Below are 922,746 nucleotides of genomic sequence, written 5' to 3' on the forward strand. Positions count from 1 at the left end.
ACAAGTTGTCTTACTCGTATTTGGTGGACTATTTTTGAGTTACCTTGCACTTGATGCAGTTTCTGGTGGTGAAGGGGTACTTGCTGGTTTTGGTGTATTAACTGAAAAAGTTCCGAGTCATTTCGATATGATTTTAAGTAGTGATAATGAGCACTACATGAGCTTACCTGGTATCTCTGTATTAATTGGCGGTATGTGGGTCATGAACTTTAGCTATTGGGGCTTTAACCAATACATTATTCAACGTGCGCTTGCAGCGAAAGATGTAAAAGAAGCGCAAAAAGGTATTGCTTTTGCCGCGTATCTTAAACTCTTAATGCCGATTATTGTTGTGTTACCGGGTATTGCAGCAGTGATTTTATATCCTGACTTAACGACACCTGATCAAGCATATCCATCGATGATGGCCTTAATGCCTGTAGGTATTAAAGGGTTAGTATTCGCAGCACTTGTGGCAGCGATAGTGTCATCGCTCGCTTCTATGACAAACAGTATTTCCACTATTTTCACCATGGATATTTATGCCAAGATGAAGCCTGCGAAATCGCAACATCATTATGTGCAAGTAGGTCGAATTGCCGCATTGGCATCATTGGCTATTGCCTTGGTTGTTGCAGAACCATTATTAGGTAAGTTTGATCAAGCATTCCAATACATTCAAGAATTTACGGGCTTTTTTACCCCTGGAATTGTGGTGATTTTTGTCATGGGCATGTTTTGGTCTAAAGCCAGTTCATCGGGTGCTTTAGCGGCAGCTATTGGTTCAGCGGTATTTTCATTATTGCTTAAATTTACTTGGCCAGAATTACCCTTTATGGATCGTGTTGGCTTAGTGTTTTTAATGTGTCTGGCATTATGTGTATTAGTATCATTATTTACTGACAGTAAAGCATCGAATTCTAGTGTTAGCCTAAAAGAAGTGAATTTTTCCACTGATAAAGGCTTCAATGTGGCAACGGTAGGTGTTGTGATTATTTTGATCGCGTTATACGCTGCATGGTGGTAATAAATAAAACAGCAAGCAGGCCGAATCTTCGGTCTGTTTGCGTTTTTATACGTCTTAAGTCACTTAGTAGAAAGGTTAATAGTGAGTGTTATCACTGACTGTTTATTTGAGACGGTATTTTCTACAAACAAAGGAGAGTTATATTTTTGATAACATTCAACACATGATTTTTATATCATTAATGTTTATTATCGCGTTAAGATGATTCTTTACATCAGTTATATCAATGAACCTTAAAAAGCAGGGCAATAATCAAGTTGTTACACGCTATAAACTCTCAATTATAGGGATTTTTTTCGCGATCTTGCTGGTTGCCGTATCTATGGCTGGTTATCGCTATTATCATCAACTTGAGTCACACGAGTTGAATGAGTATGGCGCATTAGAAAACCAAAGTTACGCGTTAAATGAAACGCTCAAACAAGCCATAAATTCCATTAGTTCTATTCAGCGTTTTGCTAACTATGCACTCAGTAAACCCGATCATTTTCCTTTGGCAACACCTCTACTTGAGCAAGAAGACGAACGTTTTTATCTAGCCCAAACTAAACGCGATATTATTGAACAACGGCAGCAACTTAGCGTTAATATCACCGGTATTGGACAAATCAAAGAATTCAACGATGAATTAAAACATGAGCTAGCAATGGCTTACACCTTAACCCCTGCATTTGTTAACGCGCAAAGTACCAACCATGCTGCAAACTGGTTTTATTATGTATCGAAAAATCAATTTGTCAGCATTTATCCTTGGATAAGCCGTGAAAACTGGCAGTATTCAGCGTCTTTACTCGACAACGATCAAATTAAACAGTTAAGTAACACCGCTTACTTTTCCAATAGCTATCAGTGGTCAGCACCTTATTTGGGATCTTCTGCAACCAGTTTATATAGTTCCGTTGGTGCAGGGGTATTTGATAAAGAAACCTTTGTGGGAGCCGTGGTGATCAATATTGATCTTGCAAGGTTACACAACGCGATATTAATGAATGATGGCGATAAACATAGCTATATTTTATTTAATCAGCATGACCAAGTGTTGCTGCACAAAACGGCGAACAATTTAGCGATTAATCAAGTCAGCAAATGGCAAAGCTTAATGCCTGATACGCTAAAGGATTTAACTTACAAAACATTGCAAAATGAGCCTGCATCGTTTCAGCACAACGGATGGTTAGTGCAACAATTTCTTTTACCATCAACTGATTGGGTATTATTACGATATCAACCCTATGATCACTTTTCTCAACCAATAGTTAGTCGTTTTATTTGGTCGTTTTTGTTGCTTTTTATTGGGCAAACAGCCTTATTAAGTGTTGTTTATTTTGTCACGCGTAAAACGTTTATTAAACCGACACAGGCATTTATCAGTCATATTGCTTTTAGTGCGCAAGGTGACCACGGAAAAATAACACCACCTTCTGGTTGGCAACATTGGTTCAATATTGTTGGCGATATTTTTAGTCAAAATAGAAGCCTATTGCAGCAGCTCAAAGATCAAAATAACGTGCTTGATATGCGTGTGCACGAAAAAACGCAAGCACTATTAGAAAAAAGCCAACAACACCAACGAGATTATGCCATTTTACGTTCCGTAATGAATGCGATTCCTGATTATTTGATTTTCAATGATTCTAGCGGTCAAGTTATCGGCTGTAATTTAGCCTTTGAGCGCTTTGTTAGCTCCTCAGAAATGCAAATAATAGGTCAACAGGCAGGAAAATTAATTAATAACGAACTCGGAAAAGCACTGCTAGCCTGTGAAACTGGAGGCAAAACGACTGAAAGCATGCACGGCATTTTTCGTGTCATTGAAACAGTAAGTAATACGTATGAATTATTCTCATCAAACTTTTATGATCAAGGCAATAAAGTGCTTGGTACGATTATTATCATTCGTGATGTGACTGAACAATACGCAGTCAATGCTGCTTTAGAAAATGCGAAAGAACAAGCTGAATTAGCCAATAAAGCTAAAAGTCAATTTTTAGCGAATATGAGTCATGAAATCCGCACTCCGATTAACGCAATTCAGGGCATGCATGCTTTACTGACAAATACACAACTTACTTCACAACAAACACAACAAATTGCCAATGCTCAAGATGCTTCAGATACCTTATTACACCTTGTTGACGAATTACTAGATTTAGCAAAAATTGAATCAGGTAATATGAACATCGTTAAAGATTTTTGTAGTGTGGATCATATTGTACATCGCGCCATTAATCTTAATAAAAATATCATTGTACGAAAAAAATTAACTTTACAGGTGGTGGTTGAACCTGATGTACCTGAGATGGTTTTTACCGATGATATGCGATTGGTGCAAGTGTTAAGTAACTTACTTAATAATGCAGTGAAATTTACGGAGCAAGGCTCAATAAATGTAAATGTTGGTGTTATTGCCAACAGTAATGATAAAACATTAGTTAAATTTAGAGTTAAAGATACCGGGATAGGAATTGCTCTAGAGAAACAAAAAACACTCTTTGATGCGTTTATTCAAGCGGATGAGTCAATGACTCGTAAATATGGTGGTTCTGGGTTGGGCTTGTCAATTTGTCAAAGAATTGTCAATTTACTTGATGGTGAAATAAAAATTAAAAGCGCGCCTAAGCAGGGGAGTGAGTTTAGTTTTATTTTACCTTTTAACAAATCAAACAATGCGCAACAACAAACGATATATACGCCTGTCACCATTGAATCATTTGGCGTTACATTACCTGATTCATTTGTACAACTACTGTCATCACTCCACTATCGCTATCAACAACTATCAGATTTTGAGCAACATCAAGTAACAGAAGGTGATACTTGTTTCTTGTTTGTCAGGCTCGATGTCATCACCACTGAAAACTGCCAAAAAATTGTTGAGTATTTTTATCATGCAACAGCAAAAACGGCGGGGGGTTTTGTGCTAGCGGTTTACCAACAAGACAACACGTTGCCAGCCAGTAATGCTTATCAATTGCTAGATCAAGCGCAAATTCCTTATGTAATATGTGATGCGCCATTATATCGTTATACGTTATGCCAGCTTCATTTAGCGTTGAAAAGTGTTCAACAAAATAAGCCTTTGAACCCCGTAAGTACGCCAAAAAAAATTGAAAAACAACAGATTAAGAAAGAACAATTAGCAGACGTAACAGTATTGCTGGTAGAAGATAATTTGGTCAATCAACTGGTGGCAAAAGAATTATTATTATCAATGGGCGCAAGTGTTATTGTTGCTGAAAATGGCGAAGTTGCTTTATCACAATTAGATAAAAACCCTGTCGATATTGTGTTAATGGATATACAAATGCCGGTAATGGATGGTCTCACCGCGACGAAAATTATTCGTGAAAATCCAAAATATACCCAATTACCGATTATTGCGATGACCGCACACGCTAGACAAGAAGATAAAGATAACAGTATTGCGGCTGGTATGAATATGCATGTTGCTAAACCAGTAAAAGCAGAAAAGTTATTGAAGAACATACTGGCAGTGCTAAATTAGCAAGCGCTAGTGGCGTGCTATATTTTTTATTTTATCTCTTTATCTTTGATTAACACTTCATCTCCGAGCAATATTTTTTCACTTTGTTTGGCTAATTTTTCAAAGACGGTAGCTAAACATTGCTTTTCTTGTGTTGATAGTACGGATAAAAGTGCTTCTTCCTGTTGGCTCACCAAGGGAACTAATTGCTTAAATAATACATCACCTTGCGCAGATAATGATAATAATTGCGCACGCTTGTCTGTTTGAGAATTTACGCGAATAATAAGTTGCTGTGCTAATAAGCCTTTAATTGCTCTGCTGGTCGGCATTTTTTCTAAATCGGCAAGTGTGCCAATTGATTTAGCATTAATAGGGGCATGCGTTGCTAAAATAGCTAATACTCGCCATTGTTGTCGAGAGAGGTCAAACTCACCTTGGTATACTTGAGCAATAGATTGACTGACTAACGCTTGTAAACGGGTTAGTTGATAAGGAAAGAAGTGAGACAACGAAAATTGCTTATTCGACATAGCTTTATTGAGAATAAATGCCTATTAATCTGATTGGGATAACACAGATTATAACGGACAACGCGTTGTTATTATAGCAATTGAGTTAAAGATTTAATCAACTTACAACTTCATTAGCGCGCTTAGAACAAGCTACATAACCTGAGCTCGGGATAACAACTTATTTTCTAGCAGTTGTTTTTTCTTATTACCACACAAATTTGCCTTGCACTAAGAAAAAACTCCGTGCTAGAACAGCGTGATATATAAAAAGCTTACCGTTTCAGTTGGTATAACTTCTTATCCCGAGATCAGGTTAAATAATGTAAGAATAGTCGCTCTATGCTTTGATTATTGGTATTAAATGTATTGAAAAACGTGTGATTTAAAATTATTGAAGAAAGCTCAAGCAAGCTTGGGGGAGAGCCAAACTTGCTTGAGTGAAAGCGGAACAATGTAGAAAATTAAATAAGCGCACCAACACCCCTGCAACTGCACTAAAATTAACCTTTTATTAACAATGTTTTGTTACGCTCTCAGTCTTAAAGGTCACTTAAGACAAAATAAGACTAGCAGAACGTTTGCAAGTTAACAAAAAAATAACATAAAAGTTTTTCGTATTGGTAGCTGTGCAAAATGAAATTTGTACAAAAACTATTACAGATAACGAAACAAATTTTCTGAAAAGCTATCAGAACAAAAGAAAACATCACAAAATAAAACAATACCCCTGTAAAATGAAGCTTTCATAGTGCTTCATAATATTCTTTAGGGAGTATGAATTTTTTGGCAAGGTGCGCGGCATACAATAATACCGCACATGAAGTATTGTGTTATTTTACTGTTTTGAAATGTGTCATTAGTGATTCTAATTGGTCGGTTAATTGAATTAATGCAGAAGTGGCATCTCTGCCTTTATGGGCCAGTTCAGCTGCATCATGCGAACTTTCAGCGATCATATTAATACGTCGTGAAATGTCGTCACCAACTTTATTTTGCTCATCAGAAGCTGTGGCAATGTGATTATTCATATCGGTGATAGAGCTCAGTGCTTGCGCAATTTGGTTGAGCGCTGTCGCTGCTTCTTGAGTTTGCTCTACTGTGCCTTCGCTTGAGATTTTGCTTGTCTCCATCGTTTCAACACCGCGGTTAGAACCCGTTTGCAAGCGTACTATCATATTTTGAATTTCTTCAGTGCTATCTTGCGTGCGTTTCGCTAAGTTACGTACTTCATCGGCAACCACGGCGAAACCCCTACCTTGTTCACCAGCACGGGCAGCTTCAATAGCAGCGTTTAGTGCTAATAAGTTTGTTTGATCTGCAATGCCACGAATAACATCGAGTACTGAGACAATGTTGGTTACATCATTACCAAGTTCCGTAATAACTACGCTTGCTTCTTCAATTTGGCTGGCAAGGGTTGTAATTGATTGAACGGCTGAATCAACAATTCCGTGGGCTTTTACTCCTTGTTGATCAGCTTCTGCTGTTGATTGTGCAGCAGCATTAGCGCTGTCAGCAACGGTTTGAGAAGATGAAGACATTTCTGTCATGGCAGTGGCAACCATATCAATTTCGCTACGCTGTGACTCAAAGGTATGATCAATTTCTGCACTACGACGATTGGCGTCTTCCGTTTCTTGTCGTAATTTTTGAATAGACTCCTCAATACTACCTAAAATAGTCGCTAATGATTCACGTAAACGTAATATCGAGCCAAGAATTGAATCTTCCCTAGTATTTGAACTAGAGTTATTTCCCGTTAAGTCGCCGGCTGCTACCTTTTGGACAATTTTTAAAACAGCTGACGGCTCGCCGCCAAGATCATCAAGTAATTTACGGGTAAAAAAGAATAATAAAACACCCAAGCCGCCTGTTAATGCTAAACAGATAAACACCTGCCAACTTGCGTTAGACCAAAAACGTGCTTCAACTTCGGCAAAACCAATACCGGTACCTACATACCAACCCCAAACTGGTGTTTGTTGGGCGATAGATAATTTATCTTCTATGGAGCCATCTGGTTGTTTTTGGGTCCACTCATAAGTGGCAATGCCATTAGGTTTTTTATTGACGGCATTTTGAAGAATATTACCTACACTTTGCCCTTTACCGTTTTTAAATTCGTGAAAGCTAGTGCCATGTAATTCAGGATCTAAAGGGGTTGCGATAAAGTTTAAGTTTTCGTCAGCGACGTAAACGTATTCAGACTTATGATATTTGTTTTCTCTGAGTAGCTGAGTGGCTAGCTTCTTGGCATCTTGCTCTGACATTTTACCATCAGCAACATACTTTTCCATTTCAACAATTATATTGTAGGTGGATTTAAATAATTGCTCAACACGTGCGCGGTTATCATCATTGCTTGCTATGCGTAGTGCCGTTAACCCTACTACCATTAACATTAAAAACGAAATTAAAATTAGCGCAACCAGCGCACTTACTTTAAAGCGTAACTTCATTCTGCTTACCCCAATTATAGTTGTTCTGACAATTCGTTTTGCAATTCTTTCCTTGTTTACACTGTTACTTTAATAGCATAAGGCTAGTTATAGTTACAAGAATTACTGTTTTTTTTATTTATACCAATTCGCATAAATATTCGGTCATTCAGCGAGAATTAAACACTTTAGATGTACGGCGTTGATTGCAGAGAATGGTTATCCAGGAGAACGTGCTCCTGCGTTCTCTAATAAGCTACATCCTTGTAGCGTCCTTTTCAAAATCAACAACACAGGCTATGAAGCGTTTAAACTCGCCCTTTGGGAGCGTGTTAGAGGCGCGATAATTGCGCAAAAAACAACTATACCTGCACACGTTTCGCTTATTCTCCCACCTCTGACATCGCTCTGAACTGACTTAATCTTTATGCGAATTGGTATTAGCCTAACATTGAAAGGGAAGAATTTGATAATTGATTTAATAATAAACAATTACTTAGTGATATTAGGGAAAAAGCTATCTTTATAGAAGAACCATTACTGAATGAAAAATTTTTTACCGTCAAATACGAAAAATTTATAGTTGAATTAGATGGTTGGGTGGGAGAGTGTCAGCATGTTCTGTTTTGAACATTTATATTGTTTTACTTTCAATAAAATAATTGATTGCACATAATAGGGTTACAGAACAATAGCTCTGTACGCGTTGTTACCTGGTCAAGTTTGGCAGGGTAGGGAGTATCCGTTAAATGTTTTATGTAACGAAGCAGGTTTTATCTATGCGCATTCATTACGATATCGTGTAATGTTTCACGTTGGTCTTTTAAGCGTTGATACATGGTAATCTGATTTAACGCGCGCGATAAGTTGTGTTCGTTGTACTGAGTGTGAAAGTAATTATCGCCATCTAAATAGTCAGTTAAAAAGCGTATGCCGATCATAAATGGTAATAACTGGGCGCCAATCACTAAGCTTTGTTGTTCAAGTGTAGACAACTTGCCTTGAAAACTTTCAATATAGCCTCGGGCTAGTCCTTGGAAAATTTCTATTGAAATAGATAGTTCGTCAATATTTTTGCCATCTTCTGGTAAGTTTGAGCAACAGGTTCTCACCATGTCGCCGAAATCATGCATAACAAACCCTGGCATACACGTGTCTAAATCGATAACGGCGACGGGTTTATTGGTGGCCTTAGCAAACAGCAAATTATTAATCTTAGTATCATTATGAGTGACTTGAACGGGTAATTTCTTAACGATATCAGCTACCTCATCAATAAAGGCGGTTTCTGATAAACAAGCGGTGACTAAATGCTGGCAGTTTGCAAGACGACCCTTAGGGTCATTAGCTTTTGCTTGGCTGAGTTGGGATAGCCTAAATGCTAAGTGGTGAAAATCAGTAATAATTTCATCTAGCCGTTCTGCAGGAAAATCACTTAATGCACAAGTAAATGCACCAAACGCGTTTGCGACTTCGTGGGCCTGTTGTGCAGATTCTACTTTTTCTATGGTAAAGCAGTTTGGAATAAATTGGATAGCGCGCCAACTATTGTCGCGATACTGCACCATTGAATCACCTTGATGATTCTTGATTTGCCAGATGGGTTCGAGATGATACTCACCCAGTTTTTGTTTGACATGTAAATGTTCGTTGATCAAATCAGCATTGTTAATGACTTGGTTTGGTTCAGTGAACACATGATGATTAATACGCTGCAATACAAACTTTTTATCGGGATTCGATACCAGGTACGTCGTATTGATCAAACCGTTACCTAACGGTATTATTTTACTGGTTTCTGTGTCGCATAGGTACGCTTCTAAAACGTGGCTTATTTGTGCACGATCAATATTAATGTTCATAAAAGTATCGCTGTCCCTAGTTTTATTATGGTTAATCGCTAATGTCGAATGCTCCATTACCCGACAGGTTATTTAACGCTTGCTCTACAGATGGAGAATCGGCGGCATATGTTACGCCAAACCACGCATCTTGTGAAGTTAAAAGCGTTACACGTGCATTTGTTGTTGCCATGTAGGCAAAAACGGTTTCAGGTAAATATACTTCTTGGGCTTTTTGTTCAGAACCATTAGCTGCGTTAGCGGGAAAATATTTGATTAATTGGTCTTCAATACAGTTGAAAATAGCAGGTGTTAAGCGCCAAAAGTTCATTGAGACAAATTGTGATTTCGAAAGAATTATATGTTCTCCTTCATAAAGCCCCTGACAGTCATCATCATTTATTTCGGTGATCTCTACCACTTCTTTAATGCTTTCTAATCGATTATTTGTGTAGTGGCATAACCCTCTGTTCACTCCGCCATGTGTAGATAAAGTTTTGCCTAATTCAAAGGCGACAAGGCCAAAGTCATTTGGTGCAAGGGCTTGAATGTTAGCAAACGCTTGCTCGCCGTAGTAATCATCGGCATTGATAACGATAAAACCCTTTTTGATGACATCTTTAGCACACCAAACTGCATGAGCGGTACCGAGTGGTTTGACTCTGTCTTTTGCTACACCACAGTTTGCGGGTAAATTGCTTGTTTCTTGTAACACAATGTGTGTTTTAATACCTTTGGGCAAACGAGGCAATACTTGTTCTATTAGGGTAGTTTGTTGTGACACTTGTGTGATGAAAACAACTTCTTTAATACCCGCTTTAACGGCTTGAATAATGTTGTATTCCATCAATGTTAAATGTTTTGGGCCAAATTGAACAAATTGCTTGGCACGGCCAAAACGGCTACCTTGCCCAGCTGCCAATATTACTAACGTTTTGGTGTTATTTTCATTTTTCATATAGTTAATACAAGTTAAGAGGCAATGGAAATCGGGACGGTATTTTTCCATAAACCGCGGGTAAAGTCAGGAATATCTTTATGGTTGCTATTATTGGAAACTAATTCATCGATAAGCGGTGAAACCACCGACAAAGCAGCAGCATCGTAAACATTTTGATCAAGTGCTTGGCCATTACGCAAACAAAAAATGATACGCCACAGCATAAGAAAATCTTTATCACGCAGTTCGTCGCTTTGTGTAGCTTCCGCTCCTATATGCTGCCAAAAAGGGTGTTGATATTGTGTTTGCCAGTACGCCATATTGTCATCCCATTGGTGTTGACTTGGCATTTCGGGCTTCTTACCCGTTTGACCATTTTCTTGCCACTTTTTAACCGCTAATTGGTGAATATTTTGATAATAATGCTTAATAGTATCTGGCAGCTTTTCTAGAGTTATACGACTTGGGGAACCAGAAAATGTGCCGTTTGTCCCCTGTATAAAGGTATGTTCAATGTTAGGTTTTTGGGTTCTAGTGCCGTGTTTAACGTTGATGGTTCGACCGAGTTTTGTCGTAATGACGGTGGTATTAAAATCACTTGTAACATGCTGCGATTGATTTTGAGTGTCTTCGGTTCGTTTCACTGGGGTTGACTCAGCAGCGGTGAGAAAATCAAATTGATCGCCACGGTTAATGTTCATGTATTGTGATATGGGCCCTAGGCCGTGTGTAGGGTATAAATGATCTGATATTTTCTTATGCGATGAACCTGTGTTATTTGCTTCTTGCGTTACTTGTTCCGGTACCTCTTTGTTCGAAGTGGTTTCAGCATGTTTTAATTCGCCAAACAGCCCCTGTTTTACCATTTGAAGAACCATTAATTCATCTTGACCATAGCAAACACTTTCCATCATCATGCAGTTTTTTTGTGTACGTTCTGAGGTGTCTACCAGTAGCCAGCACTCATCAATGGAAGTTGCTGCGGGTACTTCAACGCAAGCATGTTTGTTACTGTTCATTGTATCGACGGCCATGGGAGTATGCCATTGCGTAGGTGTGGAAATAATAACGATATCGATATCACTTCGGGTGAGCATGTCTTTATAAGCAAGCTCGGAACCCGAATATTCATCGGGCCGAGTTATTTTTTGTTGTTCAAGGTATTGGCTGGCTTGATTCATGGCGTTTTGGTCGATATCGCAAAGCGCTTTTATTTCTATGCCATCAATATGACTACAGTGCTTAACATGGCTTAAACCTCTTTCTCCTAAGCCAATAAAGCCAATGCGAACGGTTGCCATTTTAGGGGCAATTAAGTTCATTACACTTTTATGATCAAAGAGTGTTGATGGGGATATTTGAGTAAAGGTATCGGCGATTGTCGTCGCTATATGGGTTGTCGAAATTGCTGCGGCAGATTTGATAAAAAAACGCCGATCGATTATTTTCATGAATAGTAGTGCATGTTAAGTTATTTGCTTAACGTTACTTGTATCGAAATATGAATGCAAGCAAGAGTTTATGGTACATTGCTATTGGTTTTCACGAGGTAAAGAAAGTATGAATTTAGCGCCTTTTAACAATGTTGATCGGCTTGCTGATATCTGGCCGTGATGCCAATCGACCACTTTGTGACAAATGGCAAGTCCTAAACCAAAATGCCCTTGCTCTCTTGAGCGGTTGGAATCGAGTTTGACGAATGGATCGAAAATAACGGTAAGTTGTTCCTGTTCAATGCCTTTTCCATCATCTTCAATGATAATTTTTATGTTTTTGTGTGATATTTGTGTTCGGATAATGACGCGACTATTGGCGTAATGAATAGCATTAGTGATTAAATTCTGTAGCGCTCTATTTAGCCAGTATAGATCACCAGAAATATATTCATTATTTGCTAACTCTCGATATTCAAAAGAGATGTTATGTTGTAGTGCTAGTGATGTAAAGTCTTGCCAAAGGTTATTAATAAATTGATTAATTTCTATTTTGGTGATGTTTAAATGTACCCCTTGTCGTTCCATGCTGGCATATGATAAAAAGGCTGCAGTCATATCCTCCATACGAGAAAGTTCTAACTCCATTCTTTTCAAGTAATTATTTTTACTTTCAACATCGTTAGCATCTAGGGCGGCATCTATGCCAAAACGTAAACAGCTCATAGGCGTGCGAATATCGTGTGATAAGCTTCTGGCAAGTAGTTTATTATCTGCCATGAGTTTCTCTATTTGGTATGCCATTTGATTAAAACGAGTTTCAAGTAATGAAATGTAAGAAAATCGACTAAGTTTAATTCTTACGTTCTTTTCACCTTTTCCAATGAGGTCTGCGGCATTTGTGAGTACATACAAACGTTGTGCTAATGGTAGCAACCAAAGCATAATAATACTTCCTACACCTAAATATAAAATGGCGGTAAAAAAGACATTTAACTTTTGATCTTTTTCGGATGCTGTCGGCAAATGTAATTTCACTAAATGTTGTGGAAAGGTGGTTAGCTGTTTAACTAAATATGCTTGTTTTTCTGAGGCTAACAGTAAACCACCTTGTTGTGAAAGTTGTTTAAATAATGCAGGCGGGAGTGCTATAGCAGATGTACTTTCTAAGGTTAGATCAAGCGAATAGTGTTTGGCAATTTGCGTTAAGTGTTGTGAAAGTTGTTGTTCTGGTGTGCTATTAAGCTCTGCACTGATGCCTTCAATAAGGTTTTCATAGATAATTGTATCGGAATTTTCGTTTTCATCGCTATGTTTTGCAATGAATTGATCGACTCCCCAACTAATGAAAAACAATGAGCCAAAAACAGCAAAAATAATACTGATAAAAAGCTTTTTCATAATTAATCAGTCCAAGCATCAGCAACAAATAAGTAGCCTTTACCCCAAACGGTTTTGAATTTTTTCGGGCTTTGTGGATCATCTTTAAATATTTTTCTCAAGGTAGACAACATCACGTCAAAACGGCGATCTTGACCGTCATATTCACGTCCTTTCAGTGTTTTAAATACACTGTCTCGGTCTACTACTTCACCTGCATGACTCGCTAAATACCATAGGAAACTAAAAAGGCTGGTTGAAAGTTCAATTTCTTCGTTTTTGTAAGTAACGCGCTTTGCTTCACCGTTGATGTGTAGCAGACCAAAACTAATAGTGTTACTTTGTTTCGATGACATGGGCTGATACTTCAATGCACTTTGGATTCTTGCTAATAGAGCGCGAGGCCTAACTGGCTTTATAACATAGTCATTAGCACCGGCTTCAAAACCAATCACTTCATCAAATTCATCTGCTCTTGCTGTTAACATAATAATCGGTGTGTCAGATTGTTGCCTGAGTAATCGACATACTTCAATGCCACTTAGTCCGGGTAACATCACATCAAGCAATACCACGTCAGGCGTAAAGTGATTAAAAGCAACTGCTACTTCATCGCCATGTGCGACATGTTCAACATCAAATTGTTGTTGTTCAAGGTATTCTTTGACCCACTTAGCGAGCGATAAGTCGTCTTCAACTAATAATACTTTTTGCATTTTATTCATGATGAGTCCTGCAGTTAAAACAATCGCCAACGACGTTTTCTAGGTGTTGCTTTGTGTACCCAACTGACATTAATACGGGTTTTTGCAATCACTTTTATTTTATTAAGTGAAACTAATTGGTAATCAGTTGTTTCGTTGCCTTGAAATTCAAAGCTCCACTGGCCTTTTTGGCTTTTTTGCCAGCATTTCATGGATTTTCCCGTTGTTTTATGCCGTAAACAGTAATCACCCTTCACATTGCTTTGCCAGACAATCATGACCTCAGCGTAGCAGGTTCTTCCTTGGCGTAAGGTGACACAATTATTCGGGGTAGCTGTGAGTATTATCGTTTCATTTAAGGCTTCTTGCCCTAATGAACATGTACTTACGGTTAATAAAATGATTGAAACAAACCCTGCAATTCCTTTGCGGTAGTTAAAAAACATAGAGTACTCCAAACATGGCGGTTACTTTATGAGATTTATCAACAATGGGGCTATCTGTTATGTTGTCAGTGTACTTAGTAAAGCTAATGCCGGCGCTAAATGTCCAGGACTCAGAAATAGGGCGTTGCACGAATAATTCAACTTGGCCCTTTAACGTGGTGTCAGCTTCGTAATATGGCCTTGTGTCGGTAACTTCGTGACCTTTTATGCCATAGTAGTAGTCCATCATGCTATCTGGGTAATAACTTAAGCTGGTATTGATATAAATGTCCCAATTTCGATAAGGGATCAAATGACTATAAAAAGCTTCGACTAACCAACCTTTGGCATGGCTAGGTACAGCAAGGTTTGCAACATCTATAGATAGTTGGCTATTTGCATAATAATGGGTATAACGTAAGCCAATACCTTCACCAACATCTCGTTCGGAAAGCCCATTGATACTGTCTATTTTTTTATCGGCTTGTTCCATAATATTATCGGGTGAAATACCGGCAATATAAGCTTTACTGATGATATCGAGTTCCCAATTTTCGCGGACTATTAATTGATAACCGAGTTCGGCACCAAGAGCAAAACTTTCAGAGCGTCGATGATTGGATTGAATGAAAAAGCCTTTGTAATAAAAATCGAATAGTAGCGGTATGGTGAGGTAACTTTTCAGATCTGTTTGCTCAACGTCTTTGAGTATAATGTCGGTATAATAGGCTGAAATACCTATTTGTGCTTGCCAACTGAAGGTTTTATTAAAAACCGTACTTTGGTTCTCTGGCTTTTTTTCATTACCGTTAACGTTGGCGCACATCAAAACGAACATGATGCTGATGAGCAATTTAGGCATTTGGGCAAGTTCCTATGAAGTAAATGCAACTATCTTTCAACAGGATTATTGAGAAATGATCAACAGTCCCTTAGTGACAAGGGCAATGTTAACAAATTGTGCTATTTATTGGCAGTTCTAGCATAAGGTAAAGTGTTTAAAAATTGTAAATAAAATTAGCATTGTTGAATGCGCATAATGGTTTATCTGCTCAAGTACGCTATTTACAAAGGTACAAAATGCTAACTTGTGCTCTTCATGCTCTGAATTGTTGACTGTAAACTGGTCAGCAATGGCGAAGCTTGTTGAAAGGCAAGTACAACTTCTCGTGTTAACGCTAAACCTTGTACTGTTTTAAAACAGATATCGGGTAATTCGGTGATTTCTTTATGCGCAGGGACAATTGCCCCGCCAAGCCCAGCTCTTACTAACCCTATTGCATAATCAATCGTTTGAATATTTGCCCTTATTCGAGGATAAATACTTGCTTTTGTTAACGTTGATGAAAGTGTTTGCCATGCGGAACAAGGGACACGTTGAATAAAGTCTATTTGATGAAAGTCTGCTATGGTGATTTCATTTTTAAGTGCAAGAGGATGATTATGAGGTAATGCGATAACAAAACGTTCTTGCCAAATTGTGATAAAATTTTCAGCGGAGATTAGCTCTTCTTTTGTGATGATTCTAGCATGGCATTGCGCATCTTGAGGCACTAGTGTGAGTGACATAGAAGGCTCTTTAGAAATAAATGCCTTAAGCAGCTGGCTCATACGTTCTACGCCTAAGCCTTTCGTTACGCCAAGTGAGAATTCACTTTTAATGGTTTGTTGGTTAAAACTGGTTTTTATGGCTTGTGCTTGGCCAAGTAATTGTTTAGCCATAGGGTAAAGTTGTTTACCTTCTTGTGTGGGACAAACTCCTGTTGACTGACGAGTAAATAACCCTTGTTGTAATTCACGCTCTAACTGTGCAACAGCGTTTGAAATAGACGGCTGAGCAATAAAGCAAGCTTTTGCTGCGGCGTTAAAGCTGCGATGTTCATAAACAGCGACAAAATACTTTAATTGTTTTAAATCCATGCCATTCTCATGTGTCATCATTTGCTATAGTTTAAAGCTATAGCAGTTAGATAAAAACTATATTTTACCTTTAATGAACGTTTGCGTAACCTTACGTTGTAAATTGGAATGCACACTGAGTTGTAATAGCTCTAAAAGAGAGATTTAGCATGAATACACCATGTTTTAATTGGCAAGATCCGTTACTGTTTGATGCGATGCTTTCTGAGGAAGAGAGGCTGATTCGTGATACTGCGCAACAATATTGCCAAAAGTCATTAATGCCTAGAATTTTGCAGGCAAATCGCAACGAAGTTTTCGATGTGAGTATTATGCAAGAATTGGGTGAACTTGGATTACTTGGATGTACCTTACCTGCAAAATATGGTGGCGCAGAAACAAATAATGTCAGTTATGGTTTAATTGCTCGCGAAATTGAGCGGGTTGATAGTGGTTACCGCAGCGCTATGAGCGTGCAGTCTTCACTCGTGATGCATCCTATTTTTGCTTATGGGAATGAAGCTCAAAAGCAAAAATATTTACCACAGCTTGCAACTGGAAAAATGATAGGCTGCTTCGGATTAACTGAGCCTAATTCTGGATCTGACCCTGCAAGTTTAACAACCAGAGCTGAAAAAGTATCTGGTGGATACCGTATTACGGGTAACAAAATGTGGATCACAAATGCCCCAATCGCTGATGTTTTTATTGTTTGGGCTAAGCTTGCTGGCGACATTAAGGGTTTTATTTTAGAAAAAGGCATGCCTGGGCTTTCAACGGCTAAAATAGACGGTAAGTTTTCATTACGGGCATCGAGCACGGGTGAAATTATCATGGACAATGTGTTTGTTGAAGAGCAACAAATGCTGCCAAAAGCTTCTGGACTTTCAGGCCCTTTTGGTTGCCTAAATAAAGCACGTTTTGGTATTGCTTGGGGAGCGTTAGGCGCTGCTGAATTTTGCTGGCACGCGGCCAGACAATATACATTAGATCGTGAGCAATTTGGTAAACCATTAGCAGCAACACAGTTAATTCAAAGAAAACTAGCCGATATGCAAACTGACATTACCACCGCTTTGCTTGCTGTTTTACAAACGGGTCGTTTAATGGATAGCCAACAATTAGCACCACAAGCAATTTCGTTAGTAAAACGAAACTCTTGTGGTAAAGCATTAGATATTGCTCGTGCCGCTAGGGATATGCACGGTGGTAATGGCATTGCTGATGAATATCATGTCATTCGCCATATGATGAATTTAGAAGCTGTGAATACTTACGAGGGCACACATGACGTGCACGCGTTAATTTTAGGCCGTGCGCAAACAGGTATACAAGCGTTTTATTAATATGGAATATTATTCGTTGATCAGATCATTCTCATAGGCAGGCGTGTTAAGCAACGTTGAAACGGTGACGAAGGTATAATTGTTTGCCAGGTAGTGTGAAATAATGTTGTCTAAAGCGTCAATGGTGTTTTTACGGTTTCCGCCACCATCATGCATAAGAATGATCGCTTCTGGGTGCATAAATTCAGTTGCAGAGCTCACTAAATTGGTAACTGAATTTGTTTTTTCATTCCAGTCTTGAGTGTCTATCGACCAGATAATGGTTTTAATATTACGCTCGGCAAGGAATTGCACTTGTTGATCAGAAATTCGGCCAAAAGGAGGCCTAAATAATAGTGGTGTTTTACCCGAAATAGACTGACTGATTTTGCGTTGTTTATTGATTTGCTGACGCCAAAATTCATCAAGATTAGGGTAATTGAGCATATCGTCATGATCCCATGAATGATTTGCAATTTCATGACCGTCGTTGAGCACTTGAGTAACAATGTCAGGATATTGTTGCATTTGATCACCCAGCATAAAAAACGTTGCGTGAATTCGGTGTTTTTTGAGTATCTTTAGCAACGCGATGGTATGGTGCGAAGGGCCATCATCAAAGGTAAGCGAAACGGTTTTATTTGTGTAACGACCTTCTAGTATATAATGCTGAGGGAACGTTTTAGCTCGATGTTCATGTACACCAAAGTTTGAAGGCTCTGCACGCCTGATGTGAGAAGGTTCTGATTTTTCATTAATCGCTGGTATTTGCTGGCAGCTGAACAGCAATAAAAGCACAGCTAAAAGAGTAAAGCGCATGTTCATATAGAGATGGTTAAAAAGCAATGATTTTATATACCTTAAAGTAAGCACGGGGTCATTACAATCTGGCTGCATAAATATTCACGGTTTTATAATATTTATATTTATCAAGCAAGGCAGTATTCAGCCTGTGTAAGAGGTGTAAACTACAAAAAGAATGAATAAAAGATAGGACTAACGCTAAAAAGTCGTTAAAATATTCGCTAATACACTTACTTGAACAAAGACAGATAATGACATCTATACGCAAGAAAAATGAAGCTGAATTAATTATAGCCTTTAAAAGTTTATTAAAAGAGCAATGTTACGGCTCTCAAGGTCAACTTGCAGCGGCACTTGCTGAGCAAGGCTTTAAAAATATGTCTCAAGCTAAAATTTCGCGTTTGTTATCTAAACTTGGCGCCGTTAAAATGCGTAACGCTAGCGATCAAGTGGTCTATATTCTTCCTGATGAATTAGCTATTCCAAAATCTCGTCAAGCGATTCAATCTGTGGTTGCCAGTGTAAAACACAACAACATGCAAATTATTGTTAAAACAGGCATTGGCGGTGCACCACTCATTTCTCGTATGCTAGACAGCATGGGAGAGTCTGCAGGTATTTTAGGTACTTTAGCGGGTGATGATACTATTTTTATTGCACCGATAGATGTCAAAAGAATCGATCAAACCACCGAAGATATAAAGCGTTTACTTGACGTTTAATATTAAAAAAGCGCTCAGCGCTTTTTTTTTGCTTTAATTTCAATTGAATATAGAATGTGACACTAAGTGTCATATGTCAGATTCTTGTCCTGTCATAAGCATGTCGCAGACCATTTTACTTGCTTGTGATGTACTTGCTCTCGAAGTGAATTAACAACAGGATATCAAATGAATAATGAAAAACTCCAAACGGATATGAATGAATCAATGCAAGAAGTTGGTTATCGAGATGGCTACCATTTCCATTTCATCTTAGATGAACAACGCATCCATGTGCATTGCTCAGCACTATCGGGAAAAGAGAACATCTATGTAAATGATGAATTGATATTGTCTCAGCGAAGTTTACGCCGGAAATCTTGTCATGCGTTAACTATTGCCAATCGAATGGTTGAAGTTGAAGTTACCATGGCAAAGATATTAATCGGTGAAGTGCATTGTACTCTAATTGCTGATGGCACACATGTAGCAACGCAAAAACAAGTGCTTAAAAAACACTATCAACTTAAAGATAAAAAAGTAATACCTTGGCTACTGCTCTGTGGTTTATTGGGAGGCGTAATAGGGTATATGAGTGTTGAAATAATGAATAAGTTGTTTTTGTGAACACGTTTGCAAGTAGAGGCTATACATGGATATAAGTGCAAAAAAAATAAAACAGCTCCGTACTGATAAATCGTGGACACAGCAACATTTAGCAGATGCCTGTGGTGTTAGTCTACGAACCATTCAGCGTGTAGAAAGGTATGGCAATAGTTCGAAAGAGACGTTAATGGCATTAGCCTCAGTATTTGAGCAAGAGCAAGCGACGTTATTAGATCTTACGAGCCAAATCGAAGTCGTAGAGCACGTTGTCGATATTACACCTCAACATAAGCGTAAAGCGCTTGTATTAGCGGGTGTATGCGGTCTTGTCGTCGGTGTACTGGTCACTATTCTCGTGCAAAATTTAGTTTAGTAAGAGGTCATTATGAAAACATGGTGGAAATCTTTAACTGCAGCAGAGCAATCTGCATTAGCAACCTTAGGAGGCATCAGTGCCGTTATTATTTTATTCGCTAGTGGTATTGTTATCGGTAGTGCTTTAGCAAGGTTGTTATAAACAAACCTAGTTAGTACAAAAAAGCAGCTGTTAGGCTGCTTTTTTATTGTCAATTTTAAACAACCTCCTATGAAGGTGGCTTTTTACTACTAATCGCTGATCACGCTTCGATTGAAAAAACATACCGTGATTTACTATAAAAAGGTGTGTTGGGGGTTAACAAGGTATTGTTAATGTCAGCACCTGTTTTCATGTTGTTCGCTCGTTGTGGCTCTAAGCATAAAGCTGCACGTTGTTGATAACGACTGTTGTTTTTTCCTGTGTGACTTCCGTCAATATAATTTGCTGTGTATAAAATGACACTTGGCTGATCACTATACAAGGTAAGGGTTCTTCCGGAGGCTGGATCTACAACTTTCGCTATGTAATGTTCACCTGTTTGAGCATCTGGGTTTACCAACCAATAATTATCAAAACCTTTCGCTATTTGTACTTGTTCATCATCGCCGTCAATATGTTTACTTAAGGAAGTTAATTGACGAAAATCTTGTACTGTTCCTGATACCTCACAAATTTCCCCTGTGGGGTAAGCGGTTGGCGTCATAGGCAAGAAGTGATCAGCATTAATTGCTACTTGATGCTGCGCTATTGAACCACTGTTATGTCCTGCTAAATTAAAGTAACTATGCTGGGTTAAATTGAGCAATGTAGTTGCGTCGGTTTCAGCGAAATATTCAACAGACAGTGTATTGTGATCGTCAAGAGTGTAAACCACCTTAATCGTGACATTACCAGGGTAACCATTTTCACCATCCGGGCTAACATAGCTTAACGTTAAGCTGGTGTTTTGGTGTTCGTGCTTAGCAACTGCATGCCATAGCTTTTTGTTTAAAGCATGCGGACCACCGTGTAATTGGCTGTCTGGAGCATTTAACGCTAGTTGATATTGTTTTCCATCAAGCGATATTTTACCTTCGGCAATTCTTCCTGCATATCGACCAATTATGGCACCAAGGTAATAAGTATCTTGCTCGTAATCTGCCACGTTATCGTAACCAAGTACAATGTCGGCAAGACGCCCTGTAATGTCGGGGGTGAAAATAGACACAATAATACCACCATAATTGGTGATGTTAACTTGCATGCCTTGCTTATTTGTTAAGGTGTATAGCGTGGCTGGTTCTCCTGTTGATAATGCCCCAAAGGGCTGTTCAGTAATGCTTGAATCGCTAAAAATACCGGTCACACATGTCTCCATTTTTGATGATACTACTGTGATATCTTATCTATGTAAAAGCTAGGTGCAAGTATTTGCTGATAAATCAATTTTTTAAAATATATTTTGGTATTTTAGGGGACTACTATTATTGATATTCTCAGGTTGCAATTATTCTTATTGTTTGGGAAGCTTAGCGCTATAAAAAAAATTGATAAGAAGTTGTTATGAAAGGACTCAACATTCGTGTTGCTACCCAAGATGATATCCCAATATTACAGACGTTAGAGCAAGGTGTGATAGCTGCAGAGCGTCCGTTTGAAAACCAATTCAAACCTGAACCCGTCACCTATTACAATCTTGATGAATTGATTAAGAGTGATGAAAGTGTATTAATTGTCGCCACATTGCAAGGGCAAATCGTAGCCAGCGGTTATGCCAAACTTAAAGCTGCAAAACCTTATTTACAGCATCGATTTTTGAGCTATATCGGATTCATTTATGTTGCGCCAACGCTTCGTGGAAAAGGGGTGGCTGAACAGGTTTTACAATACCTAGAAGAGTGGTCGATATCGCAAGGGGTTAATATATTGCATTTAGGTGTGTTTGCACAAAATGAACCCGCAATGCGCGCTTATGAAAAGTTTGGTTTTGTACCCCATTTAATTGATATGAGAAAGGTTATCTAACTGTTAACAAGGATGTAATTATGAAAAGTATAAAAACAACAATCGTGTTAATGTTTACAACGTGGTTTGTACAGGCGAGTCAAGCAGAAAATCAAGCCTTAGCAACACATTTGAGCACAGTTGAGGCACCAATACCTATTAAACGCGTCAACCCTAAATACCCGATATCTGCAGCAAGACAAGGAAGAACGGGTTGGGCGACATTTAGTTTTGTGATCGAAAAAAATGGATCTGTTTCAAACATCGTGAAATTGGATTCATCCGGCAGCAAAGATTTCGAACAGGAGTCTTTAAAAGCAATAAAACATTGGAAATATAAACCCGCAATGGAAAATGGCGAACCTATTCAACGTTGCGTCAATACTGTTCAGCTTGATTTTAAAATGTCTTCAAAAGCTGAGGAAGATGGCGTTCGTCGACGTTTTATGAAAAAATATCGCCTAGCACTAGAGGCGTTAGAAGAAAAGAAAATAACGGCTGTTGAGCAGTATATCGAAGAAATGTCGTCGTTTAATAATCGCTATGCGTCTGAAAGCAATTTACTGAATTTGCTAAAAGCCAGATACAATAAAGCAACCGATAATAAGCAATTACAACTCACGTATTTATCAAAGGTTCAGTTTAATTACGGTAAGGACAAAGGTGCACAATATGAATTAGCGTTAACGCATAATAAACTCGTATTAGCTGTGCAATTAAATCAATTAAACAAAGCGTTAACGCTTTTAGATGCATTAACAGCAATGCCTTTAAACGAGCAGCAAAAGTTAACTTACCAACAACTTGAGCAAAATATTCACAATACCATTAAGAGTGACAAAACGATCTTGGTCAAAGGGGTGTTACATCAAGCACCGTTTTGGAATTTTACCCCTGTTCGTAATAATTTTTCGATAGTTAATGTTTCTGGGTTACTGACTAAAATGGACGTGCGTTGCGCTAATAAATACCATACCTACACTGTGAATGAGCAATCTACGTGGCAAATACCTGAAAATTGGCAAGGATGTAGTGTTATTTTATATGGTCAATCAGGGACTACGTTTGATTTTGTCGAGTTATCTGAATCAGCTAACGAAGCGTAAAGGTTAACTTCTGCTTGTTTGTTATAACAGCAAATGACAGTGGGTGATTAAAAAGTATTGTTTTAATAATCAGCCAATGGGTAAAATAACGCTAATAAAATATGTAAGTAACTACTATGTCAGGCAATTTGTTTTTTCAAACGCAATATAAGTTAGATAAAGCGTATTATACCGAATGTTTTGAACAGTCTTCTCAACAAGAGCAGGGTTGGCAAAAGTACCGCAAAGCGATGCTTTTAAGCGGCATAGGTGCAATTTTGATTCTGATTACTGATATTTTGCCTTATGCCGCTTGGTTTTTGTTTATTTTGGGGTTAGTTGAAGCGTTAAGTGTTAAATACAAAAAGCCGTGGTGGATCACCCGACAAATGTGGAGTCAAGCGGCCAATAATACGGTACATTTAACCGTAGATCACCGTGGTTTTACCACCACATTAACGGGTGTCAAACAACATACTGCTTGGCAAGATATCAACTGTATTAAAATGACTGAGAAAGGTTGGGTATTAGAAACCGATAAAGGTAAACAATATTTATCTTCACAATCTTTGTCGCCAGAGGTGATAGCCGTATTAGCTGAGAAAGCAAAGTAAGTTAACATTATGCGGTTTGCATAATTTTTAACATCAACAGACCCTAGTCAAAATTAATCCTATTGAGATCAATATTTTTGCTTATTGGCAATACTATGATGGTTATTCAAAAATAAATGGTGATACAACGTTAGTAAATGAGAATAATTCTCAGAAACCTTGACTCACCATGCTAATCTGATTAGTCTTGCTGCATTCATTTTTCCAGTATTTGTTGAGACCTTGTTATGTTAAAAAACACCCTGATAAAATTTACGGTATTAGCGGGTTGCTTTTTACCGTTTACCTTCGTTCATGCTAGTGAGGAAGTAAATGTTTACTCGTATCGGCAAGCTAACTTGGTAAAACCACTTTTTGATGTGTTTACGCAAAAAACAGGGGTTAAAGTCAATGTTGTATTTGCAAAAAAAGGGATGGCGGAACGGTTAGCGCGTGAAGGAGAACATAGCCCCGCAGATGTTTTATTAACAACCGATATTAGCCGATTAGTTGCCCTACAAGATAAAAACTTAATACAGCCTGTTTCATCAACAGAATTGGAATCGAATGTTCCTGCCCATCTTCAAGCGAATGACGATACTTGGTTTGCGTTAACAACGCGTGTTAGAAATATTTATTCTTCGAAACGCTTAGGTAATATCAACGTAAATTATGAAGATCTTGCAGATCCTAAATGGCAAGGACGAATTTGTACTCGTAGTGGCAAGCACCCATATACTGTTGCATTAGTCGCATCGATGATAGCAGAACATGGCGAGCAGAAAACACTTGAATGGTTAAAAGGTTTCAAAGCGAACTTGGCGAGAAAACCTCAAGGTAATGACCGTGGTCAGGTTCAAGCTATCCATCAAAACTTATGTGATTTGAGTTTAGGCAATAGTTATTACTTCGGAAAAATGTTAACTAACCCAGAGCAAAAAGTATGGGCTGACGCGGTTAATATTAATTTTCCTAACCAAAATAACCGTGGCGCACATATCAATATTTCGGGTGTAGCCATGGCAAAACATGCACCAAACCGTGAAAACGCCCTTGCGTTGATGGAATTTTTGATTTCAGAACAAGCGCAGCAAATGTATGCTGAAGCTAATATGGAGTACCCAGTGAGAAAAGGTGTTCCATTAGCAGAGTTGGTTGCGTCTTGGGGAAATTATAAAGCGGATGATCTACCGTTAACTACTATTGCAAAACATCGTAAAGCAGCAATATCCTTGCTAGATCAGGCTAAATTTGATTTGTGATCTCTCGCGTTAAATACCCTTTTTGGTCTTCAACAAGTTGGCTAATTGCTTTGGCGTTAATGACGCCAATAGCAGTGATGTTTTTTTCAGGTATCGCAGCTAATAGCGATACCTTTTTACATTTATGGCGAACTGTTTTACCTGATTATGTGTTAAACACCGTATTGTTAGCAGTGTATGTAGTTGTACTTGTCATATTATTTGGTGTGCCTAGTGCTGCATTAATTAGCTTAACGGATCTAAAAACTCGAGGGGTGTTACGTTGGTTATTGTTATTACCGCTTGCAATGCCCGCCTATGTAATTGCTTATTTATATACTGATTTATTTGATTATGCGGGACCTATACAGCGCTATTTACGTGCTCTTTTTTCTTGGCAATCTCCAGCGGACTATTGGTTTTTTGATTTAAGAACCTTAACAGGGGCAGCAGTGATGATCGCCTTAGTGTTGTTTCCCTATGTGTATATGCTGACAAGAACAGCGTTTGAGTATCAAGATCAACAACTTGTGAAGGCGGCTCGTTCATTGGGCCTGAGTTCACGTCAATGCTTCTTCAAGGTTACACTTCCGCTCGCTCGACCGGCAATTGCTATTTCAGCTAGCTTTGTATTAATGGAAACCTTGGCTGATTTTGCAACGGTGCAGTATTTCGCAGTTAATACGTTAACAACCGCAATATACGATACATGGTTGGAGTATGGCGAATTATCAACTGCCAACGCCCTCGCGAGTATTTTGATGGTTATGGTGCTGTTAACGGTAGCTGCAGAGTATCGAGCAAGGGCTCATCAACGACACCAATCAAAAGATAAACAAACCAGTAAGGCGCGTATTTCACTGACAACCCGTCAACATATCATAGGAGGGATCTATTGTTGGTTTCTGGTGTTTGCAGGGTTTCTTCTACCCTTTATTTTATTAGTCGATATGGCGGTTCAGTATTTTGAGCAAACAAGCTTAGCGGGTCTATGGCAGGCAGGTTTGAATAGTTTAGAGGTATCGATTTATGTTGCAACAATGGCAACATTGATAGCTGTGTTGTTAGGGTTATATCGCCGATTAAGTGGTGTAAAAAATTGTGCAATACCACTACAAGTTTCTGGCTTTGGTTATGCTGTACCAGGAACCGTATTAGCAATGGCTATGTTAGCTACGTTTGGTCCGTTAGATCATTGGCTGAACGATGTTGCAAAATGGTTTGAAATACCTACGCCTGGGCTGCTGTTGTCTGGAAGCCTATTTGCCATTATTTTTGCATTAGTGACACGTTTTGCCGCAATTGCAAATGGTACTATTGCTAGCGGACTTACTAAAATCCCTAAATCTTTGGATCTGGCGCCTGCTAGTTTAGGCGTGAGTAAATGGCGGAGTATATTCAAAGTACATTTACCGTTATTAAAATCCTCCATCATGGTAGCTTGGCTATTAGTGTTTGTTGAAGCAATGAAAGAGTTACCTGCTGTTTTGGTTTTACGACCTTTTAATTTTGATACACTAAGTACCCAAGTATACCAAATGATTTCAGATGAAAGGTTAGAGCAAGGGGCCATAGGCGCTTTATTCATCGTACTATTTGGTTTATTACCTATTATCGTACTTAATAAAAAAGAGTAATACCGTTGAGTGAAATATTAAAAGTTCAACACTTATCCGTTGATCTACAACAAAAACATATACTTTCTGATGTGAACTTTTCGCTCTATTCAGGTGAAATTTTAGGGTTGGTTGGCCCAAGCGGTTGTGGGAAAACAACCTTGTTAAACGCGATTGCAGGCTTTGTTGATTTTACTAAAGGACAATTAAAAATTGACGGTGTTACGATTACCACATCACAAGTTGTGCCAGCTGAAAAGCGTAATGTAGGGGTTATCTTTCAAGATTATGCATTGTTTCCACATTTGACTGTCAGAGAAAATATTGCATTTGGTATCAGCAAATTGCCAAAACAAGCACAGCAACAACGTATTGATGAATTATTAACGTTATTAAAATTAACGGAGCAGGAACAACAGTATCCGCATCAGTTGTCTGGAGGCCAACAACAGCGTGTAGCAATTGCACGAGCATTAGCGGTTAGACCTTCAATTTTGTTATTAGATGAACCTTTTTCAAATATTGATACGCGGTTACGAAATAGCTTAATGATTGAATTACGCGCCTTACTCAAGTCATTAAATATTAGTGCTATTTTCGTCACGCATAATAAAGATGAAGTGTTTTCTTTTGCCGATAAAATCGCCTTAATTCATCAAGGAAATATTATTCAATACGGCACACCTAGAGCAGTATTTGATCAGCCAAAAAGTTGGCATGTTGCTGATTTTCTACAAATAGGTAGTTGGTTACCAATCACACGTAAAAATAATAAAGTATATTCTGCGCTTGGTGAGATTACTGGTATCGATCAAATAGATATGAGCGAACAACAACAAGTCATATTGGTAAAGCCGCAATACTTAACGTTATCTTCTGCAGCACCGAACTGTGTGGTTAAACATGTATCTTTTACCGAACAAGGCTATCGCTATACGTTAAGTAGCATTACTCAAGATGACGACTTATCATTTGACGATCTTAGTTTCTATAGCGACACTTTATTAACAATAGATCAAAAAATTTCAGTGATGCTTGACCCTCACGAATATCAATTTTTTCACCTTGCCACCAGTATGGCTCAACTTTAGGCGTTATTTTACCCATTTAGGTTAAATATTTAGGCGAGAAAACCACAAAACTCCACAAAAACATAAACTTCCTTCTATCCCGCAATTTTATTGCTGATCACGCAGATCAAATAAGCAATTCTTTGCTTGACATACCTTTACTAGACTCACTAAACTGTATAAATGTGGAGAAAAGTGGAAAAAAGTGGATCTTAGTAGATCTTCAAACAAAAAAGGCAGCATGTTTAGAGGCACCAGTTCAATCACGCTTGATAGTAAAAGCCGTATTACGATACCAACAAAGTATCGTGAAGAGCTTGTGGCTGATTGTCAGGGAAAAATGGTGTGTACGGTAGATATACAACATGCGTGCTTATTGCTATATCCACTTCCTGAATGGGAAGAAATTGAATTAAAACTTTGTGGGCTTTCGAGTATGAACCCACAAGAACGTTTATTACAGCAAGTATTGCTGGGAAATGCGTCAGACTGTGAGATGGATAAGAGTGGTCGCTTATTAATCAATGGTCCGTTACGCAATCATGCTGGTCTCGACAAAAACGTGATGTTAGTCGGTCAGCTGAAAAAGTTCGAAATTTGGAGCGAACAAGCATGGCAAAGCCAAATGCAGCAAGGCATTGCCAAAATACAGTCAGGTGAAATTGAATTAACAGAGCGCTTGCTCGACCTGTCTTTATAACAAAAGAATTCATTACAACTAAAACGGCGTTTATTTAAAATGCAAACTGATAAGTCTCACATTTCTGTGTTGCTTGACGAAGCAATATCAGGACTCGCGATTAACCCCGACGGTATTTATATCGACGGTACCTTTGGTCGCGGCGGCCACTCAGGACTTATCCTTTCCAAGCTCTCTGACCAAGGGCGTTTAATAGCAATCGATAGAGACCCTACCGCAATAGCTGCTGCAGAAAAATATTCTGCCGACCCGCGATTTTCTATCGAACACACTGGTTTTGCTGATTTGTTATCAATCGCAGAAAAAGAACAGCTGTTAGGAAAAGTAGACGGCATTTTACTTGATTTAGGGGTGTCTTCACCGCAATTAGATCAGGCAGAACGCGGTTTTAGTTTTATGAACGACGGACCGCTTGATATGCGTATGGATACCACACGAGGGCAAACTGCCGCACAGTGGCTAGCGATTGCTGACGTTGAAGATATCACTTGGGTGCTGAGAACCTTTGGCGAAGAAAAGCACGCGTGGCGCATTGCTAATGCGATTGTTGACAGTCGAGAAGAGTCTCCCCTTACTACCACTGGACAGTTGGCAGCGTTAATTAAAAAAACAGCGCCACAACGTGAAATTAAAAAACACCCGGCAACACGAAGCTTTCAAGCAATCCGCATGTATATCAATAGTGAATTAGAGCAAATTGAACAAGCACTTGCCGCATCGTTATCTGTATTAGCTGAAGGCGGCCGTTTAGTGGTGATTAGTTTCCATTCGCTGGAAGATAGATTGGTGAAACAGTTTATGAAAAAACATTCACAAGGTAAGCAAGTGCCGCGAGGTTTGCCAGTTAGTGAAGCTGAAATTAATAAAGGTAAAAAGTTACGTTTAGAAGGAAGACAAAAACCTTCAAAACATGAAGTTGGTGAAAATGTGCGCTCTCGTAGCTCTGTTATGCGAGTAGCAACGCGGTTGGCTGAGTAAACATGTCAACCAAAGTGGTTTTGGCGTTTGAAGTTTGGCATGACATTAAACAGCATATTTGGATGTATTTGTTGTTACTAGCTGTTGTATTTTCAGCGTTTACGGTGATTTATTTTACCCACTTAAATCGACAAAGCACCAGCCACTTGGAAGTGTTGTTAACTGAAAGAGATGAGTTAGATATTGAGTGGCGAAATTTGTTACTTGAACAAAACAGTTTAGCAGAGCACAGCTCCATTGAGAGTAAGGCAGAAAAATTGCTCAATATGGAAAAACCTTCTGCTGATAATGAAATAATTATTAGGTTGAAATAATTAATGGTTAAGAAAGTAAGTAAGTACAAACAAATGACAGCATCATGGCGGTTTTATCTCGTCATAGGCGTTATTGTGCTTGTTTATTTAGGCTTAACCGCTCGCACTGCTTACATTCAAGTGATTGAACCTGATATGTTAAAACAACAAGGTGATATGCGCTCGCTTCGTACTGCTGCGAATAAAGTACATAGAGGCTCAATCGTTGATCGAAATGGCGTTGAACTCGCCGTTAGTGTCCCCGTTGATACTGTTTGGGCTGATCCTAAAATCATTATGGAGCAAAATGCACTGGCTAAAGTTGAGCATTGGCAGGCCTTAGCGGATGTACTAGATAAAGATGTGAATAGCTTAAAGTCGCGTGTCACTAAAAGCCCTGCAAAGCGTTTCGTCTATATTGAGCGTCAAGTGTCACCTGCCATGGCGGAGTATATTAAACAATTAAAAATCCCTGGTATTCATTTACGAAAAGAATCTAAACGATTCTATCCTGCAGGCGAAATAAGTGCTCATGTGGTAGGTTTTACCAATGTTGATGACAAGGGCATTGAAGGTGTAGAGCGCGTCTATGATGACCTATTAACAGGTGAACAGGGTAGCAAGCGTTATCGAAAAGATGCAAAAGGCAATCGCATCGAAGTGCTAGAAACAGTAGACGCTAAGCCACCACAAGATTTAGTGCTTAGTTTAGATCAACGTATTCAAGCATTAGCGTATCGTGAATTAAAAGGGGCAGTAAAAGCGTTTAATGCCAGCTCTGGTTCGGTTGTGGTAGCTGATGTTGATAGTGGTGAAGTATTAGCACTTGCCAATAGTCCGTCTTACAACCCGAATAACCGTAGCAATGTTGCTTTACATCGTTTACGTAACCGCGCAATAACCGATTTTTATGAACCTGGTTCAACGATGAAGCCAATGGCCGTGTTGTCAGCACTTGAATTTGGTGAAGTCACCGAAGATACCGTAATTGACACCAGTAAACGTATTATGCGTTTAGGTGGCAGAAGAGTTGGCGATCCTCGTAATTACGGAAAACAAACACCGACTGATATTTTAGTGAATTCATCAAACTTAGGTACGTCAATGTTGGCGTTATCACTTCCTAAAGAATTCTTTTTAGATAAATTTTTCCAAGCGGGCTTTGGTGAAAGTACCGGTATCAATTTGATTGGTGAAAGTGAAGGCATTATGCATACGCGTTCTCGCTGGTCACAAATTGAGCTAGCAACACTTTCTTATGGCATGGGGGTTTCTGCTACGCCGATTCAAATGGCACGTTTTTATGCCTCAATTGCTAATGGTGGTGTTAAAAAACCATTAAGCATTTTAAAACGCGAAAAAGTTAACAGCTATGACGAACAACGCATTTTTTCAGAAAAAAATACCGAAAGCTTGCTAGGCATGCTAGAGCAAGTGGTTGAGAAAAAAGCGCATAGAGCCAAAGTGGAAGGCTATCGCGTAGGTGGAAAAACAGGTACAGCGTTTAAAGCGGTAGCTGGTGGTTACGGCAATGACTATGTTGGTTTATTTACCGGCATTGCACCTATCTCAGATCCTAAAATTGTTGTGATCGTAGTAATAAATGAGCCAGGTGGTGATTTATACCACGGTGGCGAAATTGCAGCGCCAGTATTTTCTAGGGTGATGCAGGGTGCTTTACGTTTGCTAAATATTGAACCTGATGCTGATACTCGTGTGGTAAATGCTAAAGATGATAACGGAGGTAAACGTGTTTAACGTTGATGCTCGTTATCTAGAAACGCTACTCGCTAAATTTACTATTACCGTCTCATTGACGGTTCCGAGCATGCCTCGCCAATTATGCAATGATAGCCGACAACTAACCGTTGGTGATGTTTTCTGTGCGGTGAATGGCACCTTACAGCAAGGTAAAGCCTATATTAGCCAAGCATTGCAAGCTAATTGTAGCGTGATACTTGTTGAAACGTCTATTCAAGCTGAACATGGTCATGTCAAAAATGCGCATAATAAAGCGGGAGAGTTAGTACCTGTTATTGCGTTTTATCAATTAAATAAACAGTTATTTAATGTCGCAAAAGCATTTTATCAATCGCCGCAAGCTTCATTAAATATGGTTGGTATTACAGGAACGAATGGCAAAACAAGTACCAGCCAATTAATTGCGCAGCTACAAGATCAATTAGGTTTTGAAACGTCTGTTATTGGCACTAATGGCGCAGGTAAAGTAAATACTCTTGAGCCTATTAATAATACAACTCCTGGTGCTTCAGAGCTTCATGCTTTATTACAACGTTTTGTCGAATCAGCTCAGTACACGGTAGTGATGGAAGTTTCTTCGCATGCTTTAGCACAAGAGCGGGTAAATGCTGAATTGTTTGATATTGCTGTTTTTACCAATCTCTCTCGTGATCACTTAGATTATCACGGCACCATGGAAAATTACGGTGAAGCTAAGGCGAAGATATTTGCACAAAATGACAGACAATATGCGGTGATCAATGGTGATGACCTTTATGCTCAGCAATGGCTGAGTAAGAAAGCCATTAAACAGCCGACTATTGTCTATGGAAAGCTAAGTAGCGTTCGTCAATATGAGAAGTTTGTTTACGCTGCAAAAATAACCCCGAACCATGATGGCGTGAAAATAGAATTACAAACACATTGTGGAGAAACCGAAATACACAGTCCTTTGCTAGGCATATTTAACGTTGACAACTTATTAGCCGCGATCAGTGTATTGCTAGTACAAGGGATTGGTTTAACTGAGATTGCAGCGGCAATTACCAAGTTAACACCGGTAACTGGCAGAATGGAAACATTCCACGCAAACCATCTACCTCTCGCTGTTGTTGATTATGCACATACACCAGACGCTTTACAAAATGCATTGCTTGCCTGCCGAGAACATTGTTCAGGCCAATTGTGGGCAGTGTTTGGTTGTGGTGGTGATAGAGATAAAGGTAAACGTAAATTAATGGGGCAAGTCGCTGAAAAATATAGCGATAGAATTGTTGTGACTAATGACAACCCGAGAAGCGAACAACCTGAAGCGATTGCTAATGATATTTTGTCAGGTTGCGTTAAGCCAGAGCATATTACTGTGATGTTAGATCGCCAACAAGCGGTTATCTATGCGTTAAACAACGCAAGCCAGAAAGATGTGGTGTTATTTGCCGGTAAAGGGCATGAAAATTATGTCGAAATACAAGGAAAACGCCATCAATACAATGAACGCGAGTGGGTAAGCTCACAATATAAAATTGGTATAACGCAATGATAAAATTACAACTATCAGAAATTGCTAATGCGGTAGATGGCACCTTAATCGGTGAAGATAAAACGATTGATGCTATCAGTACAGATAGCCGCTCATTGGCAGAAAAAAATGTTTTTCTAGCCTTGCGTGGTGATAAGTTTGACGGTCATAAGTTTGTGCAACAAGCTGAAGATATTGGTTGTTCAGCGGTAATTGTTGATCATGACTGCCAACTAAATATTGCTCAAATTGTGGTTGAAGATACCCACAAAGCACTAGGAAAAATAGGTGCTTATGTGAAAGAAAAGGTATCACCGAAAACCGTGGGTATTACAGGAAGTAGCGGTAAAACAACGGTAAAAGAAATGGTAGCGGCTATTTTGGCTCGCTTAGGCAACGTGCTTGCGACTAAAGGTAATTTCAATAACGATATTGGTGTGCCATTAACGTTATTGCGTTTAGAAGAAAACCATGATTTTGCCGTGGTGGAAATGGGCGCGAATCATATGGGCGAAATTGCCTATACTTCTGGTCTTGTTCAGCCTGATGTTGCGGTTATCAATAATATCGCCGCCGCTCATTTAGAAGGGTTTGGTGACTTATGCGGTGTTGCACGAGCAAAAGGCGAAATTTACGAAGGCATGAAAAGCAACGGTGTCGCACTTTATAACCAAGACTGTAAGTTAGCGAATAAGTGGCAATGGCGTTTAGTGGATAAAACCGTAAAAACCTTTTCTTGTTATAACAAAGCAGATTGTTACAGCAACGATGTTGTACTCGATGACAATGGATGTGCAAGTTTCAACCTGTTTTGCGACCAAGTAGGCTCTACTTTTGTTGAATTAAGCATTCCTGGCCGACACAACGTATGTAACGCCGTTGCGGCCGCATCAATTGCACTTGAATTTGGTGCTAGCTTAGAAGATATAAGATTAGGTTTAGCTGAAATGACACCCGTTCAAGGCAGATTAAACCTTCATCGTTTAGATGAAAATTGTAAATTAATTGACGATAGCTATAACGCCAATGTTGAATCAATTAAAGCTGCTAGTGATCTACTCGCCAGCTATCCAGGCAAGCGTGTACTGATTCTTGGAGATATGGGTGAGCTTGGCACAAATGCACGGAGCTACCATCAAGAAGTGGGCGAATATGCAGCAGGTCGAGATATCGATGAGCTATTAACGCTTGGTGTATTAAGTCAAAGCACTGCTGATGCATTCAATCAACGTAAACCTTCTCACGGCAAACACTTCAGCGAGCGCAGCGTTTTATTAAAGCACCTTGCTCAAGTATTGGCAGGTGAGCAGCAAGAAATTTCGATATTAGTGAAAGGATCCCGTAGTTCTCATATGGAGTTGGTTGTTCAAGATATTAAAAAGTGGCGTAGTGGCCAAATGCATGAGGAAATTGCTTAATGTTACTTTGGCTAAGTGAATACCTAACTCAATATTTTACCGCGTTTAACGTTTTCTCATATTTAACGTTTAGGGCAATTGTTTCCACGTTAACGGCGTTGGGTGTTTCTTTATATTTTGGTCCTAAATTAATACGCTACTTACAACGAATGCAAATTGGTCAAACGGTACGTGACGATGGGCCTGAAAGCCATTTATCAAAATCAGGTACACCAACCATGGGCGGCATTTTAATTTTAGCTGCCATCGTGTTTAGTGTTTTATTGTGGGGCGACTTAACCAATCGTTATGTGTTAACCGTGCTGTTTGTCGTGGTCAGTTTTGGCATTATTGGTTTTGTTGATGATTATCGTAAAGTAATTCGCAAAGATTCTAATGGTTTAATTGCGCGCTGGAAATATTTTTGGCAAACGGTGTTAGGGTTTGGCACTGCATTATTCTTGTATTCAACGACACAGCAAGCATCTGAAACGGCACTCATAATACCGTTTGTCAAAGATGTGCTACCACAATTAGGTATGCTTTATATTTTATTAACCTACTTTGTCATAGTGGGTACAAGTAACGCGGTTAACTTAACAGATGGTTTAGATGGATTAGCTATTGTTCCAACCATTATGGTGGCGGCGGCTTTTGCAGTATTTGCTTATGTAACCGGCAATATTAATTTTTCAGCCTATCTCAACATTCCATATATCCCACTGACCAGTGAGTTGGTGGTGGTATGTACGGCAATTGTTGGTGCAGGTTTAGGGTTTCTTTGGTTTAACACCTACCCAGCACAAGTATTTATGGGTGATGTTGGCTCTTTAGCCTTAGGTGCGTCCTTAGGCGTCATTGCTGTACTTGTTAGGCAAGAGTTGGTGTTGTTCATTATGGGGGGCGTGTTTGTCATGGAAACGGTCTCTGTCATTTTACAAGTAGGCTCTTACAAACTACGTGGTCAGCGTATTTTTAAAATGGCGCCTATACATCATCATTATGAATTAAAAGGTTGGCCTGAACCACGCGTTATTGTGCGCTTTTGGATAATTTCTTTAGTGCTGGTATTAGTCGGCTTAGCAACGTTGAAACTTAGATAATTAGTAAGGTTTGTAATCAATAACATGAAATTAAATGTTGTCAATCATTATAAAAACAAACGCATTGTGGTGTTGGGTGCAGGCCTAACGGGCATGTCTTGCGTGCGTTTTTTACAACAACATAATATTTCATGTTTATTAAATGATAGTCGTGACAATATTATTAATGGTGCTGAGTTTACGCGTACTTATCCAAGCAATACGTTAGTCACCGGTTTGTGGGATCTTGATGAAATTAGTCAGGCCGACATCCTCATTGTTAGTCCAGGAATAGATTTGCACGCTGAAGATCTTTTTCCTCATATCTCAATGGGCTGCAAAGTTATTGGCGACGTTGAACTTTTTTGTCAGTTAAATGATAAACCAATTGTTGCTGTTACTGGCTCAAATGGTAAATCTACCGTCGTCAGTATTTTATCGCATATTGCTAGTGCTCTTGATGTCAATATGGCGCTTGCAGGTAATGTTGGTACGCCAGTACTTGAATTGATAAACGCGGAAGTAGATGGCTTTATTTTTGAATTATCAAGCTTTCAAATAGAAACATTGCAGAGTATGCAGGCTAAAGTGGCCACGGTTTTAAATATAAGTGACGATCATTTGGATCGGCATTTAACCGTTGAAAATTACAGCGAAATTAAACAAAAAGTCTATCAGCAGTGTGAGTTTGCAGTAATCAACCGTGATGATCCTGCAAGCTTTAACCACTTAAGTTTATCGGCTGAACGTGTAACATCATTCGGGCTTGGTGTACCAAATCAGAATGATTTTGGCATTATCACGGAAGATAAGAGTCAATATTTTGCGTTTGGAAAACAAAAAATTATTGCCATAAATGCACTACCTTTAGCGGGTTTACATAATGCCTTAAACTATCTTGCGATATTTGCCATTGCTCATCGTTTAGGTTGGCCGCTTGATGCAGTAGCAAATGCGTGCAAATCGTTTCACGGACTTGAACATCGTTGCCAACGAATTATAACTTCTGACAAAATCAATTGGATCAATGATTCGAAAGCAACCAATGTGGGTGCCACTGTAGCGGCTATTGAAGGACTTTATCCAACCCTAACCTCAGGTAAAATAATACTCATTGCTGGTGGTGAAGGGAAAGGTGCAAACTTTTCAGTTCTTGAAGATGCCATAACGAATAAAGTCGCTAAGCTAATTACATTCGGCAAAGATGGTCATCAAATCGCACAACTTAACTCATCAAGCTTACAAGTTGAAAGTTTGGAAGATGCAGTGAAACAAGCAAGTTTATGTGCTGAAGCTGGGGATATTATTTTACTTTCTCCCGCTTGCGCTAGCCTTGATATGTTTAAAAACTTTGCCGAACGTGGTGATGTCTTTGCTCAAACCGTTAAGTCGTTACAGGGGGCGGAATAATGTCGTCGGTAACTCAGCTGTCTTTATTCAAGTTTCATCAATGGTTCACTCATGAACGTAAAACAGTGGCAACGTTTGATAGAGACTACGTGCTACTTGCTGCTGCTATGTATGCTATTGGTCTTGTAATGGTGATGAGTTCGTCAATGCCTGTCGCTGAACGTTTATTTGATAATCCATTCCATTTCTTTATCAGACACAGTGTTTATATTGTATTAAGCGTGATTATTGGTGGTTTGGTCATGCAAATTCCTATGGTGAAGTGGCAGCAATATAGCGGACCGCTGTTGATATCTGCGATTGTGTTACTGCTCGCTGTACTTATTATCGGTCGTACCGTGAACGGTTCTACGCGTTGGATTGTTATCGGACCGATCACGGTACAAGCTGCCGAACCAGCAAAACTTTATTTTTTCTGTTATTTATCTGCTTATATGGTGAGACGCAGAGAAGAGGTGATGGAAAACTTTAAAGGGTTTTTCAAGCCTCTTGTTGTTTTTGGTGTTTTAGCCAGCTTACTGTTATTTCAACCTGACTTAGGCACTGTGGTGGTGATGTTTGTTACCACTTTTGGTTTGTTGTTTTTGGCGGGAGCAAAGCTCTGGCAGTTTATTTCAATTGCCTCTGTAGGGTTGTCAGCGATTGCTGCGTTAGCGTATTTCTCGCCGTATCGCTGGGCGCGAGTAACCAGCTTTTTAGATCCATGGGCTGATCCATTTGGTACAGGTTATCAACTCACACAATCATTAATGGCTTACGGGCGGGGTGAAGTATTAGGACAAGGTTTAGGTAACAGCATTCAAAAGCTTGAGTATTTACCTGAAGCTCACACCGACTTTGTCATGGCGATTTTAGCCGAAGAAATGGGGTTTGTAGGTGTCGCTATGGTACTTATGTTGAGTTTAACATTGGTCTGTAAAGCCTTACTGCTTGGCAGAAAAGCGCTATTAAAAGAAAAATATTTTGAAGGCTTCTTTGCTTATGCCATTGGCATTTGGTTTAGCTTTCAAACGGCAGTAAATGTTGGTGCCAGTGCGGGGATTGTACCTACTAAAGGGTTAACTATGCCGCTGATCAGTTCTGGCGGTAGTTCAATGATCATCATGACGATAGCCTTAGTGGTATTAATGCGAATTGATCATGAAATTCGGGTGCAAAGCTTACAAGCGACGAGTAAAGGAGGTAAAAAATCGTGAATACGACTAAAACACCTACTTTATTAGTCATGGCTGGTGGTACTGGTGGACATATTTTCCCCGGTATTGCAGTAGCAGAACACTTAAAAGCACAAGGTTGGCATATTCATTGGCTTGGCACCAAAAAGCGTATGGAAGCTGAAATTGTACCTGCACATGGTTTTGACATTTCATTTATTAATATTGCGGGTATACGGAATAAAACATGGTTAGATTGGCTAAAGCTACCGTTTAAACTAGGGCAATCAGTTTGGCAATCAATTCAGGTTATTCGCAAAGTTAAGCCAGACGTTGTTTTAGGGCTTGGTGGCTACGCAAGTGCGCCAGGTGGGGTAGCTGCGTGGTTATGCGGTAAACCGTTAGTCTTGCATGAGCAAAATGCCGTTGCCGGTATGAGTAATCGTTATTTATCAAAAATTGCTGAAAAAGTGCTCTGTGCATTTCCTCATGCCTTTAATGATAGCGTTAAATGCCAAGTCGTGGGTAACCCATTGCGTGGTAATATTATTGCATTAGAGCAAGTTATACCTGTACAGCCAACAAGTACGAAAAAAGTGTTAGTGGTAGGTGGAAGTTTAGGAGCAAAAGTGCTTAATGACACCGTACCGAAAGCTATCAGCCAAATTAAACGCCAAAATATTCAAATATGGCATCAAACGGGTAAAGGGCATTTAGCCTCAGTTAAGTCGCTATATCAACAATACGGCATTGATACTTCACAAGTCATATTACATGAATTTATTGATGATATGGCGAGTGCTTATCAATGGGCTGATGTAGTGATATGTCGAGCGGGCGCGTTAACGGTTTCTGAATTAGCGATGGCAGCTAAACCGGCAATATTTATTCCACTCCCTCACGCCGTTGATGATCATCAAACAAAGAATGCGCTGTATTTAGTTGAACGACAAGCGGCGAAATTAATTGCACAAAAAGATTTAAACGGAACAAGCTTAGCTCAAATGTTAAATAGCTTATTCATCTCCGATAGCGTTATACAAGCCATGGCAAAAGCCGCGCATGATGCTGCACATGCAAACGCAACAAAAGATGTTGCTAATATTTGCCAGGGGCTTGTTCAACGATGAGTAAATTTATGAAAAAAATATCAAATATCGCTAGCATTATTCCTGAAATGCGCCGTGTTAAATCAATCCACTTCGTTGGTATTGGTGGTGCCGGTATGGGAGGTATTGCCGAGGTACTACTAAATGAAGGTTATCAAATTACCGGTTCAGATATCGGTGAAAATCTTGTCGTTAAACGCCTTGAAAGTCTTGGCGCAAAAGTAACGATAGGGCACCAAGCAGACAATATTCTAGGTGCAAGCGTTATTGTAGTATCAACGGCCATAGATCAAGAAAACCCTGAACTCATTAAAGCAAGAGAGTTACGTATACCAATAGTAAGACGTGCTGAAATGCTAGCAGAATTAATGCGCTTTAGACATGGCGTTGCTATTGCTGGCACACATGGGAAAACGACAACCACTAGCTTAATAGCCAGTGTCTTTGCAGAAGCTGATCTCGATCCAACGTTCGTTATTGGTGGCTTATTAAATAGTGCAGGTACCAATGCACGTTTAGGTTCAAGCCGTTATTTAATCGCAGAAGCTGACGAAAGCGATGCGTCATTTTTACATCTACAGCCTATGGTTGCAGTGATCACTAATATTGATGAAGATCACATGGAAACCTACCAAGGTGATTTTGAAAAACTTAAAGATACCTACATTGAGTTTCTACATAACTTGCCTTTCTATGGGCTTGCTGTGGTCTGTATTGATAACCCAGTAGTGCGTGAAATACTACCAAGAATTGGTCGCCAAGTGATCACCTATGGTTTTTCTGATGACGCTGATGTTGTGGCGACTAACTACCAACAAAGTGGCGGCGTTAGCTATTTCTGTGTAGAACGTAAAGGCCTACCTAACCTTGACTTGAGCGTTAATTTACCTGGCCAACATAATGTATTAAATGCGTTAGCGAGTATTGCTGTGGCAACCGATGAAGGGGTTGCTGATCAAGCGATTGAAAATGCTCTCTCGAATTTTGCAGGAATCGGACGAAGATTTGAACAGTTGGCTGACTTATCAACGGATAAAGGTCATATGGTGTTGGTGGATGATTACGGTCATCATCCACGTGAAGTTGCCGCAACGATAAAAGCGATGCGTAATGGTTGGCCAGATAAACGCTTAGTGATGATCTTTCAACCGCACCGATATTCCCGAACACGAGATTTATACGAAGACTTCACTGAAGTGTTGTCTGAAGTCGATAGCTTATTTTTGCTTGATGTTTATGCCGCAGGTGAGATACCTGTAGCAGGTGCAGATAGTAAAAGCTTAGCCAGAAGCATAAGGCAACGAGGCCAAGTAGAGCCCATTTACGTTAGCGATTTAAAGAAACTCCCTGAGCTACTTGCCAGTCATCTCATTGATGGTGATATGGTGATCACTCAAGGTGCCGGTAATATTGGTGCGCTTGCTCGTTCATTAGCGAATGATGCGATATTAGGAGGCAACGATGAAAGCTAACCTTCATATTGCGGTATTATTTGGTGGTGATTCGGCAGAGCGAGAAGTGTCATTAAGATCAGGGCAGGCGGTAGCAAACGGCTTAACCGAAGCCGGCTTTAAAGTAACGTTAATTGATACTAAAGATTATTGCTTGTCTGATTTAGCAAGAGCTGATGTTGATCACGTGTTTATTGCTTTGCATGGTCGAGGTGGTGAAGATGGTAGTGTGCAAGGGGCCCTAGAGTATATGAATATCTCATATACTGGTTCTGGCGTACTTGGTTCAGCACTTGCGATGGATAAAATACGTTCTAAACAAGTGATGCAGTCGGCGGCAATACCAACCGCTGCGTTTGAGATAGTACATAAAGATAGCTTTAACAATGCTCAGGCTAAAGCGATCCTGCAAAAGCTAGGCGATAAAGTGATGGTTAAACCCGCACACGAAGGCTCTAGTATTGGCATGTCAGTAGCTGAAAATCCCTCTGAATTAACGCATAGTCTTGAAACCGCTTTCCAATATGATGAAGAAGTATTAGTGGAAGCATGGATTTCAGGACCAGAATACACAGTCGCGGTTCTTGGTAATAACGCGTTGCCAGCAATTCATATGGAAACGCCAAATACCTTTTATGATTACCAGGCGAAATACCAATCAAGCACAACACGTTATCATTGCCCTAGTGGTTTATCTGATAATGATGAAAAAGCACTTAGTGACATTGCATTGAAAGCGTTTAAATGCACTGGTGCAAAAGATTGGGGGCGCGTTGATGTTATGCGAGATAATAAAAACCAATGGCAGGTATTAGAAGTAAATACGGTACCAGGAATGACAGAAACATCGTTAGTGCCGAAAGCGGCCAAAGTTTATGGGTTATCGTTTGTTGAACTGGTAACAAAGATTGTTGAATTAAGCATAGAAAATAAAGGCAAATAAGCACCGTGGCAACCAAGCAGAAAAAAGCAACGTCACAAAGCAACAATGTAGAACAACTTCATTGGGGGTTCTGGTTTGGTGTTAGCTTTTTTGTGTTAGTTATTTTATCGCTTTGTTATATGGGATGGTTGATGTCAGAACGCTTATCTGCGCAAGAATCTGCGCCGGTAACTTCTGTGGAAATCATGGGTGAGATGCCATATACCACAAGGTTAGACATTGAAAAGGCAATCGAAACGATTAATTTGGGTAACTTTTTTAACGTTGATGTAAATAAAGTACAACAGCATGTGGCCGATTTACCGTGGGTGTACTCTGTTTCCGTGCGAAAACAATGGCCTAATGAATTGAAAATTTATGTGGTAGACCAAGAGCCTGTTGCATTTTGGAATGGTGATTTTTTAATTAATACGCAAGGTGTTGCCTTTCAGGCAGATACCTCAAGGGTCGTTAAACATTTACCTGCATTTTACGGCCCAGAAGGTAGTGAACAAACAGCGTTAGAAAACTACACAAATTTGAGTGAGATTTTAGCATTTGGTGAACTAGGCATTGATGAGTTAATGCTTTCAGAGCGTTATTCATGGCAGTTGACACTAAATGATGGCGTATCGCTAAATTTAGGTCGAGAAAATAGAGTACAACGAATACAGCGATTTATCGATGTATATCCACAAATTAAAAAAAATGCTGAGCAAAAGCAACAAGTAGATTATGTGGATTTACGTTATGACACCGGCCTTTCAGTAGGTTGGAAACCTTTAACAGAGAAAGAAAGAGTTTAACTTAAATGGCAAAAGTTAATGACAGAAATTTAGTAGTAGGCTTGGATATTGGTACATCCAAAATCTCTGTTGCTGTGGGCGAAATTACGTTAGATAACCAACTTAGCATTGTAGGTGTTGGGAGTCAGCCGGCGAGAGGAATGGATAAAGGGGGCGTAAACGATTTAAACCTCGTGATCCAATCTATACAGCGGGCAATTAATGAAGCGGAATTGATGGCTGATTGTCATATTACCTCTGTGTACTTAGGTATTTCAGGTAAGCACATTAGTTGTCAAAACGAAAACGGCATGGTGCCAATTAACGATCAAGAGGTCACGCAAGAAGACGTTGATAACGTGATCCATACCGCACGTTCAGTACCGCTTTCAGCAGAAAGACGTATGTTGCATGTGTTGCCACAAGAATATTCTATTGATTGCCAAGACGGTATAAAAAGTCCAATAGGTATGTCAGGTGTGCGTATGGAAGCAAAAGTACATATCGTCACGTGCGCTAATGATATGGCAAAAAATATTGTTAAGTGTGTTGAGCGTTGCGACGTAAAAGCGGATCAATTAATTTTTTCAGCACTAGCGTCAAGTTATGGTGTGATCACTGATGATGAAAAAGAACTGGGTATCTGTGTGGTAGATATTGGTGCAGGTACCATGGATATTGCTGTATTTACTGGCGGTGCTTTGCGTCATACCGCGGTGATCCCTGTTGCTGGCAATCAAGTAACCAGTGATATTGCAAAAATATTTAGAACGCCGTTGAGCCATGCGGAAGACATAAAAGTGCAATATGCGTGTGCACTACGCCAAATGGTCAGTATGGAAGAAAACATTGAAGTTCCCAGTGTAGGTGGTAGACCTGCGCGCTCTATGTCACGTCATACGTTGGCTGAAGTTGTTGAGCCTCGATATCATGAATTATTCGAGCTCATCCAAGAAGAATTACGCCAGTGTGGTTTAGAAGACCAAATAGCAGCGGGCTATGTGTTAACAGGTGGTACCGCGAAAATGGAAGGCGTTGTTGAGTTTGCTGAAGAAGTATTTCAAATGCCAGTACGTGTTGCAGCCCCTCAACGCATAGCGGGTTTAAAAGAGTACGTTAATGATCCTACATACGCGACAGTAGTAGGGCTATTGCAATATGGCATGCAAGCGAACGAACAAAACCAAAGTGAAGAAAAGCCAACTGATGGTGTCACCAGTATTGGCACAAGAGTTCTGGCTTGGTTTAAAGGTGAATTTTAAAAAGGGTGACATTGTTATCCTGTTATTTTTAAAAGTTTTGGTGGAACAAAACATAACAATCGGAGAGAGAAAAAATGTTTGAATTAATGGAAGATCATAACGAAGAAGCTGTAATAAAAGTGATTGGTGTTGGCGGCGGTGGCGGTAATGCCGTTGAACATATGGTTTGCCAAACCATTGAAGGTGTGGAATTTATTACGGCAAACACAGACTCACAGGCGTTACGTAACTCATCAGCGAATGTCACGTTACAAATAGGTGGTGATGTCACAAAAGGTTTAGGTGCAGGAGCTAACCCAGAAATTGGGCGTCGAAGCGCAGAAGAAGACCGCGAAACCATCAAAGAAACCATTCAAGGAGCAGATATGATTTTCATTGCTGCTGGTATGGGGGGCGGTACAGGAACTGGCGCGGCACCTGTTGTTGCAGAAGTTGCTAAAGAATTGGGCATTTTAACGGTTGCTGTAGTGACTAAGCCTTTCCCTTTTGAAGGTAAAAAGCGTATGAACTACGCAGATCAAGGGATAGAATTTTTAGCACAAAACGTAGACTCGTTGATTACTATTCCAAATGAAAAGCTATTAAAAGTGTTAGGCCCTGGTACGTCATTATTAGATGCATTTAAAGCTGCCAATAACGTATTGCTAGGTGCTGTTCAAGGGATTGCGGAACTTATTACCCGTCCTGGACTCATAAACGTAGATTTTGCTGATGTTCGCACAGTAATGTCAGAAATGGGCACAGCAATGATGGGCTCAGGTATTGCTTCAGGTGAAGACAGAGCAGAAGAAGCTGCAGAAGCTGCAATTTCTAGCCCATTACTTGAAGATGTTGATTTAGCCGGTGCACGCGGCATATTAGTTAATATTACTGCTGGCATGGACATTTCTATTGATGAATTTGAAACAGTTGGTAATGCAGTTAAAGCGTTTGCTTCTGAAAATGCAACGGTTGTTGTTGGTGCGGTCATCGATCCTGAAATGACTGATGAATTAAGGGTAACCGTTGTTGCAACAGGTATTGGTGCAGAGCGCAAGCCTGATATCACGTTAGTGAATCCGACGCCAGCAGTTGAACCCATTGCGGTTGGTCAGGAATTTACTTCGGCACCACAACCAGAAGTAAATACACAATCAGCAGCAATGCCAGAAGCAAATGCTCAGGCACAAACACAAAAAGTAACAGCGGCTGCGATTGATGACTACTTAGATATTCCAGCATTTTTGAGAAAGCAGGCTGACTAAGTAATTATTTATTCCGGTATAAATACGCCGATAACGCGTAGGTATTTTGCTAAATTTTGATTTTGTTAAGCATTTTTGCTATATTATGCCGCCGCTCGAAAGGTGGTGCCATATTTGGCAATTAGTTAGAGCTTAAGAAGGCTACTTATGATTAAACAACGTACATTAAAAACGAGTGTTTCAGCAGTAGGTGTTGGTTTACACAAAGGTAAAAAGGTGCAGCTCACTCTCCGTCCTGCGCCTGCAAATACAGGTATTGTATTTCGCCGTGTAGACTTAGAACCTGTTGTTGATATTAAAGCAACGCCAGAGGCTGTTGGTGAGACCACGATGTGTACGTGTTTAGTGAATGAACAAGGTGTGAAGATTTCCACCGTCGAGCACTTGTTAGCTGCAGTTGCAGGTATGGGAATTGACAATTTAATTATAGACGTTGATTCTCACGAAATTCCGATCATGGATGGTAGCTCCTTACCGTTTGTTTATCTGATTCAATCGGTAGGTATTGAAACATTAGAAACAGCAAAACGCTTTATTCGTATTAAACGTCCAATTAGAGTAGAAGAGGGTGATAAGTGGGCTGAGTTACGTCCACACGAAGGTTTTAAAATTGATTTTGCTATTGATTTTGAACACCCGATTATTGCCAACACGGTTCAACAGAAAACAATGGACTTATCAACGTGCTCTTTTATCAAAGAAATTAGTCGAGCACGTACCTTTGGTTTTGTACGTGATATTGAACTGCTGAGATCACATAACCTTGCGTTAGGCGGTAGCTTAGAAAATGCGATTGTGTTAGACGATTTTCAAATGTTAAACAAAGATGATTTACGTTATGACGATGAATTTGTTACACACAAAATTTTAGATGCCATTGGTGATTTATTTATGTGTGGTCATAATATGCTTGCTGAATTACGTGCATTTAAATCAGGACACGGATTAAATAATTTATTATTAAGGGAAGTTTTCAAGCATAAAGATGCTTGGGAGTGGGTAACGTATGAAGACTCATCGGTTTCCCCGATAGAATTTCAAGAGGCTAGTGCAACAAGCTTCTAATAAAAATAACAAGCCGAACAATTTGTTCGGTTTTTTATTTACTTTAGTAAAATATTGTTTTGATATTACCTATCGGCAAGTTTAGCTAAGTTAAGAATTTTTTGTTTCAGTGAGTCAGATGCGTGCTCAGCAACTGCTTCAAGTTGCTTAGCGGTATTTTTGGAAAGGTGTTTGCGCGGCTTTGAATCCTCGCTTTCTTTTGCTATTTGATTTGCAAACGGTCGTACTTTTATGTCAATTTGATTGAACTGACCTTGTGTAATGTCTGCGAGTTTACGGCAAATGTTCATTCGCTCAAATTGTAATCGTTGAGACCACACTGCAGAAGAAACACCAATAACACAGGTGTTCTGATTAAAGTTACTGATGTGCCACACTTGCTCTGGCAAGTCAGGGCAAGACTGCCGGATGATGTCTTCAAGCTGTGATAAAAATTTGGTTTTTGTGGCAATTTGTGCCAAAGTGCCTGCTGACGATTTTAGTAAGCTAGACGCATCAAACGGTGATTTATTTTTTCTAGCCATCGTATTTATGAAATATCAACAAAAGGTGAAATAGGTAGTATGAGTTTAACACTACTATACCGAGGAAAAAACGTAAGATTCTCAATGAAGCTTAATAAATTTCATTGGTTGTCTGCTATTACGGTATTTGCCATTATTTCTGGTTTTGTTGTTCACCTTTTTATGTCTGCCGATGCAGTGCCTAACAGTTCAACATTTACCGTTAAATCTCCCACTAAAGAGCCTGAAGCATTAACGGTAAGTAAACAACAGGTCACGGCACTTACCATGAAATTAGCTGAATTACAGAGCCAAGTATTAAGGCTTAATGCTTTAGGTGATCGTCTTGCAGAAGAAGCGAATATTCCCGCGAAAGAATTTAATTTTCAAGACTTACCTCCTAGTGGTGGCCCCATAGAACAAACGCTTTCTAGTCAAACTAAAACCTTAGCAGAGTTGCTTGCAGACATTACAAGTGTTGAATCATCACTAGCGTTTGAAGAAAAACAATTGAACTTGCTTGAATCTTTGACGTTAGGTCACCATATAGAAAATACCAGTTATTTATCCGGTCGTCCTATCACAAAAGGTTGGCTTTCGTCGTATTTTGGTACGCGTAAAGACCCTTTTACAGGAAGACCTGCGATGCATAAAGGGGTTGATTTCGCTGGTAAAGAAGATGCTGAAATTATTGCCACAGCCGCAGGCGTTGTATCTTGGGCTAGCCGTCGTTACGGTTATGGTAATTTAATCGAAATTAATCACGGTAAGGGATTAAAAACACGCTATGGCCATAATAAAGAGATTTTAGTGAAGATTGGCGACGTAGTGAGTAAAGGGCAAGTTATTGCACGGATGGGAAGTACAGGGCGTTCCACTGGACCGCACGTACATTATGAAATCTTGCGTAATAATAAGCAAATTGACCCCATTAAATATGTCTATCGCAAAGCAAAATAGAGTTAAGATGTATTGAATGATTGCATAGGTTGTATGATATTTTTCACGCTTTCTGACAAGCAATGTACTAGGTAGGTAGTTTTTCTACGTAAACATGCGATAATGCAGAATTACTGACAAGTAAATACAAATAACAGGGCAATTAAACTCCAGTTTATTAACGATTGATGGCATGCTATTTACCACGAATTTAATCAGTGTGAAGGTAAAATCATCAACGTGAGTGAAATGTGCACAGTAAAATTCAATTTGTCCTAGTAAAATGTAAGTTTCTGGTGATCGGCTTAGACCGATCACTTTTATTTTTATCAGCTGAAGAATTTTCTTCTAACAATGGTTATACGAGATGTTTGTAAAGTTAATGACAAAGCTGTTTGGTAGTCGTAATGATCGACTTATCAAACAAATGCGCAAAGAAGTAGAAAAAATAAATGCCTTAGAACCAGCTATCGAAGCGTTGAGCGACGAAGAACTAAAAGCAAAAACTGCTGAGTTTAAAACCCGATTATCAAACAATGAAACGTTAGATGCTATATTGCCAGAAGCGTTTGCTGTTGTACGTGAAGCAAGTAAACGTGTGTTTGGCATGCGTCATTTCGATGTACAGATGATCGGTGGTATGGTGCTTAATGACGGTAAAGTTGCTGAGATGCGAACCGGTGAAGGTAAAACACTTACAGCAACCTTACCCTCGTATCTAAATGCATTAACTGGTAAGGGCGTTCATGTTGTTACGGTCAATGATTACCTAGCAAAGCGTGATGCTGACTGGTCTCGTCCATTATTTGAATTTTTAGGATTGACGGTTGGTTGCAATATACCTGGTATGTCTCCTCCTGATAAAAAAGCTGCATACGAAGCTGATGTTACCTATGGTACCAATAACGAATTTGGTTTTGATTATCTTCGCGATAACATGGCATTCTCTCCTGAAGAACGGGTACAAAAACCGTTAAACTTTGCTGTTGTTGATGAAGTTGACTCAATTTTAATTGATGAAGCGCGTACACCATTGATTATTTCTGGAGCAGCAGAAGATAGTTCTGAACTATATCGTTCAATCAATGAATTAGTGCCAACACTTGATATACAGAGTGAAGAAGACAAAGATGAAGAAACTGGTCAATCTGCCGATTTTGTTGAAGGTGACTTTACCGTTGATGAAAAAGCTAAACAAATTTATTTAACGGAACGTGGTCAAATTCGTATTGAGCAAATATTGCAAGAAAAAGGCTTAATTGAAGAAGGCGATTCATTATTCTCTGCAAGTAATATTACGTTATTACATCATGTAATGGCTGCACTGCGCGCGCACAAGTTGTTCCAAAAAGATGTTGATTATATTGTTAAAGATGATGAGATCATTATTGTTGACGAACACACGGGTCGTACGATGGAAGGCCGTCGCTGGTCAGAAGGTTTACACCAAGCTGTAGAAGCGAAAGAAGGGGTAAATATTCAAAATGAAAACCAAACATTAGCATCTATTACCTTCCAAAACTTTTTCCGTATTTATACCAAACTTTCAGGTATGACAGGTACTGCGGATACCGAAGCTTTTGAGTTTAATCATATTTATAGTTTAGAAACTGTGGTTATTCCAACCAACCAGCCAATGGTGCGAAAAGACATGGCTGACTTGATTTATTTAACGGCAGAAGAAAAATTTGAAGCAATTTTAGAAGATATTCAAGATTGTGTGAAACGAGGCCAGCCAGTACTTGTTGGTACCATTAGTATCGAAACCTCTGAATTTCTATCTTCATTTTTGAAAAAAGCTAAAATTAAACATAAAGTGTTGAATGCTAAATTTCACCAAGAAGAAGCTGACATAGTAGCTCAAGCAGGTAAAGTTGGCGCAGTAACAATTGCCACTAATATGGCGGGTCGTGGTACAGATATCGTTTTAGGCGGTAATTTAGACTCTGCCATTGCAGCGCTTAAAAATCCAAGTGAAGAAAAAATTGCCAAAGTAAAAGAAGAATGGCAGGAAGAACACGATAAAGTACTTGAGTTAGGCGGCTTACATATTGTCGCAACAGAACGTCATGAATCACGCCGTATTGATAACCAATTACGTGGTCGCTCGGGTCGTCAAGGTGATCCAGGTTCTACACGTTTTTATCTTTCGATGGAAGATTCGTTAATGCGAATTTTCGCCTCTGAACGTATTACTAATATGATGCGTAAATTAGGCATGGAACGTGGCGAAGCAATTGAACACCCTTGGGTGACAAAGAGCATTGAAAATGCTCAACGTAAAGTTGAAGGTCGCAACTTTGACATTCGTAAGCAACTATTAGAATTTGATGATGTAGCGAATGATCAACGTAAAGTTATTTATGAGCAACGCAATGAATTAATGGATGAAGCAGACATTAAAGAAGTGATTGCTAATATTAGAACTGATGTTGTTAATAGCGTTATTGAACAACATATTCCGCCACAATCTCTTGAAGAAATGTGGGATATTCCAGGGTTAGAAGAGCGCTTAAAAGGTGACTTTGCGGTTGAAATGCCAATCGCTCAATGGCTTGAAGAAGACACAAAACTGCACGAAGAAACGTTACGTGAGAAAATTCTTGAGACCATTGAACAAGAGTATCAAACAAAAGAAGAAATGGTTGGCCCTGATGTATTGCGTCAATTTGAAAAAGCCGTGATGTTACAAAGTTTAGATTCACATTGGAAAGAACATTTAGCAGCGATGGATCATTTAAGACAAGGTATTGGCTTACGTGGTTATGCGCAAAAAAATCCTAAGCAAGAATACAAACGTGAGTCGTTTGAACTGTTTTCAGAGATGCTAGATAACCTTAAACATGATGTAATTGGAATTTTAAGCAAAGTAAGAATTCAAGCTGAATCTGATGTTGAAGCCGTTGAAGAGCAACATAGAAAATCAGACGAAGCACCTAAAGCTTTTACTCATGAATCAGCAAGTGAACCGGCAAGTGAAAACGCGATACCACGAGTTGGTCGTAATGAACCTTGTCCCTGTGGTTCAGGTAAAAAGTATAAACAATGTCATGGCAAGTTAAGCTAAGCACACATTATTGATATTTGAATAAAAGGGCTTTTTTAAAGCCCTTTTTAATGGCTAATTTTGAGTAAATAAGATGAGTACAAAGGTAAAACAAGTTCATGTTGCCGTAGGTGTTATTATTAATGGCGATCAAATATTTCTAACTAAACGCCTCAACAACGCGCATCAAGGCGGTAAATGGGAATTTCCGGGTGGTAAAGTTGAACAAGGTGAAAGTGTTGCTGGAGCACTGTATAGAGAACTACAAGAAGAAATAGCGATTGATGTACTATCATGCATCCCGTTAATTAAGGTATCACATGACTACGGTGATAAAAGTGTATTGCTTGACGTGTATATTATTGATAATTACCAAGGTGAACCTTGTGCTCAAGAAGGCCAAGGTGAAGGTTGGTATCAAGTAGCAGCACTAAAAACCCTTGAGTTCCCTAAGGCAAATGAAGCGATTATTGATGCTGTGGTTGCTTGGTTTCAAAGCAACAATCAGTGAATAGCCATGCCTAAATGCCAAGTTTCAAACCTATGAAATAGCTTGGCATTAATAACGCTAAACTACTGCAATAAGTGAACAGGGTAACCGCTGGTTATGCTCAATTATCATTCGGGTTCGATGAAAAATTTGCTGTGTTGTAATACTTCTTCTTCGAGTTGGTCGATCATTTCTTCAGTCAGAGGAACATCTTGCTGAATTGGTTGAGTGATTTTATGATTTTCGTCGGCCCAATCGCCAAGATCAATTAAGCGACAGCGCTCGCTGCAAAAAGGTCTGAATTTACTTGATGCTTGCCAAATTACGTCTTTTTGACAGGTTGGGCAATTCACGTTTATGGTCATTTATTCCTCCCATAAAAAATGCGTATTATAACAGTAGATTTTGTAATTGGTATAACAGATGGTTTAGCAGCGGGCTAACTCAAAGGGTATCGCTAAATCACAGTACTTACGACCAGTTTGTTCACATGGACACATAAATCGAATGGAATACCGAATACGGTTACCACTAACTGTTGGATAGTACTCCGCGCCTTCAGGTACTTTCATCCTTAACAGCAATAACCCGTCACCACTTTCTTGATAAAAACCATTATTGGTATTTATTTGTTCATAAGATCCACGTTGGCGGATAAACTTGAGAATTAAAGCAAGCGCTTGATACATGTTCTCAAGCAATGAGAGCCACACTGACTGTTGCTCACGCGTTTGTTGCTCTGGTTGAACTAACCAAAATCGAAGTTGTGGTAAATCAAAGCTAGAGCTGCCTCCTTGCATAGCAAAACGCTGTTTGAGTGTAGCAAGAAATTTATCATCTTTAAGCTGCAACCACTGCGGTGAAGGAGACTTTAATTGACTTAACAATGCAACGGTTTCTCTTAAGGTATCTTGTAATGCACTGTTATCAATGTCTGGAGATTTAGACCAAACGACAAGGTTTTGTTCTAACTTTTCTAAATCTTTTATTAAGTCACCACGTATGTCGTTTCTTTCTAGAGTATCGAGAATAGCAAATAATGCGTTGAAAAATACTTGGTGACTTAATGATATGTCTAGCGTTAAACACTCCTCCACTTGAGCAAATAATTGCTCGAGCTTTAAATAGTTTCTGATCCGTTCGTTCAAAGGGTGTTCGTATAAAATGCTAGTCATAATCACTTTTTACTGGGAATCTAACCGCTTATCTTAACCATACATAAATTAAATGGCTAATTTTTTAGGGAAATAGTTTTAATTCTTTGCTAATTCTAAGTATTTTAGGTGAATTTCTTGAACTTTTTCATTCAGTTGTGAAAACGTCAGGCTAGTGTTACTGATTATGTCATCAGCAAGCAAACACTTTTCTGTTCGAGGCATTTGACTGTTAATTATTGCGCGAATTTGTGTTTCGTTACTGTTGTCTCGTTTTACACTACGGGAAATTTGCGCGTCTTGTTCTATATCAATCAATAACGTGCGATCAGTATATTTATCCAAACCATTTTCAAATAATAGCGGTGCAGAAAGTACCACGTATTCACTTTGTGCGGCCGCCAGTTTGTCGAGTAATTGCTGCCTAATGAGTGGGTGCAATAAGCTGTTTAGCCATTGTTTTTCATCTTCATGTTGGAAGATTAACGATCTTAACGCACTTCGGTTTAGAGACTTATCTTTGTTGAGAATTGAGTGGCCAAAATGTGCCTCGATTTTATTTAACGCATCACTGCCTTTAGCCACTATTTCACGAGCAACAATATCGGCATCAATAATATCAATGCCATATTGGGCTAGCTGATCAGATACAGTGGTTTTTCCGCTTCCGATGCCGCCTGTTAAGCCGATAACTAATGCCGCCATTATAGTAGTAGGTCAAGGTACCATTGCCAGATAGCTTGCCCCCAGAATAAACATACCCAGCCGGCGACGGCAATGTATGGACCAAAAGGTATTGCTTGCTCACGCCCGTGGCCTTTAAAAAGCATTAATGCAATGCCAACGATAGCGCCAACGGCAGAAGACATCAAAATTAATAAGGGGAGTAATTGCCACCCCATCCATGCGCCAAATACTGCAATGAGCTTAAAGTCACCGTGTCCCATGCCTTCTTTACCCGTTATTAATTTAAACAACCAAAAAACGCTGTATAAGCTTAAGTAACCGGCAACTGCGCCAATAACCGCTTCATCTAAGGGAACAATCAAGCCGTTGATATTAATCAACAGTCCTAACCATAATAAAGGATAAGTGATTTGATCGGGCAGTAACATATGGTCAAAATCGATCATGGTTAGACATATTAGCCCCCATGTTAATAGTAATACGGCTAGTGTGCTCGCGGTAACACCAAAATGAACAGCTACAACGATGCTTAATAACGAGGTGGTTATTTCAATACTTGGATATCTTGCCGAAATTTTTTGTTTACATTGGCTGCATTTGCCGCGTAATACAAGCCAACTGATCACTGGGATATTTTCGTAAAAGCGTATTTTGTGCTGACAATGTGGGCAAGTGGATGCAGGGCTTGATAAAGTTATTGGTTGTTGTTCTTTTACAGGCTTAGTGCTGAGCTCGTCAGCTAAAAATTCTCTACACTCTTGGTACCAAGTTTGTTCTAACATTTTGGGTAAGCGGTAAATCACCACATTTAAAAAGCTACCAATTAATAAGCCTAAAATACCAACGGTAATGTAAAAGCTAACTGGGGAGGTGGAAAACAATAATTGAAAATTTTCTAACACAATGACACTGCCTTAATAAAATCTAGAGACAGTGTAAGCGAATGCTTTTGAAAAGAAAACTAACGAGTGACTACACCACTTGACCGATTTGGAAAATAGGTAAGTACATCGCGATAATTAAACCACCAATAACGACACCTAATACCGCCATGATCATTGGCTCGAGTAAACTGGTTAATGAATCTACCGCATCGTCTACTTGCTGTTCGTACACGGTAGCTACTTTTGCTAGCATATCATCAACGGCACCTGACTCTTCGCCAATCGCTACCATTTGAATCACCATGTCAGGAAAAATATTACAATTACGCATGGCTAAGTTCATCTGCATACCGGAAGAAACTTCTGCGCGGATATCTAAAATAGCGTCACGAAATACTGCATTGCCTGAGGCACCTGCGGCAGACTCTAACGCATCAGGTAAAGGTACACCGGCGGCAAATGTGGTTGATAATGTGCGTGCATAGCGAGCCACAGCTGCTTTTTGTAGTAAGTCACCAATGACTGGAATTTTTAAAATATTTTTATCAACGGTATCTCTAAATTTTAGGCTATTTCTATGGGCTCTTTTGAACAGAAAACCTGCCCCAAATAATATGCCTAAACCAATATACCAATAAGCCTGCATAAACTCTGATATACCTATCACCATAAGGGTAAAGGCAGGAAGTTCTGCACCAAAACTATCAAAAATTTCTTTAAAAACTGGCACAACAAAAATTAATAAGATAGATGTAACAACGGCGGCAACCACTAATACCGCAATAGGGTAGGTCATGGCTTTTTTAATTTTTGCTTTTAATGCTTCTGCTTTTTCTTTATAAGTCGCGATGCGGTCGTAAATGGTCTCTAGTGAGCCTGATTGTTCACCTGAATTAACAAGGTCGCAATACAAGTCATCGAAATAACGCGAGTGCTCTCTTAAACATTCTGAAAGCGGAATGCCCGACTGTAGCTTATGACCGACATCACCGAGTAATTTTTGCATTTTACCGTTGTTATGGCCTTTGCCTATCATCTCGATGGTTTGCACTAACGGTACGCCAGCGCCAAGCATTGTGGCAATTTGTCGAGTAACAACAGCAATATCGGCAGGTGTAATGGCCTTATCACCGCCTAAGCCAAATAGTGGTTTAGGTTTCTTTTTAACGCGGCCAGGAGTAATACCTTGTTTGCGAAGTTGTGCTTTAAGCTCCATCATATTAACAGCGGAAAGTTCGCCATTAACTTTTTTGCCTTTACGGTTTACGCCATGCCATATAAAGACATCTAACGCTTTAGGCGCGGCTACTTTTGCTTTTGTTGCTGACACTGCCATACACTATTCCTGCTATCGCTGAGTGTTGTTGCTATGAATTCGTTACACGGTTTACTTCTTCTAAACTGGTTACGCCTTGCATGGCTTTTTTCAACCCAGATTGCCGTAAATTGTTAAAGCCTTCTTTTTGACATTGTGCGGCAATATCTAAAGAATTACCACCTTCCATAATGATGCTGGATATACGCTCGTTAATGCGAATTACTTCATAAATACCCACACGGCCTTTATAGCCACCTGTGCACTGATCACAGCCGACAGGCTTAAACAAGGTAATATCATTTAGCTGTTCAGGGAGAAAGCCTTGATTTAGCAGCTCAGGCTCAGGGATATGTTCTTCTTCTTTACATTGTGTGCATAATCTTCTTGCTAAACGTTGTGCAATGATAATTGTGACAGAGCTCGCCACGTTATAAGAAGGAACGCCCATGTTTAATAGCCGAGTTAAAGTTTCTGCGGCAGAGTTCGTGTGTAACGTTGAAAGTACCAAATGGCCTGTTTGGGCCGCTTTTATGGCAATTTCTGCGGTTTCTAGATCTCGTATTTCACCCACCATGACTATGTCTGGATCTTGACGTAAAAATGAACGTAACGCACTAGGGAACGTTAACCCTGCTTTGGTATTTATTTGAACTTGGTTAATACCTTCTAAGTTAATTTCCACCGGATCTTCTGCAGTAGAAATATTACGCTCTGCGGTGTTGAGAATATTAAGGCCAGTATATAGTGAAACTGTTTTACCTGAACCCGTAGGCCCTGTGACTAATATCATGCCTTGTGGTTGTGCTAAGGCGTCCATGTATATTTGTTTTTGTTCAGGTTCATAGCCGAGCATATCTATGCCGAGCATGGCACTAGAAGAATCTAGAATACGCATTACTATTTTTTCGCCCCACATCGTAGGTAGGGTAGAAACACGAAAATCGATTGATTTTCTTTTTGATAATGCCAGCTTTATGCGACCATCTTGCGGTACACGTCGTTCTGCAATATCTAATTTAGACATTACTTTTAAACGAGCCGCCATGCGAGAAGACAATGCAATTGGCGGCTTGGCAACTTCAGTTAAAATACCATCAACCCGAAAACGAATACGATAAGATTTTTCATAGGGTTCGAAATGTAAATCAGATGCCCCTTTTTTGATGGCATCCAATAGTATTTTATTAATATACACGACAATAGGCGCATCTTCTTTATCGCCTGTTGCGGTATCTTCATCATCGTTGCGTTCTTCTTGAACATCGATACCCGATAATTCTTCGGTATCAATATCACTGATATCAAGCGCACCGCTTTCTTCTTCTAATACCTTTTCAATACAGTTGTGTAGTGCTTTTTCATCAACCAGTACTAATTCAGTGGTAAAGCCGGTATTAAATTGAATTTCTTCTAAAGCATCTAAATTTGTTGGATCTGAAATGGCAACATAAAGCACTTTTCCGCGTAAAAATAAGGGGAGGGCATTGTGTTTTCGAATGAGCTTTTCGTTACGAATACCTTCGGGAACAAGGCTGGTATCAAAATGTGCTAGATCAATTAATGGGTAACCAAAGCTTCTTGATAATATAGTGGCAATGTTTTGTGCGTTATAATGTTTATCTTCAACAAGAAAGCGTACAAAAGGTTTTGATTGTTGAATAAAATCTGCACTGATTTTCTCGACCATTTCAGTCGGCACTAAATCATGCTTAGACAAAGCAGACAAAACGCTTGATTGTTGATGCAGTCCTTTCATAACACCTTGGTTACATTAAATTTATATTATTATTCTACAGTGTAACGCATTTTTGTTCACAAACACAAAACAGGAAAAAATTTTTATGAGAAAATAGGATCTTTTAATAACTTTATTATCTTTTTAAGTAGCTAAGTGTTTGTTAGTTCAATATATTAACAAAGCCCTGAAGCAATACAACCACCTGTACCGTTTGTCCATAGTACTCTTCCGCCGGTTACATTGCCGATTAAAATGTAGGTATCGCCAGAAGTAATACCACCAATATTATCTGGTGTGACGGTAATGGTTATTTGCGTGGCATTACCTGAAAACGTTACCGTATCGACTAACGTTGTTGCTGACCATTCAGGTTTTTCAGGTAAAGTGCTGCAATCTGCTACCATATCGGTTTGCACGCAGATATCGATTAATTTTCGTGCAGGATCAGCAGCGGCAACAACTGTTGCAAAGCGTGCACGGTCAGAATAGGTTTGAAAGGCAGGAATAGCAATAGCGGCCAATATACCAATGATTGCAACCACAATCATTAATTCAATTAAGGTAAAACCGCTATTTAGTTTTTTCATCATGCAAGAAGCAAAAAAGCTCCCGTAGGAGCTTATTAGCTGGTTAACATAAACCAGCAGCAACACAAGAACCTGATGGAGTCCATTGAATCGGTGCAGTAACGCCATTAGGAGTTAAAACATAGGTAACACCGTTTACATCTTCGGCTGTAATTACACCGTCAGTTACATTCACACTCTGTATTTCACCATTCGCACCAGCAGCAGCTGGAATACCGTTAGTACCAGCATCTGCATCAGCTAAAGCCGTAACTCTACCCGTTTGTGCGGCAACTTCGAATGCACTTTTGTATGGTGTTACTGCGAGTACTACTTCTGAAAACGCTGCGCGATCAGAGTAGGTTTGATAAGCTGGCAGCGCAACGGCAGCCAAAATACCAATGATTGCCACAACAATCATCAATTCAATTAAAGTAAAACCTTTTTGGCCTTTTTTGGCAGTTAAAATGTTTTGTAGTGTCTTTTTCATAATAAGTAAATCCATACTAGTTATTACGGGGGCTAAATTCATACTGCGCCAAAAAATGAGAAATGTAAAATATTGTGTGCGATTTTTTGTTAATTTTTTTTAAGATTGGCTTTTTTGTACTAAATCAGGCTGATTTTTAACAAGTTGTTAACGAATTAAATCAGTAATAAGTTCATATTTTGAAGATTAATAATGGTTGGTTTTTGTTGTGAGGTCACTGTGTTATTAACGATAATGTTTAAACCGGTAAACTAACGCACTGTTCACACTTTGCTAAAAGTATGAACAGTGGCATTTGAGTATTGATATGTTTTAGTGTGGTAGACAATTAGACAAAGCGCATTGAAAGGTCAATAGCATTAACATGCTTAGTGATGGCACCTACTGAAATAAAATCAACGCCAGATTTTGCATAAGTGGTTAAGGTATCAAAGGTCATGTTACCTGATACTTCTAATTTCGTTTTCCCAGCAGATATTTTTTGTGTCAAGGTTACCGCTTGCTCTATCATTTCTGGCGTAAAATTATCTAACATAATTATGTCGGCTTGTGCAGTTAATGCTTCGGTAAGCTCTTCTATACCTTCAACTTCTACTTCAACGGTTTTTGATGGGTGGTTTTGGCGTGCAGTGCTTATTGCTTTAGTGATGCCTCCACAGGCCGCTATGTGGTTTTCTTTAATTAAAAATGCATCAAATAAGCCGATACGATGGTTTACACCGCCACCACAAGTCACCGCATATTTTTGCGCTAATCTCAGCCCTGGAATGGTTTTTCGTGTATCAAGTAATTTAGTTTTTGTGCCAGATAGCCGCTCAACGTACTTTGCAGTAACCGTTGAAGTAGCAGATAAAGACTGTAGAAAATTCAACGCTGTACGCTCACCTGTCAATAAGATTCTTGCGTTACCTTTGAGTTCAAATAGAGTGGTGTTTGCTTTTACTGTTTGGCCGTCGTTAACAAACCAAATAATTTCAGTGTTTTGTGCTGCACTGTCAGCTAATACATTATCAAGTTGTTCGAAAACTTGATTTACCCATTCTACGCCGCAAATAACACAGTCTTCACGTGTGATCACTGTGGCAACAGATTGTTCATTAGCAGGGATAAGTTCAGCGGTAATATCAGCAGATGAAGTAATATCATTAAGTGTATTTACACCAAGATCTTCACACAAGGAGCGAGTGACCGCTTGATTAATATCAGTTGTTAATTGCGCAGAAAACATGAAAAAAGTCTCTTATCTTTCTTTTAAAGTAAGTTGGTTGCCATATTGATTGAATTCTACCTGTTTCAGTGCACTCATGCCTAATAGAATTTCATCTGATTTCATTCCTGGATTGATGCTAGCGCTTACATCGTATAGAAAAAGGTTACCGATGCTGAGTTCATTGAGTGTTGTTGCAAATACTCGTACGTTGCCATTCGCAGTTTGAGCAATGTGGCTACCTGTACTGGTTAAATTGAGATTGTCTGCAATATGCGCCGGAATAGAGACATTGGTAGCGCCAGTGTCTAATAAAAAAGTCACGGGCTTTCCGTTAATAGTGCCTTTAACGACATAATGCCCAGCTCTATTCTGTGCTAAAATGACTTCGGCTTTACCAGTATTAGACAGCCGAAATTCCGGTGAACTATTAGGGTTCCATTGTTTATCGAGTATATCTTGAAAGAAAAAAACAAGTAAGCCAATAGCGATTATCCAAGCTACCCAAACAAAATATTTTGCAAAGCCAATTTCAGGTGGTGTTTTCTGGTTCAAAACTTTAAATCACTCCCGTGTCGCAGTATGATGCGTTTAAATGTGCATCTATATTGTAAGATGATTATGACTGATTCACTATCGCAAAGTGAACATAAGATTGTAAAGGGTTGGTATTCGGCGGCTGAAAAATGTGAGTCACCGCATTTTGATTTGCGTGAACATTGCCAGCCAAAAGATATCAGTTTGTTAGTGATTCATAACATTTCATTACCCGCTGGGGAATTTGGTGGCCCATATATAACCGATTTATTTTTAGGTCAGCTGGATAAGCATGCTCACGCTAGCTTTAACGAAATATACCAATTACGGGTATCAGCGCATTGCTTGATTAGGCGTGATGGACACATAATACAGTATGTTTCTTTTGATCATCGTGCTTGGCATGCTGGGGTTTCTGAGTACCAAGGAAAATCAAAATGTAATGACTTTTCTATTGGTATAGAGTTAGAAGGTACCGACAACACTCCTTATACAGACGAACAATATCTTCGTTTAGCGGAATTAACAAAAGTGCTGAAATCTAACTACCAGCGAATCAATGCAAATATTACTGGGCATTGTGATATAGCACCTGAACGAAAAACAGATCCAGGCCCAGCGTTTGATTGGCAACGTTATAAATCGTTACTTAACCTGTCTTCTCGCGTAATTTAGGTGCTATTCTAGTCACAATTCGTTAACATTGTTCAATAGTAGTAAAGTATAAACTTTATTGAACACTTACAGTTTCTAGTGTTCAGCAACAACAATTAAAAATGGAAGCAAACATGAGCTTGATCAGTTTATTAATTGCCTTAGCTGCAGAGAAATTTCTTTCTTCATCAGCATGGCAATTTAGTGTTTATTACCAACGTTATTTAACCCTGTTTAAAAAAATTAAAGCACTAGCAGCCCCACAACGTTCAATGATGGCTAATGGTATTTTTATTTTGGTCCCTACAGTGCTTTGTTATGCGGTATTAAGCATTATTAGTGACGGTATATTGCATTTAATTGTTTCTACTTTGGTGCTAATTGTTTGTTTTGGTTGTGTTAAAACACGAGACACCTATAAACAATATTTGATGGCGGCATTCCGAGGCGAACAAACAACGTGCAGCTTGTATCATCAACAACTGACACAAGATAAGAATTTACCCGAACTTGGCTTTGGTCAATCCTTAGTGTGGTTAAATTATCGATACTTTATTGCCATTATGATCTTCTTTGTATTGTTTGGCGCACCAGGTGCTTTATTTTACCGTTTGCTCACTAAACTGAATGAATCGCCAAAGTGCCAGCATGAGCGAAAAGAAAGTTTAATGAGGGCAGAATTACAAAATACTACCCCCACTGATGATCAAGAGACGATAACGCAAGAAAGTACGCCACCAACGAATGAAGAGCAATCATGTGATGACGATCAACCCCAAGTTAAAAGTTTTAATGAAACGTTACTTTTCATTGTTGATTGGTTGCCAGTCAGAATAGTGGCTTTTGGCTATATGCTGGTTGGCCATTTTTCTAAAGCTTTACCTATATGGTTAGAAAACTTTTTTGATGTTGAAAAATTACCACATAAAGTTTTGATCAGTGTTGCGCAAAAGTCAGAAGACTTAATGATAGATAAAGACGACTGCACTGCTGAGCCTTGTTTATTGGTAAGGTTAGCTAAACGAACACTTTTATTATGTTTAGCGGTTGTCGCTATTTTAATACTGACAGGCGTAATTAGCTAACTTGTTGAATTTATAGTTAATTAACTTTATCCACTCATTCCTTTGCTTTCTTGCTAAGCCTTTAACTGTTTTATTTAAAGGCTTCTTTACATTAATTTTTCCACCTTTTAGAGGTTCAACTCTTTACTATTATCATGTGATTTTAGTGAATAGTTACTGTTGTTTTTTTCGGCAACTAAGCTATGTTCTATTTACATTGCTGTTGTTGTTTGTTATTTTTACATCAGTTTTTATATTGGTATTACCAATTTACCACGTGTTTTTTTGATCTAGAATAGTACAAATTTGCGTGATAATATTTTGTATAAGATGGATATTTATGGTGCTTCCTAACATCAAACAGCCACTAAAGCAGGCAAAACTTTCTGATGTGATTCAATCACAATTGGAAACTATGATTTTAGAAGGAAGTTTAAAAGCGGGCCAAAAACTACCGCCTGAACGTGAGCTGGCGAAACAGTTTGATGTGTCACGCCCCTCATTAAGAGAAGCGATACAAAAACTAGAAGCGAAAGGCTTAATTAATCGTCGCCAAGGTGGTGGCACGTTTGTTAGTGAACAAATTTTAAAGGGTTTTTCTGATCCGCTGTTTGACTTAATGGCAAGCAGTAATGAAGCACAATTTGATTTATTAGAATTTCGTCATGGTATTGAAGGTATGTCAGCTTATTACGCGGCAATGCGCGGTACCGCTGCTGATTATGAGCTGATTAAAGCGAAACATGAAGCCATTGGTAATGCGCAAATTGAGCAGGATTACCATGAAGAAGCTGCGGCAGTATACGAGTTTTATTTAGCAATATGTGCTGCGTCGCACAATGGTGTTATTTTACATTTAGCCCGAAGTATGTCGCTTTTAGTGATTGATAATATTGAAAAAAACCTAACAATTTTGGCGCAGCGTCCGGATATATTTGCCAAGATTGCTGAATATAGAACACGCTTACTCGACGCAATATTGAGCGGACAACCGCAAAAGGCGTGGGGCGCAAGCCATCGACATTTAGCGTTTATTGAAGAAGTTTTACTGAATTTGACTGAAGAACAAAGCCGTATGGAACGTTCAATTCGTCGAATGCAGCGAATTTAAACCGTGAAGGTATAAGATTAAGAAGTTAGCAGGTTCATGCTTATTTGTTTATTACTCGTTGAATTTACCACGAGCAATAATAAGAATAATCGTTAATCTAAAAATTTTACATTTATAAATAACATATCGGAGACTAAGTAATACTATGTCTGAGCTCCCAGAAAACATGGATATTGATTCATTAGAAACACAAGAGTGGATTGAATCAATGGAAGCAGTTTTGGAAAATGAAGGTCCAGAACGCGCTCATTTCTTATTAGAGAAGCTAATTGATCAAGCGCGCCGTAGTGGCACACACTTACCGTTTGATGCAACTACAGCGTATGTAAACACTATTCCTCCAGGGCAAGAACCTCACATGCCTGCGGACCAAACCATTGAGCAACGTATACGTGCTGCAATTCGCTGGAATGCGATGGCTTTAGTATTACGTGCTTCGAAAAAAGATTTAGAACTTGGTGGTCATATTGGTTCTTTTGCTTCTTCAGCAACACTTTATGATGTAGGTTTTAATCACTTCTTTAAAGCGGCAACACCTGAAAATGGTGGTGACTTTATTTTCGCTCAAGGTCATATTTCTCCGGGTATTTATGCGCGTGCCTTTTTAGAAGGGCGCTTAACTGAAGAACAAATGGCGAATTTCCGTCAAGAAGTTGATGGCAAGGGGCTTTCTTCATATCCTCATCCTCACTTAATGGATGACTTTTGGCAGTTTCCAACGGTATCTATGGGCTTAGGTCCATTACAAGCAATCTATACCGCTCGTTTTCTTAAATACTTAACCGATCGTGGTATCAAAGATTGTTCTGAGCAACGCGTCTATTGCTTTTTGGGTGACGGTGAGTGTGATGAGCCAGAATCATTGGGTGCCATTGGCTTAGCTTCTCGTGAAGGCTTAGATAACTTAACGTTTGTAATTAACTGTAATTTACAACGTTTAGATGGCCCTGTTCGTGGTAACGGCAAAATTATTCAAGAACTAGAAGGTACCTTCCGAGGTGCTGGTTGGGAAGTGATTAAAGTGATTTGGGGTTCTTATTGGGATCCATTAATTGCGCGTGATACTTCTGGTAAATTAGTTCAGCTAATGAATGAAACCGTTGATGGTGAATATCAAAACTGTAAAGCGAAAGGCGGTAAATATACTCGCGAGAAGTTCTTTGATAAATATCCTGAAACATCAGCGATGGTGGCAAATATGTCAGATGAAGATATCTGGCGTTTAAACCGTGGTGGTCATGATCCTGTTAAAGTATATGCCGCTTATGAAAAAGCGATTAATACTAAAGGCCGTCCAACGGTTATTCTTGCAAAAACGGTAAAAGGTTTTGGTTTAGGGCAGTCAGGTGAAGCGCAAAACGTTGCACACAATGTTAAGAAAATGGACATTGAGTCAATCAAGCAATACCGTGACCGCTTCAATATGCCCATTGGCGATGACCAAATTGAAGAGTTACCCTTCTTTAAATTTGATGAAGACAGCCCTGAAATGCAGTACATGCGTGCTCGCAGAGAAGCATTAGGCGGTTCATTACCGGCACGTCGAGTGCAAGCTGATGAACAATTAGAAATTCCATCGTTAAAAGCATTCGATGCTATTACAAAAGGTTCTGGTGATCGCGAAGTATCATCAACAATGACATTCGTACGAGTGTTGAATGCCTTATTAAAAGATAAAAAAATTGGTAAACGTGTTGTGCCAATTATTCCTGATGAAGCGCGTACTTTTGGTATGGAAGGTTTATTCCGCCAAGTAGGTATTTATGCTAACGAAGGTCAAAAATATATTCCACAAGATGCGGATCAAGTTGCTTATTATCGTGAAGATAAAAAAGGCCAAGTTTTACAAGAAGGTATTAATGAGCTAGGTGCAATGGCTTCATGGGTTGCTTCTGGTACTTCTTATTCAACTTGTAACGCAACGACCATCCCATTTTATATCTATTATTCAATGTTTGGTTTCCAACGTGTTGGTGATTTAGCATGGGCTGCAGGTGATTCTCAAGCGCGTGGTTTCTTATTAGGTGCTACAGCAGGTAGAACAACGCTCAACGGTGAAGGCTTACAGCATCAAGATGGTCATTCACATGTTCAAGCAGGTTTAATTCCTAACTGTGTAACTTATGATCCAACCTATGGTTATGAAGTTGCGGTTGTTGTACAAGATGGTTTACGTCGTATGTACGAAGAAAATGAAAATGTTTTCTATTACTTAACGTTAATGAATGAAAACTATCAACACCCAGCTTTGCCAGAAGATAAAGACATTGCTGAGAAGATCATAAAAGGTATTTACCAGCTAGAACGCGTAGAAGCAAAATCTGCTAAAGCCAATGTGCAATTAATGGGGTCAGGTACAATTTTACTGCAAGTACGTGAAGCGGCACAAATATTGGCCAATGATTACAGTATTTCTTCTGATGTATATTCTGTCACTTCATTTAATGAATTAGCGCGTGAAGGCCAAGCGACAACACGTGACAATATGCTAAATCCTGAGGCTGAAGCAAAAATACCTTATATTACACAAGTGATCACTAAAGATGCTGGTCCGGCTATTGCCGCTACTGATTATGTGAAATCGTATTCAGACCAAGTACGGGCATTTATCGATACCGAATATCGCTGTTTAGGTACGGATGGTTTTGGTCGTTCGGATAGCCGAGCGAATCTACGTCGCCATTTTGAAGTAAATGCAGCTTATATTGTGGTTGCGTCATTGTATGAATTAGCCAACAGAGGAGATATTGAACGTAAAGTTGTGACAGAAGCAATTAAGCGTTTTGATATTGATACTGAAAAACTTAACCCGCTTTACGCATAATTAAGACTAGAGGAGAAGATTATGTCTGATGTTCAAAAAATTCTAGTCCCAGATGTAGGCGGCGAAGAAGTTGAAATCATTGAGATCTGTGTTGCTGAAGGTGACTCAATAGAAGCTGATGAAGGTATTGTTACTGTTGAAACCGATAAGGCGTCAATGGATATACCTGCACCGATGGCAGGCGAGTTAACATCACTTAGTGTCAGTGTTGGTGACAAAATTAAAGAAGGTGATGTAATAGGTGAGTTAAAAGTCGCAGGCGATAGTGACGCATCTGATGATGAAGCCGCGCAAGAAGAAGATAACGCTGAACCGGAAGAAAAAGCTGAGGATGATGCTAGTTCTGAATCTGAACCTGAAAAAGAGGCTAAGTCAGAGTCTAAACCGTCATCTGGTGGTAGCGAAGTTGTTGATGTTGTAGTACCTGATATCGGTGAAGATGGCGAAGTTGATGTTATCGATGTTCTTGTTTCCGTTGGCGATGAAGTTCAAGAAGAAGACGGCTTGATCACACTAGAAACAGATAAAGCAACGATGGACGTGCCTTCGTCACATGCTGGTATTGTTAAAGAAGTTAGTATTAGTGTTGGTGATAAAGTAGGTAAAGGTGCACTTGTTGTGAAGCTTGAAACCAACAGTGGTGCACCTGCAGCAATAGAAGAACCAAAAGCATCTGAACCTGCAGATGAAAAACCAACTGAACCAAAATCCGAAGGTAAGAAAAAAGCAGCACCTGTACCTCATCACCCTTCAGCGGGTGAGTTTAAATCTACTGGTAAAGTATATGCATCGCCGTCAATTCGTCGTTTAGCGCGTGAGTTTGGTGTTGACTTAACCTTAGTTAAAGGTACTGGCCGAAAAGATCGTATTTTAAAAGAAGATGTTCAATCTTATGTGAAATATGAATTGTCGCGCCCTAAAGCCACTGGTTCAAATGCTGTCGCTAGTGGTTCCGGTGGCTTGCAAGTTGTTGCAAGTAAGCCGGTTGATTTTTCTAAGTTTGGTGAAATTGAAACGAAAGAACTGTCACGCATTCAAAAAATATCAGGGCCGTTTTTACACAAGAACTGGGTAACGATTCCACATGTTACTCAATTTGACGAAGCTGATATCACGAATGTTGAAGCGTTCCGTAAAGAACAAAATGTGGTTTGTGAAAAGCAAAAGTTAGGGTTTAAAATTACCCCGCTTGTTTTTATCATGAAAGCTGCAGCAGACGCATTGAAAGCGTTCCCGACCTTTAACGCGAGTTTAAGTGAAGATGGCGAAAGCTTAATTTTGAAAAAGTACATTCACATTGGTGTTGCCGTTGATACGCCAAACGGTTTGGTTGTGCCTGTAGTGCGTGATGTTGATAAAAAAGGTATCTACGAACTTTCAAAAGAGTTACTGGAAATTAGTGTTAAAGCACGTGAAGGTAAACTGAAGGCTGCTGACATGCAAGGTGGTTGTTTTACCATTTCAAGTTTAGGTGGTATTGGTGGTACGGCATTTACCCCAATCGTTAATGCACCTGAAGTTGCTATTTTAGGTGTGTCAAAATCTGAAATGAAACCAAAGTGGAATGGTAAAGACTTTGAACCGAAGCTAATGTTACCGCTTTCGATGTCTTATGATCATCGTGTAATAGATGGCGCTTTAGCAGCACGTTTCACAGTTCATTTAGCATCGATAATGAGTGATATTCGCAAACTTATATTGTAATGAAAAAGTAAAAAAGAAAGTAATCAGCAATAATGTTGATTACTTTCTGCTACTTTGGTCTTAGAAAGTTAGATAAAAGATGGCGATTTACCTCGAGTTTGAGTAAACTTCGAGCCAGAAAAATCAAATGAATAAATACTTGTGGCTTTAATTTTTATAAGTGGCAAGTGACTAAACAACAAGTTAATTGAGGTTAGCATGAGTAACGAAATTAAAACTCAAGTAGTAGTTTTAGGTGCAGGTCCTGGCGGTTACTCAGCGGCATTCCGTGCTGCTGATTTAGGCCTAGATGTCGTATTAGTTGAAAGCCGTGAAACATTAGGTGGTGTATGTTTGAATGTAGGGTGTATTCCTTCAAAAGCATTACTTCATGTTGCAAAAGTAATCGATGACGCAGCAGCAATGGCTTCGCACGGCGTTACCTTTGGTAAACCAGAAATTGATTTAGATAAAATTCGTAGTTGGAAAGAAGACGTAATTGGTCAATTAACTGGTGGTTTAGGCGGAATGTCTAAAGCACGTAAAGTTAAAACCGTAACAGGCTTTGGTAAATTTACGTCAGACAAAGCAATTGAAGTTGAAGGTGCCGATGGTAAAACCACCATTAATTTTGATAACGCGATTATTGCCTGTGGTTCTTCAGTAATTGATTTACCGTTTATTCCAAATGATGACCCACGTGTTATTGATTCAACAGGTGCACTAGAGCTTGAAGATGTTCCGGAAGAATTACTTGTACTTGGTGGCGGTATTATCGGCTTAGAGATGGGTACAGTATATAAAGCACTGGGCTCTAATGTATCTGTCGTTGAATTTGCCGATCAATTAGTACCAGCAGCAGATAAAGACATTGTTCAGGTTTACACTAAGTACAATAAAAAGAAATTCAACATCATGCTTTCAACAAAAGTTGTTGCTGTAGACGCGAAAGATGATGGTTTGTACGTAACGTTTGAAGGTAAGAATGCGCCTGAAAAACAAGTACGTTATGATAAAATTTTAGTGGCAGTTGGTCGTAAGCCAAACGGTCATTTAGTTGCTGCTGATAAAGCAGGTGTAAATGTTGATGAGCGTGGCTTTATCAATGTATCAAATGAGTTACGTACTAATGTAAATAACATTTTTGCTATAGGTGATGTAGTTGGTCAACCAATGCTTGCACATAAAGCAGTTCATGAAGCACATGTTGCTGCTGAAGTTATTGCAGGTAAAAAGCACGTATTTGATCCACGTTGTATTCCTTCAATCGCTTATACTGATCCTGAAATGGCGTGGGTTGGTGTTACAGAGCGTGAAGCGAAAGAGCAAGGTTTAAACATTGAAACAGCTAACTTTCCGTGGGCCGCTTCTGGTCGCGCTATTGCTTCAGCACGTACTGAAGGTAAAACCAAAATGATCTTTGAAAAAGAAACAGGTCGTGTACTTGGTGGTGCTATTGTCGGTATTAATGCGGGTGAAATGCTAGGTGAAATTTGTTTAGCGGTTGAAATGGGCGCTGATGCAGAAGATGTGGGTTTAACCATACATGCTCACCCAACGTTAAATGAATCAATTGGCCTTGCAGCTGAAATTTTCGAAGGTTCAATTACTGACTTACCTAACCCGAAAGCAGTTAAGAAAAAGAAATAACAAATAAAAGTATATAGATTAGCGCTTTGTATTAATAGACGTATTATCTAGTACAATAATAAAAGCCAGCGAATTCGCTGGCTTTTTGCTATTCTTTATTAGGTTATTTTTATAAATTAAGGTGTGAATACGTATGGTTAAATACTTTATGATCAGTTTGTTAATAACGCTGGCGGGTTGCGCAAGCAGTCAGTCGAATAGTCAGTTTGACTTTGATCATGGCGTTCATTTTGAACAAACGACCTTAGATGATGGACGACTTAATATTGTTGTTCGTGCACAAGAGAAGGTTCCTTTTAATCGTTTAGCAACTTTTCTGGTTAGAAAATCTTTAGATGTATGTAAATCTTATGGCTTTAAAATTGAAATTTTAAGAGGTGTAGAAGAATATGATGATCGCCTTGCACACCCAAACTATATCCTTCCTTCCTTAGCTGCAAATGTTGAGTGTCCGTCAAAATAGTCTTTGCTGTATGTACTTTGGTATTAATTATCATTGATTAATGTAAATCATAAAAAAGGGTTGCTATTTAGCAACCCTTTTCAGTTTAATAATGCACTAAACCGCTTTAACAGGAATGTACTTAGTACTCATTTCTTCTGTTGGTGGTTCAAAGTTCGTTAAATCGATGCCTTCAACAGCAGCAGTGTACTCGTCCATTGTTGGGAAGCGACCCAATACCGTAGAAAGAACTACAAGTGGTGTTGAACCAAGAAGTGATTCACCCTTTTTCTCAGTTGTATCTGCTACTACACGGCCTTGGAACAAACGTGTTGATGTAGCAATTACAGTATCACCTGGTTCAGCCTTTTCTTGGTTACCCATGCATAAGTTACAGCCTGGGCGCTCAAGATAAAGAATATTGTCATATTTAGTACGTGCTTCACCTTTTGGTTTGTTATCGTCAAAAACAAAACCAGAGTATTTTTCTAATACCTCCCAATCACCTTCTGCTTTTAATTCATCAACAATGTTATAAGTTGGTGGCGCAACAACTAATGGCGCTTTAAATTCAATAGAGCCATTTTTCTTTTCAAGATTACGTAACATTTGTGCAATGATTTGCATGTCTCCTTTGTGCACCATACAAGAACCAACAAATCCTAAATCGACAGACTTGTTTTTGTAGTATGAAACAGGGCGAATAACATCATGTGTGTAGCGCTTAGATACGTCTTCGTTGTTTACATCAGGGTCAGCAATCATCGGCTCAGAAATCGCATCTAAATCGACAGTAACTTCGGCATAGTATTTTGCATTATCATCTGGTGATAGAGCAGGTTGAGCGCCTGTTTTAATTTCTTCAATACGCTTGTCTGCTAGCGCCATTAAGCCTGCTAACATACCCGCTTCATTTTCCATACCCTTGTTGATCATGATTTGGATGCGGCTTTTCGCAAGCTCAATTGATTGAATTAGGGTTTCATTGTTTGAGATACAGATAGAAGCTTTCGCTTTCATCTCTGCCGTCCAATCAGTAAACGTAAACGCTTGGTCAGCCATAAGAGTGCCAATGTGTACTTCAATAATACGACCTTGGAATACGTTTTCTCCACCAAATTGTTTAAGCATCTGTGCTTGCGTAGCGTGAACAACATCACGGAAGTCCATGTGCGACTTCATTTTACCTTTAAAGACTACTTTAACAGAATCAGGAATTGGCATTGCCGACTCACCAGTAGCAAGTGCGATAGCAACGGTACCTGAATCAGCACCAAATGCGACACCTTTAGACATACGCGTATGTGAATCACCGCCAATAATAATGGCGCGATCATCTATCGTAATGTCATTTAATACTTTATGGATAACATCCGTCATTGCATGATAAACACCTTTTGGATCACGCGCGGTAATAAGGCCAAAGTTATTCATAAAGCTCATTAACTTAGGAATGTTTGCTTGTGCTTTACTATCCCATACAGATGCTGTGTGACAACCAGACTGGTATGCACCATCGACTAACGGTGAAATTGTAGAAGCGGCCATTGCTTCTAGTTCCTGACAGGTCATTGGCCCTGTTGTATCTTGAGAACCAACAATATTCACTTTAACACGAACATTAGAGCCAGCATGAAGTGGTGTATCAGATATCACACCTACTGCATTGCGGTTAAAGATTTTTTCTACGGCTGTTAAGCCTTGGCCTTCGTGTGAAATCTCTTTTGATGGTGCGTAAACTTGTGGTACATCAATACCTAATGTTGCAGCAGCAAGTGTTTGAAGCTTTTTACCAAAGGTCACCGCATAAGAACCACCTGCTTTCATGAATTCCATTTTTTGTGGAGTAAACGCAGAAGATACATCAACTAACTCTTCATCACCTTTGTAAAGCTTCTTGGCTTTTGTATCGATAGTTAATACAGTGCCAGTTGCAACTGAGTATGCTTCTTCTAAAATTGGGTCACCATTAGCGTCGGTAACCGTATTGCCGTTTGCATCTACTTTTTTCACCCAGTTTTTAAGATCAAGGCCAATACCACCCGTTACATCAACTGTTGTTAAGAAAATAGGCGCTATACCGTTAGTACCGGCAACAACAGGTGCGATATTAATGAATGGAACGTAAGGAGAAGCTTGCTCGCCTGCCCAAAGTGCCACGTTGTTCACGCCTGACATACGTGACGAACCAACACCCATCGTACCTTTTTCGGCAATAAGCATAACTTTTGCATTAGGGTGTTTAGCCTGTAATGCTTTAATTTCATCTTGCGCTTGAGGTGTGATCATACATTTGCCGTGTAATTCACGGTCAGCACGAGAATGCGCTTGGTGACCAGGAGAAAGTAAATCTGTTGAGATATCACCTTCACCAGCGATATAGGTTACAACTTCAATTTTTTCGTCAACATCAGGCAGTTTTGTGAAATACTCCGCTTTGGCGTAACTTTCTAAAATGTCTTTTGCTACCGTGTTACCTTTTTTGTAAGCAACTTGTAAACGTGAAGTGTCTGCTTCATAGAGGAATACTTGGGTTTTTAATACTTCTGCAGCAGGTGTTGAAACAGTTGTATCGTCACTTAATGCTAGATCAAGTAATACTTCAATTGAAGGGCCACCTTTCATATGAGAAAGTAGTTCGAATGCAAATTCCGGTGTAATTTCGGCTACAGATTCTTGGCCGAGAATAATCTCTTTTAAGAATTTTGCTTTTACACCAGCAGCGCTAGTTGTGCCTGGCAATGTATTGTAAATGAAGAAGTTTAATGAATCTTCACGGTGCTCATGGTTTTGATCTTTAATTTGTGCGATGATTTCTGATAATAACTCTGCACTATCGATAGGCTTAGGCGCTAGACCTAAATCGGCCTTACGGCTTTCAATTTCTTTGATATATTCTAAATAAAGACTCATTTAATACTCTCTTTAGCTTTTTAATTTGCCAATAACTTAAAATCAGCAGACAATTAATTGCCTATAGTTTACCTGATTTTTGCCTTACTTCGAATCCCTTGCGGCAATAAACGCCATTCATCATATTTATAGTTAATAGAAACCTTAGTTATAATGGTTGTATTATCCACAAAACAATACAGCTAGCCCTGCTTTATAATTAAGCTACCTTAATAAATCGCTTAGATTTAGATCAGTTAACCATGCTTTTAGCAAGGTAAGGTTACTTAATTTTGTGCGTATTCGTAGTCTGATATACAGTGTTATAATACTTACTCAGGTAAGTGACGAAACTTTTTAAGAGAATTTCATGAATCATCAAACGAATAACCCATTACATGGCAAAACACTTGAAGCCATTTTAAGAGAATTAGAAGCAAAAATTGGCTGGAAAGCGATGGGAGAAAACGTTGATGTACGATGCTTTAATCATGATCCTTCTATTAAATCTAGCTTGAAATTTCTTCGCAGAACACCATGGGCGAGAGCTAAAGTTGAAGCAATGTATTTAAAAGTCTTTCATGGTTTTAGTTGGCCTAATACCAATACGCATTAGAAGTTAATCACTTAGCGAGAGTTTAAAGGCTAGAGATAAGGCATTGATTACAGAGAATGGTTATTCAGGAGAACGATCTCCTGCGTTTTCTAATAGGCCATATCCATGTAATGTCATTATTAAAATCAATAACAAATCATTTAGTTGCTTAATAAACATAAACTGTATAGGTTTTATTTTTAAATAAGTGTATATGTTAGGTTTCTAGGTATTGGTTTATTGTATGCATCATAAATTATGAACCATCGCTGGAACCTGTAATGGAATTACTCGCGCTTGTACTTTTTATTCTGTCATCTTCTGGAACGCCAGGGCCGAATAATGTGATGTTATGAATACCAATCCATCTAAAGAAGTGAACACTTAGAACTGCATGGACGATATTAGAACAAACAAAATATGTGTAGATATAGTTATTCTACATCAAGCAAATTTTGTGAGGTTATCATGTTGTCCATGAGTTCCCAAAGGGCGAGTTTTAAAGGCTTTTATGCTACGTTATTGATTTTAACAATAGAATAACTATTCTTTGCAATCAATGCCTTGCTTCTAAACCTTTTAATTCTCGCTAAGCGAGCACTTTCTTAGACGGAATGGTATTACCTCTGGTGTAAATCATGGGTTCCGTAAGAGCCTTGCTCATGTGCTAGGTATTAATATTGGCTTTCCAATTATGGTCATAGCGGTAGGCTTTGGTTTGGTTACGTTGTTTAGGCAATTTCCAAATATATACTTAATGATTAAAATCATCGGGATCTTATACTTATTATTTTTAGCCTATAAAATAGCCACCCTACCTGTAGAGTTTACTGCTAAAGAGAAGAAGCGGCCTTTTACCTTTATGCAAGCAGCTACGTTTCAGTGGGTTAACCCAAAAGCTTGGGTGATGGCGGTTAGCGCTATTATTGCTTTCACTTCATCCGCAAGTAGCGAAAATACGGAAGTGTTCTATATTGCAGCAGCATATTTAGTTTTTGGTTTACCTTGCTCATTATTTTGGCTAAGTATGGGATCTGGATTACAAACGGTGCTAAAAAAGCCTACATTCATTACTTGGTTTAATCGCTTTATGGCACTGATTTTAGTGTTGTCTATTGTGCCTATGATTGAATCAACGATAGTCATTTAGCTATTCAGTGTGGCGTATTTGCACTTTCTGTGTAGTTTAATCACAGAAAGTGCAAGACATTGATAGAAAGGTTTACCCACCGACGGTAAGTTTTCCACCTTTCCCTAGACCACCTTCAACTTGTTGCGCTTTGTAGTTACGCAATGCCTTAACCATATGATTATATGAATCGGCGAATGCTGCGGTAATGACTTTACCTTCTGGTGTATCACTGTAACCACCAGCACCAACTAGGGCGCCAAAGAAACCTAGACCAAATGCTTTAAAGTCCCAGTTTTTCGCATTACCGACAGAAGACGATACTTGTACACCTGAGCGGTTATCAACTAATAATAATGTAGTGGCTGCTTCGTTACTTTTAGCTCCACCAATAAGTAAGCCGCCAATACCGCCAACTAGACCACCTAAGCCGCCTGTACCTTTTTCACTAAACTGAATAGAAGGTTGCATGGTATAATCAGCTGCTACCATTTGGCCTTTACCAAAGTTACTATTACTGCGTAATTCGCCAGAGTTCATTAGCTCACGTTCTTTGTTTACCGCAGCCATTGCTTTACCACGTTCTACTAAAACAAAACAATTTGATTGTTGGATCATAGTACGTAGCACAGGAAGCGTGCTACCTAGATTTGGATAATGACGTTTATAGTAGCCCCACCAATCTTGATGCGTATCTTCAAAAACAGACAAAGTCCCTAGTGTTTGTGTACAGTTTTCTAAGCTACTATTTTGTCCTGACGATTCACCGCCAGCAGCACCACCTGAAACAGTATTACCTGATGACCCCCCCATAGAAGGGCTAGTACTCATACATCCAGATAAACCAATACCAAAGGCTAGAGAAAACATTATTGTATTTAAGGCTTTTTTCATAACAACTCCATTCATTTACATCCAAATACTCAAGAGAATACTATGATAAAAACCAAGTAAATCTCTTAAAAAACTGTATGTATATTAGCGTTAATTGCTATTTTGTCGCTAGTCATTTTTTAACATAATCAGTAATTTCAGGTGATAAAATGTACTCAGCTATTAGACGAGAAGCTATCTGTTTATAACTAAACGAATAAAGGCACAGCTTGTATGGTTAGCCAAAGAATCGCGACTAAAAACATAAAAATTCGAGGGGTTTTAAACGTTACCTACGTACACCAGTGGAAAATAAGTGAGTATTGTTACTGTTATGTTGGCTAGAAATGCTTATTTGCCTATTTTATTTTTGAGTTTTTTCATGTGCGCTTTAAACGCTTTATCGAATTCAGACAAACCACAAGCAAAACTCTCTCGTGATGTTAACCCTTCCATGCCAATGAATGATAAATCACGATCTACATAGCAAGTGCCATTTTCACCTTTAATTATGTTAATACCTGAGCCGAGCTGCTGAGTAGCCATTTTACGTTTTTCAGACTCATCAATCGTTACGGTTGAGTGAGGAACCAGTGCCGGCTTAGGATTAAAGATTGATCCTTTTGCTTGACCGTCCCTTAGTCGTGTAAGGTTTTCGAACATTGCTTGATCACGCTTTTCATTGATTGCTTCTATGGCACTAAATGTTTTTGTGCTTAAAGGGGACTCCAGGACCTTTTTCTTTTCAAGCATCTTATCTGGGTTACTAGCTATCGCTGGCAAAGATTGACTTTTTTCTTGTTTAACAGGTGTAGAGGTTGGAATATCGGCTTTAGGTGTAACAGATACATCAGCAACACGTTTTTTAGTAGTTTCGGTTACGCGTTTATTATCTTTTTTTATTTGAGCACTTTTAGCAGGTTGCTCAGAAGGCTTTAACGGCGTTTCTTTTACTTGTGGTCGTCGATATAAATAACTTTTTATTGGTTTTACTTGGTCAATGGTTTTATCAATACTCACCTTTGCTTGACTAACCACCCATAATAAAATCAGGTGAATAGCTATGGAGAATAATAAAGCTGGATAAATTCCTTTTAACACTATTTACATTATCGTTAATTACACTGTAACGATAGACCCCCTTGTTGAGTCTTAGTTCCAGATAATAATGAATTTTTTAGTTTTCTGTGTTTTAAGTCAGTGATAATAATCTAAAAAACTATATAGGGCTGATGATGTTAATAACGTGCTTATTTTTAGTTGATATTCATTGAAAACTAAAATGGCATTTCTGTGTCAAGAAAACGTTCAATAACCAGCTTTTCATGTAGTAATTACATATGATAGTAGCGCGTTAAAGACGTTTTTCCTCTATACTTATATTACTCATTCACCGCGTGAGAAAGCGATGGAATACGATTTTATTCATGATCCTATTACAGGACAGGCGAAAGCCAACTTTTCTTTAGACCACCAATTATTAGGGCCTTGGCTAGAAACTGAAATTGGCAGTGATGTTGATAAATTATCAAATATATTAAGTGCAATCAAACGTATTGAGCAAGGCAAAGAACAAGAATTAATGTTTATGGGGAGTGAATACACACTAACGCTGAACAGCCAAGATGCCGAGGTAAACACGAACGTGATGCTTAATGGTGAAGTAATTATGCCAGATGAACTAGCGGTTGATGCGTTACAGTTTGACTTTCAAGAAGGAGTGAGTTGCGGCGTTGATGATTTACGCTATATATTATTGTCTTGGGAGCAGTTTATCAAAACTAACTAAAATCAAATTGAATTATCTCATTTTATTTAATGATATTGTCATCACAATAACAATAAGTTAACAAAAAATGTGTTGTACGTGAGTGTGGTATTCAGCTATATACTGCGATTTAAGCGTATGTTGAACTGTAAATCGTGATGATACATTCCTTGCCTTTTCTGTTTTATTTATCATTTCAACCTTCGTTGTCAACATTATAGTGTTGAACCTGAAAGAGAAATAAATGTAACTATTTGACAATAGTGGTAATACTGTTCATCTTATATTCTCATGTCTTACGATTAATTAACCTGTGGATTTTAGCAATCATGAGATAATATCCGCAGATTTTGCTATGTTTTTTAAAGTATTCAAATAAAGTTGAAGCGTTTAATGGGTACTGTTTAAAACGGTGTGAATACTATAATCAGCATATAGGCAATTATGCCAATGCAGGAGGTCATCTTTTAATGTTTTTAAAAACAATATTAAAGCGTCAGTTTTTATTGATTGTTATCTTACTTTCTCAGCAAAGCTATGCTTTAGATTCACACCCGCTTGATACTCAAACCTATGCTGAAAAATTTACGACGGAACTTGTCACAAATGATATTAATGTTCCTTGGGGTATGGTGCAATTGCCAAGTGGCGAACTGTTAGTAACAGAACGCAGTGGAACCTTATATCTTGTTGTTCCTTCAACAGGTAAAAAACATACCATATCTGGGTTGCCTCCTATTGATGCAAATGGGCAAGGAGGTTTACTTGATATTGCTTTACATCCAAATTATCAAAAACACCCTTGGCTTTATTTTACTTATGCAAGTCCGGCTGGTAAGCCTGAAGGAAGTCATACCGCATTAGCTCGTGCTAAATTGTCAGCAAATAAGCAAGCACTTGTTGATGTGGAGGTGCTTTATAAAGCAACAGAGAACACAACTCGTGGCCAACATTATGGTAGTAGAATTGCCTTTGATGCTCACGGTTATGTGTATTTTTCAATTGGAGATCGTGGCGCTCGTGATGAAAATCCGCAAGATTTAACTCGTGATGCAGGAAAAATCCTCCGCTTACATCTTGATGGGCAGGTGCCTGAAGATAATCCTTTTGTAAGCAATAGCAAGGCAAAGGCTGCCGTTTATAGTTATGGTCATAGGAACCCTCAAGGGTTAGTTTACCGATATGATACTCAACAGCTCTGGTCGCATGAACATGGACCTCGAGGGGGTGATGAACTAAATTTAATCGAAAAAGGTGGTAATTATGGTTGGCCTGTTGTTAGTCATGGCGTTAATTACAATGGCACTATTTTTACACAATTGACCGAAAAGGAAGGAATGGTTCAACCGAAATTATACTGGAAGCCGTCAATAGCACCTTCTGCCTTTATTCATGTGTCCACAGATGTTTTTCCTCGTTTAAAAGGGAAGCTATTATTAGGTTCGATGAAGTTTGGGTATATTGTCGCTATTGAGATGAATGAACAACAAAGTATTAGCCAATATCAATTATTAAAAGGTGTAGGACGAGTTAGAAGTCTGCTTCAAGGTCATGATGGAAATATTTATATCGGCTTAGATGGTGAAGGTGTTCATAAAATTGTCGCATCAAAAACGGAATAAGTATAAAAGGATTTAACCATGAGTGAATTAACGTTAACGCAAAAGGTGAGAAAGCGTAATATTATTGCGTTATGTTTTTTTGCATTGTTAGCAACGTTATCATATGCACTTACAAGTAATGTTATTAAACAACAGCAGCATGATGCGCGTATTATTAATGTTGCTGGAATGCAACGTATGTTGTCACAAAAAATAGCATTGCACATTCATGAATATTCAAGGTCCGTAGAGAAGAACCAAGGCGCACCGAACATCACTCAACTTCTGCAAGCCGCAACCTTAAAAATCAATGAAAACCAGCAGTTCCTAACAAATACTATTTTAGCGAATGATGATTTGTTTTCTGAAAAATTAACTCGGTTTTATTTTGATCCCCCTTTAGATCTTAATAAACGAATCACCCTCTTAAATAAACATGTTTCGGCGGTATTAGCATTACGAAATATAGATGAAATTAACGCCTATATTGCAACATATCTACCAGCTCAAATGATAGAAAATTTACTTAGTGACTTAAACAAAACTGTCACTTTAATTGAGCAACAAGCACAAGAAAGAGTCGCGCTAACCATTAAATTAAAAACAGTCACCTGGTTCCTTAGTATTGGCGCGCTCATTATTGCTTACATTGTCTTATTTAGACCTACTCAGAAAGCACTTAAAAAAAATTATACTGAGCTATTACAGGCTAAAAATGAGAGTGCTGAGTATCAATTTGCTATCAACCGCCATGCTGTTGTTTACAAAATTGATCAGCAAGGTCTGTTAACTTATGTAAACCAAAATTTCTTGAAATTCTACGGCTATCAAGAACATGAATCGATAGGTTTAAATGTTTTTTCTATTTGCTCTGAAGACTACTCTAAGGAAGCTTTTTCAACAATTTTTGCAACCTGTCTTAAAGAAGGCTATTGGCATGGACAGTCGATTAATATAGATAAAAAAGGTCGAATTTTATGGTTTGATACCACCATAGTAGCGTTGAAAAACGAACATGATGAGCAAGGTAAGATTGAAAACTTTATTGTGATTCAAAATGACATAGCAGAGCAGAAAAAAACAGAATTAGCTCTTAGTGAACTACATCGTATCACCTCAAACACTTCACTTACTTTTGATAAAAAAATTACAGAGTTGCTTACTTTAGGAAGTAAATTGTTTAATTTACCGTTCGGCATTTTAAGTGAAATAAAAGAAGATCAATACACTATTCTTCACTGTATATCACCGAATGGAGAATTAGCATCTGGTGCTCAGTTTAGTTTTGATGATACATACTGCTGGCATACCTACTTAGCTAACGAACCTAAAGCTTTTCATCATGTTGGCGAAAGTGAAATACGTGAACATCCCTGTTATGAAAACTTTTCTTTAGAAAGTTATATAGGTGTACCAATATATGTTGAAGAAAAACGTTTCGGTACACTAAATTTTTCAAGCCCTGAACCGGCAGAACATCCATTTAGTGAGCAAGAACTAGAGCTGATCCAACTTATCGGCAATTGGGTAGGTGCAGAATATACACGACAATTGCAACAAAAACGTATGCTAGAGCAACAAAGAATGATGGAGCAAATGGCACATCAAGCTCGTATTGGTGCATGGGAAGTTGATGTAATCAATGAAACTTTACATTGGTCAGCAATGACAAAAATGATCCATGAAGTGAGTGATAATTATCAGCCAAATTTGCATACCGCCATTGAGTTTTATAAAAAAGGGGATAGTAGAGACCGTATTGAAGAAGCATTACAAACGGTTACTGAAAAAGGTGGCTCGTTTAGTGTTGAGTGTCAAATTGCTACGGCAACAGGGCGAGAGATATGGGTTGTTGCTCGTGGTACAGCTGAACACACAAACGGAACTTGCGTTAGAGTGTTTGGCTCTATTCAAGATGTATCAGAACGGGTGCGCGCGGCAGAAGAAATTAAACGTTTTAATCAACGGATGACACTGGCAGCTGATTCTGCAGGTATTGGTGTTTGGGAATATGATGTCGTGAATAATGTACTGAAGTGGGATGATTGGATGTGCAGACTATATGCCATTGATCGTAATACATTTTCAGGCGGCATTGAGGTTTGGGAAAACAGTATTCACCCAGACGATAAAGCACGTGTTCAGGAAGCATTTAACAAATCAAATATCGCCGATCAAAAACTTGAAATTCAGTTTAAAATCATTTGGCCATCAGGTGAGGTAAGACACATTCAAGCGGCTGCTCTCGCATTAGTTGATATAAACGGTAATACAAAAGCATTAATTGGGGTGAATTACGACATTACAGAACGCGTTGAAAATGAAATAGCACTTACGCAAGCTAAACTTCAAGCGGAGTCTGCAGCCAATGCCAAAAATGAGTTTCTCGCCAGTATGAGTCACGAAATTCGCACACCCATGAATGGCGTGATAGGTATGCTAGATCTGTTACAAGACACCAAGCTTGATATCGATCAAAGTCAACGGGTTAGAATCGCGCAAGAAAGTGCTAACTCTTTATTAACGTTAATTAATGATATTTTAGATTTTTCAAAAGTTGATGCAGGAAAGCTAGATTTAGAACATATTTCTTTCAATATAATTGACACGCTTACCAGCTTTATTCGTTCTATGTCTCTGCAAGCACAACAGAAAGGGCTTGAATTAATCTTGGATGCAACAGAGGTCGAGCAATGTTTAGTGATGGGCGATCCTAATCGTATTCGTCAAATTTTGATAAATTTAGTCGCAAACGCGATTAAATTTACCGAACAAGGTGAAGTAGTTGTCAGTGTAGCCCTTAATGAAGTCACTGATACAGATTATAAATTAACGATATCGGTAAAAGATACTGGTATTGGCATACCGACAGAACGCCAAACAAAGTTATTTAATGTATTCGAACAATTAGATGCATCAACTACTCGCCAGTATGGCGGTACAGGCTTAGGTTTAGCAATCGTGAAAAAGCTTTGTTTACAAATGAAAGGAGATATTCGAGTTGTCAGTGAGCATGATCAAGGAAGCGAGTTTATTTGCCACTTATTGTTAAACAAAGCGACAGATACATTACCGGTAAAACCCGCGAGTACTAAGATAAATTCAGTGTTAGTTGTCGATAAAAATCGTACCGCAGGCGAGGTGCTTTGTCGTCAATTAAACCATTGGCAGATCAATACGCAGTATGCTGCAGATGGAAATCAAGCAATAAAGATGTGCGAGCAACTTGTTGCATTTGAAAAGCCGCTATTTGATGTAATATTAATCGATGTTGAATTATCACAAGTTGATGGACGTCATCTTATTGAACGGTTAGACGCGGATAGTCGCTTTGATGCCGTAAATATCATTATTATGACACCTGTGAATATGCCAAGTATTGTTAGTCCTTTTATGGCTTTGAATGTACACCAACACATCACAAAACCAGTGACAACAGATGCTCTTTTATCAATTGTTAATGCTGACAATAAAGATGTTGATAATGAGCTGATTAACACGGCTTCTCATGATGAGGAACACACTGACGTTTCGAATAAACCAAATTCTGAGGTTTGTAATCCCCGCGTATTATTAGTCGAAGATAACCGTATCAACCAAGCGGTTGCCAAAGGCGTATTAACTAAATTGGGTATTGAATGTGAGGTTGCACAACATGGCGTGGAAGCTTTAGCGACATTAAAAAGTTTTGATAATGACTACTTTCAGTTGATTTTGATGGACTGCCAAATGCCGGAAATGGACGGTTATCAAGCTACGGAGGCGATACGTGCAGGAGAGGCAGGTATGACCTACCAAACGATTCCTATCGTTGCGATGACAGCTAACGCAATGAAAGGAGACCGAGAAAAATGCTTAGCTGCAGGAATGGATGAGTATATCACCAAACCGATAAACCAAAACAAGGTGAAATCGGTTCTCTCGCAATACGTTTCTACCGTTGAATAAAGTGTATTAATTTAGAGTAAATACTATTAAGCACTCGCTTGTAATTCAATGCTTTCTTCTAATAGGTCGAGGTAATCCTCTTGATCGAAATCTAAACAGCACAAAACATCTTCTTTAATCGCTTCCCAATCAGGTGCATCGCGGAAATGCTTTTGCTGAAAAACAAGATTCTCTGCCATTTTTAAAATAGCAAAATAGACTTGTTGGGAACGACTTTGAGACGTTGAAAGAAATTGACGGTCATGATGGCATAAAATTAACTGACAAATTTCTTTTGGTAAACGCCAAGATTTAGCAACATAATAACCGATTGTGGCATGGTTAACGCGAAAAATGTCATCTTCGATGACGGTTAAGGTTTTACTGGGTGTATTAAAAGCCTGTTGATAAACTTCTGGGTAATTTGGGTACTTCATTGCCATAACAGGAATACCACAATCGTGAAATAATCCTAACGAAAACAACTTATCAGTAGAAACGGCTAATTTTATTTTTTTGCCAATATTAACTGAGGTACTAGCAATATTTTGAGCATTATCCCAAAACTCCTCTAAGGCTATACTAGAATCATTTTGACTAAAGCACCGTTGCATTAAAATATTAGTCACTAACGTTGAAATGCCAGTTAAACCAATAAACTTGGTTGCTTTATTGATATCAGAAATAGAGCGGGCTAAACCATAAATAGGTGAATTAATGGTTTTGATCACGGTAGAGGAAACAGCAACATCTTGAGAAATAATGGATGCAACTTGATTAATATCAGGTTCATCTGCTGCAATAACACGTTGTAAACGTAGCAGCAACTCAGGTTGAGGCGGTACTGAAAACCCACGTTTTATATCCGCTAATACTTTTTCATCGACTTCTAGCATAATATTGATCTTTTGTTATTGTTCTTGTTTTCGTTATGCTTCCCATACATTATGATGGGAATGAAAATTAACGCTTTGTTTAAAAAAACGACACTTTACTATCGCTCAAATTGTTAAAATAAACAATGCAAATTTTAAGTATCTCTTTTAAACAGCCAATAAAAGTAACCATAAAAATGAAAACATCTAACAGAAAATTCAATCGTACTAACTTTTTAACCGCACTGATTATGTTGTGTAGCTTAAGCTTTTCAGCGGTGGCAAATGAGCTTTCATGGCAGGTAAAGCAATTACCCAATGAACCTTCTTTGCGTGGTAGCGCTATGGTTGATGGGAAAATGTGGGTGACTGGTACAAACAAAAGTGTGTTTATCAGTGAAGATCAAGGAAATACTTGGCTTGATAAGTCAGTTAATACTGAGCAATTGTTAGACTTTAGAGACATTGAAGTATTTGATAAACAAACCGCCATTATTATGAGCGTGGGCTCAGGGAAAGATTCTAAACTATTGAAAACTACTGATGGAGGAGATAGTTGGCACTTACTATACCAAAATGAAGATGAGCAAGGCTTTTTTGATTCCATTGGTTTTTGGGATAATCAAGTGGGTTTATTATTAGGTGATCCCGTTGATGGTTATTACGTTGTCAAAAAAACGCAAGACGGTGGCAAAACGTGGCGACGCATCGCAAAAACTAAACTCCCTTTGCTTCTCAACAATGAAGCAGCATTTGCTGCTTCTGGTAATACTTTACTCGTTGGCGAGCAAGGGAAAGCTTGGATCACAACGGGTGGCTTTTCTGCATCTGTCTATGTTTCTCATGATTGGGGCGAATCATGGCAACGTCAATCTGTTCCACTGTATCAAGCAACACAAACAGCAGGTGGTTACGGATTGGCGTTAAATCATCATCAACAATTGTTTGTTCTCGGTGGTGATTATCAACAGCGCCCTAAAGCCTATGCCAACATTGCACGTTTTGAAAAACAGTGGCAATTAGTCAATGCAGGGCAAAGAGGCCTGAGAACTGCAATGAGCTGTTCTGAACGACTGTGTATCGCTACAGGAAAAACAGGCAGTGATTTGTCTTTTGATCAAGGCAAAAAATGGCAAGCCTTTGATAATGAAAATGCTGAGCAAGGCGATAAAGGTTTTTATACACTGGCAAATGAAGGTGAAATGTTTATTGCCGCAGGTGCGAAGGGCAAAGTAGGTGTTATTCGCGTTAAACCATAGTGCCATGAATTGTGCTGCGAAATATCTCGCAGCACTAATGTGACATCATTCAATTTTTTCTGCTTACAATATTGGTTTGCTTCCGCTGTTTTTGCCTCGCTGACAACTCAAGAGCTAGGGCAAGTAAACTTGCCAAAATGGTTGTAATGAATAAAAACTCTTTATTTACTGTTTGATCTGAGACTTTAATTACAATGTCAGTAGTACGCTGTGCTTGCTGTTGCGCTGTATCGACAATTAACGAGAATGTAAGATTAATATCGCTTGATATTTTAGGCGCTTGAAATGATATTTTATTGTCGCGAGTTGTGAAATTAACCTTAGGGCCAGTGAGTTGTTGCCAATAGTAATCTATTGGTTGTCTTTTGCCACCATCAACCTCGGCAACTAAGGTTACTTTTTTGCCTGAAAAAGCGTTGTAAGTATTAATGCTCTTTATATGTATAGCAGCCGCATTGTTTTTAATGTGCGACTTTTTTAAACTGCTCTGCTGATATTGATTAAGCAAAAAAGCACCGATGGTGATCGCCATTAGTATTCCAAATAACATACCAAAAATTCGTAATAGGTGGTGGTGATAAAATTCGTTAATAGTGTTTATTTTGTTCATATATTTCCTACTGTGATGATTCTTGTTATGAAGAGGTAAATGTTTAATAGGGACCAAAAATGTTTTCTGGTGCATACCAAAAACTGCGCCAAAGGTTGTTACCGTGTATATAGTAAACATCGTCAAGATTAAAGATTGCTCTATCATCTAATGATGAAGGGAAGTGTGGGGTGACATTCAAAGAATTATTAAACGCAGATACATTCCCAATGTGGTGTAATTGAGCACCAGTGTTTTTATTCGTTATTTCTATTAACGTTAGAAAGTTTTCTTTAGTCCAAGTTTCTATATTGGTATTTTTTTGTTGCTCGCTTTTTACTTGCCATCTTTCCATAGGAATGCCAAAGCGATGACGTTCGTTAGGTTCACTTAAGTGATGCGCGAGTGCAAGATAATTGAATTCAACAGGAGTGAAAGCTGCTGGCTGTGTAAAAGAGGCGATGACTCTAGGTGAATTAATGTTACTGACATCGAAAAGGCTAATTTTCGACCCTTGCACTATCGACGTTTGATCGTTCGTGTGAGTATTCTCAATTTGACTTTCTGGAGTATTTTGTTCTATGCCTAGTAAAAGTTCAGTTGAAATGGGGTGTAGATATGATAAACCGCTAGGTATGCTGAGAGTTCCACTAATATACGGTGCGTTTGGATTTGATAAGTTGACAAGATAGATAGGATCGCTTGCTAAAGACGTCATAATGTAGGCTAAATTATTATCAAAACGAACCGCTTTTATATTTTGCTGCACACTGTGATCAAGAGGACTTACTCCTATCTTTTGGGGCTGAGTATCATTGGGTAACCGCGCAATAATGTTAAGGGCTTTTTGCTGGCTATTTATGGGTTCCTGTAAAATAAATAATTGATGTTCAAAGCCTGTATTTTCATTTCCTTCAGTAGTAACAACGCGTAACATCGACTGGAACTCACTGAACCGTAAGTTCTCGTTTAATTCGCCAAAACCACCGGGTAGTGCAACAGATCCACGATAACCAAGTTCTTGTTCTTTAAATGAAAACTTATGAATGACAGATGTTTTTGCATTGTTGATATGTTTTTTTGTGTTGTATAAGTACATGGCTTTTTTCGAAGTATATACACCTTGAATATCACTATTAATGCACCGTGATGTGATTGACTCTGGTTTATTAATATCAATTACAGTCAATGTTGTTATGCCATCAAAACCATCGTCATCGTTACTTGTTGCAGAAATAAAACATTGATCAGATGTTACTAGTGGTGAGCTGATACCTTGATCATTGGTTATTTGGGGGAGAATATCTGCTATCGGGGTTGAGTAGATTTTTCGATAATTAGCAAGGTGTTCAGCGTCGTTGTTTGCAAGTGGCAGCCCAGGAATATAAGGGGAGAAACTACTTAGAAAGTACAGCTTATTACCAATTTTTCTGCTATCAATAATGCGTCCGTCAACGGTAAAAGTATGTTGCAATATCGCTTGTTCAGGTGACGAAATATCAAGGATAGACAGGTGGGATCTGTGTCCTACAGGAAAAAACGACGCTTTTTCAGGGGTATTTTTACTTGCGTAACCTGCATAGTGTTGTTGATTGCTAAAAGCTGCTAATCGATTATCGGTGATATATATACCATTAATTACGGCATCTTTTAACATCAGTGGAACGTAAACAATTGGCGTGATATCGCCTTGTTGATACTTCGATAAAATTTTAATACCTGGTGCTGATTCATCAGTTGATTGATCGTTATAGTGTGGGTTAGTTGCGATAAATATATATTGATCATTTTGTTTTATTCGATCGCCTGCGAAGGTAGTATTTTTTATTGCCGATGATGAATAACGTAAAGAGGTTACTGCGTGTTTTTCATTATATATTGGTACTAAAGGGTATTTATTCCTCGCTTTACTTCTTAAATAAATACCGTTTCGTAAATGACGTTGAAAAGTATGACGATCTACTTTTTTTAATGGCGTTGTTGAGTTTTCCAATGCATTTAACGGCGGGATTGCGTGAATATTTTGTGTCACGATAATGTCTGCTTTGTCTGAGTTGCAGCCAAGAACACAGAGACACAGTGTAAAAAGAGTAACTTTCAATGTCATCATGTTGTTCCTTATCGAATACTATGCATTATTGAATTACTATGAATGAAGTTAAGGTGAACTGCTGTTGCCAATTGCTATTAAATGTAATCAGGTGTAATCGCCGCTAGTATTTGTTGGCTTCTGTGATAAATTGAGGCAAAAATTTTCGGAGTAAACTTGTTGAAGTATTTAGCACTGCTATGTTGTTTTCTTACTTATACTGCAATTGCTGGTTGCCACCCTGAGAGTGATTCGTGCGCACCCGTATCGCAATGGCAGTTTTCAATTGCTGTTGGTGGTGGTGTTCATACGAATCCGCTAAATGGCGGAGATAACATTCCTTTAGTGCTTGTTCCATCTGTAAGTTATTACAGTGAAAAGCTTTTTTTTGATAATGGGTTGCTAGGTTATTCGTTAGTAGAAAATGAACGTTGGGTTTTTAGTGCGATTACACAGCTTAATCAAGAGAAAGCTTATTTTACTCGTTGGCATCCAAAAAATATTTTTGTCGTAAGCATGAATAATGCGTTTCATGGCGCGTCAAAAGAAGCCATTGATATAAACCAAGTTGAAGATCGCGACTGGGCGCTTGACGCGGGGGGGCAACTTAATTGGTTTATTGATCAACACACAGGTGTCATGGCAAAACTTCTGTGGGATGTTTCCAATGTTTACCAAGGTTACACAGGGGAGTTGAGTGTTAATCACCGAGTAACTTTACCATTTATAGAACATAGCCAACTTTCTTTTGGTTTAGGCGCACAGGTTAATAGCCGTAAACTAGTGAATTACTATTATGGTGTGGAGCAACAAGATAGCCTGTTTACTCAAGTGACTTTTCAAGGCAAAACCAGTATTAACCCTGTTTTTCATGTGAAATTTACGAAAGCAATTTCAACCCAGTGGCGCTTATCGTTTTATTGGAAACGAAAGCTGCTTGATGCCAATACAGCTAACAGTCCACTGATTAACACATCACAAATAGATACCGTATTTCTAGGGATGGAATATGCGTTTTAAACTCGGTGTTAAGCGATGGTTACTTATCGCTGGAATACTCAGTCAGCCACTTGTAAATGCACAAGAAGTGGTATTAAATATCTCTCCTACCATATGTATTGTTAATAAAATGGGTGAACCGTGCACCATGACAGTAAATGTGAATTGGCAAACCCCAAACGCTGGTAATTACTGTTTATATCAAGATGCCGAGCAATTAACTTGCTGGCAAAACACGGCAAGTATAGCAACACGGTTAAATATTCATCTCCAGCAAAACATGATGTTTAGTTTACGAGATCAAGAAACAATATTGGCGCAAAAACAAATTCGCGTGAATGCGAGTGCACCAAGAAAATTTAGACGTAAATTACGAGCTCAATGGAGTGTATTTTAATGGCAAACATATTGTTGGTTGAAGACGATGAACGTTTAGCTAAATTGATCAAAGACTTTTTAAAACAAAATGGTTTTGATGTTACGGTGCTACATCGTGGTGATCACGCACTTGATTACATAAAAAAAAGCCAGCCTGACTTAACCATTCTTGATGTGATGTTACCTAAAGTAGATGGTTTTTCAATTTGTCGTGCAGTGCGTCCTTTCTATCAACAACCGATATTATTTTTAACAGCTAAAGACAGCGATATTGATCACGTACTTGGCTTAGAAATTGGTGCTGATGATTACCTAACAAAACCCATTGAACCACGTGTACTACTTGCCCGAATTAATACGCGTTTGCGGCGCAAGAGTGCTCCTGAACTCGCCGTTGAAACACTTTCTTATGGTGAGTTGGTTATAGATAAAACGGCTCGAAGAGTGACTTTGTCAAATCAGCTTATTGATTTAACAAGTCATGAATTTGAATTGTTATGGTTGTTAGCTGAAAACGCGGGTGAACCGCAAAGTCGTGATTATATTCATCAAAAAATGATCGGACGTGAATACGATGGCTTAGACCGCAGTGTAGACGTGAGAGTGTCTAGACTTCGTAAAAAATTACATGATAACGTAGAACAACCCTTTCGTATTATCACTGTTTGGGGTAAAGGCTATATGTTGAGTAAAACGGCTTGGCACAGTTAATGGTAAGGGAAGCATTTCACTGTAATGGCGCATTGAGGCTACATTGAACCGCTTATTTATTCATTTATTTCTCGTGATCGTGCTAGGTTTAGTGACCATTAACTGGTTAACAGAATCACTATGGCAGCAATGGTATCCTCAGGGGAATGTTGAAAACCCACCGTTAGTTAGATCGTTAAGCGTTATTGTAGAACAACAAGCCTTACAGCCTTTGCCTTTATCGTCATTGTCTACCTTGTTAAACATGCCTGTGAGTATGCTTTCTTTGCAAGAAGTGGCATGGTTACCACAGCAACTTAAACAGTTAAACGCACATAGGCCAGTTGTAACCTATGATGCCTTTGATCAACTCATTGTTTATGTCAAAGAGCAGCGCTCTCAACAAGTGTATATGTTTGGGCCGATTAAGGTTAGCGCGATGGAGCCTGAGCACAATACGTTAAAAATCGTTTTACTTTGCTTGTCTTATTTGCTGCTCGCGCTGATTATTTACTTGTGGAGTAAACCGTTATGGCAAGATCTCAATCGATTAAATGCAATGACCGCACAAATAGCGAAGGGAAATTTCGCCATCACAGGTTTGAAGAGTAAGTCATCACCAATTAGTAATATTGTAAAGACATTTCATACCATGGCGCAACGCGTTACTCAGTTAGTTTCTGATCAGCGACAGTTGGTTAACGCTGTGTCGCATGAACTTAGAACGCCGTTAGCAAGGTTAAGGTTTTCACTCGAAATGTTAGAACAAGTTCCCGAGCAGCATCGAACTGAAATGAAGCAAGATGTTACAGAAATGTCGACGCTCATTGATGAAATGCTTAATTATGCGCGATTAGAAAAGATTGACGCAAGCGATAGCAAACAACAGAACGATCTTGTGTTGATTGTAAACCAAGTGGTTGATAAAGGTATTCGCCTATCTGATAAACAGATCCAGTGTTATCTGCCAACGCATTGCAAATATTTTTGTAATGAAGTTCTCATTGAACGCGCACTACAAAACTTATTGAGTAATGCGATAAGGTACGCTAAGCAACAGGTGATAGTTTCGCTCACTCAGCATGAAGATAATATTCAATTAATCGTTGAAGACGATGGTTGTGGTATCCCTTCCGAGGAACGCGATAAAGTATTTGATGCTTTTTATCGTATTGATAAAAGCCGCAATAAAGCATTAGGCGGCTTTGGTTTAGGTTTAGCAATTGTTGAACGTATTTGTCGCTCACATCGTGGTTATTGTCAGGTAAACGAATCTTCGCTTGGTGGATCTAAGTTTATTATCAGCCTACCTCAACAGTAACAACACGTCCTAGTGTTTAGGTAGAGCTAATAGCACGTTCTTCAAGTAAGCAGTAAAAGTCGAATGCGTTAGGTAAGCTTTCGCCGTGAACCTGATACGAGCCTAAAATAAATTCGTAAGGCATATAGAGGTAGCCAGATAAACCAAAATTTTCACCATAAGAGTTACGAATGAGCAAAGCTTGTTTGTCATCATCAAAGCCAACGGCACAAACAGCATGGCCGCCGATACGTAATTCATCTTCGTTTGGAATAGGCATAACGCCTGAAGGTGGAATATTAAAAAAACTACGGGGCTCCATAAAACCAAAAATAATAGGTGTTTGGTTACTAAGAGCATGCTTTATTTCATCAATGCCGTGTTCGATACTTAAGCGGCAATACTTAACTTGCCTAAATGTTTTAGCTTGTTCAATGGCTTTTGGGGAGGGTTTCTCGCTCATTAATTTTTGAATAATCACCCGTTTTTCTACTAGCACTTGCTCAAGGTTATTGGTGATTTCTTCAAGCGTCGCAGTTTTTATTAATTGATATAACGACTCAGGAACATGTGTTTTTGGGTAGGGCCATAAATCAGCACAACATACACCGAAAAGTTGCAATGCTTGAAAACCGTCGCTGATCAAAACCGGTGTGTTTTGTAATTCTTTGCCAGCTAATAAGCGCTCATGATAGTAAATGTACATCGCAGAGGCTTTAGAAACTTGGCTGCAATCATCAAAAAAATCAGTTTTTTGCCTATTTAATGTGATCTCCATCGCGGCTGATAATGCACACCCCGTACAAGCATTCAGTAAACCCTGATCCATCACAGGTGAAATAATAAACTCGCGCAGATCAACGCGTGCTTGTTCACATGCTTGCCAATGGCTTGAATCGCAGTTTTGTTGATATAGAGAAGATGCAGTGCATTGATCATTTGGCACGACACTTCGGCAGTATAAATGTTGCATGGTATTTCCTTATGTTGAATTGAGCGTGGATCCGAATCAAAGCAATATTTGCTTTGCTAGAGTTAACATACACTTGCTAATCATACATTTTTTTATCTCGACTAAACAAAGATCACTTTAATGAATAGTGGATGTTTTGTAGTTCTTATGTTGTATTATAATCTTTGAAATTCAAAATATTACACTAAACAAGGATCGTAATTGAAATCGTTTAACCTTAAATTGATATACGCACTTGCATTGTTTACGCAAGTGTTTGTCGTTCATGCGGCTGATTTTCCAACTAAGCATGAGCGGGAAGCCATTGCTGAAAGCTTATTGAATGGTATAGAAAGTGTTGATGGTGTAACAATTGAATTACGCGATAGTACGCGCGTAGTTAAATGGGAGAACTTCAAAAAAATAGCTACGCGAAATGTGGTGTCGGCATCTGCTTGGAGTAGCTTGTATAGTGCGATTAATAATATTCACGATGGCATTATCAATCGCCATTCTTATATTCAAGTTGAAGAAGGGATCAGAAAACATGTAAAAGCCATTGCTAAATGGCCACGTTATAAACTTGGTTATACTTGGCCAAACATTACCTTTTTTGACTTAGATAATAAGCAAACGATTCTTTCATTAAATGGTACTTCGGTGATTGATCTCTTCGATGAGTTTTTTAACTTATATTGTAATGACGTGCATGATATTGGTTGCTTGAAGTTATTCTCTGTTGCAATAGGGCGCGGTTATCGCTTCAAAGACAATGCTGAAAAACTAGATGTTACCTTTAAAGATGGCAGTAAAAAACAAGTTTTAACACCTCAAAAATTAAAGAAAACTGCAAAAAAAAGTGAGCCAAAACAATGCGAAAACTTATATACCAGTTTACCTAAAAATCTTGTTTTTAAAGGTGATCAAAGTTGTTTATTTGAAATTGATAATCACTATTTATTGAAGATTAGATATTTTGGTCGTTGGGGTACTGAGCAAAACGATATTTATTGTCAAAAAGTTACCGCAGAAGGAATGTGTTCGGATATTTTGGCAATTAAAAATCTACTAAGCCAGCAAGCTGCTAAACCTTTGATTATAGACCTTCAAAATAATGGCGGTGGCTCTGAGAATACTCCATGGATTGCTGCATTAACTACGAATGGATTCATGGACAATGTGGTTTTATATAGAAATTTAGCGCTTTTAAAAGATAAAGACATTCGAAAAGATTCATTTTATGACAATGAATATGCCGAAAATTGGTATCAAAAAATTAAAGTCAATATGAGTGAACAACACAAATACTTGCCTCCACGCGCAGATTTTTGCCGAGGCTCTAAGGAGTGCGCACTAGAAAATATTCCTTCAGCGAAGTTACCGATACAGTATCATGCTTTAACTTTAGTCGTAAATGAAGCATGTGTGAGTTCATGTGATGATTTTGTGTGGCGAACAAGGCGATATGCTCAAGCGAAAACTGTCGGACAACTGCCTGCAACGGATGGTGCTTACGCGAGAATTAAAGGGTATATCTATGTTGATAAGCAAGGCAATATTGGTCATACGCACGTTGGTGAAAGCCAAGACGTACCTGCTGAGGCGGAAACACTTTTAGTGAGCTATCGTATGCCAATATCTAAAACTATTGATGTAGATGGCAATAACTTAGATGGGGCTGATAATGTTTTGGATGTCGCTATTCCAATTACTAAGGAAAACTATACTAACATTGAAGATATCAACGTTAAGTTTGCGTTGGGCTTGTGAGTACACTTACAAGCTTCGAGTGATATAACAGTAAAATGACCAATATCTTATGCTGTTATCTAGTTTATCCGCAGTTTGCCGATATAATAGTATAAATGCAGTGTTGTTTGTGAAGTGGTAACCTCCTTGTATCAGAATATCAACGTTGATCACTTACCTGTGATCTCAACAACAGTAGAAGTCACAGGATTTAATTACTCGCCAGATATTATTTGGATATTTGATCTAGACTGTCATGGTTTTTGGTGGGGGAACACACGAGCGCTTGAATTTTGGGGGCTCGAAAGTGTTGAACAACTGATCAATAAAGATTTATCAGATGATACTGAAGGCGCCCGCAAACGCACCGAACAAACGTTTGTAAAAGCGGCCGTTGAAGGCCAGACACAAGACCCATGGACGACGTACCCCAATGGTCAACCCAAGCTGATGTTAATGCGTCATGTTGCCGTGCTCTTAGGCGAAGAAAAACATCGAGGCATTATTGCGTTTATTAGTGAACAACTAGACAGCAGTTTTCAACCTGAAAACTTGTTATTTGCCGAAGCTGTGCGCTATACGTCGGCGATGGTCAGTTGTTATGACTTAACTGGAAAACGGCTTTTTGAAAACCCGGCTTTTACCTCATGTTATGACACGGTAACGTCGACACAATCTGTTAATGATTTTGTTGTCCGCTTTTGTGATGCGGCTCAAGGAGAGCAACGGTTAAAGCAGGCACAGCAACAACAAGACTGTCAGCATGAGCATTTAATGCAAACAAAAAAAGGCCTTAAACGCCATCATGTTGATGTAAGATCGAGTCGTCACCCCTTAACGGGAGATTACGTTTTCTTAGTAACAGAATATGATATTACCCAGCTTCACGATACGATCACCGAGCTAAAGCAAACCAAAGCAAGGCTGAAAAAATTAGCACATTATGATCCATTAACAACGTTACCTACGGTATGGTTGTCACGTGAGCGCGTGCAAACTGCTTTGGTAAAAGCAAAACGAGACAAAACGATAGTCGCGGTTATGTTTATTGATTTAGATGGCTTCAAACATGTTAATGATAGCTATGGTCATGCAGCGGGAGATAAATTATTAACTCTCGTAGGTAACAGGCTTGCTAGTATATTCAGAGAGTCAGATAGTGTCGGTCGTATCGGAGGCGATGAATTTCTTGTATGTCTTCCAGAACTCTCTACAAAAGATAATTCATATGACTTAGCTAAAAAAACCATTGCAGAGTTATCACGTGAATTTGAGATTTTGGACGATAACGGGCGTAGCCAACATGCAAATATTAGCGCAAGTATCGGTATCGCTTTTTATCCGGATGAAGGGCAAGATGTTGATTCATTAATTAAAGTAGCTGACAAGAAAATGTATCAAGCGAAAAATAATGGCAAAAATAAGTTCGTTGTTTAGTGTTTAGTTGCTCATATTTGCCCTTGTACTTTTTAAAGAATAGGTTTGTATTTCACCTGACAGGCAGCTATGAGCGAAGAGCGGACATTCAGGTTTCTATGTTAATAGAATTCTTGTAAGCTAACGTTGGCTTTTTTCTTATAACGAAAAGTATCGCTACGACAGTTTAAGCAACTTTTGAATTATAGCGCATATGGATATGTAACCTATTGATTTTTAATGTTCCAAGATTATTAATAAATTGTAATTATAAGTATGATGCCTTTGGCAATGCGATTGGTAACTCTATTGTTAGTGGTTTAAGTAAGTCACCGCAACCATCAAAAGAAGACCTTGAGCGTCAAGCGAAGCTTGATGCGATGAGTCGTCAACTTGGCCAAGATGCAAGTAAGAAAGTTAATGGTGTACTTGATGCAAACCTAGCGAAAACACTAGGTAAAGCTCAAGAAACTATGGCGGTTGATTTGAATCAGACCGTTGATAACTTCAATAACTTCTCTAGTGCCTATATGGCATACAGCTCTGATTATGAGTTGAATGTAGCTGGTCAATTAAGTGATTATCGCGTTACGAGAGCGAATGACTTAACGGCAGGTTATCAAGCTAAAGCAGATGCGTTAACTCAACGTACTGAATATTACTCTCCAGATAATATTTATAAGCGTGTATTTGCAGATGATATTGCAACAGGTATGGCTATGCATGCGGGGGGAGTAAGAAATCGCCCTCAGATGGGGTTAGATTTTACTGAGTTAAATGCTGGATTGGATTCGACACTTGCTTGGAGAGATCAAGAAAGGGCGGAATACCAAAAAAGTTGGGTAGGACAGACTGAGAAAGTAATAGATGTTACTTCAAAAGTGTTTAATCAAGTTAGAGAAAAGGGAGAAGTTACTCTTGCTTGGGGGATAACTGCTGGAGCCGCAACAGGAACTAGCGTAGATGGGGCTATTGGTAATTACTTAGCTCTAGATTTCAGCGAATTGTCATATAGTTATGGTAACTACTTCAGTGGTGAACTTGGGGCAGAGCTAGGAATACCAGTACCAGATGTAAGCCTAGGAAATGAGGTTTCTATATATCCTACTTTTGACTGGGAAGGTGCGCTATCAGGGAAATATCACATAAAAGGAGTAGATTTTGAGTTTGGTAATGTTGGATTAGAAACTGGCTATGTTCAGTCATTAGACGATAAAAGTATCATTGGTGCTCAGTTTACAACTTCAATTAGCTCGCCATTAAAGCTTCTAAAGCCTTTACCTACAAGCTCTGTCTATTATCACGTAGGGGCTGGTAAAGTTAATGAGATTAGTTCTGGCACATTAAAATGGTGGAAATAGCAGTGCTACAAAATAACAAAAAGGTATTTATTATTTTAATTATTTTTCTGCTTGTTGCTTTAGGTTTTATCTATACAGATAAAACCTTCTCAAGCTATATATCCAATATGTCACCAAAAACGCAATATAGAATGACAATATTAAAAAATGGAAGTGATGAATTTGTTAAAGCCGGTACTTTAGGCGATTTCTATTTTTGCTTAAAAAACGGAGGAGATAGTACAAAAGTATCCGGAGCAAAAAATGAAGTAAAACTCTGGTTAAGTGATAAAATGTTTTTTAATTTGTCTGTTAAAAGCTCGATAGCGAGTAGAGTCAGTATTAAAGAAGTTCGAGGTGAGAAATATAAATCATTAACTTGGGTTAATTCTATAGGATGTGAAATGTCGCTACTTAACTAAATAAACTGGTTCTTAAAGATGCCTTTGGCAATGCAATAGGTAGCTAACTCGAACGGCCGAAAATGGCACATATGCGACAGCCAGATTTGATTGATTTCTATAAATCGAGTCTGTCAGTTCAAGTAATGACTGATTCGTTTAATGCTGATTAGTTTTAATGCAAACAGATTTTCACTAAAGCTTTGTTAATTCGAAAATTTTTCTTAATGCTTGCGCTTTAAATGACTTGCCAATATGGATCTCTCGTTCATCGACTAACGTTATTTTATTTCCTTCAATAAAACGAATATGTTCAAGGTTTACCATGGCCGATTTGTGCACTTGTAAAAAGGACGAGTCTTTAAGTTGCTCTACAAAGCTTGACAGTGTTCTTGGTGTTAAAACGCTTTGACCATCACGCCAAACCTTCACGTAATTTCCGTAAGCTTCAAAACAACTAACGTCTGCTAAGTTTATTTTAAGTTGCTTCTTATCAACTTTAATAAACATTTGCTGTATAGAATGTGGTTTCTCTGTGTGCGTTGCTTGTTGAACTAATTTATAGTGATTAAGTGATTTGTTGCAAGCCTGAAGAAAGCGTTCAAATGAAAAGGGCTTTAAAAGATAGTCAATTACATCTAATTCATAACTTTCTAATGCATGCTCTTGATAGGCACTAGTGATAACAACCTGTGGTTTTTCTTTCAAAACTTTAAGCAAGTCTAGGCCCGAAAGCATTGGCATATTAATATCCAAAAATAGCAGGTCTACCGATTGCTTGGAAAGGAAGTCAAGCGCTTGGGTGGCAGAATAACACTGTCCAACAACGTTGATAAACGGAACGTTGTCACAAAAGCTCTGTAAAATATCGTGTGCTAGGGGTTCGTCGTCAATGATTAAAGCGTTAAGCTTATCCATTATTTTCTAACTCCACAGTTAAGGTGACTAAAAACTCATGTGGTTGTGACGAAATATTCAATTGATGCTTATTAGTGTAATCAAGCGCCAATCGACGTTGTAAATTTTCAAGTCCAAGGCCACCGTCTATTTGTTTTTCGTGTGGTTTTGATTGACTGTTATTCAGCCTTTCATCAATGGAATTATGGCATATTAGGCTAAGTTTATTGTGCTCGAGTGATAAATCGACAGATAACCAAGCGGGTTTATCCGTTGCATCAATACCATGTTTAAAGGCGTTTTCTATGAGTACGATTAAGAGTAATGGAGCTATTTTAAATTGGGTATTCTCTGCTAGTTTTTGGTCAATATTAATGGTTAATGTCGCTTTATGGCTGACGCGAATTTGTTGTAGTGCAATATAGTCAGTTAAGTAAGCAATTTCGTCTTTTAAACTTACACGATGATTACCACCTTTATACACGACAAATCGCAACAGGTTGGATAACTGTAGTATACATTGCGGTGCTTGCGCTTTTTTAGTTAACACCATTGAATATAAGTTGTTGAGGGTATTGAACAAGAAGTGAGGGTTAATTTGTTGCTGTAACCACTTCAACTCTGCTTCGGTATTTTGCTGTTTGAGTAATGATACTTCTGCAACCTGTTGTTGCCACTTAAAGGCTAAAATTAGAGGTAAACTTATCATCATGATAATAAAAGCAATACGTAAGTTCCAAACATCAAAGGGATCATCATTACCGCTAGGTAATAACGTGAATTCAACGCTATTTATCGGTAAAAACAACGTAAGCTGGCTTAATAGTGGCGCTGCTATTAACGTGAATGTGCAGGCAGTCCATAAATAATGAAATACCCCAAAACGAGCCATAACGTTGTTAATTAATACATGATGATTTATCCAATAAATAAAATAGCCACACATATAAAATGCAAAAAACTGTACAAAATAAGTTAATAATTCATCAAATCGCAGCAAGTTTCGCTTTAAATCAATGATAACGTGAATGGGTTGGTTCTCTATCGGATTATCTACCGAGTTAAATACTAATGACCAAAACAAACTAAAGCACACCACGATTGCGAGTAAAGTATTGTCCATTGTGACTTTATCTTTAAATCTCGATAGATTTAGTGGTTTTACTTTTCGCCTTAAAAAGATAATGATCTCAATGGCAACTAAGCTAATAAACAAGGCTAACGTGTTATCAAAGAACTCTTCATAGCTGTTGCTGTTTTCTCTTATTATTAAATGCCCTAGTGGCAACATTATAAAACCGATGGCCCACCAAGCGAGTGCTGCTGTTTTTTCAGACCGTAAGCTTTGATATTTGCACCAAAGTACAGGTGAAATGAGAATCGCCAATACGCATACTCTTTGAGCAAAGGTTATCCAATTAAGCTCGTTAACGGTTAAAAAGGCATAAGATACGATAAAAGCAAGGTAGAGACTAAACGGCATATATGGAGAAAAAAAATAAGAGAAGAATGTTTTTGAAAAGGAACGAGAAAACATAGCTGCCTGATAGAATAAGTATTAATAATAAACCAAACATTAGTTTGCGCTGTTCTTTGCTATATGTCAGTACATAAATGACAAAAAGCATTATTTTCATGATCAACGTACGAGAGGAGCTCGTTTGCGGTTGATTTTGACATTCATCATTAAAGATTCGACCTTGGTCATTGTTTGCTCGCAAAGTCCGTAACAGTTAATAACAATAACGCCATGTAACACTAAGAGTGGTGGATATATGCTAACTATAACGAACTTATGCAAAACCTACGCAGAGAAAAAGAAACAAAAGGCACCTGCATTAGATGATGTGAACTTATCAATTGACTCCGGCATGTTCGGACTTTTAGGGCCAAATGGCGCAGGTAAGTCTAGTTTAATGAGGACTATTGCAACCTTGCAAAAGCCTGATACCGGCACGATAGAATTTGCGGGTGAAAATATCATTAAACACCCTGAGTTTATGCGTAAACAGTTGGGTTATTTGCCTCAAGATTACGGTGTTTATCCAGGGGTATCTGCTTTTGAGTTACTTGATTACTTAGCAAAACTAAAGGGTATTACTGATCGTAAGCAACGCAATGCGCAAATAGATAAATTGCTCGCACAAGTGAATCTTACGCAGCATAGAAATAACGCAGTTAGTCGATTTTCAGGGGGCATGAAGCAACGTTTTGGTATAGCACAGGCATTGTTGGGTGAGCCTAAGATGCTAATTGTTGATGAACCAACAGCAGGACTCGACCCCGAAGAACGTAATCGCTTTCATAACTTATTAGTTGAAATAAGCCGTGATAAAGTGGTGCTGTTATCAACACACATTGTTGAAGATGTCAGTCACCTTTGCCCTAACATGGCAATTCTTGCCGCGGGAAAAATTGTTAAAGAAGGCTCTCCAGCGCAGTTGATTAAACAAGTTCAAGGCAAAATTTGGCAGATTAAAACAAGTAAATCGAACCTTGAAGACGTTGTTCCTCAAGCTAACGTTATCAGCCAACGTTTATTTGCTGGAGAGGCCACCGTTCATGTTTATAGTGAGAGTCAACCTAGTCCCGATTTTCATCGAGTAACACCTGATTTAGAAGATGCTTATTTTGCAGCTTTGCATTGCCATGCGTTTGAATCGCAATTAAATAAGTAAGGAATTTATTATGAGAAGCTTATTAATTGCCGAGCTTAAACTACAAAGTCGCCATTGGATTTGGTTGCTTGCAATGGTGTTAACGTTTGCGTTTGGCGCTTTTGTGATAAATAAACAAACGCCAGACATGGACATTGACGTCAGCGGCGCTTTTTTTCTGATCAAAACCTTTGCTATCCAACTTTTGTTATTGCCAGTACTGGTAGCGATATTCTCTGCACAAGCCACTATCAGAGATTTTGATAGTGATATGGCGAGCATTGTCTATGCGAGTAGTACCAAGTTAACACAGGTACTATTTGCAAGGTTTTTTGCCCTATTTATCTTATGTTGGTGTGTGTACTTAAGTTTTGCTTTAGGTATTCTCGGTGGCTTAACGACGCAATCGCCCGACTCTTTTAGTTTGCCTATAGCGAGTCTCAGTTGGGCGCTATTCGTGTTAGCGTTACCTAACGTTTTATTAGTCTGTGCGATATTTTTTGCAATTGGTTTGCACGGTAAACGTAGTATTTATTTGTATTTGAATGCTTGTTTGCTTTTCTTTGCTTACCAATTCTTTTTAACCATTAATGGTTCACCGTTGATGGCAAGTAGGGTTGCGGTTTCTGCTGATTTATCATCATTATATGCATGGCTAGATCCATTTGCCTTAAGTACGTATTTTGAGCAAGTTAGACAATGGCAACCTTCAGATAAAAATACACTATTACCCACCTTTGACGTAACGCTACTGACAAATCGTATTGCAGTTGTTCTTGCAGCGCTGCTGGTTACTGGTTATGCCATTATCCATCATGTGCAGCATTTTAAAGTAGATACGATTCAAGATGAACGTGTGCTTTTACCACATTGGATAAAACGCGTTAAATTGGATTTAACGCGTACATTGGCACTTACTTTCATCGCTCGACTATCCGATAAGATACCAGTATATAGTGTGCTTACTATAGCACGCAAAGAATGGCAGCTTAGCTTTAAAACAAAGACTTTCTTTGCCATGTGTTGCGCGCTAATTTTCTTAATCAGTAGTGAAGTTTATTTTGGGTACATACATCTTGAAAACCTGGGTACATCAGCAATTGCGTCTACGTTGATCACTGTAAACCGATACATTGCTGACATTTTACCGCGCTTTGGTGGCTTGTTTATGCTTTTTCTCGCGGCTGAACTGTGTTGGCGTGATCAGCAAAGTAAAGTTAAGCCACTGATCGATAGTACGCGTGTTAGTAACGTTGCTTTGTTCTTTGGACGTTTGTTAGCCCTGTGCTTTGTACCTTTATTTTTTATCACGTTGAGTATTATTGTTTCGATTGTCATGCAGTCGGTAAATGGCGGTGATATTGATCTCAATATGTATGTATCCATGTACTTTTTCTTTGGTCTTCCAATGATTTGGCTAGCAACGCTGTGTGTTGTTGTACATGCATTATTACCCAATAAATACTTAGCACTAGGCCTTACCTTCGCTTTATTTGTTAGCCTTGAAACTAGCGTGCTGCAATCTTTTGGGTTAGAACACCCATTATGGACACTCGGACAATTACCATTGTTAAGTTACTCTGAGTTTGTTGGCTTTGGTGCTGAAGTAGATGCATTCGTTGGCTACTTAAGCTTTAGGTACAGCTTACTTATCGTTCTATCGCTTATTGCGTTCAAATTTTTCCGTCGAGGAGAAGAGTTATCATCAGCCTTTACATCGCCTGTGTTATGGCATCGCCGTGAGAAAGTTATTCTCATCTGTGGCGCAGTAGCGTTGGTGATAACGCTTGGTAATGTCGTTTATCAGACTTGGTACATAGGTCATTACCAATCAAGTAGTGATCGGCATGTGTGGAAAGCTAGTTATGAAAAAAAATATGCTTACTTGAAAGACCAACCATCACTTGCCGTTGAAAAAATAACAACCATCGTTGAATTAATGCCTAATGAAAGACGCTTGGCTGTCGATGCGACATACCAGTTAATCAATCGTAGCGACAATGCTATTTCACAGTTGGTGTTTTCGACACCTTTGCCTTTTAATTATCGTCATGTGAACGTGGAAAACGCTAAACAGGTGTCTTTTGATCACGTGCATCAAACGCATATTTATGCTTTTGAACAACCAATTCAACCCAGTGAAACGGCTGCGATAAGTGTTGTCGCCGATTATCAACAAAACGGTTACTTAGGTGTGCCGGGTGATAATGTTTTAACCAGCAATTACAGCTATATTAGGTTTTTACGTTATTTACCCTTTTTTGGCTATGTAAAGCATTATCAATTAAGTAATGAAGGGCTACGCGAAGAGTTCGCTTTACCTAAGCTTACGCATAACACACTTGAGCAAGATCTTGAAAAATATCAAGGTGATATGTCTGAACTTTATGATTGGGCGATATTAGATACTACCATTGTAACGAATGAAGACCACATCGCATTTGCACCAGGTGAACTGGTAAAACAATGGCAAGAGGGTCATAGAAAAGCGTTTCAATATCGAACACGCGGAAAAGTGCGAAACATCGGGCATATTGTTTCGCATAACTTGCCGGTTAAAACGGCTGAAATAGCTCACACTTCTGTTGACGTTTACTATCCCGAAAACAAAGAAGCATATGCAACGCTTCATTTAAGCGCAATTACAGATGCCTTGCGGTATGGTAACGAACATTTTGGTGCTATTAAAGCCAATAACTTACGATTGGTGCCTGTCGCAGGCTTTTTCCCTGCTACCGGCTATGCTTTGCCAAACTCTATTTTTATTGGTGAAGGCGTTGGATTCCATGTTGATTTGACCAATGAAGATGGCTTTGACCATTTATATCGTCGTACGGTTCATGAAGTCGCGCATCAATGGTGGGGACATGGATTAAATGGTGCTGCAACGGAGGGTGAAGCGGTATTAGTAGAAACGCTGGCGAAGTATACTGAAATGGTATTGCTAACACGAAAATATGGCGATGATTATGTAAAACAGCTTATTAAATATGAGCAACAGCGCTACTTTTCTGGGCGCTCGCGCACTAATATTAATGAGCTGCCACTTTACCGCGCTGATGAAAACTACTTAATCTATTCAAAAGGTGCAGCCGCTATGTATGCGTTGAAACAGCAATTAGGGGAAGCTGCTGTCAACAAAGCGTTAAGAAAACTAGTCGCGTTACATTCATACCCGAATAAGCCTGCAACAACGTTAGACTTTATTGCCTATTTAAATGAAGGAAAAACAGCTGAACAGCAAAAATTGGTGAATAACTGGTTTAAAGAAACCGTAATACATGACGTTGAAATTTCACGAGCAGAGCTAAGTAAGACTGAACAAGGCTATGTGATCAATGTCTGTTTGCAAGATAATAAAACAGATCTTACAACAGTGAAATTAAGTGCATTTAGCGATGACGAAAAGCTAATAGCAAATACTAACTTTATCGCGAATGCTAAGCAGGGCATTATTACGTGTAAGGTGTGGAAATTGGGAACAAAACCTAGCCATATTGAGGTTGATTCTGCACTAGTATTACTTGATAGCAATAGAGAAAATAATCAATTCTACTTTCTTAAACAGTAGTCGTTTGGAGCACACCGCGGGTAATTTAATGTGGTGTGCGTTATTAAACGTTGTACAGCCAGTATTGCATATTACTGGCTAACTTTTTATTGGGTCAGTAATGACCAAGTCATTAAGCCATATTCAGCTACCGAGAGTAGTGCCTCTTTTGAAGCGCCATCGCGGGCTTGAATAGACATACCCTGTTGAAGGGTGATGTAATACGTTGCAATGGCATGACAGTCAATTTCTGATTTGAGCGTGCCGTTTTCAATATCACGTTTTAACAAAGTAATAAGGTTTTCTTTACTTTCTACGCGACATTCTTGCAACGTATGATGCACTGATAAATTCGTGTCATCCTGGTTCATCGCTCCTATTATAATCAGACAACCTTTTGGTCTATTTTCGTGAGTAAATTCTTCTGCACTCAATGTTAGTAGGGTTTTTATGGCTGCTTTTGCAGACTTTTCTCGCATGGTTTCGAGCCATATTTTACTACCTTCTGTTGCACGATACAGCGTGACAACTTCATTGAATAGTGCTTCCTTTGAACCAAACGTTGAGTAAATACTAGGGGTGTTAATCCCCATAGAGCTTACGAGATCTGCCATTGAAGTATTGTCGTAACCCTGCTGCCAAAAAGTCATCATGGCATTTCTAAGCGTCTCTGTTCTATCAAAATTACGTGGTCTTCCGCGTTTATTCATTATTGTGCTCCATGAAGCGGTAAATTTATTTCATAATGATCGTTACAAAATAAGAAAACAATGCTAATGTATATTTTTGTAACGTTCGATACATATATTAACAGATAAAAGGAAAGAGTATGCAACGATTAAGAAATAAAGTAGCACTTATCACTGGTGGTAGTAGAGGAATGGGGGCTGCAATTGCAGAACGCCTTGCTCAAGAAGGTGCAAACGTAGTGATTACTTATGTTAACAATGCGGAAAAAGCAAACGGTGTAGTTGCGAAGGTGAGAGATATAGGAAGTAAAGCTATAGCGATTAAAGCTGATAATGCTGATCCTCATGCAATCACTTCTGCAGTTGATTCAACAATAGCGGAGTTTGGTCAACTGGATATTTTAGTGAATAACGCCGGTATTTTTAGTCCTAAACCGATAGAAGCGCTTACATTAGAAGAGATTGATAAAACGCTAAACATCAACGTTCGCGCCGTGGTTATTGCTTCACAAGCAGCCGCTGCACATATGAAATCTGGTGGACGAATAATCTCTATTGGCAGTAACCTCGCAGAACGCGCTGTAATGCCTGGTTTGAGCTTGTACAGTCTAAGTAAAGCAGCGCTAATTGGCTTTACTAAAGGATTAGCGCGTGATTTAGGTCCTCAGGGAATTACGGTGAATATTGTTCATCCAGGCTCTACAAATACCGATATGAACCCAGCAGACGGTGAATATAGCGATATGCAGCGTAGCGCAATGTGTATACCACGATATGCTGAACCTGACGATATTGCTGGCGTTGTTGCTTTTCTTGCAAGTGAAGAAGGAAAGTGTATGACCGCTTCTGGACTAACAATTGACGGCGGCACTAACGCGTAATAGCGGCAGAGGGTATTAAGGTGAGGAAGCAACAAAATGTTAAAGAGTCTGATAATCTTGCACTTTTGAATATTCTCGCCTTTTTATCTTTTGTCGTTGTTACAACAGAATTTTCCATGGTAGGTTTTTTGCCAGAAATTTCGCTGCAACTTGGTATTTCTGTAGCAGATGCAGGTTGGTTTGTCACATGGTTTGCATTAGGCGCTGCATTGGTTGGGCCTTATTTAACGTTAATGGTGAAAGTCTTTGATACAAAGCATTATTTTATGTTTACAACCAGCGCTTTTATCTTGGCAAATGTTGTTATTATTCTGCTGCCTCGTTATGAGGTGATTGTTGTTGCTCGGTTTATTCAAGGGGGATTTTTACCTGTTATTTTAAGTATTATTGCAATGACAGCGGTAGATACTTCTGGTGATAATCGCCAACATTGGGCCATTTCTCGTGTCAACTTAGGGTTAGTTTTTGCGACGGTGTTAGGTATTCCACTGAGTGCTTTTATCGCTGTGGAATATCATTGGCAGCTTACGTTTTGGTTGCTATCAATACTCGGCCTTTTTGCCTTAGTGGGTATTGTGCTCTATGTCCCTGCAGTGCCACCGAAAAAAAATATCGCTAATGAAAATAATAGGCCTTTGTTATTGCAGCCATTATTTCTCTTACATTTATTGTTATCAATGTTGTTATTCACAGCAATGTTCACTGTTTATACCTATATCTCTTCTTTTCTGTTAACCGTAACTACGTTTAGCAACACAGCAATAGGGTGGTTGTTGATAGTCTTTGGTGGTGCTGGCGTGTTAGGTAATTGGCTGGTGGGACGATTCACTTTTAAACAAAACTTGCAACCCACTATTTATCTCACGTTACTTTTCTGTACAGTTATTCTGCTACTGACACTTATAGGCAGTTACTGGAAGATATTGGCCATAATTATCCTAGTTTTTTGGGGGGCTGTACATATGGCCGCATTTGTGATCACGCAGGTCAGAATAATACAGATCGCAAAAGAACATAAAGCATTTGCATTATCGCTAAACATGGCCATTTGTAACCTTGGGATCAGTATTGGCGCTATGGCTGGAGGATGGGTTTCCAGTCATTATGCTGTAGATAACATAGGTTTTGTCGCCGCAGGCTTTGCAACGTTTACTGTTCTGACGGCTATCTTTATGCAAAAGACAATGAAAAAGTATCAACCTTATTCAAGTATCATTAAATAAGGTGTAGTGTCATTGTTTAAGCTTGAGCCTGTATGTCAAATTGTGCCTGTGTCAGTTGTACTTGATTTCGTCCCGATGATTTTGCGTGGTACAACGCTTTGTCTGCGGCATCAATAGCACTTCGTGTAGTATCATATGAGAGTTCCAACTGGTGGACCCCGATACTGACGGTATAAGTAACTTCGTTTTGCTGTTCGTCTGTTAATACTGCTTCACTTGCCGCTTGGCGGATCCTTTCTGCGACTTTACAGGCGTTTTCATTATCACAACCAGGTAATAGCAATAAGAATTCTTCGCCGCCGTAGCGACAAACGATATCGATATCACGTTGGTGCTTCATAAGGAGTTTTGCAAATGAAATGATAACTTCATCACCCGTTGAATGGCCGTAATTGTCATTAATGGTTTTAAAGTGATCAATATCAATGACCATAATACTGATGACGCTTTGGTTTTCTTTAGCCTCATGAATGGCTTGTTGTGCTGTTTTTTCAAAATATCGACGATTAAATAATTCAGTCATTGGGTCAGTGTCAGCTAAGCGTTTTAATTCTTCTTGTTTGCCTTTTATACGGTCTAACTCTTTAATCCGGTAAGACAAAACAAATGCCATCATTAATGCTTCTAATAAAATACCAATGCCAACCCCATGGCTATTTATTTGATTGAAATCACTCAACCCTTTGTAATAAAACACCGCTAGCATATTAAAAAGAATAAACATTGAGTGGCCTAAAAAGAAGTATTTCGCTAAGGGTTCACGTTTACGCCATAAGGAAATTGCCACCCCAAAGGTAACAATCATCATGGTAGCGGCAAGAGAGCTTGCTGATTGTAAAGCCGCGGTGATATCAAATAAACTATAGCAAAACATACCAACGAGTAATGCGAGTAATAAACTTAACGCAAAGTGCTCTTTGGGGTATCGCTTTCGAGTGTCGAAAATAAGCATAATAAAGATCACAAGAAAGCTAGGCATGCTAAGCACATTTGAATTCAACTGAAATACTTCAGCGCTAAAAACACCAAAAAAGTTAGCAGCGACACCATAAGATAAGGCGACCCAAATAGTGCCAGAAATGAGGTAAAAAGCGTAAACAATATTCTCTATTTTACGGGCAGAAATATATAAGAAAAAATTGTAAATCATTAACGCTAACATCATGCCAACTAATAACGCAATATATTTACCACTGCCTACTAATGCTTGTTTTGAAGACTGTTCATCAAACAAGCTTAACTGATACCATTGATGAGAAAAAGAGGTGTTTTTTACATAGATAATCTTCGTTTCTTGCGGGGCAAGTTGAAATGGATAAACGGCAGTGCCGCCATACATCAAAGGTTTTTCACCCGACTTATGTAATGGGATATCAATGTGATTCAGTAACTGGTTCTGCTGGGTTTCATAAAAGCTAACATGTTTTAAATGGTAGGCATGCGGGTGGTGTACATATAGTTTAATTGCCACATCTTGCTGATTGCGTACTACTATTTTAGACCATGTTATCATAGCATCCGTTCCCAACGATAACTTACTCAATGAAGGGGTAAATTGTTGGTTAATAACCTCTTCAAATAACATTTTTTCAGAGCCATCGACATAGTAACTCATGGGAAATTCTGTTAACTCGACAATCGACGCATTAATATTCACCGTTTGTTTTTGGGTTTGTGTTTCGGCATTCGCTGATGGTAAAGTAAGAAAAAACACCATTAAAAAGATGACATACCACGTGATGTTTTTGTTGTGAACTTCCATGACTTTCTCTGTTTTTTAAGTTTTTTTATGCAATAAGAATTCTTACTGTTTTACCATCTAAAGTCGAGCATAATATGTTCATTTATCAGGCTTTTTACGATGAGAGGGGAGATTTCTACGACATGTTAACAGTAACGTACTTTTCGGAGTGGTAAAATACCAAACTTAACGAGTTTACAGCTGATAAAGTACTTTTTTCGTTGTGCTTTATCAGCCTTGAGCATTACAGTTTAAATTGACTTACCAGTTTACTTAACATTTCATATTCTTTTTCTACGGCATTACAGCAACTAGAGGCCTCTTTTACTGAGTTGTTATTGTCATCTGCAAGCACGTTTATTTGTTCTACTTGCTCTGCCATATCTTTACCAACCATAGATTGTTCCATGGTTGCTGACGCGACTTGGCTATTTTGTATTTCAATACTCGCGACTTGCTCAGAGATCATTTGAAAAGTCTCACTCACTGACTCTGCGCTTAATAAGGTTTGTTCAACCATGTCTGCCGCACAGGTCATGACCGATACTGATTCGTTTGAGCCTTGTTGCAGGTTTTCAATAATGGATTGAATCTCTAGTGTAGATTCTTGTGTTCGCTGTGCTAAGGTTCTTACCTCGTCAGCAACAACAGCAAAACCTCGTCCTTGTTCACCTGCACGTGCAGCTTCAATGGCTGCATTTAATGCTAATAAGTTGGTTTGATCAGCGATACTTCTGATGACATCAAGCACGGTAACAATATTTGTTGCTTGTTCAGCAACGGTTTTGACTGTTTCCGTTGACGCCAACACCGTACTGCCTAATTCTTTCGTGACGGCTAAGCTTCTCTCAAGCGTTTCGGTTCCCACTTTGACTTGTTCAACTGCAATAGCGCTCGCTTCGCTCGATAACGTAGCAGATTCAGCAACACTTTCAGAGGTGGTAGACATTTCTTCAATGGCTGCCGAAAGCTGAGTAGTTTTGTCAGACTGTCCGACAGACTTTTGTTCAACTAAATTAAACTTTTCTCTTAATTGGTGAACTTGTTCATCTAAAATATTAGAGGTTTTTCCCATGCTGGTTAATGTTTTATGCATGATGTTCATCATGCTATTAAAAGAGCGTGATACTTGTGCAATTTCGTCATTTTTAGTGTTATTGCTTGTCTCTTTTACTCGACGGGTAAAGTCGAGAGTTTCGGCGACCTGGTTGACAGAACTATTGAGGCTTATTATAGGTTTAGCTAAATAGTTGCCAAGCCATAAAGCGATTAAAATTCCCAAAGCCACCAATACTAATGTACTGCTTAGCGAGGTAAATACGAGTGATGAACTAAGCTGTTCGGATGCGAGAAACGCCTCATCTTGATCGAGCTCACTTACAATTGCCCATCTATTTCCGGCGACATTAAACGCAGCATAAGCAGATGCAACGATAACACCTCTATAATCCTCAATAAAATCAAAGCCACTTTCACCGTTGATGGCTGACTTTATCGTTTTAGAATCCACTTTTGCGATCCCTAATGCTGATTTCTTTGCTGATATTAAAGCGATATCTTTTTCAGATACTCCTGATTTTTTCAATGTCGCTAGATAGTTGTTGGTATCTTCTAATAAAAATCGACTTTCACTGCGCATTAAAAGATCACTGCCGACCAAATAAGTTTCACCAGACTTACCTAAACCCCGCTCGTGCCATTTACCTTGATAAGTCATAATGTTATTAATTCTATCTATGGGCGCTTGAAAGATAAGTGCGCCTACTGTGGCGTTATTAACCACAATAGGTGAAGAGAAAAAGGCGGCTGGGCTCTCGTAAGAGGGGGTATAAGGCGCGAAGTCTGTCATATTCACTTCGCCATGCTTAGCGGATATTGCTTGATTAAAAGCTTGTGCTAACCCCGATGTTGAAAAAGCACCATTAGAAAGCGAGGTTGCGTAATCTATCTCTTTAAAAACAGAATAAACCACATTACCTTGTAGATCGACGATAAAAATATCGTAAAAGCCAAATTGCTCTAAATACTGTTGAAATTTAGGGTGATACTTTTGATGAATATCATCGTATGTTGAGTCATCATTAAGTGCTATTAATTTATCTTTCTCACCTAAGCCATACTGACTCGCCGCAATATAGCGATATTGTAATGCTAGCCCTGCATCAGATAGCTTATTAACCAATTGCGCGGTATCTAACTGGCGATGTTGGTTTTCCGACTGATACTTTTTTGAAAAATCATCTTTATAAAAGGTTGATAATTGAACTTGTTGCTGTGCCTTGTCAGGTAAAGCTGATTCTGCTGAATACCGTTGAAAACTACTGATAAATGCCTGTGTGGCATCTTCAGTCATACTCGAATTAGCAAGCGAAACAACTTGTTGGCCAATTGTTTCGAAATAGTCTGATATTTGCTCTTTTTTAGCATCACGTAGACCAATTAAACGTTGCTCAACTTGAGAAGAAAGAGCAGATGAAACATCTGTTGTTGCTATGTAGGTAAGTAATGTTGAAGTTAATATTAGCGCAATCGATACTACGCTTCCGACATTCAGTATAATTTTGTTTTTTAAACGCATAGAGTTAAAATCTCATAAAAACACTCCATGTCTGATAACGGCTCATTTTAAGAATAGAACAGAATGAATATTTTGGTAGAAAAAAAGATTTTTTATAAATTTGGCAATAGAAAATCATTATTAATGTTTGTAAGTTATTGCGTTTTACTTTTTTATACTTGATTGATAAGTAGGTTTTTATGGATTTTTATTAGGGGGGCTGAAATTTAGTAAATTAGTTTTGTAGTGTTTTAACGGTGGAAAGTTTATTGTTCTGCACAACTAAATCAGGACACTTTTCTTAAGGATCTACTGACGATAGATCACCATTAGCGGTATGAAGCCGTTCTAAGTTGTAATAACGCATATACGCCATCACATCCTCTCTCAAATGCTTACGAGTTGGCTGTGGTACTTTCAGTAACCACTAAATTAAGCTGAGCCATGAGCTTTTGAGTACCGTACACACTCACTTTAAAACCCTCTCTGCATAACCTTTTCGTAATTCTCGATAACCTAAGCTATTTCGACTTTGCTTAAAAATCGTTTTTGCTCTTCGATTAATAAGTCATACAACTCAATTAAGTATTTAGTCACTTAGCGAGAAATAAAAGGGTTAGAGGCAAGGCATTGATTGCAAAGAATGGTTATTCAGGAGAACGTGCTCCTGCGTTCTCTAATAAGCTACATCCTTGTAGCGTCCTTGTTAAAATCAATAACACAGTCTATAACCCTTTTAAACTCGCCCTTGGGAACTCATTAGCGCCCTGATAACTTCCCTAAATAATCGAACCATAGAAGCGACTATGCTTAAATTATTTAGCGTGTTTTAAGCGCGCTAATGAAGTGCTAAGTTGGCTAAATATTTAATAGAGTTGGTATCATTTCAAAATTTATGAAAAGCATGAAGTTAGTTTTTGTTGATATTCAACAACAGAAACTTGGTAAATCCGATCCGCTACCGATCCGTAGAGTTTAAATTGTATTTTAGTTAGTGGGTATTGTGCTTAAAACCATAACTTGACCGCGTTGTTAAACCATAAAATGGCCAAGTTAAAATATGAATTAAGTTATTTGTTAATAATTTTATCATTATCTAGTTATGAATTTTTCCAACAAAAACAAAATTAACGCCCTTCTCCTTGTTTCAATATTAAGTTATCTATTTTTCGTGAACTTTATAAATATCAGTGGTTTCGCAAATTGATCATTTTGTTATTTGTGATAATTTAGTACGCACGTCAGCAGATGGGTGGATATTAATGCTACGTTTGTTTAACAAATATCGGGTAGACAATAGGTTTTTATGTTAGAAGCAATAATCGGTGGAGTGGTGGCAATAGCTCTTGGAGTAGCAGCAAATATAATTACTCCTCACGTTGAAAATAAATTAAAAATACGTCTCCCCGATCACCCATCCAAAACAGAAAACTTCGAACCAAATAAAAATGCTTCAGATGATGAGTTAGAAGTTTGGAGGGCAAATAACAGACGAAATGCTCAGTTACTTTTTTGGAAATTTTACGTTTTTGGCGCATCATTTTTTGCTATGTATTTGGCAGTGTTTCTTCCACTAAGTTGGTCTGCCGGAATATCTGAAAATAGTATAAATCTTGCGGGTTCTAGACTAGGGTTTGATTACACTGTAACACGTGATAACTTTTCAACAGTCGCAACTATTTTTGCCATGATTCTATATATACCTTGTTGGTATGTAGCACAAAAAATAGCGGATTTAATAACTTCAATTGCTCATAGGTATGGTGCTGTAAATGAAATAAAGTATGGTGTATTTATTGCGCTTGGTATGTTATTCATGGCACTTTTGGTTGCTGGCCATATGATATTTATTCTTAATCCAAGTAAAAGCTATATTGAGTCAGTTGTTTTACCATTTATAGTGTTATTAATCGTTGGTATTTTTGCGTCAAGCAGACGATGAGTCTCTCAAGGTGATACACTTCTATGCTTGTGAATGTACATATGTGACAGTCAGATTTAAAAGGTCTCATTAGCTGAAGTTGTTGGATAAAGTTAAGTTTTATCTAACTAACTTACTGTTTCTACTTAATATCCAATTCAAAGCCATTTTATGTGTTCCCTCCATTTTTTATTGGAAAGTTTGTCATTATTAACGATACGTTTTGCTATTGCACTAGGAGCGCGTTCTAAATATGGTGACATTTGTAATGGAGAAAGTTTAAAGTCAACTATCATGACTCTTAGCTTTTCCAAATCTTCATACGTCCAAGGTTTACCTGAATTTTTATATTGTGACTGAATCTTTTGTCTTATCGATATTCTCGATTGTTTTTCTTTTTCTCTTGTAACAAGCTCTTCCTTAAGTTGAGCTCTTAATGCCTTGTATGCTGATATTGGTGTACCTGTTCGACTTAAGTCACTCAAGAGAATTTTTGAAGCAAAATCTAGGTCTGGTGGGTCTATTGATAGTGAGTATTTGTTTAATTTTGGATATTCAATTTTTCCTAGAATGCTCAATTGTTTTACATTAAAAAAGCCTCTTAAATCAAATGCGGCAACTAACTTTTTCTGTATAACACTTTCTATTTTAGCGACACTTTCATAATCATAATTGGATATGGGGAGAGCCCAGACAAAGAGTTGGGGTAAATACTTATCGAAAGTGATATCTTGCCACTGTTCAGAAAAGCTTTGGCCTTTAGCAAGAAGGTTTTTAGGTTTGTCCGAGTGCAATGTTGTTGAGGCCCATATGTAGTGATTTCTTGCTAATTTTTGATATTGCTTAATATGATTTCGAATGTTAATTGCTGACATAAGACTATAAACATCGTCATTTTTCCCAGCATTATAAACAGTTCTATTTCCGCGTAAGTAACCTTCGTAGTGCTCTGATATTCTTCTACCAACGTTGTTACTTACTCCAACATATACAATTCTATTATATTTGCCTTTATGCACTATCAGGTATACACCGCTGCAACCTGAGTTACGTGCATCAAGTAAGGAGCCTAGATAACGCCAGTTCATATTGTATAACTTCTTGGAAGCATCGTTGCTCTATCCATCCTATCTATTAAACAATCTGTTAAAAAGGGTTGTACCCGAACTTGACAGTACATATCTATCATCTAAGTTTTTAAACACTATTCCGCGCTCTAATAGAGTGTTATTAACTGGATGAGTTAACGGTTGCTTGATGCCACACGCTTTTAGAATTTGCGCCGACTCTTCCTCTGCGCCAATTTCATCAATGATTTTGCTAGAAACACCTGCTTTTTCGTCAAATAATATTCCAGGCGCTATACCTTGTTTACCCAGTCCTCGGGCTAATATAAGTAATATCGTTTGCATGTTTGCTGCAGTGTCATTAAATTCATTTGCCTTATCAAGTCGTGTTATAAAATAGGAAGTACTATCCAAGTCTTTCAGTGTAAAACCAAGTAATGCATATAATTCGCGATATTTATCAATATCATTTACAAGTTCTCTGAATTTTGTGGATGGAATTAGCTCTCCGTCTACATATTCAGTTTCATTGATCATTTTTCCTGAAATCAGGTCTTTATAAATTGCTTGGGAAGCAATTTGGTTTAATTGAAAATTATTCATGTGATGTTGCCTCAAGGCGCTTAATCATGTAACTAAGCTTATGGTTACCGTAGATGATTTCACTTTTTTTCAGAGTTTTTCTAATCTTCCATCGTTCATCAATAAAAGGTAATGCGTCATATATATCTGCCAGTTGGTAGTCAGTCATTGAGCTTACTAGTAATTCATGTATTTCTAGATAAACGTCTTCTATAGCTTCCGAAGGTTCAAAGTTTGTCATTGCATCTTTCATTATGCGTATTCGCTTTCTTTCTCGTAACGTTTCTTTGGCTGTTTGTCGTTTAGCAGACGGCTTGCGTTTGTTACTTCCAAGTGCATCAACGCGATTTAGTTTGGTTCGAATGTACTCATCAAGCGCATATTTAAAATCGTTTTTAGGAAATTCAAATAGTGCTGAGGTTAAGTTTGAACGAGACCAGTTATGTAACCCCCAAAGTATTCTCGAATCTGCAAAGAGAGGGGATGAAGAAGAAAGTTGCTTACCTTTTAGCTTTGCATCCATTGTTAAAACTGCTGCACTATGAAGTTCATTGAATCGCTCTTCTATTCGGTTATAAAGCTCCCGTTGCTGTCTATCCATATCAACGTATCGGTACAATCGTTGGCGAATATCTCGAATTACTTCAGAATAAGACAATAACTTCATTTCAATTGATGAAATATTACGATGTTGAACAATAAACGGTGTATTCTCTAACTGCTGACGCATTTTGCGAATCATGTACAGTGCTGATGAAGCTTTAACCATCGCTTTTTCATTTAAAAAGATCAGAGTTGGTTGAATGTTTCGTTTTGATATCTGAATAATTTCATCAATAGCACTTCTTACTTGCTCTGTAGCTACGAGTTTGTTGAAATCATGGCTTTCCAGTATTTCAGACAAGCGTTTTGAACTGCCGTCTAATGCACGAACATTATGTGCAATCTTGGCTAAAGTATCTTGCATAATATCCATCAAGGACATTAAGTGTTCTGCTGTTTCCGTATTTTTCGAATGCAGGTCGCATGTTGGAGATTGAAAAAAGCGAAACAAAGTTTGAATTTGTGCTGTAATAATATCTAAATCAGGTTGCCCCAACTCTCTAATTCGCTTTGAATCTAAGCATTGGATTGTTTGCAAAAGACCTGATTGAATAGCGAAAATCCCTCTTTGCTCATTGATAAAGCTCAGTAAGCTGCAGGCATTTAAGTTATTAAGGCTTAATGAGTTGCTAATTCGATCTCTTTCTTTTTTATCTTCGATCTTGGTTCTTGCGTAATGCTCTAGAACTGCTTCGTATTCAGAAATTCGAAAACAGGTTGCGGATTTGGATTCGTGAGCATAGAAATCCAAAAGTGAAAAATAAATTTCAACATGTTGAAAAATCAGCACTAGCGTATTTTGAGCATTTGTTTCCATGAAATTACTTAACCACTTCTTCTATATTTGATTCGCTAGTAGCTTCTAATCGTTCTTCCATTCCTGGGAAATATATTGCCTCAGCTTTGTGATGTACATCTACATCTGTCGCCTTAAATATTGATAGGTCATGTGATACTTCTAGTACATTAACAATAACTCCCGTTGGTGCTGGGTTTGCTGCAAACAATATCAGGCCGTTTTCTTGCATTGCTTTAAGTACTTCTTTAAGGTTGTGCGAATCTAGTTTACCTACTTCATCAAATATAACAGGCATTGTGAGTTTTAAGTCTTCAGGTACAAGACGTTTCAATAGTTGAGCTAACATAACCGCATTAATCATGCTATTTGTCCCATTTGATTGAGGAACATCTTCTTTACCGTTACCACGATCAAATTCATAAGAAACGGATTCAATGATTTTGGGAATATTTATTTTACTGGACTTACGTATATAGAATTGATTTTGAAAAGCTGATATTTGTTTATAGAACTCTTCAGAAATTAAATTGTCTGTCACACTGGTGTAGCGAGATATGCTTTTGATCATATCAAGGTACTGAGGGTGAAGTTCTGCCTTAATTTGGACCTTTTCTAAATTAGATATTTTGTATTCAGCAAGCTCTGTGTTAATCCCCGTAATTTCTGATTCTATGATGTCTTTTACGTTCTCAATGATACGTGCTGAAGTAGCTGCGTTGTTATTATGTGCATTGAGCCTTAATTGATACTTTTCTTCTGCGGCACTAATGTTTTCAAACACAGATTCTAATGATGAATAGTAAGTTTCGAAGGCATCTTTAGTTAGAGTAAACTGATTTTTCTCTTCAACAGATACGTTAATAACATTAGCTCTCAGTAATGACTGAAACCCTTCGAAAACGTCTTGTCTAGAGCTTCGAAAATGTATCAAAAGTGAGCTTAGGGATTGAATCTCCTCGCTGACAATATTTTCCTGAAAAGGCGGGAGTTCTGGTGATTCATTCACGGTAGTTGAAATGGATTCATAGCTTACAGAGCGATATGATTCATTGGCTATTGATTGTAAGTTTTGTATATAGCTATTAAGCGACTGTAGGTTATTCAGAATTGTTTGTACTTGAATTTGTAATTTATCATGTTTTTCTTTTAATGCTTTATGATGAGCCTCTGCTTGTTTTTCTGTTCCCTCTGATTGACTAACTTTTACTTTTAATGCTGCGATTTTTTCTTTTGCACTATCTCTCATTGATATTAGAGCAGCACAACCAGTATAGGCTTCTTTTTGGGTATTTAGCTCTTCAAGCTCTTTTGATAACTCAGTTAATTTTGCAGATCTAGCATCTTTTGTCATTTTGATAAAACCTGCATTTTTACGCATTTCATTAGATAATTGCTCTTGCTTATCATCAAGTTCGTCAATTTGTTTAATGAGTTGTTCTCGAGCTTCTTCAGCCGACGCTTCTGTGATCTTTATAGGTGTAGTTCTCTCACAAATAGTTAAAAATTCTTTATCTTTGCCAAATAAATCAGTAAATGATTCAATTGTATTTTTTTGAGTTTTTGTTAGTTGGCATGATACTTCAGCTAGCCCTTTATTTAGACTTTGTAGTACAGACTTTCCATGCGATGAGAGTTGACCAAACAAATCTGAATTATTTTCTATTGCCAATAATGCGTTTTTTAAATTATTTAATTTAATATTATTATCTTGAATCGTTTTATTGTGGCTTTTAACTAATGCCTGTGCTGTTTCTTCGCTATTCAGTGAGTCAATGTCTCGTTGGCATAATCTGATTTCTTCTTCTAATTCACAGATGATTGCACTATCTGTTGGGTTATCACATAACGGTGCTAACCTAGCACGAGCGTTTTCTGCTAATTGAATTTTCTCGTTACATTCTTCAAACTGTTCATTGAAAGACTTTAATTTGGCGATCTCTCCAGATAAGGTTTTTCCTGCCTCTTTAGCTTCGGTTGAAGCTTGGGTTACTTTCGGAGAAATCTCTGCGGCTTGGCGAGATAAATCTTGATGTTGGGACTTGAGTTTTTTTTCATACATCGCTACTTGGGTTGCTGTAGCTGTAAAATTGGTTGCCAGCTTTTCACGATGTTCCTGATAAAGTTTATTATTGTCTTTAAGCTTTTGCCAAACTGGCTGATTGGATCTTACTGTAGATAAATAACTTTCAATTTCTTTGAGCTCATCAAATTCATTTAAAGCGTCAGTAATATCTACAATAATACCATCATCTTTCACTACGCTCATTCCTCGACCATCAATCATATTACCAATTGCACGAGGTAATGTGGTTGTCGAAGCGTCTGCTAGGCTAAATGCCATACCGACTAAAGCTCGAACTGTCTCGACATTAGCTAATGTGTATTTGTTTGCCATAGGCAGCAAGCTGAAGCGAGTATGGTTGTTATCACTAGATGTTCTGGTATAAATTGCTTCACCAATAGATTGTTTATCAGTAAATAATACTCCTTTATAGTCACGGTTTTGTAAGGTCTTTTTGACTTCAGTGATATTGATATTTGGTTGAAGCTGACCGGCTCCTTCATTTGCTATTGAAGTTCCATTCCAAAATAGGTGTTCAATATTGCCATAGTCTGTTGGAACAGCTATACGTTGATAACCTAAGTCAGTTGTTCTAAAAAGCACCCAGCAAAAGTTTCCTTTTGGGTTTTTGGCATTACAGATGATGTATGATTCAGTTGATGGAAAGTAATATTTAAATGAATCTAAATTAGAAAAGTACTTCCCTCCTGATTCGAAACCAAATTTATCTTCACAGTTTTTAAAGTTCACTTCTGGAAGAAGGAATAGTTTCAATGCAGCAAGCGAAGATGTCTTTCCTTCGTTATTACCTGCGAAAAGTGCCGCGTTTGTATCTAACGGTATACGTGAATAATAGTTAGAACCACTATTGATAAATATAAGCTCTAATAGCTCGTAGTTTGTTGGCAAATCTAAGGGAAGAATATTAGAACTCATATCGGTAGCTTTCCTGCTCAATGGTTGTTTTATAATGGCGGATAAGAGTGATAAGTTGGTTTGTCGTTTCTGAGAGGCCATAATTACTTGAAAGTGAATTTAATTCTTTAGTACAGGCTTTCCTTTTTGAATTTTCTAATCGCTCTTTGATGTCATAGGGAAAAAGAAACTTCGTGTTATCTATTTCTAAGCCTGCTTTGATTAAATTTGAGTAGATACTTAGCCCGCCTTGGTCGATATCAAATAAACAAAATACTTGGCCGTTAAATTTCTTTAAGTAAGGGATTATTAAAGAATTAGTTATGCTATTTCCAGCAGCCCAAAGAAACTCAATATCTTTAATATCCATATCAAAATCACAATGGTTTGATACGAAGTGAAAGGTATGTTCAAAGGTTAAAAAGCACTCTAGATTTTCAATTATCAAGCAATGAGTTTTTTGAGGTGTGTCAACTAACCGATCTTTTTTAAATAAGTGATTATATGGCACTACATTACCTGAAGTATTAGCTACTAGCAGCGCTCCATCGACTTTTTCTAAGTGCGAATTTCCACGATTGGATGCCGCACTTCGGGTTTTAAGCGAATGGCTTTCAATAATTACTTTAAACTGATTGACTAATTTTTCCGATGCTATTGCTACAGCGTAAGCATCATCACTATACCTTGTTACTTTAAATGCACGTTTGATTTCTTTATCAGCAATACCAAATTTAGCCAATTGACTGGAAAATTTTTTCCAATTAATAGCTCGACCCATTTCTATGTCCCAAAAAGCTTTTTTAAGTGATGGTTTCACATTTACTAGTCGTTAATTGTTTTTATGTATCATATGATATTTTAATTGTGCGTGCAAAGTTGTTTTTCACTTTATATTTTACATTTTATTGTTTTTTTAATGTATCATATGGAATATTAATTTGTGATTAGAGTTAACATCATGGATATTACTGAGTTGCAAACTCATGAACGATTCAAGTTCATTGAGTTTCTCTTATTATTTAAAGGGCAACTGACACGTTCTGAACTTGTAGAGCGTTTTGGAATAGGCGAAGCTACTGCAAGCAGACTGATCAAATCGTATATTGATAAGAACCCTAATCAAGAAAATTACTTAGGGCCGCGTTTAGGTTACGTCAAAGCCGATACTTTTCAAATTGAATATAAACATGATGCATTAGATGGTTTGAGGTATGTTGCGTCAGGTAAACTGCTTAGTCAATTTAAGGTTGTAACCTATGGCTTAACTATTCATTCATTTAACCAGAGCTTATCAACAGAATTGGTTGCCCCTGTCACAAGAGCTATTGTAGGCCTAAGATATGTGTCACTGGACTATATTTCTTCAAGTAGTGGCATTTCAAGTCGAGTAATTGCTCCTCATAGTTTATTTATGGCATCTGGTACATGGTATTTTCGAGCGTATGATATGCAATCATCAACATTTAGAACGTTTAAGTTTAGCCGAATTAAGAACGCTGTTACGCTTGGAGAGATTGATAATGTAATTCATAGTGATATAAAGGATGACTCTTGGCATCAAATGCGCGCAGTTAAACTAAAGCCTCATCCCAAGTTGGAGCACGCTGAAGCTATAGAACTTGAACTTCAGACATCACCAGTGAAAGACATTTACATTTCGGAAGCTACTTTAGGGTTTGCGATGTCAGAGCTAAGAGTTGATTGTTCTAAAAAGCATAAATTGAGTCACGTAGAGTACCCTCTAATTCTTGTTAATCGCGATGAACTAGAAAACGTTGATTCGATGGTGCTTGCGCCAGGTTTTTTAATTACTTAGCCCTAAGACGTCTATAGCTATGTTAGGCGTTTAAACTGTACTAAATTTACATATATATTAGCTATTTCTTGAGCATACTGTTTAGAGAATCCTTCATTAAACAGCAAGTAGGCCATATCTTCTTCCGTTAAGGGGGAGCGCATACGGCTTTTGTGGACGAAATTGTAAAACCTTCGCCAATCTAAAGATAGCGAGTACCAAATTTTTTGTTATATGCGGATAGAAGGGGAGCAAACAGGTATTTTGCTTCATTTACATATACCTCGTAACTTAGATGTGTCACTGGATTCCATTGGATGGCTCTCAATTCAACAATTACTCTATTGTTTTTATCCGATTGAGTGATTAGCTGAACTCCTAGTCCATGATGATTTTTTGAATTTAAAACACGGAAATTAGTGATACTCAAACCATCAAAGTCTTGCAGGTCCTAGGTTGCTTCGACGTTAAATTCACCAGATTGAACCGCAATTTTAGTCATTTCATTTATGAAAACGGCTGGAGAGTTTTTAACATTTATGTGAATAGTAGGAAGTAGGTTAAGCATATTGGTTAAAAATAAAGCTTTTGATTTTAAAGTTAAGTAACGGCAATCTTGAAACATAAGTATTAATTAAACAATTACAATATGTTTTTATCCAGCATATTTAATGAAAAACTAAATTTACTAATTTTGATAGACTTAGAATGCACTGTTAACCTTTAGAAACTGAGTCAACTTATCCCGAAAACTCAATATGTTGATCTGTTTCGATTTAGGTAAATTATTATTAAAATCTTTAATGACCTCATTTAGTAATTGAGGTTCTGAAATATAGGAATGCTGAAGAAATACTAATTCTTCGAATATTTTGTTTGTATTAAGTTTTCTGCATATTGCTAGTAGTTTTTTTTCTTCTTCGGGGAGTAAGACACTAATCAAATACCTTGCTAGCTTTAGAATGTACATTTTTTTATTTAGCATTGAAGATGTTTGCAGGTTGGGAATAAGCCATTTAGCCTTTTCTTCAGGAAAAGTTTCATAGTACCGTTCATTTTTTATTCGTATTAACTTCTCAAAGACGTACTCTAATATTTCTTGATTAAAGTAATTAATAGGGCTAACAGCAAAGTGATCTAAAAGTGAATTGTATAGTGGTATTTCTAGGTTACCTCCACACGCTATACACATTTCTTTTGGTTGTGCATTCAACGCTATTAAGCATGCTAATGCATTTTCGCAGCAAAAGTTTTGAATAGCTTTAATCTGCGGTTGAGATACACCAATTTTAAAACCATTTTTAGGGGAGCTATCCTTAGAGAAAACTATTTTCTGAAACTTTATAGGAAGACTTTGGTAGAATTCAACGAAAGTATCTTTGGGCTCACCACCTAACTCAAGCGCCTCCCAAATAGGTGACTTCCAGGTAGACTCTAACTCGGGAAATAATTTACGAATGTTTTTACTTGGGGCTCTTTCACCTCGTGCTATTTTGGCATAAAGGTTTTTTCTTTCTGCAAAGTTTTCATAATAGTCAGGCTCTATTAATGCTTCTATCGCTGCACCTGAGTAATCAACTCCTTTTAGGTGGCATAAGCTAGCAAAATAATATCGGCGGCGAATAACTTGCACCCAACTGAGCTTTTTCTTCTCCGCATAAATTCTACATGATGCATGTAGAACACTATTTTTTCGCTTAATATCCATGAAATTACTCAATCCAACCTAAATATCACCTCAATTGATGTGAAAAAATGGGACAAAACATATGAGTTTTTGGATTTGTCTCTGTGTATAAAAAACATTATTTTCAGTCTAAGTAAAGCTAAAAGGATCTGAATGTGTCTATGACTGAACAAAATGAAGTGGTCTTTCAGCTCACCAATGAACTAGAGAAAGAGCTCTTTGATCGGCATGGGCCGCTTATGACAGGTGAGCACCTCTCTAAGGCTTTAGGTTACCAATCACTAGAAGCTTTCCGTATCGCAGTTAGAAGAAAAACAGTTCCTATCCCTACATTTCCAATTGAAAAGCGAAAAGGGAAATTTGCGTTAACAAAAGATGTCGCATTTTGGCTAGCAAAATTAAGAATAAAAAGTTGTGAAAATAATAGTGGATTATTGAGGACTTAATTATGAATTGATGAACGTGAATGCAAGAAACGCCATATTTTAGGCGTAAAAAAAATCGAAACCAAAAATTGATTTCGATCTTCTACTGAGGTGATACCTCGAATTAGACACTCAAAGTATCGCTCTCCTTAGTTTGATCGTCAAGTGATTTGTTTACTTAATTTTTAAGGCTTTTATCAATCTTATAAAGGCTAAGGAATTCGTATGCTTAATAATAGTGAAATTACGAGATATATCGATACTTTTTCTATAACTGACATGGCTTGGCAGTATATTCAACATACTAGAGAGTCAGAGCCATTCAGAAATGTTGGTGCACTTGCTATTAGTAATGTTTGTTCGGCTATTTACTCTAAAAAAATGGGGACTACTATTACGACGGAGAGCCGTATGTCCACTTCCCTTAAACTGAGACAGACATAATTAGAGTTTTCTGTAATGATTAATGCAGGAGACGACTATGAAAAAATCACGCTATACAGAATCTCAGATCATCGCAGTATTAAAAGAAGTTGATGCTGGTAGAAAAGTCGAGGAAGTGTGCCGTCAACACGGTATCAGTAGTGCAACCTATTACAACTGGAAGTCCAAATACGGTGGGATGGAAGCCTCTGACGTCAAACGGTTGAAGGAGCTGGAAGAAGAAAACGCCAAGCTTAAAAAGATGTTTGCGGATGTCAGTCTAGAAAATCATGCGATTAAGGAGCTTTTCGCAAAAAAGGGCTGGTGACAGCGGATAAACGAGAATGCGTCAGCGTAATGGTTGGTGCGGGGCTAAGTATCGTAAGGGCTTGTCTGTTTGTTGGCATTGGCCGTTCGACCTTTTATCGCCCTGAACGAGACTGGCGTAAAGCAGATGCTGCTGTCATTGATGCTATCAATGCCGTACTTGAAAAGTCGCCACGAGCAGGCTTCTGGAAGTGTTTTGGCCGAATGCGCTTCAAAGGCTTTCCGTTCAACCATAAGCGCGTTTATCGCGTGTATTGCCAGATGGGGTTGAATCTAAAACGAAGAACTAAACGTGTGCTACCCAAGCGAATTGCTCAGCCTTTAGAAGTGCAGGAGCAAGCCAACCACCAATGGGCGCTCGATTTTATGCATGACACATTGTATTGCGGTAAACGATTCAGAACGTTGAATGTGGTGGACGAAGGAACGCGAGAGTGCCTCGCTATAGAAGTGGACACCTCGTTGCCCGCTGGCCGTGTAGTTCGCGTGTTAGAGCAGTTAAAAGATGAGCGTGGGTTGCCCAAACAGTTGCGTGTAGACAATGGCCCAGAACTTATCTCTGCGACACTAACAGATTGGTGTGAGATCCATAATATTGAACTGATATATATCCAGCCAGGTAAGCCACAGCAAAATGGCTTTGTTGAACGCTTTAACGGTTCATTCCGCAGAGAGTTTCTTGATGCCTACTTGTTTGAGAATCTCAGCCAAGTGCGAGATATGGCTTGGTTCTGGCGATTGGATTATAACGAAGAAAGAACACATGAGAGTCTGGGTAACCTGCCGCCGGCAGCTTACCGAGAAAAACTGGAAAATTCTAATTTAGAACTGTGTCATTAATGGGGAAGTGGACAGTAGGACAGTGGGGAAATTTGATTATAGAAAAATCTTCTACATGTAGAAATCGTGATGATGTGCTTGGAGGGAGCTGCTACCTAAAAAGAATGGCTTCGTGTAAAGTTTTCGGGTATCGCATATTATTTACGTATAAACGGTTATTTTTCTGATTTTCTCTTGATATTCATTGATTTGCCTCCAAGTTGTTTTTAGCTTAGTCGATTTTGAGTAAGCGTAATTTAAAGGAAGTATGAAATGTCAGATGATTTAAGCCGTACAGGACCTGAAGACCCTAAGAAAATAAACATTAGCCAAGATTGGGAAGTTCGCTATTGGACTAAAGAGCTGGGTATTACTGTAGATGAGCTAGTTGAGGCGGTAAAAGCTGTTGGACCTATGGTTGACGATGTTAGAGCTTATGTGGCTAATATGCGTAGACAGAGGAGTTCATCACCTGGTATGGGGATGTAATTTTAAGAAGTAAATTAAATTAGCTTTTTATTCGCAGATTTATTTTAATGACATTTTGCTGATAGAGCAGCCATTTAAACAATCTTCTATATAGACTTTTTTGGGAAGAGGAGCTACAGCCCCCTTTTTAGATTTCTTGTCGAAAGTGATTAATCGCCATAGTAGCTCTTCACCAAAATCCATGAAAACTTGTACTGATGAGTCTGACCAATTCTCTAGTAGTTTTCCTCTGCTCCACCATTCTATAGGGTATTAGTTTTTATTTGTGGGACGGAAAGTTAAACCACCTAGAAAAAGGTGGTTGGCTTTCTATATATTTAACAATAAACCTTTAGCTTATACCAATAAGAACAAGTGTTCAGGTAAACTAGATCAATCGATCTGTTTATGATCGTAATTTTGAATAATATCGACAATATCGTGAAGAATTGGTTTGAATTCATCGAAATTTATCGTCTTCTTGCCTGGTAGTATTACATGTTCAGAAAAGTGGGCTTTACTATAATGCTTTTCTTTGTCTAATCCCTTATTTTTTCCGTAAAATGTTTTGCTGCCTAATTTTTTCTCAAGTGTATCTGAATCAAATAGATCCTCTATATCTTTTACATTTTCTCCATGGCTATTTTGACTGGGTATAGAGACTATATATATGTTTTCAAAATAGTAATTTTTGTGCCTAGGTGCGGTTATCATTTTAGCTTTTCTAATCTGATCTCTAATACCTTTAGCCTTGTTAATCAGACCTTTACCTGCATCATCGTTATCAACAATAAATATAACTGGATGCTCCCTTCCTTCACACTTATATAAGTTCATAAAACGTCTATAAATGCTAATTAAATACTCTAATCCTGGTGTACCTTCTGCAAGTTTAAGCATCTCAGTGTTTGTATGGGTTCGATTGAAAAATGATACCTGCTGTGAAGTTTTATCCCCTTTTGCTAACTGGGGAAATGTATCACTGAGTCTTTCGATGGCACACTTTAAATAAATATTGTCAGTTTTTCCCTCACAAACAATCAAAGGTTTTTTAAGAAAGTAGAAATACTTAAAGAACAGTAGCTTACCGTATAAATTTTTTACGCCATCAATTGCAATTACGTGATTATCATCTTCATAAGACTCTGATCTGTCAATCGTTGGAAATGTAATATTACCATTAGCCTTCGTCCTAATGCCGTTATGAATGTCTGGCCTAAAACCTTTTCTAACAAATCTATTTCGATAAGATTTAATATTGTATATATGAGCGAACATTCCAATTAAAGGTTCAACTGAATCAATTAATTCCAATTCCTTGGTTTCATTGTTTTTTATAAGACTTTTTTGCCAAGGCAATATATAAGCAAGTATTTTACTGGACAGTTCTGAAAATCCTTTTTTTTGTGTCTGGGGCGATTTAGGTGGTGGCCTATAATAAACTCCATTTTTAAACAAACTATGAGTCATTGCTCGAACACTTCGGTAATATGAATTTCGAATATTTACTTTTTTATTTACAGTAAGCCCTGTTACTTCTTGTAAAGAGGTGTAGCGCTGCATCCTACATTTTTTGCTATTTATTTCAAATCCGGCTCTTCGAATTGCAACCTCAGTTGCCTTTCCTAGACGCCATTGTTTTTCGTTAAATGAAAACCGTCGCTTAGAAGCAATCTCTTTGGGAAACTTCTTTAGGTTTGTAGAAAATGTTAAATCATCTACATATCTTGTATATGTACATCCACTGCGTTTAGCTATATTTAATAGCTCCATATCTAAGCTTTTACATATTAGGTTTGATATCACAGGGGAACACGGACTTCCTTGTGGAAGTTCATTTTTAAAGCAGGCTATTTGAGCTATGAGTGTTGCCACTTTCGGATGCAATTTAAAATTTTTATTTTTTATAAAGTAACCTCTAACACGCCCAAAGTTAAATGCAGGAAAAAATGACTTAATATCTATATTGTAAACATATCGTTTATTGGTGTGCATAGAAGCATTGGATGCAATAGATAACCCTTTTTCATAGCCGTGAGAAACTGCTCTTTTTGCTCGTTGTGTATTAGGGAGGGTTTTGTGATCCCCTTTAAAAGACTTTAAACTCTGACTGTTTGGTTTTAACTCTTCTAAACAGCTGTAAAGTAAATCCGCTAGACTTCGCTGGAGTGCTTTCAACTTGTCAGATGGTTTAGATATTTGACGTTTTCCACCTGACTTCTTTGGAACATCGAAAGAGGTATATTTATTATCTTCTTCTATTTTGAAAAGAATGTAAGATATCGCTTTGGGCTGATAACCTAACAATGGTGCAAGCTCTCGAAGAGATTTACTTTTCTTTAGAGCTTTCAGCTTTGACAACTACTTACTTCCTATAGCTAAATTTTAATTTGAGGGAGCTTACGGGCACTCTTAGGCGAAAATATAAACGGACATATAGTCAACATACTGGGACGAACCCAAAGGTAGCAAACGTAAAGTAACATATAAATCAAAAACTGCGATGCGCAGTCAAAATCTGCCCGTAAGCAGCTCGAAACTAACAGAAGAAAGTTATTATTTCAATATTAAGATGTCTGTCGAATAAGAAAATATCATTTACTTTCATTTAACTAGGCTGATTATATAGTTTTTGTAATTCAGAATTTTAAAGCGGAAAAAATAATCATTTAATTCTTAATTGGCCAGGTTATGGTTTAACAATCACCATAATATGGCCAAAGTGGCCAAGTTATGCTTTGATGCACAGTATTAACGAGATAGGTCATGTTAAATGGTGGCCCCTCCCAGACTTGAACTGGGGACCTACCGATTATGAGTCGGGTGCTCTAACCAACTGAGCTAAAGGGCCATTTATTTGAAGATGATTGTGAATGCTTTCACAAATCGGCGTGCAGTATAAGCATTTTTTATTTTAATGTCACCACTGAAACTTTAAATTTTATCAATGATTGGTTTGTTAGCTTATTTGTTGAGCAATACAGCACTAATAGCTGCATTGCTCAACATCAATTTAGTGCTTTATTCCGCGTGCTATAGAAAGTGGTACTAATAGAAGCATTAGCCAGAACCAAGCGCCGCCGCCACTGCTTCCTCCTGAATTAGGTTCAGTAACTGTTGGCGCGACTACCGTAATTGAAATACTTTCGGTTGTTGCTGCGCCTCTAAAGTCAGTTGCCGTAAAACTAAAGGTTAAAGTAGAAGCACTATTGGGCGCTATAAAACTGGCCTCTAGTTGATCAGCATTGGTAATTTCTACAACTGCGCCGTCTGTTTGCTGCCATTGATAGGTCATTTCATCGTCATCAGAGTCTTGAGCACTTGCGGTTAAATTAACGGTTTGCCCGGTATTGACTTGAAAGTTCTCACTTAAAGTTACCGTTGGTGCATTGTTGGTTTCGTCATCCACGATGGTTACGGTAACTGTGCCGTTTGTACCTATGCGGCCATTGGCGATTGTGGTTAATGTGAGCGTAAATGTTTCTGCTTGCTCTTCAAGGTCATCATCTAGCAAGGTAATATCAATATATTGTGTATCGTTATCACCATCAGCCCATGTTAATTGTCCAGCGGCGGCTAAAACGTCAGCACCGACTGTAGCGTCGATGCCTTGAAGTTGATATGAGTACGATATTTCGCCTTGTGTGTTACCAAGGCGATTAACGGCGATTGATAATGTTTCCTGCGTTTCGGCAACTTCTGTGCTTGCAAGGGCAAATGATGCGGCACCATAATCTGGCTCTCCATTTATGGTGACATTGACATAACTGTTATGGCCTAACGATGCACCATTGGTTGGGTTGTATAGTTTTAAGAAGAATGACTCGTCATTTTCAAACCCCATGTTATTTTCAGCAATGTTAATCTCAATTGTTTTAGCGGTAACATCATTTTCTGCCCAAGTAAGCGTGCCATTAGACACTTGAAAGTCGCTATTAGCGTCTGCACTGCCTGGTATAACAACATAGTCTACCGATACTGCGCTATTCGTCGCCTGTGCACCTGTGCGCTCAATCGTGAGAGACAATGTGTTATTGTCGTTGGTAGATACTTTGGCTTGATTAAAAACAAGCGTACCTTGAGCTTCATCTAAGGTATTGTCTTTAAAAATGAATAAACCGCTATTGATATCACTTACTAGAATATTACCTGACGGTAAATATGGGTATACACCCCAAGCACCGTTAAAACTGGCATTATCACTTGGTGTAAATGTGTCAAAGTAACCTACTTGTTCGGGTGATGCAGGGTCGGTAATATCTAATACCGTCAAGCCTCGTTCATAATTTGACATGTAATAACGATTACCACGGACAAAGCCGTTGTGATCTATCGCTCTTGTGTCACCAACCCATGAGCCAACCTGCGTAGGATTTGTTAAGTCAGTAATATCAAAAATGCGCAGCGTAGAGTTAATGCCTAAATTTACTTCGTCGAGTTCATCATGCACGAACACATAGTTATTGTCTTCAGATGACCACCCTGAATGAACGTATTGTGCACCTGAATATGTAGCGCGCCCTAAATCTGTAGTTTTTGTGGTGTCGGTAATATCCCATAACAAAAACTCAGATTCGTTGAAGTCGAAAAAGATGGTACAAAATGCTTGTGCATTAACACAGTCAGTATCTTTTCGACTGTCTGTTATGGTCATTGATGCTGCATCATGTGTATACGGACGTGAACCTGTTGATTGGTCTGATTGATAAGCATCAGTTAGTTGAGTCAGTGTTTTAGGATCACTCAAATCGTAATTGAGAAATTGCCCTGTGTTTTTATTGGTACCTGCTAAATGTAAGATAGGTGTAGTGTTTGGATGTGCAATGTTAAGGCTATAGTCAACGTTTGAAATGTAAACATTATGGGCGTTGTACACTGTTTGATTTTTTTCAACAACATTGATCGAATGAGGCAAATTATTTAAATCGATTATGGTGACGTACTCAGTATTGCTAGGAGATGCGCCATCTAATGTAACGTAAGCATAGGCTTGCCATAAGCCAATGCTTTTATCAAAGTATTGGTATACTTTGATATCTCGCCATACAACAGCTCTGCCGTTTACAGCACCTACTTCTGTAGGGTTGCTTGGGTCGCTAACATCAACAACAGATGCGCCACGCTCTAGGCCAATAATTGCGTATTCTTTACCGGTGTTTAAATCAACATGTCCCCAAATATCACTACCGGCACCGCTATTTGTGGATAACGCACTTAAGGGCAGATGGCCAAGTAAATCTATATTTTCGCAATCGTAACTTCCTGCTTTACCATTAACACAGTTAACATTTGTCTGCACCGTTTGCATGCTTTTGTAAGCGGCAAGTTTTGCTGTTAATCGACTGTCTTGCTTTAATGCTTTACGATCTGTAATGATATTAAAGCCGTGACTCGCTAGTTCATTGGCAAACTCATGTGGAATACCAATAAGTGTTGATATATTGGTCGCAGGGCTTTGGCTTTGAAAGTGATCAAATTTATTGTATCCGCCGCGAATAGGGACAATTTTACTTTTTAGATAAAATAGTTCGTTAGCATCATTGATATGATATTCACCACTGGCAACGAGTACTTTGTCGCCTTTATTCGCTTGTGTTACTGCATAGGCTATCGTTTTACAGGGTCGCAAAGCGTTGTCACATTTCCCTACATCGTTACCGTCAGGGGCAACAAATCGTGCCCTGTCATGCTCTGAGTGTGCTAACGCTTGAGTGGTCAGTAACGCCGATACAAGTAGTAGAGTCCTGCTTAAGGTGCTTTTCATTATAGAATGTCCATTATTACATTGAATTCACTTTCTTTAGTATAACTTAACAATTGTGACGTAAAGTTTTAACTTATATATAAAATTAAATATTTGAAATGTGTATCAAATTGTTGTCAATACTGGGGGGATATACTTGATAACAGACTCATGTGCGGTCTAGCTTTTTGTACCTTAATTACTGATAATGCCTGTGTTTAATTATTTATTTTCGTCGCGTTTATAGGGATTTTGATGAAGTATATTTTGTGGGTAAATGTTATAATACTTTGTATGTTAATGGGGTGCTCTCAACCCGAAAAACAACGCTTAATCACCGTTGAGGTTTATTTTAATGGCTCACCACTTAACTGTAATTCCGTTATTGACAACAAGTGGCAATTGTCACAATTGTATTTATACCTCAGCAATATTGCCATGCTCAATGAGCAGCAATTATGGCAACCTATAAGTTTGACTGAAACACCTACACAGCATCAAAACGTTGCTTTGCTAGGAATAAATTGCGCCGATGAAGCAAACGCAACCTGGCAATTAGCATTGTCAGGTGACCTAGAAGGAAAACAGCTGAAAGCCACTGTTGGTGTACCTTTTGATTTAAATCATCAAAACCCAATGACGCAACAAAGCCCATTAAATGTGCCAAATATGTTTTGGGTATGGCAGACCGGCCATAAATTTATGCGTTTTGAAATGCAAAGTAATACTGAAAATTGGTTGTTTCATTTAGGATCAACAGGTTGTTCATCTGCCAGTGCACTTAGATCACCCAAGCAAGCTTGTGTTCACCCTAATCGAGTGAGTATTTCGTTAGGGACAATCAAACAAGGTGTTGTTCAGTTGGATATTGCGCCATGGTTCCATGATATTGTTTTTAGTGAACACAGTAACTGTAAAAGTGCACGAGACAATATTGCTTGTCAGTTAATCTTTGCCAATATTGCCCGTCATACGCCGAACATGCTATGAAAATACATTCTCTAATTTTTATAGCATGTTTACTGTTGATTATTGCTTGTGGCAAAGATACCAAGCCACCTGAATATCAATGGCCAATAATGGCAGGTTTTCCTAAACCTCAAGTACCCGTTGATAACCCAATGAGTGAAGCTAAGGTAATGCTTGGCAGGAAAATTTTCTATGATAAAGCGTTGTCCTTTAACAAAACTCAGTCTTGTGCTAGCTGTCATCAGCAGGAATTTGCCTTTGCAGAAAGCCGACACACCTCGACTGGCACAACAGGACAGGTTCATCGACGAAATGCATTAGCGTTAGTTAATGTCGCATATAATAAAACACTGACATGGGCTCATGATGGTATTACGTCTATAGAGCAACAGGTGTTAATTCCCATGTTTGGTGAAGCGCCAATTGAATTAGGGATCACCCAGCATGAAGAAGCTGTGCTTAATCGCTTTAAGCACGGTGAATATCCTAAATTATTTTCTAAAGCATTTCCTAATGAGAACATTTCTTTTGCAACAGTTTCAAAGGCATTAGCAAGCTTTGTTAGAAGTTTGATTTCATTGAACGCACCGTTTGATCGCTATGCTTATCAAGGAGATGATAATGCAATTTCAGCATCGGCAATTCGTGGTATGAACTTATTTTTTTCCGAAAAACTTGAATGTCATCACTGTCATGGTGGTTTTAACTTTACGCAATCAACCAGTCATGAACGCCAAATTCTTGATCGTCGTCCTTTTCATAATACGGGGTTATATTTTACTCATAACGATCAAGGTTATCCGAAAAAAGATATTGGCTTAGCAGAAGTATCTGAAATTATGCGAGATAACGGACGGTTTAGAGCACCAACACTCAGGAATATTGAAGTCACTGCGCCTTATATGCATGATGGTAGCATTGAAACGTTAGGTGAAGTATTAGACTTTTATGCCGCTGGAGGTAGAGAATTAGCACAAGGTGAATTTGTTGGCGACGGTAGGAAAAATCCCTTAAAGAGCCCTTTTATAAAAGGGTTTGAGATGACTGAACAAGATAAGCAAGATTTACTAGCATTTTTAACAACACTAACGGATGAATCGTTTTTAACCAACCCAAAATTCGGGCCACCAAAAGAGGTAAAATAACGTTTAATATTCATTATTGTTAGACAAAAAAATCCAGCCACTTGGCTGGATTTTCATTTTTATTTAACTTGCTTACTCGCCATCTAAGAAACTTTTCAGTTGTTCAGAACGAGAAGGGTGACGAAGCTTACGTAACGCTTTTGCTTCAATTTGACGAATACGTTCACGCGTTACGTCAAACTGTTTACCCACTTCTTCAAGTGTGTGATCAGTATTCATATCAATACCAAAACGCATACGTAATACTTTCGCTTCACGTGCGGTGAGTCCTGCTAGTACTTCGTGTGTTGCATCTTTCAGGTTTTCAGACGTTGCTGAGTCAACCGGTAATTCACCACTGCCGTCTTCAATAAAGTCACCTAAGTGCGAATCTTCATCGTCGCCAATTGGTGTTTCCATTGAAATCGGTTCTTTCGCTATTTTTAATACCTTACGAATTTTATCTTCAGGCATTATCATACGTTCTGCTAATTCTTCTGGCGTAGGCTCTCTACCCATTTCTTGAAGCATTTGGCGAGAAATACGGTTAAGCTTATTGATGGTTTCAATCATATGCACAGGAATACGAATGGTACGGGCTTGGTCAGCGATTGAACGCGTAATTGCCTGACGTATCCACCATGTTGCATAGGTAGAAAACTTGTAACCACGACGGTATTCAAACTTATCTACCGCTTTCATTAAACCAATATTACCTTCTTGGATAAGATCTAAGAATTGTAAACCACGGTTTGTGTATTTTTTCGCGATAGAAATTACGAGACGTAAGTTTGCTTCTACCATTTCTTTTTTCGCGCGGCGAGCTTTTGCTTCACCAATTGACATACGACGGTTAATGTCTTTAATGCCATGCACGTTTAAGAACGTTTCTTGCTCTAAGTGTCCAAGCTTTTGAATACAACGTTCAACGTCTAATTCAACATCAGCCAGTTTAGTTGACCATGCCTCACCCGCTTCTTGCTGTGCAACGAACCAATCTTTAGAGGTTTCATTACCTGGGAAAATCTTGATGAAGGTTGCTTTTGGCATACCTGCGCCAACAACACAGTGCTTCATGATCAAACGTTCTTGAACACGTAATTTGTCCATAACCTGACGCATGTTTTTAACCAGTTTGTCAAAAACTTTTGGTACAAGTCTGAACTCTTTAAATACTTCAGCTAGCTCATCAATGGCAGCAACGGCATCTTTATGTACACGGCCTTTTGCATCGATTATTTTATTGGCAGCTTCATACTTTTCACGCAGCATACCGAACTTTTCACGAGCAAGTTCAGGATCTGGCCCTGTATCTTCTTCCTCTTCATCTTCGTCATCGTCAGATTTGTCGCCATCTTTTTCAAGATCTTCGTCTTCATCGTCCAACTCTTCTTCAGAAAGTTCTGAACCAATATGGGTTGCAGCTGCCGGAATTTCATCTTCTTCGGCATCAGGGTCAAGGAACCCTAAAATTATATCGCTTAAACGACCTTCTTCTGCTTCAAAGTTATCCCATTGTTCAAGCAAATAATTAATTGCAGGGGGATATTCAGCAACAGAGCGCTGTACTTCTTTAATTCCTTCTTCGATACGCTTGGCGATAACAATTTCGCCTTTACGCGTTAGAAGTTCAACAGTACCCATTTCACGCATGTACATACGTACTGGGTCAGTTGTTCTACCAATTTCACTCTCAACAGTCGCTAATGCCTGTGCCGCCGCTTCAGCAGCGTCTTCATCAGTATTAGCTTCTGACATCATTAATGTATCGCTGTCAGGGGCATGTTCAAATACTTGAATACCCATGTCATTGATCATTCTAATAATGTCTTCAACTTGATCTGAATCTATGATGTCTTGAGGAAGATGATCGTTAACCTCGGCAAAAGTTAAGTAACCTTGTTCTTTACCTTTGGTTATTAACTCTTTGAGTCTAGATTGTGGGGCTTGATCCATTGACGAGTGTCCACCTGTTTTTTGACGATAAAATACGAACAGTAAAGCCGAAAATTTTAGCAAATTGATTGTAAAATTACCAGCGATAATATCTGTTGCTTTGTACTATTTATGTTTAATACCTTGTGAAAAATAAAAGTTATTTAACTCACGTGATATAAATTATAGCAAGTTTACAAAAATAAATGCCTGTTAAGCATTTAATAATATTTGTAACTCTTGCTTCTCTTGCGGCGTCATGCCATCTGTTCTGGCTTTTGCCAGTAAATATTCCGTTCGTTGTTCTACAAATTGGTTTAGCAGTTTTTCAATACTGTCTAAAAATACTTGCTCGGCAGCATCGTCTACTACGAGGTGCTGCCAACACATTAATTTGGTTAATTGCTCACCTTCTGTTGTTCCTCGAAAGTGTTCTAGCAATTGCGCACTGTTAGCCTCAGGGTTTTGCGAACACAGTATAATCAATTGATTTAGCAATGCCACACCTGGCAGTTCAACGCCTGCTAACATATTTAAATCTGGCAATGCTTTTACTATATGGGGATGCTCAATCAATAATGCAATAGCTAGCCTTACTGGGGTAACTTTTGCTGGTTTTGCAGCCACTTTATTGGCCGTTTTTTTGTTTCTACTTTGCAATTCACGTAAACGTTTTTCACTGGAGATACTAAATCGAGATGCCATTTCTTCAATCAACGCATTTTTGATCATACTGTCAGGCATTTTGTTGAGTAAAGGTTGCAACTGATCAATTAACGCTGCTTTTTCTTCATGGGTCTTAGCGGGGTTATCTGCTAAAAATTTATCAAAAATAAACTTAGATAAAGGTGATGCATCAGCAAGCACTCGTTCAAAGCCTTCCTTACCGAGCTGTCTAACTAATGAATCAGGGTCTTCACCGTCTGGAAGAAAAACAAATTTTAAGGTGATGCCATCTTGAATTAACGGTAGGGCATTTTCCATGGCTCGCCATGCTGCATCTTTGCCGGCGCGATCACCGTCATAGCAACAAATCACTTCTTTTACGGTACGAAAGAGTGTTTGAACTTGCTCAGCTGTGGTGGAAGTGCCTAATGATGCAACTGCGTAGTTTATACCGTGTTGCGCAAGTGCTACTACGTCCATATAGCCTTCAACGACCACTAACCGTTGTAGTTGTTTATTGGCTTGTTTCGCTTCAAAAAGGCCATATAACTCTTGCCCTTTGTGGTAAATTCGTGTTTCGGGCGAGTTTAAATATTTTGGTGTGCCATCACCTAACACTCGGCCACCAAAACCAATAACACGACCGCGTTTATCGTGAATAGGGAACATTATGCGGCCACGAAACCTATCATAAGGCTTGTTGCGCTCCCCTTGTATTGCCATGCCTAAATCAATTAATTGTTGGCGAGATTCACTCGATTGGCCATAAACTTTCATCATGCCATCCCATTGATCGCTGATGTAGCCTATTCCGAAGGTTTTAGCAATTTGTCCACTTAAACCTCGCCCTTTTAAATAATCAATGGCGATTTGCTTATCATCGGAAACTTTTAACTGTTGTTGATAAAATCGACTTATGTTTGCCATAAGTTCGTAATCATTTTGTTTTTGTTGGTAGGCTTGATGTTGTTGCTTTAGTTGTGCAGGTGTCTGATGAGATTGCTCTCTTGGCACATCCATTGAGTAAAAACTGGCTAACTCTTCTATCGCATCGGGGAATTCTAAACGATCAAACTCCATCAAAAAGGAAATAGCATTGCCGTGTTCGCCACAGCCAAAACAGTGGTAAAATTGTTTATCAGGACTCACAGAAAAAGAAGGCGACTTTTCGGTATGAAAAGGACAACATGCTTGGTAGTTTTTTCCTGCTTTTTTTAAAGGTACACGAGCATCTATAATTTCAACAATATCAGCGCGAGCCAATAAGTCGTCGATAAACTGTCTCGGGATCATCCCGGCCATATCGATTATCCTCGTGTTAGGTTAAGCGGGTTAAAAAGTGTTTAAACACATTGATATTATACGTTATCGTAAAATGCTTAAGTTTTCACTTTCAGGGATAAAAAAACCGCAAATGTTGCCATTTACGGTTCTTACAAAACGTGCTTAATTAGTTAGCTATTTAATGTAGCTCTAACTTGTCCGCTTACGGCACCTAAGTCAGCTCTACCTTGCATCTTCGGCTTTAAAATAGCCATCACCTTGCCCATCTCTGCCATTGAGCTTGCGCCCGTTTCAGCAATTGCGTTTTGAATTAGCGTTGCTATTTCATCATCGCTAAGCGCTTGTGGCAGAAAGGTTTCAAGTGTTGATACTTCAGCTTGCTCAATTTCTGCAAGTTCTGTTCGACCACCTTCATTATACATTTTGATCGACTCTTTGCGTTGTTTAACCATTTTGGTCAAAATCGCAATGATGTTCTCATCTGTTGCTTCTGTATTGTGGTCAATTTCTGCTTGTTTAATTGCAGATAACGCCATGCGAATAACGCCAAGACGAATTTTGTCTTTGGCACGCATAGCGTTTTTCATTTCGCTTTTGAGTTGTTCTAGTAGGCTCATGCTACTCACTCAGATATGCAACTAAGGTTGGCTTAGTACATACGAACGCGACGAGCGTTCTCACGAGATAATTTCTTAGCAGCGCGCTTAACAGCAGCAGCTTTCTTGCGCTTACGCTCCCAAGTTGGCTTCTCGTATGATTCGCGACGGCGAACTTCTGATAAAATTCCTGCTTTTTCGCAAGAACGTTTGAAGCGACGTAACGCTACGTCAAATGGTTCGTTTTCTCTAACTTTAATTACTGGCATTGTGCCTCTTACCTTAGTTGTATCTCTATAGATTTGACGAAGAGCTTTACGTAACTTTAATGAAAATTACCTTACTTCCGCCCACTCTGTTAAAAAATGGTGCGGTATTCTACTGCCACAGCACGTAGAAAGTAAAGTTTAATTTTGCTTTTCTCTGGTGAAATGCCTCTTTGCTAGGTAAAATCGCCGCCATATTGATTAATCCATAACAAGTGAAGCGATAAGTATGCGAATTTTAGGTATTGAAACCTCCTGCGATGAAACAGGAATTGCTATCTATGATGAAAAAGCAGGTATTTTGTCTCATCGTTTATATAGTCAAATTAAAGTGCATGCGGATTATGGTGGTGTTGTGCCTGAGTTAGCCTCGCGTGACCATGTTAGAAAAACATTACCGTTAATTAAAGAAGTTTTTGCTGAAGCGGGTTTAACACCAAAAGATATCGATGGTGTGGCGTATACATCAGGCCCGGGCTTAATTGGTGCTTTATTTGTTGGTTGTTCCATTGGTAGAAGTTTAGCGTATGGTTGGAATTTACCTGCGGTACCTGTACATCATATGGAAGGGCATTTATTAGCCCCGATGCTAGAAGACGACGTACCTGAGTTTCCTTTTGTTGCTTTGCTTGTTTCTGGTGGTCATACACAGCTTGTTCGGGTAGATGGTATTGGCAAATATGAAATGTTGGGTGAGTCAGTAGATGATGCGGCAGGCGAAGCATTTGATAAAACAGCCAAGTTGTTGGGGTTGGATTATCCAGGTGGCCCAGTGCTGGCAAAAATGGCTGAAAGTGGCAAAGGTGGCCGTTATAAGTTTCCACGACCAATGACGGATCGCCCAGGGTTAGATTTCAGCTTTAGCGGTTTAAAAACCTTTACAGCTAATACTATTCGTAAAGAGCAAGATGCAGGTAATTTTGATACGCAAACACATGCCGATATTGCTTTTGCTTTTCAAGAAGCGGTGGTAGATACCTTAGCGATAAAATGCAGACGGGCATTAGAACAATGTCAATTAAATCGCTTAGTCATTGCAGGTGGGGTTAGTGCAAATACTGCATTACGTGTAAAACTAGCGCATATTACCCAAAAGCTAGGCGGTAAAGTGTATTATCCTCGCCCAGAATTTTGTACCGATAATGGCGCAATGATCGCCTATGCAGGTATGCAACGTTTAAAGGCTGGTGTTTTTGCTGATTTGAGTTTTAAGGCAACACCACGGTGGCCATTAGATACTTTGCCTGCGATATAAAAATACTTCACATAAGTATGTGACGACTTAAGGTGTAAATTGATGTAACAAGTTTTCCATATTAAGGGAGCTTGTTACGACCAATTTTCGGTTCACTACCTGTTAATAAACGAACTATATTATGTCGATGACGGAAAATAATGAGTGCGGAAAGCATTAATACTGGAAAGGTATATAAAGGTTTAAGCAGCCAAGTATAAAGCGGTGCTAAACTGACGGTAATAATGGCAGCAAGACTTGAATATTTGGTTACTCTGGCTACACCATACCAAGTTAAAATTAATAAACCACCAAGATCAAGGCCAATAGGTAGAAGTGTACCAAATGCTGTAGCAACGGCTTTTCCGCCTTTAAACTGGAAAAAAACAGGAAACATGTGACCCAAACATGACGCGATGGCAATACTCGCAAGATATAGAGGTTCAATGCCAAGAAAATAAGCGGCCCAAACAGGTATCGTCCCCTTTAATACATCGAACATTAACACCGCTATCGCTGCGCGCTTTCCGCCAATTCTGAGTACATTAGTGGCGCCGGGGTTGCCTGAGCCTTGCGTGCGTGGGTCAGGTAAGTTTAATAACTTACACAATAAAATGGCACTAGACACTGAACCCAAAAGATAGGCAAAAACAACCATGGCTAGCGTCAACGTTAACATTTGCGTCAATTTCCCTGTTAAACAACATTACGTTATGTTTATTGTGCCCTTAACAAACTAGTTTTTCTACTCTTGTACAGGTAAACTCGCCATTTAATTTAGAATAATTAAGTTTAGAATCTAATGGATAAGGTTTTTATTAGTGGTTTGTCTATTCAAACAACGATTGGCTTTTACGAATGGGAAAAGCAAATAAAGCAAACATTGGTGCTAGATGTTGAAATGGCTTGGGATATTAAACCAGCCGCACAAAACGATGAATTAGCTAAAACGCTTGATTACGCAGAAATTTCACAAGCATTAGAACGTTTTGCTAATGAACACCCGGTTGATCTTATTGAAACATTAGCGGAACGTATGATCACTTTTTTAATGGGTCAATATCAGATCCCATGGATAAAGTTACGTATTCACAAACCCAATGCCGTATTTAATGCGGCTTCTGTAGGGGTAGAAATTGAACGTGGGCAGTGTGATTAATGGCCCGTGTTTATTTATCGATAGGCAGTAACATTGATCGTCAAAAAAATGTTGAAAGTGGTTTAAATGCCTTGTCATCGTTATACGGTCAATTAACGTTATCATCTCTTTTTGAAAGCGAAGCTGTCGGCTTTAGTGGCTCACCGTTTTATAATATGGTTGTTGGTTTTACTACCAACCAATCTTTGCATCAACTTGCCGATGCATTACGGCAAATAGAATATAGTCATGGCAGAGCGCATGATGCTAAAAAATATAGCCCGAGAACGTTAGATTTAGATATTTTACTTTATGACGATATGATTTGTGAGCAACCAGCACAATTACCACGTGATGAGATATGCTTTAATGCTTTTGTACTTTGGCCGCTGGCAGAAATAGCGCCTGATATTAAACATCCTATTGAAAAGAAAACATTTGCTCAATTGTGGCAAGCATTTGATCAACATACACAACAATTAGAAAAAGTTGCCTTACATTGGCAGCAACCGCAAAAGGACCTGACATAAACATGACATTTCTAGAAATATTCTGGCTAGCATTAATACAAGGATTAACTGAATTTTTACCTATTTCAAGTTCAGCACATTTAATTTTGCCTTCAGCAATACTTGGCTGGCAAGAGCAAGGTTTAGGGTTTGATGTTGCGGTTCATGTGGGTACCTTACTCGCGGTTGTATTGTATTTTCGTAAAGAAGTTGGCGCAATGGCTGTAGCTTGGTTTGGCACATTGGGTGTTGGCCCCGCAAAACACGAGCGTAATTCGTTTGATGGTAAGTTAGCGTGGTGGATTTTATTTGCGTCTATTCCATTAGGCTTAGTTGGCTTATTGGGTAGCGACTTTATTGAAGCGCATTTACGAACGGTTGCGGTTATTGCAGCCACAACACTTCTATTTGGCATATTATTAGGTTTTGCCGATATTAAAGCAAAAGAAAATGTTTCAGTTGAACAACTTGGTTTTAAAGGCGCGATGATTATTGGTTTGTCACAAACACTAGCGCTAATTCCTGGCACATCGCGTTCTGGTATCACCATGACATTTGGTATGATGTTGGGCTTAAGTAAAGAAAACGCCGCACGATTTTCATTCTTGCTTTCTATTCCAGGTATTATGATGCCGGGAGGCTATTTAACCTATAAATTTATGACAAGTACTGATACGGTTGACTGGCAAGTGCTTGGCTTAGGTAGTGTATTAGCATTTATCTGTGCCTATGCGTGTATCCATTACTTTTTAATTATCGTAGGTAAACTAGGCATGATGCCTTTTGTTATTTATCGACTGATACTTGGTGCGGGCTTATTATGGTTTATATTTGCCTAACAAACAGGCCTTAACGGCTATGTGATTGCTGTTAGGCGCACTTTATAGTGTGCTTCTCTTTGCTGATGTTTAAGCTACCTGCTTCGGTAGGTAGTAATTATCAAAGCGGCGATGTTTGAAATATCTACTCATGTTAATTTTCTTAAATCTTTAATGTACCTGACCCCTTAAATTTTTGAGTGGAAGTTAACGTAAACGTTAAATAATTTCGTGTTTATAAGTGTGTTTTTGTATAGAATGATAAGAAACCTTTAACGCCTAACACTAAAGGGGCATAGCAAATGAATTTATCATTATCTGAAGAGCAAGTGATGATACAAGATATGGCGAAGAAGTTTGCCGAATCTGAGTTAGCACCTGTTGCCAGCCAATTAGACGAGTCACCCGATGAGTCGTTATTTTTATCTAATTTAGCCAAACTTTCTGAACTTGGTTTTATGGGGCTTAATATCAAAGCCGAATATGGCGGAGTAGAAGCTGGCAGTGTGGCATTTAGTTTAGCAATCACCGAATTAGCAAAGGCGTGTGCCTCTACGGCAGTTACTACCTCAGTCACAAATATGGTGGCAGAAGTTATTCAAGCGGTAGGTAATGAAGATCAAAAACAACAATATTTACCTAAACTATGTGACGGACAATATCGTGCAGGGGGCTTTTGTTTGACTGAAAATTCTGCAGGTTCTGATCCTGCAGGTATGAAAACAGTCGCCGTTCGTGAAGGTGATGACTATATTATTAACGGTAGCAAGTTATATATTACCAGCGGAACATTTGCTGATGTTTTTGTCGTTTGGGCCGTTACCGATCCGAGCGCCAAAAAAGGCAAAGGCATCTCATGTTTTATTGTTGAAGCGAGTACGCCGGGTGTAAATATAGGTAAAACAGAAGATAAAATGGGGCAAAAAGCATCGCCCACGAATGAAGTGCATTTTGAAAATTGCCGTGTACCAGCTTCATCGTTACTTGGCCAAGAAAATAAAGGCTTCGGTGTTGCCGTAGGTGAGCTTGCTGGCGGAAGAATTGGTATTGGCTCTCTTGCACTGGGTATTGGCTTAGCAGCAATGGATTATGCACGTGAGTATTTAATCGAACGAAAGCAATTCGACCAACCCTTGGCTAATTTTCAAGGGTTACAATGGAAATTAGCAGAGCGTTATACCGAGCTAGAAGCAGCTCGGTTATTACTTATGCAAGCGGCTTATACTAAAGAACAAGGTTTAGCGTTTGGTAAGCAAGCATCTATGGCAAAACTTTTTGCTGCAGAAAAAGCAAATATCGCCTGCTACGACGCATTACAAATGATGGGTGGTGCCGGATACATAAAAGAATATCCGTTGGAGCGATTTGCTCGTGATGTGCGCGTGACTTCTATTTATGAAGGTACTAGCGAGATACAAAAAGTGATTATTGCTCGCGAATTGCTCAATGAAGTAAAATAGTCATAACTCATTGTTTATCATGCGCCTAATTATTGGTGCATGATTGCTCTTATACCCTTTAAGCGTTCTCCACAATAAAAACGGTGTCTTTACCAAGTTCTTTAGCTTGGTACATTGCATTATCGGCCGCAATGAACCATTGATCTGCACTTTTACTTTCGCGTAATGGAGCAATACCAATACTACAGGTTACGCAGGGCAGAGCGTCAGAAGATGTTTCAACCAAACATTGTTGAAAACGTTTTGCGATAACGTTAGCTTCATCTATGTTGGTTTCTGGACAAAGTATTACAAATTCTTCACCTCCCCAGCGTGAAACAATATCAACACTTCGGGCACATTCCGTTAATTGTTTGGCAAAATGTTGTAAAACATCATCTCCAACTTTATGACCAAATTGATCATTTATATTTTTGAAGTCATCTATATCTAATATGATTAAACAGGCATTTTTATTGTAACGTTCTTTAAGCTTTATTTGTTGTTGAATACACTCTGATAAATGGCCACGATTATACAATCGCGTTAATGAATCACGGATGGCCAGGTCTGCAAGCTGCTTATTTTTTTCATCAAGTTGTTGGTGGGCAAGCTCTAACGCCTTATTTTTTGCTTCTAAGATACTTGCATTATTTACTGAGCGCCAATAGCCAAATAATAAACAAATGATCACTGCGATAAAAGCAGAAGCAGATTTGATCGCCATACTATAGTCTTTGACTTGAGTAGTGTTAATGTCTTTTAAATATGAAAACACTTGCGCATGCTCTGCTATAGTGATTTGTGAAATCGCCTGATTGAGTGTTGGTATAATATGTGACAAAGATTTACCCACCCCAATACGAAGCTTATCTTCTAGTTCAGAAATACCGACAATTCTTAAATTATGTAATGCATTGTCTTTGATATATTTATTGGCTCCGTGGAAAGAGCCTAAGTAAAAATCAATCTCTTTATTTTGTACCTTTGTTAAGCCTTGCGCTTCATTTTCAACTTCTACGATATTTATTTTAGGGTGGTACTCTAATAAATAACGATGCAATCGATAGCCAGTAACTACAGCGACGGATTGTTGATTAATGTTTGCTAAATGACCAACTAATGGTTGGTTGTAATGTCCATAAAGTGCATTTGGTGCTCGAAAGAGCACTTTTGTAAAATCGAGAAAGTTTTTTCTGTTAGTTGTGCTATTTAACATGGGGATCAAATCACACTTGTTAGCTTGAATATAGTCAAGCGTTTGTTGCCAACTCTCAGTGGGGATTAAGGTAAAGGTAAGTTCTGAGTTTTTTTCTATAAGAGTCAGGTATTGGCGAGAAAGACCGATATGTTGCCCATTAATGAGTGATTCATAGGGGGCCCAATCAGGGTCAATACAATATCGGATACTCGAAGGACTTGACGGCGCAGCCATCAACGAAAAACTTTCGCTAATTAATAGAGCATAAAAACTTATAAATACAACATGTTTCATTATTTTATGTAATATTGGTGAAAATTATTACGCCGACCACGAAACAAGCGTAATTTTACTATATCGCTAATTTCACAAAAAAGATAATGGTTTATTTCGAGAGTTTAACGTTATTCCACTTGTTAATTTGCGCTACGCCCCCACGTTAAATGTAAATAATCTGACGGGGAATAATAGTGTCAAATGTATCCGTAGCCATGACGATGGAAAACTTTCAAAAGATTGTATTGGAAGACTCAAAAGAAAAGCTGGTTTTAGTCGCTTTTTGGGCAGAGCAAGTACCAGAGAGTGTCGAATTAAAAGACAAGTTATCAGCACGAGTAATGGGAGCCGATGAACATATTTTAATGACAACGGTTGATTGTCAGGCGGAGCAACAAATTGCTGCGCAATTTGGTATTCAAGGTTTACCAACTGCCGTTTTAGTTAAAGACGGACAACCGATTGATGGTGTTTCTGGTCCACAAACAGATGAAAGTATTGAAGCCTTTATTGGTAAGCACCTACCTAAACCAGAAGATGAGCTATTAACTCAGGCAAAAGCATGCTTAGCTGAGAACGATGTTAATCAAGCGTTTGGTTTAATTACTCAAGCACATCAACTAGATGCAGAGCGAGCTGATATTAAGTTCATTTTGATTGATGTTTATTTACAAACAGGAAAAATATCAGAAGCCGAACAATTACTGGGCACGATAAAGATGGTAGATCAGGATAGTGATTATGCTGCTTTAGTCGCTAAATTAGAGTTAGCTAACGAGGCTGCCGATTCACCAGAAATTCAATCACTTGAACAAGCGATTGAACAAGACCCTCAAAACAATGAGCTAAAACGAAAACTAGCCGCGCAATATAACCAAGTAAACCGTAATGAAGAAGCGTTAACGATATTGTTCCGTTTAGTTCAACAAGATTCAAGTGATGCTGACAGTAAACAATTATTGTTAGATGTATTAAAAGCTTTGCCAGACGGCGACCCTCTCGCGACTAAATATCGCCGAAAGCTGTATACCTTGATGTATTAATAAAAAAGCGCTAAGCGCTTTTTCTTTTAGCGCAAGCGCAAGTTATTTTAATTTTTCAACAAATGTTTTTCTAAACTTGGCAAGTTTAGGAGAAACAACAGCCTGACAGTATTGATTTTCAGGGTTATTATTGAAATAGTCTTGATGATATTCTTCCCCAGAAAAGAATGAGCTTAATGGGGTTATTTCAGTAACAATGGGTGCTGAAAAAGCTGCAGAATCGGTAAGTTCCTTAATGATGTTTGAGGCAATCTCTCGCTGTTCTTCATTATGATAAAAAATTGCTGAACGATATTGCGTACCAACATCATTGCCTTGACGGTTTAGTTGTGTTGGATCATGCAAGGTGAAAAAAATTTCTAAGATTTCACGAAAACTAATAATATCGCTGTCATAAGTTAATTGAACAACTTCTGCGTGCCCAGAATTTCCTTCACACACCATTTTGTAGGTAGGAGAATCAGTATGTCCGCCCATATAACCAGACTCGGCGCTTAAAATTCCCTGTAAACTATTAAAAGCTGCTTCGATACACCAAAAGCAGCCTCCGGCTAACGTTGTTTTTTCAATAGTCGATGCCATGAGTACACCCTACAATCAGATGAAGTATAGAAACACATTATATCGTGGTTCACAGGGTTGAACAGTACCAAGTTTTATAACTAAATGTTATATGCAATATGCTGATGAAACCTCACGGTTAACTCTTCTTTTTCTTGGGGAAGTTCTAACTCTGTTGCTAATAATCGCGTTGCTTGTTCTATTTGATTAAGAAATCGACCATAGCCATGATCACTACGGTTATCGCGGGTCGCAACAAAAATAAGTTGTATGTTGTCGGTTAGTTGATCGGCTTGCCACTTACTTATGATGCCACAAGGACTGTTTTCAGGGTTGTAGCCCAGCATTTGTAATTCACCAATCGTTGAAACCGTTTCGTGCTCGCTATATCTAACAATAGGTACTAGCCCATTTGCGATCAGCGCACCGTTATTTAAATTAAATCTTTTTGCTACAAGCGAAAAAGTATCGGTTAAAAATGTATATAACGGATTATAGGGATCAATCGACTGAGGATCGATTTCAACCATATTAAGTAATCGATTATTGATTGCTAAGTTAATAACCGCATAAGTAATGTTAGAGCAATCATCAGGGATTTTAGTCCCTTGGTTAGCATAGCGTTGAACTATGGTACGCAATTTATGTGCTGTAACACCTGTACATCCCTTATTGCGAGCGAATATGTCATAGGTGATGTGTTGGTGATCTCGAATTCGAATGTCTTTGGCAGGTAAGGCTATTTGCTGTTGATAACACAACAGAACTTTAAGCACCTTTTGGTGAAATTCAGCAGCATTTTGTCTGATTTCATCGCCTTGAGCGAGAAACAAAAGCGTTATTTTTTTTGCGCGTACATTGGCATCAAAAAATGTATTCTGTAATTCATGAATGTTTGGATCATAATAGAAAAGAATTTGCTGACCTGTTTGCCATTGATGTACTTCTTGGCTGTAACGTACACGTACTAATTTATCATTAGCAACAAATACACAATTTTTAATGGCAAAGTCATTACAAAGGGTAAACAATAACTGAGACATGCTTTGATAAAACTGAAAATAGGCCTGTTGATTTGATTCGTTAAGTGTTGGGCTTATTTTATTCAGTAGCTCATTGCTGATTGGAAATTCTGCTAAAATATATTGGTTATCTCTCGCGTTAGCAGGAATAAAAGCTTTGTGTGATGCACTGCGTTTACGGACTATAGACATTGAAGTTCCCTGTCTGTTGGTTAATGTGATAATTCGCGGCGATTATAAGTGGTGGATATGACAAATTTATGTCACTAAAGACGAGCTTTTAGTGAACAATGATGAAACTTTTATGACGCTATTCAAACTGAGACACCCTGTAACTATGGATGATTTCCTACAGTGTTGATTTTTCTCTAAAGATTTTAAACTTGATACTTACTCTGTTTATGACAAAAAAATGAAAGCAAGACGCACATAAATAGCTGAAGCGTGTATGATACTTTTCATGTTTACATGACAAGATGGTAAATAATGCAACTTGATCAACAAGCGATGATTGCGGCAATTAATCAAACCATGCCATTTGGTAAATATGCAGGCCGCAAGCTGTTACAATTACCAGAACCTTATCTGGTTTGGTTTCATGGAAAAGGTTTTCCTGAAGGGAAATTAGGCGAGCAATTAGCGTTAGTTTATGAAATTAAATTGAATGGATTAGAAGGAATGTTAACACCGTTATTGAAAGGGGAATGAGCAGTTATTTTTAAATGAAGTTTTTATATAAATTTTTTTTTAATTTCTTAACGATCTAACAGAAAATAAATAACAGAATGAATTTCAGGTGGTTATCTTTTGACCTAAAAATTGGCATGAAAATTATTCAGTTTCGCACGATTTAATGACGATTTAATGGCATTTCTATACTTGCAATAAAAAGGTAAATATTCTTAAATGAAGTGGTTGATTGATATTTATTATCAATTAGAGAAGTTCTATAAAATCATAAATTTCAAATGTTTATGGAGATTCATTTCATGAGAAGACAAAAAAGAGATCGTTTAGATAGAGCATATTCTAATGGTTACCAAGCTGGCGTTTCTGGTAAAAATAGAGAAAATTGTCCTTATCAGAATACTAATGCAAAGTCTGAATGGTTAGGTGGTTGGCGTGAAGCAATGTCAGATAAAAATGCGGGGTTATTTAGGTAGCGCGATTCGTAAGAACACACAAAAGAAGCCCTTGTTTAAGGGCTTTTTGCTATGCACTACCACACACAGGACAATTGATTTGCTTTTTCACATAAATATGCTGCCAATGTTGATGTAAACCATCATACAAGGCTAATCTATTATTTGAATGTTCAATGCCAACAAGTAATTTTATTGCATCAATGGCTTGAGTTCCCGCAATTACCGCAAGTACGGGGCCTATAACACCTACGGTTTGACAATTATTTTCTGGAGCATGTTCACTTTTGGGAAAAACACATTGATAACAAGCGGCATCTTTTATATTAGGAACGATGGTTAATTGTTGACCATCAAAGCCCGTGGCAGCTCCGACAATAAAAGGTTTATTATATTCAACACAGGTTTTGTTCATTAAATATCGTGTCGCAATGTTATCGCAACAATCAACGACCAAATCAGCTTGTTGTACATAATACTGCGCTAATTCATCATCTAGCATTTCGTCAATGACTTCTATTTCTACATCGGGGTTATTTAACACTAGCTTTTCGCCAGCGGTATCAGCTTTATTGTGATCAATATCTTGCTGATTGAATAATATTTGTCGCTGTAGATTAGTTATGTCAACAGAGTCTCCATCTGCAATAATCAGTTTTCCTATACCAGCAGCAGCTAAATACATCGCTACGGGGTTGCCTAATCCACCCATACCAACAATTAACACAGTGGCATTTCGAAGCGCCAACTGTCCGGACTCGCCAATTTTATTTACCATAATTTGACGACTATAACGTAGTTTCTCTGATGTAGTTAACATTGCATTTCCAGATGAGTTATTTACCAGGTATTGGCTTTTTGTTGATCTGTTTCTTTTGCCGCTAACCAATTATTTTCACCGTCAGCGGTTAGTTCTTTTTTCCAAAAGGTGGCTTTGACTTTAAGGTGATCCATGATGAATTCACACGCGGCAAACGCATCTTGCCTATGTTTGCTTGAAACACCAACGAAAACAATTTGCTCGCCAACCGCTAACTGGCCAATACGGTGAATGACATTTACACGACCAATAGACCAGCGTACTCGAGCCGTTGTAATAATATCTGCAAGTTGTTTTTCTGTCATTCCTGGGTAATGTTCAAGATATAAACCGATGACTTGTTTCTTTAAATTATTATTGCGCACTTTTCCACAAAAGGTGGCAACAGCTCCGTCTTCGTCGTTATTGAGGTGCAACTTGTTGTATTCATCAGCTAGGTTAAAATCAGTTGATTGAATACTTATTGTGGAGTTATCTGACATGCTAACCTCCCGTAACGGGCGGAAAGAAAGCAACTTCATCGCCATCATTAATAATGTGTTGAGGATCTGCCATTTGTTGGTTTACTGCACATAATACATTGGTCGAAAGGGCTTGTTGCCAATCAGTAGACTGGCTGCATAAGTGTGAAAGTAATGCTGAAACAGTATTGATGTTATCAGCGCTAACTTCAAGTTCGTGACAAGATAATTGCTCGCGTAAAGTAGCAAAAAATAAAACTTTGATCATAAGCTATCCTTGGAATGCGTTTGCCAATGCCCTGACTTTCCACCTGTTTTACTTAATACTTTTATACCAAAAATTTCCATGGCTGGATCAGCGGCTTTACACATATCAAACAACGTTAAGCAGGCAACTGATACTGCCGTTAATGCTTCCATTTCAACGCCTGTTTGTCCTGAAAGTTTGCAAAGACTTTCAACACGTATACAAGCGTTAACTTCATCAAGGGTAAAATCCACTTGAACTTTTGTTAACATTAAAGGGTGACATAATGGGATCAAATCACTGCACTTTTTTGCTGCCTGAATACCGGCAATACGCGCAACCGATAACACATCACCTTTTTTATTATCACCTTGGGTGATTAATGTGAGTGTTTCGCTGGTCATTTTGATAAAACCTTCAGCTATAGCAACTCGTGCAGTGGTTGCTTTATCGGTAACATCAACCATGTTGGCGTCACCTTGCTGATTGATATGGCTTAAAATATTGGCTGGTGAATTATTCATTTTTGTCTCTTGTTGTACATGCTTGTGTTGATAAATTTAAATGCGGCACGAAATTACAAGGTTTATGCTGTGAATTGAGCTGTTCAGCAATTAACTTATCCCATGCTGTTTTACATGCATTAGTAGAGCCCGGTACACATAAAATAACGGTATGATTAGCAATCCCTCCTAATGCACGAGACTGTATAGTTGAGGTGCCAATTTCATCAAACGAAATAGCACGGAAAATTTCACCAAAGCCTTCAATATTTTTATCAAATAATGGCAGTAATGCTTCTGGAGTATTGTCTCTATCGGTGAACCCTGTACCACCGGTACTAATAACAACATTGATATTATCATCAGCAATCCATTTCGATACGATAGCTCTTAATTGATAAACATCATCTTTTACAATGGCTTTTTCAACAACTTGATGACCTGCATTGTCAGCACGTTCTACAAGGGCTTTACCAGAAGAATCCGTTGATTCATCTCGTGTGTCTGATACGGTTAATACGGCGATTTTTAGTGAAGTAAAGATGTTTGTTGCATGATCAGAATTTGACATTATAGCTCCTATTTTTCGCTAACTTTCCTTCCACTTGTTGCCAATCTTGCGGTGTATTTGCATTGAACAAAGCATGTGGATTTTTTATGGGTAGTTCGCGATGAGGTAAATGGTTCAACATCGAACGTACCGAGTATGTATTCGTTTTATTTTTAGGGATTAAAGATGTTTGCGTGGCAATATTTTTAGTGAAAAAACGCTGACAAAAGTGATTGTTAGGTAGGTACAGCGGTAAATAATGCTGCTGATAAAAACATGCTTTATTTGAGAGCTGTCCTGCACTTTTTAGGTGTTGCAAAGTCGTAAGATCTATAAAAGGTAAATCTACCGGAATTATTAATAATGCGTGGGGCTGATATTTTACTAATGCGGTATAAATGCCACCCAGGGGACCAATACATTCAAGTTTGTCTTGTTCGCCGTGAACATTACCACTTATGATAGTTTGGTCAACGCCTGCTTTGTTGAGTAACGTTACTGAACGATCGAGTAAACGTTCCCCATTCACTGAAAGTAGTGCTTTATCTTTGCCCATTCGAGAAGATTTACCACCAGCTAATACAACGCCTAAACAATGTCGAGGTTTTCGCATGCTTTATCCTCCTAACATCGCAAGATTTTTAGTTGCACCAGTTAACTGCTGTTGTAAAAAGTGTGTCGCTTTTTTATCTGTTAGCAAATGTGATATGGCGTTTATTAACGGTGCTTGATCATCTGATTGTAGATGCTCTCGTAATGATAAACCTTGATCGGCGAATAAGCATAAGTGTAATTTTCCTAACGCACTAATGCGAAGGCGATTGCAAGAAGCACAGAAGTCTTTGCTATAAGGCATGATCAAACCAATTTTGCCTCGATAGTCAGGGTGATAAAATTCTTGTGCAGGGCCTGATGATTTTTCTTTAATAACCGGTTGCCAACCAGCCAGTATCAGTTGCTGTTTTATGCGCGAACCTTGTACGTGTTGTTCAGTAAAGAATGTGTGGTTATCACCCGTTTGCATCAATTCGATAAAGCGAAGTGTGACAGGTGTTTCTTTGATAAAGTTTAAAAAGGTATCGATATCTGCGCCGTTGTATTGTCGCATTAATACTGTATTTACCTTCACTTGGGTAAGTCCAAGAGTTAACGCTTTATCGATACCTGACAGTATTTCTTGTAGCTTATCGTGACCAGTAATTGATTGGAAAAGTCGAGGATCTAAACTGTCAATACTGACATTTAAGGCGTCTAATCCAGCGTCGATCCAATCTTGAATTTGACTGTTTAATTTATAGCCGTTGGTGGTGATGGCAAGTTTTTTAATACCAGGGGTAGATTTACAACTTTCCAGAATTTGAGGTAAATCTTTGCGTAATGAGGGCTCACCGCCGGTAATACGAATTTTTTCTGTACCTAATGAAGCAAAAGCCGTTGCTAAACGTTGAATTTCAGCTAACGATAGAAAGTCACGATCGTGATCACATTGATAACCATCAGGCAAACAATAATCGCAACGAAAGTTGCATACATCAGTAATAGAGAGCCTTAGGTAATAAAACCTACGGCCGTAGTTGTCAGTTAACATTTCACCTTTCCAAATGTCGGGAGGCTAATAAGTTTCCCTATTAACCCTGGCGATTAAAGAATAATCACGGCTAAGGCTGCATATTTACATGAAATTTAGCAACGGAAGCTCGGCGAATTTACGTTTTATAGTAGTACATAATGCCCAACGATGATAATACTATTATTTCATAGGTTAAAACTTGAGGTGTATCAAAGTATGACAAGATAAACCATAGCATCTTGTTTTTAATTAACTGATAATTGGTATCATTACGAAAAATAGAATCAGGAATAGATGATGAATGATTGTTGTTCTGCACCTGGTTTAATGCCGTTTGAGCAAGCATTAAATCAGATGTTAGCGGAAATAAAACCCTTAACAGCCAGTGAAGAAATATCATTCGCACTGAGTGATAACCGTGTTCTAGCGAAAAATGTATATAGCCCTGTTAATGTTCCACCAATGAATAACTCGGCGATGGACGGATATGCTTTTAAACAAGGCGCTGCTGATATTAACTCGTTAAATGTTATTGGTCGTTCCATGGCTGGTAAACCGTTTTTAGGAAAGTGTCAGCAAGGTGAGTGTGTTCGTATTATGACGGGTGCAGCCATGCCAAAAGGCTGTGACACTGTGATTATGCAAGAGCAATGTCAGCAAGATGGCAACGTTATTCATCTACAAAAGCGCGTGACTCAGTTTTCTAATGTACGAAATCTTGGAGAAGATATAAGACAAGGAGCACTCGTTTTTGAACAAGGCAGACGATTAACGTCAATAGATGTGGGGGTGCTCGCATCTCTTGGTATTGCAGAAGTAACGGTTTATAAGCCTATTAAAGTCGCATTGTTTTCAACCGGAGATGAGTTGAAAAATCCCGGAGAACCGTTATCTATTGGTGAAATATATGAAAGTAATAGCCATTGTTTACAGGCAATGTTAACTAAGTTTGGTGTTGATGTAATACCGATGGGCATTATTCCTGATAACGAAGAACAGATTACACAGGCATTAATAACTGCTAACGAACAAGCTGATGTGGTGATCACCTCGGGTGGCGTTTCAGTAGGCGATGCCGATTATATTAAAGCTGTTTTAGAAAAGTTAGGTCGTATAAATTTTTGGAAGGTTGCTATCAAACCCGGTAAACCATTTGCGTTTGGTCACTTACCGAATAGTTACTTCTTTGGTTTGCCTGGAAACCCAGTATCGGCGTTAGTGACTGCGCATCAACTGGTTTTACCTGCGCTAACTAAATTACAAAATATGAAACAGCAAAATTCAATTAGGCTGAGTGCAAGCACTACAACAGGCTTGAAAAAAGCGCCAGGTCGCATGGATTTACAACGCGGCGTGATACAAATCAATACCCAAGGTCAGTTAACTGTAACGTCAACAGGTAGCCAAGGTTCAGGAATGCTTACGAGCATGGCAAAGGCAAATTGTTATATTGTGTTATCGCAAGAGCAGGGCAATGTTCAAGCTGATGAGCAAGTTACTGTGCTACCTTTTGATCAATATTTACAATAATCATGCAACCGTTATTTTTATTACCCGGCACCATGTGCGACGAACGACTTTGGCAACCAACGCTGTCTGTGGCTGAAAACCATTTCATACCGCATTTTTTAACGTTACACGATGGTGATTCGATTGATGAGATCGTACAGCAAATAGCAACGCAGTTGCCAAAGGAGCCAGTTAACTTACTTGGTTTTTCTTTAGGTGGCTATTTAGCTTCAGCCTTTGCAATACGTTACCCTGAGAAAGTTTCGACGCTATTTATCGTTTCTAATATTCCTTGCGCTTTACCCGTTGAAGAAGTGAAAGAAAGATCTCGAACGATTCATTGGATCAAAAAACATGGTTATCGTGGTATTCCTAAAAAACGCATTTTAAATTTAATGGCGAGCAATGCGCACGATAATACAGAAGTGATATCGTTAATTGCAGAGATGGATAAATCGCTTGGTGGTGAAGTGTTAATGGCGCAATTACGCGCGACGACACAGCGAGTTAACTTATTTGAGCAGTTGCGTGCTTTACCTATCGCCAAACATTTTTGTGTTGGCCGAGAAGATACATTAGTGAATCTTGATGACTTACAACGATTGGCGTCTACAGATGAAAAAATGGACTTAACGATATTTGAACATACAGGGCATATGTTGCCGTTAGAGCAGCCGAAAGCATTTAGCCGATGGTTAAATAACAACGTAAAATGAATAATAAAAAGCCCTGTTAATGAGCTAACAGGGCTTGAGAAAAAGAATAACGGTTTAATTAAAAACTATATACTAACGTCATCGCTGTTTGTGTATTTGTGTTTTCTTTGTTTTCATCAACATCAGTATTATGCTCAACGATAAAGCTAAATTTTAATTGTAACGTTTCAATCAGCTTTGTGGTAATTGATGACTCAGCTTTATATGTGCTGTTGGCACCATTTTTTGGTGCGTACTTTGCGACGACTAACTGTTTAAACTCAACATGTTCATTGATTTTTCGTTTGTATAGCGCTTGCGCCTGAATAATGAATGCATCATGTGTTGTTTCACCATTTTCGTCTGGTTCTTTTAATACATCGCGTTTGTAACCAGGACCAACATCAGCATCTAGCGTTGCTTTTTTAGTTTCAAACCAACGTCGACCCCAACCAGATGAAATAGAACTTTGATTATCGAAGCTGCTAAAACGATTATCAGCATACGATGCATTACCATATACGTAGTTTTTACCGTTTGGTTCTATGGTATAGTTGGTTTGTCCAACAATCGTCCATTTTTGATCCGAGGTTTCAAATTCTTCAGTGATTGTGCCATCTTCTTTGACAACTTCTGTTTCAGTTTTTCGAACGAGTACGTCAAAGTTTAATGAACTACGCCATTGGTTTTTTTCAAAGCTGAAATCTAAGCCTGCTTTTAAATCGCCACTTTTAGTGTCGCCCGTTTTAAATAATGCGCCAAATTCAGCGGATGCCTTCATTGGTGATGTTTCTTTTTGCTCTTCTGCTTGTATCAAAAAAGGGGTAAGGCAAAGTGCAGCAGTTGCTAATTTAAGATTCATTGGTATTCTCTTGGTTTACGTGAACAGATAATTGTGGGAATGGAATTTCGATTCCTGCGTTGTCCAGTTCAACTTTGATAGATTGCATTAGATCAAAATATACTGGCCAATAGTCACTGGTTTTTACCCAAGGGCGTACAACAAAATTAACTGAACTATCAGCTAATTCACTAACGCCTACAGTAACGTCTTCGTCTTTAAGTACTAATTCGTGTGCTTTCGCTACACGTGTAAGTATCTCTTTGGTTTTCGCTAAGTCGGCACTGTAGCCTACACCGATTACAAGATCAATCCTACGTGTCGGCTTAGTTGAGTAATTGGTAATGGTATCGGTGGTGATGGCACCATTTGGTACGATAACTGTTTTATTATCAGGAGATCTTAGGTTCGTTGAAAAAACATGTACTTCTTCAACAATTCCCGCTGTTCCTGCTATTTCAACAAAGTCACCCGCTCTAAAAGGCTTAAAGGTGATTAGTAAAATGCCTGAAGCAAAGTTTGATAAGGAGCCTTGAAGCGCTAAACCAATTGCTAAACCAGCGGCACCAACAATGGCAACTAATGACGTAGTATTAAAGCCTAAATGTGAAATAGCAGCAATGAAGGCAACCAATACAAGTAAGCCGTAAGCGAGGCTACAAATAAAGCTGCTGACGGTATCATCAACTTGCTTATGTTTTAGAATCTTGTTCAGTGTTGAGGCTATTATGCGTGCGACAATGCGACCGACGATAAAGATTAAAAATGCAATGAGTATATTTAACGCGTAACTATAAAAGAGCTCTTGATTTTCAGCAAACCAGTTCATTAAATTTTCCACGAGTACTCCCTCTGTGTCATAGAATAATTAGTCGACAAATTATAATAAATTTAACAGGCTAAGCCCATTGTTATTTTTAAAGACAGAAAGTTTTTAATGAAACGGTAATAGCAAAAGTGCCAAACTGAATGACTCAATTTAGCACTTTTAAAAGATTGGTATTGATTGAAATTTTTAATACTAAGATTTTACTAGTGCGACCAGTTCACCTTTCGAGTAACGTTCGAACATTACATCGAGTGATACGGGGTTTATTTTTGACGCATTACCTGCGGTATTAAACGCTTCATAACGTGCTTTACAAATTTCATACATGGCTTTTGTTGATTCAGCAAGGTATTTTCGTGGGTCAAATTCACTTGGATTTTGTGCCATAAAACGACGAATAGCACCTGTAGAGGCTAATCGTAAATCGGTATCAATGTTGACTTTACGAACACCGTTTTTGATACCTTCTTGAATTTGTTCAACAGGTACACCGTAAGTTTCGGGTATTGCGCCGCCATATTCGTTGATAGTAGCTAGCCAATCTTGTGGTACAGATGATGAACCATGCATAACTAAATGCGTATTAGGGATGCGTTGATGTATCGCTTTAATGCGATCGATTGATAAAATATCGCCTGTCGGTGGGCGGGTAAATTTATATGCTCCATGTGATGTACCACATGCAATTGCTAAGGCATCTACTTGGGTTTTTTTAACGAAATCTGCAGCTTCTTCTGGGTCTGTTAACATTTGCTCTTGCGTTAGTTTCCCCACAGCACCAACACCATCTTCTTCACCAGCTTCGCCGGTTTCAAGTGAGCCTAAACAACCAAGCTCACCTTCAACTGAAACGCCGCAAGCATGAGCCATTTCAACTGTTTTTCGTGTAACATCCACGTTATATTCGTAACTTGACGGTGTTTTACCGTCTTCCATTAATGAGCCATCCATCATTACTGATGAAAAGCCGAGTTGTATAGATCGCTGACATACTGCTGGCGAGGTTCCATGATCTTGATGCATAGCAACAGGAATGTGAGGGAACTCTTCAATAGCAGCTAATATAAGGTGGCGTAAAAAGGGGGCCCCTGCATATTTTCGAGCGCCAGCAGATGCTTGTAAAATGACAGGACTGTCTGTTTCATCAGCTGCTAGCATAATCGCGCGAACTTGCTCTAAGTTATTTACGTTAAATGCTGGAATACCGTAATTAAATTCAGCGGCGTGATCTAACATTTGTCGCATGGAAACTAAAGCCATGAAAAACTCCTAAGTTACAATTTTGGTTGAGGAAATAGCATTAAATTACTTTCACATCGAAACAATTATGTTTCATTGTGTAATTCTAGCAGAAAGTTTTCATACTTTGCATCATTGTATTTTTATTGTTTAACGGTAAAAAAATAGTATTAACGTGTTTGCGATGAAAATGGATAAGAATTACGAAAAAAAATGGCTGTTAATAGCGTGGAATAACAGAATTCATGAACTTATTTTTGAAATGTTACAACAAAACTTTTTTTTAATGAGATAAAAAAACCTTAGCAAGATGCTAAGGTTTTACAAGGAAAAGGTAGGGTTATTATATTTTAGCTTTTAGCCCGTGCTTCTAATACTGCAACTGCAGGTAATACTTTACCTTCAAGGAATTCTAAAAACGCCCCGCCACCCGTTGAAATATAAGAAACCTTATCAGCGATATTATATTTATCTACTGCTGCCAGTGTATCGCCGCCGCCTGCTACTGAAAACGCTTTGCTGTTTGCAATGGCCATTGATATCACCTCAGTGCCTTTAGCAAACGCATCAATTTCAAAGACGCCAACAGGACCATTCCATAATACTGTACCCGCATTTTTAATGATTTCTGCCACTTTAGCTGCTGTTTCCGGTCCGTAATCAATAATGTCATCTTCTGATTGAACGTCAGTTAATGTTTTTACCGTTGCTACTGAGTCATGTTTCCAGTTGTCGAAACTATCACGTGTAACGGTTACATCATTGGCAAAAACAACCTCTGTTTTTTCACATAATCTCTGCGCTTCTGGGATCAAATCTTTTTCATAAAGCGAGTTACCCACTTCATTACCCGCGGATGCAACAAAAGTATTTGAAATACCGCCACCAACAACAAGGGTATCGGCAATATTTGATAGTGAATCTAATACTGTTAGTTTAGTCGATACTTTAGAACCACCAACAATGGCAACTAAAGGTCGGGCAGGGTTATCAAGTGCTTTTGATAAAGCATCAAGTTCCGCTACTAATAAAGGGCCTGCACAGGCAACGGGGGCAAATTTAGCAACACCATGCGTACTTGCTTGTGCACGATGGGCAGTACCAAACGCATCCATCACATAAACATCACAAAGGGATGCAAGCTGCTTTGATAATGCTTCATCATCTTGCTTTTCACCTTTATTAAAGCGAACATTTTCAAAAACAACAAGCTCACCATCGGCAAGTTCAACACCATCTAAATAATCTTTGACTAAGCGCACTGGGCTTGAAAGAGCGTCGGCTAAGTAATTAACAACAGGTTGCATAGAATATTTATCTTCGTATTCACCTTCTGTTGGTCTACCTAAATGTGACATGACCATCACTTTTGCACCTGCAGCTAGAGCATGCTTAATCGTCGGTAGCGATGCTCGTAGTCGAGCATCTGAAGTGACTTTACCGTCAGCAATGGGTACATTTAAATCTTCACGGATCAATACGCGCTTACCAGCGAGATCCAAATCAGTCATTTTAATAACAGACATAAGTTGTTCCTATAATGAGTTCATTATGGTAGATCTGCCATCACTTTAGCAGTATCTAGCATTCTATTGGCGAATCCCCATTCGTTGTCACACCAAACGAGCATTTTAACTAAACGTTTATGACTTACACGCGTTTGATTACCATCGACAATGGCTGAATGTGGATCATGGTTAAAGTCTATCGATACTAAAGGTTCTTCCGTATACCCAAGGATCCCTTGTAAACCATTGTTTTGTGCGTTAACAATGGCTTGATTTATTTGTGCAATGGATACATCACAGCTAACCGTTAGACTAAGATCCATTGCAGTAACATTGATGGTAGGTACGCGCACAGCAATAGCTTCAAATCGTCCTGAAAACTTAGGTAGAATTCGTTCAATACCAGCGGCTAACTTGGTGTCAACAGGAATGATGGATTGGCTCGCCGCTCTTGTTCTTCTAAGATCAGGATGATATGCATCAATCACTTGTTGATCATGCATTGACGAATGAATTGTTGTAATCGTGCCGCTTTCAACACCAAAGGCATCATCAATCACTTTAATGACTGGTACAATACAGTTCGTAGTACAAGAGCCATTACTGACAACCTGATGATCGGTAGTTAGCGTGTTATCGTTAATACCATATATGATGGTTGCGTCTAAATCTTTCGCACCTGGGTGTGAGTAAAGCACTTTAGAGGCACCTTGCTTAAGATGGGCAAGTCCATCGGCTTTAGAGTTATATTTACCAGTACAATCAAGTACGATATCTGCTTGATAGGATTTCCAGTTAATATTTTTTATGTCAGCTTCATGTGTCAAGTAAATGTCATCACCGGCTATATTTAATCGGTTGCTTTCACGTGAAACGGCAAATGAAAATCGCCCATGTGTGCTGTCGTATTTTAATAAATGGGCAATCCCATCAGGATCTGCTAGTTCGTTGATGGCAACGAGTTGTAAATCTTTGCGATGATTGTGTTCATATAAGGCACGAGCAACGCTACGACCAATACGACCAAATCCATTGATAGCGATTTTTGTAGGCATATCTAAAGAAAGTTACCTTGGGAAATAAAGCGCCATTATTAATGGCGCTATTAAATTATAAGCTGTTTACCGTGTTAACAACATTTTCAACAGTAAAACCAAAGTGCTCAAACAATGCATTTCCTGGCGCTGACTCACCAAAGGTCGTCATGCCAACCACCTTGCCTGCAAAGCCTACATACTTATACCAAAAGTCAGTATGTGCAGCTTCAATAGCAACACGCTTAGTAACAGAGCTTGGTAGTACAGACTCTTTATAGGCATCACTTTGCTGATCAAAAATATTGCTTGAAGGCATCGATACAACACGTACTTTATCACCAAGAGTTTCGGCTGCTTTTAACGCTAGCGAAACTTCAGAACCCGTGGCAATTAAAATGACGTCAGGTGTACCGTTACTATCTTTAACAATATAACCACCTTTAGCAATGTTACTTACCTGTTCAGTACTACGTGATACAGCAGGTAATCCTTGGCGTGAAAATACTAATGCCGTTGGTGCATTTTGTCTTTCAATGGCATTTTTCCACGCAACAGCTGATTCAGTAGCGTCGGCAGGACGCCATGTCACCATATTGGGTGTTGTACGTAAATTGGTTAATTGCTCGATCGGCTGATGAGTTGGACCATCTTCACCTTGCCCAATGGAATCATGGGTATAAACAAAGATATTTTGGATACCCATTAATGCAGACATACGAACTGCATTACGTGCGTACTCCATAAACATCATGAAAGTTGCGCCATAATTAATGAAGCCGCCATGCAATGAAATACCGTTCATGATGCCAGACATACCGAATTCACGAACACCATAATAAATATAATTACCGGCAGGATCGTCTTGAATACCTTTAGAGCCTGACCATAGGGTTAAATTTGAACCCGCTAAATCAGCAGAGCCACCTAATAACTCAGGTAAAATAGCCCCAAATGCTTCAATGGTATTTTGTGATGCCTTTCTTGAAGCAATGTTTTCTGACTTCTCTTGGCATTCTTGAATAAGTGCGTTTGCTTTTGCTTCGAATTCAGCAGGAAGATCGCCATTAATTACTCTTCGTTCATATTCTGCTGCAAGTTCTGGGTGTGCATTTTTATATGCCGCGAACTTTTCTTGCCAGCTTGCTTGTGCTGTTTGGCCTTTTTCTTTTTGATCCCATTGGCTGTATATATCAGCGGGTACTTCAAAAGAGGCATGTGGCCAATTTAAAAATTTACGTGCTGCTGCAATTTCATCATGGCCTAACGGAGCACCGTGACAGTCATGTGAACCTGATTTATTAGGGGCGCCAAAACCAATGATTGTTTTACAACAAATCATTGTTGGTTTGTCAGTAATTAGATGAGCCTGTTCTATCGCTTCTTTTATCGCGTGTGGGTCATGTCCATCAACGTCTGCGATTACATGCCAGCCGTAAGATTCAAACCGTTTTGGGGTATCGTCAGAGAACCAACCTTCAACATGACCATCTATGGAAATCCCGTTATCATCCCAAAAAGCGACAAGCTTACCTAGGCCTAACGTACCGGCTAAAGAGCATACTTCATGTGAAATGCCTTCCATTAAACAGCCATCACCTAAAAAGCAATAAGTGTAATGGTCAACAATGTCGTGACCTTCGCGGTTAAACTGCGCCGCTAAGGTTTTTTCGGCAATTGCCATACCTACCGCATTTGAAATACCTGCGCCTAGTGGGCCTGTGGTTGTTTCAACACCTGGTGTATAGCCATACTCAGGATGACCGGGCGTTTTTGAATGCAACTGACGGAAGTTTTTAATTTCTTCAATTGGCAGGTCATAACCTGATAAATGTAATAGAGAGTATATAAGCATTGAGCCATGACCATTCGAAAGGATAAATCGATCACGATCTACCCAATTAGGATCGGTAGGGTTATGCTTTAGAAAGTCGCGCCATAGAACTTCGGCAATATCTGCCATGCCCATAGGGGCTCCTGGGTGACCTGAGTTTGCTTGTTGTACTGCGTCCATGCTTAATGCACGAATAGCATTAGCGAGATCTTTACGCGATGGCATAGTGGCTCCAACTATTTTATTTTTTCATATGAGGGTGTTTTTTAGAGACGCTATTTTTACGCAGTAAGGCCGTGACTGCAAATGTTATTACGCTATTTATTATATTTTGTTCATTGATGAATAACTTCTATTGCATATGCGACAAGATCAGTGATTGAGCGTGTTACTTAAGAGGTGATTTTAAATCAGAAACTGAGCCTAAGAGTAACGATTGTTCAAAAAATAACTTGTTTTTAAGATAAACTATTGAATTAAAGATATTTATCAGATAAGTTGGTTAGGTAGTAGACAAAATAACAATGATAAACCTGCTTGGATATAACAATGAAACAGTCGTCTTCAAAAGGAATAAAGCTGACAACCGTCATATTAGCAGTCTTTGTGTTGGCATTATCTGCCGTACTAAGTAATACCTCAGTTGCAGACGACAAGGAAGTAAGTACAGAATTAGCCAATTAATACTTTATTGTACGTTGCCCTAATTCAGTTATTTATAAAAACCGCAATAGTGAAGTGATCCCATTAAGTTGGACACTTCATAGTTGCGGTTTTTTTATGGCTTCTTCATCAGGCCTCGAATCTGGAACAGCGCTTTAGGAGGGCGTCGTTATAAAACTCTTAGGATTACATCTGTCCTGCGAAGGTTCTAGTTCTTCTATAGTAATATGCTGTAGTAGTAATTTAACTGTGAAAATTTATTAGGCTATGAAAATTACGTTGGCGCTTCCGGCAAGATTCGAACTTGCGGCTTTCTCCTTAGGAGGGAGACACTCTATCCAGCTGAGTTACGGAAGCTTTTATATATCACCTTTTGTTTCAAGCATCGATCATACTAATAACATGTTTATCAATTCAATATCTGAACAGAGATTTTTATCGATTTTCTGTCGACCATGTTACCCCTACATATGCTTTCATTGCTATCCTAAATGAGTAAGGGCGCAAAAGATCAACAGACCCTAGTTAATGACGCACAAATCTACCTTGCACTAAGAAAAAACTTCGTGCTAGAGCAGTGTGATAAATAAAAAGCTTACCGTTTCAGTTGATTAGCTAACTTCTTATCCCGAGCTTAGGTTAAGTAAAAATTTAATGACAGCTAAGTTAAGAACGTCCTAAAGTATCACTTGATTATCAGAGGGGAAAACAACATTCGTTTGATGTCGTATCTCAGTAATTATTCTCGCTACAGATAAAGATCTAGCGACTTTATCTACGTCCATTTCGCCAGACTGCACACACTTTGCAAATTCTATCGCTTCATAATACATGGGATTATTGTGCTGTACTTCAGTCAGGTCGTTTTCAGTTTGCCCTTTTCTGCATAGCAATACCTGCTCCATCTGCGATAGGTTTTTTACTTGGACTGAACCGTTTTCACCTTGTATCTCACTATTGACGAATGAGTGACTTACTTTCGAGTGTGCAATAACAAGGGTAAAATTAGGATAAACAAAAATGACTTGTCCATTACCATCAACACCTGAAGCCAAAAGGTTTGCTGAGGCTTTTATCGACCTTGGTTCACCAAACAATGCAACAGCAGTTGCAACACAATAGTAACCAATATCCATTATTGAACCATTCGCGAAAGTGGGGTTGAAAGTATTTGGGTTTTCACCCTTAATATATTTTGAATAACGAGAAGAATATTGGCAAAAGTTTAGATGCGCTTGAGTGATTCTACCAATATTATTGAGGCTATTCTGAACTACTTTGAAGTTCGGTAAGAACTCTGTGAGAAATGCTTCAAAAAGCACCACATTGTTTTCTTCGGCAACCCTAAACATTTCTTTTGCTAGCTGAAAGTCAGAGGCTAGCGGTTTTTCACATATAACGTGTTTGCCAGCTTTTAGCATTTGAACAGATTGTTCAAAATGTAGTGAGTTAGGGCTAGCAATGTATACAGCATCTATTTCTGAACAACTCGCTAATTCATCTAGGCAGTTGAATACAAATCTTGCACTGTGCTTGGTGGCTAGAGCTTCAGCTTTTTTCGCGCTCCGAGAGTAAATACCTGCGATATCGAACAAATTGGTATGTTTAATCGCACCTAAAAACTGTTCTGTGATGATATTAGAACCTACAGTAGCTATTCGAATCATATCTTAATTTAAATTCCTTCATTAGGTTGCTGAGTAATGGCAGTTTCTATAATTTTTCACAGAGAGTGCGTATCAAATAGGCTTTGACTGTATTTAAGGTCAACATTTCGCGGTTGACCCTGTAAAATAAAATTATCTATTATGTCTATACAAGCCACCTTTAAGTAGAATTGGCCCCCAGTCACTTGACTCAACAACTAACAGACCCTAAATATCGATTTAACTCAAGTAATTAACTAACTTGATATTGGCCTACTCATTAAAAAACCAAATTAAAGCTAAACGCAAAAATAAGAAAATACCGTACTTATCGTTTTTTTATAGTACTGATAGTGTCAAATCATCATAATAAATACACTTTTGGCATTATTATAAGCTTTAATAAAAACTGACTGTAAGTTGAACGATAGGGCTAGAAGGCCCAGTGTTATCCAGTTAAGCTATGAGGACGAAACCTCGGTTAATTTAAACGTTATTCTTAGTATTGATCAATAGCTAAACAGTATTGGTTCTACTTGCACAGCGATTCATATCTTTAATAGCGCACAACGACATCATTTATTTGAATGCTGTCGATTAAAGCGCCATCAGTGGTTTGAGCAACAGCATTTGATTGCGATACTTGAATCACTTTTACGTTAAACGGACTCACATTAAACCCTGCATATGAGTGGCCACTGTCTGTTATAAAATTTTTGAGGTGTAACAATGAAAATTCATCACCAATTTGCACACCATGCTGTTTTCCTAGATTAAATCGAACTTGATTAGCGTTCACTTGTACAATTTTACCGCGAGTAGGTTGACACATCATGTTGTCATCGATATCAGTACTTACTTGGTTTAGCGCTTGATCGATGATTTGACCGTAACGACTTTGCCAGAAAACATGTGAGTGAGGGTCTACCTGTTCGCGTTTATTGAATGTCCATGGTGCTGCGTTTCGGTAGGTTTTTTCAAATAATCGTTCACCATTAGCACCATTATAAATATGCACGGTTAATTGAAAAAAGCGTTCAAATATATCTTCTTGCCAAAATGCCCAAGAGTTTTCAGCTTGTGTGGCGAATGAGACATCTTCAATTTCTGAATACATAACGTATTGGCTGTCGGTGATATTGGCTAATGACATTGACACCGCTTTAATTTTATCTAGCTGTAAACTATTGTTATATCTTGAAAAGGCACTACTTGATTTCACAGATAATTGCGGTGAAAGGTAGGTGCCATTTTGTTTTATCTGATCAGATAAGCGTTTCATTATCGCTGAATCAAGGGAGTAAATGCCGCCAATATTGGCCTGTTCTCTATGCACTAAATGGCTTTTAGTGATCAGCATAGACTTACGATAATCAGCGGAAAAACATTGCCGCGTTTGCGGAATGATATCTGCTCTTATGGTCACTGTGATGGTTTTATCTTCATGAGTTTCATCTATAATTTCAAAAGCATTAATATTGCCAGTAGCGCGAATATTGATTTCATTCTGAGTTAGCAGACCGTTGACCACTTGTTGAACACTTGAAACAGAAGCACCTGCAACGAGTAGAGCTTTTTTAAGTGCATTTTCAATGGCTTTTGTTCGTGCTTCTATAGAGTCACCTTGGATCACATATGCATGCCCCTGTGATTCATACCACTGGGCGTGTATAGGGCTTACTAATAGACATAAAAATAAAATTACAAAGCTTAGTCGTTGCATTGCTCACCTGATTTATCTTGGCTTTGATCCTGCATTTGATTTTTATAGTTTAGTTAACGTTTTGCATCTGGTGTATTCATTCGCACGATACGAAAGCATAAACTATGTGTCAAAGGCTCGACTCATATATGGTTAATGAGTGTGATGCATATTCTATGCCTATAGTTTTTTCGATACATGGCGTTGATGAGTTGGCGTAATTTTTGCTTTGTGAATAACTATAAAATTTAGTTGTATTTGAGGGGAGCTCAATGAAAACTTGGTTAATGCTTATGTTATTGTCTGGATTAGTATCGTGTAGTGCGATGCATTCAAAAAGTAATAACAATTCAGATGACGACTTTTATCAAGCCGCTCATAAAAATAAAGGCGAAATTGATGCTTACCAACTACCAAAGCATGCGATAAATGATGTGGTGAAAGGCTTAGCGTTTCAGATGCTACAGAGTAGTACTTTTGTCACACCTAAAACACCGGTGGCGGTTGCGTCGTTTGTTCACTTAGCTGATTTAGAGTCAACGAACTGGCTTGGTAATCAACTCTCAGAAAGTTTTGTTCATGAATTGCAGCGGCATGGCTTAATTGTCGTTGACTTTAAAACGACTGGACACATACGTGTTACAAAAGAAGGCGACTATATATTTAGTCGTGACTGGAAAGAACTTCCAGAGCGTCAGATAATTGACTACGTAGTTACGGGCACGATGATGGAACAGAATGGCGGTGTTATGGTCAATGCTCGTATGATTGGCATGCAATCACGGGTAGTTGTTGCTACTGCGCAGTCATTTATTCCAGAATGGGTTATTGGTGATGAATTACAGCGCAGGGAAAACGTGCGGATAAAAGATGGCATGATCCTACGTGATTCTCAGGCAATGCTTGAAGAAAAAAGAGCTGTTAAAATTCAACAGTAAGGTACGTTTATGAAAACTTGTTCTTTATCTAAAATTTGCTGTGTGGTTGCTTCATTGGCATTACTTGGTTGTAGTTCTGTCTATGATAAACATGTGCAATGGCAAGCTGTAAAACCAGAAGCATTCCCTCTCCTTACTGCTGTAGGTCAAGCACCAATTAGTTTACAGAAATCGTCCAACGACACACAAAAAATGTTGATGGCAATTCATGCCTCTAAAATAGCCGCCTACGCCGAACTTGCTGAGCAAGTCTATGGACAACAGCTTTCTAGTGATTTAACAATGCGTAATTTAATTGTTGAAGACCAACGATTAAAAGCATCTGTGCAAGGTATTATCCGTGGTGCTAAAGTCATTAAAAGTTACCCTGTTGGTGATACCTATACCACGGAGTTACATCTTGATTTTAAAGATGTTTGGGAAATTTATTTAGCGAATAATAGACAGAAAGAAATTAAACACGTTAAATACTATTAATTGTCTTTACGTTAATTGTTGTAACAAAAATGGCCTTACAAACGTAAGGCCATTTTTTTCAATTATTTATTTTTGATGTGATGTTAAGCTTTTATACCTAAGCTGCTAAGCCCACCAGAAGTTTTACCTTTGCTATCATAGGTCACGGAAGATTTATCATTCTGTTGTAATAGAGTGGTTTTTAAACGTTCAACGGCCATTTGCGATTGTTGGATGATATGACCGTTTACTTGGTTTTTTTCTTTACAACGTAGTAACGCTTGCTCTATTGCTTTTAGTACTTCATCTAACTCGCCATTAGCTTTTTGTTCACTAAATGCCAAACTTTGTGAAAATTGTTGATCTAACGTTTGAATATCGAGCAACAACGTATTTTTTTGTTCGGTCACTTTAGCAAGCGCATCAGGTGAGTTTTTTTGTAACGTAAGCCGCTCTTCGTCAATAATAGTCTCAAGTTGCTGTAATTGAGCAAACTGCTTATCTAATAATTGACGGTAATTGATATTGTCAGCCACTTACTTTCCTTAAATAGTTTTAAACTGATTCAGCTAAATCAAACTCGAAACTCGCAATACTCGCGGCTAATTTTTCTGGATTAATTTTATAATCACCAGAAGTAATCGCTTTTTTTAGCTCTTCAACTTTTTTCTGATCTACAATCGGAGAGTCTTCAATCTTTTTCTGTAAATCCCCAAGTTGCTTAGCTTGCGGTGTAATTGAAAAAGAGTCTTTACTTGCGACTTTAGCTTGTTCAGTATTCGTTGCGTTTTGCGCGTTCTGTTGTTTAAGTTGAGTTTGCTGGTCAACTTTTTGTTTTACTTGCCCAGTGTTTGACAAGTTATTGATATTTATAGCCATAATAAAACCTTATCGGCAATTAATTGCGGTGTATATTTACTTATCGGCAAATGATTCAATTTCTTTAACCTTTTTATTATAGATTAATCACTACTTGGTTGATAGCTTTAACTTCCGCTGTAACAACTCTACCGGACTGATTATTACGCACTCTAATTTGCTGGCCTCTTACACCGTTAGAAAGCGCTGTTCCTTTTGTTTTGATGGTTAGGTTATCTGTAATTGCACTGATAACGACACTTTCACCTTTGCAGACAATACAAAACATGCGTTTACTAATCACGCTTCCGCTCGTTAAGCTGCGTTTACTCCTTGCGCCATAAGCTAATGTTGGGTCACGAATAACTTCACCACGTGTTTGGTGGATAGGTCGCCATTCTATGGCAATATTACCTTCGTCGAGCACCGTACCTTTTGCTATTTTGATTGTTGACACTAAAACAGGCACTTCTTCTGTCACGCGAACTGGCAGAAAAATGTTCCATGGTGTTGAGCTTTCGCAATATATTTTTACATTGACGTTTCTCGTTGAGTAATTTTCAGGTATATTCGCCTGTAATGGAACCGCGCAGGGATTTATTTGAATTCTTGGGTCAATATCAGCGGGCGTGATCACCCGTTTACTTCCTTGTGAAGCTGGTAAGTTTTGTGCCACGTAATTTTTTGCAAATAATTTAATATCTTCGCGTGTGTATTCTTCTGCACTTATTGGGCTAGACAATAAAGTGTTTAATACAGAAAAAGTGATAAATATCTTTAATTTGCTCATAAATTTTGTAATCTAAATACTAGGGAATTTGAAATACTCGTCTATGCTTATTGTAGAGAGCATCGCTGTCGTTATTTTGTGTCAATAATTAGGCACTAAATGTAATTGCTAAGTATACTATCAAGAATTATGCCTTTTAGCCGTTAAAGGTTGCAGGAAAAATTATCAGAGGTTTTTTATGGCAGGAATTTTAGACTCGGTTAACCAACGCACACAGTTGGTAGGACAAAACAGGCTTGAGTTACTACTTTTTAAATTAGTTGGGCGTCAGCGGTTTGGCATCAATGTGTTTAAAGTACGGGAAGTCATGCCTTGCCCTAAATTAACATTACTGCCTAAACAAGATAAATTTGTTAAAGGTGTTGCTCATATTCGTGGACAAACGATTTCTGTGATTGATTTAAGTAAAGCGACTGGCGGGCCTGAAATTATTCCGGATGAAAATGCTTTTGTCATCATTGCTGAATATAACCGTAGTGTACAGGGCTTCTTGGTTGGAGGTGTTGAACGTATTATAAATATTCGTTGGCAAGATATCATGCCACCGCCAGAAGGCGCAGGTAAATCAAGTTACTTAACTGCAGTAACTGAAATTGACAATGAAATGGTGTCGATTTTAGACGTTGAAAAAATTCTTAACGAAATTAACCCAATATCAACAGAGCTTAGTGAAAGTATTATTGATGAGAGTGTTGGGGTTAGCATGGGTGATCGGGTTATTATGATTGCTGATGATTCAACGGTTGCCAGAAACCAAGTCAAAAGAGCGTTAGAACCATTAGGGTTGAAAATGTTATTGGCGAAAAACGGTCAAGATGCTTTAGACCAACTTATGGCACTAGCCGAAGATTGCACATCCATTGATGAAAAAGTGGCATTGTTGATTTCTGATATTGAAATGCCAGAAATGGATGGTTATACATTAACAGCGGAAATAAAAAGCAACGAGCAACTGAGGAAAATGCCTGTAATTTTGCACACATCGTTAAGTGGTGTGTTTAATAACGCAATGGTTGAAAAAGTGGGTGCTGAAGATTTTATTCCTAAGTTTCACCCTGATGAGCTGGCCACCGCAGTTAAAAAGTGGTTAAAAGTAGAAGAATTGGGCTAAGACAGTTTAGTCCGTTTCATCGCGTAGCATAAGGCAGGAAATATATAGTGTCAGCTAGACAACTTGATGATAAAAGTTATCATCAGTTTAGAGAGTTTTTAGAGCAACAATGCGGTATAGTGCTGGGCGATAATAAACAGTATTTGGTTAAAAGTCGCCTTGCGCCTTTGATGGCAAAGTTTGATGTGCTGACTTTAGGCGACTTGGTCACACGAACGTTAAGCCCCATGGAAAGGCAATTGCGCTCTGCGGTTATCGATGCCATGACCACGAATGAAACCCTTTGGTTTCGTGATGAATATCCCTTTGAATTGTTAAAAAAGCGGCTACTTCCAGAGTTTAAAGGGCAGCGCACGCCTGTCAAAATTTGGTCAGCAGCGAGTTCTTCGGGTCAAGAGCCTTATTCAATTGCGATGTCAGCGCAAGAATTTCAACAATCAAACCCTGGCAGTTTACCTGGTAGCGTACAAATTATCGGCACTGATATCTCTAATACCATGTTAGAGCATTGTAAATATGCACATTACGACTCACTTGCTTTATCACGTGGGTTATCACCAGAAAGAAAACGTCAGTTTTTTGAAAATGGTGATAACGGCATGTTAAAAGTTAAGGATCATGTCAAAAAAATGGTGAATTTTCGCCAACTTAATTTGCTGGGCAGTTACAGCTTAATGGGGCGCTTTGATATTGTTTTTTGTCGTAACGTACTGATTTATTTTTCGCCGGAAATAAAAGCGCAAATTTTATCACAAATCCATGGTTCACTTAATAGCGGTGGATACTTGTTTTTAGGGGCTTCTGAGTCACTTTCAGGACTAAATAAAAATTTTAATATGTTACGTTGCCACCCTGGCATCGTGTATCAAAAAAAGTAAACGTTCTCGTAAATAACTTTCTACTGGCATAATTATTGTATGGCTATCTCCATTAGTTTGGAGGAAGCCCTATGGCCATTAGTTTCGAAAAAGCATTTGGTATTCACCCCGACAGTTTACGTGTGCGTTCACAAAATGCAGAAGTAATCGCGGGAAACATCGCTAATGCCGATACCCCAGGATATAAAGCACAAGGTATGGACTTTAAGACGGCACTTGCCCAAGCGGCAAACCGGCAACAAAGCGGCATGTCTCGTACCCATGAAAAACACTTTGATGTTCGTGGTCAGCTTAATAATAATGTGGATTTTCGTGTTCCAAATCAACCAGATACCGGTGATGGTAATACGGTAAATGTACAAATGGAACGAAACTTGTATCTAGATAATTCCATGCACTATCAAGCGAGTCTGCAATTTATGAATAGTAAGATAAGTGGATTGAAAAAAGCGCTAGGCGGAGGTAATTAATTATGAGTTTATTTAATGTGTTCGACATCTCTGCCACAGGCATGAGCGCTCAATCAGTGCGATTAAATACTACGGCAAGTAATATTGCCAATGCTGATAGTGTTAGTAGCAGCATTGATCAAACTTATCGTGCACGTCATCCAGTTTTTGCCGCCGAGATGCAAAAAGCTGCCGCTGCTGCGGGTCAGTCTGAAGCAGTCGGTGTCAAGGTGATGGGTATAGTGGAAAGTAATAAACCGTTGAATATTGAACATGCACCTGATCATCCGATGGCGGATGAGAACGGCTATATATATAAGCCTAATGTGAATGTAATTGAGGAAATGACCAATATGATCTCTGCGTCACGTTCTTATCAAACCAATATTCAATTAGCAGAATCAGCTAAGAATATGTTGAACAAAACGATAATGTTAGGTCAACGATAATTTCTAGTTTGGAGTAATTATGGATTCAGTAACCGGCGGTAGCCCATTAGAATATATGCGTTGGCAACAGGAAGATTACAAAAAGTCTGACGAAAATGATAATGGTATGCTTACCCAAGAAGATTTCTTTGCGTTATTAACAAAAGAACTTTCTCATCAAGATCCAACAAAGCCTGTGGAAAATAATGAGATGATTTCTCAGATGACCGCATTTTCGACTACGGATGGCGTACAAAAACTGAATGAAAAGTTTACTGACTTTGCATCTTCTATGTCGTCTAGTCAAGCATTACAGGCATCATCACTTGTTGGTCGAAGCGTACTGGTTGATGACAATATTTTTGGCAAAGCCGAAGGTGAAGAAGTAAGAGGTAAGTTAGTGACTGATTTGCCCGCTAGTAATGTCAATATCTATGTAGAAAACACCGCAGGTGAAATTATTCAAACAGTGCCCGTTGGTAATGTTGATGCGGGTGAATTTTCGTTTACATGGAATGGTGAAAACTCCATAGGTGAGCAAGCTCCTACAGGAGCTTACCGATTTAGAATTGCAGGGCTAGTTGATGGCGAAGCCAGCGAATTACAAGCCATGACGTATCGTAAAGTAGACAGTGTCACGTTAGCAGGATCAGGTGGCAATATTGTTCTGAACTTAAATGGTGGTAGCACCATGAAACTCATAGATGTTGTTGAAGTATCAGAAAGTTAATCGTGGCGAATAGCCTGTTTCAGTATTGAAAAAAGATTTAGTAAAAGAGGTGAAGTTATGTCTTTTAATATCGCACTAAGTGGTTTAAATGCCGCACAAAAAGATTTAGATGTTACATCTAATAACATCGCAAACGTTAACACCGTTGGCTTTAAAGAATCGCGAGCTGAGTTTGTTGATGTGTATGCATCGTCATTATTAGCGGCGGGTAAAACCAAAGTGGGTGATGGGGTATTAACCTCTGATGTTGCTCAACAGTTTTCTCAAGGCAGTATTCAATTTACCAATAACGCTTTAGATTTAGCCATTACGGGTAATGGCTTTTTTGCCACAGTCCCAGAACTTGGTAGCTTAGAAACCTCATACACCCGAGCGGGCCAGTTTAAATTAAACGACAGTAACTTTGTGGTGAACTCACAAGGTCAACATCTACTAGGTTTCCCCGTTAATGCTGACGGCTCTTCGGCGTCAGTGAGTTTAAGTACTGCTTCTCCTATTCGTATTCCAACTTCATCTGGTGCGCCAACACAAACCAGTGAAGTGGATATTCGCATGAATTTACCTGCTGGGGATGCCATTATCACCGGTGCACCGGGTAACTTTGATCATACCGACCCATTAACTTATAACCACTCTACGTCTGTGACAGTGTTTGACTCCTTAGGTGATAGTCATGTAATGACCTATTATTTTGTCAAATCTGCGGCAAATACCTGGGATGTATTTACAGGGGTCGATGGTACATTAGTACCGATTGAAGATCCTGCTGGTGGTAGTACTAACCCTGTTGGTGGTACCGTTTCTGGCCCGTTGGCACCAGGTGGTATTACTGGTGCTCAGTTAACCTTTACCAATTCTGGTGATTTTGATTCTATGATACCAACACCTGCAGAAGGCGGCATTGTTTCGCTTCCTTTAGGTGCGGGTATATTAGCTAATGGTGCCGATGCGACCCAAACCATTGCTATTGACTTTAATTTAGATCCGGGTGGCCCTAATGCCAATGAGCCGACTCAGTTTGCCTCTAATTTTGAAGTGACGGCGCTAGAACAAGATGGGTTAGCCGTTGGTCGATTAACGGGTATTGATATTGATACCGACGGGTTAATTCGCGCAACATACAGTAATGGCACCTCAGAGCCATTATCTCGCATAGCGCTGGTTAACTTTGCTAATGAACAAGGCTTAACCCAAATAGGTAACTCATCGTGGAAAGAAAGTATTAGCTCAGGTGAGGCGTTAGCGGGTGAAGCGGGTACAGGGACTTTTGGTACCGTGCAATCGTCAGCACTTGAACAATCGAACGTGAACTTAACCACTGAGCTGATTGATTTAATCTCAGCGCAGCGTAACTTCCAAGCTAACTCGCGTTCACTGGAAGTAGATAACCAATTAAACCAGACGATTTTACAAATCAGATAATTTTTAATTTTATTGATTTTTTGAAAGCCCTTAACATGTGTTGAGGGCTTTTCACGTTTGCCAAATACCCTCATAATTCTTATATCACCCCCTTCGTATAAATACCTCTATTGTTTTTGCTAGTTGGCACTCTCTTTGCATTTTATACATTAACACTTTTTAGGATTGGAAATTACCATGGATAAAATGCTTTATATCGCCATGAGTGGTGCCAAGCAAAACATGAATGCGTTAGCCATTAACGCTAATAACCTTGCGAATGCTAAGACAACCGGCTTTAAAGCCGATCTTGCGCAAGCACGTTCAATGCAAGCATTTGGTGAAGGTTTGCCTACGCGTGTATTTTCCATGACTGAAAAAGCTAGCCAAAACTTTGACAGTGGTGCGTTACAAACCACTGGTCGTGATTTAGATATTGCCGTTCAAGGCCCTGGCATGATTGCCGTACAAGCTAAAGACGGCCTAGAAGCCTATACGCGTGACGGTCACTTAACCATTACTGAAGAAGGCTATTTACAAACACCTAATGGTGATTTGGTAATGGGAGATACTGGACCAGTATTTTTACCTTTGCCTGTGAATAACATCAAAATATCGAAAGATGGCACAATTATGGTTCAGCCCGCCGGCGCGCCAGCTTCAATACAGGAAGAAGTGGGACGTATTAAGTTAGTTAACCCCGATGTTAGAGATTTAACGCGAGGTAATGACGGGTTGTTTCGAGTAAACGCACAAGCAGAACCTAATAATATTGCGCAAAACAACGTATTAGATGCAGATGTTAACGTGGTGATTCAAAACGGTATGCTTGAATCTAGTAATGTAAACCCTGTCTCAGAAATGACAGAAATGATTGCTTTGCAACGTCAATTTGAAATGCAATTAAAACTTATGAAAACCGCTGAAGAAATTGATTCAGCGAGCGCATCATTATTGCGTGCTTTCTAACGAATTATTGAGGTGATTTATGAACCCAGCATTGTGGATCAGTAAAACAGGCTTAGACGCGCAAACAAAAGAAATTGCCGTTATATCAAATAACTTGGCAAATGCGAGCACGGTAGGCTTTAAGAAAAGTCGAGCGGTGTTTGAAGATTTGCTCTACCAAACAATTAATCAACCAGGTGGCCGTTCAGCACAAGATACTGAAATGCCATCAGGCTTGATGTTAGGTGCAGGTACTAAAGTGGTTGCCACCCAAAAAATACATACACAAGGGGATATGATCACCACAGACAATTCTCTTGATTTGATGGTACAAGGGGAAGGTTTTTTTCAAATATTAATGCCTGATGGTAGTTTGTCTTATACACGAAATGGACAATTTACGATGGATGAAGAAGGTAATGTTGTTACCCCTGGCGCTGGCTATTTAATGCAGCCACAAATTACCATTCCACCAGATGCGCAATCAATTATTGTGTCTCAAGATGGTGAAGTATCAGCCACATTACAAGGGCAAGCAGAGCCAGCCGTAATAGGTCAAATTAATACGGTTAACTTTGTTAACCCGACGGGTTTAGAGCCTATTGGTCAAAACCTATTTGTTGAAACAGCCGTTAGTGGTGCGCCTCAAGAAGGTGTTCCCGGTTTAGAAGGCTTTGGCATGTTGGTACAAGGCGCATTAGAAACCTCAAACGTTAATACCACCGAAGAGCTAGTTAACTTGATTGAAAGCCAACGGGTTTATGAAATGAACTCAAAAGTCATTTCAGCCGTTGATCAAATGCTTAGCTATATCAATCAGCAGTTATAATCAGTAGGAGACGTCACATGAAAAAGTTAATTATGATACTCGTTACATGGATGACGTTGACGGGCTGTGCCAGTGTAGAGCAAGCAAAAGTCTTACCTAATGATCCAGATTTTGCGCCCATTCAGCCTGAAATTCAGGAACAGCCTGTTGTACCTACGGGCTCTTTATTTCGTACCAATTATGTCAATAATATCTATTCAGATTCTAAAGCACACCGTGTTGGCGACATAATTTCTGTGATTTTAAACGAAAATACGCAAGCGCAAAAAAATGCCAAAACAGAATTAAAGAAAGAAAACAGTAATACGTTAAATCCTATTGTCGGTTTAGGCGGTGCGCCGCTGACTTTTAACGGTGATTCTGTGCAATTCGGTTTAGATCAAGATTCTGACTTCAAAGGGGATTCTAAAGCCAACCAAAGTAATAGTTTAAGCGGTAATATTTCAGTTCACGTTTTACGAGTTTTGCCCAATGGCAATTTAATGATTCGCGGCGAAAAGTGGTTAACGCTCAATAAGGGGGATGAATATATTCGCTTAACAGGTGTTATTCGCCCACAAGATATAACCTCTGCTAATACCATTATTTCCTCAAAAGTAGCAAATGCACGTATTCAATATTCGGGTACTGGTACCTTTGCTGAAGTACAAGAACAAGGGTGGTTGAGTAAATTCTTTAACAGCTCTTGGTGGCCATTATAAGTAGGTGATTAACATGACTGTTTTATTAAAACGATTTTTCGTAGTGTTCGCGTTAGTTGCAACATGTAACGCCAATGCTCAACGTGTCAAAGACTTAGTCGATGTAGCGGGTGTTAGAAATAACCAATTAGTCGGTTATGGCTTAGTTGTAGGTTTACCAGGTACCGGTGAACAGAGCCCGTTTACTGAACAAAGTTTCAAAACGATGTTGAGTAATTTCGGTATTACCATGCCACAGAATTTAAAACCCAAAATTAAAAATGTTGCTGCCGTGGCCGTTCACGCTGATTTGCCCGCATTTGCAAAGCCAGGACAAACCATAGATATCACCGTATCATCAATGGGCAGTGCACAAAGCTTACGTGGTGGTACATTATTGCAAACGATTCTAATGGGGATCGATGGAAATGCTTACGCTGTTGCGCAAGGGAGCTTAGTTGTCAGTGGTTTAGGTGCAGAAGGCTTAGATGGATCTAAAGTGATTGTGAACACGCCAACGGTTGGTCGCATTGCTAATGGTGCGATAGTTGAACGAGAGGTCGTTTCTCCCTTTGCCATGGGTGATCATATTACCTTTAATTTACGTAACTCTGATTTTACGACAGCAAAAAACCTAGAAAAGGCCATTAATAGTGAGTTTGCGAATCCGAATGATCCTTCAACCTTTATTGCAAGAGCAATTGATGCAACATCAGTACAAGTAACTGCCCCAAGAGATGCGAGCCAACGAGTAACCTTTCTATCAATGTTAGAAAATCTTGAATTTGAGCCAGACTCACCAGCAGCAAAAGTGATTGTTAATTCAAGAACCGGTACGATTGTTATTGGTAAGGATGTACGTTTGTTGCCAGCAGCTATCACCCATGGCGGTATAACTGTGACCATTAATGAAAACCCAGAAGTTACGCAACCTGACGCTTTTGCAGAAGGTGAAACGGCAATCACAACGACTTCCATTGTTGATGTGAATCAAAATGATAATCGCATGTTTGTTTTTAACCCAGGTATTACCTTGGATGCGTTAGTTAGAGCGGTTAATAATGTCGGTGCCGGGCCCGGCGATGTAATGGCCATTTTAGAAGCTTTGCAACAAGCTGGCGCATTGCGCGGCGAGTTGGTTATTATTTAACTTAGCGAGCTGCATGATGAATACGCGAATAGGTGATGCTCAAAATTATTTAGACCTGAATGGGTTAAATGATATTCGCTTGCAATCAAAACAAACTAACAAAGAAGATAAGCAGCAAGCATTATCGCAAGCGGCAAAGCAATTTGAAGCGATTTTTATGCAAATGCTGCTTAAAAGTATGCGTAGTGCACAAGAAGTACTTGAGTCTGACAGTCCGTTTAATAGCGAGTCAACAAAGTTTTATCGCGACATGCATGATCAACAATTAGCGTTAGAGTTATCAAATAATGGCTCACTTGGGCTTTCTGATCTCATTGTTCGTCAACTAGGTGGTGACTCTGAAAACTATACGCCGCAATCCTTGTTTAAATCGAATACCTTTGCCGATATGCAAATGAAAAATAATGAATTATCTGTTAACTCGCTTTTAAATCGTCAAACTTCTGACAATAACCTAATGCCTTCAGCGGAGGCATCTGCACAAACCACGACGCCAACTCAGGCGAACTTTGAACAGCCAGAAGACTTTGTTAGTGCATTAACTGCGCCAGCGAAGTTGGTTGAAGAAAAGTTAAAAGTACCGTTTGAAGTGGTTATTGCTCAAGCAGCGCTTGAAACGGGTTGGGGACAAAAAATTATCCAACAAGAGAACGGTACTAGTTCAAATAACTTGTTTAATATCAAAGCGGATAATCGCTGGAGCGGCGATAAAATTCACAAAGAAACCCTTGAATACGAACACGGTACTATGGTGAAAAAGCGCGAACCGTTCAGGGTATATAACAACCTGATGGAAAGTGCGGTTGATTATGTCGACTTTTTGTCAACAAATCGCCGTTATCAAGGCGCATTACAGCAAGTTGGTAATGTGGAACAATTCCTGCATAGCTTACAAGGTGCCGGTTATGCGACGGACCCTCAATATGCGACAAAAATCATGGGGACACTACGTAGAGTAACCAGCTTATTAAGTAAATAAACCTTAATTTTTAAGTTGTTTTATCTCTGTAGGAGTGTCAATCATGTCGTTTAATTTATACCAAACTGGGGTTAGTGGGTTACTATCTTCACAGCAACAGTTGGCGACAACTGGCCATAACATTGCCAACGTTAATACTGAGGGTTATAACAGACAACGCGCTGAACAAACCACTCTTTCAGGTGACAGCTTTGGTGGAAACTTCCTGGGTTCCGGCACTTATGTGGACGATATCACGCGGTTATATAATAAATTTTCATATAAAGAACAACTGCTTAATAGTACAAATCTCGGTGAATCTAACGCTCTACATGCAAGCTTGACACAATTAAACGAGATCATGAGTACTTCGGGTAACCAAGTATCTTCTTCAATAGACCGTTTTTATACTGCCATTAACAGTATCGCAGATAACCCCAGCGATTTAGGCTTACGTAACATCGCACTAACGCAAGCTGGTATACTCGCGAGTGATTTACAATCAATTAGTAAAAACTTTGATCAGCTTGAAAACTCTACCAACAATGAAATTAACCAAGTTGCCAGTAAAATTACTGAAATTTCACATGAGCTCGCTAAAATTAATGAATCGATATTACAAAATAAAGGCTTCGGAGCAGCAGGGCAGCCTAACGATTTATTAGACAAGCGCGACCAATTAATCACTGAGTTAAGTCAATTTACCAGTGTAAACACTGTTTCGGATAAAAACGGTGTGATGACTGTCATGATAGGGAGTGGTGCAACACTTGTTGCCGGGCTTACACCGTTAAGTGTGAATGTAGTGGCAGGCGACCCTGATCCGAATAAAACCTCATTAGAAATTGCTGGCGCTAATGGTTCTGTAGCCTTGTCGCAAAAAACACTTGGCGGACAATTAGGCGCTAAATTTGCTTTTCGTGATAATTATTTAGATCAAACGAGACGAGATATTGATCGTTTAGCTATGGCTATTTCTGAAACATTAAATGCTAGCCAAGCTGATGGCCTCGATTTAAATCAAATTCAAGGGGCCAACTTATTCACAGATATCAATTCACCCACATTAATGGCTTCACGTGTATTAACACCAGCCTCTAATGCTGGTTCGCTAACCGCAGAAGTATCGATAAGCGATATAAGTTTAGTGCCCGCTGATGAATTCCAAATCACTTTTGATGGGGCTAACTATCAAATGCGTAATATGACCACAGGTACAGTTGACAATTTAGGTGCCCCCGGTAGCGGTACTTATACCACAGCTTACGGCTTTGAATTTGTTGAAACCGGTGGTGCCCCGAGTGCAAATGATTCTTTTGTAATAAGACCTACAGAAAATAGCGCAGCATTAATTGAAGCTCAGATTACGGATGGTGCAGCCATTGCTGCTGCAACCCCTGTGGCTATAAGACCATCAGATAATAATGTCAGCCCAGGTAAAATAGAAATTGTAAACATGATTGACCCGGTTGCTGCTCGTGCTGAAATGCCTATGCGGATTGATATTTTAGAAAACCCAGTGGGTGTGTTTAACTATACGATTACTGATAAACTTGGCGTGACGTCGGCGCCAATACCGTATACGCCACCTACACCTCCTGCAACATTTACCGTTGATTTACCTCCTGCACCAGCAACGGCTCAATTTCAGGTCAATATTTCTGGTACGCCTTCTGGTTCTGCTCCTAATGCACCTGAACAATTCTTTATTGAAGATGCTTATGGTATTGGTAATGGCAGTAATGCTGTAGATATGGCGTTGACTCAAGAGCAGGGGATTATTAATGGTGGCAGGGAATCTTTTTCAAAAAGCTTAGGTGTTTCAACAGCGAATGTGGGTTCAAAAGCAGCATCTGCCGAGTTAGTGGCTGATACAGCTCAAGCGTTATTTACCCAAGCTTATAACCGAAACCAAGAAACGTCTGGCGTTAATTTAGATGAAGAAGCCGCTAATTTATTGCGCTTCCAGCAAGCATATCAAGCGGCATCTCAAATTATTTCAACGGCTAATACTATTTTTGACACCTTGTTAGCAGTGGCTAGGTAGGAGGATTTATGCGCGTATCAACAGCACAGTTTTATTATCAAAATAGCCTGCAACTTAGCAATAAGCAATCAGGTGTTAATGATCAAATTGGCTATATTTCGAGTGGTAAACGAGTATTAACAGCGAAAGATGATGCCGTACAATTTGGCACATTAACGGGCTATAAAGATGAATTAGCGAATATTGAAAAGTATAAACGTAATATTTCCCAAGCAGAAAGTCGTAATAGCTTGATTGAAACTTCGTTCGCAAATGCTACCGATATCATGCAAGAATTTAAACAGCGCTTTATTCAAGTTCAAAATGGTACGCAATCGGACTCTGACTTATTAGCATTAGCAGATTTAGCGAAAGATAGCTTAGAGCAAATGTTAGATATTGCTAACCTGAAAGATGAAACGGGTGGCTATATTTTTTCTGGTTATCAAATAGATGTTCAGCCTTTTAGCCTTCAGCCGGATAACTCGGTAGTTTATCAAGGTGATAGTGGAGAACGCCAGTTACAAATTGCAAAAAGTGTCAATGTACCGACAAACTTAGCCGGTGACGACGCTTTTATGAAAGCACCCAATACTATTGGTGATTATTCCGCTGTATATAATACCAATAACTCAGGCATTCGTGTTAACCGCGCTGAAATCATTAACCCTGGTTTAAACAATGTGACACCGGGTGCTGGTTTTCCCCCTGATTATAATTTTAATTTTGTGACCGCTACTGATTTGGTGGTAACTGATGCCGATGGTGATGTTATGGCTAACATTGCCGGCTACACACCAGGGCAAATCGTTTCCTTACCAAATGGTGTTGAAGTTCAGATAGACGGCAACCCATTGCCGGGTGACAATTTTGATCTTACACCACAGCAAAACGTGAGTGTTTTTGAAACAATGAAACAGGCGATTGATTGGATTTCTCAAGGTAATAATCCAGCTGATCCTACTCAACATAAAGTTGATTACGACAATATTCTAAGTCAGATTGATTCGGCGTTAAATCAAGTTGTGTCGAATCAAACTACAGCAGGCATTAGATTGCAACTTATTGAAAATCAAGAAAACAATCACCTTGATTCTGAACTTTATCTACAAAAAGGGCGCTCAAACATTGAAGATTTGGACTACGCAAAAGCTATTGCAGAGTTCGAACAATCAAAAGTCTCTTTACAGGCCGCACAGCAAACCTTTGTTCAAGTGAAAAACCTAAGTTTATTTAATTATTTGTAATGTTGGCACAACGTATGCAGGTATGTGATTGTCAATTTTTTTGATTATCGTGGTTCAGCACTTTGTTGTTATCAGCACAAGAACCACTACCTAACTAATTTTTAGGAGATGATAGCAATGGCTTTAGTAGTAAATAGTAACATCGCATCTTTAAATGCACAGCGCCAATTAAATGGCTCAACAAATGACCTACAGACTAACTTTGAAAGGTTGTCGTCAGGTAAACGTATCAACAGCGCGAAAGATGATGCAGCGGGCTTACAAATATCAAGTCGATTAACTGCACAAATTAACGGCCTTAATCAGGCAGCGCGTAACGCTAACGATGGTATTTCATTAGCACAAACTGCTGAAGGGGCGTTAGATGAGTATACCAATGCACTTCAACGTATGCGTACACTTTCAGTACAATCGTTAAACGGCTCAAACAGTGACTCTGACCGTAAAGCACTTGATGCTGAGTTCCAAGAACTTGAAACGGAATTAACGCGTATTTCGACAGATACTGGTTTTGCTGGTGAGAACTTATTAGATGGTTCTTATACAGGAAAGGTTTTCCAGGTAGGTGCTGATAACGGTCAAAATATTGAAATTAGTATTGGGCAAAACTTTGCCGCACTATCAATTTTATCAAGTATTGATGGTATTTCAGAAGCAAGTCATGCATCTGACGCTTTAGCTGCAATTGATAGTGCGTTAGCTATAGTAACGTCTACACGTGCTGATTTAGGTGCTAAGCAAAACCGTTTTGGTTCTATTATTCGTAGTAATGATAATACGGCGCAAAACTTATCAGCATCAAGATCGCGTATTCAAGATACAGATTATGCTCATGAGAGTGCGGCATTAGCAAGAAGTACGGTATTACAACAGGCTTCAAGCTCGATGTTAGCTCAGGCGAACCAACAGCCACAAATAGCGTTATCGTTGTTACAGTAATCAAATAATATCGCTTCTTTATTAAAAAACCCTCAAATGAGGGTTTTTTTTGTGTTTTTTATTTATATAAAAACCAATGGGTTAAATTAATTCCTGATATCTTTTTAGTTTTTTTTCTAAAAATGTTTAAAGTTAATTTTTTATTTACCGATAAAGTTCTCAGAAGGGGCTTGGTTATGTAACTAACCTCATAGATTAACTAACTAGAATGGGTTCTCCCAGGAGCGTAATCATGGCTTTAGTAGTAAATAGTAACATTGCATCAATCAATTCACAGCGTCAATTAGCTAATTCAACGAATAGCTTATCAACAAACTTCGAACGTTTATCATCAGGTAAGCGTATCAACAGTGCAAAAGATGATGCTGCAGGTTTACAAATATCAAGTCGCTTAACAGCACAAATTAACGGTTTAAATCAGGCTTCACGTAACGCCAATGATGGTATTTCTTTAGCGCAAACAGCTGAGGGTGCTTTAGAAGAGTACACAAATACACTACAACGTATGCGTACACTTTCAGTTCAAGCATTGAACGGTTCAAACAGCGCTGCTGATAGAACGGCACTAGATTCTGAATTCCAAGAGTTAGAAACAGAATTAACGCGTATTTCAACAGATACAGGTTTCGCCGGTGAAAGCTTATTAAATGGTACTTACACAGGTAAAGTGTTCCAAGTTGGTGCTGATAATAACCAAGGCATTACTTTAAGTATCGGTCAAAACTTTACCGCTGCTTCAGTATTATCAAGCATCGTAGGTGTGACAACTGCAACTGCTGCATCTGCATCTTTAGCGAAAATTGATGCTGCACTAGTAACGGTAAACGACACGCGTGCTGACTTAGGTGCTAAGCAAAACCGCTTCTCTTCTATCATTCGTAGTAATGATAATACGTCGCAAAACTTATCAGCATCAAGATCTCGTATTCAAGATACTGACTACGCTGCAGAAAGTGCTGCATTAGCAAGAAGTACGGTACTACAACAGGCATCAAGCTCAATGTTAGCACAGGCTAATCAGCAGCCACAAATAGCACTATCTTTATTATAAACGAAAGGTAAGTTATAGTTTAGATAGTTAATGGCACTCACAATGAGTGCCATTTTACCAATAAAAAGTAGGAGTAAATTATGGTTAAAGCAGTTGTAGCAGATGCAAGACCATCAAACCAATTCTCTGAACTTGCCCAGCAGCCCCAGAAAGTTAGTAAAGACGATGAAGCCAAAAAAGCTGAACTTAAAGCTGTTGAGCTCGACTATGCTAAACTAAAAGATATTGAAGAGTTACAGCAAAAGAAAATAGAAGCACAAGAAGCTAAAACAGAAGAAGAATCAAACGCTGAAATAAAAACAGCCTTTGACGAAATTTCAGAGTTTATGCAGCTTTATAATCGTAATGTAAACTTCTCTATGGATGAAGAATCAGAGAAAACGGTTATTAAAGTCTTTGATACTGAAAGTAATGAATTGATCAAACAGTTTCCATCTGACGAGCTGATTGAATTAGCACAAAAAATTAAAGGTTTGCGTCAAGATATTGACCTTAAATCTGGTATATTTCTTGATGAAAAAGTGTAAATTATCTTTTTTGCAATAATCTACATTTATTTTAGGAGGGTATTATGAACATAACGTCTGCAGGTGTCGGTTCTGGTTTAGATCTTGAATCTATCATTGAAGCCTTTGTCACCGCTGAATCTATACCCACTGAAGTTCGATTACAAGAAAGAGAAGACAGAGTAAAGGCTGAGCTTTCTGGTCTTGGCACTTTCAAATCAGCCCTTTCTACCTTCCAATCTGTTGCTGATAAACTTGCATCAATAGATGATTTTAGCAAGCAAATTATTTCAGCGAGTAATGAAGACATTACTGTTTCTACCAATGGCTTTGCCAGTAGCGGTAGTTTTGATATTGAAGTAATTCAGCTCGCACAAGCTACTCGTATACAAACTCAAGACTACGCCAGTTCTACCACAACAGTCGGTGCTGGTACATTAACTTTTGGTGCTGGTGCTGATACCTTTGATGTTACCATTGATGCAGCTGATGACCTATCAGCTATTCGTGATAAAATTAATGCGGAAAGTGGCAATTTTGGTGTTACTGCAAGTTTAATAAACAGCGACTCTGGTACATACCTAACCTACACCTCAACGAAAACTGGCTTGGCGAATGAGCTTTCTGTATCTACTGGTGATGCTGCACTTGATGGCTTGGCTACAAACGCAACAGTAACCCGTAATGCACAAGATGCAATTATTGAAGTAGACGGTAATGGTAATTTCATCACCAATGATACCAATGAGTTTAAAAACAGTATTGAAGACGTCACTATTGTTGCTAACAATGTTTCTGCCTCTGGCCCAGCAACGTTAAGTATTGCTCAAGATAAAGAAGCGCCTAAAGAATTAATTACTGAGTTTGTCAGTGCATTTAATGCCTTATCTGAAAGTATGGATGTGTTAGGATCTGCTAAGTTTGGTAAGTTAGCGTTTGATTCAGATTTACGCTCGATGGATGGACAATTAAAGAATGTTTTAATTAATACCGTGTCAGGTATGAGTGGAGATATTCAATCTTTGGGTGATATGGGCATACAGTTCGATAAATTTGGTGTGTTAAAAGTATCAGAAGTTGCAACGGGTTCGTTAAAAAGTGGTTCTGAAATGCTTTCAGATGCCCTTGAAAATAATATCGATGAAGTTGGTGCAATTTTTGCTTCTCCTAATGGTGTCATCGATCAATTAACCACGTTAATTGAAGGCTATAATGATAGCGATGGTACATTGACGCAGCGACAGAAAAATTTAAATGAAGATTTGACAGATATCTCTGACGAATACGATAATTTAGAAGCGCGTTTAAGAAATTACGAAGATACTTTAAGACAGCGATTTGCTTTTTTAGACTCAACGGTTGCTGGTTATAATGCCACAGCGAATTGGTTAGAAACTGCGCTAAAACCAGCGAACACTGGTAGTAGTTAAAAAAATGCAAATACTGGAAAGTAATGCAGTAGGAGAATTATCATGAGAAAGAACTTAAGTGCATATAAACAAGTCGATATTAATAGCAATATATTAGCTTCTGACCCACACCAAATTATTTTGTTAATGTTCGATGGTCTATTAAAAGGTATTGCTACAGCTAGAGGGGCTATCGAGCGAAAAGACTATGAACTGAAAGCACAATCTTTAACAAAGTCGATTAATATTTTAGATGCGTTAATTCAGTCATTAGATTTTGATAGCCAACCTGAAATTTCTAAGAACTTCGAAGTGATGTACAGTTACTGTATAGATTGTTTGATGGAAGCGAGTACATCATTAAATGTTGCTAAGTTAGACGAAGTGGTTGATATGATTAAGCCGGTTAGAAGTGCATGGTCAGAGATGCCAGAAGATGCGAAACAAGAAGGTCTAGACAAGCTAAAGCAAAAAAATGATGAAACTACGGCGGCTGTAGGAGCTTAGTATGTCTTTTGCTTCGTTATATCAGCAGATTGACGATCTTTCTGCTGAAATAACAGCATTAACAGAAAAAAGTGAGTTTGAGCATGTAGAAGCCAAATTGGCGCTTCGTTTGGAACTGTTAAAAAAAGTCACAGAGCAAGTACGTCAAACAGGTAACGACCAAGATGAGAAAACACTTCGAACGTTTTTACTTAATGTGCAAGCTCAAGACAAAATACAACTAGAGATACTTGCCAAAGAACGTACAAAATCGTTAGACGACGGCCAAAAGCAATCAAAAATCAAAAAAGCTGTGAATACCTATCAAATAGTGAGTGATAATTAACTGTAGCTGACATTTGGCCACCTTAATTTCACTATCTCTTTCCGATACCCTTTAGGTAACTTGTTGCCGTTCATCCAAGAGAAATTCTGCTAACTTGAAGTCAAGATGATGATCAATGTCGACGGAATCTTCCCTCTTCATTACATATGAATAAACATTGCTGTCTAAGAAAAAAGTCTCTTGTTCAAGTAATTGTTCGATTTTAGCAATATATATAGCACCATTTAATCGATAGTAAGTGGGCAACGCTTGGCTTCTAGGGTTCTTTTTAACAAAAGTTGAAATGAAGTTCTGCATATTTCCGTCAGACGCTAAGGTATTACTCCACATTGGTGAATGATCGCATTCACATACACTGATAACCGCGGAAGCTTGTTTATCTTTTAATACTTGAATGGCGTGCTGTATATTTTCTACTGTACGTAAGGGGGATGTTGGTTGTAACCAAATAACATAATCGTACGACTTTCCTTGCTCGGTTAGATAATTAGCCGTATGCCTAACCACATCTATCGCGGTTGCTTCATCACCGGAGATACTATCAGGCCTGAGAAAAGGCACGGGTACGCCGCTTTGTTTGGCGATATCTGCGATATTTTCACAATCCGTGCTCACGATAATGTCAGAAATTTCAAGTGCTTGTTGTGCAGCTTCAATTGTCCATTGCACTAGCGGTTTTCCACAAAGCATTTTGCTATTTTTTCCAGGTAAACGTTTACTACCTGCACGTGCCGGAATAACAGCTAAAATTTTATCAACCATAGAATTTTCCACCTTGCATTACATCTTTTTGTGCTTGATAAAAATCAACCATTTTCCCAATATCTAACCAGTATTCATGTACTGGAAACATCGCAACAAATTCTTTATTAGCGATATAGTTCTCAATGAGATCAGTCATATCAACGCGTTGGTTTTTATTGACTGCATTTATCATTGCGCGACTAACCACATACACACCTGCATTAATAAAATATTTATGGGTTGGTTTTTCAACTAAGCTGATTATTTTTGACCCTTCGGCCTCTACAACGCCATAAGGTATTTTATATTCCTCTTCTCTGACGCACATTGTACAAATAGGATCGTATTGATTGTGATAATTTAATAATTGTTCAAAATCAATTTTGGTCAGTACATCTCCGTTCATCATGATAATAGGTAAATTGGGTAAGCTTTCAGGTAAAAGCCCTAAACTACCACCGGTTCCTAAAGGGGCTTGTTCATGAACGTAGTGGATTTTTACCCCCCATTTACTGCCATCACCAAAATGATTTTTAATTGCTTCGGGCATATAGTGTGTAGAAATGTAGAACTGATGAAATCCACTGGCGATAAAACTATTAAGAATCGTTTCAAGTATGGGTTTATCACCTAATTTGAGTAAAGGTTTAGGGCAGTTATCCGTTAATGGTTTTAATCTTGTTCCAAAGCCTCCAGCCATTAAAAAAACTGGGTTGTCGTAAGAGGGCTTTTTAATAATATGTTGTAGTGTTTCTAGGCCAACTATCTTACCTTCAGATATCAGGGGGATGGCACCTAATCCTTGATTGTTCATCAAGCTTAATAATTTGTTTCTAGAGGTGTCTATATTTGCCACAAGTGGGGCCTTATTCATGACCTCTGATATTGGTGTGGATAAATCTTGATGCCGAATTAAGGCACGGCGAATATCTCCATCAGTGACTACACCGAGGAGTACGCGTTGTTCGTCTACAACGAGTGCCAATTGCATGGCACCTTTATCGATAACAGAAATGGTATCACCCATTGTTGCCGTAGGCGATATTAAAACATCCTGCCAATTATGACTCATTAGCTTCCCCTAAAATCGGCCAAAACTATGAATAGCCTTTGTCTTATTAATAGTTTTAGCAAAAAGTACACCAAATTTCTTTAAAAATTAAGATAATCACAGGTTTAATCGATTTTGATTAAATCTCCAGTGTTAAATTCATAACAGGCAGGTGAGTTTAATAATTGCCAATAGTACTTAGGATCAATACCCGTACCTGGTCGCATAATTGCGATATTGTCGGCAGTTAATAGTTCACCATATTTGATGTGTTTTTTTGCCACAATACTTTTACGTGCGACTAATTTATTTGCTATTTCAGATTCGGTAGGTGCTTTAATTGACGAACCAAGCACTTTTTCGCTGATCCTAATGCTTGACACCATTTGCGCTAGTTCGTTCGGATCTATAGAGGCTTTATGATCTGGTCCATTCATGGTTTTGTCTAAAGTAAAGTGTTTTTCAATGATACAAGCTGCTTTTGCTACCGCGGCAATGGGAACCACAATACCTGCACTGTGATCTGAATAACCAATGGGTAATGAAAAATTACGTGACATTTCATCCATCGCATTTAGATTGATTTCATCAAATGGTGCAGGGTACTCGGTAGTGCAATGTAAAAGAGTTACTTTTTGAGAAAGTAGTGATTTCCCTTCCTCAGATTGATAAGCACGTTGAAATGCTTCAATAGAAGGCTGCTCACTAGTTGCTAAAAAGCCAAAAGCAATAGTACCGAGTGCTATTTCTATTTCTTCATTCGTTGCCATGCCTGTTGAAACTATTAATTGGCAACCTGTTTTTGCATGTGCGAGTACAAAGGGTAAATTAGTTAGTTCACCAGATGGAATTTTAAGACGTGTTAATTTAAGTTCTTCGACTAAAAAGCGTAAACTATCATCATCAAAAGCCGTTGATAAGTATTCTATACCTAGCTTTTCACAGTATTGTTTGATTGCTTTGTGAGATTCAAAAGGCAATTCGAGGCTTTTTAACAATTGATACTGCGTTTGTTCTAATTCAGTATTTTTTATTTGATATTGTGCTTGTTTAGCTGATTGAGTAACGAGGTTATCAGCTTTGAAAGTTTGAAACTTTACAACATCTGCACCAGCTTTTTTTGCAGCATCAACAAGTTGTTTAGCGAGTTGCTCGCTACCGTTATGATTCACACCTGCTTCGGCAATGATCAGTACATTTTTTTCTTTATGAGACATGTGTCGCCTTTTCTCGGTCAAAGCATTAAGTTATATCAAAGAATGACTTTGCTCGCGTGGTGATATCCCGTGTGATTAATGTTTCGACGATTTTACAAGAAGCTTCCCCGTTTCCGTATGGGTTAGGTTCATTAGCTATTGATGCGTTAAACTCTGGGGATATCGCTTTTTGAATCGCCGCTGTAATATCGTGTTTATTCGTTTTGCAATGTATGACGCTTTTACTGGCAAGCCTGCCTTTTTGCCTATCGCCAATATTCACGGTGGGAATGTTAAATGATGGCGTTTCTATAATGCCACTGGACGAATTACCCACGAGTGCAACAGCATGTTTCATTGCGGATAGAAAATTTAATTGTCCGATAGATTCGAATAAATGCACGCGCTCTGGGTGCAAACGCGCATAATTTTCCAGTTCGGTGATAATTGCTCGACCAAAAGTATCGGCATTTGGATAAGTGATGACTACAGAGAACGTTTCAAACTGATCTAATGCGGCTAATAAACACAATAACCCTATTTTAGCATCCTGATTTGATAAAGTTTCTGGGTGGTAACCTACTAAAAAATAAGGTTTAGATAAGTCGATGGACAAGGTGTCACTAAGTTCACTTTTAGAAAGTAAAGGCAGCTGTTTAATATTATCAATGCCTGGAGCACCAACGTTTAACACGTTTTCAGGTTGTTCTCCTAGTTGAATAACTCGCTGCCGATACACTTCTGTCGAAGTAAAGTGTAAATGTGCCATTTTAGTAATCGCATGTCTAAAAGCGTCATCCATTGCCGCTTCGGTAAGCTCACCTCCATGAATATGAGCAATTGGAATACCAGCGATTGTAGCGGCACTTGCAACGGCTAATGCTTCAAAACGATCACCCAACAGTACAAGTAAATCTGGTTGGTGGCGGTCAAAACACTCACCAGCAGCCATTTGCGCTAAAGCCATTGATTTATTGACGGCGACAGGAGTGTCAGAATTGAGCAGAAAATCCATTTTTTCAGTAACGGTGAAGCCATCATTAATTATATGCTTAATAGTGTAGCCAAAATTATGGGCAAGATGAGTACCACCAACAAACAACTGTAGTGCTACATCGTCAGACTGCTGTAAGCCTTTTAACGTAAGGTATAGCAATCCGTATTCTGCTCTAGTGCCAGTAAATACCGCTATTTTTTTCATGCTGATAATTCAACCCTACACGTTATAAATTGAATGCTTATATTTAGCGAGGTTTTGTGGTTTAGCAAACCATGCAATCGTTTTGCTTAACCCTGTTTTTATATCTATTTCCGGTGTGAACTGGGTGAGCGAGTTAATCATTGTATTATCACACCATAATCGAAAAACTTCTGATTTATCAGGGCGTATTCTTGCTTGGTCGACAGTAAATTTAACATCACTTTTCATGATGTCTTTGATCATGTTTAACGTATCGCCAACACTAATTTCAAAATTAGAACCGATGTTAATGGTTTTACCTATCGTACTTTCACTATTGGCTAATGCGATAAAGCCTCTACAGGTGTCAGTAACATAGTTAAAGTCTCTTGTGGGTGATACATCCCCAAGCTTGATCTCTGACTCACCATTAGCAATTTGGCTAATAATAGTAGGTATTACAGCTCGAGCTGATTGTCTTGGGCCATAAGTGTTAAAAGGCCGAGCAATGGTTAAAGGCAGATTAAACGCATTAAAGTAACTCATTGCCATCGCATCAGCAGCAATTTTTGAAGCACTATATGGAGATTGAGCTTGTAGTGGGTGCTTCTCGTCGATAGGTACATATTGTGCTGTGCCGTACACTTCGCTGGTAGAGGTATGAATAACGCGTGAAACGTTATTATCAAGACACGCTTGGCAAATATTTAAGGTACCGGTAACGTTAGTGCTCACATAACTTTCAGGTGCCACGTACGAGTATGGGATCGCAATGAGTGCAGCTAAATGATAAACAGTATCTATATCTTGGGTGATATGGCGACAAAAATGCGGATCGCGTATATCGCCTGACACAATCTCTAGATTATCATGTTGTGCAATATCTTCTAACCAACCCCAATAGTTGAATGAATTATATTGCGCTAATGCCTTGACATGGTGGCCTTGGGATAGCAGCATTTCGACAAGATGAGAGCCAATAAAGCCATCTGCACCAGTAACCAATATGCGGTTTTGATTGTTTAACGCCATGAATGTTTGCCTACATCATTTTAAAATAGATTATTGTTGTGTTGATTACGCATGTTAGCTCGCAAGCGGGCCTGCTTCTTTTACGGTTTTTAAATTAAACGACATTTTAGGCTGAATCACTGGCGTAAGTTTTTCTTGCACAGGAGCCCAATGTTGTTCTGATAAATCTAATAAGCGAAGATCTTTTAAATAAACAATCTGTTGAAGGCCTAATAACTGCATCGGAGAAAATTCATGGCTGATGGTAGCCGTGATCTTACTAGCATCACCTAAATCCATAATGTAAGCCTCAAGATCTTGATTATATTGTTCCATAATCGAATCTTTGTAGGCATAGTACCACTCAGAGCCAGGATAAGCGGTTGCAAAATGCGGTTTAGCGGTAATGCCTAATTCAACTAATGCTTCAATGGTATTTCTAACACTCTCAAAGCTTTCTTCTGGAAATCCAATAATAATGTTTGGAATAGGCTTAATACCCGAAGCTAAACACGTAGCGATACTTTGCTTATTTTTTCGTGCATTTGATCCTTTACCAAGGTTGCGTAACACAGTGGGATCAAACGATTCTAAACCATATACTAAGTGTGTACAGCCAGCTTCATACATTAGTTTTAAGGTTTCTGGACGGTGGAGCCCTGCATGTGAAGTACCATTCCAATGCACACCTTTGCAGTTTTCATCGTGGGGTATGCCTTGTTGACGACACGTTGGTTGTAAGCCAGCTTCAATCCATTTTTTACATAATTCTTTTAGCCAAGTTCCTTTACTGGCTACATCCATTGTCATGAGGTTTTCATCAATAAAGGCCGCAAAGTCAATGTCATATTCGTTATGTAAGTGTTTAACCATGCTGACAATATAATCGGCACTGTGATAACGAATATTACGGCCATAAGTAAAGACAACGTCATTTTCACCGTTGTCGTTTTCTTCAACAAGCATGTCGCCTGTTGTGCCTAAATGCCAACAATATTTACAAGTTAATCCACAGCCGAAGCTGCCGTTAATGTCCATACGGCGTTTTGAAGTAAATGATTCTTCACTGAATAAGTTTGAGGAATTGGCAAAATAAATATCTAATGGGAACAAATGCCATGCAGGCCAAGGTAACGTATCTAAGTCTTTAATATTTGGTCTGATATTGGTTAAAAAACTTTTTCCGGTTAAATCTCGGTGAATGACGCCTAGTACATCAGAGTAATTAACGTCTTTATTGTCTATTTTTTTTAGTACTTCCGGGAAGGTGACAAAAGATTCGCCGATACAACCTACGTCAATTTCAGGGATCCATTCGAAAATTTCATGTGGCATTGATGTTAAAAAACCGCCACCGGCAATCAGCTGAGCGTTTGGTGCGCTTTCTTTAATGAGTTTGCAGGCTTTTTTAATGTAGTTGTATGTTGTTGTTAGGCCGCCAATACAAATGGCATCCCAATCGTCTGCTTGGCAAACTTCGATAATAGTGTCTAACGGTAATCGGTGAGCATTTGCATCATATACTTGTACAAGATGGCCTTCTTTCATGGCAATAGCTGCAAGTAATGCAATACCGTATGGGATATGGCGAGGCACATCTTCTTCTCGAACAACGGGATTTATAAAAAGTATTTTAGCCATAATTATTGCTCGCTATTGAGAAATTGATTGAAAGTAATACAGGGTAAATTATCTGCAAACAACGTACCAGCCTCAGAACAATTATATGTCGTTCCTGATGCACGAGAGAATAAATCTAAGAAGTTATTTCGATACCAAAAATAGGTTGGATCGGTATAAAATTGTTCATTCGATAATGGGAATATAAATTTGGGAAACAGTTGCTCTAATTCTTCTCGCGTATTGGCGAACTCATGCAGTTCATAATACGTTTGGGTCATTTCAATCGGCGTTTCGCTATGATAGCCAAGATCCATGCCTGTTAATGCGATGGAGGGCACTTTTAGTATCGCATTGGCAAATACCCAAGCAGCAGTACCGACGGTACCACCAGTATTCATGCAAGACTTTTTATTTATTTGATAAATTTGACGAGTTAGACTTTTTGGATCTTGTGGGTTGTCCACAATCGGATTCCACCAGTACATGTCAAATCCAGCATCTTTTGCTCGTTCTACAACATTTCTCGGCGCAGAAGAGCAAATAATGAGTTTTATTTCCGGGGCATGTTTGTTGATTAAATCAATGTTTGCTTGATTTTCTTTAATCGAATTATTGCGAAATTCCACGTCTAAATCTTGACGTGAAAAGTAATCATCATGTCGGGTGTTTTCTTCGAATTCATTATCGCCAAACCAGCGAACGATGCGAGTAGGGTGTGGGTCAAGTGTTAAAACATAATCAGGAACAATGCCATTTTTTAAACATTTCACTAACGAACCGTCAATGGCAACAATAGCCCCTTGATAGTTGCTTTGTTTTAATTTTGCTAATACATCAAATTTATGTAAGCTGGGACCGGCACTAACGATAATAGCTGAGTTTTTTTTACTCTCAGGTAGTGGCGGTAAGTCTTTAAAGCTTTTTTCTGTATAGGGTAAATTAGCCATAGCATTGGTGACAAGATCGTGACTATGCCAATTCTTACCGATATCGGTAATTTTGGAAACTACATCCACAAATTTATCGTTCAGTTCGCATTGCGCCATGCTTCAGTCTCTTTCTGATTAACGTATCTATTCTTCGCCGTCCCAAGTAAGGTCGGTGCGTTCCACATAGACCATGCTTCCACCAATAGAGTTTAGTGCGGCTTTTTTAAATTTAGACTCTATTGAGTCATCATCTATTGTGTCATCCGGCTTAGTAACTTGTTTTTTAGGGGTAAAATTGCCTTTTAATATATCGCTCATGATAGCTCCTACAGGCTGTCTAAAATGTTAAGGTGAGTAAACAATATTAACCTTTATATCGTCAATGTTGTGCTCATTCTTTAGCTTTATCTATTCTTTATTGTTATGTATTTGATGGTAAGGCATTAAGTTTTTGTAAAAACTCTTTGGCTCTTTTATCATCAGGGGCATTTGAAAGTGCGGTCTCGAATGCTATTTTGGCTGAATCATATGCCTTTCCATTAAAGTAAAACTCTCCTAAGCCATTCCATAAAAATACATTTTTAGGATCTTGTTCAATACATTGATGAAAATAGTTTAAGGCGATTTTTTCATCCCCTAAAAGTCGCAATAATTTAGTGAATTGCGGTAAATATGTGATCGACAATACCGAAAGTTCTTGTAAGCACGCTTTCGCTAAATCGTAATCTTTAAGTTTATAAGCAATACCAGCTAATTGTTGAAGTTCATCTTCTTCAATATGTTCTGGAGGAAGCTGTTCAAAATAATACAGCGCGTCTTGGTAGCTTTCCGTTAAAATTGAGGAATACGCTAACCCTAAATTATACAATACCTTAGCTTGTTCTTCAGTTTCCATCGAAATCTTTAAACTATTCATTAATGTCGTTAAAGCATCGATATTTTTTTGATGAAATAAGGTGATAACTTTACGTCTGACTCCATCTAAAGACGCTTCCTCTTTGGTGCGCGTTAAGTGCTTTGTTTCTACGTTATGGATATCTGCAGTGTGTATTTTAGCAAAACGCTCAAACGTCGACTGTTCTTCACTGGTGAATGTACTTTGATCAACGTGAGTTTTTTCTAACCAATGCTGTGCTCTACCTAAAATTCTATCTTTTTCCCACTGAGCAAACATGATTGACAGACGCGGAGTAGGTTTTTGTTCTTCTATTCTGCTATTAATTCTTTCTAATGCCTTATCAAGCAAAATGATGAGGTTTTCACAGGTAACAATATACGCTTGGTAGTATAGTTTCCCTGTTTTTTCTACTTTATCATCAGACCATTCATCAGATGAATTTGCTTGGGCAGAACTGATGAATTTATCAATGCCAAAATTCTTTATAAACTTCGAAGTGCGCTTGAACGTTGTATTCAGTTTCTTTTCAATTTTATCCATTTGAATTTTGAACTTGAAATTCTCGCTCTCATTCCCTTTTTCTTTAAAGAGTTGCTCATTTGCTGTTAACGCTTTTTCTGCAAGCCTTTTGATGTCTTTAACGTCAGCAAGTACTCTTTTAACATTAGTATTCACTACATTGTAATCATGCTGTATTTCACTTGTGGTCATGACAGGAATACAGCTGAGCAGTTTATCAGCATAGTTTTCTTTGTCATGTGTAAAAGACAATGCTGAAGAAGGAACGTGTTCAATGTGAGGTAAGCAAGCTGCATTGGGTGATAAGTTGTAAACGGCTTGGTCTGTTTTCTTAGCTTCTTCCGCTATTTCAGATAAACGTTCACCAGCAGTACCAAATACGATAAGTGTTTCAACGGTTTTTCCTGCGTAAGTTTTCACCCAGGTGCCAGGGCGTCCCAGTGTTGGGCCGATGTTTGCTTCATTACTCCCTGAGGCATGAGTAACACCTTTTTCTGAAAAACAGAGATCAACACCCGATAACAAAATGTTACTGAACCCCATGTCTACAGCTGCTTTTAGCGCCGTATTTGTGACCGTAGGACCAGCGGATTTAAGGTTTTTTTCATCACCTTTTTCATCCCAAGGGTATCTTCGATTAAGATACGCACTTTTACCGTGCCACTGAGCCAACAAAAATGGCGTAACGCTGTTAGAGTGTAAAAATAGCACATTGGGAGGAAACAATAATAACTCTTTACTTACGTCATAACTTATTTCATACGGGTCAACGGAAACGACAATATGAGGTATAAGTCCAATTTGATTAAGTCTTCTTGCAATTCGCGAAACAGCGATGATAACTATGTGGTCTTTGTGTTTTTTTACCCACTCTATATCTTCATCTAATGAAGGACCGCCCGCAAGAATGATACATGTATCGCCTTTGAACTTATGTTTAAATACTAACGCTGGTGTTTGATTCTCACAAATATTCATTAATTGTGGGCTCATAAAAGGAGACACACCAAGAGTGGCACGTGTAATGAAACGGTAGCTTTGGAACTCTTGTTCGAATTGTAAAATGGCAGCATTGTAAGCAGGAACAAATGAATCGATGGCGGCAACTGATTTTATGAACTGACAGTAATCTTTATATAAATACAAGTCCATACCGAACGCTGTAGCGCTGTCTTTCCATTTATCAATGGTGGTAATAGTGATGTATTCGGGTAACTCGTCTAATTTGTTTTTATGTTCTAGTCGTTCGATTACTTCGGGCAACTCAATAAATAAATAACGTGTATCGACCGGTTTCTCGAGCTGTACAACATGATCGAGTAATAGCCCCGAATCAGTGCCAAGAATTATGTAGAATCTTTCTTCTGTATGCAGTTTTTCATCATATAAGTTCTCAAAGATTGCGTGAGACGGTTGTTTTTCAAAAGCGTTTCTATTGATTAGGTATAAATACTCTTCGCCAAACTGAGATGTTAAAAAACTGTCGTTTATTTGCATTTTATTGCCTCTGCTCATCAATATAGGATGCGTTAATTACAATGAACTTATTTGTCTGTGACCAATGGCAAATTACAAAGCAAATTACACGCCATCACTCCATAATAACAAAAGGTTACGCGTAATTTGTTAAATTTGCACGTAACCACGGGTAACTATCAAAAATAAAGTGTCTTCAAGTCAAAGTTATGACGCCCTAGTGTCAAAATTTTGTTGAATATTCACCAATCCTCGCTACAATCAAAACTGGAACGTTTAAAAATAAAGGTTATCAAAGGATTATGCAGGGTCAAAAACATATTCTTGTCGTTGATAATGACGCAGCAAGAGCACAACAACTTGCAACAATCTTAGCATTCGTCGGTGAGCATTTTCATTGCTACGCGCAGGATGAAATTGTTGATGCTCTTCCCACATTAACAAATACATTGACCATCATTTTATGCGGTGATGTGAGTGATGCTGTGGTTACTTTAGTTAAACGTAATCCTAGTTGCCCATTTTTATTACATGATGTGATTGATAAACAAAAACTTGTCGGTTTTGTCAATGTTATTGGTGATGTCAGTGCGCCGCTGAATTACGCGCAATTAACGGAAATGATCCATCATTGTCATCAATATCATAATAAATTGCCGATCAATAAAACAAAAAATGCTGGTAATGCTGCGCTTTTTCGTTCGCTAGTGGGGGGCAGTGCCCCCATGCAACATGTACGCTTTCTGATTGAACAAGTGGCTTCAACGCAGGCAAATGTTTTGATATTGGGAGAGTCAGGTACGGGTAAAGAAGTCGTGGCTCGAAATATACATAATTTATCTGATCGCGGTAAAGCGCCTTTTGTCCCAGTAAATTGTGGTGCTATTCCTCCTGACTTACTTGAAAGTGAGTTATTCGGTCATGAAAAAGGGGCATTCACTGGCGCTATTTCAACTCGAAAAGGCCGTTTTGAGCTTGCCGAGGGCGGTACACTGTTTCTTGATGAAATTGGTGATATGCCACAACCGATGCAAGTAAAACTTTTACGTGTATTACAAGAGCGAACGTTTGAACGTGTGGGTGGGGCGAAAAGCATAAAAGCGAATGTACGAGTTATCGCGGCAACCCATCAAAACCTAGAAGAAATGATCAAAACCAATGCCTTTCGTGAAGATTTATATTATCGATTAAACGTTTTTCCGATTGAAACCCCAGCACTTCGTGATCGTAAAGAAGATATTCCTTTATTACTAAAAGAGTTAATGTCGCGCTTTGAAAGCGAACAAGGACAAACGGTTCGTTTTACAGAGCGCGCTATTGCATCACTGCAAGAACATTCATGGGCTGGCAATGTCCGTGAATTATCAAATTTAATAGAACGCATGATTATCATGTACAATGAACAAGTGGTTGACGTATCAGAGCTACCTAAGCGTTATCGTCATATTGATATTGAAGAATACAACCCAGAATACCCAGAAGAATTGCAAGAACGCGAAGCTATTAATGAATTATTTGCTGGCTTTGACACTGATACAGACGATGAAAACATTAATGATGACAGTTTTATGGCTGGCTTTGAGGAACAAAGCAGCAGTACCGTACAGGTTGATAAGTTGCCTGCAGACGGTTTACATTTAAAAGAGTATTTAGCAGATTTAGAAGTGTCTTTGATCACTCAATCATTAGACAAAAATGATTGGGTGGTAGCTCGTTCTGCAGAATTACTTGGCATGCGTAGAACAACACTTGTTGAGAAAATGCGAAAATACAACTTACAAAAAACAGATGGCTGATGACATCTATAATTGGTTTCGTTAATCAGCCTTATCAAGCGACTAACGAGCCGTATATTTCTAGCGAACTATAGATTGACAAAATCTTGACTCATGTATTTTCTATCTACAGTTCTTTGATAAATCTACAAAAAATTTGTTGGCATAATTAATGCTTTTTCTTGAATATTATCGTCATTCGAGAAGTGTATTATGGTTGTAGCCGTTGCAAATCAAACTAATTCTACTATGAATCAACAAAAGGTGTTCCCGTTTGTTGAACAGCCATGTATTGCTAATAAGCAAAAACTCGCCACAGAGTCTTATGTAGGCGAGCTAGATTTATTACGACAGCAATCAAATCAACTCGAAAAACTTATTGATGTCATGCCAACGGGTATGATTATGCTCGATGGAAATGGCATTGTGGTCAAAATGAATAAAATTGCCAGCCAGCTGTTAGAAGAGCCCATCTTAGGATACCCATGGTTTGAAGTGATCCGCCGTTCTTTTAAGCCGCGCGCCGATGACTGGCATGAAGTATCACTAAAAGATGGTCGCCGTGTGAAGTTAGAAATTACCGCGTTAATCGATCAACCTGGTCAACTTATAATGATCACCGATTTAACAGAAACTCGTCTACTGCAAGATAAATTAAGCCAGTTACAGCGATTATCATCGCTAGGTCAAATGGTATCTAAACTTGCACACCAAATACGTACACCACTTTCAGCAGCTATTTTATACGGCGCTAATTTAAAAAGTAAGCAGTTACAAACTACAGAGCGCGATAACTTTCAAGAAAAGTTGATGTCGCGTTTATCTGATCTCGAACAAACCGTGAATGATATGTTGTTATTTGCAAAAAGTGGTCAACAACAAGTTGTCTCTTCTTTGTCGGCCAATGCCTTAGTCAACGCTGCAGTTCATGGTATGGAAGCACTCATTGAGCAAGCAGATGCTGAAATCGATATTCAGTACTGCCCTGACGATTGCCATGTATTAGGCAATGAAACCGCGCTAAGTGGTGCGATTCAAAACCTTATTCATAATAGCCTAGAAGTCATTGAAACAAAGGCTAACATTCATATTGCCTGTTACTGCAAAGACGGAAAAGCGTATATCAGTGTTAAAGACAACGGCTGTGGCATAGCGGCAGAAAAGGCCGCCAAAATTTTTGAACCTTTTTACACGTCTCGCAGTCAAGGCACTGGGCTAGGGCTTGCCGTTGTGAAATCAGTTGCTAATGCACATCAAGGTGAAGTGCATTTAATAAGTAAGCCAGGAGAGGGCGCACATTTTGTAATATCATTACCCTTGTTGCCAAATGAAACTGGTAGCGAGTCGTTAACTTCACCTCAGGAGAGTTACGATGAGTCAAAGTAAAATCTTAGTGGTAGAAGATGATGCCGGATTACGAGAGGCATTAATTGATACCTTAAACCTTGCTGGATACCAATGCATTGAAGCAGAGTCAGGCGAAGCTGCATTACTTTTATTGAAAAATCAGCAAGTGGATTTAGTTGTTAGTGATGTACAAATGTCAGGTATGTCTGGGTTAAATCTTTTGAAAAGTATAAAATCATCGTTTGCTAAAATGCCGGTACTGATCATGACAGCCTACGGCACTATCGATGATGCTGTACAAGCAATGAAGGATGGTGCCTGTAATTATATGGCTAAACCTTTTGCGCCTGAAGTCTTACTAAACATGGTTAATCAATACTTACCAATCCAGCAAAATGATGCGTTCGAGCCTATAGTGGCTGATACTAAAAGCAAAGAGTTGTTATTGCTTGCAAGAAAAGTCGCATCAACAGACGCTTCAGTAATGGTGTTAGGCCCTAGTGGCTCAGGTAAAGAAGTCTTAGCGCAATATGTACATGGGCATTCATCAAGGGCGAATAAACCTTTTGTTGCGATAAACTGCGCGGCTATTCCAGAAAATATGTTAGAAGCCACTTTGTTTGGTTATGAAAAAGGGGCATTTACCGGTGCTATTCAAGCATGCCCTGGTAAATTTGAACAAGCACAAGGTGGCACTATTTTACTTGATGAGATCACTGAGATGGATCTTGGCTTACAAGCGAAAATTTTACGTGTACTGCAAGAACGTGAAGTTGAGCGGTTAGCTGGCCGAAAAACCATTAAGCTAGATGTGCGTGTTATTGCAACCAGTAATAGAGATCTTAAAGAGGCAGTTAACGAAGGTATATTTCGGGAAGATTTATACTACCGATTAAATGTTTTCCCATTAAACTGGTTACCACTTTCGCAGCGCCGTGATGATATTGTACCGCTCGCTAATCATTTGATTTCAAGAATTTGTCAAAAAAATCAGCAAGAATCACCTGAGTTTACTCCAGCAGCGTGCAGTAAATTAAATGCTTATCAGTGGCCTGGCAATGTTAGAGAGTTAGATAATGTGATACAACGTGCATTGATTTTACATAGTGATGGTGTGATTGATGCAGCTGACTTATTAATCGAAAATTTTGATACGCCTGCTATTTCTGATGTTGCTACCATAACTGCTAGTGATGATAAACTGGGAAGTGAACTAAAAATGCAAGAGCATCAAATCATATTAGATACCTTGCAAGCATGCCATGGAAGTCGCAAAGCGGTGGCCGAAAAATTAGGTATTAGTCCAAGAACGCTTCGTTATAAAATCGCACGTATGCGCGATAGTGGTATTCAAATTCCTGCATAATCTTTTCTATCAAAGCACCGGCGCTTATTTTATGTTAATAAGCTCGGTGTTTTTCTAATTTTAACTGCTTATCTATATGATTTTTAAGTTAAATAACTAATGCTTTTTTATGGCATTAATGTTGCTTTATTACTGTTAGTAACAATTTTTCAAAAGTTTGACACTAGCGAGAATATCATGGATATCAAAAGCAATTCCTTGTATGCCCAAATGCAAAATATGCAACTAGAAGCAATGGGTAACCGCGCATCGACAATCAAAAATGACAACATCATTGGCAATGAAGTTGCGCCAGTAAACTCATCACAAAGTGATTTTGCTTCTATGCTAAAACAAGCGGTTAATACCGTAAATGATATTCAACAAGAAGCTGGTGATAAACGGACTCGTTTCGAAATGGGTGATCGCAGCGTCACGCTAGCAGACACCATGATATCTGCATCAAAAGCCAGTGTCGCCTTTGAAGCCACTGTGCAAGTGAGAAATAAATTTGTCGAAGCATACAAAGAAATTATGAGTATGCCTGTTTAATCGTTCGGATAGCATAATCGTACGCGTAAAAAGTAGTCTAGCGGAGAATATATAGTGGCTGATACAACAAACACAGCATTAGCAACAGCTGACGGTGGTAACGATCTTGTTGCGAATGACAACGCAAATGACGGTATCGAAGAGCAAAAATCTGGTTTATCGGCAATGATGGGTAACGTTGATGTGTTACGTCAGGTAACGCTTATTATGGCATTAGCCATTTGTTTAGCGATTGCTGTTTTCGTGATTATGTGGGCAAACCAACCTGAGTATCGCTACTTAACTAAGCTTCCTACCGATCAATTAATTAAAACGATGGATTTTTTGGATGCCAACGGTGTAGACGACTATATTCAAGAAAATAATACTATTTCTGTACCTGCTGATCGCTACCAAGATATTAAGTTGATGCTTGCCCGTGAAGGTTTAACCGACGAACCAAACGACCGCGAAGAAATCATCATGCAAGATATGGGGTTTGGTGTTAGCCAGCGTTTAGAACGCGAGCGATTAAAACACTCTCGTGAACAACAACTTGCACGTACTATTCAAGAGCTACAAACAGTAAGCCGTGCAAAGGTATTACTAGCCATTCCACGCGAAAATGTTTTCGCAAAACGTGAAAAATCACCTTCTGCAACCGTTGTTGTTACCTTACGTAAAGGACGCTTATTGTCAGAAGAAGAAGTAGACTCAATCGTAGATATTGTCGCCTCAGCGGTACAAAGCTTAACACCTAATCGTGTAACAGTGACTGATCAAAATGGCCGCTTGCTTAATTCAGGCTCTCAAAATTCTATTTCTTCACGTTCACGCAAAGAGTTTGAAATCGAACAAAAGCGCGAACAAGAGTACATGGATAAAATAGATACCATCATGATCCCTGTGGTTGGTTTAGGCAATTACACGGCACAAGTTGACGTGACAATGGATTTCACCAATTCAGAAGAAACACAACGCCGTTACAACCCTGATTTACCTGCACTTCGAAGTGAAATGAAAGTGGAAGAAACCTCAATTGGTGGAACACTTGGCGGTATTCCTGGTGCGTTAACCAATCAACCACCGTTAGATTCCAATATTCCTGAAAATGCAACCGGCACCAATAGTCAACGTTCAACGCCAAGTCGCAAACATTCTGAGTCCACGAAAAACTTTGAGCTTGATGAATCAATTAGTTATACCAAGCAACAATCAGGCGTTATTCGTCGCATCAGTGTTTCAGTGGCGCTTGATTATTTAAACTCAACAAACGCTAACGGCGATGCGGTTCAAACACCAAGAAGTGTTGAAGAATTAGCAAATATCCGCCGGTTACTCCAAGGCAGTATTGGTTTTGATTTACAACGTGGTGATGCACTTGAAGTGGTTACCTTACCTTTTTCGCGCATGGAAGTAGAAGTAGAAGAAGCGGTGCCTTTTTATCAAGAAGCATGGTTCCTGAAAATACTTAAGCTGTCGTTAGGCGCTGTGGTGATCATTATATTGATATTATCCGTAGTAAGACCGATGCTGAAACGATTAATTTACCCTGATCAAAAACCTGAAGATTATGGTGATAAGTCACTTGATAGTCATGTAGACTTAGGTGATGAAACCATGGATATGTTGTCTGCTGATTTTGATGCCGGTGCGGTTGGTTTTGCGCCTGACGGTAGTCTACAATTACCAGACTTACATCGTGATGAAGATATTTTAAAAGCCGTTCGAGCTTTGGTAGCGAATGAACCAGAGTTGTCCTCTCAAGTTGTCAAAAGTTGGTTGATTGAAGATGAGTGATGAAGCACAAGAACTAGCCGCTATTCCACAAGGGTTTGATGTAGACAAACTTGATGGCGCTGAGAAAGCTGCAATTTTACTGTTGAGCTTATCAGAAGAAGATGCTGCACAAATACTAAAACACTTAGAGCCAAAACAGGTGCAACAAGTGGGTATGGTGATGGCCGCAATGGAAGATTTTACTCAAGAGAAAATCACTGCGGTGCACAAGCTATTTATTAATGAAATTCAAAACTTTAGTACCATTGGCTTCCAAAGTGAAGAATTTGTACGCAAAGCGCTAACCGCAGCACTTGGTGAAGATAAAGCCGGCAATTTGATTGACCAAATTGTCATGGGCGGTGGTGCAAAAGGGTTAGATTCTCTTAAATGGATGGACTCTAAACAAGTAGCAAACATTATCCGAAATGAGCATCCACAGATTCAAACCATCGTTTTGTCATACTTAGAGCCAGAACAATCTGCTGAGATATTAGGGCAATTTGCAGAGAAAACGCGTTTAGACTTAATGATGCGTATCGCGAACCTTGAAGAAGTACAACCAGCAGCCCTTCAAGAACTAAATGAAATTATGGAAAAACAATTTGCCGGTCAAGCTGGTGCGCAAGCTGCTAAAATGGGCGGCTTGAAAGCAGCTGCAGATATTATGAACTATTTAGATACCAATGTTGAAGGTATGCTAATGGATTCAATACGTGAACATGACGAAGAAATGAGTCAACAAATTCAAGACTTAATGTTTGTCTTTGAAAACTTAGCAGATGTTGATGATCGCGGTATTCAAGCGATTCTACGTGAAGTTCAGCAAGATGCTCTTATGAAAGCAATTAAAGGTGCAGATGATACCTTGAAAGAGAAAATAATGACCAACATGTCTAAACGCGCAGCTGAAATGATGGCTGACGATTTAGAGGCCATGGGCCCTGTACGTATCAGTGAAGTTGAAGCGGCACAGAAAGAAATTTTATCAGTAGCAAGACGATTATCAGATGCTGGTGAAATAATGCTAGGCGGTGCTGGTGGTGGTGATGAATTCCTATAACTTGATTTATATTTGTAGAGTATAAATGGTACAAGAATGAAAAATTTTTCAGGCGTACATGTCGAAGACAATATTATTAAACCAGAACAGGCGAGCGAGTCTGATGTTTGGGCATACCCTACGGTTGAAGAAGATATAGATCAAACGACATTACCAACCAATGCACTCGGTAAAAAGCCTTCATGGCGGTACGAACCGCCTGAGGAAGTAGAAGAAGAAATAACACCTTTAACCGCTGAAGATATTGAAGAAATTCGTCAAGCGGCATATCAAGAAGGTTTTAATCAAGGTAAAGAAGAAGGATTTTCAACAGGCTTTGAAGAAGGGCAAAAAGCTGGCCATGAAGAAGGCTTGAAAAAGGGGCATATTGAAGGGATTGATAAAGGCCTTACTGAAGGTAAAGAAACCGTCGATACCCTTGCAAATAATTGGCAAACGCTAATTGAGCAATTGCATCAACCCATTAAGTCTGTTGAAAAAAATGTTGAACAACAATTGCTTCAACTTGTTGTTCAATTGACAGAAGCCGTGACTTATCAAGAAGCTAAAACTAATCATGACATCTTATTTGAAGCCATCGACAAGGGGATGAAGGCTTTACCAAGTCAAGAAGCCCAAACCCAAATACTGCTAAACCCCGATGACATTATGTTAGTAGAGCAACAGTTCACACCCGAATATATCAGTGAGCAAGGCTGGCGACTATTACCATCACCGAAGTTACCTAAAGGTAGTTGTCAAATTGAAAATAGCACATCTAATATCGATTTATCGATAAAAACGCGCTTAACTGATGTGTTGGAATCTTTCTTGCAGAATGCATTACATCAATAATCGTTTCTTGCTCAGAGTGTCAAATAGTTGATGATAGACATAGAAGGTATTAATCAGCGGCTAATTAACAGCCAACAATTTATCCACCGCCAACCTATTTCGGTTGCAGGGCGGTTAGTGCGCGTTGTTGGATTGACACTAGAGGCTGTTGGTGTAAAGGCTCAAGTGGGTAGTCAATGCCTTGTTGAAACCGCACAAGGCGAATTAATCGCCGAAGTCGTTGGTTTCTCGAACGATATTACTTTTTTAATGCCAGAGCAGAGTTTGCAAGGGGTATTACCTGGTGCACGCGTTGTTCCTTTAATGGCTAAGGCACGTTTACCTTTATCGATGGAGTTACTTGGTCGAGTAGTTGACGGGGTAGGAAAGCCTTTAGATGGCAAAGGTCCAATCAAAACAGATCCAGAAGCAAAGCATTCTTCAGAGCCTATTAACCCATTAGCACGCCGTGCAATTACACAACCATTAGATGTTGGTGTTCGCTCGATCAATAGTTTTATTACGGTTGGTCAAGGTCAACGTATGGGATTGTTTGCAGGCTCTGGCGTGGGTAAAAGTGTGTTGTTAGGCATGATGACTCGCGGTACAACGGCTGATGTTATCGTGGTAGGGCTTGTAGGTGAGCGTGGTCGAGAAGTTAAAGAGTTTATTGAAGAAATTTTAGGGGAAGAAGGGCGAAAACGCTCTGTTGTTGTTGCGGCCCCCGCAGATAATTCACCATTAATGCGACTAAAAGGTTGTGAATCAGCGGTGAAAATTGCCGAGTACTTTCGCGACCAAGGCATGAATGTTTTACTTCTGATCGATTCTATAACCCGTTACGCACAAGCTCAACGTGAAATCGCCTTAGCGGTAGGTGAGCCACCCGCGACGAAAGGGTATCCGCCCTCAGTATTTTCTAAGTTGCCACAACTTGTTGAACGCGCAGGTAACGGTGGTGATGGCCAAGGTGCGATCACGGCATTTTTTACCGTATTAACTGAAGGTGATGACTTACAAGATCCTATTGCTGATGCAGCACGGGCAATACTTGATGGCCATATTGTATTATCTCGCCAACTTGCAGACAGTGGGCATTTTCCAGCAGTAGATATAGAAGGCTCTATTTCTCGGGTAATGCCTATGGTGACCAGTGAAGAACACCAAGATCTTGCACGAAATTTAAAACAATTTTATTCACTATATCAACAAAATAAAGATTTAATTTCAATTGGTGCATACAGCAAAGGGACTGACCCCAGAATCGATCAGGCGATACAGTTGCTGCCAGTCATTAACTTTTTTCTTCAGCAAAAAATGCATGAAGTTGTACCTTATGATCAAAGTTTGGCACAGCTACAAGAAGTGATTAGTGCAGCACAAGCACATGCCCAACAGCAAAATACGGCCACTGAATAATAGTAGTGGCGAGGTAAGTAATTATGTCAATGAAGCAATTGAACACTATTCATAAGTTTGAATCAGATAAAGAACATAAAGCTGTTCAACAATTGCAACTAGCTGAAAAAGAATACCAGGAAAACCTCATTCGTTTACAAAGTGTGGGTGAATTTAGACTCGAGTATATGAAACGGCTTGATCAACGAGCCATGTCAGGCGTTGATAGTGTCACTTACCGCCATTTTCATGCATTTGTTGCTAAATTAGATAATGCAGCAGAACAAGTTGAAATTGCCATCAAGCAAGCAAAGGCGTTAATGGAGCAAAGAAAGCAGCAATGGACATTACAGCATCAAAAAGTACAGGCGATCGAGAAGTTACAAGAAAAACAAAAATTATTACTTGCTAAAAAGGCGAATAGGGCTGAGCAAGCGATGTTTGATGAAATTGCAGCTCAACAATATTTTCGACGCCGTAATCCACAATCCTGAACCCATGAAGAATGATATTTATACCCTAAAATTAGTGTGAAACTATTTAATGGAATAGAAATTGCAGAATATTTATTAATGATGCGTTAATGCGTAAAGCAAGAAAATATTATCTAACTGTTCAGTGAAGGTTTTTTACGATGAGACAAGTAAACGTACTACCCGTAGATGTAAATCAAGGTGTTGAAAATAAAGGAATATTGTCAAGCATCGATACACAAAAAAATACGGGTGCAGACAGAAGTAAATCCAGTAACTTTTCAGATTACATGGCGGATAAGTCCGTCGTCACTAACGGCAAAAAGCGGCAAGAAAACGCAAGTGAACAACAGTCACAAGTTGCGACTGACAAACATGCCGCATCTCGTTCGCAACCCTCAGAGAATGCTACAGATGTTAGCAATCAAGCGACAGAAGAAAAAGCAAAAAATGAAGATATTCAAGCTGATGCCGTTGATGAAGGTAGCAACAATACAGCTGAAGAAGTAACGTCAGAGCAGAGTACAAAAGCACATGATAAGCAGTCAACTGAATATGTCGATGCACCTGTTGAAAATACTCGTGCTGAAATTGCGATCAAGTTATTAGACTTTATTAATGCTTCTGAAATCACCTCTACTGAACATAGTCAAAAACATGAACAATCAAGACAAGCAGCGTTGGAAATGGCTAAGCAAATTAATGTTCAGCAACAAATTGCACAGTCTGAAAAAGCGCCGGTTGAAAAAGTAGAGTTGTCACAAAAAGAGCAAAAGCTTGCCACTGAAATTCAAGCAATATTAGCGGGGCGAGATACAAAAACTCAATCTAATAAGAACCAAGAGGCTCAAGCAATCACCGTTTCTGAAAGTAGCGAATCAAACAAAGAAAAGGCCACTGACGTGAAAAAAGTGAGTGGAAATGAAAAAGTGTTACAGACTTTGGCATCATCTGATCAATTAAACCGTGTAAAGGCGGCTACTTCTGTTGAGCAGGAAAATAGTACAAAGACGATTACTGTTGATGATAAGCTGGCATCTGCTGATGATGTTGAAAAATCGGCTTCGAAATTAACTCAACAAGAAATTAAACAAGCCGCAGAAAACACAATAGTTGCAGATAAATCACTTGCAACGGTGAGTGATAATGCAGGCAATGATACTAAAAAAACAGTTGAACCAGTAATTTCTGCCTCTTCTGTTAATCCAGAGTTGAATGTTAATAAAGCTGATGAAGTTGACGCTGCAATTGCTGAAAAGCAAGGTGCAGAAACACCATTTTCAGTAACGCCAATAAACATAGATAATACTCACAAAGCAGATAGCAAAGAAAACAACACCCGTATCATAAATCAAGCAACAGCTAATGTTGTCAATGTTGATGCTAAAACCAATAGTTCATCAGCTGGCGATAGTGAACAACAAAATAACGCTGAACAAAATGCTCAAAAGCAGTCATTTGACATGAAAGTTAATACGCCAGTTGATACAGAGAAGCAGGCTATTGTCGACCTGAAAACAGAGCGTCAAACCGTTTTTTCAGAGCCAGCAAGACCTACTACTGCGTTAACACAAGAGCAAGAACAAGCTGCGCAAGCGATACATGCTAAGACGACTGCTGAGAGTGTTTCGGTACAAGCAACACGCTCAACTCAGATCATCGCTCAAGAAACCATTGCGATAAATCGCAAAGATTTTAGTATCGAGGTTAAAGAGAAAGTGATGGTGATGATCAATCAAAAATTGCGACAGCTCGAAATTCGGTTAGATCCCCCAGAACTTGGCAGCATGCAAGTTAAAATTAATATGCAAAATGAACAAGCGGCCGTTAACTTTGTTGTACAAAACCCGCAAGCAAAAGATGCATTAGAGCAACACATGGGTAGATTAAAAGAAATGCTTGAACAATCAGGTGTTGATGTCGGTGATGCAAATATTGAACAGCGCGATCAAAAAAGTAATGATGGTGGCGAAGCTGGCGGTGAACTAGCACAGGGCGAAAATCAAGGGGAAAATAATTCTGCTCATGAACAATTAGCGGCTCCAGAGGTAAATTTGTATAAAGCTTCGTCAACTGGTGTGGATTACTACGCTTAATTGTATAAAAGCAGTTGCGCATTCTGTAATCGAAGATATAGTTGCTGATATATATAAGTTTTATCAATAGGGGCTATTTATGGCTGAAGAAGAAAAAGCATTAGAACTTGATAGTTCTGGTAAAAAAAAGAAGTTAATTATTATTATTGCAGCTGTGGTTATACTGGCTGTTGGTGGTGGCGCCGCTTTTTTCTTTATGGGGGGCGATGATGGCCCAACACAAGAGCAACTAGATGCAGCATTAGATTCAGGCGTCGAAGGAGAAGCGATCACTGAAGGTAGCGCTCAACCTGCGGCAAGTGCTAGTTTAGGTACCGCATTATATGTACCGATGCCAAGACCTTTTCGTTTTAATATTCCTGGTGCTAACCGTGACCGTTTTGTAGAAATAAGAGTGCAGTTGTTGGTTCGGGGCTCTGATAACGAGGAAGCCGCGAAAAAACATATTCCGTTGATTGAAAGTACTTTATTAGCAGTATTTACTCAATCAAATGCTGATGATCTTGCAACTAGTGCAGGTAAAACATCATTAAAGCAGCAGGCATTATCTGAAGTACATAAAATAATGATGGACATAGAAGAGCAAAAAGTAATAGAGCAAGTATTATTTACTGGCTTTGTGATGCAATAATGACACAACTTTAAAGAGATACCACCGTGAGTGATTTACTTTCACAAGACGAAATTGATGCGCTACTTCATGGCGTAGACGACGTTGAAGAAGACGAGGTTGCTGAAGACGTTCCTGAACGAGAAGGCACCAGCGACTATGACTTCTCGTCGCAAGATCGTATTGTGCGTGGTCGTATGCCAACGCTCGAAATGGTTAATGAGCGTTTTGCTCGGCATATGCGGATAAGCCTATTCAATATGATGCGCCGCACGGCAGAAGTGTCTATTAATGGAATTCAAATGATCAAGTTTGGTGAGTACGTACATACCTTGTTTGTACCTACTAGCTTGAATATGGTGCGTTTTAGACCGTTAAAAGGTACTGGACTTATCACCATGGAAGCCCGTTTAGTGTTTATCTTAGTGGATAACTTTTTTGGTGGTGATGGTCGTTACCATGCCAAAATTGAAGGCCGAGAATTTACCCCAACTGAGCGACGTATTATTCAAATGTTACTAAAGCTTATCTTTGAAGATTACAAAGAAGCGTGGTCGCCAGTCATGGATGTATCCTTTGAATACCTAGATTCTGAAGTAAACCCTTCTATGGCGAATATTGTTAGCCCTACTGAAGTGGTGGTTATTAGCTCATTTCACATTGAACTAGATGGCGGTGGTGGTGATTTTCATGTTGCCTTGCCGTACTCGATGTTAGAGCCTATTCGAGAATTGTTAGACGCTGGTGTGCAAAGTGACAAAGAAGACACTGATATGCGTTGGTCAAAGGCGTTACGTGATGAAATCATGGATGTTCCGGTTGCCTTATCAACCAAGTTCTTAGAGGTTGATATTCCCTTATCAAGAATTATGGAATTAGAGACAGGCGATATTATCCCGATTGAAATGCCAGAACATATAACCGTATTGATTGAAGAGTTACCAACGTTTAGAGCGAAACTAGGCAAGCGTCGTGAAAACATTGCACTGCAAATTCAAGAGAAAATTAAGCGTCCAGAGTCTGTGAAGAATGAATTAACCATTTTAACTAAAGGCGGTAAACGTTTAGACAGTGACGCAGAGTTACACTTACTTGAAGATGATTTAGATTATTAAGAACAGAGGCTGAATATGAGTGATGAAAACGAGAACGAAAACGAAGATCTGAGCATGTGGGATGAGGCGATGGATGAACAAGCTGAAGCTGAAACCGATGAAGAAAATGCAGAAGCGGTAGAATTCGACGAACTACAAGAAGATGCTCCGATCACAGGTGAAGAAAAGCGTAAGCTCGATACAATACTAGATATTCCAGTGACAATCTCTATGGAAGTAGGCCGAAGCCAAATTAGTATTCGTAACTTATTACAACTTAATCAGGGTTCTGTTGTTGAGCTTGATCGTGTTGCCGGTGAAGCGTTAGATGTGTTGGTCAATGGTACACTGATTGCGCACGGTGAAGTGGTAGTTGTGAATGATAAATTCGGTATTCGTTTAACTGATGTGATCAGTCAGGTTGAACGCATTAAAAAGCTTAAATAATGCACAAAATATCACGATACTATACATTACGCTGTATTAGTAGTTTGCTGGTTTTACTTTTTCCTGTGATCAGCCTTGCACAGGAAAACAACGTTGAAGTGGGTAAACATGCAAACGTAAATATGGACGCTGCGAGTATGATATTAGCACTATTGTTAGTACTCGCATTAATAGTTGTCAGTGCGTTTGTCTTGAAAAAGTTTACTATGATCAATAAAGTATCTTCTGGTATGAAAGTCATCGCCAGCTTACCTTTAGGAAGTAAAGAAAAGTTAATGGTGATACAAGTCGGTGATGAGCAGCTATTGTTAGGCGTGTGTCACCAACAAGTTACATTAATTAAAACCTTGGAAACGCCACTTCCTGAAAATAGCCCAATCACAGGGGCAATTAATAACCCTTTAGCAAAGTTTATCAATCAAAAAATCAACAATAATCGAGAATAGTATGAGCAAGTTAACATCGGGTAAGCACACAAATTTTCGCTTGTTATGGCTGCTGGTGTTGTGTCTCGGAATGATGTTGAGTGGTCATGTTTTTGCAGAGCAAGATCTGTCTTTACCTGCGATTAAGTTGTCAACGAATCCCGACGGAAGTCAAGAGTACTCAGTTACTTTGCAAATACTGATTTTTATGACTGCGTTAAGCTTTATTCCTGCTGCAGTTATTATGATGACGTCGTTTACCCGTATCGTTGTTGTTATGGCCATTTTGCGTCAAGCGTTTGGTTTGCAGCAAACACCGTCGAATCAGGTGATCATTGGTTTAACCCTGTTTATGACGCTTTTCATTATGACACCGGTATACAATCAAATAAATGAAACGGCAATTCAGCCTTATCTTGCAGAACAAAAAACCTCAATTGAAGCGATAGATAGCGCTAAAGTGCCTATTCGTGCCTTTATGCTTGAACAAACACGGATAAAAGATTTAGATACTCTTGCGCAAATGGCCGGTATTACTCAAGTGGATAAGCCAACAGACTTGCCGATGACGGTGATTATTCCTTCATTCATCATTAGCGAGTTGAAAACAGCTTTTCAAATTGGCTTTATGTTATTCATTCCTTTTTTGATAATTGACCTAGTAGTAGCTAGTATTTTAATGGCAATGGGTATGATGATGTTATCACCAATGATTGTTTCATTGCCTTTTAAACTTATGCTGTTCGTACTCGTTGATGGTTGGAATTTAGTGATTGGCACAATCGCAAGTAGCTATGGTATGGGGGTCCCGTAATGAGTCCTGAAATCTTTGTTGATATACTAAGAGACGCCTTGTTTCTTGTTATTGTTCTTGTTAGTGCTGTTATAGTGCCAAGTTTAATTGTGGGCTTAATCGTTGCGGTTTTTCAAGCAGCAACCTCTATCAATGAACAAACGTTAAGCTTTTTGCCTCGCCTAATTGTGACACTGCTGGCATTAATTGTTGGTGGTCATTGGTTGGTACAAAAGTTAATGGATTACACCATTAGGTTAGTGACATCTATACCGTCTGTGATCGCGTAACGGTTAGTTACTATGGAATTCTCTGAAACGGTTATTAACCAATATATGGCAGATTTTATTCTGCCCTTTTCCCGCGTTTCAGCGTTAATTATGTCGATGATTGCATTGGGCGCACGAGCAGTTCCGATGAAAGTTAAACTTTTTCTTTCTATAGCAATTACTTTTGCCATCATGCCAGCTATACCTCCGGTTAGCATTGAATCATTATTCTCTTTTCAGATGGTGCTATTGGTAGCACAACAAACCATCATCGGCGCAATGATGGGATTAGTGACAAATTTAGTGGTTAACACCTTTACCATGGCTGGCCAAATAATTGCGATGCAAACAGGTCTTGGTTTTGCTTCGCTAGTTGATCCTGCTAGTGGTATGAATGTGCCGGCAGTTGGTCAGTTCTTTCTTATTTTATCTACCTTACTTTTTTGGGCGATGGATGGGCACTTAGCCTATTTACAGTTTGTCACCGCAAGTTTTTCAACGCTGCCGATACCGCTAGAAGAGTTCTCATCAACGAAGTTTCGCGACTTAGTGGAATGGGGGGCATGGATGTTTGCAACCGCTCTATCACTCGCGATGGCTCCACTTACCGCCATGTTATTAATTAACTTCTCTTTCGGCATCATGACCCGAGCAGCACCACAGTTAAATATTTTTGCTATAGGTTTCCCAATCACCATGTGCTCTGGGTTATTGATCATGTGGCTGACCATGGAAAACTTTATGCTACATTTTGAATTACAATGGCAACGAGCATTAGATTTAACGTGTCATTTAATCGACTGCGCGAGTTAATGTCATGGCTGAGTCTGATTCAGGTGAAAAAACAGAAGAACCCACAGGAAAAAAGCTCTCTGAGGCAAGAAAAAAAGGTCAAATTGCTCGATCTAAAGATTTAGGTACTATGTTCGTGTTAGTGGGTAGTGCTATTGCGTTGATGATGACAGGCAGTTCACTGGTCAGCAGTCTATCTTTAATTATGAAACGGTTATTTAATTTAACCCGTGAAGAAGTGATGGATATCAATAAACTGTTCAATATCATTAGCGATGCGCTTTATTCGCTAGCGGTACCGATAGGTTGGATGTTTTTCATCATCATGGTTGCCGCGTTCGTCGGTAATATCATTCTCGGTGGTTTAAATTTTTCGGTTGAAGCAATGGCACCCAAAGCGAGTAAATTATCCCCGATTGCTGGTTTTAAGCGCATGTTTGGTGTTAAAGCTTGGGTTGAACTCATTAAGTCGTTGTTAAAGTTTTTTGTCGTATTTTTCAGTGCATATTTATTACTTGTTACCTTATTTGATCAAATATTATCACTCAGTATTGAGGCAATTCCGTTAAATTTTGCACATGCGGTTGAATTATTACTGTGGATGTTTTTAGCGTTAAGTTTATCGCTTATTATTATTGTTGCGGTCGATGCGCCTTATCAAAAATGGGATCATATCCGTCAACTTAAGATGACCAAGCAAGAAGTGAAAGATGAATTGAAAAATTCTGAAGGGAGCCCAGAAAATAAAGGTCGAATTAGAAGAACACAGTATGAAATCTCCCAACGCAGACAAATGGCGGAAGTACCTGAGTCTGATGTCGTGATCACTAACCCCACTCATTATTCAATAGCGATAAAATATGACACTGAATCAGGTGGTGCTCCGCGTGTGATCGCCAAAGGTATTGATGAAATGGCAATTCATATTCGTACGATAGCAAAAGAGCATGGCGTGGAAATTTTAACATCACCTGCGCTTGCACGCTCACTTTATTATACGGCAGACGTTAATGAAGAAATACCGGAAGAGTTATTCGCAGCTGTTGCTCAAGTACTTGCCTTTGTTTATCAACTTGCAGAATTTAAAAAGGGTAAAGCAAGTCGACCAGTACCATTAGCAAAAAACTTACCTATACCTGATGACTACAAGTATTAATATGCCTAAGGCTGAATTTTTCTGGTTTCCGCAAAATAGTCAATTGCTTATATAAATTCTGGTGAATTGGTCTAAAATTTGCACATTCCCGATATGCGTCAAAAAACTATCGTGATGATTAAATGCAATTAGCAGCACATTTCAATCAATTAAAACAGAAAAAGTTTAGTGTTTTTGCAGGAGCGGGCACGCCGCTTCTTGTAATAGCGATACTCGGTATGGTGATATTACCCATGCCTGCCATGTTGCTCGATGTACTATTCTCGTTCAACATTGCCTTAGCACTTGTGGTGCTTTTAATTACGGTTTATACCCTCAAACCCCTTGAATTTGGTTCCTTTCCTTCAGTGTTACTGATCGCGACAATTTTGCGATTAGCGTTAAACGTTGCCAGTACTCGTGTTGTGTTACTCGAAGGTCATGAAGGCCCTGATGCCGCCGGTAAGGTGATTGAAGCATTTGGTTCAGTGGTTATCGGTGGTAACTATGCTGTCGGTTTAGTGGTGTTTCTAATTTTAATCATCATTAACTTTATCGTAGTAACGAAAGGTGCAGGCAGAATATCAGAGGTAACAGCTCGGTTTACTTTAGATGCCATGCCCGGAAAACAAATGGCTATTGATGCCGATTTAAATGCGGGTTTTATTAATGCTGACGAAGCGAGAGAGCGTCGTACTGAAGTGACCAGTGAAGCTGATTTTTATGGTTCTATGGACGGTGCTAGTAAGTTTGTAAAAGGTGACGCAATAGCCGGCATTCTTATTTTATTTATCAATATCATTGGTGGTTTAGTGATTGGTATGGTGCAGCATGACCTTACTTTTGACAACGCGGTAGAAGTGTATACCTTGTTAACCATTGGTGATGGCTTAGTTGCTCAAATTCCTGGCTTATTATTATCAGTAGCAACTGCGATAGTGGTAACACGACAAAACACTAGCCAAGACATGGGCTCGCAAATGAGCACACAGTTAGGACAACAAAAGTCACTGTATATTGCAGCTTCTGTCATGTTTATTATGGGGATTGTGCCTGGTATGCCTCATTTTGCTTTTTTAACCTTTGCGGTGTTAATTGCCGGCAGTGCTTTTTTATCGAGTAAAATCAAAAAGGCCAAAGCAGTTGATGATGCAAAAGCGAAAGAAATTGCAGAAGTAGAGACCGCTCAGCATCAGCAAGAAGTGAAAGATTTAGATTGGGATGATGTGAGTCACGTTGATATTGTGGGTTTAGAAATTGGTTACCGTTTGATCCCCCTAGTTGATAAAAGCCAAGGTGGTGAACTGCTTAACCGTATTAAAGGGGTTAGGAAAAAGCTGTCACAAGAGTTTGGCTTCTTAGTCCCGGCAGTACATATTCGTGATAATTTAGACTTAGATCCTAATACATACCAAATATCGTTAATGGGAGTGACGGTTGGCCAAGCAGAAATTCGTCATGATCATGATTTAGCGATAAATCCAGGTCAAGTTTATGGCAAACTTGACGGAGTGCATACCAAAGACCCTGCATTCGGCTTAGATGCTGTGTGGATCACACAAGCTCAGCGGGAACAAGCTCAATCTTTAGGTTATACTGTTGTTGATGCTGCTACGGTGCTTGCAACGCACCTTAGCCAAGTGTTGACCAACAATGCATCTCAGCTTTTAGGTCATGAAGAAGTTCAGAATTTACTCGATATCCTTGGGAAAAGTTATCCGAAACTTGTTGAAGGCTTAATTCCAGAAGTATTAACACTTGGCGCGGTTGTTAAAGTGTTGCAAAACCTAATGAATGAAGGCGTTGCTGTGCGTGATATGCGTAGTATTGTACAAACACTGGTTGAATATGGTCCGAAGAGTCAAGATACCGATATTTTAACCGCTGCGGTGCGTATTACGTTACGTAAATTTATTATTCAAGATCTTGTCGGATCAGCACACGAGATCCCCGTCATAACTTTGTCACCAGAGTTGGAACAAATGTTGCACCAGTCAATGCAAATGGCAGGAGACGATGGTGCAGGTATAGAACCTGGCTTAGCCGAAAGGTTACAAGTGTCGTTAACAGAAGGTGCTCAGCAACAAGAAATGGCAGGTGATACGCCAATATTGCTGACATCAGGTATGTTACGAACGGTACTGGCTAAGTTTGTTAAATACACCATTCCAGGTTTAAGAGTAATTTCTTACCAAGAAGTACCTGATGATAAGCAAATTAAAATTATCAGCTCAATTGGTCAGTAATCATTATCGTTAAACACTGAGAAATGTTGATGCAGTAACTGATTTAACAAAGATAACGCCGCGATGTGTTCGGTAAGGGGTCAACGTGAAAATAAGACGTTTTGTTGCAAAAGATATGAGAACAGCACTTGAACAAATCAAGCTAGAGCTTGGTGCAGAAGCAGTAATCATGTCGAATAAGAAGATTCCAGAAGGTGTTGAATTAATGGCGGCGGTAGATTATAGCCAACAAACAACACCTTCAGCACAGCCATCAGAGCACGTTGCGCGAGAAATTTCTCAAGATGTGGTGTCTATCGGACAGCAGCCACAAAATACTAATGAAGCGGCGTCAAACGTGCAATCTAGTACTGATGAAGCACAGCCACCAGCTGATAGCCTTGCTGCATTATTACAGCGCCAACAAAATACCCCTAAAAGTAAAGCAACGCCGATTCAAACATCTACTGCACACCAACAGCAACATGCATTAGATATTGAGCAACAGCTAAAAAACTTTACTGACCGTTTAGAGCAAGGGGCACACCAAGCACCAACAGATAAACAACACGCCTTTCAGTCGACTCCTGAAGCTTTATCAACTGAAACACCAAACAATGCTCATCAGAGTGAGCAAGCGTCAATGACAGAATCACATCATCAAACGAGAGATAATACGCCACAGCAAAACCGTGAAATTGAAGCAATGCGCCGTGAAATGTCTTCTATTCGTCAATTACTTGAGCATCAAATTTCCGGTTTGATGTGGCAAGATATGGCACAAAAAAACCCTGCTAAAGCCCTATTGGTTGACCGTTTAATGGCAATGGGGATTACTGAAAATGTTGCTGACCAGATCGCAAGCTATTTACCCAATGTTGAAAATGAGGAAGATTCATGGCTACAAGCTAAGCAATTGTTAGCGAGTCAATTATATACAACAAATAATGAAATTATTCACCGTGGTGGTGTGGTATCGCTAGTAGGGCCAACGGGTGTAGGGAAAACAACGACCGTCGCAAAATTAGCTGCACGTTTTGCTCAAATTCATGGTGCCGATAAAGTCGCCATGATTTCTACAGACAGTTACCGAATTGCAGGCTTCGAACAACTAACTACTTATGGACGCATCATTGGTTGTCAGGTTAAGCTTGCCAAAGATGGCGCGGCACTTGATACGCTATTACAACAGTTCTCAGATAAAAAATTAGTGCTCATTGATACCGCAGGTATGGGGCAGCGTGATATGAGATTAAACGATCACCTTACTACCCTGATTGCGAATTCTCGTGTTAGAATTCGAAATTACTTAGTATTGTCAGCCAATACCCAACAACGTGTTATGCAAGAAAACGTTGAACGCTTCAAAAAAGTACCGTTGGCGGGGTGTATTTATACAAAGCTAGATGAAAGTTTGAGCGTTGGTGAAATAATTGCAACATCTATACAAAATGGCCTCGCAATAGGGTATCTTACTGATGGACAAAGAGTTCCAGAAGATATTAAAGTTGCAAATGCTGAAAAGTTAGTTACGCTTGCAGATAGGCTTGCAACAAAATTGAATGGTCACAACTCGTGGCGCCCTACCTCTGCTTCTATGGCAGTTGGCATGTAAATTATTTTTGATGTTTAATTAGAGTGATGTAAATGATTGATCAGGCAAGTGGCTTAAGAAAAATGCAACAGCAAAATCAAATTAAAGTCATAGCAGTTTCTGGTGGTAAAGGGGGAGTGGGTAAAACCAATGTCTCGCTTAATACGTCTATTGCCTTAGCTCAACTTGGAAAAAGAGTACTAGTACTCGATGCTGATTTAGGCTTAGCCAATGTTGATGTAATGCTTGGTTTACGTGTAAAACGTAATTTATCACATGTTATGTCAGGCGAGTGTGAACTCGACGATATTATTATTGAAGGCCCTGCAGGAATTAAAATCATTCCCGCAACTTCTGGTACTCAGTCAATGGTTGATCTTACGCCATCTGAACATGCTGGATTAATTCGTGCTTTTAGCGATATGCAAACGCAATTTGATGTGCTCATAGTTGATACCGCAGCAGGTATTTCAGATATGGTATTGAGTTTTGCTCGCGCGGCTCAAGACGTGTTATTGGTTGTTTGTGATGAGCCAACCTCAATCACCGACTGTTATGCGTTAATGAAATTACTCAGCCGTGACCATGAAGTATTTAAGTTTAAAGTCGTTGCTAATATGGTAAGAAGTCCGAAAGAAGGGCAGCAGTTATTTGGTAAGCTTTCAAAAGTTTCTGAGCGTTTTTTAGATGTTGCGCTTGAGTTAGTCGGTGTCATTCCTTTTGATGAAAACATTCGTAATGCAGTTAGGAAGCAACAAGCTATTGTAGAAGCTTTTCCTGATTCTCCAGCAGCCAGAGCATTTAGAGCGTTAGCTCAAAAAATAACTAAGTGGCCAGTGCCAAACCATGCTTCGGGGCACTTAGAGTTTTTTATTGAACAGTTAATTGAAAACTAATTCGAAGGTAAGCAATTTTGGGTAAAGCCAGTGCATACGGTTCGCAAATTGATAAAACGGCATTGCTCGAGCAGCATAGCAGTTTAGTAAAGCGTATCGCTTATCATCTACTCGCTCGTCTGCCTGCTAGTGTGATAGTTGATGATCTTATTCAATCGGGCATGATTGGTCTATTGGAAGCGGCAAATAACTTTGATAACACCAAAGGGGCTAGCTTTGAAACCTTCGCGGGTATACGTATTCGTGGCGCAATGCTCGATGAGATACGTCGTGGTGATTGGACCCCCAGATCAGTACATAAAAACAGCAGAATGGTCAGCGAAGCCATAAAAAACTTGGAAGCAGAGCTAGGCAGAGATGTTTCTGATATTGAAGTGGCTGAAAAACTTGATATTTCGCTGAATGAGTACCATCATATTCTTAACGAAGTAAATGGCGGCAAAATCATCGGTATTGAAGATTTAGGTGTCAATGAAGATGCTGTTTCAAGCTTTGAAGATAAAAACAATACTGATCCATATCAAAATATAGAACATGTAGTGTTTAAAAAGTCATTGGCAGAGTGCATTACTACTTTACCAGAGCGAGAAGCTTTAGTACTGTCTCTGTATTACGACGAAGAATTGAATTTACGCGAAATTGGTCAAGTGCTCGATGTTAGTGAGTCGAGAGTTAGCCAGATTCATAGCCAAGCATTACATCGATTAAAAGCCCGTATGCAATCTTGGCAAAGTTAAGTACAATATATTTATAAGCATTTAGAATTAAGTCCCTGGAGGGTGCCTTGGATAAAAATATGAAAGTACTTGTTGTTGACGACTTTTCAACAATGAGACGCATCGTAAAAAACTTACTACGTGATTTAGGGTTCACTAATATTCAAGAAGCAGATGACGGCAGTACAGCTTTACCTATGCTTAAAGAAGGTGATTTTGATTTTGTCGTTACTGATTGGAATATGCCAGGGATGCAAGGTATCGATTTACTCAAAGCGATACGAGCAGATGCAAGTTTGTCGCATATACCTGTTTTAATGGTAACAGCTGAAGCGAAGAAAGAACAAATCGTGATGGCTGCGCAAGCGGGTGTTAACGGTTATATTGTGAAGCCTTTTACTGCAGCAACGTTAAAAACTAAGCTTGATAAAATTTTTGAGCGTTTAGGATAATAACGAGTTGCCACGTAAGGACGTTGCATGAGTATAAATAACGGTGTCCATGTTTCATTGGAACAGGCAAAAATGTTGGTTGAATATTTAGAAACCGATCAACAAGATAAAGCAGATGAATTAATTGCCGAAATTCAAAACCCGATTAATTCCGAGTTATTTGCCGAGATTGGTAAGTTAACCCGTCAACTTCATGACTCATTGATGAATTTTCAGTTAGATTCGCGATTGAATGATTTAGCGACAGCAGATATTCCTGATGCAAAAGAACGATTAAATTATGTGATCAGTCGTACAGAAGATGCAGCCAACAAAACGATGGATGCGGTTGAATCTATCTTTCCTGTTGTTAATACCATTCAACACCAAATTAGCACAGTTAAACCGCTGTGGAATAAACTGATGCATAATAATTTAGATGTCGGTGAGTTTAAATCTTTATGTCATGATATTGACGTGTTACTGAAAACTTCAGAACGTGAAACTGAGCGTATGCATGGTTTAATGACTGATGTATTAATGGCGCAAGATTTCCAAGACTTAACCGGACAAGTGATTCGAAAAGTGATTGATCTGGTTAGAGAAGTAGAAGATAGCTTAATTAATATGTTGACGGCTTTTGGTGTCACAAGTGAAAGTATGCAGGGCACGGGTAAGCCATCGGTTGGCGAAAACCTCGTTGAAGGCCCAATTGTTAATAAAGATAATCGAGATGACGTAGTTGCTGATCAAGACGATGTTGATGATCTTTTATCAAGTTTAGGATTCTAATAGGAGTTGCTGGATGTCATACGAAGCAGATGAAGAAATTCTTCAAGATTTTCTAATCGAAGCAGGTGAAATACTTGAAAGCTTATCTGAGCAACTTGTTGAACTAGAAAACGATCCAGATAACGCAGATCTATTAAACGCTATTTTTCGTGGCTTTCACACGGTAAAAGGCGGTGCGGGTTTCTTATCATTAACTGAACTTGTAGATGTGTGTCATGGCGCTGAGAATATCTTTGATATTTTGCGTAATGGTCAACGAAGTGTAACACCTGAACTTATGGATGTTATTCTGCAAGGGTTAGATACGATTAATGATATGTTTGCCTTGGTGCAAGCCCGTGAAGAACTGATTCCTGCCGACCCAGCATTATTAGCAGAATTACATCGTCTAAGCTCTCCCGAAGGCGCAGAACCAGTTGCCGCAACACCTGAAATGCCAACACAGGTCGTATCAACAGACACATCAAGCAATGATGCTTCATCAGACGAAATGTCTGAAGATGAGTTTGAACGCTTATTAGATGAATTACATGGGGGAGGCTCACCCAGTGCGCCACCTGCACAAAGTACTGCCCCTTCTGCTAGCTCGGCAAGTTCTAGCAATGAAATAACTGACGATGAATTTGAAAACTTATTAGATGAGCTTCATGGTCAAGGTGCTTTTGCACCAGGTGTTGGTGCAAAACCTGAATCTGGAAACAACGATGAAATCAACGATGACGATTTTGAAAGTCTTCTTGATGAATTGCACGGTAAAGGTAAAGCACCTCAAACAAGCAGTAACCAAGCACCTGAAGAGGTTGCTCAACCTAAGCCTGTTCAAGCAACAGCACCCAAGCCAGCTGAACAACCAACTGCAGCGGCTAAGCCCGTTGCTAAAGCACCGGCGAAAAAACCTGCGGATAAACAAAATGCTCCGCAAGGTGAAACAACCGTTCGTGTTGATACTCAGCGTCTTGATCAAATTATGAACATGGTTGGTGAGTTAGTCTTAGTGCGTAATAGACTGACAAGTTTAGGCATGACAAAGGAAGACGAAGAACTGACTAAAGCTGTGTCTAATTTAGACGCGGTAACTACTGACTTACAAGGTGCAGTGATGAAAACTCGCATGCAACCTATTAAGAAAGTTTTTGGTCGTTTCCCACGTGTAGTACGCGATCTTGCCAGAAGTTTAAATAAAGAAATTAAGTTAATATTAGAGGGTGAAGAGACCGATCTCGATAAGAACCTTGTCGAAGCATTAGCCGATCCTTTGGTGCATTTAGTACGTAATTCGGTTGACCATGGTATTGAAACACCAAGTACTCGAGAAGAAAACGGTAAACCGCGTGAAGGTACGGTTATTTTATCAGCCTCACAAGAAGGTGATCATATACTACTGACCATTAGAGATGATGGTGCAGGGATGAACGCTGAAAAATTAAAAGAAATCGCCATTGAGCGCGGCGTTTTAGATGCTGATGCCGCAGCAAGAATGTCTGATTCTGACGCTTTTAATCTTATTTTTGCCCCTGGTTTTTCAACAAAAACAGAGATTTCAGAAGTGTCGGGACGTGGCGTTGGTATGGACGTTGTCAAAACGAAAATCACCCAATTAAACGGTACAGTAAATATAGATTCTGAATTAGGTGTTGGTACGGTACTTGAGATTAAAGTCCCTCTTACATTAGCTATTTTACCTACATTAATGGTGGTCGTTGGTGAACAAACGTTCGCGCTACCTCTTGCCGCCGTTAATGAGATTTTCCATTTAGACTTAACGAATACTAATGTCGTTGATGGTCAACTAACCATCATTGTTCGAGAAAAAGCGATCCCGCTATTTTATCTTGATCAATGGCTAGTGAGAGATTTCAAAGAAAAACCGAGAGATAAAGGGCATGTTGTCATTGTTCAATTAGGTGCTCAACAAATTGGCTTTGTGGTAGACAGTTTGATCGGGCAGGAAGAAGTCGTAATTAAACCGCTTGACCGTTTATTACACGGCACTCCTGGTATGGCAGGCGCAACAATAACAAGTGACGGTGGTATAGCATTAATTATTGATGTACCAAGCATGTTAAAATTTTATGCGAAAAAATCCGCGGTAAATAAAAAATTGCGTTCATAATTAACGATAACAATACGCAAAAGAGATATTAAATGGCCTATAAAGTTCTGGTTGTTGATGATTCGAGTTTTTTTAGACGTCGGGTCACTGACATTATTAATAGTGATAAGAACTTAACGGTTATAGACGTTGCTGTTAATGGCATTGAAGCAGTAGAAAAAGCAAAGTCTTTAAAGCCTGATGTCATTACCATGGACATAGAAATGCCATTACTTAACGGTATAGAAGCTGTTAAGCAAATAATGGCAAATTCACCGATTCCTATTTTAATGTTCTCATCTTTAACGCATCAAGGAGCTAAGGCAACGCTTGATGCACTTGATGCAGGTGCGCTTGATTTTCTGCCGAAAAAATTCAATGAAATTGCGAACGCAAATAGTGATGCTGGTAGTATATTACGTAGTCGAGTATTAGAAATAGCCCGTAAAAGGCTGGGTTCTCGGCGAGTAAGTGCTAGGCCATTTAATAGACCTTCCATTACTAAACCAAGTACAGTACCTGTCAGTAATAGTACGTTAAATACACAAGTTAAGCGACCTATTGGTAGTATTCGCCCATCTGGGAAATCCTATAAGCTTTTAGCAATCGGTACATCAACAGGTGGGCCGGTCGCTTTACAAAAAATATTGACTCAACTCCCACAAAATTTTCCTCTGCCAATTATAATGGTACAACATATGCCAGCGGCCTTCACTAAAGCTTTTGCCATGCGTTTAGACAGTTTATGTAAAATAAGTGTGCGTGAGGCAGAAAATGGTGATGTGTTAAAACCAGGTGTAGCTTACCTAGCACCAGGCGGTACACAGATGCTAATTGAAGGTAAAGAAAATCATGCTAAGCTAAAAGTAGTGGTTGATGATACTGATAGAATTGCTTTTAAACCAAGTGTTGATGTGAGTTTTGGCTCAGCGGCTAAAATATTTTCAGGCTCTGTGCTCGGGGTTATTCTTACTGGTATGGGATCTGATGGCCGAGAAGGTTCAAGAATGCTTAAAGCAAAAGGAGCGACTATCTGGGCACAAGATGAAGAAAGTTGCGTTGTTTATGGCATGCCCCAAGCCGTTGCTAAGGCTGGTATATCAACAGCAGACATACCTTTACTTGAATTTCCTAACGCTATTTTGAAAGAAATACAGTACGGATAGCACCACAGTGCTATATAGGTGATAACTTGTTAGTTTGGACAGTTGCAAATCAAAAGGGTGGTGTGGGTAAAACAACCACAACGATTTCGATTGGCGGTTTATTAGCCGAGCAAGGTAAACGCGTTTTACTTGTTGATACTGATCCACACGCGTCTTTGAGCTATTATTTTGGTATCGAATCTGAAGATCTTGAGTTAAGCGTATATGACCTGTTTACACAAGTGTCTACCAAAGAGCAGATCATGCAAAGCCTGTGTCCCACACAATATAAAAACATCGATATATTACCCGCGACTATGGGATTAGCTACGTTAGATAGAGCATTAGGTGCAAAAGGCGGTATGGGGTTAGTGCTAAAAAAGGCTATTGCCCAGCTTCAAGACGAATATGACGTAGTATTGATGGATTGCCCACCTGTATTAGGGGTATTAATGGTTAATGCTCTTGCTGCTGCAGATCGCATTATTGTGCCAGTACAAACTGAGTTCCTAGCGTTGAAAGGGTTAGATCGGATGATGAAAACACTTGATATTATGCAAGGTGAACAACAAGAACCTTTTACTTATACAATAGTGCCAACCATGTTTGATAAGCGAACTAAAGCATCGCTTTTAGCATATAGAAAGCTGCAAGAAGTCTATGGTAACACCGTTTGGCAAGGAGTTATCCCTATAGACACAAACTTTAGAAATGCTAGTGTAGCACAACAAGTTCCCTCTGATTTTCAAGCCTCAACGCGAGGGGTAACAGCCTATAAAAACTTGTTAGATTATCTTTTGTCTCTTGAAAGCATTCAGGAGCGTCATTAATGGCTGCAAAAGATAAAGGCTCGTTAAGTGCAAGCAAAGGTTTAATGCAAAACTATCTGTCTGAGTTATTAACTGAAGACTCAGTTGAACCTGTATTAGAACAAAAACAACAATTAAATGAATTATTACAGCAAGCAAGTGTGACGCACAATGTTGATGAAAAACAACTTGATGTTATAACGTCTGCAAAATCGTTAAATAAACCCCCTGAGATAACAGCTAAGCCCGAGATAAAAGCAAAAGAGAAAACAGCTGAACCACAAATCAAAGTACCAACGACCACTGAAGAACCAGAAGCAATTACGACACGCAAAAGTAAAGCTGAATTTATTGTTAAAGCTGACAAAGATTATCGTAAGGGAGCTTTTCAGGCTATGTTTTTCGATGTAGCAGGGCTTATTGTTGCTGTACCTCTTATTGAATTAGGTGGCATTCACAACGTAGATAAAACCAATAGTTTAATGGGGAAACCTGCTTGGTTTAAAGGTGTTATGCTACATAGGGACGAAAAAATTAATGTTGTTGACACTGCTCAATGGATAATGCCGGAAAAATGTAACGATAACCTTATTAATTCATTGAACTATCAGTATGTTATAATGTTAAATAATAGTCAGTGGGGTTTGTTGGCTGAAAACCTAATTGATACGGTAACCTTAGAGCAAGATGACGTTAAATGGTTAACAGGTTCAACGAAGCGTCCATGGTTAGCGGGTTTGATAAAAGAACGTATGTGTGCATTAATTGATGTAGACGCACTAATCATGATGTTAAATGATGGTGCGAATATTCATCAAAATGCTTAATAACGTAAGAATTAATTTGATGTATTAACAAGGTAAATCTATCTTTATAATAGATTTTTGAAGAATTAACGCGAAAGAGGCGAGCGGTATGTCTGATGAAAGACGCAGTGCAAGTGATAATGTAGACACGAATGATGAAGTGCTTCAGTGGGTCACGTTTAAATTAGATAGCGAAACTTACGGCATTAATGTAATGCAAGTTCAAGAAGTGTTACGTTATAGTGAAATAGCACCTGTACCTGGCGCACCGGTTTATGTACTAGGCATTATCAATTTACGTGGTAACGTAGTTACTGTCATTGATACCCGCTCACGATTCGGTTTGCCATCATCCGAAGTCACGGATAATACAAGAATTGTCATTATTGAATCTGAAAAGCAAGTGATAGGTATTTTAGTCGACAGTGTTGCTGAAGTGGTTTATTTAAAAGCGTCTGAAATTGATATTGCGCCCAATGTGGGCAACGAAGAAAGTGCTAAATTTATTCAAGGCGTATCAAACCGAGACGGTGAATTACTTATTTTAGTTGATTTAAATAAGTTACTAACTGACGACGAGTGGGATGAATTGAAGCAATTCTAAGTATTTGCCACCGAAGTGGCAAATACCATAAACATTATGAATGAGCTACTCAACTATATTGAATATGCAGTTATCGCGTGCTTGCTGATACTGAACATTATTTGTTTTGTTAAAATAATGAACCTTTCAAAAAAAACAGCGTACTTAACTACTCAACTTTCAGGTTTAGAAATACTTGTTACTGATTTACAACAAGAGCTAATGAACACTGCAAAGACCGTTAACGATAAATTGTCTACAGCAGCTGATTGGCAAGTAGAACAAGAACAAGTAAGTGGTCAATTAACCCACCGAACGAATGCATTGAAAGAATCAATCGCTACATTACAAGCAGAATTAGCTGAATTTCAGCATCAACAACCTGAAGACAAGTTATACTCCCGCGCGCAAAAAATGGTTAAATTAGGCGCCGATGTCAATGAGTTAATGGTCGTATGCCAATTGCCTAGAATAGAGGCTGAGATGCTAATTGCAATGCATAAGCGGAGCAGTAAGTCATCTAGTTAAACTATTTTCTTACATTTTTTATAAACTTTTCTTGTTAAATTCAACTGTTAAAGACTATGTCACAGCGATTGCTCGTGGTAAACTTTGCTCGGAATTTTTTCAGCTTAGATTTTCTTAAGGAAAGAGTACGTTGTCACGGTCGCTAATACATCTAAAAAACTTATTTATCGCGCTTACTGCTGTTTGGCTAGTCGGTTGTTCTTCTACACCAGCGCACCATGAAGCCGCAGGTGATCCTAAAGACCCACTTGAAACGATCAACCGCCCCATCTGGACGTTTAATTGGGAGTACGCAGATAAATATGTGTTAAAGCCTGCATCTGAAGCATATGTCGATAACGTAAATAAAGACTTTCGTTCAGGTGTTTATAACATGGCACTGAACTTGAACGAACCTTCGGCGGTAATCAACAACTTATTACAAGGTAAGTTTAGTGACGCAGCTAAAAGCACAGGGCGCTTTATATTAAACTCAACTATTGGATTGTTTGGTTTCTTTGACCCTGCTAGCGACTTCGGTTGGGGCAGAAAACATGAAGAGTTTGGCGAAGTGCTTGGTAGTTATGGTGTAGGTGATGGCCCTTTTTTAATGCTTCCTGCAATGGGGCCTAGTTCTGTTCGTGATGAAGTAGGCGATTATGTTGATCGTTACTACTGGCCAATGGCGGTGATTGACTTTTGGCCAAACTTAGTCAGAGTTGGTATTATCGCGTTAGAACAGCGTGCGCAATTAAAAGATCAAGAACAAATGCTAGAAAATTCGACAGATACTTATCAATTTGTCAAAAATGCGTACTTTCAAAATATGAAATTTAAAGTTTATGATGGTAATCCTCCCATTGAAGAGAGTGAAGACGATGCAGACTTTGAAGCATTTATGGACGAACTCGACGGCGGCGAAGAGTAAATAACAATAATTTAGGTTTAACTTGGTTTTATCAATGAAAAAAATAATCACTGTATTTTTGTTTATATATCTATTTGTTGGCAATGCAATTTCGGCGCAAATACCTTCGAATATTTCCCCACAGCAGCTCGAACAATTTAAGCGATTACCACCAGCTCAGCAAAAATCATTAGCGCAAAGCATGGGAGTTGATTATAACGCAATACGAGCTCAGCTTTCAGGTAGCAATAACAAGAAAACAGAGCAAAAAGAAGAAGCATTACCGCAACTTTTTCCTCGAGGGACTAAATACGATGAATTTGGTAACCCTATTTTTGATCAAGAAGCAGAACTAGAAAAAGAAGAAGATGATGACGGTAAGCCAAAACCTTTTGGTTATGACGTGTTTGCCAATGAACCTTTTACCTTTGCGCCTTCTATGGATATTGCTATTCCGGAGAACTATTTAGTTGGTCCGGGTGATACGCTAAAAATTCAAATGTTTGGCAAAGAAAGTAATGATTTTGAAATTGAGGTTTCAAGAGAAGGTGATGTTGTTGTTCCGCAACTCGGAGCATTTAATGTTACCGGTATGACCTTTATTGAAGCAAAACAGTATTTAGCGAATGAAATTAAAAACAAAGTATTAGGCGTTAACGTTATCGTTACTTTGTCTGACTTACGCTCAATTCGTGTGTTTGTTCTAGGCGATGCCTATAGACCGGGTCAATACGTGTTAAATTCGTTATCAAGTGCCACACACGCTATTATCGCAGCAGGTGGTATTAGTGAGGTAGGCTCGTTACGTGATATTCAAATTAAGCGCGGTGGAAAACTCGTCGCAAACTTAGATCTATATGACTTACTTATCAAAGGTGATTCTAGTCACGATATTCTTTTAAAATCTGGAGACGTAGTGTTTATTTCCTCTGTTGGAGATAGAGTGACTGTCGATGGTGAAGTGAAAAGACCTGCTATTTACGAATTAAAAGAAGGTGAGAAATTTCAAGATGTCATTAAAATGGCTGGCGGTATGTTGCCTTCTGCATACCCCTCTTCAACGATTGTTGAAGGGTTTAATGATAATAACCTTAGAACTGTAAAGACGGTTGATTTCAATTCATCTACAGCACTTTCAGAAAAAGCTAAAGACGGTGATGTAGTAAAAGTAACGAAAACATCTTCGCAATATGAAAATTCTGTCACCTTTATTGGTGCAGTTACTAGACCAGGAAAATATCAATGGTACGAAGGGCAACGCATAGCCGATTTAATCCCGAACATTCATGCGTATGTTGCCAGTGATGCTGACTTAACTTACGGTTTAGTGATCCGCGAAAAAGACATTGGTCGCAATATAGACATATTACAATTTAGTTTATTTAATGCAGTAAGTGACAAAAACTCAGAAGATAATTTAGTGCTGCAGGCTCGCGACAGAGTGTTAATATTTTCTAATCAAGAGGTTATTTCAACTGAAATTGATAGTTTAGAAAGTTTAGCTTTCACGAAAGATGAGCTCTTACTGTTAGAAAAAGAAAATGCAGAGAAAAGACATGAAGACAAGCTATTCTGGCAATATTACGAAAATGAAAACTCACAAAATGCGTTAAATTTAACAGAAGAAGTCAACAAAGCGGAAGAAACGTTAAAACAAACGTATAAGTCTATTGAGGAATTAACAGGTGCTGAAGAAGAAGAGCCAGAATTACGAGAACTTAACTTTTTCTCACGTAAGCGTTTGCTAGCACCCGTTATAGAGCAATTAAAGCGTCAAGCTGCCTCTGGTGAACCGTTACAACTCGTTGAGGTTGATGGTGCTGTTAAGTTTCCAGGGGTTTATCCACTAGCAAAAAATGGTCGTGTTGATGACTTAGTCAAAGCCGCCGGTGGCCTTCAAGAATCTGCATATTTAGCAAATGCTGAAATGACTAGAAATGATATAGAAAACGGTTTAGCGGTAAAGCAAGCATTTAAAATTGACCTTGCCAGTGCACTCGCAGGGGAGAGCAGCCAGAATAAACAATTACAAAGCAAAGACAGATTAAATATTCATCATATACCTGCTTGGCAAGAAAACCACACTGTTGAACTCAAAGGTGAGTTTATGTTCCCTGGTAAATACACCATTCGCAGGGGAGAAACACTGGGGCAATTAATCAAGCGTGTGGGTGGTTTTACTGATTTTGCCTATCTTGAAGGTTCATTATTTACGCGAGAAACCATTAAAGAGTTAGAGCTGAAAAACCTTGTTAAGGTGTCAGAAAGCTTACGTATGGAAATTGCTTCTAAGAATCTCTCTGATCGAGATGGCAACAGTTCGTTTGATTACGAACAAACAAGCCAACTATTAGCTGATTTAACTAGTGTAAAACCCATTGGTCGTTTAGTGATTGATATCCCATTAATCGTGGCAAACGAGCAAACAGACGTGATACTTGAAGACGGCGATATGCTGTATATTCCAACCAAACAAAACTCTGTTAATGTGGTAGGGCAGGTTCAAGTGACGTCTTCACATATTTATCAAACCCATTTAGATGCTTTTGATTATATTGGTTTAAGTGGTGGAATGAAAAAGCAAGCAGATGAAGATCGTGTTTATGTTATCAAAGCCAATGGCCAAGTGCATATTCCAAGTGGTGACAGCTGGTTCGCTTCGGATACACAGGAGTTACAACCGGGTGATACCGTTGTTGTACCGTTAGATTCATATTATATGGAAGATTTAACGTTATGGCAGGTAGCTACACAAATTATCTATCAAGCAGCGGTAGCAGTTGCAGCAATTTCTAATTTGTAGACAATAGTGTTAAACGGCGAGATAATGCTTCAGTTATAACTCGCCGTTTTCACATTTGATGAATTGACGTGGTTGTTTGTAAAATATTTGCTGTTTACCCTAGATTCTAACTAGCTAGCCTACTATAATTAGCGAAATTTTTTATGCTTACTGGCTCGTGTATTTTTTTAAATACCAAGGTTTATTGAATGCTTCTTATTTTAAGTGCTTTACTTGTCGCTTTCTGTGTTTCTATTTCTACAATTAAAGTGTTACTTCCCTTAGCGCCACATATTGGTTTAGTTGATCTACCAAATGAGCGTAAAAAGCATGACGGCGCTATCCCCCTTATTGGCGGTATTTCAATTTATACTGGGGTGTTAATAGCTTCAACGTTTTTTGTTGAACAAAATCAAATTATTAACTTATATTTTATTTCCTCAGCGTTACTCGTATTTATTGGCACGATGGATGATATCTATGATCTAAGTGTAGCACCTCGTATGATCTTTCAAGGTATTGTAGCCTCATTAATGGTTTTTGGTGCAGGTATTTATATATACGACTTTGGCAATATTTTTTCGTTTGGCAACGTAAATGTAGGTTCATACGGCATGATATTTACCATGCTTGCCTGTGTTGCTGCTATTAATGCCTTTAATATGATTGACGGTATCGATGGTCTTGCAGGCTCAATGAGTATTATTTCAATACTTTCAATAACTTTATTAACCACATTAAATGATAATTCTGCCGATGTACTATTACCGTTAATTCTTGTTGTCGCGATAATTCCTTATCTTTTTTATAATGTGAGTACTCGAAATCCACGTGGTAAAAAGATTTTTATGGGCGATGCAGGTAGTATGTTTATGGGCTTAACGGTTATTTGGTTGTTAACATTGAAAACGCAAAATACAGTATACGGCGAAGCATCATTTAGACCTGTAACAGCATTGTGGGTGATTGCAATTCCTTTGATGGATATGTTTGCAATTATGATACGAAGAATGCGTAAAGGCGTTTCTCCTTTTCAAGCTGATAATGGACACTTACATCACATATGTATGAGATTAGGTTTAACATCTCGTCAAGCATTATGGGTGATAAGTACACTTGCAGTCTTTTGCTCTAGTATTGGTATTATGGGCGAAATTTTCAGCATTTCTGAACCACTCATGTTAAGTGCTTTTTTATTGTTATTTTGTATTTATTCTTATGCAATGCAGCATGCTTGGCGATTCATAAAGCATATTAATAAAAATAGATAGTTCAGTTGTGCTTCAATTAAAGTATGTGTTAATAGATTTTTTTCAAGTATTTTTTCTTACATATTCCCTGTAAACTTTTAATGACTCATTTGTTTTATCTTGGTAATATTTGCTGCATTAATTTGACTAACTGTGTTTTATTTGTATGTACAAAAATCGTGGATTTACTTTAATTGAACTACTTATTGTTATCGTTATTTTAGGGTTACTTATGTCTTTAGTAGCACCAAAAATGTTTTCGAAAGTTGGTTCTTCTAAACAAAAAACAGCATTAGCCCAAATGCAAATGTTACAAACTTCTTTAGATACTTATCGATTAGATATTGGCGACTATCCGACTGCATTATCCGAATTACGAGTATCAGAAAAGCCTAATTGGGATGGTCCATACATACCTAAAGATGTACCTAGTGACCCATGGGGTAACGCTTATCAATACAAGTCACCTGGCCCTAATGGGGAAGACTACGTCTTAATGAGTTATGGGAAGGACGGTGTTTTAGGCGGTAAAGATGAAGATGAAGATTTGGTGCATCAATAATGCTGAATATGGAGCAAACCCTTCAGGAATTTGATGTTGCCTTAGATGATATTGAAAAAGCAAAAGCATATCAATCCAAGTTTGGTGGCGCTTTAGAGCGTTTACTTATTAACATGGGAAGCTTTTCTGAAGATAACCTACCCTCTTTTTATAGTCGTCTATTGCAGTTACCTATTTTAACCTTAGATGAGTTTGAAACATTAGAACCTCCTATTGGAGCCGACTTAAATGTAAAGTTTTTAACAGACCGAGGTTGGTATCCATATAAACAAAACGGCAAGCATTATACTTTTGTTACCGTATCTCCTTTAAATTGGGAAGTTATTCAGTATTTACAGAGTTTACATGTTAAATACTCAAGCGTTATTACAACTGACGATGTTTTTCAGAAATTTCAAATTAATCATATTGAACAGCAAGTGAATGCTGGAAATGATACGCAATTATTATCAGATGTTGAAGAAGATAAGTTAAGAGAACTAGCTAGTGAAGCCCCAACGGTTAACTTATTAAACTCACTTATTGCAAGAGCACTTAAACAAGGTGCTTCAGATATGCATCTTGAGCCGCAAAGAGGTAGATATAGAGTCAGATTTCGCGTTGATGGGGTTTTACAAGAGATAGAAACCTTACCATTACGGCTTCAACTTGCTGTCATTTCACGGCTTAAGATATTAGCTGATATGGATATTGCCGAAAAGCGCAGACCACAAGATGGCAAAATTGAAATGAAGATTTCAAATATAGCGTTAGATATTCGAGTATCTTCATTACCTTTAAATGATGGTGAAAGTATGGTTATGCGTTTTTTAAGAAAAGACGCAGTTCAATATGAAATGGATGTTTTAGGGCTCTCCGAGGATATCGAAACAAAAATAAAAGACGACTTAAAACATACTGCAGGTGTTATTTTACTTACGGGGCCAACAGGTAGTGGTAAAACCACGACTTTGTATACGTTCTTGAATGAACTTAACGATGATGATGTGAAAATAATTACCTTAGAAGATCCAGTAGAATATCAATTAGAAGGAGTTAACCAAGTACAAGTTAAGCCTGATATTGGTTTTGATTTTAGCGCTGGTTTACGCAGTATTGTTAGGCAAGATCCTGACATTATAATGATAGGTGAAATTCGAGATAAGGAAACTGCACGAATAGCAATGCAGTCTGCACTTACCGGTCATTTAGTTTTTAGTACAGTTCATACAAATGATGCGCCCAGTGCATACACGCGTTTACTTGATTTAGGTGTAGAAGAATTTTTGTTGAATGCGGCGTTAGTATCTATTATCGCGCAAAGATTGGCACGTAAAGTTTGTCAACACTGCACTATTCCGCACCCTGAACAGAAGGAGTTAATTAACAAATATCAATTGGAAGAACTCGCTAATAAAAACAATCTGACAGAAATCACTTTATGCCAACCTCAAGGTTGTGAGCACTGTAATAATAGCGGCTACAAGGGCCGAATGGCTGTTATTGAATATTTACGCTCAGACCAAGAAATTACAAGTTTACCTAAAAATGAAAGGTTCATCGCTGAAGCGAAAGCACATAATAAAAGTATCGGCGGACGTACTTTACTTGAAGACGGTTTAGTAAAAGCAATGAAAGGTCTTACTACAGTGGATGAAATTATTAGGGTTTGTGGTTAATGGCTCAATTTCTTTATCAAGCGTACGATGTTCATGGTGCTAAAGTTGAAGGTATTCTTGATGCAAATACATTTGAGCTTGCTAAAAAAGAATTAGTTGAACAAAAACTTATTATCATTTCTTTAAAAGAACAGGGTGAAAATAAGTCTTCAATTAGTTTATTTGAAAGTAAAACGGTTAGCCTAGACGAGTTAGAATTTATTACATCTGAGCTGTCTATATTATTAAAAAATGGCGTAAAAATAGACAAAAGCTTATATATTTTGCAACGTAATAAAGCGAAAGGTGCTTCTGAAAAACTACTTAAAGAGTTATATACAGCAGTGAAACGTGGAAATATGCTGTCAGATGCCATGGCAGAACATCCTGATGTTTTTGATCTCCTTTACATTAATTTAGTGCGGTTAGGAGAAGCTAGTGGTGATTTATCTAATGTTTTTGAAAAGCTCGCCATAGATCTAAAGTTTAAAGCAAATCTTAAGCGAAAAATTATACAATCCCTTACCTATCCCTTGGTTATTTTAAGTGTTTGTATATTATGTATTTTATTTATATTTAATTACATTGTACCTCAAATGAGCGGGTTGTTTGATGGGTTGCCAGAGTTACCTATTTACACAAAAGTTTTATTAGATGTAAGTGCTTGGATGCAGCAGTATCAATGGTTTCTTTTTCTCGCGATTGCAGCTGCTATTATAGGGCTAATGGCTGCGTTTAAAAATCCAAATACTAAGCGAAGGCTTGATGAAGTATTAATAAAAACGCCTTTAATTAAAGGAGCGTTGCTCGTTGTAGAACGTATAAGGTTTAATGCGGCATTATCTATGATGATTGATGCGGGCATTTCAATTGATAAAGCGTTAGAACTATCAGCGGGAAGTGTAAAAAACCGTTTTATTCGACAGGGCCTAATAGCTGCCAAAGAACAAATTAAGAAAGGGGAGGGGTTAACTGCTTCTCTTGGCCGAAGTCCTATTTACCCAGAGTTTTTTCTTTCGTTGCTTGAAGTAGGTGAAGAAAGTGGTAAGTTGTCACCTGTATTCAATGAAATAGCTTCCCGCTCAAGGGCAGAGTTTGAGAGTTGGACGGACAAAATGACATCTACCTTAGAACCTTTACTAATCCTTACAATGGGCGGTATAGTTGGTAGTGTTGTTGTAACAATGCTACTAAGCATTATATCAGTCAATGAACTCGGGTTTTAAAATGTTTTTACGTTCGCAAAAACAAACTTGTTTGTGTAAACGTAAGTATCGCTCTGTTAGAGGAGTAACATTAATAGAGTTATTAGTTGTCATCTCTATTATGATGACTATGATGTCAATTGTAGCGCCATTAGCCATTAATACTGTGGATAAAGCTAGTGCTCAAAGTGAATTCTTGTCGTTTTGTAATTTGCTAAGAAAAGCCAGCATTAAAGCTTTTTCAAATGGCTCAACGGTCAAAGTTGAACTTAACAAGCATCAAGTTATCATTTCCAAAGTGGCAACAAATGATATATTCAACGAACAAAACCAAGCGACAAGCTTTCAACTGTTAGAGCAACAATTTGAATTCTTATTTTTTGACGAATCTGTCATGTTTTTTAATAAAAATGGTATGGTTGATATTACTACACTTGAGTTTCGACAGAATAATAAAACTCGACAATTAGACTTGATTGCTTTATTGGAGCAATAGATGAGAATTAATAGCGGAAAACGTTACGTTTACTCGCGCGGTTTTACGTTAATTGAAGTTTTAGTCGCTTCCTTTATTTTGTTTTTAGTTATCGCCTCTATCACGTTAGTGTATAGAGGTGCGATATTATCAAGTGGTAAAGCAGAACGAACCTTATTGTTTTCAGCAGCTGTCGAAACAATAAGTGAAAGTATCAAAGCTAATATTCAAGCTTCAAATCAACAAGAAATAATGGAAGATCAAGGCCAGTGGGGGCGAGTAACCTTCTCTTGGATAGCGAAACCTGCTTATATTAGCGCACCACCTGAGCGCATCAGTTTGGCGAGTGGTGAACTGGAAAAATCTATCAACCAGTTTGTTTTGTGGAATATAGAACTTCAACTCTCCATTGATAAAGCGATAAGAGAATATCATTTTAATGAGGTAAGTTGGTGAAGAGGAGCAAAGGTTTCACCTTAATTGAGATGCTAGTATCGATGACGTTACTTTCCATGGTAATGCTCATTGCAACTAATGCATATTCGTTATTTAGTGATAGGTGGAATGGCCGCCTTGGCTATTTTAACCAAACCTTAACAACCACGAAGAATTTGCTACTTCTACAGGAGTCTTTGCAGAGTATTACTGGTTATGTTGTTACAGATAATAAACAAGGTGCCAAATATTATTTCGAAGGTAATAGAAATGGATTTGTTGCGGTAACACTAAGATCAATGTTTGATCCAGAAGTTGCAGCAGTGATTAGACTAAAGTTCGAACAAAATGAGGATTTTACATTTCGCTTGTTGTATGAAGAATCACCAATGGTTCAACAAATGTTAGTACAGGTAACACAACAATTAGAGTTTGAGCATTCAGTTGTTTTATTTGATAGGGTAAAAAATGCAGAGTTTCTCTATTTCGGTTGGTCCTCTTTAGAAAATAAAAATTGGACACCTGACCTAACAAGTATGCAACCTCCGCAAAAGGAGTGGCTTAGCGATTATAATAGTTTAGAAAAACTTGTTTTTCCAGAACAGGTAAGTGTAACTTTTACCGTTGAAGGTAAACAGTATTCGATACAATCCCGTTTGAATCGGCCAATCCCAGCAGTATTATCAAACTATGTCAATCAAGATTAACTCTACATCCTATACAAGACAGTCGGGTATTGCATTAGTACAAGTCTTGTTAATTAGCATGATTATCAGTTTATTAGCGTTGAGTTTTACGTATACAGCAAGAGAGCAAATTGCTACCGCTACAGCCCTTGAAAACCGAATTCAAGCAAGCAACTTGATAAAAAGCACACAAAGTAAAATGTTGTACTTGTTATTGACACAACAAAACGATGAGCACCTTGAACAGCTTTATCCAAACAGTGAACCTTGGAATGTGTATGGGCAACCTTTTGTATTAATAAACGATGAAAGTATTGTCATAAAAGTACGTATTCAAGATAATGCAGGGTTATTACCATTACAGTTCATAAAGTGGCCATTCTGGCGCGTAGCATTAGAGAATTTAGGCCTACAAGACCAGCAGATAAAAGAATTTCAGGGGCGCTTTGGTGATTGGCAAGACAAAGATACAGATGCTTGGATTGTTGGTGAACAAGAGCCAACAATGCTTGAAAATGGCTTTGAATATCGAAATTTTCCGATACAATTGTCACAAGAGATTGATTTGTTTTTTGAAAGTCATCAAGTGGCTTTAGAGTCTATAAAGTCAATGAGTACATTATATCCATTAGCGGGACTTAAGATTCAAAATGCCCCAAACCATTTATTAAAGCTCCTATTTCCATTAGATGTAGCTGAACAAATAATTGCTGAACGACAAAACCGAGTTTTGACTAAGGAGGAAATTAATGGGATATTGAATAATCAATATGATGAGACATATTTATCTTTTTTTCCGGCTAACCACTTAACCTTGAGTATACAAGCAAGTGTGAATGATGTGGTGTTACAAGAAACAATAGAGTTTAAATTCGAACCATTTGCCAACGAACCTTTAATGATTTTTGCTCGTTATTAAATCTAGATGATTTGTTTTTATCGTAAAGGCAATGGTTGAAATACTCTTTTACTAAAATAATGGCTATTTTGGACATAAAAGATCAGAATACATTGTATGGTGTGTGAGTACTGAGGTAGGATACTCCTATTCGTTAAGGTAATAGCTACTTCCAATATAACTATTGTCGTGTATAATTTTACCCCCGTTAATTCGGCGATCATTAAGAAAGTAAATTGCAACAAGCTAATAATCAAGCATCAAAAAATACTCAGCAAAAATCACGTATACTAGCATTCATCAAAGAAAAGTTAGCGGATCGTGGTGGATATTTATCGAATGAATTTTACGCGATAAAGAGTGACAAAAAAGAGGGTGTTTCCTTAATTAAACAACCCAAAGAAAAGATCGCTAAAGCTACTTGGTTAATTTTAGGTCGCGAGCATTATTTCGAAGTTTCTAAGGTCTATCCGATTGCCAATAAACGCGAATTATTAAAAGCATTAGAATATGACGACGACAATGCACCTTTTTCAGGTACAACACTAAAATTTATAGAACGAATAAATGAACATAGCCATAGAGTTACGCTTTGGGTTGTAGAACCAAAAATATTTGATTCAATAAAGGAAAAACCTTGGTTAATTATTCCGGAATCGTTTTTGTTAGCTAATGCACTTGATGATAAAGTATCGATTGCTTGCATAAAAACCTTATCAAATACTTTGTTTATCTCTAAAACCGGCCAAGGTATCGTATCTGGTATTCAGTCTGCCAATACACCTTCAATAGAGTTGTTTGCATTGGCTTCAGGTGCTCCACTAGTAACTGAACAAGAACAGTGTTTAAGCACAGAAGAGCAATCCGATTTTGTTGCTTTATTATATGAAGGATTATTAAGGCAAGGTATTACGTCGCTTCAAGGGTTTGTGGTAAAGTCAGAGAAAATCAACTGGCAAGATTACCCGTGGAAAGAAGCAGGCATAATTGCAGTTACCCTCTTCAGCGGTTATTTATTACTTACAAGTGGTTGGCTTGTCTTGCGAAATGCACACTTGGATTACGCTTTAACAAACAAAGCCGAGCAGGTGAATGAATCCTTGTCACTTCAAAAAGCGTACCAAACAGCAGTAAGTCAGCATAAGCAGTTACAAGCACCTTTACAAAATCAAAATCCTCATTGGAATATTTGGCATATAGCTTTAGACGTTATTGCTTCAGGTGCTCAATTAAAAGCGATTTTATATAAAAATGAAACAGTGACTATCCAAGGGTGGGCTAATGAAGGTCAAAGAGCTACCGATATATTGTCAAAATTAACTAAAAATCCTTATTTAATGCAACCAAGCTTTTCAAAGCCTGTACGTAAAAGTAGGGGACGTGAAGAATTCAGTATTAGCTTTACGCTCAACACTAATGAATTAGTAAAAAGTAGTCGTGTAGAACCTGCATCTAAACAAGCACTCCCTGAAGTAAGGAGTAATTGATGAGCACACTAAGAAATCGTAAAAACTTGTTATTAGTTGTTGCTTTGCTCGCGGCAATTCGATTTATAGTTGTACCTGTTTTTGATTGGCAACAAGAAAATATTGACGACATAACTGCAAAGGCAACGAGGTTAAATAAAGCTGAAAATGTAATAGCACGTAAGGAAACACTAGCAGTTTCGCTAACAGATGTAGAAAAAATAAATGAGCGAACAAAAACGCTTTATCACAGTTTTAGTTCTACAAATGAGATGAAATTATCCTTGCAGCAACAAGTAGAAAAAAAGTTTAGTCAACACAAGGTAAAAATAAAAAACTTCACGTGGCCCAATGAACTTGAAGGTGATATCAAAGAATTACGCGCTAAAATTTTTTTTGAAGGTGATACAAACGATATAGCACTATTGCATATGGATCTATCAGATCAAGCGACCTTTTTTAACATTGTAGAATGGACGATATATATCCGAAGAATGAAAGAAAACTCTCTTGGCGAGGCTTCAGGTAGTCTTGTTTTTTCAGCTTATAACCTTTCGACGAACCTGGAAGCTAAATGATGTTGAACTTTAAAAAAGTGACAACGACCGAGAACGAAGTACACGGGTTAAAAAAATTTACTAAACGAGAGTTAGTTGTTGTTTGGGGAATCATCTTATTCTTAATATTTTTTGATTTCGTTACTCGTTTTAATGATGGTACTGCGCAAGTTAGTAATGAATGGTCTCAAGAGCAACTATCATCAACCGGACTTCTTGCATTGAATGAAGTAGAATTTAAACAAATTTCTGAAAAGCTAAAGCGATACGAATCAACGGCAAAAACTAAAGTAGAAAAACAGCAAGGTTTATCTGAAGCAGAAATGTTAGCCCAAAAAGGTGATTTAAAAGAGCTATATGCTAAAAATATGCGATTAATGTTAGTTGGAACGTTTGAGCAAGATGGTCGTTTCGCTGTTGTTGCCCAAGAAAACTTAACAACAAATAAACGTGAGCTTCGCAGAGTCACCTTAACAGATACATTAAACGGTTATGCCGTAACAAACATATTGCCTAATAAACTGATATTAACTGGTTACAGCAATGTGATAAATCTTCACTTGTATAATACAAGCAGCTAGCAATAGGTTACATTAAGTAAAATAACTATGAACAAAACAAAAAAACACCTTACAATATTATTTTGTGTATTTGCTATGTTTGGTTGTAGCTCAACACAAGAGACTCAACCAGAGAAAAGCTCGGGGTTTAAAGTCCCTCAGTCTTACTTGAATGGTGAAGAAGATATAGTTGTGGTAACAACTGATGATACTATTCCAGAAGAGCAAGATCTTCTACATACCGACTTAGCTCAGATTAAAAACCTAGAACCCTTACCACGTCAGCAAGTTAACCTACGCAAAGCTGAAAAGCTGTCTGCGTCGTTTTCACCAGAGCCATCACTTAGCCTTTCGGTCAATGAAATGCCATTAAATGAGTTTTTGCATTACGCACTTGGTGAATTACTCAGCATTAATTATATAATTGATAAAAGCGTAGAGCCTTCAAAAGAAAAAATAACCCTAAACATACAAGAAAAAATTAGCCCTCGTCGTTTAATGCAGTTAACAAGTGAATTGTTAATGGAACATGAGGTTAGCATTAACTTTAATGATGGCTTGTACTTTATTAATAAACCTAAACTTAATAAACGTGCTAAAAATGTAGTCACGGCAGTTGGTAGAGAGTTAGAAGATGTGCCACAAACAGGGCAAGATATTCTACAAATTATTCCGTTAAAATATGGTGTTAAAATAAGTATTGAGAAAGCGTTAAGACAACTAGTAGGTGTGCAAATATCAACAGATGCGGATCAAAGTGCCTTGTTCTTGCAAGGTAAACGCGAAGAAATTCTCAGATCGCTTGAGTTTATTCATTTACTTGATGCACCGTCAAACCGTGGTAAAAATATTGGTTTAATAAACCTCACTTACATCACCAGTGAAGAGTTTACTACGCAAATTACCACGTTGTTAGAGAATGAAGGCATTCCCATCGCTACAAATAATGCTGGCAGTAAAAACTTAGTCATGGTTCCCATTGCACAAATTGGTTCTATTGCTGTATTTGCTGCTGATAAATCGTTACTCGATCGTGTGCGTTATTGGGCGAAGTTAATTGATAAGCCTTTGCAAAGTGTCACTAAACAATACTTTATGTATCATCCACAATATGCCCGTGCCGCAGATTTAGGTGAAAGTTTATCTGCTTTATTAGGTGGAACAGCTCGAGCGAACTCAAAAAGCAATACTGCTAGTAAAAGCTCTACGGGTAACGCACCCTCGAATACGCGTTTAACCGGCGTAAGTTCAGATGACATGACCTTAGTGGTTGATGAACGTTCAAACGCGATTATTTTTTATACCTCGGGTAATAAATACCAAGCACTGTTACCGCTAATTAAAAAACTAGATGTATTACCACGTCAAGTAATGCTAGATATTACCATTGCGGAAGTAAATTTAAGTGATGAGTTTAAACATGGTGTTGAGTGGGCCTTTACCCAAGGTGAGCTTAGCATGGGAACAAAAGATGCCTTTGGTGTAACGGGAATTGGCGGTTTTAGTTTAGCGCTAAACGGCGCAGATGGCAGTATAAAAGCGAATTTTATTGAAACGAATGATCTAATCAAAGTGCTATCAAACCCCAGTTTATTAGTGCGTGATGGTGTCTCGGCTAATATTAATGTGGGTTCAGATATTTCAGTAGTTGGTGAAACCACCGAAGACCCTATCAGTGGCGACAGACAAACGACCAGTTCTGAATATCGCAAAACAGGGGTTGATGTAACTGTAACCCCTTCAATTAATGCCCGCGGTATTGTGATCATGGAAATAAGCCAAACTATTTCTAATGAAGTGCCTGACTCTTCAGGTGCAAGTGGTAACCCGAATATTTTCGAGCGAGGTTTAAAAACAGAAGTTGTTGCACAAAGCGGTCAAACTATCATTTTAGGTGGCTTAATTAGTGAAAATACTAACCAAGGCGATAAGAAAACGCCTTTATTAGGGGATATCCCGTTAATAGGACATTTATTTAAATCAAACGGCGAAAGCACTAACCGCACAGAATTAATTATGTTAATCACGCCAAGAGTGATTGACAGAACAGACCAATGGCAAGAAATTACCGATTCGTTTAAACAAAATTTAGAATATTTAACTTTTTAATTTAATATAGCTAAACAGAGTTTAGCAACGCGAGTGATTTAGAGGGTAAAGTAGCATTTGCATGTCTGTTATAATACTTTTTACCTTCACATTTAATTGTTTTTATTATTGTCTTTTAAAAACAAGGGGTTGATGAATTAAATGTTAAGTGTGGTATAGTAGCTAATTAATTTGGCGCTAACTGGTTTATCACATTTAGCTGAATTTATAATCAAATTGGTGTTGATTAAATAAAAGACACTGAATTAATTACGAAATTAGGTGTTGACACCTTTGGTTTAGTTGAGATAAATTGTTTCAAGATTTGGCATTTTAGCGGTACTTCCACTAACATGTTAAAGTCTTTTAACGTTAAATAATGGCTTTTATTTAGTTATTACTTAGCTAAATAATAACTAAAGTTATAATAAAATTCATTTTCATGAAAAATAAGGATTTAAAATGTTCAAAAAAACATTGATGGCAGCTGCACTTGCTGCTGCAACAGGTTCAGCATTCGCTGGTGATATAACGGTATCTGGTACTGCTTACAAAGTTGGTAACGAATACTTAAATGCGTACACTGGTACTGCACTTGAAGGCGATTTAAGTGCTGCTAACATCGGTATTAAATACGAAGCAGGTATTGCTTTAGGTGTTAACAATACCTTGAAATTTGTATTTGAAGGTGGCGCGATTGAAGCAGATACAGGTCTTAAATTACAAAAAAGAACGGTAACTGCTAATGCATACGGTAATGATGGTCTTGCAGTAAGTGATAATGCAACTATTCAAGGTGATATCGATACTGCAGTTGGTTTAGTTGCAAACGCAACTGGTAATACGCAAGCCGAGTTAGATGTGGAACTTGCCGCTGCTAAAGCAGCAGCTACAGGGGTTATTGAAGCCGCTGAAGCTGCAGATTTGTTAGTTGATGCATCTGCTTATAAATCAGCACTTGCTGCATTAACAATCACTCCTGGTGTTGCTGGTGATGCTAAAGCTTTAGTTGCCGCATTAAATACACAAATTAACGATTTCGCAATCTCTGATGTGGCTGACTTAGTTGATTTTGGTGAAGACGCAAATGGTGATTATGAGTGGGTTTTATTTAAGTTAACGTCTGCCACTTTAGTTGCTGATGATCTTTTCTTCAACCTTGTAGATACTACTACAGATACAGCTGATGTTGTAACAACCTTCACTAAGGCAACTATTGGTGCTGGCGATTTAACTGTTGGTTTACCTGAAGCAAAAGATGATACGGGTGCTGATCTTTCTGCACCGATCGCAGGATCAAAAACGCTAGTTACTACAGCTAACCAATTTGACTTAACTGCAACAGCGGTAACTGATACCATTGATGTTGAACAAGATCGTTTATTCTTCTCTGATGCTATCGGTGATGACGTAACTACTGATTTTGTATTTGACGTAACAGTTGACGGCACAATTGATTTAGGTATTGATCATACAACTGCAGCATTTGCGATGGAATTAACTGGTAGCTTTACCGGTGTAGAGCAAGCAGATTACGTTGAGACTGACTTAGTTGGTACTAATGATACAGCAGTATTCGATGCCGATAACATGGTAGAAGGTGTTGGTATTTCTGATGCAACAGTTGCGATTACAGTTGACGGCGACACTAACCTTGCAACTCGTACTGTTAAAGCATCTATGATGATTACTCCAACAGAAGCTGATACTGATGCATTTTACTTATTAGGTAGCTCTTCAGCTGGTGCGAATGCGTTCATTTGGGACTTAAACGGTTCTGAAATTACTTTCCCTTACGCGCCAATTGGTTATGATCACATCACAACTAACTTTGAACTTGCTAACTCAGGCGATCAAACAGGTGATGTGTTAATCACAGCATTTACGCGTGAAGGTGTTGCTTACAGCGGTACTTTAGTAGGTAAAGCTGAAGCAGAATCATTAACTAAAATTGGTGAAGCTGAAGTTTATGATGCATTAATGTTACCTGAAGGTACTTCATTAAGCGTTACATTCTCTACAACAGCTCCTGATGCTGACATCAAGATTACTGGTTACAGTAACCTAGCTTCTGGTGGCCGCATGGCACTATTAAGTGATGCATACGAAGGTGAAATTAACCCATAAGTTGATTTAACACTTTAATATAAAAAACGACCTTCGGGTCGTTTTTTTTTACTGTGGTAAACAGTAAAAACGACTATGCACATATATTGAAAAGGTTTTACTCGGAACAAACAAGAGATTACTTTTACCTGTGTTTCTTTTAATTTACGTAATCAATAAGCAACCAAATAGTTGGTAACAAGGTGAATAACTAGGCGAAGTAACAATTCTTAACGTTTTCAATGCTCGAATTAATAGCGGTTTTATGGTTTAATAGCCTCGTTTTTAAATCAGATGTAAATTCACCACGTTAAAGGAAAACCGTGCGTAAAGATCTCTCTGCTATTTTAGCTGTAGTAACAGGTACAGCTGGCGCACAAATTATTACATTAGCGTTCACACCTTTACTCACTCGCATTTTTACACCAGAGGCATTCGGTCATTTGGGGGTATTTGTCGCGTTATCAACAATATTAATGCCAATAGCTGCATTAACATTACCCATGGCAGTCGTGCTTACTAAGTCAAATAATGAAGCTAAAGCGCTGTCAAAGCTTTCAACCTGTATTGCTCTGTTAGCATGTTTAATATTTACCTTATTTATTGTGTTAAACAAGCCGTGGCTAGTTAACGTATTAAACGCCCAAGGCGATGGTATGTATTTATATTCGGTGCCTGCTGTTGTGCTGTTTGGTGCGATGCTTCAGCTCAGTGAAAATTGGTCGATTAAATTATCTTTATTTAAACTAAGGGCAAAAATTAGCATACTTCATGCTTTAATAATTAACTTATTAAAACTAGGCGTTGGCTTTTTTATACCGTATGCAATTACGTTAATTGTGATTGCTATTGTTAACCCTTTGATCAATGCGCTATTACTTGGTTTACCTGTTAAGAACGCGATAAAAAATGAAACAGAAAGTCTTCCAAATAACGACTATAGACAACTGTTAGCTAGGTATCGTAACTTTCCTTTGTTTCAGTCACCTCAAGCATTACTTAATGCACTATCACAAAGTGCCCCTGTAGTGATACTAGCAGCTTTATTTGGCCCTGTTTCAGCAGGTTTTTATACGTTTAGCAGAACCATTTTAGCGATACCTATAACGTTGATAGGCAAAGCTGTAGGTGATGTATGTTATGGACGTTTTTCGAAGCAAGTTAACCTACAACAGTTTGCTCAAGCGAAAAAGTATTTTGTTCACACAACTTTTTACCTGTCTGTCGTTGCTCTTTTGCCGTTAGGTATTATTTGGTTTTTTGGCCCGGCACTATTCTCTTTGATCTTTGGTGAAAAATGGTTTGAAGCTGGTGTTTACGCGCAGTGGTTATCACTATGGACTTATTTTATTTTAATTAATGCGCCCAGTTTGAAATTGCTCATTGTTCTAAAAAAGCAGAAGCAATCGTTATTGATAAATATCATTTCAATGCCGGTACGTATTGCAATGTTAATATTAGGTGGCCATTACGGAAATGATGAATGGCTTGCTCTGAAATTGTTTGTATTAGCTAGCGTTATACATAACTTAGTGATTATCGCATTAGCCTATATTTCATGTGAACAAAAAAACAAAAACTCGAATAATAGGGCAATTAATTATGATTCATAGTTGTAAAACACTCCGCCCTCATCATGTGTCTATCAATATTAAAGGGTTATTTGGTGAGGCAGAAAAGATAGAAAGTAGGTTTTACTATATAGGCTGTGCTTACTTAGATGAACAAAAACTGTCTGCTGTTTCTCTTTATAACTTAACGAGAGAGGCTGTTTCAGCAGGAACACTTAAGCAATTTATTTTAGAGCTGTCAGGATTTTTTTCGTTTATTATTAACGACTCTGATGTATTTGTTTTAGCAAGTGATAAAACAAGAAGTAAACCATTGCTTTATGCATTTGACGAAAACAAAAAAATGCATGTTTCTGACTCTGCAATTTACTTGGCTCGCAAAACGAATAAACAGAGCTTGATACCTTTATCAGAACAAGAGTTTCAACAAGCTGGCTATGTAACAGGTGAAAATACGCTTATAGAAGACGTATATCAGGTACGAGCTGGACACATGTTAACGTCAAAGTGTTACGGATTTGAACAAGTTGCGTATTACAAATTTATACCGATGAATGGTAATAAGCATGTGGCTGATGAAAAGCTTTGTATGCAACTAGATGACGCCATGAAAGCTGCAATTAATCAACTCATTGATTATGCGGGAGGTCGGCAAGTGGTAGTGCCATTAAGTGGTGGTTATGATTCTAGGGCAATTGCCGTATATTTGAAACAATCTGGTTATCCTAATGTGCTGACATTTACGTTCGGTAAAAAAAATAGTAAAGAGGTTTTGATCAGTAAACAAGTAGCGGAAAAACTTGGCTTTGAATGGCACTTAATTGAGTATGATAAAAAACGATGGAAAGTTGTGCAAAAAAGTGACGAGTTTGAACAATATCTGTCATTCATTAGTAATTATATTTCTGTACCTAATATTCAAGTATATCCAGCGTTAAAAGCTTTATTGCATCAGAAAATTATTCATCGTAACGCATTAATTGTCCCAGGACATACTGGAGATTTTGTTTCAGGTGGGCATATACCACATCAACTTATTAATCTTAAGGCGTCAACTAATATTGAGCGCATAGTGGATGCAATTATAGCAAAACATTATAAAAATAAAGTGAAACATGAAAATCGTGATGATCTTAATATTAAATTGACTGATCAGCTGAGGAGAATTTCTGAAGGACAAGAAGATAGTCTGCTTGCAGTCTCCTTGTTTGAAGCCTGGGAGTTTTATGAACGCCAAGCCAAATTTATTATAAATTCAAACAGGTATTATGATTTTTTTAAAGTAGATTGGTGGATGCCTTTGTGGAATGAAAACATAATTTTCTTTTGGCAAAAAGTACCGCTGGAATATCGTTTGAATTCAAGCTTATGGAAAAAATTTGTTGAAGATAAATATAACGATATTTCAGGCGATAGGTTAAGGTATGGAAATGTGAACGATCATTATTCTTCTCCTGTAAAAAAAATTAGGTCGGTATTTGATTATTTTACCGATGAAAATGACTTGTACGCATTAGTACCATTTTATCGATGGGCATTAAGAAAAATTAAATACCCTCATGCAAAAGGTAGCTTATTTGGTTATTTAGCTTATAAATTAGTCATGAAACAAAAAAAACAGTTAGTTCAAAAGGGCCAGTGAATATAGGAGTAGTTAAGCTTTTAAATTAAAACAATCTAGCTGTTTTGGTAACGATACGTTAAAATTCGCTGGTTAATAAAGTGCTGCTAACAATTTTAAATTTGCGTGAATGTGGTTGTTTTACTCTGTACTTTTGTATAAGTAAAGTTTTAAAAATCATAAACTGCTTTGATTTACTCCTCACGTTTTTCAATATTTATCATCAGAGTTGAAATGAATAAATGAAAACTAAAAATGAATTAGAAGAAATCTCACTTACAAGCATTGTTTATGTGTTATTTAAACATAAATTTTTAATTTTAGGCTTTGTCAGTATATTCGCCGTGTTTTCTGTCGTATATGCGTTAAGTTTACCTAATAAATATACGTCTCATGTGAAATTAATGTCTAATAATAATGCCCAAAAAGATCTATCTTCTCTTGCTGGAAATTTAGGGGGGTTAGCAGGCTTGGCGGGTGTTAGTTTAGGTGGAGGGAATGATGAGAAAGTTTCATTAGCTAAAGAATTATTGAAATCTCGTGCTTTTTTAAACGAGTTTGTAACAAAGCATAATATATTGGTACCGCTGATTGCAGCAGATGGACTAGACGATGACAAAAATCTAGTAATTAATAATAAGCTGTATGATGAAAAAGCAAATAAATGGGTTAGAGAAGTTTTTTATCCTAAACCTCTAATACCTTCTGCTGAAGATGTTTATCTAGCATTTGAAAATATACTAACCGTTGAAAGTGACAATAAATCCGGAGTAGTTAATATTTCACTTGAGTTTCTCAAACCAGATATTGCCCAACAATGGTTGGAATGGTTAGTCGAGGATGTTAATGAAGAGATCCGCGAGCAAGATTTAATGGAAGCAAAAAGCAGTATTAAATATTTAGAGAATGTTGCTCAAAAGACGAACAGTAAAGTGATGAAAGAAACTTTTTATCAGTTAATAGAAGAACAAATGAAAACTTTACTACTAACGGAAGTACGAAAAGAGTATGTATTTAAAACAGTTGATCCTGCAAGCTACCCAGAAGATAAGTCCTCACCTAAACGCGCGTTAATTTGTATTGGAGGAACACTTGCTTCTGGTGTATTTATCGTGATGCTTGTACTTGTTCGGCACTTTTCTTTTTCGAAATAGTTAAGCAATAAAATTAATGATGTAGCACTAAAATTGCTAACTTAAGCAATAATTTTTCTAAATATGACATAAATAAATGAGTTAGATAATAGTGTAATGAAGAAATTTTTAAAAAAAATAGTACCACCCAAATTTGTTAAAAATATAAGGGCTATAAATAATAGTGTTGATCAAGCAATCATTCCATTTTTTGCAAGTCATCGCATATTAAGTTCAATTTACTATTTATTATTTAGCAGGCAATTTTCTCGTGAGCAACAGGCTGTCTTAAAAGGCCGGGTAGCTTATGGCAAATCACTTTACAAAATTGGGAAAAGTAGTGTTTTATTAAGACGTAATACTCACCGATTAGAAAAAGGCTTGATAATGAAACCTCGAAGAGAGGTTTTTGCTCTAGCGTATATAGATGAAACAGTTGATTGTTATATTGAATGCGTAAAAGCAGGTACATTATGCGATGAAGAGTTACAATGGGCGTCTGATGTTCTATTGAAATACTTTAGTGTTATTAAATTATCAGAACACACACAACAATTAAAAGCGGCTTTTGAGCAATGTCGTCCGTCTTTCTCATTGAATCGCCAGTTTACTCCTTACGATGAAGTCTCAAGACCTGAGCTATCATGTGATCCTGAGCAATTAAAGCAGTTATTTATAAGACGAAGATCTGTTAGATGGTTTGAGGATAAACCTGTTGCGAAAGAGCTTATAAACAAAGCATTAGAAATGGCTTCGTTGGCCCCTAGCGCATGTAATAGGCAGCCATATCAATTCTATTTATTAAAGGATGTTGATGCAATACATATAGCAAAACTAGCTATGGGAACAGCTGGTTTTGCAGAAAACATACAAAATTTGTTTGTTATTGTTGGTGATTTATCCGCATATCCAGCTGAACGTGATAAACATGTTATTTACATTGATGGTTCTTTAGCTGCTATGCAATTAATGTTGGGATTCGAGTCATTGGGGATAAGTACTTGTCCAATTAATTGGCCAGATATTGAATTTAGGGAAGCAAAGATGAGTCAAAAGCTAGATTTAAAAGCCCATCAACGGCCTATTATGCTTTTAGCTTTTGGCTATGCTGAACCAGATGGTAAAATTCCTTTTTCGCAAAAAAAATTACCAGAACAGTTACTAAAAGAAGTTAAATTATGATTATTGAAATTAAAGGTGTGCAATTCGTCAATAAAGGGGCTGAATTGATGCTTTGCGCTATTCATCAGAAGATTATGGAGCTTTGGCCTGATGCAGAAATAGCTCTAGCACCCAATGTGAATTCCTCTTATATGGATAGAGCAAAATATGGCGCATGGCAAAAGCTATCTCTTAGAAAGTACCCTTTTGATTTTAATAGACTTACATATGTATTGCCTCCGTTTATTCGTAAAGCTTTAAAAAAATGGGGAATTATTACAGAAGCAGATATAGACATTATTTTTGATGCCTCCGGTTTTGCTTATGGCGATCAGTGGAATACTGTTATGTTGGAGCATGCGTTAGCTGAGGCATCACGTATGCATAAGCATAATAAGAAATATGTTTTTTTACCTCAAGCTTTTGGTCCATTTACCCAAGCTAAAAATCAGCAGTTGATTAAAAGCTCGATGAATAAAGCCAGTTTAGTATGTTCTAGAGAAGAAACATCTTATGCGCACTTGACTCGCTTAACGGGAGAACTACCAAATATTTCAGTCTATCCAGATTTCACAAATGCATTAGTTGGAGCAATACCTGAATACTACGATCGTGAAAATTTCCAAGTATGCTTAATTCCGAATAATAATATGGTTAATAAACGTAACCCAAATAAACAATGGGCTTCTTCATATATTAATTTTTTTGTTTTAGCAGCAGAACATGCGATTAACCTTGGTTTTAAGCCTTACATCCTTAATCATGAGGGTGTTGATGATTTAGACATTTGTCGACAAATTAATAATAAGCTGGACATGCCTTTAGAAGTGATTTCAGAGCCTGATCCAATTAAGGTTAAGGGCTTAATTGGCGGTGCAAAGTTGATCATTTGTTCTAGGTTTCATGGCTGTGTAAGTGCGCTTTCACAAAGTGTTCCTTGTATTGGTACTAGTTGGAGCCATAAGTATGAGCAACTCTTTAGTGAGTATGGTGTACCTGAATTTTTAATATCTTCAAATTTCCAACCTGAACAAATGAAGGGATTAATGAAAAAATGCCTTTGCGATAACCAAGATGTTGTTGATGTTTTAAATGAACGAAGTAAACATTATAAGTCAAAGACTGATGAAATGTGGCACGAGGTACAAAGAGTCATAAATAATGGGAATTAAAACAGGAAATCCATTAGTATCGATTTATATACCAACACATAATCGCTCAGCTTTATTGGTGAGGGCAGTAGAATCAGTACTCAATCAAACGTATCAAAACATTGAAATATTAATATGTGATGATGGCTCTTGCGATGATACTGAAGAAGTTGTACGACGATTAATTGAACAATATAGCTCTATTAAATATTTTAAGCATAACACGCCTCAAGGAGCCTGTGCTGCTCGAAATGTTTGCATCAACAATGCAAGCGGATATTTTTGCACTGGGCTAGATGACGACGATATATTTCACCCCTCTAGAGTTGAAAAACTTGTCGAATATTACGATGAGTCTTTTTCTTTAGTGACCACAAAAAATATTGAAGTAGATTTAAGTCAATTTGATTGTGTGTATCAACCATTACCTAACGATGCACTTCAAAAGCAGAGTATTAACTTGTCTTTTTTGTTAGATGAAAATTTAGTTGGTAATCAAGTGTTCACTGAGACATCTCGTTTTAAAATTCTTGGCGGTTTCGATGAATCATTACCCGCTTGGCAAGATTATGATATGTGGGTCAGAATTGTAGATAAATTTGGTGATGCTTTGAAAATAGATGTGGAAACATACTACGCTGATATAGATGAAAAACGACCTAGAATATCTACTTCAAGTAATCGTTACAAAGGCTGTAAAAAGTTTTATAACAAGCATTGGTCAAAACTGTCTAGCTACCAGAAAAAAAATGCAAAAATTCGAATGGCAATCATTGGTGGACAATTCCCTTCGTTTTGGCAGTTAATTAAGTTATTTAATTTACCAATGATAAAATTTTGGTTGAAAGCTTTATGCTTAAAGTATCGGCTGGTTTCGAAGTGAGAGTTTTGATATTGACAAATATGTTCCCTACAAAAACTAATCCTTATTGGGGAATTTTTGTAAAAGAACAAATAGACTCTTATAAAGAGTGTTTTCCGAATGCACAGATTAGCGTGTTGCAATTAATCAATGGTGGTTTGCTTCGTCGATACTTATTGTCAAGTTATCGATTATTAAAGCGGTGCATTTCTGCGAAGCCTCAATTTATTCATGTACATTTTGGTTTAAGCTTTTTACCTTTGTTTTTTATAATGCCATATGTTAGATACAAAAAAATTAAAATTATTGTTACCTTTCACGGTTCAGATATATTAGGTAATAATCGGTTAAGTTTATTGGTTTCCAAGTTAGCATTAATTTGTGCTGATGCCGTTATTGGTGTTAGTAAGCAAATTTTTGATAGAATTTCAAATTATAACAATAATGCGCACTACTTACCTTGCGGTGTTACATCACAGTTTATACATTTTGTGAATAGGGCTAATGATAAACGAACCGATACGATAGTATTTCCCTCGTCGCCCCAAAGGGTTGAAAAAAACTTCCCAAAATTTAAACGAATCATAGACAGAGTGGAATGTCGTATAGGGAAGAAATTAACGATAGCGATTATGGAGTCACTTTCTAGGGAAGAAGTCGCAAACTTGTTTACTAATAGTGTTTGTTTATTAATGACATCCGATTACGAAGGATCACCTCAGGTTGTTAAAGAAGCCATTTTTGCTGGTCTTCCTGTAGTATCAACAAAGGTTGGCGATGTACCTTATTTAATTGAAAACAGAAATAACTGCTTTATAAGCAATAATGAGCAAGAACTCGCCGAATTTATATGCCTAATATTGTCATCACAGACAAAAACAGTAGAGGAAGGAAAAAGCACTAAACAATATGAATTGACAAATAATCATATTTGTCAACAGTTACATAAAGTTTATAAACACTTGTTAAGCGCATGAATTAAACCATATGAGTTTGCTTATTTTCTTCTTTTGGTACCTGCGAGTTATGACTATCTCTATAGATAATCAAGTGCTTCGTCTAGGTGTCCCTGTATTGTTACTTTCACTTATTTTGATTTTTATTTTGATCAATAAAAAGGCTTTGTCGCTAGTAAGTAAAACGTCGAGCTTTAAGTACTATATTGCAATTACTATTACTTTGTCTTTTTCGGTTGTGATCGCATATTTTAACAATATGCCACTTGGTAGTAGCATCTCTGCAATGCTTAAAGTCTTCTTGATGGGAGGCTTTTTTGTATTAGGTTTTATACTAGCGTTATATGGTAAATTAAAGGTCTCGTTATTTATAATCACTAGTAGTGTTTTATGGCATTTATTAGCAGGAATATCAGGGTATTTTCTCGGGATAGGTGATGATATACATGGAGTACTGCGTCCTACCGGTATTGCGGGGAAAGTAAATGTGTTAGCTAATTTAGCTTTATTTTCTGCGGTATTTTATGGAGCTAGAGGTTTTCTAGAAAAGCAGAACAGATTTGCGTTGCTGACAATTATGTTTATGTCCCTGTGTATGATATTTTTTAGTGGCACACTTAAGAACGTGATTGCGTTATTCGGAGCAGTTGCTGTTTATGCTTTTTTAGGGTCAAATCGCAAGTTTTTGACGATTAGTGTTTTTCTCGCTTTATTTGTTCCTGTTTCTATCGGCCTTGCTTTATATACACCAATTGGTGATCGCATTATTGAAGCGTTTGTTGCAGGAATAGATGTAGAAGTTGAGGAAGGACAGAAACTTGAATCTTCTTTGCAATGGCGCGTGCTTCACTGGAAGTTACTGTTTGATGATTGGCTCGCACGTTTCTTTTGGCAAGGAGCTGGCTTCGGACAAGTAGGCAATATGAATGCGTTAAAAACGGAGTCTGGAGTTGGGTTTGTTGCACATTCTGATTGGCTTCAATTTTGGGTTGAATTAGGACCTGTACTTTTTATTTTTTTCATATACTTTCATTTTAAGTTATTAAGGCCAGTATATAAAATGGCAAGGGAAGGTGACTCATTAGCTTTTGGTCTTTTTTTTGCTTTTATCGCTCAAGTGATTGCGATGTTGGCTGGTCCTGTATATTTTTCAGTTTCCTTTTTTTATTATTTTTGGTTGCTTTTAGGCATGTTAGCTGCGAAGGAGTTTAGAGACAACCAATTGGTTAAAGCTAAATAACTTTTTATTCATATCTGACTTGAATTAGAAAGGTTATTAATTTTTCGAAATATTAAGGTGGTTGTCTCCATCATACGGTTTTTATCTAAAAGGCATTACATTGAAGCATAAAGTTATATGTGTTAGTTACGGAAAAGGCGGTCATCAAGAACAGATGAAACGACTGTTAACGCTATTGTCGGCATCTATTCCTGATGACATCAAACTCATAGTGTTTACAGACTCAGAGCATGAACTAAATACAAGTATTAAAATACAAAGTTCATTTTTGTATCCAGAAGCTAGAGATAAGTATTCCTCTTGGAGAACACTCTCTAATATACCTAAGCTTTTTTTCTACCAAATTCGAGATGTGATCCTCATTAATAGAAAATACAACGTTGTGGGCTATGTTGCTACAGGACCAGGCGTGTCAATATTACCCGCATTATTATTTAAATTAATGAAAGTTAAAGTTATTGGGTTTGAAAGTTGGTCTCGCTTTTATCAAAAATCATACACAGGTAAGATACTATATTTAATTAGCGATATGTTTTTTGTACAAAATAAAAGTTTATTACGTGTTTATAAAAATGCAGCTTATAAGGGAAGATTATGAATATTTTCGTTACATTAGGAACGACTCCTTTTCCTGAGTTATTGGCGGAGGTTAATAAACTTCAAAATCAGACGGCTGATAATTTTGTTATTCAGTCTGTTAGTGGTGACCTTACTAGGTTTAATGAAAGCTTTAGCTATACTAATGATATTCAATACTGGTATCAGTGGGCTGACATTATAATTACACATGCTGGAGCGGGATCAACCTATAATTTACTCGAACTTAACAAAAAATTAGTGTTGGTTCCAAATACATTCCGTAAAGATAAACATCAGCTAGAGTTGGCTAAATATATTGAGTCAAAAAACTATGCTGTAGTTTGTTATCAGTTAAAAAAACTTCAGCAGTGCATTACAAAAGTGAAAGATTATTCGATTAAAAAATATCAAAAGGTACAATTTTCAGGCATTGAGGATATTAAAGCTTTGTTTCAAATATAACTACATTATTTTTTATTTCGATTATTTATCTTAGTTCTTGAAAATGAAAGCTTTACAGGGATAAAAATAAAGAAAAAAATTAGTAAAGTGAACAAAAAACTAATAACGAAGTATTGCCATTCTTGTTGTGCGAAATAAAAAAAAGGAGGAATAAGCATCAATAATTTTAAAATATTTAATATTAACTTTTCAGGTGCAGTGAACTTTTTTTGAGCTTCCTCTAGCTTTAGTTGCCTTTCTTTTATTGAGTAGCTTTCAAGTTCGGGAATGTCTTTCGAAGAAAAGTAGATAGCCATAATATTTATTGATTATTGATTATTGATTATTGATTATTTTACCGTAAATATTATTTTATAACATCGCTTAATTTGAATTCTTTTTATGCTCTTGTTTACTATTAATGGTTATAAACTAGTACCTAATTCTTTCATTTTTTGCTAGAATCGCGACAATTTTTACATCTAAAGAGTAATTTTTCCATGAACGTTATTGAAGGTGGCTTTGTTGCAACAGGTAAAAAGTTTGCAATTGTAGTATCTAGATTCAACCATTTTATTGTTGATAGCTTATTAGAAGGGGCTATTGATACGCTTAAACGTCATGGTGATGTTGCAGAACAAGATATTACAGTGATTAAGGTCCCTGGAGCATATGAGTTACCGTTAGTTGCTAAAAAAGCGGCAAAGCAAGGTAAATACGATGCAATAATCGCCATTGGTGCGGTGATTCGTGGTGGTACACCGCATTTTGATTTCGTTGCTGGTGAATGTAATAAAGGCTTAGCACAAGTGTGTTTAGAGTCTGAAATTCCGGTATCGTTTGGTGTGATCACAACAGACTCAATCGAACAAGCCATTGAACGCGCTGGTACAAAAGCCGGTAACAAGGGTGGTGAAGCGGCTCTTGGTGCATTAGAAATGGTTAATGTACTTGCTAAGCTATAATCAAGCTAGAATTTAATACAGGATATTTTTGTGAAACCATCTCCCAGAAGAAAAGCGCGAGAACTAGCCGTTCAAGCAGTTTATTCATGGCAAATGAGTGAAAACTCAGTGACAGACGTTGAAGTACATTTTCTTACTGAAAATGCCAAGCGTCGTTTTGAAATTGAATATTTTCAAAAACTATTTCGTGGTGTTACAAGTCAAACAAATTCGATTGATTTAGCTATTACACCGTATTTAGATCGTGATTTAGATGATGTAGATCATATTGAAAAAGCAATATTAAGAGTTGCTGTTTATGAACTGAGCGATTGTGCGGATGTGCCGTATCGTGTTGTGATTAATGAAGCAATTGAACTAGCGAAAGTATTTGCTGCTGATGATAGTCACAAATTTGTAAATGGTGTATTAGATAAAGCTGTTAAGGTGATTCGTCCAGAACAATAATTAACGGCGACAGATAAACACATAAGGCGCTTTATTTTAGGCGCCTTTTGTTTTTTATGGATACTTATTATGAAAGAGTTTGAGCTGATCAAAACGTATTTTACCGAACAGTTGGTTAATCGACGTGATGTCGTAGTAGGTATAGGGGATGACTGTGCTGTTATCGCTCCAGCTGAAAAGCAAAATATTGCCATTACGACAGATACCTTAATTGCTGGTGTTCATTTTCCTAAAAATACGCCAGCAAAAGCCATTGGCCATAAAGCCGTTGCCGTTAATTTATCTGATCTTGCTGCTATGGGAGCTGAACCTACTTGGATTTCTATCGCGATTAGCTTGCCAGTAGTTGATGAGGATTGGATCAGTGACTTCTGTGAAGGCATGTTTGCCTTATGCGAATTTTACAATGTGCAACTTATTGGTGGCGATACAACACAAGGACCATTAAGTATTACGATCACAGCACAAGGCACTGTTCCTCCGAATAAGCAAATTACCCGTAGTGGCGCTAAAGCGGGTGATTGGATATATGTAACTGGTGAACTAGGTGACTCAGCGTTAGCGTTAAAACACTACTACGGCGACATTACCTTACGGGGTGACGTACTCGTACATGCTATGAATCGTTTAAATGAACCTAAACCTAGAGTGTTAGCGGGTAAAGCGATAAGAGAATATGCATCAGCTGCGATAGATATTTCGGATGGGTTATTGGCTGATTTATCACATATATGCAAAGCTTCGAATGTCGGCGCAAATATTGTGTTAGAAGATTTACCGTTATCTAGTGAACTTATTGCATCGATTGGTGCTGAACAAGCGATGGAGTTGGCATTGTCAGGCGGAGATGACTACGAACTTCTTATGACTGTCTCAGAAGATAACAAGGTTGGTATGGAAACAACGCTTGCTGATATGGGGACAAAAGTAACGTGCATTGGTCAATTAAATGGTAATCTTAAAATTACTACTACCTTGAATAATAAGCCAGCGCAGCTAAACCTGAAGGGTTTTGAGCATTTTGCCAATGAATAACCAACCGAAAGAGATTAAATCAAAATTTACGTTGTCTGATCCTGTGCAATTTTTAGCGCTAGGCTTTGGAAGCGGTTTAATTCCTAAAGCACCGGGAACTTTTGGTACCTTAGCGGCTATTCCTGTGTTCTTATTATTAGCGCCGTTACCTATGGTGACATATTTAGCGGTAGTCGCCGTGATGGCGTTATTGGGTATTTATATTTGTTCTCATGCAGCTAAGGCTGCGAAGGTGCATGATCATCCAGCAATTGTATGGGATGAAATAGTCGGCTATTTGATTACCATGGCTTTAATTCCCGTTTCGTGGAAGTCAATTATTGTTGGTTTTTTGCTGTTTCGTTTGTTTGATATCATAAAGCCATGGCCGATTTCATTGTTAGATAAACATTGTCATGGTGGTTTTGGTATTATGATAGACGATATTGTTGCAGGCTTTGCTGCATTTATTTGTATGTATTTTATGTTTTAGTTTTATTGAGAGATAGGTATTGTAAATGAAGATTACTGTAGTAGGTACAGGTTATGTAGGGCTATCAAACGGCATCTTGTTAGCACAACATAATGAAGTCATTGCGTTAGATGTTATTGAAGAGAGGGTGATACAGTTAAATAATAAACAATCCCCGATTCGTGATAAAGAAATTGAAATGTTTCTTTCGCAAGAGCCTTTGTCATTCACCGCAACGCTAGATAAGACATTAGCATACACTGATGCAGAAATTATCATTATTGCTACACCGACGAATTATGACCCTGAAACAAACTATTTTGATACGAGTTCTGTAGAATCGGTTATTAAAGAAGTTATGGCAATAAATGCAGAGGCTACTGTTGTTATTAAATCAACGGTTCCTGTTGGTTTCACAAGACGATTAAAAGATAAATACCAAACAGATAATATTATTTTCTCTCCTGAATTTCTTAGGGAAGGAAAAGCGTTGTACGATAATTTATACCCTTCAAGAATTATCGTGGGTGCTGAAACTACAGGCGCTAAAACCTTTGCCAAATTATTGCAGCAAGGCGCCAAAAAAGAAGACGTTCCTACACTATTTACAAGAGCAACAGAAGCTGAAGCGATAAAACTTTTTGCTAATACCTATTTGGCGATGCGGGTTGCTTACTTCAATGAATTAGATACTTACGCAGAAACGCATGACTTAGACACGCGTTCAATTATTGAAGGTGTAGGGTTAGATCCGCGTATTGGTGATCATTATAACAACCCATCGTTCGGTTATGGGGGTTATTGTTTACCAAAAGATACCAAGCAATTATTGGCAAATTACCAGGATGTGCCAAATAATATGATTAATGCGATTGTTGAAGCGAATGTGACTCGTAAAGACTTTGTAGCAGAATCAATTTTAAAGAAATCTCCGACGATTGTTGGTGTTTACCGTTTAATTATGAAGTCTGGCTCCGATAACTTTCGTGCTTCGTCTATACAAGGCATTATGAAGCGCATAAAGGCGAAAGGTGTTGAAGTGGTTATTTTTGAGCCGGAATTAGCTGATGATACCTTTTATAATTCACGAGTGATCACTGATTTAGCTGAATTTAAAGCGATGTCAGATGTTATTGTGTCTAATCGTATGGATGATGAACTGAGCGATGTTATTGAGAAAGTTTATACCAGAGATTTATTTGGTAAAGATTAAGTGACAATTACTTAGCGTTATATCAGCAATAAAAAAACGGAGCGATTAGCTCCGTTTTTTGCTTTTAATCTTTTAATACAGTGTTCTCATGAAAAGTATTACTGCTCAAATTAATGCAGAATACGTGCTTTAATCGTACCTTCAATCAGCTTTAATTCACGCAAGGCCGTTTCACTGTTTTCTGTTTCTATATCAATAACAACATAACCGTTTTGGTCATCTGTTTGTAGATACTGCGCGGCAATATTAATGTTATGTTCAGCAAATGCTTGGTTAATTTTTGTCAATATACCTGGCTGGTTTTTATGAATATGTAATAAGCGACTGGTACCAACGTGTTCAGGCAGTGATACTTCCGGGAAGTTGACTGCTGAAAGCGTTGAACCATTATCTGAGTACTTAGCCAGCTTACTCGCCACCTCTAAACCAATGTTTTCTTGCGCTTCTTTTGTGCTACCGCCAATATGAGGCGTTAAAATAACATTATCGAAAGCACGTAGTGGTGAAACAAATTCTTCGTCATTACCTTTAGGCTCTACAGGAAATACATCAATTGCAGCACCGGCAACTTTCTTATTGGTTAATGCTTCACATAAGGCATCAATATCAACTACTGTTCCACGCGAAGCATTGATAAAGATAGCCCCGTTTTTCATCACATCAAACTCAGCAGCACCCATCATATTTTGCGTTTGTGCTGTTTCTGGTACATGTAAACTTACTACGTCAGCTTCTTGCAAAAGAGCCGTTAGGCTTGGTGATTGCTCAGCATTGCCAAGAGGTAATTTTGTTTCAATGTCATAAAACTTTACTTTCATGCCAACGGTTTCAGCTAAAATGCCTACTTGCATACCGATATGGCCGTAACCAATGATACCAAAGGTTTTACCTCTGGCCTCAACCGAACCAGCGGCAGATTTATTCCAAACACCACGATGAGCTTGTGCACTTTTTTCAGGGATACCACGTAATAACAACAATAACTCGCCTAATACAAGTTCAGCAACAGAGCGGGTATTTGAAAAAGGTGCATTAAATACTGGCACCCCTTTTACTTTTGCGGCACGCACATCGACTTGATTGGTACCAATGCAAAAACAACCAATCGCGACTAATTTTTTTGCATGGCTTAATACTTTTTCATTAAGCATCGTGCGCGAGCGAATGCCGATAAAATGAACGTCAGCAATTTTCTCTATGAGTTGTTCTTCAGACAACGACGTTTTTAAATACTCAATGTTGGTATAACCTTTAGACTTTAACTCTTCTAATGCACTTTGATGTACACCTTCCAGCAGTAAAATCTTGATTTTTTCTTTTGCTAACGAATTATTGCTCATATGCTAAAACCGTAGTTAATATTGTTGATGTATAGATGGCTAGATACCCAAAATTTAATCAACCGTATCATATAGTGTTAAAACTCTAAAGTGTTATTTTACCACCTTTGCACCTTCTGGTGTCCCTAATATGAGTATATCAGCGCCGCGGTGAGCAAATAAACCATTGGTAACAACGCCTACAATCGCATTAATATCAGACTCTAAGCGTTTAGGATCAATAATGTCTAAGTTATGCACATCAAGAATGACATTTGAGTTATCAGTTACCACGCCTTGACGATAAACAGGATCGCCGCCTAATTTCACTAACTCTCTTGCAACATAACTACGTGCCATTGGAATAACTTCAACAGGTAGCGGAAACTTGCCCAGTACAGGTACTTGTTTACTCTCATCACATATACAGATGAACGTTTTAGCGACGGCAGCCACAATTTTTTCTCGCGTTAATGCTGCGCCACCGCCTTTGATCATATGCATATGTTCTGTAATTTCGTCTGCACCGTCGATATAGACACTAATTTCGCTAACACTGTTAAGATCAAATACTTCGATCCCTAACGCTTTCAAGCGTTTAGTTGACTCTTCTGAGCTAGACACTGCACCGGTAATGTCATGTTTCTTACTCGCGAGGGCATCAATAAAGTGGTTGACGGTTGAGCCTGTTCCTACGCCGACTATGGCATCATCTTCAACAAATTCCACGGCTTTTATAGCCGCAGCTTTTTTCATTTCGTCTTGTGTCATCGTTGTATATCCGAGTTGCTTTTTATGCATTATAACAGCCAATTTTTGCTCGGTGTTATGAGATTTTAATTAAATTGATAATGTTTAGAGGGAGTAACAATATGTGGGAGTGGCACATCCCATGCTTCTATTGGAATAGCGGAAATTTTTTGGCAGTCATGTGCTAATCCCATAATAACGGGGGGGGTAGTAACTAAACTTGCTAGCGTTCGATCGTAATAACCGCCCCCCATACCTAAACGGGCGCCAGTTTCATCAAATGCCACTAGAGGGGTAAAAATGATATCAAGCTTACGTACCGGACAAACATGTCTAACATCTAATTGGGGTTCTAGAATGCCGTACTTATTTTTGTTCATCGCTGAAGTTGCGCGATAATGTAAAAACAGCAGCTGCCCTTTGTTAAAAGGATGAAGCACAGGAAGATAAGTTTGTATGTTTTGTTGCCAGCACCAATGTATAAAAGGGGTAGTGTTAAGTTCACCGTCATTTGCATGATAAATAGCTACAGATTTGGCCTTTGCGATTATAGCAATGTGCTTTAGTTGGTGAACTAATGATAAAGAAGCTTCAGTTTGCGACTCTGAAGATAACATCTGACGGGTGTGTCTTATCTGTTGACGTATTGCTTGGCGAGAGTTAAATAATGTCATATAAAAAGCGGTGGCTTACACCACCGCTAACATGTTGCTATTATTAAATAGTTTCTGCAGCTTTACCTGGTGTTGGTGCGGTAGAGTCTGCTTCGTCAGCTGAGTTTTCCCAAACACGTGATTTAATGCTTAGTAATAAAATTACGATACCGATACCGATACTAAATAAACTGATTTGAATGTATAAGTTTGGTAATTGATCAATACGGTTTGGATCAAAGTTACCCGCTAATAAACCAGAAATAATATTACCGATAGAGTAGGTTAACACGAATACACCCATCATTTGGCCAGCAAAGCGACGCGGTGACAATTTACTAATGGCACTTAATGCTACAGGGCTTAAGCATAATTCACCTACTGTATGTAAGAAGTAAGTAGCCACTAACCAATAAGGCGCTACTTTCATGCCTGATGCTGCATATTGTGCTGCAAAGAACATCACAATAAAGCCACTTGCCATGATCATTAAGCCGATAGCACATTTAATACCATAGGCAGGACTAACAAAGCGCTTACCTAAGTTGATCCACAGCGCTGCAAAAAATGGTGACAATAATACGATAAACATGGCGTTTAACGATTGGAACCAGCCAGTAGGGACTTCGAAACTGCCAACAATTCTATCTGTGTAATCGCGAGCAAATAAGTTCATTGAAGAGCCTGCTTGCTCAAAACCTGACCAAAAACATGCAGAAGCAATACACACTAGTAACAGAGCACCTAAGCGTTTCATTTCATTTTTGGTTAAATTACCGAACTTGAAAATTGATGCATAGTAAAGTACGAACATCACACTAAAGCTGATCGCAACATATTGTGCCACAGCGACCGGCTCAATAATGATAGCACCCGTTATGGCAGCAGCAGTTACGGTTGCAAGCATAATTAAGAAAGCACCAATGACTGCCCAGCTTATTTGTCTACCTTTAGGTGTTAAAGGCGCTGCGGGCGCTGCACCCACACCGTGTAATTTATTAAGTGTACGGCGGTATTGTATTAAACCCACTGCCATACCCACAGCTGCTGCACCAAATGCCCAATGCCAGCCAAAGTTTTCTTGATCTTCCATTAGGTAACCACAAATGGTGTAGCCTAAAACAGAGCCCATATTGATGCCCATGTAATAAATGGCATAACCAGAATCACGGCGTTTATCTTCATCTGAGTAAAGTTGGCCAACCATAGCGCCAATATTTGGTTTCAATAGGCCTGTACCTAAAATAACCACAATTAAACCGATGAAAAAGGTTTTATCACTAGGGAAGGCCAAAATAATGTGGCCACACATGATGATAATACCGCCATACCATACGGCCTTTTGACCACCCAGGAGTCTGTCTGAAATCCAACCTCCAGGTAACCCCATGAAATAGACACTACCGGTATATAAACCATAAATGGCAGCGGCAGAAGCAACCGTTAAACCTAAGCCATTTTCTTGTAAGGTTGCGGTCATAAACAGTACTAGCAGCATTCGCATACCGTAGTAACTCATGCGTTCCCACATTTCAGTAAAGAACAGTGTTTGAAGACCTTCAGGTTGCCCGAAAAAAGTCTTAGCGCTTTGCGTTGTCATATAAATTTTCCTTCCTAAGGTGCGCACCTAGTATTGAGCATTATTATTATTCTTGTTTATTTAGATAAGATTGATAAATGGATTCAACAGGCGCAATTTATCGTTAATCAGCGGCATTTATACCTTTGATGAACTCGAAGCGCAAGTAATTCAGCTAAGCGGATTGAATATTGCGTTGAAAGGTTTACAGGTTAGTTTCTGTTTGTAACTTTAAAAACCAAGGGTTTAGCGGAGATATCCTGAATTTAAGTATACAATATATTATTTTTTATTTACTTAATTTAAATGAACGAATTTAAAGCATTTAAAAACTGAAACATGAATAAATTCACGTGTAAGTTAATTATATTCAGGTGTTAATAAGCTAATAATTTGTTTTAATACTACTTTGATGAAATTATTTAACTGTATTCACTTATATTAAATATTACAGTGCTATTTTTCCGAGGGCGGTATGGATAAGAAAATTACAAAAGCGGTCATTCCTGTTGCAGGCTTAGGGACACGTATGCTTCCGGCAACTAAGGCAATTCCAAAGGAAATGCTACCAATTGTAGATAAACCGCTTATTCAATATATTGTTAATGAATGTATTGATGCAGGTATTAAAGAAATTGTCTTAGTGACTCATTCTTCTAAAAATTCGATAGAGAACCATTTTGATAAATCGTTTGAATTAGAAACGACACTTGAAAATCGAGTAAAACGTCAACTTCTTGATGAAATTCAAGCTATTTGTCCAAAAGGGGTTACCATCATGCATGTGCGTCAAGGCGAAGCAAAAGGCTTAGGACATGCGGTTTTAAAAGCTAAACCTTTGGTGGGTGATAACCCTTTCGTTGTCGTGTTACCAGATGTTATTTTGGATGACGCAACTGCGAATTTAAAAACCGAAAACTTAGCGGCGATGTTAGCGCGTTTTAATGAAACGGGCCATAGCCAAATTTTAGTTGAGCCGGTACCACAAGAAAAAGTACAACATTATGGGGTGGTTGATTGTGGCGGAGAAGTTTTACATGAAGGTGGTTCAGCGGTGATGACAGCCGTTGTTGAAAAACCAGCGATTGAGGAGGCACCATCTAATTTAGCCGTTGTTGGCCGCTATGTATTGTCAGAACCCATTTGGCAATTATTAGAATTTACACCACCGGGCGCTGGTGATGAAATTCAACTTACCGATGCAATCGCAAGTTTGATGAAATTAGAAACGGTTGAAGCCTTTCATATGACAGGGAAGTCTCATGATTGCGGCTCTAAAATGGGTTATATGAAAGCGATGGTGGAATATGGTTTGCGACATCAGCAGATAGGTGATGAATTCACTGAATACTTACATCAACTTATAAAGTAAATTGATTGTTTAGTTATGCATTTTTAAATTTAATGAAGTGAATGCATAACTTCTCCCTTTGTTTATTTCTAAATCATCTAACAAATCTTTTTCTTATATGGATATCTTAAAGGCTATCCAGTACACTATCGTCATTAAAATTGCTAGGGAATATTAGTTAAATGACGATTCAAACGCATTTAAAAAAGCTTGAAGCTGAGTCTATCCACATTATTCGTGAAGTTGCCGCTGAATTTGACAAACCAGTGATGCTTTATTCTGTAGGTAAAGATTCCGCCGTTTTATTACATTTAGCGAGAAAAGCGTTCGCACCCGGGAAAATACCATTCCCGTTATTGCATGTTGATACCACATGGAAGTTTAAAGAAATGATAGCCTTTCGCGATCGCATGGCGAAAGATTATGGATTTGAATTGTTAGTACATCAAAATCCTGATGGTATCGCGATGGATATCAATCCTTTTGTCCATGGCAGTGCAAAACACACTGATATTATGAAAACGCAAGGGTTAAAACAAGCGCTTGATAAATATGGCTTTGATGCCGCATTTGGTGGTGCACGTCGCGATGAAGAAAAATCGCGCGCGAAAGAACGTGTGTATTCGTTCCGTGATAAAAATCATCGCTGGGACCCGAAAAGTCAACGCCCTGAGCTTTGGAATGTCTACAACGGTAAAGTAGATAAAGGTGAGAGCATTCGAGTGTTTCCTTTATCAAATTGGACCGAACTTGATATTTGGCAATATATTTATTTAGAAAGTATTGACATTGTGCCGTTGTATTTATCGGCAAAACGACCTGTTGTAGAACGCGACGGTACGTTAATCATGGTAGATGATGAGCGCATGCCTCTAGAAGAAGGCGAAGAAATACAAATGAAAAGTGTTCGTTTTAGAACACTTGGCTGTTACCCATTAACTGGTGCAGTTGAATCAGAAGCGGCAAGTTTGCCGGAAATTATTCAAGAAATGTTGTTAACAAAAACCTCTGAACGTCAAGGTCGTGTGATTGACCATGATTCAGCGGGTTCTATGGAGAAAAAGAAAATGGAAGGTTATTTCTAACTATTTTTTAACCTAACTTTCATTTTAACTGTTAACGATTTCTAAGGGCTGAACGATGAGTCACCAATCAGAATTAATTGAACAAGATATTCAAGCTTATTTAAAGCAACACGAAAATAAAGAACTACTGCGCTTTTTAACTTGTGGTAGTGTTGATGACGGAAAAAGTACGCTAATTGGCCGTTTGCTTCATGATTCAAAAATGATTTTTGAAGACCAACTTGCGGCGATTGAAAAAGATAGTAAAAAGTCGGGCACAACTGGTGAAGCGGTAGATTTGGCTTTACTGGTGGATGGTTTACAATCTGAACGTGAGCAAGGCATTACCATTGATGTTGCCTATCGTTATTTTTCAACCGATAAGCGTAAATTTATCATTGCTGATACCCCTGGTCATGAACAATATACGCGTAACATGGCTACGGGCGCTTCTACCTGTGATTTAGCGATTATTTTGATTGATGCACGTCATGGCGTTCAGGTTCAAACCCGCCGTCATTCTTTTATTTGTTCACTACTTGGTATCAAACACGTGTTAATTGCCGTGAACAAAATGGACTTAGTTGATTACAGCCAAGACCGTTATCAAGAGATTAAAAAAGAATATCGCGAGTTTGCCGATCAACTCGCTTTCACTGATGTTCGCTTTGTGCCTATTTCAGCGTTACGTGGCGATAATGTTGTTGAAGAAAGCGAGCATATGTCGTGGTACCCAGGTGCGACACTAATGAAGCTTTTAAATACAGTAAATGTTGAAAACAACGACACCTGTACTGAGTTTAGATTTCAAGTGCAATATGTAAACCGCCCAAATTTAAATTTCAGAGGCTTTTCAGGTACTGTTGGTTCAGGTCATATCAGGGTTGGTGATGAAATTGTAGCGTTACCCTCAGGCAAACAGTCGCGTATTAAATCTATTGTTACTTTTGATGGTGATTTAGAGCGGGCTGATAAAGGGGAAGCAGTCACGTTAACCCTTGAAGATGAAATTGATATTAGTCGCGGTGAGATGATTGTACGTAAAGGTGCTGTTCCTTTAACGTCGAAAGAATTTAATGCTTCTGTTGTTTGGATGCATGAAGACGAACTTGAAACCGGCCGTGAATATTACATTAAACATGGCAGCAAGCTCACCACCGGTCATGTATCAAATATTGCATATAAAATTAATGTAAATACCATGGAAACGACCGCCGTTAGTCAATTAACCTTAAACGAAATTGGTTCGGTTAGCTTCTCTGTGGCTGAGTCGTTGCATTTTGACCCGTACCTAGAAAACCGTGCTACTGGTGCGTTCATTATTATTGATCGATTGAGTAATATCACCGTAGGTGCAGGTATGATCACTGGGGCTGCAGAATCAACAGATGATCATCAATTTAGTGAATTTGAAAAGGAATTTAACGCCTTAGTACGTAAGCATTTCCCACATTGGGGGGCGCGTGATATTGCTAAACTCCTAAAGTAACGTCTAATTACTTTTATTGATATTAGTTGCTTAACGCATAGACTTCACTTGCATATATGTTAAGCAGCTGATAAATATTTCATATCATTTGCTGCTAAAGGACAAACATTAAATGGTAGCATCACAATGGGCATTGATTGCCCTTTTCTGTTTAACCTTTGCTGGGCTGATAAGGTATCAGCGGGTACCTGAACGTGTTTTTGCCTTGGCCATGATTACGTGTTTAGGTTTTTCTTTTGTTGAAACAGATGATGTATTAGCCAATGCCGTAAACCCAGGTCTAGTGACGTTAATATTATTGGTGTTGGCTTCTTTTTCTTTTGAACGCACCAGTATTTTACGCCGTCTTTCTGCTGTGATGATCAACGGTAAGCCGTTTATCTCTACAGTAAAAACCCTTGTCTATACTGCAATTGCATCTGCGTTTATGAATAACACTGCCGTTGTTGCTGCACTTATTTCTACCATTAAAACTAATCGTGTGATTAACCCAGGGAAACTTTTACTACCGTTATCATTTGCAGCAATTTTAGGTGGTACGCTTACCTTAGTTGGCACCTCAACAAATTTAATCGTTAATACCATGCTGATTGAGCAGGGGAGTGACGGCCTTGGCTTTTTTGATTTTACGCCGATAGGTATCGTTGCGTTAATCATTTGTTTAGCCTTAATTTTATTTAGACAACACTCTTTGCCTGATATGGAAGTTGAACAACTTAAAAACCCAGATTATTTACTAGAAGCACGTGTTAGTAACGACTCTAAAATGATAGGTCAAACAGTTGAAGAAAATGGTTTACGAAGTTTAGATACGTTATTTTTAGTCGAAGTGATTCGTAATGGCAGGCTGATATCTCCGGTGGCACCTGATGAAGTGATATTACGCGGTGATAAACTTATTTTTACTGGTGATGTGTCGAAAGTTAAGGTGTTACAACAATTTGATGGCTTAACGCTATTTGCCGAACAAGATGGTTTACTCAGAGATAATTTGACTGAAGTGTTAATTAAACCTGATTCAGCCGTGGTTGGTAAAACGTTAAAAAGAGCAGGCTTTCGTGCCAGATTTGATGCTGCTGTAGTGGCCGTTCGTCGTGAAGGTGCTGCGCTTTCAGGTAAATTAGGCTCATTGATTATTCAACCCGGCGACTTTCTTGTATTAGCCGTGGGGAATGACTTTAGTACACGTACTAACTTAAGTAAGAACTTTTACATCTTATCGGGGCACCAACCCGATAATATGCTTTCTGGTTGGCGTGATTCGTTAACCGTTTTTGGTTTTATCGCTGCGGTTATGGCGTCAGTACTAACAGAAGTATCTTTATTAAAAGTGTTGATGTTTTATATCGCGTTGTTGGTTTTTACGGGTTGCTTAACGGTGAATGAAATAAAGCGACGCTTTCCACTGGAAATTTGGATGATAGTGTTAGGGGCGCTTACTTTAGCTAAAGCACTTGAATCAAGTGGTGTGGCGTTATTATTAGCAAATTATATTGAGCATTTACTTGCTGGGCAAAGCGCTTATATCACGTTGATTGTGATTTTTGTCGTTACACTACTAATTACAGAGCTAGTGACAAACAGTGCCGCAGCTGCGCTTATTTTTCCTATTGCGTATAATATTGCATTAGGTTTAGGAGTTAGCCCATTACCCTTCGTATTAGCTGTTGCTTTTGCCGCAAGTGGTAGCTTCATTAGCCCCTTTGGCTACCAAACCAATGTTATGGTTTACAATGCGGGTAATTATAAGTTGCTTGATGTGGTGAAATTTGGCGTGCCGGTTTCATTGGCTTATTCGATTGTCGTGTTAACTTTGTTACCTACTTTCTTTCCTTTTTAACGTGAGATACCTCTAAATGAAAACTGAAAATACCGTTTGGCATCAACAACAAATTAATAAGGTACAACGGGCTAATATTAAAAAACAACGTCCTTGTTTATTATGGTATACCGGTTTAAGCGGGTCAGGAAAATCTACGGTTGCAAATGCAGTGGATGCGTTGCTGTTTGAACGTCAATGTCATACGTATTTGCTTGATGGTGATAATGTACGACATGGCTTGAATGGTGATTTATCGTTTAGTGATGAAGATCGTATTGAAAATATTCGCCGGATTAGTGAAGTATCAAAATTGTTTGTTGATGCGGGGCTAATTGTCTCTACTGCGTTTATTTCACCTTTTGCGTCAGATAGAAAAATGGCACGTGAAAAACTAGCAACGGGTGAGTTCTTAGAAGTGTATATTGATACGCCGATTAGTGTCTGTGAGCAACGTGATCCAAAAGGCTTGTATAAAAAAGCCCGTGCCGGAGAAATAAAAGACTTTACCGGTATTGATTCTGATTATGATATCCCTTCGGCACCAGAAATACATATTAAAACGGCAGAATTGACAATCGTTGAATGTGCCCAACAAGTTGTACAATTTTTAGAAGACAACCATTATATTTCAACAGGTTCATAATGCATTACGATATTTTTAATGGCGATGCCGATGGTATTATTTCATTAGTACAACTACGTTTAGCCAATCCTAAAGAAAGTACCTTAATCACAGGTGTTAAACGCGATATTAGTTTGTTAAAACATGTTGATGTTGCAAAAGCTCATTCAGTAACGGCTTTAGATATTTCGATGGAAAAAAACATTGAAGCTCTGAATGAATTGCTAGCAAACAATGTAACCGTTTTTTATGCTGATCATCATCGTCCTGGCTCAATTCCAACATCCGATAACTTATCTGCGCATATCGATACTGACGCAAATACTTGTACGGCGTTAATTGTTAATCAGTATTTGAATCAGCAATTTCCATTGTGGGCGATTACCGCTGCTTACGGTGATAATATGCTAGAGGCTGCGCAAGCGTTGTCAGATGAACTTAACCTTTCAACCAATGAACGTGACCAATTAAAGCGTTTCGGTATTTATATAAATTATAATGGCTATGGTAGTTCACTCGAAGATTTGCATTTTACGCCTGAACAGCTGTTTAGAGAATTGGTAAAATATTCAAACCCTTTCGATATTATTAACCAACCAGGTTCTGTTTTTTCTCAATTAGAGCAAGCTTATCATCAAGACATGGCGAATGCTGAACAGGCAAAAGTATTGGCTGAGAATGACATCTGTAAAGTTATAGAGTTACCTGATGAGCCTTGGTCCAGACGTGTAAGTGGTGTATTAGGCAATGAACTTGCGAATAAAACACCTAATAAGGCGCATGCCGTGTTTACCCTTAACCTCGATCACACGTATACTGTAAGCTTAAGAGCGCCATTAACTAATAAACAAGGTGCTGGTGATATTTGCGCACGTTTTGCAACTGGTGGTGGTAGAGCGGCTGCAGCAGGTATTAATCAGTTAGCAGCGGAAAACGTTAACGCGTTTGTCACAGCAATTAGCGATTATTATCGTTAAAATATAGACTTTTATACAAAGGGGAAGTAATGAAGTTATTAATTACAGGTGGTACGGGCTATATTGGCAGCCATACAGTTGTTGAATTATTATCTTTAGGACATGATGTTGTTATTGTTGATAATTTAATTAATTCTTCGGAACTCGTTTTATCTCGTATCGAAAAAATTACCGGTAAAGTGCCGCAATTTGTCAAAGCTGATATATGCGATCGCAATGCCTTAAATGATGTTTTCTCGACGTATAAACCTGAAGCAGTTGTACATTTTGCTGGGCTAAAAGCCGTTGGTGAGTCTAATGAGATTCCACTGAGTTATTACCATAATAATGTAACAGGTTCAGTGGTGTTATTCGAAGTGATGGCTGCTCATAACGTTAAAAAGTTGGTGTTTAGTTCTTCTGCAACCGTTTATGGTGAAAATAATGTATCACCGCTTGATGAAGCAATGCCTACTTCAGCGACAAACCCTTATGGTCGCACTAAGTTAATGATCGAAGAAATTTTATTTGATTTAGCCAAAAGCGACGCGGATTGGTCGATTATAAATTTACGATATTTTAACCCTATTGGTGCACATCAATCAGGGCTTATTGGCGAAGATCCTAACGATATTCCCAATAATTTACTTCCTTATGTTTCTCAGGTAGCGATTGGTCGTTTAGCACAATTACAAGTGTTTGGTGACGATTATGACACACCTGATGGAACAGGTGTTCGTGACTATATTCATGTGGTTGATTTGGCGTTAGGGCATATTAAAGCGTTGGAAGCGTTATCAACTCACTCTGGTTGCCAAGCAATAAATCTTGGCACTGGTAACGGTACCTCAGTTTTAGAAATAGTTAATGGGTTTAGCCATATTAGTGGTAAGGAAGTCCCTTATAAGGTTGCTTCTCGACGTGCAGGGGATATTGCAACAGTATATGCGAATGCAGCGTTGGCTAAAGAGGTGCTAGATTGGAAAGCAGAGCGAAATTTAACTGAAATGCTAGAAGATACTTGGCGTTGGCAGTCTACGAACCCTGAAGGGTACACAAACTAAAAAAGCCGCTTTGCGGCTTTTTTAACTTTATGGGCGAATGATGTATTATGTCGATAATTGACATTGTTCATCAGCCCAAGCAATAGCATCATTATAACTTTCTAAAACAGGCTCTTTTTTTAAGTCTAGTTTTTCCATGACTTTATTGGTTTTTTCCCAGTCGGCGTGTTCAATTTGCTCAACAAGGATCACTAACGCTGCAAGTACACCTTTTTTGGTGATCAGCGCATCTTTTATCTCTTGCGCTAATGGTAGCTTGTCCATAATGCTTGAAAGCTCTTCATCAAGTATCGCATCAATTAATGATAATAAGCCCGTTAAGAAGGCAATAGAGGTATCTATAGGGGCATTTATATCTTTTGATATCATTTCGCAAAATTTTGCTCGCGTCATGGCCGCGTTGATTAATTCATTGGGTTTATCTGGATTAACATTAGTCGCAAATAATAGCCCTAAAAAACGTTTAAGTTCGCCAGATCCTAGCGTAACCAGCGCTTGTTTAATGGTTGAGATTTCATTACGTCGTTTAAAAATAGCAGAGTTCGCATAACGTAATAGTTTATAAGATAGGGTTACATCACGTTCAAATACATCAGTAATGGCGCCAAGATCAAGTTCTGGCTTTGATGTTTCATATAATAGTTCAGCCATTGCCATTTGTGATGGGGATAATGATTTAGTTTTTATCATCTCTGGCTTAGCAAAGAAAAAACCTTGAAAAAGTTCAAAACCAAGTTCTTGTGCTTGATGATACTCTTCGTGAGTCTCGACTTTTTCAGCGAGTAATTGAATATGGTCATGGGCTGAAATCGCCACTTTTATCTGCTTAATTTGTTCAATACTTGTGGTTTGCCAATCAATTTTAATGATCTTTATAAACGGGTAAAAATGGGCCCAAACATTTTGATGCTCATAATCATCTAATGCAAGGGTGTAACCTTTTTCAAATAAAGACTGACAAAGTGCTAACAGTTTTTTCCCTGGTTTAACGGTTTCTAATATTTCAACAACGATTTCTTCCGGCGTTAGCATTTCCGGAAGGCCTTTGCTGAGTGTTTCCAATGTAAAATTAATAAACGCAGGTTTTTTGCCTGTAAATTCGCTGATCCCCATGTTGAATTTACTAGCATCAATCATCTTGCTGGTCGCTTCATCACCATCGATATCAGGGAAAACATTGTTGATGTTGTCACGAAAAAGTAACTCATAGGCAAACAATTGCTTTTCTTTATCTAAGATGGGTTGGCGAGCTGCGTAAAAATACATAAAGTTTCCTGCACACTTATTTACTACGAATATAGGAGAATTACCGTTGAATTTCATCATTTTTATTTTAATTCGATGAAATAGGGAAGTATATTGTACTTAATTAGAGCGTGTTGATCTTTGCTGTTTAAGTTTTGTTCAATTTAAACGCCTTCTGATCGCGGCACTTGGATTATTGCATAGTCATTCTATGGTTAATTCAAGTAACAAAGAGCAGGAGGCGTTTAGTTGAACCCTTCGGGCTGTATCTGTTTGGCATTTCTACTGTGTTAACGCTTGACTGGAGTAGAATAACTACATGGCGCAAGTGTTGCCTTGTATAAATACCAAACAAATTGCGGAAAAAGTAAACATGAAAGATCAACACGCTCTAGTAAAACTACGTTAGCAGTTTTATTCGTAATTTATATTGAGGGAATGATTGTTATGTTAAACGACAGTGAAGCATTTAACTAGCATTAATAATGGAATCAGAGTGTTTAGTGGAAGTTGGCTCGTTTCAATGGTAATTAGCTGAACCCAAAGGGCAGCGTTTTTTGTTATTTATACGTCGTTATTGCTTTTTCATGTGGAATAACCACACATTAATCGCAATGCCTTGTCTAAATACCAATAAACGGCTGCAAAAATAAACGCGAAAGATCAACAGGCCTTAATTTATTAATTCTGATGTCTTAACAATATTGTGGTGTTTCGATTATGAAAACCATCGTAACTGATTTTGTAATTTTAGCTGCCATTGCTTTAACGGCTCAGCTTTATCCCCAACAACAATTATGTGGCTATCATTAGTGCTGCTAACTATGCCGTTGTATTGATGATTATCAAAAACGGTTTTATAGGATAAATGTTTACTTTGAGGTACGACAAAAATATTCACGGGGCTATTTTTGCCTCGAAATACCATATGTAAGCTTTTTATACCGTCAAATCGGCAAAATTCTGCCATTAATAAGTCTCCCATTGAATCGGTAAAGCTTCCGTTAAATGATGCCATTTTTTTGTTAAGTGCGCCTAAGGGAATATTAGCTTCTATACTGTTAGAGAAGTATTTTGCTTCATGATTAACGTGAGCAATAGCGTAATCACCAACCGAGTCATAAGCATGAGAAAACTGCAATTGATTAACTGTTAGGCCAATTGCCAAGGTGATGGAAGCAGCAAGCGCTACTCTAATATACTTCTTGCGTTTTTGTTGCTGATGACTTGCCAATGATTGACGTAAGATCAATGTTTGACAAAGGTCATCAGGCACAGGAATATTAAGCGCATTTGAGATTTTATCATCGAGTGCCTCTACTTCTTGTGCAAATTTTAATTTTGCAGGATCTGTACTCTTCGCCTTAAGTATTTCAGGCGAATTGGATTTGGGATCTGCATAAATTTCACGTCTAAATTGCAAATCATCCATTTTGGAAACCTCGCATAATTGGTTCGTCTTCTAGTGCGTCTTTTAATTGATTTCTCGCGCGAAATAGCCGAGTCATCACGGTATTTTTATTAAGAGATAACATGGTTGCGATTTCTTCACCGCTAAAGCCGCCGATCACTTGCAGTACCAGAGGCTCTCTATATTCTTCAGGCATTTTAGCAATTTTATCTCTTAGCCATTGATTTTCAATTTCTTGTTCAGCGTTAGTGGATTTTACATCTTGTATTGTTGCTTCTTCATACTCACTCATCTCAAATCTTTTACGTTCGAAACGTCTTGCGTTTTCTCTACGTAAAATAGTAATTAACCATGACTTCGCCGCTTTTTCATCTTTTAATGAATCTAATGCTCGCCATGCACGTAAAAAGGTTTCTTGCACTAAATCTTCTGACACTTGACGGTCATGTGTGAGCCAAAAGGCATAACGATAAAGATCGCCATGTAATGCCTTCACGAGTGCTTCATATCTAACTTGTTTTGTCGCCATGGTGTTATAGACCTGAGCATAACGAATTAAATTTCTTAATAAGAAAAAATTTATACGTTGTTTTGCGTTGCTCTAATTATAGGGTATTTGGAGAGGGCTGTATGTACGAAGTAAAGAAAGCAGTTAGAGGGCATCTCTTCGCTGCTTTCTCATTTTAACATTGACCGCTAATGCACAACTAAGCTTATGGGTTAAGTTGAAAACCATTGTTCTGTTGTTGTGTACTTTGGGTTTTATTTACTTGCTGGATTGCTTTCGCTAGATTGTCACCCTGCCATGCAATGGGGGCTTGTCCATATTTTGCAAGTTGCAGTTCTTCAATGGCAGCGATAAGCGGTTGATTATTTGTTGATGCTAGTAACTGACTAATAGTAGAAACTGATTGTAGATTTAAACTGTTATACCAAGGCAGTAAATGGGTAAAAACTTGTTCGCTATTATGTTTTTTACAGGCCGCTAAAAGTCCTAAGTAGTGATCATTTACCTTGGATACAACCGCTGTTTTTTGCGTACTTTTTTGTTTTTGATACGTAATCAACCATGCCAATAATGTTAACAGCCACAATGCGAGAAATACCCATTGAAGTATAGAGGCTTTTTCTACGTATACTGTTTTTTCAATCGGGGTTTGTGTTGGCGTTATTTGTGCTTCGTTTGGTGGTAAAACAAACTCAGGTTGTTCAGTATTCGCCGCTATGGTAATAATTTGTGCTGGAATGACTGCTTCTTGATATTCATTGGTCACGGTGTTCCACCAAGGGATAACCATTTCAGGCAACTGGTAATTTCCAGGTTTATTGGCAACGATGGCAAAGTTACGAACCTTTTGACTGACTAATCGATTGTTATTCATACCTGTGTGAAGTTCAGCTTGATCTGGGTATACCTTCAACCCTGCAGGTAATAACATTTCTAATTCTGGTAACTGTTCTTCTGATAGCCCCGCAGCGGTTAATGTGATCACCCGTGTAATGGGTTCACCGACTTTAAACTCCGTAACGTTTGGCTGCCATTCTTGGTGAATGGATAATAACTCGCTAGGTAACCATGTACCTTGATAGTTTGTCGGAATCGCGTTAACGTTAATGGGAATTTCTTCTCCGATGACACTGACAGGTTTCGTTTCTGCAAAGCTTAAAAAGCTATTTCTACGCGTTGAAGGCACCATGATTTCGCCTGAAAATACTGGTGATTTTAACGTAAATTCACCGCTTTTTTGCGGGCTAATAGCATAGGTTCGTTCAATAACTCGATAACGAATGCCATTGATGATTGTTTCACCTTCCTTGTCTTTACCTACTTGAGTGATATTTGCGCCTTCAAGTTCGGGTTCTGTTAGGCTGCCTCTTTTTAATTCCGCAGCGAAATGTAACTTAATGGTCAACGTTAATTGTTGTTGAACATAGACATCTTTTGCAGAAATATCCGTTGTGATAAACAACGTTTGCTGTGTGTCGGTATTGTTTTCGCTTGCGTTAATGACTTTTACGTCTATTGGTTTGGTGGTTACGCCATCCACTGTTAGTGGTGGAATCGTGTAATTTCCTGCCTTTCTGGCAATTAATACTGTCGTCCAACGGGTGGTGCGAGTTGTTTTAAAGTTTACCATGCTCGTTTGCGAACTAACTGAGGTACGGCCTACGATAAAATCTTGCATCAACGCTGATGTATCTAAAGCGTTCGTGTCAACATCATCATTTGCGACTACCGTTAATACGAATGACTCATTAACAATCACTGGGTTTTTGTCGATAGTTGCAGTAACTTCAGTTAACGCGTACGCATTTACTGTAATAAATAACGTTAAAAGGGCGGTTAAAACTTTTACCACTTTTTCTGTGCTCCTACGCTGGTTCTATTTTGACGACGTTTTTGATATTCCAACTGCATTTTATTACGCAATAATAAGTAAGGATCATCAGTGACTTTATTTAACAGTTGCTGATGCTTTTGCTCCATTTCTTGTTCTTGTTGGGCTTTAGCTGCCTTAGCTTGTTGTTCCTGTTGCTGCTCGGGTTGCTGCTCAGGCTTTTCTTGGGCTTGATTTTCTTGTTCAGGATTTTGCTCTTGTTCTTGCTCTTTTTGCTGGTCTTGAGCTGCCTGTTGTTGCTGTTCTTTATTTTGCTCTTGTTGGTCTTCACTTTGCTGCTGATTTTTTTCTTGTTCTTGTTGTTGGTTTTGATCGCTTTGTTGTTCGTTATTTTCTTCTTGTTGATTTTGATCTTTATTCTGTTGATTATCTTGGTTTTGTTGTTGTTCTTGTTGCTGTTTTAATTGTTCTACCAACGCTTTATTTTCTTTGGCGTCTTGTAGCTTTGGGTTTAACTCTAACGCTTTATCGTAGGCAGCAAGTGCCTCGTCGAATTGTTGTAATTTAGCCAGTGCGTTTCCTTGATTGAATAAAGCATCGGCGTTGTTACCCTTTGAAAATGCGTCAAGTGCTGCTTGATAGTTACCCGCTTGGTAATGTGCACTGCCTTGCCACATTGGATCTTCAAAAGTATTGGCAGCTTTTTCATAATCTTTAGCGTTGTATAAGGCTTGACCTTGTTGATCTTTCGTTTGCCATAAATTCTGCCAGAAGTCAGCATAAACGGGCTTGCTTGGTGTCATTAAGAATAAAATAGGTACTAGGGTAAGTAGTTTTCCACGACGGAAATATAGCAAAACTAAAGGTAACATTAATAACACTAGGTAAGGTCCAAACTCTTGCCATTGATCGCCGGTCTGTGAACTTTCATTGTTACTTTCTGCATCGTGCTTTATTGGCGGTAATACAATGGTGTCAATATCTTGATTACTGTTTACCATGCGTGCATATTGTCCTTTGCCTTGTGCTGCAACGGTGGATAATAAGTTTTCTGATAACTTGGGTACCACAATCGCACCACTGTTATCTTTGAGTAATTGACCATTCGGTAATTTTATTGGCGCACCAGCGGTTGTTCCGATCCCCATTATATTTAAACGATATGGGTTTTCTCTGACCCAATTCGTGAGATCTTGTACATCTTCTTGATCAATGCCGTCAGTAAACCAATAGACATCGCCTTCAACATGACCAGCATTTTTTAACATATCGCTGGCTAAAGCCAAAGCTGCATATGGGTTACTACCAAGAGCAGGCATAAGATCTGGACTTAAAGACGGTAACAGTAATTCAATGTTGTTAATATCTTCTGTTAATGGACTAATGGTAAAAGCATCGCCTGCATAAGCGATTAAGCCTATTTCACCTTCGTTCAATTTTTCTAATAAGTCTATGGCTTTGTAGCGAGCTCTGGTTAACCTATTAGGGGATATATCAGTTGCATACATTGAATACGACATATCCATAATTAACACCGAACCACGTGCCAATTGATATACAGGCTGGGGTAATTTTTTCCAGGTTGGGCCAGCAAGTGCCACGATCGCTAATAATCCTATTAAAAAGGGAATAGTTAACGATAACCCCTTTGCACTCTGTTTGCCTTCGATGAGTACATTTGCTAAATGTTTAGGAATTAATTTTTGCCAACCCGATTGATTAACATTATGTTTCTTCAGTAAATAAAGGGTAATAATTAACCCTACGGTAGCTAACAACCACCAAGGTCGAATGAAGTGAAAATCAGCCATTATTATCACCTACTACTTGTGTATTTTTTGATTTTCCTATTGGTCGATATATTGAAATATTTAACCATAAAATGTAACTAAAAACGATAATAGCAGCAAATGCTAAAGGGTAATAAAACAGGGCGGTTAATGGTCGCATTTGTTGCTGTTCTTGCTCAACAGGCTCTAGTTGATCGAGTAATTGATAGATTTCTTCCATGTCTTCACTGCTTCGTGCGCGGAAGTATTTACCACCGGTATCTACAGCAAGTTTAGTTAATGTTTCTTCATCTAACTCACTTGATGGATTTACGCGGCGTTTACCAAATAACGAACGTTGGATCATCACATCAGCACCAATACCAACAGAATAAATCGTCACGTTTTTCGCAACAGCTAATTCTAGTGCTTGTTCAGGTAATATTTTACCCGCGGTGTTTTGACCGTCAGTTAATAACAAGAGAACGCGGTTTGAATCTTTCTTTTCGGCAAAACGTTTAACGGAAAGCGCAATAGCATCACCAATTGCAGTTTGCTTACCAACCAAACCTAGTACCGTTTCATCGAGCATCTGTTTGACGGTTTTTCTATCAAAAGTCATGGGCGTTTGCATATAGGCGTCATCACCGAATAAGATCAAACCGATGCGATCACCAACTCTGCGATCAATAAAGTCTCCTAATAGTACTTTTAACATATCAAGACGATTAACGGTTGCGCCATTTAAGCTCATGTCTTCCACTTGCATACTGCCAGACAGGTCGACGGCAACCATAAGTTCTCGTCCTTCAGTGGGAATATTTACAGGCTCGCCTAACCACTGTGGTTGACTCGCTGAAACTACCAGTAAAACCCATAATAATGCCAGCAATGATATAGGTGTTTTCTTCTGATTACCTAATAAGGTTTTAGGTGTGTTTGAAGAGACTAAAACCGGCATTTTCAGTGGCGCAGCTTCATTGCTTGCGGTTGCGGGTAGAAAATACATGATTAATGGCAAAGGCAGTGCTAATAACACCCAAGGCAATGCTAATTCGATCATTGAGCAGGCTCCAGTTGCGTTGGTTTAGATTCTGCTTTGGGCGGTAATGCACAGTTTATCCATAATATCGCTTGTTGTTTCAGTTCATTTAATGCTTCTTCATCATTTGCGTTGCGATAGTGCGCTATTAACAGTTCTGGCAAGTTTTCAGCAATTAATGCTTGTTTTTTCTCTGGCATAACTGAAATTAAAAAATTGGCAAACGCTTTACCATGAAGCTTCGCAACATGGCCTCGTTGAAAGTAACGCATAGAAAGCCACTTTAGTGTTGCAATAATTTGCTCTGCATTCATGTCTGTTGAGTTGAGTAACGTCATCGCTTGTTTTTTATCAGCAAGCAGTTTTCTTTTTTGCACGATTTTAATCATGACAATAATTAACAAGATAACGAGCGCTGTTAATAGCAGCCACCATCCCATTGCAACAGGCCATTGATGGACTTGCTCTGGTAAATGAATGTCTTTTAATTGGGCTAACGGATCCATGGTGCAACTCCGTTTTTGATTTGTTGTTCTAATGATTGTCCGGCACAAAAATGCAACAAACGAGCACCTGCTTTCTCAAGTAGGGCTTCTTTTTCAGAGATCAGCGATTGAGCATGCGCTGCATATTCCGCTGCTGTGTTTTGATCGCCTAGGGTTAATTGTTGTTTATGCTGTCCGTCAGTAATACTGACATTTACTTTTGTTTTTACCGAAGGCAACTGGTGTTCAAGTGGATCTGAGATCAAGCAAACTACTAATTCACAATGGCGGTTAATATTGGCTAAGTGCCGTATAGCTTCATCTGATGTATGATGACCATCGGTAATAAAATACACTAAACTGCCCGGGCGAGAAACCTGTCTTAATCGTAAACAGTTTTGCGCGAATGCATGTGTTTTTTCGTCAACATCTGGACTATCTTGTGCCAATAACAAGCTTGATTGTTGATGACATGTCGTTAAGGCATGAAGGTAATGTAACACGCCTTGCTGTCTGCTTCGTGGTTTCAATTCGGTATGAGAGGATTCGTTAAACACAATACCGCCAAAACGATCACCGCGTTGTTTGGTATGCCATGCCAATAACGCGGCTAAATGCGCAGCCTGAACAGATTTGAACAATAACTTACTGCCAAACAACATATTACTGCTTAAATCAGTTGCCACAATCACAGGGCGCTCTATTTCTTCACGAAATAATTTGGTATGTGTTTCACCCGTTCGAGCAGTGACACGCCAATCTATGGTGCGAATATCATCGCCTGTTTGATAATGCCTTACTTCATCAAATTCCATACCACGACCTTTAGTGCGAGCTAAATAGTTACCCGCTAATTGTCCGTGTAAGTTTTTATTTGCCGTAAGATTAATAAGCGAAGCTTTATTTTGGTATTGAAGCAGCTCATTGATCGTAATAGATACACCGTTAGCCATTAAACTGGCTAATTGCTGGCTAGGATCAAAGGTCGCTGTTGGTGTTTTAGACTTAAACCACATGTAACAATAATTAACCCACAGCTACCTGAGTAAGAATATGATCTAGCAGATCATTCGTCGTAATCCCTTCTGCTTCCGCTTGATAGGTCAGTAGAAGTCTATGGCGTAATACATTATGAACAACAGCTTGAACGTCATCTGGCCCGACAAAATCTCGTCCGTGTAGCCAAGCGCGTGCTCTGGCGCAACGATCTAATGCAATGGTAGCTCGTGGACTAGCACCATAGGCTAACCATTGTTTTAATTTATCGTCGTACTTTTCCGGTTGGCGCGTTGCCATAATTAAATCGACGATATATGTTTCAATCGCAGGAGACATATGTATTTGCAGTAGTTGTTCTCTTGCAGCAAAAATATCTGCTTGTGAAATTTGGCTGATCTTTTCTACGGGTTTATTTAACGCTTCACCACGATTGATTTTTAAAATCTCAAGCTCACTTTGTGCATCAGGGTAGTCAATTTCTAAGTGCATAAGAAACCGATCTAACTGTGCTTCAGGAAGTGGGTACGTTCCTTCTTGCTCAATAGGGTTTTGTGTAGCCATAACGAGAAATAAATCTGGCAGTTTATAGGTGTTTTTACCAACGGTAATTTGGCCTTCGGCCATGGCCTCTAATAGTGCCGATTGAACTTTTGCCGGCGCTCGGTTAATCTCATCGGCCAGTACTAAGTTTCTAAACAAGGGGCCCGATTGAAAAACAAAACTGCCATCTTCAGGACGATAAATATCCGTGCCTGTTAAATCAGCGGGTAGCAAATCAGGTGTAAATTGAATGCGGTGAAAGTCTGCTTCTACGCCTTGCGCTAGAGCATTTACTGCGCGTGTTTTTGCTAGCCCAGGAGGCCCTTCAACGATTAAATGTCCGTTTGCCAATAAGGCAATCAATAGGTTTTCAACTAATGCTTCTTGTCCAACAATTTGTGCGGATAAATGTTCTTTAAGCGATGAAAAATACTCAATAGCCATGATAATTGTTCTTTTTTCGTTAATGAATTTTTACTGAAGATTTCAGACTCTTGTTTTGATATATGGTTCCCTAATACAAAAACAAGAGCTACTACTAAATTGTAACGTTTTTTTATCGACATCATTTTAGCATAATCGTCAGAATTTCATATACTTGTGGGGAGAACACTCACTAGCTTGATATTATAAATGCGTTAACTAGCCTATATAGTGAGTTGAATTCCTTGTAAATGTCGTTAGAATGAATTGAAAAATAAAGAGGTCAGACCTCTTTGCAATAAGGAAACATCATGTCACTATCATTAAAAACAGCTTCAGGTGAACGTATTGCCGTTGTTGCTGGTTTGAGAACACCTTTCGCGAAACAAGCAACTGCTTTTCACGGGATTCCTGCATTAGATCTTGGGAAAATTGTGGTTAATGAATTAATCAATAAAACTGAAATTGACCCTAAACTTATCGACCAACTAGTTTTTGGTCAAGTGGTTCAAATGCCTGAGGCACCTAATATTGCTCGTGAAATTGTCTTAGGCACTGGTATGAATGTTCATACTGATGCTTACAGTGTATCACGCGCATGTGCGACAAGTTTTCAGTCAACGGTTAATGTTGCTGAATCGATACTTTCAGGCGTGGTGGACATAGGAGTTGCTGGAGGCGCAGATTCATTGTCCGTAGCGCCGATAGGGGTATCAAAAAAATTCGCGAGAACGTTACTTGATTTGAGTAAGACTAAAACATTGGGCCAGAAATTATCTTTATTGAAAACCCTTCGTTTCAAAGACTTATTGCCAGTTCCGCCAGCGGTTGCTGAATACTCAACGGGGCTTTCAATGGGGCAAACCGCTGAACAAATGGCAAAAACTTACGGTATTACTCGTGAAGATCAAGATGCACTAGCTCATCGCTCGCATGAATTAGCTACTCAATCTTGGAAAGACGGTAAACTTGCTAATGAGGTGATGACCGCACATGTTGAACCTTACAAGCACTATATAGATAAAGATAATTGCATTAGAGAAAATTCAGATCTAGCAAGTTATGCAAAATTACGCCCTGTATTTGATCGTAAACATGGCACGGTTACAGCTGCTAACAGTACAGCATTGACTGATGGCGCATCAGCTATTTTATTAATGCGAGAAGGTCGTGCAAAAGAATTAGGGTATGAACCGCTAGGTTATATTCGTAGCTTTGGTTTTGCTGCCATCGATGTGTGGGAAGATATGCTGATGGGGCCAAGTTTTGCAACACCTATCGCACTTAAACGAGCGGGCATGGAATTAAAAGACTTAGACTTGATAGAAATGCATGAAGCTTTTGCCGCGCAAGCGTTAGCGAATGTTAAAATGTTTGGCAGTAAGACATTCGCACAAACGCATTTAGGTCGTGACAAAGCAATTGGTGAAATTGATATGGACATTTTTAATGTCATGGGCGGTTCATTGGCATACGGCCATCCTTTTGCGGCGACAGGAACCCGATTAATTACTCAGGTGCTTAACGAGTTACGTCGCAGAGGTGGTGGAGTTGGTTTGACAACCGCCTGTGCTGCAGGTGGCTTAGGCGCAGCAATGGTGTTGGAGACAGAATAATGACAGATACAACAACGTTTACTTTATCGATTCAAGACAATAATGTTGCCCATTTAGTGATGGATGTGCCTGACGAGTCGATGAACACATTGAAGTCAGCATTTGCAGACGAAATTGCGACAATTTTACAAGAAATTAAAGCGAATACCTCGTTGCTTGGGGTTGTGCTTTGCAGTGGCAAAAAAGATTCCTTTGTTGCTGGCGCTGATATAAACATGCTAGCAAGCTGTAAGACAGCACAAGAAGCGACAACGCTATCCAGACAAGGACAAATGATTTTTGATCAATTGGCCTCCCTCGACATTCCTGTGATCGCAGCAATTAATGGTGCTTGCTTAGGTGGTGGCTTAGAACTTGCGATGGCATGTCATGCAAGAGTTTGTTCAGATAGCCCTAAAACAGCGCTTGGTTTACCTGAGGTACAATTAGGTTTGTTACCAGGAAGTGGCGGTACACAAAGATTGCCTAAGCTAGTCGGTATTCAAAAAGCGTTAGATATGATGCTGACAGGTAAACAATTACGCGCGAAACAAGCATTAAAAGCAGGGTTAGTTGATGATGTTGTGCCAAATACAGTGTTGATTGATGTTGCCGAAAAAATGGTACTGTCTGGAAAAATAAGAGCAGGTAAAAACCATTATAAACCAGTAAAATTAAACCTTGTAGGTAAGGCGCTTGAAAAAACACCTATTGGCCGTAAAGTGTTATTTGATCAAGCCATTAAAACGGTAAATAAAAAAACAAAAGGTAATTATCCCGCACCATTAAACATTATAAAATGTGTAAAAATGGGCGTAGAACAATCTCCGGCGAAAGGGTTTCAATTAGAGGCTGACCTGTTCGGCGAATTAGTGATGACACCTGAGTCGTATCAATTACGACAAATATTTTTTGCCACTACCGAGATGAAGAAAGAGCAAGGTGTCGCAGGAGTAGAACCAAGTACAATAAAAAAAGTAGCTGTGCTTGGTGGTGGTCTTATGGGCGGCGGGATTGCATTTGTCACTGCAACGAAAGCTAAATTGCCGGTACGTATTAAAGATATTGGTGATCAAGGTCTGAAAAACGCATTCAAATATGGTTATGACTTATTAAATAAAAAAGTGAAACGCCGCTTTATGCGCAAAAGCGAAATGCAAAAGCAAATGGCAATGATGACAGGTACGACGGATTATTCTGGTTTTCATGATGTGGATGTTGTTATTGAAGCGGTTTTTGAAGATCTTGCGTTAAAGCAAAGCATGGTGCAAGACATTGAACAACACTGTGCTTCTTCAACCATTTTTGCCAGTAATACTTCAAGCTTGCCTATTGGGCAGATTGCAGCAAAAGCAACGCGTGCAGAAAATGTTATTGGATTACATTATTTTTCACCCGTAGACAAAATGCCACTGGCTGAAATCATTCCCCATGAAGGGTCCTCTGAACAAGTGATTTCAACAACAGTAGCCCTTGCTAAAAAACAAGGTAAAACACCAATTGTTGTTAAAGATAAAGCAGGATTTTATGTTAATCGCATTTTAGCGCCATACATGAATGAAGCGGCTATTTTATTACTAGCGGGCGAGCCGATAGATAAATTAGATCGTGCGTTAGTAAATGCGGGATTTCCAGTTGGCCCTATGCAGTTACTTGATGAAGTTGGTATTGATGTTGGTGCTAAAATCGGTCCTATTTTGCAAGCAGAGTTAGGCGAACGATTTGCGCCACCCGAAGCCTTTGATAAGTTAATTGATGATGGTCGATTAGGTAAGAAGGCGAAAAAGGGCTTCTATCGTTATGACGTTAAGAAGAAAGAAGTTGATCAGAGTGTCTATCAGTTATTAAATATTTCACCGCAAGGTAAGTTAGCCTCGGAAGAAATCGCAAAGCGATGCATCTATATGATGTTAAATGAAGCAGCAGAGTGTTTAGCAGAAGGTATTATTCGAAATGCGCGAGATGGTGATATTGGGGCTATATTTGGCATTGGCTTTCCGCCATTTTTAGGGGGACCTTTCCGCTATATGGACACTTTAGGTATTGAGAAAGTTGTGACACAGCTAAATCAATTTAAAGCGTTATATGGTGATAGATATGCACCGAGTGAGTCATTAGTAAATATGGCAAATCAAGGTGAAACGTTTTATAACGACTAGGTGAATTATTGCCAGTTTGTTAATCAGAGGTAAATAAAAAGAGGCAATTTATTGCCTCTTTTTTTGAGCCAATTATTACACATTAAGCGCATTAAATATTTATGCGAATTGGTATTAGTTTAAATACTCTAAAGTTGTTGAATAAATGCTCTAATTGTCTATAATACGCGCCAATTCATCTTTATAAGTCGCATTGGAACTAATTGTTATGTTGTTTTTAATTCCTGTATTAGCGTTATTCTCAGCTTTATTCTTTTATTGTCAGGCATTTACAAGTGGCTTGGGTCGGAGGCGTTGGGCATTTGCTGGCTTTGTGTTTGGTCCATTTGTTTGGCCAATGTTTTGTATGAAAAAACGAATGAAAGTGAATAGTTTATTTGGTTGGAATGCACTTATTCTGCGTGCTTAAGTCTTATTAATTAACGTAGAAGGATTATAGCCGCTAACTTCCTTGTAGCGATTATGATAGTGTTTTGTTGCATACTATAATGACGTAGCAGCTGGTAATTCTTTAATGATAATTTTCGCTGCAATCGCATTTTCTTTTGGTGCGATAGCGAAGATATTCTTGATAAATCTCAACATATTTACACCTTAAATTCTAACAGTACTTACTTTACGGCCCGTTTTTTCAACGGCAAAGTCATTATTAATACGAACAGTACTTACCTTACGACCCGTTTTTTCAACGGCAAAGTCATTACTAATACGAACAGTACTTACCTTACGGCCTGTTTTTTCAACAGCAAAATCATTATTAATACGCACTGTACTTACTTTTCTACCTACTTGTTCAATGGTTAATGAATCTTGATCAACTACAGGAGTCGGTGATGTATTAACTACCAAAGATAAGATGATTGAACTTAACATTTTTTATTTTCCTTTATTGGTTATGATTGTAAACGCAACTAGGAATAAGCGATTAATGTGCCAATGTGGAAAATATGTGTAATATCAGTATAAGTAGAGGGTCAGAGAGCAGTGAGTCTCGCGTTTATTTTTAGCCGTCATAAATCTGACGGCTAAAAATACGGCGTTCATTATTATGAACGGTTAAACGACGTAGATTTGTCAGTAATTTGATGGGACACTAAATAACGACGGAAATCTTCTGTTGCTAATGGTTTACTGTACAAATAACCTTGTAACTGTTCACAGCGTAAACCGGACAGAAAGCTTAATTGTTGATTGGTTTCTACGCCCTCAGCAACCACCTGTAAGCTTAGGTTGTGTGCGATGGTAACAATAGTAGCTACCATATTTCGACCTTGCTCTGACTGTTCTATATCATCAACAAAGGCTTTATCAATTTTTAACGTATTCAGCGGGAATTTCTTTAAGTAAGCCAATGATGAATAACCCGTACCAAAATCATCGAGTGATAAATGTATGCCCATTGCACGAATTTGTAACATGGTATCAATGGCTTGTTGAGGCGAGTCCATCACCGTTCCTTCGGTAATTTCAAGCTCTAAGTGTTTTGCCGGTAAGCCTGTTTCAGCAAGTATTTCTGCAATCATGCCAACTAAATTAGGTTGGGTAAATTGTACTGCAGATAAGTTTACAGCAATACGTCCGTCGAATAAGCCGGCATCAATCCATACTTTGGTGGCATAACATGCTTTACGTAAAACGACTTCTCCTATGTCAATGATTTGGCCGGTTTCTTCGGAAACAGGGATAAAAGTCAATGGGCTAATAATGCCTTTAGATGGGGTTTCAAATCGAACCAGCGCTTCCATACCCGCTATTTTACCTGTTTTGATTTCAATTTTGGGTTGATAAAACACAGAGAAGAAATCTTCTTTTAAGCCATGTCGAATAAGTCCTTCTATTTGTAAACGCTTCACTGCTTGTTCATTCATGGAGCTATTAAAGAACTTATAACGATTGCCACCAGCATTTTTTGCGTGGTACATCGCGGTGTCAGCATTTTTAAGTAATTCTTGCGGAGTAGCACCATCTTCAGGATAAAGTACAATACCAATACTTGAATAAAGTACGATCTCGTGATTTTTTAATCTTAATGGTTGGGCAATAGTGCGTAGTATATTTTTTGCGATGGTTGTGATCGTATGGATATCGTTAGTGTTTTCAACGATGATACTAAACTCATCCCCCCCTAATCGATACACGGTATCTTGTGATCTACCAACCGTTCTTATTCGCTCAGCAACTTTACACAATAAAACATCGCCAACTTCATGCCCCATAGAGTCGTTCACTTTTTTGAAATTATCTAAATCAAAAACAAGTAATGCATGAGATACTTTATTTTTTACTAATCTGGTTTGGTTTGCTTGGAAATATGAGCGGTTTGGTAAACCTGTTAACGTATCGCTGTTCGCCAGTTTTCGTAATTCTGCTTCGGTTTCTTTACGTTTGGTAATATCTGAAAAAACACCGACAAAGTGAGAAATGCTGCTATTTTCATCGCGAATTATATCAATGTTTAGATCGGTAAGATAAAGCATACCGTCATCACGTTTACTTTCTATTTCACCGTGCCAACTACCTTTGGTTAACAAGTGTTGTTTAACTGTATTAGCGAAACTGTCAGGGTATTGCCTGAAGGTTAATGGTTCGCCAATCATTTGCTTTTTAGTTTTACCGGTAATACGTTGGAAAGCTTTATTGATATCCACAACAAAAAATTGACGATCGTAAATGACTACAGCGTCTGAGATGTTTTCAAAGCATTTGGCAAATAACTTTAAGCGCTCATCAGCTTTCTTTATTTGACTGATGTCTTTTAATGTTCCAGTCATTCGAACAGGGTTATTTTTCTCATCGCGTTCAACTATTTTGCCGCGGTCTAAAATCCAAATCCAATTACCTAGTTTGTTCTTAACACGATAGGTAGCTTCGAAATGTTCTGTTTTTTCGTCAAAGTGATCTTGTAGTGCTTTAGTTATCCGTGTGATATCACCTTTGTTTACATTGGTTTCATTATCATCGTTATTACCTAAGTTGCGCTTGCCATCTTGTGGAAATTCAAGCGTACCCCAAATATTAGAGCGATAAATTTTACCGTTTTTAATGTTCCAGTCCCACATTTCATCGCCACTACCCCAGAGTGATAGTTTAAGGCGCTCTTCACTTTCTTTAATTTGTAAGTGATAAATTCTTTTATGTCTAAATTGTTGTAATAAATAAGATAGTGCCAATAGTACTACGAGACTATAAACAAGAATTGCACTACTCGATAACCACCAAGGGGGCAGTATTTCTATCGCTAAACTATTAGCCGTATACGTTTTTGGCGAATAGCGGTCATAAGCCTGAACTTCAAAAACATAACTGCCAGCACTTAAATTGGTATAGGTTGCTCGTAAATTATTTGCGGTTGCTGTTAGCCAATTATCATCAACACCTATTAAGCGGTATTGATAGCCAAGTTGTTCGGGCAAGCTAGCATTTGGTGATATAAATTCAATACTAAAAGGGGAGTGAACATGCGCTAAGGTAATTTCTTTTAGGGTATTAAGCTGAGCGGATAAAGTAAATTGATCTTTGGTTGGCGTTGAAGTTACCAATACTTCTTTATTTGCGATTAATAATGAAGTGAGTACGGGGGGAGAAATTTCAAAAGTAAAAGCGAGTAATTTGTCTGGTGTAAACCAATTGAAGCCGTTATTTCCACCAAAGTAAATATTGCCATTGGTATCTATCGTTGAGCTATGGGCATAATTTTCATTATTTTCAAGATTATAATCTTTATAAAAATTTCTTACATCTAATGTTTGTAGATCAATAAAACTAAACCCTTTGTTGCTACTTAGCCAAGCGTTTCCATTACTATCTAGTACTATAGCGTTAATATAATTATTGAGTAATCCAGATGTTTCATTAAACCAAGTGCCATGACCATTGGCTTTGTTCACCACTAATGCACCTTGCGAATTTGAGCCAAGAATTAAATACTTTGTCGTATCTTTGATAGTAATGATGTCTTCAAAAATGAAGTTATGCTTATTTTTGAGCGTGAACTCTTTCACTGAGTTTGAATCAACTTGATAATATAAAAGTTCTTTTTTTGTAGAAATTAGCAGCAAATTACCATCTTTAGTGGCCGATAAATTTAAAAACTTCTTCTTGTTTAAATGAGGCTGTGTGGAAAAATCCAATAAATCAAAAGAAGAGAGATTTCCTGAGTCTTCTATGTACCAAATTTTGTTTTGTAGGCCAATGAGGTTAATACCTAGTTGATGTCGTTTTGAAGTTGTCCAAGGCTGAATTTCTTCAGGTATCAATGTTTTGCTGTTAAATCGAAAAAGCTCATTGTGCATTGAAACAATGTAGGTGTCTTCGGCTGTTTGAAATATTTGATCAACTGGATGTGCTAGTGGAATGTTTTTATGGGTGTTAGATTGCGTATTGAAAAGCGCCAGTTCACCATCTTTAGAAAATAAAATGTGTTCTTCAACAGCCGTGATATTCTCAATGTTTTCAACAATTGGAGTTGCTAAGTTTTTACTATGAGAAATTAGCAAAGAGGAATAATTGGCTTTCATTAAACCGTTAAAACTGCCAATCCAAATATGTTTTTCATTATCGATAAACACTTTAATTATATTAGTATTGAAGGCATGCGGGGTAATATTTGAAAACTGATGTTTAAACGCTTTATCTTCTAAAGGGTTAATAGAATAAAGGCCATTGTCGGTGCCAACCCAGTATAGTGCATCGTTCAGCTTGCCAAAGCTTCTAATTTCAGTCACTGCACTATTTGTTTGGTTTAAGTCGTATTGACGGTAAAGGTCATAATTACTATCAAGTATGACAATGCTATTATCGACGGCAATCCAATAATGGTTTTTACGCTGGTGGTATTCAATTTGACGAATTTTAAAAGTTTGGCCGACCAATGTTTCAGCTATTTGGTTGGTTAATACTGTATCTGGTGTTAAGTTTGGCGTTAAAATATAAAAGTCACCATCGTAGTTACTGATCCAATAATTGCCTTTTTCATCTTGGAAGAAAGTTCTTATCGCATTGAAATTTAATAAGGTGTTGTCTGAAATTTTTCTGACTTTTATATGAGTAAATGATTGTTCTTCTTTATTAAAACGATGTAATGCATTTTCGGTCGCGACCCAAATATTGTGGTTGGCATCTTCATAAATTTGCCAAACAAAATTATCGGTAAGCGTATTATCATTACCTTGTTCTGCGCGAAATGTGGTGAAGTTATCTAATTCGGTATTGTAAATACTAACGCCGTTGTCAGTACCAATCCATAAGTTATTATTTGAATCGATTAGTAAGTTTCGAATACTATTGCCGGCGAGCGATTGTGCATCAAGTGAATTGAAACGATATTGTTTAAAGGTTTTACCATCGTATTTGTTTAATCCATCATCAGTACCAACCCAAATAAAGCCATCTTTGTCTTGCACCATGTCAAAAACATAGTTTTGTGACAAACCTTGGGCAGGCTTTAAGTGCTGAACGGTAAGCGGCGTGCCATGTTGGTTTATTTGTGTTGAAGCATGTAAAAAAGTTGGAAAAATTGCGGCAAGAAATACGAGTGTGGAAAATATGTTTTTATCTTTACAGAACAAAAATTTAGAAATAGAAAGACGCACTTAACACTACCTATAAATACGTTACGTATTATTATTATTTAGTCCATTACAAAGCAGAATAATGGTTAAGTCAACTTTTTGACGAAATTATTACCCTGCATGTCTTTATTTTATTCATTTACGTAAGTAACTATATCGGCAGGTTTAGTGTTTTATTGATAGCTTTGTTAATTTATTTTTTAACTCTGTTAGTTGTTCAGTAGATGTTTGCGCTAAAGAGGCTAGACATAGGCGATCTTTAGGTTGTTTTGAAACGACAATATTGTTTAGTAAAAACTGTTTGATATCATCTTTGTTAATACGCAATAAAGTGTCAATTAAGGTTTGTTTTTGATTGAAATCGAACTCTTGGTTACATATTGCATTCCAAAACCGTTGGCTTTTAATGCGTAAGCTGGTGTCTTTTTCTTGTAGCTGACTAGCAAGACCTTTCTGTAGATGATGCCAATCATCTTCACTCATTTGATCTATGAGGTCGCCGCTGTTGTTAATAAAGTCATCCATCGCTGAAAGTAAACTATCAGCATTATGATTTGGTGATTGTATGTAAAATGCGATACCAGGGTAACGATTGATTGGCACATAACCAACCCCCACTAAGTAGCCATATTGTTTTTCAGTGCGCATCTGATGAAAAAATTGCGGTGACAGTATTTGGCTAATAATCATGGTTAATGCAACGGTAGTCGTTGCTCGGTCTACCATAGGGTAATAAATAACAGCGGCATGATCGTGTTTTGGTAACGCTAGTGGATAATAGAGAGAGCCTTGCTGTTGTATGTCTAATACTGGAACCTCTTGTTTCGCGTCGCTTGATAATTGATTTTTAAAAGCTTGTAAGATGATGTTTTCAATGGATGTTGCATGTTCACGTTGCCAGTTTCCGTGAATGAGCACTTCAATATTTACACGTGTAAAGATAGACTGGCAAAACTGTGTAAAGCGAGCAAACGTTGTTTGTTCTAAAGCCGAAGTTAATGATTTAGCATCTGGATTTTTCGGCTGCATGGTCGCGCTAAGTGCCGAGAATAATTGTGAGATAGATTTACTGTTTTCGGCGTTATTCCAGTGATTTATCAATTGTTTTTTGATTAAATTAAATTTATTTTCTTGATATTGAAAGCTTTGTAATTCATTTAGTAATTGCGCGAGTAATACTTCTTGTTTCTCACTCAAGCCTGATAATTGTAGTGTCAATCCCCCTTGATGTGCATATAAGTGGTACTGTATGCCTGCTAACTCTGCATCATAATGCTGTTCGATAACAGACTCGGTATAAAGCTCAACATATAATCGAGTCATCGCAATGGTTTGTGCATTTTCTAACGTTGCTGGTGCGTCAATGCCAATATAGATATAGCCTTTAGGGACTTTAAATGTTTGGTCTTGTTTGTACCAAAGTGTTAAGCCATCTTGCTGGGTAATACGCTGGGGCTGTGAGAATTTGTCTTGTTGGTTTTCGTAAACAACAGGGTTGCCGACAATATAATTATTTACTGAAGGTAAGGCTAATGGAAGTTCCTTATTAATATGTTGCCAATGATCAAGTTCACTTTGTGCTATAGGCTCAACATTATAAGGTACCTGATACCAATTAGTTACCTGATTGCCTTGCACTTTCGGGTCAATAACAATAACACGCATGTTATTAGGCGAAAGCTTTTCAAGTAAGTATTCAATACTGTTGTTGTCTATACCTTCCATCATGTAATCGCCATAGATATAATCTTCCTCAGGGTAATGCTGCATATTAATGACTAGCTGACTGACAGAGTCAATAGGTTTGGTTTTTTCGTGATAATGGAAAGAAAGTTCTGCGATTGCTTTTTTTTCTTGATAGTAAAAGTCAGCTAAGGGAGCTTCTTTTATTAAGGAAATATAGAAGAATACTGCGTCGATAATATCATTAATATGCTGGGTGCCTATATCCGTTAAGCGAATGCTGATATTAAAATCTTTAAAGTTATAGCCGTTAATACCTGAACCTGCAGTTAGCCCAATTGCCCAATGTTTATTTTTTAAGTAAGACAAAATGCTGTTTTCGCCTTCATGGCCTAATAAGTAGGCTAATAATGATTCAGGCTTATGACGATAGTATTGATCGATACTTGGTAGTGCAAAACTGATGATTAACTGTCGTTCGTTTTTTACCGGTTGAACTTGAATTTTAATGCCTTGATGAGCAGGTAAATACAAGGAAACATCGGGTAAACTAGGCGGTAATGTATTAGCTGAAATACCCGTGAAATATTGTGTGGCGAATGAACGTAACTCCTCAATCGCTTGCGGGCCTTCCAAGACTAAGGTCATCGCTTTTGCGTTGTAATATTGCTGGAAAAATGTGTCAACTTCGTCGCGTAATGAGCGGTTTTCTTTGTCAGAAAGCGTTTCTGTATTACCAACTGAAAATTTTGAAAAAGGATGTTCAGGGTTAATCGTTGCTTTATGTACGTCATAAAGACGACGAATATCATCTTTTAGTTTTAGTTTAAATTCTGCGTCAATGTTTTTACGTTCTTTATTCACAAACTCTTCTGACAATAGTGGTGCTATAAAAAACTGACTAAATCTATCTAATGCTTGTTCAAAATGGGTGTGATGAATATCAAAAAAGAAACAGGTGTGTTCTGTAGCGGTCCATGCATTATTAGAACCACCGTATTGGCTAATAAACTTTTGATATTCACTACCGTCAGGGTATTTTTCAGTGCCTAGAAAAAGCATATGTTCAAGAAAATGTGCCATACCTTGACGATCGTCGGGATCACTAAAATGCCCTACGTTTACAGCAAGGGCAGCGGCGGCTTTTTTAGATTCCTTGTGATGAACAAGTAACACTCGCAGACCATTTTCTAAGGTGATAGCTGAGTATGTCTTATGATCATTTGGACTTTGTTTCAAAACCTGCTCCGAGCTTACCAAAAAGTGCTTAGTTTAAACGTACAACATCATGACTATTTTCTTCTAAATTACCCTATGGAATAAGTTGAGTCCATTTTATTCTTAACTGATGTTATAACAATGTCTCGTATTCCTTTACTATAGCGCCAATTTATTATTTCTCTTATATTTTTAACGGCTTGGTAGAAGTTATGCAGTTATATGTTATGCGCCATGGTCAAGCAAGTGCACGTGCAACAAGTGATGCCAAAAGGGCATTAACAGAACAAGGGCACTTAGAAGCCAAATTAATGGCCAAATGGCTTAATGATAACAATATTGTTTTCGACCAAGTTTTTGTTAGTCCCTTTGAACGAGCGCAGCAAACGGCAAGTACATTAATGTCAGCTGTTAGTCATTCCGCCCCCATTACAACAATTGATATTATTACGCCTTCTGGCGACGCTAGAGAAGTACATGATTATATTGATGGTGTCTGCCAAGCTGATAAACTGGAAAGTGTATTGATCATTTCTCACATGCCACTGGTAAGCTATTTAGTTGATGAGTTGACCTTTGATACAGTCGCGCCCTTATTTTCGACGGCCGCTATCGCTGAAATTAGTTATGATAAGCAAAAAATGAAGGGAGATTTAACCCGACATGTTGCTCCTTATGATCTTTGTTAATGTTTGATTTATCTTTTAAAGTGGTATTAATCTTCTTTGAGCATCAGTTTATCGTGAATATCGAGTAATACTAATAAAGCTCCGTCACCGCCAAATTCAAGAGGAGCCTGATGAAAAGCAATGACATCTGGATGTTGTACAAGCCAATGCGGCACTTTGTTTTTCAATATTTTTGCTCCTAGGCCGTGTACAATACAAACACATTGTACATGTTCTTTTTGGCTGGCATACAAAAGTGCGGCAATTTCTTGTTTCGCTTGATGTTGAGCTAAACCGTGTAAATCTAAAATAAGCTCTGGGCGGTACAGGCCTCGTCTTAGGTTTTTCGCTTCGTAGGCACTGTCACCATCACGTACATACTTCATTGGTCCTTGTGTGGTCAAATTTGGTTCAAATTCGTCTGAGAAATGAAAGCTAGCGAGTTGTTTTTCTACTTTTTCTTTAAGAATAGTACGCTGGGACTTGATGGATTTTTTTTGTGGGTGTATCTTGTCGTGCACCATAGGTTTGACCTTACCTATAGCGTCTTTAAATAATTGTTTTTCTTGTGGCGAAAGGGCATCTTTAAATTTCATACGTGAAGTCTAAAAATATCGGCTATGAATAACAAGTAAAACCTCATAGTATTCGAAAATTAACAGGGGAGTTGAGTGACTCAACAACATCAAGAATTAGCAAAGCAGTTGTTCACCTTAGGTGACTATGTGCGGTTTGCAGCAAGCGAATTTAATCGCGCAGACTTATTTTTTGGCCATGGCAACGATAACGCATGGGATGAAGCAATCACCCTTATGATGTTTGCTGTCGAGTTACCCTCGCATTTAACTGAGCATATTATGCAATGTCGCTTAACACAGGATGAAAAGCTTGCTTGTTTGGCCTTGATTGAACAGCGAATAGAGCAACAAGTACCAGCGGCTTATATAACCAATCAAGCCTACTTTGCTGGTTTACCGTTTTACGTTGATGAACGAACGTTAGTGCCACGTTCACCGATTGCAGAGTGGATTGAAAAGCGTTTTTTTCCTTTAATCGCTAAAGATAAAGAAGTGCACCGCATTCTTGATTTGTGTACTGGCAGTGGTTGTATTGCAATAGCATGTGCTCATTACTTTCCTGAGGCAGAAGTTGACGCCCTAGATTTATCGGTCGATGCGTTGAATGTTGCTCAAATCAATATTGAAAATCACGGGTTAACTGAACAAGTTATTCCAATTCAATCTGATATTTTTACTTCTGTTGAAGCGCTTAAATATGATTTAATTGTTACCAATCCACCTTATGTTGATCAACAAGATGTTGATAGTTTACCTACTGAGTTTACGCACGAGCCTGAAATGGGCTTAGGAAGCGGTCCAGATGGTTTAGACATTACCCGAGTAATACTTGCTCAAGCGTCGCAACATTTAACGGATGACGGATTATTAGTTTGCGAAGTGGGTAATTCACAGGTGCATTTGGAAGCTGTTTATCCAGAGGTTGATTTTCAATGGCTCACCTTTGAAAGGGGCGGTCATGGGGTGTTCTGTTTAAGCAAAGCACAATTACAACAACATCAAGAAATTTTTAATCAGCGAGTGAAACGTTAAGTATGTCTGGAAATACGTTTGGTAAATTATTTACAGTGACCACCTATGGTGAAAGCCACGGTTTAGGTTTGGGCGCAATTATTGATGGCTGTCCTCCTGGGCTTGAAATTTCTGAAGAAGACTTACAGATAGATTTAGATCGCCGTCGACCTGGTACATCTCGCTATACAACAGCAAGACGTGAAGCCGATAAAGTCAAAATAATGTCAGGTGTTTTTGAAGGTAAAACTACAGGTACACCTATAGGTTTAATGATTGAAAACACTGACCAACGTTCTAAAGACTACGGTAATATTGCCCAATCGTTTCGTCCTGGTCATGCTGATTATACTTACTCACAAAAATATGGCTTACGAGATTATCGAGGCGGTGGTCGTTCTTCCGCTCGAGAAACAGCAATGCGCGTTGCCGCAGGCGCAATTGCTAAGAAATACTTAAAGCAAAAGTTTGGTATTGAAATTAACGGTTGTGTGACACAAATTGGTGATGTTGTCGCTGAGCAATATAATTGGAATACCGTTGAAGATAACCCTTTTTTCTTTCCTGATGAAAATAAATTAACGCAACTTGATGAGTTACTTAGGTCGATTATTAAACAAAAAGATTCTATAGGTGCCAAAGTGACGGTTGTTGCTAAGCATGTACCTGTTGGTCTTGGTGAACCCATTTTTGACCGTTTAGACGCTGATATTGCGCATGCAATGATGGGAATTAATGCCGTTAAAGGCGTAGAAGTTGGTGATGGCTTTGCTGTTGTGAATCAAAAAGGCTCGGAACATCGAGATGAATTAACGCCAGAAGGTTTTGCAACAAATCATGCTGGTGGTGTGTTAGGAGGGATATCTTCCGGACAGCCCGTTGTGGCACATTTAGCATTAAAACCAACATCAAGTATTGGTGTCAGTGGTAATACCATCGATGTTGATGGAAATGCCGCAGAGATAATTACTAAAGGGCGTCATGATCCTTGTGTAGGTATTCGTGCCGTACCTATCGCAGAAGCCATGTTGGCATTAACATTAATGGATCATTTTTTACGCCATCGTGGCCAAAACGCAGATGCTATCTGCACAACACCTCAAATTTCAGGTGAACGATAACCGCAAATTCGTGGTGAAGTAACAGCAATGTCACTTTCACCACGCTTTCTTTCTTTCTCTTTTAGTTACTTTGCATACTTTGCCATCGTAGGGTTAGTTGTGCCTTATTTAGGCGTATTCCTCGATGGTAAAGGCTTTAATTCTAGTGATATTGGCGAGCTCATTGCTATTTTTACCGCCACGAAAATTATTGGTCCAACGTTATGGGCAAATGCTGCAGATAAAACGGGTAAGCTTAAGCTTATTATTCAATTAGGAGTTGGCTTATCGCTGGTATTATTTTCGTTATTATTTTGGGTTGAGAATTATTGGCCTATCGCTTTTGTCTTAGGAATTTTTAGTCTATTTTGGACTGCTATTCAGCCACAACTTGAAGTGATGACTTTAGTTAGCGTTAGACGTAATGCCAATATCTATTCACGTATACGTTTATGGGGCAGTATCGGGTTTATTATTTCGGTGATTATTGCTGGCGAGCTGTTGGTGGATAGTCAACCTGATGTGTTCGTTATTTTAGGCTGGAGTATTTTATTGGCGCTGTTTATCTCGAGCCTATTACTTAAGCAGCCAAAGATAAACATAAAACCTAATGCTCAACGTGTGTCGATTTTCCCTAAAGTAATAGAACGTAATTTTATTTTATTTTTTACTGCGGGCTTATTATTACAAATTAGTTTCGGCCCTTATTATAGTTTCTTTGCGCTTTACCTTCGTGATCTATCGTATCCTAGTATGGCAATTGGCGCTTATATTGGCCTTGGTGCAGTTGCTGAAATTGGTATTTTTATTATTGCGGGGCGATTGTATTATTTGTTTGGTCCTAGGGTGTTGTTAGCCATAAGTATTTTTTTAACTGCTCTTCGATGGTATGTCACAGGTCATTGGGCTGATAGCGCGATAATTTTGTTTTTTGTTCAACTGTTACACGCTGCTAGTTTTGGACTATATCACACGGCTTCCATTCAATATTTACAGCAACACTTCTCAATTCAAGAGCAGAACCGTGCACAAGCGATTTATATTGCTGGCGTTTACGGTATAGGTGGGGCATTGGGGGCATTTTTATCGGGCATCTTTTGGTTAGACGGTAAAGGTGCAATGTTATCGTTTGAGTTGGCAGCGGTGACGTGCGTTATAGCTGGCATTTTAGCCTCGATGATGACTTCACATCAAAAAAGCTAGCCTTATCAGTATAAAGGTTTTCTATTCTAGCGCTTATTAAGTTTTATATACATCAATTTTGTACAATGTACTTGCTAATTATTTAATCAGTAAATTATTTTATTTGGCAGTGAATTACGCAATAATGTTAATTAACGTGACTTATGGTGTGAGAATAAATGAGAGTTTTATTATGCTTAATTTTACTGTTATTAACAACAAAAGCAACATGTGACAATAGGAAAATTGTTATCGCGTTTGAGCCATTTCCTCCCTTTATTACTGAAGGTAAAGAAGGTCTTACTGTTGATATGCTAAGAGCAATTGAACAGAAATCAGCATTTCGTTTTGACGTGAGACTGATGACTTATTCAAGGGCTAAGCATGAGCTTAAATACGGACGTATTGATATTGCAGGCCATACACCTAAAGGCTTGGAAACAGCAACATTCTACCAATATGCCCTTGAACTAGATTGGCAAATTCAGACTACATCAGATCTCTTCTCATTTGATCAACAATATTTAAATATTGATCACATCAAGCCAAAACGTATAGGGACTACAGCAGGCAACGCCACCTTCTTTGCTCAGCAACTTGGTGTAGAGCCTGATATATTTGTTGAAGTACGGACTTTGCATCAATTAGTTGATATGTTTATTAAAGGTCGTATAGATGTGCTCTTGTTTGAACGATCATCAGTGATGACTTTATTGGCAGAAAAAGATATTTACGGTATTCATTACCAATCAATTGGTCTAATCCCTGCAAGTATTGCAGTATCTAAAGATGAAGAGGGAACGGAACTGAAAAAGCAATTAGATGAGGTGATCAAAACACTCGATTTAGATAAAATTTTTTCAGGCTATTTACAATATATTTACTTACCATCAAAAGGCGTGACGTCAAAGTTCCAAGTGAACTATTGACGTCATTATCTTTATTTAACTTCTTCACCAGCAGCTTGCTTGTCAGCATGATACGATGAGCGCACTAAAGGACCACAGGCAGCATGTTCAAAGCCCATTTTCATCGCCTCTTTTTGGAACATATCGAAATCATCAGGGTGAACATAGCGTTCAACAGGCAGGTGATCTTTACTCGGTTGCAAGTATTGCCCAATGGTTAACATAGTGACACCGTGGGCGCGTAAATCACGCATTACTTGAAGAATTTCTTCATTAGTTTCACCTAATCCTACCATTAAACCAGATTTGGTTGGTACGTCAGGATTTGCTTCACCAAACTTTTTCAGTAAGTCTAACGACCATTGGTAGTTTGCGCCAGGTCTTGCCTTAGTATATAAACGTGGTGCCGTTTCTAAGTTATGATTAAATACATGCGGTGGATGTTGATTTAATACGTCTAATGCGCGATCCATACGGCCGCGAAAATCAGGTACTAAAATTTCTACTTTAGTATGCGGTGCATGTTCAGCAATTTCTCGAATACATTCGGTAAACTGATGCGCGCCACCATCACGTAAATCGTCACGATCTACTGAAGTGATCACCACGTATTTAAGTGCCATGTCTTTTAGTGTGAGCGCTAATTTTTTTGGCTCTTCCGCATCGGGCTTCAATGGTCTACCGTGAGCGACATCACAAAATGGGCAACGTCTGGTACAAATATCACCTAAGATCATAAAAGTTGCTGTGCCATGATTAAAGCACTCTGATAAGTTAGGGCATGATGCTTCTTCACAAACTGAATGAAGACCGTGTTTTCTTAACCCTGCTTTTACTTGATCAATTTTTTCTGTGGTTCTGGGTAATTTTATGCGTAACCATTCTGGTTTACGTAGCATGGTTTCACGCTCAGAGGGCATTACTTTAATGGGAATATGCGCCATTTTATCGGCGTCGCGTAGTTTCGTACCAGGTTCAATACGTGAAGATTTAATGGTCATGTAATGACTCCAAACCGGTTTTATAACTGAGTGTATTTGCGTTAAGTAACGCCGACATATGTTTTACAAGCGTTTCACCTGCTTGTTCAACCGTTTTTAATGCACAGATATCTGCACTTTGTAACATTTCTAAGCCTGCGTAACCACAAGGGTTAATGCGTAAAAAGGGTGATAAGTCCATATTTATGTTGAGTGCTAGACCATGGAAAGAACACCCTTTACGAACACGTAATCCTAATGACGCAATTTTTTTATTATCAACATAAACGCCAGGCGCATCAGGTTTTGCGTAAGCTTTTACATTAAAATCAGCCATGGTTGCAATGATACCATGTTCAATTAATGTCACCAGTTCACGTACCCCCATTTTTTTTCTACGCAAGTTGATCATAAAGTACATTACTTGCTGACCTGGGCCATGATAAGTCACTTGACCACCACGGTCGACTTTTACCACAGGTATATCACCTGGCATGAGCAAGTGTTCTTCTTTTCCTGCTTGACCTTGGGTAAATACTGCAGGATGCTCGACTAACCACAGTTCGTCAGGGGTACTGTCGCCCCTTGTATCGGTAAAGTCTTTCATGGCTTGCCACACAGTGGTGTAGTCAGTTTGATCTAATTGCCGAATGACCAATTGTTGATTAATGTCCGTCATGAATGCCAATCGCTACAGTACGTATCGCACTGGCTCAATATCATTGAGCGTTTTATAGATAAGTTCGATATGTTCTTTACTTGTTACGGTAACAGCCACAGAGACAGAGTGATAATTTCCTTTAGAGCTTGGCTTGATGGTAGGCGAATAGTCGCCAGGTGTATGTTTTTGAAGTTCCGCAACAACAAGGTCTGGCAGTTCATCGCAAGCAACGCCCATGACTTTGAAGTTTAATACTGTCGGAAATTCTAATAGTTCATCAAATTTGGTTTTCATTACGGTGCTCATTAAAGTGTTTGCTTAATATCAAAGAGCTGAATTATCAGGCTAAGCAAAATTTCGGCTATTTTAACATTGTTTCTTGCAGAGCAAAATGGTGCTTTTAAAGAGAATTTCAAGTAGGGGTGTAAAATTAACCACACAGAACCAATAAAGCACCCGAAGGTGCTTTATATTAAGTAGTACTTTTCAACAAATGTACCTAGATTATGTTGTACTTCGTTTAATTAGTAAATTGAAGCTTTATGTAGTCAACTAAACGATCAAACATCCCGCCTTCATTGATTTCTTGTAACGTAACCATTGGGTATTGGCCGATATCTTTACCGTCAAGTTGTAAGAATACCGTGCCAACGACTTCACCTTTTGTTAATGGCGCAACGAGTTGTTTTTTTAACTCAAAATTAGCTTTAAGGTTTTTACGTTGGCCGCGAGGAATAGTAATGGGGGTATCTTCAAGTATACCTAACTCAACTTCTTTTTTATCACCCATCCATACGCGATTTGTTGCGAACGTTTCACCTGCTTTATAGGGCGTATAAGTTTCGAAAAATCGGAATCCGTAATTTAATAATTTTCTACTTTCAACAAGACGTGAACGTTCACTATTTGCACCCATCACAACACTGATTAAACGCATGTCGCCTTTGGTCGCTGAGCTAACTAAGCTGTAGCCAGCCTGAGCGGTATGACCTGTTTTTAAACCGTCTACATTCATGCTTTTATCCCATAAAAGCCCGTTACGGTTTACTGTTTTAATGCCGTTATAAGTGTAAGACTTTTGTTTATAAAGCTCATACTCTTCTGGAACATCACGGATTAATGCTTTAGCTAACGTTGCCATATCTCTTGCTGTGGTTTTATGCTCTGTGCTATCTAAACCATGGCTATTTTCAAAATAACTACTGCTCATCCCGAGTTGCTCTGCATAAGCGTTCATCATATCGGCGAATGCGTCTTCACTGCCTGCAATATGCTCGGCAATGGCGACACAAGCGTCATTACCCGAAGCGACAATAATCCCTTGGTTTATTTCATGAATAGGGACTTCTTTACCCACTTCTAAAAACATTAATGACGAGCCTTTAAAAACAGGATTACCTGTTGCCCAAGCATTTTTGCTAATTTTAACAGGGTCATTATTTTTGATATTCCCTGATTGCAGCTCTTTACCGACAATGTAGCTTGTCATAATTTTAGTTAAACTGGCTGGTGCTAGTAAAATATCAGCATTTCCTTCAGCGATAACTTTACCCGTAGTGAAATCAACTAAAATATGCCCTTTAGCATTAATTTGAGGAGGAGAAGGAATAATTGCTGAAGCATGACTAAGTGATGAAATTGAGAAAGCGATACAACCAACAAATGTGAGTAACTTTTTACCCTTTGTCGTTATTTTTTTTACCAAAGATGATGGCATAATTAACCTTTTATAACTTGAAATTTATGTAATACAGTAGAATTACCGAGTTTATTGAACATTCACCCGAACACCAGTTTTCAAAAGTATACCAGTTTTGTAGGCGATTACTACGTTGTAACACCGAGGAATTTGTATCTTTTGATGTTTTACTTTATCGCTGACACGTCCGATAGGTTTTCTGCTTACTAGCGTGGTTTGATAATACTCCGCTCATTAATATTTTACGGTAAAAGCAGATGGGTAGCCTTGCGTCTTTAGCTGTTCTAACAGCATGGAAATGACTGTTTTTTCTTTAATAGGGCCAATATGAACTTTGTAATAGCCACTTTCTTGTTTCGCTTTGGTGGGATAATTAAATAATGAGCTGATTTTAGTGGCTTTTTTATTGGCTTGCGTTGCGTTTTTAGTGGCAAATACTTGGATATAATGCGCTTTTTCTTTATTAACCACCGTGGCTTCTTGATTGATATTACTAATCGCTTCGACAGTCACTTGTGCAGTACCTGCTTTAAGCATATCTAATTTATATGCGGCGCTATATGAAAGGTCAATCACACGATCTTTATGGAAAGGACCACGGTCATTTACTCGAACAATGACCGATTTATTATTAGCGAGGTTGGTCACTCTTACGTACGTTGGTAGGGGTAAGTTTTTATGGGCGGCACTCATACCGTACATATTATAAATTTCACCATTTGAGGTTAAGTGCCCGTGAAATTTTTTACCGTACCAAGACGCTTCACCTTGTTGTTTAAAGTTGGTAGCGTTATCAAGTACCTCATACTGAATACCTCTAACGGTATAGTTTCGATTTCCCCCTCTACTTTTTTTCTCAACTCTTGGTATCGCGTCTTGTAACTCTACAGCACTAGGTTTCCTAGTTGGTGAGCTATCGTGATGGTGTTGATAGCGTCCTTGTTGTGCGCTACAGCCCATTAATACAATAAAAACAATAATGAAAAGAAAGTTTGTATAAGTCATATTACATAATAAATCGTCTATGAGTACCAATGGCCATTAAAATGCCAAACCCAGCCATCAATGTGACCATAGATGTACCGCCATAGCTTACCAAAGGTAGTGGTACACCGACTACGGGTAATAATCCAGAAACCATGCCTATATTGACAAAAACATAAACAAAAAAGGTTAAGGTAATACTACCAGCTAAAAGTTTAGTGAAGGCATGTTGTGCATTAACGGCAATCCAAAGTCCTCGCATGACAATGGCTAAATATACTACGAGTAATAATGTTACTCCAACTAAGCCAAATTCTTCACTAAATACCGCAAAAATAAAATCAGTGTGTCGTTCAGGTAGAAACTCAAGTTGTGATTGCGTGCCTTGCATCCAGCCTTTACCATTTAAACCACCAGAACCAATAGCAATTTTAGATTGAATGATATGGTAACCTGAACCTAGTGGATCTTGTTCAGGGTTTAAGAACGTTAATACGCGTTGTTTTTGATAATCTTTCATCAAAAACATCCATAAAATTGGGGCAAAGGCAGAACCGAGTACGGCACAACCACCGATAAGTTTCCAACTAGCACCCGCAAGAAAAATAACAAATACCCCAGAACTTGCTATTAACAGTGATGTACCTAAGTCAGGTTGTTTGGCAATTAACAATGTTGGAACAATCACCATAATAAAGGCAATGATAATATGCTTAAATTTAGTGGGTAGGTCATATTGACTAATAAACCAAGCAATGGTTATAGGGACAATAAGCTTCATAATTTCAGAGGGCTGAAAACTTACAAAGCCTAAATTTAACCAGCGCTGGGCACCTTTCCCCACATGGCCAAAGGCTAACACAGCCACGAGCAGTCCTATACCTACAATATACATTGGTACAGCCCATTTTCGCCAGACTAATGGAGGGATTTGCGCGATAATAAACATGGCAACAAAGGCGATACTTAGGCGCTTTATATGCCTGATCACTGTAGCGCTATCACCACCACTTGCGCTGTAAACAATAAAGCCACCTAAGATAATTAAGCACATTAACCCTAACAATAATGGCATATCTATATGTAACATTTGCCAAAACGAACGCTGTGCTTGTTGATCGTGTTTATGAGAACGCATTAAAAGCCTCTTACTGCTAGGTAGTCGTTAATCATCATCGACACCGTAGGTATTATCATGAAGTGGATGCGGATTTTTGCTCACAATCACACGATCACCGAAGTATTGATCGAGTATTTGCCTTGCTACAGGTGCAGCGTTTGTTGCTCCACCACCTTCAGCAACGTTTTCTATCGCAACGGCTACAACAATTTCAGGGTTCTCATAGGGTGCAAAAGCAATAAACATGGCATTATCACGTTGGTTTTCTTGTGTTGATTCAGCGTCGTATTTTTCGTCCTGCGCTAAATTCGCGGTTTGTGCGGAACCTGTTTTACCCGCAGCATCATATTTGTGGCCGATAAAAGCTTTGTAACCTGTAGCGCCTTTATTTTGTACCGTATTGTGCAAACCATCTAGCACATAGTCCCAGTTTTTATCATCTTTTAGCACGATAGGAGGTTTTTCATCTACGGGAATATTTTCAATGCGACTGGTTTGTTCTGTTGCGGTAGCATCTTGAGAGTCATAGGTTGTTTTTGCTTTGACTAAATGTGGAACTTTTATTCGCCCTTTATTCGCTAAAATTGAAATAGCTTGAGCAAGTTGTAATGGGGTAACTGTCCAAAAACTTTGTCCAATGCCTACTGATAACGTTTCACCGGTATACCATGGTTGATTATATCTCGCACGTTTCCATTCTACACTGGGCATAATGGCTCTATTTTCTTCATAAATATCAATGCCAGTGTATTCGCCAAAGCCGAACTTTTCCATCATGCGTGCAATTTTCGTAATGCCTAATTTATAGGCTAAATCATAATAATAAACATTACAGGATTGTTCGAGTGACTTCGATAAATTGACTTTGCCGTGACCCCATTTCTTCCAATCACGTCGTTTATTTTTAACCCCTTTTAATTGGTAAAAGCCTGGGTCGTATATTTCGGTTTCAGGGGTGATCACGCCGTCTTCTAAGCCTGTTAACGCAAGTAATGGTTTTATGGTTGATGCTGGTGGATAACCTTGTACTGTACGATTTATTAAGGGCCGATCTTTTGAACTTAATAGTTTGCCGTAATTTTTAGTGCTGATACCATGAACAAATAAATTCCCGTTGTAACTCGGGTTGGAATACATAGCTAACACACCACCATCACGTGGGTCGATAGCAACGATTGCCCCTCGTTTTCCAGATAATGCGCGTTTGGCAATCATTTGCAATTCGATATCGAGGGTTAACGTTAAGTCTTTTCCTGGCACAGGGGGGGTGAAATTCAGGGTACGTATAATTCGGCCTTGATTATTAATTTCTACCTCTTGATGACCCACTTCACCATGTAACTCATCTTGATAAAATTTTTCTAACCCGAGCTTGCCAATATTGCGTGTGGCTTTGTAATTTTCTTCTTTACCTTGTTCCTCTAGCTTAATAGCATCTCGACGATTAATTCGCGCAACGTAACCTAATGAATGTGTTGTTAAATCAGCAAACGGGTAATAGCGCTTTAACCGTGCTTCTATGAAAACACCTGGAAATTTATGTTGATTCACAGAAAATAAAGCAACTTGTTGATCACTTAAACGCGATAATAGCTCTATCGGCTTAAATCGGCGTTTACTGCGTAGAGATTTAAAAAGCTTTTCTTGTTTTTCGGCTGAAATGCCTAATAATTGACTGACTTCGGTTACGGTTTTTTTGAGATCTTTTATTTGCTCGGGAATCAACTCAATACTATAAACAGGTTTATTTTCGGCAAGTAACACGCCATTTCTATCGTAAATTAAGCCACGGTTTGGTGCCACGGGTAATAGCTTTATACGATTAGAGTTTGAACGTGTTTGGTAATTTTCAAAGGAGCTTATTTGCAAGTTGTACGCTTTACTAAATAACACCAACAACATGATAGCCACACCTAATAATGCGATGAAGGAACGTCGCGCAAATAAATTTGCTTCTGCAGTGTGGTTTCTAATGGCGACCCTAGGCTGCTTAACCATTGCTACTCTCTATGGTAAGGATGGTTGTTGTTAATGCTCCAAGCTCTGTATAAGCTTTCAGCTATTAATACGCGGACCATAGGGTGTGGCAAAGTTAATGGTGACAGTGACCACTTTTGTTCTGAAGCTTGAATACAAGCTGGCGCTAGCCCCTCAGGCCCCCCAACAAGCAGTGCAACATCACGGCCATCTAGCTGCCACTTTTCTAAATGCTGTGCGAGTTGTGGCGTTGTCAACGGCTTACCCGTTACTTCTAAGGTCACGATCTTACTACCTTTAGGGATGGCCGCTAGCATTTGCTGACCTTCTTTTTCAAGGATCCTCGCAATATCGGCGTTTTTACCGCGTTTTCCCGGTGTTATTTCTACCAGTTCAAAGGATAAGTCACGAGGAAATCGCCTTTGGTATTCAGCAAAACCTTGGGTAACCCAAGCTGGCATTTTATTACCAACAGCAAACAGCGTTATGCGCATAAATAATTAGGCTTCCCAAAGCTGTTCTAGTTGATAAGTGTCTCGCGTTTCATCCGTCATGATGTGAACAATAACATCACCTAAATCAACTAAACACCATTCACCAGTATCATTTCCTTCGATGCCTAAAGGCTCAATGGATTCTGCACGACACTCCATAATAACGTGCTGGGCGATTGATTTTACGTGTCGAGTAGAGTTACCCGAGGCGATAATCATATAATCGGCGAAGTCTGATTTTTGGCTAATGTTAATTGACGTGATATCTCTACCTTTTAAATCATCAATTTTATCTACAATAAATGTGGCAATTGCGTCTATCTGCAACGTTTCGTCTCTTTAGTAGTGAAATATATCTGAATAATAGCACTAATCTAACACTAGGTTAATAGGTGAAAAGCGGCTTAACGATACAAATTGTGTTGGAAAATATAGTTGGCAACTTCTTTAGGCATATCATTTTGATTAATTTCGCCGTCACGAATTGAATGTCGAATGTTAGTGGAAGAAATATCAAACGATTTTTGTTGTACAAAGCCAATTAAACCTGCGTGAGTCGTTGTGAGCCTTAGGTGGTTATGGGTAAAAAACGGACGGAGTAGTTTTAGGTTTTCCTTACTTAAAGTATCTCGTTGATACCCCGGCCTAACGGTAACAATTAAGTGACAATATTTTAAAATGTCCCGCCATTGAAACCATGAGGTAAATGTAAGCAATGAATCCATGCCAATAATAAAGAAAAGTTGCCAATTGGGCTGTTGTTGGCTTATTTCTTTGAGGGTTTCAACTGTGTACGAAGGGGTATCACGTAAAAGCTCTCTTGCATCTAACTGACATTTTTTATGGGTTTTGCTTGCTAACGCGACCATGTTTTTTCGGTGTTCTGCGCTGGCAACGGTGGTATTTTTATGCGGCGGAATATGCGCGGGTAAAAGTAATAACTGATCCAGGGCTAATGTATCGATACAAGCGATAGCGGGATATAAATGACCGTTATGGATTGGATCAAACGTGCCACCTAGAATACCAATTCGTTGTTTGGTTAAATTATGCGTCGCCATACTCATAATTCAATGACAAGCCTTTCGTTGTTTCACCGTAGTATAATGTAGTAATTACATCTGCTAAGAGAATAAATACATTGAAATCACTAGTTGTTTTCATGGTTAGATCAACCTCTGCTACCCTTGCTAATGCAATGGCTAAGTGTTGTGATGTCATGGTGTTTAAGGCTTTTTGATAAAGTGGTTTTCGTTTATCCCAAATGCGATATTCTTTGAAGATAGTTTGAATGTCTTGTCCAGAAGCAATTTGCTCTTGCATATGGTTTAATTGTTTAATTTCTTTATGGATAAACCATAATAGCTGGCCAGCAGACGTACCATCATGCTGCAATTGGTCGAGTATATTTATACATTTTGATACATCTCCTATCAGCATGGCATCTATGAGTTGAAACGGGTTGAATTTCGCTTGTTTTATCAACAACTGTTCTGCTTGCTCAGTGGTAATTAACTGTTGTCCAAATAAAATAGCAAGCTTTTGCAGTTCTTGATCAAGCGCATGTAAATTGCCCTCGAACAGTTCAGCCAGTAATAGCATAACATCAGGTAGCATATTAACTTGATATAACCGTGCTTGTTTTTGCACCCACTGTTGTAGGTGTTTTCCTTCAATATCATACAAGGGAAGAAAACAGCCGTTTGATTCTAATGCTTTAACCCATTTACGCTTTTGTGTTGGGGCATCAAGTTTGTTGCCATGTATTAATAATAAAACATCGGGCACCAGCTGTTGAGCAATGTCAGTGAGCACCTTACTACCAGTGTCACCAATTTTGTTTGTCAGTAATTCAAGTTCGATTATTCGTAAGCTGGCGAATAAACTCATGGCTTGATACTCTTGAACTAACTGCGACCAATCAAATTTATCATCAACGGTAAACTGAATTATTTCATCGAAGCCTTGCTGTTTATAGTGTTGCTTTATCGTTGAAATACTGTTCGACTTTTGCCATGGTTCATCACCAAAAATCAGCCATACAGGTACAGCAGGTTTGTTGAGAGTCGCTGTCAGTTGATTATGATAAATTCTCACGTGATTAATTGCTTCTTATTTAGCGTTGTATACTAGCCATGTTACGTAATATTTTGTCTGCTGCTTCAATACGCATTTCTTTCAACATCATGGATAATTCACGACTTTTTGCTAGCGCGATATCTGGGTCGTCTTGGTAGTCTCGATTTAATTCGAAACGAAAATCAAGGGGGTCTTGTTCTTTAAATCGTAATTGATATTTTACGGTATATATCAGTTCGTATTCTGCAACTTGTCCGTTGGGAAATACTGATAATGTTCTTCGATCTAATGTGTCTTTTAAAATACGTAACTCAGGTAATGTATTGTCAAACTGTTTAGCTACGATCACTTGGTTGCGCTGTAAATGTTGAATCGTGAGACGAGTAAGTTCACCGTATCTGTCTACCGAACTTACATGTAAATGTTGTAGTTCGGGGTCAAGTAAATAATTTCCTCGCAATTGAAAGCCGCAGGCAGTCAGCATGAAGGTGAACAGCATAATGCTGAACACCTTTATGTTAACGGGTAAGTTACTACTTACTACACTCATTAATTCGCCACAATATTTAGTAGTTTACCGGGAACGTAAATAATTTTACGAATCGTTTTACCTTCAATAAATTTAGCAACATTTTCTTCTGTCGTACCGAGTTGTTCAACTGCTTCTTGTGTTGCATCAGCAGCCACAGTAATTTTAGCGCGTAACTTACCGTTTACTTGCACAATGATTAACTTCTCATCTTCAACCAATGCAGCTTGATCAACAACAGGCCACGATGCATTTTCTATCATTGTACCATCGCCAATTTCTTGCCATAAATGATGACCTAAGTGAGGTACAATAGGTGACAACATTAATACCACTGCTTGAACCGCTTCTTGCATAACTGCGCGATCTTCTTCACTCGTTAATGGTGCTTTAGCTAAATGATTCATTAGCTCCATAATGGCAGCGATAGCAGTATTAAATGTGTTTCTACGGCCAATATCATCACTGACTTTGTTAATGGTTTTGTGTAGTTCTCTACGTAAGGTCTTTTGCTGACTGTTTAGTGATACTGCTGCTAAGTCTGGAGCGTTACCACTTGCTTTAAAATCTGCTGCCAATTTATAGACACGCTTTAAGAATCGATGTGCGCCTTCAACACCTGAATCAGACCATTCCAATGTTTGTTCAGGTGGAGACGTAAACATAATAAATAAACGAACAGTATCCGCACCAAAAAGGTCAATGACTTCTTGTGGATCAATACCGTTATTCTTTGATTTTGACATTTTACTCATGCCAGCAGACATAACCGGTTGGCCATCTATTTTACTGGTTGCTTTGGTCACGGCACCTTTTTCGTTACGTTCTACTTCAACATCTGAAGGTGATATCCACTCTTGAGCGCCATTCTCACTTTCACGATAATAGGTATCTGCTAGCACCATGCCTTGACATAACAAGCTTTTAAATGGCTCGTCACTATTTACTAAACCAACATCACGTAATAACTTATGGAAAAAGCGTGCGTATAAAAGGTGCAAAATGGCATGTTCAATACCACCAACATATTGATCTACTGGTAACCAGTAGTTCGCTTTTTCTGGATCGAGCATTTGTGTATCGTCATCTGGTGAGCAAAAGCGTGCGTAATACCAAGAAGACTCCATGAAAGTATCAAAGGTGTCAGTTTCCTTGAAGGCCGCTTCTCCATTATAAGTGGTTTTTGCCCACTGAGGATCATCTTTTATTGGCGAGGTAACGCCATTCATGACGACATCTTCAGGTAATTCAACGGGTAGCTGATCTTCGGGTACAGGTACAGATTCACCGTTTTCAAGATTAATCATCGGGATAGGTGATCCCCAATAACGCTGACGAGATACCCCCCAATCGCGAAGGCGATAATTAACTTTAATGTTTCCTTTACCTAACGCGATTAACTTATCAGAGATAGCCTTAAATGCTTCTTCGAATGATAACCCGTCAAACTCACCTGAATTTACTAAGGTGTTTTTTTCTAGGATGGCAGCTCGCTCTATGTCGTCACCTTCACTCGCAGCAATTACTTGGCTAATAGTTAAGCCATATTTTTTAGCAAATTCGAAGTCACGTTGATCATGTCCAGGTACCGACATTACCGCGCCTGAACCATAATCCATTAATACAAAGTTTGCTGCCCAAACAGGGACTAACTCACCTGTAAGTGGATGAACAGCTTTTAAACCGGTATTAACCCCTTTCTTTTCCATAGTCGCAATATCAGCTTCTGTTGCTTTGCTTTGCTTGCATTCATCAATAAAGGCGGCAAGCGCTTGATTTGATTTGGCTGCTTCAAGTGCTAATGGGTGTTGTGCTGCTAAAGCAACATAAGTGACGCCCATCACAGTATCAGGGCGAGTAGTGTAGATATCGAATTGTTGATCGCTGTTATGCACGTCAAAGGTCATTTCAACACCTTGAGAACGACCAATCCAATTCTTTTGCATGGTTTTTACTTGTTCCGGCCAGCCTTCTAACTGATCTAGATCATTTAATAATTCTTCTGCGTAGTCGGTAATTTTAATAAACCACTGCGGTATTTCTTTGCGTTCAACAATTGCGCCTGAGCGCCAACCGCGGCCGTCGATTACTTGTTCGTTGGCTAATACTGTTTGATCAACAGGGTCCCAGTTAACGGTTGCATTCTTTTTATACACTAAACCTTTTTCGTATAATTTGGTGAAGAACCATTGTTCCCAGCGATAATAATCTTTTTTGCAGGTAGCTAATTCGCGATCCCAATCATAGCCAAAACCTAACGATTTAAGTTGGCCTTTCATGTAATCAATGTTTTGGTAAGTCCATTTTGCAGGGGCTGAGTTGTTTTTTATCGCAGCGTTTTCTGCAGGTAAACCAAATGAATCCCACCCCATAGGTTGCATCACATTTTTGCCTTGCAAGCGTTGGTAGCGAGAAATTACATCTCCTAGGCTGTAATTGCGTACATGTCCCATGTGTAATTTCCCACTTGGGTAAGGAAACATAGATAAGCAATAAAATTTCTCTTTACCTGGCTGTTCAACGGCTTTAAATGTTTTGTTCTCAGCCCAATGTTTTTGTACTGCAGCTTCGATAGCTTGGGGATTATAAATGGATTCCATTAATGGTGTTCTCAAAAATTTGAAGTGATGCGAATTTCGCGTTAAGAAATTCAGATCAAAAAGGTAATTTAATAATCGCTATAGAATACATGATTTACTGTGATGGCGACAAGTTTATATGGTGCTATTTTATGCGAAAATTCTGAATATAAGTTAACGACGGTAAACCCATTGATAAGCTTATGATGTTTAATCGTATGTAATGTTAAACACTTGATTTTTCTTACTACAGTTAAAGGTCAATAACGCCTAAAACTGCTATACTTTCATGAAAATAAAACGTTGACGGAAGATAAGATGAAAAAAGATAGATTTTCTGACTTTTATCAAGATATGTCTGATTGGATCACAGATGTCAAAAAACATGAAGTCACCCAAATTGTTGAATTGGTAGAGCAAGCAAAATCAATTCTGTTGGCCATGGAACAATTGCCGGAAGATCGTGTTAAACAATTTGTCGCAAATTTTAAATATGATCTACAGGAGTTTTATGCCCAGAACCAAAAAGAGGCGAAGCATTCGATTTATTTATCATTAATGAAGGAATCTTTTTGGGCGAATATGGCAAATATTACCGATAAATCACAAGTTGAATGGGCCGAAATTCCTGATGATTTTCAACATGACGGTGTATATCAAGAAGGTGATGTTATTGGCTTTGGAATGCTTGAATGTCAACAATGCCATAAGGCGACTGCTGTTACGCATATGACCGAAGTAAAAAAATGCATCTATTGTGGGCATGATCATTTTATTAGAAAAAGTTTAACGCCATAGTAGAGGTATTTTTTTGCGACTTTGCCTTAGTTCAGAGTACACTATGCCTTGATAAATGTTATCAAGGATGGTTTACCTTGCCATGTATAAATGAATACCATCCGCCCGTAAACTATTTACTTTCTGTACTCAGGTATCATCAATATGACCGTAAGCCTTAGCCAATATCGATTGGCGCCGGAAAAATTAACTGCAAAGTTAGATGCATCGCTTTTCAAAAACATCGCACAAGACTCTTCTCAATCATCGATATTTCTTGGTCATCAACGAGCAAAAGAAGCGTTAGCATTTGGCTTATCTATGCAAACGCGAGGGTTTAATGTCTTTGCGATGGGCGAGCATGGCACGGGTCGACAAACATTAGTGAAACAAATGCTCACCAAGCTTGCTAGCGAGCAAGAAACACCTGATGAATGGTGTTATATCAATAACTTTGATGATGTACATGCGCCTTATAAACTTTACGTAAGCCCCGGTGATGGCAAGCAATTATTAGCTCGAATGAACACATTCATTGATGAATTACTAGATCTGTTTCCCGAAATCTTTGATAACCCAAGCTATCAACGACAAAAAGCAGCAATTGATCGCGAGTTTAATCGAAAATATGATCAGGCTATTGCCCATGTTGAAGCGTTGGCTTTAGAAAACGAAGTGGTTGTTTATGAAGAAGCAGGTGAAATTGCCTTTGCGCCATTAAATGACGGTAAACCATTAAACGATCAAGAGTTTGCTAAATTAGATGAAGCCAAGCGCAATGCGTTTTATGACGTGCTTGAGAAATTAGAAAACATTCTTTCTGAACAATTAATTGAACTTCCACAATGGAAACGCATTTCGTCAGATAAATTGCGCAAATTAAAGCAAGAAACGGCAGAGCAAAGTATTCGTCCATTTTTGCAAGAATTAGAAGATGAGTTTGCTAATAATGACGGGGTATTAAAGTACTTATCAAGTGTTAAACATCACGTGGTTGATGTTGTGCTAGAGTTGTTAGTCGTTGAAAACGAAGAACAACAACCAAACGATAAAGATACACGTAAATTAATGGTTGAGCGCTTTTTGCCTAACTTGTTAGTTGCGCGTGATGAACATGAGGGGGCGCCTGTTGTATATGAGCAAAACCCTACTTTCCAGCGCTTATTTGGTCATGTTGATTTTGCTAGCTTTCAAGGGAGTACTTATACCAGTTATCGGCTAATTCGCCCTGGAGCTTTACACCGTGCGAATGGTGGTTACTTATTACTTGAAGCTGAGAAGTTGTTAAATCAGCCTTTAGTTTGGGCAAAATTAAAACTCGCGTTAAAAACCCAAGAAATTACCATTGAAAATCCATATTCTGAATTTGCTCAACCTGGCGCTTTTAGTCTTCAACCAGAAAAAATACCGTTGCAAGTAAAAGTGGTGCTATTAGGTGACCCAGATATTTATTATATGCTACAAGATTACGATCAAGAATTTACTGAACTTTTTCGTGTGCTTGCGGATTTTGATCGTTATTTAGATACCAGTAATGAGCGTTTATTAGAGTATGCACAACTCATACGACAACGAGCTTACCAACAAAAATATCCTGAACTTAGTGACTGTGCAGTGTTGGAGCTGATTCGTTATGCATTAAGACGCGCAGAACATCAGCATAAAATTTCCGCAAATATCGTGCAAGTGAATGACTTACTTGATGAGGCTGCTTACCTTTGGCGCAAGGAAGAGTTAACTACACCTTTAACCGCTGAACATGTGTTGCAAGCCATGAAAGCGAAAGAGAAGCGAACAGGGCGTATTAGTGAAGCTTGGCTAGATGAAATTAAAGAAGAACAAGTATTAATCAGTACATCCGGGCAACAGGTAGGTAAAGTTAATGGTTTAACGGTGCTTGAAATTGGCGATAGTGTGTTTGGTACTCCTGCTAGGATCACAGCAACCGTCTATGCAGGTAGTCATGGCATTACAGATATTGAACGAGAAGTAGACCTTGGCAAATCTATACATTCGAAAGGCGTTTTATTACTTAGTGGCTATATTGGCCACAAATATGGGCGTGAGCTGCCGGTGTCAATTTCAGCCAATATTGCGATAGAACAATCTTATGGGCACATTGATGGTGATAGCGCTTCAATGGCTGAATTATGTGCGTTAATTTCTGCTATAGCGCAATTGCCTATAGAGCAAGCTATTGCGATAACAGGTTCTATGAATCAACACGGAGAGGTTCAATCGATTGGTGGCGTGAATGAAAAAATAGAAGGGTTTTATCGCCTTTGTAAAGATAAAGGCTTAACGGGTCAGCAAGGGGTAATTATTCCAAAAACGAACATGACAAACTTAATGTTAGCTCCTGAAGTGATTGCCGCGGTTAAAGCTAAGAAATTTCATATTTATGCGGTTGATAATGTAGATCAATCAATGGAAATATTAATGGGTCAAACCGCTGGAGAAATTAACAGTGTGGGGCGCTATCCAAGAAAATCAATTCATGCGCAAGTATTAGCCAAGTTAGGTCAGTTAACTGAGTTGATAAACGGCGCAGAAGAATAGAAGAAAAGTTATATTAAGTCTACCAATAGTAATCAAAATGGTATCATTGGTAGAAGTCTTTAAAATAAATAGAACGACAGGTTATTATAAGTGTATTAGCTCATATCTGATCTTACAGTGTTGATGAAAATAGGTTCATGTCTCATCTGACAGACAGCTATGAGCGATCAAGAGACGGTCGCCACATTATATAATAACCGTCGGCCAACGTATTTTAAGCTACCACAATATTTCTACGCTTTTGGGCTGTTGGACTGATTTTTACCCATTTGAATAAAAACATAATAATGACTTTAGTAATACCACTGGTAATCGCCAACACTAGCAATGGCCATCCTATGCTTAGCCCCATACTTAAAGCAAAAGCTATAGTCGAAATATCCATCATAAAGATGAATTGACTCATCTTTAAATCGACAGCACCTGTACTACCTGAATTAATAATTAGCTTAATTTGGTGGTAATAACCTTGAGCTATCAAGATTGTTACTAAAACAATTGTCGTTGTAGAAATATATTTTCCTTGATCGATTATTGTTTCACCCATAAATAATCCTGAGATAGCAATTAGCAAAGTTGCACAGGCTAAGCTAAAGGTGCTCTTAGCGTGTTTAGATTTTCGGTCTTGCCAAATTTCAAACAAAATAAACGCTACTAATACCGAAGCAAGTAATCTCGGCCAGACTATATAGTGATTAAACGGTTCTATTGAATATCCGTATATAAAGAACGACAAATATGCCAAGTAGCTAACTGTAAATTGGTTTAATGATAAAAGTGCAGTTGGCCTTTCGCTTTTAATACCAGACTCTTTTCTCTTCCATATCGTTCTCAATTGAGAAAACACGCCATACAAACTAACAATAATAAAAATCGTATTGATCGTTCCGAAAATATTATATGAATCCAAATTAATCTTCACCTATTTTATCGCCCTACACCTTATTGTCGACAATAATAAGGATTAAACGAGTTTTAATCAATTTAAATGCTACTTAATTTGAAAATTGTCGACAATATGTTCGTTTGAGAAGGTGTAGGTGTGACTCTGTTTTGCAACGATAGACAGGTGTCATCAGGTGTGGATTATGCAGATTGAATAAGTGAATTATATAAGGATATTTATCACTGTCCGCTTTTGGCTGTGAGATCAACCGATGGACACAACACATTGATTAAATCTTTCTGCTGGTGATTCATAGTTTAGCGTCTTTCTTGGTCTTTAGACAAAGCATTGCGAGTAATGTGTGGTTTTTCCACATGAAAGAGCAATAACGAAGGTTAAATGGCAATAAAAGCGTTTAGTTCGAACAACATTTAATCTTGAAAGATAAGTAGACCTTAATTTTAATTAATTGAATGTACGGTATATTTGCAAAATATTATCTTTGTCTTATGATTAGAATAGCTAATTAAAAAATAGCTCGTATCGCTGGGGTTTTGTGGTATGAGCAACATAAAACTGCCGGTAAGTAAGTAGTCTATCGCGATAATAAATCAAATGTTAAACATTTGGGGAGCTCAGTGCGATGGGTGAGCAAGTCTCGCAAATTTGGCCGATTGCTGCATACTTTTTAACGCTGGTTATCATGTTAGTTGCCATGATGATACTTTCTCATCTGCTTGGTTCTAAAGCGAAACTTCCTGCAAAAAACTTACCTTATGAATCTGGCGTTATTTCAGTAAATGCTAATAAAACTCGCTTTACCTCGCATTTTTTTCTTTATGCCGTCTTTTTTGTCATTTTTGATTTAGAAACGATTTTTCTTTTTGCTTGGGTCATCGCTTTTAAAGAATCAGGGTGGGCTGGGTTAATTGAAGCATCTGTGTTCATTTTTATTTTACTTGCCGCATTGTTATATTTGTATCGCGTTGGCGCTTTGTCATTAACAAAACGGCATTTACCGATTAAAGCCAAACAGTCCCAAATCAATCATAGTGAAAAGGAATGCTAATGGAGTGGTCGTTAACGAAAGCTGAACTTGACAAACAGATGTCGCAGTCAAAAAAACAAGTAGAAGATGAGCTATCGCGCAATGTACTGTTTTCTAAGCTTGATGATCTCGCAAATTGGGGCCGTAAAAATTCGATTTGGCCATTCAATTTCGGTTTAAGTTGCTGTTATGTGGAAATGGCAACCAGCTTTACTTCAAGGCATGATATTGCGCGTTTTGGTGCAGAAGTGATTAGAGCAACGCCGCGTCAGGCTGACTTGATGGTGATATCGGGTACTTGCTTTCGGAAAATGGCGCCCGTTATACAGCACCTTTACGAACAATTATTAGAGCCTAAGTGGATAATTTCAATGGGCTCTTGTGCTAACTCTGGTGGTATGTACGATATTTACAGCGTTGTACAAGGCGTTGATAAGTTTATCCCTGTTGATGTGTACGTACCTGGTTGTCCACCAAGACCTGAAGCTTTAATGGAAGCTATTTTATTATTGCAAACTAAGATAGCTCATCAACCAAGGCAAGTTAGTTGGATGGTAGATGAAACGGGGGTGAGTGAAATAGCTAAACCTTCTTTACGAGACATCAAACACGAACATCGTATCGCAACCACAAATCTAGACGAGCCAGATTCCGTATGACACAGCAGGTAGACTTATCACTCAGTCAAGATTGGCACCAATCTAATCAGCTGCCTATTATTGAAGAAATTCGTGCATTGATTAATGACGTATCGCTACTACCCGCGGATAAACACGATAATATTTGTGATGATATTCCAACGGTATGGTTGTTAAAACAAGAGGTATGTCGAGTGATGCAGGTTGTTCGACATGAATTAATCAGGCCTTTTTCCGTTTGTTTTGATCTTACTGCTATCGATGAAAGCGAAAGACGTCATAAATCGAAACATGTTGCTGATTTTACTATAAGTTATCATTTAACATCTCCAGAAAGAAACCAAGATATTCGGTTAAAAGTTGCGCTTGAAAAACACGATAAAACCATTGAAAGTGTTTGCCAATATTGGCCTAACGCTAATTGGTATGAACGTGAAGTTTGGGATATGTTTGGGGTGGTTTTCCTTAACCATCCTCATCTTTCACGTATCCTGATGCCATCAACATGGCATGGACATCCACTGTTGAAAACACACCCTGCTAGGGCGACAGAAATGGATCCTTTTACGCTACCAAAACATAAGCAAGACGAAGAACAAAAGGCATTACAGTTCAACCCCGAAGCTTGGGGGATGAAGCGTCAAGGTCCAGATAATGATTTCATGTTTTTGAATTTAGGCCCAAATCATCCGAGCGTACACGGTGCTTTTCGCATCGTATTGCAAATGGATGGGGAAGAAATTGTCGATTGCGTCCCAGACATTGGATATCACCATCGCGGCGCAGAGAAAATGGGAGAAAGGCAATCGTGGCATAGCTATATTCCCTACACCGATCGCATTGATTATCTCGGTGGTGTTATGAACAACTTCCCGTATGTAATGGCGGTAGAAAAACTCGCCGGCATTAACGTACCTGAGCGCGCAAAAGTTGCACGCATCATGACCGCAGAAATGTTCCGTATTCTGAGTCATTTACTCTTTTACGGTACGTTTGCACAAGATGTTGGTGCATTGTCGCCTATTTTTTATATGTTCGTTGATCGCGAAAAATTGTTCGGCATTGTCGAAGCAATATCAGGCGCTCGTATGCACCCAAGCTGGTTTCGTATTGGCGGCTTAGCTTCAGACTTACCCAAGGGTTGGGAAACACTTGTTCGAGAATACGTCAATTACTTACCTGCAAGGCTAGATGAATACGACAAGATGGTCATGCAAAACAGTATCCTAAAACAACGTACTCAAGGGATTGGTGCGTACTCTACGAAAGAGGCACTTGAGTGGGGAGTTACTGGTCCAGGTTTACGGGCTACGGGTTATTCATGGGATTTACGAAAGCAGCGCCCATATGGTGGTTATGATCAATTTGATTTTGAAGTTCCTACTGGTAGCAATGGCGATTGTTATGATCGCTGCCGTGTTCGCATTGAAGAAATGAGACAAAGTATTCGTATTATTGAGCAGTGCTTAAATAACATGCCAGAAGGCCCTTATAAAGCAGAGCATCCACAAACAACGCCGCCAGATAGAAATCGTACCATGAAAGATATTGATACCTTGATACCACATTTTATTAACGTATCTTGGGGCCCTACCATACCGGTTGGTGAGGTGTCTGTTGCGGTGGAAGCGACAAAAGGCGTCATGGCGTATCACCTGATCAGTGATGGTTCAACGATGAGTTACCGTACTCGTATAAGAACGCCAAGTTTTCCGCATTTGCAAATGCTACCGGTGATTTCTCGAGGCCAAATGGTGGCGGATTTAATTGCGACACTTGGCAGTATTGATTACGTGATGGCAGATGTTGATAGGTGATGTTATGACGATAGATTTAAACCGTAACTTATTAACATTGGACTATCTTACTGAGCAAGAGAAGTCAGCTATTGATCATGAGTTACAGATCATGGAAACACGGGAAGCTTGCAGTATCGAAGCGTTAAAAATTGTACAACTGCAACGAGGTTGGATCAGTGATGAATCGCTGCATGCAATTGCTGCCTATTTACGAATACCGTCAGCAGATTTAGAAGGTGTTGCAACGTTTTATAATCTTATTTACCGCCAACCTGTCGGTAAATACGTGATCCATGTATGCAACAGTATCAGTTGCCATTTGTGTGGTTATAGTGAGGTGATGTCTGCGATTAAAAGTCATTTATCGATAGATTATGGCCAAACTACTTCTGATGGCATGTTCACCTTACTGTCAAATGCTTGTTTAGGGGCCTGTGATCGTTCACCTGTTATGATGATAGGAAATGAACAGTATCAAAATCTCACGCCACAAACGGTGGTAGATATCTTAGAAACTTTGCATGCGGCAGAAAATAAAGAGGTGAGCAGATGACACCTCTTACACATCCGTTAACGCACTTGGTTAATGTCAATAACCCGTTAAGTCTCAAGGACTATTGCCAACAAAAAGGTTATACAGCTGCGAAAAAAGTGCTTTCAGAGTATACGCCAACAGAGGCCTTAGAGGTTGTGAAAAATTCAGGTTTAAAAGGTCGTGGCGGTGCGGGTTTCCCTACAGGCATGAAGTGGAGCTTTTTACCTGACTTTGAAGAAGGAGATCCAAGAGCAAGGGAACCTAAATACCTTATCTGTAACGCTGATGAAATGGAGCCCGGTACGTTTAAAGATCGATTGTTATTAGAAGGCGTTCCACATCAGCTTATTGAATCAATGATTATTGCCGGTTATATCATTGGGGCAACGTGTGCTTATATATTTTTAAGGGGGGAATACCATCTTGCGGCGAAACGACTCCAGCAAGCGATCAACGAAGCCTATCAAGCAAACTGGTTAGGTAAAGATATTCAGCAAAGCGGCTTTAATCTTGAGTTACATTTACATACCAGTGCTGGGCGCTATATTTGCGGTGAAGAAACGGCGCTGATTAATGCTTTAGAAGGCAAGCGAGCAATCCCTCGGGCGAAACCACCTTTTCCACAAGTGGCAGGTTTATTTGGTAAACCCACTATCGTAAATAACGTAGAAACCTTAAGTAATTTACCCCATATTTTTGCTCACGGTGTTGAGTGGTATCAACAGCACGCGTCAGAAAGTGATGCCGGAACTAAAATTTATGGTGCATGTGGTCGCATCAATACCCCAGGGCTGTGGGAGCTGCCGATGGGAGTCAGCATAGGAAAGCTTTTAAATGATCACGCGGGTGGTATGTGCGAAGGCTTAACATTAAAAGGATTATTACCCGGTGGCGCGTCAACAGACTTTCTGTTACCCGAGCATTTAGATGTGGCGATGGATTACGATTCGATCGCCAAGGCTGGCAGTCGCTTAGGAACAGGCGGGCTTATTGTGTTAGATGATAAAAATTGCCCTGTTGCCATGGTTAAAAATATTATGCAGTTTTTCGCGCAAGAATCTTGTGGTTGGTGTACACCGTGTCGTGATGGCACACCTTGGGCATTGGAAATTTTAACAAGAATAGAGCAAGGAAAAGGCACATCAACAGATATTGATGAGCTTTATCGATTATGTGATTTTATGTGGATTGGGAAAACGCATTGTGCGTTAGCCCCAGGTGCAGTAGGGCCATTAAGAAGCGCATTAAACTACTTTACTGATGATTTCTTGCAGCATATTGAGCATCACTGTTGCCCATATCAAAAAAGGGGGCTTCATGGATAACCAATCACTGACTATTTATATCGACGGCGAAGCTTATCAAGTTGACAGTAATGACAATTTACTTGCTGGTGTACTGTCTAATAAGTTAAATCTACCTTACTTTTGTTGGCATCCTGCTATGGGCTCTGTTGGTGCTTGCCGTCAATGTGCTGTGACGCAATATCAAGACGAGCATGATGAAAAAGGTCGTATCGTAATGGCCTGTACCACGCCTGTGACGGAAGGTATGCGCATTAGTATGAAAGATCATTCTTCGCGGGAATTTCGTGAACAGGTGATTGAGGCAATGATGACAAACCATCCGCACGATTGCCCTGTATGCGCAGAAGGGGGGGAGTGCCATTTACAAGACATGACCGTGATGACTGGCCACACATCTCGTCATTATGAGGGATTAAAGCGTACGTTCACAAATCAAGATTTAGGGCAATTTGTTGGTCACGAAATGAATCGCTGCATTACTTGTTATCGTTGTGTTCGTTTTTATAAAGATTATGCAGGCGGAGAAGATCTTGGTGTGTTTGGCTCTAAAAACCAAGTGTACTTTGGTCGACAAGAAGATGGACAACTAGAAAGTGAATTTAGCGGAAACCTAGTGGAAGTTTGTCCAACAGGGGTGTTTACCAACAAACACTTCTCAGCACATTATACGCGTAAATGGGATTTACAATCAGCGCCTTCTATTTGTGCAAATTGCTCTGTGGGTTGCAATATTAGCGTGGGTGAAAGATATGGTAGTGTGAGACGAGTCATGAACCGTTATCATCATGAGTTAAATGGTTATTTTATCTGTGATCACGGGCGTTTTGGGTTAACGTATGTCAATAGCAGCAAACGATTATCCAGTACTAAGGGTATTAATCATTCGTCGCCAATGGGCTTAAAAAAACAAGATGTTATTCGTGCTTTGTTGCCTTATCGGAAAAAGCAATTTTTAGCGATAGGATCAGGCCGAGCTAGTATTGAAAGCAATCAGTTATTAAAAGAAGTGGTGGGCGCTGGAAATTTTTCTACAGGTTTTTCAACAGCACAGCTGCCTTTTGCTAAAAAGCATGCAGAGTACTTATCACGACATCAACCGGTTTCTTTAGCTGAAATAGAACAAGCAGATTTTGTACTCATCATTGATGAAGATATTACGCAAAGTGCGTCAAGAGTTGCTTTATCGGTAAGACAAGCATTACGTAATAAGGGTATTGCGCGGGCCGAAAGTATGGGGATACCGTCCTGGCAAGATAGTGCAGTAAGAACGATAGCCGCGGAACAAAAATCACCGTTATATATTTTTACCAGTGTCGGCACTAAATTAGACTCTGTAGCGACTGCTCGATATTTGCAATCGCCAGAAGAAACAAAGCTGGCGATTGAACAATTAATTGAAGTATTAACAAACAAGGCTCGAAATAAAGAAGTAACATCTGATATTTTTCAAATTGCTGATGCGATCAATCAGGCGAAAAATCCTTTGATTATCAGTGGGTGGAGCCATCAACATTATGGTCTATTCTCGTCTAGCATTAGGTTAATTGATGCGGTTAAAACGTGTCATACTAATAGCCGTTCACTGCTAACAGCACCGGAAGCGAATACGGTAGGGCAATTATATTTAACCCAAGAAAATACAAAAGCCGTTGAACAAATAATCACGCAAGTGATAAACGATCAAGACATTGCTGGATTGATTGTCCTAGAGCATGAATTATCGAGTTTATCGGATAGACAAATTGAATGCTTAAAGGGTGCTAATAAATTTTGTATTGCAATAGACCACAGTGATAGTAACTTTACCCAAGCTGCTAATATGGTGTTACCTGCAACGCCTGTGACTGAATCTCAGGGACATTTTGCTAATTATCAAGGAAGGGTTCAACCTTTCTTCGCTGTGACACCCGCTGTACTACCGATACAAAATGCTTGGCAGTGGTTATGTTTGGTGGCAAATGGTTTAGAGAAATTAACCGATGAAATAACATTTATTAATAGCTTTTCAGCGTTACATCAATGGTTTAAAGAGCATATTCCCCATTGGCCAATAACGCTAACAATGAACGATTTGTCAATCGCTAGAGAGCCACATAGAGCAAGTGGTAGAACAGCTAAAATGGCCAATCAATCGGTTCATGAAGCCAAAACAACACAAAGTGAAGAGGCTTTTCACTTTTCAATGGAAGGGGGAGCGATTGATTCAGGCGATAAAATGCCCTTCGTGTGGGCGCCAAGTTGGAATTCAAATCAAGCAATCACGTTTTATCAACAGCGGCCTAATGGCCCTTTAATAAAAAGACAATCTGCGACTTTTTTACCTTTCACAGAACAGCCTGTTAACCAACATCAAACTGAAGAAAACGGTAAACAGGCTATCGCTAATAACACCGAGATTAGTTTAGCGGTGAGTATCCCATGGCTTCGTCGTGCTTGGTTAACAAAACAACAAGCTGAATTTAACATGTTAGTGCAACCTAATGTGTTATATGCATCACAAAACTATGCCGACCAACATCAATTAGCCACCAAGCAATGGGTAAAAGTGTCGTTATCTCAAAGCATAGATTCAACAAGAGTTGATGTATTCGCTCAGTTAATGATTGATGCGGATTTACCGGATGATCACCTTTTCTTACAAGCAGATGAGTTGCATGAAAACCATTGGCAGTTAGTTAATGTTATTTTGGCTGATGAACAAGCACTTGAACAATGGCAGTTACAAGTTGAGCAGCGTTTGACGTTGGCTAAACTAGAACAAGAGAACACGTTAAAAAGACTGAAAGAAAAAGATCAAACGATACCAATCCGGTTAGTGTCTGGAGGATTAGAGGATGTTTGATACATGGTTAAAACTGCTTGAAATCACCATTATATTAGGCTTGCTTATTCCCTCTGCAGCAATGCTGGTTTGGGTGGAACGTCGCTTAATCGGTCTTTGGCAAGATAGATTAGGTCCAAACAGGGTAGGCCCTTTTGGCATTTTACAGTCGTTCGCTGATTTAATAAAAATTCTTGGCAAAGAAGATTGGGTGCCACCCTTTAGTGACAAATTAGTGTTTATTATTGCACCTGTTATCGGTGCTGTTTGTGTGTTAATGAGTTTTGCTGTTATTCCTTTTTCACCGAATATCGGGGTTGCTGATTTAAATATTGGTTTATTGTTCTTTTTAGCAATGGCCTCGCTTGCTGTTTATTCTGTAGTACTTGCAGGGTGGGCATCAAATTCTAAGTACGCATTACTCGGCGGTATGCGGGCTGCAGCACAAACGGTGAGTTATGAAGTGTTTATGGGATTGTCACTAATGGGGGTTGTGCTGTTAAGTGGTAGCTTTAACTTACGAGAAATTGTGTTAAGCCAACAATCAGGATGGTTTATTCAAACGCAATTTGTTGGCTTTATTGTTTTTTTTATTGCGGGTATTGCAGAAAGTCATCGTTTGCCGTTTGATTTACCAGAAGCCGAAACTGAATTAACAGCAGGCTTTCATACGGAATATTCTGGGCTGAAATTTGCACTGTTTTTCTTAGGCGAATATCTTGGCGTGATGCTAATTTCCTGTATGTCTGTGGTGTTATTTTTTGGTGGCTGGCTAATGCCTGAGCCTTTAGCATCATGGCTTCCGCCGCTTGTTTGGTATTTATTAAAAGTAAGTGTGTTGGTGATGGTGTTTATTTTATTGCGTACATCACTGCCGCGTCCGAGGTTTGATCAATTACTGCTGTTTGGCTGGAAATATATGCTGCCACTCGCGTTAGTTAATTTGCTGGTAACAGCAGTGTTGGCGTTAACGGAGGTGATTTAATGTTGAGTCAATTGCGAACGATGTGGTTGGTGCTAAAGCATACGTTTACCAAAGCTGATACGGTTGAGTACCCTGAAAAAAAACCGTACTTAGCGCCACGGTATCGTGGCAGAATTGTGTTAACAAGAGAGCCTGACGGTCAAGAGCGTTGCGTTGCTTGTAATCTTTGTGCGGTTGCTTGCCCTGTAGACTGTATTGCATTGCAGCAAACGGTTGATGATGACGGTAGAATGCGAGCTGAGTTTTTTAGAATTAACTTCTCGCGATGTATCTTATGTGGTTTTTGTGAAGAAGCTTGCCCGACATATGCTATTCAATTAACCCCCGATGTTGAACTTGCTGAGTATGATCGCCAAAGTTTAGTGTATGAAAAACATCATTTATTAATCGATGGTGTCGGAAAGTATCCAGATTATAGTTTCTATCAGCAATCAGGGATCTCAATAAAAAACAAAGGCAAAGGTCAAGGCAGCCAAGAGAAGCCTCCGATTGATGTGAAGGGTCTTATGCCATGAGTTTTTCTCCGTTGGTAACCATGTTTTACCTTGCCGCACTGATTGCCATCGTTGCGAGTATCAAGGTGGTAACGCGAAAAAACACCGTACATGCGTTGTTGTATTTAGTGATATCACTGATTGCCGTTGCTGTTTGTTTCTACCTTATGGGAGCCCCTTTTGCTGCAGGGTTAGAGGTGATTGTTTATGCTGGCGCTATCTTAGTATTGTTTGTCTTTGCCATAATGTTGTTTGGTTTACGAGAAGATGAAACTCACTACACTCCCCCTCATAAAGGCCTTTCAATGTGGTTAGGACCTGTTGCTTTAGCCTTAGTGTTGTTAGCTCAATTGTTATATACCATCAATCATCAGGGGATACAGCAGCAACTTTCTGCGACGGTAATTGATTCAAAACAGGTTGGGATATTGTTGTATGGTCCTTACTTACTTGCTGTTGAAATTGCATCATTTCTATTACTGTCAGGCTTAATTGCAGCTTATCACTTTGCAAAAGATGTTACGTACGGAGGTCAAAAATGACGGCTATTCCGTTAGAACATATTTTAATTTTAGCCAGTGTTTTATTTCTGATTGGCTTTGTTGGCGTCATCGTACGTAAAAATGCCCTGTTTATTTTGATGAGCTTAGAGGTGATGCTCAATGCCACCGGTGTAGCATTCATTGGTGCCGGGAGTGTTTGGCAGCAAGCTGATGGACAAGTTATGTTCATGTTGATATTAACGCTTGCAGCTGCAGAGGTGGCGGTTGGTCTAGCTTTATTAATTCGTATGAAACATCAATATCGTTCACTCGACATCGATGTATTATCTGATTTGAAAGGGCAATGATGATGATTTTAGCTTGGTTGCCGTTTTATCCGTTGATTAGTTTTGCACTGTTAATCGTTTTTCAACGGCAGTTATCGTGGCAGCTTGCTAGTGTTATTAGTGTGACAACAGTGTTTTTATCTGCCATATCAAGTGGTTATTTGATGTGGCAGCTCACCTTTAATGATGTTTCTAGCTTGTCTGTCAATCTCTGGCAATGGTTTACCTTAACCAGTTTTGATACAGGGGCAACACACCCTGTTAATATTGCATTTTATTTAGATCGACTTTCAGCGGTTATGGTCTGTGTAGTGAGCGGCGTAGGTTTTCTTATCCATTGTTTCGCGGCTGCATATATGAAAGAAGATCCGCATTTTCATCGTTTTATGGCATACATGAATTTGTTTCTAGTTGCGATGTTGTTATTAGTACTTGCTGATAATTTAGTCTTGCTTTATTTAGGTTGGGAAGGAGTAGGGTTATGTAGCTTCTTGTTGATTGGTTTTTGGTATGAAGTCCCTGAAAATGCTGCCGCGGCAAGAAAAGCGTTTATCATGACACGTATAGGTGATACTGCATTAGTTATCGGTTTGCTTTTACTTTTCACCAGCCTCAATTCACTTGAAATAAATACCTTAAATACGTTAGCACAAGGAGAATGGCCGTTAACTGAACAGCGAACGTTCTGGATAACGTTACTCTTGTTAGGTGGTGCTGTAGGTAAATCTGCACAATTACCATTACAAACCTGGTTGCCTGATGCTATGGCTGGTCCAACTCCCGTGAGTGCCTTAATTCACGCAGCTACTATGGTAACAGCGGGGGTTTATTTAATAGCTCGGATGCATAATGTTTTTATTCAGTCGCCAGAGGTGATGACATTAATCGCTTGGATTGGTGCATTAACGTTGTTACTTGCTGGCATAACGGCGTTAGTGCAGTCAGATATTAAGCGAATTCTTGCCTACTCTACCATGAGCCAAATAGGCTATATGATGTTAGCACTAGGCGCTGGTGCTTGGAGCGCGGGTGTATTTCATTTAATGACACATGCGTTTTTTAAGGCATTACTTTTTTTGACTGCTGGTGCAGTGATATATGCCTTACATCATCAACAAAACATTTTTAAAATGGGGGGCTTATTAAAGCGATTACCGGTTGAATCTGCATTTTTTATTGTCGGTCTAGCTTGTTTGGTTGCCTTACCAGGTACTTCAGGGTTTTTCTCAAAAGAAGCCATTATTGGCCACTTATGGCAATCTCCTACGGCAGGCCCTATTTTTTGGTGGTTAGCGATAATAGGTGCCCTAATTACATCAATTTATAGTTGTCGGTTATTCTTTTTAGCCTTTATGGGTAGCGCAAGAGAAAATATATCAATAGTAAAAAATGACGGAGTGCTAATTAAAGGGTCGCTGAGTTTGTTGGTGATTCTGTCATTGCTCGGTGGTTGGCTGAATATTGATCTAACCTCTGTCTTTCAACCATTAACAACGCAAATGATGAAGCAAGAACCTTCTTGGCTACACAGTGTTGCGGTTGCTACCCCCTTTATTGGTATTGCCTTTTCTTGGTGGTTTTTTCGTGAATACCGTTTGGGTCATACAACAAAAATTGCCCAGTCTTATCAACGTATTGAAATAAATAGGTTTAAACGTTGGTGTTATTCAGGCTTAGGTTTTGACACCTTATATACACAATTGGTTGTTGTGCCTTTTACCTTCATTGCTAAGGTTAATCGTAAGGATCTCATCGATCAATTGGTGATGTTGTGTGCTTGGTATGCCAAACTGCTACGTGACGTTGCTGCCTCTTTACAAAATGGCTTATTACGCTGGTACGCTGCTGCTTTTGCTTGTGGGTTAATACTTTGGTTAGGAGCGTGGTTAGTATGATTATCCTGTTAATGATTGCGTTACTACTTGTCTTTGCGTTACTCGCGTGGAGTGTTGAAAAATATCTTATTCAAGCACCTAAAATCATCGCGCTTATAGCTCTTGTTATCGTAAGTCTTTTATTTTGTTTTCAGTTGTTTCAAGCTGAACATAGTTTTGAAACATGGACGGTAATTGTTGATGCTACATGGATCGAAGCTTTCAATATTAAACTGCAATTTTCACTTGATCAGCTTAGTATTTTATTGATTTCGTTAACGCTATTACTTGCGTGTATTGCGATAGCCATTTCATGGCAAGAAGTGAGTGAACGGCAGGGGTTTTATTACTTTAATATACTTTGTGCAATTGCTGGGATCATTGGCGTCTTTGTTGCGAGTGATGTTTTTTTATTTTTTGTGTTTTGGGAAGTGATGCTGTTACCGATAACAGCGCTGATTGCAATATGGGGGCATGAAAGTCGTTATTTTGCTGCTGTGAAGTTTTTTGTCTTTACCCAAGTGAGTAGCTTATGCATGTTAGTGGCGATTATTATGCTTGCTTTCATGCATCAACAGCAGGTTGGACAATTCAGTTTCCTATATAGTGACTGGCAACAATTAGCATTTTCACCAGAAACCGCAACGTTCCTTATGATTGGCTTTTTCATCGCATTTGCCGTGAAGTTACCTTCTGTACCATTTCATTCTTGGTTGCCTGACGCTCACACTCAAGCTCCAACAGCAGGCAGTGTATTGCTGGCAGGTGTTTTATTGAAAACAGGTGCATACGGTTTGATTCGTTTTGTTATTTTACTGTTTCCAAATGCCAGCATGCAGTTTGCGCCTATCGCCATGACCCTGGGGGTTGTGAGTATTTTGTATGGCGCGAAAATGGCGTTTGCACAATCGGATTGCAAACGTTTAATTGCTTATAGCAGCATAAGCCATATGGGTTTTGTGATGATGGCATTATTTGCTTTTAACTATAATGCGTTTAATGGCGCTATTGTGACGATTATCGCCCACGGTATTAGCAGTGCCGCTCTCTTTTGTTTAGCAGGGATGATCTATCATCGTATTCACACCAGAGATTTAGCCCGAATGGGTAATATAGCGTTAAGTGCGCCTTGGATGGCAGGAGTCACTTTAGTGTTTGTTGCTGCTGCATTTGGCATACCGGGCCTGGCAAACTTTATCGGTGAGTTTTTTAGTCTACTTGGCGTATTTGCGGTTTCGCCATTACATGCATTATTAGCGACACTCGGAATGATTGGCTCAGCTATCTATGGCCTACGTTTATTTCAAACTGCTTTTCATGGTGTAAAACCTGATAATACTGCGACGAAGATAGAAGACTTATCGATAAGAGAAGGGGCGATCTGCTTGGTGTTAGCTGTACTGCTTCTGTTAATCGGAATTTACCCTCAAGCGTTATTACAATTTACTTTTCAAGGGGGTTATTAAATGTCGTTAAATACTTGGCTTTTATTGACCCCTCAATTACTCATTGCCCTAGGAGTAGTATGTTGCTTGTTGCTTATTTCTTGGCAACGTAGCCAACAACTTATCGCTTGGTTTACCTTAATGGTAATGCTGGTAACGATTGTTGCTACGGTATCGTTAATTGGGCAAACAGCAGTACATATTACTGAGTTAATATATGTTGATAGTTTTTCTTTGGTCGCCTTTTTGTGGGTGTTACTGGCGGGATTTTCCGCTGTTTATATGAGTAAAGCTTATTTACACAGTCACCTAGAAGTTCATGATGAATTTTATTTATTACTCTTACTTACTGTGCTTGGTGCTGGGGTTTTAGTTGCTAGTGATCATTTTGCGAGTTTATTTCTTGGTTTTGAATTACTAAGTATATCATTAGTAGGTTTAACGGGGTATTTTCGACACCAACGGCATGCTATTGAAGTTAGTTTTAAATATTTAATACTAAGTGCCAGTGCTTCAAGCTTTATGTTACTGGGCATTGCCTTTCTGTATAGCCAAACGGGCAGTTTATCTTTTGTGCAAATACAGCCAGAAAATGCCGATAATATGATCGCGCAAATGGGCTTTTTACTGTTTATCGCAGGTATTGGCTTTAAACTCTCATTAGTGCCGTTTCATTTTTGGACGCCTGATGTTTATCAAGGTTCACCAACGCCAGTGACCTTTGTATTAGCCACTATTTCTAAAAGCGCGATGTTTATTGCATTGGCTAAATGTATTTATGTAGAAGGCTTTCAAACACTGGTTGCATTACCAAGCATTCATCATGCGTTAAGTGCTTTAGCTATTATTTCTATGATTGTGGGAAACTGTTTAGCGCTAGGTCAAAACAATATTAAGCGTATTCTAGCTTTTTCTTCGATTGCCCATATGGGGTACTTGATGATTGTTTTATTGGTACATCAACAACAGTCAATACTGTTAGCAAGACAAGCGGTGTTGTTTTATTTATTCGCTTATTTAATAGCAAACATTGCGATATTTGGCATGTTAGTGTTAATTGAGCGAGATCGCAATGTTGGTAATAATATTGAGTTAGCACACTGGAAGGGAATGTTTTGGCATTCGCCCTATAAAGCTTTTGTGCTTATTGTGGCAGTGTTAAGTTTGATAGGTATACCGTTAACTGGTGGTTTTATCGGCAAGTTTTATCTGATGATATTAGCGGCAAATAATGCATTGTGGCCATTATTGATTGCGCTGATTGTAGGGAGTGGTATTGCATTAGGCTACTATTTACCAATGATTTTTCAGTTGTTTAAACAAGATGTTGTTAAAATAAGCCACATTACAACTTGGCGTACTCGACTGTGGCTTAGCGTTATCTTCTTGTTAAGTATTGGTGTCGGTATTTTGCCTGATGTGATTATTACTCCTTTATTAAATTTTTAATGCCAGTTTGGCTAAGCTAAAAGTATTATTCACAGTAACTAGTTAACTGTATGGTCAAATTATGCACTTATTACTTGTTTGTTTTGTTATATTCTGTATAATGCGCGCCTCGTTGTTAGGGCTCGGATGCTTTAGCAAGAATCTTGAAGTGGGGCGATCCCAATAGACTTGATCTGTACTGCACTGACGTGCTACCTCTATTTGTAAAGTCTTCCTGGTGGTTTCCTCTTTATATCGCGTAAAGCTTGTTAGTTTACAAGATGCTTTACCATGGGAAGACAAAATATATGTTAAATACCGACAATGCCGTTACCGGCTTTGCTAGCCTAGGCTTGCCTGAAAATATCCTTTCTGCTGTTACTTCACTTGGTTTTGACCAAGCAACACCGATACAAGCGAAAACAATTCCGTCATTATTGGAAGGGTTTGATGTACTAGGTGAAGCACAAACAGGTACAGGTAAAACAGCTGCATTCAGTTTACCAGCGTTAACTAAAATTGATACGTCAATACGTAAGCCTCAAATGCTTGTATTGGCACCAACGCGTGAACTTGCTATTCAAGTTGCAGAAGCGATTGAAACCTTCGCAAAAAATATCAAAGGTTTAAAAGTAGCTACTTTATACGGTGGTCAATCATATGGACCACAGTTTCAACAACTGGAGCGTGGTGCTCAAGTTGTGGTAGGTACACCTGGACGTTTAATGGATCATTTACGTCGTAAAAGTTTAAAACTTGCTGATCTTAAAGTATGTGTACTTGATGAAGCCGATGAAATGCTAAACATGGGCTTTTTAGAAGACATTGAGTGGATCCTTGAACATTTACCTGAAAAAACGCAAATGGCATTATTTTCTGCCACTATGCCTGCACAAATTCGTAAGGTCGCGAATCGCTTCTTAACCGATCCTGTGCATGTAAAAATAGCAGCAGAAAAAAAGGCAAAAGCGAATATTGAACAACTTGCATGGAAAGTAAGTGGTATCAATAAGATGACTGCTTTAGAACGCATTGCTGAAACGATTGAATATGATGCGATGATTATTTTCGTACGTACGCGAAGTGATACGGTTGAAGTTGCTGAAAAATTAGAAAGAGCTGGTTACCCAGCACTTGCCTTAAATGGTGACATGAACCAAGCACAACGTGAACGCGCTGTAGATCAAATTAAATCATCTAAAGCGTCAATTTTAATTGCAACAGACGTAGTTGCCCGCGGTTTAGATATCCCGCGTATTTCTACGGTAATTAACTATGATTTACCGGGTGATACCGAATCGTACGTTCACCGTATTGGTCGAACAGGCCGTGCGGGTAGAACAGGTACTGCAATTTCATTCGTAAGACCACGTGAAATGTATTTATTACGTCAATACGAACGTTTAACCTCAGGTACAATTAGTGCGTTTGAATTGCCAAGTATTCATGAAATTGGTAAAGCACGTATTGCACGTACGCAAACGGAATTGAAAAATTTGCTTGAGCAAAAAGATATTGCTGACATGCGTGAAATTATTGAAGGGATGGCAAATGACACTGAACTCTCAATGACAGATATCGCAGCCGCTTTATTGTTCTTGAAACAAGTTAAACAACCACTTCGCCCTAAAGAAGATCCTAAGCCTCGCCGTGAAGCTCGTGATAGAGATAACAATCGTTCTCGTGATGGAAGAGGTCGTGATAGCAGAGATAATCGTGGTGAAAGAGAACGCCCTCGTCGCTCAAAAGTGGCACGAAATGATGTGGATTGGCAAACTTACCGTTTAGAAGTTGGCAAAGAGCATGGTGCCAAGCCTGGTGATATTGTTGGCGCTATTGCCAATGAAATAGCACTAGACAGTGGTTATATTGGTCAGATCAACTTACATGATCGTCATACGTTTGTTCAATTACCAAAAGGGATGCCAGAGAAAGCCTTTAATCAATTGAAACGCGTACGTGTACGTCGTCAAGCATTAGAGATTTCTGTGTCACAAGCACCTGTTGTAACAGATAAGCCTAAAAGACGAAATGATAGGACACGAAAACCAGCTCGGGTTTCATAATTATTGAAGAAAGCGCCAAATAGGCGCTTTTTTTTCGTCCAAGTATAAGTCAGTTTTACTGTTTATTATCTAACGTTAAACAGACAAATTCATTCTGTGTACCTAATTATTTACAGCTTCTTTGTACGGCCTGATTGGGCTAGCTTTTAGTTGCTTTAAACTTCAGCAATCTTATCGTACAAATTCATTTACGATACAGGCAAAAATCTTGATCTCTCGACACTTTTACTGAAGATTTTTACTCGTAATAATAGCATCAAGAAATCAATGAGAGATAACTTATGACTAACGCAGAAAACCCTTTAAAACTTTGTGGTATCGAGTTTACCGAATACGCAACGCCCGATTCTGATTTTATGGAAAAAGCATTTTATGGCTTTGGTTTTTCGAAAACGAAAAAATTTAAAGGTCGCGACATTGAATACTTCAACCAAAATGATATTCATTTTTTATTGAACAACGAGCAAAAAGGCTTTTCGCGTGAGTTTGCTAAAGCACATGGCCCTGCTATTTGTTCAATGGGGTGGCGAGTAGAAGATGCTGAATTTGCCTTTGAACAAGCGATTGCGCGTGGTGCTAAGTCGGCTCAAGAAGAAGCAAATAAACTGCCGTATCCTGCCATTTATGGTATCGGTGATAGCTTAATTTACTTTATTGATAAATTTGGCGATAAAGGTTCAATTTACCAAGATGACTTCGAACCATTAGACAACCCTGTTGAAGTAGAAGACAAAGGTTTTAAAGCAGTTGATCACCTCACTAACAATGTCTACCAAGGTACAATGGAACATTGGGCAAACTTTTATAAAGACGTATTTGGCTTTACAGAAGTACGTTATTTTGACATTAAGGGTGAAAAATCTGCGCTTGTTTCATATGCATTACAATCACCTTGCGGTAACTTTTCTATTCCGATTAATGAAGGTAAGGGTACAAGCAATAACCAAATTGATGAATACTTAGATGAATATGATGGACCAGGTGTACAGCATCTAGCATTTATTACTGACGATTTAGTTGGCTCGCTAGATAAGATTGATAAATCTATTATCGACACATTAAACATTGTGCCAGAATATTATGATGATGTATTTGACCGTATTCCTTGGGTGAAAGAAGATAAAGATCGTATTCGTGAACACCAAATTTTAGTGGATAGCCAACAAGAAAATTCATATTTGTTGCAAATTTTTACTAAGAATATATTTGGACCTATATTCATTGAAATGATCCAACGAGTTGATGACAAAGGATTTGGTGAAGGTAACTTTACTGCGCTGTTTAAGTCTATTGAATTAAATCAAATGGAACGTGGTGTATTGTAGGTATTAACACAATTTACTAGCAATATTACGTAGTGATATATGATGAAAAATCCAGTAGTTGAACTACTGGATTTTTTTGTTTTACTATCCGTAATCACAAAATGCTGGTATCAATAAATAACTGTTCTAGTAATGTTGCTACTTGTTGATCACCTTCATTAAATTGAATACCAACATTGACTCGACCCTTTTCATTGCGACTATTGCACACTCTTGCTGGTATGCGCATTTCTCCAGTCGCGTAGTGGGTAACGCATACAAAAATATCACGTTGCTTAACATTGACAATGTCACTACTTGCTTTAAAGGTGAACCCGCATCCTTTCAGTGATAAATCTACAATGATGCCATTTAACTCGATATTACTTTGATCGGGGGCATTTAATGATATTGCCGCAGGTAAATGTGTAGTTATTCGTTGATGAGCTCTTAGTTGACGATTTTCAATCTTTTTGGGGTAGTTAAGAAAAATCAGCTTTTCTGGAGACTGTGTGATGTTGCGAATCGTTGCTTTAAAAGCAAAGCAGCATCCTTTGTCGCCTTCAAGTAAATAGCGAATAATGGCAACATTGCCTCCAATTAATACATCATTAAAGTTATCAGAAGTTGATGGATACTTTAGCATGATATATTTACCCGTTTCGTACCCGATTGATTAGCGGAAGCCTTAATCTAACTTGCACAGGGTGGTTTACTTGAAAATCGAGGACTTTACCAGGTAATAATTCGAAAAAGTTATTTGATTCTTCTTCCTCAACAGGTAGGGGGCTTACTGCTAAATCTGCCATTAATCATCCTTAATTTCATGTACATTAAACGACTTGTACATGTTGTTATTTTTTTAACCAATATAAACAAGGTTAAAAATAATGACAATCCTTAATAATAAAAAGTTAGGTATAACTAGGCGACAATAGGACAAAATTAAAAGATAAAAAAACCGGCGAGTTGCCGGTTTAGTCAAATATACGTTTTACTTTGGTAGCTTTTCTGCACCAGAAGATACGTGTAAATCTTTTAAAATACCGTCAGCTAAATTGTAAACAAAACCATGTATAGTCAGTTGTTGCCCTGACTCCCAAGCATTGCGTACGATCGTGGTATTACACACATTTGCCACTTGTTCAATGACATTAAGTTCGCATAAGGTATTAAACTTCTCGGTGTGATCAGTAATTGCATCCAACTTTTCTTGATGAAAGCGGTGTACGTCTTCAATGTGGCGTAACCAATTATCAATCAGACCGTAGCTGTCTTTATCCATTGATGCTAACACACCGCCACAACCATAGTGACCACAGACAATTATGTGTTTTACTTTTAAGTAATCAACGGCAAACTGAATGACAGATAAACAATTAAGATCAGTATGGATCACCTGATTTGCGATATTTCGGTGAACGAATACTTCTCCGGGTAACATGCCAAGTAACTCATTAGCAGGCACACGAGAATCTGAACAACCAATCCAAAGGTATTCCGGTTTTTGCTGTTTTGCTAAGGTGTCGAAAAACGTAGGATCTTCTTGATTAATTTTATCTGCCCAAGCGCGGTTATTTTTAAAAAGGTGGTCTATGTTTGACATATGGCTCTACTTATCGCTCTACACAAATGAATAATAGACATTTTATGTCACTTTCGACTTTATTGTAAGTCCGACCAATATCTTATTTGGGTATAATTCATTCTTATAGGGCTGATTGGTTAGATTTATTATTAGGATCATATTGCGTGATTTTTAGCTATTAAGCAGTCCACGCTAGGGTTTTGTGATGAATATTTTGCATGTGAACAAAAATTATATCGCAAAGTTAAGCACAGATTAGGGTAAATCGATTACAATAAACGTCATTGATCTTGGTAGAAAAGGTAAGTTATGGCAACGGCATGTGCGCGTCATATATTGGTAAAAAATGAAAAAAAAGCGAATGATCTAAAGAGTAAAATTGACAAAGGCGCTGACTTTGGTCAACTGGCGAAGAAGTTCTCCACTTGTCCTTCTGGTAAAAAAGGGGGGGATTTAGGCGAGTTTAAGAAAGGTCAGATGGTTAAAGCGTTTGATGATGTCGTGTTTAAAAAAGAAGTGCTTAAAATTCATGGACCCATTAAAACACGATTTGGCTATCATTTAATTCAAACCATTTATCGTAGTTGATTTCTTCATTAGAATTACAAGATAAAAAGCCGCTCAGTTGTTACTCAGCGGCTTTATCATTTACATTAACTTTTCATCAATTATTTTTTAAAAACGTGCTTCAAAGTTAAGTGTCGCAAATCGAGGTGTTTGCCAGTCAAGCGGTGCACCATAAAATTGGTTACGACCACCCGCTGTCCAGCCAATACCTTCATAGTTATCAACAATACTGACAGGTTGGCTATTGTCTAAGACATTGAAAATATCTAATGAAGCTCTCATGTCAATGCCTTTGACATTGAACGTATAACTTGCTGAAAGATCTAATCTAAATGTCCATGGGGTTGTGCCATTGCTACCACGAGGGTGATAGGTGATAGAGCCATCGTCTTGTGTGACGTAGTAAGTATCGCCATAGCTTCCGTATAGATCTTGATCTGTACTCCAGTAGCTACCACCTTGTATACCACGAGGGCGACCACTAGCTAACGTTGAATTCCAACCAAGAACAAATTGTTCAGTAACATTATAACTACCGAAGAACTTAAGTACATGGCGACGATCATTCGGTAAGTTACCGTAAGAACCATCCATTAATGCAGGGAAGTCAAAGTCAGTGGTTACACCAGCATCTGTTTGACCATTATCTGATTTAACCGCACCTTCGAAGTTACCATAACTGTGTGACCACGTATAACTTGCTGTCCATGAGAAGTCTTCTACTTTATATTTTAAGGTTGTTTCTAGTGCGTAATACTTGTTTTCACCTTTTGGTAACTGAACCGTTGTCGCATTATCATATTTAACTGGTGTGTCAGTATCAGCTAAGCCATCATCGTCAGCATCAGTGTAGAATATTGCATCTTTTCCTGGGTTGATCATTAAACAGTGCGCGTTTGAGTATTGACCACAGTAATCATCTAATGCTGAATCAACATAGCGGTAAGTACCTTTAACTAGCATTGAGTATTCATCAGACAACATTGTTTCATAGCCTAAGATATATTCGATTTTCGAAAATGGTTCGGCATTATTTGATACAAATGTTTTTTCTTCTGGGAACGTTGCTGTTGAGTTAACGACTTCTGAATTAGATTTAGTGCCATTAACCGGTGTTATACCAATAGGCTCGCCCGTTGTTGGATCAACGCCTGTAAAGGTATAGTGAGTCGTTCTATCATCAACCCCAGAAGCAGCGCGATAAATAGTATTGTTAGCTATTGGCAAATAATATTGGCCAAACGTACCAAACAGCTTACTTTCACCGTCACCTGTCGGATCCCATGAAAAACCTAAACGAGGTGCCACATCAGTCGTGAATGAACTAATAACACGACCCGTTACGCCGGTATTTTCGAAGTCATCAACACGTAAACCTAAGGTTAGCGTGAGATCATCACTTAGGGTCCAAACATCTTCAATGAAATAAGCTTTTATGTCACTGGTAAAGCCACCACCTTTTTCTTCATTAGAAAAGACACGGTCACGCACATAGTCTTGCGGCTGATCGCTGGTATTGGTAAATAGAACACCATCATTGCCTTGAATTGAAGCGCCTGGTTGTACTGTATAATACGTCCAAGAGTGACCGCCATCAGGACCTGTTGGAATATTAAAGCGTGTGGTATCGCGTTCTTGGCTTTCAATACCTGCTGTTATCGTGTGATCGCCGATGGTATATTCAAGATCTAACGCATATTGCGTGTTAGTATCGTTGTTTTCACCGTATGCACCACCAGGGCCACAGCTTACCGCAGGTGTTGTAACGTTATCGCGAGCCTCATTAACCGTTGAACAGGCGATATTAGAAGCACTTGTTTCATACTCTGTTTCAATACGACCAGCCATTGCTGTGACAATTAAATCATCAGTAATATAACCGGTGTAACTAATGCTGTGTGTTTCGCCTCCGCGTTTTCTGATTTGGGTACCTGTTTCGTTACCTACGACACCTTCACCATTATTGTTATAGGCAAAAATAGTTTCTTGAGTGTCAGATCTGTTTGAATAACCAAAATAGCTTAATCGGTGATTATCACTAATGTCCCAATCAATGGTTGCACCCCAAAATAAATTGTCGCCACCTGAAGATTCGCGTTTTCTGTATTGATTATTCGCTAAATAATGATCCCAAAATGATGGCTGAAAAGTTAAACTTTGTTTAGTACTTTTAGGATTAATAATGGCGTACATAAATAGCTTATCTTTGATGATAGGCCCACCAACAGAGAAGGTCATTTCTTTTTGGGTTAATTCATCAAGGCTTTCATCGCGGTAAATGGTGCCTGAACCGCCATTCGAACGCGCTATTTGTCGATCATCACTTCGCCATGATTCTGGCGAGTATGTACCAGTGACTGCAAATTCCCACTCATTGGTACCTTTTTTCGCTGTAGCATTGATGGCACCACCAGTGGCACGGCCGTAGCGAGCGGAGTAGCCGCCGGTTTTCACTTGGAATTCTTTATAAAATTCAAAAGGTAGTTCACCACAACCTAATCCATTACGTGTGTTGGTTACTTCCATGCCATTGATATAACATATATTTTCGGCAACAGAAGATCCACCAAATGAAGCAGTATTTGCACCAAAAGATTGATCACCTTGAACAACACCCGGAGCTAATAAAGCAACAGATGTTAAGTTACGATTGACTGGCATGCGATCAATTTCTGCCTCTCCGATAATGAGGCCTGAATCAGACGACGCTAAATCGAGTGTAGCAACGGAAGATGCGACCACTTGAATAACTTCAGTGTCATTGCTAGGCGCAGCAACCTCAAAGTTGGTGATGGTATTTTTACCAAGTGACACACGTACTTGTTCAAGTGCTAAAACGCGATTACCTTTAGAAACGGTCACCTCATAAATACCTGTAGGTAATTTTGCTAATCGATAACTACCATCATCGTCTAATTCAATACTACGAGTTGTTCCTGTATCTACGTTAACAGCTTTTACGATAATATCTGTTGCAACACCCTGTGTAACTGAAATTACACCTCTAATATCTTCTGCACTAGCCGTAGACATTCCGATTACTGAAGAAATGGCAATAGCGGTAAGTGAGCGGGTAAAAATCTTAGTATATCGAGATTTTTTCATTTTAAACTCCCTGGGACTTTCATCTAATTTTTGGTTGTTATGTCGCGCTAGTCATGTTTTGTTGCCATGAATGAAAACTTTCAATATGGCCTCATTACTAGCGTTGTGTTGATAGTAAGCTGTGCTTCTTTGATACTGCAATACAGAGGGGGGTAACGTTGGAAGTAGTTGAAATGATTTGAAATAATTCAAAATCATCAAAGTACTTTATTTTAAAGGCTTTTAATGAGTTAAACGAAAAAGTATGTATTTATTGACATAAATTCTACTGAAAAATCTGTAATCTACTTGAGGTGCGAATAAAGTTAATGAAAAACAAGTGGTTAAAATGTGTCGTTTTATAACACTCTGCTTTCAAGCTTCCTTTTTTTAATCTTTATTATTTTAGATTTTATTGTAATTAATTGAATTATATTAATAAAAGCTAGTTGTAAAGATATATTAACTGTTGTGGACTGTACAAAATCACAATAATTATATGCAAAACTGTAACTGAATTTTTATTGTGGTGATTTTGCGTAAAATATTTACAAACGATGTTTTGCCGTTGCTGAATACTACTCTTCTTGTTTGTCTTTTTTTCGCTGCTCTGCTTCACGTATTTTGATGTTTTTACGTTGCTCATCGGTTAACTTGAACTTCCGTGCTGATTGAAAGATAATCATCACTGCGCCAACGATGAATGCTAAACACAAAAAAATGAGTAGATAACTGTATATATTCATATGAATTTCCTTTGTTACATTTATTTAAACCTGTTAAACAACGTTAATTTCTAGCAATTCTAACTGCTGTTGCATGCTAAACACTGAGATTTCATCATAAGTTTTACCGTAAAATAACACGTTTATGGTGAAAGATATGTTGTTTTTTATCGTATTTTTGTTGTTAAAAAAGTCGCCAAATGTCAAATTTACCTGTAACGTTATGTCATTAGTATAACGACTATTATTGAGTCACATTCGCTCTCGTGTATTGTTGTTATACGTAAAATAAAAATAATTACATGATGGATAGATTATGGTGAATAAATTGCAATTTAAACTGCTTATTCCTATCGTTGGTGCAGGTATTTTAGCAATAATGACAGTAGCATTATTTGTAGGGCAGCTTTCTAAACTTGGTGCTATCACATTAATATTTATATTATGTTTATTGCAAGTAGCCATTAGTTATTGGTTTTTTAATCAACAAGTCGGAAGTCGTTTAGAAAAATTAAAACGTTATTTAGCTTTGGTAATTAGTGTTAATGAAGCACCATCTGGCCCACTAGTTGATTCGGGTAATGACGATTTAGCGTTAATGACACAAGATCTTGGTGGCTTTATTGATAACTTAAGTGATGTACTTGCTGAGATTAGGCGAGAATCAGTAAGATTAAGAGAGGGGGCAGGGTTATTAACCAGTCAAATAAGTGATGCCGTTATTGCTGTTGACCAATCTAGTGACCAAATTACGCAAATGGCTAATTCGATTGATAACGTCGCGTCTACATCATCGATGTTATCACAAAATGCAGCGCAAGTGAGTGATACTACAAGCGAAGTACTTGCCACCCTACAACATGGAACGGACTCTTCTTCAATAAGCCAAAAGACCATTGCAAATTTTGCCCAAGAAGTAACAGAAATGGCGCATGACCTAGCATTGTTGCAAGAAGAATGTGCACGAATAGGTTCAGTGTTAGATGTGATCCGTGGCATTGCTGACCAAACCAATTTACTTGCGTTAAATGCAGCGATTGAGGCAGCTAGAGCTGGTGAACAAGGTAGAGGCTTTGCTGTTGTCGCTGACGAAGTTAGAGCGCTTGCACACCGTACACAAGAATCAACCGTTGAAATTCAATCAATGGTAGAAGGTCTACAAGAAAAATCTAATAATGCGGTGCAATCTATTGCCAAAGGGCAAGCGCTTACTCAAGATAGCCTAACGCAATCGGAAGAAGTGGTTGCAGCTTTAAATAAAGTGGGTGAAGTATTTAAAGAAGTGAATAACTTAACCTCACAGATAGCGGCAGACACTGATGAACAACAACAAGCAACTGCATCTATTAATGATAATATGGCAACAGTTGTAACCTTAAGCCAAGAGTTACATGGTGCACTAAATAATATTGCAGAGCATGCTGAACGTCAAAAAGCCACATCGGAAGATGTAGATACCACGTTAAATAGGGTTTGCGTTTAATACAAACGTTGCATGTTAACTAAAGCTAACGGACGTTATTCGGCTTCTTTTTGTCTTCTTTTTGCCGCAAGTGCTTGTAAGTCTTTACTTTGTTTATGTAAACTTGCTCGCACTAATGCATCCCTATCTTCATCACGAATGAAATGGTAAACCACTTGGTATTCTTGTTGCGTAGAAGTCGTTTCATTATCAGGTTGAGCGGTATGATTAATAATTTCTCCGTAACAATAAATGGCGCAATTGTCAGTTGGGATGAATAGCTTAACCTCGATGAATGTACCAATGGTAAATGGTTGATCACAAACAAAGGTAAACCCGCCACCACCAAAACTAACTCCTTGATATCGCTTATTACTTTCATCTTGTTGCTGAACAATATAATCCATCAATAAATCAATTTTTCGTGCCTGATGGTTTAAGTAATCTATTAGTTGACCCGCAACACCACTGAGTGCTTGCAAAGGCTTTAAGGCTGCTTGATCTAAACTTGATATCTCAGAAGCCATAAGAAAGGGGGTAGGTATTGCATCTAAAAAACTCTGATAACTCGTCACTTGTGTGTCATTTAATGGGGTAACATTAACGGTGAAATTATGAGCAATAGAAAAAAACTCATTAAATTGGTCATGTTTATCTTGATTTGTTGTTGTCATCGCACACACACACTATTAGGAGCTTTTATTCAATTATGAAATAAATCAGCAAAGGACACAATCAATAGCAACTAATGATGTTGTTTTATCATTAAGTCAATTGCGCACTCGCACATTTGTTCGATACTTGATGGTTCAGTATATATGCCATCTATTGTTAATTTAGCAATACCATGTAACGTTCCCCAAACAACTTGTGACATTCTTAACGATGAATGTTCATTTGGTAGCAATTGTTGCTCTTGCCAATGATTAACCATCTCAACCTGTTGACTAAAAGTGGGATAAGCAGCTTTTTTAAGTTGCTCACTAACGTTGTTAGATTGCCAAATAGTATGCCCAAACATCAGGTTATATAAATGAGGATTACTCGTGGCAAAATCTAAGTAGCGATAGACAAAATTACGATATTGGGTTTCAATCTTGGAATTTTTATTATTTGCGATATCGTCTGCAATAGAACGCCACTGTGTAAAGCCCTTTGCGGCAATAGCACAAAGCAAGTCATGTTTGTCAGCAAAATGATGGTATGCAGCCGTTCTTGAAACGCCTGATTTCTCTGCGAGTTTACGTAAAGAAAGCGCTTCAATTCCCTTTTTAGACAGCATGTTCGTGGCGTTATCAAGTAAGGTTTGATAAAGATCACCGTGATGATACGCCATTTTTTCTACGGTTTTTGTCATGTTATATATTCTACAAAGATTTTCGTGGAGGGATAACCACATTGGCAAAAATTAACCCTGCAACTAGTGACATAAAAATGAGAAAAGCTTGCGAATTAATATCTGACGTATTAGCTAAAATCATTTGACCTGATACCGCAATGTTTAAGCCCATATACACTTTACTGCCTGGCACAAGTACAACTAAGCCGAGAATTTTTACTAGGCTGGAAGGTAAATTCATAATACGTGAGAACAGGTTACTATAAATGCCCAATGCGAAGGCTCCGACAAATGCGCCCAATGCAACACCTAAATAACTAGCCCCCCAAAGGCTAGCACTAAAAGCGATATAGCCTGAGAGTATGCCCCATGGCGCATCTTTCTTACGTGCTTTAAATAAAATAACAAGGCTAATTGATAACACAGTAACTGAAGCCCAAGAGGTCCAATCGGGAAGTGTTAAGGGTTCAATATAGTCAGCAACACCCCATAACTTATTGCCAAGGGCCATCCCTAGTACAGCGCCGAAATACAATTTGAACATAACCATAATGGCATCCATAACTCGTGCTGTGCCTGAGATTAAATTACGTGCAGCAAGTTCAGATAAGCCTAACGTTAGTGCTAAACCGGGGATTAGCGCGATAACCGCAGAAAGAATGACTAAAGGGGCGTTAATACTTGGATCGTAATTGGTAATCAATGAAGCGAATAATGCGCAAAGTAACGCAGATATTGGCTCTAGCATATCAGTAACACGCTTAGATTTTTCCGCCCAAAAGACAATTAAGCAAACGAATAGGCCGAGAATTGTCGACCAAAAAACATCATTCCAACTAGTATGCATTAGCATGGCGAATGCCCCGCTAGATGCGCCGAACGCGAAAAAAGTCAGCACTTTTCCATAAGGGTTGGGTTTATTAACAATTTCGTCTAACCGTTCGATTGCATCAGTTAATGTTCGCTGACCAGAACTTAATTCATCCACTAACTCATCGGTACGCGCCAAGGCGCCTAAATCTAAATCGCCAGGATTTACTCGCACTAAGTGATTATATTCTTGATTTTCTTCGTCATCAGAAAGAATAAAAGTTAACGATGTTGGAGTAACAATAAAGCTGGCATATAACCCTAAAAATTGTGAGACGCTTTGTAAGTGAGCTTCTAAGCGGTAAGCGGGGGTACCAAATTTATGTAATGCTTTACCCAAGCGAATAATAAATCGTCTTTTTTGGTGAAACTCATCAAGGTTGCTCATAAATTTGATCCGCAGCGAAGTTATTGCCGTTAACTATTTGATATTTTATGTTATGTTTTACTTTTCTAAAACAAGTAATTTTCATTATGACATTATTAATTATTTTAGCTTGCGTATTTGGTGGTGTTGCCTTAATGGTGATATTTGGCGAAAAATACGGTAAACCCATGGATGACCAGCAGCAGGCAAGTTACAGTAAGTGGCTTCGCATTCTGGTTTTTGTTCTGATTATTGCTGCCATCATTAAAATGATGGTCTAAGTTATGAGTATTTAAGCTGATAGTTTGCTTTAACTCAATAAAACCTTTCTCTACAATTACCCTAAAAACGACGGGCAGTTTCTGTGAAACTATTTTGCTATCGTCTCGCTTTAAGGACACCAAATGTTTGATGTGCCACAACTTGATTTAAAAAATAAAGTATCGCCGCAAGAGTGGCAAACGCGTATAGATTTGGCGGCTTGTTATCGACTTGTTGCGTTACATGGCTGGGATGATCTTATTTATACCCACATTTCGGCTCGAATTCCTGGTTCTGAACACTTGCTGATTAACGCGTTTGGATTAGCGTTTGAAGAAATTACCGCGTCTAACCTGGTAAAAATTGATATTAACGGCAATATTGTAGACCAAAATTGTCCGTTCGAAATTAATCCTGCGGGTTTCACAATTCATAGTGCTGTACATCAAGCACGGCATGAAGAACAATGCGTTTTTCATCTTCATACCAATGAAACAATTGCGGTAGCAAGTTTACAAGAAGGTTTATTACCGCTGAGTCAGTATGCAATGTTTGCGCTTGCCTCTATCAGTTATCATGATTATGAAGGACTTGCGGTAAACGCCGATGAAAAGAAACGTTTACAAGATAATTTAGGTAGCGCTAATTTTATGCTGTTAAGGAACCATGGCGCTTTAACGCTTGGTCGCACAATTGGCGATGCTTTTATGCATATGTACGATTTAACAAGAGCATGCCAAGTACAATTACAAATAATGAGTACCGGCATGAAGCCTATTTTAGTGGATAAAAGCATAGTGGATGGGATCAAAGCACAAGCTAATATCGTGCATACAGGCCTAACCGGCGGTCAAAAATCGTGGCCAGCCATGTTAAGGCGTATCTATCGCTTAGATCCAACTTTCGCAAGTTAATAAGAGAATAAAATGAAAATAACACATGTAGAAATTTTTGATATTGAATGCCCTGAAAGACCACCTTGGAACCCTGTTTTTGTGAGAGTTCATACTGACGAAGGTATTACTGGTGTGGGTGAAGCAGGGTTAGCATATGATTGGGGCCATAGCGCAGCGGCAGCTATGATTAAAGAAATATCCGAAGCGGTATTAATCGGCTTCGACCCTTTTAGTACTGAACTGCTGTGGACAAAAATGTTAAGAGAAAGTTTTTGGGGGCTTGGCGGTGGTCCTGTGCTTTATTCTGCGATGAGTGCTATTGATACTGCGTTATGGGATATCAAAGGTAAGGCGTTAAAATTGCCAGTTTATCAATTACTCGGCGGAAAGGTGAATGATGAATTACGCACGTATGCAAGTCAGTTACAATTTGATTGGGACAAAGAATGTAAGAAGTTAATCGAGCCTGCTGAGTATGCCGAAGCCGCTTTAAAAGCAGTGGCAGAAGGTTATGATGCGGTGAAAGTTGACCCCATTGTTTATAACCAAGATGGTAGCTCTTCTTTTGATCGAACCAAGTTATTTACGGCTCCTCAAATGCGGTTATTTGGTGATCGTTTACGTGCGATCAGAAATGCAGTGGGTGATGATGTTGATATTATTTTTGAATCTCATTCACTTATGGGAGCTGCATCAGCTATTCAAATGGGGAAGATTGTTGAAGAAGTGGGCTGTATGATGTATGAAGAACCCGTGAATTATCTTAATACTAAAGTACATAAAAAGGTTTCTGATCGAGTCAACGTACCAATAGCAGGCGGGGAGCGATTATATCATCGTTGGGATGTACGCCCATACTTTGAAGATCAAAGCATTGATGTATTACAACCTGATGTAGGTTTATGTGGTGGTTTTACCGAAGCAAAGAAAGTGTGTGATTATGCTGACACTTACGATATTCGTATACAAGCACATGTTTGTGGCGGGCCAGTAGCTACGGCGGCATCTTTGCACTTGGAAACGGCGATCCCTAATTTTTTAATTCATGAGCATCATACCTACGCGATTAAGCATTGGAATCGTGAATTATGCATACAAGATCCACAGCCTAAAAACGGTATCTTTAAGGTATCAGAAGCGCCAGGTATTGGTATTGAGCTTAATGATCAAATAGTAAAACGTTCACCTAACGTGACTGTGAATGCGTTAAAAGCTTAATACCTCATTATTAATCACAAAAAAACCGATATTCGCTTACTCATAGCGAATATCGGTTTTTTAATATTAGTTGGTATTAATTAACGATAGGGGTATAAAAACTTTCAGGTAATTCAAAATCACCGCTTGCCGTTTTTAATTTATTTTCTTCAAATGTGACGATGAATTTTCTATCTTTATTTAAAGACTCACTTCTACCTGACTTAAAGCGATATACATAATGCCAAACATTATTATCGAACGAATCTGTTACTACAGGTGTACCTAGTACAAATTTTACTTGCTCTTTAGTCATACCTAATTGCAATTTATCAATATCTTTTTGTTCAAGAAAATTACCTTGAGGCATATCTATGCGATAAATCCAACCTGTACAAGCGGACAACCCTAATAAAGCAATTAACGTTAAAATTCGAAACAACATGATGTAATAAGTAACCCTTTTATTTGTGAATGGGGATAATAACGAAGCCAGCCTTTAGATACAAAACTTTTTTAGCTATTTATATCAATTGGTATTATTCATTAATGAGTGCGATTCATCAATATTAAGCAAGCAAACAGCATGTTCTCTAATAAGCATTGCAGTCTCGCCAGATGCTTAGCTTAACTTGCTAATAATTCTTGTGCATTTGCCAAACTTGAGTCTGTTATTTGGTCACCAGCGAGTAATCGCGCAATTTCTTGGACGCGTGCTTGTTGGCTAAGTTCCGTAACATTTGTTTCAGTATGTTCACCATCGGTTAATTTACTGACGAAGAGCTGCTGGTGGCCTTTACTCGCGACTTGTGGCAAGTGGGTGACACAAATAACTTGTGTATTTGCAGCAAGTTGCTGCAGCTTTGTACCGACCATTGCCGCTGTAGGGCCACTTATACCAACATCTACTTCATCAAATATTAAGCTTGGTGCGGTAATTTGATGAGATAAAATAACTTGCAGAGCTAGGCTTATTCTTGACAATTCACCACCAGAGGCAACTTTGCTCATGATATCTAATGCTTGCCCTGGGTTTAAACTTACTAAGAAGTTAATGTCGTCACTACCCGTTGCAGACATCTTATCAGCAGGGTTACTATTGATTGCTACATTAAATTGACCATGTTCCATATTAAGCTCACGCATACTGTCGGTAATTAATGCACTTAATTTTTCAGCAGAGGTTTGGCGTGATTGAGTTAATGCCTGTGCAGTATCCAAGTATTGACTTTTAGCCTCATCAATATCTTGATGTAAATGTGTTAAGCGTGTTTCATCAGAGCTAATCATGGTTAATTGTTGCTTAAGATCATGATGCAATTGGTATAAAGCTTCTGGCTGTATTTGATGTTTCTTCGCTAGTTGAATGGCTGTTGAATATCTATCTTCTATATGTTGAAAGTGTTCTGGGTCAAGCTCTAAGCGTTCATGGTAGCTTTGTAGTTCTTGGCTCGCGTCCTCTAATTGAAGTAATGCTTCATTCATTTGTTCGATAACTGGAGAAATGTGTTGATCTACGTTGGCAATATCAGCAACTTTTTCGATACAAGATCGTAAGGCATCGTTAATGTTAAATTGTTCATTATCGCTGAGTAAATGAAGCGCTTGTAGAGAGTTATCGAGTAGGTGTTGGCAGTTACTAAATTTCTTATAGTCTTGCTCTAATTGGGTAAACTCGTCTGCTAATATCGAAAAATCATCAAGCTCATTTACTTGATATTGCAATAATTGTTGTTGTGCCTCTCGGCTTTGTTGAGTTTCTTGTAAACTTGCTAACTCTTGAGTTAAACCTTGCCATTTTTGGTAATAAAACTTTACTGAATCTACTAACTCATGATGGTTAGCAAAGGCGTCAAGCATGTGCTTTTGAGTATGACTTTTGGTGATTAATTGATGATCATGCTGTCCGTGAATATTAATCAATAGCTGACTAATATCTTTAAGTTGAGCAAGTGGAACAGGAGTTCCATTAATGTATGACTTCGAACGCCCTTCACTAGATATAACACGTCTTAAAATACATTCATCATCAATAGAAAAGTCATTGTTAGTTAACCAGCTTATTGCTTTTGGATTTTTTGATATATCGAATGTCGCGACCAACGTAGCTTGTTTGCAATGTGGACGAACAACGTTAGTAACGGCTCTATCTCCTAAACATAAGCCTAATGCATCAATAGCGATTGATTTACCCGCACCCGTTTCACCGGTGATGGTGGTCATTCCGGAACGCCATTCAACTTCTAACGATTTTACAATGGCAAAATTTTGAATCGATAAATGTATAAGCATAATGTCAACTACTGTATTAATATATAGGTGTTAATTTATACAGTAGTTATGAGTGATGCAAGTAAAATTTACTTCATTTTAATAAAGCTTATTACCCCAGCTTAGTTTTTGTCTGAGCACATTGAAATAATCATGATCTAATGGGTGAATGAGTCTAAGTGTATTGGCACTTTTTCTAATGATCACTTCATCTCCAGGTAAAACGGCTAAAATAACGTGTCCGTCACAACTTACCTGTAAACTTTCGTAGTTCTCGTTTGCCAATACTAATTTAATTTCGCTTTCACCATCAACGACTATTGGCCTGCTTGTGAGGGTGTGCGGAAACATTGGCACTAAAGACAATGCATTGAGATTGGGGGTTAATATTGGCCCTCCTGCCGACATCGAATAAGCCGTAGAGCCTGTGGGTGTTGATACAATTAAGCCGTCAGAGCGCTGGCTAAACATAAAGCTGCCATCAATATACACTTCAAATTCTATCATGCTAGCAACTTTACCGGCATGTAGTACCGCTTCATTGACTGCACTATTTGAGCTTTTTAATTTTCCATGGCGATACACTTCAGCCTCGATAATAAATCGCTGTTCAGATCGAGACTTGCCATTCAATATTTGTTTTAGTGGTTCTATTAAGTCGGTGGGAGGCAAATCGGTAAGAAAACCTAGGTTACCTCGGTTAACACCTATCACGCCGATGTTGTAACAAGAGAGTACACGAGCAGCCCCTAACATGTAACCATCGCCGCCGACTACAATAGCTAAGTCTGCTTGCTCGCCAATCTCAACAAGTGTTCGATGATTAATGTTTTCTATTGCCAAACCATTTGCTACGGATGTTTCAATCAGTATTTGATAGCCTTGTTCAGATAAAAATTTATATAACGTTTCTATGGTGTTTTTAGCACCATCATGTTTTGGTTTGCCAATAAGGCCTATTGTGCTGTAAACAGTAGTCATCATCAGAGAACAAAAAGTGAATCAATAGTAAAAGTTTCGCTGTATTTTAACCGCTTGTAAAGTTTAGTTTTTTAGAAAACTTTTAGAAATAAGCTTGAATCGTAAAGCGAAGCCCCCATAATTACCAAAATCGACTATATTATCCTGTTAGATTAAGAATTGTGGAGTTGTTTCATGTCTAATGAATCATCAGAAAATAAAAGTGCAGAGGAATTAGCTGCAGAGAAAATTATTGCAGAAGCTGAACAGCAAGTGGAAGAGCAACATGAGCACGCGCATGAAGCAATCAGTGCTGAACAAGAAAGAATAAATGAATTAGAGCTAGCGTTAGCTGCAGCTCAAACAACGGTTGCTGATCAAAAAGATTCAGTGATCCGTGCGAAAGCTGAGGTGGATAATGTTCGCCGACGCAGTGCACAAGATGTTGAAAAAGCACGTAAGTTTGCTTTAGAAAAATTTGTAGGCGAATTATTACCTGTAGTTGATAACCTTGAGCGTGCAATAGCTTCTTTTGATGCAGAAAATGAAGAAACAAAGCCAATGCTTGAAGGTGTTGAATTAACCTTACAAAGTTTTCTTAGTTCGTTAGAGAAATTTGATGTAAAAAGTATTGAACCACAAGATCAACCTTTTAACCCTGAATTGCATCAAGCTATGTCAATGCAAGAAGTAGAAGGCGTGGAACCTAATACTGTTATCGCCGTAATGCAAAAAGGTTACGAACTAAATGGCCGTTTAGTTAGACCTGCAATGGTGATGGTATCAAAAGCAAAACCTGCCGTTGATACAGAAGCGTAGTCACGCTGTTTCTTAAAAAAAGCCAGGAATTATCCTGGCTTTTTTAACGCATGTTGAACAGAAAATATAAATTAATTTTAAATATGTCGTTTTCAGGTAAATAAAGTGACATTTTTTTTATTTTTTTAGGGGGAAGCAGTTGAAAACAATTTTTTCTGCCCCCACTAAATGGTCAACAACGAAATTAATTGTAAATGAAAGTATTTGGAGATCCTTAAGATGGGCAAAATAATTGGTATTGACCTAGGGACAACTAACTCATGTGTAGCTGTTCTTGATGGCGACAAAGTACGCGTTATAGAAAATGCGGAAGGCGATCGCACAACTCCTTCTATCATCGCATATACAGACGATGGTGAAACGTTAGTTGGCCAACCGGCAAAGCGCCAAGCGGTAACTAACCCTAACAACACATTATTCGCCATTAAGCGTTTAATTGGTCGTCGTTTTGAAGACAAAGAAGTACAACGCGATATTGACATTATGCCATTTGGTATTGTTAAAGCTGATAATGGCGATGCGTGGGTAGAAGCGAAAGGCGAGAAAATGGCGCCTCCACAAGTTTCTGCAGAAGTATTGAAAAAAATGAAAAAAACAGCTGAAGACTACTTAGGTGAGTCTGTAACAGAAGCTGTTATCACAGTACCTGCATACTTCAATGACTCTCAACGTCAAGCAACTAAAGATGCTGGCCGTATTGCTGGTTTAGATGTTAAGCGTATTATTAATGAGCCAACAGCTGCAGCACTTGCTTACGGTATGGATAAGCAAAAAGGTGAAAAAGTTGTTGCTGTATATGACTTAGGTGGTGGTACTTTTGATATTTCAATCATTGAAATTGATGAAGCAGATGGCGAACACACATTTGAAGTACTTGCGACAAATGGTGATACCCACTTAGGTGGTGAAGATTTTGATAATCGCATGATCAACTATTTAGTTGAAGAGTTTAAGAAAGATCAAGGCATGGATTTAACGAAAGATCCATTAGCAATGCAGCGTCTTAAAGAAGCAGCAGAAAAAGCAAAATGTGAGCTTTCTTCTGCACAACAAACAGATGTTAACTTGCCATACATTACTGCGGACGCTTCAGGTCCTAAGCACATGAACATAAAAGTGACACGTGCGAAACTTGAATCGTTAGTAGAAGACATGGTGAAAGCAACGCTTGAACCATTAAAAACAGCTTTGGCTGACTCTGATTTATCAACAACTGATATCACTGATGTAATTCTTGTTGGTGGTCAAACACGTATGCCATTAGTACAAAAAGTGGTAACAGAATTCTTTGGTAAAGAGCCTCGTAAAGATGTTAACCCTGATGAAGCAGTAGCTTCTGGTGCAGCAGTACAAGCAGGTGTATTAGCAGGTGATGTAACAGATGTATTATTACTTGATGTAACACCATTATCGCTAGGTATTGAAACGATGGGCGGTGTGATGACGAAAGTTATCGATAAAAACACGACTATCCCAACGAAACAGTCGCAAACGTTCTCTACAGCCGAAGATAACCAAGCTGCGGTAACTGTACATGTCTTGCAAGGTGAGCGTAAGCAAGCACAAGCTAATAAGTCATTAGGTCAGTTTAACCTTGAAGGTATTGATGCCGCACCACGTGGTATGCCTCAAATTGAAGTAACATTCGATATTGATGCTGATGGTATTTTACATGTGTCTGCGAAAGACAAAAACACAGGTAAAGAGCAGAAAATCACCATCAAAGCGTCTTCTGGTTTGTCTGATGATGAAGTAGAACAAATGGTACGTGACGCTGAAGCTAATGCAGATTCAGATGCTAAATTTGAAGAATTAGTGACAGCGCGTAACCAAGCTGATGGCATGGTTCATGCAACACGCACTCAAATTACTGAAGCAGGTGATGATTTGCCAGCTGAAGATAAAGAAAAAATTGAAGCCGCGCTTACTGAGCTAGAAGCCGCGATAAAAAGCGACAACAAAGAAGAGATTGACGCTAAATCACAAGCTGTTGTAGAAGCTTCGCATAAGTTAATGGAAATTGCTCAAGCGAAAGCGCAAGCACAACAAGGTGGTTCAGCACCTGGTGCTGATGCAGCTCAAAGCGCAGGTGAAAAACCAGCTGATGATGTTGTTGACGCTGAGTTTGAAGAGGTTAAAGACGACAAATAAGTCGGACTTGAATCTTGTCGTTAGTTGGCTTGTTTACTTTGTTGGAAATACTCACATACACTTGTATGCTCCGTGTTTCCGCTTTGTACTAAAGCCAACTAACTTAAAGCTTCTAAGCCCTTAATTTTTAAAAAGGGTGTTAATAAAGCGTCGTTGTCGGCGCTTTATTGTGTTTAACAACAAAATACCAGAGTTGATTTTTTTATTGGTTTAAGCGAATACAAAAATTAATTTTCGAAACCTGCAGTAAATATAAAGAATTAAAGCTATGTCAAAACGCGATTACTATGAACTATTAGAAGTTGCCAAAGATGCGTCTGATCGTGAAATTAAAAAGGCCTATAAGCGTCTTGCTATGAAGTTTCACCCTGATCGTACCAAAGGTGATAAAGAGAAAGAAGAGACATTTAAGCAAATAAAAGAAGCTTATGAAGTGCTCATGGATGGTCAAAAGCGCGCTGCTTATGATCAGTACGGTCATGCAGCCTTTGAACAAGGTGGCATGGGCGGTGGTGGCTTTGGCGGCGGTGGTGCTGATTTCGGTGATATTTTTGGTGATGTATTTGGTGATATTTTTGGTGGAGGTCGTCGTGGCGGCGGCGGAGGCCAACGAGCACGTCGCGGCAGTGATTTAAGATATAACTTAGAAATGTCTTTGGAAGAAGCGGTTCGTGGTAAGTCTGTTGAAATTAAAGTACCCACTTATGTTCAATGTGATCCATGTAATGGTTCTGGCGCTAAAAAAGGTACACAACCTAAAACCTGTAGTACTTGTCATGGCCATGGCCAAGTACAAATGCGCCAAGGTATGTTTGCGGTACAACAAACGTGTCCGAGTTGTAATGGTAAAGGAAGCGTTATTTCTGACCCTTGTAATTCGTGTCATGGTCAAGGACGCGTGCAAAAAACGAAAACCTTAAATGCTAAAATTCCATCTGGCGTGGATACTGGCGATAGAATTCGTTTGTCAGGTGAAGGTGAAGCAGGTGAACAAGGTGCACCAGCAGGTGATTTATATGTTCAAGTACATGTAAAAGATCATCCTATTTTTGTTCGCGATGAAAATAACTTGTTTTGCGAAATGCCAATTAGCTTTTCAACAGCAGCACTTGGCGGCGAAATAGAAGTGCCTACTTTGGAAGGAAAAGTGAAGTTAAAAGTTCCGAAGGAAACGCAAACGGGTAAAATGTTTAGACTACGCGGTAAAGGGGTTAAGTCGGTAAGAAGCCACAGTGTTGGCGACTTAATGTGTAAAGTTGTGGTAGAGACACCAATCAACTTAACGGGTGATCAAGTTGATTTATTGCGTCAATTAGAGTCGAAAATGAGTACGAGCTCAAAGAAGCATAGCCCAAAAGAAACCGGTTTCTTTGATAGCGTTAAAAAGTTTTTTGACGACCTTAAATCATAAAGTACTCGGAATCTAGTCTTGTGATTATGCAATGTTAATGTTGTATTAATAATAGAAAAAGTCTCACAATTGTGGGACTTTTTTTATGGTCACTTATAAAGTTTGTCTATTTTAAGAGGTATTAACCTTTACACGATAGCCACATCTTCTTTGAGAAACAAAACGATTAAGTAAATAAGCGCTAGCGGTGGTAAAAAAGACAAAACAAAACCTAGCATAGCCGCTTTTGTTGCATTCTCTGTTTTATATGTGCCTAGTCGGTAACTTACCCCTACGACGAATACTAAATACATTAGGTATATTGCAGTTATTAGTATAATCCACATCATTAATATCCTTGTAAAAAATTTAATAAACTCATAAGTTAGAATATACTAATTTTATTGTTAGTCAATTAACTTTTATCGTTTATCGATAAGTTATTATTGTAAAACAATGTGTATATTGGTAACGTAACTGTATTGATTACTCTTTTAATGAATTGTCATGACATCAAAAATTAAAGTAAATCTTGATTATCTATTACTTGTCAGGGGTATGAGCCTAACAGAGCTTTCTGAGGCTATTGACATATCTATCGCCAATTTATCTATTTTAAAACGAGGTAAAGCAAAAGCGATTAGGTTTTCAACGTTGATAAAGCTGTGTGATGCATTGGCTTGTCAGCCAGGTGATCTGCTTGAAATAAGGGAATAGGTTTTAAAAAGTTGTAGAGCGGCTATAATTAATGGCCCCTTAATCTTTTGAGAATATTATGCGTGATTTTTTTATTGTATTCATTTTTATGACTTTATATTGTCAAGCAGCTTTCGCAGAAGAGGACTCTCTCCCTCCTTTAAACCCTAAATATGTTGGCGTTCATGGCATGGTGTTGGTGTCACAAGGCTCACGTGTTTTTGCGTCTCATTTGCCGTTGTATCAAAAACCACATGATATGCAGATCCTCTATAAAATTGAAACGAAACAGGTTTCGTTTTTAAACCTGGTTCGCGATGCTGAATTAGTGACTATTAAGCCAGAACCATTTAACTTACAAAGGTTGGAAAGGGGAGAGGAACTAACAGTACTTGCTGATGTGTATTTGGGCCATTTTGAACGAGGCGGTAGTTTAGTTTATGAAAATCACCCTATTGTGTTTGCAAAAAAGTTATACGCAAGAAAACTAGAAAATCTAGCTGAATCAGGGTTATGGAAAGAGTATGATTCGGTGACTCTGCGTAAAAATGAAAGAATTTATATTCATAAAATACAACAGCCTCCAAGTTTTGACCATTTGATTTTTGTTGACTTATCAGGCGCATGTGCGCAAAAATTTAAAACGTCAACGCAGATACCTACATCAGGCGAATTAACTTATAAGTTTATTAACTGCGGTACAATGAAGCCTTTGTACTATGAAACAAAAGATTTTGAAAATTAAGACAATTAATCGTCTTCAAAGCTCGGCAAAACACCACTACGACTGTGTTCAAACACTAACGAAGTTTCGACTGTTTGCACTTCTTCACGGGAGGTTACGGCATTAAAAACAAACTTTCGTAAGTGCTCACTATCTTTAACTGACATATGAATAAAGTAGTCGTAACTTCCTCCCATATGATAAAGGCTAACAATTTCTGGTAGTTTTAATAAGTCATCGCGCAATTTGTTTACAATCTGCTCTGAATAGGGCTGTAAACGAATTGCTGCAATTGCTTCGATATTACCACCGATATTTTTGAAATTGATATCAACATAAGCACCTTTTATGATGTTATGATTTTTCATCCGTTTTACACGTTCTAAGCAGGTAGATGGAGCAATCCCTATTTGAGCGGCAAGTTCTTTATTAGTGATGTCGGCATCTTTGTACAGGAGGGTTAAAATGTTAAGATCAATATCGTCTAACTTCTTCATAATATTTCTTTTTTTGTCTCATTGCTAAGCCATATTACACTTATTTTTATCAGAAAAACTAGTGAAACTTCGTGAAAAATAAAATTAATGTCGAATATTTTATATTTTTCCGAATTAATAACATGTGTTTTATGACTCTATTTTTTTATATATATCTGTGGCTGATTATATTGTCACACAGTTCATTTTGACATAATATGTCTGCGCAATTTTTTTAACCGTAGGATTGTATGCCAATAAAAAATATACAAGATTTTCTTAAATTAGAAGCTGCTAGCGGATTAATACTCATGGCAGCAGCAATTTTAGCGATGATGATCGCCAATTCACCGTTCTCGCCCTATTATGACTTATTACTCAATTTACCTGTAAAAGTAGCGGTAGGCAGCTTTGAAATTGCTAAGCCGTTATTACTTTGGATAAACGATGGCCTAATGGCGTTATTCTTTTTTCTCGTTGGTCTAGAGCTTAAACGGGAGTTTATAGAAGGTGATTTATCTAAACCAGGGCAAATTACACTGCCCGCGATTGGTGCCGTGGGTGGTATGCTGGTACCCGCACTTTGCTACGCCATAATCAATATTGATAACCCCAAAGCGTTAGGTGGTTGGGCTATTCCAACGGCAACTGACATTGCTTTTGCATTAGGAATTTTAGCCATTATTGGTAGTAAAGTTCCTTTACAGTTAAAAGTATTTTTAACCTCGCTTGCTATTTTTGATGATTTAGGCGCTATTATTGTTATTGCATTGTTTTACACCGATCAATTGTCAATGACTTCGTTGGTGGTATCAGCAATCGTGTTAACTATTTTGTTTATCATTAATCGACGAGGTATTACAGATACATCACCCTACATATTCTTTGGTATTGTGCTTTGGGTTGCTGTTTTAAAATCAGGTGTTCATGCCACACTCGCCGGTGTTATTTTAGCGCTGTTTATCCCGATCAAAGGAAAAGAAGATGAGCCGTCACCATTAAAATCGTTAGAACACAATTTACATGCCATGGTGGCATTTATCATTTTACCTATTTTTGCCTTTGCTAATGCAGGGATTAGTTTTTCAGGTATAGGATTTTCTGACATTACATCGCCAGTGCCTTTAGGTATTATTGCTGGCCTTGTTATTGGTAAGCAGCTCGGTGTGTTTGGCTTTTGTTTTGTTGCCATAAAATTAGGGTTTGCCAAGCTCCCTGAAAACGTAAACTGGGGGCTGTTATATGGGGTAGCAATGCTTTGTGGCGTTGGCTTTACCATGAGCTTATTTATTGGCTCCTTAGCGTTTGAACAAACAGCCGGGAGTACGATATTCGAAGACCGTCTAGGAATTGTTGTTGGCTCATTAATTTCAGGAATATTGGGTTATTTATTGATCCGATATAAAGTTAACAAACCAGATTCGCAGCCCTAGTTAAAACTGAAAATGGCGATATTAATTATCGCCATTTTTCGATAGAATATCGCAAATTGTTCAGTTAGTCGGACAAATGCAGCACAATTATCAAGATCTTATTAATTTATTCGAACAAACATTTTTTAACGACTACAACACTCGACTGGTAAAGGGTGATCATGAGCCGTTATACGCACCTGCCACTAATGTTGTGAATTTTCATCGCATCATTTTTGCTCATGGTTATTTTACTAGCGCGTTACATGAAATAGCGCATTGGTGTATTGCAGGAGCGCATAGAAGAACGTTAGAAGATTATGGGTATTGGTATCATCCTGATGGGCGATCACCAGCGCAACAAAAGCACTTTGAACAAGTAGAAGTTAAACCTCAGGCGATTGAGTGGGCGTTTTGTGTCGTCGCTGGTATTCCGTTTCATGTATCTGCAGACAATTTACAGGGTGAAGACGTTGATAGCATCGCTTTTCGTTATGCAGTTTATCAACAAGTTAGACATTATATTTCGGTTGGGTTCCCACAGAGAGCCCAGCAGTTTATAACTGCACTTGCCGTCTTTTATCAAAGCCGATTGCCGTTAACTGACGAGCAGTTTTTGTTAGATCAAGAGTTATATGCCGATGTTTAAGTTAGGTTTTATTATTAATCCAATTGCGGGTATTGGTGGTAGTGTGGCCCTTAAAGGTAGTGACGGTGAAGGTATTGCTGAACAAGCCATTGCTTTAGGGGCTAAACCCATGGCCAATGCTCGTGCAAAACAAGCACTAACCGTTTTATTACCCTATAAAAACGCGTTAACACTTTATACGGTTAACGGCGACATGGGAGAAACTTTAGCGAAAGAGCTTGGTTTTAATTACCAGGTTGTTTACCGTTCCACTACAACAAAAACATGCTTTAAAGATACTGAAAACGCTGTTGATAGCTTAATTTCTGCTGGTATCGATCTGTTGTTATTTGCTGGTGGTGATGGAACCGCCCGCAATATATCACATAGAGTTGGCGATAATTTTCCCGTACTTGGTATTCCAGCGGGCTGTAAAATTCATTCTGGTGTTTATGCGGTCACTCCTACTGCTGCAGGTAGAATTGTTGAGTTAATGGTAACGCACCAACTTGTTACCTTAACAGAAGCTGATGTAATGGATATTGACGAATCTTTATTCCGTGAAGGTGTAGTAAAAGCTAAACGTTACGGAGAAATGCAAGTACCTGCTGAATTGCGTTATGTGCAAGCAACTAAGTCTGGTGGTAAAGAATTAGATGAGTTGGTTTTACAAGATATTGCTGCTGATATCATCGATAAAATGGATGATGCGCTTGTTGTTATTGGCTCTGGTTCAACGACGGCTTTTTTAATGGAAGAATTAGGGCTCAAAAATACGTTACTTGGTGTCGATGTGGTTCATGAGCAAAGGCTATTAGCAAATGATGTGACAGAGCCACAATTATGGCAATTGTTACACCAACACAAAGGAAGTATCAAACTTGTTATTACTTTGATTGGTGGGCAAGGTCACATTTTTGGTCGAGGAAACCAACAGTTAAGCCCCCGTATTATCAGAGAAATAGGTAAAGAAAATATATTGATTATTGCTACAAAAGCTAAATTAACTGCGTTAGCTTCTCGGCCATTAATTGCTGATACCGGCGATAATACATTAGATGATGAGTTATCAGGTTTTATGCCGGTGATCACAGGGTATAATGATCAAGTTTATTATCCCGTTTCTAGTCCACAATAAAAGAGAGTTTCAGTGAGTATCGTTCATTTATCAGATTTATATCATCATTTTGATCAACTAGCGGCACAAGATGTGAGTAGCGATGAGCTATTTGCATCAAGCTATATTCGAGGGTTTATTGCACTATCAGCAGGTGAGTTTGGTGATGAGAATCAAGTAATATCAACGCCGTTAATTGAACACGTTAGTGAAAGTATGACAGCTGCAAGAACTGAACTTTCACCGAGTGATCGTGAGGTTGTTAAATGTTACTGGCACCAATTAATTGAACAGTTAGCAGTTAAGGGGTAATGCTAACTGTCTTTTACAGCGCTACTTTCCGTTTGATAATGTCGCGAATGATAAAGCGATTGGTTGATACACTAAATACCATTTCATTATTGACAGGGTAAGGAGTACCGCAGATATCCGCGGTTAAAATTTCCGCCAAAAGCGGCGCTGAACAAATTCCTCTTGCACCTAACCCTGTTAATACGTAAAGGTTCTGCATGTATGGCGCTGGTGTTTGGTAACGCCAATTTTTATCTTTTGACAGATGAGAATAGATCTCAGTGTGCTGTGAAACTTTTGCCATCGGCCCTGAAATTGGTAAGTGATCAGGAGTCATACAACGGACTCTGGCTTTACTATCAATAATATCTGAAGATTGCCACCCTAGTTGATTACCCATTGACTCTTTCAGCATTCTAAGGTTGTACTGATCGGCTTGATCTTCCGTAGTAGTATCAAATTTATCTTTTTCAAAGGTCGCGCCAATGCAATGTATGCCGTTACTTTCAGGGGTTAAATAGCCTTTATGGCAAATAACCGTAGATAAACTTTTGCTTTGCTTATTGGTGGTTAATGCCGTAATTTGACCTTTAACAGGTTGTAGAGGCAGCTGTGATATCGGCGCTATTTTAATGGTTTCTGCGCCAGCTGCCATCACTAAATTGCTAGCCATTAATTGCCCCTTGTTGGTCTGCAACTGCCACTTTTTATTAATAAGCTGTTTTATCGCTTCAACAGTAACGTTATATTTTACTTTTAATAAACCTGTAGGTTGCAATAAGTCTATAATCGCTGTTGTTAATTCATGAGGAGCTACCCAGCCAGCATCTGGAATATACAAGCCACCATCAGATAAGGTTACCCCAGATAACTGGCTTGCTTCTTTAGCATCGACACTACGAATAAGTGAATTAGGCCAGATTGCAGAATCAGAAATGCCTTGTTGGCGTTTTTGTAATTTGTCGTTAAAAGAAAGCTCTAATAATCCACACCAATCATGAGAAAAACTAGCTCCCTGTGATATTAGCGCTTGATAAAATGAACGCGCATTTGCTAATGCGTGTTGATAAAATTGACTTAATTCATCAGCTTTTTGATGTATTAAAGGGTATAACGCGCCAATAGGGTTATTCGATGCTCCTTGTGCTAGTTGTTTATCTTTACAGTATAAGGTGACATGAATACCCTTATGCACCAATTTATAGGCAAGACATGCACTCGCGATACCGCCACCAACAATAGAAACATGCTGAGGCTTCGAACGAAGTGGTCTTAGTTGATAGCCCTTACCGAAACGAGCACTGTGTTGAAACTTACCGGTAAGAATTTCTTTTTTCTTACCACCGTAATTGATTCGTTGCACGCGAAAACCATTGTTCGTTAAGCCTCTACGGACATTTCCAGCAACGGTAAAAGTAGCAACGCTTGCATTGGCAGTTGAAAGTCTACCGAGTTCTTTAAAGAGTTCTTCGCGCCACATATGTGGGTTCTTAGCCGGTGAAAAACCATCTAAGTACCACGCATCTATCATGCCTTTGTTTGAGCAGCTCAATGACGCTAAACTCGCTGTAGCGTCGCCAATTAAGAGTGTTAATGTAACTTTTCCCTGACAAAATAACAGTTCTGTATTACCCGTGAGTGTTTCAGGGTATTGTGTAAGTAATTGTGTTGCGAATTGGCTTAAATGGGGTAAACAGGCTAACGACTTTTGTAATTGTGCCCCACTAAGAGGATATTTCTCTGTCGTGATAAAATGTAATTCTGGTAATGTTTCTGTTGATTTAAGCTCATGGTATAGCCGTAGTGTGAGTAAAAAATTCAGGCCAGTACCAAACCCAGTTTCGGCAATTGTTAACCTTGATTGCGATGTTAACAGCTTCTCGCGTATTTGGTTACCTTCAATGAACACGCGTTGGCTTTGTAAATATCCTGACTCCGTATCAAAATAAATGTCATCAAATTTGTCGCTAAAAGGCGAGCCGTCTTCTTGAAAATGGATATGATTATTGTCAGTCACGTTAATTTTTACTGTAATTTTATTGGCGTTCGCGGTATATTTTACCTTTACTTTAGGGTGTTTGTCATGATGATAAAAAATCAGCGCACAAGTGTACGCTGGACAGACCAGTTTACGAACAAAAAGTCTGTATCATACGCCCGAATTTCCAAATTAAAGATGGTTAATTAAATGAAACGAGTAGTGATCACCGGATTAGGTATCGTATCAAGTATTGGTAACAACGCAGAAGAAGTATTAGCGTCGTTAAAAGAAGGTCGTTCAGGCATTACTAAAGCTGAAAGCTTTGCTGAAAACGGGTTGCGTAGCCAAGTTTGGGGTAACCCAACGCTAAATCCAAAAGACCATATTGATCGCAAGGCCCTTAGATTTATGGGTGATGCTGCTGGTTTTGCTTATGTTGCAATGCAAGAAGCGATTGATGACGCCAAATTAACTGACGAACAAGTTTCTAATTTCCGCACAGGTATTGTTGCTGGCTCTGGTGGCGCATCTTCTGCGAACGTTGTTGCCTCAACAGATACTCTTCGTAATAAAGGTGTTAAACGTGTTGGTCCTTATGCTGTACCGAAAACAATGTCTAGTACCTGTTCAGCATGTTTAGCGACACCTTTTAAAATTAAAGGTGTTAACTATTCAATCAGTTCAGCTTGTGCAACAAGCGCGCATTGTATTGGCAATGCCGCTGAATTAATTCAACTAGGCAAACAAGATATTGTTTTTGCGGGTGGCGGTGAAGAAGTAGATTACACACTTGCAATGATGTTTGATGCGATGGGTGCATTATCAACTAAATATAATGATACACCTGAGAAAGCGTCTCGTACCTACGATGCTGACCGCGATGGATTTGTTATTTCAGGCGGCGGCGGAATGGTCGTTGTTGAGGAATTAGAACATGCATTGGCGCGTGGCGCACATATCTATGCTGAAATTGTCGGTTATGGTGCAACGTCTGATGGCTACGATATGGTAGCACCGAGTGGTGAAGGCGCAGTACGTTGTATGGAACAAGCAATGCAAGGTGTTGAAGGCAACGTAGATTACTTAAATACTCATGGTACATCTACGCCGGTTGGCGATGTAAAAGAATTAGGTGCGATTAAAGAATTGTTTGGTGAAAAATCGCCAGCAATTAGTGCAACTAAAGCAATGACAGGGCATGCACTTGGTGCGGCGGGCGTTCATGAAGCTATTTATACGTTATTAATGATGGAACATAACTTTATTACACCATCCATTAATGTAGAGAACTTAGACGAACAAGCTCAAGGGCTTGATATTGTCACTGAAACTCGTGAACAAGACGTTGATTTAGCGATGTCAAATAGCTTCGGCTTTGGCGGAACGAATGCAACTTTAGTGATGAAAAAATATAAATAAGCGCTGCTAACGGTCAAATAAAAAAGCCGTTAACGTAAGTTAGCGGCTTTTTCTTTTATAAAATTATGAAAATTTATTATGATGAAAATATGCCGTATGCAGCTGAATTTTTTGGTGAATTCGGAGAGTTAACGGCGTTTAATGGCAGGGAATTATCAGCAGATACCCTTATTGATGCTGAGGTGTTGTTAGTAAGGTCAATAACTCAAGTAAATGAGAAGTTGTTAAGCAATAGTCCACAAATAAAGTTTGTTGGTACTGCAACCATTGGCGTTGACCATATTGATCAGACGTATTTATTTGATAAGCAAATTAACTTTTCATCAGCGCCAGGCTGCAATGCAATATCGGTAGCCGAATATGTTCTTTCAACGTTAATCGTATTAGCTGAACGTTATTGTTTTTCAGTTTTTGACAAAACGGTTGGTATTGTTGGTGCAGGAAACACTGGCAGTCGTTTAAGTGAAAAGCTTACCGCACTAGGTATTCAGCATAAACTCTATGATCCAATACTAGCAGCTACAGGCGAAGATTCTCGTATATTTGCCAGCTTTGAAGACATCTTGAAGTGCGATATTATTTCCTTACACGTACCAAAGACCACCACCGGGCTTTACCCTACATATCATATGTTTGATCAAACAGTTTTATCGTCTTTAACTGAAGATCAAATATTAATTAATGCATGCCGAGGAGAAGTGATAGACAACCAAGCGCTGTTATTACTTAAACAGCATGGAATGGCAACTAAGTTAGTGCTAGATGTGTGGGAAAATGAACCGAAGATTGCTGAAGCTTTGATCCCTTTTTGTGAAATTTCCACTGCACATATTGCTGGTTATAGCTTAGAAGGAAAAGCTCGTGGTACAGAAATGCTTTATTTGGCACTATGTGAGCAATTAAATAAAAAGCCGATTCAGTCACTTGAGGGCTTATTACCAAAATCAACCATAAGCCAAGTTGAATTACATGGTAGACTAAATGACGTTATATTAAATCAGTTAGTAAAAATGGTTTATGACGTAAGGCGTGACGATGGAATTTTTCGTCAACAAGTTTACATTAATGGCTTTGATTATATTAGGAAAACATACCCGGCTCGCAGGGAGTTTTCAGCGACAAAAGTGGTCATTAATGATCAACAAAGTGAAACACAAGTACTTGCACTTGGGTTTAGTTAAGAATTAATAGAGGAGAAGAGAGTAAGCTATGGCACAGAAATTTGATGTATGCGTATTAGGTGCAACAGGACTAGTTGGTAAAACAATCATTGAATTATTAGAACAACGTGACTTTCCTGTTAATAAATTATACCCATTAGCGAGTGCTCGCTCTGCTGGTGGCTTTGTTGAGTTTAACGGTGAAAGTGTTGAAGTAATTGACGCAGACACGTTCGATTTTAGCCAAGCTCAAATCGGTTTTTTTTCTGCTGGTGGTTCAATATCTGCTAAATTTGCCCCAATTGCTGGCGAAGCAGGCTGTATTGTTATCGATAACACCTCAGAGTATCGTTACGAAGACGATATTCCTTTAATTGTTCCTGAAGTTAATCCAGAGGCACTAGCAGATTATCGTAACCGAAATATCATTGCTAATCCAAACTGTTCAACGATCCAAATGATGGTTGCACTTAAACCTATTCATCAGGCTGTTGGCATTGAACGCATTAATGTATGTACCTATCAATCAGTATCAGGTGCAGGAAAAGAAGCAATGGACGAATTAGCAAAACAATGTGCTGATTTACTAAGTGGCAAACCTATAGAACCGAAAGCATTTTCTCGCCAAATTGCCTTTAATGTTATTCCACAAATTGATGTGTTCCAAGATAATGGCTACACAAAAGAAGAAATGAAAATGGTGTGGGAAACAAACAAAATTTTAGGTGATGATACTATCCGTGTAAATCCAACCGCTGTACGTGTACCAGTATTTTTTGGTCATGCAGAAGCGATTCATATTGAAACTCGAGAGCAAATTTCTGCTGAAGCAGTTAAAGATCTGTTAAAGCAAGCGGAAGGTGTTGAAGTATGTGACAAAGACGAAGAGTTTCCTACACAAATCGGTGAAGCAAGCGGCGTAGATGCAACTTTTGTTGGCCGCATTCGTGAAGATATTAGTCACCCTAATGGTATTAACCTTTGGGTTGTCGCTGACAACGTACGCAAAGGCGCAGCAACAAACAGTATTCAAATTGCAGAATTATTGATTAAAGATCATTTAAGCTAAGCTTAAGATATACTAAAGAAAAATAAAAACTCGTCGTTATAGTTAACGACGAGTTTTTTTGTTATAAAAAGGGTATAAAAGCGATTCATACTACAAAGTGTTATATAATCTATTTTAAATTGGAATAAATTTTGCTTTGTATTTTAATTAGTTGGAAGCGCCAAACATTTGGCAAATAATAACAAATAGCTAGGAAATCTTAATGCAACGATTGTTACGCCTGTGCCTGTGGCAGGTAATTTTGGTAAGCATTAGCTCAATGAGCATACCATCTTTTGCTGAAGAAGAGGGTGGCATTCGTATTCGTGGCCCTAAAAATAGCGATACCTACCGCTATGAGCGATATGGGCCTATCACGTCACAAGATACCTTATGGAATATTGCACTTACCGTGCGTCCTGATCCTGCTTTTTCTGTGTATCAGGTGATGCAAGCGTTGTTTGAAAAGAACCCGCAAGCATTTAAAGACAGTAATTTAAATCACATGATAGATGGTCAATACTTGACGTTGCCATCTACGGCAGAAATTGCACGCATAAATCCGGCAATTGCAAAACAAAAATCGGAAAATGATGACTCATCATGGGATAAAAAAGTTACCGCTAAGCCAGTCAGTAAGAAACCACCTGAAGAGTCGGTAAAGAAAAAAGATTTAGATCAAGCGAAAACCGAAATAAATGATAAATTACAAACGTACGAGCAGTCGCAAAATCTTCGTTTAGACACGATACAAAACGATGTACTTGATTCCATCGATGGCCTTCAAACAATACTTAAAGAAAACGAACAGCTTAAACAAAAACTTAATACCTTTACAGAGCAACTTGGTAGCATGAAAGATGAAGTTGCAAAAAGTAAAGATGTAGAGTTGCAACAACAACAAACTATTACTCTTTTACAGACACTTTTGGCGAAAGCCGAGGCTGAAGAACAAGCACGTCTCAAGGCTGAGCAAGCATTAGAAAATGCCAATGACAGCTTCTTAAATAGTCCATGGTTTTTGGCGATGGGGATAGGGTTGCCGTTAGCGTTAATTGCAGGGTTGTTACTGTTATTTTTGCGTAAAAAGCAAGATGAACAACCTAAAGAGAAGGTTGTTGAACAAAAGTCACAACCACCAGTAAGTGAAGACATCCCGGAAAAAACTGAAAGTCAGCCTACAGAAGAACTATCATTAGACGATGAACTATCGCTTGATGATGAGTTGTCTTTAGACGATGAACTCTCTCTTGATGACGAACTGTCTATTGACCTTTCAGAAGGTGATGACAATGATGATTCTTTATTTAGTGATGATCTTGAATCTCCCAATGAAGAGTTATTAGATGACGATGTCATTCATTTAGACGATAGCTTGAATGATATCGATGATCTAGATGATTTAGATGATCTTGGCGACTTAGACGATTTAGAGGAGATATCCTTAGACTCCTCAGAAGAATCAGAACCTTTAGAAGGTAATGAATTAGATCAAAGTGATTTAGATTCGTTGTTATCTGACCTTGACGAAAACGAAGACGATGCACCTGAAAAAGATGTTTTAGATGGTGATGAAGAAATCGTTGAAATTTCTGAAGACATTGAATTAAACGATCCCGATGACATCGACGCGTTAATGGATTCTATGGCGGCAGCGCCAGCAGCGGAAGAGCCATTAGCAGTAAATGAACCCTCAGCAGTGGATGAGCCCTCAGCAGAAGAAACTCCATCAGTTGATGATGATTTATCATCAGAGCTGAGCGATCCTGATGACATCGACGCGTTAATGGATTCTATGGCGGCAGCACCAGCAGCGGAAGAGCCCTCAGCAGTAGATGAACCCTCAGCAGTAGATGAACCCTCAGCAGTGGATGAGCCCTCAGCAGAAGAAACTCCATCAGTTGATGATGATTTATCATCAGAGCTGAGCGATCCTGATGACATCGACGAGTTAATGGACTCTATGGCGGCAGCACCAGCAGCGGAAGAGCCCTCAGCAGTGGATGAACCCTCAGCAGAAGAAACATCATCAGTTGACGATGATTTAACGTCAGAATTAAGCGATCCTGATGACATCGACGCGTTAATGGATTCTATGGCGGCAGCACCAGCAGCGGAAGAGCCCTCAGCAGTAGATGAACCCTCAGCAGTGGATAAACCTTCAGCAGAAGAAACTCCATCAGTTGACGATGATTTATCGTCAGAATTAAGCGATCCAGATGACATCGACGCGTTAATGGACTCTATGGCGGCAGCACCAGCAGCGGAAGAGCCCCCAGCAGTGGATAAACCTTCAGCAGAAGAAACTCCATCAGTTGACGACGATTTATCATCAGAACTGAGCGATCCTGATGATATTGACGCGCTAATGGATTCTATGGCGGCAGCACCAGCAGCGGAAGAAACACCGTCAGTTGACGATGATTTATCATCAGAATTAAGCGATCCTGATGATATCGATGCATTAATGGATTCTATGGCGGCACCTACCGCATCCGAAAATAACCCACTGGTTGAAGCAGAGCCGACAAATGACACTATACCGACTGTTGAAGATGAACAGCCAAATGAAAGTGAACATAGCTCGCCAACCGAAGGTGATAACAAAGTGTTAATTGATAACCTGCCAGAGGAATATGTTGAATCGTTTTTAGCTGTTGATTTAAGTGATTTAGCGGAGTCGAACGTTGAAGAACCTGAGTCCATTGTTAATAAAACACAAGCTTCTGATGGTATTGATATTGATGCCCTTTTAGCGGAAGAACAAGAAATTTCACCCCAAGAACAAGAAGGTAGGGTTGAAGAAGATTTAGATATTGACGATTTGCTCGCGGAAGTTGCACAAGAAAGCGGTGCGTTAACTGATGATGAACCGCTTGAAATTGGGGATGATATTGAATCAGCAAACACAGAAGATATCACTGATGGCTTATCGGATGAACTTCAAGCGGATTTAAACGCAGAATTTGACGAATCAACGTTGTCTGAATTATTAAACGACGAACAATCAAGGAATGAAGCCGTTGAAATTACGCCTGACTTTACAGATAGTAATGTATTAGCCGATTTATTGGCTGATGATAATGAAAATACACAGGTTGAAAAAGTTGAAGCGAAAGAGTTAGAAGACATTGAAGAACTCGATAATTTAGATTTTGACGAGCTTTTAGCAAACATTGAAGAAGAGCCTGCAGAATCAAGTTCTGAAAGCTTTGACGTTTCTGCTGAACAACAAGTTGAAGAAGAAGAGACACCGAGTGAGTTTTCTCAAGATACAGAAAGTCAAAATAAAGATTTCATTTCTGTTGATGAATTAATCTCTGAAACCTTATCAGAAGGCTCAGATGATGAAGAACCTTATGATAAAACAAATATTGATGTTGGCTTAGGTGAGTTTCCAGAGTTTACTCGCGATATCAACCAAATTGATGTTGATGAAGATGATGACAGTGGCGTGACTGCTAAATTAGACTTGGCAAAAGTATATATTGAAATTGGTGATAATGATAATGCTGAAGTCATTTTACAAGACGTGGTTAAACTAGGTGATGCTGATCAGCAATTTGAAGCTCAGCAACTATTAGATGGTTTAAAGTAACTAATTTATCAACGTAATTGAATACACCCGTTAGTTTTACATTGAGAATGTCGTTTTCATAGCGCGATTTATTCGCAAAGCATCAAAAAATAGTGGATAATTCGCCGCGATTTTTAATATATATTGCGGTTTATGAAGTATGCGATTTGCACTTGGTATTGAATATGATGGTAGCCAATATTGTGGTTGGCAACGTCAAAATAATGTGGTCAGCGTACAAGAAACGTTAGAAAATGCGTTATCTAAAATAGCGAATGAACCGATTAGTGTGGTTTGTGCGGGTCGTACAGACACAGGGGTGAGTGCGACCAATCAAGTAGTGCATTTTGATACGGTTAACTTTCGCAAAGAAGTAGCTTGGACTCTTGGGGTTAATACACATTTACCAAAAGATATAGCGGTAACTTGGGTCAAAGCTGTCGACGAAACTTTCCATGCTAGATTTGGCGCAACTTCTCGTCGGTATCGTTACATTATCTATAATAACCCTTTGAGACCTGCAATTTTTTCCAGGGGCTTAACGTTTAACCATAATCCCCTCAATGAAGCACTGATGCATCAAGCTGCTCAGTTTCTTGTCGGGGAACACGATTTTACTAGTTTTAGAACGGTACATTGTCAAGCACCTAGCGCAATAAGAACAATCGAGCACTGTAAGGTTACTAGGCAAGAAAATTATCTGTGTATTGATGTTAAAGGTAATGCATTTTTACATCATATGATCAGAAATATCGCTGGTAGCTTAATGCGAGTTGGTCAAGGTCAAGAAGAAGTGGAATGGATAGCAGAGGTACTGGCGGCTAAAAACAGATGTCTTGCTGGTGTGACAGCACCAGCAAATGGTTTATACTTTGTTGATGTGACGTACCCAGAAAAATATCAACTACCAAGTAGTCCTTTAGGACCAATATTTTTTAATTAACCATAATATACAGGGCAGACCAGTTTTTTATATTCAAACCACCTTATGTTATGTTCTAATTACGGGTTAAATGCCGTTGTGGCGATTGACTGTATAACTGTTTATTATATAAACAAAATTCAAGCATTGATGAAAGTGAAATTATGAGCTGGATTGAAAAGATTCTCCCAAAAGCAAAAACCTCTCAAAAGCGTAATATACCTGAAGGGGTTTGGGAAAAATGTACATCATGTAACGCGATGTTGTATAAAGCTGAACTAGAACGTGTTTTATCTGTATGCCCTAAATGTGATCACCACATGCGAATTTCAGCGCGTAAGAGAATAGAGCATTTTCTTGATGTAGGTGAACGCGTTGAACTTGGTGCTGATCTAGAGCCTCAAGATAAATTAAAATTTAAAGATTCAAAGAAATATAAAGACAGGTTGGCTGCTGCTCAAAAATCCACCGGCGAAAAAGATGCCTTAGTTGTTATGCATGGTGAACTTCATGGTTTACCCATTGTAGCTGCGGCTTTTGAGTTTTCATTTTTAGGCGGTTCTATGGCATCAGTTGTAGGTGCAAGGTTTGTTAAAGCGGCTGAATATTGTTTAGAGCATGAAGTACCACTAGTTTGTTTTTCTGCAAGTGGTGGAGCACGTATGCAAGAAGCATTATTTTCGTTAATGCAAATGGCTAAAACTAGCGCTGCGCTTGCTAAAATGAAAGAAAAAGGCTTACCTTATATTTCAGTGTTAACTGATCCTACTATGGGTGGTGTATCAGCGAGTTTAGCCATGTTAGGTGATATCAATGTTGCCGAGCCAAAAGCATTAATTGGTTTTGCTGGTCCACGTGTTATCGAACAAACGGTTCGTGAAAAATTACCAGAAGGATTTCAGCGTAGTGAGTTTTTACTGGAGAAAGGCGCCATTGATATGATTGTTAATCGTCGGGACATGCGCGATACGCTAGCAAGAGTATTAGCTAAGTTTACTAACCAAGAGTTACGAGCCAGTTAGTTTATCTATGAAGAGTATTGATACAAGCCACTCAAATCGTTCATTCGATGAGTGGCTTTCTTATATTGAACGTATTCATGCCACTGAAATTGATATGGGGTTAACTCGTATTAGCAACGTTGCTAATCGCTTAGGGTTAAACTTTGAACGTTCCATTGTTATCACAGTGGCAGGTACAAACGGTAAAGGCACTACGTGTGCATTTATTGAAAATGCTTTACTTGCAAACAATGATAGCGTTGCTGTGTACTCTTCACCGCATATTCATCGCTTTAATGAACGTTTACGCATAGATAAACAAGACATCGATGATAACTCACTTGTTAATGCTTTTGAGCAAATAGAGTTTCTACGTGGTGATATATCATTAACCTATTATGAATACACAACGTTAGCAGCATTAACTGTTTTAAACACAGCAAAGCCGCAGTATATTATTTTAGAAGTCGGCTTAGGTGGTCGGTTAGACGCAACTAACATTATCGACGCTGATATAGCCGTAATTACAACTGTTGATTTAGATCATCAAGCGTTTTTAGGGAATGATAGAGAGTCAATTGGTTTTGAAAAAGCAGGTATTATGCGTACTGAAAAACCGGTTGTCATTGGGGACAGTAATCCACCTAGCAGTGTCATTAAACATGCAGATACTTTAAGCAGTATACAATATTGCCGCAATAAAGAATTTTTTGTGATTGAAGACAACACCAGTTGGCAATGGCATGATCAAGATTCATCACTTAACAACCTCCCTCAAGGATTTATTCCTAAAGATAACATTGCTACTGCACTACAGGTGCTAAAGCTGTTAGATTACCCTTTATCGCAAGCAAAGGTTACCGCGCTTATTAATGAAACCAAAGTGTCTGGTAGAACCGAACTTATTCAGTGTGATGGTGATATTCTACTGGATGTAGGTCACAACCCATTAGCTGCGAGATATTTAGCAGAAGTGGTGAGCAAATATCATTGTGAAAACGTGTATGCGGTTATTGGCATGTTGTCGGATAAAGATATTAGCAGTACGATCACCCCCTTATTACCCCATATAAAAACGTGGTTTGTTTCAGGGCTTGGCGACGTACCACGTGGGGCAAGTAAAGAGTATTTAGCGTCATATTTTACCGAGCAAAATATTTTAACTTTTGACAACGTCATTGACGGCTTTAAAATGGCTAGGTCAACAGCCAATAATCGAGATTTAATTTTAGTTTTTGGTTCGTTTTATACCGTCGCAAAAGTAAAAACATTGCTAGATAGGAGTTAATTTGTCTACACCTTTTCAAAATAGATTGGTTGGTACTATTATCGTTGCCGCCGTTGCTATTATTTTTTTACCCGATTTACTCGACGGTGAAAAACAAACCTATCAGGAAGAGTTTGAAAATATACCAACAGCGCCAAAAGTTGATTTTAAGCCTAAGAGTTTAACCATTGATGAAGATAAAATAGCGAAATTACCTAAAGAAGAATTAACGGATGAAGTAGCCTTAGACGACAATAATCAAGACAAAACGCCTGTTGAACAAGATATTAATAATAAGCTTGAAACAGCTGTTGGCGATAATAGTAATCAGCCCGTTTCTTCTGGTTCAAAAATCACCGCTTTGCCTGAAAAAATAACTAACGAGCAAGCCTGGGTGATCCAATTGGGTAGTTTTCGCCATAAAAAAAATGTAGCGGACCTAACGCGTAAATTAAAAAAAGCGGGCTACACTGTCTTCACTAAGCCGATAAACACAAAAAGTGGCACATTAACAAAAGTATTTATTGGTCCTGAATTAGTTAAGTCTAGCTTAGAGAAAAAACTTCCAGCACTTAAAGAGTTAACGAAAGTGCAAGGAAAAATTGCCAAATTTCAGCCAACAAAATAATAAAATATTAGCGATCTTAGTGCGTGTTCTGGTAGAATGCGCGCCTCTAATCGATGAGACACGTAATTTATGGTTTGGGTAGACTATGCCATTTTGGCAGTCATAGGTATTTCAACACTGATCAGCCTTATCAGGGGTTTTGTTAAAGAAGCTATCTCGCTTGTTGTTTGGATCAGTGCCTTCTTTATTGCCAGTACTTTCTACTTAAAACTAGCGACGCTATTAACTAACATCTCTGATCAACTCCTTCGTAATGGCGCTGCCATTGCTATTTTATTTATTTCTACGCTAATCATAGGCGCCATTGTTAATTATGTTATCGGGCAACTGGTAACGAAAACAGGGCTATCAGGAACAGATCGCGTATTAGGATTGGTTTTTGGTGCGCTCAGGGGCGCATTAGTGAGTAGTGCCATATTATTTTTTATGGATGCATTTACGCCTGCACCTTCAAGCGAATGGTGGCAGAATTCTTTATTGATACCTGAATTTTCATTAATTATTGAATGGTTTTTTGAGTACCTCAAACAATCATCCAGTTTTTTACAGCAAGTTTAAAACATCGGGGTAAACTACATGTGTGGTATAGTTGGCATTGTTGGTAATACATCGGTTGGGCAATCTTTATATGATGGCTTAACAGTTCTTCAGCATCGTGGCCAGGACGCTGCAGGTATCGTGACTATTCACGATAACACCTTTAGACTCAGAAAAGCGAATGGCTTGGTGAAAGATGTTTTTCACACGCGTCATATGTTAAGACTTCAAGGTAATATTGGCATTGGCCATATTCGTTACCCAACTGCAGGCACGTCTAGTTCATCTGAAGCGCAACCATTTTATGCAAATTCACCATTCGGTATTTCACTTGCACATAATGGTAATTTAACCAATGCGCAAGAATTAAAAGATTGGTTATTTAAAGAAGCACGTCGTCATGTAAATACTACTTCTGACTCAGAGCTTTTGTTAAATATTCTTGGCCATGAATTACAACATATTGGTGGTTTAGATTTAACGCCTGATGATATTTTTACTGCGGTTGCTAATGTACATAAACGTGTTCGTGGTGCTTATGCAAGTGTTGCTGTGATCATTGGCCATGGCATGGTTGCTTTTCGTGATCCTAATGGTATTCGTCCTTTGGTGTTTGGTAAACGAGACACTGAGAAAGGCACAGAGTATATGATCGCTTCTGAATCGGTTGCATTAGATGCAAGCGATTTTGAGTTTGTCAGAGACGTTGCGCCCGGCGAAGCTATTTTCTTTACCGAAGATGGTCAATTACATAGTAAACAATGTGCTGAAAATCCAAGCTTTAATCCATGTATTTTTGAGTATGTTTATTTTGCACGCCCTGATTCAACCATGGATAAAATTTCCGTTTATGGTTCACGCGTTGAAATGGGTACAAAACTTGGTGCTAAGGTTGCAAAAGAGTGGGCTGATGAAGATATAGATGTTGTTATTCCAATTCCTGAAACATCTTGTGATACCGCACTGCAAATAGCACAAACATTGAACTTACCGTACAGACAAGGTTTTGTTAAAAATCGCTATATTGGTAGAACGTTCATCATGCCAGGGCAAGAACAACGTAAAAAATCAGTACGTCGTAAGCTAAATGCTATAGGAGCAGAGTTTGAAGGGAAAAATGTTTTATTAGTTGATGACTCAATTGTACGTGGTACCACCTCTGAGCAAATTATTGAAATGGCACGCGCAGCGGGTGCTAAAAAAGTTTACTTTGCTTCAGCAGCTCCTGAAATACGTTTTCCAAACGTTTATGGTATTGATATGCCGAGTGCTAATGAATTAATTGCTCACGGTAGAGAGTTGGAAGACATTTGTCAGCTAATAGGTGCTGATAAATTGATTTTCCAATCGATTGAAGATTTAGAAGAAGCTGTTCGTACTGCTAATCCTGATATTAAAAAGTTTGAAACATCAGTATTCAATGGTCAGTACATTACCAAAGATATTGATCAAGATTATTTAGAAAGACTCGACGCATTAAGAAATAACGAAGTAAAAGAAACGTCAGATAAAAATGCCGATTCAATTATTGATATGCATAATGAAGGCTCTGAATAATATCAACTTATAGAAAAATAAAGGCACCATTAGGTGCCTTTATTTTTACAAAGCTAGTGAATATTATCGAATATATTCAGTACTAAACCCCATACCAAACATAATAGCACTAATCGCCATTAACGCGACAAGTAGTACTAAGCCACAAGTGACTACTGAGCTTGAATAAATGAAGCCACTCTCTTCAGGTATGTTCATCATAATTGGCGTCCCTGAATAGAGTAAATAAATCGAATAAGCCAGTGCAGCAAGACCCGAAAGTGTGACAAACCACAGTACAGGGTATAAGGCTGTTAATCCTACCATTAACAAAGGAGTAACAGTGTATGACGCTAGTTCTAATGACTGTGAAAAGTCAGGAGAGGCTTTAAACGTGATAGCCATCCATTGGATCAAATAGGCGAGTGCAAAAACACCGACAATAATTCCAAAGTACATGGCAACTGACATCGCTAAAGCGCTTGATTCTGCAATTTTAATGACAGGGCCTGCACCAATAGACCAACCAATATGTGCTGTTGCAAAATAACTGCATATAGCTGGTATCAATGCGATTGTTAGTATATGCACAACACTGTACATGTAACTTTCATGGCGTTTTTCAATTGTGCGCCATTCTTCTTTTGGATGAGCATAAAGCCCCCATATATGATTTAATATCATGTTATATCCTCTTACTCAGTCCCCAAAATCGCCTTTTGCGGTTGTTGTTATTGTTATCCGCTAGCGTGTGTTCAACGTTATTATTTTTATAGTTGATATGTTATTTATGGAAGATGTTGAAGATATAGTCAAGAACAGAGTGAATTTTATACTAAAATCGTAGCAAATCATTTTTCATTATAATTAAAATAGATAAGAGAAATGTGATCAAAGAGGTGGAACTTAGCTGACTTTTATTCGGACAATATTCATTATCTCCATCTCAAATCCAGCAATAGTCTCAGTTGCAGGGTAATAGGTAACATTGACTTTTTGACCTGATAAGCACCTATACTGCTTTTTGCGTTTATATTTAAATGGCACATCGATATTTTCAAGCATAATGGTGTTAAGGATCCAATCATCTTCTTCCCTTTGCACATGTGAGATAACTTTTAATGACTCGCTGTGGATCAATTGTTTATGATTTTCGAGTAATTTATTAATTGCTTTTTTGGCCATGGCATCAATGTTTCATTTAAACGGTATGATAAGTATCTCACGCTTTATTCTATTTATATACTTTTGCTCAAGCAAAACCTTGTGAGACTTAAATATTAGGGTCTGTTGATCTTTCGAGAGTAAATTTTGTTCGAACTAAACGCGAAAGATCAACAGGCCCTCATTGATAAAGCTATTTGGCCAACCTCACGCGACTTAAGCGCTCAACAGAATTTTTGCAACTCGAGTGTGCATTCTACTCTATATTCACTCTGATGACCTTGCTAGTGCTGCTTTGATGAATTAATAAATCACCTTGTTTGGTTTTTCGCATATGCCTTACAATTCCTGCATATACATTACCTGAAGGGATAGCCCAGCTTTGAAATGTCTCACTTTTGGGATCAAACCTCACTAATGCATCTGGTCTCATGCCTGACTCGTTATACCAAACGATATTATCAATCACGGCTATGGCATATGGGTGAGATTGACTGCCACTAGGAGAAGGCCACTCTTTAATATCTCCAGTGTCAGGATTGTAACGGCCTAATCGCCCCTGAGATGAATTAACATACCAAATCATACCGTCAGCTGCGATATCAAGCCTACGCACTCTAGTCGCTTTATTAGGTAAGATAATATCGGTTAATTGCATCGTTTTTGGATCAACGTTAACTAAGCAGTTTCTACCGTTACAGGCTACCCATGGAGTGCCTTCATCATCAATTTTAATCCCATAAGGTTTAGATTTAGGAGCGTTCATCGTTACCAGTTTTATTTCGCCTGATTCTGGATTTAATCTACCTATCATATTGCTATGCTGAAGGGTAAACCAAAGTATGCCTTTATCATCGAAGATTGCACTGTGAGGATCTTTAGCTTGTTTGTCCGGCATCGGGAATTCAGTAATTTCACCTGTTTTTATATCAAGCTTACCCATGGTGCCATTTTTATTTCCTGTATACCAAATGTTGCCGAAGTTATCAGTGGTTACTGTATGTGGCATAGCATTATCAGGCAGGGGATATTCTTTCACTTTGCCGCTGTCAGGATCAATACGGCCAATAAGGTTTGCACGTTGACCTGCCCACCAAATATCACCATTTTCTGCTTCTATCGGATCACGAGAACGTTGTCCAAGGGTTGGCGTATGCCATGTGGTAAAACTAATTTCGGTATCACCTGATGTTAAGTTAGGTGTTCGTTTATCATTGGGTGGATAATTTTTGGCTAAGTAACTAACAATTTTTTCTTCAATAGCAGGGCTGTTAGAAAAGTCGATCATGGTGTGAATTAACGCTTGCCAACCATCGGCGTTATACCCTGAACTTCGCGTGATCATATTGGTGCGGTGACAAGCTGTACAATATTGTGTAATTAAGGCTTTACCTTCGGGCTGTTTAGGGTCATCGATGAGTTTATTATTGTTAGGTTGACTAGTGGCTGTAAACGAAAATACACTAACGACTATTAAAAGTAGATAAAACATAATGTTAGGCGATGACATGTGCATTCCTTTAATGACTCGTTGATTAATTTAGCTTGTGTGGTCTTTAACGGTAGTTCACCTTTCGCTGACTGTAAACATAAAGTTATTGCCTGAATTTTTAAGGGCGGCCTCTTAATTTGCGCGTAAAAAATAATTGAATGAAAGTTAATTAATGATCAATAAGTTATTGTCAATTAGGTTGCGAATATTGTCTTTATATACTCTTCCTATTGGCAGTGATATGTTATCAAGCTTTATTTCATTTGCACTGACAAGTGTAATCGCGTGATGAGCAACTATGTATGATCTATGTATTCGGCTGAAGCTTTTTTTTGGTAACAGTTGATCAAAGTCCGAAATTTTCATTTGGCTTAAAATGTGACGATTCTTTAAATTAACAGACGTGTAATTACCTTCCGCTTTTATATAAATAATATCGCTAAGTGCGACTTTATGGTTTTTTTTCTCGTCTTTAATAAAGATGCTTTGCTCAATATATTCGTCAATGTTGGTGGCTCTTGTTTGTCTAACTGAACCTATCGCTGGTTGCGAAGTGAGTGTTGATTCTGTAGTCATATTGTTCATGACTTTCTGAAGAGATTTAAAAAAACGTTCAAAATTAAACGGTTTAAGTAAATAATCAGCAATTGTATATTCGTAGCTTTCTACGGCGTGTTCTCTATGAGCAGAAATAATGATAATTTGCGGTGGGTATGTTAATGTTTTCAAAAACTCAAAGCCGTTGAGTTTTGGCATGTTAATATCTAAAAATATCAAATCAATTTGATGTGTTGTTAACAAAGGCAAAGCAGACATAGCACTATGACAATTACCTATCAAGTTCATATAGTCGATATCTTCAGCGAAGCTTTCTATGAGTGTATGAGCGATTGGCTCATCATCAATTATCAAGTAATTTATTTGCATCATAATTGTCTTATTGTATCTTAACTAGGCTAAATTGATCGTCACATTGGCTATATATTGGTTACCTTCAATATAGCGAGTATACGAATGTTTATTCGGAAACAGTAACGCTAAACGACGTGATAAATTTTCTGTACCAAGACCACCAGAGCGGCGAATCGCTTTATTTTTATCACACGTTATTTTGTCGAAATTATTTTCTATATTGAACATGATTGTTGTTTTAGTGGTTGTTAATGAGAAATGAATATATTGACTTTCTAGTTGGCTATCAACACCATGTTTAAAGGCATTTTCTAATAAATTAATAAAAAGCAAAGGTGGAATTCGTTGTTGTTTATCGTCTATTTTTTGTTCAAATTTGATATCAATTTTGTGTTTGTAGCGAATAATATTAAGCTCAATAAAATTTTCTAAATAGTCAACTTCGTCTGCTAAGGTTACTGTATTTTTTCGTCCTTCATAAATCGTAAAACGCATCATTTGTGAAAGTTTATAAATCACTTCTTGAGTCAGCTCTGACTTTTCTGTCGCTAAGCCATATAAGTTATTTAACGTATTAAAAAAGAAATGCGGGTTTATTTGGCTCTTTAGCAAATTAAGTTCAGATTTTAGGGTTTCTTCATGTAAATGAGCAATGTGCTGTCGTTGTTTATTTCGATCATGTAACAGATAAACTAAAGGGATCATTAATGAAAAGGTAAGAAACATCAGTAATATATCTCTATTGCCCAAACTGTAAATAGCATATAGCGTAAGAGAATATAAGAGTATAAAAAGAACTGTTTTAAACCAAGAATTCAAATTTTCACCTGTGAAAAAAGCGCGTTAGCTTGCTTCGCTATGACGATAGTGAATAGGTAGCTCGTTTAACAGCGTATTTTGTCGTTCAACTACCTTTAAACGTCGTTAGACATTGCTTTGTTTACAACATTTTAGTCGATTGTACACTACAGATATATTAAATTGATACTAGTGAATTATCGATGTTAACCATAAGAAATTTATCTAAAACGTACGACAATGGTGTTCAAGCAATCAAATCGGTATCTCTTGATATCGAACCAGGATTATTTGGTTTACTTGGACCAAATGGCGCTGGTAAGTCGTCACTTATGAGGACTATTGCAACATTACAGCAACCATCGCATGGCCAAATTAGTTTTGATAATAAAGATATTATTAAAAATCCTAATATTATTCGCAACTGTTTAGGTTATTTACCTCAGGAGTTTGGTGTATACCCCAAAGTATCTTGCTACGACTTGCTAGATCATCTTGCACTTTTGAAAGGAATAACGGATAAAAATACCCGAAAAAAACAAATAGAACAGTTGCTTTATCAAACCAATTTGTATGATGTTAGAAAGAAGGATGTTAGTTCATATTCTGGAGGGATGCGTCAGCGATTTGGTATTGCGCAAGCACTGCTAGGATCTCCCAAATTAATTATTGTCGATGAACCTACCGCAGGTCTAGATCCACAAGAACGCAATAGATTTCATAATCTATTGTGTGAAATCAGTGAAAATATTGTCGTCATTCTCTCAACGCATATTGTCGAAGATGTTAGCCAATTATGTCCTAATATGGCTATTTTAGCCGCTGGCGAAGTTCGACTGCAGGGCAAACCTGCTGACCTAATTAAGCGAATTGAAGGTACTATTTGGAGTAAAATGATCAATAAAGATCAGTTAGCTTATTACAAATCGACATTTAATGTGATTTCAGAACGTCTGATCACGGGTAAAACACAAATTATTATTCAAAGTGATTTTCAACCTGAGATTGGCAGCGAACCAGTAGAAGCAAATTTAGAAGATGTTTACTTTTCAACGTTAAACAAAGTCTCTCAATCAGATACAGGTGAGTTTGGAGGTAGCCATGCTTAAAGGATTAACGCTATTTGAGCTAAAGTATCATCTTAAACAAGGGAGTTTTTGGGCGGTAACGTTTTGTTTCGTTTGGATGGCTGTTTTGATTAACTCGCAGCGTGGTTCTGCTCTATTATATGCAAATTCAGCTTCTGCGATCACACAAACGCTTTTGTTTATATCTCCTTATATTATTTTTGCATTATGTGTCTTGGCTTCTGCAACATTGATCCGAGATAGTCAATTTAAGATGGAATCCATCATTTTTACAACGCCTATGGATAAATTTCAGTATCTCGCAAGTCGTTATTTGGGGATTGTCACTTCATCGATAATACTGTTTGCTATTGTACTTGTTGCCATGATGTTAGGTGTATTATTTTTAGATGAAAGCTTGGTAGGGCCAATTAACATTAGTCATTATTTTTTAGCTTTTTTTATATTTATTCTACCCACTATTTTATTGTGTTCATCAGTCGTTTTTTCGACGGCAATGCTATCTAAAAATACCATTGCTGTTTATGTAGCTGGCATAACGATTTTCGTACTTTACCTATTAGTATCTATTTTGGGGAATTCCCCTTTAATTGCCGGTTCTAATACGCTATTAAGCGATAGTAACGGGTTTACGGCATTAATGGAGCCATATGGCTTAATCGCTTTTATGGAACAATCTGCGTTTTGGAATAGTACCCAACGTAATATATTAACACCGGAGTTGTCAGGTAATCTTCTTCTCAATCGCTTGCTTTGGCTTGCTGTTAGTGCTGGACTTTTTTCGTATACGTATCATAAGTTTAGTTTTAGGACAGTTAACAAAATATCCAAGAAGCCACAGAGAACATTTGACAATCAAGCTAGCCAATTATCGCCTATCCAATCACAAAGCTATCAAACAGTGAAGCCTCAGCAAGATTTTGAAAAATTTAACGTATCGATTTGGTTTTCAAAACTTAAGCTAGAATATTTAACTGCGACCAAAGGTAAAACATTTATCGTATTGTTACTTGTTACTATGGTTTTTACTTTGGGGAATTTAGCTGGGAATATTTTTAACGGACCAATAAACAATGGTCAGCCCTATTACCCATTAACGTCAATTATATTAGAGCTATTAGAACAACCATTAGCTGATATCGGCATGTTGATTGCCATCTTTTATTCTGTCGAATTATATTGGAACGAACGTGATTTAAAAGTTGATTCGCTAGTTGATACGACACCAACGAGAAACGTAACGTTTTATTTAGCAAAGTTAATTACCGTTATTATGGTTTGTTTTACCTTGATAACCACTGCAATAGTAATTGCTATTGGCTTTCAGCTGTCACAAGGTATTGTTGATATTCAACCTTGGTTATACCTTATATTGTACTACTATGCTGGTGTCCCAATGCTATTAGCGGCTTTTCTAGCGCTTAGCTTGCAGCGATTAGCTAAAAACAAAGCCTTAGGATTATTACTCGCTCTCGCCGTATTTTTCCTTAGTGTTTTCGTTAAAAATTTAGGCTTAGAGCACCCGTTAACTATTTTGGCGTACCGTCCGCAGTTTATTTTTTCTAACATGGCGGATACGATTTACCACGATGGGGCTGTTCATTGGTATAATCTTTATTGGTTATCGTTTGGTCTTATTATTTCGCTGCTCACGGTTAAGTATTGGCAACGCGGTAACTCTAATATTGCACAGAAACTCTCGAGGAGCAGCACCTACTTATTAGCTAGCGTTGTCGTGATTTTTCTTACAAGTGGTAGCTATATTTTCTATCAAACTAATATCTTCAATGAATATTCTTCAAAAGAGCAAACATTGCGGCTGATGCAGGATTATGAAGTTCAATATGCTGCATTAGCTCATTTACCTCAACCAACTGTGATAGATATAAATGTTAATGTTGACATATTTCCAGACACTAGACGCTATCAGGCCAAAGGGCGCTATATTATTGAGAATCAAACCCAAGAAGATATTAACGAGGTGATGGTTTCAATATTTAAGCAAAGTCACATAACCCAAAACATTACCTTTAATGAGGCTGCACTTGAACGCTACGATGAAAAATATCAAACCTATTTTTTTACATTAAATACGCCAATGAAAGCAGGTGAGAAGCGGACACTTACGTTTGACTTTTCCGTGACACATAATGCTTTTTCAGCACTCGATGGTGAACATTACGTAACAAAAGGTGGCGCCTACATTGAACTTGAAGACATCATGCCGCAATTTGGCTATGACTTACGCTATGTTATTGATGATGAGGAAGAAAGGAGTAAGCGGGGCTTACCTTTAGTTAAACTGGCGATGCCAACAAAAGACATGCAGATATCGAGAGACGACTGGGTTAATTTTGAGACGATTGTTTCCACAAAGAAGTCGCATCAAGCATTAACAGTAGGACGCTTAAAAAATACGTGGCTAGATGAAGGTAGGCGTTTTTTTCATTATCAAACTGACGGAAAAGTTCAACGTCAGTTAGCGTATATCTCTGCAGAATTTGAGCAGATTAGAGAAACATATAAAGGCGTTGAAATTAGTCTTTTTCATAGCCCTGAACATAATAAGGATAGTCAGTATGTACTTAATGCGCTAAAGCATACAATGGATTATTTTTCTGAGAACTTTGGTGATTACCAATCAAATCAATTTACGGTTGTTGAACTACCTTATTTTTCTAGTGCTCAATCCTTTGGTAGTGCTCAACCGGGGATGTATTTAGGCGTAGAGAATCGTTTTTTCAATCTTGATAATCGTAATGTTGAAAATAGTGAATTTAACCCGCTATTACGAGGCGTTTCCCATGAGTTTTCTCACCAATACTGGGGCGGTTATATTGAACCAAATTATGTAGGTGGTTACGCTCTTTTGACTGAAACATTAAGCAAGTATAGTGAGTTAGTGCTATCAAGAAAGGTGTATGGCGAATATTCAACAAACCTTGAAGTTCACTTGTCATTAGACCGTTATTTGCGCGCTAGGTCTTATAGCAACAATATCGAAAAACCTTTATTTTCTACAGGAATGGAACCACATATTTATTATGCTAAAGGTAAGCAAACAATGCATGCTTTACTGGACTTACTTGGAGAAGAGAAAATTAACCAAGCGTTGAGAGACTTACTAAGCAAACATGGTTACCCCAATAAACCAACATCACTGGATTTATTAAATGAATTCTATTTAGTGTCAAACGACGGTCAAAAAGGAATAATAGATGATCTATTTAAGCGCGTTGTTTTCCATGATTTTTCGCTGCATAGTGCTAAAACCACTCTGTTAAATAGTGGCTTTTATGAAACGGAAATTGATATAAGTACCGTCAAACTTGTGTTAGATGTAAAAACTAATACCGAAGAAAAAGCACCTATCAATGACAGCTTAGATGTCGCGTTATATTCAGGGTTTCCCAAAGTGAACAACGAAAATATGCTTTCGATTCAGAAAGTGAAATTTAATAAAGAACGCAATATTGTCTTGATAAAATCTAAAGAAAAACCAAGTCACGTGACTATTGATCCGAATCGATTCCGAATCGATAGGAATATAGCCGACAATACAATTGCAGTTAAGTTGCATTAACACACGTTTAACTACTGCCTTACCAGCCAATATTAAAAAGTTTGGAGTCTCCTTAAAAGCTAACGCTTTTTCGGAGGCAACTGTTGCTGACTTTTATTTACCATAAAAAAGGAAAATACCATGAAATTGATTAGCCTCATCACTTTAATCTTGTTATCAATGAACGCAATTGCAACTAACGATAAAACGCTTTTAGATGCCAAAAAGGCGTACTTTCATCGTGACTATCAACAAGTAATGAGCATTGTTAAAGCATTACAAGTGACTAAGACTGAAAATAAGTCGTTAATGGCAGAAGTAGCACTATTGCAGGCTGCAATTGACATTCAAAAAGGTGTTAAGGGAGCAGATGAGCATTTAGAACAGATTATTGCCAAGAATGATGAAAAGGCGAATTTTCATTATATGGCCTCGAGACTGTGGTATCGTCATGCGAAAAACTCTTCAATATTTAGTAAGATGTCAATCTATAAAAAGCATGTTAAAGCGAGTATAAGGGCAGCAACGTTAGCGCCTGAAAATGAACGCTATCAATATATTGCTGCTCGTGCTTACGGACAACCGTCTATGATGGGCGGTGATAACGATAAACAGAAGCTTATTGTTGATAAATTAATGATTAACAATTCAGCCTTTGCACAAATGGCAATGATGGATTATCTACAAAATACACAAGATAAAGTCAATGCTCTTCCATTTATCAAGCAAGTTTCTGTAACCTACAAAGATAATATTGAAGTGCTTGAAAGAGCTGCTCAATTACTTTGGACTTTTGATGAAAAAGAGCAAGCTGGCAAGTTATTTTCTACTGTCTGTTCTCTACCGCCAGGTGAATTCGAAGCATATGTAAAATGGAATGATGCTTGCTTTTTAAGTGCTTCTTTTGCCGTTGAAGGTATTTTAACAAAAGAAATTGGTTTAACGTCAATTAACCGTTTAATTGAGTTTACCTTCGTTGATGATGATGAATTTCAACAAGCACAGTCAATCAAAAAGAAACTGAGCTCATAATAAAGGCTTTCAATGAGAGACAATATATCGTCAACATGTTCAAACACTAATCGTTGATAGTATAAGTATTCTAAACCGTTATCATTGACTAAGCTTACCAACGTCATTTTAAAATGTTAAAGAATCGGCTATCGACGCTAAAGTGCCATCAATGAATCATTTATCTGAGGGCTTTCTGTTTAAATACCGGCAAACTCTTCCATTACGTATGATAAAGCCCAGCGTAATGAAAACTGTAACGGTTTAGTAAGGGCGATATAAAGAAGAAAAGAATCACAACACTAATTAATACGAGTCTACAACATCATAACTCCAAAGGCTGTTGTTCGCTAATTGCGCTCGTTATTAACCAATATATAAATTAGCACTATTTATTCCTCTTACTAGGGCCTGTTGATCTTTCGCGTTTATTTTTGCAGCCGTTTATTGGTATTTAGACAAGGCATTGCGATTAATGTGTGGTTATTCCACATGAAAAAGCAATAACGACGTATAAATGACAAAAAGCGTTTAGTTCGAACAAAATTTAATCTCGAAAAATCAACAGACCCTAATAATTAATTGGGATTGAAAGGTTAAAAAAGGTTTACGCATGACTGAGAAGCGATAAAAGAGATGGAATTAAGATCTATTGTTATCCATATAGCTTCTTACCTTATCCAGACCAAGTAAAAGTTCCTTAAAGAGGTCAATCCCCAGAGTATCTATGGTGTCTTTATACAAAGGGGCTATTGTTTGTATAGCTTGGCTAAAAACTTGCCGACCTTTACTGGTAATTTGAACGAGCTTGCCTCGGCCATCATTAGGATCTTCTTCGATCAGGATATAGCCTTTAGCGGCAAGTTTTTGTAGGGTATTGGTCATTGACGGGCGAGCAACTTGAAAAATATTAGCTAATTCAGCTGGACTTTTTCGACGATCCATTCGGCACATATGACTGAGCACACCGAAGTGAGATGCTTGCATACCATCCGGAAGCGCTCGCTCCATTCGTGCTCGTGATAGTTGCTCTATAACTGCAATATTACGAAAAAATGCCATGACAGGATCAAGGGATTGCTCTCCTTCATTATCTTTCGACATTTATTCTCCTATTCAAGTAGTTAATATCACAGATTCTAATGGCCAGCGTGGGCTTGGTTCAACTTGATGACAATACCCTATTCGGGCTAACATTTGAATCCTATTTGGTTGTCTTACCGCTAATAAACTGTGAATGTCTTTAAATTGTTTATCCATTTCAGGAAATTCTTGTAAAGCTTGACTTACAGGTTGTATACCTATATTCAACGCGGTTGCTTGTAAGTTTAATTTAACATAATCACGACCGGCTTGTAGTTGCTCTTTACGACTATTGGTTTTAGTGGTTACCCAAACAAACCCCATTGAAGTGTTGAATTTCTCTTTAAATACTGACAGCGCTTGTACATTCATAGCGTTATTTGGATCTCTCATCCCTTCGCGTGTCATCATGCCCACTTTGTTAAGTAGCTCCATAGGTGCACCTATCATTGAAATACCATCTGGCTGTGCTTCAATTTCAGTCCGACCAATTCTCATAAGGTCGACACTTTCTCTTAGTGTATTTGGTGTTGTCATTTCAACACTTAAACTTTGATAGCTAATCTTTCTAATTTTGTTAACAATATTACTATCGCTACTTCCACTTGAGTGACTGGTTGATAGTAACGTTGCCATAGTAGAAGCACTTATTTCTCTAGTAGTATCAAAATGGATTTTCGACGTGCGACGAGTAAAAACTTGCTCAAAGAGCGGATCAGTTTTGATGGCTGCTGACTTCTCTAAGGTGAACCTAGCAATAGGTCGCTTGTCCAACCTTGGCTGAGGCTCACCATCAGGGAAACTTTCAACAGTAACGTCATAACCTAAATTATTGGCAGCCATAACAAATAATTCAGTGAAACAACCTAAACCTATGGTTATTTGACGATCAAAAGGATCGGTATGCGGTAAGCGACGCTCTAAGTCACAATATAAATCCATACTGTTTTGCTTATTAAGGTGCACTTGCCAAGGCTGACGATTATGAGGATTTGGCGCTAGAATTGCGTAGGCAAGCGCATCTAAGCGAGGATCACCGTATCCTCTGCTTGCATGTTGCCAAGGCTCAAAAGCTTTTGTTGGTGTGCGTGTGTTAAACCATAAGCCGCTTGCAGCAACGCCTGTTACAGCTACCACCGCACTACCGGTTTTTAAAAACATTCTTCTATTCATAATATAGCATTTTTCGTTAATTTAGTTAGGTGGCTAATTAATATAGTTAGATATCTAACTATATGCAAGAAGTAACGTTATATTTATTCAATTAATGCTTTATGCGAATGGGTGAAACTTAAGAAAACAAGCAGTATCTTTGATTTATTTTTTATTATCAGTTGTTTACATTGGAAGGTGTTCTTTGAAAATATACGATGAAGAGCTGTAGTTAGATTTCAAATTATTGCTTATTTGTAGTGTGCTTTACTATTTTGCTTTGCTATAGGGATTTTGAAAGCTTGGGTGATAAGATATGCTGTCAAGATAAAAGATGGCTTTTTAGCGAAATATTCAACGATAGCTATCGTTTCTGCGACAAACAGTGCAAGTAGTAGTGAGCCAATTGACTTTTCAATTAAGGTGAGCGCACTATTTTCTGTAATCAAACAACCGCCAATTGCAACGGCTAATAGCACAATAATAACGCGTATAAACCAAATACGTTTCAAAACATCCCAAGCCTTATCAGTCGATTTATTGTCAATACCCAGTTTCATGTATACCTCTTTGTATTAAAAGAAACTTTATTAAGCATACCTTAATGTAGCTTGTTGTTATATAAACATTTAAATATATGATAAAACGAAAACTTTAACTAATAAAATTTAGCAGAGTTGTCATTGCCTTACGTTTTTCAGGCGACAAAACTGTTATTGCAATGCCCCGTTACCCTCGAGTATTAAATGTGACGTTTCTTGCAATTAATCACGGCTTTATAAATAATCGTATGATAAAATTCGCGCATATCCAAAGTGTTAAATGAAGAACTAGCGAAAATGTCGACTCAATCATTATTATTGCCAATTTTGTCGTTTCTTAAATGTGAAACTCCTCAAGCGTGGGTTGATGAAGCAAAAAAGAAAGAGAACCTCGACATTGTACTTATTGATCACTTAATTTGTGAATTAAAAGCTGCGCAATCGGCCATGTTCTTAATTCGTAAATATGCAGTAGATAAACAAAGTGCTAATGCCTTACTCGCTTGGTTAGAGCCTTTTGAAACGCTTATTTATAAGAGGGAAGGGGATTGGCGCGAGCTGCCTTCAAAAAATAAGCTGACTAAATCAGTTATTCCAAGGTCAGATTCAAAATACGGACAAGATCTTATCGATAAAATGGTAGTATTGATTAAAGAAGAGTTACACCATTTTTATCAGGTGCTAGAGATCATGGATGAATACGGTGTTGAATACCGCAGCATTACTCCATGTAGATACGCGAAAGGTATGTTACGTAACGTGAAAACATTTGAGCCAGATGCGATGATTGATAAATTAATCGTGGGGGCTTACATTGAAGCGCGATCTTGTGAACGGTTTGCAAAGTTAGCGCCTCATGTTGATAAACGCTTAGGGGATTTCTATATATCGTTGCTGCGTTCCGAAGCTCGTCATTACCAAGATTACCTTGCACTCGCTGAACAGATAGCAGGTAAAGATATTGCTGACAGAATCAAATTTTTTGGTGAGCTTGAAGCTGAACTTATTTTAACAGCTGATGAAGATTTTAAGTTTCATTCAGGTGTACCTGCGTGCTCATTTAACGACTAAAAGGCACATTTTCTAACGTGATGCTATCAGGACTGACATATAAAATAGAACCTTGTTCATACCAATCGCCTAATACTATGCGTTTAGCTGGCTCATCATTTACCGTTAACTCATGTGTTGCTGGGCGATGCGTATGCCCGTGGATCAGAAGTTTTGATTGATTTTCTGCTAAACATTGAACTACTTCACTTGGCGTAACATCCATAATATCTTGTGATTTCATCGCGGTTGATTGTGCACTTTTCTTGCGATAATTTTGTGCGATTTTACGTCGTACAAATAATGGTAAACTTTTTATTATTGCTTGCCACCACCAACTACGTGATTTTTTCCGAAATGCTTGGTAATCAACATCGCGAGTACATAAGGTATCACCGTGCATGATCACGGCCTTTTGGCCATATAAATCAACCGTGGCGATATCTGGTAATAGTGTCATACCACAGCGCTGTGCATAGCGTTTTCCTAGCAGAAAGTCTCGATTCCCCTGAATAAAGTATATTGCCGTGCCTGTCTGACTAAGTATTTTAAGGTTTTGCGCAATTTGAATCACCAGTGGTGAATCATCGTCATCGCCGATCCAATACTCAAACAGGTCACCTAAAATATAGAGTGCTTGGGCTTTTGGCGCATCTTTTTTAAGAAATGACAAAAAACAGGCCGTAATATCCGGCCTGTCTTCTGCTAAATGTAAGTCGGCAATAAAATAAGTGATATTCGACATACGTTAACTAATGTTACTCAACGATTGTATCGTTAATAATAATTTCATCTTTTGGTACATCATCATGGAAGCCAAAGCGACCTGTTTCAACGAGTGTCATTTTGTCAACAATATCCATACCTTCAACAACTTCACCGAATACGCAGTATCCCCAACCTTGAACGGTCTCGTTTTTAAAATTAAGAAAATCGTTATCTGTTAGGTTAATAAAAAACTGTGCAGATGCTGAATGCGGGTCTTGTGTACGTGCCATGGCTAACGTACCACGTGTATTTGATAAACCGTTGTTGGCTTCATTTTCAATACTTTCGCCGCTTTCTTTTTCTTCCATGCCTGAAGCAAAGCCACCGCCTTGCGCCATAAAACCTTTGATTACGCGATGAAAGATAGTGCCATTATAAAAGCCATCTTTAGCGTATTGTTCGAAATTTTTTGCAGTAACAGGCGCTTTATCGAAGTTCAATTCAATTTTGATATCGCCTAAAGAAGTTTGAAAAGTGATCATATTTTTATCTCTGATAAAGTTTGTGGAAGGATTGTAACCTAATGGCTAAATCTGTAAAGGGAAGTGGTGATTATAATACTAAGTTCAGTTACAATGCCGATGCTTAAATAAACCTACTGATCAGGAGTCAGAAAACCTCATGTTACAAATGTACAACACACTTACCCGTGAAAAGGAAACATTTACCCCGATTAACCAAGGTAAAGTAGGATTGTATGTTTGTGGTTGTACGGTTTATGACTTGTGCCACATTGGTCATGGTAGAACGTATATTAGTTTTGACAATATTGTACGTTACCTGAGATTTTCTGGGTATGACGTGAACTACGTACGCAACATTACTGATGTGGAAGATAAAATCATTAAACGTGCTATTGAAAACAATGAAACGCCAGAAGCACTTACTGAGCGTACCATTGGCTATATGCATGAAGATTTTGATGCGTTAAATATTCTTCGTCCAGATCTTGAGCCACGTGTGACTACGCACATGGAAGAGATTGTAGAAATGATTGAATCACTGGTAGCAAAAGAACATGCCTATGTTGCCGAAAGCGGTGATGTATTATTTGATGTGTCAAGTTTTGCTAAATATGGGCAGTTAAGTGGCCAAAATTTAGAACAGTTACAAGCGGGCTCACGTGTTGACGTAGATACTACTAAACGTAATCCGTTAGACTTTGTTTTGTGGAAAACGGCAAAACCAGAAGAGCCTAGTTGGGATTCGCCATGGGGCGCAGGTCGCCCTGGTTGGCACATCGAATGTTCTGCAATGAATGCGAAAGAACTAGGCAAACACTTTGATATTCATGGTGGTGGCTCTGATTTACAGTTTCCACATCATGAAAACGAAATAGCGCAAAGCTGCTGTGCATTAGATACACCCTATGTAAATTACTGGATGCATACCGGTATGGTACAGGTCGATCAAGAGAAAATGTCTAAATCTCTTGGTAACTTTTTTACCATTCGTGATGTATTGAAACAGTATGATGCAGAAACCACACGTTTCTTTTTAACCACGGGACATTACCGTAGCCAACTAAATTATTCGACGGAAAATTTAGAGCAAGCACGTGCATCTGTTGAGCGTATATATACGGCATTACGTGATGTTGATGTACCAACAGGTTTTCAACTTGATAAATCATCACCGCATGCTTTGGCGTTCATCAAAGCAATGGATGATGACTTTAATACACCGCAAGCGTTGTCAGTGTTATTTGAATTGGCAAAAGCAATAAATGTTGCCAAACAAAACAATGTGGATGAAGAAGTAGTACAACTTGCAGGTACCTTAAAGGCTCTTGGTAATGTGCTTGGTTTATTCCAATTAAATCCGGCTGTATTTTTACAAGGTGGGAATGATGATGAAACTGTTGAGGTTGAAGCATTAATCGCTCAACGTAATCAAGCACGTGCAGATAAAAACTGGGCACTTGCTGATGAAGCACGTGATAAGCTAAAAGCAATGAATATCATACTAGAAGATAGCGCGGGTAAAACAACGTGGCGTAAAGGTTAATACATACCATTGTATTTGAGAGTAAAAAGCCCGGTTAACAAATAGCTAACCGGGCTTTTTTAATGTCTTTTAGGATTGGCTAAACTCTTCGCAAGCGATAAGTGTGTTTTCAATCAAACTTGCTACCGTCATTGGACCAACACCGCCAGGTACAGGGGTAATAAAAGCCGCTTTATTTTTTGCTACGTCAAACTCAACGTCACCGACCAACGTACCGTTACTTAAACGATTAATACCAACATCAATCACGATAGCGCCTTCTTTTATCCATTCACCAGGTATAAAAGCGGGCTTTCCAACTGCAACTACCAATAAGTCAGCGTTACGTACTTTTGTTTCTAAGTTTTTTGTAAAACGATGGGTGGTGGTAACCGTACAGCCAGCTAGTAATAACTCAAGAGTCATCGGTCTACCAACAATATTAGAGGCACCCACTACGAGAGCGTCTAAACCGTGAGGATGAACGCCAGTAGATTCGAATAAGGTCATTATCCCTTTTGGTGTACAAGGACGAAGACCAGGTTGTCTTAGCGCTAATTTACCTACATTTGATGGGTGAAAACCGTCAACATCTTTATGTGGCGCAATGGTTTCTATCACTAAATTAGCATCTAACCCTTCTGGTAAGGGTAATTGCACTAAAATGCCATCTATTTCATCATCACTATTTAACTCTCTAACAAGAGATAAAAGTTCATCTTCTGAGGTCGTTTCTGGTAAGTCATATGAACGAGATACAAAACCGACTTCTTCACAAGCACGACGTTTGCTACCAACGTAGACTTCAGAAGCAGGATCTTTGCCCACTAAAATCACCGCTAAACCAGGCGCACGCAAGCCTTGTGAAACGCGCTGTTCTACTTTTGCCTTTACAGAAGTTCTGAGTTGTTGCGCAATTTTTTTGCCGTCAATGAGAGATGCAGTCATAATTCCTAGGAAGATTAGATTAAAAACGTCGACATTTTCGCATATTTTACTTAGCAGGTGTAGATGCTATTCGTTGATATATTGTATTCATTTTGACTAAGTTAGTTTTTATTTGTAAAACTCAACTTTTAGCTACTTTTTAAGCAAATAGCTGTCAAATAATCTTGGTTTGCTGTAAAAGTGACCGAACACGTAATTTTTATTAAAAAACGTTTGACGAGCAAAGGGCAACTCGGTAATATCCGCACCCGTTGAAAGCAAGCGTGTTTTTAACAAAATGTCGGTGATTAGCGCAGCTTGGTAGCGCACTTGGTTTGGGTCCAAGGGGTCGCAAGTTCGAATCTTGCATCACCGACCACTTTTAAATTTTTCAAAATACTGTTAAATTTAAAAACGCACTTGTAGGTCATGTGCGCCCTTAGCTCAGCTGGATAGAGCAACGCCCTTCTAAGGCGTGGGTCGTAGGTTCGACTCCTACAGGGCGTGCCATTCCTGTGGTGGCTATAGCTCAGTTGGTAGAGCCCCGGATTGTGATTCCGGTTGTCGTGGGTTCAAGTCCCATTAGCCACCCCATTTCTCGTCGGTGATTAGCGCAGCTTGGTAGCGCACTTGGTTTGGGTCCAAGGGGTCGCAAGTTCGAATCTTGCATCACCGACCACTTTTCCTTTTTGAAATTGCTCATATCAAACGTAAAAAATAAACTATTAAATTTCACTTAGATGAGAACTTGCGAAGCAAGTCGACAAAATTGTCTGGAACAATTTTGAACGCACGTAGTGCGGCCCGAAGGGTGAAGTACAGGATGTACGGAATAATCTTGCATCACCGACCACTTTTCCTTTTTGAAATTGCTCATATCAAACGTAAAAAATAAACTATTAAATTTCACTTAGATGAGAACTTGCGAAGCAAGTCGACAAAATTGTCTGGAACAATTTTGAACGCACGTAGTGCGGCCCGAAGGGTGAAGTACAGGATGTACGGAATAATCTTGCATCACCGACCACTTTTCCTTTTTGAAATTGCTCATATCAAACGTAAAAAATAAACTATTAAATTTCACTTAGATGAGAACTTGCGAAGCAAGTCGACAAAATTGTCTGGAACAATTTTGAACGCACGTAGTGCGGCCCGGAGGGTGAAGTACAGGATGTACGGAATAATCTTGCATCACCGACCACTTTTCCTTATTGATATCGCATTTAGTTAACACCTCCTAAGCTATTAGTATTATTGATGCAGTGCTAGTTAGATATTTTAATATTCACTAGGGTCTTATATGGATTCCCCGTAGAAAAATTAAATGTACGCTGTCCTTCGAACATGTTTAATTCGTACGAAATTTGTACTCGAAAGTTCAATGCACCCCAAATCTATTCACTTTTCATATCAATGATTTCTACGAAAACCGCTTTTGACTGATTCCTGTTGGTTCAATAAATGGAAATAAGTTGATAACTTGTATAAAAATGATTTTTTCTAAATTGAATGAATGTTAATAAATCCTTTATTTTTTCTGGGGTTGGGGGCAATTTAAAGTAATTTGCTTCACCGTTCAAAAATTAATTGCTTAGAGCTCTCGACTCTGGCTAAAAGCGCCGCTATAATTTCGCGTCATTATTTTTAATCTATTCATCTTTGATTCGGATTTATTTCGAGCCTAGCTAGTCATCAGATAGGTTTCGAACAACAAGAAAGCTTGTTGCTCAGAATATAGATGCATTTTTGAAAGTGCTACAAAGTACTAAATATTGAGGTATGTAAATGCAAGTTTCAGTTGAGACTACAAAAGGTTTGGAACGTAAATTAACGATTTCAGTTCCTGCAGAGAAAGTAGACGTTGAAGTAAAAAACCGTCTTCGTCATATTGCGAAGACACAAAAGATCAATGGTTTCCGTCCTGGTAAGGTTCCACCTTCTGTTATTCAAAAGCGTTACGGTAAAGCTGTACGCCAAGAAATCGCTGGTGAAGTAATGCAACGTAATTTCGTAGAAGCGATTGTTGCTGAAAAAATTAACCCTGCAGGTCGTCCTCAATTCGTTGCTAAAAGTAATGAAGATGGTCAAGATCTAGAATTTGAAGCAACGTTCGAAGTTTATCCAGAAGTTGAATTAAAAGATTTAGATAAAATTACCGTTGAGCGTCCTGATGTTGATGTAACAGACAAAGACATTGATGAAATGTTTGTCACGTTACAGAAACAACACCAAACGTGGAAAGAAAATAAGCGTAAAACTAAGAAAGGCGATAAACTAACGATTGATTTCTTAGGCCGCGTTGATGGTGAAGAATTTGAAGGTGGTAAAGCTGAAGGTTTTGAATTAGAACTTGGTGCTGGCCGTATGATCCCTGGTTTCGAAAAAGAAATCACGGGTATGAAAGTTGATGAAGAAAAAACAATTTCTGTGACTTTCCCTGATGATTATCATGCTGAAAACTTAAAAGGCAAAGAAGCTGAATTTGACATCAAAGTGCATAAAACTGAAGGCCCAGTATTACCAAAAATCGATGACGAATTTGCTAAGCTATTCGGTGTTGAAGATGGTGGTGTAGATGCACTTCGTGATGAAGTAAGCAAAAACATGGCTCGTGAACTTTCACAAGCGGTAAAAACGAAAGTGAAAGAGCAAGTGATCAATGGCTTACTTGAAACTAACAGCGTTGACTTACCACAGTCATTAGTTGCTCAAGAAATTGATGTACTTCGTCAACAAGCTTTACAACGTTTTGGTGGTCAAATGGACCCTAAAAACTTACCTGAACTACCAGCTGAAATGTTCCAAGAACAAGCTGAACGTCGTGTTAAAGTAGGTTTATTACTTGGTGAAGTTATCAAGCAAAATGAATTAAAAGTAGACGAAGCTAAAGTCACTGAGTTGATTGAATCTGCAGCCTCTGCTTATGAAGATCCACAAGAAGTGATTGAATACTACAAGTCTAACCAAGAAATGAATCAGCAAATGCAAAACGTAGCGCTTGAAGAACAAGCCGTTGAAGTTTTACTTGCTGGTGCAAAGGTAAAAGACAAGAAATCTAACTTCAAAGATATTATGAATCCGGAAGCTAAATAAGCTTTTTGATTGACAATAGTTCACGCAATAGCTTAAATGGCTTGTATGGAAACATATGAGCCATTTTTTTTAAAAGGAAATCGTGTTGATCACTTCTCTTACTAAATCTCAAAGTACGAATAGCCAAATTGAAAGCGCCTTAGTCCCAATGGTTGTTGAACAAACAGCAAAGGGTGAGCGTTCTTATGATATTTATTCTCGTTTGCTCAAAGAGCGCGTTATCTTTTTATGCGGCCAGGTTGAAGACCACATGGCTAACCTGATTGTCGCACAAATGCTTTTTTTAGAATCAGAAAGCGCAGAAAAAGACATTTTTTTATACATTAATTCGCCAGGCGGTTCAGTAACAGCGGGTATGGCTATTTATGACACCATGAAGTTCATTCGTCCTGATGTTAGCACTGTGTGTGTTGGCCAAGCGGCGAGCATGGGGGCATTCTTGTTATCTGGTGGCGCTAAGGGTAAACGTTACTGTTTACCTAACTCACGTGTTATGATCCATCAGCCTTTAGGCGGTTTTCAAGGTCAAGCTTCTGATTTTGAAATTCATGCGAAAGAAATTTTGACCATTAAAGAAAAAATGAATCGTTTGATGGCTGAACATACAGGGCAGCCACTCGAGAAAGTATCGGTAGATACTGATCGTGATAACTTCTTAAGTGCGCAAGCAGCAGTTGATTATGGATTAGTTGACTCCATATTTGAACGAAGAGCCGAAAAGTAACACTAAAGTAAGTATAGACATTGAGATCTGCTTATTTTGTGAAATACTTATAATATAGATATTGAATAATTTAGAGGTACCGTATGACCGATATTAAAAAAGGTGACGGTGATAACGGCAAGTTATTATATTGTTCGTTTTGTGGTAAAAGCCAACATGAAGTGCGTAAGTTAATTGCAGGCCCTTCGGTGTTTATTTGCGACGAATGTGTTGAGTTATGTAACGACATCATCCGAGAAGAAATTAAAGAAATTTCTCCTAAGCAAGAAAAAGAAAGTTTACCTTCACCAGTAGAAATAAGAGAAAGCCTTGATGATTATGTTATCGGACAGGAGCATGCTAAAAAGGTGCTGTCGGTAGCGGTTTATAATCATTATAAGCGTTTACGTAATGGCGATTCTCACAATGGCGTTGAATTAGGCAAAAGTAATATTTTGCTGATTGGGCCTACAGGTAGTGGTAAAACGTTACTTGCTGAAACATTAGCTCGCTTACTTGATGTACCTTTCACTATGGCAGATGCAACTACGTTAACCGAAGCCGGTTACGTAGGTGAAGACGTTGAAAACATCATTCAGAAGTTACTGCAAAAATGTGATTATGATGTTGAAAAGGCACAACGTGGTATCGTTTATATCGATGAAATCGATAAAATATCTCGCAAGTCTGATAACCCGTCTATTACGCGTGATGTGTCAGGTGAAGGTGTACAACAAGCATTATTGAAACTAATAGAAGGTACTGTTGCTTCTGTGCCTCCACAAGGTGGTCGTAAACACCCTCAACAAGAGTTTTTGCAGGTTGATACCTCTAAGATTCTATTTATTTGTGGCGGTGCATTTGCGGGCTTAGATAAAGTGATTGAACAGCGTTGTGATACAGGTGCTGGCATTGGTTTTGGTGTTGAAGTTAAAGCAACTGATAGTAAGAAGTCATTGACTGAACGCTTTCAAGAAGTTGAGCCAGAAGACTTAGTTAAATATGGTTTAATTCCTGAGTTCATCGGTCGATTACCGGTTGTAGCAACATTAAGTGAACTTGATGAAAGTGCATTGATCCAAATACTACAAGAACCAAAAAATGCGTTAACCAAGCAATATTCAGCATTATTCGATATGGAAGGTGTTGAATTAGAGTTTAGAAAAGATGCCTTACAAGCGATTGCAAATAAAGCAATGGTACGTAAAACAGGTGCTCGAGGGCTACGTTCGATCGTTGAAGGTGTTTTACTTGATACGATGTATGAACTACCAACGATGGAAAACGCAACGAAAGTTGTATTAGATGAAACCGTCATTAAAGGTGAGTCTAAGCCTATTGTGATATATGAGTCTGCGCAAGATAAAGCTGCATCTGATAGTTAATTAGTGATGGATTGAAAAGAGTACTTCGGTACTCTTTTTTTTATCTTTTAAAAATTATCTGTGAAAAAACTGCATTATAGAACTATGTTGTGTGTTTATTGTACGAACATTTGCTTTTTTTAAACTAATTGTTGAAAGCGTTGCGAATAACCCCATATAGTTTTTACTAAAGATTAATATCTAAGATTGTTGCATTTAAGAGAGTCCCCGATGTCTGAAGAATCAAATCCTGTCAGCAAAATTAATGAAGTACCCGTTTTGGCCTTACGTGATGTTGTTGTTTATCCACAAATGGTCATTCCTTTATTTGTTGGCCGTGAAAAGTCGATTCGCTGTTTAGATATCGCAATGGAAAGCGACAAGCAGGTTTTTCTTGTTGCTCAAAAAGATGCCGCAGTTGATGATCCAAGCGAAAATGATGTATTTGCTACAGGCACTGTTGCCACCATTTTACAAATGTTGAAATTGCCAGATGGCACGGTGAAAGTGTTAGTTGAAGGGGTAAGGCGAGCAGAAGTCACCGAGTTTGTTGAAACAGAACAATACTTTACCGCTAATATTGCATATTTAAGCGCTGAGAATAGCGACGAAGACAGTTTAGATGTTTTAGTGCGTTCAGCTATCTCGCAATTTGAAGGTTACGTTAAGCTAAATAAGAAAATACCACCGGAAGTACTTACGTCAATTTCAGGCATTGATGATGCAGAACAATTAGCTGATACCATGGCCGCTCATATGCCATTAAAGCTAGTAGAAAAGCAAAATGTGCTTGAAATTAAAGATGTTGCTAAACGATTAGAGCATCTAATGGCACTGATGGAAGGCGAAATCGACCTTCTGCAAGTTGAAAAGAAAATACGTACTCGCGTAAAAAAACAAATGGAAAAAAGCCAGCGCGAATATTACTTGAATGAGCAAATGAAGGCGATTCAAAAAGAATTAGGTGATATGGATGATGTACCTGATGAGCTTGAACAAATCGCGAAAAAAATTGAAGATGCTCAAATGCCAAAAGAGGCGAAAGAGAAAACACAAGCTGAACTACAAAAGCTCAAAATGATGTCTTCAATGTCAGCTGAAGCAACCGTTGTGCGTAGCTATATTGATTGGATGACAAGTGTACCGTGGAAAAAACGTAGTAAGCTAAAGAAAAATTTAGCGTTAGCTGAAGAAGTTTTAGAAAAAGATCACTATGGCCTTGATAAAGTAAAAGAACGCATTATCGAATATCTTGCCGTTCAACAGCGTGTTAGTCAGTTAAAAGGGCCAATTCTATGTTTAGTAGGGCCTCCCGGTGTTGGTAAAACCTCATTAGGGCAATCAATCGCTAAAGCAACTGGACGTAAGTATGTTCGCATGGCGTTAGGTGGTGTAAGAGATGAAGCTGAAATTCGCGGTCATAGAAGAACATATATTGGTTCATTACCGGGTAAACTGGTTCAGAAAATTGCCAAAGTAGGGGTGAAAAACCCATTATTCTTATTAGACGAAATTGATAAAATGGCGTCAGATATGCGAGGAGATCCATCTTCTGCGCTGTTAGAGGTATTAGATCCTGAGCAAAATACGAGTTTTAATGATCATTATTTAGAAGTGGATTACGACCTTTCAGATGTCATGTTTGTAGCAACGTCTAATAGTATGGATATTCCTGGGCCATTACTTGATCGTATGGAAGTTATTCGTTTGTCTGGTTATACCGAAGATGAAAAGCTTAATATTGCTAAACGTCACTTGTTAACCAAACAAATTAAACGTAATGGCTTAAAAGACAGCGAAATTTCAGTAAAAGATAGCGCAATTATTGGTATTATCCGTTATTACACAAGAGAAGCTGGCGTACGTAGTTTAGAAAGAGAAATTTCTAAACTGTGCCGTAAGGTCGTTAAAACGATTTTGCTAGACAAAAAAGTCAAATCAGTCGAAATTTCACAGGATAACTTGGCTGACTTTCTTGGCGTGCAACGCTTTGATTATGGTAAAGCTGATGATGAGAACCGCGTTGGTTTAGTAACTGGGTTAGCTTGGACCTCTGTAGGTGGTGAGTTGCTTACTATCGAAACCGCTTCAGTACCAGGAAAAGGCAAACTCAGTTATACCGGTTCTCTCGGTGATGTAATGCAAGAATCTATACAAGCAGCGATGACGGTTGTACGTAGTCGTACGGAGGCGCTTCGTATTAATGATGATTTTTACGAGAAGCGTGATATCCACGTGCATGTACCTGAAGGAGCAACACCAAAAGATGGCCCAAGTGCCGGTATTGGTATGTGCACTGCGTTAGTATCAAGTTTAACGGGTAACCCGGTAAAAGCAGATGTAGCGATGACCGGTGAAATTACCCTTCGTGGTGAAGTGTTGCCAATCGGTGGGTTAAAGGAAAAGTTGTTGGCTGCACACCGTGGTGGGATAAAAACGGTAGTGATCCCGAAAGATAACGAACGTGATTTAAAAGAAATTCCAGATAATGTCAAAGCTGACTTAGCAATTCATCCCGTAAAATGGATTGAAGAAGTATTAGCAATCGCGTTGGAAAACCCTATCGAGAAAGTAAAAATCACAGGTTAACACCTGAAAACTGATGCTTTTTTGAGTAAATAAGCAAAAAAAGTGAAAAAAATCGCAAAAATTTGCAATAAAGGCTTTCCAAACGCTGTAACTATGGTAAGTTAATGAGGCTAATAGCGCTGTACCCCAATATAAACAAGGGGTCTGCTGGAGATAATTAAAATTATCTTAATTTTAGATTTTCTTTAACTCAGTGCTTGATGTTCAAAAAGAAGCTTGTTATAAAAGCTTTTGCAGGACGCTAAATTAACAAAAGATGGCGCTGAATAATAACAATTGAAGGGGAATATACTGTGAATAAATCTCAATTAATCGAGAAAATTGCTGCGGGTGCTGACATTTCTAAAGCAGCGGCTGGTCGTGCTTTAGATTCATTTATCGAAGCTGTTACAGAAGAATTAAAAAGTGGTGAGCAAGTTGCTCTAGTTGGTTTCGGTACTTTTTCAGTACGTGACCGTGCAGCACGCACAGGCCGTAACCCACAAACTGGTGCTACTATTGAAATTGCTGCAGCAAAAATTCCATCTTTCAAAGCTGGTAAAGCTTTAAAAGATGCTTGTAACTAATCACAGTTACTAAATAAGCATTTCAAAAGACCACCTTAAAGGTGGTCTTTTGTTATCTACCAAAAATTTAATAAGAATATTTCGAATAATTTTACAGATAGCTTCAAGCTTAGCGTTCCATCTGATAAAATCGCGCGCAGATAATTATCTTCAGGTTTAAAAACCTAGTGTTGAGAGAAAACGATGTTAGAAAATATAAGAGAAAATTCTCAAGGATTAGTCGCAAAGATTATTCTTGGTTTTATTATCCTTACTTTTGCAGTAGCAGGGATAGGTAGTTATACCAATAGTGTTGATACATCAATTGCAGAGGTGAATGGCGTTAAAATATCGCAAGCTTCATTCGATAAAGCGTTTCAGCAGCAGCGTGCTAACATGGCGCAACAATATGGTGAGATGTTTGAAACATTAGCGTCTGATGCTTCATATATGGCTAATTTTAGAAATAGCATTGTTGATAACCTGATCAACCAAGAGCTAATAGATCAAGCCTCTAATGACTTGTCAATTCGTGTAAGTGATGAACAAATTAAAAAAACTATCCGTGAAATGCCTGCATTTCAAGTAGAAGGTGAGTTTGACAATAACCGTTATTTAGCGGTGATAAACCAGAACGGCTTTTATCAATCATCTGATTTTCGTGATTACCTACGTGTAGAAATGACGAGACGACAGCTTTCACAAGCATTGGTTGCAACAGAATTTAGTTTACCGTTTCAAGAAAAACAAGTAATGGCATTACAAAATCAAAAGCGTGATTTACGCTATGCCATTATTTCAGCTGAACAATTTATTGACAGTGTGTCGGTAACAGATGAAGAGATTTCACAATATTATCAAGCTAACCAAGCTCGTTATCAAAACGCAGAGAAAGTAAAGGTTGATTACATTACTATCGACGTTAATGAAATTGCCAAAAACATAACGGTTTCTGATCAAGAACTTCAAGATTATTATCAAAGTAACATTGCAAATTATCGTCAAGAAGAGCAACGCAGAGTCTCGCATATCTTAATTGAAAATGAAGATGATGAAGCAGCAGCAATCGCTAAAATTGAAGACATTCAAACCCGTCTTGCCAATGGTGAAGAGTTTGCGGCTTTAGCTGAAGAGTTATCAGCCGATGTGTTTAGCGGTGAAAATGGTGGTGATTTAGAATGGATAGAACGAGGTGCAATGGATGAAGCATTTGACGATGCAGCATTTGCTTTAACTGAAGTTGGAGAGGTGTCAGATGTTGTAGAAACTGACTTTGGTTTGCATTTAATTAAATTAACGGCATTAGAAGATGAAAAGGTTAAACCGTTCTCTGATGTTGTTGAAGAATTAAGAGTTACAGTAAGCCAAGACAAAGCACAAGATAAATACTTTGAATTGCAACAACGTGCTGCTGAATTAAGTTTTGAAGTACCTGATAGCTTAGAAGATGCTGCAGGAGCAATTAATGTAAACGTTCAAACTTCTGACTGGTTAACAAAAAACAGTAATACTGCGCCTTTTGATAACCCTAAAGCAATAGAAGCTGCGTTTTCTTCTTTAGTATTAGAAGAACGCCTTAACTCAGACATTATTGAAGTAAGCGATAGCTTAGCTATAGTCTTGCGTGTTAATGAATATCAAGCGGCAAATGTAAAACCTCTTGATGAAGTTAAAGCAACGATCAGTGAAACGTTAACGGCACAAAAAGCGCAAACACAAGCACAAACGGCAGCAGAAGAATTGCTCGCTTCAATAAGAAATGAAGAAGCCGTTGATGAGCAATTAGCAGCGAGTCAAACAAGTTTTGAACAACAAGCTGATGTAGCACGATATGGTAGTAACCTTGACGCTAATTTAGTGCGAGAAGCTTTCAAATTGCCTCATCCAAAAGAAGATACTGTTTCTGCAACAACGGTAAGTTTGACAACGGGTGACTATGCTGTTGTTAATGTAACCGCGGTAAATGAAAGCGAAGAAGCGGAGACAACGCCGCGCTTAGCAGAACAACTTACGCAGCAATTGGCACAGTCAGCTTATGCGTCTTACGTTGAAGCGTTAAAAGCAGAAGCCAAGATTACACGTCGTTCATCGATACAGGCATCTAATCAATATTAATTATGCCGTTAATACGTGAATCGTCAAAAGGCCGCTATGCGGCCTTTTTAATATCTACTCATGTCTGATACCAATTTAATATTTAATGTACCTGACCCCTTAATCTTTTGACCCCTTAATCTTTAAGGTTATTTTTTCGAGAGTTGGAAGCGTTGGCTCATAATCAGCTTTTTGGTATATTTATGCTTAGGGTTTCGTAGTACGGCGGTGGTATTACCCATTTCAACGACTTGTCCTTTACACAGCACCATTATTTCGTCACTAAAATGCCTAACGATACCCAAGTTATGAGAAATCAAAATAAAGCCAAGTCCCATTTGTTGTTGCAAGTCGAGTAATAAATTTATCATTTGAGATCGTAATGACGGATCTAATGCGGCAAGCGCTTCATCAAGAATGATAACTTGTGGCTCTAAAATAATAGCGCGAGCTAACGATATACGCTGCTTTTGGCCACCTGAAAACATATGAGGGTAAAAATTCATATGCTCTGCAAGTAATCCTACTTTTTTTAAGGTCGCAATGATCAAATCAGTGCGTTGTGCTTCATTTAATTGGGTATTTAAATATAAAGGTTCATCAAGCAATTGTTGAATGGTTAAACTAGGGTTTAACGTGGTGCCTGAATCTTGAAAAATCATCCGTATATGCTGACAGCGCTGTTTAAAATTACCATCTTGGAGTAACTGTGCGTTTAATTTAATTGTGCCTGTTGTTGGCTTTTCTGCTCCCACTAGAAGCTTCGCAAGCGTTGACTTTCCAGAACCTGCCTCACCCACTATCGCGAGCGTTCTATGTGCATCCAATGTAAATGAAACAGGCTCCAACGCAGGAACTAATGTACGATTAAACCAGCTTTTGGTAATTCGATAGGTTTTACTTAAGTTATTTACCTGTAATAAAGCTGTCATTTATAGCTATCCTTTAATGAATAATGACAACTTACTTGATGTCCGTGATAATTTTTAACTTTAGGGGCTTGCACACACGCCTTTTGTGCTTTCGGACAACGTGGTCCAAGTCGACACCCTATGGGGAGATGTTGCAATATAGGAATGCTACCGGGTAACGTCATCAAGCGTGATTTAGCAGGTATCTGCATATTTGCCATAGGACTGCTATCAACTAACGCGCGGGTGTATGGATGAAACGGCGTGTGAAATATTTGCTCTGTTGTTCCTGCTTCCACAAATTGACCTGAGTACATAACCGTTATATTTTTTGTCCAATGGGTGACATTTTCTAAATCATGGCTAATAAGAAGAATAGACATATTCTTTAATTGATTAAGACTTGCAAGTAGACGAAAGATTTGGTCTTGATTGGTACTTTCCATGGCAGCCGTTGGTTCATCTGCAATCAGTAATAGTGGCTTTCGCGCTAATGCCATGGCTATCATCACCCTTTGGCAAAGCGCCTCTGTTAACTGATGCGGATAGCTATGCACACATTTCTCGTGGTTTTTAATACCAACTTTATGCAATAAATTAATTGCAGCAAGCTTTCGTTGTTGTTTTCGTTGCCAAAAAAAGCCGGTTAGTTGTTCTCCTGAGACCGCTTCCTCAAGTTGTGCGCCAATAGTTGTTGTTGGATCTAAACAAGCCATAGGCTCCTGAAAAATTATCGCCACATCTTTGGTAATAATGGCTTTTCTTTCTTCTAGCGATAACCGCATTAGATCTTGTCCACGCCAATGAAAACGATCAGCATCTACTTTCCATTTATCATCTAATACACCCATGATGGCTTGTGCAAGTAAAGACTTGCCCGAACCAGATTCTCCAACTAGACCGCGAACTTCCCCTTCTTTCATGGTTAAACTCACCCGATCAACCGCTAAAATTGAAGAGGTTGTGGTAAGTAATCTGATGGATAGATTGCGAATATCAAGTAAGTTCATTAATGTTCTTTCCTGACTTTCAGCGCATGTCGCATGCCTTCACCGACTAAATTGGTGGCAACAACGGCAAATAAAATCGCAAGCCCAGGTAGATAAACAGTCCACGGCGCGATATAAAATAAATCAATACCATTAGCCAACATTGCTCCCCACTCAGGCATTGGGATAGGCGCACCAAGCCCTAAAAATCCTAAGGTTGCTATGTCTAATATTGCAGCAGATTGAGCGAGCGTGGCTTGGCTGATCATTTTTTCAATAATATTAGGGTAAATAGAGTAATAAAGGATTCGAATGTTACTTGCACCATCAAGTTTTGATGCAAGTACATAGTCCTTTTTAAATTCTTGTACAACAGCATTTCTTGTAATATGTATAAACTGTGGAATTAGAATGATCACAATAGCCCATAATGTATTGCTAAGACCTGGCCCAAGAATAGCAACGATAATAATGGCTAAAAGCAACGATGGAATGGAAAGAATGACATCTAAAAAGTGGTTAAGAAAGCTTGATTTTACCCCTTTAGTCAACGCTGAAATAGAACCGATTATCACTCCGACAAACATAGATAAGATGACAACAATAAAACTTAAACCAAAGGTTAACGATGCACCGTGCATTAAACGAGACAGCATATCGCGGCCTAAATTATCAGTTCCTAGCAAATAGCTAACATCACCATCGTTATGCCACGCGGGTGGAAGCAGAATAGCGTCAAGATTATTTTCTATCGGCGAATAAGGAGATATCAGAGGTGAAAATATTGCTAACAAGACTAAAAAAATAAAACACCCAAAGCCAATCATCACTGCGGGTGATTGCTTAAAGTTATGCCATAACTGTACTAATGGTGAAGGAAACTCTTCTTCCGTATATGTTTTATCACGAGCCATACTTAATACCTCGTGCTAATGGGTTTAAGCTTGCGTAAATAAAATCTGTAAAAATATGCACGATAAATATGAAGCTTGAAAGGGCTAATAGCCCGCCTTGTATGGCAGTATAATCACGCTGGTAAATACTCTGAATTAGCCAATTTCCGATGCCTGGCCAGTTGAAAATAACCTCTGTTACCATTGCTAATGTAACTAAATTAGCAAATTGTAAGCCGACGTCTCTAATCACATTAACCATCGCATTTTTAATCGCATGTCTAAAAATAAGTTGTTGAAAGGTTAGTCCTTTTGCCATAGCTGCTTTTATATAATGTGAATCTAATACGGTTAACATTGATGTTCTTGCTAATCGAACAAAAACCGTGGCAGGTGCAAGAGCGACAACACAAGCAGGTAATAATATATGCACACTCGCGTTTTGAAAAGCTTGCCATTTATAAGGGTTATCACTTAATAAAATATCAAAAAATAAAATACCCGTTACCTGTTCAATCTCATAAACTAAACTGATTTGCCCAGCAGAAGGTAACCAGGCGAGTTGAATAGAAAAAATTAAGATGGCAAGTAAAGCGAGCCAAAAAATAGGGATTGAATAGCCAACCATCGACACAGCTAAAATGATATCATCAGTTTTTTTTCGGTGCCGAATAGCGGCGATAAAACCGATTGGAATACCAACAACCATTGCAATAATTAAAGCAACAGTCGTGAGCTCTATCGTGGCAGGAAGGTGGCTCATCATTTCATCCATAATAGGAATTCTTGAGGCCATAGAAACACCTAAGTCTCCGTTAAAAAGATGTACTAGGTAGCTCCAGTATTGCATGATTAATGATTCATGCTTGTTGTAATCTAACGCAATTAACGCTATTTGTTCAGGCGTTGCATCTATTTGCCCAGTAACATTGATAATTTGTTCGCCAGGAAAGAAAAAGCTTAAACTAAAGGTTAAAAGCGTCAATACTAACATGGTGAAGAAAAATAAATTTAAGCGCCTTAAGGTAAAAATTAGCATGTTATTGTTTTTCTACCCCACCAAAGCTAATGCCACCAAAGGGGTGTAATATATCACCCTTTACGGATATTTTACGTGCTTGGAATCGCTTAGAGTGTGCAATAGGAAACAGCGGCAATTCTTCAGCGGCAATTTTTTGAGCTTCTCGATATAATGCTTTACGTTGTTCAACATCAGTGATTTTTAGGGCTCCTTGAAGTAATTTTTCAAATTGTTGGTTACACCAAAAAGTTCTATTATTGCCTGTTTCAGCAGAGCCACAACTAAGTAAGGGAGTAAAAAAATTATCAGGATCAGGGTGATCAGCCGACCAACCTAAAAGTACCGATTGGTGCTCGCCAAGTGCTAAACGTCTTAAAAATTCTTGCCAATTATAACTAATGATATTGACGGTTATACCGATTTTTTGCAGATCCGCCTGAATAAGCTTGGCCATCGTTACTGCATCAGGGTTGTAGGCACGTTGCACGGGCATTGCCCATAAATCTATTGTTAAACCATCAGTGATCCCTGCTTGTGTTAATAACAATTCCGCTTGTTCAATAGAGTATTCAATATCATGGGTATCCTCAGCATATGCCCAGGAAGAAGGGGGTAAAATTGAATTGGCAGATTCGGCTTTTGCATCACCAAAATATACAGTATCTAAAATCGCCTGTTTGTTAATGGCATGTGCGACCGCTCTTCGTATTAATTTGTTATTAAAAGGTGGCTTTGCAGTATTAAAGCCTAAATAACCAATATTAAAAGCCGTGACGTCTTCAAGTGTTAGCAAAGGATTGTTGTTTATTTTTTTATGTGCAATAGGGTAACCAATAACATCACACTCCCCAGCAAGTAATTTAGTTAATCTGCCGGTATTGCTAGGGGTTATATCAAAAATAAGTTGTTGCAGCTTTGGCTGGCCTTCCCAATATTCTGCATGAGGCTCATAACGAATATATGAACCAGTTCGATATTCTTTAAACTTATAAGGGCCAGTACCTATAGGCAATGTATCGATATCTTCTAGTCTGTTTGAACGTATTAATAACTCAGCATATTCTCGAGATAGTATTACTGAAAAGTCGGTAGCAAGGTTTGCTAAAAATGAACTGTCAGCACGTTTAAGATTAAACCTGATAGTGTATTCGTTTATTTTTTCAAGTGACTCGATGACGTCAGCAAAACCAACGCTATCGAAAAAAGGGTATTTTCCGCCAGAAACATCATGAAAAACTTGGCTAGGATCTAATATGCGGTTGAAACTAAATAATACGTCATCTGCATTTAAATGCCTTGTGGGCATAAAATATTGTGTATGATGAAAAGCAACGTTTCTTCGCAAATAAAAGGTAATTTTTTTATTGTCTTGTGTTACATGCCAAGATTTAGCTATTGAAGGGGTGACCTCGTTAGTAGCCACATCAAATGCAATTAATTGATTGTAAAGTTGTTTAGATGTTGCATCAACAGTGACGCCTGACGTAACGAGTTGAGGATTTAAAATTTCAGGGGATCCTTCGCTACAATAAATCAAGCTCCTTTCACTCAGCGAGTCAGCTTTATAAGAGTCGCAACCCCCAAGAAACATAGCTGATAATGTCACTAATATTTTAAAATATTGACTCGCCGATGTAACTGTCACAAAAAACCTTTACCCTTCGCTATGTTGACTGTCTAACAAGTTGTATTTTTTTAAATAACCACGTAATTGATGATATGTTAATTCCAAAGCGTCTGCAGTCTTTTTCTGGTTATATTGACAATTTTCTAATGCGGATTTTATAAGATCAACTTCATATTGCTGAGATAAAGATTTTAACGAAAGTGGGAAGTTAACACTCGTGTTTAGCTCTGACGGTTTTTCTACCGTTTTTACTGGAGCTTCTTCTTGTTCTTGCCATTGACTTGGCGCTTGTTGCACGACAACACGATCTTGGGTTTTTACGCGTTGTTTTGGGCGATAAGGAGACTCAAAGGGATCGATAACTAAATCATGTACCGGTAAGTGAGGGTTATTACATCGATAAACACTACGCTCAACAACATTTTTTAATTCGCGAATATTGCCAGGCCAGTGGTACTCAAGTAATGACCTTTTTGCTTTTTCAGTAAAACCACTAAATAGCTCAAATTCTAATTCACGAGCCATATTTATAGCAAAGTGTTCAGCTAGCATCAAAATATCTTCAAGGCGCTCTCTAAGGGGCGGAAGGGTTATAACGTCAAAGGCTAAGCGATCGAGTAAATCAGCTCTAAACTCACCAGAGTCAGCCATAGAAGGAAGATCTTCATTCGTTGCAGCAACTAATCGAGCATTTGTTTTAATCGTTCTAGAGCCACCAACACGTTCAAATTCACCATATTCGACTACGCGTAACAATTTCTCTTGAATAAGCCCTGAGGTATTCGCTATCTCGTCAAGAAACAATGTGCCTTTATCAGCACGCTCAAAGCGTCCTTCATGGCGTTTACTTGCGCCCGTAAATGCTCCTCCTTCATGACCAAACAGTTCGGTTTCAAGTAAGTTTTCATTTAATGCGGCACAATTTAGTTTAAGATAGTTCTGATCCCAGCGTTGAGAAAGGTAATGTAGACGGGCAGCAACGAGTTCCTTACCTGTTCCTCTTTCACCAATAATTAACACAGGTTTACTTAACGGAGCTATTTGTGATATTTGCTCTAAAACCTCTAAAAAGCTATTTGATTGACCAATGAGATTATCTTGCTGATTGAATCGAGACATTGCTGACCTAATAATTAGTGTTTTTCGCTAACAAATAGTCTATTTCATTAATGCTGTAGAGGGAAGCATTTTTTGCAATGTTGATAAAAATAATTAAAACAACCACTTAAAGATGATTATAATCTTGGCGTAAAATGTGAATACTAGAAAGCATCGCCACACATTTCTAATAGAATGAGGAAGTAAAAATGGGTGTTTTTTCAAGATTTACAGATATTATCAATTCGAATATCAATAGCTTATTAGATAAAGCTGAAGACCCGGAGAAAATGGTACGCCTGATCATTCAGGAAATGGAAGATACCTTAGTAGAGGTTCGCTCTACATCAGCTAAAACGTTAGCCGATAAAAAAGAATTAGCGCGCCAAGCTGAAAAATTTGAGAACGATGCTGAACAATGGCAAGAAAAAGCGGAGTTAGCATTAAGTAAAAGTCGGGAAGACTTAGCAAGGGCTGCACTTGTAGAAAAGAAAAAGTGCAGTGAAAATTCACAAGCATTACGTGATGAATTGAGCCATGTAGATGAGCACATTGCTAAATTACAAGATGAGATATCTCAGTTACAAGAAAAGTTAGCTGATGCAAAAGCACGTCAAAAAGCTATTATCATGCGTGAAAAAACCGCAAATTCTAGACTAAAAGTTAAGCGCAATATCGATTCCGATAAAGTGAATGATGCTTTAAATCGGTTTGATAGTTATGAACGCAAAATTGATGATATAGAAGCGCAAGTAGAAGCTTATGATCTTGGTAGCAAGTCTTTAGCAGATGAAATTGCAGAGCTTGAAAACGATGAAAATATAGATGATGAATTAGCGCAGTTAAAAGCTAAGATGAAACCAGAAAAAAAATCTAAATAACTTAGTTTAACAGTAAATTGCTAATCGAATCGGAAGGAGATGTATCGTGGAAGAGATTATTTTAGCGCCTGTCATTATTTTTATGATAATCGTAGCCCCTATATGGTTAGTGCTACATTATCGAAGTAAACGACAAATTAGCCAAGGGCTTACTGAAGAAGAATATCACCAGCTATCTGAATTATCTGAGTTAGCCGATAAAATGGCAGATCGTATCAAAACGCTTGAAGCGATATTAGATGCTGAAACGCCTGATTGGAGAAACAAAGTATGATAAAAAAATGCCGCGGTGAGCTTTTTCGTAACCCAAGTAAAGGTAAAGTTGCAGGCGTTTGTGCAGGAATAGCTGATTACTTTGGCTGGGAAACTTGGTTAGTGCGTATACTTGTTGTATCTGGTGTCTTATTAGGTATGGGTTGGTTTATTGTTATTTATATTGCTGCATGGTTCATATTGGATAAAACACCATTAACAGCCAAAAATTCAACAACGAAACAACATAGTGCCAAACAACAGGAAAATGACTTTCAAGATGAATTAGCAGCAGAGCCAATAAAGGTTAAGGCTCGTATTTGGCAGGCAGGAGAACCGCCAAAGCAAGCTTTTCATGATATACGTAAAAAGTTTACTATGCTAGAGCGAGAGCTACAGTTAATGGAACGCTATGTTACCTCACCTGAATTCACGGTTTCTCGTGAAATCAACAAATTATAAAAGCGGTTTATACCGCTTTTTTTCACTATTTTTCAAATGTTTCTCATATATTTTAGTGTGTAAACTGGTTACTATATTCCGTAGTTTTTTATTAAATAATAATGCCATACCGTTCTAAGTATTATTTTCTGACACGGCTTGGTATAACCAGTTGATTATCTGAGTTGTAAAACTATGCCTTTAATTGAAAAAGAATTAATCGAAAAAATACGTGTTAAAGCCAATGTGCTTAAACATCGCGCGATAGATCAACATATTAATCTTGCTGTTACAGGGCTCAGTCGAAGTGGTAAAACGGCGTTTATCACTTCCTTAGTAAACCAATTAATTAATGAAAATGCACAATCTCAAATGACGTTCTTCTCAACCATGCAAGAAGGACGTTTTATCGCTGCTAAACGGGTTCCACAAAAAAATTTACATATCGCAAGGTTTGATTATGATTCCGCGGCGCAAGCGCTAAGTGAAGAACCACCACATTGGCCAGCGCCAACAAAAGGGATCAGCCAATTACGTATTGCAATAAAGTATCAACCAAAAGATTCTTTTATCAAGTACACGACTAATGCTGCAACACTCTTTGTAGACATTACTGATTATCCTGGCGAATGGTTATTAGATTTGCCTATGCTAAATCAAACTTACGAAGAATGGAGTCAAGCGACTACAGAGCTATTATTGCAATCGCCCCGTGCCGATGAAGCTGCTAGTTTTTTAAACCGTATTGAATCAATATCACCCTTTGAACCAGTTGATGAAAAGCTTTTAGAAGATATATCGAAACAATACACTGAATTACTCAACAAATTTCGTCATGAAATGGGGTTATCTCTTATACAGCCAGGACGTTTTATCTTACCAGGTGATCTTGCCGGTGCACCTATTTTACAATTTTTTCCTTATACACAATTTAAACATATTGATTTAGATCATTATCAAAAAGCACAAGATGATACCTTAATTGGTATGTTAAGAGCGCGTTATATTGAATACAAAGAACGGGTAGTAAAAGAGTTCTATAAAGAACATTTTGTTAATTTTGATCGTCAAATTATTTTGGCTGATTGCCTCACACCATTGAATAATGGGCATAGTAGTTTTAAAGATTTACAGCAAGCAATCACGCTAATCACTGAAAGCTTCCGTTATGGTTCAACAAACTTTATATCACGATTATTTTCTCCTAAGATAGATAAGTTATTATTTGCTGCGACTAAATCAGATCATGTAACACCGGAACAACACGGTAATTTGACTTCTTTGCTCGCACAGTTAGTACACCCAGTACGACAGAAAACAAATTTTGATAATATTAATACTGAAACACTCGCTATATCATCGGTTAAAGCAACTCAATTTGGCAAAAGTCAGCATCAAGGAAAACAAATACCTGTTGTTCGTGGCAATCAATTATCTGATTTTCAGGAAATTACGCTGTACCCCGGCATGGTACCGAAAGAACTTCCTGCAAAATCTTATTGGCAAGATTATCAATTTAAATTTGTGCCATTTGCTCCGTTGGTTTCTACGGGGTTACATCAGCCTTTTCAACATATTCGTATGGATCAAGTACTAGAGTTTTTATTGGGAGATAAGATGAAATGACCCAAGATAAAGAAAAATATCAACAGCAAATATTATTTGAAGAATCAACGTTAAATACCGAAGACGATAAAAGTTTACCAGAACCGGTAGAGCAAATTATTATCGGGCAAGATAACTTTGAACCCCTTGCAGATGATGAAAGCATTGAAATCCTTCAAGAACAAACAATAAGCAAATCTCCATCTCGATGGTTGCTCAAGAGCGGTTTATTGTTATTAACAGTGTTACTATTTATTGAAGCAAGTTTGTTCTTTATTGAAGGTTTTGAAAAAGAGCCTTTTATTACAGGGTTGTATGCGGCTTTACTCGCTGTCGTTTTTTTAATGTGTTCACGCACAATATACCAGGAAGTTAAAGGGTTACGTGCTTTAAAGAAAAGAACATCAACGCGGCAATCATTTCATGAACTTTGTGAGAATAATTCATCAAAATCAGCGAGAGCTTTATGCGATAAAGTGGCGGATAAAATGCCATGCGATGCAAAAGAAAATGTGCTGAACTCATGGTCATCTTCAATTGCTGAAGAGATGACAGATAAAGAAGTTATCTCGTTATTTTCTAAACAAGTGCTGTTGCCAGCTGATCAAAAAGTATTAGATAAAATTAGTAAATATTCCACAGAAGCGGTTGTTCTTGTTTCGTTAAGTCCTATTGCCCTTGTGGATATGGGGCTCATGTTTTGGCGCAACATTAAAATGATTAACGAAATATCGAGTTTGTATGGTTTACAAATCGGCTATTGGTCACGCATTAAGTTGATCAAACAAGTGTTCGTTAACATGGTTTACGCTGGCGCATCAGAGTTGATTGCTGATGTAGGTGCTGATTTAGTTGGCGCTGACTTATTAGGTAAACTTTCGGCACGTTTGGCACAAGGTCTTGGTGCGGGAATGTTAACAGCCAGGTTAGGATTGCAAACGATGAAGCTTTGCCGACCAATAGCGTTTGAACAAAAAGAAGCGCCTAAATTAGGTACTATTCGTAAACAAATCGTGTCAAAGATTGTGTCACTATCAAAAAAATCTTGAATAAAATACGGGTGAAAACAATTAAAACAGATACTTTTAATATAATTATTCTTGTTTAAACAGTCAGTTAATGGTTGCTGTCAATTAAAGTGTAATTATATTTTTACAAACTGAGTTGTGCGTCATTTGGTTGCCGAATTAAATTTGGTGCTTTTTGCTATGGTTATCGCTTAATATGTCTGTCATCTATAATAAAGGCAATACGCCTTAACTTAGCGCAATAAGAACAGCAACAATGTGCTGAGTTTATAAATTTAAGGTTACAACATGGCTAAGAGCAGCGCATACGTTTCGAAATATCCTGATGAGGATGGAAACATTCAATGGAGCGATGAAGAAAATAACATTTGGCATGACCTGATCACCAGGCAGTTATCATGCATTCAAGGTACTGCGTGTGATGAATATATCGCAGGGCTTGAGAAAATAAAGTTACCAACCGATCGTATTCCACAACTGGAAGAAGTCAGTAAGGTGTTAAGAGCTGAAACGGGTTGGCAATGTGAGCCTGTGCCAGCATTGATTGGTTTTGGAGAGTTTTTTCGTTTGCTCTCTGAAAAGAAATTTCCGGTTGCAACGTTTATCCGTACTCGAGAAGAGTTTGACTATTTACAAGAACCAGATATTTTTCACGAAATCTTTGGTCATTGCCCTTTATTAACAAACCCTTCGTTTGCTGATTATACAGAAGCATATGGAAAAATGGGGCTTAATGCGACAAAAGAACAACGCGTGTTCCTTGCGAGATTGTATTGGTTTACCGTTGAGTTTGGTTTACTTGATACACCAGAAGGATTACGAGTATACGGCGGCGGTATTATTTCTTCACCGACGGAAACAGAATATGCGCTAAATGATAAAAATGTAGAAAGAAAAACGTTGTCACTTGATAACGTACTCGATGTACTTCGTACACCTTATCGCATTGATATTCTACAGCCAGTATATTATATGTTAACTAAAGTCACTGATCTTGACGAGATCAGAAAATATGAAATTGAAGATATATTTGAATTGATCGAGCAAGCAAAGGCACTCGGTTTACACAAAGCAAAATTTCCTCCTAAAGAAGAAAAGCAAGCGAGTTAAGGATAAATAAAATGAGTTCAGAGTTATCAACACAAAAATGTGAAGCGTGTCATGCCGACGCCCCTAAAGTTACAGACGAAGAGTTACAAACATTAATGTCTCAAATACCTGATTGGGTACCTGAAGTCAGAGATGGAGTAATGATGTTAGAACGCGTTTATAAATTTAAAAATTATAAATTAGCTTGGGCATTTGCAAATAAAGTATCAACTTTAGCGGAAGAAGAGTTTCATCACCCAGCCATTTTATTGGAATGGGGTAAGGTAACAGTAACTTGGTGGTCGCACGCTATTAAAGGGCTGCATAAGAACGATTTTATTTGTGCGGCCAAAACTGACGCCTTATTGTAATACTTAGTTACATTAATTACATAAAGCTCTCCATGTAGGGGGGCTTTTTTTTGTTGTAAAAATTAGTTTACAATAAAGCTTTAAGCATGATGAGTTTGAGGAAACGTTTATGCGATTAGAAATTGGTTGTTTAGATCGCGTTGGCATAGCACAAGATGTTTTAAGCATATTTGTAGAACGTAGTATTGATTTACGTGGTATCGAATTAGAACAACCTGGAAAAATATTCATCAATATACCTGATTTAGATTTTTCTGAATTGCAAACATTCATGCCACAGTTACGTTTAATAGAAGGGGTAGAAGATGTTAAAACAACGCCTTATATGCCTTCTGAACGTGAAAAAAATGAACTTTCTACGTTAATCAAAACGTTTCCCGATCCCTTTGTTTCTATTGATGCAAAAGGGAACATTAGAATTGTCAACCACGTTACAGCGAGTATTATTGGTTGCAGTAACAATGAAATTGTTGGTCAACATGTAAGCCAGTGGCTTAAAGGTTTTAATTTTAATCGTTGGCTTGATAGTGAAGAAGTCTTAGCACAAACAAGACGGCTCAAATTTATTGATGATGATTATGTTGCTGATATTATGCCTATTCATATCCAAGGCATTGATGGCGAGGTTATTCTTGCCGGCGCTGTACTGATTTTAAAATCAGAAATTCGCTTAGGTCAACAGATGAGTGCATTTAAACAGGCAAATGAAAATAATTTTGCTGGCATTCAAGCAAGTAGCGGTGCAATGCGAAAAGTGATTCGTGAAGCGAAAAGAATGTCGTTGCTTGAATCCTCAATGCTACTTGTAGGTGAAACAGGCACGGGTAAAGAATTAATTGCTCGCGCCTGTCATGCTGCAAGTGATCGTGCAGAAAAACCCTTTATGACGCTTAATTGTGCTTCATTACCAGATGAGGCAGCCGAAACTGAATTATTTGGTATGGGATCGAACAAACCTGAGTTAATTAAAAAAGGGTTGTTTGAACTGGCTGGTGGCGGAACTATTTTTCTTGATGAAGTAGGGGAGATGTCGCCAAAACTTCAAATTAAGCTTTTGCGCGTGATACAAGATGGTATTTTTAGGCGAGTTGATGATGAGAAAGAAATCAATGTAAACGTTCGATTTATTAGTTCCACTAACCATGACTTATTAACCATGGTACAGCAAGGTGAGTTTAGGGAAGATTTATATTATCGCTTAAATGTACTGGGGTTGAACATTCCATCATTAAGAGAACGACGTTCTGATATTATTCCTTTGGCGGAATATTTTATTGCAAAATTTGGTCAACGAATTGGTAAAGGCAGTATTAATATGTCTGATGATTGTCGTGACTTTATAGAACACTACCCTTGGCCTGGCAATGTCAGGCAATTAGAAAATGTGTTGATCAGGGCTGTATCATTAATGGAAGGTAATCTTATTCAAACATCACACCTTCAATTGCCGGCATATACGCGAGAACATGGTTATTTAGAACAAGAATTTGAGGGTACGTTAGATGCGGCGGTTAAAGGCTTTGAAGCGGATCTATTAAGAAAGTTATACCCTGCATATCCTAGCACGCGTCAGTTAGCAAAGAAGCTTGGATTGAGTCATACGGCTATCGCTAATAAGTTACGTGAATATGATATCAATAAAAAAACCGTGAAAATATAGTTAATCGATTGAAATTACTGTAAAGCAACCATAACAATGGTTGCTTTTTTATTATCAATAAATCATTGGTCTTTAAGTACGTTTCTTTTATTATTTGACTTTTTAAGGTGATATTTATATGAAATTGTATGGCTATTGGCGCTCTTCTGCGGCCTATCGCGTAAGAATTACACTTAATTTGAAGGATATTCCGTACGAAACAATCCCTGTTCATTTGGTTAAGGCTGGGGGAGAACAACATCAAAAAAATTATGTTGATATGAATCCTACTCACCTAGTACCAACCTTAGAAGATAACGGTTTTATTTTAAATCAATCTATCGCTATCATTGATTATCTCGACGCAAAATATCCACAGCCTGCTGTTTACCCTAGCGCTGTACAAGATAAAGCGTTAGTGCAAGCGCTAATGTTTGACATTGCGTGTGAGATACACCCTGTGAATAATTTGCGTGTACAGCAATATCTAGCGAACGAATTACATTGTTCTGATCAAGATAAACTACGTTGGTCACATCACTGGATGCATTTAGGTTTTACTGCAATTGAAGCAAAATTAAGTAAAACAGCTGGCAGATACTGTTTTGGTGATGATATTACCATCGCTGATATTTGTTTGGTGCCACAAGTATACAACGCGAAGCGCTTCAATCTTGATATGACACCATACCCTTTAATTAATAGTATCACGAATAATTGCAATGAACTGCCTGCATTTAGCCAAGCGTTACCTGAAAACCAAAAAGATGCCGTATAAAAAATTTAGTATTGGCTTGTTTTTAAGACAATTATTTATCGAAATTGCAAGAAAGTGTGAACAATAAACAAATGTTACTTGAAACCTTGGTTAAAAAGCGTTGCAATAGAGAGGGTGTAACCAATGTAAATTTTGTACACTCTTTTTTCATCGAAGTTTTTTAATCAGGGGAAGTATGGATAAATCATCATCTAATCAGTCATCAACACCTTGGCCTCTCGTTATTGGTATTATCATTGTGATTGTGGCAATGCTGTTATGGTTTCTCCTTGATGAACCAACGCAACCGGAGCGTAAGCAACCATCTGAACCTGTTGTGGAAGTTGAACAGCCTGTTGAGCCAGAACCAATACCGCTTCCTGAACCGCCAATCGAACCAGAAGTTGTCGTGCCAGAGCCAGTAGAGCCAATAGCACCTGAACCGACAAAACCTTTATTACCAACGCTTAATGAAAGTGATCAGTGGCTTCAAGAAAAGTTACCTAGCATTACTTGGCGTAAAGAATTGCTTAAACTGGTCATCGACGATGATATGATCCGCCGTTTTGTTGTGTTTACCGATAATTTTTCTCAAGGGTTATTAGCTTACGAACATAGTCCACTAATTAAACCTACTACGTCCTTTTCTGCAAAAGAGATCAACGAAGATGATGAAATAGTTATTAAATGGGATGAAACTACATCAAGACGTTTTAGTTTATATGTAGATTTATTACGCTCGGTAGACACAGACACGTTAGTTTCTTGGTATTTTGAATTAAAACCACTGATTAACGAGGCATATAGAGAACTGGGCTACCCAGAAGAAAATTTCACTGATATTTTACAAGACTCAATTACCAAAGTACTTGATATGGAGATCCCTAAAGAGCGCTTAGAACTTGTTCGCCCAAGTGTGATGTATCAATTTAAAGATGAATCTTACGAAAGCTTGGATGATGCAGAAAAATTAATGTTAAGAATAGGTAAAGAAAACCTATTAGTGATAAAGTCTGTGCTACTAGAAATCAGTGAAAAGTTATCCAGAGCTAGAGAAAATCAAGAAAACGATTAACTTTTAGCCGATCAATCTAGAGTTGATCGGTTGTTCTTGCAACTCAGTGAATGTTTAGCGATAATCCTCGCCGCTATAATAGCATCTATGGTGACCCTTACGGTCCCTTCGCAATGATACTCTGTGAACTCGGCCAGGTCCGGAAGGAAGCAACCGCAGCAGACGACTCATGTGCCGGAGTGTGGCTGTTTGGGTTGCCACCCAACCTAAATAAATCAATGACTTACACCAGATAAAGCGTAACTGCTACAATTGGTGCTACAATGAAGTCAGCTAATATCCCCCATTTATATATTCGTAATGGTATTTATTACTATCGAAATAATACTATTTGGAAATCATTAAGAACGCGTTGTAAAAAAACAGCGTTCAGAAAATTAAGTACTACCTTATTTGGCACTCCGCCAGCAATAAAAGACACTTCAATTACTGTTAATGACAGTTCATCTACACCACCTGACACTCAACCCGCATCTAATCACAATACATCGACAATGAGTTTAATTAAAGCTTACCTTGCTGAGAATGGTGATAGGTGGTGCGAGCGAGAATATACACGTATCAAAAACGCTTTAAGTTTTTTGCCAAAAGGCGAAATTACTAGAGAAATAGCAATAGAGTTAAAAGCAGTTATTTTATTAACTAAAACTGTGACTACTTTTAATCGTTATTTAAAATATTTTAATGCTCTTTATCGTTGGGGCATGGCGAATAATGTCTCAATTTCTGAGAATCCCTTTGAGGGACTTAGGGTTATTGAGAAGAAGAAAAGTATTTCAGATGGTCGAAAGGCATATTCTTCAAAGCAATTACGAACCCTTATGAGCTTTGCAGAGCAATACGATAGAAGTGATAGACGATATTGGCTTATTATGATTGGGCGTTATACAGGCGCAAGAATGAATGAAATATGTCAATTGAAACCTTGTGATGTAACCGCTGAGGCTATTCATATTCGAGGTGAAGTACTTAAATCGGCTAATGCTAGACGGGCTATCCCTATTCATCCTAAGCTTATTGAACTTGGTTTATTGGATTGGGTAGCTGATTGTAAGGCTGATAGGTTATTTCATGAATGGCAGCCAGTTAGGGGGAGTCATAGCCATGCTGCTAGCCGTTGGTTTAGCCGAAATAATCCTTTTAAATCTGTTATCAAAGGTCAAAAAGCGGAGGTCGACTTTCATTCATTGAGACACACTGTAGCTACCGAGTTAAAACGTGCAGGGGTTGCTCGTCAATATGCTGCGCAAATATTAGGACACTATAATGGGAGTATAACCTATGATAGATATGGGAAAAATATAGATAAATGTTACTTAAAAGAATCGGTAGCCATCATAGGGGAGTTTAATTGAGGTGGCATCAGGTAACAGAATATAAGCTTACTACTAGCAGATTATTTTCTGTTACCTATTTAGATTGTGATTTATTTTTAACTAGCTATCACATTTATATGTAGATACAGAAACGTTAACAACATGACCATTTCCAGTAACATCTGTATCTTCAATAACCATAGAGTTTGCACCTTTTGATACTGCTCTCTCAGCCGCCTCAACTTGAGCTTTTTGGATTTTACTATTAACAGAGTTAAATAAGTTGGTTTTATTTATTGCGAATTGCTCTACAAAAGTACAGTTTTCCGCCATTTTTTGTGGTATTACTTTTGCTGCTAATTCCGTATTGTTGGTTGTAGAGGTAGTTGCACAGCCACTAATCAATAATAGTGAAATGATTATCCTTTTCATAAATATCTCCGTACCCTATTAATTTTAAATGAAAAACTGGGTACATATCGCTTTTCATCTAATTTAATTTGTTGTTATTTTTGTGTTTATAAGTATTTATTACAAATAGCATCTATTTTTGGGTAGTACTTTTTCATAAATTCTGTTCTATCTGTGGTGTTGTTATATTTAGTTTTTAAAGTTTTACAGCCATGCACTAAAGTTTGCTTGAGTTCATTACTTTTAACTGAGTCATCATTGAAATACGTTTGATAAACGGATGATGCTTTGGCGATTACAGCCATACCCTCTTTAAAATCAGCATCGCTTGTCCAGAAATCTGCTGCACTAATTGGTAGTGTGGTTGCTAATGCCAGTGTCAATGCTAACTTTTTCATTTTATTTCCCTTTTATTACTTGAACTACCATTCCGCTCCTAATATGGGAGCAAAGTAACATGTACCTAAAATAGGTGCAATGAAAAAATTTAGACAATCAATCTATGACCAAGAGCATGTTTTCTTGAGAGATTGGCTCATACAAAAAAGAAAAACAGCTAAGTTAACTCAGAGGCAGCTAGCCGATAAGTTGGATACTGTTCATTCGCTTGTTGGTAAAGTGGAGAAAGGGGAGAGAAGGCTTGATGTTATTGAGTTCATTTCTTATTGTGAAGCTATGGAAGTTAATTCAGATGAAATAATTAGTTTAATATTAAAGCTGAAAGGTGATAACCAGCCTCTTTTAGAATAGTAAGTAATCTTGCTTTGTATATATCGGTTCTAATCTGCTCATGTTTTTTTGGTTTTGTACTAGTCAATCCGACGATCTAATATTCACAATTGCCACTTTGCTGACCTAAATGAGTCGTCAATATTAGGTAAGTTTATGTTCACTAAGATACGATAACGGACATAAGCCTTGGTTTATTTAACGACAAGGGATCCGACAATGCGGACGTTAGTTCTCTCAGCTTTAAGGCTGTTAAGAGGTAATAGCAATCATACGCGCATTGAACATATTAGATCTGTCTGTGTAATGCGGACACTTAAGCTAGGCGGGGGAATAAGCTTTGTGCCAATATGGAAGATGAGTTTTAAAAAATAAGAACTATGATGAGAGCAATACGGATTTAGAACTCATTTTTTTCAATATCTGAAATCATTGATAATCGTAGCGAGGGTTACCGTCGTTCCTCCTTAACCCATGCTACGCTTGCTTTATCCCGTTTTCGGCTACCTACATGAAGAGGGAAGAACATCATATATATTTGAGAAAACTTCTTCAGCTCGTGATGCTGAAGTTGCATCAATCAAATTTACCAATGTTCGAGATTCAGTAGAACCACTGTTGAATTGATTTTGTAACTTACTACAAGCATGCAAAGAAGTGTCAATCTGAAAATCACTAAATTTAATACTAATGATAGAAGAGTCTTCACTATCCTTATAGGCTTGTCTAATTTGATTCAACGGTGTGATGACTGAACATGTTTTATGTTTTCCACCGATTTTGTAATCAATACTCCACTGGATATTACAAGTATTCTCGTCCCATTTAGAGTTAGACACGAAGTGTTCATTCCATTCTGGGGATTTGTCGTTCTTAATTTTTTCATTTAGCCAGTTAAAAAATTCAATTAGTTGACCATCGCCTTTAAATTGTAGGTGATCTAACTGTTTATTGAGCAATTCATTTTTTTCTACCAATTTATCTCTACCGCTTTTAAAGTTAGATAGTGCAATAACATATTTTTCAATCAATTCTTTCTTGCTTTTTAATTCAAGGCTTAATGAATCTATTTTTGTATTAAGTTCCGCTCGAACCTTGTTGATACTTTTGTTATGTTGCTTTTTTTCTTCTTTTAATTTTGCTTCAAAATTGTCGTTAAGGGTCTTCCGTAGTTTTATTTCATCTATCGGGCTTCCCTCACATTTAAATGAGCCATATGAAAATTTTATCCCAGACTTTTCTTCACAGATTGACTTTAGTTCCGATACTGTAGGTGGTTTAAGGTAAACGGCAGCACCAAATAAACAAGATAAAATAATTACGATATAGAGAATTACCAAAAGTGGGCGCTTGGATAGAAATTCAAATGCTGTCATTGTGTTAATGCTTACTTGTGCAATTACAAAGTGGGGTAATTTAACACTTATCTAAAAGTGGTAAAAGGGGCTAGCAATAAATTAGGAGCAGTGTAAGCTTAATGGCGTTTATCACTTTCTGCTTTTCACAGCCAAAGGTAGCTGTGCAAAGCTAAATAATGCCAACTTCTGCTTTCGCCGAGTGACTGACCTTGGATACAAGTGGAATGACAGGCCGCTATTGGCACCATTGCAGACACTCGACTGGAATGTTTTTTGGTTAAAAAAAATAAAAATCGCACTCAAGTAGTGCTAATTATTTAGTGGCAATCGTTAGAAGTATTTATTCACATGATATAACAAAGGATTAAGTATCCTATGGTGTCATTATATTACTAATAATGAAGTTTTAACTATTATTTGATATATTTCATCCTGCAATAATAAAAACATATAAAGGATTAGTTAATGCATTCTGTAGCACCATACTTGTTTCGTTGTTACAACAAGGACTTAGATGGTAGACAAGAACAACGATATAGCACGTTAGATAATATAGGACAATACGACTTATTTCAGTTGTTAATTGACTTTATTAATGCCAATACTGGTGCATATAAAATAGTTGAAGATAGCAAACAAGTATTTCAATTTAGTGACTTAAATTATGACGAAAATACTAGAGAAATATCTGGTTGGTTTAATGTAGGGCATTATGGTATCAAAACAGATATTATTAATATTGAAACTGGTCAAATAGATTTTGAAAAAGCTCAGAACAATGCTGAAATAATCAAACACTTTATACATTTTTTTATACCTAAAGGCTTTAATGAAGCTATAGCATTTTTGCATGCATACAGAGGTATTGGTGTTAAAACATTATTTTATAGCCTTTTTTCCAATTATTTTCAGGGTATTACCAACCTAGTAATACAAATGAACCCATTATCTTATGACAATGCCATCAATGCATGGTTAGATGCAACAGCAAAAGAAATTCGACTTACTAAATTTGTAGGAGTGAATGACATTGCAGATCAAGTAAGGTTATTAGGGCATCATGAACAAGAATTAGTTATAAAACCACCTAGAAATAATGGACTTGGTAAGCTTAGAGATTACATAACTCCCGGTTCTGAACGACTTCAAGCAATTGAAGTAATAGGTGAATATGGAGAACAAATTAAAACTGTAGTTGAAATGAATAATAAACAAAAAACATTTAGAATTGGCAGGAATGTTTCAACTCCATTATGTGAAATTGAGCTAGATGAAGACGTTATATTGGATGCTGGTGTGCCTGATTTCAATTCAATTAGACGGTGGACTAGAGAAATTGTGAATGAGTATGCTGTAACAATGTACCCTGGACTTAGTGTAGAGGTGGCGTAATGAGTTCCAAAATAAACGTAATTGAAATAATCACAGGACATTTTAATACGTTAAAAAGTTCTTCAGATAGTAAACTAAACTACACTGATTTATTTACTTTCATATTGTTACCCGTGATTGTTGCATGTTTAACCGTATTTTTTGGTTTTAAACAATCAGATCAAATGTCTTCATTATTGGTGAATTTTGGAGCTATCTTTACTGCTCTTTTGTTAAGTGTTTTAGTATTGGTTTATGACCAAGGAAATAAATTAACTGAAAAACTTGAAAGCAATAATAATCAGCCAATTTTAAAAGCAAAACAAAGCTTACTTGATGAATTATATTACAATATTTGTTATTCGATTGTTGTGTCTGTAATTTTAGTTTTCTTATGTTTAATAGAGAAAGCGTTACGTGGATGTGTGTTGGATTTCACAATACAGAATATTCATTTTAACTTACAACCTGATGTTTGGTTTTTTTCACCGCTAATAGTATTTTTCACTATCAACCTAATGTTAACAATATTAATGATAGTTAAAAGAATGCACACATTATTAACTACTAAGTAATTGTTGTAGTGTGTTAGATTAAAAAACAGTGGTGTTAATTATTGTAATTCATTACATCAACACCACTACAGAGCAGAGTATTCAACAGATTACCACCACCTACTAAGGGACTTGTAATCAGTTGGCCTGATATGTTATCCGTTGGTATTACTACAAACTCAAGTTATTAATTTTAATTGATAAACTATATTCGTTAATGTTAATGGATTTCGAATAAAACGAGGTAATAAAACTTAATATATGCGTACTAACGGAGTTTTATCCGTTGTTAGTGAGTTTAAACTCCACAGTCGGCTTTGAGCTTAAAGCAGCCCCACAAACATGTATTTATTTTGGTTGAAATTGCCCCTAATATGTTAATTATTTTACAAAAGTTAATGTTGGGTATTGGCTAGGAGCTGAAGTATTGATTTAGTCACTCTTAACTTCCGCTTAGCGCACTCTTCTGACGATATGAATCACTTTATCATTGATATTTTGAAGTTACACGTGCAACTCCCTCTATAGATATATTAAACCTAACTAGTCTCTTAACCGCCCCCTCCTATGATGTAATCTATATTACAGATTAGATTACACTGATTTATTTCCTCATTTATCGCGAAATACATTTGATATGTTGTAATCTTTATTGTAATCTTATTTATGTAATCTAACTCCTAGATAAAAGAGTACAATATGAAAGTTGCTTACGCTCGTTGCTCAACTCAAAATCAAAACTTAGACGCACAACTTGAACAGCTTAAAGATTGTGACAAAGTCTTTAAGGAAAGACTAAGTGGTGGGAAAAGTGACCGTCCTGAATTGCATAAAGCGATTGATTATTTAAGGGAAGGGGACAGTTTGGTTGTTACTAAACTAGACCGTTTAGCTAGGTCATTAACTGACCTACATAAATTAGTTGATATGATTGAAGAGAAGGGCGCAACGTTGAATGTTCTTAATCAAGCGATAGATACTTCAACTAGTAGCGGTAAATTGATGTTTAGCATGTTAGGTGCTTTTGCTGAGTTTGAAAAAGACTTAATCAACGAGCGAGTTCAAGAAGGCCTTGAACGCGCAAGAGCTAAAGGTGTTAAGTTTGGTAAGCCCCGTCAAATAACCGATGAAAAAAGAAAGCGTATTGTTGAACTGATGGATGATGAGAATAGCAATCTGACTAAAAATGAAATAGCAGATATTATTGGTTGTTCAAGGAATCAGTTGTACAAAATCTATAGAGAAGATAAAACTTAATGATAAATTTGTTCTTTGAAGACATTAGACCGTTCTTTTGAGGCTGATCTAATGGTGGTTTTGTTACTTGAGCTGTACAAGTAAATTTGGCCTGAGTATTAATAAATGGCAGATTTAGGAAAATGATAGTATAAACCGTTTGATTTTATATACAGTGTTTTATACAGTATCCTCATTGTTTTATGTATGTCTCATCTCATTGATTTTTATTGTTAAAATTCGTTTGTTAATCATAAGGTTTAAATAGCAGTTATTCTTAAGTTGATGGTATTGTTCTTCTAATGATAAGATGATTCAAAAATAAATGTAGATGGAATTTACAGTGACGAATATAGATTTTTCGACTTTGTCTTCGCAGTACCCTAAAAGTTATTCAGCCTTGGATTTTGAGCAAATTATGCCGTTGTATGATTATCATTCTTGGGATGGAGGTAAGAATCCTAGAATTGATAAAATTACTAACACGTTAATAAATTTAAAAAAGAATAGAAGTCCAGCGATTAGTTTTTTTTCCAAAGTCGTTCGTAGTCAGCTTTTGTCGCTTATTGGTTCGCAACCAAAGATATTTTGTGTTGTGCCTTCTCATTCTAAAGATGATGTGTCAGAAGGGATGATGAAGGTAATGAGTAATATTAGAGAAGACTTTGGTTTTGCTAATGTATCTAATTTACTAAACCGTACTTTAACTGTCCCTAAGGCAGCTACGGGAGGGGATAGAAGTGTCCAACACCATTTAGACTCAATAGAAATTTTGAACAGAGACTATGTTCAAGGAAAAGCCGTTTTTCTTTTTGATGACATATCTACCACAGGTAATAGTATGAATGCATGTAAGCAGTTACTGTTAGAAGCTGGAGCGCAAAGTGTAGTGATGATTTCTTTTGGTCAAACATGGTTTGAATTAGGTTAAGTCGTGAATATTGATTTATTTTACAAGTTATTAGCTTTAATACTAATTAACAAACTGAAAACTCCTCAAAATCGAGTTACTTCGATTCTTCGTGAACCTTTTCCAATTCATAATCCTAGTAATTTATCTTTTATCGATGCAAATAATCTTTTGGAAAAGCATGCTTTGTCTTTACCAACATTGACTGCTAATGATTGGAGTTTTGCTCATAAAATTTATGAAGACAATATCTCTAATGGCATCGAGATACTGAGTATCAACCAAGATATCTACCCAAGATACCTGAAAGTTATTAAAGATGCCCCACCATTATTATTCGTTAAGGGTAACCTTAATATATTCCAGAACTTACCTGGTGTCGCCGTTGTCGGTGCAAGAGATGCTAGTTCGACAGGTATTGAAGTTTCTAGAAGATTAAGTCGTTTTCTAGTTAAAAACAACTGGGTTGTGGTTAGCGGCTTAGCAACGGGTATTGATGAATCTGCGCACAGAGGCGCATTAGAAGATAATGGGCAGACTATAGCTGTTTTAGCTGGGGGGCTTGATAAACCAACTCCTGCAAGGAATGCAAAACTTGGGTATGACATACTTGAAAATGACGGAGCTTGGGTTTCGGAACATTCTTTTGGGATACCTACCTTAAAGCATCATTTTGTACCTAGAAATAGAATTCAAATTGGTTTGTCTGCTGGTTCTATCATCGTGGAAGCGAAAATCAAAAGTGGCTCACTATCTCAAGCAAGATTTTGTGTTGGTCAAAATAGACCTTTGTTTGCTGTAACACCTCAAACACTAGATAACCCATTAGGTTTAAATTGTGAAGGGACGTTACATATGGTTAGTGAGCTAGGTGCTATACCTTTGAAATCTAAATCAGATTATACAAAGTTATTAGAGATGCTATCTAAAGAGCGAGATATGATTATCTAGGTGCTATCAATTTCAGTTTATTTCAATTACTAATATAGATACTTGAATTTAAATAAATGCTATTGGGTAATATGTTTTTATGCCGTTAGATAACATTTACTAAACTAGTCAATGTTAAGGACACCAAATGAAAATAATTTTTTCAATAGCATTGTTTTTTATAAGTACAGCAACAATTGCTGAAACGATGAATCTCGCTTCGTGGAATATAAGAAATGTTTCGAGCAATAGTCGTTCTGATGCTGAACTAGGTATAATATCTGTTGTTTTAGCTAGATATGATTTCATTGCAATTCAAGAAATACGGACAGATACAAAAGCCCTAGACCGACTTGTGAAAATACTAAAAGATGAATTTAGGCTGGATTATAGTTATGTTGCCTCTAAGAAAATTGGCAATAGTAGTCGAAAAGAAATTTATGCTTTTCTGTATAGGTCTGATTTAGTTAAATATACCGAAAATTCTGCTTTTGTTTATTCTGATATAAATGATGACTTTATCAGGGAGCCTTATTGTGCAGCATTCTTGGCAGGTAATTTTGATTTCTCTATTTGCACTATTCATACCGAGTTTGGTGATGGTAAAACGGAGCCAAGAAAAGAAGTTGCAGCATTAGATGATGTTTATAGGGCTGTAACTAAAGAAAGTCGTAGAGATGTATTAATTGTTGGTGATTTTAATTTACCTGCAAATGATGATGCTTGGAATGATATTGAATCGCTTGACAACTTTGAACCTGCAATACCACTCCATACACCTACCACAATTGCAGATACATCTTTTTTCGATAATATTTGGTACACGAAATACTCTGATGAAGTTAAAAAAGAATCAGGTGCAGTATTTGAATTTGATGAGATGATTTATACGCCAGCTATGCGTAAAGAAGCCAGCAGACAAGTGTCTGATCATCGGCCTGTAAGTGTTGAGGTTAAAATAGACTAAAAAAGAAGCCCTCGTCATTGAGGGCTTTTCTATTTTTTGCTTTTGAGTATATACTGTAAGGGTGAGTTGCAGCTCACAAAAAGAGTATCTATAAAAGTTCTAGGGCTCGTTCGCCAAAATTAGTTCCTAGTTCTTTTCTCAAAATTATTTTCATTATGCAGCCCCTTGAATTTCTTCTTCAAGCTTCAGTTTATCTAGTTCTAACTTTGCTTGTAGGTTAGCCGATTCTGTTTTCATCTGCGCTGTTTCTATTTTTCGCTTATGTTGCTTTGCCGAAATATCCGTCCTAGTTTTTCGAGTTTTTGCTATGACTTTCTTATAGTGTGCTTTTGCCTCAAATAATACTTGTTTTAAGTCGTTTTCTTCCATATTGAGCACCATATCAAGAATGTCTTTCCCTGAAGCAGCTCCTGCTTCCATTAAAAATGATTTTTTCCCTTGTATGTTAAGTGCGACACGTCCACCCAATTTGACAGTAACAGAAGTTTTGTTTCCGCTTACATCTTTGGTGAAAACATTTAGTCGTGTTTTAAGTTCCTCGAAGTCACAGTCAATAATGGGTTTCTTCATAGGTACGTCATTACATCTAATGCTTGAGAATATATCGGTGATTGCTGTTTGTTGATCGTTGTTCATAAGTTTTTTCCTTTGGTTAAGTTATAAAAAATTTCTTTTAATTCATCATCTGTCTTTTCTAGAAATTCCGTGCGTATCTTTGATACCGCTTTAGAACCTGTTTTAATGCACCAAGAATCTATGCGAAAATAGTGTCCTAAGGTTACTGTTACTAACGTTTCGTTGTTTTCTACCTCCTTAGTGTTTACTCTTACTCTTTCTTTACATTCTTCTAAATTCCACATTTGATAGTTAATTGGTAAGTGCTCTATTACATGTTTCAACTCCTCTTTGTTAAGTATTCTATAAATTGTCTGTCTTGATACGTTGTAGCTTTTAGCTAATTCAATAACAGTCTTTTCTCCTTTAACAAATGCAGCTTTTATGGTGTGTTGATCTCTCCAGTCCTTAACTGCACTTCTATTATGGGAAGCGACTAGGTTTTTCCTTTTTACGAAATTTTGCTTGTTTATCTTTTTACTAATCCTTAAACCTTTGTGGAATCTACTAAATTCCCTAATAGCTCTTGCATGGCTATATAAACTGTCCTCGTTGATGTTCAATATCTCTAGATTAATTCCCCTATCTTCAATGTTCTTAAGTCTATTCAGTAACGTTTCTAAGTTGTTTGCTAAGTAAACTAGGTTACAGATGACAATCGTATCGTTGTGATCTAATTCATTTATCAACTTATCGATATTCATTGATTTTTTTGTTAGTACACTTTTGTCCTCTATTAATTCTTGGCATATTGAGCTAAGTTTTACTTCTTGCTCATTCCAGTGAATAAGGTCACTTGCTAGCTTATAACTAATATCGGGCTTTTTTTCTAAAGCGCCTATGTATCCTATTTTTTTCATTTTTCTTCCTTTGTTTTACGAGTTGAATTATTTCAGGGTAAGCAGAAAATGTCGAAACATTGAAAATAATTCAGGTCTAAATATCTTTCTTGACTATGAATTTAAAGAGTTTTATTTATGTACGCTAGTTAACCTATCGTTACAGTGGGCTGTCGTCGTTTGGAGTTAAGTGTGGTGATTAGTTGTTGTGTGTTTGTGAGCTTCTAGTTGTTTACTGTCATTCTGTGTTAACGGACAGTTGATCGGAGTTATTGGTTTGTAAGACTCTAGAAATTTAAAGTCATGGAGCTTTGTATTTGTGTAATTGCGATCATGACTATTTATCGAGTGTAGTTTGGTTGTTAACTAATAAAGCTAATTTTTAACTCTATTAGCTTGAGCTTTTCATTCGATTTTAAGGAATTTTTCAGGTTTTCCTAAGAAGAAAAAAATAGCTATAAAACCCAATGAAAACAAAAGCACTTAAGTGCACTGAAAGTCTACCCTGTATCATTTTTGACAACACCATACACCATTGATTTAAAAAGAGTTTTTTACAAAATTGTCAATTTTTGATATAATATATTTGAAATTAAGGAGAAAGATAAATATGAAATTAACTAAAAATTTAACTGTGAATGAAATAGTTAGTATGTATAACGAAATAGGGTTTTATATGCCATATGAGCGAGTAAAAGAGCACGTGTGCTACTCGGTATATAAAGAAGCAATAAAAGAGATGGCAAAACAAGGACTGCCCAACGCAAGGCAATGGTTTGCACATCAAAAGTACTTGTTAAAGCGAAGAGAAGTAGAAAAATATGAGGTAGCTTTAATGTATGGGGCTGTGTGAATTAGTATCTGTTAGTTGCACTGAAGGAGGGAATTACCGCAAGATTAACGGTCAAAAACATCCTGAAACACCAAAAGCAGGTGAGCATGTTGTTAGACACTACCTAATTAATAACTTTATTGAAGACCTACCAAAAGTATTAACTAAATTATTTGAGAGCCCAAGGGAAGTATTATTAACTTGGCCTTCAAAAATATCAAATAACAAAACGATATGTAACCGAAGTAAAGTATTACTTGGGACAGATTATAGTCATTCAACTATTGGCATCATTGATATAGATGAAATCGACGGAGAGCCTATTGAAAATGATGGGAGTCCAGTTGAACAACAGGTAAATAAAATTCTTGAAAAGCACTTGCCACGTGAAATCCTGTTAGCTTCAAGAGTAGTTAAGATGAGTTCTAGCTGGTATACAGACCAGAAAATTAAGTTTCATGTTTATTTTAAACTTGCGGAGCCTGTAACTCATGGCAGCTGGGCTGAATTTTGCCAAGTCAATATCCCTATTGCAGATAAGGCACTTATCAATAATTCAGCACAAATAGCTTTCTCGTCTAGACCGAAAGGTGTTAATTCAGACATTGAAATTTTTACTTTCGAAGGAGATGAGCTTTTTGTTGATAAGAAAGTCTATAAAGCACCTCATAAGATTAAGCGAAACCCTGCTAGCGACTTAACTCACAACATTAACCTTAAATCTGGTGAAATAACAAAGAAGTCATTAGGTGTTAAATTAGATATGTCTTTTGACAGTCATAATAAGAGCTTCGCTGCTTTTAGGGAGGCTATCGCTAATGGTTACAACCCTGACGTGTTGACGGATATGATTGCCCAAATGCATGATAGAGGTGGAAAAGTGTCTTCAAGAGTTGGTCTTCAATCAGAAGCAGCTTTAAAAAATGTAATAGAGCGATGTACTGATTCTTTCTTCGGAATTAAAGAGGAATTACTTGCTAATAGTGAATATGTTGAATTTTCTAATCTTATTGAGAATAAAGATGGAAAAACTATAAACCTTGTCAAGGGCACTACAGGGATAGGAAAAACCCAAGCAATGACAGATTTTTGTAAAGAAAGGTCTGTTGTAGTAATAGGACAAACAAGGCTTTTAGTTCATCAAAATGCCGATGACTTTAAAGCTTATCCTGTAGACCAAGAAGTTAACTGTGGGGCTGACTTATCAAGTCATAATAGCATATCTACCACTATCCATAGTATCTATAAGCTATCAGATACAATCTATAACAAAGCTTTTGATGTGCTTTTTATTGATGAGGCAGCACAAACATTAAAGTCGTGGATTGATTTAGGAGAGGAGGAAAGAGTTAAAACAAAGGAAGCGGTATCATTGTTGATAGAGAAAACCCCAATTATTGTTTTTGCCGATGCAGACATGACAGAAACAACTATTCAGGGATACGAAAAATTATTAGGGGTAGAGTTTAACTGTAATAGTAGGAATGTAACTAAACAGGATTTTGAGAGTAGAGAGGCACACCTATATGAAACTAAAGGCGAGGTGTTAACTGAACTTCAAAAAAGTTTAGATAAAGGGAAGAGATGTTTAGCTATTGTAGATAATAAAGATTATCTACATGAAATTGCTGAAAAACGATTAAATGCCACCAATGCCTTTTTCTTTTCAAGAGACACTGAAGAGGAGGTCTCTCATGTAAAATTTAGGGAGAAACCTAAGGAATTTGTTAAAGACATACAGTTGTTATTTTGCAGCCCTTTATTAAAAAGTGGTGTCTCTTTTGTGAATGTATTTGAAGAAGTGTTTATTATTATTGATGGGGATAGCTTTACTTCGAGAGATATTATTCAAATGCTTTCAAGGGAAAGAAGGTGGAAGAAAGTCCATATATATACAAATACAAAAAGTTTAGCGATTAATAAGCCCGTAGATAATCCGTCAGTATTTGATGAAGCGCTAGTGATGGTGAATGAAGATATTAGACAGCAGCTGTTTGTACGTCCTTTTGATACTGCATATCGACTCGAAAGACGCGGAGCAACAGTAACGTTTGTACATTGTAATCACGCAAAACTACAAGGAGGTAATATTGCAGTACAAGAGTATAAAGCTGAAAACCAAGATGGGCGTTCTGCATATGAAAAGTACGTCTTTAAACTTATTAATGGCAAGAAGTTAACTCAGGTACAAAATATAGTGACCAAGCATGAGGCTCTAAGAAAAAGAAAAGGATTTGATAAAGCCATTCAGTGTCCGTTGAGGTTCTTTGATTGGGTGCAAGATAACCAAGCACTAAAGAAGGAAATGGGAACACAGTTTAGGAGATTTAGCAAAAGCTTAGAACAAGCAGGAATTGGAGATTGTGGCTTCTTTATTGGCGCTAATTTCACTAATAAAACCAGACCGAAACAACCTAAAAAACTCAAAGAAGCTTTGAATGGTTACTCTTTAGGTTTTGAAGGGTATAGCAAGGCGAATGAACAGCTACGTAATCATAATAGAGTAATGGCTGCTATCGATGAAGACCCACAACGAGTTCAAGTTGAAGAGGATATTTTGGATATTTGTGATGTTCTTGAGGAGGTGATAGATATTTGAGCCGATATTCAGGCATAGAAGAACAAGTTGCTAAGTATGAGCTATTGCATTACTTAGAAATAGATTATCTTATTAGTAAAAAGCGTTTCTCTAGACAACAGCTCATAAAAGACCTTTCAGTACCAAACTCTATTGCTAGAGCCTTTTCTAGAGGTAAAGGGCGTAGCAACCAAAATACATACAAATCAATCAACGAGGCAGCTCCTAAACTAGTATGGCTAATCAAAGAATTAGCCAACTTGTGCAGGTACGCTGCTCAAATAGATAAAATAAGGAACAACCCAAATGTCGAAACAAACATATATACCAAATGAAATTTGGAACACAATAACAGGGTATTGCAAAAAATGCCGAGCAGTACGGCAACTAGAACTTCGCCTTTATAACTCATGTGACGAGGGAGACTGTCCATTGAATAAAGATAGAGAAATACTTAAAAGGATTGCAGAAATCTACCGTACAAAGGGTGATTATGAGCTTTGGGATGATGCATTACAATAGTCTCTTGCTATTGCAACATGAACTGCTACAATTTGCCCACAAATTCACAATGTGTAAATTGTTGAGTCGGCCAGTATATATGAGCTTGCAGCGCATTCATGTGTGCCGGAGTGTGGCTGTTTGGGTTGCCACCCAAATCCCCATCTGAAATTATACCAATTCGCATAAAGATTAAGTCAGTTCAGAGCGATGTCAGCGGTGGGAGAATAAGCGAAACGTGTGCAGGTATAGTTGTTCTACATCAAACACGTTTTGCGCATTTATCGCGCCTCTAACACGCTCCCAAAGGGCGAATTTAAACGCTTCATAGTCTGTGTTGTTGATTTTAACAAGGGCGCTACAAGGGTGTAGCTTATTAGAGAACGCAGGAGCACGTTCTCCTGAATAACCATTCTCTGCAATCAATGCCGTGCCTCTAAAGCGTTTAATTCTCGCTGAATGACCGAATATTTATGCGAATTGGTATTACACGCCTTGAATCAATTCCGATGTTGCTTCATAAACTCTAATGCTTTACTTACCGCAACCTTTACTTTGCTTTCCATTTCAAATCGCTCAGATGCCGGAAGATAGAAAGCCATATCCACTTCATGGCGAATATAACGACATGGCAGTTGATTCAGTACTACACACGTTAAGTCAGCGATAAAATCAGCATCATGTGTCTCTTCTAGTTTTAATGCGGCGAAATGTTGAACAACGAGTTTTTCATAGTAATTGTGAATATCATCAGCAATTTTCATTGTGACCTCAAGATGTTAAAGACTAAAATCTTTATAACCATAGCAAAGCAAACGCCTAAAGCCTAGAGCGTGTTGATCTTTGGTGTACTTTTTTGAAGCAACCTATGTGTGGTGTAAACGATACGCGGTGATTGTCGAGTCGTTAACTTACATAGAAAATGATAAGGCAATAGAATCGAGGGAAATATGCAGCCCTAATAGGTGAAATTTAAAACACTTCATTTATAACTGCTGGCTTTCTGTTGGAAGGACTATGCCGTAAGCTAGTGCGATGAACAGCATGTTTTGAATGTCAAGAAAGAGCAGAACACTGTATGCTATTAGCGTTTTTCACTCATTTCAATTTGCCGTTCAATTTTACTGATTGCTTGTCTACAGCGTCCAAGGCGTTGATGAAGCGTTAGGACTTGTTGAGATAAACTTGTTTGGGTAGTTTTGTTAGCGTTATGTAGTTCAATTTCTTTTAGTTCAAGCATCTCCATAAGTCGTCGTTCAAATTCATGTGTTTCTGCTAATTTTTGATGTAAGTGATGCGAAGTGTTTAATACTTGTTTCGCTGCTTTTTTAAAGTACTTAGCACGATTTTTTTGCGTGAACTGCTGTTCTATTTGTTGTTGTCTTCCTTGGGCATGAAAAGCAGTAGTAAGTGCATGTATTTGTTGTTCTATCGTTTTTAACTCATTAAAAACAAAATCATTATGCTCTTGACGATCAATCAATCGTGAAACATGATGAACTTTCTTTTTTACTTCAAGTGAATAGGGGAGATAAGTATCAGCTTGAGAAGTAAATAATGGTGGTGAAAATAACTGTTTAGTATTGTGTTGTTTCGCTTTTTTTGCAGCAAGTCGATCGTCAATTGCCTGCGCTTCTGCGACTAACTGCTTAACAATTGCATCTAGCTTATTAAGCGTATTCAACGTTGGTACACTAACCATTGAACCACGCCTGATAAGCAAGATTTATCGACATTATTATAACAACGGTAATAAAGATAGGACGTATAAACTTTGTGCCAAATTTGATCGCCCAATGCGACCCAACCCAAGAACCAAGCATAATAAACAATCCCATTGATACACCTAGTAAGAAGTTAACATAACCTAAATAAATAAACGTTAACAAACTGCATAAATTACTCACAAAATTAGTAGACCTAGCAAGCCCACAACTTAAAAGAATATTAATTTTATATAATGCACTTGAGGTCGCTGTCCAAAACGCTCCGGTACCAGGGCCAGCAACACCATCATAAAAGCCTAAGATTAATCCTTGCGTACTTTGTTTAATTTTTAATAATCTATTTTTATCTGGCAATTGGTTGTTTTCATAAACAATGTTTTTTGAAAATAGCGTATAAGCTGCTGTGAACATAATAAGGATAGGTAAAGCTTTATCTAATAAATGCACAGGTAAATAATCTACTACAATTGTGCCTAGAACTGCGCCAATTGCAGTCATGATGATAGATACTCGCCAGAAACTTATATTAAACAATTTCTTTCGATAAAAAGTGATAGATGCGGTGAGTGAACCGAAAGATGCAGCAAGCTTGTTGGTGCCTAATGCAAGATGTGGGGGTAAACCAACGGTTAACAATGCAGGAATGGTTAACATGCCACCCCCGCCCGCAATAGCATCAATTAAACCGGCTAAAAATCCGATACCGCAAAGCATGAGCCAAAGGTTAGGTTCGAGAGCAATTTCCATGAAGATAGGTAAATTATAACAACGTATGTTTCAAAGGCGTAATATTATCATATTAAAATTTTTACCTATATAACCAATCAATACATTTAGTAACTTAAGCTTTCGATTTAACAAATCAAATCGTTTTTCTGTAAAGAAGTCGAAACAAATAGCTAATGACCATACTTAATATATGGGTATAAAGTACGAATAGAAGGCTATTTTTGCAAATAGACACTGTTAACAGAGAATTGTCGGCTGGGCTTTGGCGGATTTTTTAAGATAAAGTCAATAATATCAGTAGGTAAATTAGGGTGTTGTCAGCAAAGTAATTGCCTTAAAGGGGACAAAATAATGAATAATTAATTAATATATTAGAATATCGTAACAATTAAATTTGACTTACTACGAATGAATTAGTAAAACATAGGGTAGGCAATATTCTGAAGATATTAAGCGCCTGCTAAATAAAACAATTGCAAATGAAACGGTAATGTTTTGTTTGATAGTTGTTACAAAAAAGAACAATTGACTTTTTTTTGTTTCAATTTAGCAGACATTTTTAATATGTCAGGTTGACATGAAACATGTCGTTTGGGAATATTGCATGGTTTTATTCTAGAGAAATTAAAACTTAAAAAAATTATTGGGCAAATTTTTGGGATTTGCCTTAACAATGAGATTTGTTATCTACATTCAATAACAATTGGTTGGGAACTATGTCCATATTAAGTAAAAAAAGCCTTATCGCATCGGCGATGGTCGGCTCATTAGCATTGACAGCAAGCACTTTCGCTTCTGCAGATGAATTAACCGAGCTGCAAAAAGCTGAAGCACAAACGTTTAAAAACTCTGCGAGATCGCAAGCTAAAATAAACAATATCTATGAGCAAACGCTTACTTTACTTGCGGAATACCGTAATACAGTAGACGAAGCTGAGATTTTATCGGATTACAACGACCATGTTCAGCGTATGGTTGATGGTCAAAAAGCCAACATTAAATCATTAGAAAAGCAAATTGCAGGTATCGATAAAACTAAGCAAGGTGTTGTACCGCTGATGTATAAGATGATCGATACACTTGATCAATTTATTAATGCAGACATTCCTGTAAATATTGAAGCGCGAAAAGATCGTGTTCAAGGTTTACGTGATGTAATGGACGATTCGAACGTTACCGTTTCAGAGCAATTTCGCTTAGTACTAGAAGCTTTTGAAATTGAAGCTAACTACGGTACTGTATTTGCTGCTTATCAAGGTGAACTTGATTTAGATGGTCAAAAAATTACGGTTGATTTCTTACATATGGGCCGAATCGCATTTGTTGCACAATCGCTTGATATGAAAAATGCATGGGTGTGGAACAACGAAACACGTGCTTGGGAAAAATTAGGTGATGAATACTTGAAGCCTATTACAGACGGCATTCGTATGGCTCGTAACCAGCTAACGAAAGATTTAACTAAGTTACCCGTTTTCGCAGCAGGAGCTAAATAATGAAGAAGATGATTAATTATGTAATGCTTGCTGCGTCAATGACGGCTGGCATGGTAGCGTCTGCAAATGCAAACGACTTACAAAAACTACTTGAACAGGTTAAAAATGACCGTATTTCTGAAGCAAGCATTGATAAAAAGCGTGAAGCTGAATTCACTGCTGCTCGTGCTGACAAACAAGCGCTATTAAACAAAGCAAAAGCGCAGTTAAAAGCTGAGCAAGAGCGTAATAAGCGTTTAACAAAAGAATACGCACAAAATGAAATTACCTTAGCGCAAAAAGCAGTTGAACTTGATACTGCCGAAGGTACGTTAGGTGAAATGTTCGGTGTAAGTCGTGCAGCGGCTGCTGATGCTTATGGTGCAATCTCTACTTCTATCGTAAGTGCTGAATACCCTGGTCGTGGCGATATATTAAACGAAATCGCAAATGCAAAAGAAATACCTGAGCTAGAACAGCTAGAAGAGTTATGGTTTGCGCTGCAAACTGAAATGACTCAGTCAGGTGAAGTTTCACAATTTACGACTGAAGTGACTAATCTTGACGGTACAAAATCAACAGAAACGATTACCCGTATCGGTACGTTTAACTTAGTGTCAGATAATGGCTACTTAACGTATAATGATGAAGTTGGTCAAGTTCAACCACTTGCTAAACAGCCGGCTGGTTTTATTACTGAAACAGCATCAAGCTTCTTCAACACAACTTCTGGCTATACTGAACTTTATGTTGACCCTTCTCGTGGTGCTATTTTAACGTTAGAAACACGTAAGAAAACGCTTGAAGAATTTTACCATCAAGGTGGCACTGTTGGTTATGCAATCACTGTATTGTTAATCATTGGTTTACTAATCGCTCTTGAACGTTTAATTGTTCTTGGCAGTGTTAGTTCTAAGATTAAGGCTCAACAGAAGAACTTAGATCAACCTAACGAAAACAATCCGCTTGGTCGTTTATTAGTTGTTTACAACGAAAATAAAAACGCTGATGCTGAAACGTTAGAACTGAAACTTGACGAAGCTATTCTTCGTGAAACACCTAAAGTTGACCGTGGTATTAACCTGATTAAGATGTTCGCAGCGATTGCGCCACTTATGGGTCTTTTAGGTACGGTTATCGGTATGATTTTAACCTTCCAAACAATTACATTGTTCGGTACAGGTGACCCTAAAATTATGGCTGGTAACATCTCTCTTGCCCTTGTAACTACTGCATTAGGTCTAATTGCTGCATTGCCGTTAATTCTAGTTCACAGTGTTGTTGCTGGTCGTAGTAAATCTGTACTTCATAAATTAGACGAGCAAAGCGCTGGTTTAATTGCTGAAATTGCAGAGAAGGAGTCTAAGTAATGTTATTCCTGATAGAACTTATCGAATCTGTCAGGAGTTTTATTGCAACTGGCGGTAACGTTTTATACTTTGTCGCCTTTGCTCTCTTAATGATGTGGATATTAATGATAGAACGTTATTGGTTCTTGGCTTCAACATACCCTAAATTGCGTGAAGAAATTATCGCAAAGTGGGATGCCAGAGCTGATACTACTTCGTGGTATGCACATCGAATTAGAGATACATGGATCTCCGAAGCGGCAGAGTTACTAGAACGTAACATGATTACGATTAAAACCTTAGTGGCAATGTGTCCACTAATCGGATTACTAGGTACAGTTACCGGTATGATTTCAGTGTTTGAAACCATGGCTCAACAAGGTACAGGTAATCCGCGTCTAATGGCTTCTGGTATTTCAATGGCAACTATTCCGACAATGGCGGGTATGGTTGCAGCATTATCAGGTGTATTTTTTAGCAGCCGTTTAGATGCAAAAGTTAAACTAGCAAAGGCAAAACTGGTTGACAGTTTACCTCACCACTAGAGAGAGATTAGAATGGCACGTAAACGTATTCGTGAAGATGAAGACGCAGCTATAGATATGACGCCGATGCTAGACATCGTCTTCATTATGCTGATCTTCTTCATCGTGACCACTTCTTTTATAAAAGAAGCAGGTATTGAAGTTAATAAACCGAAGGCAGCTAATCAAACCAGACAAAAGTCAGCTAACATTTTTATTGCTGTTAGAGATTCTGGTGAAATTTGGTTAGATAAGCGTCGTGTGGATGTCGAACGTGTTGCCGCTAATATTGAAAAACTATTAGCTGAGCAACCGAGTGATGTAGTAATTGTTCAAGCTGACAAAAACGCTAAACACGGTGTTGTTGTCAAAGTAATGGACGCGATTAAAGAAGCAGGCATCGACCGTATCTCCATCGCTGCAGCTAGGGGGTAAGTTTATGATTCGCTTTTTAGTATCAATACTACTAGGCGCAGCGGTTACTTTTGCATTGTTCGCTTTTATGGCTTATTTGATCTCTAGCACAGATCGAAGAGAAGAAGAAAAGTTAGAACACATTGTTGTTGAAGTAAACACTACGCCACCTGAGTCAAAGGCTCAATCAAGACAACGTGTACCACCGCCGCCGCCGCCGCCGCCTAAACAGCCGCCTAAGCCGCAGGCTCCAGAGCCAGAAACAAGCACTGACACTGGTGGTTTAAGTTTTAATTTACCAGGCATACAACTTGCTGGTGCAAACACTAACATTGCAGCACCTGGTGCAGGCTTTGGACGTGATGGTGATGCCGCACCTATTGTGCGTATTAATCCTAAATATCCAATGCAAGCAGCGCGAGATGGTATTGAAGGCTGGGTAATTTTATCATTTACTATCAATGAAATTGGTGGTGTTGAAGATGTTGAAGTTATCGATGCCGAACCAAAACGTGTTTTCAATAAAGAAGCACGCCGCGCATTGAGAAAGTGGAAGTACAAGCCTAAAGTTGTAGATGGTAAACCAATTAAACAACCTGGTTTAACTGTACAGTTAGACTTTAAAATGGATGGGGGTCAATAATCATGCACAAGATAACTAAATCTTTAATGTTATTCGCTTCTATTGCGTTAGTGCAGCTTCCTACGTCTTATGATGTACAAGCTGCTGAGCAAAAGTCTGAAAAGCCGAAGCGAAAAACGCAATTGGTTGGGCAGTCTGTTGGTAAAAAAATTGGTAAGGCTTTCGAATTATATACAGCTGACGATGTTCAAGGTGCTTTAACAACGTTATTAGAAATTGACGCGAAGAAAGACTATGACAAGGCGTATTTAGCTCGATTTATCGCTAATATGTACGCGACGTTAGGTGAATCTCAGAAAGCAATAGACTATCTTAAGCAAGCTGTTGAACCTGACATTCTCAATGAGTCTGATCATGGTGATGCACTTAAGTTATTAGCGGATCTTCAAATGCAAGAACAAGCATATGCAGACGCGCTAAAAAATTATGAAGCTTGGATGGACTTTACCGGTAAGTCTGACGGTGATACGTGGGTTAAAATTTCGAACGCGCAGTATCAACTTAAGCGTTTAGATAAAATGATCGCGCCGGCGGATAACGCAATTGCTGCTTACGGTGACAAGCAAAATAAAAACCCGTATTTATTAAAACTTACTTCATATTACGAACGTAAGAAATATAAAGATGCGGTCAAAGTGCTTGAAACAGCGGTGCAATTGTTCCCAACAGAGAAAGCTTTCTGGACGCAACTAGGTAACTTTTATTTGCTAACAGAAGATTTTAAGCGTGGCATGGCTACACTTGATCTTGCTTATAAGCAAGGCTTTTTAGAGAAGGAATCACATCTTAAAACGCTTGCAAGTTTATATTCTCAAAATAATATCCCGCATAAAGCGGCGAGAATTTTAGAGAAGCATATCAACTCAGGTGAAATAAAACGTGATGATCAGAACCTATTCTCACTAGCTAATGCATACCATGCTGCTCAAGAAATTGATACCGCAGCTAAATATTTTAGCGAACTTGCGAAGATGACTAATGAATCTAAGCATTACGCTAAATTAGGCACGTTACTTGCTCAGGATGAACAGTTTAAAAAAGCTATTGTAGCACTGAACAAAGCGTTAGATTTAGGTGCTAGTAACAAAGGCCGTTTGAATATGAGCTTGGCTGAGGCACATTTTTATTTAGGACAGTACAAACAAGCCTATGCTGCAGTTAAGCTTGCAGAAAAGGATCCTAAAACACGTAAAAGTGCGAGAGGTTGGGTAACGTATATCAAAGATACTGCACAACGAAAAGGCAAAGCTATTTAATAGCATGTTGTTGTCTTCATTTAAAAAACCAGCCTAGTGGCTGGTTTTTTTATCCCTGTAATATTTAAGGCTTTACATACTTTATACCAATTCGCATAAATATTCGGTCATTCAGCGAGAATTAAACGCTTTAGGCACGGCGTTGATTGCAGAGAATGGTTATTCAGGAGAACGTGCTCCTGCGTTCTCTAATAAGTTACATCCTTGTAGCGTCCTTTTTAAAATCAACAACACAGGCTATGAAGCGTTTAAACTCGCCCTTTGGGAGCGTATTAGAGGCGCGATAATTGTGCAAAACTTGTTTGATGTAGAACAACTATACCTGCACACGTTTCGCTTATTCTCCCACCTCTGATATCGCTCTGAACTGACTTAATCTTTATGCGAATTGGTATTACTATGATCTAGATCAAAAAAGGCTATCTAATTTGGTTAAAATTCGCTAGAATTCGCGCCGTTCATTTTGTAGTTTAGTAGGAAGTGTAAGATGTCACATAATGAAAATTTCAAAGATAGCTCATCAAAGCGCCATTTATTTGCTGCCATAACTGTCATGTTTGCCGCACCGCTATTACCTATGTTAATGGGTTGGTTTACCGTTTTAAGCTAGTTTTCACTGAACTAAGAAAATATATGCAAATTTTAATTGTTGATGATAAACCTGTTGTACTAGAGCAACTACGTACGTTACTGGCTGACTATCCGTGTGAAATTGATAGTGCTGGTAATGGCTTAGATGCTCTTGAAAAAGCTCAAAAAAAGCAATACGACCTGTTTATCGTAGATCATTTGATGCCCGTTATGAATGGTCTTCAATTGGTCAAAAACTTAGATAAAAAACAATTGTTAGCTAACGCCACGTTATTATTCATGACAACACAAGGCGCAACTGCCGCTAACATGACAGCTGAGTCTTCACTCTTCGATCAACTGATCGAAAAGCCCATTAACGTTGATTTATTCAATCAGGTTATTGAGCCGCTTTTCTCACAAATTAACCCGATAAGATCTATATCAAATTAGTCGTTTTTCTATTATTCTATTAGCTAAAGAAAATCTTTAAGAAAACAGATTAATAGTAAGTATGACAAACTCTCAAAAAGCGTTATTAGAAAGCGCAGTACACACTATCCCTGATTACCCTAAAAAAGGCATTATGTTCCGAGATGTTACTGGAATATTAGATAATGCAGAGGCATTTAACTTAACCATAGATTTACTCGTTGAAAAATATCGTGACTGTGGATTTACCAAAGTTATTGGTACAGAAGCGCGTGGTTTTTTATTTGGTGCTCCTCTAGCGTTGCGTTTAGGAGTTGGTTTTGTTCCGGTAAGAAAACCAGGTAAATTACCAAGGGCGACTTTTTCACAAGAATATCAATTAGAGTATGGTACGGATATTTTAGAGATACACCAAGACGCGTTAGTCCCTGAGGATAAAGTATTAGTTGTTGATGACTTATTAGCAACAGGTGGTACTATCGAAGCAACATATCAACTGATCCGCCGCATTGGTGCCAAAGTAACAGATGCAGCGTTCGTTATTTCATTGCCTGATTTAGGTGGTGAGAAGAAACTTGAAGCGTTAGGGTTAGCGGTACACTCTTTATTAGCATATGAAGGCGATTAAATAAGTCATGAGTTATCAAGTCTTAGCAAGAAAATGGCGTCCGAAAAACTTTGCTCAATTAATGGGGCAAGAGCATGTGGTGGCGGTTTTATCTAATGCATTGCAGCAGCAAAGACTACATCATGCTTATTTATTTACGGGTACTAGAGGTGTAGGCAAAACAACGATAGCGAGAATTTTTGCTAAAAGCTTAAATTGTGCAGAGGGTGTAACAGCTCATCCTTGTGGGCAATGTGATGTATGTGAAGATATTGATCTTGGCCGTTTTGTTGATTTAATTGAAATTGATGCAGCTTCTCGTACTAAAGTAGATGACACCCGTGAAATACTAGATAATGTGCAATATGCGCCTACAAGAGGCCGTTATAAGGTATATTTAATAGACGAAGTGCATATGCTCTCACGTAGTAGTTTTAATGCCTTACTTAAGACCTTAGAAGAACCACCTGAGCATGTTAAGTTTATTCTAGCCACCACTGACCCTCAAAAATTACCTATTACGGTTCTTTCAAGGTGTCTTCAATTTCACCTTAAGGCGTTAACAGTCAACCAAATAGAACAAAAACTTTCGGAAATTTTACAGTCAGAAAACGTCCCAATAGATCCACAAGCACTGAACCTACTTGCAAAAGCAGCTAGAGGCAGTATGCGTGATTCACTGAGTTTGACGGATCAAGCAATAGCGCAAGGTAATGGTGAAATTATTGCTGCGAATGTTCAACAAATGCTCGGTGGTGTTGATCATAATTGGGTGTTTAAAATACTAATAGCCCTGATTAAAAGTGACAGTAAAGCGTTAATGAACCTCTCATTGGAAATCGCTTCATATTCTCCTAATTATGGCCGTTTACTTGCTGAATTAATACAGTTGTTACATCAAGTTGCGATTACTCAAGTGGTTGGTAAGCATTTTGATTTATCGCCAGAACATAACGTGCTCGTTGAAAAGTTTTGCCAAGCAATGTCGCCTGAAGATGTACAGTTGTATTATCAAATTGCATTAGCGGGTCGTAAAGACTTACCTTATGCTGCTGACGAACAAGCAGCCTTTGACATGGTATTATTACGATTACTCGCCTTTAAACCACAAACGCATGCTGAAAATGTCTCAGTAACTGAAACAATTGATAATAAGGTCAGCTTTGATGAGATCCGTTTTTCTGAAGTTGAATTATCAACTGATATACAGTCAGGAGCTAATAAGGTAGAACAAACGGAAAAGGCTGCTCAAGAAATCATGCCATCGGCGGAAGATGCCAGTTGTGCTGTTAATGAAGAGACGCTCACAACTCAAATGACTGAGCTGGAATTAACAGCAGCTAGTTTGCGTGAAGATACAATACCCGCAGATTCATCTAACGACGTTGTTGCTCAAAAAGATTGTAAGGTTGTTGAACAACCTACAGCGCCTAATGAACATAAAACGAATGAAAATGCACTTGATACGCAGCAATCGGAAAGCACTACAGAAACTTCAAATATGCCGTCAGCAACGGTGGCTGATGAACTGGGGCAAGTAGCAACACCAGAAATTGCACAGGTATTAGCACGTCGAAATATGCTGAGAAGTCAAAAACAAGCGTTGGAGAATACTGAAAAAAAGTCTGATGACGCCGCAACGCGTCAAGAAACAACTGCAGTTGCTAATGTTGCAAAAAATAAGATCAAGCAAGTACCTGATATTGAAACGATCCCTGAACAACCTTTTATTGAACAGGCGATTGATCCAAGTATTATAAAAAAAGCTAATCAAGTTGATAAATGGGCGAACATGATTGACGCTATGGCATTAAATGGTCGGTTACGTCAATTAGCATTAAATGCAACGATTAATGAAAACACGAACGAAGAAAGTTTAGTGTTGTCGTTAAATCAATCAACAAAGCATCTGAAATCAGATGCAGCCATGACACAGCTCAATCAGTTTGTTTCAGAGTACTTTGGTAAAACAACAAGGGTAGAAGTCGTTATTGTTGATGAAACCAATGATGATCCTGCACAAATACAACAAAAAATTAATGATAAACGTTACGAGTATGCGAAAACACTATTAAAAGAAGATGATCTCGTTATTGCGATGCAAGAGACTTTTCAAGCAGAGTTGAATGAAGATACGATAGAAGCAAGGTAGAAGCTTGAATTTTTGTTCGTAAGCCCCTATCTTTGGCATAAGTGTTAATTGGAGAAAAGTATGATGAAAGGCGGAATGGGCAACATAATGAAACAAGCCCAACAAATGCAAGCAAAAATGCAGAAAATGCAAGAAGAGCTCGCAAATATGGAAGTGACTGGTGAGTCTGGTGCAGGTATGGTAAAAGTCACCATGACAGGTAGCCATAGTGTTCGTCGTGTAGAGATCGATGAGAGCCTTCTAGAAGATGATAAAGAAATGGTGGAAGACTTAGTTGCCGCTGCAATTAATGATGCTGTAAGACGCGTTGAAGAGCAAAATAAAGAAAAGATGGGCTCTGTCACAGGTGGTATGCAAATGCCTCCAGGGATGAAGATGCCGTTTTAATTAATCAGAATAAAGAGAAAAGCCGACTTTCAGTCGGCTTTTTTGGGTGTGAGTATTAGTTAACCTGAGCTCGGGATAACAACTTACTTTCTAGCAGTTGTTTTTCCTTATTACTGCGTTAAATTTATTTGCAATAGACAAGTTATTACCGCACAAATTTGCCTTGCACTAAGAAAAAGCTCCGTGCTAGAACAGTGTGATAAATAAAAAGCTTACCGTTTCAGTTGATTAGCTAACTTCTTATCCCAGGCTCAGGTTAGTTACCATTTTTTCTTAGGTTGAAAAAGTAAGTCTAAATCATCTTCCTCTGCTTTTGCTTTTTTAGCAGCATCTGCCGCATTTGAGTTTTTCAGCGCATCTGTGATTAACTCAAGTTGCTCTTGAATTTCTTCGCGTTTTTTTATGGTGTATTCAGTTTGATGCGGGTGTTCGGTTAATGTTTGTATCGCTTTTTCATAATATTGACGGGCTGAACCAAGCATTTCTTTACCATGTGCTTGAGACCCACGCTTATACAGACTTTCGATATTAATGCGAAGTTGCATTGCATCAAGCTTTTGATCTTCATGCATAAATGTTTGGGCATCTAAAGCACCCTTCGCTTGTTCAGATTTTAATGTAACTCTCAATTTCTTGATCGTTTGTAAGATGACCACTAGTTGTTGTTCGTTATCGGGTAATATAAAGGTATCATCTGTGGTTTGTGAGGCTAAATCTTCCGAGGCTGAAAGTCTTGCTTCCATTTCATTGATTCTATTTTTTATCCCTTTTAGCTCTGGTATTATTTGTGCCATTGCTTTCGCTGCATTTAAGCTTCGACGGTTGAGTATTTCAACAACCTTTGGGTTGGTAGGTAAGTGTGAAAGATTAAGAATCAACTCTTCTGTTTCATCAATAATTGCTTTTTGTTTGGCTGCTTTAGCTCGTTTATCTTGTTCTTGTTTTTCTTTGTGTTGTTGCACAGCATTCACAAAAACAACAATGATCACAAGTGCGATAACTAAGCCTATAATAATACCCATATTTTGTTTCTCAACTGATATTGCTACGATAACTTTTCTCAGTCTACAAAAAATGTTGAGCTTAGCATAGCGTTATCTTATATCTGGATATTCCTTGAAATGAAATATAATTAGATTTTAAATAAAAAGATTAAAAAATGTACTTTTAATTTACCTTTTGTTGTAATATTCTTTCATTAAAGGGATTTATTATATTTTTATGAAATATTTTTACAAAAAAGCCAAAAGGCTATGGAATAAATTGTTATTTAAGTATATATTTTTGGCATAAGTCATTTGAAACATAGATTATGAAGCTGCAACAACTCCGTTATATCGTCGAAGTACAAAACAATAATTTAAACGTTTCTGCTACTGCAGAAAGTTTATTTACCTCTCAACCAGGTATCAGTAAACAGGTACGCATGTTAGAAGATGAGCTAGGGATCCAGATATTTGGTCGTAGCGGTAAACATCTCACTCATGTAACCCCTGCGGGTAAAGAGGTGATCAACATTGCGACGGAAATTCTATCGAAAGTTGAAGCAATTAAAGCGGTTGCTCGAGAGCACACTCAGCCCGATGAAGGTAAGCTTAGAATTGCCACGACACATACACAAGCAAGATATGCTTTACCTGATGTTATTCAAGGTTTCATGAAAAAATATGCGAAAGTAACGTTGCATATGTATCAAGGAACGCCAGCCCAAATTAGTGATGCGGCCACTAAAGGTGAAGCCGACTTTGCAATCGCGACAGAGTCATTCCACCTTTATAACGATTTAGTGATGCTACCTTGTTACCATTGGAATCGTAGTATTATTGTTAGACCTGATCACCCACTTGCTAAGAAAAAAACCTTAACCATTGAAGATATTGCACAATATTCATTGGTGACTTATGTCTTTGGTTTTACTGGGCGTTCAGAACTTGACGAAGCCTTTAAAAGAGCTGGTGTTGAGCCCAAAATTGCCTTTACTGCAACAGACGCTGATGTGATCAAAACCTATGTAAGAATGGGGGTAGGTATTGGTGTGATTGCAACCATGGCGATGGATTCTGAATTAGATAAAGACCTTGTTACGTTAGATGCAAGTCACCTGTTTAAAGCCAGTACGACTAAAATTGGTTTTAGACGCGGAACATTTTTACGTGGTTATATGTTTGATTTTATTGAGCGATTTGCTCCGCATTTAAATCGCGACTTGGTGACAAGAGCAGTATTATTAAAGAATAACGCTGAAATCGAAGAGTTGTTTCAAAATATCGAATTACCTATTCGGTAATGCTTTTAGTCAATGAGCTTTGTATTTTAGGTAATACAAAGCTCATTGTGATTAACATTCAATAATATTAACCGCTAAACCGCCTCTTGACGTTTCTTTATACTTAGTCTTCATGTCATTACCGGTTTCCCACATGGTTTTTATAACTTTGTCTAAAGATACTTTTTGTGTACCGGTACCTCTCAATGCTAAACGTGAAGCATTAATTGCTTTTACTGACCCCATAGCATTTCTTTCAATACAAGGTACTTGAACTAAGCCTCCTACTGGGTCACAAGTTAAACCAAGATTATGCTCCATACCAATTTCGGCTGCATTTTCTACCTGTTTAGGACTACCGCCCATTACTTCGGTTAATGCACCTGCTGCCATTGAACAAGCGACACCAACTTCAGCCTGGCAGCCACCTTCCGCGCCTGAAATCGTGGCATTTGTTTTATATAAAATACCGATTGCTGCTGCCGTTAATAAATAACGAATACAGTCTTCATCGGTTACTGGTCTGATAAATTTGTCGTAATAGCATAACACCGCAGGAATAATGCCAGCAGCGCCGTTTGTAGGTGCTGTAACAACTCGGCTACCTGCGGCATTTTCTTCATTGACCGCAAGCGCAAATAGATTTACCCAGTCCATCGCACTTAGTGGGTCATTATTACTTTCAACAGATAACGATCGATATAACGCTGGCGCTCTGCGGGTTACTTTTAAGCCGCCAGGTAAAATACCTTCGGTTTTCATGCCACGCTCAACACTGTCTTTCATGGCTTGCCAAATATTAATTAACTCTTTTCTAATGACTTTTTCATCAGCCAAACATTTTTCGTTTTCCATCATGATTGTGCTGATACTTAAGCCTTTCTCAGCAGCCATACCAATGAGCTCATCAGCACTTGAGAATTTATGCGGACGAACAATATTACTATGTAAGGAAAGTGCTTTATCTTTTTCTTTTTCAAAGTCACAATCTTGCACGATAAAGCCACCGCCAATCGAGTAATAGGTTTCTTCAAAAATAACTTCATCATCTTGATAAGCATATAACGTCATTGCGTTAGCGTGAGCAGGTAAGGTTTTTCTTCGGTGATAAATGATCGCGTCTGATTTCGGAAACTGAACTTCTCTGCCTGAAGATAATGTGATCACTTCTGTTTTATTGACCTGATCAACAATGCGCTCAATAGAAGAGACCGCGATACCTTCAGGGGTTTCACCAAATAAACCTAATATAACGGCTTTACCTGTGCCGTGGCCGACACCTGTTTGTCCTAATGAGCCAAATAGCTCAACTTTAAACCGATCTACATCATCAATTAATTGCTGTTCTATAAGGTGATCAACAAATAATTTTGCTGCTTTCATTGGACCTACCGTATGAGAGCTAGAAGGGCCAATGCCTATTGAAAACATATCAAATACACTAATCATACTTTAAACCTGAATAATAATTCATTATTTTGTTTGTGGTGAAATAATCTTCGGTCATGATAACGTAAAGTTATACATTACTAAATAAGTTTAGTCGCTGAAAACGAAAATGTTTAACGCTAGTGTGAAAGTTTTAACGTAAATTTTCACATAAGTCTTTGAGGATCGCCGCCGTTGCTCCCCATATGTTGTGCTCGTTATATGGCATGTAATAAATTGGATGTTGACGCATTTTTCTCTCAACGGTAATAATAATATGGTTTCTTTGGTCGATAAAATGCTGTAAAGGTACATGAAATACTTGTGCTACTTCATTTTGGTCAATAACGTAATGCTGTGATTGTGGTAACAAGGCAATGACGGGTGTTATGGTGAAACCTGTGAGTGTTCGATATTCTGGTAGCTGTCCCAATATAGCAACGGAATCAGCTGCAAGTCCTATTTCTTCTTGTGCTTCTCGTAACGCTGTAGCAAAAATATTCGAATCATGTTTTTCTACTTTTCCCCCAGGAAAACTAATTTGACCTGGATGATGCTTTAAATGTGAAGCACGCTTTGTGAGTACAACGTGTAGAGCGTTATTAATTTCAACAAGCGCAACTAACACTGCTGATTCTTTTATTACTCCACCTGTACCTAAAGGAGGTGAAGATACAGCAGCAGTTAGCGGGTGCAGATGAAACTTATGTAAAAACTCATGTTTATTCATAGCACAATGCTTAACATTAGCGATAAGGTAATTAATAAATGTTAAGGCATTGCAGCTAAGACAGGAAGTATTTTGTTAACTTTATCTAAGCTTTCTTGGTATTCGTCATCGACATTAGAATCGGCGACAATGCCACCACCTGCCCAACAATAAATGTGATTATTAGTGCATACCAGCGTTCTAATGGTGATACTGGTATCCATATTTCCGTTGGCAGAAATATAACCAATAGAACCACAATAAATACTTCTTCGTTGTGGCTCAAGCTCGTCAATGATCTCCATGGCCCGTATCTTAGGAGCACCAGTAATAGAGCCTCCTGGAAATGCAGCCCGTAATAAATCAATAGCGGTTTTATTTTCTTTAAGCGTTCCTTCAACGGTACTGACTAGATGATGAACAGCCGGAAAACTTTCTATTTCAAATAATTTAGGTACAACAACACTGCCAGCTTCGCAGACTTTACTCATGTCGTTACGTAGCAGATCAACAATCATTAAGTTTTCTGCTTTATCTTTTTCAGATTGGCTGAGTAATGTCGCTTGCTGTTGGTCGGCTATTGGATCGGCTAAGCGAGCCATTGTGCCTTTAATTGGTTTTGTTTGTACTTTACTTTGTTTTGTTTGTATAAAGCGCTCAGGCGAAACACTTAGCACTGAAAAGTTATCAAACGTTAAGTAAGCGGAAAAGGGCGCTTGATTTGCTGCTCTTAATGCTAAATACGCCGAGAACTCATTACCTTGATAACGGCTAGAAAAGCGTTGTGTTAAATTGATTTGATAACAATCGCCTTCGGTTAAATAATGTTGAACACGGTTAAATTTTTCGGTGTATTGTGCTTTGGTAATATTATGTTGCCACGGAGCCGTTAGTTTGAATCTCGTTGGCTCATTTTGCGTGTTTTGCAAGTATTGTTTAACTGTTTGTTCTAACTGTGCGCGCTCATCTTCTATACATATTAGAAAAAATAGTTGTGTTTTATTATCGAAAATGATCCCATGAGTATAAATGCCAACGGCCATTTCAGGCATAGCAATATCTTTAATAGCTTGTTTGGGTAATTGTTCAAAACTTCTTCCTAAGTCATATGAGAAATACCCAACGGATCCTCCAGTAAATGGAAGTTCAGAGCTTGCTATTTCGATAGATTCGAAAATTGTAGACTGCAATGCAGATAAAGCAATAAGTGGATCTTCGTCAACAGGTAAGGTCGTTTTTTGCTGATTTTGTTCAATAACGATTTGTTGATCATCGGCAATAATGGTCGCGCGGGGTTGCCAAACGATAAGGTCAAATTGGCTATCGATATGCCCTCTACTTGAAGAGTCAAGCCACATAGCCCAAGGCTGTTTGGCAAGTGGAGTGAAAACTTCAGCAGGGGTATAAGCATGACCAAAGTGTAAAGGTTTCGCGGTGATAATTGTTTTACAATGCTGCGACAATGTGAGTACCCGTTAAATATTCAAACGCCGCTACTAGCGAGCGCGATTCAAGCAGGGTATCATATCGGCAAAAATATAACTTTCAATACTTTCGCTATAGTTATTGTAGAAAGATCACACTGAAAATCGTTAAAGGGCAACCATGGCTATTATTAAACAACAAGATATGATCGACAGCATTGCTGATGCTTTGCAATATATCTCTTATTATCACCCATTAGATTTTGTTCAAGCATTAGAAAAGGCTTACCACAAAGAAGAAAGCCAAGCAGCTAAAGATGCTATTGCACAAATACTCATTAATTCGCGTATGTCAGCGCATGGTAAACGTCCTATTTGTCAAGATACGGGTATTGTTACTTGTTTTGTAAATATCGGTATGGAAGTGCAATGGGATAAAACCGATATGACCATTCAGCAAATGGTAGATGAAGGAACACGTCGTGCGTACTTGAACCCTGATAATCCTTTAAGGGCGTCAATTGTTGCTGACCCAGCAGGCGCTCGTAAGAACACTAAAGATAATACGCCATCTGTTGTTCATATTAACATGGTTGCTGGTAATGAAGTTGAAGTGATGATTGCAGCGAAAGGCGGCGGCAGTGAAAATAAAACTAAAATGGCTATGTTAAACCCAAGTGATTCTATCGCTGACTGGGTTGTTAAAACATTACCTACCATGGGAGCTGGCTGGTGTCCGCCTGGCATGATCGGTATTGGCGTGGGTGGAACAGCTGAGAAAGCTGGGGTACTTGCAAAAGAAAGTTTAATGGATCCCGTTAATATTCAAGAGTTAATTGATCGTGGGCCAGAAAATGCCGAAGAAGCATTACGTTTAGAAATTTACGAACGTGTCAATAAACTTGGTATTGGTGCTCAAGGCTTAGGCGGTTTAACAACGGTTGTTGATGTTAAGGTTAACTCAGTACCAACGCATGCTGCGTCTAAACCTGTGGTGATGATCCCAAATTGTGCTGCTACACGTCATGTTCATTTTCATCTAGACGGTAATGGCCCTGCTGATTTAACACCACCTAAATTAGAAGAGTGGCCAGAAATTACCTGGGAAGTTGGTGAAAATGTTCGCCGAGTAAATGTTAATGGCTTAACTAAAGCCGATATTGCAGAATGGAAAACTGGCGAAACCGTATTACTGTCAGGGAAAATTTTAACGGGTCGTGATGCGGCACATAAAAAAATTCAAGAGTTATTAGCTTCTGGCGAAGGCTTACCTGCGGGGGTCGATTTCACTAATAAATTTATCTATTACGTTGGCCCCGTTGATGCGATTGGTGATGAAGCGGTAGGTCCTGCTGGCCCAACAACGGCAACACGCATGGATAAATTTACCGAAATGATGTTAGCTGATACTGGCTTATTAGGTACTATCGGTAAAGCTGAGCGAGGCCCAGCAACGGTAGAAAGCATAAAGCAGCATAAGTCGGTTTATTTAATGGCTGTTGGCGGCGCGGCATATTTAGTGTCAAAAGCCATTAAAAAAGCGCGAGTTGTCGCTTTTGAAGAGTTAGGTATGGAAGCTATCTATGAATTTGATGTGGAAGATATGCCCGTTACTGTTGCAGTTGACTCTACAGGTGAGTCAGCACACGTTACTGGACCAGCCATTTGGCAAGCAAAAATTGAAGAGCTCGACGACGCATTAACACCGAAGAAATAAATACTTCTGTCGTTTATGATTAAGATAAAGCGGCAAGTAAAATCTGCCGCTTTTTTTAATGGTTGGCATTAGTGTTTTGTTATGCTTAAATGACTGTTCATATTTACAGTGTTTATTGGTGTTATGCTAACATTTATCCTCGATTTCTTTCAGCAACTCTCCACATCTCAACTGCTCTTTAGTTTTTCTTGTTTATTCGTGTCTTTATTGATCGGCATTATGCTTGGGAATATAAACGGAAAGGCAAGCCGCGAACAATTAAAAACGCTATTACAGCAGCATATGCAATTACTTATACAGCAACAACAGCAATTATTTTCTGAGCATAAATTTGCACAACATCAATTGTTTTCTGAACAGGCAACATTACAGCAACAGCAGGCGCGTGATGATGCACATATGCTGCAATCAATGTTGCATAAACACCAACAAGATTTTACTAAAACACAAACGGTTGCTCTTGAGCAATTACTAGATGTTATTGCAAAACATAATCAATCAAACCGTGAAGAACAAGCAAAGTCATTAACGATTGCCAGTGATAAAATAGCGAACAAAGTTTCAGAGTTAACTGGTGCAACGGATAATCGTTTAAAAGAAATCAGTGAACAGGTAGAGAAGCGACTTGCGGATGGCTTTGAAAAAACCAGTAAAACGTTTAGCGATATTGTTAAGCGTTTAGCATTAATAGATGATGCACAGAAAAAAATAACAGAATTATCTAGCAACGTAGTATCACTGCAAGAAGTCTTATCTGACAAGCGTTCTCGTGGTGCCTTTGGTGAGGTACAGCTTAGTGCGTTAATTCGTAATGTTTTACCAGAACAACATTTTAGCCTACAACATACTTTGTCTAATAATCGAGTGGCTGATTGTATTTTATGGCTACCAGAACCAACAGGTAACGTTGTTATTGATGCTAAGTTCCCATTAGAAAACTACAAAGTGATGACTGATATACATCACAGCGACTTGACTCGTAAAGCGGCGGAAAGACAATTTAAAGCGGATATAAAAAAACATATTAATGACATAAGCAGTAAGTACTTGATTGATGGTGAAACAGCCGATGGCGCAATTATGTTTATTCCTGCAGAAGCGATATTTGCTGAAATACATCGTCATTTTCCTGATTTAGTGGAGCATGCGAATAATCAAAGGGTTTGGTTAACTTCTCCAACTACGCTAATGGCTGTTTTAACTACAGCCCGAGCGGTACTTAAAGATGAAGCTACACGAGAACAAGTGCATATTATTAAAGCACATCTAGGTGAGCTATCTGCTGACTTTTCCCGATTTAAACTGCGCTTTAATAACCTTGCTCGGCATATTGATCAAGCGTCAGTTGATGTTAAACAAATTCATACCTCGGCAGATAAAATATCTGCTCGGTTCGACAAGATAGAGCAAGTAGACTTATCCCAAGAAGATAAATTAAAGGCACAGTTACTTCATGAAAAAACCAGTTGATTGCCGCTTATATCACACCATACAATAGCGTTTACGGTTGTCACCTTGTCTAGAGGTGCAATGAAATAAAAAATGTCGAAAAATAACAATGATAGGGCTGTATAGTTGTTGCAAAAAATTGAAGGTATAAAAACCACATTATGGACAGGGCTAGCAGTCAGCATATTCTTTGTTGTTGCTTGTTATAGTCAATCGTATTGGTTAAGTAAAATAAATCTAATCGAACAGGTTGTGTTAGGGTTATTTGCTGTAGGTATCATTTTTACTGCACAATTTAGTAGAAGTCGATATACCTTACTTATCATTAGTTTACTTAGCGTTTATTTACTCTTTCAACAACAATTGGTCAGTAATGACTGGTTTATTCAACACCAAGAGTGGATATTTTTATCTGCGATGTTCATCTTAAGCTTTTTGGTGAATGTGAAAGATCGTAGTTTAATTTCTGTCCATGGTGGATTGCGCCTAGCTGCTATTTTTTCTTGTATTCTTTTGGCAAAAGGTTGGTTGTTATTCGGTGAATATTTAACTGCCCAAACCTTACTACTTGGCTGGCCTGCACAACTTAGCGCGCATATAACGATTACACTTCCATTGCTGCTTTCCTGTAGCTATATATTGTTTCAATCGTTGCGATACCCTAGCTTATTAATCGCTTCTTTACTCACAAGTTTACTGGTTGCGAGTTTAGCGTATTATCAACAATTAACTTTACCTTTGAGTGCAATACTTACACTGTTGTTAGTGCACTATATTATGGTGGTGGTCATTGATTCATATTATCTTGCCTATCGCGATGAACTCACAACTATTCCATCCCGTAGAGCATTAAATCAGTACGCATTATCCTTAGGGCGACGCTACTGTGTTGCAATGGTAGACATCGATCATTTTAAGAAGTTTAATGACAGTTACGGTCATGATATTGGCGATCAGGTATTAAAGCTAGTAGCTGCAAAATTAGCGACGGTGGGTGAAGGAGGCAAAGCGTTTAGATATGGTGGTGAAGAGTTCACCCTAATATTTCCTCGGAAGACGATTGAGGGTGCAACGCCTGAACTTGAACGAATTCGTCAATTAATTGCTGATTATAAAATCATTATTAGGCACCCAGTAAGAAAAAGTAAAAAAGCACGTGGCAGTAAGCCAACGGAGCAAACCAAAACAGTGAGTGTGACTGTTTCTATGGGAGTCTCTGCCAGAGAAGATAAACAAAGCTTTGAACAAGTCGTAAAGGTAGCAGATCAAGCACTATATCGCGCGAAGAAGAAGGGCAGAAACAACGTTAGTCGGTAGTCGTGTTTATATCGCGTTGAACAATGAAGTAAAAAAGCCTTACATGCTGTGCTATGTGTAAGGCTTTTTTACTTTTAATAACGTTAATGAATGACTATTAATTTAAAATCGCCACATTGACAAACACGACGGTTAACAACAATGGGCAGACAAAACGCAAATAATTACCCCAATGACGTAGCCAAGGTCGATTTTGTTGTAGGTCACTATCACGAAGTTTATTGCCTCTTTTCCATAACCAACCAACAACGATAAAATAAAATAGGCAGCTAAGAGGCTGTAAAATAGTGGTGAGTACGCTAATAAATGCCCCAAATAATACATCAAAAAAGGCGATTAACAGCAGAGAGAAAAATAATACTGTAGCCGATACTAACCAGGTCGCTTTTTGTCGAGATACCTTTTTATCTTCCATTAAAAAGGCAACAGGCACTTCAGTGGATGAAATGGTTGACGTTAATGCGGCAATTGATAACAACAAAAAGAAGCCTGCGGCAACAACAAGGCCAATAGAGCCCATTGAGGTAAATAACTCAGGTAAGATATGGAAAATCAATTGGCCTTCACCAATAAGCTCATTCCCTTCAAATACTTGCTGACCAGCATGTTGAGCAACAAATAACGCAGGAATTATCAGTAAACCCGCTAAAAAGGCGATGCCGGTATCTAATGCGGTAATAGACAATACTAACTTGCCTAAGTCTTTATCTTTTTGCATGTATGAACCGTAAACCATCATACCGCCAACACCTATTGATAAAGAAAAGAATGCTTGCCCCATCGCTGAAACCACTAATGTTGGGTTGGTGATTTGGCTAAAGTCAGGGATCAAATATACTTTTAACCCTTCCATCGCACCTGGCTGTTGTAATATATAGACAATTAAGCCGAACAACATGATCAATAAAATTGGCATTAATCGAGTAGACCACTTTTCAATACCGGCGTTCACACCTTGATGAACAATTGCTGCTCCTAATAAGATAAAAATTGGCGTAAACAATAGGTTTCGTTCAGTACTTGAGGTTGCTAGCCATTGTGAAATATTGGTTAGGCCGATAAGTTCAGATATTGCTGACAACGCATGAGAAAGCATCCAACCGGCAACAATGGTATAAAAGCTCAACATCATGATAGCGCCGCATAAGCCTATGATACCTGCTTTACGACCTAGTCCTTCAGAAACACCTTTGCAGGCGTCTCCTAATGCAGAAACGGGGTTTTTTTGCGCTTGATTACCAATGTATACTTCTGCGTATAATGCGGGTAATGCTAGCAGTATCGTAACGACCAGATAAACAAACAGAAAGGCACCACCACCGTTATTAGCCGCGTTCGTTGGAAAACCCCAAATGTTACCAAGGCCAATGGCAGAGCCGGCAGCAGCCAGTACAAAACCAATGCGTGAATGAAAAGAGTCCCTGAGTTGTGTCATATAGTGTTGCGCTATTATTTTTATTTCAGCCGAGCTTACCGAGTTCACTAGAAATAGGAAAGTAATTTTAATGATTTCTTAACATTTCTTTCCTTGTTGATGTAAATATATTCAACCTAGTATTGAATTAAAAATGGGTTGCACCCACATTAAGGAGCAGAGAAAATAGTTCCTAATTTTGAAACTTGAGAGTTACTATGTTGCAATACCAAATTATCCCTGTTACACCTTTTCAACAAAATTGCACATTATTTTGGTGTGATGAAACAAAAAAAGCCGCTGTTGTAGACCCTGGTGGTGATATAGAACTCATTAATCAAGCCATTGAACAAAATGGTGTTACATTAGAAAAAGTATTATTGACCCATGCACATATTGACCATGCTGGCGCTACCAAAGCCGTTGCTGAAAAGTATTCGGTTGATATTGAAGGGCCACATAAAGAAGACAAATTTTGGATTGATTTGATCCCAGAGCAAATTACGCGCTTTGGTTTTGATCATGCAGAAATTTTCGAACCTACTCGTTGGTTAAATCAAGGAGACACTGTTACTTTCGGTAATATATCGTTAGAGGTTTACTTTTGCCCAGGGCATACGCCAGGGCACGTGGTGTTTTTCCATCGTGAGACTAAACTTGCACAAGTCGGTGATGTATTATTTAAAGGTTCAATGGGGCGAACAGACTTTCCGCGAGGCGATCATGCCACTTTGATCAAATCTATTCGTGAAAACCTCTTTCCGTTAGGGGACGATGTTTGTTTTATTCCTGGGCATGGGCCAATGAGTACTTTTGGTGAAGAAAGAAGAACCAACCCTTTTGTTGCTGACAGGGTAAGTTAACAATGAGTACTGCCGTAATTTCACTTAAAGATAGATTGAAACAAATTGATTCGAGCCCATGGTTTCAATGGAGTGTTATTGCCGTTATCATTCTATCGGCATTGCTTATCGGTGCTAAAACGCACGATTTACCTGAACCGGTTATTCAACTGTTATCGTTTGCAGACAACGCGGTCACGGTATTTTTTCTGATTGAAATTATTATTCGCTTTTTAGCCACTGCAGATAAAAAATCATTTTTTAAGAGTGGTTGGAATATCTTTGACACCATTATTGTTATAGGGAGTTTAGTTCCTGATGGTGGTTCTGGTGTTTTATTAGCGAGATTACTACGAGTTTTTAGAGTACTCAGGCTAGTTTCCATGGTGCCTGAATTAAGGTTGCTGATTAATGCGTTAATTAAAGCCATACCAAGAATGGGTTATATTGCATTGTTAATGTTCGTTATTTTTTACATTTACGCGGCAATAGGCAGCATCATTTTTCATGAGATTAATGAAGAATTATGGGGAGACGTTTCAATTTCATTATTAACATTATTTCGAGTAGCAACCTTTGAAGATTGGACCGATGTAATGTATGAAACAATGGCAGTACATCCGTTAAGTTGGATTTTCTATTTATCTTTTATTTTTCTAACGGCATTTATTTTTCTCAACATGATGGTTGGGACTATTTTAGATGTGATGAATGAAGAACATGAGCAACACCGTGCTAAACAGCACGGTGAATCTGCACAAGGAGCAGAACCAGCAAGTAGAGCGCAAATTGAATCTCTTCAAAATGAATTAGCGGAAATAAAAGCGCTTCTTGTTAATAAACCGACAAAGTTAGAGTAACGACAAAAAATGACCTACTAGCGAATAGTACTTGGTAGAAATAATTGTTCACATTCTATGTAACGTGGTATTCGCTTTTTAGTCTGTGTTACTGCTATGTTGATATTGAAATACATCGCTAATATTAACTGCGAATACATCAGCAATTTTAAATGCCACCTCTAGTGAGGGGGAATATTTTCCTTTTTCTATGGCTACAACAGTTTGCCTTGAAACGCTAATTGCATCGGCAAGTTGCTGTTGTGTCATTTCATTATGCTCGAAGCGTAACTTACGAAGCGTGTTAGTGATCACTTTTGTCATCGTTAAAAGCCCCTGCGATAGAAGAATAGCTGTGAGCTCATTCGCGTAATTTCAGCACTTACCATAAAAATAATAATGATTTGGATAATTTTTTCGTGGTAGGCTAATTGCGTGTCTGGTAATAGAAAGGCGTTTAACATTGGTGCTAAGGTGTAAAAAATAGCAAGAGCAACACCTACTGACAATACAACATAGGCATATTTACTGGCACGAAGTGATATTTGTTTATCGCGTTCATCTTCATCAACGTTTGCATCTTTTGCACTAATCACGGCCAGTACAATATTTAAAATAATTTCTAACGCAATGGTTTTGAAAATAACCACTTTTAGTAATGAATTGACATTCGTTTGTGTTAACTGTTGTTGTTCTATCAAGGCTAATAAGCTGAAACCATAATCACCCCAAATATAAAGTAAAATTAGTAAAGATATCCAGATAGTTTTTTCTTTGTAAGACATATTAAACACCATGTAAAAAATAGTAGACATTGGGTGATGTTACTTATTTGTGTTTCATGTGTCAAATATATTTAACATGGAGTCAAGAGTAATTGATAGAACTAGTCGTGATTTGGCGACATATTATTTATTAGAATTCAAGCCAAATAACATGGTTAGCTACATCTACCGTTAAAGTTCGACTTTACCAAGCAGAATGTCTTTAAACATTACCCAGTCACCAATCAAGCTATAAATGGGGTAACTAAAAGTGGCAGGTTTATTTTTTTCATAAAAGAAATGACCAACCCAAGCAAAGCCATAACCTGCAATAGGCACATAAAATAAATAAAGCCAATGTTGAGTAAAAATACTCAACATAAGTAGAATAAGCATGAATAAAGAGCCCATGAAATGTAAACGTCTACAGGTTTTATTTTTATGCTGGCTCAAATAAAATGGATAAAAGTCAGTAAAAGATTGATAGATTTTTTCTGCCATTATTGTCTCAGTTATTCTAGTTTAGAAGTCAATACTTTGATGCCTAATAAAAGCATAGCGCCACCAGTAACTTTATCAATCCAATGGCCCATTTGCTGAAATTTCAAATTAATGCGAGGTTGTGAGAATAAGAGCGTGACCAAACAAAACCAGGCTAATTGAATCACCATTAACCAAATGCCATAAATGATTAAGTGTGTACTAGGTAGCTCTGGCGACAATATCACAGTAAATAATGCGACAAAATAAATGGGGGCTTTAGGGTTTAAGGCGTTACAAAAAAAGCCTTTGATGATCGTTTTTACGCTTGACTCTTCTTGTCTGTTGTTTAAATTATTCTCGTCATTTTTGCCAATAAGTGCATCTTCTTGATTCAACGGTGGCTCTATATTACGTGGTGTTGCACGTAAGCCTTGAATACCTAAATAAAATAAGTAACCAGCACCGAGAATTTTTATTCCCCATAATAAGGTATCGGAGCTGGCTATTACTGCTGCTAACCCTAAAGCAGAATAAATAATATGAACGGATAACCCCAACGCAATACCTAAGGAACAAAGCAGGCCAGCTTTTTTGCCATGTTTAAGAGTTTGTTGTGTCACTAAGACGAAGTCAGGCCCTGGAGAGGCCGCAGCTAATAAGTGAACTGAAGTAATTATTATTAGGCCTGAGAGTAAATCCATTTGTTGGATCTCGTGTGAAAGATTACAATTGTCAGATTATCATCACTTAATCAATCCAATATTGCAATCTTGGCGTAATTTTGCACTAAGATTGACAATACGACGACAAAAACTTGCCTATGCGTTTAGATAAATTTATTTGTAAAAGTACCGAACTTACTCGAACAGAAGCCAAAAAATTATTAAAAAAAGGTGAAGTAACGGTAAATAATGAGGTTATTACCAACCCTGCTACACAGGTACATGAAAACAATGATATTCGTGTAGATGGCAGTCAATTAATCGCCAGACAATCAAGGTATATTATGCTGCATAAGCCAGTAGATACTATTTGTTCAAATGTTGACGAGTTGTACCCATCAGTATTACATTTTCTTGATATAGATAAAGCATTTGATATGCATATTGCTGGCCGGCTTGATGCCGATACCACGGGGTTAGTGTTAATCACAGATGATGGACGTTGGTCACATAATATTATTTCGCCCAAAAAAGCGTGTGAGAAAACCTACCGTGTTTGGTTACGAGATGCCTTAAAACCTGACACTGCTGAACAATTTGCATCGGGTGTGCAATTACAAGGTGAAAGAGACCTTACTCGACCAGCAGTGCTAGAAATGGTCGAGCCAAAAGAAGTTTTACTTACCATCACCGAAGGTAAGTACCATCAAGTTAAACGTATGTTTGCCGCAGTGGGGAATAAAGTGGTTGGTTTACACCGTGAAAGTATTGGCAGTGTTAAACTTGGAGAGCTTGAATTAGGCGAATGGCGTTATTTAACCAGTGATGAAGTTGCTCATTTTTTATAAAATACTATTATTGCTGATTTCTGCTGTTACTCGTTTAACACGCTTTAGCTGAAAAATAAAAAAAGTCAAAAAATTGTTAATTCATTGCTAAAGAAATTCGATTCGTTGCCGATAATATAACCAAGTCTTTGGTTTTTAATTGAATTATTAGGTATGAAAAATGGACGTTTTGGCAGATTTATTACCGCCATCTTATCTTGTAAAGTCGGAAACAACAGCAAAAGATCGCCAACCTGAGCAACACGAGCCTCAGGAGGAGCAGTCGTCTGAAGAAAATAATGAAGCACAGCCTCAAAAAAAGAAAAAAGCGTCTAAAAAAGCGTATTTTGTTGAACGACGTTCAGGGGAAGATCGCCGCTTGCATCAAAAAAATAGAGGCCGTTGGCTTGATTCGCGTTTGAATAAAGACAGACGCAAAGAAAATATCAAGACAGAAATTAAGCTTAGCATTTAAGGCATACTTCTTTACGTCTGTTAATATGAAGCACCCATGGCTTTGCTTTAGTTAGGTGGGGCTGAACTTTTGAGTGCGAATTTTCTAGGGCGTTTTCATCTATTTAACCTGAGCTCAGGTTATTTATGCAGAACAACCCCGTTACCTAAGTTCAGCCTTGTATAAACATCATATATAGCGCTGCATAAGTGTACAACTAAGATCAACATAACCCGGTTTGATGTTTTCGATAATAAGCACTTAACAAAGCTATTTAACTCTCAATTTCGCCTTACCTTTTCTTATGGTCATCACTTACTTAGTAGAAGGACATGTCTTAAATTAGTTGTAATGAAGATCAGTGTTTTTATTTTTTTGCTTGCAGCTTATTGAAGGTGGCCATTTGTTCTTCGGTAGCAGGTAATTGATATTTTTCTTTCCACTGTGCGTAAGGCATGCCGTATACATGCTCTCTTGCATCTTCAATATCTACTTTTTCACCTAGTTTCTCTGCCTCAGCGACAGTCCACTTAGCAAAACAGTTACGACAAAATCCAGCTAAATTCATTAACTCAATATTTTGTACATCTTTACGACTGTCTAAGTGGCGCAATAGTCGGCGAAATACTGCCGCTTGAATTTCAATTTCTTTTTCCATATGTTTAATCTCCTGCTAATGATTGTACTACCCTTGGTTCAGGGCGATCATGACGGCGAATTTGAACGATCATGCCCATATAAGGGTGATCAAAGTAATGTGTTTCTTGACTGATTACTCTACGCTTCTGTTTAAGCCTAACTGGCGTTAGTTCAAATGTTGCGTTAGGTCTTAATGCTAAACTTGCTTGCTCTGCTAAGCTCAGATTCATAATTGAAAAGTCAGCTTTTACATTTAGGTAATTACCAATTAAATAAATGTTTAAAAATCCATTAAGGTACCAAGGTTGTAACGGAGGTGTCGGCGCTTGACCAACACTGAGTTGTTCACCATAGATTATCGGCTCAGGTGCTAGTGTTAGCTGAGAAATCGGTTGTTCATGGTTAAAATGCTGTAGTGTTGATAAAATTTGCTGTTTTCGTTGAGTGATTGCCTGTTGTTTTTGCATTGCTGGTGAAACTGTAGCGTTATTAAGCGCACCACCAAGAACTGACTGTAAATTTTGCTCAGTATCGAGCTCTGATCGTCTTTCTTCATTATATTGTATTAACGCTTGCTGATAGTGCTTTTGCAGATTAGCGCCAGCATATAAACGCATAGGCACTGACTTACTTTCTTCAAAAACTGGCTGTCGCCAGCCTACGTGTAATAGTGGTTTAAAGTCACGACTGCGTTTTAATTGCAATACAATATCATCAAGTTTTAATGAAGCTCTACTTATTAAATAGGGGGTCGATGAGTATAAATTTTCAACGCCATCAATCTTTGATGGCACATGTTCAACAGCATAACTGTTATATGAATACAATGCTGGATCAACTGATAACGCATCAAACTGATTTGGCGTTAATGTGCATGGAGCATTGTCGAGTAAGTCAGGCAAATAAAGATTAATATCAGGATATGCCGTAGTGAGCTTTTCAACGATTGTTAAGAATGTTAAATCTTCATCGCTTAATGTTTTTTGCGCGTTAAGAGGGGTTTTAGTTGGTAATGTTACATCAGCAGTGTAATTGTTAGGTGTTTTTTCGTCTAATGGTACGCTAAGAGCCCCTTCTTGGGTCGTTTTTACTCGATCAAAGAAATCATCGGTAGTTTGCACATCATGCGACTGACTTTGTTCTTCGTGGGAAGTTATCGCCTGAGTTTCAATCGCTTGTTGTTCGTTGTTTGAACGTTTTTCTGCTAAAGCATTCTGATCAAGCTCAGCAAGATGTTGATTTAACGATAGGTTAAATGTTTGAAATAGACTATTAAGTTTAGGGGCTGAAACGGTATGATATTTACTGAATGCATCTGGTGCGTTAGTGTTTGCATAACACTGTGGTAATAAACGTTTTAAATTGCTTACATCAGGGGTAAGGTATGTTCCTAGTAAATCACGAGACTGCTCATAGTTAGGTAAAGGTTGTTGGTTGGTAAATACTTCTTTAATCGCTGATTTATCTGCAATATTTGATAGTAAAATAACTTCTATTTCAAACCAATCACCTGACCATCGACTTGTAGCAGCGAGGCTATTTGCGACAAAAAGACTGGAAAGCAGCGCTAACCCTTGTTTAAATTTCATCTAAGTACCAACAAGTTATATTCTTTAAATATTTAACAGCTTTATTATTCATCATACCTTGAATTAGCATCCGTGTTAATTGAGTTTTTTTGACAGATCAGCAAGTATTGATGAAATTAAAGTAAAGCGGCTTGCTGTATCTTCCGTTTCACGGATAAATTTCAACTTATTTGCGCCATCCATTTTAAAAACGCTTGGTTGTTGTTGTATTAAAGAAATAATAAACATGGGGTCGACACGAGTGTTTTCGCTAAACTCAATTGAACCGCCGGCTGGTCCTGCGTCAATTCGTGCTATACCAATGTTTTGCGCTTTAATTTTCAGTTTAGCAATATGTATTAAATTTTTGGCAGCCTGTGGTAATAGACCAAAACGATCGATTAATTCAATTTGCACATCGTCTAATTCTGCTTTGTTTTTGCAACTTGCGATACGCTTATACAAACTTAAACGTAAGCTTACATCAAAAATATAATCATCAGGTAATAAGGCTGGTACACGTAAGTCAACTTCAGTTTGTGTTGCTAATACTTGGTCAAGCGATGGCTGTTTACCTTCTTTTAAAGCATTTACCGCTTGGTCAAGCATTTCCATGTATAAACTAAACCCTACTTGGTTCATTGAACCACTCTGGTCTTCACCAAGTAACTCACCAGCACCACGAATTTCTAAATCGTGTGTAGCAAGGGTAAAACCTGCGCCAAGGTCTTCCAATGAAGCAATAGCATCAAGACGCTTTTTAGCATCTTTGGTCATACGCTTTTCATGAGGAGTGAGTAGGTATGCGTAAGCTTGATGATGTGAACGACCCACACGGCCACGAAGTTGATGTAATTGTGCTAAACCCAAGTGGTCAGCTCGGTCCATAATGATAGTATTGGCACTTGGTACGTCGATACCCGTTTCAATAATAGTAGTACAAACTAATACATTATAACGTTGGTGATAAAAGTCACTCATGATACGTTCTAGTTCTCGTTCACGCATTTGCCCATGGGCAACAATGACTTTTGCTTCGGGCAATAAGGCTTCTAAATCAGCGGCGGTTTTGTCGATAGTATCGACATTATTATGTAAGAAGTATACTTGTCCACCCCTTAGAATTTCACGTAAAATAGATTCCCTGATCAGTGAATTGTCTCGTTGTCTTACAAAGGTTTTTACCGCTAAGCGTTTTGCTGGCGCAGTAGCTATAATTGATAAATCACGCATGCCACCCATCGCCATGTTTAATGTTCTAGGGATCGGTGTTGCCGTAAGTGTTAAAATATCTACATTAGCACGAAGCTTTTTAATCTTATCTTTTTGTTTCACGCCAAATCGATGCTCTTCATCGACAATAAGTAGACCTAAGTCATGATATTGGATGCTATTTTGCAATAATTTATGAGTGCCAATGAGAATATCTACCTGACCAGACTCAACACGTTCAATAATTTGGCTTTGTTCTTTTGCTGATTTAAAACGTGATAAAACTTCAATCGATATAGGCCAATTGGCGAAACGATCTTTAAAGTTCTCATAATGTTGTTGAGCAAGTAGTGTGGTTGGTACCAAAATAGCCACTTGCTTACTGTCGTTTACTGCGACAAAAGCTGCGCGCATCGCGACTTCTGTTTTACCAAAACCGACATCACCACACACTAATCTATCCATGGTTTTATCAGATAACATGTCGCTAATCACCGCATTAATCGCTTGCTCTTGATCTAAGGTTTCTTCAAAACCAAAACTATCTGCAAAAGCACGGTAATCTTCTTTGTTGCGAGTAAATTGATAACCCGTATTTGCCGCCCGTTTTGCATAAATATCAAGCAGCTCAGCGGCAACATCTTTCACTTTTTCTGCTGCTTTTTGTTTAGCTTTACTCCAGGTATCGTTACCGAGTTTATGTAGTGGTGCATGATCTTGATCTGCACCCGAGTACCGAGAAATTAAATGTAACGAGGCAACCGGTACGTACAACTTAGCGTCGTTGGCGTAACGTAAAGTCAGAAATTCGGTTTTTATGCCGCCAGTTTCTAAGGTTTGCAGACCTAAGTATCTTCCTATGCCATGCTCGATATGTACGACAGGTTGACCAATGCTGAGCTCTGCCAAGTTTTTAAAGATTGCATCAGCATGAACGTCTTGTTGGGCTTTTCTACGTCTTGATTGTCTGACTCGGTCACCGAGTAGTTCAGTTTCCGTAATTAACGCAATATTGTTTTTAGCCGCTGTACCTTTGGATTGAAAAATAAAGCCAGCACTTAAGGCGTTTACTGTGATTCCGATGGGGTGTTCACTGTCAATAAAGTCAGCAATCGTGTCAAAAAGTGGTGGTGTTAAGTTATTACGTTTTAACAGTTCTAATACACTTTCTCGTCGGCCTTGGCTTTCGGCAACGAATAGCGTTTTACCATGAGAAGACTTTTCGTTTATAAAACCATTTAAGAGGTCAAACGGATCTTTTGATTGATGATTGACGGTAATATTAGGTAATGGTTTAACATCATAACTTACGATACCTCGCGTGCTAGAAGCTTCATTATTTGCTGTTGCTTCAATAGTGATACGATCAAAAGGTTTTAGTGCTACGTATAAATCTGTTTCAGAGAGAAATAACTGCTCTGGCGGCAGCAGTGGACGAGTTAAATCGTATTTTCTATCTTCATAGCGATATTCGATATCATGCCAATAATTTGCTAAAGATTTCTCTATATCACCAGACATGAGCACGATAGTATCGGGTGCTAAATAATCACAAAGGGTATCTGTTTGTTCAAAAAAGAGCGGTAAATAATATTCAATCCCCGCGGGTAAAATACCGTTACTTACTTGGTGATAAATAGATTCTTTATCAATCGTGCCACTAAATTGTTCTCGGTATTGTCGACGAAACGTATTAATCCCGTCTTTATCGGTAGGAAACTCATGTGCCGGAAGCAAATCAATCGTTTCAATTTGTTCTTTTGAACGTTGACTTTCAGGATCAAAATGGCGAATTTCTTCAATTTCATCATCAAAAAAGTCAAGGCGAAAGGGTTTATTACTGCCCATCGGGTATAAATCGAGAATCGCACCACGCGCGGAAAATTCGCCATGCTCCATTACTTGATCAACACATCGATAACCGCTTGCTTCTAACTCAACACGCATTTGATGTAGATCTTTTCGATCACCTTTTTTGATCAGCAAGCTATTACTTTCAAGGTAAGCTTTTGGTGCTAAGCGTTGAATAAAGGTTGCCGTAGGAACAATGACAATACCTTGTTTCATTCGCGAAAGCTGATAAAGCGTTGCTAACCGTTGTGAAATAATATCTTGGTGTGGTGAAAATGTATCGTAAGGGAGTGTTTCCCAATCAGGAAATAAACAAAGAGGTACCTGATTGTTTGCATTAATACTGCGTAGTTCTTGCTCAAATTTGAGTGCCGAAGGCGTGTCATGCGTGAGCAATAAAATGGGTTTTTCGGTTTGTAAGGCCGCATGATAAATAGCAAGTGTTGCACTTGACCCTAATAAGTTTTGCCATGCCTTTTTATCGGCATTTTTACCCTTGCGATTAGGTAATGTTGGTTGAAAAAGCGTATTTGATTTAGTCATGAAGCTAGCTGTTTGTCTTGATTATCCGTGAAAAACTTGCTGATGATACCTTAGCAGGCGCTAGGCGTTAACATTTATTTCGAATTAAAGCTGAAAGACGATATAATAATGACTTTATTACCTTAACTGTAGCGAGAAACCACTTGACCAATAATGATGTCCTTCGTCGAATACGTTTTACCTTTCAATTTAAAGATCAACAGATGGTAAATATTTTTGCCTTGGCAAGTAGGCAAGTAACAACGCAACAAGTGATCGCTTGGTTAAAACCTGATGAAGACAAAGAAACGATGCCTATATCAGACAGTGAATTGGCAAGTTTTCTCAATGGTTTTATTGTTGAAAAGCGCGGTAGAAGTGAAAAGGCAGTACCAGCGCCTGAAAAGCAACTCACAAAAAACTTAATCTTAAAAAAACTTAAAATAGCGTTGAATTTGACCAGCGACGATATTATTGCTTTGTTGGCTAAAATGGATGTGACTATTGGCAGTGCAGAATTAACGGCTTTCTTTAGAAAGCCAGAGCATAAAAATTACCGCCACTGTAAATCGCAATTTTTACGTAATTTTTTAATGGCGCTTCAGTTAACACATCGCCCAGAAGGGGCCGATAAAAAAACGCAACAAAAACCTGCCGAATACCGTAAAAAGCCCATTGAAAAAATAGAAAACAACGTTGCTAAGCCAGCAAAGGCGAAAAAGCGCTACGATAACCCCAATGCCAGCCCCTATGCTGCCTTTGATGAACAGTCAAAACGTAATGTATTGTCATTAAAAGAAAAGAAATAGCACTATGAGTAAGCTTATTCCGTTAGTCAGTCAGCTATCGCTATCTGAACAACAAACGTGGTGTGAAGCGCTAAATAAATCTTTACAACATCATCAGGTAGATGCGCGAGTTTGCTTACCAAATGAGTTAAGCAACCGTCAAAACGCACTGGTAGAGTTTGCGATAGTAGCTAATCCTGAACCAGCATTGTTGGCTAACTATCCTAATATTATTTGGGTACATAGTTTGTGGGCCGGTGTAGAAAGGCTTGTTGATGATTTAAAACACAAACCTATCCAGTTAGTGAGACTTGTTGACCCGTGCTTAGCATTAACGATGGCGCAAGCTTGTGTTGCTTGGAGTTATTTTGTACTACGTGATATGTTGCGTTACTCGCAACAGCAACAAACAAAAAACTGGCAACAACACCCTGTAACACTTACACAAGAATGCAATATAGCAGTGCTCGGTTTGGGGGAATTAGGCCAAGCTGCGTGTGCGGCATTAACACAAAATGGTTTTAATGTTCGTGGTTGGAGTCGCAGTAAAAAATCAATAAAAGGTATTGCATGTTTTGCGGGAGATGAAGGCTTAACTCAAACAATAAGTCATGCTGATATTGTTATTTGTTTGTTACCTTTAACCGATGAAACGCGTCAATTATTTGATAAAAGTCGATTGATGCAATTAAAAAAAGGCGCAACCTTGATTAACTTTGCTCGCGGCGCCATTATTCATGAACAGGCTTTACTTGAAGTGCTTGATCAAGAACATTTATCTCAGGCAATATTAGATGTTTTTAATCAAGAACCTTTACCACAGCAACATGCTTTTTGGTCACATAATAAAGTCACAGTGTTACCGCATATTTCAGCACCAACAAGCCAGAATACTGCCTGTGATGTTGTGGTGAACAATATTGTTAATTACTACAATACCGGGCAATTACCACGAACGGTAAGTTACCAAAAAGGATATTAACGGTGAGTTTTTAGCATCTATAGCATTGATAAGTCGTCATTTAGTTATCAATCAATAAAGTGCATGTATTTGAATCAATATTATGCGATAACGTTGTGAACAATGTACTTTCTTTAAATGGGCTGTTGATATGTTTAGATTTTTCGAAAAACTAGCAAATTTAGTATTCCCTTTTCGTGCTATTTTTCTTATCGGAACGTTAGTAAGCGCCAGTATCTTTGTTTTCCTATTATTATTTGCCGATATTGCCACGCAAAATAACGGGTTAACTTTTTTAATGTTAACATTCTTATGGTGTTTATTGTTTAGAACGTTAACGTTTTGTTTTCAACCATTAGCACAATCTACTGACAAAATTGTTTTTTTCTCATCAATTAAACATAAATTAATCAATGTTATTCAACTGATGTTTTCATTACTTTTTATCGTAGTAAGTTGTGCAACGATTTATCTGTCGATAAAACTACTCACACTTTAGTAAGTAGCCAGTAAAGTTTATATTTAACTCCCTAAAGACAATGGCTTAGTCTATAATTTAACGCATCTTTTTAACAAGGAAATACCTATGCGATTTTTATCTCGACGATTAGTGATGCCAAGCGATTTAAATTATGGACTGTCATTATTTGGCGGTCGCGCACTGCAGTGGATTGACGAAGAAGCTGCAATTTATGCAATTTGTCAACTTGAAACTAACTTCTTAGTAACTAAACATATTGGTGAAATAACCTTTGAAGCACCCGCTATGCAAGGAGATGTAGTTGAGTTCGGACTGGAAACAAAAAGTGTTGGCCGTACATCAATTACTGTTAGCTGTTTAGTAAGAAATAAGGTCACTAAAAAAACGATTTGTATGGCTGACGATATCGTTTTTGTGAAAGTGGACCCTGAAACCGGTGCACCGATTGCACATGGCAAGTCTTTGCAAGAACTTGAGCAACAGACAATTGATGAGATACGTACACTTAATATTAATATGGATAAATAACTAGAGCGTGTTGATCTTTCATGTTTACTTTTGCCGCAATTTGTTTGGTATTTATACAAGGCAACACTTGCGCTGTGTAGTTATTCTACTCCAGTCAAGCGTTAACACAGTAGAAATGCCAAACAGATACAGCCCGAAGGGTTCAACTAAACGCCTCCTGCTCTTTGTTACTTGAATTAACCATAGAATGACTATGCAATAATCCAAGTGCCGCGATCAGAAGGCGTTTAATTTGAACAAAACTTAAACAGCAAAGATCAACACGCTCTAACTAACGCGTAATGCCATAAAAGCGTCATAAACAAGTAACAAAGGTGTCATTTTTCTTAACTATGTTAAGAACATTCCAATAAAGGTTGGAATGTGACACTTTTTGGAGCTTTAAAAGATGATCCGTGTTGATGATGTTGTCGAACAAAACTTACCTAAAATACAACAAACCCCTTGGTTAGCAAAGCCAGTCAAAGCGATTTTAAAAAGCTTATTACACGAAAACAAATTTCAAGATTTTGAACAGAAGTACCCGCATATTTCAGGGTTTGATTTTGTCGAACAAGGATTATCACATTTAGGTGTCAGTTATTCAGTGCGAGATAACGAGCGTGAGAATATTCCAAGTGATGGTCGCGTGGTCATCATTGCCAATCATCCTATTGGTTCTATTGATGGATTAACCTTAATAAAGCTCGTTGCTGATATTCGTCGTGATGTAAAAGTTGTGGTGAATAACATGTTAATGGCGCTTACACCATTACAGTCTTTGTTATTGCCCGTTAATAATATGGGAGGGCAAACGCCAAAACAAAACTTACAAGCCATTCAACAACACTTAGCCAATGACAGCGCGATTATCGTTTTTCCTGCGGGTGAGGTTTCACGTTTAAGCCCAAGTGGCGTGAAAGATGGTAAATGGCATAGTGGCTTCCTACGTTTTGCTCAGCAAGCTAAATCTCCCATCGTACCAGTATATATAGATGCGAAAAATTCAGCGAAGTTTTACGGTTTATCAATGATGTATAAACCAGCATCTACGTTGTTGCTCGTAAACGAAATGTTTAACAAGCAGCAAGGTAACGTTGCGATGCGTATTGGGCAACAAATTCCTTACGAAAGCTATCAATCAATAGCTGTAGACATAAAAACCAAAACCAAGCTGTTTAAACAGCACCTTTATCGCTTAAAGAAAAGTCGAGCAGGTATTTTTAAAACACAATCTGCTATCGCTCCACACGAAGATAGAAAAGCGCTCAAGCATGCAATAAAAGCTTGTGAATACCTCGGTCAAACGCAAGATGGAAAGTGCATTTATCTCCATCGCTACCAAGAGAATGATCCTATTATGCGGGAAATAGGTGTATTACGTGAACAGGCATTCCGTGCAGTGGGTGAAGGGTCTAATCTACGTCGTGATATTGATCATTTTGACAAGCACTATCTGCATTTAATTTTATGGGATGATGACGAATTGGAAATTGTTGGGGCATACCGGTTTGCAGATACAAACGACGTGATATCAACGCAAGGCTTAACGGGATTATATAGCCACTCTTTGTTTGATTTTTGTGAAGAGATGACACCTTACCTTGCACAAGGCTTAGAGCTTGGGCGGAGCTTTGTGCAGCCTAAATACTGGGGAAAACGCAGTTTAGATTATCTTTGGTTTGGTATTGGCGCGTTTATAAATAAATATCCTAAATATCGCTATTTATTTGGTCCAGTCACAATCAGCAATAGTATGCCGCAAGCAGCTAAAGAGCTCATGGTATATTTTTACCGTTTATACTTTGGTAGCGAGCAAAATATCGCAACGTCGCGATCACCTTTTACCCTTCAACAATCCGCTATTGAACAATTAACACAGCAATTTACCGGACAAGATTATAAAGCGGACTTTACACGCTTAAAACACCTATTGGCGAATATGGGTACTGCGATCCCTACATTATACAAACAATATAGTGAACTTACTGAACGTGGTGGTGTGCAATTTCTTGATTTTGGTGTTGATGCTGAATTTGCCGACTGCATTGACGGTTTAGTGATGCTAGATTTAGCTAAGTTAAAAACTAAGAAACGAGAACGCTACCTTGGAAAAAAGCTAAAACAATAATTATATTAACGTGCAATTTTGTCATCTTTCGGTCATATATTCACGATAAGGTAGAGCATTATGACAGTACTTGAAGCGCTATATCAGGTAGATTTACGGGTACTTCTATGGTGCAGGAAATCGCGTTATTACCCGCAATTTATCGCCTTTGTTCGGAGCCTGTCAAAAACAGGTGATGGCTATATGCAAGGCTTATTTCCCTTGGTTTACTGGGGATATAACCCTGATTCCGGACAAACATTTCTTTTACTTGCATGCCTTACTTTTGCTTTTGAACGACCTATATATTTTTTACTAAAAAACATACTTAAAAGACGAAGACCACCAGAGGTGGTGCCTGACTTTTTTTCTCTGGTAAAAGCCGCGGACCAATTTAGTTTTCCGTCTGGACACACTATGGCAGCCTTTGCGTTAGCAGGACTTGCAACTATTCACATTGGCAGTGCTGCTTTTCCACTTTATATTTGGGCTACTTGCATTGGTATATCTCGTGTAGTGCTAGGAGTGCACTTTCCTTCTGATATCATTGCTGGAGCATTACTTGGTAGCCTAATTGTGATAGGAGTTGTGCTTTAATGAAAATCCTTTACGGTATTCAAGCGACAGGCAATGGCCATATTTCACGGTCTCGTGTGATGGCTAAGTACTTTAACGAACGTAATATAGATGTGACGTATTTATTATCAGGGCGTGAGAAAGAAAAACTATTTGATATGGAAGTGTTTGGTGACTTTCTTTATCGGAGGGGCCTGACATTCGTTACCCATCAAGGAAAAATAGATCATTGGCGAACGATAAAAACCAATAATATTATTGAATTTGTCAATGATATTCGCACACTTGATGTAAAGCAGTACGATTTAGTGATCACTGATTTTGAACCTATCACCGCCTGGGCTGCTAAATTATCTGGTGTAAAATCATTAGCGATTGGCCATCAATATGCCTTTGGTGAAAACACTCCGATTACGGGTGGCAATGTATTAGCAAGTGGTATTTTAAAGTACTTTGCACCAGCAAAACAGTCGATAGGGCTACATTGGGCTCGTTACAATAATAACGTATTGCCGCCTATTATTGATGTTAGGTTAACACGTTCGGCACAAAAAGGGCCGGTATTAGTGTATTTACCGTTTGAAGATCAACAAACGGTTCTGAAAATGTTAAACAGCGTTACAGCGTACCAGTTCGTTCAATACTCTCAAGAGTTAACAGATAGTGAACAAGCAAATGTGCAAACGCGAACAACGAGTTATCAAGGGTTCAAAGAAGATTTAAAGCGTGCAAGTGCAGTCATTTGTAATAGCGGCTTTGAATTAAATAGCGAATGTATTCATTTAGGCATTCCTATTCTTACTAAACCCATCGCTGGACAAATGGAGCAAGAATCGAATGCGCTGGCATTAGAACAGCTTGGTTATGGTAAAGCGGTTAGTGCGCTTTCGAGTACAGTCGTTGAACAATGGTTAGTGAATTTACCACCACAAACACGAACTACCTTTCCAGATGTTGCTCAATTAATTGTCAATTGGTTATCGCAAGACAATGCGAACCACACTATTGATGACTTTACTGCTCAAGTATGGAAGCAGCATTAAGCGTTAATACACTAACGTGCATTACTGTCTTCGGTAGACTCTTTCACTTTATCTTCGTTGAATGAAACATTTATTTACAGCTTATTTGAGCGTAAAATTTGTGTTTTGGTGTGCTGGTGATGTATAACACTAATTATTCGCTAATCACTATTCATGGATAAAACACGATGACAACTCAATGGCAGGCTGATAAGCCTATCTATTTGCAGTTATATCAGCAAGTAGTTGGACGAATTCTTGATGGATATATTCAAGAAGGGGAAGCACTTCCTTCTGTGAGAAAGGTAGCTGCACAGTATCAAGTTAATCCAATGACCATTTCAAAGGCATATCAAATGTTGCAGGATGAAAACATTGTTGAGAAACAACGAGGTAAAGGGCTTTATGTTAAAGCTGGCGCTCAAGAAACCATGCTTGTACGGGAACGTGAAGTGTTTTTACAAGAGCAATGGCCTGAGATATTACAACAAATAAAACGATTAAAACTTAAACCCGAATCATTGTTAACCACGGGGGACTCACTATGAGTGCGGTAGTGTCACTAAAACAAGTATCAAAGTGTTATAAAAATACGAAAGTTGTTGATAATGTAGATTTAACTGTTGAAAAAGGACAGATCCTCGGTTTAGTTGGGCCTAATGGAGCAGGTAAAACTACCTGCTTACAGGCAATGTTGGGGCTAATTTCTTACCAAGGAGAAATTGACATTCTCGGTTTCGAACCCAGAAAGAACCGCGCGAAAATGCTAGAAAACGTCGCTTATATTGCTGATGTAGCAGTGCTGCCAAAATGGTTAACTGCAGCACAAGCGATTAAATATATGGCGGGGGTTCATCCAAGGTTTAATGCAGATAAAGCGCGTACTTTTTTATCTAAAACAAATATTAATGAGTCAAGCAAAGTAGGTACATTGTCTAAAGGCATGATAACGCAACTACATTTGGCATTGATTTTAGCGTTAGATGTATCGGTGCTTATCTTAGATGAGCCAACTCTCGGTCTAGACATTTTAACGAGACGTCAATTTTATAGTCACTTACTCGAAGACTTTTACTCCGAAGAGAAAGCGATTGTCGTGACAACACACCAAATAGAAGAAATTGAGCACATTTTAACGGATGTTGCTTTTATTCAAGATGGCAACATTATTATTGCAGAAAGTGTTGAACAGATTAAAGACAGGTTTAAGCTTGTTGCTGTTTCTGATGAATGCCAAGAGCTGGCATCTTCTATGTTGCCGTTATGTACGAATCGTTTAATGGGGATCACAACCATGTTATTTGATCAGCACTCACGGGAACAGCTGGAAGCAGTTGGAAAAGTATCATCGCCAAGCTTAGCGGATATTTTTGTAGGCGTAATGGCCAAGGAGGTGTACTAATGAACATGCACTCTTTACAAATGAATATACAAAAAGAATTATGGGAATATAAAAGAATATTTGTATGGTTGCCGGTAATTCTAGCTTCGCTAATAGTATTGATACCAGTGCTTAATTATATTCTCGGAGACGGCTTACCAATTAACTGGCAGCAACAGCTGAACAGAATTAGCCAACAGCAAGATAACATGTTGTTTTCGCAAATAGTGTTTGGTTTTATTTCTGCATTATTTGCTCCTTTTATGATTGTTGCGTTTATTGTGCAACTTTATTATTTCACCGCATGTTTTTTCGATGAAAGACGAGATTTATCTATCGTTTTTTGGCGTTCATTGCCAGTACCAGACAGCCAAACCGTCGGTGTTAAATTGCTTGTTGGTGCGATTATTTTACCTGCCATTTTTATGTTAGCAGCAACGATAGTGTTATTGTTATTTGTGTTAGTAGCATTGATTGTATGTACGGTCTTATCTGTTAGTCAAGATATTGATATATGGGGCTTATGGTTTTCAGGTGAATGGCTCAGTAATTTTCTTATTACTTGGAGCAGTTTGTTACCGCTTAGCCTGTGGTTGTTACCTGTTTATACTTGGTTAATGTTGACGTCTATATATGCTAAAAAAGCCCCCTTTTTATTGGCGATTTTACCCGTTACTATTTTAGTGATCGTTGAAGCAATTATTGTTGAATATTTCAATTTAGCTTCACCGTATTTTACTGTGATGCTTGTCAATTATTTTGACTTTTCTAACGCTATAACCGGTCAATATACATCCATCTCAGCTGTTCCGATTAACGCAATAATGAGTAAGGTAACTGTGGGAACATTTGTGTTAGGCGGAAGCTTTATTTATGCCACTTATTGGTTGAGGGTAAATAGAGGCCAATAAGTCACAAATATGTGTAAACCTCTTAGTAGTGACAACGTCGTAAAGTTTATTGTCACTACTAAATTTTTTATGAAAAAGGCACTTAAAAGTTACTGCAATTCGTGCCATTACCTTTGCGTGATGCCCCTAAAATTTTATTCTGCCTATCGATCATAAAAGTTAAAGAACAATAATTAGCTGCTTTATGTAATGCTGTTGCGCCATCATATTCAATGACTTTATTGCCATCTTCGAGTTTTAGGAATGTTTGAGGTGTGCCATATTCTTCAATTAATGTACCGAGTGATTCTCCGTGCCAATGTGACACATCTCCGTTTGATGCACATGAAGCAACGAATATCATGAAAAAACTACTTACTACTCTATTTTTCATTGTATTACTCTTGATATTAGCCACTAAAGGATTTGATTATAAAATAAACAGGTACGACTTGTAAATTATATGTATGAATATTTCATAGTGTGTATGGTTCGAAATGTTCACTTTACTGAACATAATTAAAATCGCGTTTAGCTGAATACAAAGGGCAGGTTTTTTGTCATTTATACGTCGTTATTGCTATTTCATGTGGAATAACCACCTATTAATCGCAATGCCTTGTCTAAATACCAATAAACTGCTGTAAAAATACATGCGAAAGTAGACTTTGTTTCTGAGGGAAGCACAGCGATTAATACATATTAACCGCTGTTTTCTGCGGGTGATGATTTTTTGTTATTTAACAAACATCCAGATACCAGCACTGATCATAAATAGGTTTTCAGTGAGAGAAATAAAACCTAGTGGTACGTTACTATCTCCACCGACACATGCGCATTTTAACTCACGTTTATCAATATACACTGCTTTTATAACTGAAATTGCACCAATACCACCAATCAATAATGAAAAAGGCGCAACGCTATAAGCGGGTAAACCAGCAATCATTCCAATACCAACATAGGCCTCTATAAAGGGATAAGCATAGGCATATCTCACTACTTTCATGCCAACAAGATCATAAGTAATAAATGAATTAGTAAAACTAAATAAATCTTGCAGTTTTTGTATTGCCAAAGCCGACATGGTTAATGCCACAAATAATTCAAGGGTGTATATTGATATCAAGCTAAATCCAGCTGAGAAACTAAACGCTAAACTTAATAATAAGGTGATGGAAAAAATCGCAATTACCGGTGTATAACTGGTACCCTGTTGATCTGCTTGTGCTTTATTAAAATAACTGCGCAATTCATCATATCCCCCTATGCGTGTATTTTGAATGAAAGTTTGTGGGGTGGTGTCTACGCTATGTTGCTTTTTAAATGAGTCTGTTTGTTCTCGAGACGTTAATAAATGGTCTGCAACGTTATATCCTTCTCGCTCTAATAAATCTTTTGATTTTAAACCAAATGGACATATGTGCTCTTCGGTAGCCATTCTAAAAAGTTGTGCAGACTTACTCACTATACGCTCCTTATTTACTAGCATGTAACAGAAATAAATAGACTTTGCTCTTGAGTATGGCTAATAATTACTATTCGTAAAGCCGTTGTACTGGAATAGCTTGTAAAAAGTGAAGATGACAATAGAGCATGTGGACGCTTGATAAAAGCTGACGTGGTCCTACTTCATAGGCATTCAGTGATAATATTACAGTTGAAGGTTTGCATGTCTGTTACGTTAATCGTGTTAATTGGTTAAAAAGTCGCGATAATTTTTAACACCAAAATATCGAATAGACTTTTTAACCTTTACTTGCTTCGCAATGAGTAAATCACCACAGTAAATTTTAACCACTTGCTTATCACCATTACTGTCTGTGTCGTATTGGTGTTGAGTATTAAGCCTGAGGTTATCAAACTCAGTTTTCATGATTAATTTCATGGTTGTTACAGTTTTTCTATTTCTTGACTAACTTGGTAGCCCTGATCAGTCACGATCTTTTCTAGAACTTGTACACGTTCTTCCAAGGATAACACTTGCTTTTTTAACGAAATATTTTGCTCATGCGCTTTATTATTACTATTTAGCGTACGTTCTTTAAAGGCTATATGCTTTTTATACATATCATACAGTACGCTAAAGCCCACAGATATAAGTACAATAAGCACAACCATTGTAGTACCTGTCATATTAACTCTCCTTAACTGATCAGCGATTGCAACTCTTGCTTCGCTAGATAGTTTTCCATGGTAGAACGTAATAATTTATATAACAATATTGAACCATCAATTTCTTCTTTTCGATTGGTTAAACTTTCAATATTCAGACCAAGTGGTAATTGATAAGGTAAAACGGCATCTAATATTTGGTGTAAACTATTAGTACAAATGCGAATAGACTCATATAGTGGTTTTTCGGCATTTAAAATACGTAGGCTGGTAGCTTCTGGAACGCTAACGCCTAACCAATCAATAAATTCTAAGGTTTTCTCACTGCCACAAGGTGAAAACGTTAAGATAATTCGTTGAGGTTTTAGACCTAACTTTTTACATTCGATCGCGTAGCGAGTGAGCATATCAATGGTGGCTTGAGGATCATAGATCGCCTGTGATATAAAGAAATTACAGCCTTGTTTATGTTTTTCAATCAATCGTTCATGCTCATTGCCTTTACTCGCATGGCGTTCAGCAATTGTTACACCACCGATAAAAAAGTCATGTTGGTTTTCAACAAGCGTTTTATAAGCCGTTTGTAGCGGTAGTGATACTTGATTGTGGCTTGAAGGACTTCCTACTAGCACAACGTCTGTAATACCAAATCGTTGCCATGCTTCATCTGCCCAAGTATTAAAATCATCAGCATTTGATTGCACAACACTTTTATAAGTGATCACTGGTCGTGATGATTTTTGATTCAATAATGCAGAATAATGCCGTGGGTCATGTGTTGATTTAAATGGGAACGGCCTTGGTTTATTAGTGCGCGAATCTTCATTTTGAATATCGTAAACAATCAAGCCATCAAAGTCGATATCGCTAACTCGTTCAAGTAATTTTCCGGCTATTTCATCGACTTTTTCAACGGGCGTATCACTTTTAGGAGGGGTAGTACCAATAAAGTAAACGCCACGCCTGATATCGTTATACCTTGCTCTTAATTCTGAACCTTGTTCCACTGTTATATTCTTCTTAACCTAATTTGAGAGTAATCATACCGATTTTTTGGTTAAAAATCTTCGCTAACACTAGCTCGAATTGTGATAATTTATCGCAAATTTTTCGTATGGGTATGAGAAAAATTCATACCCGTGCATTTATGGATATTTATTTTGGGCATCAAGTGAGGTGAGTGTGGAAATTTCTGCTAGTATTTCGTGCTTTTGTGTCAACGTTTTTATTCGTTGAAAAAGGCTTTCTGCTTGCGGGTATTGCAATTTCAAATAGCGGAGCCATTGTTTTAATCGACTCGAAAAATAAAAGCTTTTATCACCGCTTAACTCTAATTGGGCATAGTGTTGTAGTAAGCGACTCAGTGCTTGCCAAGACATTTTATCTTCTGTGCCCTTTATTACATTCGCCAAATTAGGCATGGCAAGCGCACCTCGGCCTAGCATTAAATGTTGGGTTTTTGCTTCTACCATGCATTGTTGTGCTGAGTCTACATCCCATATTTCACCATTTGCGTAAATTGTCATATCGTGACTGTTGGTTAATTTACCAATATGTTGCCAATAAGCTGGTGGTCTGTAACCGTCTTTTTTGGTGCGTGCATGAATGGTTAATTCGTTTGCGCCAGCTTGGGCAACAGCTGAAACCACTTCTTCAAAAAGCATTGTGTCTTCGAAACCTAAACGAATTTTAGCTGATACGGTTTGAGAAGAGGGTACCGCACTTCTAACGGCAGAAACTATTTGATGAATGGTCTCCGGCGATTTTAATAACACTGCGCCGCCTTTACTTTTATTAACCGTTTTTGCAGGGCAACCGAAATTTAAATCAACACCTTGCGAACCAAGCTCAATAGCGCGTTTGGCATTTTCTGCCATCCACATGGCATGTTGACCTAGTAATTGAATGCGTACAGGTGTGCCATTAGAAGTTGTACCTTTATTACGTAATTCTGGCGACAGTTTGTGATAAATATGACGTGGTACTAACCCTTGTACTACTCTAACAAACTCAGTGATACATAGATCATAGGCATTAATGGAGGTAAGCAATTCTCGCATTAGCGCATCTGCAACACCTTCCATTGGCGCAAGTGTTATTTTTTTTACGTTATTATTCATAAATATATAGATACAACTTTGGCTAGACAAATCTTACTTTCTCGCCTAGCTTAAAAAAAGCAATATTTGTTGAAATTAAATGAAATAGTTCAGGTCTTCTTAAATAGAGCTGATCGTAAGATATGGTATCTATTTTTATATAATAAAGGAAAGATAAGATGAGTATGTCAAAAAAATCTACAATAGCAGCAATGTTTACTGCTTTAGCGATGGCGAGCGTTTTTACGTTACCAGCTAAAGCGGAAAATAATATTAACCCATTTGAAATTGAAAATGTACAGTTTTCAGGAAGCAGCCATGTTGGACATGAAGGTGGTTCTTGCGGCGAAGGTGCCGATAAAAAAGACAAAAAAAGCTGCGGCGAAGGTATGAAGCATAAAGACAAAAAAAGCTGCGGCGAAGGTATGAAGCATAAAGACAAAAAAAGCTGTGGTGAAGGCATGAAGCACAAAGATAAAAAAAGTTGCGGTGAAGGTGCAATGAAGAAAAAGCCACGTACCAGTTGTGGTGAAAATCATTGTGGTGAAGGTAGTAAAAAGAAAATGAAAAAAATGAAAAAAGATAACGGTTAATACAGAGCGTGTTGATCTTTTAAGTTTGTTTTTGCAGCAATTTGTTTGGTATTTATACAAGGCAGAGCTTGTGCCGTGTAGTTATTCTACTCAAATCAAGCGATAACATAGTAGAGATGCCAAATAGGTGCTGCCTGAAGGGTTTAACTAAACTCAAAAAGCAAAGATCAACACGCCCTAATACTCGCGCGCTTAAAAAGCCACTTGATAGTTTAACGTCAAGTGGCTTTTTTTAGTGTTTATTCTTTTGTTCATTGACTAGCAGAGCGTAAATAAACTCATCATGCCATTCATTATTGAGTAAAGTATGAGCACGAAAGTGCGCCTCTTTTCGCATACCCAGTTTTTCCATGACTTTCCAGCTGCCAATATTCTTGGCATAACAATAAGCGATAACTTTATGAACGCCAATTTGTTGAAAGAGAAATTCAATCAGGCAACGACCAACCTCTGGAATAATACCTTTTCCTTGGTGTTTTCCTAATAGTAAATAACCTATTTCAGCACGCTGTTGCGCTAAGTCTTCAATACGAAAACCGATACTACCAACAGCAGATTTTGATGATTTTTCTGTAATTTTAAAGGTTAGCCAATGCTCTTCTTCATGTTGCCAAGGCTTGATCCTTTGTGAAAATTTTTCTGCTAATGCTTGTGGCTCAAGTATTGGCCCAATGTACTGCATTAATCTTGGATCAGTTTGTAACTGTTGAAACAGATTAAAATCATCTGAAGTCATTAAGGCTAAGTCAAAACGCGTTGTTTGAAGTGAAATGGACTGTTGGATCAGCTCAATGTTCATAAACTATCCTTGAATAATGTATAGCGTGTTGCCATATAGTACATAAGGTTTGATCAATAACAAACAGAGGAAGTGAAATGAAAAACACTGTAGTAATTACTGGTGCTAATCGTGGAATTGGACTTGCCATGGCGACGATTTTCGCTGAACAGGGTGATAACGTTATCGCATTATGTCGTCAAAGCTCAGAGGCGTTAGATGCGATAAATGCAAAGGTAATCAATGGGGTTGATGTTGCCACCGAGCAAGGGTTAACTGTTATGGCTGAGGCATTATCTAACGAGAGAATTAACGTGTTGATTTGCAATGCGGGTATTCTAAGAGATGAACAATTAGGTCAATTAAACACAATCACAATAAAAGAACAGTTTGATGTTAACGCTTTAGCACCTTTATTGGTTGTTGAACGTTTACTGCCTCAGTTAGTTACCGGTAGTAAAGTTGCGATGATCACTTCTAGAATGGGCTCTATCGCGGATAATGGTTCAGGTGGTCGATATGGTTATCGTATGTCAAAAGCAGCTTTAAATGCGGCTTCTATGTCGTTATCGAAAGATTTAGCATCTCACGATATTTCTGTTGGCGTATATCATCCAGGCTATGTTCAAACTGAAATGGTCAATATGGGTGGGGATATTAGTGCTAATGAAGCGGCTGGTCGTATTGTTAAGTTAATAGAGCAACAATCAATGGCTGAAACGGGTGTGTTTAAACATTCAAATGGCGACGTATTACCCTGGTAATGACCAACATAGGAAATTACCAACGAATTTGGCAAACGGTACAACAGATCCCTGTTGGTAAAGTAGCGACTTATGGTCAAATTGCTGATTTAGCTGGTTTGCCCGGCCGCGCTAGATTAGTGGGTAAATCACTTGGCTATGTACCTGATGGCGGCTGGCAAAATAAAGCTGTTCCTTGGTTTCGTGTGATTAACGCACAAGGGAAAATATCGTTACCGCTTGCCAGTGAAGGGTTTGAACGGCAAAAAGCGTTGCTACAAGAAGAACAAATTGTGGTAGTAGGGACTAAGATCAGCCTGAAAGAGTTTCAATGGCAGCCTGATCTTAGCGAGTTATTATTTACCCTATCTTTTTAACGATTACAGACTGGATGTTCTGCCACCATCGACGGGTAAATTAATACCAGTGATGTAGCCCGCGCTAGGTGATGCTAAAAATGCAGCCGCAGCGGCAAACTCTTCTGGTTGTGCAAATCGTCTCATTGGTATGTGAGATTTTTCAATGTCGGTCGCTTGCTCAATACTAATGTTTTGCTTTGCTGCTTTACCTTCGATAATAGCGTCTAATCTTGCGGTGGCTGTTGCGCCTGGCAAAACGTTGTTTACCGTAATACCAAACGGGCCCAATTCATTGGCTAACGTTTTAGCCCAACTTGCTACTGCACCACGTATCGTATTGGAAACACCCAAATTTGGTAATGGTTGTTTCACTGACGTTGAAATAACGTTAATAATCCGTCCATATCCTGTATTTTTCATGTGTGGGATTACCGCTTGTACTAAGTGGTGGTTCGAGACTAAATGTAACTGAAAGGCATCGATGAACGCTTGCGCATCTGCTGTATTAGCAGGCCCTGGCGTTGGCCCGCCAGTATTATTAATGAGAATATCAATGCCACCATGCTTTTCGATATTTGCAGTAATCGCATTTTTCACTTGTTCAGGCTGGGAAAAATCAGCAACTAATACATGATGTTGTTGGCCTTGACTAGTGTCTAATAACGCCAACACCTTATTGAGTGATTGTTCATTACGTGCAAATAAAGTGACGTTAGCACCCAGTGATGCTAATTCGATTGCACATGCTTTTCCAATACCTTGGCTGCTACCGCACACTAGGGCGCTTTTGTTGGTTAATGTTATATTCATGCTTCTCTTTATATCTTGCTTTTGACCTAGTTATTTAATCATATCTCTTGTTAAAATGTGCAACATTTTACGATGTTAATATGAAAAGGTTGTGTTTCAGATATGCAAGGTATCAAAGTATTAGGACAAGGCCCTGCCGTTATTTTATTGCATAGTTCACTCAGTAGTAGTAAGCAATGGTTGCCATTGTGTTTTCAATTACAAGACAGCTTTACATTAATTAATGTTGATTTACTTGGTTATGGTGATGCAGGTTTACCTGATGATCTATCGAGTTATACCTTTGAAGATGAGTTAACTCGCATTGAACAGTGCTTACTTCAAGAAAATATTCAAACGCCAATTCATCTTGTTGGTCATTCGTGTGGTGGGGCTGTTGCATTAGCTTGGGCAATGAAAAATCGTCAACGAGTAGCAAGTTTATCTTTATTTGAGCCGGTTGTCTTTCATTTGCTTGAACAGGCTCAAGCGCAATACTTTCAGCAAGTGAGTGAATTTTCACAGCAATTACGCCAATTAGAAAGTACAGAGGCAACAGCGGCATTTGTTAATTTTTGGAATGGTGAACAGTTTTTTCAACAGCTTCCTCAAAAAGTACAACAGCAAATGGCACTTGCTATGCCGAAGGTTCATGCAGACTTTCAAGGAATATTAGACCAAAGCTATCAGTTGATAGACCTCAGTCAGTTATTATGTCCTTGTTTATTAGTCATAGGTGAACAAACCAGACCGTTGAGTAAAGTATTGAGTCAGTTAATTGCTGAGCATCTTTTTAATGCTCACCTGCACTACGTTGAAGGGGGTCATATGGCGCCAGTTTCTCATCCGCAAGAGACGGTAACCTTGTTCAGCCAATTTTTAAATCAACAAAAAAAGCCCGGTGAATAACCGGGCAAAAAATAAGGGAGAAAATCAGTTTAGCTTATGTTAATTCGAGTTATCATTTAATAAGCTTTTACCATTAATGGCGATTTTTCGTGGTTTTAAAGCTTCTGGAATTTCACGCTGTAAATCAACGTGCAGTAAACCATTTTCCATAAAGGCACCAACCACCTTAACATGGTCGCCTAATTGAAATTTTCGTTCAAAATTTCGTTCTGCAATGCCTTGATGTAAGAATTTTCTGTCGGTTTTATCTGTTTCACCTGCTTTAGTGCCAGTAATGACTAAATTGTTATGTTCAGACTGTATCGCTAGCTCTTCTTCAGCGAAACCTGCAACAGCCATGGTAATTCTGTATTGGTCTTCAGCAAGCAATTCAATGTTATAAGGGGGATAAGACGATTGTTTATCAGCACGAGATGCTTTGTCTAATAATCCAGCTAAGTGATCGAAACCGATAAATGAACGGTAAAGTGGGCTAAAATCTGTAGTTGTACGCATAATTCATATCCTCTGTTAAGCAATATGTTAATAAGTAAAGTTGTGCGTTGAATGTCGCTCGAGGTTCTCGCCGCGTATTTCATCGTACTCGCATAACTTTTATAAAGTGCCTTTCAATAGTGAACAGGCGGTTAATTGTAGTCCCTTTCAGCGACTACAATTAATAGATAGGGTTAATATGTTTTTATTCAAGGATAAAAATTAAATTTTTTGTGCTTATCTGGTAACTTTTTAAAAAATAAAGGTTTTATTTTTTGTCGTCTGTTAATTTTATTGCTTCTAAAGCCGCAAGTGCTGCATCGTAATCAGGGTGTTGTGAAATATCAGCAACAAGCTCTTTATAAGTGACTTTACCGGTAGCATCAATGACGAATATTGCGCGTGTTAATAACCCCATATCCTTGATCAGAAGGCCATATTTTTTACCAAAATCACGCCAAACACTGTCTGATAATACTTGTAGCTGTTCGATATTTTCATTTTTGCAAAAGCGCTTCTGTGCATAAGGTAAATCATTACTAATCGTCAGCAACGTTAAGTTGTCGCCTAATTTGGCAGCTTCTTCATTGAATCGCTTTGTTTGAACGGAACAAACGCCTGTATCTAAGCTAGGTACTACAGAGATTAACACTGGCATATTAGAAAAGTCACTGAGAGATACTGGTGAAAACATATCATCAACCACTTTAAACTGAGGTGCCTGCTCCCCAACAGCTACTTGGTTGCCCAATAATGTAATGTATTTATCACCCGCCTTAACAAGGTCATAAGATTCAGGTAGCGGGTTCGATACTGTTTCATTGGCTAAACTTGGCAGCGATAGGCTGATGAGAATCGCGAAAATACTTGAATAAGTTGTTTGTTTCATGTGATGTCATATATTTTTTAAGAGTTGAAGATAAAATAGTACCTCTGACAAAAATAAATTGCGAATAAATAGTGTTTTTATCGATTTATAACTATGGTTATATTTGAGAAGGCTTTAAAATAGCCGAAATTGTTTTTTTATTAATATTATCTTTGTGTTAGACGAGTTTTTCTATGCCAACACCTTTGTTGATTTGTGACGATTCAAATATGGCGCGAAAACAGGTCGCGAGATCTTTGCCTGATGGCTGGGATGTCGAGATCAGTTTCGCAACTAATGGCTTAGAGGCCATCGAGTTAATTAAAGCAGGCAAAGGAGATGTGCTATTTTTAGATTTAAATATGCCAGAAATGGACGGCTATCAAGTATTAGAGGCTATTGTACAACAAGACCTGCCAACAATGGTGATTGTGATATCTGGTGATATTCAACCTGAGGCGCACCAACGAGTCACTAGTTTAGGGGCGTTAGATTTTATACAAAAGCCTGTAAACAAAGAAAAATTAACGGACATATTAGCGGCTTTTGGTGTGTTTAATGCTGATGTTCAGCAAGGTGAGACAGATAGGCCATTATCAAGTAAACCTAGTGAACCTTTGAATGTAACACCAGTGAGCGTAGCTACCCCACCTTCTGAAGTGGCTGACGTTGAATCGGTACCTCAATTACCTGCGTTAGAAGGTGATATTCGCGATTGTTATCAAGAAATTGCCAATGTAGCGATGGGACAAGCCGGTGATTTATTAGCACGCTTACTTGATGTATTCGTGGTATTGCCAATTCCGAATGTTAATTTAATTGAGGTGAGTGAGTTGTCAATGGCGTTATCAGCCATTGAAGCCCATGAAAGTACGTCAGGAATTTGCCAAGGCTTTATTGGCGCAGGTATCTCTGGTGAAGCGTTACTTATTTTAAATGATTCTAGCTTTAAAGATGTAGCGGATTTAATGAATTATCAATATGAAGTTGACGATACAACCGAGCTTGAATTGCTAATGGATTTGGCAAATGTGCTGATTGGCGCTTGTTTGAAAGGAGTTTCGGAACAGTTAGATATGCCTTTTAGTCAGGGACACCCGGTTGTATTGGGTCAACATCGTAAAATATCGGAATTAATTGCGACTAATTCGACTAAGTGGCGAAGAACGTTAGCAATAGAAATAAGCTATGGAATTGAAAACTATCCAATAAAATGTGATCTTTTGTTACTGTTTACTGAAGACTCTATGAATACGTTAAATAATAAAATTGCTTACCTGTTGGATTAAAAACATGTCGTTAGAAACTGAGCAAATAAATGAATTACACTGGTTAATGGAAATGTTGCACACCATAGATGTAGGTTTGGTTGTGCTTGATCGAAAATACCAGATACAAATTTGGAATGGTTTTATGGAAAATCATAGCGGATTATTACCAAGAGAAGTGAAAGGTAAAACGCTTTTTTCCTTATTTGAAGAAATTCCAGAAGAGTGGTTTGTGCGCAAATCAGAATCAGTATTTATGCTTAAAAATAAAGCGTTTACCATTTGGGAACAGCGTCCTTATTTATTTAAATTTCAAAACTATCGACCCATTACAGGTACCGCTGATTATATGTACCAAAACACCACGTTTATTCCCTTAATGTCGTCAACGGGCGAAGTTACGCATTTATGTTTAATTGTTTATGATGTCACTGATAATGCTGTACATAAACAAGATCTTGAGCAAGCGAATGCTGAGTTAGCCATTTTAAGTCAAACCGACGGTTTAACAAAATTGTTTAATCGTACGCATTGGGAACGATGTTTAGAAGCTGAATATAAACGTTGGACGCGAAGTCAGCACGCGAGCAGTTTAGTGATGATTGATATTGATCGTTTTAAAGATGTTAACGACAATTATGGGCACGTGGTAGGTGATGAAGTGATCCGTCACTTGTCTAGTGTGATCCGTAAGCACGTACGAGAAACCGATGTTTCTGGTCGTTATGGCGGTGAAGAATTCGCTATTTTACTTTCAGATACCGCTATAGAAAATGCGCAAACTTTTGCGGAACGTTTACGTGCAGAAATTGAAAGCGCGCTAGTGCAACATAATGATATTGATGTTAAATACACCATTAGCTTAGGTCTGGCAGAAGTCGAGCCTAGTATTAAAAATTATGAGGCCTGGATAGAATGCGCTGATGCGGCATTATATCGTGCAAAAGAATCGGGTAGAAATAAGGTCGTATTACATCCGAAACAGACATAATAAACTAGAGCGTGTTGATCTTTGCTGTTTAAGTTTAGTTGAACCCTTCGGGCTGTATCTGTTTGGCATTTCTACTGTGTTAACGCTTGACTGGAGTAGAATAACTACACGGCGCAAGTGTTGCCTTGTATAAATACCAAACAAATTGCGGCAAAAGTAAACATGAAAGATCAACAAGCTCTAATTAAAGGGGTCAGGTACATTAAATTAAACATAAGTAAAGTTTCAGGTCACCCCTTTTAATAATAACCAACTAGTAGAGTCTGTGGTACAAAAAGCCATAAAAAAGGCGCCATATATTAGGGTCTGTTGAACTTTCGAGATTAAATGTTGTTCGAACTAAACGCTTTTTGTTCAAGGCGTGAGCAATGTCACATGGTTATTCCATGTAAATTTCGAACAACGATGAAGAAATAGCGTTTAGCTGAACCCAAAGGGCTGACGGATCCCCATTTTTATATAACTGAACATATTTGATAATAAGCTAAAAAGTTTTCTCGACTTTTCTGTAGATAGTGATTTTTAATTTTGTGGAGTCTATGCCGAATTACTTGCTTCGCCAATGTAAGAAACGATAGAACTCTGCGGTGTTTTATCGTATTAGCCTGAAACATTATTTGCCAATTGCGCTGCTCCGCTTCAAAGCCAACAAACCAAAGTAATAGACTAGCTAAACATGCAATTAAGCACAAGGCACTCATTCGCCTTACGCCTTGTGTTTTACTAAACCGCCACGAAAAGCCATATTGTTGGCTTTTGTCATCGCGAAAGTTTTGCTCAATTTGCATCCTTTTACTGTACAACTTAATTACTTGATCACTAGTGAGTGTATTATCTGATGTTGCGAGTAACCATGGCTCATGAGCATGCCGTCGATACATGCGAGTATCTTTAGTAAAACGGCTATTCCCTTTTCGTCCTTTGTATTTTCCTTTGTACAAATGGAGAAATGCATCACATGCTGTTGGACTGTGTTGAGTAACCCTCGCTTTGCCAAGTCGAGTTGGTTGACAGCTCGCTCCCTGATGAAAGGCAGGGAGTTTTTCCCAAGTATTTTTACCTTCTAACTTACATGTCATCGTGCCTCTGAGACGGCCAATAAAGTGCCATCCTAATGAACGGACTTTAGTATACCAAGGAGTAAGAAAACCACCATCTGACAAAATATAAACGGACCGGTGTTCACCAATAACTTGAAGGAGGTTGTCTAAAAATCTGGCATTGGTTTCTGGCGTATCAAAATCTTTTAATTCAACAACCATGTTGTAAAGCACTAAAGAACGGCCGTCAACGAGTAAACTCGCTCTAAGCAGGTGGTAATCTGAACGACAACAACCACTCCAGTCCACTGCAATGGCTAAATAAGGCAAGTTGCTAATGATTGGTTTGGCCAACGAAGCGTATATTTCAACTTGTTGGTTAAACAAATGCTCGTTATTAAGAAAACGAGCAACCCTTTTTATTTTATGCTTAATGTTCGCACGCCCAGCTAAGTAACGCCCCAAACTTGTTAAGGTTAATCTATCAGACGCTATAAGTGCTTCAGAGCATGCTTTAAGTGTCTTCATTCTCGCTTGATTGAAATTCGATAAGGACTTATCAAAGAAGTTATGGCAAAGTAAGGATTCAGGCATAGCATTTTACTCTTATTTTTGTTTTGGCGAACTAATAAGATCATAAAATGTTGTGCCTGTCATTTTTTGGGGATTCGTCAGCCCAAAGGGCAGCGTTTTTTGTCATTTATACGTCGTTATTGCTTTTTCATGTGGAATAACCACACATTAATCGCAATGCCTTGTCTAAATACCAATAAACTGCTGCAAAAATAAACACTAAAGATCAACAGACCCTAGGCGCCTTCCTAGAAACTAATGTTATCGGTTATATACCGCAGCTTTTACCTTGGTTTTTCTTCTTCAACCATTTATGTAATGGCGCAAAGTAATCTAAGATTGCTGTAGCATCCATTTGTTCGCTACCGGTTAGCACCTTATAAGCTTGCTGCCATGGTTTACTTTGTCCCATTTCTAACACTTCATTCAGTGCCTTTCCAGCCTCTTTATTATTATAAATAGAGCATCGATGAATGGGATCTGTGTTACCCGCAATTTCACATAACGCTTTATGAAATTCAAATTGCTGGATATGTGCTAAGAAATAGCGAGAATATGGCACACCACCTGGCACATGATATTTTGCACCTGGATCAAACGCGTTATCTGGACGGGCTACAGGAGCCGCAATACCTTGATATTTTTCACGAAGTTCCCACCATGCCGTATTGTAATTTTCAGGCGTAATTTCACCCGAGTATACTTTCCAACGCCATTGATCAACTAATAAGCCAAAAGGAATAAACGCCACTTTATCAAGTGCCATTTTCATTAATAATCCAATGTCTTTTGATTCATCTGGAATTGAATCAATTAGGCCAATTTCTTTAAGGTATTTAGGCGTAACAGAGAGTGCGATAGTATCGCCAATTGCTTCATGAAAGCCATCATTCGCACTTCCTTGATATAGCGTAGGTTGGTTTTTGTAGGCGCGTTGATAAAAGTTATGTCCTAATTCATGATGAATTACGTTAAATTCTTCCCCGGTTTTTTGAATACACATTTTAATACGAATATCATCTTTAGCATCTAAATTCCATGCTGATGCATGACATACTACGTCACGATCTTTTGGTTTAGTAAATAAAGAACGCTCCCAAAATGTTTCGGGTAGTGGTTCAAAGCCTAGAGAGGTAAAAAAATGCTCGGCGCCTTTTACCATTTTAATTTCATCGTATTGGTGCGCGGCAAGCTGTTTAGTAACATCATAACCAGGGTCGGCATTTTCAGGTGCGACTACATCATAAATATTGCCCCAGGTTTGCGCCCACATATTGCCAAGCAAATGTGCCGGTATCGGCTGGTCGCTTGGTACCTTATCTTCACCGTATTGCTCAGCTAGCTTATCTTTAACGTAGCAGTGTAAGTCTTCATATAATGGCTTCACCTGTAACCATAAACGATCTAGCTCTTTGGCGAATTCATCGGCTGGCATATCATAATTTGATCGCCACATTGTACCTAAATCGCGGTAACCTAAACCTTTAGCACCTTCATTAGCTAGTGCTGATTGTTCGGTAAATAAGGGCTTCATTTCTGGGCTGACTTCTCGCCAACCTTGCCACATTTCTAATAGTTCGTCATAGTCTCTTGAGGTTGCCATTGTCGATGTCATGTCACCTAGACTTAGCGTTTCACCAGAGTTGGTAGTATAGCTACCTCGTCCATACATGCTATTAAGTTGTGAACCTAGCGTCGCGAGTCTAGCTGATTTTTCAGCATTTTGCGGTGCAGGCATGACTAAGCTTTGTTTTAGAATATTCAGCTTTCTACGTTGATCTTCTGTTACATCAACATTATCAAATTTTGCCGCTTCCATAGCAAAACGTACACCGGCTTCTGTTGATTTCTGATCTGCATTTGCTGCAAGTGCATTTGTATCGTGAGTAATAAAATTAGCATTTATCCATGCCGCTCGAGCGCCGGCTAAATTCAATGCTATCAACTCTTGTTCTACATTATTGAGGAATTGCTCTGCATCTTGTTGAGTAAGCGAAGTTGTTGTTGCGGGTGTCGTGTTACAGCCAACAATGGTTGCTGCGATACATAGGGCTATGAAAGATTTTTTTAATTGTTTTTTCATGATGCTATTTGTAAACCTATTGTAAATTTAATGTCAGTATAAAAGAATATATTGATGTTTAATAGTTCATTAAAAAAGTAATAGTGATAATCCAAAAGTGCAATGTTCTCTGCTTATTTTTATAAAAATGCAGGTAGATAGAAAAACTTAATACATTGACAAAAAAAGCCCGACTGAATGCCGGGCTATTAAAATTCATGAAACTTAGAAAACTCTTACGGCCAACACATTCCCAGTATTGAACAATACATTCACAAGAGTTGATTAAATAATAACCTAAATATAAGTTAGGATCTTTAGCTATTTTAAAAAAAATTGTAATTGCTTATTTATTAAGTAAATTTGATGTATTTCCTGCGTATAAATTAGGAAAAATTACAGATTATAAATTGAGATATTTGTCATACTGTTTGTTTTTATACAGTCATTGAAGAGCACAATAACCTACGCGATATTTACTCACTTTTAAAAGGATTAGCTTTATAAAAACGTATCATTGGAGGTTTTATTGTCAGTATAAAAACGGTTAATTTTGAACTCCACTGTTTTAGTGTTTCAGGTATCAATATTCATAGCTTGAACTTTCGTTTATTGCGTTATTTAAAACGCTTGTTTAAACTGTGGGGTAATTGTGCAGTAAAATGTGGTGATTCCCATGGATACTAAAAATAAAATACTTGATGCCGCTGAAACATTATTTGCTGATAAGGGCTTTAATGGCACTTCGTTACGCGAGATCACAAGTTTAGCTGATGTAAATCTAGCTGCGGTTAACTATCACTTTGGGTCAAAAAAAGAATTAATTAAAGCAGTTATGTCTCGTTACATGAATGAATTAGCGCCGCGTTTAGAAGACTCCTTAGTCTTGGTTTGTCAACAAGAGCAGCAGCCTTCGTTACTTGAAGTATTCTCTGCGTTTATCGAGCCATTATTATCGTTAAATGTTTTTCGTGACAATGGCACAAGCAATTTCTTACAGCTTTTAGGGCGAGGTTATACTGATAGCCAAGGTTTTTTACGTTGGTTTTTAACCACTCAATACCCAGGTGTGATCACAAATTTTGTTGAAGCAGTTCAGCGAGCCTTTCCAGAATTAACCGCAGAAGATATTTTTTGGCGATTACATTTTACCATGGGGACTGTTGTATTCACCATGTCCTCAAGTGATGCATTAATTGATATCGCTGAAAATGATTTTGATCAGTCATTAGATATTGGTGATGTTATACGTAAAGTTATTCCGTTTGTGTCTGCCGGTGTTGGCGCACCACTACAAGCCAGCTAGGGCGTTACCGAGTAATTTAACTTTTGCAATGTCACAATATTAGGTACAGTAAGCCGATTATTGTTTAGATATTTTACAGTTATGGGTCCAATCATGATGGACGTGCATGGCACGTCGTTAACAGAGCAAGACAAAGAGCTTGTTCAACACCCGCTTGTTGGTGGATTAATTCTCTTTTCTCGAAATTTTGAGTCTGTTCAACAAATACGTGAATTAATTTCTCACATCAGACATACAGCCAATAAACCTTTATTGATCGGTGTAGATCATGAAGGAGGGCGTGTGCAACGATTTAGAGAGGGGTTTTCACAAATTCCTGCCATGGGGCGCTTTATTGAACACGCGAATAATAATATAGCACAAGCCCAGCAATATGCGGCCAACGCAGGTGCTTTAATGGCTATGGAAGTACAAGGTGTTGGTATTGATATCAGTTTTTCGCCTGTCCTAGATATTAACGGGGTGAGTGACGTTATTGGTCAGCGTGCCTTTTCACAAAACATTGAACAAATTGCACCGTTAGCTAAAGCTTTTATTCAGGGGATGAAGTCTGCTGGCATGAAATGTACGGCAAAGCATTTTCCAGGTCATGGAAGTGTAAAAGCAGATTCACATATTGCTATGCCGATTGATACGCGTTCGTTTGCCGATATCTCTCATCATGATTTACAGCCGTTTCGCCAGTTAATTAATGAGAACATGATAGATGCGGTAATGCCTGCACATGTTATTTTTCCAGATGTTGATGATAAATCGGTGGGCTTTTCAACCAAATGGCTTAAGCAAGTATTACGTAAATCGTTAGGTTTTTCTGGGGCCATATTTAGTGATGACCTGTCGATGCATGGTGCGTCTTCCATTGGTGGGTATATAGAACGAGCAGAAGCGGCACAAGAAGCCGGATGCGATATGCTGTTATTATGTAATAATCGAGAAGCATGTATTGATGTGATTGATAATGCAAATATTTCGATTCACCAAGAAAGTAAATTGCGATTAAGTGCAATGCTAGCAACAAAGCCAATGAATTGGCAACAAATGCAAGCAAGCCAAGTGTGGCAACAGTTAACCCAATTGAATAACCTATTTCTAGAAAATACCTAAGTTTCTAAAAAAAAGCCTTGGCTAATAGCCAAGGCAGGAACAATGCAAACTAACGTGTTTGTTTACTAGAGAGAGCACTTAACAGCGAGCGTCGCTGATTAAGTAACGCTATATTATCGTGAGTTTATGACAGAAAAATGACGAACTTGCATGGGTGCGAATATTAAATCGTGATCGTTAAAACTAAGCGAGTATTTTGTGGCTGAGAAGAAATTACAACATTTTTATATTGCTGAAGAACAGTCAATCTACTTACTTAGCCATAAAGACGCGACCAAGCTAAAACAGTGGGTCGAACTTTGTGAGCGGCAACTTTTATTGTTGGGCTATGAAGATATTGAGTTAATTGGTAAAGGCGCTTATGGCTTTGTATTTGGTGGTAGAAATGAAGCAGGCGTTGAACAAGTTTTTAAATTTTCTCGGATTAATCTTTCGCAACATGTACAAGACAGGCTAGCCGAGGAAGCTGAAATACAGCGTGAATTGACACACGAGCGTATTCCTCAAATAATTGAGTATTATAAAATTAAGCGGCAATCTATTGTGCATATGGAACGGGCTCCAGGCATTGATTTAGAACGTTTTTCGCATCAAGTTGGGCCGTTAGCGCCTGAATTAATTGTTAATATCGCATTGCAATTGGCAGATATTTTATTGTATTTACGAACCGTAAAATACCATAGTAAGGGGAAGCCGTACGTTCATGGGGATATTAAACCGTCTAACCTTGTGTACCATCAAGAAAAGAACAAATTATACTTGGTAGACTGGGGTTCTGCAGTCTCTGCTCAACTTGATATTAACGGCCAAACCACCGCAAATAATATCATGGATCTAATGAGTAGTGATTTGCAAAATTCTAATGCTCGGCTTGGTGATGTCTATTTTATCGGTCCGGAGCAAATTAATGGTGAAATGTCTTCTCCACGCTTTGATGAACAGGGCATGGCAGCAACATTATACGCGCTAGCATCTGGTCAATCATGTCGTTATGGGCATGAAGTGATAAAGCCAACTTCTCTTGGTTTACCAAAAATGTTGGCGAACGTGATTGAAGCGATGTTAAGCGATGATAGAAAAACACGTGAGCAAGCCGGAGATTACTTTTTTAAACATCTGTCATTATTACGCAATACTGTGTTGGCCGAAACCCCAACTTGGCCAGAGATAAAGCCACTTATTCCGGTGTGGTGCAAACCCCGCACACGAGAAATTGATACCGTAGTTTATGGATCTCGTAAATCATTTTTACGTGAAGAAAGCGATGAAGCATCTTTAGCAAATATCAATGATGCGCAGTTAGAAAAATATTATAAAAATTATTTAATGGGCATGGGCGATACCGAAAAAGCGTTTATTGCTGCGGTGAGCCGCTTAGGTAACTTTCCTGTGGTGGGCGGATTGGCGATCCGCTGGGAAAAAGAAGGGGTTTATATTGATTCAAATTTAACGTTGTTTGATCAAGCGTTAAAAACATCGTTCCAAAGTGCAGTAAATAATATGATTTATTTAGCGCAAGGCATCTTTCGAACAGGTGTATTTAAAAGTTGTTTGTTCAATGCACGTAATACGTTACATGTTGAACGGGATACTGTTGAACAGCCTTTTATTGCACAACTAGAGCAAGTGATACCGTTTGATATTAGTGATGTTCCTGATCAAGATGATGAATCAAAACTGCATTCGTATTTTGAAGACGGTAAAGATCCAGATGAATATCTTTATTTGCCCGACGAAATGATGGAAGTCTTGTCGCGATTGAACTTAATTCACCATACGGGGTGTATTATTTTTGAAGTACTTGAAACACATTTAAAAATTCATAGCTATTTAATGTTATTAAATCATGAGCAAGAAGCAGAATTTTCAAGTTTATTAGCTAAACTTTTGGTATTACTTCCTACAATAACGGGACTGGGAATTTCTGGTTTTATGAAACTTCCTTATAAAGACACACGGTTTTTTGAGCATATTAATCGGTTGCCGGAGAAATATTATCCGATAAACCCTAAATCACGTGAACAGCAAATAACAGAAGGTAAATAATATGAAAGAAGCAATTGGTGAAATGGCATGGCTAGATTTATCGGTGCAAAACGCTACTGAGGTGAAAGATTTTTATCAGAACGTGATTGGTTGGCAAACCAGCGAGGTGTCAATGGGCGACTATCAAGATTATGCCATGCTTACACCTGGCAGTGGTGATGCTGTCGCAGGTATTTGTCATGCTAAAGGTTGTAATATTGATTTACCAGCTGCTTGGTTACCTTATTTTTTAGTGGAGGATATCGAGCAAGCTGTTACTGCTACGAAAGAAAAAGGCGGAGAGTTGATCACTGACATTAAATCGATGGGACAAGATAAATACGCCGTGATAAAAGATCCTGCTGGCGCAGTTTGTGCGATTTACCAAAAAGCGACATCGTGAACTCGGCAAAGTAATGAACTTGTTATGTCTGAACGACTGTTTATTTTTTGCCAGCTAGAGCATTGATAAGGCATTGTTTTATTTGATTGAAGGTGATGTGATCATGATGCGTTATCGCCATGTTATTGTTAAGTGCTTTTAATTGTTCTTCTAGGTGAATTAATGCCTGCGTTACAAAGGTTTGATAGTTTGTTGTGATAGGTTGTAACGTTTGTTGCATATATTCATTGGCAGAATGATCAAATAACAGCACAACAATCGTATTGGTATGCTGTGCTGTCGCCTTGTTGCTGAACGTTAACAAGGTCGAGATTTCGTTCGTTAACTGGTTGATATAAAACCGTCTTTTTTTCAATAAACGCTTAAGTGATAAAGGAGCATTATTTTTTGCACTTGTATCGTTATTGCTTTGTGTTACCAGCATTATTTGTTCATTGAGAAAACAGTCTACATAACAGTGAGATTTTGCTGAAATGTATCGTTGAATATTTAGTACCGTTAAGTGTTTTTTTATCTGATGAATTAACCTCAATTTATCGTAATCAATAATGGGGTCAATAGGGAAATTTATCCAAGTATCGTCCACTCGCTGAATATAGCGCTTGGTCATTGTAATTGAAGCGTTGTCTTGTTGTATATGCTCTTCGACAGGCTCAGTCATTTGGTTTAATAGTGACAACTGAAGAAGTAATTTTCGACGAAAGTTATCGTTATTTTTTACGACTTTTTGAAAAGGTGTTGCCAGTGATAACATGCTCACTGGCAATTGAGTTCGATAAAAAAGAGTGAGGAGCAGATTTCTCATCAACAATCTTTTAAAAGCTAGTCATGGTTAGCGACTAAACTGACGGTTATAATTATGTCGATGCTGTTGATAAGCTAACATTTGTTTTTCCAGCTTTTCGATCACACCACTATCACAACGATGTTTCTCCATCGCTTCACTAAGCCCCATGGTGACTTCAAACAAATTAATTCTAGGGTACTTGTTTATTGCGCCTGATAACATATCGGCTATTTGCACTTGTGCTTGTGTATCTTTATTGATATCAGCGAAGTTAACATGTGGATAAAGTCGACGCGGTATATAAATCGTATCAGATTTACTTGGTAGCCTTTCGGTACGAATTAATGTGCCAAAACCATTACGATACTCTTTTTGTCTTTCTGTTGTTAAAGTAATTACTGCTGGATTTTTACCTAAACAGGTAGGGTAGTAATGTTGATAGTAAGTTGCATAGGTGCCGAGTAGTCGGCCAACAAAATGGTAAGCTTTCCATGAATTCGTTAAATCTTGGTTCAGTTGCTCTTCACTGCCGTACAGATCACCAAACATTCGCGCCATTTCCGCGTTTGCTTCACCCATCCAGCCGAGTCGGTATGGAGCGCTAGATTGATATTCAATGTCCATTGCTAAGGTAAAATCGTTGTCATATACAGCGGTTAAATAACTGCAACCGCTATAGCCGCTAAATGGGCTATCAGAACGACACTTACGTAGTTTTTCCACTGCTTGTTCAAAGCGTTTTTGTTTTTCTGCTTTTGCCGCTGTTAATGCTATTTGTTGCTGACGTTTAGCTTCATCTCTCGCTCGTTTTTCAGCGACTAGTTGTTTTTGGTAAACAATATTGACCTGATCATTCACTGATTTTGTAATCTGTTGTAATGATACAATTGAGCTTGCTGGGTTTCGACTGTAATGTTTGGCGCAAGATTTAGATTTTTGTAGCAACTTTGTCGATTGGTCTTTTAATGCTGATACCCACGGAGTCATTTTATCTGCGCCTTTGAGGCTAGCTAATGACCCTTTTGCTATTAATTGGCTAAACTGTTGGGTGTCATTATCTAAAGCACAACTTTTTACACAGCTGTCTTTAAATAAAGAATTATGGCAAACATTACCTAACGCTGATAGTGAAGGCACCAGTGAATTAAGTACTTGTGCATATTGGCTTGGGGCACTGACCGTATTGACCTTTGGCTTGCCTGGCGCTGGTAACTTACCTTCATGCAAACTTTTTAACAACAGTGCAAAAGGTTTAAATTCGGCAGGGAAGTTATTGCGCCATTGTTGGTTACAGCTAATAGTGTCACGAGCTAACTGTTTAACACTGTTCTTGATTGACGGCTTGTTTGCCTGCCTATTTATTTGAGCCGAAAGCGTTTGAACTCTTCTGTATAAACCACCACAAGTGGATTTACATTGAAAAGCTTGTGCTGGGTTTTTAAACCGTGAGGTACATATTTGTTCAAGTTTTCCTGCTAGTATTTGTGCATTACCAACATCTAACTGATTACTAGCGGTTAACACGGGGAATTGATCCGCACTCGTCTTATTTACGAAAAGTAAAATATTAGCGACAAGCAAGCCTTGGATAATCTTGTATGTGCATGTTTTAAACATTGTTAACATCCTTTATGAGCAACTTTTTGTTGCAGTTTGTCTTGCTTGGCTTTGTTGACGACTATTGGGATACCCTGATTTTTTGATCATATTAGCTATTGTGTTGCCGTATGATGTTGCATAACACCCGCAGTTTACGCCGCTAAATGCTCCTGATTTTTGCATAGACGTACATTGATTAAGTTGTAGGTCTGCAATAGCTTTCTCATCGGCACATTGACGGAAAGGTTCACTCTTTGCGAATTTATACTCCGTTATATTAGGTGTTTTTTCTCTCTGTTTTTCGTATGCGTTTGCGGCACATTCACAATTGTATGTATTCGCGGTGCCATTACGCATGCAACGTCCTAAATAATCTAACCGGTATGCGTTGCTTGAAACTTTACGTGGTTTTATTATGTTTTGTTGCTCTGCATGTTGAGCTGGATTACCAAGGCGTAATGCTAATTTGCGTTCTTTTTCAGCTTGTGCCCGTTTAGCTAATAGTGATTGCATCGCAGCTTTATTGTCAAAGTCAATATTCGTCAATGTGTTAAATGCCTGCTTAGTTAATGCGATAAAGTGCTCGTTAATCGTGTTATCACTTAATTTGTGGTTGTTGCGTTCATTTTTTAGCATATGCATAACGCGTTGCATGCCATATAGGTCTAGATAATCAAAACCTAAAAACTGTATATAATCATTGTAAATGGCACCTTGGGTGCTAAGCGTTAGATTGCCTTGTTTTATCACTTTTTCAACAACGCTTTTTCCCATTGTTTTCGCAGTATCTAAATCCTCAAAGTTAGTTTTTGCTATGACTGGAAATAAATCTGCGCATCTGTTTATTGCAACGGTTGCTTTCAATAATGTTTGGTAGCTTGTGTTAGCTGGCGCGTCAAACAATTCACTTGCTAAAGAAGCACCTTGCTCACAACTTACGATATTTTTAAGTAAAATTGCTTGGTAAAATTTAGGTTTTCCTGTTCTTTGATCGTTACCTGTAATTCCTACTTGTTGTATAAAGCCATATAAATTGCCAGGTGGTTGATGAATATTACTTTCAATTAACTTATCAGGAAATTTCCCCATCATTTCTTGTTGTAATTTACTGCTTTTTTCTGCAGCACTTAACACTTTTAACGCCCCATTTATTTCTTGTTGGTGCTGCTTTATCCATGGTGATAATGTTTGCTCGACAAACGTTAAATATTTCGTTTGTTTTTCGTTGCTTTTAGCTACTTGATTGAATTTATTCTGCTTGTTTTTGGCGTATGCTGACCAGTTAGGTAACCATTGCTCTGCTGTCATTACTCTGTCTGGTGGGCAATCTCGGCAAGTAGCACGACCACTTAACGGTGCTTGGGATACGTTGTTTTGCTGCCATTCATTGAATTGATTAGCAGAAGTAAATGTTGATACGTTGCGAGTAACATTGTTGTGTAATTCGTTAAAACACAAACGATGTAAATACGCAGGTTTTAACTGATAATTAAGAGCGAATGACTTTTGGTTGTTGGGAATCAGCCAAGGTGAGTCTTGGTTAAATTGTGTTAAATAGTTTGTATCACATGACTGCGTTAATGCTGCAACCAGTTCAGCTTGGCTGCCATATTCACTAAATTGCAGTGCTTTTTTCTTCCAGGTGTTTGAATCAACTTTACTTTTTAATTTTTCCAGTTTTTCCATCGAGGCTTTAATTTGGTCAAGTTTAAAACCGTTTTTGTTGACACTTGATTGAATTTTTTTAAATTCATCTGTATTAGTAAAAAGGTTTTGTGCCTCAGAAAATGTAAGGTTTTCAATCGCATTAACTGCAACCACTTGCTTAACTTTATCACTAATGGTGATTTCTTTTTCTACGAGTAGTTCATCTAAGTTTAAACTTGGTGCTTCTTTAACTGGCCACTTACCCGCTTTTATTTCTTGTCCAGCAGCTATTAATGTGGTGACAATTTGGGGAGTGGTTTTTGACTTATCTAAATAAGCGTTGAAATAGTGAATACAACCGCCTGTTTGCCCAGTTAGTTTCTGCTCCAAGCCCATTGTTAATGCACGCAAACTACCTTTTGCTGAAATCTGTTTTATACCTGTTGCAGTCTTGGCTTTTTGCTGCGCGGCAGGAATATTGTCAAAATTTCTTGAGAGTTGTTTAGATGTATTTTCACATTGTGACTTACATAACTTTACTACACCGGCGCTATTCATATATGACTGACAATATGCAGATAAATGACTGTATAACGCTTTTACTTTATTAGGAGCAAGATTACCTGATTGGTCATGAATGGTAAGATCTACATTGGGTAGAGGAGCTGTTTTAGCCGCTTGTTGACTGCTGGCTGATGTTTGTTCAGCGTTAACAATCAAATTAAGGTTACTATCAACCATCATCAAGCTCATATAAACACTAGAGTGCGTGGCAGAGTTTTTCGAGCTATCGTTTGCAAAAGCGTCGCGACATGCTTTTACTCCCTGTTTAATTGTTGGAATTTTGCCGCTTAAGCTAGCCATATTCTTTAATATTTTAGCTTGAGTTGCGCATGTTTTTTGACAGCTTCCTTGGCAAATATTACTTGCTTGTTCTAAAGCATTTATTACGTCTTGCCGGCTTTTTGGAATGTTTATTGCGTTTGCTGTAATGCTTATTAATAAGGCTGAAATTAACCAACCCATAATGAGAAAACGTATCATGTTTATCGTCCTTTAAACTGTTATATGTTTTGATTATTACAGGTAAAAATATAATTGGAATAAGCACTCTAGCTTAACTGCCGTTAACTACAGTTAAATGACGTTAGTGATTTTTTAGCAATAGAGAAGGTAAAGCAATGCAAATTTTGAGCGTTAAAAAATTTTCAACTGCATTAAACGTTTTTTATAAAATAGATCTATGGACAATACTTTAGTATTACTCATAGATCTGTAGTGATTAACTAGCGAGCGGGGCTAAAATTGGATCTTTAACAAAACCAGGACACATGCCCACTATTTGTTTGTAGATTGGTCGTGCAGGTTCAAACTCTCCGAGCATGACATAAGCGAGCATTAAGCGAACTAATGCGTTTGGTATTGTTGCCTTGCTTGCTACTTCATTAAGTTCATTTAACAATTGTTGTTTCGTTGGCTGCTCGATACTTTGTTCATCAATATAGGCATCAGCAACTTTGATATACACGAGTTGTACTTCGGTATTACCTGGGGCTTTGCCTGCAATACGTAACCGTTCAGCAATTTGTAACGCTTTAGCAAAACTTTCATGTGCCACTTGTTTATTGCCATCAGCCTGATAAGCAAGTGCTTTGGTGATCCAAGGATCAAAATGACCGTCTACTTTTTCTGTTGTTAAAAGTGCCATGCCGCGTTCGGCATATTCAACCGCTTTGTTCGTTTCACCTAAAAACTGAAATAAAGACGCAAGTTGGTGTTCAATTATCCAGCTAGGATCTCGTTCGAGTTTGTTAACTTTTAGAAAAGCTTGTTTTGCTTGCTCCATGTCTCCTTGGCAAAAGTGCATGGTTCCTAAGTTATTTAAATTATTGAAATTTTCATCTTTTTCTACGCTTTTTTGAAGCGTTGTTATCGCTTCAATGGGTTTACCTATACGATATAATAAATGTGACTTTAAAAAATATGCTCGCCAGCTTTCAGGCTCTTGAGCAATAGCGTTATCAATAATGTTTATCGCATCAGAATATAACGCAGGTTGCTTTTGCTGTGCCGCTTGCTTTTGAACGACTTTAAATTGACCATACAAAGCATCAGTATAGCCAGGATTCATTGCTAAAATATCTTGGTAATAAGCCATTGAGTCTTCAAGCTTCCCTTTGGCGCGTGTGAAATTTGCCATTCCTTGCAAAGACTCTTCTACAGGTGCTATTTTCAATGCTTGTGTGCAAGTATCTTCGGTTTCACCAATCATTTTAACATCACTAGATAAGCTAGCTTTACGTAATAGGGTAGTGCAAAGTGCACCTTGCGCGCGCGCAAAGTTAGCGTCAATACGAATTGCTCGTTGTAAGCGTGCTTCTGCACGAGATAAGTTAGCTAAAGTATTTTCTTGATTTAAGTATTGCATGGCGAGCATGAATTGCTCTACAGCTTCATTTTGTAAGGTGAGTCCATCTATGCTCAGCACACTGCCTGTTTGTATAAAAGTGGTGAACGTTTGTGCTATTCGATTAGTCAATAGGCCAAGTTGTTTATTTAAAGAGACAGTTAACAGCGCATCGTTGTACAGCATAATACGTTGATGTTGATCTAATAGATAAACTGTTAGATGACTGAAGCGTTCAAGATTGGTGATTTTCCATGTAATGACATAGTCAGCCTCTACTGATTTACTCCAATCTAGTTGATCTAGTTGCATCACAGATTTTGGCCAATGCTTTACGAGTTTTACGGTTGGCGATAATTGCTGTGAAAGCCTATTTGTTATAGCTTCGTTGATAGTATCATCTGAATTTATGATACCAAGTTTTACTATTTCGATACTCGCAGGCGGGCGAACTTTGTTACTATTTTCTGTGTTGGTTGGGGGAAAGAAAAATTGATAGCTTGTGATCAATATGGCGAGTAAAAAAACAAAAATAAAGGCAGGACTTTGCCATCTCTTTTTATTTTCAATGATGTCATCATGCACTTTATCCGTTGAACTTTGTTTTGAATCAACAGGTTGAGGTGTTGTTTTTATAACAGGAGCTTCCGTATCTTCACTGGTTAAATACAATTGGTAAGCTGGTACACAAAGGGCTTCGGCAATACGTTCTAATGATATAGGCTCTACGGGAAGTTGCCGAAATGCTCTATTAACCATGTCTTTCGGTGGGGTTGCTAGGCCTTCTTGTTCGGCAATTTTTTTAGCTAAAGCGGTTTGTGTTTTTAGCCCTACCGCTAGCATGGCTGCATCGAGCTTTTGTCGTGATGCTTTAATGCCACGCTTACGTGATTGGTTATTGTCTTTTTTTATTACCATCGACGTTCAGTTAGTATGCTTTTTAATTATCATGCACAGTGGTTAAAATTAAGTCAATGATAATATGTGGTTAAGTAGTTCTTTATTCATCTAAAGGCACGTCGATTTATTCGCGATTCTTTTCTGTTTAAAGAGGTACAATTTTATTTATGTCGGGGGTACGAATAAACTGTGCAAAACTTTCAGCAAGTTGCTCTGAATGCGACAATACGGTTTGCCAATACGCAACTCTTTCTTGCGGTTCCATGGTGGTAAAGTCTTTACGATCCGGAATCTTTTTAAAAGGTAAGCTGTTGATAAATTTAGTTGAAGGACAAAGCATGACAACATTTTCATAATGTTTTATGGAGACTTGACGTTTTGAGGTTTTATCGAACCAACCTGGCTTAGGTTGATTATTAAAATGAGGATATAAAATTAACCCTTTATTGTCGGGTAAGTTAACGTCAAAGTGGTAATCTATGAGTCCGCCATCACGATACATACCTGTAGGGGCTTGCTCGATAAACTTTACTCCCTGCATCACCAATGGGATAGAGCCAGACGCCAGTAAAGCTTGCTTATAATTCACCGAGTTTAAACTGATATATTGATTATTGAAGCGGTATTGATCTGAAACTTTTAACGGGCTATTAGGCGCATGGAAGACAAAACGTTGATATTGCTTTGCTAATAAACCACGATTCACGCGGTTTAGTAATATGCTGCCAATTAAGCCAAATATTTGCGGGATTTTGTGATCGTAGCTAGTTAATCCACGACATTTAGCCACGATAAAATGTGGTTTAAATACAGGGTGATTAAGTGATTCTTCGATACCTTGTTCAGAAAAAACTGCATCGAGTAACGCTTTTGCTTTATCTGTCACCTCAACTGCATCAGCGTTTTTAGAATAAACCGTTTCACTATAAATTTCTGCTAATGCTGTTATAGCAGTTACCGGATCATGTTGACTTAATGCAGCAAAGCGGAAAGCGCCAGCAGATGAGCCAACTAAATTGATTGTTTGTGTAGTGTTTTTAAAAAATTCACCAAAGATAAATTTATCTAATCCAAATAACGTAAACCACTTAGGGCCACCACTTGCCCCGTACATTGCACTGAATAACCCTGGTGTAAAACCATTTTCATTTATTTGTTTTAAGGCATTTTTGCCAGCGTAAATCGTTAACATGCTTTAATTATTTGACCATGAAAGGGGGGTGTGATCTTGAGGAATAAACAATGATTGATAAAGCTTGGTGGCAAAATCATCAGTCATACTAGCAACGTAATCAGCAATCACGCGATGTGGATTTTCTTCCTCACGTAATGCTTTTAGGTATTGTACTTTAGCTTGATTAGGCAGTAAACGCTCAGGATCAGAAGACAATGCTTCAAATAATTCCATGACAATCTGTTGTCCGCGATATTCAACTTGCTGTATTGCAGGTTGCTTAATAACAAATTGATATACGAACCCTTTAAAAATGTCTAGCACTTGTTCCGCTATTTTCGGATGTTTAGCGTTGTAACGTAACAATGGCTCAGTAAATGTAGTGTTTTGATCTGTATTTAAATCAACGAGTTCTATCGCAGTAATTAAGTAATTTACTAATGAGCCAATGGCTTCTTTTTGTAAGTGATGCTGCGTACTAAAAAGTTGTTCGGTTAATTGAATGCTGATTTGTTGCAACCATTGATCATCTAATTGTTGTAGTTTTTGAACGACATGTTTCTCAAAATCATTTGCTTGCACGACACCTGTGGCTATTGCATCTTCTAAATCGTGTATTCCGTAGGCGATATCATCGGCAAGTTCCATCATTGAACAATCTAACGATTTATAATGTGTTTTGAGATGTTTATTTGCCGATGGCTCAGAACTTGATTGAAATAATTCTCTGTCTTGTGACGATAGTGGTGCTAATAACCAATTGATAGAAGATGTGTCATCGTTATATAGCCCTTTCGGCGGATGCCAGTCGCTTGCTTTTAACTGACGAAATCGTTGCGGTGCCTCAGGTGATTTTTTTGCGGTTAAGAGATCTAACGTTTGTGGATATTTAACCAATCCTAATAAGGTTCGCCGAGCTAAATTCATACCATAACCTTCACTGAATGGCTCTAAACGTGAAACAATACGAAAGGTTTGACCGTTACCTTCAAATCCGCCATGGTCTCGCATCATAAAGTGTAAGGCAACTTCACCGCCGTGACCGAAAGAAAACAGACACCCACTAATAAATATAAAAATGTATCCATTGTTTGAAAGATAAATTAGTATGTAATTAGACGTGGTGTGAGAAATAGATGATGTATAACTTTCAAAGTGAAAAATATAAAACAAAGATGATGTGTGACTCTGATGGTATTCCATTGTTGCTACCCAACTTATATTTACATTCGCTTTATAAAAATAGACAAGTATACAAATTAACATGGATCGATGGGTCTGGAAAGCGCCGAATTAAAGACGCTGAGCTAAATAAAGTAACGTTATCAAAGAAAAAAATTACCGAATTCTTTTATGAGTTGAGAAAGTTTCTTTTATGGCTTGAAAGTTATTCAGAAAACTCATCTACAATTTCGCTAACTACACACCACAACTTACCTGAAGAAGTAATCAATTATTACATAAATAATGTATTGATTTTAGATCGTAATACCAGCGAGAAAATGATCGAAAAAGCTGTCTCAGGCTTAATATATTACTACAACTATTTAGCTTTCAATGGATTTACCAACATTAAAGAGATCAGTGTCAAAAGTGAAAACAAATCTATTGCAAGGGATAATACTAAAAGGAGAAATGTTATTAAGTATTTGTCTCCACGCATGCGAGCTGAACTTTATGCAAATGCTAAAAGCCTGCGAGTCGAATGTATTTTGCGTGCAGGTGGAGAATGCGGCCTTCGTACAAAGGAAAATATGGGATTATTACTAAGCGATTTTAAAGTTGGTGGCCGATCATATTCAGGAATAAAATCGTTTTGCAAGGAAATAGATATTGAAACAAAACTCAATAAGCCCTTTAACAAACAAAAGCAAGAGTTCAAATATTGGCTTCAAGGTAAATATACTAAAGGCCGCAGAGGTGGTGTTGGCGGCATTTCTAGATGGATTTATATTCCACGTGATGTCATGTTGCGATTTAAACTTTATTACGAGACTGAAAGACCCGAATGTGCTGAGGATAGCTTGTTGTTAACAGATCCTAAAAGTGGTGTTGTACATGGGATAAAGGAATACCAAGGCTCTAGAGATTTTAGTGAGACGCAGGGCTTAGTAATTGATAAACAACAGCAAGGACTATTACCAGATTATCTTCATATGCTGGACGATAAACATTCATACCACATTCTCAGGCATTCTTATGGTACAGATAAGTTCCATGATGCTATTGAGGAAGATGGGCTTGAGCTTGAAAGTGTTACGCATTTATCTAGGCCATATTTGCTAGTAGCAGAATTATTGGGTCATGAAGCTCAGGGCAAAGATGCTCCAATAACAACAAGAAAATACATAAGGTCTGCTAAGGAAAAGCGTGATCAAGAAAAATCATACTTGGAGTGCTCATATGGATAACGTTGAAGCTAGCTTATTAAAGCAACAAGCTGAGATGCTGGCCGAATTTTCGAGCAAAAAAACAGTTAGAGCAGTTGATTTTGAGCCATTTGATGTGGATAGATTTATTGTTCCCGAATATCAGGGGGCAAAGTCGCAAATCATAATTCTCAAAGATGGAGAATCACAAGAGAAGCGATTGATATTTGCGGCTTTATACGCTGCAAATTATATAACATTTGTTCTTGATGAGGGGACTGAAGGCTATCGTAAAACATTATCTCATATAGTTCCGAAGTTTATGATTTATTTAAATGTACTAAAAATAGATCAATTTAATCGTGTAAATATCTTAAAGTGTTTTGAATCTTATCGGGTTGAAAACGATGGAGTAAAGACTCAAAGCACAGGAATGATCGAATTAATACGGTTGATTAACAAAGCGCTCAATTATGTTCCTTTTGGTAACGAGTTACTTGCAACCAATGATTATAGATACTTAGATTTACTATCAAAAAGCAAACCCGCAGTAAGTGATGGTAGTGTGCAAACTACACTCACTGATTACTTTGGCTTTCACTCTTGGTTAAGAAGAGATGATATCGGTGTTGGTGCGCAACTATATAAAAGAGCTGAATCACCAAAATTATTGATGTGGTCATTCCAAATTACAATTAGCAGCGCATTAATTGAAATTAATAAGGCAAAACACGCGCTTATTGATCTGTTTAATAAGAAGAGGGTTCAACCAAAATATTTTCCCGCGAAATTGATTCGTCCTCATTTAGATAATTATAAAGGCGGACGCGAAAGTAAGCAGTTTCGAGTAGATGAAGCAGCATTTAAAGTTGCTACTTTAACTAATAAAAGAGATTTTTTTGAGAAACTTAGAAATGTTCTTACTGGTATCGAAGCCGATAGCATAATCAATACAGCTTTAGAGTCTCTAATATATTCTCAATGCGTGGAAGAGGCACAACAGTATGCTAAAGACGAATTTTGGAATACAGGAAAAATAGCAACCCAAACAACAAAGATATCTAATAAAAGAGTCACAGTTTTTCGTCAGGTAACTGAAAGCTCACTTTTATTTACACCGGATTTTATTCAAGAGCTAGTTGAATATTCGCAAGCAAAAAAAAGAAAGATCCCAATTTCTAAAGGGGAAAATTACTTATTTGCGCTATTAATGTCATATCAAACGGTACCATATAATGATTTGTTTAAAATAAAATTGAGTGATTTTAGATTTTCTAAAAGACAAACAGGAGAAGTTACTCAAATAGAATCAGACTATTTCAAGTCTCGCGCAAAAAGCTATCATGAAATAGAAGCAGTTGAAGGAAATTCGGTACTAGGTACTTCAATAATTGCTTTTCTAAATGACCGTACTGACAGCCTTAAAGTCAACAACAAATTAATTGATAACGATGGTTCGTTACAATCCAAAATGGGAATAACAACAAGCATCTCGCTGTTTTTCAAGTTTTTAGGGAAATCTCATATTCGTGACGTGCTAAATACCCAGTTATTAAAAGAAAAGGTTTCACCCGTATTCATCGAATGTGTTGTGGCTATATGTGAGAAAGGTATTCGAAAAGAGGCTTATGAGAGAAAAAATACTAACTGGCTTTTAAACTGCGAAACACCAACGGTGACTCGTATCTTTAGTTCGGAAGCAGTTAAGAACTCAAAGGTACACTCTCAATCAGATAACTTTGACCCAACTCGAATTACTAATTACAACTCTCATACGAATGAAACAGAGCGCACTAATTATCGTACCGAAGACAATCAAACTTGGATAGATAACTGCGGAAAAATTACTCGCACTGTAATGAATGATATTTCCTTAAATGTCTTAAGGCCTAGTAAGTCAGAAGTTTCTGAATATAACACAACAATAAAAAGTGCATTACAAACCCTAAAATTAAAGGCAGATAATACCTTGGCACTATTAAAAGTTGTTACTGGCAAAAGTGATGGCAAGGTCAATGACCTTGGTTTCTTGGTATCAAATAAACACAGTGAAGATAGTTTGCCTGATAACATTTATCTTGTTGATTCACCGGAAACTGTTCTTAAGTTTTTACACTACTTAGGGGAAATAGAACGCTGTCATCAAAAAATCTTTGAACGAGCACCAGAGTACTTGTTTCTAGAGGCGTTACCCACGGCAGAATGGATAGAAGCAGTTTTATCTAACAGATTGTTTAGCAATGAAACGGTTGCAGAAGGTCAGAAGTTATATAAAAAGTATAAAAAAGATCTACCACCCATTTTTACCGCATTTACTGGGAGTTACTAAGTGAAAAATTTAGTTAGTTCAGTTAGCTACATTAATAATTCTAAATCTAGGTTCTTAGAGCATTGTAATGACATGCTCCGTTTAATTGATCCTAACGGACATGCTTCCTTTGAAAGTCATAAATGGGTAATTCCTTTTTCTTCAAATAATACAAAAGTGGAAAATTGGTATGCAACGTTATATTTTGAAGACTTCAATAATGAAACTTTAAATTTCAAATCAAGTATTAGAATTGAGTTTGAAGTTGAAGAGTTCATTAATTTGAAGATTATCGACTTTGCCAAGTGGCTTTTTTTACAACAAAGACATAATAACTCGTTGGATTATGCAGGTGTTTGGTATTTACAAATGTTAAAAGTGCTTTTTGCATTTCTGCGGGAAAATAACATCGACTCGTTAGATGAAACTAAGATAGAGGACTTTTTTAGTTTGGCTCTTACTCACGATTTTATTGACGGGACCTTTGTTAGACGCCTGTCATCTCCAGCTTATGCTTCACGATTTAAAATGTTTAACTTATTGAGTATTACAAGAACTTTGCGCCTTCACGGCGTAGAAGGCGTTGTTCCTAATATCCAAGAGGATGATATAAACAAAGCGTTTAATACAGCGTGCTTAGCGCAAATAGATATGACTTTGGCAGATTATAAAAAAGGCGGAACATTTGACTTTTTAACTTTGGATGTGGGTAAACATTATGTTGATTATTGTGCAAGCTTCTTTGAGCAACATATTGTTTTTGCTACAGCTCTTCGTAGTGCTGTTATTGAACTAGGATTCGATTTAGTAGAGAACGGAAATCAATACAAGTGGGATGCCTTATTTAGTGAAAATAAAGAGCAACTCTGCAATTTAATTGCTAATAAATATAACCAAATAGTAGTTAAGTATCATGCGTTTAACATATATAAACTTAATCAAATAATATCAGAGTTAAAACTGGACGAAACTCGTTTTGACTCTTATGAATTCGTGAGATCACTGATGTATGCTCGCTTTTATGATGGTCAGCTTAAAAAAAGAGAGCATATACTGTCAGAATACGCTGCGTGTATTAATAGTGATAACGCAGGCTTCAGGATCGACTTTACATTACAAGATTTCGATGATTATTGTGACGATGCTTTAAGCGAACAAATTTTAAATTTAGAGAAAACGAAAGTACTTCTGGACGAATACTTAGATCTATTTCGTGATAGAACTAATGCCAAAATGGGGAGTTTTTTCAGGGATGTTGAAGCTGCTGGTGTAACGGCTCTGGTAGCTTATACGGGCTGGCGAGCAAGTGAATACGGGTTTCCTGAATCATCGTTAAAATCTACTGTTAATAAAGATATTTCAGATGCCGTTTATTCACCGTTTCGATTTTACATTAAATGGATTTCGCCAAAGACAAATGGTGAAACATTACTGGAAAGAGAGATAACGTTATCCACTGCAATTCTTATTAGGCAATTGTCTGTTTTTACAGAGGAAAATGACAATGGTTTTGCGTTGACTTCAGCTAAATTTGGAGACACTACGCTAATTGGGAGTCATGTTCGCGGTATGGTAGCGAGGCATTGGGTAAGATTTCCTGAAAAATACGAAACATTTTTGGATTTAGATGAGCTTGAATTACTAACTGTTAAAGATACCGATGGCAATTTAGTAGAATTAAAAAGAAGGCAGTATTTGACAGATAAATATGATTTGAATAGTCCTGTAGTCGAGGGACTTATAGAGCTTAGAGACAAACTCAGAAAAGATAATCAGGTCTTACAGCTAATTGCTCGCAGTTATAAAATCGGTCAGAAACACTTACGTGTTGCCGAAACTATTAGACTTTATGCCAATGGTGAACTTGATGAGATTGCAGTTGAAATTTTAGAAAGCCGCTTATCTCAAGAAACTTTGGAATACATTAAAATAAATCATGTCAATATCAGCGATTCGGATACAAGAGCAATAATAGACGAGATTAAAGAAGGTATATTTAATGCAACCCCACATGCATTAAGACATGTATGGGCAGAAGCAGTATTAAGACGATATAAAGGCGATATAGGCAAGTTTATCCGAGCAAACTTCAAGCACATTGATGACCGATTTTTTATGGCCTATCTGAAGGGTAAGGAAGCTAAGGCTATAATGCAGGTAGCTAAGAGAACAACAATAAATCACATTGTGCGATCTAGAATCCAAAGCATTAATGAGGAAAGAAGACATTATGCTGGTATGTTTGATCGGTTCATAAATAAAGCTGTTGCTATTACCAAGGTTAATACATTAGAAGAGTATGAAAAATTAGCAAACATGGTTTCGAATAACAGAATAATTGATATTAAAGTTAATCCTTGGAATACGTGCGTGTTGCGAAAAGGTACGTTTGCCAACGCTAAGTGCTCAGAGGGTGGTATACCTCAGCGGCATAAAGCTGAACCTAAGTTTTGCTTAGGTTGTATCAATGGTGATTTTGAAGAAGGAAACTACAACGGCACTGTTGTTTATGTCAAACCAGATGTTGAAGCTTGTAGAAACCCCAACCTTCCAATGTTTATCAAAAGATCACATTTAGTGACTGTTAGATTAGCTCTAAAACGTATACAAGAGCTAGGTAAAAATTACGATGAATCACCTTATCAGAAATATATTGATTTTTTAAATGAAACAATAGAAATGGCGGTCAGCTCTGAGGAGGTGTCGTAATGAGTATAAATTACTACGATGACTTTTTACTGGAAGAAGAAAGGATTCAAGAGCCTAAGGGTATAGAAGTTGATAAAGATTTAACATGGATTTTGCTTCATCCAACTGCCAAAGAAGCTTACACAGCAATAAACAATCTTAAAATGGAAAAGTTACGCTTCATTAGTGGTCATCCGGATAAAGGTAGTTATAAATATAAAAAGTATTGGACTATTTCAAAAGTAGAAGTCGCTAGAAGAGTTGGAAAAAAACCTCAGCCATTGTTCAACAGCAATACATACTCAGCAGGGTTAATAACTTACTTTAATGGCGTAAACAGTAAACTTCATAAAGCGAAATATGACCGAATCAATAAGCCTAACAAGGGGTATCAGCACAAAACTAAGGAAGAGTTGAAAGCAAGTACGGTTAAATTAACAAAAGAAAATAAAAAATTACTTCAGAATACTTGTGAAGAGCTGTATGGAAGGATGTTGAATGACATACCCCTTGATGTAAAAAGAAAGCTAGGTTTAAATTAACAACATTTGCCCAACAGATATAGGTATTGAACAAACATTCCTAATGTTTGTTGGAATTGTAAATTTATAATTATTGAATAATAACAATATTAAGGGAACAGCAGTATGGATTATAACGAAAAGCTAAAACATGAACGCTTTCGTGCATCAACAGCTCCGAAAAAAACATTCGATGAGGAAATGGAATCAGACCGGGGCCGTTCAATCAACTCTGCTGCGGTAAGAAGGCTTCAACAAAAAACTCAAGTGTTTCCTTTAGAATCGAATGCGGCAGTAAGAAGTCGTTTAACTCACTCGTTAGAAGTACAACAAGTTGGTAGGTATATAGCTAAGCTTGTATTAAAAAAACTTGATAATGATGGTAAGTTAAGAGAATTAGGGTTAGAAGATAAAAAAGACGGATTTACCAGCGCAATAGAAATAGCATGTTTACTTCATGATGTTGGAAACCCAGCCTTTGGGCATTTTGGTGAAGAAGCTATCAACATGTGGTCAGGAACGTCATTGTTAAATATCTTTACAGAAAAATTCGGGGATAAAGTTAAGGATAGTAAACTACTAAAAGACTTACTTTGCTTTGAAGGTAATGCCCAAGCCATTCGAATTTTACATAGCTTGCAGGACTTGAACTTGTCATTTACTCAAGTAGCTTGTTTAATTAAATATACTAGACCTGCCTATGAGCAGAGGCCGACAGGAAAAACTGAATCGTATAAATATAGAAAGAAAAAACCCGGCTATTATTATTCTGAAGAAGAATACGTTAATAAACTACAAAGTAGTTTAGGCATTGAATCAGGAAATAGATTTCCACTTACTTACATAATGGAAGCAGCGGATGACATATCATACTGTATTGCGGATTTAGACGATGCTTTGGATAAAGGTATTTTGGACGTAGACCAACTTCATCAAGCTATCGTTAGTATTTGGGAATCTTACTTAGATGATGATGAAGTAGATAACGAGGTAGTTGAAAAACGTTATCTTCCTAACCTTGCGCAAAAGGCATATGCAAGATATGAATCGGAATCTCATAATAAGAACCATTCTTATATACTTACTTTAAGAACTAACTTAGTAAATGATCTAGCCAATTATGCTTCTGAACGATACATTTCCAATCATGAATCAGTTTTCAATGGAACACTTGATGAATCTTTATTAGATGGTAATGACGAATATAATTTGGCAACAGAAGTGTTAAAGGGTGTTGCTTTTAAGTATGTGTTTTCTGCCAAGGAGGTAGAAAGATCAGAATTGCAAGGACATGCTATCATATCAGGGTTACTTGATATATATACACCACTTCTCAAATTAGATTATGAAAACTTTAAATCTCTTTCAAAAAGCGAATCTTTAAAATCTTTTCCTATAGAGACTAGGTTGTACCATTTATTATCTAATAAACATAAGCGCTATTATTGTGATAGCGTAAAAAGGCTACACGATGCAGCAGTCGTAACTGATGAAGATAAAATTATAGAAATGTATTACAGATCGCGCCTACTGATTGACTACGTTAGCGGAATGACTGATAGGTTTTCATTTGAGGAGTATAGAAGTCTATTAGCTATTGATTAGATATATGATTTGGAAGTATGAGTTTAATTCAGTACGAATTGAAGCGTTTTAGTACCAATTCGTTGCAAGTTTGCATTTTAGCTTCTAAAAATGAAGCATGTATTTAAAAACTATTTGAACAGGCAAATAATGAGCAAAGTAGATACTCATCAATCAGAACAAAATATACAGTTATGTAATGATCAATTATCACTTAATCAGCGCATCATGATCAAAAATGTCCGAGAGGCTATTGCTAACAATCGTATTGACGGCCTATCAATAAATCCTATTCTGATAGAGAGAGTAATTGCAGCATGTAAAGATAATCAGAAACTAGATGCTGAACAATTGATCAGAGAGTTTGTAACTCAAAATTAGTCAACTAGCGTTATTTTTAAAAATAGAACTCACAACTTCAACGGTTCCCTTCAGATCATTCAAAGCTACTTTTTTAAATACGGCTGAGGCTGGTTTTAATTTTTTTTCACAAATAGAACCGAATTTACTGCCTGTCAGACCAGAAGATTTTTGCTTTCTTCTATATTTTTTAAGTTGACGTGCGTTCAGTTTTTGCAATCGATCAACTTTTTGGTGATAATACCTTTGTCCCATTTCCTTTACTTTAGCGATAGTATCAAAAGTAACGATTGGGCTATTAGCGATGGAATATTTATCTTTCTGCTTGAACAGTATGGATAAGCGTTTCTTCTGTAGGCGTATTAATTTTCTTTTCATTTTTAATCATTGTTTTTGATATAGAAGATAAGTTGTTATCAACATTAAGTAAAAATCATGGTTCTACCAAAAGTCATTTAATTAAAGCTTCATTGATACTTTTAAATTTACTAATCCTAATGGAACCAGTAATTATTTTTCAAGGCAGGGTTTGTGTTCCCCCCTAAATCAAATAAGCAATACACATGGAGCTAATGTCTAAGATGTAACAGCGTCAATTCGTAGTGTTGTTGTCAGATTCAACTACTAACACTGTCATTCTTGTTTATTGTCTTCTAGTTTAAACCAGCCTTTTTCGTAGGCCAAACTTCCCCACAAAACATGTGCTAAAGCTATCTCTGATAGCTTAGGGTTATCATCGCTAGAAGTTAATGCGTTATGGGCATAATTATAAGTGAAACTCAAAGGGGCCTTACTCGGTTGTAGAATAACAACTTTATCATTAGCCATGTATGCGAAATTTTCTGCATATTGCATCATTGCGCGATTTGAAGCGTCTGGATTAGTAAGGTCATGTCCCAACATGGGAGATTGATTTTCTACTCCCATTAATGAGAGTAAGGTCGGACCTAAGTCTATCTGACTTACAACGCGTTCATCTAATTTAGGGGATATTCCAGAATTTAAAATAACACCGGGAATATGAAAGTTGTTTATTGGGACTAAATCACTTCCCATCGCCCTTGCATCATGATCCGCAACAACAAGAAAAATGGTGTTTTCCCAATATGGTTGTGTTTTAGCTTTAGCAATAAAGTTTCCTAACGCATAGTCAGCATATTGAATAGCCTTATGTCTAAGTAATTCCTTTGCGTCATACTTTTGTAACTGGTTGTCGGTATATTCAATCGGTGTAATAACTCCTTCTGGGATTTCAAAAGGGTCATGATTACTAGAAGTGAATATAAAACTAAAAAATGGTTGTTTACGATTGTGAAGTTCGGTTAATTCAATATCTGCTTGATTAAATAAGTCTTCATCACTGGCTCCCCATGAAGCAACAAATTGAGGGTTTTCAATATCGTCAAAATCGACAATATCAGTGAAACCATTGCCTAAGAAAAAGCTTTTCATGTTATCAAAGTGACTTTCTCCACCATAAATAAATTGGGTTTCATAACCTTTATTATTAAGCAGAGAAGCAATTGTGAAGAAGTCTTTTTGAGATTTATCAAGCTTAACTACAGCTCTTGATGGAGTGGGCGTAAATCCCGTTATTACTGCTTCAATACCTCTTACAGAGCGAGTTCCAGTCGCATATAGCCTTTTAAAAGCCCAGCCTTCGGCATTCAATTTATCTATTTCTGGTGTCAGTGGTATACCACCAAGTGACGACACAAATTGAGCGCCCAAGCTTTCCTCTAAAATAATGACTAGATTTTTAGGTTGTCCTTGATAAACAGGTGCACGTTTAGATAATGATGGCAATTTAGTGTTAACGAAACTATTTGGCGAAATGTTTGTTTCTTGTTTTACTAATTCTATGACTCTTTTTTCGTCCATTTTTCCATATAGCTTAGCTGCATTTTTCTCATCGCCAAACTGTTTGAATGCATAGGCCACACTATAAATGGAGTTTAATGTTAGCGAGTTTATCAGTGGGTCAGTTGAAAAATAGACCAAAGCGGGGTTAATAGGACGATGGCCTAATGTGCCTCTGGCACAAAGCAGTATTGTTAAGAAGAGAATTAAAAAAGCCAGAGTAGAACTTTTCATATTTACTGATGTAAATGATGACTTAACGATCAGTATTCTGCCAAGGGCCTTCCAAATGAATATACTAGAAATGAATAGCAGTATTAATACTATTAGTAAGGTCGCTAAATGACCATTTATAAGCATTTTTGTCACTTCATCTGGATACGCTAGATACTCAATAAATAATCGATTAGGTCTAAATCCGTATTCGTTAATAAAGGCAGGAGTCGCTAATTCAAAAAATATGACTGAGATTGCAGCGATGGAAAACCATAGTTTTAGTAATACTAACCACCATTGCTTAAATTTTGTGACAAATAACCAAGGATGTAATAAAGCAGGTATGGCGCATAGGTAACCAATGGTACTTAAATCGATTCTAAAGCCATTGATTAAAAGCGTTGAAACGCTACTAATGTCGCTAAATCGATCTAACTGCCAAAATGTCAATCCTAGTCTTGATAATAAAAGGACTAGGATAGTTACAATAGAATAAATTAAAAAAGGTCTTAAAGTACAATATACAGCAGTAAACATCGCCAGAGTATCTCGATTATGGACAAGAAGCTCACGCTACCTTATGAAACTTAAGAAATGCTTAGGATAAACTTAAAGTACTTAACCCAAAGACTAATGTTGCTTTTCTGCCGGACGTTTGAGAATTGTGCCTGTTAAATAACCCAAGTTCATAGACATAGATATTGCATTACCACCCGTTTCTCCGAGTGTTGTTGCTAGCACTTTTATTGTCCAAAAAACTAATGTGCTCTGAGGAACCTTTATTAAATTTTCATTGATATTAGTATTCAAATACTTTCTCTCTAAATTTCTGATATGTGACGTTGGATGTAAGCTGCGTTTACCATAAAATTGCTAACCAAGTTAAGACCGCTATTACTAGACTAATAAATACCGCAGCAGAACCTAAGTCTTTCGCTAAACCTGATAGAGGGTGAATTTCTAAGCCAACTCTATCAACAATGGCTTCAATAGCAGTGTTGAGTATTTCAGTAAACAGAATGAATAATATCGCTATAATTAATATAAGTTGTTCATTTACCGTTATCTCAAATAAAAAAGTAATTGGAATCGCTATAACTAAAAGTAGAAGTTCCTGTCTGAAGGCAGCCTCGTTTTTGATAAGCCATTTAAATGCTCTAGCAGAGTTCAATGTGGCAAGATAAACTCGTTTCAAACCTTTAGGCTTATTTTCATTATTAAACATTTATCGATTAGCTCCATTCTTAGTATTTTGGTGTACTGTTTGTGCGATAGCACCCGCTGTTTTGCATTGATTTAGAGGGTTGTTTTGCTTAATAAAAGTCTTTGAGTCCACCGACATTTCACTTAGTAAAATATCAAATACATTATCGTGGGATATATTTTTGTCACTCATTTTACTTACGCAACTGACTCTTTCATTCTGATGTAATGAATCTGCCCAATAAATTAAAGGTACATGAGTTTGTTCTTTGGGGGCAAAAGCATAGGGTAATCCATGCAGAAATACGCCACTCTCACCTAACGATTCTCCGTGATCTGATATATAAATCATAGATGTTTCTATATCTTGTGATTGACTTAACATATTTAGCTCGCTTATAACTTTAGAGAGAACGTAATCGGTGTAGGCTATTGTATTGTCGTAAGTATTGGCTAATTCTTCTGTGCTGCAATTTTGAATATCACTTCGTTGGCAGTCAGGGATAAAGATACGATTCTTATCTGGATAACGCTTATAGTAAGTGGGGCCATGAGAACCGATCATATGGAGTACAATTAAGGTGTCTTCATGTGTTAGCGATGCAAGTTTTTGCTTTAATGGTCTAAGCAGAACTTCATCAACGCAATATTTACCATCACACAACGGGTCAGTATTTGTTGTGTCGATCTGCAAGGTTTTTACTCTATTACAAACACCTTTGCAGCTACCATTGTTGTTACTAACCCAAAGTACATCTGCTCCAGCAAGGTGGATAATATCTAGCGCATTTTGCTGAGCAATTGCCAGACGTTTATCGTAATTTTCTTTGTCTAACCTAGAAAACATGCAGGGCACGGATACCGCAGTAGCTGTTCCGCAAGAACTGACATTTTTAAATGAGACGACACCTAACTTTTCAGTAAATTGATTGGTTGGTTTGTGATAGCCATTTAAAGAAAAACTTTGAGCACGAGCTGTTTCGCCCAATACTAATACCGTTACATGTTTAGTGTGCTTTTCATTCACAATTACCGGGTTTGTATCTAATAGGGTAAATTTTAAAGGAGGGTATAAGTAATTTCTCTGAAGATACTTTACGGTTGAATCAATTAATGCGTATGGGGTTAAGTAGCCAACTAAGTCACGATTATTTCTACCGATAGAGGCGTAACTTGAGTAAAAAACGAGAACGATAAGAACCACTATTCCAAAACTTACTCCCATTAATTTTGTTCGATCAAATAACTCCCCTAAAAATGACTTATAAGTTAGTCGTATTTTTGCAATCAATATTGAGGGCAATATGCCAAATGTAAATAGGAATATAAATGCTGAAAAATTGACGTATGAAAGGGCTTCTGCCGTGTCTGTCTCAACCGTGTTTTGTATCATGCCATAGTCGAAAACAATGCCATAAGTAATGCTGCTGTAAAAAACAACCGAAGAAACCATTACTAATAGTATAAGCAGAGGCTTCGTAATCCATCTAAATGCAAAAAAGCATTGTAGAAACACTGAAAGACATAGTAATAAAACTGGAATAGAAATTAAGAAGAACTGGTTGAACTCATCAAGTCTAGTGATTGCTGCTGTTGTTTTTATAAAGAAAGGGATATTGAGTAAAAAAATCACGTAGCTACAAGTAAACAAGACCAGTTTATTTGTAGAAAACGTAAATGAATTGAACAAGTTTGTTACTTTATTCATTTATAAACCTTAAAAAGAGTGCTTAGTAGTTATGCGAAACTCAACACCATTGACATTTTCACCATTGGTCATAGGCTTGATAATATCGATATGAATGACACGTGCTTCGCTGGTTTGAGTGGAGTAGAACCGAGCACCTATACCGATAGAAGTCATCCAAGACTCTTGGTTAAATTCGCTTTCGCTTTGACTAAAAACCTTGCCCGTATCGATAAATGCAGCACCGCCAACTTCAAGCAATTTATAAATATTGATATGTGGGTAATAGCGAGCTTCTAGTGTAAATTGCGTACTGTGATCACCTTGCTGGTATTGGAGTGGATAGCCTCGTAAACCCGACTCACCTCCTAACGCAATTGGAAGGTCTTTGTATTGATTTTTACTGATCTGACTTACATTCTTAAAATATGCTCCCCAATTTTCATTTATCTTTTGGAAATATTCATTACTAATGCTAAGCGATATTCTATTTTCGTTTTCTGCTGAGCTGTAAATCTCACCGTCAAATGACGTAGTTAGTAGCCAATAGGCATCTTTAAAAACATTAGCGCCTTTGGATAGGTTTGAACGCCAAATTATGGTAGGAGATGTATTAGTTTTACCAAGGTCAGAGCCAATATCAGAGGTGATGTGCCAACCAAGATTAAAATCTTCAATATGATTAATTAAATTAAGGTTTGTCAGTTTACGAAAGTCTTTTTGTAAATATTCGACACTTAAAAATGGGTAACTAAATTCGCGATTTTTAGGGAGAGCTGAATTAGGTTGTTCGCTCAAGCTAAAGAATTGATGTTGCTCATTGGTATAGCCAATACCAAAGCGCAAAGTATCTTCATTTGTATCATTATCAAGCCATTGCCAACTTGCGGTTGAATACCTTTGATTATGCTGAAATTGATTGGAAACTTGACCATTATTATATTGAGTATCGAGTTGTTTAAAATTATTAAAACCGATATTGAATGCGTTCGGTGTATCGAAGCTAACAAAGTTCTTCTGTAGAAATATAGCTTCAGAAGTGCCGTCATCATTACTTGTAAGTCGAATACTTGCTTCAATATTATTATTTAAATACAGGGGGAAACTGGTTTTGAATTTATATCCGCTGCGCTGATCATTAGTGAATGACTCAATTTCAGCATCAATGCCTAGGCCTAAAAAATTTCTGTCTTTAATTCCAATAGCATATTTATTTTTACCTCCCTTCCTAGAGAAGTCGATAGTGGGCATCAATGACCAATTATCCCAAGTTTCTATGCTAATTTGATTTGTTTCCTCCTGAATCGATACTTTGGCATCTTTAATGTATTTTTTGCTTCTGAGGTGGCGCTCTAGTTCTGCAATATCTTGAACATCAATGTCACATTTTTTTATAAAAAAAGCGGCTTCGTTATACAGTGCTTTTTCTTTTGTTTTTATATGAAGTAAGTTGGCCCAGCGATGTAGGAATATTGTATCTGGATCAGATAGATCGAAAATATCTTGGGTAGACAGAATTACGCGTTCTTTTTGATTACAACGATCCGTATTTTCTGTTGCGTTAAGTTCGGCTGTAACGAATGAAAATAGTATTAATGTAACGTTGTAAACAGATATGAGCTTCATTTAGCCACCTCTTTTGAGTGTGGCTTCATGTTATGCATCGAAGCTTAAGATTGGCTTATCTGAAACTGATTATCCTATCTATATAGACTTAAATTTGGGGAGTAAATGTATTGTTTAGACTAAAAATGATATCTAACCTTGGCAAAAATATTATGTGGATCTTTTGATTTAAAAGCTTCCTTGTATAGGTTTACTTTTCCAAATTTGGCTATGTCATTTTCATATTCACCGCCAAACCCATAACTTAAGTAAAATGCAGTAAGTTTACTCATGGAGAATTTATAGCGAAATTGCAAGGCATTCTCAGAAAATGAAAAGTCTTCAAGTTCAGTTAGTGTAACTGTGCTTCCTTCAAAATTAGCTTCATATTGATTCAAATGTTTCGCTTTACCTATAAAGGATTCGAACTTGATTCTTAATTCATGATTATCGGTAATATGGTAGTTTAAGCTGAGTGCTACACCTTGTTCGGTAAAATTGTATTCATCAATAATATTATTCTCATTCCAATCAATCCAGCTATCACTATTATATTGCGACAATGTTAACCCAATATGGATGTTGTCATTGAACTGCTGTTCAATGAGGGCTTCAATATTATAAAAGTTGCCAGAAAAGCCTTCTTTTCCGGCCTCTACTTGAATCCCATATTTGCCCCAATAATACTCTGGAGAGCTAATATCGAGTTCAACATTGTCAAATGCAGGGAGTAATAGAGAATTGTTTCCACGAGTGATTAGATCATCATAACCAGAACTGCCATGTTCATACGATAGTTGATACTCAAATTCACCATCAGTTACCATTTCTATACCTGTACCCAATATCAGCGGTAATTCTTCATCTTGAAAATTTGTCTTAGCTTCTAATTCAAATACCAATACAAGGTCTCTTACCGACATATTGTTGAAGTTTGGGATTTTATATTGGTATTCGTATTCAAACTGTTTTCTGTTCACTCTTTTTACATAACCAACATCATTAAGTTGTAGATCTTCACCATAGGTAAACAAACTAAATTCATGGCTATGGCGTTCATTAATCTCTGAACTTCCCATTAGCCACCACCCTAAATCACTAACAGAACTCAAACCTTGATCAATATTTGAATTTACTATGCCCAAAGTTATTTCAGTATCTTCAGTTATTGCGTATTGCAGATCCGTGGAAATAATTGTCGATTTTCGACTGATACTGGGAGTGTCTACTTGGTTGATTAAAACTCCTAGTTTACTTGCATCTAGAGAATATTGGCCCCGCAAAACCCAGAAGTCTCTACCTAGGTTGTTGCTATCAGCTTCAAGTGCTGACATGAAACCTAAATCAAGGTGATTGTGACTAAAGGTATATTTAAGTGCTAAATCTAGTTCACCAGCATAATCATCGTCATAATATGATTCCCCGCCAATTCTTGGCGTATGTACTAGTCTGAGTGTCTCTGGTCCTGATACATCAAAAATACTTTGATTTTCATTGAAAAAAGGGCGCTTTTCAGAGAAAAAACTTTCTATTGCCGAAAAATTTACGACTAGTTCATCCGATTCAACTTGACCAAAGTCCGGGTTGATTGTCGCGCTAATTAGTTGATTTTTGGTAGGCTTCCAAAATAACTCAGCGCCCAATACAGAAGAATTATCATTGCTGTCAATATCTCTGTTTAATGCGATGTAGGGATATAAATCAAAGCTAGCTTTACTATTAATGACGACACTTTCTTTAGAAAAACTTTGCAGAAAACTATTCATTTTCAAGTTAGCAGGGGTAGAAGAATAAGTCGCATTAGTTGCTTCATCAAATCGATTAACAGACATTCCGAATATATTCTGTTTTTGGATATTAAATGACATGGTATCCCAAGGTATGAAAATCTCAGCGACCCAAAATTCGTCATCATCTTTGGTTTTAAATTCCCAATTACCATCCCAATCTGCATCGAGTTCTTTATTCGTTTTATAAATCCCATCAAAATAACTTCCTTGATGGTTTACGGAAAAGACATAACTTTCTTGTTCTGAATTATCCATATCCAGCATGATCTGGATGTTGTCATTCGAAAAAAGCGTATCGTTTTCTTGTGTCCTTACTCTGAGATCATTTTGTTTAAAAGAGGTTATGCCAACGTATATTCCATTTTCCGATGCTACATATTGGCAATAAAAATTACCTTCAAATTTTAAAAGTGTTTGAGGAATAACCTGATAGTTGGATTTGAATCTAATGGACTCGCTCCATATCTCGTCATCAAGTTTTCCATCTATGAGGACTTCGTTTGCTTCGATAGCGCTGACAGAGGCTACACACAACAATACGATATAGATAAATCTGTTCATTACACAATAATGGTGAATGTAATCTTATCATCAGTACAAAGTGCTACTGAGATGTCAGCGTTAATTTTTTCACAATATGATTTTACGATAGCTAAACCTAAGCCATAGCGCTGTGTTGAAGTTCGAGATGAGTCTTTTTGCCATAGAGGTTCAAAAATCTGATTTAAATCACTTTCTTTAAGTGCCTGTTCATAGTTATTTGTAATTTCGATCAATACTTTATTATCGGGTGCACATTTCATGTCAATGCTAATAGGAGAGTTCGCTGGGCTGTAAAATAAAGCATTGTTTACCAAGTTAGACAATATGGTTTCTAGTGCTATGTCATTAGTGATAACAAGTGGGAGAGCTTCTGGTGATGAAACTAGTATTTTTCTGCCGTCTTTATTTTCACGGCTTATGATTTCTTCAAAAAGCGTGAAAATATTAATATCTGTTTTTTCTAATGCTGCATTATTACTACTTTTTTGCAAAAGCAGAATCCCATTAACGATATTTTTCAATCGTGTTGATATGTCTTGGACATCATTCGTAAAATTATCTGTAATTTGTTTTTCGTGAGGGAACTTTAACGCTACCTCGCTTAAACTAAGAAGTTCTGCAATCGGGGTCTTTAGTTCATGAGCGATATCAGATGTCACTCTTTTTTCACGTGTATATAGCGCCTGATTTTCTTCAATAAACTGGTTTACTCCTTTCGCAATTGGTATTAACTCTAAGGGCAATTCGTCAGTAGCGATTTCTCGTTTTTCAGAATTAAGATTTACTTGGCTAAGTTCAGTATTAAATTTAACAATGGGTTGAAGGGTTCTCTCTACTACGTTAAAGACTATTTTTTTCACTGCAAACACAGCGGTGATCGAGGTAATTACAAAAATAATGTCAACAAACCAAAGTATATGATTTAGTTCTTCTTTACTCAGCGCATAAGCAAACTCCATTGGTTTTTGTGTTTTCGCAAACTCTTCTCTACTAATACTTAGCTCTTCTCTTAAATCAGAATCGATTTGCGGTAAAAATTTTGTGAATAACACTCTCCCGGCACGCCCATCGGGGAGTGTAATATCTTTAAAGACGAATTCGTTTAATTTTACTGAATATTTAGGAAGGTCTTTTACCTCAAAAAATTCTAGCGTATCGGAACGTTCAAACACTTTATTGTTATACCAAAGCTGGAAATACTCAGGGTTTTCTTTGCCTTCAAACTCAGGCATGAATTCACCAGCAAACTCAAAGTCAACTTCTGTTTCATCTTCTTCAACTAAAGTTTCAAGTAGTCCGACTTTATTCTTCATTGCGCGGTCAAACTCGCTGCTAATCCAAGTGTCAACGCTGATGTCGGTAGCAAGTAAAATAGCTACTAGGAGAAGCGAAATTGAGAGTGATAAATATAGACTGAGCTTTTTCTTGATTGAATTCACTAATTGTTCTCTACAAAATATCCAAAACCACGTTTTGTTTTAATTGGCAGGTCATAACCTAGGGCCTTTACTTTTTTTCTAGCAGTTGATAGATGTGCTTCAATGGAATTTTTAGCAACAGCATCATATTGACCTGCCAAGTACTCACTTAACTTTTCAGATGAAAGAACCTTTCCTTGGTTTGAAAATAAGCACTCAACAATTTTATATTCGTTTGGTGTTAGATTCGCGTCTATGCCTGCACATTGTAGTTGCTTTAAATGAAGATCTAATGAAAGTGGGCCTAAATTAATTTTACTATCATTGATATTTAGGCTTCCTCTGCGCATTAAACACAATAAGCGAACATGAAGTTCATCAAATGAAAAAGGTTTAGTCAGGTAATCATCTGCACCATTGAGTAGTCCTTCAACTTTATCCTCTGTTAAATCTCGTGCAGATAAAATAAGAACTCGAATGTCTTTTTTGGCTTGCCTTACGGCTTTTAGAATTGAGGTGCCATCAACAGACGGTAGCATTAAGTCTAACACCAATAGTGAATAATCACCTGAAAGAGCCATGCTTAAGCCTTCAGAGCCATCACCTGTATCATCAACGGTAAAGCCAAGATTGGATAAACCCACTCTTAAGCTTCGTCTTAATGATGTTGAGTCTTCTATGATTAGAACTTTCAAAGCAGTAGGCACCTAATAATGAAAAATACAAAGTATATTATCCTCCCAATCTTAAGATTGGCTGAATTTACACTTAAGTTACCTTGATTTCCTCCTCATGATAGACAAAAGAGATTTGAAATTCACTGCGTAATCTCTCAAGGGGGCTTTTGAATAATTTCTAAACAATGTTCAATTTAGTTGCATTTTGATATTAATTAATAGAAATCAGTATTAGAGACTATATAATAGCACCATTAGCAGCGGCGAGCTGCTTGTGATCATCTGAACAAAGTGGATTCACTCGTCATAATATTCTCCTTATTTGTGTAAAGTAGAACAGCGTGGTGAGCTGTCATACTGCTAGCGGTATCAGTATGTCATTCGAAAATGAACACCATCAATCTTTGGATAATATTAAGCGACAGGCTAAAAGGCTTGCTAAAACTATAGATATTCCTCTTACCGAAGCCCAATTTTTGCTTGCAAAATACATCTATCTTGAAAACTCTTTTGGCGATATTAAAACGAAAATTAAGTGTGATGAGTCAACCGGAAGAATGTTTTTGACGAATGTATCGCCAAAATCAAATGAAGAAGTTCAATCTACATTTATAAATGAATTTGGTGACTTATTAGTATCTATCCAAAATAGCCCTATGGTTACTCTTTATAACGGCTCTGCAAGAGAGTTATTAGTGAAGGTTTTTGGTGTTTCTGCTGATAGTAAAATCTAATACTTCCATTTTTAAAAATTGTTTATTAGGATAGACACTGGTTGACTGGACAGCCTGCATCTGCCAAATGCATTAATTGCATTTTAGGGCAAAGTGGATTCATTCAGAAAATTTGTATTTACGTTAGTAGAACGAGCCTCGGCAGGTGTTCGTTTAACAACCTTTCTAACAGTGAGAGTAACGTGAGTATGCCGAACAATAATTCAACTAAAAATATCTTTCTTCAAGCGAAAAGAGCATCAAAACTTCTCGACATTCCTTTAACAAAGGCAAAAGATCTAATCGCTAATTCTATCTACCAGTGCCACAACTACGAAGATTTATTAAACAAGCTTGCTAATAATAGTCTCAAAGCTTCTGTGTATCCATTTTGTAAAGTGCATCCAAATTCTGGAATTGATGCTCAAAGTCACATTGAAAAAAACTTAGATACGATAGCTAAACGCTTTAAAAAATTCTTGAATGTATCCGTCGAGAAGATTCCTTTATTTACTCTAATTTGGAGGATATTTGGTCTCCAAAACCAATCTAGCATTAATCAAGTATTCCCACACATTTCATTAGAAAATTGGCAACTTTATCCACCGTTGTCTTCTGAAGAAAACCCTACTTCATATTATGACATCAAAATTAATAATGTCCCCTTTAGGATCTTAGCAACGAGAATTATCACGTCTTGCATGTTCACTGATAACAGCCTAAATGAACTATTGACATTAAAAAGTGAATTTTCAAAATTCAAATTCCCTCCAATAATGTGGAGTGATTGGAAACATTGGCAAGATAAAGCTTTGTTGTCTTTTAACTCTATTGGTCTAGGAAATGGACCACAACAGCCCATATTTGAAAAATTAGCAGAACCAAAATGTGATTTTCAAAAGACATTTCAAGATAGGCTTTATGAATCAATTTCTGCATTATCTGAAGAATTCGTTGGAACGAATATCCGGTATTGTGAATTTGATCAGCACATGTTTTATATCATTGGTTTTCCAATAAATAACGAAAGTAGTACGTTGGATTATCTTGATATATATCTTACAAATGAACACGTCAAAAATGGAAAATGCTTATTTAACTTTGAAGATAATCTGCTCGCGTTAGAGTTATTTGAAATCAATAAAGACGGCGAGTTTGTGGGTGATGATGATGACTATTACAAAGCCCTTTCAAGTTCTTTACAACAGTTTGAAGAAGCGATGACAAAAAATATTGTAATTGACGGGAAACAATACGAGGCGTACATGCGGCCTTGTACACTTGCTGAATATGCAATATATAAAACCTCTGCAATAACATTAATTGATGACTTACATGATGAACAAAAAGCCGGATAGGTTAAGATTTGGTTTCAATAGGAATTTAAGGCTAGCTTTTAATTTAAACCAGCCGTTTAATAACTAAATTTCCTTGAAAATATTTTCGCCAAGTGATGCTTAAACTTTATTAATTTCGACGGTTAGGTGTGAAATTTCAGTGTTACTTTTAATGATTTTTTTGAAGTCGTCAGGGTCTTTATTTGATGACGTGGCGACAGAAATGATGGCGCTAAGGTGTTTACTTGATAGCTTCCAAATGTGTAAGTCTGTGACAACGGTTTTGCCATCATCTTCTATGCTGGCTACAATCTTGTTTTTAACTGATTCATTAGCTGATTTATCAAGAAGAATGTCACTACTTTCAGTTAGCAAGTTATACGCCCATTTCATTATGATTATTGCTCCTATTATACCCATCATCGCATCAGCCCATAACCAGTTAAAATATTTGCCAGAGAAGAGCGCTACGATAGCAAAAAGAGACGTTAGAGTATCGGCAAGGACGTGAAAATAGGCTGCTTTCAAATTGTGATCATGATGATGAGTATGGTCATCATGCCCGTGATGATGGTGGTGATTATCATGGAGGAGAAACGCCGAGACTACATTCACCAGAAGTCCAATAATTGCAACCGCGATGGCTTCATCGAAACGAATTGTTTGCGGTGAAAAAAGCCGCCCGACTGATTCAATTATCATCATCAAGGCTACCGCACCTAAAGCTACAGCACTTGCGAACCCGCCTAAAGTATTAACTTTACCCACACCAAAAGAATACGCGCTGTTATTTTTGTGTTTTCTTGAGTACCAGTAAACAAAAATTGAAACAGCAAAAGCGGCGGAGTGAGTAAACATATGCCATCCGTCGGCTAGGAGCGCCATCGAGCCAAACCATACTCCAGCAACGATTTCTAGAATCATAGTTAGTGTCGTGATTGCAAAGACGATCGTCACTTTCTTTTCAGAATGTTCAGCGTTAAATGCAAAATTATGTGAATGCGCCCACTTTTCGGTTGCTTGCTCTCGCATTGATGTGTTCCTCAATAAATATCGTGTTATACTATACTCCCCTATAGTATTTGAGGCAATTGGAAATTATGGCGCACATACACGACGATAAAAATGCAATACTGGTTCGAATAAAGAAAATTCGTGGTCAAACTAATGCTATCGAGAAGGCTTTAGAAGACGGCTCTGATTGTGTTGCAGTCTTGCAGCAAGTAGCCGCAATTCGCGGTGCTGTTAACGGTTTGATGAATAAAGTACTAGAAGACCATATTAGACAGCATATAGGTCAGATTGACTTGACTAAAGAAGAGCGAGAAAGTGAAGTCGAGGCTCTGATTTCAATACTAAGCTCTTATTTAAAATAAGTATATTTATCAGAATAAATGCTCTTTGATAAAATTCCTTTTACCAAAAATATGTGTGAGTCAGATAAGTTACTATTCAAAATATGGGTCTCTGTAAAAAAAACCGATTGCCAATCGGTTTTTGTTGTGTCACCATGCTGCTAATGAAAATAAGAGTATGATTTATGCAGTTAGGTGAGTTAGAAAAGTTAGTTCTTCAGTATTTGTGGAACAAAAAAGAAGCTGATGCGAAACAAGTTCATAGTGTACTTGGCGTTACGCGCGGTATCTCGCTAAATACCATTCAAAGTACACTAGATAGATTGTTTAAGAAGGAGTTACTTAGTCGTAGTAAGCAAGGTCATGCTTATTGTTATCGCGCTAAAGTAGATCGTGAAAGCCTAATCGCGCAATTAATTGCGAATGTTACCAGTGATTTTGTTGAAGATGGTGAGAATAGTTTAATCGCAGCCTTTAGTTCTGCATCATCACAATTAGATGATAATCAACTCGATAAACTTGAAAGCCTAATCGAAGAACAAAGAAAACTTAGAAAGGGTCAACAATAACAATGATCATTGGAGATTTAGCAATTGCATTAAACTTAATGAGTGTCGCTGTGTTGGCATTTATTATTTGTATTGTATTTATCAGTGCTATCGCTAAGTTATTTATTTCGAACCTAGACAACATAACATTTACTGTGCGTAAATTATCTTTATGGCTTTTAATTACCGCCCCGTGGTGGGTTGCTACGTTATGCACTGCTTTGTTCTGGCCTCGCCAAAGTAATGGCGTTTATTTATCATGGTTAGAAGAATTTGCCCATTGGCACCATATCGATATTTTTAATTTTTTCAGTTGGCATGCAATCACGTTAATGTTTGCATCTATTTTCGTCGTTAAGATATGTACTTCGGTCATTTATCGAAAGAAAAAACAGTCTGCCTCTTTGTCTAATCTTCTCGACTTTGCACAAGACAAAAAAATACAGGGGCAAGATTGCAGCGACTATTTTACATTGTCAGTATCAACTCCTATCGCATTTACTTCAGGTTTTTTATCGCCCAAAATATACATCTCAACGGGGTTACAAGAACAAGTTAGCGAACAAGAATTAGCAATTATCTTAGAACATGAGGCTGCTCATGTGACCGCACGAGACCCTCTTTTTAAGGTGATTTTTTCGGTGTTTACTGGTTTCTTCCCGTCAAACATAAAGCGTCAACTACTAGAGAAATATACCTTATTAACTGAACAACTTGCCGACAGTAAAGTCGCCAGTCAATACGACAACCTAGATGTTGCGCAAGCCTTATTAAACGTTGCTCGTATGCAACGAAATATAACAAATCATCCTATCGGTGCGAGCATAAGCCATTTTGGCTACGATCAGACTCACACTCGTGTACAAAGCCTTATTGAGCCAATAACTTCGACTCCACGTGTTCTTCTGCTGACAACAGTAGTACTTACTATTTTTATGCCACTGCTTACCGCCTCATCCGTCGATAGCTTCCATCATTTCATTGAAACTATATTCAATCACTAATTAAGGACTAGAAATGAAATTTATGCCTCGGAAAAACACAAAGAAAAAACCGATTGCCAATCGGTTTTTTGTGGTGTTTTTACTGTTTAATTCTGTGTTGCCAGCCTTTGCTGAAGAGACGCAAGTTTCTCTTGTAACAATGGAAAATGCGGTGTCTATGACACTTGAAAATCATCCTGAACTAAAAGCGCTCTTAGCGAAAGAAGGTATATGGCAAGGTAATATAGCTCAAGCTGCTATTGGTAAACGACCTCAAATTGGTTTGATGATTGAAGACGCGATGGGGACTGGTGATCATAGCGCTTTAAAAAGTATGCAATCAACGCTTACCTACTCTTGGTTTCTTCAACAAGATCAAATAAACAGCAGAGTAAATACAGCAAAAAGCCAAGCGAGCGCAGTAAAAATAGAACAAAAAATAAAAGCATTGGACTTATCAGCGATAGTAGCCAAGCAGTTTGTTGAAATATTGGTAAAACAAGAGCGTTTGAAACTCAGCAAAATGGCAGTTACTCAAGCAAAAGAAGTCTTAGATGCTATTGCTAAAAGAGTCAAAGCTGGCAAAAGCTCCAATGTAGAGATGCAATTGGCCCAAGCTGAGCTTATTCGAAGAAATCTAGCAGTAGAAGATTTACATCATGAACTAAAAGCTAGTCATTATCAGCTTTCTTCTTACTGGGGAAAGCCAACAGCAGAGCTTAAGCTGGCTGGAGATTTATTAATTAAACCTGCCATCCCATCAGTGGAAAGCCAATTAGCCAAGCTTAAGCAAATCCCACAAATACAACAATTTATGACAGAGCAACGTATCGCTCAATCGCAAATTGAGCTTGCAAGAATCGAAGCTAAACCTCAGTGGGAATTTACTGCTGGCTTAAGAAGGTACGAAGCGAGCGATGACTTTGGGTTAGTGGCAGGAGTATCTATTCCTTGGGGCAGCGAGAATAGTAATGCGGGGACTATAGCGTCTTTGGGAGCAAAAAAAGATGTGTTGGCTAGCCAGCAAGAAGCATTAGTGCAAAAGCTTGATGCCCAGCTCTATGTACTATTGCAAGAAATGGCTCATTCCCACCATGTTATTGAAACAGTTCAATTGGAAATAATTCCAGTACTAGAAGCGGCACTAGCTGAAGCTGGGCAGGCATTTGATATTGGAAAACTTAGCTATAACCAATGGAGTGACATACGTAGAGAATTGTTAAGTGCGCAAAACCAATTACTTGATGCTTACCAGTCATTGCACCTACAACATATTGAAATTCAACGTCTAACTGGCGTTTCCCTAATTCAGTGAGAGTATCTATGAAAAATAACAACATCCTGTCGTCATTGAGTTTGGCGATTATTATCTCATTAACTGGCGCTGGTTCGCCTAATGCCGTTGCAGCTTCAACTCCAGCCGCTGAACAAGCGGAGCCAGAAAAAGGGCCTCATCGTGGTCGCATGTTACGAGAAGGCGATTTTGCGATTGAGCTATCTATTTTTGAAACAGGCGTCCCACCAGAATTCCGCGTTTGGGCTACGAATAATGGGCAAGCTATTGACCCTAAAAAAGTTAATTTAAACGTTAAATTAATCCGTCTAGGCGATGGCACTGATGATATTAACTTCAAAGCTCAAGGTGATTTCCTTCGTGGGGATATGGTTATTTACGAACCTCACTCATTTGTTGTAGCCATTGAAGCTTCGTATCAAGGTAAGCAATATAATTGGCAATATGACAACTTTGAGGGCCGAACAACCATAGAAAAAGCAGTAGCAAATGCAATGGAAATTAAAACTGAAATAGCAGGGCCTGCCACTATTCATCAAACGATTCCAGCTTATGGAAAATTAAGTTTGCCTGTGGGTGCTCACAGGAGTATCTCAGCTCGATTTGATGGTGAAATTACTAAATTGCATGTCAGTTTCGGTGACACGGTTAAAAAAGGTCAAACATTGTTTACCGTAGAAAGTAATGAAAGCCTTAAACCCTATACCATCAAAGCGCCTACAAATGGTTTTGTTAGTGAGCTTTTCGCCAATGCTGGTGAACAAACCAATGGCCGTACTTTACTGACAATATCAGACTTAAGTCGCCATATTGCGAAATTGGCGGTTTACCCGTCAGATTATTCCAAAGTTAATTTAGGCACACCAGTAACCCTAAATGTTGAAGGTAATACGGGATCAATCACTGGCAAAATTTCATTTATTGAGCCTGTCGTTAGAGATGATCAAGCGAAAATAGTTTGGGTTGAACTAGCTGATGGAAATCTTGCTGAAGGAAGCTTTGTTAAAGCAACGATTGAGATTTCGACAATAGATGTACCACTAGCAGTTAAGCGGGTTGGCTTGCAAGGATTTCGAGATTTCACGGTTGTCTACGCAAAAGTTGGTGAGCAATATGAAGTACGTATGCTGGAGCTAGGCAGAGCTGGAGGTGAATGGATTGAAGTTCTCGGTGGGTTGAAAACGGGAACGGAATACGTGACAGACAATAGCTATATCTTAAAAGCCGACATTGAAAAGTCTGGCGCATCACATGACCACTAGGAGCGTTTAAATGTTGGAATCAATTTTACGCTTTTCAATAAAAAGCAAATTCCTTGTGATGGTAATGGTATTGGCAGTATCTGGGCTTGGTGTATGGAGTTTTACGAAGTTACCGATTGACGCTGTACCTGATATCACCAATGTACAAGTGATGATCAATACTGAAGCGGCTGGTTTTACGCCTTTAGAAGTTGAGCAAAGGGTAACCTTTCCGTTAGAAACGGCATTGTCAGGTTTACCGGGCTTAACCTATACCCGTTCAGTTTCTCGATATGGTCTTTCACAAGTCGTGGCAATATTCAGTGATGATACCGATGTCTATTTTGCTCGTCAGCTTGTCAATGAGCGTTTGTCTGCGGCTCGTGCCGAATTACCGCAGGGTTTAGAACCTCAGCTTGGACCTATTGCGACAGGTCTCGGTGAAATTTTTATGTTCACTGTTGATGCTAAACCTGAAGCTACTCATGCGGATGGTTCGCCCATTACGCCAATGGATTTGAGAACCGTTCATGACTGGACAATTAGACCGCAATTGATGCGAGTTCCCGGTGTGGTAGAAGTAAACCCAATCGGTGGTTTTGAGCGTGAAATACTGGTCGCCTTTAAACCTGAGAAGCTACTTGCTTTTGGGCTTTCACAAGCCGATGTGGTTGATGCTATAGCGCAAAACAATCAAAACCAAGGCGCAGGCTTTATAGAACAAAATGGAGCGCAATGGCTGCTGAGATTACCCGGTCAAGTTGCGGATATGGAAGCTATTGGCAATATACCTCTCAAATCGTTTGATGGTTCATCTATATATATTAAGGATGTGGCTGATATAGAGAACGGTAAAGGGTTAAGAACGGGCGCAGCTACACAAAATGGTCGTGAAGTTGTCATGAGTACTGTCTTCATGCTGATTGGTGAGAACAGTCGAACAGTCGCTTTCGCGGTTGGTGAAAAGCTAAAAGAAATAAATGCCACGCTTCCAGAAGGTATGGTTGCAAAGGCTGTCTATGATCGCACCAAATTAGTTGATAAAACCTTAGAAACTGTACAGTTAAACCTTGCTGAAGGGGCTATTTTAGTCATTGTCGTACTCTTTGTTCTATTGGGTAATTTCAGAGCTGCATTTTTAACCGCGTTAGTGATCCCTTTTTCCATGTTAATGACTGTTACAGGAATGGTGCAAACAAAGGTTAGTGCGAATCTAATGAGCTTAGGTGCGCTGGATTTTGGCTTATTAGTTGATGGGGCCATTATTATTGTCGAAAACTGTCTTCGTAGGTTGAGCCAAGCAGGTAACACTCCATTACCATTAAAAGTGCGTATGGAGTTAGTTTATGACGCGACAAAGGAAGTAATACGTCCAGCATTATTTGGTGTGTTTATTATCACCGCAGTATATCTGCCAATTTTCGCTCTTGAGGGTGTTGAAGGTAAAATGTTCCACCCGATGGCTATCACTGTAGTTATCGCACTACTTAGTGCAATGGTGTTGTCTGTCACCTTCGTACCAGCAATGATTGCCTTGTTATTTATAAAGCCTGTGAAAGAAAAGCACAGTCCTGTCATCCGTGGTGCTGTTGTACTTTATAAACCCGCATTAAAATGGGTGTTACAGGCACGATGGTTTGTGGTCATTGTCGCGACATTATTGGTAGGTTTATCTGGATATCAAGCTACTAAGTTAGGTAGTGAATTTGCGCCCAACTTAGATGAAGGCGACATTGCCATGCATGCGTTGCGTATACCCGGAACCTCTCTAACACAGGCAATCGCGCTTCAAGAATCCTTAGAAGATAAAATTAAGCAAATGCCAGAGGTTGAGCGTGTCTTTACCAAGATAGGCACGGCTGATGTCGCAACAGACGCGGTTCCGCCAAGTGTTGCTGATAATTTTATTATCCTCAAACCTCGTGAGTTATGGCCTGACCCTAATAAACCCAAAGCACAAATCGTTGAAGAGTTAGCTGCTCTTGTTGAAGTTATTCCGGGCAACCGCTATGAATTCTTACAACCTATACAAATGCGCTTTAATGAACTATTAGCAGGAGTTCGAGCTGAGCTAGCCATTAAGGTATTTGGCGATGATTTCGAGACGTTAAACACGCTAGGTGATGAAATAGGTGCCGTTATCACTCAAGTCGATGGTGCAGCAGATATACAAATAGAGCAAACGACTGGTTTGCCTATGCTTAGCCTCGTGCCAATTCGTGAAAAACTGATGCAACTTGGTATTAGTATTGGGCAAGTACAATCTCAAGTGGCTACCGCTATGGGAGGCACAGTTGCTGGTAAGTTTTATCAAGGAGATATGCGTTCCGATATTGTAGTTCGCCTAGCGGAATCAAAGCGTAATAATATTGATGAACTTGCTTATTTACCTATTACTTTGCCTGACGGACATTCAGTGCCATTACAAGAGTTAGTTCAAATTGAATTGGTTACTGGTGCTAATCAAATTAACCGTGAAAACGGAAAACGTAGAATTGTAGTAACAGCCAATGTTCGAGGTAGAGATCTGGGGAGTTTTGTTTCCGATATTCAATCTGTGATTGACGAAAACATTGAAATCCCTACTGGTTATTGGGTGGAATACGGTGGCACTTATCAGAAGCTGCAATCTGCATCTAAGCGACTAAGTATCGTGGTGCCTGTCACATTAATCATGATCATTGGATTACTGATACTCGCTCTTAGCTCGTTTAAAGATGCAATGATTATATTCACAGGTGTCCCTTTAGCACTTACAGGGGGGATCGCTGCCCTGTTATTACGTGATATTCCATTTTCAATCTCGGCTGCGGTTGGTTTTATAGCCTTATCAGGTATCGCGATCTTAAACGGTTTAGTTATGGTTTCTTTCATCAGAGAGTTACGCAAAGGTGGGATACCGCTAGATGAAGCGATATTTGATGGTGCGCTGACTCGTCTTCGTCCTGTATTAACAACGGCATTGGTAGCATCATTAGGTTTCATTCCTATGGCGCTAAACACAGGAATTGGCTCAGAAGTGCAGCGCCCATTAGCAACAGTGGTGATTGGCGGAATAATTTCGTCAACGTTATTAACCTTGTTTGTTATTCCTGCCTTATATCGCATAGCACATAAGAATAAGCCACATAAAGAAAAGGAGTCACTTTTGACTGACGTTGAGGTTTTGGAGTCAAAAGATGCCAAATAACATGATTAAAATATTAACTTATTTGACTATTACACTATTAGCACTTGTTAGCATCGAAGCTTTTGCTCATGGTGTTGACGATAAAACTAGAGTGTTTTTAGAGCAGAATACAGGTGTGCAGTTTATCCCATTTTTATACATAGGCGCTAAGCATATGATTACGGGGTACGATCACCTGCTATTTCTAGTAGGCGTGATTTTCTTTTTATATCGCAGCCGTGACGTACTCTCGTACGTCACCATGTTTACTATTGGACACAGTGCAACCTTATTATTTGGTGTGCTGAGTGACATACAAGTTAATGCTTATTTAATTGACGCAATTATCGGTTTCTCGGTGATATATAAGGGGTTCGATAATTTAGGCGGCTTTAAACGTTGTTTTAATTGGCAACCCAGTACTCAATGGGCTGTGTTGATTTTTGGACTGTTTCATGGATTTGGTTTGGCAACAAAATTACAAGAGTTCCAATTACCAGAAGATGGTCTTATTACCAACTTAATTGCCTTTAATTTGGGGGTTGAGTTAGGCCAGTTTTGTGCTCTAGCTATTATCCTGATCGTTATAAATGCATGGCGAAAGCTACCATCATTCCAACGCTTTTCAACATTGACTAACACTGCATTAATGAGCGCTGGTGTTATGTTGATGGGACTGCAATTAACAGGTTATTTCACCATTTAATAAATTAAAAAGATAAGAGAAATATATGCAACATACAGTAAGTAGTAAGACATTGATTAAAGCGAGTGTATCAGCAGTTTTCGTTGCGGCTATCGCTATAGTCACGCTCATATTGCCAGCCGAATATAATATTGACCCAACAGGTGTTGGTGAAAAGCTTGGATTAACTATTTTAGCGACAGCAGGTGATGAACAACAATCAGTAGCTGATCCAATTGCCAATAAAGGGAGTGATGAGTTCCAAGCAATTGAAGTAACTGTACCTGCGGGACGCGGCATTGAATACAAGTTTTTCATGAAGCAACATGAAAAAATGACCTATGAGTGGTTAACAGACGGTGAGCCTTTGTACTTTGACCTACATGGTGAGCCTGAAGGAGACACAACTGGCTACTTTGAAAGCTATACCATTGCTACTAGTAATGAAATGAAGGGCAGCTATACAACGCCTTTCACTGGCTCACATGGTTGGTATTGGAAAAATAAGACCGATAACGCTATCGGTATACAGCTTATGGTAAAAGGCCAATACGAAGTGATTGGTCTGAAATAATAATTATTTCTTATTTATATAAACTCTGGAGAATGAAATGAACAAAATAATATCGATTATTGCACTATGTACGGCTTTACTAAGCTTAAATGTATATGCACACAGCGATCATGGAGTGATCAGTGGCCAAAAAGCGCTAGTTATTGCAGCAACAGCGATAAACAAAATGACCTTTAAAGATGTTGGTTTTTCCATTGGTAAGCTTGATGATACATGGAAGAGCTTAGAAAAATCGCAGTTTACAATTTCGAGTGTTGAAGATAGCTATTATGTGGTTAGTGCTAATAATCCTAAAAGTGATAAGAAAATCTATTTTAAAATAGCCAAGAATGGTGAAGTATTGGCAGCAAATAACCACAACAATTTCTAATCAAATTTGCTACTGTAGCAAGGTGGAAGTTTCCAAAAAAGGTTCCTTAGTTAATTTGGAAACTTCACAAATTTTTAAGCTATTAACAGTATAATTCTGCTACTTTCTTCTCAGAGAACCACTCATATAAAACAAGTAATATAAATAACGTTTACAGTGTTATCGTTATCAAATCACCAACAATAACACTGGCAAGCTGTCGCTGACTTTCAGCGCCAACATTGTTAGATATTAAACCTTGAAAATAAACCTAGCGTAAAAGTTATTACGGTCATTAATACTGGCCTCAATCTAGAGGTTGCGTCCTCAAAAATTGCACTAGATGAGTCAAAACTATCTATGAAATGTTGGTTAATACCTTTGGGGGAATGGAGCTGTAAATGCCCTCCTATTCGAGAAGGGCAAGTTATTGCTTTAGCAAATAAACGATTTAAATTCTTATGTGTAGTGTCAAGTAAAAATACCGGGATTACAGTAACACCTTAAAAGCAATAAGTATTAGTACAATGCCACCTAGTAGCTCTGCCTTACTTTCAAGTAAGGTTCCACTTTTAGAGCCAATATATATACCCAGCCAACTTAAAGCAAAGGTGGTAAAACCGATAGTCAAACAAGCGGTCAGAACATTAACGTCCATTAAGGTTATTACGTAACCTGCGGCCATCGCATCAATGCTTGTTGCAATAGCCAATGTGAGTAAAACGCGGTGAGTGATTTGAGATATGTCTTCTTCAATACCTTCTGCAAATGATTCATAAATCATTTTACCACCGACGCAGAATAACAGTATAAATGCTATCCAAGGCGCATAATCGTCTACCCATGAAGATACGCCTTTGCCACTAAAATAACCAAATAATGGCATGACACATTGAAAAAAGCCAAAGTAAAATGCAGCTTTTAAAGCTAGTTTATTTAAATTAGTTGGTTGTTTAGCACCTAAGCCAACAGACACAGCGAAGGCATCCATACTTAAGGCTAGAGCAAGAATTAAAACGTCAAGCACTTAGTTTTCCTCAAATCTTTACTATCGTCTTTCAAGTTAATATGTTGTGGTTTAGTGATTTTGGCCACTACAGTTAAGATTGTAATCCCACACAAAACGTCACTTAAGTGTGAGATATTCGTTCATTATAAAAATTTTTCTATCTAGATAATTCTTTTATTTTCTTCCTAGAAAACCAACTGTATAAAACAGGCAGCACAAATAATGTTAATAAGGTTGCCGTAATTAATCCTCCGACAATAACACTTGCTAAAGGACGTTGTATTTCAGCACCAACACCGCTAGACATTAACATTGGGATTAAGCCCAATGCTGAAGTGATAGCCGTCATTAATACGGGTCTTAATCTAGAGGTTGCGCCATCAAAAACGGCTTTGGAGGTTTCTAACCCACCTTTAATACGTTGATTGATGCTTTCTACCATCACCACACCATTTAAAACTGCAACGCCGAATAAGGTAATGAACCCCACTGAGCTAGGCACTGATAAGTATTGGTTTGATAAATACAGAGAAAATACACCACCAATCACAGCAAGAGGTACATTAACTAGTATCAACATAGCCTGACCAACGGAACCAAAGGCAAAGTAAAGCAATAGTGCTATTAACCCTAATGATAAAGGAACCACTATGGCTAACCTTTTTTGTGCACGCTGCTGGCTTTCAAATTGTCCACCAATAGAAATAGAATAACCGGAGGGCAAATCAACCTTTTTAGCTATTATCTGTTTGATATCAGCTACAACACTACCCATATCTCGATTTTGGACGTTTGCTTGAATAACCACTCGCCTTTGTACGTCATCGCGCCTGACTTGCGGTGGACCAGACTCAAATGAAACGGATGCAACATCACCTAAGCGCACCCAAGCCCCAGTTGGTGATTGAAGTCGAATATCTGAGATAGATTCTTTGTTTCGACGATATTCTTCTTCCAAACGTACATAAATATCGTAGCGTTCATTGCCGTTAATAACTTGCCCTGCCTCGACGCCACCAATGCCGTCGCGCACAACCTCCATTACGTCGATAACGGACAGGCCAAATCGTGACAATTCTTGTCTATTAGGCTTGATCACTAATTGAGCTTCACCAGCAATTTGTTCTAAAGCGACATCTCTAGCACCTTCAACTTCTTTAATTGCAGCTTCAATTTCCTGACCTTTATTGGCTAACACATCAAGCTCTGGTCCAAATAGCTTGATTGCTAATTGCGCTTTTACACCTGATAATAATTCATCAACACGAGTGGCAATGGGCTGAGAAAAGTTAAGTAGCAACCCCGGAAACTCTTCCAGTGACCTTTCCATTTTAGCTTGAAGTTCATATCGATTAGAAGCGCTTGTCCACTCAGAAACTGGTTTTAATCCTATATAAATTTCTATGTTGTTCACAGGCTCTGGATCTCCACCTATTTCAGCTCGTCCAATTCTGCTCAGGGCATAAGTTACTTCAGGAAAGGTCATTAATTTTTCTTCTAGAATTGGAGCAACAGTAAGTGCTGTATCTAAACTAGAAGAAGGAGCGAGGGTTGCTCTTAAATTAATCGTCCCTTCCTCTAGCTCAGGAACAAATTCAGTGCCAATAAATGGCACTAATGCAAATGCAGAGATAACTAAAATAAGTGAAGCTGAAATGACTAACTTCGTGCGTTTTAGTGCGAAAGTAAGCCCTTTTCTGTAAAGTTTGTCTAAAGGTTTTAGTACGAAACTTTCTTTTTCTTTTACACCAGTTTTAAACAGATAAGTAGCCAGAGCAGGCACAACAAACAAGGCCACCATGATGGCAGATACGACCGCTAAGATGATACTGATTGCCATAGGTTGAAAGAGTTTTGCTTCTACCCCTTCGAAGCTAAATAATGGCGTAAATACCACTAAGATAATAGACGCTGCAAAAAATACCGGACGAGCGACTTCTTTGCCTGCTTCCTTGAGACGCAATTCAATACCGTGATCATCATGCTCAACATCGTGTGGGTCTGTATCAGAGGCAGGAACGCTAGCGTGAACACTGTCTGAGTGAGTTGAATCTGGCTTATTTAAATGTTTAAACATGTTTTCAACCATCACCACCGAACCATCGACCAACATACCAATAGCCACAGCAATTCCACCCAGTGACATAAGGTTGGCAGAAATTCCCCACCACGCCATGATCATCAAAGCAATGCCAATTGAGATAGGAATTGAAATTAAAACCAAAAAGGTTGCCCGTAGGTTCATTAAGAAAAGCGCCAGTACAATACAGATGAAAACAAAAGCTAATGCTAGTGCTTCAACGACGGTATTAACTGCTTTCTCAATTAAATCAGCTTGATCATAGAAGGGTTCAAAGCGAACGCCTTTTGGAAGCGCTTGATTAATGAGTGGTATTCTTGCATTGATTCCATCAATGGTGGCCTTAGTGTTTGACCCCATCCGCTTCAATACAATACCTGAAACCACTTCACCTAGATCCTCGACTTTGCCCTCTGCTGTTTTGCGAGTCATGGTAACAGCGCCTTGTCGAATTTCGCTGCCCATTCCAACTTTTGCTATGTCAGATACAGTTATTACTGTCCCATCGAAGGTTTTTACTGGTACTTGCTTGATATTACCGATGCCAGCATCTCCACTTTCAAACCACCCCGTACCTCGAATGACCAGTTGTTCTTGGCCTCGATTCATATACCAGCCGCCAACATTGGCATTATTGCTATCTAGGGCAGTGACGACATCTTCTTGGGTTAGGTCGTATTCAAGAAGTTTTGAAGGATCAATGTTTACTTGGTATTGCCTAACGTTGCCTCCAAAAGACAGAACGTCAGTAACACCATCGACGGGCATGATAAGTAGTTTGACAATCCAATCATTGAGACTTCTAAGTGCCATCGCGTCAAAACCAGCGTCTTTATCTGATATCAATAAATATTGAAATACTTGACCTAACCCAGAGGTGTTCGGTCCCATATTCGGTGTACCAACACCTTCTGGGATCAATTCTTTTGCCGCTTGAAGTCGTTCAAAGACAAGTTGCCTAGCAAAGTAAATATCGGTGCCTTCTTTAAAAACGACAGTGACACCAGATAAACCTGTTTTAGAAATCGAACGTACTTGCTCAACATCAGGCAAGGCATACATCACAGCTTCTATCGGATAAGTAATAAGTTGTTCAACTTCTTCCGCTGCCAATCCGGGCGCTTCAGTATTCACGGCAACCTGAACGTTAGTGACATCAGGGAAGGCATCCAAATTTAACTTTGGAATAACCATTATTGCACCAACAATAGAGGCAAAAAGAGCGATTAAGATAAGGAGTCGGTTGTTTACGGACCAATCAATAATTTTATTAAACATTGTATTTCTCCTTAGTGGTTGTGCGGATCAAATCCGCCTTTTGCAATTTCAGAAGCAACAAAGAAAGCGCCTTTGGTGACAATTCGTGTTCCACTTTCAACGCCGATTATTTCCCTAAAATCACCTAAGGCTCGCCCTAATTCAATTTCTACAGCTTTAAATTCTCCGGGGTGGTCTTCAACGAATATGGTCCAATCACCATCAGCACCGCGGACCAAGGCTTCTTCCGGCACAGCCATTACTTTCTCTTGGGTTGAAAATTGAAAATAGACTTTCACAAACATACCTGAATGTAGGTTGTCGTCTTTGTTTTCGACTGACAGACGAACTATCCTCGTTCTCGTTAACGGATCGATGGTGTGCGCTTCTTGAATGACTTTTGCGTTGTAACTTTGCCCTTCTAATTTGACTATACCCGGCGAGTTTTTGGACAAATCTAGCTTTTTATTAGGCGATACTTTTGCTTCTACCCATAGTTGCTTTTCGTCTGCTAGCAACATCACTGTATCACCAGCATTAACGCGTTGCCCTTGGATAAAATCATCTTGAAGCACTACGCCTTCACGCTGTGCTGTTAATGTATATTGCCCAAATGCTTTAATGTCTTTATTGGAAATACTCTGAATTGCTTTTTCAGTTAACCCTAAAGCAATGAGTTTTCCATAAGAAGCGTTGTAAGTTGTTTCAGCTTGTAACAATCGACTTTCACTCACCGCTTTGTTACCCAGCTTTTTCACTCGTTGCCATTCGGTTGAAGCGATTAAATAGTCAGCCTGTGCTTGTGCCATCGCCTCACTAAACAATGTGACTAACTTTTGGCCTATTTCTACGTGTTCTCCAAGAGCTGCGTGACGGCTAATAATGACCGACTCAGTACGAGGTGAAACCACGTAGCTTTTATAACCATTGGCTTTTATTTCGCCGGGTGCGTATATCGAACTGTATTGATATTCTGGAACAATGCTTTCCACTTTTATGTTAGCAAGTGACATCTTTTTCGGGCTAAGAGTTATACCTTCTTCATGCTCTTCCTCTTTACTTCCACCTCCATGTCCGTGCTCGTCATGGTCACCTTTATCTTCTTCATGTCCCTTTTCGTGCTCGTCATGGTCACCTTTATCTTCTTCATGTCCCTTTTCGTGATCGTCATGATCATCTTTATGTTCTTTTACATCTTGCTGTGAAATCTTTGCGGTAGAATCTGTAACACCTGACGATTGACCAAAAGCAATGTGACTCGTAGTAAGCCCAACTAAAAGGCTGCTCATTACTACGGCTAATAATTTTTTACTAAATATTGTATTCATTTTTATAACCTATATTTTATAAATTTGAGATTTCGCTTGTTTAAAATTGGAGCGGTTAAATCTCAAATTTGGATAACTGACCCATACTTGAAATGAAGGAAATCTCGGCAACTTTGAATTGCTTTTCCAATTGAATTCCTGTGTGAAGTCCTTCTGCCCGTTGATTTAAAGCAAATAAATAATCAGAAGTATTTATGTCACCTGCTTCCCAGCGTTTGTTTAGTAATTTTTCGCTGTTATTCAACCTGCCGTGGGTAAGTATTAACCACTGTTCGTAATATTTTTTACTAACCAAAAGTGATTCATAGTTAGCTTTTGCCTTAAAAGACTGCTTGCGAAAAACCGACTGAAATTTGGCTTCTGCGGCAATAGATTTTGAGTAGGCAAATTTAATAGTATCGGAGTAGTTATTCCTGATATTTAAAGGCATTGAAAATGTAAGTCCAACTGTACTTTCATTGCCACTTTCGCCTGCGCTAATCCCAATGGTGGGATTAGCTTTAGCTTCTATTGTGCTAAGTTGAGCCTTTGCTTGTTGCTCATGCCAATACGCTTTAGCAAGCTTTACTTTAGGGTGTTGTTTAACCCATTCTGTATTGAAGGAATAATTTGTTGTCTTAAACTCAAACTTCTGTCCTTTGGCTATATCAGGAGTCCAATCCGGCAGTAATTCTTGAACCTGAACTTCCGCATGCTTTAACGCAATTTGATATTCGGAAATTTCACTAAAGGCTTGTGCTAGGTTTAGATACACTAATTCAGCATCAATAGGGTCCAGTAGTCCCACTTTTTGCTTTTCATCAACAATGCTAACCAGAGTTCGCAGTTGTTCTTCTTTTTCAATTAACAATTTTGCTGCATCTTTGGCAGCCTGCCAATTAACAAGCGCGATTAGTGCTTCGGCTTTCTTTGATTCAAGTAAACCTAATAATTGCTGTTGATTCATGTAAAAAACAATTTCACCAATGTTTTTGTTGGATGACTGTTTATCCCATAAATCAATAGTTTGACTCAGACCAACTGAAAAGTTTTTAAAATCACCTTCCTTTTCATAACTAGCCTCAAACTCAGGGTTATAGATAGCTTTAGTCAAGCTTTTTGCCTGAAATTGACTAGCTTTGAGTAACTCTCTTGCCTCAATAATTTCAGGATCTTTATTTATTTGGTTTTCTAACCATGAAGTACTTTTTTCTTTGCCATAAGCATTAATTGAAAAGCTTATAGCAAGACACATAGACAGGCATACACCTGCATTTTTTAAATATATATACATAAAAGTTCTTAATTTTAAAATTAATAAACACGAACCCTTTATCCATTGTTAAAGAATAAATAGGTCATTAAAAATTAATCTAATTAAGAAATAGGTGGGCGATGTATCGCTTCTAGGAAGGCTTTTGTCTGGTCAAATTGATAAGGAGTTTTATTGATAATATTTAGCTTACCATCGACATTTGAATTACTGACTAAAATCCAAGATAAGTGGCTGCCACTGCAATGACCACAGTGATGACAATCCTTTACATCGTGCTGTTCATCATCTGTATTATCATTTAAAACATTTCGATCATCGTCATGATCATGTTGAGTTTGAAGGTGCTCTATATCTATCTGGTGATTCTCAGATGTTGCGGATACAACAGCAGTTAACGATTGCAAAACAATAGAAACGACTAATAGTATTTTTAGCACAACATTAAGGTTCAAAGTTATTACCTGTTAAATATAGTATTTAAAATACTAGCAGAAACTATTTACTTAAACTAGCCAATTTAGTTACTTCCCAATCTTTTCAAATTAAATAACTTTTTATTTGACTCTATAGCCACTATAGATTTTATACTTATTTTAATATTGTTTCGGAATGTTAAATATGTCAGAAAAATGTAGTGGTAAGTGTCAATCATCTCCTACCAACGAAGACGTAAAAATTGATACACAATTAGATAACTATAGTGGCGCGTTTGTCAGTACATATAAAGTGCCTCAAATGGACTGTCCTTCAGAAGAGAGATTGATCAGATTAGCACTTGACTCAATTCAGCCTTCAGTTGGATTGCAGTTTGATATTCCTAATCGCTTAGTCAAAGTTTTTCATGATGAAAATTTAGATGAGATAACAAAAAAGTTACAACAACTTAAACTCGGTGCAGAGTTAGAGTCAACTAAACAAAGTTGCAGTACAGAAGCTGCAAAAGCAAAAGACTTAGCCCAAAAAAATGAGATGAAAGAAGCATCAACCCTAAAATGGTTGTTAGCCATTAATGGAGTCATGTTTTTTATAGAAGTAATTGCTGGGATTATTGCACAGTCTGCTGGCCTAATTGCAGACTCATTAGATATGTTTGCTGATGCTGCTGTGTATGGTTTAGCTATTTATGCCGTAGGTAAAAGTATTAGCATGAAACTTAGAGCAGCACATATATCTGGTGTGCTTCAAGTTATTCTAGCGCTAGGTGCTTTGAGCGAAGTCGTAAGACGCTTTGTTTACGGTAGTGAACCGATCTCTTCTTTAATGATGATATTTGGTGGAATAGCACTAATCGCTAACGTTGCTTGTCTGTTTTTGATATTTGGCAACAAAGAAGACGGCGCTCATATGAAAGCGAGTTGGATTTTTTCAGCAAATGACGTTATCGCAAACGTTGGTGTAATTTTAGCTGGCTTATTAGTTACAGCAACAAGCAGTCGTTATCCAGATTTAGTGATTGGTTTGATAATTGCTCTTGTCGTTTTAAACGGTGCTCGCCGCATCTTACAGCTAAAGTCTTAAGTAGAAAGTAGTTAAAAGAATGCACCCGTCATATTTTAAACCATATATATCATACGTGATAATGATTTTAATCGCGGTGCAATCTGTGTTTTTTTCGCTAGAAGAGCTTGAAGTAAACTTAATTGAAAGTTCTTTTAATACATCACTAACTGAGTCTATTACCCCGCTAAAATCTCCAGAAACCTCCAATATATTTGAGGTGAGTAATAGCAACACTTCAATTGATAATTGTAATTTTTGTTGCTGTTGTCACTTATTTTTAAATGCAGATTATTCTTGTAACATTTTACAAACAATAGAATATTTCCTTACCTACGCCTTAGTTTCTCCTGAGCTAAAAGGCTATATCTCGGTGCCATTCCGCCCACCTAAATACGCCTAAATTTTATAGAAAATTATGAAAGGTCAAATGTTAATGACCGAAAAAAACATATAAATTTATAGGAAAGTATACATGGCACTTAATACCTGTGTGCATCGCAAGATAGCAATTTTGAGGTGTGTAACACCTCGGCTTAAATATATCGCGTTTCTCGCGTTGTCACTTTTTACATTTAATGTTTATGCCTTTGAAAAGCAGTTAAATCTTCAAGAGGCAATTCAGTGGACGCTTAAACAAAATCCTGAACTCAAAATATTTGATTTCAAACAAACCGCATTAACAGGACAAGAACAAACAGCAAGTTTAAATCCTGCTTATGAACTAGAAGTTGAAGCTGAGAACTTTGCAGGCTCAGGTGAATTTAATGCATTCGACAGTGCTGAATTAACAGTCGCTCTATCTTCGGTTATCGAAATGGGAGATAAACGCTCAGCGCGGATTGGACTTGTTTCAAAATCAAGAGCACTACTCAATGCTGAGAAAGAAGTCTCTGCGCTTAATTTAATGGCTCAAGTCACTGAGAAGTACGTGGAAGTACTTGCAGCCCAACAAAGAGTTATATTGGCAGAAAATGCTTTGAGCTTAGCACAAGAAACGTTAGAGATTGTATCTCAGCGTAACCGCGCAGGTGCTACTCCTGAGGCTGAAGTGAAACGCTCAAAAGCAGTTATTGCTCAGGCTAACCTCACCCTTCAATCTGAACAAAAGCGCTTGGAATATCTAAAGCTTTCTTTATCAGCTTACTGGGGAGAAACATCAGTGTCATTCTCTAGAGTAACTGGAGATCTGTTTCAGTTTGGCAATGATAGTGATTTTAGTAGTCTCTTTGCGAAATTAGAGAAAAACCCTGCTATTCAAGTTTATGCAAGTGAGCAGCGACTAAAAGAGGCCGAATTACAGTTGGCTAAAACAGAGTCAACGGCCAATATCAAATGGTCTGTTGGTGTTAGGCGCTCTCAAGAAGTCAATGATACGGTACTGGTCGCTGGCTTTAGCTTACCTTTGTTTGCTGAAAAGCGAAATTCTGGTGCAATCGCTAGTGCGCTAGCAGAGCGTGACCAAGTTGCCATAGAGAAAGAGGCGACTAAGTTGAGGTTTAGAAATCACTTACTACGAGCATACTCCAATAGAAAACAAGCCATATTAACAGCTAATTCATTAAAGCAGTCGGTTATCCCAATGCTTGAAGATGCACTGGAAGATACTCAAGACGCCTATCAAAAAGGTCGATATGGATATCTTGATTATGTATCGGCTAGACAAGAGCTGTTAAATGCTCGGCGAACCCTCATTGATGCGGCATCTGCTGCCCTAATTTATGGCGCAGAGATAGAAAAACTAACAAACGAAGCGCTGTCACTCTAAATAAACATCACTTTAAGTTTAATAACAATTTATTGATTCAGTTATTAACTGAATCGTTTAGGAATTCAAAATGAAAAACTATTTACTCGCACTATTGATTTTTATTGGGTATCTATCACCCATTCAAAGTGTTTTCGCTAGTGAAGATGAACATGAAGGCGAAGAAGGCATAAGCAAAATCGACAATAACATGGCAAAAAAGGTTGGTGTTGAAACAGCCTATTTAGCTTCAAAAACGTTGAACCAAACTATCCCTGTATACGGCTCTACGACGATAGGCGCTGAACAATTATTTCAAGTTGGCGCTAGATATAACGGCGTTATAAAGACAATAAACTCCACTGTTGGTGATACGGTAAAAAAAGGCGATCTATTAGCCGTTATTGAATCTAATGAGAGCTTAAATACTTATAAAATAACATCGCCTGTTTCTGGGACTGTTTTACAGCGAAATGGAAATATTGGCGGTATCACGCAAAACACTAGCTTGTTTGAAATCGTCAATTTTGACACCTTGTGGGCTGAATTTAAGGTGTTTACCAGCCAATATAATCAAATTAAAGTCGGTCAACCTGTTGATATTGAGCATGGTGAACAGGCATTCAACTCAACCATCACCAATATAATTCCAGCTAAAGATCAGTCTTATGTTTTAGCACGTGTACGTTTAAACAACACTGAGTTAAAGCTAACGTCAGGTCAATTATTAAAAGGCAACGTCAAAATAAATCAATTCAAGGTGGATTTAGCCGTTGAGAAAGTTGCTATCCAAGAACTGGGGGGACAATTAGGTGTATTTGTTAAAGAAGATGAAGAGTACGAATTTGCACCGCTTGTATTAGGACGTTCAGATAAGAACTATATCGAGGTTATTGGTGGCCTCAGTAAAGACACTGAATATGTAAACAAAAACAGTTATCTGATAAAAGCAGATATATTGAAATCTGAAGTAGAAGACGACGATTAGGAGACGCAATATGATTGAATCAATTTTGCGTCTTGCAATAAATAGGCGCTACTTAGTATTAAGCTTGCTGATGGTAATCATCGGCGTTGGTATGTGGAGTTATCAAAAACTTCCCATTGATGCTGTTCCAGATATAACAAACGTGCAGGTACAAATAAACACTTCTGCCCCCGGTTATTCACCTTTGGAAGCGGAACAAAGGGTGACCTTTCCTGTAGAAACAGCCTTAGCCGGATTGCCAAAGCTGTCTCACACCCGCTCCCTGTCAAGATATGGATTATCTCAAGTAACCGTTATCTTTGAAGAGGGAACCGATATTTATTTTGCTCGCAACTTAATCAATGCAAGATTAGCTGCGATAAAAGGCGTTATTCCCTCTGGCTTAGAGCCAGAAATGGGTCCTATTTCGACAGGGCTTGGCGAAATATTTATGTATACCGTACAAGCTTCTCCTGACGCTAAAATGCCTAATGGAGAGCCTTATACCGCTATTGCCTTAAGAGAAATACAAGACTGGATCATTAAACCGCAATTGGCTCAAGTTAAAGGCGTCATTGAGGTCAACAGTATCGGCGGCTACAACAAGCAATATCACATAACGCCTAAACCCGAAAAATTACTTTTTCATCAGGTAACCTTTGAAGAAATATCTGATGCATTACGTAAAAACAATGACAACCGTGGCGCAGGTTATATCGAACAAAACGGACAGCAAGTGTTAGTGCGCTCCATTGGGCAACTTGAGACAATAGATGAGATCCTCAATGTCATCATCAAAAAGAACAATGGTATTCCTGTAAAAATAAGTGATGTTGCCAATGTTGCTATTGGCAAAGAACTTAGAACAGGGGCTGCTACTCGTAATGGCATTGAGACAGTGCTTGGTACAACCATGATGCTGATTGGTGAGAATTCTCGCACCGTTGCCTTAGCAGTTGAACAGAAGCTCAGCGAAATACAAAAATCTCTGCCAAAGGGCATTACCGCTGAGCCTGTTTACGACAGAACAACATTAGTAGATAAAGCGATTGCAACCGTTACCAAAAACCTCGTTGAAGGTGCGCTTTTAGTTATTGTTGTGTTATTTATTCTACTTGGAAATTTACGTGCAGCTCTCATTACCGCTGCTGTTATCCCTATTTCCATGTTAATGACAATCACAGGTATGGTGCAAGCAGGAGTATCTGCCAATTTAATGAGTCTCGGCGCATTGGACTTTGGCTTGATAGTGGACGGGGCTGTAATCATCGTTGAAAACTCTGTCCGTAGGTTAGCACAGGCCCAACACAACGGTCATAGGCAAGACTTAAGAGAACGCCTAAATACCGTTTTTGAAGCCACTTCAGAAGTGATACGTCCAAGCTTGTTTGGTGTGGCAATTATCACTGTTGTTTACATCCCCATTTTCACGCTAACTGGCGTTGAAGGGAAAATGTTCCACCCTATGGCGGCAACTGTCGTTATGGCGTTAATTTCCGCAATGATCCTTTCAGTTACACTGGTTCCTGCTGCTGTAGCTGTGTTTATGAAAGGTAAAATCAGCGAAAAAGAAAGTGTAGTTATTCGTTCAACCAAGTCTATTTATGAACCATTGTTAAAAATGGCGATGAAATTTCGTTGGATTATTGTTTCATTCTCAACGCTGTTAATGGGGTATAGCCTTTGGTTAGCAACTACGCTTGGGACAGAATTTGTTCCTCAATTAAATGAAGGTGATATTGCACTACAGGCATTAAGAATTCCATCGACTGGCCTAGAGCAATCAGTAGAAATGCAAGAAGTACTTGAGCAACGTATTAAAGCGTTTCCTGAAGTTGATAAAGTATTCTCGCGCATCGGCACACCAGAAGTAGCAACTGATCCAATGCCACCGAGTATTGCTGATATCTTTGTTATTTTAAAACCACGTAAAGATTGGGCCGAACCTTCAAAGCCAAAGAGTGAATTAGTTGAAGAAATGGAAGAGGTACTGAAAAACATTCCGGGCAACAACTATGAATTCACTCAGCCTATTCAAATGCGTTTCAATGAATTGATTTCTGGCGTTAGAGCTGATGTGGGCATCAAAGTATTTGGCGATGATTTGGATCGGTTATTACTTACCGCAAAAGATATTCTAAATATTGTGAAAACCGTAGATGGTGCAGCAGATGCCAGAATGGAACAAGTCACAGGTGTTCCATCTTTATCGGTAATCCCTAAACGCGAAGCACTTGGTAGGTATGGATTGAACGTTACCGAATTGCAAGACTGGGTTGCCACTGCAATAGGGGGGGAATCTGCGGGGATCATTTATGAAGGAGACAGACGATTTGAGTTAGTTGTTCGTCTACCGGAGCAAACTAGAACGGATATTGATGGTTTGAAATTTCTGCCGCTTCCACTTGAGAATGGTAACTATGTGCCACTTGAAGAAGTTGCAGAGCTTAAATCTGAGTCTTTACCTGCTCAAATTAGCCGTGAGAGCGGTAAAAGAAGAGTTGTGGTTACCGTCAATGTTCGTGGTAGAGATTTAGGCGGTTTTGTCAAAGAAGTGAAAGCTAAAATTAATCAGGAAGGAGAAATTCCAGCAGGATACTGGCTTGATTATGGCGGAACCTTTGAACAGCTAGAGTCAGCGAGTAAAAGATTAAGCTTAGTTGTGCCGATCACACTAATTGTTATCTTAGGTATTTTGGTTATTGCATTTGGTTCATTAAAAGATGCATTGATCATTTTCAGTGGTGTACCGTTAGCATTAACTGGGGGCGTAATTTCTCTTTATTTAAGAGACATGCCTTTATCTATTTCGGCAGGTGTCGGCTTCATAGCATTGTCAGGTGTTGCCGTATTAAATGGCTTGGTTATGTTGGCTTTTATTCGAGATCTTTGGCATGAAAAAGGCGACCTTTACGTAGCGATCATTGAAGGTGCCATCATTCGTTTAAGACCTATTTTAATGACGGCACTGGTCGCAAGTTTAGGTTTTATTCCAATGGCGTTAAACACTGGAATTGGTGCAGAAGTGCAACGACCACTAGCAACAGTTGTTATCGGCGGTATTATATCTTCTACAATTTTAACTTTGTTTGTATTGCCTATTTTATATCAATGGGCGCATGGCGCTGAGAGCAGTAAACAGCAATCTGACGAAATTTAAAAACAAAAAAGCAGCTTAATTTATGTTTAAGCTGCTTTTATATTTAATCTTTTTATTTTAATTTTTAAAGTTTAATTCGCATCATCTCGGCAAGTCTCTTTAGGAAACTCAAATTCAATGGTTGTATGAGACAAGCGATAGGCAGAAAGTCTCTTAGCCACTTGTTCCTTAAGTTTAATTAATTCATCAACGTCAATTTTTTCGACTAATTCTATGTGAGCGGTTAATACGTGACTTTCGCCATCTAACGACCAAAAATGCAGATGATGTACGCCATTAACTTCTGGAAGGTTAGTTAGCGACTCTTTTATACTTTCTTGAGTTTCTTCATCTGGCGCGGCCTGAAGAAACAAGACAATTGTTGATTTCAGATTTTTAAAAACATTGAACAAGATAAACAATGTGAAGCCAATAGATAGTAACGGATCTAAAATGGGCAAATCTACAAATAACAGCACAATAGATACAATAAGCACAGCAACCCAGCCAAGTACGTCTTCAAGCAAGTGCCATGTAAGTACTTTTTCATTTAAGGTTTCTCCAGCTTTTAATTTTAATACAGCATATCCGTTAACGGCAACGCCGAGTATCGCTAGCCCTAACATCCCCTCGACAACAGGCATTTCAGGATTGGACAGCCTTGGAATTGCTTCAAATAAAATCCAAATTGAGCCAATGATTAAAACAATACTGTTTATCAATGCGCCAAAGAGTGTAAGTCTACGATAACCATAACTAAACTTATCTGATGCTTCTTTATCTGAAAAACGACTTAAAATCCACGCAAAACCTATTGAAAGACTATCACCAAGATCGTGAACTGCATCTGCCATTATCGCCGTACTGTTAGTGAGCCAACCACCTATAAATTCTATAATAGTGAATGTCACATTAAGGAAAAATGCCCAACCAATACGGTCATCTTTACCATGTTGATGACTATGACTATGATTATGACTATGATTATGGTTGTGCATTTTGCACCTCCAGTACTGTCGTCTTTCTAATGTTGGCGACATTGAAGTTGATCAGGTGACGGATCACTCGTTGATACATCCAACGTTTAACGCCTGACAAATTAGTGCCTTTTTCTTGGTAGAACTTATCAGGAGAGTCATAAAGTCCGAAATCATCATGAATACCTTCTTTTTGAATATAGGTATCAGTTCCGCGCCAATTTATATCTGGAGTAGAGAAGCATTTTGTCGCAACACCATAACCACAAAAGTTATCTTTTTCTTCGCTAAATTTCTGTTGTAACGAAGTGAGATATTGCTCATCCAAGATAAAGCCTTCTAAGTTGATCCAACGTCCATCAAAGTAAACCTCTACCCAACTGTGGATAATGTATTTCGGCGCTAACCAAAAGACATACGTTGGAATAGCACCTTTTTGCAATTGCTGAGCAATGGTGAACCCGTGAAATCGGCATTGAATACCTAACCCTCGTAACAAGGCCATCAGTAAGTTACCTTTGGTATTACATTGTCCGTAACCATCCGCTAAAACATTGCTTGCAGAAATGTCATCGCTTTCATTGTAGCCAAATAATATTTCATCTTTAACAAATTGGTAGGCCGCACCAATTTTGTTGAAATCATCCAAGCTTTTCCACCTTCGTTGATTTATGAGGGATTGGATATTTTTGTGTTCAAAATTGACTATGCTGGTCTTGGTTAGATACTTATCACACATTTTTACCCCTTATTAACTTGTATGCTTTAACTATAAAAACTATAGTAACTATAGGGTCAAGTTTATTGGAAAGGTTTATGAAAATTGGCGAATTATCGAAAACATCAGGCTGTTCAATACAAACAATTAGGTATTATGAAAGAGAAGGGTTGCTTTCAGATCCTGAGCGCTCTGAGGGTAACTTTAGGTTGTATTCCAATAAGGCGTTAAAAGAGCTGGAATTCGTTAAGCATTGTCGCAGCCTCGATATATCTCTTGATGATATCAAACGTCTTATTGAATTAAAGAATAAGCCAGAAGAAAGCTGCTCTAGTGTGAATGAATTGATTAAGCAGCAATTAAATTTAGTCAACAAACGCATGAAAGAATTAAAGGCCTTAAAAAATGAATTACAACATATGGCAAGTACATGCAATTCTGATAATACCATTGAAGGATGCGGTATTATTAAGTCGTTGGATAGTTAATCTAAATTCTGCTTTGAGCTATTCTTAGTCGCAAAGGCAATTATGAAAACCATTGGTAAATTAGCACAATCATTAAATTTAAACGTAGAAACCATTCGTTTTTATGAGCGAGAAGGACTTATTACACAACCTACAAAACCAATATCAGGTTATAGACAATATGACGAAACAATAGCAGGACAACTTAGGTTCATCACAAAAGCCAAAATGCTCGGCTTTACGTTAAAAGAAATTAAATCGCTAATGTCTATGGACAACGACTGCGCTCAAGTTGAGTTATTAAGCCGACAAAAGTTAGCAATCATTCGAGAAAAAATTAGCGACCTTCAACGTTTAGAGAAAGTAATTGTGGATATGACAAATACCTGTATACAAAACGATGATCCAACATATTGCCCTATTATTGATTCATTAAAATGATTGACTCCGTACTCATGTACGGAGTTTAAAGTGCTGGTAATATCAACCAATAGACTTTCAAATGATAAATAAAATTTTAGATAAAGTTGGCTCAGGCGGGGTTTGGCTTGCAGCACTTAGTTGTACAGGGTGTTTCCCTGCACTTGGTTCATTAGCATCAGCGTTGGGGTTAGGTTTTCTTTCTCATTTTGAGGGGATTGCTGTAAATACCTTGTTACCTATATTTGCAACTCTGGCGCTACTAGTAAACTTATACAACTGGCACAAAAATAAAAGCCATACCAGAGCTGCCTTCAGCATTCTTGGGCCTGTAGCAGTGCTATTAACGCTTTATCCTCTTTGGCAATATGATTGGAGCACATACCTATTTTACTTTGGTATTTGCTTAATGGTCGTTATGTCGGTTTTGGATATCGTAAAACCAGTAAGGGAGCAAACATGCAACGTATAGAGCTAAAGTCGACTATTACATGTCCAGAATGTGGGTATAGTAAAATTGAAGAAATGCCGACAAACGCTTGTCAGTGGTATTATGAATGTGAATCGTGCAAAGTTTTGTTAAAACCATTAAAGGGTGACTGCTGTGTTTACTGTTCATATGGAACAGTAAAGTGTCCACCAATTCAGGAAGGACATAATTGTTGCTCTCATACTGGTGATTAATTAGTTATTTTTTCTCGACTATATTCACTAGTCTCCTGTATTAATCAAAATTTTTAAAAGCACCACGGTTTATCATTTACTTAGATATGACTTTAATTTAGTATTGTGATGGTATTTTTCTTAAGAGAACTTTATGTTTAAACCACTTTCAAAAGTCTTAGTTGTTGTAGCTATGCTGGTTGCCTTTGTAGGGCAAGCATTTGCGTATTCTGCTATGCCTTGCGAAATGTCATTAGGTTCTCATGAATCACACATGAACATGGAACATTCCAAGATGAGTCATCATGAAGGAATGGAGCATGGTGATATGAATAAAAGCAGTAACGGTCAATCAGAAGATTGTTGTGGTGTTTGTGTTTGTCCTACAAATGCTTGCTCATCTACGACAGTCCTAAATTCCAGTATTGATTCGACAGATATTCAAATATTCAGTGAATCTGTAGCTGCTCTGCAATCTAAACAACCTCATTCAATTTCCACTTCCCTTTATCGTCCACCAATTTTTGCCTAATACAGGATTAGTGCGTCCAAATTTCTCGCACATGTAATTAATTTTTCTGTTAGTCAATATAGCGTCGTAGCGCTATAGATATTTTCCAGCGATGTCTGGGGGCAAAAATGATCAATAAGTATTTAAAAATAGCAGTAGTAATGCTGCTTTCACCTGCGTTTGCAAACGCCAACGAACATAACCATGCAGACAATCACGACGTAACACCTTTGGAGTTAATCGTTTATAAAACCCCTACTTGTGGGTGTTGTAAAAAATGGATAACTCATATTGAAGACAAAGGGATCGTTGCGCATTCCAAAGATTTCCGAAACATCGGCAACATCAAAACTAAGTATGGTATCAAACCTAATTACCGTTCATGCCACACGGCAGTGAGTAGAAATGGATTTGCCTTTGAAGGTCATATACCTGCTAAATTTATTCAGCAGTTCTTATCAGAAGAACATCCCAATGCGATTGGGCTTTCAGTTCCAGCAATGCCAGTTGGCTCTCCCGGTATGGAAGTCGATGACCGCTTTATGCCATACAACGTGTTAATTCTATTTAAAGATGGAACGAGCAAAGTCTATGCAAAAGTTAAGACATACGAGGAGCAATTCTAATGAAATTGAACTCTTCAAACCTTACTTCACTTTCAACTGCATTAATACTCGGCTTATCTGTATTCTCAGCTCAAGCTGAGAAAGTAGTGTCGCTTGAACAAGCTATCACCTTAGCTCAGCAAAATGATCCTTGGCTTCATGGTAGCCGATTGAAACAAAGTGCAGTTGAAAATAGAAGTATTGCTTCAGGTACTTTGCCTGATCCGAAAGTATCGCTAGGGATAATGAATTTACCAACAGATACTTGGGATTTAGATCAGGAAGGAATGACTCAGCTAAAGGTTGGCGTCTCTCAAATGTTTCCGAGAGGCGACAGTCTAGAGATCAAGAAAGACCAGTTACAAATTGAGTCCACGAAATTTCCACTGTTACGAGAGGATCGTAAAGCTAAGTTGAAAAGCCAAGTGTCACAACTTTGGTTAGATGCTTACTTAGCCCAACAAACTATTAAATTGATTGAAGATGATTGGTCTCTCTTTGAGCAGATGGCGGAAGTGGCTAAAGCTAGCTATTCAAACGTTGTTGGTAAAACTAGACAGCAAGATGTTATTCGTGCTCAGTTGGAAATCGTGCAGTTAGATGACAGATTAACTTCGCAAAAGCAGAAACTAGAAACGACAATCGCTCGTCTCAATGAGTGGCTTCATATTTACGATGCGGATCGTTTGAATGAATCATTCAACTTTGACGCGCAACCATTAGAGTTTAGCGTCTCAAAAGAATTGCCTTCGATTCAATTGAATAATCCAACAGTCCTAAAAGCATCTAATTACTCAAGAAATCTATTGGCTCAGGAGCTTTCGAATCACCCAGCCATACTTGCGATTGATATAAAACGCAAAGCTTCAGAAAAAGGAATTGAGTTAGCCAAACAGCAATATGAGCCGCAATGGGGTGTTAATGCTAGTTATGCCTATCGCGACAATATGCCCTCTGGTGATAGCCGAGCTGATTTATTTTCTGTTGGGGTAACGTTTGATTTACCCTTGTTTACCGAGAACAGACAAGATAAGCAAGTTGCAGCTTCTATTGCAGATTCAGAGACTATTAAAACCGAGAAACTATTACTGACAAAGCAAATGATCAGTGTTTTAGAAAAAGAACTAAGACAGCTTAAACGCTTATCAGATAGACAATCTATCTATCAAGAACAACTCCTTAAACAAACTCATGACCAAGCAGAAGCGTCATTGACAGCCTACACAAATGATGATGGCGATTTTGCCGAAGTTGTTCGAGCAAGAATTGCCGAATTAAATACCAGAATATCAGCTTTAAGAATTGATGTTGACGCACTTAAAACAGTTGCTCGTATCAACTATTTCTTTGCGCATTCTCAATCTAACTCAAATGCTGAACATAAGTCGATGCAAACTTCACACAAAACTAATCAGCACTTATCCAGTCAGCAATTTGGAGAAAAATAATGTCAACGAATACAAAAACAATTATTGCCATCATCATTGGGGCAGCACTTGGTGCTGGAGCATTGAGTTTATATCAAGGTACTGGCTCAAACAGTAATAGTAATGAAGCAACATCAGGAGAAAAAAAGCCTCTGTATTGGGTTGCACCGATGGATTCTAATTACCGCCGGGACAAGCCCGGTAAGTCGCCTATGGGGATGGATTTAATTCCAGTGTATGAGGAAGGATCATCTGGTGATGACTTTGGCCCCGGAGCAGTAAAAATTGCGCCTCATGTAGTGAATAACCTTGGGGTTCGCACTGCACCTGTTGAACTGAAAAATATGCATACTGAAATCTCAACGGTAGGTTATGTTCAATATGATGAAGATAAGCTAATTCATATCCACCCACGGGTTGATGGCTGGATTGAAAAACTTTACATCAAAGCAGCAGGTAACCCTGTAGAGAAAGGGCAGCCTCTTTATACACTATATTCTCCTCAGTTAGTTAATGCTCAGGAAGAGCTGTTAATAGCGTTAAAGCGCGATAATAGTTCCTTAATTTCAGCAGCCAAAGATCGCCTTAAAGCGTTACAGCTTTCTTCAGATTTCATTCAAAAGTTAGAAAAGACAAGAAAGGTTCAGCAAACAATTACCTTTTATTCACCACAAGCAGGTGTTGTCGATGGTTTGAAGGTTAGAGAAGGTTTTTATGTAAAGCCGGGAAACACCTTATTAAGCATTGGCCAGCTAGATCAAGTTTGGGTTGAAGCAGAAGTGTTTGAACGTGACGCAGCCTTAATTAAAAAAGGACTTCCTGTATCAATGACACTGGATTATTTACCCGGTGAGGACTGGGCTGGTGTCGTTGATTATGTTTATCCAACATTGAACAGTAAAACACGCACACTCCGAGTGAGATTGAAATTTGATAACACAGACTATCAATTAAAACCAAATATGTTTGCACAAGTCTCTATTCACGCTAATCAAGCTGATAGCACCATCCTCGTGCCTAAAGAAGCCGTTATTAGAACAGGTAAACAGGACAGAGTAGTACTTGCGTTAGGTGATGGGCAATTTAAATCTATTGAAGTGACTATTGGCCGGGTTGATATCGACAGCATCGAAATATTAGACGGCTTAAATGAAGATGACGTTGTGGTGACATCTGCCCAATTCTTGATTGATTCTGAATCAAGTAAAAGCTCTGACTTTAAACGAATGACTCATGATGAAGTGCCTAACTCTGTTTGGATGCAAGGGGATGTTAATAGTGTTATGGCAGGGCACCGCATGGTTAATATTTCACATGGCCCTGCTGAAGCTTGGGATTGGCCTGAAATGGTTATGGATTTTACTGTGGCTGAAAAAGTCGATATTGACTCATTAAAGTCAGGTCAATCTCTGCACTTTGAAGTAAGTAAAACCGAAGGCGGTGGATATGAAATTACTGGAATTCATATCATGAGTGAGTCTGGTGATATGAGTGAAGAAGTATCTTTTGCAACAGTATCAGGTCTAATTAATTCTATTAATGTTGATACGCGTGTTCTAAATATTAGCAGAGGCCCAATAGAGAAATGGGATAGACCTGCTGCGACGATGGATTTTATCGTCGCGGACAATATAGAAATGGTTGATTTCAATGTCGGTGATAATGTCACTTTCACTTTTGAGGTTAGAGATGACTTAGTTATCACTGACATTTCTCTTGAATCAGATGAACAACACGGCAAGGAAAATAAAGCTGCTGTTGATCATTCTAATCATTAAGTGGGAGAAAAATAATGATTGAATCAATTATTAGATGGTCTATCGGCAATCGTTTCTTTGTTTTGTTGATTACCTTAATTATCGCGTTTGGTGGTTTGTATTCATTACAAAAAACACCAGTAGATGCACTCCCCGATCTTTCTGATGTGCAGGTGATAATTAAGACGAGCTATCCGGGACAGGCACCACAAGTAGTGCAAGATCAAGTGACGTTTCCCCTTACTACAGCGATGTTATCAGTGCCGGGGGCGCAAACTGTTCGTGGTTACTCATTTTTTGGTGATTCCTACGTCTACATTATTTTTGATGATGATACTGATTTGTATTGGGCTAGAAGCAGAGTACTTGAATACTTAAGCCAAGTAGCATCAAGCCTGCCTGATTCGGCAAAACCTCAATTAGGACCTGATGCAACAGGTGTGGGTTGGGTATACATTTACGCTTTAACAGATAAGTCTGGAAACCATGATCTAAGCCAATTAAGAAGCATTCAAGACTGGTTCTTAAAGTATGAACTACAAACTGTTCCGGGCGTGTCCGAAGTTGCCGCCGTTGGTGGTATGGTTAAGCAGTATCAAGTGCAAGTAGATCCTGATAAATTGAGAGCTTACGATATTCCTCTAAGTTTAATACAAATAGCCTTACAAAAAGGGAACAAAGAAACTGGCGCATCCGTTGTGGAAATGGCTGAAGCTGAATATATGGTTACCGCAACGGGGTATATTCAATCAGTTAGTGATATAGAGAAAATTCCACTTGGTATTAACGAACAAGGCACGCCGTTGCGTATTGGTGATGTTGCCAACGTTAACCTTGGTCCTCAAATGCGCCGTGGTATCGCAGAACTTAATGGCGAAGGCGAAGTTGTTGGTGGTGTTGTCGTTATGCGCTTTGGTGAAAACGCTCAACAAACCATAAACGGGGTAAAAGAAAAACTTGAATCGCTTAAATCTTCTCTACCAGAGGGGGTGGAGATTGTCCCTGTTTATGACAGATCGAAGTTAATAGATGATGCTGTTGATAATCTTTGGAGCAAGTTGCTAGAGGAGCTTGCAATCGTTGCTATTGTCTGTGTGGCTTTCCTATTTCATCTTCGCTCATCTTTTGTGGCACTTGTTACTCTACCATTAGGTATCTTGGTGTCGTTCATCATCATGTATATGCAAGGCATCAATGCCAATATTATGTCTTTAGGCGGTATTGCGATTGCGATTGGTGCGATGACTGATGGTGCAATAGTGATGATTGAAAATATGCATAAGCATATGGAGAAAACACCACTTACAGATGAAAACCGCTGGCAAATCGTAGCCAAGGCTGCGAGTGAAGTAGGCCCTGCATTATTTTTTTGCTTACTGATTATTACAGTCTCATTCTTACCTGTATTTATCTTGGAAGCGCAAGAAGGAAGAATGTTCTCTCCGCTCGCTTATACAAAAACCTATGCAATGGCGGCATCAGCAGGCTTGGCGATCACATTGGTGCCTGTATTGATGGGCTACTTTATTCGAGGCAAAGTTGTTTCTGAAAAGAAAAACCCGTTAAACCGATTATTGATTGCTATCTACTTGCCTGTTTTAAAACAAGTTTTGAAGTTTCCAAAATCGACAATAGTAGCAGCAGTATTAGTGACTATCATTGGTTTTTGGCCTGTAGATAAAATTGGTAGTGAATTCATTCCGCCATTGGATGAAGGCGATCTCATGTATATGCCTACTACCTATCCCGGTATTTCAATTGGTAAAGCAAGGGAGTTATTGCAGCAAACAGACAAGCTTATTCGCACTGTGCCAGAAGTTGAAACAGTGTTTGGTAAAGTAGGAAGAGCTGAAACTGCAACCGATCCTGCACCTTTAACCATGATTGAAACCTTTATTCAATTGAAGCCACAAGAGCAGTGGCGAGAGGGTGTGACTACTGAATCGTTAAAAGCTGAGTTTGATAAATTGATTAAGTTTCCGGGCTTAACGAATGCTTGGGTTATGCCAATCCAGACCCGAATCGACATGTTAGCAACAGGCATAAAAACGCCTGTGGGTATTAAAGTCGCCGGACCAGAGCTTGATGTGATTCAGGAAATCGGCCAACAAATAGAGCAAATTTTACCCGAAGTTACAGGCACAGCATCAGTTTACTCAGAGCGAGTTGCAGGTGGACGATATATCAAGGTTGATATTTCACGCGATAAGGCAAGTCGCTTTGGGTTAAACATCGAAGATGTTCAACAAGTGGTTTCTACAGCTATTGGTGGTATGAACGTTACCCAAACGGTAGAAGGTCAAGAGCGTTACCCTGTTAACTTACGCTATCCGCAAGACTATCGAGACTCTCCTGAGCAGCTATCACGATTACCTGTTGTAACACCAAGTGGTCAACGCATTGCACTAGGTGATGTCGCAGATATTCGAGTTGAGAACGGTCCGCCGGGGATTAAGAGTGAAAATGCTCGTTTAAATGGCTGGTCGTTTATCGATATAGACGGTGTTGACGTAGGTACTTATGTTGAAAGTGCAAAAATACACTTGGCTAATAATCTAAAACTACCAGCAGGTTATTCAATTACTTGGGCTGGGCAATACGAATATATGGAAAGGGCGAAAGAAAAGCTCACCTATGTAGTGCCTTTAACACTCGCCATTATTGTTATTCTACTTTACTTAAACTTCAGAGCGTTTAGTGAGGTGGCTATCATTATCGTTACCTTGCCGATGGCGATGATTGGTGGCATATGGTTGATGTATCTGGAAGGGTTTAACTTCTCTGTGGCTGTTGGCGTGGGCTTTATTGCTCTAGTTGGGGTAGCGGTTGAGATTGGTGTGATAATGTTGGTCTATCTCAATCAGGCACTTGCTGAGCTTAAGGAAAAAGCTGAAGAGCGAGCTGAACCTATCTCTGATGATGCATATCAAGATGCATTATTGCACGGTGCAGGCTTACGAGTTCGCCCAGTAATGATGACAGTTGCAACAATCATTATCGGCTTGATGCCCATTTTATATGGTACAGGAACAGGTTCGGAGATTATGAGTCGTATTGCTGCACCTATGGTAGGCGGAATGACAAGTGCTGTGCTACTCACTCTTATTGTGCTCCCAGTAATTTACTCAATCGTTAAAAAGCCAGAATTAAACGCCTTTAACAAGGAGCTTTCTAAGGCGGAGCTAAAAAGTAATGCTTAGCGAAGTTAAGAAACCATAAATAGCAATTTCAATAAACTAAAATAGAGGTAAATATGAAAAAACTAATTAAATTTTTAACCGTAATCAGTGTCGTTTTTAGTAGTGCGGTATTTGCGCATGTGCATCTTGAAAAAAGTGTGCCTGCTGATAATGCAATGCTAATGAATCCTCCAGAAGAGTTAACTTTGGTGTTCACCAAAGAGGTACGGGTTGTAAAAGTTTCATTGGCCAATAAACAAGGCGAAGAATTTAAATTTGGATTCGAGCCTTCTAAAGTCGCTACTAGCAAATTTACATGGAAACTACCTAAATTAGCTCCTGCAAACTATGCTGTGGATGTAACCTTCTTAGGTAACGATGGTCATAAAATGAAACATAGCTTCGGCTTTATGGTTCACTAAAATAGGCGGTGTGATTGATATGGAAATGTATATCTGGAATACAGTCATTGTACTGTCAAAAATTGTATTTTACGTCGGCTTTGCCTGTATTGCAGGTTATACATTTTTCAGGCAAATATTTGAGAATAATGAATCTCATACTAATGCTGTAATAGCGAATTTAACGTGGACAAGAACTTATATAGTTATGGCTTTGATCGCTAATATTACTTGGTTCTTTGCCAGTACTGGTGCAATGGCAGAAGAGGGAATTCAGGGGGCGATAGACGCTGATATATTGGCTATTATGTGGGACTCCTCTGTCGGCACTGGAGCTTTGCTTCGAGCGCTTGGGCTAGTTACCGCAATAATCGCTTTAGCTTTAAGGTTCAAACTCGCTGTGAACTCGTACTTAAAACAAAGCGCTTTAATGTTGAGTTTATTAATCCTTGCATACTCATTCACGTTACTGGGTCATATTTCTGAGTTAGGCACAATTGAAAAAGGCTTGCTTATTTTGCATGTGCTCGTTATGGCATGGTGGTTTGGGGCGTTATTGCCACTAAAACAGGCTTGCCATCAGCTAAGTTATGCAGAACTTCATTTGCTGATGGAAAGCTTTGGCAAACAAGCAAGTTTTACAGTGAGCCTATTGTTGGTAGCAGGCCTCTGGCTCGTGATTCAATTGGTCGGAAGTCTTGATGCACTAATAAGCTCAAGTTACGGACAAACACTGTTGTTTAAATTGGCCCTTGTAGTGTCTATTTTGGCACTTGCTGCTAAACATAAACTAATACTCGTTCCACAACTTAAAAATAGTCAAGGCAGAGAGGCTTTATCTAAATCTATCTCGATAGAAATGGTAGTAGCTTTTGCCATTTTATCTGTAACGGCTGGGCTTACTAGTGTTGTTGGCCCTGCAAATTAAAACCTAAAAGAGAGAATGAAAATGAAAACAATAAATATATTACTCGTTTTATTAATGACGTTTAGTTTCGCAGCAAACGCTCATGGTGATAAGAACAAAGACAAAGGTTTGTTTAAAGGTATAGATACCCCTGCCGCAAAAGTTGTTTTGGCATTTCATCAAGCACTTGAAACTGGCAATCAAAAACAGGCTAGAGCGCAGTTAGCGGATGATGTCACCATTTTCGAGGGAGGCCGCGTTGAAAGGAGCGCTGATGAATATGCTCATCATCATATGTTGTCGGATATGAAGTATTTAGCAGCGATGAAGAGCGACACACTTGAACATCAAGTGACGATACTTGGAAATACCGCTATCTCTGCGTCGCGTAGTCAAACTACAGGTACTCATAAAGGTGTTGAACGCGATTATCAAGGCATGGAAACGATGGTGCTGGAAAAACAAAATGGTGAATGGAAGATTAAGCACATTCATTGGTCACATTAATTTATTGGTTAAATAACGGAGTACAAAATGAGAATTAAAAGTCCATTACATCAAGTTTCTACGCCACGTAGACGCTTTGTACAAGGTGTAATTGCTGGCGGTGTATTAGCTGCTTTTCCAAGTGTTCTTCATGCAGCTTCATCTTTGATTGCTGGAACTTCAACAGGTACTGCGCCCGAACTAAGTGGAGAAGTAATAGATTTAGTGATAGATGAGTCACCCGTAAACTTCACAGGTGTTGTAAGAATGGCTACAACAATCAATGGCTCAATACCAGCTCCTACCTTGCGCCTCAGAGAAGGTGATGACGTTACTATCAGGGTAACTAATAAATTATCAGTGCCGAGTTCAATTCATTGGCATGGGATCATTCTTCCGTATCAAATGGATGGCGTACCGGGTATTAGCTTTAAAGGTATAATGCCGGGTGAAACCTTTGTTTATAAATTTAAGCTGCAACAAAGCGGCACATATTGGTATCACTCACACAGTGGCTTTCAAGAAATGACAGGTATGTACGGCGCATTAATTATTGAGCCAAGAGAAAAGGATATTATTAGTGCTGACAATGAGCATGTCATCCAATTGTCTGATTGGACTGATGATGACCCAATGGATTTGTTTCGCAAGTTAAAAGTACAGGGCGATGTATTTAACTTTAATCAACCTACTGTTCCAGAGTTTTTTGATGACATTTCAAATAGCAGCGTTTCAAATGCGCTACAACGCCGGGAAATGTGGAATAAAATGAGAATGAACCCTACAGATCTTGCAGACTTATCAGCATCTGCAATGACTTTTTTAATGAATGGTTGTGCGCCTTTGACAAACTGGCGTGGAATGTTTAAAGCTGGCGAAAAGGTTAGGCTTAGATTTATTAACGGTTCTAGCAATACGTTTTTTGATGTAAGAATACCTGAGCTGAAGTTAACAGTTGTACAAGCTGATGGACAAAATGTTGAACCTGTGACAGTAGATGAATTTAGATTTGGTCCCGGTGAAACTTATGATGTACTTGTCGAGCCAAAAAATGATGCATATACGATTTTTGCACAAAGCATGGATCGCTCAGGTTATGCTAAAGGTACTTTATCAATGGCACCTAACGTTGATGCACCAGTACCTTCTTTAGACCCCGTTGAGTGGTTAACGATGACAGATATGATGGGCAATATGACCCATGATAGTGTGCATTCTACAATGGCTGATACGGCAGGTATGTCGGGCATGAATTCTAATAAAATGGATCATAGTGCAATGGGTCATGGAGCGATGGCAATGGATCATAGTCAACATGGAATGACTAAAAACCCATTAGCTGTTGCTAGCACTAAAGTGCGTCATGCAAAAACAGAGTATGGAGCTTCTGTTGATATGCGTGTTGATATGCCTAGAACAAACCTTGATGATCCCGGTATAGGTTTACGTAAAAATGGACGCCGTGTTTTAACACTTGCAGATTTACATTCTCTTGAGGGAATTACAAACCAGCAAGAGCCAGAGGCTGAAATTGAATTACATTTAACTGGAAACATGGAGCGTTATAGCTGGTCATTTGATGGCTTGGAATTTGGAAAAAGCACGCCAGTTCACATGAAGCATAATCAACGTTTAAGAGTTATTTTACAAAACGATACAATGATGACACATCCCATGCACCTGCATGGTATGTGGAGCGATTTGGAGAATGAAAAAGGTGATGTACAGGTTCGTCGCCATACTATCCCTGTACAACCAGCGCAAAGAATTAGTTTTTTAACAACACCTCATGACGTAGGTCGCTGGGCATGGCATTGCCATTTATTATTCCACATGGATGCAGGTATGTTTAGAGAGGTAGTTGTATCATGAAAAAATTAATACTAACCAATACCTTAAGACTATTATTAATAGGTTTGCCCCTTATAAGTGTATCTGTATCTGCAAAAGATGAGATGACTGAGATGGGTGATCCTAAAATGCAAGCACAGGGTGGAGATGCACCTAAAGATGCTAGAGACCCCCATGCTTATGCAGCAGGTACAACTTTGACTGAAGGCCCTTATGCACTCAGTAGCGACAAACGACTGACTTTGGCAGATGAGCATTCATTTTACGCGCTACTAGGGGATCGTCTTGAATATAATGAGCAAACAAACGCAGGTGTTTTTGACTTTCAGGCATGGTATGGCACTACTTTTGATAGATTAGTCATCAAAACTGAAGGAGATTTTAGCGAAGGTAATTTAGAGGAGAACCAAACAGATTTTCTATGGGGCCACGCAATATCTGCTTATTGGGATACACAAGTCGGTATTCGACTTGATTACAATAACGAAGGTGAAAACCGCAAATGGCTAGCTTTTGGTTTACAAGGTCTAGCCCCCTACTGGTTTGAAATTGATATGACTGCGTATTTAGGAGAGCAAGGTAATAGTGCATTTTCGATCGAAGCTGAGTATGAGCTATTACTTACTCAAAAGTTAATTGTTCAACCACGAGCAGAGTTGACGCTTTACGGTAAGGATGACGTCCAAAATAACCTTGGTAGTGGCTTGTCTAGCAGTGCTATTGGTTTTCGGGTTCGTTATGAGTTTACCCGCCAGTTTGCTCCCTATGTTGGCGTTGAGTGGACAAATAAATTTGGTAATACAGCCGACTTTGCGAAGTTAAATGGGCAAAGTACTCGTGATACTGCTTTTGTTGCAGGTATCAAGTTCTGGCTCTGATGTGAAGAAATACTATATTGACTTGATGAGAGCTACCGCAACTATATTGATGGTAGCTTTCGTTTTTTGGGATTTAAACCATTTTAGTTATGTTAGGAAAGGCCTAGCTAATAGTTTTTTTGGAAAGAACTAAGAGCAGTAATAGTAAGCTACTTCTTGTTTTCAGTCGGTGCCAGTCTGGTGTATACCTATCAAGGTGGAATATCAGCTAAGAAGTAAAGTTGGCGAATGGTTAAGGTTAAAGAGTCAAGGCAAAAAACATCGCCATTGAAAGACCTACAATAGGCCATTTTATCACTTTTGATGAACGGGAATTGGATGTGCCCGGGATAGAACCGATTGTTGCAAAGTACAGCGCTTAAAGCTGAACAATTGGAAAAATGATCCCTTACTCAATACCTAATTATGAGCGTAGGGTTTTTATTTCTTTTAATGGTGCTCATGCTTGGCTTCAATCTCATGAGTATAAATTAGACACCCCTTTTATACTTGTGAAGTTTAAGCTGTTTAAAAAAGTAAAAAGTAAAAAGTAAAAAGTTTAGGTTTTAGTTCAAAGGTTGATCAAGATCATAAAATTATTTTTATAAAGTGGCTAATATTGTAGGTGCTAAAGAAGGAATGATAATGTTTGGACTTTTCAGGTGGTTTAAAATAGTAATAATAACTGTGTTGCTTACGCAGCATAGTTTTGCTACAGCTAAGCCAATGAATTGTGAAGAACATCAAAATGGATCTTCCGACACGCATATTATGCAACGAAGCAAAAATATTCACCATCAATCAATGAATGACAATAGTCACTATCACACTGTAAACTCGCAAGATTCTAAACACCGTCATGGTGATGAAGTCTGTGAAAAATGCAAAGCTAGTGATTGTGTTTGTTGTGAAGGCGGTTTTTGTACAAGCTTTCATTTAAATGCCTATCTTGTGGAAGCGCAAGACGAAGGTATTTGCAATATTCATTCTGAGCTAATTCTACAGCGTACACCCCTACCAAAATCTGGTATCCATCTCTTACTTTATCGTCCACCAATTATTGGCTAATCACGGGAACAGTGCGTCTTTTTTTCGCCACTCCCATCAAAATAGAATGATTTTTTCATTGGTTTAAATAACCAATTGTTTTGAACGATTAGTACGATATTTGGAAAGGCATTATGGAAATGCTCAAACTATTGCTATTTACAGTACTTAATGCTGTCGATTTTGACCGAGATTTCTCTTTTACCAAAAAATTAGTTTTTAGCTTATTCACTAGAATTAGTACTTGACCTGTGCCTTAGACACAGGTCTAAGCTGAAGATGAGAGTACAAACTTAGCTAAAAAACTGAGGAGTGAATATGAAAGTTGCGGAGCTGGCAAAAAGCCTTGGAACGACTGCTGATACGGTGCGCTATTACACCAGATTAGGATTGTTAAAACCTGCTAAGTCAGTGAACGGCTACAAGTCATACTCGAATAAAGAAGTATCGAGACTTAAATTCATTTTAAGTGCCAGAAACCTTGGTTTTTCCGTTGCAGATATCAAGGAAATTATTAATGAATCTGAAGATGGTAAAAGTGCGTGCCCATTAGTCAGAAGCCTGATCAAAGAGCGGCTTGAAGAAACAGAAAAGCAGTTTCAAGCAATGTTGGCACTTCGAGGAAAAATGTCTTCTGCGCTTTCTCGATGGGAAGAAATGGAAGACAAAGCACCGACTGCAAACATGGTTTGTCATCTCATCGAAAACTTTGAGCAAATTAAAAAAGCATAGGAGGAAAAAGGGTGGCTACTAACACAAATATAAAAACTGAATCAGGCTGTTGCTGTCAGGCAAAAGCTCAATCCTCTTCGTGTAAAAGTAAGGAGAATACGTTGGAGAAAGTATCACATAACCAACAGCTTATCATTGAAGGTGCTGGGTGTGCTAGCTGTGTAGGCAAAATTGAAGGGGCGTTGAAGGCAACTCTTGGAGTCGTCAGTGCGGAAATGAATTTTGCTGATAGGACAGTAACAGTTTATGGGACAGCTAAAACAAAAGAATTGATCAAAGCTGTTGAGTCAGTGGGGTATAACGCGAAGCCAATTGATGATAGCTCAGCAACAGATGCGCTTGATGAGAAAGAGGCGGCTGATTGGGCATATTATAAGAAGCTAATGCGCGATACGTTTATTGCCCTTTCACTCGGCGTTCCTTTGATGATCTACAGCATTGTAGTTGGAGAAATGACGGTTGAAACAAACCTTGAACGAATTTCTTGGTTGGTTGTAGGCATTTTAACTTTTGGTGTTATGTATTTTTCAGGCAAGCATTTCTATGTAGGAGCATGGAAGAGCTTCAAAAATCATTCAGCCAATATGGACACCCTAATTGCTTTAGGAACAGGCACGGCTTGGTTGTATTCGATGGTTGTCGTGTTTGCACCTGACGCTGTTCCATTGATGGCACGGCATGTTTATTTTGAAGCTACCGCCATGATCATTGGCTTAATTGATTTAGGTTTAGCATTAGAAATAAAAGCCAGAGGTAAAACCTCTGAGGCCATTAAACGTCTTATCGGCTTGCAAGCCAAAACAGCAACCGTGGTTCGTGACAACAAAGAAGTTCAGATAGGTATTGAGCAGGTTTTATTTAACGATATTGTGAAGGTAAAACCGGGTGAAAAAATTCCCGTCGATGGCGTGGTATTGGAAGGACACACCTCTATTGATGAGTCCATGCTGACAGGCGAACCTATGCCTGCTGAAAAAGCTGAAGAAGATGAGGTTGTCGCAGGTACTTTGAACAAATCAGGCATGATTTTATTTAGAGCCACACGCGTTGGTAAAGACACGGCGCTTGCACAAATCATCAATATGGTGAAACGAGCACAAAATTCAAAACCGCCGATTGGCCGTTTGGCCGATGTTATTTCAGCTTTTTTCGTACCTGTCGTGATGATTACCTCTGTGTTAAGTGCGCTAGCATGGCTTAACTTTGGACCTGAGCCAGCCATTGCTTTTGCCATCGTTTCAGCAACTACTGTGCTTATTATTGCCTGCCCGTGTGCTTTAGGCTTGGCAACACCCATGTCTGTCATGGTGGGAGTAGGAAAAGCAGCAGAAGCCGGAGTGCTTATTCGCAACGGTGAGGCACTGCAAACCGCCTCTAAAATCACTGCCATGATTTTAGATAAAACGGGCACTATTACTGAAGGGGCACCTAAGGTAACCGATATTATTTTAGCAAAAGCTACTGACGAAAAAGACGTACTACAGCTTGCAGCAAGTTTAGAAAGCGGCTCAGAGCATCCTTTAGCGCAAGCGATTGTTGAAAGTGCGTTAGATCAGGATATTGAGTTACTAAAAATTGAAGCCTTTAACGCCATTACGGGTTTTGGTGTAGAAGCAAACTGCAACAATAAAGCCCTGCTTTTCGGTAACGATAAACTAATGAAGTTAAAAGGCATAGACCTCACTGGCTTTGTTGGAAAAGCCCAGTCTTTAGCAAAAGAAGCTAAAACACCTATGTATTTTGCTGTTGATGGTGAGCTTGCCGCAATAATTGCTGTTGCAGATCCAATCAAGTCTGACTCAATCTCTGCTATCCAACGTCTTCAGGCCAATGGTATACGCGTCATCATGCTAACGGGGGATAACAAGGAAACCGCTGCCGCTGTTGCCAAAAAAGCGGGCATTAGCGAGTTTTTTGCTGAAGTGCTGCCAGAAGACAAAGCCAACAAGGTGAAAGAGCTACAAGGCAGTGGCGAAATCGTTGGTATGACAGGTGATGGCATCAACGATGCTCCGGCGCTAGCGTTAGCTGATGTTGGTTTTGCTATAGGCACAGGTACAGACGTTGCGATTGAAAGCGCGGATATTACCCTGATGCGTGGTTCACTTCATGGCCTTGCTGATGCCATCGCGGTAAGCAAAGCGACTTTACGAAATATCAAACAAAACTTGTTTGGCGCGTTTGTCTATAACGTAGCCGGGATTCCTTTTGCTGCGGGGGTTCTATACCCCTTCTTTGGCATTCTGCTTAGCCCTGTAATTGCAGGTGCTGCAATGGCGTTTTCGTCATTGACTGTAGTGTCAAATGCAAATCGACTTCGCTTTTTTAAAGCAAAAGAGCATTAGGAGAATCACAATGATGGTTATTAACTTATTAGGCTTAATGTTAATCGCGCTGATTGTTTGGTGGTTTTGGCTATATAAACCCAATAAAACAATCGTTCAAGGTAATGAAGTACTCATTGAAGTGAGGGATGGTGTGTATTCCCCATCCTCAATTCAGGTGTCTGCTAGCCAACCTGTCACTCTGAAGTTTATGCGCAAAGATCAATCCCCCTGCGCTGAAACAATGCTTATTCCTTCATTGGATATAAGCGAACAGCTTAAATTAAATGAAATTACTCAAATTACCCTATTGAACTTATCACCGGGAGAGCATGAGTTTCACTGTCAGATGCAAATGTATCGCGGTGTCTTAAAAGTCGTTTAGGAGGGCAATATGAAAAATCAACACCCTAATTTTTGGTCAACACCTACAGGCTGGGCTGCACTGGCACTTATTGCCGCAGTGACCTACTTCTTAGTGCTTGAGCATGGTCAACATATGCTGCAATTTCTTCCCTACTTGATTTTATTGCTATGCCCCTTGATGCACGTATTTATGCATGGCAGTCATGGTAAACATGGTCACGATCATTCACATGCGCCTGATGAAAAAAAGGAAGAGAGCTTTTAAGAACTCACGGATAAAAATGCAGCCTATCACGATGGCTACATACAAGGGTTAGAAAAGGCACGTAAGGAATCACATAAAAAGGAGAGCAGTGATGAATGAAACATATGATTATGGCTTATGGTCAATGGTGATACTGAACTCAGCAATTTTTATCTTTTTTGCCTTTAGTTTTGTCAAACCAAAAACATCAACTGATTGGAGAAGTCTAAGCGCGTTCTCTGCCTTTATTGTTGCCCTATTTACTGAAATGTATGGCTTTCCTTTAACTATCTATTTTCTGTCGGGGTGGCTGACGGATACCTATCCAGAAGTAAATTTCTTTGTGCATGAAAATGGGCATTTATTACATACTTTCTTTGGATTTCAAGGTGATGCCCATTGGGACCCATTTCATATAGTGAGTATGGTGTTTATTGTTGCAGGTTTCTTTATGTTGTCTTCAGCATGGAATGTATTGTATCACGCGCAAAAACATCATCAATTGGCTACAACTGGATGGTATGCAAGGTGTCGCCACCCACAGTACGTAGCTTTCATTCTAATCATGTTCGGCTTTTTATTGCAGTGGCCGACCATCCCAACACTTGCGATGTTTCCAATCTTAGTCGTTGTTTACGTCAAGCTAGCGAAACGCGAAGAGACACAAGCTATTGCCGAGTTTGGTTCGGAGTACCATAGCTATATGGAATCGACACCAAGTTGGATTCCAAATTTTAATAAGAACATAGAAGGTAAAAATCATGAAAACGTTAACTAAATCAATTTTATTTGTCAGCTCACTATTGGCGGCCACAAGCTTATTTGCTCAAAACAATGAGAATAAACATGAAGGTGCGAACAAATCGGATATGCATCAAGGCATGGCAATGTCGCATGAGAACATGGGAAAAATGCATTCAAAAATGATGGAAATGAAAAAGGAAGTCCATGCCATTAAAGCTGAAAAAGATCCTGAAAAGCAAAAGCAGATGATGGCTGAACATCACCGCTCAATGATGAAGATGATGCAATCCATGCACAAAAACATGGAAGCAATTCCAATGCATAAGCAAATCAAGATGGCTGAACATCATCTGGAAATGATGGAAAACATGATGCCACAAATGAAATACAAAATGGCAGAAATGAAAGACAAAAAACAACAACACTCGCACTCACATTAGGAGATAAATTATGAGCGATTTAGATCATAGAGTTGGCGTTAGAGAGCAGAATTTAGTTGTTCGAAATTTAAGACTAAGTAATGTCACAGAAGAAAACTGTGACGAGTTAGTAAAAAAAATTGATCAGCTTTTTGGTATAGATGAAGTCAGTTACAACATCAAAGAAGGTGAAATACACCTAGCATATGATGCGGCAAATATAAACCTTGATGGGATTGAGGAAGTTATTCGCAAACATGGTGCCGATGTTCATGATGATTGGTGGACGCACACTAAAGAAAGTTACTACAAATTTGTTGATCAGAATGTTAAAGACAACGCTGCTCATAAACCGTGGAGTTGTCACAAAGTTCCTCCGGGTGCAAGCCGGAAAAATAAGTAAGCTTCCAAAGAGCTTGCTCAGTTAATAAGTTAGATGAGGAAAAAATGATGAAAACATCCAATATGAAAATTCTTTTGCTTGTTGTATCCGGTATCTTTTTAGCAGGCTGTTCGAATACTGCGTTTTATCACAAAAATATGATGAGGGGCCAAGTGGTTGAGCAGTCTACTGATCGAACTCTGATTTGTATTGGTGCCAAACATGGTGCAGAGGTTGGACAAAAATACAGTGTTATTAGATTCCATGAGGAAATTGCGCCGGGTGAAGGTGATGATCCGTACACTATTGAAAAAGTGGGAACGGTACAAATTACTAAAATTGTAAATGATCACTTCGCGACGGTAAAACTAATATCTGGTGACATCGCAGCGAAAGATATGGTGGAACTTGAAGACTAATAAAGTGGTGGCGAAAGCCACCACAGGAGAGAATGATGAAACTTAATGAAAAAGCTTTTGCATTAGCTTGCGCCGCTGCCTTTGGCATTGTCTGGGTTGTTTGTTCAATTTTTGTGATGGCTATGCCTGATATGATGTCAGATATGACTGGCAATATGTTGCATACAGACTGGAAAAGTATGGGCTGGCATATGTCTATATTTGGGGTCCTATTTGGCGGCATATTATGGGCTGCACTGGCGGGAATTACAGGATGGTTGATTGCAAAGATTTATAATTTGCAGGCTGATAAATAAGTGTAGGTAATTAGACTGAATTTATGTCAACAGCGCTCGAAAGTAGTCAGTTAATTTCGTGCATGTACGAAAGTAATTATATTGACTTTCGTTCGCCTGTTGGTTAGGGTGTACGAAAGTTATAACTTTGGTGCATGAAGATGACGAATGAAGCAGAAATAAGAAAATTATCTTTTGAACAAATAAAAGAGTTACTTACAGATCCTTTCAGGGTTCTGGTAGAAGAGGGTCGTGTTATTCATATATGTGCATACGGCCAAGATTCCAGTGAGGTGCTTGAAGAAGTATCGATTAGTACTGCGGCACATGATTTGATTAGACAACTAAGTAGATCAAATATCATTCACAAAGCAAAGTGGGGGCAAAATATTATTTCTGATATTCCTGACTTCGCTTCTTTTTATGATATTCATCGTGGGGATATTTACGGTATTCAAACAGAAGACGAATATCAGCTTGCTAAGTCATTAGAGCTAGCAGAATCTAGATAAAATGAAAGTAGGTTTTGCTAGAGTCTCTACAAATGAGCAAGATTTAGAAGTGCAACTTTCTAAATTATCAGATTTTGGCTGTGAGAAAGTTTTCAAAGGTAAGCAATCAGGTACATCAATAAAAAATGATGAAAAGCTTAAAGAGCTTATCGATTTCATTAGAGAAGGTGATGAAGTAATTGTTACTCGACTAGATCGGCTTGGACGTTCATTAAAAACAATATTGGACTCAATAGACAATATTCATAGAAAAGGCGCTTGCTTGAATATCATCGATGGATCATTAAATACGAGTAACGACAATCCTTTTTCAAACGCAATGATTAATCTATGTGGCGTATTCGCTCAACTAGAGCGTGACCTAATAAAAGCGAGAACAGCCGAAGGCAGAGCTGAAGCAAAAGCAAAAGGAAAACACTTGGGGAGAATGCCCGCACTTAAAGATCAGCAAGCTAGAGAGTTATTTAATGCAAAATTAAATGGGGAGTCTATTTCTGCTTTAGCAAGAAAATATAAAGTGAGTCGTCCTACCGTTCACAGAACAATTAGTCGGATAAAGAAAATCATTGAGCAGAGTAAATCAATAACCCTATAACATTACAATATATGGAAATATTCCACTTGATGAATCAAGTGGGGAGGAAATTTATTTATAGCGCATCCTTTAGCAGGAAACTTTTTGAGTCATTGAAATTGTATTTTCAATAGTCAAATAAAAAATAACATTAGTTTTATTAAGAGGTGGTTTTTGTGAAAAATAGTTCATTTTTAGCGTGGATACTTCGAATGAACCTTATTAAACGCTGGTCTCCTATGCATTTAGTGAAGGAAGAGAATGTAGCTGAGCATAGTCATCAGGTAGCCGTAATTGCACATTTATTAGCAACGATTAAAAATGTTTATTGTGATGGTCATATAAGTCCTGAAAAAGCTGCCACTATCGCCTTATATCACGAAGTTTCAGAAACAAAACTTCAAGATATAAACCATGTTACCAAGTACAGTTCACCCGCGTTAACAGAGGAATTTAAAAAAATAGAAGATTTAGCTGAGATAGAGTGTTTGAATTCCTTACCTGAAAAGTTGCAACCGCTATTCAAAGAGCTAGTTATACAAAAGCAGGTAGATAAAGAGTATAAGAAGTTAGTAAAAGCAGCCGATGTTCTTACTGCTTACTTTAAAGCATGCGATGAACTAAAATTTCATAACCCAGAATTTGTCTCTGTTAAAAGACGTTTATCTTTGAAAGTAGACACTTATAAGAAAGATATGCCTGAGGTAAGTATTTTTATGGAACTTTTTGAACAAAATTGTTTGGCTAGTCTGGATGATTTATCTAATTAAACTTGACAATAATAATACGTATGTAATAAAATGTATGTGTTGATTCTTCCCCTTTACCTTTATAATTAAGGTGTTAGAGTTACAAACCTCCAAAATAAATACGTTTGTGGTGTTTTGTTCCGAAGCGTGGGTGACCAATATCATGTGCTAAGCACAATGCTTCAATTAAACTGTCTTCCCGCGGGAATAGCTGTTCAGCTAATGCTGGATACTTTGCCCGTAACTGTGCACTGATACCCGAGCCTATTTGTGCGGCTTCTAAAGAGTGAGTAAGACGGGTTCGATAAAAGTCACTTTGGCCACTGCCAATGACTTGAGTTTTGCATTGTAAGCGACGAAAAGCAGCAGAATGTAAAATACGTGCACGATCACGTTGAAATGGGCTTCGGTGATCGTGACGGCGTTTAACTACGGAAGAAAATTGTCGTTCTGACCAGATATCATTCATACATAGCCTTTGTCTAATTGTTTGATAAAACTCTGAAAATTAGCTTATTATACCAATTCGCATAAATATTCGGTCATTCAGCGAGAATTAAACGCTCTGAACTGACTTAATCTTTATGCGAATTGGTATTATGTACATGTAACTTGAGCGTTGGCAACGTTTTGTTATCGTTAAAAGGCTTTAAGTCTTTCATTTACTTGTAAAACACATTTTAGTTTATACTACGGGTGTCTTTATTGTTGATAATGACGGAGTAATTTGTTCAATTAAACGAGTTTCATGTCGATATAGCGATATATTGGTACAACATTGTCGAAATTTTTCTGTCATATTTACGCGGTAATGTAAACTCAATTTTTGATGATAGTATGTGGTTTTTATTTGGGAGTTGGAATGCGAATTAAACATTGGGTAAGTGTTGCTGTATTATCCTTTAGCTTTTTATGTTCTATGGGTGTTTCCGCTAAAAAAGTGTCAGTTATTGCAAGCTTACCTAAACCACCTTTTATTATTGAAGAAAATGGTAAAGGCCTACAATTAGAATTGATGCGAGAGGCTTTAGCGCATTACAATATTGATGTTGAGTTTTATCATGCCCCAGGTGGACGAAATATTACTGCTTTTCAACGTCTTAATGCCGATGTGATTTTAAACGTTCGGCCTGATTATCAATACCCAGCATTATATTTATCTAAGCCTTATGTTAATTACCAAAATGTAGCGATTAGCTTAGCTGAAAATAACTTTATGTTTAATAGCGTGGAAGGGTTAACAAATAAAGTGGTTGTTGCGTTTCAAAATGCTAAAAGATATTTAGATCAAGATTATAATTCAGCCATTGATTATGTTATTGATTACAGAGAAATACCTGACCAAAAAAAGCAAGTTGAAATGCTATTTTTACGACGCGCTGAAGTGATCATCATAGACATTGCTATTTTTAATTATTATCTAAAACACTTCAGTAATGACCTGTTAGTTAAACCGCATAAAGTACATTACCTTTTTGAAAAAAGTACTTTTTCAGCTGCTTTTAAGTCTGAAAAATTACGCGATGATTTTGATAAAAGTATTGATACGATGCGAAAAAATGGCAGATATCAAAAAATAATTAACCAATATATTCAATAAAATAAATGGAATGTTGCAATTGTTATCGTATTTCAATGTATCCACTAACATTGATCAATTTGTTTATTTATTAGCAATAAAAATCGCGCGTTTGGGAGCAGGGTAACCTTCGATGGTTTTGCTATTATCGTTAGGGTCAAGAAAGTCTTGTAACGATTCTGTATCAATCCAATCGGTTTTACGTTGTTCTTCTACGGTAGTAATATCGGCATTTACCACTCTAACGTTACTAAAACCACATCGCTCTAACCACGCACACATTGCTTTTGCACTGGGTAAAAACCAGACATTGCGCATTTTCGCGTAACGTTCTCCGGGTACTAGTACGGTATTTTCATCACCATCAACAATTAAGGTTTCTAACACTAATTCACCGCCTTTTACCAATTGTGCTTTTAATTGATATAAAAAATCGATAGGTGAACGTCTATGATATAAAACACCCATTGCAAATACCGTATCAAAGGCTGCTAATTCAGGTAAATCTTCAACGCCTAGGGGTAAAAGGTTCACCGAAGTATCTTTAGCAAAATGCTGAATAGCTTGAAACTGCATGAAAAACAGTTGTGTTGGATCAATGCCAACGACAAATTTTGCACCTGATCCTTTCATTCTCCATAAGTGGTAACCACTGCCACAGCCGATATCAAGCACATATTTATCTTGTAAATTACTGATGTGAGGGTATAGGCGATCCCATTTAAAGTCGCTACGCCATTCAGTGTCAATATGCAAACCATGAAGATGATACGGACCTTTGCGCCACGGTTTTAATTTTTTTAATAAATTTTCTGCTCGTTTATATTCGCCTTCATTGATATCACTCTTTTCACCAATCTTGACTTGCGAACTAAAATCGATAATCGAAGGTGATGTGTTAGGAAGTGCTTCAAGTGTTTTTTGCCAATGAGAAAACTCACCATGCAATTGTTCTTTTTGCCAACGTGCAAGTTGCTGGGGCAGTGAAGTAAGCCAGGGCGCTAATTTATTAATGGCTATTTGTTGGTAAAAAGAGGCAAAATAATTCATAAACGTAACTTATTTAATCGCGAACAGTGAAAAGAAATTGTAGCACTGAAACCATGTGCTACTTTGTGAAAAGCCTGTGTTGGCAAGTCGAAGATGGTGATCTTCTAAAGAATCTGGCTTCATTACATTTTCAAGTGCAGTACGCTTTTGCGCAATTTCAAGATCGCTATACCCATTGGCGCGCTTAAAGTCATGGTGTAAGTCAATGAGCGTTTGGTTACAGGCATTGTCAGGATGAATAAATTTATCTGAGATAACTAATATGCCACCCGGGGTTAAACCATCAAAAATGGTTTGTATTAGTTGAGCTCGTTTGTCTGGATCAATAAATTGCAGGGTGAAATTAAGCACTACCATAGAAGCATTTTCAATGTTTATCGCAAGTACATCATCTTCGATAATTTCTACAGGAGTTTCCCCTTTAAAGGCAAGTACGTGTCTACGACACCTATCCACCATCGCAGCTGAATTATCTACGCCAATAATGCGACAGCCTTTAGTTTTTATTCCTTGGCGCATTGCTAAAGTGGCCGCACCTAAAGAGCAGCCAAGGTCGTAAATATTAGTGCTTTCAGTCACATATTGTTGGCTAAATTGGCCAATTGTATCAATAATAGTATGATATCCCGGTACGGAACGAGATATCATATCGGGGAATACTTCGACAACGTGCGCATCGAAAGCAAAATCTTTTACTTGGCGCTGCTTGTGAGAAAAAATAAGATCAGGTTTTGACGGTGTCATGTTACTTTTAAATGGTAATCTAAAAAACTGTGATTATTTTAACTTAAAAACGCAAATGAATGAACTTGAATACGATAAACTCTTTGGACATCTTCGAAGTTTTTCACACGAAAAAGCATTAGCTAATAGATAGGAGCTAAAATTTGTTGAGGTATTACACATTTTTATGCTGGCTTTTACTGGGTTTATTTATTGTTAAAAATGAAATTGTTTTTGCCGCTTCATTTAATGACCGTGTGATCACAATCGCGGTAAATAAAACCTCTTACCCGTATCACTTTCAAAATAATCAAGGTGAAGCGGCGGGCCTAACCGTTGACTTATGGCGTATGTGGGGAGAAAAGCAACAAGTTGATGTTGTTTTTCGCCTAATGACTTGGTCAGAAACATTATCACAAGTTGATAACGGCTCTATTGATATTCATGGCGGGCTTTCAAAAACACGACTTCGTGCAAAAGAGTATGATTTTACCAGTGATTTTTTTCAGCAAAAAAATTATATCTATATACATCGCGATTACCATGTTCGTGAAATTGATAGCTTAAAACCGTTTACTATTGGTGTGGTTCGTCATTCAAGCTATGTTGATTTTATCACTGAACAATACCCTGAATTAGTGCTGAAGTTTTACGATAACCGTTTTGATGTATTTAATGCTGCGTTAAAAGGTGAAATAGCGGCTTTTGCAAACATTGATAGAATTTCAAATAACTACCCTAAATATCGGGAATTGAGTCAACTATTTCCAGCTTATAAACGATTGTTGTTTCATCAAGGTGGTTATGCATCGGCAGTGAAAAAAGGTAATTCTCAATTACTTAACTTTATTGAACAGGGAATGAGGAAAATTTCCCGTGAAGAGCGTTCAGGCATTGAGAAGAAATGGCTGGGTATTGATAAAAAAACAAACAACATAGTGTTACTTTTTTCTCCTGAATTCGCACCTTTTATGACGGTTTCCTCTTCCGGAGAACCACAAGGGTTATTTATCGATATGTGGCGTTTATGGTCTGAATATACTGGCCAAATTATTGAGTTCGTTCCACAGTCATTTGAAAACGCCAGCGAAATGCTCACCAGTGGCGGTGCGGATATTCATATAGGTTTTCCAGATTTGAGCTTTACTCGTGGCAACTTAACCATGTACCCAGAACTACGTACCGCGATGCAAGTATACCAAGCTGATATCAAATGTTATGTGCATATTAACAATAAAAGGCCTGCCACTTCAGCTGATTTAGCCGGAAAAAAACTGGGTGTTTTTCAAATAATACCGAATGTAGAAAACATACGATTATTATTTCCAGAAAATGAACTGACCTTTTATCAAGACTTTAAAACCATGATTCAACAAGCTGAAAAGGGCGAAATTGATGGCATAATCGGCGTGAAAGACATTATGGAAGCCCGATTACAAGTAGCGAACGTACAGCATGACTTTTATGCATTACCAGACTCTTTATTAGGCGCCAATATTTATGCGGTTACATCGAAAAAGAATAATCGGTTAATAGAGATCATTAAAAATGGTTTTGAACTTATTCCAGAGGAAGAATTAATTAAACTTGAACGCCGATGGTTAAACAAAGACAGCAAAGGCTACTTCAAGCTAAATAAACAACGAGCGCAATTAAGTAAAGAAGAAGACAGTTGGTTATCTCAGCAAAACAAAATACGTATGGGGATTAATAAAAACTGGGTGCCGGTTGAGTTTATAGATGAAAATGGCCAAGTTCAGGGGATTAATATTGATATTAACACCCTTGTTGAGCAACGAACAGGACTTAACTTTACCTATGAAGTTTTCGATAACTGGCAACAGATGCTTGAGGCGCTAAAACAACAAAAAATTGATATTGTCGCAAGTGCAACAGAAACTCCAGAACGTAGAAAACATATTATATTTACAGACTCCTACTGGGATATGCCTTGGGTGATCATTCATCAGAAGCAGCAAGGTGAAAGGCAACAAATAGAAGATTTCTATGGGCGAGAACTAGCCATTGTTAAAGGTTACCACCTTATTGAAAAAATTCGAAAGGAGCATCCTACTATTTCTTTACGATTGGTTGATAATCATGAAGAAGGACTACTTGCTGTGCAAAATGGCATTGTGGATGGCTTTGCAGAAAATATCGCATCGGCGTCTGAATTAATTCGAAGAGACAGTTTGGTCACCTTATCCATGTCTGTTCTTGAAGATTTAAACATCGATGAAAATAACTATGCGATCCGTAAAGATTGGCCAATCTTACGTAGTATTATCAATAAAGGTTTAGCAACTATAACGCCAGCTGAGAAAAAACAAATATATGAGCGCTGGTTTGAAATTAATATTGAAACCGGGCTTGATAAAAGTGTGGTATTACGAGTGTCGTTACAAATAGGTGCGATTATTGTGATCGTGATCATCGCCTTTATTTTATGGAATAGAAGACTCTATAGAGAAGTAAAAATACGTAAAGCCCTAGAGGAGAAAATGAAACATATGGCGACGCATGATGAGCTTACAGACTTGCCGAATCGCCTACTGTTAAAAGATCGAATAAACCATGGCATTAACTATCACCGTAGGCAAGATAGAACCATGGCAGTCTTATTTATTGACCTTGACGGCTTTAAAACAATCAATGATACCCATGGGCATGATGTTGGTGATGAGTTATTAATACTGGTTGCCGATAAACTATCGGGTTGCGTGCGTAAGTCAGATACTGTGGTTAGGTTCGGCGGAGATGAATTTGTCTTATTATTGACGGGTTTACACCATAAAAATGAAGCGGCTTTTATTGCTGAAAAAGTATTGAAGTCAGTGCAGCAACCCTTTGAGTTATCTGTTGGTGAAGTGCGAATTGGTTGTAGTATTGGTATTGCGATGTTTCCAACCGATGGTGAATCTGAAAGTGATTTACTCAAAGTCGCGGATACGTTGATGTACCGCGTAAAAGCTGCGGGTAAAAATCATTATATTTTTAACACGGATAATTAAGTGACATTCACGCGTAAATCTATATAATTGGCGGCAATTTTTTCCGTAAAAATGGTTATCGGTATTGCGGTAACTAAAGTTCAAAAATTCAGGATTTAACTATATGCGTACGCTGTATTGTGGTGAGGTAAATGAATCTCATATTGGTCAAGAAGTTACTCTTTGTGGGTGGGTAAATCGTCGTCGTGACTTAGGTGCGGTGATCTTTTTAGACTTACGAGATCGCGAAGGTATCGTGCAAGTTGTTTATGATCCTGACTTGCAGGAAGTGCTTGAGAAAGCAAATACCTTACGAAATGAATTCTGTATTCAAGTGAAAGGTAAAGTACGCGCACGTCCTGAAGGACAAATTAATAAAGATATGGCGACCGGTGCCATCGAAGTACTAGGCCTAGACGTCAATATTCTTAACCGTTCAGCGCCATTACCACTTGACTCTAATCAAGAAAACTCTGAAGAAAATCGTCTTAAATATCGTTATTTAGATTTACGCCGTCCAGAAATGACAGAACGTTTACGTTTTAGAGCAAAAGTGACTGCAGCGGTACGTCAATCTCTAGAGTCTCAAGGCTTCATGGATATTGAAACGCCTATTTTAACTGCGGCTACGCCAGAAGGAGCGCGTGACTATTTAGTACCAAGTCGCACACATAAAGGCAGTTTTTTTGCATTACCTCAATCACCACAATTGTTTAAGCAATTGCTGATGATGTCGGGAATGGAACGTTATTATCAAATCGTAAAGTGTTTCCGTGATGAAGACTTACGTGCAGATCGCCAACCAGAATTTACGCAAATTGATATTGAAACATCGTTTATGACTGCCGACCAAGTGATGGAAGTTACTGAACGCATGATTCGTGAGTTGTTTTTACAATTGCTTGATGTCGATCTTGGTGAATTCCCACGTATGCCATACAGCGAAGCAATGCAACGTTTTGGTTCAGATAAACCAGATTTACGTAATCCACTCGAAATCGTTGACGTAGCAGACATTTTAAAAGAGGTAGAATTTAAAGTGTTTTCTGGCCCAGCGAATGATGACAAAGGTCGTGTTGCGGTTATACGCGTACCTGAGGGCGCAAGTAAGTTTTCTCGTAAAAATATTGATGAACTGACTAAGTTTGTCGGTATTTACGGCGCTAAAGGCATGCCTTGGTTAAAAGTTAATGATAAAGCTGCTGGCCTTGAAGGTTTGCAGTCACCAATTCTTAAGTTTCTATCTGAAGACGCCGTAACTGCATTGCTCGAACGAGCAAACGCAGAAACTGGCGATATTATTTTCTTCGGTTCAGATAGCTACAATGTGGTTACTGAGTCATTAGGCGCACTACGTTTGAAACTTGGTGAAGAACTTGGTTTAACTACAGACGAGTGGAAACCATTATGGGTTGTTGACTTCCCTATGTTTGAAGAAGCCGAAGGCAGTTTACATGCTTTGCATCATCCATTTACAGCACCTACTAATTTAACACCTGAAGAATTAGAAGCTAACCCAATTGGTGCGCTTTCAAATGCCTACGATATGGTGTTAAATGGCTGTGAGCTTGGTGGTGGTTCGGTGCGTATACATGATCAAAAAATGCAAGCAGCCGTATTTCGTATTCTTGGTATTAGTGATGACGAAGCAAAAGAAAAATTTGGATTCTTACTTGAAGCCCTACAATATGGTGCGCCACCTCACGCTGGTTTAGCGTTTGGTTTAGATCGTTTAGTGATGTTAATGACAGGGGCAAGTTCGATTCGTGATGTAATGGCATTTCCAAAAACGACAACTGCAGCATGTCCTTTAACTAATGCTCCGGGTCAAGCAAATCCAGAACAATTGAAAGAATTAGGCATTCAAACGGTTGTTCAAGTGGCTGACGAAAAAGCTGGCGAATAGCTTAATTATTAAGTATTAAATGACGAAAGCAAATGATGCAGTTAAAGTCATACTTTAACTGCATTTTTTATGTAAATCGTGCTTACTATAAGCAAACGGGTTAGGAATAACATTGGCGATTATATTAGGAATTGATCCTGGTTCACGCTTTACGGGATACGGTGTGATCGAACAGCAAGGTCGTACAATAACTTATCTTGGAAGCGGCTGTATTAAAGCCATTGCTGCTGGCGATGACTTAGGTGATCGTTTACAAACGATTTATGCGGGGGTTAGCGAAATAATATTACAATTTCAACCCACGATGTTTGCGATAGAGCAAGTGTTTATGGCTAAAAACCCAGATTCGGCGTTAAAACTTGGCCAAGCAAGAGGCGCTGCAATTGTGGCAGCAACAAGTGCAGAGCTAAAAATTGCCGAATATTCTGCAAGGCAAATTAAACAATCCGTCGTTGGCACTGGCGGTGCAGATAAAATGCAAGTTCAGCATATGGTTAAGTCGATTCTAAAGCTGCCCGCTACACCACAAGCCGATGCAGCAGATGCGTTAGCGGTTGCGCTATGCCATGCCCACAGTCATGACTCAATAAGCAAATTGTCTGGCCAGGCGACGAAAACGGTACGTAGAAGATTAAGATAACACTTTACTGTATAAATATATAGTGATAAGGTTTGCGACTAAGATTTATGAATTTAAATAGAACATTAGTTAAATAGGATTGCTGTAGTGATAGGGCGTTTGCGTGGAACATTAATTGAAAAAATTCCTCCTGAAATATTGATTGAATGTGCAGGAGTAGGTTATGAGGTTACTATGCCGATGACCAGCATTTATGCCTTGCCAGAGCATGAGCAGCAAGCGACAATTTTTACGCATTTCGTTGTCCGTGAAGATGCGCAATTACTCTATGGTTTTGCGAATAAAACTGAACGTAAGCTTTTTAGATTACTCATTAAAATTAATGGTGTTGGCCCTAAATTAGCTTTGGCAATTTTATCGGGTATGTCTGCTGAGCAATTTGTTAGTTGTGTCGCCCATGATGATCTATCGACCATTGTTAAAATACCTGGTGTTGGTAAAAAAACTGCAGAGCGCTTGCTGATAGAAATGCGTGACAAATTAAAAGATTGGCATACTGATACAGACACTACTAGCTTCTCATTAACCGCAGATAATATTTCAACTAGAGCTTCAGATGCACCTGATACTAAAGGCGATGCAATCAATGCGCTAGTTTCACTTGGTTATACAAATGGGCAAGCGAGTAAAGCGGTAAAAGCAGTTCATCAGCAGGGTATGGATAGCGAAGCCATCATACGTGATGCATTAAAATCAATGTTATAAAGAGAAGCAGCATGATAGAAGCAGATCGCTTGATACAACCGGTGGCAACGAAAGAAGATGAAGGCATTGACCGAGCCATACGTCCGAAATTACTTAATGATTATACGGGGCAAGCGCATGTAAAAGCGCAGATGGAAATTTTCATTCAGGCTGCTAGAAACCGTGAAGAAGCACTTGATCACCTGCTCATTTTTGGCCCGCCAGGTTTAGGTAAAACAACGCTTGCCAATATTGTAGCAAATGAAATGGGTGTGAATATTCGCACCACGTCAGGTCCTGTGTTAGAAAAAGCAGGCGACTTAGCTGCGTTGCTTACTAATTTAGAAGAAAACGATGTATTATTTATTGATGAAATACATCGGTTAAGCCCTGTGGTTGAAGAAGTATTGTACCCCGCCATGGAAGATTACCAACTAGATATTATGATTGGTGAGGGGCCTGCGGCGAGATCTATCAAACTTGATTTACCGCCTTTTACGTTAATTGGTGCAACTACCAGAGCAGGTGCCTTAACTTCACCATTAAGAGACAGGTTCGGTATTGTTCAACGGTTAGAGTTTTATAATAATCAAGATTTAACAGATATTGTTAATCGTTCTGCACATTTCTTAAATTTAAACATTGATAACGAAGGAGCGTTTGAAGTAGCGAAGCGCTCGCGTGGCACACCGCGAATTGCTAATAGATTACTACGCCGAGTTCGTGATTACGCCGATGTTAAAACACAAGGCCAAGTTGATCAAGGTATAGCACATCAAGCCCTTACTATGCTTGAAGTAGATAATGAAGGCTTCGATATAATGGATCGTAAATTATTAGAAGCAATTATTGATAAGTTTAATGGTGGCCCTGTTGGTTTAGATAACGTTGCTGCAGCCATAGGTGAAGAACGCGAAACAATTGAAGATGTACTTGAACCTTTTTTAATTCAGCAAGGCTTTCTGCAACGTACCCCGCGTGGGCGTATTGTTACCGACAAAGCATACCAACATTTTTCTATAGCTCCTAAAGCACCATAATTTAAACGAGTCTCAGTGTATTTAACCTGGCTTGGGATAAGAAGTTAGCTAATCAACTGAAACGGTAAGCTTTTTATATATCACACAGTTCTAGCACGGAGTTTTTTCTTAGTGCAAGGCAAATTTGTGCGGTAATAATACCAATTCGCATAAATATTCGGTCATTCAGCGAGAATTAAACGCTTTAGAGGCACGGCGTTGATTGCAGAGAATGGTTATTCAGGAGAACGTGCTCCTGCGTTCTCTAATAAGCTACATCCTTGTAGCGTCCTTTTCAAAATTAATAACACAGGCTATGAAGCGTTTAAACTCGCCTTTTGGGAGCGTGTTAGAGGCGCGATAATTGCGCAAAACGTGTTTGATGTAGAACAACTATACCTGCACACGTTTCGCTTATTCTCCCACCTCTGACATCGCTCTGAACTGACTTAATCTTTATGAGAATTGGTATAACTTGTCTATTGCAAATAAAGTTAACGCAGTAATAAGGAAACACAACTGCTAGAAAGTAAGTGTTATCCTGAGCTCAGGTTATTTATTGTATCAGCTGATTTTTTGGACAAAAAAAAGCCCGCTTAAGGGAAGCGGGCCAACTTAATTTCTCAAGTTGCTAGAAGGAATATGGTATTCCAGGAAACATGTCAGAGAGATAAGATAGCAAACTATCTAATCTAAAAATTCACTGGCTAATGATAAACCCTAGGGGTAAAAGAAGTTTATCAGTGCGCTAGCTCAGAAAACATGTGTATTTTAGATAAAACATTGATCTAAAACAAACGAAATAAATTTATCTTTTTCATTAGAAAAACTAATGAGTAAGGGGCTGAATTAGCCTTGGCTACTTTCAGCGTAATTATCAACGCTAACAAAAGATGTAATTTATTTGTAAATTCTTACAAAACGTACGTTGTAGGGGTTGTTTGCATCTATCATTTTCTATTACTATACCTAGCATATAAAAACCTGAACAAGCCATACTTTCATTAATGCAAACAGTTGAAGACCATTTTCAAATTAGAGTGTTTTATGAAGATACCGATGCTGGCGGAAATGTTTATCATGCAAATTATTTGAATTTTTGTGAACGTGCTCGTACAGAATGGTTAAGAAAGCTTGGTATTAGCCAATCAACTTTTTTAGAACAAAGTGCGGGCTTTGTGGTCAGAAAGCTTGAAATGGATAACTTAGCGCCCGCTAAATTAGATGATTTGCTAACGGTTATTACCACAATTGAACAACTTAAACGCGCAAGTGTTAGTTTTATTCAACACGTGTTTAATGAACAACAACTGTGCATGTGTCGTATTAAAGTTGTGGTTGCCTATGTTGATCTTATCCATGTAAAACCATGTGCCATACCCAATAATATTTTAGGAGCGTTAAAAAGTGTCAGCTGAACTTTCAATTTTGGATTTGTTTTTGGAAGCAAGTTTGCTCGTGAAAACAGTAATGTTAATTTTACTTGGCTTTTCGGTTGTTTCTTGGGCGATGATTTTTCAACGTCGTAAAGTTCTTGTAGAAGCCACTCAGCAATTAGAAGAATTTGAAGACAAGTTTTGGAGCGGAGCTGATTTAAGCCGTTTATATGCCGAAGTCACTGCAAATCAACAAATAAAAGGTATTGAAAGTTTATTTGTAGCGGGCTTTAAAGAGTTTGCACGGATCAGAAAAAGTAATATTAATACGCCTCAGGCTGTTGTTGACGGTACGCATAGAGCTATGCGTGTTGCGCTTTCAAGAGAAGTTGATACGTTAGAAACACATTTACCTTTCATGGCAACCGTTGGTTCTATTAGTCCATACATCGGTTTATTTGGTACGGTATGGGGTATCATGAATTCGTTTATTGCTCTAGGTGCAGTACAACAAGCGACACTTGCGATGGTTGCACCGGGCATCGCCGAAGCTTTAATAGCGACAGCCATGGGCTTATTTGCAGCAATTCCTGCCGTAATGGCATATAACCGTTTTACTCATAGTGTTGAAAAGCTTGAAAATAGATACGCGAATTTCATGGAAGAGTTTTCAAGTATATTACAGCGTCAATCATCTGCGGCTCAGTAATCGCGAAGGAGATTTTATATGTACAGTCGTGTTAGACGTAAAAAAGTCGCCGAAATAAACGTTGTACCTTATATTGATGTAATGTTGGTATTGCTTATTATCTTTATGGTTACGGCACCATTAATTACGCAAGGGGTAAAAGTAGATTTACCCAAAGCGGATGCTGAACCTTTAGATGAAGACTCTAAACCGCCATTGGTAGCGTCAGTAGATGCGGAAGGTAATTATTATTTAGCAATAGGCACGAGTAAAAATCAGCAGTTATCTGCTGAAGAGGTAGCAACCTTAGTAAAATCACACCTTGCTAAAGCCCCTGAAACACCTGTTGTGGTCAATGGTGATGGCGCTGTGTCATATGATGCCGTCATTCAACTAATGGTGTTATTACAAAAAGAAGCGGGTGTACCTTCGGTTGGGTTGATGACTGACTCTCTCGAGGAGAACTAACGCGTGCAAGGACCATTTGTAAAAGCGTTAGTAATTAGCTTTTCTGCGCATATTATTATTGCCTTAGTGTTATTGTTTGCTGATTTTTCTTCGTTAGCAAAACCAACACCTACAGCAAGTCATGCTATTGCGCCACCAAAGCCAATTAAAGCCGTTGTTGTTGAAAAGAAAACGATAGAAAAGCAGTTAAATAAAATTCGTGAAAAAGATTTAGCGCAAAAACGTAAAAAAGCTGCCGAAGATAAAGCAAGAAAAGATCGCATTCGTAATGCGGCGCTTGCGAAAAAACGTAAACAAGAGCAAGCCAAACGCAAAAGAGAAGAAGAGTTACGAAAATCAGCGTTAGCGAAAAAGAAAAAAGCGGCAGATGAGAAAAGACGTCGAGAAGCAGAAGCTAAGCGAAAGAAAAAAGCTGAAGAAGAAAAACGTAAACGCCAAGAAGCTGAAAGAAAACGCAGAGCTAAAAAAGAGCGCGAAGAGCAAGAGCGTCAACTAGCAGAACAAATGGCGCAAGAAATGGCAGCAAGAGCGCAAGCTCGCCAACAGCGAGTAACCTCAGAGCTTGACCGTTATACAGCATTGATCACACACATCATTCAAAGTAACTTATTAACAGATCAAGCAACGATGGAAGGTAAGTCGTGTAAGCTGAATATTACCTTGGCGGCATCAGGCTTTGTAATTGATGTGTCAAGACAGGGCGGTGACCGTATAGTATGTGATGCGGCACGTAATGCAGTTAAGAAAGCGGGTACCTTGCCTGTATCAAAAGATCCGGAAGTGTTTGAAAAAATGCGTTCGATCAGTTTAACTGTGGTGCCAGAGTTTTAATTAACCTTAAAAAAAGCAATTTGATATCTTATGAAAAAACTCAGAATATTTATTTCTTTATGCGTGTTGTTAATTACAACGCGAACATTTGCCGGTTCATTAGAAATAGTGATAACCGAAGGGGTGGACGGTGCGCGTCCTATCGCAATATTACCTTTTACCTATGATGGGCCTGGTCAATTGCCTGAAAACATCACTCAAATTGTCAGTGATGATTTACTACGTAGTGGTAAATTCAGTCCTATATCACCCACAAATTTTCCGCAGTTTCCTAATAAAGTTGAAGATGTTGATTATGCAGCTTGGGCAAATATTGGTGTAGAAAATGTTGTTGTTGGCAAAATATCGTCAACTGGCTTAGGGCGTTATCAAGTGACCTTTCATTTAGTCGATGTAGTGCGTGGCCAAATTACTGACGGTAAAACGCAAATGTTAAGCGGTGGCAAGCTTGTAAAAAGTACTGATCACATTTTAGCGGAAAGTAGTGTTGAAATAAGCTCAAGCCAATTTCGACGCTACTCTCATCGAATTAGTAATAAAATTTACCAAACATTAACGGGTACTCGTGGTGCATTTTTAACCAAGATAGCTTTCGTGATTGTAAGAGACCAAGGTGATTATCCGTATCAATTAGTGATATCTGATTACGATGGTTTTAACGAACATACGTTGTTAAGTTCAAAGGAGCCATTGATGTCACCGTCTTGGGATCCTTCTGGCAATCAATTAGCTTATGTGACTTTCCTTAATCATCAGGCTCAAATCTATTCTATTGATATTTATACAGGTAAACGTAAATTAATTGCTTCATTCAATGGGATCAACAGTGCTCCTCGTTGGTCGCCTGACGGTAAGAAAATGGCGATGGTATTGTCGAAAGACGGTAATCCAGAGCTTTATGTGATGGATGTAGCCACTAAAAAACTACGCAGAATTACCCGTCATCGTGCTATTGATACGGAGCCAAGTTGGACACCTGATGGTAATTCATTGATATTTAGTTCAGAACGGGGTGGAAAAGCGCAGCTATATCGCGTAAATTTAGTGAACGGAAAAGTAAGGCGACTCACTTTTGATGGTGAAATGAACCTTGGTGGCTCATTATCTCCTGACGGTCGTCAACTTGTAATGGTAAATCGCACACGTGGCCAATATCATTTGGCAAAGCAAGATTTGGATACGGGAACCTTCCAAGTGTTAACGCGAACTCGATTAGATGAATCACCAAGTATCGCACCTAATGGTGGTATGATCATCTACAGTACATTACATAATAACCGACAAGTTTTGAGCTTAGTCTCATTAGATGGTAGATTTAAAGCACGATTACCTGCGCTTAATGGCGAAGTGAAATCACCTGCTTGGTCACCATTTTTATAAAAATTGTAAGAATTAAAATTATTGAAACAATAAGGAAACCTAAAATGCGCTTGAATAAAACTGTGAAGGCTCTTGCTGTAGCTTTACCTATTATGGCTTTAACTGCTTGTAGTTCAAATACTGAAACTGATGAGCAAAGCCAGGTTGATACAAATACTCAAACTCAAACTACAACTGAGCAAGATAACGTTCAAGTGACTGCAGCTCAACGTGAAGCTGAAATTGCAGAGCAAAAACGTCAAGAAATGGAACGTTTACGTTCAGAACATATTGTTTATTTTGGTTTTGATAAATCAACAGTAAGTGCAGACTTTTCAAATGTATTAGACGCACATGCTACGTTCTTATCAAAAAATAGTGATGTAAATGTCTTAATTGAAGGTCATGCAGATGAGCGTGGTACGCCTGATTACAACATTGCATTAGGCGAACGTCGTGCTAAGTCAGTACAAACGTATTTAGAAAACATGGGGGTTTCACCTTCTCAAATTTCTATCGTAAGTTACGGTGAAGAAAAACCAATGGTTAGAAACCGCTCTGAGAGTGCTTTTGCTAAAAACCGCCGTGCGGTATTAGTTTACTAATTGAGTAACCTATAAATGAAACTAAACCAAGTTTTATTTGGTGTACTTTCTGCTGCCGCCTTTTATGGTCAGGCAGCAGAACCAGCACCAGTGATTGATGCATCTAACGTTATTTCTAGCTCTGCAAGTTCTGGTTCATTGCATGAACAAATTGAAGACATTGTTCGCCAAAATAAGGTGTACACACGTAATCAAATTAAAATGCAGCGTCAACTTGATGAGTTACAAAATGAAGTAAGTGAACTTCGTGGTGTTACAGAGTTGCATTCACATCAATTATCGCAAGTATTAGATCGACAAAAAGAACTGTATCAAGAGCTTGAACGTCGAGTGTCACAAGCACTTAAACCTAAAACACCTGCGAATACGTTTGAGCACGCAACTGTATCAACTCCTACCGTTAGCCCGACAGCTACGAATGGTGATGATGTATATAATGCTGCGCTAAACTTAGTGTTAAAAGAAAAACGCTACGATGATGCGATACCTGCATTTCGACAGTTTATTTCACAATATCCCAATTCGAGTTATGCCGCTAATGCGCAATATTGGTTAGGGCAATTACTCTTTAGCAAAGGTGAGCTTTCACAAGCTAAATCAGCGTTTTCTGTTGTCGTGAATCAGTTTAAAGATTCATCTAAACGCAGTGATGCAATGCTTAAGTTAGGAATGGTCGAACAAAAACAAAATAACGTTGCTCAAGCCAAAAGCATCTATCAACAACTTTTATCGTTGTACCCTGATTCAAGTGCTGCAAAGTTAGCACAGCCAAGATTATCGTCACTACAGTAGTTTTGTGGCGATAACTTGCTCAGTGTGTTGGCTTTTTAAACAAAAAATCACAGATAGCAAAAAAACTTAATTTTGTTGTTGCACTCGCCAAAATTATGAGTATCATATGCGGCGCGTTGAACGAGACGTTCCACGTAAATAAATGTCGGTCGTTAGCTCAGTTGGTAGAGCAGTTGGCTTTTAACCAATTTGTCGAAGGTTCAAATCCTTCACGACCGACCACTTTCTTTCATGATAAAGTTAGGTTGAAGGGTTGAACCAAGAAGAAGGTTCACAAAATTGTCAGGAACAATTTTGAACGCTTAGCGGCCCAAAGGGTGTAGTACAGGATGTATGGAATAAATCCTTCACGACCGACCACTTTCTTCATACCAAAATAGAAAGTGTGGCTCGCCATTTATTAGATAGTAAAATAAGATTATCGGTCGTTAGCTCAGTTGGTAGAGCAGTTGGCTTTTAACCAATTTGTCGAAGGTTCAAATCCTTCACGACCGACCACTTTTTACTTGAGTAAAGTTAGGTTGAAGGGTTGAACCAAGAAGAAGGTTCACAAAGTTGTCAGGAACAATTTTGAACGCGCAGTGGCCCAAAGGGTGTAGTACAGGATGTACGAAATAAATCCTTCACAACCGAACACTTCTTAAGTATTTAAGTCGTAAACAGAGTCTACATTTTATTATCATACCCATCTATCATCGGTCGTTAGCTCAGTTGGTAGAGCAGTTGGCTTTTAACCAATTTGTCGAAGGTTCAAATCCTTCACGACCGACCACTTTTAAAAAATTATTTATCGCCTAAACCGTGTAGCTAATAATTCAGCTAACGTTTTGAATCAAGAAGAAGGTTCACAAAATTGTCAGGAACAATTTTGAACGCGCAGCGGCCCGTAGGGTGAAGTACAGGATGTACGGAATAAATCCCACCGACCACTTTTTTATCATGTTATCGCCTATTTGTATGACTTCCCCACACGATATAAGCAGTTCACTAAAAACCACCAGTTGTACATTGATCCGATAGTACACTTTTCATCGTATATCTCGTATAATTCCGCCCAGTTGTAATAGGCACGTAGAGTAAACTAATGGCACAGAGTAATTTAGCAGTAGATTTTGAATTTAACTTTCCAGCGAAACCCGCAAAGTTATCTGAACAAGAAAAATCAGACTACAAAACACGCATTAAGAACCTATTAGTTGAAAAAAACGCGGTATTGATCGCGCATTATTATACTGATCCTGAGATTCAAGCGTTAGCCGAAGAAACCGGTGGCTGTGTGGCAGATTCACTAGAAATGGCACGTTTTGGTAACCAACATCAGGCAGATACGTTAATCATTGCAGGTGTTAAGTTCATGGGTGAAACCGCAAAAGTGCTAACACCTGAAAAACGTGTTGTTATGCCAACCCTAGAAGCTACGTGTTCTTTAGATTTAGGTTGCCCAATTAAAGAGTTTAACGATTTTTGTGATCAACACCCTGATCGTACCGTTGTTGTTTACGCCAATACTTCAACAGCCGTCAAAGCGCGTGCTGATTGGATAGTCACTTCATCTTGCGCACTCGACATTGTTGAACACTTAGATGAACAAGGCGAAAAAATTGTTTGGGGGCCAGATCGTCATCTAGGCAATTATATTCAAAAGCAAACGGGTGCAGATATGATCATGTGGCAAGGTGCTTGTATTGTGCATGATGAGTTTAAAACCAAGGCGTTGACTGATATGAAAGCGTTGCATCCTGATGCCGCTATTTTGGTTCATCCTGAGTCTCCAGCAGAAATTGTAGCGCTAGCTGACGCCGTAGGTTCAACTAGCCAACTGATCAAAGCAGCACAAGAAATGCCTAACCAAAAATTCATTGTTGCCACTGATCGCGGTATTTTTTATAAAATGCAGCAACTGTGCCCTGAAAAAGAGTTTTTTGAAGCTCCAACAGCAGGGGAAGGGGCAACCTGTAAAAGCTGCGCACATTGCCCTTGGATGGCGATGAACGGCTTAAAAGCCATTGAAGAAGCCCTAATAGATCCAACTGGCAAAGAAGTTTTTGTTGATATGGAACTGCGAAAAGGCGCTTTACGTTCAACCAATCGCATGCTCGATTTTTCAGCAAGTTTAAAACGTTAAGCTAAAAAGCAACCAATTAGTACTGAAAGTATAAGAAAGCCTTGCTAAATCAGGGCTTTTTTTCTAACATAGCGCAGCTTTTTTAGTGCAGCCTTCAGTATTGATGTGAAGGAGCAATAAAAATTCAAGTTTAGGTGACGTGTCCGAGTTGCTGCCAAGGTGTATAACACGCCTAGGCGAGCTCAGCCAAATCACCCAGTGCAGATAAACACTGTAAAAAATTTATCGTTAAAAAATGAATCAAATTTAGGTGACGTGTCCGAGTGGCTGCCAAGGTTTATAACACGCCTAGGCGAGCTCAGCCAAATCACCCAGTGCAGATAAACACTGTAAAAAATTTATCGTTAAAAAATGAATCAAATTTAGGTGACGTGTCCGAGTTGCTGCCAAGGTTTATAACACGCCTGGCGTGCTCAGCCAAAACACCCAGTGTCGATAAACACTGTAAAAAATTTATCGTTAAAAAATGAATCAAATTTAGGTGACGTGTCCGAGTGGCTGAAGGAGCACGCCTGGAAAGTGTGTAAAGGGCAACCTTTCGAGAGTTCGAATCTCTCCGTCACCGCCATCTATAGTTTTACTCAAGTTTTTAATTTAACACAATAGATCAGTTTGTCATGAGTTAGTGTTTCTCGTCTTCAAACTTTTTGATGATTATTGGTTTTATAGCATTTTTACAAAAAGGTTATAGTTAATTCTTGGCTTCGTACTAAAATTGTTTGCACAAATGTTTAACAAGTTGAATATATCTCAATTCCCTATATAATTCGCGGTCTCTGATAACAAGTATAATTAAACAACTAAACAGGTGTAGGGATGCATTTAAATGCGGTTTTATGTCAATAATTTTTGCTATTTAAGTGCTGAAAATAAAACAATGTTGTCGGATGAACGTCATTGTTTTGATAAAAGTGATTTACCTAAGTTAGATTGGGTTTCACCCATTCAAAGGCGACGATTAAGTGCCTTTACTAAAATGGCATTGCATTGCGCATCAGAGGTAAACAGCGAAAGAGCTAATTGCCCAGTTGTTTTTTCTTCACGACACGGTGATTTACACAAAACAGCCAGCCTTCTAGATTCCTTAGCGTTAAAAGAAAGTCTTTCTCCCACAGGGTTTAGTATGTCTGTACATAATGCCACCGCTGGGTTATTCAGTATTTTAACGAATAACCAGGCTGCATCAAATACTGTATCTGCTGGTAAAGAATCGCTGTTGATGGCTTTAGTTGATGCATATGCCAAATTAAAGAGTGACAACCTTGATCAAGTTTTAGTCGTTCATTGCGATCAAGCATTACCTATTGAATACCTTGGGTACCAAGATGAAAAACAAATTGATCATTGTTTAGCAATGTTGATCTCTAAAAGTATTGCTACAGGTGAAGAATTAACGATTGAACGTAGTGAAAAAAAGCCACTTAATGAAGATGCGTTGCTACCTCACGGTATAATGATTGGCCAGTTTCTTAGAAGTAAAAACAGTCGTTGCTTATTGCAAGGGCGACACAATAACTGGTCTGTTAAGGCGTTAACATGAGCTATATCAGTTATGTTTGGCGGTTGTTCACCACAGGGCTTTGTTTTTTTGTTTTCGGTTTTAGTGGTTTGATTGTCTCTATTTTTATCTGTCCGTTACAGATTTTACTTTATTCAAATAGAGACAAAAGAAAACGTAAAGCACGTAAAATGGTGCATTACTTGTTTAAAGGCTTTGTGTGCTTATTAAAATATAGTGGCACAGCAAAATTTAGCATTGAAAATAAAAACGACCTCAAACACTTGTCAGGAAATATAGTGATGGCTAATCATCCTTCACTCATTGATGTCGTTGTACTTATTTCTATTATTCCAAATGCAGATTGTGTTGTTAAAGCAACATTATTTAACAACCCCTTCATTAAGGCCATTTTAAGCAACACTGGGTATATCAGTAATGATTGTGCCGATGGTGTTATTGAAGATTGCCGGCAATCACTTCATTGTGGAAATAACCTTATTATTTTCCCTGAAGGAACACGAACGATACCCGGTGAAGCGATAAGGTTTCAACGAGGAGCGGCCAATATTGCATTACGATGTAATGCTACTATAACGCCAGTATTAATAAACGTTGAACCAACTACCTTAACGAAAGCGGAAAAATGGTATCATATTCCAAATAAACGTTTTGTATTTAGATTAATGTTAGCAAATAAAATACCGTCATTTACTTTTACTGGTGATAATGCAATGAGTAAAATGAGTCGCCAGTTTACCGCTGTTTTAGAGCAGCATTACCGAGAGGAAATAGCAAGAATATGAGTGATTTAGTGCTCGAAGTGAAAATGTTAATCATTGAATCTTTGGATCTAGAAGATGTTACTGTTGATGACATTAAAGATGATGAACCGTTATTTGGAGATGGTTTAGGATTAGATAGTATTGATGCTCTAGAATTAGGCTTAGCGATTAAAAAACGTTTTGATATTAAACTTGATGCAAACTCAGAAGAAACTAAACAGCATTTTTCGTCAGTGAATAGCTTAGTTAAATTTATACAAAGTGTGAAGAGTCAATAGGTAAACAAATGAAGTCTAGAGAAGAAATGTTAACAACATTGAGCGAAATTTTAGTTGAAGATTTCGAAGTTGATGAAGCTGATATCAAGCCTGAAACGCACTTATATGAAGAGCTTGAGCTAGATAGTATTGATGCCGTTGACTTGGTTGTTAAGTTAAGCCAAATAACTGGAAAAAAAATCAACCCTGATGCGTTTAAACGAGTAAGAACGGTTGGTGATGTTATTGATGAACTTGAAGCATTATTATTGACCAAGTGAAAACTCCGCTAACTTTGCTATTGGGTGGACTTATAATTCTCTACCCCTTTATTGTTTATTTTGGTTTAGAATACGTTGAACCTCGTTGGCTTGGTATTGCGCTTTTGAGTATCGTGCTCTTACGGTTTCAATTAGCTAAATCGTTGGCGAATAAAATGCCATGGTTGCCTGTGTCGACTATTTTAGGCGCATGCGTCATATTATTTTCTATCATTATCAATCAAGACAGCGGAATTTTATTTTATCCTGTTATTGTCAATGTTGCTTTGTTTTTGGCGTTCAGTTATTCGCTAATGAGAAAGCCTTGTGTGATTGAAACTTTCGCTCGAATAACAAATGATAATTTAAGTGAAAAGGCGGTTCACTATACTGAAAAGGTTACCAAGGTATGGTGCATTTTTTTTATTTTAAATGCTGCCATATCAACGTATACAACATTGTGCTTATCAAAAGAGGCGTGGATGCTGTATAACGGCTTTATCGCTTATATTGCTATGGCAATAGTGTTCTTAATAGAGTTATTGGTTAGGCGTTCAGTACAAAAAAACAATGAAAATAAATAAATTTATTGGTGAAAACCCTCAGTTGTTTTCTGGTCAATCGCAATATTCAAGTGATGACTTTCTTCGAGATATTGAACAATATCGACGGTTAATTAAAACGACCATTGCAAAACGTTCCTCGATAAAAGTTATGCTCTACGACGCCAATCTTTACCGATTTTTAGTGCGTTTTTTGGCATTGGGTATTGAAAATGTTCGCGTGATATTACCGCCTAACGAACAAATTGGTACGCTTGAAAACATCGCCGAATCTGCTGATTATACTGCTGGTAATATATCAATCAATGATATGCCTTCTATTGAAGGTGCGTGTTTATCGACTGAAAAAATATCAGCGCCAAGTTGGCCTGAAAGTGGCGAAGTTATTTTTTTTACTTCAGGTACATCGGGCAAACCAAAAGCTATTATCAAAGACTGGACATTATTAAATAAAGAATTGTTAACGCTAGAAAAACTGTTTCCAATGTCAGCTGAAAATGTGTTTGTTTCCACGGTTTCACACCAACATATTTATGGTTTGCTGTTTCGAGCACTTCTTCCGTTAAAAAAAGGTAATACCGTTTACCAAACCCATGAATTTCCAGAACATATAGCCAGCGTCATACGTCAACATAAACACGTGGTATTAGTTTCGAGCCCTGCGTTTTTATCTCGATTAGTTGAAGACAACGTTATCGCAACATATCAACATCATTTGCATGTTGTTTTTTGCTCAGGTGGAAAATTAGAGACTAGCCATGCGTTAAGCTTATTCGAACAATTTCACAAACCAATAACGCAAATTTATGGTAGTACAGAGTCAGGAGGAATTGCTTATCGACATGTTTGTAAACCGTCTGATGAACTCTGGCAGTTGTTCCCAGGTGTAGAATGTGACGTAGAATCTAGCTCTCATCGATTATTACTTCATTCCCCTTTTGTAAAAGAAGAGACAATACAACTTGATGATATTTGCCAAATAGAACAAGGAAAGTTACGGTTGTTAGGCAGGATAGATCGAACCATTAAGCTTGAAGAAAAACGTGTCAATTTAACTCACATGGAGCAGGTGTGTTGCCAGCATGAATGGACTGAAAGCGTTAAGCTTTTTGAATTAAAACAACAAAGAACAACTATTGCAGCTGTTGTGGTATTAAGCCCTTTGGGCAAACTTGCGCTAGCAGAACAAGGTTCACGAGGCGTAACAGTTCAATTAAAAATATTTTTACAACAATATTTTGAACGAGTTACGCTGCCACGTAAATGGCGCTTTGTAGAACACTTCCCTTATAATACACAGGGAAAATTACCAATGATTGAATTGGAGAAGCTGTTTGTCTAATTTAACAAATATTTTACCGAGTATTGATGAGTGTAGTGTTATTGATGATAGTGAAGTTTCAATAACACTAGTAGCTGATGAAAATATTGACTATTTTAAAGGGCACTTTCCACAAGCGTCAATTTTGCCAGGTGTTGTGCAGTTAGACTGGGCAATACATTATGCTCGAGAACATTTAGCGATTGCTGATTCGGCGGTTAGAAACCTAGAAGTGTTAAAGTTTCAAGAAGTGATCACGCCAAATATGAAAGTAACCCTATTGTTAACGCTAAAAAGCGCGCATAAATTTACCTTTAAGTACATCTCAACAAAAGGCACTCACGCTTCTGGGCGGATAGTATTAGAGGAAACCTAATTGCAATACTGTTTTGTGATACCTAATTATAACCACACTGAAAATTTAGCCAATCAAATTGCGACATTAGCAAAGTATGGCTTAGCTATTATCATGGTTAATGATGGTAGTGATTTGCAGGTAAAGTCAGACTTAGAAGAGCTTACTGCTCAAGAGCCGTTATTAACGTTATTACATCATGAAACCAACCAAGGCAAAGGTGGGGCTGTTCAAACTGGGCTAACATATGCATTGGCAGAAGGGTTTGATTATGCCATTCAAGTGGATGCAGACGGCCAACATTGTCTTGACGACATTCCCGCGTTAATTGCGTTATCTCAACAATTCCCTCATTCAGTCATTAGTGGAAAGCCTGTTTATGATGACTCTATCCCCAAGGTTCGTTACTTGGCGCGTTATATTACGCATTTTTGGGTGATAATCGAAACTCTTTCAACTTCATTAAAAGACACGATGTGCGGTTTTCGTGTATACCCATTAAAGGCAAGTGTTGCTTTGCTCGATAAAGTGGCAATCGGCAAGCGAATGGATTTTGATATTGAAATTTTAGTGCGGCTATATTGGCAAGGAACCAACACTCAATTTATAGCAACCAACGTTATTTATCCTCAAAACGGTGTTTCTCATTTTAAAGCGTTCGAAGACAATGCCAGAATTTCATGGATGCATACAAAATTATGCTTTGGTATGTTGCGTAGACTGCCCATGTTAATTGCGAGAAAACTTAAAAGATGAAACAAAGTAACCAACATTGGGCGAAAATGGAAGAAAGAGGCTCAAGGATTGGCTTAAAAATTCTTTTATGGGTTTATCGGTTATTTGGTAGAAGGCTATTATGGCTAGTACTTTTTCCTGTCGTGTTATTTATGTTCCTTACAGGAAGTAGAGCAAGGTTAGCGTCGTACCAGTTTTTTAAACAAGCGCATCGTGTCAATAGTGATGTGCCTAAGCCTAGTTTTTACACTAGTTTAAAACATTTTTGTCAATTTGCAGATTCAGCATTTGATAAGTTCGATGCATGGCTGAACAGAATAAAGCAACAAGATTTAACCTATAACGATAGCCAAGTATTTCCTAGGCTAGTAGAACGAAAGAAAGGGGCAATTTTTATCGGTTCACACCTAGGTAATTTAGAAGTATGTCGAGCATTAAGTTACGGAAAGTATACAACAAAAATTAATGTGCTTGTTTTTACTGACCATGCCGTAAAGTTTAACGAAATGCTGCAAAGTGTGAATGAAGGTGTTGCGATTAATTTGATCCAAGTTGGTGCTATGTCGCCCGCATTGGCCATTTCCCTTAAAGAAAAAGTCGACAATGGTGAAATGATAGTGATTGTTGGTGATAGAACTAGTGTTACTCAACAAAGTCGTGTGGAATATGTACCATTTTTAGGTAATGATGCTGCCTTTTCTCAAGGGCCGTTTATACTTGCCGCATTGTTAGATTGTCCAATTTATTGGTTTTTTTGTTTTAAAGAAAAGGGTGGTTTTCATGTTGTTTTTGAACATGTTAGCGACGGGCTTGCTTTGCCAAGAAAGCAGCGAAACATTATTTTAAAAGAGGTAATAACTGCATATGCTGAGCGATTAGCGTATTATGCGGTGCGTTATCCGTTTCAATGGTTTAATTTTTTTGATTTCTGGCAGAAAGATGAAACTGTAAGTAGAAGAAAAGAAAAATAAGTTAGGATAGAAATGAACTCAGTCGTATTTGGTCAAGGCAGACTAGCCATCGAAGATATCGTTGCAATTGCAACCGGTGATGTTGCTGTTGAAATTACTAACGATAAATATTTCGTTGAACGTATTGAGAGCGCTGTAACATTTTTAGACGCTTTATTAGCGGAAGATGGCGTGATTTATGGCGTTACCACCGGTTATGGTGACTCTGTTACTACTGAAATTCCTTTAGAGCTTGTGCAAGAGCTGCCGCTACATTTAACGCGTTTTCATGGTTGTGGCCTAGGTGATTTTTTTGATGAAACTCAAGGAAAAGCGATTTTAGCCACTAGATTAGCATCTTTAACTCAAGGGTATTCAGGTGTTAGTTGGGATTTACTCAATTTGCTGTCAACATTTATCAATGAAAATATTATTCCTGTAATCCCACAAGAAGGCTCTGTTGGTGCTAGTGGTGATCTTACTCCTTTATCGTACGTGGCTGGCGCGCTAATAGGTGAACGTGATGTTTATTATCAAGGCAAAGTAACAGCGAGTCGCGATATTTTAGAACAATTAGCTTTAACACCCATTACTTTACGCCCTAAAGAAGGGCTCGCGATCATGAATGGAACAGCTGTGATGACAGCCTTAGCGTGTTTAGCTTATGACCGTGCGCAATACTTAGCAAAAATGGCAGCTCGCATCACCTCTCTTTCTAGTATCGCGCTTAAAGGTAATAGTCACCATTTTGATGAAATTTTATTTTCGGTCAAACCTCATCAAGGTCAACAACTTGTTGCTAAACGAATCCGAGATGATTTAAATCATCATGAGCACCCACGAAATGCCGATAGGCTTCAAGATCGATATTCAATACGTTGTGCTCCGCATGTGATTGGTGTGTTGCAAGATAGCTTGCCATTTTTTAAAACCACCATTGAAAATGAATTAAACTCAGCAAATGACAATCCGATTATTGATGGCATAGGTGAACATGTACTTCATGGTGGGCACTTCTATGGTGGTCATATTGCAATGGTAATGGACAGTATGAAAACTGCCGTGGCGAACCTAGCTGATTTAGCTGATAGGCAGATTGCATCGTTAGTAGATACCCGTTACAACAATGGCTTACCAGCAAACCTTACTTCAAGTTGCGATCAACGTCGTTATATAAACCATGGCCTTAAAGCAGTACAAATAGGAGCCTCTGCTTACACAGCAGAAGCATTGAAATTAACAATGCCCGCCAGTGTGTTTTCTCGATCTACAGAGTGTCATAATCAAGATAAAGTCAGCATGGGCACCATTGCTGCGCGAGATGGCTTACGTGTTTTGCAATTAACAGAGCAAGTATTAGCAAGTACATTACTGGCAGCTGTGCAGGGAATTCGTATTAGATTAGCAAATAATGAGCTTACCTTAGATTCATTATCGCCTAGCCTGATTACTATGTATCAAGACATTGCAAATTATTTTCCTGATTTATCAGAAGATAGACCTTTAGACAGTATGCTAAGACAAACGATCAGTCATATTCAAACCCAACGTTGGCCTTTATATGAAGAGTAAAGATGCGTTAATCAGTGCTTATGCGGAAATAGACATACCTTTTCAAGATTGTGACCCTATGCAGGTTGTTTGGCATGGTAATTATGCTCGCTACTTAGAAGAAGCGCGTAGAGAGCTATTACGTAAAATTGATTATGACTATTTGCAAATGCAAGCGTCAGGTTTTATGTGGCCGATTATTGATATGCGATTAAAGTATGTAAATTCCGCATACTTTTCTCAGTTGATCCGAGTTGATGCTTACTTAAAAGAGTACGAGTCTCGAATAAAAATAGACTATATTATCTCTGACGCAAAAACGGGGCAAAAATTAACAAAAGCTTATACCATTCAAGTTGCCGTTGAAATTGACACAGGAGAAATGCAATTTGAAAGTCCGACAATATTTAAAGAAAAAATACTACCATGGTTAAGTTAATTTATTTTTTTTGCTTGTTATTGCTTAGCGCATGGTCGCAGCCGCTGCACAGCTTCGAGCTTAATGCAGAGCAAGCGATGAATATTTTATCAATGCCAATGGAAAAAAATACTCACGGTACCTTTAAACAAAAGAAGTATTTTAACGTGTTAGCCAACCCTTTTATGTCTTCTGGTTATTACCGCCAAACAGACAGCAAGTTTACATGGGAGACGACTAAACCTGTACATAGTACATTAATCTTTGATGGCGTGAAGCTTTGGCAGCAGAATGGTTCAGAAGAAAAGGTAGAACTGCCATTAGCCAATCATTATATTAAGGTGGTTAAAGCCTTAATTAATGGTGATTTAATAGCGTTAAAAGCATTTTTTGCTTTTAATAAAAGTAAAATAAGCAATTGCGTTATATTGTCGCCATTGGATGATAAAATTGCTTTAATCGGTCAAACAATTCATCTTTGTTACCAAGATAAACACCTCTCAATTCGTATAAATGAAAAAAGCGGTAATTACACTGAACTGTTGATGACACCTGCTGATAAAAGCGTTGTTAAGTAAAGAGCTGTGATGAAAAAGCATACCGGGCTATTAATTGTACAAATGTTTGCTACAGTAATGATGTTACTGTTTTTAGTTCGACAAGGTGTTGATGTTAAAGCAGATATATTAAGTACTTTACCGGCTTCTGACTATCCTGAATTTGTTATTGATGCGGAACAAAAATTGTTCCAGCGTTCCGCTAACCAATTGATTATCTCTTTTTCTGGCGAAGACAAAGTCAAAGCGTATCAACGTATGTTGTCTGATATTCAACAAAAAGGTTGGCAGGTTAGCTTACCTAATAAAGAGAAAATCAGTCAGTTGTCGAATTTTTATACGCAGCATGTTGGTAGTGTACTTTCCAACGATTTTCGAGAACATCTATCAACGATAAAGAGTTATCAACAATATTTTAACCAACAGCTTGCTCAAATATCCAACCCAATTGTCAGCCAAACCTTTGCAAATGATCCCAGTCTTGCCACGTCGAGTTTTATTCATGAAAGGCTGAACCAGTACTCTTCAATATCGGTAAAAGACAATTACTTTATTGCATTAAATTCAACGAAACAGCCTATTTTACTTTTTGTTGAAGTTGAGACTGCAGAAAAAGCGTTAGTTAATATCGATCAAGCAATAGCTGCAGCAGAACACGTTAATCAGTTAGTGAACGAAACATTATTGCAGTATCCGAAAGTAACCATTAAAACTTCTGGAATTTTATTACATACTGCTGAAAATGCTGCAAACGCTAAATGGGAAATGAGTGTTTTTGGCAGCTTGAGTCTTTTAGCAACTGTCATATTAGTTGTTTGGGCATTTCATTCAGTTATTCCTGTTTTTTGGATTATGCTGACGGTGAGTAATGCATTTTTAGTTGGGCTTTGTGCGCTTTTATGGAGCTTTGCGTCAATACATGTGATCACTCTCGTGTTTGGGGTAACGTTAATTGGCTTAACGGTTGATTATTGCTTACATGTATTAACGAGTAAGTATGGAGTTCATAAACATAGGGTAGGGAAGACACTCTGTTTTGCCTTAATCACCACCTTAATTTGCTATAGCTTATTTTATTTTACCCCGTTAATGATATTAAAACAGGTTGCCGTATTCGTAAGTTTTGGATTAATAGCCGCTTATTTTACTAGCTTATGGTTAGAAAGGTTGTTATTTTCTCAAGATTTAAAGCAATCGTCAGTTCGCTTATTAAGTACAAAAACATTAAAACCATTACTATTAAAACTACAACCGGCTATTTTAGTGGCCATTAGCATAGTGATTGTAGCTTCAATAGTTAAACCGCTACAATTTGACGATAATGTTGCGTCATTAAATGCCAGCTCTGATGAGCTTTTGGATGCTGAACGTTATCACTTTGAGTTGCTTAATCAACAGTCAGTTCATCGAGTATTCATCCACGCGACTTCAATTGAAGCATTATTACAAAAAGAAGAGGCGATAGCTGCTCATTTACGTACTACATATCCTTTAATTAACATCAATAAATTAAGTGACTGGCTACCTTCTAAAGCACAGCAAAACATTAATTTTCAACGTATTGAAAAAGCGCAGCAAGGCGGTGTTTTTTCATTGTTGACACAAGCGGTACCAACTTTTCAACTACCCGAACAAGTATCTTACTTAACCGTTAATGCTTTTATTCAAAAGCTAGGTAAACAATACCTTAACCACCTATATGTTGACGATATTAACGGTCATGTATCGGTAATGGAACTGAGTGGGACATCTAAATCGGCAGTTTCTACGTTCTTAGCGGATAAAAAGGATGTGGTTTTATTTGATAAACAATCGTCGTTAACTGATGTTATTCAGCACTTTAGACAAACACTAAGTTATTGGCTTTTTGCTGCTATAGCTGTGATTTTGATATTGTTATTAATACGATATGAATTAAAAACTACGCTAAAAGCTGCGTTGGTTATTGTAGCTGCAACATATAGTGCATTATATCTTTCACAATTACGCGATGGTGCTATCTCTATTTTTAATTTATTGAGTGCAATGCTACTGATTGGTTTAGCCGTTGATTACTTAATTTTTTATCGTGAACGGCAATTAAGTCAAGCAAACCTTTTAGCCGTGAGTCTATCTGCTGCTTCGTCTTTATTGGTTTTTGGCATGTTAGCATTTAGTCAAACTCCGGCGATATACAGCTTTGGCTTAACTGTAACCTTAGGGTTGTTCTTGATTTATATATTGGCGCCAATTGTGGCAAAGGAATAAAATGAAAGTTGAACATGTTGATGTCATCATTATAGGCGCCGGTCCAGCAGGTGCAGTGGCTGGAGCAATGCTTGCAAATTTAAACCATAAAGTGTTAATTATTGAAAAGGAGCATTTTCCTCGTTTTTCTATCGGTGAAAGCCTATTGCCTCAATGTATGGCATTTATCAAACAAGCAGGTTTATTAGAAAATATTGAAACATCAGCTGATGATTTGGCGTTTCAATTTAAAAATGGTGCAGCATTTTTTCACCAAGACAAATACACTGATTTTGATTTTACGGAAAAATTTACACCGGGCCCTGGTACGACTTATCAGATTAAACGTGCCGGTTTTGATAAGCTACTGGCCGATGGCGCTAAGCAAAAAGGGGTAGATATTCGCTATGGCGAATTAGTCAAAAAAGTTGATGTAGAATGTGATAACCCGACGGTAGATATTCAAACTGACACTGGTGAAGAGTATCAAGTTACAGGTAAGTTTTTATTAGATGCGAGCGGCTTTGGGCGGGTATTACCTCGATTATTGCAGTTAGAAACACCGTCCAACTTTCCTGTTAGACAATCCTATTTTACTCATGTTAAAGACAACATAACCGATAAAAACTTCGACAGAAATAAAATTTTAATTACTGTGCATCCAAACTATAAAGATATTTGGTATTGGTTAATTCCATTCGCAGACGGTACCGCAAGTGTTGGCGTAGTAGGCGAGCCATCAATGTTTGATCAACAGTTAACTGCAAACCAATTACTACAGTCTTTTATTGAACAAACACCCAATCTGAAACATTTGTTAAACAATGCAAGCTTTATTTCAGATGCGCGAGTCATTAAAGGCTATGCTGCAAATGTTGATTGTTTATATGGTGATAATTATGCATTACTTGGAAATGCAGGTGAATTTTTAGATCCAGTTTTTTCTTCCGGGGTCACCATTGCAATGAAGTCAGCATCTTTAATTGCACCTGTCGTTGATAAGAAAATAAATGGTAAACGTGTTGATATTGAAAATGAATTTGCTGTACCGCTAAAAAAAGGTATTGATTGTTTTAAAACGTTTGTGAGTGCATGGTATGACGGACGCTTTCAAGATGTGATCTTTTTTGAACAACAAGAGCCGCACGTAAAAGCGATGATCAGTTCTATTTTGGCTGGGTACGCATGGGATGACAATAACCCCTATGTTGTACAAAGTGAAAGACGATTAAATGTATTGGTAAAGTTATGCAACGATATTTAGTCACCATCATATTAACTCTGCTATTTTCCTGTTCAACTACCCAACAGCCCGCTGAAGTATCTATCGCCAAAGATATAGCGTTAAAGTTGCAGTCTGTAGATGAAGAAGTGAAATACTACCAGCAAGCTTTATTAACGGTAACGATGCAAGAACAACAACATAACATGTTAGTGAACACTGAATACACGCAAGGTAAATTGGCGATAGTTGCAGTGTCATTACAAGGCATGCCGTTGTTCGAATTAACGCACGATGATTTTGGGTACGTTGATATAAAACGATATATACCACTTGATATTGAGCCCGCTCATATTTTAGCTGATATGCAGTTGATCCAAATACCAGTAAATAAACTATCATCTCGGTTAATTGGTGGTCGGATCGAAGAAGTGCAAAACGCCGAAAATAGGGTTAGAACCCTGTATTTTCATCAACAACCGGTGATTGAAGTTACGTATTTTGACAGTGTAATCGAGTTTCATCACTTGCAACGACAATACAAAATGACGATTAAAAAGTTAAAGGCGCACTAATGAGCTATTTACATGATTTAGGCATCGTTTGCTCGCTAGGTAATAATAAAGAACAGGTGTTTAATTCACTTATCAATCAACCAAAGAAAGAGTATTTGACGCCCTGGCAGCAAGCGGTCGATTCCGACAAAGTCTTTCATTGTGGTCAAGTGCAGTTAAATACAGGTGAAATGCCTGATCTATCAAGTTTCCCATTACAGTTTCAAAGTAGAAATAACCAACTTGCGTTATTAGCATACCAACAGATTGAAGTAACCGTTAAACGGCTATTAAATGGTATTTGTTCATCTCGTATTGCGGTTGTGTTAGGAACAAGTACTTCTGGGATCAAAGAAGGTGAAGCTGCTCGAGCAGCGCATAAAAATGTAAATAGTTGGCCAGAAAATTATCACTATAGCGTGCAAGAAATGGTATCTCCTGCTGATTTTATCGCCGAAATAACAGGTGCCAAAGGGCCAGTGTATACTATTTCTACTGCTTGTAGCTCGAGTGCTAAATCACTTGCGAGTGCGAGAAGTTTACTTAACAGTGACTTGGTTGATATGGTAATTTGCGGTGGCGTCGATACGTTAAGCCATTTACCGAATAACGGTTTTAATTCTTTAGAATCAATAGCAAAACAATTCTGTAATCCTTTATCAGCTGAACGTGATGGCATTAATATTGGTGAAGGCGCAGCATTATTTGTTATGGCGAAACAGTCTGCGAAAATTAAATTGAAGGGGGTTGGTGAAACATCGGATGCTTATCATATATCAGCGCCTCACCCAGAGGGGAAAGGTGCGAAAACGGCAATGATACAAGCACTAAATGATGCGGTATTAACGGCGGACAACATTCATTATATAAACCTTCACGGTACAGCAACGATTAAAAATGATCAGATGGAAGCTCAGGCAGTTTCTGACGTTTTTGGCACTAAAGTACCTTGCAGTTCAACTAAGCGCTTTACTGGTCATACATTAGGAGCCGCTGGAGGGATTGAAGCTGGTTTATTGTGGTTGCTGTTATCATCAAAAAATATTGAACAAAAAATTCCTGTTAATAAAAGCGATTTTGGAATAGATGCGAACCTTGATAAAGTTGGCATTGCACAAGGTGAACGTTGTGTTTCGTTAGAGAATGTTTTATCAAACTCCTTTGCGTTTGGTGGGAATAACATCAGTATTATTTTAGGTAAAGAAAATGAATAAATACGCGATTGAAGCATTAATCGCTCATCGAGAACCTATGATCTTAATTTCTCGACTTATCGATTTTGGCGAAACACACGCAACATGCGAAGTGGATATAACGAAAGATTCGGCTTTTTATCAACCTGACAGTAACGGTGTACAAAGTTATATTGGTATTGAATATATGGCGCAAGCTATTGCGGCTTTTGCAGGTATTAAAGCACTAGAACAAGGAAAACCCGTAGATATAGGTTTTTTATTGGGAAGCAGGAAATATCAATGCTACCAAACATGCTTCAAGCTAAATGAAACCTACCAAATATCAATTGAAGAATTATATAAAGAAACATCAGGATTAAGCGTGTTTGAATGTGAAATCTCATTAGGTGAGCATATTATTGCGCAAGCAAAAGTTAATGCGTTTCAACCAGAAAACCCGAGAGAATTTTTAAAGGAACAACAATGAATAAACGTGTGCTAGTAACAGGTTCAAGTCGTGGTATAGGACGTGAAATAGCATTAAAGCTCGCTGAGCTGGGGTTTGATATCACTGTACACTGCCGCAGTCAAAAAGCGAAAGCAGAGGAAGTCGCGTCAGATATTATAAAACTTGGCCGTAATGCAACGGTATTACAATTTGATGTTTGTGATAGGGCGTTAGCAAAAAGCACAATCGAAAATGATATTGCAGCATTTGGTGCATACTATGGAGTTGTTTGTAATGCAGGCATAACCCGTGATATGGCTTTTCCAGCAATGGGTGGTGATGACTGGGACGACGTAATTAAAACGGGTTTAGAAGGTTTTTATAATGTTGTTCATCCAACGGTGATGCCAATGGTACAAGCTCGAAAAGGCGGACGTATCATTACCATGGCTTCCGTTTCCGGTATTGCTGGTAATCGAGGGCAAGTAAATTATAGTGCCGCAAAAGCGGGAGTGATTGGCGCGACAAAAGCGCTAGCGTTAGAGCTAGCCAAGCGAAAAATTACCGTTAATTGTGTAGCACCAGGGTTAATTGAAACCGAAATGACCGCTGCTTTACCCTTGGATGACATGTTAAAACTAATACCGTTAAAGCGAGCAGGAAAGGCAAAAGAAGTTGCTGGCGCAGTAGCTTTCCTCATGTCAGATGACGCCGCTTATATCACAAGACAAGTGTTATCGGTTAATGGTGGGCTTATATAATGAAGCGTGTTGTGGTAACAGGAATGTCAGCAATTACAGCGTTAGGGCAAGATTGGCAAAGCTTTAAATCAGCGCTTAATCAAGGCGAAAGTGCTGTCGTTAATATGCCAGAGTGGGATTTCGTAGAAGGTCTGAATACGCGAATTGCTGCACCGGTAAAAGACTTTGAAAAACCTAAACATTATAAGCGACAAAAAGTACGCTCAATGGGGCGAGTGTCTTTAATGGCAACCGTTGCAACAGAACGAGCGATAGCACAAGCTAAATTGAGTGATGCGCCTTGTTTAACTGATGGTTCAACGGGGATCGCGTATGGGTCATCAACAGGTTCAACATCGCCGATAGTTCCTTTTGGTAACTTAATGAAAAACGGCGAAATGAATGGCGTTACTGCCACAAGTTATATCCAAATGATGGCACATACCACTGCGGTGAATGTGGGAGTGTTTTTTGAGTTAAAAGGGAGAACAATTACTACTAGCTCTGCATGTACTTCTGGTTCTCAAGGCATCGGCTATGCCTATGAAGCAATAAAGTATGGTAAACAAAAGGTGATGGTAGCTGGTGGGGCTGAAGAACTCTGCGTAACTGAAGCTGCTGTATTTGATACTTTATTTGCTACGAGTGTGAAAAACGACACACCGAAAAAAACACCACGACCGTTTGAACAAAGTAGAGATGGTCTTGTCATTGGTGAAGGGGCATGTACGTTAATTTTAGAAGAGTTAGAACATGCTAAAGCGCGAGGGGCCACTATCTTAGCTGAGCTTGTTGGTTACGGTACGAATGCTGATGGTGTTCATGTTACTCAACCAACTCAAGAAACTATGACAGCAGCTATCAACTTAGCACTTGAAGACGCCGATCTTTGTGCGAAAGATATCGGTTATGTTAATGCACACGGCACGGCTACAGAACGTGGTGATATTGCGGAGTCATTTGCAACAGAACATGTTTTTGGTCAAGTGCCTATCAGCTCATTAAAAAGCTATTTGGGGCATACCTTAGGTGCGTGTGGTGCGATTGAAGCCTGGGCTTGCATTAACATGATGAATGATAAGTGGTTTGCACCTACGCTGAATTTAGATGAAATTGATAAGAACTGTGCGTCATTAGATTATATTCGAGACGATGCTAGGCAGATTGATACGCAATACGTCATGAGTAATAATTTTGCCTTTGGTGGGATAAACACTTCACTTATTTTTAAAAAGTGGTCGTGAGTAAGTAATGAGATCCTTAACATGTTTTATTTTATTGATACTATTAATTTTTGTTAGCACTAATAGTTATTCAACGCCAAAGAATAAACCCATATTTGAGTATGGTGCAGGCGTTTTTGCATTGTCTACGCCGCAATACGCTGGTGCTCAGTCACGAAAAAACTACCTAGTGCCTTTACCATATTTTTATTATCAAAATGAACATATTAAGGTTAATCGTGAAGGGCTTTTAGGCCGCTTGTGGCAATTGGAAAATATCACACTCGACTTTTCATTTTCAGCCAATATTCCAGTGGAAAGTGCTGAAGTTGATCTTAGAAAAGGAATGCCAGATATCGACTGGACATTTCAAGCGGGCCCCGCGATTAAGTATTACCTAACGGGGAAGCAATATGCTTCTGAAAAATCATACCTTGAGATTTTTAGTCGAAAAGTGTTGATGACTGATTTTAGTTACATTGATGACGCTGGTTGGCAATATGGTGCTTCTTATTTAGCACAATCACTGATAGAAAATAAATTCAACGCAAATGTGACTTGGCAAAACCGTTTAACGGTAAATTTTGCTACAGACGACTTTCATCAATTGTATTATGGTGTAGATAAAAAATATCAATCTAATACTCGTCAAGCCTTCACTTCACAAGGAGGTTATTTACATACAAGTATTTCTTCAGGTGTTGTTTATCGCAAGGGCAGTTTATGGTTGGCTGGCTTTATGATGTATCGTAATCTTCATGGGATGAGAAATGAAAAGAGTCCTTTAGTTGAGAGAAAAGATAGTATGTCCATAGGGGTAGGTATAGCTTGGATAATGCGTTAAGAAGGTTTTTTGATGAGAGGCTTTAAAGCAAAGGCACTTCAATAAAGTGCCTTCTGAACTTAGCGATTAGCCAATAAGGCATTTCGTTCAATTTCGGCAGCTAGCAGCTTAATCCACTTATTGTAGTTACGGTGAATTTTGTTTTTAGATGAAGAGTAATCTAAGTTGTCGCTGTTTTGATAATCGATAGAATAATCACTGTTGTTATAGGTGATTTTAATTTCTGCATAATGATCGCGAACATCAATGCCTGCAATAATGTTGTTATCGTTGGTTTTCAGTACCCGCCATCGTTTATATAATAAAGCATCAATAATCGATTTTTTCATTGTTTCATTATTGATATTAACAGGGACACTTGCTTTTGTATTATAAATCGCTTGAGAAGTTTTACATCCGACAAGAGTAAGTGTGACTAAGATGGAAAATATAATATATTTCATGAATTTCCTTCTGAATATTCCATATGGTTAAAAAACAGTTATTATAACGATATTTCTTACGGATGTAATTTATATAAGTTATTGATTTATATTTTCAAAAAAATAATCATGAAATAACAAAAATATATAATAAATAATTCATTGCCGCTATATTTACTGAATATTTATAACGACATCTATGTGTATTTTTAAAGGAATGAGGGAGCCCCAATGAAATTAACGTTTTTATTAGCTAGCTTGTTAACTGTGTTAGTTATTTTTCAAGCCAAAGCTGCAGACAGAATTGATTCATATTCAATAGAGAAGTTGTTAGATAGTACTAAAGCTAAAGACGCATTAAATAGTAATGTAAAACTATACTTTGGTAATCAAAGCTTTGGCGATTCTCAAGAAACCTATGGTGAAGTGATGACCAATAAAAAAACCAATGCGTTTATGAAGTCTGATCAAGAGGCATGTGAGTGGGTAATGCTTTCAGCATTAAAAGCATTGCAAGCGCGAGCATTAAAAGAAGGGATGAATGCTGTTGTTGGTATTGAGTCTTATTATAAAAAGCGTGAGTTTGTCAGTGAAACACACTTTGAGTGTGGCGCAGGTGCTATTTTGGCAGGGGTAACGTTAAAAGGCACGTTAGTCAAACTATAAGGGTTAAGGACTGTTTATTTTTGTTCAATAAAGCTCAAGTGTTAGCATCGGATTTTCTTGTCATTAACACCATTAATTATGCCGTTCCTTCTTCATTAGAGCATCGCTTATTTGATTCTGAACGTGAACAATTGTTATTAAAACGATCAGTAAAATCGAAGTTAACCTTTCTTCGAAGTCGTGCATTAATTAAACAATACGTTGGTCTTTGTTTTGATTGTGCAAATGAAGATGTTGAGGTTGTTTTTAACCATCAAGAACAGTGTTTGCATGCACTTTATGATTCTAAACTTGTTTGTCGAGTATCATTAAGTCATTCAGGTAGTGCAATTGCTATCGCATTACAGTTATCTGAAAAGCCTTTTATTTTTGGCATTGATATTGAAAATAAAACCAAAAAAAGAGATTTTGAAAGTTTGGCAAAAACGTGTTTGAGCGTTAAAGAACAAGAAAATTTACGGTTAAACTTAAATGATTCTGTAGCGTTTTATCGTCAATGGACTTTAAAGGAAGCGTTGATGAAAGCTACTGGGCAACCATTATCAACATTATTTTCAATCGATAGCGATAAAATATTGTTAGCACAATCGTTAACATCGATTAGCTTTGATTTACATGAGTATGTTGGTACGTTTGTTTGCACGAAACAAGCAAGTTATAAGTTTATTGAGATCAATTAACGCATGAAAAGCAGGTTGCTAGTATTTTATCAGTATCATAAAAATTCTTGGTTCTTTTGGGCTATGTTTTTTGCATTCTACTTGCCTTTATTAAGCTTTGTATTAGTAACGTTGGTATTGTTAGTTTATATATTCTGGCCTTTTACTCACTATAATATACCCTTTCCTGAGGTTTCAAATTCTGCGCATCAACCCCATTCAGTTACGGTGATTAGTCATGGGTTGAAGGATTCTAATAGAGGCTGGGCGAAACAACTTGAATCGCACTTAAAACAACACGATAAGCATGAACTGATTGTCAATATAGATTGGGAAGATTATGCCGATAATGCGTTAACATGCTCGGTAAATGGTCGACGAATTGGTACTAAAATAGCTGAAAAGTTAACACAAATTGATCAGCTAACATCGGTGAAAGTTATTGGGCATAGTTGTGGCGGTTTTATTAATTTAGGGCTTTGTGAAGGGCTTAAATCAGCTAATGAACAGGTGAAGGTAAAAAGCGTTTATTTAGCGCCAGTGTCTGTTTATGGCGGAATATTCTGGAATTATGGAACGCAGAATTTTGGTCGTTGTGCTGATGAAAGTATTACTTATTATGACCGTGAAGATAAGGTTCCAGGTAGTAATAAAGTGCCTGTTTATAGTGAGGGCGTGGATATAACACAGTTAAAAGAAAGCTTTGGCTACCAAGGCCCTTCGCATCAGTGGCCCATTTATTATTTTTTAGCGTTAGTTTCTCGCAAAGAATAAACATAAAGCTTTTCTCAAAAGTTAATTCAAGCGAGTCATTAACATGCTTTTTGATTAGTTTGAACAGTTTCACAGCATGTGCTCCTAATGCCTTTTCGTCAACAGAGACATTTTGTTACGAGTGTTTTACTTTATTTGAATGGAACACTTTACTGATGAAATATCATCCAATTATTGAGGGTGAAATGTAAAACGAACAAACAGAAGTATTCGGCAGAGTGCAGGAAAGAAGCTTTAGCGTGCAAAATACGCAAGTAAGTAAAAAGACAACGCAACTTTTTATCAAAGAGACGTTTTACTCTTAACTCATATCCAGAAGCGAATACTTAAAGGCAGCCGATCGTGTTAACTTATTTTCCTGATAATACAATACTCAACAGACCGTAAATACACTTAACTTTGCATAGTTAACTCACTCGTTAGCACCCGTTTAACTATTTAGAAAAGCAATTAAGTTAAATTAATGTATGTGTTGTTGATAGTAAAAAATCTATAAAGGTGCGTACACGTTTTGGCAAGTTGTCACGGCTAGGGAATACTATATAAAGAGGCAGTACGGGTAACTCAACGTCTACGTTAATGACTTCAAGGCTACCATTGCTTAGCTCGGCTGTGCATAAACTCTCAGGTAGTAACGCAATACCTTGTGACTGTTCGGCAAATTGTTTAGCCAGCGCGAAGTTTCGTGTATTTATTGACCCTTTTATATATTGTAGTGCTAATGATGGGGCATTGTTCATCGGATCAAACAGTACATGCTTATGCAATGACGTTGAACGTTTTTTATCGGTCTTTTGTTGGCAATAACGAGGGCTCGCAAAAAAGTTTAACTTCCCTTCACCAAGCTTTCTCGAAATTAAGCTTAAGGTTTTTAATGAACCACCTCTTAGCGCGAGATCAATATTATTTGAGATTAAATCAAGCGGCTCATCGGTAACCAATATGTCAATAGTTACTCTGGGATATAAACGTGAAAACTCAATCATAACCTTGGCAAAAGATTCGCTGGGCAAGTCGAGAGGAATAGTAATTTTAATACGCCCTGACAAGTGATTTTTTTGGGTAAGACGGTCTTCAATATCTAATAAACGATCCAACGTTTCTTGACAATGATTAAGATAAAGATCCCCTTCGTCGGTGAGGGTTACTTGGCGTGTACTTCGATTAAATAATCGTACATCGAGTCTATTTTCTAATGCTTTAATACGTGCACTAACCGTTGATGTTGGTAAAGATAAACGGCGGCTTGCTTCAGCAAAGCTTTGGCTATTAGCGACTTCAATAAATGTTGTTATTTGAGCAAAGTTACTCATTGTCCACCTTTTTGGGATTGTTTATCCAAATTTAGCTATATACCCGGGCTAATTTGATAATGATAACATTGTTTTACTTTTATCAAATACCCTAAATTTAGGAAAGCTATGTATAAACTATTCACGGTAATGACAATGCTATCTCTGGTGATGCTCCACTCATCAGCGCACGCTAAATCAGAAAGTCACAACGTAAACGACAATTTATCAAACAAAAATATCAGTATAAAATGGCTTGGCGGCCCAACGGTATTAATCACTTTTAATGGTATGAGTATACTCACTGACCCCATGTTTGGTTATGGCGATAAAGCATTTTATATGGCTGATCCTAATGAAATGTTTGATTTGGCCAAGGGACCTAATATGAAACACCATAAGCGCATAACTGCGTTTCCGGGTATTGCGTTAGAAACAGTTGACTTAGTGGTATTGAGCCATGCTCATGAAGATCATTTTGATCAAAAAGCAGAGCAATTACTTAATAAAAATACGCCATTTCTACTACCTCCTGCCAATATAGAGCAACTACAAAAGAAAGGCTTTAATCGTTTGAGTACGTTAAGCGTAGGGGACTCTATTAGCTATAAAGCAGGAGAAGGGAAAGTTACTTTTACCGCGGTTACCGCACACCATACCGACAACGGAGATATTAAGCATTTATTAGGTGAAGGTAATGGTTATTGGATTACATTTGAGCAAGACAACTGGCAATATACGCTTTACTGGACAGGAGATACATTAGCCACGAAAGACCTTATTGATGAAGTTAAAGCATTAGGTCAAATTGATCTGCTTATTGCACACATGGGGCGTGTTGGTACGACTGGACCTTTAGGCAAAATTAGCATGGGAGCTGATGATGTTATTGCTATGTCAGCAGCTTTACAACCTGAAAAGTTATTGCCGATTCATCATTCAACCTACGCGTTATATCTAGAGCCCATCCATCATTTAGTCACCAAAAGTTTGGGAAAACCATATGGACTAGATGTTATATCGGAAGGGTCGACACTTATTTATCAATAAGACGTTAATTTAGCTATACATGAGTAACATGAAAGTTATACCAATTGGATAAATTAATTGATCGCTTAGCGAGAATTAAAAGGCTTAAAGGCAAGGTATTGATTGAACATAATGTTATGCCCTTATCAACATAAATAACGTGTCATATAAGCTTTTTAAACTCGTTATTTGGGGCTCATTTCGTTTGTTCTAAGCTCGTTAATGAGGTTCTAAGTTGCTCAATTAATTAATCCGCTTGGTATTGAACACAGCTCTCACTGATCTTAAACGCTGAACACGTTAGCTTGATATTGACATGTAGCAACATAACTCAAGAACTGGAATACCAAGCTTAAACTGTTTTTAAATAGCAATAATTTGGCTGTTACTAAATTTTGATTTCTACGTGTAGATCTCCTTCGTTTACTCTACGAAAAAGCTCTACTTTTAAAGGCATTTATTCTTCGGGATATTACCGTACTAAATCACTAGACCCTAGTATAAAATTTTTAATAATCAGATTGTTATCATTAAAAATCATAGCATTACTTTCATTGACATTCAGTTATAAACATAATACTAATAATGAAAACAGGAAAGTTGATGTTTATTTATGGATGACTTTAGTCCCTCAGATTTAAAAAGTATATTACACTCAAAACGCGCCAATATTTATTACTTAGAATACTGCCGAGTAATGCAAAAAGATGGGCGTGTACTTTATTTAACTGAAAGTTCCAGAGAGAATCTCTATTTTAATATTCCAATTGCCAATACCACGGTTATTTTATTAGGAAATGGCACTTCAATAACGCAAGCCGCAATACGGATGTTAGCGCAAGCAGGCGTATTAGTTGGCTTTAGTGGCGGTGGCGGCACACCATTATTTATGGCAAATGACGTTGAACAGCCTATTGAATGGTTCACACCGCAAAGTGAATACCGCCCAACGGAATACTTACAAGGTTGGATGAGCTTTTGGTTTGATGATAAAAAGCGTTTATCTGCTGCAAAAATGCTCCAAACTGCTCGGATAAAATATTTATCAAGAGTTTGGCAAAAAGACAAAGATCTGAAACAAAATGGCTTTGATCTTAATGGTATAGAATCAGCTCTTGATGCATTCAATCTACGTACTGACCAAGCTCAGAAGCAAAGCGAAATCCTACTAACAGAAGCTCAATTGACTAAAGCACTTTATAAATTTTCTGCTAATGCCACTAACACAGAAGGTTTTAAACGCCAACATGCCTCAACAGACTTAGCGAACGACTTTTTAAACCACGGTAATTACTTAGCCTATGGCTTAGCAGCAAGTTGTTTATGGGTATTAGGTATTCCTCACGGCTTTGCTGTAATGCACGGAAAAACAAGGCGAGGCGCATTAGTGTTTGACGTGGCCGATTTAATTAAAGACGCACTGGTATTACCTTGGGCATTTATTTGTGCCAAAGAAAATGCCACAGAGCAAGAGTTTAGACAACAAATACTACAAGCATTTACAGACCATAAAACATTAGACTATATGTTTGATAATATTAAAGAAATTTCGTTGACTAACGTTAATGATAGCGATATCAATAATGAAAAGAGCCCATCCTTATGATGGTCACTTTTATATCGCAATGTGAAAAAAATGCCTTAAAGAAAACTCGCCGTGTGCTTGACGCTTTTGCCAATCGTATTGGCGATAATACATGGCAAACTATCATCACCGAAGATGGCTTGCTCACCGTCAAAAAAATGCTGCGTCAAACTGCTAGCAAAAGCACCGCTGTGAGTTGTCATTGGATACGTTCACGTTCCAGAAGTCAGTATTTGTGGGTGGTGGGGAATAAAAGTAAATTTAATGCAGAAGGAATAGTGCCTGTTAATAGCACGAGAAGAAATTTACTAAACAGTGCAATAGAAAATGACTGGAAGTACTTACCCTTAATTAAGTCACTTACTGCGCTCTCAGCTTTGCTCCATGATTGGGGAAAAGCGTCTCGTTTATTCCAAGAGAAACTAAACCCTAAGAGTAAAAATAAATTCAAAGGTGATCCAATAAGGCATGAGTGGATTTCTGTTTTATTACTCAATGCATTGGTAAACAATAAATCGGATGAAACATGGTTAAGGGATCTGTTAGACAATGGCGTAATTGAAAGTGAATTAAAGCAATACGTTAAAGTACAAAATTTAACACCATTAGATAAACTGCCCAATGGCGCTAAATTATTGGCTTGGTTGATAGTTTCTCATCACCGTTTACCTAATTTTTCACATAGCATAAGAGAGACGAGAAAAGAGTGGTTAGGAGTAAAATCAGAAAGTATTGAAGTGCTTCTTCAGCGCATTACTCAAGAATGGGGTTATGAAAACAAGATTGATGAAGCAGAATACAACAAACGTGTTAAGCATTGCTTTGAATTTCAAAATGGCTTGTTATCTGAATCGAAAGAATGGAGGAAACACGTAAAGCGCTGGGCAAATAGCCTAATAAATAACTTACCTTTGCTTGAAACGGCTATGCAAGATGGTAGTTATCGTTTGGTGTTACACCATGCGCGTTTGTGTTTGATGTTAGGTGATCACTATTATTCATCACAAGATGCCGCCAAAAGTTGGCAAGATAACACAGGGTTATTCGCTAATACTGATCGAGTTACCAATGAATTAAAACAAAAGCTTGATGAACATTTGGTTGGTGTCGCAAAAAATGCGCTTGATACCGCGCATTTATTACCTGCATTTGAAAAAGAGCCACCAGTAGCAACTGACATTCAAATATTAAGAAAAGCAAGCCCTACAGCATTCAAATGGCAAGATAAAGCAGTAACCAAAATTAGTGAATGGAAAATACAGCAAGATAAAAAAGTAACAGGCTTTTTTGCGGTTAACATGGCAAGTACAGGCTGCGGAAAAACCTTTGCTAACGCTAAAGTAATGCGTGCGTTATCGACTGATGGTAAAAGTTTACGTTATATTCTCGCCCTTGGGTTACGTACGTTAACGTTACAAACGGGTGATGAATATCGCAATAGGATCGGCTTAACTAATGCCGAGCTTGCCGTATTAATTGGTTCACGGGCGGTGGCTGAATTGCATAATCAACGAGAAATTAACCAAGATGAAATCACTGATGAGGTCTTAGGTTCAGAATCCCAAGAAGCCTTACTAGATGAATTTATTGATTATGACTGTGAAATACCCGAAGAAGGGTTAAGTACTGTATTAACTCGCAACAAAGATAAAGAGTTTTTATATGCGCCAGTACTGGCGTGCACCATTGACCACTTAATGGCAGCAACAGAAACTAAACGGGGTGGCCGCTATATTCTGCCAAGTTTACGGTTAATGTCATCTGACTTAGTGATTGATGAAATAGATGATTTTACCGGTGATGATTTAATCGCGATTGGCAGGCTTATTCACTTAGCAGGCATGTTAGGCAGAAAAGTGATGATTTCATCAGCTACTATTCCACCCGATTTAGCGCTAGGGTATTTTAATGCATACAAAAACGGCTGGAAAATTTTCACTAAAAGTCGAGACGAAGCAAAAGCTGAAATAGGTTGCGCATGGATCGATGAATTTACTACCCAAGTAGATAGTATAAGTGTTGTAGAAAGTGAATCGGCCATTGAGCAATATCAAGTAAAACATAGTCAATTTATTGATAAACGAGTAAACAGTCTAAATAAACAAGTCGCTAAACGTAAAGCAGATGTTGTGCCTTGCCCTTTACTTTCGATAGAAGAATCAACACCAGAAAATGAAGCTGAAGAAAGCAAGCAGTCTCATTATTTTTCAACAGTAAAGCAAGCGACTTTAGCTAAACATCAACTGCATCATAGCATTGATCCTAAAACAGCAATCAAGGTTTCATTTGGTGTGGTACGAGTGGCCAATATAACGCCATGTGTAGAGTTAACGAAGTATTTATTACAAGCCGACTATCCAAATAATACCCAAGTAAAAGTAATGGCTTATCATAGTCAACAAGTTCTGTTGCTACGACATGAACAAGAAAAACACCTCGATGACGTATTAAAACGCAAAGAAAAAACTGGCGAACCACAACAAGCATTTTCCAACCCTGTTATTCGTAATCATCTTGATTCATGCGCTAAAAGTAATAGTCATATTAATAATATGCTGTTTATTTTAGTGGCAACTCCCGTTGAAGAAGTAGGGCGAGATCATGACTTTGACTGGGCAATCATTGAGCCATCATCATATCGTTCGATTGTGCAATTAGCAGGGCGTGTACGTCGTCATCGAACACAAGCAACAGAGTTGGCTAATATTGGTGTAATGCAATATAACCTCAAAGCATTTAAAACCAATGATAAGCAAGGCGGAAAATATTTTATTAAACCGGGCTATGAAGACGGCTGGGATAAAAGCCTACACAGCCATGACCTCAATAAATTAGTGAATGAAACACGTATTAACGAAAGCTTAAATGCCATTGCTAGAATAAAAGTTCCTACCCAAGCAGATAAACAATTATTAGCGTTTATCGAGCATAAAGTAACGGCAGCACAATTAACAAATTTTTCTGCATTTGGCGCAAACACCCTACAAGGTTACTTAACCGAAACATGGTACTTAACGGCATTGCCACAAGTGTTAACCCCTTTTAGAAAAAGTGAAGCGAGCATTAATTTATTCTTGTTTTATAACGAAAATACAGACCAATGCTATTTCACTGAGAAAGGTGAAAAGGGTAGACCTTTAGTTGATATTAATGATCAAGTAATCAACCGAGAAACAATACTCAACATAAAGAAAATAGAATTAACAGAACAACAACGACAAAATTTATGGTTGGATCGTAATTATCAAAGCTTGTTAATCAAGTACCTCAGTGAGCCATGGTTAGCCACACCTAAACGGGTGTCCTTGCGTTATGGAGAAATAAATATGGTAAAACGTGAAAACGCACAATATGAATATAACGATCAGTTTGGGTTGGTTAAAATAAAGAAAGCCTGATTATTGCTAACCAGGCTTTCTGGCTACCTACGTGGTAGTGGACAAATAAATCAATCAATATGATTTCTAAGCTGCCTTTATGGCAGTCGTCAAAGTATAAAAAAATACAAAACCAAAAGCACGTTATTAAATAGAAAGTTATTAATTAAATTAATAATTATGAGGTTGATCTGTTTTTGTTTTTACTTTATTGTATTTTCAAGTTGAAAAATCAAGGAGGTTAATAATGTTAGACACTGCAATAGCAAGTTACTTTTCTGAACGAAAAGAAACGTGGTTAAAAAAAAATATAAAAGCAGCAATGCAAGAGCATGAAATTGCTGAAATGGAGCAATTATGTGAGCAGCAATTTTCATTAAATGAATGGTTACCCAATGCAGCGAAAAGGGCTGGGCAAATTTCAATGTCTACACATCCTTGCACCTTTAGCCATCCGAGTGCGCGGAAAAACAAAAATGGTTATGTTTCTTCTGTTTTAGCAGAAATAGACAAAGTTGAGGATGGTTATTTAAAAACAGGTAACGTGTCTGTTGCTACTGATGCACTAGGTAATGCTGCCGCATTAGATGTTTATAAATTTTTAACCTTAATCATGGAAGATGGTGAAAATTTATTAACCCATATTCAACAAGAAACAGACTTAGCTAAAGCGCTATTAACAACTAAAACGGCTAACTACCAAGATTTAAGAAGTGGTTTTTTAGCCATGGTAGAAGGTGCGACTGAAAGCATTACTAGCTCTAAAATAAAACAAGTGTACTTCCCTGTTGATGATGACTATCACCAATTATCACTGTTAACTAATTCGGGCATGGTTTATCAATTACGTTCTCGCTTAGATAAATTACGTTTTTCAGATGAAGTAAAAGAACGTCGCGATAAAAAGCGCAAAAACGAGTTTAGTGAGCAGGGCTTTAGTGAAATTTACGGTTTAACCACCATCGGGTACGGTGGTACTAAACCGCAAAATATTAGTGTTTTGAATAATCAAAATGGCGGTAAAGCACACCTTTTATCATCGTTGCCACCGAGTATTGAAAAACGCAGTATACATTTTCCTAGAAGTGATTTTTTTACCGAGTCATTTAAAAAATATGAATATGCAGATAATTTCAAAGCGCTGCATAAACTATTTCAGACTGACTATAACAATATCAAACTTCGTGATGCGAGAGACCGTAACCTGCAACAAATCATAGATTTACTCATTGAGAAAATGTGGTCAGTACGTGCTGTTTCACAAGCACAATTTCACGCTGATACATCTTCACTATCAAGCGTGCAGATGACTTGGTTACATGATGATTTTGCTGATGAAAGAGAAAAGTCAGAGCAATGGTTAAATTTACTCATCACTGAAATATCTACATGGTTAACGCGTAGTTATGAAAAGGTGCTAGATAAAAAAGCCATCAAATTAGGCGATGCGGAACGCTTACATTTTGCAGAAGTGATTGAGCGTAATAGGGAGTTTTTAAAATGAACAACATAAAGCGATTGTTATTATTACCCCATATAAAAGTACATAACGCCAATGCACTTTCTAGCCCGTTTACGATTGGTTTTCCTGCCATGACAGCATGGCTTGGCGCAGTGCATGCGTTGCAGCGTAAATTAAATGCACAAGGTCATAGCGATATTAAATTTAATAGTGTTGCTGTAATTAGTCACCAATGTGATTTACAAACCCATAAAGGTGTAGATGATTTTGTTCATTCAATTATTGGCACAGGTAATCCGCTAGATAAAACTGGTGCAAGAAGCGCTTTTATAGAAGAGGCACGTTGTCATTTAGATGTGTCATTAGTGCTTGAATACACCGGCATAGCAAAAGATGACGAACAAGTTTTACAAGAGCAAATAACCCATTTACTTAGCAGCAATATGAAAATGGCTGGGGGCGATATTTTAACCTTTAAAGCCTCACAATTTTTCAAAGTTGAAAATGGAAATCCAGCCGATCTTAGTGCATTAACACAAAAGCTTATGCCAGGTTACGCCTTAATTGAGCGTCGCGACTTAATGACGGAAGCAATGAGTGCAGGGCAAGATGCTATGGATGCTTTGCTAGATAACCTCGTCATTCATCATCATTGTGAAAAAGTAGCAGATGAAATGAATGAAGAGAAAGTGATATGGACAAGTAAACGCAAAAACCAAGGTTGGCTTGTGCCTATTGCGACCGGTTTTCATGGTTTGACTGAATTAGGTGAAGCTAAAAATCAACGTGATCCAAACACCCCGCATCGTTTCGCTGAAAGTGTCGTGACTTTGGGGGAATTTAAAATGCCACACAGTATTAAATCAATTGATGAAATATTGTGGCGTTATCAAACGGATCAAACCAATAATTTATATCTTTGTGCTCAAACTCAAAAAATCATACTAACCGAACAAGATATTGAAGACTCATATTACGCATAACTTAATTTATTAAAGGAAAATTATCATGGCTAAAAATCAAGACACCGCATCAGTACTCGCATTTGAAAAGAAATTAGTGCCGTCTGACGGCTATTTGTATGGCACCCAATGGGAAGAACGAAATAATAGCGCTAGCCAAACAGCGCTACAACTCAGTGAAAAATCAGTGCGTGGTACTATTTCAAATCGTTTAAAAGCGGCGATTAAAAGTGATCCTGTAAAACTGAACGCAGAAGTAGAAAAAGCTAACTTACAAACGGTTGATAGCTGTGCATTAGCACCAGAACAAGACACCTTAAAGCTACACTTTACGTTAAAAGTTTTAGGTGGCGTGCAAAAACCATCGGCTTGTAACAATGCACTTTTTAAAGAAAGTTACGCTCAAGCGGTAAATTCATACATTGAAAAAGAAAGCTTTAAAGAGCTAGGTAAACGTTATGCTCTTAACTTAGCGAATGCCCGTTTTTTATGGCGCAACCGTGTAGGTGCAGAAAATATAGAAGTACAAGTGAATGCGCTTAATAAAGACAACAAACAGTCTTGGGTATTTGATGCAACAAAATTTAGTACGCGCCATTTTGAGAATGAAGATAAGCAAGTTATCGAATTAGGCGATCGTATTGCTGCGGCATTAGCAAGTGAAGCTGATTTTTTAATGTTAGAAATTAATTGCTTTGTACAAGTTGGTAAGGCGCAAGAAGTCTACCCAAGTGAAGAGCTGGTACTTGATAAAGGTAAAGGGAAGAAAAGTAAAATCCTCTATTCAGTGAATGACATTGCCGCAATGCACTCGCAAAAGTTAGGTAATGCACTACGTAGTATTGATACTTGGTATCCAGAGTTTGATGATGCTGAAAAATCTGCTGGGCCAATCGCTATTGAACCTTATGGTGCGGTTACCAATTTAGGCAAAGCGTATAGAACCCCAAAAGACAAACAAGATTTTTACACCTTTTTTGACAAATGGGCACGCGGTACAGCGTTAGAACGTATTGAAGATGAGCATTATGTGATGGCCATTCTAGTGCGAGGTGGTGTGTTTGGCGAAAGTGACAAGTAGCCTTTGGGTCATATAGGAGAGAGACATGAAATATTATCTCGATATTACCTTATTGCCAGAAGCTGACATTACCCTCGGCTTCCTCTGGCAAAAGGTTTACCAACAAGTGCATATAGCCTTAGTTGAAAACAAAATTTCTGAACACCAATCAGCAATTGCGGTGAGTTTTCCTCGCTATGGCGAGTATGCGTTTCCGCTCGGCAATCAATTAAGATTGCTGGCAAATGAAGAGTCGCAACTCTCTCAACTCAACATTTCAAAATGGTTAAATCGTTTAGAAGACTACGTGCATATTAAGTCGATAAAGCCAGTTCCTGACAATGCCACTCATGTTGCCTTTGTTCGTCAACAAGTTAAAGGTGAGGCGCGGGTAGAAAAAGATATGTTAAGTAAAGCACAACGTTGGGCTGAAAAATCAGGCCAACCGCTTGATACTTGTTTAACAGAGCTTGAAAAAACTAAACCCAAGGCCGTTAACTCATTACCCTTTATTTGGTTAGAAAGCCAAGAGACAAAACAACGTGATGCAGCTAAAAGTAGAAAATTTCCACTGTTTATCAAAAAGGTAGAAGTTGGGGAAAAACAAACAGGCATATTTAATTGTTATGGTTTGAGTGTAAATCACAACAACAAAGAAAATCTGGCAAGTATTCCCCAGTTTTAACCTTTATTTTTGCTCTTTAAAAATTAGAAACTAAAACAATAAGTTACAACTACACCAAAAAATTAGGTAAAAATAGATAATTTTACCTAATTACCTGTTGTAACTTATTATTTGCTTGATATTCTATTGTTCACTGCCACACAGGCAGCTTAGAAAGTTTTGGTGAAACCTTTGGCTAAACCAATAGCGTTCACTGCCACACAGGCAGCTTAGAAATTGTTGCGCGTTGCGTCCAATTCATGGATCAAGTTCACTGCCACACAGGCAGCTTAGAAAAAATTGGATAAAATCAACCAATTTGACGGAATGTTCACTGCCACACAGGCAGCTTAGAAACTGTAAACGAATCTGGAAACCAACTAGCCGCAGTTCACTGCCACACAGGCAGCTTAGAAAAATCCAAAAACGGGGATGAAGATTCAAATTTGGTTCACTGCCACACAGGCAGCTTAGAAACTGTTGCTCTAATTCATCGAATTTTACAAAAAGTTCACTGCCACACAGGCAGCTTAGAAACGCAACGTTTTATAGGTGGCAAAATGGCACTCGTTCACTGCCACACAGGCAGCTTAGAAAATTACGCCACCCCTGCTGATTTCTTGATTAATGTTCACTGCCACACAGGCAGCTTAGAAAAAGAGTATGACATTGATAATTCAACAAACCTTGTTCACTGCCACACAGGCAGCTTAGAAAGCACAGAATCAGAAGAAAGATTATAAGCCATAGTTCACTGCCACACAGGCAGCTTAGAAATTTAAAAGTGCGTTATCTCTATGTTTTTACTCGTTCACTGCCACACAGGCAGCTTAGAAAGAAGTGATACCCGCGAGGGCAAATAGAAAACAGTTCACTGCCACACAGGCAGCTTAGAAAGCCATTGCCCGACCTTAATGTACCTTCACTCAGTTCACTGCCACACAGGCAGCTTAGAAAGGCAGGCGCTTGGCCTTTTCAGTTAATAATTCGTTCACTGCCACACAGGCAGCTTAGAAATTTAGCGTCTTCTAGCTCGGTTGTTTTTACTTGTTCACTGCCACACAGGCAGCTTAGAAACGTTGTGAGTTGATAACATGATCAAGCTTTTTGTTCACTGCCACACAGGCAGCTTAGAAATTAGTACGGTTTTAGTTATGCACTGGCCAGTGGTTCACTGCCACACAGGCAGCTTAGAAAATGTACATGGCACTAGCCATGGGGGTGGGCTTGTTCACTGCCACACAGGCAGCTTAGAAATATTGTGGCTAATGTTGCCGCTGCGGGGTTGAGTTCACTGCCACACAGGCAGCTTAGAAATGGACGCGAGAAACCAACATAACACTTTCTCGGTTCACTGCCACACAGGCAGCTTAGAAAGAAAGCACAAGACTAACAAAAGTACTGTTAATGTTCACTGCCACACAGGCAGCTTAGAAATCTATAGAATCTTCAAATGGTGGATTAGTGATGTTCACTGCCACACAGGCAGCTTAGAAACTGCAGATGCGGAAACATTCACAGCAAATACAGTTCACTGCCACACAGGCAGCTTAGAAATGTTGAAAACAACACGCAAAGTTACGTAAACCGTTCACTGCCACACAGGCAGCTTAGAAAGCGTGAATACGTAATTGTAAGGTTTTTAGATAGTTCACTGCCACACAGGCAGCTTAGAAAGCTAATGCAGCCGCACCAATAACAAGCTGATTGTTCACTGCCACACAGGCAGCTTAGAAATGTGCTTTGTTTAATTTTGTCTTCGTTTATGGGTTCACTGCCACACAGGCAGCTTAGAAAGCATGTGCAAAGCGACATTAATGAATTAACAGGTTCACTGCCACACAGGCAGCTTAGAAATGTCTGATATGTAAGCTTGAACGAATGGCGATGTTCACTGCCACACAGGCAGCTTAGAAAAAAACGGATTATTTGAACCGTTTTCGCGAGATGTTCACTGCCACACAGGCAGCTTAGAAAAATCGCGGGCAACAAGTGACATTTAATGACTGGTTCACTGCCACACAGGCAGCTTAGAAAATTACTGCGTTCTCTTGAGTGTCTGCGTTTGCGTTCACTGCCACACAGGCAGCTTAGAAATTTCTAATGAATGTACGCATATTAAATCAACTGTTCACTGCCACACAGGCAGCTTAGAAACGACATAATCATTAGTTTCGCATAAGTAAATAGTTCACTGCCACACAGGCAGCTTAGAAAAGTAGCCGCGAACTCTCTTAATTCACCACGAGGTTCACTGCCACACAGGCAGCTTAGAAAAAGCACCGCACCACCTGCAATCACAACGTTGTGTTCACTGCCACACAGGCAGCTTAGAAACAATAAAAACAACAAGGTTAACGTTTCTTGCAGTTCACTGCCACACAGGCAGCTTAGAAAATTTTGCTTGATCGAATTGAAATCAACATCTAGTTCACTGCCACACAGGCAGCTTAGAAATTCAAGACGGGTGGTAAGTGGATTGTTAACACGTTCACTGCCACACAGGCAGCTTAGAAATATATCTAATCACACACATTTCAAAGACATTAGTTCACTGCCACACAGGCAGCTTAGAAATTTAAGGTACTAAATTGCAGGACGAGGGACTAGTTCACTGCCACACAGGCAGCTTAGAAATATCAGTCGTTGGTGATATGCCACCAAAAACAGTTCACTGCCACACAGGCAGCTTAGAAATTTTTGCGTTCGGCTTCGGGTTCAATGGCAATGTTCACTGCCACACAGGCAGCTTAGAAAAAAACACAAAAACAATGTCAAAGCCAAAACGGGTTCACTGCCACACAGGCAGCTTAGAAATATCGGTTTATCATTTGAACGAATTCTTGTGCCGTTCACTGCCACACAGGCAGCTTAGAAACGTTGAATTGACTTAACGGGGCTAGTATTAAGGTTCACTGCCACACAGGCAGCTTAGAAAACGACGCAGTAGACGGCGCTTTTGACTTTGCAGTTCACTGCCACACAGGCAGCTTAGAAACTTTAGTGGCGCTCAAACCAAACCGAGTTACAGTTCACTGCCACACAGGCAGCTTAGAAAATTCGTGTGCAAAATCATCATTGCAAGCCACTGTTCACTGCCACACAGGCAGCTTAGAAAATGCGAGTAAATCTAAAATGGGTAGTGCTGCTGTTCACTGCCACACAGGCAGCTTAGAAACACCGCTTCGCTGACACCATCCCAAACACTACGTTCACTGCCACACAGGCAGCTTAGAAATTAGAGTTCACCCGCGTTGAAGTGGGCGACGCGTTCACTGCCACACAGGCAGCTTAGAAAGCCCATTTAACTTACTCCACGTTCTGAGGCGAGTTCACTGCCACACAGGCAGCTTAGAAACCCTTTACTTTTACCAACATACAAATTGATCAGGGGTTTTCATCGCCAAACAAAAATAATAATTCACCACCTTTGACCAATTCATTGTGGTTAATGAAATAACTGTTAATCTTTTTATTATTAAACATAACGTTTGAAATATATTTATCTTTAGAGTTGCTCTGTTTTGAGGTTATCACTAGGTTCTTATCCGTATAGTAATCTGGATTGAGCTTTATTGTTATTTCACTAAATGATGGGGATACAATAGCATAATGCATATCGCCCGGTGAAACGGGATAAATGCCCATCATACTGAAAACTAACCATGCTGATAGGGTACCTGCATCATCATTACCTGGAATACCACCAGGTGTATTATGGTAATGTTTATCTATTAACTCAAAAACGCGTTTTTGGCTACGCCATTCTTCGCCTTCTATATAGTTATAGAGGAATGGGTAAGTAATATCGGGCTCATTTGCCATATCGAAATTATCAGTAATAAACGTTTGTTCTAGTTGTTCAAGAAATTGCTTTTCACCCCCAAGTAATGCCATGAGCCCATTAATGTCATGAGGAACATAAAAGCGATAGTTCCAAGCATTGCCTTCGATATAGCCAGGTGCAGGCTCAAAATTTCGCCCTAGTTGAGGGTCGTAAGGTGTTAGCCATTTTCCATTGATGTGCTTAGGACGTAGCATACCGGTTTGATGGTCAAATAGTTTTTTATATCCCATAGAACGCTGTAAAAAAGTGTCATGATCTTGCTTTTTACCTAATGCACTTGCTAACTGTGCAAGGTTCCAGTCAGCGATATAGTATTCTAGACTAGTTGAAACGGTACCGTCCCATTGACCTTCACCATCAACAGGCACATAGCCAAGTGTTAAATATGTTTTGTTTTCTGGACGTAATAGGTTGTTTTGTTCAACACTCGCAGCTTTTTTTGCAAAATTGTAAGCACTATCAATATCAAAGTCTTGTATGCCACGTAAATAGGTATCAGCAATGACAGGTGTTGCAGGATCACCTACCATGACTTGTGTTTCCATGCCCAGTAATTCCCATTTAGGTAACCAGCCACTTTCTTTAGCCATGTCTACCATAGAATTCACCATATCAGATTGTATTTCTGGGTAAACAAGGCTTAACAGAGGGTGAAGGTTTCTATTGGTGTCCCATAATGAGTATACACTGTAACGCGTTTTTTCTTGATTATTACCAATACCTGATTGTCCCATCAATGGATAATCTCCATTGATGTCTTGAATGATATTAGGGTGAATCAGTGTATGATAGAGTGCGCTATAAAAAATAGTTTTCTTTTCTGTATCGCCTTTAACGGTAATACGTTCAAGCAGTTGTTGCCATTTTTGTTGAGATTTTTCTTTGGTGCGTTCAAATGAAAATTCGGGTTGTTCTGCCTCAAGGTTTTCTCTTGCATTGCTAATACTAACGTAGGAAATACCTAGCTTAACTTCAATTTGCTCATTTTCTTGCGTGTCAAACTGGAAGTACGCACCAATATCATCACCTGCAATTTCTTGTCGATAGTTTTCATAGGGCTTATAGCTATCGTTGTAACCAACCCATTCTGCCTCAACGTTTTTATACGTCGGCATTTTTTTCCATGCACCAGCCGTTTTAGCTTTTTTACTCAGTTTAGCGACAAAATAAACAGGACGAACATCCTCTGGGTTATAACAAAAAGTACCCAGCATTTTAAAGCCTTCGACTTCGTTGTTTGATACCACCTTTAGCATGCCACCCGTTTCATTAGTGAGACCTAAGCCTAAATTGAGTAAAATTTGAGATTGTCCTTTAGGAAAGGTATACCGACTAAGGCCTGTACGTAAGGTGCTAGTGACTTCTACATCAATTCCGTATTTATTAAGGGTATTACGGTAATATCCTGGAGAGGCTTCTTCATTGCTGTAAGTCGCGCCATATTTTTCCGCGTCAAATTCTAAATCCCCTGTCGTTGGCATCAATAAGAGGCTACCTAAGTCTGGGCAACCAACACCACTTAAATTGACATGACTAAAGCCGGTTAGAAAGTTATTATCATGGATATATCCTCGTGAATTCCATGCTTCGTCTTTTTCAAATGTATTTTCTTTACCTGCTTTAAATGCAGCATTAAACGGAACAACAGATGCCATACCATGCGGGTATTGGGCACCGGGGTGTGTTGCGCCAAAATTAGAAGTACCAATAAAAGGGTTAACATATTGAGTGACTGTTTCGGTGGCATGCGTGAATGTGCACACTAAGAAACATAATAAAAAAGTACGCATAATTACTGTTGCTCCGAAGTCATGTTAAATATGAGTGTGCCACCCGCCATAATTTCTTCGTGGCTAATTTTAAAGGAAGTGTGTTTTTTATCATTCAAAAACACTGACTCAACATAAATATTATCTTCTGATTGGTTCTTGGCGATGATGTTAAATGTTTTGTCGTTGGGCAGTGATATTGTTGCTTGATTAACTTCTGGGCTACCTAAAATATATTCACCAGATACTGGGTTTACCGGATAAAAACCAAGTGCACTAAACATATACCAAGCTGACATTTGACCGGCATCTTCATTACCAACAAGGCCATCGGGTTTTGTTGTATATAAAGTAGACATAATTTGTCGTACGCGTTGCTGAGTTTTATGAGGTTTGTCTATAAATTGGTACAAGTATGGGACGTGATGTGCTGGTTCGTTGCCGTGTACATACTGACCTATGTAACCTGATATCCATTCAGGCAACATATTTGTTTTGGGATCTACTTGTTGGGCAGTAGTAAACATGTTATCGAGTTTTCGATTAAATTTTTCAGACCCACCCATCAACTTAATAAGCCCATGAATATCATGAGGCACAAAAAAGTTATACTGCCAGGCGTTAGCTTCGCAATAATCTTCTGGATGATAGGCTAATGGATCAAAGTTATCTTTAAATTCGCCGTTTAAGCCTTTAGCGCGCATGAAATTTGTATTGTGATCAAAATGCTGTTGGTAGTTTAAGGCTCGTTGGGAAAATAACTGGTAATCGTCTGCTTTACCTAAAGCCTTTGCCATTTGGGCTATGCTCCAATCGTCAAAAGCATACTCAAGCGTTAATGACACATTCCAGTTACCTTGTTCAAAGGGAACATAGCCCAATTCACGATATTCTTTAATGCTAAAATTAGTTTGCATCGCACTTTTTTTCATGGCGACGAATAACTCTTCACCATTAATGTCTTTATCAGTAATAACACCTTTTAGATACGCATCAGCCAATACTGGTACGGCATGATAGCCCATCATCATATCGGTTTCGTTACCTTGAAAATTCCACACGGGTAATAGCCCATATTCATGATAATGGGCCATAAGTGAATGCATCATGGCTTTGCTGTGTTCTGTGTCGGTAATTGTTTTCCATGGGTGTAATGCTCGGAAGGTATCCCATAAAGAGAAAAAAGAATAACGTGGGTTTTCTGTAGACTGATGAATATTGCCATCAGGGCCTTTGTATTGTCCATTACTATCTGAAAATACGCGAGGTGCTAAATAAGAATGATAAAGTGCCGTGTAAAACTGCACCATGTTATCAGGAGTTGCGTTAACTTTTACTTTTGCTAGCGCTTGTTCCCATAATAGTTCACTTTCTTGTTTTACCTGTGTAAAACTTTTTTCTGCTCCATCACTTAGTAAATTTAGTTTGGCATTTTCACTACTGACTGAGCTGATCGCTGTTTTAACCGTAATTTTCTTGTTTTTGCTGACATCAAAATGTAGCAGGGCTGTTAAACCATCGCCTTTGGTTGTTGTGTAATGTGTCTTTGTTGTTTGAATGGCTTTTTCAGCAACACTGATATCGATAGAAGTGATTTTTTCAGAAAAGGTGGTATAAAAATATACTCGCTGATCTTTAGCCCAGCCGGTAGACTTTCGGTAACCTGAAATAGTGTAATCATCAATCACGTTAATGTTAGTGGCAATCGTAGCGTCCCAATTACGTGAATAATTTAAATCTAATTTTACTTGTCCATGTTGATGTTTATCAGCAAAGGTATATTTTTGAACCCCGCTTCTTAAACCTGCCGTTAATTCAACATTAATGTCGTAATCGGTTAAAAAAACCTGATAATAACCAGGCGAAGCAGATTCATTATCATGAGAGAAAGACGAATAAATGGTTGGTGTTTTTTTTACATCGTCTAATACTGCTTGTTTTACTTCACCTGCCAATGGCATAAACGAAATATCATATAAATCACCAGCACCTGTGCCGGAAAGGTGAGTATGACTAAAACCGGCAATAACATTATCAGGATAAAAATAACCTGAAATCCAATCCCAACCATTGCGACCATTATCTGGACTTAATTGCACCATACCATAAGGTTGGGTAGCTCCTGGGTAGGTTTTACCTTTTCCGGCCGTGCCAATAAAAGGATCTACATAGGAAATGAGTGTGTTATTGTGTTGAGGCTTGGTTGCATTTGGTTTTTGCGTGCAAGCCGTTGTTAATAATATCGTTATAAAAACACCGAACACTATTTTTTTTACGTCATTGTGCGTCGACTGAACCAAGCGGTACTGCATTTTCTTTCCTTTATGCTTAAAGCTTTCTATTTAAGGTATCGTCGCCAAGTACACGTAATACTTCAAAGCATGCGCCTAATGTGTGGTAATCACATTTTGCACCAGCAGCACTTTTTTGGTCACTGTATTTAGTGTTGTTATGTTTTAAGATACGAAACCATGCTCCGTGTTGATGATCAACCATATGCTGCCAGCTGTATTGCCATAATGCATTGTATTGCTCTAAGTATTTTTTATCCTTGGTGACTTGATATAACATTGCAGCAGCAGCAAAGCTTTCTGCTTGCACCCAAAAATATTTATCGTTATCGCAGCATTTTCCTTGCGGATCAAATCCGTAGATTAAACCGCCGTGCTCATTATCCCATGCTGTTTGATAAGCACGATCGAATAATGATTTGGCGCGTTCAACTAACCAGCTTTGTGGTTGATGTCGGTTAAGCATTAACAGTAATTTGGTCCACTCTGTTTGGTGGCCGGGTTGAAATCCCCAAGGGCGATATAGATTTTTTGGATCGTCTTTGTTGTATTCCCAGTCAGGCGTAAACTCGGTAGTGTAATGTTCCCATACTAACCCATCAGTGAGATCAGCTTGGCGAATAGCAATATTTTCAGCAATGGTTTGCGCACGTTGTAAAAATAATGTGTCTGATGTTGCTTCGTAGGCGGCAATCATCGCTTCACATAAGTGCATGTTAGCATTTTGACCACGGTAATCACTTAATTGTCCATCGGCACTGATTTCGTCGGCATATAAGCCAAATTCGGCTTGCCAAAAGCGCTCTTCAAGTAACTGATAAACAGTAAGTAGTTTATCGTTACTGTTGATAAGCCCTGATTTTTTTGCCGCAGCATATGCAAGTAATACAAAGGCGTAACCATAGGCTTGTTGGGTCATGTCATTAGCTTGGTGATCGTTTAACGTCCATGCGTAGCGTTGCTTGTCTTGTTGCCAATGTACTTGTTCTACATAATCTAAGCCGTGTTTAGCCATGCTAAGGTATTCATTGTTATCATACACCAAACTGGCAAGGGCATAGTTAACAACGATGCGTGTACTACTGACAAGCTGTCTGAATTTTTCATCAAAATAGTCGCCATTATCACGGAAGTTTTGAAAGTAACCGCCCGTATTATCAATTACCCTTGGGTTATAAAAATTAAGAATTGATTGGCCATGTTTGAGTAAAAAGTCGCGGCTATAAAACGCCTCTTCTGGTAATGGTTGTTGTGCTGGTTTCATATTTCTCTCCAAATCGGGTATCAATGGTTATAGATAAAGATCTGTTGGCCAATGTTGTTCTATATCACTAAAGCGAGGTAGGGCAGGAAATGCGCCTGGTAAAGTTACTGTATGAGCACCACAGTTTGACGCAAACGTAATTAACTCTCTAAGTATATCCATTGAAAACAGCGCAGTTTTTGGTTCTGACAATTTACTTAATGCAAATAGCAGAGAACCGCTAAATGCATCGCCGCCTGCTGTTGTATCTACAGCTTTAATATCAGGTACTGGTATTGTGTCTTGTCCAATGGTTGAGTAAAACTCAATTGGATGCTCGCCATCTGTAATAACTAACAATGAGACTCCGTTATCAAGACAGGATTGAATGTAAGTTTGATTGTTCCCTTGGGCGAGGTACTCTAATTCATCACGTGAGAACTTAACAATATCTGAGATATAAACGAGTTCATTAACTAATTGTACATTAGCTTGGCCAGTAGACCATAAATTATGACGTAAATTAACATCAAAACTTACCAATGACTGCTTCGCTTTTGCTCGTGTAACGGCAGCTTTAGTTGCTATCGCTATGCTTTTGTCAGTTAGTGTATTGCTACAAAAGTGAAATAAAGGTTGATCTTCATACCATTTATCATCAATCTGCTGTTCACTAAAAAGCACATCTGCGGAACCATCACGATAAAAAGAAAAGCTTCTGTCACCTTCACTGTCTAGCATAACAAATGCTAGCGCCGTTTTGGCGCTAGGGTGCTTGGTTAAAAACTGAGTATCAACGCCATATTCTATCAATGCTTGTTCTAGAAAGTGACCAAAGGCATCATTACCTACTTGACCTGCAAATAATGCTTTACCGCCAAGTTTGGCTACAGCTACCGCAGCATTTGCTGGCGCACCACCTGGATATTGGCGATAGTTATTCAAAACAAGGGGACCGTCTTCTTGCTTTCCTGTATTTAAAAAATCGATTAGCGCTTCGCCAAAACATAAGACGGGTTTCATGCTTTTACCTCTGCTGCATTGTTGATATTCGTACTTTTAGAGCCTTTTAGTGCGTACCAAGCGATATAAACATAAGCAAAAGCAGGTACGATAAAGCTAGCCTGTACTGATGTTACGTCAGCTGCAACGCCTTGAAGCATTGGAATAACCGCACCTCCGACAATTGCTTGGCATAATAAGCCAGACCCTCGACCGGTTAATGGACCGAGTCCTTTAATGGCTAAGGTAAAGATAGTAGGAAACATAATTGAGTTGAAAAAACCTACACTGAGGATCGCCCACATCGCAGTTTGACCATTACTGTTAACAGTTAAAGTGATCAGTAAAATAACTATCATGGCATTAAAGGCTAATAAAAATGATGGTCTAATGATTCTCATTAAAGCGGCACCAATAAAACGTCCGATCATGGCCGCACCCCAATAATATGACACCATTTTACTGGCTTCATGCTCACTTAAACCACCAATATGACTTTCTGCAAAAAAATTAACGAGAAAGCTACCGATAGAGACTTCTGCCCCTACATACAAAAAGATAGCTAAGGTACCAAACAAAAGTGGAGGGTGTTTAAAAACAGAATCATTAGGCGCTTCTGTGGTATCTGTTGTTTCAACGTCAGTAATAACTGGAAGTTGTATACGACTAAATATCACCGCTGTAATTATCATGACACTGGCTAAAATTAAATAAGGTAACTGAACTGCCGTTGCGGCTATGATTGTCGCTGTACCACCAAATATAAGTGCTGCACCAAATGCAGGGCCTAAAGTATGACCTAAAGAATTAATAGCTTGCGCTAAATTGAGGCGACTAGCTGCTGTTGTTTCTGAACCCAGGATCGCGACATATGGGTTGGCTGATACTTGCAATATTGTGACGCCGCTAGCAAGAATAAATAAGCCAAGTAGGAAAATGGCATAAATTTCAACTTCTGCTGCTGGATAAAACAAGAGGCAACCAGCTGCAATGGTAAGTAAACCAATAATGATGCCACGTTGATAACCTACTTTCTCAATTAATTTACCCGCGAAAGGAGAGATAATAAAGTAAGCACCAAAAAAGCAAAATTGCACCAACATTGCTTCAGTGTAGTTAAGATCAAATGCCGCTTTTAAATGAGGAATTAAAATGTCATTTAATGCAGTAATAAATCCCCAGATAAAAAACAAGGTTGTCATCGCAATAAAAGCAAATTTAGTATTCATTGCTCCTGTTGCTTTAAATGTATTCCCCGTTGGAATGTTTCCAGCCATATTATTGCCTTTATTCGTTTTTGGTTGTTGTTAAAATAGCGTCACTAGGTGATTTTTTTCGACTAATAACGGTTAATGTTGCTATCAAGACTTTTCATCATTTTTTCTCTGTAGACAGTGAATAAGGTATAGAGTCTTTAGCATTTGCCCATTGTTTGTTGGGGGTTTCTCCCATTGAAAATTCTAGCGAACCACCTGCTTGGATTTGATGATGATCTAACCAACTTTTATTATAGGTTTTTCCATTTAATGAGCTTGATTGAATAAAATGATTTTGCTTTAGATTATCCTTAGCCGTAATCACAAATTGCTTGCCGTCTTCAAGCGTCATGGTCACTTTATCGAACAATGGGCTTCCGATAACATACTGAGTGGTACCTGGAGTGACGGGATAAAAACCTAGCGAACTGAAAATGTACCATGCTGACGTTTGTCCATTATCTTCATCACCAGCGTATCCATCTGGTGTTGCGGAGTAGAGCTTGTTCATTACATCTCTAAGTTTAGTTTGTCCTTTCCAGGGCTGCCCCGCATAATTGTAAAGGTACAACATGTGTTGAATAGGCTGGTTTCCATGAGCATAATTACCCATATTAACAATTTGCATTTCTCTTATTTCATGAATCGTAAATCCGTAGTATGAATCATCAAATTTTGGTGGCATTGAAAATACTTCATCTAATTTGGCAACAAATGCATCATTACCACCCATTAGTTGCTTGAGGCCTTCAATATCTTGGAAAACTGACCAAGTATAATGCAAGCTATTCCCTTCAGTGAAAGCGTCTCCCCACTTCAATGGATTAAAGGGAGATTGAAAGCTACCATCTTGGTTTTTGCCGCGCATCCATTTAGTATCTGGATCAAAAACATGAGTGTAGTTGTATGCTTTTTCACGGTACAAGTCAGCGTCTTTTGTTTTGCCAAGCAATGTTGCTAATTTTGAAATATTAAAATCTGCGAAAGCATATTCAAGCGTTCGTGCGGCATTTTCATGAATATCAACATCGTAAGGAACGTAGCCAAGTTTATTATAGTAATCAACGCCTTCACGACCGACAGAGCTTACCGGGCGGCCTTCATTGACAGTCGCATTTTTGATAATTGCTTCATATAAGGTGTCAATATCAAACCCTCTTATCCCTTTTATGTATGCATCGGCAATATTAATCGCTGAATTAGAGCCTATCATGACACCACGATGACCAGGACTTGCCCACTCAGGTAACCAACCAGATTCTTTATAGGTATTTGCTAGGCCTTCCATTATTTGTGCATCCATTGATGGATACATTAAGGTAAAGAAGGGAAATACTGCACGGAATGTGTCCCAAAATCCATTGTCTGTGAACATATACCCAGGTAAAACCTCACCATTGTAAGGGCTATAGTGTACTATTTGATTGTTTTGGTCGTACTCGTAAAATTTCCGTGGGAATAATAAAACGCGATAAAGTGCCGAATAAAAAGTACGTACGTCTTCAACATTGTCATCTTCAATTCTTAAGCGAGAAAGCTCGGTTTGCCATGCCTGATGTGCTTTGACTTTGGTTGCTGCAAAGCTGTCATTACCAATTTCCCTTGTTAAATTAAGTTCTGCTTGTTCAGCACTAATAAAAGAAGACGCCACTTTTACATGAACAGTTTCCCCTTTTTGAGTTTTGAAACCAATAATGGCACCAACATGATCGCCTTCACTGTCAGTAGAGCTTTCAACAAGTTGCCATTCATCTCTCCAAGTGTGTGTGAGTTCGAAGTCTTTATCGAATTGAGCAACAAAATAATTATGAAAATTTTCAGGTACGCCGCCATGGTTATTCCGAGCATAGCCAATAATTTTACGCTGTTCAGGAATGATTTTTACCATAGAGCCTTTATTAAATGCGTCTAAAGTTATATAAGCGTTATCAGTTTCTGGGAAAGTAAACTTAAAATGTGCAGCGCGTTCTGTTGGTGCAACTTCAACGTTTACATCGTAATCAGCTAGATATACTTGATAATAGTGCGGTGATGATGTTTCTGCTTTATGTGAAAACCAAGATGCTCGTTTATCTTCTTGAAACTTTAACTCACCGGTTACTGCCATTAAAGAGAAAGCGGCATAATCATTTAGCCAAGGGCTAGGTTGGTGAGTTTGTTTAATGCCTCTAATTTTATTGTCAGAGTACTTATAAGTCCATCCATCACCCATTTTAGCGGTCATTGGCGTCCAAAAATTCATGCCCCATGGCGTTGCTATTGCAGGGTAGGTGTTGCCATTTGATAAGCTAAATTTGGAATCTGTCCCCATTAGCGGGTTTACATATTGTACTAAATCTTCTTTAACAATATTCAAATTCTGTATTGCCGGTTTTTGGACTTTCACTGAGTGTTGTTGGCCACAGCCAAACAGCAATACAGATGCTAAGCATAAAAAGTAGGTTGACTTGTTCATTATTGAGTCTTCATCTTTTATTAGTTTGTTGTTTTATTTATAGTTTTTTAATGTTTTCATCAAGGCGTTCATAGATGGAATATTACTATGTAATCGATTGCATCTTTTAAGATGTTATACGATGAATTTATTTAATTCAATAGAGATTTGTGTCTCTGACTTTAAACAAGTTAAAAATAATTAGGAAATTCTTATGTATAGCTATTAAAATTTAATGAATGCCATAGAATTTAATGCGATATTATGTCAAATTATAAACGGATAATTTGACATAGATGTTATCGGTTGCATTTTTGTTCCGAGTTTACAATTTACTTTTGGGGGGTACGTGAAACAATGTCAACAATAAAAAAAGTTTGTCAACTCGCTGGTGTTTCTACAGCGACAGTATCCAGAGCATTAAAAAACCCTGATATGGTAAATGTTAATACGCGAGAGCGAATCTTTAAAGCAATTGCAGAGGCTGGTTATCGGCCTAATGTATTAGCATCAAGCGTAAAAACAGGTCGCTCTAATTCTCTCGTTATTCTTGTACCTAATCTTTCTAACCCTTTCTTTTTAAAGATTATTCAAGGAATTGAACAAGCGGCTCAAGAAAGTGGTTATTCGGTGTTATTAGGAGATACGCAAGGTGATCCTGCTCGTGAGCATGAATATGCTGGTATGGTATTATCTAACCGAGCTGATGGGTTGATACATCTAGATCATTCTTTTCCTTTTTCTAAAAGTGATCAGGATCTTGCCGAAAATATTCCTATGGTAAGTGTATGTGAGCGAATCGTATCAAAAAAACAATATCCGGTGGTGGAACTAGATAATTACTCAGCATGTAGAGCATTAGCGAATCATTTAGTGAGCTACGGGCATAGAAATTTTGGCGTGATAGGTGGTCAAAAAGAAAGTCAAATTTATCGGGATCGCTTAGGCGGCATAAAAAGTGTCTTACAAGAAGAGAAAATAGCTCTTGATGCCGCGTTGATCGTTGGTGGTGAGTATAGCATTGAGGCTGGCGAAGCAGGAGCTAGGGAGCTGTTAGCTCATAAAGATAGGCCAACGGCTATTTTTTGTTTTAATGATGATATTGCAATCGGTGCTATCCACGAAATTAAAAGACAAGGTTTATCAGTACCGGAAGATATTTCAGTTGTTGGTTTTGATAATATTAAAGTATCCGCCTATGTTGATCCGCCCTTAACGACCATCGACCAACCTGCTTATGAAATGGGCCGTAAAGCGGTTGAAGTTGTGCTTAAGCAAATTAAAAATCAACCCCTGATTAAAGACAGGGAAATTGTTCCTTTCAGCTTATTGGAACGGGAAAGCTCTGGACAAGTAACGTCAAGTTATACATAAAGAGGTTACTGTATTTTCTTAGGAAATTTCAATTTAACATTTTGCTTATCTGCTCTTAAGGTACAGCGATCCTTCAAGGCTACATCCATCATAAGAGCTAGAGTCATATAAGAAATGGCATTATGAAATGCTGGATAAAGAGCGTTAGGTACTACTTTTTTAGGTGGAATATCTTATGCGACTGTATTGTGTCTAGCTGTTTTATACTTATCTACTATGTAGTTTTCACTTAAAGAATAACTAATTCATTATTTTTATATGAATTAAAAAACGTACAGATGAACTGTTGACAGAAAAATAATTTCAATTTAATATCAAATCAATTGTAATCGATTGCAGTTAGGGTAAAAAGGAAACATATTTTTAATAAATAGCTATTTATTCAGAGCATTAGGTAGCTTTTTTATTAATCAAGTATGCAATCGATTACATTAAGGGTGGGATAATGGGTTTTACTATTGGTTTTGTTTTACCAATAGCTGTGGTAAGGAATGTTCGAGCATTATTCCGATAAAAATAAAATCATAAAAAATGAAAACAATAAATTTGGGAGAGAGTGATATGAAGGCGAACAAAGTAGGGGCATCAGTGAAAGTCCCTTTTTCTACAACCTTTAAAAAATCTGTCATTTGCACTGCTATCTTGTGTTCAATCGGGGTAGTACATGCAGAGGAAGTAGAGAGTAGTGAAAAGAAAACTGATCAAGTAGAAGTCATTGAAGTTCGTGGTATCCGAGCATCATCAGCGGCTAACTTGGCAATCAAAAGGCTATCTAACTCAACGATAGAAGCTATTACTGCTGAAGATATTGGTAAGTTTCCGGATAAAAACATAGCGGATTCATTGCAGCGTGTACCAGGTGTCGTTATTGAACGAAGTGGTGGAGAGGGGGCAACGGTAAGTATTCGCGGTTTATCTTCTGACTTCACATTTACACAGTTAAATGGAAACTTCATCGCTTCTTCCCCAGGAAGTCCATCCCGTTCATTTTCATACTCATTACTTCCTTCAACAATGATTGAAATGGTGGAAGTCTATAAATCTTCAGAAGCGAGATTAGATGAAGGTGGTATTGGTGGTTCAGTATTACTACATACTCGAAAACCGCTCAATATGGAAAAAAACTCTGGTGTTCTCAATGTAGAGTCAACTTATGCGGATGTTACTGATAAACATGAACCTCAGTTTAGCGGTATTTATTCATGGAAGAATGATGCAGAAGATATTGGTTTACTTGTTGGATATACCAGACAAGATCGTACTAATCGTGCTCAAAACGCTCGTATCAATATTATTAACCAAAACTTCTTATATCAAGAGCGCAAAAATAATCAAGTTGTGGAAGGTGGTGCTGAAGGCTACGCTGCTCAAAGTATGGTTCAAGAAGTACTTGAAGAAGACAGAGAAAGAGAAGGTATTCAGGTTACAGCACAATGGCAAATGAATGAAAAATGGTTATTGGGTTTTAACTATTTTGGCTTTAAGTTAGGACAAGATTCTGTATTACATCAGCTTGAATATCCAGAATGGCATAATAAAGACAGTTATTGGACAAATGTTCGGGTAGACGCAGATGCACAATGGGTAACAGGGATTGATTACTCAAACGGTGCGGGCGGTGCCGAACAATTGTTTGACGTACCAAGAATTAATGGTGAATACGTTCGAGAAGAATCGACTTCAGATACGTTTGATTTTTCTGTTGAATATGAAGGCGATGATTACACTGCAAAATTTATCTTTGGTCGTACAGAAGCTGAAGGTGGACCTTCTCAAAAATATCGAGCTGCTTATTACCCTAAAGAGGCCTCGACTTTTTATGGTTATGATTTAACGGGACAACAATTAACCACGTATATGGATCCTGAAATGTTTAATAACCTTCAGGCTGGCATAGGTGGTGATCCTGATGTAGGTGCAACAGACTCTAGTTTTGTTACTGGTACACAAGAAGAAGATTATGCTCAACTTGACGTAGAATATACACTTGATTATAAAATGATTGAAACATTGCATTTTGGTGTTAAATATCGTCAAGGGAAAATTCACAGAGATACTCGTAATACTTTCTACCTTGATAAAGATTTTGATGTTGCGGCAGCAGAAGCCGGTAATGGCATTACTCTTGATGATGATTATTCAAGAAATGGTGGTATCCCATTAATAGTTGATGTATTAGCGGATAAACCATTAGAAAATTTATCAGATGTTATTAATACTAATTTATTTCCAGCGGTTGATTGGCATAAATATGAGGAAATTCTTAACAGTAATTTCCAAAGATATACGCGCAAAGAGCCAAACTTTATTTATGAAGTAGAAGAAGATATTTTATCTGCTTATATACAGGCTGATTATAAATATAATGATCTGCGTGGTAATTTTGGTTTGAGATTTGTCGAAACTGAAACCACGAGCTCTGCAACTGACAAAGTTGTGTATCGATTAGATTATAAAGATGCTGATGGTAATGAAATAAGTCAAGATCAAGGACGCCCAGAAGAGTTCATCCTCAATGATAAAGTTAATAAGCAAACCCATGTGCTACCAAGTTTTAATATTGTCTGGGATATCAATGACTCTTGGGTCATGCGTGGCGCTGCGGCTAAAGTAATTTCACGTCCTGCTTATCAAGATTTAGGTGATTTTCAAACACTTACTTACACCTCAAGTGAGTACTCTGCTGATCGTTCATTAGAAACCGCATTTGACCCTATTTATGATGCTGAAGGCTGGGTTGGTTCAGGCGGTAATTCAAGTCTGAAACCACTAGAGTCAACGCAGTTTGATCTCTCTCTAGAATACTATTACGGAGAAGGTTCAGGCGCCAGTATCGCTGTTTTCAAAAAAGATGTAGACAACTTTGTTGTACCGCTGATTTTAGATGTTACTCGTAGTGTGCCTGTTCGTGAGTTTATTATAGAAACAGCGGGTAACCAGACGGTTTCCGCCGGTGGCGAGAACTTTCTTGTTAGAAACTATCGAACAAATGCTAATGGAACGAATGCTGAGTCAACAGGTATTGAGGTTTCGTGGCAACATTTCTTTGAAAATGGTTTTGGTTTTTATGCCAACTACACCTACAACGATACAAACCAAGCAAATGTTGAGCTAGATGGTAATAAAGTGGGTGAATCACCGTTAATTGGTTCATCTGATTATCAAATGAATTTTTCAGCATTTTATGAAGACGATTTATTCAGTGTAAGAGCGTCATATAACCGTAAAGGTCCTTCTGTTGGTGCATATGTATCATCTTGGGAAACAAACTTCTATAACGATACATACGATCAAATTGATGTGAATGCCAGCTACAACTTTAGTGAAAATTTGGTTTTTTCTGCATCAGTCGTCAACCTTACTGAGTCAGAAACCTATCGTCATTTAGGCAATGATACTAAAAATCGTTTTATTGCAAATGGCTATGGTGGTCGTCGCTTTTATGCAGGCGCAACTTATAGATTTTAATTGATGATCCCTTTGAATCATAAGCGTGAAAAACGCATATAAGAAAAATTAGGTAGAGGAACAGAAATGAAAACATTAAATTTAACTAAGGCGTCTGCTGCCACATTATTGGCAATGAGCGCGTTAGTCGGGTGTAGTAGTGATGAAACCAAAGCTGATGATATTCCTGAAAGAGCGGCTGTAAATGACAGAACATCTGCCGACATCAGCGGTAGTGTTATTAAGGGTACTATGAGTAATGCAAAAGTGCTCGTAAGCCAACTCAATGGGGCCGGTATTGCGATCACATCTGATAATCATACTGATAGCAGCGGTGATATCGACTTAATGGTAGAAGCTAATGCCGGTTTTGGCATTGATAGTGCCTTTAAAATCAGCGTTACCGCTGATAATGAAACACGTATGGCATGTGATGCCATTAATTGTGCTAGTGTTGAATTAGGTGGAGAGTTAAGCGGGGCACCCTTAACCGGTGCTAATCTAACATCACTTGTGTATGTTAATGTTCCATATGCAAGTAGCGCAGATAATAACGCTGATGCCAACTTTACTGCGAATTCATTTACTACGATTACCACTTCGCTTTTAGAAAAGGCCGCAGCAGAAGGTAAAAATATTGGCGTTAAAGCGCTATTTGATTTAGCGATGGCAGAATACTCGGCTTATACTTTAAAAGCTATTGGGGTTTTTTCGCCAGGCACTAATGTCTTTAATACTCCGCTTATAAGCGCTGAATCCTATGAAAACTTCGTTGTTGATCAATCCTGTGAAACTATTCCTTTGGTAGATGAAGAAGGTAACCCTGTTGTTGATGAAAATGGTGATGAGGTAACTGAAGAATCATGCACAGATATATTGGCTGATGCAAAAACCATTAAGTTATCTCTTGCTAATGCGGCATTTGCTAACATCAGCGAATTTGAAAATTTTAATGCACTGTTCGATGAAACTGTTTCGCGTACAGAAGCTGCATTAAATGGTGATGAAGTCGCTTTGAAACCATTAAGAGAAAGATTATTAGCGTCAGTTAGTGCTATTCCTTTTCTTGAACAGTTAGGGGTAAGCGCAGAAGAGGTCATTGATGTTGAACTGACATTTCTTGATAGTGCCTCAAGTGGCGGTCCTGTTAAAGAAATAACAACAGCAGAAAACTTATCGGGTGCAATTATTACAGCGCGTAATCGTATTGGTGACGCTGAAGCAGAAACGATGGCTTTTGATGGCGATGTTACTACTAAGTGGTTAGATCATAATGATTGGGCAGGCGCTCCAACTGAAGAAAACCCTGCATGGATACAAATTCAGTTTCAAGAAGCTCATGCGGTAAATAGTTTATTTATCACTAGCGCAAATGATGCTGATGCTAGAGATCCTGAAAACTTCAATATTGTTGCTTCAAACGATGGTGAAAATTGGACTACCTTAGCAACTTTTGTTGGTGAATCTTTCGATGAACGTTTTGAACGAAAAGGGTTTAGTTTCTCAAATGGTCTCGCTTACACGCATTATCGCGTTAATATTACTAAAAATAAAGGTGATGATTCGTTAATGCAACTGTCTGAAATTCAGTTAGTGGGACCTGTTCATGCAAGTGTGGATCATACTAACCCTGTAGGTTCAGGTACGATTACGGAACGTAATCGTATTAGTGACAATGAAGCAGGGACTATGGCATTTGATAATAATCTAGAAACTAAATGGTTAGACCATAATGATTGGGCTGGTGCGCCAACGGTTGAAGATCCTTCATGGGTACAAATTGATTTTGTTGAACCTGTTGCCGTAAATGCTTTAGCGCTAACAAGTGCAAACGATGCTGATGCACGTGATCCAGAGAATTTTACATTAGTTGCTTCTAATGATGGTGGTGTTACTTGGATTGAGCTTAGCCGTTGGATTGGTGAAGCCTTTGATGAGCGCCTTGAACGTAAGGTTTTTGGCTTTGATAATGTATTAGCCTTTACTAGCTATCGTTTAAATATCACCAAAAACAAAGGTGATGATACGTTAATGCAAATCGCTGAAATCGAATTGATTGGTCCTGAAATGGCTGGTTTGAATCATGGTATGACACCAGGAGCTACTATTACCGCCCGTAACCGGATTGGTGACGGGGAAGTTGAAACAATGGCTTTTGACGGGGATGTTAATACTAAGTGGTTAGATCATAATGATTGGGCTGGCGCACCAACAGTTGAAGATCCTTCATGGGTGCAAGTGGCATTACCAGAAGCTGCTACGGTAAACCAGCTAGCAATTACAAGTGCTAATGATGCTGATGTTCGTGATCCGGAAAATTTCGACTTATTAGCCTCTAATGACGGTGAAAACTGGATTGTGCTAAATAGTTGGATTGGTGAGAGCTTTGATGAACGCTTCGAGCGCAAAGTATTTAGCTTCGGCAATGACCTTGGTTTTAACTTTTATCGCTTAAATATCACTAAAAATAAAGGTGATGATACGTTAATGCAAATTGCTGAAATTGAGCTAAATGGTCCTCAGTATCAATCGATTGATCATTCGTCAGATCCAAGTGCTGTATTTACGGCTAGAAATTACATCGGTGATGCAGAAGCGGCAGCTATGGCATTCGATAATGATATCAACACTAAATGGCTAGATCATAACGATTGGGCGGGAGCTCCATCGGTGGAAGATCCTTCTTGGGTGCAAATTGATTTTTCTGAAAAGAAAATAGTGACAAGCATAGCAATTACGAGTGCTAATGATAGTGAAGGCCGAGATCCTGAGAACTTTAATTTACAAGGTTCTAACGATGGTGGTGTTACTTGGTCACCGATTGCTAATTGGATAGGTGAATCTTGGGATAATCGCTTTGAACGTAAGTTATTTGAAATGGGTAATGGTTTTGCATACACCACTTACCGTATCAATATTACGAAAAATAAAGGTGATGATACCTTGATGCAAATAGCTGAAATTGAGTTAATTGGACCTGTAATCGACTAAAGCTCTTAAGAAACAATGTACATGTGCTGAGATTGACTCCCTTACACACCAATCAAGTTTTGCATGTGCATTGTTTCTTATTTTTCATTGAGTTTATTACTCTGTATTTTGTATTGAGAGAATATAGAGTAATAAAATCAGCTTGAAACCTATAATTAATCATGAAATTAAAACACTATTTGTTATCTATCATAACGTTATTTACTTTGTCTGTGAGCAGTTGGGCAGAGATTAATAATAACCGTCCACCATTTTCATTGACATTAAGTCAAGTAGAACAATGGTCGCCATCTTCAAAATGGGCGGATAAAAACAATATTTCTCGAGTAGATTTACAACCTAGAATGCTTGCATCCTATGATGAGCATAGCGCAAGTCTAGACGGCAAGGTGCGCGTACTTATTGCCCCAGATGGCATGAATAATTTTGCCAATTATCTTAACGAACAGAAAAAATTTAATCTTTATAATTTTACTCATTGGTCGCAAATTGATGTACTTAACTGGTTTGCTGGAACGGCAAATGAAACCGTAAGTTTACCGTCTAGACCTTGGGTGGAAACGGCACATAAAAATGGCGTCAAAGTTATTGGAACCGTGTACTTATCTGTTGCTCAATACGGTGGCAGCGTCGAAACCGTGGAAAAGTTATTAAAAAAAGACAGTCAAGGACGATTTGTTTTCGCAGATAAGTTGATCACGTTAGCCCAATATTATGGCTTTGATGGATGGCTGATTAACCCTGAAACTAACCTTACCTTGATGAAAAATGCAGAAGGAGAGGTGATCAAAGGGAAATTTGAGTATGAGAATGCTGCGCGCTTAGGAAAAAAAATGCAGGACTTTATGCTTTACCTTACGCAAAATGCACCAAGCGAAATGGAAATTCATTGGTATGACTCCATGCTGCTAGATGGCTCTGTGCGCTGGCAAAATCAGCTCAATGAAAAAAATATTCCTTATTTTCAACAAGAAAACCAACGATTTAGTGATGCTATGTTTATTAATTATTGGTGGAATGAGGACATGGTTAACGCTTCAAATCATTTAGTAAAGCAAGTGAACCGTTCTCCCTATGATTTATATTTTGGCGCTGATTTATCTCCGAATAGAAATGCACAGCGTATGTTTGAGCAAAGCGATTGGCTTTATAAGTTGTTTCCAGGAAGTGGTACAAAAGGGTTAAGTTCAATTGCATTGTTTGGTAACGACATCAATTACAGTTTCGGTGGAAATGAACACACGAAAGCTTACAGTCAGTTTAAAAAAGATAAAACTGATTACCGTCGTTTTTATCAGGCGGAAAGAAAGTTGTTTGCCGGTTTAGATGGGAATCTGGATAAAAAAGATCCAGACGGGCAGTGGCCAGGTATCGGACAATTTGTGCCAGCTAAAACTACGCTAAATACATTACCATTTCGTACGAGCTTTAATACTGGACATGGTTTAATGAAAGCGGAACAGGGTGAGGTGATCTATCAAGAATGGCATGATGTTAGTCAGCAAGACATATTACCTACGTGGCAATTTGCTATTGTTGGGAATGATGAATTAGATGTTTTTTATGATTTTGAACAAGCTTTTTTGGGCGGAAATTCTCTGGCACTTCGTGCTGATAAGCAACTAAAACTTACGAAAATACCATTATATAAAACGGCTTTTTTATTAGATAACGAAGCTCAGTTATCGGTAACTTTTAAGCATACTACTATAACAAAATCATTATGGATTTGGTTGGAGACTGTTGACAACATACGGATTAAATACCCATTAATTTCAAACAATAAACAATGGACAACTATGTCGATTGATCTTGCACCTTATAAGGGGAAGGTGATTGATAAAATTGGCTTTATGATTCACGGCCATAGTAAAGATGTGCTTTCCAGTAATATTGGTTTAGTTGAAATTAAATAATGAATAACGTCGAAATTTGTATTGATAGTGATAACGAAATAGAACTTTCTAAAAACATTGAAAAAGTTTATCGAGCGGGTGCAAAACGTATTGAATTATGTAGCGAAATGTCTGAAGACGGCCTAACACCTAGTGTTGAGTCTATTCAGGTGGCACGTCAAGCATTTAAACGTTCAGGCTTAATGGTAATGATAAGGCCAAGATCTGGAAATTTTTGTTATAACACACAAGAGATCGATCAAATGGTTGAGCAAGTAAAATGTGCTGCTGAGCTTGGCGCTGACGGCGTGGTGTTTGGTGTGTTAGCTGAAAAGGGGAAAAGTTTTAATGTGGCGGCAATGCAAAAGCTAATTTTACTATCAAAAACATTTGGACTTGAAGTGGGCATCCACAGAGCATTTGATGCTGTTATTGATAAAAAGTCAGCGTTATTACAATTAATTGGGTTAAGTGTGGATAGAGTATTAACTAGTGGCTCTCAATGGGGCGCTGCATCTGATGCAATATCTGGTATGGAAAACTTAAAGTCTTTCGCTAGTGTTGCAGGTAACGAAATTGAGTTAGTGATTGCTGGTGGTGTATCTCCAGAGAATGCAAATACTATTTTGACTGGGTTCAGTGAAATGAAAGTACATGTATCTCTGCACGCTTATTCAAGTGTTTTGCATGATGGTGTTATCAGTCACGAACGAGTAAAAGCATTGGTGAATACTACTCCTGAACACAAAATTGTTACTCGTTAAGTCAAGTAGTATGCATACATTAACCTTATGTACACAGTAAATTTAATCAACTGTGTAATCGATTGCAGCTAGTCTGTAGAGTTATTTAGAATCTTATAAACGAAGTAGTATATATGCCTAAAAATGAAGAATTAGTAGCGATAAAAGAAATGAGCCTTAATGGACATTGGCAATTTCGTCAATCTGGCAATGATAGTTGGCTACCAGCTGTAGTTCCGGGCTGTAATTACAGTGACTTGATCGCTAATGGCATCATTAACGATCCCTTTTATCGTGATCATGAACATCAGCTGCAGTGGATTGAGCGAGAAGACTGGCATTATCGTAAGTACTTTGAACTAAATGAAGAACTGTTTGCACAAGAAGCGATAGAGTTAGTGATAGATGGGTTGGATACATATTGTGACGTCTATATTAATAATGTCTTGATTTTAGAAAATGTAAACATGTTTGTAGGTCATCGAATTTCCTGCAAGGAACACTTACTGCTCGGAAAGAATGAAATTAGGGTGGAGTTTCATTCTCCTATTATTAAAACATTACCAAAATATATCGATAATGGTTTTACCTACCCTGCTGAAAATGATAAATCCTCGGAGAGACTTAGTGTCTACGCCCGCAAAGCGCCATATCATTTTGGTTGGGACTGGGGACCTAGATTTGTCACATCTGGCATTTGGCGTGATATTAAGCTAGTAGGCATTACCAAAGCGCGGATAGATAACATTTATGTAAAGCAGAACTTGATAAGTAAAGAACTTGCTAAATTAACTTTTCAGATCAGTTTAGCGCCTTTCACAGGCTTTAATGGTTTCGTTAATGTATGTTGCCAAAATGTTGATGGAATTACTCAGAAGATACCGATAAACCTAACAACAGATAAAAATGCAATAAACGTTAATATTGATATTAAACAGCCCCAATTATGGTGGCCTAATGGTTTAGGTGAAGCTTTTTTACATCAATTTTCAATTGAACTGTTAGATGGTGAACAATGTTTAGATAAACAGTTGTTGTCAGTTGGTTTAAGAACAGTAGAAGTGATCAACGAGGCTGATGCTCAAGGCGAATCGTTTTTTGTTAAAGTAAATGGACAGCCTACTTTTATGAAAGGGGCGAACTATATTCCCTCAGACAGCTTTTTAAATCATGTGAGTAAAGAAAAGTATCAAAAGGTTTTTACCGATGCTGTTTCAGCAAATATGAATATGCTACGTGTTTGGGGAGGTGGTATATACGAAAATGATGAATTTTATCAATTTGCTGATGAACATGGGATCTTAATTTGGCAAGACTTTATGTTTGCTTGCAGTTTGTATCCTGGCGATGATGACTTTATTGAAAATGTTCGTCAAGAAGCAGAATACAATATTAAGCGATTACGCAATCATGCTTGCCTTGCTTTATGGTGTGGTAATAATGAAACTGAGATGGGGATTCAATTTTGGCAATGGCCTGAAAAATTTGAATATTCAGATCAGCTCTACACAAAATTACAACAAGATTATGATTTGTTATTTAAACAGGTTTTACCAGAAATGGTGGAAAAGTTAGACCCTCAACGATTCTACTTTTCTTCTTCACCAATTGGCTTTTGGGAAAATAAAGCTGATGATAACCGCGGAGATAATCATTACTGGGGCGTTTGGCACGGCGAAGAACCGTTCAGTGAATTTAAGAATCGAGTCCCTCGCTTTATGAGTGAGTTTGGCTTTCAATCTTTTCCTATTCTTGAGTCGGTAAAAAACTATTCTGTGGCGAGTGACTGGCGGTTAGATTCTCCTGTGATGAAAACACATCAAAAACACCCTCGCGGTAATAGTTTAATTCAACAATACATGGATGATGAATACCAAGAGCCAAAAGATTTTGAAAGTTTTTTGTACTTAAGCCAAGTGCAACAGGCTTTAGGAATGAAGGTTGCTTTTGAAGCACACCGTCGTGCAATGCCTTTTTGTATGGGGAGTTTATATTGGCAATTAAACGACTGTTGGCCGGTAGCGTCTTGGTCAGGTATTGACTATTACGGACGATGGAAAGCATTACACTATCAAGTTAAACGTAGCTTTGAACCTGTTGCGGTTTTTATTGATGAACAAGATGATCAGGTTAACGTTAACTTAATTTCAGATAAACATGAACGCGAGTCTTACTATGTAAAACAGCAATTGATGACGTTGGATGGTGTCGTTATGCATAGTCAGCAAGATACCGTAAAAATTGAAGCCTTAAATGTTTCAATTTTTAGTTCACAATCTCGTACTGAATTACTCGCGATGCATGATGCCTCAAACTTGGTCTATGTTGTACAACTTTTTCATGATGATTCACAACAATCTTTGATAAGCGAAGCCTTTCATTATTTTGTTCCGACGAAAGCCTTAGCACTTAAGCCAGCTGTGATTACATCTCATTTAAGCTATCAGCAGGGGGAGTTGATAGTCAATTTAAGCAGCGGAGTGTTGGCGAGACAAGTGCATGTTTCAATGCCGGGGCACACAGGCAATTTTTCGGATAACTTTTTTGATCTTCTTCCTAATATGAATAAGCGAATAACCTTAAATATCGAAGCGTTAAGCCAGCAAGAAGTCGCTTTACTGGATGAAGAGATAAAGATAATGTCAATCATTGATAGCTACCAACAATAATAATTTAAAGGGCATCTATGTCGTTACAATCTGTTGATATACTTATTATCGTTTTTTATTTAATTGCAACATTGGCGATAGGCTTTAGCTTATCCAAACGTGCATCTAAAAACATTGACTCTTACTTTCTTGGTGGCCGTAAAATTCCTTGGTGGGCACTTGGTGTATCAAACGCTTCTGGCATGTTTGATATTGCAGGTACCATGTGGTTGGTATCGATGTGCTTTGTCTATGGTTTGAAAAGCGCATGGTTACCTTGGATATGGCCGATCTTTAACCAAGTGTTTTTAATGATTTATTTATCAGCATGGTTACGACGTTCTAACGTTATGACGGGGGCTGAATGGTTAAAAACTCGTTTTGGTGATGGTCGTGGTGCTGAGCTTTCTCATCTTGCGGTAGTGATATTTGCTGTAGTCAGTGCTATAGGCTTTATTTCTTATGCGTTTAAAGGAATAGGTAAGTTTGCCGTTATTTTTTTCCCTTGGGACTTATCTCCTGATACCTACGCACTGATTATTTTTACTTTTACCACGCTATATGTTGTGAAAGGAGGCATGTACAGCGTAGTTTTTACAGAATTATTGCAATTCGTCATTATGACGGTTGCGGCTATTGCTGTGGGCGTCATCGCTATGAATACTGTAAGTAGTGACGCTTTGAACGCTGCTATTCCTGCTGGCTGGAAAGAGTTGTCATTTGGTTGGCATTTAGATCTTAACTGGACAGGCGTAATTGACTCAGTTAATCAAAAGATGACGGATGATGGTTTTGGCTTATTCGGCATTTTTTTTATGATGATGTTATTCAAGGGGATTTTATCGAGCTTAGCAGGGCCAGTTCCTAACTATGATATGCAGCGTATTCTAGCAACAAAAAATGCCAAAGAAGCAGCAAAAATGAGCGGAATTGTGTCGTTGGTGATGTTTTTTCCGCGATACATGATGGTAGCCGGATTATCAGTATTAGCTTTAGTATTTATGGGGCCTGAAATACAAAGCAGCAATGAGGCTTTTGATTTTGAACAAATTTTACCTTATGCCATTGAAAACTTTATTCCTGTTGGCTTAAGTGGTCTTTTGATTGCTGGCCTATTGGCTGCTTTTATGTCGACCTTCGCTGCTTCAGTTAATGCCGCACCAGCGTATATCGTCAATGATGTTTACAAACGTTACTTTAATCCGCGTGGAAGTGAACGGCATTATATTCTGTTCAGCTATCTCATATCTACTTTATTAGTTGTTGCTGGAGTCGGTGTTGGTTACCTTATTTCTAGTATAAACGACATCATGCAATGGATTTTCGCTGCTTTATTTGGTGGTTACGCAGCTGCAAACTTACTTAAATGGCATTGGTGGCGCTTCAATGCATTTGGTTACTTTTGGGGGATGATGTCTGGATTGATTGCATCATTAGCTTTACCGTTAATATATCCCGATTTACAGCCCTTATACGCGTTTCCTTTCCTTCTATTGGCCGGAATTACCGGTTCAGTCCTAGGCACATTATTAACACCGCCAGAAAAAGATGACGTACTGATGACCTTTTATAAAAATGTACGTCCTTGGGGTTTTTGGCAACCTATTCACCAAAAAGTATTGGCGCAAGATCCGAATTTTGTTAGTAACGCTAATTTTAGACGTGATGTCCTCAATATCGTAGTAGGTATGATTTGGCAAATATCTTTAGTGGTTATCCCTATTTATTTAGTGATAAAAGAAGCAAATTCAATGGTCATTGCAATAGTCGTCATGCTTATAACATCATTTATTTTAAAGAAAAATTGGTACGACAAATTAGAAAATTAACCATTTCAACTTTTAACTGGAAATTAAAATTAGCACACTATGAAAAAAAGAATTATGTTATCCGCTGCTGCATTACTTTTGACACTAGGCTGTAGTCAAAATCAGTTGGGTAAATCAAACTCAAAACAGTCGGTTAAACCAGAACAGACCGTTGATGTTCTATCCTATGTGGACCCCTTTATTGGTACTGGTGGCCACGGCCATACATTCCCTGGTGCTACAGTACCTTTTGGTATGGTTCAACTTAGCCCTGATAATTTGACGAAAGAAAGATGGGACTGGACTTCTGGTTATCACTACTCTGACGATACTTTGTTAGGTTTCAGTCATACCCATTTATCGGGTACTGGAGTTGGCGATTTATTGGATATTTTGGTGATGCCTTTTGTATCAAACTATCCTGAAAACACTAATAATGACGTTGGTCATCTGTATGCAAAATATAAAAAGGAAGATGAAAAAGCGTCAGCAGGTTATTACTCTGTTTATTTACCGCAAGAAGATATTAAAGCTGAATTAACGGCAACTGCTCGTGTTGGTGTGCACAAATATCAATTTGGTGACGAGGGGAAACCACAAATACTCGTAGACTTAGGATACGCACAAAATTTTGATAAAGCTGTTGATACCTATTTTCGTATTGAAAATAACACCACGTTAGTTGGTTATCGGAAATCAACTGGTTGGGCTAAATTTCAACCTGTGTACTTTGTGATGGAATTTAGTGAAGCGTTTTCAGCTCAGCTATTTAATGAAAAGAAAATGGTATCAGGCGATAGTATTCAAGCAGAAAAAAGTGAAGCTGTACTAAGTTTTGCTCAACTAAAGAATAAAAGCGTCACCGTTAAAGTAGGTATTTCATATGCCAGTATTGAAGGCGCTCGTAAAAATATTGCCATTGAAGTACCGTTTTTTGACTTTGATAAAACTAAGTTAGCAGCAGAGCGCTTATGGCGGGATCAGCTGAATAAAATTCAAGTAAAAGATAATAATGAAATAGAGAAAACAAAGTTCTACACTGCACTCTATCATGCATTCATGGCGCCACATTCATTTAGTGATGCCAATGGTGAATATTACGGCGCTGATGGAAAAACTCATGTTGCTGAGGGGTATAACCGTTATACATTATTTTCTCTATGGGATACTTTTCGTGCGTTACACCCATTATTGACGATCACTAATCCGGAATTAGTAGATGATTTAATAAAATCGATGATGGCCTTTTACGATGAGTCAGGGGTGTTGCCAACTTGGGATCTGATGTCGAATGAAACAGATGTGATGATTGGTTACCATGCGGTTCCCGTAATCGTTGATGCTTACTTAAAGGGCTTAACGACAGTTGATCCTGAAAAATTGTTACAAGCAAGCAAAACATCTGCAATGCAAAATAGGTTTGGTATCGATTTGTTCGACAAATATGGCTATATCCCTTCAGAATTAGAAGTTGAGGCTGTTTCTAAATCTTTAGAATATGCCTACGATGATTGGGCAATTGCCGAATTAGCTAAAGCGATAGGCAAAGAGGATGACTATCAATATTTCACCAAACGAGCACAGTCCTATAAAAACTTGTTTGATAAACGTGTTGGTTTTATGCGTGGCAAAGATCAGTCAGGTCAATGGGTAGAAAACTTTAGCCCTACTCATGTTGATCATCGCACCACTGACTATACCGAAGCTAATGCGTGGCAATATACGTGGTTTGTTCCACATGATATAGATGGACTAAAGAGTTTATTTGGCAGTGAGCAAGCTTTTGTTAACAAATTAGACCAATTGTTTACGGTGAGCTCTGAAATGGAGGGTGATGTTTCACCGGATATTTCAGGACTTATCGGCCAATATGCCCATGGTAATGAGCCGTGCCACCATATTCCTTATTTATACGCTTTTACGGATCAAAAATGGAAAGGTGAAGCTCGAATAAAAGAAATTAGAAAAACAATGTATCGTGCGGATCCAGATGGTTTGGCGGGCAATGATGATGTTGGTCAAATGTCTGCTTGGTATATTTTCAGTTCACTTGGTTTCTACCCTGTAAATCCAGCTGATGGAAAGTATATTTTTGGCACGCCATTATTTGATGAAGTGACACTAACATTAGCCAATGACCAAAAGTTTACAATTAAACAGCTGGGCAGCACAGGTGAAAACTTTGTAGATAATATTGATCTAAATGGACAAAAGCTTAATCGTAACCATATTACACATGATGAACTTAAGCGGTCAGGTCATTTAACGTTTTCATTCCAGTCACGTGAGCGTGATTAAGAGATGAAAGTAGCTAGTGGCGAAGTTTTTTATGCGGGTATAGATGGTGGTGGTACGCATTGTCGAGTGCGTATTGAATCGTCATGTGGTCAATTTCTCGGACAGGGTATCGGAGGCACAGCAAACCCTTCACATGGTCGAGCAACTGTTATTCTTTCGATTATGACAGCGTTTAAGGAAGCGCTAAAGCAAGCCGAACTTTCGGAAGAGCATTATGGACAGTTTGTCGTTGGCGCGGGGTTAGCCGGTTTACATTTACCTCGCTATCTGACGATGATGCAAGATTGGCAGCATCCGTTTAAAGCGATGTATTATACCGATGATTTACATGTCGCTACTATCGGTGCACATGCTGGTGGTGATGGAGCCATGGTTATTGTTGGCACAGGATTTAGCGCACTTTCTTTAGTCAATGGCGTGAAAACAATGATTGGCGGATATGGCTTTCTTCAAGCCGATCATTGCAGTGGTTCTTGGTTAGGTTATCAAGCGGTACAAAAAGCATTGTTATCATATGATGGTTATGCTCAGCCTAGCTTATTATGTGAACTGGTAACACAGCACTTTAATGCCAGTGGCTACCAGCTGGCTGATACATTAGCAGAAGCCGGCGCTAGAGATTTTGGCGCTATAGCCCCACTTGTATTCAATGCAGCTGCAAAAGGGGACGTTGTTGCACAACAACTGATTAAAGACAGTTGTCAGTTTATCGTTCGTACCATTGATTTATTGAAAAACACTAACCCACCAAGAATTACATTATTAGGAGGAGTTGCAAGGCAACTCATTCCTATGTTGCCTGTAACGCTTGCTAAAGAGCTATCCTCGCCAATACACAATGCAGAGCAAGGGGCAATTAGTTTTGCCAAACACATGCAATTAAGAGCCAATTAGTAACTATTAAGGAATAGTAATGTCATCTAAAAGAGAGTTTTTGAAATTTTCATTGGCAGGTGCTGCAACGTTCAGTGCCTCAGGCCTTTTTACTGGGGCATTAGGAAAAAGCCACCCAAGTGAGATCACGGCGCATCATACAGAAAAAAAAACGGTTAATAAGCCGATTGTTGTTTCAACATGGCAACATGGTATCGCAGCAAATAAAGCCGCTTGGCAGGTATTAACTACTGATGGTAAAGCCATTGATGCTGTTGAAAAAGGCGTTAGAGTCCCCGAAGCAGATCCTGAGGTAAGAACCGTTGGTTATGGGGGCTACCCAGATAGAGAAGGGAAAGTAACGCTCGACGCCTGTATTATGGATGAAAATCAAAACTGTGGCTCAGTGGCTTTTTTACAGCATATTAAACATCCGATATCTGTTGCACGTTTAGTAATGGATAAAACGCCACATGTGATGCTTGTGGGAGAGGGAGCATTAAAATTTGCTAAAGAACAGGGATTTAAAGAAGAGAACCTGTTAACTAAAAAATCTGAGCAAGATTGGCGACAATGGTTAGTTAAATCAAAATATGAGCCAGTGATTAATATTGAGAACCACGACACAATTGGTATGTTAGCGCTAGATAAACACGGTGACCTTTCAGGTGCTTGTACTACGAGTGGAGCGGCATTCAAAATGCATGGCAGAGTTGGTGACTCGCCCATTATTGGTGCAGGGCTTTATGTTGACAATGAAGTTGGTGCAGCAACGGCGACGGGGATGGGGGAGCTGATGATAAAAACCGTAGGTTGTCATCTAGTGGTCGAAATGATGCGACAAGGTATGAGTCCAACCCAAGCTTGTCAAGCAGCGGTAGAGCGTATAGCAAAAAAACTAGGGGATTATAAAGACTTTCAAGTGGGCTTTTTAGCATTGAATAAGTCAGGAGAGTATGGCTCTTTTTGTATTCAATCAGGCTTTGATTATGCGGTTACAAGTAACAAAACCAACCAATTATTTAATGCAGCTAGCTTGCTATGAGTATGTCAGGAAAATCATTTTTAAACATAATTAAACACGTTATGTTTTTGATGAGTATTTGTTTTGCTTTTGGTGTTTGTGCTAATGACAAATATATGATTGATTCTCCAGATAAGCGTATTAAATTAACTTTTTCAGTAAAAACAGGTATAGCACAATATCAAGTATCTTATGACAGAGTTGAGTTGATCAAACCTTCAACGTTAGGGTTTAAATTTCAATCACAAGCAAACATGCTAGCAAACTTTGTCGTGGAATCTACTGACGTTAGCGAAGTAAATGCACCATGGAAAAAAGTTTGGGGGCAAACAAGCACAGCAGAAAACCACTATCGACAACTGAAGGTTGTGCTTAGTGAGTCAGGTGAGTTCCCTCGTCGATTACATCTTTATTTTCGTCTTTTTAATGATGGTTTAGGGTTTCGTTATGAATTTCCGGAACAAAAAAACCTAACAACCTTTGCCATAACATCAGAAGAAACCGAATTTGCTTTTACGGATAATTATACGACTTGGTGGACTCCTGGCGATTATGATAGTTATGAGCATTTATACAAAAAAACACCACTATCGCAAATAACGGCGGTGAATACACCCATTACCATGAAAGATAAAAATGATGTTTTCTTAAGTATTCATGAAGCAGCTTTAACTAACTATGCTGGGATGACGTTAATTAAAAAAAACGGGCAAGCATTACGATTAACGAGTGACTTAGTGCCTTGGCCTGACGGTATAAAAGTTAAAGGAAAAGCCCCTTTTAAAACACCATGGCGAACCATTCAAATTGCTAAACGTGCCGCTGATTTAATTGAATCCAACTTAATAGAAAATTTAAATGAGCCGAGCGTTATTACCGACAGTTCTTGGATAAAACCTATGAAATATATCGGTATCTGGTGGGGGATGCACATGAGGAAATATACATGGGAGTCAGGACCAAAGCATGGCGCTACTACTGAAAATACTAAATCCTACATTGATTTTGCTAAGCAGCATGGTATCGGCGGCGTTTTAGTGGAGGGATGGAATCAAGGCTGGGAAACATGGCATACAGGCCACAATGTACAAGACTTTACTACGGCTTATGATGACTTTGACTTAGCTGAGGTTGTTCAATACGGTAGAAAAAATAATATCGCTTTAATTGGTCATCATGAAACAGGTGGCAATATTCCTATGTATGAGCAACAAATGGAAGCTGCTTTTAAACTCTATAATGAGGTAGGTGTTCATGCAATTAAAACAGGCTATGCTGGAAAAATGCACCCTGAAGGTGTTTTTCATCATGGCCAACAGATGGTTAATCATTACCGAAGAGTAGTAGAGCTTGCTGCTAAATACCGCATTATGGTGAATGCACATGAACCGATAAAGCCGACAGGAATACGACGAACTTATCCGAATATGATGACACGTGAAGGAGGACGTGGAATGGAGTGGAATGGCTGGAGTGAAGGGAATTCACCGGAACACACGGTAACATTACCTTTTACTAGGTTACTTGCAGGTCCTATGGACTATACCCCTGGAATTTTTAATATTCAATTTGATCCGCACGGTCAATATCGAGTGCATTCTACTTTGGCTAAACAGCTTGCCATGTTCGTTGTTTTGTATAGTCCAATGCAAATGGCGGCAGACATGATTGAAAACTATCATGAACAACCTGCCTTTAAGTTCATAGAAGAAGCTCCTACTTCATGGGATGAAACAAATGTACTTCAAGGTGAAATTGGTGATTTTATTACGATGGCTCGCCGGTCAGGAGAACAATGGTTTATAGGGAGTATGACAGATGAACATCCTAGGACGGTAAGTGTTTCTTTGGATTTTCTTGAGGAAGATACAAGTTACATTGCGTGGGCATACTCAGACGCTATGACAACAGATTTTCAAGATTCTCCAGCAGATCTAGAAATTAATGAGCTTGTTGTAAACAAGGGGGATCAATTAACAATTGCTATGGCCAGTGGAGGTGGACACGCTTTTTATCTTACCCCTGCTAAAAAAGGAATTGATTTTCAACGTTTAACGGTTACTCAGCATAATGAATTGGCTCGTGAAAAGATGTTAAAATTTGAGCAAGGTAAAAAATATGGTGAGATCACTCAGGTTAAACACCTTGCTATCAATAAAACTATTCGCTTATTGACACAATATGATCAGGGTTATATTGGCGGTGACAATAATGCATTAATTGATGGTGTAAAAGGTGGCTCAGATTATAAAACGTTGTGGCAAGGCTATCGTAAAAAAGATTTATCGGTAGTGATAGATCTGGGGGAACTAACACACGTGTCATCGATTGACATTGGCTTTTTACAAAGTATTCTTCACTCCATTATGCTGCCAACAGAGGTACGCTTTTCGCAATCAGAAGACGGGAATAATTTTACTCTGCTGGGTAAAGAATCCTATGAAACAAAAGCCAATGTCCCTGATTATCAGCAAAAAAAGTTTCAAGTTGCATTTACGCCTAAAAGAATGCGTTACATAAAAGTCACTGCAAAAAATATGTCGACGTTACCACAATGGCATATCCGTCCAGGGCAAGAAGCATTTATATTTGCTGATGAAATTATCGTTAAATAGGTTATCAGATGAACTTTAATACAAAAGTAGCCCATTCATTAATTCGACTTGGTCTTAAGTTGCCAATGCCGCTCATCTAGAGAGTGAGTGCTGAAGATATTTAAAGTTTAGGTACATGCTAAAGAATTAGAGAAAGTATATAAGATTAAGATGATTATGTTTTGATTTTCATTACTTCTATTCAAAGGTGAAAACAGTACAGCTGATCTTGTGAAATATTTTTATCAGGCTTTAATTGGATAGACTCACTTTGAAAGAGAATAATTTTCGGTAAGAGTAGAGCGCATGGAAACAGTTATCAGTATTCATACTGTGTTTATTGTCTCAAATCTTTAATAATACACATCAAGAAGGTAACGACAAACTACATGCATTTGTTGGTAACTTATTGGAAGTAAATAATCTATGTTAAATTCAATAAATATTGGAGCTCGTGACGAAACTCCATCGAACATTTTCTGTATCGGACGTAATTATGTTGCTCATATTGAAGAACTTGGTAATCAAGTACCAGCAGAAATGGTTGTTTTTAATAAACCTAACTCGGCAATATCAACTGAACTTCTTTCGTTCCATGATGAACCACTACATTATGAAGCCGAACTTTGTTTTATTGTTGAAAAAGGAAAGTTTACAGCAGTAGGGGCTGGTATTGATCTTACTAAGCGGCTTTTACAGGCTAAATTAAAGTCTAATGGGTTACCATGGGAGCGCGCAAAAGCGTTTAAAGGTTCTGCCGTTTTCAGTGATTTTGTCCACATTTCTCCTAATGATATCGATGATACTCTGAGACTTGAACTTTCTATTAACGGTAATATTGTTCAACAGGGGGGTGTTCAATTGATGATGTATAAGCCAGTTGACATCTTATCTGAGTTAGCAACTTATACTGTTTTAAATGATGGGGATATTGTCATGACAGGCACCCCTAAAGGTGTAGGTATCATTTCAAAAGGTGCGTTATTTGATGCGAGAGTTTATTCCGAGAATCGATTGCTAGTATCAAAAAATTGGACAGCAAAATAAATCAATTACAGGTTAAGAGGATATATCAACGTGTATCTTTTGATGCCTTTTATCTTGCTGTTTGTGTGATAAAAAATAGGGCATTAGTCATTTTATATAATAGCAACTGAAAAAATAATATTTTTGATGAAATTTTTTCTTTTAAAACGTGTTCTTACATATACCTCACTGAAATTGTTATTAAAATCACATTAATGTGATTAGGGTAAAATGATACACATACGTAAGCAATATAGAACGGCAATTATTATCAGCATGGTGGTGGGGACTATTTTAACGTTAGTGAATCAAAGTGATGTTATTTTTAGTGATCAACCTCTGAACTGGTTTAAAGTGATCATCACCTATATCGTGCCTTTTTGTGTATCGGTGTATTCAAGTTATGCGACTCGTATTGAAACAACGATGAAACGGTAAATTAGCCGTATACTTCTTTTGACCGGAATAAAAATGAACCTTTTAAATAACCTAACAATTAATACACGCCTTTTAATTGGCTTTAGTATCACTTCATTACTTATGCTGGTATTAACGCTGGTCGGTATTTTTAGAGTGAATATGATCAGTCATGATCTTAGTATTATGACCGATGTAAACGTTGTTAAGCAGCGTTATGCCATTAATTTCCGTGGTAGTGTTCATGATCGTGCTATTGCCATCCGTGACTTGATCAATTCTGATACCTCTGAAGAAGCTCAAAAGCATATTAATGACATTAATAAGTTAGCTGAGTTTTATGAAAAATCACATCAAAAAATGCAAACGATGATAAGCTCTGAGATAAGTTTTAGCGATAAAGAGAGTTCTTTATTACAGAAAATTGAGAATATCGAAAATAAAACAGAAAGCTTCATTTTAAAAGTTATAAATATAAAAACCGATAAAATAAGTGGTGATGCTTTATCATTATTGAAAACGAGTGGAAGCCAATTGTTTATAGAGTGGTTGAATACGATCAATGAATTTATTGATTTAGAAGAAGCAAAAAACATTGACACCACAAACGCTATTTTAAAATATGCCTCCATGTTTAAAAATACCATGTTAATGTTGACCTTCAGTGCGCTTTTACTTTCAGTATTAGTCGCCTATTTTATTGCGAGTAGTTTTAAAGCATCTTTAGGAGCTGAGCCAGCTGTTGCTGCCGATTCATTAACAGCAATAGCCAAAGGTAATTTAGTACAAGCGCTTTCCACACCACACAAACATAGTATGTTGGCAACAATGGCAAACATGCAGGAACGTTTGAGAAATACAGTTCTTGAAATTATAAAAGCTTCGTATGATTTGAAAGCTCAATCAACAATAGTGACTAGAGGCTCAAAAAATATAGTGCGTTTGGCGCAGCAGCAGCATGAATTAACCGTTACAACACGTGATAATTTAAATAACATGAAAGTTAAGATAAATGATATTTCAGAAACGGCGGCGAAAAATAAAGTCAATGCTAAGTTAATGGTCGACAGGGCTAATAATGGTATAGGTTCTATGTCGATGAGCGTTGATGCAATGCAAAATGTCGCTAACACTGTAACGCAGGCGGTTGAACAAATAAGTAAACTAGAAGCTTTAACCATTCAAATTGGTGGTATTACTAATGTTATTAATAGTATCTCAGATCAAACTAATTTATTAGCATTGAACGCCGCCATTGAAGCTGCACGTGCGGGTGAGTCAGGGAGAGGTTTCGCAGTTGTTGCTGATGAAGTTAGGCAGTTAGCATTTCGAACGGGTGAAGCAACTAATGAAATTCAATCCACTATTGAGCAAGTACAAAAAGAAACGTCGACTGTTGTTTCTGTCATGCAAAACACACTTCCAAAAGTTCAGGATGGCCAAACAAAAACGCATAATGCCATGAGTTTACTTGAGGACATTGAACAAAGTGCGAATAGTTCGTTTAAAAATGCATCTGAAGTGTCGAACACGGCAGGTGAGCAAGTTGATGTTATTGGTACTATTACAGAAATGATGGCAAAAATTGATGATATTAATGAAAAAACTGTTTATTCATTAGATCAGAATAACGAAGCTACCCTTGCTCTAGATAAGTTAGCAAGGGTGTTAAATCAAGAAGTTGGCTTTTTTAAAACGGCTTAGCTTTCGGTTTGCAGCGCATATTAATTTAAATATCTCTAGAAAAAAACAGCGTAGTGATATTGGCTACGATTATTAATGCGCTTTTATCACTTTCGGTCCAGTTCACTTGGCTGCCTACATTTTCACAACAAATGACACCTAAAGGCTTTTCGTCAATTGAGAAAATATAATCGAGCAATGAGAATATATTAAAAGGCTTAAAGTAACTTTCATTAAAGCATTTTGTTACTGAGTTCTCCCTTGCGTGTGAGGCGTCTAATACTTCATTTTTCAGTATATATTTAAAATAACTTGGATAATCAGTCGCTTTTAATATTAAACCATTACTATATTCGTTGTTATGATCTAAACACTGTAGGCATTGGATTTGGGTGTGTTCTTGGTTAAATATCCATAAACTTATGCGATTTGCCTGCGGAATTAGCTGTTTTAGCGCTTGACATATCGTTTGTAACTTTTCTTCGTTGTTAATGGTTGGATCGCTAACTCTAACCGCCAAGTTGTTAATACCTGGGTGTTCATGTTGGGGAGCGTAAATTGTTAATAAGCTATTTAATTTTGTGCGGTTAAAGGGTTTGGTGATATAACCATTCATGCCAATAGCAAGATAATGCTCAATATCTTCTCTCATTGTATTTGCTGTCATTGCGATGATAGGAATACGCGAGCTATATTTGGTTGAACGTATATGCTTGGTTGCTTCAATGCCGTCCATTACTGGCATTTGAATGTCCATAAAAATGAGGTCAACTTTATTTTCTCGACAATAATCTATACATTCTTGGCCGTTTTCTACTACCGTGGCATTAACATTATGCTCAGATAACATTTTTGTTACGATAGTTTGGTTTACGCGATTGTCTTCTGCAATAAGAATATTGGCTTGCTGCAAATTTACCGTTGCATGAGGAGTTTTAGCTATTTCAGATAGACCGCTTACCGTAAATTTTTGCTGGTAGGTAAAAGTGGTGCCTTGTCCTTCTTCACTTGTGAAGTTTAATTTACCTGCCATCATTTCACTTAATTTTACACATATGGAAAGCCCTAGCCCTGTGCCACCATATTTTCGCGAAGTTGAGGCATCAGCTTGGTGAAATGCTTTGAATAAATTTGGTTGAATCTTAGTGTTTATTCCTATGCCGGTATCAATTATTTCAAATTGAATACTTTGATAAGTGTCTGTTGTTTTAAGTACATTTACATTTAATTGTACACTACCTTTGTCAGTGAACTTTAACGCGTTAGCACAAAGATTATTTAAAATTTGAATAACGCGTACAGGATCACCTTTCAATACCTTTGCAGCGTTGTGATCAATGCGTGTTGTAAGCTTAACACCTTTATTTTGTGCGGTTTGGCTCAGCGGCTTTATTATTGATGTGATCACATTAGCTAACTCAAATTCAATGTGTTCTATTTCAAGCTTTCCTGCTTCTATTTTAGAAAAATCGAGCACATCATTTACAATATTTGCCAATATATTTGTAGAGCTCAAAATACTTTTGAGGGCTTGGTCTTTTTCATGGCTACTGGTCTCTGTTAAGCCAAATTCTGCGAGATTTAATATTCCATGGAGTGGCGTTCTCAATTCGTGGGACATATTGGCAAAAAAACGACTTCTTGCAGACAAAGCATTCCTAGCCTGTAACTCAGCTTTTTTAAGCGCTGTAACATCAGTGTGTGTGCCTGTAAACCTTAATGGGTTGCCATGTTCGTCTTTTTCAACCACTTTTCCTCTATCAAGAATATAGCGCCACTCACCATTTGAATGGCGCATACGATGAAGGTTTTCATAGAAGGATGTTTTCCCCTCCATATGAGCAGTAAGATCAGCAAAGCAGCCTTCAATATCATGAGGGTGAACTCTTTCTTGCCAATCAGCTAAGGTTTGCGTTAAATCAGATAATGTCAATCCAAGCATTTCTGCCCATCTATTATCGAATGTAACGCCATTGGTTTTCGGGTTCCAATCCCACATACCAAGCCTTGTACCTTCTAACACCAGCGCTAATCGCTGTTGAGATTTTTTGGTGATTTCGCGTTGTTTTATTAATTCAGTAACATCGGTAAAGAATGAAATGGCATGATCATTTGGTTGAATGATAATTTCTTCGCGCAAAAAGATGATGGGTTGGTTAAGGTATTTGACGCCATAAACAGGTATGTGGATCACATTTTCTTTGTTTTTATCAATAAGTTGTTGTCGCTTTTTTGTTGATTTTTGATCAACGATGAGCGTTGTGATGTTATCAGGTAGATCTTTGCCTGTTAATAGAATCTGCCGAGCATTATCTGAAGCATTGTTAATGATAGTACATTCATCATCATGCCATTTAATGGAAAAAATATGTGATGTTAAACTTAATAGGTTATATGTGTGCTCCACATTAACATCCTTTTGCTTCAAACTCAGTGACAACATGTAAAGTTTAGACAAATTTTGATATTTGTATATTGTTAAACAAAGAAACATATTTGCTAGAGCATGTTGATCTTTGCTTATCCTAGGTTTGAAACTTGCTATTCAATAGACTTTTGGTAATAGTAGAGACAGGTTGGAAGAGGCAATAAGTAATGCACTTTTTATTATTATTTGGTTTGTTTTTTTTCTTTACAGAAGTATCCGCTGAAGAGTTTATTGGTCAGTGGTACATTGCGGACAAAAGTTCATCATTAACCGCTCATACACGTGACGGTGACAACCAGTTACACCTTGATGTTCAGGAAGGTAAAGTAACAGCCGTTAGGCTTTATTTACCTAACTTTGCGCATTTCGGAGAGGTAAACGCTGCCTTTCAATATAGCTCACCTAAATATGGTTTGATCAGAACAACAACATACAAAATTGACGGCGAACAAGTCTTGCTAACCGATGCGTTTGAAATTCATTCCTTTGTAGAAAACCTTAAAGATATTGCTACACATCTTATGTTTCGAGAGCACAATCTAGGCAATTCGTTTAAAAATAGAAAGCTTACGATTTCATACATGGATACCAGTAAAAAGCCTAAATGGCGTCATGCGAAATTTTCAACTATTGAAATTGATGAGGTCTTACAAAAGCTTGGTGTAATCGCGTAACGTATTCTATTGGCCAAAAAGTTGAATTTTCCCTTTAATTATTAAGCTTTTTAGCGTTAATGTGATGAATAGCATGTAAATTTCGTATACCCTAATGCAAATAGTTATTATTACACCTAATGGTTGGGATTTATGGAAAAGTTAATATTATCACTGGTTATCGCTGTGCTTTCACTGACTGTAAACGCAGAATCTGTAATGAGTGTTGAAGCCGTTAAAGGTGAAGTTGCGAGTGTCAGTGAAACATTAACGCTTTCTGGCAGTATAGAATCTAAGCAGCACGCAAGTTTAGCCCCTTTACAAGCGGGGGTTGTTGATAGCATTTTTGTAGAAGCTGGAGATGTCGTTACTAAAGGCCAGCCACTTATGCAGCTTGATAATACACTCGCTGAACTTGAATTGCAGCAAGCGACGGCCGACCATCAATCAGCACAAGCGGAGCAGTCAGAAGCTAAGCGCTTATTGCAAGAAGTTGAAGAGTTATCCAGTAAAAAGGTGGTTGCACAAACAACGATAGGAGAACGTCGCTCTCAATTAACGATAGCCAAAGCACAGGTTTTACGTGCTAAAGCCAGTGTTGAGCAATACAAAGAAACAGTAGAGCGGCATGTATTACGTGCGCCTTTTGCAGGTATTGTTTCAGCACGTCATATTGATATTGGTGAGTGGGTTACTCAACAAACGATTGTGTATACACTCGTTGAGCAACAACAGCTTCGTGTCAAACTTGCAATTCCGCAAGAATATTTATTTCAATTAACTAATCCACAAACTCATAACGTTACCATTATTCCTGACATCATTGGTGCTAACCCCATTTCGGCAACGTTGAGTAAAATAGTACCTGTTGCAAATGAACAAAGTCGAGCAGTTACAGCGTGGGTAGACTTACCACAAGGGCATAATTTAGTGTCGGGCATGTCAGCGAAAGTGAATATTGCATTTTCGGGTGATGCTACCAATAAACACTTAGTGTGGTTGCCTAAATCATCAATAAAAGCTCACCCTGATGGCGGACGTTCAGTATTTATTGTTGATAATGGTACGGCAAAAAATGTCAAAGTAACCGTCACAAAAACCCAAGGAAATAAAGTTGCTGTTGTAGGCATTGATGAAAATCAACGAGTCGTTACAACGGGGGTCGCAATGTTAAAAGCAGGTAGTAAAGTCTCGGTAAAGGGTGAATAGCGATGATTAAACAAGCCGTTAACCGAGGCGTATTAGTTGCTGTAGTTGTCCTTATTTGTAGCATTTTAGGTGTGGTAGGTGCACTTAATATTCCTGTACAAATGATCCCTGATTTAGAAGTTAGAACTATTTCTGTGCAAACGGGCTGGCCAGGCGCAACACCACAAGATGTTGAAAAAGAAATTCTGATCGAGCAAGAACGATATTTACGTGGCTTATCGAACCTCAAGCGAATGGTCTCGTTCGCTGATATGGGTGAAGCGAATATTGAATTAGAGTTTCCGTTTGGTGTTGATGCAAATGATGCACTTATTCGGGTTAACAACGCGTTAAGTCAAGTGCCGGCTTATCCTGAGAATGTTGACCAACCTAGGCTTTATTCGAGCTCATTTTCGGGTAATGCCTTCATGTATTTTACTCTCAAGCCTGTGGCAGGTAACCCATTTGATCTTGATGTTGATATGCTAAGAGATTATGCCGAAGATTTTGTTCGGCCTCGTATGGAAAGCGTGGCAGGTGTTTCTGAGGTTCGCGTAAGTGGTGGTGCTCAGCGCCAAATTCAAATTAAAGTGGACGCAGCTCGCTTAGCACAACGAGGTGTGAGTTTACCTGAGCTAAGAACCGCGATTAGAACACGTAATAAAGATACCTCTGCGGGAGATATAGAAAGTGGTAAAAGTCGTTATTTGTTGCGTGTTATTGGTCGTTTTGAACAATTGAGCGAATTAGAAGAGTTAGTTGTCGCAAGAAAAAACACCACAGATATTCGTTTAAAAGATGTCGCGACGGTCAACTTAGACCATTTTGAAACCCGAAGTGTGTCTTACAAAGATGGAGAACGAACACTCAGGTTGTCTGTAAGGCGTGAAAGTGGCTCAAATGTACTTGCGATTAAAGATGCTATGTTGCCTATTGTTACAGAGATTAATCAACAACTATTAGCGCAAAATGGCCTTGAGTTAACCTTAATGAGTGATGACGTGCGTTACGTTAAAAGCTCGTTAGAAAATGTGTGGATCAATTTAGCGCTTGGCGCGCTGTTAGCAACGCTGGTCATGTATTTATTCTTACGATCAGGTAAAGCAACATTAGTTGGTGTGATGGGGATACCTATTTGTACAGTGGCAGCATTTTTAGCGTTAATGTTGTTCGGCAGAACTATTAATGTTATCTCGCTGGCGGGGGTTGCATTCGCCATTGGTATGACCGTAGATAATACTATTGTCGTGCTTGAGTCTATCATGCAAGCAAAACGACAAGGTGTGAGTAAAGTACAGGCGGCTATTAATGGTGTCACTGAGGTTTGGCCTGCAGTGTTAGCTTCTACTGCTACAACGGTATTGGTTTTTGCGCCTATTTTATTTGTTGAGCAAGAAGCAGGGCAATTATATTCTGATATCGCAATTGCTATTTCAGGCGCTATTATTGCCTCGATGTTTGTTGCTATTTTTGTCGTGCCTGTTGCACTTGCAACCTTAAGTAAGAAAAAAGATTTACAGCATGGAAAACAATTAACACTTTCAAGTAAATGGTTAATGTTAGCGAATCGTTTTACCCAAACGAAAAGGCATGCGCGCATTACTTCTGCGGTATTTATCGTTGTGATTCTAACCAGTGCATTTTTATTGATGCCGGCAGCGGAGTATTTACCCGAGGGTGAAGAACCAAAAGCCTTCTCATCAATGATCGCCCCACCAAGCTATAATTTATCGGAAATGATGGTGATAGGGGAAGAAATAAGAGCCTATTTAGATCCTTTTGTGTTAGATACACACGAAGAAAAGTTTTTAGCGGGTCAGTCTGAAATGCCCCCGCTTGAATATTATTCAATGTCAGTATCTGTGGGTCGAATTTGGCTACTAAGTGCGCCTACAGACGCAGCGTACATTGATCAAATGATGAAAGCGATCACGGATAAATTCAAAAGTTATCCAGATATGCGTGCCTTCTCATCACGGGGGTCTATCATTTCAAGTAATGATGGTGGTACAAGGGCTGTTGCTGTTGATATAGCCGGCAGTGATATTAACGAGCTATATCAAGCTGCAGATGCTGTTTATCAACAGGCAAGTGTCGTGTTTGACAATCCACAGATCAATTCAGATCCAAGTTCGTTAACCTTAGATCAACCATTAATTGAAATAAGCCCAAGATGGCAAAGGCTTTCAGAGTTAGGGATTAACAATAACGATTTTGGCTATGCGATTGCTGCAATGAGCGATGGAGCTTATGTTGATGAGTTTATTTTAGAAGATGATAAAGTCGATATTTTTCTGTTTAGTGGTGAAGGTAACCAGCAAAGCCTTACGCAGCTAGCTAATACACCGATAATTGCCCCTGATGGTGAAGTTCTGCCACTAAAAGCCCTGGCTGATTTAAAAGAAAGCCAAAACAGTAATTCTTTACGTCGTGTTGATGGTAAACGAACGGTAACGGTTTATATTATTCCTCCGCGTAATGTGGCGTTGGAAATCGCAGAGCAAAAAGTACGGCAAGAGTTATTGCCAGCACTATGGCAGCAAGGAGCAATCGCGCAAGGTATTAATGTTAGCATTAGTGGTGCAGCTGATCAGCTTGAAGCAACACAGGCATCTTTAAGTAGCAACTTTATTATTGCGCTTGTCTTGTGTTATTTATTGCTAGTGGCAATATTTACCCACTGGCGTTACCCATTATTTATACTTGCTACAGTACCGCTTGGTATGGCTGGTGGCTTGCTGGGGCTAGTGTTTATTAATGGATTAAATAAAGCATTAGGCTTTGTTGGCCTTAGTTTAATACATCTGCCTTTTGATATGATCACCATGCTTGGTTTTCTTATTTTATTAGGCACGGTAGTTAATAATCCGATATTAATTGTGGATCAAACGCGCCGTTTTGTTATTGAGCAAGGCATGGCGGTTAGACAAGCGGTGATTCAATCGGTTGAAAAACGGCTAAAGCCGATACTTATGTCAACGGCTACTACACTTTTTGGCCTCGCACCTTTAGTGCTTATACCTGGCGAGGGTACAGAGTTATATCGAGGTGTAGGGGTTATTGTATTGAGCGGTATTTTTGTTTCTACGTTTTTAAGTTTGACTTTTTTACCCGCCTTACTCGTTGCAGTATTACATAAAAAATAGTGTCTTTATTAGATATGAGCAAATGGTGAGGATTCCCCCTTTGCTCATATCTCATTTAATTAAAAATAATTTAACCCCTTTTTTATCTGTTTATCGTTTATAAGGTAAGTGAGTAAAAAATATCGTTACTTACTGTGTGATCACACCTCTTTACTAATTAAAAAATGAGGAAACACTATGACGAGATCTTTAACGATAGTAGTATTTGCAGGCATTATTACCTTGGGGTTATTTGCTTTTATGGCATATTTAATTAAGCAAGAGAAGGTTGCTATGACAGATATTCCTGAGCCAATAATCGTTCAGGTTTATGAATTACCTAAGGATAGTAAGGTTAGAACAATAATTAGACGTCAATTTCAACCACCTGAACCGCCGCCTGTAATGACGACTGTAAAGTCTACGCTAGAGCCAGCAGAGTCATTAAGTCATTTTGAGTTTAATCCGACAGGGTTAAAGATTGAGAATAAAATGTCTAAGTTTAACTTAGGTGCTCAGCTCGCTAACCAAGAGGCTAGGCCAATAATTAGGTCTAACCCCCGGTATCCAAGAGAAGCATTACAAAGAGGTCTTGAAGGGTGGGTTAGGTTGGCTTTTGATATCAATAAGATAGGTGAAGTTATTAATATTCAAGTTGTTGATTCTCAGCCGAAACGTGTATTTGATAAAGCCGCTAAACAAGCATTAAAAAGATGGAAATATAAAGCGAAATCTATCGATGGTAAACCGATTATTCAAACAGGGTTTACCGTTCAACTAGACTTTAACATGCAGCAAGAAATATAGGATCGCCAATTGAAGTTACCTTCAATGATTAAAGGGTGGATGAAAACTTCATCCACCCCTGAAACGTTACTAAAACGTTACTCAACGACGAAAGATAAGAAGTATCTTTCATTGTTGGTTAAACAATTTAATCAATCTTTGTTTCACTATTTATTAACTTTGTCAGATAAAGAACTTGCTGAAGACGTGGTACAAATAACATGGCTTAAAGTATTAAAAATAAACAACACTGCACATGAACATACCAACGTTAAAGCTTGGTTATATACTATTGCTCGAAATACGTTATTCGATGAATTACGAAAAGCTCAGCGTTGGCACTATGTTGTTTTAGATGAAACACAACACGCGGCAACGAGTGAGTTAACCGACAAAGAAGATCGATTGGCAGCCTTTAATCGCGCATTAGTGCACTTACCTTTTTATCAACGAGAAGCGTTTGTATTTCAGCAAGAAGGCTTTTCAATATTAGAAATTGCAGAGATGACAAATGAAAGCTTTGAGACCGTTAAAAGTCGATTAAGGTATGCGAGAAAACAGCTGAAAATAATATTAGGAAAAGATCATGAATGATGATTTTGATAAAGAGATGAGTTCGCTTTATCAACAACGTAAGGCGCAGATAGAAGCTCCTACTGTAGTGTTACCAAGTGGAAAGGCTAAAAACCGTGTTTCTGTTTTTAAATCGTTGGCAATTTTACTATGTGGTGGCGTTTCGTCTTTTGGCATTTTTGCGTTAATGTCGCATTTAGCTAAAGCACCAACACCTGTCACCATTGAGCCGCAATTAAGCCATCAGGTGATCGTGTTACCAGACGTTATTATTGATAAAAATAACGCTGATACGGTTATCAACCGTCTGCCGTTACCTGAAAAACCTATTATTGCGACGCTACCAACCGGTAATGATAATTCGCCATATCAAATTGAAAAGATCGAACCATCTGTTGATAACAACTTAACATTTGATGATACCAATACTGTTCATTTACCTGATATTGATTTACCACAAACAAGTATTAACCCCATAGTAAAAGTTTTACCTGAATACCCTCAAGAGCTGTTAGCAAATAGGCAAACAGGTATCGTAAAAATGCGCTATCAAGTCGCTGAAGATGGGCGTGTTTTTAATATAGAAGTTATCGAACAAAGTGGGGCAAGACAGTTTAGACGTGCTGCTCAAAAAGCTTTAGGTGCTTGGCAATACGACAAACAATTGTCTGTAAATGATACGCTTGAAGTCGTTTTTGAATTCCAATTGGAAGCTAAGGAATAAATTTATATGACTTTAGCACTATTCGCAATTGAGGAAAGATAGATTAGTATGGCTAACACAATAATAAAAAATTATCTGTTATGCTGCCGATTTCTGTCTTAGTTTTATTAAGCTTTTTCTATCTTATTTTACTGTTTACCATCGCCTTTGTTGGTGATAAATACACAATCTCAAAGAAAGTTAAGCCGGTAGTATATAGCCTAGGGTTAGGAGTTTACTGCACCTCTTGGGCGTTTTATGGCGTAACAGGGCAGTCAGCTACCACGGGATGGTGGTTTACACCAACCTATACCGGCGCGATTTTAGTGTTTATCTTCGCTTGGCCTTTAGTGTTAAAGGTTGCTCGCATTTGTCGTGAGCAGTCGTTAACCTCGTTAGCCGATTTTATTGCTTCTCGCTATGGTAAATCATCTAAACTAGCTGGCTTAATTACCATTACGGCAGTGTTTGCCATTATTCCGTATATTGCTTTACAGCTTAGGGCGATTACTAGCAGTTTCAACGAAGTGATTAATTATCCCGCTGAACAATCTCCTGTAGATATTACCTTATTGTTTACTGTTACCTTAGCCGTGTTTGCCATATTATTCGGCACTAGGCGTATTCGCCCCTCTGAACATAACCCAGGGCTATTATTAGCGATTGCGTTTGAATCGATAGTGAAGCTATTCACCTTTTTAGCGATTGGTTTTTTTGTGTGTTTTTACATGTTTGACGGTATGACTGAACTGTTTCAACAGGCAAGCGAGCACCGTGCGGTTCAAACCATTAGCTCGCCACCCAGCTATGTTTACGTCATGCAAACGTTATTAGGCGTGTTAATGATGTTTTGTTTACCGCGTCAGTTTCATATGACTTTTATTGAATTAGATGAAGAAAGAGAGCTTAAAACAGCACGTTGGCTTTTTCCTGTATATATGATTTTAATCAATATATTTGCATTACCTATTGCTTATGCGGGCTTAATTTTATTTGATGGTGTGAGCGTTGGCTCTGACAGCTTTATGCTGCAATTGCCGATATTAGCGGGCAGTCAATTAATGACATTAGTGTCATTCTTAGGTGGTTTTTCTGCGGCGACGAGTATGGTGATTGTCGCAACCATTGTATTAAGTATTATGATTTCAAATGACTTGATCACACCAAAATTACTAAACCGTGAAGCACATGCAGGCCAGCTGCAAAAGCTTAGCCCTGATAAACTGCTGTTGATCCGCCGTATTGCCATTGTCATTATACTGTTAGCTGCTTATGCCTATTATCAGGTGACTTCTAATTCAGAATTATTAGCGGTTACCGGTTTAATGTCTATGTCGTTAGTTGCACAGTTTTCTCCTGCATTATTGTTAGGGTTGGTATGGCGAAAAGCGAACCAAAAAGCGGCTTATCGCAGTATTATTGTTGGCACGCTATTTTGGGCGTACACTTTGTTATTACCTTCGCTTCATCAAAGCTTGATTAATATTGATGCATTACTTCAGGAAGGATTTTTAGGTATTGCCTGGTTGCGTCCAACGATGATGTTTGGTTTAGAGCTCGAGTTTATTTCTCACGGTGTGTTTATTAGTCTTGTCGCGAGTTTCTTGGTATTTGTTTATTACTCTTTAGCTACTACACCGGAAGTTACCGAACAATTATATGCGGTTAACTTTATACAGCCCGATGATTCTCAGCGCGATATTAATCAAATATCTTCTGCACTCACCATTCGTGATTTACATAGTTTAGTGGCTCGTTTTTTTGGACCAACGGTCGCTGATCAGCTTATAAATGATTATTTTCAACAGCAGGCGTTTAACTGGGAACATGTTGCCCCGGTTGCTTTAGAGCAAAAAGCAGAACAAGAGTTAGCGGGTGTTATTGGCGGTGCATCAGCAAAACTTTTGTTTGATTCAGCAAAACGCAGACGTAGTGCACTGTTAAATGATGTGGTTGATATTGTTGATGAAGCGAGTGAGTTGCTACGCTTTAACCGTTCGTTATTACAAGCGACCATTCAAAACGTTGAACAAGGTATTTCGGTGGTCGATAAAGAATTACGTGTTGTTGCATGGAATCGCCGCTACATAGAAATGTTTGATTACCCTGAAAAAGAGATATTTGTCGGTAGGCCAGTAGAAGAAGTATTACAGTTTAATGCAAACAGAGGCTTATTTAATAAAGATAATAGTAATGAAGAAATAGCTAAGCGAATTTCGTATTTGCAGCAAGGGAAGTCTTACCGATTTCAGCGGGTGCAAAAGAACGGTAAAGTGTATGAAATGTCTGGTAACCCTTTGCCAGGTGGCGGCTTTGTTACCACGTATGCAGATATTACCGAATTTGTAAACACACAAAAAGCGTTAGAAGAAGTGAATGTACATCTAGAATCACGCGTTGAGCAACGTACGCATGATTTACAGAAATTAAACTTGCACTTACAGGCGGCGAAACAAGAAGCAGAGCAAGCGAATATCAATAAAACGCGTTATTTTGCTGCCTTAAGCCATGATTTGTTACAGCCGTTTAATGCTGCCAGCTTATTTTCTTCTATCCTTGCAGAAAAAGCAGGAGAACAAGGTGGCGATAAAGCTGATATTAAAGAATTAAGCGATAATATTCATTATTCATTGACCAATGCTGAGCAACTATTAAGTTCTATTTTAGAACTAACAAAGTTAGATGCTGGCAGCACAACGCCTTATTTAGAAGATTTTAATATAGAAAGCTTTATACGACCTATTGCGGAAGAGTTTTCTTACCTTGCCCAAAATAAGCATTTAGCATTTGAGCAACGTATTGATAATTGCGCAACACGTTCTGATAAAGCGTTATTACGACGTGTATTACAAAATTTATTGGCCAATGCGCTGCGTTATACTAATCAAGGAACTGTTTCATTAAATGCCTATCAATTACAGCAAAAACTGATTATTGAGGTAGCTGATACAGGTGTGGGGATAAAACAAGAAGATCAACAACGTATTTTTAATGATTTCGAGCAAATCGAAGGAGCACAAGGTAATAAGCATCATGTTGGTTTGGGGTTAGGCCTCGCCATTACTTCTCGTATTTGTAAAATTCTAGGTATTCCACTGTCGTTAACATCTTCAATAAACGAAGGGAGTTGTTTTACCTTATCGTTGCCAGTGATCAAAATGTCGCAGCACACAGAAGTTGACAAACTCCCCGTTATTAATCGAAATAGACGAGACTTAACGGGCTTACATGTTTTAGTGATAGATAACGATACGGCGGTATTGACGGCGATGAAACAACGCTTACTAGAATGGGGGTGTCAGGTCAGTGTTGCACACGATCAACAAACGGCTTTAGCAAAGTGTCAACAGCAGTTGCCGGAAATGATTTTGGCCGATTACCACTTAGATCATGGTAAAACGGGTGTTGATGCGGTTAATCATATTCGTGATACTTTACAGTGTCAGATCCCTATCATTATCAATTCTGCTGATCATTCCGAAGAGCTTTATGAGCAAGTCGTTGAGAATAACTTTATTTTTATAAATAAGCCGGTAAAGCCTGCGGCATTAAAGCGGACGATAAAATCTTTGATGAAAACGGTATAATACCTCTATAAACGAGATGTTTTGCAATATTACTCTTTATACTAAATAGCTAGGTAGATGACTGTGGTGTCATCTGTTTTAGGTTTTGAAATAACATACTGGCTTGTGTTCGGTTATTCACTTGAAGTTTTTGTAGTATCGCTGAAACATGATTTTTGACGGTTGGCTCTTGAATATTCATTTCCCAGGCTATTTGTTTGTTTAACAAGCCATCCGCGATCATTTGTAATACACGATATTGTGCAGGCGTGAGTTTATGGAGTTTATCAGCGAGTGCTTTAGCTGGAGTTGGCTCAATGTTCGTAAGATCAATTCCGGCGGGTAACCAGGTTTCACCATCTAATACTTCTTCGATTGCGGCGGCAATTTGATCTAATGAGGCTGATTTAGGGATATACCCACTTGCGCCTAAATCAATAGCTTTGCTGATAACACTGGGCTCTTCTGTCGCAGAAACCATGACCACTTGAATGTCTTGATAGGCATTTTTGATTGAGGTTAACCCTGTAAAACCTTCATTGCCTGGCATGTTTAAGTCAAGGAAAATAAGTTCAATATCAGGGTGTTGTTGAATCACTTTGATAAGATTGTCGTAGCAATCCGCTTCAATTATTTCGCTAGTTGGTAATACCTTACTCGCTGCTTGAATTAGTGCAGTTCTAAATAATGGATGATCATCGGCAACTGCTAATTTCACAATTTCTTCACTCATAATAAACCTTAATACAACTATTTAAACAGAATGAAGAAGAGGGCGCTAGTGCCCCCTTCTGTTTATGCTAAAAGTTAAAAACGATAGCCTACTGTTAAGTGAATGGTTCGTGGATCACCGTAGTAGCCAATAAGGGTGGTATCGCCACCAAAACCAGGGCCGTATGAACCGTCTGGATTGCGACTAGTGAAGTTATAGCCACCTACCATGTACTCTTCATCGGTAATGTTTTTCGCATGTAAACCACCATACCAATTACCATCATTTCCTTCCCAAGTAATGCTGGCGTTAACTTGGCCAAAACCGTCTTGATTTAATGAATCATCATCTTCGAAGATAATGTATTCATCGCGATAGTAATAACCGGTATTAAACATAAAAATACCCATGTCTGTTTCTAAGAGATAATTCGCTGATACACTAAAAGTGTTATCGGGGGTATTTGATAAGCCGACTAACGGAACGTTAATATTTTCATCTTGTTCAATATCAGCTGAAATGTGCCCGTAAGCCATATTTATCGTTAAGTTTTCACTGGCTAACCATGTAACCTCTGCTTCAATACCTTGTACATCAGAACTTGCCGCATTTGCTAAGTTTTGACCTAAATCTGTTGGGTTTTCTTGTGGTAGAACAACAATATATTGTCTATCTTCATGTTTGGTTGCAAAGGCGGTTATGTTAGTTCTTAAGTTATCAGTCCAATCTTTTTTCAAACCAATTTCGAAAGAGTCAACGATTTCTGGATCAGCTGCGTTTTCATTGGCACCAGCGCGTGGGTTAAAGGTACCTGACTTAAAACCTTGTGAGTAGCTGGCAAAATACATGGTATCGCTGTCAGCTTGATATTCAATACCTATACGTGGCGTAAAGCGTGACCATTCATCAGATTTCATGGTATCTAAAATGCCATCACCGTTACTATCTTTACCTAACACTTGTGTTTGCGGTAAATTAGGATCTTGCGTATAGCCGTCAATCCAGTTGTCGTAAGGGTATACAATGCTTGCGTAAGTATCTGAATACACATCAGCTTTACGTTCTTCTTTGGTATAACGAGCACCTAGTGTTAACGACATTTTGTCGGTTAAATCAATATTGCTTTGTATATAGGCAGCAACAGAGTCGCTCTCATTACAGCCTGATTTTTCAGCTGTTAAACTTAAAAAGATGATCGCATCATACTTACCGCAAGACTCACCTGAATAGTGATATAAACCACCCACTATATTAAAGCCATTACCACGGTAACTTGCTTGGATCTCATGGCTTGAGTTTTCGTCATCATACACCGCAGGTACATCAAAAATTTGCAAGCTAGTGTTATCAAAATCTATATTAGTTGGTGAATAACTTTCACGGCTTGCTCCCACGTACTTGAATGAGAGGTTATCAGTTGCTTGCCAGTCGATGGTTAAACTTAAGCCCTCAAGTTCAACTTTATTCCAAGTCGGCAAGCTGGTGTAAGAATCAAATTTGCTATCAGGAATAGCAGCATCTGGTGCTAATAAACTTGGTAGTAGTCGATACCCGCCCTTGGAATTTGAATCATCATCTGTTTTATCCCACGCTAAACGCATGAAGAGGTTATCAGTGGCATGATATTCTAATGTTAAACGAGATGCAGTTAGATCTTTGTTATAGTTTTCAGTATCTTCACCGGCAGGCGCTACCAAAAATTCACCAAAACCATCACGATTTAATGTGCCGTGGCCAAAGCCAAGATAAAGTTTTTCATCAATTAAGGGAATTTGCCCCGTAATTTTTAAATCACGTTGGTTATAACTGCCCACCGTTGCTTCAATATTAAATTCAGTATCACCTGACATAGGTTTGGTGACATACTTAATAGCACCACCTGTAGTATTTTTACCATAAAGTGTGCCTTGTGGGCCACGTAGCACCTCAATGCGTTCAACATCGAGTAAATCTAGCACAGCCCCTTGCGGTCGAGCCATGTAAACGTCATCGATATATATACCAACACCCGGTTCATAGCCCCATAAAGGGTCTTGTTGACCAATACCACGAATGAAGGCAGTAAGTGTTGAGTTTGTTCCTCGGCTAGCTTGTAACGTGGTGTTTGGAGAAAATCGCTCTATCTCAGTAATGTTTGCAATACCATTTTCTGCTAATTCTGCAGCGCCAACTGAAGTGACGGCAATAGGTACTTCTTGTAAACTTTCAGTGGTTTTACGCGCTGTAACTTCAATGCGTTCTAACCCTTGTTTTTTAACGGCTTCTTCTTCTGCCGCAATAATATTACCTGAAAAGATCGCTGAACTAATTGCGATAGCACAGAGTGATTTGCTGTAGCGTGAAGCCTTGTTCACATTTATGTTTGTATATTTCATACTTCCCCCGATGGATTTCTTCTTATCTTTTTTATCTATAGGTTTATGTTTATCGTTATTTGTTGTGATTATGTTTCAGTCGCTTATTAATCTAGTCGAAGCGTTTCCATCTGTATGTGGTACTTAAGTACTATACCTATTTCTGCGTTCGCGTTTAATAATGAATGAGTCATTTACGTATTGAATGTTGATAAAAGCATCAACCGTAAATATGCCGCGTGTTGTGAGTGAACTATTTTCAGTCAAAAAATAACTCTAATATAACGCAGGAACGGCTTATGATAAGTATGATTGGCTTGGTAGGAGGGCTTATATTGCTCGTGATTCTTACCATGCGGGGGATGAATTTATTCATTAGCGCCCCATTGTGTGCACTTTTTGTTGCACTAACAAATGGTATGACGTTACTCACGGGTGATGTACATTTTGTTAGTACCTATATGTCAGGCTTTACCAGCTTTATTGCTGCTTGGTTTTTCATGTTTTTGCTTGGTTCATTGTTTGGTAAATTCATGGAGGATACTGGTGCAGCTGACAGCGTAGCACGATATATTGTCGACAAACTTGGCATGAAAAAAGCGGTATTTGCTGTTGTAGCTGCCTGCGCCATTTTAACTTATGGCGGGGTTAACTTATTTGTGGTCGCTTTCTCGGTTTATCCTATGGCGTTAAGTTTGTTTAAAGATGCAAATTTACCACGTCGTTTTATTCCAGCAACGCTTGCCTTCGGTTCTGTTACCTTCACCATGACATCTGCTGGCTCTCCAGAAATTCAAAACTGGATCCCAATTAAGTATTTAGGCACCACACCTTATGCTGGTTGGGAAGTCAGTTTGGTCGTTGCTTTGTTTATGGCATTGTTTGGTTATTGGTGGCTTAACCGTTTAATTGGTAAAGCTGTCGCTAATGGTGAAGTGTTTGAACACAGAGAAGATGACCCTGAAATACCTGAACGTGATTATCCACATCCAATCACGGGTGTGATTCCTTTATTAGTGGTACTTGGCTTATCGTTTACGTTACATCATGATTTTGGTCATAACGCATTAATTATTGCATTAGCTGGTGGTGTACTCAGTATTTTAGCGATAAACAATAAATACTTTCATCACCTATCAAACGCAGTAACCGAAGGAACGAATGGTGCGTTAATCGCTATTGGTAACACTGCCGCAGTGGTTGGTTTTGGTGCTGTCGCTAAATCAACAGACGGCTTTCAGCTAGCAGTAGAAATTATGACTCAGGTACCCGGTAATGAACTCATCGGCGCTGCTGTTGCGGTAACCGTGATTGCAGGTTTAACTGGCTCTGCTTCAGGTGGCCAAGCAATCGCATTACCGTTATTAGCACCGCATTATTTAGATCAAGGGGTTAATCCAGAAGAGCTTCACCGTGTAGTGGCAATCAGCTCTGGTGCATTAGATACCTTACCGCATAACGGTTATGTTGTTACAACGATAAGAGCAATCTGTAAAGAAACGCATGCGAGTGCATATTTGTCGATGTTTGCTATGACAGGTATCGTCCCTCTGATAGGCTTAATACTTGCTATTAGTTTGTTTATATTATTTTAATAAAAAGAGAACCTTATGATGAATTTTCAACGCACAATTTGTTTATTTTTACTTGTGTTTGCTAGCAACCTTTGGGCAAGCGAGCTTATCGTAGAAAAACAAAAGTTCACCTTAGATAACTTCAAAACCTTTAATGGCAAATTAATCAAGCAAGTGAATGTTGGCTGGGAAGCTTACGGCACATTGAATGAAGATAAATCGAATGTCATTTTAATCACTCATTACTTCACGGGTAATTCACATGCAGCAGGAAAATACAGTAAGCAAGATGCAATGCCTGGTTATTGGGATAGCATTATTGGCCCTGGAAAAGCCATTGATACCAATAAATACTATGTGATCAGCTCTGATACGTTAGTTAATGCTAGTGCCTTTGATAAAAAGGTTATTACAACTGGGCCTGCAAGTATCAACCCTGAAACGGGTAAGCCTTATGGATTAAGCTTCCCAGTAGTAACCATTCGCGACTTTGTTAATGTACAAAAAGCACTAATAGATAGTTTAGGAATTAACAAATTACATGCTGTGATTGGCGCTTCTATGGGATCAATGCAAGCGTTAGAGTGGGCTGTCGCTTACCCTGATATGGTTGAACGTATGGTGTCAGTTATTGGTATTGGCCAATCTGATGCGTGGTTAGTCGCAGGATTAGAAAAATGGTCAGCACCAATCAAACAAGATCCAAAGTGGAATAACGGTGATTATTATCAAAGTGAAGCTCCTAATACGGGTTTAATGTATTCGCTTGCCACTATTACTCAAGAAGCAATGCATCCTGCGATTTTTAATGCTTCGAATCCTACCCATAAGAATATAGTAGATGGCGCTTTAAACGATATTAATGCAACGTTTCCTGTGGTTGATTGGCTATATGGCGCAGCAAAAGCCAGAGTAAATACAATGGACGCTAATCATATTTTGTATCTTGTGCGGGCAAGTCAACTATTTATTGCAGGACATAATAATGATTTATCAGCAAGTTTAGCGAAAGTAACCGCGAAGTCACTGTTTTTACCAGCTACTAACGACTTATTGTTGTATCCAGAAATGGCGAAAAAAACCCATGAAATGTTAGGGGATAAAAGCCAGTACGAAGAAATTAATGGCATGTGGGGACACTTAGACGGTTTATTCACCATACAACAAAAAGCTAAAACGTTAAGTGACTTTTTGGAGCAGGAGTAATGAAAAATAAAACGGTCCTTATTACCGGAGCTGCAAGCGGTATTGGCTTTAGCATTGCTCAATTACTGGCAAAGCAACAGGCGTCGGTGATTATCACCGATGTCAGCGAAGAAGCGGCGCAACAAGCAAAACAAACATTAATAGCAGAAGGTTTTTCTGTTGATGCATATAAACTTGATGTAACCAATGAAAATGATATTGCTCACTTAGTGGAAACACTCGGCAATACACCAATTGATATTTTAATTAATAATGCAGGCATACAACACGTTTCACGGTTAGAGGAGTTCCCGATGGGGGCTTGGCAAAAAATCGTTGATATATTGTTAACGGGGCCGGCAAGAACCTGTAAAGCAATATTACCTAAAATGCGTGAACATGGTTTTGGACGCATTATTAATATTGGTTCGATTCACGGTTTAGTTGCCTCACCTTATAAATCGGCCTATGTGGCAGCTAAGCACGGATTAATCGGTTTTTCTAAGGTTATCGCGCTAGAAACTGCTGATTGCGATATCACGATAAATACCATTTGTCCTGCGTATGTCAAAACCCCTCTAGTGGAAAAACAAATTGCAGATCAAGCAAAAGAACATGGCATTAGCGAGGATGAGGTGATTGAAAAAATAATGTTGGCACCAATGCCGAAAAAAGCCTTTATCGATATGGAAGAAATAGCCGCAACCGTGCAATTTCTTGCGAGTGAAAATGCCAGAAATATGACCGGTCAAGCCCTAGTGCTGGATGGCGGTTGGACAGTTAAATAGGAACAAACATGTCAGGATTCAATAAGGTAGTGGCAAGTTACCAAGAAGCACTTGCTGGTCTTGAAGACAATATGACGATCATCGCCGGTGGTTTTGGTCTTTGTGGGATCCCAGAAAATCTAATTAGTGAAGTAAAACGTAAAGGTACAACAGGGCTCACAATAGTTTCTAATAATTGTGGCGTTGATGACTTTGGTTTAGGTGTATTACTAAAAGATCGTCAAATAGCAAAAATAATCGCGTCATACGTTGGCGAAAATGCAGAGTTTGAGCGTCAAATGTTAAGTGGTGAATTAGAGGTTGTTTTAACACCGCAAGGTACACTAGCGGAAAAAATGCGTGCGGCGGGTGCCGGTATTCCTGCTTTTTATACGGCTACGGGCTATGGCACACCAGTGGGTGAGGGCAAAGAAGTACGAGACTTCAACGGTAGAAGTTACATTCTTGAAGAAAGTATCAAAGGCGATTTTGCTTTAGTTAAAGCATGGAAAGCTGATACCTATGGTAATCTCATTTATCGTAAAACCGCGCGAAACTTTAATCCGATGGCGGCAACTGCTGGAAAAATTACTGTTGTAGAAGCCGAAGAAATTGTACCCGCTGGAGAGCTCGAACCCGATCAAATACACACACCTGGAATTTATGTTGATCGTTTAATTCAAGGTAAGTTTGAAAAGCGTATTGAGCAAAGAACCGTTAGACAAAGCGAAGGGGAATAACCGTGGCATTATCACGAGAACAAATGGCAAAGCGTGTTGCACAAGAGTTACAAGATGGTTTCTACGTTAATTTAGGTATTGGCATTCCAACATTAGTAGCAAACTACGTACCGTCGAATATGGAAGTCATGTTGCAATCAGAAAATGGCCTACTTGGGATGGGACAATTTCCAACTGAAGAAGAAATTGATGCTGACTTAATTAACGCGGGTAAACAAACGGTTACGGCTGCAAAAGGTGCCTCAATTTTTTCTAGTGCTGAATCATTCGCGATGATACGTGGTGGTCATGTAGATTTAACGGTATTAGGTGCGTTTGAAGTTGACGTATACGGTAATATCGCTTCTTATATGATCCCCGGAAAGTTAATTAAAGGTATGGGGGGGGCGATGGATTTAGTGGCAGGTGCCGATAATATTATCGTAACCATGACACATGCCTCGAAGCATGGTGAATCCAAACTCTTATCTCAATGTACTTTACCTTTAACCGGCAAAGGGTGCATCAAAAAAATATTAACCGATCTAGCGTATATTGAGATCATTGATGGTAAGTTTCATTTGCTCGAATACGCACCAGGCGTTTCAATTGAACAAATCAAAACGCTCACCCAAGGCGACCTCGTGGTGAGCGAGCAAGTAAAAGAGATGAATATTTAACTATTTAAGCGCTTTAGTTAGAAACATAAGCGCTTTTTTTATTTATCGCGCTACGCTTTATTGAGCGCTTTCATTAATGATTCTATAGCTTTAAAACCATATCCGTGTTTGTTTTCTGTTGCAACTTTATCGAAAAAATGTCGCTTATGTCGAGAGTACGGTTCAATGCTTATCTCGACGGTTTTCGCCGCTAGGATTCGCTCAAACATTTCTATCGGCATTCTGTAAGCTAAGGTAGAACTTTCAACATCACCACGCATACCAGGGAATGCGCCTGAGTGACTATCAAATTGTGTAACTTCTTTTCCCTTAACTAAAACAACCGGTACTTTATCGATATATAAAGTGGTTTGTTTTAAATTAAATCCAGCCCTGAAGTGAACAAGTAAAGTAACTTCGTTGGGTGATTCAGCCGTCCAAGTCGCACCTAACCATGAACAATTGTCGGTTAATAAACATAAATTTCTTCTTGGTTTGGCAACAATAGAGGCAATTTCGTTATTATTATTATATTCAATGACTGCTTGTTCTGTATTTTCTTCAGGTTTAGTTGATGCACATCCTGAAATGACAGCCAGTAATATTATTAATTTGAAGTAATGCATAAAAATTCCTTGTAATATTCATTATTTTATCTCGCCAGACTACATTTCTATCATACTTAATTAGTAATAAATAGGTACTTATACCAATTCGCATAAATATTCGGTCATTCAGCGAGAATTAAACGCTTTAGAGGCACGGCGTTGATTGCAGAGAATGGTTATTCAGGAGAACGTGCTCCTGCGTTCTCTAATAAGCTACATCCTTGTAGCGTCCTTGTTAAAATCAACAACACGGGCTATGAAGCGTTTAAACTCGCCCTTTGGGAGCGTGTTAGAGGCGCGATAATTGCGCAAAACGTGTTTGATGTAGAACAACTATACCTGCACACGTTTCGCTTATTCTTCCATCTCTAACATCGCTCTGAACTGACTTAATCTTTATGCCAATTGGTATTATTTAATACCTTAAAGGTTAACTGTAGATTGTCGATCTTGAAAAAATATTTAAATGCGCTCAATCATCGACATGGTGTTTAGTGCGCAATGTGCGATAATTAATGGCCATAGGTTTCTGTTAAAGACAACATAAGCTATGCCCATTGCTAGGCCGATTAACCCTACAGTAATTGAACGTTCAGATAAATCGTAAGAATGTCTAAAGCCGAAAATAAAAGCCTGTAAAATAACCGCAATGAAAGTCGAAAACCAAGTATTAAATAATGCTTGTTCTATCCAATTAATTAAAAAGCCTCTATCGAGAATTTCTTCTAATGCTGATTGTAGCCAAATGAAAGGTATTATCATAAAAAATAATGACCAGTTATTTGAAAGTTTTCCAAATTTAGATTCTGCTTGTTCGTTAGAAAGGTCGGGGGCTAGTTGAAATCCGAGTTCTTGTTTGAACAACTGAAAAATAATAATAGATAAGATGGTAAAGGCAAAAATAAACACGGTTACGAAAAGTAACTTTTTAAAACTTTCAGGTTTGAAAAGGCCAAGTTTTGCTAATGAAACGTGCCTAAAACGAATAAAAGTTATAGCAACAACAAGTGTTGAAAGTGACCAAAATAGACCGTTAGTGATAAAATTATGTTGTTCAAAATAAATCTCGCGTATTAAAAACATTACTGAAAGGTAAATGGCAAGGTCAATGCAATAAGTGTATTGCGACTTACGATATACGGATATAAATGAACCGATTACATTCTTTCTTCCTGAAAACATAAAATACCTCAAGTCAACGTTTATACGCCACCTACAATCTCACGTAAAGCTGCTAGGTGTCCGTTATATGCTTCTCGTCCTGTTTTTGATAATGACAGCCATGTTCTTTGTCTGCCCATATGAGTACGTTTTTGTGCACAAAGATATTGAGCATCTTCAAGTGATTTCAAATGTTTTGAAAGCACAGAATCACTTACGTTAAGCTTTTCTCGTAATACTTTAAATTCTATTTCTGCAGTTGCCGCTAGAATGGCACAAATTTGTAAACGATTTTGTGCATGAATTAGCGGATCAAAGCTGACGTTACTCATGGTGACTGTTGTCCTTAATGTAATTGCCTGTTGAGTAATGATGCAATAAATATGCGAGTACTAGCGCATTGAGTATACCGCCAATGTAGGCGGCATATTCTAAGCCATTTACGCTTAATATGCGGGTGAGAATGATGACTGCCGCAAAAAAAATACCGGAAAATAAATGAAAAAAACATTCACTTTTACTTTTTGGTAGTACCTTAGGCTTTATGCCAAGTAAATGACTGCTGTAAAGATAAAAGGCGACACTTGCTAGAAAACAAATTGCTGAAATAATTAAACCGAGCATCCAAAGGTTTTCATGTCGGGTAGATGCCCAAGAAAAGGTCATCATTCCGTAAAAAAAGGCCATAATGACCGTCAGCCAAAGTGGCGGTCTGATAAGTTTATTGGTACTGCTGTCTATATTGGCTAAACTATCGAGTGCTAGTTGAGCTTCCTCTGTCGATACTTTTTGTTCTTTATTATTCATGATTACGTCCTTTACTTTCCGATGTGGAAAGTAATATAAGTCATACTTTCCAAGTTGGCAAGTTAAAACTTTCCATAGTGGAAAATAATTAGGTGTTTTAGATTTATATCATTGAATTTAATTTTTTATATATGTATTCAGTATGAAAAATTAACGAGAATTTTTGATTTTTTTACTGGTAGATTCCCTCTTTACCAGTCGCGGAATATGTTTAAATGTGGTTTCGGCCACAATATTTTCTTCTGGTTTTGTCATGCACAAAGCCAAATTTGCTGCTTGTTTAGCCATTTCCACGATAGGATAGTGTAGAGTAGTTAGTTTGGGTCTTGAATAACGAGACAATAAAACATCATCAAAGCCGATGACTGAAACGTCGTTTGGCACACGGTACCCGTTATCTTCTAGCGTAGAAATAGCACCAATTGCCATTGCATCATTGTATACAAATAATGCGGTAAAGGGGTGACTACTAGCGAGTAGGTTTTGAGCGGCAATCTCTCCACCTTGCAGGGTAGGGGCTTGATATTCTATAAGTTGTTCTTTGAGTGTTAAATCATGCTCTGACAATGTTTCTTTAAAACCTTTAAGCCTTAGGGCAGGATCTTCTATAGGGTAATGACTGCTTATACAAGCAAGCTTTTGATGTGATAGCGCGATTAAATGACGTGCTGCTATTTTGCCTCCTTCCATGTTATCTAGCCAAATACAGCGATTTTCTAAACCTTTAACCATTCTATCGATCACAACTAAGCCTTTTACTTTTTGGCTTAATTCGTTAAGTTGGCTTTCACTTAATGCCTTGCTGTGCACCACCATCACATCGCAACGTCGCTCAATGAGTAAATTGATTGCTTGCATTTCAGATTCAGCATTAACTTGACTGGTACTTAATAATAATTGTCTATGATGTTCGCGAGCAACCTGTTCTACGCCACTGGCTAAAGAAGCAAAAAAAGGATCAGTTATATCAGGGATCACAACGCCAATAGTTGTGCTTTTTTGTGTTACAAGTGCTCTAGCATTTTCATTCGGTGTGTAACCAAGTTGCAGCATCACTTGACTGACTTTTTCTTTGGTTTTAGCACTTACTTTTGGACCGTTATTTACCACTCGGGATACTGTTGCTACAGATACACCTGCGATACGAGCTACATCTTTAATTGTTGACATATGTAAATGTTTACATTTATTAAGTATTTAACTAGTGCACAGTATATATAAGCAATGCTGCTGGTGCAATATGATAAATTTGTTCCTAAAAAGTAAGCTTGTAATAAAAAGGGAAAACGTTTACATTTACGTCAAATTTACAAGATGGAATGAGTGTATGACTATCGAATTCGATCCAACGGAACATCCACATCGCAGGTTTAATCCCTTATTGCGAGAATGGGTACTGGTTTCTCCGCATCGCGCAAAACGCCCTTGGCAAGGACAAGTAGAGGCAGTTGCTGAGCAACAATCTGTCTCGCATGATCCAAATTGTTATTTATGCGCAGGTAATACGCGTATAAACGGTGAAGTCAATGAGCGTTATGAAACAACGTTTGTCTTTACTAATGACTTTGCTGCGTTAAAAACGGATACCCCACAAGTACAAAATAATGATCCGCTATTTCGAATGGCAACAGAGCAAGGAGAAAGCCGAGTGATCTGTTTTTCTCCTGACCACAGTAAAACCTTGCCAGAATTATCAGTACCTGACATTAAGCATGTTGTTGATACTTGGCAAGTGCAATGTGAAGCGTTAAGCGAACAATACCAATGGATACAAGTGTTTGAAAATAAAGGGGCGGTTATGGGCTGCTCTAATCCACACCCTCACGGGCAAATTTGGGCACAGCAGCAAATTCCAACCTTGGCAGATCGTAAATGCCGTTCTCAGTTAGTGTACTTTAATCAATACCGTAGCAATCTATTGAGTGACTATGCTGTAAAGGAAATAGAACAAGATCAACGTGTTGTTGTACTAAACGACGACTGGGTTGTGGTGGTGCCATATTGGGCAGCATGGCCCTTTGAAACGCTGTTATTACCAAGGTTTACAGTGTCTAGAATGGTTGAATTAACTGAACAACAAAAAACATCACTTGCCGATATCTTGAAAAAAATTGCGACTAAGTACGATAACTTATTTCAATGTTCTTTCCCTTATTCAATGGGATGGCATGGCGCACCGTATGATGGTGAAAAACATCCTGAATGGACATTACATGCGAGCTTTTTACCGCCGCTATTACGCTCAGCAACAGTAAGAAAATTCATGGTTGGCTATGAAATGTTAGCGGAAGCACAGCGTGATTTAACGCCAGAGCAAGCAGCAGAGAGGCTAAAGGCATTACCAAGTACACATTATAAGGAGGCTATGTAATGGTTCAAAAAAATACTATTAATGCTTTATTTAAACAATGTTATCAACAAGAGCCGGATGTGATTTGTTATGCGCCTGCGCGGGTCAATATTATTGGCGATCATACTGACTATAATGATGGTTTTGTTTTTCCCGCTGCGATTGATTGTGGTACCACCATCGCCGCGTCTAAACGTGATGATCAATTAGTCAAAGTGTATTCACATGATTTTGGCAAAAGTTCTACAGAATTTGTTTTAAATCAGTTTAGCTTTGATACCGAACACATGTGGTGTAATTACATTAAAGGTTCGGTCCAAGCATTAATGGAAAAGTACCCTAACCTTAGAGGCGCTAATCTAGTGGTAACGGGTAATGTCGCGCAAGGGGCAGGGTTAAGTTCATCTGCCAGTTTTGAGATGGCAATATTGAAAACCTTTACCTCGTTATACAAATTAGAGTTAGATGGAAAAACTGCCGCTAAAATGGGACAGCAAGCTGAGAATGATTATGTTGGTTGTAATTGCGGCATCATGGATCAACTGATATCGGCTATGGGCAAGAAAGGCCATGCAATGTTACTTGATTGTCGAGATTTAACGTTTGAAGATGCGCCAATTTCAGACGAGTTATCATTGGTTATTATTAATTCTAACGTTAAACGTGGATTAGTTGATAGTGAATATAACTTACGTCGTGAGCAATGTGAACAAGTTGCCAAGCACTTCGGATGTAAAGCTTTACGTGATGTTACGTTAGCGCAATTAGAGTCAGAAAAAGAACAACTGTCAGATGTGCAATATAGACGAGCCAAACATGTGATCACTGAAAATGCTAGAACTGTCGCAGCATTAACGGCATTCAAATCTTCAGACATGTCGACGTTGAGTCAGCTAATGGCTGAGTCACACCAATCGCTTCGGGATGACTTTGAAGTAACGACAAAAGAAATGGATGGTCTAGTGGATATTGTGAGCGCACAAATTGGTAATCAAGGTGGTGTACGCATGACCGGTGGTGGATTTGGCGGTTGTGTTGTTGCTTTGATGCCAAAAGCACTCGTTGAAAAGGTGACTGAGCAGGTAAATATTCAATACCCAGAGCAGTTTGGCTTAACAGCAGATATTTATATTTGTCATGCATCACAAGGTGCATTTAGACATATTGACGAATCTTGATTGATTACAGGATAAACCATGAAAATTTTAGTCACCGGTGGTGCTGGTTATATTGGCTCTCATACCGTTTTATTGCTTTTAACAAACGGCTTTGAAGTTGTTGTACTTGATAATCTCATGAATGCCAGTATTGAATCCATTCGGCGGGTAGAGCACTTAACTGGAAAGAAAGTGTCATTTATTAAGGGAGATATTCAAGACAAAACGGCTTTGACGTCACTTTTTAATGAACACGCTATTGATGCGGTTATACACTTTGCGGCATTAAAAGCAGTGGGTGAATCTTCTACTATCCCTCTAGAGTATTATCAAAACAATGTTCACGGAACATTATGTTTGTTAGAAGTTATGGCAAACCTAAACATTAATCATTTTATTTTTTCCTCGTCAGCGACAGTGTACGGTGGGGAAAATGCTGTACCTTATGAAGAAAGTATGCCGTTAGGTGAAGCGTCTAGCCCTTATGGAGCGAGTAAAGTGATGATTGAGCGAGTGTTAAAAGATCTTGCACAATCAAATTTAGATTTTCGCGCAGTGTGTTTACGTTATTTTAACCCAATCGGTGCCCATGAGAGTGGACAAATTGGTGAAGATCCTAAAGGTATTCCAAATAATTTATTACCTTATGTTGCACAGGTTGCGGTTGGAAAGCGTGAGCGTTTACAGGTTTTTGGTGATGATTATTCTACCCAAGATGGTACGTGCGAGCGTGATTATCTGCACGTCATGGATTTAGCGGAAGGGCATGTAGCAGCAGTCAATTGGTTGCAGAAAAATAGTGAATTTACTGGTGTTGAAGCTTTTAATTTGGGTACCGGTAAAGCGGTGTCTGTATTAAGCATCATCAAGGCGTTTGAACAGGCAAGCCAGCAAAAAGTACCTTATACTATTGCACCACGTCGTCATGGTGATTTACCTGCATTTTGGGCAAATGCTGAAAAGGCTAATAAACAACTTGGCTGGCGAGCCACACGTGATTTAACACAAATGATGACCGACACTTGGCGTTGGCAATCGAACAACCCAGAAGGATATCCAAAGTAAGGCAGGAAGTTTAGTGCATTTTGAGCGGCAATTAATTCAGTTAATAATTGTTATGTTATAACAATTGAGACGAATGGTAGTATTTTCTTGTTAGAAAGCACTGAACTTAAGTGAAAATTCCTTTATTATCTATGGGCTATTTTTCTTTGTTGTACTTTATTCAATAATATACACCAAAGAAAAATAGCCCTAGTACTGCGCACGTTCTGAAATGTGCGTAACCTCAAGTAGTGAGCAGGAATAACTATGATAAAAAAAACCATAACATTGGCAGCTTTGCTTGTATGTACCGCATCATTATCGGCGTACGGTTCAGTGAAGCAAACCAAAGGGAGCTTTGAAGATAAGTTCCGCCAGTTAGATGAAGTGTTACCAACACCTAATGTATACCGTAACGCAGCCGGCGAACCGGGCCATCAATATTGGCAACAACAAGTTGATTATAAAATAAACGTAACGCTTGACGAAGAAAAGCGTCGTTTAGAAGGAACAGAAGAAATTGTTTATGTGAATAATTCACCTGATTCATTGAAATACCTTTGGTTACAATTAGACCAAAATATTTTCAAGCAAGATTCATTAAGTGAGTTATCTACCACATTCAGAGGCAATAAAGCATCAGGCGGAAAAATTAGCTTGTCTGCGTTGCGTCGTCAGCAATTTATTGGCGATTCAGAATTAGGCTATACCATTAATAATGTAAAAGATGGCCGCGGTAATACCTTAAATTACGTGATTGTTGGTACCAACATGCGTATTGATTTACCTAAGCCATTAAAGCCAGGGCAAAAAACATCGTTTTCATTAGACTTTGGGTTTAACATTGTAGAAGAAGATGCTGTTTCGGCGCGTTCAGGCTATGAGCATTTTCCTGACGATGCTCGTGAAGGTGGTAATGATATCTTCTTATTAGCTCAATGGTACCCACGTTTACATGCTTATACCGATTATGAAGCTTGGACAAATAAAGAGTTTCTAGGTCGCGGTGAATTTACCTTAGAGTTTGGTGATTATGAAGTCAATATGACAGTACCGGCTGATCACATTGTATCATCAACGGGTGTGTTAGCTAACCCTAAACAAGTATTAACGAAAGAACAGCGTAAGCGTTTAGAAAAATCAAAAGACGCAGAGCGAATTGTTTTCATTGTGACGGAAGAAGAAGCGTTAGAAAACGAAAAAGCTGGTACAGATAAAACTAAAACGTGGAAATTTAAAGCAAATAACGTACGTGATTTTGCTTGGGCATCGTCACGTAAGTTTATGTGGGACGCTCGCGGCTTTAAACAAGATAATGATGAAACTCCACTTGTGATGGCAATGTCTTTCTATCCTAAAGAAGGTGGTGACTTGTGGAAGAAATATTCGACTGAATCTATTATTCACACCATGGATGTTTATAACCGATTCTCATTTGATTACCCGTACCCAACAGCTCAGTCGGTTAACGGCCCTGTTGGTGGTATGGAATATCCAATGATCACATTTAATGGTCCGCGTACTGAATTACGAGATGACGGTAGCCGCACATATTCACAAGCTGAAAAACGTTTTTTGATCGGCGTGGTTATTCATGAAATTGGTCATATTTATTTCCCTATGGTCGTTAACTCTGATGAGCGTCAGTGGACATGGATGGACGAAGGTTTAAACAGCTTTTTAGATGGTGTTGCTGGTCGAGAATGGGATCCAATGATTCCATGGGGTGTAGAGCCTCGTGATATCACAGGTTACATGAAGTCTTCAAACCAAGTGCCTATTATGACGCAATCTGATAGTGTTTTACGTTTAGGACCAAATGCCTATACTAAACCAGCTGCAGCATTAAACATTTTACGTGAAACGATCCTAGGTCGTGAACTATTTGATTTTGCTTTTAAAGAATATGCACAGCGTTGGAAGTTTAAACGCCCAACACCATCGGATTTCTTCCGTACAATGGAAGAAGCATCAGGGGTTGATTTAGATTGGTTCTGGCGTGGCTGGTTCTACTCGACCGATCATGTTGATATTTCATTAGACCGCGTTTATAAACTGCGCATGGATACTAAAGATCCTGACATTGACTTTGCACGTGAGCGTCAACAAGAATTAGACAAGCCTAAATCTTTAACTGACGAGCGCAACAAAGCAGAAGGTCAAAAATTATGGGTTGAGCGCTTTTCAGATATCACTGATTTTTATGACGAAAATGATCGCTTCACCGTGACTAATAAAGAACGTAATAAATATCAGAAATTCCTTAAAGGCCTTAAAGATTGGGAACGTGAAGTTTTCACTCGTGCGGTAAAAGAAGATAAAAACTACTATGTTTTAGACTTTTCTAATAAAGGTGGTTTAGTTATGCCTATTATTTTAGAGTTATCATTTGAAGATGGTAGTAAAGAAATGATGCGCATTCCTGCTGAAATTTGGCGACGTACACCTAAAGCGGTTAGTAAGTTAATTGTCACTGACAAAAATAAAAACCTAGTGGGTGTAACAGTTGATCCTCGTTGGGAAACAGCAGACGTTGATGTAGAGAATAACCACTACCCACGTCGCATTATTCCTTCGCGTATTGAAAGTTATAAGCGTAAAAAGTCATCAGCAAAAGTGAGCCGAGATATCATGCATGATATTAAAACGGAACTTAAAACAGACGATGATGAAAAAGATCAAGAAAAAGGTAACTAATTAGGTTTTATATGAAATTTATCACTAAAAGCTTAATAATCTGCTTGTTTTTGTTCAGTAATGTTATTTTTGCACATCAACAAAAAGCGGCGATAAGTACTGTGTTATTTAATCCAAACACAGAAAATATTGAAGTAAGTCATCGCTTTTATTTACATGATGCAGAGCATGCTGTTAAACATATTTTTGGTAAAAACGCTGATATTATTCAATCTAAACAAACACAACAACGTTTTTTTGAATATGTGATGTCGCGTTTTTCATTGAAAGACGATAAAGGAAATACTATTGATTTAGGCCCCGTGGGTTTTGAAGTTGATGGTAAATTCTTTTGGGTTTACCAAGAAACAAAACAACCTGTATTGTTGAGCGGGCTTACTATTGAACATACAGCATTGCGTGATATTTGGCCTAGCCAAACAAATACTGTGAATGTAGAAGGTAAGGGTGATGTTAAAACTGCCACGTTTAATGGTAGTGTTGAAGTTGCTAAGATCGAATTTCATTAATTTGATATTGATGTAAAAAGCCGCTAGGTGTTACGCATCTAGCGGCTTTTTTGATCCTGTAATTAAAAGGGTCAGGTACAATATTCAATGATTGAATATTGTACCTGACCCCTTTAATTATTTAATTAGGCTAATTAGATAAAGTTAATCTACACTGAGAGCTTTATTAACATATCAAGGATGATATATGGCAAGGTTACCTAGGATAGATTTACCAAATATTCCGCAACACATTATTCAACGTGGCAACAACCGTCAAGCATGCTTTTATCATGAAAAAGACTTTAAAGCCTACTTAAACTGGCTTAAGTATTATTCGTTGAAAGAAGATGTGGCAATACATGCATGGGTCTTAATGACCAACCACGTGCATTTATTATGCACTCCAAAAAAGCCTAAGGCTGTTAGTTTTATGATGCAAGGATTGGGGAGACGCTACGTTCAATACTTCAATTATAGTCACCAAAGAACTGGAACTTTATGGGAAGGTCGATACAAATCTTGTTTAGTGCAAAATAGCAACTACTTACTAGAAGTTTATCGTTATATAGAATTAAACCCTGTGCGAGCAGGTATGGTCGATAACCCTACTGATTACCCTTGGTCAAGCTATCAAATAAACGCATTGGGTAAGGTATCTAGTTTAGTTTCTTATCATGATCAATATTTGACCCTAGCTCAATCTGATACAGAAAGGCAGGTATAGTATATGGCGCTGTTTGAAGAAAAAATGACTGATATTAATGAACAAACAATAAGGAAGTCGGTAAACAAAGGATTAGTTCTTGGAGACGATAAGTTTAAATCTACTATTGTAGCTTTGACAGGGAATAGAGTGAATTCAGGATGTAGAGGAAGACCAAGAAGTGCTATTGATGATTAACAATTTAAATGTACCTGACCCCTTTTATTTTGGGGTAGGTACATTATTTTGAGTTATTTTAATACTGAGATTTCTATGCTACTTGCTTGATCAGCTTGATGATAAATTCGATGATCTGCTTTAACAAAATCCGCTTCTGTTGCTTTGAATATGTTGTCTACATAATTTTGAGGATTACGATCCAAAAATGGAAACATGCTGCTTTGCACCATTATCTGTAACTTATGGCCACGCTTAAAGGTATGCATAACATCATAAAGTTCAAAATTAACTGGAGTGACTTCATTCGCAGTAAAGGGTTTAGGGTCACTCATTGAGTCTCTAAATCTTCCTCGAATTGAGCCCCAGCGAACAAGTTCATGACGATTACCAAGCTTTTTATCTAACTTATTGCTGTTTTCACTTTTTGCTGGAAACACATCAACCAGTTTTACGATAAGATCAGCAGCTGTTTGAGAAGTACTAAATTTCAATTTGAGCTCGATATTACCTGATAACGTTAAATCTTCTTTTAACGGCTCTGTTTCAAAAATTAATACATCTGGGCGACGTGCAGCAAAGCGTTGATCTTCTGTCATATATGGGCGATCCCAACCGCGACCAATTGCTTTTGAGTGTGGTACTGGTTTATTTGGATCACTAATATATTCAGAAAAACTTTTTTTAGTCGTAGGTTTATCTTTACTGATGCTTTCACCAGCGGTTAAGTATAGCGTTTGTTTTCTAACGGCTTTAGGCGGCCAAGTATCGAAACGATGCCAACGGTTAGCACCAGTATCGAAAATAGTCGCTTTTGCAAGATTGGCACTGTCGCTTGCTTTTAAATGCTCGGTAAAGAAAGGTAACAATATATGCTTTTGAAACCACTTACTGGTATTAAAGCCGTTATCAGCTTCACCCATTTTTGAGCCGTCACCTCGGTTCCACTGTCCGTGATACCAAGGGCCCATTACCAGTTGCACATTGTCTTTTTTATTGCCTTGAGACATGGTTTGATAGGTTTCTAACGGACCATACAAGTCTTCTGTATCGTACCAGCCACCCACAACTAAAGTGGCAGGTTTTGTTTTACCTAAATGCTGCAATACGTCACGTGACTGCCAATAGTCATCGTAATTTGGGTGAGCTGCAAGAGCATCCCAAAATGGACGTTTATGTTTAAAATATTTTTTGTTTACATTCGATAACGGGCCTAAGTCTAAAAAGAACTGATAACCATCATGTGTTGCCATATCTTGACCTTTAGGCCAATAACCATGTTTTTCATCTGGAAAATTATCGAATGTGTCGAAAAAGACAAAAGCCATAGGTAAAACAAAGGCACCATTACGATGAAAATCATCAAAGAACCAGTCAGCAATTGGTGCTTGAGGTGAAATCGCTTTTAATGCTGGGTGAGCATTTATAGAAGCAACTGAGGTGTAGTAACCTGGATAAGAAACACCCCACATGCCAAATTTACCATTGTTGTTATCAAGGTTATTGAGCAACCATTCGATACTATCGTATGTATCGGTAGCATCATCAGTTGCTTTTTTACCGCGTTGATAAGCATTTTGCGGACGCATATTGTCGTATTCTCCCTCTGAACGGAAGCGACCTCTGACATCTTGAAAAACAAAAATAAAGCCTTCTTTTTCAAACGCCTCAGATGGGCCTAATCGAGTGCGATATTTATCTACACCGTATGGTCCAACAGAATATGGGGTGCGTTGCATTAAAACAGGGTATGTTTTTGATACATCGTATGGGGTATAGACAACAGTAAAAAGAGTTTTTCCGTCACGCATTGGAACTTCATATTCGTATTTTGCATAATTTTCACGAATATATTCAGCGCGTTTATCACCGCTGCTGTCGTAAGCTAAAGCGGTCATTGTGCTAGTAATAAAAAGCACCACAACCAGTATGAATTTTCTAAACATAATAAGGCATCTCGTATTGTTGTTTTTGTAAACGAAATTATTGTTACAAGTATGTACTGTATAGGCAAGTGGCAGGCATACCATTCAACAGGTAAAACCCTACCATTCAACGCATTAATGTTAAGGCAGTGAATGAATAACCAAGTAGTAGTCTTTAAGTGAACACGTTATTAGGAGGGTTGTTCTCTTTGTAGCCCTTTTATGTAGAAAACTATACTTCAATTGCTACGCTTCAATTAAATTACGTTTAGTTAGACCCAAAGGGTAGTGTTTTTTGTCATTTATACGTCGTTATTGCTTTTTCATGTGGAATAACTACACATTAATCACAATGCTTGGTCTAAATACCAATAAACGGCTGCAAAAATAAACGCGAAAGATCAACAGATCCTAGTCACAGATCAAATAAGTGATTTAAGAAATTATTTCAATACAGCCTGTAGAATTTACATAAGTTTGTATAACAAATATAAATTGCAATCAATGAATATGCTTTATAGCCTATTAAACCAGTACTTAAAAAAGAATCGATCATGGTATAGCCATTGCACCTGTATGTTTGACTCACAAAATAGAGTGAGAAATTTTAATTAAATATTGGAGAGTACTATGGCTAGTCAAGCAACGAAAGCACAGAGTGAAAACAGTGAATCAAAAACGACTAAAGGTAACGGATCATCTCCTATTGCAAATAAACTTACTGAGTCGTTACATCAATCTGTAGATCATTTAGGTGAGCAAGCAGCTAAAACTGAAGAATCGCTAAGAAAAAACGCGACTAATTCAGCAAATTCAATGAAAGATAAGCAAGTAAAAGTGCAAAGTATGTGGAATCAATCGGCAGTAGGTCGATACACACAAGAACATCCTGTGGCCTCAGCGGGTATTGCTTTTGCAGCTGGAATGCTACTGACTAGCTTACTTAAGAGAAAGTAACGGATGAATAATAACGCTGAACATCAAGCTCAAGAAAGTGCAACGTCTGCGAATGACGTTGCACTTTCAGAGATATTATCTGCATGGCAAGAAGTATTAACTGTTTATAAATTGCAGATACTAAAAGCGGGTGATCTTGTTGGCTCAGAAATTAAACTCAGTATTAAAGCGATGACTTTAAGTTTAATAGGCTTATTGGTGTTAGTTGGTATTGGTTTAATCATGTGGATAACCGTTTGTCTAACCATTGCCTATGCTGTATTTACCTTTGGAGGTCATTGGTTGTTGATTCCCGCTACAGTATTGTTGATTAATGCAATTGTGGCTTGGATAAGCTTTAAATTGTATAAGCAAAGTAAATCGGCGATAGGGTTACCGTATGCAAAGTCGTTGTTGGTGAATTCAGAATCTGAGGAGTAAGCTATGTTTGATCTGCTAAAAAAGCATAAAGCAAATGTTCAGTATATATATGATGATTATCAAATTGTTACATCGTATAAAAGGATGAGCATAGAGCAAGCGAAAAATAAAAGCTTATACGTTATCGGTTCGCCAAAAGGACTAGCTGCCAGTTTTGCCGCAGGTTCAGTGGCTGGTTTACCGTCTTCTTCGCATCAGCGTTTATTACCTTTGATCAAGTTGTTTGTGTTTTAATTGATACTTGTTCTGAAGACGGTAAATTTGCCATTTATCTATTTATTTTCAACATGTTTTTTAAAATTGTTCAGGATCATTTTCCATCCTTGTTTCTGTTGTTCTAGAGTGCTTTCATCTTCTGTTTGAAAGGTTTCTTTAACGGTTGTGCCGTTGTCGGTTTCAATGAACTCAACCGATACAGTACGTCCATCATTCAGGGTAAAATTAATTGCCTCAAAAGCAATTATTTTGCTAAATTCCCCTGAAAAATCAAAGGCCATGGAGTTATCTTTCGCTGCCATACGATAGTTAAATTGACCTCCTTCCTTAAAGTCTATTTCCGCGTTAGGACAGCACCAATCATCGTTGGCAAAATTCCAACATTTAATGTCTTCTGGTGTCACCCATGCATGCCAAGTCTTGCTTAATGGCATATTCACAGTTGTTTCTATAACTACGTTCATGTTATCTCCTCTGTATTAGATTTAAGTGTACGCTAAGCCAAAATCAGGCTTTGTGTATTAGTCGAACGTAGTAATGGTAAATCGACATGTTATGCTAATTATTTTTATCAAGGTCTGTCGACCTTTCGAGATTAAAGATTGCATAGAAGTGTTGGAACAGGTTTAGTCTTAATTCTTCATATTGTTATATTTCGTGTTCACAAGTGCTGTGTTTTTTTATGATTATTTTTTTAAGGTGATTTTTTATTAACCTTTGTTCAAAATAAAGTGCCACAAAACTGCCTACACCAAAAGAGGTAAAGCTAAGTACAATAAAAAGAAGACTGAATATTGAGCCTTGAGTAATGTAATTCAGGTATAAATTGAAAGGGAGCACGATTAATAAAAAGCCAACGACTTTAATAAACTCACGAAATAATTTGGTATTTTCTTTTGCTTCAACAATATAATTTTCAATGAGTTCATGAGAAGTATCGTTAACTTGAGGGAAGGTTTTGCGTATCCAGCGTGAATAATTCAAAAAGTAATCCTTTTAATTCAGTTCGTTTAACAGTGCTATTATAGAAAATAAAAGAGATCGTAACAACGATGTACGTAAGTCAACAGTTCTCGTAATTCGATGTTCAGTCGACGCGTTTTAATGCTTGCTGTAACGAAGCTTGTATAGCTTTTAGCTTGGGATTTTTACTGTTACTGGTGATGGCATATAGGTTATGTATAAAACTTCTTGTGTTATGAAGCTTTGCTAGGCCTTGCTCGCTTTGATAAACGTTTTGCCAGTTCTCAAAGGGGGCAGGAGATGTTACGGAAGTTAACCAATTAGCGAATTCATTAGCAGAAAGCTTGTTTTGCAAAATAATATAAACAACCGGCATGGCTAAGCGTTTAGGCTCCCCAAAAGTATAGAAGGTGTTTGTAGGAGTAATTTGTTGCTTTATTGCAGTTAATATCTGCTGATGCTGAGCTTTAGTAACTTGTTTATTAAGTGCAAGTTGTAAGAAAATATCAGCCGTATGGGCAACATTGTGTCGCCAGCCTTCTTGTTCGTTAAATCCTCGGTAATCTGAAATGTTCGACATGAAACGAGTGCTAACATCAACAATGGTTTGCCGTTCTTGCTCTGTCATATAAGGGGTTATGCGATCAACACGAACCACTTCCGATAATACTAATGCCGCGAAAGGTTGTTCGAAACCATTAGAGTCTATGCTTTTAGAGGTTAATATTGTTTGTAGTTTGTTTAATAAGGTATGGAGTGTTTTAATTTCAAGTTCATTGTTTCTTAGCCATGCGCTGTATGCTTGATAAACAATTTCATCACGTATTTTAGGGTCAGGGTGAGACAAACAATTAAGTAAGATAATCGCGAAATTATTGCGCTTTTTATCATCTTTGATAGTAAAGTCATTTGTTTTTAAAGACTTAAGATCTTCAGAGGTGATTTGTTGCTGACATTCATTAGCCAATCCGGTATGCGTAAAAAAAGTTAATGACGTAAGTAGAATTAAGGAGGTTATTTTCATTATTTTGCCTTAGTAGAATATGTTCGCTTGTGATAAGGCTAATACGAAAACTAGCTGACCAAGCAAGTTCTTCATTGTTTGTTAATTGCTGGCATGTTGTCAATGAATAAGAGGGAAAATTATTAAAGCTAATATCTTGACCTTATTAAGGTGTTATCTGTAAAAATAGTCTTTATAATCAGCCACAAAATTCAATAAAAAAAGCTAATTTGCTTCGTTTTACCTATGCATTATCTTCTTGTTGTTTTCATCGGTGCTTTTTTACTGTTTCAAGTACAGCCATTGATCGCTAAATTAATTTTACCGTATTTTGGTGGGGGAGCTGCTGTTTGGACAGCTTGCATGTTATTTTTTCAAGCTTTTTTATTAGCAGGTTATGGCTATAGTCATGCATTATCACGAATAAAATCGGTTAAACATCAAGTGATGCTTCATGTGATATTGTTGTTTATCAGTGTGATCACTCTTCCTATTGGTTTGTCTGAACAAGCTTTACTGAGCACCTATGATGACAGTCCCTTATTAAATATTTTATATCAATTAATGTTGTCTGTTGGCCTACCTTATTTTGTTTTATCGTCAACGGGTCCGTTGGTGCAAAATTGGTATGCTAGTAACCATCAAGGTAAAGCGCCTTATTTTCTATATTCATGGTCAAATGTTGCTTCTTTAATTGCGTTGTTAAGTTTTCCTTTTGTCATTGAACCGCAATTATCAGCTTCAATTCAATTAACTGTTTGGTCAGTGCTATATGGGCTATATGTGCTAGCTTTTATGGTTATATCGATTTCGACTTATCGAAATCATTTGATTTCGTCAATAGAATTAACACAAAATCTTGCTGGAGTGGGGATTGAAAATGGGGTTGCGCAGATTGATGTGCATACACATAGTTTTACATTAACGAATGCATTTTCTTGGGTTGCTTTGTCATCACTTGGGGTTATTTTTTTAGTGGCGACTACTAATGCAATCACACAAAATGTTGCGCCCATTCCGTTTCTTTGGATCTTACCTCTTTGTTTGTATCTGCTTAGTTTTATTATTTGTTTTCATAGTAACCGTTGGTACATTCGCTGGTATTGGTTGGTGTTGTTTGTATTAAGCAGTATTATTGCGATTTTTTTGTATTTCATCGGTTCTCAGTTTGATTTAATTACGCAAGTGATTCTCTATAGTTTTGTATTGCTTACTGCCTGCATGGTTTGTCATGGTGAGTTGGCGAAAACTAAGCCTGCGCCAAGGTATTTAACGCATTTTTATCTACTTATTGCACTGGGCGGTTTCCTTGGTTCGTTGTTTGTTGCCTTTATTGCCACGAATGTATTTCAACAGTTTCTTGAATTTCCATTAGCGTTTATTGGCTTACTATTGTTACTGACAATGGTGTATTGGCGAGAAAACTTGTCGACAAAATACATCATAGCGATGTCATTGTCAGCGGTGCTATGTGCTTCTCTATTCAGTGTGTTACTTAGTCGTTATCAACAAAATGATATTTTTCAGCAACGTAATTTTTATGGCATTTTAACGGTAAAAGATGTTGATGTTGCGGGTAAAACTGAACGTCGCCTTGTTGATGGAACAACATCACACGGTACACAATATCTTGATGAATCATTACAACAAATACCGTTAAGTTATTATCGTAAAGGCACAGGAGGTGCAATTGCGATTGAGCTCATGCAAAAGACAAAACAAACTGGGATCAATGTAGGGTTTGTCGGTTTAGGTGCTGGTGCGTTGGCAGCCTATGGTGAAAAAGAAGATCATTTCAGCTTTTTTGAATTAAACCCAGCAGTGATCGATGCAGCACAACGTTATTTTACTTTTTTAGCACATTCTAAAGCTCAAATTGAAGTGATAAAAGGGGATGCCCGTATTTCTATCGCGAAAAATAGAGCTCAACTGGTAAATAAACCCTTTGATGTATTGGTGTTAGATGCGTTTTCAGGTGACAGTATTCCTCAACATTTATTGACTGTAGAGGCGTTGAAGCTTTATCAGCAAGTGGTGAGCGAACAAGGGATCATTGCGATACATATTTCTAATAGTCATTTAAATTTATTGCCACTGATGAAAGGGCTTGCAGATAAGGTTCAATTGGAATTGGTGTATTTTCATACGGCAGGTAAACGTGCTGAAAGCCATGATACTGATTGGGTTTGGCTGACACAGAATAACAATTTAATAGATAACCCTGTCGTTAAGTTACAGAGTACGCGAGTAAAACTGTCATCGATAGAGCAAATAGTTTGGACTGATGATCACAGTCACTTAATGTCATTACTTAAATAATCAAAGCTATCGCAGGCATAAAGACTCTTATGCCTGCGAAATAATATTACCAATTACCTGTATTTTCCATATTTTGCCAAGGTTCTTTTGGTGGCAAAGCATCACCTTTTTGTAAAAGCTCAATTGAGATCCCATCAGGAGACTTTACAAATGCCATATGGCCGCAGCGCGGTGGGCGATTAATAACAACACCATTATCCATTAAATGTTGACAAGTTGCGTAGATATCATCAACTTCATAGGCTAGGTGACCAAAATTTCTACCTGAGAGATACTCCTCTTCTGAATCCCAATTGTGGGTTAATTCAATTTCAGGCGCACCTTTTTCTGTCGCTAAAAAAATCAAGGTGAACTTACCCGCTGGAACGTCATAACGATTAGTTTCAATAAGCCCAAGTTTGTTGATAAAAAAATCGAGAGACGCCTCAACGTCTTTTACGCGTATCATGGAATGGAGAAATTTCATGTGAACCTCTAATTAATGAATTTTACTGAATTGTTCAAATATACAACTTTAGAGAGATAAAGTAGATGAACGTAGAATACCTCTATCTAGCTGTTCGGTAAATTTATCTTTAAACCGATGATACCAATGAGGATCAGACTAATAAAGAGAAACTGTATGGTTGATAAACTATGTTGATACATCACATAATTTAGCAAAACGATAGTACATACCCCTACAGCTAACCAAATTAAATACGCAATGGTTATTGGAATTTCTTTGATAGCAAAAGAAAATAAAATAAGACTAATAATCATCGATATGATGGCGAGGAATACATAAGATAATTTAGAAAAGGATGCCGATTTGTCTAAAAAAAATAACCAGCCTGCTTCAAAAACACCAGCAACAATGAGAGAAAGCCAATACATAATTCTACTCCAATTAAAGGGCCGTCCCTGATGGAATAGAGCGGTGAGGTCGTCCTCACTTCGGTTAATGTTTTTAAATGGTACGCTTTATTGTCGGTAATTCGAAGTTACTTTTCGAAAAAAGTAAAAAAGCGGTTGAAAATGCTATATAACAAAATTATTATATAATGAATTTGTTATATAGGTGATTTATGAAAGTTCTTTTTTTATGTTCTGAGAACTCTGCACGATCAATAATGGCTGAAGCATTGTTAAAACATCATGGTAAAGATCAATTTGTTGTTTATAGTGCAGGCACTCACCCATCAGGTATTGAACCAAAGGCAGCAAAGGCGATTACGCACTTTGGTTTATCAACAGATGGACTAACATCTAATAGTCTTGATGACGTAAAAGATATTCATTTTGATTACGTGATTACTTTGTGCGACAAAGCAGCGAAAGAGTGTGATACCAGTGTAATGGGGACCAATTGTTTGTCTTGGGACTTTCCTGAACCACGCAGTAGAATGGTTGCTAACCCTTATGAGAAAACACTTCAAGAGCTTAATGAACGAATAAAAATGTTTTTGCTAATTCAAGAAAAGCAAAAGCCAGCCCCAATATCACCTACCATTTTTTTTAAGTGCCTAGCAGATGAGGTGCGCCTTAAAACGTTATTGATTATTGCTGTGGAACAAGAAGCATGTGTTTGTGAAATCATGGAAGCGTTAAATGAAGTGAGTCAGCCAAAGGTATCTCGTCACTTAGCACAACTGAGAAACACAGGTATTTTAGCTGCGAGAAAGCATCAACAATGGGTATTTTATTCATTGAATCCAACGTTAACAGACTGGATGAAATCGGTGATCACTTCAACAGTTGTCAATGAGCCACAGTGTATTGAACAAGAACTAGCAAGATTGAATGCTATGGGTGATCGTCCTACTCGCATGCAACGTTGCTGTAATTAAGGAAAGAAGATGGGAATATTCGAACGGTTTTTATCTTTATGGGTTGCACTGTGTATTGTCTGTGGTGTAGTTTTTGGCGTGTATTTTCCTGATTTTTTTTCATGGGTTGCAAGGGCTGAAGTCGCACAAGTTAATATAATAGTGGCGGTTTTTATTTGGTTAATGATTTATCCGATGATGGTCCAAATTGATTTTTCTACGATAAAAGATGTTGGTAAAAACCCTTCAGGTCTAGTACTGACTTTAGTCATTAATTGGTTAATTAAACCTTTTTCAATGGCTGCACTAGGGTGGTTGTTTTTTGAAGTGGTGTTTACAGATTTCGTTAACCCCGAAAGCGCTCAAGAATATATTGCAGGTATGATTCTACTTGGCGTTGCTCCATGTACAGCAATGGTATTTGTTTGGTCACAGTTAACAAAAGGTGATGCGAACTATACTTTAGTACAAGTATCATTAAATGATATTATCATGATCTTTGCATTTGCGCCTATCGCTGCGTTATTGTTGGGCGTTGCTAATATTAATGTGCCATGGGACACCTTAGTATATTCAGTATTACTCTATGTGGTATTGCCGTTAATTGCAGGGGTTGCAACCCGCGCGATACTCAATAATTCAGAACGAAAAAATCACTCCATTGATGAACTAATATCGAAGTTCAAACCCTTTTCAATTATTGGCTTACTATTAACTGTTGTTCTACTTTTTGCCTTTCAAGCTCAACGGATTATTGAGCAACCGCAAACGATAGTATTGATTGCGATCCCGTTAATTATTCAAACTTATGGCATTTTTATTATTGCATATTATGCGGCAATAAAAATGAAACTAAAGCATAACATTGCAGCCCCTGCCTGTTTAATTGGCACATCTAACTTTTTTGAATTAGCGGTTGCTGTGGCTATTTCACTGTTCGGTTTACATTCTGGTGCTGCGCTTGCAACAGTTGTAGGTGTGTTGGTCGAAGTGCCAATTATGTTATCACTTGTCGCTATTATTAATAAAACACGTCATTGGTTTGATTGAGGAGTTAACAATGTATAAGCACCCATTTGATACCTTAACACTCGAATCTGGGGGGAAGTTCATTTTTACTCCTTGTCCTGGTACACAGAGTGTCAATTTACAGCAATCCATTGAGCAATTAAGGTCCGAAGGTGTTACGACGCTTGTTTCGCTTATGTATGATGATGAACTCGTTACACTTGATGCTCATTCAATAGGACAAGTTTGCCAAGCACAGAACCTAACATGGCTGCAAATGCCAATTAAAGATGATGATGCTCCTAATGACGATTTTATGCGGGCATTTTCACAGCATATTACACGGATAATAAATAGCATAAATAAAGGTGAGGCGATAGCTGTTCATTGTAAGGGGGGATCTGGAAGAACAGGTCTTGTGATCGCCTTATTTCTTATTCATTTAGGTTACGACAAAGCACAAATCGTGGATATGGTGCAATTGATACGACCGAAAGCATTACAACACCCCATACAACGTAAATATTTTAATGACTTTATTTTTTTGGAGACTTCTAATGACAATTAAAGTTGGTATAAACGGTTTTGGCCGAATGGGACGCTTAACCCTGAGAGCAGGTTTTGGTAGTCCAGAAATTGAATTTGTGAAAATAAACGATCCTGCGGGTAATGCAGAAACATTAGCGCATTTATTAAAGTATGACTCGGTGCATGGTATTTGGCCGCATGATATTTCGAATATTGATAATGCGCTTAAAATTAATGATCAGATCATTCATGTTAGCCAACATAAAACGATCAAAGATACCGACTGGTCGGGTTGTGATGTAGTGATTGAAGCATCAGGAAAAATGAAAACGAAGGAAAAATTGCAGAGTTACTTTGATCAAGGTGTTAAAAAAGTTGTCGTTACTGCACCAGTAAAAGAAGAGGGTGTGTTAAATATTGTCATGGGAGTTAATGATGATCTGTATGATGTTAACACTCATGATATTGTCACTGCAGCCTCGTGTACGACAAATTGTTTAGCACCAATTGTTAAGGTTTTACAAGAAAAAACAGGCATTAAGCATGGTTCAATCACTACTATTCACGACATAACGAATACGCAAACTATCTTAGATGCACCACATAAAGATTTAAGGCGTGCACGTGCTTGTGGCATGAGTTTAATCCCGACAACAACCGGATCGGCCACGGCAATTACGCATATATTTCCTGAATTGAAGGGGAAATTAAATGGTCATGCGATCAGAGTGCCGTTAGCAAATGCTTCAATTACTGATTGTGTTTTTGAGCTTGAACGTGCAACAACTGCAAGTGAGCTAAACCTATGGTTTAAAGAGGCCGCAGAAACGAATTTAGCAGGTATTTTAGGCTACGAAGAAAAGCCACTTGTATCAATTGATTATAAAACGGATCCTCGTTCAAGCATTGTTGATGCATTATCAACAATGGTGATTAATGATACCCAAGTGAAAATATATGCTTGGTATGATAATGAATGGGGTTACGCAAATAGAACGGCTGAACTAGCTATTAAAGTAGCTCGTAGTATTCAGTAAGGGCATATAAATGAAACAATTGGCAACGCTTTCTAACGAAATTAAACAGTACTTAATTGTAACAGGCAACTATTGGGCGTTTACGTTGACCGATGGTGCGTTGCGTATGCTGGTTGTTTTGTATTTTCATCAATTAGGGTATTCGCCACTCAGTATAGCAATGCTGTTTTTGTTTTATGAAATATTTGGTGTCATTACTAATTTATTTGGTGGATATTTAGGGGCTCGAGTTGGCTTAAATCGCACGATGAATATAGGCCTTGCTATTCAAGTAATGGCGTTGTTGATGTTAACAGTGCCGGCAGAATGGTTAACTGTTGTTTATGTGATGGCCGCTCAGGCCCTATCGGGGATAGCCAAAGATCTCAATAAAATGAGTGCAAAAAGCTCTATTAAAATGTTGGTGGCTAATGGGCAAGAAGGCACATTATTTAAATGGGTTGCGGTATTAACGGGCTCTAAAAATGCCTTAAAAGGCATTGGTTTTTTTCTTGGCGGTTTGCTGTTAACGTTGTTGTCTTTTCAAGGGGCGATGCTACTGATGGCAGCGGTGTTAACAATGGTTTGGTGCTTTAGTGTATATGCGTTAAAAAATGATTTAGGCAAAGCGAAAACGACGCCAAAGTTTAAGCAGATTTTTTCTAAAAGCGACGCCATTAATACGCTTTCAGCAGCACGCATGTTTTTATTTGGTGCGCGAGATGTATGGTTTGTTGTTGCCTTGCCAGTATTTTTATCCCAAGTATTTAACTGGGATCATTGGACTGTTGGTGGCTTTCTTGCCATTTGGGTCATTGGCTATGGAATTGTGCAATCATGTGTTCCTTCACTATTTAACCTTGACCAAGGTGTATCACCTGCGAAAGATGCAGTTAAATGGACTTCTTTATTAGCATTCGTTACCTTTAGCATTGCAATTATGTTGTCTTTTCAGTGGGCAGTTCAACTTTCTTTAGTTATAGGGCTATTAATATTTGGTATATTGTTTGCCGTTAATTCTTCATTACATAGCTATTTAATTGTCAGTATGGCAAACGCTGACGGAGTTTCTTTGGACGTTGGTTTTTACTATATGGCAAACGCGATGGGTAGGCTGATAGGCACCGTACTGTCTGGTTGGGTTTATCAATATTACGGTTTGACAGCTTGTTTATTTATTTCCAGTGTTTTTATCATGTTAGCGATGCTGGTATCGTATAGATTGCCAAAAACTTCCCTTATTTGATTAAAATTTCATTTTTGAATAATTGTTTCACTTTCGCAGCATTTGCCTGCATGTTCATGTGGTTTTTGTGATTTTTTACTCTTTTTTATTAATAAGTTTTTAAACCATGTTTAAAAATTAAAAAAGAGATTGCGAAACTTTTACTTGTGTTGTTATGATATAACATATCAATAGCTAGCCTGTTTTAAACAATCATAATGAAGAAAAGTATTTTTAAGCGTACTGCTATTGCAAGTGCGGTTTATTGTAGTGCTATTTTTAGTCCTGTATATGCGGATCACTAATCGAAGGGTTGGTGTAATGCTATTAAACAGGAGTGTTTTTTGAGCTTTAGATAGATATGCGAATATGGCGACGGTTACTAATATTCAAATTACTAACACTTTGAGCAAGTGCAATAGAGATTCAGATAATACATTTCCACTCTTTTTATCATTAATTTACTTTACAGAACTGCACGAAGATATCGATTAACAGCAAGTGATGTCAGTGTATTAGATGAGAAAGCAATTTAATAATCTCATTTATTATTTGTGAATTAATGATGTGCTCTGATCAAAACTAATATGGAAGACATAATATGAAGATTTTTGAACAACCGATCTTAGATAAGCTATCTATTGCAACATCCGTTATTTGTGCTATTCACTGTGCTATTGTGCCTATTTTTATTGCACTATTTCCGACAATCTCAGTGTTTAGTAGTAATGAGCATGAATTTCATCAAGCGATAGTATGGTTTATTATACCTTTGAGCATAATGGCTGGCTTTTTGGGATGCTATAAGCATAAGAGTAAAAGGATATTATTAACGATTCTTTCTGGGCTTTGCTTACTTGTTTTTGCTGCATTATTTGTTCATGAACTGTGGGGTGAAAATGTAGAAAAAACGCTAACGGTATTTGCAACCATGATTCTAGCTTTTGCACACTGGCAAAACTTTAAACGTTGTCGTGACAATAGCTGTGATCATTAGATAAGTTGATTTTTTGTTAGCTAATCTAAATAAGTGCTCTCTCATTATATTGATACGTTCAACTTTAATTTTGATACACGCAAAGTTTTTCATCGTTATTGTTAACGTAGCCTTGGCTTTATGTACTTTCTAATCTAAAGGTAAGGCTCGTAAATACGCCGATAAATCAAATGATTAGTGAGCTACTGTGTCAGAATGCTTTACACTTCATGGATGCCTTAATGTTGCCTACTTCCTACGGTATTGAAAATGTTCAGTATTTTTACTTTGGTATATTATTTGTATAAATGTACAAATAATAGTGGTGTTACGATCTTCTAAAATTACTAATACGAATAAATAAAGGGGTATTAAATGAAACTTAAGTACTTAAAAACGACTATTGCAGGTTTGGCAATGGCTATCAGCAGTGTTGCAAATGCTGGATTATTATACGATCAACATTTAATTAACGGCGTACATTTTGGTTCAGGAAATCAAAATGGTGCTTTTACAACGGAAACTAACAACGGTATAGAAATAGGCATACGTGGTAAATTGCGCTTTGACGAAAATAATAATCCACAATCTATATATAACAGTAATGGTGACGGTACTTATTCATTTGATAATGTAGCTCCGCCAACGGGTTTCGGTTGGGCTCCTAATGCATCGACCACTTCGATATGGAGCTGGGATTGGAGCATAGATGTTTCTGGTTCACAATATAGTTTCGGAGATTTAACGTATCTTATGGAGATTGATTTTGATCCATCTTCAGCGACAAACTTTTTATCTTTTGACCCAATCAACAGCCCGAACGATAATTCCAATTCAGGTGCTTCACAGCAAAACTCTTGGAACATGGAATTTTTTAACGGTCCTTTAGCTTACAATAATACTGATGTTGGTATTTATACCATTCAGCTCTCAGCATTTGACGGCTCTACTTTATTAGCAAGCTCTAGTATTGATATTGTGCAGGGTGTTGATATTCCTGAACCATCTACTATCGCTATTTTTGCACTTGGTGTGATTGGTCTAGCTTCGCGTCGATTTAAGAAACAAAGGTAATCATTTTTTAGTCAGCTAAAAATGTAAAACATTCTGCTTTAGTCATCTATGTTAATAGTCAGTCGTAAAGAGCAGAGTGTTTTTTATATCGTTTGTGGTATTAAATATTTAATAGTTGTGAGTCTTGCTGATTTAACATCATCAAGTCTGTTAACTCTCATGGTATTCGAAGCATAAAAAAATCCGCGATATACGCGGATTTTTTATGATAAACATGGTCAAAAGGAAGGAGATTACTTCAGTTTTTTAAGTAATACTTCAACGGCTTTCTCTATTTGCTTATCTTGACCTTTTGATGAAGATTCAGGATCATTCTTAACCATGTGATCTGGCATAGTTTGATTGTTTTCTAGGTATTTTCCTTTTGTATCTTTCATACCAACTTGAGGTACCCCAGCACGAAAATCACCTGAAATACCCGTTTCCCACCAAACTGCAGTCATCGTTCCTGGTACAGGCATGCCTACCATTTCACCTAAGCCTAATTCATCATAGGTGTAAGCAAAAGCATGAGCGTCGCTATAATTTCCTTCGTTAATTAATAATACAGAAGGCTTATTCCATTGATCAAAAGGGTCACCAGCATATTGGCGGCCTCGTACATGCATGGTGAAATATTCATTACCGCTAAGTAGCTTCGCTAAGTCGTTGTGTAACCAGCCACCACCATTAAAACGAGTATCAACAACCACAGCTTCCTTATCAAAATGTTTGCCTAACAAACTAGAATATACGGCTCTAAAACTAGGGTCATTCATGCCTCGAACATGTACATAAGCCAAACGTCCATTTGATAGTTTCTTGACTAATGCTTCACGTGATGTCACCCAACGATCATATAATAAATTACTTACTTTTCTTGCTGATACAGGCTTTATTACTTCATCAAAATGACTACCTTTAGCGTCTTCAAAGGTGAACCTTACTCGTCTACCTGTTGTATGATTAAGTAACTGATATAGGTTTTGGTTTTTGGTTAATTCAACGCCATTTACTGCGGTTAATTTGACACCCAGCTTGACTTTACTTTCGGCATTATCGAAAGGACCATTAGCGAGTACTTCTTCAACCAGTAAGCCATTATCATCATTAAAAAATAGCCCTAAACGACCGGTTTTATCATTGGTGCTCGTAGATTTAGGTCGGTAAGATGAGCCAATGTGTGACGCATTCAATTCGCCGGTCATTTCAGCAAACATGTTGGCAAAATCTCGACCATGACCAATTGAAGTTAGCTTCTTACGATAAGATTTACCAATATCATCCCAATCGATGCCATGATAATCGCTTCGATAAAATTTATCTTTAATGACACGCCAGCTGTGGTCAAACATGAATTCTCGCTCTGCAACAGTTTTAAGTTGCATAACAGGATTAACTTTAATTGATTTTAATGTGATTTTTTTACCGACTTTACCTTGCTTTAATTGACCATCGGCAAGGATAAAAAGGTTTTTTTCATCTTCACTAAACGACATATTCACAGAACGGGCATTGAGCTTGGCGACTAATTCCGTCTTTTTATCTTTAATTGATTGACGCCATAAATCAAAGCCTTTTTCAAAGCGCGCTAAGTAATATAACTCTTTAGCATCTTTAGTCAGGTAGGCTTGGCCTAAATGTGATGAGTGTACAGTAAGACGAACAGTGCGACGTTCGATATTTTCCCAGTCGATTTCTACAGGTGCTTTTGATTTGGTTTTATCAACAGCCTTTTCTTCGTCTTTTTTATCCTTTGCTTGCTTGTCTTCTAGTTCTTTTTGTAATTCGTATTCTTCTTTAGACATACGAAATTTGTCATAGCTATCTTGCGTTAAAAATGCTGCTAACACATCACCTTCGCGCCCCCAACTGCCATGGTCTCGTTGACCAAAACGAGCGCTCCACCACAAAACGGCATTACCATCTGTATGCCAAGTAGGCGAACCATCGTTGTAACCAGATAGACTGATGTCTTTCGGTTTTGCTGAACCATCTGATGGGAAAATGCCAACATTTTTAATAAACAATCGGCCACGTGGAGCAAAGTTTGCTGTCATCCAATAACTATCTGGTGCCCAAGCAAATGAAATATCTCCATCGGCATACGAATAATTGTTTTCTTTACTTAACGCTACATTGACTTTTTTGGTTTCACGGTTAATAATTTGGATTTCGTCACGGTTTGACAAAAAGGCTATTTTTTTACCGTTTGGTGAATATACCGGCTGAAAACTATCGGTATCGGCTAAATACACTGTTTTTTCTGTTAATGTTGTTGCCGCAAAAAAGTAGGGCTCTGACTCGTTTTCAATGGTCGTTTCATATAAGCCCCAGTTGTCATCACGCTCTGCTGCATATAAAAGCGTTTTACCATCTTTATGGAAAGATACAGAACGCTCTTGTTGAGGGGTATTGGTTATTGCACGAGTTGTTTTAAATTCTGTACTAGCAACAAAAACTTCACCCCGGGCAATAAATGCCACTTCCTTACCGTCGGGTGAAACCGCGTATTCTGTAATTTTTCCACCTAACGAAACAGGCAGTAATTCATCTTCTTGTACATCGTTGGCAATGGTTATTTTTACATGTTTTAAAGAACCGTTTTTATTGGTGTAGATGTTGCCGTGATGAACAAAGGCCAGGGTACCGTTATCACTGGTTGATAAGCTACGTACAGGGTGTTGTTTAAATTTGGTGATTTGCTTTTTGTTACTACCATTTAAGCTTGATTGCCAAACATTAAACACGTCTGACTTTTCTTCTGAGGTGTAATAAAAGGTATCATTATTTTTCCAGACTGGGTTATGGTCACCGCCTTTAAAAGTCGTTAACTGCTGATGTTTCCCAGAGTTTAGATCGTGTAACCAAATATCTCGGGCAAATGCTGAAACATCGTGCTTTCTAAATTGGTTTTCATAAGATTTTTCATCACGATAAAGTACTTGATCGCCGTTAGGTGAAAATTGAAGCTCAGACGCCGGAACCGTAGCAAGCATTTTTGGTGTTGCACCATCAACGGAAACGGTATAGCTTTCTGTTAAGCGAGTCGTGGGGAATATCGTTGAGTCTTTTGAGTCTATACGGCTAGAGGTGAATAGCACTTCTTTATTATTTTTCGTGAAATCTTGTGGAATATCATTAGCCGAATGATAGGTGAGTCGTTTGGCCTTGCCGCCATTTTCAGGCATGATATAAACATCTAAGTTACCACTTCGATCACTGGCAAAGGCGATGTTTTTGCCATCACTAGACCAAATAGGGTGTCCATCCCAATCACTATGAATAGTTAACGGTCTAGCCGTTCCACCATTTGTAGGAACAGTGTAGATATCTCCTTTGTATGAAAATGCGATAGTTTTACTGTCGGGTGAAATACTACTGTGCAGGAACCATTCCTGTTCTTTTTCTACGGCTGTTGCGGCAGTGGCAAAGATTGCCAAAGCCGACAATGCATATTTTTTATAGCGCATTATTGATATTCCTTGAGCAACTGGAGGAGTTGTTTTATTTTTTGTTATTTTGATGTGATGTTATAACAAATACAGTGACTATGCCAATGAGCATTCGATAAGGTGTAAGAAAGCTGCGACGGTTATTTTGCAATTGGTATAAAAGCGTTTTACCGTGGAGGGTACTTATTTTAATGTTCGTAAAATGTACTGATGCTAATACTTTTTGTAAGTTAGCGGGCGGCTAAGGTGCCGCCCGCTAACTAAATGTTATGGTTTCAGTTCTACGTCTGAATCGGCAATCAAATATATGCTAGCTGCATATGCTGCAATGTTTTGGGCTAATTCATCAGGGTTAATTTTATCAAGCGTATCGTCTGGTGTATGATGTAAATCAAAGTAATCTCCTCCGTTTTGACTTAAACGAATAGTAGGTACACCTTTAGCGGCAAGCGGGATGATATCTGGGCCGCCACCTGGTACGTTTGAACCCCCTCTAATAATACCCAAAGGTGATAAGATTTTAGCAATATCATCCATTAACAGGGTAGCTTTTGGGTTGACGTTTGACACCAGTTGCCAAATAGTTTGTGCACCGAAATCTGATTCTGTTGCTACTACATGATTTTTCAAATTAGCTTCATGCTGTTTAGCATAGGAAAATGCGCCGAGTAGGCCGACTTCTTCTGCGCCAAACATAACCACTCGAATGGTACGTTTAGGACGCTTAGGTAGCTTTGCAATAAGCGCTGCAGCAGCGGTGGTAATAGCAATACCAGCACCGTCATCTACGGCACCAGTACCGAGATCCCAACTATCTAAATGGCCACCAATGAGAACTATCTCTTCTGGTTTCTCACTACCAACTAGATCTAAAATGACGTTACCACTGCTCACATCACCTTTCCATTTTGATTCTGAATGAAGCGATATAGTTAAGGGTTTATCTAAGTTGTGTAAACGGCGAAGGTGATCAGCATCAGGGTTTGAAATTGCAATCACTGGAATACTTGCCCATTTATCACCATCTGAACTCATCATTCCCGAATGAGGAAATCGGTGTGAATCTGAGCCAACAGAGCGAACAACTAAGGCACTTGCACCACCACGTTCAGCATGTTGCCAGCCTATTCTTCGGCGTTGATTCGCTTGACCATAACCGGCGCCAGTTTGGCTTTTTACCATCATATCGCCATCAACAAACACAATTTTACCGTTCAAGCTATTATCTTTCACTGCTTTTAATGCGTGAATATCTCTAAAATATACAACATCAGCATTAATACTTTCTTTAGTAGGTGCAGCACCACCTAAAGCCGTACCGTATAAATCTTGTTGGTAAGGGGATGTAAGCGATATATGTAAGTGGCCTCTATCCCAGAACGGCATAGTGAACTCTTCAATCCAAGCCTTATCAAAACCTAAATCTTGCCCTAATTTAAGCCCCCAGTCTCTCGCCCGCTTTTCTGCTTCAGAGCCGCCTAAGCGAGGGCCAATTTCTGTGGTCAGAGAAGTGACAATTTCCATGCCTAAATCGCTTTTGATAGCGGTTTGCATGAGTTGTGTTGCGGTTTGTTTTTGATCATCAGTTATTGGGGATTGTGTCGCCAATAATTGCACACTAAAAATGCTTAGCACAGCGCCAAAAGTAAGGCGTTTCAATTGTTGCATGAATTCTCCAGTGATATTGTTATAAGTTATAAGTTATTAGTTTGTGAGCGTAAAAAGTTAATTCTACGCTATTTTATCGTTATATTCACACAAGTCTTCAGTAATAAAAAACCTATTTATCTTTCAGTATGCCTCAAGCTAGTGGCACAGTAATTAAGCCTTCTAGTCATAGCAGGGGGAATTTGCGGTATTGGCGCTGTATTGCAGACAGTAATGGTGCTGGAAAATCAACGCTATATAAGATTTTATTGGGCATTATCGTACCTTCGGATGGCGTAGCAATGTTTTAGGTACACCGTCACATTCATAACCCCATAAGCTTCGCGGCGATATAGGTTTTGTAAATGAGGAGCACTCTTGATTTGAAGACAGATCAAAAAAACAAATTATTGACTGCTCCTGACATCAAGCGCTTGTTTGCTTCATTGTGCTATTACGTGTAATTGCTGCATTTTTGGACATGGCATATTGAATGAAAATGGTGAAAAACTTATTACAGTGACTACCACAACAATACTAGCAATAGCACATTGGTAAAACTTTAAACGCTGCCTTGAAAATAGCTGCGACCATTAACGTGATTTCTTTGAACCTTTTATAGAGTTGTAAATCATAGTGATGAATTATATTCATGTATTTATGAGAAAATACCATTTTTATTCATAGTAAGACGCACGTATAAATCACATATGAGCTTAGCGCTACCAACATTGACAGGGTTACCTAAGTAATGATGGATATTCCACGATGCAGACAACTTCGGGAAGCGTAACAAGCAAGCAGTTTGTTTTGGTTTATTACAGGAAATGGGTTATCAAATCACCATGAGTAAAGATTTTACATTTAACATAAAGAATATTTGTCTTGATGAAAATTATCATCCTTCAGACAATACACGTATTACAACCAACTTTGCTAATCTGGCAAGAGGTGAAAGCCGCCAGCAAAATTTACGTAACGCGTTGAAGATGATCAATAATAGCTTTAATGCGTTGGCATTTTGGGATAATCCAAAAGCAGATCGTTACTCGGTCGAGCTTGACATTATTTCAATCGATATGGATATCAACGGTGATGGCGACGCATTTCCATCCATTGAAATTCTGAAAACTAATATCGTTGATCATAAAACGGATGAACGTATTGAAGGAATCGTAGGTAATAACTTTTCTTCTTATGTGCGCGATTATGATTTTAGTGTATTGCTTGGTGAGCATAATAAAGGACAATCACAATTTAGTGTTCCTGAAAATTTTGGTGAATTACACGGCAAACTTTTTCAATATTTTGTTCATTCAAATGCTTATAAGCAGCACTTTAAAAAGTTGCCTGTTATTTGTTTAAGTGTATCTGATAATAAAACCTACTACCGTACAGACAATCAACATCCGGTTTTGGGTGTTGAATATCAGCCAAACGAGTCCTCATTAACTGAGCAATACTTCAAAAAGATGGGCTTGCAGGTTCGATATTTTATGCCACCTAATAGTGTCGCACCGTTAGCGTTTTATTTTTTTGGTGACTTGCTTAACGACTACAGCAACCTTGAACTAATAAGCACTATTAGCACAATGGAAACGTTTCAAAAGATTTATCGACCTGAAATTTATAATGCCAATGCCGTTGCGGGAAATTGCTATCAACCAAACTTAAATAACGTAGATCATTCACTTACCCAAATAGTGTATGACCGAGAAGAACGCAGTGAATTAGCAATAAAGCAAGGTAAGTTTGCTGAAGAGAATTTTATTAAGCCTTATCAAACCGTACTTGAGCAGTGGTCTGCTAAATACGCACTTTAATTGATTTTAGCGACACAAAAGGTAAAGCAGTACTATTATGAACAATACTAACGTTAACACATTATTACCCACGTCTACGGCTGGCAGTTTACCTAAACCGTCATGGCTTGCAGAACCTGAGGCGCTTTGGTCTCCTTGGAAGCTACAAGGTAAAGCTTTAATTGACGGTAAATGTGATGCACTACGAGTGTCATTGCATGAGCAGCAACAGGCGGGAATTGACATTGTTAGTGATGGCGAACAAACGCGTCAACATTTTGTGACTACCTTTATTGAACATCTTAATGGCGTAGATTTTGAAAACCGTAAAACGGTTAAGATACGTGATCGTTATAATGCGAGCGTACCTACGGTTATTGGTCCAGTTTCACGTACTAAATCAGTTTTTGTGGAGGATGCAAAGACACTACGAACACAAACTAATCAACCGATAAAGTGGGCGCTACCAGGCCCTATGACAATGATCGACACCTTGTTTGATGACCACTACAAAAGCCGTGAAAAGCTGGCATGGGAATTTGCTAAAATTCTTAATGAAGAAGCCAGAGAGTTAGAGGCTGCTGGGGTTGATATTATTCAATTTGATGAACCTGCGTTTAATGTGTTTTTTGATGAAGTGAACAAATGGGGAATTGCGTGTTTAGAAAGAGCAGTTCAAGGTTTAAAATGTGAAACAGCAGTTCATATTTGTTATGGCTACGGTATTAAGGCCAACACCGATTGGAAGAAAACATTGGGCTCGGAATGGCGACAATACGAAGCGATATTTCCACGATTGCAAGAATCGAAAATCGATATTATTTCGTTAGAATGCCATAACTCTCATGTGCCAATTGAGCTGCTTGAATTGATCCGCGGTAAAAAAGTTATGGTAGGGGCAATTGATGTCGCCACGAATACCATTGAAACACCGGAACAAGTCGCTGATACGTTAAGAAAGGCATTACAATATGTTGATGCAGACAAGCTTTACCCATGCACAAACTGTGGTATGGCACCTTTATCACGAGAAATTGCACGCGGTAAATTGAATGCGTTAAGTGCAGGAGCAGCGATAGTTCGTCAAGAAATCGTTAACCTATAAAATTAACATAGTTGTATTTTAATACCTTCAGTAAATTGGCGAGTATTGAATAGGTTTATTGGTTTGATGCGTATGTATCAAACCAATATTAAAAAATAAAAGTGCCTTTATAAAAAAAGCTGCGCTAGCATTCTTAAACCCGTTATGAGTAATACAATGGCAAAGACCTTTTTTAGTTTTACTGCATCTAATTTTGCTGCAAAAGCTGCTCCAATAGGGGCAAACAAGACCGTTAATGGCACAATAAAAATAAACCCAATTAGGTTAACTAAACCATAAGTACCAACAGGTGCGTCAGTTGGTGTGCTACCTAGAGTAAGCATGGTTATCGCGCCAGGTAGCGAAATGATTAACCCAATTGCTGCTGCAGTGCCAACAGCTTTGTGAGCGGGATAGTTAAAAAGGGTAAGCAATGGTACTGAAATCGTGCCGCCGCCAATGCCCACCATTGCACTGAAAAAGCCGATAGATGTGCCCATGACGGTTTGTCCTACGATATTAGGTAATGCTTTATATATCGTTGATTTACCTGTTCTAAACAACATATTAAGTGCTGACATTGTTGCTATCAAGCCAAATAATAAGGTTAATATGGTGCCATCTACGCGAGTGACTAGCCAACTGCCCACTAACACACCTACAAGAATACAAACTGACCAGCGTTTTAATAGCACCACATCAACGTTACCTTGTCGATGATGAGAACGAATTGAGCTAATTGAAGTGGGCACGATGGTAGCTAAAGATGTTGCGGTAGCAACGAGCATTGCAGATTCAGCAGAAACACCAAGGCTTTGAAATAAAAAATAAAGTACTGGCACAATCACTATGCCGCCACCTACACCTAACAAACCTGCTAACATTCCAGCGAATATGCCGGTGGCAACCAATGCTGAAAATGTAGGGATATTATTCAATATAAACTCAATGTAATTCATTAGTAACTGCTCTAATGTATAAGTGAAGGGGGATTAAAGCGTGTTGATCTTTCATGTTTACTTTTGCCGCAATTTGTTTGGTATTTATACAAGGCAACACTTGCGCTGTGTAGTTATTCTACTCCAGTCAAGCGTTAACACAGTAGAAATGCCAAACAGATACAGCCCGAAGAGTTCAACTAAACGCCTCCTGCTCTTTGTTACTTGAATTAACCATTGAATGACTATGCAATAATCCAAGTGCCGCGATCAGAAGGCGTGTAATTTGAACAAAACTTAAACAGCAAAGATCAACACGCTCTAGTGGCTAATTCGTTTTATTCGAGGTATTGTATCGAACCTTATTTGATGAGTATAAATGATATAATTTCATGAATTAATGAATTCCACTCATGATAAAGTGAACAGGACCAATAACATGTTAGAAAGGATCCATTTAGAAATACTTACCGCCATAAAAACACATGGTACGCTAACTAAGGCGGCTAGTTCATTACATTTAACGCAGTCTGCATTGAGCCATAGTATTAAAAAATTAGAAGGACAAATTGGTACATCTATCTGGCAGAAAGATGGGCGGAGTTTACGGCTTACAGCAGCAGGTGAGCATATTCAAATTCTTGCTAATAGAATGCTGCCTCAGTTTTCCCATACGGAATTATTACTCAAGCAAATTGCAAAAGGTGAAATGGGTTCGTTACGCATTGGAATGGAGTGTCACCCTTGTTATCAATGGTTACTCAGGGTTATTCAACCTTATTTAGAACACTGGCCAGACATTGATATGGACGTCAGGCAAGAATTTCAATTTGGTGCATTGGGCGCATTACTTAGTTATGAAATTGATGTATTAATAACGCCAGATCCATTATATAAACCAAAAATAGACTATATTCCCGTGTTTAATTATGAGCATAGGTTGGTTGTTTCTGAATCTCATGATCTGGCGAATCAAGCATATGTACTACCTGAACAACTAACTAAAGAAGTTCTCTTTAGTTATCCTGTTGAACCAATGAGACTTGATATTTTTAGTCAATTTCTTAATCCAGCTAAGTGTTCAGTAAAAAAACACAAAACGATTGAAACCACTGAGATTATGTTACAGATGGTCGCTGCTGGTCGTGGAATTTGCGCCTTACCTGGTTGGCTGGTTGATGAGTACTCAAATGCAATGCCGATCAAAAGTCTTCGCTTTGGTCAGCAGGGTATCAATAAACAGATCTTTGTTGGTATTCGTAATGATGAACAACATATTGATTACTTGAGCGATTTTATTACTCATGCGAAAAATACAGCATGATCAGTTAAGTCAGTTTAAGAAGGTCTAAACGTGATAGCCATTCAGGTTACTTACATAATGGAAAAACAAAAAAAGCGTGAAAGCAAGCCATCCTTGGCTTGCAGATTTAATTAGCGTCTATCAGGTCTTGATAATCGCTTTGGTTCGCCACATCTTGGATAAACTCTCTGCCATTAACCGACAGTGGAATATCTGTTGAAGCCTGATTAAAGGCGTCGCGGCTGAATTGGCTAAACGAAACTTGTAAGGCTTCGATTGTGATATTGATAGTTCCACTGACCGGGCTTGCAATACCATCACTCACCGTGTAACTAAAACTGTCAGAGCCTGTTTGCTCGGCAAATGGGATGTAAGTAAAGGTCCCATCTGAGGTCACACCAACGGTACCAAGCATTGGATCGCTGCTGATCTCATAGGTCAGTGGGTCACCATTAGCATCGCTAGCAGGCAAATTATCAACAATGTTTGTTTCAGTTTGTGTCGCTAAATTAGCGTCATTTGCAACTGGTGGTACGTTTGGCTCAATAACAACCTTACCGTCATTGTCGCTATCCAAACAAGCGCTCAAACTTATCACCACCGACGATAAAGCAAACAGTTTTAGACGATATACATTTATTTTATTCATGTTTGATTCCTTCATTAATTGTATGCTTATTCAGAGCCCGCTTTAGGCGTTGCTAAGTATGGGAATGTTGCATCCATCATGTTGGCATTTAAGGGGGCACCATCGGTAAAAGGCACGTTACCTACAACAGCATCTTCTGGGGCACATAAGCCAAGATTTGTTGATTCTCCGTTTACTGGAATAGGGTGACATAAAGCCCCCATAGCTACGCGAAGGGCAATATCTACTACATCATCACCAGGGCGACGACCGTTCGGAAACCCAGCTAAGTCATTACCAGCAACACCAAAGGCAGATTGCTCTGATTGCGGTGTGGCAGGAATACCAGTGTTTAGTCTTAACATTTCAGATGGAGTTACCGTAGAAAGCTGGTTTACACCTTCAACACCCGTTAGAAAGGCAGTGACTAAATCTGTTCTTGGGAAGTTAGTTGGCGCAAGCGTTGCAAAGTCTGTTCCTAACGTCGCATTTACGGGGTCTTTAAACAAAATGTTCAGCAACTCAGGCAATGCGGGGTGCGTGACATAATCCGCAAACTGCCCATCATTCATCGGATGTGCGCTTGAGAACTTATCTTTATCTTCAATACCAATAACTAATTCGTTGACCAGAGGTGAGCCTAAACGCGAAACCTGTGTCATGGCACCGCCAGTAACTTCTGGTTTATCAAATGTCGCATTCGGATTTAGCACGCGCGCTTGCGGAAGGCTTGCGGTGGTCCAGCTTCCAATAGTGCCGTTGCCGTCACCTGTTATGCATGCCTTAGGTACTTCAATAGCAATGCTCGTTACGTTTTTATTGGCCAAATCATCATTACCTGCATCTTGTGTAATGCCGCCGGGAAAACCGCCGTTATCATTAGCACCTGGTGCGCTATCACCTTCTACTGGTACATAGTTCACTAGATCGAAAGTTTCGCCTAGGTTGACCACAAATGGGTCTTTACGCTGACCTACAAACACACGGCCCATGGTGCTACAGCCAGGTATGGAAATGTCATACACGAAGCTATTGGCGTAGTCCTGATATCCTGCCATATTAGAAAATGTTTTATTACCAATGTAATCCAGAGGCTTACTAAAACTTTCACCGCCGCTAGTTGCATTGCTGATGGGTGTGTGTGTACCGCTGCGAGTATCGCCTTCAATCATTGTTAATGTGTATGATTCAGCAAAATTTGCGCTGTTTTGATCTGTGGCCGACACAGGGCCAATATTAACGAGTGGCACGCCCACTGAACGCTGATTTCCTTCCGGACCAACAGTTAACTTCACTCCTTGATTATTGTTTGCGAGGCTGCGTTCAAAGTCAAAGGCAAAGGTAATATCTTCAACGGCATCGCCGTCAGTATCTATATGAATGCTATAGATAGCTTCTGGATCCATGGGGAAATAATTTGGACCGCCGTAAGCATCTTGCAAAGGAATATAGTTTGCAATCATAGTCACGTAGTCTCCACGGCCTTCTTCATAGCTATTAAAAGCGTAAAAGTCGGTAGAGTCGACGGTAGGGAAGCGAGTAATATTTGGTGCTTCACGGTGGCTAGATGCTTGTATGGTACTACTAATGGCTACACAGCATAAGGCTGGTATTATTAGTGATAGATGTGCTTTTTTCATAGTTTGCTTTCCTTTTCGTTTAAATTACCTCAAGCCAAACGAGCGAGGAAAGCAACTGGATGCATAAAAATTAAAATTTTTTTAAGACTTGTTTACCTTAGAAAATTACTCGACTACCTGAGGTGACAACAATTGATCTTATTTTAATTGTGAACACTTGAATAGTTACTATTGTTGGCCTTTAGTTTTAGTTGTTGATCGGAACAAGACAAATCAAAAAAAGTCCCTATACTAAAGTCTAAAATAATTAAAATGAATTTCAAAAGTTTTGCACTTCTTACCCTTTACTTTTGATTGCATCCAATTTCAAGGCTGAGCCGTTTGGATAGTTGAATATTGAAATAAGTAAACAATGGGAAAAAAAATGGAACATGAAGAGTTATTGCCACTTTTGCTTAAAGTTGCTCGCAACGACCGTTCGGCGTTTGAAGCGATTTATAACAAAACCAGTGGGCAGATGTATGCGGTTGCATTAAAAATGCTAGCAAAGCCTGAATTGGCAGAGGAAGCTACGCAAGAAGCGTTTGTAAGAATTTGGTACAACGCAAGCCAATATACGGAAGGTAAAGGAACAGTACTTACTTGGATAATCAGTATCGTACGCTATCGTGCTCTGGATATTTTACGGTATCGCAAAGTACGAAAGGAAGAAGGTGTTGATGATTTAGAAGGCATGGCTTCATATCATTCTGATGAAGCAGAACCTGAAACTGACATTGAGTCAGGTAAGCTCAACCGTTGTATGGGTGAATTAGATAGTTTGCAGCGCCAAGCGATTCATTTGGCTTATTTTAATGGTTGCTCTCATGGCGAAGTGGTGACACACATGGAGAAGCCACTAGGTACGATTAAAAGCTGGATCAGACGAGGCCTTCAGGCCTTAGAGAGGTGTTTAAGCTTATGAATTATACTCAATCAGAATTACTCTCTTCGCTCGCATCTGAATATGTGTTAGGCACCTTGCGGGGCCCTGCTCGTCATCGCTTTGAATCGTTGAAGGTGAAGGATGCCAAGGTACAAGACGCTGTGCAATATTGGGAGTCACAATTAAATGTGATGGCGACTTCGATTAAGCCCATTGAACCCCCCGCGAGAGTGTGGAAGAAAATTGAGCTTAGTTTGGGTTTTGTATCCAACAGCGATGATCTAACTAATCCACGAGTATCAAATGAGATAAGAGAACAACCTAGCGCTAATAAGAGCTGGAAAGTGATAAGCGGGCTTGCCGTCGCAGCAAGTTTTATCTTGTCGGTTATGTTTTATCAGTTTTCTACCGATTTTAAATCGCCGAACTCAGTTGCTGTGTTTGCTAATGCTGAGCAACAAACGTTGTGGTCAGTAGATGTACGTAAAGATAACTTGTTCATCCGTAGTACGCAAAATTTGGCAAAACGTCCAGCAAATGATTATGAACTATGGATTGTTCCTGCATCAGGAGGTGCGCCTATATCACTCGGCTTATTGCAACAGGAAGGCACATTTACTTTACCTAAACCGAGGGTATTTGACGAGGTTGAAATTGCAGCGTTGGCGGTAAGTATCGAACCGAAAGGGGGCAGTCCTACAGGAGCACCTACAGAAGTGTTGTTTACTACCCAGTTGGCCTTATTATAGGGGGTAGGAAAGCGCTTAGTTGATGTGAACACATGACAAATGTGTTCACATCAAAAAAAGCGAGCCTTGTAAAGGCTCGCTTTTTTATCAAAATAGAAAGATTAAGTTATTTCTCATAGCCAAAGGTTAAGCTAGAAAAATATGTTTCATATTCAGCTGTGCTGCGGTATGTGTTAGGTACACTCCAAATAACATTAACTATCCAGCTACCTTGCGTTTCAATTTTAAAACTCGCTTCCCCTTTAGCGTTGGTGCGCATGGTTTGCTTTTCCATATTACTTCCAGCAAGTGGCGCAATATCAACAAGGGCATTTTCAAGTGGCTTCCCCCTAAACATAACGTTTACCGGTAATATTTTATCATCTCCTAATTGATAGGGGTTGCGTAGCGGCACAATTTCAAGCATGTGACCAATAGCGACAGTAGCATTGTCGGTGAATTTATTGCCCACCTGTAATAAGGCTTTAGCTTTTCGCGAATAAATCTCGCGACCGCTAGTTTGTGTCTGATTCAAGCGTTTACGATCTTCTAGTATGAGCGCTAAACCTTCATTTTTTGCGTAGTCATTAAACTTATCGGCCTTTAAACTACTAAAGCTATGATAACTTTCAAAACCTAAAACATGCGTACCTTCCTCTGCCAGTGCTACATTAGCTAAGCCTTTAACTATGCCGTTGTTCACGATTATATTTTCTAGCTGGTCTTGATAGGCGCCATCGCTATAAGTTCTGAGCGCGACGATTTTATTCCAACTTAAAGCCCAAGCGCCAACATCGTTAGCATGACCGACTAAAAATTTTACAGGGATCTTAACGGGGGCTTTGTCCGCTTGAAAAGAGTTTGGACTTAACCAAAAATCGTGGGCATAACTGAATGTAACGTTGATGCACAGCAGACCAATTAGGGTAAATTTAGTGATAAATCGCATAGGCTCTCCTTAGAACTCTATTTTTTGTAATGTGTGAATTTAACGCACCGTTACATTTTAGGGTGATTAACATCTTGATGGATGCGTAAGTTTTGTATCAGAGAACCATACTCCTCACCCCGTATATTGGATGCCAGATTTATGAATAAACAAGAAAATAAATTTAAGCATACCTCTTTGCATCTATTTAGCTTAGTTGCACGTTTAGTTTAATTCAGTGAGGAAGAAGTACTAAAAATAGGTTACTGAGTACTAACAATTACGTCATGAAAACTTATAAATGGAGCAATTATGTTTGAATGGAAAATAAATCGAATAAAAAGTATGTTGATCTTACTACTGGCTATAAATAGTTCTTTAACTATGGCACATACAGTATGGCTTGAACCCGCGAAAGAGAAGAACACTTATAATATATCGTTCGGAGGACATGGTGGAAAACAGGTTGCCTATGAACCGGAAAAGTTAAAACGAATAGCAGCGTTTGATGCTAAAGGGAAGCCGTTGAACGTAACACGCTCAGATAAAAGTGAAGCTAGCCAATTGCAAATCCAGCCAAATACCGCGCTAGTCGCTATCTACTTTGATAATGGAATATGGAGTAAAGATAAAATGGGTAAAAGTGTTAACAAACCCATGAACCAAGTACCACATGCAACTCAAGCGACTAAAGCCGTAAAATACCATAAAACCGTTCTTGAGTGGTCACCAGTTGTACTTAAATCACTTGACCAAGAATTTGAGGTGATTCCTTTAGAAGACAGTCAACCAGAAGCTGGAAAAGTCATGCGTGTAAAGGTTTTGTTAAAAGGAAGACCCTTAGCAGGGGTTAAGCTTGGTCAGGGGGAAATTGGTGACAACATAGAAACCAACGCTGAGGGCATTGCTGAATTTGTACCTAAATCAGGTTTCAATAAATTGTGGGCAGGTAAACGATTCCAAGTTCAACAAGAACAATACACTGAATTAAGTTATGAATACTTGTTTGGGTTTTACACAGGAGATAAGAAATGAAAATCAATGTCGGTAATTTGATCACGTTAATAGTACTTCTGTTTTCTTACAGTACGCACCTATATGCCCATGAATTGGATTTAGAAGTAAGAGTGCTTAGCTCTTCAGTGATAGAAGGGCAGATCAGTACTTCTCATGATGACGGTTCATTTAGGCAATATATCAGCATAGAGAATCTAACGGATACCAGTTTTAACAAGATTACGTTGCAAAGTAATCATTATGGTCAATTTAAGCTTGTTGGCGTTCCTGGTCATCGATATCGCATCATGCTTGAAGGGGAAGAGGACCATTTAGTGTCTGAAGAAGTAGTACTGCCAACGTTGTCTCGATCAAACGTTAGTGAATAATATTTAGTTGCATCTAATTCATTTAGTTAGGCGTTTTGTTTTTTTTACGTTGAAAGAGAGCCAGCTAAAAAATAGCTGGCGTTAAGCGATTATGACAATGGAGCAGTTATGAATAAAAACAAAATGACGTTAGCGATGGTATCAATATCGGCAGGCATGAGCACGATGGTATTGGCAAACGTCGAGAACGAGTTAAGTAATAAAGAGTCGCGAAAAACAATTGAAGTGATCACGGTCAAAGGACAAGCGTTAAATAGACTTAACTTTTCCAATTCAGCAACTCAGATATCAACAGAAGATATTCGTTCAAAACAGGTGAAGGACATTAATGAACTGTTAGAGGATGTACCAGGTGTCAGCATAAGGGATTATGGTCTTGGCGGAGTAGCAAGCTCAACGATTATAAGGGGCTTTGGCGACGGTGCTCATGGCGGGGATTTAGGCGTCGTTATTGACGGGCTCCCTCTTAATGAAGCCAACTCTCATGCAGATGGATATGCAGATTTAAATGTTGTTGTGCCGCTTGAGATTGAGCAAGTGACCGTTTACAAGGGGCCGATTTCAGCACTTTATGGCAACTTTAATCGGGGTGGGTTATTAGCACTTGAAACGCGAAGCTCTGGTAACTATACCGACATTGATATAAGTGGGGGAGCATTTGATACTTTCGATGCTCAGGTGGCTGTCGGCAATGAGCTGAACGAAAAACATAATGTTAATTTTGCAGCTCAGCACTTCACTACCGATGGGTTTCGCCCGCAGTCAGATGCACGAAGAAGCACTGTATCGGGGCAAACTCGCTACAGGATAACTGAGCAACTTGAATTTGGTTTGTCTGGCCGTTATCACGATGCAAAGGCAAGTTCTGCAGGCTATACAACGCTAGCGCAGTTTGACGTAGACCCCTACGGCATTGACCCCAGAGTAAAAAATGACGGCACTGAAAAAGAATTTGGCACGGCGAGAGCAGATGTTGGTTATGTGATTAACCAAGACACCAAACTTTTGACCTATGCCTACACTACTCAACAAACGTTTACCCGATGGTTTAGCCGTGGCGGCGCGCAGGCTGAAAATTGGCGACAACGAGAAGAAACTTACGACAGAGATGTATATGGTGTAGGTACAAGTCTAAATGGTGTTGTTCGTTTAGGCACATTCGAGTTCTCTTATGTCGCAGGGTTAGAGCACTTTAATGAGGAAACAGATTTTCAGTTTTATGAAGATTTAGACAATCGCAAAAGAGTGTCTTTAGCCGATTTCAATCGCAGATCTACCCTTACCAGTAACGCGGTGTTTGCAGAAGCAGATTTGAATGTTACCGAAAGTATTAACGTCTCACTGGGATTACGAGCTGATCAGTTTGATGGCGATTGCCAGCGCTTGGGAGCTGAAACTGCAGTCGCTCCATGCGAGGAGTTAGAAAGTGTCAGTAATGTCAGTCCTAAAGCAAGTATTCATTATAATATTATTGATAGTCTTCAGCTGAGAGCAAGTTACTCAGAAGGGTTTGCTTTAGCTAGCGGCTTTGCCAAGTTTGCCTCTGGTGCACAGGATCTTGAAGTCAACGAAATCAAGCAGTATGAAGCGGGTTTATTCTTTCTCCCTTCAGCAAACCTTGAATTTGATGTGTCGCTTTATGATATTCAGTCTTCTAATGAAATTAATGAAGTTGCACAAGGAGAATTTATCAACTTTGGGCAAACAACCCGCAAAGGCTTAGAGGCCAGTGTAAGGTGGAAAATATCCGAACAATTCGAAGTAAAGGGTGTTTTTGGGCAAAGTGACTCAGAGGTTGATAGCAACCTCAACCGAGGTTTACTGGGTAAAGCCGTCAATGGAGTGCCAGAACAAACTGCAACGCTGATGCTTGATTGGTTTCCAAGCGATAGGCTTAGATTTAATACAACGCTCAGGTATATGGGCGAATACTTTATCAATACGGAAAATAGCAGCTCGGCAGACGATTATACCGTATTAGACCTTCTGTTAACCTATAACCTTAATGTAGGAGAATCTAGTAAAGTGTTTGTTAGGGTTGATAACGTGACTGACGAAGTATATGCCTCTACGGTCAACGGCTTAGGAGCATCTCCAGGTGCACCTCGCGCGTTATACGCAGGGGTTCAATTAAGCTTTTAATTGGTCCGCTAAGTTTTTTTGATTGATTATTGCCAACCAAGAACGATAGTGTTTTTGGTTGGCGGTTCATTGAAAATTGTTGTAGTTAGCAATCTACATGAGGTGAATATCGGCTCTTTTACTGCGTTATAGCCCCTGATTCGCCACTAAAATAAATACCAACAGTTTGATTATTTACCAGTTGCTAAATAAAGTGTGGTTGTGATCAAATGACGACATGAACTCTAGCAGTTAGACGAATCGCCGAAAAACGTATCAAGTTTAAGTGGTAAAGTACGTGTAGCTAGTTAACCAATAAAGTAGATAAATTCAATGAATACATGGGGAGCCTACATCCTCAGGTGTTCAGAGCAAAAACCATATGTGATAGCTAACGTACCAGCTTTATCTTCATCAATATACACACCGCACCTAGCCTAGGTTACACAAGTTAAGGAACATGTAAAATTAGCCTGTGTTAAATGTTTGCTTTTTATTTATCACACTGTTCTAGCACGGAGTTTTTTCTTAGTGCAAGGCAAATTTGTGCGTCAATTACGTGTCTATTGCAAATAAATTTAATGCAGTAATAAGGAAAACAACTGTTAGAAAGTAAGTTGTTATCCCGAGATCCGGTTATGTATTATCACTTTGTAACATTTATTGATAAAGGTACAACTCTCTGTTTTATAAATGATTTGTTTTTATTCAGAGAAGCAATAAATATAAAATTTACGTGTACCACTTGAAGTGGTACACGTGTTGTGGTGTACTACTTAAGGTGGTACGCTTTAGGCAAACTTATTTCGGCGTTCAATATGATTAATATAACTGTCGGAGATTCACGACCTCTCTTCAAACAGATTGTCGATGAACTTCATATTAAGATTGTTAAAGGTGATTTGCCTCCAGGCACTAAGCTTCCCAGTGTACGTGGTTTAGCGATTCAATTAGCGATCAATACCAATACTGTGGCAAAGGCATACAAAGAGCTTACTGCATTAGGTGTGGTCGAAGCTAAAACTGGATTAGGGTTATTCACTAGGTTTCCTGAACGAAGCGCTAGTGAGAAAGAGCAAATGCAACAAGTAAAACAAGCGATTAGTCACTTTATTGCAGATATTGCGGGAACGAACATCGATCAAGAAACAATTTTAGAGTTGATTGAAAATGAGCTTAATACGCTGTATCGAATCAATGATAAATGATAAATCAGGAACAGTCCTATGAATAAATACGTCATTGAAACGGATAAATTGAATAAATATTATGGAGAAAAACATGCGCTCAAAAATCTTTCTATTAAGGTTAAAGCCGGAAAAACAACGGCAATAGTAGGAAGCAATGGTGCCGGTAAGTCGACGTTATTTAAGATTCTTTTGGGTGTTCTTGCGCCATCGGATGGAACCGCAACAGTGTTGGGTATGCCGACAAATTTCTTATCCCCTAAAATACGCGGCGATATAGGGTTTGTAAATGAAGAGCACTCTTTACCGTTTTGGATGCCTGTTGGTAAATTGGTAACAATACACAAAGCGCTATACGTTAATTGGAATGATGCAGTATACAACGATGTTGTTGCTTTTTTTAATGTGGCTAAAACACAACGTATATCTGAACTTTCTAGAGGAGAACGTGCGGGTGTTAATTTAGCAATGGCATTAGCGCAACAGCCTAAATTACTGTTATTAGATGAGCCGACTCTTGGGCTTGATGTTGTCGCTAAACGCGCATTTCTAGAAGCATTAATTAGCATTCAAAATTTAAGTTCGTGCGGCATCGTTTATTGTTCGCACTCGATGGATGAAGTGGAAAGAGTCGCTGATGACTTACTTATTATGGAGAAAGGAGCACTTCGATTTCATTCAACGCCTGATGAGTTTGTTGAACGAGTTAGTGCTTGGATGGTTGATTTTGAAGAGAAAATGCCAAATAAAGAGAATTTTCCAGGCTTGCTGAATATTAACCGTATAGATGACTCCTACCAACTAGTTGTGCTAGATCAAAACGACTCTTACAAAGAACATTTATTGGAACTTGGCGCATCCAATGTTTTTAAGATCCCAGTAAACCTCGATAAAGCCATTAATAGTATCTTGGCACAAAACCATGCATCAAAAGCGCTATAGGAACAAAAGATGAAACAGATATTTTATTGTGAATGGTTACGATATAAAAAATTGACCATAGTTTGTGCAGTTATCTATGTTGCATTGCTCTTTGTATTACATGCAAAAAGCCCATTGTACACCATGAGTGAATTAGCGTTTATTTTGCTTATTATTGTGCCAAGTTTGTTTGCTATTACCCTAGGGGTGAATCAGTTTTTGTTGTACAAAAAATCTAGCCATTGGACTTATCTTATCCATAAACCTCTGCCGATGTTTAAAATTTATGCTGGGTTAACTTCAGTGTTTTTGGCTATACTTTTAATGGTCATTTTAGTGCCACTTACTGTTTATATTTTTCTTATTGATATAAACCAACCCATATTAGTAGAACCTCGTCACTTCTTATTAATTCCTTATATTACGCTTACTGCACTGAGTTTCTACTTCGCAGGAGTTTTTGTTACTTTGCATCCCAAAAAACTCGCTTATGTGATTGTGTTGATCCCATTCTATGTGTTGGCTGCTGAAGTAAAAGGTGTTGAACAGTTTGCACCATTAATTTTCGTGACTTTACTTTTGTTTCTCTTATCGTGGTCAACTTTTAAAGAAGATTTGCAGAAAAATTTGCATAAACCGATATCATCACTGTGTAGTAACGTGGTGACCCAATACAGCTTATTTATATTAATTAGCTTAGCGACATTTGAAATCGGTCACATTGGTACTTCATTGAGAACAGTCGATCTATCGCCACAAGATGATGTTAATTATTATTCAAACGCCGTTATTATGGATGATAAGCAACGCATGTTATGGAATATTAATGGAATAGAACAAGATCAGTATGCCAACTTTCAAAACGAATTATCATTATCTACGTTTTCTTATTTTTCACCAATTAACGGTGAAGCTTTACCTAAAATGATAGAAAATCAACCAATTATGGATGATCGTGGTGCTAGCTTCTTTGATAAAACGCATAAAATTAGTTGGCGTTATTCACATCAATTTATGTTGTTTTCGGGATTTGATCGCAACGGAGATTTTGTTGGTTGGTTAGGTAAAAGGGGCAGAGCTGAGTCGTTAGAATTAGCTGAGAAATTTGATTACGTACCATTTTTTAGTCAGGGGTATTTATATCTTCCAAATGCTCTTATGCAATATAACGAATCTGAACAAGTATTTGATGTTAAATTACCAATAACAGAAAACCAACGAGTTGAATATACGCCTTTTGTGGGATCTAATTTTGTCGCTGTACTGCTTACTAATGAAATTCAGATGTTTATGAAAAACCAGTTTTTTAGTGACGGCGTTGTTTTGAAACCAACAGCAACCATTCCTTTAAATACTCCAATAGACACAGTAAAAAATATCACGTTTGCTGAATTGTTTGATGGTCACTTGATATCGATTAATATTGGAACCACCAAATATAATACCTATGATAGAGGTTCAGCAGATATTAAAGACGGTTATTCTGTTACCTATAAAGCTGCGTATGAGGCCAATGTAATTCAAATTGCTTCACGGCCGTTTAAGCAAGGCTGGTCAGATTGGATGTTTTATCGAGATTTTGTTATTTCCTATGTGTATGGTCATGCAAAATTTTATTTTGTTAAAGGATTGAACGTAAATGTTCCTCAAGCTCAACTTCTCGCCTCCATTGTCATGATGATTCTTGTTGCGTTAATAACGACATTGTTAATGTTGCGCTCAACAAAGTCGATGACTGAAAAAGTTTGTTGGGTTATTGGAAGTACATTGGCTGGAATACCCGGATTAATAACATGTTGGTTTTTTTCTGATTGGCGGCCAGACAAGCCAATTGACAATAATTCAGTAATAACCACCCAATAACACGGCCTAAGGTGCAGTCATTACTGTACTAAAACATAGGAAAACTAACATGAATCACCAAGTATTTATTTGGGTGAGGCTTTTGTGCGCCTCATTCACAGTATTATGGTTATCACCTTATCAAGTGGTAGCGATTGAATTATCTACTCAAGCGTTGAATCAAGATGAAGAAAAACAAGCTAAACGGCCATTGTTAGAAGATTTTTATCAACGCCCTAGTAGTCATCAGGTTACTCTCTCACCTGACGGTAAAAAAATCGTCTGGATATATGCTCTAGACAATAAATCACTTCGCCACTTGATGGTTCTTGATTTAAAAACGCATAAAACGATTAAGTTGTTAACCGCACCAAACATCATCCTTCCTGTTTGGCACCGTTCAAGTGAGTCATTATTTGTTGTTACTAATACCAGTATAGTTGAGCTCTCTTTAAGTGACATTCATAAAAGAACAACAATTATGAAGTTTGACAAGTCGACAAATCAAACGTTTGAAAAGTATGACTCAAGGTTAGATGTTATTTATTACAGTGAAAATGACGAAAAGTCCCATCGGATATTCCGTCTTGGTCGTTTGGAAAAACCTATATTGTTGTTGGAGTCAGTTGAGACAATTCGAAACTTTTATCACTATCCTCAAAAGGGTACCTTATTTTATTCGCTTCATTTTAATGATCGCATTGAAATTTTCGCCAAAGAACAGGGTAAAACTCGAAGTTTACGTACTTGCGATATGATAAAACGGTGCAGTTTAAAAGGTGTCGACATAAAAAGCGGCAAATTATTCATTAACAGTAACGCGCAATCACCTATTGATGCGCTTGCATCTCTGGATGTTGAAACGAAGAAAGAGTCCTTGCTACTTGCTGATCCTAAAGGTATCTCTGATAGGGAACATACTCTGGTACGAAATGGTAAGCACATTTATACGAGTTTTTTTGGAGATTTTAGACAATTTTATAGCCCAATAAGCTCGGTTCAATCAGCATTAAAACAGTTAACACTGTTATTTCCACGCAAGAACTTAAAACTACAGCTTAATGAAGATATGTCGCGATGGTTGGTCGAAGTAACTGGCGGTAATATGCAACTATCGTCTTATTATTATTACTTTCCTGAAACGAATAACCTGAAAAATATCACTCAATTAGTTGAGCAAAAATCTCCAAAAATCACTGAGCATAATTTAATTGAAGCAATGCCACTCACATACAAAGCTAGAGATGGTCTATCAGTTCAAAGCTATGTGTGGCTACCAAAAAATACAGCGTTGAAATCTGCACCATTAGTTACCTTTGTTCATGGGGGACCTTGGAAACGACTTAAGGGCGAATATGATGTCATCACTCAATTGTTAGTGAGTAATGGCTACATTGTATTTCAGCCAAACTTTAGAGCATCTTGGGGATTTGGTGTCGACTTTATTCTAGCTGGCGCTAAAACTTTCGGTAAAGGGAAAACTCACAATGACATTATTGATGGCATTGAGACTTTACTCGATAAAGGTATTGGCAATAGAGATAAACTAGGTATCTTCGGTCATTCTTTTGGTGGTTTTTCGGTGTTAGGGGCATTAGCATTTGAGCCAAACTATTTTAAGGCAGGTTTTGCAACGGCGCCACCAGCCCAGATGCCTAGTTTTAACTCAGAGAAAATACGAAAAAAAATGGGGCGCAGCAAACCGAAAAGAGGGTTTGATCGAATTCATCAAGACAGAGTTTTTTTAATAGACGACAGAAACCAAGCTGAAGTGGACCGACTTTATTCAATATCGCCAGACGCCCATAAAATGGCGATTAAAGCCCCGTTAATTATTGCTGCAGGAGCTAAAGACATTAAAGTGCCGGTATCAGATGTTAAGTCTTTTTCACTGGCACTAAAACTGGCAAATAAACCTGTCAGCTTATTTATAGATAAACAGGCGAACCATTCATTTCATTGGGAACCTACTTGGTTATCACTGACATATTTAATGGAGCACTTCTTTGCTGAACATTTAGGCGGTCAGGTACATAAATCTAACGAGAAAACGTACCAAAAGTATATATTGGAAATGGAAACGTTCAGTACAAAAGAGGTCAAACAATATTTTACCCTCAACAAAGGCCTTTAATAAAAATGCTCTTTTAAAGGCTACCCTCGTTGAATAATGACAAAAAGAATTAGCTAATTTTGCCCTTGTACTCACAAATAACTTCATAAATATAGTCATCACAACTAGGTTTACGTGTTGTGCAGGAACTTTTCCCATGGATTATAAGCCCATGGTGACAGCTATATTGAATTTAGTGTGATTAGATACAGACTCGGTACGTTTATCTACGGTGATAGTTCCGTGTTGTGTCTGTTATCAGATAGCTGATAACATCAGTAGTTAACAATTATTTAGAGAAAAGAATTGTCATGAGAACATCTATTTTATCGTTTTTTATTGTTGGTGGAACTGCCTTAAGCGTAAGTATGGGCGGTAAGGCAGACGTAAATGTTACTGAAAGAAAATCTGTTATTTTGCCTGCGCCAGAAGTCTCTATTTCGACCCAAGATGCTTATTTTGAACATATAAAAAAACATTGTGGCAAAGCCTATCAAGGAAAAGTTACCGTCGACAATGCTAATGGAAGTAGTTTTTCCAATAAAAAATTAGTGATGCATGTTCGTAAATGTACTGATCGTCAACTGCAAATTCCATTTCATGTAGGGAACGATGCCTCCCGTACGTGGATTTTAACTAAAACGGGCTCTGGCATTTCTCTAAAGCATGATCATCGTCAAGCAGATGGTACTTATGATAAATCTACCATGTATGGCGGCCATACCTTGGATGCAGGCTGGGAGCGAGTGCAATCTTTTCCAGCTGATCAGTATTCAAAAGAGATGTTTGTAAAACACGGCATACCACAATCAAATGGTAATACGTGGCAAATGTTTATTTATCCTGAAAAATTTACCTACCGCATGATTCGAGAAGGCCGTGAATTTAGAGTGGATTTCGATTTAACAAAACCTATTACACCACCTGACGCGCCATGGGGATATAGCGATAAATAAACGTGTTGGTAAATAGGGATTTAAATATCAGTATGTATTTATTGCTCATGACGACAACAAGTACAGAGTAACCATAAGCTTACTCTGTTTTCATGCTCTGTTTTCACTACAGCCGGACGGGCAATACTAACTGTATTCTCACTGATGACGAACTGATACAATTTTAGTGAGAGAGATAATATGCTTTATTTTAGGATGACTTAACCCTCATGACAGAGAGTAAAACGATAAAATTTGACGAAATAAAATACCTTGTTACTAAAGATAATCAATCAGTGACTTTAAATCCGTTAAGTTTTAAATTGCTGTTCACGCTGGCACAAACACCAGAACTCGTTGTATCAAATAAAACGCTCATGACAAGTGTTTGGCCTAACAATGTTATTAGTCCTGACACTTTAAAACAGCGAGTATTTGTTTTACGAAAGTCACTAGAACAATCAACAATAAAAGGCCTTTCAATTCAAACGGTAAGGGGGGAAGGGTACCGATTACTCATTGAGCAAGAGGTCATGCCAATCGATCAAACGTTTGTTCCTGAACCGAGCCCCAACGTACACACAGATAAAATTCCTCGGTTAAACAAAAAAGTATTCGGTATAACGTTTGTGGCGCTGTTAATGACAATAATCATATTAATATTCGTGACTCAATCAACGAATTATGACAAAGCGACAAGTAACAATCGGATTGCGCTATGGAGTAATACCCCTCTTAATGAAATGCCTGAGAATGCGTTAAGTATTTACCAAACATGGAATGATTTGCTTAGCCAAGCAAATGAAGAACAGCGTCTTCAACTCATATTATCAACCCAACGAAAAGAGTTAGTCTTACCATTACAAGCAAGAAAAGATCGGCTTGCATTAATTAGTTATTTTGAAGTGATAGAAGTAAACAACAACACGACAATAAAGCTAAGCATAGTAGAGCCAACTACCGCAACAATATTACGGACTAGTTCGTTTTCTATGTCATCAACGTCATCGTTACTTCAAGCATTACAATCACAATTGAGTGGCATTGAATCGTTAATGTCATCTGGGAAATTGTATTTAAATAAACAGCAACGTGAATATGCTAAAGACCCTATCTGGCCAGTGTTAAAGGCGCTTGCTAACCCAGCATAACCATTCATAACCTTTATTAACTCGCGCTTTTTTAACAACTCATGCTCAATGGAAAAAAAGGAGCATGATATGAAAATACCATTATTTATTTTACTGGCATGTATTATTAATATGCCAAAATCTACAGCAAAAAATCACGATGAAGTTCAGCACTATAATAAACAAAGCTATGAACGGCAGTTAACAAAACTGCTCACTAGCTTGAATGAAGTTACTGGAGTTCCCGGGTTTTCAGTGGCTGTAGTGCATAAAGGTAAACTTGTTGCGTCTGTTGCCACTGGTTTTTCTGATATAAAAAGTAAACTACCCGCCAAGCCTAATACCACGTTCAGGTTAGCCAGTGTGTCAAAAGTTATAGGCGCCACTATGTTAGCTGAATTAGTCATTAATGATCAGCTAAACCCTGATGTAAGCATTAGGCAGTATTATCCTGAACTCAATCAAAAATATCACAGCATCACAGTAAGGCAATTACTATCACATACATCGGGAATGCCACATTATCAAATAAAAGATTATGATATTTATGACGCACATTTCGATACAGCTGTTGAAGCAGTTAAAACACTCAAGGATCGAGATTTATTATCTCGCCCCGGTACTGAATATCTTTATTCTACACATGGCTATACGTTAGCTGGCGCTTTATACGAGAAAATAACCAAACAACCATTAACAGTGAGTGTTGAAAATTTTATTACCCGTTGGTCAGGTAAAGAAACACCAGCGATAGAGAATATCAACGACCTTCATGAACGCAGTTCAAGACTTTATGAACTAAGTAAAATGGGGGGAAGTGAAATTGCGTTTGGCGAAAAGTCGTATAGTGTTTTTGGTGCAGGGCTTTATGCTTCGGCAAGTGATTTAGCTCTTTTTGGGGGAGAAGTCTTAAAAAAAGCAAAGACACAAAAATCTTACCAGCAACTATTGTTTACGCCAACAATAACCCAAGACGGAAACCCCGTAACAAGTCGAAACTTTGACGTTGGTTTTGGTTGGCGTATTGCTAAAGATCTACATGGGCGTAAAGTTTATCATCATGCCGGAGCTACACCGGGAGCTCGCTCAATGCTAGCAATATATCCTGAGTATGATTTAAGTATTACCTTTTTATCCAATAGTAGCTGGATTTCCTCAATTGATAAATTAGTGTTTGCGTTAGCTGGCCTTTACATTGATAGCGTCAAGCCTGAAACATTAACTAGCACTGAATATCACATTAATAATAACGGCAAGAGCCTACAAGGTACGGCAAGCTGCCAAGAAAACGAGTGTCTTTTAACGGATAGCACGACTGATTACTCGCGTTGGTTAAACACTTTTAACGTAAACAAAGCCGCCATTAAACAATGGCCCGTCTTTTTCTATAGCACTGAACAAGGTCAGCGACTATTGATGGTAAATAAAGTGGGTATTACTGAGTTTGACGGTAAGGGTAACCACTTTGAAGTTAATACGGGTAAAGATCAAACTTACTCAATTCAATTGATTAACCAAAAATTAGATTAATCAATTCAACTGTTTAAATTATTTATTCAAAGGAATTACTTATGTTAAAAGCATTTATTGTCTCATTGTTATTTTTACTTCATATTAATGTTCTGGTAGCCAATGCCTCCGACACCTCTTTACCTAAACCTTACGGTCAAGGTAACTTCGTTAAAAGTAAATTTGGTCATATTTACTATGAAGCAGACGGTGAAGGCACTCCCATTGTTATGATTAATGGTGGTCCCGGTGCTTCTCGCACCATATTTTGGGGAGCATTAGACTTTTTAAAACCACACGGGTATCAAATTATATATTTTGATGAAACCGGTGTAGGCAGAGCGACAAGAGAGATTCAAGAGAAGTTCTCACCATCGATCACTGTTGAAGATATAGAAACGTTACGCCAACATTTGAATGTACCGAAACTCGTACTAGCAGGTCATTCATATGGTGGTATCCCAGCGGTGCAATATGCATTAACTTACCCGAACAGAGTAGAGAAGTTGATCATGTTAAGCGCATCTGCTGACGGACTAAGTCAACAGATGAATGTTGATGCCGCCAAGTACTTGAGAAAAACTTTTTTTCCACAACAGTGGGAGAAACTAGAGGAGATTAGAGCAAAAGGCGCATTAACAAGCAGTAATGAGTATATGAAAGCCTTTTACAACAGAGCCATCGGTAATATGTCTGATTGGTACGACCCAGAAAAACGCTCAAAATTAAGAAAATACCGCTCAAGAGATAAAAGAGATGGTTCAAATATCAAGGTATATTTTGATATGGCCGGTTTAGACCCAGAAGTAAAAATTACAGGCACTTTAAAAGACGTTATTATTAAAGAAGAAATGTTCAAAGACTTTCCTATTCCAACCTTAATTATTAACGGACGTAAAGATTGGAAAACTACACCAGCAATGGCTTATCGATTTTATAAAATGCTACCAGAAGGAACAGCAACACTTAAAATTTTAGAGCAAACGGGGCATTGGACATGGGTAGAACAACCTGAAGAATTTGCTGATACAGTTACACAATTTTTGATAAATAATAACAATGTGATTGAATAATTGTTCAATCTAGAGCTACATAAACAAGTTTAGGACAAAACAAATAAGGGATACATAGTCATTCTATAGTTCTTTCATTTGGTGAAATTACCAACTTGGTATAAGCCGTTACTTATTCATTAAACGCAACATGATATTTTTTTACGAAAAAAGAGCACAGATTTCTAACGTCGACTTTTAGTATAGTTGACGTTAGAAACTAAAAATTAGTACCTTTCTTGTTGATAGATTAGTGTTCATAAATGAAGTGAGGCGTGCGGCTTTGCTCAGACCTTTAGACGACTTTTTAATTGTCTAACGTTAGTTGTTTATTATTTTTACTCTAAGTTAATCATAAACTCACACAAATCTTCAATAATACGAGCGATACTGCGCGGTTTACGTGCTACGCAAGTATAACGACCATATAGAATAAGCCAATGATGTACGTCCACTTTAAATTCCGTAGGTACCACCTTTAAAAGTTACTGTTCGATATCGTCGATGGTTTTACCCATGGCTAATTTTGTGCGATTTGAGACTCTAAATATGTGCGTGTTTACCGCTATTGTAGGTCAGACAAAAGATAATGAAGGGAGATGATGTGTTTGGTAGGGCCTCCAGTATGGTTTTAGACTTATAGTACTTTTGGTGATAACAAGGAAACTCGGTACTTTAATGATGGGGAACAAGTTAATTATAAAAAATTTTATCCAATGTGACACAATCGTGTTTTATCACCGACTAATTAAATATCTAACCAATTGGCAATATGCAGATACGAGATGCGTAAACAATTCGAACAAATGATTATCAACAACCAAGGGCGCATTCGTTATATCGCATCTCGGTATAGTCATGATGGCGAATTTGACGACATCTATCAGGAGATATTACTACAGCTCTGGAGAAGTTTTGAGTCTTTTAGCGGCGCGTCGAAACAAGAAACTTGGGTCTATAAAGTGGCATTGAATACGGCCTGCACATCTGTACGGGCAGCAGTGAAGCAAAAAGAGATTAAACAGTCTCCACTTCATCAATCAATGCAAGAAATTCAGCCTAAGCATGAAAACTGCCAAGCAGACATTCTTAATCACTTTATGGATGGGCTAAGTGACATAGATGCGAGCTTGCTGATGATGTACTTAGATGGTTTATCTTCGGATGACAGCGCCACAGTGCTTGGTATTAGCTCCAATGCCGTTAGGTCGCGTATTAAGCGCATTAAAAATGAATTTGAAACCAATTACATAGGAGATTGATGTGAAGCTAGATGATTTAAAGCAAGACTGGCAACAAGCCATTGAAACCGAATCAACTCCTGATAATTTAACTGAGGTGATAGACATGATTGAGCAACAAACCACTAAGATTGACAAAGAGATTAAACGTCGCGATTTTCTCGAAATTGGAATCGCAGTATTTCTTATCCCGGTTTGGATATGGGGGTTATTAAATTCGGCAAACACGATGCAAAGCATTGGTTTAATCATTGCGATTGTCGCTTGCATGTACATACCCTATCGACTGATATCTGCGAAAAAAGTAGACGCCAAGAAAAGCGGTAGCGTTAAGGACTTTTTAGTCCAAGAAAAACAAAAGATTCAGCAACAAAAGCAAATGTTGGAGTCGGTTGTATGGTGGTACATAGCGCCGCTGACGGTTGCCATTTTACTCATCACGTTAGGGGCAAAGGTGAACGAACACGGTATTCCTCAAATATCGTCGGGCATGTATTGGTATTACGCTTGTGTTGCTTTGCTGGTTGTGGGTGTGTACTTCTTAAATAAACGCGCTGCCAAAAATAAGTTTGCCCCATTGCTAAAGAACATTGAACAACGATTGGCAGAAATGAGCTAAATCACCACAGACAGCCCATACGTTTCTACCCCCTCTTATTCACAAACCCTTTAAGGGCGCTTTGAGTGACTTGTTGAGCAAGTCGCTTCGGGCAAATGCGGCCAAAATTTACTAAGGAATTTCGACCATGAACAACAAAAAAACAAACAGCAAACAACAAAGTAATAAGAAAGCTTCTTCTTCAGCGATTATTGTCGTATTGATCACATTAATGATTGCGATAGCCTCTGGTAACTCACAGGCAACTGCAGCAAATGCCGAACTAGAAAAGGTGCTTAAACATAAAGTAGAAACTGAAAAACAGAGTGTTGGGATCGCCGTTGCCATCATCGAAAACGGTCAAGTAAGCTTTATTAACGTTGGCGTTGCAAACAAGGAAACGGCTCAAGAAATCGACCAAAACATCTTGTTTGAAATTGGCTCTGTTAGCAAAGTAATGACATCTACAGCACTTGCGACCTTTGTCGACGAAGGAAAGCTAAAACTGTCCGATCCCGTTCAAAACTACTTGCCTAAGTCAGTCAGATTGCCAATGAAAAATGACAAAGCCATCACGTTTGAGTCTTTGGCAAACCACCGTTCGGGTTTGCCTAGACTTCCAAGCAATATGCCGTTTGGCGACCCGTTAAACCCTTATGTCGATTACACGACAGAAATGATGTACGAGTTTCTTAATCAATACACCTTGCCTCGTGAGGTAGGTGAATCACCGGAATACTCAAACCTTGCAGTTGGTTTATTGGGACACACACTCGCTAAAATTGATAATATGAATTACGAACAAATGTTGATGCAACGCGTTCTAAAACCATTAAAGATGAACGATACCTTTGTTGACGTGCCTAAATCTGCGCTGACAAGAAGAAGCAAAGGTCACAATGGAAACCTTGAGTCTACCGATTATTGGCAACTACCAGCAATGGCTGGCGCAGGTGCTGTTGTTTCAGATGCTTCTGACATGGCACTTTATTTAAAAGCCAATATGCAACAAAACGAGTTAGCGTCGGCAATCAAATTGAGTCACCAGCCTACTGCCGAATTTGGAAATTCACACACTAAAGTAGGGTTAGGGTGGATCATTCAAGGTACAGCAGACGGTGATGTTTACATGCACAATGGTCAAACAGGTGGATTTGCTTCCTTTATTGGCTTTAATCCTACTTTGCATAAAGGCATCGTAATTTTATCGAACACTTCAATATTGATGGATGAGATAGGGTACAGTTATTTGACGAATTCTTTGGCATCTCTAAAGCTAACCACCCCTGTAAAAGTGGCTGAAGAAAAGTTAGCAAAATTGATTGGAAGGTATGAACTGGTACCTGGCTTTATATTGTCGATAACTCACGATGAGGATAAGTTATTTGTCCAAGGTACAGGACAACCAAAATTGCCTTTAATCGCCAACTCAATCTACGAGTTTGTTAATAACGCAGTAAAAGCGAGGATAGAATTTGAGCTTGATGCTGATGGCATAGCAACGTCACTTACTATGTATCAAGGTGGTCAAACACTACTTGGCAAGAAACTAAAATAGAAAGGTATTTATTTGTAGCTCAGAGCTCTTTATTTTGCGCCTTTTTACAAGGCGTTTCTTTCTTACTCGGTTTTATCCTTGAACTCACACAAACCTTCTATAATGCAAGAGCCGCATTTGGGTTTATGGGTAAGGCAGCTGTAACGTCCATACAATAAAGTTAATGGTGGACGTCTACTTTGAATTCAGCAGGTACTACTTTTAGAAGCTTTTTCTCTACTAGAACAACGTTTTTACCCATGGCCAATTTAGTGCGGTTGTTTACACAGTAGGTATGGGTGTCTAACGCTAGTGTCGGCCAATCAACAGATATTAATGGTAGGCGCTAAGACGACTCTAACGTGATAGACATTTAAACAAATACTATGAATCAATACAGTTCAGCACTTTTTCAACCTGATATGTTCTTCGATTAATGAATATTTGCTTTATGTGCTTTCGCAACCAAATTAACCCTTTATCGGCACTTTGTCGCTTATGCCATAACATGGAAATAGAAGTATGAGGAATATCTACTGGCGGGTGGGTAATTGCAAGCTCATCGTTAGCTAAATATTTATAAATAAGATCAGTAGGTAAAATTGCAATCAGATCACTTTCTTTAATAATCGGGACAGCGGAAGAAAAGTTATTGACCGTAAAAGCGACCCGTCGAGTTAACCCTAATTGCTGTAAAGCTTGGTCTGTAGGACTAGCAATATCACCAGATAATGAAACTAATAAATGCTCTGCCTTGGAAAATTCCTCAACAGTTAGGCGATGCTTGGTCAAAGGGTGGTCTTTACGCATGACACAGACATAACTAGTATCAAATAAGTGATCTGAACAGATGTTTTCTAATGAGCGGTTGCTTTGTCCAATCACAAGATCAACATCAGCACCATCCAATATTGGTTTGGTACAAGCTATGGTATATGGGACCGCATGTAAGTTTAGTCCTGGGGCTTCTTTCTCGAATAATTTGCGCATATCTAACCAAAGTGCATCAAGGGCAATATCAGGTAAAGCAACTCTAAATGTTCGCTTAGCACTTCTGGCTTCAAATTCTTCAGGTTCTATCGCTTGATTGATATTATTCAGAGAATCTCGCACTTTTTCCCAAAGGTTGTTTGCAAAAGTTGTAGGCTGTATTTTTCGTCCATCAGGAACGAACAATTCATCTTTCCATAATATGCGCATTCTGGCCACGGCATTTGAAACAGCGGGTTGAGTCATTGATAATCGCTCAGCCGCCTGTGTCATTGATTTTTCGGTCATTATTACATCAAAAATAACCAATAATTTTAATTCATGGGGCCGCATAATTAACGTCCTTAATTGTTGCTTTAATTCATCATATAATTTTATGTATTGGTTGTCATTTTAATCTATTCATCATATTTTGAAATGAATATGATGTCGTTTTAAAATTATATTTTACCTTTATGCTCTCTTAATATGAATGGAATAGTAGAACACAGATAACCAGGATAAAGATGAAAACAGCACTCGCATTAATAAGTTACGTACTTGGTTTAACAGCCACACTAGATAATAATTCTGGTTATTGATAATGAAAAAAATAATTCAGTTTATTGCTATTGTTTGTTGGTTCAGTGCTGCAGATGCTCACAACCACGACAGGAACAAGGGTTTCGATATCAAGGTTACTGATCTTGGGTATGGAATTTTTGAACTAAGAACAGACCGTTCAGGTAACGTGGCAGTGTTAATTGGTAAAGACGGCGTTTTCATGGTTGACACACAGATGGAACATTTAGTTGAACTTATTGATGGTGCTCAGAAAAAACTATCTGATAACCGCGATGTTGATCTTATCATTAATACACACTTTCACCGAGACCATGTCAGAGGTAATGCGTACTTCAAGAAACGAGGAGCAATAATTATGGCTCATCCTAATGTACGTAGATACCTTGAAAATCCAAGGGCAATTAAAGCGTTAGGCCGTAAGGCTCCCTCATTTACGCCGCAATATTACCCAAAAACTGACGTCACAGAAGGTACATCACTCAACATGAATGGCCAAAGCATTGAGCTTCATCACACGCCCAATGCGCACACAAACAGTGATCTGTTTGTCGTGTTTAAAGAGGGCAATGTAATACATGGCGGAGATCTTGTTTTTAATAGACGTTTCCCATTTATCGATATAGACAATGGTGGTTCGGTAGCAGGTTACATTGCAGGTATTAAAAAAATAATTGAAGTTGCTGACGAAGACACAAAAATTATCGCAGGGCACGGGCCTGTAGCGACGATAAGTGATTTAGAAGAAAGTATCACGATGTTGAACGAAACCCACAATATTGTTAAAGCATTTATTAACAAAGGGTTATCCTTGGAAGCAATTAAGGCACTAAACCCCTTAAAGAGTTATACAGAAAATTGGAATTGGGCATTTATCACTACCGAACGAATGCTGACTACACATTACTACGATATAACGGGGCAGCTCGAGTAGTCATTGATGAAGGTGAAAGGTCTATTCATATGTACCTTTTAGCTAAAACAAGTTTAAGTGGATTGGAATAAATTGATGAAATTAATACATAAAGTAAAAAGGTACCTATGCGCAACTCTTACATTAATTGCTGTTAATGGCTTTGCAGCGCAAGATATTCTTTTAGCGGATGATGGCAAGGCAGGGGATGCTTTTGGTTATGGTGTTGCTATCGATGGTAACACTGCACTCGTAGGGGCATTAAAAGCTGATATTGATGGTGTAATAGATGCTGGAGCAGCTTATGTTTATGTATGGGCTGACAATGGCTGGCAAAAGCAAGCAAAACTCGTTGCTAAGCCGGCCTTCGCTGACGATACACTTGGTGGTAAAGTGGTATTGAAAAATAATATTGCAATGTTAGGTGTGATGCGAAGGGATGATAAAGGGAAAGATTCGGGGGCTGTTGTCTCTTTTGAACGTAAATTGAACATTTGGAAGCAGAATCGTATTTTCACTGCACCTGATGCAAAACCGGGCGATGCTTTTGGTCAGAGTATTGCACTCACCGACAACTATCTTGTCATTGGCGCACCACGTAACGACGCATTGGGCATCGACTCAGGAGCCGCTTATATTTACAAACGAGAAAAGGAAATATGGCACTATCAAGCAAAAATAACGGCCAGTGATGGTGTAACGGGAGATTTATTTGGCATAAGTGTTGCCATTGATGGTAATACCATTCTTGTTGGTGCTGATTTAAATGATGAAAAAGCGGAAAATGCAGGGGCAGTTTACGTTTATGTTCTAGAGGAAAATAAATGGCAACAGGAAGCTAAACTTATGGCCTCTGATAGTGGTAAGACTGATATTTTTGGTGTCAGGGTTGCGCTGTCGGAAAATACCGCATTAATTTCCGCAAGACGAGACGACATTAAAGAGTTAGGTAAAGATGTTGGCTCAGCGTATATTTTTGTGCGAGAGGGCAGCACTTGGACACAACAAGTGAAGTTGACTTCACCCGATGGGCAAGCTGACGATAGGTTTGGACGAGGGGTGGCGTTGAGCGGCGATACTGCAATCATAAGTGCAATGAACCATGACGCTAATGGTAAAGATACTGGAGCGCTGTATCTATACAAAAAAAGTATTGGTGGTTGGCGTTATACATCTAAGTTTGTAGCCAAGAAAAGTATGCCTGATGATAAATTTGGTTGGAGTATAGGATTATCTAATGATATCGCTATTGTTGGCACTCCAAATTACGATGCTTTAGGTCAAGAGTCTGGAGCTGTATTCATCCAAAGCTTGAATTGTACTAGCAAACTTTAGCCTTTCCTGAGCGATGTTAAGCGTGAATCAATAAAGCACTCGGTTGATTGAAATATAAGATTGTTACTTTCTCTAAGTAGCTATTGGCTACTCTGTTTTATTTTTAAACTCATATAAATCTTCAATATGAATCGACACTAATAGTTTTAGCAAGATAGAACTCATATTTTAAATATATGAAAAACACCAAACAAAAGGATTCTATTTCTAGCAATATTAAATTTTTTACGAGCACTACAGTACCTATTAAAAGATAGTCAGTATACAAATAGAAGCTCTTTGATAATTTGGTCTTGCTCTTTTGTTGGCGTTTATTCTTCTATGCTTCTCTCTGGTATTATTTTTGACTGAATTCGATTCACTGATACTTGGTCGTATTTACCTTTAAATTCATGTATTGCTGATGCTTTTTTAATTAAGTGACGCATAGTTTTTAAGTCTTCACTATCTATAAAGTTATACTTATAAACCTGTCTTAAAGTTCCTAAGACATCCCCTAAATAAAATGAATTATACGGTAAGATCTCGATATAAGAATTAACAGCATCAATCACAAAACAAAAAACATGCTGTTGTGAGCGAAAGCACTGTCAGTGCTCTCTAATAATGAGCCAAGCGTTATTCTGTCTTATCTTTAAACTCACACAAATCTTCTATAATGCAAGAGCCGCATTTGGGTTTATGGGTAAGGCAGGTGTAACGTCCATACAATAAAGTTAATGGTGGACGTCTACTTTGAATTCAGCAGGTACTACTTTTAGAAGCTTTTTCTCTACTAGAACAACGTTTTTACCCATGGCCAATTTAGTGCGGTTTGATACTCTAAAAATATGGGTGTATACCGCGATGGTAGGTCAACCAAAAGATAATGAAAATAGGCTTTACATCATTACGTTAACTCGTTTATCAGTCACGAAACATCAATTTTCCTACTCATCTAGGTTTTGGTTTAGCTCATTAAATAATTGTGTCCTTGTTTCTAGTTTTTCAAATTGACTTCACGTTCACTTCACAAGCTTTTCGGTAAAGTGCCATTACAGTCAAATTGACATTAATCGCTTAAAGAATTAGGACAAAAATGAAGACTAAAAAAATATTTAATATCGTTCTGGTAATAACCGTAATACTGTTGATTAGCGGAGTGAGTTGGTACACTGTGTTCGGCTTGAAGGCATACAAAGTAAATGTTCAAGAGTTAGAAGAGTTATATAGTTATCAAAAGCAAGCCGTTAATGTGAACCTTACAGCACTAGAAAAGGGGCAGTTTAATATCACGTTTAATAGTTTTGATGGCGAGCGGGTATACGGTCAACTCACTTATCCTGAAAATGCAGACCCTTCTCAGCCTATTCCTATTCTAATAGGCGTTCATGGCATGGGGCGTACTTATGTGCGTTGGGTAGAGGGTGAGTTTAAGGGCTCAGACACTCTGGAACAAACGGACGAATTAGCAAGTATGGCGCTTGCTCGAGGTTATGCCGTATTAGCCATCGACTCAAGGAATCACGGTAAACGTAAGAACTTGGATTACAACATAAAAGATGTAATGTATGATTTGTGGTTTTGGGGCAAGAAAGAACCGTACGAGAATATGATCATTGATTCCGTAAAAGATCATAGGGTTTTGCTGGACTGGGTTGTTAATCAGCCACAATTTGACTCAAATAACATTAGTGTGGCGGGTTACAGTATGGGGGGGCAAATAAGTTTAATATTGGCCTCATTAGATAAGCGAGTCAATAAAGTCTTATCAATTGTTCCTCCTGCGTCAAAAGATACGGTGGCGAGAGTATCACCTTTAAATTTTGTTACGCGACTAAGCACTGCAAAAGTTTGGTTAGTGACAGCTGATAATGATGAATATGCGAGTGTCGAGGATAACGCCATTTTATTTGATGCCCTCAATGTACCCAATAAGCACCATATCGAGATAGCCGGCGAACATATCTTGCCTGAAGGGTATTATAAAGAATTAAAAGGTTGGTATTAATGGTAGTAAGTTCGCAACTACGCGTATTGTTAGTTGAAGATAACATCGGCATAGCAAATAATATTGCTGACTATTTTACAATGCATGATGCAGTCATTGATTTTGCGTATAAAGGTAAGCACGGTTGCGAACTTGCTGCTTCTCAATACTACCACTGTATTATTTTAGATATTATGTTGCCCGACATTGAAGGGTTAGAAGTCTGTGAAAGGATAAGAGCAGCTTCGGATCGACATATTCCCATTATAATGCTGACCGCTAGAGATACGCTTGATGATAAGTTAGCTGGTTTTACTCATGGTGCAGACGACTACTTAACTAAACCGTTCGCGCTTGAAGAACTATATGTAAGGTGTCTCGCTTTATCTAACAGGTTAAATATACCGCAACAAGGGAAAGTGACTTCAATTGGGGATGGTGAAAAGAAACTAACGCTGGACTATCAACGCCAGCAAGTTAGCCGAAACAACCAATTGTTGTCGCTACCGCCTAAAGTCTTTTCGATTTTGCAGATCCTAATTGAATCTCACCCTAGACCGGTTTCAAAAAGTGAATTAATTGATAGAGTCTGGGGAGATAATGGCACTGACTCTGATTCGTTACGCTCACATATTTATCAGCTAAGAAAATCGGTAGATAAGCCTTTTAGCACCGATGTCGTTAAAACCATTCACAGTGTTGGTTTCGCCTTAGATATATAAAAATTACAGTTGGATTAAATGAAAACGAAACAGTTAAGAAATCGCATTGTTTTTTATTTTGTCTCTATTGTGGTGCTGTTGAGTTTGTTATTTTCTTCAATCACCGTGATGTTTAGCTATGTTGTGGAAGATAATTTCTTTTATCAAATATTAAATGAACAAAAACAGCTAGTTAAAGAGCAAATTGAATTGGCGCTACCCCCGCAGTCAAATGTAAGCTTTATTCAATATTATGAAGATCGCATCGCACTGCCACTTGCTATTCAAACAGCCTTAGAAAGAGAGCCTCGGCGTAAAGAATTTAGTGATGATAGTGGTAAACACTTTCACATTGCTTATGTTGATGAGTCTAATTTATATCAACACATTTTGTTAGCGGATGTAAGTGATCAGCTTGTTGTAAACAAACTAATGGGTACTATTTTTGGCTTTTCATCAGGGCTTTTATTATTTGGCATAGTGTTAGCGTTACTTTTGTCTTATGGGACAGTAAAGTTAGCTAAAAAACTGCTTCAACCACTCGATGGATTGATGGATATTATTGATAATAGTCCAGTTACTCAGCTACCAACCAATTTTGCTAGCCAATTTAAAAACAATGAAGTCGGCCGCTTTGCCAAAGTTTTACAGGAAGCGCTAACACGGATCAAGTCACTCATAAACCGAGAGCAACAGTTTACTCGTGATGTATCACATGAACTCCGAACTCCTTTAACTATTAGTCAAGGTGCTTTAACACTCTTAACTAAAACTCAACTCACTCCAGAGCAACAAAAATTTGTTCATCGAATAGATGATGGAAACAAACAAATGCAAAAAACCATCGAAGCACTTTTAGCGTTAGCTCGTGAAAAAGAGACTAAAATTAAAGAGAAGAACCTAAAAGCACTGATTGAAAGTTGTGTGCTTGATAACCTAGAGGTGCTTACAGGTATCGATTTGTGTATAAAAATTGATAGCAATGTTTACATAGAAATGGGAGAAGATGAATTTAAGCTAATTCTACAAAACTTACTCTATAACGCAGTCGAACACGGTAAGTGTAACCAAATCAAATTATCCTTCCATGATGGTAGCTTAAGTGTTATCGATAACGGTAAAGGCTTTTCTTCGGGGGTTGCTATATCAGAGGCGTTTGAGACAGGGGTTCGTGGTTCTTCGAGCAACGGATGTGGGATTGGTCTGTCGTTAGTTAAACGTTTGTGTGAAAAATATGGTGTTAAGGTAAAGATAGAGCAAATGGAAAACGGTGTAGCTGTTGAACTGTGCTTTCACTCTCAGTAGCATTGTATAATACCTAATGAGCTTTAAGCGAAAACCAACCAAGTGCAAAAGTTAAACACTTGGACGATCTTGATATTTAGATTGTATTGACCATTTGGATATCGCACTAGTGAATCAACTATTCCGTCTTATCCTTAAACTCACACAAGTCTTCAATGATACACGAACCACAGCGTGGCTTGCGGGCAACACAAGTATAACGACCATGCAGTATAAGCCAGTGATGTACATAGACTTTAAATTCGGCTGGTACCACTTTTAGAAGCTTTTGTTCTACTAGAATAACGTTTTTGCCCATCACGAGTTTGGTGCGATTTGAGACTCTAAATATGTGCGTGTCTACCGTTATGGTCGGCTAGCCAAAGGGTAATCAAAGTAGATATAAATGGACTTCTGAAAGTAGCAATAATAGCCGTTTGGTTTAAATCATAAGTTACTTTTAATGGGAAGCTATATTACCATCGCGGCTAAAGAAACTAATGGTTATGTTTCCCAATAGGGTGTGTCACCAAACTGCTCTGAAAAGTAATCAATAAAGGCCCTTACTTTGGGTGCTAACAGTCTTGAACTTGGGTAAATAGCCCAAATTGCCGTATTTGAAACCAGCGGATAGTCTTTTAATATTTGGACTAACTCACCACTTTTAATCTTTTGGTAAGCACTCCACCTAGAATTGATGGTAATACCTAAGCCATTGGTGCAGGCATCACGCACAGCCTCTCCATTATCAGTGCGAAACTTTCCTTTGACCTTAATATTGAATTGACCTTTTTCTGTTTGAAAAGACCAATTTTCGAGACCCATTAGGGTAATACATTGATGAAAATTTAATTCGTCTGGGGACTTTGGTTCACCGTATTTTGCTAAATAATTTGGCGAAGCACACAATATTCGGTTATCCGGTGCTAGCTTTCGAGCAATTAAACTTGAGTCTTTCAGTGCTGAGTTACGAATGGCAATATCAAAGCCGCCTTCAACTAAGTCGATAATAGTATCTGAAAGTTTCAAATCAATGGTTAAATCGGGATAACGCACGAAAAAGTCATTCAATGCGGGTAATAAATGCATCCGCCCAAAAGATGCAGGTGCAGCAACACGTAAAGTTCCAATTGGAGAAATGCTGCCTGCCCCTACCGATGCGCGAGCCGCACCAACACTAGCCACTACATCTTCTGCATGCGGTAGAAAGGCTTTTCCTTCCTCGGTTAATGATACTTTTCGGGTAGTTCGGTGAATTAGCCTAACACCCAGTCCATCTTCTAGTTTATTAATATGTGCACTCGCAACGGCAGGAGATAAACCTAACTCATGTCCAGCCATACTAATGTTATGAGTTGCAGCAATTCTAATAAACAGCTTTAGATGGTCAATATTCATTATTATCAATTAAAACTAAAAAGTGATTCCTTATTGTGCTCTATTATCAATATGTTTTCTAGTGGATATACTTTCTCCATCAACTACTAGGGATAAATTAGAATGAACACATCAATGAAAGCAATGATAGTAAACAGTTTTGGTAGCGAGAATGTATTTGAAGCTAGCAAAATTACTAAACCTCAAGTAAAAGCTGGGCATGTTTTAATAAAAGTTGCAGCAACAAGCGTTAATACAGTAGATACCATGATCAGAGCAATGGGTGATGACTTACCAATTGCACCAGCATTACCTGCTGTTTTAGGGATGGACTTTGCTGGTACTGTAGAAGAAGTCGGTGAAGGTGTAACTGATTACAAAATTGGTGATGAAGTTTATGGTTGCGCAGGTGGCTTGGCTGACCTTCAAGGAACATTGGCTGAGTACATGGTCGCTGATGCAAAATTGATTGCCCTTAAACCCCAAAATTTATCGATGCGAGAAGCCGCTGCATTGCCATTAGTCGCTATTACCGCTTATGAAGGTTTAATGAGGGCAGGTATTAGTGAAGGGCAGAAGGTATTGGTACATGGAGGCTCAGGCGGTGTTGGTCACGTTGCCCTACAACTTGCCAGATATTTTGGTGCAGAAGTTTATTCTACAGGTGGTGGTGATAATCAGCTTGCATTAATTGAGAAGCTTGGCGCTTATCCTATTAATTATAAAACGGAAACAGTCGCAGACTATGTTGCCAAATATACAGAGGGTGCGGGATTTGATGTTGTTTTTGACTCTGTAGGAGGAGAAAACATGGCTAATTCATTTGAAGCAGCGGCGCTAAATGGTCAAGTTGCTTCAACAGTAGCTATGGTAAACATGGATTTGTCATTGGCCCATTTTAAAGGATTATCATTACATGTCGTCTTTATGTTAATACCCATGCTGCATAATATTAAACGAGAAGAACATGGGAAAATTTTAAATGAATTATCGCAGATTGTTGAAGCAGGTGAATTAACCCCCGTTTTAGATAATGAAATGTTCTCATTAGAACAAACGGGTAAAGCACATGAGCGTTTAGCCAGCGGCAAAGCCTTAGGGAAAGTGGTGATCAGCATTTAATGCGATTAGTTATTTTTGAAGTACTTGCCTTTAGCTTTTAAGCACAGATTAATATGGGAAAGATTATGAAATTTTCAATTAAGACGTCAACTCTTTCGATAGCAGCAATATTAATATCTTTTAATACGTTTGCTTCAGACATAAATTCAAAAGTAGTTTCTGCGGACGATATTACTTGGGGCTACTTAAATCCATTGAGAGGCGAACTTAGCCCCGGTGCTGCCAATCTTTGGGGCGATCGAACTAAAGATACCGCTACTGGTATGTTAGTTCGCTTCAAAAAAGGTTTTGAATCGCCTCCTCACATTCACAACATTACTTATCGTGGTGTAGTAATTGATGGCTTAATGCATAATGATGATCCAAGTGCCGAGAAAATGTTGCTGCCTTCAGGCTCTTTCTGGACACAACCTGCTGGCGAAGATCATATCACCGCGGCTAATGGAGAGAGTAATTTAATTTATTTAGAAATAGATTCAGGCCCGTACCTTGTTCAACCATCAGCTGAAAAATTCGATAATGGCGAGCGTCCTTTAAACCTGCATCGCGACAACATCGTTTGGCTAAATAATCATGACCTACATGACATCAAAGCAAAAGGGGTGAAGTCTAGTTTTCTTTGGGATAGAAATTCGACAATAGGGGGCTCGATGGTTAAATTACCCGTAGGCTATGACGGCACTATTTATAGCCAAGCTAGTGAGTTCAGGATGGTAGTAATTTCAGGCGAAATTAAATATCGATCTAATCAAAAAAGTGATGTAAAAAATTTAGCTGCAGGCAGTTATATTGAGTCAACAGGTGATTTTAGCCACAACATTACTAACCCGACTGACCAAGAAGTCACCATATACATTCGAACAAATGCGAAGTATCAAGTAATGTAAAAAAGCAACGTCGTATATTATGTAGCGACAATTCAGTTTAAGTCGCTACATAATATACGTCTTGTTGAAATTACCTATCAATAAAATAACAAAATCCACAGTCATTTAAGTATAAGGTTATTCCGTTTTCTCTTTAAACTCACACAAATCTTCTATAATGCAAGAGCCGCATTTGGGTTTACGTGCAACACAGGTATAGCGGCCGTGAAGAATTAACCAGTGATGCACATCGACTTTAAATTCTTTCGGTACCACTTTTAGAAGCTTTTGCTCTACTAGATCAACGTTTTTACCCATGGCCAATTTAGTGCGGTTTGATACTCTAAAAATATGGGTGTCTACCGCTATGGTAGGCCAACCAAAAGTTAAGGAAGGTAGATATTCTGGCTGATTCAATTTTTCAGTCTACTTTTAGCTGTGATTTCAGTCGGATGACAAAGTGCCAGACGCGGTAGCTGCACGAAGTCTAGTTTTTCAACATGTTTTTAAATTTATCAAGGTACTGTTTGTGTTTATTTTGATGCCATTGGCTCATAGATTTAGATTTTTCAAACGCAATCGACTGAACATCAATTGCTTGTTTTACGTCTCCTTGATCAGCAAGAGCTTTAGCTAAAGAGGCTTGCGCATATGCTGAGTCGGGGTAAAGTTCAGTTACCTTAGTATATATCTCAAGAGCTTCACTTGGATTTTGAGTCACTTTCGATTTAGCAAGAGACTTTAATGAGCCTTCTGCCGATATTTCAAAACCATATTTATGTTTTGACAGCTTGTCGTAGTATGCAATTATCGCATCAACACCACGTTGTGATATCTCTGAATCAGCAGCTAAATCGTGATGGATATCGTCAAATAAGGCTTCAATACCATTTAGAAGGGTAACTAAAGGGCGAGACATATAATAATGCTGCTCATCATTGTCGCTTGACCAGTCTAGCTTTCCAGCGGGTAACTTTTGTAATTCTTGTTCGAATTGTTTGTATGATGCTACATGTACTTTTTCGTAATTATGGCCACCTATGGTCATGTATAAAAACTTCAAATCATCGTATTTGGTTTGTAACTTTTTAGCCGCATCAGACACCACATTGGCAAAGTTATTAGCTAACGTTGGACTGGCGATAAAATACGCATCAAACATCTCAGGTTTATTTAATAACGTGTATAAACCTAATGCCCCGTTACTCATAAAGCCGCTATATATCTTGTAGCCATTGGTTCTATATTTCAGATCAATCTCTTTTAAAATACCATCTTGTAAGACATCTAAAATAGTTTGATCATTAGGGTCTTCGACTAAGTTATTAAAAGTAGCAGCAAACTCAGAATGATAATCTGCAGGGTTAACAATAATAGTTTTTAACCAAGGCCATTCGCCATTATGACTAAGCCAATCTTGCATGCCTGAAAGGTAAGTCTGGCTTCTAGGGTGTAAGTCAAACAGCACAAAGTATTTTTTGTCTGTGTCAGTATGATAATTCTGCGGTAGCGTAATATTGTACTTAACTGATTTAGTAAACCCTTTAGGTAAAATCTCTATGGTTTCAACAGGGTTTAATGACTCGATCTCCACCGCAAAACTTAAACTTGATAGACACAGTAACAAACTGCTTAATATATACTTCATCTCTCTTTCCTTATTCTTTTACGCTTAACAACTCAGTCTGATACTTCTGGTAAAAGCTCATTCATTAATGATGGTAGTCATTATATTAAAAAAACTAAGTGACTTTGCACTGGGGCAAGGCCACTCGTGCATTATTTTTAATTCATAAAAGTGATGGAGTAATTAACAGAGCTAATCTTCCAACCTTCTAATGTTTTTACCATCTGCCAGCTTTCGCTGCCCCAATGCTTCTTAATATTGTCTTTGTAAAATTCATAATCAAAGTAAACATTCGCAATGTTTCCATCAGAAACTATCTTAATGTTACTGAATTTTTCTCTCGAATTAACTTTCTCAGAAACGATCCTGTCAATCATCTCGTTGGGGAAAACTCGCCAAGTTCGAGTTGCTACAAAGTTTTTATTATCTTCTCTATTTATTTTTTCTACGGCAGCGCGACGGGCAACCATACTTTTTTCAGACACAACACCGAACATTGGTGCAGAGGTGTCTATAAACAGATTTAAAAAACGCTCTTTATCTTTGGTTTCAATGGATTGTTCAAAGGCATGGATCACTGACTTTATTGATTGGTGCTTTTCTTCAGCGGCAAAGCTATTACCTGTATTTATTAAAATTAATGACAGAAAAAGTATAAACTTCATAGTATTCCTTAGTGGTTTAATAACGTTGATACACTTGTACTATCTAATCGTTAATTTAAGCTACTAAAGGATTCTATAATTTTCTAAAGTTGTTGTTTTTATTGATTAAAACTGTTTTCTTTTATTTTTGTAAAATAGTTTAACTGTGATTCTAATTCACGATTTTTAGCTATGGTTATAGCTTGATTAATGGCAAAATTAAACTTTTCTTTTTGGTTTTGCATCTTGGCAAGCTTCGCCAAATTAGCCCAAGATTGAGCTTCTCCGACAGGGCAGTGCAGCACTTTGTGATATAGCTTCTCTTCGTTATATAGCTCTTCTGCTAGCGCATAGTCAGTATCATTAATAGCGATGTTGGCTTGGACATTTTTAATGTGCGCCATAAGTAACCAATCATTATTGTTTGTTGCATATACTAGAGCTTGCTTTGCTACTTTTGTTGCTTGGTTATCTTTGTAAGTAACATATAAGGAGAGCGCTTTTAAGTAGAGTAGGTGGGTATATTCACTTTTATCGTGTAGCTGTTGCGCGATAGGTAATATCTTTTCGATATACTCAATCGCTTTTTCAAATAGTTTTAACCTTAATAAATTCCCAGCCAATATGCGTTGAGCGGTTAGGTTTTCAGGATTGCTGAGCACAATACTTTCTAACAGTTGATTAGCTAATTGGTAGTCACCTTCGAGACGCTTTTCAATTGCTCTACCAAGTAGCTCATTGTTAAAATCAGCTTGGTAAGTATTGGCTAATGGTAAAACTTTATTGCCCATTTTCTCAGCGATTAACAAACTGAATTCATCAATTAATGTTTGTATTTTTCGGTTTAGGAGTATTCCTTTATTGAGGTGGTTGCGGTAATAAAAAGCGTAACTTAGTTGATAGTCGTGTGGAACTCCAATGAGCTTGGAATACACGATAAGCTCTGCACCCGACACCTTGAATATTTGTTGAATATGCTTTGCTTTTATATCTTTTAAAGGGGAATTGGCTCTTTTTAATACTTCCAATACATAATCGGTTGATAAAACTTCACTGTGCTGAGAATTAGGTAAACGTTGGATGACTTGATCCATCATTCCTAACCTAACCCAGTTGTGGTCGTTGCCTTCGATTTGATTTTGTATTGGAAGAATTACAATTGAACCACTCATTTTTTTCTGAGTATACAGTGCTTCATTTGAGGTATTATAAGGAGTGAAGGTTCTATAAAATGTAAATACAATTGTTATTAATGAGCACAAGAAAAAAATTGTTTTTTTGGTAGGTAATAGCGACTTACTAATTGCTTTTTTAACGACTACGTCAGGTAACCAAACGTAACCTTGCTTTGGTATAGTTTTGATCACTTCTGAACCTGAAAATAGCTGTCTTATTTCATTTATTGATTGAAAAACAACTTGTTCACTAACTATAGTGTCTGCCCATACGGTTTCCAGCAATAGCTGTTTACTGATAGGCTTTCCTGAGCTTTTGACTAATAAAAGTAATAACTGGCAGGTCTTAGGGCGAATATTGAGCTTTGTTCCTGCACTATCTTTTACCGTTAAGTCATGTTCACTTAATTGGTAGTTTAAGGTTTGATAAATCAATATAGGCTCTAAGGAAAAGGGGGATTTAGTCAACTAACTTTAAATGTAACATGGAGTTTATAGCGCTCCAACTGATAACTTAATGTCATCAATAACATTTTTAATTTCATACTATTTTTATCAATTTACGTTGCAAAGCAACGATTAATTATTCAGTCTTTTCTTTAAACTCACACAAGTCTTCAATCAAACACGCACTACACTTTGGCTTACGCGCCGTGCAAACGTAACGTCCGTGTAAGATAAGCCAGTGGTGCACATCGAGTTTGAACTCTTTAGGTACGACTTTAAGGAGCTTTTGTTCGACATCGTCGACGGTTTTGCCCATAGCGAGCTTAGTGCGGTTTGAAACACGAAAAATATGCGTGTCTACAGCTATTGTCGGCCAGCCAAAGGGTAATGAAGATAGATGGTAAAAGCCAATGACAGGTCAGATCGAGAAGCGGTTATTGAATAATCTAGCTAAAACGCTTATCGTTAAACGCAACACAATTTCAAGGAATAGAAATGTCTAAGGTAATCTTACTTATCATTTTATTATGTATATTTGCTCCTGCCAGTGATGCTAAAAATGTTTTAAGTAATCAACCCATACAACTTGATACCAGAGATAAATTTAATTCCACTTCTATTTATGCAGAGGTAGCAGGAAAAGAATTTGTCATTTTTGAAAGCATCAGCGACTTTAATTTCAGTTCAATTGCTTTAAATATCGTTGAGATATCTCATTTAGCAGATGGAAGCTCTACTCCACCTATAGTCAAAGAATTGTCAGTCAATAATAAATACAACAGTTTAGCTGGTGTCGTTACCTCAAACAAAGACACATGGATTTATTATGTAAGTGCCAATAGCTATCATGATAAAGCTAACTTAATGAAAGGGCGTTTAACTAAAGATGGGTATTTATCCGATATAAGTAAAGTAAATTTGGATTTTAATATTAAAGGTGGCAGTGGCTTTAGAGTACAGTATTTTAATAATCAGTTCATAGCTGCATATAGACAAGCTAAGTGTTGTAACCTTGGGTTTGCAAAAAGCATTAACGGGGATAATTTTAAGCAAATTGATTCCGTAAATTTTACTGGTGCAATGCCTCAAGTCGAATACTTTTCGAATGGCAATATACTATATTCATATCAAAGAGCTTTTCCTACTGATGAGCTAAAGCAAAATGGAAAACCAATTTATACGATAAAGTCTAGATATAGAATATCTAAAGATAATGGAGAGTCATGGGAAGACGAGCACGTTGCATCTGACTCTGTTTTTGAAATACATGATGCCTTTCCTTATCAACGAGTAGATGGAGGAATCGACTTATATTACAGCCATGGACTAAATCGCAATAAAAACCAGTTATCACTTTGGAGAAGGTGTATAAACGAAAACGGTAAGTTAGGGGCTGAAGAATTAGTAATCGGTAAAAAACTCGGCAACATTGCAAAACCAAATGTTTATCGTGGCAAAAACAATGCGTTATATGTTTTATTCATCGAACAAGGAAAGAATATCAAAAATGGTGCAATACAATACTTTGCTTCATTAGAAAATGAAGCTCGTTGTATTTAATTAGAATGGTCACTGATTGTTATCGTATCGTAGCAGACTAAAAACTATTCAGTTTTATCTTTAAACTCACACAAATCTTCTATAATGCAAGAGCCGCATTTAGGCTTACGGGCAACACAAGTATAACGACCGTGAAGAATAAGCCAGTGATGCACGTCTATTTTGAATTCAGCAGGTACTACTTTTAAAAGTTTTTGCTCTACTAGATCAACGGTTTTGCCCATAGCGAGCTTAGTGCGGTTTGAAACACGAAAAATATGCGTGTCTACAGCTATTGTCGGCCAGCCAAAATATAACAATGGTAGATGTACTAATACATTACCCAAAGCATAAGTCGTTTACATTTCAGTATATTAACGCTAATTGTTTATGGAGAACTAGTCACCCCAATATCATCTAACATGATCGATACATCATGTTTGGGCGTGAAAATTATATTCAGCGCCAAATTGTCTTCTTCATTTATTTTCTTATTAAATTGAATCGGTAAAGTAATAGTCTGCATGGTTGGCTCTGTTGGTGCAAATTTCACATCACTATTTTCTAATTCTGAAAAGTCTGAAATTAATAATGGTGAAATGCTAGCTTGCGGACTGAGTTGTTTATTGAGTACGACACCCATGTTGTTAACTATCTCTATTCTTGTATCAGTCAACAAATTATACGAGCTACAGTTTTGGTTTTCTCCTGCATCAACTCTAGCGATTGCAAGGCTTAGAAAGCGCTTTTCTTTTTTATTAGTTAAAAATTCAGTATTTGGTAACTTAAAGGACAAGCGTGTTTCAGTTTGACTCTTTAGGTCAATTTTTAAAACCTTATTGGGTGTGTTCGTTCCTCCTCTTAAACGCTCAGAAACAATGTTGAAAGGGTGAGTCGTTAATGTTTTATCAGTTAGCACTTTAAAGGTGTCACCTTCTTGAGGTGAACCTTGAAAGTCTCTTAAAACTTTAAAGTCAGATGACATATAGCGAGTGACATAAATATCTTTAGGAAGATCATACTCATTAATCACAGGATGGCTAAGCGTGCGTCTATACTCTTTTTTACCAGCCAATGTGGCTTCTAAAAAAGCAGATACAAATACCTTTGTTATCTGTTCCTGTTGCTGAGGTGACAATAGTTTAGCGTAGAAGTTTTTACTTCGTCCCCAGTGAAAATCGTCAGACATATTTTGGTTAAAGTTTATGTGGTTAGCCCGATAAATATAGATAGACTGTTTAAGATAGTCCTTGCCATCATCAAAGTGAGCTCGTTGCCATTGTTGGTTGCCAAGAAACTGATAAACATCAGCGTCATGACCGCCTTGTAAAATAAGGTAATTGACATTTTTAAGAGTATTTCTACCTTCAGCATGTTGATATTGTCCATCCATAGGGGCTAACGCCACTACAGATTTAATATTAAAGCCAAACTCTGTGGGTTCATTACTATTTGGTATGGTTTTTAGTTGATTGAATGAGGCTGCTAAAGCAACAGCTTCACCGCCTCTAGACATGCCTATTAAAGCAATATTAGCAAAATTTATTTTGTTAAAAAAAGTGTGGCCTTGCTCTGCATTCCATTTTCTAAGTAACTTGAGGTGTTCAAGCAATATCCAGCCACGTGCACCATTTTCACCCCTAAGTCCGTTTAAATATGTTTGATCTACTTGCACTACAATATGGCCGCGACTGGCAAGTAATTCGCCTAGATAATTAAATCCTGGAGCAGAATTACCGTGGACTAAAAGCACCAAAGGTAGCGGCTGAGTTCCCTGAGGAAGCCAAACCTTAGCGTTCAAGGGTAAATTGCTACTGCTAAACCTATGGTAGGCATCGTACTTATATTCTTGGTTTCGTGAATAGTCTGAAAGAAAATCAGGTAAGTTGATATTTGGAGAAATTATATCGGGTTTTGAAATAGCAATAAAAAAAGGTTGCTCACCATAGTGAATAATATTGTATTTATAATCGCCCTGTTCAGCTGGATTAGGTAATCCCATAGATGGATTATTGGGTTGACTATATTTATCAATAACACAATTTAAAATATCTGAAGCTGAGGTCGTAAATGAGGTAGTCACTAAAATCAGAATAGTAAACAAGTGTGAAAAATTTCTTAGCACCTAAATTGTCCTTAATATTAAAAATTAGCTCGCTGTTGAAACAACAAATCGATGCAGCACTTGGCAGCTTATATCATAGTAATGAGACATGAGACGCAAAATTATTTAATAAGGTTTAAATTAATGGTTTAACGAATGTTTGTGAGGTTAACTTAAAAAAACACACTTACTTCACTTTTATGAAAAGTAGCTTAAAAGTTAGTCTGTTTTGTCCTTAAACTCACACAAATCCTCAATAATACAACTTCCGCATTTAGGCTTACGGGCAACACAAGTATAACGACCGTGAAGAATAAGCCAGTGATGCACGTCTACTTTGAATTCAGCAGGTACTACTTTTAAAAGTTTTTGCTCTACTAGATCAACGTTTTTGCCCATGGCTAATTTAGTGCGGTTGCTTACACGGAATATATGAGTGTCAACGGCTATGGTGGGCCAGCCAAAGGCTGTGTTTAACACAACATTAGCCGTTTTTCTGCCTACACCAGGTAGTGCTTCTAACGCAGCACGATTTTCAGGTACTTGTCCACCATGAAGTTCAACTAGCATACGACAGGTTTTCATGGTGTTTTCTGCTTTAGTATTAAATAAACCGATAGTCTTGATATAAGACTTTAAACCGTCTATTCCTAAATCTAGTATCGCTTGTGGAGTATTAGCAACAGGGTATAACTTTGCGGTGGCCTTATTTACGCCAACATCTGTTGCTTGTGCGGAAAGAAGTACCGCAATCAATAACTCAAACGGTGTGGTAAAGTTCAGCTCAGTTGTTGGCTGTGGGTTATCATCGCGAAGACGTGTAAGTATTTCTAAACGTTTTTCTTTATTCATTTTTATAATAATGTGGCTATGTCGTTAAATTAGCTATCGAAATTCACGCGAACACGTTCAATATGTTCTTCTTGTACTTTGGGTTGTTTTTCTGCAATTTTGGTGTCTATTATATTTTTTGCAGCAATTAAAAAGCCCATTGCGATGAATGCTCCAGGAGGTAGTATGGCGAGCAAAAACTGATTGTCTAGCGCGAAAATTTCAATGCGTAAATTACTCGCCCAATTGCCAAGTAGTAAGTCAGCACCGTCAAACAGTGTCCCTTGACCAAGTACTTCTCTAACAGCGCCAAGTGCTAACAATACAAAAAGAAAGCCCATACCCATCATAAAACCATCAAATGTAGCCTGTTTTACTGGATTTTTTGATGCATATGCTTCTGCACGACCAATAATAGCGCAATTGGTAACAATTAACGGCAGGAATATGCCTAATGATTCATAGAGCGAAAAAGCAAAGGCATTCATCAGTAATTGTACGCAGGTTACAAATGCTGCAATGATCAAGACAAAAATAGGGATTCGTATTTCTTTAGGTACCCATTTTTGAATTAATGATACGGTTGCATTAGAGCACATTAAAACAAATAGCGTTGCTAAGCCTAACCCAAGCGCATTCACAACCGTTGAAGTAACCGCAAGTAGTGGACAAAGCCCTAGTAGTTGCACCAACCCTGGGTTGTTTTTCCAAAGGCCTTGCCATGTTAACTCTTTGTATTCTTGTGGAATATTCATTAGTTTTCCTGACATGATTTTTGTTGGTCAAAAATAGTGTCTTTATGTTTCTTAAAGTAAATAATAGCGCGTTTGCTGGCATTAACAATGGCTCTTGGCGTAATAGTCGCACCAGTAAACTGATCAAATGTACCACCGTCTTTTTTTACGGCCCATTGAGGGTCATCTTCACTTTCTAGAGATCTGCCGTTAAAACTTAAAACCCAGTTGCTTTTTCGTTTTTCTATTTTATCACCTAGCCCTGGCGTTTCTTGATGAGATAATGTGCGAAGGCCTGTTATAGTGCCTTCAATATTTATACCTACTAATAAGGTGATATTACCATTATAACCATCAGGGGCGGTGATAGTCATTGCGATCGCTGAAGGTTGTTCGTTGTAATAACCTAAATAGGTTTTTTGAGGTGTTTCGCCTATTGATTCATCATTTAATAAAATGCATGACTCACTCATATTGTTAGTGTGCGAGCTTGGATCAACAACTTCCGCTAGGCTTTTGATCAAATTTTGTTGTTGTTGCCGAGCGATAGTATCTTTTGTTAAAAAGTCGACAAATGCTACAAGGGCGGTACAAGCGATAGCAAATATGGCAAGTAATTTAGCATTTTTTTCAATTGCTTTTCTCATCATGAATTCCTATTTATGCCCATATGTTCTTGGTCGCGTATATTGGTCTATCAGTGGTGCTGCCATATTACAAAGTAATACTGAAAACGCGACAGCATCAGGATAACCGCCAAATTTTCGTATAACGAATACGAGGAACCCTGCAAGCACGGCAAATATTATTCTTCCTTTTGTGCTGGTGGCACCTGATACTGGATCGGTTAGAATGAAGAAAGCGCCTAACATGGTTGCACCATTTAACCAGTGGAACATAGTAGAGGCGTTGGTGTCTGGGCTTAATAAAAATGCGATAAAAGTACAAAGAAATAAAGTGAATAAAAAGCTAACGGGTGTGATCCAAGAAATAGCACGTTTAGCGATAAGTAGTAAACCACCAGCAAGAAAAGCTGCGTTGATCCACTGCCAGCCAACGCCAAAGTGTTCGCCAATCACAGGTGCTTGCAAACCTTCTTCAACCGTTTTCCCCAACGTAATACTGGTTTTTAATGTGTCTAGTGGCGTTGCCATGGTAAAGCCATCTACATGCATTTGAAGTTGTTCAATCGAATAGCCTTGTTGGGTGTAATTCGTAAAAATAACTGACACGGTATTATAAAAGTCGAGTTCTAAAGCCATTAAAGATAAAGGCGGTTGCCATGATGTCATTTGTACGGGAAAAGAGATAAGCAACATGACATACGCGGCCATGGCGGGGTTAAATACGTTATGTCCTAATCCACCATAGAGTTGTTTTACTATGGCGATAGCAAACAAACTACCTAAAACTGAAATCCACCAGGGTGCTAATGCTGGCAGACTTATTCCCAGTAAAATCGCAGTGAGAATCGCGCTACCATCAAAAAGTTGGCTGCGAATATTTTTTTCTCTTAACGATAAAATAAAAAACTCACTAACCAACGCAGTGGTAATGGCAATTGAGATATGAATTATATTTCCCCAGCCGAAGAAGTACCATTGAGCAAATATGCCCGGTATTGTTGCATAGATAACCAAGCGCATTAGCGCAGAGGTTTTGCTTTGCTGATGATCATGGGGTGAACTTGCGATCCAATAAGCCATTCTTATTTAGCCTTGCTGTTCTTTTGTTGTTTTTTTGCTTTAGCTTTTGCAACGGCAGCCGCTATACGTGCTTTTTTATCGTTATCTGTTTCAGCTGAAACAGAAGTTTGCTCCGTTGTATCTACTGATTCTGATTTTTGAGTATTGTCTTTACTATTACTATCTAGCGCATCAACTTTACTAGCATGCGTATTGTTTTGCGCTTTTTTTGCTTTGGCTTTGGCTTTGGCTACCGCAGCGGCTATACGCGTTTTTTTATCATTTTCAGCTTGATTTGACGTTGATGATTGTTCTGTTGTGTCGACCGATTCTGTTTTTTGCGTGTTGTCTTTACTATGGCCCTCAGGCTCATCACCTTTAGTATGAGCACTAGTTTGTGCTTTTTTTGCTTTCGCTTTAGCAACGGCAGCGGCTATCCGTGCTTTTTTATCATTTTCTGGTTGAGTTGAGGACGTGGGTTGTTCTGTTGTTTCTTCTGTTTGTTTGTTTTCGGGCCTAATACTATCAGACGTTTTTATATCAGTACTATTTGTACTGTTTTGCATTTTTTTTGCTTTCGCTTTAGCTACGGCAGCTGCAACCCGTGAACTTTTATTCTCACCCGCGTTAGGTGCTTGTTCCGTCGTGTTTTGTTTTGCAGCTTTTTTAGCTTTAGCGCGTGCAATAGCTGCTGCTACAGGTGATTTTTCATTATCACTTGTTTCACTTTGTTCGTTGTTTGATGCGCTTTGTTGTTTTTTTGCTTGAACACGAGCTAGGGCAGCTGCAACCGCTGATTTTTCTTTGTTTGCTTCTTTTGTGCCGGAATTCATTCTTGCTTTACGAGCTTCTGCAGCTTTTTTGTGTTTTTCTTCGCGAATTCTTTTATCTCTTTCAAGCCTAGCCTTACGAGCTTCAAACCGTTGTTTTGCCTTTTCGGCTTTAATATCAAGTAACTTTTGCTCTCTAATTTCCGCTTTTGCGACACGATAATAATGAACCAGTGGGATATAGCTTGGACAGACATAAGCGCAAGCGCCACATTCAATACAATCAAACAGGTTTAATTTATTGAGTTGGTCGTAATCTTGGGCTTTGGCACTCCACTGTAGCTCCTGAGGTAATAGTTGTGCCGGACAAGCGTCAGCACATTGTCCACAGCGAATACACTCAACCTCAATATTATCATCAGGAATTTCTTTTTCGCTTGGGGCTAGCAGACAGTTTGTTGTTTTTACAACGGGGATCTCATCACTCGCTAAGCTAAACCCCATCATTGGCCCACCCATAATGATGTGTTTTTTAGCTTGTTCAGGGTAGCCACACTGTTTAAGTAAAAACGAAACGGGTGTGCCTAATAGTGCCCACACATTTTGTGGTTTTGAAAGTGCTTGACCACTAACAGTAATAACACGTTTTATCAGTGGGGTATCGGAAATAACCGCTTCAGCAATAGCAAAACATGTTGCAATATTTTGCATGACAATACCTAATGCGCTTGGTAATACACCTGAAGCAACTTCTTGACCTGTAAGTGCTTGAATAAGTTGTTTTTCGCCGCCCATAGGATATTGTGTTGGCAATACACACACTTTTATTTTATCGATATCTTGAGTTTGACGACGCAACGCTTCTATTGCTAAAGGTTTATTGTCTTCAATACCAATTAAAATAAAAGCAGGCTCAAGTATTTTATCAAGAATGTTAATGCCATCTAAAATAGTACCGGCGTTTTCTCTTACTAATAAATCATCTGCTGTAATGTATGGCTCACATTCGGCTGCATTAATAATAAGGTAATTTATTTGTGCTTGAGTATTTACCTTCACATGCGTTGGAAAACCTGCTCCACCCATGCCTGAAATACCTGCATCAGCGATTTTTTCAATTAATGTATCTTTTGATAATTCATGAAAGTTTTTAGTGATGTGGCGATCTCGCCATTTATCTTCACCGTCAGGAACAAGGGTGACACATAGCTCACTCAGTCCTGATGGATGAGCGATAACGTGAAGATTGATGTTGGTTATTTTGCCACTGGTAGGCGCATGAACGGGCACCATAAGTGGCGCAGAAGCTTTTGTTAATGCTTGGCCTTTTAATACAGTATCACCTACAGCGACTAATAAGTCGCCGGGTTCACCAATATGTTGTTGAACAGGAATAACTAGCTTTTCGGGCAAAGGCAAGCTTCTGATTGGTTTCTCATTGGTTAAGAACTTCATTTCTGGTGGGTGAATGCCACCATGAAACTGCCAAAATTGGCCGCGTTCTATACGTTCAATTACAGATTCCAAATCAACCTCTTTACTTAACTTCTGTTACGGGAATACTTTCTAAGTCCCATTGCCAGTTTCGTGTCGTTTTTTCGATAGGACGCATTTCAATACAATCTACTGGGCAGGGGGCAACACATAAATCACAACCAGTACATTCATCTATGATGATGGTATGCATTTGTTTTGTTGCACCGATAATGGCATCTACAGGGCATGCTTGAATACACTTGGTGCAACCAATACAGTCTTCTTCAATAATAAAAGCGACTTTAGGTGTGTTATCTGCCTCATGACTTTCGTCCATCGCGATAGGTTCTACGCCCATTAAGTCGGCAATTTTTTTAATGGTTTCATCACCACCAGGGGCACATTTATTGATAGCTTCGCCATTGGCAACTGCTTCAGCATAAGGTTTACAGCCAGGATAACCACATTGCCCACATTGTGTTTGCGGTAATAATTCGTCTATCTGTTGAGCAAGAGGATCTCCCTCAACTTTAAATTTGATTGAGGCATAGCCAAGTAGCGCACCGAATGCTAATCCGATCAACCCGAGAATTAAAATAGCGATAAGAGCGGTCATTAAAATTTCACCAAGCCACTGAACCCCATAAAGGCAAGCGACATTAATCCTGCGGTGATCATCGCAATAGCTGAGCCTTTAAAAGGCTTTGGTATATCTGCATTTGCAAGTTTTTCACGCATGGCGGAAAACATGACCAGTACCAAAGAAAACCCGAGTGCTGCACTGAAACCATAAACAATCGATTCAATAAAGTTATGGCTTTCATACATGTTTAATAAAGCAACACCAAGTACCGCACAATTGGTAGTAATCAAAGGAAGAAATATGCCAAGTGAACGATAAAGGTTGGCACTGGTTTTTTGAACAACCATTTCAGTAAATTGCACCACTACAGCGATGACTAAAATAAACGTCATGGTAGTTAAATACTGTAGTGATAATGGTTCTAACACATAGGTTTGCACTAAATAACTAATTAGCGATGCTAACGTCATTACGAATGTAGTGGCGTAACACATGCCGATTGCGGTTTCAGTTTTTGAGGACACTCCCATAAAAGGGCAGAGGCCAAGAAACTTCACGAGCACGAAGTTATTGACTAAAACCGTGCCCACTAATAATAAAAAGTAGTCAGTCATTTTTTATGCGGAGTTCTTAAAAATTGAGGGTATTATCCGATTTTCTATCAAAGATAACAACAGCTCGATGTAAAAAGTTATGTTGCAAGTGCAACAATTTTTGACGATGTGCTAGCTTTATTACCAAGCGACCGATTTTTCACAAGGTTTTTGCCCTTTGCTAAGCAAAAATATAATGCATTAGAGAACGCCATAGTAGGGTGTTCTCTTTGTGATATGACTTTTATTCATATTCAGAAAACGCTGTTAAAACGCATGGTAAAAATTAACCCACCTAAATCTTCTCTGGTTTACCTATGTAGTAACCTTGACAGCCATCAATAAATAATTTTTCTAAGGTAAATTTTTCTTCTTGACTCTCTACACTTTCTGCTAACACTGTAATGCTTAATCGATGCGCTAAATCTATCATTAATCGAAGGAAATATTGATTGTTTTTGTCTTCATCAATATCGCGAGTATAGGTACTGTCCATTTTAATGAAGTCTGGTTTTAAATCTCGGAAAAATTTAAACGAGGTTAAGCCAACACCAAAGCGCTCTACAGTCACTCTGGCACCTGTGCGATGCAACAAGTCGATAAAACGCTTACTTGTTTTAATATTTTGCTGTAAGCCAAATTCACTAATTTCAAAGACTAAACTTGCACTGATTTTAGGGTCGCGTAATAAGCGTCTTTCTAACCAAATTAAAAAATGTTCATCGCTAATACTTCTAGGGCTTATGTTTATGCCAAAATTTTGGTCAACAAGATTCTTTTTCCCAATCAAAGTGATTGCTTGTTCTATGATCATCCGATCTACTTCTACTATCTTATCTAGCTTTTCGGCCATTGCGATAAACGAAGCCGTTGGCAGCATTTCATTAGAAGAGTTGAGAAACCGTGCTAGGAATTCACCATAAACCTTAGTGGTTCGAGTATTAGGTTTAATGGGTTGAACGAGTAGGGTTACCCGCTGGTTTTCAAGTACACTTTCTATTTCTTGACGCCAATTTTGGTTGCCATAACTGGCGCTATCGCTGCTTAAAATGTTGGTATCTGTTTGTGCATGCCAAGCATTAATTTGTTGTGTTTGGGCAACACTAATTGCCGTATCTGCTAACGCTAAAAGTTCGCCTAGGGGATTATCTTGAGTAAATGAAACCAAGCCAGTGTATGCGACAGAGTCTAAGTCTGAAGATAGTTGAAAGTCATTAAATTTACTGGAAATATTGTCAGCAAAATTTTCAGCTTCTCTCATCGTGGTATTTGGTAAAATACAAGAAAAATCAGAACTGTTAAGCCTAAAAATCTTTGCCCCTTTATAACTTGAAAGGCTATTTTTAATAATTTCAGCAACTTTCGCGATGTAATTATCACCCTCATGATAACCATGAATTTGGTTTATGGTTTGTAGCTCACTGCAACGGGTAATAGTGAGTACACCAAATTCTATATGTTGGTGTTCTAATTCAAAGTACTGAACAAAGCGATTACGGTTTTCGAGCTGAGTAATGCGATCAATGTAGGCATCACTTTCTAATGCTTTAGTATCGTCTATGTGAGTAGATATTTGCTTTTTAATTTCATCAATGCCCGCATCTAGTTCAGGTAAGTCAAACTTTATGGTTTGTTCTTGTACTTCTGTGTTGCCTATCGCGTGATTTAAGTCTTGATTGATTTGTTTATTAATACGCTGAATTATTTCACCATAGCGATTGATACTTAATTTTCCCGCGATAAGTGCTAGCAAAAATGAGCTGATCAATAAAATTAAGGCAAAGCTAAAAAAAATCTTGGTTTCAGATTGAGGGTTTACAGCATATTCGATGCGATATTGATTGTTTTGAACTGCTATTGTTTCATATTGGCTTGCCAAAAGCTTATCAAGCCAAGATAATGATGCTGAATGCTGAAAAATAACGCCTTCATTATTGGTTATTTTTAAGAAAGAAAGTTGTTGATTACGAAGTAAAGATTGTGCAACTTGCTCAAAGGTTGTTTCAGACGATTGTTTAAATAAAACAGAAAGTGTGACGCCGTTTTGATGCTGCTTTTCTGCTACTTGTTGTTTCGCGATAAAAAAAGTCACTGCCAATACGATAATATTAAACAGTAACGCATAAACAATATTGCGAGAAATAATCTGAAAAAACGTAAACATTTTAACCCTTAAATATAACAGCTATATGCTCGCCAGTTTTGCAATCATGAGTTAACCGCTAAAACACCACCGAAGTGTTAAAATAACTTTGTAAAAGACAACTGGTTAGCTGAAAAATTATTATTATGTTCATCGTTATAACACGAAAAACTTAACAATACTAACGCATTGTAATTCCATTAATTTATTCCACTAATTCTTATTGTGTACCTTAGATTGCATAAAATCAATTTCTCTTCTTTAGGATAATAGCGTTTTATCGTAGTTTAGCTGATAAGTCACTTGCGAAACCATCGCTATATCTATATAATCTGTCCGTCTTTTTGACATATCAATCACTGAAGGCGAATAATGGCGTTATCCATTGTCGTTATTGATATGTTAGTTAACCGTAGTGTTAACAATAGCGGGCTTCGGTGAATATGGCCCCTATATGGGGTTTTTTTATATCTGTTGTAAGATATAATACAGCATGATTTATCGCTGGGCTTTAAGCCCTTTTTTTATATCTGGATGAAAAGAAATTGGAGAAGTTGATTGGCTAAATTTGAAGACAACTTAACAGAAATGTTACGCCCAGCAGTAGAAGCAGTAGGCAAAGAGCTTCTGGGAGTTGAGTTTGTAAGTGCAGGGAAACACTCTGTACTTCGTGTGTTCATTGATCACGAAAATGGCATTGTTGTTGATGATTGTGCGGAAGTCAGTCATTCAGTTGGCGCTATATTAGATGTAGAAGATCCAATTAGCACTGAATATAGCCTTGAGGTTTCTTCTCCAGGCCTTGATCGTCCATTATTTTCATTGGCTCATTATCAAGCGATAGTCGGTGAAACCGTAAATATTAAGTTAAATATGCCACTAAACGGACGCAGAAAATTCAAAGGCATATTGGAAAAAATTGAGAATGACACTTTGGTTGTTGTAGTAGACGGTGAGAGTTATGACATTATCTATAGTAATATTGATAAAGGTAACTTAGTGCCGCGATTTGATTAACAACAATTTAAACGATAACGATTAACATATAGGCTAAAAAGCATGAGTAAGGAAGTATTACTAGTTGTAGATGCCGTTTCTAATGAAAAAGCATTACCTCGTGAGAGCATTTTTGAGGCAATGGAAACTGCGCTAGAAACTGCAACGAAGAAAAAATATGAAGGTGATATTGTTGTTCGAGTTGCTATCGATCGTAAATCGGGTGAATTTGATACGTTTAGACGCTGGTTGGTAATTGAAGATAATCAAGAAGCGGAAAATCCATACGCTGAAATGAGCTTATCTGCAGCCCAGTATGATGAACCCGAAATTCAACTAGGCGACTACGTTGAAGAACAGATCGAGTCAATTACATTCGACCGTATTACTACACAAACTGCAAAGCAAGTTATTGTTCAAAAGGTACGTGAAGCTGAGCGTGCTTTGATTGTTGATTCATATCAAGATCAAGTTGGTGAGTTAATAACAGGGGTTGTTAAAAAAGCGAACCGTGACAGTGTCATTCTTGATCTAGGTAATAATGCTGAAGCGGTCATTTACCGTGATGACTTATTACCGCGTGAAGTATTTCGTCCGGGAGACCGTGTTCGAGGCTTATTATATGCAATTAAGCCAGAAGCGCGTGGCGCACAATTATTTGTTTCACGTACGAAACCAGAAATGCTAATTGAATTATTCCGTGTTGAAGTGCCTGAAATCGGTGAAGAAATGCTGGAAATTCGTGGTGCAGCTCGTGATCCAGGTTCACGTGCAAAAATCGCTGTTAAGTCAAATGATAAGCGAATTGATCCTGTTGGTGCTTGTGTTGGTATGCGAGGATCTCGAGTTCAAGCGGTTTCTGGGGAATTAGGTGGGGAGCGTGTAGATATCGTTTTATTTGACGATAACCCTGCTCAGTTTGTTATCAACGCAATGGCACCTGCAGAAGTGGCGTCGATCATTGTTGATGAAGACAAACGCACAATGGATATTGCTGTTGAAGAAGGTAATTTAGCAATGGCAATTGGTCGTAATGGTCAAAATGTACGTTTAGCGAGCAACTTAACTGGTTGGGAACTCAATGTGATGACTGTTGACGATATGAACGAGAAGCACCAAGCTGAAAACGATAAAGTGTTAAATCTATTCACTGAGAAATTAGATATTGATGAAGATTTTGCCACGTTATTAGCTGAAGAAGGTTTTACATCTCTTGAAGAAGTTGCCTATGTTCCAACGTCTGAGTTATTAGAAATAGACGGCATGAACGAAGAAATTGTTGAAGAGTTAAGAGACCGCGCTAAAGCCGCATTAACCACACAAGCTTTAGCAAGTGAAGAATCATTAGAAAATGCAGAACCAGCAGAAGATCTTCTTAACCTTGAAGGGTTAGATCGTCACCTAGCATTTGTTTTCGCAAGTCGAGGCGTTATTACGCTTGAAGATTTAGCAGAACAAGGGGTAGATGATATTTCTGATATTGAAGAGCTAGATGAAAAGACAGCAGGCGAGCTAATTATGGCCGCTCGTAATATTTGTTGGTTTAACGAAGAATAATCGCCGGGAGAACTATATAGATGGCATCTGTAACAGTAGAAGAACTTGCCAAAGAAATAGGTGCACCTGTCGAAAGATTGGTAAGCCAGTTATCTGATATTGGTATTGAAAAAGCGTCGGTTGACGAAATTTCACAACAAGAGAAAGAATCATTACTTGATCACTTGCGTAAACAGCATGGTGACGACACAGGCGCTGAGCCAAGCAAAATGACACTAAACCGTAAGAAAAAATCTACGTTAGTGTTAGGCTCAGGAAGCAAAGCTAAGTCAGTACAGGTAGAAGTGCGTAAAAAGCGTACCTATGTTAAGCGCAGTGATGTTGAAGAACAACACGCTCAAGCTGAAAAAGAAGCTGAAGAAAAAGCGTTAGCAGAAGCAAGAGCAAAAGAAGAAGCGGAAGCGAAAGCAAGAGCCGAAGCGGAATTAAAAGCGAAAGCAGAAGCAAGAGCGAAAGCCGAAGCTGAAGCGAAGGCAAAGGCGAAAGCCGAAGCTGAACGTAAAGCCAAGGAAGCGACTAAAGCGAAAGCTGAGCAAATTGAAAAAGTCAAACCCGCAGCACCTGTTGAAAGTGAAGAAGCACGTAAATTACGTGAAGCCGCTGAAAAAGAAGCTGCTGATAAAGCCGAGGCTGAAGCAAAAGCAGCAGCTGAAGCCGCACGTAAACTAGCTGAAGAAAATGAAGCACGCTGGAAAGCGGAAGAAGAAGAACGTAAAAAACATGAAAATGATGTTGTTCACGTTACTTCATCTGTTTATGCGCAAGAAGCAGAAGATGCCGTAGATGCTCAGGAAGAAACGGGTCGTCGTCGCAAGAAGAAAAAAGCGAAAAAAGATGATAAGCCTGTAGCACATGGCAAAGGTAAGAAGAAAACTTTATCTGCTCCGCAAAGTTTAAAACATGGTTTTCAAAAACCTGTTGAAGCGAAAACGAAAGAAGTACGTATTGGTGAAACACTTTCAGTAGCCGAGCTTGCTAATAAAATGGCAGTTAAAGGCGCAGAAGTTGTTAAAGTAATGTTCAAAATGGGCGCTATGGCAACCATTAACCAAGTGATTGACCAAGAGACTGCAGCACTAGTTGCTGAAGAAATGGGTCATGATGTTGTACTCGTGAAAGAGAATGCGCTAGAAGAAGCGGTACTTTCTGATCGTGGTGACATAGGTGAAGCACAAACTCGCGCACCTGTTGTTACCATTATGGGTCACGTTGATCATGGTAAAACATCGTTACTTGACCACATTCGTGAAGCAAAAGTTGCAGCAGGCGAAGCGGGCGGTATCACACAACATATTGGTGCATACCACGTTGAAACTGATGGTGGCATGATCACCTTTTTAGATACCCCTGGTCACGCAGCCTTTACGGCTATGCGTTCTCGTGGTGCTAAAGCAACTGATATTGTTATTATTGTTGTTGCTGCCGATGATGGTGTTATGCCACAAACAATTGAAGCTATTCAGCATGCGAAAGCAGCCGAAGCGCCGATTGTTATTGCTGTGAATAAAATGGATAAAGAATCAGCAGATCCAGACCGTGTGAAAACTGAACTTTCTCAACATGATGTTATCCCAGAAGACTGGGGTGGTGATGTACAGTTTGTTCATGTATCAGCTAAAACAGGTTTAGGTATTGATGAGCTTCTAGACTCAATATTGCTTCAGTCAGAAGTCTTAGAGTTAACGGCTGTTGTTGATAAAATGGCAAGCGGTGTGGTTGTTGAATCTAAGCTTGATAAAGGTCGTGGCCCAGTTGCAACCGTTCTTGTACAAGAAGGTACGCTAAAACAAGGTGATATCGTGCTTTGTGGTTTAGAGTATGGTCGTGTTCGTGCAATGCGTGATGAACTAGGCCGTCAAATTACTGAAGCAGGTCCTTCAATTCCGGTGGAAATTTTAGGCCTTTCGGGTGTACCGCAATCAGGTGATGAAGCTACTGTTGTTAAAGATGAGAAAAAAGCACGTGAAGTTGCGTTATACCGTCAAGGAAAATTCCGTGATGTTAAGTTAGCACGTCAGCAAAAAGCGAAACTTGAAAACATGTTTACTGACATGGCTGAAGGTGAAGTTTCTGAAGTTAACGTGGTACTTAAATCTGACGTTCAAGGTTCACTTGAAGCGATTTCTGATGCGTTAGTTAAGCTTTCAACAACAGAAGTGAAAGTGAAAATCATTGGTTCAGGCGTTGGTGGTATTACCGAAACTGACGCTTCATTAGCAGCTGCGTCAAATGCGATTGTTGTTGGTTTTAACGTACGTGCTGATGCTTCTGCGCGTAAAGTCATCGAAACTGAAGGGGTTGATTTACGCTATTACAGTGTAATTTATCACTTAATTGATGAAGTTAAACAAGCAATGAGCGGTTTACTTGCACCAGAATTTAAACAAGAAATTATCGGTCTTGCAGAAGTACGTGACGTATTTAAATCTCCAAAAATTGGTGCAATTGCTGGTTGTATGGTGACAGAAGGTCTTATTAAGCGTAATAATCCAATTCGTGTACTTCGTGAAAACGTTGTGATTTACGAAGGTGAGCTTGAATCATTAAGACGCTTTAAAGATGACGTACAAGAAGTGAGAAAAGGTACTGAGTGTGGTATCGGTGTTAAGAACTATAATGACGTTAAAGTAGGCGATCAAATCGAAGTATTTGAAATCGTTGAAGTACAACGTAGCTTGTAGTGTTTAATGATATTGTTCCCCTTTATTTTTAAGTTGAATTAAAATAAAGGGGGAGAACAATAACGCACAACTAGATTTTGACGGTGTTGAAAAATAGTATAATGAAATGGGGGCTTTGCCCCCGTTTTGATTTCATAAGAGTTTATATTGAATCGGGGTTTCTATGAGTAGAGATTTCTCACGCACTGATCGCGTAGGTCAGGAAATTCAAAAAGAAGTGGCAATGATCATTCAACGTGAAGTAAAAGATCCGCGTTTGGGTATGGTAACGGTTAATGCAGTTGAGGTTACTCGTGATCTTGCCTATGCCAAAATTTACGTCACATTTTTTACACTAGAAGGGCAAGATGCTGAGCAGTCTATTGCACTTCTAAATGAAGCATCGGGTTTTATTCGGAGCTTATTAGCAAAACGCATTAAAGCGAGAATTATGCCTGAATTACGCTTTGTATATGACAAATCAATGGTTGAAGGTGTGCGTATGTCTTCGCTTGTTGATCAGGCTGTTGCTGACGATGAGCAGCGAAAGTCAAAGCATAAAGGTGATGACGAGTAATGGCAAAAAGAAGAAAAGGAAGGCCGGTCAACGGTATTGTATTACTTGATAAGCCTTATGATATTTCATCGAATAAAGCCTTACAAAACGTTAAACACATTTATTTTGCACAGAAGGCTGGACATACAGGTGCGCTTGATCCGTTAGCAACAGGTATGTTGCCGATTTGTTTAGGAGAGGCGACTAAGTTTTCTCAGTTTCTATTAGATACAGACAAAACCTATCAAGTGACCGCAAAGCTTGGCGTTAGAACCACAACCAGTGATATTGATGGCGATATTGTTTCAGAAAAGCCAGTTAATGTCAGTGAAACACAAATTTTAACAGCACTTGATAGCTTTCGTGGCAAAACGCAGCAAATACCGTCAATGTTTTCAGCATTGAAATATCAAGGTCAGCCTCTTTATAAATATGCACGCGAAGGCATAGAAGTACCACGTGAGTCACGTGAGATAGAAGTGTTTAATTTAGAAGTATTACGCATTGAAGATGGTGAAGTAGATCTAGAAATACATGTATCAAAAGGGACTTATATTCGTACTATTGTTGATGATTTAGGCGAATTGTTAGGTTGTGGTGCTCATGTTAGCGCGCTTAGGCGTGTGAGTGTTGGCAGTTATCCCCGTGATAAAATGGTTACATTGACGCAGCTTGAAACACTATTAGCAGAAGCTAAAGAGCAAGATATTTCACCATCGTCATTACTTGACCCATTATTATTACCGATGAATACAGCAGTGGTTGATTTACCCTCAGTATTTGTTGATGACATGAGTGCAGCTTTTTTAAGAAGAGGAAATCCCGTGCAAGCAGCAAATGCACCAAGTGATGGAGTAGTGCAAGTTTATATTGATAATGACAATGAACCTGAATTTATTGGTGTTGGTGTTATTGATGATAATGGCTTAGTTGCGCCAAAGCGAATTACCGTTGTAGAGCCAACTTAACTGCTATTAGCAATAGGGCTTAGTGCGAATAAATATTGCAAAATTAATGTTTGTTGGTAGAATACGCGCTCTTTTAGAACGTCTTGCTGGTTTAGTGTTCGGCTTGACGCGATTTTTAAACACTAATTTAAGGTATAAACTATGTCTTTATCAGTAGAGCAAAAAGCAGCTATCGTTGCTGAATACGCAACAAAAGAAGGTGATACAGGTTCACCGGAAGTTCAAGTTGCTTTGTTAACAACTCAAATCAACCACTTACAAGGTCACTTCAAAGAGCACATCCATGATCACCACTCTCGTCGTGGTTTATTACGCATGGTTAGCCAACGTCGTAAGTTACTTGATTACTTAAAAGGCAAAAATGTTGAACGTTATTCAGCATTAATCGCTAAATTAGGTCTACGTCGTTAATCGATGCTGACTTGATAAAAAAGGAGCCAATGGCTCCTTTTTTACTTTTTTATGTACATCAAAAATTACATCAATAGGTATTATTCGCCTAATTCTATTGCTATGGCATCAACTATTTTCTTTGGTTGGCCAATATACAAGTTGTGATTTAAAAGTATTAACTCATCATCTACTGCTAATAACAAAGCAGGAATAGCTTGCGTACCAATAATTTGTTGAATTTCATCGATATCACCTATGGCATACTCAGCTTCTTTACAGAGTTTGCTTGCTCTTAAGCTTTTTGCTGGTGGAGATAATTTTAGTGTGTCGATGGTAGGTTTAACATCTTGTTCTGAAGAAAGTGCATTACCATGTTTAAAATGTTGCTCTTGAAGGTTAGCTAATAAATTCAGCGCTTTTCCTTGTGCTTTTTGTTCTACCCAACTCATTAAGTTTGCTATTAACGTAGAATCTTGTCTTTGTTCACATTGTTGTTTATATGCGTCACTAAAGGTAACGGTTGATAATGACTCTATGTCTTTCAATTTTGCTGCATCTACAGCGTTATCACCATGATAATAAGCACAGTGTAAAGTATGAATAGTAATGTCATTGCGGGCTTTTGCGATTTCGGCAAGTAAAGGGCTGGCAGCATAGCTCCATGGGCAATGACTGTCATAAATAAAGAAAATTTCTGCGGACATAGTAAAACTAAAAACCTGAGTGTAAGAATACACTAATTTTATCGCGAATAGGGTAAATATGCATCCGTTATCTCTTTATAATAATGAATAATGCAGCAGTGAAAATAAAAAGTGCTGTTCAAATATTCCACTTTATGGTATAAAGTGCGCCGCTAAAACTGACACAGTACACAAGTAAATTGTTGTTGTGTTGGTTTTACAATAACGAGGTATTCAATAATGAATGCCTACTACTTAAACTCACATACATCTAGCAAAGATATATCGGGGTGCGCGATTTTCGCGTCGAATATATTGGGTGTATGAACGCTTAACCCCAAAAGGAAAATATTATGCCAAACGTATCAATGCGTGACATGCTTAAAGCAGGTGTTCACTTCGGTCACAAAACTCGCTACTGGAACCCAAAAATGAAATCTTACATTTTTGGTGCTCGTGATAAAGTTCATATTATCAACTTAGAGCAAACAGTTCCTATGTTCAACGAAGCCTTATCTTTCTTATCTGGTGTTTCATCGAAAAAAGGTAAAGTATTATTTGTTGGTACTAAGCGTGCTGCAAGTGAAGCAATTAAAGATGCTGCTATTAAGTGTGACCAATTCTACGTTAACCACCGTTGGTTAGGTGGTATGTTGACTAACTGGAAAACAGTTCGTCAATCAATCAAGCGTTTAAAAGATCTTGAATCACAAAGCACTGATGGTACTTTCGAAGCATTAACTAAGAAAGAAGCATTAATGCGTACACGTGAAATGGAAAAGCTTGAGAAAAGCCTTGGTGGTATCAAAAACATGGGCGGCTTACCAGACGCTATTTTCATGATTGATGCTGACCACGAGCACATTGCTGTTAAAGAAGCAAACAACCTAGGTATTCCAGTAATCTCAATTGTTGATACTAACTCTAACCCAGACGGTATCGATTACATTGTGCCTGGTAACGACGACGCCATTCGTGCAGTAACGCTTTACACTGATTCTGCAGCTAATGCTGTATTAGAAGGCCGTGAGCAAAACATCGCTGTTCAAGCTGAAAAAGACGGTTTCGTAGAAGCTGAATAATTCACTTTTCAACACATGTCGATTGCCATAATAGCGTCATGCTGTTGTGGCAATCTGTTAAAACTTATTCGAATTTTGAGGAATTAACTCATGGCAATTACTGCTGCTCTAGTTAAAGAATTACGTGAACGTACTGGCGCTGGTATGATGGATTGTAAGAAAGCCTTACAAGAAACTGACGGCGATATCGATTTAGCCATTGAAAACATGCGTAAATCAGGCCAAGCGAAAGCTGCTAAAAAAGCAGGTAACATCGCTGCTGAAGGGCAAATCATGATCAAAGACGGTGCTCTAGTTGAAGTTAACTGTCAAACTGATTTTGTTGCAAAAGATGAAAACTTCTTAGCATTTGCTAATGAAGTTGTTGCTGCAGCTGCTGCGTCTAAGCCTTCAATTGAAGAGCTACAAGCACAATTTGAAGAAAAGCGTATCGCACTTGTTGCTAAAATTGGTGAAAATATCAATGTACGTCGTGTAGCTTATGTTAATGGTGCTTCTGCCTCTTATAAGCATGGCGCAAAAATTGGTGTTGTTGTAGCGGGTGAAGGTGATGCAGAATCACTTAAACACGTTGCAATGCATGTTGCGGCTTCAAAGCCTGAGTATGTAAACCCAGAAGATGTACCTGCTGAAGTTGTAGAGAAAGAAAAAGCAATTCAAATTGACATCGCAATGAACGAAGGTAAGCCTGCTGAAATCGCTGAAAAGATGGTTACAGGCCGTATGAAGAAGTTTACTGGTGAAATCTCACTTACTGGTCAAGCGTTCATCATGGAACCTAAGCGTACCGTTGGCGACGTATTAAAAGAGAAAGGCGTTTCTGTTTCTTCATTCATTCGCTTAGAAGTAGGTGAAGGTATTGAAAGAAAAGAAGAAGATTTTGCTGCTGAAGTTGAAGCACAAATTGCTGCGGCTAAATCTTAATCGAAAGTTGGCTAATAATTGAGTGAAAACACTCTTTTTATTATTTAGACTTCCGATAGTTCGCTAAACGTATTAAAATAGCCGCGGTCATAAAACCGTGGCTATTTTTTTATCAGCTATATTAGCATTACATCAACACAGGAATGTTTTTTATATGAGCACCAATCCTAAACCAACATATCGTCGCATCCTATTAAAACTCAGTGGTGAAGCCTTAATGGGCGATGAAGGATTCGGTATCGATCCTAAAATATTGGATCGTATGGCACAAGAAATTAAAGAACTTGTTGAAATGGATATACAAGTTGGACTTGTTATTGGTGGCGGAAATTTATTTCGCGGTGCGGGCCTTGCAGAAGCAGGGATGAATCGCGTAGTTGGTGACCAAATGGGTATGTTAGCGACAGTCATGAACGGTTTAGCCATGCGTGATGCGCTTCATCGTGCGTTTGTTAATGCGCGTTTGATGTCAGCGATTGATTTAGCCGGGGTATGTGATACGTATAACTGGGCTGAAGCCATCAGTTTATTAAAGTCTGGCCGGGTCGTTATTTTCAGTGCAGGTACTGGTAATCCGTTCTTTACAACTGATTCTGCAGCCTGCCTTAGAGGCATAGAAATTGAAGCTGATGTTGTTTTAAAAGCAACTAAAGTTGATGGTATCTTTTCTGATGATCCCGTAAAAAACCCTGAAGCTGAACTCTATAAACATTTAACGTACCAGGAAGTATTAGAAAAAGAATTAAAAGTAATGGACTTGGCGGCATTTACTTTGGCTAGAGACCATAGTATGCCTTTACGTGTTTTTAACATGAATAAACCAGGTGCGTTGAAAGCTGTGATCATGGGGAACGAAGAAGGTACCATCATAGATCATGCAGAAAACTTAGCATAATTGTACAACGTAAGGATTATCAACGTGATTGAAGAAATCAAACAAGATGCGCAAGAGCGCATGAAAAAAAGCATTGATTCACTTAAAAATAGCTTAAATAAAGTAAGAACAGGCCGTGCCCATGCTTCACTTTTAGATAATATTACTATTGAGTATTATGGTGTTGATACGCCGCTTAATCAAGTGGGTAATGTTTCAGTTCCTGATGCTCGTACTATTGCAGTGACTGTTTTTGATAAAAGCATGATATCAGCAGTAGAGAAAGCAATTATGTCCTCTGATCTAGGATTGAATCCTTCATCGCAAGGCACATTAATTCGAATCCCGTTACCGCCACTGACAGAAGAACGTCGTAAAGATTTAGTAAAAGTGGTAAAAGGTGAAGGTGAAAACGGCAAAATTGCTATTCGTAATATTCGTCGTGATGCAAATTCTGACATTAAAACACTGAATAAAGAAAAAGAAATTAGTGATGATGAAATGCACCAGTCAGAAGATGAAGTGCAAAAAATTACCGATATTTATATCAAGCAAGTCGATGAAATTCTTGCTGATAAAGAAGCAGAGTTAATGGAAATTTAACGCTTAAAAGTATGTAATAACGTCGCAGCTACCACTGCGGCGTTTTTTATATCTTGTTGATTGTCAATGGAGTTTTTGTGTCACAATCATTAAATGCTGACAATATTGATCTTACCCCCCAACATGTTGCCATCATCATGGACGGCAATGGTAGATGGGCGCAACAACGTGGTAAATCGCGTGTTGTGGGTCATAAAAATGGCGTCGAATCGGTTCGTGCTGTGGTTTCTACCGCGAGAAAACAAGGCGTGAAAGCGCTAACCTTGTTTGCTTTCAGTAGTGAAAATTGGCGTCGTCCGGAGCAAGAAGTAGGTGTATTAATGGATTTATTTATGTTAGTGCTAACGCGTGAAGTTAAGAAGCTACATAAAAATAATATCCGTTTCCAAGTTATTGGTGATACCTCAAAATTTTCATCCTCTTTGCAAGAGAAAATTACTGCAGCAGAAAAGCTAACACATAAGAACGATGCCATGGTATTGTCGGTGGCGGCAAATTATGGAGGTCGTTGGGATATCACTCAAGCGGCTCAAAAACTCGCCATTGAAGTTCAGCAGGGTAATATCGATGCGCAAGACATCACTGAGTCAAGCATTGATCAATATACCAGCTTAGCTGACTTGCCGGAGCTTGATTTGTTAATCAGAACTGGTGGTGATTACAGGATCAGTAATTTCTTATTATGGCAAGCAGCATATGCCGAGTTTTATTTTACCGATATTTTATGGCCTGATTTTCAAGAACAGGCTTTTTGTGAAGCTTTAGCAAGCTTTAGTGGCCGAGAAAGGCGCTTTGGTCAAACGGGTGACCAAGTTAAGGAAAACAGATAACAACCAACAATTACATATATAAGGGTTATCTTTTGTTATTAAAACGTATTATTACAGCTTTGGCATTAGCCCCATTAGCAATTTGGGCTATTTTTTATATGTCGCTGGAACATTTTGCTTATTTCATTATGGTGGTGATGGCCATCGGAGCGTGGGAATGGGGGCCTTTAATGGGCTTTAAAAACAACCGTCGGCGTTTGGCGTTCGTTGTGGCCACTGTTACGTTAATTTCCTTATTATGGTATCAAATACCTTTGTTTGCGTTATGGCAAGATCCCATGGTGTTAAATCAACATGTCAGTTATTTATTATGGCTAGCTGTCGTGTGGTGGCTTTTATCTGCAACGTTAACATTTTTATACCCTCGGTGTAGTAAGTTTTGGTCAAGTCATCGCTCAGTGCGAGGTTTATTTGGTTGGTTAACACTTGTTCCTACTTGGCTTGCATTTATGGTGTTAAGAACAAATCATTATCAAGATGACCCATATCACGGTGCACAATTGATTATGTTTTTATTTTTGATGGTGTGGGCTGCAGATATCGGTGCTTATTTTGTTGGTAAGTCAATTGGTAAACATAAATTAATGCCCAACGTGAGCCCTGGTAAAACGATGGAAGGTTTTATTGGCGGTGTTATTTTTGCCTGTATATTAATTGCAATAGCAGGGTATTTTTTGGATTGGCAAAGTAAACAATATTTAACGGCTATTGGTGTTACTGCCTTGATTACAACAATTTCAGTGCTTGGCGATTTAAATGAAAGTATGTTTAAACGACAAGCTGGCATTAAAGACAGTGGTTCTATTTTACCCGGTCATGGTGGTGTACTTGATCGTATTGACAGCTTAACGGCAACAGCCCCAATATTTGCTCTGTGTTACGCTTTTTTTGGATGGTCTTAAAGTTATATGATACGTAACGTTTCAATTTTAGGGTCAACGGGCTCCATTGGCACCAATACGCTTGACGTTATTAAGCGTCATAAAACCCAGTTCAATGTTGTGTCTTTATCTGCTAATAGTAATGTTGCTTTGATGCTAGAGCAATGCCAACAGTTTCTTCCTAAAACAGTCGTTATGGTAGACCCTACAGCTGCTGCCGACTTAAAAGCTCAATTAGCAAAAGTTTCACTCGAGCATATTCATGTAAATAGCGGTCATGATGCACTTGTTGACATTGCTGGGTGTGAAAGTGTTGACACAGTGATGGCTGCCATTGTTGGTGCTTCAGGGTTATTACCAACCCTGTCAGCGGTTAAAGCCGGAAAGCGCGTATTGCTAGCGAATAAAGAAGCGTTAGTCACATCGGGACAAATTTTTATTGATGCTCTTAATAATTCACAAGCGCAATTATTGCCTATTGACAGTGAACATAATGCAATATTCCAGTGTTTACCTTCCAATGAACAACAAGCGATAGGTCATTGTCAACTTAAGAAAAATGGCGTGAGTAAAGTGTTGCTTACCGGTTCAGGTGGACCGTTTAGAACACTCGATAAAGCAAAACTTCAACATGTTACGCCTGAACAAGCATGTTCACACCCTAACTGGGATATGGGGAAGAAAATATCGGTTGATTCGGCCACGATGATGAATAAAGGGTTGGAGTTTATCGAAGCAAAATGGTTATTTAATGTGTCTCCTGACGATATTCAAGTGGTATTGCATCCGCAAAGTACCATTCATTCTATGGTGCAATATAAGGATGGCTCAGTTATCGCGCAAATGGGTAACCCTGATATGCGTACGCCTATCGCACATGCTTTAGCCTTTCCTGACAGAATTGATGCGGGCGTAGAGCCGTTAGATTTTTTTAGCACCCCCTCGTTTGATTTTGAACAGCCAGATTATGAGCGCTATCCTAATTTGAAGTTAGCGATAGAGGCTTGCAAATATGGGCAAGGAGCATGCACCGCTTTAAATGCTGCGAACGAAGTTGCAGTATCTGCGTTTTTAGCTAAAGAAGTTAAATTTACCGATATTTTCAAAATAAATGAAACTTGTGTGAAAAATTTTGTCTCACAACAGGTAGAATCAATTGAAGAGGTTGTGGCATTGGATATACTCGTTCGTGAGTTTGCCAGAGAACAAGTGTTAATGATAATGAAAGCTGGTAGTGACAAAAATAAGGTAAGTAATTCATGATTGAATTTTTATGGAATCTTTTGTCTTTTATCGTAGCATTGGGCATTTTAATTACCGTTCATGAATATGGCCACTTTTGGGTTGCGCGTAAAAATGGCGTGAAAGTACATCGCTTTGCTATCGGTTTCGGTAAACCCTTATGGCGAATCTATGACAAACATGGCACTGAGTTTGTTATTGCAATGATCCCGCTTGGCGGTTACGTGAAAATGCTAGATGAGCGTGTGGATGACGTTGATGATGCAGATAAACATGCCACTTTTAATAGTAAAACAGTTTATCAACGCATTGCGATTGTTGCTGCTGGACCATTAGCCAACTTTCTTTTTGCCATTGTCGCTTTTTATTTAATGTTTATTCTTGGTATGCCAAGTGTAAAGCCCGTGATTGGGCAAATAACGCCATCGTCCATTGCTGAACAGGCATTGTTAACGCCTAATAGTGAAATAGTAGAAGTAGCAGGACAACATACCATTGATTGGCAAGCAGTAAATTTAGCGTTAATTGCTAATATGGGCGAAGAAACCATTGCTATTAAAACACGATCAAGCGATAGTGCCTCAGTAAGAGAGTATCAATTAAATACCACCGATTGGCAGTTTTCACCAGAAAAGCAATCAGCGATAGAAAGTATCGGCTTACGACCATATATGCCGAAAACGTATACTGAGATTGCGCTAGTTGAGGAAAATAGCCCAGCCGATAAAGCAGGTTTACAAGAGTCAGATCAAATACTTGCGATTGAAAATGAAAAAATTAAAGATAATTGGCATAAATTTACGGAACTAATTAAAAGCTACCCCAATCAAACCATCGTGCTCGACGTAGAACGTGCCGGAAAATTGCTTACTATTGACGTTACGCCACAGGCAAGAGACGTAAATGGTAAAACGGTTGGTTATTTAGGTTTAGCACCCAAGGTTGATCCTTACCCAAAAGCGTATCAAATAGAGATATCGTACGGTATATTTGACGCCTTAACGCAAAGTTTAGTAAAAACATGGCAACTTGTGACACTAAGTTTTGATATGATAGGTAAATTATTGACGGGTGATGTATCAGTCAAGAATTTAAGCGGTCCGATAGCAATAGCTCAAGGTGCTGGTGATCATGCAGGTTATGGTTTTGTTTATTTTTTAGGCTTTTTAGCGCTAATTAGTATTAATTTAGGCATAATTAACATTTTACCGGTTCCAGTACTTGATGGCGGACATTTAGTTTATTACTTTATAGAGCTTTTAACGGGTAAACCGGTATCAGAAAAAGTACAAGAAATAGGTTTTAAATTTGGTACACTAGCCATATTGGGCTTGATGAGTATCGCTCTTTTTAACGATTTATCGCGGTTATAAATAACAATAAGTAGTTAAGTTTAGTTTTTATGATGATGAAAAAAATAGCCTTTGCGGTAATGTTAGCTGCCACAGGTACAAACGCTCAAGCAGCGGAAGAATTTCAAGTAGAAGACATTCAAGTAAAAGGGTTACAACGTGTAGCACTAGGTGCAGCGTTAACACATATACCTTTTAATGTTGGTGATACATTAAATGAATTTCGTATCTCACAATCGATAAAGTCTTTATATAAGTCAGGGCACTTTAATGATATTTCTGTTTATCGTAATGGTAAACGTGTCATTTTTAGAGTTCGTGAGCGTGAAACTATCAGTGAAATTACTTTTGAAGGTAATAGTGATCTGAAAGAAGAACAGCTTGTTGAAAGTCTAGAAGGGCAAGATATTCGCGTTGGTGAAACACTCGATCGAACGGTTATCACTAACTTAGAATCTGGCTTAGAAGACTTTTATCATGGTGTTGGTAAATATAATGCTGATGTAAAAGCAGAAATTACGCATTTACCTCGCAACCGTGTTAACTTGAAATTTGTTTTTACTGAAGGTGATGCTGCTGCCATTCAACGCATTAATGTTGTTGGTAATGATGTTTTTACTGATGATCAATTACTTGAACGAATAGAATTAACCTATGATTCTCCTTGGTGGGATTTCATGGCGCAAGATCGTTATCAAAAGCAGAAACTACAAGGTGATATGGAAACGATCGAAAGTTATTACTTAGATCGCGGTTACCTTCAATATCGCGTTGATTCTACTCAAGTATCAATGACACCTGACAAAAAAGCTGTTTATATCACGCTAAATGTATCGGAAGGTGAGCAGTACACAGTCAGCGAAGTAGATTTCATCGGCGATATGGCTGGTTTTGAAAAAACTATTCGTGCGATTAACCCTTTACGCGCTGAAAAACTATATAACGGTGCTGAAGTTACTTACACCGAAGAAACAATAAGTAAATTTCTCGGGCGTTTCGGTTACGCTTATCCTAAAGTAACCACGATCCCAGAGATAAACGAAGAAGACAAAACAGTTAAACTCACTATTTCTGTTGACCCTGGAAAACGAATTTATGTAAATCGCATAAACTTTTCTGGTAATAACGTTACTGCTGACCGCGTGTTACGTCGTGAAATGCGTCAAATGGAAGGTGCTTGGTTATCAAACGCTTTGGTAGAAAATTCAAAAGCATGGTTAATGCGACTTCCTTATATGGAAGAGGTTGAATTTGAAACGGTACAATTACCTGAAGAAGATGACTTAGTTGATGTTAACTTTAGTGTTAAAGAACAGCCTTCTGGGTCGTTTACCGCAGGTATTGGTTATGGCTCAGCCACAAAACTAAGCTTAAATGCAGGTATTCAGCAAAATAACTTTTTAGGTACAGGTAACCGTTTAGCCTTCAATATTAATACCGTAAGCTATTCACGTGCTGTGAGTATTTCTTATACAGACCCCTACTTTACTACAGATGCTATCTCACTTGGTGGAACCTTGTTTTACAATGAGTTTGACGCGGGTAGTGCAAACTTGGTGGAATACAACAATAAAACGTATGGCCTAGGGGTAAACTTTGGTTTCCCTATTAATGAATATGTCCGTTTAAACTTTGGTATAGGTTATAAGCATAACGGTATTACTCGATTACAAACGTATGAGCAAATTCAACGTTTTTATGAGTTGTATTCTGATCCAAGTGATCCTGATGCAGGCTTAGCATTTGATAACTTTGATATTACCGCGGCTATTTCTCGTTCTACATTAAACCGTGGTACGTTCCCAACAGCGGGTTCGCAACAAACCTTATCGTATAAAATGACCACGCCTAACTCTGATACTAATTATTTTAAAATTAATTTAGATACTAAGTGGTATTTCCCAATCGCACGTGGCTGGAGCTTTAAAACGAGCTTAAATTTAGGTTATGGTAACGGCTATGATACGATAAACGGTAGTGATCAAATGTTACCGTTCTGGGAGAATTTCAGAGCGGGTGGTGGTTCAGATACCTTACGTGGTTTTGAAACTAACATTGTTGGTCCTCGCGCAATATTTAGGTATCCTACCTCTATTCCAGGAACACCTGACCCTGTTGGCGGCGGTGGTTGCTGTTTAGGACCAGATCATGATGTAATTGACGTATCACAACGTTCAGTTGGTGGTAATGCCATTGCATTAGCCGGTATTGAATTAATTGTTCCTACGCCATTCTTAGATGAAGGCTTTGCAAATAGTGTCAGAACAAGCTTCTTCATTGATGCGGGTAATGTATGGAATACTGAGTTTGATATGAACGATTATCAAGACTTAGCAGCGAGAGAATTGGTAAAAGTAGATGATTATTCAGATGTTGGACGTTTTAGAGCCTCTGGTGGTTTATCTATACAATGGTTGTCGCCCATGGGGCCGATGATTTTTAGTTTTGCTAAAACCCTTAAAGAAGAAGAAGGCGATGATACTAAATTCTTTAACTTTAATATTGGCAAAACCTTTTAAACGAAATTTTAAACCTTATATAAAAATAAATAGAAGCGAATTTACGAGCTAGGAGATTACATTGAAAAAGTTATTTAAATCGGTTGCATTGGCAACAATTGCTTCAAGTGCATTATTATCGGGCGCAGCAAGTGCTGCAGATCAAAAAGTTGCCGTGGTTAATTTTCAACAAGTAATGCAACAAATACCGCAGACTGATGCGTTAAGACAACGATTAGAAGCAGAATTCAAAGATTCGCGTGCTGAATTAGAGCAACTTAAAAAAGATTTTGAATATTTTCAAAATAAAAAAGAACGTGATGCTGAGCTAATGTCAGAAAAACAAAAAACTGATTTAGACAAGCAAATTGCTGATACGTATCGTGCGTACCAGGAAAAAGGTCAAAAATTACAGAAAGACGCAGGTGCATTGCAAAACCAAGAAACTAATAAGCTTTTGGCGTTAATTGGTCAAACGGTTGAGTCGATTGCGGCGAAAGAAAAGTTTGATTTAGTGATCAGAAGAGAAGCGCTTGTATTTGTTAATCCTGATACAGATATTTCTGCACAAGTGATCGAACAAGTGAGTAAGTTACAAAACTAATTTGAATTTATTCATATTTTGAGTTAATTAATAAAGCGCTGTTTTTTAACAGCGCTTTATTTTTTTTTGTTAAATCATATAGAATTACAATGACATTAAACATCGAATTAATAACATTTGATTTAAACAGCGATTCTCTTAACTGATTTGATAAAAAATTAAATGCTGAGGAGGCGCTTTAAATAAAACATTAACCAAAGTACAGGTTAATTAATGCGATAAAAACGTGAAAAAACAGATAAAAATACCGACTCAGCGTATTTTAGTTATCCACATCTGATGTTAAATAGCCTACAATTAATCATATTATTGCTAGAGGCTATTGACCGTTGTTCATCTGTTTTGCAATAGGTTATTTTTAATGCTAACAGAGCTATATGAATCACGTTTGGTATATCCAAATAAAAGCATGCTAATACCGCTACTGTTAACAGTACTATTGTTCAAAGACTGAGACTTAAATTGCTTACTCTATGGTAAAAAAACAGTTGGTTTAGGTGACTAAATGGCACTATTTCCACCTTGAGATAAGCGACATATTCTATCATTCGAATGATTGAACACAGATAATAGACCCTAGGTCCTTGAAAAAAGAAAATTGTTTATCATGAGTTATACACTTGAAGAAATTGCACAAAAAATAGGCGCGACAGTAAAAGGTGATCCTACTTGTTCGGTCAATAAACTTGCGACATTATCAGAAGCTCAATCTGGTGACATCGCCTTTTTATCGAATACTAAGTATCAACAGCAACTTGAATCAACTAATGCTTCTGCCGTTATACTTTCATCAGAGTGTGCTGAAAGTTGCCTAACTAATGCATTAGTAATGAAGAACCCTTACTTAGGTTATGCATTGGTTGCACAGTTACTTGATACAACACCAGCGCCAGCGTCTTCGATACACCCTAGCGCTGTTATCGAAGATGACGTTATTATTGGTAAACATGTTGCTATTGGTGCAAATGCCGTTATAGAGGCCGGTGCGGTGCTCGAAGATAATGTGTGTATTGGTGCAGGTTGTTTTATTGGGAAAAAAGCCCAAATTGGTCGACATACTCAGCTGTGGGCTAATGTCACTATTTATCATAATGTCAATATAGGTAAAAATTGTTTAATACAAGCCAATACCGTGATTGGCTCAGATGGCTTTGGCTATGCAAACGAGCGAGGGAAGTGGATTAAAATCCCGCAACTAGGTACTGTTATCATTGGTAATAATGTTGAAATTGGTGCGAGTACAACGATTGATCGAGGCGCATTAGGTAATACTGTGATTAAAGATGGCGTGATTATCGATAATCAAATTCAAATTGCACATAATGTTACTATTGGTGAAGGTACCGCGATGGCGGCCTGTAGTGTTATCGCTGGTAGCACAACTATTGGAAAAAATTGCACTATCGCAGGGCTTGTTGGTATAAACGGTCATATAACAATCGCTGACGGGTGTATTTTTACTGGCATGACAATGGTTACCAAAGATATACCAAAAGGTGGTGTTTATTCATCGGGCGCACCTTGTCAGCCAAATAAAGAATGGCATAAAACTAACGCAAGAATTAGAAAGCTAGAGGCAACTAATGCTAAAATAAAAGCATTAGAGCAGCAAATAAAAGCACTGACTGCTAACGTAAACTAGGTGTAGTAAACCTAGATAATAAGTAGAAAAGGACATTAAATTGGACACTCAAAAAAACACCATAGATGTAGAAGAAATACGTAAATTGATTCCACATCGTTATCCAATGTTATTAGTTGATCGCGTACTTGATTTTGAACCTGGTAAGTCACTGCATGCGATAAAAAATGTTACTATTAATGAGCCTGTTTTTACTGGTCATTTTCCCGATTTAGCTATTTTCCCTGGCGTGATGATTTTGGAAGCACTTGCTCAAGCTACTGGTATTTTAGGGTTTAAAAGTACAGAAGCGAGAGAACAAGATGAAATGTATCTGTTTGCTTCCATTGATAATGCGAAATTTAAGCACCCAGTATTACCGGGTGATACGATGCACCTACATGTTGACTTTTTGAAAGAGCGACGTGGTATGTGGAAGTTTTATGGCGAAGCCCGCGTAGACGGTAAAGTTGTATGTTCTGCTGATTTGATGTGCGCACGCCGTAAAATGTAATAGGAGTTACTCTTGATCCACCCTCAAGCCATTATTGAAGAAGGCGCAGTCATTGGTCAAAATGTTACGATAGGTCCATGGACCTATATCAGTAAAAATGTGGTTATTGGTGATGATTGCCACATTGGTCCTAACGTTGTGATTAATGGCCCGACTGAATTAGGCAAAGGAAATAAAATATTTCAATTTGCTTCCATAGGCGAGGATTGCCAAGATTTAAAGTATAGCGGTGAGCCAACTAAATTGATTGTAGGCGATAATAATATTTTTCGTGAATCATGTACCGTTCATCGCGGTACCATTCAAGATCAAGGAATTACCGAAATAGGCAGCAATAATTTATTTATGGCTTACACGCATGTTGCTCATGATTGTGTTGTTGGTAATCACTGTATTTTAGCGAATAATGCGTCAATTGCTGGTCATGTACATGTTGGTGATTACGCAATCTTAGGCGGTCAATGCGGTGTTCATCAGTTTTGTCATATTGGTGCTCATAGTTTTGTCGCTGCAACCTCTTTGATTTTAAAAGATGTACCGCCCTATGTCATGGCATCAGGTAATGCGGCAAAGCCTTACGGCCTTAACAGTGAAGGTTTAAAACGCCGAGGCTTTTCAAGTGATGCAATAAAAGCGATTAAAAAAGCTTATCGTAAAGTATTTCGTGCCGGTTTAACCGTAGATGAAGCATTAGCTGTTATTGCCGAAGAAATTCCACAGCAAGAGGAAGTATCACTTTTTACTGATTTTATTAATCAGTCTAATCGCGGCATTATTCGATAATTATGACAACAACGCTTGAAAACACTGAAAATGTATCAGTAAGTGCACCTGTTTTTGGCATTGTAGTCGGCGAACATTCGGGTGATACCTTAGGAGCAGGGTTAATTTCTGCTTTGAAAGTTCATTATCCAAACGCAACATTTGTTGGAATTGGTGGGCCTAAAATGAAGGCACTTGGCTTCAATAGTCTTTATGACATGGAAGAACTTTCCGTCATGGGGATTTTTGAAGTACTAGGTCGTTTAAGGCGATTGTTTAAAGTACGTGATGAACTGGTTGATTATTTTAGTACCAAACGGCCTGATGTTTTTATTGGTATTGATGCACCTGATTTTAATTTAAGACTTGAATTGCCTCTCAAACAACGTGGAATAAAAACTGTTCATTATGTCAGTCCAAGTGTTTGGGCGTGGCGCCCTAAACGTATATTTAACATAGCAAAAGCAACCGATATGGTGTTAAGTCTTTTGCCATTCGAAAAAGCGTTTTATGATAATTATCAAGTGCCATGCACGTTTGTTGGCCATCCGTTAGCTGACGAAATTCCCATGTTGTCTGATAAACAGCTTGCTCGTGAAAAATTGCAATTACCCGATCGTAAAACCCTTGCAATTATGCCCGGTAGTCGAGGCGGAGAGCTAACTCGTTTGGCACCTATATTTCTTGAAGCCGCAAAAACGTTACATCAGCAAGACGCTAATTTGAGCTTTGTTGCGCCCATGATCAGTGATAAACGCGCAAAGCAATTTACTCAAATATGTCAAGACATCGCGCCAACACTTCCTGTTAAGGTTGTCGTTGGAGATACCCAAACAGTAATGGCTGCGAGCGATTGTTTGTTAACGGCTTCAGGCACTGTCACATTAGAAGCTGCATTGATTAAAAGACCAATGATTATTTGCTATAAGTTTAATGCTTTCACTTATCATATGTTTAAAGGGTTTGTGAAAGTGAAATGGTTTTCATTGCCAAACTTGTTAGCCAATAAAGCTCTTTTACCTGAACTTTTACAGAGTCAGGTGACGGTAGAAAATCTATTACCCTTATTAACAGAGCGTCTATATCAGCCACAAGATGATTTAACTCAGGCTTTTACCGACATCCACCATAGTTTACGCTGTGATGCGAGTAAACAAGCAGCGTTAGCTGTTGTCGATTTATGTGAAAGTAAAACATAATATGAGTAAAGTGAAACTAACCTTACCGCCTTTTACCTATCCAATCGCTTATCGTATTGCGGGTGTTGATGAAGTTGGCCGTGGTCCTTTAGTGGGTGATGTAGTAACTGCCGCCGTTATTTTAGACCCTGAAAATCCTATTGAAGGCTTAACCGACTCGAAAAAGCTATCAGAAAAAAAGCGTAATCTTTTATCCGCTGAAATTAAAGAAAAAGCCACAGCTTGGTGTATCGGAAGAGCAACGCCAGAAGAAATTGATACTTTAAACATTTTACATGCAACGATGTTGGCAATGCAGCGAGCAGTTCAAGGGCTTGCTGTTGAACCTGATTATGTCTTAGTAGATGGTAACCGATGCCCAACATTTCTAAGTTCAGATCTTAGCTCAGACGGCAAAATAGCAAGCCAATCGGTTGTTAAAGGTGATTTACGTGTTGCTGAAATTAGCGCCGCGTCTATTATTGCCAAAGTCGCGCGTGATCAAGAGATGGTAGTACTTGATGAACAGTATCCTGAATACGGCTTTGCAAAGCACAAAGGCTACCCAACGAAATTCCATTTAGAAAAAATAGTCGAACTTGGCGTACTAGACTGCTATCGTAAAAGCTTTAAGCCAGTTGCTGCTTTACTAAATCAATAAGTACTAATTAACCGCATGTCAGAATCTCAAGAATTGTCTACCGCATTTTCTCCGCCAAAGTTTGTACATTTGCGTGTACATAGTGACTATTCTATGTCAGATGGTTTAAATAAAGTAAAACCCATCATTGCCAAGGCACAAGAAATGAACATGCCGGCGATTGCTTTAACAGACCAAACGAACTTTTGCGGCTTAGTTAAATATTATCATGCTTGTCATGGCGCAGGTATAAAACCTATTATTGGCTGTGACTTTTGGGTGAAGTCTGAAGAACTCGGTGATGAGTTGTCACGGTTAGTCGTGATATCTACTAACAATGATGGCTATAAAAACTTAACTGAATTGATTTCTAAGGCGTATTTGCGTGGCCATGTGCAAGGTAAAGCGGTGCTCGATAAAGAGTGGTTAGTTGATTATGCACACGGCTTAATTTTATTGTCTGGCGCAAAGGATGGTGATGTTGGTAAGGCCCTTTTAAAAGGCAACCAAACGATGGTCAATTCGATGGTGAGCTTTTATCAGCAGCACTTTCCTGATCATTATTACCTTGAGTTAATTCGTACGGGCCGCGAAGACGAAGAAACTTACTTACACTTAGCGATTGAACTGGCCCAGCAAAATAACCTTCCCGTAGTGGCGACTAATGAAGTTGTGTTTCTCACTGAAGATTTATTTGATGCGCATGAAATTCGGGTGGCCATACACGACGGCTTTACTTTAGATGATAAACGTCGGCCTAAAAAGTATAGCCCGGAGCAATACCTTCGCAGTGAAGCTGAAATGTGCGAATTGTTTGCTGATATTCCAGAAGCCTTAGAAAATACCGTTGAAATTGCAAAGCGTTGTAATGTAACAGTAAGACTTGGCGAGTATTTTCTGCCTGATTTCCCGACGGAAGGGATGAAAATAGATGATTTTTTAATAAAAGTGTCTGAAGAGGGCTTACAAGAACGATTAGAATTTTTATTTGATAAAGATGCTTCCAACTTTGCTGAACTACGCCAACCCTATGATGAACGTTTGAAAATAGAATTAGACGTTATCAATAACATGGGGTTTCCTGGTTATTTCTTGATCGTGATGGAGTTTATTCAGTGGAGCAAAGACAATAATATTCCTGTTGGGCCTGGTCGAGGCTCTGGTGCGGGTTCTTTGGTGGCTTATGCGCTAAAAATTACTGACCTTGATCCGTTAGAGTTTGATTTATTATTTGAGCGATTTTTGAACCCTGAGCGTGTATCAATGCCTGATTTTGATGTCGATTTTTGTATGGATCGTCGTGATGAGGTAATTGATCACACCGCAGAGTTGTATGGTCGTGATGCCGTATCGCAAATTATCACTTTTGGTACCATGGCAGCTAAAGCAGTTATACGTGATGTGGGCCGAGTGCTAGGGCATCCTTATGGTTTTGTCGATCGTATTTCTAAGTTAGTTCCAAGCGATCCAGGTATGACGCTAGCAAAAGCCTTTGAAGTTGAACCTAAGTTGCCAGAAGTTTACGCGCAAGACAGTGACGTAAAAGATTTAATCGATATGTGTCGTACGTTAGAAGGAACTACACGAAATGCCGGTAAACACGCCGGTGGTGTTGTTATTTCACCAACAACGATTACTGATTTTGCTCCCCTTTACTGTGACGATGAAGGAAAAAACCCCGTCACCCAATTTGACAAGAACGATGTAGAAGATGCCGGCTTAGTTAAATTTGATTTCTTGGGGTTAAGAACACTGACCATTTTACAATGGGCTGTTGAAATGGCGAACGATAAGCTAATTAAACAAGGTAAAGAACTTATCGATATAGCCGCGATTCCTCTGGAAGATAAAGCGTCGTTTAAAGTATTACTTGCTGCCCAAACAACGGCGGTATTCCAATTAGAATCGTCAGGTATGAAAGCGTTAATTGAAAAATTAAAGCCTGACTGTTTTGAAGATATTATCGCACTTGTAGCCTTATTCAGACCAGGGCCGCTTGACTCGGGCATGGTTGACAATTTTATCGAACGTAAACACGGCCGAGAAGAAGTCTCCTACCCTGATGTAAAGTGGCAACATGAATCATTAAAACCAATTCTAGAGCCAACCTACGGTATTATTTTATATCAAGAGCAAGTGATGCAAATTGCACAGGTACTTGCTGGCTATACGCTGGGTGGAGCCGATATGCTTCGTCGCGCGATGGGTAAAAAGAAGCCCGAAGAGATGGCTAAACAGCGTGCGATATTTGAGGAGGGTGCAATAAGTCAAGGTGTTGATGGTGAACTTGCCATGAAGATATTTGACTTAGTAGAAAAGTTTGCTGGTTATGGTTTTAACAAATCGCATTCAGCAGCCTATGCCTTAGTGTCGTATCAAACATTATGGATGAAAGCGCACTTTCCTGAACCTTTCATGGCTGCGGTAATGTCTGCTGATATGGACAATACCGATAAGATCGTAACGCTAGTTGATGAATGCAGTAATATGGGGTTAACCTTATTACCGCCAGATGTAAATTCAGGGCAATATAAATTTACTGTCAATGACAACAATGAAATTGTTTATGGTATAGGCGCGGTTAAAGGCGTCGGTGAAGGGCCTATTGAAGCCATTATTGCTTCACGAAATGCTGACGGTCCTTTTGTTGATTTATTTGATTTTTGCGCCCGAGTCGATTTAAAGAAAACCAATAAACGCGTACTTGAACGCTTAATAAAATCAGGTGCTATGGATAATTTAGGACCTAAAACCGATAAAGGTCCACATCGTGCGGCACTTTTTGAAACGTTACCAGAAGCGATAAAGGCGGCAGAACAACATGCTAAAGCGCAAGCGTTAGGTCAAGATGACTTATTTGGCTTAATAAACGAAGAGCCAGATGATACACGCCAAGCGTTTAAAGATGTGCCAATGTGGCCAGAGGAAGTGTGGCTAGACGGTGAAAAAGAAACACTTGGTTTATACTTAACAGGCCATCCAATTAATCGTTATTTAAAAGAAATCAAACGTTACTCATCCGGTCGTTTAGTGTCAATGCAACCAACCGGTAGGGATAAAACTGCAACAGCGGTTGGTTTAGTGTTAAGTGTACGTGTATTGGTCAATAAAAGAGGTCGGCGTTGGGCGTTATTGACCTTAGATGATAAAAGTGCACGCATGGATGTGAGGCTATTTCCTGATGATTATGATACCTTTGCTGAATTGCTTGTTCCTGATGCAATTTTAGTGTGTAGCGGACAGGTCAGCTTTGATGATTACTCTGGTGGTATTACAATGACGGGTCGCGATATTATGACTATCGCTGATGCGCGAGAAAACTATCTGTCTTCAATCGACATCAGTGTAGATCGTAAGGACATGGCGAATAATTTTATCGATCAATTTAGTCAGGTATTATCTGAGTATAAAGATGGTACTTGTCCAATTCGTGTGTTTTATCAAAGAGATGAAGCAAAAGGTATGTTAGAATTGGGTGTACAATGGCGAGTAACTCCCGCTGATGCATTATTGCATCAATTAAAAACACTTGCGGGCGAAGAAAATCTCGCATTACAGTTTAAATAATTAGCGTGTTAAATACACGGTAACTTTTGTTAACGCATAGGTAATAAAAACATATGTCATTAAACTTTTTAGACTTTGAGCAGCCGATTGCTGAACTTGAAGCAAAAATTGAAGAACTACGATTAGTGAGCAAAGGGCAAGAGTTAGATCTTGATCTTGAAGAGCAAATTAATCAATTAAAAGAAAAAAACAAAGAACAAACAAGAAAAATATTTGCCAATTTAGATCCATGGCAAACGGCGCGTGTTGCTCGTCATCCTCAACGTCCATATACCTATGACTATTTGTCGCGTATTTTTACTGACTTTGATGAGCTTGCTGGTGATAGGGCATATGCTGATGATAAAGCAATTGTAGGTGGTACGGCTAGATTAGACGGAAGACCTGTGATGGTTATTGGTCATCAAAAAGGGCGTTCTACGACCGAAAAAGTAAAACGCAACTTTGGTATGCCAAGACCAGAAGGCTATCGTAAAGCGTTACGCTTAATGGAAATGGCCGAACGTTTTAATATGCCAATTATTACCTTTATTGACACGCCAGGTGCATATCCAGGTATTGGTGCTGAAGAGCGTGGTCAAAGTGAAGCGATTGCGAAGAATCTACAAGTCATGGCGCGTTTAAATGTACCGGTTATTTGTACGGTTATCGGTGAAGGTGGTTCTGGTGGCGCCTTAGCGATTGGTGTGGGCGATCGCGTTAATATGCTCGAGTATTCAACGTACTCTGTTATTTCACCTGAAGGCTGTGCTTCTATTTTATGGAAAACAGCAGAAAAAGCCCCAACAGCCGCTGAAGCGATGGGGATAACGGCTAAACGGATCAAAGAACTAGGACTTATTGATAATGTGATCACTGAACCTATGGGCGGTGCACATCGTGATAAAGATGAAATGGCTGCTGTGTTAAAACAATCGCTTAAAGACGGCTTAGCAGAGTTAGAAGGTTTATCGAGCGAAGAGTTAATAGAACTACGTTATCAACGACTTATGTCTTACGGCTATTGCTAATAATGAGGGGCTTAGTGTTAACACATTAAGCCTTTTTCTATGAACAGCATATTTGCTCAGTTCCAACAGCAGTTATTACCTTTTCTTGAGCGGCCTATTTGTATCGCCTATAGCGGCGGAATTGACTCTCAAGTACTTCTGCACCTCTTTTCGAGGTTAAAAAAAGCTACACCAGCAGTGTCAATATTTGCTTGTCATGTTAACCACGGTTTGAGTGAACATGCTGGTAAATGGCAGAACTTCGCTGCCAAACAGTGCGCACTATACGGTATTACGTTTAACACCGAAACAGTTCACTTAGTTAAACAACCTCGACAAAGCCTAGAAGCCATTGCAAGAGAGGCAAGATATCATGTGTTTGATCACATCACACCAAGTAACGCCGTTATTGTTACAGGTCACCATGTAAATGATCAAATGGAAAGCTTTATACTTGCATTAAAACGAGGCTCAGGTGTACAGGGCCTGGCAGCTATACAACCTATATCGCAATTTCGTTCTACAAGTAAAACCTTATTACGGCCGTTGTTAGCTATTTCTCGACAAGAAATTGAACATTATGCACAAGAGCATCAATTGCCATGGGTTGAAGATGAATCAAATAGCGATCAAGTGTTTGACCGAAACTTTATTCGCCATCAAGTAGCTCCCATATTAGAAAACCGTTGGCCTAGCATTGCTCAAAGTATTGCCCGCACTGTTTCACATTGCCAAGAAACGCAACGTTTAATCGATGAAATAGCCAAGCAAGATTTAGCTACGTGCTGTGCTGATAATGCTAAAATTCTTTGCATTGAGGCATTACTCAACTTATCAACAATTAGGCGAAAGCACGTTATTCGCTTTTTTTTAGCTTCACACAAAATAACCATGCCAAGCGAACAGCAGTTGCAACAACTTTTTGCGGGATTAAGTATTGAGTCTGAAAGTAAACGTCAAATTAAAGTCGGCAATGGTTGGCTGCGGCAATACCAAGGGAAGCTTTATTTAACACAAGCTTTTACTGAGTTGCAGCAATGGAAGCATGTGATCGATGTTCAGAAAATAATAGACAGCCCTATAGATATCTCTTTACCTGATAATTTAGGAACACTAAAATTAAGCTATTGCGAAAGTGACTGCTCCACTGCGCAAGTATTTTCAATAGATAAGGCGACTGATCAATTAATCGTCTCTTTTGCACAACCTCATGAAAAAGTGTTACCTGATTACAGACAATATCGTCGTGAAATGAAAAAACTATGGCAAGAGCTTAATGTAGCCCCTTGGCAACGTAAACGCACACCGATGATATATGTTGATGAACAGTTGATCGCTGTGACTAAATACTTTGTCTGTCAGCCTTACGTTAAAGATAAACATCAATTAAATATTAAAGTTGTCTGGCTAGAAGAAACTGAGTCAGGTTAGAATAAACGCATTCGGCAATTTGTCGTCCCCATAAAAAATATTATAACAATCGGAGTTCTTATGAATTTAGTATTAAAGCTTATTGCCGGTATTGTCGCTGGTATATTAGTTGGGCTTTACGCACCCGAATTTATTGTTCAGTTAGTTTTCACTGCGCAAAACCTCATTGGTCAATTGATTAAGTTTACCATTCCGCTGATCATCTTATTTTATATTGCCAGTGGCATAGCCTCTTTACCTAAAGGCTCAGGCTCATTGTTAAGTAAAACGGTAGGCTTAGCCTATGGTTCAACAATTGTTGCGGGCATTCTTGCCTTTTTAGTGGCTAGTAATGTTTTACCTGAATTAACCGCGAGCACGGTCGCAGAAGCCTCTCATGGTGGCACAGCCAAAGGCTTTATCGATATTCAAATAACGCCGCTATTTGATGTGATGACTGCATTAGCGATTGCGTTCATTTTTGGTATTGGTATCAGTGCAACCAATGCTAATTCTTTGAGAACTACGTTAAATGAAGCAAAAGATGTGATTGAGCAATTACTATCAAAGGTAATTATTCCAGCGTTGCCATTTTATATTGCGGGTGTATTTGCTGAAATGACCGTCGACGGCTCGGTTTTCTCAACCTTAAAAACTTTTGGTATTGTACTTGTACTTGCGCTTGTTATGCATTGGATTTGGATCACTGTATTGTATGTAACCACAGGTCTTGCAATTGGTAAGTCGCCTGCAACACTGTTAAAAAATATGCTGCCAGCATATTTTACAGCATTAGGTACTATGTCTAGTGCGGCGACAATTCCTGTGTCACTACGTGCAAACAAAGAGAATGAAGTAAGTGATGGCGTGGCTAATTTTACTGTGCCATTATGTGCTTCAATTCATTTAAGTGGTTCAACAATAACCATTGTCACTTGTGCTACGGCAGTTATGATCATGACTCCAGGGCTATCGTTACCAGGGTTAACTGGCATGTTAGGCTTTATTTTTATGCTAGGTGTTACCATGATCGCAGCACCAGGTGCGCCAGGTGGCGCAGTAATGGCAGCGTTAGGGTTATTAGCAAGTATGCTAGGATTTACTGATGCTGCACTGGCATTAATGATCGCTCTTTATATGGCTCAAGATAGCTTCGGTACCGCATGTAATGTAACTGGTGATGGTGCAATTGCGCTTTGGGTAGATAAGTTTGCCGGCGAAGAAGGGTTAACACCTATCACTGATAAAGAATAAACAAGATTTTATCGAATAGAAGGCCGCGGTAGCGGCCTTTTTTGTGTTTTTTATTTTATATAAAGCCCCTATTTTTATAAGGGTTTTGCAGGCATAATAGCGCAAAATTTTTGAGGATTTATTAATGCCAGTAGAACAAGCTTTGCAAACACGAAGTAATTCACAATGCGAACTTTGCACATCAAAGGATTCATTATCTGTCTATCTTGTACCACCGGACAGTGATGGAAGCGTGCAACAAACAGCTTATTTGTGCGCAGCATGTATAGATCAAATAAATGATGATAAAGAAATAAATCTTAATCATTGGCGCTGTTTAAGCGATAGCATGTGGAGTCAAGAACCGGTGATTCAGGTATTGTCTTATCGCATGTTACATAAACTATCTTCAGAGAGCTGGGCACAAGATGCAATGGACATGCTTTACATAGAAGATGACGTAAAGCATTGGGCTGAACAGGGTATAGCAGCAGAGCAAACTAATGGGCCAACACGTGATTGCAATGGCACTGAATTACAAGCGGGCGATAATGTGACCTTGGTTAAAGATTTAAAAGTCAAGGGTGCCAATTTTATTGCAAAACAAGGAACCATGGTCAGAGGTATTTCATTAACTGATAACCCTGAGCATATAGAAGGTAAAGTAAATGGCACTAAAATTGTGCTTGTTTCAGCTTACTTAAAAAAAGCGTAGTGTAAAATCACATAATACGTGTATTGACTTATTGTCAGCACATGGTCATTATTAGCTTACTTAATGAATTTTATAAAAACGTTGTAAGAATTACATGTTAACTTTTCAGCAAATAGTCCTCTGTCAAACACCTAAACTACGTATTGTCGTTAAAACAATGCGCTGGTGTGTTTTTGCTGCGGAAAGATAACATTCGTTTTTGTCTTAAAACCGCAGTTTTTACTGCGGTTTTTTTGTTTTAATCGCAGCAATAACTGTTTTATACCAATTCGCATAAAGATTAAGTCAGTTCAGAGCGATGTCAGAGGTGGGAGAATAAGCGAAACGTGTGCAGGTATAGTTGTTCTACATCAAACACGTTTTGCGCAATTATCGCGCCTCTAACACGCTCCCAAAGGGCGAGTTTAAACGCTTCATAGCCTGTGTTGTTGATTTTGAAAAGGACGCTACAAGGATGTAGCTTATTAGAGAACGCAGGAGCACGTTCTTCTGAATAACCTTCTCTGCAATCAACGCCGTGTCTCTAAAGCGTTTAATTCTCGCTGAATGACCGAATATTTATGCGAATTGGTATTAATCTCTAAGGAGTAAAGCAATGCGTGTACCGATAGCGTATCTCGCTGTTGTGATAATTTGGTCAACTACACCATTAGGTATAGTTTGGAGTAGTGAGTCAGTGCATCCCACTATGGCTGTACTGTTACGCATGCTTATTGCCTGGCTCATTGGCATGTCGATAATACTGACTTGTCGTATTGCGATGCCTTGGCATAAAACAGCGCTTAAGCTTTATGGGTTTTCCTCTGTCGGCATTTTTGGTGGTATGTCATTTTCATACATGGCAGCCACGTATATTTCATCAGGGTTGATGTCATTAGTTTTTGGATTAGCACCCATTCTATCTGGGTTTCTTGCTCAAAAGATGTTATCAGAACCGCGCTTTTCTTTGACTAAAAAAGTGGCGCTAGTTGCTGCTTTAACTGGATTGTTGATTGTTTGTATTGATAATATCGCGTTAAAAGATGATGCTTATATCGGCATTGGTTTAATTTTAGCTGGCGTGTTCTTTTTTAGTGTGAGTGGCGTATTAATAAAATCTGTACCGATTGCAATAAATCCCATTGCGACGACTGTTGGTGCACTAACCTTTAGCGTTCCGTTATTTTTTAGTCTATGGTTGATTTTTGATGGTTCAATTCCTTTTGAACAATGGCAATTTCGTTCCATTGCGGCGATTATCTATTTAGGTATTTTTGGCTCTCTTTTAGGTTTCATTGCTTATTTCTATGTGTTACAAAAGTTATCAGCTAGTACGGTTGCCTTAGTAACTATGATCACTCCGGTACTGGCACTGATTTTAGGCTATGTTTTTAATGATGAGCAATTAACGCTTAGGATCATAATTGGCGCAATTTTTGTTATTTTTGGCTTATCTTGCTTTCAATGGAGCACAAAGGTTGAAGCACTTGTTACTAAAAGCATGAAACGAAAGGTAACCACAATTGAGTGATGTTTCCACTAATTCATTATCCATTACTTTTCGCAAAGCAGTGGATTCTGATATCAGCTTTTTAATTGCACTTCGTAAAGAAACCATGACTGAGCACCTTTTAACCGCAGGTCTTATGTATACTGATGAGCAACATATAGCCAGAATTACAGAACATTTTGAAGACTCTTATATTATTTGCTTTAAAGATGTTGCGATTGGGCTAATTAAACTCGCACAATCGACAGGTAAATGGCACATCAGGCAATTACAAATTGCGCAAGAATTTCAGGGAAAGGGCTTAGGCACTAAATTGTTAGCTCTTCTGCAAGATAAAGCTTCACAACTACATGTGCCCATTTCATTAAATGTTTTATTTAAAAATCCTGCGATTAAGTTATACAAAAGAGCAGGGTTTGTTGTGGTTGGGGAAAATGCCTTAGAATACCAAATGCTTTGGCGCCCAAAGTAGTACATAACTTTGTTTACCGAAGACCAAGAAACATTCATTGAGTATGAAATAAAAAGAAGTTATTGATAATCAACCCAAGCTTGTAATAAATTTTGATGCAATGTTTCCATTTGAGCGTTAAGTATACTTTGTGCGGAGCTATCTACCGGAAGTTCATCTTTAAGAAAACTTGGCACAATACGAAATACTTTTTTAAATAGCCATAACAATTCATACTGCATATCGTCAAGCTCTTGAAGTTCTTGGTGTACCTCATTAAAGTCGTCATCTTTGATGCTTTCTAACCAATCTAAGGTTTCTGTACTATCAAAGCCACCGCGCTTAATAATGTTATCAATTTGCTGATTTGCATCAAATAAGGCTTTGCTATGCTTGCCTGATACGGTTTTAGGGATGTGAGCAATAAAATCGTTAAAGGCAAGATGCAATTGCATGATTCGGATCCGTTTTAAAATAATCGTTTTAGGGATGGAAATAAAAGTTTGACGATCAATGAGCTCAGCAGTATCTAATTGTGCTCGTTGTAATATGCTATACATCGCTTGATAAAATTCAAATTTAAAGGCATGCATATTAATTTGAAGATAGGGTAAAATATTTGCCATTGATTTTCCTGATTTATCATATTGGTGTGTACGAATATGACAAATTGAATCTGCAAGCCCAACTAATTGTCCCAAATTGCCAAGTTGGCTGTTATGTAATCCCATAGGGTAGCCACTGCCGTCGTAACGTTCATGATGCTCTTTTATGCCACGTAGCACTTCACTGCCAAAGGGGTGAATAAGTTTGGCAATAGCTAAACTTATCTTAATATGCTGCTTGAAGGCATCCCATTCTTTATCAGTAAAATTACTTCGTTTACTGACTAAAGTAGGATCAATATGTAATAAGCCAATATCATGTAAAAGGCCGATATAAAAAATGTGGTTAATTTGCTCTAACGTTAGCTTCATTTCTTTTGCTAACAGGCATGCAAGCCAAGTACTGAATAAGGTTTGTTCAAATAAACCGGGTAATTGAATTTTCATGATGGTTAGCTTTTGCAGTAAAACCCTTGGAATTTGTTTAACTGCGCAAAGCTGATTTAATATACTCGCGAAATTCGTATTGTTGTGAATTTGAATAAGATCTGGGTATTTTTTGAGGAATTGCTGAAACTCCTTTTCTAGTGAAGTATTCGTTAAACATCCTTGGACGGTAATCAATTCGTCGAGCTGGCTTTGCATTTTATGGCCAACCAAGAACTCTTGTACCCGATGTTCAATTGCTGTGCCTTTTGGCACTAGTAACACACCAAATGTATTGTAGATATTTTCTACAGCCACCACTTTATTCGTGGTACTTACATCTGTTAGGTGGTTGATGTAATGTTCGTTATTCTCTACCTTTAAATCCACAGATAGATCCTTAAAGGGTTAACAGATCAGGTAATACTTAAACTATTGAACTATCGTCAGTTATAGCATAAAAGAATGTTAGTCGCGACGGTTTGTTTTGTGAGTTAACGTGAAAATTGAAGGTAATAGGGAGGTAAAAGGATAAAAAACGGCAAATGATAAGCCGTTTTTATATGATTAAGATATATTATTGATGAGATTTACGGTACTTTTCACAAGCTTCTTGGTCTTCACATTCACCGTATAAATATAAGCTGTGATTAGTTAAGCGAATTTTATGATGTTTTGCTACATCTTCTTGGCGTTGCTCAATAACATCATCTTCGAATTCTACAACTTTACCACACTTTAAACACACAAGGTGATCATGATGCTTTTTATGGCTTAGTTCAAAAACAGATTTACCACCTTCAAAATGGTGACGAGTAACAATGCCTGCATCGTCAAACTGGTTCAATACGCGATAAACGGTCGCAAGACCAATTTCTTCATTTTGATCAAGCAGAATTTTATATACGTCTTCTGCACTTATGTGCTGATTGTTAGGATCTTGCAGAATTGCTAAAATCTTAACGCGTGGTAACGTAATTTTTAATCCGGCTCTTTTTAGTTCTTCGTTTTGATCTGGCATGAAGTAACGTCTCAATTGGTCGTAAAGGCTAAAATTATAGTGGGATTTGCCGTGATATTAAAGGGCTATTTAACGATATTTTTTATTATCGTGTTTCAGTTAATTATTTGATCACTTTACAAGAATTTTCTAATCGGTGATTCTCTGAGAATCAAGGCAATATTCTATGAATATGCTTATTAAAAAAGCGTGATCGATTTGTGTGTAATTATCGATACCAAGACAAGAAAAATACTACAAGTTTTCTGGGCTCAGTTTGGGCTTTTCATTTTATAAATGAGCAATTATCTCACCTCTAACACGCTCCCAAAGGGCGAGTTTAAAAGGGTTATAGACTGTGTTATTGATTTTAACAAGGACGCTACAAGGATGTAGCTTATTAGAGAACGCAGGAGCACGTTCTCCTGAATAACCATTCTTTGCAATCAATGCCTTGCCTCTATCCCTTTTATTTCTCGCTAAGTGACTAAATATTTAATTGAGTTGGTATTATTAGAGAACGCAGGAGCACGTTCTCTTGAATAACCATTCTCTGCAATCAACGCCGTGCCTCTAAAGCGTTTAATTCTCGCTGAATGACCGAATATTTATGCGAATTGGTATTATATTAACAGAGTTAAAAAAACCTGCATTAATGCAGGTTTTTATGAGTATTTTATGACAACTTAATCAGCAAGTTCAGCTAAACACATTTCTTCATAAACAAGATTAACCCATTTATCTACACGTTCTTCTGTAAGCTCAGGTTGTCTGTCTTCATCGACACAAAGCCCAATAAAAGTATTTTCATCAATTAACGCTTTTGAGGCTTCAAATTCGTAACCTTCGTTTGGCCAGTTGCCAACAATTATGGCCCCTTTAGATTCACAAATATCTCTAAGCGGTTCCATTGCGTCACAAAAGTATTCTGCGTAATCTTCTTGATCACCTAAACCGAAAATAGCGACTAATTTGTCGGTGAAATCAATTTCTTCTAACTCAGGTAAAAAATCATCCCAGTCACATTGGTTTTCACCGTAGTACCACGTTGGAATACCTAAAATAATCAAATCAAAAGCGGCGATATCTTCTTTGGTGCTTTTGGCAATATCTTTTACCTCAACCATTTTTTTGCCTAATTTCTTTTGGATCATTTTGCCTATCGCTTCAGTGTTACCTGTATCGCTACCAAAAAATAAACCTACAATTGCCATGAATAATAACCTTTTACTTTAATTTTCTTCGCTTGCTAATGCTTTTATGATAAGTGATTCGATAAGTTCACTTCTGTTGCAGCTAGCATTCTGTGCGAGCTGATCTAGTTTTTCTATCAAATTTTGATGAATTTTAAATTCAACACGTTTTAAACCGTTATTTCGGTCTCTTTTTACTTGGTTTCGTTTGTTAATTCGAACCTGAACGCTCCGCGAATGCGGATTGGTTTTTGGGCGACCAGGTCGCTTATCATCACCAAATATGTCGATTGTGGTTAAATCTGCTTCGTGTTTTGCCATGGTTAGCCTAGGCCCTGATTTTCCCAAATAAATTGGATCACGCCCTTGGCAATAAAGCCAGCACAACCTAAAAACAACACGAAGTACACTACGTATTGTCCCATTTTAGGCACATCATTTTTTTTCATAATGTCATGTATAGATAACCCTATGAAAACAAATATAAAAACAAAAAATAAGTTTAAGCCTATTTTTTCAATTAAAGCAAAGTGTTCAGCAAGCATAATTCACCTTAAAAAATTCAGGCGCGACTATAGCACATTGCAAACACCTTACGCATTATTTTTACCATATAAATTATTGCATATGCAATAAAAAAGGCAAATAATATCCTTTAATGAATTTTTTGCAAAAAATCACCGACAATTTTATTAAAAGCAACGGTCTTTTCTGCGTGCAACCAATGGCCAGCACCTTGAATTATCTTTGCTGAAGCACTAGGAAATAGTTGATTGATTCTATCACGATGCTGATGGGTAATATAATTTGATTCACTGCCTTTAATGAATAATGTAGGTCGAGAAAACCGTCGCTCTCCTTGATATGCGGCCATAATTTGTGGATAGCAGTGAGTTAAAAATGCGAGATTACATTTAAAATGAAATTGTTCATTTTGTTTTGTTAAATTACGCAATAAAAATTGTCGAACGCCTGCTTGTTCAACATAATCTGAAAGCGTTACATCGGCATCTTTTCTACTTTCAATGCTATGTAAATCAATCGCATTAAGACCTGCAAAAATTTGCTCATGATGTGGAGGATATGCAGTAGGCGCGATATCAGCAACGATAAGTTTATTAACGCGCCGAGGGTATTCTAACGCTACCTGCATGGCTATTTTCCCTCCCATAGAATGACCTAAAATACTTGCTGTTTCTATGTTTAGCGCGTCCATAGTGTCAATAATGTCGGTCGCTAGTGAGTCATATTCCATATTATTAATCTGTGGGGAGCTACCGTGATTTCTGACATCGACATTGGTAACAGTATAATGCTCGCTTAACGGTTTGGCGACCATGTTTAAGTTTTCTAAGCTACCCAGTAAACCATGTATGAGGAGTAAGTGAGCACCTTGTCCTTGTTGTTGATAATGAAGAATGGCCATGAACAAATAAAAATAATGAATGTTGATAACATTATACTGAATTTCATCAATAAGCTAAATTCCTCTAGAGACTTAGTAATAAGCTCAGTATAATCTTGCTCGCAATTATCGTGGTAAGGTTATTAGATGAAACATATCGAAATAGATGAAGAGTTATATCAATATTTAGCGTCAAATACTCAATATATTGGCGAAAGCGCGTCATCCATATTACGGCGCCTGTTGGCTTTGCCAGGAGAGCAAACGAAAGCAAAGTCGGTTAGTGCCGACAAAGTAACTAAAACATTTTCGGTAGAAAACCAAGTGTCTGCTTCTGCTCCAGTAAAAAATGCAGAAAAGAAAAATGTATTCGATGTTATAAATAAAGAAGAACTCGCTATGCAAAGAGGAGTCGTCGGGCGTTTTTTATTGTTATTATCTGCGTTACATCGTGTACATGGCGAAGCATTTTCTACGGTTTTAGGTATAAGAGGACGAGACCGCTTATATTTTGCTGATAGTGAAAAAGCGTTGAGTGAATCTGGTAGTAGTACAAAGCCACGTCAGATCCCTGAAAGTCGCTTTTGGGTGATTACTAATTCAAATACCACCCGGAAAAAAATGATGATCACCGAGGTAGCAAAAGCCTTAGGCTATGTAGATGAGCAAATAGAAAAAATAAGAGATTTATTATAAAAAATTAAGAGGTATTCATGTCTGTTCACGAAAATGCAGGTCAACAAGCTACGCCAAAAGATCTAGAAAACATACCGTCTGTTGTTAGTCAGTATTACCTTAATCAACCTGATGTTAATCACGTTGAGCAACGTGTTAGTTTTGGTACATCTGGGCATAGAGGCACCTCTGTAAAACATAGCTTTAATGAGCATCATATTATAGCTATTTGCCAAGCCGTTGCTGAATACCGACAGCAGCAGGGAATTGATGGGCCACTGTTTTTGGGTAAAGATACTCACGCATTATCTGAACCTGCATTTGCTACTGCATTATCGGTATTAATTGCTAATAACGTGCCGGTAATAGTGCAGCAAGACTTTGGCTTTACTCCTACTCCGGTAATTTCAAGGTTAATCATCGTTCATAACCGTGAACACCACACTCAAGCCGATGGTCTTATCATTACACCTTCTCATAACCCCCCCGCAGATGGTGGTATAAAATATAACCCTCCTCATGGAGGCCCTGCGGAAGGAAATATTACCCAACGCATTGAAAAGCGCGCGAACGACATTATTCAACGAGGTTTGTTAGATGCAAAGCAAGCAAGTTATCAACATGCATTGCAATCGCCGTTATTAACCAAGCAAGACTTTATTACTTTCTATGTAAATGAATTATCAAAAGTTATTGACTTTAAGGCAATACAACAAGCTGGAGTAACCATTGGTGCTGATCCGATGGGAGGATCTGGTATTGATTATTGGCCTGCTATTGCTGAACGTTATCAACTAGCATTAACGGTGGTAAACGATAAAGTAGACGCTAGCTTTGCTTTCATGACCCTTGATAAAGATGGAAAAATTCGCATGGATTGTTCATCACCCTATGCGATGGCTAGCTTGATTGATTTAAAAGATCGTTTTGATATTGCTGTAGGAAATGATGCTGATTTCGATCGCCACGGCATTGTGACAAAAACAGATGGGTTAATGAATCCTAACCATTATCTCGCGGTTGCTATTCATTATTTAATGACGCATCGACAATGGTCAGATACTTGTAAAATTGGTAAAACATTAGTGTCTAGCTCGATTATTGATCGTGTGGCCAAATCATTAAACAAACCGTTGGCAGAAGTGCCTGTTGGTTTCAAATGGTTCGTAGAAGGGCTTCATTCTGGAGACTATGCTTTTGGTGGTGAAGAAAGTGCTGGTGCTTCGTTTTTAGCACTTGATGGTAGTTGTTGGACAACCGATAAAGATGGTTTCATCATGGCGCTGCTTGCAGCAGAAATATTAGCCGTAACAGGAAAAAACCCTCAACAGTACTATAATGAGCTAGCCGAAGCATTAGGTGAGCCTTGCTATAAGCGCAATGAAGCCGTTGCAACATTACAACAAAAACATATTTTCACATCAATTGATGCAAATGACATAAACGAGCAGACCTTAGCGGGCGAGCCTATCATTGAGACAATGACACATGCCCCGGCAAATGGTGCGCCTATTGGTGGTATTAAGGTTACCACTGAGAATGGTTGGTTTGCAGCTAGACCGTCAGGTACGGAAGATATTTATAAAATATACGCTGAAAGTTTTATTAATGAAGCGCATTTAGATCGTATAATTGAGGATGCCCAATTGATTGTTAAGAAAATGTTTACAAAAAATGCATCATAATGGTGCGAAATAACGTACAATTTGATTAAAATTTAACAAGGATTAAGATGCAAGGAGTGCATTTAACAACAATAACAAGTTCATTTTAAGAGAGATTATGCCTCATCGTCAGTACATACATCGACCGACAGTGATAAAAGATTTATTAGTGATAGCAGTGGTAAACTTAGCGTTTCTGATTGTTTTCATGCAAATAGACTTTTTTGAAGGCATCTATCAATTTGTAATGAGACATGAAAACTATGAACTTGACGAGTTAATTCCACTAACGTTCACGCTAGCGTTTAGCTGGCTTATTTTCAGTTACCGCCGGATACGAGAGCTAGGTATTATGGCTCATACGTTAGAGCAAATATCATTAATAGATCCGCTAACCGGTTTACCCAATAGACGTTCAGGACAATTAAGCTTAATTTCTTGGTGTGAGTTAGCCAATAAACACGAACAACCATTTGCAGTGTTTCAAGTTGATTTAGATGATTTTAAAAAAGTAAATGACTTATATGGACAATTAGTCGGTGATGAAGTGCTAAAGCAAGTCACAAGAAAGCTTAATGCAGCTATTCCTAAGCAAGCATTATTATGTCGCTGGTTAGATGATAACTTTATTGTAATAGCGCCGATTACATCAAAGTCTCCCCCGTATCAATTTGCTGAAAAATTACAACAAGCGATTGATGATCCAACCATGGCATCTACTGTTGAGATCACCTGTAGTATAGGGTTTGCTATTTATGAAAAACATCAAATTGTTGAAGATATCCTTCATGATGTAGAAGATGCTCTTTTAGTGGCAAAACATCGTGGTAAAAATGCGATCCACGGTCATAGTTAACTGAAAGTAACGTTGAAAGTTTTCTGCTATGAACACGTTTTTTTATCTGAGTGAATATTATAGTAAAAAAATGACGCTAAATATTTTACAATAACCACTATCATTCACCATAGTAAGAAATTGGTTTGGGTAGTTTACAGCAGCAGTTACAAACAACGGGTGACTTTCTAGCGCTTTCACGCGAGCATCCATGGTCATTACCAGAAACATTTTCCTTTGATGTTACTCATCAAGCAACCACTTCACAATGTACCGTGTCTGTTATTGACACCGGTATTATTTCATTTTCACCAAAAGGTGTAGACACCACGCAAGATATTGTTTTATCTAGTGGTGTTCATGGTAATGAAACAGCACCCATTGAAATTTGTCGCGATATCATTCAAAAGATTATTCTCGGTCAGCTTAATGTTGGTCAGCGGGTTTTATTTATTTTTGGCAATATTGCTTCGATGAATATTGCTGAGCGCTTCGTTGAAGAAAACATGAACAGGCTCTTCTCAGGAGGGCATTCACTAGATCAAGGAAATGGTGCAGGACTCATTAATAAAGAGCGTGAGCGCGCTTTATTGCTTGAAAACACGATCAAACAATTTTTTGAACATGGCGCCACCCTCAATAAATCGCGTGAACGTATGCACTATGACTTACACACAGCAATTCGTGGTGCAAAATATGATAAGTTTGCGGTATACCCGTATTTACATGGCAAACCTAGAAAATCTTCGCAATTACAATTCCTTTTAGCGTGTGGTGTGAATACTGTTTTATTATCAAATTCACCTACAACGACATTCAGTTATTTTTCGTCAAAGCACTTTGGTGCCGATGCCTTTACTATTGAACTTGGTAAGGTTCAGCCATTTGGTAATAACGACATGACACAGTTCAAACAAGTAGCTTCAACGCTAACTAAATTAGTGTCTGGGCAAAACCTTGAGCTCAAAGCATACGATGAAAATGACTTTCATATATTTACCGTTGCACAGGTGATAAATCGTCAGCATGAAGCGTTTGAATTAACGTTTTCTAGCGATACGGTTAATTTTACTGACTTTCCAAAAGACCACGTTTTAGCAATAGATGGCGGTAACAAAATCAAAACTAAGCATGAAGGTGAAGCAATTATATTCCCAAATGCGAATGTTGCCATTGGTCAGCGAGCGATGCTGACGGTGATCCCTGCCAGTTTGAACGAAAATTAACCATCGAATATATTAACAGGTACATAAGTAATTTATTGTTTTTATAGATTTTAAAATATTTCTGTAAACATTAATGTTCACTTACAAACAAGATGAAGTGTGGTGTACTTTTGAAACTTGCATTACAGTTAACGTAAAGGTAAAGTTTGCGCAGGTAAAAAACATAAATGATAACGCACCTAAAACGAAAGTCTCATTTATGCAATCTCGCACTATACTTGATTGCATACAGGTTTTTGATATTCCCTTTAACATTGGGTAAAACATAAGAGAAGGCTATGAATACTGACATTTACAAAGAAGGCCCTGTTGTACACAACGCGGCTTTTATTGATGGTCATTCAGTTGAAATCCCCATCCTCAAAATATTACAACAAGATGGTACTGTATACCAAGGCGCTGAACTTCCAAACATTGATGAAGAGCACGCGGTAAAAATTTATAAAGCACTGGCTTTTCACCGAGCATTAGACGAACGCATGATTGGTGCACAACGCCAAGGTCGTATAAGTTTCTATATGGCTGCATTAGGTGAAGAAGCTGCTAGCATAGGTGGTGCAGCAGGATTAGAAGTACAAGATATGATCATGGCACAATACCGTGAGCAAGGTGCTTTAATTTATCGAGGTTTTAGTTTAGAAAACTTTATGAATCAAATGTTTTCTAATGAAAAAGATCTGGGTAAAGGCAGACAAATGCCAATTCATTATGGTTCGAATGAACTAAACTACATGACAATTTCTTCTCCTTTAGGGACACAAATACCACAAGCCGCCGGTTATGCTTATGGTCAAAAACTTCAAGGAAAAGACGCAGTAACACTTTGTTATTTTGGTGAAGGTGCCGCTTCAGAAGGTGATTTTCATGCAGGACTAAACATGGCAGCAGTGCATAATGCACCTGTTATTTTCTTCTGTCGTAACAATGGTTATGCTATTTCAACCCCTTCTGATGAACAATATGTCGGTAACGGTATTGCTTCACGTGGTGTCGGTTACGGCATGAAAACCATTCGTATTGATGGCAATGATATTTTAGCGGTGCTTAAAGCAGTACAATTAGCTCGCGCTTATGCCATTGAAGAAAGTAAACCTGTGATGATTGAGGCGATGTCTTATCGATTAGGGGCTCACTCCACATCAGACGATCCTTCTGGTTACCGTACGAAAGAAGAAGAAGAAAAATGGCATGCTCATGATCCACTTTCCCGTATGAAATCATGGATGTTAGCGCAAAACTGGTGGGATGAAGCCCAAGAAACGGCATTGTTTGACCAGCTGCGTGAAGATATTTTAGCTGCAGTTAAAGTGGCTGAAAAAATCGCGAAACCACCAGTAGAAGATTTGGTTTCTGATGTGTATGACCAAGTGCCTGAACATTTACAGAAACAGTTGGCATCACTTAAAGCACATATCAAAAAATATCCTGAAGCGTACCCGCTTACTGCAGGGAGAATCAAATAATGGCACAAATGAATTTATTACAGGCAATTAACAATGCCTTAGATATTGCCATGGCAGAAAACGAAAGTGCCCTGTGTTTCGGCGAAGATGTAGGTCATTTTGGTGGTGTATTTAGAGCGACAAGTGGTTTACAGGAAAAGTATGGTAAAGCGCGTTGTTTTAATACACCACTGGTTGAGCAAGGTATTATTGGCTTTGCTAACGGTCTAGCAGCACAAGGCAGTACGCCAATAGCAGAAATTCAATTTGCGGATTATATTTTCCCAGCATTTGATCAAATTGTTAACGAATCTGCAAAATTTAGATACCGTAGTGGTAATGAGTTCAATGTAGGTAACCTCACCATTCGTACACCATACGGCGGTGGTATTGCTGGCGGTTTATACCACAGCCAATCACCTGAAGCATATTTTGCTCATACGCCAGGTTTAAAAATTGTTGTACCGCGTAATCCTTATCAAGCGAAAGGGCTTTTACTTGCTTCAATTCGTGATGATAATCCGGTTATTTTCTTTGAACCTAAACGCTTATATCGTGCGTCAGTGGGTGAAGTACCCGAAGAAGATTATCAATTACCCATTGGTAAAGCAGAAGTCACTGAGCAGGGTAAAGATATTACTTTGCTAGCGTGGGGCGCTCAAATGGAAATTATCGAGAAAGCAGCGGAAATGGCTAAAAAAGATGGTGTTTCATGTGAGCTTATTGACTTACGCACTATTTTACCTTGGGATGTAGAAACGGTTGCAAATTCAGTATTAAAAACTGGCCGATTACTTATTTCACAAGAAGCTCCGTTAACGGCGGGTTTTGCTAGTGAAATAGCAGCAACGATTCAACAAGAATGTTTCTTACATTTAGAATCTCCTATTGAACGAGTGTGTGGTATTGATACACCATATCCGCTTTCTCTTGAAAAAGAACATGCCGCTGATCACTTAAAAGTGTATGAAGCGATCAAACGCAGCATTAATTACTAGGGTTTAAAACATGAGCATTGATTTTATTTTACCGGACATTGGAGAAGGTATCGTTGAATGTGAACTGGTTGAGTGGCTAGTAAAAGAGGGTGATCACATCAAAGAAGATCAACCTGTTGCCGACGTTATGACCGACAAAGCGCTTGTTCAAATACCAGCAATGCATTCAGGCATCGTTGATAAGCTTTATTACGCTAAAGGTGAAATTGCAAAAGTGCATGCGCCTTTATTCGCCATGACTCCAGAAGGTGACGCAACGTCACAAGTGGAAGCTAAACCAGAATCTAGTGAAAAAAGCAATAAACCAGCGGCCGATCCTGCTTCTGGTACTATTGTTGAAGATTTTATCTTACCTGATATTGGTGAAGGTATTGTTGAGTGTGAGGTCGTTGAATGGTTAGTTGCAGAAGGCGATAGTATTGAAGAAGATCAGCCAGTAGCGGATGTAATGACTGATAAAGCCTTAGTTCAAATACCCGCAATGCATTCTGGCACAGTGGTAAAACTCTATTACGCGAAAGGCGAAATTGCAAAAGTGCATGCACCGCTATTTTCACTTGAACGCGCATTAACTGAGCCGCAAGACTCAACTGCCGCCGTGTTACCTGAAAATGAAAAGTTACCGGTACCTCCCGCGACAGCTTCAACACCCGCTGACGTATCAAAACCCGTAACCACTGCAAACAAAGTCGTTAATAAAAAGGCGGTTGCGAGCCCTGCGGTTCGTCGTGTTGCTCGTGAACTCGGTGTAAACATTCACGAAATACCCGGCAGTGGCAAGAAAGGCAGAGTTTATAAAGATGATGTACATGCGTTTAAGGACGCACCAGCAACTGAACAACACGATAAACCAACATCAACTGCCACAGGCGGTACACGTGTTGAAGCGATCAGAGGCGTAAAAGCAGCAATGGCTAAAGCGATGGTTGCGTCAGTATCAACGATTCCTCATTTTACTTATTGTGAAGAAATAGACATGACGAACTTGATCAAGCTTCGTGGTGATCTAAAAGAAGTCTATGCTAAACAAGACATTAAGTTAACCATGATGCCATTTTTCATGAAAGCAATGTCATTAGCATTGAAAGAGTTTCCAGTGATAAATTCACAGCCTAACGAAGACTGCACAGAACTTACCTATTTTGATGATCATAATATTGGTATGGCCGTTGATTCTAAAGTTGGTTTATTGGTACCAAATGTTAAACAGGTGCAAACAAAATCTATTATTGATTTAGCGAAAGATATTACTCGTTTAACCAATGATGCGCGTTCAGGGCGCGTTGCAGCAGCTGATTTGAAAGGAGGCACAATCTCAATTTCAAACATCGGTGCTATTGGTGGCACGGTAGCTACGCCAATTATTAATAAGCCAGAATCTGCGATTGTTGCACTTGGTAAGTTACAAACGTTACCGCGTTTTAATCAACAAGGCGACGTTGAAGCACGCTCTATCATGCAAGTAAGTTGGTCTGGCGATCATCGTGTCATTGATGGTGGCACTATTGCGCGTTTTAGTAACTTGTGGAAGTCATTCTTAGAAGAGCCTAGCAATATGCTTGTTCACATGAGCTAAGATGATTATTGCTCATTCAGCTTAAAAAGTGAAACTTAAAAAACGGCTCTTACAAGGGCCGTTTTTTTGTGGCTAAAAAAAATGGCCCCTTCAATATGAAGGAGCCATTTGTTAGCGTTAATCCTTGTTCAGCATAGTTCTTTATAAATCAATGCTAGTTAAGTGGGGCTTAACCAATAAACTGACGAGCATTACGGAACATTCTTACCCAAGGTGAATCTTCATGCCACTCATCAGGATGCCATGAATTGGCAACTGTACGGAATACTCGTTCAGGGTGCGGCATCATTATCGTGACACGGCCATCTGTTGTCGTTAATGAAGTAATGCCATCAGGTGAACCATTCGGGTTTGCAGGGTAAGTTTCGGTGATGTCACCATAATTATTGACGAAACGCATGGCAACCGTGCCAGAATCATTAGCAGTACCTATTGCTTCTTCACTGATAAATTCAGCGCGGCCTTCACCGTGTGAAACCGCGATTGGCATGCGTGAACCTTCCATTCCTTTGAAGAAAATTGAAGGGCTTTCTTGTATTTCAACTAATGAAAAACGCGCTTCAAAACGTTCAGATGCATTTTGCACGAAATGAGGCCATGCTTCAGCACCTGGAATAATTTCTTTCAAGTTAGATAACATTTGGCAACCGTTACAAATACCTAAAGAGAATGTATCTTCGCGGTGGAAGAAGGTTTTAAACATCTCACGAGCATTAGCATTAAACAAAATTGATTTCGCCCATCCCTCACCAGCGCCTAGTACGTCACCGTATGAGAAACCGCCACAAGCAACAAGGCCTTTAAAATCCGCCAAATCTACACGGCCAGCAAGTACATCTGACATATGCACGTCAATCGCTTTAAAACCTGCACGATCAAATACTGCAGCCATTTCAACGTGTGAGTTAACACCTTGCTCACGTAAAATAGCCACTTTAGGGTTATTCCCTGTTTGTGCATCTTTTGCGATTAAATCAGCAACGATATCGTCGTTAATATCATAAGATAATGACACGTTTAAACCTGGATCTTCCGTATCGAATTTAACGTCGAATTCTTGTTGAGCACACTCAGGGTTATCACGCATTGCTTGCATTCTAAGTGTTGTTTCTGCCCAAACCGTACGGAAATAAGTACGGCTATTTTCTAATACTGTCTCACCATTTCGGGTAAATCGAATGGTGTCATCATTATTGATACCACCGATATCTGTGCAAAGCGCAGCAATGCCATGTTGTTCAAACACTTGGTTTACATCATCAACATCTTGATCCCGAACTTGGATAACGGCGCCTAATTCTTCGCTGAATAATATACTTAAATCATCACCAGAAAATGCGGTTAAATCAATGTCTACCCCGGTATGGCCAGCGAAGGCCATTTCAACGACAGAAGTAAATAACCCACCATCACTTCTATCATGATAAGCCAGTAGTTTTTCGTCTGCGACAAGCGATTGAATAGCATTGAAGAAACCTTTTAATGTTTCTGGGCTGTCGACATCGGGTGTTTCAGTGCCTAATTGTTTGTAGACTTGTGCTAAGCACGAACCACCTAAACGGTTTTTACCGTTGGATAGGTCAATGGCGATCAAGCGGCTTTCGCCTTTATCAATGCGTAATTGAGGTGTGACGGTTTTACGTACATCTTCAACACGACCAAATGCAGTGATCACTAACGAAAGTGGAGAGGTTACCGCTTTTTCTTCGCCGTTCTCTTGCCATTTAGTTTTCATTGACATGGAGTCTTTACCAACAGGAATGGTTAAGCCGAGTGCCGGACAAAGTTCTTCACCAACGGCTTTAACCGCTTCATATAGACCAGCGTCTTCACCGGGGTGTCCAGCTGCAGCCATCCAGTTTGCAGAAAGTTTAATTCGATTTAAATCGCCAATATCTGCGGAGGCAATATTAGTAAGAGATTCAGCGACGGCTAATCGTGCAGAAGCACCATAATTGAGTAGGGCAACCGGTGTTCGTTCACCCATTGACATTGCTTCGCCGTGATAAGAATCAAGAGCAGCAGTTGTAACGGCACAATCTGCAACCGGAACTTGCCAAGGGCCAACCATTTGATCGCGGGCAACCATACCAGTAACACTGCGATCACCAATAGTGATCAAAAAGGTTTTTTCAGCAATAGTTGGTAAACGTAAAATGCGATCAGCAGCATCAGCAACAGATACATTGGTTAAGTTTAATGCCGCACCTGTTTTGGTTTTGCTTTGCACGTCGCGGTGCATTTTAGGGGGTTTACCTAGTAAAAGATCTAATGATAAATCAATCGGTTTATTTAACTGTTCATCGTCTGCAAAATGTTCATCAGTTAATGTTAAATGCTCTTCTTCGGTTGCTTTACCTACAACAGCAAATGGTGCTCGCTCACGTTGACAAATAGCTTCAAACTGGGCTAGTTTTTCATCTGAAACTGCTAATACATAACGCTCTTGAGATTCATTACACCAGATCTCTAAGGGTGACATGCTACGCTCGTCGTTAGGTACGTTGCGTAATTCAAAGTTGCCACCGCGTCCACCATCAGCTACAAGCTCTGGGAAGGCGTTAGATAAACCGCCAGCACCAACATCATGAATAAATAAAATAGGGTTTTCGTCACCTAATTGCCAACAGCGGTCGATTACTTCCTGACAACGACGTTCCATCTCTGGGTTTTCACGCTGCACAGAAGCAAAGTCAAGGTTTTCAGCAGATTGACCTGATGCCATTGACGAAGCAGCGCCACCGCCTAAACCAATGTTCATTGCTGGGCCGCCTAAAGCAATGAGGTTTGCGCCAACATTAATTTGACCTTTTTGTACATGCTCATCACGTATATTACCTAAGCCACCGGCAAGCATTATTGGTTTATGGTAACCACGTACTTCTTTACCGTTGAATGAATCTACTTGTTCTTCATAAGTGCGGAAATAACCAAGAATATTAGGACGACCAAATTCGTTGTTAAATGCTGCGCCACCTAATGGACCTTCAACCATAATGTCTAAGGCAGATACTATACGTTCTGGCTTACCAAAGTCTGTTTCCCAAGGCTGCTCAAAGTTAGGAATGCGTAAGTTAGATACGGTAAATCCTACTAAACCTGCTTTAGGTTTAGAACCAATGCCTGTTGCGCCTTCGTCACGAATTTCACCGCCTGAGCCGGTAGCTGCACCTGGGTAAGGTGAAATAGCTGTAGGGTGATTATGGGTTTCAACCTTCATTAAAATTTGAATATCTTCGTGGTTGTAACCATATTCTTTTGATTCAGGGTGCGGGAAGAAACGTCCACCTTCAGAGCCAACCATCACTGCAGCGTTATCTTTATATGCGCTTAATACGTAATCTGGATTAGTTTCGTAGGTGTTTTTAATCATTTTAAATAATGATTTTGGCTGCTCTTGGCCGTCGATTGTCCAGTCAGCATTAAATATTTTGTGACGACAATGTTCTGAGTTTGCTTGAGCAAACATATAAAGTTCGATGTCGTTAGGGTTACGACCAAGCTTGATGAAATTTTCAACTAAGTAATCAATTTCGTCGTCAGCAAGTGCTAAACCTAATTCGATATTTGCGTTTGCGAGTGCTTCACGACCGCCGGATAACACATCAACTGCGTTTAATTTACTGGGTTCTGCAGTGGCAAAAAGTGTTTGTGCTTGTTGTGCGTCACTAAAAATCACTTCCATCATGCGGTCATGAATCAAACCGTTTAATTGTTGCTCTTGTTGTGCACTTAGCGCTGAACTTTGAACATAATAAGCAAGGCCTCTTTCAAGGCGAACGACTTTATCTAACCCACAGTTATGGGCAATATCAGTAGATTTTGATGACCAAGGTGAAATAGTACCAGGGCGAGGAGTAACCAATAGTAGCTTACCTACTGGTTCATGTTCTTCAATGCTAGGACCGTACGTTAGCAGCTTTGCTAATACGTGTGTTTCTTGTTCGTTAAGCTCAGCAGTTAAGTGTGCAAAATGCGTATACTCTGCATAAATATCTGTGACAGGAAGGCTAAGTTCAGCACACTGATCAAGTAATTTCTTGATACGAAAATCAGATAAGGCTGGAGCGCCACGAAGGGTTTGAATCAACATCGCCATATTATGTATTCACCAAGGTTGGATTTATTGGAATAAAAATCGCGCGTATTATAGTGTAAAAGCAGGGCAATAGTAAAAAAAATTCCATGCTTGTTTTCCGGAAATGAAAAAAAAGACTTTGATAAACAATAAAAGCACGCCACAATGGAATGATGAACGTTGTACACTTTAAATATTTTCGCAATATATTCCTTGTTTGGTTGTTATGTCTACCGTTTATTTTTACGTTGAGCGGTTGTCAAAAAAAGTCTGAACAATCAGGGCTGGTGAACGTTGCCAAACAAGGTTATATCACTGTTGGTACCCTTTATGGATTAACGAGTTATTATATCGGCCCAGAAGGTGAAACAGGCTTTGAATATGAATTAGCAAAAAAATATGCTGATTATCTAGGAGTGGAATTAAAAATAGTTGCTAGTTATAGCTTAGCAGAGCTTTTTGCTTTGCTTGATAGCGGCGAGGTTGATTTTTTAGCAGCAGGGTTAACCATTACAGATAAACGGCTACAGCGTTATAATTTTGCACCTAGCTATAATCGTATTAGTCAAAAACTTGTTTTTAAACAAGGGAATAAGCGCCCTAGGAAATTAGAAGATTTAACAGGTAAGTTGATAGTTACCGCTAACTCAAGCCATGTTGAAAATTTACAAACTATTCAACAAACTTTCCCGACACTTACATGGCAAGAAACTGAAGAATTAGACAGCGAAGAAGTACTGATCCGTATTTTAAATGACGAGTTTGACTATACGATCATCGATAGCCATACGCTTGCCGTTAGCCGCCGATATTACCCTGAAATTAGTATTGGTTTTACCCTCCAGGCGTCAGAGCTGATCGCGTGGCCGGTTCGCAAAGAAGGCGATGATTCAATTTTGGCAAGTATGATTGAATTTTTTGGCGACATTCATCATAACGGTACTTTATTAGCCCTTGATGATAAGTATTTTGGTCATGTAGAACAGTTTAATTATGTAGATACTCGTACTTTTATTAAAGCAGTTGATGCAAAACTACCACAATATCGTCCGCTTTTTGAAAAATATGCACAAGATATCGATTGGCGATTGCTGGCTGCTATCAGCTACCAAGAGTCACATTGGAACCCAAGAGCAAGATCTCATACAGGGGTACGAGGTATGATGATGTTAACGTTACCGACTGCCAAGCAAATGGGAATTAAAAGTAGAATCGATGCCGAGCAAAGTATTCAAGGTGGGGCTAAATATTTTCAACAAATGTTTGATCGCATGCCTGATAGAATACCACATCCAGACAGATTATGGTTTGCCTTAGCATCTTATAATGTTGGACTTGGTCATTTAAATGATGCGAGAGAGATCACGCGTCTGCAAGGGGGAGACCCTGATCGTTGGGTGGATGTTAAACAGCGGTTACCACTATTAAAACAGAAAAAGTATTATAAGTTTACTCGCTATGGTTATGCGCGGGGTGATGAACCCGTGAATTACGTGGAAAACATTCGACGCTATTACGATACCTTAACTTGGATGGATGAGAAACAACAAGAAGCTGAGCAACAGCTGTTGCTTGAGGCGTTAGAGCAACAAGAACTCACCAATGCTAACCCTAATGTATCAGCAACCGAAAAGCACAGCCCTGAACTGCCAAAAGGCGAGTAACAACACTTACGGTTCAGACTAATTTTAATCATAAATAGTCGTGAACGATTAAATGGAGATATTTTCTTACATTAAACAGACAGCATTTCATGAAACTGTCATATATTCTCTTGATAATAATACCTATAGACACCATATATAGAGTATGTTTGTTGAACGTTTTTAAGTGAATCGTGTCTATATTAAGTAGCAACAAGCATCATAATATTAATAGGAGAATATCATATGCAAAAAGCACGAAAAGTGTCGCATTCAACGCAACGAAAACGTTTAATGAATCGGCATAAAGTAAAAGTGAATAACCGTCGTTTGATGCACTTTATACAAGAAAATCAAGACGTAAACTGTACTCATAACGGTAGCATGAATTAAAGCTTGCTACCGTTATTTTTCATCTGTACTTTCATCTTCACCTTTATTCTATTACCCACCTTCTATTACCTTATATAAAGTGTCGAATAAAATTTACATATTATTACATTCTATCTTTTGTTATTTTTAGTCTTTCTTTAACAGCACATTAACAATTTGCTACATTGATTATACTACGATAAAAAAAAGGGAATAATAATGTTAAAAAAATGGTGTAAACCGTCACAAATAGCCATTGCTGCTTCTATTTGTATTACCACACTTTCGCCATCGGCCTTTGCCGATAAAATTAAACAAGTGACTTCGGTAGAAGGGATTTCTGAATACCGCCTAGATAATGGATTACAAGTACTGTTGTTTCCAGATAATACGAAAGAAACTGTCACTGTTAATGTTACTTACCACGTTGGCTCTAAACATGAAAACTATGGTGAGACGGGTATGGCTCATTTGTTAGAGCATCTTGTCTTTAAAGGCACGCCAAAGCACAAAGATATTCCTGCAGAATTAAGTTCTCATGGTGCAAGACCAAATGGCACCACGTGGACCGATCGTACTAACTACTTTGAAACCTTTGCTGCCACAGAAGAGAACATCGACTGGGCATTGAGCATGGAATCAGATCGTATGGTTAATTCGTTCATTGCCAAAAAAGATTTGGACAGTGAAATGACTGTGGTACGTAATGAATTTGAACGTGGTGAAAACAACCCGTTTAGAATTACCTTACAACGTATGTTGGCAGCAGCATATGAATGGCATAATTATGGTAAGTCTACTATTGGCGCTCGAGCAGATTTAGAAAATGTGCCAATTGACCGTTTACAAGCTTTCTACCGTAAATATTATCAACCAGATAACGCCACATTAACTGTCGCAGGTAAGTTTGATGTAGATACGATGTTGGAAAAAATCAACGCAACGTTTGGTAAAATTGCTAAACCAACACGCGTGATTCAACCGTTATATACCCGTGAACCCGCACAAGACGGTGAACGCTATGTGACGGTACGCCGTGTAGGTGATGCACAAATGATTGGTGCTGTTTATCATGTACCAGCAGGGTCGCATCCTGACTTTGCTGCGATTGATGTATTAAATGAAGTACTTTCAGCGCAGGCAACAGGGCGGTTACATAAATCACTTGTTGAGCAGAAACTGGCGAGCAACGCGTTTGGTTTTAATTTTCAGTGGGCTGAGCCAGGAGTTGCCATTTTTATGGCAGAAGTAGATAAAGCAAACGATTTAGCGAAAACTGAAACTGCACTTATTTCAACGTTAGAAGGTATTAGCGATAAACCAATTACCTCAGAAGAAGTTGAACGAGCCAAACGCACCATTTTAAAAAATACCAAATTAGCCTTTAATTCATCAGAGCGTATTGCCATGGAATTAAGTGAATGGCTAGGTATGGGTGATTGGCGTTTACTTTTCTTAAACCGTGATCGTATTGAAAATGTTACAGTTGAAGATGTCAACCGTGTTGCTGCTAGTTATATTACTCGTAACAACCGAACATTAGGTAAGTTTATTCCTGCTGAAAACCCTGAGCGTGTTGACATTCCACATGTTGAAAGTGTATCAGCAATGGTCAAAGACTATAAAGGCCGTAAAGCTGTAGCGCAAGGTGAAGCTTTTGAACCATCTCATGATAATATTGATGCGCGCACTGAAACGAGTAAATTAGACACTGGTGTGCAAATAGCGTTACTGCCTAAGAAAACACGAGGCGAGTCGGTTGTTGTACAAGTTAATTTGCAAATGGGTGACTTACTTTCTTTACAAGGTCTAAATGCTGTTGGTGATGCAACGGGCGCTATGTTAATGCGAGGCACTGAGAATTATACGCGTGAACAGCTTAAAGAAGCGTTTGATAAGTTAGAAGCGCAAGTGAGTGTTGGCGGTGGTGATACATATGCGTATGTTACCGTAAATACGACACGAAAAAACTTAGATGACACGTTAAAACTCGTTGGTGAAGTACTACAAAAGCCAGCGTTTAGTGAAAAAGAGTTCGAGCTGTACAAGAGTGAAACGAAAGTTGGAATCGAGCAGCAATTGCAAGATCCACAGCGTATCGCTTTTAAAGCATATTCTCGTCATCAAAGTCCTTTTCCAAAAGGACACCCAAACTATGTACCGACATTTGAAGAAATGTTAGCGGCATTAGGTGCTGTAACTTTAGAAGATGTTCGTCAGTTCCATAAAGACTTCTACGGTGCATCTAGTATGCAAATTACTGTCGTAGGTGATTTTGATGAAGCTGCGACCACTAAAGTATTAGATGAAATGACGACTAACTGGCAAAGTAGTAAGGATTATGCTCGTATTGATAACCCTTACAAAAAACTATCAAACGAAGCAATGACCTTTGATACTCCAGACAAGGAAAATGCAACCTTTGTCGCATCAATTAGTATTCCTGTTGGACAAAACCACCCTGATGCACCCGCGCTAACCATGGGGAATTATATGTTAGGTGGTGGTTTCTTAAACAGTCGCTTAGCAACCCGCTTGAGACAAAAAGATGGTTTAAGCTATGGTGCTGGCTCATTTATAAATATTAGTGATTTTGATGAGCGAGCGTCACTTGGGGCATACGCTATTTGTGCACCGCAAAACTTAGCAAAAGTGGAAGTAGGCTTTAAAGAAGAAGTTGCGCGTATGCTTAAAGATGGCTTTACCGATGAAGAAGTCGCTGCGGCCAAGTCTGGCATGTTGCAAGGACGTAAAGTGAGTCGTTCTCAAGATCGGGAACTAGCAGGCAAGCTAAATACAAATCTTCGTTTAGATCGCACGATGCAATTTAGTAAAAAATATGAAGCACAAATTGCGAAGTTAACGGCAGAAGATATTAATAACGTGATGCGTAAATACTTATCAGTAGAGGCATTTGCGATTATTAAAGCGGGCGATATGTCGAAAGTTGAAAAATAGACTTACATATCTTTGCTAAAAAGGAAGTGCTTAGGCTCAATGCCAGTCAGTTAAGCTGACTGGCATTTTTCTTTTTATCACAACTGCAGAATGTCACGGTTCTTTAAATTTGTTGTTTATTGTTTAACGCTCAAGTGAAGACTGTTCTTTTAATTTTTGTTTTAACAATTTTTTTTCTTTTCTACGGCGCTTAAAAAAGCTAGAAAGTAAAGCGCTACACTCTGTTGCCATCACGCCTGAGCTAATCTCAATTTGATGATTTAGCTTATCACTATTTGTTAGGTCAAACACCGTTCCTGCACTGCCGGTTTTTTCATCAGCGCAAGCAAAAACTACCCGTTTAATACGGCTATGAACCAATAACCCAGCACACATCGGGCAGGGTTCTAAGGTGACATATAAGGTGCAATCAAGCATCCGATAATTTTCTAGTGTTTTACCCGCTTGTCGAATGGCGATCATTTCTGCATGAGCAGAGGGATCATGTTGCATAATCGATTGATTAAAACCTTCACCAATAATATTACCGTCAGCAACGACAATTGCACCCACAGGTATTTCATCATGTTGTTCAGCTTTTAACGCTAACGCATAGGCTTTAGCCATAAATTCATGGTCAATTTCTGTTTGGCTGTATTGCGTCATGTTACAAAAACTCTTCTAGCAAGCTGTTTAAATACCGGTGGCCGAGCTTTGTCACTTGCCAGTTTCCATTGTGTTGTTGTAAAAGCCCTTTGTCTAAGGCACGATGCATTTTATCAGACACTGTGCTGAAGGCTAATCCCGTCATCTGTTCAAAGTCGGCTTCATTAAACGCTGAAAATAACCGTAATCGATTCATCATGAACTCAAAAGGGCGTTCTTCTTTGGCAACCGTTAATAGTTGATCTAAATGTTCACGGCTGGAATCTAAGTAACCTTTTGGGTGTTTAACTTTTATCGTGCGATGAATTTGTTGTTTAACGGGGTCCGTTATCTTTCCGTGAGCGCCACAACCTATCCCAAGGTAGTCGCCGTATTGCCAATAATTCAGATTATGTTGGCACTCAAAGCCTGGTTTAGCGAAGGCTGAAATCTCATATTGTTGATAGCCAGCATTCGTTAATAGTGCGTTGCCTTTATCTTGGATATCCCAAAGCGTTTCATCTTCTGGCAGTTTAGGTGGTTTTGAGTAAAAAGCTGTGTTCGGTTCAATGGTGAGTTGATACCAAGAAAGATGGGTTGGCGAAATATCGATCGCGGTTTTAATATCATCTAACGCGTTATCAAGTGATTGATTCGGTAAACCATGCATTAAATCTAGGTTGAAGGTATTGATGCCACATTCATGGGCGAGTGTCGCTGCTCGTTTAGCTTGATTACTGTCGTGAATACGCCCTAGCTTAATTAATTTGTCAGAAGCAAAACTTTGAACGCCAATGGATAAACGAGAAACACCACCTTGGTAAAACCCGATAAATTTATCTGCTTCAACCGTGCCAGGGTTTGCTTCTAAGGTGATTTCAATATCGGCACGGTGCTCAAATCGTTGTAATACTTGAGACAGTATTGCTGAAATTGCTTCTGCACTGAATAAACTTGGTGTACCTCCGCCAATAAAAATGGAGTGCAAAGGTCTATCGTAAAGTGCAAAGCGCTTAATATCAGCGTCAAGATCTTTGATCAATTCTGCAACATAAGCTTGTTCTGGAATATCATGTTTTAATGCATGAGAGTTAAAATCGCAATAAGGGCATTTTTCAATACACCAAGGTATATGGATATAAAGGGATAAAGGCGGAGCAGTTAACATCATTGCTGCTTATATCGCTTGTAACTTAGTTGCTAATTGGGCAAGTGCTTTTCCACGATGGCTTATAGTGTTTTTTTCTTCGCGGCTAAGTTGCGCTGAGGTTTTGTGTAATTCTGGTAGCCAAAAAAGCGGATCATAACCAAAGCCTTGCTCGCCTTGTTGTTCAGTTACAATACTACCTTCCCATACGCCATGGCAAATAAGTGGGGTGGGATCTTCCGCATGCGCCATATATACCAAGACACAATGAAATCGAGCACTTCGCTCATTTTCAGCAACGTTTTGTAAGGCATTGAGTAACTTTTGATTGTTATCGCTATCATTAGCGCTTTCGCCAGCATAACGAGCAGAATAAACTCCTGGAGCACCGTTTAAAGCGTCTACTTCTAAACCTGAATCGTCAGCAATCGCAGGCAAACCGGTAATATTTGCAGCATGTCTTGCTTTTATAATCGCATTTTCTACAAATGTTGTGCCTGTTTCGGGCACATCTGGTACATTAAACTCACTTTGTGCTTTTATCACAAAGCCTTTTTCTGCGAGCAAACTGGCAAGCTCTTTTACTTTACCTTGGTTACCGGTAGCTAAAACGATAGTTGTCATCTGTTCAAATACTGCTTAGAAAATAAAGCCGGATCATACCCTAATCTGAAAGAATTAGGGAGACTAAAGACGATATTTTGAGAAGGATAGGAAGTAATAATGACGTTAAAAGATAACCTATTAGGCTTAATGATAATTTTTATTTGGGGCTTTAATTTTGTCGTCATTGCTTGGGGTGTTCAAGATATGCCGCCATTATTAATGGGCGCTGCTCGTTTTTTATGTGTTGCGCTGTTAGGTTCATTATTTGTTGCTAAGCCAGGGATACCTTGGCGTTGGATGGCGCTTTATGCAATAACGCTTTGCTTTGGTCAATTTGCATTGCTGTTTTCTGCGTTGGCATTTGGTATGCCAGCAGGGTTAGCATCTATTGTTTTGCAGTCTCAGGCGTTGTTTACCATTCTATTTTCGATAGTGTTGTTAAAAGAGCAACTGCATAGAACCCAATTAATAGCCTTAACGATCGCATTTTTCGGCTTGTGGGCGATAAGCAGCGCAGGGCAGTCTACAGATATGACGTTAATTGGCTTTATGCTGACCATTGCAGGTGCCATGTCTTGGGCGATTGGTAATATTGTTAACCGTAAAATTACCCAATTAGGTTATCAAGCAAATTTAGGTTTGGTTGTTTGGTCAGCTTGGATAGCCGTTATTCCTTTTGCGCTTTCAAGTTACTATATTGAAGGGCCAGAAGTGATACTGCAAACGTTTGAAAGCTTTAATCTTTCTAGTGCATTAGTGTTACTTTATTTAGCAATAGGCGCATCTATTTTAGGTTATAGCATGTGGGGAGCCTTATTAAGTCGTTATCCTGCTGGTCAAGTCGCGCCATTAACTTTAGGTGTTCCTGTCGTGGGTATTATGTGTGCGTCGTTTTTTCTTGGTGAAACGCTAAATTCTGGACAAATATTAGGCATACTATTAGTGATGCTTTCATTGTTTATAAATGCCTTTGGTAAACGACTATTTAATAAAAAGCAATTAGCCTAACCGCTGTTAATTTAGCGATAAAAAACGGGCATCAAATGACGCCCGTTTTGTCTTGTCTAACATTAAGATTAACATCTTACGATGTTAATCTTCTTCAACTAAAGTCATTAAGGAAGTGTTACCGCCTGATGCTGTTGTATCAATGCTGATGGTTTTCTCCGTTAATAAACGTTGGATCAAATTGTCAAAGTACTCTGAACTGATCACCGGTAATATTGCCCCTTGACGTTCAGCTAACTTTTCACTGATATAATGCTTACGATCACAAAGACTATCAATAACAACCCCTGAGAGAGCAGGGTGATCTAACAGGGCAGATAAGTGACGTAATCTGGCCACTTGAAAAACGTTTTTATCAACACCTGTGGCAATAAATTTATCTCTAAAAGCGATGGCTTCATCATAGAATAAATCTGAAACAACTGAGATAACGGTATTACCTGTCGCTAATGCGGTTACTAATGAAAGTGTCCAAAAGTGAAAACTTGTATTTTTATCAGCAAAACAAATAATATTGCCACGGTTTTCCAAATAAAGCGTATTTGATTCACCTGTTGGACCAGGCAATACAGTAGGTTTCTTTAAGCGTTTTTCAATGCTGATTAATTGATCGCGAGCCGCTGCTAGTGTGCGGTTCAAATCATCGGCAAGGTCATCAACGATATCAACATGTGCAATTTTGGCTAATAATTGACGAACATAAGAGATCCGAGTGTTTAATTCCGTTAAACGCCAATCCTTTTCTGCCGTATCAGCTTTTTCCATAAATAGGTTTGCTTCAGACTCGGCTTGTTCATTACTCTCTAATGCTTCAACTTGTTCTGGCAACATATTGAATTGTTCGGCATCAGGCGTCGCTTTTTCTTTCATCAATCGTGTTAAATAGTTTGGACCGCCAGCTTTTGGCCCGGTGCCTGATAGGCCACGACCACCAAAAGGTTGAACGCCAACAATTGCGCCAATCATATTACGATTTATATAAATATTGCCTGCACGAGACAGTTTTGCTAATTCAAGGGCACGATGATTGATTCGTGTATGGACCCCCATGGTTAAACCAAAGCCTGTACTGTTTATTTTATCTACCACATTTTCAATGTCTTCGCCTTTAAAGCGAACCACATGCACACAAGGACCAAAAACTTCCTTTTTCAATACGCTTATATCATCAATTTCATATAGGCGAGGAGCGAAGAAATAGTGTTCATTGTCAGATAGCTTATCAGTTATCTCTTGAGCAATTTCACATTGGTATAATAACTTGCCATGTGATTGCATATAGTCGCTATGCGCGTTAAGTGCATCTAGAGCTTTTTGATCAATGACAGGGCCAATATCTGTACTTAGCATTGAAGGGTCGCCTATATGTAATTCGGCTAATGCGCCTTTAAGCATGGTAATTACATCGTCGGCTATTTCTTCTTGTAAATATAACACGCGCAACGCCGAGCAGCGTTGACCTGCCGATTGAAAGCCTGAAGAAATAATATCATCAACCACTTGCTCAGGTAGTGCGGTTGAATCAACAATCATGCAGTTTTGACCACCAGTTTCTGCGATCAAAGGTACTTGATCGCCACCACGCTCTGCTAAGGTTTGTGAAATTCTGGTCCCCGTTTCCGTAGAGCCAGTAAACATCACTGTTTGTACGCGAGTGTCAGGTACAATAACACTACCCACATCGCTACCTCGCGCGATTACCGCTTGTACAACACCCTCAGGTAAGCCAACTGACTTCATTAATCCAATAGTATATAAAGCTATCAAACCAGTTTGCTCTGCAGGTTTCGCTAACACAGTATTGCCGGTTGCGATTGCAGCAGCAACTTGACCTAAAAATATTGCCAGAGGGAAGTTCCAAGGGCTAATACACAACACCACACCGCGTGGTTCCAATCTATCATCTTCTACGAGTTCTACAGCTCTTTCTGCATAGTAACGACAAAAATCAACGGCTTCTCGTACTTCATCAATACCATCTTGTGCTATTTTACCCGCCTCTTTGATACACATGGCGATAAGTTCATTCATGTGTCGTTCAAGTATATCTGCAATGCGATATAAAAGTGCGGCGCGCTCAGTTACAGGTGTTTGTGACCATGAAGCCAATACGTTTTCTGCAGTATCAATCATAGCTAACATATCATCTTTATCGTGAAAATGGTGATATCCGATAATTTCATGATGGTTAGCTGGGTTTTTCACCGGTACTGAATTTTCAGGTAATGCGTCACTGTTAAGTAAGTTATTCTCAAACCAGTTATCAAGTGAGGTTTTTAGTGTGGATATTTCGATAATATCATCTAAGTCTACCCCTATTGAGTTATCACGTCCGTTACCATTTTTATCATGGTATAACGCGACCGGCTTGAGAATTTGATTGTTATATTTATCTTTTAAGCGTTGTGTTTTTTCAACGGGATCTTCAAGCAAAGATTCAACAGGTTGTGATTCATCCACGATGGCATTTACAAACGAAGAATTTGCGCCATTCTCTAATAAACGACGTACTAAATAGGCGAGTAGATCTTCATGATGACCAACAGGTGCATAAATACGACATTGGATACTTTCTCCTGAAACGATTTGATCGTAAAGCGAGTCGCCCATGCCATGTAAGCATTGAAATTCAAAGCCTTCTTTATCATCACCAGCAAGCTCTACAATAGTTGCTGCGGTGTAGGCATTATGTGTGGCAAATTGTGGGTAAATAGTATCACGGTAATCTAACAGTTTATTAGCACAAGCGTGATAAGAAACATCAGTGGAAGATTTACGTGTAAACACGGGAAAATGAAGATGACCGTCTTTTTGCGTATTTTTAATCTCAGTATCCCAGTACGCCCCTTTAACTAAACGTACCATCATTTTGCGGTTTGTTCGTAATGTTAAACTGCGTAACCATTCTACGACCCAAAGTGCGCGTTTTTGATAGGATTGCAATGCAATACCAAAACCATTCCAGTCACCTAAATCGTTATCACTAAAGACTGCTTCAATGATATCGAGTGAAATATCTAAGCGTTCTGATTCTTCAGCATCAACGGTTAGGCCGATGTTATAGCGTTTAGCTTGTAAACATAGGGTTTTAAGTTTTGGAACGATTTCAGCTAAAACACGTTCTTTATGGCTAAACTCGTAACGTGGATGTATCGCTGACAGTTTTACAGAAATACCGGGTACCTTACGTGGGTCATTTTTACCTGAGGCTTGAGCAATTGAACCAATAGTTTCTATTGCTTGTTGATAAGAGGCTAAGTATCGTTGAGCATCTTCCATGGTGCGAGCACCTTCGCCAAGCATATCGTAAGAATATACATAGCCATTTTGTTCTTTAGTGGCTGCACGCTCAGTTGCTGCTTCAATGGTTTCGCCCATTACAAACTGTTTACCCATGATTTTCATGGCATAGTTCATTGATTTACGAATAACAGGTTCGCCAAGACGACCGATGGTTTTTTTCAGTAGACCAAAGTTATCTTGCTTGCGCTTGTCTGCATAATTCACCATAGAACCCGTAATTAATAGTCCCCATGATGAAGCATTCACAAACAAAGATTCACTACTGCCAAGGTGAGAGCTCCATTTACCTTGCGAAATTTTGTCTCGAATTAAGGCATCTTGTGTATGTTTATCTGGAACACGTAGTAACGCTTCAGCTAAACACATAAGTACTACACCCTCTTCACTAGAAAGAGAATACTCATTTAAAAGTGCATCTATGGCTCCATTGCCTTCTTGGTCTTCACGGATTTTTAAGACCATTTTACGAGCGCGTTCCCAAGCTCGACTTCGTGCACTTACGTTAACTTCTGCAATCGGTAGAATATGATCTACTGCTATATTTTCATCGATGCGATAAAACTCACGGATTTTCTGACGAATGGGACAGTCAGAGAATAACGAACCATTAAAAAGCATTTATTTGCCCTCAAAATATACTGAATAGTGCTTTAACACTATAGTCTTTTTATAGCCATTGAATATTTGAGAACGCTAAACATGATGTTGAAAGTCTTAACACATTTCTTACTTCATGATTAGCATTCATGTAGGCATACATTCAAATATTCATACCGTTAAGCATGGTGAGATAGCATTTCATCATGCTTAGTTAAAATGTCGTTGTTATCTTGTGGTGAAAGGGTACTTACCACAAAAATCACTATTGAACATAAGATAAAACCAGGAACAATTTCATACATTACTGAACTTAAAGATTGCCCATCTATAGTGAAAGGAGAATAAATCCAGAAAAGTACGGTTAGTGCGCCGGTGATCATTCCTGCTAACGCTGCGTTTCGAGTCATTTTTTTCCAGAACAAGCTACCGATTACTACCGGGCCAAAAGCTGCGCCAAATCCGGCCCAAGCATTACTGACCAGAGATAGAATAGATGAGTCACGATCATAAGCTAAATAAATAGCTACTAAGGCCACTAAGAATACCGATATTCTGCCTACGAATACTTGTTGTTTATCACTGGCTTCGCGATGTAAAAAAGTTTTATAAAAATCTTCCGTTAAAGAACTTGATGTCACTAGCAATTGCGAAGAGATGGTACTCATAATCGCAGCTAAAATAGCGGCTAATAAAAAGCCAGCAATGAGAGGGTTAAATAAAATTTGAGATAACAAAATAAAGATAGTTTCGGCATCATCTAATGCTAAGCCTGTTTTTGTCACATAAGCAATACCAGCAAAACCGGTTGCCATGGCACCAATGATGGCCACTATCATCCAACTCATGCCGATACGGCGTGCAGTAGGCATATCTTTAACACTGCGAATTGCCATAAAACGTACAATGATGTGAGGTTGACCAAAGTAACCTAAGCCCCATGCCATAGCAGAGAAAATACCAACAACACCAACACCACTAAAGATATCTAATAGATCGGGATTAACGGCTTTAATTGTTGAGTAGGTTTCAGACACGCCACCGATTTCATAAATAGCGACAGCAGGCACTAATACTAAAGCAACAAACATGATACAGCCCTGAACAAAATCAGTTAAACTGACCGCTAAAAAACCACCAAAAAGTGTGTATGCCACTACAACACCCGCGGTTACATATAAACCAATTTCATAATTTAATCCGAAAGAGCTTTCAAAAAGCTTGCCGCCAGCAACAATACCGCTTGAGGTATAAAGAGTGAAAAAAATCACGATAACGACAGAAGAAACAATTCTTAATTGCCTAGATTTATCATTAAAGCGGTTTTCAAAAAAATCAGGAAGGGTAATCGAATCATTTGCGACTTCGGTATAGGTTCTTAGTCGTGGAGCAACAATAAGGTAATTTAAAAAGGCACCTATCACTAGACCGATCGCAATCCATAAACTACTAACGCCTGATAGGTACATTGCGCCAGGTAACCCCATTAACATCCAGCCACTCATATCAGAGGCTCCAGCAGAAAGTGCAGCAACGCTTGGGCTTAAACTTCTACCGCCCAACATATAACCTGACACATCGCTGGTTGACTTACGATAGGCATAAAAACCAATACCAAGCATTGCAAGAAAATATAGGCCTAAAGAAAAAAACGTTTCAAATTCCAAAATAATTTCCACCGTTGTATTTTTATTGTAAGAGTAAATTTATTATTGATACTGGTAAAGAGTATCTCTATCGATTAATCCATAACACTTTATGACGACGTACTGTAACACTACTCTTTAATATTTAACAAAGGGCAATAAATTACTTTATTGCCAGTCACTTACGTTAGTTTATAAAACATAATGCGACAGAGTTAAGTCAGATGTACTGACTAAGTTCGCAGAGTCTATCATGGCAACCTTGCTGCAATGAACTATAGAATTGAAAAAAACAGGTTTTTATATTCATAGCGCAATTATATTCGCCATTATGGTATATTTTAGTGATAAAATTTTATGGATTTTTTAATTAAAAAGCTCTTTAAGGGAACAAGGTGTTTTTGGGGACATTGAATGCAAGATAAAGTGCCGTCGAACAATAGAGTGCTAAACGCTTTCCAAGCATGTAAAGATGGCTTAGTGCGATCTATTATGAAAATGAGCGTCGAGCCACAAGATGTAGATGATATCTTGCAGGAAACTTTTATTCGGGTTTTGCACTCTGACGAACAACAAACTATTAAATCACCTAAAGGTTATTTGTTTGTGGTCTCTCGAAACTTGGTGCTTAAAAAGTTAATGCAACAATCTAAAGAAATTCATACCGAACTTGATGACGCTTTGTTGGAAAGTGATGGTGAGAATGTTGTCGAAAAAGAGCTATTTCAAAAGCGTAAGTTTGAACGTTTTACTCACGTGTTAAATTCGCTACCAGAGAAAAACCGTAGAGCGATACTCTTAAGAAAGCTTTATTGTTTAAGCCATAAAGAAATCGCTAAAAAAATGAATGTATCTGTCAGCTCTGTAGAAAAATATATAGCAACAGGTTTAAGGCAATGTAAACAGTCGCTTTATACACAAGGGTATGACGTGGAAAGTAATACGAATGAAAAGCAGCATCAATCAAGCGAAGAGCGTGCACAATGAATTCAAGTAATAATGTAGTGCCATTACATACGGCGAATAAGATTGATGAAGAAGCATCTATTTGGCTAGTGCGATTAGATAATGGCAATTTATCTGAACAATCGAGAAAAGAATTAAAAGCTTGGTTGGCGGCAGATGAACGTCACCAAGTCGCGTTAAAAGCGATGGCTGAAATCTGGGATGATATGGATGAAATACTCAATAATATTGATGAAAAGGCATCATCGAACAAAATTTCCTTATGGACAGTATTAAAACCCGTAACCGCACCAGTGATGCTAGCGGCAAGTATCAGTTTTATTGCGCTTTTTATTTGGTTAATGATGCCATTAGATGTAACTAAAAACACCTATATAACGGTAAAAGGACAACAAATTGAAACCACATTTAAAGATGGTTCCATTATTCATTTAAATACTGATAGCCATATTGAAACAGAATTCTCTGCTGAGAAACGATTAGTCAAACTCATTAAAGGAGAAGCATTATTTGAGGTTGCTCATGATGCTAATCGTCCCTTTATTGTCTATGCTGGTGATCGCCTTGTACAAGCTATTGGCACTAAGTTTGTTGTTCATTTAAAGCCTAAGAATATTCAAGTTACTGTGACTGATGGTAAAGTGAAAATGTCAAAGGTTCATCCTAATGCAAACATTGCCGATATTAAAGCGCTTGATAACACTGTTATTCAAAAAGATGATGTGTACCTTACCAAAGGTGAAAAAGCTGTGGTAGCAGATAACAAATCACCCACGCTAACACATGTTGCCTCGGAGAATATGACGCGAGAACTCTCTTGGCTTGATGGCCAATTAATTTTTGACAACGAAGCATTGTTTGACGTAATCGAAGAAATAAATCGTTATATTGATATCACTATTGTATTAAAAGAACCTTCTTTACATGATATTAAAATAAGTGGCCGTTTCGAGTTAGGTGATAGCGACGCACTCATAGAAGCATTAGAGCTTTCTTTTAATATCGAATCACAACGTCTTGGTTCCAATAAAATTTTATTGACCAAGAAAGCGTAGGTAAACCCTAATATTGACAGTGATTTATCAAAATAATCATCTGTAATAAGGTGTTATCAATCGACAACACCTTATCCTCCTATTTTGCTACTTAACCTATCTTCGGAAGGTTTATTTTTTCAAGGTTAGGTACACACAAAATATACCGTCGTTGATATTCAATTAAAGGAAATTGTAAAAAATTTTACGGTTTTTTCCTTCATCCTACTCTTTAGTTTAGGTTGCACATTATTCTATTAACTAAAGCAACTCATTAAAGAAGATAAAACTATAAATACTAGGAAGGAAATAACATGTCTACTAAGTTTCGCACCGGAGCGCTGGCACTTGCTGTCAGTATGGCTCTTGGCAATACCTCTGTATATGCAGAAGAAGATAACTCACAAAAAGCAAAAGAAAAAAAAGTTGAACGCATCGCGGTTGTAGGGACACGAAGTGCACCACGCTCAGTTGATGACTCGCCAGTACCCATTGATTTAATTGGCGCTGAAGAGTTAGAAAGGTCGGGTAATACCGATATGTTAGAACTCTTAAAAGGTACAGTTCCTTCTTTAAACGTGCATGCTATGCCAATTTCTGATGCAGCAAGTTTGGTAAGACCTGCGAACCTTCGTGGCTTATCGGCAGACAGTACGTTAATTTTAGTAAATGGCAAACGTCGTCACCGTTCTTCAGTGATCGCTTTGCTTGGTGGTGGTATTAATGATGGTGCACAAGGACCTGATATTTCAGTGATCCCAAGTGCTGCGCTTAGACAAGTTGAAGTGTTACGTGATGGTGCTGCAGCGCAATATGGTTCAGATGCTATTGCGGGTGTAATGAACTTTGTTTTAAAAGATGATTCAGAAGGGGGATCATTAACGGTTCGTCATGGTTCGTATTACGAAGGTGATGGCGATACTACCGAAATAAACGGTAATATCGGTATGGAATTAACCCGTGATGGTTTTGCTAATTTAAGCTTTCAATATAAAAATGCAGATGCAACCAGCCGAAGTGTACAACGCCCTGATGCTCAAAGCCTGATTGATGCTGGTAACACTAACGTTTCTGAATTAGCCCAAATTTGGGGGACACCAGAAATTAATGATGACATCACTATTTTTGGTAACTTTGGTTTAGACCTGGGTAAGGGCCGTGAAGCTTATATGTTTGGTAATTATGCCGAACGTAGTGTACGCGGTGGTTTCTATTTCCGTAATCCTCAGCTTCGCGGTGGCGTATTCTCGAATGACGGCGGTGAAACATTGCTCATTGCTGATATGGATGGCTTAAATAATGGTATAGAATGCCCAACGGTAAACATCACCACTGATAATGTGTTAGATCAAGCCGATTATGGGTTAATTGCTGATCCTAATACGCCTGTCGGTCAAAACTGTTTTGCTTTTAATGAAATGGTGCCGGGTGGATTTACTCCTAATTTCGGTGGTACGGTTATAGATACTGCGATCACTATGGGGACGCGTGGTGAACTTTCAGATACGTTATCTTATGATATTAGTGGTTCAGTAGGGCGTAACGAATCAAGTTATGTTATTTATAACACGGTAAATGCGTCATTAGGCCCAGATACACCGCGTGACTTTTCACCAGGTAAACACATTCAACTTGAAAAATTCTTTAACGTAGATTTAGTCAAAGAACTTGATGTAGGTTTAGATTTGCCACTTATTATTGCAGGTGGTTATGAATATCATCAAGAAACTTTTGAAGTAATTGCTGGTGATTTAGAGTCTTTTACGGCAGGTCCGTTAACGAGTCAAGGCTTTGGTATTGGCTCAAATGGTTTTCCTGGGTTTAAACCTTCAGCCGCTGGTGAATTTTCTCGTCAAAACTATGCGTTATATGTTGATGTTGAAGCACAATATACAGACAGTTTTTTAATGGGCTATGCATTACGCTATGAAGATTATAGTACGTTTGGAGACACCACAAACTATAAAGTAACCGCGCAATATGATATCTCTTCTGATTTTTCATTACGTGGCTCTATCAGCTCAGGCTTTCGTGCGCCTACTGTAGGACAAGCTAATTATGCAAACGTACAAACGAACTTGGATGGCGGTGTATTGGTTGATTCTGCGTTATTGCCACCTTCTAACCCAGTTGCAACCCAATTAGGGGCTACTGAGCTCACACCTGAAGAGTCTCAAAGTATGGCATTTGGTGCGGTTTGGACAATTGATGAATTTCATTTCACGCTTGATTATTACAACATTGAGGTAACAGATCGTGTATCTCAATCCGCTAAATATAATTTAAGTGATAGTGACAAAGCCAAGTTAAAAGCTGATGGTGTGCCAAACGTAGATTCAATTCAGCAAGTAAGTTTCTTTACCAATGATTTTGATACCACAACAGAGGGTATTGATTTTATTGCGAATTATACAACTGATTTACTAGACGGTAGCTCAGTGTTTAGTCTTGCTTATAACTGGAATGAAACGACGGTAGACAAATACACAGCTGTCACCGGTGAAGGTAAAGTTTCTCGTTTAGAAAATGACCTACCAAACCATCGTGCTACTTTTACCTGGGGTCAAAGTTGGGATGATATCAATATGTTTACGCGTGTAAATTATTTTGGTGAATTCCAAGGTGTTCATGTTGATTGGATCGGAACTCCGGATGCACCCGGAACCGAAATTAATGCTGATGCTGAAGTGACTGTAGATGTAGAAGTGACATATCATGCGACAGAATCGTTCAGTGTGAGTATTAGTGCGCAAAATATCTTTGACGTTTACCCAAGCGAACTAGATTTTGAAAAGCAAACGGGGTCACCAAATAATAGCTGGGGCGGTAAGTATTATGAAACATCACCATTTGGTTTTAATGGTGGATTCTACTACGCAAAAGCAACGTATAAATTTTAATAAATTAAAATTTATTTAGTGAGGGGCTGTTGATCTTTTGAGATTAAATTTTCTTCGAACTAAACGCGAAAGTTCAACAGGCCCTAGATAAAAAATCTCAGCAACAGCTGGGATTTTTTATCTTTAGAGAATAATAATCTACCGATAAAAATCAACATGTTCTCAGCTATGGTCGAATGTCTAATCTGATGCTAAGATGACTAAACAAGGTTTAATTTAGGGTTAGCAGTAGAGTGATACTGGTAAAGTTAGTTTCTTCATGATATTTCAAAAAATAATAATAAAGGGCTGCATTCGCCATTTTCTCTTAAAAATTAGTCTTTATTTGATTGTTTGATTAGATGAGAATTAAACAATGCATTTAATACCACGACTCTGTGTGAACGCTAACTGGCAGCGAGCAAAATCTTAAGTGGTTAGTTGTCGATTATCCTACTATAAGCGGTTACGCCTCTCGTATGTTAATTTTGTTGTTTTCTTATTATTTAGTGTAGGTGTTATAAAAAACGTTCAAGCTTCAGAGCGTTATCGATTTAACATTCCTGCTACGCAAGCATCAGAAGCGTTAGATAAGCTAGCAGAAGTCTCAGGGTATTCACTTCTTTATCCCTTTAGTGATTCCGTTGTTATTATGACTAACCCATTGATAGGTAGTTATTCCATCAAAGAAGCGTTAGTGACATTATTGCTTAATACGCCGTTAAATGCTGTTGCCACCGATAAACAAGTTATTGCGGTATCAGCTACCTTAGATTATCGCAAAACAAACGCAAGGCAAACTTCGTCAATAGATGCTTTAGCAAACATTCACTCTAAAGACTCCAAACAAAACAAAACCACAAAAAAAACCAAAGCAGAGCGTATTCAAATTATCGGCTCTCGGCGTAATAATCGCTCTCCTGGCGGAGCTCTTGCGCCACTTGATGTAATTTCTAACCAAGCACTCGCAACAAAAGGTAGTAATGATATTATTACGACGCTATCAAATATAATTCCTTCCTATAATGCGAGACAAGAAGCGATTAGCGATGCTGGTACTATGGTTAGGCCTGCGAACCTAAGGGGACTTCCTACTGATAGCATGTTAGTGCTGGTAAACGGTAAACGACGTCATCGTAGCGGTGTGATTTATGAGTTCATTTCAGGGTTAAATGTAGGTGCGCATGGCGTTGATTTAGAACCAATTCCTAGTATTGCCCTTCGAAGTGTTGAAATATTAAGAGATGGTGCAACGGCGCAATACGGCTCTGATGCAATTGCTGGCGTGATAAATTTTCGTTTAGAAGATAGTGCAACGATACGAAAAATTGAAATGCGAACAGGTCAATATTATGCAGGCGACGGTGTTAAAGTTGAATTAGCTGGTATTTTAGGCACAAGCATTGGTGATGAGGGGAGCGCTAATTTCTCATTTGAGCTTTCTGACAGTGAAGCAACTTCACGTGGCATTCAGGACCCTGCCGTTCAACAGTTAATTGAGAGTGGTGTTAACCCTGATGACATTCGAAACCCTGTTGTTGACTGGGGAGCTCCTGAAATAATGGATAATATAAAATTATTTACCAATATGGCCTTTGATGTAAGCGAAAGTGAAAATTACAAACAACTTTATATCTTTGGTAATTGGGCACAACGCGATATTGATGGTAGTTTTTTTTACCGAAATCCTAACACTCGAGCGAATGTTTACACTAACCCCCAAAGTGGAGCTCGCTTGTTTTATGATATGACAGATAACAATACTGGTAATTGTCCAACGCCGACAATTCCAGGGGCGGCAGGAGATGCAGAGGCTTTAACTGCTGTTGCTGAAAATAATAACTGTTTCGCGTTTAACGAATTGTTTCCGGGCGGCTTTACCCCAAGGTTTGGTGGTAGAGTAACAGATGCGAGCTTAGCTGCTGGTATTCGTGGAGCAGAAGTTATCAATGAAGTTGAATTGACCTATGACATGAGTATGGTGTTAGGAAAAAATGAAATTAACTACCAGCTGCGAAATAGTGTTAATGCATCATTAGGAGAGCTTTCTCCTACATCATTTGAATTAGGCTCGCAAATTCAAACAGAAGCAGTGTTAAATGTAGATTTCACTTACCCTATTGATTTAGGTTTTGAATCTGAACTAAATGTTGCATTTGGTTATCAGCATCATTTGGAGCAATTTGAAGTGGTTGCCGGTGATCGTGCTTCATATCAAACGGGCCCATTTACTAGTGAAGGAGAGGCGATTGGTGCAAATGGCTTTCCCGGCTTTTCCCCTGAGACTGCTGAAATAAACGATAGAAACTCGAATGCATTTTATTTAGATGTGGAAGGGGATATCACCGAAGCATTGTCAATTTCGCTAGCGATGAGATATGAAGATATTGGCGAAATAGGCGATACCCTTGATGGCAAATTGTCGGCACGGTTACAAATTGACGATAGCATAGCATTGCGCTCAACCATCAGTAATGGTTTTAGAGCTCCTACGGTAGGACAATCAACACTGCAACGTATATCAACATCAAATTCAATTATTAATGATGTGGTTGTTCAACAACGCTCTCAACTTGTGAGTGCGTTGAGTCCAATTGCTTCAGCTCGCTCTGGCGGAGAACTTGAACCAGAGAAAGCCACTAGTTTCGGTGTCGGTCTATTATCTGAGATAAGCGGCATCAATATTACTCTTGATTACTTTTATATAGATATTGATGATCGAATTTCACTTTTTACTAGTAAAATAGTCGCTGCAGATGCACCTTTGTTAGTCGCTTCAGAAGTACAACCTAACGTCACTAATATTCAGTATTATGCAAATGACTTTAACTCAATTACGCAGGGAGTTGATTTGGTTGCAAGCCTGCCTTTTGAATTTGAACACGCCCAACACCTACTGTCGCTTGCCTATAACTATACTGATACTCAACTAGAAGTGACGAACTCAAAAAGCCCAATTGCTAACGGAAATGTACGTAAAGAACGTGAACATGGTGTACCAAAAACTCGCGGTATTTTCACCTATTCTGTATCAAAGGGCGGCATAAAAGCCATGGCGCGTATTAACTATTATGGTAGCTTTTATAATGCGCAATTTAACGATGTGACTCTGCTTGAAAAAGTTGACGCAAGCGTGATCACTGACGTTGAAGTCTCTTATAACATTTCTGATAATCTTAATATTGCGATAGGCGCTAAAAATATTTTTGACGTGTACCCTGAAGAATACAGTGAGGGTCGAAAAGCTGGCTTCCTAGGCGCAATTTATCCGGTAAACTCTCCTGCAGGTTTTAATGGTGGTCAATATTACTTGCATGTTGGTTGGAAGTTTTAATTTCCTGTTAGCAGTCAAACACTCAAAGTACCAGTTAGAATGACTGGTACTCGAGAATATATATATGATGGTTCATGCGTTTACGAATGTTGGCATTAATCCGTATAAAACGTATGTTTAAATGACAGTTGTTGCTGTTCTTTGCCGTTATCAATAGTTAGATTGAAACGTATCGTCTCTTCATTACGGTGCATAACTTGTGCTAAGTAATAAACTGCATCACCTTCAACAACTTCTACAAAGCTAAGATCTTTATCTTGCCCAAGTAAGTTAACCGCTTTACCTGTTATTTTTACTTTTTGTGCAGGGTTGCCTTTAATCGTGTTATCCATCACAGCAATATTGATCAAACCGTTGTAATTACTACGTTCAATACCATAAGCTTTTGCTACTTCAGGCGTTAGAAATGTTGCACTAATAGCCATGTAGTGTACATTCATGTCACCGAGTTTCTTCATGTTTTCAGCGTTAGCATTAGTTAAAAGTAAGAAGGCAAAGGGTAAAGCGAATGATAAATGACGAAAGAATTTTTTTAGCGAAAGTTGCATTGTAAACTCCTTGGTAAAAGTGATTATGCGCTAAGTATAGCCATAACCACTTATAAACCAATATTGTTTTGTTATTAAAGCATTGCCCAATAAGGGATAGCTCCAGAAAGCACTATATTAATCACGTTTAACAGTAAAAAGGCGGCTAAAACCGATAAATCTAAACCACCAATAGCGGGGATCACTTTTCTTATTGGTCTTAAAAAAGGATCAGTTAATTGATGTAATATCACATGGGTAGGGTTGTAACCTTGCACCACCCAACTCATTACGGCCATAACTAACATTAGCACGAATAGCAAAAAGCCGGTTTGTTTAATCAGGTACAAAACGCCGATAAACAAGGCAGTTATTAAATCAAAAGGGCCACCGTTTAGTAACGGTATGATAATGAATTTCAACACGGCAACTAAGTATGCGATCACAAGTGTTGCCATATCGATACCACCTACGCTTGGAATGATACGGCGAAATGGAATAACCAGTGGGTTTGTTACTTTCACTACAAATTGACTTAACGGGTTGTAAAAATCAGCCCTGACAAGTTGTAACCACACCCTAATTACCAATAACATTAACAAGGCGTCGAAAAAGAAACCAAGTAAGTAATTAATTGCTGCCATTAATAGTTCTCCAAAACCTTATTAACATTAAAGATGGTAACAAACCAAAAGAATTTCAATGTTTAAAGGGTTAATTAATATGTATTGTCGTTAGGTTAAGCGTTGTTTTCTGCCATTTCTTTGGCTCTGGCTTTTGCCGATTGCATTGCATCACTGACCAGTTTATCTAGGCCACCATCAATTAATGTTGATAGCGCTGCCTGTGTTGTGCCACCTTTAGACGTGACATTTTCACGTAACGTACTAATTGCATCTTTGTTTTGTACAACCATTTCAGCAGCACCTAAGGCTGTTTGTTGAATGAGCTGTCGGCTATCTTGCGCTGAAAAACCTAAACGTATTGCTTCTTTTTCCATTGCTTCCATAAACAAGAAAAAATAGGCAGGAGCAGAGCCTGAAACGGCAATAATGTTGTCAATTTCACTCTCATCTGTTAGCCATTTAGTGATACCAACAGATTTCATTAATGAATCAGCTTGTTCTTTTTGTTGCTTGGATACTTGTGGTGAAGGAAACAACCCCGTAACGCCTAAGCCTAATTGTGAAGGGGTATTAGGCATGGTACGAATAATAGGGCAAGGCTTACCTAATGCTTGCTCCATAGTCGACATAGTGCAACCAGCGGCAACTGAGATAAAACACTTTTCTTCAACATTGACCGCCGCACTAATTTGCTGACAAACATCGGCAATAAAATAAGGTTTTACACCTAATACAATAAAGTCAGCAAAGGTAGCCGCTTCAATATTGTCACTGGTGTGTAAGATATTATAATTATTGGCTAATTTTTCACGTTTGTCAGCCGAAGGGTTTGAAACAATAACATCGCTTGGTGTAAAACCATTGCTAATAAGGCCTGTGATAATGGCGCTATTCATGTTGCCCGCGCCAATAAAAGCTATTTTACTCATTTAAATTTCCTAATTTTTTGGACCAATTCTTATTGGTGTTATGCTCTAGCGCCAAAGATGGCAGTGCCAATTCTGACCATAGTTGAGCCATTAGATATCGCCTCACTTAAATCGCCAGACATACCCATTGATAATGTATCAACGGTATTAAACCGTTGTTGAAGGGATTGAAACAGCGCAGACATTTTAGCAAAACTTTCTGCAGCGTTGTGTTTTTCGGGAATCGCCATTAAACCGCGTAATGTTAAGTTATCTGCTGAGTCAACCATTTGTGCTAGCTCATCTAACTCATTGACTTCAATGCCAGATTTAGAAGCCTCACCACTAATATTTACTTGTAAACAGACATTGAGCGGAGTATCTTGACTACAACGCTGTTCGTTTAATCGTGTGATAATTTTTTTGCGATCAACACTTTGTACCCAAGAAAAGTGTTCAGCGATTAAGCGAGTTTTATTTGACTGAATAGGGCCAATAAAGTGCCAGCAAATACGCTCAAGATCAGAAAGCTGCTGTATTTTTTCAACGGCTTCTTGCAAATAGTTTTCACCAAAAGCTATTTGACCAGCATTATAAGCTTCTTGCACCTGAGCGGCCGGCTTGGTTTTACTCACTGCCAACAGTTGAATATCATTTCTGTGTCGTTTCGCTTGCTGACAAGCTGCTGTAATTTGCAGTTCTACTTGAGCAAGATTATCTTTAATATGACTCATTACTTAAATTTTTTGCCATCTATGTGTTACCACATAAATGCCGTTGTTAACTATAAAAGAGGTTTTCATGGATATTACCGAATTACTCGCATTTAGCGTAGAAAATAATGCTTCGGATCTACATCTTTCTACGGGTGTTCCACCTTTAATTCGCGTGGATGGCGATGTACGTAAACTTAACATACCTGCCTTTGAAGCCAAAGACGTAAATGCTCTTGTTTATGACATTATGAACGATCGTCAACGAAAAGAATACGAAGAAAACATGGAAGTGGATTTTTCTTTTGAAGTTCCTAACTTAGCACGTTTTAGGGTTAATGCCTTTAATCAAAACAGAGGTCCCGCAGCAGTATTCCGTACTATTCCTAGTAAAGTATTGTCGTTGGATGATTTAGGATGTCCTGATATTTTCCGTACCATTTCAGAAAACCCGCGCGGCTTAGTGTTAGTGACAGGGCCAACGGGTTCGGGTAAGTCAACCACGTTAGCGGCGATGATCGACTACATTAATAACATGAAGCATGATCATATTCTTACCATTGAAGATCCAATCGAATTTGTTCATGAGAACAAAATGTGTTTGATCAACCAACGTGAAGTACATCGTGATACGTTAAGTTTTAACAATGCGTTGCGTTCAGCCTTACGTGAAGATCCTGACGTTATACTCGTTGGTGAGATGCGTGATTTAGAAACCATACGTTTAGCAATGACCGCTGCAGAAACGGGTCATCTAGTATTTGGTACCTTACATACCACCTCTGCACCTAAAACCATTGACCGTATTATTGATGTATTCCCTGCAGAAGAAAAATCAATGGTGCGTTCAATGCTGTCAGAGTCGTTGCGTGCGGTTATTTCTCAAACGTTAGTGAAGAAAGTTGGTGGCGGTCGTGTTGCTTCACATGAAATTATGATCGGCGTACCGGCGATACGTAACCTTATTCGTGAAGATAAAGTGGCGCAAATGTACTCTGCAATTCAAACGGGGATGCAACATGGCATGCAAACCATGGATCAATGCTTACAAAACTTAGTGAATCGTGGCTTGATCACTAGACAAGATGCAATGGAAAAAGCCGCTGATAAAAATCAATTTCAAGGGTATTAGGAGTTAACCATGTTGAGATTTCATCAATACCTCGAAAAAATGGTGCAGCATGATGCATCCGATATGTTTGTGACCGCGAAGTTGCCGGTTAGCGCGAAAATCAATGGTGAACTAACGCCTATTGATGAAACGGCATTAAGTCCGGAAGCGGCGTTAGAACTTGTTCATAATGCAATGAATGAAAAGCAGAAAAAGCAATTTGACCAAGAAAAGGAATGTAACTTTGCTATTTCCATTGATGATATAGGCCGATTTCGTGTTTCTGCGTTTTGGCAGCGTGATATGGCGGGTATGGTTATTCGTCGTATTGTGACTGAAATTCCAGATTCTGATGACTTAGGTTTACCGTCGGTGTTAAAAGATGTCGTGATGTCTAAACGTGGGTTAGTGTTATTTGTTGGTGGTACAGGTACGGGTAAGTCAACCTCAATGGCTGCCTTGATTGGTTATCGAAACCGTAACTCTCGTGGCCATATACTGACCATTGAAGATCCGGTGGAATTTGTCCACGAACACGGAAAATCGATGGTTACACAGCGTGAAGTAGGTTTAGACACGGAAAGCTTTGATGCGGCATTAAAAAGCTCTTTACGCCAAGCACCTGATGTTATTCTAATTGGTGAGATCAGAAGCCAAGAAATCATGGAACATGCGCTGGCGTTCGCGGAGACAGGGCACTTATGTATTGCAACTCTTCATGCGAATAATGCGAACCAAGCAATTGACCGTATCATGCATTTAGTGCCTGCGGATCAACATGGTAAATTACTGTTTGATTTGGCGTTAAATCTTCGCGGCATTATTGCTCAGCAATTAATTCCTACTCGAGATGGCAATGGCCGAGTTGCTGCAATCGAAATATTGCTGAACTCTCCTTATATCGCTGAATTAATAAAAAAAGGTGAAGTTGGCGATATTAAAGAAGTGATGGAAAAATCTACCGAGCAAGGTATGCAAACCTTTGATCAAGCACTGTTTAATTTGTATCAACGTGGCTTAATTAATTACGCGGATGCGATACACCATGCTGATTCACCAAATGACCTACGCTTAATGATTAAACTACGCAGCAATGATCAAGGTGGCAGTGGTTCATTGTCGGGCGTAACAATAGACGGTTTAGATCCAAAAGATTAGCTTAAAAAATAAAAGTGCTGTTAAGTGAGGTATCAGCGCTTTACTTTTTATTTGAATAGTTCATCTAAGGTGTATATTTCAAACGGCTCTTTTTGGGCTTTACTAACGTTTAGCATTTTTGTCGCGACTTGAACGCCTTCAATAGGGCGATAACGTTTTAAAAATGGCAGCTTGCAGATGATGGGTAATAGGTAACTGCTAAGTACTTCGCCAAGCCTAAAATGATCCCGTTCACCGAGCAATAATGAAGGTTGTAAAATACTTATCCGCTGAAAACTTAACGGCTTAACTTTATCTTCTAGTTCACCTTTCATTTTGAAGTAAGCGCTGTTGGCGTTTTTATTTGCACCACTTGAAGAGACTAATACATAGTGTGCTACGCCATTTTCTGCGGCCATTTTTGCAGCTTGATACTGATAGTCGACATCAACCATTCGTTGGTTTTCTATTGAGCCTGCTTGTTTTTTCGTAGTACCTAAGCAAGAGAACAGTATGTCGCCAATAAAGTAGTCTTGGTATTTGTTTAGGTTATTAAAATCGATGACGTGATTGACGAGCTTTTCATGGTTGTATTCGATTGGCTTGCGTGTGAGTGCGACTATTTTGCTATAGGTAGAATCAGCTAATAGTTGAGTGAGTAAATGATGACCGATTAACCCTGTTGCGCCAATAACAATTGCTGTTTTCATGGTTATTCGCCGTAGGTACTTTCAAAGTAGCTTTCAACAATTAAACGGGCAGATTCGGCATCAATGTTATCTTTCGATAAATTACGGTAACCACCGTGCTCAAATAAGTGCTGTTTAGCATCAGCGGTGGTTAACCGTTCATCAACAAATTTAATCGGTGTTTTATAGTCGTGCGCTAAGCGATTACCAAATTTCTTGGCGTCAAAGGTAACTTGTTGGGGGGTGCCATCCATGTTTAGCGGTAAACCGACCACAATTAAATCAGGCTGCCATTCATCGAAATAGCTTTTCAGTTGCTGTTGATTTGGAATACCGTCTTTGGCTTTCACTGAGCCTAAAGGCGTAGCAGTGCCGGTAATTGCTTGACCAACGGCAACGCCAATGTATTTCTTGCCAAAATCAAAGCCAAGAATGGTTTTATATGTGTTTTCGGCCACTATGCATGGCCTATATCGGTTGAAAGGTGAGCGATATCAATACCAAGTTTTTCAGTGGCTTTTTGCCAACGTTGCTCTATCGGGGTATCAAAGAGTATTTGACTGTCTGCTGGGGTAATTAACCAAGAATTTGCTTTGATTTCTTGCTCTAGCTGGCCAGGGCCCCAGCCAGCGTAACCTAATGTCACCATAAATTTATCAGGCGCATCATCGCTGCCAAGTGCTTGTAATATATCTTTAGAGGTAGTGATCATTACATCATCACTTAACGCTAAGGAACTACTCCACCCCGATTGAGGACTATGTAGAACAAAACCTCTATCACGAGATACTGGCCCGCCGGTTAATACTTGTTGCGCAAGCTCGGGTAGCTTTTCATCGCCGTCTTCTTCAATTTGTGCCAGTAATTCATTTAACGTGATGTTAATGGGTAAGTTGATAATAATACCCATTGCACCGTCATCGTTATGTTCGCATATGTAAGTCACCGTTTTATTAAAATACGGATCATCTAAGCTTGGCATAGCAATTAATAAATGATTCTCTAAACTGTCCACTGGCCTACCTTCTTATTTAACGCTGTTCTATTAATGATTCAATGGCATCCATTAATTTACCACTGATATTAATAGGATATGCGGCTTCAATTTCACGAATACAAGTTGGACTGGTAACATTTATTTCAGTGACTTTGTCACCAATAACGTCTAATCCTACAAAGTATAGACCACGTTTTTTAAGTTCAGGTGCAATTGTTTCTGCAATAAATTTATCACTGGCTGATAATGGCCTTGCTTCACCTGTACCACCAGCCGCTAAATTACCACGAGTTTCACCTTTTGCAGGAATGCGTGCAAGACAATAAGGCATTGGCTCGCCATTAACAATTAGAATACGTTTATCACCGTCTTTAATTTCCGGCATGTATTCTTGCACCATAGTATATTGCTGACCGTGGTTTGTCAGCGTTTCAATGATCACACCAACATTCGCTTCATGTTCTTTCATGCGAAAGATAGAAGAGCCACCCATACCGTCTAATGGTTTGATGATCACGTCTTTCTCTTGTTGGTGAAAGTCACGAATTTGCTGACTATTTCGTGTTACTAAGGTTTTCGCGGTTAATTCAGGAAACCACGCAGTAAATAATTTCTCATTACAATCACGTAAACTTTGTGGCTTATTAATAATTAACGTACCGCTTTGTTCGGCTCGTTCAAGCATATACGTTGCGTAAATATATTCGGTATCAAAAGGGGGATCTTTACGCATGATCACGGCATCTAGCTCTGTTAATGCAATATCTTGTGATTCTGCTAAGTCATACCAGTGTTCAGGGTTATCGTACACGGTAACCTTTCGTGCAAAGGCACGGCTTTCACCCTGAAGCATGTAAAGATCATTCATTTCAATATAAAAAAGTTCATACCCTCTAGCTTGCGCTTCAAACATCATTGCCATTGATGAGTCTTTATGCACTTTAACTTGAGAAATAGGGTCCATAACGACACCTAGTTTAATAGCCATGATGTATTCCTGTTTAATTATTTAATATCGCCAAGGCGACATTGCAGTGCAGTAATTGCGGTTAACGCTGCGGTTTCTGTTCTTAATACTCTAGGACCGAGTAACACGTCATTAAATTCATGTTTTTTTGATTGTGCAATTTCTTCATTACTTAAACCACCTTCGGGTCCGATCAGTAATCTAATTCGATTGTGCGATAACGGTAACTGCATAATAGACTGTTCAGCTTTCGGGTGTAGATTCAGTTTTAGCGCAGAAGTTGATTGCATAAGCCATTGTTCAAGCGAGATTGCCGGTTTAACTATCGGTATCGTGCATCGTCCACTTTGTTCACAGGCACTGATAACAATTTTTTGCCACTGGTCGCATTTTTTTTGTAGTCGTTCGCCCTGTAATTTTACTCCGCAACGATCAGTAAACAGTGGAGTAATAGTGTTTACGCCTAGCTCAACTGATTTTTGCAGGGTAAAGTCCATGCGCTCGCCACGAGAAATACCTTGTCCTAGATGAATATTTAACGGTGATTCATTGTCTACCTCTGTAAATTCGCCAATTATCGCATTGGCCGACTTTTTACCTACATCAGTTAAAACGGCTTGGAATTCACCAAAACTACCGTTGTTTAATTGTCCGTTAAATAACGTGATGATGTCGTCGTTTTTTAATCGCAATACTCTGATCGCATGACCAAATGCATCATCAGATAACGTAATCGTATCGCCGGTTGAAAATGGTTGGTTTTCGAATATTCTCGGATTGCGCATGTCGTGTTTCGATCATTTACTCAATACAGCCAAGATAGGGGTTAAGTTGATCTATTTCAATAAGTTCAATAAATTAATTCGTTATTATGGTCAGCGAAATGAAGTTAATCTGTTCGCTAATATTGCTTTACACGATACATGCTATTTCTAATATTATTTGTTAGAATGCGCGCCGATTATTGCTGCGTCGTTTATTCACTCAGCAATGTATACCCAAATTAGTGCCAGATTTGCGTTCTGGTCAAACTTAAATAGGTAGAAATTAAATGCAAAATATTACCGTTTGCGCATTATACAAATTTGTGCGCCTTAACGATTTCGAATTGATCAAACAACCGTTATTAACTGTGATGCAAGCGAATGATGTCAAAGGTACATTGTTGCTCGCGAATGAAGGCATTAATGGTACCATTGCAGGTTCGCAAAAAAGTGTTGATGCGGTGTTAGACTTTTTAGCACAAGATGAACGATTAGGTCTCGTTGATCATAAGTTTTCTTATGCAGATGAAAACCCATTTCAACGCTCTAAAGTTAAATTGAAAAAAGAAATTGTTACTATGGGGGTGGAAGGCATAGATCCTACGCTTACTGTAGGTACGTATGTTAAGCCTGATGAATGGAATGCCTTAATATCTGATCCTGAAGTGTTACTTATTGATACCCGTAATGACTATGAAGTAGAAATTGGCACCTTTGAAAATGCCATTAATCCCAATACCGAAACCTTCCGTGAATTTCCCGACTATGTTGAAAAACATCTAGATAAAACTAAACATAAGAAAGTAGCAATGTTTTGTACCGGCGGCATTCGTTGTGAAAAATCTACGGCTTACCTTAAAGAGCAAGGCTTTGATGATGTATATCATTTAGAAGGTGGTATTTTAAAATATTTAGAAGAAGTACCAGAGCAAGACTCGAAATGGCAAGGTGACTGCTTTGTTTTTGATGGCCGAGTAGCGGTCACTCATGGCTTAGAACAAGGCCAATATGACCAGTGTTTTGCTTGTCGTTATCCTATCACAGATGAAGAAAAACAAAGCGAACACTATGTTAAAGGTGTAAGTTGCCCGAAATGTATTGATAAATACACTGCTGATCAGCGTGAGCGATTTGCTGAGCGAGAAAAACAAATTAATTTAGCGAAAGCGCGAGGCGAAACACATATCGGTGGTGAGATAAAAGACGTGATAGAACAGCGTCGTAAAGAGAAACTTGCTGCTAAAAAAGCACAAGCCCAAAGTAAGTAAAAACATAAAAGGGGTCAGGTACAATTATTTAATTAAATAATTGTACCTGACCCCTTTTATTTTGTTTGTTAAATGCCGGCAGCGGCTTTTAATGCTTCAGCTTTATCTGTTTTTTCCCATGTAAAAGCAGTAAACGTTTCACCGTCAACCGTCATTTCATAAGGCTCTCGGCCAAAGTGACCGTATGCCGCTGTTTGTTTGTACATAGGATGTAGCAAATCTAACATTTTGGTAATGCCGTATGGGCGTAAGTCAAAGTGTTCGCGAACAAGCTTAATTAACGTTTCTTCAGAAACTTTGCCAGTACCAAAGGTTTCAATTGATATAGACGTAGGCTCAGCAACTCCTATTGCATACGACACCTGAATTTCACAACGTTCAGCAAGACCCGCTGCAACAATATTCTTAGCAACATAACGACCAGCATAAGCGGCACTGCGATCAACTTTTGATGGATCTTTACCTGAAAATGCACCACCGCCATGGCGGGCCATACCACCATAGGTATCAACAATAATTTTACGTCCGGTTAAACCACAATCGCCTACAGGACCACCAATAACGAAACGACCTGTTGGATTGATGAAATACTTCGTTTCATCAGTTAACCATTCGGCAGGTAAAACGGCTTTAATGATGTTTTCCATTACTGCTTCGTGTAAGTCTTCTTGTGATATTTCAGGGTTATGTTGCGTGGATAAAACCACGGCATCAATGGCAACCGGTTTATCATTTTCATACACAAAGGTAACTTGTGACTTTGCATCGGGGCGCAACCAAGGTAATACACCTGATTTTCTTAATTCCGCTTGGCGTTCAACTAAACGGTGTGAATAATAAAGTGGGGCAGGCATTAACGTTTCGGTTTCATTGGTTGCATAACCAAACATCAGGCCTTGGTCACCCGCACCTTGATCTTCAGGTTTTACACGATCAACACCTTGCGCAATTTCAGTTGATTGTTGCCCGATTAAATTCATAATGCCACATGTTTCGCCATCAAAGCCAACATCTGATGAGGTATAACCAATATCGCAGATTACCTTACGGGTAAGGTCTTCTAAATCTACCCAAGCAGAAGTAGAAATTTCACCAGAAATTATTGCAACACCTGTTTTTACCATCGTCTCACAAGCAACGCGTGCATATTTATCTTTGGCTATTATGGCATCTAATACAGCATCTGAAATTTGATCAGCAATTTTATCAGGATGACCTTCTGAAACAGATTCAGACGTAAAATAATGTCTAGACATAAACCCTCAACAATTCAATTAATGGACAAACAGTCAATTTATAGGCGCATTGTAACCCCAGTGAAAATTATTTTCTACTTTTTTACGCCTAGACGTCTAAATGGCTTAAATTATTTGGTTATATAAATGAAGTAAAGCGCAGTTGTGTGGACCAAAGTGAGGATAAAAGTTGGTTATGATTCGCTTTATGCTGATTACTATAAAATAAAATTTTTCCACAACTATCTGATAAATTTACTATTTCATGTTGTTTTAACTGTCTTGATAATTGTTCTGTTACCGGCTGTGCTGTTTCTAGTAGATTAACGTTGTTACCTACAATGTGCTTAATTTGTTCACTGACAAAAGGGTAATGTGTGCAGCCGAGAACGAGTTGATCAATGTTACTAGCTAATAATGGTGATAGGAATTTCGTTAATAAAGCAAAACATTCGTGACTACCTTGTTGGCCAGTTTCTATCATGTTGACCAAACCTGGACAGGGTTGAACAAAAACGCTAGAGCCATTTTTGTGTTGATTAATCAATGATATAAATCGTGGATTTTCAGCCGTAGCACTGGTTACCAGTACTCCAATTTTTTTATTCTTACTTAATGCGACTGCCGGCTTAATGGCTGGTTCTACACCAATAATGGGGATGGACACTTGTGCTCGTAGTTGATCAATCGCATTGACTGTCGCGGTATTACAAGCAACAACAATAGCTTTACATTGTTGCTCGATAAACCACTGTGCAATGGTATTAACGCGTTCAATAATAGTTTCAAATGATTGTTCGCCATAAGGAGCATATTTTGAATCAGCCACGTAAATAATATTTTCGCGTGGTAACTGTTCAGTAATGCATTTAGCAATCGATAATCCACCGATGCCAGAGTCGAATATACCAATAGGGGAGTTATTTGATTGAGTTTGCAATTTGAACACTTAAAACAATGACTAACAGTGCTGTTATAGGGATTTTTTCGTGAAATGTAAAGAATAACAGTAATAAGAATAAAGCTTCCAGAATGCAGTGGCCAACATTAGTCCTGAACACCGTGTGTTCAGGGCGGGAATCGTGCAATATCCGTAGGCTTCCCAATACGCGTTGGGCTTGCACAATAGATACTACTTAACTCCCTTAGGTAAAACTTATCGGCTCAGGGACATAGTTCGCACACTAACACCCCAGAAGACTTAAGCCTTAGTATAGCGAAAATAGCCAACAGCTTTAAGTTTTTTCGACGGGAATTGGTTTAATTGGTTAGTGAGTAAGCTAACTGCTTATCAGTTAAGCAATTTCTATTATTGTTAAGTTGGACAAGGATCGTAGTCAGGGTTTTTAGACAGTAAAATGGCGTCTTTAACAAGTTGTTCATTGGCAAATTGCTCAGAGTTGTACATCTTAGCGTTGAACCATTCGCGAAGTAGGTTTTCATCAAAAAAAGTAAGTATTGACGCTAATTGCTCTGATTCATTAATCACTGATTGGTTGGCTGGCATTTTATTTATTAACAAATTTACCATTTCGTCATTTTTCCAATATCTATACGCTAAAACTTGCATGTTTAAACCAATCAACTTAGTAATAACTTCTTTAGCGGTATCCTCTATTAACTTTCCTAGCGTTAAACACGTTTCAATGAATTCTTCATCATTCGTTTCTTTGCATAGTTGATTTAAATGGCCGAGCTGTTCAACTTTCGCTGCTCCATAGCCGATTGTCATAACAATTTGCTCTCTTTCAGACAAATCACTATATTTCGTTAAACTATGTTTAATTAACAGTAAAGCTTTATTTGACTCGTCTTGGTAGATGACTTTTTTACTTGCTTCATGTAAAAGTACTTTAGTTTCTTCTAGCATTCCTTGCTTCATTTTGACTAACGCTAGCTTTACTAACAAATCAGCGCTATTTGTAACGGTTTGTTTTATATTTTTTAAAATATCATCACTACATAATGAGTCGTGTTTGTGGCTAATGCATAAATCTAAAATTTCTGAGTTAATAATGGGAGAAGATGGTTGTTGATAATAAAGTTGTTGTAATGTCTTTGATTGTTCATCAATACTTTGCGGCTTTCGAACCAATAAATAACTAAGTTGATCTTCAAAGGTGTTACTTTTTTTTAATCGGTACAAGTACTGTGTTACTAAATTATCAGGAATTAATCCTGAGTGGTTTCCTAATGCATGTCTACAATCTTTTATATAATCATCAGGAAAACTTTCATCAGCTTGAATAACTTCTTTATCAACTTTTGCTTGCGAAGGTTGTAATTTATTACTTGGTTTATCGAGGGGAGCTGGTAATGCGTTCGCGAAGTTTATTTCTGGTATTTTACTTTTTGCCGTAGCTGGCGAGTCGGGTATTGATGATATTGAGGATGAAATCGAACTAAAATAGACTAAAAGCAAAATGGCAGCGATAGCAAACAACAAGAAGAGAGTTTTTCGTTTATGCATATCCTTTGCATCTCCTTGGGTTAGGCTTGTTTTTCTTGTCGATGAACCGCTTGTTCAATGGTTTGTTGTAACAAGTCTATTTTACTTTCAAGCTGCTGCTTTTCTGCTTTAAAGGCTTGTTGCTGCTCTAGGTAGTCGTTTGCTAAGTTTAACGACGCCATTAACATGGCTTGTTCGGCGTTTTTAATAACTTTAACTTTGCTTTTATCAGCTTCCAACCGACTATTTAACTCATTTGCTGCCTGCAACAACGCAGACTCTTGACCTTGCGGGCAAGCAATCTTTAAACGGCGTCCTGCCACTTCAATGGTGACGTTATGTTGACTCATTAAGGCACTTCTATTAATTATTGTCGGTAAAACTAGCTAGTTGTTTGTTTAATAAACAATTTAAACAACAACGCGATTGCAAACTATAACGGTCGGCGATCATAGATGCAAGCAGTTATCTGCGCTTTATTTCACTCAGTCAAAAAAATTTTTACACTGGAAGGTTGATGAATAATTCCAAGCTGAAAATGAACGCTATAACGAGGAAAAAACATCACACAATCGCATGCCCATGCTAGCTTACAAGCCGCGGCAATGTTACGATATTAAGCAATTAGTTTTGGAAGTTTTTATATGTCACTCAATAACTCTTTGGATTTTGCTAGCACGCAAGCCACTATCACTGCAGAAAGTGCAGAACTTCATGCCTCTGAACTGCATGGAATGCTAACCGGCCTTATTTGTGGTGGTTATTCTTTTGAAAGTAATGATTACACGACATTAATCGAAGATATGTATAACAATGGTGAAGCATTATCAGGCGCTATTCGCATTACCTTAAAACTTATTTTTAGTAATGTGTGGCAAAGTTTACTCGATGATTCTTACGGCTTTACGCCTATGTTACCTGACGATGATGACTCCATGCGAGAGCGTGGTTTTGCATTAAGTGCATGGGTACAAGGGTATAATTTGGGTTTTGGTTTACAGCAAAAAAGCAATGCAGTGTTATCTGACGATGTTAAAGAAGTGCTCAATGATTTTGCTGAAATTGCCAATTTATCTGACGATATAGATGAAGATGAAGCGACAGAGCAAGCCTATTTTGAAATATCAGAATACGTGCGAATTTCTGCTCTTTTATGTTTTACTGAATTAGGTACACCGCCCGAACCTAAAGAAACCTCAGAAACTGTACATTAATCATGAATCACACCTTAATGCCTATGAGCGAATTTAAGGCACGTAGAGCTTTATTCGCTAAGCAACTTCCTGATAACTCAGTTACTTTATTGTTTGCTGGTCAAGAAGTCACCCGCAGTAATGATACAGAATATTTATTTTGCCAAGATAAATCATTTTACTATTTAACCGGTTTTACTGAGCCTGATGCAGTATTAATGATTGAAAAAATGAACGGTAATGTAACAACTACCTTATTTTGTTTAGCAAAAGATCCATTTGCCGAAGTATGGCATGGCAAGCGTATTGGTTGTGAAAAAGCAAAAGATCAATACGCATTTGATGCCGCATATAGTTTAGATGAGATAGACTGTGTTGTTGAAGAGGCTATAGCAAACAAACAATCGCTTTGTTTTTTTCAGGGGCATAATCCTCATCATGATGACCAAGTGTATACATGGTTAGATCAAGTAAAAGGCAAAGTGCGACAAGGCATTAGTGCCCCCAATATGCTTATTAATTGTCACCCCATCGTTGATGAGTTACGACTGATAAAAACTGATGCAGAACTTGAAGTTATGCGTAAAGTTAATGAAATCAGTGGTCGTGCGCATCAACGTGCCATGGAAAAAACTCAGGTAGGTATGTTTGAATACCAAATAGAAGCTGAACTATTACATGAGTTTGCCCGTCATGGTGCTAGAGAAGCAGCCTATAATTCAATTGTTGCTGGTGGTAATAACGCAAATATTTTGCACTACACCAATAACAGCGATGTGTTAACTAACGGCGATTTGTTATTAATTGATGCTGGTGGTGAATTAGCTGGTTATGCTGCAGATATTACGCGCACCTTTCCTGTTAATGGAAAGTTCACCCCTGAACAGAAAGCACTGTATCAACTGGTGCTTGATGCACAAATTGCGGCAATTAATGCCATTAAACCAGGTGCTGATTTTGGCCAGTTAAATGATATATGTCAGCAAATTCTCACTGAAGGCTTGCTCAATTTAGGCATACTGGAAGGTGACATAACCCAATTAATTACAGATAAAGCCTGTAAACAATATTTTATTCATGGATTAGGGCACTGGCTAGGTTTAGATGTGCACGATGTGGGTGATTATCACATGAAAGACAAACGTCAAACACGGGCCTTTCAGCCTGGTATGGTGATGACGATTGAACCTGGTCTGTATATTCCTGCTGATGATGAAAACGTTGAAGCAAAGTGGCGTGGTATAGGTATACGTATCGAAGACAATATTGTGGTGACGGATCAAGGTCATGAAAATTTAACTGAACATGTGCCAAAATTTGTTGATGACATTGAACGTATAATGCAAGACGCTAAACGTTAAGCAAAAACACAATATTCAGCAAGCAAACTCGTAACGGAAATATGCGTGGTAAATAAGAAGCAACAAGTTGATGTGATAATTATAGGCGGTGGTCTTTCTGGCTGTTTGTCTGCGTTAGCATTGTCAACGCTAACAACATCGTCAGGAACACCACTTACGATTGCTATTGTTGAAGCAAGTGATATACACGCGAATTCAAACCAAGAAACGTCGGCGTTACATTTTGATTCTCGAGTACTGGCTTTATCGCACGGCAGCGCTAATTATTTAAAAACCTTGAATGTCTGGCAAGCAATACATTCGAAGGCTGCAGCTATAAATACCATCCATATTTCTGATCAAGGCAATTATGGAAAAGCGCGTATGTATGCGCACGAACACCACGTTAACGCACTAGGTTATGTAATTGAAATGGCAACATTGGGTGATGCGTTAGTTCAAGCGTTACAAAAAGCACCGAATGTTTCGTGGTTTGCACCTAATCAAGTCGCTAATATTGATTGGCATTCAACACACGTAGATATTCAACTAGATGATCAGCAATTATTGCAGGCTGCATTAATATTAGGCTGTGATGGTGGTCAATCAAAATGCCGACAGTTTGCTAACATTGATGTTGTCACTAAAAGTTATCAGCAAACAGCTATTATCGCGAATGTTCGGTTTGAAAAACCACATCAGCATATTGCCTATGAACGATTTACTGAACATGGACCTTTAGCAATTCTCCCTTTGACTGACCAAGATAATAGCGGTCAAAAATGTTCACTTGTTTGGACCACAACACCCGAGCATGCAGATTATTTATCGCAATTACCAAATGAAGGTTTTGCTGAGCAATTAAACCAAACGTTTGGTTATTGGTTAGGAGTCGTTGAAAAAGTAGGAAAGCGCGCCAGCTACCCACTTGATTTAGTCAAAGCGAATGAGCAAGTGTTTCACCGTATGGTGTTAATAGGTAATGCGTCACACACTATTCATCCTATCGCAGGCCAAGGGTTTAATTTAGGTTTACGTGATGTTAGTGAATTGGCCGCTGTAATGGCTAAGCAATTATCGAAAAATGAAGATATCGCTTCTTTTGCTCAATTAAGTCGTTATGCGGCAACACGTGCAAAAGATCATCAGCAAATTATCGGTTTAACAGACTCGTTGGTGGCACTTTTTTCCAATAAACACACACCACTTATCGTTGGGCGCAATGTTGGTCTTAAAGTATTAAATTATTGTCAAAGCTTAAAAAGTAGCTTTGTTAACAAAACAATGGGCTATTAGCTATCACACTGATAGACAATGAGTAATGGTTAACGGTTAATCATTCAAAGGTTGATAAAATGATGCAAAAATTTGATGTGTTAATTGTTGGTGGCGGTATGGTCGGGTTATCGACCGCACTTGCAATACGCCATTTAACTGAATGCACCGTCGCGATTGTTGATACGCAAAGCATACCCAATATCACCGAGCAACCTGACATTCGAGTAAGTGCAATAAATGCAGCAAGTAAACAGTTATTCGAACATTTAGGTGTGTGGCAACAAATTACTGCGTGTAGACATCAACCTTATCAAGCGATGCATATTTGGGATAGTGGTGGTATTGGTCAGCTTGATTTTACCTTACAAGATATTGGTGCTCGAGATCATAACGGGCAATTAGGCTGGATCATTGAAAACAATATTGTACGCGCTGCATTATGGCAAAAAGCCCAGCAAGACAGTGGCATTGCCTTTTTTACCGAAGAAAAACTTACCCATATTACGCAAGGTGAAAGTGAAGTGTTTGCTTCGTTTGCTAGCAAACCACCGATTATGGCTAATTTAGTTGTTGGCGCAGATGGTGCGAATTCTTGGGTGAGAGCACAAGCCAACATCCCTTTGACGTTTCGAGATTACGACCACCATGCCATAGTCGCTACTGTTGCATGTGAGCAAGGTCATCAAAATACGGCATGGCAAGTTTTTTTACCGACGGGCCCGCTCGCGTTTTTACCTCTTAACAGTAGCAGTAATAACCTTTGCTCTATTGTATGGTCAACCAGCCCAGAAGAAGCTAACCGGTTGCTACAATTAGATGAGCTTGCGTTTAATCAAGCGCTTACTGCCGCAAGTGACGGTAAATTAGGACTTGTTTCTTTGCAAAGTGAACGCCAAGCATTTCCGTTACGTATGCGGTATGCGCAACAATTTGTCAGTGAACGCTTTGTGCTAGTAGGGGATGCTGCTCATACAATACATCCACTCGCTGGCCAAGGGGTGAACTTAGGCTTGAAAGATGCCGCAGTATTAGCACAGTTGTTGGCTGAAAGTTCAACATCTGTTTATTCGACTAAGTTACTCAACCAGTATCAGCGCTGGCGAAAAGCTGACGCAATAGAGATGATCGCCGCTATGGAAGGTATTAAACAAGCATTTACGCCACAACAGGCCCCCATAGCTTTTGCTCGCGGTGTAGGCCTTTCTATGCTAAATAAGCTTAAACCGATGAAAGCTCCCATGATTAAACAAGCGCTTGGTATTAATGGACATTTACCTGCGTTATTAAAGCATTAGGAACTTAGCGTTAACGGGCATTTACGGTATTAACTAAAAAGGAAGAAGAGCTTTGTTTGATGACACTGCGAATGAACTCGGGCAAATAATCACTTTGTCTAATGTATTCGTCAATATCGAATATTTCGTCATTGGCTTGCTTGGTAAACTGTATCTCGCTGGCATTTACGATATTTTCAATAATATGTTCAGGTATGGCTAATCGTGTTGCTAGCATGATCAAATTAGTTGCTCTATTTGCGTGAATATCTCTTAGAAAAAAAATATCGTAAGTCACGCCAGTGTCATTTACTCTGGCACTATTAATTAAATATTCAGCAGCCGAAATCGCCACAAAAGTAAACTTTGTGCGTTTATCGATATTCTCATTTAGTTGAATAACCACCTTTTGTTCTTTATTTACGCTGATTCTACATAGATCGGTTAATTCACTAGAAATTTGTAGGGTTAATTGTAGCGAACGACATATTTGTTTTAAATCAACGGTATCGCCTTTTGTTGCATCTGTGATTAGTTGTTGTGGATTATATCGACTCAATTTTTACTCTTTATTTCATACAGTTGTTGCTAGAATTTATCATAGCAGATGAATAGAATTTTGTTTGATAAGAATACGGATGAATTTAAATCAGAACAATCCTGTTTTTATCGCTATGTTCAGAATTTAATTTTCAGCAATCCGTAAAATAAAAATTTAATGTTGATTATGTTGATAAAGTGGTTTTTTATTTGATTTGGCTTCCTTTATTTGTTGAATACCTGCTAACCGATCGCTATAATTGCGCGCAAATTTTGATAAAACACCTATGCTATTTTTTAAGCATAATGGTTATACAGCAAGCAACAATTGGAAGAAAAACATGACCAATAAAACGGTATTACATGCTAAGCACCTCGAAGCGGGCGCAAAAATGGTTGATTTTCACGGTTGGGAAATGCCAATCAACTATGGTTCTCAAATTGAAGAACACCACGCAGTACGAAAAGACGCGGGTATGTTTGATGTGTCTCACATGACAATTGTTGATATTCAAGGTGCTGATGCAAAAGCTTACTTACAGCGTTTAGTCATAAACGATGTTGCTAAACTTGAAGTGGCGGGTAAAGCGCTTTATACCGGCATGTGTAACGATGAAGGTGGCGTAATTGATGATTTGATCATATATCACTTTTCTACAACAGATTACCGTTTAGTGGTGAATTCAGCGACACGCGAAAAAGATTTAGCGTGGATGACAAAACAAGCACATGGTTTTGATATTACGATTACTGAGCGCCCTGAATACGGCATGATAGCGGTTCAAGGCCCTGAAGCAAAAGCTAAAGTAGCGTCAATTTTATCTGCTGAGCAAAACCAAGCGATTGAAGGGATGAAGCCTTTCTTTGGTGTTCAGGCGGGTGATTTATTCATTGCGACGACAGGTTACACCGGTGAAAGCGGTTACGAAATTGTTGTACCAGAAGCAGCAACGGCTGACTTATGGCAACAACTTGTTGACGCTGGCGTAGCACCTTGTGGTTTAGGCGCACGCGATACATTGCGTTTAGAAGCTGGCATGAACCTTTATGGTTTAGATATGGACGAAACAGTTTCGCCACTCGCAGCAAACATGGCATGGACAATTTCATGGGAACCATCAGAGCGAAACTTTATTGGTCGCGATGTTATAGCAGCACAACGTGAAGCTGGCGATCAACCAAAATTAGTTGGTTTAGTGATGACAGAAAAAGGCGTGTTACGTACAGGCCTTAAAGTCGTTACCGACGCTGGTGAAGGTGTGATTACTTCTGGTACATTTTCTCCAACATTACAACATTCTATTGCCATGGCGCGCGTTCCTCGTAGCGTAAAAGTTGGTGATGTTGTTGAAGTAGAGATGCGCAAAAAGTTAGTGAGCGTAAAAGTGGTTAAACCAAGTTTTGTTCGTAATGGCAAAAGCCAATTAGACTAAATTTTCATGCTACTCTATAGTCTTAAATAGACTGAGTAGTCGAACAGATATATAACAATTACAGACATATTAGGAACTAAAAAAATGAGCAACATTCCTTCAGAATTAAAATATGCAACGTCGCATGAATGGGTACGTAATGAAGGTGACGGTACTGTTACTATTGGTATTACTGAGCATGCGCAAGAATTACTTGGCGACATGGTATTTGTTGAATTGCCAGAAGTAGGCGAAAGCGTTAGCACTGGTGATGATGTTGCGGTAGCAGAATCAGTAAAAGCTGCATCAGATATTTATGCGCCCGTGTCAGGTGAAGTGATCGCGGTAAACGAAGAGTTAGAAGATTCTCCTGAGCTTGTGAACTCTGACGCGTTTGGTGACGGTTGGATGTTTAAAATTAAACTTGATGATACAAGTGAACTAGAAAACCTTCTTGATGCAGAAGGTTATGAAAATTCAATCGACGAAGATTAATTTAGTAGCGGCAATCCTATCTAAGCGATTTCGTTTAAATATAGGTTGTGTTAACTAAATGCTTGTTGTTGCAAAAAGCAATAACAGTCTTTTCGCTATTTTAATGGTTTAAAATAGACAACAGATGAAGCCTCTCACTGACAATAAGTTTGGGGCTTTCTTTATTTTTTACTTACTTTTCTTATTTAGGTAAGCCGTTTTATGACTACTCAATCTCAAAACAACATTACGTTGAACGAACTAGAACAAACGCAAGACTTTATTCGTCGCCATATTGGCCCAGACGAAGCACAAGCACAGGCGATGTTAAACGAAATTGGTGCAGAATCAGTTGATGCATTAATTGACGAAATTGTTCCTAGCGATATTCGCTTAGCTGACTTACCAGCTATTGAAGAAAGTAAAACGGAAGTAAAAGCGCTTAGCGATTTAAAAACCGTTGCTAATAAAAATAAAGTGAACAAAACCTATATCGGTTTAGGGTATTACGGCACACTAACGCCAAACGTTATTTTACGTAATGTATTAGAAAACCCAGGCTGGTATACAGCTTACACACCTTATCAACCTGAAATTGCCCAAGGTCGTTTAGAGTCATTATTAAACTACCAACAAATGTGTTTAGACCTTACCGGGTTAGATCTGGCGTCAGCGTCATTACTTGACGAAGGTACTGCTGCCGCTGAAGCTATGGCATTGGCTAAACGTGTATCGAAAAACAAAAAGTCAAACCTATTTTTTGTTGCAGAAGAAGTTTATCCACAAACAATTGACGTTGTTAAACAACGAGCAGAAATGTTTGGTTTCGACATTATCGTGGCGCCAGCAGACAGCGTAAGTGAACACGATGTATTTGGCGCGCTTTTACAATACCCAAGTGCAACGGGCGAAGTACGTGATATTTCAACCCTTATTGACAGCGTTCACGAGAAAAAAGGTATTGTAGCCGTTGCGGCTGACATTATGAGCTTAGTGCTACTTAAAGCGCCAGGTGAATTGGGTGCTGACGTGGTTATTGGTTCAAGCCAACGTTTTGGTGTGCCAATGGGTTACGGTGGCCCTCATGCAGCATTTTTCACCACCAGTGAAAAATACAAGCGTTCTATGCCTGGTCGTATTATTGGTGTTTCAAAAGATACGCGTGGCAACAACGCACTTCGTATGGCAATGCAAACACGTGAACAACATATTCGTCGTGAAAAAGCCAATTCAAACATTTGTACCGCACAGGTGCTACTTGCCAACATGGCCGCTTTTTATGCGGTATATCATGGCCCTAAAGGTTTAAAAACCATTGCTAGCCGTATTCATCGTTTTGCTGATATTTTAAATGTAGGTACTACTAGTAAAGGTTTGCAAGCTGTTCATGCGAATTACTTCGATACGTTAACATTTAACCTTGATAATAAAGAAGATGTTGTAGCGCGTGCGCTAGCAGCTGATCTTAACTTACGCACAGATGTTGCTGGACAAGTCAGTGTTTCACTTGATGAAACAACAACGCGTGAAGACATTTCTACCTTATTTGATGTGCTACTTGGCGAAGGTCACGGCTTAGATGTAGCTGCATTAGACGCACAAGTGTTAAGTACTGGTCATCAATCAATTCCTGCTGAACTAGTGCGCGAGTCAGACATTTTAACGCACCCTGTTTTTAACTCGCACCATAGTGAAACTGAAATGCTTCGCTATATTAAAAAACTAGAAAATAAAGATTTAGCGCTTAATCATTCAATGATTTCATTAGGTTCTTGTACCATGAAATTAAACGCAACAGCGCAAATGATACCTGTTTCATGGCCTGAATTTGCCAACATGCATCCGTTTGCACCCGTAGATCAAGCGCAAGGCTATGCTGAAATGATCAACGAACTAGGCGACTGGTTAGTTGAATTAACAGGTTACGATAACATTTCAATGCAACCAAACTCTGGCGCACAAGGTGAATATGCAGGTCTTATTGCTATTCATAAATACCATGAAAGTCGTGGTGATGCGCACAGAAACATTTGTTTAATTCCATCTTCTGCACACGGCACTAACCCAGCGTCAGCGCAAATGGTTGGTATGAAGGTTGTTGTTGTAGATTGCGATAAAAACGGTAATGTTGACATGGCTAACTTAAAAGCCAAAGCAACAGAAATGCGTGACAATCTATCATGTATCATGATCACATACCCATCAACCCATGGTGTATATGAAACCACGATACGTGAAATTTGTAATATCGTGCATGACAACGGCGGCCAAGTTTATTTAGATGGCGCAAACATGAATGCACAAGTTGGCTTAACTTCGCCAGGCTTTATTGGCGCTGATGTTTCGCACTTAAATTTACATAAAACGTTTGCCATTCCTCACGGTGGCGGTGGCCCAGGTATGGGACCCATAGGTGTTAAATCACACCTTGCTCCGTTCTTACCTGATCACGCACTTATTACCGTAAATGAAACCACAAAAGGTAATGGCGCGGTTTCGGCAGCACCATTTGGTAGTGCCGGTATTTTATGTATTTCTTACCTATACATTGCTTTACTGGGTAAAAAAGGTGTGACAGATTCAACAAAATTTGCCATTACCAATGCTAACTACTTAGCGAAGAAATTAAGCGAGCATTACTCGATACTTTATACTGGCGCAAACGGCCGCGTTGCTCATGAATGTATTGTTGATTTACGCCCATTAAAAGATTCGTCAGGTATTACTGAAATGGATGTAGCTAAACGTCTACAAGATTATGGCTTCCATTCACCAACGATGTCGTTTCCAGTGGCAGGCACACTAATGATCGAGCCAACTGAATCAGAAGCAAAACCTGAGTTAGACCGCTTTATTGAAGCCATGGTATGCATTCGAGATGAAATACGCAAAGTAGAACAAGGCGAGTGGACACTAGAAAACAACCCACTTCATAATGCACCACATACGCTAGCAGACATTACTGACGCTTCATGGGATAGAGCTTATACAACCGCAGAAGCGGTATTCCCAGTACCTGCGGCAGCTGCCAATAAATTCTGGCCAACGGTAAATCGTATTGATGATGTGTACGGCGACAGAAACTTAATTTGTTCATGCCCGAGCGTTGATACGTATAAAGACTAAATAATAGTGTTGTCAGTTTCGAATTAAGTTTGAAACAACAAAAGCAAGTTTGAAACTTTAATAAAGTTTGAAAGTAAAAATAGTGAAAGGCGAGCCAATAGGCTCGCCTTTTATTTATAAATTTGGTCTCTCAAAAAGGTCGTCAATTTCATCTAGAGAGTGATGAGAATCCTTTTCACTATCACTGCTAAAGTCATGTTCTGTCCCTGAGTACCTATCTACCATACTGGTGTATATATCATCTAAATCAACACAGCCTAACAATTGCTCACTTAATTCTTCTAATTCAAGATTATATTCTGACAATACTGATTTGATATGCTTGTTGACTTCATCCTTTATGGACTCGAAGCTGTCCACTTCCCTTAAACTGAGACAGACATAATTAGAGTTTTCTGTAATGATTAATGCAGGAGACGACTATGAAAAAATCACGCTATACAGAATCTCAGATCATCGCAGTATTAAAAGAAGTTGATGCTGGTAGAAAAGTCGAAGAAGTGTGCCGTCAACACGGTATCAGTAGTGCAACCTATTACAACTGGAAGTCCAAATACGGTGGGATGGAAGCCTCTGACGTCAAACGGTTGAAGGAGCTGGAAGAAGAAAACGCCAAGCTTAAAAAGATGTTTGCGGATGTCAGTCTAGAAAATCATGCGATTAAGGAGCTTTTCGCAAAAAAGGGCTGGTGACAGCGGATAAACGAGAATGCGTCAGCGTAATGATTGGTGCGGGGCTAAGTATCGTAAGGGCTTGTCTGTTTGTTGGCATTGGCCGTTCGACCTTTTATCGCCCTGAACGAGACTGGCGTAAAGCAGATGCTGCTGTCATTGATGCTATCAATGCCGTACTTGAAAAGTCGCCACGAGCAGGCTTCTGGAAGTGTTTTGGCCGAATGCGCTTCAAAGGCTTTCCGTTCAACCATAAGCGCGTTTATCGCGTGTATTGCCAGATGGGGTTGAATCTAAAACGAAGAACTAAACGTGTGCTACCCAAGCGAATTGCTCAGCCTTTAGAAGTGCAGGAGCAAGCCAACCACCAATGGGCGCTCGATTTTATGCATGACACATTGTATTGCGGTAAACGATTCAGAACGTTGAATGTGGTGGACGAAGGAACGCGAGAATGCCTCGCTATAGAAGTGGACACCTCGTTGCCCGCTGGCCGTGTAGTTCGCGTGTTAGAGCAGTTAAAAGATGAGCGCGGGTTGCCCAAACAGTTGCGTGTAGACAATGGCCCAGAACTTATCTCTGCGACACTAACAGATTGGTGTGAGATCCATAATATTGAATTGGTATATATCCAGCCAGGTAAGCCACAGCAAAATGGCTTTGTTGAACGCTTTAACGGTTCATTCCGCAGAGAGTTTCTTGATGCCTACTTGTTTGAGAATCTCAGCCAAGTGCGAGATATGGCTTGGTTCTGGCGATTGTATTATAACGAAGAAAGAACACATGAGAGTCTGGGTAACCTGCCGCCGGCAGCTTACCGAGAAAAACTGGAAAATTCTAATTTAGAACTGTGTCATTAATGGGGAAGTGGACAATGCTGAACAACAATTTCTTTTAAGATTCTAGTGAAAACATTGTTATCTTTTAATTTAAAGACTGTTTTAGCTATTTTATCTGTGTCTAGCTTTCTATTAAATTGAAGGTCTATATCAATGATATAATGTGTTTCAGCATAGTTAATACGTTTAATTTTTCTAATTTAACTATGGAAGATTATTAACCACTACTTTTGACAGCCAATGTGGCTTAATACTATTTCGATAAAATTTATCTAAACGTTTCCTGTTACCACTCGAACGTGAATTAAGCCCTAAAAACTCAGCCGTATTATTGCCCAACACTGCACTTTCTAATTGTGCATTGTTTAGTTGCTGTAACACTCCTTGAAATGAATGTAAATATTGCCCATTATTTTTTTCAATGACTAACATTTTCCAGTCGGTACCGTAATTTAAGCTGTCTGCCATTTTGGGAAATGAATGTAGTAATGCTTCCAAGTTCCTTTTTGAGATATCTGGGGCATCAATGAACCCTGAAAAATATCCGGTATCAACATATGCGTTACTAACGTTAGAAGCGTCACTAATTGTTGAGGCGATTTGGTGCCAAATAGGAGGATTTTCTGACAAATGAAGTGAATCAAAACCACCAAAATGGCCAAAATTAATGCGTAATCCTTTTTTAATCGATAAAAGATCACCCCAATACTTGCTTTCAAAACATACTTTATAGTCATTGGCTCCCATGTTTGAGGGGCTGCTATGCGCCATAATAGGAATATCATGTTTGATACAGAAGTCATAAAATTCATTTAGCACTTCATCTAGCTGTTTTGGGAAATCATCTTTTTTACAAAAGTCAGGTAAGTGTTTTTGTTTCTTCCATGTTTCAGGATGATCGTTAAAGACTTTGTCGTTTCCATAAAGCGCGAATCCCATTGGAGGATATATCTTAACTCCCAATGCCCCATGCAACTCAACCGCTTCTTTTATTAGGCTTAATGGATTTAATTTTTCTCTATCAGTAAATTTGTAAGCTACATGGCGAAATGGGCAATAGGGGGCAAATGAGTGAACTAAGCCATTTGATACTTTAGAAATTTCTCCTATCAAGTGACACTGTGATTCAAGAGGCGACGCAGTAGGTTTTCCATTATTTAAAGGCCAGTCATAGTCTACTATGTGGCTTATCATCAAATCAGTTTTAAGCTTGTCACTGTTATATGTTTTGAGGTAGTTATTTAGACTTACAAACCGGAATTGAAACATTTCGATAACAAAGCGCCATAATGATCCAAAGCTGATTTCCATACCTTTGATATCTATTGTGAAATCATATGAAGATGCAGCAGAGAATACGTCATCATATTTTTGGGGCATAGAGTTCATCAAATCTTGGGTTGTAATGCCACTTTGGAGAACTATGGCGCCTCTCTTGTTGAGTTTATGTATCGCTCGTTTAGATTCTGCTATCGCTTTGATAGATTGTTTTTCTCGTAGCTCTAACAATCTAATCTGCGCTATTTTAGTGTTAGAACATTGAGATGACGATTGATTGATAACGTTAAGTTCATCTTTAGTGGAAGGGGCTGATTCCCAAACAATTAACTCTAAGAAGTCGCCAAACATTTTCCTAAGCCATACCCAATCGACTAATTCTCTGCCTTGAACTTGACTCACAAATTTACTTACTTGTAGATCAGACCCATTAAAAATATGAGCATGACTATCTATTAATAACTTTTGTTGTTGTGGTAAATGATGACTGAATAAACAACGAGGGTTTGGTGGGCTTCTAAACAAACAACACCCTGGTAAAACTGTAGCGCCACCAATAACCGAAGTCATTTTTATAAACTTTCTGCGTTCCATCGAAGTTCCTTGTTGTCAATATTTTTAACCTTACAAAAGTAATATATGGTGGCTTTTTAAACAACAGCTTTATAGGGTACTGTTAAAAAAATACTAAAACTGATAAAACTATCTCCTACAAAACTTTAAGTGAATTCATTCTTTAGGTATCAGTTTAATTAAGCGTTGATTACATCAAGCAAAGGGAGAAGCAATGAGCTCTTATACCAGCTATATTCGCCGGCTATTAGCAACCATTGGCATTACAGCTTTAGCAATCGGTCTATTTATGCTGCTGTGGCAATTATCATATGTACTCTTACTTATATTTGGTGGCATTTTATTTTGTGTTTTTTTGATTGGGCTTGCGAGTATTTTACAACGGTGGCTACCTTTACCCCATTGGGGAGCAGTAATGATTGTTACTGCTGTCGTATTAGGATTATTAGTACTTGCAGGTTATTTGGCTGGCCCAGCCATTATGGAGCAGCTGCTGCAGCTTAGAGAGCAAATATCGGGTAGTATAAAACAGTTAGAAGCTTACTTAAAAGATAAAGAATGGGGTGGAGCGTTACTCCAGTGGGTGCAAGGTAAATGGCAGCATGCGCCACTTTCGCCCAGCAAACTGATGGGAGAGGTTACGGGGGTATTTTCTACTTTATTTGGCTCACTTGCTGATCTGTTTGTTATTTTTTTTATTGGTTTTTACTTAGCGCTGCACCCGAGACTTTACATGAATGGTTTATTGTTTTTGTTTCCAAGTGATAATCGCGCTCGTATAAAGGAAGTAGTACACAGTATCTATTATGCGTTGAAGCTTTGGTTAATCGGGCGTGCAACATCAATGGTTGTAGTAGGGCTGTTAACCGCATTAGGTTTATGGCTGATTGGAATGAAATTGATTATAGCGCTCGCATTTCTTGCGGGTTTACTATCGTTCGTGCCATTTATAGGCCCTATTGCAGCCTTGATACCTGCAGTATTAGTCGCATTACTTAATACCCCGACACAAGCGGTGTATGTGTTAGTGGTGTACGCTGTTGTGCAAGTACTGGAGAGTAATGTTATTACGCCTTTTGTGCAGAAAAAAGCAGTTTCATTACCGCCCGCTATAATGCTCAGCGGCCAATTACTCATGGGGACTATGTTTGGAATTCACGGGTTGGCGCTTTCAACGCCATTTGTTGTATCAATTATTGTCACAGTGCAAGTGCTTTATGTGCGCGATGTGTTAAAAGAAAAAATTCAGCCATTGGGCCACTGATAGACTGTGGATAAAAGGGGTCAGGTACAATTAATGTAAAAGAGGTGATTTTAATGTTGCTCAACTATTGGTGCTATTGTCAGCCAGTAATATTAACAAGTAGGCGTAAACCATGAAATTTCATTTTTCGATCTCAGTATTTTGTTGACTTCTTTATCGCCGTTAATGCCTGCAACAGTAAATTTCATCAGGTCAGAGCACAATGCCAGACATGACCCGGCTTTTATTGTACTTAGATGATTTACTTGTAGTAGGTTCTATATAAAATCATACATTGTTAACAATAAGGAAATTTATGAATACAAAAATGAAATTAATGGCGCTATTCGCTGCTTCTATTATGAGTAGTCAAACGCTAGCGTCATATAGTAACTTAACGTTAAAGTATGAGGTAATAAAAGAAGCTGAGCATTTTGCTGATATACCCATTAGGGTTAACGACACCTACTTACGAACAGATTATCAGCTAAAAAATGAAAAACTTACTGAGATGACTGTAAAGTGGAAAGGTCAATACGTTATTAAACATAATGAACAGCGTGCTTATTTACTTGATTATAAGGTAACTCATAAAAGGGCTGAAAAAGCTTTTAAAGCAATGGCGGCAAAGGTACCTAATATAACTGCTGAGAAAATATTTGAAATGAGTATTGACCCTATCAACGACGAAAGCGAATTTATTCGCTATGAAAAAGTAGGTAATAATAAGCTTGTCGGCAAGCATGATGGGGATGCTGAGCATGAAGTTCAATACCTTAAATTACCAAATAAATATATAAATAGAAAGCAATACGATTGGTTGATGGCCAGAGCAGAAGAAGATCGTAAGTTCGGTCAGGGTTTTGTGGCTATTTTAGATCAACCCCTTACTGAGATGATGTGTAGGTTAAACTATCAACATGCTGTTTTTCCTGTTTACTTAAAAACCTATCACTATGAAATAAATTTGAAGTCTGTTGATCCTTCATTTAATGATGAAAGTGAGCTACGCATTGAACAGGGTATTATTCACTCTGACATTACTCACTCGTCTATTCAATTTTTAAAAAGTTTATCGCAACACTCTTCGCAATGAAAATAGAGTAAGGTAGTTACCTATTTAGTTGTTAATTATTTTACTTTGTCAGCTTTTCTGACTTATAGGTTGGGCTTAAGAACGATTTTAAGTAATTTATTTTAATGATCAAATAGTTTTGCCAATCAAAACATAACCCAACCGTTAAGAGCAAAAAAGCAAAAGCGGGGGCAGATCTTGTAATGTGTATTGAAATGAACTGAAAACGCTAGCGAGTAAACGTTAAATAGTTAAATACCTTCTACGTTATTTTTTACTTCGAATTTCATTAGCACGGTGGCGACTAGATCCAAAGAGAGGCTTTTTTCCGAGTTAAACAATATTTAATTAAGGCGTAGCGATTCAAATATAGTCATTCCATATTGAAAAACCACAACAAAAGTAAATCACGTTTAAACGTACTCAAGCACAGCGCCCATTAGTGGTAAACATTTAAGCTTAATCTTGTTTTTCTTCATCAAGAATTGTTGCTCTTATTATGGCGACCATTTTTTTTGGCACGGTTGGATAACCTAATTTATCGCTGTAACCAACGTCTACTTGCGATATTGCTTCAACAATGTCGTAACCTTTGATTACTTCACCAAAAACAGCGTAACCCCATGAATTCCCTGGGTCTAAATTGGTGTTTTCGTTGAGGTTGATAAAGAATTGGTTGGTTGCTGAGTGTGCATCGTTCAGTTGTTTTGCCATGGCAATAGTGCCTTCTTTATTTTTTAGCCCATTGCCAGATTCGTTGAATATCGGATCATTGGGTATAACTTCAGAGTAATCAGTATTAAAACCACCGGCTTGGATCAGGTAGCCTTCTTCGACACGGTGAATCAACGTTTTATCATATTTCCCTTGCGCTACATATCCTAAAAAATTATCCACGGTAATTTTAGCTTTAATACGGTCAAGCTCAATAATGATATTACCCATAGAGGTTTCTATTCTCACTTTAGGGGAGTAATTATTCGGTTGAATATATTGCCCTTTAGTATTTGCTGCGTGCAATTGAAGCGATATTAATACGGTAAAAATAAGTAGTGAAACTCTAATCACGTTAGTACCTTTTGTTAAAGTAAATTGACTTGAAATATGTCAGTTAGTTTAACAATTATATATTTTATTGTTAACTCAAAACCATGATCTATAGAGCTAATGAACGTAAAGTCAAAGCTTTGTTCGTAAAGTAAATAGAAGGGGGTCAGGTACATTTATTAATTGTACCTGACCCTGAGCTATCCCCACAAATAATTCTTACATATCAATGAAATAATTTGAACCGAAGGGAACATTCATGGTGTTTGGTGATCAGATCTATCGCCAAACAAAAATAACCAACCGGAAACACCATGAATGCGCTCCCTATATTGAAGAAAACCCTCACTCTTGTCACCCTTAAAATGCACGCTAGACGACGAACTTCTTTAGTTTTATCACTTGAAAGCCTATTAATGGGCGCAAATGCAACAGTGACTAATCTTGGCCGAGGCATTAACTCGAAAGCAAAAGAAAAGCACAGAATAAAACGAGCAGATAGGCTGTTATCCAATACGCATTTGCAACGAGAAGCATTTTCGATATATCAATCTTTAGCTAAATTCACGATAGGTAAAGCGATGCGTCCTATTATTTTAGTAGATTGGTCTGACTTAGATGAACATAAAGGACACTTTTTACTTCGAGCAACGCTTGCATCACATGGTCGTGGAATTTGTTTGTACGAAGAAGTGCATAGTGTTAAAACGAAAGAGAAACCTAGGACTCATCAACAGTTTTTAACAAACTTAGCTAAAATATTAGCCGATACAAGTAAACCAATTATCGTCACTGATGCTGGCTTTAAAACACCTTGGTTTCGGGCCGTTTTAGCGCATGGATGGGACTTTGTTGGGCGAGTACGTTTGCCCAACTTTTATAGTATCGATGACAAAGTATGGCAATGTATTACTCACTTATACGCTAAAGCCACAGGCTGTCCTAAGTCGTTTAACGGAGCAATTGCGAGAAGTAATCAATTAGCCTGCAGATTACTGCTTTATAAGCAAAAGAGCAAAGGTCGACAATCGCTGAATCATTCAGGTAAGAAAAGGCTTTCTAAAACCAATAAGGTTTATAGAAAATCAGCTAATGACCCATGGTTGCTCGCTACATCACTGCCTCAAACAAAGCAACTTGCTCGACGTACGACGAGAATATATGGTCTGCGCATGGAAATAGAAGAAGGTTTTAGGGATATGAAAAGTCATCAGTTTGGGCAAGGGTTTGAATATAATAGAACATACAACACCAATAGGCTGGCTATTCTTATCTTACTGACAACATTAGCTCATTGGTTACTGATGGCCATCGGATTAGCGGCTAAAAAAGCGTATAAACACCATCAATATCAGGCAAATAGCTTAAAGAATAAGAATGTACTATCACTTCACTTTATTGGCTTAAGAGTCATGGCAAATCGATATGAGAAGCTCTCATATATCGAGCTTCTCACGGCAATTAAGCAATTGCATTTAACTGGAGGAGCACATTCCTTTGATACTTTATAGAATTAGTGGGGATCACACAGTACCTGACCCCTTTTATTCGTCAGAGCTATGTACAATAAGGCATGAGGAAATGAAATGAAATAAGAAAAGGCGCCAAAAAGGCGCCTAAATGTTTGCTTGCGAGCATTTTGAGGAGTTAATTCCTCGTGTTGAAAATAGCTAGAGATCTATGTTCAACGTGCGCCAGAAGGTTGGGAGGTTCCAGCAATTTGTATTCAATAAGCTAACGGTGCTTAATGTTGTTTATTCAGCAATTACTTCGTTTTTTGCAAGTAACTCTGACTTAGTCGATTTTTTAGCTGTTTTGATAACAGTCATTGGTTTTACTAAGTTTGTTTCAAAAGCGGTTACTAATGTTTGCATTGATATTTTTACATCTTCATGCGCTTGTGAAGTAATTTCAACAGTGTTAACGGGTTGTGCTTTTTCAAACGCAATATTTGTTGCTGTTGCATTGCCTGCTACTAAGAGCAGTGCTGCTGTGAATATGTTGATAGTTTTCATGATTTGTCACCTAATATAAATTAATAAACATCCAAATAGATGATTAGGGACCTTTTCTTTGCTCGGTGAATGTGTTGGGAGTACATTCATTGCCTGCTACACTCATTGGTCTGGGCTGTAGTAAAAAGATGTAGTCCGTCATCTATGGTGTGTATATTAAGTAAAAACTGGTCAAATGAAAAATGACAAATTATAATGTTATCCATTAGAAAAACTAATGATAAGTTGTTTTTTGATAGTAGTAGAGTATTTATTCAAAAAACGGTCATTTTTATTTATTTAAATAGTGAGAGTTAATGGCTACAAGAATCCCGCCGCTCAATGCTCTAAGGGCCTTTGAGGCATCGGCAAGACAATTGAGTTTTACTCGAGCTGCTGAGGAATTATTCGTTACCCAGGCAGCGATTAGTCATCAAATAAAATCTCTAGAGGAGCATCTTGGATTAAAACTTTTTATGCGAAAAAATCGTGCTTTGTTATTAACAGAGGAAGGGCAAGCCTATTATCAAGACATAAAAGATGTGTTTACTTCTCTGCAAGACGCAACAGAACGGTTACTCGTTAGGGGGGCTAAAGGAGCGATTACGGTTAGTTTACAACCAAGCTTCGCCATTCAATGGTTAGTTCCAAGACTAAACACGTTTAATTTACTCAATACTGATATAGATGTCCGTATAAAAGCGGTAGATCAACCTGATGGCTTATTAACAGAAGATGTTGATGTAGCGATTTATTACGGAAGAGGCCGCTGGCCAGGTGTACATGCTGATAAATTGCACACGGAATATTTAATACCTGTTTGTTCACCATTGCTACTTGATGGGCCAAAACCACTGAGTACTATTCAAGATCTTACTAACCACACTTTATTGCATGATACCTCAAGGCGAGATTGGAAACGCTGGTTCAAAGAAGCCGGGATAAGAGGGACTAATGTTAATCATGGCCCTATTTTTAGCCATTCAGCCATGGTTGTGCAAGGGGCTGTACATGGTCAGGGTATCGCCTTAGCTCAACGTATTTTAGCGCAACCCGAGTTAGATGCTGGTCGACTTGTGATACCAGTTGAGCATAGCTTGATTAGTAAAAATGCATTTTACATAGTGTGTCGTGAGCACCAATTAGAATTAGGCAAAATAGCTGCTTTTAGGGATTGGGTACTTGAAACTGTAGCCGAAGAAGAAGAGTTAGATGAAGAGTTTTAATTATCATGAAAGTTTAGTAGAACAGCCTATAGCGCACTTTCTATTCGCTCATGGTGCGGGTGCTGATATGAATTCAACGTTTATGGAAAATATGACGACTGCGTTAAATAAACGAAATATTAATGTCACGCGTTTTAATTTTTACTATATGGATAAACGATTATCTGATGGTAAAAAGTATCCACCTGATAGAATGCCCAAATTGTTGGAGAGGTTTGAGGAAATTATCAACACACTAAATATAACGGCGCCCTTATTTTTGGTGGGTAAATCGATGGGTTCACGCGTGGCAGCTACGCTGACGAATGAAATAGAAAGCCTTAAAATTACTCCTGAAATACGAGGTGTAATTTGCCTTGGTTACCCATTTCATCCTATTAATAAAGTAGAAAAGTTGCGGTTAGAACCGTTAATAAAGAATCATTATTCAATGCTTATTTTACAAGGTGAGCGTGACAAACTTGGTAATAAAGAAGAAATAATAGGTTATGGTTTACCGGATAGCGTCAAAACGGTATTTCTGCCAGATGGAGATCACGACTTGAAACCACGGGTAAAGTCAGGGTATACACATGAGCAAAATCTACAGTCTGCTGCAGACCACATTGAGAGCTTTGTTTATGAAAATAGATAATATGCGTAAACTATTTATCGTGTTTGTTAGCCTTAGTGGTGCTTATTCTGTATTATTCGGCGCTTGGTTGTCTCATCAGGGCGATTTATTGCCAATAGAGAGTGTCGCAACCTTAAAGATTGCGCATTTTTATCAGTTTTTGCATACTATCGCGTTATTGGCTGTTTGTTTTTACTGGCAATTTACACAATCGAAAGCGGCTTTTTTAACCGCAACATTATTATCACTTGGTATTTTGCTTTTTAGTGGGAGCTTATACGTGAAAGTGTTGTTTGCCTGTGAATTAATAGGCAAACTAACACCCATCGGTGGCATTTTATTATCATTGGCATGGTTGTCAGTGCTCATTCACCTTAATATTCGAAAACATTAATATGACTGCAATTGTGCTTTATTGTCGACCAGGCTTTGAAAAAGAGTGTGGCGCAGAGATCCAAGAGAAAGCTGCTTGGAATGAAATTTATGGTTATCTTCAATTAAAGAAAAATCAAGGTATTGTATTTTTTCATCTTAATAATGCTGATGAAGGTGAAAGACTCATTGCTAAACTCCCTTTGAAGCGTCTTATTTTTACTCGGCAGTGGTTCGTGTCATTAACTGATACTATAGAGTTGCCTGAGTATAATCGTGTAGAAGCGATTATTGAGCATTTAGGTCATGAATGGCAATACGCTGACCTTAGAATGGAAACACCAGATACCAACGACGGAAAAGCATTATCTAAATTTTGTAGAAAGCTTGGTGTGCCTTTAAGGCAAGGGCTAAGAGCTAAAAAAATGTTAGCGCCAAAAGGTCAACATGACGGGGCGGTATTACACGCGTTATTTTTTAGTGGTAGTGAAGTTATCCTTGGCTACTCGCTTGGCACAAACACTTCACCACATTTAATGGGTATACCTAGGTTAAAGTTTCCATCTCAAGCGCCAAGCCGCTCAACACTTAAACTTGACGAAGCCTTTTTGTACTTCATTCCAAAAGATGAATGGCCAACACGGTTAACGTCTGGCATGAATGCCGTTGATTTAGGCGCTGCTCCGGGAGGCTGGACATATCAACTTGTTCGACGCGGTATGATGGTAACATCAATAGATAATGGGCCGATGGCAGAATCATTGATGGATACTGGTCAAGTCAAACATCGAATGATTGACGGCTTCAAATTTATACCAGCTAAACAAAATGTTTACTGGCTTGTCTGTGACATGATAGAAAAACCGCAACGAGTGGCTAAATTAATGGCTGAATGGTTATTACGCGGCGATTGTAAAGAAGCAATGTTTAATTTAAAGCTACCCATGAAAGGGCGGTATCAACAAGTACAGGATGATTTACAGCTGATAAAAGACATGTTTTCTGAGCATCAAGTAAAATATGAGCTTTACGCAAAGCATTTATACTACGATCGTGAAGAAATAACGGTACATGCGAGATTACTTTCACCGCCACCGTAAACATATAAAAGTAAAAAAGGGGTCAGGTACAATTAGTAATTGTACCTGACCCCTTTTTTTGCCTCTTTTTTATAATCGCTCTAACAGCGCTTCTGTGAAATCTGTTGTGCCATGAGTACCACCTAAATCACGTGTTGTACGATCGCCCGTTTCAATAACCTCAGTGATCGCTTTACGGATAGCTTCTGCTTTATCGCTCATTTCTAGGTATTCTAACATTTGAATTGCTGCCAGAATTACAGACGTTGGGTTTGCTAGATTTTTACCTGCTATATCAGGGGCACTGCCGTGTACAGCTTCAAAAATAGCGCAATCTTTACCAATGTTAGCGCCTGGTGCCATACCTAAGCCGCCCACAAGCCCAGCACATAAATCTGATAAAATATCACCAAACAAGTTTGTTGTTACAATAACGTCAAACTGTTCGGGATTCATCACTAATTGCATGCAACAATTATCAACGATCATTTCAGTTGATTCAATATCAGGGTAGCGCTCGCTAACTTCACGGGCAACTTTTAAAAATAAACCTGAAGTTGATTTTAAAATATTGGCTTTATGCACAGCTGTAACTTTTTTACGACCTTCCTTGCGTGCCGTTTCATAGGCAAACTCAACGATGCGCTCTGCACCTTCACGTGTGATCAAGCTCATTGCTTCTGCATGCGCACCATCTTCAGAGACTGTTTGACCTAAGCCAGAATACATTCCTTCAGTATTTTCACGGATGGTAATAATATCAATGTCTTCGTAACGCGCTTTAGTGCCTTTAAAAGACAGAACCGGGCGTACATTTGCGTATAATTGAAATTGTTTTCTTAATGTTACGTTAATTGAAGTGAAACCTTCACCGACAGGTGTGGTAAGAGGGCCTTTTAAACTGATTTTGTTTTTCTTGATTAATGCTAATGTTTCTTCTGGAACAAGTTCGCCATGCTTTTCTAACGCGACTAAGCCTGCGTCAGCGTATTCATAGTTAAAATCACAGCCTGCTTTGTCTAACACTTTGATGGTTGCATCGATAATATCTGGGCCAATACCGTCGCCTGGAATGACTGTGATGGTTTGTTTAGCCATGTGTTTATCCTTTAAAAAATTAAAATTGTTTATTCAAAGTGAAATTTACCTTGTCACTTTAAAAGTGTGCAGGTTTATACCACGCTTACTTAATGTAATCCACACTGAAACCTTTTATAGTGCCTTGTATTTTGCGGAGCCGTATTAGTAAGTTTTTGTGTAACTAAGTTTAGTATAAAAATGACAGGTTATCGGATGTGCATGACTTAACAATAAGACATTAGTCGCAACATGCACGAATAAAATAGGTAACAGGTTTATTGAATGGAAATACTTACGGTTAACTTAATTAGTGTTAGGGAATGAAAGCTCTGATAATTCATCAAGTGGAGTTCCATATTCATTGATCACATTATCAAGTCCTTTATATCTGTCAGCCTTAGCTATTTCCATCAATTTATTATCAACAAAAACTAGATATGAACATTCATCTTGGGTGGTAATACCGTCTGATTTAACATGCTGTGTACGATAAAATAATACTTGAAAATTTTGATCATTTGCTTGTTTAGCTTCGGTAATGTCTGGACTACCAAGCTTTTCTATTGCTTGTTCAAAGGTAAACTCGCCCAATCTAAGTTTACTAATAAATTGACGATTATAGGCTTCTCGATCTTCCCATTGCATATTTGCAGGGCTATCGTCGTAAAAGTTTACAACCAATAGTACAAAAACCCCATAAGCAGCCAACGCTAGGAAAATTCTAAAAATGATCTTTTTATTCATTTGATAACTGATAAATCGTGTGTGATTTTATTTTTATATAGGATAACGATAAGTAGCTTTTATTGAAAGAGTTTAACGAGCAAATCTATCACAAAATATGTAAATAACGATGATAAAACTAATTTATTCATCTGTGATGGTTAAAGGGAGGCGAATATCCCTTAAATTAAATCCTAAGGGAATATCTTGTTTTAATTGTAATAGCTTTTTAGCTAACGTGATGTCGTCGTGATACGCTGTTAATTTATCGCGAATGCTCGCTTTAATATCATTGCTATTTAAAATAGCCTGTAACGAACCATGTTGATTAAGTAGGCCGGCCGCGGTTACTTGCCCAATCCCTGGCACGCCAGGAATTTTATTGGTGTTGTCTCCAGTAAGCGTCCACAGATCCATTAACTGGCCAGGTGCAACATTAAATTTCTCACGTACGTATGGTTCGTCAAGCGAGCGTCGATTGAAGTAATCGTAGACATGAATATGATTACTTAATAACGATAAAAAGCACTTGTCTGTTGAAATAATAGTGACTTTTTGCCCTCTCAAGGCCACCTTAATGGCTAGAGTGGCAATTAAATCGTCAGCCTCATCTGATTCTGATATTAAAGAATCAACATGTTGCAGTAAAAAGGCGTCTTGAATCTGCGGTAGGGTGTCAGCAAGGTGCTGCGGCATTTTTTTTCTACCTACTTTATAGTCTGGATAAAGCTGGTAGCGCCAACCAGGTGATTGGCTGTCAAAAACGGCTAATGCATGAGTTGGCGAGGTTTGTTCGATAATGTTACTAAGCGCAGTAGCACATGCTTGTTTAGTGTTATGTAACACTTGTTGCTTGGTATTTTCAGCAAGTTCATTATTGAGTAAAAATGGGCGCTCTTGCACCGCATAAATTCGTCTAATTAAATTCATTGCATCAATAAGTACAACATTGACTGACATTTAGGTTTTTCCAACTACGTTATAACAAGGCGTATATGTGCTACCTGGCAGTTTCATTCGTTGCTGTTTCACAAAAGAATTCAGTAAATTGTCCATTAGCGTCATGATTTCGTTGTCACCGGTAACGGTAAAGGGACCGTGTTTACGGATTTCTTTAATACCCTCTGATTTTACATTGCCTGACACAATACCTGAAAATACGCGGCGTAAGTTTGCCGCTAAATTAGCAACATCCATATCATAGCTAATTTGTGTTTTTTCCATGTTTTCATGCGTTGGAATAAAGGGTTGCTGGAAATCTTGCTCTATCACTAACGACCAATTAAAGTGGTAAGCGTCGCCTGTTTGTTTGCGATAGGTTAGCACGTCTTGTAGACCAACTTTCATTTTTTTTGCGACAAGCTCTGCATCATCTACAATAATTTCATATAGTTTTTGAGCTTCTTTGCCTAACGTTGCAGCAATAAACGTATCTATTTGTTCAAAGTATTCACTACTTGCTGCTGGCCCTGTTAAAATAATTGGCAGCTTTTGCGCTTGATTTTTTGGGTTGAGTAAAATTCCTAAAATATAAAGTAACTCTTCGGCAGTACCTGCACCACCAGGAAAAATAATGATGCCATGAGACATTCGCACAAAGGCTTCTAAACGCTTTTCGATATCAGGCATGATAACAAGTTCAGATACCATAGGATTTGGAGGTTCTGCAGCGATGATGCTTGGTTCTGTAAGACCAATATAGCGTCCGTTGTAATTTCGTTGTTTTGCATGACCAATAGTGGCGCCTTTCATTGGGCCTTTCATCGCTCCGGGGCCACAACCGGTACAGATATTAAAGGCTCTTAACCCTAATTGATAGCCGACTTCTTTCGTGTATTGATATTCAATATCGTTAATAGAGTGACCGCCCCAACAAGTGACTAAATTAGGTTCGCTGTCAGGCAAAATAGCATTGGCATTTCGTAATATATCAAAAGTGGTATGTGTGATGTTAGCGCCATCAGTAACATGGTGATCGTAGCGGGTATTGGTAAATAAAATATCTCGAAGTACGGCTGATAAATGCTCTTGTATGCCACGAATAATTTTACCGTCAACAAATGCATGCTTAGGTGGGTTTTCTAACGCGAGCTTAACGCCACGTTCTCTTCTTAATACTTGAATATTGAAATCTTGGTATTGTTGATATATCACTTCTGCATCATCGGTATGACTACCCGAATTAAGTACTGCCAGTGAACAGTTGCGATACAGTTGGTGTAAATTACTGGAGGCAGATTGCTGTAATTTACCTACTTCTATTGGTGAAAGTAGGTTCATATTTCCTAAAGGGTTAAATTGTACATGCATTGGCGACTCCTTAACTGCTAATCAATATAGATGACTTGGTTTTTTCCTTTTTCTTTGGCTTCATATAAAGCTTTATCTGCACGTTCAAAGGCTATGTGAACATTGTCATCTTGTTTTATGTGCGTAACGCCTATCGACATACTCATGTTTACTTTATCATTTCTGAACTTAAAGGGTAGTTTAGCTATTGTTTTCCGCAATAAATTTAAGGTATGAATTAGGTTATCTTTTTTAATGTCATTGAAAACAAACACGAACTCTTCACCACCATAGCGAGCAACAAAGGCATGTTTATCTAAATGCTTTTTCAGCGTCCCGGCAATAACTTGTAATGTTTTGTCACCTGCGGTATGCCCATATGTGTCATTAATTTTTTTAAAGTTATCTAAATCGGCAACAACAATCGCTAAAGGCTTATTATTATGTTGACAGCGAGCAATTTCTTTATGGAAATGCTCATCAAAAGCTGCACGGTTATATAGTTTAGTTAAAGCATCTTCTAAACTTTTAGCTTGTTGTTCTTTAATTTGTTTTTCAAAGGCGCGACTTTGCTTTTCAAGCTGTTGGACTTTTTCCGACATGCTTTCAAGTTGTTCCGTAAATCTTTGTTGTTGATTTTTTTCATATGCTGTTTTTCTTTCAAGCGTAGCAGCAATAACTTGTAATTTGGTGTTTATTTCAACCTTAATATCAACTAGCGAATTAGCTTTGTCTAATTCTTCTGACATTTCACTAAGTTGGCTTTGCATGCGCTCATTCAATTTTTGAAGCTTTACGCTTGATTCTTTATGAGTATCAATAGTTGTGGTAACAGCGTTTTGTACGGTTGCTAATGTGTCACTTAACGTAGAAAGGAATACCTTTGCGGTATTTCGTTCACGGATTAAATCTTGACTGATCACATCAAAAGTCGCTAAGAAGGTATCGAACAACTGATCACTTGGCATGGTGTCGGAAAGCTGTGAGCGGATGCGATTTAATTGATCTTGGAACTTTTTAGAAATACTAATTTTATTGAGAAATTCATTAAACTTTTGTACAACTATTTTATTGTTGATTTGGCTATCAAGAGACTTACTCGCAGGTTTATTCAGTAAGCCATTTGCTGAGTTTGCTATATTACCTTGTTTCAGTGCTGCTTGATAAAATATGACAAGTTCACTTAGCAAGGGGATATATTGCGATAATGCATCTTTGCTATTTTCGTTGTCCTTAAGCAATGCGCGAAGTTGTCGGCGTAAATGTTCAGGTAAACCATTTACTTTTTGTAGTGATTGACCCGCAGACTGAAAAGTGTCTTGTAGCTGGCGAATTTCCACATCAGCTTTTGCTGAATAATGATATAACAACGTGGAAGATTCATTGATCAGCTTTTCTATATCATTAATAGACGCAGAGCTAGTAAAAAGCTGACGCAATTTTGCTAATTTATTATCAAGCGATACGTCGACTCCTTTGGCGACTTTACTTAGCTTGATAATAAACTCAGAAAGCAAGGCGGATTGATGCTTTAAGTCACTTTCTACACTTGCTCTAGCGGTTATTGCCGAATCAAGTTTACGTTTTAGTACTAAAAGCTCTTTATCGACAGCTGTGTTACCCGTCATGGATATGTTACGTCCTTTTGATAGTAAATTTTCACCCTTGCGGTAAAACCAAATATATTTTGATGTTCAATATATTAAAAACAGTACCAGAATATAAGAATATATTTCGTATAATTAATAATATACGTAAGTTTCAAAATTGTCAGTATGGAAATGCGACTATTATGCGAATAGTCATGATTTACATCAAATAAAGGATACTTTATTGGCGTAATGTTCTGGTTTTCGGAGCAACGCTTTCGTGGGTTGAGCGAAATGGATTGATATCTAACCCTCCTCGTCGAGTGTATCTAGCATACACAGTTAACGCTTCTGGTTGGCATATTGTCATTAAGTCGCAAAAGATGCGTTCTACACACTGTTCGTGAAACTCATTATGCTCTCTAAAAGAAATGATGTATTTTAACAGTGCCGAGTGGTTTATTTTCTTTCCTTTATAGCTAATGAATAATGATGCCCAGTCAGGCTGGTTAGTGATTAAACAATTAGATTTAAGAAGGTGTGAAACTAACACTTCGCTTACCACAGTGTCACTTTCTGTGTTTAATAATGCGGAAGATAATTGGTAATCATGCATTTCAATATCTAATTCATCTAAACACCTTGCATTTGGTGTGTTAATTTCAAGGGCAGGGCACTTATCTACGGGGAATAGAATGACATTAGCCTGGGCGCCGCATACCGCTGATAAGTCATTTTTCATCGCTGTTTTAACCTCTTGTTCACTTGAAAACGTTGTTTGGTTAAAACTGTTCAGATAAAGCTTAAATGATTTTGATTCGATAATATTTTCACTGGTACAAGGAAAGCTAAATTCTGCCACTCTAACAATCGGCTTCCCTTTTGCATTTAGCCACGAAATTTCATAGCCATACCAAACATCTTCTCCCATAAATGGTAGAGTATTTTCATCGAGTGATAATGAATCTCTGTTTAAACGTCTTGGTACGCCTTGAAGTAAAGCTGCATTGTATTGGCTCGCATATTCAGTGTTTTTGCCTAACGTTAGCTTTTCAAGTGCGTTGGCGTTTTTATATTGGCTCATAGAAATATTATCAAGTAAGATCAGTTTGCATATTAGCTTGTATTGTAATGAAAAGTAGAGATAGATGGAAACGAAACAATTGCCAAAATTAACTGAATTAATACTTAACTTTGGACAGCAGTACCTAAGTGAATTCAAAAGTAAACTTGGACATTATCCTGTTATTGAAGCAGACGAAGAATGGCCTTCACCCTGCGAATTAACACCATTTGATGAGCAATTGGTTACTTGGCAGCCTATAAAGATTGAAGACAATTTAAGCTTCGATAATGTTGAAGAAGCACTTTCTATTACGCTTCATCCGAGCATCAAAACATATTTTACAACGCAATATAGCGAGAGCATTCCTGCTAATTGCCAGGAAGGGAACCTTCAATTACTTTTTGCATGGAGTAAAAAAGATTTTGAGCGACTACAACAAAATATGATCGGGCATATTTTGATGAAAAAAAAGCTTAAACAAAATATCACGTTATTTTTCGCATTAACCGATAAAGACGATATTATTTTAACAGTTGATAACGAATCTGGCGAAGTGTGGGTAGAAAATGTGGGCGCTAAGCCTCACAAAAAAGTCGCTGATAGTCTTGTCTCTTTTATTGCCTCGTTATCTCCAGATATCTATTTAGAAGAATAAATAGATATCACTCTTTACCCTTACATCTTTTTATTTGTTTAGTTGACTTTTTAGCTCTTGTATTTCTTTTTTTAGCGCTGATATTTCTTCCTGTAGAGGGGTTAGCGCTTTGGTAATGGCTAATGAAATTGTATTAGTAAGGTCATCTGTTTGCTTTGGTGTGCTGCCCTGATTGATAGTTGAATGAGGCTTAATAAAATTAGGATCATGTTGCCAGGTTTTCAAAACCGATATAATCGTGGGTAACGGAACTGGTTGTGCTAGTTTGGTTTTAATACGGGCTACGGTGGGTTTAATTCCTTGATTAGCAAGTGTATTAGCAGCGGTTAATATCTCATCATTGATGGTCATATTACTCATTCAGCATTGTTGAAAAAACAATATTTTAGCCAATTTTACACATGAAGTCTTGCTGTAATTTTAATGTTTTAGTACAAAGTTTAATTATTACATAAGGTTACAATTGTTGGTTTAACTTTTGCTATATCGTTGGCATTGACATAAACAATAACAATGAGAGTTAACTATGAAAAAATCACTTATCGCATTACTTGTTGCTGCACCATTAACGTTTTCTTTAACAGGGTGTGTTGTTGCTGTTGGTGGTGATGATGATCATGCATTTACTTCTGGCTTTACTGATCGTGAATATAACAACCGTAAAAAAATTGCACGTATTAACTTAGGGGCTAGCTACGGTGATGTTTCTAGAGATTTGGGTGTTGCTGACTTTAATGAAAATTATCGAAAAGATGATAAAAACATTCAGGTATTATTCTATCGCACAAATCGCGTACACAAAGATGATTTAACCACGAAAGATGAATGTACCTATCTATACTTTGTAAATGGGGAATTAAAAGAAACGGGTCAGGGTGGTGACTTTTCCCGAAATACAGGTTTATAGTAAATAAAAATGCCGCTAAAGTTTGGCGGCATTTCTTATGGTTACTTGTTGTATTTAAAGCTTAGGAATGTGAATTTTTTTCTCTTCACTTTGACGATATACGACCAAGGTTTTACCAATTAATTGCACTTTCACTGCATTTGTTTCTTTACATATAGCATCAACAATTAACCCTTTCACTTCTCTATCATCGGTTGGAATTTTGACTTTAATCAATTCGTGATGATTAAGCGCATAATCGATTTCTGCGATCACGGCTTCTGTTAAGCCATTACTACCTAAAAGTACTACAGGTTTTAACGAATGCGCTTTACCTTTTAAATACTGAATTTGTTTTTTATTTAAACTCATTAAAAATTTCGTTACATGTTAGCTTGAATTATCACTATTTTAACTCCATCTTGTTTGTAATACTAATAAAACCTGTTTTGTTTAGTGACATTCGCTAGCCAAAACCTAATCTATACTGGTTATGAGTAAAAAAAAATTATCAAACAGTAGTCAACGTTGGATGCAAGAGCATTTTGATGACGAATACGTTAAAAAGGCGCAGAAGCTTGGTTTGCGTTCACGCGCGGTATTTAAAATTGAAGAAATTAACGAGAAAGACAAGTTAATTAAATCAGGCATGAAAGTGGTAGACTTAGGTGCCGCGCCAGGTGGTTGGTCTGAATACGCAGTAAAAGCGGTGGGAGATACAGGCCAAGTTGTTGCTTGTGATATTTTATCGATGGATCCAATCGCCGGTGTTGATTTTTTACAAGGTGACTTTCGTGAAGACGCGGTACTTGATGCACTATTAACGCGAATTGATGGCAAAAATATTGATGTAGTACTGTCAGATATGGCAGCAAATTTTACTGGGAATGATGCCGCTGACTCAGCAAGAAGTATGTATTTAGTAGAATTAGCGTTAGATATGTGTAATCAAGTACTCAAGAAAAACGGTGCTTTTGTGGTTAAAGTGTTTCAAGGCGCTGGCTTTGATCAATTCATGCAAGAAGTAAAACAAATTTTTAAAGTGGTCAAGGTGAGGAAGCCACAATCTTCACGCGCAAGATCAAGAGAAGTATATCTTGTGGCGACAGGCTTTAAATTGTAGTAAATTATACAGAATTATTTAAGCACTACGTAAACGGATATAGTAGTGTTAATGAACTAAAGAGGTCATTAAGTTGAGCGATATGGCAAAAAATCTGATTTTATGGTTAGTAATAGCCGTGGTATTAATGTCGGTTTTCCAGAGTTTTACTCCGGGAAGCAGTAACGAACAGACAATGAATTACACGCGTTTCATCCAAGATGTTCGTCAAGGGCAAGTGCGTGAAGTTGTTGTTGATCGTAATGGTGTTATTAAAGGCACTAAGCGCAGTGGTGAACAGTTTACAGCTGTAATACCTGGTGGTTACGATCGTGACTTAATTAATGACCTTGTTAAGCAAGGCGTTACTGCATCTGGTGAGAAGCCAGAAGAAACAAGTTTCTTAACCTCAGTATTTATTTCTTGGTTCCCAATGATATTACTGATTGGTGTTTGGATTTTCTTCATGCGCCAAATGCAAGGCGGTGGTGGTAAAGGCGCTATGTCTTTTGGTAAATCAAAAGCACGTTTATTAAGTGAAGATCAAATTAAAACGACCTTTGCTGATGTAGCCGGTTGTGATGAAGCAAAAGAAGAGGTTGCTGAATTAGTTGATTACTTAAAAGATCCATCAAGATTTCAAAAGCTTGGTGGTCGTATTCCATCAGGTGTATTGATGGTAGGTCAGCCGGGTACTGGTAAAACATTACTTGCTAAAGCGATTGCTGGTGAAGCAAAGGTACCTTTCTTTACTATTTCAGGTTCAGACTTTGTTGAAATGTTTGTTGGTGTTGGTGCTTCACGTGTTCGTGATATGTTTGAACAAGCGAAAAAATCAGCGCCATGTATTATCTTCATCGATGAAATTGACGCAGTAGGTCGCCAACGTGGTGCAGGTTTAGGCGGTGGTCATGATGAACGTGAACAAACGTTAAACCAAATGTTAGTTGAAATGGACGGTTTTGAAGGTAATGAAGGCGTAATTGTTATTGCTGCAACCAACAGACCGGACGTACTTGACCCTGCATTGTTACGTCCAGGTCGATTTGACCGTCAAGTAACGGTAGGTTTGCCTGATATTCGTGGTCGTGAACAAATTCTTAAAGTGCATATGCGCAAAGTGCCAATTGGTGATGATGTAAAAGCTTCTGTCATTGCTCGTGGTACACCTGGTTTTTCAGGTGCTGATTTAGCAAACCTAGTTAACGAAGCAGCTTTATTTGCAGCGCGTTCTTCTCGTCGATTAGTGTCGATGGAAGAGTTCGAAAAAGCGAAAGATAAAATATTGATGGGTGCAGAGCGCAAATCAATGGTAATGAGCGAAGACGAAAAAGCTATGACGGCTTACCATGAAGCCGGACATGCCATTGTTGGTCGCTTGGTCCCAGAACATGATCCTGTTTATAAAGTAAGTATTATTCCTCGGGGTCGTGCATTAGGTGTAACCATGTACTTACCAGAACAGGATAGATTTAGTCATAGTAAACAGCACTTAGAAAGTAATATTTCATCGTTATACGGTGGCCGTATTGCAGAAGAAATTATTTATGGTGCTGATAAAGTATCAACGGGTGCATCAAATGATATTGAACGTGCGACTAACTTAGCACGTAAAATGGTGACTCAATGGGGCTTATCTGAAAAAATGGGGCCAATGTTGTTTGCTGAGGAAGAAGGTGAAGTATTCTTAGGAAGAACTTCAGCGAAATCGTTACATATGTCTGATGATACTGCGAAGTCTATCGATGGTGAAATCAAACGTATTATCAATGATAATTATCAACGTGCTGAACAGATCTTAAAAGACAACATGGATATATTGCATGCGATGAAAGATGCGCTAATGCATTATGAAACTATTGATGCAAATCAAATTGATGATTTAATGAATCGTCGTGAAGTTAGACCACCATCAGACTTCCATGGTGATAACTCATCTGGCTCAGATAATCCACCTAAAGCCCCAACAGGTGAGAAAAAGACCGAGCCTGATCTTAATAAGCCGAGTGACATACCCGCTAAATAAATTTAGAAAGCCTCGATATTCGAGGCTTTCTTTTTTATAATATTCGTGTTTTCTAACGCTACGAGTACATGTTGTGAAACTACTTCCCCCTGGCAGCCCTTTATCATTAAATGTTGAAGATATCCAAGTAATGGGTATTTTAAATGTTACCCCTGATTCTTTCTCTGATGGTGGCAATTACACTGCCGTTGACAGCGCTATTTTACAAGCTAAACGTATGATAGATGAAGGTGCATCAATTATTGATATAGGCGGTGAATCTACACGCCCTGGTGCTGCTGAAGTTTCAGTTGAAGAAGAGTTGCAACGCACGATTCCGGTAATAGAAGCAATAAAAGCGCGCTTTGATATAGTTGTTTCCATAGACACAAGTAAAGCTAGGGTGATGGCTGAAGCGATATCCGCGGGCGTCGATTTAATTAACGATGTAAGAGCTCTGCAAGAAGAAGGCTGTATTGATGTCGTTGCTAAATCAAAAGTGCCCGTGTGTTTAATGCATATGCAAGGTCAACCTCGTACCATGCAAACCAAACCGCAATATAATGACGTTGTTAACGATATTATGCAGTTCTTCGTTCAACGCATTTCAACTTGCGAACGGGCAGGTATTGCAAAGGATAGAATTATTGTCGATCCTGGTTTTGGTTTTGGGAAAACACTTGAACAAAATTATCATTTATTGGCAAACTTAGCGGAATTTAAGCGCCTTAATTTACCGATATTGTCAGGAACTTCACGAAAATCGATGATCGGTAATTTACTAAAACGTGATGTATCACAAAGGCTTGCTGGCAGTTTAACAACAGCAGTGTTAGCTGTAGAAGCAGGCGCTTCAATAATTAGAGTACATGATGTACAAGAAACTGTAGATTCAATAAAAATATTACAATATATGCACCAACAGCAAGCCTTAGCTTGTTAATAAAAATTTAAAACAAGGATTTATTCATGTCTGAAAGAAAATATTTTGGTACTGATGGCGTAAGAGGCTTAGTAGGCAAATACCCAATCACCCCAGACTTTGTCATGAAATTAGGATATGCAGCCGGTAAGGTGTTAGCAGCACAAGGCACGAAAAAAGTATTAATAGGTAAAGATACAAGGATTTCTGGTTATATGCTTGAATCAGCACTTGAAGCTGGTTTTTCGGCAGCAGGTGTTGATATTGGTTTGTTAGGTCCAATGCCTACTCCAGGTATTGCTTATTTAACAAAAACATTTCGTGCGGAAGCTGGTATTGTTATCAGCGCGTCCCATAACCCTTTTTACGACAACGGTATTAAATTTTTCTCACAAGACGGACAAAAGCTACCTGACGAAGTGGAACTGGCTATTGAAGCCGAACTGGATAAAGAGATTACTTGCGTAGATTCAGCAGCACTCGGTAAAGCAACGCGTATTGCTGATGCATCTGGACGGTATATTGAATTTTGTAAAAGTAATTTTCCGAGTCAATATTCATTAAAAGATTTGAAAATTGTGGTTGATTGCGCTCACGGTGCAACCTATCACATTGCTCCTAATGTTTTCAGAGAATTAGGAGCGAATGTTGTTGAAATAGGCACAAAGCCAAACGGTACGAATATTAATGATGAATGTGGTGCAACTTCAATGGCCGCTATTAGCGCTGCTGTTGTTGAACATCAAGCTGATTTAGGTATCGCTTTAGATGGTGATGGAGATCGACTGATGATGGTTGATCATACTGGCTATGTGCTTGATGGTGATGAATGCGTCTTTGTGATTGCTTGTAATGATTTGAAATCAGGTAATATACGTGGTGGTGTCGTTGGTACGTTGATGAGTAATATGGGCTTAGAATTAGCGTTAGCTGACATGGGCGTACCTTTTGCTCGAAGTAATGTAGGTGATCGCTACGTAATGGAAATGCTTAACGAAAATGGCTGGCAACTTGGCGCTGAAAATTCAGGTCATATTATCAATTTAAATCATACATCAACAGGCGATGGTATTATTGCCGCGCTTAATGTACTTACAGCTATGTGTGCGTCAACTAAAACATTATTTGAGTTACGACAAGGCATGAAAAAATTACCGCAAGTGCTAGTTAATGTAAGGTTCTCTGGCGAAACTGATCCGTTAACTGAAGATAGCGTTGTAGCATCTGTGCATCAAGTAAATGAGACCTTGAAAGGTCGAGGTCGCGTATTACTGAGAAAGTCTGGTACAGAACCTCTTATTCGAGTGATGGTGGAAGGGCCGGATCATGATGAAGTGACCTCTCTTGCGAATGAAATTGCTGATGCAGTAAAAAAAGCTTGTTAGACGGTTGAAATATGAGCAAATGAGCAAGATATTAAGTGAAAGACTTGTATCTTGCCCAGAGGTTAGTTAATATCTCGCCGCTTTGATTTAGGAAAGACTTATGAACAGATCAGTGATAGTTGCCGCGAATTGGAAAATGAACGGTAATTTAGCATTAATCAAAGAAATGACCTCTGCACTAGCGAATGTGTCACTTTCTTCTAATACCCGTGTGGTAGTTTGTCCTAGTTTTCCATATCTATCAGCGTTTGCACAAGCGCGAGTAGATAAAGCTCTTGATAAAAAAATAATGCTAGGTAGTCAGAACGCAAGTGAACATCAACAAGGTGCATTCACAGGTGAAGTGTCTAATAGTATGTTACAAGAGTTTGGCGTTAATTACGTGATCTTAGGTCACTCAGAACGCAGAAGTATTAATAAAGAAACAAGTACATTAGTTGCCCATAAAGTCCGTTCTGTGCTTGACGCTGGTATGACTCCAATATTGTGTATTGGCGAAAGTGAACAAGAACGAGAAACAGGACAAACGAATGTAGTGCTAGCCGCACAAATACAGCCTGTTATTGATGAAATAGGTATAGAGAAATTTGCCGATGTTGTTATTGCTTACGAGCCTGTTTGGGCGATAGGTACAGGAAAAACAGCATCACCAGAACTGGCGCAAGAAACGCACCAGTATATTCGTCAGTTTATTGCGGATATAAATCAGCTAATCGCTGAAAAACTTTCAATTTTATATGGTGGTAGTGTTAACGCTGCCAATTGCCAGCAATTATTTGCACAGTCTGACATAGACGGTGGTTTAATTGGTGGTGCTAGCTTAAAAGTTGATGAATTTACTAAAATTTGTTCAACGGTATAAAGGATATAGTAATGTTGTATCAAGTATTAATTGTTGTCTATTTAATTGTTGCTATCTGCCTCATTGGCCTTGTGTTACTTCAGCAAGGTAAAGGTGCAGATATGGGGGCATCGTTTGGTGCAGGCTCATCGGGTACCATTTTTGGTTCAAGTGGCTCTGGTAACTTTCTTACGCGTGCAACAACATGGTTAGCAATTGCTTTTTTCGCCATTAGTTTAGTGTTAGGTAACTTAACGGCTAATCGTGTTAAATCTGGTGACGAATGGAATGACTTAGCAGCGCCAACAGAGCAAACTGCTATTGAATCAAGCGTTGAACCAGCAGCTGATGCTAATGATGAAGTACCTACTGCGACTGAAGCTAAGAAAAACAACGATAGCGAAATACCAGATTAAACAGAATTTGCGGAAGTGGTGGAATTGGTAGACACGCCATCTTGAGGGGGTGGTGGCTTCGGCCGTGCGGGTTCAAGTCCCGCTTTCCGCACCATATTATGAATAAAGGGCTGTAGCGATGCAGCCCTTTTTTATTTGTCTAAATACAATATAAGCGCAACCTTTCCACAACCTAATACAGTAGTTAATAATCACAGGATTTAGGTAACAAGAAAAGTATTTGTTCGTTATGGGGTATTAATAAAGATATGTCTAGGTTAACAGAGTAAACATTTCTAACCCTTGAAGTATGAAAAAATAAGCCCATATTGAAATTAACGATTAAGTTTTTTTAATATTGACCGATAAAGAGATTAAGAAGCTTGCTATTGCAGAATAAACGAGTATAGTTTCTAGCGCAATTAAGCATAATTATCACTTTATGCTATACTTTTTAAGCTATATTTAAGGCGGCCAAGTTGCCTGCCAAGGTTAAAATAATGTTATACAGTGAAGGTCGCGGCGCCTAATAAGCCGAGCACTTTTTTGATATGGACATTGATAAAGTTAAAGAAAACTACTGGAAAGTTACTGATGAATACCGATCCGCATGGCGGTTTTTCAAAGCAGTTTTCTTCGTTACCATAGTCTTTTATGTCTATGCAAAATTAGATTCTATGTTTGCTATTTATGGTCAAATTAGACTAGTAGCAGGCTTTTTTGCACATCTAATAGAACAACTTCCCTCTAAATATGTTTCAGCAGGAGCAATAATGCTTTCTGCCCTTGTGGCAATCTGCATGGGGGTTTATACAACAAACATGAACAGAAAGATTGCTCGAAAAAGGGCAACAGCAGACATCCTTACTACGATAGAAACAGATAAAGATATAATTGCCGCAGAAAATACTTTCAAAACATTAAAAACACAAAAGTTCGCACCTTTAATGGCTGCTGCTTATAAAGGTGTTGCAATAGATCCCATAAATGATCGCAAACGCGTTAGGCTTGAGCTTCAAATAATTACTTTTTTGAATATGTATGAAAATTTATTTTTGGGCGTCATGATGGATGTTTACGATGAACTTTTGTTGTTCAAATATAAAAGAGGCGCTGTTTTAACACACTGGAAAGAAGTAGAGCCGCTAATTAAAGAGTGGCGAGAAATAGATGAAAACCCGGCACTCTATGAAGTTTTTGAACGTTTTGCAAATGATTGGCATCAAAATAAATTTGTATGTAGGGGAAGGCCATTCCCATTTTACTATCAACATAATTTAGACAATGTTATCGTTCAGCATGACAGCATTTTAATGAAACATTAAACTAACCTTCTTAAAAGATATACCTTTCCTTTCGCTTAATAATCATTAACCTAGAAGAATTCCCTTTTATTTTGAAAAAACAAATGTCTTCTATTCCTCAGTCTAAACAAGCGTTGTTAAGTGCGATAAGCACGGTGTTTAACAAGTTAATGGTAGATTATCGCTCTATTCCTGATGAAGTTACTCGAGTGAAATCTATAGATGGAAATACTAAAGGCAGTAAAGTGAGTGTTTGTGATACGGTCGCGTACTTAATTGGTTGGGGAAACTTAGTGCTTAAATGGTATCGATTGACGGCTGAAGATCAGCCGGTAGATTTTCCTGAAACTGGTTATAAGTGGAATCAATTAGGGCAATTAGCAGAACATTTTCATCATCAATACAGTGATTGGACATATTCACAATTACTTACAGAGTTGGAACAAACAACTAATGCTTTATTGTTGTTAATTGACTCGCTAACCGATGAACAACTCTATCATACGCCTTGGTATGAAAAATGGACGTTAGGTAGGATGATTCAATTTAATACCTCATCACCAATGAAGCGAATTAGAACACAAATAAGGCGGTTTAAGAAAATTAATGGTGCTAATTAACCTAGTGAATTAATTGTAAAATCAAAAAATATTTTTCGTTATTAGTTAGAGCGTGTTGATCTTTGCTGTTTAAGTTTTGTTCAAATTAAACGCCTTCTGATCGCGGCACTTGGATTATTGCATAGTCATTCTATGGTTAATTCAAGTAACAAAGAGCAGGAGGCGTTTAGTTGAACCCTTCGGGCTGACGAATCCCCAAAAAATGACAGGCACAACATTTTATGATCTTATTAGTTCATCAAAACAAAAATAAGAGTAAAATGCTATGCCTGAATCCTTACTTTGCCATAACTTCTTTGATAAGTCCTTATCGAATTTCAATCAAGCGAGAATGAAGACACTTAAAGCATGCTCTGAAGCACTTATAGCGTCTGATAGATTAACCTTAACAAGTTTGGGGCGTTACTTAGCTGGGCGTGCGAACATTAAGCATAAAATAAAAAGGGTTGATCGTTTTCTTAATAACGAGCATTTGTTTAACCAACAAGTTGAAATATACGCTTCGTTGGCCAAACCAATCATTAGCAACTTGCCTTATTTAGCCATTGCAGTGGACTGGAGTGGTTGTTGCCGTTCAGATTACCACCTGCTTAGAGCGAGTTTACTCGTTGATGGCCGTTCTTTAGTGCTTTACAACATGGTTGTTGAATTAAAAGATTTTGATACGCCAGAAACCAATGCCAGATTTTTAGACAACCTCCTTCAAGTTATTGGTGAACACCGGTCCGTTTATATTTTGTCAGATGGTGGTTTTCTTACTCCTTGGTATACTAAAGTCCGTTCATTAGGATGGCACTTTATTGGCCGTCTCAGAGGCACGATGACATGTAAGTTAGAAGGTAAAAATACTTGGGAAAAACTCCCTGCCTTTCATCAGGGAGCGAGCTGTCAACCAACTCGACTTGGCAAAGCGAGGGTTACTCAACACAGTCCAACAGCATGTGATGCATTTCTCCATTTGTACAAAGGAAAATACAAAGGACGAAAAGGGAATAGCCGTTTTACTAAAGATACTCGCATGTATCGACGGCATGCTCATGAGCCATGGTTACTCGCAACATCAGATAATACACTCACTAGTGATCAAGTAATTAAGTTGTACAGTAAAAGGATGCAAATTGAGCAAAACTTTCGCGATGACAAAAGCCAACAATATGGCTTTTCGTGGCGGTTTAGTAAAACACAAGGCGTAAGGCGAATGAGTGCCTTGTGCTTAATTGCATGTTTAGCCAGTCTATTACTTTGGTTTGTTGGCTTTGAAGCGGAGCAGCGCAATTGGCAAATAATGTTTCAGGCTAATACGATAAAACACCGCAGAGTTCTATCGTTTCTTACATTGGCGAAGCAAGTAATTCGGCATAGACTCCACAAAATTAAAAATCACTATCTACAGAAAAGTCGAGAAAACTTTTTAGCTTATTATCAAATATGTTCAGTTATATAAAAATGGGGATCCGTCAGCCCTTCGGGCTGTATCTGTTTGGCATTTCTACTGTGTTAACGCTTGACTGGAGTAGAATAACTACACGGCGCAAGTGTTGCCTTGTATAAATACCAAACAAATTGCGGTAAAAGTAAACATGAAAGATCAACACGCTCTAATCTTATTGAAAGATATACTTCTCCTTTCGCTAGATAATCGTTAATCTAGCAACAATACCTTTTTATTTTATAAATACAAATGTCTTCAATTCCTCAGTCTAAACAAGCGTTGTTAAGTGCGATAAGCACGGTGTTTAACAAGTTAATGGTAGATTATCGCTCTATTCTTGATGAAGTTACTCGAGTGAAATCTATAGATGGAAATACTAAAGGCAGTAAAGTTAGTGTTTGTGATACGGTCGCGTACTTAATTGGTTGGGGAAACTTAGTGCTTAAATGGTATCGATTGACGGCTGAAGATCAGCCGGTAGATTTTCCTGAAACTGGTTATAAGTGGAATCAATTAGGGCAATTAGCAGAACATTTTCATCATCAATACAGTGATTGGACATATTCACAATTACTTACAGAGTTGGAACAAACAACTAATGCTTTATTGTTGTTAATTGACTCGCTAACCGATGAACAACTCTATCATACGCCTTGGTATGAAAAATGGACGTTAGGTAGGATGATTCAATTTAATACCTCATCACCAATGAAGCGAATTAGAACACAAATAAGACGGTTTAAGAAAATTAATGGTGCTAATTAACCCAGTGAATTAATTGTAAAATCAAAAAATATTTTTCGTTATTAGTTAGAGCGTGTTGATCTTTGCTGTTTAAGTTTAGTTGACCCCTTCGGGCTGTATCTGTTTGGCATTTCTACTGTGTTAACGCTTGACTGGAGTAGAATAACCACACGGCGCAAGTGTTACCTTGTATAAAAACCAAACAAATTGCGGTAAAAGTAAACATGAAAGATCAACACGCTCTAGTATAACCTTACGTTATTTATGACCTAAAAATGGTTCATGTTTCTTTTTATTTTATTCGTGCATAGTGCGTATATCAAGCAATGAGGAGTAATGAATATGAACCATCAAATAAACATGAATAATAATCAAAAAACAGAATCAAATAACACGATATCGTTACCTGTCACCGGAAAAGAAGAAGCGCAAGAGTTATACGAACATTCGAACAATATACCTAAATTTGAAGATTACGAAGCAACTACACCGCATTATGTACTTGGCTATAATTAATAGGCTTTCGTTTAGCCATTACATAAAAACACCTTTTAATGTGTAGTTTACGTATTAAAAGATGCTTTTATCAATAAAGAAATATAGCGTTAATTATTATTTTCTAACGCCTTTTTTACAAATTCACCAGCAAGTTTATGGTTATACTTACCTTGCTCTAAAACTATCTGTCCGTTAACAAATACTGTTCGCATACCTACTGAATGTTTATTCCACTCTGAGAAATTTGCTTTAGGAGCATAGCCATTTTCATCCCAGATGATAATATCTGCGGCTAAACCTTCTTTGATCAGACCTCTATCGGTAATATTTAAGTAATTCGCTGTTTTAGAAGAACTTTGAGCAATAAATGTTTTTAATGATAGCTTCTTTTGTTGTTTCACATAAGTTTGATATTTTTTTGGAAAACTTGCGTATTTTCTTGGGTGACCGTTTGTGCCATCTGATGACGTAACAACCCAAGGTTTAATGATAAAGCTCTCTAAATCATTTGCTGACATATTAAAAGAGGCAATACGAATATCTCCTCTTTGTACAAGTTCCATTGCCGCTAATTCAGGAGGTAAATTAAGTTCCCTTGCGAGTTGTTCAAGGGTTTTACCTACTAATGAATGGTCAGAAAAGGCAGTGATTAATAATGATTTAGCGCCACCTCGTTTTCTTATGTTTTCTGCGATTTCCGCTGTAAGTTTCGAGGTTAATTTCGGATCGTTGAGTCGTTGATAAAATGCGTCTTTTGAGTCTGCCATGACCCATTTAGGCATAATTGCGCTATGCAACTTTGTACCTGAAGCAAGCCAAGGGTACTGATCTGCAGAAATGCTAACGCCAGCTTTTTGAGCAGCTTCTATTTTATTAATTGCTTGTGTGCTTTGCCCCCAAACGTCAACACCAAGTGCTTTAATATGAGCTACATGTAAGTGTGTATTGGCTTGCTTAGCGATATTAATTGCTTCACTTAATGCGTTCAAAAAGCCGATGTTAAAGGTGCTCTCATCTCGCAGGTGCGTATCGTAAACACCATGATACTTTCCCACAATTGTTGTTAAGGCAACAACTTCTTCCGTTGAGGCGTAACTACCAGGCACGTAATACAAGCCAGAAGAGAGGCCTAAGGCACCGTCTTGCATGGCTAGATCTACGATAGTTTTCATTTGAGCTATTTCATCTGTAGTAGCAAAACGGTTTTCACGCCCCATGACTTGATTTCTAACGCTATTGTGTCCAACATATAAAGCTACATTTGTTCCTATACCGTTATTAGTAAGTTTTTTTGCTAGGGCATTTATATCGGTTGGACCGCCACCATCGTTTCCGTTAATTACCGTTGTAACTCCCTGTGTGAGGTAATTAACATTTGCGTTTTTATCCACACTTAATAGTTCGTCTAAAGTATGGGTGTGTGGATCAATGAAACCCGGACTGACAATTAAACCATTCGCATCGATAGTGCGTATTGCCTTAATTTGCATTTCGCCGGGCTTTGAAACTGCACAAATAGTTGACTGACATATTGCGACATCTAGATCTTGTGCATCAACGTTATTGCCAATGAAGACTTTTCCATTTGTAATGAGATAATCAGCGTTAACTTTCTCGGGCTTTGATGTTTTACATCCGCTTAAAATAAATATTGACAGTAAAGCGATTGGATATTTTTTTAGAAGATTAATTTTCATGTTTATTATCTTTTAACATCGTTTGCATTAAGGTATTAGATGCATCAATTGCAAGCTTACGTATAAATTTTCTATCAGTGTGATCACCCATCTCATACGTGATGGCATGAACGTTATACATGTCTGCGATATATTGTTTGAAGACACCTTTATTTGGATTGTTTCCTGGCTTTTGAATAACGTTAAAATTAGGATGTTTCTTATCTAAGGCGTTAAGCCAGTTACTCACTAAATAAGGTTGTCTTACTCCGTAGTCTGTCGGCATGGTATAGAATATGTCTTTATGCGTGGAATGGAAGTCAACAGCCATGGAAATTTCTTCGCCCTGATCAACAATTTGTGAAAGTATCTTATGCACAGCAGAGACTTCAGGTTGTTTAAAATTTTTCCAATCTCTATTCAAATCAACGCCATTGGCGTTATGTCGCCAATATCCAAGGGAAACTCCGTCAGGGTTCATATTCGGGATAATTAAAATATTATAATGAGCACGGAAAACACGCGCTAGTTCACTGTTTGAAAGTAAATTTGTTGAAAATGGGAACAGTGCAAGTGCGCCGGTAATTTCAGGCGGGTGTTGCCTTCCTAGCACTATTAACCACTTTTTTATGTTGGCTGATGATGATTCTATTTTATACAGAGGGTGTTCATTGACCGAATGGCCTATGATTGAATGAGTGATATGCGCTTTTTTTTCAAGTGCTTTTCCCCAATGAATATAATTGTCATTAGTGATGAGTTCTTGTGCAGAAATCCAGATTGGCTGCTTACTAATTGTTACATTCATGCGCAGTCGTTCAGGTGTTTTTTTATAAGCAATGGGTTGCCATTGTTTACCGTTATAACTGAGTTTAGGTGAATAACGATGTGAACCATCTTTCACTTTTAATTCGATTGTTATGTTTTTTTCAATTGCGCTTGATAGTTTAAAAGCATACCAGGGGCTATTATTAATAGGGGTGTTTTCAGGTTGTAGCTCTATCGTTATTCTATCGTTGCTTTTATTTGTGCTGCAAGATGCGATTAACTCCTTAGAGGTTGCTCCTGAAAAGTCAGTGTGGACTTTAATGTCTCCTAATTCACATGCGAAAGTAGAGACGGTGAAAAATATCAAGAGTAGTGTAAAGGCTATGCGAATCATATTGCCCCTTAAATGTTGTACTTAAAAAGTCGGAAGAAAAAGAATCTGAACTAATCGCGGAATAAACATGTCAATGTTTATTCCGCGAGCTAAAATGCTTAAAAAGAAGTTCTTAACTCGGCGTAAAAGCTTCTGCCATAATCATTATGCGCATCAGAAAAATAACCAAAGTATCTATCTGCTAATGGTGCACGTTCATCTGTTAAGTTGTTTACCCCAAATCGAACTCGAGAATCTAAACCTTTGAAACTAAATTTATAATCAACACTTGCATTATATTTTGTCATAGATGGAATAATATATTTTGTCCCATCATCTAAGGTTAAGGAGCTTTGGTAAAAGCTGCCAATTTTAAACATGTTGAGAGAGACTCCCCATTGTTCGTTATACCAACGGAATTTTGCTGAGTGCCGTTCGTCTTGATTACCATCTTTACCAATTAAATCAGCAAAGCCATCAACGGGATAACTAGCAGGCAAGAGACCTGAAGCATTTGCTTCAACCAATACTTTTGCTAATCCACCAGCATCTTGCTCATATTTGTCTAAAAATGCACCATTATATTTGATATCAAAAGTACCATATTTGGTATCAATATTATAATAAACGCCTAAGTCGTGACCTTTAATTGTACGCTTATCTAAGTTGGCGTATTGATCATTAACATATTTAATGGCTCCAGCAGGACAGATGCCAGCATTCTGAAAATAAACTTCTTCATCTACATCTAATTCTTGGCGTTCTATTGCACTATTAAAGGCTGCACTTTCACAATTACCATCACCAGCATTCAAATGATAAACAAGATCTAATAATGTATGGTTTTCTTCACCAAATAGACCAATAGTATCTTTTTTCTCAATTTGCCAATAATCTAAGGTAACAGTGAAGTTTGATGTAGGTGTCCAAACAAAACCTAATGATGTATTTTCTGATTTTTCAGGTGATAACTTGTCGCTTCCCTCTGCTGTACGCTGGATAGAATTAGTACAGTCTAATGTTTCTTCTTCAGGATCACCGCCAAAGTCAGCAGCATATTGACAAACCCAATCAGTGCGGGAGTTTGTACGAGATACAATCTCTTCATTTACGGTAACAAGGTTAGGCGCACGGAAAGCTTCTGACCAAGAGCCTCGTACTAAAAATTGTTCAAGTGGACGCCAACCAAAAGCTACTTTACCTACGGTGGTACTTTCATCAATATCATCAAAGTCTTCATAACGAAGAGCGGCTTGTACATCTAAATTATCAAGTACGGGAATTTGAAATTCGGTAAACAATGAACTTACTTGGCGTTTTCCTTCATTATCAGGGGTAGGGCTTGAATTAACTACATCAGAAACATAAGGATAGGTATCGCCTTCCCAGTCAGTAAAATTAATAGTACCGTCTAAACGATCGTCTCTGTCATCTTTAAAGCTTTCTTCTCGCCATTCAAAACCTGCTACAAAGGCAACCATGCCTGCAGGAAGTTCAAACAAATCAGCATTTGAGAACTTTATATCAAAGGTTGTTAGCTCTGTTTCACTTAGCCGAGTAACATCAATTAGAGCACGTTCAATATTTGAATTAACTCCGCCAGAAAAAGGGTTATAAGCAGCTTCGGTTGGATCGTTTAATGCTTCTTGTATTAAGGTATTTGAGATGCGATTACGGGTGATATCTTCTTTTTCAGCTTTTGAATAAGAAACTGCACTTTCCCAATCCCAGTCACCAAGCATACCTCTGAAGCCTTGTAAAAATCGGTAAGTTTCGCCATCGTTATCCACAATACGAGGTACTTCAGCAAAGCGGTAATAATCCATGATTAGATCAAAACCTTCTTCAGGAAAGTCACCAGCGATAGATTCAGGTAAGCGATTTTCGGAACCTAGAACACCAAAAGGATTATAGTAGTTTTGTGCTGACACTCTTAATTTCGAACTAGAAAAAGCGGCAGAAGGGTGACGATTCATGCTTGTTTTAGATTTGTAATATGACAATTCGGTAAAACTTTCTACGTTATTATCAAATTCATGATTAACGAAAATAAAGGCATTGTAACGTTGTAGATCGGAGCGTAAATCTCGATCTTCGTTCAAGTTGTATCTATAAGTCCCTTGACCGTCTTCTGCGGCACATGTGGTGGCATTTAATTGATAACCGCCTTCACAACGAGGATCGCCAATGGGATAAACCTCAAATTCACCACTTGAGTCAACTAGATTGTTATCATCTAAATCGCCTTCGTTGTTTGGTACGATATCAAACTGACCGTAGTTTGAGTTAATGGAATTATTTCTAAATCGCGTATCACCAAACCAAGGTGAGCTTTCTGGTATACGGTCACGAAAATCAGAGTTTGACCAACGCGAATCATCTTGAGAGCTAATGCGGTCTCTATCATAAAAATTTAAAAACGTACTTACGTTTGTTTTACCGTCATTAAAGTTTTTACCCGCTTCGATAGTTATTTTCCGGCTACCTCTACTGAAGTTGTCATATTCCAAGCCTTTAGCTCTAATCGTTAACCCTTCAAAATTTGATTTGAGCACATGATTCACAACGCCGGCAACGGCATCAGCCCCATATATTGCAGATGCTCCATCACGCAAAACTTCAACTTGTTTAAGGCCTACAACAGGAATAACGTTTGAATTAACAGAGTTAACGGGTACAAAGCTACCACCAACTTCTTCGGTTTGATATGAAGCAGAATTTACTAAGCGACGACCATTTAACAATACCAATGTATTACCGGTCCCCATATTTCGTAGGTTAAATGCACCAACATCACCCCTTGCGGAGTTAATACCGCCAGCGATGTTTTCAGCTTCACTAAAAAAGTTTTGGCCGTTTTCAGGGATCATACTCATTAATTCATCACCAGAATCAATCCCTAAATTTTCGATATCTTCAGCATTTAATACTGATACAGCCAATGCCTCACTGATAGCTCCACCTCGAATTTGCGTACCAACAACGGTAATTTGTTCAAGATCTTTATCACTTGCTTCTTGTGTTGATACTTCTTGTGAATGAGTTAGCTGTGGCGCAAGCGCAGCCACTAAACATAAACTAAGGTGTGATAACCTATGATTACTTTTTGCTTTTTTCTGTTTCATATTTTCACCGTTTTCCCAAAATAGCGTTAAGATGCAGTTTATTTCACTGTTTTATTATTTTCACCTTTACCATGATGAAAATTTGCAATAGAAACAATTGACTCTTGATACATTACCTATAACCTTAGGTTATAGGTAATTCATAATTAACTAAAATACGGTAGTGAAATATCCTGTTAGAGTTAAAAATAAAGCGCGAACTTAGTGTCTTAAATACACAAAATGATGAGACATTTGTGAGACAAATATGAAGACAACGGTTTGGACTTTTATGTACTTCTTTTATATGCCTTTAAAAAAATAAGATTAAATTATGACAATAAACAAAAATGTAATGGCCTTTTTTATCTTGATTCTCGGGCTGTGTTTTGCACAATATGTGAACCTTTATGTTGATAAAACATGGCTTGAACAATCATATATTTATGATATTTATCAAACGGATGATGGCAAGTCTGCCTACAAATATAAAGGAGAGGAAATTGTTATTTCTGATGTTGTGTCTTACGATTTATCACCACTTAACCAAAGCAACCTTAATAAAGTTGATTCCCCTGCATTAACTCAACAATGGGTTGAGAAAGAAAACGGCCAATTGCAACAGTTAAAACCTGCGTTTCATTTTGGTTTATGGTCTTTATTGCCTGCATTTCTTACGATTGTATTGTGTTTAATTACTCGAGAACCTTTAACCGCACTTTTCTCAGGGATTGTTAGTGGTGCGTTAATGTTAGGGGAGTACGATATTACTGACAGTGTGATCATTCCAAATCTTGCTCAACAAGGTACTGCAGCTTTATTACTTTTGTACTTGTGGTTGCTTGGTGGTTTACTTGGTATTTGGTCAAAAACGGGTGCAGCGCAGGCGTTTGCAAATATGATGACTGAAAAATTTGTTCGAGGTCAGCGATCTGCAAAAGTGGTGTCGTGGATCCTTGGCGTGTTATTGTTTCAAGGGGGCACAATGAGCACCGTGCTTGTTGGTACTACCGTACGTCCGCTGGCAGACAAAGCAAAAGTCAGCCATGAAGAAATGAGTTACATTGTTGATTCAACCGCTTCACCCATTGCCGCAGTATTAGCTTTTAATGCTTGGCCCGCTTATGTGCAAGCGTTGATTTTTGTACCAGGTGTAAGCTTCCTAGCGACAGAAGCTGATAGAATCGCGTTCTTTTTTAGTAGTGTTCCATTTAGTTTTTATGGCATTTTTGCCGTGCTTGGTACGTTACTGCTAAGTTTAAATATTACCACGTTTTCTGGTAGACGAATTAAAGAAGCGCATGTGAGAGCTAATACCACTGGGCAGTTAGATGCGCCAGGCGCTAAACCGCTGAGCGCGAAAGAATTACAAACCTGTGATGTTCCTAAAGGTTATCACTCACATTATTTAGAGTTTATTCTCCCTTTAGTTACCTTAATTTTAACTGCTATTCTTACTTTCATTTTTATGGGCTCTCCGAAGGTAAACTGGGCGTTTGGAGCTGCTTTAATATTATCGGTATTGATGGCGTTAGCTAAGGGTATGTCATTGATGAATGTTATTGATGGCTTTGGTAATGGATTAAAAGGTGTTGTGGTTGCGTCTGTTATTTTGATGCTTGCAGTGATCATTGGCTTTATAAGTAAAGAAATAGGCGGCGGTTTGTATCTTGTATCATTACTTGGTGAACAATTACCTTATTGGTTACTTCCCATAACCTTGCAATTAATTACCATGATAATTGCCTTTTCAACCGGCACTAGTTGGGGTACTTATGCCATTGCATTTCCATTAGCAATGCCGCTTGCTTGGGCGATTGGTGAAAGCCAAATGTTAGCCAACCCAGAACTGTTTATGATGATTTGCTTTGCAACCGTTTTAAATGGCAGCATTTACGGCGATCAATGTTCGCCCATTTCTGATACCACTATTTTAAGTTCGATGACAACAGGTTGCGATTTAATGGATCATGTCAAGTCTCAAATAGTTCCAGCAACATTTGCAGCGTCACTTGCGGCAGCATTGTGGACAGCTTGCGTGTTAATTTTCGCGTAACTCTTTGTACATAGGTGAATTATGAGACTTAGGCATATTGAAATTTTTCATGCAATTTATACGACCGGCTCTATTACTAATGCCGCTAAAATTTTACATGTATCTCAACCGTCGGTGAGTAAAGTATTATCCCACGCAGAAATGCAGCTTGGCTTTAATTTATTTGAACGGGTAAAAGGGCGTTTGATCCCTACAAACGAAGCCGAATTATTATTCGGAGAAGTAGATAAGATTTATCAGCAAATGCGTTCAATCAGAAATACGGCTGAAAATATAAAAAAAACCGACTTTGGTAACATCAGTATTGGGGTAACACCTGCGTTAGGTTTTGATGTGTTGCCCAGTGCAATTACTGAGTTTCAGACCATGCACCCTAAGGTTAACTTTACCATACAGACCGTACATAACGATGAAGTAACTAAAGCACTGTTTGAACATAAGTGTGACTTTGCGATGTTATTTTCACCGCCAAGTTTAGCGGGCATAACATCAATGAAATGTGCAAGTTCAGAGCTTGTTGTAATGTACCCAAAAACACTATTTCCTAATTGCCCATCAGCGTTATCGTTATCACAACTCGCCGAACATACGTTTATTGATATCAGTGATAGTGGTCCGTTAGGTGATCTATTGTGGAAACGTATAATGGAAGAAAACGTGACATTACAGTCAACAATTAAAGTACATACTTATTTTATCGCAGCAAGAATGGTGGCGAAAGGTACTGGAGTCTGTGTCGTTGATAAATATACTGCTATGGGGAATATGTCTGATGAAATAGGTTACGCGTCGTTCGAGCCTCAATTATCATTCAATGTGAGTTTACTGCATCTTGAAGGGCGTAGTTTATCTCGAGTTGCTGACGACTTTATTCCATTTTTTACTGCTCAACTAGAGCCGGGGTAAAATTATCAAACTGATAAGCACATCACTTAAAAGCAGTCTGTTTACCTATAATGAGAGATGGCTGCTTTGTTTGAGATGGTATTACCGCCTTCTCTTAAACGTAGCATTGTAATACACCTTCTTTATTTTAAACCTTTAAAAAACTTCTTAAGTTGTCACGACTTCTTTTATGATTATTAAATTAGCTACTCTATTCTTAATAAGGTTGCGTCGGTTTTTGGGTATAACCTAAGGCTATACTTACGCCAAGTCATAGTATTTCCAAATTAATTTCGACACTTATAAGCTGTAAACATTAATTAAAGTTGAATGTTTTCAGCGTATTTTAGGTATTTTATTATGCAAATTATTGCTCCTTATCTGCTTTTTATTGGTGATGCTACCGATGAACTTTCGATTAAAATGGCTCGTGGTGCAGCCGATTGGCGTCCAGAGCTTTGTATTGGGGAAATGAGCGTTGATGGTTGTACAGTAACAACAGGATTAAATGAAACCACTATAGAAGAAGCAGCTACTAAAGGTGCAAAAACCTTTGTACTTGGTTTTGCAAACAGTGGTGGGGTGTTAGCGCCTAAATGGCATCAGTACATTATTAAAGCGCTTGAATTGGGTATGGACGTGGTAAGTGGGTTACATGATAAACTTACAGATGTGCCAAAACTTGTTGCTGTTGCAAATAAGCATAATCAACAATTATTTGATATTAGACATCCAAAAGCTAACTTTAAAACAGGTTCTGGTGTGAAACGTACTGGTAAACGGTTGCTCACTGTGGGTACTGATTGTTCGGTAGGTAAAATGTACACCTCATTGAGTCTTGAAAAGTCAATGAAATCTCAAGGTGTAAGTGTTGACTTTAGAGCAACGGGTCAATGTGGAATTCTTATTGCCGGTCAAGGTTTGGCTATTGACTGTATCGTTTCTGATTTTATTTCTGGTGCTACAGAAACATTATCGCCAAATAACCAAGCCGACCATTGGGATATCATAGAGGGACAAGGCTCGTTATCACACCCTGCCTTTGCTGGTGTTAGTATCGGGCTGTTACACGGCTCACAACCTGATGCCTTAGTGATTTGCCATGCATTAAATAGAACACATATGCGTGGTTTACCGCATACTGACTTTCCAAGTATTGCAGAGACGATTGAATTAAACTTAACGGCAGCAAAGTTGACCAACCCTAATGTAAAAGTTGTTGGCATTGCTGTTAACACTTCAAGTGTTAGCATTGAAGAAGGTAAAGCTTATTGTAAAAGACTTTCAGAAGAGTTTTCTTTACCGTGTGTTGACCCTGTACGAGATGGTACCGATGCAATTGTTAACCCATTAATTCACTTGCAACAGGCATAGGTAATAAAGGAATGATCACATTATCTTACCAACAAACTTCTTTCCCTTTAGCGAAAGTATTTCGTATCGCGCGTGGCGCAAAAACAGAAGCGCATGTTATTGAAGTTAACCTATCTTGCGATGGAAAAACCGGACGAGCTGAATCTGTCCCTTATAAACGTTATCAAGAAGATGTTGGGCTTGTCATTAATCAGCTTAATTATGTACAGCAAAAACTATCGCAGGGCTTGTCGTTAGATGAACTGCTATTAGCGATGGCACCAGGAGCCGCAAAAAATGCGGTTGATTGCGCTTACTGGGATCTTAAAGCGAAGCTAAAACAAAAGACAGTGGAGCTGCTATTACAGTTAGCTCCTACACCAGCTTGCGTTACAGCACAAACCTTAAGTATCGATACGCCAGAGAATATGGCAAAGGCGGCGAAAACGCTAGATCATCCGCCGTTAATTAAAGTGAAACTAGATGGCGAAGGTATTGTTGAAAAAATGCGTGCAATTCATCAAGCATCACCTAGTAGCCATTTTATCGTGGATGCTAATGAAGGTTGGACGATAGAGCAATTAACTGACAGTGCCGATATATTATCTAGCTTTAATGTGGTGTTAATTGAACAACCTTTGCCTGTTGGGCATGACCATGAGCTTATTGGGCTAAATTTTCCTGTTGCTTTATGTGCTGATGAATCTTGTCATACCCGTAAAGATTTATCTTATTTACAGGGCCGTTACGATGCTATCAACATTAAACTTGATAAAACCGGTGGTTTAACTGAAGCATTTCAGTTGAAAAATGAAGCACTGGCCTTGGGCTTTGATATTATGATTGGTTGCATGGTTGGATCTTCGCTAGCCATGGCGCCAGCGTTTTTATTAACGAAAGAGGCAAAATTTGTTGATTTAGATGGTCCATTACTTGTGGCTAATGATAGAAAATATGGATTTAGCTTCTCACAGGGCGAAATGAGCGCATTAGATTATAGACTCTGGGGAGGGCCTTCAGATCAGTGTTACTCGGATAAATGACACTAAAAATGCTCGACAACTACCCCTTATCTTACAGATAGAAAATCGACTTACCTAGAAAACATGCTATTGCATAGCCCTGCTTGCAGGGCTTTTTTTATTGATATTCTAACTTTAATGATATTCGCTAATCTCTAATTGTTCGATAATATTATGCAAGATCTGATCGATTTTCTCTACAGATGAGGGGATCACCAATACGGTATTATCATCTGCAATGGTGGCAAGCACACCAAGTGATTCTTCCATAGTGTCAAGAATACGTGCAATAACACTGCCGCCGCCAATAATTGTTTTTACAACGATGTGAAATTGATTGTGTGTGATTTTTAACACCATGGAATTTATCGATTGCTTAGTTTTAGGTGTATTCAATTCATTTGGCAGTTGATACACCATTACATTCTTTTTATTACGTACTTTAATCGCGCCTACTTTAGATAGCATGCGGGAAACCTTCGCCTGAGAAATATCGCAAAAACCATGTTCAGCTAAGGCATCAATTAACGATTGTTGTGAGTTATAGTGATGCTCTGATAACAGCTTACGAAAGGTTTTCATTAAGCTGTTATCTATTTTATTTAGGTGAGTATGAGACACTATTTGAATGCTATTTCAACGGGAGTATTAGAGGTTTGATTAAATCCAATATGAGTTGCTATTCGTGTCTCATTATTAAAGTTATTTGGTACTTCGCCTATTTGAAAAGCAGATTGCCATTCAATAAGTGAAAAATTATCTAAAAAAACTTGTGAATCTTTGGCTTCTATTTCAATGAGTACACGATAGCTTCGGTAGCCTATTCTGGGCGAATTAAAATCAACCTCTATTTTCTGCCATTCATCTTTAGACATCAGTTTTAAGGAGCTAATTAGATGTTTTGGACTATTCTCAAAAGCATCAAATAATTTCTGCCTTGATTTGCGACCTTGCCAATAAACATTCACGGTAATATTTTCTTTTGTTTTTAAATGAGTTTTAAAGGTTACAGGATTACTTGCTTTATATACGCGTCTAAAGTACTTCATTCCAAACATAGTTTGATTTTTTACCTTGAGCGATAAAGCATGAGGGCTCTTGTAGCCGGGCGAGGTAAGAGATGTATTATCTTTATCAAAAGAAAAACCGAGATCTTCTGTGGAAAACCAATCAAAAGAGTCAAAACTACTGCCATTGATCAAATTGCTTCCTAGTCGGTATTTAATTTGCTCATTTGGTGTTTTTACCTGATGAATTGTTTTTTGCCAATTTGTTGTTAACGCGTGTACGCTGTCTTTTGAAATATCTAATGAGTGGAGTGATTCACTAGTTTGATTATTACTTTGCGGTTGTATAACCCCATGACCTAGAAAATTTTCAACAAGGGTGTTTCTTTTAGCTGATAAAGCACTTACACGTTTTAATATTGAGTTACGTTCATTACCCACAGCAGGAGTTGGCTTGTAACCCTTGATATACAGAGGCACTATTTCTGCTCGATGCAGTTTGTCATTATCTAACCAAACATACAGTAGGTAACTTTGTTGTGTTGAACTAAAGTATTGATCAAATACAAAATTACCCATAGAGTAAGCAATTAGGCGGTTGTTATATAATTCAATGCCTTGTGTTACATGTGGATGATGCGCTATCGCCAATACCGCACCATTATCTATCGCTGATTTTAATCGCTGTTCAGTGACGCCAGTTGGCTCTGATGTGTACTCTAAACTGCCGTGGTATTGTATTATTGGAAAATGGTTTAAATTAGCGGCATTTTTTACCGAATCAACGATATTTTCCATCGAACCAAATGCCGCACCACCTTGGCTGGCATTTGCGGTTTGTTTAATTTTAGATGAGCCTTGCCAACCGACATAACCTAACATTGCAAAATTTGAATGGTTTATTTCTGTCAGATAAGGAGCTAATGCATCTTCCTCTGTGAATCCTGCACCAGAAAAGGGGAGGTTAACTTTATTTAATGCTAATAACGTAGAATCTAATCCTTCATCGAGGTAATCGTACGTGTGATTGTTCCCTAGGGTTACATAATCAATACCAGCCCACTTTAAAGCCTCTAGCATTTTTGGTTTTGAATAAAAAGTAACGAATTTTTTGGCGCGCTCTTCAGGTTCATTATGTGCTATTTGGCTTTCTAAATTAACAATAGAGAAATCTGCTATCTCAAGGTAAGGCTTTACATGTGATAGAATTGCTTTGCTATCTTCAAGCTGACTTTCATCCTTGATGAGGACGGGATGATCAAAGTGTGGCTTATAGTATCTCCTTGCCATCATTGTATCACCGCCAAAGGCTAACATAACTCGCTTGTTTTTTTTCGCTACAAGTACAAATGGTAAGCGTTTTTCTTTTGTGTCATGTAGTTCGGTATGGTTAAAGGTATGTACTCTATCGTAGTAATTTTTTTTTGATATTTTTAAGGTTGTTTGTTTATTTTTAGGTGCAACAAATTCAAAGTAACCGTTAGCAGAGCTTTTAAGTTCATTACCATTGAAGTGTATTGTTGCATTTTTTATTGGATTGTTTTGCTCATCTAAAACACTTGCTTTAATCAGTGTTTCGTTGGCTGATGTAAACCCGACGAAAGAAAACCAGAGAGTAATTGAAAGTAATATATATTGCATAGTTATCCTTAAAGTACCGTACTCTATGAGTATATAACGAATAAATTGGTAATAACTATTCATTTGGATAGGTGAGATATAACTTTAGGGTATGATGGTTGGTGAGGGCTGTTTTACTCGTTTTTAAAGGAAAATATCGATGTAGCTAACCACCTTTATGGTTAGCTACATCTTTCTTGTTAAAGACAAGACTATTTATTTACATCGACTGAGCTTACGCCTTGTAAGGTAACGCTGTACTGATAACTTTTTTCTGTCAGTGAGTATTTATCTAAAGCAGTGGTATGCCAACTATTAACGCCACCAACGCCCATTTGTCCGTAGTCGACATTAAGTGACACAATTGATCTTGGCTTTAAACTACCTGAATGCATTTGGGTTCGGCGCATGCCTGGATCAAGGTCGCTAATGCGGTATGGCAAAGCACTCATGCCGAAATGAGGTTTGCCAGATATGGCTATTCCGATCCCGTTTTTATTAACTAAAGTTGCCCATCTCACTTGTGTTTTATAACCACTTTCTTGCGGACGAACATAGGGGTGATACTGCTCGTTAACGGTACTTTTATATAAATCAACATGTGCAGCATAATGGCGATCACGGTAGTTTTCGTGCGGTCCTTTGCCAAAATAATTGAGCTGTTCAAATTGACCAAATAACTCCATATTCATGCCAACGCGTGGAATTTTAGGCATATCTTCAAGTGACGACGTTAATTGATAATCAATGTTAATAGCACCATCTGGTGTGATGGTGTAATCGATCGTTACGCTTCCCTTAACATCCTCTAGAGTAAAAGCGGTTTTAACGATTACTTTGTTATCTTTTTCAATGAATGTAAAACGTGATTTCTTCTGACGTTCAGAGGCATATCGCCAAACCCGCAATTTATCTTGCCAGTTTCCGCCAAAATCATTATCAGTAGGCGCTCGCCAGAAGTTTGCTCTAGGCGCCTTCTTGATAAGTTCTACACCTTTATAGCGCATCCCTGAAAGCTCAGCATATTTGTGATTGAACCTGAACACAAAATCTTTACCGTGTATTTCGGTATCTGTCACGGTTCTATAAGTGGTTAGAGTGCCATCACCACCCTTAGCTTTTCTGGGTATAGCTTCGTGTACGATGAATTGTTCTTTAGCTATTTCAGCGTTTTGTCCGATCAACGGCTCATCGTATTTTGTCAGTATTTGAATATCTAAAAAGACTTCTTGTTCACTTAGTTTAGGCGCGCGATAGTTGAGTCGATACGTTTTTGCTTGTTGGGGAGCAATGTTGAGATCATTAATCGTGCCTCTGTCTAGTGTGCGGCCATTTTGCATCAAGCGCCATGACAATTTGTAGGTTGAAAGATCTTTAAAGAAGAATTCATTAAAGAGTCTAATTTTTCCTTTTGAAAGATCGATCGCCGTTATTTGAATGTCTTGATGTACTTTTTTAATTTCGTAGAGTGACGGCTCAGGAGTTCGGTCAGGTAACACAATACCATTTAAAACAAAATTACCATCTGATGGTGTGCCCGGTACACCGAAATCACCACCATATGCAAAAATACTGTCGCCATCTTCGGTGGTTTTTCTTAAGCCTTGGTCTACCCAATCCCAAATAAACCCTCCTTGTAATTTAGGGTATTTACGGATCACTTGCCAAAAATCGAGAAAATTACCTGCACTGTTACCCATAGCATGCGCGTACTCACTCATGATCATACTGCGATCAGGGTTTGACTTTGCGTATTGTTCCATATATTCAGGCGTGGGGTACTGCGGTACATATAAATCGGTATTCCATTCAAAAACGGCGCGTTCATATTGAATAGGGCGTTTGGGATCTCTCGCTCTAACCCAATCATAAGCTTGATAAAAGTTGTAGCCGTTTCCAGCTTCATTACCTAAAGACCATGCGATAATTGACGGGTGATTTTTATCACGTTCAACCATGGCAGCTATCCTTGCTAAATGGGCTTTTTTCCAATCAGGGTTATTCCCTAATGATTCACCTTTCGCTAAGTTATAATACATACCATGTGATTCAATATTTGCTTCGTCAACCACATAGATGCCGTATTTATCACAAAGTTCGTACCAGTAGGGATCATTTGGATAATGCGCTAGGCGAACAGCATTGATATTAAATTGCTTAAACAGCTTTATATCGAGTTCCATGCTTTCTTTCGAGACGTAATGTCCCGTATCAGGGTCGTGTTCATGGCGATTAACACCTTTAATTAAAATAGCTTGTCCATTAACAAGTAACTGGCCATTTTTAATTTCTGTGTTGCGAAACCCAATTGATTGATTGATCAACTGAGTGGTTTTATTGTTATCTAATAATGTGACTGTCAGTTGATAAAGGTTAGGTGTTTCAGCAGACCATTTTGCTATTTGTTTAAACTGTGCATTAAAGGTTGTAGTAGCCTTGTTATCTATAGATGTTATCGTTTTTATCTTGTGATAAATGCGTTTTCCTTGCGCAGACCTTAGAGTGACTTCTAGCTGCTGTTGGGGATTCGTATCTATGGTATCAACGGTTAAATTAAATGTCCCCGTTGTATAACCTTTGGCTAATCCAGCGTTAACAAAGTAATCGCTAATGTGTGCTTTTGGGGTGTAATACAGGTAAACATCTCTTTCTATCCCTGATAATCGCCAAAAATCTTGAGCTTCTAGGTAACTGCCATCACTCCAGCGCAATACTTGCAATGCTAAGGTGTTTGTTCCTTGATGTAAAAATGTGGTGATGTCAAATTCTGCGGGAGTTTTGCTTCCTTGACTGTATCCCACTTTTTTGCCATTAACCCATAGATAAAATGCAGACTTTACTGCACCAAAGTGAATAATCACTTTTTTTTCATTTAACCAAGTTTTATCAAGTTGGAATACTTTTCGATAATGCCCAGTAGGATTGTCATGTTCTTGAATAAAAGGGGGATTCTTAGCAAAAGGATAAGGTTGATTTAAGTATATGGGGCGATCGAAACCTTGTAATTCCCAATTTCCAGGAACAGTAATATCTTGCCAATCATCAATGTTTATATCTGTTTGTGCAAAATTAGTTGGCGCACTTGCGATATTGGCACTTAATAAAAATTTCCATGTGCCGTTTAGCGACTTAATGTTAACTGCTTGGGCTTTTTCCGTTGTAACCTTGTCGACAAATGGAAAAAAATTAGCTCTAGGAGGTAATTTGTTTATGCCTACTACCTGTGGGTTTTCCCAATCATTGATGCTGGGTGTAGGCTTGCTAGCAGCAAAGTTTTCTCCGCTTATTATTAACAGTAAGGGAGCCAATAATATCGATAAAAAGCTGTTGTTTTTAAATTTATAGTAAATACGTTGAGGTTTTCTCATTATATAAGCAACGAAACGTGAATATTAGCACATAAACATAACTTACTTTTAAAATTAATGAAAGGTTGTATTTCTTTCATATGATTTCGAATTTAATTTTTTACGTGAACTAAAATCATAATGTACCGTTCAGATGTTGTGTGAGCTACTTTTAAAATGTAACAGATAGGATAGGGCATCTTTTGCCGCTTTTTAAATTATAGAAGAGGGGAAAGAGGGGAACAGTACGTACTCTTTTTATTAATACATACTGTTAAAGTTTTATACATCAACCAGATGTAGCTCAATATTATGGCTTTCGAGTACGTCGATATATTCTTTAGCTAACTGGTTATCAGTGACTAAAATATCGACTTGATCAAGTTTAACAATAGCATGCAAGGAGCGCTTACCAAACTTTGATGAGTCGGTAACAACTATGATTTGTTCTGCATTATCGCACATAGCTCGGTTAAAATTGGCTTCTGGTTCGTAATGTGTACTGATACCGCGATTAATATCAATACCGTCTACACCTAAAATAACTTTATTAAAGTTATAATACTCTAAACGTTCCTCAGCTTGTGCACCGTAGAAAGACATTGATTTTTTTCGTAATTTTCCACCGGTAATAAATACATCACAACCTTCTGCTTGTGCGAGTTGGTTAGCAATGTTTAATCCGTTAGTCATTACTGTCAGCTGTTTTTTACCTATTAAGCAATGTGCAACTTCTTCGGTTGTTGAGCCTGAATCAAGAATAATGGCATCGCCTTCATCAATTAGGTTTGCAACTGCCTCACCAATTTTCTGCTTTACTTTGAGGTTTTTTGTATGTTTCTCTTTAATCGATAATTCTTTCGTTAAGCGATTGCTAGGTACAGCACCGCCGCGAGAGCGAACGAGTAAGCCTAATCTATTTAATTCATTAAGATCATTTCGAATGGTTACGGTAGAAATATTGAAGTTTTCAGCTAGCTCTTTAACTGAAACATTTCCCTTCTTTTCAGTGAGTAATACAATTTCTTGACGTCTTTCAATGGTACTTAGCATGGTACTATCTCTTTCATTATTGCTTTTATTATCGTTTTTATTGAATAAGTGTTTATTCCTTCAAGCCTCAATTGTTCGTTATTTTTAACGAAAAGGCAACTAGTTTAACCTCAGTATACTTTGTTCGAAAATATTTGAAGGTTTCAAAATTTGTTGATTAGAGGGTGCATATGTGGAATTATTAGCGGGAAATTAATAAAAAATATTATTAGGAAAAAAAATGTCTACGCACATCTCAACCCCTGATTCGATTAAACAAGGCAGCGTTCTTGAACGCTATATGCCAATGTTGATCATCGGCGGGTTATTTTTTATGTTTGGCTTTGTTACATGGCTAAATGGATCTTTGATCCCTTTTTTGCAAATTACTTGTGAGCTCAATCATTTTGAAGCCTATTTTGTTACCTTGGTTTTTTATATTGCTTATACCGTAATGGCTTTGCCTGCAGCTAAGGTTTTAAAAAGCATTGGTTATAAAAAAGGCATCGTTGGTGGTTTAGTTATCATGACAGTTGGTGCATTGGTCTTTATACCTGCCGCGCAAACAAAGCTATATTCGATATTTTTAATCGCTTTATTCTTATTGGGCACTGGGTTAACGGTATTACAAACGGCGGCTAATCCCTATTTAGTTGTAATAGGCCCTCAAGAGTCTGCAGCAGTTCGTATTAGTATTATGGGCATACTTAATAAAGGTGCTGGTATTATCGCGCCAATATTTTTTACTGCTTTTGTGCTCACGGATATGTCGCAATTTAATGAAACGTATTTAGCAAGTTTAGATGCCGCTAGTCGACTTGAAGCTTTGCAAGAATTATCGAGCCGTTTGATTTTGCCATACTTTATCATGGCAGGCATGCTAGCGTTATTGGCTGTTTTTATTTATTTTTCTCCGCTGCCTGATGTTAATTTAGATGGTGAAAACGATACCAATGTTGATGATGTTAACAAGGTAGATAAAAGCATTTTACAATACCCTCATTTAATTTTAGGGGTATTAACGCTGTTTTTTTACATTGGTGTTGAGGTTATTGCTGGCGATACTATTGGCTTATACGGTAAAGAGTTAGGTGTTACTAACTTTGGCCAGTTAACGTCATATACAATGGCGTTCATGGTTGTTGCGTATATCATCGGTATTATTGTTATACCTCGCTGGATCAGTCAGGAAAAAGCATTGGTGGTCTCTGCTGTATTAGGACTTATATTCTCAACCTTTATTATCATGGGAGCAAAAGATAGCCATTGGGTATGGGATTTCTTCTTCGCTTGGACAAACGTTCCTGCAATTCCCAATACGGTACTGTTTGTTGCCTTATTAGGTTTAGCGAATGCTTTAGTTTGGCCTGCAGTATGGCCGATGGCACTTAAAGACTTAGGTAAACAAACCGCAACAGGATCCGCTGTGTTAATAATGGGGATATCTGGCGGTGCATTATTACCATTAGTTTATGGGGCCTTTGCAGAGCAAAGTGGTAACTCCCAAATGTCTTATTGGATCATGTTACCTTGTTACCTATTTATTTTATATTACGCATTGATTGGGCATAAAAAACGCCACTGGTAATTACTGGATTGGCTAATAGATCCAAAAAACGCAGCGTAGCTGCGTTTTTTGTGTTTTGATAACGGCTAGCCTGGTTGATACATCACAGGATAATCTTTTGGGTCACGTAATATATTTGCGACGTTTTCATGAGTAAAAAAACC

The 922,746-nt window shown here is 38.4% G+C and carries 810 protein-coding genes, 11 tRNA genes, 2 other RNA genes, 10 pseudogenes, 1 CRISPR repeat array and 1 riboswitch (2 of these 835 only partly in view); of the genes and pseudogenes, 534 read left to right on the top strand and 299 right to left on the bottom strand.

Features of this window, described 5'->3' with window-relative positions; genetic code table 11:
• Positions 1-1,006, top strand: the 3' portion of a protein-coding gene (locus tag QUE72_RS03175) for a sodium/sugar symporter (RefSeq protein WP_286272941.1). Its footprint begins 557 nt before the window's first position; 1,006 of the gene's 1,563 nt are visible here — the last part of the coding sequence; the start codon falls outside the window, past its left edge; the stop codon is at positions 1,004-1,006.
• Positions 1,007-1,232: 226 nt separating this feature from the next.
• Positions 1,233-4,511, top strand: a complete 3,279-nt coding sequence (locus QUE72_RS03180; RefSeq protein WP_286271498.1) for an ATP-binding protein — start codon at positions 1,233-1,235, stop codon at positions 4,509-4,511.
• 26 nt (positions 4,512-4,537) lie between these two features.
• Here the strand turns inward: QUE72_RS03180 and QUE72_RS03185 are convergent, their stop codons facing one another.
• The 10 genes from QUE72_RS03185 to QUE72_RS03230 form a co-directional block, all read right to left on the bottom strand.
• Complete coding sequence (locus QUE72_RS03185; RefSeq protein ID WP_286271501.1) at positions 4,538-5,023, bottom strand: MarR family winged helix-turn-helix transcriptional regulator; 486 nt, start codon at positions 5,021-5,023, stop codon at positions 4,538-4,540.
• Between the two features lie 812 nt (positions 5,024-5,835).
• On the bottom strand, positions 5,836-7,464 hold the full coding sequence (locus QUE72_RS03190; protein WP_286271503.1) for a methyl-accepting chemotaxis protein: 1,629 nt from the start codon (positions 7,462-7,464) through the stop codon (positions 5,836-5,838).
• A gap of 752 nt (positions 7,465-8,216) precedes the next feature.
• The gene (locus QUE72_RS03195) at positions 8,217-9,305 is read right to left on the bottom strand and encodes a phosphotransferase enzyme family protein (RefSeq protein WP_286271505.1); all 1,089 of its coding nucleotides are present in this window, start codon (positions 9,303-9,305) and stop codon (positions 8,217-8,219) included.
• A gap of 31 nt (positions 9,306-9,336) precedes the next feature.
• Positions 9,337-10,242, bottom strand: a complete 906-nt coding sequence (locus tag QUE72_RS03200; protein WP_286271506.1) for a sugar phosphate nucleotidyltransferase — start codon at positions 10,240-10,242, stop codon at positions 9,337-9,339.
• A 14-nt stretch (positions 10,243-10,256) separates the two neighbouring features.
• Entirely contained in the window at positions 10,257-11,675 is a 1,419-nt protein-coding gene (locus QUE72_RS03205; RefSeq protein ID WP_286271508.1) for a Gfo/Idh/MocA family protein, read from the bottom strand.
• Positions 11,676-11,756: 81 nt separating this feature from the next.
• A complete protein-coding gene (locus QUE72_RS03210) occupies positions 11,757-13,058 on the bottom strand; it encodes a sensor histidine kinase (RefSeq protein ID WP_286271511.1) in 1,302 nt (433 codons plus the stop codon).
• 2 nt (positions 13,059-13,060) lie between these two features.
• The gene (locus tag QUE72_RS03215) at positions 13,061-13,762 is read right to left on the bottom strand and encodes a response regulator transcription factor (protein ID WP_074498338.1); all 702 of its coding nucleotides are present in this window, start codon (positions 13,760-13,762) and stop codon (positions 13,061-13,063) included.
• A gap of 14 nt (positions 13,763-13,776) precedes the next feature.
• Positions 13,777-14,187, bottom strand: coding sequence for a DUF3019 domain-containing protein (locus tag QUE72_RS03220; RefSeq protein ID WP_074498188.1), 411 nt, complete (start codon positions 14,185-14,187; stop codon positions 13,777-13,779).
• Positions 14,177-15,028 carry a MipA/OmpV family protein gene (locus tag QUE72_RS03225; RefSeq protein WP_286271516.1) on the bottom strand — a complete coding sequence of 284 codons (852 nt, stop codon included), beginning with the start codon at positions 15,026-15,028 and terminating at the stop codon, positions 14,177-14,179. The genes QUE72_RS03220 and QUE72_RS03225 overlap by 11 nt, the downstream gene beginning before the upstream one ends.
• A gap of 221 nt (positions 15,029-15,249) precedes the next feature.
• Complete coding sequence (locus QUE72_RS03230) at positions 15,250-16,086, bottom strand: LysR family transcriptional regulator (RefSeq protein WP_074498192.1); 837 nt, start codon at positions 16,084-16,086, stop codon at positions 15,250-15,252.
• A gap of 149 nt (positions 16,087-16,235) precedes the next feature.
• On the opposite strand from QUE72_RS03230, the gene QUE72_RS03235 reads away from it, so the two are divergent.
• Positions 16,236-17,411: an acyl-CoA dehydrogenase gene (locus QUE72_RS03235; RefSeq protein ID WP_074498195.1), complete on the top strand. Its 1,176-nt coding sequence runs from the start codon at positions 16,236-16,238 to the stop codon at positions 17,409-17,411.
• Positions 17,412-17,420: 9 nt separating this feature from the next.
• Here QUE72_RS03235 and QUE72_RS03240 read toward each other — a convergent pair whose 3' ends face one another.
• Entirely contained in the window at positions 17,421-18,215 is a 795-nt protein-coding gene (locus tag QUE72_RS03240; RefSeq protein ID WP_286271520.1) for a polysaccharide deacetylase family protein, read from the bottom strand.
• A gap of 230 nt (positions 18,216-18,445) precedes the next feature.
• Between QUE72_RS03240 and argR the strand changes: the two genes are divergently transcribed.
• From argR to QUE72_RS03260, 4 genes are all read left to right on the top strand, one after another.
• Positions 18,446-18,916, top strand: coding sequence for a transcriptional regulator ArgR (argR, locus tag QUE72_RS03245; RefSeq protein ID WP_074498200.1), 471 nt, complete (start codon positions 18,446-18,448; stop codon positions 18,914-18,916).
• 168 nt (positions 18,917-19,084) lie between these two features.
• Positions 19,085-19,522 carry a hypothetical protein gene (locus QUE72_RS03250; RefSeq protein ID WP_074498203.1) on the top strand — a complete coding sequence of 146 codons (438 nt, stop codon included), beginning with the start codon at positions 19,085-19,087 and terminating at the stop codon, positions 19,520-19,522.
• A 25-nt stretch (positions 19,523-19,547) separates the two neighbouring features.
• The gene (locus QUE72_RS03255; protein WP_074498205.1) at positions 19,548-19,874 is read left to right on the top strand and encodes a helix-turn-helix domain-containing protein; all 327 of its coding nucleotides are present in this window, start codon (positions 19,548-19,550) and stop codon (positions 19,872-19,874) included.
• A 12-nt stretch (positions 19,875-19,886) separates the two neighbouring features.
• Positions 19,887-20,018 (top strand): hypothetical protein, encoded by a 132-nt coding sequence (locus tag QUE72_RS03260; protein ID WP_286271527.1) that lies wholly within the window; start codon positions 19,887-19,889, stop codon positions 20,016-20,018.
• Between the two features lie 100 nt (positions 20,019-20,118).
• Here QUE72_RS03260 and QUE72_RS03265 read toward each other — a convergent pair whose 3' ends face one another.
• Positions 20,119-21,204 carry an aldose epimerase family protein gene (locus QUE72_RS03265; protein ID WP_286271529.1) on the bottom strand — a complete coding sequence of 362 codons (1,086 nt, stop codon included), beginning with the start codon at positions 21,202-21,204 and terminating at the stop codon, positions 20,119-20,121.
• Between the two features lie 197 nt (positions 21,205-21,401).
• Here QUE72_RS03265 and QUE72_RS03270 point away from each other — a divergent pair, with 197 nt between their 5' ends.
• The 22 genes from QUE72_RS03270 (at position 21,402) to lpxC (ending at position 45,558) form a co-directional block, all read left to right on the top strand.
• Entirely contained in the window at positions 21,402-21,863 is a 462-nt protein-coding gene (locus QUE72_RS03270) for a GNAT family N-acetyltransferase (RefSeq protein ID WP_286271531.1), read from the top strand.
• A gap of 20 nt (positions 21,864-21,883) precedes the next feature.
• The gene (locus QUE72_RS03275) at positions 21,884-22,948 is read left to right on the top strand and encodes an energy transducer TonB (protein ID WP_286271533.1); all 1,065 of its coding nucleotides are present in this window, start codon (positions 21,884-21,886) and stop codon (positions 22,946-22,948) included.
• 116 nt (positions 22,949-23,064) lie between these two features.
• Positions 23,065-23,541, top strand: coding sequence for a YcxB family protein (locus tag QUE72_RS03280; RefSeq protein WP_286271534.1), 477 nt, complete (start codon positions 23,065-23,067; stop codon positions 23,539-23,541).
• Positions 23,542-23,768: 227 nt separating this feature from the next.
• On the top strand, positions 23,769-24,782 hold the full coding sequence (locus QUE72_RS03285) for a Fe(3+) ABC transporter substrate-binding protein (protein WP_286271535.1): 1,014 nt from the start codon (positions 23,769-23,771) through the stop codon (positions 24,780-24,782).
• Positions 24,779-26,398, top strand: coding sequence for an ABC transporter permease (locus QUE72_RS03290; RefSeq protein ID WP_286271537.1), 1,620 nt, complete (start codon positions 24,779-24,781; stop codon positions 26,396-26,398). Before QUE72_RS03285 ends, QUE72_RS03290 begins: the two co-directional genes overlap by 4 nt.
• Before the next feature lie 5 nt (positions 26,399-26,403).
• Positions 26,404-27,468 carry an ABC transporter ATP-binding protein gene (locus tag QUE72_RS03295; protein ID WP_286271538.1) on the top strand — a complete coding sequence of 355 codons (1,065 nt, stop codon included), beginning with the start codon at positions 26,404-26,406 and terminating at the stop codon, positions 27,466-27,468.
• A gap of 220 nt (positions 27,469-27,688) precedes the next feature.
• On the top strand, positions 27,689-28,147 hold the full coding sequence (mraZ, locus tag QUE72_RS03300; RefSeq protein ID WP_074498224.1) for a division/cell wall cluster transcriptional repressor MraZ: 459 nt from the start codon (positions 27,689-27,691) through the stop codon (positions 28,145-28,147).
• Between the two features lie 39 nt (positions 28,148-28,186).
• Entirely contained in the window at positions 28,187-29,125 is a 939-nt protein-coding gene (gene rsmH, locus QUE72_RS03305; protein ID WP_286271540.1) for a 16S rRNA (cytosine(1402)-N(4))-methyltransferase RsmH, read from the top strand.
• 2 nt (positions 29,126-29,127) lie between these two features.
• Entirely contained in the window at positions 29,128-29,439 is a 312-nt protein-coding gene (gene ftsL / locus QUE72_RS03310) for a cell division protein FtsL (protein WP_074498229.1), read from the top strand.
• Positions 29,440-29,442: 3 nt separating this feature from the next.
• Entirely contained in the window at positions 29,443-31,176 is a 1,734-nt protein-coding gene (locus QUE72_RS03315; RefSeq protein ID WP_286271544.1) for a peptidoglycan D,D-transpeptidase FtsI family protein, read from the top strand.
• The gene (locus QUE72_RS03320) at positions 31,169-32,698 is read left to right on the top strand and encodes a UDP-N-acetylmuramoyl-L-alanyl-D-glutamate--2,6-diaminopimelate ligase (RefSeq protein WP_286271545.1); all 1,530 of its coding nucleotides are present in this window, start codon (positions 31,169-31,171) and stop codon (positions 32,696-32,698) included. Before QUE72_RS03315 ends, QUE72_RS03320 begins: the two co-directional genes overlap by 8 nt.
• Positions 32,695-34,095, top strand: a complete 1,401-nt coding sequence (locus QUE72_RS03325) for a UDP-N-acetylmuramoyl-tripeptide--D-alanyl-D-alanine ligase (protein ID WP_074498237.1) — start codon at positions 32,695-32,697, stop codon at positions 34,093-34,095. Before QUE72_RS03320 ends, QUE72_RS03325 begins: the two co-directional genes overlap by 4 nt.
• On the top strand, positions 34,095-35,177 hold the full coding sequence (gene mraY, locus QUE72_RS03330; RefSeq protein WP_074498239.1) for a phospho-N-acetylmuramoyl-pentapeptide-transferase: 1,083 nt from the start codon (positions 34,095-34,097) through the stop codon (positions 35,175-35,177). Before QUE72_RS03325 ends, mraY begins: the two co-directional genes overlap by 1 nt.
• A 24-nt stretch (positions 35,178-35,201) precedes the next feature.
• Positions 35,202-36,566 carry a UDP-N-acetylmuramoyl-L-alanine--D-glutamate ligase gene (gene murD / locus QUE72_RS03335; protein ID WP_286271546.1) on the top strand — a complete coding sequence of 455 codons (1,365 nt, stop codon included), beginning with the start codon at positions 35,202-35,204 and terminating at the stop codon, positions 36,564-36,566.
• A complete protein-coding gene (gene ftsW / locus QUE72_RS03340; protein WP_254849551.1) occupies positions 36,563-37,762 on the top strand; it encodes a cell division protein FtsW in 1,200 nt (399 codons plus the stop codon). The genes murD and ftsW overlap by 4 nt, the downstream gene beginning before the upstream one ends.
• On the top strand, positions 37,756-38,850 hold the full coding sequence (gene murG / locus QUE72_RS03345) for an undecaprenyldiphospho-muramoylpentapeptide beta-N-acetylglucosaminyltransferase (protein ID WP_407704965.1): 1,095 nt from the start codon (positions 37,756-37,758) through the stop codon (positions 38,848-38,850). The genes ftsW and murG overlap by 7 nt, the downstream gene beginning before the upstream one ends.
• Positions 38,847-40,301, top strand: a complete 1,455-nt coding sequence (gene murC / locus QUE72_RS03350; protein WP_286271550.1) for a UDP-N-acetylmuramate--L-alanine ligase — start codon at positions 38,847-38,849, stop codon at positions 40,299-40,301. The genes murG and murC overlap by 4 nt, the downstream gene beginning before the upstream one ends.
• Complete coding sequence (locus tag QUE72_RS03355) at positions 40,291-41,223, top strand: D-alanine--D-alanine ligase (protein WP_286271551.1); 933 nt, start codon at positions 40,291-40,293, stop codon at positions 41,221-41,223. The genes murC and QUE72_RS03355 overlap by 11 nt, the downstream gene beginning before the upstream one ends.
• Positions 41,224-41,228: 5 nt before the next feature.
• Positions 41,229-42,008 (top strand): cell division protein FtsQ/DivIB, encoded by a 780-nt coding sequence (locus QUE72_RS03360; RefSeq protein WP_286271553.1) that lies wholly within the window; start codon positions 41,229-41,231, stop codon positions 42,006-42,008.
• A gap of 5 nt (positions 42,009-42,013) precedes the next feature.
• Positions 42,014-43,249 carry a cell division protein FtsA gene (gene ftsA, locus QUE72_RS03365; RefSeq protein WP_286271554.1) on the top strand — a complete coding sequence of 412 codons (1,236 nt, stop codon included), beginning with the start codon at positions 42,014-42,016 and terminating at the stop codon, positions 43,247-43,249.
• Positions 43,250-43,323: 74 nt separating this feature from the next.
• The gene (gene ftsZ / locus QUE72_RS03370) at positions 43,324-44,493 is read left to right on the top strand and encodes a cell division protein FtsZ (protein ID WP_074498257.1); all 1,170 of its coding nucleotides are present in this window, start codon (positions 43,324-43,326) and stop codon (positions 44,491-44,493) included.
• A 147-nt stretch (positions 44,494-44,640) separates the two neighbouring features.
• Positions 44,641-45,558, top strand: a complete 918-nt coding sequence (lpxC, locus tag QUE72_RS03375) for a UDP-3-O-acyl-N-acetylglucosamine deacetylase (RefSeq protein ID WP_074498259.1) — start codon at positions 44,641-44,643, stop codon at positions 45,556-45,558.
• Between the two features lie 65 nt (positions 45,559-45,623).
• Here lpxC and QUE72_RS03380 read toward each other — a convergent pair whose 3' ends face one another.
• Positions 45,624-46,082, bottom strand: coding sequence for a DUF721 domain-containing protein (locus QUE72_RS03380; protein ID WP_074498262.1), 459 nt, complete (start codon positions 46,080-46,082; stop codon positions 45,624-45,626).
• 84 nt (positions 46,083-46,166) lie between these two features.
• Between QUE72_RS03380 and QUE72_RS03385 the strand changes: the two genes are divergently transcribed.
• From QUE72_RS03385 to mutT, 3 genes are all read left to right on the top strand, one after another.
• Positions 46,167-47,021 (top strand): M23 family metallopeptidase, encoded by an 855-nt coding sequence (locus QUE72_RS03385; RefSeq protein ID WP_254849550.1) that lies wholly within the window; start codon positions 46,167-46,169, stop codon positions 47,019-47,021.
• Positions 47,022-47,367: 346 nt separating this feature from the next.
• Complete coding sequence (gene secA, locus QUE72_RS03390; RefSeq protein WP_074498268.1) at positions 47,368-50,067, top strand: preprotein translocase subunit SecA; 2,700 nt, start codon at positions 47,368-47,370, stop codon at positions 50,065-50,067.
• A gap of 73 nt (positions 50,068-50,140) precedes the next feature.
• The gene (mutT, locus tag QUE72_RS03395) at positions 50,141-50,557 is read left to right on the top strand and encodes an 8-oxo-dGTP diphosphatase MutT (RefSeq protein WP_286271565.1); all 417 of its coding nucleotides are present in this window, start codon (positions 50,141-50,143) and stop codon (positions 50,555-50,557) included.
• 107 nt (positions 50,558-50,664) lie between these two features.
• On the opposite strand, the gene yacG is transcribed toward mutT, so the two are convergent.
• The 10 genes from yacG to QUE72_RS03445 all read right to left on the bottom strand — a co-directional run bounded on the left by yacG (position 50,665) and on the right by QUE72_RS03445 (position 59,135).
• The gene (gene yacG / locus QUE72_RS03400) at positions 50,665-50,901 is read right to left on the bottom strand and encodes a DNA gyrase inhibitor YacG (RefSeq protein WP_074498274.1); all 237 of its coding nucleotides are present in this window, start codon (positions 50,899-50,901) and stop codon (positions 50,665-50,667) included.
• A gap of 63 nt (positions 50,902-50,964) precedes the next feature.
• Positions 50,965-51,711, bottom strand: a complete 747-nt coding sequence (zapD, locus tag QUE72_RS03405; RefSeq protein ID WP_286271568.1) for a cell division protein ZapD — start codon at positions 51,709-51,711, stop codon at positions 50,965-50,967.
• A 78-nt stretch (positions 51,712-51,789) separates the two neighbouring features.
• The gene (gene coaE, locus QUE72_RS03410) at positions 51,790-52,395 is read right to left on the bottom strand and encodes a dephospho-CoA kinase (RefSeq protein WP_074498279.1); all 606 of its coding nucleotides are present in this window, start codon (positions 52,393-52,395) and stop codon (positions 51,790-51,792) included.
• Entirely contained in the window at positions 52,395-53,279 is an 885-nt protein-coding gene (locus QUE72_RS03415; protein WP_286271572.1) for a prepilin peptidase, read from the bottom strand. The genes coaE and QUE72_RS03415 overlap by 1 nt, the downstream gene beginning before the upstream one ends.
• A 70-nt stretch (positions 53,280-53,349) precedes the next feature.
• Positions 53,350-54,597, bottom strand: coding sequence for a type II secretion system F family protein (locus QUE72_RS03420; RefSeq protein WP_286271574.1), 1,248 nt, complete (start codon positions 54,595-54,597; stop codon positions 53,350-53,352).
• A 31-nt stretch (positions 54,598-54,628) separates the two neighbouring features.
• Entirely contained in the window at positions 54,629-56,335 is a 1,707-nt protein-coding gene (gene pilB / locus QUE72_RS03425; protein ID WP_074498284.1) for a type IV-A pilus assembly ATPase PilB, read from the bottom strand.
• Between the two features lie 155 nt (positions 56,336-56,490).
• Positions 56,491-56,907 carry a pilin gene (locus tag QUE72_RS03430; protein WP_286271575.1) on the bottom strand — a complete coding sequence of 139 codons (417 nt, stop codon included), beginning with the start codon at positions 56,905-56,907 and terminating at the stop codon, positions 56,491-56,493.
• A gap of 40 nt (positions 56,908-56,947) precedes the next feature.
• Complete coding sequence (locus tag QUE72_RS03435; RefSeq protein ID WP_286271577.1) at positions 56,948-57,373, bottom strand: pilin; 426 nt, start codon at positions 57,371-57,373, stop codon at positions 56,948-56,950.
• A gap of 328 nt (positions 57,374-57,701) precedes the next feature.
• A complete protein-coding gene (gene nadC / locus QUE72_RS03440; protein WP_286271579.1) occupies positions 57,702-58,601 on the bottom strand; it encodes a carboxylating nicotinate-nucleotide diphosphorylase in 900 nt (299 codons plus the stop codon).
• 12 nt (positions 58,602-58,613) lie between these two features.
• Positions 58,614-59,135, bottom strand: a complete 522-nt coding sequence (locus QUE72_RS03445; RefSeq protein ID WP_074498293.1) for a retropepsin-like aspartic protease family protein — start codon at positions 59,133-59,135, stop codon at positions 58,614-58,616.
• 66 nt (positions 59,136-59,201) lie between these two features.
• Between QUE72_RS03445 and ampD the strand changes: the two genes are divergently transcribed.
• The 7 genes from ampD to QUE72_RS03480 all read left to right on the top strand — a co-directional run bounded on the left by ampD (position 59,202) and on the right by QUE72_RS03480 (position 68,566).
• Positions 59,202-59,792 (top strand): 1,6-anhydro-N-acetylmuramyl-L-alanine amidase AmpD, encoded by a 591-nt coding sequence (gene ampD, locus QUE72_RS03450; RefSeq protein WP_286271584.1) that lies wholly within the window; start codon positions 59,202-59,204, stop codon positions 59,790-59,792.
• Positions 59,793-59,905: 113 nt separating this feature from the next.
• The gene (ampE, locus tag QUE72_RS03455) at positions 59,906-60,856 is read left to right on the top strand and encodes a beta-lactamase regulator AmpE (RefSeq protein ID WP_286271586.1); all 951 of its coding nucleotides are present in this window, start codon (positions 59,906-59,908) and stop codon (positions 60,854-60,856) included.
• 319 nt (positions 60,857-61,175) lie between these two features.
• Positions 61,176-61,946 carry a pyruvate dehydrogenase complex transcriptional repressor PdhR gene (gene pdhR, locus QUE72_RS03460; protein ID WP_074498301.1) on the top strand — a complete coding sequence of 257 codons (771 nt, stop codon included), beginning with the start codon at positions 61,176-61,178 and terminating at the stop codon, positions 61,944-61,946.
• Between the two features lie 145 nt (positions 61,947-62,091).
• Positions 62,092-64,770 (top strand): pyruvate dehydrogenase (acetyl-transferring), homodimeric type, encoded by a 2,679-nt coding sequence (gene aceE / locus QUE72_RS03465; protein WP_286271588.1) that lies wholly within the window; start codon positions 62,092-62,094, stop codon positions 64,768-64,770.
• A 21-nt stretch (positions 64,771-64,791) separates the two neighbouring features.
• Entirely contained in the window at positions 64,792-66,474 is a 1,683-nt protein-coding gene (gene aceF / locus QUE72_RS03470) for a dihydrolipoyllysine-residue acetyltransferase (protein WP_286271591.1), read from the top strand.
• A 198-nt stretch (positions 66,475-66,672) separates the two neighbouring features.
• Positions 66,673-68,103, top strand: coding sequence for a dihydrolipoyl dehydrogenase (gene lpdA / locus QUE72_RS03475; RefSeq protein WP_074498306.1), 1,431 nt, complete (start codon positions 66,673-66,675; stop codon positions 68,101-68,103).
• Between the two features lie 133 nt (positions 68,104-68,236).
• Positions 68,237-68,566 (top strand): hypothetical protein, encoded by a 330-nt coding sequence (locus QUE72_RS03480; protein ID WP_074498307.1) that lies wholly within the window; start codon positions 68,237-68,239, stop codon positions 68,564-68,566.
• A gap of 96 nt (positions 68,567-68,662) precedes the next feature.
• Here the strand turns inward: QUE72_RS03480 and QUE72_RS03485 are convergent, their stop codons facing one another.
• Positions 68,663-71,458, bottom strand: coding sequence for a bifunctional aconitate hydratase 2/2-methylisocitrate dehydratase (locus QUE72_RS03485; protein ID WP_286271593.1), 2,796 nt, complete (start codon positions 71,456-71,458; stop codon positions 68,663-68,665).
• A gap of 349 nt (positions 71,459-71,807) precedes the next feature.
• Here QUE72_RS03485 and QUE72_RS03490 point away from each other — a divergent pair.
• Positions 71,808-72,008: pseudogene (locus tag QUE72_RS03490) on the top strand (VF530 family protein); the annotation flags it as partial.
• A 643-nt stretch (positions 72,009-72,651) separates the two neighbouring features.
• Positions 72,652-73,182, top strand: coding sequence for a LysE family translocator (locus QUE72_RS03495; protein WP_286272942.1), 531 nt, complete (start codon positions 72,652-72,654; stop codon positions 73,180-73,182).
• Between the two features lie 72 nt (positions 73,183-73,254).
• On the opposite strand, the gene QUE72_RS03500 is transcribed toward QUE72_RS03495, so the two are convergent.
• Complete coding sequence (locus QUE72_RS03500; protein WP_286271597.1) at positions 73,255-74,055, bottom strand: CsgG/HfaB family protein; 801 nt, start codon at positions 74,053-74,055, stop codon at positions 73,255-73,257.
• Positions 74,056-74,385: 330 nt separating this feature from the next.
• A complete protein-coding gene (locus tag QUE72_RS03505) occupies positions 74,386-75,135 on the bottom strand; it encodes a hypothetical protein (protein WP_286271598.1) in 750 nt (249 codons plus the stop codon).
• A 307-nt stretch (positions 75,136-75,442) separates the two neighbouring features.
• Between QUE72_RS03505 and QUE72_RS03510 the strand changes: the two genes are divergently transcribed.
• The 3 genes from QUE72_RS03510 to QUE72_RS03520 all read left to right on the top strand — a co-directional run bounded on the left by QUE72_RS03510 (position 75,443) and on the right by QUE72_RS03520 (position 81,351).
• On the top strand, positions 75,443-75,823 hold the full coding sequence (locus QUE72_RS03510) for a YacL family protein (RefSeq protein ID WP_286271599.1): 381 nt from the start codon (positions 75,443-75,445) through the stop codon (positions 75,821-75,823).
• Positions 75,824-76,272: 449 nt separating this feature from the next.
• Positions 76,273-77,424: a PQQ-dependent sugar dehydrogenase gene (locus tag QUE72_RS03515; RefSeq protein ID WP_074498314.1), complete on the top strand. Its 1,152-nt coding sequence runs from the start codon at positions 76,273-76,275 to the stop codon at positions 77,422-77,424.
• Positions 77,425-77,442: 18 nt separating this feature from the next.
• Entirely contained in the window at positions 77,443-81,351 is a 3,909-nt protein-coding gene (locus tag QUE72_RS03520) for a response regulator (RefSeq protein ID WP_286271600.1), read from the top strand.
• A 26-nt stretch (positions 81,352-81,377) separates the two neighbouring features.
• On the opposite strand, the gene QUE72_RS03525 is transcribed toward QUE72_RS03520, so the two are convergent.
• Positions 81,378-82,226, bottom strand: a complete 849-nt coding sequence (locus QUE72_RS03525) for an HDOD domain-containing protein (RefSeq protein ID WP_074498316.1) — start codon at positions 82,224-82,226, stop codon at positions 81,378-81,380.
• 176 nt (positions 82,227-82,402) lie between these two features.
• Here QUE72_RS03525 and QUE72_RS03530 point away from each other — a divergent pair, with 176 nt between their 5' ends.
• Positions 82,403-83,464, top strand: coding sequence for a WD40/YVTN/BNR-like repeat-containing protein (locus QUE72_RS03530; RefSeq protein WP_286271601.1), 1,062 nt, complete (start codon positions 82,403-82,405; stop codon positions 83,462-83,464).
• Between the two features lie 49 nt (positions 83,465-83,513).
• Here the strand turns inward: QUE72_RS03530 and QUE72_RS03535 are convergent, their stop codons facing one another.
• Positions 83,514-84,074 (bottom strand): hypothetical protein, encoded by a 561-nt coding sequence (locus QUE72_RS03535; protein WP_286271603.1) that lies wholly within the window; start codon positions 84,072-84,074, stop codon positions 83,514-83,516.
• 43 nt (positions 84,075-84,117) lie between these two features.
• Complete coding sequence (locus tag QUE72_RS03540; protein WP_286271605.1) at positions 84,118-86,163, bottom strand: beta-propeller domain-containing protein; 2,046 nt, start codon at positions 86,161-86,163, stop codon at positions 84,118-84,120.
• 156 nt (positions 86,164-86,319) lie between these two features.
• On the opposite strand from QUE72_RS03540, the gene QUE72_RS03545 reads away from it, so the two are divergent.
• The 4 genes from QUE72_RS03545 to QUE72_RS03560 are packed head-to-tail and all read left to right on the top strand — an operon-like array spanning position 86,320 to position 89,530.
• Positions 86,320-87,162 carry a MipA/OmpV family protein gene (locus QUE72_RS03545; RefSeq protein ID WP_286271606.1) on the top strand — a complete coding sequence of 281 codons (843 nt, stop codon included), beginning with the start codon at positions 86,320-86,322 and terminating at the stop codon, positions 87,160-87,162.
• Positions 87,152-87,538: a DUF3019 domain-containing protein gene (locus QUE72_RS03550; protein WP_074498320.1), complete on the top strand. Its 387-nt coding sequence runs from the start codon at positions 87,152-87,154 to the stop codon at positions 87,536-87,538. Before QUE72_RS03545 ends, QUE72_RS03550 begins: the two co-directional genes overlap by 11 nt.
• A complete protein-coding gene (locus QUE72_RS03555; RefSeq protein ID WP_286271608.1) occupies positions 87,538-88,230 on the top strand; it encodes a response regulator in 693 nt (230 codons plus the stop codon). Before QUE72_RS03550 ends, QUE72_RS03555 begins: the two co-directional genes overlap by 1 nt.
• A gap of 43 nt (positions 88,231-88,273) precedes the next feature.
• The gene (locus tag QUE72_RS03560) at positions 88,274-89,530 is read left to right on the top strand and encodes an ATP-binding protein (protein WP_286271609.1); all 1,257 of its coding nucleotides are present in this window, start codon (positions 88,274-88,276) and stop codon (positions 89,528-89,530) included.
• A 16-nt stretch (positions 89,531-89,546) separates the two neighbouring features.
• On the opposite strand, the gene QUE72_RS03565 is transcribed toward QUE72_RS03560, so the two are convergent.
• Positions 89,547-90,482: a C1 family peptidase gene (locus QUE72_RS03565; RefSeq protein WP_286271610.1), complete on the bottom strand. Its 936-nt coding sequence runs from the start codon at positions 90,480-90,482 to the stop codon at positions 89,547-89,549.
• 201 nt (positions 90,483-90,683) lie between these two features.
• On the opposite strand from QUE72_RS03565, the gene QUE72_RS03570 reads away from it, so the two are divergent.
• The 4 genes from QUE72_RS03570 (at position 90,684) to QUE72_RS03585 (ending at position 95,388) form a co-directional block, all read left to right on the top strand.
• Complete coding sequence (locus QUE72_RS03570; protein WP_286271611.1) at positions 90,684-92,231, top strand: S41 family peptidase; 1,548 nt, start codon at positions 90,684-90,686, stop codon at positions 92,229-92,231.
• Between the two features lie 126 nt (positions 92,232-92,357).
• Complete coding sequence (locus QUE72_RS03575; RefSeq protein WP_286271614.1) at positions 92,358-93,647, top strand: GGDEF domain-containing protein; 1,290 nt, start codon at positions 92,358-92,360, stop codon at positions 93,645-93,647.
• Between the two features lie 209 nt (positions 93,648-93,856).
• Positions 93,857-94,987 (top strand): hypothetical protein, encoded by a 1,131-nt coding sequence (locus tag QUE72_RS03580; RefSeq protein WP_286271616.1) that lies wholly within the window; start codon positions 93,857-93,859, stop codon positions 94,985-94,987.
• Positions 94,975-95,388 (top strand): hypothetical protein, encoded by a 414-nt coding sequence (locus QUE72_RS03585; RefSeq protein ID WP_286271617.1) that lies wholly within the window; start codon positions 94,975-94,977, stop codon positions 95,386-95,388. Before QUE72_RS03580 ends, QUE72_RS03585 begins: the two co-directional genes overlap by 13 nt.
• Positions 95,389-95,562: 174 nt before the next feature.
• Here the strand turns inward: QUE72_RS03585 and QUE72_RS03590 are convergent, their stop codons facing one another.
• Both QUE72_RS03590 and QUE72_RS03595 read right to left on the bottom strand, forming a co-directional pair.
• On the bottom strand, positions 95,563-96,285 hold the full coding sequence (locus QUE72_RS03590; protein ID WP_286271619.1) for a LytR/AlgR family response regulator transcription factor: 723 nt from the start codon (positions 96,283-96,285) through the stop codon (positions 95,563-95,565).
• The gene (locus tag QUE72_RS03595; RefSeq protein ID WP_286271620.1) at positions 96,278-97,801 is read right to left on the bottom strand and encodes a sensor histidine kinase; all 1,524 of its coding nucleotides are present in this window, start codon (positions 97,799-97,801) and stop codon (positions 96,278-96,280) included. Before QUE72_RS03595 ends, QUE72_RS03590 begins: the two co-directional genes overlap by 8 nt.
• Positions 97,802-98,039: 238 nt before the next feature.
• Here QUE72_RS03595 and QUE72_RS03600 point away from each other — a divergent pair, with 238 nt between their 5' ends.
• Both QUE72_RS03600 and QUE72_RS03605 read left to right on the top strand, forming a co-directional pair.
• Positions 98,040-98,942 (top strand): ABC transporter ATP-binding protein, encoded by a 903-nt coding sequence (locus tag QUE72_RS03600; RefSeq protein WP_286271623.1) that lies wholly within the window; start codon positions 98,040-98,042, stop codon positions 98,940-98,942.
• A gap of 10 nt (positions 98,943-98,952) precedes the next feature.
• On the top strand, positions 98,953-102,492 hold the full coding sequence (locus tag QUE72_RS03605; RefSeq protein ID WP_286271624.1) for a M1 family aminopeptidase: 3,540 nt from the start codon (positions 98,953-98,955) through the stop codon (positions 102,490-102,492).
• A gap of 86 nt (positions 102,493-102,578) precedes the next feature.
• Here the strand turns inward: QUE72_RS03605 and QUE72_RS03610 are convergent, their stop codons facing one another.
• A complete protein-coding gene (locus QUE72_RS03610) occupies positions 102,579-103,181 on the bottom strand; it encodes a TetR/AcrR family transcriptional regulator (protein WP_286271625.1) in 603 nt (200 codons plus the stop codon).
• A 119-nt stretch (positions 103,182-103,300) separates the two neighbouring features.
• Between QUE72_RS03610 and QUE72_RS03615 the strand changes: the two genes are divergently transcribed.
• Both QUE72_RS03615 and QUE72_RS03620 read left to right on the top strand, forming a co-directional pair.
• Positions 103,301-104,041: an SDR family NAD(P)-dependent oxidoreductase gene (locus tag QUE72_RS03615; RefSeq protein WP_286271627.1), complete on the top strand. Its 741-nt coding sequence runs from the start codon at positions 103,301-103,303 to the stop codon at positions 104,039-104,041.
• A 20-nt stretch (positions 104,042-104,061) separates the two neighbouring features.
• The gene (locus QUE72_RS03620) at positions 104,062-105,264 is read left to right on the top strand and encodes an MFS transporter (RefSeq protein WP_286271630.1); all 1,203 of its coding nucleotides are present in this window, start codon (positions 104,062-104,064) and stop codon (positions 105,262-105,264) included.
• A gap of 16 nt (positions 105,265-105,280) precedes the next feature.
• Here the strand turns inward: QUE72_RS03620 and QUE72_RS03625 are convergent, their stop codons facing one another.
• The 3 genes and pseudogenes from QUE72_RS03625 to QUE72_RS03635 all read right to left on the bottom strand — a co-directional run.
• Entirely contained in the window at positions 105,281-107,026 is a 1,746-nt protein-coding gene (locus tag QUE72_RS03625; protein ID WP_286271631.1) for a GGDEF domain-containing protein, read from the bottom strand.
• Positions 107,027-107,249: 223 nt separating this feature from the next.
• Positions 107,250-109,583, bottom strand: a complete 2,334-nt coding sequence (locus QUE72_RS03630) for a methyl-accepting chemotaxis protein (RefSeq protein ID WP_286271632.1) — start codon at positions 109,581-109,583, stop codon at positions 107,250-107,252.
• Positions 109,584-109,863: 280 nt separating this feature from the next.
• A pseudogene (locus QUE72_RS03635) lies at positions 109,864-109,989 on the bottom strand (IS3 family transposase); the annotation flags it as partial.
• A gap of 879 nt (positions 109,990-110,868) precedes the next feature.
• On the opposite strand from QUE72_RS03635, the gene QUE72_RS03640 reads away from it, so the two are divergent.
• On the top strand, positions 110,869-111,504 hold the full coding sequence (locus tag QUE72_RS03640) for a hypothetical protein (protein WP_286271633.1): 636 nt from the start codon (positions 110,869-110,871) through the stop codon (positions 111,502-111,504).
• A gap of 137 nt (positions 111,505-111,641) precedes the next feature.
• Here the strand turns inward: QUE72_RS03640 and QUE72_RS03645 are convergent, their stop codons facing one another.
• Genes QUE72_RS03645 through QUE72_RS03665 form a run of 5 tightly spaced genes read right to left on the bottom strand, consistent with a single transcriptional unit; the run spans position 111,642 to position 118,331 of the window.
• Entirely contained in the window at positions 111,642-112,571 is a 930-nt protein-coding gene (locus QUE72_RS03645; RefSeq protein ID WP_286271634.1) for a GIY-YIG nuclease family protein, read from the bottom strand.
• A gap of 39 nt (positions 112,572-112,610) precedes the next feature.
• Positions 112,611-113,153, bottom strand: a complete 543-nt coding sequence (locus QUE72_RS03650; protein WP_286271636.1) for a condensin complex protein MksE — start codon at positions 113,151-113,153, stop codon at positions 112,611-112,613.
• Entirely contained in the window at positions 113,146-114,552 is a 1,407-nt protein-coding gene (locus QUE72_RS03655) for a hypothetical protein (RefSeq protein WP_286271637.1), read from the bottom strand. The genes QUE72_RS03650 and QUE72_RS03655 overlap by 8 nt, the downstream gene beginning before the upstream one ends.
• Before the next feature lie 4 nt (positions 114,553-114,556).
• A complete protein-coding gene (locus tag QUE72_RS03660) occupies positions 114,557-117,532 on the bottom strand; it encodes a coiled-coil domain-containing protein (protein WP_286271638.1) in 2,976 nt (991 codons plus the stop codon).
• Positions 117,522-118,331 (bottom strand): hypothetical protein, encoded by an 810-nt coding sequence (locus QUE72_RS03665; RefSeq protein ID WP_286271640.1) that lies wholly within the window; start codon positions 118,329-118,331, stop codon positions 117,522-117,524. Before QUE72_RS03665 ends, QUE72_RS03660 begins: the two co-directional genes overlap by 11 nt.
• Positions 118,332-118,454: 123 nt before the next feature.
• Here QUE72_RS03665 and QUE72_RS03670 point away from each other — a divergent pair, with 123 nt between their 5' ends.
• The gene (locus tag QUE72_RS03670) at positions 118,455-119,330 is read left to right on the top strand and encodes a WYL domain-containing transcriptional regulator (RefSeq protein ID WP_286271642.1); all 876 of its coding nucleotides are present in this window, start codon (positions 118,455-118,457) and stop codon (positions 119,328-119,330) included.
• 682 nt (positions 119,331-120,012) lie between these two features.
• Here QUE72_RS03670 and QUE72_RS03675 read toward each other — a convergent pair.
• A complete protein-coding gene (locus QUE72_RS03675; RefSeq protein WP_286271644.1) occupies positions 120,013-121,017 on the bottom strand; it encodes a hypothetical protein in 1,005 nt (334 codons plus the stop codon).
• A 140-nt stretch (positions 121,018-121,157) separates the two neighbouring features.
• Here QUE72_RS03675 and QUE72_RS03680 point away from each other — a divergent pair, with 140 nt between their 5' ends.
• The 3 genes from QUE72_RS03680 (at position 121,158) to QUE72_RS03690 (ending at position 123,479) form a co-directional block, all read left to right on the top strand.
• Positions 121,158-121,442: a hypothetical protein gene (locus tag QUE72_RS03680; RefSeq protein WP_286271646.1), complete on the top strand. Its 285-nt coding sequence runs from the start codon at positions 121,158-121,160 to the stop codon at positions 121,440-121,442.
• 460 nt (positions 121,443-121,902) lie between these two features.
• Positions 121,903-123,011, top strand: a protein-coding gene (locus tag QUE72_RS03685; protein WP_286272943.1) for an IS3 family transposase whose coding sequence is annotated in 2 segments (ribosomal slippage) — positions 121,903-122,152 and positions 122,152-123,011 — 1,110 coding nt in all. Because the reading frame shifts where the segments join, the coding sequence is not laid out codon by codon here.
• 252 nt (positions 123,012-123,263) lie between these two features.
• A complete protein-coding gene (locus QUE72_RS03690; RefSeq protein WP_286271647.1) occupies positions 123,264-123,479 on the top strand; it encodes a DUF3606 domain-containing protein in 216 nt (71 codons plus the stop codon).
• A gap of 372 nt (positions 123,480-123,851) precedes the next feature.
• Here QUE72_RS03690 and QUE72_RS03695 read toward each other — a convergent pair whose 3' ends face one another.
• From QUE72_RS03695 to QUE72_RS03705, 3 genes are all read right to left on the bottom strand, one after another.
• On the bottom strand, positions 123,852-125,819 hold the full coding sequence (locus tag QUE72_RS03695; protein ID WP_286271649.1) for a retron Ec67 family RNA-directed DNA polymerase/endonuclease: 1,968 nt from the start codon (positions 125,817-125,819) through the stop codon (positions 123,852-123,854).
• 413 nt (positions 125,820-126,232) lie between these two features.
• Positions 126,233-126,309, bottom strand: a tRNA-Ile gene (locus tag QUE72_RS03700).
• Positions 126,310-126,471: 162 nt separating this feature from the next.
• Positions 126,472-129,222, bottom strand: a complete 2,751-nt coding sequence (locus QUE72_RS03705) for a choice-of-anchor B family protein (RefSeq protein WP_286271651.1) — start codon at positions 129,220-129,222, stop codon at positions 126,472-126,474.
• Between the two features lie 234 nt (positions 129,223-129,456).
• Here QUE72_RS03705 and QUE72_RS03710 point away from each other — a divergent pair, with 234 nt between their 5' ends.
• Both QUE72_RS03710 and QUE72_RS03715 read left to right on the top strand, forming a co-directional pair.
• A complete protein-coding gene (locus QUE72_RS03710; RefSeq protein ID WP_286271653.1) occupies positions 129,457-130,191 on the top strand; it encodes an MbnP family copper-binding protein in 735 nt (244 codons plus the stop codon).
• A complete protein-coding gene (locus tag QUE72_RS03715; RefSeq protein WP_286271655.1) occupies positions 130,188-131,315 on the top strand; it encodes an MbnH family di-heme enzyme in 1,128 nt (375 codons plus the stop codon). Before QUE72_RS03710 ends, QUE72_RS03715 begins: the two co-directional genes overlap by 4 nt.
• Positions 131,316-131,387: 72 nt before the next feature.
• Here the strand turns inward: QUE72_RS03715 and rpoD are convergent, their stop codons facing one another.
• From rpoD to rpsU, 4 genes are all read right to left on the bottom strand, one after another.
• A complete protein-coding gene (gene rpoD / locus QUE72_RS03720) occupies positions 131,388-133,250 on the bottom strand; it encodes an RNA polymerase sigma factor RpoD (RefSeq protein WP_074500854.1) in 1,863 nt (620 codons plus the stop codon).
• A 192-nt stretch (positions 133,251-133,442) separates the two neighbouring features.
• Entirely contained in the window at positions 133,443-135,197 is a 1,755-nt protein-coding gene (gene dnaG / locus QUE72_RS03725) for a DNA primase (protein ID WP_286271656.1), read from the bottom strand.
• A 152-nt stretch (positions 135,198-135,349) separates the two neighbouring features.
• A complete protein-coding gene (locus QUE72_RS03730) occupies positions 135,350-135,796 on the bottom strand; it encodes a GatB/YqeY domain-containing protein (RefSeq protein WP_074500848.1) in 447 nt (148 codons plus the stop codon).
• 32 nt (positions 135,797-135,828) lie between these two features.
• Complete coding sequence (gene rpsU / locus QUE72_RS03735) at positions 135,829-136,044, bottom strand: 30S ribosomal protein S21 (protein ID WP_074500846.1); 216 nt, start codon at positions 136,042-136,044, stop codon at positions 135,829-135,831.
• Between the two features lie 226 nt (positions 136,045-136,270).
• On the opposite strand from rpsU, the gene tsaD reads away from it, so the two are divergent.
• Positions 136,271-137,296, top strand: coding sequence for a tRNA (adenosine(37)-N6)-threonylcarbamoyltransferase complex transferase subunit TsaD (tsaD, locus tag QUE72_RS03740; RefSeq protein ID WP_286271659.1), 1,026 nt, complete (start codon positions 136,271-136,273; stop codon positions 137,294-137,296).
• A gap of 61 nt (positions 137,297-137,357) precedes the next feature.
• Here tsaD and plsY read toward each other — a convergent pair whose 3' ends face one another.
• Positions 137,358-137,954: a glycerol-3-phosphate 1-O-acyltransferase PlsY gene (gene plsY, locus QUE72_RS03745; protein WP_286271661.1), complete on the bottom strand. Its 597-nt coding sequence runs from the start codon at positions 137,952-137,954 to the stop codon at positions 137,358-137,360.
• Between the two features lie 123 nt (positions 137,955-138,077).
• On the opposite strand from plsY, the gene folB reads away from it, so the two are divergent.
• The 4 genes from folB to QUE72_RS03765 all read left to right on the top strand — a co-directional run bounded on the left by folB (position 138,078) and on the right by QUE72_RS03765 (position 141,200).
• Positions 138,078-138,434, top strand: a complete 357-nt coding sequence (gene folB / locus QUE72_RS03750; RefSeq protein WP_074500838.1) for a dihydroneopterin aldolase — start codon at positions 138,078-138,080, stop codon at positions 138,432-138,434.
• Positions 138,434-138,943, top strand: coding sequence for a 2-amino-4-hydroxy-6-hydroxymethyldihydropteridine diphosphokinase (gene folK / locus QUE72_RS03755; RefSeq protein ID WP_074500836.1), 510 nt, complete (start codon positions 138,434-138,436; stop codon positions 138,941-138,943). The genes folB and folK overlap by 1 nt, the downstream gene beginning before the upstream one ends.
• A gap of 2 nt (positions 138,944-138,945) precedes the next feature.
• Positions 138,946-139,761 (top strand): undecaprenyl-diphosphate phosphatase, encoded by an 816-nt coding sequence (locus tag QUE72_RS03760; RefSeq protein WP_286271663.1) that lies wholly within the window; start codon positions 138,946-138,948, stop codon positions 139,759-139,761.
• A gap of 281 nt (positions 139,762-140,042) precedes the next feature.
• Positions 140,043-141,200 carry an acyl-CoA dehydrogenase family protein gene (locus QUE72_RS03765; protein ID WP_286271664.1) on the top strand — a complete coding sequence of 386 codons (1,158 nt, stop codon included), beginning with the start codon at positions 140,043-140,045 and terminating at the stop codon, positions 141,198-141,200.
• A 58-nt stretch (positions 141,201-141,258) separates the two neighbouring features.
• On the opposite strand, the gene QUE72_RS03770 is transcribed toward QUE72_RS03765, so the two are convergent.
• The gene (locus QUE72_RS03770) at positions 141,259-142,614 is read right to left on the bottom strand and encodes a transporter substrate-binding domain-containing diguanylate cyclase (RefSeq protein WP_286271666.1); all 1,356 of its coding nucleotides are present in this window, start codon (positions 142,612-142,614) and stop codon (positions 141,259-141,261) included.
• A 236-nt stretch (positions 142,615-142,850) separates the two neighbouring features.
• Here QUE72_RS03770 and QUE72_RS03775 point away from each other — a divergent pair, with 236 nt between their 5' ends.
• A complete protein-coding gene (locus tag QUE72_RS03775; RefSeq protein WP_254849614.1) occupies positions 142,851-143,699 on the top strand; it encodes a tetratricopeptide repeat protein in 849 nt (282 codons plus the stop codon).
• 42 nt (positions 143,700-143,741) lie between these two features.
• Here the strand turns inward: QUE72_RS03775 and msrA are convergent, their stop codons facing one another.
• Both msrA and QUE72_RS03785 read right to left on the bottom strand, forming a co-directional pair.
• Positions 143,742-144,281: a peptide-methionine (S)-S-oxide reductase MsrA gene (gene msrA / locus QUE72_RS03780; protein WP_074500822.1), complete on the bottom strand. Its 540-nt coding sequence runs from the start codon at positions 144,279-144,281 to the stop codon at positions 143,742-143,744.
• An 80-nt stretch (positions 144,282-144,361) separates the two neighbouring features.
• Positions 144,362-145,474 carry a DUF3083 family protein gene (locus QUE72_RS03785; protein ID WP_074500819.1) on the bottom strand — a complete coding sequence of 371 codons (1,113 nt, stop codon included), beginning with the start codon at positions 145,472-145,474 and terminating at the stop codon, positions 144,362-144,364.
• A gap of 294 nt (positions 145,475-145,768) precedes the next feature.
• Here QUE72_RS03785 and QUE72_RS03790 point away from each other — a divergent pair, with 294 nt between their 5' ends.
• Complete coding sequence (locus QUE72_RS03790; protein ID WP_074500816.1) at positions 145,769-145,990, top strand: DUF3820 family protein; 222 nt, start codon at positions 145,769-145,771, stop codon at positions 145,988-145,990.
• Positions 145,991-146,271: 281 nt separating this feature from the next.
• Positions 146,272-146,445 carry a ribosome modulation factor gene (gene rmf / locus QUE72_RS03795; protein ID WP_074500812.1) on the top strand — a complete coding sequence of 58 codons (174 nt, stop codon included), beginning with the start codon at positions 146,272-146,274 and terminating at the stop codon, positions 146,443-146,445.
• Positions 146,446-146,494: 49 nt separating this feature from the next.
• Here the strand turns inward: rmf and QUE72_RS03800 are convergent, their stop codons facing one another.
• From QUE72_RS03800 to moaA, 7 genes are all read right to left on the bottom strand, one after another.
• A complete protein-coding gene (locus tag QUE72_RS03800; RefSeq protein ID WP_286271675.1) occupies positions 146,495-147,244 on the bottom strand; it encodes a HesA/MoeB/ThiF family protein in 750 nt (249 codons plus the stop codon).
• A gap of 20 nt (positions 147,245-147,264) precedes the next feature.
• Complete coding sequence (moaE, locus tag QUE72_RS03805) at positions 147,265-147,726, bottom strand: molybdopterin synthase catalytic subunit MoaE (protein WP_286271676.1); 462 nt, start codon at positions 147,724-147,726, stop codon at positions 147,265-147,267.
• Between the two features lies 1 nt (position 147,727).
• On the bottom strand, positions 147,728-147,973 hold the full coding sequence (gene moaD, locus QUE72_RS03810; RefSeq protein ID WP_286271678.1) for a molybdopterin converting factor subunit 1: 246 nt from the start codon (positions 147,971-147,973) through the stop codon (positions 147,728-147,730).
• Positions 147,970-148,476, bottom strand: a complete 507-nt coding sequence (gene moaC / locus QUE72_RS03815) for a cyclic pyranopterin monophosphate synthase MoaC (protein ID WP_074500801.1) — start codon at positions 148,474-148,476, stop codon at positions 147,970-147,972. The genes moaD and moaC overlap by 4 nt, the downstream gene beginning before the upstream one ends.
• Positions 148,469-149,026 carry a molybdenum cofactor biosynthesis protein B gene (gene moaB, locus QUE72_RS03820; RefSeq protein ID WP_074500798.1) on the bottom strand — a complete coding sequence of 186 codons (558 nt, stop codon included), beginning with the start codon at positions 149,024-149,026 and terminating at the stop codon, positions 148,469-148,471. The genes moaC and moaB overlap by 8 nt, the downstream gene beginning before the upstream one ends.
• Positions 149,013-149,618, bottom strand: coding sequence for a molybdenum cofactor guanylyltransferase (gene mobA / locus QUE72_RS03825; protein WP_286271679.1), 606 nt, complete (start codon positions 149,616-149,618; stop codon positions 149,013-149,015). The genes moaB and mobA overlap by 14 nt, the downstream gene beginning before the upstream one ends.
• Before the next feature lie 3 nt (positions 149,619-149,621).
• Positions 149,622-150,593, bottom strand: a complete 972-nt coding sequence (gene moaA, locus QUE72_RS03830; RefSeq protein WP_286271680.1) for a GTP 3',8-cyclase MoaA — start codon at positions 150,591-150,593, stop codon at positions 149,622-149,624.
• Positions 150,580-150,720: riboswitch (molybdenum cofactor riboswitch) on the bottom strand. It overlaps the preceding gene by 14 nt.
• Before the next feature lie 152 nt (positions 150,721-150,872).
• On the opposite strand from moaA, the gene moeA reads away from it, so the two are divergent.
• Positions 150,873-152,105, top strand: a complete 1,233-nt coding sequence (gene moeA, locus QUE72_RS03835) for a molybdopterin molybdotransferase MoeA (RefSeq protein WP_286272945.1) — start codon at positions 150,873-150,875, stop codon at positions 152,103-152,105.
• Between the two features lie 2 nt (positions 152,106-152,107).
• Positions 152,108-152,800: an alpha/beta fold hydrolase gene (locus QUE72_RS03840; RefSeq protein WP_286271681.1), complete on the top strand. Its 693-nt coding sequence runs from the start codon at positions 152,108-152,110 to the stop codon at positions 152,798-152,800.
• 58 nt (positions 152,801-152,858) lie between these two features.
• Here QUE72_RS03840 and QUE72_RS03845 read toward each other — a convergent pair whose 3' ends face one another.
• The 6 genes from QUE72_RS03845 to tkt form a co-directional block, all read right to left on the bottom strand.
• On the bottom strand, positions 152,859-153,641 hold the full coding sequence (locus QUE72_RS03845; RefSeq protein WP_286271683.1) for a DUF481 domain-containing protein: 783 nt from the start codon (positions 153,639-153,641) through the stop codon (positions 152,859-152,861).
• Positions 153,631-154,461 (bottom strand): mechanosensitive ion channel domain-containing protein, encoded by an 831-nt coding sequence (locus QUE72_RS03850; protein ID WP_217693850.1) that lies wholly within the window; start codon positions 154,459-154,461, stop codon positions 153,631-153,633. Before QUE72_RS03850 ends, QUE72_RS03845 begins: the two co-directional genes overlap by 11 nt.
• A gap of 180 nt (positions 154,462-154,641) precedes the next feature.
• On the bottom strand, positions 154,642-155,709 hold the full coding sequence (gene fba / locus QUE72_RS03855; RefSeq protein WP_286271689.1) for a class II fructose-bisphosphate aldolase: 1,068 nt from the start codon (positions 155,707-155,709) through the stop codon (positions 154,642-154,644).
• A 329-nt stretch (positions 155,710-156,038) separates the two neighbouring features.
• Positions 156,039-157,214: a phosphoglycerate kinase gene (locus QUE72_RS03860; protein ID WP_074500780.1), complete on the bottom strand. Its 1,176-nt coding sequence runs from the start codon at positions 157,212-157,214 to the stop codon at positions 156,039-156,041.
• Between the two features lie 23 nt (positions 157,215-157,237).
• Positions 157,238-158,251 (bottom strand): erythrose-4-phosphate dehydrogenase, encoded by a 1,014-nt coding sequence (gene epd, locus QUE72_RS03865; protein ID WP_286271691.1) that lies wholly within the window; start codon positions 158,249-158,251, stop codon positions 157,238-157,240.
• Between the two features lie 55 nt (positions 158,252-158,306).
• Positions 158,307-160,289: a transketolase gene (tkt, locus tag QUE72_RS03870; protein WP_286271693.1), complete on the bottom strand. Its 1,983-nt coding sequence runs from the start codon at positions 160,287-160,289 to the stop codon at positions 158,307-158,309.
• Between the two features lie 324 nt (positions 160,290-160,613).
• Between tkt and QUE72_RS03875 the strand changes: the two genes are divergently transcribed.
• Positions 160,614-160,748 carry a hypothetical protein gene (locus QUE72_RS03875; protein ID WP_286271694.1) on the top strand — a complete coding sequence of 45 codons (135 nt, stop codon included), beginning with the start codon at positions 160,614-160,616 and terminating at the stop codon, positions 160,746-160,748.
• A gap of 259 nt (positions 160,749-161,007) precedes the next feature.
• On the opposite strand, the gene QUE72_RS03880 is transcribed toward QUE72_RS03875, so the two are convergent.
• The 3 genes from QUE72_RS03880 to QUE72_RS03890 all read right to left on the bottom strand — a co-directional run bounded on the left by QUE72_RS03880 (position 161,008) and on the right by QUE72_RS03890 (position 164,096).
• Positions 161,008-161,084: transfer RNA gene (locus QUE72_RS03880), tRNA-Arg, on the bottom strand.
• Between the two features lie 320 nt (positions 161,085-161,404).
• Complete coding sequence (locus QUE72_RS03885) at positions 161,405-162,394, bottom strand: Gfo/Idh/MocA family protein (protein ID WP_286271698.1); 990 nt, start codon at positions 162,392-162,394, stop codon at positions 161,405-161,407.
• A 535-nt stretch (positions 162,395-162,929) separates the two neighbouring features.
• On the bottom strand, positions 162,930-164,096 hold the full coding sequence (locus QUE72_RS03890) for a flagella assembly protein FlgT (RefSeq protein ID WP_286271700.1): 1,167 nt from the start codon (positions 164,094-164,096) through the stop codon (positions 162,930-162,932).
• Between the two features lie 251 nt (positions 164,097-164,347).
• Here QUE72_RS03890 and QUE72_RS03895 point away from each other — a divergent pair, with 251 nt between their 5' ends.
• A complete protein-coding gene (locus QUE72_RS03895) occupies positions 164,348-165,013 on the top strand; it encodes a FlgO family outer membrane protein (protein WP_286271701.1) in 666 nt (221 codons plus the stop codon).
• A gap of 9 nt (positions 165,014-165,022) precedes the next feature.
• Positions 165,023-165,490 carry an LPP20 family lipoprotein gene (locus QUE72_RS03900; protein ID WP_286271702.1) on the top strand — a complete coding sequence of 156 codons (468 nt, stop codon included), beginning with the start codon at positions 165,023-165,025 and terminating at the stop codon, positions 165,488-165,490.
• Positions 165,491-165,573: 83 nt separating this feature from the next.
• Here QUE72_RS03900 and QUE72_RS03905 read toward each other — a convergent pair whose 3' ends face one another.
• From QUE72_RS03905 to flgA, 3 genes are all read right to left on the bottom strand, one after another.
• A complete protein-coding gene (locus QUE72_RS03905; protein ID WP_286271704.1) occupies positions 165,574-166,005 on the bottom strand; it encodes a flagella synthesis protein FlgN in 432 nt (143 codons plus the stop codon).
• A 19-nt stretch (positions 166,006-166,024) separates the two neighbouring features.
• Complete coding sequence (flgM, locus tag QUE72_RS03910) at positions 166,025-166,348, bottom strand: flagellar biosynthesis anti-sigma factor FlgM (protein WP_286271706.1); 324 nt, start codon at positions 166,346-166,348, stop codon at positions 166,025-166,027.
• Positions 166,349-166,424: 76 nt separating this feature from the next.
• The gene (gene flgA, locus QUE72_RS03915; protein WP_074500758.1) at positions 166,425-167,117 is read right to left on the bottom strand and encodes a flagellar basal body P-ring formation chaperone FlgA; all 693 of its coding nucleotides are present in this window, start codon (positions 167,115-167,117) and stop codon (positions 166,425-166,427) included.
• Positions 167,118-167,295: 178 nt separating this feature from the next.
• Between flgA and QUE72_RS03920 the strand changes: the two genes are divergently transcribed.
• From QUE72_RS03920 to QUE72_RS04010, 19 genes are all read left to right on the top strand, one after another.
• Positions 167,296-168,228 (top strand): chemotaxis protein, encoded by a 933-nt coding sequence (locus QUE72_RS03920; RefSeq protein WP_074500756.1) that lies wholly within the window; start codon positions 167,296-167,298, stop codon positions 168,226-168,228.
• Positions 168,229-168,275: 47 nt separating this feature from the next.
• On the top strand, positions 168,276-169,106 hold the full coding sequence (locus tag QUE72_RS03925) for a CheR family methyltransferase (protein ID WP_074500754.1): 831 nt from the start codon (positions 168,276-168,278) through the stop codon (positions 169,104-169,106).
• 71 nt (positions 169,107-169,177) lie between these two features.
• Complete coding sequence (gene flgB, locus QUE72_RS03930; RefSeq protein ID WP_286271709.1) at positions 169,178-169,576, top strand: flagellar basal body rod protein FlgB; 399 nt, start codon at positions 169,178-169,180, stop codon at positions 169,574-169,576.
• 2 nt (positions 169,577-169,578) lie between these two features.
• Complete coding sequence (gene flgC / locus QUE72_RS03935) at positions 169,579-170,004, top strand: flagellar basal body rod protein FlgC (RefSeq protein ID WP_074500749.1); 426 nt, start codon at positions 169,579-169,581, stop codon at positions 170,002-170,004.
• 19 nt (positions 170,005-170,023) lie between these two features.
• Positions 170,024-170,713, top strand: coding sequence for a flagellar hook assembly protein FlgD (locus QUE72_RS03940; RefSeq protein ID WP_286271713.1), 690 nt, complete (start codon positions 170,024-170,026; stop codon positions 170,711-170,713).
• A 57-nt stretch (positions 170,714-170,770) separates the two neighbouring features.
• Positions 170,771-172,135: a flagellar hook protein FlgE gene (gene flgE / locus QUE72_RS03945; protein ID WP_074500743.1), complete on the top strand. Its 1,365-nt coding sequence runs from the start codon at positions 170,771-170,773 to the stop codon at positions 172,133-172,135.
• 177 nt (positions 172,136-172,312) lie between these two features.
• Positions 172,313-173,083 carry a flagellar basal-body rod protein FlgF gene (gene flgF / locus QUE72_RS03950; protein ID WP_074500741.1) on the top strand — a complete coding sequence of 257 codons (771 nt, stop codon included), beginning with the start codon at positions 172,313-172,315 and terminating at the stop codon, positions 173,081-173,083.
• A gap of 19 nt (positions 173,084-173,102) precedes the next feature.
• The gene (gene flgG / locus QUE72_RS03955; protein WP_074500738.1) at positions 173,103-173,891 is read left to right on the top strand and encodes a flagellar basal-body rod protein FlgG; all 789 of its coding nucleotides are present in this window, start codon (positions 173,103-173,105) and stop codon (positions 173,889-173,891) included.
• A 17-nt stretch (positions 173,892-173,908) separates the two neighbouring features.
• The gene (gene flgH, locus QUE72_RS03960; RefSeq protein WP_074500736.1) at positions 173,909-174,592 is read left to right on the top strand and encodes a flagellar basal body L-ring protein FlgH; all 684 of its coding nucleotides are present in this window, start codon (positions 173,909-173,911) and stop codon (positions 174,590-174,592) included.
• A 13-nt stretch (positions 174,593-174,605) separates the two neighbouring features.
• The gene (locus QUE72_RS03965; protein ID WP_074500733.1) at positions 174,606-175,721 is read left to right on the top strand and encodes a flagellar basal body P-ring protein FlgI; all 1,116 of its coding nucleotides are present in this window, start codon (positions 174,606-174,608) and stop codon (positions 175,719-175,721) included.
• 16 nt (positions 175,722-175,737) lie between these two features.
• On the top strand, positions 175,738-176,700 hold the full coding sequence (gene flgJ, locus QUE72_RS03970) for a flagellar assembly peptidoglycan hydrolase FlgJ (RefSeq protein ID WP_407704966.1): 963 nt from the start codon (positions 175,738-175,740) through the stop codon (positions 176,698-176,700).
• A 43-nt stretch (positions 176,701-176,743) separates the two neighbouring features.
• Positions 176,744-178,726, top strand: coding sequence for a flagellar hook-associated protein FlgK (gene flgK, locus QUE72_RS03975; protein WP_074500728.1), 1,983 nt, complete (start codon positions 176,744-176,746; stop codon positions 178,724-178,726).
• 8 nt (positions 178,727-178,734) lie between these two features.
• A complete protein-coding gene (flgL, locus tag QUE72_RS03980) occupies positions 178,735-179,952 on the top strand; it encodes a flagellar hook-associated protein FlgL (protein WP_074500725.1) in 1,218 nt (405 codons plus the stop codon).
• Positions 179,953-180,069: 117 nt separating this feature from the next.
• Positions 180,070-180,891: a flagellin N-terminal helical domain-containing protein gene (locus QUE72_RS03985; RefSeq protein ID WP_074500723.1), complete on the top strand. Its 822-nt coding sequence runs from the start codon at positions 180,070-180,072 to the stop codon at positions 180,889-180,891.
• Positions 180,892-181,123: 232 nt separating this feature from the next.
• A complete protein-coding gene (locus QUE72_RS03990; RefSeq protein ID WP_074500720.1) occupies positions 181,124-181,942 on the top strand; it encodes a flagellin N-terminal helical domain-containing protein in 819 nt (272 codons plus the stop codon).
• Between the two features lie 80 nt (positions 181,943-182,022).
• A complete protein-coding gene (locus QUE72_RS03995; protein ID WP_286271722.1) occupies positions 182,023-182,469 on the top strand; it encodes a flagellar protein FlaG in 447 nt (148 codons plus the stop codon).
• Positions 182,470-182,513: 44 nt separating this feature from the next.
• Positions 182,514-183,878: a flagellar filament capping protein FliD gene (fliD, locus tag QUE72_RS04000; RefSeq protein WP_286271724.1), complete on the top strand. Its 1,365-nt coding sequence runs from the start codon at positions 182,514-182,516 to the stop codon at positions 183,876-183,878.
• A 42-nt stretch (positions 183,879-183,920) separates the two neighbouring features.
• Positions 183,921-184,364 (top strand): flagellar export chaperone FliS, encoded by a 444-nt coding sequence (gene fliS, locus QUE72_RS04005; protein WP_286271725.1) that lies wholly within the window; start codon positions 183,921-183,923, stop codon positions 184,362-184,364.
• Position 184,365: 1 nt separating this feature from the next.
• Positions 184,366-184,689, top strand: coding sequence for a hypothetical protein (locus QUE72_RS04010; RefSeq protein ID WP_074500710.1), 324 nt, complete (start codon positions 184,366-184,368; stop codon positions 184,687-184,689).
• Positions 184,690-184,740: 51 nt separating this feature from the next.
• Here the strand turns inward: QUE72_RS04010 and QUE72_RS04015 are convergent, their stop codons facing one another.
• From QUE72_RS04015 to QUE72_RS04055, 9 genes are all read right to left on the bottom strand, one after another.
• Positions 184,741-185,451, bottom strand: a complete 711-nt coding sequence (locus QUE72_RS04015; RefSeq protein ID WP_286271727.1) for an acylneuraminate cytidylyltransferase family protein — start codon at positions 185,449-185,451, stop codon at positions 184,741-184,743.
• Entirely contained in the window at positions 185,444-186,505 is a 1,062-nt protein-coding gene (locus tag QUE72_RS04020) for a nucleotidyltransferase family protein (RefSeq protein WP_286271728.1), read from the bottom strand. Before QUE72_RS04020 ends, QUE72_RS04015 begins: the two co-directional genes overlap by 8 nt.
• 104 nt (positions 186,506-186,609) lie before the next feature.
• Positions 186,610-187,701 carry an N-acetylneuraminate synthase gene (gene neuB / locus QUE72_RS04025; RefSeq protein WP_286271729.1) on the bottom strand — a complete coding sequence of 364 codons (1,092 nt, stop codon included), beginning with the start codon at positions 187,699-187,701 and terminating at the stop codon, positions 186,610-186,612.
• A gap of 25 nt (positions 187,702-187,726) precedes the next feature.
• The gene (gene neuC / locus QUE72_RS04030) at positions 187,727-188,881 is read right to left on the bottom strand and encodes a UDP-N-acetylglucosamine 2-epimerase (RefSeq protein ID WP_074500700.1); all 1,155 of its coding nucleotides are present in this window, start codon (positions 188,879-188,881) and stop codon (positions 187,727-187,729) included.
• 15 nt (positions 188,882-188,896) lie between these two features.
• Positions 188,897-189,892, bottom strand: coding sequence for an NAD-dependent 4,6-dehydratase LegB (locus QUE72_RS04035; protein WP_286271730.1), 996 nt, complete (start codon positions 189,890-189,892; stop codon positions 188,897-188,899).
• A gap of 54 nt (positions 189,893-189,946) precedes the next feature.
• Entirely contained in the window at positions 189,947-191,512 is a 1,566-nt protein-coding gene (locus QUE72_RS04040) for a B12-binding domain-containing radical SAM protein (protein WP_286271731.1), read from the bottom strand.
• 2 nt (positions 191,513-191,514) lie between these two features.
• Positions 191,515-192,540 carry a 6-hydroxymethylpterin diphosphokinase MptE-like protein gene (locus tag QUE72_RS04045; RefSeq protein ID WP_074500692.1) on the bottom strand — a complete coding sequence of 342 codons (1,026 nt, stop codon included), beginning with the start codon at positions 192,538-192,540 and terminating at the stop codon, positions 191,515-191,517.
• 27 nt (positions 192,541-192,567) lie between these two features.
• Positions 192,568-192,741, bottom strand: a complete 174-nt coding sequence (locus tag QUE72_RS04050; RefSeq protein WP_175573150.1) for a hypothetical protein — start codon at positions 192,739-192,741, stop codon at positions 192,568-192,570.
• A 103-nt stretch (positions 192,742-192,844) separates the two neighbouring features.
• Entirely contained in the window at positions 192,845-195,337 is a 2,493-nt protein-coding gene (locus QUE72_RS04055; protein WP_286271734.1) for a 6-hydroxymethylpterin diphosphokinase MptE-like protein, read from the bottom strand.
• A 281-nt stretch (positions 195,338-195,618) separates the two neighbouring features.
• Between QUE72_RS04055 and QUE72_RS04060 the strand changes: the two genes are divergently transcribed.
• From QUE72_RS04060 to pssE, 55 genes are all read left to right on the top strand, one after another.
• A complete protein-coding gene (locus QUE72_RS04060; RefSeq protein ID WP_286271737.1) occupies positions 195,619-197,112 on the top strand; it encodes a sigma-54 dependent transcriptional regulator in 1,494 nt (497 codons plus the stop codon).
• A 228-nt stretch (positions 197,113-197,340) separates the two neighbouring features.
• A complete protein-coding gene (locus QUE72_RS04065; RefSeq protein ID WP_407704967.1) occupies positions 197,341-198,477 on the top strand; it encodes a sensor histidine kinase in 1,137 nt (378 codons plus the stop codon).
• Positions 198,464-199,804 carry a sigma-54-dependent transcriptional regulator gene (locus tag QUE72_RS04070; RefSeq protein WP_074500682.1) on the top strand — a complete coding sequence of 447 codons (1,341 nt, stop codon included), beginning with the start codon at positions 198,464-198,466 and terminating at the stop codon, positions 199,802-199,804. Before QUE72_RS04065 ends, QUE72_RS04070 begins: the two co-directional genes overlap by 14 nt.
• Positions 199,805-199,981: 177 nt before the next feature.
• Positions 199,982-200,335: a flagellar hook-basal body complex protein FliE gene (gene fliE, locus QUE72_RS04075; protein ID WP_074500890.1), complete on the top strand. Its 354-nt coding sequence runs from the start codon at positions 199,982-199,984 to the stop codon at positions 200,333-200,335.
• A 51-nt stretch (positions 200,336-200,386) separates the two neighbouring features.
• Positions 200,387-202,114, top strand: a complete 1,728-nt coding sequence (gene fliF, locus QUE72_RS04080) for a flagellar basal-body MS-ring/collar protein FliF (RefSeq protein ID WP_407704968.1) — start codon at positions 200,387-200,389, stop codon at positions 202,112-202,114.
• Positions 202,107-203,156, top strand: coding sequence for a flagellar motor switch protein FliG (gene fliG, locus QUE72_RS04085; RefSeq protein ID WP_074500676.1), 1,050 nt, complete (start codon positions 202,107-202,109; stop codon positions 203,154-203,156). Before fliF ends, fliG begins: the two co-directional genes overlap by 8 nt.
• Before the next feature lie 36 nt (positions 203,157-203,192).
• Positions 203,193-203,990: a flagellar assembly protein FliH gene (gene fliH / locus QUE72_RS04090; RefSeq protein WP_074500673.1), complete on the top strand. Its 798-nt coding sequence runs from the start codon at positions 203,193-203,195 to the stop codon at positions 203,988-203,990.
• A gap of 30 nt (positions 203,991-204,020) precedes the next feature.
• Entirely contained in the window at positions 204,021-205,388 is a 1,368-nt protein-coding gene (gene fliI, locus QUE72_RS04095) for a flagellar protein export ATPase FliI (RefSeq protein WP_286271743.1), read from the top strand.
• Between the two features lie 23 nt (positions 205,389-205,411).
• On the top strand, positions 205,412-205,861 hold the full coding sequence (fliJ, locus tag QUE72_RS04100) for a flagellar export protein FliJ (protein WP_286271744.1): 450 nt from the start codon (positions 205,412-205,414) through the stop codon (positions 205,859-205,861).
• A 140-nt stretch (positions 205,862-206,001) separates the two neighbouring features.
• On the top strand, positions 206,002-207,936 hold the full coding sequence (locus QUE72_RS04105; RefSeq protein ID WP_286271746.1) for a flagellar hook-length control protein FliK: 1,935 nt from the start codon (positions 206,002-206,004) through the stop codon (positions 207,934-207,936).
• Positions 207,937-208,015: 79 nt separating this feature from the next.
• Positions 208,016-208,567 carry a flagellar basal body-associated protein FliL gene (gene fliL / locus QUE72_RS04110; protein WP_074500663.1) on the top strand — a complete coding sequence of 184 codons (552 nt, stop codon included), beginning with the start codon at positions 208,016-208,018 and terminating at the stop codon, positions 208,565-208,567.
• A gap of 26 nt (positions 208,568-208,593) precedes the next feature.
• Positions 208,594-209,661 carry a flagellar motor switch protein FliM gene (gene fliM, locus QUE72_RS04115; protein WP_074500660.1) on the top strand — a complete coding sequence of 356 codons (1,068 nt, stop codon included), beginning with the start codon at positions 208,594-208,596 and terminating at the stop codon, positions 209,659-209,661.
• 15 nt (positions 209,662-209,676) lie between these two features.
• Positions 209,677-210,087, top strand: a complete 411-nt coding sequence (gene fliN / locus QUE72_RS04120) for a flagellar motor switch protein FliN (protein WP_074500658.1) — start codon at positions 209,677-209,679, stop codon at positions 210,085-210,087.
• Positions 210,087-210,533 carry a flagellar biosynthetic protein FliO gene (gene fliO / locus QUE72_RS04125; RefSeq protein ID WP_286271749.1) on the top strand — a complete coding sequence of 149 codons (447 nt, stop codon included), beginning with the start codon at positions 210,087-210,089 and terminating at the stop codon, positions 210,531-210,533. The genes fliN and fliO overlap by 1 nt, the downstream gene beginning before the upstream one ends.
• A 73-nt stretch (positions 210,534-210,606) precedes the next feature.
• Positions 210,607-211,326 carry a flagellar type III secretion system pore protein FliP gene (gene fliP / locus QUE72_RS04130; RefSeq protein WP_407704969.1) on the top strand — a complete coding sequence of 240 codons (720 nt, stop codon included), beginning with the start codon at positions 210,607-210,609 and terminating at the stop codon, positions 211,324-211,326.
• Entirely contained in the window at positions 211,326-211,595 is a 270-nt protein-coding gene (gene fliQ / locus QUE72_RS04135) for a flagellar biosynthesis protein FliQ (protein WP_074500650.1), read from the top strand. Before fliP ends, fliQ begins: the two co-directional genes overlap by 1 nt.
• A 12-nt stretch (positions 211,596-211,607) precedes the next feature.
• Complete coding sequence (gene fliR / locus QUE72_RS04140; protein ID WP_074500647.1) at positions 211,608-212,387, top strand: flagellar biosynthetic protein FliR; 780 nt, start codon at positions 211,608-211,610, stop codon at positions 212,385-212,387.
• Positions 212,388-212,391: 4 nt separating this feature from the next.
• Positions 212,392-213,522 carry a flagellar biosynthesis protein FlhB gene (gene flhB / locus QUE72_RS04145; RefSeq protein WP_286271751.1) on the top strand — a complete coding sequence of 377 codons (1,131 nt, stop codon included), beginning with the start codon at positions 212,392-212,394 and terminating at the stop codon, positions 213,520-213,522.
• A 122-nt stretch (positions 213,523-213,644) separates the two neighbouring features.
• Positions 213,645-215,747, top strand: coding sequence for a flagellar biosynthesis protein FlhA (flhA, locus tag QUE72_RS04150; RefSeq protein WP_074500642.1), 2,103 nt, complete (start codon positions 213,645-213,647; stop codon positions 215,745-215,747).
• 85 nt (positions 215,748-215,832) lie between these two features.
• Complete coding sequence (flhF, locus tag QUE72_RS04155) at positions 215,833-217,341, top strand: flagellar biosynthesis protein FlhF (RefSeq protein ID WP_286271752.1); 1,509 nt, start codon at positions 215,833-215,835, stop codon at positions 217,339-217,341.
• A 32-nt stretch (positions 217,342-217,373) separates the two neighbouring features.
• Positions 217,374-218,216 (top strand): MinD/ParA family protein, encoded by an 843-nt coding sequence (locus tag QUE72_RS04160; protein WP_074500637.1) that lies wholly within the window; start codon positions 217,374-217,376, stop codon positions 218,214-218,216.
• Between the two features lie 14 nt (positions 218,217-218,230).
• The gene (locus QUE72_RS04165; RefSeq protein WP_175573152.1) at positions 218,231-218,953 is read left to right on the top strand and encodes an RNA polymerase sigma factor FliA; all 723 of its coding nucleotides are present in this window, start codon (positions 218,231-218,233) and stop codon (positions 218,951-218,953) included.
• A gap of 47 nt (positions 218,954-219,000) precedes the next feature.
• Positions 219,001-219,384, top strand: a complete 384-nt coding sequence (gene cheY, locus QUE72_RS04170; RefSeq protein ID WP_074500631.1) for a chemotaxis response regulator CheY — start codon at positions 219,001-219,003, stop codon at positions 219,382-219,384.
• Between the two features lie 27 nt (positions 219,385-219,411).
• On the top strand, positions 219,412-220,155 hold the full coding sequence (locus QUE72_RS04175) for a protein phosphatase CheZ (protein WP_074500629.1): 744 nt from the start codon (positions 219,412-219,414) through the stop codon (positions 220,153-220,155).
• Positions 220,156-220,168: 13 nt separating this feature from the next.
• Entirely contained in the window at positions 220,169-222,268 is a 2,100-nt protein-coding gene (locus tag QUE72_RS04180) for a chemotaxis protein CheA (protein ID WP_286271753.1), read from the top strand.
• 32 nt (positions 222,269-222,300) lie between these two features.
• On the top strand, positions 222,301-223,413 hold the full coding sequence (locus QUE72_RS04185) for a protein-glutamate methylesterase/protein-glutamine glutaminase (RefSeq protein ID WP_074500627.1): 1,113 nt from the start codon (positions 222,301-222,303) through the stop codon (positions 223,411-223,413).
• Positions 223,414-223,439: 26 nt separating this feature from the next.
• Positions 223,440-224,222: a ParA family protein gene (locus QUE72_RS04190; RefSeq protein ID WP_286271754.1), complete on the top strand. Its 783-nt coding sequence runs from the start codon at positions 223,440-223,442 to the stop codon at positions 224,220-224,222.
• Entirely contained in the window at positions 224,222-225,028 is an 807-nt protein-coding gene (locus QUE72_RS04195) for a chemotaxis protein CheW (protein ID WP_286271756.1), read from the top strand. The genes QUE72_RS04190 and QUE72_RS04195 overlap by 1 nt, the downstream gene beginning before the upstream one ends.
• A gap of 88 nt (positions 225,029-225,116) precedes the next feature.
• Complete coding sequence (locus tag QUE72_RS04200) at positions 225,117-225,611, top strand: chemotaxis protein CheW (RefSeq protein WP_074500625.1); 495 nt, start codon at positions 225,117-225,119, stop codon at positions 225,609-225,611.
• 117 nt (positions 225,612-225,728) lie between these two features.
• Positions 225,729-226,118, top strand: a complete 390-nt coding sequence (locus tag QUE72_RS04205; protein ID WP_286271759.1) for a DUF2802 domain-containing protein — start codon at positions 225,729-225,731, stop codon at positions 226,116-226,118.
• Positions 226,119-226,248: 130 nt separating this feature from the next.
• On the top strand, positions 226,249-227,025 hold the full coding sequence (locus QUE72_RS04210) for an MlaA family lipoprotein (RefSeq protein WP_074500623.1): 777 nt from the start codon (positions 226,249-226,251) through the stop codon (positions 227,023-227,025).
• 34 nt (positions 227,026-227,059) lie between these two features.
• On the top strand, positions 227,060-229,807 hold the full coding sequence (locus QUE72_RS04215) for an SLBB domain-containing protein (RefSeq protein ID WP_286271760.1): 2,748 nt from the start codon (positions 227,060-227,062) through the stop codon (positions 229,805-229,807).
• A gap of 188 nt (positions 229,808-229,995) precedes the next feature.
• A complete protein-coding gene (wecA, locus tag QUE72_RS04220; protein WP_074500621.1) occupies positions 229,996-231,057 on the top strand; it encodes a UDP-N-acetylglucosamine--undecaprenyl-phosphate N-acetylglucosaminephosphotransferase in 1,062 nt (353 codons plus the stop codon).
• A gap of 145 nt (positions 231,058-231,202) precedes the next feature.
• Positions 231,203-231,598, top strand: coding sequence for a type II secretion system major pseudopilin GspG (gspG, locus tag QUE72_RS04225; RefSeq protein WP_074500620.1), 396 nt, complete (start codon positions 231,203-231,205; stop codon positions 231,596-231,598).
• Positions 231,598-233,256, top strand: a complete 1,659-nt coding sequence (locus QUE72_RS04230) for a GspE/PulE family protein (RefSeq protein ID WP_175573149.1) — start codon at positions 231,598-231,600, stop codon at positions 233,254-233,256. The genes gspG and QUE72_RS04230 overlap by 1 nt, the downstream gene beginning before the upstream one ends.
• On the top strand, positions 233,256-234,461 hold the full coding sequence (locus tag QUE72_RS04235) for a type II secretion system F family protein (RefSeq protein ID WP_074500619.1): 1,206 nt from the start codon (positions 233,256-233,258) through the stop codon (positions 234,459-234,461). The genes QUE72_RS04230 and QUE72_RS04235 overlap by 1 nt, the downstream gene beginning before the upstream one ends.
• A gap of 1 nt (position 234,462) precedes the next feature.
• A complete protein-coding gene (locus QUE72_RS04240) occupies positions 234,463-234,936 on the top strand; it encodes a prepilin-type N-terminal cleavage/methylation domain-containing protein (protein WP_286271763.1) in 474 nt (157 codons plus the stop codon).
• Positions 234,937-235,371, top strand: a complete 435-nt coding sequence (locus QUE72_RS04245) for a type IV pilus modification PilV family protein (RefSeq protein WP_286271764.1) — start codon at positions 234,937-234,939, stop codon at positions 235,369-235,371.
• Positions 235,368-236,057 (top strand): prepilin-type N-terminal cleavage/methylation domain-containing protein, encoded by a 690-nt coding sequence (locus QUE72_RS04250; protein WP_286271765.1) that lies wholly within the window; start codon positions 235,368-235,370, stop codon positions 236,055-236,057. Before QUE72_RS04245 ends, QUE72_RS04250 begins: the two co-directional genes overlap by 4 nt.
• On the top strand, positions 236,041-236,955 hold the full coding sequence (locus QUE72_RS04255; RefSeq protein ID WP_286271766.1) for a type II secretion system protein GspK: 915 nt from the start codon (positions 236,041-236,043) through the stop codon (positions 236,953-236,955). Before QUE72_RS04250 ends, QUE72_RS04255 begins: the two co-directional genes overlap by 17 nt.
• A gap of 215 nt (positions 236,956-237,170) precedes the next feature.
• Positions 237,171-238,421 carry a PilN domain-containing protein gene (locus QUE72_RS04260; protein WP_286271767.1) on the top strand — a complete coding sequence of 417 codons (1,251 nt, stop codon included), beginning with the start codon at positions 237,171-237,173 and terminating at the stop codon, positions 238,419-238,421.
• A complete protein-coding gene (locus tag QUE72_RS04265; RefSeq protein ID WP_286271768.1) occupies positions 238,421-238,978 on the top strand; it encodes a hypothetical protein in 558 nt (185 codons plus the stop codon). Before QUE72_RS04260 ends, QUE72_RS04265 begins: the two co-directional genes overlap by 1 nt.
• A complete protein-coding gene (locus tag QUE72_RS04270; RefSeq protein WP_074500612.1) occupies positions 238,975-239,538 on the top strand; it encodes a hypothetical protein in 564 nt (187 codons plus the stop codon). The genes QUE72_RS04265 and QUE72_RS04270 overlap by 4 nt, the downstream gene beginning before the upstream one ends.
• Before the next feature lie 27 nt (positions 239,539-239,565).
• The gene (locus QUE72_RS04275; RefSeq protein ID WP_286271769.1) at positions 239,566-241,626 is read left to right on the top strand and encodes a secretin N-terminal domain-containing protein; all 2,061 of its coding nucleotides are present in this window, start codon (positions 239,566-239,568) and stop codon (positions 241,624-241,626) included.
• 441 nt (positions 241,627-242,067) lie between these two features.
• Positions 242,068-243,732: a hypothetical protein gene (locus QUE72_RS04280; RefSeq protein ID WP_286271770.1), complete on the top strand. Its 1,665-nt coding sequence runs from the start codon at positions 242,068-242,070 to the stop codon at positions 243,730-243,732.
• A gap of 302 nt (positions 243,733-244,034) precedes the next feature.
• On the top strand, positions 244,035-245,324 hold the full coding sequence (locus QUE72_RS04285) for a lipopolysaccharide biosynthesis protein (RefSeq protein ID WP_286271771.1): 1,290 nt from the start codon (positions 244,035-244,037) through the stop codon (positions 245,322-245,324).
• Positions 245,314-246,924 (top strand): asparagine synthase-related protein, encoded by a 1,611-nt coding sequence (locus QUE72_RS04290; protein ID WP_074500608.1) that lies wholly within the window; start codon positions 245,314-245,316, stop codon positions 246,922-246,924. The genes QUE72_RS04285 and QUE72_RS04290 overlap by 11 nt, the downstream gene beginning before the upstream one ends.
• Before the next feature lie 221 nt (positions 246,925-247,145).
• Positions 247,146-248,057, top strand: a complete 912-nt coding sequence (locus QUE72_RS04295; RefSeq protein ID WP_074500607.1) for a Wzz/FepE/Etk N-terminal domain-containing protein — start codon at positions 247,146-247,148, stop codon at positions 248,055-248,057.
• A gap of 96 nt (positions 248,058-248,153) precedes the next feature.
• Positions 248,154-249,218 carry a nitroreductase family protein gene (locus QUE72_RS04300; RefSeq protein WP_286271772.1) on the top strand — a complete coding sequence of 355 codons (1,065 nt, stop codon included), beginning with the start codon at positions 248,154-248,156 and terminating at the stop codon, positions 249,216-249,218.
• Positions 249,215-250,369, top strand: a complete 1,155-nt coding sequence (locus QUE72_RS04305) for a polysaccharide pyruvyl transferase family protein (protein WP_074500605.1) — start codon at positions 249,215-249,217, stop codon at positions 250,367-250,369. Before QUE72_RS04300 ends, QUE72_RS04305 begins: the two co-directional genes overlap by 4 nt.
• Positions 250,359-251,231: a glycosyltransferase gene (locus tag QUE72_RS04310; RefSeq protein WP_074500604.1), complete on the top strand. Its 873-nt coding sequence runs from the start codon at positions 250,359-250,361 to the stop codon at positions 251,229-251,231. Before QUE72_RS04305 ends, QUE72_RS04310 begins: the two co-directional genes overlap by 11 nt.
• Positions 251,201-252,187, top strand: coding sequence for a glycosyltransferase (locus QUE72_RS04315; protein WP_286271773.1), 987 nt, complete (start codon positions 251,201-251,203; stop codon positions 252,185-252,187). The genes QUE72_RS04310 and QUE72_RS04315 overlap by 31 nt, the downstream gene beginning before the upstream one ends.
• A 49-nt stretch (positions 252,188-252,236) precedes the next feature.
• Positions 252,237-253,406, top strand: a complete 1,170-nt coding sequence (locus QUE72_RS04320) for an O-antigen ligase family protein (protein WP_286271774.1) — start codon at positions 252,237-252,239, stop codon at positions 253,404-253,406.
• Between the two features lie 100 nt (positions 253,407-253,506).
• Positions 253,507-254,004: a PssD/Cps14F family polysaccharide biosynthesis glycosyltransferase gene (gene pssD, locus QUE72_RS04325; RefSeq protein ID WP_083602164.1), complete on the top strand. Its 498-nt coding sequence runs from the start codon at positions 253,507-253,509 to the stop codon at positions 254,002-254,004.
• The gene (gene pssE, locus QUE72_RS04330; RefSeq protein WP_286271775.1) at positions 254,001-254,447 is read left to right on the top strand and encodes a PssE/Cps14G family polysaccharide biosynthesis glycosyltransferase; all 447 of its coding nucleotides are present in this window, start codon (positions 254,001-254,003) and stop codon (positions 254,445-254,447) included. Before pssD ends, pssE begins: the two co-directional genes overlap by 4 nt.
• 5 nt (positions 254,448-254,452) lie before the next feature.
• Here pssE and QUE72_RS18990 read toward each other — a convergent pair whose 3' ends face one another.
• The gene (locus tag QUE72_RS18990) at positions 254,453-254,743 is read right to left on the bottom strand and encodes a DUF6170 family protein (RefSeq protein ID WP_407704951.1); all 291 of its coding nucleotides are present in this window, start codon (positions 254,741-254,743) and stop codon (positions 254,453-254,455) included.
• Positions 254,744-254,926: 183 nt separating this feature from the next.
• Between QUE72_RS18990 and ribH the strand changes: the two genes are divergently transcribed.
• From ribH to QUE72_RS04355, 5 genes are all read left to right on the top strand, one after another.
• Positions 254,927-255,391, top strand: a complete 465-nt coding sequence (gene ribH / locus QUE72_RS04335; RefSeq protein ID WP_074500599.1) for a 6,7-dimethyl-8-ribityllumazine synthase — start codon at positions 254,927-254,929, stop codon at positions 255,389-255,391.
• Positions 255,392-255,421: 30 nt separating this feature from the next.
• Positions 255,422-255,838, top strand: coding sequence for a transcription antitermination factor NusB (gene nusB, locus QUE72_RS04340; RefSeq protein ID WP_074500598.1), 417 nt, complete (start codon positions 255,422-255,424; stop codon positions 255,836-255,838).
• 69 nt (positions 255,839-255,907) lie between these two features.
• The gene (thiL, locus tag QUE72_RS04345) at positions 255,908-256,873 is read left to right on the top strand and encodes a thiamine-phosphate kinase (protein WP_286271776.1); all 966 of its coding nucleotides are present in this window, start codon (positions 255,908-255,910) and stop codon (positions 256,871-256,873) included.
• Complete coding sequence (locus QUE72_RS04350) at positions 256,866-257,345, top strand: phosphatidylglycerophosphatase A family protein (protein WP_074500596.1); 480 nt, start codon at positions 256,866-256,868, stop codon at positions 257,343-257,345. The genes thiL and QUE72_RS04350 overlap by 8 nt, the downstream gene beginning before the upstream one ends.
• 25 nt (positions 257,346-257,370) lie before the next feature.
• Positions 257,371-258,537, top strand: a complete 1,167-nt coding sequence (locus QUE72_RS04355; RefSeq protein ID WP_074500595.1) for a nucleotide sugar dehydrogenase — start codon at positions 257,371-257,373, stop codon at positions 258,535-258,537.
• Positions 258,538-258,647: 110 nt separating this feature from the next.
• Here the strand turns inward: QUE72_RS04355 and serA are convergent, their stop codons facing one another.
• The 4 genes from serA to QUE72_RS04375 all read right to left on the bottom strand — a co-directional run bounded on the left by serA (position 258,648) and on the right by QUE72_RS04375 (position 262,859).
• Positions 258,648-259,877 carry a phosphoglycerate dehydrogenase gene (serA, locus tag QUE72_RS04360; RefSeq protein WP_074500594.1) on the bottom strand — a complete coding sequence of 410 codons (1,230 nt, stop codon included), beginning with the start codon at positions 259,875-259,877 and terminating at the stop codon, positions 258,648-258,650.
• 93 nt (positions 259,878-259,970) lie between these two features.
• Complete coding sequence (rpiA, locus tag QUE72_RS04365) at positions 259,971-260,627, bottom strand: ribose-5-phosphate isomerase RpiA (RefSeq protein ID WP_074500881.1); 657 nt, start codon at positions 260,625-260,627, stop codon at positions 259,971-259,973.
• A gap of 65 nt (positions 260,628-260,692) precedes the next feature.
• Positions 260,693-261,280 carry a 5-formyltetrahydrofolate cyclo-ligase gene (locus tag QUE72_RS04370; RefSeq protein WP_286271781.1) on the bottom strand — a complete coding sequence of 196 codons (588 nt, stop codon included), beginning with the start codon at positions 261,278-261,280 and terminating at the stop codon, positions 260,693-260,695.
• A gap of 43 nt (positions 261,281-261,323) precedes the next feature.
• Entirely contained in the window at positions 261,324-262,859 is a 1,536-nt protein-coding gene (locus QUE72_RS04375) for a peptide MFS transporter (protein WP_074500593.1), read from the bottom strand.
• Positions 262,860-263,313: 454 nt separating this feature from the next.
• On the opposite strand from QUE72_RS04375, the gene galU reads away from it, so the two are divergent.
• The 7 genes from galU (at position 263,314) to galE (QUE72_RS04410) (ending at position 271,206) form a co-directional block, all read left to right on the top strand.
• Complete coding sequence (gene galU / locus QUE72_RS04380) at positions 263,314-264,210, top strand: UTP--glucose-1-phosphate uridylyltransferase GalU (protein WP_074500592.1); 897 nt, start codon at positions 263,314-263,316, stop codon at positions 264,208-264,210.
• A gap of 161 nt (positions 264,211-264,371) precedes the next feature.
• Positions 264,372-265,274 (top strand): sulfate adenylyltransferase subunit CysD, encoded by a 903-nt coding sequence (gene cysD, locus QUE72_RS04385; protein ID WP_286271784.1) that lies wholly within the window; start codon positions 264,372-264,374, stop codon positions 265,272-265,274.
• A 55-nt stretch (positions 265,275-265,329) separates the two neighbouring features.
• Positions 265,330-266,742 carry a sulfate adenylyltransferase subunit CysN gene (gene cysN / locus QUE72_RS04390; protein ID WP_286271787.1) on the top strand — a complete coding sequence of 471 codons (1,413 nt, stop codon included), beginning with the start codon at positions 265,330-265,332 and terminating at the stop codon, positions 266,740-266,742.
• A 112-nt stretch (positions 266,743-266,854) separates the two neighbouring features.
• Positions 266,855-268,582, top strand: a complete 1,728-nt coding sequence (locus QUE72_RS04395) for an SLC13 family permease (RefSeq protein ID WP_286271789.1) — start codon at positions 266,855-266,857, stop codon at positions 268,580-268,582.
• A 16-nt stretch (positions 268,583-268,598) separates the two neighbouring features.
• The gene (cysC, locus tag QUE72_RS04400) at positions 268,599-269,207 is read left to right on the top strand and encodes an adenylyl-sulfate kinase (protein ID WP_074500588.1); all 609 of its coding nucleotides are present in this window, start codon (positions 268,599-268,601) and stop codon (positions 269,205-269,207) included.
• Positions 269,207-270,163 (top strand): DHH family phosphoesterase, encoded by a 957-nt coding sequence (locus QUE72_RS04405; protein WP_286271792.1) that lies wholly within the window; start codon positions 269,207-269,209, stop codon positions 270,161-270,163. The genes cysC and QUE72_RS04405 overlap by 1 nt, the downstream gene beginning before the upstream one ends.
• Before the next feature lie 29 nt (positions 270,164-270,192).
• Positions 270,193-271,206: a UDP-glucose 4-epimerase GalE gene (galE, locus tag QUE72_RS04410; RefSeq protein ID WP_286271794.1), complete on the top strand. Its 1,014-nt coding sequence runs from the start codon at positions 270,193-270,195 to the stop codon at positions 271,204-271,206.
• 45 nt (positions 271,207-271,251) lie between these two features.
• Here galE (QUE72_RS04410) and QUE72_RS04415 read toward each other — a convergent pair whose 3' ends face one another.
• The 9 genes from QUE72_RS04415 to QUE72_RS04455 all read right to left on the bottom strand — a co-directional run bounded on the left by QUE72_RS04415 (position 271,252) and on the right by QUE72_RS04455 (position 281,480).
• Entirely contained in the window at positions 271,252-272,472 is a 1,221-nt protein-coding gene (locus QUE72_RS04415; protein WP_286271795.1) for an EAL and HDOD domain-containing protein, read from the bottom strand.
• A 697-nt stretch (positions 272,473-273,169) separates the two neighbouring features.
• Positions 273,170-273,883, bottom strand: a complete 714-nt coding sequence (locus QUE72_RS04420) for a DUF3379 family protein (protein ID WP_286271796.1) — start codon at positions 273,881-273,883, stop codon at positions 273,170-273,172.
• Complete coding sequence (locus QUE72_RS04425) at positions 273,876-274,391, bottom strand: sigma-70 family RNA polymerase sigma factor (RefSeq protein ID WP_083602162.1); 516 nt, start codon at positions 274,389-274,391, stop codon at positions 273,876-273,878. Before QUE72_RS04425 ends, QUE72_RS04420 begins: the two co-directional genes overlap by 8 nt.
• 184 nt (positions 274,392-274,575) lie before the next feature.
• The gene (locus tag QUE72_RS04430) at positions 274,576-276,222 is read right to left on the bottom strand and encodes a BatD family protein (protein WP_286271798.1); all 1,647 of its coding nucleotides are present in this window, start codon (positions 276,220-276,222) and stop codon (positions 274,576-274,578) included.
• Positions 276,216-278,012, bottom strand: coding sequence for a vWA domain-containing protein (locus QUE72_RS04435; RefSeq protein WP_286271801.1), 1,797 nt, complete (start codon positions 278,010-278,012; stop codon positions 276,216-276,218). The genes QUE72_RS04430 and QUE72_RS04435 overlap by 7 nt, the downstream gene beginning before the upstream one ends.
• Positions 278,005-279,033: a vWA domain-containing protein gene (locus QUE72_RS04440; RefSeq protein WP_286271804.1), complete on the bottom strand. Its 1,029-nt coding sequence runs from the start codon at positions 279,031-279,033 to the stop codon at positions 278,005-278,007. Before QUE72_RS04440 ends, QUE72_RS04435 begins: the two co-directional genes overlap by 8 nt.
• The gene (locus QUE72_RS04445; protein ID WP_074500580.1) at positions 279,030-279,518 is read right to left on the bottom strand and encodes a DUF4381 domain-containing protein; all 489 of its coding nucleotides are present in this window, start codon (positions 279,516-279,518) and stop codon (positions 279,030-279,032) included. The genes QUE72_RS04440 and QUE72_RS04445 overlap by 4 nt, the downstream gene beginning before the upstream one ends.
• On the bottom strand, positions 279,506-280,513 hold the full coding sequence (locus QUE72_RS04450) for a DUF58 domain-containing protein (RefSeq protein WP_074500579.1): 1,008 nt from the start codon (positions 280,511-280,513) through the stop codon (positions 279,506-279,508). The genes QUE72_RS04445 and QUE72_RS04450 overlap by 13 nt, the downstream gene beginning before the upstream one ends.
• A 10-nt stretch (positions 280,514-280,523) precedes the next feature.
• Entirely contained in the window at positions 280,524-281,480 is a 957-nt protein-coding gene (locus QUE72_RS04455) for an AAA family ATPase (protein WP_074500578.1), read from the bottom strand.
• Between the two features lie 290 nt (positions 281,481-281,770).
• On the opposite strand from QUE72_RS04455, the gene fadI reads away from it, so the two are divergent.
• The 3 genes from fadI to QUE72_RS04470 all read left to right on the top strand — a co-directional run bounded on the left by fadI (position 281,771) and on the right by QUE72_RS04470 (position 285,622).
• Complete coding sequence (gene fadI / locus QUE72_RS04460; RefSeq protein ID WP_074500577.1) at positions 281,771-283,075, top strand: acetyl-CoA C-acyltransferase FadI; 1,305 nt, start codon at positions 281,771-281,773, stop codon at positions 283,073-283,075.
• Positions 283,075-285,213: a fatty acid oxidation complex subunit alpha FadJ gene (gene fadJ, locus QUE72_RS04465; RefSeq protein WP_286271808.1), complete on the top strand. Its 2,139-nt coding sequence runs from the start codon at positions 283,075-283,077 to the stop codon at positions 285,211-285,213. Before fadI ends, fadJ begins: the two co-directional genes overlap by 1 nt.
• 208 nt (positions 285,214-285,421) lie before the next feature.
• On the top strand, positions 285,422-285,622 hold the full coding sequence (locus QUE72_RS04470; protein WP_286271809.1) for a hypothetical protein: 201 nt from the start codon (positions 285,422-285,424) through the stop codon (positions 285,620-285,622).
• A 185-nt stretch (positions 285,623-285,807) separates the two neighbouring features.
• Here QUE72_RS04470 and QUE72_RS04475 read toward each other — a convergent pair whose 3' ends face one another.
• The 3 genes from QUE72_RS04475 to QUE72_RS04485 all read right to left on the bottom strand — a co-directional run bounded on the left by QUE72_RS04475 (position 285,808) and on the right by QUE72_RS04485 (position 293,705).
• Entirely contained in the window at positions 285,808-286,086 is a 279-nt protein-coding gene (locus tag QUE72_RS04475) for a hypothetical protein (RefSeq protein ID WP_074500574.1), read from the bottom strand.
• A 173-nt stretch (positions 286,087-286,259) separates the two neighbouring features.
• On the bottom strand, positions 286,260-290,804 hold the full coding sequence (locus tag QUE72_RS04480; RefSeq protein ID WP_286271810.1) for an EAL domain-containing protein: 4,545 nt from the start codon (positions 290,802-290,804) through the stop codon (positions 286,260-286,262).
• Between the two features lie 144 nt (positions 290,805-290,948).
• A complete protein-coding gene (locus tag QUE72_RS04485; protein WP_286271813.1) occupies positions 290,949-293,705 on the bottom strand; it encodes an insulinase family protein in 2,757 nt (918 codons plus the stop codon).
• Between the two features lie 191 nt (positions 293,706-293,896).
• Between QUE72_RS04485 and sixA the strand changes: the two genes are divergently transcribed.
• Complete coding sequence (gene sixA / locus QUE72_RS04490; RefSeq protein ID WP_074500572.1) at positions 293,897-294,373, top strand: phosphohistidine phosphatase SixA; 477 nt, start codon at positions 293,897-293,899, stop codon at positions 294,371-294,373.
• A gap of 26 nt (positions 294,374-294,399) precedes the next feature.
• Here the strand turns inward: sixA and smrB are convergent, their stop codons facing one another.
• Positions 294,400-294,948: an endonuclease SmrB gene (smrB, locus tag QUE72_RS04495; protein WP_074500571.1), complete on the bottom strand. Its 549-nt coding sequence runs from the start codon at positions 294,946-294,948 to the stop codon at positions 294,400-294,402.
• A 75-nt stretch (positions 294,949-295,023) separates the two neighbouring features.
• On the opposite strand from smrB, the gene prmB reads away from it, so the two are divergent.
• The 4 genes from prmB to QUE72_RS04515 all read left to right on the top strand — a co-directional run bounded on the left by prmB (position 295,024) and on the right by QUE72_RS04515 (position 299,152).
• The gene (gene prmB, locus QUE72_RS04500; protein ID WP_286271815.1) at positions 295,024-295,962 is read left to right on the top strand and encodes a 50S ribosomal protein L3 N(5)-glutamine methyltransferase; all 939 of its coding nucleotides are present in this window, start codon (positions 295,024-295,026) and stop codon (positions 295,960-295,962) included.
• Positions 295,963-295,964: 2 nt separating this feature from the next.
• Entirely contained in the window at positions 295,965-297,062 is a 1,098-nt protein-coding gene (gene aroC / locus QUE72_RS04505) for a chorismate synthase (protein WP_286271816.1), read from the top strand.
• 27 nt (positions 297,063-297,089) lie between these two features.
• Positions 297,090-298,244 carry an MFS transporter gene (locus QUE72_RS04510; RefSeq protein WP_286271817.1) on the top strand — a complete coding sequence of 385 codons (1,155 nt, stop codon included), beginning with the start codon at positions 297,090-297,092 and terminating at the stop codon, positions 298,242-298,244.
• 158 nt (positions 298,245-298,402) lie between these two features.
• The gene (locus QUE72_RS04515) at positions 298,403-299,152 is read left to right on the top strand and encodes a substrate-binding periplasmic protein (RefSeq protein WP_286271818.1); all 750 of its coding nucleotides are present in this window, start codon (positions 298,403-298,405) and stop codon (positions 299,150-299,152) included.
• 11 nt (positions 299,153-299,163) lie between these two features.
• Here QUE72_RS04515 and lipA read toward each other — a convergent pair whose 3' ends face one another.
• From lipA to leuS, 13 genes are all read right to left on the bottom strand, one after another.
• Positions 299,164-300,132 carry a lipoyl synthase gene (gene lipA / locus QUE72_RS04520; RefSeq protein WP_286271820.1) on the bottom strand — a complete coding sequence of 323 codons (969 nt, stop codon included), beginning with the start codon at positions 300,130-300,132 and terminating at the stop codon, positions 299,164-299,166.
• Positions 300,122-300,790: a lipoyl(octanoyl) transferase LipB gene (gene lipB / locus QUE72_RS04525; RefSeq protein ID WP_074500564.1), complete on the bottom strand. Its 669-nt coding sequence runs from the start codon at positions 300,788-300,790 to the stop codon at positions 300,122-300,124. The genes lipA and lipB overlap by 11 nt, the downstream gene beginning before the upstream one ends.
• A gap of 12 nt (positions 300,791-300,802) precedes the next feature.
• Positions 300,803-301,066, bottom strand: a complete 264-nt coding sequence (gene ybeD, locus QUE72_RS04530) for a DUF493 family protein YbeD (protein ID WP_074500563.1) — start codon at positions 301,064-301,066, stop codon at positions 300,803-300,805.
• Between the two features lie 226 nt (positions 301,067-301,292).
• Positions 301,293-302,489, bottom strand: coding sequence for a serine hydrolase (locus QUE72_RS04535; RefSeq protein WP_286271826.1), 1,197 nt, complete (start codon positions 302,487-302,489; stop codon positions 301,293-301,295).
• Between the two features lie 216 nt (positions 302,490-302,705).
• Positions 302,706-303,476, bottom strand: coding sequence for a septal ring lytic transglycosylase RlpA family protein (locus QUE72_RS04540; RefSeq protein ID WP_286271827.1), 771 nt, complete (start codon positions 303,474-303,476; stop codon positions 302,706-302,708).
• Position 303,477: 1 nt separating this feature from the next.
• A complete protein-coding gene (rodA, locus tag QUE72_RS04545) occupies positions 303,478-304,593 on the bottom strand; it encodes a rod shape-determining protein RodA (protein WP_074500561.1) in 1,116 nt (371 codons plus the stop codon).
• 27 nt (positions 304,594-304,620) lie between these two features.
• Positions 304,621-306,573 carry a penicillin-binding protein 2 gene (mrdA, locus tag QUE72_RS04550; RefSeq protein WP_286271829.1) on the bottom strand — a complete coding sequence of 651 codons (1,953 nt, stop codon included), beginning with the start codon at positions 306,571-306,573 and terminating at the stop codon, positions 304,621-304,623.
• Between the two features lie 2 nt (positions 306,574-306,575).
• Entirely contained in the window at positions 306,576-307,046 is a 471-nt protein-coding gene (gene rlmH, locus QUE72_RS04555; protein ID WP_286271832.1) for a 23S rRNA (pseudouridine(1915)-N(3))-methyltransferase RlmH, read from the bottom strand.
• A gap of 6 nt (positions 307,047-307,052) precedes the next feature.
• Positions 307,053-307,373, bottom strand: coding sequence for a ribosome silencing factor (rsfS, locus tag QUE72_RS04560; RefSeq protein ID WP_074500558.1), 321 nt, complete (start codon positions 307,371-307,373; stop codon positions 307,053-307,055).
• Positions 307,374-307,450: 77 nt separating this feature from the next.
• Entirely contained in the window at positions 307,451-308,107 is a 657-nt protein-coding gene (gene nadD / locus QUE72_RS04565) for a nicotinate-nucleotide adenylyltransferase (RefSeq protein ID WP_286271836.1), read from the bottom strand.
• The gene (gene holA, locus QUE72_RS04570; RefSeq protein WP_286271837.1) at positions 308,094-309,143 is read right to left on the bottom strand and encodes a DNA polymerase III subunit delta; all 1,050 of its coding nucleotides are present in this window, start codon (positions 309,141-309,143) and stop codon (positions 308,094-308,096) included. The genes nadD and holA overlap by 14 nt, the downstream gene beginning before the upstream one ends.
• A gap of 19 nt (positions 309,144-309,162) precedes the next feature.
• Complete coding sequence (locus tag QUE72_RS04575) at positions 309,163-309,675, bottom strand: LPS-assembly lipoprotein LptE (RefSeq protein WP_074500555.1); 513 nt, start codon at positions 309,673-309,675, stop codon at positions 309,163-309,165.
• Positions 309,675-312,254: a leucine--tRNA ligase gene (leuS, locus tag QUE72_RS04580; protein WP_286271839.1), complete on the bottom strand. Its 2,580-nt coding sequence runs from the start codon at positions 312,252-312,254 to the stop codon at positions 309,675-309,677. Before leuS ends, QUE72_RS04575 begins: the two co-directional genes overlap by 1 nt.
• A gap of 297 nt (positions 312,255-312,551) precedes the next feature.
• Here leuS and QUE72_RS04585 point away from each other — a divergent pair, with 297 nt between their 5' ends.
• A complete protein-coding gene (locus QUE72_RS04585) occupies positions 312,552-313,031 on the top strand; it encodes a zinc ribbon-containing protein (protein ID WP_074500553.1) in 480 nt (159 codons plus the stop codon).
• Between the two features lie 144 nt (positions 313,032-313,175).
• Positions 313,176-315,569, top strand: coding sequence for a Lon protease family protein (locus QUE72_RS04590; protein ID WP_286271841.1), 2,394 nt, complete (start codon positions 313,176-313,178; stop codon positions 315,567-315,569).
• A 214-nt stretch (positions 315,570-315,783) separates the two neighbouring features.
• On the opposite strand, the gene QUE72_RS04595 is transcribed toward QUE72_RS04590, so the two are convergent.
• A complete protein-coding gene (locus tag QUE72_RS04595) occupies positions 315,784-316,479 on the bottom strand; it encodes a hypothetical protein (protein ID WP_286271844.1) in 696 nt (231 codons plus the stop codon).
• Between the two features lie 619 nt (positions 316,480-317,098).
• Here QUE72_RS04595 and QUE72_RS04600 point away from each other — a divergent pair.
• From QUE72_RS04600 to hppD, 15 genes are all read left to right on the top strand, one after another.
• Positions 317,099-317,524 (top strand): NADH-quinone oxidoreductase subunit A, encoded by a 426-nt coding sequence (locus QUE72_RS04600; RefSeq protein ID WP_074500550.1) that lies wholly within the window; start codon positions 317,099-317,101, stop codon positions 317,522-317,524.
• Positions 317,524-318,162: a NuoB/complex I 20 kDa subunit family protein gene (locus tag QUE72_RS04605; protein WP_286271847.1), complete on the top strand. Its 639-nt coding sequence runs from the start codon at positions 317,524-317,526 to the stop codon at positions 318,160-318,162. Before QUE72_RS04600 ends, QUE72_RS04605 begins: the two co-directional genes overlap by 1 nt.
• Positions 318,159-319,958 carry an NADH-quinone oxidoreductase subunit C/D gene (nuoC, locus tag QUE72_RS04610; RefSeq protein ID WP_286271849.1) on the top strand — a complete coding sequence of 600 codons (1,800 nt, stop codon included), beginning with the start codon at positions 318,159-318,161 and terminating at the stop codon, positions 319,956-319,958. The genes QUE72_RS04605 and nuoC overlap by 4 nt, the downstream gene beginning before the upstream one ends.
• A 4-nt stretch (positions 319,959-319,962) precedes the next feature.
• Positions 319,963-320,493 carry an NADH-quinone oxidoreductase subunit NuoE gene (gene nuoE, locus QUE72_RS04615; RefSeq protein ID WP_286271851.1) on the top strand — a complete coding sequence of 177 codons (531 nt, stop codon included), beginning with the start codon at positions 319,963-319,965 and terminating at the stop codon, positions 320,491-320,493.
• Positions 320,490-321,800, top strand: a complete 1,311-nt coding sequence (nuoF, locus tag QUE72_RS04620) for an NADH-quinone oxidoreductase subunit NuoF (protein ID WP_074500547.1) — start codon at positions 320,490-320,492, stop codon at positions 321,798-321,800. The genes nuoE and nuoF overlap by 4 nt, the downstream gene beginning before the upstream one ends.
• Positions 321,793-324,624 (top strand): NADH-quinone oxidoreductase subunit NuoG, encoded by a 2,832-nt coding sequence (nuoG, locus tag QUE72_RS04625; protein ID WP_286271852.1) that lies wholly within the window; start codon positions 321,793-321,795, stop codon positions 324,622-324,624. The genes nuoF and nuoG overlap by 8 nt, the downstream gene beginning before the upstream one ends.
• Positions 324,617-325,588, top strand: a complete 972-nt coding sequence (gene nuoH, locus QUE72_RS04630) for an NADH-quinone oxidoreductase subunit NuoH (RefSeq protein ID WP_286271854.1) — start codon at positions 324,617-324,619, stop codon at positions 325,586-325,588. Before nuoG ends, nuoH begins: the two co-directional genes overlap by 8 nt.
• Positions 325,588-326,103, top strand: a complete 516-nt coding sequence (gene nuoI, locus QUE72_RS04635) for an NADH-quinone oxidoreductase subunit NuoI (RefSeq protein WP_074500542.1) — start codon at positions 325,588-325,590, stop codon at positions 326,101-326,103. The genes nuoH and nuoI overlap by 1 nt, the downstream gene beginning before the upstream one ends.
• Positions 326,100-326,624 (top strand): NADH-quinone oxidoreductase subunit J, encoded by a 525-nt coding sequence (nuoJ, locus tag QUE72_RS04640; RefSeq protein ID WP_083602155.1) that lies wholly within the window; start codon positions 326,100-326,102, stop codon positions 326,622-326,624. The genes nuoI and nuoJ overlap by 4 nt, the downstream gene beginning before the upstream one ends.
• A complete protein-coding gene (gene nuoK / locus QUE72_RS04645) occupies positions 326,621-326,932 on the top strand; it encodes an NADH-quinone oxidoreductase subunit NuoK (RefSeq protein ID WP_074500540.1) in 312 nt (103 codons plus the stop codon). Before nuoJ ends, nuoK begins: the two co-directional genes overlap by 4 nt.
• A complete protein-coding gene (gene nuoL, locus QUE72_RS04650; RefSeq protein ID WP_286271856.1) occupies positions 326,929-328,806 on the top strand; it encodes an NADH-quinone oxidoreductase subunit L in 1,878 nt (625 codons plus the stop codon). Before nuoK ends, nuoL begins: the two co-directional genes overlap by 4 nt.
• Positions 328,803-330,251 carry a complex I subunit 4 family protein gene (locus QUE72_RS04655; protein WP_286271859.1) on the top strand — a complete coding sequence of 483 codons (1,449 nt, stop codon included), beginning with the start codon at positions 328,803-328,805 and terminating at the stop codon, positions 330,249-330,251. Before nuoL ends, QUE72_RS04655 begins: the two co-directional genes overlap by 4 nt.
• A complete protein-coding gene (locus QUE72_RS04660) occupies positions 330,252-331,679 on the top strand; it encodes an NADH-quinone oxidoreductase subunit N (protein ID WP_286271860.1) in 1,428 nt (475 codons plus the stop codon).
• Positions 331,680-331,966: 287 nt separating this feature from the next.
• Positions 331,967-333,724, top strand: coding sequence for a DEAD/DEAH box helicase (locus QUE72_RS04665; protein ID WP_286271862.1), 1,758 nt, complete (start codon positions 331,967-331,969; stop codon positions 333,722-333,724).
• Between the two features lie 281 nt (positions 333,725-334,005).
• Positions 334,006-335,049, top strand: a complete 1,044-nt coding sequence (hppD, locus tag QUE72_RS04670) for a 4-hydroxyphenylpyruvate dioxygenase (protein WP_286271865.1) — start codon at positions 334,006-334,008, stop codon at positions 335,047-335,049.
• A 94-nt stretch (positions 335,050-335,143) separates the two neighbouring features.
• Here hppD and QUE72_RS04675 read toward each other — a convergent pair whose 3' ends face one another.
• From QUE72_RS04675 to can, 3 genes are all read right to left on the bottom strand, one after another.
• A complete protein-coding gene (locus QUE72_RS04675) occupies positions 335,144-335,674 on the bottom strand; it encodes a PilZ domain-containing protein (RefSeq protein ID WP_286271867.1) in 531 nt (176 codons plus the stop codon).
• A 7-nt stretch (positions 335,675-335,681) separates the two neighbouring features.
• Complete coding sequence (locus tag QUE72_RS04680; RefSeq protein ID WP_286271868.1) at positions 335,682-335,837, bottom strand: hypothetical protein; 156 nt, start codon at positions 335,835-335,837, stop codon at positions 335,682-335,684.
• Positions 335,838-336,022: 185 nt separating this feature from the next.
• Positions 336,023-336,634 carry a carbonate dehydratase gene (gene can, locus QUE72_RS04685; protein ID WP_286271869.1) on the bottom strand — a complete coding sequence of 204 codons (612 nt, stop codon included), beginning with the start codon at positions 336,632-336,634 and terminating at the stop codon, positions 336,023-336,025.
• Between the two features lie 291 nt (positions 336,635-336,925).
• On the opposite strand from can, the gene ppiC reads away from it, so the two are divergent.
• Complete coding sequence (ppiC, locus tag QUE72_RS04690) at positions 336,926-337,204, top strand: peptidylprolyl isomerase PpiC (RefSeq protein WP_286271871.1); 279 nt, start codon at positions 336,926-336,928, stop codon at positions 337,202-337,204.
• An 87-nt stretch (positions 337,205-337,291) separates the two neighbouring features.
• On the opposite strand, the gene QUE72_RS04695 is transcribed toward ppiC, so the two are convergent.
• A complete protein-coding gene (locus tag QUE72_RS04695; protein ID WP_286271872.1) occupies positions 337,292-340,288 on the bottom strand; it encodes a TonB-dependent receptor in 2,997 nt (998 codons plus the stop codon).
• 557 nt (positions 340,289-340,845) lie between these two features.
• On the bottom strand, positions 340,846-341,013 hold the full coding sequence (locus tag QUE72_RS04700) for a DUF2897 family protein (RefSeq protein ID WP_286271873.1): 168 nt from the start codon (positions 341,011-341,013) through the stop codon (positions 340,846-340,848).
• A gap of 295 nt (positions 341,014-341,308) precedes the next feature.
• On the opposite strand from QUE72_RS04700, the gene QUE72_RS04705 reads away from it, so the two are divergent.
• The gene (locus QUE72_RS04705) at positions 341,309-342,475 is read left to right on the top strand and encodes a methyl-accepting chemotaxis protein (protein WP_074496644.1); all 1,167 of its coding nucleotides are present in this window, start codon (positions 341,309-341,311) and stop codon (positions 342,473-342,475) included.
• Positions 342,476-342,510: 35 nt separating this feature from the next.
• On the opposite strand, the gene QUE72_RS04710 is transcribed toward QUE72_RS04705, so the two are convergent.
• The 3 genes from QUE72_RS04710 to QUE72_RS04720 all read right to left on the bottom strand — a co-directional run bounded on the left by QUE72_RS04710 (position 342,511) and on the right by QUE72_RS04720 (position 345,051).
• Entirely contained in the window at positions 342,511-343,128 is a 618-nt protein-coding gene (locus QUE72_RS04710) for a PilZ domain-containing protein (RefSeq protein ID WP_074496643.1), read from the bottom strand.
• Positions 343,129-343,199: 71 nt separating this feature from the next.
• Positions 343,200-343,811, bottom strand: coding sequence for a TetR/AcrR family transcriptional regulator (locus tag QUE72_RS04715; protein WP_074496642.1), 612 nt, complete (start codon positions 343,809-343,811; stop codon positions 343,200-343,202).
• Positions 343,812-343,821: 10 nt separating this feature from the next.
• On the bottom strand, positions 343,822-345,051 hold the full coding sequence (locus QUE72_RS04720) for a threonine/serine exporter family protein (RefSeq protein ID WP_074496641.1): 1,230 nt from the start codon (positions 345,049-345,051) through the stop codon (positions 343,822-343,824).
• 86 nt (positions 345,052-345,137) lie between these two features.
• Between QUE72_RS04720 and QUE72_RS04725 the strand changes: the two genes are divergently transcribed.
• The 3 genes from QUE72_RS04725 (at position 345,138) to QUE72_RS04735 (ending at position 347,405) form a co-directional block, all read left to right on the top strand.
• Positions 345,138-345,311: a hypothetical protein gene (locus tag QUE72_RS04725; RefSeq protein WP_175573076.1), complete on the top strand. Its 174-nt coding sequence runs from the start codon at positions 345,138-345,140 to the stop codon at positions 345,309-345,311.
• Between the two features lie 123 nt (positions 345,312-345,434).
• Entirely contained in the window at positions 345,435-346,205 is a 771-nt protein-coding gene (locus QUE72_RS04730) for a class II aldolase/adducin family protein (protein WP_074496640.1), read from the top strand.
• A 12-nt stretch (positions 346,206-346,217) separates the two neighbouring features.
• Positions 346,218-347,405, top strand: coding sequence for a mandelate racemase/muconate lactonizing enzyme family protein (locus QUE72_RS04735; protein ID WP_074496639.1), 1,188 nt, complete (start codon positions 346,218-346,220; stop codon positions 347,403-347,405).
• Positions 347,406-347,481: 76 nt separating this feature from the next.
• On the opposite strand, the gene QUE72_RS04740 is transcribed toward QUE72_RS04735, so the two are convergent.
• From QUE72_RS04740 to nadK, 3 genes are all read right to left on the bottom strand, one after another.
• Positions 347,482-347,829, bottom strand: a complete 348-nt coding sequence (locus QUE72_RS04740) for an outer membrane protein assembly factor BamE (RefSeq protein WP_074496638.1) — start codon at positions 347,827-347,829, stop codon at positions 347,482-347,484.
• Positions 347,830-348,011: 182 nt separating this feature from the next.
• On the bottom strand, positions 348,012-349,676 hold the full coding sequence (gene recN, locus QUE72_RS04745) for a DNA repair protein RecN (RefSeq protein WP_286271876.1): 1,665 nt from the start codon (positions 349,674-349,676) through the stop codon (positions 348,012-348,014).
• Positions 349,677-349,754: 78 nt separating this feature from the next.
• Entirely contained in the window at positions 349,755-350,636 is an 882-nt protein-coding gene (gene nadK / locus QUE72_RS04750) for an NAD(+) kinase (RefSeq protein WP_074496652.1), read from the bottom strand.
• Between the two features lie 174 nt (positions 350,637-350,810).
• Between nadK and grpE the strand changes: the two genes are divergently transcribed.
• The 3 genes from grpE to dnaJ all read left to right on the top strand — a co-directional run bounded on the left by grpE (position 350,811) and on the right by dnaJ (position 354,996).
• Positions 350,811-351,434 (top strand): nucleotide exchange factor GrpE, encoded by a 624-nt coding sequence (gene grpE, locus QUE72_RS04755; protein ID WP_074496636.1) that lies wholly within the window; start codon positions 350,811-350,813, stop codon positions 351,432-351,434.
• Between the two features lie 219 nt (positions 351,435-351,653).
• Positions 351,654-353,585, top strand: a complete 1,932-nt coding sequence (dnaK, locus tag QUE72_RS04760) for a molecular chaperone DnaK (RefSeq protein WP_286271879.1) — start codon at positions 351,654-351,656, stop codon at positions 353,583-353,585.
• A gap of 268 nt (positions 353,586-353,853) precedes the next feature.
• Positions 353,854-354,996, top strand: coding sequence for a molecular chaperone DnaJ (gene dnaJ / locus QUE72_RS04765; RefSeq protein ID WP_286271881.1), 1,143 nt, complete (start codon positions 353,854-353,856; stop codon positions 354,994-354,996).
• A 128-nt stretch (positions 354,997-355,124) separates the two neighbouring features.
• Here dnaJ and QUE72_RS04770 read toward each other — a convergent pair whose 3' ends face one another.
• Positions 355,125-355,325 (bottom strand): hypothetical protein, encoded by a 201-nt coding sequence (locus tag QUE72_RS04770; protein ID WP_286271883.1) that lies wholly within the window; start codon positions 355,323-355,325, stop codon positions 355,125-355,127.
• 157 nt (positions 355,326-355,482) lie between these two features.
• Here QUE72_RS04770 and QUE72_RS04775 point away from each other — a divergent pair, with 157 nt between their 5' ends.
• Positions 355,483-355,692 (top strand): helix-turn-helix domain-containing protein, encoded by a 210-nt coding sequence (locus tag QUE72_RS04775; RefSeq protein ID WP_286271884.1) that lies wholly within the window; start codon positions 355,483-355,485, stop codon positions 355,690-355,692.
• A gap of 58 nt (positions 355,693-355,750) precedes the next feature.
• On the top strand, positions 355,751-356,416 hold the full coding sequence (locus QUE72_RS04780; RefSeq protein ID WP_286271886.1) for a hypothetical protein: 666 nt from the start codon (positions 355,751-355,753) through the stop codon (positions 356,414-356,416).
• A 5-nt stretch (positions 356,417-356,421) separates the two neighbouring features.
• Here QUE72_RS04780 and QUE72_RS04785 read toward each other — a convergent pair whose 3' ends face one another.
• Entirely contained in the window at positions 356,422-356,892 is a 471-nt protein-coding gene (locus tag QUE72_RS04785) for an Lrp/AsnC family transcriptional regulator (protein WP_074496630.1), read from the bottom strand.
• 230 nt (positions 356,893-357,122) lie between these two features.
• Here QUE72_RS04785 and nhaA point away from each other — a divergent pair, with 230 nt between their 5' ends.
• From nhaA to QUE72_RS04805, 4 genes are all read left to right on the top strand, one after another.
• A complete protein-coding gene (gene nhaA / locus QUE72_RS04790) occupies positions 357,123-358,304 on the top strand; it encodes a Na+/H+ antiporter NhaA (RefSeq protein WP_286271888.1) in 1,182 nt (393 codons plus the stop codon).
• Between the two features lie 76 nt (positions 358,305-358,380).
• The gene (locus QUE72_RS04795) at positions 358,381-358,932 is read left to right on the top strand and encodes an elongation factor P hydroxylase (RefSeq protein WP_074496628.1); all 552 of its coding nucleotides are present in this window, start codon (positions 358,381-358,383) and stop codon (positions 358,930-358,932) included.
• A complete protein-coding gene (locus QUE72_RS04800) occupies positions 358,919-360,049 on the top strand; it encodes an ATP-NAD kinase family protein (protein WP_286271890.1) in 1,131 nt (376 codons plus the stop codon). The genes QUE72_RS04795 and QUE72_RS04800 overlap by 14 nt, the downstream gene beginning before the upstream one ends.
• Positions 360,050-360,061: 12 nt before the next feature.
• Complete coding sequence (locus QUE72_RS04805; RefSeq protein ID WP_286271892.1) at positions 360,062-360,340, top strand: YfcL family protein; 279 nt, start codon at positions 360,062-360,064, stop codon at positions 360,338-360,340.
• 13 nt (positions 360,341-360,353) lie between these two features.
• On the opposite strand, the gene mnmC is transcribed toward QUE72_RS04805, so the two are convergent.
• Positions 360,354-362,336 carry a bifunctional tRNA (5-methylaminomethyl-2-thiouridine)(34)-methyltransferase MnmD/FAD-dependent 5-carboxymethylaminomethyl-2-thiouridine(34) oxidoreductase MnmC gene (gene mnmC / locus QUE72_RS04810; protein ID WP_286271893.1) on the bottom strand — a complete coding sequence of 661 codons (1,983 nt, stop codon included), beginning with the start codon at positions 362,334-362,336 and terminating at the stop codon, positions 360,354-360,356.
• Positions 362,337-362,507: 171 nt separating this feature from the next.
• Between mnmC and fabB the strand changes: the two genes are divergently transcribed.
• The 10 genes from fabB to purF all read left to right on the top strand — a co-directional run bounded on the left by fabB (position 362,508) and on the right by purF (position 375,416).
• Complete coding sequence (gene fabB / locus QUE72_RS04815; RefSeq protein ID WP_286271895.1) at positions 362,508-363,719, top strand: beta-ketoacyl-ACP synthase I; 1,212 nt, start codon at positions 362,508-362,510, stop codon at positions 363,717-363,719.
• Positions 363,720-363,784: 65 nt separating this feature from the next.
• Entirely contained in the window at positions 363,785-364,900 is a 1,116-nt protein-coding gene (locus QUE72_RS04820; protein WP_286271897.1) for a 4-phosphoerythronate dehydrogenase, read from the top strand.
• 28 nt (positions 364,901-364,928) lie between these two features.
• A complete protein-coding gene (locus QUE72_RS04825) occupies positions 364,929-365,948 on the top strand; it encodes an aspartate-semialdehyde dehydrogenase (protein ID WP_286271899.1) in 1,020 nt (339 codons plus the stop codon).
• Positions 365,949-366,207: 259 nt separating this feature from the next.
• Positions 366,208-369,525 (top strand): FimV/HubP family polar landmark protein, encoded by a 3,318-nt coding sequence (locus QUE72_RS04830; protein WP_286271901.1) that lies wholly within the window; start codon positions 366,208-366,210, stop codon positions 369,523-369,525.
• A 139-nt stretch (positions 369,526-369,664) separates the two neighbouring features.
• Complete coding sequence (gene truA / locus QUE72_RS04835; protein WP_074499466.1) at positions 369,665-370,447, top strand: tRNA pseudouridine(38-40) synthase TruA; 783 nt, start codon at positions 369,665-369,667, stop codon at positions 370,445-370,447.
• Positions 370,448-370,590: 143 nt separating this feature from the next.
• Positions 370,591-371,448: an acetyl-CoA carboxylase, carboxyltransferase subunit beta gene (accD, locus tag QUE72_RS04840; protein ID WP_074499465.1), complete on the top strand. Its 858-nt coding sequence runs from the start codon at positions 370,591-370,593 to the stop codon at positions 371,446-371,448.
• A gap of 7 nt (positions 371,449-371,455) precedes the next feature.
• Positions 371,456-372,715, top strand: coding sequence for a bifunctional tetrahydrofolate synthase/dihydrofolate synthase (gene folC, locus QUE72_RS04845; RefSeq protein ID WP_074499464.1), 1,260 nt, complete (start codon positions 371,456-371,458; stop codon positions 372,713-372,715).
• A gap of 1 nt (position 372,716) precedes the next feature.
• A complete protein-coding gene (locus tag QUE72_RS04850; protein ID WP_286271902.1) occupies positions 372,717-373,322 on the top strand; it encodes an SPOR domain-containing protein in 606 nt (201 codons plus the stop codon).
• Between the two features lie 69 nt (positions 373,323-373,391).
• Positions 373,392-373,880 (top strand): CvpA family protein, encoded by a 489-nt coding sequence (locus tag QUE72_RS04855; RefSeq protein ID WP_074499462.1) that lies wholly within the window; start codon positions 373,392-373,394, stop codon positions 373,878-373,880.
• Positions 373,881-373,898: 18 nt separating this feature from the next.
• On the top strand, positions 373,899-375,416 hold the full coding sequence (purF, locus tag QUE72_RS04860; protein WP_074499461.1) for an amidophosphoribosyltransferase: 1,518 nt from the start codon (positions 373,899-373,901) through the stop codon (positions 375,414-375,416).
• A 63-nt stretch (positions 375,417-375,479) separates the two neighbouring features.
• On the opposite strand, the gene QUE72_RS04865 is transcribed toward purF, so the two are convergent.
• The 5 genes from QUE72_RS04865 to QUE72_RS04885 form a co-directional block, all read right to left on the bottom strand.
• Positions 375,480-376,079, bottom strand: a complete 600-nt coding sequence (locus QUE72_RS04865; protein ID WP_074499460.1) for a Yip1 family protein — start codon at positions 376,077-376,079, stop codon at positions 375,480-375,482.
• A gap of 222 nt (positions 376,080-376,301) precedes the next feature.
• Positions 376,302-376,580, bottom strand: coding sequence for a hypothetical protein (locus QUE72_RS04870; RefSeq protein WP_074499459.1), 279 nt, complete (start codon positions 376,578-376,580; stop codon positions 376,302-376,304).
• Positions 376,581-376,815: 235 nt separating this feature from the next.
• On the bottom strand, positions 376,816-378,069 hold the full coding sequence (locus tag QUE72_RS04875) for a Vgb family protein (RefSeq protein WP_286271904.1): 1,254 nt from the start codon (positions 378,067-378,069) through the stop codon (positions 376,816-376,818).
• Positions 378,070-378,216: 147 nt separating this feature from the next.
• Entirely contained in the window at positions 378,217-378,981 is a 765-nt protein-coding gene (locus tag QUE72_RS04880; protein ID WP_083602076.1) for a LytR/AlgR family response regulator transcription factor, read from the bottom strand.
• 21 nt (positions 378,982-379,002) lie between these two features.
• Positions 379,003-379,689, bottom strand: a complete 687-nt coding sequence (locus QUE72_RS04885) for a sensor histidine kinase (protein WP_286271905.1) — start codon at positions 379,687-379,689, stop codon at positions 379,003-379,005.
• Positions 379,690-379,964: 275 nt separating this feature from the next.
• Here QUE72_RS04885 and QUE72_RS04890 point away from each other — a divergent pair, with 275 nt between their 5' ends.
• The 3 genes from QUE72_RS04890 to QUE72_RS04900 all read left to right on the top strand — a co-directional run bounded on the left by QUE72_RS04890 (position 379,965) and on the right by QUE72_RS04900 (position 385,443).
• Entirely contained in the window at positions 379,965-380,870 is a 906-nt protein-coding gene (locus QUE72_RS04890; RefSeq protein ID WP_286271907.1) for an ABC transporter ATP-binding protein, read from the top strand.
• The gene (locus tag QUE72_RS04895) at positions 380,863-384,432 is read left to right on the top strand and encodes an ABC transporter permease/M1 family aminopeptidase (protein WP_286271908.1); all 3,570 of its coding nucleotides are present in this window, start codon (positions 380,863-380,865) and stop codon (positions 384,430-384,432) included. Before QUE72_RS04890 ends, QUE72_RS04895 begins: the two co-directional genes overlap by 8 nt.
• A 120-nt stretch (positions 384,433-384,552) precedes the next feature.
• Positions 384,553-385,443, top strand: coding sequence for a hypothetical protein (locus QUE72_RS04900; RefSeq protein ID WP_286271910.1), 891 nt, complete (start codon positions 384,553-384,555; stop codon positions 385,441-385,443).
• A 621-nt stretch (positions 385,444-386,064) separates the two neighbouring features.
• Here QUE72_RS04900 and QUE72_RS04905 read toward each other — a convergent pair.
• The 3 genes from QUE72_RS04905 to QUE72_RS04915 all read right to left on the bottom strand — a co-directional run bounded on the left by QUE72_RS04905 (position 386,065) and on the right by QUE72_RS04915 (position 388,217).
• Entirely contained in the window at positions 386,065-386,526 is a 462-nt protein-coding gene (locus tag QUE72_RS04905) for a MarR family winged helix-turn-helix transcriptional regulator (protein WP_286271912.1), read from the bottom strand.
• 12 nt (positions 386,527-386,538) lie between these two features.
• Positions 386,539-387,666 carry an Acg family FMN-binding oxidoreductase gene (locus QUE72_RS04910; RefSeq protein WP_286271913.1) on the bottom strand — a complete coding sequence of 376 codons (1,128 nt, stop codon included), beginning with the start codon at positions 387,664-387,666 and terminating at the stop codon, positions 386,539-386,541.
• A gap of 242 nt (positions 387,667-387,908) precedes the next feature.
• Complete coding sequence (locus QUE72_RS04915) at positions 387,909-388,217, bottom strand: hypothetical protein (RefSeq protein ID WP_286271914.1); 309 nt, start codon at positions 388,215-388,217, stop codon at positions 387,909-387,911.
• Between the two features lie 279 nt (positions 388,218-388,496).
• On the opposite strand from QUE72_RS04915, the gene miaE reads away from it, so the two are divergent.
• Positions 388,497-389,270, top strand: a complete 774-nt coding sequence (gene miaE / locus QUE72_RS04920; protein ID WP_286271916.1) for a tRNA isopentenyl-2-thiomethyl-A-37 hydroxylase MiaE — start codon at positions 388,497-388,499, stop codon at positions 389,268-389,270.
• Here the strand turns inward: miaE and QUE72_RS04925 are convergent.
• On the bottom strand, positions 389,260-389,994 hold the full coding sequence (locus QUE72_RS04925) for a UDP-2,3-diacylglucosamine diphosphatase (RefSeq protein ID WP_286271918.1): 735 nt from the start codon (positions 389,992-389,994) through the stop codon (positions 389,260-389,262). The genes miaE and QUE72_RS04925 overlap by 11 nt on opposite strands.
• Before the next feature lie 13 nt (positions 389,995-390,007).
• Positions 390,008-390,499, bottom strand: a complete 492-nt coding sequence (locus tag QUE72_RS04930; protein ID WP_074499452.1) for a peptidylprolyl isomerase — start codon at positions 390,497-390,499, stop codon at positions 390,008-390,010.
• Between the two features lie 139 nt (positions 390,500-390,638).
• Here QUE72_RS04930 and cysS point away from each other — a divergent pair, with 139 nt between their 5' ends.
• Complete coding sequence (gene cysS / locus QUE72_RS04935) at positions 390,639-392,024, top strand: cysteine--tRNA ligase (RefSeq protein ID WP_286271920.1); 1,386 nt, start codon at positions 390,639-390,641, stop codon at positions 392,022-392,024.
• Positions 392,025-392,093: 69 nt separating this feature from the next.
• Here the strand turns inward: cysS and folD are convergent, their stop codons facing one another.
• Positions 392,094-392,951 (bottom strand): bifunctional methylenetetrahydrofolate dehydrogenase/methenyltetrahydrofolate cyclohydrolase FolD, encoded by an 858-nt coding sequence (gene folD / locus QUE72_RS04940; RefSeq protein ID WP_286271922.1) that lies wholly within the window; start codon positions 392,949-392,951, stop codon positions 392,094-392,096.
• 281 nt (positions 392,952-393,232) lie between these two features.
• Here folD and QUE72_RS04945 point away from each other — a divergent pair.
• The 10 genes from QUE72_RS04945 to QUE72_RS04990 all read left to right on the top strand — a co-directional run bounded on the left by QUE72_RS04945 (position 393,233) and on the right by QUE72_RS04990 (position 403,339).
• Positions 393,233-393,309: transfer RNA gene (locus QUE72_RS04945), tRNA-Pro, on the top strand.
• A gap of 54 nt (positions 393,310-393,363) precedes the next feature.
• Positions 393,364-393,440 (top strand) — tRNA-Arg (locus QUE72_RS04950).
• Between the two features lie 8 nt (positions 393,441-393,448).
• Positions 393,449-393,524 (top strand) — tRNA-His (locus QUE72_RS04955).
• An 8-nt stretch (positions 393,525-393,532) separates the two neighbouring features.
• A tRNA-Pro gene (locus tag QUE72_RS04960) sits at positions 393,533-393,609 on the top strand.
• Between the two features lie 1,106 nt (positions 393,610-394,715).
• Positions 394,716-396,023 carry a trigger factor gene (gene tig, locus QUE72_RS04965; protein WP_286271923.1) on the top strand — a complete coding sequence of 436 codons (1,308 nt, stop codon included), beginning with the start codon at positions 394,716-394,718 and terminating at the stop codon, positions 396,021-396,023.
• Between the two features lie 85 nt (positions 396,024-396,108).
• On the top strand, positions 396,109-396,747 hold the full coding sequence (gene clpP, locus QUE72_RS04970) for an ATP-dependent Clp endopeptidase proteolytic subunit ClpP (protein WP_286271926.1): 639 nt from the start codon (positions 396,109-396,111) through the stop codon (positions 396,745-396,747).
• 83 nt (positions 396,748-396,830) lie between these two features.
• Positions 396,831-398,111 (top strand): ATP-dependent protease ATP-binding subunit ClpX, encoded by a 1,281-nt coding sequence (gene clpX, locus QUE72_RS04975; protein WP_286271928.1) that lies wholly within the window; start codon positions 396,831-396,833, stop codon positions 398,109-398,111.
• Positions 398,112-398,321: 210 nt separating this feature from the next.
• Entirely contained in the window at positions 398,322-400,679 is a 2,358-nt protein-coding gene (gene lon, locus QUE72_RS04980) for an endopeptidase La (protein ID WP_286271929.1), read from the top strand.
• 293 nt (positions 400,680-400,972) lie between these two features.
• On the top strand, positions 400,973-401,245 hold the full coding sequence (hupB, locus tag QUE72_RS04985; RefSeq protein ID WP_074499445.1) for a nucleoid-associated protein HU-beta: 273 nt from the start codon (positions 400,973-400,975) through the stop codon (positions 401,243-401,245).
• A gap of 183 nt (positions 401,246-401,428) precedes the next feature.
• A complete protein-coding gene (locus QUE72_RS04990; protein ID WP_286271931.1) occupies positions 401,429-403,339 on the top strand; it encodes a SurA N-terminal domain-containing protein in 1,911 nt (636 codons plus the stop codon).
• A 128-nt stretch (positions 403,340-403,467) separates the two neighbouring features.
• Here QUE72_RS04990 and QUE72_RS04995 read toward each other — a convergent pair whose 3' ends face one another.
• Genes QUE72_RS04995 through pspF form a run of 6 tightly spaced genes read right to left on the bottom strand, consistent with a single transcriptional unit; the run spans position 403,468 to position 409,878 of the window.
• A complete protein-coding gene (locus QUE72_RS04995) occupies positions 403,468-404,250 on the bottom strand; it encodes a peptide ABC transporter ATP-binding protein (RefSeq protein WP_074499443.1) in 783 nt (260 codons plus the stop codon).
• A complete protein-coding gene (locus tag QUE72_RS05000; RefSeq protein ID WP_074499442.1) occupies positions 404,247-405,239 on the bottom strand; it encodes a peptide ABC transporter ATP-binding protein in 993 nt (330 codons plus the stop codon). The genes QUE72_RS04995 and QUE72_RS05000 overlap by 4 nt, the downstream gene beginning before the upstream one ends.
• Positions 405,239-406,132 (bottom strand): ABC transporter permease subunit, encoded by an 894-nt coding sequence (locus QUE72_RS05005; protein ID WP_074499441.1) that lies wholly within the window; start codon positions 406,130-406,132, stop codon positions 405,239-405,241. The genes QUE72_RS05000 and QUE72_RS05005 overlap by 1 nt, the downstream gene beginning before the upstream one ends.
• Positions 406,122-407,150 (bottom strand): ABC transporter permease, encoded by a 1,029-nt coding sequence (locus QUE72_RS05010; RefSeq protein ID WP_074499440.1) that lies wholly within the window; start codon positions 407,148-407,150, stop codon positions 406,122-406,124. Before QUE72_RS05010 ends, QUE72_RS05005 begins: the two co-directional genes overlap by 11 nt.
• A 1-nt stretch (position 407,151) precedes the next feature.
• Positions 407,152-408,777 (bottom strand): ABC transporter substrate-binding protein, encoded by a 1,626-nt coding sequence (locus QUE72_RS05015; protein ID WP_286271934.1) that lies wholly within the window; start codon positions 408,775-408,777, stop codon positions 407,152-407,154.
• 9 nt (positions 408,778-408,786) lie between these two features.
• On the bottom strand, positions 408,787-409,878 hold the full coding sequence (gene pspF / locus QUE72_RS05020; protein WP_286271935.1) for a phage shock protein operon transcriptional activator: 1,092 nt from the start codon (positions 409,876-409,878) through the stop codon (positions 408,787-408,789).
• Positions 409,879-410,066: 188 nt separating this feature from the next.
• Here pspF and pspA point away from each other — a divergent pair, with 188 nt between their 5' ends.
• The 12 genes from pspA (at position 410,067) to QUE72_RS05080 (ending at position 420,350) form a co-directional block, all read left to right on the top strand.
• Positions 410,067-410,738: a phage shock protein PspA gene (gene pspA, locus QUE72_RS05025; protein ID WP_074499437.1), complete on the top strand. Its 672-nt coding sequence runs from the start codon at positions 410,067-410,069 to the stop codon at positions 410,736-410,738.
• Between the two features lie 46 nt (positions 410,739-410,784).
• The gene (gene pspB / locus QUE72_RS05030; RefSeq protein WP_074499436.1) at positions 410,785-411,012 is read left to right on the top strand and encodes an envelope stress response membrane protein PspB; all 228 of its coding nucleotides are present in this window, start codon (positions 410,785-410,787) and stop codon (positions 411,010-411,012) included.
• Positions 411,009-411,452 (top strand): envelope stress response membrane protein PspC, encoded by a 444-nt coding sequence (gene pspC / locus QUE72_RS05035; protein WP_074499435.1) that lies wholly within the window; start codon positions 411,009-411,011, stop codon positions 411,450-411,452. The genes pspB and pspC overlap by 4 nt, the downstream gene beginning before the upstream one ends.
• A gap of 174 nt (positions 411,453-411,626) precedes the next feature.
• On the top strand, positions 411,627-413,057 hold the full coding sequence (locus tag QUE72_RS05040) for a YcjX family GTP-binding protein (RefSeq protein WP_286271936.1): 1,431 nt from the start codon (positions 411,627-411,629) through the stop codon (positions 413,055-413,057).
• The gene (locus QUE72_RS05045) at positions 413,054-414,085 is read left to right on the top strand and encodes a YcjF family protein (protein ID WP_286271938.1); all 1,032 of its coding nucleotides are present in this window, start codon (positions 413,054-413,056) and stop codon (positions 414,083-414,085) included. Before QUE72_RS05040 ends, QUE72_RS05045 begins: the two co-directional genes overlap by 4 nt.
• Positions 414,086-414,352: 267 nt before the next feature.
• A complete protein-coding gene (phhA, locus tag QUE72_RS05050; RefSeq protein ID WP_286271940.1) occupies positions 414,353-415,174 on the top strand; it encodes a phenylalanine 4-monooxygenase in 822 nt (273 codons plus the stop codon).
• An 11-nt stretch (positions 415,175-415,185) separates the two neighbouring features.
• Positions 415,186-415,524: a 4a-hydroxytetrahydrobiopterin dehydratase gene (locus QUE72_RS05055; protein WP_074499432.1), complete on the top strand. Its 339-nt coding sequence runs from the start codon at positions 415,186-415,188 to the stop codon at positions 415,522-415,524.
• A 109-nt stretch (positions 415,525-415,633) separates the two neighbouring features.
• Positions 415,634-417,184: a transcriptional regulator TyrR gene (tyrR, locus tag QUE72_RS05060; RefSeq protein WP_074499431.1), complete on the top strand. Its 1,551-nt coding sequence runs from the start codon at positions 415,634-415,636 to the stop codon at positions 417,182-417,184.
• Between the two features lie 118 nt (positions 417,185-417,302).
• Positions 417,303-417,941 carry a maleylacetoacetate isomerase gene (maiA, locus tag QUE72_RS05065; protein WP_286271942.1) on the top strand — a complete coding sequence of 213 codons (639 nt, stop codon included), beginning with the start codon at positions 417,303-417,305 and terminating at the stop codon, positions 417,939-417,941.
• Between the two features lie 175 nt (positions 417,942-418,116).
• Positions 418,117-418,995, top strand: coding sequence for a DUF3014 domain-containing protein (locus QUE72_RS05070; RefSeq protein ID WP_074499429.1), 879 nt, complete (start codon positions 418,117-418,119; stop codon positions 418,993-418,995).
• A gap of 97 nt (positions 418,996-419,092) precedes the next feature.
• Positions 419,093-419,189, top strand: an RNA gene (gene ffs, locus QUE72_RS05075) — signal recognition particle sRNA small type.
• A 69-nt stretch (positions 419,190-419,258) separates the two neighbouring features.
• Positions 419,259-420,350, top strand: coding sequence for a site-specific integrase (locus QUE72_RS05080; RefSeq protein WP_286271944.1), 1,092 nt, complete (start codon positions 419,259-419,261; stop codon positions 420,348-420,350).
• 81 nt (positions 420,351-420,431) lie between these two features.
• Here QUE72_RS05080 and QUE72_RS05085 read toward each other — a convergent pair whose 3' ends face one another.
• A complete protein-coding gene (locus QUE72_RS05085) occupies positions 420,432-420,743 on the bottom strand; it encodes a hypothetical protein (RefSeq protein ID WP_286271945.1) in 312 nt (103 codons plus the stop codon).
• An 86-nt stretch (positions 420,744-420,829) separates the two neighbouring features.
• Positions 420,830-421,120 (bottom strand): hypothetical protein, encoded by a 291-nt coding sequence (locus tag QUE72_RS05090; RefSeq protein ID WP_286271946.1) that lies wholly within the window; start codon positions 421,118-421,120, stop codon positions 420,830-420,832.
• A 79-nt stretch (positions 421,121-421,199) separates the two neighbouring features.
• Between QUE72_RS05090 and QUE72_RS05095 the strand changes: the two genes are divergently transcribed.
• Positions 421,200-421,472 (top strand): helix-turn-helix domain-containing protein, encoded by a 273-nt coding sequence (locus QUE72_RS05095; protein WP_286271948.1) that lies wholly within the window; start codon positions 421,200-421,202, stop codon positions 421,470-421,472.
• A 482-nt stretch (positions 421,473-421,954) separates the two neighbouring features.
• On the opposite strand, the gene QUE72_RS05100 is transcribed toward QUE72_RS05095, so the two are convergent.
• Complete coding sequence (locus tag QUE72_RS05100; protein WP_286271949.1) at positions 421,955-422,827, bottom strand: hypothetical protein; 873 nt, start codon at positions 422,825-422,827, stop codon at positions 421,955-421,957.
• A 447-nt stretch (positions 422,828-423,274) separates the two neighbouring features.
• On the opposite strand from QUE72_RS05100, the gene QUE72_RS05105 reads away from it, so the two are divergent.
• From QUE72_RS05105 to QUE72_RS05130, 6 genes are all read left to right on the top strand, one after another.
• Complete coding sequence (locus tag QUE72_RS05105) at positions 423,275-424,201, top strand: hypothetical protein (RefSeq protein ID WP_286271951.1); 927 nt, start codon at positions 423,275-423,277, stop codon at positions 424,199-424,201.
• Positions 424,201-424,755, top strand: a complete 555-nt coding sequence (locus tag QUE72_RS05110) for a hypothetical protein (protein WP_286271952.1) — start codon at positions 424,201-424,203, stop codon at positions 424,753-424,755. The genes QUE72_RS05105 and QUE72_RS05110 overlap by 1 nt, the downstream gene beginning before the upstream one ends.
• Positions 424,756-425,433: 678 nt before the next feature.
• Positions 425,434-425,991 (top strand): recombinase family protein, encoded by a 558-nt coding sequence (locus QUE72_RS05115; protein WP_286271953.1) that lies wholly within the window; start codon positions 425,434-425,436, stop codon positions 425,989-425,991.
• Positions 425,992-426,301: 310 nt separating this feature from the next.
• Positions 426,302-426,901: a phosphoribosyltransferase gene (locus QUE72_RS05120; RefSeq protein WP_286271954.1), complete on the top strand. Its 600-nt coding sequence runs from the start codon at positions 426,302-426,304 to the stop codon at positions 426,899-426,901.
• 3 nt (positions 426,902-426,904) lie between these two features.
• Positions 426,905-427,831 (top strand): DNA-processing protein DprA, encoded by a 927-nt coding sequence (locus QUE72_RS05125; protein ID WP_286271955.1) that lies wholly within the window; start codon positions 426,905-426,907, stop codon positions 427,829-427,831.
• 127 nt (positions 427,832-427,958) lie between these two features.
• Positions 427,959-428,777: an endonuclease/exonuclease/phosphatase family protein gene (locus tag QUE72_RS05130; protein ID WP_286271957.1), complete on the top strand. Its 819-nt coding sequence runs from the start codon at positions 427,959-427,961 to the stop codon at positions 428,775-428,777.
• Positions 428,778-428,930: 153 nt separating this feature from the next.
• On the opposite strand, the gene QUE72_RS05135 is transcribed toward QUE72_RS05130, so the two are convergent.
• Positions 428,931-429,413 (bottom strand): hypothetical protein, encoded by a 483-nt coding sequence (locus QUE72_RS05135; protein WP_286271959.1) that lies wholly within the window; start codon positions 429,411-429,413, stop codon positions 428,931-428,933.
• A complete protein-coding gene (locus tag QUE72_RS05140; protein WP_286271961.1) occupies positions 429,410-430,252 on the bottom strand; it encodes a helix-turn-helix domain-containing protein in 843 nt (280 codons plus the stop codon). The genes QUE72_RS05135 and QUE72_RS05140 overlap by 4 nt, the downstream gene beginning before the upstream one ends.
• Positions 430,253-430,841: 589 nt before the next feature.
• On the opposite strand from QUE72_RS05140, the gene QUE72_RS05145 reads away from it, so the two are divergent.
• Both QUE72_RS05145 and QUE72_RS05150 read left to right on the top strand, forming a co-directional pair.
• Entirely contained in the window at positions 430,842-431,084 is a 243-nt protein-coding gene (locus tag QUE72_RS05145) for a hypothetical protein (RefSeq protein ID WP_286271962.1), read from the top strand.
• Positions 431,071-433,662 (top strand): DEAD/DEAH box helicase family protein, encoded by a 2,592-nt coding sequence (locus tag QUE72_RS05150; protein WP_286271963.1) that lies wholly within the window; start codon positions 431,071-431,073, stop codon positions 433,660-433,662. The genes QUE72_RS05145 and QUE72_RS05150 overlap by 14 nt, the downstream gene beginning before the upstream one ends.
• Before the next feature lie 980 nt (positions 433,663-434,642).
• Here QUE72_RS05150 and QUE72_RS05155 read toward each other — a convergent pair.
• The 3 genes from QUE72_RS05155 to QUE72_RS05165 all read right to left on the bottom strand — a co-directional run bounded on the left by QUE72_RS05155 (position 434,643) and on the right by QUE72_RS05165 (position 436,616).
• A complete protein-coding gene (locus QUE72_RS05155; protein WP_074499428.1) occupies positions 434,643-434,906 on the bottom strand; it encodes a late competence development ComFB family protein in 264 nt (87 codons plus the stop codon).
• Positions 434,907-435,226: 320 nt separating this feature from the next.
• The gene (gene priC, locus QUE72_RS05160) at positions 435,227-435,844 is read right to left on the bottom strand and encodes a primosomal replication protein PriC (RefSeq protein ID WP_074499427.1); all 618 of its coding nucleotides are present in this window, start codon (positions 435,842-435,844) and stop codon (positions 435,227-435,229) included.
• Positions 435,837-436,616, bottom strand: a complete 780-nt coding sequence (locus tag QUE72_RS05165; RefSeq protein ID WP_286271966.1) for a TSUP family transporter — start codon at positions 436,614-436,616, stop codon at positions 435,837-435,839. The genes priC and QUE72_RS05165 overlap by 8 nt, the downstream gene beginning before the upstream one ends.
• A 698-nt stretch (positions 436,617-437,314) precedes the next feature.
• On the opposite strand from QUE72_RS05165, the gene QUE72_RS05170 reads away from it, so the two are divergent.
• From QUE72_RS05170 to QUE72_RS05220, 11 genes are all read left to right on the top strand, one after another.
• Positions 437,315-438,094 carry a DUF3450 domain-containing protein gene (locus tag QUE72_RS05170; RefSeq protein WP_074499425.1) on the top strand — a complete coding sequence of 260 codons (780 nt, stop codon included), beginning with the start codon at positions 437,315-437,317 and terminating at the stop codon, positions 438,092-438,094.
• The gene (locus QUE72_RS05175) at positions 438,094-439,443 is read left to right on the top strand and encodes a MotA/TolQ/ExbB proton channel family protein (RefSeq protein WP_074499424.1); all 1,350 of its coding nucleotides are present in this window, start codon (positions 438,094-438,096) and stop codon (positions 439,441-439,443) included. Before QUE72_RS05170 ends, QUE72_RS05175 begins: the two co-directional genes overlap by 1 nt.
• Complete coding sequence (locus QUE72_RS05180; RefSeq protein ID WP_074499423.1) at positions 439,443-439,967, top strand: MotA/TolQ/ExbB proton channel family protein; 525 nt, start codon at positions 439,443-439,445, stop codon at positions 439,965-439,967. The genes QUE72_RS05175 and QUE72_RS05180 overlap by 1 nt, the downstream gene beginning before the upstream one ends.
• Before the next feature lie 12 nt (positions 439,968-439,979).
• Positions 439,980-440,381 (top strand): ExbD/TolR family protein, encoded by a 402-nt coding sequence (locus tag QUE72_RS05185; RefSeq protein ID WP_074499422.1) that lies wholly within the window; start codon positions 439,980-439,982, stop codon positions 440,379-440,381.
• A 4-nt stretch (positions 440,382-440,385) separates the two neighbouring features.
• The gene (locus QUE72_RS05190) at positions 440,386-441,003 is read left to right on the top strand and encodes an energy transducer TonB (protein ID WP_286271972.1); all 618 of its coding nucleotides are present in this window, start codon (positions 440,386-440,388) and stop codon (positions 441,001-441,003) included.
• Positions 441,004-441,005: 2 nt separating this feature from the next.
• Positions 441,006-442,259 (top strand): tetratricopeptide repeat protein, encoded by a 1,254-nt coding sequence (locus QUE72_RS05195; RefSeq protein ID WP_286271974.1) that lies wholly within the window; start codon positions 441,006-441,008, stop codon positions 442,257-442,259.
• 487 nt (positions 442,260-442,746) lie between these two features.
• Positions 442,747-442,869 carry a hypothetical protein gene (locus QUE72_RS05200; protein WP_286271976.1) on the top strand — a complete coding sequence of 41 codons (123 nt, stop codon included), beginning with the start codon at positions 442,747-442,749 and terminating at the stop codon, positions 442,867-442,869.
• A 23-nt stretch (positions 442,870-442,892) separates the two neighbouring features.
• The gene (locus tag QUE72_RS05205) at positions 442,893-443,282 is read left to right on the top strand and encodes a response regulator (RefSeq protein WP_074499419.1); all 390 of its coding nucleotides are present in this window, start codon (positions 442,893-442,895) and stop codon (positions 443,280-443,282) included.
• Positions 443,283-443,343: 61 nt separating this feature from the next.
• A complete protein-coding gene (gene apt / locus QUE72_RS05210; protein WP_286271980.1) occupies positions 443,344-443,889 on the top strand; it encodes an adenine phosphoribosyltransferase in 546 nt (181 codons plus the stop codon).
• A gap of 7 nt (positions 443,890-443,896) precedes the next feature.
• Positions 443,897-446,020, top strand: coding sequence for a DNA polymerase III subunit gamma/tau (gene dnaX / locus QUE72_RS05215; protein ID WP_286271982.1), 2,124 nt, complete (start codon positions 443,897-443,899; stop codon positions 446,018-446,020).
• A gap of 60 nt (positions 446,021-446,080) precedes the next feature.
• Positions 446,081-446,407 carry a YbaB/EbfC family nucleoid-associated protein gene (locus tag QUE72_RS05220; protein WP_074499416.1) on the top strand — a complete coding sequence of 109 codons (327 nt, stop codon included), beginning with the start codon at positions 446,081-446,083 and terminating at the stop codon, positions 446,405-446,407.
• 260 nt (positions 446,408-446,667) lie between these two features.
• On the opposite strand, the gene QUE72_RS05225 is transcribed toward QUE72_RS05220, so the two are convergent.
• Positions 446,668-447,429, bottom strand: a complete 762-nt coding sequence (locus QUE72_RS05225; RefSeq protein ID WP_074499415.1) for a hypothetical protein — start codon at positions 447,427-447,429, stop codon at positions 446,668-446,670.
• Between the two features lie 290 nt (positions 447,430-447,719).
• Between QUE72_RS05225 and cysB the strand changes: the two genes are divergently transcribed.
• Complete coding sequence (gene cysB / locus QUE72_RS05230; protein ID WP_074499414.1) at positions 447,720-448,694, top strand: HTH-type transcriptional regulator CysB; 975 nt, start codon at positions 447,720-447,722, stop codon at positions 448,692-448,694.
• 51 nt (positions 448,695-448,745) lie between these two features.
• Here cysB and QUE72_RS05235 read toward each other — a convergent pair whose 3' ends face one another.
• From QUE72_RS05235 to pabB, 3 genes are all read right to left on the bottom strand, one after another.
• A complete protein-coding gene (locus tag QUE72_RS05235; protein WP_074499413.1) occupies positions 448,746-450,122 on the bottom strand; it encodes an L-serine ammonia-lyase in 1,377 nt (458 codons plus the stop codon).
• Between the two features lie 133 nt (positions 450,123-450,255).
• Complete coding sequence (locus tag QUE72_RS05240) at positions 450,256-450,831, bottom strand: CoA pyrophosphatase (RefSeq protein WP_286271985.1); 576 nt, start codon at positions 450,829-450,831, stop codon at positions 450,256-450,258.
• Positions 450,832-450,872: 41 nt separating this feature from the next.
• Positions 450,873-452,273, bottom strand: a complete 1,401-nt coding sequence (gene pabB / locus QUE72_RS05245; protein ID WP_286271986.1) for an aminodeoxychorismate synthase component I — start codon at positions 452,271-452,273, stop codon at positions 450,873-450,875.
• A gap of 142 nt (positions 452,274-452,415) precedes the next feature.
• Between pabB and QUE72_RS05250 the strand changes: the two genes are divergently transcribed.
• The 3 genes from QUE72_RS05250 to QUE72_RS05260 all read left to right on the top strand — a co-directional run bounded on the left by QUE72_RS05250 (position 452,416) and on the right by QUE72_RS05260 (position 456,717).
• Positions 452,416-453,951 carry a fumarate hydratase gene (locus tag QUE72_RS05250; RefSeq protein ID WP_286271988.1) on the top strand — a complete coding sequence of 512 codons (1,536 nt, stop codon included), beginning with the start codon at positions 452,416-452,418 and terminating at the stop codon, positions 453,949-453,951.
• Between the two features lie 123 nt (positions 453,952-454,074).
• Positions 454,075-455,421 carry a DNA recombination protein RmuC gene (locus QUE72_RS05255; protein ID WP_074499410.1) on the top strand — a complete coding sequence of 449 codons (1,347 nt, stop codon included), beginning with the start codon at positions 454,075-454,077 and terminating at the stop codon, positions 455,419-455,421.
• A gap of 105 nt (positions 455,422-455,526) precedes the next feature.
• The gene (locus QUE72_RS05260) at positions 455,527-456,717 is read left to right on the top strand and encodes a GGDEF domain-containing protein (RefSeq protein WP_286271990.1); all 1,191 of its coding nucleotides are present in this window, start codon (positions 455,527-455,529) and stop codon (positions 456,715-456,717) included.
• 97 nt (positions 456,718-456,814) lie between these two features.
• Here the strand turns inward: QUE72_RS05260 and QUE72_RS05265 are convergent, their stop codons facing one another.
• On the bottom strand, positions 456,815-458,152 hold the full coding sequence (locus QUE72_RS05265; RefSeq protein ID WP_286271992.1) for a sodium-dependent transporter: 1,338 nt from the start codon (positions 458,150-458,152) through the stop codon (positions 456,815-456,817).
• A gap of 200 nt (positions 458,153-458,352) precedes the next feature.
• Between QUE72_RS05265 and QUE72_RS05270 the strand changes: the two genes are divergently transcribed.
• On the top strand, positions 458,353-458,994 hold the full coding sequence (locus tag QUE72_RS05270; protein WP_286272946.1) for an MBL fold metallo-hydrolase: 642 nt from the start codon (positions 458,353-458,355) through the stop codon (positions 458,992-458,994).
• A gap of 2 nt (positions 458,995-458,996) precedes the next feature.
• On the top strand, positions 458,997-459,833 hold the full coding sequence (locus tag QUE72_RS05275) for an ion transporter (protein ID WP_286271994.1): 837 nt from the start codon (positions 458,997-458,999) through the stop codon (positions 459,831-459,833).
• 78 nt (positions 459,834-459,911) lie between these two features.
• On the opposite strand, the gene QUE72_RS05280 is transcribed toward QUE72_RS05275, so the two are convergent.
• The 4 genes from QUE72_RS05280 to QUE72_RS05295 form a co-directional block, all read right to left on the bottom strand.
• Complete coding sequence (locus QUE72_RS05280; RefSeq protein ID WP_286271995.1) at positions 459,912-460,136, bottom strand: helix-turn-helix transcriptional regulator; 225 nt, start codon at positions 460,134-460,136, stop codon at positions 459,912-459,914.
• Between the two features lie 2 nt (positions 460,137-460,138).
• Entirely contained in the window at positions 460,139-460,597 is a 459-nt protein-coding gene (locus tag QUE72_RS05285; protein ID WP_074499405.1) for a hypothetical protein, read from the bottom strand.
• Between the two features lie 171 nt (positions 460,598-460,768).
• Positions 460,769-461,077, bottom strand: coding sequence for a DUF962 domain-containing protein (locus tag QUE72_RS05290; protein ID WP_286271997.1), 309 nt, complete (start codon positions 461,075-461,077; stop codon positions 460,769-460,771).
• An 11-nt stretch (positions 461,078-461,088) separates the two neighbouring features.
• Positions 461,089-461,760, bottom strand: a complete 672-nt coding sequence (locus QUE72_RS05295) for a LysE family translocator (RefSeq protein ID WP_286271999.1) — start codon at positions 461,758-461,760, stop codon at positions 461,089-461,091.
• A 119-nt stretch (positions 461,761-461,879) separates the two neighbouring features.
• Between QUE72_RS05295 and rsuA the strand changes: the two genes are divergently transcribed.
• Positions 461,880-462,569 (top strand): 16S rRNA pseudouridine(516) synthase RsuA, encoded by a 690-nt coding sequence (gene rsuA, locus QUE72_RS05300; protein WP_074499402.1) that lies wholly within the window; start codon positions 461,880-461,882, stop codon positions 462,567-462,569.
• Between the two features lie 160 nt (positions 462,570-462,729).
• Complete coding sequence (locus QUE72_RS05305) at positions 462,730-463,023, top strand: hypothetical protein (protein WP_286272001.1); 294 nt, start codon at positions 462,730-462,732, stop codon at positions 463,021-463,023.
• Positions 463,024-463,369: 346 nt separating this feature from the next.
• On the opposite strand, the gene QUE72_RS05310 is transcribed toward QUE72_RS05305, so the two are convergent.
• The 3 genes from QUE72_RS05310 to mfd form a co-directional block, all read right to left on the bottom strand.
• On the bottom strand, positions 463,370-463,660 hold the full coding sequence (locus QUE72_RS05310; protein ID WP_074499399.1) for a DUF1244 domain-containing protein: 291 nt from the start codon (positions 463,658-463,660) through the stop codon (positions 463,370-463,372).
• A 4-nt stretch (positions 463,661-463,664) separates the two neighbouring features.
• Positions 463,665-465,230, bottom strand: coding sequence for a CsiV family protein (locus tag QUE72_RS05315; protein ID WP_286272002.1), 1,566 nt, complete (start codon positions 465,228-465,230; stop codon positions 463,665-463,667).
• A gap of 75 nt (positions 465,231-465,305) precedes the next feature.
• Positions 465,306-468,815: a transcription-repair coupling factor gene (gene mfd, locus QUE72_RS05320; protein ID WP_286272003.1), complete on the bottom strand. Its 3,510-nt coding sequence runs from the start codon at positions 468,813-468,815 to the stop codon at positions 465,306-465,308.
• Between the two features lie 143 nt (positions 468,816-468,958).
• Between mfd and QUE72_RS05325 the strand changes: the two genes are divergently transcribed.
• The 10 genes from QUE72_RS05325 to QUE72_RS05370 all read left to right on the top strand — a co-directional run bounded on the left by QUE72_RS05325 (position 468,959) and on the right by QUE72_RS05370 (position 477,531).
• Positions 468,959-469,603 (top strand): YehS family protein, encoded by a 645-nt coding sequence (locus QUE72_RS05325; protein WP_074499396.1) that lies wholly within the window; start codon positions 468,959-468,961, stop codon positions 469,601-469,603.
• A 4-nt stretch (positions 469,604-469,607) separates the two neighbouring features.
• Positions 469,608-470,564, top strand: coding sequence for a 2-hydroxyacid dehydrogenase (locus QUE72_RS05330; RefSeq protein WP_074499395.1), 957 nt, complete (start codon positions 469,608-469,610; stop codon positions 470,562-470,564).
• 130 nt (positions 470,565-470,694) lie between these two features.
• Positions 470,695-471,042: a hypothetical protein gene (locus QUE72_RS05335; RefSeq protein ID WP_286272005.1), complete on the top strand. Its 348-nt coding sequence runs from the start codon at positions 470,695-470,697 to the stop codon at positions 471,040-471,042.
• Between the two features lie 87 nt (positions 471,043-471,129).
• On the top strand, positions 471,130-471,552 hold the full coding sequence (locus QUE72_RS05340) for an acyl-CoA thioesterase (RefSeq protein ID WP_074499393.1): 423 nt from the start codon (positions 471,130-471,132) through the stop codon (positions 471,550-471,552).
• A 388-nt stretch (positions 471,553-471,940) separates the two neighbouring features.
• Positions 471,941-473,662, top strand: a complete 1,722-nt coding sequence (locus QUE72_RS05345; RefSeq protein ID WP_286272006.1) for a lysophospholipid acyltransferase family protein — start codon at positions 471,941-471,943, stop codon at positions 473,660-473,662.
• A 60-nt stretch (positions 473,663-473,722) separates the two neighbouring features.
• On the top strand, positions 473,723-474,238 hold the full coding sequence (locus QUE72_RS05350) for a phosphatase PAP2 family protein (protein WP_286272007.1): 516 nt from the start codon (positions 473,723-473,725) through the stop codon (positions 474,236-474,238).
• Complete coding sequence (locus QUE72_RS05355) at positions 474,238-475,260, top strand: MJ1255/VC2487 family glycosyltransferase (RefSeq protein WP_286272009.1); 1,023 nt, start codon at positions 474,238-474,240, stop codon at positions 475,258-475,260. Before QUE72_RS05350 ends, QUE72_RS05355 begins: the two co-directional genes overlap by 1 nt.
• Positions 475,261-475,427: 167 nt before the next feature.
• On the top strand, positions 475,428-475,787 hold the full coding sequence (locus tag QUE72_RS05360; RefSeq protein ID WP_074495305.1) for a GntR family transcriptional regulator: 360 nt from the start codon (positions 475,428-475,430) through the stop codon (positions 475,785-475,787).
• Positions 475,784-476,641, top strand: a complete 858-nt coding sequence (locus QUE72_RS05365; protein WP_286272011.1) for an ABC transporter ATP-binding protein — start codon at positions 475,784-475,786, stop codon at positions 476,639-476,641. Before QUE72_RS05360 ends, QUE72_RS05365 begins: the two co-directional genes overlap by 4 nt.
• Entirely contained in the window at positions 476,641-477,531 is an 891-nt protein-coding gene (locus QUE72_RS05370) for a hypothetical protein (RefSeq protein ID WP_074495310.1), read from the top strand. The genes QUE72_RS05365 and QUE72_RS05370 overlap by 1 nt, the downstream gene beginning before the upstream one ends.
• Positions 477,532-477,613: 82 nt before the next feature.
• Here the strand turns inward: QUE72_RS05370 and QUE72_RS05375 are convergent, their stop codons facing one another.
• From QUE72_RS05375 to QUE72_RS05400, 6 genes are all read right to left on the bottom strand, one after another.
• Positions 477,614-477,904, bottom strand: coding sequence for a hypothetical protein (locus QUE72_RS05375; protein ID WP_139302518.1), 291 nt, complete (start codon positions 477,902-477,904; stop codon positions 477,614-477,616).
• Positions 477,905-478,246: 342 nt separating this feature from the next.
• Positions 478,247-478,978 carry a MauE/DoxX family redox-associated membrane protein gene (locus QUE72_RS05380; protein WP_074495315.1) on the bottom strand — a complete coding sequence of 244 codons (732 nt, stop codon included), beginning with the start codon at positions 478,976-478,978 and terminating at the stop codon, positions 478,247-478,249.
• Positions 478,979-479,203: 225 nt separating this feature from the next.
• Complete coding sequence (locus QUE72_RS05385; RefSeq protein ID WP_322111097.1) at positions 479,204-479,386, bottom strand: hypothetical protein; 183 nt, start codon at positions 479,384-479,386, stop codon at positions 479,204-479,206.
• 17 nt (positions 479,387-479,403) lie between these two features.
• Positions 479,404-479,646, bottom strand: a complete 243-nt coding sequence (locus QUE72_RS05390; protein WP_074495320.1) for a hypothetical protein — start codon at positions 479,644-479,646, stop codon at positions 479,404-479,406.
• Between the two features lie 11 nt (positions 479,647-479,657).
• A complete protein-coding gene (locus QUE72_RS05395; RefSeq protein WP_083601793.1) occupies positions 479,658-480,632 on the bottom strand; it encodes a methylenetetrahydrofolate reductase in 975 nt (324 codons plus the stop codon).
• 138 nt (positions 480,633-480,770) lie between these two features.
• A complete protein-coding gene (locus tag QUE72_RS05400) occupies positions 480,771-481,745 on the bottom strand; it encodes a tRNA-dihydrouridine synthase (RefSeq protein WP_286272019.1) in 975 nt (324 codons plus the stop codon).
• Positions 481,746-481,903: 158 nt separating this feature from the next.
• Here QUE72_RS05400 and QUE72_RS05405 point away from each other — a divergent pair, with 158 nt between their 5' ends.
• Positions 481,904-482,317: a hypothetical protein gene (locus tag QUE72_RS05405; RefSeq protein WP_286272021.1), complete on the top strand. Its 414-nt coding sequence runs from the start codon at positions 481,904-481,906 to the stop codon at positions 482,315-482,317.
• A 232-nt stretch (positions 482,318-482,549) separates the two neighbouring features.
• On the opposite strand, the gene QUE72_RS05410 is transcribed toward QUE72_RS05405, so the two are convergent.
• Positions 482,550-483,116 carry a GNAT family N-acetyltransferase gene (locus QUE72_RS05410; RefSeq protein WP_286272022.1) on the bottom strand — a complete coding sequence of 189 codons (567 nt, stop codon included), beginning with the start codon at positions 483,114-483,116 and terminating at the stop codon, positions 482,550-482,552.
• A 77-nt stretch (positions 483,117-483,193) separates the two neighbouring features.
• Between QUE72_RS05410 and QUE72_RS05415 the strand changes: the two genes are divergently transcribed.
• Together QUE72_RS05415 and QUE72_RS05420 are read left to right on the top strand one after the other, a co-directional pair.
• Positions 483,194-483,859 carry an SDR family oxidoreductase gene (locus tag QUE72_RS05415; protein ID WP_286272023.1) on the top strand — a complete coding sequence of 222 codons (666 nt, stop codon included), beginning with the start codon at positions 483,194-483,196 and terminating at the stop codon, positions 483,857-483,859.
• A complete protein-coding gene (locus QUE72_RS05420) occupies positions 483,859-484,215 on the top strand; it encodes an MGMT family protein (protein WP_286272024.1) in 357 nt (118 codons plus the stop codon). Before QUE72_RS05415 ends, QUE72_RS05420 begins: the two co-directional genes overlap by 1 nt.
• A 3-nt stretch (positions 484,216-484,218) precedes the next feature.
• Here the strand turns inward: QUE72_RS05420 and QUE72_RS05425 are convergent, their stop codons facing one another.
• Complete coding sequence (locus QUE72_RS05425; protein WP_074495339.1) at positions 484,219-485,007, bottom strand: SDR family oxidoreductase; 789 nt, start codon at positions 485,005-485,007, stop codon at positions 484,219-484,221.
• Positions 485,008-485,109: 102 nt separating this feature from the next.
• Between QUE72_RS05425 and QUE72_RS05430 the strand changes: the two genes are divergently transcribed.
• Positions 485,110-485,895, top strand: coding sequence for an alpha/beta fold hydrolase (locus QUE72_RS05430; protein ID WP_286272026.1), 786 nt, complete (start codon positions 485,110-485,112; stop codon positions 485,893-485,895).
• A gap of 39 nt (positions 485,896-485,934) precedes the next feature.
• Here QUE72_RS05430 and QUE72_RS05435 read toward each other — a convergent pair whose 3' ends face one another.
• Positions 485,935-486,390, bottom strand: coding sequence for an Hsp20 family protein (locus QUE72_RS05435; RefSeq protein ID WP_074495344.1), 456 nt, complete (start codon positions 486,388-486,390; stop codon positions 485,935-485,937).
• Between the two features lie 247 nt (positions 486,391-486,637).
• Positions 486,638-487,258, bottom strand: a complete 621-nt coding sequence (gene tpx, locus QUE72_RS05440; protein WP_286272027.1) for a thiol peroxidase — start codon at positions 487,256-487,258, stop codon at positions 486,638-486,640.
• Positions 487,259-487,431: 173 nt separating this feature from the next.
• Between tpx and QUE72_RS05445 the strand changes: the two genes are divergently transcribed.
• Positions 487,432-488,526, top strand: coding sequence for a response regulator (locus tag QUE72_RS05445; protein ID WP_286272028.1), 1,095 nt, complete (start codon positions 487,432-487,434; stop codon positions 488,524-488,526).
• A gap of 4 nt (positions 488,527-488,530) precedes the next feature.
• Positions 488,531-489,496, top strand: coding sequence for a sensor domain-containing diguanylate cyclase (locus tag QUE72_RS05450; protein WP_074495352.1), 966 nt, complete (start codon positions 488,531-488,533; stop codon positions 489,494-489,496).
• Between the two features lie 455 nt (positions 489,497-489,951).
• Here the strand turns inward: QUE72_RS05450 and QUE72_RS05455 are convergent, their stop codons facing one another.
• Both QUE72_RS05455 and QUE72_RS05460 read right to left on the bottom strand, forming a co-directional pair.
• Positions 489,952-491,130: an IS4 family transposase gene (locus QUE72_RS05455; RefSeq protein ID WP_286272030.1), complete on the bottom strand. Its 1,179-nt coding sequence runs from the start codon at positions 491,128-491,130 to the stop codon at positions 489,952-489,954.
• Between the two features lie 247 nt (positions 491,131-491,377).
• Positions 491,378-493,192, bottom strand: a complete 1,815-nt coding sequence (locus QUE72_RS05460) for a M2 family metallopeptidase (protein ID WP_286272032.1) — start codon at positions 493,190-493,192, stop codon at positions 491,378-491,380.
• Positions 493,193-493,847: 655 nt separating this feature from the next.
• Between QUE72_RS05460 and QUE72_RS05465 the strand changes: the two genes are divergently transcribed.
• The 4 genes from QUE72_RS05465 (at position 493,848) to QUE72_RS05480 (ending at position 498,009) form a co-directional block, all read left to right on the top strand.
• A complete protein-coding gene (locus tag QUE72_RS05465; protein ID WP_074495356.1) occupies positions 493,848-494,477 on the top strand; it encodes a TetR/AcrR family transcriptional regulator in 630 nt (209 codons plus the stop codon).
• 81 nt (positions 494,478-494,558) lie between these two features.
• Positions 494,559-495,581: a beta-N-acetylhexosaminidase gene (nagZ, locus tag QUE72_RS05470; RefSeq protein ID WP_407704954.1), complete on the top strand. Its 1,023-nt coding sequence runs from the start codon at positions 494,559-494,561 to the stop codon at positions 495,579-495,581.
• A 198-nt stretch (positions 495,582-495,779) separates the two neighbouring features.
• Complete coding sequence (locus QUE72_RS05475) at positions 495,780-497,627, top strand: protein kinase domain-containing protein (RefSeq protein ID WP_286272036.1); 1,848 nt, start codon at positions 495,780-495,782, stop codon at positions 497,625-497,627.
• 1 nt (position 497,628) lies between these two features.
• Positions 497,629-498,009 carry a VOC family protein gene (locus QUE72_RS05480; RefSeq protein WP_286272037.1) on the top strand — a complete coding sequence of 127 codons (381 nt, stop codon included), beginning with the start codon at positions 497,629-497,631 and terminating at the stop codon, positions 498,007-498,009.
• 40 nt (positions 498,010-498,049) lie between these two features.
• On the opposite strand, the gene QUE72_RS05485 is transcribed toward QUE72_RS05480, so the two are convergent.
• From QUE72_RS05485 to QUE72_RS05510, 6 genes are all read right to left on the bottom strand, one after another.
• Positions 498,050-498,814, bottom strand: a complete 765-nt coding sequence (locus tag QUE72_RS05485) for a hypothetical protein (RefSeq protein WP_286272038.1) — start codon at positions 498,812-498,814, stop codon at positions 498,050-498,052.
• 27 nt (positions 498,815-498,841) lie between these two features.
• Entirely contained in the window at positions 498,842-500,413 is a 1,572-nt protein-coding gene (locus QUE72_RS05490) for a hypothetical protein (protein WP_286272040.1), read from the bottom strand.
• A 12-nt stretch (positions 500,414-500,425) separates the two neighbouring features.
• A complete protein-coding gene (locus QUE72_RS05495) occupies positions 500,426-503,086 on the bottom strand; it encodes a hypothetical protein (protein ID WP_286272041.1) in 2,661 nt (886 codons plus the stop codon).
• A gap of 238 nt (positions 503,087-503,324) precedes the next feature.
• Positions 503,325-505,367, bottom strand: coding sequence for a tetratricopeptide repeat protein (locus tag QUE72_RS05500; protein ID WP_286272042.1), 2,043 nt, complete (start codon positions 505,365-505,367; stop codon positions 503,325-503,327).
• Positions 505,368-505,494: 127 nt separating this feature from the next.
• Entirely contained in the window at positions 505,495-506,541 is a 1,047-nt protein-coding gene (locus QUE72_RS05505; protein ID WP_286272043.1) for a patatin-like phospholipase family protein, read from the bottom strand.
• 3 nt (positions 506,542-506,544) lie between these two features.
• Positions 506,545-507,726, bottom strand: a complete 1,182-nt coding sequence (locus QUE72_RS05510; protein WP_286272045.1) for an anti-phage deoxyguanosine triphosphatase — start codon at positions 507,724-507,726, stop codon at positions 506,545-506,547.
• On the opposite strand from QUE72_RS05510, the gene QUE72_RS05515 reads away from it, so the two are divergent.
• The 6 genes from QUE72_RS05515 (at position 507,660) to QUE72_RS05540 (ending at position 516,374) form a co-directional block, all read left to right on the top strand.
• Complete coding sequence (locus tag QUE72_RS05515) at positions 507,660-508,934, top strand: hypothetical protein (protein WP_246454991.1); 1,275 nt, start codon at positions 507,660-507,662, stop codon at positions 508,932-508,934. The genes QUE72_RS05510 and QUE72_RS05515 overlap by 67 nt on opposite strands.
• Positions 508,927-511,221, top strand: coding sequence for a hypothetical protein (locus tag QUE72_RS05520; RefSeq protein WP_286272047.1), 2,295 nt, complete (start codon positions 508,927-508,929; stop codon positions 511,219-511,221). Before QUE72_RS05515 ends, QUE72_RS05520 begins: the two co-directional genes overlap by 8 nt.
• The gene (locus QUE72_RS05525) at positions 511,222-513,909 is read left to right on the top strand and encodes a hypothetical protein (RefSeq protein ID WP_286272049.1); all 2,688 of its coding nucleotides are present in this window, start codon (positions 511,222-511,224) and stop codon (positions 513,907-513,909) included. It abuts the gene before it with no gap.
• A complete protein-coding gene (locus QUE72_RS05530) occupies positions 513,909-514,430 on the top strand; it encodes a hypothetical protein (protein ID WP_184424859.1) in 522 nt (173 codons plus the stop codon). Before QUE72_RS05525 ends, QUE72_RS05530 begins: the two co-directional genes overlap by 1 nt.
• Positions 514,431-514,535: 105 nt before the next feature.
• On the top strand, positions 514,536-516,014 hold the full coding sequence (dgt, locus tag QUE72_RS05535) for a dGTPase (RefSeq protein ID WP_184424861.1): 1,479 nt from the start codon (positions 514,536-514,538) through the stop codon (positions 516,012-516,014).
• 129 nt (positions 516,015-516,143) lie between these two features.
• On the top strand, positions 516,144-516,374 hold the full coding sequence (locus QUE72_RS05540; protein WP_286272055.1) for a hypothetical protein: 231 nt from the start codon (positions 516,144-516,146) through the stop codon (positions 516,372-516,374).
• Here the strand turns inward: QUE72_RS05540 and QUE72_RS05545 are convergent, their stop codons facing one another.
• The 9 genes from QUE72_RS05545 to QUE72_RS05585 all read right to left on the bottom strand — a co-directional run bounded on the left by QUE72_RS05545 (position 516,375) and on the right by QUE72_RS05585 (position 527,370).
• Positions 516,375-516,731 (bottom strand): hypothetical protein, encoded by a 357-nt coding sequence (locus tag QUE72_RS05545; protein ID WP_286272056.1) that lies wholly within the window; start codon positions 516,729-516,731, stop codon positions 516,375-516,377. It abuts the gene before it with no gap.
• Positions 516,732-516,986: 255 nt separating this feature from the next.
• Positions 516,987-518,966 (bottom strand): LTA synthase family protein, encoded by a 1,980-nt coding sequence (locus QUE72_RS05550; RefSeq protein ID WP_286272058.1) that lies wholly within the window; start codon positions 518,964-518,966, stop codon positions 516,987-516,989.
• 93 nt (positions 518,967-519,059) lie between these two features.
• Positions 519,060-519,239 carry a hypothetical protein gene (locus tag QUE72_RS05555; RefSeq protein ID WP_286272059.1) on the bottom strand — a complete coding sequence of 60 codons (180 nt, stop codon included), beginning with the start codon at positions 519,237-519,239 and terminating at the stop codon, positions 519,060-519,062.
• A gap of 49 nt (positions 519,240-519,288) precedes the next feature.
• Positions 519,289-519,654, bottom strand: coding sequence for a diacylglycerol kinase (locus QUE72_RS05560; protein ID WP_286272061.1), 366 nt, complete (start codon positions 519,652-519,654; stop codon positions 519,289-519,291).
• Positions 519,655-521,340 carry a phosphoethanolamine transferase gene (locus tag QUE72_RS05565; protein ID WP_286272063.1) on the bottom strand — a complete coding sequence of 562 codons (1,686 nt, stop codon included), beginning with the start codon at positions 521,338-521,340 and terminating at the stop codon, positions 519,655-519,657.
• Between the two features lie 9 nt (positions 521,341-521,349).
• Complete coding sequence (locus QUE72_RS05570; RefSeq protein WP_286272065.1) at positions 521,350-522,945, bottom strand: BamA/TamA family outer membrane protein; 1,596 nt, start codon at positions 522,943-522,945, stop codon at positions 521,350-521,352.
• A 119-nt stretch (positions 522,946-523,064) separates the two neighbouring features.
• Positions 523,065-525,275: a DUF5916 domain-containing protein gene (locus tag QUE72_RS05575; RefSeq protein ID WP_286272066.1), complete on the bottom strand. Its 2,211-nt coding sequence runs from the start codon at positions 525,273-525,275 to the stop codon at positions 523,065-523,067.
• A complete protein-coding gene (locus QUE72_RS05580; protein ID WP_286272067.1) occupies positions 525,275-526,696 on the bottom strand; it encodes a sensor histidine kinase in 1,422 nt (473 codons plus the stop codon). The genes QUE72_RS05575 and QUE72_RS05580 overlap by 1 nt, the downstream gene beginning before the upstream one ends.
• Complete coding sequence (locus QUE72_RS05585) at positions 526,696-527,370, bottom strand: response regulator transcription factor (protein ID WP_286272069.1); 675 nt, start codon at positions 527,368-527,370, stop codon at positions 526,696-526,698. The genes QUE72_RS05580 and QUE72_RS05585 overlap by 1 nt, the downstream gene beginning before the upstream one ends.
• 356 nt (positions 527,371-527,726) lie before the next feature.
• On the opposite strand from QUE72_RS05585, the gene QUE72_RS05590 reads away from it, so the two are divergent.
• Positions 527,727-528,086: a hypothetical protein gene (locus QUE72_RS05590; RefSeq protein ID WP_286272071.1), complete on the top strand. Its 360-nt coding sequence runs from the start codon at positions 527,727-527,729 to the stop codon at positions 528,084-528,086.
• A gap of 188 nt (positions 528,087-528,274) precedes the next feature.
• Positions 528,275-529,423: a hypothetical protein gene (locus QUE72_RS05595; protein WP_286272073.1), complete on the top strand. Its 1,149-nt coding sequence runs from the start codon at positions 528,275-528,277 to the stop codon at positions 529,421-529,423.
• A gap of 99 nt (positions 529,424-529,522) precedes the next feature.
• Here the strand turns inward: QUE72_RS05595 and dmeF are convergent, their stop codons facing one another.
• Entirely contained in the window at positions 529,523-530,434 is a 912-nt protein-coding gene (gene dmeF, locus QUE72_RS05600) for a CDF family Co(II)/Ni(II) efflux transporter DmeF (protein WP_286272075.1), read from the bottom strand.
• A gap of 68 nt (positions 530,435-530,502) precedes the next feature.
• Here dmeF and QUE72_RS05605 point away from each other — a divergent pair, with 68 nt between their 5' ends.
• The 9 genes from QUE72_RS05605 to QUE72_RS05645 all read left to right on the top strand — a co-directional run bounded on the left by QUE72_RS05605 (position 530,503) and on the right by QUE72_RS05645 (position 539,621).
• Positions 530,503-530,778, top strand: a complete 276-nt coding sequence (locus QUE72_RS05605; protein WP_286272076.1) for a metal/formaldehyde-sensitive transcriptional repressor — start codon at positions 530,503-530,505, stop codon at positions 530,776-530,778.
• A gap of 164 nt (positions 530,779-530,942) precedes the next feature.
• Complete coding sequence (locus tag QUE72_RS05610) at positions 530,943-531,326, top strand: BlaI/MecI/CopY family transcriptional regulator (protein ID WP_286272078.1); 384 nt, start codon at positions 530,943-530,945, stop codon at positions 531,324-531,326.
• Between the two features lie 2 nt (positions 531,327-531,328).
• The gene (locus tag QUE72_RS05615) at positions 531,329-532,309 is read left to right on the top strand and encodes a M56 family metallopeptidase (RefSeq protein WP_286272080.1); all 981 of its coding nucleotides are present in this window, start codon (positions 531,329-531,331) and stop codon (positions 532,307-532,309) included.
• A 13-nt stretch (positions 532,310-532,322) separates the two neighbouring features.
• Positions 532,323-533,603, top strand: coding sequence for a TolC family protein (locus QUE72_RS05620; protein WP_286272081.1), 1,281 nt, complete (start codon positions 532,323-532,325; stop codon positions 533,601-533,603).
• Positions 533,604-533,611: 8 nt separating this feature from the next.
• Positions 533,612-534,844 (top strand): efflux RND transporter periplasmic adaptor subunit, encoded by a 1,233-nt coding sequence (locus QUE72_RS05625; protein ID WP_286272082.1) that lies wholly within the window; start codon positions 533,612-533,614, stop codon positions 534,842-534,844.
• Between the two features lie 10 nt (positions 534,845-534,854).
• Complete coding sequence (locus QUE72_RS05630) at positions 534,855-538,013, top strand: efflux RND transporter permease subunit (RefSeq protein ID WP_286272084.1); 3,159 nt, start codon at positions 534,855-534,857, stop codon at positions 538,011-538,013.
• Positions 538,003-538,698, top strand: coding sequence for a HupE/UreJ family protein (locus QUE72_RS05635; RefSeq protein ID WP_286272085.1), 696 nt, complete (start codon positions 538,003-538,005; stop codon positions 538,696-538,698). Before QUE72_RS05630 ends, QUE72_RS05635 begins: the two co-directional genes overlap by 11 nt.
• A 25-nt stretch (positions 538,699-538,723) precedes the next feature.
• Positions 538,724-539,251 (top strand): hypothetical protein, encoded by a 528-nt coding sequence (locus QUE72_RS05640; RefSeq protein ID WP_149981324.1) that lies wholly within the window; start codon positions 538,724-538,726, stop codon positions 539,249-539,251.
• 37 nt (positions 539,252-539,288) lie between these two features.
• Positions 539,289-539,621, top strand: coding sequence for a DUF6488 family protein (locus tag QUE72_RS05645; protein ID WP_149981323.1), 333 nt, complete (start codon positions 539,289-539,291; stop codon positions 539,619-539,621).
• A 469-nt stretch (positions 539,622-540,090) separates the two neighbouring features.
• Here the strand turns inward: QUE72_RS05645 and QUE72_RS05650 are convergent, their stop codons facing one another.
• The 5 genes from QUE72_RS05650 to QUE72_RS05670 all read right to left on the bottom strand — a co-directional run bounded on the left by QUE72_RS05650 (position 540,091) and on the right by QUE72_RS05670 (position 546,981).
• Positions 540,091-540,627: a manganese efflux pump MntP gene (locus QUE72_RS05650; RefSeq protein ID WP_149981322.1), complete on the bottom strand. Its 537-nt coding sequence runs from the start codon at positions 540,625-540,627 to the stop codon at positions 540,091-540,093.
• Positions 540,628-540,766: 139 nt separating this feature from the next.
• Positions 540,767-543,967, bottom strand: coding sequence for an efflux RND transporter permease subunit (locus QUE72_RS05655; protein ID WP_286272091.1), 3,201 nt, complete (start codon positions 543,965-543,967; stop codon positions 540,767-540,769).
• A gap of 11 nt (positions 543,968-543,978) precedes the next feature.
• Positions 543,979-545,274: an efflux RND transporter periplasmic adaptor subunit gene (locus QUE72_RS05660; RefSeq protein WP_286272092.1), complete on the bottom strand. Its 1,296-nt coding sequence runs from the start codon at positions 545,272-545,274 to the stop codon at positions 543,979-543,981.
• Between the two features lie 55 nt (positions 545,275-545,329).
• Positions 545,330-546,547, bottom strand: a complete 1,218-nt coding sequence (locus QUE72_RS05665) for a TolC family protein (RefSeq protein WP_286272094.1) — start codon at positions 546,545-546,547, stop codon at positions 545,330-545,332.
• 83 nt (positions 546,548-546,630) lie between these two features.
• A complete protein-coding gene (locus QUE72_RS05670; RefSeq protein WP_008128668.1) occupies positions 546,631-546,981 on the bottom strand; it encodes a hypothetical protein in 351 nt (116 codons plus the stop codon).
• 166 nt (positions 546,982-547,147) lie between these two features.
• On the opposite strand from QUE72_RS05670, the gene QUE72_RS05675 reads away from it, so the two are divergent.
• From QUE72_RS05675 to QUE72_RS05690, 4 genes are all read left to right on the top strand, one after another.
• Positions 547,148-548,047 carry a cation transporter gene (locus QUE72_RS05675; protein WP_286272095.1) on the top strand — a complete coding sequence of 300 codons (900 nt, stop codon included), beginning with the start codon at positions 547,148-547,150 and terminating at the stop codon, positions 548,045-548,047.
• Positions 548,048-548,501: 454 nt separating this feature from the next.
• Positions 548,502-549,794, top strand: a complete 1,293-nt coding sequence (locus tag QUE72_RS05680) for a TolC family protein (protein ID WP_008128677.1) — start codon at positions 548,502-548,504, stop codon at positions 549,792-549,794.
• A gap of 70 nt (positions 549,795-549,864) precedes the next feature.
• Positions 549,865-550,761: an efflux RND transporter periplasmic adaptor subunit gene (locus tag QUE72_RS05685; protein ID WP_058155246.1), complete on the top strand. Its 897-nt coding sequence runs from the start codon at positions 549,865-549,867 to the stop codon at positions 550,759-550,761.
• Between the two features lie 10 nt (positions 550,762-550,771).
• Positions 550,772-553,900 carry an efflux RND transporter permease subunit gene (locus QUE72_RS05690; protein ID WP_058405782.1) on the top strand — a complete coding sequence of 1,043 codons (3,129 nt, stop codon included), beginning with the start codon at positions 550,772-550,774 and terminating at the stop codon, positions 553,898-553,900.
• Between the two features lie 71 nt (positions 553,901-553,971).
• On the opposite strand, the gene QUE72_RS05695 is transcribed toward QUE72_RS05690, so the two are convergent.
• Both QUE72_RS05695 and QUE72_RS05700 read right to left on the bottom strand, forming a co-directional pair.
• Complete coding sequence (locus QUE72_RS05695; RefSeq protein WP_286272103.1) at positions 553,972-554,877, bottom strand: cation diffusion facilitator family transporter; 906 nt, start codon at positions 554,875-554,877, stop codon at positions 553,972-553,974.
• On the bottom strand, positions 554,864-555,595 hold the full coding sequence (locus QUE72_RS05700; protein WP_058405784.1) for a transglutaminase-like domain-containing protein: 732 nt from the start codon (positions 555,593-555,595) through the stop codon (positions 554,864-554,866). The genes QUE72_RS05695 and QUE72_RS05700 overlap by 14 nt, the downstream gene beginning before the upstream one ends.
• A 77-nt stretch (positions 555,596-555,672) precedes the next feature.
• On the opposite strand from QUE72_RS05700, the gene cadR reads away from it, so the two are divergent.
• The 27 genes from cadR to yfbR all read left to right on the top strand — a co-directional run bounded on the left by cadR (position 555,673) and on the right by yfbR (position 577,913).
• Positions 555,673-556,062: a Cd(II)/Pb(II)-responsive transcriptional regulator gene (gene cadR, locus QUE72_RS05705; RefSeq protein ID WP_008128687.1), complete on the top strand. Its 390-nt coding sequence runs from the start codon at positions 555,673-555,675 to the stop codon at positions 556,060-556,062.
• A gap of 42 nt (positions 556,063-556,104) precedes the next feature.
• On the top strand, positions 556,105-556,482 hold the full coding sequence (locus QUE72_RS05710; RefSeq protein ID WP_058405785.1) for a MerR family transcriptional regulator: 378 nt from the start codon (positions 556,105-556,107) through the stop codon (positions 556,480-556,482).
• A gap of 61 nt (positions 556,483-556,543) precedes the next feature.
• Positions 556,544-556,933, top strand: coding sequence for an organomercurial transporter MerC (merC, locus tag QUE72_RS05715; RefSeq protein ID WP_058405786.1), 390 nt, complete (start codon positions 556,544-556,546; stop codon positions 556,931-556,933).
• Positions 556,921-557,145: a GDCCVxC domain-containing (seleno)protein gene (locus tag QUE72_RS05720; protein WP_082653641.1), complete on the top strand. Its 225-nt coding sequence runs from the start codon at positions 556,921-556,923 to the stop codon at positions 557,143-557,145. Before merC ends, QUE72_RS05720 begins: the two co-directional genes overlap by 13 nt.
• Before the next feature lie 133 nt (positions 557,146-557,278).
• Positions 557,279-557,656, top strand: a complete 378-nt coding sequence (locus QUE72_RS05725; protein ID WP_286272108.1) for a hypothetical protein — start codon at positions 557,279-557,281, stop codon at positions 557,654-557,656.
• A gap of 107 nt (positions 557,657-557,763) precedes the next feature.
• Positions 557,764-558,261, top strand: coding sequence for a DUF411 domain-containing protein (locus QUE72_RS05730; protein WP_036956660.1), 498 nt, complete (start codon positions 557,764-557,766; stop codon positions 558,259-558,261).
• Positions 558,261-559,688, top strand: coding sequence for a TolC family protein (locus QUE72_RS05735; protein ID WP_004589253.1), 1,428 nt, complete (start codon positions 558,261-558,263; stop codon positions 559,686-559,688). The genes QUE72_RS05730 and QUE72_RS05735 overlap by 1 nt, the downstream gene beginning before the upstream one ends.
• Positions 559,688-561,445 carry an efflux RND transporter periplasmic adaptor subunit gene (locus tag QUE72_RS05740; protein WP_286272114.1) on the top strand — a complete coding sequence of 586 codons (1,758 nt, stop codon included), beginning with the start codon at positions 559,688-559,690 and terminating at the stop codon, positions 561,443-561,445. The genes QUE72_RS05735 and QUE72_RS05740 overlap by 1 nt, the downstream gene beginning before the upstream one ends.
• Before the next feature lie 14 nt (positions 561,446-561,459).
• Positions 561,460-564,624: an efflux RND transporter permease subunit gene (locus QUE72_RS05745; protein ID WP_286272116.1), complete on the top strand. Its 3,165-nt coding sequence runs from the start codon at positions 561,460-561,462 to the stop codon at positions 564,622-564,624.
• 53 nt (positions 564,625-564,677) lie between these two features.
• A complete protein-coding gene (locus tag QUE72_RS05750) occupies positions 564,678-565,025 on the top strand; it encodes a copper resistance CopC family protein (RefSeq protein ID WP_010558032.1) in 348 nt (115 codons plus the stop codon).
• Positions 565,026-565,044: 19 nt separating this feature from the next.
• Positions 565,045-565,932, top strand: coding sequence for a copper resistance D family protein (locus QUE72_RS05755; RefSeq protein ID WP_138611624.1), 888 nt, complete (start codon positions 565,045-565,047; stop codon positions 565,930-565,932).
• Between the two features lie 15 nt (positions 565,933-565,947).
• On the top strand, positions 565,948-566,418 hold the full coding sequence (locus QUE72_RS05760) for a YybH family protein (RefSeq protein ID WP_008467847.1): 471 nt from the start codon (positions 565,948-565,950) through the stop codon (positions 566,416-566,418).
• 27 nt (positions 566,419-566,445) lie between these two features.
• Positions 566,446-568,269, top strand: coding sequence for a copper resistance system multicopper oxidase (locus tag QUE72_RS05765; protein ID WP_286272131.1), 1,824 nt, complete (start codon positions 566,446-566,448; stop codon positions 568,267-568,269).
• Positions 568,266-569,126 carry a copper resistance protein B gene (locus QUE72_RS05770; RefSeq protein ID WP_182724336.1) on the top strand — a complete coding sequence of 287 codons (861 nt, stop codon included), beginning with the start codon at positions 568,266-568,268 and terminating at the stop codon, positions 569,124-569,126. The genes QUE72_RS05765 and QUE72_RS05770 overlap by 4 nt, the downstream gene beginning before the upstream one ends.
• Positions 569,127-569,750: 624 nt before the next feature.
• Positions 569,751-570,173: a hypothetical protein gene (locus QUE72_RS05775; RefSeq protein ID WP_029773134.1), complete on the top strand. Its 423-nt coding sequence runs from the start codon at positions 569,751-569,753 to the stop codon at positions 570,171-570,173.
• A gap of 297 nt (positions 570,174-570,470) precedes the next feature.
• The gene (locus tag QUE72_RS05780; protein WP_008467855.1) at positions 570,471-570,884 is read left to right on the top strand and encodes a MerR family transcriptional regulator; all 414 of its coding nucleotides are present in this window, start codon (positions 570,471-570,473) and stop codon (positions 570,882-570,884) included.
• Between the two features lie 101 nt (positions 570,885-570,985).
• Positions 570,986-573,229, top strand: coding sequence for a heavy metal translocating P-type ATPase (locus tag QUE72_RS05785; protein ID WP_286272135.1), 2,244 nt, complete (start codon positions 570,986-570,988; stop codon positions 573,227-573,229).
• 10 nt (positions 573,230-573,239) lie between these two features.
• A complete protein-coding gene (locus tag QUE72_RS05790; RefSeq protein ID WP_004589267.1) occupies positions 573,240-573,593 on the top strand; it encodes a cupredoxin domain-containing protein in 354 nt (117 codons plus the stop codon).
• Positions 573,594-573,602: 9 nt separating this feature from the next.
• Positions 573,603-573,839, top strand: coding sequence for a DUF2933 domain-containing protein (locus QUE72_RS05795; protein ID WP_442452493.1), 237 nt, complete (start codon positions 573,603-573,605; stop codon positions 573,837-573,839).
• A 91-nt stretch (positions 573,840-573,930) separates the two neighbouring features.
• The gene (locus tag QUE72_RS05800; protein WP_286272139.1) at positions 573,931-574,596 is read left to right on the top strand and encodes a methyltransferase family protein; all 666 of its coding nucleotides are present in this window, start codon (positions 573,931-573,933) and stop codon (positions 574,594-574,596) included.
• Positions 574,580-575,002, top strand: coding sequence for a hypothetical protein (locus tag QUE72_RS05805; protein ID WP_286272140.1), 423 nt, complete (start codon positions 574,580-574,582; stop codon positions 575,000-575,002). The genes QUE72_RS05800 and QUE72_RS05805 overlap by 17 nt, the downstream gene beginning before the upstream one ends.
• Positions 575,003-575,012: 10 nt before the next feature.
• Entirely contained in the window at positions 575,013-575,384 is a 372-nt protein-coding gene (locus tag QUE72_RS05810; protein ID WP_058405798.1) for a hypothetical protein, read from the top strand.
• A gap of 44 nt (positions 575,385-575,428) precedes the next feature.
• Positions 575,429-575,782, top strand: coding sequence for a hypothetical protein (locus tag QUE72_RS05815; RefSeq protein WP_286272142.1), 354 nt, complete (start codon positions 575,429-575,431; stop codon positions 575,780-575,782).
• 32 nt (positions 575,783-575,814) lie between these two features.
• A complete protein-coding gene (locus QUE72_RS05820) occupies positions 575,815-576,078 on the top strand; it encodes a DUF5676 family membrane protein (protein WP_286272143.1) in 264 nt (87 codons plus the stop codon).
• Between the two features lie 134 nt (positions 576,079-576,212).
• Positions 576,213-576,569, top strand: coding sequence for a hypothetical protein (locus QUE72_RS05825; RefSeq protein ID WP_286272145.1), 357 nt, complete (start codon positions 576,213-576,215; stop codon positions 576,567-576,569).
• A gap of 1 nt (position 576,570) precedes the next feature.
• Complete coding sequence (locus QUE72_RS05830; RefSeq protein WP_184425367.1) at positions 576,571-577,164, top strand: recombinase family protein; 594 nt, start codon at positions 576,571-576,573, stop codon at positions 577,162-577,164.
• 155 nt (positions 577,165-577,319) lie between these two features.
• Positions 577,320-577,913 (top strand): 5'-deoxynucleotidase, encoded by a 594-nt coding sequence (gene yfbR / locus QUE72_RS05835; protein ID WP_184425369.1) that lies wholly within the window; start codon positions 577,320-577,322, stop codon positions 577,911-577,913.
• A 118-nt stretch (positions 577,914-578,031) separates the two neighbouring features.
• Here yfbR and QUE72_RS05840 read toward each other — a convergent pair.
• Positions 578,032-578,361, bottom strand: a pseudogene (locus QUE72_RS05840) (HD domain-containing protein); the annotation flags it as partial.
• 393 nt (positions 578,362-578,754) lie between these two features.
• On the opposite strand from QUE72_RS05840, the gene QUE72_RS05845 reads away from it, so the two are divergent.
• Complete coding sequence (locus tag QUE72_RS05845; RefSeq protein ID WP_074495383.1) at positions 578,755-579,492, top strand: substrate-binding periplasmic protein; 738 nt, start codon at positions 578,755-578,757, stop codon at positions 579,490-579,492.
• A 63-nt stretch (positions 579,493-579,555) separates the two neighbouring features.
• Here the strand turns inward: QUE72_RS05845 and cmoB are convergent, their stop codons facing one another.
• Positions 579,556-580,521, bottom strand: a complete 966-nt coding sequence (gene cmoB, locus QUE72_RS05850) for a tRNA 5-methoxyuridine(34)/uridine 5-oxyacetic acid(34) synthase CmoB (protein ID WP_286272150.1) — start codon at positions 580,519-580,521, stop codon at positions 579,556-579,558.
• Positions 580,522-580,530: 9 nt separating this feature from the next.
• Positions 580,531-581,265: a carboxy-S-adenosyl-L-methionine synthase CmoA gene (gene cmoA / locus QUE72_RS05855; RefSeq protein WP_286272152.1), complete on the bottom strand. Its 735-nt coding sequence runs from the start codon at positions 581,263-581,265 to the stop codon at positions 580,531-580,533.
• Between the two features lie 143 nt (positions 581,266-581,408).
• Between cmoA and QUE72_RS05860 the strand changes: the two genes are divergently transcribed.
• The 37 genes from QUE72_RS05860 (at position 581,409) to QUE72_RS06040 (ending at position 614,409) form a co-directional block, all read left to right on the top strand.
• Positions 581,409-584,255 carry a transporter substrate-binding domain-containing protein gene (locus QUE72_RS05860; RefSeq protein ID WP_286272154.1) on the top strand — a complete coding sequence of 949 codons (2,847 nt, stop codon included), beginning with the start codon at positions 581,409-581,411 and terminating at the stop codon, positions 584,253-584,255.
• Between the two features lie 103 nt (positions 584,256-584,358).
• Positions 584,359-586,140, top strand: coding sequence for an aspartate--tRNA ligase (gene aspS, locus QUE72_RS05865; RefSeq protein WP_286272155.1), 1,782 nt, complete (start codon positions 584,359-584,361; stop codon positions 586,138-586,140).
• A 112-nt stretch (positions 586,141-586,252) separates the two neighbouring features.
• The gene (gene ruvC, locus QUE72_RS05870; protein WP_286272156.1) at positions 586,253-586,780 is read left to right on the top strand and encodes a crossover junction endodeoxyribonuclease RuvC; all 528 of its coding nucleotides are present in this window, start codon (positions 586,253-586,255) and stop codon (positions 586,778-586,780) included.
• An 87-nt stretch (positions 586,781-586,867) separates the two neighbouring features.
• Positions 586,868-587,485: a Holliday junction branch migration protein RuvA gene (ruvA, locus tag QUE72_RS05875; protein WP_286272157.1), complete on the top strand. Its 618-nt coding sequence runs from the start codon at positions 586,868-586,870 to the stop codon at positions 587,483-587,485.
• 11 nt (positions 587,486-587,496) lie between these two features.
• Complete coding sequence (gene ruvB / locus QUE72_RS05880; RefSeq protein WP_074495407.1) at positions 587,497-588,504, top strand: Holliday junction branch migration DNA helicase RuvB; 1,008 nt, start codon at positions 587,497-587,499, stop codon at positions 588,502-588,504.
• Positions 588,505-589,490: 986 nt separating this feature from the next.
• On the top strand, positions 589,491-589,901 hold the full coding sequence (ybgC, locus tag QUE72_RS05885; RefSeq protein ID WP_074500446.1) for a tol-pal system-associated acyl-CoA thioesterase: 411 nt from the start codon (positions 589,491-589,493) through the stop codon (positions 589,899-589,901).
• Complete coding sequence (tolQ, locus tag QUE72_RS05890) at positions 589,891-590,568, top strand: protein TolQ (protein ID WP_074500444.1); 678 nt, start codon at positions 589,891-589,893, stop codon at positions 590,566-590,568. The genes ybgC and tolQ overlap by 11 nt, the downstream gene beginning before the upstream one ends.
• A gap of 18 nt (positions 590,569-590,586) precedes the next feature.
• The gene (gene tolR / locus QUE72_RS05895) at positions 590,587-591,015 is read left to right on the top strand and encodes a protein TolR (protein ID WP_074500441.1); all 429 of its coding nucleotides are present in this window, start codon (positions 590,587-590,589) and stop codon (positions 591,013-591,015) included.
• A 3-nt stretch (positions 591,016-591,018) separates the two neighbouring features.
• Positions 591,019-591,846: a cell envelope integrity protein TolA gene (gene tolA / locus QUE72_RS05900; RefSeq protein WP_286272158.1), complete on the top strand. Its 828-nt coding sequence runs from the start codon at positions 591,019-591,021 to the stop codon at positions 591,844-591,846.
• A gap of 30 nt (positions 591,847-591,876) precedes the next feature.
• Positions 591,877-593,226, top strand: coding sequence for a Tol-Pal system beta propeller repeat protein TolB (tolB, locus tag QUE72_RS05905; RefSeq protein WP_074500437.1), 1,350 nt, complete (start codon positions 591,877-591,879; stop codon positions 593,224-593,226).
• A gap of 44 nt (positions 593,227-593,270) precedes the next feature.
• Positions 593,271-593,810: a peptidoglycan-associated lipoprotein Pal gene (gene pal / locus QUE72_RS05910; RefSeq protein ID WP_074500434.1), complete on the top strand. Its 540-nt coding sequence runs from the start codon at positions 593,271-593,273 to the stop codon at positions 593,808-593,810.
• Positions 593,811-593,825: 15 nt separating this feature from the next.
• The gene (gene ybgF / locus QUE72_RS05915; protein WP_286272161.1) at positions 593,826-594,602 is read left to right on the top strand and encodes a tol-pal system protein YbgF; all 777 of its coding nucleotides are present in this window, start codon (positions 593,826-593,828) and stop codon (positions 594,600-594,602) included.
• 146 nt (positions 594,603-594,748) lie between these two features.
• Positions 594,749-594,824, top strand: a tRNA-Lys gene (locus QUE72_RS05920).
• Between the two features lie 200 nt (positions 594,825-595,024).
• Positions 595,025-595,100, top strand: a tRNA-Lys gene (locus tag QUE72_RS05925).
• Between the two features lie 198 nt (positions 595,101-595,298).
• Positions 595,299-595,374: transfer RNA gene (locus tag QUE72_RS05930), tRNA-Lys, on the top strand.
• 312 nt (positions 595,375-595,686) lie between these two features.
• Positions 595,687-596,727: a quinolinate synthase NadA gene (gene nadA, locus QUE72_RS05935; protein WP_286272164.1), complete on the top strand. Its 1,041-nt coding sequence runs from the start codon at positions 595,687-595,689 to the stop codon at positions 596,725-596,727.
• Positions 596,728-597,207: 480 nt separating this feature from the next.
• Positions 597,208-597,295: transfer RNA gene (locus tag QUE72_RS05940), tRNA-Ser, on the top strand.
• Positions 597,296-597,553: 258 nt separating this feature from the next.
• Positions 597,554-598,267, top strand: coding sequence for a beta-ketoacyl synthase chain length factor (locus QUE72_RS05945; RefSeq protein ID WP_286272166.1), 714 nt, complete (start codon positions 597,554-597,556; stop codon positions 598,265-598,267).
• A complete protein-coding gene (locus QUE72_RS05950; protein ID WP_286272169.1) occupies positions 598,264-599,031 on the top strand; it encodes a lysophospholipid acyltransferase family protein in 768 nt (255 codons plus the stop codon). The genes QUE72_RS05945 and QUE72_RS05950 overlap by 4 nt, the downstream gene beginning before the upstream one ends.
• The gene (locus QUE72_RS05955) at positions 599,028-599,288 is read left to right on the top strand and encodes a phosphopantetheine-binding protein (protein WP_286272170.1); all 261 of its coding nucleotides are present in this window, start codon (positions 599,028-599,030) and stop codon (positions 599,286-599,288) included. The genes QUE72_RS05950 and QUE72_RS05955 overlap by 4 nt, the downstream gene beginning before the upstream one ends.
• An 8-nt stretch (positions 599,289-599,296) precedes the next feature.
• Entirely contained in the window at positions 599,297-599,548 is a 252-nt protein-coding gene (locus QUE72_RS05960) for an acyl carrier protein (protein ID WP_286272171.1), read from the top strand.
• A 104-nt stretch (positions 599,549-599,652) separates the two neighbouring features.
• Complete coding sequence (locus QUE72_RS05965; RefSeq protein ID WP_407704955.1) at positions 599,653-600,111, top strand: COG4648 family protein; 459 nt, start codon at positions 599,653-599,655, stop codon at positions 600,109-600,111.
• Positions 600,098-601,432 (top strand): AMP-binding protein, encoded by a 1,335-nt coding sequence (locus tag QUE72_RS05970; RefSeq protein WP_286272172.1) that lies wholly within the window; start codon positions 600,098-600,100, stop codon positions 601,430-601,432. Before QUE72_RS05965 ends, QUE72_RS05970 begins: the two co-directional genes overlap by 14 nt.
• Positions 601,425-601,787, top strand: coding sequence for an ApeI family dehydratase (locus QUE72_RS05975; RefSeq protein ID WP_286272173.1), 363 nt, complete (start codon positions 601,425-601,427; stop codon positions 601,785-601,787). The genes QUE72_RS05970 and QUE72_RS05975 overlap by 8 nt, the downstream gene beginning before the upstream one ends.
• The gene (locus QUE72_RS05980) at positions 601,788-602,522 is read left to right on the top strand and encodes a glycosyltransferase family 2 protein (RefSeq protein ID WP_286272175.1); all 735 of its coding nucleotides are present in this window, start codon (positions 601,788-601,790) and stop codon (positions 602,520-602,522) included.
• The gene (locus QUE72_RS05985) at positions 602,519-603,472 is read left to right on the top strand and encodes an LpxL/LpxP family acyltransferase (protein ID WP_286272176.1); all 954 of its coding nucleotides are present in this window, start codon (positions 602,519-602,521) and stop codon (positions 603,470-603,472) included. The genes QUE72_RS05980 and QUE72_RS05985 overlap by 4 nt, the downstream gene beginning before the upstream one ends.
• A gap of 12 nt (positions 603,473-603,484) precedes the next feature.
• Complete coding sequence (locus tag QUE72_RS05990) at positions 603,485-605,023, top strand: HAL/PAL/TAL family ammonia-lyase (protein WP_286272177.1); 1,539 nt, start codon at positions 603,485-603,487, stop codon at positions 605,021-605,023.
• On the top strand, positions 605,013-605,441 hold the full coding sequence (locus QUE72_RS05995) for an acyl-CoA thioesterase (protein WP_286272179.1): 429 nt from the start codon (positions 605,013-605,015) through the stop codon (positions 605,439-605,441). Before QUE72_RS05990 ends, QUE72_RS05995 begins: the two co-directional genes overlap by 11 nt.
• Positions 605,429-605,998, top strand: a complete 570-nt coding sequence (locus QUE72_RS06000; protein WP_286272180.1) for an outer membrane lipoprotein carrier protein LolA — start codon at positions 605,429-605,431, stop codon at positions 605,996-605,998. Before QUE72_RS05995 ends, QUE72_RS06000 begins: the two co-directional genes overlap by 13 nt.
• Before the next feature lie 9 nt (positions 605,999-606,007).
• A complete protein-coding gene (locus tag QUE72_RS06005; protein ID WP_286272181.1) occupies positions 606,008-608,224 on the top strand; it encodes an MMPL family transporter in 2,217 nt (738 codons plus the stop codon).
• A 1-nt stretch (position 608,225) separates the two neighbouring features.
• Positions 608,226-609,467: an NAD(P)/FAD-dependent oxidoreductase gene (locus tag QUE72_RS06010; RefSeq protein ID WP_286272183.1), complete on the top strand. Its 1,242-nt coding sequence runs from the start codon at positions 608,226-608,228 to the stop codon at positions 609,465-609,467.
• A complete protein-coding gene (locus tag QUE72_RS06015; protein ID WP_286272184.1) occupies positions 609,452-610,000 on the top strand; it encodes a DUF3261 domain-containing protein in 549 nt (182 codons plus the stop codon). The genes QUE72_RS06010 and QUE72_RS06015 overlap by 16 nt, the downstream gene beginning before the upstream one ends.
• Positions 610,000-611,193, top strand: coding sequence for a beta-ketoacyl-ACP synthase (locus QUE72_RS06020; protein WP_286272185.1), 1,194 nt, complete (start codon positions 610,000-610,002; stop codon positions 611,191-611,193). Before QUE72_RS06015 ends, QUE72_RS06020 begins: the two co-directional genes overlap by 1 nt.
• Positions 611,186-611,641, top strand: coding sequence for a hotdog family protein (locus tag QUE72_RS06025; RefSeq protein WP_286272187.1), 456 nt, complete (start codon positions 611,186-611,188; stop codon positions 611,639-611,641). Before QUE72_RS06020 ends, QUE72_RS06025 begins: the two co-directional genes overlap by 8 nt.
• A complete protein-coding gene (fabG, locus tag QUE72_RS06030; RefSeq protein ID WP_286272188.1) occupies positions 611,638-612,363 on the top strand; it encodes a 3-oxoacyl-ACP reductase FabG in 726 nt (241 codons plus the stop codon). The genes QUE72_RS06025 and fabG overlap by 4 nt, the downstream gene beginning before the upstream one ends.
• Positions 612,363-613,586 carry a beta-ketoacyl-ACP synthase gene (locus QUE72_RS06035; RefSeq protein ID WP_286272190.1) on the top strand — a complete coding sequence of 408 codons (1,224 nt, stop codon included), beginning with the start codon at positions 612,363-612,365 and terminating at the stop codon, positions 613,584-613,586. The genes fabG and QUE72_RS06035 overlap by 1 nt, the downstream gene beginning before the upstream one ends.
• Positions 613,587-613,593: 7 nt before the next feature.
• On the top strand, positions 613,594-614,409 hold the full coding sequence (locus QUE72_RS06040) for a MipA/OmpV family protein (protein WP_286272192.1): 816 nt from the start codon (positions 613,594-613,596) through the stop codon (positions 614,407-614,409).
• A gap of 59 nt (positions 614,410-614,468) precedes the next feature.
• Here QUE72_RS06040 and QUE72_RS06045 read toward each other — a convergent pair whose 3' ends face one another.
• Positions 614,469-614,852: a hypothetical protein gene (locus QUE72_RS06045; RefSeq protein WP_286272194.1), complete on the bottom strand. Its 384-nt coding sequence runs from the start codon at positions 614,850-614,852 to the stop codon at positions 614,469-614,471.
• 210 nt (positions 614,853-615,062) lie between these two features.
• On the opposite strand from QUE72_RS06045, the gene QUE72_RS06050 reads away from it, so the two are divergent.
• The 3 genes from QUE72_RS06050 to QUE72_RS06060 all read left to right on the top strand — a co-directional run bounded on the left by QUE72_RS06050 (position 615,063) and on the right by QUE72_RS06060 (position 616,930).
• Positions 615,063-615,497: an excinuclease ABC subunit A gene (locus QUE72_RS06050; RefSeq protein WP_286272196.1), complete on the top strand. Its 435-nt coding sequence runs from the start codon at positions 615,063-615,065 to the stop codon at positions 615,495-615,497.
• Between the two features lie 20 nt (positions 615,498-615,517).
• Positions 615,518-616,177, top strand: a complete 660-nt coding sequence (locus QUE72_RS06055) for a 4'-phosphopantetheinyl transferase family protein (RefSeq protein ID WP_286272197.1) — start codon at positions 615,518-615,520, stop codon at positions 616,175-616,177.
• A gap of 63 nt (positions 616,178-616,240) precedes the next feature.
• The gene (locus QUE72_RS06060; RefSeq protein WP_286272199.1) at positions 616,241-616,930 is read left to right on the top strand and encodes a hypothetical protein; all 690 of its coding nucleotides are present in this window, start codon (positions 616,241-616,243) and stop codon (positions 616,928-616,930) included.
• Between the two features lie 455 nt (positions 616,931-617,385).
• Here QUE72_RS06060 and QUE72_RS06065 read toward each other — a convergent pair whose 3' ends face one another.
• A complete protein-coding gene (locus QUE72_RS06065) occupies positions 617,386-618,243 on the bottom strand; it encodes a LysR family transcriptional regulator (protein WP_286272200.1) in 858 nt (285 codons plus the stop codon).
• Between the two features lie 108 nt (positions 618,244-618,351).
• Here QUE72_RS06065 and QUE72_RS06070 point away from each other — a divergent pair, with 108 nt between their 5' ends.
• From QUE72_RS06070 to cas6f, 7 genes are all read left to right on the top strand, one after another.
• Complete coding sequence (locus QUE72_RS06070; protein ID WP_286272201.1) at positions 618,352-619,272, top strand: MBL fold metallo-hydrolase; 921 nt, start codon at positions 618,352-618,354, stop codon at positions 619,270-619,272.
• Between the two features lie 592 nt (positions 619,273-619,864).
• Complete coding sequence (gene cas1f / locus QUE72_RS06075) at positions 619,865-620,857, top strand: type I-F CRISPR-associated endonuclease Cas1f (protein WP_286272203.1); 993 nt, start codon at positions 619,865-619,867, stop codon at positions 620,855-620,857.
• Positions 620,854-624,234: a type I-F CRISPR-associated helicase Cas3f gene (gene cas3f / locus QUE72_RS06080; RefSeq protein ID WP_286272205.1), complete on the top strand. Its 3,381-nt coding sequence runs from the start codon at positions 620,854-620,856 to the stop codon at positions 624,232-624,234. The genes cas1f and cas3f overlap by 4 nt, the downstream gene beginning before the upstream one ends.
• A gap of 226 nt (positions 624,235-624,460) precedes the next feature.
• Complete coding sequence (gene csy1 / locus QUE72_RS06085) at positions 624,461-625,717, top strand: type I-F CRISPR-associated protein Csy1 (protein ID WP_286272207.1); 1,257 nt, start codon at positions 624,461-624,463, stop codon at positions 625,715-625,717.
• Positions 625,714-626,658 carry a type I-F CRISPR-associated protein Csy2 gene (gene csy2, locus QUE72_RS06090; protein WP_286272208.1) on the top strand — a complete coding sequence of 315 codons (945 nt, stop codon included), beginning with the start codon at positions 625,714-625,716 and terminating at the stop codon, positions 626,656-626,658. The genes csy1 and csy2 overlap by 4 nt, the downstream gene beginning before the upstream one ends.
• A gap of 25 nt (positions 626,659-626,683) precedes the next feature.
• Positions 626,684-627,718 (top strand): type I-F CRISPR-associated protein Csy3, encoded by a 1,035-nt coding sequence (csy3, locus tag QUE72_RS06095; RefSeq protein WP_286272209.1) that lies wholly within the window; start codon positions 626,684-626,686, stop codon positions 627,716-627,718.
• A gap of 25 nt (positions 627,719-627,743) precedes the next feature.
• Complete coding sequence (gene cas6f, locus QUE72_RS06100; protein WP_286272211.1) at positions 627,744-628,382, top strand: type I-F CRISPR-associated endoribonuclease Cas6/Csy4; 639 nt, start codon at positions 627,744-627,746, stop codon at positions 628,380-628,382.
• A 128-nt stretch (positions 628,383-628,510) separates the two neighbouring features.
• A CRISPR array of direct repeats spans positions 628,511-631,719; the repeat unit is 28 nt; unit sequence GTTCACTGCCACACAGGCAGCTTAGAAA.
• A 29-nt stretch (positions 631,720-631,748) separates the two neighbouring features.
• Here cas6f and QUE72_RS06105 read toward each other — a convergent pair.
• From QUE72_RS06105 to QUE72_RS06130, 6 genes are all read right to left on the bottom strand, one after another.
• The gene (locus tag QUE72_RS06105) at positions 631,749-633,998 is read right to left on the bottom strand and encodes a GH92 family glycosyl hydrolase (protein WP_286272212.1); all 2,250 of its coding nucleotides are present in this window, start codon (positions 633,996-633,998) and stop codon (positions 631,749-631,751) included.
• 2 nt (positions 633,999-634,000) lie between these two features.
• Positions 634,001-636,289 (bottom strand): GH92 family glycosyl hydrolase, encoded by a 2,289-nt coding sequence (locus QUE72_RS06110; RefSeq protein WP_083601961.1) that lies wholly within the window; start codon positions 636,287-636,289, stop codon positions 634,001-634,003.
• 16 nt (positions 636,290-636,305) lie between these two features.
• A complete protein-coding gene (locus QUE72_RS06115; RefSeq protein WP_286272214.1) occupies positions 636,306-637,532 on the bottom strand; it encodes an AGE family epimerase/isomerase in 1,227 nt (408 codons plus the stop codon).
• Between the two features lie 27 nt (positions 637,533-637,559).
• A complete protein-coding gene (locus QUE72_RS06120) occupies positions 637,560-638,534 on the bottom strand; it encodes a carbohydrate kinase family protein (protein ID WP_074498142.1) in 975 nt (324 codons plus the stop codon).
• Entirely contained in the window at positions 638,531-639,790 is a 1,260-nt protein-coding gene (locus QUE72_RS06125) for a sugar MFS transporter (protein ID WP_286272216.1), read from the bottom strand. The genes QUE72_RS06120 and QUE72_RS06125 overlap by 4 nt, the downstream gene beginning before the upstream one ends.
• A gap of 97 nt (positions 639,791-639,887) precedes the next feature.
• Positions 639,888-642,224, bottom strand: coding sequence for a GH92 family glycosyl hydrolase (locus QUE72_RS06130; protein ID WP_074498138.1), 2,337 nt, complete (start codon positions 642,222-642,224; stop codon positions 639,888-639,890).
• A gap of 336 nt (positions 642,225-642,560) precedes the next feature.
• Here QUE72_RS06130 and QUE72_RS06135 point away from each other — a divergent pair, with 336 nt between their 5' ends.
• The 14 genes from QUE72_RS06135 (at position 642,561) to QUE72_RS06200 (ending at position 667,045) form a co-directional block, all read left to right on the top strand.
• Positions 642,561-643,577 carry a LacI family DNA-binding transcriptional regulator gene (locus QUE72_RS06135; RefSeq protein ID WP_074498135.1) on the top strand — a complete coding sequence of 339 codons (1,017 nt, stop codon included), beginning with the start codon at positions 642,561-642,563 and terminating at the stop codon, positions 643,575-643,577.
• Between the two features lie 561 nt (positions 643,578-644,138).
• On the top strand, positions 644,139-647,045 hold the full coding sequence (locus QUE72_RS06140; protein ID WP_286272219.1) for a TonB-dependent receptor: 2,907 nt from the start codon (positions 644,139-644,141) through the stop codon (positions 647,043-647,045).
• Positions 647,046-647,111: 66 nt separating this feature from the next.
• Positions 647,112-650,015 carry a discoidin domain-containing protein gene (locus tag QUE72_RS06145; RefSeq protein WP_286272220.1) on the top strand — a complete coding sequence of 968 codons (2,904 nt, stop codon included), beginning with the start codon at positions 647,112-647,114 and terminating at the stop codon, positions 650,013-650,015.
• 161 nt (positions 650,016-650,176) lie between these two features.
• The gene (locus QUE72_RS06150) at positions 650,177-651,931 is read left to right on the top strand and encodes an endo-beta-N-acetylglucosaminidase (protein ID WP_286272222.1); all 1,755 of its coding nucleotides are present in this window, start codon (positions 650,177-650,179) and stop codon (positions 651,929-651,931) included.
• The gene (locus tag QUE72_RS06155) at positions 651,931-652,674 is read left to right on the top strand and encodes a copper homeostasis protein CutC (RefSeq protein WP_286272223.1); all 744 of its coding nucleotides are present in this window, start codon (positions 651,931-651,933) and stop codon (positions 652,672-652,674) included. The genes QUE72_RS06150 and QUE72_RS06155 overlap by 1 nt, the downstream gene beginning before the upstream one ends.
• A 113-nt stretch (positions 652,675-652,787) precedes the next feature.
• Complete coding sequence (locus tag QUE72_RS06160; protein ID WP_286272225.1) at positions 652,788-655,322, top strand: beta-mannosidase; 2,535 nt, start codon at positions 652,788-652,790, stop codon at positions 655,320-655,322.
• A 17-nt stretch (positions 655,323-655,339) separates the two neighbouring features.
• Positions 655,340-657,130: a sodium:solute symporter family protein gene (locus QUE72_RS06165; RefSeq protein WP_286272227.1), complete on the top strand. Its 1,791-nt coding sequence runs from the start codon at positions 655,340-655,342 to the stop codon at positions 657,128-657,130.
• Between the two features lie 39 nt (positions 657,131-657,169).
• The gene (locus QUE72_RS06170; protein WP_286272230.1) at positions 657,170-659,407 is read left to right on the top strand and encodes a GH92 family glycosyl hydrolase; all 2,238 of its coding nucleotides are present in this window, start codon (positions 657,170-657,172) and stop codon (positions 659,405-659,407) included.
• Positions 659,408-659,410: 3 nt separating this feature from the next.
• Positions 659,411-660,301: a BadF/BadG/BcrA/BcrD ATPase family protein gene (locus QUE72_RS06175; RefSeq protein ID WP_286272232.1), complete on the top strand. Its 891-nt coding sequence runs from the start codon at positions 659,411-659,413 to the stop codon at positions 660,299-660,301.
• A gap of 19 nt (positions 660,302-660,320) precedes the next feature.
• Positions 660,321-661,325 (top strand): isoaspartyl peptidase/L-asparaginase family protein, encoded by a 1,005-nt coding sequence (locus QUE72_RS06180; RefSeq protein ID WP_286272233.1) that lies wholly within the window; start codon positions 660,321-660,323, stop codon positions 661,323-661,325.
• Between the two features lie 50 nt (positions 661,326-661,375).
• On the top strand, positions 661,376-663,919 hold the full coding sequence (locus tag QUE72_RS06185; RefSeq protein ID WP_286272234.1) for a glycoside hydrolase family 97 catalytic domain-containing protein: 2,544 nt from the start codon (positions 661,376-661,378) through the stop codon (positions 663,917-663,919).
• 405 nt (positions 663,920-664,324) lie between these two features.
• Positions 664,325-664,945 (top strand): fumarylacetoacetate hydrolase family protein, encoded by a 621-nt coding sequence (locus tag QUE72_RS06190; RefSeq protein ID WP_286272235.1) that lies wholly within the window; start codon positions 664,325-664,327, stop codon positions 664,943-664,945.
• Positions 664,946-665,155: 210 nt separating this feature from the next.
• Positions 665,156-665,362: a nitrate/nitrite transporter NrtS gene (gene nrtS, locus QUE72_RS06195; RefSeq protein ID WP_286272236.1), complete on the top strand. Its 207-nt coding sequence runs from the start codon at positions 665,156-665,158 to the stop codon at positions 665,360-665,362.
• A gap of 33 nt (positions 665,363-665,395) precedes the next feature.
• Entirely contained in the window at positions 665,396-667,045 is a 1,650-nt protein-coding gene (locus tag QUE72_RS06200; protein ID WP_286272237.1) for a methyl-accepting chemotaxis protein, read from the top strand.
• A gap of 25 nt (positions 667,046-667,070) precedes the next feature.
• On the opposite strand, the gene QUE72_RS06205 is transcribed toward QUE72_RS06200, so the two are convergent.
• Positions 667,071-669,431, bottom strand: a complete 2,361-nt coding sequence (locus QUE72_RS06205) for a response regulator (protein WP_286272238.1) — start codon at positions 669,429-669,431, stop codon at positions 667,071-667,073.
• Positions 669,432-669,619: 188 nt separating this feature from the next.
• On the opposite strand from QUE72_RS06205, the gene QUE72_RS06210 reads away from it, so the two are divergent.
• From QUE72_RS06210 to QUE72_RS06240, 7 genes are all read left to right on the top strand, one after another.
• On the top strand, positions 669,620-670,126 hold the full coding sequence (locus QUE72_RS06210; protein WP_286272239.1) for a hypothetical protein: 507 nt from the start codon (positions 669,620-669,622) through the stop codon (positions 670,124-670,126).
• Positions 670,127-670,258: 132 nt separating this feature from the next.
• Positions 670,259-671,314: an efflux RND transporter periplasmic adaptor subunit gene (locus tag QUE72_RS06215; RefSeq protein WP_286272240.1), complete on the top strand. Its 1,056-nt coding sequence runs from the start codon at positions 670,259-670,261 to the stop codon at positions 671,312-671,314.
• Between the two features lie 2 nt (positions 671,315-671,316).
• Positions 671,317-674,439 (top strand): efflux RND transporter permease subunit, encoded by a 3,123-nt coding sequence (locus QUE72_RS06220; RefSeq protein WP_286272241.1) that lies wholly within the window; start codon positions 671,317-671,319, stop codon positions 674,437-674,439.
• Between the two features lie 177 nt (positions 674,440-674,616).
• Entirely contained in the window at positions 674,617-675,225 is a 609-nt protein-coding gene (locus tag QUE72_RS06225; RefSeq protein WP_286272242.1) for an energy transducer TonB, read from the top strand.
• 9 nt (positions 675,226-675,234) lie between these two features.
• Positions 675,235-675,798, top strand: coding sequence for an RNA polymerase sigma factor (locus QUE72_RS06230; RefSeq protein WP_286272244.1), 564 nt, complete (start codon positions 675,235-675,237; stop codon positions 675,796-675,798).
• Positions 675,791-676,501: an energy transducer TonB gene (locus QUE72_RS06235; RefSeq protein WP_286272245.1), complete on the top strand. Its 711-nt coding sequence runs from the start codon at positions 675,791-675,793 to the stop codon at positions 676,499-676,501. The genes QUE72_RS06230 and QUE72_RS06235 overlap by 8 nt, the downstream gene beginning before the upstream one ends.
• An 80-nt stretch (positions 676,502-676,581) precedes the next feature.
• Positions 676,582-680,067 carry a hybrid sensor histidine kinase/response regulator gene (locus QUE72_RS06240; protein ID WP_286272246.1) on the top strand — a complete coding sequence of 1,162 codons (3,486 nt, stop codon included), beginning with the start codon at positions 676,582-676,584 and terminating at the stop codon, positions 680,065-680,067.
• Positions 680,068-680,116: 49 nt separating this feature from the next.
• On the opposite strand, the gene QUE72_RS06245 is transcribed toward QUE72_RS06240, so the two are convergent.
• The gene (locus QUE72_RS06245) at positions 680,117-680,779 is read right to left on the bottom strand and encodes a response regulator (RefSeq protein ID WP_286272247.1); all 663 of its coding nucleotides are present in this window, start codon (positions 680,777-680,779) and stop codon (positions 680,117-680,119) included.
• 74 nt (positions 680,780-680,853) lie between these two features.
• The gene (locus QUE72_RS06250; RefSeq protein ID WP_286272249.1) at positions 680,854-683,133 is read right to left on the bottom strand and encodes a TonB-dependent receptor; all 2,280 of its coding nucleotides are present in this window, start codon (positions 683,131-683,133) and stop codon (positions 680,854-680,856) included.
• 278 nt (positions 683,134-683,411) lie between these two features.
• Between QUE72_RS06250 and QUE72_RS06255 the strand changes: the two genes are divergently transcribed.
• The 5 genes from QUE72_RS06255 to QUE72_RS06275 are packed head-to-tail and all read left to right on the top strand — an operon-like array spanning position 683,412 to position 688,037.
• A complete protein-coding gene (locus QUE72_RS06255) occupies positions 683,412-684,707 on the top strand; it encodes a GntP family permease (RefSeq protein ID WP_286272250.1) in 1,296 nt (431 codons plus the stop codon).
• A 15-nt stretch (positions 684,708-684,722) separates the two neighbouring features.
• Complete coding sequence (locus tag QUE72_RS06260) at positions 684,723-685,892, top strand: E22 family MetX-like putative esterase (protein WP_407704957.1); 1,170 nt, start codon at positions 684,723-684,725, stop codon at positions 685,890-685,892.
• Positions 685,892-686,659 carry a 3-hydroxybutyrate dehydrogenase gene (locus QUE72_RS06265; protein ID WP_074499939.1) on the top strand — a complete coding sequence of 256 codons (768 nt, stop codon included), beginning with the start codon at positions 685,892-685,894 and terminating at the stop codon, positions 686,657-686,659. Before QUE72_RS06260 ends, QUE72_RS06265 begins: the two co-directional genes overlap by 1 nt.
• A gap of 8 nt (positions 686,660-686,667) precedes the next feature.
• Entirely contained in the window at positions 686,668-687,378 is a 711-nt protein-coding gene (locus QUE72_RS06270) for a CoA transferase subunit A (RefSeq protein ID WP_074499941.1), read from the top strand.
• A 2-nt stretch (positions 687,379-687,380) separates the two neighbouring features.
• Positions 687,381-688,037, top strand: coding sequence for a CoA transferase subunit B (locus QUE72_RS06275; protein WP_286272251.1), 657 nt, complete (start codon positions 687,381-687,383; stop codon positions 688,035-688,037).
• Positions 688,038-688,087: 50 nt separating this feature from the next.
• On the opposite strand, the gene QUE72_RS06280 is transcribed toward QUE72_RS06275, so the two are convergent.
• From QUE72_RS06280 to QUE72_RS06300, 5 genes are all read right to left on the bottom strand, one after another.
• Positions 688,088-688,642 (bottom strand): hypothetical protein, encoded by a 555-nt coding sequence (locus QUE72_RS06280; protein WP_074499946.1) that lies wholly within the window; start codon positions 688,640-688,642, stop codon positions 688,088-688,090.
• 444 nt (positions 688,643-689,086) lie between these two features.
• On the bottom strand, positions 689,087-689,806 hold the full coding sequence (locus tag QUE72_RS06285; protein WP_286272252.1) for a CPBP family intramembrane glutamic endopeptidase: 720 nt from the start codon (positions 689,804-689,806) through the stop codon (positions 689,087-689,089).
• Between the two features lie 20 nt (positions 689,807-689,826).
• Positions 689,827-690,117, bottom strand: a complete 291-nt coding sequence (locus tag QUE72_RS06290; protein ID WP_074499951.1) for a transcriptional regulator — start codon at positions 690,115-690,117, stop codon at positions 689,827-689,829.
• Complete coding sequence (locus QUE72_RS06295; protein WP_286272254.1) at positions 690,110-690,592, bottom strand: hypothetical protein; 483 nt, start codon at positions 690,590-690,592, stop codon at positions 690,110-690,112. Before QUE72_RS06295 ends, QUE72_RS06290 begins: the two co-directional genes overlap by 8 nt.
• Positions 690,593-690,742: 150 nt before the next feature.
• Positions 690,743-691,762, bottom strand: coding sequence for a LacI family DNA-binding transcriptional regulator (locus QUE72_RS06300; protein WP_286272255.1), 1,020 nt, complete (start codon positions 691,760-691,762; stop codon positions 690,743-690,745).
• Between the two features lie 157 nt (positions 691,763-691,919).
• Between QUE72_RS06300 and QUE72_RS06305 the strand changes: the two genes are divergently transcribed.
• The 7 genes from QUE72_RS06305 to QUE72_RS06335 all read left to right on the top strand — a co-directional run bounded on the left by QUE72_RS06305 (position 691,920) and on the right by QUE72_RS06335 (position 699,232).
• Positions 691,920-692,963 carry a UDP-glucose--hexose-1-phosphate uridylyltransferase gene (locus QUE72_RS06305; RefSeq protein ID WP_286272257.1) on the top strand — a complete coding sequence of 348 codons (1,044 nt, stop codon included), beginning with the start codon at positions 691,920-691,922 and terminating at the stop codon, positions 692,961-692,963.
• A complete protein-coding gene (gene galK, locus QUE72_RS06310) occupies positions 692,963-694,120 on the top strand; it encodes a galactokinase (protein ID WP_286272259.1) in 1,158 nt (385 codons plus the stop codon). The genes QUE72_RS06305 and galK overlap by 1 nt, the downstream gene beginning before the upstream one ends.
• Before the next feature lie 18 nt (positions 694,121-694,138).
• A complete protein-coding gene (gene galE, locus QUE72_RS06315) occupies positions 694,139-695,164 on the top strand; it encodes a UDP-glucose 4-epimerase GalE (protein WP_286272260.1) in 1,026 nt (341 codons plus the stop codon).
• Between the two features lie 246 nt (positions 695,165-695,410).
• Positions 695,411-697,840 carry a M1 family metallopeptidase gene (locus QUE72_RS06320; protein WP_074499966.1) on the top strand — a complete coding sequence of 810 codons (2,430 nt, stop codon included), beginning with the start codon at positions 695,411-695,413 and terminating at the stop codon, positions 697,838-697,840.
• 11 nt (positions 697,841-697,851) lie between these two features.
• Positions 697,852-698,349, top strand: coding sequence for a DUF6702 family protein (locus QUE72_RS06325; RefSeq protein WP_074499968.1), 498 nt, complete (start codon positions 697,852-697,854; stop codon positions 698,347-698,349).
• Between the two features lie 187 nt (positions 698,350-698,536).
• Positions 698,537-699,055, top strand: a complete 519-nt coding sequence (locus tag QUE72_RS06330; protein ID WP_286272261.1) for a transposase — start codon at positions 698,537-698,539, stop codon at positions 699,053-699,055.
• A gap of 3 nt (positions 699,056-699,058) precedes the next feature.
• Positions 699,059-699,232 (top strand): hypothetical protein, encoded by a 174-nt coding sequence (locus tag QUE72_RS06335; protein WP_286272262.1) that lies wholly within the window; start codon positions 699,059-699,061, stop codon positions 699,230-699,232.
• Positions 699,233-699,285: 53 nt separating this feature from the next.
• Here QUE72_RS06335 and QUE72_RS06340 read toward each other — a convergent pair whose 3' ends face one another.
• The gene (locus QUE72_RS06340) at positions 699,286-701,157 is read right to left on the bottom strand and encodes a CocE/NonD family hydrolase (protein WP_286272263.1); all 1,872 of its coding nucleotides are present in this window, start codon (positions 701,155-701,157) and stop codon (positions 699,286-699,288) included.
• 609 nt (positions 701,158-701,766) lie between these two features.
• Between QUE72_RS06340 and QUE72_RS06345 the strand changes: the two genes are divergently transcribed.
• Genes QUE72_RS06345 through QUE72_RS06355 form a run of 3 tightly spaced genes read left to right on the top strand, consistent with a single transcriptional unit; the run spans position 701,767 to position 702,747 of the window.
• Positions 701,767-702,093, top strand: a complete 327-nt coding sequence (locus QUE72_RS06345; RefSeq protein ID WP_074499978.1) for a DUF883 C-terminal domain-containing protein — start codon at positions 701,767-701,769, stop codon at positions 702,091-702,093.
• A 3-nt stretch (positions 702,094-702,096) separates the two neighbouring features.
• Entirely contained in the window at positions 702,097-702,513 is a 417-nt protein-coding gene (locus QUE72_RS06350) for a hypothetical protein (RefSeq protein WP_074499981.1), read from the top strand.
• 3 nt (positions 702,514-702,516) lie between these two features.
• Positions 702,517-702,747, top strand: coding sequence for a hypothetical protein (locus QUE72_RS06355; protein WP_286272264.1), 231 nt, complete (start codon positions 702,517-702,519; stop codon positions 702,745-702,747).
• 38 nt (positions 702,748-702,785) lie between these two features.
• On the opposite strand, the gene QUE72_RS06360 is transcribed toward QUE72_RS06355, so the two are convergent.
• From QUE72_RS06360 to QUE72_RS06370, 3 genes are all read right to left on the bottom strand, one after another.
• On the bottom strand, positions 702,786-703,193 hold the full coding sequence (locus QUE72_RS06360) for an SRPBCC domain-containing protein (protein WP_286272265.1): 408 nt from the start codon (positions 703,191-703,193) through the stop codon (positions 702,786-702,788).
• A gap of 184 nt (positions 703,194-703,377) precedes the next feature.
• Positions 703,378-703,713 (bottom strand): hypothetical protein, encoded by a 336-nt coding sequence (locus QUE72_RS06365; protein ID WP_286272267.1) that lies wholly within the window; start codon positions 703,711-703,713, stop codon positions 703,378-703,380.
• A gap of 103 nt (positions 703,714-703,816) precedes the next feature.
• Positions 703,817-704,716: a DUF2785 domain-containing protein gene (locus tag QUE72_RS06370; protein ID WP_286272268.1), complete on the bottom strand. Its 900-nt coding sequence runs from the start codon at positions 704,714-704,716 to the stop codon at positions 703,817-703,819.
• Positions 704,717-704,941: 225 nt separating this feature from the next.
• On the opposite strand from QUE72_RS06370, the gene QUE72_RS06375 reads away from it, so the two are divergent.
• Positions 704,942-707,014: a spermidine synthase gene (locus QUE72_RS06375; RefSeq protein WP_286272270.1), complete on the top strand. Its 2,073-nt coding sequence runs from the start codon at positions 704,942-704,944 to the stop codon at positions 707,012-707,014.
• A gap of 46 nt (positions 707,015-707,060) precedes the next feature.
• Here QUE72_RS06375 and QUE72_RS06380 read toward each other — a convergent pair whose 3' ends face one another.
• Positions 707,061-707,480: a VOC family protein gene (locus QUE72_RS06380; protein ID WP_286272272.1), complete on the bottom strand. Its 420-nt coding sequence runs from the start codon at positions 707,478-707,480 to the stop codon at positions 707,061-707,063.
• A gap of 86 nt (positions 707,481-707,566) precedes the next feature.
• Positions 707,567-707,890 (bottom strand): DMT family transporter, encoded by a 324-nt coding sequence (locus QUE72_RS06385; protein WP_074499999.1) that lies wholly within the window; start codon positions 707,888-707,890, stop codon positions 707,567-707,569.
• A gap of 191 nt (positions 707,891-708,081) precedes the next feature.
• Between QUE72_RS06385 and QUE72_RS06390 the strand changes: the two genes are divergently transcribed.
• From QUE72_RS06390 to QUE72_RS06420, 7 genes are all read left to right on the top strand, one after another.
• Complete coding sequence (locus tag QUE72_RS06390) at positions 708,082-708,843, top strand: metalloregulator ArsR/SmtB family transcription factor (RefSeq protein WP_074500001.1); 762 nt, start codon at positions 708,082-708,084, stop codon at positions 708,841-708,843.
• Positions 708,844-708,852: 9 nt separating this feature from the next.
• Positions 708,853-709,872: an ACR3 family arsenite efflux transporter gene (arsB, locus tag QUE72_RS06395; RefSeq protein WP_286272273.1), complete on the top strand. Its 1,020-nt coding sequence runs from the start codon at positions 708,853-708,855 to the stop codon at positions 709,870-709,872.
• 10 nt (positions 709,873-709,882) lie between these two features.
• Positions 709,883-710,398, top strand: a complete 516-nt coding sequence (locus QUE72_RS06400) for a phosphatase domain-containing putative toxin (protein ID WP_286272274.1) — start codon at positions 709,883-709,885, stop codon at positions 710,396-710,398.
• Complete coding sequence (locus QUE72_RS06405; RefSeq protein WP_286272275.1) at positions 710,388-711,395, top strand: ArsJ-associated glyceraldehyde-3-phosphate dehydrogenase; 1,008 nt, start codon at positions 710,388-710,390, stop codon at positions 711,393-711,395. Before QUE72_RS06400 ends, QUE72_RS06405 begins: the two co-directional genes overlap by 11 nt.
• A gap of 10 nt (positions 711,396-711,405) precedes the next feature.
• A complete protein-coding gene (gene arsJ, locus QUE72_RS06410; RefSeq protein WP_286272276.1) occupies positions 711,406-712,620 on the top strand; it encodes an organoarsenical effux MFS transporter ArsJ in 1,215 nt (404 codons plus the stop codon).
• Between the two features lie 580 nt (positions 712,621-713,200).
• Positions 713,201-713,596: a MerC domain-containing protein gene (locus QUE72_RS06415; RefSeq protein ID WP_074500015.1), complete on the top strand. Its 396-nt coding sequence runs from the start codon at positions 713,201-713,203 to the stop codon at positions 713,594-713,596.
• 354 nt (positions 713,597-713,950) lie between these two features.
• Complete coding sequence (locus tag QUE72_RS06420) at positions 713,951-714,649, top strand: PEP-CTERM sorting domain-containing protein (RefSeq protein WP_074500018.1); 699 nt, start codon at positions 713,951-713,953, stop codon at positions 714,647-714,649.
• A gap of 233 nt (positions 714,650-714,882) precedes the next feature.
• Here the strand turns inward: QUE72_RS06420 and QUE72_RS06425 are convergent, their stop codons facing one another.
• The gene (locus QUE72_RS06425; protein ID WP_286272277.1) at positions 714,883-718,101 is read right to left on the bottom strand and encodes a S41 family peptidase; all 3,219 of its coding nucleotides are present in this window, start codon (positions 718,099-718,101) and stop codon (positions 714,883-714,885) included.
• A 249-nt stretch (positions 718,102-718,350) separates the two neighbouring features.
• Positions 718,351-719,751 carry a M20/M25/M40 family metallo-hydrolase gene (locus tag QUE72_RS06430; protein ID WP_286272278.1) on the bottom strand — a complete coding sequence of 467 codons (1,401 nt, stop codon included), beginning with the start codon at positions 719,749-719,751 and terminating at the stop codon, positions 718,351-718,353.
• Between the two features lie 824 nt (positions 719,752-720,575).
• Here QUE72_RS06430 and QUE72_RS06435 point away from each other — a divergent pair.
• Positions 720,576-721,553, top strand: a complete 978-nt coding sequence (locus QUE72_RS06435; RefSeq protein WP_286272280.1) for a DUF1852 domain-containing protein — start codon at positions 720,576-720,578, stop codon at positions 721,551-721,553.
• Between the two features lie 37 nt (positions 721,554-721,590).
• Entirely contained in the window at positions 721,591-722,637 is a 1,047-nt protein-coding gene (locus QUE72_RS06440; RefSeq protein ID WP_286272283.1) for a methionine synthase, read from the top strand.
• A 107-nt stretch (positions 722,638-722,744) separates the two neighbouring features.
• On the opposite strand, the gene QUE72_RS06445 is transcribed toward QUE72_RS06440, so the two are convergent.
• Complete coding sequence (locus QUE72_RS06445; RefSeq protein ID WP_407704958.1) at positions 722,745-723,575, bottom strand: sulfite exporter TauE/SafE family protein; 831 nt, start codon at positions 723,573-723,575, stop codon at positions 722,745-722,747.
• A gap of 418 nt (positions 723,576-723,993) precedes the next feature.
• Between QUE72_RS06445 and QUE72_RS06450 the strand changes: the two genes are divergently transcribed.
• Positions 723,994-724,878: a LysR family transcriptional regulator gene (locus QUE72_RS06450; protein ID WP_286272284.1), complete on the top strand. Its 885-nt coding sequence runs from the start codon at positions 723,994-723,996 to the stop codon at positions 724,876-724,878.
• 106 nt (positions 724,879-724,984) lie between these two features.
• On the opposite strand, the gene QUE72_RS06455 is transcribed toward QUE72_RS06450, so the two are convergent.
• Entirely contained in the window at positions 724,985-725,506 is a 522-nt protein-coding gene (locus tag QUE72_RS06455; RefSeq protein ID WP_286272286.1) for an Ig-like domain-containing protein, read from the bottom strand.
• Between the two features lie 26 nt (positions 725,507-725,532).
• Positions 725,533-727,125 (bottom strand): DUF4331 domain-containing protein, encoded by a 1,593-nt coding sequence (locus QUE72_RS06460; protein ID WP_074498473.1) that lies wholly within the window; start codon positions 727,123-727,125, stop codon positions 725,533-725,535.
• Between the two features lie 364 nt (positions 727,126-727,489).
• Between QUE72_RS06460 and QUE72_RS06465 the strand changes: the two genes are divergently transcribed.
• Both QUE72_RS06465 and QUE72_RS06470 read left to right on the top strand, forming a co-directional pair.
• Complete coding sequence (locus QUE72_RS06465) at positions 727,490-728,029, top strand: sigma-70 family RNA polymerase sigma factor (protein ID WP_074498472.1); 540 nt, start codon at positions 727,490-727,492, stop codon at positions 728,027-728,029.
• A complete protein-coding gene (locus QUE72_RS06470; RefSeq protein WP_286272287.1) occupies positions 728,026-728,739 on the top strand; it encodes an anti-sigma factor in 714 nt (237 codons plus the stop codon). Before QUE72_RS06465 ends, QUE72_RS06470 begins: the two co-directional genes overlap by 4 nt.
• A 106-nt stretch (positions 728,740-728,845) precedes the next feature.
• Here QUE72_RS06470 and QUE72_RS06475 read toward each other — a convergent pair whose 3' ends face one another.
• Positions 728,846-729,667, bottom strand: coding sequence for a DUF4198 domain-containing protein (locus QUE72_RS06475; RefSeq protein ID WP_286272289.1), 822 nt, complete (start codon positions 729,665-729,667; stop codon positions 728,846-728,848).
• A 291-nt stretch (positions 729,668-729,958) separates the two neighbouring features.
• Here QUE72_RS06475 and QUE72_RS06480 point away from each other — a divergent pair, with 291 nt between their 5' ends.
• The 11 genes from QUE72_RS06480 to QUE72_RS06530 all read left to right on the top strand — a co-directional run bounded on the left by QUE72_RS06480 (position 729,959) and on the right by QUE72_RS06530 (position 743,862).
• Positions 729,959-730,681 carry a DUF4198 domain-containing protein gene (locus QUE72_RS06480; protein ID WP_286272290.1) on the top strand — a complete coding sequence of 241 codons (723 nt, stop codon included), beginning with the start codon at positions 729,959-729,961 and terminating at the stop codon, positions 730,679-730,681.
• On the top strand, positions 730,678-731,031 hold the full coding sequence (locus QUE72_RS06485) for a hypothetical protein (RefSeq protein ID WP_074498469.1): 354 nt from the start codon (positions 730,678-730,680) through the stop codon (positions 731,029-731,031). The genes QUE72_RS06480 and QUE72_RS06485 overlap by 4 nt, the downstream gene beginning before the upstream one ends.
• A gap of 108 nt (positions 731,032-731,139) precedes the next feature.
• Entirely contained in the window at positions 731,140-733,173 is a 2,034-nt protein-coding gene (locus tag QUE72_RS06490; protein ID WP_286272291.1) for a TonB-dependent receptor, read from the top strand.
• Positions 733,174-733,970: 797 nt separating this feature from the next.
• Positions 733,971-734,360: a GntR family transcriptional regulator gene (locus tag QUE72_RS06495; RefSeq protein WP_286272294.1), complete on the top strand. Its 390-nt coding sequence runs from the start codon at positions 733,971-733,973 to the stop codon at positions 734,358-734,360.
• Positions 734,361-734,378: 18 nt separating this feature from the next.
• Complete coding sequence (locus tag QUE72_RS06500; protein WP_286272297.1) at positions 734,379-735,281, top strand: ABC transporter ATP-binding protein; 903 nt, start codon at positions 734,379-734,381, stop codon at positions 735,279-735,281.
• Positions 735,282-735,290: 9 nt separating this feature from the next.
• Positions 735,291-737,123, top strand: a complete 1,833-nt coding sequence (locus QUE72_RS06505) for a hypothetical protein (protein ID WP_286272298.1) — start codon at positions 735,291-735,293, stop codon at positions 737,121-737,123.
• Between the two features lie 49 nt (positions 737,124-737,172).
• Positions 737,173-739,236: an alpha/beta hydrolase family protein gene (locus QUE72_RS06510; RefSeq protein WP_286272299.1), complete on the top strand. Its 2,064-nt coding sequence runs from the start codon at positions 737,173-737,175 to the stop codon at positions 739,234-739,236.
• A 347-nt stretch (positions 739,237-739,583) separates the two neighbouring features.
• Complete coding sequence (locus tag QUE72_RS06515; protein WP_286272950.1) at positions 739,584-740,171, top strand: hypothetical protein; 588 nt, start codon at positions 739,584-739,586, stop codon at positions 740,169-740,171.
• A 209-nt stretch (positions 740,172-740,380) separates the two neighbouring features.
• On the top strand, positions 740,381-741,301 hold the full coding sequence (locus QUE72_RS06520; RefSeq protein ID WP_286272301.1) for a winged helix-turn-helix domain-containing protein: 921 nt from the start codon (positions 740,381-740,383) through the stop codon (positions 741,299-741,301).
• Positions 741,302-741,370: 69 nt separating this feature from the next.
• Positions 741,371-742,810, top strand: a complete 1,440-nt coding sequence (locus tag QUE72_RS06525) for a serine hydrolase domain-containing protein (protein ID WP_286272302.1) — start codon at positions 741,371-741,373, stop codon at positions 742,808-742,810.
• 41 nt (positions 742,811-742,851) lie between these two features.
• Positions 742,852-743,862 (top strand): alpha/beta fold hydrolase, encoded by a 1,011-nt coding sequence (locus tag QUE72_RS06530; protein ID WP_286272304.1) that lies wholly within the window; start codon positions 742,852-742,854, stop codon positions 743,860-743,862.
• A gap of 317 nt (positions 743,863-744,179) precedes the next feature.
• Here the strand turns inward: QUE72_RS06530 and QUE72_RS06535 are convergent.
• Positions 744,180-744,416 (bottom strand): annotated as a pseudogene (locus QUE72_RS06535) (endonuclease III); the annotation flags it as partial.
• A 210-nt stretch (positions 744,417-744,626) separates the two neighbouring features.
• Here QUE72_RS06535 and QUE72_RS06540 point away from each other — a divergent pair.
• The 3 genes from QUE72_RS06540 (at position 744,627) to QUE72_RS06550 (ending at position 747,238) form a co-directional block, all read left to right on the top strand.
• Positions 744,627-745,103, top strand: a complete 477-nt coding sequence (locus QUE72_RS06540) for an RNA polymerase sigma factor (RefSeq protein ID WP_286272306.1) — start codon at positions 744,627-744,629, stop codon at positions 745,101-745,103.
• Position 745,104: 1 nt separating this feature from the next.
• Positions 745,105-745,701, top strand: coding sequence for a hypothetical protein (locus QUE72_RS06545; protein WP_074498460.1), 597 nt, complete (start codon positions 745,105-745,107; stop codon positions 745,699-745,701).
• A gap of 127 nt (positions 745,702-745,828) precedes the next feature.
• A complete protein-coding gene (locus QUE72_RS06550) occupies positions 745,829-747,238 on the top strand; it encodes a serine hydrolase (protein ID WP_286272308.1) in 1,410 nt (469 codons plus the stop codon).
• Positions 747,239-747,300: 62 nt separating this feature from the next.
• On the opposite strand, the pseudogene QUE72_RS06555 reads toward QUE72_RS06550, so the two are convergent.
• Positions 747,301-747,539 (bottom strand): annotated as a pseudogene (locus QUE72_RS06555) (endonuclease III); the annotation flags it as partial.
• A 62-nt stretch (positions 747,540-747,601) separates the two neighbouring features.
• Entirely contained in the window at positions 747,602-748,540 is a 939-nt protein-coding gene (locus QUE72_RS06560; protein WP_074498458.1) for a LysR family transcriptional regulator, read from the bottom strand.
• Positions 748,541-748,790: 250 nt separating this feature from the next.
• Here QUE72_RS06560 and QUE72_RS06565 point away from each other — a divergent pair, with 250 nt between their 5' ends.
• The gene (locus QUE72_RS06565) at positions 748,791-749,702 is read left to right on the top strand and encodes an MBL fold metallo-hydrolase (protein WP_286272309.1); all 912 of its coding nucleotides are present in this window, start codon (positions 748,791-748,793) and stop codon (positions 749,700-749,702) included.
• Positions 749,703-749,777: 75 nt separating this feature from the next.
• A complete protein-coding gene (locus QUE72_RS06570) occupies positions 749,778-751,016 on the top strand; it encodes an FG-GAP repeat protein (RefSeq protein ID WP_286272310.1) in 1,239 nt (412 codons plus the stop codon).
• A gap of 618 nt (positions 751,017-751,634) precedes the next feature.
• Here the strand turns inward: QUE72_RS06570 and QUE72_RS06575 are convergent.
• Positions 751,635-751,870: pseudogene (locus tag QUE72_RS06575) on the bottom strand (endonuclease III); the annotation flags it as partial.
• A 224-nt stretch (positions 751,871-752,094) separates the two neighbouring features.
• On the opposite strand from QUE72_RS06575, the gene QUE72_RS06580 reads away from it, so the two are divergent.
• From QUE72_RS06580 to QUE72_RS06590, 3 genes are read left to right on the top strand one after another with little or no spacing between them, the layout of a single operon-like run.
• Entirely contained in the window at positions 752,095-753,006 is a 912-nt protein-coding gene (locus QUE72_RS06580; RefSeq protein WP_074498455.1) for an alpha/beta hydrolase family protein, read from the top strand.
• A complete protein-coding gene (locus QUE72_RS06585) occupies positions 753,006-753,707 on the top strand; it encodes a response regulator transcription factor (RefSeq protein WP_286272311.1) in 702 nt (233 codons plus the stop codon). The genes QUE72_RS06580 and QUE72_RS06585 overlap by 1 nt, the downstream gene beginning before the upstream one ends.
• 18 nt (positions 753,708-753,725) lie before the next feature.
• Complete coding sequence (locus QUE72_RS06590; protein WP_286272313.1) at positions 753,726-754,991, top strand: sensor histidine kinase; 1,266 nt, start codon at positions 753,726-753,728, stop codon at positions 754,989-754,991.
• Between the two features lie 118 nt (positions 754,992-755,109).
• On the opposite strand, the pseudogene QUE72_RS06595 reads toward QUE72_RS06590, so the two are convergent.
• Positions 755,110-755,346: pseudogene (locus QUE72_RS06595) on the bottom strand (endonuclease III); the annotation flags it as partial.
• A 128-nt stretch (positions 755,347-755,474) separates the two neighbouring features.
• Positions 755,475-756,368 carry a LysR family transcriptional regulator gene (locus QUE72_RS06600; RefSeq protein WP_286272315.1) on the bottom strand — a complete coding sequence of 298 codons (894 nt, stop codon included), beginning with the start codon at positions 756,366-756,368 and terminating at the stop codon, positions 755,475-755,477.
• Between the two features lie 114 nt (positions 756,369-756,482).
• On the opposite strand from QUE72_RS06600, the gene QUE72_RS06605 reads away from it, so the two are divergent.
• Positions 756,483-757,469 carry a zinc-dependent alcohol dehydrogenase family protein gene (locus QUE72_RS06605; protein WP_286272951.1) on the top strand — a complete coding sequence of 329 codons (987 nt, stop codon included), beginning with the start codon at positions 756,483-756,485 and terminating at the stop codon, positions 757,467-757,469.
• 65 nt (positions 757,470-757,534) lie between these two features.
• Complete coding sequence (locus tag QUE72_RS06610; RefSeq protein ID WP_139302592.1) at positions 757,535-758,356, top strand: DUF4437 domain-containing protein; 822 nt, start codon at positions 757,535-757,537, stop codon at positions 758,354-758,356.
• A 117-nt stretch (positions 758,357-758,473) separates the two neighbouring features.
• On the opposite strand, the pseudogene QUE72_RS06615 reads toward QUE72_RS06610, so the two are convergent.
• The 5 genes and pseudogenes from QUE72_RS06615 to QUE72_RS06635 all read right to left on the bottom strand — a co-directional run.
• Positions 758,474-758,719, bottom strand: a pseudogene (locus tag QUE72_RS06615) (endonuclease III); the annotation flags it as partial.
• Between the two features lie 103 nt (positions 758,720-758,822).
• On the bottom strand, positions 758,823-759,983 hold the full coding sequence (locus tag QUE72_RS06620) for an esterase (protein ID WP_286272317.1): 1,161 nt from the start codon (positions 759,981-759,983) through the stop codon (positions 758,823-758,825).
• 137 nt (positions 759,984-760,120) lie between these two features.
• On the bottom strand, positions 760,121-760,627 hold the full coding sequence (locus QUE72_RS06625; RefSeq protein ID WP_286272318.1) for a hypothetical protein: 507 nt from the start codon (positions 760,625-760,627) through the stop codon (positions 760,121-760,123).
• A gap of 98 nt (positions 760,628-760,725) precedes the next feature.
• Positions 760,726-762,216, bottom strand: coding sequence for a winged helix-turn-helix domain-containing protein (locus QUE72_RS06630; RefSeq protein WP_286272319.1), 1,491 nt, complete (start codon positions 762,214-762,216; stop codon positions 760,726-760,728).
• Positions 762,217-762,364: 148 nt separating this feature from the next.
• Positions 762,365-762,610, bottom strand: a pseudogene (locus QUE72_RS06635) (endonuclease III); the annotation flags it as partial.
• 113 nt (positions 762,611-762,723) lie between these two features.
• Here QUE72_RS06635 and QUE72_RS06640 point away from each other — a divergent pair.
• Positions 762,724-763,788: a hypothetical protein gene (locus tag QUE72_RS06640; RefSeq protein ID WP_286272321.1), complete on the top strand. Its 1,065-nt coding sequence runs from the start codon at positions 762,724-762,726 to the stop codon at positions 763,786-763,788.
• 44 nt (positions 763,789-763,832) lie between these two features.
• Here the strand turns inward: QUE72_RS06640 and QUE72_RS06645 are convergent.
• The 10 genes and pseudogenes from QUE72_RS06645 to QUE72_RS06690 all read right to left on the bottom strand — a co-directional run.
• Positions 763,833-764,078 (bottom strand): annotated as a pseudogene (locus QUE72_RS06645) (endonuclease III); the annotation flags it as partial.
• A 77-nt stretch (positions 764,079-764,155) separates the two neighbouring features.
• The gene (locus tag QUE72_RS06650; protein WP_286272323.1) at positions 764,156-765,892 is read right to left on the bottom strand and encodes an alpha/beta hydrolase family protein; all 1,737 of its coding nucleotides are present in this window, start codon (positions 765,890-765,892) and stop codon (positions 764,156-764,158) included.
• Positions 765,893-766,090: 198 nt separating this feature from the next.
• Positions 766,091-766,723, bottom strand: a complete 633-nt coding sequence (gene nth, locus QUE72_RS06655) for an endonuclease III (RefSeq protein WP_286272326.1) — start codon at positions 766,721-766,723, stop codon at positions 766,091-766,093.
• 29 nt (positions 766,724-766,752) lie between these two features.
• Positions 766,753-767,457, bottom strand: a complete 705-nt coding sequence (locus QUE72_RS06660) for an electron transport complex subunit E (RefSeq protein ID WP_083601983.1) — start codon at positions 767,455-767,457, stop codon at positions 766,753-766,755.
• Positions 767,457-768,083: an electron transport complex subunit RsxG gene (gene rsxG, locus QUE72_RS06665; RefSeq protein WP_074498448.1), complete on the bottom strand. Its 627-nt coding sequence runs from the start codon at positions 768,081-768,083 to the stop codon at positions 767,457-767,459. Before rsxG ends, QUE72_RS06660 begins: the two co-directional genes overlap by 1 nt.
• A 9-nt stretch (positions 768,084-768,092) precedes the next feature.
• Positions 768,093-769,142: an electron transport complex subunit RsxD gene (gene rsxD, locus QUE72_RS06670; RefSeq protein WP_286272327.1), complete on the bottom strand. Its 1,050-nt coding sequence runs from the start codon at positions 769,140-769,142 to the stop codon at positions 768,093-768,095.
• A gap of 2 nt (positions 769,143-769,144) precedes the next feature.
• The gene (rsxC, locus tag QUE72_RS06675; RefSeq protein WP_286272328.1) at positions 769,145-771,418 is read right to left on the bottom strand and encodes an electron transport complex subunit RsxC; all 2,274 of its coding nucleotides are present in this window, start codon (positions 771,416-771,418) and stop codon (positions 769,145-769,147) included.
• Positions 771,419-771,428: 10 nt separating this feature from the next.
• Complete coding sequence (gene rsxB, locus QUE72_RS06680) at positions 771,429-771,983, bottom strand: electron transport complex subunit RsxB (RefSeq protein WP_074498445.1); 555 nt, start codon at positions 771,981-771,983, stop codon at positions 771,429-771,431.
• Positions 771,983-772,564 (bottom strand): electron transport complex subunit RsxA, encoded by a 582-nt coding sequence (gene rsxA / locus QUE72_RS06685; RefSeq protein ID WP_074498444.1) that lies wholly within the window; start codon positions 772,562-772,564, stop codon positions 771,983-771,985. The genes rsxB and rsxA overlap by 1 nt, the downstream gene beginning before the upstream one ends.
• Positions 772,565-772,838: 274 nt before the next feature.
• Positions 772,839-774,707, bottom strand: coding sequence for an EAL domain-containing protein (locus QUE72_RS06690; protein WP_286272329.1), 1,869 nt, complete (start codon positions 774,705-774,707; stop codon positions 772,839-772,841).
• A gap of 537 nt (positions 774,708-775,244) precedes the next feature.
• Between QUE72_RS06690 and rimP the strand changes: the two genes are divergently transcribed.
• From rimP to rpsO, 6 genes are all read left to right on the top strand, one after another.
• Positions 775,245-775,703, top strand: a complete 459-nt coding sequence (rimP, locus tag QUE72_RS06695) for a ribosome maturation factor RimP (RefSeq protein ID WP_074498442.1) — start codon at positions 775,245-775,247, stop codon at positions 775,701-775,703.
• A 42-nt stretch (positions 775,704-775,745) separates the two neighbouring features.
• The gene (nusA, locus tag QUE72_RS06700; RefSeq protein WP_074498441.1) at positions 775,746-777,239 is read left to right on the top strand and encodes a transcription termination factor NusA; all 1,494 of its coding nucleotides are present in this window, start codon (positions 775,746-775,748) and stop codon (positions 777,237-777,239) included.
• 20 nt (positions 777,240-777,259) lie between these two features.
• The gene (gene infB / locus QUE72_RS06705; RefSeq protein WP_074498440.1) at positions 777,260-779,920 is read left to right on the top strand and encodes a translation initiation factor IF-2; all 2,661 of its coding nucleotides are present in this window, start codon (positions 777,260-777,262) and stop codon (positions 779,918-779,920) included.
• Between the two features lie 163 nt (positions 779,921-780,083).
• A complete protein-coding gene (gene rbfA / locus QUE72_RS06710; protein WP_074498439.1) occupies positions 780,084-780,476 on the top strand; it encodes a 30S ribosome-binding factor RbfA in 393 nt (130 codons plus the stop codon).
• Complete coding sequence (gene truB / locus QUE72_RS06715; RefSeq protein WP_286272333.1) at positions 780,476-781,423, top strand: tRNA pseudouridine(55) synthase TruB; 948 nt, start codon at positions 780,476-780,478, stop codon at positions 781,421-781,423. The genes rbfA and truB overlap by 1 nt, the downstream gene beginning before the upstream one ends.
• A 141-nt stretch (positions 781,424-781,564) precedes the next feature.
• Entirely contained in the window at positions 781,565-781,834 is a 270-nt protein-coding gene (rpsO, locus tag QUE72_RS06720; RefSeq protein WP_074498437.1) for a 30S ribosomal protein S15, read from the top strand.
• 80 nt (positions 781,835-781,914) lie between these two features.
• Here rpsO and QUE72_RS06725 read toward each other — a convergent pair whose 3' ends face one another.
• On the bottom strand, positions 781,915-782,520 hold the full coding sequence (locus QUE72_RS06725) for a thioredoxin domain-containing protein (RefSeq protein ID WP_286272334.1): 606 nt from the start codon (positions 782,518-782,520) through the stop codon (positions 781,915-781,917).
• A gap of 332 nt (positions 782,521-782,852) precedes the next feature.
• Between QUE72_RS06725 and rpsB the strand changes: the two genes are divergently transcribed.
• From rpsB to QUE72_RS06835, 22 genes are all read left to right on the top strand, one after another.
• The gene (gene rpsB, locus QUE72_RS06730) at positions 782,853-783,581 is read left to right on the top strand and encodes a 30S ribosomal protein S2 (protein WP_074498435.1); all 729 of its coding nucleotides are present in this window, start codon (positions 782,853-782,855) and stop codon (positions 783,579-783,581) included.
• Positions 783,582-783,671: 90 nt separating this feature from the next.
• Entirely contained in the window at positions 783,672-784,505 is an 834-nt protein-coding gene (tsf, locus tag QUE72_RS06735) for a translation elongation factor Ts (RefSeq protein ID WP_286272335.1), read from the top strand.
• Between the two features lie 154 nt (positions 784,506-784,659).
• Positions 784,660-785,400 (top strand): UMP kinase, encoded by a 741-nt coding sequence (pyrH, locus tag QUE72_RS06740; protein WP_074498433.1) that lies wholly within the window; start codon positions 784,660-784,662, stop codon positions 785,398-785,400.
• Between the two features lie 24 nt (positions 785,401-785,424).
• Positions 785,425-785,982: a ribosome recycling factor gene (frr, locus tag QUE72_RS06745; RefSeq protein ID WP_074498432.1), complete on the top strand. Its 558-nt coding sequence runs from the start codon at positions 785,425-785,427 to the stop codon at positions 785,980-785,982.
• A 77-nt stretch (positions 785,983-786,059) separates the two neighbouring features.
• A complete protein-coding gene (gene uppS, locus QUE72_RS06750) occupies positions 786,060-786,812 on the top strand; it encodes a polyprenyl diphosphate synthase (RefSeq protein ID WP_407704959.1) in 753 nt (250 codons plus the stop codon).
• A gap of 32 nt (positions 786,813-786,844) precedes the next feature.
• On the top strand, positions 786,845-787,714 hold the full coding sequence (locus QUE72_RS06755) for a phosphatidate cytidylyltransferase (RefSeq protein ID WP_074498430.1): 870 nt from the start codon (positions 786,845-786,847) through the stop codon (positions 787,712-787,714).
• Between the two features lie 9 nt (positions 787,715-787,723).
• The gene (gene ispC / locus QUE72_RS06760) at positions 787,724-788,956 is read left to right on the top strand and encodes a 1-deoxy-D-xylulose-5-phosphate reductoisomerase (protein ID WP_286272953.1); all 1,233 of its coding nucleotides are present in this window, start codon (positions 787,724-787,726) and stop codon (positions 788,954-788,956) included.
• Positions 788,953-790,308 (top strand): sigma E protease regulator RseP, encoded by a 1,356-nt coding sequence (rseP, locus tag QUE72_RS06765; RefSeq protein ID WP_286272337.1) that lies wholly within the window; start codon positions 788,953-788,955, stop codon positions 790,306-790,308. Before ispC ends, rseP begins: the two co-directional genes overlap by 4 nt.
• Before the next feature lie 29 nt (positions 790,309-790,337).
• On the top strand, positions 790,338-792,806 hold the full coding sequence (bamA, locus tag QUE72_RS06770; protein ID WP_074498428.1) for an outer membrane protein assembly factor BamA: 2,469 nt from the start codon (positions 790,338-790,340) through the stop codon (positions 792,804-792,806).
• A 61-nt stretch (positions 792,807-792,867) separates the two neighbouring features.
• Positions 792,868-793,389, top strand: a complete 522-nt coding sequence (locus tag QUE72_RS06775) for an OmpH family outer membrane protein (protein ID WP_286272339.1) — start codon at positions 792,868-792,870, stop codon at positions 793,387-793,389.
• A 607-nt stretch (positions 793,390-793,996) separates the two neighbouring features.
• Complete coding sequence (lpxD, locus tag QUE72_RS06780) at positions 793,997-795,031, top strand: UDP-3-O-(3-hydroxymyristoyl)glucosamine N-acyltransferase (RefSeq protein WP_286272340.1); 1,035 nt, start codon at positions 793,997-793,999, stop codon at positions 795,029-795,031.
• Between the two features lie 40 nt (positions 795,032-795,071).
• Positions 795,072-795,524, top strand: a complete 453-nt coding sequence (gene fabZ, locus QUE72_RS06785) for a 3-hydroxyacyl-ACP dehydratase FabZ (protein ID WP_074498425.1) — start codon at positions 795,072-795,074, stop codon at positions 795,522-795,524.
• A 12-nt stretch (positions 795,525-795,536) separates the two neighbouring features.
• Positions 795,537-796,307, top strand: a complete 771-nt coding sequence (lpxA, locus tag QUE72_RS06790; protein ID WP_074498424.1) for an acyl-ACP--UDP-N-acetylglucosamine O-acyltransferase — start codon at positions 795,537-795,539, stop codon at positions 796,305-796,307.
• Positions 796,308-796,309: 2 nt separating this feature from the next.
• The gene (lpxB, locus tag QUE72_RS06795; RefSeq protein ID WP_286272343.1) at positions 796,310-797,485 is read left to right on the top strand and encodes a lipid-A-disaccharide synthase; all 1,176 of its coding nucleotides are present in this window, start codon (positions 796,310-796,312) and stop codon (positions 797,483-797,485) included.
• A 1-nt stretch (position 797,486) separates the two neighbouring features.
• The gene (rnhB, locus tag QUE72_RS06800; protein WP_074498422.1) at positions 797,487-798,125 is read left to right on the top strand and encodes a ribonuclease HII; all 639 of its coding nucleotides are present in this window, start codon (positions 797,487-797,489) and stop codon (positions 798,123-798,125) included.
• A gap of 15 nt (positions 798,126-798,140) precedes the next feature.
• Entirely contained in the window at positions 798,141-801,671 is a 3,531-nt protein-coding gene (gene dnaE / locus QUE72_RS06805; RefSeq protein WP_286272346.1) for a DNA polymerase III subunit alpha, read from the top strand.
• Positions 801,672-801,724: 53 nt separating this feature from the next.
• Positions 801,725-802,681, top strand: a complete 957-nt coding sequence (gene accA, locus QUE72_RS06810) for an acetyl-CoA carboxylase carboxyl transferase subunit alpha (protein WP_074498420.1) — start codon at positions 801,725-801,727, stop codon at positions 802,679-802,681.
• A 39-nt stretch (positions 802,682-802,720) separates the two neighbouring features.
• Positions 802,721-804,091 carry a tRNA lysidine(34) synthetase TilS gene (gene tilS / locus QUE72_RS06815; protein WP_286272347.1) on the top strand — a complete coding sequence of 457 codons (1,371 nt, stop codon included), beginning with the start codon at positions 802,721-802,723 and terminating at the stop codon, positions 804,089-804,091.
• A gap of 60 nt (positions 804,092-804,151) precedes the next feature.
• Positions 804,152-805,324: a dicarboxylate/amino acid:cation symporter gene (locus tag QUE72_RS06820; RefSeq protein WP_074498418.1), complete on the top strand. Its 1,173-nt coding sequence runs from the start codon at positions 804,152-804,154 to the stop codon at positions 805,322-805,324.
• Positions 805,325-805,448: 124 nt separating this feature from the next.
• Positions 805,449-806,018, top strand: a complete 570-nt coding sequence (locus tag QUE72_RS06825; protein WP_286272348.1) for a PhnA domain-containing protein — start codon at positions 805,449-805,451, stop codon at positions 806,016-806,018.
• A 595-nt stretch (positions 806,019-806,613) separates the two neighbouring features.
• On the top strand, positions 806,614-807,528 hold the full coding sequence (locus QUE72_RS06830) for a DMT family transporter (RefSeq protein WP_286272349.1): 915 nt from the start codon (positions 806,614-806,616) through the stop codon (positions 807,526-807,528).
• On the top strand, positions 807,521-807,979 hold the full coding sequence (locus tag QUE72_RS06835) for a GNAT family N-acetyltransferase (protein ID WP_286272350.1): 459 nt from the start codon (positions 807,521-807,523) through the stop codon (positions 807,977-807,979). Before QUE72_RS06830 ends, QUE72_RS06835 begins: the two co-directional genes overlap by 8 nt.
• 59 nt (positions 807,980-808,038) lie before the next feature.
• On the opposite strand, the gene QUE72_RS06840 is transcribed toward QUE72_RS06835, so the two are convergent.
• The 6 genes from QUE72_RS06840 to QUE72_RS06865 form a co-directional block, all read right to left on the bottom strand.
• Positions 808,039-809,379 (bottom strand): HD-GYP domain-containing protein, encoded by a 1,341-nt coding sequence (locus QUE72_RS06840; protein ID WP_286272352.1) that lies wholly within the window; start codon positions 809,377-809,379, stop codon positions 808,039-808,041.
• Positions 809,380-809,566: 187 nt separating this feature from the next.
• Positions 809,567-810,010, bottom strand: coding sequence for a ferric iron uptake transcriptional regulator (fur, locus tag QUE72_RS06845; protein ID WP_074498413.1), 444 nt, complete (start codon positions 810,008-810,010; stop codon positions 809,567-809,569).
• A 665-nt stretch (positions 810,011-810,675) separates the two neighbouring features.
• The gene (gene fldA / locus QUE72_RS06850; protein WP_074498412.1) at positions 810,676-811,203 is read right to left on the bottom strand and encodes a flavodoxin FldA; all 528 of its coding nucleotides are present in this window, start codon (positions 811,201-811,203) and stop codon (positions 810,676-810,678) included.
• Between the two features lie 18 nt (positions 811,204-811,221).
• Positions 811,222-811,503, bottom strand: a complete 282-nt coding sequence (gene ybfE / locus QUE72_RS06855) for a LexA regulated protein (protein ID WP_074498411.1) — start codon at positions 811,501-811,503, stop codon at positions 811,222-811,224.
• Between the two features lie 2 nt (positions 811,504-811,505).
• A complete protein-coding gene (locus tag QUE72_RS06860; protein WP_074498410.1) occupies positions 811,506-811,727 on the bottom strand; it encodes a DUF2788 domain-containing protein in 222 nt (73 codons plus the stop codon).
• Between the two features lie 110 nt (positions 811,728-811,837).
• The gene (locus QUE72_RS06865) at positions 811,838-812,608 is read right to left on the bottom strand and encodes an alpha/beta fold hydrolase (RefSeq protein ID WP_286272356.1); all 771 of its coding nucleotides are present in this window, start codon (positions 812,606-812,608) and stop codon (positions 811,838-811,840) included.
• A gap of 126 nt (positions 812,609-812,734) precedes the next feature.
• Between QUE72_RS06865 and seqA the strand changes: the two genes are divergently transcribed.
• The 7 genes from seqA (at position 812,735) to QUE72_RS06900 (ending at position 821,003) form a co-directional block, all read left to right on the top strand.
• Positions 812,735-813,283, top strand: a complete 549-nt coding sequence (gene seqA / locus QUE72_RS06870; RefSeq protein ID WP_286272357.1) for a replication initiation negative regulator SeqA — start codon at positions 812,735-812,737, stop codon at positions 813,281-813,283.
• 17 nt (positions 813,284-813,300) lie between these two features.
• Entirely contained in the window at positions 813,301-814,947 is a 1,647-nt protein-coding gene (gene pgm / locus QUE72_RS06875; RefSeq protein WP_286272358.1) for a phosphoglucomutase (alpha-D-glucose-1,6-bisphosphate-dependent), read from the top strand.
• A 97-nt stretch (positions 814,948-815,044) separates the two neighbouring features.
• Entirely contained in the window at positions 815,045-815,782 is a 738-nt protein-coding gene (locus QUE72_RS06880; RefSeq protein ID WP_074498406.1) for a GGDEF domain-containing protein, read from the top strand.
• 125 nt (positions 815,783-815,907) lie between these two features.
• Positions 815,908-816,987, top strand: coding sequence for a succinylglutamate desuccinylase (gene astE, locus QUE72_RS06885; RefSeq protein WP_286272361.1), 1,080 nt, complete (start codon positions 815,908-815,910; stop codon positions 816,985-816,987).
• A gap of 278 nt (positions 816,988-817,265) precedes the next feature.
• Positions 817,266-818,450 carry a thiamine pyrophosphate-dependent dehydrogenase E1 component subunit alpha gene (locus tag QUE72_RS06890; RefSeq protein WP_286272362.1) on the top strand — a complete coding sequence of 395 codons (1,185 nt, stop codon included), beginning with the start codon at positions 817,266-817,268 and terminating at the stop codon, positions 818,448-818,450.
• The gene (locus tag QUE72_RS06895) at positions 818,450-819,427 is read left to right on the top strand and encodes an alpha-ketoacid dehydrogenase subunit beta (protein ID WP_074498403.1); all 978 of its coding nucleotides are present in this window, start codon (positions 818,450-818,452) and stop codon (positions 819,425-819,427) included. Before QUE72_RS06890 ends, QUE72_RS06895 begins: the two co-directional genes overlap by 1 nt.
• Positions 819,428-819,437: 10 nt before the next feature.
• Positions 819,438-821,003, top strand: a complete 1,566-nt coding sequence (locus tag QUE72_RS06900) for a dihydrolipoyllysine-residue acetyltransferase (RefSeq protein WP_286272364.1) — start codon at positions 819,438-819,440, stop codon at positions 821,001-821,003.
• 169 nt (positions 821,004-821,172) lie between these two features.
• On the opposite strand, the gene purL is transcribed toward QUE72_RS06900, so the two are convergent.
• Positions 821,173-825,102 carry a phosphoribosylformylglycinamidine synthase gene (gene purL / locus QUE72_RS06905; protein WP_407704960.1) on the bottom strand — a complete coding sequence of 1,310 codons (3,930 nt, stop codon included), beginning with the start codon at positions 825,100-825,102 and terminating at the stop codon, positions 821,173-821,175.
• A 149-nt stretch (positions 825,103-825,251) separates the two neighbouring features.
• Here purL and mltF point away from each other — a divergent pair, with 149 nt between their 5' ends.
• From mltF to QUE72_RS06920, 3 genes are all read left to right on the top strand, one after another.
• Positions 825,252-826,745 (top strand): membrane-bound lytic murein transglycosylase MltF, encoded by a 1,494-nt coding sequence (gene mltF / locus QUE72_RS06910; protein ID WP_322111098.1) that lies wholly within the window; start codon positions 825,252-825,254, stop codon positions 826,743-826,745.
• A gap of 225 nt (positions 826,746-826,970) precedes the next feature.
• The gene (locus QUE72_RS06915; RefSeq protein WP_175573101.1) at positions 826,971-827,117 is read left to right on the top strand and encodes a hypothetical protein; all 147 of its coding nucleotides are present in this window, start codon (positions 826,971-826,973) and stop codon (positions 827,115-827,117) included.
• 198 nt (positions 827,118-827,315) lie between these two features.
• On the top strand, positions 827,316-830,054 hold the full coding sequence (locus QUE72_RS06920) for a M16 family metallopeptidase (RefSeq protein ID WP_286272366.1): 2,739 nt from the start codon (positions 827,316-827,318) through the stop codon (positions 830,052-830,054).
• A 123-nt stretch (positions 830,055-830,177) separates the two neighbouring features.
• Here QUE72_RS06920 and tadA read toward each other — a convergent pair whose 3' ends face one another.
• Genes tadA through QUE72_RS06935 form a run of 3 tightly spaced genes read right to left on the bottom strand, consistent with a single transcriptional unit; the run spans position 830,178 to position 832,449 of the window.
• Positions 830,178-830,699, bottom strand: a complete 522-nt coding sequence (gene tadA, locus QUE72_RS06925) for a tRNA adenosine(34) deaminase TadA (RefSeq protein ID WP_074498400.1) — start codon at positions 830,697-830,699, stop codon at positions 830,178-830,180.
• Between the two features lies 1 nt (position 830,700).
• A complete protein-coding gene (gene hemW / locus QUE72_RS06930) occupies positions 830,701-831,849 on the bottom strand; it encodes a radical SAM family heme chaperone HemW (RefSeq protein ID WP_217693819.1) in 1,149 nt (382 codons plus the stop codon).
• A gap of 6 nt (positions 831,850-831,855) precedes the next feature.
• Entirely contained in the window at positions 831,856-832,449 is a 594-nt protein-coding gene (locus tag QUE72_RS06935) for an XTP/dITP diphosphatase (RefSeq protein ID WP_074498398.1), read from the bottom strand.
• Between the two features lie 99 nt (positions 832,450-832,548).
• On the opposite strand from QUE72_RS06935, the gene QUE72_RS06940 reads away from it, so the two are divergent.
• Entirely contained in the window at positions 832,549-833,439 is an 891-nt protein-coding gene (locus tag QUE72_RS06940; RefSeq protein WP_286272368.1) for an EamA family transporter, read from the top strand.
• 84 nt (positions 833,440-833,523) lie between these two features.
• On the opposite strand, the gene putA is transcribed toward QUE72_RS06940, so the two are convergent.
• Positions 833,524-837,360, bottom strand: coding sequence for a bifunctional proline dehydrogenase/L-glutamate gamma-semialdehyde dehydrogenase PutA (gene putA / locus QUE72_RS06945; protein WP_286272369.1), 3,837 nt, complete (start codon positions 837,358-837,360; stop codon positions 833,524-833,526).
• 158 nt (positions 837,361-837,518) lie between these two features.
• Complete coding sequence (gene putP / locus QUE72_RS06950) at positions 837,519-838,961, bottom strand: sodium/proline symporter PutP (RefSeq protein WP_254849555.1); 1,443 nt, start codon at positions 838,959-838,961, stop codon at positions 837,519-837,521.
• A 438-nt stretch (positions 838,962-839,399) separates the two neighbouring features.
• On the opposite strand from putP, the gene QUE72_RS06955 reads away from it, so the two are divergent.
• The 4 genes from QUE72_RS06955 to QUE72_RS06970 all read left to right on the top strand — a co-directional run bounded on the left by QUE72_RS06955 (position 839,400) and on the right by QUE72_RS06970 (position 847,198).
• On the top strand, positions 839,400-839,972 hold the full coding sequence (locus QUE72_RS06955) for an RNA polymerase sigma factor (protein WP_074498394.1): 573 nt from the start codon (positions 839,400-839,402) through the stop codon (positions 839,970-839,972).
• On the top strand, positions 839,969-841,006 hold the full coding sequence (locus tag QUE72_RS06960) for a FecR family protein (RefSeq protein ID WP_286272371.1): 1,038 nt from the start codon (positions 839,969-839,971) through the stop codon (positions 841,004-841,006). The genes QUE72_RS06955 and QUE72_RS06960 overlap by 4 nt, the downstream gene beginning before the upstream one ends.
• A 293-nt stretch (positions 841,007-841,299) precedes the next feature.
• On the top strand, positions 841,300-843,885 hold the full coding sequence (locus QUE72_RS06965) for a TonB-dependent receptor plug domain-containing protein (RefSeq protein WP_286272372.1): 2,586 nt from the start codon (positions 841,300-841,302) through the stop codon (positions 843,883-843,885).
• 412 nt (positions 843,886-844,297) lie between these two features.
• Entirely contained in the window at positions 844,298-847,198 is a 2,901-nt protein-coding gene (locus tag QUE72_RS06970; protein ID WP_286272374.1) for a TonB-dependent receptor plug domain-containing protein, read from the top strand.
• 95 nt (positions 847,199-847,293) lie between these two features.
• Here the strand turns inward: QUE72_RS06970 and QUE72_RS06975 are convergent, their stop codons facing one another.
• The 4 genes from QUE72_RS06975 to QUE72_RS06990 form a co-directional block, all read right to left on the bottom strand.
• The gene (locus QUE72_RS06975) at positions 847,294-847,746 is read right to left on the bottom strand and encodes a DUF4426 domain-containing protein (RefSeq protein WP_286272376.1); all 453 of its coding nucleotides are present in this window, start codon (positions 847,744-847,746) and stop codon (positions 847,294-847,296) included.
• 74 nt (positions 847,747-847,820) lie between these two features.
• Positions 847,821-848,369, bottom strand: a complete 549-nt coding sequence (locus QUE72_RS06980; protein WP_074498390.1) for a YggT family protein — start codon at positions 848,367-848,369, stop codon at positions 847,821-847,823.
• 95 nt (positions 848,370-848,464) lie between these two features.
• Positions 848,465-849,280, bottom strand: coding sequence for a pyrroline-5-carboxylate reductase (gene proC / locus QUE72_RS06985; protein WP_286272377.1), 816 nt, complete (start codon positions 849,278-849,280; stop codon positions 848,465-848,467).
• A gap of 38 nt (positions 849,281-849,318) precedes the next feature.
• Positions 849,319-849,993 (bottom strand): YggS family pyridoxal phosphate-dependent enzyme, encoded by a 675-nt coding sequence (locus QUE72_RS06990; protein ID WP_286272379.1) that lies wholly within the window; start codon positions 849,991-849,993, stop codon positions 849,319-849,321.
• Positions 849,994-850,060: 67 nt separating this feature from the next.
• Between QUE72_RS06990 and QUE72_RS06995 the strand changes: the two genes are divergently transcribed.
• The gene (locus QUE72_RS06995) at positions 850,061-851,104 is read left to right on the top strand and encodes a type IV pilus twitching motility protein PilT (protein WP_286272382.1); all 1,044 of its coding nucleotides are present in this window, start codon (positions 850,061-850,063) and stop codon (positions 851,102-851,104) included.
• Between the two features lie 9 nt (positions 851,105-851,113).
• Entirely contained in the window at positions 851,114-852,241 is a 1,128-nt protein-coding gene (locus tag QUE72_RS07000; protein WP_286272384.1) for a PilT/PilU family type 4a pilus ATPase, read from the top strand.
• A gap of 47 nt (positions 852,242-852,288) precedes the next feature.
• Here QUE72_RS07000 and QUE72_RS07005 read toward each other — a convergent pair whose 3' ends face one another.
• The 5 genes from QUE72_RS07005 to rsmE are packed head-to-tail and all read right to left on the bottom strand — an operon-like array spanning position 852,289 to position 855,658.
• Positions 852,289-852,930, bottom strand: coding sequence for an NAD(P)H-binding protein (locus QUE72_RS07005; RefSeq protein ID WP_286272385.1), 642 nt, complete (start codon positions 852,928-852,930; stop codon positions 852,289-852,291).
• A gap of 2 nt (positions 852,931-852,932) precedes the next feature.
• Complete coding sequence (ruvX, locus tag QUE72_RS07010) at positions 852,933-853,367, bottom strand: Holliday junction resolvase RuvX (protein ID WP_286272386.1); 435 nt, start codon at positions 853,365-853,367, stop codon at positions 852,933-852,935.
• Positions 853,367-853,924: a YqgE/AlgH family protein gene (locus QUE72_RS07015; RefSeq protein WP_074498384.1), complete on the bottom strand. Its 558-nt coding sequence runs from the start codon at positions 853,922-853,924 to the stop codon at positions 853,367-853,369. Before QUE72_RS07015 ends, ruvX begins: the two co-directional genes overlap by 1 nt.
• 16 nt (positions 853,925-853,940) lie before the next feature.
• Positions 853,941-854,894, bottom strand: coding sequence for a glutathione synthase (gene gshB / locus QUE72_RS07020; RefSeq protein ID WP_286272388.1), 954 nt, complete (start codon positions 854,892-854,894; stop codon positions 853,941-853,943).
• A 17-nt stretch (positions 854,895-854,911) separates the two neighbouring features.
• Positions 854,912-855,658: a 16S rRNA (uracil(1498)-N(3))-methyltransferase gene (rsmE, locus tag QUE72_RS07025; protein ID WP_286272390.1), complete on the bottom strand. Its 747-nt coding sequence runs from the start codon at positions 855,656-855,658 to the stop codon at positions 854,912-854,914.
• 266 nt (positions 855,659-855,924) lie between these two features.
• On the opposite strand from rsmE, the gene trhO reads away from it, so the two are divergent.
• Positions 855,925-856,905: an oxygen-dependent tRNA uridine(34) hydroxylase TrhO gene (gene trhO / locus QUE72_RS07030; RefSeq protein ID WP_286272391.1), complete on the top strand. Its 981-nt coding sequence runs from the start codon at positions 855,925-855,927 to the stop codon at positions 856,903-856,905.
• A gap of 68 nt (positions 856,906-856,973) precedes the next feature.
• Here the strand turns inward: trhO and metK are convergent, their stop codons facing one another.
• The 5 genes from metK to QUE72_RS07055 form a co-directional block, all read right to left on the bottom strand.
• On the bottom strand, positions 856,974-858,161 hold the full coding sequence (gene metK / locus QUE72_RS07035; protein WP_074498380.1) for a methionine adenosyltransferase: 1,188 nt from the start codon (positions 858,159-858,161) through the stop codon (positions 856,974-856,976).
• 118 nt (positions 858,162-858,279) lie between these two features.
• A complete protein-coding gene (gene murI / locus QUE72_RS07040; RefSeq protein ID WP_286272392.1) occupies positions 858,280-859,080 on the bottom strand; it encodes a glutamate racemase in 801 nt (266 codons plus the stop codon).
• 80 nt (positions 859,081-859,160) lie between these two features.
• Positions 859,161-859,342: non-coding RNA, 6S RNA (gene ssrS / locus QUE72_RS07045), on the bottom strand.
• A gap of 113 nt (positions 859,343-859,455) precedes the next feature.
• Positions 859,456-860,610, bottom strand: a complete 1,155-nt coding sequence (locus QUE72_RS07050) for a hypothetical protein (protein WP_074498378.1) — start codon at positions 860,608-860,610, stop codon at positions 859,456-859,458.
• 20 nt (positions 860,611-860,630) lie between these two features.
• On the bottom strand, positions 860,631-860,939 hold the full coding sequence (locus QUE72_RS07055) for a cell division protein ZapA (RefSeq protein ID WP_074498377.1): 309 nt from the start codon (positions 860,937-860,939) through the stop codon (positions 860,631-860,633).
• 294 nt (positions 860,940-861,233) lie between these two features.
• Between QUE72_RS07055 and QUE72_RS07060 the strand changes: the two genes are divergently transcribed.
• The 4 genes from QUE72_RS07060 to QUE72_RS07075 are packed head-to-tail and all read left to right on the top strand — an operon-like array spanning position 861,234 to position 865,695.
• Positions 861,234-861,803 (top strand): UPF0149 family protein, encoded by a 570-nt coding sequence (locus QUE72_RS07060; protein ID WP_074498376.1) that lies wholly within the window; start codon positions 861,234-861,236, stop codon positions 861,801-861,803.
• A gap of 2 nt (positions 861,804-861,805) precedes the next feature.
• Positions 861,806-863,143 (top strand): Xaa-Pro aminopeptidase, encoded by a 1,338-nt coding sequence (pepP, locus tag QUE72_RS07065; RefSeq protein ID WP_286272396.1) that lies wholly within the window; start codon positions 861,806-861,808, stop codon positions 863,141-863,143.
• A 45-nt stretch (positions 863,144-863,188) separates the two neighbouring features.
• Positions 863,189-864,418: a 2-octaprenyl-6-methoxyphenyl hydroxylase gene (gene ubiH, locus QUE72_RS07070; RefSeq protein ID WP_286272397.1), complete on the top strand. Its 1,230-nt coding sequence runs from the start codon at positions 863,189-863,191 to the stop codon at positions 864,416-864,418.
• A 59-nt stretch (positions 864,419-864,477) separates the two neighbouring features.
• Positions 864,478-865,695 (top strand): FAD-dependent monooxygenase, encoded by a 1,218-nt coding sequence (locus tag QUE72_RS07075; protein ID WP_286272398.1) that lies wholly within the window; start codon positions 864,478-864,480, stop codon positions 865,693-865,695.
• Between the two features lie 10 nt (positions 865,696-865,705).
• Here QUE72_RS07075 and QUE72_RS07080 read toward each other — a convergent pair whose 3' ends face one another.
• Positions 865,706-866,233, bottom strand: a complete 528-nt coding sequence (locus QUE72_RS07080) for a hypothetical protein (RefSeq protein ID WP_286272399.1) — start codon at positions 866,231-866,233, stop codon at positions 865,706-865,708.
• A gap of 322 nt (positions 866,234-866,555) precedes the next feature.
• On the opposite strand from QUE72_RS07080, the gene gcvT reads away from it, so the two are divergent.
• The 3 genes from gcvT to gcvP all read left to right on the top strand — a co-directional run bounded on the left by gcvT (position 866,556) and on the right by gcvP (position 871,226).
• Positions 866,556-867,647 carry a glycine cleavage system aminomethyltransferase GcvT gene (gene gcvT / locus QUE72_RS07085; protein ID WP_074498373.1) on the top strand — a complete coding sequence of 364 codons (1,092 nt, stop codon included), beginning with the start codon at positions 866,556-866,558 and terminating at the stop codon, positions 867,645-867,647.
• 84 nt (positions 867,648-867,731) lie between these two features.
• The gene (gene gcvH / locus QUE72_RS07090; RefSeq protein ID WP_074498372.1) at positions 867,732-868,121 is read left to right on the top strand and encodes a glycine cleavage system protein GcvH; all 390 of its coding nucleotides are present in this window, start codon (positions 867,732-867,734) and stop codon (positions 868,119-868,121) included.
• Between the two features lie 201 nt (positions 868,122-868,322).
• Entirely contained in the window at positions 868,323-871,226 is a 2,904-nt protein-coding gene (gcvP, locus tag QUE72_RS07095) for an aminomethyl-transferring glycine dehydrogenase (RefSeq protein ID WP_286272401.1), read from the top strand.
• A 114-nt stretch (positions 871,227-871,340) separates the two neighbouring features.
• Here the strand turns inward: gcvP and QUE72_RS07100 are convergent, their stop codons facing one another.
• Positions 871,341-871,586: a hypothetical protein gene (locus QUE72_RS07100; RefSeq protein WP_286272402.1), complete on the bottom strand. Its 246-nt coding sequence runs from the start codon at positions 871,584-871,586 to the stop codon at positions 871,341-871,343.
• A 62-nt stretch (positions 871,587-871,648) separates the two neighbouring features.
• Here QUE72_RS07100 and QUE72_RS07105 point away from each other — a divergent pair.
• Positions 871,649-872,757, top strand: a protein-coding gene (locus tag QUE72_RS07105) for an IS3 family transposase (protein ID WP_286272956.1) whose coding sequence is annotated in 2 segments (ribosomal slippage) — positions 871,649-871,898 and positions 871,898-872,757 — 1,110 coding nt in all. Because the reading frame shifts where the segments join, the coding sequence is not laid out codon by codon here.
• Positions 872,758-872,940: 183 nt separating this feature from the next.
• Here the strand turns inward: QUE72_RS07105 and QUE72_RS07110 are convergent.
• Complete coding sequence (locus QUE72_RS07110; protein ID WP_286272403.1) at positions 872,941-874,608, bottom strand: amidohydrolase family protein; 1,668 nt, start codon at positions 874,606-874,608, stop codon at positions 872,941-872,943.
• A gap of 193 nt (positions 874,609-874,801) precedes the next feature.
• Here QUE72_RS07110 and QUE72_RS07115 point away from each other — a divergent pair, with 193 nt between their 5' ends.
• Together QUE72_RS07115 and QUE72_RS07120 are read left to right on the top strand one after the other, a co-directional pair.
• Positions 874,802-875,851 carry an AI-2E family transporter gene (locus tag QUE72_RS07115; RefSeq protein ID WP_286272404.1) on the top strand — a complete coding sequence of 350 codons (1,050 nt, stop codon included), beginning with the start codon at positions 874,802-874,804 and terminating at the stop codon, positions 875,849-875,851.
• A 295-nt stretch (positions 875,852-876,146) separates the two neighbouring features.
• Positions 876,147-876,926 (top strand): hypothetical protein, encoded by a 780-nt coding sequence (locus QUE72_RS07120; protein ID WP_286272405.1) that lies wholly within the window; start codon positions 876,147-876,149, stop codon positions 876,924-876,926.
• A gap of 438 nt (positions 876,927-877,364) precedes the next feature.
• Here the strand turns inward: QUE72_RS07120 and QUE72_RS07125 are convergent, their stop codons facing one another.
• Positions 877,365-877,973, bottom strand: a complete 609-nt coding sequence (locus tag QUE72_RS07125; RefSeq protein WP_286272406.1) for a peptidylprolyl isomerase — start codon at positions 877,971-877,973, stop codon at positions 877,365-877,367.
• A gap of 293 nt (positions 877,974-878,266) precedes the next feature.
• On the opposite strand from QUE72_RS07125, the gene QUE72_RS07130 reads away from it, so the two are divergent.
• Complete coding sequence (locus tag QUE72_RS07130) at positions 878,267-879,463, top strand: IS4 family transposase (RefSeq protein WP_286272407.1); 1,197 nt, start codon at positions 878,267-878,269, stop codon at positions 879,461-879,463.
• Positions 879,464-879,706: 243 nt separating this feature from the next.
• On the opposite strand, the gene QUE72_RS07135 is transcribed toward QUE72_RS07130, so the two are convergent.
• Positions 879,707-879,967, bottom strand: a complete 261-nt coding sequence (locus QUE72_RS07135) for a hypothetical protein (protein ID WP_074498363.1) — start codon at positions 879,965-879,967, stop codon at positions 879,707-879,709.
• A gap of 296 nt (positions 879,968-880,263) precedes the next feature.
• Here QUE72_RS07135 and QUE72_RS07140 point away from each other — a divergent pair, with 296 nt between their 5' ends.
• From QUE72_RS07140 to rlmM, 4 genes are read left to right on the top strand one after another with little or no spacing between them, the layout of a single operon-like run.
• Positions 880,264-881,172 (top strand): transcriptional regulator GcvA, encoded by a 909-nt coding sequence (locus QUE72_RS07140; RefSeq protein WP_074498362.1) that lies wholly within the window; start codon positions 880,264-880,266, stop codon positions 881,170-881,172.
• Positions 881,159-881,806: an alpha/beta family hydrolase gene (locus QUE72_RS07145; RefSeq protein WP_286272410.1), complete on the top strand. Its 648-nt coding sequence runs from the start codon at positions 881,159-881,161 to the stop codon at positions 881,804-881,806. Before QUE72_RS07140 ends, QUE72_RS07145 begins: the two co-directional genes overlap by 14 nt.
• Positions 881,793-882,179, top strand: coding sequence for a DUF423 domain-containing protein (locus tag QUE72_RS07150; RefSeq protein ID WP_286272411.1), 387 nt, complete (start codon positions 881,793-881,795; stop codon positions 882,177-882,179). Before QUE72_RS07145 ends, QUE72_RS07150 begins: the two co-directional genes overlap by 14 nt.
• A 1-nt stretch (position 882,180) precedes the next feature.
• Complete coding sequence (gene rlmM / locus QUE72_RS07155; RefSeq protein WP_286272412.1) at positions 882,181-883,257, top strand: 23S rRNA (cytidine(2498)-2'-O)-methyltransferase RlmM; 1,077 nt, start codon at positions 882,181-882,183, stop codon at positions 883,255-883,257.
• Positions 883,258-883,326: 69 nt separating this feature from the next.
• On the opposite strand, the gene QUE72_RS07160 is transcribed toward rlmM, so the two are convergent.
• From QUE72_RS07160 to queF, 6 genes are all read right to left on the bottom strand, one after another.
• On the bottom strand, positions 883,327-884,334 hold the full coding sequence (locus tag QUE72_RS07160) for an isocitrate dehydrogenase (RefSeq protein ID WP_074498359.1): 1,008 nt from the start codon (positions 884,332-884,334) through the stop codon (positions 883,327-883,329).
• 285 nt (positions 884,335-884,619) lie between these two features.
• Complete coding sequence (locus QUE72_RS07165; protein WP_286272414.1) at positions 884,620-885,060, bottom strand: DUF3192 domain-containing protein; 441 nt, start codon at positions 885,058-885,060, stop codon at positions 884,620-884,622.
• Between the two features lie 123 nt (positions 885,061-885,183).
• Positions 885,184-885,999 carry a flap endonuclease Xni gene (xni, locus tag QUE72_RS07170; RefSeq protein WP_286272416.1) on the bottom strand — a complete coding sequence of 272 codons (816 nt, stop codon included), beginning with the start codon at positions 885,997-885,999 and terminating at the stop codon, positions 885,184-885,186.
• A complete protein-coding gene (gene ppnN, locus QUE72_RS07175; protein WP_074498356.1) occupies positions 886,000-887,349 on the bottom strand; it encodes a nucleotide 5'-monophosphate nucleosidase PpnN in 1,350 nt (449 codons plus the stop codon).
• A 17-nt stretch (positions 887,350-887,366) separates the two neighbouring features.
• Positions 887,367-888,956 (bottom strand): diguanylate cyclase, encoded by a 1,590-nt coding sequence (locus QUE72_RS07180; RefSeq protein WP_286272420.1) that lies wholly within the window; start codon positions 888,954-888,956, stop codon positions 887,367-887,369.
• A gap of 202 nt (positions 888,957-889,158) precedes the next feature.
• Positions 889,159-890,001 carry an NADPH-dependent 7-cyano-7-deazaguanine reductase QueF gene (gene queF / locus QUE72_RS07185; RefSeq protein WP_286272423.1) on the bottom strand — a complete coding sequence of 281 codons (843 nt, stop codon included), beginning with the start codon at positions 889,999-890,001 and terminating at the stop codon, positions 889,159-889,161.
• Between the two features lie 64 nt (positions 890,002-890,065).
• Between queF and syd the strand changes: the two genes are divergently transcribed.
• On the top strand, positions 890,066-890,638 hold the full coding sequence (gene syd / locus QUE72_RS07190) for a SecY-interacting protein (RefSeq protein ID WP_286272424.1): 573 nt from the start codon (positions 890,066-890,068) through the stop codon (positions 890,636-890,638).
• 30 nt (positions 890,639-890,668) lie between these two features.
• Here the strand turns inward: syd and QUE72_RS07195 are convergent, their stop codons facing one another.
• Complete coding sequence (locus tag QUE72_RS07195; RefSeq protein ID WP_286272425.1) at positions 890,669-890,998, bottom strand: hypothetical protein; 330 nt, start codon at positions 890,996-890,998, stop codon at positions 890,669-890,671.
• 166 nt (positions 890,999-891,164) lie between these two features.
• Between QUE72_RS07195 and QUE72_RS07200 the strand changes: the two genes are divergently transcribed.
• Positions 891,165-891,545: a DUF3192 domain-containing protein gene (locus tag QUE72_RS07200; protein WP_074498351.1), complete on the top strand. Its 381-nt coding sequence runs from the start codon at positions 891,165-891,167 to the stop codon at positions 891,543-891,545.
• A gap of 54 nt (positions 891,546-891,599) precedes the next feature.
• Here the strand turns inward: QUE72_RS07200 and yhbY are convergent, their stop codons facing one another.
• Positions 891,600-891,896, bottom strand: coding sequence for a ribosome assembly RNA-binding protein YhbY (gene yhbY / locus QUE72_RS07205; RefSeq protein ID WP_286272428.1), 297 nt, complete (start codon positions 891,894-891,896; stop codon positions 891,600-891,602).
• 121 nt (positions 891,897-892,017) lie between these two features.
• Here yhbY and rlmE point away from each other — a divergent pair, with 121 nt between their 5' ends.
• From rlmE to QUE72_RS07265, 12 genes are all read left to right on the top strand, one after another.
• Positions 892,018-892,647 (top strand): 23S rRNA (uridine(2552)-2'-O)-methyltransferase RlmE, encoded by a 630-nt coding sequence (rlmE, locus tag QUE72_RS07210; RefSeq protein WP_074498349.1) that lies wholly within the window; start codon positions 892,018-892,020, stop codon positions 892,645-892,647.
• An 82-nt stretch (positions 892,648-892,729) separates the two neighbouring features.
• Positions 892,730-894,652 (top strand): ATP-dependent zinc metalloprotease FtsH, encoded by a 1,923-nt coding sequence (ftsH, locus tag QUE72_RS07215; RefSeq protein WP_217693818.1) that lies wholly within the window; start codon positions 892,730-892,732, stop codon positions 894,650-894,652.
• Positions 894,653-894,782: 130 nt separating this feature from the next.
• Entirely contained in the window at positions 894,783-895,574 is a 792-nt protein-coding gene (gene folP, locus QUE72_RS07220) for a dihydropteroate synthase (RefSeq protein ID WP_074498476.1), read from the top strand.
• A 26-nt stretch (positions 895,575-895,600) separates the two neighbouring features.
• Positions 895,601-896,938 carry a phosphoglucosamine mutase gene (glmM, locus tag QUE72_RS07225; protein WP_074498347.1) on the top strand — a complete coding sequence of 446 codons (1,338 nt, stop codon included), beginning with the start codon at positions 895,601-895,603 and terminating at the stop codon, positions 896,936-896,938.
• Positions 896,939-897,038: 100 nt separating this feature from the next.
• Positions 897,039-897,800 carry a triose-phosphate isomerase gene (tpiA, locus tag QUE72_RS07230; protein WP_286272434.1) on the top strand — a complete coding sequence of 254 codons (762 nt, stop codon included), beginning with the start codon at positions 897,039-897,041 and terminating at the stop codon, positions 897,798-897,800.
• A 14-nt stretch (positions 897,801-897,814) separates the two neighbouring features.
• Positions 897,815-898,195: a preprotein translocase subunit SecG gene (secG, locus tag QUE72_RS07235; protein ID WP_286272957.1), complete on the top strand. Its 381-nt coding sequence runs from the start codon at positions 897,815-897,817 to the stop codon at positions 898,193-898,195.
• Positions 898,196-898,204: 9 nt separating this feature from the next.
• Positions 898,205-898,289: transfer RNA gene (locus tag QUE72_RS07240), tRNA-Leu, on the top strand.
• A gap of 436 nt (positions 898,290-898,725) precedes the next feature.
• A complete protein-coding gene (locus QUE72_RS07245) occupies positions 898,726-899,499 on the top strand; it encodes a DUF4760 domain-containing protein (protein WP_286272435.1) in 774 nt (257 codons plus the stop codon).
• Between the two features lie 83 nt (positions 899,500-899,582).
• Positions 899,583-900,098, top strand: a complete 516-nt coding sequence (locus QUE72_RS07250) for a ClbS/DfsB family four-helix bundle protein (protein ID WP_286272436.1) — start codon at positions 899,583-899,585, stop codon at positions 900,096-900,098.
• Between the two features lie 265 nt (positions 900,099-900,363).
• Positions 900,364-901,542, top strand: a complete 1,179-nt coding sequence (locus QUE72_RS07255; RefSeq protein ID WP_286269174.1) for an IS4 family transposase — start codon at positions 900,364-900,366, stop codon at positions 901,540-901,542.
• A 237-nt stretch (positions 901,543-901,779) separates the two neighbouring features.
• Complete coding sequence (locus tag QUE72_RS07260) at positions 901,780-902,295, top strand: ClbS/DfsB family four-helix bundle protein (protein WP_286272438.1); 516 nt, start codon at positions 901,780-901,782, stop codon at positions 902,293-902,295.
• A 321-nt stretch (positions 902,296-902,616) separates the two neighbouring features.
• The gene (locus QUE72_RS07265; protein WP_286272439.1) at positions 902,617-902,790 is read left to right on the top strand and encodes a hypothetical protein; all 174 of its coding nucleotides are present in this window, start codon (positions 902,617-902,619) and stop codon (positions 902,788-902,790) included.
• 89 nt (positions 902,791-902,879) lie between these two features.
• On the opposite strand, the gene QUE72_RS07270 is transcribed toward QUE72_RS07265, so the two are convergent.
• The 3 genes from QUE72_RS07270 to QUE72_RS07280 form a co-directional block, all read right to left on the bottom strand.
• On the bottom strand, positions 902,880-904,469 hold the full coding sequence (locus QUE72_RS07270; RefSeq protein ID WP_286272440.1) for an N-acyl-D-amino-acid deacylase family protein: 1,590 nt from the start codon (positions 904,467-904,469) through the stop codon (positions 902,880-902,882).
• Positions 904,459-905,610 carry a M14 family metallopeptidase gene (locus QUE72_RS07275; protein WP_286272441.1) on the bottom strand — a complete coding sequence of 384 codons (1,152 nt, stop codon included), beginning with the start codon at positions 905,608-905,610 and terminating at the stop codon, positions 904,459-904,461. Before QUE72_RS07275 ends, QUE72_RS07270 begins: the two co-directional genes overlap by 11 nt.
• Before the next feature lie 98 nt (positions 905,611-905,708).
• A complete protein-coding gene (locus QUE72_RS07280; protein WP_286272442.1) occupies positions 905,709-908,714 on the bottom strand; it encodes a TonB-dependent receptor domain-containing protein in 3,006 nt (1,001 codons plus the stop codon).
• 313 nt (positions 908,715-909,027) lie between these two features.
• On the opposite strand from QUE72_RS07280, the gene QUE72_RS07285 reads away from it, so the two are divergent.
• From QUE72_RS07285 to dgcA, 4 genes are all read left to right on the top strand, one after another.
• Positions 909,028-910,749, top strand: a complete 1,722-nt coding sequence (locus QUE72_RS07285; RefSeq protein WP_286272443.1) for a Na+/H+ antiporter NhaC family protein — start codon at positions 909,028-909,030, stop codon at positions 910,747-910,749.
• 21 nt (positions 910,750-910,770) lie between these two features.
• Complete coding sequence (locus tag QUE72_RS07290; RefSeq protein WP_286272444.1) at positions 910,771-911,655, top strand: LysR family transcriptional regulator; 885 nt, start codon at positions 910,771-910,773, stop codon at positions 911,653-911,655.
• A 339-nt stretch (positions 911,656-911,994) separates the two neighbouring features.
• The gene (gene dgcN, locus QUE72_RS07295) at positions 911,995-913,008 is read left to right on the top strand and encodes an N-acetyltransferase DgcN (protein ID WP_074498579.1); all 1,014 of its coding nucleotides are present in this window, start codon (positions 911,995-911,997) and stop codon (positions 913,006-913,008) included.
• An 11-nt stretch (positions 913,009-913,019) separates the two neighbouring features.
• Positions 913,020-914,030: an N-acetyl-D-Glu racemase DgcA gene (gene dgcA, locus QUE72_RS07300; protein WP_286272447.1), complete on the top strand. Its 1,011-nt coding sequence runs from the start codon at positions 913,020-913,022 to the stop codon at positions 914,028-914,030.
• Between the two features lie 114 nt (positions 914,031-914,144).
• Here dgcA and QUE72_RS07305 read toward each other — a convergent pair whose 3' ends face one another.
• The 4 genes from QUE72_RS07305 to agaR form a co-directional block, all read right to left on the bottom strand.
• Positions 914,145-914,591, bottom strand: coding sequence for an arginine repressor (locus QUE72_RS07305; RefSeq protein WP_286272449.1), 447 nt, complete (start codon positions 914,589-914,591; stop codon positions 914,145-914,147).
• Between the two features lie 38 nt (positions 914,592-914,629).
• On the bottom strand, positions 914,630-916,657 hold the full coding sequence (locus QUE72_RS07310; protein ID WP_286272451.1) for a CapA family protein: 2,028 nt from the start codon (positions 916,655-916,657) through the stop codon (positions 914,630-914,632).
• Positions 916,658-916,848: 191 nt separating this feature from the next.
• Entirely contained in the window at positions 916,849-920,004 is a 3,156-nt protein-coding gene (locus QUE72_RS07315) for a glycoside hydrolase family 2 TIM barrel-domain containing protein (RefSeq protein WP_286272453.1), read from the bottom strand.
• Between the two features lie 261 nt (positions 920,005-920,265).
• On the bottom strand, positions 920,266-921,036 hold the full coding sequence (gene agaR, locus QUE72_RS07320; RefSeq protein ID WP_286272454.1) for a transcriptional repressor AgaR: 771 nt from the start codon (positions 921,034-921,036) through the stop codon (positions 920,266-920,268).
• Positions 921,037-921,256: 220 nt separating this feature from the next.
• On the opposite strand from agaR, the gene QUE72_RS07325 reads away from it, so the two are divergent.
• Positions 921,257-922,603 (top strand): sugar MFS transporter, encoded by a 1,347-nt coding sequence (locus tag QUE72_RS07325; protein WP_074498575.1) that lies wholly within the window; start codon positions 921,257-921,259, stop codon positions 922,601-922,603.
• A gap of 65 nt (positions 922,604-922,668) precedes the next feature.
• Here QUE72_RS07325 and QUE72_RS07330 read toward each other — a convergent pair whose 3' ends face one another.
• Positions 922,669-922,746: the 3' end of a gluconate 2-dehydrogenase subunit 3 family protein gene (locus tag QUE72_RS07330; RefSeq protein ID WP_074498574.1), read on the bottom strand. The gene runs 498 nt beyond the window's last position; only the last 78 of its 576 coding nucleotides appear in the window; its start codon lies off the right edge, out of view — the gene reads right to left on this strand; the stop codon is at positions 922,669-922,671.

It is taken from the genome of Thalassotalea hakodatensis (assembly GCF_030295995.1).
In the GTDB taxonomy this organism is placed as follows: Bacteria; Pseudomonadota; Gammaproteobacteria; order Enterobacterales; family Alteromonadaceae; genus Thalassotalea_C; species Thalassotalea_C hakodatensis.

Bases quoted from the DNA above. Each gene is read 5' to 3' on its own strand.
- QUE72_RS03180 (WP_286271498.1), top strand. From the start codon at position 1,233: ATGAACCTTAAAAAGCAGGGCAATAATCAAGTTGTTACACGCTATAAA.
- QUE72_RS03185 (WP_286271501.1), bottom strand. From the start codon at position 5,023: ATGTCGAATAAGCAATTTTCGTTGTCTCACTTCTTTCCTTATCAACTA.
- QUE72_RS03190 (WP_286271503.1), bottom strand. From the start codon at position 7,464: ATGAAGTTACGCTTTAAAGTAAGTGCGCTGGTTGCGCTAATTTTAATT.
- QUE72_RS03195 (WP_286271505.1), bottom strand. From the start codon at position 9,305: ATGAACATTAATATTGATCGTGCACAAATAAGCCACGTTTTAGAAGCG.
- QUE72_RS03200 (WP_286271506.1), bottom strand. From the start codon at position 10,242: ATGAAAAATGAAAATAACACCAAAACGTTAGTAATATTGGCAGCTGGG.
- QUE72_RS03205 (WP_286271508.1), bottom strand. From the start codon at position 11,675: ATGAAAATAATCGATCGGCGTTTTTTTATCAAATCTGCCGCAGCAATT.
- QUE72_RS03210 (WP_286271511.1), bottom strand. From the start codon at position 13,058: ATGAAAAAGCTTTTTATCAGTATTATTTTTGCTGTTTTTGGCTCATTG.
- QUE72_RS03215 (WP_074498338.1), bottom strand. From the start codon at position 13,762: ATGAATAAAATGCAAAAAGTATTATTAGTTGAAGACGACTTATCGCTC.
- QUE72_RS03220 (WP_074498188.1), bottom strand. From the start codon at position 14,187: ATGTTTTTTAACTACCGCAAAGGAATTGCAGGGTTTGTTTCAATCATT.
- QUE72_RS03225 (WP_286271516.1), bottom strand. From the start codon at position 15,028: ATGCCTAAATTGCTCATCAGCATCATGTTCGTTTTGATGTGCGCCAAC.
- QUE72_RS03230 (WP_074498192.1), bottom strand. From the start codon at position 16,086: ATGGATTTAAAACAATTAAAGTATTTTGTCGCTGTTTATGAACATCGC.
- QUE72_RS03235 (WP_074498195.1), top strand. From the start codon at position 16,236: ATGAATACACCATGTTTTAATTGGCAAGATCCGTTACTGTTTGATGCG.
- QUE72_RS03240 (WP_286271520.1), bottom strand. From the start codon at position 18,215: ATGAACATGCGCTTTACTCTTTTAGCTGTGCTTTTATTGCTGTTCAGC.
- argR (WP_074498200.1), top strand. From the start codon at position 18,446: ATGACATCTATACGCAAGAAAAATGAAGCTGAATTAATTATAGCCTTT.
- QUE72_RS03250 (WP_074498203.1), top strand. From the start codon at position 19,085: ATGAATAATGAAAAACTCCAAACGGATATGAATGAATCAATGCAAGAA.
- QUE72_RS03255 (WP_074498205.1), top strand. From the start codon at position 19,548: ATGGATATAAGTGCAAAAAAAATAAAACAGCTCCGTACTGATAAATCG.
- QUE72_RS03260 (WP_286271527.1), top strand. From the start codon at position 19,887: ATGAAAACATGGTGGAAATCTTTAACTGCAGCAGAGCAATCTGCATTA.
- QUE72_RS03270 (WP_286271531.1), top strand. From the start codon at position 21,402: ATGAAAGGACTCAACATTCGTGTTGCTACCCAAGATGATATCCCAATA.
- QUE72_RS03275 (WP_286271533.1), top strand. From the start codon at position 21,884: ATGAAAAGTATAAAAACAACAATCGTGTTAATGTTTACAACGTGGTTT.
- QUE72_RS03280 (WP_286271534.1), top strand. From the start codon at position 23,065: ATGTCAGGCAATTTGTTTTTTCAAACGCAATATAAGTTAGATAAAGCG.
- QUE72_RS03285 (WP_286271535.1), top strand. From the start codon at position 23,769: ATGTTAAAAAACACCCTGATAAAATTTACGGTATTAGCGGGTTGCTTT.
- mraZ (WP_074498224.1), top strand. From the start codon at position 27,689: ATGTTTAGAGGCACCAGTTCAATCACGCTTGATAGTAAAAGCCGTATT.
- rsmH (WP_286271540.1), top strand. From the start codon at position 28,187: ATGCAAACTGATAAGTCTCACATTTCTGTGTTGCTTGACGAAGCAATA.
- ftsL (WP_074498229.1), top strand. From the start codon at position 29,128: ATGTCAACCAAAGTGGTTTTGGCGTTTGAAGTTTGGCATGACATTAAA.
- QUE72_RS03315 (WP_286271544.1), top strand. From the start codon at position 29,443: ATGGTTAAGAAAGTAAGTAAGTACAAACAAATGACAGCATCATGGCGG.
- QUE72_RS03325 (WP_074498237.1), top strand. From the start codon at position 32,695: ATGATAAAATTACAACTATCAGAAATTGCTAATGCGGTAGATGGCACC.
- mraY (WP_074498239.1), top strand. From the start codon at position 34,095: ATGTTACTTTGGCTAAGTGAATACCTAACTCAATATTTTACCGCGTTT.
- murD (WP_286271546.1), top strand. From the start codon at position 35,202: ATGAAATTAAATGTTGTCAATCATTATAAAAACAAACGCATTGTGGTG.
- murC (WP_286271550.1), top strand. From the start codon at position 38,847: ATGAGTAAATTTATGAAAAAAATATCAAATATCGCTAGCATTATTCCT.
- QUE72_RS03355 (WP_286271551.1), top strand. From the start codon at position 40,291: ATGAAAGCTAACCTTCATATTGCGGTATTATTTGGTGGTGATTCGGCA.
- ftsA (WP_286271554.1), top strand. From the start codon at position 42,014: ATGGCAAAAGTTAATGACAGAAATTTAGTAGTAGGCTTGGATATTGGT.
- ftsZ (WP_074498257.1), top strand. From the start codon at position 43,324: ATGTTTGAATTAATGGAAGATCATAACGAAGAAGCTGTAATAAAAGTG.
- lpxC (WP_074498259.1), top strand. From the start codon at position 44,641: ATGATTAAACAACGTACATTAAAAACGAGTGTTTCAGCAGTAGGTGTT.
- QUE72_RS03380 (WP_074498262.1), bottom strand. From the start codon at position 46,082: ATGGCTAGAAAAAATAAATCACCGTTTGATGCGTCTAGCTTACTAAAA.
- QUE72_RS03385 (WP_254849550.1), top strand. From the start codon at position 46,167: ATGAAGCTTAATAAATTTCATTGGTTGTCTGCTATTACGGTATTTGCC.
- secA (WP_074498268.1), top strand. From the start codon at position 47,368: ATGTTTGTAAAGTTAATGACAAAGCTGTTTGGTAGTCGTAATGATCGA.
- mutT (WP_286271565.1), top strand. From the start codon at position 50,141: ATGAGTACAAAGGTAAAACAAGTTCATGTTGCCGTAGGTGTTATTATT.
- yacG (WP_074498274.1), bottom strand. From the start codon at position 50,901: ATGACCATAAACGTGAATTGCCCAACCTGTCAAAAAGACGTAATTTGG.
- zapD (WP_286271568.1), bottom strand. From the start codon at position 51,711: ATGACTAGCATTTTATACGAACACCCTTTGAACGAACGGATCAGAAAC.
- coaE (WP_074498279.1), bottom strand. From the start codon at position 52,395: ATGGCGGCATTAGTTATCGGCTTAACAGGCGGCATCGGAAGCGGAAAA.
- QUE72_RS03420 (WP_286271574.1), bottom strand. From the start codon at position 54,597: ATGGCAGTGTCAGCAACAAAAGCAAAAGTAGCCGCGCCTAAAGCGTTA.
- pilB (WP_074498284.1), bottom strand. From the start codon at position 56,335: ATGAAAGGACTGCATCAACAATCAAGCGTTTTGTCTGCTTTGTCTAAG.
- QUE72_RS03430 (WP_286271575.1), bottom strand. From the start codon at position 56,907: ATGATGAAAAAACTAAATAGCGGTTTTACCTTAATTGAATTAATGATT.
- QUE72_RS03435 (WP_286271577.1), bottom strand. From the start codon at position 57,373: ATGAAAAAGACACTACAAAACATTTTAACTGCCAAAAAAGGCCAAAAA.
- nadC (WP_286271579.1), bottom strand. From the start codon at position 58,601: ATGTTTTCTGCGCAATTAACAACTGATATTAATCAAGCGGTCACTCGC.
- ampD (WP_286271584.1), top strand. From the start codon at position 59,202: ATGACTGATTCACTATCGCAAAGTGAACATAAGATTGTAAAGGGTTGG.
- ampE (WP_286271586.1), top strand. From the start codon at position 59,906: ATGAGCTTGATCAGTTTATTAATTGCCTTAGCTGCAGAGAAATTTCTT.
- pdhR (WP_074498301.1), top strand. From the start codon at position 61,176: ATGGTGCTTCCTAACATCAAACAGCCACTAAAGCAGGCAAAACTTTCT.
- aceE (WP_286271588.1), top strand. From the start codon at position 62,092: ATGTCTGAGCTCCCAGAAAACATGGATATTGATTCATTAGAAACACAA.
- aceF (WP_286271591.1), top strand. From the start codon at position 64,792: ATGTCTGATGTTCAAAAAATTCTAGTCCCAGATGTAGGCGGCGAAGAA.
- lpdA (WP_074498306.1), top strand. From the start codon at position 66,673: ATGAGTAACGAAATTAAAACTCAAGTAGTAGTTTTAGGTGCAGGTCCT.
- QUE72_RS03480 (WP_074498307.1), top strand. From the start codon at position 68,237: ATGGTTAAATACTTTATGATCAGTTTGTTAATAACGCTGGCGGGTTGC.
- QUE72_RS03485 (WP_286271593.1), bottom strand. From the start codon at position 71,458: ATGAGTCTTTATTTAGAATATATCAAAGAAATTGAAAGCCGTAAGGCC.
- QUE72_RS03500 (WP_286271597.1), bottom strand. From the start codon at position 74,055: ATGAAAAAAGCCTTAAATACAATAATGTTTTCTCTAGCCTTTGGTATT.
- QUE72_RS03510 (WP_286271599.1), top strand. From the start codon at position 75,443: ATGGAATACGATTTTATTCATGATCCTATTACAGGACAGGCGAAAGCC.
- QUE72_RS03515 (WP_074498314.1), top strand. From the start codon at position 76,273: ATGTTTTTAAAAACAATATTAAAGCGTCAGTTTTTATTGATTGTTATC.
- QUE72_RS03520 (WP_286271600.1), top strand. From the start codon at position 77,443: ATGAGTGAATTAACGTTAACGCAAAAGGTGAGAAAGCGTAATATTATT.
- QUE72_RS03525 (WP_074498316.1), bottom strand. From the start codon at position 82,226: ATGCTAGAAGTCGATGAAAAAGTATTAGCGGATATAAAACGTGGGTTT.
- QUE72_RS03530 (WP_286271601.1), top strand. From the start codon at position 82,403: ATGAAAACATCTAACAGAAAATTCAATCGTACTAACTTTTTAACCGCA.
- QUE72_RS03535 (WP_286271603.1), bottom strand. From the start codon at position 84,074: ATGAACAAAATAAACACTATTAACGAATTTTATCACCACCACCTATTA.
- QUE72_RS03540 (WP_286271605.1), bottom strand. From the start codon at position 86,163: ATGATGACATTGAAAGTTACTCTTTTTACACTGTGTCTCTGTGTTCTT.
- QUE72_RS03550 (WP_074498320.1), top strand. From the start codon at position 87,152: ATGCGTTTTAAACTCGGTGTTAAGCGATGGTTACTTATCGCTGGAATA.
- QUE72_RS03555 (WP_286271608.1), top strand. From the start codon at position 87,538: ATGGCAAACATATTGTTGGTTGAAGACGATGAACGTTTAGCTAAATTG.
- QUE72_RS03565 (WP_286271610.1), bottom strand. From the start codon at position 90,482: ATGCAACATTTATACTGCCGAAGTGTCGTGCCAAATGATCAATGCACT.
- QUE72_RS03585 (WP_286271617.1), top strand. From the start codon at position 94,975: ATGGTGGAAATAGCAGTGCTACAAAATAACAAAAAGGTATTTATTATT.
- QUE72_RS03590 (WP_286271619.1), bottom strand. From the start codon at position 96,285: ATGGATAAGCTTAACGCTTTAATCATTGACGACGAACCCCTAGCACAC.
- QUE72_RS03595 (WP_286271620.1), bottom strand. From the start codon at position 97,801: ATGTTTTCTCGTTCCTTTTCAAAAACATTCTTCTCTTATTTTTTTTCT.
- QUE72_RS03600 (WP_286271623.1), top strand. From the start codon at position 98,040: ATGCTAACTATAACGAACTTATGCAAAACCTACGCAGAGAAAAAGAAA.
- QUE72_RS03605 (WP_286271624.1), top strand. From the start codon at position 98,953: ATGAGAAGCTTATTAATTGCCGAGCTTAAACTACAAAGTCGCCATTGG.
- QUE72_RS03610 (WP_286271625.1), bottom strand. From the start codon at position 103,181: ATGAATAAACGCGGAAGACCACGTAATTTTGATAGAACAGAGACGCTT.
- QUE72_RS03615 (WP_286271627.1), top strand. From the start codon at position 103,301: ATGCAACGATTAAGAAATAAAGTAGCACTTATCACTGGTGGTAGTAGA.
- QUE72_RS03625 (WP_286271631.1), bottom strand. From the start codon at position 107,026: ATGGAAGTTCACAACAAAAACATCACGTGGTATGTCATCTTTTTAATG.
- QUE72_RS03630 (WP_286271632.1), bottom strand. From the start codon at position 109,583: ATGCGTTTAAAAAACAAAATTATACTGAATGTCGGAAGCGTAGTATCG.
- QUE72_RS03640 (WP_286271633.1), top strand. From the start codon at position 110,869: ATGTTAGAAGCAATAATCGGTGGAGTGGTGGCAATAGCTCTTGGAGTA.
- QUE72_RS03645 (WP_286271634.1), bottom strand. From the start codon at position 112,571: ATGAACTGGCGTTATCTAGGCTCCTTACTTGATGCACGTAACTCAGGT.
- QUE72_RS03650 (WP_286271636.1), bottom strand. From the start codon at position 113,153: ATGAATAATTTTCAATTAAACCAAATTGCTTCCCAAGCAATTTATAAA.
- QUE72_RS03655 (WP_286271637.1), bottom strand. From the start codon at position 114,552: ATGGAAACAAATGCTCAAAATACGCTAGTGCTGATTTTTCAACATGTT.
- QUE72_RS03660 (WP_286271638.1), bottom strand. From the start codon at position 117,532: ATGAGTTCTAATATTCTTCCCTTAGATTTGCCAACAAACTACGAGCTA.
- QUE72_RS03675 (WP_286271644.1), bottom strand. From the start codon at position 121,017: ATGGATATTAAGCGAAAAAATAGTGTTCTACATGCATCATGTAGAATT.
- QUE72_RS03680 (WP_286271646.1), top strand. From the start codon at position 121,158: ATGACTGAACAAAATGAAGTGGTCTTTCAGCTCACCAATGAACTAGAG.
- QUE72_RS03690 (WP_286271647.1), top strand. From the start codon at position 123,264: ATGTCAGATGATTTAAGCCGTACAGGACCTGAAGACCCTAAGAAAATA.
- QUE72_RS03705 (WP_286271651.1), bottom strand. From the start codon at position 129,222: ATGAAAAGCACCTTAAGCAGGACTCTACTACTTGTATCGGCGTTACTG.
- QUE72_RS03710 (WP_286271653.1), top strand. From the start codon at position 129,457: ATGAAGTATATTTTGTGGGTAAATGTTATAATACTTTGTATGTTAATG.
- QUE72_RS03715 (WP_286271655.1), top strand. From the start codon at position 130,188: ATGAAAATACATTCTCTAATTTTTATAGCATGTTTACTGTTGATTATT.
- rpoD (WP_074500854.1), bottom strand. From the start codon at position 133,250: ATGGATCAAGCCCCACAATCTAGACTCAAAGAGTTAATAACCAAAGGT.
- dnaG (WP_286271656.1), bottom strand. From the start codon at position 135,197: ATGGCCGGGATGATCCCGAGACAGTTTATCGACGACTTATTGGCTCGC.
- QUE72_RS03730 (WP_074500848.1), bottom strand. From the start codon at position 135,796: ATGAGCCTACTAGAACAACTCAAAAGCGAAATGAAAAACGCTATGCGT.
- rpsU (WP_074500846.1), bottom strand. From the start codon at position 136,044: ATGCCAGTAATTAAAGTTAGAGAAAACGAACCATTTGACGTAGCGTTA.
- tsaD (WP_286271659.1), top strand. From the start codon at position 136,271: ATGCGAATTTTAGGTATTGAAACCTCCTGCGATGAAACAGGAATTGCT.
- plsY (WP_286271661.1), bottom strand. From the start codon at position 137,954: ATGTTAACGTTGACGCTAGCCATGGTTGTTTTTGCCTATCTTTTGGGT.
- folB (WP_074500838.1), top strand. From the start codon at position 138,078: ATGGATAAGGTTTTTATTAGTGGTTTGTCTATTCAAACAACGATTGGC.
- folK (WP_074500836.1), top strand. From the start codon at position 138,434: ATGGCCCGTGTTTATTTATCGATAGGCAGTAACATTGATCGTCAAAAA.
- QUE72_RS03760 (WP_286271663.1), top strand. From the start codon at position 138,946: ATGACATTTCTAGAAATATTCTGGCTAGCATTAATACAAGGATTAACT.
- QUE72_RS03765 (WP_286271664.1), top strand. From the start codon at position 140,043: ATGAATTTATCATTATCTGAAGAGCAAGTGATGATACAAGATATGGCG.
- QUE72_RS03770 (WP_286271666.1), bottom strand. From the start codon at position 142,614: ATGGCTGCGCCGTCAAGTCCTTCGAGTATCCGATATTGTATTGACCCT.
- msrA (WP_074500822.1), bottom strand. From the start codon at position 144,281: ATGGCATCGACTATTGAAAAAACAACGTTAGCCGGAGGCTGCTTTTGG.
- QUE72_RS03785 (WP_074500819.1), bottom strand. From the start codon at position 145,474: ATGTCTATAGTCCGTAAACGCAGTGCATCACACAAAGCTTTTATTCCT.
- QUE72_RS03790 (WP_074500816.1), top strand. From the start codon at position 145,769: ATGCAACTTGATCAACAAGCGATGATTGCGGCAATTAATCAAACCATG.
- rmf (WP_074500812.1), top strand. From the start codon at position 146,272: ATGAGAAGACAAAAAAGAGATCGTTTAGATAGAGCATATTCTAATGGT.
- QUE72_RS03800 (WP_286271675.1), bottom strand. From the start codon at position 147,244: ATGTTAACTACATCAGAGAAACTACGTTATAGTCGTCAAATTATGGTA.
- moaE (WP_286271676.1), bottom strand. From the start codon at position 147,726: ATGTCAGATAACTCCACAATAAGTATTCAATCAACTGATTTTAACCTA.
- moaD (WP_286271678.1), bottom strand. From the start codon at position 147,973: ATGATCAAAGTTTTATTTTTTGCTACTTTACGCGAGCAATTATCTTGT.
- moaC (WP_074500801.1), bottom strand. From the start codon at position 148,476: ATGAATAATTCACCAGCCAATATTTTAAGCCATATCAATCAGCAAGGT.
- moaB (WP_074500798.1), bottom strand. From the start codon at position 149,026: ATGTCAAATTCTGATCATGCAACAAACATCTTTACTTCACTAAAAATC.
- mobA (WP_286271679.1), bottom strand. From the start codon at position 149,618: ATGCGAAAACCTCGACATTGTTTAGGCGTTGTATTAGCTGGTGGTAAA.
- moaA (WP_286271680.1), bottom strand. From the start codon at position 150,593: ATGTTAACTGACAACTACGGCCGTAGGTTTTATTACCTAAGGCTCTCT.
- moeA (WP_286272945.1), top strand. From the start codon at position 150,873: ATGAATGATTGTTGTTCTGCACCTGGTTTAATGCCGTTTGAGCAAGCA.
- QUE72_RS03840 (WP_286271681.1), top strand. From the start codon at position 152,108: ATGCAACCGTTATTTTTATTACCCGGCACCATGTGCGACGAACGACTT.
- QUE72_RS03845 (WP_286271683.1), bottom strand. From the start codon at position 153,641: ATGAATCTTAAATTAGCAACTGCTGCACTTTGCCTTACCCCTTTTTTG.
- fba (WP_286271689.1), bottom strand. From the start codon at position 155,709: ATGGCTTTAGTTTCCATGCGACAAATGTTAGATCACGCCGCTGAATTT.
- QUE72_RS03860 (WP_074500780.1), bottom strand. From the start codon at position 157,214: ATGTCTGTTATTAAAATGACTGATTTGGATCTCGCTGGTAAGCGCGTA.
- epd (WP_286271691.1), bottom strand. From the start codon at position 158,251: ATGCCTACAAAAATCGCTATCAATGGATTTGGTCGTATTGGTCGTAGC.
- tkt (WP_286271693.1), bottom strand. From the start codon at position 160,289: ATGCCATCGCGTAAAGATCTCGCTAATGCTATTCGTGCATTAAGCATG.
- QUE72_RS03875 (WP_286271694.1), top strand. From the start codon at position 160,614: ATGAAACAGTCGTCTTCAAAAGGAATAAAGCTGACAACCGTCATATTA.
- QUE72_RS03885 (WP_286271698.1), bottom strand. From the start codon at position 162,394: ATGATTCGAATAGCTACTGTAGGTTCTAATATCATCACAGAACAGTTT.
- QUE72_RS03890 (WP_286271700.1), bottom strand. From the start codon at position 164,096: ATGCAACGACTAAGCTTTGTAATTTTATTTTTATGTCTATTAGTAAGC.
- QUE72_RS03895 (WP_286271701.1), top strand. From the start codon at position 164,348: ATGAAAACTTGGTTAATGCTTATGTTATTGTCTGGATTAGTATCGTGT.
- QUE72_RS03900 (WP_286271702.1), top strand. From the start codon at position 165,023: ATGAAAACTTGTTCTTTATCTAAAATTTGCTGTGTGGTTGCTTCATTG.
- flgM (WP_286271706.1), bottom strand. From the start codon at position 166,348: ATGGCTATAAATATCAATAACTTGTCAAACACTGGGCAAGTAAAACAA.
- flgA (WP_074500758.1), bottom strand. From the start codon at position 167,117: ATGAGCAAATTAAAGATATTTATCACTTTTTCTGTATTAAACACTTTA.
- QUE72_RS03920 (WP_074500756.1), top strand. From the start codon at position 167,296: ATGGCAGGAATTTTAGACTCGGTTAACCAACGCACACAGTTGGTAGGA.
- flgB (WP_286271709.1), top strand. From the start codon at position 169,178: ATGGCCATTAGTTTCGAAAAAGCATTTGGTATTCACCCCGACAGTTTA.
- flgC (WP_074500749.1), top strand. From the start codon at position 169,579: ATGAGTTTATTTAATGTGTTCGACATCTCTGCCACAGGCATGAGCGCT.
- QUE72_RS03940 (WP_286271713.1), top strand. From the start codon at position 170,024: ATGGATTCAGTAACCGGCGGTAGCCCATTAGAATATATGCGTTGGCAA.
- flgE (WP_074500743.1), top strand. From the start codon at position 170,771: ATGTCTTTTAATATCGCACTAAGTGGTTTAAATGCCGCACAAAAAGAT.
- flgF (WP_074500741.1), top strand. From the start codon at position 172,313: ATGGATAAAATGCTTTATATCGCCATGAGTGGTGCCAAGCAAAACATG.
- flgG (WP_074500738.1), top strand. From the start codon at position 173,103: ATGAACCCAGCATTGTGGATCAGTAAAACAGGCTTAGACGCGCAAACA.
- flgH (WP_074500736.1), top strand. From the start codon at position 173,909: ATGAAAAAGTTAATTATGATACTCGTTACATGGATGACGTTGACGGGC.
- QUE72_RS03965 (WP_074500733.1), top strand. From the start codon at position 174,606: ATGACTGTTTTATTAAAACGATTTTTCGTAGTGTTCGCGTTAGTTGCA.
- flgJ (WP_407704966.1), top strand. From the start codon at position 175,738: ATGAATACGCGAATAGGTGATGCTCAAAATTATTTAGACCTGAATGGG.
- flgK (WP_074500728.1), top strand. From the start codon at position 176,744: ATGTCGTTTAATTTATACCAAACTGGGGTTAGTGGGTTACTATCTTCA.
- flgL (WP_074500725.1), top strand. From the start codon at position 178,735: ATGCGCGTATCAACAGCACAGTTTTATTATCAAAATAGCCTGCAACTT.
- QUE72_RS03985 (WP_074500723.1), top strand. From the start codon at position 180,070: ATGGCTTTAGTAGTAAATAGTAACATCGCATCTTTAAATGCACAGCGC.
- QUE72_RS03990 (WP_074500720.1), top strand. From the start codon at position 181,124: ATGGCTTTAGTAGTAAATAGTAACATTGCATCAATCAATTCACAGCGT.
- QUE72_RS03995 (WP_286271722.1), top strand. From the start codon at position 182,023: ATGGTTAAAGCAGTTGTAGCAGATGCAAGACCATCAAACCAATTCTCT.
- fliD (WP_286271724.1), top strand. From the start codon at position 182,514: ATGAACATAACGTCTGCAGGTGTCGGTTCTGGTTTAGATCTTGAATCT.
- fliS (WP_286271725.1), top strand. From the start codon at position 183,921: ATGAGAAAGAACTTAAGTGCATATAAACAAGTCGATATTAATAGCAAT.
- QUE72_RS04010 (WP_074500710.1), top strand. From the start codon at position 184,366: ATGTCTTTTGCTTCGTTATATCAGCAGATTGACGATCTTTCTGCTGAA.
- QUE72_RS04015 (WP_286271727.1), bottom strand. From the start codon at position 185,451: ATGGTTGATAAAATTTTAGCTGTTATTCCGGCACGTGCAGGTAGTAAA.
- QUE72_RS04020 (WP_286271728.1), bottom strand. From the start codon at position 186,505: ATGAGTCATAATTGGCAGGATGTTTTAATATCGCCTACGGCAACAATG.
- neuB (WP_286271729.1), bottom strand. From the start codon at position 187,701: ATGTCTCATAAAGAAAAAAATGTACTGATCATTGCCGAAGCAGGTGTG.
- neuC (WP_074500700.1), bottom strand. From the start codon at position 188,881: ATGAAAAAAATAGCGGTATTTACTGGCACTAGAGCAGAATACGGATTG.
- QUE72_RS04035 (WP_286271730.1), bottom strand. From the start codon at position 189,892: ATGGCGTTAAACAATCAAAACCGCATATTGGTTACTGGTGCAGATGGC.
- QUE72_RS04040 (WP_286271731.1), bottom strand. From the start codon at position 191,512: ATGGCTAAAATACTTTTTATAAATCCCGTTGTTCGAGAAGAAGATGTG.
- QUE72_RS04045 (WP_074500692.1), bottom strand. From the start codon at position 192,540: ATGGCGCAATGCGAACTGAACGATAAATTTGTGGATGTAGTTTCCAAA.
- QUE72_RS04050 (WP_175573150.1), bottom strand. From the start codon at position 192,741: ATGAGCGATATATTAAAAGGCAATTTTACCCCTAAAAAACAAGTTACT.
- QUE72_RS04055 (WP_286271734.1), bottom strand. From the start codon at position 195,337: ATGCAAATAAACGACAGTTTTTTAACATCTCAGTTTGGCGAAGAGTAT.
- QUE72_RS04060 (WP_286271737.1), top strand. From the start codon at position 195,619: ATGCAGGGTCAAAAACATATTCTTGTCGTTGATAATGACGCAGCAAGA.
- QUE72_RS04065 (WP_407704967.1), top strand. From the start codon at position 197,341: ATGAATCAACAAAAGGTGTTCCCGTTTGTTGAACAGCCATGTATTGCT.
- QUE72_RS04070 (WP_074500682.1), top strand. From the start codon at position 198,464: ATGAGTCAAAGTAAAATCTTAGTGGTAGAAGATGATGCCGGATTACGA.
- fliE (WP_074500890.1), top strand. From the start codon at position 199,982: ATGGATATCAAAAGCAATTCCTTGTATGCCCAAATGCAAAATATGCAA.
- fliG (WP_074500676.1), top strand. From the start codon at position 202,107: ATGAGTGATGAAGCACAAGAACTAGCCGCTATTCCACAAGGGTTTGAT.
- fliH (WP_074500673.1), top strand. From the start codon at position 203,193: ATGAAAAATTTTTCAGGCGTACATGTCGAAGACAATATTATTAAACCA.
- fliI (WP_286271743.1), top strand. From the start codon at position 204,021: ATGATAGACATAGAAGGTATTAATCAGCGGCTAATTAACAGCCAACAA.
- fliJ (WP_286271744.1), top strand. From the start codon at position 205,412: ATGTCAATGAAGCAATTGAACACTATTCATAAGTTTGAATCAGATAAA.
- QUE72_RS04105 (WP_286271746.1), top strand. From the start codon at position 206,002: ATGAGACAAGTAAACGTACTACCCGTAGATGTAAATCAAGGTGTTGAA.
- fliL (WP_074500663.1), top strand. From the start codon at position 208,016: ATGGCTGAAGAAGAAAAAGCATTAGAACTTGATAGTTCTGGTAAAAAA.
- fliN (WP_074500658.1), top strand. From the start codon at position 209,677: ATGAGTGATGAAAACGAGAACGAAAACGAAGATCTGAGCATGTGGGAT.
- fliO (WP_286271749.1), top strand. From the start codon at position 210,087: ATGCACAAAATATCACGATACTATACATTACGCTGTATTAGTAGTTTG.
- fliP (WP_407704969.1), top strand. From the start codon at position 210,607: ATGTTGAGTGGTCATGTTTTTGCAGAGCAAGATCTGTCTTTACCTGCG.
- fliQ (WP_074500650.1), top strand. From the start codon at position 211,326: ATGAGTCCTGAAATCTTTGTTGATATACTAAGAGACGCCTTGTTTCTT.
- fliR (WP_074500647.1), top strand. From the start codon at position 211,608: ATGGAATTCTCTGAAACGGTTATTAACCAATATATGGCAGATTTTATT.
- flhB (WP_286271751.1), top strand. From the start codon at position 212,392: ATGGCTGAGTCTGATTCAGGTGAAAAAACAGAAGAACCCACAGGAAAA.
- flhA (WP_074500642.1), top strand. From the start codon at position 213,645: ATGCAATTAGCAGCACATTTCAATCAATTAAAACAGAAAAAGTTTAGT.
- QUE72_RS04160 (WP_074500637.1), top strand. From the start codon at position 217,374: ATGATTGATCAGGCAAGTGGCTTAAGAAAAATGCAACAGCAAAATCAA.
- QUE72_RS04175 (WP_074500629.1), top strand. From the start codon at position 219,412: ATGAGTATAAATAACGGTGTCCATGTTTCATTGGAACAGGCAAAAATG.
- QUE72_RS04180 (WP_286271753.1), top strand. From the start codon at position 220,169: ATGTCATACGAAGCAGATGAAGAAATTCTTCAAGATTTTCTAATCGAA.
- QUE72_RS04185 (WP_074500627.1), top strand. From the start codon at position 222,301: ATGGCCTATAAAGTTCTGGTTGTTGATGATTCGAGTTTTTTTAGACGT.
- QUE72_RS04195 (WP_286271756.1), top strand. From the start codon at position 224,222: ATGGCTGCAAAAGATAAAGGCTCGTTAAGTGCAAGCAAAGGTTTAATG.
- QUE72_RS04200 (WP_074500625.1), top strand. From the start codon at position 225,117: ATGTCTGATGAAAGACGCAGTGCAAGTGATAATGTAGACACGAATGAT.
- QUE72_RS04205 (WP_286271759.1), top strand. From the start codon at position 225,729: ATGAACCTTTCAAAAAAAACAGCGTACTTAACTACTCAACTTTCAGGT.
- QUE72_RS04215 (WP_286271760.1), top strand. From the start codon at position 227,060: ATGAAAAAAATAATCACTGTATTTTTGTTTATATATCTATTTGTTGGC.
- wecA (WP_074500621.1), top strand. From the start codon at position 229,996: ATGCTTCTTATTTTAAGTGCTTTACTTGTCGCTTTCTGTGTTTCTATT.
- gspG (WP_074500620.1), top strand. From the start codon at position 231,203: ATGTACAAAAATCGTGGATTTACTTTAATTGAACTACTTATTGTTATC.
- QUE72_RS04230 (WP_175573149.1), top strand. From the start codon at position 231,598: ATGCTGAATATGGAGCAAACCCTTCAGGAATTTGATGTTGCCTTAGAT.
- QUE72_RS04235 (WP_074500619.1), top strand. From the start codon at position 233,256: ATGGCTCAATTTCTTTATCAAGCGTACGATGTTCATGGTGCTAAAGTT.
- QUE72_RS04240 (WP_286271763.1), top strand. From the start codon at position 234,463: ATGTTTTTACGTTCGCAAAAACAAACTTGTTTGTGTAAACGTAAGTAT.
- QUE72_RS04245 (WP_286271764.1), top strand. From the start codon at position 234,937: ATGAGAATTAATAGCGGAAAACGTTACGTTTACTCGCGCGGTTTTACG.
- QUE72_RS04255 (WP_286271766.1), top strand. From the start codon at position 236,041: ATGTCAATCAAGATTAACTCTACATCCTATACAAGACAGTCGGGTATT.
- QUE72_RS04265 (WP_286271768.1), top strand. From the start codon at position 238,421: ATGAGCACACTAAGAAATCGTAAAAACTTGTTATTAGTTGTTGCTTTG.
- QUE72_RS04270 (WP_074500612.1), top strand. From the start codon at position 238,975: ATGATGTTGAACTTTAAAAAAGTGACAACGACCGAGAACGAAGTACAC.
- QUE72_RS04275 (WP_286271769.1), top strand. From the start codon at position 239,566: ATGAACAAAACAAAAAAACACCTTACAATATTATTTTGTGTATTTGCT.
- QUE72_RS04280 (WP_286271770.1), top strand. From the start codon at position 242,068: ATGTTCAAAAAAACATTGATGGCAGCTGCACTTGCTGCTGCAACAGGT.
- QUE72_RS04290 (WP_074500608.1), top strand. From the start codon at position 245,314: ATGATTCATAGTTGTAAAACACTCCGCCCTCATCATGTGTCTATCAAT.
- QUE72_RS04295 (WP_074500607.1), top strand. From the start codon at position 247,146: ATGAAAACTAAAAATGAATTAGAAGAAATCTCACTTACAAGCATTGTT.
- QUE72_RS04300 (WP_286271772.1), top strand. From the start codon at position 248,154: ATGAAGAAATTTTTAAAAAAAATAGTACCACCCAAATTTGTTAAAAAT.
- QUE72_RS04305 (WP_074500605.1), top strand. From the start codon at position 249,215: ATGATTATTGAAATTAAAGGTGTGCAATTCGTCAATAAAGGGGCTGAA.
- QUE72_RS04310 (WP_074500604.1), top strand. From the start codon at position 250,359: ATGGGAATTAAAACAGGAAATCCATTAGTATCGATTTATATACCAACA.
- QUE72_RS04315 (WP_286271773.1), top strand. From the start codon at position 251,201: ATGCTTAAAGTATCGGCTGGTTTCGAAGTGAGAGTTTTGATATTGACA.
- QUE72_RS04320 (WP_286271774.1), top strand. From the start codon at position 252,237: ATGACTATCTCTATAGATAATCAAGTGCTTCGTCTAGGTGTCCCTGTA.
- pssE (WP_286271775.1), top strand. From the start codon at position 254,001: ATGAATATTTTCGTTACATTAGGAACGACTCCTTTTCCTGAGTTATTG.
- QUE72_RS18990 (WP_407704951.1), bottom strand. From the start codon at position 254,743: ATGGCTATCTACTTTTCTTCGAAAGACATTCCCGAACTTGAAAGCTAC.
- ribH (WP_074500599.1), top strand. From the start codon at position 254,927: ATGAACGTTATTGAAGGTGGCTTTGTTGCAACAGGTAAAAAGTTTGCA.
- thiL (WP_286271776.1), top strand. From the start codon at position 255,908: ATGAAAGAGTTTGAGCTGATCAAAACGTATTTTACCGAACAGTTGGTT.
- QUE72_RS04350 (WP_074500596.1), top strand. From the start codon at position 256,866: ATGAATAACCAACCGAAAGAGATTAAATCAAAATTTACGTTGTCTGAT.
- QUE72_RS04355 (WP_074500595.1), top strand. From the start codon at position 257,371: ATGAAGATTACTGTAGTAGGTACAGGTTATGTAGGGCTATCAAACGGC.
- serA (WP_074500594.1), bottom strand. From the start codon at position 259,877: ATGAGCAATAATTCGTTAGCAAAAGAAAAAATCAAGATTTTACTGCTG.
- rpiA (WP_074500881.1), bottom strand. From the start codon at position 260,627: ATGACACAAGACGAAATGAAAAAAGCTGCGGCTATAAAAGCCGTGGAA.
- QUE72_RS04370 (WP_286271781.1), bottom strand. From the start codon at position 261,280: ATGACATTATTTAACTCTCGCCAAGCAATACGTCAACAGATAAGACAC.
- QUE72_RS04375 (WP_074500593.1), bottom strand. From the start codon at position 262,859: ATGACAACGCAAAGCGCTAAGACTTTTTTCGGGCAACCTGAAGGTCTT.
- galU (WP_074500592.1), top strand. From the start codon at position 263,314: ATGGATAAGAAAATTACAAAAGCGGTCATTCCTGTTGCAGGCTTAGGG.
- cysD (WP_286271784.1), top strand. From the start codon at position 264,372: ATGACGATTCAAACGCATTTAAAAAAGCTTGAAGCTGAGTCTATCCAC.
- cysN (WP_286271787.1), top strand. From the start codon at position 265,330: ATGAGTCACCAATCAGAATTAATTGAACAAGATATTCAAGCTTATTTA.
- QUE72_RS04395 (WP_286271789.1), top strand. From the start codon at position 266,855: ATGGTAGCATCACAATGGGCATTGATTGCCCTTTTCTGTTTAACCTTT.
- cysC (WP_074500588.1), top strand. From the start codon at position 268,599: ATGAAAACTGAAAATACCGTTTGGCATCAACAACAAATTAATAAGGTA.
- QUE72_RS04405 (WP_286271792.1), top strand. From the start codon at position 269,207: ATGCATTACGATATTTTTAATGGCGATGCCGATGGTATTATTTCATTA.
- galE (WP_286271794.1), top strand. From the start codon at position 270,193: ATGAAGTTATTAATTACAGGTGGTACGGGCTATATTGGCAGCCATACA.
- QUE72_RS04415 (WP_286271795.1), bottom strand. From the start codon at position 272,472: ATGTATTTTTACGCAGCTCGCCAACCCATCTTAGATAAAGAAAAGCAA.
- QUE72_RS04420 (WP_286271796.1), bottom strand. From the start codon at position 273,883: ATGGATGATTTGCAATTTAGACGTGAAATTTATGCAGATCCCAAATCC.
- QUE72_RS04425 (WP_083602162.1), bottom strand. From the start codon at position 274,391: ATGGCGACAAAACAAGTTAGATATGAAGCACTCGTGAAGGCATTACAT.
- QUE72_RS04435 (WP_286271801.1), bottom strand. From the start codon at position 278,012: ATGGCTGATTTTCACTTCATTCGACCTTGGTGGTTGTTAGCTACCGTA.
- QUE72_RS04440 (WP_286271804.1), bottom strand. From the start codon at position 279,033: ATGATCGAATTAGCATTGCCTTGGGTGTTATTAGCACTGCCTTTGCCA.
- QUE72_RS04445 (WP_074500580.1), bottom strand. From the start codon at position 279,518: ATGGATCCGTTAGCCCAATTAAAAGACATTCATTTACCAGAGCAAGTC.
- QUE72_RS04450 (WP_074500579.1), bottom strand. From the start codon at position 280,513: ATGTGGTTTAAGTCTAAAACACCAACAGCGACCTTTGATCCTAGCCAG.
- QUE72_RS04455 (WP_074500578.1), bottom strand. From the start codon at position 281,480: ATGGCTATTGAGTATTTTTCATCGCTTAAAGAACATTTATCCGCACAA.
- fadI (WP_074500577.1), top strand. From the start codon at position 281,771: ATGTCACTATCATTAAAAACAGCTTCAGGTGAACGTATTGCCGTTGTT.
- fadJ (WP_286271808.1), top strand. From the start codon at position 283,075: ATGACAGATACAACAACGTTTACTTTATCGATTCAAGACAATAATGTT.
- QUE72_RS04470 (WP_286271809.1), top strand. From the start codon at position 285,422: ATGTTGTTTTTAATTCCTGTATTAGCGTTATTCTCAGCTTTATTCTTT.
- QUE72_RS04475 (WP_074500574.1), bottom strand. From the start codon at position 286,086: ATGTTAAGTTCAATCATCTTATCTTTGGTAGTTAATACATCACCGACT.
- sixA (WP_074500572.1), top strand. From the start codon at position 293,897: ATGCAGTTATATGTTATGCGCCATGGTCAAGCAAGTGCACGTGCAACA.
- smrB (WP_074500571.1), bottom strand. From the start codon at position 294,948: ATGAAATTTAAAGATGCCCTTTCGCCACAAGAAAAACAATTATTTAAA.
- aroC (WP_286271816.1), top strand. From the start codon at position 295,965: ATGTCTGGAAATACGTTTGGTAAATTATTTACAGTGACCACCTATGGT.
- QUE72_RS04510 (WP_286271817.1), top strand. From the start codon at position 297,090: ATGTCACTTTCACCACGCTTTCTTTCTTTCTCTTTTAGTTACTTTGCA.
- QUE72_RS04515 (WP_286271818.1), top strand. From the start codon at position 298,403: ATGAGAGTTTTATTATGCTTAATTTTACTGTTATTAACAACAAAAGCA.
- lipA (WP_286271820.1), bottom strand. From the start codon at position 300,132: ATGACCATTAAATCTTCACGTATTGAACCTGGTACGAAACTACGCGAC.
- lipB (WP_074500564.1), bottom strand. From the start codon at position 300,790: ATGACGGACATTAATCAACAATTGGTCATTCGGCAATTAGATCAAACT.
- ybeD (WP_074500563.1), bottom strand. From the start codon at position 301,066: ATGAAAACCAAATTTGATGAACTATTAGAATTTCCGACAGTATTAAAC.
- QUE72_RS04535 (WP_286271826.1), bottom strand. From the start codon at position 302,489: ATGCCATCATCTTTGGTAAAAAAAATAACGACAAAGGGTAAAAAGTTA.
- QUE72_RS04540 (WP_286271827.1), bottom strand. From the start codon at position 303,476: ATGACTTATACAAACTTTCTTTTCATTATTGTTTTTATTGTATTAATG.
- rodA (WP_074500561.1), bottom strand. From the start codon at position 304,593: ATGCGTTCTCATAAACACGATCAACAAGCACAGCGTTCGTTTTGGCAA.
- mrdA (WP_286271829.1), bottom strand. From the start codon at position 306,573: ATGGTTAAGCAGCCTAGGGTCGCCATTAGAAACCACACTGCAGAAGCA.
- rlmH (WP_286271832.1), bottom strand. From the start codon at position 307,046: ATGCGCATAACGCTGTTTGCTGTTGGTAATAAAATGCCAGCTTGGGTT.
- nadD (WP_286271836.1), bottom strand. From the start codon at position 308,107: ATGGCGACGCATAATTTAACCAAACAACGAATTGGTATTCTAGGTGGC.
- QUE72_RS04575 (WP_074500555.1), bottom strand. From the start codon at position 309,675: ATGAGTGTAGTAAGTAGTAACTTACCCGTTAACATAAAGGTGTTCAGC.
- leuS (WP_286271839.1), bottom strand. From the start codon at position 312,254: ATGGAATCCATTTATAATCCCCAAGCTATCGAAGCTGCAGTACAAAAA.
- QUE72_RS04585 (WP_074500553.1), top strand. From the start codon at position 312,552: ATGAAAAAAGATAGATTTTCTGACTTTTATCAAGATATGTCTGATTGG.
- QUE72_RS04590 (WP_286271841.1), top strand. From the start codon at position 313,176: ATGACCGTAAGCCTTAGCCAATATCGATTGGCGCCGGAAAAATTAACT.
- QUE72_RS04600 (WP_074500550.1), top strand. From the start codon at position 317,099: ATGGGTGAGCAAGTCTCGCAAATTTGGCCGATTGCTGCATACTTTTTA.
- QUE72_RS04605 (WP_286271847.1), top strand. From the start codon at position 317,524: ATGGAGTGGTCGTTAACGAAAGCTGAACTTGACAAACAGATGTCGCAG.
- nuoC (WP_286271849.1), top strand. From the start codon at position 318,159: ATGACACAGCAGGTAGACTTATCACTCAGTCAAGATTGGCACCAATCT.
- nuoE (WP_286271851.1), top strand. From the start codon at position 319,963: ATGACGATAGATTTAAACCGTAACTTATTAACATTGGACTATCTTACT.
- nuoF (WP_074500547.1), top strand. From the start codon at position 320,490: ATGACACCTCTTACACATCCGTTAACGCACTTGGTTAATGTCAATAAC.
- nuoG (WP_286271852.1), top strand. From the start codon at position 321,793: ATGGATAACCAATCACTGACTATTTATATCGACGGCGAAGCTTATCAA.
- nuoH (WP_286271854.1), top strand. From the start codon at position 324,617: ATGTTTGATACATGGTTAAAACTGCTTGAAATCACCATTATATTAGGC.
- nuoI (WP_074500542.1), top strand. From the start codon at position 325,588: ATGTTGAGTCAATTGCGAACGATGTGGTTGGTGCTAAAGCATACGTTT.
- nuoJ (WP_083602155.1), top strand. From the start codon at position 326,100: ATGAGTTTTTCTCCGTTGGTAACCATGTTTTACCTTGCCGCACTGATT.
- nuoK (WP_074500540.1), top strand. From the start codon at position 326,621: ATGACGGCTATTCCGTTAGAACATATTTTAATTTTAGCCAGTGTTTTA.
- nuoL (WP_286271856.1), top strand. From the start codon at position 326,929: ATGATGATGATTTTAGCTTGGTTGCCGTTTTATCCGTTGATTAGTTTT.
- QUE72_RS04655 (WP_286271859.1), top strand. From the start codon at position 328,803: ATGATTATCCTGTTAATGATTGCGTTACTACTTGTCTTTGCGTTACTC.
- QUE72_RS04660 (WP_286271860.1), top strand. From the start codon at position 330,252: ATGTCGTTAAATACTTGGCTTTTATTGACCCCTCAATTACTCATTGCC.
- QUE72_RS04665 (WP_286271862.1), top strand. From the start codon at position 331,967: ATGTTAAATACCGACAATGCCGTTACCGGCTTTGCTAGCCTAGGCTTG.
- hppD (WP_286271865.1), top strand. From the start codon at position 334,006: ATGACTAACGCAGAAAACCCTTTAAAACTTTGTGGTATCGAGTTTACC.
- QUE72_RS04675 (WP_286271867.1), bottom strand. From the start codon at position 335,674: ATGCTAAAGTATCCATCAACTTCTGATAACTTTAATGATGTATTAATT.
- QUE72_RS04680 (WP_286271868.1), bottom strand. From the start codon at position 335,837: ATGGCAGATTTAGCAGTAAGCCCCCTACCTGTTGAGGAAGAAGAATCA.
- can (WP_286271869.1), bottom strand. From the start codon at position 336,634: ATGTCAAACATAGACCACCTTTTTAAAAATAACCGCGCTTGGGCAGAT.
- ppiC (WP_286271871.1), top strand. From the start codon at position 336,926: ATGGCAACGGCATGTGCGCGTCATATATTGGTAAAAAATGAAAAAAAA.
- QUE72_RS04695 (WP_286271872.1), bottom strand. From the start codon at position 340,288: ATGAAAAAATCTCGATATACTAAGATTTTTACCCGCTCACTTACCGCT.
- QUE72_RS04700 (WP_286271873.1), bottom strand. From the start codon at position 341,013: ATGAATATATACAGTTATCTACTCATTTTTTTGTGTTTAGCATTCATC.
- QUE72_RS04705 (WP_074496644.1), top strand. From the start codon at position 341,309: ATGGTGAATAAATTGCAATTTAAACTGCTTATTCCTATCGTTGGTGCA.
- QUE72_RS04710 (WP_074496643.1), bottom strand. From the start codon at position 343,128: ATGACAACAACAAATCAAGATAAACATGACCAATTTAATGAGTTTTTT.
- QUE72_RS04715 (WP_074496642.1), bottom strand. From the start codon at position 343,811: ATGACAAAAACCGTAGAAAAAATGGCGTATCATCACGGTGATCTTTAT.
- QUE72_RS04720 (WP_074496641.1), bottom strand. From the start codon at position 345,051: ATGAGCAACCTTGATGAGTTTCACCAAAAAAGACGATTTATTATTCGC.
- QUE72_RS04725 (WP_175573076.1), top strand. From the start codon at position 345,138: ATGACATTATTAATTATTTTAGCTTGCGTATTTGGTGGTGTTGCCTTA.
- QUE72_RS04730 (WP_074496640.1), top strand. From the start codon at position 345,435: ATGTTTGATGTGCCACAACTTGATTTAAAAAATAAAGTATCGCCGCAA.
- QUE72_RS04735 (WP_074496639.1), top strand. From the start codon at position 346,218: ATGAAAATAACACATGTAGAAATTTTTGATATTGAATGCCCTGAAAGA.
- QUE72_RS04740 (WP_074496638.1), bottom strand. From the start codon at position 347,829: ATGTTGTTTCGAATTTTAACGTTAATTGCTTTATTAGGGTTGTCCGCT.
- recN (WP_286271876.1), bottom strand. From the start codon at position 349,676: ATGCTTATACATTTATCGATTCAAAATTTTGCCATTGTAAAATCGTTA.
- nadK (WP_074496652.1), bottom strand. From the start codon at position 350,636: ATGACTACTGTTTACAGCACAATAGGCCTTATTGGCAAACCAAAACAT.
- grpE (WP_074496636.1), top strand. From the start codon at position 350,811: ATGTCTAATGAATCATCAGAAAATAAAAGTGCAGAGGAATTAGCTGCA.
- dnaK (WP_286271879.1), top strand. From the start codon at position 351,654: ATGGGCAAAATAATTGGTATTGACCTAGGGACAACTAACTCATGTGTA.
- dnaJ (WP_286271881.1), top strand. From the start codon at position 353,854: ATGTCAAAACGCGATTACTATGAACTATTAGAAGTTGCCAAAGATGCG.
- QUE72_RS04770 (WP_286271883.1), bottom strand. From the start codon at position 355,325: ATGATGTGGATTATACTAATAACTGCAATATACCTAATGTATTTAGTA.
- QUE72_RS04775 (WP_286271884.1), top strand. From the start codon at position 355,483: ATGACATCAAAAATTAAAGTAAATCTTGATTATCTATTACTTGTCAGG.
- QUE72_RS04780 (WP_286271886.1), top strand. From the start codon at position 355,751: ATGCGTGATTTTTTTATTGTATTCATTTTTATGACTTTATATTGTCAA.
- QUE72_RS04785 (WP_074496630.1), bottom strand. From the start codon at position 356,892: ATGAAGAAGTTAGACGATATTGATCTTAACATTTTAACCCTCCTGTAC.
- nhaA (WP_286271888.1), top strand. From the start codon at position 357,123: ATGCCAATAAAAAATATACAAGATTTTCTTAAATTAGAAGCTGCTAGC.
- QUE72_RS04795 (WP_074496628.1), top strand. From the start codon at position 358,381: ATGCAGCACAATTATCAAGATCTTATTAATTTATTCGAACAAACATTT.
- QUE72_RS04800 (WP_286271890.1), top strand. From the start codon at position 358,919: ATGCCGATGTTTAAGTTAGGTTTTATTATTAATCCAATTGCGGGTATT.
- fabB (WP_286271895.1), top strand. From the start codon at position 362,508: ATGAAACGAGTAGTGATCACCGGATTAGGTATCGTATCAAGTATTGGT.
- QUE72_RS04820 (WP_286271897.1), top strand. From the start codon at position 363,785: ATGAAAATTTATTATGATGAAAATATGCCGTATGCAGCTGAATTTTTT.
- QUE72_RS04825 (WP_286271899.1), top strand. From the start codon at position 364,929: ATGGCACAGAAATTTGATGTATGCGTATTAGGTGCAACAGGACTAGTT.
- QUE72_RS04830 (WP_286271901.1), top strand. From the start codon at position 366,208: ATGAGCATACCATCTTTTGCTGAAGAAGAGGGTGGCATTCGTATTCGT.
- truA (WP_074499466.1), top strand. From the start codon at position 369,665: ATGCGATTTGCACTTGGTATTGAATATGATGGTAGCCAATATTGTGGT.
- accD (WP_074499465.1), top strand. From the start codon at position 370,591: ATGAGCTGGATTGAAAAGATTCTCCCAAAAGCAAAAACCTCTCAAAAG.
- folC (WP_074499464.1), top strand. From the start codon at position 371,456: ATGAAGAGTATTGATACAAGCCACTCAAATCGTTCATTCGATGAGTGG.
- QUE72_RS04855 (WP_074499462.1), top strand. From the start codon at position 373,392: ATGGTTTGGGTAGACTATGCCATTTTGGCAGTCATAGGTATTTCAACA.
- purF (WP_074499461.1), top strand. From the start codon at position 373,899: ATGTGTGGTATAGTTGGCATTGTTGGTAATACATCGGTTGGGCAATCT.
- QUE72_RS04865 (WP_074499460.1), bottom strand. From the start codon at position 376,079: ATGATATTAAATCATATATGGGGGCTTTATGCTCATCCAAAAGAAGAA.
- QUE72_RS04870 (WP_074499459.1), bottom strand. From the start codon at position 376,580: ATGGCCAAAAAAGCAATTAATAAATTACTCGAAAATCATAAACAATTG.
- QUE72_RS04875 (WP_286271904.1), bottom strand. From the start codon at position 378,069: ATGTCATCGCCTAACATTATGTTTTATCTACTTTTAATAGTCGTTAGT.
- QUE72_RS04880 (WP_083602076.1), bottom strand. From the start codon at position 378,981: ATGATGCAAATAAATTACTTGATAATTGATGATGAGCCAATCGCTCAT.
- QUE72_RS04885 (WP_286271905.1), bottom strand. From the start codon at position 379,689: ATGTTTCTTACCTTTTCATTAATGATCCCTTTAGTTTATCTGTTACAT.
- QUE72_RS04890 (WP_286271907.1), top strand. From the start codon at position 379,965: ATGTTAACCATAAGAAATTTATCTAAAACGTACGACAATGGTGTTCAA.
- QUE72_RS04895 (WP_286271908.1), top strand. From the start codon at position 380,863: ATGCTTAAAGGATTAACGCTATTTGAGCTAAAGTATCATCTTAAACAA.
- QUE72_RS04900 (WP_286271910.1), top strand. From the start codon at position 384,553: ATGAAATTGATTAGCCTCATCACTTTAATCTTGTTATCAATGAACGCA.
- QUE72_RS04905 (WP_286271912.1), bottom strand. From the start codon at position 386,526: ATGTCGAAAGATAATGAAGGAGAGCAATCCCTTGATCCTGTCATGGCA.
- QUE72_RS04910 (WP_286271913.1), bottom strand. From the start codon at position 387,666: ATGTTTTTAAAAACCGGTAGTGCGGTGGTAGCTGTAACAGGCGTTGCT.
- QUE72_RS04915 (WP_286271914.1), bottom strand. From the start codon at position 388,217: ATGAAACTGGGTATTGACAATAAATCGACTGATAAGGCTTGGGATGTT.
- miaE (WP_286271916.1), top strand. From the start codon at position 388,497: ATGTCGACTCAATCATTATTATTGCCAATTTTGTCGTTTCTTAAATGT.
- QUE72_RS04925 (WP_286271918.1), bottom strand. From the start codon at position 389,994: ATGTCGAATATCACTTATTTTATTGCCGACTTACATTTAGCAGAAGAC.
- QUE72_RS04930 (WP_074499452.1), bottom strand. From the start codon at position 390,499: ATGATCACTTTTCAAACTTCTTTAGGCGATATCAAAATTGAATTGAAC.
- cysS (WP_286271920.1), top strand. From the start codon at position 390,639: ATGTTACAAATGTACAACACACTTACCCGTGAAAAGGAAACATTTACC.
- folD (WP_286271922.1), bottom strand. From the start codon at position 392,951: ATGACTGCATCTCTCATTGACGGCAAAAAAATTGCGCAACAACTCAGA.
- tig (WP_286271923.1), top strand. From the start codon at position 394,716: ATGCAAGTTTCAGTTGAGACTACAAAAGGTTTGGAACGTAAATTAACG.
- clpX (WP_286271928.1), top strand. From the start codon at position 396,831: ATGACCGATATTAAAAAAGGTGACGGTGATAACGGCAAGTTATTATAT.
- lon (WP_286271929.1), top strand. From the start codon at position 398,322: ATGTCTGAAGAATCAAATCCTGTCAGCAAAATTAATGAAGTACCCGTT.
- QUE72_RS04990 (WP_286271931.1), top strand. From the start codon at position 401,429: ATGTTAGAAAATATAAGAGAAAATTCTCAAGGATTAGTCGCAAAGATT.
- QUE72_RS04995 (WP_074499443.1), bottom strand. From the start codon at position 404,250: ATGACAGCTTTATTACAGGTAAATAACTTAAGTAAAACCTATCGAATT.
- QUE72_RS05000 (WP_074499442.1), bottom strand. From the start codon at position 405,239: ATGAACTTACTTGATATTCGCAATCTATCCATCAGATTACTTACCACA.
- QUE72_RS05005 (WP_074499441.1), bottom strand. From the start codon at position 406,132: ATGGCTCGTGATAAAACATATACGGAAGAAGAGTTTCCTTCACCATTA.
- QUE72_RS05010 (WP_074499440.1), bottom strand. From the start codon at position 407,150: ATGCTAATTTTTACCTTAAGGCGCTTAAATTTATTTTTCTTCACCATG.
- pspF (WP_286271935.1), bottom strand. From the start codon at position 409,878: ATGTCTCGATTCAATCAGCAAGATAATCTCATTGGTCAATCAAATAGC.
- pspA (WP_074499437.1), top strand. From the start codon at position 410,067: ATGGGTGTTTTTTCAAGATTTACAGATATTATCAATTCGAATATCAAT.
- pspC (WP_074499435.1), top strand. From the start codon at position 411,009: ATGATAAAAAAATGCCGCGGTGAGCTTTTTCGTAACCCAAGTAAAGGT.
- QUE72_RS05040 (WP_286271936.1), top strand. From the start codon at position 411,627: ATGCCTTTAATTGAAAAAGAATTAATCGAAAAAATACGTGTTAAAGCC.
- QUE72_RS05045 (WP_286271938.1), top strand. From the start codon at position 413,054: ATGACCCAAGATAAAGAAAAATATCAACAGCAAATATTATTTGAAGAA.
- phhA (WP_286271940.1), top strand. From the start codon at position 414,353: ATGGCTAAGAGCAGCGCATACGTTTCGAAATATCCTGATGAGGATGGA.
- QUE72_RS05055 (WP_074499432.1), top strand. From the start codon at position 415,186: ATGAGTTCAGAGTTATCAACACAAAAATGTGAAGCGTGTCATGCCGAC.
- tyrR (WP_074499431.1), top strand. From the start codon at position 415,634: ATGCGATTAGAAATTGGTTGTTTAGATCGCGTTGGCATAGCACAAGAT.
- maiA (WP_286271942.1), top strand. From the start codon at position 417,303: ATGAAATTGTATGGCTATTGGCGCTCTTCTGCGGCCTATCGCGTAAGA.
- QUE72_RS05070 (WP_074499429.1), top strand. From the start codon at position 418,117: ATGGATAAATCATCATCTAATCAGTCATCAACACCTTGGCCTCTCGTT.
- QUE72_RS05080 (WP_286271944.1), top strand. From the start codon at position 419,259: ATGAAGTCAGCTAATATCCCCCATTTATATATTCGTAATGGTATTTAT.
- QUE72_RS05085 (WP_286271945.1), bottom strand. From the start codon at position 420,743: ATGAAAAGGATAATCATTTCACTATTATTGATTAGTGGCTGTGCAACT.
- QUE72_RS05090 (WP_286271946.1), bottom strand. From the start codon at position 421,120: ATGAAAAAGTTAGCATTGACACTGGCATTAGCAACCACACTACCAATT.
- QUE72_RS05095 (WP_286271948.1), top strand. From the start codon at position 421,200: ATGAAAAAATTTAGACAATCAATCTATGACCAAGAGCATGTTTTCTTG.
- QUE72_RS05100 (WP_286271949.1), bottom strand. From the start codon at position 422,827: ATGACAGCATTTGAATTTCTATCCAAGCGCCCACTTTTGGTAATTCTC.
- QUE72_RS05105 (WP_286271951.1), top strand. From the start codon at position 423,275: ATGCATTCTGTAGCACCATACTTGTTTCGTTGTTACAACAAGGACTTA.
- QUE72_RS05110 (WP_286271952.1), top strand. From the start codon at position 424,201: ATGAGTTCCAAAATAAACGTAATTGAAATAATCACAGGACATTTTAAT.
- QUE72_RS05115 (WP_286271953.1), top strand. From the start codon at position 425,434: ATGAAAGTTGCTTACGCTCGTTGCTCAACTCAAAATCAAAACTTAGAC.
- QUE72_RS05120 (WP_286271954.1), top strand. From the start codon at position 426,302: ATGGAATTTACAGTGACGAATATAGATTTTTCGACTTTGTCTTCGCAG.
- QUE72_RS05130 (WP_286271957.1), top strand. From the start codon at position 427,959: ATGAAAATAATTTTTTCAATAGCATTGTTTTTTATAAGTACAGCAACA.
- QUE72_RS05135 (WP_286271959.1), bottom strand. From the start codon at position 429,413: ATGAACAACGATCAACAAACAGCAATCACCGATATATTCTCAAGCATT.
- QUE72_RS05140 (WP_286271961.1), bottom strand. From the start codon at position 430,252: ATGAAAAAAATAGGATACATAGGCGCTTTAGAAAAAAAGCCCGATATT.
- QUE72_RS05145 (WP_286271962.1), top strand. From the start codon at position 430,842: ATGAAATTAACTAAAAATTTAACTGTGAATGAAATAGTTAGTATGTAT.
- QUE72_RS05150 (WP_286271963.1), top strand. From the start codon at position 431,071: ATGGGGCTGTGTGAATTAGTATCTGTTAGTTGCACTGAAGGAGGGAAT.
- QUE72_RS05155 (WP_074499428.1), bottom strand. From the start codon at position 434,906: ATGAAAATTGCTGATGATATTCACAATTACTATGAAAAACTCGTTGTT.
- priC (WP_074499427.1), bottom strand. From the start codon at position 435,844: ATGGTTAGTGTACCAACGTTGAATACGCTTAATAAGCTAGATGCAATT.
- QUE72_RS05165 (WP_286271966.1), bottom strand. From the start codon at position 436,616: ATGGAAATTGCTCTCGAACCTAACCTTTGGCTCATGCTTTGCGGTATC.
- QUE72_RS05170 (WP_074499425.1), top strand. From the start codon at position 437,315: ATGTCCATATTAAGTAAAAAAAGCCTTATCGCATCGGCGATGGTCGGC.
- QUE72_RS05175 (WP_074499424.1), top strand. From the start codon at position 438,094: ATGAAGAAGATGATTAATTATGTAATGCTTGCTGCGTCAATGACGGCT.
- QUE72_RS05180 (WP_074499423.1), top strand. From the start codon at position 439,443: ATGTTATTCCTGATAGAACTTATCGAATCTGTCAGGAGTTTTATTGCA.
- QUE72_RS05185 (WP_074499422.1), top strand. From the start codon at position 439,980: ATGGCACGTAAACGTATTCGTGAAGATGAAGACGCAGCTATAGATATG.
- QUE72_RS05190 (WP_286271972.1), top strand. From the start codon at position 440,386: ATGATTCGCTTTTTAGTATCAATACTACTAGGCGCAGCGGTTACTTTT.
- QUE72_RS05195 (WP_286271974.1), top strand. From the start codon at position 441,006: ATGCACAAGATAACTAAATCTTTAATGTTATTCGCTTCTATTGCGTTA.
- QUE72_RS05200 (WP_286271976.1), top strand. From the start codon at position 442,747: ATGTCACATAATGAAAATTTCAAAGATAGCTCATCAAAGCGCCATTTA.
- QUE72_RS05205 (WP_074499419.1), top strand. From the start codon at position 442,893: ATGCAAATTTTAATTGTTGATGATAAACCTGTTGTACTAGAGCAACTA.
- apt (WP_286271980.1), top strand. From the start codon at position 443,344: ATGACAAACTCTCAAAAAGCGTTATTAGAAAGCGCAGTACACACTATC.
- dnaX (WP_286271982.1), top strand. From the start codon at position 443,897: ATGAGTTATCAAGTCTTAGCAAGAAAATGGCGTCCGAAAAACTTTGCT.
- QUE72_RS05220 (WP_074499416.1), top strand. From the start codon at position 446,081: ATGATGAAAGGCGGAATGGGCAACATAATGAAACAAGCCCAACAAATG.
- QUE72_RS05225 (WP_074499415.1), bottom strand. From the start codon at position 447,429: ATGGGTATTATTATAGGCTTAGTTATCGCACTTGTGATCATTGTTGTT.
- cysB (WP_074499414.1), top strand. From the start codon at position 447,720: ATGAAGCTGCAACAACTCCGTTATATCGTCGAAGTACAAAACAATAAT.
- QUE72_RS05235 (WP_074499413.1), bottom strand. From the start codon at position 450,122: ATGATTAGTGTATTTGATATGTTTTCAATAGGCATTGGCCCTTCTAGC.
- QUE72_RS05240 (WP_286271985.1), bottom strand. From the start codon at position 450,831: ATGAATAAACATGAGTTTTTACATAAGTTTCATCTGCACCCGCTAACT.
- QUE72_RS05250 (WP_286271988.1), top strand. From the start codon at position 452,416: ATGGCTATTATTAAACAACAAGATATGATCGACAGCATTGCTGATGCT.
- QUE72_RS05255 (WP_074499410.1), top strand. From the start codon at position 454,075: ATGCTAACATTTATCCTCGATTTCTTTCAGCAACTCTCCACATCTCAA.
- QUE72_RS05265 (WP_286271992.1), bottom strand. From the start codon at position 458,152: ATGACACAACTCAGGGACTCTTTTCATTCACGCATTGGTTTTGTACTG.
- QUE72_RS05275 (WP_286271994.1), top strand. From the start codon at position 458,997: ATGAGTACTGCCGTAATTTCACTTAAAGATAGATTGAAACAAATTGAT.
- QUE72_RS05280 (WP_286271995.1), bottom strand. From the start codon at position 460,136: ATGACAAAAGTGATCACTAACACGCTTCGTAAGTTACGCTTCGAGCAT.
- QUE72_RS05285 (WP_074499405.1), bottom strand. From the start codon at position 460,597: ATGTCTTACAAAGAAAAAACTATCTGGATATCTTTACTAATTTTACTT.
- QUE72_RS05290 (WP_286271997.1), bottom strand. From the start codon at position 461,077: ATGGCAGAAAAAATCTATCAATCTTTTACTGACTTTTATCCATTTTAT.
- QUE72_RS05295 (WP_286271999.1), bottom strand. From the start codon at position 461,760: ATGGATTTACTCTCAGGCCTAATAATAATTACTTCAGTTCACTTATTA.
- rsuA (WP_074499402.1), top strand. From the start codon at position 461,880: ATGCGTTTAGATAAATTTATTTGTAAAAGTACCGAACTTACTCGAACA.
- QUE72_RS05305 (WP_286272001.1), top strand. From the start codon at position 462,730: ATGGACGTTTTGGCAGATTTATTACCGCCATCTTATCTTGTAAAGTCG.
- QUE72_RS05310 (WP_074499399.1), bottom strand. From the start codon at position 463,660: ATGGAAAAAGAAATTGAAATTCAAGCGGCAGTATTTCGCCGACTATTG.
- QUE72_RS05315 (WP_286272002.1), bottom strand. From the start codon at position 465,230: ATGAAATTTAAACAAGGGTTAGCGCTGCTTTCCAGTCTTTTTGTCGCA.
- mfd (WP_286272003.1), bottom strand. From the start codon at position 468,815: ATGACTAAATCAAATACGCTTTTTCAACCAACATTACCTAATCGCAAG.
- QUE72_RS05330 (WP_074499395.1), top strand. From the start codon at position 469,608: ATGAGTAAGCTTATTCCGTTAGTCAGTCAGCTATCGCTATCTGAACAA.
- QUE72_RS05335 (WP_286272005.1), top strand. From the start codon at position 470,695: ATGTTTAGATTTTTCGAAAAACTAGCAAATTTAGTATTCCCTTTTCGT.
- QUE72_RS05340 (WP_074499393.1), top strand. From the start codon at position 471,130: ATGCGATTTTTATCTCGACGATTAGTGATGCCAAGCGATTTAAATTAT.
- QUE72_RS05345 (WP_286272006.1), top strand. From the start codon at position 471,941: ATGATCCGTGTTGATGATGTTGTCGAACAAAACTTACCTAAAATACAA.
- QUE72_RS05350 (WP_286272007.1), top strand. From the start codon at position 473,723: ATGACAGTACTTGAAGCGCTATATCAGGTAGATTTACGGGTACTTCTA.
- QUE72_RS05355 (WP_286272009.1), top strand. From the start codon at position 474,238: ATGAAAATCCTTTACGGTATTCAAGCGACAGGCAATGGCCATATTTCA.
- QUE72_RS05360 (WP_074495305.1), top strand. From the start codon at position 475,428: ATGACAACTCAATGGCAGGCTGATAAGCCTATCTATTTGCAGTTATAT.
- QUE72_RS05365 (WP_286272011.1), top strand. From the start codon at position 475,784: ATGAGTGCGGTAGTGTCACTAAAACAAGTATCAAAGTGTTATAAAAAT.
- QUE72_RS05370 (WP_074495310.1), top strand. From the start codon at position 476,641: ATGAACATGCACTCTTTACAAATGAATATACAAAAAGAATTATGGGAA.
- QUE72_RS05375 (WP_139302518.1), bottom strand. From the start codon at position 477,904: ATGAAAAATAGAGTAGTAAGTAGTTTTTTCATGATATTCGTTGCTTCA.
- QUE72_RS05385 (WP_322111097.1), bottom strand. From the start codon at position 479,386: ATGAAAACTGAGTTTGATAACCTCAGGCTTAATACTCAACACCAATAC.
- QUE72_RS05390 (WP_074495320.1), bottom strand. From the start codon at position 479,646: ATGACAGGTACTACAATGGTTGTGCTTATTGTACTTATATCTGTGGGC.
- QUE72_RS05400 (WP_286272019.1), bottom strand. From the start codon at position 481,745: ATGAATAATAACGTAAAAAAAATAACACTTGCGCCAATGGAAGGTGTT.
- QUE72_RS05405 (WP_286272021.1), top strand. From the start codon at position 481,904: ATGAGTATGTCAAAAAAATCTACAATAGCAGCAATGTTTACTGCTTTA.
- QUE72_RS05410 (WP_286272022.1), bottom strand. From the start codon at position 483,116: ATGAACATTGAGCTGATCCAACAGTCCATTTCACTTCAAACAACGCGT.
- QUE72_RS05415 (WP_286272023.1), top strand. From the start codon at position 483,194: ATGAAAAACACTGTAGTAATTACTGGTGCTAATCGTGGAATTGGACTT.
- QUE72_RS05420 (WP_286272024.1), top strand. From the start codon at position 483,859: ATGACCAACATAGGAAATTACCAACGAATTTGGCAAACGGTACAACAG.
- QUE72_RS05425 (WP_074495339.1), bottom strand. From the start codon at position 485,007: ATGAATATAACATTAACCAACAAAAGCGCCCTAGTGTGCGGTAGCAGC.
- QUE72_RS05430 (WP_286272026.1), top strand. From the start codon at position 485,110: ATGCAAGGTATCAAAGTATTAGGACAAGGCCCTGCCGTTATTTTATTG.
- QUE72_RS05435 (WP_074495344.1), bottom strand. From the start codon at position 486,390: ATGCGTACAACTACAGATTTTAGCCCACTTTACCGTTCATTTATCGGT.
- tpx (WP_286272027.1), bottom strand. From the start codon at position 487,258: ATGAAACAAACAACTTATTCAAGTATTTTCGCGATTCTCATCAGCCTA.
- QUE72_RS05445 (WP_286272028.1), top strand. From the start codon at position 487,432: ATGCCAACACCTTTGTTGATTTGTGACGATTCAAATATGGCGCGAAAA.
- QUE72_RS05450 (WP_074495352.1), top strand. From the start codon at position 488,531: ATGTCGTTAGAAACTGAGCAAATAAATGAATTACACTGGTTAATGGAA.
- QUE72_RS05455 (WP_286272030.1), bottom strand. From the start codon at position 491,130: ATGCCTGAATCCTTACTTTGCCATAACTTCTTTGATAAGTCCTTATCG.
- QUE72_RS05460 (WP_286272032.1), bottom strand. From the start codon at position 493,192: ATGAAAAAACAATTAAAAAAATCTTTCATAGCCCTATGTATCGCAGCA.
- QUE72_RS05465 (WP_074495356.1), top strand. From the start codon at position 493,848: ATGGATACTAAAAATAAAATACTTGATGCCGCTGAAACATTATTTGCT.
- nagZ (WP_407704954.1), top strand. From the start codon at position 494,559: ATGGGTCCAATCATGATGGACGTGCATGGCACGTCGTTAACAGAGCAA.
- QUE72_RS05480 (WP_286272037.1), top strand. From the start codon at position 497,629: ATGAAAGAAGCAATTGGTGAAATGGCATGGCTAGATTTATCGGTGCAA.
- QUE72_RS05485 (WP_286272038.1), bottom strand. From the start codon at position 498,814: ATGAGAAATCTGCTCCTCACTCTTTTTTATCGAACTCAATTGCCAGTG.
- QUE72_RS05490 (WP_286272040.1), bottom strand. From the start codon at position 500,413: ATGTTTAAAACATGCACATACAAGATTATCCAAGGCTTGCTTGTCGCT.
- QUE72_RS05495 (WP_286272041.1), bottom strand. From the start codon at position 503,086: ATGATACGTTTTCTCATTATGGGTTGGTTAATTTCAGCCTTATTAATA.
- QUE72_RS05500 (WP_286272042.1), bottom strand. From the start codon at position 505,367: ATGGTAATAAAAAAAGACAATAACCAATCACGTAAGCGTGGCATTAAA.
- QUE72_RS05505 (WP_286272043.1), bottom strand. From the start codon at position 506,541: ATGTTAACGATTTACGCTGGCAAAAATGCCTTAAAACAAATAAATGAA.
- QUE72_RS05515 (WP_246454991.1), top strand. From the start codon at position 507,660: ATGATGTATAACTTTCAAAGTGAAAAATATAAAACAAAGATGATGTGT.
- QUE72_RS05510 (WP_286272045.1), bottom strand. From the start codon at position 507,726: ATGGAATACCATCAGAGTCACACATCATCTTTGTTTTATATTTTTCAC.
- QUE72_RS05520 (WP_286272047.1), top strand. From the start codon at position 508,927: ATGGATAACGTTGAAGCTAGCTTATTAAAGCAACAAGCTGAGATGCTG.
- QUE72_RS05530 (WP_184424859.1), top strand. From the start codon at position 513,909: ATGAGTATAAATTACTACGATGACTTTTTACTGGAAGAAGAAAGGATT.
- dgt (WP_184424861.1), top strand. From the start codon at position 514,536: ATGGATTATAACGAAAAGCTAAAACATGAACGCTTTCGTGCATCAACA.
- QUE72_RS05540 (WP_286272055.1), top strand. From the start codon at position 516,144: ATGAGCAAAGTAGATACTCATCAATCAGAACAAAATATACAGTTATGT.
- QUE72_RS05545 (WP_286272056.1), bottom strand. From the start codon at position 516,731: ATGAAAAGAAAATTAATACGCCTACAGAAGAAACGCTTATCCATACTG.
- QUE72_RS05550 (WP_286272058.1), bottom strand. From the start codon at position 518,966: ATGTTTACTGCTGTATATTGTACTTTAAGACCTTTTTTAATTTATTCT.
- QUE72_RS05560 (WP_286272061.1), bottom strand. From the start codon at position 519,654: ATGTTTAATAATGAAAATAAGCCTAAAGGTTTGAAACGAGTTTATCTT.
- QUE72_RS05565 (WP_286272063.1), bottom strand. From the start codon at position 521,340: ATGAATAAAGTAACAAACTTGTTCAATTCATTTACGTTTTCTACAAAT.
- QUE72_RS05570 (WP_286272065.1), bottom strand. From the start codon at position 522,945: ATGAAGCTCATATCTGTTTACAACGTTACATTAATACTATTTTCATTC.
- QUE72_RS05575 (WP_286272066.1), bottom strand. From the start codon at position 525,275: ATGAACAGATTTATCTATATCGTATTGTTGTGTGTAGCCTCTGTCAGC.
- QUE72_RS05590 (WP_286272071.1), top strand. From the start codon at position 527,727: ATGTCATTCGAAAATGAACACCATCAATCTTTGGATAATATTAAGCGA.
- QUE72_RS05595 (WP_286272073.1), top strand. From the start codon at position 528,275: ATGCCGAACAATAATTCAACTAAAAATATCTTTCTTCAAGCGAAAAGA.
- dmeF (WP_286272075.1), bottom strand. From the start codon at position 530,434: ATGCGAGAGCAAGCAACCGAAAAGTGGGCGCATTCACATAATTTTGCA.
- QUE72_RS05605 (WP_286272076.1), top strand. From the start codon at position 530,503: ATGGCGCACATACACGACGATAAAAATGCAATACTGGTTCGAATAAAG.
- QUE72_RS05610 (WP_286272078.1), top strand. From the start codon at position 530,943: ATGCAGTTAGGTGAGTTAGAAAAGTTAGTTCTTCAGTATTTGTGGAAC.
- QUE72_RS05615 (WP_286272080.1), top strand. From the start codon at position 531,329: ATGATCATTGGAGATTTAGCAATTGCATTAAACTTAATGAGTGTCGCT.
- QUE72_RS05620 (WP_286272081.1), top strand. From the start codon at position 532,323: ATGAAATTTATGCCTCGGAAAAACACAAAGAAAAAACCGATTGCCAAT.
- QUE72_RS05625 (WP_286272082.1), top strand. From the start codon at position 533,612: ATGAAAAATAACAACATCCTGTCGTCATTGAGTTTGGCGATTATTATC.
- QUE72_RS05630 (WP_286272084.1), top strand. From the start codon at position 534,855: ATGTTGGAATCAATTTTACGCTTTTCAATAAAAAGCAAATTCCTTGTG.
- QUE72_RS05635 (WP_286272085.1), top strand. From the start codon at position 538,003: ATGCCAAATAACATGATTAAAATATTAACTTATTTGACTATTACACTA.
- QUE72_RS05640 (WP_149981324.1), top strand. From the start codon at position 538,724: ATGCAACATACAGTAAGTAGTAAGACATTGATTAAAGCGAGTGTATCA.
- QUE72_RS05645 (WP_149981323.1), top strand. From the start codon at position 539,289: ATGAACAAAATAATATCGATTATTGCACTATGTACGGCTTTACTAAGC.
- QUE72_RS05655 (WP_286272091.1), bottom strand. From the start codon at position 543,967: ATGTTTAATAAAATTATTGATTGGTCCGTAAACAACCGACTCCTTATC.
- QUE72_RS05660 (WP_286272092.1), bottom strand. From the start codon at position 545,274: ATGAATACAATATTTAGTAAAAAATTATTAGCCGTAGTAATGAGCAGC.
- QUE72_RS05665 (WP_286272094.1), bottom strand. From the start codon at position 546,547: ATGTATATATATTTAAAAAATGCAGGTGTATGCCTGTCTATGTGTCTT.
- QUE72_RS05675 (WP_286272095.1), top strand. From the start codon at position 547,148: ATGTCAGAAAAATGTAGTGGTAAGTGTCAATCATCTCCTACCAACGAA.
- QUE72_RS05680 (WP_008128677.1), top strand. From the start codon at position 548,502: ATGGCACTTAATACCTGTGTGCATCGCAAGATAGCAATTTTGAGGTGT.
- QUE72_RS05685 (WP_058155246.1), top strand. From the start codon at position 549,865: ATGAAAAACTATTTACTCGCACTATTGATTTTTATTGGGTATCTATCA.
- QUE72_RS05690 (WP_058405782.1), top strand. From the start codon at position 550,772: ATGATTGAATCAATTTTGCGTCTTGCAATAAATAGGCGCTACTTAGTA.
- QUE72_RS05695 (WP_286272103.1), bottom strand. From the start codon at position 554,877: ATGCACAACCATAATCATAGTCATAATCATAGTCATAGTCATCAACAT.
- QUE72_RS05700 (WP_058405784.1), bottom strand. From the start codon at position 555,595: ATGTGTGATAAGTATCTAACCAAGACCAGCATAGTCAATTTTGAACAC.
- cadR (WP_008128687.1), top strand. From the start codon at position 555,673: ATGAAAATTGGCGAATTATCGAAAACATCAGGCTGTTCAATACAAACA.
- QUE72_RS05710 (WP_058405785.1), top strand. From the start codon at position 556,105: ATGAAAACCATTGGTAAATTAGCACAATCATTAAATTTAAACGTAGAA.
- merC (WP_058405786.1), top strand. From the start codon at position 556,544: ATGATAAATAAAATTTTAGATAAAGTTGGCTCAGGCGGGGTTTGGCTT.
- QUE72_RS05720 (WP_082653641.1), top strand. From the start codon at position 556,921: ATGCAACGTATAGAGCTAAAGTCGACTATTACATGTCCAGAATGTGGG.
- QUE72_RS05725 (WP_286272108.1), top strand. From the start codon at position 557,279: ATGTTTAAACCACTTTCAAAAGTCTTAGTTGTTGTAGCTATGCTGGTT.
- QUE72_RS05730 (WP_036956660.1), top strand. From the start codon at position 557,764: ATGATCAATAAGTATTTAAAAATAGCAGTAGTAATGCTGCTTTCACCT.
- QUE72_RS05735 (WP_004589253.1), top strand. From the start codon at position 558,261: ATGAAATTGAACTCTTCAAACCTTACTTCACTTTCAACTGCATTAATA.
- QUE72_RS05740 (WP_286272114.1), top strand. From the start codon at position 559,688: ATGTCAACGAATACAAAAACAATTATTGCCATCATCATTGGGGCAGCA.
- QUE72_RS05745 (WP_286272116.1), top strand. From the start codon at position 561,460: ATGATTGAATCAATTATTAGATGGTCTATCGGCAATCGTTTCTTTGTT.
- QUE72_RS05750 (WP_010558032.1), top strand. From the start codon at position 564,678: ATGAAAAAACTAATTAAATTTTTAACCGTAATCAGTGTCGTTTTTAGT.
- QUE72_RS05755 (WP_138611624.1), top strand. From the start codon at position 565,045: ATGGAAATGTATATCTGGAATACAGTCATTGTACTGTCAAAAATTGTA.
- QUE72_RS05760 (WP_008467847.1), top strand. From the start codon at position 565,948: ATGAAAATGAAAACAATAAATATATTACTCGTTTTATTAATGACGTTT.
- QUE72_RS05765 (WP_286272131.1), top strand. From the start codon at position 566,446: ATGAGAATTAAAAGTCCATTACATCAAGTTTCTACGCCACGTAGACGC.
- QUE72_RS05770 (WP_182724336.1), top strand. From the start codon at position 568,266: ATGAAAAAATTAATACTAACCAATACCTTAAGACTATTATTAATAGGT.
- QUE72_RS05775 (WP_029773134.1), top strand. From the start codon at position 569,751: ATGTTTGGACTTTTCAGGTGGTTTAAAATAGTAATAATAACTGTGTTG.
- QUE72_RS05780 (WP_008467855.1), top strand. From the start codon at position 570,471: ATGAAAGTTGCGGAGCTGGCAAAAAGCCTTGGAACGACTGCTGATACG.
- QUE72_RS05790 (WP_004589267.1), top strand. From the start codon at position 573,240: ATGATGGTTATTAACTTATTAGGCTTAATGTTAATCGCGCTGATTGTT.
- QUE72_RS05795 (WP_442452493.1), top strand. From the start codon at position 573,603: ATGAAAAATCAACACCCTAATTTTTGGTCAACACCTACAGGCTGGGCT.
- QUE72_RS05800 (WP_286272139.1), top strand. From the start codon at position 573,931: ATGAATGAAACATATGATTATGGCTTATGGTCAATGGTGATACTGAAC.
- QUE72_RS05805 (WP_286272140.1), top strand. From the start codon at position 574,580: ATGAAAACGTTAACTAAATCAATTTTATTTGTCAGCTCACTATTGGCG.
- QUE72_RS05810 (WP_058405798.1), top strand. From the start codon at position 575,013: ATGAGCGATTTAGATCATAGAGTTGGCGTTAGAGAGCAGAATTTAGTT.
- QUE72_RS05815 (WP_286272142.1), top strand. From the start codon at position 575,429: ATGATGAAAACATCCAATATGAAAATTCTTTTGCTTGTTGTATCCGGT.
- QUE72_RS05820 (WP_286272143.1), top strand. From the start codon at position 575,815: ATGATGAAACTTAATGAAAAAGCTTTTGCATTAGCTTGCGCCGCTGCC.
- QUE72_RS05825 (WP_286272145.1), top strand. From the start codon at position 576,213: ATGAAGATGACGAATGAAGCAGAAATAAGAAAATTATCTTTTGAACAA.
- QUE72_RS05830 (WP_184425367.1), top strand. From the start codon at position 576,571: ATGAAAGTAGGTTTTGCTAGAGTCTCTACAAATGAGCAAGATTTAGAA.
- QUE72_RS05845 (WP_074495383.1), top strand. From the start codon at position 578,755: ATGCGAATTAAACATTGGGTAAGTGTTGCTGTATTATCCTTTAGCTTT.
- cmoB (WP_286272150.1), bottom strand. From the start codon at position 580,521: ATGAATTATTTTGCCTCTTTTTACCAACAAATAGCCATTAATAAATTA.
- cmoA (WP_286272152.1), bottom strand. From the start codon at position 581,265: ATGACACCGTCAAAACCTGATCTTATTTTTTCTCACAAGCAGCGCCAA.
- aspS (WP_286272155.1), top strand. From the start codon at position 584,359: ATGCGTACGCTGTATTGTGGTGAGGTAAATGAATCTCATATTGGTCAA.
- ruvB (WP_074495407.1), top strand. From the start codon at position 587,497: ATGATAGAAGCAGATCGCTTGATACAACCGGTGGCAACGAAAGAAGAT.
- ybgC (WP_074500446.1), top strand. From the start codon at position 589,491: ATGCAAACAGTTGAAGACCATTTTCAAATTAGAGTGTTTTATGAAGAT.
- tolR (WP_074500441.1), top strand. From the start codon at position 590,587: ATGTACAGTCGTGTTAGACGTAAAAAAGTCGCCGAAATAAACGTTGTA.
- tolB (WP_074500437.1), top strand. From the start codon at position 591,877: ATGAAAAAACTCAGAATATTTATTTCTTTATGCGTGTTGTTAATTACA.
- pal (WP_074500434.1), top strand. From the start codon at position 593,271: ATGCGCTTGAATAAAACTGTGAAGGCTCTTGCTGTAGCTTTACCTATT.
- ybgF (WP_286272161.1), top strand. From the start codon at position 593,826: ATGAAACTAAACCAAGTTTTATTTGGTGTACTTTCTGCTGCCGCCTTT.
- nadA (WP_286272164.1), top strand. From the start codon at position 595,687: ATGGCACAGAGTAATTTAGCAGTAGATTTTGAATTTAACTTTCCAGCG.
- QUE72_RS05945 (WP_286272166.1), top strand. From the start codon at position 597,554: ATGCGGTTTTATGTCAATAATTTTTGCTATTTAAGTGCTGAAAATAAA.
- QUE72_RS05950 (WP_286272169.1), top strand. From the start codon at position 598,264: ATGAGCTATATCAGTTATGTTTGGCGGTTGTTCACCACAGGGCTTTGT.
- QUE72_RS05955 (WP_286272170.1), top strand. From the start codon at position 599,028: ATGAGTGATTTAGTGCTCGAAGTGAAAATGTTAATCATTGAATCTTTG.
- QUE72_RS05960 (WP_286272171.1), top strand. From the start codon at position 599,297: ATGAAGTCTAGAGAAGAAATGTTAACAACATTGAGCGAAATTTTAGTT.
- QUE72_RS05970 (WP_286272172.1), top strand. From the start codon at position 600,098: ATGAAAATAAATAAATTTATTGGTGAAAACCCTCAGTTGTTTTCTGGT.
- QUE72_RS05985 (WP_286272176.1), top strand. From the start codon at position 602,519: ATGAAACAAAGTAACCAACATTGGGCGAAAATGGAAGAAAGAGGCTCA.
- QUE72_RS05990 (WP_286272177.1), top strand. From the start codon at position 603,485: ATGAACTCAGTCGTATTTGGTCAAGGCAGACTAGCCATCGAAGATATC.
- QUE72_RS05995 (WP_286272179.1), top strand. From the start codon at position 605,013: ATGAAGAGTAAAGATGCGTTAATCAGTGCTTATGCGGAAATAGACATA.
- QUE72_RS06000 (WP_286272180.1), top strand. From the start codon at position 605,429: ATGGTTAAGTTAATTTATTTTTTTTGCTTGTTATTGCTTAGCGCATGG.
- QUE72_RS06005 (WP_286272181.1), top strand. From the start codon at position 606,008: ATGAAAAAGCATACCGGGCTATTAATTGTACAAATGTTTGCTACAGTA.
- QUE72_RS06010 (WP_286272183.1), top strand. From the start codon at position 608,226: ATGAAAGTTGAACATGTTGATGTCATCATTATAGGCGCCGGTCCAGCA.
- QUE72_RS06015 (WP_286272184.1), top strand. From the start codon at position 609,452: ATGCAACGATATTTAGTCACCATCATATTAACTCTGCTATTTTCCTGT.
- QUE72_RS06020 (WP_286272185.1), top strand. From the start codon at position 610,000: ATGAGCTATTTACATGATTTAGGCATCGTTTGCTCGCTAGGTAATAAT.
- QUE72_RS06025 (WP_286272187.1), top strand. From the start codon at position 611,186: ATGAATAAATACGCGATTGAAGCATTAATCGCTCATCGAGAACCTATG.
- fabG (WP_286272188.1), top strand. From the start codon at position 611,638: ATGAATAAACGTGTGCTAGTAACAGGTTCAAGTCGTGGTATAGGACGT.
- QUE72_RS06035 (WP_286272190.1), top strand. From the start codon at position 612,363: ATGAAGCGTGTTGTGGTAACAGGAATGTCAGCAATTACAGCGTTAGGG.
- QUE72_RS06040 (WP_286272192.1), top strand. From the start codon at position 613,594: ATGAGATCCTTAACATGTTTTATTTTATTGATACTATTAATTTTTGTT.
- QUE72_RS06045 (WP_286272194.1), bottom strand. From the start codon at position 614,852: ATGAAATATATTATATTTTCCATCTTAGTCACACTTACTCTTGTCGGA.
- QUE72_RS06050 (WP_286272196.1), top strand. From the start codon at position 615,063: ATGAAATTAACGTTTTTATTAGCTAGCTTGTTAACTGTGTTAGTTATT.
- QUE72_RS06060 (WP_286272199.1), top strand. From the start codon at position 616,241: ATGTTTTTTGCATTCTACTTGCCTTTATTAAGCTTTGTATTAGTAACG.
- QUE72_RS06065 (WP_286272200.1), bottom strand. From the start codon at position 618,243: ATGAGTAACTTTGCTCAAATAACAACATTTATTGAAGTCGCTAATAGC.
- QUE72_RS06070 (WP_286272201.1), top strand. From the start codon at position 618,352: ATGTATAAACTATTCACGGTAATGACAATGCTATCTCTGGTGATGCTC.
- cas1f (WP_286272203.1), top strand. From the start codon at position 619,865: ATGGATGACTTTAGTCCCTCAGATTTAAAAAGTATATTACACTCAAAA.
- cas3f (WP_286272205.1), top strand. From the start codon at position 620,854: ATGATGGTCACTTTTATATCGCAATGTGAAAAAAATGCCTTAAAGAAA.
- csy1 (WP_286272207.1), top strand. From the start codon at position 624,461: ATGTTAGACACTGCAATAGCAAGTTACTTTTCTGAACGAAAAGAAACG.
- csy2 (WP_286272208.1), top strand. From the start codon at position 625,714: ATGAACAACATAAAGCGATTGTTATTATTACCCCATATAAAAGTACAT.
- csy3 (WP_286272209.1), top strand. From the start codon at position 626,684: ATGGCTAAAAATCAAGACACCGCATCAGTACTCGCATTTGAAAAGAAA.
- cas6f (WP_286272211.1), top strand. From the start codon at position 627,744: ATGAAATATTATCTCGATATTACCTTATTGCCAGAAGCTGACATTACC.
- QUE72_RS06105 (WP_286272212.1), bottom strand. From the start codon at position 633,998: ATGCGTACTTTTTTATTATGTTTCTTAGTGTGCACATTCACGCATGCC.
- QUE72_RS06110 (WP_083601961.1), bottom strand. From the start codon at position 636,289: ATGCAGTACCGCTTGGTTCAGTCGACGCACAATGACGTAAAAAAAATA.
- QUE72_RS06115 (WP_286272214.1), bottom strand. From the start codon at position 637,532: ATGAAACCAGCACAACAACCATTACCAGAAGAGGCGTTTTATAGCCGC.
- QUE72_RS06120 (WP_074498142.1), bottom strand. From the start codon at position 638,534: ATGAAACCCGTCTTATGTTTTGGCGAAGCGCTAATCGATTTTTTAAAT.
- QUE72_RS06125 (WP_286272216.1), bottom strand. From the start codon at position 639,790: ATGGCTGGAAACATTCCAACGGGGAATACATTTAAAGCAACAGGAGCA.
- QUE72_RS06130 (WP_074498138.1), bottom strand. From the start codon at position 642,224: ATGAACAAGTCAACCTACTTTTTATGCTTAGCATCTGTATTGCTGTTT.
- QUE72_RS06135 (WP_074498135.1), top strand. From the start codon at position 642,561: ATGTCAACAATAAAAAAAGTTTGTCAACTCGCTGGTGTTTCTACAGCG.
- QUE72_RS06140 (WP_286272219.1), top strand. From the start codon at position 644,139: ATGAAGGCGAACAAAGTAGGGGCATCAGTGAAAGTCCCTTTTTCTACA.
- QUE72_RS06145 (WP_286272220.1), top strand. From the start codon at position 647,112: ATGAAAACATTAAATTTAACTAAGGCGTCTGCTGCCACATTATTGGCA.
- QUE72_RS06150 (WP_286272222.1), top strand. From the start codon at position 650,177: ATGAAATTAAAACACTATTTGTTATCTATCATAACGTTATTTACTTTG.
- QUE72_RS06155 (WP_286272223.1), top strand. From the start codon at position 651,931: ATGAATAACGTCGAAATTTGTATTGATAGTGATAACGAAATAGAACTT.
- QUE72_RS06160 (WP_286272225.1), top strand. From the start codon at position 652,788: ATGCCTAAAAATGAAGAATTAGTAGCGATAAAAGAAATGAGCCTTAAT.
- QUE72_RS06165 (WP_286272227.1), top strand. From the start codon at position 655,340: ATGTCGTTACAATCTGTTGATATACTTATTATCGTTTTTTATTTAATT.
- QUE72_RS06170 (WP_286272230.1), top strand. From the start codon at position 657,170: ATGAAAAAAAGAATTATGTTATCCGCTGCTGCATTACTTTTGACACTA.
- QUE72_RS06175 (WP_286272232.1), top strand. From the start codon at position 659,411: ATGAAAGTAGCTAGTGGCGAAGTTTTTTATGCGGGTATAGATGGTGGT.
- QUE72_RS06180 (WP_286272233.1), top strand. From the start codon at position 660,321: ATGTCATCTAAAAGAGAGTTTTTGAAATTTTCATTGGCAGGTGCTGCA.
- QUE72_RS06185 (WP_286272234.1), top strand. From the start codon at position 661,376: ATGAGTATTTGTTTTGCTTTTGGTGTTTGTGCTAATGACAAATATATG.
- QUE72_RS06190 (WP_286272235.1), top strand. From the start codon at position 664,325: ATGTTAAATTCAATAAATATTGGAGCTCGTGACGAAACTCCATCGAAC.
- nrtS (WP_286272236.1), top strand. From the start codon at position 665,156: ATGATACACATACGTAAGCAATATAGAACGGCAATTATTATCAGCATG.
- QUE72_RS06200 (WP_286272237.1), top strand. From the start codon at position 665,396: ATGAACCTTTTAAATAACCTAACAATTAATACACGCCTTTTAATTGGC.
- QUE72_RS06210 (WP_286272239.1), top strand. From the start codon at position 669,620: ATGCACTTTTTATTATTATTTGGTTTGTTTTTTTTCTTTACAGAAGTA.
- QUE72_RS06215 (WP_286272240.1), top strand. From the start codon at position 670,259: ATGGAAAAGTTAATATTATCACTGGTTATCGCTGTGCTTTCACTGACT.
- QUE72_RS06220 (WP_286272241.1), top strand. From the start codon at position 671,317: ATGATTAAACAAGCCGTTAACCGAGGCGTATTAGTTGCTGTAGTTGTC.
- QUE72_RS06225 (WP_286272242.1), top strand. From the start codon at position 674,617: ATGACGAGATCTTTAACGATAGTAGTATTTGCAGGCATTATTACCTTG.
- QUE72_RS06235 (WP_286272245.1), top strand. From the start codon at position 675,791: ATGAATGATGATTTTGATAAAGAGATGAGTTCGCTTTATCAACAACGT.
- QUE72_RS06240 (WP_286272246.1), top strand. From the start codon at position 676,582: ATGCTGCCGATTTCTGTCTTAGTTTTATTAAGCTTTTTCTATCTTATT.
- QUE72_RS06245 (WP_286272247.1), bottom strand. From the start codon at position 680,779: ATGAGTGAAGAAATTGTGAAATTAGCAGTTGCCGATGATCATCCATTA.
- QUE72_RS06250 (WP_286272249.1), bottom strand. From the start codon at position 683,133: ATGAAATATACAAACATAAATGTGAACAAGGCTTCACGCTACAGCAAA.
- QUE72_RS06255 (WP_286272250.1), top strand. From the start codon at position 683,412: ATGATAAGTATGATTGGCTTGGTAGGAGGGCTTATATTGCTCGTGATT.
- QUE72_RS06260 (WP_407704957.1), top strand. From the start codon at position 684,723: ATGATGAATTTTCAACGCACAATTTGTTTATTTTTACTTGTGTTTGCT.
- QUE72_RS06265 (WP_074499939.1), top strand. From the start codon at position 685,892: ATGAAAAATAAAACGGTCCTTATTACCGGAGCTGCAAGCGGTATTGGC.
- QUE72_RS06270 (WP_074499941.1), top strand. From the start codon at position 686,668: ATGTCAGGATTCAATAAGGTAGTGGCAAGTTACCAAGAAGCACTTGCT.
- QUE72_RS06280 (WP_074499946.1), bottom strand. From the start codon at position 688,642: ATGCATTACTTCAAATTAATAATATTACTGGCTGTCATTTCAGGATGT.
- QUE72_RS06285 (WP_286272252.1), bottom strand. From the start codon at position 689,806: ATGTTTTCAGGAAGAAAGAATGTAATCGGTTCATTTATATCCGTATAT.
- QUE72_RS06290 (WP_074499951.1), bottom strand. From the start codon at position 690,117: ATGAGTAACGTCAGCTTTGATCCGCTAATTCATGCACAAAATCGTTTA.
- QUE72_RS06295 (WP_286272254.1), bottom strand. From the start codon at position 690,592: ATGAATAATAAAGAACAAAAAGTATCGACAGAGGAAGCTCAACTAGCA.
- QUE72_RS06300 (WP_286272255.1), bottom strand. From the start codon at position 691,762: ATGTCAACAATTAAAGATGTAGCTCGTATCGCAGGTGTATCTGTAGCA.
- QUE72_RS06305 (WP_286272257.1), top strand. From the start codon at position 691,920: ATGACTATCGAATTCGATCCAACGGAACATCCACATCGCAGGTTTAAT.
- galK (WP_286272259.1), top strand. From the start codon at position 692,963: ATGGTTCAAAAAAATACTATTAATGCTTTATTTAAACAATGTTATCAA.
- galE (WP_286272260.1), top strand. From the start codon at position 694,139: ATGAAAATTTTAGTCACCGGTGGTGCTGGTTATATTGGCTCTCATACC.
- QUE72_RS06320 (WP_074499966.1), top strand. From the start codon at position 695,411: ATGATAAAAAAAACCATAACATTGGCAGCTTTGCTTGTATGTACCGCA.
- QUE72_RS06325 (WP_074499968.1), top strand. From the start codon at position 697,852: ATGAAATTTATCACTAAAAGCTTAATAATCTGCTTGTTTTTGTTCAGT.
- QUE72_RS06330 (WP_286272261.1), top strand. From the start codon at position 698,537: ATGGCAAGGTTACCTAGGATAGATTTACCAAATATTCCGCAACACATT.
- QUE72_RS06335 (WP_286272262.1), top strand. From the start codon at position 699,059: ATGGCGCTGTTTGAAGAAAAAATGACTGATATTAATGAACAAACAATA.
- QUE72_RS06340 (WP_286272263.1), bottom strand. From the start codon at position 701,157: ATGTTTAGAAAATTCATACTGGTTGTGGTGCTTTTTATTACTAGCACA.
- QUE72_RS06345 (WP_074499978.1), top strand. From the start codon at position 701,767: ATGGCTAGTCAAGCAACGAAAGCACAGAGTGAAAACAGTGAATCAAAA.
- QUE72_RS06350 (WP_074499981.1), top strand. From the start codon at position 702,097: ATGAATAATAACGCTGAACATCAAGCTCAAGAAAGTGCAACGTCTGCG.
- QUE72_RS06355 (WP_286272264.1), top strand. From the start codon at position 702,517: ATGTTTGATCTGCTAAAAAAGCATAAAGCAAATGTTCAGTATATATAT.
- QUE72_RS06360 (WP_286272265.1), bottom strand. From the start codon at position 703,193: ATGAACGTAGTTATAGAAACAACTGTGAATATGCCATTAAGCAAGACT.
- QUE72_RS06370 (WP_286272268.1), bottom strand. From the start codon at position 704,716: ATGAAAATAACCTCCTTAATTCTACTTACGTCATTAACTTTTTTTACG.
- QUE72_RS06375 (WP_286272270.1), top strand. From the start codon at position 704,942: ATGCATTATCTTCTTGTTGTTTTCATCGGTGCTTTTTTACTGTTTCAA.
- QUE72_RS06380 (WP_286272272.1), bottom strand. From the start codon at position 707,480: ATGAAATTTCTCCATTCCATGATACGCGTAAAAGACGTTGAGGCGTCT.
- QUE72_RS06385 (WP_074499999.1), bottom strand. From the start codon at position 707,890: ATGTATTGGCTTTCTCTCATTGTTGCTGGTGTTTTTGAAGCAGGCTGG.
- QUE72_RS06390 (WP_074500001.1), top strand. From the start codon at position 708,082: ATGAAAGTTCTTTTTTTATGTTCTGAGAACTCTGCACGATCAATAATG.
- arsB (WP_286272273.1), top strand. From the start codon at position 708,853: ATGGGAATATTCGAACGGTTTTTATCTTTATGGGTTGCACTGTGTATT.
- QUE72_RS06400 (WP_286272274.1), top strand. From the start codon at position 709,883: ATGTATAAGCACCCATTTGATACCTTAACACTCGAATCTGGGGGGAAG.
- QUE72_RS06405 (WP_286272275.1), top strand. From the start codon at position 710,388: ATGACAATTAAAGTTGGTATAAACGGTTTTGGCCGAATGGGACGCTTA.
- arsJ (WP_286272276.1), top strand. From the start codon at position 711,406: ATGAAACAATTGGCAACGCTTTCTAACGAAATTAAACAGTACTTAATT.
- QUE72_RS06415 (WP_074500015.1), top strand. From the start codon at position 713,201: ATGAAGATTTTTGAACAACCGATCTTAGATAAGCTATCTATTGCAACA.
- QUE72_RS06420 (WP_074500018.1), top strand. From the start codon at position 713,951: ATGAAACTTAAGTACTTAAAAACGACTATTGCAGGTTTGGCAATGGCT.
- QUE72_RS06425 (WP_286272277.1), bottom strand. From the start codon at position 718,101: ATGCGCTATAAAAAATATGCATTGTCGGCTTTGGCAATCTTTGCCACT.
- QUE72_RS06430 (WP_286272278.1), bottom strand. From the start codon at position 719,751: ATGCAACAATTGAAACGCCTTACTTTTGGCGCTGTGCTAAGCATTTTT.
- QUE72_RS06435 (WP_286272280.1), top strand. From the start codon at position 720,576: ATGAGTAAAGATTTTACATTTAACATAAAGAATATTTGTCTTGATGAA.
- QUE72_RS06440 (WP_286272283.1), top strand. From the start codon at position 721,591: ATGAACAATACTAACGTTAACACATTATTACCCACGTCTACGGCTGGC.
- QUE72_RS06445 (WP_407704958.1), bottom strand. From the start codon at position 723,575: ATGAATTACATTGAGTTTATATTGAATAATATCCCTACATTTTCAGCA.
- QUE72_RS06450 (WP_286272284.1), top strand. From the start codon at position 723,994: ATGTTAGAAAGGATCCATTTAGAAATACTTACCGCCATAAAAACACAT.
- QUE72_RS06455 (WP_286272286.1), bottom strand. From the start codon at position 725,506: ATGAATAAAATAAATGTATATCGTCTAAAACTGTTTGCTTTATCGTCG.
- QUE72_RS06460 (WP_074498473.1), bottom strand. From the start codon at position 727,125: ATGAAAAAAGCACATCTATCACTAATAATACCAGCCTTATGCTGTGTA.
- QUE72_RS06465 (WP_074498472.1), top strand. From the start codon at position 727,490: ATGGAACATGAAGAGTTATTGCCACTTTTGCTTAAAGTTGCTCGCAAC.
- QUE72_RS06470 (WP_286272287.1), top strand. From the start codon at position 728,026: ATGAATTATACTCAATCAGAATTACTCTCTTCGCTCGCATCTGAATAT.
- QUE72_RS06475 (WP_286272289.1), bottom strand. From the start codon at position 729,667: ATGCGATTTATCACTAAATTTACCCTAATTGGTCTGCTGTGCATCAAC.
- QUE72_RS06480 (WP_286272290.1), top strand. From the start codon at position 729,959: ATGTTTGAATGGAAAATAAATCGAATAAAAAGTATGTTGATCTTACTA.
- QUE72_RS06485 (WP_074498469.1), top strand. From the start codon at position 730,678: ATGAAAATCAATGTCGGTAATTTGATCACGTTAATAGTACTTCTGTTT.
- QUE72_RS06490 (WP_286272291.1), top strand. From the start codon at position 731,140: ATGAATAAAAACAAAATGACGTTAGCGATGGTATCAATATCGGCAGGC.
- QUE72_RS06495 (WP_286272294.1), top strand. From the start codon at position 733,971: ATGATTAATATAACTGTCGGAGATTCACGACCTCTCTTCAAACAGATT.
- QUE72_RS06500 (WP_286272297.1), top strand. From the start codon at position 734,379: ATGAATAAATACGTCATTGAAACGGATAAATTGAATAAATATTATGGA.
- QUE72_RS06505 (WP_286272298.1), top strand. From the start codon at position 735,291: ATGAAACAGATATTTTATTGTGAATGGTTACGATATAAAAAATTGACC.
- QUE72_RS06510 (WP_286272299.1), top strand. From the start codon at position 737,173: ATGAATCACCAAGTATTTATTTGGGTGAGGCTTTTGTGCGCCTCATTC.
- QUE72_RS06515 (WP_286272950.1), top strand. From the start codon at position 739,584: ATGGGCGGTAAGGCAGACGTAAATGTTACTGAAAGAAAATCTGTTATT.
- QUE72_RS06520 (WP_286272301.1), top strand. From the start codon at position 740,381: ATGACAGAGAGTAAAACGATAAAATTTGACGAAATAAAATACCTTGTT.
- QUE72_RS06525 (WP_286272302.1), top strand. From the start codon at position 741,371: ATGAAAATACCATTATTTATTTTACTGGCATGTATTATTAATATGCCA.
- QUE72_RS06530 (WP_286272304.1), top strand. From the start codon at position 742,852: ATGTTAAAAGCATTTATTGTCTCATTGTTATTTTTACTTCATATTAAT.
- QUE72_RS06540 (WP_286272306.1), top strand. From the start codon at position 744,627: ATGCGTAAACAATTCGAACAAATGATTATCAACAACCAAGGGCGCATT.
- QUE72_RS06550 (WP_286272308.1), top strand. From the start codon at position 745,829: ATGAACAACAAAAAAACAAACAGCAAACAACAAAGTAATAAGAAAGCT.
- QUE72_RS06560 (WP_074498458.1), bottom strand. From the start codon at position 748,540: ATGCGGCCCCATGAATTAAAATTATTGGTTATTTTTGATGTAATAATG.
- QUE72_RS06565 (WP_286272309.1), top strand. From the start codon at position 748,791: ATGAAAAAAATAATTCAGTTTATTGCTATTGTTTGTTGGTTCAGTGCT.
- QUE72_RS06570 (WP_286272310.1), top strand. From the start codon at position 749,778: ATGAAATTAATACATAAAGTAAAAAGGTACCTATGCGCAACTCTTACA.
- QUE72_RS06580 (WP_074498455.1), top strand. From the start codon at position 752,095: ATGAAGACTAAAAAAATATTTAATATCGTTCTGGTAATAACCGTAATA.
- QUE72_RS06585 (WP_286272311.1), top strand. From the start codon at position 753,006: ATGGTAGTAAGTTCGCAACTACGCGTATTGTTAGTTGAAGATAACATC.
- QUE72_RS06590 (WP_286272313.1), top strand. From the start codon at position 753,726: ATGAAAACGAAACAGTTAAGAAATCGCATTGTTTTTTATTTTGTCTCT.
- QUE72_RS06600 (WP_286272315.1), bottom strand. From the start codon at position 756,368: ATGAATATTGACCATCTAAAGCTGTTTATTAGAATTGCTGCAACTCAT.
- QUE72_RS06605 (WP_286272951.1), top strand. From the start codon at position 756,483: ATGAAAGCAATGATAGTAAACAGTTTTGGTAGCGAGAATGTATTTGAA.
- QUE72_RS06610 (WP_139302592.1), top strand. From the start codon at position 757,535: ATGAAATTTTCAATTAAGACGTCAACTCTTTCGATAGCAGCAATATTA.
- QUE72_RS06620 (WP_286272317.1), bottom strand. From the start codon at position 759,983: ATGAAGTATATATTAAGCAGTTTGTTACTGTGTCTATCAAGTTTAAGT.
- QUE72_RS06625 (WP_286272318.1), bottom strand. From the start codon at position 760,627: ATGAAGTTTATACTTTTTCTGTCATTAATTTTAATAAATACAGGTAAT.
- QUE72_RS06640 (WP_286272321.1), top strand. From the start codon at position 762,724: ATGTCTAAGGTAATCTTACTTATCATTTTATTATGTATATTTGCTCCT.
- nth (WP_286272326.1), bottom strand. From the start codon at position 766,723: ATGAATAAAGAAAAACGTTTAGAAATACTTACACGTCTTCGCGATGAT.
- QUE72_RS06660 (WP_083601983.1), bottom strand. From the start codon at position 767,457: ATGAATATTCCACAAGAATACAAAGAGTTAACATGGCAAGGCCTTTGG.
- rsxG (WP_074498448.1), bottom strand. From the start codon at position 768,083: ATGAGAAAAGCAATTGAAAAAAATGCTAAATTACTTGCCATATTTGCT.
- rsxD (WP_286272327.1), bottom strand. From the start codon at position 769,142: ATGGCTTATTGGATCGCAAGTTCACCCCATGATCATCAGCAAAGCAAA.
- rsxB (WP_074498445.1), bottom strand. From the start codon at position 771,983: ATGACCGCTCTTATCGCTATTTTAATTCTCGGGTTGATCGGATTAGCA.
- rsxA (WP_074498444.1), bottom strand. From the start codon at position 772,564: ATGACTGACTACTTTTTATTATTAGTGGGCACGGTTTTAGTCAATAAC.
- QUE72_RS06690 (WP_286272329.1), bottom strand. From the start codon at position 774,707: ATGTTTACGTTTTTTCAGATTATTTCTCGCAATATTGTTTATGCGTTA.
- nusA (WP_074498441.1), top strand. From the start codon at position 775,746: ATGAGTAAGGAAGTATTACTAGTTGTAGATGCCGTTTCTAATGAAAAA.
- infB (WP_074498440.1), top strand. From the start codon at position 777,260: ATGGCATCTGTAACAGTAGAAGAACTTGCCAAAGAAATAGGTGCACCT.
- rbfA (WP_074498439.1), top strand. From the start codon at position 780,084: ATGAGTAGAGATTTCTCACGCACTGATCGCGTAGGTCAGGAAATTCAA.
- truB (WP_286272333.1), top strand. From the start codon at position 780,476: ATGGCAAAAAGAAGAAAAGGAAGGCCGGTCAACGGTATTGTATTACTT.
- rpsO (WP_074498437.1), top strand. From the start codon at position 781,565: ATGTCTTTATCAGTAGAGCAAAAAGCAGCTATCGTTGCTGAATACGCA.
- QUE72_RS06725 (WP_286272334.1), bottom strand. From the start codon at position 782,520: ATGTCCGCAGAAATTTTCTTTATTTATGACAGTCATTGCCCATGGAGC.
- rpsB (WP_074498435.1), top strand. From the start codon at position 782,853: ATGCCAAACGTATCAATGCGTGACATGCTTAAAGCAGGTGTTCACTTC.
- tsf (WP_286272335.1), top strand. From the start codon at position 783,672: ATGGCAATTACTGCTGCTCTAGTTAAAGAATTACGTGAACGTACTGGC.
- pyrH (WP_074498433.1), top strand. From the start codon at position 784,660: ATGAGCACCAATCCTAAACCAACATATCGTCGCATCCTATTAAAACTC.
- rseP (WP_286272337.1), top strand. From the start codon at position 788,953: ATGATTGAATTTTTATGGAATCTTTTGTCTTTTATCGTAGCATTGGGC.
- bamA (WP_074498428.1), top strand. From the start codon at position 790,338: ATGATGATGAAAAAAATAGCCTTTGCGGTAATGTTAGCTGCCACAGGT.
- lpxD (WP_286272340.1), top strand. From the start codon at position 793,997: ATGAGTTATACACTTGAAGAAATTGCACAAAAAATAGGCGCGACAGTA.
- lpxB (WP_286272343.1), top strand. From the start codon at position 796,310: ATGACAACAACGCTTGAAAACACTGAAAATGTATCAGTAAGTGCACCT.
- rnhB (WP_074498422.1), top strand. From the start codon at position 797,487: ATGAGTAAAGTGAAACTAACCTTACCGCCTTTTACCTATCCAATCGCT.
- dnaE (WP_286272346.1), top strand. From the start codon at position 798,141: ATGTCAGAATCTCAAGAATTGTCTACCGCATTTTCTCCGCCAAAGTTT.
- accA (WP_074498420.1), top strand. From the start codon at position 801,725: ATGTCATTAAACTTTTTAGACTTTGAGCAGCCGATTGCTGAACTTGAA.
- tilS (WP_286272347.1), top strand. From the start codon at position 802,721: ATGAACAGCATATTTGCTCAGTTCCAACAGCAGTTATTACCTTTTCTT.
- QUE72_RS06820 (WP_074498418.1), top strand. From the start codon at position 804,152: ATGAATTTAGTATTAAAGCTTATTGCCGGTATTGTCGCTGGTATATTA.
- QUE72_RS06825 (WP_286272348.1), top strand. From the start codon at position 805,449: ATGCCAGTAGAACAAGCTTTGCAAACACGAAGTAATTCACAATGCGAA.
- QUE72_RS06830 (WP_286272349.1), top strand. From the start codon at position 806,614: ATGCGTGTACCGATAGCGTATCTCGCTGTTGTGATAATTTGGTCAACT.
- fur (WP_074498413.1), bottom strand. From the start codon at position 810,010: ATGCCAGATCAAAACGAAGAACTAAAAAGAGCCGGATTAAAAATTACG.
- fldA (WP_074498412.1), bottom strand. From the start codon at position 811,203: ATGGCAATTGTAGGTTTATTTTTTGGTAGCGATACAGGTAACACTGAA.
- ybfE (WP_074498411.1), bottom strand. From the start codon at position 811,503: ATGGCAAAACACGAAGCAGATTTAACCACAATCGACATATTTGGTGAT.
- QUE72_RS06860 (WP_074498410.1), bottom strand. From the start codon at position 811,727: ATGCTTGCTGAACACTTTGCTTTAATTGAAAAAATAGGCTTAAACTTA.
- QUE72_RS06865 (WP_286272356.1), bottom strand. From the start codon at position 812,608: ATGGCCATTCTTCATTATCAACAACAAGGACAAGGTGCTCACTTACTC.
- seqA (WP_286272357.1), top strand. From the start codon at position 812,735: ATGAAACATATCGAAATAGATGAAGAGTTATATCAATATTTAGCGTCA.
- pgm (WP_286272358.1), top strand. From the start codon at position 813,301: ATGTCTGTTCACGAAAATGCAGGTCAACAAGCTACGCCAAAAGATCTA.
- QUE72_RS06880 (WP_074498406.1), top strand. From the start codon at position 815,045: ATGCCTCATCGTCAGTACATACATCGACCGACAGTGATAAAAGATTTA.
- QUE72_RS06890 (WP_286272362.1), top strand. From the start codon at position 817,266: ATGAATACTGACATTTACAAAGAAGGCCCTGTTGTACACAACGCGGCT.
- QUE72_RS06895 (WP_074498403.1), top strand. From the start codon at position 818,450: ATGGCACAAATGAATTTATTACAGGCAATTAACAATGCCTTAGATATT.
- QUE72_RS06900 (WP_286272364.1), top strand. From the start codon at position 819,438: ATGAGCATTGATTTTATTTTACCGGACATTGGAGAAGGTATCGTTGAA.
- purL (WP_407704960.1), bottom strand. From the start codon at position 825,102: ATGGCGATGTTGATTCAAACCCTTCGTGGCGCTCCAGCCTTATCTGAT.
- mltF (WP_322111098.1), top strand. From the start codon at position 825,252: ATGATGAACGTTGTACACTTTAAATATTTTCGCAATATATTCCTTGTT.
- QUE72_RS06915 (WP_175573101.1), top strand. From the start codon at position 826,971: ATGCAAAAAGCACGAAAAGTGTCGCATTCAACGCAACGAAAACGTTTA.
- QUE72_RS06920 (WP_286272366.1), top strand. From the start codon at position 827,316: ATGTTAAAAAAATGGTGTAAACCGTCACAAATAGCCATTGCTGCTTCT.
- tadA (WP_074498400.1), bottom strand. From the start codon at position 830,699: ATGACGCAATACAGCCAAACAGAAATTGACCATGAATTTATGGCTAAA.
- hemW (WP_217693819.1), bottom strand. From the start codon at position 831,849: ATGATGTTAACTGCTCCGCCTTTATCCCTTTATATCCATATACCTTGG.
- QUE72_RS06935 (WP_074498398.1), bottom strand. From the start codon at position 832,449: ATGACAACTATCGTTTTAGCTACCGGTAACCAAGGTAAAGTAAAAGAG.
- QUE72_RS06940 (WP_286272368.1), top strand. From the start codon at position 832,549: ATGACGTTAAAAGATAACCTATTAGGCTTAATGATAATTTTTATTTGG.
- putA (WP_286272369.1), bottom strand. From the start codon at position 837,360: ATGCTTTTTAATGGTTCGTTATTCTCTGACTGTCCCATTCGTCAGAAA.
- putP (WP_254849555.1), bottom strand. From the start codon at position 838,961: ATGCTTGGTATTGGTTTTTATGCCTATCGTAAGTCAACCAGCGATGTG.
- QUE72_RS06955 (WP_074498394.1), top strand. From the start codon at position 839,400: ATGCAAGATAAAGTGCCGTCGAACAATAGAGTGCTAAACGCTTTCCAA.
- QUE72_RS06960 (WP_286272371.1), top strand. From the start codon at position 839,969: ATGAATTCAAGTAATAATGTAGTGCCATTACATACGGCGAATAAGATT.
- QUE72_RS06965 (WP_286272372.1), top strand. From the start codon at position 841,300: ATGTCTACTAAGTTTCGCACCGGAGCGCTGGCACTTGCTGTCAGTATG.
- QUE72_RS06975 (WP_286272376.1), bottom strand. From the start codon at position 847,746: ATGCAACTTTCGCTAAAAAAATTCTTTCGTCATTTATCATTCGCTTTA.
- QUE72_RS06980 (WP_074498390.1), bottom strand. From the start codon at position 848,369: ATGGCAGCAATTAATTACTTACTTGGTTTCTTTTTCGACGCCTTGTTA.
- proC (WP_286272377.1), bottom strand. From the start codon at position 849,280: ATGAGTAAAATAGCTTTTATTGGCGCGGGCAACATGAATAGCGCCATT.
- QUE72_RS06990 (WP_286272379.1), bottom strand. From the start codon at position 849,993: ATGAGTCATATTAAAGATAATCTTGCTCAAGTAGAACTGCAAATTACA.
- QUE72_RS06995 (WP_286272382.1), top strand. From the start codon at position 850,061: ATGGATATTACCGAATTACTCGCATTTAGCGTAGAAAATAATGCTTCG.
- QUE72_RS07000 (WP_286272384.1), top strand. From the start codon at position 851,114: ATGTTGAGATTTCATCAATACCTCGAAAAAATGGTGCAGCATGATGCA.
- QUE72_RS07005 (WP_286272385.1), bottom strand. From the start codon at position 852,930: ATGAAAACAGCAATTGTTATTGGCGCAACAGGGTTAATCGGTCATCAT.
- gshB (WP_286272388.1), bottom strand. From the start codon at position 854,894: ATGGCTATTAAACTAGGTGTCGTTATGGACCCTATTTCTCAAGTTAAA.
- rsmE (WP_286272390.1), bottom strand. From the start codon at position 855,658: ATGCGCAATCCGAGAATATTCGAAAACCAACCATTTTCAACCGGCGAT.
- trhO (WP_286272391.1), top strand. From the start codon at position 855,925: ATGCAAAATATTACCGTTTGCGCATTATACAAATTTGTGCGCCTTAAC.
- metK (WP_074498380.1), bottom strand. From the start codon at position 858,161: ATGTCTAGACATTATTTTACGTCTGAATCTGTTTCAGAAGGTCATCCT.
- QUE72_RS07050 (WP_074498378.1), bottom strand. From the start codon at position 860,610: ATGCATAAACGAAAAACTCTCTTCTTGTTGTTTGCTATCGCTGCCATT.
- QUE72_RS07055 (WP_074498377.1), bottom strand. From the start codon at position 860,939: ATGAGTCAACATAACGTCACCATTGAAGTGGCAGGACGCCGTTTAAAG.
- QUE72_RS07060 (WP_074498376.1), top strand. From the start codon at position 861,234: ATGTCACTCAATAACTCTTTGGATTTTGCTAGCACGCAAGCCACTATC.
- pepP (WP_286272396.1), top strand. From the start codon at position 861,806: ATGAATCACACCTTAATGCCTATGAGCGAATTTAAGGCACGTAGAGCT.
- QUE72_RS07075 (WP_286272398.1), top strand. From the start codon at position 864,478: ATGATGCAAAAATTTGATGTGTTAATTGTTGGTGGCGGTATGGTCGGG.
- gcvT (WP_074498373.1), top strand. From the start codon at position 866,556: ATGACCAATAAAACGGTATTACATGCTAAGCACCTCGAAGCGGGCGCA.
- gcvH (WP_074498372.1), top strand. From the start codon at position 867,732: ATGAGCAACATTCCTTCAGAATTAAAATATGCAACGTCGCATGAATGG.
- gcvP (WP_286272401.1), top strand. From the start codon at position 868,323: ATGACTACTCAATCTCAAAACAACATTACGTTGAACGAACTAGAACAA.
- QUE72_RS07110 (WP_286272403.1), bottom strand. From the start codon at position 874,608: ATGGAACGCAGAAAGTTTATAAAAATGACTTCGGTTATTGGTGGCGCT.
- QUE72_RS07115 (WP_286272404.1), top strand. From the start codon at position 874,802: ATGAGCTCTTATACCAGCTATATTCGCCGGCTATTAGCAACCATTGGC.
- QUE72_RS07120 (WP_286272405.1), top strand. From the start codon at position 876,147: ATGAATACAAAAATGAAATTAATGGCGCTATTCGCTGCTTCTATTATG.
- QUE72_RS07130 (WP_286272407.1), top strand. From the start codon at position 878,267: ATGAATGCGCTCCCTATATTGAAGAAAACCCTCACTCTTGTCACCCTT.
- QUE72_RS07135 (WP_074498363.1), bottom strand. From the start codon at position 879,967: ATGAAAACTATCAACATATTCACAGCAGCACTGCTCTTAGTAGCAGGC.
- QUE72_RS07140 (WP_074498362.1), top strand. From the start codon at position 880,264: ATGGCTACAAGAATCCCGCCGCTCAATGCTCTAAGGGCCTTTGAGGCA.
- QUE72_RS07145 (WP_286272410.1), top strand. From the start codon at position 881,159: ATGAAGAGTTTTAATTATCATGAAAGTTTAGTAGAACAGCCTATAGCG.
- QUE72_RS07150 (WP_286272411.1), top strand. From the start codon at position 881,793: ATGAAAATAGATAATATGCGTAAACTATTTATCGTGTTTGTTAGCCTT.
- rlmM (WP_286272412.1), top strand. From the start codon at position 882,181: ATGACTGCAATTGTGCTTTATTGTCGACCAGGCTTTGAAAAAGAGTGT.
- QUE72_RS07160 (WP_074498359.1), bottom strand. From the start codon at position 884,334: ATGGCTAAACAAACCATCACAGTCATTCCAGGCGACGGTATTGGCCCA.
- QUE72_RS07165 (WP_286272414.1), bottom strand. From the start codon at position 885,060: ATGAATAAAAAGATCATTTTTAGAATTTTCCTAGCGTTGGCTGCTTAT.
- xni (WP_286272416.1), bottom strand. From the start codon at position 885,999: ATGTCAGTCAATGTTGTACTTATTGATGCAATGAATTTAATTAGACGA.
- ppnN (WP_074498356.1), bottom strand. From the start codon at position 887,349: ATGCATGTACAATTTAACCCTTTAGGAAATATGAACCTACTTTCACCA.
- QUE72_RS07180 (WP_286272420.1), bottom strand. From the start codon at position 888,956: ATGACGGGTAACACAGCTGTCGATAAAGAGCTTTTAGTACTAAAACGT.
- queF (WP_286272423.1), bottom strand. From the start codon at position 890,001: ATGAGCCAATATAAAAACGCCAACGCACTTGAAAAGCTAACGTTAGGC.
- syd (WP_286272424.1), top strand. From the start codon at position 890,066: ATGGAAACGAAACAATTGCCAAAATTAACTGAATTAATACTTAACTTT.
- QUE72_RS07195 (WP_286272425.1), bottom strand. From the start codon at position 890,998: ATGAGTAATATGACCATCAATGATGAGATATTAACCGCTGCTAATACA.
- QUE72_RS07200 (WP_074498351.1), top strand. From the start codon at position 891,165: ATGAAAAAATCACTTATCGCATTACTTGTTGCTGCACCATTAACGTTT.
- yhbY (WP_286272428.1), bottom strand. From the start codon at position 891,896: ATGAGTTTAAATAAAAAACAAATTCAGTATTTAAAAGGTAAAGCGCAT.
- rlmE (WP_074498349.1), top strand. From the start codon at position 892,018: ATGAGTAAAAAAAAATTATCAAACAGTAGTCAACGTTGGATGCAAGAG.
- ftsH (WP_217693818.1), top strand. From the start codon at position 892,730: ATGGCAAAAAATCTGATTTTATGGTTAGTAATAGCCGTGGTATTAATG.
- folP (WP_074498476.1), top strand. From the start codon at position 894,783: ATGGGTATTTTAAATGTTACCCCTGATTCTTTCTCTGATGGTGGCAAT.
- glmM (WP_074498347.1), top strand. From the start codon at position 895,601: ATGTCTGAAAGAAAATATTTTGGTACTGATGGCGTAAGAGGCTTAGTA.
- tpiA (WP_286272434.1), top strand. From the start codon at position 897,039: ATGAACAGATCAGTGATAGTTGCCGCGAATTGGAAAATGAACGGTAAT.
- QUE72_RS07245 (WP_286272435.1), top strand. From the start codon at position 898,726: ATGGACATTGATAAAGTTAAAGAAAACTACTGGAAAGTTACTGATGAA.
- QUE72_RS07250 (WP_286272436.1), top strand. From the start codon at position 899,583: ATGTCTTCTATTCCTCAGTCTAAACAAGCGTTGTTAAGTGCGATAAGC.
- QUE72_RS07255 (WP_286269174.1), top strand. From the start codon at position 900,364: ATGCCTGAATCCTTACTTTGCCATAACTTCTTTGATAAGTCCTTATCG.
- QUE72_RS07260 (WP_286272438.1), top strand. From the start codon at position 901,780: ATGTCTTCAATTCCTCAGTCTAAACAAGCGTTGTTAAGTGCGATAAGC.
- QUE72_RS07265 (WP_286272439.1), top strand. From the start codon at position 902,617: ATGAACCATCAAATAAACATGAATAATAATCAAAAAACAGAATCAAAT.
- QUE72_RS07270 (WP_286272440.1), bottom strand. From the start codon at position 904,469: ATGAAAATTAATCTTCTAAAAAAATATCCAATCGCTTTACTGTCAATA.
- QUE72_RS07275 (WP_286272441.1), bottom strand. From the start codon at position 905,610: ATGATTCGCATAGCCTTTACACTACTCTTGATATTTTTCACCGTCTCT.
- QUE72_RS07280 (WP_286272442.1), bottom strand. From the start codon at position 908,714: ATGAAACAGAAAAAAGCAAAAAGTAATCATAGGTTATCACACCTTAGT.
- QUE72_RS07285 (WP_286272443.1), top strand. From the start codon at position 909,028: ATGACAATAAACAAAAATGTAATGGCCTTTTTTATCTTGATTCTCGGG.
- QUE72_RS07290 (WP_286272444.1), top strand. From the start codon at position 910,771: ATGAGACTTAGGCATATTGAAATTTTTCATGCAATTTATACGACCGGC.
- dgcN (WP_074498579.1), top strand. From the start codon at position 911,995: ATGCAAATTATTGCTCCTTATCTGCTTTTTATTGGTGATGCTACCGAT.
- dgcA (WP_286272447.1), top strand. From the start codon at position 913,020: ATGATCACATTATCTTACCAACAAACTTCTTTCCCTTTAGCGAAAGTA.
- QUE72_RS07305 (WP_286272449.1), bottom strand. From the start codon at position 914,591: ATGAAAACCTTTCGTAAGCTGTTATCAGAGCATCACTATAACTCACAA.
- QUE72_RS07310 (WP_286272451.1), bottom strand. From the start codon at position 916,657: ATGCAATATATATTACTTTCAATTACTCTCTGGTTTTCTTTCGTCGGG.
- QUE72_RS07315 (WP_286272453.1), bottom strand. From the start codon at position 920,004: ATGAGAAAACCTCAACGTATTTACTATAAATTTAAAAACAACAGCTTT.
- agaR (WP_286272454.1), bottom strand. From the start codon at position 921,036: ATGCTAAGTACCATTGAAAGACGTCAAGAAATTGTATTACTCACTGAA.
- QUE72_RS07325 (WP_074498575.1), top strand. From the start codon at position 921,257: ATGTCTACGCACATCTCAACCCCTGATTCGATTAAACAAGGCAGCGTT.